We start from the raw sequence: 922,746 nt of genomic DNA, 5'->3' as shown, positions 1-922,746 counted from the left end.
CGTTCCACGGCGCCACTCCGCTGGCCCTCGCCTACCAGCGGCTCTCCTACGACGTGCCCGCGCCCGGCGATGTGATCCCCGGTGTTCCGCCGCAGATCGACGAGATCGTGCTCCGCGCCACCGAACGCGATCCGGATCACCGGTACGACGACGGTTTCGCCATGCAGCACGCGCTCCTGGATGCGATCGACGACCTCGCGCTCCCCCCGTTCACCGTCCCCGCACCGCAGCAGGCGTCCGAGCGCGTCACCTCGGCCATCGCCCGCGCGGTCTCTCCGCCCCGCGCGCCGGAGTCGCCCGAGCTCCCCGCCGTCCCGGCACGGTCCGGCGCCGACGACGACCATCGCACCGACGACCACTACGCGGACGAACCGTACGACGACGATCTCTACGCGGACGACCTCTACGACGACGACCCCGAGGTGCTCGCCGACCCGTTGATCGACGACTCGCCCCACCTGGCCAGCACCTTCCGGTTCCTGGTCTGGATGACGATCGTGCTCTCGGTGGCCGGTGCGCTCGCCTCCGGCGGCTGGCTGCTGGGCGCGATGCTGATCTCCTGACCGGCTTCCTCGGCGCCGCCACGACCCCGTCCGAGGATTCCGCCGAGGACGGGGGCGAAGGGTCTCGTCGAGAACGATCGCCTGGCCCCTTCGACGCGCGGCCTCGTTCCTCGGCCGCGGCTCGGGGAGCGAGGAGACACACATCCTCACCGCACTGACCTGCGGGCCGGGGAGCGAGGGGACACCGCTCGCCTGCGGTTCAGAGCGCGACGGCCCGGGTCTCCGAAGAGATCCGGGCCGTCGGCCAGTCGAGGGAGGCGGTCAGCCGCGCAGCATCTCCGCCACGAGGAACGCCAGTTCCAGCGACTGCTGGGTGTTCAGGCGCGGGTCGCACGCGGTCTCGTAGCGGCTCTCCAGATCCAGATCCGAGAGGTCCTGGGCGCCGCCCAGACATTCGGTGACGTCCTCACCGGTCAGCTCGATGTGGATGCCGCCCGGGTGCGAGCCCAGCGCACGGTGCACCTCGAAGAAGCCCTGTACCTCGTCGACGACGCGATCGAAGTGCCGGGTCTTGAAACCGTTCGACGCGGTGTGGGTGTTGCCGTGCATCGGGTCGCACTGCCAGATCACCTTGTGGCCGGTGGCCTCCACCGCCTGCACGATGGCCGGCAGCACGGTGCGCACCTTGTCGTTGCCCATGCGGGCGACCAGGGTGAGGCGGCCCGGACGGTTCGTCGGATCGAGCAGCTTCACGTACTCGACAGCCTGCTCGGGGGTGGTGGTCGGGCCGATCTTGATACCGATCGGGTTGGCGATCATCTTGGCCAGCGCGATGTGGGCGCCGTCGAGCTGCCGGGTGCGCTCGCCGATCCACAGGAAGTGCGCCGACAGGTCGTAGAGCACCGGGTCGTCGCCCTCGGCGCCGTCGGGAGCGTCGGCGAGTCGCAGCATGGCACGCTCGTAGTCCATCACGAGGGCCTCGTGCGAGGCGAAGATCGACGCCGACTCCAGGCTCGAGTCCTGCACGCCGCACGCGTCCATGAAGCGCAGGCCGCGGTCGATCTCGGCGGCGAGGGCCTCGTAGCGGGCACCGGCGGGCGAGGTCCGCACGAACTCCTGATTCCAGTCGTGCACGCGGGCCAGGCGGGCCTCCGAGCCGGTCAGCGCGCGCACCAGGTTCATCGCGGCGGCGGCGTTGGCGTATGCGCGGACCAGACGCGACGGGTCGTGGACGCGGGCGTCCTCGTTCGGGTCGATGCCGTTGACCATGTCACCGCGGTAGCTCAGCAGACCCAGCGAGTCGGTGTCGGACGAGCGCGGCTTGGCGTACTGACCGGCGATCCGCGCCACCTTGACGACGGGGGTGCTGGCACCGTAGGTCAGCACGACGGCCATCTGGAGCAGCGTCCGGATGTTGGCCTTGATGTGCGGCTCGGTGTTGGCGGCGAAGGTCTCGGCGCAGTCGCCGCCCTGCAGCAGGAACGCCCGGCCGTGCGCCACTTCGGCGAGCTGATCGAAGAGGTTCTCCACCTCCGACGGCATGCAGATCGGCGGCACGCTCTTCGAGCACGGTCCGCATCTTGCGGGCCTCCTCGGCGGGCCAGCTCGGCTGCTGCAGCGCCGGCCGGGAGAGCACCTCCTCGAACTCGCCGGCCAGCTTGCCCGGCAGCGGCGGCAGCTCGGGGAGGTCGTCGATCGGTACGTCTACGGTCCAGTTCACCACGGGATACACAGTATCGTGTGCGCGGAGTGCACGAGCACCCCGCGTGAGGTTCCGGCGCGGGCCCGGGTCAGGCGCCGTGCCGGGCGGCCTCGATCGCCTGCCAGCGGGCCAGGTTCTGTCGTGCGTCGACCAGCGCGCTGTGCGCGTCACGACTCGTCGCGGGCAGCGGCGGCGACCCGGCGGCCTCCCAGTGCTGCCGCAGCTCCCGCGTGAAGCGCGGCAGCTCCCGGGGCAGGTCCACCATGGAACCCCACAGCTGACAGACGACGACGTGGTCGTACGCGCCGACCCACGCCCACAGCTCCACCTCGCCGGGACCCGCGGTGAGGAACTCGTACAGTTCGTCGCGGATCGTGCGGCGGCTCTTCCACACCTTGTCCGCGGGCGAGGGCAGTTTGTCGAGCACGTTCTCGCGGACCCAGCGCCCGGCTCGGCCCGGATCGAACTCGGTGGACACCGCGTAGAACTCGCGACCGTCCTCGGCCACCACTCCGAGGGAGATCAGCTCGATCGTCGTTCCGTCTTCGATGAACTCGCAGTCGTAGAAGTAGCGCACGACTGCCGATTATCCACGACCGGCGGCACGGCGACGACAGGGTGATCACGTACCTTTGACGCCATGTCCCCGCATGCCCGACCGACGGCGATCCGTCTGCGCCGCTGGCATCCCGGTGCCGTCGCCCGGGTCGCCGCGGTGCTGGTCTTCGCCGTCTCCACCGGACTGCAGATCGTCGGGGTGCCCGGTACCTCCAGTTTCGGCACCCGTACCCGGTTCGATCTGGACGTGTACCGCATCGGCGGGCAGCTGTGGCACCAGGGGATCAGTCTCTACGCCGAGGGCTCGCTGCCGTTCACCCAGGACGGGATCTGGCTGCCGTTCACCTATCCGCCGTTCGCGGCGCTGGTGTTCACGCCGCTCGGCGCGATTCCGCTGGAGGTCGGCGGGATCGCGCTGTCGATCGTGAGCGCACTGTGCCTGGTGTACGTGACCGTCGTCTTCCTGCGTCTGCTCGGTGCGGGCAACGAGCGCAACCGTCTCACCCTGGCGCTGATCCTCTCGGCGGCGACGGTGTGGTTCAACCCGTTCGGCATGACCCTCAGCTTCGGCCAGGTGAACCTGATCCTGCTGGCGCTGATCGTCGTCGACCTGTTCGTCGTCCGGCGCGGCGAGCCGCTGCACGGGGCGCTGGTGGGCCTCGCCTCGGCGATCAAACTCACCCCGCTGGTGTTCCTCGGCGTCTTCGCCGCGGCCGGCCGCTGGCGGGCCGCGTGGGTCGGGGTCGGCACCTTCGTCGTCGCCGCGCTGATCGGTGCGGTGTGGCTGCCCGCCGACTCCCGCACGTACTGGACGCACACCGTCTTCCACACCACGCGCATCGGCGTTCCCGAGGGCCCGATCAACCAGAACCTCAACGGCGCCTGGCTGCGGCTGCTCGGCGTCGACAATCCGGCGGCTCCGGCGGCCTGGGTGATGTCGGCGCTGCTGGTGACCGCGGTGGCGGCCGCCGCGCTGTGGCGTACGCGTCCGGGCCGGGCGTTCGGGCCCGACGCGGAGCCGCGAGACCAGGTCAACGCGCTGCTGGCGGCCTGCATCGTGGCGCTGTGGGGTCTCGTCGTCGCCCCGACCACGTGGTCGCACCACTGGGTCTGGTCGCTGCCCGCCGTGCTCGCATGCCTCACCGTCGCGATGACGCGCCGCGATCTGCCCGCCCACCTCTACGGACTGCTGGGGCTGATCGGGCTGCCGATCTTCGCGATCGGCCCGTTCCAGCTGATGCCGGAGGACGTGACCACCTGGACGTGGTGGCAGCAGCTCGTCGGGAACGCCTACCTGCTGTGGGCGCTCGCGTTCCTGGTCCTGCTCGCCGTCCAGCCCTTCCGGAACGACGACGCGGCCCGCCCCGCCTGACCCCGCCGCACTCGTCGGCCGCCGCGATCGTCACCCGACGACCGAGTCCCGCCCCGTCATTCCGACGACCGTCCGGCCCCGACGACTGAATCCGGCACCGCCACCCGGCGGCCGAGCCCGGGCGCGCACGGAGTGAGCGCCCGGTGTCGAAGCCTCTCCCCCTGCCCCGACCGTCCGGCGTCGACCCGTCATCCTGAGGAGACGCCGTGGCCCCGAGGAGATGCGAGGAGGGCCGCCCGACTCGGTCGGACGGCCCTCGGCTCAGGGGATGCTCGCCGGGATCAGGCAGCGTCGCCCTTCGGCTTCGGCGCCTCGTCGTCGACGGGCTTGTTCTTCAGGCTCGCCGCGTACACGTCGACGTACTGCTGGCCCGAGAGCCGCATGAGCGCGTACATGATCTCGTCGGTCACGGCCCGCTCGATGAACCGGTTGCCCGCCATCCCCTCGTAACGCGAGAAGTCCAGCGGCTCGCCGAAGCGCAGCGTGATCCGGGTGGGCCGCGGCAGGATGGTCCCGGGCGGGTTGATCTTGTCGGTGTCGATCATCGCGACCGGGATCACCGGGGCGCCGGTCTCCAGCGCCATCCGGGCGAGTCCGGTCTTGCCCTTGTAGAGGCGGCCGTCCGGCGAGCGGGTGCCCTCCGGGTACAGGCAGAGCAGTCCGCCGTCCTCCACGACCCGCTTACCGGCCAGCAGCGCACCGGCCGCGGCGCTGCCGCCGGACCGATCGATCGGGATCTGCCCGGACGAGCTGAAGAACCACTTCTTGAAACGGCCTTTGAAGCCCGGCTCGGTGAAGTACTCGGACTTGGCCAGGAAGAAGATGCGGCGTCGGACGGCTATCGGGAGATAGAAGCTGTCGACCACGGCGAGATGGTTGCTGGCCAGGAGCGCCGGACCGTCGTCGGGGACGTGCTCCAGACCCTCCACCTTCGGCCGTGCCATCAGCCACAGAGCCGGCCCCATCAACACGTATTTGAAGAGGTAATACCACATATCCGTCCCGCTCCCTGCGTCGCTGTGCCCACCCCTGATCACCGGGGGACATGAGGACACTCACTCTACTTCAGCGACCGCCGCCCGACCGCCCGGTGCGGACTCCTCGGCCATCCGCATGCGGGCCACCTGCGCCGCACCGATCACGCCCGCGCTCTCCCCCAGCTGGGTGGACCGGATCCGGGCCAGTTGACGATGCCCCGCGCCGGTGACCATCCGCGCATAGTGTTCGCGGGCCTCGTCCAGGTACAGCCCGGATGCCGTGCCGAGCCCGCCGGCGATCACGATCAGGTCGGGGTCGAAGACGTCGGCGATCATCGCCATGCCCTGCCCCAGCCAGCGCGCGAGGTCGGCGAACGCGGCGACCGCGACGTGGTCGCCGTCCGCGGCCGCCGCGGCGACCCGTCGACCGGTCAGCGAACCCGGATCGGCCATCGACTCCGCGGCCAGCAGCGAATGACTGGCGTCTTCCCGGGCCAGCAGTTCGACGGCGGTGTCGACCAGGCCGGTGCCGCTGCAGTACCGCTCCAGACAACCGCGTTTACCGCAGTCGCACGGCCGACCGTCCGGCACGACGACGAGGTGCCCGAACTCGGGCGCGACCCCGTAGCTGCCGCGGTAGATCTGCCCGCCCATCAGCATGCCCGCGCCGATCCCGGTGCCCAGCGCCATCACCAGGGTGTTGTGGCCGCGTGCGGCGGCGCCGAAGTGCAGTTCGGCGACCGCCGCCGAGTTGGCGTCGTGCTCGGCGAACACCGGCAGACCCACCCGTTCGCTCATCTCCGCCGCCACGGCGGCCTCCCGCCACGCCAGGTGCGGCGCGAAGCGGACCGTCGAGCAGTCCGGCGAGAGGAATCCGGCGATCGCCAGGCCCACCGCCTGCACCGTCCACCGGTCGCGCAGCTCGGCCACCAACCGGTCCAGGCAGTGTTCCAGGGCGGTCGCGGTCGGCGGGGTCGCGGCCCGCAGCGTGTCGAGCATGCCGCCCCGGTTGTCGACGACGGAGGCGCGCACACTGGTGCCGCCGATGTCGATGCCGATGGTCAGGTCGGGTGAATGCGTACTCACGTGGTTCACGATGTCACGGATCGGAGCGGACGGGGGTGATCCGCACGGGAATCGACTGGAACCGCGCGCTCGGCGGCGGGGCGGCGCTAGTCGTCGACCCGAGCATCTCGACGACGGCCTCCATCACCGCGATCAGCGCACTCAGCAGCCGAGCGAGGAGGTCGCCGAGTTCCTCCACCAGGTCGCCGACCTCGCCCAGCAGCTCGCCGACCCGGGCGCCGTGTTCGTTCTCACCCGGGAACGCGGTGCTGCCGATCAACCCGGCGATCTGATCGATCTGCGCCGCGAAACCGAGCAGGAGTGCGGCGACCGGATCGTCCGCGGCCTCCGCCCCAGCATGTTCGGTCATCGCCTCCGCGACCCCCTCGTGTCGTCTCGTTCAGCGGACATCAAAGGTTACCCGCAGGTAATCCATTCGTCACCGCTGGGGCCAGACCGCTTCGTCGGGAACGAAGTCGACGTGAAGCCGTCTGCCGTCCCAGTCGGCCCCGGTCACCACGCAGCGCCGCAGCACCGAGGGCAGCCGCACCGGCTGCCGGAAACCCGACACGGTCACCAGCAGGTCGTCGCCCGAACGTCCCAGCGCCAGACGTTCGGGTTCGGCCAGCCGCTGCCGCCAGGTGAGCCGATAACGCGACCGGAGTCCCTCGCCGTCGAGCCTGACGGCCTTCGCCGCCGCGGCGCCGCGAGCCCGACCGTTCGGCTCGGGCAAGGTCACCGCCAGCCGACGCAGATGCGAGAGACGCGACGGCGCCTCGTCCGCGGCGGCCACCGTCGACACCGACACCGCCGTCCCGGCCTCCTCGGCGAGCGACTCGCGCACGGCGGCCAGCACCGGTTCGGTCGGCAGACCGCCGGGTCCGGCGTCGACCACCACCGACCGCAACGGCAGCCCCGTCACATCGGCGACGGTCAGCAGATCGGGCAGCAGATCCGATCCGCGATCCCCGCCCGGAAGCACCGAGATGCACGGCCGCGGCGTGCGGGTCGCCGATCAGTTCGCTCAGGTCCTCGCAGTCGCGGGCGATCTGCTCCACCGCCTGCGCCAACGGCGCCGTCGCGGGCTTCTCCGCGGCCTCGGCCAACCGCCGATGCCGCGGCCACAACCGGTCGATCGCGGCCGCCAGCACCGTCGGCGCCCGCAGGAACGCGAACGGATCCCCGGCCCCGGACAGGTCGACGACGACGCTCCGCCACCTCCCGGACGTCGCGGCATCCCGGATCGCCCGCAGCAGCAGGAACTCCTCGGCGCCGGGCAGACCGCTCAGCTCGCCGGCGTCGACGGTCGCGACCGTGCCCACCACCGGCAGCGCCGTGCCCACGCCCGCCGCGCTCAGCGCCGCGAGGAAGTCGGTCCAGGCCCGCTCGACCGCCGCCAGCGGCTCCAGCTGCAGCAGATCGAGTTCGGCCGTCACCGGGACCGGCTCGCCCGGCACCCGGAACACCCCGAGCAGACGCGGCAGCGGCGACCTCGGATCGACCGTCACCAGCAGCGTTCCACCGACGCCGTCCGATGACGCCGCCGGACCCGAACGTCGGGCCCGTGCGGCCTCCGCCGCCCCGACCGCCCCGGCCGCGGCCACGACGGACACACCCGAGCCACCGGGCCCGAGCACCAGATGGAGGGGAGCCAGATCGATCAGCCTTCGACCCTCTTCTTCAGATCGTTCAGCGCCGCATCGGTGATGGCCTTCTCGGCCCGGCGCTTCAGCTGGCTGATCATCGGCACCTTCAGATCGACCATCAGGCTGTAGGTCACCTTGGTGGACCCGGGAACCTGCTGGCTGAGCTTGTACGAACCACGCTGATCGCGTTGCAGATCGCTCGACTCCAGCCGCCACGAGACCAGGGTGCCGTCGGGCGCCCACTCGTAGGCGAGCACATAGGTGTCGGTCAGCACACCGGCGTCCAACTCGAAACGGACCTTCGACGCACGACCGTCGGCCCCCGTCTCGAGCACCGTCACCTCGCGCGCGGCGGTGACCCACGACGGATAGTGCGGGAAGTCGGCGATGACGTCCATGATCGCGCCGACGTCGGCGCCGACGACGATGGACTGCTCGGTGTGGTCAGCCACGGCCGGCCTCCCCGCCCGCACCCGTCGCCGGTGCGCCGATCTCACGATCGCCTTCGAGCACGGCCTTCACCTCGAACGACATCTCCTTGCCCGCCACGCGGCGCCGCTTGTTCAGCTCCGCGATCAGCGCCATCGCCTCGGCCGGGTCGTCGGGCAGCGGCCGCGTCGGCTCGCCGTGCAGGTAGTAGTGCAGGACGAAGCCGTCGAGCGCCGGTTCGCACCAGATCTCCATGGTGCCCTCCACCGGTCCGGCCACGCGCCAGCGCACGCCCTGATCGCCGCGGTCCTCCACGACGTCCAGCCGCAGATCGGTGAACCACCGCCGCCAACGCGCACGATCGTTCACCACCTCGCCCGCCGTCGTCGGCGCCGCGGCCACAAAGGTCTCGTCAGCCACCTGAATGGTCGTCACCCCTCCAGCATCACACATCGCCACCGGGCTGCGAAAGGCGGCTGCACCGATTCACCGCCCCGACCGCAGCAGTAACATGGATCCGTTCGCGACGAAACGCGAACGGTCCTACCTCTGCGAACCGAAGGGTCACCAGTCCCATGGCCGAATGCCGCGTGCCCGCCCAGTACTCCATCCCGCCGGAGCGGAACGCCACCGACGTCCTCTTCGACATCGCCGCCGCGACTCCGAGCAGGACCGTCTTCCGGCGGCAGGTGGGCGACGACTGGCTGCCGATCAGTGCACGCGAGGCCGCCGACACCGTGCGAGCACTCGCCAAGGGCCTGATCGCGTCCGGCATCAACCCCGGTGACCGGGTCGGTCTCCTCTCCGCGACCCGCCTGGAGTGGACCCTCCTCGACTTCGCGATCTGGTCGACGGGCGCCACGCCGGTCCCGATCTACGACTCGTCGTCCGCAGCCCAGATCGACTGGATCATGGAGGACTCCGGCGCGGTCGCGATCATCGTCGAGAACGAGGCCAAGCGCGCCGTCCTGGAGGAGGCCGCGCACGTCACCGCGGAGACCGGCGTCTTCGTGATCCAGCACAACCTCGGTCCCGGGATCATCGAACAGCTCACCGAAGCCGGCCGCGACGTCACCGACGACGAGGTGGAGGCGCGTCGTCGTTCCCTGACCGCCGACTCGCCCGCCACCCTCATCTACACCTCCGGAACCACCGGCCGCCCCAAGGGCGTCATGTGCTACCACCGGAACCTGCTCGGCGAGATCGGCGGCATCCTCGACTCCTCGCTCTCCGACCTGCTCGGCGACGACAAGCGGCTGCTCCTGTTCCTCCCGATGGCCCACGTCCTGGCCCGCGCGATCAACCTCGTGGCCCTCGAAGCAGGCGTCGAGGTCGGCTACACGTCCGACATCAAGAACCTGCTGCCCACCTTCGAGGTGTTCCGCCCGTCACTGATCCTGTCGGTGCCGCGCGTGTTCGAGAAGGTCTACAACTCGGCCCGGCAGAAGGCCTACGACGCCAGCCCGGTCCGCGGCAAGATCTTCGACCGCGCCGCAGGCGTCGCCATCGCCTACTCCAAGGCCACCGAGAACGGCTCCGTCGGCACCGTGCTGGAACTGCAGCACAAGCTGTACACCAAACTCGTGTACTCCAAACTCACCGCGGCGCTCGGCGGCCAATGCGAGCTCGCGATCTCCGGCGGCGCACCGCTCGGCGCCCGCCTCGGCCACTTCTTCCGCGGCGTCGGCATCCCGGTCTACGAGGGCTACGGCCTCACCGAGACCACCGCGGCGATCACCGTCAACACTCCGCGCGAGGTGCGGATGGGCACCGTCGGTCGCCCCATCCCCGGCAACTCCGTCCGGATCGCCGAGGACGGCGAGGTGATGCTCAACGGCGCCGTCGTGTTCGGCGGCTACTGGCACAACGACGACGCCACCGCCGAGGCGATCACCGACGGCTGGTTCCACACCGGCGACCTCGGTGCGCTCGACGACGACGGCTACCTCACGATCACCGGCCGCAAGAAGGAGATCATCGTCACCGCGGGCGGCAAGAACGTCTCCCCCGCCCCGCTGGAGGACATCATGCGGGCCCACCCGCTGATCTCCCAGGCCATGGTCGTCGGCGACCAGCGCCCGTTCATCGGAACCCTGATCACCCTCGACCCCGAGGCGACCGCCGACTGGCTGACCCGCAACGAGAAGGACCCGAACACCCCGATGTGGCAGCTGGTCAAAGACCCGGACCTGCACGCCGAGATCCAGGGCGCCGTCGACGAGGCCAACCTCAGCGTCTCGCACGCCGAGGCGATCAAGAAGTTCCGCATCCTCAAGACCGACTTCACCGAGGAGAGCGGCGAGCTGACGCCGACGCTGAAGGTGAAGCGCAAAGTGGTGGCGGAGAAGTTCGCCGGCCAGATCGAGAAGATATATCGAAAGTGATCCGGACGGTTCCGGACGGTTCTCATTTATCCGACCTGACCAGGCGTGATACCGAGAATGGCGACCGGACGTTACCGGACAGTACGCCCCGATTTCGAACCGTTCTTGGCGGGTAAATGGCGGGCTCACAGCGCATACGACGAAGGCCGCCCCACACCAGCGATGGTGTGGGGCGGCCTTTGTTGTCTGGTCAGGCGGGTGCGATGGTCAGTGCGAGTGCGGCCCACGACTGTGCGGCGGGTGCGGTGGCCGTCGCCGCGGCCCCGGTGTCGGAGTCGCCGACCAGCAGCCGCCGATCGGCCAGGGCGCGGACCGTCATCCCGGACGTGGCCGGAGACGCCGCGAAGCTCGACGAGGCATCCGAGGCGGCCACGTACAGGCGCGGCGGTGTCGCCGCGGGGAAGGAGAAAGTGTTTCCTCCCCAGTACGCGAAACCGCTGGTCGACCACGCGTCGGTCAGCGTCGCCGCCCGCGTGGGCCGGTACGCAAGCAGTACGCGTCGGGTCGCCCACGACTGATGTGCGGACGGCGGCGTCGTCCCCGGGCCGGGTGCGGTCCGCCACCGGCACGACAGTGAACACGACGACCGCGACACTTCCTCACTCGCCCAGCCCGCATCCGCGGTCGGCGCTGTGCTGCTGCCGGACGTGAGCTGCCCGACCGCGACGAGGAGATCCCCGGCCTGGTGCGCGGGAAACACGCCGGTGGTGGCGGCGCCGACGAACACCACCGACCACTCCGTCGCCGCCGGCCACACCTTCTCGTCACCGAGGTAGACCGCGTCCACCTCGGCGCCGCCGGGGTAGATCCGATCAGCGCCGTCCGCGCCAAGATGAATCGGCATCGCGTCAGCCCTTCACGACGTAGATGGTCGTGCTGCTCTTCGTCGTGATCGCGTCGTACTGCGACTGCGTCCCCGCCCACAGGGTGAGCCCGGCTCCCTGGACCGCGGTGTCCGCTTTGTCCAGGGACGTCTGCACCCCGGCCGCGAGTTTGCTCTTCTCGATCGTCGGCACCCGCGCCGCGTCCAGCGTCCCCTGGGTGATCTCCTGCGCGTCGTGCTCGTGCGATATCGGCGCCTTGGCAGCGAGCGCGGCGTCGAGGCCGTCGACCTGCCCGAGGGTGTGCCCGTGCGTGGTCGGGGTGCGCGCGTCCGACAGTCGCGGATCACTCTTGTCGACCTTGGTCGCGAGACCGGGGACGGTCGGGACGTCGGACGTCCCGCCGAGGTCCCCGGCCAGCCGGAGGCCGCCCTTGACCGACGACGACGCCGAGGGCATGCCCTGGGAGACCGCGTCAGCGGCGTCGATCGCGGACTGCGCGGCGGCCGCAGCGGACTGGGCGGCCGCGTCGCGCGCGCCCAGGGCGTCGTCGCGTGCGGTCTCGGTCGCGGTGCGATCGGCCGCTGTGCTGGTGGCGTGCCCGGCCGCGAGGTCGCGGGCGGTCTCGGCGGCGACCCGGTCGGTGTGCGCGTCGGCCGCGGACTGGGCCGCTCCCCCCGCCGCCGTCGCAGCGTCGGAGCTCGCGTCCTGGGCGGCCTCGCGCGCGGCCTGGGCGGCGGCCCGGTCCACGGCCGCGTTCTGCGCCGAGCTGCTCGCGTTCGATGCCGACGACGCCGCCGCGGAGGCGTTCGTCGTGGCCGACCCGGCTGCCGAGGAGGCGACTGCGGCCGAGGTCTGCGCGTCGTCGGCGGCCTGGACCGCCGCGGTCTCCGCGTCGACCGCGGCGTCTCTCGCGGTGCTCGCCTCGGTGGCCTTCGTGGTCGCCGTGCTCGCCGCCGACGAGGCCGTGGCGGCGGCTGATGTCGCGGTCTGGGCGGCCGTGGTCGCGTCGGCCAGCGCCGGGACCGTGACTCGCTCGACCGGTCCCGTGGTCATGGTGAACGCGAGCTTGTCGCCATCGGCGTTGATCGCGTCGATACCGCGGCCGGCGGGGCCTTGCGCGTAGAAGGGGGTCGTCATGGGTTACTCCTGGATCTGGTGGGAGGTTTCACGGCTGATGTGGTGGACGGTCAGTCGGGTGTGCGTCGCGCCGCCGAGGACACCGCGGCCGATGGCCATGGTCTTGACGGCGACGACGACGAAATATCCGGCGGCGGGGACCACGACGCTGGTGCTGATCTGCCGAGCCTCGGCCGCCGAGGACGCGAACTGATCGATCTGCTCAGTGAACAAGCTCTGGCCGTCGGGCTTGTAGATCTGGATCGCCCAGACGATGGCCGAGCTCGGGTTCACGGTGTAGTCGAAGAGGGCTCTCGCGGACACGTCCCACAGCCCGGGCTCCAGCAGCCGGATCGAGCCGCTCGGCCCGGGCTCGCACCCGGTCATCGGCCCCACCCTGCCGGTGAAGGGCAGAAATCCCGGCTGAGACATTCCCGAGACCGTGGTGCAGTACAGCGACCCGTAGTCCTGCAGCGGGGACAGCAAATCGGCGCGTTCGGCCAGCTCGTTCTGGCCGTCCTCCAGGACGTCGACGCGCCGCCCCCACCCCAGGAGCCCGGTCAACGCCGAATCTGTGCCGGTGTACGTGCCGGTCAGCGCGGACAGGATCCCGCCGGCCACGCCGCCGATCCGGGATTCGAGGTTCCCCAGGTCCGGGATCAGGCCGGTGATCCACTCCTGCGGGAGAGTCGTCGACGGCAGAGCGAGCGCCATGTCGTCCACCCGCATGGTCCCGGCGACGGTAACCGGTTCGACCGAGAGCACGACCATCGTCGCCGTCGCCGGGACCGTCACCGCGACCGTGCCCGACACCACCGCAGTGGCCCCGTCCAGGATCGGTGAGGACGTGCGCGAGACACGTGTCTGCCCAGCCCAGGCGGTGACCGCCAGACGCGCGGTCCCGCCGCGCACGCTCACCGACGCGGTCACCTGCTGGCCCGGGGACACCGTCACCGGCGGCGAGAAGAACTCGGGCAGCCCCGACGACTGATCGAGGGCGGCGGCCTGGGCAACCCCGTCCCAGTACCAGGTGCCCGACTCGCCGCCCGTGGTGGTCGGTGGGCCGGTGAAGGTTCCGCCGTCGAGGAGACTCATCGACTGGTCGGTCAGCTGACCGATCGGGATCCGCGGCAGCAAATTCAAGTTGAGCAGGCCTGCGGGGTTGAGCAGGATCCGCAGTGGGAGGGTCACCGTCTGGATCGCCTGCAGCACCGGATCGGCCCCGGAGTATTCGCCTTTGAACGCGGCGAGGAGCTCGTCGAACGAGAGCGCACCGAGGGCGAAGTCGGTGAAGTCGTCCAGCCATTCCCCCGGTGCGGTGGCCACCCAGTTCAGGATCGGCCCCGGGGACATCGTCGTCAGCGAGGCGAGGATCGCGTTCACGAAATCCTGGATCGGCCTGACGATGCCGGCGGCGATACCGAGCACGTCGGGTTTGGTCGCCAACCCGCCGGCCCCGGCGAGAAGCGCGACGAGATCGGGGTCGATCGGTAGGCCCGCGTTCCGGGACGGGACCCTCGACAGGTCCGTCGCGATCTGCGGGTCGTCGAAGAACTCGCCGTCGAGACCGGAGGAGTCCGGGGTCGGGTCGTCGTAGAACTCGTCTACCTGGCTCATGTCACAGGTCCGGGATCACCGTCACCGACAGCTGCGCGTCGGCCTTCTCGCACGTCCACCCTCCCGACCCCGCGGCGCGGACCGCGACGACGTACAGGGTCGCGGCCGTGGCCGCCGGCACCCGGCCTGTCGCCGACCCGGGTCCGGCCGCCGAGGCCTGCTTCCCGGTGTCCTGGGACGAGTAGTGCGGGGAGATCGTGCACGGCCCGGCCGTCACCGCCAGGCCCTTGGCGACCTGCTGCCCCGAGGCCGCGTCGCCGAGCCGGACCACGATCGCGGCCTGCGCGGACGACCCGGACTGCTGGCCGACCCGCACATGCCCGTGGACGTCGACGTGGTAGGCGACCGGCTGCGGCGGGATCGACAGCGACGCGATGGTCTGCGAGGCCGCGGTCCCCGCGTAGTCGGTGAACGCCGCCTCAGGCAGGGTGTACCTCAAGGTCCGTGGCAGTGCGGTGGGTGCGGTCGGCCGCCACTTCGTGCCGTCGGCATCCCAGGTCAGCATCGCTCCGGCCGGGCGGGGTGCGGCGGCGTCGAACAGATCCCAGCCGCCGGACGGGCCGACCGGGCCGGGCAGTCCGGGCAACCGGAAATGCAGGTTCGGTGCGGCGGCCGTCCCGGACACCACCACCTCGGCATCCGCTTCGGGTGCCAGGACCTCGGCCGTCGCGGTGATGTCGGGGACCGGGCCGGGCAGTCCCGGACCGAAGCAGTCGACGAAGTACTGCCACACAGTCCCCGTCCAGTACGCGATGTCCGCGGTCCCGGACCCGTCGTTGATCACATACGCCGCCCCCGCATCAGCCGGGGTCAGCGTCGGCAGTTCCCCGGCTGAGGCCAGCTGCGGCTGCTGCCAGTCGAACGGCTTAGCGGGCGCGCCGGGCGGGCCTTCGTCTCCGGGGAGGACGGGGATCGTGAGGGCGGCGTCGTCACCGACGATCGACAGCTGCGCCTGCTGCAGCGGCGGCTCGCCGGGCGGAGTCGTGAGTCCGTACACCTTCGCCCGCAGCAGCACGTCGGCCAGGTGCTTTCCGAGTTCAGCCATCATGGCTCCCGTTCCAGATCGGCGACCCGCTTGGACAGGCCGGTGATGTCTCGTTCGTTGGTGCGGTGCGCGCCGCGGAGCTCGCCGACGTCCGTCCGCAGACCGCGCACGTCCTTGCCGTGCTCGCGAAGCAGGTCGAGGGCGGTGTCGAGCTTGTCCGAGAGCGCGTCGACGTCGTCTCGCAGGTTCGAGTCGTGGCTGTTCTTCACCTGGTCGCAGACCGCCGTCGACACCTCGAGGTTCTGGGCGGCGATCGTGTGGTTCTCCCGGGCCCGGCGCACACCGACCGCGGCCAGATAGGCCGCGACGACGACCACGATCAGGACCCCGAGGTAGTAGACGAACTCGAACCAAGTGTCGATGTTGGCCGGCGCGGGTACGTTCACCGCACGCGCCGTCCGCGTCGGTACTTCCCGCCGTCGTCGGCGAGCAGCGCCGCGGACCGGGGGTCACCGACACCGGAGGAGACCAGCGACGTCAGCAGCGAGGCGAGCACCGCGGTCCCGGTGACCGCCACCGCCTGCGTCCAGTCGATGTCGAGGATCGTCGCGCCGGTGACGAGGAGACCGGCGACCGTCTGCGCACCGGTCTTGATCGCGCGTTCGAGCGCGTCCCGCCAGAACTGTGCCGTCCACATGTCAGGCCCCCTCGTGGTCGGCCAGGAGCGCGACGCATCGCGGTTCGCCCTTGGCCGCTTCCCGGCGGACGAGGTCGAGGGCGTCGGCGTCACCGGCGGCGGCCATCTCGAAGATGTACTCCTCGTGCTGGCGGGCGTCGATGTTCAGGATGAACCCGGCCAGGGTGTCGACCGGGTCGTCGCCGGCCCGGAAGATCGACCGCGACGCGAACCGCTTGGACAGCTCGGTGTCGGTGATGGGCATGGTGGCACCTTTCTTCGGAGGGAGGAGACTCGCGCCGAGGGGTTTGCAGCGGGCCAGGCGGGCGCGACGGTCGTCGAGCCCGTTGAGTCCACCGTTGATCGCGCGCGTGACGCCGGCGAGGTCGTCGGCATCGGCGAGGGCGTTGAGGTCGGGGCGGGCGACGGTCCAGTACCAGGCCGCGGCCAGGAATCCCCAGCGCGGGTTCTCACGCACCTGGCGGGGGTAGTCGAGGAAGTACCGCGGGTGAAGTTGTGGCGGCCGGTCAGCTGGATCGGCCCGGATCCCTTGAAGCGGCGCCCGTCCCCCGGCTGTGTGTTGCCCAGGTCCGTGCGGCCCTCGTAGGCGGCGCCGTCCCGGAGCTCTTCCATAAACCGCAGGCCACCGGACTCGTGGCCGATCTGGGCGCACCAGTGCGCCGCCCGCAACGGGGTCGTGATCTGCGCGGCGGTCATCGCCGCGGTGAAGTGCGGCAGGTACTGCCGGTACGTGCCGATCGGGAGCGCCCCGCCCATCGCGGTCGAGAGCGTCTCGGCGGTCAACCCCGCCGACCGAGACGCCGTCGGCGGCTTCGATGGTGTCGGGGTCTTCTTGTAGATCCCGAGGTGCCCGTCGCGGAGCTTGCGCGCGAACGCCTCGCTGCGGTTGTCGCCTTCGGGGTAGGCCATCTGGAAGTGCATCTCGTCGGGCTTGGACCAGTCCCGCCCCCAGAACACGGTCCCCTCGAACAGCTTGAGTCCTTCGCGGACCTTGGCGACCTGGGCGGCGGGCATCCGGTAGGAGCCCCACGGCAGTCTCGTCGCCCAGATGTCGATCGCGGTCCCCGACAAATGGTTGCTGTCGCGGACGTCGTTCGTCGCCGACCACCCCCACAGCGGGGTGTGGAACTCGGCGACGTTCCGGTCGAGCCAGAACGCGAACGCGCCCAGGATCGTCAGCGGCGCGCCGGTGCGCAGCGGCGCGGTGTCGGTGAGCGACAGTCCCGGGATCTCGATCAGGCCGCACTCGGCGCGATCGCACATGCGCCACCCGTTCTCGGACGTGCGGTTCCCGTACACGGGACGAAACGGCATCAGAACTCCTCGGGGTGGTCGGTGGCGTAGTACGCGGCGAGTTCGGTGCGCAGGTGCTCGCGTTCGTGCGGGGTCATCAGCGACGGATCGGGGGTGCGCATCTCGACCGGGTCCTCGGTGTCGACGGGTACCCAGAGCCCGGAGTTCCCCGGCTGGTGGTGGCCGCGTGGCGGCGGCCACCACTTGACCGCCTGCGGTGCGGTCTTGCGCAGCCCGACCGCTTCGGCGTGGCGGGCGAGCCGGTCCCGCTGCTGGGCGTCGAGATAGATCGCCTGCCCGTCCGGGAGGATCGGGATGTCGCGGAAGAAGTCTGCGAACCGGTGCAACGTCGAGCTGCCAAGTGGCGGGTCGGCGCGCCAGATCCCGTCGACGGGGCCGAGTTGATCCATCATTTCTCCAGGAAGATTTTTCGGGCGACGTCGCGGATGTGGTTGGCCTGCGCCCACAGCTGGGCGATCACGTCCTCGTCGCCGGTGTCGTCACCGATCACGAGCGCGAACCGCAGTTCGGTCTCGCGGTCGAGGCGGTGCTTGATGTTGGTGACCCGATCGACGTAGATCGAGCCGTCGGGCATCTCGAACCAGCACTGCTCGCCCTTGCGGACGTCGCGGTAGATGCGGTGCGGGAAGCCGTCGACGACCTCGACGGTGCGCACCAGCCGCGGCCGGGTGTCGAACCAGCCCTGCCGCAGGGCGATCGCCGTGGCCATCCCGAATCCGGTGCCGCCCTCGGAGCACCACACGTGCCGGCGCGCGAACCGGCCCGCGCGGCGGGCGCGGCGCCGGTCCTCGACCTTCGCGAACGCCAGCAGCGTGTTGTCGAACTGGCCCTGGTACAGGTTCCCCAGGCCGGGAATGGCCATGGCGAATCCGAGGTAGTCCAGGGCGGTCGTGATCGCCAGCGTGATGGCCTGGTTCACCCACTCCGGGGAGCGGCCACCGGTCCAGAACACCGTCCCCATGCTCTTCTTCCGGGAGATCCGGCCGCCGATGATCCCGGAGTACTCCCCGCGCCGGTACCCGGGCCACGGTTTCGCCGGCGCCAGCCCGAGGCGATCGCCGATCGGGTGCTGCGACGGCAACGGCCGCTGGTCGTACGGGTCCAGGACCGGGTGCACGACCTGGGTGACCAGGTCATCGCCGATCTGCACGGCGAGGTTGATGAACCCGTCGAGGAGGGTGCCGGTCATCCCGGGCACCACCGTGTGGTGCTCGATGTCGATGACGACCGTGGGCCGCACCAGCACGACGTGGTCGGGGAAGGGCTGCGGATCCCCGGGCAGCCACTGCCGGGCGACGGGGATGCAGTCCGCGTCGCGCAGCGCGTCGACCATCGCCGGAAGAGCCATGTCGAACCGGAACACCGAGATCTGTGGTTTCGTGCCGTCGCGCATCACGTTCAGCGGGGACACGACCATCGGCCACCGCCGCGGGTCCACCGCTTCGGCGTAGGCCGCCGGGGAGGCCCAGTCGTCGACGAACCGCCACAACGGCGCGTAGGTGACCGCCAACGCGAGCTGCCAGGCCAGCAGGAACGACGACCGGATCGGCCCGATCGCCGGCCAGTACTTGAGCGGCTGCACCTGCGGCGGCAGCATCGGCAACGCCATCAGGATCATCTGGTCCCAGTGCAGCAGGATCGTCTGCCACTCGACCTCCACCCACTCGGAGCCGTCCTCCTCCTCGACCAGGTCCACGGCCACAGCCTTGAACGCCACCCGCGATTCCCAGCCACGCGCCGGATCGTCGGGGTCGACGAGCTCGACCGTCAGGTGCACGTCCTCGTCGGGGTGGATCAGATCCCAGAGGAAGTGTCCTTCCGGGGAGGCGTACGGGAAGCGGGACGCGCCGCCGCCGACCGACCAGCACGGATCCTCGCCCTCGTGGAACTCCAGCGCCCGCACCTCCAGCGCCGTGGCCATATCCCCATCCCACAGTCGGAGCAGGGACGAGGAGAAGTGCCGGTGCCGGTCGAGGCGGTCCCGCTCGGCGAGTTCGTGATAGACGCGATCGAGGTCTTTCGAGGTCACCGGCTCATCCCCACGGGTGCTCGAAGCGCTGTTCCAGACGCAGCTGCACCTGCGCATCCGGGGGTCCGGCGCACTCGACCCCGAACACGAACTCGCCGGGCGCGGTGACCGGTTCGGTGAACCCGCGCTGCAGGAGCCGCCACTTGTCTCGGTCCGTCGTGGACATCAACTGCGTCGACATCGGATGCGCATCGGCCTTCCACTCCTCGCCGCCGGCCATGACCGGCAGCGGATTCCACACCCCGTCCGGGGACTGCTGCAGCACCCACCCGGCCGGACCGCCCGCCCGGCCCGTCCACTTCGGGAACGTCGGACGGTCACCGCGGTTCGCGATCCGCAGATTCCCGCGGCCGGTCCCGGACCGGTTGTCCCACTCGGCGGTGAGGTCCCGGACCCGCCAGTCCGGGTCGTACGCCTTGAGCTGCCAGTCCCACACCTGCGACAACCCGAACGTCGGATCCTCGACGATCTCGCCCTGGTGGACCGCGGCCCGACGCACCCGCACCCACCGCGGACCCCACGGCAGGGTCTGCACCACGAGCACCGAATCGGCGGTGAAGGACAGACAGCGGTGGATCTTGCGGTTCCACCACTGCCACTCCACGCTGTCGCGGCCCTGGATGATCGTCGTCAGATCGATCAGCAGGCACTCAATGCGCACCGTCACCGGGATCGCGCCGGGCAGGCGCGCGGTCTTGATCTCCACGAGCTCGCGCGGCGCCTCCCACAACCCGGTCACCCCTTCGAGGAGCTGCGCGCCGTGATCGCCCTGCCGAGGTCCGGCCAGTTCTATGAACTCGCCGTCGCCGCGCCAGCTGTACAAGCGCACGAGTGTGTCGTCGACCTGCCGCACCGTCATCGTCCCGGCCTGCGCTTCCCGATCCGGGAGATCCCGACACCCGGCTGATCGAGCCGGTCGTGTCGGCGCGCCGCCCGGAAGAACGTGTCCGCCTGCTCCGGCGGGCCGGAGTAGTTGTACGTGCGGGACTGGTCCACCGGGCCCGCCGCGACGGGGTCGCGGTCGATGAGTGCCTGCTGGCCGCCGGCCGCGCGGGCCGCGATCCCGCCATCGGCGTGCATCTGGACCAGCTGGTAGCCGCGGCGGCGCGCCCACTCCGCGCCCAACGCCACGTGCTCGGGGTCGTCGGTGTCAGGGATGTAGAACTCATCGTCGGTCTGGCGGTCACCGATGATCCGCCACGCGTTCGGCGGGACGATCGCGGCCGACCCGCCACGCATCGGGGACAACGCCCGCAGCCCGCCACCGGCATAGCCCTGCGCGGACGGCCACGGCATCTGCCCCGGGTACTGCGCCTTCACGTAGTTCAGGGCGGCGACCCCGTTGGCCAGGACGTGGAACACGTCGTCAGGGAGCTTCGGGTCCTTGTGCGCGGCGAACGTGCCCGGCTTGACCTGCCACACCCCGGACGGGCGGCCGTCGGACGAGTCCGGGCCGAGGGCCTTCGGGTCGCCCTTGGACTCGATGTCGCCCTGCTGGCGCATCGCGTCGGCGTACGTCGAGGCCATGCCCGTGATCCGGAGCGCGGCGGCGATCTCCCGATTCCACTGCTCGGTCGTACGCCCCGGATCGTACGGCGCCGAGTCGACCAGCTTGTACGGGTCCGAGTCCGCGGGCCCCGGCTTCGGTGCGGGCCCAGGCGACGCTGGTGCGGTCGGGGTCTGCGGCGCGCTCGGGGAGGCCTGCGTCTGCGGGGTGCCGGTCGACGGCGACGGTGTTCCCGCGCGGGCCTGATCGTACTTCTGCTTCGCGGCGAGCTGGTCCCGATCGTACTGCTGCTTCAACTCCAGCTGGCGGGCCTTGTTCCCCGCCGCGGCGGCGCGGTCCTGCTCGTACTTCTGCTTCCGCGCGAGCCGATCGTTCTCGTACTTCTGCTTCAACGCGAGCTTGTCCGCCTTGGACAGGCCCTGCTGCTTGGACTTCTTCTCCTCGGGGACCTGGCTCTGTTCCCAGTCGAAGCGCTTCTTGTTCTGCCAGATCTGCAAGGCCTGCCCGGTCGTGGTCTGCCCCGGGTCGGCCAGGATCGAGTTCTCCAACCCGAACGTCTCGAGCAGACCCCGCACCCCGATCCGGCCGGCCTCGGCGCCGACATCCTCCAGCTTCGGGGGTTTGGGCGGCTCGATGTACGACGGCGTGCTCTTCCCGTCCGAATCCGACAGCGCCGTGGTCGGATCGGTCGAGGCCGGGGCGTTCGGGGCCTGCGGCTGATCGGTGGTGATCGGCGGGTTGATCAGGTTCTCCGGCAGGTGGAACCGGTGCGTGAACTGGCCGTCGAAAGGGCTCGCCGCGCCGCGCCCCCACCGCACCTGAGACGGCGACGAGTTGCCGCCGGTCTCGGTGTTGACCAGCCCGCGGTCGGTGCGGACCGCGGCGGTCATGTGCTCGGAGCTCGTGCCGACGATCAGCGCATCGGTCTGGGAGGCGCCAGGTACCAGGCCCGCGGTCTGACCGCCGATCAGCGTGTACGTGGTGAACAGGCGCGCCAGGGGCTCGCCCTTGGCCGCGGCCACCATCCACGACACCCACATCGAACAGTCCCGCGCGCCGGTGATGTAGGGCAGGCCGTCGTTCTGTTTCCCGACCTGCTCGGCGCGCACCAGCCCACCCAACGCCAGCGCCTGCGCCTGCGGGTCGCCGAGCGCGCCCCGCCAGGCGAAGATCGCGTCGTGTCCACCGGCAGCGGCGACCTGATCGGGGAAGATCACGTGCTCGCCGTTGGAGAGCTTCACCGGCCGCATCGCCTGCCCGCCGGCCAGGCTCGCCCGGCCCGCGCCCAACGCCCGCAGGTGCGCGACCACCTCGTCGTGTCCGCCGGCGGCGGCGACCTCGGCGGCGGTCACCACGTGCGATCCGACCGGCAACGCGGTCTGGATCGAATCGGAAGTCCCCGTCCCGGGGCCTCGGATCGCGCCGTCGCGGCCGATGCCGCCGCCGACCGCGTACGGGATCGGTCCACCGGCGGCGCGTTCGACGTTCACCCCGGCGGCGCGGTAGGCCTGCGCGACGTTGTCGACGAACGCGGCCTGTTCCTGGATCGTGCGGACCCGGATGGTTTTTGTTTCCGGTTTCACCAGCGACGCGATCCGTTCCCGAGCCGCCTTGTCCTCGGCATGGATCGCGAACCGGCCGTCAGGCAGCTCCTCCACCTGGATTTTGAGGCCTTCGAGTTTCTGCTTCGCCTCGTCGGAGATGGACTTGACCGTGATCGACTTCGCGTTCGGGGTCCGGTCCAGCTCGTTCTTGATGAGCGAGATCTCGTTGTGCACCAGGCCGGCGTTCTTCGACAGGAACTCCACGACCTTCTCCGGTGGGAGCACACCCATCCGCCGGGCCAGGCCCTCGACGTCGACGCCCGCGGCTTTCGCGCCCGCGGCGGACTTGAGGAACCCGTTGTACAGGTCCCCCGCCGCAGTCGCCGCCGCACGCTGAGCGGCCTGCTCACCGAGCCCGTTGGAGATCGCGTACTCATAGGCGGCCGCGGCGGCCTGGTTCATCGAACCCTTCACCGAGGCGATCTGCCCCGACAGCTGGCGGCCGGCCTCGGTGTTCAGGTTGATCCGGCCGTTTGAGGAGTCGAGGATCTTGTCGAATCCACCGGCGGCGGCCGCGGCCTGGGCGAAGGTCTCCGGGAGTTTCTCGATGCCCTGCAGGGCCGCCGACATCGCCGCGTCGAAGCCCTCGGCGCCGCCGCCGAGCACGTCCAGAGCGGTCTTGAGCGCCGACGACTTCTCCGCCGCCGTCGCGGTCTTGGACCCGAGGGCCTCCATCGCCTCGGCCAGAGTCCGCGCCCGCGGATCGGCCTGCTCCATCGCGCGGGCCTGCTGGTCCTGCTGGCCACCGGCCTCCCGCACCGCTTTCGCCGCCAGGTTCACGTTGTCCCCGAGCTGCGCCGCGGCCTGCCCGGACCCGTCCAACCCCTTGCGGTAGTACTCCAAAGTTACGCCGCCCGGGCCGAGGAGATTGTTCACCTCCTTCTGCGCATCACGATTACCGCGCAGCGCGTCGGTCATCTTGTCCGCGTCGACACCGGCGGCCCGCAGACCCGCGCCTCCCTTGTTCCACTGATCCGACGCTTCGAGAGACTTCTTCACCGCCGCGTCGAGGGTGACGTTCAGATCGTCCAGGGCGCCCTTCTGCCGCGACGCCGCCGCGGTCACCTTCGCCGGCATCGATATCGAGCTTGTCGGCGTACTCGAAGGTGTTGCCCGACCCGTACTTCCCGGACCGCAGATCCGCGGCCATCTGCTCGACACCGGCGCGAGTGAGCGACCCGGTCTGCGCGTCGATCGACCCGACCAGCGCGTCGACCTGCGCCTTGTGCTCGGCGGCGCGTTGGGCGGCTTCCTGCTGCCGCTGGGAGTACATCGACAGCCCGAGGACCGCCGCGCCGATCGCCAGCCCGAACGGGCCGCCCATCGCGCTCATCAACCCCGTGGCGCCGAGCTTGAGGGCCGTCGCTCCCGCGGCCGCGGTGCGGGCCACCGTCCCGAACCGGCCGGCGCCGGCGGCCGCGGAATGGAACGAGGTACCGATCTGGCCCATCGCGCCGCCGCGCTCGGCCATCGTCTGCATGGTCGCGCCGAGACGACTGATCGGCGTGCCCGCGGCGACCGCACCGGCGCGCACCGCGCCGACCTGGTTGGTGAACGAGCGCATCGCCGACACCGACCGCAGGTTCGAGGTCTGGTAGGCGACCTGCGCCGACTGCAGGCGCGTCAGGTTCTGCCCGAATCCGAGGGCGAGGCGCTGCTGCACGCGCATCTCGCCGTTGAACTGGCGCATCGCGTTGATCGGCCCGAGGGTCGCGGTGCGGAATCCCTGCATGACCCGCTGGCCGCGCGTCATCTGATCGTTGCTCATGGCCGCGATCCGTGTCTGGTTCGCCATCGCGGTCGAGAGCTTGGAGCGGGCGAGCGCGAGGGCACCCAACGCCAGCGCCGTGGTCTGGACCGGGCCGGGGATCGCGGCGAACGCGCCGGCGATCCCGGAGACGACAGAAGCGATCGGGCCCAGCGCGGTCAACGCGAGGGACCCGCCTTCCTGGCCCGCCTCCCCGAGCATGTTCAGCGCGCCACCGGCGTCGGTGGCCTTGCGGCCGATCTCCTGCAGGGACTCCCCCGCGTCCTTCATCGACTCCACGATCGGCCGCCACCGGTCCCCGAGACCACTCGTGTCACCCGAGAGCAGCGTCGCCAGTCCGGTGAGCCCGTCGGCGCTGAAGCTGACCAGCTCCGTCAGCGGCCCCCGCACGAGGTCGTACAGCGCGAGCTTGACTGATTCCGAGGCGTTCTCGACCGCGTTCAGGGCGCCGGGGAGACCCTTGGTCTGCTCCTCGCCGAGCTTGGCCGCGCCCCCGGCCTTCCCGACCGCCTCGACCATCTCCAGGTAGCTCTTGGCGCCGTCCTTGGCCGCGACACCGGCCAACCGCATCGCGTCCGACCCGAACAAGGTGCTGGTGGCCTGGTTGTACTGCTCCTCGGTGAGGGTCTTCGACGCCTGCCCGAGCCGGTCCATGATCGTGTCCAGGCCGACGAACTTCCCCTGCGCGTCGTAGACCTCGATCCCGAGGGTCTTCATCGCCGCGACCGCCGGTTTACTGTCGCTCTGCAGCGCTAACAGCGTGGACTTGAGCAGCGTGCCGGCGTCGGAGCCCTTGATACCGTTGTTCGCCAGCAGACCGATCGCGCCGGCGGTCTCGTCGATCGACATCTTGAACTGCGCGGCCACCGACCCCGACGCCTGCATGGCGTACGCGATGTCGGTGACGTCACCAGCGGCGGCGTTAGCGGTGTTGGCCAGCACGTCGGCCACATGCGTGGCGTCGGAGGCCTTCAGCGAGAACGTGTTGATCGCGGTCGCCTGGATCTCCGCCGCCGTGGCCGCGTCGACCTGCGCGGCGGCCGCCAGGAGCAGCGACCCGCGGGAGGCGTCCATCGAGTCCTTCACCGACAGGCCGCCCTTGGACAGCTCCAGCATCGCCGACACCGCCCCGGACGCCGATGCCCCGGTGATCGTGATGTCGTTGCCGAGCTCGCGGGCCTTGTCCGAGACCTGCGCCATCTCCGCCTCGGTCGCCCCCGACACGCCGCGGATCTGATTCAGCACGGTGTCGAACTCGACGCCGGCGGACACCACCTGAGCGGCGAACGCCGCCACCCCGGCGCCACCAGCCAGCCCCGCCACCGCACCACCGATCGCCGAGATCGCGCTGGACGCCGTCTCCCCGGAGGTCTCCATCTCCGCGCCGAGTTCACGGGCCTGCGCCGAGACCGACTCCATCTCCGAAGCCGTCGCCCCCGACACCTCCCGGATCTGGCCCAGCACACCGTCGAACTGCTCCCCGGCGTTGACCACGTCCGTGGTGAACGTCTTCACCCCGGCGCCGCCGAGTTCGGTGCCCAGACGCCCCGCGGTGCTCCTGGCACCCAGGGTCATCCGCGACATCGTCGACTCCATCTGCCGGATCGCCTGCCGGTTGTTCAGCACGACGTCGATCACGACGCGACCAGCCATCAGGGGCCTCCTCTCACGGGGGTCGGGTTCAGCCCGAAACGGGCCATCAACTCACGGGCCGGCAGTTGCCGGCCGTCATTCGGGGTGCTGCCGGGATCCGTCCGGTAGCGGGCGTTCAACTCGTCGTAGCGGGCCCGGGCCGCCGCGTGCGCCGCCGGTGGGCGCCGCGCCACCGGCCGGATCACCGGCAACGGCGGCGCGACCACCGCGCCGGAGGCCTTCGCCCGCGCCGAGGCCCGCCGAGCCTCGGACGGGTCGGTGGTCCATTTGACGTATTCGGCTTCCAGCCAGAACGTCTGCAGATCCACCAGCGTGGCGAGGTTCTCGTCGGTGTCCGACCACTGGTCGGCGTCGACGTCCAGGAGCAGCGCGGCGACGTCCTGCCACGGCGCCGACCCGAGGAGCGCCCGCAGACTCACCCCGAACCGCGCCCGCACGCGAGGGAGGTAGCCGCCCCAATCGGTTCGCCGATCGGCGAACCAGATCAGAGCGGCAGGAGGTTTCCCGCGCGGTCCACCAGCCCCGCGAGGGTGTTCATGTACGTGTAGATCCGCCGCGCCTCCGGGATGGACCGGTCGGCGATGAAGTCCAGGATCTGGTCGACCTTCCCGCTGTCCTCCTCAGCGAGGAGGATCCCGAGGAGTTCCCGGTTCAGGTCGGCGACCTCGGTCGGTTTCATCGTCTCGACGTCACGGCGCTGCAGATCCGACCACGCCCAGATCGTGGTCGACGAGAAGTACCGGCGGATCGAGAACTCGATGCCGCCGAGCGTGCACGGCACCGGCGTCATCTCCGGGTCGCCGACCTGCAGCGAGGCCAGGAGATCGACAGCGGCACCGCCCGTCGCCGCGCCCTCCTCGGACGCGACGGCGGCGGACTTCTTCTTGGTGCTCGACATCCCAGCCCCTCTCAGGCGGCGGTCAGCGACAGTGCGCCACCGGTCAGCGCCGAACCGTTGCCCTGCAGCAGACCGCCCGGGGTCGTGATCAGCCAGCCCGCGCTGTCGGCGACGACATCCCAGTCCGCGGCGCCGTACCCGTCGTCGAGGGCGACCAGCGCGGCCTTCACCGCCGCCGGGGTCGCGTCGTACGGGATCGGCGCGGTCGTGTGGCCGTCGTAGATCAGCACGAACGTGCCGGCGGTCGCCACGCCGACACCGACGAGGAACTTCACCGCGATGTCGCCGAGCGGGTTGAAGTTGCTGATCGGCCGCAGCTCCTCGAGCGCGATGATCTCCATCTCCCAGCCGTCGAGATCCTCACCGGTGAACGAGCGCGGCGGCGGGGTCGCCAGGGTGGCCTTCGGGGTCCAGAACCCGATCCGGTCGACCGCACCGGACGACGGGTCGGCCAGGGTGAACATGAACGCGAACTCCTCGGAGTTCCCGCCGCGCCACTCGAAGGTGTCGCCGACCTTCACGATCGACCCGCCCTGCAGCGCGGTGAGGACCGCGGCCTTGCTGTAGTCCACGGCCCGGAACTTCACGCTGTCCTCGCGGGTGCCGCGGGAGACGGCGTACACGTTCTTGCGCTTGTTGAAGATGTTGTGCTTCTTCAGCTCCTGAGAGCCGTCGTTGGAGAACCCGGCCTGGATGCCGCCGAACGGGTCCCACGCGGTCGGCACACCGGCCAGCAGTCCGGTCAGCGGCGGCTGCGCCCACGGGTCGGTCGGGTACAGGGTGCCCACCGGGGCCCGGAACGCGTCGCCGTCCTGCCAGACGTAGGCCCGGGAATTGTCGGGGGTGGTGCTCATCAGTGAGGTCCTTTCGATATCGCCCACCGCGGTGAGCTCAGGAGGGGGTGCCCGACCCCTTTGCACGCACCGAGCAGACGCGGTCAAGGGGTCGGGCGGGGCGCTTCCCCGGAAGGGCGGCGGGGAAGCGGGTCTACGGGGCGGCGGGCGCGGTGCCCGCCTTCATCACCACTTCGATGATCGAGCGGTACAGCGGGTTGTCCTTCCCGCGCGCGGTGTCCACGAGCGTGGTCGGCCCCATGTCCCAGATACCGCGCCAGGTCATACCGCGATAGGTGAACGAGGCGCCGCGGCCCATCAGCTGACGGCGTGCCAGCACCCGGCCGGCGGCGTCAGCGATGTCCCACGCCAGCTCTTCGGGATCGGTGAGGATCGGCGGCGTCCGGTCGACGAGGATCTCCGGTTTGGGCACCCACACCGAGATCATCAACCGCACCTGCGACTGCCCAGGGTTCTGGCGCCGATTCACCCCGGCGGAGATCGTCACGCACGGCCCGACCAACGGGTCCGGGAGCTCCCGGGTCGTGACCGTGCCACCGGCGAGCATGCCCACGAACTCGTCGTCGGCGAGCAGGAGCTCACGGGCGGCGCCCGGCGCGAACGGCATCCGGGTCACGACCCCGGCCTGGTTCCGTAGTAGTGGCCGTAGCGGGACGCGGCGGTGATCAGCGACGCGTGCGCCGGGGTGTCGCTGGTGCCGTACTCCTTGGGGATCGCCGCGGGATCGTCGTCCACGATCAGCACCTCGTCGCCGTGGGCGACCGCGCCGATCCCGTCCCGGTACGCGCCGGTCAGCACGGGGGCGGCGGTGCGGGCATCGGCGGCCGCCTGCTCGGCGATCTCCCGGCGCGACTCCACCGACGACGCGTGTATCTCCTTCTTGACCTGCCCGCTGTTCAGTCGGGCGCGCACCGTCATGACTGCACGTGGTCCTTGTACGCCTGGCCGTGCCGGGACCCGGTGTGCCGGTTCCCGTCCCGATCGGTCCACGTCACCAGGTCCGAGACGACGGCGGTCTCAGGGGTAGCAGGCTCGGGGGCGGCGGTGTCCACCTCGACCGGATTCGTCGACGGCGACTCGGATGCGACCGCCGCCGCGGCCGAGGGCTCTGCCGCGGCTGCGGCGGCGGCCTTGGCTGCGGTCGCTGCGGCGGCCACGGACTCGAGGGCGGTGTCGTCGTGGTCGGGTTTGGTGTTCTTACGCGGGACCATCAGGACTCCTTGATGTCGGTGGATCTACGGATGATGAGGACGACGTAGCGCGGTGCCCGCGTCCAGCCGGTGCGACGGCGCCGCACCCGGGGGATCCGGACGATCGACCACACCACCCCGCCGGGGTCGATCACCTGGTGCTCGTCGGTGATCGCGAGCGCGGCCGGGGACGGGTCGACCACCAGGATCTGTTCCTCGGCGGCGACGTCGTCGGCGATCTCGGTCTGCATGGTCTGCGGGAACCGCTCGCCGGGTTCGGCGCGGACCTCGAACGGCGTCGGGGCAGGCCCCGGCCGCCGGTTCCCGGTCACCGGATCCTCGGTGACCTGGCGGGGCGCCCGCGCCTTCCAGACCTGCGAGAGCCTGACCATCAGACGTACGGCACCGAGTACATGCCGCCGACGTCGACAGGCGGCGGCATCAGGGCTTTGAGCTGGTCCGGTGTCATCGAGATCAGCATCCGATTCGACTGCGACGTCTGCGACGTCTCGATCTCCGGGTGCCGTTCACCAGTCGACCGGAACCCGAGTTCGAGGGTTTCCAGCGCGGCCAGGACCATGTCCACGGCCACGCCCCGCACCCGCTCCACCGAAAGAGACCCGGCAGCGATCCGCGCGTCCACCGCGGGGGCTTTCGCTCGGATCTCCGCCGCCGCCTGCACACACAGCTCCGCGAGCTGCTTGTACTCGGCGGACGTCTCCTCCGGGACAGGCCGGGTCAGCATGGTGCAGACGTCGGCCGGCGTCACGAGCGGGAGCGGGGCGGTCATGGTCAGGCGTCTTCGACCTTGACCACGGACTGTTCGCCGGTGTCGATGTTGCGTTCGATGTGCGCGACCTTGCGGTCCGGCCGGACGGCGGTGAACGTCTCGATACGAGGCTTGGGCTTGGCCTTACCGCGGGTGCTGCCCCGCGGCTTCGCCGGCGGCGCGGCGGCGGCGTCCTCGACGGTCTCCGGATCGTTGTCCGGCGTGGGCTGGTTCTCGGTCATGATGAGGTGTCCTTCGTGATCAGGCGGCGATGACGCCGCGGAGACGGGCGGCGGCCGTGCCGCCGAACAGCGCGACCCCGCAGTAGAACTCGATGCGGGTACGCAGCGCGGGCTTCTCCTGCAGCTGCCCGAGGTCGTCGACCATCACGCCGCCGTTGGTCAGACCGGTCACGGCCTGGTCGCCGTCCGAGCCGCCGAACCGGACCGCGTAGATCGAACTCGTCGCCGACGACGAGCCGACCGTCTCGGTCTGCGGCAGGATCTGGGTTCCCAGGAGCGAGTCGCCCGGGTCGAGGACCGGGATGCCCTGCCACATCGCGACGCGCTTGCCCGTCATGTCCTCCTTGACGATGTCGACGCCACCGATCCGGCGGCCGGCGGAGATGATCTTCGACCGGACCTGCCGGTTCGCGTAGAACACGTTGACTCCCGGGCACGCCGCGGCGAGTTCGTCCATCTTGTCGAAGAACGCGTGCGTGTCGGTGGTGCCGTTCCCGAGGATCGGCGCGCCGTTGGTGGCGGCGTCGAGGACCTGGTTGCCGACCAGACGCTTCCTCAGGCCGTCGAATCCTTTGGGGTCGACGGCGGTGTCGCCGTTGAAGAAGTGATCGGAGAACTTGAAGCTCATGGCCTTGACCTTGAGCTTGTCCTGCTCGGCGCGCTGGTTGTGCAGGTTCGAGCGGGTCTGCTGGATGAACCGGTCGACGTCGGAGTCGCCACCGAGGATGACCAGTCGTTCGGACGCCTCGTTGAACGCGCCGGTCGACTCGTTGTAGGCCTCGTTGACGCCTCGGAACTCGACGCCGGGCAGGGCCGCTTCGAGGTCGTACGCGTACGCGTTGCCCTCGATCGGCATCAGCGGCAGCCGGTCGAGGATCGGGGACTCCTGCACGAAGATCTCGTGGATGCTCTTGGCGAGCATGTTCGTCGAGAGCTTGGCGGATTCGGCCAGGGTGAGAGCCATGACGGCTGTTCCTTCCTACTGTTGACCCGACGCCCGGCGACGGGTGGTTCTACTTGTTCTGGTTGCTCTGGTTGGCGTAGTACGCGGCGAGCCGTGACTCGCCGGCGGGAGCGGCCGCCACCGGATCGGCCTTATCGCCGGTCGTGCCGGCGCCGTCGGTGCGGTGACCCGCCGAGGCCTGGGCGTCCACGTCCTTCTTCAGCAGTGCGGCGTCGGCGGCGAGCTCCTCCGGGGTGTCCCCGGCGAGCCGCTTGGCCCACGACAGCGGCAGCCCGGCCTTCTCGGCGGCCTCGTACTGGTTCGCCGTCCGGATCGCCTTCGCCGCGGCGTCGGCCTGGACCTGCGCGGCTTCGGTGGCCTTCTGCTCCGTGGTCTTGTTCGCGTCCTCGAAGGCCGCGACCTGAGCCTTGAGGGTCTTCGCCTCCTCCCGGGCCGCTGCGAGGTCGGCCAGGACCGACTGCTTGGAGTGCTCGGACTTGAAGTCGTCGCCCGAGTCCTGGTCACCGGTCCCGCCGCTGGCGGGGTCTCCGCCGGATCCTCCGCCGGCTGGATCGCCGCCGGGTGTTCCTTCGACGAACCGCAGGTGCGGCAGGCGTCCCGCCTTCGCGGCGAGGGGGCGGTCGAGGTCCCACCCGGACGGGGTCGGCAGCGTGGTGCGATACATGGTCAAGGCTCCATCTCGGAATCTGGTGCCGACTCTCTCGGCAGATGCGAAAAGGCCCGCCACCTCCCGTGACGGGCCTTAGAAACGACGAAACCCCCAGCCGATCAAGGCATGGGGGTAACCACCGCCATCAGTATGCCTGTGGATAACTCACGACGCAAGCGCCAGACCGAGCGTCAGACTTCCACCGCGTCAGCGAGTTCCGCGCGCAGTCGATCCCACTCCGGTCCGTTCCTCCATACCGGGACCGCTTCTCCGGTCTCCACCTTGACGAGGACGTGCGGCAGACCTTCGACACCATCTCCGGGATCACGCTCGGCGAAGTGCATCTCCACGTCGAAGTACTCGGTGCCGGCATAGACCCGATCGACCACCGGAGTGCCGACCCACCCGTATTTCTCCTGGTAGAAGGCGACGACAGCCGCGGCGACCTGCTCCCGCGTCACGCTCACGTACCCTCACCCCTCCGGTCTGATCGTCGGATCTACCACGTCGATCACCGCGTCGGTGGGTACTGCGTTGTCCAGGCGCGCGATGATCACATCACTGTCAGCGTAGCTCGACCTGGTCACCAAGTCCCTGTCATCGAACACGCCGGCCTGAGGATCGGAGAACACCGTGCGATCGTCGCGGCGCTCCCACACCATCACATGCCGTTCGTACGACGCTCCACCCTGCCGGTTCACGGAGGCGACCGAGATGATCCCCGCCGCCCCGTTCGGATGCCGGTCGATCCGGCGGAGGGCCTCGGTACGGCTGGTGCGCACCGACCGCACCTGGCCACCGGTGTCCCGCCGCCACGCCGACAACGACTCCTGCGCCGTCGTCTGCCCCGGCTCGGTCCTGACCCGATAGACCCCTTGGCCGGCGATCACGTCGTAGCCGCGGCGTCGCAAGAAGTACGCGTGCACGACGCGAATGCAGTTCTCCCGGGTGTCGAGCTCGGGAATCGCGCGCCCCGGGTTCGTCGCGGCCACGTCCTGGTGGGCGGTCCCGCGCCGGTGCTTCCGAGGCAGGTCCGCCAACGTCTGGACCTCGAGTGCGGACTGCTTGCGGTACAGGCCCCGGATCTTCTGCTCGGACAGGCCCTTCGCTGGGCGACTCGCCTTCGATCCCGACTCGCTCCCCGCCACGTACCCGTGCTGCTTCAGCAGCTCCAGGGCGAGTTCCCGATCGCCGTCCGCGGCCTGGTAGATCGCCTCGGGCATCAGCCGCTGCGGTTTCTTCCCCCGGCCCACGCCCATGTGCTTGCCGGCCAGGCCGCGCTTGGTCATCCCCTCGGTCGTCACCAGACCCGCGCGCGCCTTCCTACCGCCACGCGATCGGCGGATCGCCGCGGCCTCAGCGGAAGTGATCCGGCCCGACGAGAACGACAGGCCGGCGCCGCGGCGGGCGTTGACCACCTGGGCCAGGTCCGCGCCGTCCCGGATCGCCTGGGCACCGGCCTTGGTGAACTTGCGGTCCTGCTCGGCTGGGGACAGCGAGTCGAAGTACGCGCGAGGATCGAGGACCAGCGACGACAACTCCTCGACGCCGCACGGGACGTGTGAGCAGTCGCAGTTCGGATGCCGGTCGAACGGGATCGACGACCGATACCTGCGGCCGGCGAGCACGACGCACCGCGCGCACGAGGACCCGGTCAACGCCCGCACGTAGCCGGAGTCCGGGCGCGTGATCGTCCCCAGACTCGACGCGACCCGCCGCGTGTCGGCGAGCACCGTCTGGGTGTACATGATCACCGCGGCCCGCCCGGCCTCCCACCCGGCGCGCGCCGAGGACCCCGTATCGAGGCCCTGCACGGACTCGGCTTTGCGGGCCTTGACCCGCGCCACGACCACCGCACCGGCCATCAGGGTCTCCAACGCGAGGCCGTCACCGGCGACCCCGACCAGCCCGGAGGGATCCGGTTCGACCTCAGGCTCCCGGTCCAGCCGTTCGGCGGCGAAGTCGAGACTGTGCTCGACGATCGGCTGCTGGGCAGCGGTGATCGCCGCGACCATGAGCGCGACCCGCTCGTCGAGATAGAGCTGCCAGTCCCCCGGCGGAGGTTTCCTCCCCCACAGGTGAGCGACCGCCGCCAACGCCGGTGCCGCGAGGGCGAGCTGCTCTGCGTAATAGCGGTCGACGCCCGGCGGCAACACGACGAGCTACTCGACGTCGACGCCGACGGGTCCGGGCCCGGTGAACGCGGCCAGGAGCGTATCGCTGACCGCCGACTCGCGTTCCCCGTCGTACAGCTTCTTCCAGTGGTCGATCTTCTTCGGCGTCGCGCCGGGCAGCATGTCCCAGGCGGCCTCGTGCGGGAAGTCCGCGCTGACCAGCTTCACCACGGCGTCGACGATCTGGCCGAGGCTCTTCGGGGAGGTGTCGGCCCATTCCACGGTCCGGTTGGCCGGCGTCTGCCCTTGGGCGACGTCGCACAACCGCAGCACGCGCCGGATCCCCGAGTTCGCGCTGCGCTTGAGGTCGGCGACCAGACTGAGCAGCGCGGCCTCGGCGCCGGCGAGCGCGTCCCCGGACAGGTTCGCCATCTTGTCCAACGCGTACTGCGGCGGCACCGACGACTTGGAGAAGAAGTCGGTGAGGAACCGGTTGTAGACCGACATGTAGTTCGCGAGGTTCGACTCGGCCAGGTCGAACACCTTCGTGTCCTTCCCCGGGAACACGAGGAACCGGTCGACGCCCGGGCGCCCGGAGCGGCGCAACTGCGGGACGGGCTGCCCGTCCGGGCCGACGATCACCTCGCCCGCCTCGTTCTTCACGTACACCACGTTCCCCGCGCCGTCACGCAGGACCGGGTCGTAGCCGGTCGCCACGCGCTGCCGGTACGCGCTGAACTGCATCGCCAGCAGCGAGTTGAACCGGATGGTGTTGATCGCGTCCTGCATCGGGATCAGGTCCTGGCTGTGCGAGTGCGGGACGCCGTCGGCGTCGACGTCGAGCGCCATGTCGACGAACGGCAGCGCACCGAGACCGTGCTCGGTGATCCGGACCTGCCGCCACTGCCCGAGCACGGTGTCGGTGTGCTCCTTCTCGAACCGGATGCATTCGCGGTCGTCGTAGACCACCGCGACGTCGACACCGCCGAGACTCACACCGTCCGGCACCCACAGCTGCGTCGGCGGCCGCTGGTTCTCGGTCCACCGCTTCACCGCCCACGCCGGACGGAACGGGTCGTCGGGATCTGGGTGCAGGTACACGCGCCGGCAGTTCTCCACCCGGATCCGCGGACCGGCCCCGGCCTTGGACACCGACATGATCGCGCGCGGGTGCACCATCATCTGGGTGAACAGCGTCTCGGCGCGGTCGTCGAAGTCGTTGTCCTCGAGTAGCTTCCACGCGGTCTTGTCCGCCTCTCCGTCCGGCCCGGAGATCGACTCGAGTTCCATGCGCTGCACCGGTGCCCGCATCGCGACGGCGAACCAGTTCGCGATCGACTGCACCCGGAGCTCCTCGTACTTCGAGGGAGACGCCCTCGGGTGCGTACGGAAGCTTGTGGTCTCCGCGCAGGTACTGCTCACGCCGGGTCCAGTCGGGTTCGGCGGTGTCGAGGGCGGCGACACCGATGTGCAGCCGGTCCAGGGGCGAGAGTGTCACGGGAGATCTCCTCAGTTGAATCCGTACATGACGTGCGAGATCTCCTCGCGGGTCGTTTCGTCCCAGGCGTCGGCGGCGGTCGCGTCGCCGGCCGCTTCGTCGGCGAGGATCGAGGCGATCGCCGGGTCGATCTTGCGGTGGTACTCGCCGTGTGGTTTCCCGAGTCCGTACCGCTGTCCGGGTCGCGGTACCCGGCGCGAGTTTGCGACGGCCTGGGTGGTCAGTGGGCATCCGTCGTGGGTGATCGCTCCGGTGCGCAGGTCGACCTCGAACCGCTTGATCGCCTCGAACATCGCCTTGTCCCGGTTCGTCGGCCACTCGATCACCTTGTCCGCACCGATCTCTTCGGCCCACGTCCCGATCTCGGACCACCACCCGAACGGGTCGTAGTAGCCGCGGGCCACCGACCACCGGTCGTGGACCTCGAGCACGGCCAGGTGCACCTCGCGGCGCGGGACCTGGCCGCCCCATTCGGCGGGATTCCAGATCGTCGGCCGCCGATCGGGGCCGTAGCGGGGCGTGAACTGCCGGCCGGACCGGGTCTGGCCGCGCAGCGCCGTCCAGTCGTCGCTGTCCGAGCCGTCGAACCCGACGACGATCTGCGTTCCGCGTGGCGGGTTCGCGAGCCACTTCATGTCAGGCACCGGCGTACGCCGCTTCCCACAGTCCGTCTTCGAGCCAGGACCCCATGCCGGTCGTCGCCCGGTTCCCGAAGAACCGTTCGGCTTCGGCCGGGTCGGTCTTCATCAGGTCGTCGACCTCGGCCTCGATCGCCGCGAGCGTCACCCAGGGCGACTCGGCGTACACGTACTTGAGGATCTGGCGGCGTTCCTTCCGGTTCCCCCAGCTCAATCCGGCCGGCGGGAGCCGCCAAAACTTGAACACGTCGCGCGCGGATTTCTCGTATTCCTGCTGCGCGTACGAGTTCGCCGACGCGTCGTAGGCGTTCGACGTCGCCAGGGTCCGGCCGTCCATGCCGGCCGCGCCGCGCCGCTGTGTCCGGGCGACCTTCAGGAGCTTGTTCTCCTTCGTGTACAGGCCCGCCTCGTCGTGCAACGCGAAGGAGATCGGGTTGCCGAGTCGGGAGTTCGCCGACGCGGTGACGATGTCGATCCGGTTGTCGTCGCCCGGGAGCCGGATGAAGCCTTCGCGGACGAGCATGATGTCGGAGAGCGGGCCGCGGCGGATCATCGTCGTCAGCGGCCGGTACACGTTGCCGACCTGGTCCTCGCTCGTCGCGGTCAGCTGGATCAGCGGCGTCGGGTGCGGCATCCCCATCGGCTCGCCCGGCTCGTACTCGTGCTCGAACCCGCACCCGCACCCCCAGTCAGCGCAGGCGTACCCGTCGTCGTCGCCCGCCCACCCGGCGAACAGGGACGGGCCGACCGCCTCGACCGCGGTCAACGCCGCCGACCACGGGCCCTTCCCCGACTTCTGCGGCCCGATCACCAGCGACATGCGGTGTGTGAAGGCCTGCGACTTCATCGGCCGGCGCGGCTGCCACTTCGCCGATGCCCGCACCCGGTAGTGGTTCGCGGTGCACCAGAACTGCCAGTCCGACATGACGAACGGCTGCCCGACGTCGAAGCCGTCCGGGACACAGCAGTGCGCCTGGATCCACGGGTCCTGCAGGTCGGCGAGCGTCGGGAAGTCGACGAGGTACCCCTCAGCCATCACACCGACCGCATACGCCGTCCGCCGCCGTTGGTACGGGTCTTCCCCGCTCGTTTCGCCGCAGCCTGCTTGTCGACCTGGTCCGGGTGAACAGCGGAGTCGTCGGCGACGATCAGCCAGCCGTTCTCCCGCAGTCCCGCCGGGGTCATGCCGATCTGGTCGGCCATGCGCTGACTGGCGGTGATCGTCGCGGCCGTCGCCTCGGGATCCTCGGCGCGCACCAGCCACCGGACGTACATCGCGACCGTGCGGTGCCGCCACGACTCGACGGCCCACTGCGAGGCCTGCGGGGTGCGCCAGAGGTCGGCCCACACCTGCCCCTCGCGCTCTGTCGCGTCCGGCAGGAACTCCGACAACGGCGGGAAGTCGCCGCGGTAGCCGCCCACCGGCAGCCTCTTCGCGCGGACGTCGCGGGCGTCCGAACGCGCCGACGTCAACGACGGCGCCGGTCCGGAGCGGTTACGAGCTCCACCATGGCCAGCCATCAGAAGATCACCTCCTCGGGCGTCTCGCCCGGATCAGAAGAACGCCAGCGGCATCACGCCGCCGGCGGAAGAGTTCAGCGCGCCGTCCAGCGCGCCAGTTGGTAGACGTCCCACCGCGGGGAGATCCACCGGAGCAGGTGCAGTGCTGTCGCGATCACGACGCCGTTCAACACCCAGCGGAGGACGAGGTGTTTCTCGCGGCCTCGATCCATCGCGCGACTGAGCAGCTTCTCGGGCTCACCCCGGACAGCGCACCGCCGTTCCCACCACAGGACCCCGCCGACCAGCACCGCCCACGCGTGGCCGCCGTCCACGACGCTCAGTCCTCGCCGGCACACATCGGGTCGACGAGCACCAGACGGCCGTTGTGCTCACGCTGCATCGCCGCGTACGCGGCGAACCCGGCGTACGTCGCCCGCCACGTCCAGGTGCATCCACAGACCAGGCACCGCCACGACGAGGCCGTGCCGCCCATCGTGGTCGTGGTCTTCGCTTCGTCGGTCATCGTCGTCGCTTCCTGGTCGGCTACGTCAGCGGGTCGAGCCCACCGGCTCCCCGACGTCTTGGACCCTCCGCACCATCCGGAGACCTCTTCGGCGGCTGCCTGTGGGGCCTCTCGGGCGCGGGCACCCCCCAGGGGGTCGAACTGGTGTTCGATCCGGGGGTCCATCGAGGCGCCAGCGCCGGCGTCGAGTTGCGGGTGCGGTCGTCGAGGCGGAGCTGCGTGCGCCGCCCCTTGCGCGAGTTGCACGACCGGCACAGCACCGCGAGCGGACCGTCCCACGCACCGCCGTCCTGCTGCTCGCGGACGTGGTCGGCGGTCAGGTCCGTCGCAGGGTGCGGAGCGCGCTCGAACCCGGGACACCAGTCGCCGCGGCGAGCCCGGTGCGCGTCCACCGCCGCGCGCCGGCGAGCGCGATCGCGGTCCTGGTTCCGTTTGGTCGGCGTCGACGCCCTCAGCCGTCGGTCCCGTAGCGCCCTATGCGAAGGGCACAGAGACGCGGCCTGGATCTCGCCGCACCCCGGCTCGCGGCAGACCCGCAGTCTCGTCCTACCCACCGTCAGGCCCCGGAGACGACGGAACCCTCATGCCCGGATCTGGGCATGAGGGAACGACCGAGCCCAGTATGCCCTGTGGATAACCCAGCGGGCAAGCCTTCGACCAGGCACAGCGCACGCTCACCGTCGCCTCCGCTGCGCTCGCGCGACCCGACGCGCCAGCTCCGGGCACTCCGGATGATGTCCTTGCGTGCCTGGATGCCACTCGCAGTCCATGCAGCGCCCGTACGCCCGACGCTCAGCAGGCGTGAAGATCTTCGCCGGCATACTCACGGTTCGCTCCGCCCCGCCTCATCCGGGCCAGAGAGCGCGTCGAGGTAGGCCTGCAACGCGACGTCGACGATGTCGGCGAGCGTGGCCTGTCCCGGGCGGACGTACTTGGCAGCGGCGGCACGCGCCGCCGCTGCCGCCATCGCGTCGGGCTCGCGCTCAGCCATCGGCCGGACTCTTGCCCGCGATCATCAGGGGGAACCACGCTTCGGGGGCGAAGTCGTCGTGGTCGTCCCAGATCTGGGCGATCGCCAGCAGGCCAGCTGCGAGGGGGTTGTCGGTCGGGTCGCCGCCGTAGCACTGGATCGTGGTCGTGATCTGATCCGCGGCCGCGGTGAGCACGTCGATCATGCGCCCGTACCGGTCGGGGTCGATGTGCTGTGCGAGGCCTTGGGGGGTGCGCTGTTCGGCGAGGCGGTCCTCGACGAAATCGATGACGGTGGGCATGTTCAGTTCCTTCTCATTTCGGTGGTGAGGAGCTGGCGGGCGAGCCAGTCCCATTCGCGGATCGGCCACGCCGGCTTGTCACGCCAGCGGGATCCACACGCGTTCGACGGCGGGGTGCAGTCGAGTCCGTGGCAGACGATCAAGGCCTCGGCCGCCGGGCGCCGAGCCGCTTGGTCAGCGGTGCGACCGAGGTCGTCGAGCGTCCTGCCGTGGTCGAGGTCCTGATCGGACGGGTAGTGCACGCGCAGCGTCGGCCGCCCAGTCGTCGCTGTCCGGATCCGGCCCAGGCACCACGGGCAGATCGCGTCGAGCTCCTGCCCGTCACGGACGTCGTGCAGGCTGCGGGCGGTCTTGTCCAGTGCCGGCGCCAGTATGCGTTCGATCCACTCGACGATCGGGTCGTCGTCGGCCGCGGTCGCGGTGTGCGCCTGCGGGAGCAGGCGGGCGGCGAGTGCGAGCCATGGGCGCGGGTCTCGGGCCGCCGAGTGCGGTGGATTCCAGATCTCCGGCCGGTACTGGGGCATCGCGGCCTGGATCTCGCGGACGATCCAGGTCGCTTTCGAGGCGATGTCGGACAGGAGGTCGAGCACGTCGACGTCGGTCGGTGTCGGCCGCGGTGTGCCGCGCAGCCCGTGGTGTTCCAGCCGCTCGGTGATCAGCATTGACTGCTGGCGGGTCTGGGACTGCACCCACCGCTTCCGGGTGCCTCGCTCGCGCAGCGTGACCAGGAACGGCCACGCGCCGGTGAGGTACTCCAGGTCGCGGAGGTCGTCTCGGAGTTTGGCGCCCAGGCGTCGCTGCCTGCCATCGAACGGGTACGGGCTTGCGAACAGGAATCGGTCGCTGAGCGGTTCATATACGGGCATCAGCCGCCGACCGTCACGTCGAGGGATCCCAGGGCGCCGCGGCGGATGTGGGAACGCACGGACTCGTACCTCTCGTAGGCCGCGCGCGCCGCGACCACGCACCGCATCTCGATGTGAGCGTTGACGTAGTCGAGGGCCTCCTGCCACGAATCGAACGTCTGGATCGACACGAAGTCGCGGTGCCGGTATTGGACTTCCCATCGGCCGGACGGGGGCGGGTACTTACGGATTCGGTAACGCGGTGAGGGCATGGCTCGGTTCTCCTTCTAGCGTCGGCCTCGGCCTCGACGTCCACGACGTCGAGGTGATGAATTAGTGAGAGAGGGATCGGACGGTGGAGAGGGAGGGTGAGACGGGCTCGCGACCCTGCCCGACCCGACCCGACCCGACCCGTCCCGACCAGTCTCGATAGGTCCTGGACCCTTCGTATCTGCGGAATCAGCCGGATATCTGTGGATATCTGTGGATCCGTCCGGTGGCGCGTGTGCGCCGGGTTCGTCCTCGTGTTCGGCCTGTCCGGGCGGCCCGACCCCGGTCGGGTCGGGCCGGCCCGGCGGGCCCGCGGTGTGCCCGTTCGGACCGGCGCCTTCGGCTGCCTGGTCCACGGCCTCCCGGTGCACTGGCTGTGCAGGGGCGGGTGACCGTTCAGGGACCGCGCCTTCGGCTGCTGGTCCCCTCGACTCCGGGTTCGCGCTCTGAGCTGCGTCACCCGACCCCGTCTGGCGCGCCTTCGGCTGCGGCACTGTCGGGGAATCTCCCGCTGGCTGCGGGCTCGATTGAGTCGTCGTCCTCGGGTTCGCGCTCTGAGCTGCGTCACCCGACCCCACTGGAGCGCCTACGGCTGCTGCGACTGCTGGGGCATCTCCCGCTGGCTGCGGGCTCGATGAGGACGTGGTGCGCGCTGACTGGCTGCCAGCTACGCGGGCGTATGCGTGGATGGTCTCCGGCGAGGTGGCCGAGGGCACCGGTAGCCCTTGGCTGATGCGCCATCGATTCTCCGTGAGGAACTTGACCGAGTACCGAGAGAAGATCGGTTCGGCCGGCGGATCGAGCAGTCCGGTGGACCCCCGGGGGAGTTCTCCGTCCTGCCGGCTGCTGTTGCAGGACTTGCAGGCCACCACGTAGGTGTCCACCGTGGCCGGTTCTCCCGGCTCCAAGTGGTCGTAGGTGCCTGCGCGTCCGCCCTTGCGGGCGGACCAGTCCACGACGTTCCCGCACCATCGGCATCCGTCACCATCTCGGAGACGGACCGGGATGATCAGGCTGGGGCGGCCGGCGTCAGCTTTACGCTGCCGCTCCCAGTCGATGTCCTTCTTCAACCTCAGGTGGATGAAGTCGGAGTCGCCGTCGAACAGCTTGTACGTCATCACCTCCCCGACAGGGTTCTCCTCCATCAGTCCGGCTCGCACACACGTCTGCAGCAGGACGTCGGCTCGCGTGGGTGCGAGCGCGATCGCGGTGCCGCGGGTGATGACGTAGTCCGTCAGGTGGGCCGCTGACTGCGTGCAGCAGCGGATGAAGAACCCGATCGTCTCGTTCAGGAGACGATCGTCGGCGTCGGGAAGCTCGCCCACGTTGAGGGGCAGCGGGTGCATCGCGAACGTGTCGCCAACACGAGCCCACATGTCGAGGAGATTCCCTTCGGAGGAGATGAAGAACAGAACGCGGACGTACAGGAAGCGGGGCGCGGCGGGGTGGGGCGCGGGGGCGGGGCCGGGTGGTCACCAGAACCAGCCCCCGCAGGCCGCGTCGAGGCAGGTGACGAGCAGGACCACGACGACCGTCAGGCGCCACAGCATCGACCACCACGCCGGCGTGGGGCGGGCTGCGATCACCGGGCGTCCCCGTAGGTCAGCGGCGGCCGATCCTCGATGTCCTCGTCCAGGGAAACCGCGACGATGCTTTCGCGGAACCGCTCCATCGCGCACGGGTCATCGGCCATCGGCGCCAGGAACTTGTCCACCTCGGCGTCGAGTTCGTCGCTGGTCAGCGGGGGCGGGTACAGCGCGCCCAGGACGACCCGGGCGCCCATCCGGAACCCAGTCAGCCACAGGTCCAGCCAGGCCGCGGGGACCTCGTGGGTGGTCGGTGGCCATCGCGTGTCGAGGTCGTGGGCGTCGATGAACTTGGAGACCTCCCACGCCATCCCGGACTGAACGAGGGGGTTGCCGGTCAGCGTGACGAAGAACGGACCGACGTGCGTATCGGCGGCCTCCATGCTCATCTGGTCCGGGCGCTTGCCGATCAGCGTGGTTCGGACGCCGGCGGCCAGTGCCGCCAGGTAGACGTCTCCGGCGAGTTCGATGGTGTCGTCCGAGGTCATCAGGATCGGCCTCCGTTCGGGGCGTGGCAGGCGAACGTGACGTGGTGGCCGGGTGGGAGGGGCCCGACGTCGACACGGTCCCCGGGACTCCACGCGTCGGCCGGGACCTCCCACCAGTGCTCGCCGTCGTCGTCGAGGCGGGTCAGCGTCAACGTCACCGGCACACCGGGAGACAGCAACGTCACCGTGCCGGCGGAGTCGGGGCGGGACGCGTGTACCCCGAACCGGGGTGCGGTGCGGCGCAGGCACCACGTCGGCTGCCCCTCGGGGACGGTCATCGGATCGGCGGGTCGGGTACTGCGGTGACTACGGGCCACCAGCGGGGTGGCCAGCAGAGCGAGTGGTTTCATCGGAAATCCTTCGGAGAGAACGGGAGCGACAGCGGGTCGAGGAGTTCGAGCTGCCCGGGCACCTCGACGGCGACCGGGTCGGGGCCGGCAACCCACCGGAAGATCTGGGCGCGCCGGTCCATGGGCAGCGAATGCCACCACGCATCCGGGTCGTCACGGGCGGTCACGGCAGGGTGTCCTCGCCTCGCGTGGACCAGGTCTGCAGGTAGTGGTCGACCAGTCGGGTTTCCACCGACGACATCTGGTAGCCGACTCTGGCGAGGATGCTCGCGTACAGGATCGCTTCGTCGGCGGCCCAGCTGTTGACCATCGCGAAGCGGGTGAACCAGCGGGCGAGGAAGCGATTCAGGTCGCCGACGGTCGACGTCCACAGCAGTTGATCCAGCGCTGCCCCTGAGATCCACTGCGCCATGGCGTCCTCGTCGGTGTCGGCGTCGATGCCCGCGGCGTCGGGGAACATATCGCGGCGGAATATCGGGCAGAAACTGTTCGCGCGATCCAGGTCGGCGATGATCCCGGCCAGGTGAGGGCGGAACTGGGCAGGTGGCAGGTTCCGCAGGAACGCGAGCCGCACCTCGGCGGCCGCGTCGAGTTCGTCCTGCAACTGCTGGGCGGCGCGCTCTTCCTCGTCCGCCCGGTCCGCGGCCTCCTGGTCTTCCGCGGTCTGGGCACCGCTGGTCCCCGGGCCGGAGTCTGTGTCGTCGGCGGGGTCTTCCGCCGGCGGGAGCGTGTCACCGAGCCGGTACACGATCAGTTTCACCGGCGCGTCGTGGTCTCCGGTGATCGCGTAGACCGCGAAACGGTCGGGGTCGTCTGCGATGGAGGCCGCGAGGTCGGGATCCCAGTCCTTTTCCTCGAGGCCGGTGGTCTTGCGGCCGGTCTCCTCCTCGACTTTCCGGAACCCGCCGTGCCGTGCCGCGTACAGGGCGGACCCGAACCAGTACTCGCCGAACCCGAGTGCCTGAGCCTTCTTGGCCTGCGTGGCAGCGAGTCGGCGGCGGGCGGCGGCGCGCTGGATGCGGACCTTGACGACCTCCCAGTCCGGGGTACCGGCCGCCGCCTGCAGTTCTTCCCGGTCCTCGGGGTCGGCGTCAGCGATCGCGACGGCGTCGGCGATGGTCAGCTGGTGCTGGTGGATCTGGGCGCGCACCTCGGCGTCGAGGCGGGCGATCTTCGCGCGGGCCTTCACCTTCGTCGCGGACCAGCCGACACGACGACTGATGGTCTTCACCGACTCCCCGAGGTCGAGCATGTACTCGACGCCGGCGGCTTCCTCGTCGGCGGTCAGTCCGGCACGGTCACGGTTCTCGGTCAGCATGACCGCGATCTGGTCGGCCTCGTCGGTCAGGTCGTGGCGGATCGTGGCCGGCACCGTGTCCAGGCCCGCCTTCTTCGCGGCGGCGACCCGCCGGTGTCCGGCCAGGATGACGTACTGGCCCGGTTCGGTGGCCGGGGCGACCGTGATCGGGGCCAGGACATCCTTCGCCTTGATCGACGCCGTCAGGGTGGACAGGTCCCCGAGGTCGCGGCGCAGGTTCATCCCGTGCGGGCGCAGGGCGTCGATGGGCAGCCGCAGTTCCGGCGGCATTTGGGTGAGGGTTTCGACAGTGGACATGAGGAAGGCTCGACTTTCAGCGAGAAGAAGGAGAGGGGGTGAGGTGGTCGGGGCGGCGCCCGGACCGGGGACCGCGACGAGCACGACACGTCGTGGCGTGCAGGGTGAACAGCATCTGGCCGTCAGCGTGGGCCGCTGCCAGGTCGAGGCCCTTGAGGCGATCGGCGTACACGCGGTTCCCGGAGACGACCTTGCGGACCGTGCCCGCCTCGTCCGAGGACAGGTCCACACACAGCCACGAACCGCTGTTCAATGACGGCCAGAACGTGATAGGCGCGTCGCAGTCCCGGCAGCGCGGCGGCCGGCGGCTCACCGGTGGCCCCCGTGTTCGGAAGGGTGCAGCCGGATCTGCTGCAGCAGATCCGCGACCGCGGCCATGGACGCCTCCACCGCGGAGAACACCGACGCGTCGATCGGGTCGGTCACCCCGACCACGACCTCGTCGAGGTCGGGGAAGACCGCGGCCGCACGCACCGTCACCTGCGGTACCGGGGGCGGCAGGACCAGGAGCTCGTCGCCATCGACATCACAAACCACGATGTCCAGGCGGGCGCCCCGCCGATCGAGGGTCTCCCGACACAGGTCGATAGCCGCCCGGCACTGTGCGAGCCGATCGAGATGAACCTCGATCACACTCGACCGGGACCTGGACCGCCGCTCCGCCAACGAAACCGGCGGCGTGTTCTTGATGGTCACGCGAACCGCTCCTTCAACCGTCGTGAGGCCTCCTCGACGTCGGCCTGGACTTCGCTGGCGTCCCTGAGGAGGTCGAGTACGTGCGCGTTCTGGACCTGCCGGCCCTCACGAATACGCACCACCTCCCCGCCCCTCGGGGGCCGGTGAGACTCGGCCTCGGTGAGCTGGTCCTCGAGCGCGACGACATCAGCGACCGCAGCCCGCAACGCACACCTGGTCCGATCGAGGTCGACCTCGACCTCGGCGAGCACCGCCTCGACCCGCCGGAGTTCCGTCGAGGCCTCAGCCACCACGGCCCGCACGATCAACACCACCGCGACCAGAGACGCCATGACCGCGAGCACGACCGGAGTGGCCGCCAACAACAGATCGATCACTGGTCGCCCCCGATCCAGTGCGACTTGGATTCTGGACGCCTGAACTGGATGGTCAGCACCACGAGCTCCGGGACTAGGCATAGCCCTTCACGCCGGACGCGTGGACGTACACCGAGCATGACGGTCCTGCGGTGTGTCGGAGCATCGATGTCCTCGACGATCCGATCCGGATCCGCAATTCCGGCGACGTCGAGTTCCACTTCCCCGACCCCGGCAGTGATCCCCGATTCCCGGAGTACTTCACCAGCGAGCATGGTCGCGAGTTCGTGGACTTTCTCGACGGACAACCAGTTCGCGGGCATGGGGCGGTTCACATCAACCAGAACGACACCGGGTTCTCGTAGCAGTACCCACGACACCCGCCGCGGGATCACGACGCGGCTCTTTGCTCGCTTCACGCAGATCTCCACCGACCCCGCATCAAGGCCCATCTCCACCCCGGAAGTCCTGACCACCGTGAACACCCCCGACGTGGCCAGCGGCAAAGAATCGGCGGCCGGCCCCCGGAACATGTAGACCGGACGGCCCTCGTCCGGACCTTCAGCAATCCGAATCCACGGCATCACGCACCCGCCTTCTTCTGAAGGCCAGCACGTCGCACCAGGTCCCTAAGGATCTGGCGCCGAGTCTCGTCAGGCTTCTGGTCGGAGCCCTCGAACGTGAACGACCGCGGGCGGTGCGCAGCGTTCAATGTCTTCAGTTCCGCGAGGACCTGAGCAAGGAGATCCTCAACACGACCAGGCCTACTGGTAGCAGCGTCATGGAAGACCAGCGCGTTCGCCGTCAGTTTCTGCTCAGCAGTGGCCTTCCGCTCTTCCTCACTTGGTCCGTCGTCGACGAAACTGCGGACATCGTCCTCGAGGATGCCGAACATGTGATCCACATTGTCGAGGGCTCGGCGCAGTTCCCGAACCCACTCGCGGAGACGCCCCGCATCGTCAGCGACGACCAGTCGATCGAGTACGCCCACCAACTCCGCGACACTCCGCACAGCCGACTTCGGTCGGCGCGCATACCCGTACTTCGGATTCCCGCTCCGCAGGTACCGCGCGAAGTTCAAGTCCGACGAGCGGCGCGCTTCCATGTCGAGGCGCTCCGTGAGTCCGGCGAGCATGCCGTCCCACGTGATCTTCACCGGATTCTGTTCGGTTGATTCGGTCACGATGCGTCCTCTCCAAGGGATTCGATCCAGGCCGCGACGTCGAGTTCGCGCCACCGCAGGGCCTGGCCGAGGTGGAAGCCGGGCGGGATGTGGCCGGCGGCGTTCATCCGGTACACCTGGCGGGTCGTGCAGTCGAGCAGCGCGGCCATCGAGGTCACGTTGAGGAGCCGCTGCGGCCGCTGCTCGAGGTCGAGGTCGAGGTCGACGATGTCGGTGGCGAGCCGCTGCGCCCGCACCTGGTCAAGGTCGTAGACACCGGTCACGACACCGCTCCCGCCATCTCGCTCAGGCCCGTGTAGTCCTGCGTGGCTTCCATCCGGGCCAACCGCGACCGCTCCGCCCGCGCGAAGTCGGCCGGGAAGACCGAGACCAGCGGGTCCCCCCACACGGCCTGAGCGACGCCGGCGCCCCCGGTAGCCCGCATGTGCTCGGCGCACATCCGGCCGAGCCAGAGCAGGTCCAACCGCTCGTCCTCCACCCGCCGGCACATCCGCTCCGCCGCTGCGGCAAGTACCTCGTGATCGACGACCACGCTGGTGGTCTCCGCGGTGAGCTGATGGCCCTTGTAGAGCCTGGTAATCTTCATGGTTGAACTCCTTCCCGAGTTCTCTTGGCCGTCGTCCTGTTCCAGCAGGCGACGGCCGCTCTTATGTGGTGGCCAGATCGAATGCCGGCACGGGTTCGATCCAAAGGTCGATCCGATAGCCCGTCCCTTGCACCGCCGCGAATTGCAATGCCATATCTGCGCTGATCGGTGCGCCGTGGCGCAGTCGTTCGAGCTGGTCGGCAGTGACTCCGAGCGCGGCAGCAGCCTGCGCGTCCGACTCGAAATTGTGTTCTCGCTTCATGGCGTCGATGACGCCCTCGCGGAATCGGATTCGGTTCATGTTCCCCCTTCCGTGGTGCGCTTCCGTTCGAGGTGTAACGATCATGCACCAGATGGGTCGATCTTGCAACAGTCGGAGCGGACGAGACAGGGGAATCAAGATCATCACCGCAGGTGGTTACACAAAAAACTGAGCGGTGCTAACCTGCACCACATGAACTTTCAAGAATGGTTGGACGCCCTCACTGGAGGGGACAGCCTTCGGACGGTCGCCACGAACACCGGCGTCTCGCACAGCACGATCAGCCGGCAACTGGCGAAGTCGAAGCTCGACCCTGAACTCGTGATCGCACTGGCACGCGCATACCGCCACAACGAAGTCGACGCTCTTGTTGAAACCGGCTACGTCGACTCAGCCTCGGTAGAACTTGCCGGCATCCCGGTTGCGCTCGGGTACGCGACGAACGCTCAGATCCTCGATGAGATCCGTAAACGCACTGATCCCGAGGCCGCACGAATGTTCCGCGACGAAGGCGACCCCAACGTCATCACGCCGAATTTCGGCCACCAGGCTCAACACCAGGTCACCGCTGCGAAGGCACAAGACACTGAGCCGGCGATCCGTGTCGCCTCCAAGCGCGTCAAGGAGATGGCCGAAGACACCAGCAACGTCGGAGAGGAGAACCAGGACTCCGGCGACGACTTCGATCCCGCATGACCGGAGCCCTGAACCCGTGGCGCTGGCTCCGAGACCACCACCCACGCATCGACATCGTCTGGTGCTTCACCGACGACGGTATCGCCGGCGGCTGGGACGGTGACCGGCACATCGTGATGGACCCGCGCCTTCTTCAAGCCGCGCGCCGCTCCGTCCTCGCTCACGAACTCGTCCACGTCGAACGCGGCGTCCTGCCCGAGCAGCCAGTCCTGATCGCCCGTGAAGAACGCACGGTGGACCGGATCGCCGCACGCCTGCTCATCCCCCTCGACGCCCTGATCGACGCGATCCGCTGGTGCCGAGGCGTGGCCGGCATGGAGATGGCCGACGAGGTCTGGACCGACCGACACACCCTCCTCGCCCGCATCGAAACCCTCACCGCCGACGAGCGCGCACACATCGACGGCGCGTTGGCCGACACCGACTGGTGTGCGTGATGGCCGCCGTGTAGGCGTCGACCAACGACACCATGATCAGCGAACAACCAGGCCCCGACGGACCGGAAGCAGAGAATGAGCAACCCCAGATTCAGGCTATGGACGATCGACCGGAGCGCCTGGTGCGATCAGAAAGTCGTCGGCATCACGTGGCGACAGGCGGCGATCGAACGACTGTTCCCGCTGTCGTGGAATCGCAGCGGTGAGGAACTCCGCCTCGACGTCGAGCTCGTACCCGAGCCCGAGAACGAGCACGACAGGAACGCTATCGCCGTGCGCGTCGATGGCACCCTGCTCGGCTACCTTCCCGCCGACGTCGCACGGAAGTGGGTGCGGACGATTCGCAGGATCACGGACTCAGACTGCACCGCAATCACCAGCGGTCGCATATACATGTTCGAGCGCGAGGACTGGTTCTCCGACGTCCCCGAAAAGAAGACGTTGATTCGATTCGAGATCCTGTTGCCGGAAGATCCCGCCAATGCAATCCCCCTCAACAACCCGCCGACCGTGCCGCACACGATGCTCCCACGAGCCGGGATAGTGCAGGTCACCAAGGAAGCAGACTACTTCGACACACTCTTCGAACACGTCCCCGAATCCGGGTACGGCCTGCTCTACGCGACCTTGCACAGAGACGTCGTGAAGAACTCACGGTCATCTCGTGCTGTGGTGGCAGTCCACATCGACGGAGAGAAGATCGGTGAACTGACGCCGACCATGAGCACGAAGTACCTGCCGATGATCGACCACCTCAACGCACGCGGACTGGTACCCGCATGCTGGGCCGACATCACCGGATCCGCGGTCGCCGCCGAAGTCCGTATCGACGCCGTGAAGTACCACGCGATCACAGAATGCCGACCTCGACGGTCCACCGACGGTGCTGCCGGCGATCCTGACCGAGACGATCGCAACCTGGTGGTTCGACATCATGACGCCGAGGCACCATCGCCAGCCAGCACAACCAGTTCACCCCTGATCGGAGTGTGTGATGGGACGTCCGCCCCTGGCAGTCGGCACGTACGGCAACATCGCCACGACCACACTGCCCAACGGGTTCGTGCGCGCGAGCACCTGGGTACGCGACAGCGACGGCCGGCGCCGGCGGGTCGAGCGCCGCGCGAAGACGAAAGCGGCCGCGATCGCCGCGCTCAAGGCAGCGATGGTCGACCGGAAACCGCCACCGGACCCGGGGGCGATCACTCCGGAGACCCGCGTCAAGGCACTCGGGGAGCACTGGCTCAAGCAGGTCGCGGCGACGAAGCGGCCCCAGACCAAGCAGACGTACGAGGCGAACCTGAAGAAGCTGGTGTACCCGACCCTCGGCGGCCTGCAGCTGCGGGAGCTGAGCGCGTCCCGGGTGCAGGGCCTCTACGACAAGCTCGGGAAACGCGCGCCGAACGCCGCGACACCGCTGCGCATGATGCTCGACGTCGCGGTGCGCTGCGACGCGCTGCCGGCCAACCCCGCCCGCCAGGCCGCACCCGCTCCCCGCAGCCAGGACCAAGGCGTCATCCTCACCGCCGCGCAACTCCTCGACCTCCGCAAGAAGATCACCGTGTGGGCGGACGGGGAACTCTCGGACGAGCGAGGGAAGACGAAGCGGCGCGGCGCGGGCCGACGCGCGATGCCCGACTTCTTCGACCTCGCCGTCGCCACCGGCGCGCGCACCGCCGAGCTCCTGGCCGTCCGGTGGGAAGACATCGACCTGTCCGCCGACCCGCCCACCCTCACCGTGACCGGGATCCTGGTCCAGGTCTCCGGCAAGGGCACCATCCGACAGCCGTTCACCAAGTCCGACGCCGGACACCGCCAGCTCGCGCTCCCACCGTTCGCCGCCGTCGCCCTGCGCGACCGGCGGACGCGGCGGCGCCTCGGGGTGATCGACGATGCCGTGTTCCCGGCCGACGACGGCGGCTACATGTCCTCGTCCACGATGCAGGGCGAGTGGCTGTACTTCCGGCGGGCAGCCGGGTATCCAGACGCGGAGCTCCGGTCACTGCGGCGGTCGGTGGCCACGCTGATCGCCGACAACGCGGGTATCGATGCCGCGGCCGCCCAACTCGGTCACGCCGACACCGGGGTGACGTCCCGGCACTACGTCTCGCCGCGCGCGGCGGTCGCGCCGGACCTCACGACGGTGCTGCAGGCGCTCGCATAAGTGGAGGGTAAGTGGAGGATGGGCCCTGATCGGGGAGGTGAATCCTGGCCCCAGCCTGGTCAGAGCCCTGCGCCAGGGAGGTCTGCCAGATCGAGAAGATCTACCGGAAGTGATCCGCTTCCCCGTCCGTGTATGAGGGACGGGGAGGCCGGGATCTTCGATTCTCACTGGTCCTCGCCACCGTTGCCGATCCGGCGACGGCGGCGAGTCCCGTCGATGGCGGCTGCGGAGACGTTCGAACCGAAATCCCGGCCTCCCCTCCTCGCCATCGAGAGGGTCGTCCCAACGCGTCGCCCCAGAGACGCGAACCTTTCCGTGTTCGCCCGGCCGGGCGGCGCCGTCGTCCAGGATCCGGCTCCCCTCGCTGACCGAGCTCCCCTTCGCTGATCGAGCGGAGTCGAGATCACCCCCGACGATCGCCCGCCGGCTGAGCCGCGCGAGGAACGCAGTGACGAGCGGGAGTCGAAGCCTCCCGATCCGAGGCACCCGGTCCGGCGCTCCGTCGACCGCCAGGCCCGTCTCTACCCTTGTGCACGGTCTCCGGGGTGCCGCAGGAGTCGTCGGACACGACCTGGACGGTGCCGATCAGAGCCCCGTTGATCCACCCTGACCGACTACTCGCCGTACCGAAGTCGGGTGAACGGCGATCGCCTACTCGTAGATCGACCCCCGCGGTCCGACCCGAACAACGGTGACCAGCACCGCACCGTCATCGATCTCGTAGATCACCCGGTACTCGCGAATGCGGATCCGGTAACCGTCGCGCCCGACGAGCGGCTTGCATCCGTCCGGTCGGGGATCGTCGACGAGCCTCTCGATCGCTTCCCTGATCTGACCGAAGAGCTTGCGATCGGATCGACCGATGCCAACCAGCGACTTCTTCGCATCACGCAGGTATTCGATCCGATATTTCACGGCGCCAGAATAACATTTGTTTTGTACAAAACGTCATATTGACACATTTTGTTCGGTTTTCTAACCTGGGAACATGTCCACGGCACGTCCCCACCGCACCGTTGCCGTCGCCGACCTGCGTACCGGAATCAGCGACGAGATCGCCCGCACCTTCTACCGGGGAGAGCGCACCATCATCACCAAGCACGGGAAGCCCGCGGCGGCACTCATCTCCGCCGCCGACCTGGAGTACTTCGAACACCTGGAGGACGCGGCCGATGTCCGCGCCTACGACGAGGCCAAGGCCGCCGACGACGGCTCCCGCTTCACCATGGACGACATCCTCACCGACATTGGCGACGACTGACCGACCGTCCGGGACGAACGAGCGGAGCACACTCCATCGTTCATCTCGGAGTCGTTCATCCCGGGTTTCCCCGGTTCACTGACGGCGGCTGCCGCGTCCAAGAGCCGAGTGCCGCGAACACGCCACCGGATGCCGCGCCTACAGCAGCTGTTGCAGGCGCGCGGCCTGCTGCTTCCACTGCCAGTGCTCCACCGTCCAGCGGCGCCCGGCCTCGCCCATCGTGCGGGCCCGCTCCGGGTCGCGCAGCAACGACGACACCGCATTGGCCACCGCGCCGACGTCGCGGCCGTCGACCACCAGACCCGTCTCGCCCTCGCGCACGGTCTCCGGGGCGCCCCCGGAGTCACCGGCGACGACGGGGACTCCGCACGCCGAAGCCTCCAGGAACACGATGCCCAGGCCCTCGACGTCGAGCCCGCCGCCCCGCGTCCGGGTCGGCATGGCGAACACGTCCGCCAGCGCGTAGTGGCCCGGCAACTCCTCCGGCGGCACCGAACCGGTGAACGTCACCCGGTCCTCGACGCCGTTCTCGGCGGCCAGTTCCTTCAGGCGGTCGCCGTAGGGGCCGCCGCCGACGATCATCAGGTGCACGTCGGGCACGTCGTCGATCAGCTGCGGCAGCGCCCGGATCAGCACGTCCTGGCCCTTGCGCGGTACCAGCCGGGACAGGCAGACGACGACGGGCCGCTCCCCCAGGCCGTAGCGCTCGCGCAGCAGGTGCCGGGCCACCGGGTTCGGTGCGAACCGCTCGACGTCCACGCCGCACGGCAGGTACTCCAGCGCACCCCACCGCCCGAACGCCGAGGCGAACCGGCTCCGCGTGTACTTGCTCACGAAGGTGATCACATCGGCGGTGTCGCCGATCACCCGCAGCACCTGCCGCGCGCCCGGGAGCATCGACCAGCCGACCTCGTGGCCGTGCGTGCTCGCGACGATGCGTTCCGCGCCGGCCTGCCGCAGCACCGGACCGAGCACCGCCAGCGGCGCCGCGGCACCGAACCAGACGGTCTGCACGTCGTTCTCGCGCACCAGCCGCACCGCCCGGCGGGCGACGGCCGGCGACGGGAGCATCAGCGTCGTCGGATGACGCACCACCCGGTAGGGCGCGGCGGCGTCGTACTCCTCGCAGCCCGACCAGCGGGGCGCGTACACGATCACCTCGTCCGGCGGCAGGTGGCCGATCAAGTTCTCCAGATACGACTGGATCCCGCCCGGCCGGGGCGGGAAATCGTTGGTGACCAACAGCGTTCGCCGCATCAGCGGACCTCCTTGCGCAACCACCGCTGCCACTGCTCCATCAGCTCTGCCGTCTTCACACCCAGTACCGCTTCCACCGCCAGGTCGGCCTTCCGCGCGCTGTCCGCCCGGGCCGCCTCCCAGTACATCTTCCGCAACCGGTCCTCGTCGAACCGCTCCGCGACGAACCGGGCGAACGTCCACGACGACTGATACGCCGCCCGCGCGCGCTCCGGGTCACCGGTGAAGTCCGTGTCCGCGGGCAGTGCCACAGGCAGGTCGCCCTCGGACACCTGCGCCGCCAGTTCGGGGGCCGCGTCCTTCAGGTCCTGTGCGGTCCCGCGACGTCCGACGTACTCCGCGACCCCTTCGGTGAGCCACATCGGAGCGTTCTCCGCCGTCATCAGCCGGGTCGCGACATGCGTCAGTTCGTGCCGCAGCAGGATCCCGATCCCGGCCGCCGACAGCCCACCGGCCACCGGTGCCAGCACCACCCGCTGTCCCACGACGGTCCGCGTGCCCCGGTCGATCCGCGAGTACACCGCGGCACCGGCGGCGGCCGGTATCAGCGCCGGATCGGTGCGGGTGAACGCCGTGAACTGCTCGTCGGTCCCGGTCGCCGTCACCACGACGCGCCGTGGCCACTCGGTCCCCCAGAAGGCGCTGACCGCTTTCACCGCGGGCGCGAGATGCCGCCGGATCATGGACACCGTGGCCTCGGCCCCCGGATACGACAGGATCGACGACGACCCGCCCGCGGTCGCCACGTCGTCGACCAGCAACCCTTCGAAGGCCCACGGCGGCAGTTCCGGAGAGTTCTCCCGGTCCATCGGGTCGACGGTCGGGTCGGTCGCCACCGAGCCGTCGCCCAGCAGTGTCCAGCGATCGCCGTAGCGCGCGAAGGCGAGGACGTCGGGGACCTCGATCACCGGTTCGTCGGCACCGGGGCGCGCGGTGCCGCCCAGGGCGAAACTCAGCGTCACCGGGGAGACCCAGCGGTCGGTGGCCTTCGCCGCGTCCAACGCCAGCCCGAGCTCGCCCCCGATCGTGCGGTCCGCCCCCTCGTTCCGGGCCACCCGGTAGGCCAGGGTGCGCAGCACCAGGTTCACCCCGCGCGGCGTCGACGCGGTTCGGCCGCCCGGCCGCCCGGGTCTCCCCCGCTCGCCGGCCGAAGGTTCGACGGCGGTCGACTCGTCGAGTTCGGAGACCGACGTCGACGGCACCGGTTCCCCGGACGCCGTCGCACCGGCCGACGGCTCGTCGGGTGCGTCGGAGGAGGTGCTCGCCCGCACCGGAGTGGGCCCGAGCGCGCGTTGCGTCTGGAACCAGCGTTCCCGGAACTCGGGAGTCGCCAGCGGATCGATCAGCAGCGCCAGGTCGTCCCGCTCACCGCTGGTCAGGGCCTGCACGAGCTGCTCGAAGAGAGCGTTCACCCCGTCGACACGCTGCTGCTCGTACACTTCGCGCGGCGTCGTCGACACGGTGGACGACGGTTCGGGGATCGGCGTCTGCGGCTCGGAGCCGCAGGCGCTCAGGCCGATCGTCAGGACGCCGACCAGGCCGAGGGAGCGCAGGCGTACCGCGCCGCCGCCACGGGCGACTCCGGAACGACGCGCCGGCGGAACACTCCGGCCGGTCCGCGACAAGTTCAGTACCGGACCGCGGCCTTGAACGGGCCGCCCTTGTCCACCGGGACCACGCCGACCGGGACGCCGAAGGTCGACGCGTGGATCACATAGCCTTCGCCGACGTACATGCCGACGTGGTGTCCGTCGGGGTAGTAGATGACCAGGTCGCCGGGCATCATGTCCTTGCGTTCGACCGACTTGCCGCCGGCCATCTGCGCCTGACTGGTGCGCGGGATGGTCTTCCCCGCCTGCTTGTAGGACCAGACCATCAGCCCCGAACAGTCGAACTTGTTCGGTCCGGTGGCGCCCCACACGTACGGATCGCCGATGCGGCTCAGCGCGGCGTGGACCGCGACCAGCGCGGGCGAGGTGCCCTTGGGCACGGCACTCGCGTCGAACCGGTATCTCGGGCCGCGCAACGCCGCGAGCTGGCGTCCCGTCATCGACTCGTAGAGCGCGCGCACGCTGATCTCTTCGAGCTTGAGCTTGGCCTGCTTGGTCTTGAGCGCATCGCGTTTGCGAGCGGCCTCCTTCGCGGCGGCCGCGGCGCTGCCGGCGACCCGGTCCGCGTCCTTCTTGGCCGTCGCGGCGTTCTTCGCCGACACGCGGATCGAACGGATGTCGGAGGCCGCCTGTCGGGAGACCACCTCCAGATCGGTCATGTTGTCGAGGAGGTTCTGCGGCGAATCGCTCACCAGCATCGCGTAGAGCCGGTTCACCCGGGCACCGCGGTAGCTGGCGCGCGCGAGCGCGTCGATCTTCCCCTGCGCCGAATCCATGTTCCGCTGCGCGGCGTCGAGGTCTTTCTGCGCGGTCGAGGCCTTCCGGCGCTCCGCACCGACGATCTTGCGCTGCTGGTCGTACTCCGCCTGCGCGTGATTCATCGCCTCTGCGGCCTTCTCCGCCTGGATCGACAGCGCCTTGTAGCGCTTGAGGAGCCCGTCGGCGCTCTGCGCGGGCTCCGCCGGGGAGACGGCGGGCTGCGCGACGGCCACGGTGGCCGCGGCGGCGATCACGACCACGCTCGCGACGGTCCGCCGGGCGGCCCGGCGGAGGAGGTCAGAGGTACGCATCACAGAAAGATCATCCCTACCACTGCCGGAACGAGCCGCACGCCTTCGGCGCACGGCTCGCTCCGGTGTTCACATCTGAAAGGCGGTGCTCAGTACCGGCGGATGCCGGTGAGGTTCCAGGCCTTGACCTTGTCCCGCTTGACCGGAACACCGTAGGTCGAAGCGTGGATGAAGTTGCCGTTGCCTGCGTAGATGCCGGCGTGGCCGCCACCGTTGAAGATCAGGACGTCGCCGGGACGGGCCGCGGCGAGCGAGGCGACCCGACGGCCGCCTCCGAGCTGGCCGTAGCTGTCGCGCGGAATGGTCCGACCGGCCTGCTTGTACGACCAGTGGACCAGGCCCGAGCAGTCGAAGGCGTTCGGGCCGGCGGCGCCGTACGAGTACGGCGAACCGATCTTCGACTCCGCGGCCGCGAGTGCGCGCTGCGCGTGGTTCTTCCCGATGCTCGGTCCGGAGCCGTTGCCCAGTCCACCGACGCCGGGGATGTCGAACGTGCCGACTCCGGGGATGTCCACCGGGGCGGCGTCGGCCGGGCCGGCGGCGAGCGCGAGGGAACCGACGGCGATCGAACCGGCGATCACTGCGGACTTGGCGGCCTTGGCGGCGCCACTGGGCTGTTCCATACGGTGCTTACCCACGGAAAAGTATCTCCTTGTTGTTTCTCCCTGACCGCCGACCGGGTTAGCTGTCGGGTTCGGGCCGGAAGAGATGGCCCTACGCGGTCTCCCGCGATTCACCCCGATCCGACTCGCGGTGGACAGGACCTTACGTCCCTCGCCGCGACCCGGAAGAAGTGGGTCCCCGATACGCGCCCCTGTGCAGGTTTGCGATTAGGCGGTGACCCTCCCGAAACCCCCTGGTGGCAGTCCCGTCTGGGAAGGTCTCGAAAAGATTACGAAACCTTTCCGCCGAATGTCCACCGGCGTCGTCGTCGGGCACGCGAAGGCTCCGTCGTCTCTTCGCGCACAGATGCACGCCTCCGGCGCCCGTCGTACCGCTGTGACCTGCATCGACACCGGTTCCCTTGAGCATTCGCACCGGAGATGCGGCCCATGCTGTGGCAACTGACACATCCGGGCCTCGGATGCGGTCGCGACCGCGGGCGCGATCGCCGCACCAGGGACCGAAGTCCCTGGTGGCGGGGATGAAGAGAAGCGGCGCGAGGCGCACGTAGCACGCCCGATTCCCCGCGGCGAAGACGACGTCGCCGGGCTGGATTGTGATCTATCTCTCATTTTGACCTCGATTCGATACATCACTGTTTTCAGTGGTCGATCGTCGGCGCTCACAGGGCAACACTCGACCCTGGATCGAGGGTGATTCCGCAGCAGACGGGCCCGGCCGGGTCTGTCGGAGGCTCGCGCTAGTCTGCGCAGCATGTCGCAGTTGAGTTTCGCCGACCTGCCCGACGACGAGGAGTTCGCCACCGCCGCCCTGTTCGACACCACCCTGGTGGTCGTCGACCTGGAGACCACCGGCGGCAGTGCCGAACGCGACGCGATCACCGAGATCGGCGCCGTCAAGATCCGCGGCGGCCGGGTGCTGGGCGAGTTCGCCACCCTCGTCGACCCGGGACGGCCCATCCCGCCGCAGATCGTCACGCTCACCGGCATCACCACGGCGATGGTGCACGACGCCCCGCGCATCGACGAGGTGCTGCCCGCCTTCTTCGAGTTCGCCGCCGGCGCGATCCTCGTCGCCCACAACGCCCGGTTCGACGTCGGCTTCCTCAAACGCGCGGCGGCCCGCCGACAGCTCGACTGGCCGTTTCCGGCGTCCCTGTGCACCGTGGTGCTGGCGCGCCGCGTCCTCAGCCGTCAGGAGGCACCCAGCGTCAAGCTCAGCGCCCTCGCCGAGCTGTTCGAGGTCTCGGTCAAACCCACCCACCGTGCGCTCGACGACGCCCGCGCCACCGTCGACGTCTTCCACCGTCTCCTCGAGCGGGTCGGGAACCAGGGGGTCCGCACCTACCGGGACCTGACCCGGTACCTCCCGCGCGCCTCCCCCGCGGTCCGGGCCAAACGCGCACTCGCCGCGGACCTCCCGCACAAGCCCGGCGTGTACCTGTTCCGCGGTCCGGGAGACGAGGTCCTGTACGTCGGGACGGCCGTCGACCTCGCCCGCCGTGTCGGCGGTTACTTCTCCGGCGGCGATCCGCGGCCGCGGATCGCCGAGATGGTGAATCTGGCCCGGCGGGTCGACCACGTCGAATGCGCCCACGGGCTGGAGGCCGGGGTCCGCGAACTGACGCTGCTCGCCACGCACAAGCCGTCGTTCAACCGGCGGTCCCGTAATCCGCAGAAGGGGTGGTGGGTCGTGCTCACCGCCGAACGCTTCCCCCGCCTCAAGGTGTCCCGGACCCCCGGACCGGTGAGCCTCGGACCGATCTCCGGGCGGGGCGAGGCCGCCGAGATCGCCGACGTGATCGCCGGCGCCGCCGGGCTGCGCACCTGCACCCGGTCGACGGCGACCGCCGACCACCACTTCTGTGCGGGCCCCGCGTCGGCCACCACGCTCCCCGATCCGCTCGTCGCCGCGGTACCCGGACTGTGCCGGGCGGCCTCCGAACGGCCGCAGACCCTCCCCGACTACCTTCCCCGCGTCCAGGCCGCCCACGACCTGATCGTCGGGCACGACGACGCCCTGCTCGACCGCCTGAGCGCCCGGCTGGAGCAGTTGGCCGCGACACGCCGCTTCGAGTCCGCCGCGCGGGCACGCGACCGTCTGGCCGCCACCATCGAGGCGCTCGCGCGCTGCCAGCGGCTCTCCGCCCTCGCCTGCGTGCCCGAGCTGGTCCTCGCTCGTCCGGCCGCCGACGGCGGATGGGAGTTCTCCGTGATCCGTCACGGCCGACTCGCCGGCGCCGGTCGCTCGCCCCGCGGAGCCGCACCGATGCCGGTCGTCGACGCGGTGGTCGCCGGGGCGCGCACCGTTCTCCCGCCGGACGAGGCCGCCGGGCCGCTCCGCGGCGCACCGGCCGAGGAGGTCGCGCTCATCGCGCGCTGGATCGACGAGCCCGGGACCCGCCTGGTGTCCATCGACGGTGCACTGGCCTCCCCCGCCGGTTCGGCGCAACGTCGTCTCGACTTCAGCCGGACCGCCCGGGAGGCCCGCGAGGCCCGTGAGCACTCCACGACCGAGGCGCGCTCGTTTAGGCTCGGAGCATGATCACCGCCATCGTCCTCATCGGAGCCGACGTCCACCAGATCCCGGAGACCGCCCAGGCCGTCGCCGACGTCCCCGGCGTCACCGAGGTGTATTCGTGCGCCGGCGACGTCGATCTGATCGCCAAGATCCGGGTGCGCGATCACGAGGAGATCGCCGACGTCGTCACCGGACGGATCAATCGGCTCCCGGGCGTGCGCCACAGTGCCACGCACATCGCGTTCCGCAGCTACGCCAGCGCCGAGGTCGACGGCGGCTTCTCCATCGGCGAGGAGTGACCCCGGGGCTCTGAGAAGGTCGCCGCCCGCGGATCAGTCCGCGAGCGTCGTGCTCAGCTCCGCCCACTGGGCGAGCTTGGCCGCCGCGGCCCCGGAGTCGAGCACCTCGCCCACCCGGGTCATCGCGTCCCGGAGCCGCTCGGCGAGTTCCGGCGTCGTGTAGAGACGGTCCTGTTCGAACGCCACCAGCGCCGCGGCCGCGTTGAGCGTCACCGCGTCCCGCACCGGTCCGGTCGCACCGGCGAACAGGTCGCGCGCCGCCTGCGCGTTCACCTCGGCGTCGCCGCCTTGCAGCGCGGACAGCTCCACCGTCTCGATGCCCAGTTCGGCGGGGTCCACCGTCGACTCGCGCACCTCGCCGTCGAACACCTGCCAGACGGTGGAGGTCGTCGTGGTCGTGAGTTCGTCGAGCCCGTCGTCGCCCCGGACCACCAGCACCCGGTTGCCGCGGTCGGCGAAGGTCCGCGCCAGCACCGGCGCCAGATCGGCGAACGCGCACCCGATCAGGCCGGCCGGCGGCGCCGCCGGATTGGTCAACGGTCCGAGGACGTTGAAGACCGTCGGCACCCCGATCTCCTTGCGGGGCGGGCCGGTGAACCGGAACGCCGGATGGAACACCGGCGCGAAACAGAACCCGATCCCCGCCTCGTCCAGGCAGCGGGCCACCGCCTCGGGTCCGAGGGAGATCGCCACGCCCAGCGCCTCGAGCACGTCCGCGCCGCCGCTCTTGGACGATGCCGCCCGGTTCCCGTGCTTGATCACCGGCACTCCGGCGGCCGCGACGACGATCGACGTCATCGTCGAGATGTTCACGGTGTGCGAGCGGTCGCCGCCGGTGCCGACGATGTCGACGGCCTCCACCGAGGCCTCCACCCGATTGGCGAAGGCGAGCATGGTCTCGGCGAGACCGCGCAGTTCGGTCGGGGCGGCGCCCTTCATCTTCACTCCGACGCCGAAGGCGGCGATCTGCGCGCCGGTCGCCGAATCGGACATGATCTCGCGCATGGCCCACGACGCTTCGTCGGCACTCAGATCCTGACCGTCGGTCACCTTGCCGAGAACAGCGGGCCATGAGAAGGAAGCACTGGGATTGGTCACCCGCCTAGCGTAGCGAACGACGGAGGCCGCCTCGCTGCTGCGAGGCGGCCTCCGTCGTCGTACTCGATCGACCGACTAGTCGATGGCCTTCTAGTCGATGGCCTTGCCACCGCGAGCCTGAAGCTCGACGAGAGCCTCCTTCTCGGCCTCGTGCTGGTCGTGGGCGACCTTGGTGTTGAGCTCCTGCTGCTCGGCCGGGTCCGGCGAGAGCGCCGAACCGGAACCGTGGCTTCCGGCGAAGCCGAGCTTGTTCATCCGCTTCGGCAGCGCGGCGCCCTCGTACGGCAGCGGGATCGGGTGACCGTGGCTGTCGACCGGGCCGAGCGGCTGGTGGATCTCGATGTACTCGCCGACGGCCTCGCGACGGATGATGCCCGTCTCGATGCCGTGCGCCAGGACCTCGCGGTCGCTGCGCTGCAGCGAGATCGCCCAGCGGTAGGCGATGAAGTACACCAGCGGCGGCAGCACGATCAGACCGATCCGGCCCATCCACGTGGTCGCGTTGAGCGACACGTGGAACTTCAGCGCGATGATGTCGTTCATGCAGCTCAGCGTGAGGATCACGTAGAACGTCAGGGCCATCGCGCCGACGGCGGTGCGCACCGGGGTGTCACGCGGACGCTGAAGCAGGTTGTGCTTCTCCTTGTCGCCGGTGAGCGCCGACTCGATCCACGGGTACGAGAACAGCAGCGTGAAGACGACGCCGATCACGGCGACCACCCAGAAGATGGCCGGGATCGTGTAGTTGCCCAGGTAGATCTCCCACGCCGGCATGAGTCGCGCGAAGCCGTCCGTCCACATCATGTAGATGTCGGGCTGCGAGCCCGCCGACACCTGCGCCGGGTTGTACGGGCCGATGTTCCAGACCGCGTTGATCTGGAAGATGCCCGACATCAGGGCGAGGGCGCCGAAGGTGATCGCGAAGAACGCACCGCCCTTGGCCGCGAAGACCGGGAGGATGCGGACGCCGACGACGTTGTTCTCGTTGCGGCCCGGGCCGGGGAACTGCGTGTGCTTCTGGTACCAGACCAGGGCCAGGTGGGCGCCGATCAGGGCCAGGATGATGGCCGGGAAGATCAGCACGTGCAGCACGTACAGGCGCGGGATGATGATGGTGCCCGGGAAGTCGCCGTCGAACAGGGCGAACTGCACCCAGGTGCCGACCATCGGGATACTCAGGACGATACCGCTCATCGCGGCGCGGACGCCGGTGCCCGAGAGGAGGTCGTCCGGCAGCGAGTAGCCGAAGAAGCCCTCGAACATCGCCAGCAGCAGCAGGAAGCAACCGATCACCCAGTTGGCCTCACGCGGCTTGCGGAACGCACCGGTGAAGAAGATGCGCAGCATGTGGACGATGATCGACGCCGCGAACAGCAGCGCCGCCCAGTGGTGGATCTGACGGACGAACAGGCCGCCGCGGACCTCGAACGAGATGTCCAGGGTGGTCTCGTACGCGCGGCTCATGGTGACGCCGTTGAGCGGCTCGTACGCACCGTGGTACGTGACGTGCGCCAGCGACGGATCGAAGAACATCGTCAGGTAGACGCCCGACAGCAACAGGATGACGAAGCTGTAGAGGGCGAGCTCGCCGAGGAGGAACGACCAGTGGGTCGGGAAGACCTTGTTGATCTGGCGGCGCATGCCTGCGGCCATCCGGTACCGGACGTCCGCCTCTTCGGCTTGCGTAGCAAGGCGGTCAGCGACTGTCATGACTTACGCTCCCAGAATGCCGGGCCGACGGGCTCGATGAAGTCGCCCTGGGCGACCATGTACCCCTGATTGTTCACCGTGATCGGCAGCTGAGCCAGGGCGCGGGCGGCCGGACCGAAGACGGCCTTGCCGTACTGCAGCGCGTCGAACTGCGACTGGTGGCACGGGCAGAGAATCCGCTGGGTCTGCTGCTCGTAGAGGGAGGTCGGGCAACCGAGGTGGCTGCAGACCTTGGTGTAGGCGTAGTAATCGCCGTAGTTGAAGCTCTCCTGGCCCTTCCGCTTGACGACCCGCGCGGAGTCGGCCGGGCGGAGGCGGATGAGCATGACCGGGTTGCGGACCGAACGCAGGCTCTTCAGCAGCGCGTGACGGGACTCCTCGGTCTCGCCGTAGCCGTCCGAGACGCGCCACGGGAACACGGTCTCCATGCCGCCGGCGTCGAGATCCTCCGGGCGGACCAGGGCCACCTGGTACGGGTTGCCGGTGTCACGACGCAGGAAGACGGTCTCGTTCGGGGTCGCGTTGTGGATCGGCGACCAGCCGCTCTGCCACAGATCGTCCTTGGGATCGCCCCACGGGTTCTTGACGAAGCCGCCGATCGCGGCGACGCCGCCGGCCAGGGCCAGCGAACCGAGGCCGAACGCGGCCGAACCGAGGATCATCTTGCGGCGCGGGAGCGTCGAGGTCTCCAGCGAGTCGGCGAGCTCGGCGACGATGGTCTTCTGGTCGACCTTCTCCGACGGGCCGTCGTGCCGCTGCTGGACCGAGATCTCCTGCGGGATGAACCGCTTGGTGATCTGGATGACGCCGAAGCCGAAGAACAGGATCGCCAGGCCGAAGGTGACGCCGAGGAGCGGGGTGTAGAACGTGTACGCCCAGTAGCCCTCTTCGTCGGGCATGGCGAACTCCCAGTGGTTCCACACGAAGAGTGCGAAACCGGCCAGGGCGAACAGACCCGAGAGGACGAACCAGAGTGCGACGATGCGCTCGGCGCGCTTCTCCGCCTTGGTGCCCTCGACTGGGAAGCGGGGCTCCCGGTAGATGATGTCGACGTCGTCCAGGTTGGTACCCAGCTTGACGAGCTCGTCGCGTGACATTGCGTCGAGCTGGTCGTCCGAGGGGACGTCTTTACTCGTTGCGCTCAATTTCGTGATCCAATCCACATCGCACCGGCGACGATCGCCGTCACTCCGACAAACCACATGACGATGCCTTCGGAGGCCGGACCGAATCCGCCGAGGCCGTTACCGCCGGAGGTGTTGGCCGAGTCGACGTACCGGATGAAGCCGATGATGTCCTTCTTGTCCTCGACCGACAGCTGGCGGTTGGAGAACTTGGGCATGTTCTGCGGTCCGGTGAGCATCGCGGTGTACAGCTGCTGCTCGTTGACTCCGGACAGGGTCGGCGCGTACTTGCCGCTCGACAGCGCGCCGCCCCGACCGGTGAAGTTGTGGCACGAGGCGCAGTTCAGGCGGAACAGCTCGCTGCCGCGGCCGATGTCGTCGCCCTGGAGCGATCCCATGGCCAGCACCGGCAGACCGGCGTCGTTGCGCTTGATGTCGCCGTTCTTGTCGTGCTCGTACAGCACCCGGGGACCGCCGCCCATCGCCTGGATGTAGGCGCCGAGCTGATCGATCTGGGACTGCGAGAACTTCTCGGTCTTGCGCGCGGCCTGGGCCTCGCCGCGGGCGGCGGGCATGCGGCCGCTGGAGACCTGGAAGTAGACGGACGCGTCACCGACGCCGAGGAGCGTGGGACCGCGGTCCTGGACGCCCTCGAGGTTCTGTCCGTGGCAGGTGACACAGGAGGTCTCGTACAGCTGCTTGCCGGCCTCCACGAGCTGGGCGGCGTTGGCATCGGCGGTCGCGACCTGCGGCTTCGGCGTCAGCAGACCCGCGAGGAGGCCTGCGGCGACGAGGCCGAACAACAGGAAGGCGGTGGCTCCGGCACGACGGCGCAGCTTACGGCGCGACTTGGCGCGGCGCGCATCAGATTTCGCGACGGTGGTGACGCGCTCGTTCGAGGCGTCGTCGCCCAGCGGCTGTGACGAACTCGGTGGAGATGATCTCATCGGTGACTCTCTACTAAGCGGTTGGACTGATCGGCATGCGAGGGTGCCGAGGGGCTACTGGACGAAGTAAATGACGGCGAACAGGGCGATCCAGACGATGTCGACGAAGTGCCAGTAGTACGACACCACGATCGCGGCCGTCGCCTGGGCCGGCGTGAACTTCGCCAGGCGGGTGCGGATCAGGAGCAGCACGAAGGCGACGAGGCCGCCGATCACGTGCAGTCCGTGGAATCCGGTCGCCATGTAGAAGACCGAGCCGTACGACGACGAGGAGAGGGTGACACCCTCCTGGACCAGGGTCCAGTACTCGTAGGCCTGGCCGAGGACGAAGAAGGTACCCATCGCGAGGGTGATGGTGTACCAGCGGCGCAGTCCGAAGACGTCGCCCTTCTCCGCGGCGAAGACACCGAGCTGGCAGGTGACCGAACTGAGCACCAGCACGACGGTCACCGGAATGGCCAGGGCCAGATTCAGGTGCGCCGGCGGCTGCGGCCACTCGGTCGTTGTATTGGCTCGTGCGACGAAATACATCGCAAACAAGCCGGCGAAGAACATCAACTCGCTCGACAACCACACGATGGTGCCGACGCTGACCATGTTGGGTCGGTTCAGCGAATGCACACGCGAGGTGATGGCGGTTCCAGGGGTACCCACGGCGCTAGTCACATGGCAAGTATGACGGTTCGTAGTAAGTCATGCCCACCCGGGTCCCAAATTGGTCCGAAATTGTTCCGTATCGCCTGGTCGGAACCTGTTCGCCGACCGCGGCGCCCGCGTGCTGTCATGTGCACCGGAACGGTCGGTGGCGACACGGCACGCAGTATCGTCACGGGCGGACACGACGAGGCGCACGACGGCGCCGGAGAGGGGTGCACGACCATGGTGCGATGGCGGTGGCGCAGGAGGAGGGCGCCCCGGGATGCGGCGGCGGAACTGCGACGGGCGCGGGTCCTGGTGGAATGCCACGACGAGGCGGCCTCCTCGTCGTCGTTCCTGAACGACGCCGGGTTCACCCGGACCGACGAGGTGCTGCTGCGTCACCTGGTGTTCGTGCCCGACGACGCATCCGAGCGGTTCCTGACCCGGCTGGCCGGTGACGGCTACGTCCCGGCGCCGGCGCTGCCGTCCGATCCGGCGCCGCCGGCCGGACTCGTCGCGGTGGCGGTGGGCCGGGTGCAGCGGGTGGACGGCCAGTCCCTCTCCCGCGAACGGTCGCTGATCGCTTCGATGGCGGCCCGCGGCGCCGGCGTCGTCGGCGGCTGGGCGGTGTTGGAGGCGACCGTCGACGAGGAGTGAGCCCGTCGACACCGGCCGGTCCGACGACGATCTCGAGAGAATCCGCCGTGACGGCCGTCTCCCGGGAGCGAGAAAACGGAGCCGATCACCGCCCTCCCCCGCGACTGTCCGGCTTCCTGAACAGGGCGGGTAGAACATGTCCGGAACCTTGAACATCCACCCGCCGGAATGGGCGACATACTTGTTTCAGCAACAAGGAAGAGCACGGCGGGCCCGTCCCCCGGGGTCCGTACCGGTTCTTTCCGATGTTGCTGAATCGCTCCCGGCGACGACGGATTCCCTCCGCTCGAACCGGTGGCGAGACGAAAGCGCCGGGGGGTGGAGAACCGGACCCTTCCCCACCCCTTCGGCGCTTTTGTCGTCTTCGCAGGACCTCCTCTTCGCAAGACCCCCTTCCCGCGAGGCATCGTTCTCTCCGGAGGGTTCTCTCCCCCACCCGCGCTCTTCGGAAGGCCCTCTTCGGGGTCGCCCGCCCGGTGTTCACCGAGACCGACGATCGTCCAAGAGGTTGAACAGCCACGGCCCCTCGGAGCGGGCAGGATGATGAGTGTCAGCACGAAGGACCGACGTCCGGCCCGTCCCCCGGGGCCCGGCACCGGAACCCTCACGAGTTGCTGAACCGCTCCCGGAGAACACGGACCGTTTCGTCCGTCCGGAAGCCGAACCGAAGCGCCGCGAGGTGGAGAACCGGACCCTCTCCATCCTCGCGGCGCTTCTGTCGTCCCCGGCCCCTGTCGTCCCCGGCATCCACCTTCCCCGGCATCCGCTCCGCACCCGACGTCGACGCCCGTGCGACTCACCCCGGTGCGCTCCGACTCGCCCGGTGCACTCGGCTCGGCGCGAGAACCGACGTCCCCACTGTGAACCCACGACCCCCGCGCACCCGCGAGGAACGCCCGTGGCGGGCCGGAATCACCGATCGGCGGGAGAACGCCGGGCAGGCGGAAGGCCGGCCGCACAGAAACTGAGGAGACTGAGGTCCGAGGAGACCGAGGCCCGAGGAGAAAGCCGGTAGGAGTCCAGCATCCTGAACACTCGACGACGCCGAGAGGCTCCATACTTGATGACAGGCAGGAAGACACCGCCGGAGATCCTCTCCGCGGATCTCCGGACGGTCGTCTCCCTGTCTGCCTCCCGCGAGGTCATGGCCGTCCCCTGACCTCCGGATGGCTCAGCGAAGCGCCGGAGACGGAGTACCGGACCCTTCTCCGTCTCCGGCGCTTTCGCGTATCCGCAGGCCTCTCCGCATCTCTCCCCGTCTCCGGTTCCCCCGTTTCGGTTCTGCCTTCCCGTTTCGGCTCTGGTCGGCCCCCGGTCCCGGAGCCGCCCGCGAGCGCAGCGAGCCTGCGCGTCGAAGGACCTCGCCGAAGGGGACTCCGAGATCCGCTCGTCGTGAGAACCGACTCGACTCGTCACCGCGTTTCCGCCCCGACTCGGGGATCGTGAACTCGGGGATCGCGAGGAGCGCCGTCGTCCGTGGATCGGTTCGGGGAGCCGAGGATGCAATTCGACCGCGCCCGGATGTCCGGGCGCGGTCGAATGTCGGTGTCAGCGGGCGAGAGAGATCAGTGCTTCTCCGGGCCGACGTAGTACTCCATCACCAGGCCGGTGGCCGAGGCGACGATCAGCACGGCGCAACCGATCGCGAACCAGAGGTTGCCGGTGGCGAAGCCGATGGCGAACAGCGAAGCACCGATCGCGACCATGATCGGCCACCAGCTGTGCGGGCTGAAGAAGCCGAGTTCACCGGCTCCGTCCTCCACCTCGGCGTCGTCGTAGTCCTCGGGACGGATCTCCACGCGCCGGGCGACGAACCGGAAGTACGTGCCGGCCAGGAGCGCGAGACAGGCCGAGAAGGTCAGGCCCATGACGCCCGCCCACTCCACACCCGTGCGGTAGAAGCCGGTCGCGACCGCGTACACGATCATCATGATGAGGAAGAAAGCGGCGATGGCCTCAAAGATGCGGGCTTCGATCTTCATTGCGGTCAGTTCTCCTCAGCCTTGGGAAGCGAGCAGTTCGGGAGCGTCGTGTTGCGAGCGTCGCCCAGGTCCTCCGGCACGTCGGTGTCGGCGACACGACGGGTCTCGAACGGAACGGTCGTGACCGACTGCGGCTGCTGGCAGACGGCGGACAGCGCCTCGGCGTTGGTCTTCGTCGGGTTCGCCTGCCGGTAACGGATGTAGGACTCGAAGACCTCCGGCTTCACCGCGCGGACCTCGAAGTTCATCATCGCGTGGTAGGTGCCGCACATCTCCGCGCAGCGACCGACGAAGGCGCCCTCGCGCTCGATCTTCTCGATCTGGAAGCTCGGATCCTGGTGGTTCTGCTTCGGGAACGGCATGACGTCCCGCTTGTAGAGGAACTCCGGAACCCAGAACGAGTGGATCACGTCGGCCGAGGCCAGATCGAACTGGATCCGGGTGTCGGTCGGCAGGACCAGGATCGGGATCTCCGAGGAGGTGCCCAGGGTCTCGATCTTGTCGAAGACGAGGTAGTCGCGGACCTCCTGGTCGCGGCCGCCGGCCGGACCAGGGAGCTCCTTCTCGTGACCGTCGTGCTCGTAGGTGCCGCGCGAGGCCTGCAGGTCGAACGGGCTGCCCTTCTTGGCGTCCTCGGCCTTGACGATCTGGGTGCCGTCGGCGAGCTGCACGGTGTTGTAGCCGAACTTCCAGTTCCACTGGAACGCGGTCACGTCCACGACGACCGGCGGGTTCGGCTCCTTGTTGTCCACGTTGGTCTGCACGATGACGGTGAAGTAGAAGAGCACCGCGATCATGACGAACGGCATGGCCGTGTAGGCCAGCTCCAGCGGCACGTTGTAACCGGTCTGGCGCGGGAACTCCTCATCGGGGTCCACCGGGCCGGACTCGTTCTTGTTGTCCTTGCGGCGATGGAAGGTGATCGCCCAGAAGATCAGGCCCCACACGAAGACACCCATGATCAGCGCGGCGATACACGCCCACTGCCACAGGTGCCGCATCTCCGTCGCCTGCGGGGTCACACCTTCGGGCCACCCGAAGCGCACCGCTTCCGACGGGGAGCAACCGGAGGTGACCACCGCAACGAGCGCCAGGGCGCCCAGCGCACTCAGTCGCTTCACCGTGCGCGACGTACCCGAGATACGCCGGGCCGACGAACGTCCACCGTGAGTCAATTTCACGCCTTCCTGCTGACAGGGAGCTGATCTTGCACGAGATCTCGCCGTCGCGAGCAGCACTCGCTGAGGGTCATTCTCGCACCATGTACTACGCAGCGTAGACCAACGCGGCGAACTGGTCTCGATTGGGGCTCTCCCCCGCGTCCGGATCGGCGCCGAACTGGGAGAAGACGGCGGTCCGACCACCGATCGCCTGCGCCGGGTTCGCCCCGGATGCGTCCGCTACGGCATAGTAGGTGACCGGCGCAGGGCCTTCCTGACGTCCCGCGGACCACCGGTCCCGCGGACCATGACTTGGCAAAGGGGATCCCGACGTGTGCGGTTTGCTCGGAATGCTCACCGGCGACGGTTCGGCGTCGTCGATCGTCGACCTGGTGGCCGAAGCCTCCCACTGCATGCGGCACCGCGGTCCGGACGATGCCCTCACGTGGCACGACGACGACCTGGTTCTCGGCTTCAACCGGCTCTCGATCATCGACATCGAGCACTCGCCGCAGCCGCTGCTGTGGGGACCTCCCGAGCAGCCGGAGCGCTACGCCCTCGCCTTCAACGGCGAGATCTACAACTACGTGGAGCTGCGCGCCGAACTGGAGGAGACCTTCGGTGCGGAGTTCAACACCGGCGGCGACGGTGAGCCGATCGTCGTCGGCTTCCACCACTGGGGCCCGGAGGTCCTGACCAAGCTGCGCGGCATGTTCGCGTTCGCCGTGTGGGACACGGTGGAGAAGTCGCTGTTCATCGCGCGCGACCCGTTCGGCATCAAGCCGATGTACCTCGCGACCGGTCCCGGCGGCACCGCGTTCGGCAGCGAGAAGAAGAGCCTGCTGGAGCTGCTCGATGCCCTGCAGCTGGGCCGGGATCTGGATCCGCGCGCCATCGAGCACTACACGGCGCTGCAGTACGTCCCGGAGCCGGAGTCGCTGCACACCGACGTCCGCCGCCTGGAGTCCGGCACCTACGCCGTCTTCGCCCCCGGCGAGAAGCCCGCCGTCAAGCGGTACTTCACGCCGCGCTTCACCCTCCGGCCCTTCGCGCACGACGCCGAGCAGGCCCGCTACGACGAGATCGCCGACGCGCTGCGCGACTCGGTGGCCAAGCACATGCGCGCGGACGTGACCGTCGGATCCTTCCTCTCCGGCGGCATCGACTCCACCGCGATCGCCGCGCTGGCCATCCAGCACAACCCGGACCTGATCACGTTCACCACCGGTTTCGAACGCGACGGCTACTCGGAGATCGACGTCGCCGTCGAGTCCGCCGAGGCCATCGGCGCCAAGCACGTGGTGAAGGTGGTGAGCCCCGCCGAGTTCATCGAGGCGCTGCCGAAGATCATCTGGTACCTCGACGATCCAGTGGCCGACCCGGCGCTGGTGCCGCTCTACTTCGTGGCGGCCGAGGCCCGCAAGCACGTCAAGGTGGTGCTCTCCGGCGAGGGCGCCGACGAGCTGTTCGGCGGCTATACCATCTATAAGGAGCCGATCTCGCTCCGCGCGTTCGACCGGCTGCCCGGCGCCCTCCGCGCGCTGGCGGGCAAGCTCTCCGATCGGATCCCCGAGGGCACCCGCGGCAAGAGCCTGCTGCACCGCGGCTCGTTGACCCTGGAGGAGCGCTACTACGGCAACGCCCGCAGCTTCGACGACGAGCGCCTGCGCCGGGTGCTGCGGGACTACCGTCCGGAGTGGACGCACACCGACGTCACCGCCCCGATCTACGCGCAGAGCGTCGGGATGGATCCGGTGGCGCGCATGCAGCACCTGGACCTGTTCACGTGGCTGCGGGGCGACATCCTGGTCAAGGCCGACAAGATCACCATGGCCAACTCCCTCGAGCTCCGCGTGCCGTTCCTGGACAAGGAGGTCTTCCGCGTCGCCGAGGGGCTGCCCTTCGACCAGAAGATCGCGAACGGGACCACCAAGTACGCGCTGCGCAAGGCGCTGGAGCAGATCGTGCCGCCGCACGTCCTGCACCGTCGCAAGCTCGGCTTCCCGGTCCCGATCCGGCACTGGCTGGCCGGCCCGGAGATGTACGACTGGGCGCGGCAGCTGATCACCGACTCCGACACGGACGGGATCTTCGACAAGGCCTTCGTCCTGCAGATGCTCGACGAGCACCGCGCGGGCACCGTGGACAACAGCCGCCGGATCTGGACCGTGCTGTGCTTCATGATCTGGTACGGGATCTTCGTGGACGGCTCCATCGACCCGAAGATCGAGGAGCGCGACTACCCCGTCCGCCTCTGAGCCCGGCCGGTCGTCCCCTCCCCCACCGGGGCCGACCGTCCTGTGCCGCCGAGAGATCCGGCCCTTCCGCAGTGAGCTGCGGAAGGGCCGGATTCGTCGTCGGGAGAGCGGCGTTCGGTCTACGGAGACGCCGCGTGCGGTCTTCGGGTCAGAGCACGGCCTTGATGTCGGCGGCCGCGGCGGCCCCGTAGGCCTCGCCGATCCGGGCGAGGGCCTCGGCGGGCTCGCAGACCCAGCCCTGGGTCGACTCGCACTCCAGGACCAGGGTGGCGACCATCGCGCCGAGCTGGGCGGCGCGCTCGTAGCGCAGACCGCGGGACAGACCGGTGAGGAAGCCCGCACGGAAGCCGTCGCCGACGCCCGTCGGATCGAGCGCCTCGCGCACCGGCACCACCGGGACGTGGATCGGCTCGCCGTCGGACGGCACGATGTCGATGCCGTCGGCGCTGCGGGTGGTCACCCGGACCTCGACCATCTCGGCCACCTCGTCGGCGGTCAGGCCGGTCTTCTGCAGCAGCAGACCCCACTCGTACTCGTTGGTGAACAGGAAGCGCGCACCGTCGATCAGACCGCGGACGGTGTCGCCGTCCAGGCGCGCCAGCTGCTGCGACGGATCGGCGGCGAAGGGGATCCGGTGGTCGCGGCACAGTTCGGTGTGGCGGACCATCGCGTCGGGGTCGTCGGGGGCCACCAGGACCAGATCGGGGCGGCCGGTCTCGTCGAACACCTCGGTGATGTCGATCTCGCGGGCCTCGGACATCGCGCCCGGGTAGAAGAACGCCAGCTGAGCCATCGTGGTGTCGGTGGTGCACATGAACCGGGCGGTGTGCCGGGTCCGGGAGATCCGGACGCCGCGGCAGTCGACGCCGTGGTCGTTGAGCCAGTCGCGGTAGTCCCCGAAGTCCTCGCCCGCCGCGCCGATGAGCAGCGGCGAACCGCCGAGCGAGCCGATGGCGAAGGCGATGTTGCCGCCCACCCCGCCCCGGCGCACGATCAGGTCCTCGGTGAGGAAGCTGAGCGAGATGTGTTCCAGCTGGTCGGCGAGCACTTGCTCGGAGAACTTACCGGGGAACTTCATCAGATGATCGGTCGCCAACGACCCGCAAACGGCAATGAACATTAGCCCAGCCTAAACCGCGCATGAACGACGGCGACCGCCCGCCCCGTCCAGGGGCAGGCGGTCGCCGTGGAGTCGAACGTCAGTTGAACGAGTCGCCGCAGGCGCAGCTGCCGGTCGCGTTCGGGTTGTCGATGGTGAAGCCCTGCTTCTCGATCGAGTCGACGAAGTCGATCTTGGCGCCCTTCATGTACGGCGCGCTCATCCGGTCCACGGCCAGCTTCACGCCGCCGAACTCGGTGATGATGTCGCCGTCGAGGGTGCGGTCGTCGAAGTACAGCTGGTAGCGCAGACCCGCACAGCCGCCCGGCTGGACCTCGATGCGCAGGGCCATGTCGTCACGGCCCTCCTGATCGAGGAGCGCCTTCGCCTTCGCGGCGGCGGAATCGGTGAGGACCACACCCGACTGTGCGGTCTCGTTCTGAACGGTCATGGGTGCTCCCTCGTGTCATTCTTGCGCGCGACCGTGTTCCACCGGCCCCGCGCTCGTACTCACTGCGGTGATGTAGTACCTGCAACGGTACCCCGCCGCAGCCTATTCCCCCAGTGTGCCACCTCCCCGTTCCCCGACCTCCGCGGCGGACTCCCCGGGCCCGCCGGACCACCACGTCTCCGGCCGGTCCCGCGCCAGCGCCTCGGTCAGCGACGTCAGCTGCGGCCCGGCCTCGGCCAGGGCCGCCGCCGGCGAACCCGCGTGGTGGACGAGCGTGTGGACGTCGCCGAACTCCGCCTCCTCGGCGGGGGTCAGCGCCGACTGGCCGACCAGCACCAGGACCGGGACTCCCGCGGCGGTCGCCTCGGCGGCCACCGCCGCCACGAGTTTGCCGTGCCGGGTCTGCGCATCGAGGCGTCCCTCCCCGGTGATCACGAGGTCGGCTCCGGCGATCACGGCCGGGCGGTGCGTCCGCGTCGCCACCACGTGCGCCCCGGACTCCCGGCGACCGTCGCACGCGAGCAGGAACGCGCCGAGCCCGCCGGCGGCGCCGGCGCCGGGCAGGTCGCGGACGGCCCGACCGCAGACCCGCTCCAACTCGTCCGCCCACCCGGTCAGTCTCTTCTCCAGCGCGGCGACCACGACGGCGTCCGCCCCCTTCTGCGGCGCGAACACCGCGGCGGCGCCGTCGCGCCCGAGCAGCGGATTGTCGACGTCGGTCGCGACGACGAGGTCCACCCCGGCCAGCAGCCGCCGCGCCGCGGCCAGACCCCCGAGCCGCTCGGCCGCGCCGCGCCCGCCGTCGGAGGTGGCCGATCCGCCCAGTCCCACGACGATCCGGCGGCACCCGGCCAGCAGCGCCGCCGAGAGCAGATCGCCCACGCCCGCGGTGGTCGCGGCCCGGGCGCCGGCGGGGTCCGGCGGACCGGGCAGCCGGGACAGGCCGCACGCCTGGGCCGTCTCGAGGTAGGCGACGGCGTCGTGCAGCAGCCACGAGGCCCGGACCGGGGCGCCGAGCGGGCCGGTCACGGTCTGCGTGCGCACCTCGCCGCCGAAGGCGGTCGCCAGCACGTCGACGAAGCCCGGTCCGCCGTCCGACTGCGGCGCCAGGGTCACCGTGTCGTGCGGGCGCGCCGCATGCCAGCCCGCCCCGATCGCGGCGGCCGCCTCCACGGCGTCGAGCGTGCCCCCGAACGAATCGGGCATCACGACCACCTGCCGGTTCCGCTGCGTGCCGCCGGTCACGGTGTCCGGTTCGCCCTCGGTCATGGAGTCGGACTGTAGCGCCCCGGGACGACCGGGGAGAGGGAACCGCGATAGCCTGGTCGATGTGAAGTTGCCTTTCAAAACCGGCGCCGACAGCTCGGGTGCCGACAGCTCCGCCGCCGCCGAGAAGACCGCCGACACCGCTTCGACGTCGAACGCGGCCGCCGACGACGCGAAGCCGAAGGCAGGTGCGACGACGCCCGGCAAGGGACGCCCCACCCCGAAACGTCGTGAGGCGCAGGCCCGTCGTACCGGCCCCGTCGCACCGCCGCCCACCACGCGGGCCGAGGCGCGGGCCCGGAAGAAGCAGCAGAAGTCGACGCTCACCAAGGAGGAGCGCAAGCAGTTGCGCGCCGAGCGGTCCAAGGCCCGCGCCGAACAGCGCGAGAAGATGATGTCCGGCGACGAGCGCTACATGATCGGCCGGGATCGCGGCCCCGTCCGCGCCTATGTGCGCGACATCGTCGACTCGCGCCGCAACTTCGCCGGACTGTTCATGCCGTTCGCGATCGTCCTGATCGTCGCGATGATGATCCCCCAGCTCGCGTTCTACATCAATCTGGTGATGCTGGTGTTCGTGCTGCTGATGGTGATCGACTCGGTGATCCTGGGCCGCCAGGTGAACAACCGGGTGCGCGAGCGCTTCCCGGACACCGCCGACACCGGTTTCCGGCTCGGCCTGTACGCCTTCACCCGCGCGATGCAGCTGCGGATGATGCGGGCGCCGCGTCCGATGGTGTCCGTCGGCGACAAGGTCTAGCGGGCCCATGCGCACACTGGTCCTGGGCGGGACCCGGTCGGGCAAGTCCGCTCGCGCCGAACGGCTTCTCGGCGATCGTCCGGCGGTGCGCTACCTGGCGACCGGCGCCCCGCCGAACGACGACGATCCGGCCTGGTCCGAACGGGTCCGCGCCCATCGCGCCCGGCGCGACGCCCGATACACGACGGTGGAGACCCGCGCGCCGGCCGCCGAGCTCCGCGCCCACCCGCACGCCGCGACCCTGGTCGACGACCTCGGCAACTGGGTCGCCGCGCTCCTCGACGCCGCGGGCGGCTGGGAGGACTCCTCCGTCGACCTGGCCGAGGAGATCGCCGAGCTGGCCGCCGCCGTCGCCGAGTTCGGCGGCGACCTGGTGATCGTCTCCCCCGAGGTGGGACTGTCGGTGGTCCCCGCCAGTGCGGCGGGCCGCCGGTTCGCCGACGTCCTGGGTGCGGCCAACCTCGCCGTCGCCGCGGCGTGCGAGCACGTCGAGCTGGTGGTCGCCGGACGCGTGCTCCCCCTCCCCGCCGAGACCCCGGCCCCGATCCTGGCGGTCTGCCCGCCCGCCCCCGAGCCGTCCCTCCTCGCGAAGGCCGAGCAGCCCCCTCTCCCCCTCCCGCCGACCGAGCAGACTCCTTTCCCGCCGACCGAGCAGGCTCCTCGCCCGTCGGCTGAGCAGGCTCCCCTCCCGTCGGCTGAGCCGCCGTCGAGCCCCCTGGGGCGAGACGGCGAGTCGAAGCCCGCCCCCGCCGACGCCGTCGTCCCGCTCGACCCCACCGACGCCGAGGTGTTCCCCGTCGTCGACCTCCCCGACGAGGAGGTCGCCGACCGGACCCGAGCCCACCTCCTGGACCTCACCAAGCCGCCGGGATCGCTCGGCCGCCTGGAGGATCTGGGCGTGTGGATCGCGTCGTGTCAGGGCGTCTGCCCGCCGCGGCGCATCACCGCCCCGCAGATCGCGGTGTTCGCGGGCGATCACGGGGTCGCCGCCCACGGCGTGTCCGCGTTCCCGCCGGAGGTCACCGCGCAGATGGTGGCGAACATCGCCGCCGGGGGCGCCGCGATCAACGTGCTCGCGCGGCGGGCCGGCGCGGGTGTCCGGGTCTTCGACATGGCGGTGGACACCGACGACTCCGACCCGCACATCGCGCGGTACAAGGTACGACGCTCCACCGGCGACCTCCGCCGGGGCGAGGCGATGACGCTCGGTGAGGCCCGCCGGGCGCTCGCCGCGGGCCGCCGGGTGGCCGACGACCTGGTCGACTCCGGCGCGGACCTGTTGATCGCCGGCGACATGGGGATCGGCAACACCACCCCGGCCGCGATCCTGACCGGCACGCTCACCGGGAAGGAGCCCGTGGTCGTGGTCGGGCGCGGCACCGGGATCGACGACGACGCCTGGATCCGCAAGACCGCCGCGATCCGGGACGGCATGCGGCACGGCCGCAGGCACCGCAACGATCCGCTGTCCCTGCTGGCGGCGGTGACCGGACCGGACTTCGCCGCGACGGCCGGATTCCTGGCGCAGGCCGCGGTGCGTCGTACCCCCGTGATCCTGGACGGCATGGTCGTCACCTCGGCCGCCCTGGTCGCCGATGCGCCGGCGCCCGGCGCGCGGGCCTGGTGGTGCGCCGGACACCGGTCCACCGAGCCCGCGCACGGGTTCGCGCTGGCCGAGCTCGGTCTGGAACCCGTGCTCGACCTGTCGATGCGGCTCGGCGAGGGATCGGGCGCGGCCACCGCGCTCCCCGTGGTGTGCGATGCGGTGGACGTCCTGCTCGACATGGCGACCTTCTCCGGCGCCGGCGTCTCGCCGGGATGACCCGACAGGACGACGACGCCGTCGTCCCGGCCGGACCGCGTACGGGTGCGCTGCATTTGGCAGCGAGCTGGCTCACCGTCCTCCCGGTCCGGCAGCCGCGGTCGGCACCCGATCGACGCGACGGCGCCCGGGTGATCGCCGCGGTCCCGGTCCTCGGGCTGGGGTTCGGGATCGTCGTCGCGGCCCTGCTCGCGGGCCTGGCCCGGACCGATCTCCCGACGCCGGTCTCGGGCACGCTGGCGGTGGTCTTCCTGGCGTCGATCACTCGCGGCATGCATCTGGACGGGCTGGCCGACACCGCCGACGGCCTGGGCTGTTACGGCGATCCGGAACGGGTGCGCACGGTGATGCGGTCGGGTGACGTCGGCCCGTTCGGGGCCGCCACCCTGGTGCTGGTCCTGCTGCTGCAGGCGCTCTCGTTCGCCGCCCTCGCCGGCGACCACCGCTGGTATGCGCTCGCCTTCGCGGTGTTCCTCGGCCGCGTCGCGGTGGTGCTCGCGTGCCGCACCGGCCTGTCGGCGGGCAACCCCGACGGCTTCGGCGCACTGGTGGCGGGGACGCAGCGAGCCTCGATCGTGCTCTGGCTCCTCGTCGCGACCGCGCTCGCGGCGGCCGCCGGACGGCTCGACGTCCCCGGATCCGGGCCGGCGACGTTCTCGTCGTCGTTCACGGTGCTCCCGGTGGTGCGGGCGCTGATCGCGACGGCGCTCGTCGTGGCGTTCGCGCTGCTGTTCACCCGGCACTGCGCACGACGCACCGGCGGCATCTCCGGTGACGTGCTGGGCGCGACGCTGGAGCTGAGCACCGTCCTCGCGCTGCTCGTGCTCCTGCTCTGAGCCCGCCCGGCTCCCCTGCACCTCTTCCCCCGGCGTGTCGCGTGTCCTCTTCTGTGTCGCGCCGCTCGTGCCCCTCCTCCCGCCCTCGTGTCGCGGCTCCTCTTCCATGTCGAGTGTCATCGATGAGGCGCGACACGGAGAAGGACACGCGACACGCGGCGCTCTCCGGGGAACAGCATGGTCTCGACTCCGCTCGACCAGCGAGAGGACACTCCGACCAGCGAGAGGACACCACCGATCGGCGAGAGAACACCCCGGCCGGTACGGCTCCGGAAACGACACGCGGCGCTCCCCGGAACCGGGGAGCGCCGCGTGGACGTCGTACGTGCGGTGCGGACTACGGGTACAGCGTGGTCATCCAGCCGTGGGTGTCGGCGAACGTGCCGCGCTGCAGACCGGTGAGGGTGTCGCGGAGGGCCTGGGTCACCTCGCCGATGCCGCCGTCGCCGATCGTGTAGTCGTCGGTGTCGCTCTTGACCCGACCGACCGGGGTGATCACCGCGGCGGTGCCGCAGGCGAAGACCTCGGAGATCTCGCCGGAGGCCACGCCGTCGCGCAGTTCGTCGGTCGAGATCCGGCGCTCGGTGACGCGATAGCCCGCGTCGGCGGCGAGGGTGAGCAGCGAATCGCGGGTGATGCCCGGGAGCAGCGAACCGGAGAGCTCGGGGGTGACGATCTCGGCGTCGGAGCCGGTGCCAACGACGAAGAACAGGTTCATGCCGCCCATCTCCTCGATGTAGCGGCGCTCGATCGCGTCGAGCCAGACCACCTGGTCGCAGCCCTGCTCGGCGGCCTGCGCCTGCGCCAGGAGCGAGGCGGCGTAGTTGCCGCCGAACTTGGCCGCGCCGGTGCCGCCCGGCGAGGCGCGCACGTACTCGGTGCACAGGTAGACGCTGACCGGCTTGACGCCTCCGGCGAAGTACGCGCCGGCCGGCGAGGCGATCACCACAAAGCGGTACTGCTTGGACGGCCGCACCCCGAGACTGGGTTCGGTGGCGAACAGGAACGGGCGCAGGTACAGCGACTCCTCGCCGCCTGCGGCCGGAACCCAGCCGTGGTCGACGGCGAGCAGGGCGCGCAGTCCGCCGAGGAAGTCCTCGACGGGGAGTTCCGGCATCGCCAGGCGGCGGGCGGAGTTGTTGAAGCGTTCGGCGTTGGCCTCCGGGCGGAACGCCGCGATGGTGCCGTCGGGCTGCCGGTAGGCCTTGAGGCCTTCGAAGATCTCCTGCGCGTAGTGCAGGACCATCGCCGCCGGGTCCAGCGCGATCGGGCCGTAGGGGGTCACCTTGGCGCGGTGCCAGCCCTGACCTGCGTCGTAGTCCACCGTCACCATGTGGTCGGTGAAGTGATTGCCGAATCCGGGCGACTCGAGGATCTCGGCGCGGCGGCCTTCCGAAACGGGATGGGGGTGATCGGTGCGGGCGAACTCCAGGGTCATCAGCTAAGAATAGCGCCGCCGGTCCGACCGTTTCCCCGGTGGACCGTCCCCGATCGGCCGTTCCCGACCGATCGGGGCGATCGACTCGCGACGATCAGACGTGGCTCTGGACGAACGGCGGATCGACGACGATGCACGGCACCGCGCGCCCGCGGACGTCGACGGTCACCTCGTCGCCGGCCTTCACCCCGGTGAGGGTGTCGATGAACGCCAGCGCGATGCCCACCTTCAGCGTCGGCGAGAAGGTGCCGGAGGTGCACTCGCCGATGGTCTCGCCGCCGGGGCGCAGGTGGACGGTGCAACCGGCGCGCAGCACGCCGCGGCCGGTGGCCTCGAGGCCGGCGAGTCGTCGTGCCGGACCCTGCTCGCGCTCGGCGATCAGCGCCTCGCGGCCGAAGAACTCCGGCTTCTTCCAGCCCACGGCCCAGCCCGAGCGCGCCTGCACCGGGGTGATGTCCTCGCTCAGTTCGTGCCCGTGCAGCGCGTAGCCCATCTCGGTGCGCAGCGTGTCGCGGGCGCCCAGCCCCGCGGGCAGGCCGCCGCGCTCGGTGACCTGCGCGAGCAGCGCGTCCCAGACCGGTCCGGCATCGGCCCAGCGGGGCAGCACCTCGTAGCCGCGTTCGCCGGTGTAGCCGGTCCGGCAGATCCTGACGGGGTAGGTCGCGCCGTCGACGGCCAGTTCGCCGTCGGCGAACGCCATGTACTCCATGTCCGACGGCAGGCCGAGCGCCTCCAGGACCTCGGGCGCCTTCGGCCCCTGCACGGCGAACACGCCGTACTCGCGATGCCGATCGGTCACCTCGACCCCCTCGGGGGCCGCGGCCGCCAGCGCCGCGACGACCGCCGCGGTGTTCGCGGCGTTGGGGACCAGGAACACCTCGTCGTCGCCGACCAGGTAGGCGATGAGGTCGTCGATCACGCCGCCGCGCTCGTTGCAGCACAGCGTGTACTGCGCTTTTCCGGGACGGATCTTGGCCAGGTCGTTCGAGAGCGTGCGGTTCACCAGGTCGGCGGCGCCGGGGCCCGCGACGAGGGCCTTGCCGAGGTGGCTCACGTCGAACAGTCCGACGGTCTCGCGCACCGCCTGGTGCTCGGCGGACGTCCCGGAGTACGAGACGGGCATGTCCCAGCCGCCGAATTCGGCGAAGGAGGCTCCCAGGGCGCGGTGACGGTCGGCGATCGGGCCGGCAAGCAGTTCGGTCATAGCGCTCACCGTAGCGCGCCCGACACCCGATGCGCGGAGGCACCGGGTCCGACGATCCCGGCGCGGCCCCCGCCGGATGTCGGAGGTGAGGATTAGAGTCGATGACCGTGAGCAGCAACGACATCATCGACCGCACGCGCGGCCCCCGCATCGACCTCGTCACCGGACTCGGCGAGGGCGACGACGTCCTGGTCGTCGGCCTGATCGCCCCCGACTCCGCAGCCGGCGACGCCGAGCCCACCCTCCTGATCACCGACGACCTGCTCGACGACGCCGCGGCCACCGCCCTGACCGCGGCGCTGCGCGCGGTCTCGGCGACCGGTGAGCGGGGCCGGGTCGTCACCGTGCCCGCGCCGGCCGGTCTGCCGGTCCGCCTGGTGGCCGCCGTCGGTCTGGGCACCGCCGCCGACTCCGAGTCCCCGGAGAACGTCCGGCAGGCCGCGGGCGCGGTGATCCGGGCGTTGGACGGCGCCGGAACCGTCGTCTCGACGCTGGGGGCCGCCGATCTGCGCGCCGCCGCCGAGGGCGGTTATCTCGGCGCCTACCGCTTCGACGCGTTCCGGTCGGACAGGTCGCGCTCGGCCGAGCAGCCGCCGGCACGGATCTCGCTGCTCGTCTCGGAGGAGTCCGAGGAGGCCGCGGCCGATCTCGCGCACGCCCTGATCGTCGCCGACGCGGTGGCCCTGGCCCGCGACTTCGTCAACACTCCCCCGAGCCACCTGTACCCGGGCGAGTTCGCCGACCGGGCGCGCCGGGTGGCGAGCGCGGCCGGTCTCGACGTGGAGGTCCTCGACGAGCAGGCCCTCGCCGACGGCGGCTACGGCGGCATCGTCGGCGTCGGTCAGGGCAGTTCCCGTCCGCCGCGCCTGGTGCGCCTGACGTACGCACCGTCGAACGCCGCCAAGACGGTGGCCCTGGTCGGCAAGGGCATCACCTTCGACACCGGCGGCATCTCGATCAAGCCGGCCGCGGGCATGGACCACATGACCTCCGACATGGGCGGTGCCGCCGCGGTGATCGCGACGGTCGTCGCCGCCGCGAGGCTCGGGCTCGACGTCGCCGTCACCGCGACCGTGCCGATGGCCGAGAACATGCCGTCGGGCACCGCGCAGCGCCCCGGCGACGTCCTGACCCAGTACGGCGGCACCACCGTCGAGGTCCTCAACACCGACGCCGAGGGTCGCCTGATCCTGGCCGACGCGATCGTGCGGGCCTGCGAGGACCGGCCGGACTACCTGATCGACACCGCCACCCTGACCGGCGCCCAGATGGTGGCCCTGGGCACCCGCACCCCGGGCGTCCTGGGCACCGACGAGTTCCGCGACCGCGTCGCCGCCCTCTCCCGGGAGGTCGGCGAGAACGGCTGGGCCATGCCGATGCCCGCCGAACTGCGCGCCGACCTGAACTCTCGGGTCGCCGATCTGGCGAACGTCACCAACCACCGCTGGGGCGGGATGCTCTCCGCCGCGATGTTCCTGCGGGAGTTCGTGGCCGACGGGATCGGCTGGGCGCACCTCGACGTCGCCGGTCCGGCGTTCAACACCGGAGGCCCCTGGGGCTACACCGGCAAGGGCGGCACGGGGGTTCCGGTGCGGACGCTGATCGCCGTGCTGGAAGACGTCGCCGAGGCGGGCTGATACCCCTACTCACGGGTACTCCGGACTGCCCTGACGGGGGTCCGGGGAAAGGGTAGGGTTTGTTCCAGGCCGGTCGCGGCGATCCCGCGGCCGACACGATTCCACGAGCTGATTTCAAGGAGCACAACGCACATGGCTTTCTCCGTCGAGATGCCCGCACTGGGTGAAAGCGTCACCGAAGGTACGGTCACCCAGTGGCTCAAGAGCGAAGGCGACACCGTCGCCGCCGACGAGCCCCTGCTGGAGGTCTCGACCGACAAGGTCGACACGGAGATACCCGCACCGGCGAGCGGTGTGCTGATCAAGATCATCGCGCAGGAGGACGACGTCGTCGAGGTCGGCGGTCCGTTGGCCCTGATCGGTGAGGCGGGCGAGGCCGCCGGTGACGCTCCGGCCGCGGCACCCGCCGCCGAAGCCGCTCCGGAACCCGAGCCCGCAGCCGCTCCCGAGCCCGCAGCTCCGGCCGCAGCCGCTCCGTCGGCTCCCGCCGCTTCAGGCACTTCGGCTTCGCTCAGCACAGGCACTTCGGCTTCGCTCAGCACAGGCAACGACGTCACCATGCCTGAGCTCGGTGAGTCGGTCACCGAGGGCACCGTCACCAACTGGCTCAAGGCCGTCGGCGACACCGTGGCCGTCGACGAGCCGCTGGTGGAGGTCTCCACCGACAAGGTCGACACCGAGATCCCGTCGCCGTACGCCGGCGTGCTGCTGGAGATCGTCGCCGACACCGACGACATCGTCGCCGTCGGCAGCAAGCTCGCCGTGATCGGTGAGCCGGGTGCCGCCGCGGCCCCCGCCCCGGCCGCACCGGAACCCGAGCCCGCTCCGGAGCCTGCCGCTGCCGCTCCGGCACCCGAGCCCGCCGCTCCGGCACCTGCACCCGCTCCGACGCCTGCCCCGGCTCCCGCCGCTGCCGCCCCGGCTCCGGCGGCCGAGGAGCCGACGGATCTGGTGTCCACGCCGTACGTGACTCCGCTGGTCCGCAAGCTGGCCGCCGAGAACGACATCGACCTGGCCGCCGTCACCGGCACCGGCGTCGGCGGACGCATCCGCAAGCAGGACGTCCTCGCCGCCGCCGAGGCCAAGAAGGCCGCGGCGGAGCAGGCTGCGGCAGAGCAGGCCGCCGCGGAAGCCGCCCAGGCCGCCGCTCCGGCACCCGCGCCCGCCGCGACCCCGGCTCCGGCGGCACCCGCCGCGCCGGCCGCATCCGCTCCGGCGCCGAGCGCCGAGCTGTCGGCGCTCATCGGCACCACGCAGAAGATCAACCGGATCCGTCAGATCACCGCGGCCAAGACCCGCGAGTCGCTGGCCTCCAGCGCGCAGCTCACCCAGGTGCACGAGGCCGACCTCACCCGGGTCGCGCAGCTGCGCAAGCAGGCGAAGGCGTCGTTCCAGGCCGCCGAGGGCGTCAACCTGACCTACCTGCCGTTCTTCGCCAAGGCCGTCGTCGAGGCGCTCAAGGTGCACCCGAACGTCAACGCGTCGATCGACGAGGCCAAGAAGGAGATCACCTACCACCCGCACGTCCACCTGGGCATCGCCGTGGACACCCCGCAGGGTCTGCTCTCCCCGGTCATCAAGAACGCCGAGAACCTGTCGCTGGCCGGTCTCGCCCATGCCATCGCCGACATCGCCGCGCGGGCCCGTTCGGGCGATCTGAAGCCCGACGAGCTCTCCGGCGGCACCTTCACCATCACCAACATCGGCAGCGAGGGCGCCCTGTTCGACACCCCGATCCTGGTGCCGCCGCAGGCCGCCATGCTCGGTACCGGCGCCATCGTCCGACGCCCGGTGGTGCTCACCGCCGCGGACGACACCGAGTCGATCGCCGCGCGCTCGATGGCCTACCTGCCGCTGACCTACGACCACCGTCTCATCGACGGCGCCGATGCCGGACGCTTCCTCACCACGGTGCGTCAGCGTCTGGAGGGCGGCGAGTTCGCCGCCGATCTCGGTCTGTAGTCCGCACCGGAAGCGGGTGACACCCTCCCCATGCGTATCGCCGTCGCCGGCAGCCACGGCCTGATCGGTTCCGCCCTGGTCGAGTCCCTCGGCCGGGCGGGCCATCACGTGGTGCGGCTGGTCCGTCGGCCCGCGACCGCCACCGACGAGGTCCGGTGGGATCCGGAAGGTTTCGGAGTCCCGCCGGGCGCGTTCGACGGCCTCGATGCCGTCGTCGCGCTCGGCGGAGTGGGGCTGGGCACCCGCCGCTGGAGCGGCTGGTTCAAGCAGCAGCTGCGGGATTCCCGGGTCGGGCCGACCACGGTCCTCGCCGAGGCCGTGGCCGCCGCCGGTGTGCCGGTGTTCCTCGGTGCCAGCGCGACCGGGTTCTACGGTGACACCGGCGATCACGCGGTCACCGAGGAGGATCCGGGAGGAACCGGTTTCCTCGCCGATCTGACCGCCGACTGGGAGGCCGCCACCGCCCCGGCCGCCGGCGCCCGCGTGGTGCATCTGCGCACCGCGCCCGTCCTGTCCCGCCGGGGCGGTCTGCTCGGCACGCTGCGCCCGCTGTACCGGCTCGGCATCGGCGGGCCGATCGGCGACGGCCGGCAGTTCTTCTCCTGGATCGCCCTGGACGACGAGGTCGCCGCGATCGGCCACGTCCTCGAGTCCGACTCGATCTCCGGACCGGTCAATCTGGCGGCGCCGCAGCCGGTCCGGTACGGCGATTTCAGCGAGCAGCTGGCCCGACGGCTGCATCGTCGTTCCCTCCTTCGGGTGCCCGCACGCGTCGCGAAGGCGGCCGGCGGCGAACTCGTCGAAGAACTCGTCCTCACCTCGTCCCGCGTCGAACCGAAGGTCCTGCAGAACCGCGGATTCGCCTTCGCCCGTCCGACGCTCCCGGAAGCTCTGGAGTACACCCGTGCGTAACGGTCCCGCCCGCGCCGAGACCGGCCCCCTCGAAGTCCGCTGTCTCGGCGTCGTCGACTACGAGGAGGCCTACAACCTCCAGCATCGCCTCGCCGCCGAACGCGCCTCCGGCGAACTCGACCACGACGTCCTGATCCTTCTCGAGCACCCGTCGGTCTACACCGCGGGCAAGCGCACCGAGGACGCCGACCGGCCCGTCAACGGCGCCCGGGTGATCGACGTCGACCGCGGCGGCCGCATCACCTGGCACGGTCCCGGTCAGCTCGTCGGCTATCCGATCGTCAAACTCGCCGAACCGCTCGACGTGGTCGACTACGTCCGGCGTATCGAGGAGGCCCTGATCCGGTTCTGCGCCACGCAGGGTCTGACCACCACCCGGGTGGCGGGCCGTTCCGGGGTCTGGGTGTGCGACGACCCCGACGTCGTCCGCGCCCCCGGCCTGCAGCGCGAACGCAAGCTGGGCCAGATCGGGATCCGGGTGTCCCGCGGTGTCACGCTGCACGGATTCGCCCTCAACGTGGACCCGGACATGTCGGTGTTCTCCGCGATCGTGCCGTGCGGGATCGCCGACGCCGGCGTCACCTCGGTGGCCGCCGAGATCGGTCGACCGCTGACCGTCGCCGAGACCCTCACGCCGATCGCCGAGCTGGTGCGGGAATGCCTGGACGCCGATCGGGCGTTGATCCCGTCGTGAGCCTCTTCCCGGCAATGCCGCCGAACGACGACGGCCTCGCCCCCAGCACACCCGCCACGCCGAGCGTAGGATCGACACAGTGACTTGCCAGCCTCACTCCACCCCGAAAGCCCCCGGCACCGAAGCCGCCGCCAAGGCGGGTGCTCCCGAGCGGAAGCTGCTGCGCCTGGAGGTCCGCAACGCGCAGACCCCCATCGAACGCAAACCGAAGTGGATCAAGACCAAGGCGACCATGGGGCCGGAGTACTCCGAGCTCAAGGGCCTGGTCCGCAGCGAGGGCCTGCACACGGTGTGCGAGGAGGCCGGCTGCCCGAACATCTACGAGTGCTGGGAGGACCGCGAGGCGACCTTCCTCATCGGCGGCGAGCAGTGCACCCGCCGGTGCGACTTCTGCCAGATCGACACCGGGAAGCCGTCGGCCCTCGATCGTGACGAGCCCCGGCGCGTGGCCGAGTCAGTCCAGGCCATGGGCCTGCGCTATTCGACGATCACCGGCGTCGCCCGCGACGACCTCCCCGACGAGGGTGCGTGGCTGTACGCCGAGACGGTGCGCAAGATCCACGAGTACAACCCCGGCACCGGTGTGGAGAATCTGATCCCGGACTTCCACGCGAAGCCCGATCTGCTCGCCGAGGTGTTCGACGCCCGGCCCGAGGTGCTCGCCCACAACCTGGAGACCGTCCCCCGCATCTTCAAGCGGATCCGCCCCGCGTTCCGGTACGAGCGGTCGCTCGACGTCCTCACGCAGGCGCGTGACTTCGGTCTGGTGACCAAGTCGAACCTGATCCTGGGCATGGGCGAGACCCCGGAGGAGGTGCGGTCCGCCCTGCGCGATCTGCACAGCGCCGGCTGCGACATCGTCACCATCACCCAGTACCTGCGGCCCACCCCGCGCCACCATCCGGTGGAGCGCTGGGTGAAGCCGGAGGAGTTCGTGGAGCATTCCGAGTACGCCACCGAACTCGGTTTCGCCGGGGTGCTGGGCGGTCCGCTGGTCCGGTCGTCGTACCGGGCCGGACGCCTCTACGCGCAGGCGATGGCCCGGCACGGCCGCCCGCTCGATCCGGCGATGGCGCACCTCGCGAACGAGGGCAGCACCGCGCAGGAGGCCTCGTCGGTGATCGCCCGCATGGCCGCCGCCGCGCGCTGACCGGAGCCCCGCACTCGACCACCCGGCGCTCGACGACCACCGCACCCGTGCCCGCCCGCGCCGGTGCCGAACGCCGTGACGCACCGTGTCGAAGACGTCCCCACCACCCCCGATAGACTGGACACCATGGCAAAGCCCAAAGACAACGCGAGCAAAGAGGCGAAGAAGGCCGCTCGAGCCGCCCGAAGGGCCGCTTCCAAGCAGCAGCGCCAGCAGATCTGGCAGGCGTTCAACATGCAGCGCAAGGAAGACAAGGCGCTGATCCCGCTGATGCTGGCGATCCTCATCGGCACCGCGCTCGTCTTCGCCCTGATCGGCCAGTTCGCCTTCGGCGGCCTCTGGTTCATGCTGGTGCTCGGCATCCTCCTCGGTGTGCTGCTGGCCTTCATCTTCTTCGGTCGCCGCGTCTCCAAGACGGTGTACAAGCGGGCCGAGGGGCAGCCCGGGGCCGCCGGCTGGGCGTTGAGCAACATGCGCGGCCAGTGGCGTGTGCAGCAGGCGATCAGCGGCACCAGCCACCTCGACGCCGTGCACCGGGTGATCGGCAGGCCCGGCATCATCCTGATCGGCGAGGGCTCGGCGTCACGCGTCAAGCCGTTGATGGCGCAGGAGAAGAAGAAGGCCGCCCGCGTGGTCGGCGACACCCCGATCTACGAGGTGGTGGTCGGCAACGGCGAAGGCGAGGTGCCGCTGGCCAAGCTGGAGCGCCACCTCAAGAAGCTTCCGGGCAACATCGACCGCAAGCGCATGGAGTCCCTGGACGGCCGGCTGGCCGCGCTCAAGAACAAGGGTGCCGCCGGTCCGGCGATGCCCAAGGGTCCGATGCCGCAGGGCGCCAAGAATGCGCAACGTCGCACGCACCGCCCGCCGCCGGGGCGGCGGCGCCTGACCGGCACTCCCCCGACATACGACGAAGCGCCCCGGCCTGTTCTCCTCGGCCGGGGCGCTTCGTCTATGCGGTGGTTCAGGCGCGGACCGCTACTGTCCGTATCCTCGCGGCGGCTGCTGGCCGAAGCCTTGCGACGGAGGCTGCTGCTGACCGAAGCCCTGTGACGGAGGCTGCTGGCCGTATCCCGGCTGAGGCTGCTGCCCGTAACCCGGTCCGTGACCCGGCTGGCCGTATCCCGGCTGGGGCTGCTGCCCGAAAGCCGGCTGTCCGTAGCCCTGCGGACCGAAGCCCGGCTGGGGCTGCTGCCCGAAGGGCTGCGGCGCACCCGGTCCGCCGACGGGCGGGCCGTACTGCGCGGCGCTCGGCGAGGTGGCCATCGCACAGAGCACGAGCACCACCAGGCCACCGGCCGGGATGAAGTTCAGCAGATACATCCAGCCCGAGTAGCCGGCGTCGTGCAGCCGACGGACGGTGACCGCGATGGACGGGATGATCGTGGCCAGAGTCCACAGCACGAACAGGATCAGGACGGCGATGGCGAAGCCCGACAGTCCGGCTCCCTCGGACGTGGCCTCCACGGACGTGTAACCGTTCTCGTCGACGGTCGTCGTCGCGTTCGCCGCCAACGCGCCGATGAGGGAGGTCATCACCAGGATGCCCAGAACGATGTTGATCAGGTAGATCCCCAGCACCCACCACCAGAACTCGGCGCGGCTCGCGCGACCGTCGAAGGTCGCGTATTTGGCGAAGCCCCGTTTGATCGCGCCGACGAAGCCGATGTCGTAGTCCGGGTGATCGATCGGCGGGGTACCCGTTGATTGAGTCATGCGGCCATTGTGCACCGCGACCTCGTCGACAGCAGGACGACACCCGGGCCGAGTCAGCCCGCCGGAGCACCGATCACCGGCGGCTCACGGCGGGTGCGCGGCCGTGGACGGCGCTCGCCTCGGCGATCAGCGCGACCGCACGACGGCGGTGCCGGTGACCCGGTCGTGCATGGCGCGGCCGTTGTAGTCGTTGATGAGCGCGGGCACCACGAACGGGATCAGGACCTGACGGAACAGCGCCCGCAGGGGACCCACCGCCGCGCGCGGTTCGTCGCCGGCGGCCTCGGCCGCACCGCGCTCGGGGCCGAGGTCGGCGCGCACCACCCTCGTCCCCGCGACGAACTGCCCCGGGGTGAAGCCGAAGAGGGCGACCGCGAGGACGCCGACGACGAACCAGGTCCCGAACTGCCACCACGACATCGCCTGCACGGTCACCTCGAAGGCGCTGAACACATGGCCGGTGGCGGGATCGACATAGCGGTCGCGCGGGCCGACGACGAGGAACGCGATGCCGGCGGCGATGAGCCAGTCGACCAGGAGCGCCACCACGCGCAGCCACCCGCCGGCGATCGCCCCCGGCCCGTCCTTCGGCAGCCCCAGGTCGGCGCCGCGGTATTCGACGTCGTCGTGCGCGATGTACGGACCGGTCAGCCACGAGCCTGCGGCGTCACGCATCGTCGAACCCGACGACGGCGCCGACGACGATGCGCGCCGATCGGCGGAGGGACGATCGCCGGCGGCCGGGCGCTTGCCGGACGGGCCCGATGACGGGCGGGAACGGTCCTTGGAAGCCATGCGCCCATCCTAGTGGCGTGCGTGGATCGTCCCGAATCAGGCGAATCCCGCCGTCACAGAAGTGCGCGAGTTCACGCGATCAACACATCGGGGCGTTCGTGTAACACGGGGGAAACATTTGGTTGATCGCCGGGCAACCTCTCCTCCATACCGTCGAACACAACGATTCACACCTCACTCAAGATAAGAATCGAGTGGTGAGTCTGCGGCCAGAGAGGTTCTGGCCCACCCGAGTTAGGAGAACGGCGACCGTGTACAACACGAACGAAGAACTGCTCGAGGGCATCAAGGCGGAAGGTGTCGAGTACGTCGACATCCGGTTCTGCGATCTCCCCGGCACCATGCAGCACTTCTCGATCCCGGCTTCGGCCTTCGACGAGAGCGTCTTCGAGGACGGCCTGGCCTTCGACGGCTCGTCGGTCCGCGGCTTCCAGTCGATCGACGAGTCCGACATGATGCTGCTCCCCGACCCGTCGACCGCGCGGATCGATCCGTTCCGCAAGGCCAAGACGATGAACCTCAACTTCTTCGTCCACGACCCGTTCACCCGCGAGGCCTACAGCCGCGACCCGCGCAACGTCGCCCGCAAGGCCGAGGAGTACCTGGCCTCGACCGGTATCGCCGACACCTGCTTCTTCGGCGCCGAGGCCGAGTTCTACATCTTCGACTCGGTCTCGTACGGCTCCGAGATGAACAGCACCTTCTACGAGGTCGAGTCGGTCTCGGGTGCCTGGAACACCTCGTCCCCGACCAACCCGGACGGCTCCCCGAACCTCGGCTACAAGGTCCGCGCGAAGGGCGGCTACTTCCCGGTGGCCCCGTACGACCACTACGTCGACCTGCGCGACGAGATGTCGACCAACCTGACCAACGCCGGTTTCACCCTCGAGCGCGGCCACCACGAGGTGGGCACCGGCGGCCAGGCGGAGATCAACTACAAGTTCGACACGCTGCTGCACGCCGCCGACGACGTCCTGCTGTTCAAGTACATCATCAAGAACACCGCATGGCAGAACGGCAAGTCGGTCACCTTCATGCCGAAGCCGCTCTTCGGTGACAACGGCTCGGGCATGCACGCCCACCAGTCGCTGTGGAAGGACGGCAAGCCGCTGTTCCACGACGAGTCGGGCTACGCCGGCCTGTCGGACCTGGCCCGCTACTACATCGGCGGCATCCTGCACCACGCCCCGAGCCTGCTGGCCTTCACCAACCCGACCATCAACTCGTACAAGCGTCTGGTGCCGGGCTACGAGGCCCCGATCAACCTGGTCTACAGCCAGCGCAACCGTTCGGCGTGCGTGCGTATCCCGATCACCGGCAACAACCCGAAGGCCAAGCGCCTCGAGTTCCGTTGCCCGGACAGCTCGGGCAACCCGTACCTGGCGTTCGCGGCGATGATGATGGCCGGCCTGGACGGCATCAAGAACAAGATCGAGCCGCACGAGCCGGTCGACAAGGACCTCTACGAGCTCCCGCCGGAGGAGGCCAAGGGCATTCCGCAGGCCCCGACCTCGCTGGCCGCCGTGATCGACAAGCTGGAGGAGGACCACGAGTACCTCACCGCGGGCAACGTCTTCACCGAGGACCTGATCGACACCTGGATCGCCTACAAGCGCGAGAACGAGATCGAGCCGGTCCAGATCCGCCCGCACCCGTACGAGTTCCAGCTCTACTACGACTGCTGATCCCCGCCGGACGGTTCGTTTCGTCGAACCGATCGCCGATGCACGACGCCCCCGGTCCACGCCGGGGGCGTCGTGCATTGGCGATCCGATCCGGGAATACTCGATGTCTGTGAGCCAAAGACACCGGTCACCCGCACCGAAACCGGAGAGAACGACGTGGGGCGTCCCCGCGCGGTGGCCGGTCCGTGTCTTCCTCGCGGTGGTGTCGGTGCTGCTCATCGTCGTCGCCGCCTCGTCGGCCTGGAAGCAACGTCCCACCGACGTTCCCGCGGCGGCACCGACAACCCAGGCGCGGACGACCGATCCGTCTTCCGAGGCCCCCGGCGTCCGACTCGACGACGACCGGCTCCACGCCGCGTTCGCCCGGCTCCGGTTGAAGACGCCCACCGGAATCGCGCTGGCCCCGGTCGGCGGCGGCACGCCCGTCCTGCTCGGCGACCAGACGATCCGGGACGCCTGGTCGACGATCAAGATCCCGCTCGCCCTGGCCGCCGAACGACGCAACGGCCAGAACCGTTCCGAGACCAAGGCCATCGTCGACTCCGACAACCGTTCCGCCCGGCGCCTCACCCGCTCGCTCGGATCCCCGGGCGAGGCCGTCGACGCGGTCACCTCGGTGCTGCGCGAGGGCGGCGACGCCCGCACTCTCGTCCTGCCCGCCACGGACGACGACGAGTGGCCGCATCTCGGCGAGACCCTGTGGGCGCTCTCCGACTCGGCCCTGTGGACCGCGAAGCTGCCCTGCATGGACGGCAGCGAGCACATCCTGGCGCTCATGGCGCAGGTCGGCCGTACCCAGAACTGGGGGCTGCGCAAGGCGAGCAGCGAGGATGCCGCGGTCAAGGGCGGGTGGGGCGTGGACGAGCGCGACCGCGGCTATCTGGTCCGCCAGATCGGCATCCTCACCCTCGACGACGGCTCCCGCGTCGCGGTCTCGATGAGCGTGCACGCCCCGAAGATGAGTTACGACACCGGCGTCACCGTGATGAACACGCTCGGCCGCTGGCTCGGACGGCACCGCGCGCTCCTGCCCGGCGGTCGGTGCCCGGGGCCGCCCGCGGTGAGCTCCGCTCCGGCGTCGTCGACTCCCGCACCCCCGACTTCCACACCCCCGACTTCCACACCTCAGACTCCCGCGCCCCAGACTCCCGCATCCCCGACCACGAGGTGACCCGTGACTCCCGCACCCCTCCGGCATGACGTCCGGCTCCCCCGCGACTCGCACGAGCTGGGGGCCTGGCATTATCCGCCGACCTCCGAGGTGCTCCGCGACTCGTCCGGTCGGGCGCCCGCCGTGGTCCTCGGGCACGGTTACGGTTTCACCCGGGACAGCGGTCTCGCCCGGTACGCCGAGCGTTTCGCCGCCGCGGGCCTGCACGCGGTGGTGTTCGACTACTCCGGGTTCGGGGACAGCGGCGGCGGCCCGCGCGAGGTGGTCCGCATCGATGCGCAGCGGCGCGACTTCGCCTGCGCGCTCGCCGCGACCCGGGCGCTGCCCGACGTCGATCCGAGCCGGGTCGCCCTGTGGGGCACGTCGTACTCCGGCGGCGTCGTGATCGCCGCGGCCGCCGACGACGGCGCGGTGGCCGCGGTGGTCGCCCAGGTCCCCAATCTCGACAATCTGGCGACCGCCCGCTTCCTGGTCCGGACCACACCGCCGACGATGCTGGCGTGGCTGTCGCTCGTCGTGTCGCACGACGTCGTGCGGGGTCTGCTCCGCCGCGACCCCTACTGCGTTCGAGCCGTCGGGCGGACCGGTGAGCGCGCCGCGTACGTATCCGACGAGTCGTGGGCGCAGGTGGCCCAGCTCGCCGGGCCGTCGTGGCGCAATCGCATCGGGATGCGCGATTTCGCCGCGCTCCCGGTGTTCCGCGCGGTGTCGTTCCTCGACCGGCTGCCCTGCCGCGTCCACCTGACCGCCGCCGACCACGACGATCTGACTCCGGTGCGGCCGACCCTCGATGCGGCGGCCCGCCTGGGCGGGCGAGCCGAACTCCAACGATTCCCCACCGGCCACTTCGGGGTCTACCTGCCGCCGTTCTTCGACGACGTCGTCGCCGGCCAGACCGACTTCCTCCGCCGCGAACTGCACCCCGGCTGATCGGGGGCGGTCGTCAGGCCACGACGATCGGCGGGGTCGCCACCTCGTCGTCCCCGACGGACACGATCCGGTACGTGCCCGGATCGTCCGGGATCCAGGTGATGTCGGCGACGAAGCGGAGCCGCCGGTCCCGGCGCCAGGTGATCGTCGTGTTCGACGACGAGTCGTCCGCCACCGTCTCCCACCGCGGGTCCGCCGCCGCCCGCTCCACCCGCAGATAAGTGGGCCGCAGCACCGCGTTGGGGTGATCGGTGACGAACTCCGCGTGCACCGTCTCACCGGTCCGGGCGTTCGACGGTGCGGCCAGCAGTGCCGCGGGCACCCGGCGGGCCAGGCGCGGCGACCCCGCGGGGAGGGTCCAGCGCAGCCGGCGCGGCGCCGGCGGCGATCCCGGATCCGCCGTCGTCCCGTCCCGCATCCCCTCCGCCAGTTCGACGACGGCCTCGCGCAGCACCGCCAACTCGTGGCGTCCGAAGATCGTCGATCCGCCCTCGTAGAGCTGCTCGTCGTACTCCTCCGGCGTGGTGACGTAGTGCCCGTATCCGTTCGCGTAACCCTGCAGCACGACGTCGTCGACGTCGACGCCCAGTGTGTCGGCGACGGCCTGCCGCAGCCGCAGACCGGCGACGACGGTCACCTCGAAGGGCAGACAGATCAGGTGGAGGCTCCCCCACCGCAGGAGTTGCAGCAGGTAGGTCTCCTGCACCCAGCGAAGGGGACCGACCGGCAGGAACAGGTCTTTGGGCGCCTGCGCGGCGGCCAGTCCGGGGAACGCCCGATAGAGCAGGCGGCTGAACCGGTCGAGCACCGGATTGGTCTTGCCCTCGCCGAACAGCGGGGAGCCGGGGCCGTCGGTGAGCTTGCCCGCGGCGAAGCTCGCACCGAGGATCGCCCGACCGGCACGTCCTTCCCGGGCCCGGCGCCCGGCGACCCTCACCCAGCGGTGCCGCACGTCCAGGTGCGGCGCCAGCGGCTCCCCGGGTTCGACGGCCAGCGCCTGCGCGCGGGCCAGTTGCCGCTCCCCGATGATCCGGGTGTTGGCGCGTTCGTCGTCGGTGGGCCCGGTGCCGGGCCTCAGTGCGAGGTTCGGACTGAGATCACCCGCATTGGTCTGGGCGAACGCGATCACCGCATCGCCGCCCGCCTCCCACTCCCGTGCCGCCCACCCCTTGTTGTCGGCGCTGATCAGCCGGTTGGTGTTGGTCATGGAGGTGTTGTGGACGGCGAACCAGCTGATCGCCCCGACCGGCCCGGTCCCGCGTTCCATCCGCAGCAGCGTCATCCGCGGATCGACGGCGTCGGGGAACAGCGCCCGCGCGTCGGCGGGGTTGCGTTCGAAGGCCGCGCGGGCGCGATTGGCGCTCGCCTCGGTCAGGTCGCCCGCGGTGCGGATCACCGCGGTCGGCGCCAGGTCGGCGTCCGCGCGGGCGATCGCCTCGACGACGCCGTCGACCAGCCGGTCGAAGCCGCGCGGCCGGAACCCGCCGGTGGTGATGTTGTAGAGGACGTCGTGGCCGTGCCCGCCCGGCCCGCAGTGGGTGTGCGTCGCGGTGAGCACGACGTTGGCGGCGGTGTAGCGGTCGCCGAACCGCCGGGCCAGTCGTTCGTGGATCGCCGTGACCGTGGCCTGGAAGAACATCCCGATGTCGGCGACGACGAAGGCCACCCGAGTGCGGCCGTCGTCGAGCACGAACGCCCGCGCGTACTGCCGCGACAGGATCCCGCGGGTGCGCTGGCCCGGCATCCCGTAGCCCATCATCCCCACGCCCCACGGCTCCCCGGTGACGTCGGTGCGCGCCCGGCCCACCCGCCATCCGGACGCGGCCCCGTCTGTCGGCACGTCCCGTGTCCCGGTCTCGCGTTCGTCGTGCATCGGCGCCCCTGTCTCGATGAAGACACGATCGTATCGAAATTCCCGGACATCGTTCCGACGATCCCGGCCCCACCACGATCCCGGAACCCCGGACGGCCACCGGCCCCCGAATCCCACGACGATCCCTGAGCCTGTCGAAGGGGCCTCCCCCGTCCGCCCGGTAACGTTCGTGCCATGAAACGCAACGCCCTGCTTCTCGCTCCCGTCGCCGCCGCGGCCCTCCTGCTGGCCGGATGTTCGAGCGATGCCTCCGACTCCGAGAGCTCCGAGACCACCACCGTGACCGCGCAGCCGACCGAGCCGTTCGCCGCCCCGACGCCCGGCGCCGACGGCTGCCCCACCGCGGCACCCGCCGCCGATGCGAAGGCCCAGTGGACGGTGGAGGGCACCGCGGGCAAGGCCGAGATCCTCGGCCAGTCCGACACCGCCGCTCCCCGCGTGGTCCTGACGGCGCCGTTCACCGTCGACAAGACAGAGGTCAAGACCCTCGTCGAGGGCACCGGCGCCACGGTCACCGAGGCGAGCACCGTGAAGGTCTGCTACATGGGCGTCAACGGCCGGGACGGCACCGTCTTCGACAGCGCCTACGAGCGCGGTGCGGCCGCCGAGTTCGGCGCGGGCGAGGTGATCCCGGGCTTCCGCCAGGCCCTGGTCGGCCAGAAGGTGGGCTCCACCGTCGCCGTCGTGATCCCGTCGGATGACGGCTACCCGCAGGGCACCCCGGACGGCTCCATCGCCGCCGGCGACACCATCATGTTCGCGCTGAAGATCCTCGCCATGAGCTGACCTCCCTCGCATCCGATCGAGCGGAGTCGAGATCTCGACTCCGCTCGATCACCGAGGAACGACTCGATCAGCGGGAAAACTCGACCGCCGAGGAACGACTCGACCACCGAGGAAAGCTCGATCGCCGAGGAAAGCTCGATCGCCTGGGCACGACTCGATCACCGGGGAACGAGACCAGACCGCGGTGATCCGGCTGCTACGCCCCGAACACCTCGGTCACCACGCCCTTGGCCCGGCGGGTCACCCGCAGGTAGTGCTCCAGGAACTCGGCGGCCTCGTCCTGCGGCCAGCCGGCCGCGTACGCGATGGCCCGGAGCTCCCGGCCCGGTGCGGGCAGCTGGTCCACCGGCTTGCCGCGCACCAGCACCAGCGCGTTGCGGGCGCGGGTGGCGGTGAGCCACGCGTCCTTGAGCATGGCCACCTCCTCCGCGGTGAGCAGTTCCGCGTCGCCGATGGCGTCGAGCGTCTCGACGGTCGACGTCCGGTGCAGTTCGGGGTACCTGTGCGCGTGGCGGAGCTGCATCAGCTGGACGGTCCACTCGACGTCGGCCAGGCCGCCGCGGCCGAGTTTGGTGTGCGTCATCGGGTCGGCGCCGCGCGGCAGGCGTTCGGCGTCCACGCGGGCCTTGATCCGGCGGATCTCCTTGACCGCGTCCTTCGAGACGCCGCCCTCGGGGTAGCGGATCTCGTCGATCATGTGCAGGAAGTCCAGGCCCAGATCCGGGTCGCCGGCCACCGCGTGCGCGCGCAGCAGCGCCTGCACCTCCCACGCCTGCGCCCACTGGTGGTAGTACGCCTTGTACGACGCGAGGGTCCGCACGATCGGCCCGTTCTTGCCCTCCGGCCGCAGGCCCACGTCCACCTCCAGCGGCGGATCGGCACTGGGGGTCCCGAGCAGCGAGCGCACGTTGTCGGCGACGGTCTGCGCCCAGCGCAGGGCCGCGGTCTCGTCGGCGTCCTCGACGGGATCGCAGACGAACAGCACGTCGGCGTCCGAACCGTAGCCGAGCTCGCCGCCGCCGAGCCGCCCCATGCCGATCACGGCCATCCGGGCGGGCGCGGGGCCGTCGCCGTGCGGGACGGAGGCCATCATCTTCTCCAACGCGGCGCCCAGCACCGCGGCCCACACCGTCGAGAGGGCGCGGCACACCTCCTGCACGTCCATCAGACCGAGCAGGTCCGCCGAGGCGATCCGGGCCAGTTCGGCCCGCCGATGCGAACGGGCGACGGCGATGGCCTTGCGCGGATCGGAATGCCTGCGCACCGACGCGATCAGACCCTTCACGACGTCGTCCGAGCTCACCTCGCACAGCTTCGGTCCGGCGGCGCCGGTGGTGTAGAGCTGGATCACATCCGGCGAGCGCATCAGCAGGTCGGCGATGTACTCCGAGGTGCCGAGCACGTGCATGAGGTTCTCGGCGACCACGCCGTCGTCCCGCAGCAGTCGCAGGAACCACTCGTTGGTGGTCAGCTCGTCGCACAGCTTGCGGTAGTTGAGCAGGCCCGCGTCCGGGTCCGGGGTGTTGCTGATGTGCTGCAGCAGACCGGGCAGGATCAGCATCTGCACCTGGCCGCGGCGGCCCGGCGTGGAACCGAGGGCCTTGATGTGCGCCAGCGCGCGCTCGGGCATGGCGTAGCCCAGGGCGGCGAGCTGACGTTCGGCCGACTTGTTCTGCAGGTACAGCGAATCGGCGTCGAAGCGGGTCACCGCCTCCAGCAGCGGGCGGTAGAAGAGCTTCTCGTGCAGCTGCCGCACCCGGGAACGCTGGTGCACCAGCTCGCGGCGCAGGACGGTCGCGGCGTCGTTCCCCCGCTCCGGTCGGACGTGCGCGGCCCGCGCGAGCCAGCGCATGGCGACGTCGTCGTCGGGGTCCGGCAGCAGGTGCGTGCGCGAGAGCCGCTGCAGCTGCAGGCGGTGTTCCAGGCCGCGCAGGAACTCGTACGAGGCGTGGAAGTTGGCGCCGTCGTTCCGTCCGACGTAGCAGCCCCGGGTGAGCGCATCGATCGCTTCGAGGGTCGACCGCACGCGCAGCGACTCGTCGACGCGCCCGTGCACCATCTGCATCAGCTGGACGGCGAACTCGACGTCGCGCAGACCGCCCTGCCCGAGCTTGACGTTGCGTTCCTTGTGGTCGTCGGGCACCAGCGACTCGACGCGGCGGCGCATCGCCTGGACGTCGGTCACGAAGTCCTCCCGCTCGCACGCGGTCCACACCAGCGGCCCGGTGGCCGCGATGTAGTCGGCGCCGAGGGCCAGGTCGCCGGTCATCGCACGCGCCTTGAGCAGTGCCTGGAACTCCCAGGTCTTGGCCCAGCGCTGGTAGTACGCGAGATGGGACTCCAGGGTCCGGGTGAGCGCCCCGCGTTTGCCCTCGGGCCGCAGCGCGGCGTCCACCTCGAAGAACGCCATCGACCCAATGCGCATCAGTTCACCGGCGATGCGCGCCGACGTCGTATCGGCGGGTTCGGCGACGAAGACGACGTCGACGTCGGACACGTAGTTCAGTTCCCGGGCGCCGCACTTGCCCATCGCGATCACCGCGAGCCTGCCTTCGAGCGGCTTGTCGCCGAGGACCTGGGCGACGGCCACCGCGAGCGCGGCGGTGAGACCGGCGTCGGCGAGGTCGGCCAGGTGTCCGCCGACCTCCGGGAGGAACAGCACCGGCTCGTCCTCGACGATCGGCGCCAGATCCTGCGCGGCCAGCTGCATCACCAGGTCGCGGTAGGTCACCCGGAGCCGGGCGACGGCCTGCGGTCCGGTGATCCCGGCGCGGTAGAGCAGGTTCTCCCGGGCATCCGGTTCGGGTGTCGCCTCCACCGCGGCGAGCAGGGTGTCCCGGGCCTGCTCCGCACTCGGCAGGTGCGGTTCGAGCAGCAGCCGCCACGACCGTTCCTCGGCCACCAGGTGGTCGCCCAGCGCATCGGAGGCGCCCAGGCAGCCCAGCAGGCGGCCGCGGAAGGTCTTGTCGCTGCGCAGCAGCCGGTCGATCTCGGCCCAGCCGTTCGGTCCGCCCCGGCCCGCGCTCTGCGCGTTCTTCAGCCGGACCAGCGCCTTGAGCGCCAGGTCGGCGTCGGGGGCGCGGGAGAGCGCCCACAACCGATCGACGGCGGCCTCGTCGTTCCAGCCCAACTCGTCCAGATCCTGGCGGGCCGTGGACTCGAGCAATCCGAGTCGGCCCGGGCTCGGAACAGCCGAGCGTCCACCCATCGAAGTCACGTGCTCAGCGTAGTCGGGCCGGGCCGTTGGAGGTTCCTACAGACCGGATTCGGCCCGCCGAAACCGGCGCGGAGGCTTCCGTGACGCGGGGTTACAGCGGCAGGTAGCTCTCCAGCTCGTACGGGGTCACCCGGGCCCGGTACTCCGCCCACTCGGACCACTTGTTGCGCAGGAAGTAGTCGAAGACGTGCTCGCCGAGCGCTTCGGCGACCAGTTCGGAGCGCTCCATCACGTTGAGCGCCTCGGCGAGCGAGTTCGGCAGTTCGCGGTAGCCCATCGCACGACGCTCCCCCGGGGTGAGCGCCCAGACGTTGTCCTCGGCCTCCTCGGGCAGTTCGTAGCCCTCGGCAATGCCCTTGAGGCCGGCGGCCAGCAGCACCGCGAACGAGAGGTAGGGGTTGCACGCGGAGTCCGGGGTGCGGATCTCCACGCGGCGCGACGATGCCTTGTTCGGCGTGTACAGCGGCAGCCGGACCATCGCCGACCGGTTCGCCCGGCCCCAGGTGGCCGCGGTCGGCGCCTCTCCGCCGTGCACCAGTCGCCGGTAGCTGTTGACCCACTGGTTGGTGACGGCGCTGATCTCGTCGGCGTGCGTCAGGATGCCGGCGATGAACTGTTTGCCGGTCTCCGACAGCTGCATGTGGTCGTCGGGGTCGTGGAAGGCGTTGGCCTCCCCCTCGAACAGGCTCATGTGCGTGTGCATCGCCGACCCGGGGTGCTGGGTGAACGGCTTGGGCATGAAGGTCGCGCGCACGCCGTCGCGCATCGCCACCTCCTTGACCAGGTAGCGGAAGGTCATCACGTTGTCGGCCATGCTGAGCGCGTCGGCGTAGCGGAGGTCGATCTCCTGCTGTCCGGGGCCGCCCTCGTGGTGGCTGAACTCCACCGAGATGCCCATCGCCTCGAGCGCCTCGATGGCGTGCCGCCGGAAGTTCGGGGCCGTGTCGTGCACGGCCTGGTCGAAGTAGCCGCCGTTGTCGGCGGGGATCGGCTCGCTGCCGTCGGAGGGCATGTTCTTGAGCAGGTAGAACTCGATCTCGGGGTGCACGTAGCAGCTGAACCCCTGATCGGCGGCCTTGCTCATCTGCCTGCGCAGCACGTGGCGCGGGTCGGCCCAGGCGGGCGTGCCGTCGGGCATGGCGATGTCGCAGAACATCCGTGCCGAGTAGTGCTTGCCCTCGGACTCCCACGGCAGCACCTGGAAGGTGGAGGGGTCGGGTTTGGCGACCATGTCCGCCTCGAAGACCCGCGAGAAGCCCTCGATCGACGACCCGTCGAAGCCGATCCCCTCGGCGAAGGCCCCCTCCAGTTCCGCGGGCGCGATGGCCACGGACTTGAGATAGCCCAGAATGTCGGTGAACCACAGTCGGACGAAGCGGATGTCCCGCTCCTCGAGGGTCCGCAGCACGAATTCCTGTTGGCGATCCATGACCGAACCCTATGCCCCACCTGTTACGCGCGTGTTACACATGCCCGGAACCGTCTCCACCACGCCTCTGACCAGGAGGTACGACGTCGACGGCGCACCGCCCGAGCCCCCGGCGAGACGCCCTCGCTCCGCACCTCCGGCACAGCCGTCTGTGAGCAAGACCACCGGACGGCGACGGGGGCTACTCGCCGGTACGGTGGAAGAATCCTCGCTGTCCACACCAACCCGGGTACCCGCCGCGCGGGACTCGAGGCAGAAATGAGACCAGCCATGACCGACTCCGTCGCCCCGCACGCCCAGTCCGACGCCCCGATCTACGGGTCCGCCGGCTCGGCCGCCCCCGCCGCCCCGCGACGCAGGACCCGGCTCCAGCATCTGGCCGAGTGGAAGGCCGAGTCGCACAAGTGGGCCATGCTCACCGCCTACGACTACTCCACCGCCGCGATCTTCGACGACGCCGAGATCCCCGTGCTCCTGGTCGGCGACTCCGCCGCCAACGTCGTCTACGGCTACGACACCACCGTGCCGGTGAGCAACGACGAACTCATCCCGCTGGTCCGCGCCGTGGTCCGCGGCGCCCCCCACGCCCTGGTGGTGGCCGATCTGCCGTTCGGCAGCTACGAGGTGAGCCCCCAGCAGGCGCTCGAATCGGCCGTCCGCTTCTTCAAGGAGGGCGGCGCGCACGCGGTCAAGATCGAGGGCGGCGAGCGGATCGCCCCGCAGATCGCCGCGCTCACCGCCGCAGGCATCCCGGTGATGGCCCACGTGGGCTTCACCCCGCAGAGCGTCAACACCCTCGGCGGCTACCGCGTCCAGGGCCGCGGCGCCGGCGCCGATCAGCTGATCGCCGACGCGATCGCCGTCCAGGAGGCCGGCGCCTTCGCCGTGGTGATGGAGATGGTCCCCGCCGACCTCGCCGGCCAGATCACCCGCAAGCTCACCATCCCGACCGTGGGCATCGGCGCCGGGAACGAGACCGACGCGCAGGTGTTGGTGTGGCAGGACATGGCGGGCTACACCCACGGCAGGACCGCCAAGTTCGTCAAGCGTTACGCCCACCTCGGCGACGACCTGCGAACCGCCGCACGGACTTACGCCGACGAGGTGGCCCGCGCGCAGTTCCCGGGCGTCGAGCACTCGTACTGACTCGGGCGACTTCGCGCGGGCCCCTCCCCGGCCCGTCTCCGACGGCTAGGCTGGAGTGCATGCGCGGTCTCTACCCGGTCATCGAGCCCTACGCCTCCGGACATCTGGCCGTCGGCGACGATCACGAGATCTACTGGGAGACGTCCGGGAACCCGGACGGCAAGCCGGTGGTCTTCGTCCACGGCGGCCCCGGCGGCGGCACCTCCGGCGAACAGCGCCGCTTCTTCGATCCCGACCGCTACCGGATCGTGCTGTTCGACCAGCGCGGCTGCGGCCGGTCCCGGCCGCACATCCAGGACAGCCTCGAAGCCGGACTGGACCGGCTCCACGCCGATCTCGCGGTCAACGACACCCCGGCGCTGATCGCCGACATGGAGCGGCTCCGCGAGCACCTCGGCATCGAGACCTGGCAGGTCTTCGGCGGCTCCTGGGGGTCGACGCTGGGGCTCGCCTACGCGCAGACCCATCCCGGTCGCGTCACCGAACTGGTCCTGCGCGGCATCTTCCTGCTGCGCCGCAGCGAGATCGACTGGTATTACAACGGCGGCGCCGCCCACCTCTACCCCGACGAGTGGGAGGGCTACCTCGCGCCGATCCCGGAGGACCGGCGCGACGGCGATCTGGTCCTGGAGTACCACCGCCTGCTCACCGGCGCCGACCGCGCGCTCGCTCAGCGGGCCGCGAGCGCCTGGACCCGCTGGGAGAACCACACCAGCTATCTCGTTCCGCGGCGGAGCTCCCGCGAGGGCGACCGCTTCGATCTCGCCTTCGCGACCATCGAGAACCACTACTTCGTGCACGGCGGCTTCCTCGACGAGGGGCAGCTGCTGGCCGACGTCGGCGCCGTCGCCCACATCCCGGCCGTCGTCGTGCAGGGGCGCTACGACGTCGTCTGCCCAATGCGCAGCGCCTGGGATCTGCACCGGGCGTGGCCCGAGGCCGAACTGCACATCGTCGACGATGCCGGTCACGCGTCGTTCGAACCCGGCATCGTCGACCGTCTGGTGACCGCGACCGACCGGTTCGCCTGACTCCGACCGTCCACCCGTCCCGCCCGATCCAGGAAGAGGAGACAAGCAGTTGAGCGCACGTGAATCGATCGAGGTGGAGCTGAAGTTCGACGTCGATGCGGGCCAGCCGGCCCCCGACCTGGCCTCCCTGATCTCCGGTGGGCGGGCCGGCGAGCCGCAGCAGTACGAGCTGGTGGCGACCTATCTGGACACCCCCACGCACGACCTCGCCGCGCGCCGGATCACGCTGCGCCGACGGACCGGGGGCACCGATGCGGGCTGGCATCTCAAACGTCCCGCCGCGGGCACCGACGCCCGCCGGGAACTGGTCGTGGGCTTCGACGACTCCCCCGCCGACGGCGACGTCCCCGACGAGATCCGGCAGGCGATCACGGCCATCGTCCGGAACCGGCAGTTGATCCCGGTCGCCGAGATCGACACCGAGCGCATCGTCACCGTCCTGTACGACGACGACGGCGTCTCCCTCGCGGAGTTCTGCCAGGACCGGGTGCTCTCGCACGCCCACCAGACCCACGTCACCAAGGAGTGGGCCGAGTGGGAGTTCGAGCTCACCGGCGGCGGCGAGAAACTCCTCAAGGCGGCGAACCGGCTGCTGCGCGGTTCGGGCGCGCGCACCGCGTCGAGCATCTCCAAGCTGGCCCGCGCGATCGGATCCGAGCCCCACGTGCACGCCCCCGCCCGGCTCCCGAAGAAGGCCACCGGCCTGGACCTGGTCCTCTACTCGTTGTCGGTGCACCGGGATGCGCTGATCGGCTGGGATCCGGCGGTGCGCGTCAACGCCTGGGACGCCGTCCACCGAATGCGGGTGACGGCCCGTCGTCTCCGCTCCGTGCTCACCTCGTTCCCCACCGTGATCGATCCGGTGACGACCGAGCCGATCGTCGCCGAGCTCGGCGCCCTCGGCGAGGTGCTGGGCGAGGCCCGCGACTGCGAGGTCCAGCTGGAGATCAACGAGAACCTGCTGAGCCGGGAGGCCGACGCACCCGACGACCTGCGCGTCGCCCTGATCGACGACCAGCTCGCACGCCAGGCCCGCGCCCTGCGAAGGGTGCGCTTCGCGCTCTCCACGCCGCGGTACCTGAAGCTGCTCGACGACCTCGACGACCTGATCGCGAATCCGCGGCCGGGCCCCGACGCCGACCGTTCCGCGGCCGAGGTGGCCATGGAGGGCATGGAGTTCGCCGACGCCCGGGTCCGCAAGGCGGAGAAGAAGCTCAAGGGCCTCCAGGCGTGGTCGGACGAGTGGGTGGCCCAGGTGCACCGGATCCGCAAGCGCGCCAAGGCCGTCCGCTACACCGCCGACGCCGCCAAGCCGCTCGGGTTGAAGGAGGCCGCGAAGATCTCGGCGAAGGCCGCGGGCATCCAGACCCACCTCGGCGACTTCAACGACACCGACGTCAACCGCGCCAAGCTGCGGCAGGTCGCCGCCAAGCCGGGACTCTCCCCCGAGGCGCTGTTCGTCCTCGGCCGCCTGGATGCGAGCGAGGAGCAGCGCGGCCGCGCCGCGGTGCAGGCGTACCTCGACGCGCGGTAGCGGTTCTCATCGTTCGCCTCGACCCGTGTCGCGGTTCTCGCCGATCCTCGACGGGAACCGCGACACGGACCGGACCGGGTCAGACCGCGGTGAAGCCCACCGTGCCCGCCTCCGGATCGGCGACGGCCACCTCGGCGGTGCACTCGCTGCCGGCGTCGGGGGCGTCGTCGCACGGCGCGATGATCGCCGGGGAGGCGATGAACACCTGCGCGGGCCTGCGCTCGTTCGCCGCCCGCATCACGGTGGCCGGGAAACGCGCACCGATCTGGTCGGCCAGCACCGTCGCCTCGGCCAGGTCGACGCTGCGGCGCGCCGCCGACGATGCCGTCGAACCGGCGCCGCTCATGATCTTGCCCAGCCCGGGCAGCGCGTCGAGCACCCACGGCTCCGGCGTCGTCCCGGCGCTCAGCGCCAGGGCGATCTCGGTCGCGTACCGGTCGGCGAGACGACGCAGCGGCGCGGTGACGTGCGCGTACAGCCCGCCGACACCCGCGTGGACCAGCTCCGCGTCGGGCACGTCGTCACCGGAGAACACCGCGCGATATCCGGCGCCGCGCATCAGGGAGGCGCCCGCGCTCATCAGGGCCAGGGTCGACGGCGCCGCCGGATCCAGCCCCGCCAGGAACCGGCCGGGCGAGGCGCCCTCGGGCCAGGGGACGCCGAGCCGGTCGGCGACCGCGCGCAGCTCCCCGACCGCCTCGTCGGAGGCGGCGGGCAGCGTCCGGTAGAAGCCGATGCCGCCGGCCCGCATCAGGGTGCCCGCGCACATCCCCACCAGCAGCGACACCTGGGCGTTCCACCGGTCGGCCGGGGTACTCGGGGCCAGGCGCAGCGTCCACGCGCGTCGTCGGCCCGGGTCCTCGTTGCGGACCACCTCCTGATCCGGGAGTTCCAGCGCCACCGCGCCGCGGCCGAGCCCCCACTCCTCGCGGGCCGCGCCGAACCCGGGCAGCCCGGTGATCGACGGGTGCAGCCGGTCTGCGGCGGCGTCGGCGGCCACCTGCGCGTAGTCGAAGCGGGCGCGAGAGCGGACCGTCGCCCGTTCCACCGAGGTCTCGAGCACCTCGCCGTCACCGGCCACCCGGACCGTCCACAGCACGGCGGCCCGGTCGACCTCCGGCAGCAGCGATCCGGCGTTCTCCGAGAGCACCCGCGGGTGCAGCGGCACGTTGCCGTCCGGGAAGTAGATCGTGGCGCCGCGACGGCGGGTCTCGGCGTCGAGCGCTCCGCCGGGCGTCACCAGCGCGGCGACGTCGGCGATCGCGTAGTGGACCAGGTAGCCGTCGTCGTCGCGGCGGACCCGCAGCGCCTGATCGAGGTCGAGCGACGTCGGCGGGTCGATCGTCACCAGTTCCAGATCGCGGCGGTCGGTCCGGCGGTCGGCGTGCCGGTCGGCGGCGGCACCCGCCTCGGCGAGGGCCTCGGGGCCGAATTCCGCGGTGAGTCCGAGTTCGTCGCGCACCCGCGCGAAGTCGAGTTCGGGCGCCCGCAACCAGGGCTGGGTCATCGTCGTACCTCCTGCGTCGTGACGCACCACAGGCTACCGGCGAGGAGCGAACGAGCCGGCGTGTAAGCCGGATCCTGTCCCGGCCGAAGCCGGGGGCGACCATCCATCTGGACACACCGTCGCCGGGTGCCTCGAGCAGCCAACCCGCGAGCTCGGACGAGCCGTCCTCGAACACTCGCGCATCCGCACCGCACGCGGTGCGGACTTCGGCCTTGCTCCGGGTGGGGTTTACCGAGCCGCCGCGATCACTCGCGGCGCTGGTGCGCTCTTACCGCACCGTTTCACCCTTACCCGCCGCCGAGGCGGCGGGCGGTCTGTTCTCTGTGGCACTGTCCCGCGGGTCGCCCCGGGTTGCCGTTAGCAACCACCCTGCTCTGCGGAGTCCGGACTTTCCTCGACACCGGCCTGCGCGGAGTCCCGCGCGGTTCCGACGGCCGCGGCCGCCCGGCCGGCTCGTTCGCGTCCACCAGACTACTGCAGATGCCCGGTGTCGTTCACCAGGCGGACCACCGAGCCGCCGTCCGGGTAGTACTCGGCGATCGAGAGCGACGCCAGGTCCAGGTGCAGACGGAACAGCAGCTCCGGCCCCACCCCGAGCGCATCGCGCAGCAGCGTCTTGATCGGGGTCACGTGGCTCACGGCCAGCACCCGCGCCCCCGGATACGACGCGAGCAGGTCGGCCTTGGTCGCCGCCAGCCGCTCGGCCACCTGCGCGAAGCTCTCCCCGCCCGGCGGCGCGACCTCCGCATCGCCCAGCCACCGCCGATGCAGTTCGGGATCGCGTTCGGCGGCCTCGGCGAAGGTCAGGCCCTCCCACGCGCCGAAATCGGTCTCGATCAGACCCTCGTGCACGACGACGGGCACCCCGATCGCCTCGGCGACGGCCTGCGCGGTGGCGCGCGTGCGGGCCAGCGGCGACGACACGATCACGTCGATCGGCTCGCTCCCGGCCTGCGCGGCGCCCAGCCGGGTCGCCGCACCGGCGGCCTGCGCGCGGCCGAGGTCGGTCAGGTCGGGGTCGCCGTGACCGGAGTAGCGGCGCTCCACCGAGAGCGGCGTCTGGCCGTGCCGCAGCAGCAGCAGCCGGGTGGGTTCGGCGATCTGCCCCTGCCAGCTGGGCGCGCTCACCGCTCGGCGCCGCCCGTCGGCAGTCCCGACTGCTCGGTGCGCACCATGATCGCGCCGCACTCCTCGCAGCGCAGGACCTCGTCCTCGGCGGCCGCGGCGATCCGACTCAGGGTGCGCGGGTCCAGCTCCATCCGGCAGGCGCCGCAGCGCTTCTGGCGCAGCAGTCCGGCGCCGACGCGGCCCTGTTCGCGGAGCCTGTCGTACACGGCCAGCACGTCGGCGGGGATCTCCTCGGCGGTCGCCGCGCGGCGGCTCAGGAACTCGGTCACCTCGTTCTCGGTGGTCGCGGTGGCGTGGTCGCGCGCGGTGACCGCCTCGGTCCGCTTCTCGTTCAGCCGTGTCACCGTGGCCCGGACCCGCTCCAGTTCCATGCCCAGCGCCTCCTGGCGCTCCATGATCTCCAGCAGATCCGATTCGAGCAGGTCACGACGACGTTCCAGGCCCGCCAGCTCGTGCTGCATCTCGGCCATCGCCTTGTGTCCCAGGGCGCCGGCCTCCAGTTGCGCCCGGTCGCGGGCGGCGTGCTCGGTCATCCCGGTGAGTTCGGCGTCGACCCGCTCGTACTCGGTCTCCAGTTCGGCGACGGCGGCCTCGGCGGCGGTCACGTCCTGGGCGGCGGTCTCCAGTTCGGCGTCGACCGCCGCGACCTGTTCGGCCTCGGGGAGGTTCCGCAGGCGGTGTCGGGCGCGGGCGACCTCGGCGTCGAGGTCGGCGATGTCGAGCAGGCGGCGCTGCCCGGCGGGCGAGGCTTTCATCAGGTGTCTCTGTTCTCTCGTCGGATGTCGGGGTGCTGCGGGTCAGGCGTGCAGGGTGAACGGGTCGGTGGGCGGCTCGTAGACGCTCGCCGTGCAGCCGAGCCCGATCAGCAGGTCGGCGGCGCTCGCGCACCACGGGAACTCGGTGGCCCAGTGCCCGGCGTCGATCAGGGCCGGAGCGCCGGCCCGCAGCGCCTCGTCCACCACGTGGTGTCGCAGGTCCGCGGTCAGGTAGACGTCGGCGCCGGCGGCCGTCGCCGCCCCGATCAGGGAGTCTCCGGCGCCGCCGCACACCGCGACGGTCTCGACCACGGCATCCGGGTCGCCCGCGGCCCGGATGCCCCACGGCGCACGCGGCAGCACCCGCCCGGCGTGCGCGACGAACTCGCGCAGCGTCGTGGGCTCGGCGAGCGTCCCGACGCGGCCGAGACCGAGGTCGCCGTCGAGGGCGGCCTGCGCGAAGACGTCGAACGCCGGCTCCTCGTACGGGTGCGCGGCCCGCAGGGCGGCGAGCACCGCGGCACGACGGCCCCGCGACGCCACCAGCTCCACCCGCGCCTCGTCGACGCGGGTCAGCTCGCCGATCGCGCCGACCGCGGGGTTCGCGGCCTCCGACGGCAGGAACTGGCCGGTGCCCACCACGCTCCACAGGCAGTCGCGGTAGTCGCCGAGCGCACCGGCGCCGGCGTCGAACATCGCCTCGGTCACCTGCTCGACGTTGCCCTCGGGGACCATCACGACCCACTTGTCCAGCGGCGACGTCGGTTCGGGTTCCAGCGGGCGGGTGTCGCGGACGCCCAGGACGTCGGCGAGCGCATCGGAGACGCCGCCGCGGACCTTGTCGGCGTTGGTGTGCGCGGAGTACAGCGCGCAGCCGCCCCGGATCAGCCGGTGGATCAGCCGCCCCTTGGGCGTGTTCGCGGCCACCGACTCCACGCCGCGCAGCAGCAGCGGATGGTGGGCGACGATCAGCTGCGCGCCGGTCTCCAGCGCCCGGTCCACCACGTCCTCGGTCACGTCGACGCAGACCAGTGCGGCGGTCGCCTCCTCGTCCGGGTCGCCGCACACCAGGCCGACCGCGTCCCACGCTTCGGCCAGCCGCGGCGGGTAGGCGGCGTCGAGGGCGGCGAGCACCTCGCCGAGGGTGAGTGTCATGAGCGGTCTCCTTCCGTCTCGAGAACATCCTGCACGGCTCGGACCAGCGCCGCGGACCGATCCGGCGAGCGCACGGCCAGCCGCAGGTACTCCGGGCCCAGTCCGGTGAAGTTGGCGCAGCTGCGCACCCCGAAGCCCCGCGTGCGCAGCGCCTCCTTGAGCGCCAGCCCGTCGGGCACCCGGATCAGCACGTACGGCGCACGCGGCTCGGCGGTCACCTCCAGCCCGGCCTCCGCCGGGCCCGCCGCCCGAAGCGACTCGACCAGGTGCGTCCGGTCCTCGGCGATCCGGACGGCCAGGTCGGCGGCGTACCGTTCGCCGACCGGTCCCACGCAGGCGGCGAGCGCGGTCAGCGCCAGCGTGCCCAGCGGCCAGTGCCGTCGCCCGGCGCTCAGCCGCGCGATCGTCTCGGGGGCGGCCAGCAGATAACCCGCGCGCAGCCCGGCCAGGCCGAAGGTCTTGGTGATCGAGCGGATCACGATCACCCCGTCGGGCAGCATCCCGGCCAGCGACTCCGGTTCCCGGACGCCGCTGTCCGGATCGAGCGTCAGATCGGCGAAGGCCTCGTCCACCACCACCAGGCGGCCGGGTCGCCGCAGGGCCAGGATCTCCGCGCGCGGATGCAGGACCGACGTCGGGTTGGTCGGGTTGCCGACGATCACCAGGTCCGCGTCGTCGGGCACCCGCGCCTGCGACACCCGCCACGGCGGCGCGAGCGTCACCGAGGTGCACCGTGCGCCGGCGGCGCGCAGCACCCGCTCGGGTTCGGTGAACGACGGCTCGATCAACGCCACGTGTCGCGGGCGGAGCCGGGCGAGCACCTCGAAACCCTCGGCGGCGCCCTCCAGCAGGAGCACCTCGTCGACGGTGCGGCCGTGGGCGGCGGCCACCGCGGTCAGGGCGCGCCGCTCGTCGTCGTCCGTGGGGTAGGCGGCGAGCCCGTCGATCCGACTGCGCAACGCCTCGGCGACGAACGACGGCGGTCCGGGCTGGACGTTCACCGCGAAGTCGATCAGGCCGGGTTCGGCGTCGCAGTCGCCGTGGCGTCCGGGCGCGAAGAACGCATTGCGGGACACCGTGGACCGACCGACTGACATGTCAGTCGACATTACGTGCACGATGGTGCACGTGACCGTTCAGGATGCCGCTGCCGATGCCCCCGTGCCCGACCCCGCCGATCCGGCGACCGTGCTGCTCGTCGATCTCGACGGGACCGTGACCGACAGCTTCCCGGGCATCGCGGCCTCGTTCGTCCACGCGATGACGACGATGGGGCGGCCCGCACCGTCGGACGAGGAGTTGCGGCACGTCGCCGGACCGCCCCTGCTCGACACCCTGCACGCCTACGGATTCACCGGCGCCGACGCCGACCGCGCGACGGCCGCGTACCGCGAACGCTACGAACGTCTCGGCTGGCGGGAGAACGCCGTCTTCGACGGCATGGCCGCGCTGCTGGCCGACCTGGCCGCCGCCGGCCGGACCCTGGCGATCGCCACCAGCAAGTTCGAGACCACCGCCCGGCGGATCCTGGAGCACTTCGGGCTGGCCGACCACTTCGCGGTGATCGCCGGGTCCACCGCCGACGGCACACGCCGATCCAAGGCGCAAGTGATCGCGCGGGCCCTGCACGTACTAGGGTTGGACCCGAAGACGACCCCCGTCGTCATGATCGGAGACCGCTCCCACGACGTCGACGGAGCCGCGTCCTTCGGCATACCCGCGATCGCTGTGGGCTGGGGTTACGCTCTCCCGGGGGAGGTCGACGAAGCCATGTGGACCGTGGAAACGGTCCCGCAACTGCGCGAGGTACTGGGTGTCTGACAAACCCGAGGTAGGCAAGCTGCACATCTGTTTCGTCTGCAGCGGCAACATCTGTCGTTCCCCGATGGCCGAACGGATCCTGACTCGGGTGATCGCCGAGGCGGGGCTGGCCGACCGGGTGCGGGTCAGCAGCGCCGGGATCGGCGGCTGGCACGTGGGCGAGCCCGCCGACAACCGGGCCCGCACCGAACTGCTGGCCAACGGGTACTCCGACGACCACGTGGCCGCCCAGCTCGGCCCCGGCCACCTCTCCGCCGATCTGCTGATCGCGCTCGACTCCGGTCACGCCCGCGACCTGCAGCGCAAGCGCCTCGGCGAGCGGGTGCGGCTGCTGCGCAGCTTCGATCCGGCCGCCACCACCGCCGACGTCCCCGATCCGTACTACGGCGGACCGGCCGACTTCGTCGTCGTGCGGGAGCAGATCGAGGCCGCGGTGCCCGGCCTCCTCGCCTGGGTGCACGCCGCCCTGGCCGACCGGACGTGAGCCGCACCCGGGCCCGGTAGGGGCGCCCCGACCGGCCGGTAAGCTGGTCGGCGTGCAGTTGCTGCGGACCTTCCTCAAGCCCGGGTGGTTACTCACCACGGTGCTGGTGATCATGTTCGCCGCCGCCTGTTTCCTGGTGCTGGCGCCGTGGCAGCTCGGGAAGAACGCCGACACCGAGCACCGCAACACGCTGATCCGCACCGCCGTCGACACCCCCGCGGTGCCGCTCGACGAGCTGGTGCCGCCGGGCGCGGCGCTGAAGGCCGACGACGAGTGGCGCGAGATCACCGTCACCGGCCGGTATCTGGCCGACAAGCAGGTTCTGCTGCGGCTGCGGTCGGTGGAGGAGCGGCCCGCCGTCCAGGCCCTGACCCCGTTCCAGGTGGCCGGTTCGGACCGGGTGATCCTGATCGATCGCGGTTATTTCCGTCCGGAGGTCGACGGCTCGGTGGTCTCCCCCGGCTCCCCCGCGGAGCAGGTGACGGTCTCGGCCCGGCTGCGCCGCTCGGAGGGGACCAGCCCCGGCAAGGAGCCGCGCGTGGAGGAGGGCCGGCTCACCGCCTACACGATCGACACCGCGCAGCTCTCGACCGCATCGGGTGTCGCGCTGGCCCCGTTCTACGTGCAGCTGGTCGATGGTCAGCCCGGCGTCCTCAGCCCGATGGCGCTGCCCCGCCTGGAGACCGGTCCGTATCTCTCCTACGGCCTGCAGTGGCTGGCGTTCGGGATCATGGCGCCGCTCGGCGTCGCCTATTTCGTGTGGTCCGAGGTGAAGCACCGCCGCGCGCTCAAGGCCGCGGCCGACGGCGAACCCGCCCCGACCGGCCCCGCCGAGAGCGGCCGGAACTCCGAACGCCGGCAGATCCTGGACCGGTTGGCCGCCGCGAGCACCGCGAGTCCGCCCGACGACGAACCCGGCGAACCCCCGCGCACCGCGGACGACGAGCGTTCCCTCGACGACGAGGTGGCCGCCCGCCTGGCGCAGCGCTACGGGCGCTGAACCGCCCCGACGGCTATCTGCCGCGCGCCCATCGGGCGGCCACGGCCAGTCCCGCGCTCGCGATCTGCACCCGCCGGGAGAGCCGGACCGCGGCCCGCAGATCCGCCGCGAGCGGCGCCGGTCCGTCGCCCAGGACGGGTCGGTCCTCGGCACCGTGGGCGTACACCGTCCGGCCGCCGAGCGAGATCCCGAGCGCGCCCGCGAACGCCGCCTCCACCACGCCCGCGTTCGGGCTCGGGTGCGCGGCGGCGTCGCGGCGCACCGCGCGCGCGGTGCGGACGGGGTGGCCGCCGAGCAGTCCGGCGAGGACGGCCGTGACGCGGGCCGGCCCCAGGTTGGCGGCGTCGTCGAGGCGGGCCGCGGCCCAGCCGAAGCGCCGGTAGCGGGGCGAACGGTAGCCGATCATGGCGTCGAGGGTGTTCACCGCGCGATAGCCGGCGATCCCCGCGTCGCCCGCGGCGGCGCCCCACAGGAGGGGGGCGACGGTCGCGTCGGAGGTGTTCTCGGCGATCGATTCGACGGCGGCGCGGCAGATCCCGGCCTCGTCGAGCAGACTCGGATCGCGGCCGACGAGACTGGGCAGGATCGCGCGGGCCGCCTCGACGTCACCGGCGTCGAGGGCGTCGGCGATCCGGTCGCCGATCCGGCACAGCGTGGTGCCGCCCACCGAGGAGAACGTGACGGCCGCGGTGCCGGCGGCGCCCGCACGTCCGGCCGCGGCCCCGGCCAGGGCCGCCGCGACGACCCAGAAGACCGCGAAACCCGCGCCGGCCGGCCGGGTGTCGCGGTAGACGCGTTTCTCCGCGGCGGCCACCGCGCCGCCGAACACCGCCACGGGATGTCCTCGCCGCGGATCGCCGAAGGCCAGGTCGGCCACCGTCCCGGCCGCCATCCCGATCGCCTGCCCCGTCTCCCTGCGCACGCGGTGATCCTAACGACCCGGCTACCATCACCTGCGATGGCACAGGCACCCAGACCCGCAGCGGGCAGTTTCCCGATCTCCACCGGCACGGCCGAACTGACCGGCGACGGCGCCGGCGGCTGGCTGCTCACCGTCAACGGTGCGCAGAGCAGCCACGTCGACCCGTTCGATCCGGAGAACCTCGAGTTCGAGTACATGCGTCAGATGGCCGCGGCCGTCGCCGACGCGCACCCGGATCCGGCGACGCCGCTGCGCGTGCTGCACCTGGGGGCCGCGGCGTGCGCGCTCCCCCGGTATCTGGCGCACCGGTACCCCAGGTCGCGGCACGTGGCCGTCGAGATCGACGCCGAACTCGCCCGCCTGGCCCGCGAATGGTTCGACCTCCCGCGCGCCCCGCGACTGCGGATCCGCGTCGGAGACGCCCGCGAGGTGACCGAATCGCTCACCGAGCACACCCGCGACGTCGTGATCCGCGATGCCTTCGCCGAATCGGTGACCCCGCTGCACCTGAAGACGGTGGAGTTCACCCGCGCCGTGCGGCGCGTCCTGGCGCCCGGCGGACTGTACGTGGTCAACGTCGGCGACCGGCGCGCGCTGCTGTCGGCGCGGATGGAGGCGGCCACCGTCGCCGAGGTGTTCGACCACGTCGAGCTGATCTCCGATCCGGCCATGTTCAAGGGGCGGCGGAGCGGCAACATCGTCGTCGTCGCGAGTGACGGTCCGCTCCCCGACTCGCCGGAGCTTCAGCGCACGCTGCGCAGCGACCCGGAGCCGTCGCGGCTGCTGTCCGGCGACCAGGTGACGGCGTTCATCCGGAACGCCCCGCCCCTGCACGATCCGTAGACCCCGCCCTCCGGGGGCTGCTCCGCCGGCGGGTCAGTCCGACGACACCAGCTTCTGCGAGATCAGCCAGTCGTCGGCGACGTCGGCGGGCTCCTCCCCGTCGATGTCGACGCGCCGGTTCAGTTCGCGGATCGTGTCGTCGTCGAGCCCGGCCGACACCTTCTCCATGAGCCCGCGGATCTCGGGGTGCCGGTCGAGGACCTCCTCGCGGACCACCACGCTGCCGCTGTACGGCAGGAAGAACCTCCGGTCGTCGTCCATGATCTGCAGGTTCAGGTTGGGGATCCGGCCGTCGGTGGAGAAGACCATCCCGAAGTTGCAGGGGCGACCGTGTGCGGTGGAGGTGTAGATGACGCCCGAGTCCATCCGCGTGACGTTGCCCTGCGGCACCCCGTCCGGGGTGTCGTACGGGATCCCGTACGCCTTCAGCATCGGCAGGAACCCGTCCGATCGGCTGAAGAACTCGTCGTCGACGCAGAACGTCCGGTCCGCGACCGGCAGCGCGGCCACGTCGGAGAGCGTCTCGGTGCCCAGGCGTGCCGCGGTCTCCGGCGAGGCCGCGAAGGCGTAGGTGTTGTTGATCCGCGACGGCGGCAGCCACACCAGCCGGTTCCGGTCGAGTTCGACGTCGTGCACCGCCTGCCACAGCCGTTGCGGGTCGCTGATCGACTCGGACCTCTCGTGGTAGATCACCCAGCCGGTGCCGGTGTACTCCCACTGCAGGTCCGTCTCGCCGTCGAGCTGGGCCTGCCGGGACGAGGCCGCGCCCGGCGCCCCCGTCATGTCGGTCACGTCGGCGCCGGCCGCGGCGAGGTAGGTCGCGGCGATCTTGCCGAGGATCACCTGTTCGGTGAACGCCTTCGACGTCACGGTGATCCGCGCGCCGTCCAGCGGCCGCTCCCCGTCGGGCAGTCGGGCGCTGTGGAAGGTCCCCGACGAACTGACCAGACCGCAACCGGCCGACCCCAGGGCGACGACGGCGGTGAGCAGCAGTACGGTGAGCGTTCTTCTCATGTGAGTCCCCTCGGGGTGGCCGCCAGCTCCACCAGCCGGCCGAGCCAGTCGACGATCAGGGCCAGCAATGCGACCAGCACGGCGCCGGCGATGAGCAGATTCGGCCGGAACAGGGTGATGCCGGTGGTGATCAGCGTTCCCAGGCTGGTGGCGCCGATGAAGGTGCTCAGCGTCGCCGTGCCGACCAGGATCACCAGCGCGGTGCGCACCCCGTTCAGGATCACCGGCACCGCCAGCGGCAGCTCCACCTGGAACAGCGTGCGGACACCGGAGAGACCGATGCCGCGGGCGGCCTCCACCACGCGCCCGTCCACCTGCCGCAGTCCGACGATCGTGTTCTGCAGGATCGGCAGCACCGCGTAGACCACCAGGCCGATCACCGCGGTGCGGAATCCGGTGCCGAACGCGAAGGTGAACAGCACCAGGAGTCCGACGGCCGGGGCGGCCTGGCCGATGTTGGCGATGCCCACCGCGACCGGGGTCAACCGTCTCAGCGCCGGCCGTGTCAGCAGCACCCCGAGTGGAACGGCGATCATCAGGACGATCGCCGCGGCGGTCACCGTCAGCTCGATGTGGTCGCCGATGGTCGTGCCCAGCACCGACCATTCGAGCTGGGCCAGTTCGTTGGCGGTGAAGTCGGTCAGCGTGTACCAGGCGGCGAAGACCGCGGCGACCGTGACGATCACGAGCGGCTCGAACCAGACGTCCACCGGCAGGCGCCGGAACCACCGGGCCGCCGGGCTCCCGGATCCGTCCGGCGGCGTCCCGGGCGTGTCCGCGGAGTCCGGACCGCCGTTCAGGATCGGGGCGCTCACCGCTCTCCCCCGGGATCCGCTTCGGCCTCGGCGAACTCGACGTAGCCGGGCTCGTCCGGGTTGGCCGCCTCGAGCTGTCCGCGGATCACCTCCATGATCGTGCCGATGCGCACCCAGCCGAGCAGTCGGCCGCCCGGCACCGCGACCAGCGCACCGCCCTGACTGGCGGCCAGCATCTGGTCGAGGGCATCGTTGAGGGTCGACGACGGCGCCACGACGGGCAGCCGCGGATCGGTGAAGCCGGCGACCTCCCCGGTCGAGGCGATCTCGGCCAGTGACGGCCAGGCGAGAGGCGCATCGTCGTCGTCGATCACGACCACCCAGTCGCTGCCCGCCGCCCGGGCCCGGGCGATGACGCTCCCCGAGGGTTCGCCGACGCGCGCGGTCGTGACGGGCTCGAAGTCGACGTCCTCGACCCTGGTCAGCGAGAGCTGCGCCAGCGTGGCGCCGGAGCCGATGAACTCGGCGACGAAGTCGTTGGCGGGGCTCGCCAGGATCTCGGCGGGGCTCGCGTACTGCTCGACGTGCCCGCCCTCGGACAGGATGAGCACCTTGTCGCCGAGTTTGGTGGCCTCCTCGAAGTCGTGGGTGACGATCACGATCGTCTTGCGCAGTTCCTGGTGGATCGCGATCAGGCTGTCCTGCAACCGGACTCGGGTGAGGGGGTCGACGGCGCCGAAGGGCTCGTCCATCAGGAGGATCGGCGGATCGGCCGCGAGGGCCCGGGCGACGCCGACGCGCTGCTGCTGACCGCCGGACATGTCCTTCGGGAGGCGCCCGCCGAACTCGGCCGGATCCAGTCCGACCAGATCGAGCAGATACTCGGTGCGTTCGGCGATGCGGCGCCGGTCCCAGCCGAGCAGGCGCGGGACGGCGCCGACGTTGCGGTCGACCGTCCAGTGCGGGAACAGGCCGCCGGACTGGATCACGTAGCCGATCGACTGCCGCAGCCTGTCCGGGTCCTCGCCCGTCACGTCGCGGCCGTCGATCAGGATCCGGCCGGAGGTCGGCTCGATCAGCCGATTGATCATCTTCAGGGTGGTCGTCTTGCCGCAGCCGGACGGCCCGACGAAGGCGACCACCTCGCCGGCCTCGATCTGCAGATCGAGTGCGGCGACGGCCGGTTCGGTCTGTCCGCGGAAGTGTTTCTGCACGCCGTGCAGCGTGATGGAGGCGCCGGTGATCTCCGGCGCCGTCTCGGTGGGGTCGGCGGTCATGTGAGTCCTCTCGGAACGGTCAGTCGTCCGAGCAGGACGAGGAGTGCATCGAAGACGAGCGCGATGACGACGATCAGCACGGTTCCGGTGACGGCCATCTCCAGCGCGTTGGCGCCGCCCAGCCGGGCGAGGCCGTGGAAGATCAGCGAGCCCAGACCGGGTCCGAGCACGTAGGCGACGATGGCGGCGACACCGACGATCATCTGCGTCGACACGCGGACGCCGGTGAGGATCACCGGCCACGCCATCGGCAGTTCCACGGTCAGCAGCACCCGCCAGCGCGGCAGTCCGATCCCGCGCGCGGCCTCGACCAGGCTCGGCGGCACCGACCGCAGACCGACGATCGCGTTGCCGATCACCGGCATCGCGGCGAAGAAGGCCAGCATGAGGAACGACGGCACCACGCCCAGCCCGAACGGCACGATCAGCAGGGCCAGCAGCGCCAGCGTCGGGATGGTCAGGGCGACCCGGCTGGAGGTCAGGGTCAGCGCCGCCGCGATCGGAGACCGGTACGCCGCCACCGCGATCACGATCGCGACCAGCGTCCCGACCAGCACCGTCTGGAACGCGAGCGACGCGTGCTGGTACGTCAGGAACGCGAGCATCCGCTCGCGCCCCTCCACATAGTTCCCGAGGTTCACGAGTCGCTCGGACCGAAGGGTTCGGTGCCGCGCAGGGTCACCCGATGCATCACCCGCCGCTGCGGCAGGTAGTCGCGGTTGGCGTAGTGCACCGTGTTCCGGTTGTCCCACAGCACCAGGTCGCCGAGACGCCAGCGGTGCCGGACGATGTGTTCCGGCTTGGTCAGGTGCGCGTAGAAGACGTCGAGCAGGCCGCGGCTCTCCGCGTCGGACACGCCCTCGATGTGCGAGGTGAAACCGGGGTTGACGAAGAGCGCCTTGCGGCCCGACTCCGGATGGATGCGCACCACCGGATGTCGGACCGGGGTCAGTTCGGTCACCCGCTCGCCCTCCCAGAGGTTGCCGACGCCGCCGCGGCGCTGGCGGAGGTAGTAGCCGAACTCGCGGTTGCCGTCGTGGTAGGCGTACAGCTCGTCGGCGAGCCGCCGCAACGGCTCCGACAGCGACTGATACGCCAGTTCGCCGTCGGCCCAGTTGGTGTCGCCGCCGCTGGGCGGGAGCACCAGCGGCCGCAGGATCGACCCTGCGGGCGGACGCGGCATGAAGGTGACGTCGGTGTGCCAGACGTCGGCGAAACCGTTGTCGGCGCTGTCGAGCGCGAACACCTCGTCGGGGACGTCGGCGCCGCTGTCCCAAACCGGATGCCCGACGGTGAGCTCGCCGAGCCGCTGCGCCAGACGGATGTGCGTCTCGTCGTCGATGTGCTGGTCGCGCAGGACGAGCACCTTGTATTCGACGAGCGCTTCGCGCAGCAGAGTCACCTGGCCGTCGTCCGCGGCGGCGACGTCGATCCCGCTGATCTCGGCGCCGAAACGCGGCCCGAGCGGTGTCACGTCGAGTTCCCGTCCTGCGGTGATCTGGCCGGTGACGGGGCGGTTGATGATGGCGGTCATGTGCGGGCGTCCTTTCGGATCCGTGGGCGATCCGGATCGCGCGACCCGGCCCCTCTCTTCTTACGGAGGTCCGGGGCGCGCGGACACCCTTGTGATCGCCGTGATCCGAACGACGCCCGATTCGCCGCCCCTGCTGCTACAGCGGGTATCCGGAGGTGCAGCGCACCGTGTCGGTGCCGCCGGACAGGGTGTTCAGCACCACCCCGCCGACCCAGCTGTCGTAGGGCAGCCCGAGGTGGCCGACGCGGTCGTTCGGGCAACGGTCCTGCACCACCACGTTGCGCACGTTCGGGCGTTTCGGCAGGAATCCGTGCCGGTACGGGGTCGCGACCTCGTCGTGGCGGGTCATGATCATCAGGTAGCGGATGTCGGAGTGGAGCGGACCCCAGTCGTTCTCGCCCGGTGCCCGTGCGGGGAGCCGGTCGGCGATGGACCCGACCTTCGAGATGCCCCGGTTCGACGGCCCCAGCCCGATCAGGTTCCGGACCTGTGCCGCGCGGCCGGGCAGCTGGGTGAAGAGCTGTGCGACGGCGCTGCCCTGGGAGAATCCGATCAGGTCGATCTGCTTCGCGCCGCTGGCGGCGAGCACGTCGTCGACGAACGCCGCGACCTGCCGGGCCGAGGTCTCCCGTTTGCCGAGCCCGCCGACCTGGGCGCTCCAGCTCGCCTGCCCGTAGGTGAGGCTGTGGACGCAGTATCCGCGGTTGGCGAGCGTCGGGGCCAGGTACTGCCACGCCGACATCTGGTTCTGCGCGGTGCCGTGCAGCAGGACGACGGGCGGCGCATCGCTTCGGCAGCCCTGCACGTCGGCGCCCGGCGGCGACGCCTCGGCGGGTGCCAGATCGCCGGTCACACTGGCCGCACCGGCATCGGTGACGACCGGATACGGTTTCGCGTCTGCGACTCCGGTGCCGACGAACACGATGCTCCCGGCCAGGACCGCGGCCCCGGCGAGAACGGTGAGACGACGGAGGAGCGGACGGCGGACCCGGGCGCGGAGCGACGACATGCCTGTAGATCTTCGCGCACTCCCCGGTCACATAGGCGGCCCGGTCACATAGGCGGCGGACCTCCGCCACGGATCGTTCCTCGACCTCGTGCCCCTCGTCGGCCCGTCGCCGCCGGTGCCCGGTTCACTCTCGTCGCCGCCGTCGACGCCTGTGCCCGGTTCGGTCTCGCCACTACCGTCGAATACCCGGTTCGACTTCGTCGCCACCGTCGGCTGAGCCCGGCCGCGAACGAAGTGAGCGTCCGGTGTCGAAGTCTCCACCGCACGGGTGCCGACGATCGGGAATCACTCGTCGGGGACCTCGGTCCCCTCCTCACGCGGGCCCCGCCGTAAGAGTTTGGGACTGGCCCGAGTGACCGGTATCTTTCATGGAGTCGACGCGCGAGCGTCGCGATCCGCGCGTATAGCTCAGCGGTAGAGCACTGGTTTTACACACCAGCGGTCGTAGGTTCGATCCCTACTGCGCGCACTGGAACTGCATAAACACAGATTCTGGGTGAAGAACCGCGGTGTAGGTTCCGGTGAAGACTTCCGATCTCGACGCGGTCGGTCGACCGGTGGGAATGAACCCCCGTCACCGGTCGGCGTCATCACCCAGCGAGTTCGCCACCGCTGCCAGTTTCGGCAGCAGAGTCCGGTCCCATGATCGTTCGATGCCGTTGCGCGCGAACTTCTGATAGCGGTCCTCTACGTCGAATCCGCTCATCCGGAGGAACAGCCGCGTGTTCCGGCCATGCGACTCAAGCCGGTAGTCGATCATCCACCGCATAGGTGGATCTCCACGCAGATCGGTCCAGCTGTAGGCCAGGTGCTCAGGCTCGTCGGCGACGACGACTTGGCATGCCATCTCGGCGGCAGGCTTGTCCTGGACCGGGACCTGAACGATGAAAGTCGTCCCGACCTCGGCCTCGAAGCCGACGGTCGGCGCGAGCCACCGGGTGATGACGTCCGGCTCGGTCAGAGCGCGCCACACGACCCCCGGCGGCTGCTCGACGAACACCGCGAGATCGACGATGGACGGATCGGACTCCTCGAACTCGAACACACCTCGACCCTAGACCCACCGACTCGACTTCACCGTCGGCTGCACCGGCACAGCAGTTCCCGCGCCACCCTCGGCGAATCGCGGTCTGGATCCCTATGGAAACCGCCGGGTCACATCGCGAGGGAGTCGTCCACCCGTGCCGCCCAGGCCTCGGCGGCGTCGGCGACCGGCAGCTTCAGCGCTCCGCAGATCGCGACGACCGTTCCGAAGCTCGGGGTGGAGATCCGACCCGCTTCGATCTTCCGCAAGGTCTCGGGCGAGATGCCCGCCTCGGCGGCCACCGACTCGAGGTCACGACCGGCGCGGGCCTGCCGGAGGAAGACTCCCAGACGGCAGCCGGCGGCGATCTGTTCAGGGGTCAGGGGGACGCGAACCATGACCCCGATGGTACCGGTATTTCTTTACCGGGCAATCGTGTTACCTTCTTGGTATTAAAATACCAAGAAGGGGATTCCTGCCGATGATCGAACTGAAGACACCCTCCGAGATCGACAAGATGGCGGTGACGGGCCGCTTCGTCGCGTCCGTACTGCAGGATCTCTCCGGACGAGCCGAGCCCGGCGTGAATCTCCTGGACCTGGAGCAGCGGGCACGCACGATGATCAGCGAGCGCGGCGCCGTGTCCTGTTACTGGGATTACGCGCCGTCGTTCGGTCGCGGCCCCTTCCGGAACGTCGTCTGCCTGTCGGTGAACGCCGCCGTCCTCCACGGCAAGCCGCACGACTACACCCTCCGCAACGGAGACGTGCTGACCTGTGATTTCGCCGTCACGATCGACGGGTGGGCCGCCGATACGTCGGTCACCGTCCAGGTCGGCGATCAGACGACGGAGGCCGCCGCGTTGATCGACTCCACCGTGCGAGCTCGCGCGGCGGGTATCGCCGCCGCGGTTCCCGGCAACCGGCTCGGCGACCTCTCATCGGCGATCGGCGCCGTCGCACAAGCAGGCGGGTACCGGGTGAACACCGAATACGGCGGCCACGGGATCGGCCGCACCATGCACGAGGACCCGCATCTGCCGAATCGCGGCCGACCGGGCAGGGGCGTGAAGTTGCGTCCGGGCCTGGTGCTCGCGATCGAACCGTGGTGGGGTCTCGGCACGGACCGACTCGTGAAGGACGCGGACGGTTGGACCCTCCGGATGGCCGACGGCCTCCCCGCCGCGCACTCGGAGCACACCGTGGCGGTCACCGACGACGGACCGCGAGTCCTCACCTCCCTCGACAGCTGAACCGTTCTCGACAGCTGAACCGTTTTCGACGACCGAGGCGAGGACGCATCACCGTCTCCGTCGGTCGAGGTCCGATCCGCGGCCGGTCGTCCTGCTCCCCGAGCGAGTTCACGATTTGGACGAGGTACGGCAGGACTGTGCGATCCCAGTTCCTCGAACGCCGCTCCATCGCAGACCGTCGGCCGCGCCGACTGCCCTAGACTCGTCGACGTGCCGGACGTCGTATGGATCCTCCTGACCGTCTCGCCCATCGTGCTGATCGCGGGCGGGTTCGGCTGGGCCGCGTCCCGGGCTCGGCGCCGCGGTCTCGGCGGTTCTCTCGTCGGACCGTTCCAGGACATGTGGGATCCGGCGGCCGGTCGCGCCCAGGTCGCCATCGAAGCCCAGGCGGAGATCGGCGCACCGGCACCGTCTCCCGGAGATCCGCCGACACCGCGAACCGTACGCACGCCTCGATCCGACGGCTGAACCCTCCGAGGAACGAAGCGGCGACGACCCCTTCGAGGCTCCGCGTCGACGACGCAGGCGACTACCGCGGCCGTTCCCTGCCCGTCCACCGACCGAATCGGTCGATCCAGCGCTGCCGGATCCGCTCTCTGTGCTCGGCACCGCGTTCCCGGCGGTGGGATCGAGTAGCACCCGAACCGGGCCGAGGCGTCGTGCAGCCGCGGTCGACGATCCACCGCGTAGGCTCGCGCCATGCTGGTGTGGATCAACGGACCGTTCGGGGCAGGCAAGACGCAGACCGCGTTCGAGATCCACCGGCGTCTTCCCGGTAGCGAGGTGTGCGATCCCGAACTCCCCGGATTCGGCCTGAACCGGATGCTGCCGCCGGATCTGCGTGGTGATTTCCAGGATTTCCCGGCCTGGCGGCAGGGCGTCTACGAAGTCCTCGACCGCGTTCTCCGCGCCCGCGACGGGATCGTCGTCGCACCGATGACGATCACCGATCCGACATACCTCGACGAGACCGTCGGACGACTCCGGAACGACGGCCACGACATCCGCCACGTCACCCTGCTGGCCGAACCGGACACCGTGCGTGCCCGACTCGAGAGCCGAACACTCCCGTTCCAGCCACCGGACGACTTCGCGATCGAGCGGATCGAACCCTGTCTGGAATCCCTGCACGGCCCGGCGTTCGCCGAGCACGTCATCACCGACGGGCTCACCGTGCCGCAGGTCGCCGAGCGCATCGCCGACCTGACCGGAATCCGGCTCGCCCCCGACAGCGCCGGCCCGCTGCGACGCCGCGTCCGGCAGACCCTGGTCTCCCTCCGGCACATCCGGTTCGACTGACCGAGTACAAGCACCTCTCCTCACCCTCTCGACGTATCACCTCCCTCTACGAACGTCTCGTCCGTCTCGACGGCTCGTGGAACACCCGCCCGCAGGCCGCCGTCCGAGCCCGAACGCATTCGAACAGTCGCTCCCCCTATCTCGCGCCCCTTGGACGCTCACTCACGGATCATTCCCCCGAGCAACACTCGCGCCGACGATGACCGCTCCCACCCCGGATTCCTCTGACCTGCGAGGTAAGAGAGGAATTCCCTTCATATCGAACACTTGATCGATTCGCTTCATGAGAGTAGCGTAGATCACACCGGAACCGACCACAAGGGTCCGATCGATCGAACACAGGCACGACGATCCGTTCGCCAGAACACTCGTCGAACCGGGCACAGGAGGTGCACCATGATCCATCGTGACGACGGCGCTTCACCCTGGACTCAGCTCGATCTCACCGGTGTCGGCATGACACCGCCCGATCCCAGGACGAACGAGGAGACCCAGGGCCGAGACTGGCTGCTGTTCGCCGCCGCCGCGCATCGCGGGGAAGCCTTCCTACGCTGGTCGCAACTGACCGCGGTCGCCGAGTTCCTGGAGATCACCCTCGGCCGGCTCGCCGACCTCATCGACGGTGGTGAGGATCAGCGGGATCTGTTCGATCCGTGGACGGTCACCATCGAAGAAGTCGCGATCGTCTTCGCCCTCCCCGCCTTCCAGGCGAAAGCCTTGGCGGGTGAGGCAGTCGCCGCTACCGACCGACTCCCTTCCACCGCCGCCCTGCTGCGGGACGGGGTCATCGACCCGGCGGTGTTCACCACCGTGGTCGACCGCACCGACATCGTCGACGACCGCGAAACACTGCACACCATCGACCACAGCCTCGCCCGATCATTGTCCGAGGCCGGGCACATCTCAGTCACAGCCGCGAGCAGGATCGCCGACCGGATCGTCGAGACTCATGACACCGACGCCGTCAAGCGCCGCTACGAGAAGAAGAACCGCAAGAAGAACGTCACCCACCGTGACTACCCCGACGGCCTCGGTGGGCTGCACGTCACCGCCGATGCCGAGGAGACACGACTGGCCCAAGAAGCGGTGAACGTCCTCGCGGCGGCGTGCTGCCCGAATGATCCCCGCACGATCGGGCAACGGCGTTCGGCCGCCGCGATCGCGCGCCTCCGCCGGCTCCCCTTCACCTGCGCCTGCGCCGCGAAAGAGGCGTGCACTGCTGAACTCGATGAGCAGCAGATCTCCCAACGCCAGGCCGCGATCGTGATTCACGCGGTCTGCCAGAAATCGACGCTGGCCGGCGAGAACGCTCTACCGGCTCACCTGGACGGACACGGCCCGATCCGCGCCGCACACGTGCGGGAGCTGGCGCAGCGTCCCGACGCCATCGTCCGGGACCTGGACCTCGACGACCTCCACACCAGCCTCGACCACACCATCCCAGACTGCGACACCACAGGCCGCACCACCCGCGAGCGCGACACCTCAGCAGGCCGAGATGCCGCGACCGGCAGCCACACCACCAGAGACCACAGCACTGAATACGACAACACCGGGGACGGCAGCACCACCGAGCACACCGACACCGCCGAGGAACATGCCGCCCCCGGCCGGGACAACGCCGTGGGCGACGATCCCCGCCCAACCGTCGGCACCATCCCGGCCGAGGGCCACGGTGCCGACGCCGAAGAAGCCGCCGAAGGAGAACCCGAAGAGGTCGCTACCAGTCCAAGTTCAGCCTCCGGGACCAGCGCGTCGGCCACCGACACCGGCCTCTCGACTCCCCGGCGACACCGCCTATTTCCGGAGCATCCCGCGGCCCCGGAACATCTCACGACTCTGGAACATCTCGCGACTCCGGGACGTCTCATGCGGATCGACAACACCAGCCGGGCCGCCGACCCCTACCGCCCGACCGCAACCCTCGATGCCCTGGTCCGAGCGCTCTTCGGGACCTGCACTCTCCCCGGGTGTGAGCACCCGGCCTGGTCGTGCCACCTCGATCACATCGCCGAGTTCGACCACCGCTGTCCGGCCTCGGGAGGGCCCACCTGCTTGTGCAATCTCGCACCGAAGTGCCTCAAACACCACCTGTTGAAGACCCATCTCGGGGCGACGAATCCGGCGAAAGGATGGGTCGACGACCTGTGGATCGACCCCGACGACGGCACCCCGCGGACCTCGATCACGGTCCACGGCATCACCGTCGACACCCGCGCACCCAACCGGTGGCTCCTCCCACAACTGAAACATCTACGCTGCGGCCACCACCGCATGCCCGAACCCGAGAACAGACGAGAAAGCGGACGGGAGCCGAACCACCCGTCGTCACCGGACGATCCACGACCACCCGCAGGCGGAGGAATCCAGGCCGTCACCGCGTACAAGCACGCCTGGCGGCGGGCCGCGCGGGCTCGCCTCCGCCGCGCACGCGCACACGCAGACCGAGACCTCGGACCACCACCCTTCTGAAGAAGTGATGCCCGATGATCGATCGCCGGTGATCTCCCTCGACACCGCCTCTCTGCCGGTGCCGTGCGCCAAGGGAACAAGCCTTCCGAGCCGTGAGCCGCACACGAGCGCAACGAGCCCGCGTGTCGAGGCGACTCCGCACGACACGCGGTCTCCTCGAATCGTCGTCCTGCCCCGCCTGCACTCCGGGTCGGTCGAGATCAGTCCTCCAGCGCCACCGGTCGGCCGTATCCCGCCACGTATTCGCGCTGCCGCGCCGTCAGCGGCTCGTCGTGCCAGTGCGCCCGGGCGACGAGGTTGTCGTTCCACCAGCGCCAGAAGAACTCGGTGACGTCGTCCGCGCACCGCACCCGGACGACGGGCAGGTCTCCGTAGACCTCGCGGTCCTCGTCGTCGAGTTCGAAACCGGCCGGATAGTCGCCGGCGACCACCGCCGAGGTGCCGTCGTCGCCGAGGAACACCGACCAGTGCAGACACCACTGCTGGTCGGAGATCAGATGCAGCAGCCGACCGCCGGGCACCTCCTCGAGCCGATCCCCCAGGTCGAAGTAGCACGACGTCCCGCTGCCGAGTCGGCTGCGCAGCACGGGTTCGGCGGCGAACGACACCAGATCCGCGGGCAGCCCGTCCGGCACCAGCGCGGTGAGCGCCTCGATGCTCAGTTCGGTCGTCGGCTCGACGTCGCCGACCACCATCGTCGACTCCTCGAACACCGGACCGTCACGCAGCCAGCGCCAATCACGGGCGAGTGCGGGCACCTCGGGGCGCCGATCACCGGGATACATCACGTAGGTCGCGTACTCGTCCGACATCGCCGGAGCACCCGGGATCGCGAACGACATCCATCCGACCGGGAGGTCGTCGATCAGAGTCATACCGCGACGATAGCGGCGTCTCCCCAGCGGGAGCGCCCCTGTGAAGAACTCCCCGTGTCATCGCTCCGTCGGGGTTAGCGTTGAATCACCAGCCCGCACAGGAGGTCACCATGGTCACCCGCGTTCCCAAAGATCCCGTCGTCGACGCCCTCCGCGAGGAGTGGTCGACGCTCGACGCCCTGGTCTCCGGGCTCGACGACGCCCAGTGGTCGGCCGCCTCGACCCTGCCGGGGTGGACGGTCGGCGACATCGTCGCGCACATCGTCGGCACCGAACGCTCCCTGCGCGGCGAGCAGGTCGAGGCGATCCGCGACGTCGCCGCGCTCGACCACGTCAAGAACCCCATCGGCGAGTTGAACGAGCGCTGGCTCGACCACTACCGCGCCCGCTCGCGTGACGAGCTGATGACCGATTTCCGCACGGTGACGCAGGACCGACTCACCGCGCTCGAAGGCATGACCGAACGCGAATGGGATGCCGAGGGGTTCACCCCGGCGGGCCCCGACAGCTACGGGCGATTCATGCGGATCCGGATCTTCGACTGCTGGGTCCACGAGATCGACATCCGCGACTCCCTCGGTCTCGGGGCGCCCGACGACCCGATGCCCGCCACGTCGGCGCGCAAGGAGATGGTGGCCTCGCTGCCGTTCGTCGTCGGCAAGCGGGCCGGTGCGGCCCCGGGGAGCGCGGTGACCGTCGAGTTCACCGGTCTGGCACCCCGCACCGTCCACCTCGCCGTGGAGGATCGGGCCGCCGTGGTCCCCGCGCTGTCCGGACCCGCCGACACCACCCTGACGGTGGATCTGATCGACTACGTCCGCCTCATCGGCGGCCGACCGGCCGCGGACCCGGAGCGAGTCCGGATCAGCGGCGACCGGGAACTCGGCGAGAAGATCGTCACGAGCCTGCACTACATGATCTGACCGGTCTGACCGGGCCGCCACGACGACGCAGGCCGGATCGAACCCGATCCGGCCGTCGTGTGCTGCCCGCCGCCCGATGGTCCACCACGGACCATGCGACCGCAGACGTTCCCCGCCAAACCCGGCTGTGACCGATCCGATGCCCGCCTCACCTTGAACCGATGGGGCAGGTGAGGTGCAATATAACTATTGTGACTACTGAGACGAAACCAGCCGTTCCCGTCCGTTCGCGTCGCGCCCCGAAGCGCCGACTCGCGGCCGCTCTGGTCGCGCTCACCGTCGCCGGATCCGCTGCGTCGTACACCGCCTCGTCCGCCCAGGCCGACCCCGCCACCGAACTGATCACCGTCGCGGGCCAGGTGATCCGGGAACTCGACCTCCCGCCCGAGATCGCCGCCCTGGTCGGGCAGCTCCCCAACATCTTCACGCTGCTCATCCCCGGCTACCAGCCGCCCGAGGCGCCGTCGTCGCCGGACACCGGAGAACGCCGGACCTCGTGCACCTCGGTCGTCCACATCGGCGACTCCACCTCGGTGGGGATCGACGATGCGAGCCGGTTCAACGACCCCGCCGACCGGCTCAGCGCCCAGTACGAGCGCATCGGCGTCCAGACCGTCACGCTCAACGCCGACGGCGCGCGCTCGATCGTCGAGAAGCACGAGGGTCGCCCGAACGCCGTCGAGGCCATCGAGTCGGAGAAGGCCGCGGGCAAGGACGGCTGCTGGGTGATCGCCATGGGCGTCAACGACGCCGCCAACATCGGCGTCGGCAGCACCGTGAACGCCGACCAGCGCATCGACCGGGTGATGGCCGAACTCCCCGGCCGCAAGGTGCTCTGGCCGACCGTCGCCACGCACGACGCCACCGTCACCGGCTACTCCGAGGCGAACATGAAGACGTTCAACGACGCCCTGCGCCGCGCCGCCGCCCGCTATCCGAACCTGCACGTCTACGACTTCGCCGCGGAGGTGCAGCCCGGCTGGTTCACCGACGGGATCCACTACAACACCATCGGGCTCGCCCAGCGCAATCGCCTGTTCGCCACCGGTCTGGCCACCGCGTTCCCGCGCTGAAGCATGTGATGCCCGGTGGCCGGCAGTCGTCCGACGGACGTGATCGGCGGGGCCGGGTCCGGATCCCTTCGTCAGCGGCATCGCCCCGTGTCGGCCGTTGCGAAATAGCGGCCCACGAGGGAGCCATTCCCTTGTGGGCCGCTATTTCGCAACGGCCGACCATCGATCTCTCCGGTGGGAGCTCCGCCCCTCGACGAGTGATCTCCGGCCACCGGTGATCACTCGTCTGGAGCACCGCCCCGGCGTCTCCGAAGTCCGTGAGGGACTCGTGAGACAGGCTCTCCGCACCCGTTCCGCGCGGTGACACGCTTCACGACCGGATCGTCCGATCTGATGACAGGGGGATCGGTTACTCCGCCGTACGATTGATCGTTGCGGCACTGCGCGCCTGGACGGGGCACCCGGGAACGGGACGCCTCCCCGGGCCTCGTGCCGCACCAGCCCGATCGTCGTGACCCGAGGAGGACTCAGGCGGTATGCCACGCCCCACGCATCAGGAAACGTCGTACCTGCCCGCCCTCGACGGACTCCGCGCACTCGCGGTGATCTTCGTCGTGCTGTACCACCTCGACGTGCCCGGTTTCAGCGGCGGTCTCCTCGGCGTCGGCATGTTCTTCACGCTCTCCGGCTTCCTGATCACCTCGCTGCTGATCTTCACCCGGGAGAAGACCGGCGGGCTGGGGCTCAAGACGTTCTGGGTGCGGCGCTTCCGGCGCCTCATGCCCGCCGTGGTGCTGGTGCTGACGGCGACCCTCATCACGGGCGCGATCGCCGTGCCGAAGCAGTTCATGCACTACCTGTGGGAGGCGTTGAGCGCGCTCCTCTATGCGAACAACTGGTACACGATCCTCTCCAACAGCTCGTACTTCGACCGCTTCGAGGGTCCGAGCCCGCTGAGCCACATGTGGTCGCTGTCCATCGAGGAGCAGTTCTACCTGGTCTGGCCGCTGCTGCTGGCCCTGATGTACCTGGTGATCAAGCACCGCGTCGGGATGACGCTCATCACCGTCGGCCTCGCACTCGGCTCGTTCTGGCTCCTCTACGACCTCTCCGCCGCCGCGTTCGACAACACCCGCGCCTACGAGGGCACCGACACCCGCGCCGGCGGCCTGCTCCTGGGTGCCGCGATGGCGTTCTGGTGGCCGGCCCGCAAGAAGCAGCTGAGCCAGCACAAGCGGACCCTGACCGACGTGATCGGCCTGACCGGTCTCGGTGTGATCGTGCTGATGGTGGTGAAGACCGCCGACAACGCCGCGAGCCTCTACTCATGGGGCCTACCGGCCCTCACGCTGGCGACCATGGCGGTCCTGGCCGCCGCGGTGGTCCCCGACACCCTGCTCTCCGGGCTGCTGAGCCTGCAGCCGCTGCGCTGGATCGGCGAGCGGTCGTACGGGATCTACCTCTGGCACATGCCCGTGATCGCGTTCGTGCCGCTGGCGGTCCGCACCGAGTCGCCGTGGCTCGGCGGCGTCCTCACGACGACGATCACCCTGGTGCTCGCCAACCTCTCGTGGAAGCACGTGGAGGACCCGATCCGCCGCCGCGGTTTCGTCGCGGCGATCACCGGACGCACCCGCGGCGAGGACGAGCACGCCTCGCCCGCCACCGCTCCACCCGCCACCGCCCCGGTCGCCGAGAGCATCGGATCCCCGACCACCGCATCCCGGAACCCCGGACCCCGAAGCCCCGAGCTTCAGAACCCCGAAATCCAGAATCCCGAGCTCCGGAACCCCGGATCCCCGATCGCCATGACGGCGACCACCCAGACCGGCACCGGCGCGGCGACCGCCGCGACGGACTCCGGAACCCCGGCCTCACGCCCCCACGACGACGAATCCCCTGACGACGAATCCCCCGACGAGAAGCCCTCGGGCCGAGATCGCCCGATCGTGGAGTATCCGGTCGACCTGACCGGCGTGCTCGGACGGTCGTCCTCCGACGACGCCGAGACGAATGCCGACGACGAGTCTCCCGCCGTCGCAGGTGACGACGCCGTCTCCACCGTCACCGAGGATGCCCCCGCAGCGGACCAGGCGCCCGCGACCCCCGCATCGGACGACTCCACCGCATCGAATCCCCCTGCACCGAACTCCCCTGCTCCGGATTCCTCTGCAGCGGATTCTCCTGCGGCGACCGACTCCCCCACGCCGGCTGAGCCGGTCGAGCCGCTAGGCGAGACCGAGTCGAAGCCCGCCCCCGACACCGAAGACGGCGACACCGAAGACCGCGACGACAAAGACACCGACGACGAAGACGGCGACGCCGAGGACGCCGACACCGCATCGGCCACGACGGAGACCCGATCCCCGGCGCTGCTGGTCCACGCTCCGACCCCCGAGCCCCCAGCCGCCGAGCCCCCGACAGCCGACGTCCAAGACGAAGACGCACCGGCACCGAGCGACGACACCGCCGTGTTCCCGGCCGTCACCCCGGTTCCCGCGCCCCACCGCGCGGGCGACACCCCCACCGACGTCATCCCCGCCCTCCCCTCTGCCGCCCCGACCCGGCCGTTCGCACACCACAGCGACACCACCCACGCGACCACCGCACCGATGGAGGCCGTCCCGAAGGCTCGAGCACGGAAGACCGCGGAACAGAAGGCCGCAGAACGGAAGAGCTCGGGACCGGAGACGGCCGAGCTTCCGACGACCGCGAGCCCCGGCACCCGAGGCGCCGCCCGCCCGTCCGCCGCCACGGCCGCCCGCCGACGCTCCGCCGAGGCCTCCGAGGCCGAGCGCCGGCCGTCGACCGGGCTCGTCCGCGCCGCACTCGGCGTCGTGGCCCTGGCGGTGGTGCTCATGGTCGGGACCACCTTCCTCCGCCCCGAGATGTCGGTGGTCCAGGCCCTCTCCTTCGGGCACGAGGAGGGGGAGATCGAGGATCCCATGGCCGCCGGGCACACCGGGCCGGTCGGCCCCACCCTGCCCGCACAGGAGCGTCGCACCAGCTGCGACACCGTGATCCACGTGGGCGATTCGACGTCGCTCGGCATGAACAACCCCGGGATGCAGCCGAATCCGGCCGTCCGGATCGCCGCCCAGTACCGGCGGGTGGGTGCCCGGACCGTCCACACCGACATCGTCGGCGGCCGCTCGTCCATCGAGCGTATCGACGACGAGCCGAACGTGGTGGAGTCGATCCGGGCCGACCGCGCGCGCGGCTGGGAGGGCTGCTGGATGGTCAACATGGGCATCAACGACACCGCGAACATCGAGGTCGGCGGTGTCGGCCCGATCGACATGCGGATCGATCTGATCCTGGACGAGCTGAAGGATCAGCCGGTGGTGTGGCCGACGATCATCACCAACCGCCTCAACCAGAACCCCGCGTACAACAACCGGGCCATGCAGCGTTTCAACCGCGCACTGATCCGCGCGTGCAAGCGCTACCCGAATCTGCGCGTCTACGACCTCGCCGGGGAGACCCACCAGTCCTGGTTCGACGACGGCGTCCACTTCACCTCGGCGGGCAACGTCCAGCGGGCACGACTGTTGTCGACGGCGATGGCCACCTTCCATCCGGCGAACGACCTGAAGCCGAGGGGCTGCGTGCTGCGCTCGGTCGAGGCCGTCGAACCGCCCGCCGACCAGCAGCGGTAGCCCTCCGGGGTCAGTGCGCCAGATAGCGGATGTAGCTGCCCTCGTCGTCGTGCACCACGCGGGCCCGGACCCCGTAGACCTCGCTGATCAGCGCTTCGGTGAGCACCTCGGCGGGCGGTCCGGCCGCCACCGCGCGCCCGCGGTTCAGCACCACCACCCGATCGCAGTACGCGGCGGCCAGGTTGAGGTCGTGCAGGGCCACCACCACCGTGGTGTTCGACTCCCGCACCAGCCGCAGGATCTCCAGCTGGTGCGCGATGTCGAGGTGGTTCGTCGGCTCGTCGAGCAGCAGGATCGACGGTTCCTGCGCCAGCGCCCGCGCCAACTGCACGCGCTGGCGCTCCCCGCCGGACAGCGTCGCGTACTGCCGGTCCAGATGGTCGACGACGCCGGTGGCCTCGGCCGCCCAGCGCACCGTCTCCGCGTCCCGCGCCGACGCCGGCGACCACGGCCTCCGGTGCGGGATGCGTCCCAGGTCCACCACGTCGGCCACCGTGAAGTCCTGGTCGGTGACGACGGACTGCTCGACGAAGGCCATCCGCCGGGCCACGGTGCGGCGCGCCAGGGAACGCACCTCATCCTCGCCCATCCGCACGTCGCCGTCGTCCGCCGGTCGCAGCCCGGCGATCACCCGCAGCAGCGACGACTTCCCCGACCCGTTGGGGCCGAGCAGCCCGACCACCTGGCCGGGTTCGGCCGTCAGGGACACGCCGTCGACGATCAGCGTCGAGCCCACCGACCAGCTGATCCGGTCCGCTTCCAGTCTCATGTCGCCGACGCCCCCTCCGCGTGACGACGATGCCTGCGCAACAGGATCACCAGGAAGAACGGCACACCGATCATCGCGGTCATCACGCCCACCGGCAGTTCCTCCTTGCCGAACAGCGTGCGCGAGGCGGTGTCGGCCCACACCAGGAAGATCGCGCCGAGCATCGCCGACACGGGCAGCAGCACGAGGTGTTTGACGCCCACCAGCGCGCGGGCCGCGTGCGGCAGCGTGAGCCCCACGAATCCGATCGCCCCCGACGAGCTCACCAGGACGGCCGTGATCATCGCGGTGATGCCGAGCAGCAGGATCCGCATCCGGGCCACGTCGACGCCGAGCGAGGCCGCCGCGTCCTCTCCGAAGGCGAACGCATCCAGGTACGACGCCAGTGCGAGGCACACCAGGCCGCCGAGGATCACGGTCGCCGCGGCGAGCATCACGTCCGGCCAGCTCGACGACGCCAGCGACCCCATCAGCCAGAACATCGCACCCCGGGTCTGGTGCACGTTGGCGAAGGCGAAGATCACGAACGACGTCAGCGCCGCCGCGAGCTGGGTCACGGCCACACCGGTCAGGATCACCACCGTCGTCGCCCCGCCGGCGAACCGCGCGACCGTCATCACCAGCACGAACGCGGCCACACCACCGACGAAGGCGGCGCCGCTGACGCCGAACGAGCCGACGCCGAGACCGAGCACCAGCACGCAGACCGCGCCGAGTCCGGCGCCCGAACTGATGCCGAGCATGTACGGATCGGCGAGCGGGTTCCGCAGCAGCGACTGCAGCACCGCACCGCAGATCGCCAGTCCGGCGCCCACGAACGCGGCGAGCAGCGCCCGCGGCACCCGGCCGTCCCAGATGATCGCCTCGCGGAGAGGCCGCAGACCGGACTCGCCGCCGGTCAGCTCGGCCCAGACCACCCGGGCCACCTCCCACGGCGTCACGTCCGACGGCCCCAGGCTCATCGCCACGGCCAACGACACCGTCAGTGCCGCCAGTCCGATCGTCCAGGCGAGGACGCCCCACCAGCCCCTGTCGCGGACTCGTGTCGGCACGGGCTACTTCTTGCCGTAGCCGAACGAGGCGATCTTCTCCGCGATCGCCTGCAGTTCGGTGATCATCTCGATCGACGGGGTCAACGCGGTGGCCCGCACCAGCACGTACCGCTTGTTCTCGACCGCCTTCATGTGCTTGGTGACCGGGTGCGATTCGAGGAACTTGATCTTGTCGGCCCCCGAGTCGCCGGACTTCATGCCGTCGCGGTCGAGGTCGGGGATCACCAGCACGTCCGGGTTCTTCGCGGCGACGGCCTCCCAGCTCACGTGCGGCCAGTCCTTCCTGGTGTCGTCGAAGGTGTTCTTCAGATTCAGCGTCTCGGCGATGAAACCCGACGCGCCGCAGCATCCGGCCAGGTAGGGCGCTTCCTCATCGGCGTACCAGAACGCCGCGGTGGTTCCGGAGAAGTCGAACTTCCGCGCCTCCTCGACCTGCTTCTTCAGGTCCGCCACCAGCTTGGGACCGCGTGACGGCTGTCCGGCGATCTTCGCCAGATCCTCGATCTCCTCATAGAAGACGTTCACATCGATCAGACCGGTGCGCTCGGACTCGTCGGAGTCGCCGGTGTCGGCCTTGCCGACGCACTCGGTCGGCGAGATGTAGGTCTGGATGCCGAGCTCGTCGAACTGCGCGCGGTCACCCAGGCTGCCCTCATTGTAGGGGCTCCACGAGGCGGCGATCAGGTCGGGTTCCAGGGCCAGCACGGCCTCCTTGGACACCCCGCCGCGTTCGAGGGACTCGATGCCCTCGTTCTTCTCGGCGAGCGACGGGTGAACCTTCTCGTTCCAGCTTCCGGTGGCGACGATCTGTTTCTGCAGGTCCAGCGAGAGCAGGGTCTCGGTCATCTCCTGGTTGTTGGAGAAGATCCGGGTCGCCGGCTGGTCGAAGGTCAGCGTGTGACCGCAGTTCTCGATCGTCAGCGGGAAACCCGAGGCGTCGACCGACACCTCGGCGGAGTCGTCGTCACCGGCGCTGGAACAGCCGGTGACCAGCAGGAGCGCGGCGACGCCCACGGCGACGGGACGGAGGATGCACGCCAGGCGGCGCGACGGGGGACGGCTCGACGGAAGACGGCGCATCGAAGGAACCCTTCGGGTCGGGACCCGAATCGCGCGAGTCCGTGTACGACCTCTCGGCGGTGGCCGGAGGGCCAGCAGGTCTTCGGACTTCGGGGTCGTCGGCGTCACCGGGATCGTCTTCCCGGATCCTGCACGGATCCAGTGACGTCGGTATCCCGCGCCTCGCCCATACCGCTGCGCGTCAGTCCCGGAATCGCACCGGGTTCCCTGCCTCGATCGAGGTCGACTGGCATGGGCACTGTAACCCATGCCACGACCGGTGCCGCGAACCGGACTTATCTCCCGCGGCCGTCACAGAGTCGCGAGCGCCGCTTCCCAGGTCTCCTCGGTGCGCGCCTCGCCCGGTCCGACCATGTCCGAGAACGCCACGATGCCGTCCCGATCGACGACGAAGGTGCCCCGATTGGCGATGCCGCGCGCCTCGTCGAACACCCCGTAGGACTGGGCGACGGCGCCGTGCGGCCAGAAGTCGGCGAGGATCGGGAACAGGAATCCCTGCGCCGACGACCACACCTTGTGGGTCGGCGACGGACCGACCGAGATCGCGACGGTGCTCAGGTGCTCCCCCTCGAAGCGGGGCAGCCGATCGCGGATGTATCCGAGCTCGCCCTCGCAGGTGCCGGTGAACGCCAGCGGGAAGAAGACCACCAGGACGGGCCCCTTCTCCCGCAGCGCCGCCAGGGACACCTGCTGGTTGTTCTGGTCCCGGAGGGCGAACTCCGGGGCCGCCGCGCCGACGTCGAGCGGCGGCATCAGCGCTTGCCGCGCGGACGCGACTCGAGGCGGCTGCCCGACCAGTCGCCCAGGTTCACGACCTTGGTCTGGCTCAGCCCGGCCGTCGGAGCGGCCTCGGCGATCTCGCTCGGATCGACGTATCCGGACTTGCCGGTCTTGGGTGACACCACCCAGATGAATCCGCCCTCGGCCAACGGCCCGATGGCGTCGACCAGCGCGTCGACCAGGTCGCCGTCCCCGTCTCGCCACCACAGCAGGACCGCGTCCATCACCTCGACCGCGTCGTCGTCGAGCATCTCCGCGTCGATCACGTCCTCGATCGCGACGCGGAGTTCGTCGTCGGTGTCGTCGTCCCAGCCCAGTTCCTGGATCACCATTCCGTGCGTGAATCCGAGCTTGCCGACATTGCCCTCGTCCGTGGTGGATACCACCGGGTGAGACCTCCTTGTATCTGATCGACGGGCCCGCTGACCGGAACTCCCTCGAAATATGCGTATTAGACCTTCGACGCTAAGCCTAAAGGGTCGAACACTCAACCGGAGCGGCCTTCCGCGTTCAGCGGCGTGTTCAGGTGGTTCCGGTCGGCATGAATTCGCCGCATGCGTCGATCAATTCGGTCCGTTCGTCTGACCATTCGTCCGCCGTTTTGTTCAGCGCCAGTTTGCGGCGCTTGGCGATCTGCTCGGACAGCTGCTCGGTGGCGGTGAGGAAGCTCTGCACCTTCTGCTCGACGTCCTCGGGCAGGGCCGGGGTCAGCGCCTTGCGGATCTCCTCGGCGCCGGTGTTCAGCGTGTCGCGCGCGTAACGCGCCTCGGTGTTCAACGCGGCGTAGCTGTGCGCCCTGTTCAAGGCGGAGACGAAGACGTTGTAGTCGCGCACCATCACCCCGGCCGAGGTGATCGCCTGGCGACAGACCTTGACCGCGGCGTCGATGCCCTCGCGCGATTCGGTGGTCACCGTGGTGACCCCGATCGACGGGACTCCCGGCGCGGGCCGCTCGCCGCCGCACGAGGCCAACAGCAACGACGTCGTGGCGAACAGACCGACGGTGATCATACGCCGCATGGCCCTCCCCTCCTCGCCGGTGCATCCGTCCTGTCTACATCCTGCCGCACGCTACTCGCGAGTCACTCCGCCCGGTCGGGAAAGACGCCCCCGATCGCCTCTTCACAACCCCTGCCATTCGCGGAAACATAGTGCACGATGGAGGAACGGCGTCCCTTCACCGCGATGCCCCGGGCACCGTACGCACCACCCGCAACGGCCGGTGCCACACCTCGCAGCTCGACCATCCGCCGAGCGCGCACGAACGACACACAGACAGGTGGAAACGTGACAGAACAGGCCGATGTCAACGCAGGCGCCCGGACCGGGGCCAATCGCGTCCAGGTGATCCGGGACGGCGTCGCGTCGTATCTCGCCGATGCCGATCCGAGCGAGACCGACGAGTGGCTCGAATCCTTCGACGCGATGCTGGAGGCCGCGGGCCCCGAACGCGCCCGGTACCTGATGCTGCGCATGCTCGAGCGCGCCGACGACAAACGCGTCCAGCTGCCGTCGCTCACCTCCACCGACTTCGTCAACACCATTCCGACCGACCTCGAACCCGAGTTCCCCGGCGACGAGGACATGGAACGACGTTTCCGCGCGATGATCCGGTGGAACGCCGCGATCATGGTGCATCGCGCGCAGCGGCCCGGGATCGGCGTCGGCGGCCACATCTCCACCTACGCCTCCTCGGCCTCGCTCTACGAGGTCGGCTTCAACCACTTCTTCCGCGGCCTCGACCACCCCGGCGGCGGCGACCAGATCTTCATCCAGGGCCACGCCTCCCCCGGCATCTACGCGCGCGCCTTCCTCGAGGGCCGCATCGACGAGCACCGGATGGACGGCTTCCGGCAGGAGCACAGCCACGCCGGACTGGGCGGCGGCCTGCCGTCGTACCCGCATCCCCGCCTGATGCCAGAGTTCTGGCAGTTCCCCACGGTGTCGATGGGCCTCGGCCCGATGAACGCCGTCTACCAGGCGCGCATCAACCGGTATCTGCACAACAACGGCATCACCGACACCTCCGACCAGCACGTCTGGGCCTTCCTGGGCGACGGCGAGATGGACGAGCCCGAATCGCGCGGTCTGGCGCAGGTGGCCGCCAACGACCACCTGGACAACCTCACCTTCGTGGTGAACTGCAATCTGCAGCGTCTGGACGGCCCGGTGCGCGGCAACGGCAAGATCATCCAGGAGCTCGAGTCGTTCTTCCGCGGCGCGGGCTGGAACGTGATCAAGGTGATCTGGGGTCGCGAGTGGGACGCCCTGCTGCACGCCGACCAGGACGGCGCACTGGTCAACCTGATGAACAAGACGTCCGACGGCGACTACCAGACCTACCGCGCCAACGACGGCGGCTTCATCCGCGAGCACTTCTTCGGCCGCGACCCGCGCTGCAAGGAACTGGTCGAGGACTACTCCGACGCCGACATCTGGCGCCTCAAGCGCGGCGGTCACGACTACCGCAAGATCTACGCCGCCTACAAGGCCGCGCTGGCGCACAAGGGCCAGCCGACCGTCATCCTGGCGCACACCATCAAGGGCTACACGCTCGGCGAGCACTTCGAGGGTCGCAACGCGACCCACCAGATGAAGAAGATGACGCTCGACGATCTCAAGGCGTTCCGCGACACCAACCGGATCCCGATCACCGACGAACAGCTCGAGGCCGATCCGTATCTGCCGCCGTACTACCACCCCGGCGCCGACTCCCCGGAGATCCGGTACCTCCTGGAACGACGCCGCGCGCTCGGCGGTTTCCTGCCGAACCGGCATCTGACGCCCAAGCCGATGGAGGCCGACACCAGCGGCGCCCTCAAGGCCGTGGCCGGCGGCTCCGGCAAACAGCAGGTGGCCACGACGATGGCGCTGGTCCGCATCTTCAAGGAGCTGATGCGGTCCAAGGTGATCGGCAAGCGGATCGTGCCGATCATCCCCGACGAGGCCCGCACCTTCGGCATGGACTCGTGGTTCCCGACGCTCAAGATCTACAACCCGAACGGCCAGCACTACCGCTCGGTGGACGCCGAGCTGATGCTCGCCTACAAGGAGGCCGAGGGCGGGCGCATCCTGCACGAGGGCATCAACGAGGCCGGTTCCACCGCGGCCTTCACCGCCGTGGGGACGTCGTACGCCACGCACGGCGAGCCGATGATCCCGCTCTACATCTTCTACTCGATGTTCGGTTTCCAGCGGACCGGCGACGGCCTGTGGGCGGCCGCCGACCAGATGGCGCACGGCTTCGTGATCGGCGCGACGGCCGGGCGCACCACCCTGACCGGCGAGGGGCTGCAGCACGCCGACGGCCACTCGCCGCTGCTGGCGGCGACCAACCCGGGCGTGGTGTCCTACGACCCGGCCTTCGCCTACGAGCTCGCCCACATCGTCGTCGACGGCCTGCGGCGCATGTACGGGGCCGATCCGGAGAAGATCTACTACTACATCACCGTCTACAACGAGCCGATCCATCAGCCCGCGCAGCCCGCCGACCTCGATCTGGAGGGCCTGCTCAAGGGCATCTACCTGTATCGGCCCGCGACGGTGAAGAAGCCGAAGCTCTCGGCGGGCATCCTGGCCTCGGGGGTCACCATGGGCGATGCGCTCGAAGCCCAGCGGCTGCTCGCCGACGACTGGGGCGTGGCGGCCGACGTCTACTCGGTCACCTCGTGGACCGAGCTGGCCCGCGAGGGCATCGCGTGCGACCGGGAGGAGCTCCGCGGCGGCGCCGCCCGCACCCCGTACGTCACCGAGGTGCTCGGTCGACGGTCCGGCCCGTTCGTCGCGGCCTCGGACTACCAGCGCGGTGTGCAGGAGCAGATCCGCGCCTACGTCCCGGGCACGTACCTGACGCTCGGCGCCGACGGCTTCGGTTTCTCCGACACCCGGCCCGCCGCCCGGCGGGTCTTCAACATCGACGCGGCGTCGATCGCCGTCGGGGTGCTCACCGCCCTGGCCCGTGACGGCGAGATCGCCCGTGACGTGGCGCAGGAGGCCGCGGACCGGTACCGGATCACCGAGGTGAGCGCGGCGCCGACGTCCTACTCCGATCCCGGTTCGGCGTAGGAGTTCGCTCCGGGCGGTTCCGGGGCCTAGATTCGGCGTATGACGTCGGGACCGGGTTCACCGCTGCCGGAGGGCTGGAGCACCGTCCCCGAACGGCCGTCGCCCGCGCCCCCGCCGCGGCGACCGGAACCGCCGCGGGGGCCGCGCGGGAGCACCGTGTCGATCGTGATCGGCGTCGTCGTCCTGCTGATCGTCGGCGGGCTGACGACCTTCTTCGTCGTCCGCGGTCCGGCTCGGGGGCCGGCGCCGACGCCGCACGACCAGGCGCGCGGGCCGGTCTCCTACCTCGACGTCGGCGACCTGACGACCTGCGCCGTCGCCGACGGCGTCGGTTACTGCTGGGGGAACAACGATCACGGTCAGGTCGGTGATCGGACCGACGTCGAACGCACCTCGCCGGCGCGCATCGACGGTCTGTCCGAGGTCCGGGCCGTCGAGTCCGGGGGCCGGGCCTCGTGCGCGATCAGCGCGGGAGCCGTGTACTGCTGGGGCGAGAACGACTACGGCCAGCTCGGCGACGGCACCGTGAACGATGCCGCCGCCCCCGTCCGGGTTCCCGGCCTGGCCGGGGTCACGGTGGTGACCACCAACGACGACAGCAGTTGCGCCGTCGCCGACGGCGACCTCTACTGCTGGGGCGACAACGACCACGGCCAGCTCGGGGACGGCACCACCGTCCGCCGAGCGGCGCCGACGCGCGTCCCCGGCCTGCACGACGTCACCGCGGTGACCATCAACTCGGGGACCGCCTGCGCGGTCGCCGGGGGTGCCGCGTACTGCTGGGGTCGCAACCATCTGGGTCAGGTCGGCGACGGCACCACCGAGCGGAGACCGGCGCCGACCCGGGTGACCGGCCTCGGCCACGGGGTCACCTCCGTCTCCAACAGCACGCACACCTCGTGCGCCGTGGCGCGCGGCGCCGCGTACTGCTGGGGCAGCAATCGACGCACCGCGATCGGTCCGTTCGGCGACGGCACCGCCGACCACCGCACCACACCCGCCCGGATCCCTCTCGAACGCGTCACCTCTGTCAGCACCGGGATCTCGACGACCTGCGCGGTGGCCGCCGGTCGCGTGTACTGCTGGGGCCGCAACGACGTCGGCCAGCTCGGCGACGGCACCACCGTCGACGGCGCCCTCCCCACCGAGGTCGACGGCATCGATCGGGCCGACGTCGTCTCGACGGCCGGTCGGACCACCTGCGCGGTGGCCCGCGGCCACCTGTACTGCTGGGGCGACAACGCGAACGGCCAGGTCGGTGCGGGCGCCGCCGGCGTGGTCCGCCGCACCCCGGTCCGGGTCGAGTTCTAACCGATCCGAGCCCCCGCCGATCGCCGAACCGAGACGTCTCCGGCCGCGCTTGCCGAGTCCGGCGGCGACCGGCGCCTAGCCTGAAGGGCGTGCCAGACACCACCGAACCGATCCGACCGGAGAACGTCGTCGGGGCGCTGGGCGCCCACGTCCCGACCTCCTCGTCGGTGCACGACGCCCTGCCCGAGACCCTGCTGCGCCGCGTGAAGCAGTACAGCGGCCGCCTGGCCACCGAGGCGGTGCATTCGATGTCGGACCAGTTGCCGTACTTCGGCACCCTCGACGCGGCCCAGCGCGCCAGCGTGCAGCTCGTGGTGCAGACGGCGGTGGTGAACTTCGTCGAGTGGATCCAGGACCCCGAGGGGAACGTCAAGTTCACCGTGCAGGCGTTCCAGGTGGTGCCGCAGGACCTGGCCCGGCGCATCACGCTGCTGCAGACGGTCGAGATGGTCCGGGTGGCCATGGAGTTCTTCGAGAAGTGGCTGCCGCTGCTGGCCCGCGACGACGCGCAGCTGCGCGCCCTCACCGAGGCCGTCCTGCGGTACGGCCGCGAGATCGGTTTCGCGGCCGCGGCGATCTATGCGGCCGCCGCCGAGTCCCGCGGCGCCTGGGACTCCCGGCTCGAGGCCCTCGTCGTCGACGGTGTGGTGCGCGGGGACACCGGACCCCAGCTCCTCTCCCGCGCAGCCGCTCTCAACTGGGATTCGGATGCGCCGGCCACGGTGATCATCGGGTCCCCGCCGCCGGAGCAGAACATCTCGGTGCCGCTCGCGATCCACAACACGGCCAAGCAGTACGACCGCGCGGCCCTCTCGGCGGTGCAGGGACGACGACTCGTCGCCATCGTCAGCGGCACGATCGATCCGGCCGAACGCTTCCTCACCGATCTGCTCGACCACTTCGCCGACGGGCCCGTGGTGATCGGTCCGTCCACCCCGAATCTGACGAGCGCCCACGCCAGCGCCACCGAGGCGATCGCCGGCATCGATGCCGTCCCCGGGTGGCCGGGCGCCCCGCGGCCCACGCACGCATCGGATCTGCTCCCCGAGCGCGCGCTCAACGGCGACCGGACCGCCGTGCGAACCCTCATCGACTCGATCGTCGTCCCGCTGGACGACGGTTCGGGGTCTCTCTCGGCCACCTTGGACGCCTTCCTGGACGCCGGATGCTCGATCGAATCGTGCGCCCGAGCGTTGTACGTTCATCCCAACACGGTCCGATACCGGTTGAAAAAGGTCTCAGATGCCACCGGACGTGACCCATCTAACCCTCGTGACGCGTATATCTTGCGCGTCGCGGCCACCGTTGGCCGTTTGACACGAAACAGCCAAGAACCATTAACATCCGCCCCATAAGTCACTTCCGTAACACCCCGTGTCCACCATTTGTGCAGGCAGAAGCGTTTTTACAACGATCCGGTAACGGAATGGAATCCCTTGACGATGCCGGTGTGCGACGGAGATCACTTCCGTCACATTTGTGGGAACCCTACAAAATCTGGCCGAAAGGTTCGGACACCTCAACACCGCGTGAGACCCCTCCGAGGGTGTTCTCTAATCACGTGCTTTCGTTGCTTGCGCCCGGACAGGGCTCTCAGACCCCCGGCATGTTGACCGACTGGTTGACCGACCCGGAGGCCGCCGCTCGCGTCGCCGCGTGGTCCGACGCGACCGGACTGGACCTCACGGCGCTCGGTACCACCGCGACGGCCGATGAGATCACCGACACCGCGGTGACTCAGCCGCTCGTCGTCGCCGCCGCACTCCTCTCCTATGCGGAGTTGCGCCGACGCCACGGCGACCTGCCCTCCGACACCGTCGTGGCCGGCCATTCGGTCGGCGAGCTGGCCGCCGCCGCCGTCGCGGGCGTCATCACCGACGACGAGGCCGTACGCCTCGCCGCGATCCGCGGTGCGGAGATGGCCAAGGCCTGCGCGCTGGTCCCCACCACCATGGCGGCCGTGCTCGGCGGCGACGAGGCCGAGGTCCTCGCCCGCCTGGCCGAGTGCGAGCTGATCCCGGCCAACCGCAACGCCACCGGCCAGATCGTCGCCGCGGGCAGCGTCGACGGCGTCGAGAAGCTCCTCGAGAACGCCCCGACCCGGGCCCGCATCCGCAAGCTCGCGGTGGCCGGAGCCTTCCACACCAACTTCATGGCACCTGCGCAGGAGGCCGTCGCCGCGGCCGCCGCCCGGATCGTCCCGAACGACCCGGAGTTCACCCTGCTGTCCAACGCGGACGGCCTGCCGGTGACCTCGGGCGCCGACGCGCTGGCCAAACTCGTCGACCAGGTCACCAGCCCGGTGCGCTGGGACCTCTGCTCGCAGTACATGCGCGAGAACCAGACCGCCGCGATCATCGAGCTCGCGCCGGGCGGCACGCTCGCCGGAATCGCCAAGCGCGAACTCAAAGGTGTTCCGTCGCGGGCCGTCAAGGTCCCGACCGATCTGGAAGACCTGCCCCTCCCAGTACTTGGATAGCGGTCGACTCCGTTCGACCCCCGGAAAGCCGCGGCGACGCGGCGAGTCCAATGCGGCCTGTGACCGAACAGGCGCACACCGCACTCCGGATGTTCATCACACGAAACCCCCAATACGAAGGGAGCGCCACGATGGCTGCTACTCAGGAACAACTCATCGCCGGTATCGCCGAGATCATCGAAGAGGTCACCGGCATCGAGCCGTCCGAGGTGACCATGGAGAAGTCCTTCGTCGACGACCTGGACATCGACTCGCTGTCGATGGTCGAGATCGCCGTCCAGGTGGAGGACAAGTACGGCGTCAAGGTGCCGGACGAGGACCTCGCCGGCCTGCGCACCGTCGGTGACACCGTCGCCTACATCCAGAAGCTGGAGGCCGAGAACCCCGAGGCCGCCGCCGCCATCGCCGCCCAGATCGAGGCTGACCAGAACTGATGACCGAACTGCGAGACTTCTCCACCAGGGGTGGAGACTTCCCCAGCGTGGTGGTGACCTCCATGGTCGCCACCACCTCCCTGGGTGTCGACCTCGACTCCACCTGGGAGAAGCTCGTGGCCGGCGAGTCCGGCATCCGCGAGCTCACCGACGACTTCGTCACCCAGTACGGCGAGCTGCCGTGCCGCATTGGCGGTCAGATGATCGAGGATCCGGCCGACGAGGTCTCCCGTATCGAGGCGCGCCGCATGTCGTACGTCGAGCGCGTGTCGCATGTGATGAGCAAGCGGCTCTGGGCGCAGGCGGGCGAGCCCGAGGTCGACCCCGAGCGCCTGGCCGTGGTGATCGGCACCGGTCAGGGCGGCGGCGACGCGATGGTCGACGCCGTCAAGGCGATCGAGAACTCCGGCAACTACCGCAAGGTGTCGCCGCTGGCCGTCTCGATGGCCATGCCGAACGGCCCCGCGGCCGTGGCCGGCCTGAACGTGGGTGCGCGCGCCGGCGTCATCACCCCGGTCTCGGCGTGCTCGTCGGGCGCGGAGGCGATCGCCCACGCGTGGCGGCACATCGTCATGGGCGACGCCGACATGGTGGTCACCGGTGGCGTCGAGGGCTACATCGACGCCATCCCGATCGCGGCGTTCTCGATGATGCGCGCCATGAGCACCCGGAACGACGATCCCGCGGCGGCTTCGCGTCCGTTCGACAAGGATCGCGACGGCTTCGTCTTCGGTGAGGCGGCCGCCATGCTGGTCATCGAGCGCGAGGACCACGCCAAGGCGCGCGGTGCGCACATCCACGCCCGGATCATGGGCGCGGGCATCACCTCCGACGGTTTCCACCTGGTGGCGCCGGACCCCTCGGGTCAGGGCAACACCCGCGCCATGAAGCGCGCGATGCAGACCGCGGGCCTGTCCCAGGCGGACGTCACGCACGTCAACGCACACGCCACCTCGACCCCGATCGGCGACACCGCCGAGGCCGCGGGCATCCGCGCCGCGGTCGGCGAGCACGCGGCGATCTACGCGCCGAAGTCCGCGCTGGGCCACTCGATCGGCGCCGTGGGCGCCCTCGAAGCGGTGCTGACGGTCAAGTCCGTGGAAGAGGGAGTGATCCCGCCGACGCTGAACCTGGAGAACCTCGATCCCGAGTGCGGCGACATCGACGTCGTGCACGGCGAGGCACGCCGGGGGCAGATCGACTACGCCCTCAGCAACTCGTTCGGTTTCGGCGGCCACAACGTCGCACTGGCCTTCGGTCGGTACTGACACCCGCTGCACGTTCGACGCCCATGGCGCCCCCGAGTCCGCTCGGGGGCGCCATGCGCATCTCCGGGCCGCCTCGCCGAAGTCGAGCAGAAACCCCTCGGCCCCTTAACCCCTCAGCCCCCTTTTGTCACATGCGCAACATGAGAAACTTCGGTATCACCCCTCGGTGCGATTCTCGTCGCGACACGCCGAGAGGCGCCGAAAAGGACTGGCGCAACACGCGCCTCTCAAGGCATACTTCTTCCCAGTAGATGTGTTATCCGGACTGACGCGGCGTTGGGGAAGACGTTCCTCGTCGATCCGGAGGTGAATGAAGTGCGCAACCTTGACCAGTTTGCGGACCTGACGAGCGGCGTGGTGTACATCCATGCCGCTCCCGTCGCGCTGCGCCCGCATGTGGAGTGGGCTCTGTCGTCGACGCTGAATGCACGTGCCGACCTGAAATGGTCCGCACAGGACGCCGAGCCCGGCCGCATGCGTGCGACCGTGGACTGGGTGGGCCCGGTGGGCACCGGGGCACGACTGACCGACGCGCTGCGCGAATGGTCGGGACTGCTCTTCGAGGTCACCGAGAACGCCAGCGAGGGCGTGGACGGCGAGCGTTTCGCCTATGTCCCCGAACTCGGCCTGTGGCACGGCTCGACCAGCGCCAACGGCGACGTGATCCTCGGCGAGATGCAGTTGCGGGCCATGATGGACGCCCAGCGCGGCGGCACCGACCTGGCCGACCGGCTGGAGACCGCTCTCGGTTCCGCGTGGGACGAGGCCCTGGAGATCTACCGCATGGGCGGCGCCGACGCGGAAGTGACCTGGCTGCGCCAGCGCGCCGTCTGATCGGCGTCGTGACGCCGGTCGGTGCGAGGTCGGCGTCGGCCGGTTCCCGCATCCGGCCGGTGTCACGCACCCGGCGTCGTCAGCCGTCGAGTTCGGCCAGGACCGCCTGGTTGAAGTCGCTCCACAGCGGTTTGGCCCACGGGCCGAAGGGACGATCGGTGAGCACCACCGCGGCCGCTCCGCGGACCGGGTCCACCCAGCAGAACGTGCCGGCCTGCCCGAAGTGCCCGAAGGTCTGCGGCGAGTGCCCGGGTGCGGTCCAGTGCCGCTGCTTGGCGCCCTTGATCTCCGGACCCAGCCCCCAGTCGTTCGGCCGGAACCGACCGTAGCCGGGCACGAAGCCGTCGAGCCCGGGGAATCGCACGCTCCGCTGCGCCGCCGCCGTCTGCGGCGAGATCAGCCGCGGCGACAGCAGTTCCACGGCGAAGCGCGCCAGGTCGTCGACGTTCGACGACGCGGCGTGCCCGGCGGGACCGAGCAGCGCCGTCCGCGTCATGCCCAGCGGCTCGGCGACGGCTTCGGCCAGATATTCCGGAAAGGCGATCCCGGTGGCGTCCGCGACGGTCTCGGCGAGCACCTCGTAACCGGCCGACGAGTAGATCCGCTGCGTCCCCGGTGCGGCCTCCACCCGCTGTGCGTCGTCGAACGAGAGCCCGGAGGCGTGCGCCAGCAGATGTTCCACCGTGGCCCCGGGCGGCCCCGCGGGGGTGTCGAGTTCGACGGCCCCCTCCTCCACCGCCACCAGGACCGCGTGCGCCACCAGGAGTTTGGTCACCGACGCCAGCGGGAACACCCGAGAGGTGTCTCCGAACGCGGCGTTCACCGACCTCTCGGGTGCCGTCACCGCGGCGGCGACGTCGTCGACCGGCCAGTCCGCGAGTTGCTGCAGTGCTTCCACGCACCGCACCCTACTCGCGTCGGGCGCGTCAGCGAGTCGACGTCGCGGGGCTCGGCGTCGTGGTCACGGGGCTCGGCGTCGTCGTGACCGAGGCGGCCGGAGCCTCGTCGTCGAGCTCGCCGAGCTCGTCCTCGTCGATCCGGGTCGACGGGTTGGCCGCCAGACCTCGGTCCACGCGCGCGATGTCGTCCTCGCCGAAGCCGCAGACCCGCGCCTCGGACTTCCACTGCTTGGTCAGACGGCTCTTGCCCGCCTCCTGGGCGGCGGCGGTGGTGCCGTTGTAGATGGTGCCGTCGGTCGACTCCTGGTTCACCGCGGGCACCTTGTCGCAGACGTGGTACACCTTGCCGGACTTGGTCCAGACCACCTCGGCGTTCGGATCGTTGTGCAGCAGCGTGATGATGTTGTCGTCCTCGGTGTACTTCTCCACCGACGGGTTCTCGGTGTCCACGCCGGCCCAGAGCGCACCGGCCAGGACCACCGCGACGATGCCGCCGAGGATGCCCTTCTGTTTCCCGCTCAGATTGCCGTCGGCGAGGACGAAGATCAGCAGCGGTAGGAACGCGACGACCGCGACGATCGCGCCGAGCTGATTCTGGACGAAGAAGCGGACCCCGTCCTTCTCCGAGGCCGGGTCCAGACGGTTCGACCGCTTCCAGAGGAACGAGCCGGTGATCGACAGGATGCCGATCACCACGACCAGACCGATCACGATCCAGAGCTTCCCGGTGTCGAACTCCTTGTCGCCGGCCAGCGCCCAGACGATGGTGAAGATCTCCAGGCCGATCGCGATCACCCAGAGCACACCGGCGATGATGCGCAGTTTGAGCGCCTGCGCTTTGGCTTCGGGGGTGGCCTCCCAGGTCTGCGGGGCCGCCGTGCCGTCGTCGTTCTTCTTCCGTGCGGGCGCCTTCGCCTCGACTCGGACCTTCTTCTTCTCTGCCATCGTTCCTCCAGGTCGACTCGGCGCTCAGCGTATCGCCTGCCGAGTCCCGGTTCAGCGCGCCAGGCCCGCGTCCGCGCTGCCGAACTCCTCCCGCAGCCGCGGTTTCACGACCTTGCCGCCGGCGTTGCGCGGCAGCACGTCGACGACGACGAGGTGCTTCGGATGCTCGAAACGCGCCAGTCGTTCGTCGAGATACGGTTCCAGCTCCGCTAGGGTCGGCGGTTCGACGCCCTCGGCCGGGACGACGACGGCCACCGGCACCTCGCCCCACTTCTCGTCCGCGCGGCCGATGATCGCCGCCTCCCGGATCTTCGGATGCGCGAACAGGACGTTCTCCACCTCCGCGCAGTAGATGTTCTCGCCGCCGGAGATGATCATGTCCTTGGCGCGGTCGACCACGTAGAGGAAGCCTTCGTCGTCCTGCCGCACCAGGTCGCCGGAGTGGAACCATCCGCCGTGGAACGCCTCCCGCGTCCCCTCGGGGTTCTGCCAGTAGCCGGCCATCAGGTTGGGGCCGCGGTAGACGATCTCGCCCACCTCGCCGCGCGGGACGTCGTCCATCGCGGGGTCGACGATCCGGGCCGTCACCGCGGGCACCACCTTGCCGATGGAGCCGACCTTTCTCAGCGCGTCCTTCCCGTCCATCACGCAGGTCAGCGGGCTCATCTCGGTCTGTCCGAAGACCGCGATGTTCATCGCCTCCGGGAAGGTCTCGTTCATCGCGTTCAGGACGGTGTCCGAGGCCGGGGCCGCACCCCACGAGATCACCCGGAGGTTCAGGTCGCGCGGGCGGGCCCGCTGGGCGGCGCAGACCAGCTGCCACTGCGCCGGGACCAGGAAGAGCGTGGTGGTGCGCTCGGCCTCCAGGACGTCGAGCAGCACGTCGGGGTCGAATTCGCCGAGCGGGTGGATCACCGTCGGGATGCCGACGTAGAACGCCGGTGCCATGGCCCCGAGTCCGGCGATGTGGAACAGCGGCGCCGCCACCGAGACCACGTCGTCGGCGGCGGTGTGGAACGCCTGCATGGCGATCACCGTCTGCGCCTGCATGTTCTGGTGGGTCAGTATCGCGCCCTTGGGCTTCCCGGTGGTGCCCGAGGTGTACATGATGAGGGCGACGGACTCCTCGGGGACGTCGACGGCGGGGAGGTCGGACTCCTCGGCCACGAGGTCGTCGTACTTCAGCCCGCCGCCGTCCTCGGCAGCCCTGTCGTCCTCTGCAGCGCCGTCGTCCTCTGCTCCGACGACGATCAGGGTGCCGACGGTGCCGGTGAGGTCCGCGACGGCGTCGGCGAGCGGTGCCAGGAGCGTCTCGGTGACGATCACCTCCGCGCCCGAGTCCCGCACCAGGAACGCGATCTCCGGCGGTGCCATCCGGATGTTGACCGGGACCGCGATCGCGCCGAGCAGGTTCGCGGCGAACACCGTCTCGACGTATTCGGTCCGGTTGAGCATCAGCACCAGGATCCGGTCGCCGAAACCCACTCCGCGACGATGCAGGGCCGCGGCGAGTCGATGCGTCCGGTCGTCGAGTTGCGCCCAGGTGGTCTCCCGATCACCGGATCTCAGCGCGACCTCGTCGGGTCTCATCCGTGCGTGCCGTCGTACCTGGTTGTTCCAGTGGTTGCGGCGGGACCGGATCGGTTCGGAATCGAGGGTCATGCCGAGGGGGTTCGTCACGGGGCGGCTCCTGGGTCGGGGACGGTGGACCGCCGTCGGCCGTCGGCCGGTGCGGCGAGTCCGGGGTGCGGGCGGGCGTTCAGTGCCGAGCGGCGAACGCGGCGATCGCGGCCTGGAACTGCGGTGACTGCAGCAGTTCGGTCTGGCCTTCGATCTCGCGGGCGATCGCGTCGTCGTATCGGTCGAGGGTCGCGCCGTCGAGGGCGGCCTTGGTCAGGCGCAGCGCCGCGGGCGACGACGCGATCAGCCGTTGCGCGGCACGTTCGACGACGACGCCGAGCTCCTCCGGCCGGTCCGTCACGCCGTTGATCAGGCCGCCGTCGTAGGCCTCCCGGGCTCCGAGCTTCTCGCCGAGCAGCGCCATCGCGTTGGCGCGCGCCCGGCCGAGCGAGGCGGCGAACGTCGCGTTCGCCCCGCCGTCGGGCATCAGGCCGATCCGGACGAAGGCGAGCAGGAAGTAGCTGCGGGCGCTGGCGTAGATCAGGTCCGCGGCCACCGCGAGCGAGGCCCCGATGCCCACCGCGGGACCGTCGACGGCGGCGATCACCGGCACGGGCAGGGCCCGGACCGCGCCGATCAGCCGGGAGCCGTTCTCGATGACGGCGCGGGCGGCGGCCTCGTCGTACCCGCCCGCGGCTCCGGCGAGCATGCCGGTGACGTCGGCGCCGGAGCAGAACGCTCCCCCGCGCCCGGACAGGACGACCACACGGACGCGCTCGTCGTCGGCCCAGGTCGTGCAGAGTTCGATGATCCGCGCGGACGAGCCGCCGCCGAGCGCGTTGCGCTGCTCCGGCCGGTCGATCTCGAGGCGGGCGATTCCGCGCTCGTCGATCCCGCTCCAGATCCCGTCCACGCACTCTGGCCGCACCGTCGAACCCCGCTTCTCCAGACTGTGTTGCGAGTCACGCTAACACCGGGGTGATCGGGGTACGAACGTTTCCAGATTCTTGCGGGAAGCACCCCGATGCCGTGCCCGGAGAGCACGACGCCCCCGCTCGCACGGGACGAGGCGGGGGCGCGGCGGGAAACGGCTCAGAGGGTGAGGAGTTCGTCCACCAGCCAGCGGTCGCCGTCACGCTCCAGGGTGATCTTCACGCGAGTCTGATACTCCAGACCCTCCTCTCCCGCCGACGGCAGTTCCGGGGAGGTGACCTTCTGATCGAGCGCCACCAGCACCACGGCTCTGGTCTCGGTGAGCGACTCCAGGCCGGCCGTGACGGCCGTGCCGACCGACGACGCCTTGGCCACGTCGTTGCCGCGACGCGCCTCCTGCGACGCCTTGATGTACTTGTCGGCGAAATCCTTGGTGGAGACCTCGCGGATCTTCTTGTCGAGCGCCGCGTACTTCTCCGGCGAGTAGGTCACGATCTGCGCCGAATACTTCTTCGCATCGCTCAGAGCCGAGCGGCCCAGCTCCGAGTCCGGGCCGAGACCGTCCGACGACGAGGCGTACAGGTACCCGAGCACGCCGGTCGCGATCGCGAGGACCGCCGCGAGCGCGGCGAGCCCGATCACGAGGGTCCGCTGGTCGCGCCCGCCGGGCTTGCGGCGGGCGCGAGGTTTGGCCGCCACCTTGCCCGGCACGCGAGAGGGATCGATCTCCTCCTCGGCGTCGTCCCCCTCCGCGGTCTCGTCGTCTTCGTCGAGATCGTCGTCCTCGCCGTCGCGGGCGGCGCGCTTGGCGGCCTCCTCCTCCCGCACCCGGCGGTTCTCGACGAGGATCGCATCGCGTTCCTCCTGGGTCAGGGACTTGGTCGGCACGATCTTGGTCCGCCGCACCGCCGCGGCCGCGGCATTGGCCGGTTCGACGGTCTCGTCCGCGGCGTCCTCGTCTCCGGCCTCGTCGGGTTCCCCGGACTCGGGCGCATTGGACTCGATCGCGTCGTTCTCGGTCGCCTCGACCGTGTCGTCGGCCGCGGTGGTCTCGGCGGGATCGGCATCGCCAGAACTGGTGGACATGGCGACCAATCTAACGCGCCGAGCTGAGGACGAGCCCACTCGCTCCCGCGCACCGGATCTCCCGAAACACTCCGCAGGGATTTCCTATCACATATATGTGATAGGAATCATCTCATCGATCCGGGAGCCACCATGGTCGCCTTCACCCCCGAACAGTCCGCCTTCGCCCAGGCCGTCAGCGACTTCTGCAAGCGCGAGGCGGGTACCCGCGCCCAGCGCGACGCCTGGACGGACGACGGTCGGGAACCCCACTCGCAGGAGCTGTACCGCAAGATGGCCGCCTTCGGCTGGGCCGGCATCAACGTCGCCGAGGAGTACGGCGGCGCGGGCGCGGGCAATGTGGAGCTGTGCATCTTCCTGGAGGAGGCCATGCGCGGGCAGGCCCCGATCGGCGGGATCGGCCCCACCCTGATCACCGCCGCCGCCTACGAGAAGTTCGCCCCCGAGGAGATGAAGCGCGCGGTGCTGGCCGGGGTCGTCGCCGGCGATGCGCTCTCGATCTCGATGTCCGAGCCCGAGGCCGGCTCCGACGTGGGCGCCCTCACCTGCCGCGCCGACAAGGTGGACGGCGGCTGGCTGATCAACGGCCAGAAGACGTGGTGCTCGTGCGCGCACTACGCGTCGTCGATCCTGTTGATCGCGCGCACCGACCGCTCCGGCGCCAAACACGAGGGGCTCACCCAGTTCCACATCCCGGCCGGTATCGAGGGTCTCCGCGTCAACCCGATCGACACCCTGGGCGGCAGCGAGGTGAACGACCTGTACTTCACCGACTGCTTCGTGCCCGACGAGAACGTGGTCGGACGGGTCGGTGACGGGTGGACCCAGTTGATGGCCGGATTGAACACCGAACGTCTGATCCTGGCCGCCATGCAGTTGGGGGTGGCCGAGCGGTCGTTCGGCGACACCCTGAAGTTCATCAGGGAGCGCAAGCAGTTCGGTCGACCGGTCGGCACGTTCCAGGCGCTGCGGCATTGGATGGCCGACCACGCCACCGAGATCGCCGCGACCAAGGAGCTGATCTACTCCCTCGCCAAGGTCTCCGACGAGAACCCGGGCCAGATGATGCCACGCGAGGCGTCGATGGTGAAGCTCAAGGCCACCGAGGTGAGCAAGGCGATGACGATCGACGGCATGCAGATGATGGGCGGCTACGGTTACGCCAAGGAGTTCGACGCCGAGCGGCTCATGCGCGGCGCGATCATCTCCACCGTCTTCGGCGGCACCAACGAGATCCAACGCGACATCATCGGGAAGACCTATGGCCTCTGACTCCCCCGCCCCCGGTGGTCCGCTCCGCCTGGGGCGTCGTCCGCAGCTGTCCGAGGAGGTCGCCGCGATCCTGCGGCACAAGATCATGACGGCCGAGTTCGCCCCCGGCGACCCGATCCGCATGGACGAGACCGCCGTCGACCTCGGGGTGAGCGTGACCCCGGTCCGCGAGGCGCTCCTCACCCTGCGCGGCGAGGGCATGGTGAGCAGCGCCCCGCACCGCGGGTACGTGGTCTCCGACCTCTCGCGAACCGACGTCGAGGACGTCTTCTGGCTGCAGGGCCAGGCCGCCGCCCGGATCGCGCGACGCACGGCGCAGATGATCGACGACGATCACCTCGCCGCCCTCGCCGAGGCGAACCGTGTGCTGCGCGACGCCGTGGCGGCCGCCGATCCGGCGGCGATCGCCGCGGCGGAGTACGAGTTCCACCGCACGCACAATCGGATCAGCGGCAGCGGAAAACTCGCCTGGTTCCTGCAGTCGGCGACCCGCTACACGCCGCACCGGATGTACGCGACCGACCCGGAATGGGCCCGGGTCGCGCTCGCCAGTCACGAACAGCTGATCGCCGCCTACGCCGCGCGGGATCCGGAAGCGGCGGCCGCGGCGATCGGTCTTCAGTTCACCGACGGCGCCGCGCGTCTGATCGCCCACCTGCAGACCACGGACATCTGGAAAAATGCCCCTGACCACCCGTTTTGTTACTGACGAGAGTATGCGCTAGAGTTTCATCTCGGTTCGGAAAGAACAAAAACAAAACATTCCCCCATAGCTCAATTGGCAGAGCAGCCGACTGTTAATCGGCAGGTTATTGGTTCGAGTCCAATTGGGGGAGCATAGTTCAAGCAGTTCAGCCCCGGTTTTCACCGGGGCTGACCTGTTTTTCGAGCACCGTGTTTTCTGCGGAACTCCTCTCCCATCGACTCTCGTTCCCTCCCCACCAGTCGAGCCCCGTCGCCTTCTCGCCGATAGATTGCCTTCTCACCGAGAGAGCGCCCCCTCGCTGGTCGAGCGAAGTCGAGACCACACTCCTCGCCACACCGAGCCGCCCGGTTTCGACCACCCGGCCCCGTCGTCATGCGCTAGCCTCCCAGTACACCGCACATTCGCGGATGTCACAGGAGGTCGCCCACGATGACCCTCTCCCCTCGCGGACTCGCCACCGCGGCGATCGCCGTCGTCACCGTCGCCGCCGCCCTGACCGGCACCGATGTCGCCGCGGGCGAAGCCTCCGCGAAGATCGACAGCGGGAAGTATCGCTGGCACACCGTGGGCGAACCCCGATCCAAGGACGTCACCGTCCGGATCCGGGGCAAGAACTTCGTCGTGCGTTTCGGCCCCGGCGGCCGGGAACGGACCCTGTGCCGGATCCGGCACACCAGGACCGGCGGCCGGGTGGCCTGCCCGACGATCTTCGGGAAGCCCAACGTCATCCCGTTCGTCAAGAGGGGCGATCGGTACGTCGCCACCGACAAGAGCACCGGCATGACGGTGAGCTACCTGTACCCGTCGCGCCGACGTCGCTGACCCCGCCGCGGTACCCCTGCGGTACCTCCGTCGTCGTGGGCCCTCCGTGGGCCCTACCGAACGGAAACCCCCCGACGATCAGACCGGCACCGCCTCGAATACGTTTTCGTATTCTTGTCACCGCCCGCTGTTAGCCTCACCGCATGAATCCTCGAGACATTCCCGACGACGCGATCGTGATCTCCCGACGAGACCTGGACCAGGGCGGTCCCGTAGACCTCTTCTCGTCGCTCCACGACGTCGTTCGGCGCCTCCGCTCAGCGCTGATCCACGACGACGAGATCAGCCCCGTCGTGTTCGAGTACACGGACGTGTACGTCTACACGATCATGGTCATGGACGACGGCGGTCACAGCGACTACGCCGGTAACTACCTGCACGGTGCCGACGAGTGCGGCGTCACGGGTCATGCCGTGCGCGAATGCGCGCGGGTCAGGGCCGGGATCGAAGCCCTCGGCAGACCCGCCGCGCTCGAGGTGTGGGATCGTTTCGTGGCCGTCGAGAACGGGCCGAACGACGAATACCGCCTACGAAACGACAGATTCACCGAGCTCGACGACCAGTTCGACTGGGACCTGCAGAAAGCGAACGTCGAGCGCCTGCTCGCCCACCCGAAACTCGTCGTCCTCGACAATGACCAGATCGACGAGTACGTCGCCGCCCGCAAGGAACGCTCGAACTACGAAGCACGCCGCCGGAACGCTTTCGCCGCCCTGCCCTCGGACCTGCTCGAGGAGATGACCCGGTTCGAGAAGAGAGCAGACCTCGTTTGGGCGACGGGGTCGAAAACCGTTGACGGCACCCCGGTGAAGACGTACCACCTCCGCACGCAGGACCCGAGCAGGCCCACCGGCGGCGCACTCCTCGAATTCCCCGACGGCACGTTCCGGTACGAACCGCCGCAGTGGTGAGTCCCGACCGGACCCACCGAGACCAGAGACCCCGCGAACATCGGGGTTCGCGGGGTCTCGTCGGCGCTCGGCTCGGAAGGCCTACCTCTTCTCGGCTTCGCCCTTCGTGCCGTCACCGTTCGCCATGGAGTCGAGGTTCCCGGTCATGCCGGTGAGCACGCCGCCCAGGTCGATGCCGGTGGCCTCCTTGAGTGCGGGCAGCAGCTGGGAGACCCCGCCGACGACGGATTCGGTCACCGCGGAGGTGTCCTTGCCGACCAGCGTGATCGACGCACCCGAGAGCGGTTCGGCCGCCGCCCCGACGATCGCCGGGAGACCGTTGACGACCAGTTCGAGCTGACCGACCTCGTCGAGCTTGGCCAGCGCCTCGGCCCGTTCCTCGATGGCCTGGGCCTCGGCGGCGCCCTTGACGCGGATGGACTCGGCCTCGGCCGCGCCGCGCAACTTGATGGTCTCCGCGTCGGCGGTGCCGCGCACGCGGATCGATTCCGCTTCGGCCTGCGAGGCGGCGATGCGGGCGGCCTTGTCGGCCTCACCGCGCAGCTGCACGGTGCGGGCCTCGGCCTCGGCGCGGGCGATCTGCTCCACCTTGGCGGCCTCGGCGCGCTCGGCGGCGGCCTGCCGTTCGGCCTGCGCCGGGCGGATCACCTCGGCGTCGAGCTGCGTCTGCCGCAGTTCGGCCTGCCGGGCGGCGACCTCGTTGTCCTTCTCGGTCTGGATCAGCCGGCGCTCGGCCTCGGCCAGCGGCTTGGCGGCGTCCGCCTCGGCCGCGGCCCGCTCGGTGATCTTGCGGGCCTCCTGACGTTCGACGTCGAGCTGTCGCTGCTGCTCGATGACGGCCTGGTCGTTGGCGATCTGCGCCTGCTTGGCGATGCGGTCCTGCTCCGCGGCGACGCGATCGCTGTCGGCCTTGGCGACCGACCGCGCATTGGCGGCGATCTTCGCCTGTTCGGCGCGCTCGGGGGCGGCCAGGTCGGCGAAGTACTTGCCGTCGGCGTCCTCGACTTCGAGGATGTTGAAGGCGTCGAGCACCAGTCCCTGCACGCGGAGGTTCTCGGCGACCTGGCCGCGGACCTGCGCGGTCAGCTTCTCGCGGTTGGTGAGCACCTCTTTGGCGGTCATGGTGCCCACGATCGAGCGCAGTTCGCCGGAGAGCTGGTCGATGGCCTGGTCCTCGATCTTGTCGAGGTCGTCGGTGAAACGCGGGCCGGCGCGCAGGATGTCCTCCGGCTCATCGCCGACCTTGACCAGGGCCATCGCCTGGATGTTGAGCTTGATGCCGTCCTGAGCCGGCGTCTGGGTGCGCAGGTCGGCCTTCACCGACGACAGCGAGACGCGGGTGGCCTTCTGCACGACGGGCAGCACGAAGGTTCCGGTGCCCTTGTAGACCTTGCCGCGGGCGCCCTTACCGGTGCCGGTGACGATGAACGCCTCCTCCGCGCCGGGGACGCGGTACCGCGACACCAGGCCGAGGACGGCGGCGACGATCACGACCACCACCAGGGCGATGACGATGACGAGTGAACTGCTCAAACGATTCCCTTTCTCTCGTGACAGGGTCCAGCGGTTCTATGAGGTCTAGATTCTGCGAGGTCTCGGGGTCAGGGCCGGTCGAAGACCGCGACCTCCCACGCGGTGGGCGCGGCCGGGTCGGCCGTGTCCGGCGCGGGGCCGATGACGTAGGCGTCGGCTCCCGGGGCGAGTGCGTCGTCGCGGGTCACGACGGTGAGGTCGACGGTGCCATTGGGCGTGGTCGCCGTCGCGACGCCGAGCCCACCGGGACGGACCGGTTCGACGATGCGGACCCGGGTTCCGGCGCCGATGACCGTCTGCACGGATTCCCGTCCGCTGCGGTGCAGCCAGCGCAGGACCGGCCACAGGATCGCCGCCAGAAGGACTCCGGCCCCGAGGGCCAGAGCGGTCGCCGCCCCGGCTCCGCCGCCCGTGGCGAGGACGATGCCGGCCGCTCCGGTCGAGACCGCGACGACGGGCAGCAGAAGCGCCAGCAGACCCACGCCGTCGTCGAGTTCGACGTCCAGCCCCAGATCGACACCGACCGACGACAGAATCGTCGGAATCAGACATGTTCCCGCGATGACGAGCAGGATGAGCGGTGCGATCTCGGCCCCCTTCTCTATAAATATTCAGTTAGAAGTATAACATACGTCGCTTTCGGGGGATTTCCGGCTATCGCCCGCGACACCGCTTCGGCCCGGACGGCCCGCTTCGCCCACCGACAGGCCCGGCGACCTCAGCGGAGATTCACATCTGGGCGAGGAGCACGAAACCCCGCCCGACACGCCTCTCACCAGCGGAATGACGAACCCGGCCGCCACCGATGCGACCCGGCGCCCCAGGCGGATTCGCATGTTCCTGTTTCCAATTCGGCGCCGGTGTGGAAGAGTGGTGTCCGCAGGTGACGATCACGTCCCTGCGTTCCAGATACACAGAATGGTAGTAACAAGCGTGGCACAAGGCACCGTCAAATGGTTCAACGGCGAAAAGGGCTTCGGCTTCATCGCCCCCGACGGTGGAAGCGAAGACATCTTCGTCCACTTCACCTCGATCAACGGTAGCGGCTTCCGCAACCTCGAAGAGGCACAGCGCGTCGAGTTCGACGTCGAGCAGGGCGCCAAGGGCCCGCAGGCGACGAACGTCACCGCTCTCTGAGCTAGACCTCAACACGAACGCCCCGGCATTCCGCCGGGGCGTTCGTGCATCCGCGGGGGCCGTTCAGGCCGCCCGCCCCGCACTCGGGACGGTCGGCCCGCTTTCCCAGCGACCCCTACTTCCCGACGAACGCCTCCGCGATCGTCGGAGTCCCCTCCGGCCGTTCCACGACCTCGACCGCATCCCCGGACGACACCGTGCCGCGCCGCACCACGCGCAGATACGCGCCCGGCCTCCCCGCCGCGGTGAACCGCTTCACCCAGCCGCGCTCATCGTCGCCGCCGACTCGTCGCGCGAACGTCTGGCACGGGATCCGCGGCTTGGTCACCTCCACGACCAGCTTCTCGCCGATCCGCCACCGCTCCCCGATCCGCGCGCCGGACACGTCGACGCCGACCGTCCGCAGGTTCTCGCCGTACCAGCCGGGCGGCGTCTCCCGGCCGAGCTCGCCGACCCAGTGCTCGGCGTCCTCCTCGGCGTACACGTACAGGGCCTGTTCCAGGCCGCCGTGGTGCTGCCGGTCGGCCTGCACGTCGGCGTACAGCCCGTAGTCGCCGACCTTCACCGGACCGTCGACCACGCGTTTGTCGATCGCGGTCACGCCGGCCTTCCCACCCGGATCGGGCAGCAGCTGATGGACGACGCACACTCCGAGCACTCGTGCAGACATGGCCCCCAGCCTACGTCGGCACGACGACCCCTTGCCGAAATACTTACACCAGTGCAATAATGCACTAATGCAAGATTGTGACGGCGTGCGCGACCGGAAACGCGCGGACACCTCCCGGCGGATCCACGAGGCCGCCGTCGAACTCGCCCTCCGCGACGGACTCACCGCCGCCACCGTGAGCGACATCGCCGAACGCGCGGACATCTCCCGCCGCACCTTCTTCAACTACTACCCCTCCAAAGAAGACGCGGTCCTGGGCATCCAGGAGCCCAAGATCCCCCGGCAGGCGCTCGAGACGTTCCTCCGCCCACCGGCCCCGGACGACGAGGCCCGCCGCGACCGCGTCCTCCAGGCGGTCCACCTGACCATGGCGACGATGGCCTCCGTCGGACCCCGGACCAGCCCGCAGGTGCGCCGCATCGTCACCGCCCACCCCGAACTGGTCGACCGCGTCCGGGCGCATCGGATGGCGACGCAGGACGTCCTGATGTCCGTCCTGTCCGAGCGGCTGGCCGACCAGGACGCCACGCCCACCGCGGCCGACAGCGCCCGCGCGCTGGTCCTCCTGTCGACGGCGGTCCTCCGATTCGCCTTCGACGACGAACCTCCCCTGTTCGACGACCCCGATCCCGGCGTCATCGAGAAGGCCCTCACCGCATTCCGCACAGCTCTGAAAGAAGTCCGATGACCGAATCCCCCGCCTCGGCGACGCCGCCGTCCGACGCATCCGTCGCGACGACACCGGAGAAGACCTCCGGCGATCGCCAGATCCTCTTCCTGTTCATCGGTCTGATGATCACGATGCTCCTGGCCTCGCTGAACCAGACCGTGCTGTCCACGGCCCTGCCGACCATGGTCGGCGAACTCAAGGGCGTCGACCTGATGACCTGGGTGATCGCCGGCTACCTGCTGGCGACCACCATCGTGATGCCGATCTACGGCCGGATCGGCGACCTGTTCGGTCGCAAACCGGTGATCCTCGCCGCGATCGTGATCTTCATCGGCGGCTCGATCCTCGGTGCGCTCGCGCAGAACATCGACGTGCTGATCGCGGCGCGCGTGATCCAGGGCCTCGGCGGCGGCGGCCTGATGGTGCTGTCCCAGGCGGCGATCGCCGACGTCGTTCCGGCGCGTGACCGCGGTCGCTACATGGGCATGATCGGCGCCGTGTTCGCCGTCTCGTCGGTCGCCGGACCGCTGCTCGGCGGCTGGCTCACCGAGGGCCCGGGCTGGCGCTGGGCGTTCTGGATGAACATCCCGCTGGGCATCGTCGCGATCGCCGCCTGCACCGTCTTCCTCAAGCTCCCCACGCGCACGCACGACGAGCGGCCGCCGCTCGACTACCTGGGCATGATCCTGCTCGGCGCGGCGACCACCACCCTGGTGCTCATCACCACCTGGGGCGGCACCACGTACGCGTGGGGATCGTCGACGATCCTCGGCCTGGCCGCGGCCACCGTGGTGCTCGCCGTCGCGTTCTGCTGGGCCGAGACCCGCGCGGTGCACCCGATCATCCCGCTCGCGCTGTTCAAGGACCGAAACTTCAGCCTGGCGACGCTCGCCGCCCTGATGATCGGCATCGCGATGTTCGGCGCCCTCGGCTACATGCCGACCTACATCCAGATGGCCCTCGGGGTCAGCGCGACCGTCGCGGGCCTGCTGATGATCCCGATGATGGGCGGACTGCTGGTCGCGTCGATCTCGTCGGGCCGCGTGGTCAGCCGGACCGGCCGCTACAAGATCTTCCCGATCGTCGGATCGGTGGTCATCGGTGTCGGGCTGGCGCTGCTGTCGACCCTGCACATCGAGAGCCCCACCTGGCTGATGTGCCTCTACCTGGGCATCACCGGCATCGGCATCGGCCTGGCCCTGCAGATCCTCACCCTCATCGTGCAGAACTCGTTCCCGGGCGGCCGGATCGTCGGCACCGCCACCGCGGCCACCAACTACTTCCGCCAGGTCGGATCCACGCTCGGCGCGTCGATCGTCGGCGCGATCTTCGCCAGCCGCCTGATCAGCCGCCTCGAAGAGAAGCTCGGCGCCATGTCGTCGAGCGGTGAGGTGGCCGAGGAGAGCAAGCATCTGACCCCGGGGATGATCAACCACCTCCCCGGCCCGATGCGCGACCTGGTGATCCACGCCTACAACGAGGCCCTGCTGCCGATCTTCCTGTTCCTGGTCCCGGTCGCCGTGATCGCCCTGATCGCGCTGCTCTTCGTCGACGAGCGGCCGCTGGCCACCCGGGTGCAGGACGACGTCCCCGCCGAGTCCCTCGCCGAAGGCCAGCTGCTGGAGTCGTCGGAGCCGCCGACCGTGACGGCGGGAACGAACGCTACTTCGGGAAGTCGGCGATGACGATCTTCTTCATCGCCAGCATCGCGCCGTAGGCCTCCGGGCTCGCCATCAGCGAGCCCATCTCCTCCGGCACGATCTGCCAACTGAGGCCGAACTCGTCGGCGCACCAGCCGCACTGTTCGGCCTCGGGGACGGCGGAGAGGGCTTCCCAGCAGCGGTCGATCTCGGCCTGATCGGCACAGTTCACCTGGAGGCTCACCCCGCAGGTGAACGAGAAGTCCCGGGGTTCGGGGGAGTCGACGGCGGTGAACCACTGCCCGGCGAGCCGGAAGTCGCCGAACATCACCGAATCGGCGCGCACCGCTCCGGTCGCCGTCGAATAGTCGACGATCATGCCGACGCCGGAGTCGTCGAACAGCGACGTGTACGCGGCGATCGCGGCCTTGGCCCGGTTCTGCGCGGCCCCGCAGAACAGCAGCGACGGTATGACGAACGGCCGCGGCTCACCGTCGGGATGAGTGAGGATCAGCTGCCAGGTGACGCCGTACCGGTCGCGGATCCAGCCGTAGCGGGGGCTGAAGGGGTACTCGTCGAGTTCGGCGAGGACCTCGCCTCCGTCGCCGAGTCCGGCCCAGACCGCCTCGAGGGTCGCGGCCGCGTCGGGGTCGCGCGACGGATCGAAGTTCAGCATGAAGCTGATCGACTCGTTCGGGGCGAACTCCGGGCCGGCGTTGATCAGGACGATCCGGCAGCCCCCGTCCTCCGCCGACTCGCCGACGACGATCTCCGCGGTGAGCGGCTGCCCCGCCAGGGCCTTCTGGAAGTCGGGAAGACCCTCCTCCGGATACCGCATGAGGACCCGACCGGAGGTGTCCGGCAGCACCCGCGCATAGTGTTCGGCGGCCTCGGCCGCGGTTCCGTCGAACCAGATGTTCGGCACGATCTTCTGCATTTCGGGTTCCTCCGATGAGCCTGGACGTGGCATATGTCTCCATTCTGGCCCTCGGATACGACAGATTTCCCGATCGTGTCAATCAACGTTGTACCGTTTAGGCATGAGCAACGTGGCTGAGAAGGGTAAAGGTCGACTGTCGTCGGTGGCGGGTCAGGCGACTTCGCTGGTGACGCGTGCTGCGGGAGCCGCCACCCAGGCGGCCTCGCTCCCCGCGGGCAAGGCGATCGACGCCGCGCGATCACTCAACCCGGTCCAGAGCGCCCCCACCCCCGTCGACGGTGTCGGCGCCGCCAACAAGCTGCTGCGGCAGCTCGGCATCAGCGCCTTCACGCCGAGCCTCGGCCTGAGCACCGACCTCACGCTCCCGGTCGGCGTCGGCGGCGCCGTCGCCGGACCGTACACCCCGGGCATCGGCAATCTGAACATCGCGGGCATCAGCGTCAACGCCGTCCGGCGCGGCGAGATCCTGTGCGGTTTCGTGCCGGTCGGGGTCTTCGCCGACTTCGGCGACAAGTCCGGCCTGCACGTGGCGTGGTTCAACCTGAACACCCTGCAGGGCGGGCTCGACGCGCCGCTCGGCGGCATGATCGACACCGTGCTCGACGCCGTCAAGAGCCACATCAAGGCCGCGCCGATCCCCGCCGCCACCTACAACACCCCGATCAACACGCTCAAGCGTGCGCTCTCGATCGTGCCGTCCAACGGTGTGCGCGGCGGCGTCGTCCAGACCGGCCCCGGCCTGGTGCTGTGTGCGGTGTACGGCACCGTCAAACGCGGCAACGCCACCTACTTCTTCTTCCCGTCCATCGGGATCACCGAGGCGCGCTGAGTCCGTCGCCGCTCCGGCGTCGACCCCGACCACGATCGGGCCCGCCTCCCGCACATCGCGCGAGGCGGGCCCGATCCGTCTCCGGAGAACTCCGGGTTCAGCCCTTCACCAGACCGCCGTCGACGATGAGGTTCTGCCCCGTGACACCCCGCGCCCACGGAGAAGCGAAGAAGAGCACCGCGTCGGCGAGCTGTTCCGGCGCGGTGACCGCGCGCAGCGGCGTCCCCGCGGCGATCGCATCGAACACCGCCTCCGGAGTGGCCGCCGAGGCGTCGGTGGTACGCAGCAGCCCGCCGGAGACCATGTTGACCGTGATCCCCTCCGGCCCGAGGTCGTCGGCGAAGGTCCTGGTGAGCGAGAGCAGCGCGGCCTTCGAGGCGGTGTAGTCGTGGTAGGGCACCACCGGGTACTGGAACAGGTTGGTGCCGATGTTGATCACGCGGCCGAAGCCGGCCTCGGCCATGGCCGGGCGGGCCGCCTGGATCACGTTGAGCGGGCCCTGGACGGACCCGGCGAACTGGGCGGCGAAGTCGTCGTATCCGATCTCGGCCGCCTTCGGCCGACCGTCCCCGTCGAACGCGAAGTCGACCAGGGCGTTGTTGACGACGGTGGTGACCGGTCCGCCGAAGTGCGCGGCGGCCGTGGCCAGCAGGGCCTCCACCCGAGCGCGGTCGCGCACGTCGGCCTGCACCGCCAGCGCACGATCGGGGTGTTCGGCGGCGAGCGCTTCGGCCGCCTCCTGCGAGGAGCGGTAGTCGATCACCACGCGGGCGCCCGCGTTCAGGAAGGCGCGGGAGATCGCGGCGCCGAGGCCGCGGGCGCCGCCGGTCACGACGACGATCTGCTCTGCGAGCGGGAGGACGGGGTTCGGCATGGGGGTGGGAGCCTCTCGGGAAGAGGCGAAGGCAAGCCTGAATGGACGTCGGACATTCCCTTCGCCAGTGCTAACTGGATCAGGTTCGACGGGTGTGTTCTCAGCCGTCCGCACCGGTCGTCCGGTCACGGGCGGCACCCCGTGTCACGACGTCCATCCCACCACGGCCGACACCCGCGCACAACAGCGCCTTCGGATCTGTGAGACGTTCGGCTGCTCCGTCAACGCGCACCGACTGCCGCCCGCGTATCACCGCGGCACCCGGGCTTCCCGCATCGCGCACCCGTCGTATCCCGGGCCGAGGAGGAACGCCGTGGCGAGTCGCCTCTAAGGGGAGCGGAGAGCCGTCGACCCGGTCAGCGCAGACCGGCGGCGAAGGCTCGGGCGGCGGCGAGGTCGTCGTCGTTCGGCCTGGCCCGGCCAATGCCGCCGACCAGCTTGAACGGCCCCCACGTGTCGAGGCCGCGGCACAGGAAGGTTCCGGCGACGTCGTACCCCTTGGCCGCCAGTCGGTCGGCGAACCGGCGGGTGTACCGGGCGAAAGGCGGCTCGGGCGTGCCGCTGGTGCCGAACACGAACGCCCGGCCGCGCTCGGCGACGGGCAGCGAGTCCACGAGGGCGTTCAGATCGGGGTGGAAGGCGAAGTCGTAGACGCCGGAACCGAACCCGACGAGGTCGTACCCGTCGAGTCCGGGGGCGGCGATCTGTGCGGGTTCGACGACGAGACAGCCCAGTTCAGCGGCCATCTCGTCGGCGACCCGCCGGGTGTTTCCATGCGCGACGGACGAACAGACGAGGAGCGCTTTCATGCCCTCCTGCCTACCAGGTCCGTCGACGACGTGCCGGAGTCCTCACTCCCCCGCCCCGATCCCGAGGCCGGGCCCGCGCTGCGGTCAGTCCTCGGTGCCGAAGAACTTCAGCGCCTGGAATCCGTGCGTCAGTCCGCCGCCCGCGCGGAGAGCGGTCGCGATCATGATCGCCTCGGTGACCTCCTGCTCGGTGGCCCCCGCCTTCGCCGCGGCCTTGCTGTGCGCCTCGATGCAGTAGGGGCACTGCGTCGTCAGGGCGACGGCGATCGCGATCAACTCGCGGTACTTGGCCGGCAGGACGTTGTCCTCGCCGCGCAGGGCCGCCTCGTCGAACGCGAGGAACGCCTTGAGCGAGTCCGGCGCGTTCTTGCCGACGGTCTTGGCGTAGGCCCAGTCCTCGGGGTCGTGGTAGTGCGACATGAGATTCCTTACGTCGGGAACGGTGTGCCCCGCGATCGTCTCGGGCCGTGCCCGGCGGAAGGGTGGTAACCGCCGGTAACTCTCCGATCGGGCAGGTCACAGACCATCGCCGTCCTTCGCCCGCAGGCGGCCGGTGTCCGGCAGTGGACGGACCCGAGAGCGCAGTCGTCGCCCCCGGGGACGAGGCGCCGCCCGGCGGTCGCAGCGTCTCTCCGGCTTCCAGCGACACCGGGCAGACAGGCTTCGAGGAGCTCATCCGATCCGGCCGTCCGCACGATGTCCGCGCCCTACGATGTGATCGACAGCACTCTCTGATCCAGAAGGGTTCACCATGGCCACTCGAACCCACCGGCCGGATCCCCCTCGCAGCCGTCGACGACGCGCCTCCCCGGACGTCGACGGCCGCCGATCGCGCCACCCGGTTCCCCCTCGACGACAGGAAGCCTTCACATGATCAACGACAAGGGCATTCAAGCGGGCCTCTCGGCGGCCGGAACCCTCGGCGCCGTCGGCACGGTGGCGTACAAACCCGTGCTGCTCGGATTCTGGACCGCGTGCGCAGGACTCTCCGCCGTCGCGGTCCTCACCGCGAAACGCCGACACGCACACGGGTGAGTCGACGCGCTGCCCTCTCCTCGAGCAGACGCCCATCTCGTCGAGCAGACACCGCACAGTGCAATCGGCCCGGGTCCACAGTGCCGAAGCGCTGTGAACCCGGGCCGATACGGTGGGGCCACCGGGGCTCGAACCCGGGACCAGCGGATTATGAGTCCGCGGCTCTAACCAACTGAGCTATAGCCCCCGAATGCCGGAACACACGAAGCATACCGGCAGTGATCGACGAAGATCAGTCCTGCAACTCGAACCCGGCGGCATCCCAATGCCACGAGGTGCCCGGTTTGGAGACCAGGATCAGGATGCCCTCGATAAGGCCCCAGATCGCGGAGACGAACGAGAACACACCGAACGAGAGCAGCGAGATCAGCAACTGCGCGATCGCCTTGCCCGTGTAGCCGAGGTAGAAGTTGTGCACCCCGAAGGCACCGAGCAGGATACCCAGGATACCGGCCACGATCTTCGACTTCTGCCCCACCTGCGCGGGCTGCCCGTAACCGGCGGGCACGGCTCCGTAGGGCTGCCCGTACGGCGCGGCGCCGGGCTGCCCCGCATACGACGGCCCCGCGTACGACGGCTGTCCGGGATGGGGTTGCTGTCCGGCGAACGGGTCCGGTGCCGGATACGACTGCTGCTGACCCGCCCACGGATCCTGTCCGGGGTACGGCTGACCGGCGGGCTGCTCGCCGACCGGTTCCCCGCTGACCGGTTCCCCGCTGATCGGTTCCCCGCCGGCGGGCTCCTGGTCGGCGGCGGGCTTCCTGAGATCCGGACCCTCAGGATTCGGCGGTGTGGTCATGGGACCCCTTCGTCGCGGTGGAGCATTCGGACGCGCCAAGCCTAGCGCAGTGCACCGACGGCGCCGCGCACCCGAATCGTCGAACGCCTACTCCGGTGCCGCCGCCGGCGGGCCGTCGTACGGCGCCGACGCCGTCTTGCGCACGGTGCGGTAGAGCCAGACGACGGCGCCGAGGAACACCGCGACCCCGATCACCTGCGCCCACGTGGCGTAACCCTCGCCGAGGAACGGGAGCGCCAGCGGCTCCTCCTTCCCCGAACCGGCGATGACGCCGGCGAACACGACGCCGTAGAGGCTCTCGCCCACGATCAGGCCGGTCGCCATCAGCACGCCGAGCCGCTTCTTGCGGTCCGCGTCGTCCGGATCGCGGTCGGCCCACTTCTCGTACGCACGGCCGATGAACGCGCCGAGCGGGATGATCAGCGTCAACGCCATCGGCAGGTACATGCCCATGCCGACGGCGAGCGGCGGCAGCCGGAAGCCGGTGGTCCGTTTCAGGACCTCGTCGACGACGATCACGACCGCACCGATCCCCACGCCGAGCCAGATCAGCCCCCAGTCCAGGCTGCTGCCGAAGACCCCCTCGGCGAGCGACGACATCAACGCCGCCTGCGGCGCGGCGAGCGCGTCGTCCTTGGCGTCGGGCGCCCCCTGGAAGCCGAACGCGGTGTTCATCAGGCCGAGCACCGGCGGGATCACCACGGCGCCGAAGCCGACGCCGATGATCAGCGCGACCTGCTGCTTCCACGGTGTCGCGCCGACCAGTTGACCGGTCTTGAGGTCCTGCAGGTTGTCGTTGGAGATGGTCGCGATGCCGAAGACCACCGCGGCGGTGAACAGCGTGTACGCGGTCATCGCGAGCGCCTCGTCCTCGCCGTCGGCTCCGTGCGTGGCCTTCAGCAGGACCGCCGCCAGCAGCACCACCAGGATGCCGACGCCGGAGATCGGGCTGTTCGACGACCCGATGAGTCCGGCCATGTATCCGCACACCGCGGCCACGATCAGGCCGATGAGCAGCACGAACACGATGCTGATCACGATCATGCCGCCCGAGTTCTCGGCGATCTCCGAGCCCTTGAGGAAGTCCCACAGCAGCCAGCCGATCGGGACCATCGCCAGCAGCACGGCGCCGCCGACGTACTGGATGGGGATGTCGCGCTCGGTGATGTCCACCAGCTGTCCGTCGCGCCGGGCCCGAGCGCTCCGGATCGATTCGACGATCCCGCGCACGATCGGCAGGATCAGCGTCAGCAGCGTCCAGACCGCCGCGACCGCGATGGCGCCCGCGCCGATGAACCGGACGTCGCCGGTGAAGATCGTGCTCACCTGGTCGAGCAGGTCGCCGTCTTTCAGCTCGCCCCAGGAGTGGACCGGCAACAGCACGAAGTACGAGATCACCAGGCCGACCAGCATCGCGACGCCGACCGACACGCCCACCAGATGTCCGACGCCGATGAGCGCCATGGACAGGCTCGCGCCCCACATCGTCGCACCGCTGCCGATCTTGACCGCTCCGGACACCGATCCGGCGATCGCCTTGAGCGAGACCAGCAGCGAGAGCGCCGCCGCAGTGAGCGCACCGGTCACGATCATTCTCATGCCGCCGCGGTTCTGCTCGGCGCCGACCTCGCTGTCGCCGACCTTGAGCACCTCCGCGGCCGCCACGCCCTCGGGATACGGGAGCTCGGAACCGGTCACCAGGACCCGCCGCAGCGGGATGGAGTACATGACGCCGAGGATGCCGCCGATCGCGCAGATCGCGACCGTCTCCCAGTACGGGAACCCGGTCCACCAGCCGATCATGATCAGGCCCGGCAGCACGAAGATGATCGCCGAGAGCGTGCCGGCCGCCGAGGCGATGGTCTGCACGATGTTGTTCTCGACGAGGGAGTGGTTCGCGAAGTACCGCAGCACCGACATCGAGATCACCGCCGCCGGGATGGCGGTGGCGAAGGTGAGGCCCACCTTCAGGCCGAGATACACGTTGGCCGCGGTGAAGACGAGGGTGATCAGGCCACCCAGGATCACACCCCGGAACGTGAGTTCCCGCAACGTCGAACTGCGTGCCGCACTGGTCATCCGCTCACCTTAGAACCGGCTGAGCGATCCCGTCCCGACACCCCCGGGAACGAAACGGAGAAATGCCGCGAGCAGGCTACCCGCTCTCTTCGAAGGCCTGCTCCAGCAGGCTCCGCCGATACGATTCGAGAGCGACGAGGTCGCCGAAGAGCGCGTTGTAGGCGTCCGGGTCGTTGCCCGGCGACATCCGCCGCAGCTTCGACTTCAGGTCCGCGATCTGCGCGCCGACCCACACCTCCTGCAGCCGCGCGAGCACGCTGTTGATGTAGCGCGGGATCTTGTCCTCGTCCACCGGGATGTCCTCGACCGCGAGCTCGGTCACCAACGGGGTCAGCGCGGGATCGTCGACGCCCTGGTTGATCGCGTCCACCCACGACGCCCCCGACAGCCCCGCCGCAGTACCGCCGATGTTCGCGATCGTCTGCCGCACCAGCGCGTACGCGGGTTCGCTGAAGCAGTCGGCGGGCAGCGAGTCGAAGACGCTGCCGGAGATCCCCGGATACTGGATCGCCGCCTTGAGGGCCTCCCGCTGCGGCCACAACCGCGGATCGTTCGGCAGCGGCCGCGCGCTCGGCGGCGGCAATGCGGCCTCCGGCGGGACGACACGCCCGGGCCGACGACCCCGGTCGTTCTGCCGACCGCCGCGCCCTCGCTTGGCCATGCCGCGCACCCGCGCGAGCACCTGACCGACGTCGTCCCAGCCGACCCAGCCGGCGAGCTGCCGCGCGTACTCGTCCCGCAGAGCGACGTCCCGGATCCGGGAGACCACCGGCACCGCATCGCGCAGCGCACCGACCCGGCCCTCGGCGCTGTCGAGGTCGTAACCGGAGAGGATCGCCTTGATCGCGAACTCGAACATCGGGATGCGGGTGGCGATCAGGTCGCGCACGGCGGCATCGCCGGAGCGCTGGCGCAGTTCACACGGATCCATCCCGTCCGGCGCGACGGCCACGAAGGTCTGTCCGGCGATCGACTGCTCCCCCTCGAAGGCCTTGAGCGCCGCCGCCCGGCCGGCCTCGTCGCCGTCGAACGTGTAGATCACCTCGCCGCGGAAGTACGAGTCGTCCATCATCAGCCGCCGGATCAGCGCGAGATGGTCCTCGCCGAACGCCGTGCCGCACGAGGCGACGGCGGTGGTGACCCCGGCCGTGTGCATGGCCATCACGTCGGTGTAGCCCTCGACGACCACCACCTGGTGGCTCTTGGCGATCTCGCGTTTGGCGAGGTCGAGCCCGAACAGCACCTGCGACTTCTTGTAGAGCATGGTCTCGGGCGTGTTCATGTACTTGCCGAGGTTGTCGTCGTCGTACAGCTTCCGGGCGCCGAAGCCGATCACGTCGCCCGCCAGATTCCGGATCGGCCAGAGGAGCCGCCGGTGGAACCGGTCGATCGGGCCCTTGCGCCCCTGTTTGCTCAGACCGGCCGCTTCGAGTTCGGCGAAGGCGAACCCCTGGGAGAGCAGGTTCTTGGTCATCGTGTCCCAGCCGGCCGGAGCGTAGCCGCAGCCGAACCGTTCGGCGGCGGCCTGGTCGAAACCGCGGTCGGTGAGGAAGTCGCGTGCCGTCGCCGCATCCGCGGTGCGCAGCTGCTCGGCGTAGTAGCGCTGAGCCGCCGCGTTGGCCGCGACCAGCCGGGCGCGGGTCCCGCGGTCGCGGACGATCGCGGTGCCGCCGCCCTCGTAGTCGATCCGGTACCCGATCCGATCGGCGAGCTGTTCGACGGCCTCGACGAAGCTGATGTGCTCCTGCTTCTGCAGGAAGGTGAAGACGTCGCCGCCCTCACCGCAGCCGAAGCAGTGGAAGTGCCCGTGATTGGGGCGGACGTGGAACGACGGCGTCTTCTCGTCGTGAAAGGGACACAGACCCTTCATGGAGTCGGCGCCGGCGCGGCGCAGGGCCACGTAGTCGCCGACGATGTCCTCGATCCGAGTCTGTTCACGGATGGCCGTGATGTCACGATCGGGGATTCTGCCTGCCACCGGACCAGTCTAGCCCCGAGGTGTGACAGGTGTTCGACGCCGCCGTCCGCCCCTCCGCCGGTCGAGTTCCCTCCTCGCTGGTCGAGCGGAGTCGAGACCACCCGCCCGCCACTCGAGATCTCGACTTCGCTCGATCGACGAAGACTTCGCTCGACCAACGAATAGAGTCCGACCTTTCGACAGTCGAACTCCTCTCCGCCGGTCGAGCCCCTCCTCGCTGGTCGAGCGGAGTCGAGACCGCGTTCCCGGCGTCAGCTGCCCCGGTAGGTCGAGTAGGCGAACGGCGAGAGCAGCAGCGGCAGGTGCACCTTGCCCGGCTTGAGGTTCATCGTGATCGAGACCACCGGGTACAGCCCGTCCGGGAAGTACTCGCCGGTGCCGAACACCGCGGTGTAGCGCCCGGACGGGACCGTCGCGAAGCCGGGGATCCGGCCGTCGCCGTTGGTCACCCCCGAGGCCACCTTGCCCTCGTGGCCGTACAGGTCCACGGCGATGCCGGCCGCCGGCCGCCCCGTCGTGGTGTCGAGCACATGCGTGGAGATCGAGGTGAGGTAGCCCCCGGACTGTTTGGCCGTCGCGGGCTCGCCGCCGAGGAGACTCGCCGTCCGGCGCGCGTTGATCTCGCCCAGCTCCGCGCGCAGCACCTCCATCTCCTGTTCGGGAGTGTTGCTCAGACGCGACACCAGGATGTCGTAGAGCTCCTCGGGGGCACGGCCCGCCGCGGCGACCAGGTACACGTGGCCGAACACCTCCTCGTACTCGCGGTTGGCGGCACGCATGCGGGCCAGGAACTCGTCACCGGACTCCAGCACGGCCGCCTGCTCCGACGACGATGCGGGCCCCTCCGACCGCTCCCCGATCCGCGGATGACCGTCGAGCGCCGCGAAGATCTCCGGCTCGGGCAGGTCGGCGACCAGTTCCCGCGCCAGTGAGGCCGCCCCTTCGGGACGGGCGAAAGGTCGTGCCGCGAGCATTCTGTCCGGCCCATTCCGGCGACGCGCACACACCCAGCAGCGCGGTGCGCGCATCGTCGTCGTTCAGGTCGTTGAATGCGGTCAACTCCGCGGGATTCTCCATACCCGACACTCTCCTTCGTCCGGCCTTCCTCAGCCGCCGTCCGCGGCTACAAAAACCGCTCGTGAATTTCTCGACAATCTTGGAAGATCACACCATGAAACATGAGTAACCGCAGTTCACGACACCTGACGACGAAGAAATCACGTCCTCTGAGCAGGCCGGTTAACGATGTCGCAACACGAAAGGAACGCAGAATTGAAAAGCCGATCCTAGCTTTTCCGCCATGAAGGTCATCATCATCGGAGCAGGAATCGGCGGAACCAGTGCGGGAATCGCCCTCAAACGTCTCGGCCACGAGGTCGTGATCTACGACCAGATGAAAGAGAACAAGCCCGTCGGGGCGGCCCTGTCGCTGTGGTCCAACGGCGTCAAGGTGCTCAACTGGCTCGGCCTGGCCGACGAGGTGGCCGCGCTCGGCGGCGACATGGCCTACATGTCGTACGCCGACGGCCACACCGGCGAGGAGCTCTGCCGCTTCTCGCTGAGCCCGGTCACCGAGCAGACCGGCCAGAAGCCGTACCCGGTGGCCCGCGCCGACCTCCAAGCCCTCCTGATGGAACGTTTCGGACTCGACGACGTGAAGCTCGGCATGCGCATGGAGGGCATCGACGACGACGGGGAGACGGTGACGGTCACCTTCGCCGACGGCTCGACCGACACCTGCGACATGCTCATCGGCGCCGACGGCGCCCGCTCGATCACCCGCGAGTACGTGACGCCCGACGGCGAGACGGCCCCGGAACGCGAATACTCCGGCTACACCAACTTCAACGGCCTCATCCCGGTGAACGAGGCGATCGGCCCCGCGGACCAGTGGACCAGCTACGTCGCCGAGGGCAAACGCGCATGCGTCATGCCGGTGGCCGGCGACCGCTTCTACTTCTGGTTCGACGTCCCGCAGGAGTCCGGGATCCCCTACGACCGCGCCGAGGGCGTCGCACCGCTCAAACAGGCCTTCGACGGGTGGGCGCCCGGCACACAGGCGCTGATCGACGCGATCGATCCCGACGTCTCGCTCAACCGGGTGGAGATCTGGGACATCACGCCGTTCACGTCGTGGGCCAAGGGCCGGGTCGCGATCCTCGGCGACGCCGCCCACAACACCGCGCCGGACATCGGCCAGGGCGCGTGCTCGGCCTTGGAGGACAGCTTCGCGCTCGGGATCGCCGTGGCCACCAACACCGTCAGCGTCGAGGACACCCTCAAGCGATACGAGAAGATCCGCGCCGAGCGCGCCGGCGAACTGGTGCTGCGGGCCCGCAGACGCGGCGAGGAGACCCACATGTACGACGCCGAGGCGACCACCTCCTGGTACTCCTCGCTCAAGGGCTCCGACGGCACCGGGATCATCAAGGGGATCGTCTCCAACATCGTCGACAGCCCGATCAACCTCGGCGCCTGACGACGATCGACGGGCCGGTCGCCCCGAGGGAGCCCCGCGCTCCCGCCGGAACGACCGCACCCGGATGGTCGGCACCCCGAAACACCCACGTCGGCCGAGCCGGGCCGCGCACGAAGTGAGCAGACCGAGTCGAATCCACGACCCTCCCCACCAGCGGTGACACCCGCCGCCCTCAGAATTGTCGGACCCCTTCCGTACAGTACGTCGCGTATCGAACACATGATCGATACGCGCCCGAGTGGCGGATGACGGAGGGAGACGACGATGTGTGAACACGACCCGCGCTGCACCGGCGCGGACGATCTGGTGGGGAACGCCTTCGCGCAGATCGCGGACGGCCGATGGTCGGTGACCGGCGTGTACGGCGACGACACTGCACCCGCGGTCGCCTACACCACCGGGCTCACCGAACATCGGCGTCCCGAACTGCTGGTCACCGGTCTCGATCCGGATTTGGCCTGCCGGATCCTCGATCGGGCGGCGGAGCTGGCCGTCGCCGACCGCGACCTGCTCGGCTCCCGTTTCCTCGACGGGGTGGTGAGTCCACCGCATCGCCTGGCGCTTCTCCCGGCGATCGACACCGTCCAGATGCATGTGACCCGCCTGCTGTACGGTCCGGATTTCCTGGCGGTCCAACTGATCTGGCCGGACGCGCACAACCGGTTCCCCTGGGAGAGCGGATACGCCCACCCCGCATCGGCGCAGCCGTTGACGGGGATCCCGCCGCTGGCCGCGTAGGCGAGGCGATGGCAGTCTTCTTCCGGACATCCGGCGAGGCCCACCGACGACGTCACACCGCGGGAAAACAGTTGGCGTCCGGCCGCCGCACTCGGGCAAGCTCGACGGGTGACCTCCACCGCCTCCACCCTTCCCCGGGTCCTTCGCCCGTTCGCGCTGCGCCGGTACCGGTGGCTCGCCGCCGGGCTCGCGCTGGCGCTGTTCGGCGACGGCATCCGGATGGTCGCCCTGGTCTGGCAGGTGATCGGACTCGGCGGCGGCCCCGGCCAGGTCTCGCTGGTCTCGGGCACCGCCGCGGTCGGCATGGTGGTCTCCACGCTCTTCGGCGGCGTGCTCGCCGACCGGGTGTCCCAACGCAAGATCATCGTCGGCCTCGAGACGGTCAAACTGGTCGCATTCGGCAGCGTCGGGTTCGCCTCCGTGCTCGGGGCCCTCACCGTCCCCCACCTGGTGGCGGCCGCCCTGCTCGGCGGAGTGACCACCGGCATGTACTACCCCGCCTACTCGGCCCTGCTCCCCCGGATCGTCGGCGCCGCCGAACTCCAGGCCGCCAACGGGGTGGAGGGTTTCATGCGCCCGGTCCTGTTCCAGGCCGCGGGGCCGATGATCGCGGGCGCGATCATCGGGACGTGGTCGCCCGGCACCGCCATCGTGGTGGGCGCGATCGCCTGCATCCTGTCGGCGGCCTGCTACCTGGCCATGGGCCCGGTCGACGACGAGGTACCCACCCTGTCCGCCGAGCGCGCGGCCCGGCATCCGGTGCGCGGTGTGCTCGCCGACCTCGGCGAGGGCTTCGGGTACATGAAGCGCACACCGTGGCTCTGGGCGTCGTTGCTGTTCGTGTCGTTCGCCGTCCTGATGGCGATGGGTCCGATCGAGGTCCTCGTCCCGTTCGCGCTGCGCGACCGCGCCGGCGGCGACGCCACCAGCCACGCCCTGGTCCTGGCCGCCTTCGGTGCGGGCGCCGCGCTCGGCGCGTTCTTCTTCGCCTCCATCCCCATGCCGCGCCGCTATCTGACGGTGATGTTCACGCTCTGGGCGGTCTGCACGGTGCCGATGGCGATCATGGGTTTCGCATATCACACCGCGTGGTTCGTGGTGGCCGGCTTCCTGATCGGCCTGATGCTCGACGGCCCCATGGTCCTGTGGGGAACCCTGCTGCAGCGCCGCGTGCCCACCGAGCTCCTCGGCCGGATCTCCGCCCTCGACTTCTTCGTCTCCGCATCCCTGATGCCGGTGTCGATGGCACTGGCCGCGCCGGTCGCGCAGACGATCGGCATCGGCTGGACCTTCGTGCTCGGCGGGATCCTGCCGATCCCGGTCGCGATCTTCTTCTTCGTGGTCGCCCGCCTGTGGCACGACGAGATCGAGAACCCGCTCCGGATCCCCGAGACCGAACTGCCCCTGGAACCTACCAGCAAGTAGGGTTCTTCTCGTCGCTTACCAGAGGGGAAGTACCGGGTCCATGGAGCAGTATTCACACGCAGGATTCACCTTCGACGTCGTCGATACGCCGCCGACCGATCCGGATCGGAGCAGGGGCACCGTCGTCCTGCTGCACGGCTTCCCCCAGGGCGCCTACACCTGGGACGCGCTGACCCCGATGCTCAACGCCCGGGGCTTCCGCACGGTGTGCCCCGATCAGCGAGGATACTCCCCGGGTGCGCGTCCGAAGGGCCGGATCAACTACCGGACCGGGCTGCTCGTCGACGACGCGGCCGCCCTGATCGAGCAGCTCGGCGACGGTCCCGTGCACGTGGTCGGCCACGACTGGGGTGCGGTGGTCGCGTGGCGGCTCGCCGCGAGTCGGCCCGATCTGGTCCGGACGCTCACCGCCGTCTCCGTCCCGCATTCCGCCGCCTACGTCCGCTCGCTGCTGACCAGCGATCAGGCGGTGCGGTCCTGGTACATCTACCTCTTCCAGCCGCCGTTCCTCGCCGAACAGCTGGCCAAGCGATTCCCCGCGGCGGCCGACAAGGTGCTCCGCAGCACCGGCATGGACGACGAGCTGCTCGCCGCCACCCGGGAGAAGTTCTTCGACAGGGGTTCGCTGCCGGGTTCGCTCAACTGGTACCGGGCCATGATGTTGAACGCCCCGCACGACATGACCCGACACGTCGCGGTGCCGACGACCCACGTGTGGAGTACGAACGACGTCGCCCTGGCCCGCAAGGGCGCCCAGATCACCGGCGAGTACGTGGACGCCGACTTCGACCTGCGAGTGATCGAGGGCGCCGACCACTGGCTGCCCGAGCACCGCACCGGCGAACTCGCCGAGATCGTCCTCGACCGGATCGACCCGCAGCCGGAGTCGGCCTCGCAGGACTGATCCGGTGCCGCGCAGACGGCGGACTCGGGTGGCCCGACCCGACACGAGTCCGCCGTCTGCGCGGGAACCCTTCCTCGGCGACCCCGTGCGGCATAGTGAGGGGCGAACCCGACGAATGGAGCACGCCGCATGTCCGACACCCCGCAGACCGCAGGCGAGAGCCTCCCCCTGGCCGTCTTCGGCGTCCCGGTGGGCGGTCTCGTCCAGGTCTGGACCGACGAACCGACCCTGTGGCAGCTGACCGACGCCGACGGATTCGGCGAACTCGTGGCGACCGGTTCGATCGCCCGCGCCGAGATCGGCCCGGGCAGTTACCGTGAGATCGCGCGTTTCGACGCCGCGACCGGCGCCCTCACCCTGGAGACCCTGACCGCGACCGAGGGCGCGGAGAACCCGGAATCGGTGACCTCCCGCGTCTTCACCTCGCAGGCTCCGCAGGAGGTGACCGGCGATCCGTGGGAAGACCTCGGTCGGACGATCTTCCGCGCCACGGCCGCCGCCTTCAGCCGCGGCGAGCTGATCGTCGTCGAACCCGGCGGTCGGGAATCCATGGGCGACCGGTACTGCCTGATCGCCGGGATCCACGAGGACGGCACCGACCGGATCCTGCTGGAGACCAAACCCGCCCCGACCGGGAGCGAGGTGTGGCCGCCCAGCGACGACCCCGAGGGGCAGACCATCGCCGCACCGGCCTCCGAGGAGGCCCTGAACGGCGCCGTCTCCCTCGCCCTCGATGCGATCAACCGGTGGGAGATCGCCCCCTGGGACGTCGCACTCACCTACGTCGTCCCGGCCGAGGCCTTCCGCGAGGAGTGATCCGCCGACCGTGCTCGACCGCCTGCGTCGAGCACGGTGCCTCCGGCCCCGGGTGGACGTCGGCATCGTCGACCCCGCCGCCGGAGCGGGCTCCGCTGCTACGGTCGGCTCATGGACGACGACTGGGATCTCGCGTACGACACCGCGTTCACCATCCTCCGGGAGGCCGGTCCGCTGAGCGACGAGGACTGGGTCGACCGGATCGTCGAGGCCGGGTTCGACGACGACACGGCCGCCGCCGTCGTCTACGACAACGACGATCCGTTCCACGTCCTCACCGGCGACGGCGAGAACGTGCACGTCCGCGCGCACGTCGAGCAGGGTGCCTTCCCGCATCGGCTCGGCGCCGCGGAGATCGCCGCCGACGTCGTCGTCGACACGCCCGACCTGTATCCGCTCACCGCGACCGGTGCCGTGGACACGCTCACGCCGGGCATCGATGCCGCCGACCGGGCCGAGGCGACCGCGCGCGGCGTCGAAGACCTCGCACCGATCATGATCGCGCTGCCCCGCGGCACCCTCGCGGGTTTCGCACCGGGCGACCTCGTCACCGTCCGGTCGGTCTCGATCGACGACGGCACCGTGGCCGTCGCCGCAGCCGGTGAACCCGTCGAACTCGACCTCGCCCCGCTGCTGGCCGACCTGATCGACGACGACCCCGACGACGTCTTCGGGCACGCCGTCACCTACATGGATCCCCTGTGGGACACCGTCCTCGACCACGGCTACGGCACCGTGCCCACGCTGCCGTTCACCGAGCTCGTCACCCGGGCCGGCTATGTGATCGACGACGATCTCCTCGCCCCCGAGGGCTTCGACTTCGACGGTTACCGCGCCGAACTCGGAGCGATCACGTCCGCCGATGCGCTCGGGCTCGGCTCCGTCGAGGCGGCCGCCGTGGACACGTTCTTCCTGGTGTCGCTGGGCAGCAGCGATCCCGCTCGCTCGGTGGCCGAGGTCCTCGCCGAGCATCCGACGGTGTTCGACGTCTTCGACACCCCGCGGGTCCTGTTCGCCGTCGTCGACGAGATGCACATCCGGGTGCTGTCGGGGGTGAGCCCGGAGATCGACCCCGAGACGGCGCAGACCCTGATCAACGCCGGCTACGACTTCTGCGGTGCGGCGGCGGCCGCGATCGCCCGACACGCACCGACGGTCGCCCGGCCCGGTGCGCTCTACGTGCTCGCCTCGGCGGCGCTCGGGACGGGCCGGCTCGACCGCGCCGAGATGGCCTGGCACGACATCCTCAAGCTGGATCGGACGTGGTGGCCCGCGCTGCGTGCCCTGTCGATCGTCGCCCTGCTGCGCGGCGACCACGCGCGTGCGCTGAGCCTGGTCCGCGAGGTGCCCGACAGCCCCGCGGGTCTGATCGACGACCTGCAGACCATCGTGCGGGGCGCCGGCCCCGAACCCGGCCGCAACGAACCCTGCCCGTGCGGTTCGGGCCGCAAGTTCAAGGTGTGCCACCGCGGGAGGCCGCAGGTCCCGCCGGAGATCCGGAACCGGCTGCTGGTCGTGAACGCCCTGGATTTCGCCGGTCTCTCGTCGGGTGCGGTGATGCTCGACATGTTCCACGAGCACTACCTGCAGTACGCCGACGAGGAGACCGCCGAGCGCTTCGCCGGCAGTCCGCTGCCGGACGACGTCGCACTCGTCGAAGGCGGGCTGTTCGAGGTCCAGCTCGCCGTGGCCGGGCTCGTGATGCCCGAGGAGGACCGCGCGACCGTCGAACGGTGGATCCGTGACGGCCGGTCCGTGTACGAGGTCGATGCGGTCCGCCCCGGCGAGGGCATGACCCTGCGCGACCTGCGTTCCGGCGAGCGCGTCGACGTCAGCGAGGTCCTCGGCAGCCGAACGGTTCCCGAGGGGGTCCGGCTCTGCAGCCGCGTCGTCGTCGAGGGCGACGTCCACGTGCTGTACGGCGGTATCGAGCCCGTGGAACCCGACGACTGCCCCGAGCTGATCGAGATCCTCGAGGCCGGTGACCCGATCGCCCTGCTCGACCGTTTCGCCCGCCGACTCGGCCCCGAATAGCAGATCTGCGGCGGATCCGCCCGACCGTGCCGAACCCGCCGGGCGGATTAGAATCCGAGGGAGCGTCTCGCATCCAGCGGGACCGGGAAGGGGCCTGACGATCATGGACGACGATCACGACGATTTCGTCGGGTGCGACACGTGGGACGAGATGACCGCCTGGCTCGGCGAGTCGCTCCCCGACATCCCTGCGGGAGTGACCATCGACTTCGGTCCGAAAGACCTGCACATCGGTGATGAACCGCTCGACGACGAGTTCGACGACACCGACCCGATCGAGGCGCTGTGCGCGCAGATCGTGGTCTTGAAGCACGGGCGTTATCTGGTGCGCCGCTCGCACGTCGTGATGGAGGCGACCAACTACCTCGATCACGACGCGTCCAGCGCCACCCCGAACCTCTGGTTCGACGACGACCCCACCGGCGACTGCACGGCGGGCTCGATCTACGTCGACGATGCGGGGCTGGCCGCCGAGATCTGCGTCACCTGGCTGCGCGCCGAATCCGGTCTCCCCGACCCCACCGAGTTCGGTTTCGACATCAGCGAGGCGACGCACCTCCCCGGCCTGCCCGGCACCGACGCGGGCTGGAGCCTGGACGACTTCCTGCGGCGCCTGGGCCACTGACCGTCCTGCTGCTGGTACCGGTGGCCTTCCTCGCGGCCTGAATCGACCGCGCCCGACGCCCCCACGCCACCTGAACCGACCACGAGTCCGGCGGATCCCACGCCGCCTGAGCCGATCGAGCCGTTAGGCGAGATCGTGTCGAAGGCTCCGTGTCCCCGGAACCGCAGACGACGACGCGGAGCCCTCGACGCGATGCCGGGAGTTCACAGTCGTCTCCCAGCCCGCTGTCACGGACACCCCAGTCCCGCCCGCCACAGTGGTTCTCAGAAGGTCATCCGACCGGAGAGGAGAACCGCCGTGAACCGCAGTCCCGTATCCGGCCGGCCCCCGAGGGGCCTGGTCTTCGAGAGCCGACTGCTCACCCGTCCCGACGACGAGGTGGACGATCAGGGCGCCGACCTCGGACGCCGGGAATACGCTCGCGCCCTCGCGGGTTGTCTTCTCACAGAAGAGGTACGACGCGATCCAGCGGAGTTCCCCGACGGTCGAGACCTCGACTCCGCTCGATCCGAGTCTCCGTCGAGTCGGGTCTCCGCCGAGAGCCCGTCTCCCACGGACTGACCGGCAGCCCCTCGACAGTCCGCCGTCCCCCATGGTCGGCCGCCCCCCAATGCTCGAACATCCTCTTCGACCGTCGCGCATCCCCGATGGTCGAACGTCCCCTCCGATGGTCGAGACCTCGGCTCTGTTCGATCCGGGTCTCCGTCGAGACCACCCCGGCGGTCGAACCCACCCGCACCCCACTACCCGAGGAGAATCCCCATGCCACACGAACTCACCGGCTGGCACGCCCTCGTCGCCCTCGCCGCGGTCCTGCTGATCTTCGGCTCCACCAGGCGGGCCGAGCTCGCCGACGGTGTCGGCCGAGTGCTGCGAGCCCTCAAGGACGAGGTCGACACCTCGGCGACCGACCTGCCGAGCACCGTCGTCACCCACGACGACGACACCGTCCGCCCGGTGTACGACGAGAACGAGCCCGAATCCGAACGCTCTGCGGCCGAACGCATCGCCGCCTGACCACCGTGCGGCGAAGAAGGTCTGCGCCATGTCGATCCCGACGTACGGCCGAACGACCAGATCGAGTGTCATCGCCGCTTGACCGCTCCGTCATCGCCGGGAAACACGGACCGGCCAGCATGAGAGCCATGAACTCTTCGACCGCGCCGATGCCCCGCCCGGCATCGCAGGGCCACCTCACCGGGTGGGTCCGCGGTCAGATCGCGCACGGCGCACGGGGCTGACAGAACCCCGCGCCACCCCTGTACGCACTGATCGAAGAGGACCTCTGTCATGCCCGAAACCGGGACCCCCTCGCCCGTTCCCACCTTCCAGCCCGACGTCTCCGGCGTGGTCGGCACCGGATCCACCCGGGTGCGGTCGGCGCTCGCCCGGAGCAGCCGCCCCCAGAGCGGCGCCGACGACTACTCTCCCCGCCCCGGTGACCTCCCCCTGCCCGCCAAACTCACCTTCGACCCCGCGGACTGGCAGATCATCGCCCGGTTCTGGTACCCCGTCGCCTACAGCAGCGAGGTGACCGAAGGTCCGCTCGGCGTCGTGCTTCTGGACAAGCAGCTGGTCGTCTACCGGGTCGACGGCGAGGTGACCGTCGCCGACAACCTCTGCACGCACCGCGGGATGATGCTCAGCCTCGGCGAGGACCAGAAGGACGGTCGGGGCATCAAATGCCCGTACCACGGGCTGCGTTTCGGCGCGGGCGGCCGCTGCACCACCATCCCCGCACATCCCAGCGCCAAGATCCCCGAGCGGATGCATCTGCCGTCGTACGGCGTCGTCGAACGGTACGGCCTGGTGTGGGCCAATCTGTCGGCGAAGCCGGGTGACGTCCCCGGCGTCGACACCCCCACCGGAATCCCGCCCGTGCCGCATTGGGACGAGGAGGGTTTCCAGCGGATCAACTGCCCCGGAATCGACGTGGAGGCGTTCGCCGGCCGGCAGGTCGAAGGATTCCTCGACGTCGCACATTTCGCTTTCGTCCACCACCGGTCGTTCGCTCCGGAAGACGATCAGGAGGTCCCCGACTATCGTCCGGAACGCACCGACGACGGTTTCGTGACCGACTACTGGTCGTCCGTGCCGAACATCCCGCACGGTGCCTCCCCGGAGGTCTGGGATGCGGTGCCCGAGGGTTTCCGCTGGCTGCGACGGTTCCGTCTGCACGTTCCCTTCACCGCGACGCTCGACGTCCATTTCCCCGACGGCAGACATCTGGCGATGATGAACGCCGCATCGCCGGTCTCGGCGACCAAGACCCGATTGTTCGACGCCCGCGTCCGCAATTTCGACACCGACCAGCCCGTGCAGGACGTCTACGACTTCAATCTGCAGGTGTTCGAGGAGGACCGCGCCATGGTCGAGGCGCAGAAGCCGGAGAATCTGCCGCTCGATCCGTCGCTGGAGGTCCACATCCCCGCCGACAGGTCGTCGATCGCCTACCGTCGTGCCCTGCGCGAGCTCGGCCTGTCTCAGTTCTTCACGGCGTGAGGAGGGACCGAGTCGATGATGCAGAAACCTGCCACCCGTCTGGCCGTCGTCCATGCGATGACCCGCGCCGGACGCGACGTGCTGCTGATCGAACTCCGGCCCGCGCTGCCGGGTGCGGTCTTCCCGCCGTTCTCCGCGGGCTCCCACATCGACGTGCATCTCGGACCGGTACGACGCCAGTACTCCCTCCTCGGCGACCCGTCGTCGGACGACTCGGCCCTCCGGTGGTTCATCGGCGTCAAACGCGACGACGCCGGTCGCGGCGGATCGCTCGTGATCCACGAGCAACTGCGGGTCGGCCATACGCTCGAGGTGACCGGACCGCGGAACCACTTCCCCCTGCACGACGACGAGGGGCGTGCCGTCCTGCTCGCCGGCGGCATCGGGATCACGCCGCTCGCCGCGATGGCCGCCGAGTGCACGGCACGGAACCGGCCGTGGGTGCTGCACGCGTACGCAGCCACCGCCGCGGATCTGCCGCTGTGCGAGGTGTTCGACGGTCCGATCGTCGAGCATTTCAGCAGTGCCGGGGACTCTCTCCGGACGGCTTCCCGGCTGCCGGAGGAGTATCGGTCGGGTGATCGTCTCTACATCTGCGGCCCCGCGGGGTTCATCGATCGCGCGGTGACACTCGCCGCCGCGGACGGGTGGCCCGCGGAGTCGGTGCACGTCGAACGGTTCGCGCCGTCCGAGCCGGTCGCGGTCACCGGTGCGTCGTTCGACGTGCGGCTCGCCTCGTCCGGCACGACGTTCACCGTGCCGGAGGATCGATCGATCGCGGACGTGCTGGTGGAGAACGGGGTGGACGTGGACCTCTCGTGCGAGGCCGGGATGTGCGGCGCGTGCCTGACCGGTGTGGTCGACGGCGTCCCCGACCACCGGGACGACGTGCAGTCCCCGGCCGAGCACGCCGCGAACGCGCAGATCACACTGTGCTGCTCGCGGTCGCAGACGCCGGTGCTGACACTCGATCTGTAAGCGATTCCCGGGGTGTATCGCGGGCGTGGCGAACACCGGCCGTCAGAGCACTGCCGAGGGCACATCGTCGTCCTCGGCCGTCTCCATCACCTCGGCGACCTCGATCTCCGAGGCCGGCCGCAGACCCCACGCTTCGAGGGACACGCACACCGAGCGGGCCGCGGATCGTCGTACCTCGGAGTGGGTGTGCCCGTGGATCAGCCACTGCCCGCGGTCGGTGAGCTGGTATTGGAGGAACTCGTCGCGTTCGTGCCGGTCGGGCGTGCCCGCGTACGGGAAGTGGCTGAGGAGCGCGCCGACCCCGCCGACCTTCACCCGCGCGAACGGCTGGATCGAGGCGAAGACCGCCGCGTTCGCCGCGAAGAACCGCTGCGCTCCGCGACGCATGGGGTGCACCGGATCGTGGTTGCCGGTGACCAGGTGCATGCGGACCGGCAGGCCGGACAACTGTGCGAGCGCGGACTCCATGCTCGCCACGCCGCCGGAGCAGATGTCGCCGAGGACCCAGAGTTCGTCGTCGGCGGTGAGTGCGCCGAATGCGTCGATCACCGCCGCGTCGTGGTCGGGCACCGAATCGAATCCGCGCAGCTCGGCCAGCTTCGGGTGCTGCAGGTGGAGGTCGGCCGTGAAGTAGCGCATGGTCCGAGTCTCCCCTACCGAGGCGGCGGTGAGCGACCGAGATTCGGCTGACTCTGTTCTGTATCTCCAGCACAGAGTCAGCCGGTCAGTACAACCACCTGGCAACACCGTTGTGACCGGAACACGCGCCCCGACCGGTCCGACTGTCGACATGACCGTCGTTGCACAATGCACCGGTTCGCCCGTTCGAGCCCTGGTTCTGCGTCTGCGTCGTTCGCGGAGGGGTGTACGTGGTTCGCGGCGCGGTGTACGTCGGTGTGTAGGTCTCCGTGGGTCTGTACGTCGGGATACGAGTCGTGGTTCGCGGACGGACCTGACGAGGCACGGAATCCCGGGCGGGTGTGCGGTATCGAGTCGTGGTCCTCGCCCGGCTCGTGGACACCGTCGACGTCGGAGCCACGCTCGGCGTCGACGATGACGGAATGCTCGACGTCGTGGGCACACTCGTCGACGTCACTGCGCTGGTCGACGATGCCACACTGCTGGTGGCCTGAGGTACGAGCGGCGTCGGCGTGGACTGGGCGGCTTCCGCCGGCGGAAGCATCGCACCGCCGGCGAGCATGCCGACCGCGGCGCCGGGGCCGATCACCTTCCACGTGATGAACTTCCAGATCATCTGCGCACCGATCACAGCGATCGCGGCACCGATAAGAAGACCGCCGAGTTTCGCACCGATCCCGTCTCCGCCGAAGCTGCCGAGCATGGTCAGCGCCCCGAGGACCAAGAGCACCCAACCCACGATGACGACGATCTTGTTCCGCGCAGGCGGTTCTTCCCGGCCTGTCGGCCCGGTCGGCCCACCGCCGATCCCGTCGGGGGTGGCAGGCGGCCAAGCAACATCGCCACCCCACTGTTGTGTCGGCGAGACGGGCCGAGTCGCACCCTGCCCCGGCACGAACGGGTTTCGGGGGTCGGGCGGAGGAGGGAAAGACGTAGTCACAGGTGTGATTCTGGCACCGTTCATCGAGCGCGCCATTCCGTCATCCGTTCGACCGACAGCGATCTGACGACCGCAGCCCGTCGAACGATGAGGTGGACCACCGCCAGAAGGCGAGCGGTACCGTCGTCTCCGTGGCTTTGGGTTTCAGCGTCGGTGTTCCAGGAATGCGTGTACGGGTGTCGACCCGAGGGGTCCGCGCTTCGGCGGGGCCGAGGATCGCGCGTGTCTCCGTCGGGACCGGGCGTGCGCGGGTGTCCTCGGGGATCGGCCCCTTCTCGGTGTCCGCGCCGCTCACCCCGGGACGTCGTCGAACGGTACGGCGGTCGTCACGATCGGTTCGCCCGTCACCGACCCAACTCGCGGCAGCTCAGCGAGCTGCCGAACGCGCCCGGCACGAGGCCGAACGTGACGCCGCGATCGGTGAACTGACACGTATGCGGCAAGAGACCACCACGGCGCATTTGGAACGGTTTCCGGCTGCGGTCGTACCTGTTGTGCCGCCGCCTCGACCGGTGGCTCCCGCCGTGGCTCTGGCTCAGGCGGAAGCGCACTTCACTGCGGGTGTCAGCCGGTTCGCCCGCGCCACACGAGCCCAGGCGCGCACTCACGCCCAGACCGCGGCCGCGGCGTATGTCAGCGCGGAGAATCAGCGTCTCGCGTCGATCCATCGCTCTCTACAGGACGAGGCGGCGCAGTGGTGGCGTGCGTTGACCGGCAACGACGGAGAAGTCGTGTGCGACGCTGTGAACTCCGCGTTCTCCGACAATCCGGCGGCGGGCTGCGCGGTCGGAGTGAGCGGCTCGACACTGTCGATCGTCATGCGACTGCCCGACCTCGACTCGCTTCCCACTCAGCAACCCGGCACCACGCCCGCCGGGCGACCCACCCTCAAGGCACTCCCCAAACGTGACCGCATGCGGTGGTGGCTGCACATGCTGGCCTCGAATCTCGCGGCCGCAGTGCTCGAAGCATTCGCGACGGCGCCGGCGATCACCGAAGTGGCCGCCGCCGTCATCACCCGGATGCCGGATACGCAACGGCTCGGCGTCGTCGCCTACGGGTCGTGGTCGCGCGCGGCCGTCGAAGGCAGCACGTGGCGTACCGCGGACGATGCGTGGCGGATCTTCGACATCGGCACCGATGTCCAGTGCAGCATCCGCAGCACCGCGTCAGGCAACATCTCCAGTGTCGTGAAGCCGCTGCAGGTCGACGACGTCCCCGCGCTCGCCTCACTCCTGGACGACTGCGTGGACGAGCCCGACACCGTTCTCGGGCAGGTGGACTCCGGGTTCGACGACGCCGATTCCCCGATCGACGGACCCGCCGATCTGTACGCACCGATACCGTTCGTCGAATGGCTCGCCCGGCAGCACCAGCAGGCTTCGCCTGCACCTATTCCTCCGGTTCCACCGATGGCTCCGACGGTGCGGACCGTCGCACCACAGAGGCCTCCGATTCCTGCTCCCGCCATTCCGGTCGCCGCCGTCCCGCCGGTAGCCGGAATCGAGTTGCAACGCGGTCAGAACGTCGCGTTGCCGGATCCCGCGCAGTCCGAGCTGCACGTGGAGTTCCGTTTCTCCGACGCCGATGCCGATCTCGCGATCTTGCTGGTCGACGGGGCCGGTCACGTCCTGAGTGACGACGATTTCCTCTTCTACAACAATCCCGTCGCCCGCGACGGCACCGTGCGACTGCTCGGCAAGACCGGTGGTCCCGATGGAGTCGTCGAATCAGCGGTGATCTACCCGCGCGCCTCACAGCCCGAGGTCCGGCGGATCGTCGTCGCGGCCAGTATGGACGTCGCCGCCGGTCTCACCTTCGCTGCGATCCGACGACCGGTGCTCACGGTGCGCGGTCCGACCGGCGACACCTGGTCGTTCGTTCCGCCGGCCGAACCCACGGTCCGAGCGTTCGTGCTGTTGGAGGTCTACCTGCGCGAACTCCCGGATGGCGGAACACAATGGAAGCTCCGTGCCGTGGGCCAGGGCTGGGATGAGGGCCTGGCCGCCCTGGCCCGCGCGTTCGGAGTCGACGTCGACGACTGACCTCCTCAATCACCTGTTCGAGAGCTGATCGCTACCAGAGCAGGCCGAGCCCCACGCGTGCGGCGAAGGACTCCACCGCTGCCCGGAGCCCCATGTGGTCGAGCGGCATGTTCAGCGTCGGCCGCGTCGGGAACGCATCGGCCCCTCTCTCCCACAGTGCGATCGATCTCGACAGCGGCCGGTTCGACGTCGCATAGAACACTCCGTCCACGTCGTCGTAACGGTCGTAGACGGCACGAGCCCATTGCCGGGCGGCTTCACGCGGACCGCTCGTGATCGCGGCGTTCGCCCCGGCGACGGTGACCCATTCGCTGTCCGACAGGTCGAGCAACCGGAGCCGCCGTACCGGTGTGAACAGCGCGAAGTACGGCCGATCGGTCGACACGTCGACGATTCCGCGGTCCCGGAAGCATTCGAGCAACGCGGTCTCCACGGACGACATCCGATCCCCGCGCGCATCGTTCATCGACGGCGCCAGGTACAGCACGCCACGGACCGGATCCAGTGCGGCCGGCGGTTCCTGATGGTCGAAGCGTGACGTCGTCGGACCGAAATACCGGAAACCGTTCCAGGTCGCGGGGTATTCGCCGTCGGCGAAGTAGATCCGCCCGAGGGGTACGTCGACGTCGATCTCCCGAACGTACTCGTCATTCAGGGGCGGGAACCTCGACGGATCCGGGCCGGCCAGATGTTCGCTCACCGCGGATGACGGTGGAACGCGTATGCGGCGAGTTCGATGAGCGCTGCGGGGTCGTGTCCTTCGGCGAGCCAATCGACCGGAGAGACCGACTCGCCGTCGACGACGAGATCGACGTTCGGCCGCGTCATGAACACCTCGATCGCGACCGGCCGTGCGTCTTCGGGGAAGACCGGTGCGACACGGTCCCATCCGGGCAGTTCATGACCGGCGTCGTCGAACTGGAAACGCGGAAACAGCAGGGTCCGTCCCGATCTCAGGGCGAACAGCGTGCGGGCGGCGGCGCGCTGACGTACGCGCGACTCCCCGACACCGAGGAGTCGCGCGACGTCGGACGTCGGAAGGCTCGACTCTCGGATCGCCCGGGAACGCAACACCGTGGCGGTCGACGCGCGTTCGGTCAGCGGGGGCATCCGTTCGACGAACGACCCCGCCTCCCGTAGCGCCGACTCCTCTGCTTCCGACATCAGCGTCTCGGGCGGGCTCGTGGGAGTCTTCAGAACTGCTGCCACCAGGTCTTCGAGCAGGCTCGCGGCGTCCGCCCCGCCTGACTCCTCCAGGATGCGGAGGCTTCGGGTGATAGAGGCCAGTTCCTCCTCGGCTTCTGATCGCAGGGGCACCACCTCGTGCGACGACGCCGTGGCCTTCTTTCGACTGGTCAACGCGGCGAGCCGCGAGAGGCCCGCACTCCAGGCGCCGTCCTCTCTTCTCGGCAGGTTCACGCTCATCGAAGGCCTCCTACTATCGCTTATTAACGATGATAGTCATCGATAGTGAACATGTCGAGGGTCGGACTTCACCGCATGACTCCGCCGGACATATTCCGTGGTCGCGACCGGATCCACGGATCATCGGACCCTTGCGGCAGGAATCACCCGACACGACCCCGGGTACGATGTCGAAGCTCGCCCCGACGCCGGAACATGACATGATCCGGACATGAACGCTGACGACGAACCGATCGCGCCGCCGCCGCGCATGTCGGGTACCGAACCCGTTCACGCAGGCGGCGAGCCGGTCGGTCCGAGACTCAGCGACTTCTGGTCGTGGGCGTATTCCGATCTCCTCGGCAACGCGCTTCGCGGCGTGCTCGCGGAGTTCCTCGTCGGTACAGTGCTCGGGTGTATCCCGGACGACGAGACACGCCTCGAATGGGACGCCTACGACCTCCGGACCAGAGACGGTATCCGTGTCGAGGTGAAGTCGACGGCGCACCTGCAGTCGTGGGGCACGACGAAGCGCAGTTCGCTGAGGTTCGGCATCAATCCGACGCTGGCGTGGGACGCGAAGTCGAACACCTACGACACCGAGGTCAAACGTCAGGCCGACGTCTACGTCTTCTGCGAGCACCACGAGAGGAACAGGATCGATGCCGATCCACTCGACGTCGATCAGTGGACTTTCTACGTTCTCTCGGCCGACGTCCTGGACCGGCTGTTTCCCGGCCAGAAATCCATCGCGCTGCCCGTGGTCCAGCAGCATGCCGACCGCTGCGATTACCGTTCGCTGAAACGATCGGTCGAGCGCCTTGTGCCGAATAGCGAGCGAGACGGCCGCTGATGGCCGCGTCATCGTGTTCGCTTTCCGAACACGATGACGCGGTCGGCTGGTGGTCACCGGTGGGCGTCGTAGGTCTCCCAGAACACTTCGCGGAGCGAGTACCGCACCGACTCGGAGATGTCGTCGACGTCGAACACATCGGAGGCATTGATGAGCAGTGCGCGGTCGATGTCTCTGGGAATCGACGGGCGTGAGGCCAGGAGGTCTCTAAGGTCCTCCGGTGACGCGGCATTCGAGGAATGAACTGAGCACACGCTCACAGATGGCTTCGATGTTCTCGAGTTCGTCGTCGGTGTCGAAGTCGTAGCCCGGCATCACCTGGCCCTCCTGGCCGGTGGCCGAACTGTACGCGAGTGTCGCGGACGGCTGCGGGATCGGTGAGGGTTTGGGTCCGGGCTTCGGGATCGAACCCGGAGTCGGCCGGGGTGCCGGACCCGGCTTGGGGCCCGAGGTAGCAGGACCTGGTTTCGGCGGGCCCGGCCGGGCTGCGACTTCCGCAGGTGTGACGGTGGTCCGGGGGCCTGTTTCCTCGTCTTCGGTCTCCGGTGTCTTCCGCTCGACCTTGGTCACGGAGCCGTCGATCTTGACGCCGTCGACGATGTGCATCTCGTCGACCGCACGCAGCAGGTGCCGGCTGATTCCGTGGGCTCGACCCGCTGCATTCGGGATCGCCAACACCACCACCTGGACGCCGTGGATCTGTGCTTCTTCCACCGCCTCGGTGAGGTCGTCATCGCCGGAGACCAGGAAGATGACGTCGGCCGCCCCGTTCCGCGCCGAATTCACCAGGTCCAGGCCGATACGGAGGTCGACGCCCTTCTGCTCACCGCCGTAACCGAAGCGGCCGAGCCGCAGCTTCACCTTCGGCAGTTCACCGATCCGTTCCTGGCGCTGGTCCGGGACGCCGTTGTGCGCGGAGTCGTACCAGTGCACACGTAGGAGCGGGAGTCCGGAGAGCTCGGTCGCCATGTCCGCGAGCGTCTGGATCAGAGACGGATACTCGACGACGATGCCGCTCCGCAACGACGTCCCGGTAATCCTCGTGGCAGCTGCAGCGAGTAGATACCCGGCATCGATGTAGACGCAGGCGGTGGAGCGCATGGAAAGGACCTCTTCCAAAAGACCAAATCAGAATACGTTGAGGCTTATTCAGCGGAGAGGATCCCGAAATCTTAGATCTCTCCATATAGCGATAGTAAAGGGGCGGCGAACTCTCATATAGAATCGTTTCGCCAAAAACTGTCCCATAAAGATCAACGCCATCATACATACTACCACGAGAATGAACTGCCGCGATCTGGTAGAGATCGCCGCACTCGTCCATGAATCAGCGGTGAAAGCGGAGGAAAAACTGAGATACTCGATTCGCTGAGCTTGTTTACCGCACTGCAGATCGCGATCGTCTATCTGCGCCGGAATACTCGCCAGCTCGAGTTGGCCGAGCACTTCGGCTGTTCCCAACCGACGGTCTCCCGGGCGATCACGTTGACTCCGTGGACCGAGCGCGCCCCAGTCCGAGTACGTGCCGACCACCGAGGACCTCCCGGCCGGGGAGCACGTCATCGTCGATGTGACGCTACTCCCGTGCTAGTCCTAGGCTAATCACCGGGACTCGTATTCTGAGAAGCACAAGACTACAGGGATCAATGTGCAGGTCATCAGCGACCTGCACGGCCGACTCCAGTGGGTATCCGATCCAGTCCCGGGGTCCTGACACGACAGTTACGCCTCAAAGACAGTGGCGTCCTGGACGGGCTCGATCCCGCGACCCGGATGGGCGATAAATGCTATATCGGAAACGAGATGATCATCCCGGAACACAAACCCGCCGGCGAAAACCTGTACAACGACATCGAAGCGTGGAACAACCAGTATCAACGACATTCACTACATGATCGAACGAACCATCGCGAACCTGAAGACTTGGCGAATCTTCCACACCGACTACCGGCGCCCATTCGATACGATGAAAACCACGATCCCGGCAGTGCCGGAAATCAGCTTCTACCTGCAATTATGACCCCACTGAATAATCCTCACTATCTAGGAATAATAGTCGACCATAGAGAATGAGGATCAAGACCCTTCAAGTATCCAATGCATTCAATTCCAAGTCCACCTTCAGAGAAAGGCGAGTAGATACTAATCGTGTTTTTTCTATTTGCATCTGGAATGCGAATATCGGAAACACCCGCAGATCCAGCACCAAGAACTACAACGCGGGAATTGTAATTATTTTTTCGCGGCCCGCCTCGATCACACTCAGCGATACGGCCCACTTCCCCAATAAAAGGAAGGTGCTGGTGACCGTGCATAAAAGCTTCAACCCCATATCGTTGAGCTAATGACACCAACTGCCCAGCATTGATAGTCAAACTAATCGGCCTACCACCTTCTGGCGTATCTACCGTAGGGCCAGGAAGAACATGATGATGCAGAGTCACCGCAGACCAGACTCTCCCACGAACTGTCTTAGATCTCTCCCGGATTGTCTGGAACACAGGCTCACTTCGATCTGCCCCCACATATCCATAGTCCATAGTCTCGCGATGTCGTGGCCGCGAAGAGTTCACTGTTCCGATCAAGTAGTGATGCCCTTCACTGTCTCGCACATCATGCACACGCTCCAAAGGCACGTCTTTGGATGTGCCATAGATAAGCTTGAGTGATCTCCTAAATAGTGCCTCATTTCCGAAATCCTTAGGTTGCCCATCATCAAGACGGATATCATGATTTCCAGGAATTACAATTACAGCATTACTATTTAATTCTAGCTCACTTGACAACTTCTCCAGAAATAACTCTGCAGCAGCAAAACCCTCCTCTTCTCCTCTGGTTGTTAAATCTCCAGACACCACAAGACAGGCAGGACGTCGATCACCGAGTGCATTAATTATCGTCGGCAGCAACTCATTCGGAGGATATATGTCCTTCGGATTCGAAGGAAAATATCCATGGTCTGTACCAAAGTGCAAATCAGAAATATGAAGCACCCCAGACTGACCCGGTCTCGCATCTGCACTAAACACCGGAACCGCGGAATCTTCTAAAGTTCGGATGCCAGCTTTAACGAGAGTTGGCTCACCCGCCGGAACTGGGCCGAATTTCGATTCCCAGCGACTACGGTCAGTAGGCACGATTTGAGAGAATCGAAACCAGGCAACAAATGATTCACCCTTATAGTACGGAGGAACACCCGTTCTATCATCTGGCTCAACCAAAGGAATCGAACCAGATTCGTCTGGAATTGAGTAAATCACCCTGTCGCACTTCGCAATAGAGTATTCTTCATCACTGCGACATACCAACCCGATATCAACAGGACCTAGTTCTAGGCCACTTTCCAATCCCTGCAAAAGGTCCAATCGATAATCCTCGTGAGCTTTTTTCCACCAGGCCCACCAGACGTGACCATAACGATCAACTAAATCACTGTGAGCTTGCCGAGTATCATCTTTCTTAAAGTTTCCATAACGCAACACAATCACAATCACGACACCTCAATAAACTCGTCGTACAATTCTTTTATACGGCATTCAACTTCCGACCCATCATCAGATTTACGGGTAAGCAAGCTATGTAAAATATTCGAATTTGAAGATCTGGCAATCACATTTCTACTACTCCATATATTGGATTTTGCAACACGCGGATGTCGACGGCTAACCGAATCGACAGTCTCAATCCCGAAAATTTCTAGATCCTCACTCTCAAATTCTCCAACGAGGCCAGAGCGAACACCAATGAAATCATCGCGAATTCTGTACGTCCGCCAGCCATTCACGGACTCGCTGAATCCTGGACATCTCAATTTATTATTGTTTTTAACAATCAAAATGTCAGCAATTCGCCAGTTCGAACAAACCGAAGAAGACCCCACATCTAATGCGCACGCTTCAAACCGGGGGACAGAATACTCTACAGCACCGCGAAGGATTGAATAAGGACCAACTTCCGAAGCTAGTCTCTCCATGTTCCTGCGAAAATAAGGGGCATCAGGTCTAGTTAAATTACCCATCAAAGGAACAAGGATAGTCCCGCCCAGGGAAACCACCGAACTTGCATAGGAAAACCACTCTTGAACAGCACTCTCATACCACGGTGGATCTACCATCGCTGAATCAAATTCTCCCTCTAGATTAGCCTCATCGATAGGAGAGTTAATAAAATTAAGGTCATCATTAAGAGAAAACCGATCCTTCACCCATCTACTAGAGTCAACCAAGGTCCCCTCTTTTATGAATTCACCAACACTAGGAACCCCTAGCAACAACGGGCTCCTGCCCAGCATTTCTGCGCAATCTCTTGCAGACAACCTGGTAAAGTACCACTCCCCGTGAGCAGGTGACGGGAATGGCTTACGTAGATCATAGATGCTAGTCGCTACCGTAGGAAATAAGCTTGAAAAGTTTGAAATTAAACCAGGGAACGCCCCATCACACCGAGTGCAGAGATCTTCGAATGACGACACCCCGTCAGACTCGACTTCATAAACTCGTCGACGAACCCGATCAACAAATTCTGGAGGATTCCATAAATCCCGACGAATCTGATCCAACGACGCCAATTGCACCTTCCAGCCTTCCACATATATTAATTGACAACATAAATGAATAATACTACCCCAGATGCGCCTGCATTTCCGCACTTTTTTTATCAAAAGTTTCAAGACACCCCTCCGTCATCGACGCGATCTGATCGATCACCACCCGCATATGCTCCTGATCATTCTCCGCCGAATCCCACTCCGGAACCAGCAAAGGATCCAATCCACCCGGAGCCGTGTTCATCAACAACGTCGACACCCGAAAGATCCGGTCCCGCTGCCGATCCTGCTTCGCCCGATGCGGTCGATTCGAAAAGATGTACCGAAGCGCCACCGTCTTGAGAATAGCCACCTCCGACCCGATCTCCGGCGGAACAGAAAGATCGGCGTCGTAACGACGTAACGGCCGATTTCCCTCGGCAGCACGTGTCGCGGTGATCGCGGCGGAAGCGAAACGCCCGATCAACTCCGACGTCAACCGCTTGAGTGTCACCGACGAATCCAACGACCCGTCGAAGTCCCCCAACGCCCGGAAGATCTCCATCTCCGATAACCGCTGCGCGGCGTCGATCATCGCGTCGGCGTCGATCCCGTCGAAATACCGGACGGCGATCTCGGCGAGTTCGGTCCGATCAGCGGGAGACTCCAGCTGACGCAGATCGATGCGGCCGCTCACGACGCCGTCTTCGAGATCGTGTACCGAATAGGCGATGTCGTCGGACCAGTCCATCACCTGAGCTTCGAGACATCGTCGTCCCTCCGGCGCCCCCTCGCGGATCCATGCCAGCGCCGGCTCGTCCTCCACGTACGCGCCGTACTTGCTTCCCGGAGCTTTCCTGCTCCACGGGTACTTCATCGTCGCATCGAGCGACGCCCGGGTCAGGTTCAGACCGGCGCTCCGGCCGTCGGGGCCGATGATCTTCGGCTCCAGAAAAGTCAGGATCCGCAGATTCTGGGCGTTGCCCTCGAAACCGCCAGCCTCGCGCATCACCTCTTCCAGGGCGCGCTCACCGTTGTGCCCGTACGGAGGATGACCGATGTCGTGGGCGAGGCCGGCGAGCTCCACCAGATCCGGATCGCAGCCGAGGCCGATCGCGATACCGCGACCGATCTGGCCGACCTCCAATGAATGCGTCAACCGCGTGCGAGGAGTGTCGCCCTCGCGGGGACCGACGACCTGGGTCTTGTCGGCGAGTCGTCGTAGAGCGGCACTGTGCAACACGCGGGCACGGTCACGAGCGAACGCGCTCCGATGATCCGTCGTCGGGCTCGACCGCTCGACCTGTTTGGGCGCCTCACCGACCATGCGCGCGAGGTCATGGTCGTCGTACGTCGCGAGTGGTGGCTGGAGGTCTGTCGACACGTGACTCGCTTCTACTCGGGTGGGCGGCAATGAACACCACTGCGTTTCACCAGGCCTCGTCACGGAGTTCCTCGGCGAATCGACGAGCGACATTCACGCGCGTATTCGTTACATACTTTCCTACCCTGTTTTCACAGCGCCGACATGTCGAACCGCCTGTGCCACTTCGACGATTCATCCATACCGGGGAACGACGGAAGCCGCCGACAGGCAGCGCCCGTCGACGGCTTCCGAGGAAGTCAAGCCGATATGGATCAGTTGTTCCAGCCGCGGCTCGCGGCGAGATCCATCAGCTTGTTGCGGATCGAAGTGATCTGACGTGCGGTGATGTCCGGCGACGCGTCGATCAGGAGCTCGGTGAACTCGTTGAACAGCGGAGTGCCGGCATGCGGGGAACGACGCGGTCCGCGATCGCGGTCACGGTCGTCACGGCGGTCGAAGCCGCCCCGGCGATCATCGCGACGATCGAACCCACCGCGACGGTCATCGCGGCCACCCCGCCGGTCGTCACGACGATCGAAGCCGCCCCGGTTGTCGTCGCGACGCTGCGCGCGCTCGACGGCCGGCGACTCGCCCGCGGGAGCCTCCTCGGTCACCTTCAGGTTCGTGGCCTTGGCACCACGATCGGTCTCCTCGACGTCGAACTCGACCTTCGCACCCGGGCGCAGCTGGCCCTCGTCGATGCCCTGGACGTCGTTGACGTGCAGGAAGACGTCGTCCCCACCACTCTCACGCGAAAGGAAACCGAACCCCTTGTTCGGATCGAAATGCACGACCTTGCCGCTGACACTCACCACAGACTCACTCTCTCGCACCGTCGACCGACACGGACCCCTTGCCCGCGCGACGAAGAACGCTTGTGATCACTATGCCCTATTCTGCCTGTTCATAGGTAGTTCTCGACGCCCTCATCCGTGTTTTCCGTCAGAACACCGCGAACCAGACCGCGTCGACGGCGCCCGAACCGCCCCGATCCGCAGCCGGAGCGGGTCCGTGAGCGCGTCCCGCCGCGCATCGACCAGATCCACGACCTGCGACGGCGGATCGTCGGCCTCCGGTCCCCTGTCACCGGGGCTGAGCAGGGCTACCAGCGTCGGAAGAAGCGGGTGGCCTTCGCCCACCCCTCGGTCGACCCCGGACCTTCCTCGGATCCGGACGTCCTCGGGAAGACGATCGAGGAGATCAATCACGACGACGCTGCCCCGGTCCCGTGCGCGATCCGGATCAGTTCCTCGCCATCGGGGACACGGATCCCGTCATCACGCGGGTGGTGCCGTGGACACCGAACGTCCGCACGCCTTCGATTCCGCAGCAACCGTTCGACGTTCACCTGCCGCCGCTCGAACACCCGACACGGCTCGCGGTCGGCCTCTCCCCGGTACATCTGAACCGGACGACCGAGATCACGGCCGTCGGATTCGAACACTGCGGTGAAGTCGGATCGGACGGCGCCGAACCGCGATTGTCAGACCCCGGTGATCTACTGTCGGCACGCACCACAGGGTGTCCGCTCATCGATCGGGGGATCAACGATGACACGTCCGCCGCCGCGCTTCCAGCGGCTTCCACACAGCCTTCCGGCATGGCGTCCAACGACGTCGACAACCTTCATGACCTGCGGTTCTCCCGTACAATCGAACCAGATCTACCGGAAGGATCCGCACTCATGGCGACCGACCTCGAAACCACCTACGCGGACCTCCTCGACACGCTGCCGACCGACACCCGCCGCATTCTGCTCGGCTCGATCGGAAACGCGGTTCTCGAAGGATGGGAACCCACGCGGGAGGACATCGAACTTCAGGTGTTGGATGCCCGCGGCGAACTCAGCGACGAAGAGTTCGACCGACGAGCACGGGCCCTCGCGCAGCAGAAGAGCAGGCACCGGTCGCAAACCGCCAGTTGAGTCGGCACACGACCCGACTTCTCACATTCGGTACACATCACCGAACCGATTCAGGCCGTCCGCTTCCGGGGCTGGGAGGTGAATGATGGCCGACTCCGATTGGGAATCGACCTTCATTCCCGGCACGACGATCCTGGCCAACCGGCAAGGTTTCACCGACCCGGTCGAACTCCGTGAATACGAATACGCGTTGACAGCCCGGAAGCAACGGCACATCGAGCAGGGCCGGATCCGGATCTCACGAACCTACGGTCCCGCCCATCTCCGCTCGATCCACCGAGCACTGTTCGGCGACCTCTACGACTGGGCCGGCGAGATCCGGACCTACCCGATGAACAAGGGCATGACGTGGTTCGCCTCCCCGCGGGAGATCGGCGACTACCTCGATGCCGCCCGGCGCCTGGTTTACGGCACCGAATGGGAGGTCCTCGACCACGACGACTTCGCCGTCGCACTCGCCCGCATCTACGCGTACCTGAACACCGCTCACCCGTTCCGGGAGGGCAACGGCCGCGCGGCGAAGCTGTTCGTGAAACAGCTCGCCGACGACCACGCCCGCGACATCGACTACCTCCGTGTCGACGCCGAGCAGTGGAACAACGCCTCCGCCTACTCCGGGCCGGACCGAGGATCGTTCGAACCGGTCCCGGACACGCTGTTCCCCGTGTTCAGGCGGATCCTGGTACCGCTCGCCGACGACGACCGGCCGCCATGACGCCGGAACTCCTGACGGCAGTCACTCCCGCGACCGGGCCCCGCCACCAGACGACGCCGAGGCGCTACACCTTCCGTTGCCGGTACAGCCAGAACGCGAGGATCGCCAGCCACAGCGGCAGCACCACGGAGAGCATCTTCCACTGCTGCTCCGCCACCATCATGTAAGCGGCGATGAGCATCAGCGCACCGCTGAAGACCAGCACGAACTTGGGATTCAGCACCGGTGCTCCTGCGTTCAGACGGATACGACGATCAGGCGCCGACGAGTTTGCCCGCGAGGTACTCCACGACGCCGGACAGCGGGATGCGCTCCTGGCTCATGGTGTCACGCTCGCGGATGGTGACGGCGTCGTCGTCGAGCGTGTCGAAATCGACGGTCACGCAGAACGGCGTGCCGATCTCGTCCTGGCGGCGGTAACGCTTGCCGATGCCCTGGGCGTCGTCGAAGTCGATGGTCCAGTACTTGCGCAGTTCCTCGGCCAGGCCGCGGGCCTTCGGCGAGAGCTTCTCGTTACGCGAGAGCGGGAGCACGGCGACCTTGATCGGCGCGAGACGACGGTCCAGCTTGAGCACGGTGCGGGTGTCGGTGCCGCCCTTGGCGTTGGGCACCTGCTCCTCGGTGTACGCGTCGCAGAGGAACGCCATCATCGAGCGGCCGAGGCCGGCCGCGGGCTCGATCACGTAGGGGGTGTACTTCTCGCCGGAGGCCTGCTCGAAGTACACGAGGTCCTCGCCGGAGGCCTTGCTGTGCGTGGAGAGGTCGTAGTCGGTGCGGTTCGCGATGCCTTCGAGCTCGCCCCACGGGTTGCCGGAGAAACCGAACTTGTACTCGATGTCGGTGGTGCCCTTGGAGTAGTGCGAGAGCTTCTCCTGCGGGTGCACGAACAGGCGCAGGTTCTCCGGGTCGATGCCCAGATCGGTGTACCAGTCCTTGCGGGTGTTGATCCAGTACTCGTGCCACTGGTCGTCGTCGCCCGGCTTGACGAAGAACTCCATCTCCATCTGCTCGAACTCGCGGGTGCGGAAGATGAAGTTGCCCGGCGTGATCTCGTTGCGGAAGCTCTTGCCGATCTGCGCGATGCCGAACGGCGGCTTCTTGCGGGCGGTGGTCATCACGTTCTTGAAGTTGATGAAGATGCCCTGGGCGGTCTCCGGGCGCAGGTAGTGCAGGCCCTCGTCGTCGGCGACGGGGCCGAGGAAGGTCTTGAGCAGTCCGGAGAACTCACGCGGCTCGGTCCACTGCCCGCGGGCGCCGCAGTCCGGGCACACGACCTCGCTCATCGGCACGTCGTCCGGGTCGTCGAGGCCCTTCTTCTCCGCGTACGCCTCCTGCAGGTGATCCTGGCGGTGACGCTTGTGGCAGTTGGTGCATTCGACCAGCGGATCGCTGAACACCTCGACGTGTCCGGAGGCCTCCCACACCGCACGCGGCAGGATCACCGACGAGTCCAGGCCCACGACGTCGTCGCGCGAGGTGACCATGGCCCGCCACCACTGGTCCTTGATGTTGTTCTTCAACTCGACGCCGAGCGGTCCGTAATCCCACGCGGACCGCGTACCGCCGTAGATCTCACCGCACGGAAAAACCAGGCCCCGCCGCTTGGCGAGGTTGACGACGGCTTCGACTTTGGACTGCACGGCCACGGCTGACTGATCTCCAGGTTGAGAGGATGGGACTCACGATGACATGCACATATATGCGACGTGCCACGTGTCTTCCTACAGGGTATCCCCTCACGTTCGACGCCCCGCTGCCGCATCGACCCGCCCGCCGCCGGGACCGGGTCGACCGGGGACCCCGGCGCGTTCCCGTCCCTCGGTTGCCGTAGCCGATCGATACCGTCGCCCCACTCGACCCCACCACCTGATCCGGAGGAACCCATGGGATTCATGGACGGAATGATCGGCAACGCCGGCCGCATCGACCCGCAGAAGGCGCACCAGGAGAACGCGCGACTGCTCGGCCAGGGCGAACAGATCCACATCGCCTACCAGCTGGTTCGCGACCAGTTCCTGTTCACCAACCGTCGCCTCCTGCTGATCGACAAGCAGGGGTTCAGCGGCAAGAAGGTCGAGTACCACTCGATCCCCTACAAGTCGATCTCCCACTACGCGGTCGAGACCGCAGGCACCTTCGATCTCGATGCCGAATTGAAGATCTGGATCTCCGGCAACCCCGCGCCGATCGAGAAGCGGTTCAACAAACAGGTCGACATCTACGAGCTCCAGGCGGTTCTCACGCAGTTCATCACCGCCTGACACCGTCACACTCATGCGTGAATAGCCAAATGGCAACCAGTGCCGATAAGATCGGGGCGTCCCTTCCGAAAGGAATCCCCCGATGCCCCACGCCGACATCGCCGCCCCGCGTCCCGACGCCGCCGACACCACCGCCGCCAGCGACCTCCTCCGCGCCCTCGCCGCACCCGCGCGCGTCGCCATCGTGCTGTCACTCAAGGAACGCGCGATGTGCGTCCACGAACTCGTCGACGCGCTCCACCTCAACCAGCCGCAGGTCAGCCAGCACCTCAAAGTGCTCAAGAACTCCGGTGTCGTCGCGGGCAACCGCCGCGGCCGCGAGGTGGAGTACACCCTGGTCGACGACCACATCGCGCACATCGTCACCGACGCCCTGACACACGCGACGGAAGGGCGCCACGAATGACCCGCACCAAGCCGGTCACCGGCCAGCGCACCACCCGGCAGCGCTCCGCGATCGCCCAGATGCTCACCGAGACCGACGACTTCCTCTCGGCGCAGCAGCTCCACGAACAGCTCGTCGCCCGCGGCGACTCCATCGGCCTCACCACCGTCTACCGGAATCTGCAGGCGCTGGTCGACGCCGGCCAGGTCGACGCCATCTGGGACGGCTCCGGCGAGACCCGCTACCGCCACTGCTCCGACGGCCACCACCACCATCTGGTCTGCCGCGACTGCGGGACCACGGTGGAGATCCAGGCCGATCCCGTCGAGAAGTGGGCCGCGAAGGTCGCCGACGCGCACGGTTTCCGGGACATCGCGCACACGGTCGAGATCTTCGGCACCTGCGGCGCCTGCACATCGTCAACTCAGGGTTGACGAAATTCCATGCGTCAACCTAGGGTTGACGCATGGAAGAGAACACTCCCCTCACCCCGTCCGTCCGCCTCGACGACCTCATCAACGCCATCGAGAAGGTGCACGACGACCCCCTCCAGCAGCTCACCGACGCCATGCTGGCGGCCGACCACCTCGGCGACATCGCCGACCATCTGATCGGGCACTTCGTCGACAACGCACGACGCACCGGCGCGTCGTGGACCGAGATCGGCGCCAGCATGGGCGTCACCAAGCAGGCCGCGCAGAAACGCTTCACCCCGAAGGACCCCGGCACCGCGGGTGATCTCGACTCCATGCAGAGCTTCCGCTCCTTCACTCCCCGCGCCCGGAACGTCGTGACGGCCGCGCACAACGCCGCCAAGGCCGCGGACAACGACACCGTGACCCCCGCGCACATCGCCCTCGGGCTGCTCGACGACCCCGAATCCCTCGCCGTCGTGCTCCTCAAGGAGAGCGGCACGGATCTCACCGCGCTTCGGGACCGGTTGCTGTCGGGTCTGGCGGCGCCCGCCGCCGAGGCGCCCGAACTGATCCCGTACGACGCCGCCGCCCGCAAGGCGCTCGAGTTGACCTTCCGGCAGGCCCTCCGGCTGGGACACGACTACATCGGCACCGAGCACATCCTGCTCGCGCTGCTCGACGCCGAAGCCGGTTCCGGGCCGCTCGCCGACTCCGGAGTCGACGGCGCCGAGTTCGAGTCCGCTCTGGTCCGGCTCCTCGCGAGCATGCAGCCGACTCCTCAGGACGACTGACGCGCCGCGGTCACGACGACCGTGAAGCGGAGCGATCCGATTCCGCCGTTCACACCGGTCATCGTGACCTCGGTGGTGCCGGGGGCGACGGCCGTGACCCCGGGATCGAACTGCGCACCGCCCTCGTCCCGACCGGGCGTGAACGTCGCCACCCGTGGATCGGCGACCTCACCGCGATAGCTCGTGACCGGCAGATCCCCGGTGTCGATGTCGAGGACCCGACCCGCGGTGAGTTCCACGGTGGCGCCCTGCAGCGTGTTCGCCGTGACCGTGACGGGCCCGATCACCCCGAGACCGGGCGTGATCACCGTGCGTCCGCTCACCGCCGAGGTGTGCGGCGAGGACTCGTCGGCTCCGCCGCACGCGGTCAGGCCCGAGACGACGATCCCGGCGAGGATCCCGGACACCGTCCACCGGCACCGTCTCATCGCGGGCTCCTCATCGTGGTCGGACCGTCGTGACGTCCGGCGGCCGGGGCCGCACCGATCACCCGTACCGACCCGGTGACGGGCTGTCGTCGATCAGGTTACTCGCCGCGTTCGGCTGCCGCCTCGCGCTGCATCTCCGCCTCGGTCGCCGCCGCACGCAGACTGTCGGCGAGTGCGGTCCGTGCCCGCATGCTCCGCGCACGGTGCCGACCTTTATCGGTGATCGCCTTGATGTCCTGCAGCACCTCGTCCCATCCGTAGAGGACGTCGTCGTAGGTGAGCCGGAGTGTGATCCAGCCGCCGACCGCCGACTTGCGGTCTCGCGTGCGGTCCCGCTGGTAGGCCGCCGGGTCGGTGTGGTGCTGCATGCTGTCGCATTCGATCAGCAGCATCCCGATCCGAAGGTCCACGTGACCGACCCCGGCGATCACCGGCTGCGAGATCACGGCGAAACCGCGTGCTTTGAGGCGCACCCGCACGATGCTCTCCGTACCCGATTGCGACCTCGGGTCCGTCATCGCGAGCAGCCTCTTCAGCCTGCCGTCACCGCCGTGTCCCAGCAACGCGAGGAACTGGTCGGCGGTGATGCCGGCGGCGTTGAGGTAGCTGTCGCAGGTGGCGACCCAGTCCTCGGTCGACATGCACCTCGCCGCACAGGCCAGTGCCAACGGGATCGGGTCCACCGGGCCGTTCAGAGGATACGGACCTCCGACAGCCGAACACGACCGCTTGCCCGCGCCCTTGCGCCGGGTCCTCCGGACATGAGTTCCCGGGTAACCCGGCGGAACCCGGAGACCGTGCCATCGGAGTGCGGAGACACATGCCGCCGATCCACCGGACCGCACCGCGGCGGCGATGTCGGCGTCATGCGTGCGGAGAGCGAACCATCCGTTTCGCAACCGGATCAGATCTCCGCATGCGACGCTCTTCCGAATCTGTGCCGTGTCGTAGCCGAGGCTGAGAAGTCGTGCGCGGGGGTAGATGCCCGAATCCTTCGTCACCTCGTTTAGACGTGACGGCGCCCGGTCCGGTTCCACGACACGCCGGGCGATCACGACGGCCGGGGAACGGGCCTCGACCCGCCCGCCATCGCCGCGTTCCCCGGGTCGGCCCGGCCGACAGCGAGGAAGCGGTCAGGATGTACAGGAGAACAGGGGTGTCGCCGACTGTTCGTCGGCGAGACCCCCGGATCCGTGTACATCCTGACGAGCCCCCGAACGCATGCCCTCCGGCGGACCCCGTCTCCTGCGGCTTCCCGCGCGAACGGTCAGCCGACCCGCAGATCCTTCTCGAAGAAGTGGGTGGCGTACCCGTTGTCGTTGTAACGCTCCACCGGACGGTAACCGGCACCGCTGTACAGCGCGATCGCTTCGGTCAGCTCGCCGTTGGTGTCGAGGCGGACCCGCGTGTGGCCCATCTCCGCGGCCAACGCCTCCAGGTCTCGCAGCAGGCGGGCGCCCAAGCCCTGGCCGCGCCAGGAGCTGTGGACCCACATGCGCTTGATCTCGCCGACGCCGTCGCCGATCGTGTGCACGCCGCCGCATCCGACGGCCTCCCCCTCCGGACCGGAGGCCAGCAGGAACGCTCCGGCGGGAGACCGGAAGTCGTCTCCGTCCGCGGGGTTCGTCCCGTCGAAACCGGCCGGGAACCGCCGCGCCAGCTCACCGTAGTACTCGCTCACCGCGTACTGCGCGTCCGGCGATCCCGGATCGACCACTTCGACGATGATCGACTCGTCCTGCATCGGGACCTCGGCGGGTCTCCAGTCCATTGATTTCTCCTTCGTACTCGGTGATCTCGACTCCGCCCGACCGGTCGGACACCGGCGGGCGACGCAGCCGTCAGGCGCTTCCGAACCTGCGATCGCGCTTGGCGTACTCCAAACACGCGGCCCACAGGTCACGGCGATCGAAATCGGGGAACAGTTTCTCCTGGTAGACCATCTCGGCGTACGCGGACTGCCACAGCAGGAAGTTCGAGATGCGTTGTTCGCCGGACGGCCGCAGGAACAGGTCCACATCCGGCATGTCCGGCTCGTCCAGGTAGCGGGCGAAGCTCTCCTCGGTGATGCGATCCGGATCGATCTCGCCTGCGGCGGCCCGGCGCGCGAGGGCGCGTGCCGCGTCGGCGATCTCCGCACGACCGCCGTAGTTGACGCACATCACCAGGGTCATCACGTCGTTGTCCTTGGTGAGCTCCTCGGCCACTTCGAGCTCTTTGATCACGCTGCGCCACAGCCGGGGGCGTCGTCCGGCCCAGCGGACCCGCACGCCCATCTCGTTCATCTCGTCACGCCGGCGCCGGATCACATCCCGGTTGAAGCCCATCAGGAACTTCACCTCCTCGGGACTGCGCGACCAGTTCTCGGTGGAGAACGCGTACGCCGACAACCATTTGACGCCGATCTCGATGGACCCGCACACCGCATCCATCAGCACGGCTTCCCCGCGCTTGTGTCCTTCGGTGCGCGGCAGGCCGCGGTCCTGCGCCCACCGGCCGTTGCCGTCCATCACCAGTGCCACGTGGTTCGGCACGAACTCCGGCGGGATCGACGGCGGCACCGCACCGGACGGATGCGGATCCGGCGGGCGGATCGAGGTCGGCGTCGCGGCCGCAGGCTGCTGGCGGCGGGTGAGTCGTGCCATCGGGTCTGGCCTGGCCTTTCCTCAGATCTGCTACCGCGCGCCGTCATCGACGCCCTGGTGGTTCGAGTCTCCGGCGACTCCGGTTCTTCCTCACCAGACTAGGCGGCGACGCCGGGCGACCGGCGACGGCCCGCCCGCTACGCCGTCGTCACGGAGCGTTCGACGCCGGTCTCGACCCCCGTATCCGGTGTCGGATCGCCGGGAATCCGTGCCCCGAACAGGGGTGATCCCACCGCGGCCCCTGCGGGTATCCGCCGCTCGATCAGCGGCAGGGTGCGGAGCCGACGCTCCAGATGCCATTGCAGGTGCGCGGCGATCAAGCCGGTCGCGTGCTGCTGCTGCGACGCGGTCGTCTCGCCGACCGCGTCCCACCGCCCCTGCACCAGTGCCTCCATCAGTTCCGTCACCCCGGCGGGAGGGGTGGCCGATCCGGCCGGACGGCACAGCGTGCAGACCGCGCCTCCGGCGGCCGGGCTGAAGGCCTTGTGCGGTCCCGGTTCGGCGCAGCGGGCGCAGAGGTCGAGCGCGGGCATCCAGCCGGCCGACCCCATGGCGCGGAGCAGGAACGCGTCCAGGATCAACTGCGTGGCACGACGATCCTCCGCCAGTGCGGTGAGCGCGCCGACGGTCAGGCGATACAGCTGCCGCGCGGGCACGCGTTCCTCGCCGGCGAGCCGTTCGGCGGTCTCCAGCACGGCGCACGCGGTGGTGTAGCGCGCATAGTCCTGCGCCATCGCCTCGCTGAAGGCGTGGATCGTGTGGACCTGGGTGACGGTGTCGAGATCGCGGCCGAGGTAGAAGTTCACGTGGACGTGCGCGAACGGTTCCAGGCGCGCGCCGAACTTCGACCGGGTGCGCCGGATCCCCTTGGCCACGCCGCGGACCAGACCGTGTTCGGCGGTGAGGAAGGTGATGATGCGGTCGGCCTCGCCGAGCTTGTGCTGGCGGATCACCACCGCCTCGTCCTGGTAATTCCTCACGGCGACATCCTCTCATCGGGGTGTGACACGGGGGCTTCGACACGGATGCTCACTTCGTTCGCGTCCGGCTCAGCCGGCGGTGAAGAGTCGCCCACCTGACGATCAGGGATCACCGGCGGTGAAGAGTCGACCCACCCGACGGCCCGGGATCACCGGCGGTGAAAAGTGGCCCATCCGACGACCGGGGATCACCTGCGGTGAAGAGTCGCTCCACCCCGACGATCGGGGATCAGAAGCCCAGCCGGCCCAGCTGTTTCGGATCGCGCTGCCAGTCCTTGGCCACCTTCACCCGCAGGTCGAGGTACACCCTGCAGCCGAGCAACCGCTCGATCTGGCCGCGGGCGACGGTGCCGACCTCTTTCAGCCGCGCACCCTTCTTCCCGATGACGATGCCCTTCTGGCTGTCGCGTTCGACGAACAGGTGCGCGTAGACGTCGACGATGGGCGGCTCCGTGCCCTCGCGCGGGATCACCTCTTCGATGGTCACCGCGAGCGAGTGCGGCAGTTCGTCGCGCACGCCCTCCAGTGCGGCCTCCCGGATGAACTCGGCCATCAGCACCTGCTCGGGCTCGTCGGTCAGCTCGCCCTCGGGATAGAAGGCCGGGCCCGGCTCGCACAGCGACACCAGCAGGTCGCTGAGCACGTCGAGCTGCTTGCCGCTCTTGGCCGACACCGGGATCACCTCGGCGTCGGGCCCGAGTTCACCGGAGAGCTTGATGAGCTGTTCGCCGACCTTCTCCGGGGTCACCTTGTCGAGTTTGGTCACGATCCCGACCACCCGGGTCCGCTTGGCCAGCGGCTTGATCTGCTCGATGATCCAGCGGTCGCCCGGGCCGATCGACTCGTCGGCGGGGATGCACAGGCAGATGACGTCCACCTCGGAGAGCGTGTCGAGCACCAGGTCGTTGAGCCGTTTGCCCAGCAGGGTGCGCGGCTTGTGCAGACCGGGGGTGTCGACCAGCACCAGTTGCGCGTCGGAGAGGTTCACGATGCCGCGGATCGCGTGCCGGGTGGTCTGCGGACGGTTCGACGTGATGGCGATCTTGTCGCCCACCAGCGCATTGGTCAACGTCGACTTGCCGGTGTTCGGCCGACCCACGAAACAGATGAATCCCGATCGGAACTCGGTCATTGCGTCTCTCCCCTCGCTTCGGCCGCCTCGCGTCTGGCCTTCTTGGCTTCTTTCTTGGCGTCCTTGGCCGCCTTGTCCTTGCCTGCCCGGTCCTTGGCCGCTCGGTCCTTCGCGGCCTTGTCCTTGGCGGGTCGGTCCCGCCCGGACCGGTCCTTGGTCTCGGACTCGCCGGAGCGCTCGTCGACGACACGCTCCTCCGGCCGCACCAGCACCGAGGTGATGCGCTGCCGGCCCACCCGGTTGGGCCCGCCCTCGGCGGTGAGCAGCAGCCCGTCGATCTTCACCCGCGCCCCCGGCAGCGGCACGCGGCCGAGCTTCCAGGCGAGCAGGCCGCCGACGGTCTCGACGTCGTCGTCGGTCAGGTCGACGTCGTACAGTTCGCTCAGGTCCTCCACCGGCAGTCGCGACGAGACGCGGTGGACGCCGTCGCCGAGTTCGACGACGGGCGCGACCTCGTCGGTGTCGTACTCGTCGGCGATCTCGCCGACGATCTCCTCGAGCACGTCCTCGATGGTCACCAGGCCCGCGATGCCGCCGTACTCGTCGACCAGCAGCGCCATGTGGTTGTGCTGCGCCTGCATGTCTTCGAGCAGGTCGTCGAGCCGCTTGGAGTCGGGCACGAACCAGGCTTCGCGCATCACGTCCGCGACGGTCAGATCGGTCTGGATCCGCCCCTGCGGGAGCATGCGTTCGACGACGTCCTTGAGGTACACCACGCCGAGGACGTCGTCGGGGTTCTCCCCGATCACCGGGATGCGCGAATGACCGGATTTCACGGCCAGGCTCATCGCCTGCGTCGCGGACTTCTCGGCCTCGATCCAGACCATCTCCGGGCGCGGCACCATCACCTCGCGGGCGTTGGTCTCGTCGAGCTCGAACACGGACTGGATCATGCGGCGCTCGTCGTCGTCGACCACGCCCTGCGACTGCGCGAGGTCGACGATCTCGCGGACCTCCACCTCTGTCGCGAACGGCCCGTTGCGGAAGCCGCGGCCGGGGGTGAGCGCGTTGCCCAGGACGATCAGGATCCGCGTGACCGGTCGCAGCAGGACCCCGATCGCGGTGAGCAGCGGTGCCGCGAACAGCGATATGGAGTAGGCGTGCTGGCGGCCGACCGTGCGGGGGCCGACGCCCACCGCCACGAACGAGACCACCGTCATCGCGGCGATCGACGTGACGATCCCCCAGGTCAGGCCCAGATGTTCGACGACGATGATCGAGACCGACACGGTCGAGGCGGTCTCGAAGCCGATCCGCAGGAGCACGGTGAGGCCCATGTAGGCGGGCCGCTGTTCGACGACGCGGGCCAGGCGCTGCGCACCGAACCGTTCGTCTTTCACCAGGTCTTCGACCCGGGCGACGGAGACCGTCGCGAGCGCCGAGTCGACGGCGGCGAACACCCCGGCGATCACCGTGAGCAGGACGGCGGCGCCCAGGAAGACGAGGTCGTGCACCGCGGCTCAGCCCCTGCCGGATTCGGTGCCGGGGCGGCCGTCGAAGCCGACGTCGCGCAGCAGCCGGCCGTCCTTCTCCGCCTGGCGCCGCTCGTCGGCGCGTTCGGCGCGGGCGTCGTACCAGTCGGCCAGGATCTGGTTCTGCAGCCCGAACATCTCCTTCTCCTCCTCCGGTTCGGCGTGGTCGAAGCCGAGGAGGTGGAGGACGCCGTGCACGGTGAGGACGGCGAGTTCGTGTTCGTAGCTGTGGCGCTGCTTCTTGGCCTGGTCGGCGGCGAACGCGGGGCACAGCACGATGTCACCGAGCATGGCCGGGCCCGGGTCGGCGGCGTCCGGGCGGCCGCCCGGCGTCAGCTCGTCCATCGGGAAGCTCATCACGTCGGTGGGGCCGGGCAGGTCCATCCACTGCACGTGCAGGTCGGCCATGGCGTCGAGGTCGACCAGCTGGATCGACAGTTCGGCGGCCTGGTGCACGTCCATCGCGCCCATCGCGAACCGCGCGACCTCGATGATCTGCTCCTCCGGCGCGTCCTGGCCGGACTCGTTGAACAGTTCGATGCTCATCGGCGGTGTCCTCCCTGCAGCGAGGAACGACGTTCCGCGCGGTTCCCGGACGAACGCGCACCGCGCCCGGTCAGTGTGCCGTTCTCCTCGGCGCGGCCGTAGGCGTCGACGATGTCGGCCACCAGCCGGTGACGGACGACGTCGGCGCTGGTCAGCTCCGCGAAGTGGATGTCGTCGATGCCGTCGAGGATGCGTGCGGCGATCCGCAGACCGCTCGCGGCGCCGCCCGGCAGATCCACCTGGGTGATGTCGCCGGTGACGACCATCTTGGCGCCGAAGCCGAGGCGGGTGAGGAACATCTTCATCTGCTCGCCGGTGGTGTTCTGCGCCTCGTCGAGGATGATGAACGCGTCATTGAGCGTCCGGCCGCGCATGTACGCCAGCGGCGCGACCTCGATCACGCCCGCCTCCATGAGTTTCGGGATCGCCTCGGGGTCCATCATGTCGTGCAGGGCGTCGTACAGCGGCCGCAGATACGGGTCGATCTTCTCGCTCAGCGAGCCGGGCAGGAAGCCGAGCCGTTCGCCTGCCTCCACCGCGGGACGCGTCAGGATGATGCGGCTGACCTCCTTGCGATGCAGCGCCTGCACGGCCTTGGCCATCGCCAGATAGGTCTTGCCGGTGCCGGCCGGACCGAGCCCGAACACGATGGTGTTCTCATCGATCGCGTCGACGTACCGCTTCTGGTTGAGCGTCTTGGGCCGGATGGCCTTGCCGCGCCGGGAGATGATGTCCAGGCTCAGCACCTGCGCGGGCGACTCGGAGTTCCCCTCGTCGGCGAGGATCGTCATCGATTCGCGGACCAGGTCCGGGGTGAGCGGGGTGCCGGTGCGCACCAGCGAGATCAGTTCGGAGATCACCCGCTCGGATGCGGCGATGTCGGCGGGCCGACCGGTCAGCGTGAGCCTGTTGCCCCGCACGTGCACGTCGGCCGGGAGTTGCGATTCCAGCGTCCGCAGGTTGACATCGGCCGCCCCCAGCAGCCCGACCACCAGCTCGTGCGGGATCTCCATGCTCGAGGTCGCCACGCGGGGTGCGTCGTCGTCGTTGGTCACTAAGGGTTTCACTCCTGAAAATCGCCGATGGTTTAGGTCGATTCTATCCCGGCGGGGCATCCGGACGCCTCCCGGTTTCCCTCGGGTCCGTCTTCCGGGGCTTCTCCGCGGCCCGGGCAGAGGCTCGGGAGAGCCGACTTCAGAGGCCGAGGGCCCGCAGGGTGGCGCGGTGGGCGGGCGTCTTCGGATTCACGAAGCACGCGTGCTCGCCCGGGACCTCGGTCAGCATCGCCGACTGGCCGCGCTCGGTCATCACGGCCACGTAGTGCTCGCTCATGGCGAGCGGCACCGCCCGATCGTCGGTGGTGTGCACGACGTGCAGGCGCGCATCGGTCACCGGCGCGTGCGCGGGCGAGGCCTCGGTGTACCGTCGCGGCGCCTGCCGGTACGACGCGCCCAGGAACGCCGTCACGGACTCCTTGTCACGAGCGCCGTCGACGGTGAGGTCGAGCACCGCGGACTGCGGCACGACGGTGGTGATCCGATGGCCGTCGGTCCGTGCGCCGAGCTGCGCGACGGCCCAGGTCGCGAGCTGACCGCCCGCCGAGTGCCCGACGACGGACACGTGCTGCCGGTCCACGGCGATCCCGGCCACCGCGAGTTCCCCGGCGACCGGGCCGTCGAGGGCGCGCAGCGCGGCGACGACGTCGCGCCCGGTCTGCGGCCACCCGCCGCCGGGAACGGAGTGAGCGGGGCTGACGTCACCGCCGCCGGGAACGGAGTGAGCGGGGCCGTCGCCGCCGGTTCCGCCGTCACCGAGACGGCGGTATTCGACGTTCCAGACCACCGCGCCCCGGGCGACCAGATCGCGTGCCACCGCCGAGTACACGACCAGCGCGAACTCGGCCGACCACGAGCCCCCGTGGACCAGCACCACCAGCGGCGCACGACCGCTCGCCCGCTCCCGGTCCGGGAGATAGAGGTGTCCGTACTGCGAGGGGTGCTCGCCGTAGGCGATCTTCCGGCGTTTCATCCGTCTCCGCTCACCGGTCCCAGCGATCGGTCACCGCGCCGAGCGCGCCGAGCGCCACCGCCCCGGCCGCGGCGGTCCGCAGCACCTGCGGACCGAGCACCACCGAGCGGCCGCCGAGCGCGGTCAGGTCGGACACCTCCTGGTCGGTCAGTCCGCCTTCGGGCCCGATGACGAACACCACCTCGGGCGCGCCGGTGAAGTCGACCGACCGGAACGGCGTCGACCCGGCCTCGTGCAGCAACGCCACGACGCCGCCCTCGGCGTGGACCCGGCCGCAGAGGTCGCGGACGGCGATGGTCGCCGAGAGGTCGTGCACCTCGGGGATCCAGGCACGACGCGCCTGTTTGGCCGCCGTCGCCGCGGTCGCCCGCCACTTGTCGACGCCCTTGGCCGCCTTGGCCCCGGACCAGCGCGCGATGCTCCGCGCCGACTGCCACGGCACGATCGCGTCGACCCCGGCCTCGGTCATCAGGTCCACCGCGAGTTCCGAGCGCTCGGCCTTCGGGAGGGCCTGCACGATGGTGACCAGCGGGGATCGTCGTTCGACGAAGTCGACGCGGTCGGCGCGCACGGTCATCCGGTCCTTGCCGGAGACCTCGGTCACCGTGCACTCGGCGCGGGTGCCGCGGCCGTCGCCGAGCACCACCGGTTCGCCGTCCCGGATCCGGGTCACGGTCACGGCGTGACGGCCTTCCGGGCCGGTCACCACGGCCGTCTCACCGGCGCGCGGGACGTCGTCGACCCAGAAGACCGGCGGGGTCATCGGCCTGCGAACGCGTTGCGCAGGCGGGAGAAGAGCCCGTCCTTGGCGCCGGCCTTGGACGACGCGGTCACCAGTTCGACGCCGTCGTTCCCGGCGGCGCGCAGCTGCGTGAGCAGATCGCGCTGGACGCCGTCGACCCTGGTCGGCACGACCACTTCGAGGTGTGCGTGCAGGTTGCCGCGCAGCCCCGTGTTCAGGTGCGGCAGGCCCTGGCCCTTGACGGTCACGACGGTGCCGGGCTGCGTGCCGGGTTCGATGTCGATCCGGGCGGTGCCGCCCAGGACGGTGCCGATCTCGAGTTCGGAGCCGAGTGCGGCGTCGACCATCGGGACCTGCAGGGTGCAGTGCAGATCGTCCTTGTCGCGCACGAAGACGTCGTCGGGCTTCTCGCTGATCTCCACGTACAGGTCGCCGGCCGGGCCGCCGCCGGGGCCCACCTCGCCCTTGCCCGCGAGGCGCACCCGCATGCCCTGCTCCACGCCGGCCGGGATCTTGACGGTCAGGTTCCGGCGCGAACGGACGCGGCCGTCGCCGCCGCACTTGCCGCACGGATCGGGGATCACCTCGCCGGCGCCGTGGCATTCGGGGCATTCGCGCACCGACATCACCTGGCCGAGGAACGAGCGCTGCACGGTCTGGATCTCCCCCTGGCCCCGGCAGGTGACGCAGGTGACCGGCTTGGAGTTGCCGCTGGTGCCCGCACCGTCGCACGAGTCGCAGAGGATCGCGGTGTCGACGGTGATCTCGCGTTCGGCGCCGGCGGCGATCTCCTCGAGATCGAGGGTCAGGCCGACCAGCGCGGGTTCACCGGGGCGGACGCGACCACGCGGGCCGCGACCGCCGCCCCCGAAGCCACCGCCGCCGCCACCGAAAAAAGTGTTGAAGATGTCCCCCAGGCCGCCGAAGTCGCCGCCGCCGGCGAAACCGCCCGCGCTGCGATCCAGCGGGTCGCCGCCGGCGTCGACGATCCGGCGCCGTTCGGGGTCGGAGAGCACCTCGTAGGCGGTGGTGACCTCCTTGAACCGCTCCTCTTCCATCGGGTTCACATCTGGGTGCAACTCCCGCGCCAGGCGGCGGTACGCGCGCTTGAGTTCCTGTGCGGAGGCGTCTCGGGACACCCCGAGGATTCCGTAGTAATCACGAGCCACGTGAAATGCGTCCTTACTTGGTTTCCATCATCGGCCGGCGAGTACTTCGCCGACATAGCGGGCCACCGCGGCGACGGCCGCCATGGTGCCCGGGTAGTCCATCCGGGTCGGGCCGACCACGCCGACCCCACCGAAGAAGGTGCCCGAAGCACCGTACCCGGTCGACACCACCGACGTGCTGCGCAGGTTCTCGGCGGCGTTCTCCTCACCGATCTGCACCATCACCGCGTCGTTCTCGCGCGTGTGCGCGAGCAGTCGCAGGATCACGACCTGCTCTTCCAACGCATCGAGGACCGTGTCCATTCCCCCGAGCGCGGGCGTGAAGTCCCCCGCGCTCCGAGCCAGGTTCGACGTCCCGCCGAGCACCAGCCGGTCTTCGCCGCGTTCCACCAGGGTCTCGATCAGCACCGTCGCGATCTCCAGGACGGGTCGCTGCAGGCCGGGCGGGCAGTCGTCGACCAGCTGCGAGACGGCGGCCGACGCCTCCTCCAGGCGTTTGCCGTCGAGGGCGGTGCCGAAGAGGGTGCGCACCCGGGCCAGGTCGTCGTCGTTCAGCGGTTCCCGGAGGGTGACCATCCGCTGTTCCACCCGCCCGGTGTCGGTGATGACGACGAGCAGCAGTCGCTGCGGCGTCAGCGCGACCACTTCGAGGTGCCGGACGCGGGACGTCGACAGCACCGGGTACTGGATCACCGCGACCTGGTGGGTCAGTTCGGCGAGGAGTCGCACCGAGCGGCGCAGGACGTCGTCGAGGTCGACGGCGGTGTCGAGGAAGGTGAGGATGGCGCGTCGTTCGGCCACCGAGAGCGGTTTGACCTCGTTGATGCGGTCGACGAAGACCCGGTAGCCCTTGTCGGTGGGCACCCGGCCGGAACTGGTGTGCGGCTGGGTGATGAGGCCCTCCGCCTCCAGGACCGCCATGTCGTTGCGGACCGTGGCGCTGGAGACCCCGAGATTGTGCCGGTCCACCAGGGCCTTCGAGGCGATCGGTTCCTGGGTGGCGACGAAGTCGGTGACGATCGCACGCAGGATCTCGAAGCGTCGGTCGTCTGTGCTCGACACTCTTCCCCCTCTCTGAGCGCGTTGTTGCTTACAGTAGTCTGAGACCGACGGCCGCCGGTCTTACACAATTCTAGTTAATCGACTCAGGGGACCGAGCACGATGATCTTCAAGGGCGTCTTCGAAGGCAGGCCGTATCCCGAGTTCAAGCTCTCCCCGCGCGAGTGGGCGCAGATCCCGCCGCGCCAGATCCGGCTGGACCAGGTGAACACGATCACCACGGTGCTCGCGCTGGACAAGCTGCTGTCCGAGGACTCCACCTTCTACGGAGACCTCTTCGCCCACGTGGTGCACTACCGCGGCGAGCTGTACCTGGAGGACGGGCTGCACCGCGCCGTGCGCTCGGCCCTGCGGAACAGGACCGTGGTGCACGCCCGACTGCTCGACCTGGACGAGATGATCGCCGCGGGCACCTTCGTCCCGGCCGGCACGGATGCCGCCCCGGGACCGAATCCCGGCGCTGCGAACCCCGGCCCCCAGTTCGGCACCTCGCCGAACGCCGCTCCGGCTCCCGGTTCCGGCGGGCAGTTCGGGACGCACCGCGCCCCGCACACGCCGCCTCCGCCCGGCACCCCCGTCCCGCCGCACCCCGTCGACGAGGCCCCGCCGGCCCGCACTCTGCCGCCCAACCCCCGGCGCGCCCGCCACGCCTCGCGCCACAGCCTGGACTGACCCCGTCTCGACGGGCATCCGGCACGACGACGCCGCACACCGAGCCGAAGGGCTGCGGAGAACGATCACCGGGGTCTCGACTCCGCTCGACCAGCGAGGAGAGCTCACTGCGCTCGCGGGCGGCCCGTGTCGGCGTGCACCGTCGCCGACCCCCGGTGGGAGAGCTCACTGCGCTCGCGGGCGGCCCGGGGAACCGGGTGCCGGATCCGGAACGATGACGATGATGCGCAGCGGCGACCTACCCGGGAGCTGCGCGACCGCGAGAGCGGCGTTCGAGGGGGTTCGCCCGGATCGGCAGGACGGCGCCGGTCCGCCAGAGCACCGCGGCCGCCGACCGCGGCCGACGTTCCGCCTCCACCCGCAGCGCCGCGGTGAAGACCGGAACGAATCCGGTACGCGGATGACGGTCTTCGACGACGTCGACCAGCCCCGGATCGAGGTCGTGGAGCCGACGACCGACGACGTCCAGGTTCACCGCGCTGTGCAGGACCCGGGCCACGGGGTCCTCCGGCGTCCACGGCGCGAAGTGCCCGGCGATCGCCCGCCGCACGGTCTCCGCGTCCTCCGCTCCCCGATGGGCGGCGACGAGTCCGCCCGCCCGCGCACCGCTCAGCGACGCGAAGCACCCGTGATCGGGGTGGTCCGGAGCGCCCAGTTCGAGGTCGTGGAGCACGGCGGCGACGAACGTCAGCTCCCGATCCGGGGCCAGCCGATCGACGTCGGCGAACGCGACGGACCACTGCCAGCAGCGATACGCATGCGCCAGCACCTCCGGGGAGAGTTCGTCCGCGGCCCGCTCGGCCGCTTCCCTGGCGAGCCGCGAATCGGGCGGGACGGCCGGGGTCGCACCGCCGGCGGCCCGGCGCGGCGCGCGCAGCCGCCCGGGCAGGTCACCGGTCGCGCCCGTCAGACCGAGGACCGCGCACCGCACCCTGTCGGCTCGACCGAGCTCCCCCTGCCTCACCGGCCCCTGCCTCACGACGCGGTTCCCGGGCGCAGATCGTCGAGCAGTCGGGTGTACTCCGCCTCGTCGACGAACCCCTGACTCCGCAGTCCGAGCAGACCGTTGACGGTCGCCCACATCAGGACGACCTCCCGTCGGACGGTCCCCGACTCGACGCCGGACGTCGCGACCACCTCGTCCACGAGTCCGGTGAGCCGGTCGGTGATCCGTCTGCGCGCCGGGCCGTACAGGTCGGTGTCCGAGGGCTCGATGTCGACCAGTCCCAGCAACCGGAAGGCCAGCGGGTGCTCCCGGTGGTAGCGGCGGTACTCGTCGAACACCGCCGCCGTGAACTCGTCCGGAGCCACGTCGGCGAGCGCGGCGCGCATGGCGTCCACGTGCTCGTCCGCCGACCGGCAGGCCAGCACCGCGTAGACGTCGGCCTTCCCGCCGGGAAAGTTCGCGTAGATCGAGCTGAGCGCGACGTCCGCGGTCTCGGCGAGCTGTTCGACGCCGGTCCGGCGGAATCCGTTCTCGGTGAACAGCTCGGCCGCCGCGTCCAGGATCGCGGCTCTGGTCCGTCGACGACGCCGGTCGGCGGGTTCTTCGAATGCCTGATTCATGGCGCCGACTCTAACCTAGTGACATTTCGTTTTCATAGTGTCACTATGTTTTCGAAGTGTAACTTCGATTACTGAGGAGATCTCATGTCCGACACCGTCCCGACGACCGGCTCGCAGGCGATGCGCGCCTTCTTCCCGCAGTCACCGTTCATCGACACCCTCGGCGTCCGGCTCATCGAGATCGACGAAGGCCGCGCACACCTCCGGCTGCCGTTCACCGAGGCCAACACCACGGTGGGCCCGATGGTCCACGGCGGCGCGATCAGCGCGTGCGTCGACCTCGGGATCATGGCCGCCGCATGGGGCGGCGACACCCTGCCGGAGAACATGCGCGGCGTCACCGTGTCGATGTCGGTGAACTTCATCGCCCCCGCCATGAACGACGACCTCGAGATCCACGGGACGCGGCTGCGCAGGGGACGCAAGCTGTCGCACTGCCACGTCGAGATCCGCTCCCGAGCCTCCGGCGCACTCGTGGCGACCGGAGCGGGTGTCTACCAGGTCGGCTGACGCCCGGCCGGGGCCCGATCAGTCGACCAGGATGTCCCGGATCACGCCGTCGGCGAGCAGTCGGCCCGGATCGGTGAGCACGTAGACGCCGTCGTCGATCCGGAGCAGTCCGTCGGCCACCGCGCGCTCGGCCCGCCGCATCTCGTCCGGCGCGAGTTCGGTCGTCGGCAGACCCGAGCGCATCCGGAGGCGGAGCATCACCTGTTCGGTGTGGACGTCGTCGTCGGACAGGATCTCGAAGCCGCCCACCGGGAGCGAACCGGCGTCGAGGGAGGCCGAGTAGGTGGCGGGGTGCTTCTGGTTCCACCACCGCACCCCGTTGACGTGCGAGTGCGCACCGGGCCCGATCCCCCACCAGTCGTCGCTGCGCCAGTACGCCTCGTTGTGCCGGCAGACCGACCGCGGGGCGGGGCGGGGGGAGGCTTCGACACGGGCTCCTGCGTCGCCCGGCTCAGCCGGCGGGGAAGTAGAAGACGACGCGGGGAACCGCACGTCCCCCTCGGCCCGCGCCCAGTTCGACACCTCGTACCAGGTCAGGCCGGCCTCGGACAGCCGCGCGTTGATCTGCTCGTACCGGGCGGCGAGCACGTCGTCGTCGGGCATCGGGACCTCGCCGCGGCGCACCTTCCGGGCGAACGCGGTGCCGTCCTCGACGATCAGCGCGTACGCCGACACGTGGTCCACCGGCACCGAGAGCACCGCATCGAGGGAGGCGGCGAGGTCGTCGTCGGTCTCCCCCGGGGTGCCGTAGATCAGATCCAGGTTCAGGTGCTCGAAACCCGCGGCGGCGGCCTCGCGCGCCGCCGCCAGGGCCCGGCCGGGGGTGTGCCGTCGTTCCAAGATCTGCAATACGTGCGGCGCCGCGGACTGCATGCCGAGCGAGATCCGGGTGTATCCCGCCTCTCGCAGTCCGGCGAAGAACTCCGGCGAGGTGGACTCCGGATTGGATTCGGTGGTCACCTCGGCGCCGGGGGCGAGGTCGAAGGATCGTCGTACGGCACCGAGCAGATCCGCCAGACCGTCGGCCCCTAGCAGCGACGGCGTGCCGCCGCCGACGAAGATCGTCTCCACCGGGCGCTCGGGGCGCAGCAGTTCCGCAGCCCGGTCGAGTTCGCGTCGTACCGCCTCGGCCCAGGCCGCCGGCGACGTCGACGACCCCAACTCGCCCGCCGTGTAGGTGTTGAAATCGCAGTATCCGCACCGGGTCGCGCAAAAAGGCACGTGCAGGTACAGCCCGAAGGGCCGCACCTGCACTGACCTGAGGCGATCGGTCGCCGCCTCGGGCAGCGGGATCGCGGGGGCGCGGAGAGACATCCGTCCATCATGAACCACGACCAGCACAAACAGTTAAAATCATCGTGCGGGAAAATAAGCCCAAGTAGACGACGCGGCCGAAGTCGTGGCACCATGGTCGACGTGACTACTTCGGGCGTGCGCCTCATCGCGAGGCGCCACATCGACCTCATGCGCTGCGACAGCGCATCCTGTCTGCCCTAGAGCACTTTCGGCCTCGAACAGTCCTCCTCCACCGGTCACCGAACCCGGAAGCAGCCCTTCCGCGGAACCGGCCCCAGGATGCCCGAATCCTCACCCTTGGTACAGCCCCCATTGTCGTGCCGCCGCGTGCGGTGCGCGAGGAGAATCGATGACGCTCACCACCCCCGAGTCGACCGGCGACACCCCCGCCTCCCCCTCGACCGAACCGGCCCGCGAGCGCCCCGCCCGCCCGGCGCGCACCGAACGCCCGGCACGGGCGGAGCGACCGGCCCGCGGTGACCGCCCGGCCCGCACCCCGCGTGCCGCGGCCGGTGCCGACGGCGCCGCTCCGCGCAAGCGGACCCGCCCGGTCAAGAAGCGCGCCGAGGGCCAGTGGGCCCTGGGCTACCGCGAGCCGCTGAACCCGAACGAGCAGTCCAAGAAGGACGACAACCCGCTCAACGTCAAGGGCCGGATCGTCGACATCTACTCCAAGGTCGGCTTCGAGGGCATCGACAAGGCCGATCTGCGCGGCCGTTTCCGCTGGTGGGGCCTGTACACCCAGCGCACCGAGGGCTACGACGGCACCTTCACCGGCGACGAGAACATCGACCTGCTCGAGGCCCCGTACTTCATGATGCGCGTCCGGTGCGACGCCGGGGCGCTCTCGGCGAAGCAGCTCCGCACGCTCGGCGAGCTCTCCACCGAGTACGGCCGCAACACCGCCGACCTCTCCGACCGCGAGAACGTCCAGTTCCACTGGATCCGCGTCGAGGACGTCCCCGCCATCTGGGATCGCCTGGAGTCGGTCGGACTCAAGACCACCGAGGCCTGCGGCGACTGCCCGCGCGTCGTCCTCGGTTCGCCGATGGCCGGCGAGTCCGTCGACGAGGTGCTCGATCCGACGTCGGCGATCGACGAGATCGTCAAGCGCTACATCGGCGACCCCAAGTACTCGAACCTGCCGCGCAAGTTCAAGACCGCCATCTCCGGTCTGCAGGACGTCGCCCACGAGATCAACGACGTCGCCTTCATCGGCGTGAACCACCCCGAGCACGGCCCCGGCCTGGACCTGTGGGTCGGCGGCGGCCTCTCCACCAACCCGATGCTCGCCCAGCGCGTCGGCGTCTGGATCCCGCTCGACGAGGTGCCCGACGTCTGGGAGGGCGTCGTCTCGATCTTCCGCGACTACGGCTACCGCCGACTGCGGTCCAAGGCGCGCCTGAAGTTCCTCGTCAAGGACTGGGGCATCGAGAAGTTCCGCGAGGTCCTGGAGACCGAGTACCTCAAGCGGAAGCTGATCGACGGCCCCGCCCCCGAGGCGCTGGCCCACCCGATCGACCACGTCGGCGTCACCAGGCAGAAGAACGGCCTCAACGCCGTCGGCTTCTCGCCGATCGCCGGCCGCGTCTCGGGCACCATCCTGCAGTCGGTCGCCGACGCCGCCGAACTGGTCGGCTCGGACCGGATCCGGTTCACCCCGTACCAGAAGCTCATCGTGCTCGACGTCCCCGACGACCAGGTCGACGGCCTGATCGCCGAACTCGGCAAGCACGGGCTGCAGGGCCGCCCGTCCAACTGGCGCCGGAACCTGATGGCGTGCAGCGGCATCGAGTTCTGCAAGCTCAGCTTCGTCGAGACCCGCAAGCGCTCGCAGGACCTGGTCCCCGAGCTGGAGCAACGGCTCGCCGACGTCAACGACGCACTCGACGTGCCCATCACCGTCAACATCAACGGCTGCCCCAACTCGTGCGCCCGCTCGCAGGTCGCCGACATCGGTTTCAAGGGTCAGCTGATCGAGGACGAGGACGGCAACCCCGCCGAGGGCTTCCAGGTCCACCTGGGCGGCAGCCTCGGACTGGACTCCGGTTTCGGTCGCAAACTGCGCCAGCACAAGGTGGCCAGCACCGAACTCGGCGACTACATCGACCGGGTGACCCGCAACTTCGTCGAGCATCGCACCGACGGCGAGCGGTTCGCCCAGTGGGCCGTCCGGGCGGAGGAGGAATGGCTGCGATGACCGCCAGCACCTTCAACACCAAGCACCTCCGGGAGATCGCCGAGGAGGGCGCCGCGCTGCTCGGCCCCGACGCCGCCGCCGAGGAGCTCGTGCGGTGGACCGTCAAGACCTTCGGGAGCGACTTCATCGTCGCGGCGAACATGCAGGACGCCGTGCTCATCGATGTCGCCAAGAACGCCATCGATCCGGCCGACATGAACGACGAGAAGCTCAAGGTCCTCTTCCTGGACACCGGCTACCACTTCGTCGAGACCCTCGGCACGCGGGACGCCGTCGTCGACGTCTACGACCTCGACCTGGTCAACGTCGAACCGGAACACAGCGTGGCCGAGCAGGACTCCCTGCTCGGCAAGGACCTCTTCGCCCGCGACGCCGCCGAATGCTGCCGCCTGCGCAAGGTGGTCCCGCTGAAGGCCTCGCTGGCGCCGTACCGCGCCTGGATCACCGGAATCCGCCGGGTGGAGGCCCCCACCCGGGCCAACGCGCCGCTGATCTCGTTCGACGAGGGCTTCGGCCTGGTCAAGATCAATCCGCTCGCCGCCTGGAGCGACGAGCAGTTCCAGGACTACATCGACACCCACGGGGTCCTGGTCAATCCGCTGGTCGACGACGGTTACCCGTCGATCGGGTGCGCACCGTGCACCAAGAAGCCGGCACCGGGAGCAGATCCGCGCAGCGGCCGTTGGGCCGGCAGCGCCAAGACAGAATGCGGGTTGCACGTCTCATGAGCATCACCTCCGACACCTCCACCGACCTCTCCACGTTCAAGCAGGCCGACCGTCCCGACGGCGACTTCTCCACCCTGGATGCGCTCGAGTCCGAGTCGATCCACATCTTCCGCGAGGTGGCCGGCGAGTTCGAGCGCCCGGTGATCCTGTTCTCCGGCGGCAAGGACTCCACGCTGCTGCTGCACCTGGCGCTCAAGGCCTTCTGGCCGGCGCCGCTGCCGTTCGCGCTGCTGCACGTGGACACCGGCCACAACCTGCCGGAGATCATCAAGTTCCGCGACGAGATCGTCGAACGCCACAACCTGCGGCTGCACGTGGCCAAGGTGGAGGACTACCTGGCCGACGGCCGCCTCACCGAGCGTCCCGACGGCATCCGCAACCCGCTGCAGACCATCCCGCTGCTCGACGGCATCACCGAGAACCGGTTCGACGCCGTGTTCGGCGGCGCCCGCCGCGACGAGGAGCGGGCCCGCGCCAAGGAGCGCATCTTCTCGCTGCGCAACGCCTTCGGCCAGTGGGATCCGAAGCGTCAGCGTCCCGAACTGTGGAACCTGTACAACGGTCGCCACGCCCCGGGCGAGCACGTCCGCGTGTTCCCGCTGAGCAACTGGACCGAGCTGGACGTGTGGCGCTACATCGCCCGCGAGCAGGTGCTGCTGGCGCCGCTGTACTACGCGCACGAGCGCGAGGTGTACCAGCGCGACGGCATGTGGATGACCTCCGGCCCGTGGGGCGGACCGCGTGAGGGCGAGGTCGTCGAGACCCGCACCGTGCGCTACCGCACCGTGGGCGACGGCTCCACCACCGGCGCCGTCCTCTCCGAGGCCGCCGACAACGAGGCCGTCCTGGCCGAGGTCGCCGCCTCCCGACTGACCGAACGCGGTGCGACCCGCGGCGACGACCGCGTGTCCGAGGCCGCCATGGAAGACCGCAAGCGCGAAGGATACTTCTGATGAGCACCCCCACCCTGGAAGACGGCGGCGACCTGCTGCGGATCGCCACCGCCGGCTCCGTCGACGACGGCAAGTCGACCCTCGTCGGCCGCCTGCTGTTCGACACCAAGTCGGTCCTGGCCGACCAGATCGACGCCGTCACCAAGGCCTCGGTCGACCGCGGCATGGACACCCCCGACCTGTCGCTGCTGGTCGACGGCCTGCGCGCCGAACGCGAGCAGGGCATCACCATCGACGTCGCCTACCGCTACTTCGCGACCCCGGCGCGCAGCTTCGTGCTCGCCGACACCCCGGGCCACGTGCAGTACACCCGCAACACGGTGTCCGGCGCGTCCACCGCGCAGCTGGTGATCCTGCTGGTCGACGCCCGCAACGGCGTCGTCTCCCAGACCCGCCGTCATGCCGCCGTGATGGCGCTGCTGGGCGTGCCGCGCCTGGTGCTGGCCGTGAACAAGATCGACCTCGTCGACGACCCCGCCGAGGTGTTCGCCGAGATCTCCGCCGAGTTCAACGAGATCACCCGGTCGCTGGGCTACGGCGCCGAGCAGGTCGTGGAGATCCCGGTGTCGGCGCTGCACGGCGACAACGTCGCGATCCGCAGCGAGAACACCCCGTGGTACGACGGCCCGACGCTCATCGAGCACCTGGAGACCGTGCCGAACGAGCCGGACCGGCGCGACGTCGGTTTCCGTTTCCCGGTGCAGTACGTGATCCGTCCGCGCACCGCCGAGTACCCCGACTACCGCGGTTACGCGGGTCAGGTCGCGGCCGGCACCGTGCACGTGGGCGACGAGGTGGTGGTGCAGCCGTCCGGACAGCGGTCGCGCATCGCGAAGATCGACACGCCCGACGGCGAGCTGGCCGCTGCCCACACCGGCCGCAGCGTGACCCTCCTGCTCGAGGACGACATCGACATCTCGCGCGGCGACCTGCTCGCCGCCGTGACCGACGCCCCCGAGCCCGCGCAGCAGTTCACCGCGACCGTGTGCTGGCTCGGCGACAAGGCCCTGCGCCCCGGCGCCCGCCTGCTGCTGAAGCACGGCACCAAGACCACCCCGGTGATCATCGGCGGCCTCGACGTCCTGTTCGACGAGCAGCATCTGGCCCTGATCGACACCCCGGAGACGGTGGAGCTGAACCAGATCGGCCGCATCTCACTGATGACCGCCGAACCGATCGCCGCCGACGACTACCAGGTGAACCGCGAGACCGGCAGCTTCCTGCTGATCGATCCGCAGGGCGGCAACACCCTGGGCGCGGGCCTGATCGGCGACGCGCTGGAGGGCCTGCACCTCTCGTCGTCCGCCCTGGTCTGATGACGTCCCCTCGCCGGTGGTGGTCTCGACTCCGCTCGACCAGCGTGAGGGCCCCCTCGCGTCGGTCGAGCAGCCCTCTCGGGTCGAGGGTCCCCCGCCTGGCGAGCCTCCCTCGTCGATCGAACAGCCCTCGCTGGTCGAGCAGCCCTCGCTGGCCGAGCAGCCCTCGCTGGCCGAGCAGTCCTCGTCGATCGAACAGCCCTCGCTGGTCGAGCAGCTCTCGCTGGTCGAGCGAAGTCGAGACCCCCGTCCTGCTCCTCGCGGCGCACGGCAGTCGTGACGTGCGGTTCGCCGCCACGGCCCGCCGTGTCGCCGCGGCGGCGGCCGCCGCACTCCCCGGCGTCCGCGTCGAGCTGGCCTACCTCGACCTGAACGAGCCGCTGATCGACGATGCGCTCAATGCCCTCGCGCACGAGGCCGGCGACGGGCTCGACGTGGTCGTCGTACCGCTGTTGTTCGGGGACGGTTTCCACTCGAAGAAGGATCTCCCGGAGATCCTGTCCGGCGCGCGGGCCCGCAACCCGGGGCTGCGCACCGTGCAGACCCCCGTGATCGGGCGCTGTTCCCCGGTTCCCGCCCTGGTCGACCGCCTCGCCGAGGCAGGCTTCCCCCGCTCGCCCCGTCCCGGAGACGGCTCTGCGTTCCCCTGCTCATTCCAGCCCGAGGACGCGACCGCCCTCCCCCGCTCCCCGAGCCGGGCGGGGAACGAACCCGAGTCGAAGGGACCCGGCGTCCTCCTCTACGCCGTCGGCTCCTCCGATCCCGGCTCCGACGCGTCCATCCGCGAACGCGGCCGTGAACTCTCCGGTGTCCTCGGGGTCCCCGTGGAGACGGTCTTCGCGACGCGACTGGGCCCGGAGGGCGCTGCGATCCGCCGGGCCGTCGAACGGCTGCGGGCGGCGGGGGCGACGCGGATCGCCGCGTCTCCCCTCTTCCTGTCCGCGGGGCTGCTGACCGACCGCACCGAGCGCGTCCTCGACGAGGTCGTGCCGGGGGCTCTCGTGGCCGGTCCGATCGGCGCCCACCCGGTCCTCGTCGACGCGATCGCCCGTCTCTATCACTCGACCGTCGCCGCCCCCGTCGGCTGAGGCTTCACCGCCAGATCACTGACGCATGGCGGCAGTATCCTGGCTGTGAAGCCGCGGGGTGGGCCTTTGGCCGAACGTATTCTAGCCAGGCCGGTCCCCGCTCGAAACTCGTCATCCACAACGGAGAACGTTGTCCACAGACCGGCGACTCGCCCCCCTTCTCGAAACCGTCGGGGAGCGCCACACTGTGTCGATGACGGCCGACAGTCCCGCGAGAAAGATCTCACCGCAGCCTCCGCAGTGGGCCGCGATCGCGACCCTGATGCTCGACCAGGACGACGTGATCTCCCGAAGACAGGCGCGCGAACTGGGGTGTACCGATTCGCACCTTCGTTCCAAGTTGCGCCGCCGGGAGTGGAGCCCGATCCACCCCGGCATCTACGTCGGCCATACGGGTCCGCTCACGTGGCGGCAACGCGCATGGGCCGCCGTCCTCGATGCGTACCCGGCCGCGCTCGGCGGCATCACCGTGTTGAACATGGGTTCCGGACCGATTCACGTCGTCGTCGACGCCGATCGCAGCCTCCACCAGAGGAAGGTTCACCCCCGCCGGGGCCACACTCTCCAGCGGCGGACCCGCCTGCACGAGAGCGTGCTGTGGAATCAGTCGCCTCCACGACTGCGACCCGAGGAGGCCGCCCTCGACGTGGCCAATGCGGCGGACTCCGAGCGAACGGCGATCGCCACCCTGTCGTCGATCGTCGGCCGTAAGAAGACGACGGTGGATCGACTGCTCTCCGCGATGGAGAAGCGCCCCCGGATGCATCGCCGGCCATTTCTCAGATCGATCCTCACCGACATCCGTGACGGCACGCATTCGGTGCTCGAGCACCGATACCTGACTCACGTCGAACGAGCCCACGGCCTTCCGTGCCCGACGAGGCAGGCCCGCACGACCGCGGGGCGCCACGGATATCGGGACGGCGTGTACGACGACTACGGCCTGGTCGTGGAACTCGACGGCGAGTCGTTCCACGGTGACGCCGCCTCGCGTGACCTGGATCGCGAGCGAGACCTCGAATGCGGCGCTCGACGCCGATCTGTTCACCATCCGACTGGGGTGCTCCCAGGTGTTCGACAATGCCTGCGCCACCGCGGGAAAAGTGGCTCGGCTCCTGACGGACCGCGGATGGATCGGATGCCTGCGCGCCTGTCCGTCGTGTCCGCCCGGCGGTCCACCGCTCCCCGATCCACCACACCCCGACCACCGGATCGCTGACGTATGGCGACAGCGATCCGGCGGCGAACCCGCTGAATCGCTGTCGCCATATGTCAGGATCCGCGCATGAACTCCGACCGCGGGGCCGGGACCCTGCTCGGGCTCGGTCTCCTGCTCTGGCTGGTCGCCATGGTGCACTCGTACGCGCGGACGAGCCTGTGGGTCCTCGATCTCGCGGTGGTCTCGCTGATGTGGCTCTGCGCTGTCGCCGGCCTGGTCTGCCTCGTGGTCGGGGCGGTGCGGCTGGGCCGACGCTCCAGAGGTCGGACCGCCGCGGCAGCGGCGCTGATCGCCGTCGTGCTCCTGATCACGACCGTGGTCGGCGCCTGGTGGCCGCTCTCCCCGCGCACCTGGTTCGCCACCCACCGCGCGCTGTACCGGCAGGCCCTGAGCACCGATCCCGGCCACGACTACTACGGCGCACCCCTCCCGGCGCATCTGCGGTTCCTCTCCGCGGGCGGCCGGGTGTCGGGGGACCGCGACAGCGCCCGCTTCTTCCCCCAGTGGATCGGCGTGCCCGACGACGCGGGCGGCTACTGGCACAGTCCGGCGGGCTCACCCGCCGGCTACGACATGTACGGTCTGCGGTGTCGCGACCCGATCGCGCTGGGCGACGACTGGTGGATGTGCGGCCTCGCCGACCGCTGACCGTCCCCCGCGGGAGCCGTCCCTATCCCGCGCGCAGCCGCCGCATGCGCACCAGGATCGCGCTGACGTGCGCGGTCGCGGCCCGTTCGGCGGCGTCGGCGTCGCCGCTCTCGATCGCGTCGACGATGCGCCGATGCTCGACGACGGCGAGTTCCCGCGCCCGCCGATCCGACCACAGTCCCGAGTTGTGCAGGTGCGCCCGGATGTCGAGCTGGTGCAGGAAGTCGCTGAGGACGGCGTTCCCGGCGATGTCGCGCACCGCGGTGTGGAACTCCAGGTCCAGCCGCGCCTCGGTCAACGCGTCCGGGGGGCCGGCGAGTCGCCGTTCCTGTTCGGACAGCAGGGTGAACAGGGCGGCGACGTCGGCGGAGGTGGCGCGCTCGGTCGCATCGCGGGCGGCGACGCCGTCGAGCGCCCGGCGCACCGACAGCACCTCTTCGACGGCGCGATCGTCGATCTTGGCGACCTTGGCGCCCGCGTGGGGCACGTGCACGGCGAGCCCGCCGGCCACCAGCCGCTGCACCGCATCGCGCACCGGACTGCGGCTCACGTCGAGTTCGGCGGCGATCGCGGGCACGCTCAGCGCCGCCCCCGGGCCGAGCGTGCCGACGAAGATCCGCTCGGTGAGATCGCGGTAGACCGAGTCGGCCAGCAGCGATTCGGCGGTGGCCCCTGTCATCGACGTCCCCTCCCCGTCCCCGGCCCGTTCACATCGCGGGCTTGCCGTAATTGGCGGCGACTCGCTGTCGAATGTAGTCCGCGGCGCTGATCGGCGGATAGGTCCCCCGCGGCGGATCGATCATCACGGTCCGGTTGGCCTGCGCGAAGAACGGGATCGAGTAGCGCGGCCCGGTGTACTCGCCGGGTCGCGGCATCCGGACGCGATGGAAGTTCGACGACAGCTCGTCGTCGCTCCAGCGCATCAGCATGTCACCGATGTTGCAGGTGATCACGTCGTCGGCCGGTTCCACCGACGTCCACTCCCGGTTCTCGGCCTCGCTGCCCGGGCACACCTGCAGGCCGCCCTGACCGGTGCGCTGGAAGAGCAGGGTGAGGCAGTCGAAGTCGGTGTGCGCTCCGGCACGCCACATGCTCGGGTCGATCGGCTCGTCGTCGGGCCGGCCGTAGTAGTGGATGAGGCGCAGGGTCGACTGGTAGTCGTCGGCCGCGGGGTCGTGCGCCTTCGCGAAGAAGTCGCGCTCGAATCCGAGCCGGTCGGCGAAGCACGAGAGCACCCACATCGCGACCTCCCAGCACTGCGCTTCGAAGCCCAGCATCCGTTCCCGGAAGCCGGGGAGCTGCTCCTCCGCGGGCCACAGACCGGCCATGTGCGGCCGGGTGATCTGGTACGACTCCTTCTGATCGGGGGTGCCGGTCGACGGCCGCACCTGGCTGGAGTACTCCCAGCCGACGTTGTTCGGCTTGTCGAGGGGAAGCGCCGCCTTCGCCTCCTGCGGCAGCGCGAAGAAGTCCCGCGCGGTCGCGAACGCATCGTCGACGACGTCCTGGCCGATCCCGTGGTTCACCAGCTGGAAGAAGCCGATCTCCGTCGCCGCGTCCCACAGCTGCCGGGTGATCTCCTCCCGCCGGTTCTCCCGATCGGTCAGGTCGATGCGCGGCACGGACCGGTCGGTCTCGACGCCGTAGCCGCCCATCTGGGATTCCCGGTCGAGTTCTGTCATCGAATAGGTGTCTGCGGACAAGGGGTGCCTCCTGGCGTGGTGGTGAGAGCGGTGGTGGAAACGGACGGTGTTCGGTACGGGTTCAGCCCGCGTTGAGGACGCGGGCGGCTTCTCGCGCGGCGTCGGCGGGGGCCACGCCGCGCTTCATGCCGGCGATCTTGGCGTCGAGGTGCTCGCCGACCGTGATCGGCGGATACGGCTCGGCGCCGTCGGCGAGCGTGCCGGGCAGCGGTTCGATGACGGCGTCGTGGTTGCCGTCGAAGAAGAAGGCCGCCGAGCGTCGTCGTTCGATCCGGCCGTCGATGACGGGCGGGTTGACTCGGTGGAGCGTGGACTTCCAGCGGTCGCTGGTCCAGCGGGCGAACGCGTCGCCCAGGTTGATCAGGAGGGCTCCGTCGGCGGGCATCACCGGGTGCCACACGCCGTCGTCGCCGAGGACCTCCAGGCCCGCCACCCGGTCGGCCCAGAGCAGCGTGAGGATGCCGAAGTCGGTGTGGGCGCCCATGCCGGTCAGGTCGCCGTCGAGTTCGACGGCGCCGGGCGGCAGCGCGTAGTTGTTCATCTTCATCGCGTCGATCGAGTGGTCGGTGAGCGGTTCGAAGTGGTCCGGCGCCAGGCCGAGGGCTTCGGCGCACGCGCGCAGCATGACCCGGGACACCGCGGTCACCTCGTCCCAGTACGCCTGCACGGCGGGCCGGAAACCGGGCGCGGCGTCCGGCCAGGTGTTGTCCGGGTAGCTGTCGACGGGCAGGTCGACGCCCGGGTAGGTCGAGGCGTGGGTGCCGATCGTGAACGACTCGTAGAAGTCGTTCATCATGTTGGCGTTGGCGACGCCCAGGCTCATGCTGAGCGACTCCGACTTCGGCGGCGCGTAACCCCGGTTCTCGCCGATCCTGCGGTACTGCGACTTGGTCTCCGGCGGGAGGCCGAAGAACTCGTCGATCGCTCCGGCGAGGCCGGCGATCGCATCGTCGGACAGGCCGTGGCCGACGATCTGCATGAACCCGACGGTGCGGCAGGCCTCGTCGATCGCCCGGGCCGCCGCCGCGCAGTCCTCGTCGGTCGCCGCGGACGCCCCGGGCGTCAGGTACGGGCCGATGTCGATGGTGGGGATGGAGAACTCGGTCATGGTGGATTCCTTCTCTTCCGGAACGGAGGTCATTGCTGGTGCCGGCGGCCGACGGCCAGTTTGGCGGCGACGGAGGTGGCCGCGAACACCGCGATGCCGAAGAGCGCCGCGAGCAGGATGGCCGCGATGAGGTCGTGGGAGCGCAGCTGCGCCCGGTAGGTGTCCATGAGCGTCCCGATGCCGGGAGCGCCCTGGGCGAAGAACATGTCGCCGATGATCGCGCCGACCACCACCTGGGTGGCGCCGATCCGCATGCCGGTCAGGATCGACGGCATCGCCGACGGCAGCTCCAGCCGCACGAGGGTGCGCATCCGCGAGGCGTGGCCGAGGGCGAACAGTTCGCGGAGCCCCTTGTCGACCGAGGCGAACCCGAAGTGGGTGTTGGTGATGATGGGGAACAGCGCGATCAGGACGCACACGGCGACGCGGGAGGAGAAGCTGTAGCCGAACCAGAGCCCCAGGAGCGGGGTGATCGCGAGGATCGGGACCACCTGCAACGCGACGGCGTACGGGAAGATCGACCGTTCCAGCCACCACGCCTGACTCATCAGGGCGCCGAGGGCGACGCCGACGACCATCGCCAGGACGAAGCCGATCACGGCCACGAGCGCGGTGACACCGAGCGCCGACAGCATCGGCTCGAAGGTGACCGGGCACCGCCAGCGATTCGGTCACCACCTCGTGCGGCGGCGGCAGCAGGAAGCGGCGCCGGGGCGAGAGCACCAGGTACGAGACGGCGTACCAGACGACCACGCCCGCGGCGAGGGCGATCGCGGACACCAGGAGCGGCGCGGCGCGGCCGCGGAGGAGGCGGATCCGGCGGGTCTTCTCCGCCTCGGTCTTCTCCGTTGCAGTCTTCTCCGTTGCGGTCTTCGCCACCCCGGTCTTCGCCGGCGCGGCCGGGTCGGTGCGCCCGGCGCCCGTCGTCTTCAGTGCCAGGCTCATCGCACACCCGCCAGCAGGCCGGCGACGTGTTCGGCCGCGTCGGTGTATTCGGGGGCGAAGCGCATGTCCGCGGTCCGCGGACGCGGAAGGTCGACGTCGACGACGGCCGCGATCCGGCCCGGTCGTGCCGACATCACCACCACCCGGTCGGCCAGGAGCACCGCCTCGAACACCGAGTGGGTGATGAAGAGGGCGGTGAATCCGGCGCGGTCGTACAGGTTCAGCAGTTGCATCTGCATGTCCTGCCGGGTGAGGTCGTCGAGGGCGCCGAACGGCTCGTCGAGCAGCATCACCTCGGGTTCGACGGCGAGCGCCCGCGCCAGCGAGACGCGCATCCGCATGCCGCCGGACAGGGCCTGCGGCAGTTGATCGGCGAAACCGGCGAGGCCCACCGCGTCGAGGGCGGCGTCGACCCGACGCTGTTTCTCGGCGGCCGGCATCTTCGCGAGGTCGACCAGCAGCGAGGCGTTCCTGCGGACCGTCTCCCACGGCATGAGGGTGGGCTCCTGGAAGATGAAGGCCCGGGACGGGGTGTCGACGGCCACCGAACCGGAGGTCGGGCTCTCGAGTCCGGCGGCCAGCCGCAGCAGGGTGGACTTGCCGCAGCCGGACGGTCCGACGACGGCGACGAACTCGCCGTCGGCCACCGTCAGCGAGACGTCGTCGAGGGCGACGGTGCCGGTGTCGTACACCATGGACACGTCGTGGAAGGACACCATCGTGCCCTGGGTCAAGTGGCTCGCGTCGACGTCCTGCATGGTGTCGACGACCTGGGTGGGTGGCATGGCTGGTACCTCCGGATCTCGGCGGGGTCGTGCCCCCGATCGACATCCAGAATGTCGATTGCATGTAATCAACACCCATTCGCTTGTGTAAATAAACCGTTACATGCACCTCCCCGGGTTGCGCCGCAGCGCGGGCCTCGGTGACGGTGGAGTCACCCAGCCGACGACACGACATCGCGACGACGCGGTCGTCTCCGTCGATTCCGGCTGACCACCAGGCACACACCAGGAGACTCCATGACCACCCGTTCCACCCGCACCGCCGGCGGACGCCGCCGCTCGCGCACCCTCCGGACCGGACTCGCCGGCCTCACCGGCCTGCTGGCCGCCGGATCCCTGGTTGCATGCAATTCGTCGACCACCGGCGCCGACGTCCACTACGACCCCGCACCGGCCGCCCAGCAACTCGCCGACGTCTGCCCGGCCACCCTCGTCGTGCAGTTGCAGTGGCAGCCGCAGGCCGACATGGGCGGCGTGTTCGAGCTGCTCGGCGACGACTACACCGTCGACACCGACAAGAAGTCGGTCACCGGCACCCTCGTCGCCGGCGGCAAGGACACCGGGATCTCGCTGGAGCTGCGCGCCGGCGGCCCCGCCATCGGCTTCCAGTCCGTCGCCTCCCGCATGTACGTCGACGACGCGACGCACCTCGGGCTGGTGCACGGCGAGCAGATCATCACCGCGAGCGGCAGCCAGAAGGTCGTCGGCGTCACCCCGCTCCTGACGCACAATCCGGCGATCGTCATGTGGGATCCGGCGGCGCATCCCGGCCTCACCCTCAAGACCCTCAAGGACTCCGACACCACGGTCGTCGTCTCCAAGGAGCAGATCTTCCCGAAGTGGCTCGTCGCCAAGGGCATGGTGAAGGAGTCGCAGCTCGATCCCGGCTACGACGGCAACCCGGCCCGCTTCGTCGCCGACTCGAAGATCGCCCAGCAGGGCTACGTCACGTCCGAGCCGTACACCTACGAACACGACACGCCGTCGTGGAACAAGCCGGTCGGCTACGGGATGCTCGCCGACGTCGGCTTCGACCCGTACGCGGCGAACGTGTCGGTGCGCGCCGACAAGCTCGCGGAGATGACGCCGTGCCTGAAGAAGCTGGTGCCGATCATCCAGCGGGCCGGCGCCGACTACATCACCTCTCCCGGAGCCACCAATCGGCGGATCGTCGACGTCGTCGCCAAGGACGCCGGCAACAGCCCGTACACGCTCGGCGAGGCCGAATACGCCGCTGCGACGATGAAGGAGAAGGGCCTGATCTCGAACGAGAACGGCTCGGTCGGCACCTACGACGTCGCGCGGGTGGCCGCCTTCGTCGCCGACATCGCCCCCATCGCCGCGCAGGACGGCTCCGGGGTGGATCCGAAGGTCGACCCGGCCACGCTGTTCGACCCGCAGTTCGGCGACCCGTCGATCGCCGTCGAGTAGTCCGACCGCCTGGACGAGTGATCCCGGAGACCACCGGGATCACTCGTCCGCGACGACCCCCGCACCTCGCACCCCGCACTCAGACCCTCAGGACGGAATCCATGACCGCCACACAGACCCTCGCCGACGTCACCGTGTTCACCGCCGGCGAATGGCTCCCCCACCGGGACGTCCACATCGTCGACGGCATCGTCGCCGACATCACGCCCGCCGCCGCACCGGGAGAAGCGGTCCGCCATGTGATCCCCGGTTTCGTCAACACCCACACCCACCTGCAGCAGTCCCTGATGCGCGGCATGGCCGAGAACACCGGGCTCATCGAATGGCTTCAGCTGATCGGCCGCGAGACGGTGCGGATCACCCCCGAGCGCGCCTACCTCGCCACCGTGTCCGCGACCCTCGAACTGCTGCGGTCGGGGACCACCACGGTCGTCGAGCACATGTGGCCGTCGCCGTCGACGGAGATCCATCAGGCCGTCGTCCGCGGCCTGACCGACACCGGCATCCGCACGGTCTTCGGCGTCGGCATCGCCGACCGCGCGGATGCGACACGACGCTGGGGCTTCGAACCCGCCCTGATGGCGCCGATGGACGAGGTCCTGGCCATGGTCGACGACCTGCGACGCCGGACCGCAGGCTCGGCCATCTCCCTGGCGCTGGCGGTGCCCAACCTCCGATCGCTGACGGTCGAGGGCATGGCCGTCGTCCGCCGATACGCCGAGGAGAACGACGTTCCGGTGATGATCCACCTCCTCGAGACCGACGTCGACGACGTGACCGCACGCGAGCACACCGGCATGGGCGCCGTCGAATACCTGGACTCGGCCGGTTTCCTGTGGCCGGGTCTCCTCGCGGTGCACTGCGTGGAGCTCGACGACGTCGCCCAGAAGGTCCTCGCCGAACGCGGCGTCTCGGTCGCCTACAATCCGGTCTGCAACATGCGGCTCGGCAGCGGCGTGGCGCCCGTCCCGTCGATGCTCGATCACGGGATCCCGGTGGGCCTGGGCGTCGACGGCGCCGCCAGCAACGACACCCAGGACATGTTCCAGGCCTTCCGGCTCGGCGCCTACCTGCAGCGCGTCACCCACACCGATCCCGACCTGCTCGGCTTCCCCGAGGAGTGCTCGACATCGCGTGCGGCGGGGCGAACCGGACCCTGCAGATCCCCGAGGTGGTCGGCGGGGTCACCGTCGGCGCGCCGGCCGACCTCACCGTGATCCGGTTCGACCGCGACTACGCGACCCTGCCGGTCCGCGATCCGGGGGCGATGATCCTGACCGCGGGCAGCGCGGCCGTCGTCGACTCCGTGCTGGTCGGCGGCGTCCCGGTGATGTCCGACGGGCACAGCACCCGGGTCGACGAGGCCGACCTGATCGCGCAGCTCGCGCAGCTGCCCGTCTGATCCGGGCGCGGCGGCGGCACGCGCCTCCCGGCCGGGCTCAGCCCCGGATCCGGGTGCGGGTGTCGCCCCAGGCCGCGTCGCGGAGTTCGTTCTTGCGGGTCTTGCCGGTCGAGGTCTTCGGGAGCACGTCCAGGAACTCCACCTCGCGCGGCGCCTTGTATGAGGCGATCGCGCTCTTCACGTGCGCGATGATCTCGGCTTCGGTGGCCGCGGCGCCCTCGGCGAGCTGCACGTAGGCCTTCGGGCGTTCGCCCCACTTCTCGTCGGGCACGCCGATCACCGCGACGTCGAGCACCGCCGGATGACTCACCACGGCCTGCTCCACCTCGATGGTGGAGATGTTCTCGCCGCCGGAGATCACCACGTCCTTGGCGCGGTCGAGCAGCTGCACGTAGCCGTCCGGATGCATCACCCCGAGGTCGCCGGAGTGGAACCAGCCGCCGGCGAACGCCTCGGCCGTCTGGTCGGGGGCGTCGAGGTAACCCTTCATCACCACGTTGCCGGTCATCACGATCTCGCCCATCTCGACGCCGTCGGACGCCACGTCGACCAGTGCGCCGTCGACGGTCTCGGTGCGGACCACGCGCAGCCGCTCGGCCGTCAGCATGCCGACGCCCTGGCGTGCCATCAGCACCGCGAGCTCGTCGCCGGAGTAGGCCGACCAACTCGGGTCCGGCTCGCACACCGCGTACGGCCCGTAGGTCTCGGTGAGCCCGTAGACGTGGATGATCTCGATGCCCAGGTTCCGGATCGCCTTGATGACGGTGGGGCTGGGCGGGGCGCCCGCCGCGGCGATCGCCATCGGGGTGGTCATCGGGTGCGCCTCGGGCGCGGTGGCCAGCGTGGTGAGCACCGTGGGGGCGCCCGACATCCGGTTGATGCCCTCGGTGTCGATCAGACGCCACATGTCGTCGCCGCGGACCGCCCGCAGGCACACGTGGGTGGCCGCGACCGCGGTGAGACCCCACGGGCCGCACCAGCCGTTGCAGTGGAACATCGGCAGCGTCCACAGGTAGTTGGTGTCGATGGTGAAACCCTGGGTCGTCACGTTGCCGAGCGAGGCGAGGTAGGCGCCGCGATGGGTGTACATCACGCCCTTGGGCTTGCCGGTGGTCCCGGAGGTGTAGTTGACGGAGATGACGGCGTCCTCGTCGTCGACGCTCCAGGAGAACGACGCGTCCGCGGCGCCGCGGGCCGTCAGCTCGTCGTAGCGCAGCGCACCGCCGGGGCCGGTGTACTCGCCGTCCCGGCTCGGCACCTCGATCGTCTCCCGCACGGTCGCGAACTCCACGCCGGCCAGCCCGGCGAGCAGCGGTCCGTCGCCGAGCAGCAGCACCGATCGGGAGTGATCGCAGATGTAGCGCACCTCCTCGGCGGCCAGCCGGGTGTTCACCGCGACCAGCACCCCGCCGGCCAGCGGCACCGCGAAGTGCGCGGCCAGCAGTTCGACGGAGTTGGTGCCGAGGAACGCCACCGCGTCGCCGGGCTTCACCCCGGATGCCTGAAGCGCACCGGCCAGCCGCATCGTGTCCGCGGCCAGTTCGGCGTAGGTGAGGCGCCGTCCGCCGTCGATCACCGCGAGCTTGTTCGGGTGCACCTGAGCGGCGCGCTCCAGGAATCGCAGCGGTGTGAGCGCGGTATCGAGTCCGGACCGGGTCATGGGATCTCCCCCTCATTCATACGACGACGTGTCAGAGATCACCCTATCCTTTACGGCACCGCGTGCCATTACTATCGCCCTTTCCGGTGCGACGAACAGCTCTCCCCCTGCGACGAACGGCGGCATCGGCGTATGCCCGGTCGACCCGTCGAGCAGCGCGGAAGAGGAGACCGCGGCGAACCCGCACCATCCGTCGAGCATCACCGGGCACCGCACCCGGCACCGGCGCCGTGGCATCCGCACCTGCGGTCTTCACCCGCCGCCCGGGCGAACGCGTCGTGCTCGCGGTCTCCCGCTGACCGTCACGCGGCACCCGAACGATCAGAATGTGCAGAAATCCGGGGGTGCCTCCGACATATCGCCGTCGGCACCCCCGGATTTCTGCACATCTCGACCGCACCGGCCGGGCGACCCCCTACTCCGCCCGGAGCTGCGGCACCGCCGTCGCCCGCGCGTACACCGTCTGGCCCGCGGCCAACTCCAGCGCGTTCTGGTCGCCGCGGGTGATCTGCGCGATGAACTCCTCCCCGGTGGTGGCCGCGGTGAGCTCCACGCGGGTCTCGAAACCGAGGTTCACCACACGGTTGACCGTCGCCCGCACCACCCCGGTGTCCAGGTCGGCGTCGGCGGGCGGGAACGTCATCTCCGGGGTGCGGCCGATCCGGATGTCGTGCGGGCGCACCAGCTGCCCGTTGAGCCGCGACACCGACCCGAGGAACGACGCCACGAACACGTTCTCCGGACGGTCGTAGAGGTCGTCCGGGGTGCCGATCTGCTCGATCCGGCCCTTGTTGAGCACCGCGATCCGGTCGGAGACGTCCAGGGCCTCCTGCTGGTCGTGCGTCACCAGCACGGTGGTCACGTGGACCTCCTCGTGCAGCTGCCGCAGCCAGCGGCGCAGGTCGTCGCGCACCTTGGCGTCCAGGGCGCCGAACGGCTCGTCGAGCAGCAGCACCTGCGGGTCGACGGCGAGCGCGCGGGCCAGCGCCATGCGCTGCCGCTGACCGCCGGACAGCTGCGAGGGATACCGCTTCTGGAACACCTCCAGGCCGACGATCTCCAGCAGCTCGTTCACCTTCTTGTCGATCTCCGCCTTGGGCCGCTTGCGGATCTTGAGGCCGAAGGCGATGTTCTCCCGCACCGTCATGTGCTTGAACGCCGCGTAGTGCTGGAACACGAATCCGATGTCGCGGTTCTGCGGCGACGCCTTCGACACGTCGCGGCCGTTGATCACGACGGTGCCGGAGTCGAGGGTGTCCAGGCCGGCGATCGCCCGGAGCAGCGTCGACTTGCCCGAGCCCGACGGCCCGAGCAGCGAGGTGAGCGACCCCTCCGGGATGTCGATGGAGACGTCGTCGAGGGCGGCGAAGTCGCCGTAGCGCTTGTTGGCGCCGATGACTGAGATGGACACGGTTACTTCTCCTCGGCGGGCGAGTGGGATTCGGACGGAGCGGCGGCGACGCGCTCGTCGGCGGGCCGCGCGGGCTCGGACGCCGTGACAATGCTCGCGTCGGCCACCTTGCCGCGGGCGCGGCGTTCGATCAGGGTCATGGCGACCAGCACGGCGACGGCCACCAGCATGAGCAGGGTGGCGGCCGCGTAGGCGCCGTACTCGTTGTAGTCGTCGGTGTAGCGCGAGTGGACCAGCAGCGTCAGCGTCTGCGAGACGCCCGGCATGTTCGACGACACCATGGTCACCGCGCCGTACTCGCCGAGCGACCGCGCGACGGTCAGCACGATGCCGTAGGTCAGACCCCACCGGATGGCCGGGAGGGTGATCTTCCAGAACGTCTGCCAGGCGCTGGCGCCCAGGGTGGCCGCGGCCTCCTCCTGCTCGGTGCCGATCTCGTGCAGCACCGGCTCCACCTCGCGCACCACGAACGGCAGCGTCACGAAGATCGTGGCCAGCACCATGCCGGGCACCCCGAAGATCACCCGGAAGCCGAGCGACTCGACGCCGCCGAACCAGCCGTGGCTGCCCCACAGCGCGATCAGCGCGACGCCGGCGACCACCGGCGACACCGCGAACGGCAGGTCCACGACGGCCTGCATCAGGCCCCGGCCGCGGAACCGGCCGCGGGCCAGCGCCAGCGCGGTGAGCACGCCGAACACCACGTTCAACGGCACCACGATCACCACGATGAGCAGCGACAGCTGCAGCGCGGAGACGGCCGCCGGGGTGGTGATCCACTCCCAGAACTGTCCCAGACCGGGTTCCAGCGCGCGGTAGAAGATCAGCCCGACCGGCACCACCAGCAGGATGAACAGATAGACCAGGGCGACGGTCCGCAGTCCGTACCTGGCTCCCTTCGAGACGATCATGCCGAAGCCTCCTCACGGCGCTGCTGGTAGCGGCCGGCGACGCGCAGCACCAGGAGCACGACGAAGGCGATCACCAGCAGGACCACGGAGACGGCCGAGGCGTCGACCGGCTCGTCGATCTCGATCTGCTGCTGGATGTACTGCGAGGCGACCTGGGTGTGCCCCGGGATGTTGCCGCCGATCAGCACGACGGAGCCGAACTCGCCGATCGCCCGGGTGAAGGCCAGGCCCGCACCGGTGAGGATCGACGGGATCAGGGCCGGCAGCACGATCCGCAGGAAGATGGTCGAGTTGCGCGCGCCGAGCACCGACGCGGCCTCCTCGACGTCGCGGTCGAGCTCCATCAGCACCGGCTGCACCTGCCGCACCACGAAGGGCAGCGTGACGAAGGTCAGTGCCATGATGACGCCCGGCTCGGTCGCGGCCAGGTGCACGTCGATCGGGCTGTTGGGGCCGTAGAGGGCCAGCAGCACCAGTGAGGCGACGATGGTCGGCAGCGCGAACGGCAGGTCGATGATCGCGTTGACGACGCCCTTGCCCGGGAAGTCGTCGCGCACCAGGACCCAGGCGATCACGGTGCCGAAGACGACGTTGATCACCGCGACCACCAGCGACATGACCACCGTGATCCGCAGGGTGTCGAGGGCGCCGGAGGCGGTGATCGCGCCCCAGAAGCCGGACCACCCGTCGTCGAACGCGGACGAGGTGATCGCCGCGAGCGGCAGCAGCACGATCACGGTGAGCCACAGCGCGGCCACGCCCAGGGTCAGCGGGTTGTCGGCGCGCCAGCGCCGTCCGCTCTCGGGGGGAGCCTGGTCGACGGTCGTCACTTGCCCGCCTCCTCGTCGTAGATCGCGGTGATCGCACCGGACTTGCCGAACAGTTCCTTGTCGACCGTGTCCCAGCCGCCGAGGTCGTCGACGGTCCACAGCCGGTCGATCCGGCCCGGGAACAGGTCCGCCGTCGCGGCGGCGACCTCCGGCAGCACCGGCCGGAACCCGGACTCGGCCCACAGTCGCTGCGCCGGCGGGGTGAACAGGTAGTCCACGAAGCTCTTCGCCGCGGACCTGTCCTCACTCGTGTTCACGATCGCGACCGGGTTCTCGATCTTGAAGGTCTGCGCGGGCACGACGTAGTCGACGCGCTGGTTGGCCCGTGCGGTGTCGTTGTGGCGCTCGAGCATGATCGCCTCGTTCTCGTAGCTGATCAGCACGTCGCCCTGCCCCTGTTCGAAGGCGGAGGTGGCCTCGCGCCCGGACTTCGGAAGCACCCGCACGTGATCGCGCACCAGCTTCCGCACATAGGCCAGACCGGCCTCGGGATCCTTGCCGCCGGCGCTCTCGGCCGCATACGGCGCGAGCAGGTTCCACTTCGCCGAACCCGAGCTGCCGGGGTTCGGGGTCACCACGGTGATCCCGGGTTTGAGCAGGTCGGCCCAGGTCCGGATGTTCTTCGGGTTGCCCTCGCGCACCACGAAGGCCACCACCGAGCCGAACGGCACCGACCGGTTCGGGGCCTGCGACTCCCAGTCGTCGTCGACCACCCCGGCCTTCACCAGGCGGGTGACGTCCGGGGCGACGGAGAAGTTCACGACGTCGGTGGGCAGCCCGCGGGCCACCTTGCGGGACTGGTCGCCCGACGCGCCGTACGACTGCGAGAAGCCGATCCCCCGACCCTCCGGGGTGTCCCGGAACGCGGGGATCAGGACGTCGTAACCGGGTTTCGGCACGGCGTACGCCACGAGGTTCAGTCGCCGGTCGCCCGAGGAGATGTCACGGCCGCCGGGTTCGTCGGTCGAGCCGCCCCCGCAGGCGGTGACCAGTGCGAGCACCGCCGTGAGCGTCAGTGCCAGCAGGCCGCGCCGGGCGGCTGCGGGACGGAGAGGTCGGTTCGGTTGCACGTGAGAAAGCTAGCAACGCCGCGACGGCCCGCTCAACGCTCGCAGTGCCCGTCGCCGCGACGGTTCTCCACGCCCGCCGCGGTGTGCTAGCGGGTCACCAGCCAGGCGACCAGCACGAGGATGAGGAGCGCGATCAGCGCCCAGGTCACTTTCGAACGGAACATGCCTCAGATCCCTACTCCGTGATCGTCGCCGACCTCCCGGCGATCGAACAGCGAGAAAACCCACCCGACCAGGAAGTTCACCACCCAGGCGACACCCGTGGCGAGGGGTACGAGCACCACCAGGGTCACCAGCAGCTGCGGTACGAAGGGCAGTGCGGTGAGCCACTCCTCCACGGAGTCCCACCACGACAGAATCCCGCCCATCGGCACCTCCCGGTCCGGCGATCACTTATTCTCACGCTGACTTTTACCTGATAGGACCCGCTCGCCGTGTTCCCGGCGTCTCATCGACACCGGACCCGCTCACCGACTCCCCGGCGTCTGATCGACACCGGACCCGCTCGCCTGCTCCCGGCGTCCGACTGCCAGGCTACCCCTCGGTCACGACGAGCCCGCGCCGACGCAGCAGCGGAGTGATCTCCGCCGCGCGACCCAGCATCTCCGCGTGCGCGGCCACCGGATCGACGCTGTCACCGCGGGAGAGCACCGCGTCGGCGAACGCCTGCCCCAGGTCGCGCCGCAGACCGCCGCCGCGCAGGAACCACTGCTCGGTCTCCGCGTCGAGGATCTCCGACCAGATGTACGAGTAGTACGCCGACGAGTAGCCGCCGCCGAACACATGGTTGAAGTAGGTGCTCCGGTAGCGCGGCGGGATCAGCGGATGCGCCAGCCCCGCAGCGGTGAGCGCCGCCGACTCGAAGGCGAGCACGTCGTCCGGGATCGTCTCCGGGGTGAGCCGATGCCACGCCAGATCCAGGGCCGCCGCGGCCAGGTATTCGACGGTGCCGTGCGCCGACTCGACGTCATCGGCCTCCCGCACCGCGGCGATCAGCTCGGCGGGCGCCGGCTCCCCCGTCTTCCAGTGCCGGGCGTACCGGAGGACGACGTCGGGGTGCAACGCCCACATCTCGTTCACCTGGGAGGGGAACTCGACGAAGTCGCGCGGCACCGACGTGCCCGACTGCGACCCGAACTCCACCGTCGACAGCAGCCCGTGCAGCGCGTGCCCGAACTCGTGGAAGAGCGTGGTCAGCTGGTCCCGCGAGAGCAGACACGGTGCGCCCGGCTCCGGCTCGGTCAGGTTCAGCACGTTCACGATCACCGGCCGGGTGCCCAGCTGCGACGACTGGTCGACGACGTTGTTCATCCACGCGCCGCCCCGCTTGGACGGGCGCGCGTAGAAGTCGCCGAGGAACAGCCCGATCCCCCGGCCCGTCTCCTGCCCGCCGACGGCGCTCTCTCCGCCGAAGGCACCCGCGCCCTCGGCCGTGTCCCCTCCGCCGGCTGAGCCGGGCGACGCAGGAGCCCGTGTCGAAGCCACCTCCCACACCCGCACGTCCGAGTGGTATCCCCGCAGGTCCGGGCGTTCGGTGAAGGTGAGTCCGTACAGTTCGGCGGCGGCGGCGAACACGCCGTCGCGCAGGACGGTGTCGAGTTCGCAGTACTGCTCGAACTCCTCCAGCGGGGAGCGGTCTCGGCTCGGCTCGACCGGCTTCTCCGGCGAGACCGCCCCGCCGGCCGACAGGCTCCCGCCGGCCGACGCGTACGTCACGTCCCACGGTTCCAGCGGTCCGCCGAAAGTCTCCGCCGAACGCGCCAGCTCGACCTCCACCGCGGCCATCGCCGCGGCCCCCAGCTCGCGGAGCAGCGCATCCACCGCGGCCGGGTCCGGCGCGGTCTCCTCGGCGATCACGTACTCGGCGTGGTCGGCGTATCCGAGCAGCCGGGCGCGACGGGCCCGGAGTTCGACGATCTCCAGGATCATCGCCCGGGTGTCGGCGTCGCCGCCGCGCGCACCGGTTCACCGACGCCTCGAAGACCCGTCGTCGCACCGCGCGATCGGTCAGCTTGGCCACCGACGACTGGCTGGTCGGCAGCTCCAGCGCGATCAGGTGGCCCTCGCGGCCGTCGTCCTCGGCCGCGCGCCGGGCCGCCGCGATCTCGCCGTCGGACAGTCCGTCGAGTTCGGCGACGTCGAGCACGGGCACCGCGGAGGCGTTGGTGTCGTCGAGCAGGAACTGGGAGAACTCGGTGGTGAGCGTCGCCAGGCGCGCGGAGATCTCCCGCATCTGCGCCTGACCGGCGTCGTCGAGCCCGGCTCCGGCGCGCACCGCACTCCGGTATCGCTGCTGCAGGAGCCGGCGCTGCGGCCGGGTGAGCCCGAGTTCGTCGATCCGGTCGTGCAGGTCGGCGATCCGCGCGAACAGTCGCGGGTTCATGCCGATGGAGTTCGCGTGCTCGGTCAGCCGCACGGCCAGTTCCTGGGCGATCTCGGCGCGCCGCGGAGTGCTGTCGGCGCCTTCCAGATTGAAGAAGACGCCGTTCGCCCTGGCCAGCGCCCGCCCGGACGCCTCCAGCGCCGCGACGGTGTTGGCGAAGGTCGGCGGCTCCGGATTCGAGGCGATCGCCTCCACTTCGGCGAGGTGCTCGGGCAGGGCGACGTCGTACGCGGGCAGGAAATCGTCGTCGGAGATCGCGGCGAAATCCGGGAGCCCGTACGGGAGTCCGGAATCGGCCAGGACGGGGTTCATGTTCTCAGCGCTCATCGCCGTCCACTGTGCCACGGCATCCGAGCCGATGCCGTGCCGCCACGAACCCCATGGCGACAGTCGAATGGATCGGGACCCGATCCCCGAAGGCGCTACTTCGCCCAGGAGGGCTTGTCGACGACGCCCGGTACCGCCTTGGCGTTGAACGTGCCGTCGTCGCCGGTCGCGGTGACGGTGACGAGCTGCCATTCGCTGGCGCCTTCGAGTGCGCATTCCTGCGTGGCGCCCTCCTCCGCCTTCAGGTCGCCCTTGCACTGCACCGTGATCGGCAGGCTGAACTGGGGCTGCAACGCCTTCTGCGTCTGGGTCTCCAGTTCGGCCTTGTCGATCGACTTACCGAAACTGCAGCCGGTGAGAGCGGTGAGAGTCAATGCCGCAGCGGCGATTCCACCGGCGATCCTGGTACGCATTCCGTGCTCCTTGTCCTTCTGCGACACGGGTCCGGCCGCAACGATCTGACGTCAGCTTAGACGCTGGACCGTGCCATGAGAGCCTCTTCGCCCGCCTCGCGCAGCACCTCCGCGAGGATCGCCAGACCGCGGTCCGCGGCGACGGAATCCGCGTGACTGAAGTTGAGTCGGAGCGTGCCCCGCTCGGGCTCGTTCGGATAGAACTCCTCGCCCGGCATGAAGGCGACGCCGCGGGCGATCGCCTCGTCGAGCAGCGTCCGGGTGTCGACGGCCCGGTGCAGTCGGAGCCAGTGGAAGAGCCCGCCGCTCGGGGTCTGCCAGGAGGCGAGGTCGCCCAGGTGGCGATGCAGCAGCACCTCGAAGGCGTCCCGGCGCTCGCGGTAGAACGACGCCAGCCCCGACAGCCGGGCATCCCATCCGGGCGCGCTCGCCTCGTCGTAGACGATGCGCTGGGACAGCCGGGAACTGTGCAGGTCGACGGCCTGCTTGAGCATCATCAGCGAGCCGAACAGACTCTCCGACGCGGCGAGGAAGCCGATCCGCAGTCCCGGTGCGAAGGTCTTCGAGAACGAACCCTGATACACCCAGTCGCCGCCAGCCGTCCGGGCGGCGATCGGGGTGCGGTCCACGTCGTCGTAGGCGAGTTCCCGATACGGATCGTCTTCGAAGAGGATCGAGCCGGAGGCCAGGCAGGCCGCGGCGAGCTCGTCCCGCCGCCCGGTGTCCAGGCAGGCGCCGGTGGGGTTGGCGAAGGTCGGGACCACGTAGGTCAGCGCCGCGTCGGCCGCCACATCGAGCGGGACGAAGCGCGCCCCGTAGAAGCGGAAGACCTGCAGTGCGGCCAGATAGGTCGGGGACTCGACGGCGACCCTCGTGCCGGGGTCGACGACGAGTTTGGTCACCAGGTCGATCCCCTGCTAGCTGCCGCTGAGGATCATCACCCGCTCGGTCGGCGCGTCGATCCCCAGCGCCCGCAGCCGATCGGACACCAGCGCCCGCAGCGCGGGCTCGCCCTCGCTCGGGCCGTACTGCATCTGCTCGGCGTCGACCGACCCCGACCACTCCGGCAGCAGCGCGGTGGCGGGCAGTCCACCGGCGAACGACACCATGCCGGGCCGGTCGACGACGCCCAGAACGGCTCTGATGGGAGACGGCCGAAGCCCGTCGATACGCTGGGAGAACATGCACACACCTCAGATAGGTCAATAATATTGACCCTTAGCGTGGCCGACATCGAGAGGTAGGTCAACATGATTGACCAAGATCGCCGGGATCTGCTGCGCGGAGCGATCGAGGACCTGTACTTCGGCTATCGCACCTTCACCGCGCTGCCCGACCGGCTGCTCTCCGAACTGGGCCTCGGCCGCACCCACCACCGCATCCTGCATTTCGTCGGCCGCGACCCCGGCCTGTCCGTGGGCGAGCTGCTGGGCGTCCTCGAAGTGAGCAAACAGGCGGTTCACCGCCCCCTCAAAGACCTCGACGAGCGGGGCCTGATCGCCCTCACCCACGACGCCGCCGACCGCCGCGTCCGCCGCCTGACCCTCACCCCCGCCGGCCACGCTCTCGAAGCACGCCTGACCTCGGTCCAGATGGACCTGCTCTCCACCGCCTTCGACGGCCTGACCGAGACCGAGATCGCCACCTGGCAACAGGTGATGCGCCGCCTGGCCCGAGGCGAGTGACTCCCCGCTCCGGCGTACCGCAAGCGCCCGCTCCGACGATGTGAGGGCGGTCCGGACGCCATCGAGGAGGAGCCCTCCGCAGATTCTCGCGACCGGCGCGCTCTCTTCGGACGTGCCGAGGACTGCCGACGACCGATGGCGTCCGGACCGCCCGCTCACACCCGCGGAGGCACGCCGTCCCCGCGGAGGCGCGACCTACTTCTTGGGCTTGTCTCCGACCGCGTCGTTGGAGAGCGCCGCGACGAAGGCCTCCTGCGGGACGTCGACCCGACCGATCGTCTTCATCCGCTTCTTGCCCTCCTTCTGCTTCTCCAGCAGTTTGCGCTTACGGCTGATGTCGCCGCCGTAGCACTTGGCGAGCACGTCCTTGCGGATGGCGCGGATGTTCTCGCGGGCGATCACCTTGGAGCCGATGGCGGCCTGGATGGGCACCTCGAACTGCTGACGCGGGATCAGGTCCTTGAGTTTGAGCGCCATCCGGTTGCCGTAGGCGTAGGCGGAGTCCTTGTGCACGATGGCGCTGAACGCGTCGACGGCCTCGCCCTGCAGCAGGATGTCGACCTTCACCAGATCGGCCTCCTGCTCGCCGGCCTCCTCGTAGTCGAGGGAGGCGTAGCCGCGGGTGCGCGACTTGAGGGCGTCGAAGAAGTCGAAGATGATCTCGGCCATCGGCAGCGTGTACCGCATCTCGACGCGCGTCTCGGACAGGTAGTCCATGCCGCCCATCTCGCCGCGCCGCGACTGGCACAGTTCCATGATGGCGCCGATGAACTCGCTGGGCGCGATGATCGTGGTCTTCACGATCGGCTCGTAGATGTTCTTGGTCTTGCCCTCGGGCCAGTCCGACGGGTTGGTGACGACGTGTTCGGCGCCGTCGTCCATCACCACGCGGTAGACCACGTTGGGGGCGGTGGAGATCAGGTCGAGGCCGAATTCGCGTTCCAGCCGCTCGCGGGTGATCTCCATGTGGAGCAGGCCGAGGAAGCCGCAGCGGAAGCCGAAGCCGAGGGCCACGGAGGTCTCCGGCTCGTAGGTCAGGGCGGCGTCGTTGAGCTGCAGTTTCTCCAGGGCTTCGCGGAGCACCGGGTAGTCGGAGCCGTCGACCGGGTACAGGCCCGAGTAGACCATGGGCCGCGGTTCCCGGTAGCCGGTGAGCGCCTCGGAGGCGCCGCCCTTCGCCGTGGTGACGGTGTCGCCGACCTTCGACTGGCGGACGTCCTTCACCCCGGTGATGAGGTAGCCCACCTCGCCGACGCCGAGGCCCTTGCTGGCCTTCGGTTCCGGCGAGACGATGCCCACTTCGAGGAGTTCGTGGGTGGCGCCGGTCGACATCATGGCGATCTTCTCGCGCGGCACGATCCTGCCGTCGACCACGCGGACGTAGGTCACGACGCCGCGGTAGGTGTCGTAGACGGAGTCGAAGATCATCGCGCGGGCGGGGGCGTCGGGGTCGCCGACGGGGGCCGGGATCTGGCGGATGGCCTCGTCGAGCAGCGCGGGCACGCCCTCGCCGGTCTTGCCGGACACGCGCAGCACGTCCTCGGGTTCGCAGCCGATGATGTGTGCGATCTCGGCGGCGTACCGGTCCGGGTCGGCGGCGGGCAGGTCGATCTTGTTGAGCACCGGGATGATGGTGAGGTCGTTGTCCATCGCCAGGTACAGGTTCGCCAGGGTCTGCGCCTCGATGCCCTGGGCGGCGTCGACCAGCAGGATCGCACCCTCACAGGCCTCCAGGGCCCGGGACACCTCGTAGGTGAAGTCGACGTGGCCGGGCGTGTCGATCAGGTGGATCACATAGTCCTGCTCCACCCCGTCGTCGTCCTTCAGCTTCCACGGCAGCCGCACGTTCTGGGCCTTGATGGTGATGCCGCGTTCGCGCTCGATGTCCATCCGGTCGAGGTACTGCGCCCGCATGTCCCGTTCGGCGACGACGCCGGTGATCTGCAGCATCCGGTCGGCCAACGTCGACTTGCCGTGGTCGATGTGCGCGATGATGCAGAAGTTCCGGATCCGCTGCGGGTCGGTGAAGGTGGTGTCGGCGAACGATGAAATGGCTACTGCTCCTTGCAAGGTGCGCCGGGGTCGGCGACACAGGTCGGCATCCAGTTTGTCACGAGTCGACGTGCGACGACCATTCGCCGTGCGCGTCGTCTCAGTCCACTTCGACGATGTAGACCGAGGGATCGGCCGGGTCGTAGCGGACCCCGATCGTCGTGCCGACCGCGGGCGCGTTGCGCGGCACGGAGCGGTAGCCGTGTACGAAACGGCGTTTCCGGCCGGTCTCCGGATCGGTGTGGATCGCCAGCAGCTCCCAGCCCCGACTGGTCCGCGTGACCCGATCCACCGTCGCGACCAGTCGTGTCCCGTTCCGCCGCACCGACTCGTGCGGATCCTCCGGGACGTCCGGTTCGGTCGTGTCGCGCAGCATCGACGCGCCGAAGCGCACCGTCTGGATCAGGAATCCCACGCCCACCAGGAGGAAGGCTCCGGGCAGGAGCCAGTCGCCGTCGTTCCGCACGGTGTCCAGCGCGGCGAGAACGCCGCCCGCGAGGAATCCGACGCTGATCGCGAGAAACAGTCCGAGGGCCCCGTAGACCACCGCTTGCGCCGACCTCATGGCGTCCTCCCCTCGACCGCATCGTCGCCGAACTCGCATCATCATGCACGACGACGACCCGACCCGCGCAGCCCGATGATCCGGGTCACGCCGGCCCGGAACACCCGGCTTCGCTCACTCCGACCGGGTTCTCCGCCCCTGCTCTCCGCACCGGAACGACGCGGGTGGACACGGTGGCGGGCCCCGTCTCGGCCCGAGTCGTCTCAGTACACCTCGACGACGTGGATCGACGGATCGGCCGGGTCGTAGAGGACGTCGATCGGCGAACCGACCGCGGGCGGATTCGTCGGCTCGAAACCGTAGCGGTGGACGAAGTGCGCCTCCCGGCCGGTCGCCGGATCGGTGTGGATCGCCAGCAGCTCCCAGCCCCGGCTGGTCTGGGCGACCCGGTCGACGGTCGCGACCACCCGCGTGCCGTACAGCCGCACCTGTTCGAGCGCCCGCTCCCGGGCCGCGGTCTCCTTCTCCCCGCGCAGGAAGGGGAGGAGGCCGAAGCGCACACTCTGCACCGTGAAACCCAGGCCGAACAGCGTCAGGACCACCGGCCCCATCCAGTCGCCGCCGTTCTCGGCGGTGTGCATCACCCAGACGACACCGCCGATGAGAAGACCGAGACCGATAGTGAGGAACAGTCCCAGGACTCCGTAGACGATCGCCTTCACCGATTTCATGATGTGACTCCCCTCGACCCTGCGGTCGCCGCTCCCACGAACACACGTGACGACCAGGCTGCCATATCTCGCATCGGCCGCTTGCGATCAGAGCTCGCCGAAGGCGACGCCCCGCCGTCCTCGACCGTGCGCGGGGGCGGTCTGCGGCAGGGGTCCTCGAGGTCGTCGACGTCGGACGACGCCTTCGACGCGGGCCGGCTCGGATCGCGGCGCGCCCCGAGGGGGACGGGTGATGCGGTTCGCACCGTTCTCTACGCCGACAGAAGATCGAAGACGTAGTGCGCGGCGTCGTCCGGATCGACGAACACCGTGATCGGCGCCCCGATTTCGGGCGGTGTCGTCGGCACCACCGCGAACCGGTGTTCATACCGGTCGACGGTCCGGGTCGACGGATCGTCGTGCTCGGCCGTCAGAACGCCGACGAGCCCGTAACCGCCCGCCGGCCGACTCTCCGCGTAGTCCGTGACGACGGCCTGCACCCGCAGACCGGTCCGCCGAAGCGCGTCGGACCGCCGCTGCTCCTCGACCAGCCGCGATCGACGAGAGCGGTCGCTTCGACGGACCAGTGCGAAGACGCCGAAGAAGACGAAGGCGAACACCGCCAGAATCAGCGGAGTGACCCAGCGGGTCGCATTCCTCGATCTCGGCGTCGGAGGGGTCGTCCGCAGAGTAGTGGACGAGGACGGATTCGCCCCGCTCCGGCGCCGGAGACTGCGAACCGGACGGCGTGAGCAGGTAGTCCCTGCCGTCGACGGTGTAGACGACGGTGATCGCATAGGTGGTGCCGGAGTCGTCGGAGTCGATCACCGGTTCACGCGTCACCACGTACCCCTGCACCTTCTCGGAGTTGAGCAGAGCGACACCGTTCACCCCCGCCCACACCAGCCCGACCACGGTGAGCGCACCGGTGACCCACGACGCGACGGTGATTCCGCGACTGCGCGATGCCGTATCTCCGGCAGCGTCCATCGGCCCGTCTCCCCTCGTCTCGTTCGACGTCGTCCTCCCGATGGCCGACACCGCATCGGGTTCGCCGCGGAGCGTACCCTCGCGCACGCCCCGCCGACGGCCCCCGATACCGCCGTCGGCGACCTCGATCGGTGTCGGCCGTTGCGAAATGACGGGCCACGAGGGAGATACGCCCTCGTGAGCCGGTATTTCGCAACGGCCGACCACGGCGAGGTGATCACGGCCCGGGAGAAGAGCAGCCGGGCGTCGGAAAGCGCTCCTCTAGGCTCGGATCCATGACCGAGACCGTGCGTACCGAAGGCGTCGTCGCCGACGTCGACCGTCCCGACGGCGACTCGGCGGGCCTGGTGATCCTGGCCCACGGCGCGGGCAGCGACCGCGCATCGCTGCTGCTGCGCACCCTGTCGGCGGCGCTCACCGCGCGCGGCCTCACCGTCGCCCGGATCGACCTCCCCTACCGGCAGCAACGCCCGAAGGGGCCGCCGTCGCCGTCGAAGGCGGCCGCCGACCGGGACGGGATCCGGGCCGCGATCGCCGCGCTCCGGCCGCTGGCACCGGAGGGGCCGCTGATCGTGGGCGGGCAGTCGTACGGCGGGCGGCAGGCATCGATGGTGGCGGCCGAGGCCCCTTCGACAGGCTCAGGGATCGGGGACAGGCCAGGGATCGGGAACGATTCACGGAACGGGAGCGGGGACGGGCCTGCGATCGACGGACTGCTGTTGACGTCGTACCCGCTCCACCCGCCCGGGAAGCCCGAGAGACTGCGCACCGAACACCTGCCGGACGTCACCGTGCCGACGGTGATCGTGCACGGCCGCAGCGACGCCTTCGGCACCTCCGCGGAGATCGCCGCCGCCGCGGCGCTCTTCGCCGGACCGGTCCGCGTGGTGGAGGTCGACAAGGCCGATCACGGGCTCAAACCCGAGCGCAGCGGCGTCGGCGAACTCACCGCGGACGCCGTCCGGCATCATCTCGTCGACCGTCACCTCACCGAAGGAGCCCCATGACCGAACAGGATCGTCGTCGACACCCGGCGCGGACCCGGCCGAGCGCCGACTACGCCCGCACCGTCGCCTACGCCCCCGACCTCGACGGCTCCGCCGACCCCGGTGAAGTGGTGTGGACGTGGGTGCCCTTCGAAGACGACCCGGGCCAGGGCAAGGACCGCCCCGTCCTCGTCGTGGGTCGGCAGGGCTCCGAACTGGTGGGGCTGATGCTCTTCGAGCAAGGACCGCCACCGGGACGACGACGACTGGCTCCCCCTCGGTTCCGGCGCGTGGGACCGCGACCAGCGGCCGAGCTTCGTGCGGCTCGACCGCGTCCTCGTCGTCGACGAACACGGCATCCGGCGGGAGGGCTCGATCCTGCGGCGCGACACCTTCGACGTCGTCGCCGGTGAGCTCCGCGACCGCTACGGATGGCGGTGATCCCCGCCGGCCGCGGCACCGTGTGATGCCGCGTCAGCCCTTCACGCGGTCGCGCAGACCGATCGCGCGACGCTTCACCCGGCGGGCCACGTCCTTGGCCCTGGTCGCCGCGGATCGCTCGTCCTTCGGCTCCGGCATCGTCCGGATCCAGTAGGCCAGGGCGTCCAGACCCGCATCGACGACCGCCTGCTCGGTGGGGTCCGGGGTCTCGGAGACGTCGACGCCCAGGTCCACGCGCAGATCGTCGAGCGTGCCGGTCACCTCGCAGCCGGCCGCGGTGATCGCGTCGATCATCTGCGACGACACCTTCGCCGCCCACTCGCGCTGCTCGGCGTTCAGGCCCAGCGGTCTGCCCTCGCCGGTGTTGTCCAGAGCGATGCCGATGAAGCGGCGTTTGACGATGTTCTCGTACCGCACCCACGAGATCGCGTCCGGCTGGATCCTGGTGTTGAGCCGCCGCAGGAACTCGACCTGCGCGGCCGACAGCGACCGGTTGTGCCGCTCCCCCTCCTTCCGAAGGGGCGCCGGATCCACGTCGAGCACGGCCAGGAAACGGTCCCACAGCGTGTCGCCCGCCGAGGCGGTGCCCGGCGCCGGGACCGTCACCAGGTGGATCCGCTCCGGCGGCACCAGTCGGGACCACTTCTCCACCACTGCGGTGTAGTCCTGGAACTCCCAGAACGGCTCCTCGTGCAGTTCGCCGGTGCCGTCGCCGCCGGGCGCGTGATCGGCGACCGAGGCCAGGAACGTCCCGAAATCCACCGGGCGCTGGTTCTTGACGTTCTCCTGGTAGACCGAGGGCAGCTGACGCGCCAGATCACGCACGGTCAGGATCACGTGCACCTCGTCGGCGAAGGACAGGTCGTCCAGCAGGCGATGCAGGTGGTCGAGGCTCGCGTTCGCGAACAACTCGTGCGAGACGACCGACTTCCCGGGCCAGGCCTTCATCTGCGCGACCATCCGCGGCCAGGCGCCCGCGTGCTCGGGCAGCGCCCAGTCGAGGTAGCGCTCCGGCTGCAGGTGAGCGGCCGCATGGAAGTGGTCTTCGATACGGACACCCGGATAGAGCAGGTCCGCGTGCTCCAGCGCCAGGTCTCGGTTCACCCAGAGACGCTCCTGGACATGGGTGGTCCCGGTTTTCGGAAGTCCGACGTGGACGTAGACGATCGACATGATGGACATCAGCATAGGTGCCGTCCGACGACGCGTTTCACCCACTCGCCGAGACCGGTGCCCGACCCCGTGCACCGGCCGATTTGGGACACCGGCGCCGACGCTGGTAATCTTGACTGCTGTTGCGAATCACGCTGGTCGCCAGTCGATCGCGAACCGCACTACCGAAACGAAACACCAGGTCGCTGCCTGCGGCCGCACCAACGATGTAAGGAATTACGCGTGGCGAACATCAAGTCGCAGATCAAGCGGAACAAGACCAACGAGCGTCGTCGTCAGCGGAACCAGTCGCTCCGCAGCGCGCTCCGGACCGCTCTCCGCAACTTCCGCGAGACCGTTGCCGCCGGCGACAAGGAGAAGGCCGCCGAGCTGCTCTCGAGCACCAGCCGCCAGCTCGACAAGGCCGTCACCAAGGGTGTCATCCACAAGAACCAGGCCGCCAACAAGAAGTCGGCCATGGCGACCGCGGTCAACAAGCTCTGACGCCTGCGCGGCTCCGGCCGCCTCCGGACCGCATTGTAGGTCCCACCCCTTTCACAGCTGTACCGTTCACCCCGACGATAACCACGCGGTCGTCGGGGTTTTCGGCATCGCCGATCGCCGGTCGTGTTCACCTTCTCGGCTCTCCGCTTCTCCGCCGAGAGAGGCCGGTATCGTCGTCCGTCTCGATCCGGTCGTGAGGCCGACGGCTCGGGCCCGCTACGATTCGGCGGGTGGACGTCGAGATTCCCGAACCGATCCGAGCCGAACTCACCCGACGGTGGGATGAGCCGCATCGCCGCCATCACGACCTCCGGCATCTGCGCGAGGTCCTCGCCGCGCTGGACGCCCTGCACGTCGCGGGCCTGACGTTCTCCGAACGCCCGACCGTGCTGGCCGCCTGGTTCCACGACGCCGTCTACCAGCCGCTCAGCAGCGCGAACGAGGCCGAGTCCGCCGACCTCGCCCGGCGCATGCTGCACGACGACCCCGACCGCGACGAGGTGGCGCGCCTCGTCGAGTCGACGCTCACCCACGATCCGGCCGCCGACGACGCCAACGGGATCGCTCTCTCCGACGCCGACCTGTCCGTGCTCGGAGCCGACGCCGCCCGCTACGACGAGTACGCCGCAAACGTGCGTCAGGAGTATCACCGGGTGCCCGATCCCCTGTTCCGCCGCAAGCGACGTGAACTGCTCGCCGAGTTCCTCAGCCGGGAACACCTGTTCGTCTCCCTCCCCGCGCGTGCGCTCTGGGAGTCCGCGGCCCGCGCGAATCTGGCGCGCGAGATCGAGCACTTGAGCTGAGCGGAACCGTTCCGCTCTCCGTCACCGACGGCGGCGCGGACGCAGCTGCGCGACCGTCGACACCGCGTGTTCCAGCGCGTAGTCGGCGTCGGCCGCCTGCCCCTTCACCGCACCGTTGAGTTCGGCGACGACGAGCACCGCCTGTCCGATCGACGCCGCATCCCACGCACGCGCCTGCGACTGGATCTTGCCCACCCGGCCCGGCGGCATGCCCAGCTCGGAGGCGATCGAATACTTGTCGGCCGGTCCCATCGACCGGACCCGCGCGATCGCGTGCACCGCCTCGGCCAGCGCATCGGCCAGCAGCACCCGGGCGGTGCCGTGATGCTGCGCCCAGCCGAGCGACCCCAGCGCGCCCGCGAGATCCCCGGTGACGGCCTTGTCGGCCACTTCGAAGCCGGTCACCTCCGGACGTCCCACGTAGTAGGTGCGCACCGCCGCCTCGTCGACCTTGCCGCCGGTGTCGGACACCAGTTGATGACACGCCGCCGACAGCTCCCGCAGATCGGCGCCGACCAGCTCGGTGACCAGTTCCACCACGTCCGCGCCGACCCGGACCTTCAGATCCCGGAACTCTCTGCGGACGAAGTCGACCCGGTCCGAATGCCATTTGGGGGTGGCACACTCGAACTCCGCGGCACCGGCCTTGCGCAACGCGCCCACCATCGACTTCTGCCGGCCGCCGCCGGTGTGGATCACCATCATCGTGATGCCCTCGGGCAGCGACGACGCCGTGGCCGTGATCAGGGCGGCCGGTTCCTTACCCGCCTCGGCCGCGGCCTCGATCACCACGATGCGTTCCTCGGCGAACAGCGACGGACTCAGCAGCTCGGCGAGCTCGGGGCCGGTCACCTCGCCGCAGCGGGCCCGGGTGATCGGGACGTCCTCGCCGGCCTCCCGCGACCGTTCCTGCGCGACCTGTTTGACGACGCGTCCGGTCAGGAAGTCGTCGTCGCCCAACAACAGGAATAGCCGATCACTCACAGCGACCATGGTGCCATGGGCCTACGACGATCCCGGGACGCGTGGTGCCCCGCGCCGAGCCGGAGGTCCGGTGACCGGTCGAGACCGGCGACGACGGACTGCCCGGGCGACGACGGTCTCACCGTCGTCCAGGTCGTAGAGCCGCTCGACCGGATCTCCGGTCCCACACTCCCCGATCCGCGGCGCCGCAGCGCGCCCGCCACACCGCCCAGCCGAAGGCACCGGCCAGGGCCGACACCACCGCAGCCTGCCAGCCGGGCACCTCGGGAGCCGACCACCGCCTGCCGCCGAGCACGTCCGCACAGGTGACGAGCCACCACGTCTCGGGTCCGCATGCGCGCACCAGCAGTTCGGCGCCCAGCGCCCCGGGACCGTCGGACGGGCCGAGCACGCCGACCACCGCCGCCAGGGTGCCCCCCAGCGCGATCAGCCCGACGACCGGTGCCACCAGCAGGTTCGCCGGCAGCGACACCAGGCTGAGCCGGTCGGAGATCGCGATCACCAGCGGTGTGGTGAGGATCTGTGCGGCGAGCGTCATCGCGAGCACCACCGCGATCGCCTCGGGCACGCCGCGACGGACCAGGCCCTGCCGGATCGGCGACGCCCACAACACCAGCCCGAGCGTCGCGAACACCGAGAGGGCGAACCCCGGCGCCAACGCCATCTGCGGCCAGCACAGCAACACGATGACGACCGCGGCCCCCAGCGCGGGCAGCGCCGATGCACGACGGGCCGCGAGCACCCCGGCCAGACCGATCCCGCCCATCACCGCGGCCCGCAACACGCTGTCGGACGGGCGCACCAGGATCACGAAACCGAGCATCGTCAGCAGCCCCGACGCCACCGTCACCCGCGTCGACGCGCCCAGCATGCGGACGGCCAGCACCACGGCACCGCACACGATCGAGAAGTTGCTGCCCGACACGGGCGAATAACCCTATGAGTATGGTCGCGTCGCAGTCGGCGACCGTACAGGTGGTCCCGGTACGTCGTGGCCGTCTCCGCTCGACTCCGGTAGCATCGGACGTACGGCGAGCGATCTTCGCAGCCGATGAGGTCCGGATCGCACGACTCCCGTCCGGAACGAAGCCGCCGACACACTCCTCGCGGAGGATCTCCCCTGCGAGGAATTCTCCCGTGGCCGCTCCGGCACCCCTCATCGACCCGACCGACCCCCTCCGCCGCTTCTCCGAGTGCGCCGAACTCGGCTACCCCAGCGCCTTCACCCTGCGCCGACGTCGCAAGGACGGCAGCCTCCCCGCCGTCTGGTGCGGGAATCATTGGAAGTGTCGGCTCTCCGACGTCGAACGCCTCTACCCGCGTCAGGACTCCGCCGACGACGCCGACCTCGACGAGCTGCGCGCGTGGGCTCGGCGCCAGGCCGCTACCGCACCGCCGATCCCGTCGCCGGCGGCAGCGCGGATGGTCGTCGAGATCCTGCGCCGGGGCACGAGCCGCGCGTCGTAGGTCCACCCCGAGCAGACGACGTCGACCGCGGTCTTCAGGGCCACGGTCGACGTCATCGTGCAGGGACACGCCCGGTGCATCCGGTGCGGTCGCGTCCTCTCCCCCGCTCCGTCGGCGAAGCCGCCGGCGAGTCTCTCCCTCGACCGACCCGTCGATCGAGGGAGAGACCATGACCACCACGACCATCGCCGAGCCCCGTGCCTGGATCGGCTGTCTGGCCTGCTACAACTCCGGCCGTCTCGTGGGCCGCTGGTACCCCGTCACCGACTGCGACGAGGTCGACCTCGCCTCCGTCCACCGCGGCTCCGGCGTGCACTGGAAGCGCGCCGGTTGCGAGGAGCTGTGGGTCATGGACACCGACGGCCTGCCGGTCGACACCGAGATGTCGCCCCACGACGCCGCGGCCTGGGGCGAGGTGTTCACCGAGGCCGGCGAGCAGTGGCCGGCCGTGGCCGCCTGGGTGCGCAGCGGCGCCTACGTGGCCGAGGGGAACAGCGACCTGCCGAGCCTGAGCGATTTCGAGGACCGGTACAAGGGGGCGTGGCCGAGCTTCCGGGACTACGCCGTCGAACTCGCCGAGGACCTCTGCCTCTTCGAGGGCCTGTCCGAGGACTCTGACCTGGTCACATACTTCGACTGGGACTCGTGGATCCGAGACCTGGGGCTGGGCTACACAGTGGTCGACGCACCGGAATACGCGGTCTACGTCTTCTCGGACAACTGATGAGCGGCCACGACCTGCTCGATGCCGCCATCGACTTCGTTCCCGAGGCGTGGCACGACGAGATCGCCGCCGACGCCGCAGGTCAGGGGTACGACGTCACCTACACCGAGGCCCCAGGCGGCCTACACACCGACGTCGTCCGACGGGTCCTCGACCACGTCGCCGCCCACGACGATCAGCCCCTCGGCGACCAGCTCGATGGACTCTTCCCCGGGTACCACGGCATCGGATCCGGCGAGCTCCTCGACGAGCTCGGTCTCCGCGCCGTCTACACCGAGAGGAGCACCTGATGGACTCTGAGAACTACGCGCCCGACTTCGCCGTGGTGCCGGCATCGGCCATCCGCACCGACGACGAGCTGCTCGACGTGCCGACCACGTGCCGCGTCATCTTCGTCGAACCCGAGGTCGACGGCCGGCTCGGCCTCGGCGTCGACGTCGGCTACGGCGGTCTGCACATCGGCAAGGCCGCCGTCGTCGTCGACCCGCACAGCCTCCGGGTGATCGCCGCACGCCGGCTCGACTGAGCACCACCGAACCCCGCACCGGACGAGTCCCGGTGCGGGGTTCGATCTTCCCCCGCGTCCACCGAGCAGGTGTACTGAAGACCATGAGCGACCACGACGACGATGCCCAGTTCGCCCGCACCCAGCACATCGGCGACATGGTCGGCGCCCTCGCCGAGGCCGAGCTGATCGTCGCGGCCGTCGACACCCCCGACGAGGAGACCCGAGTCCGTCTGGACCGGCTCGTCGACCACTGGCGGCACTGACCCCCGCCGGCGAAGCCGACGCCGAACACCTCCTCGACCGACCCGTCGATCGAGGAGGAACCATGTCCGACCACCCCGCCATCACCGACCCGCAGCGACTCGCCCGCGCCGTCCTGTCCACCGACGCCGAACCCGTCCCCGAGCACTTCACCGTCGAGCTCACCGACGGCGACGACACCGGCCGGTACGGCGCGACCCTCCGCGTGAATCCCGGCCAGATCGAGAGCGGCTGCGAGCAGCACCGCCTCGCGACGGGTGAAGCGGTCGACTCCGACGCCCTGATCAGCGACTTGCCGTGGTCGCCGCCCTGGGACTGAGGCCCCCGGCCGCGTCAGGCCCGATCCGACGAGAGCACACCGATCGCCGGTACTGGTACCGATACCAGTACCGGCGATCGCATTGGATCCGTGGCATCATCGATACATGCGGTACCAGTACCAGTACTGGTACCCGACACGAGAGAGGTACGACTCATGCTCGTCGAGAACACCCCAGACGCCCCCGAGACCGCCGACGACCGCGCCGCGGCCCTGGAGGCGGCCTGGCAGGAGCTCGTCGACGAGGGCTCCGAGCCCACGAACGCCCGGCTGCGCGCGGCCACCGGCTACGGTCAGACCACCGTGGCCGGCTGGGCCCGCGCCAAGCGTCGCGAGGTCGCCGCGGCAGCGCGCGGTGCCGCGCCCATGCCCGAGGGGCTGGTCGACGACCTGCGGCCACTGTGGGAGAGGGCCCTCGACATCGCCCGCGGTCAGCTCGCGGCCGAGCATCAGGCTCAGCTCACCGCGGCCGACGCCGAGGCCGACCGCGCGCTCGCCGCTCAGGAGATGGCCGAGACCCAGCTCACCACCACCACGGCCGAGCTGGGCGAGCTGCGGGTCGCGCTCGATGCCGCCGAGCGCGCCGCCGAGGACCTGCGCCGAGCCGCCGGCACCCACGAGGCGGCGATGTCCGCCGCCGAGGCCGCCCGCACCAAGGCCGAGAAGGCGGCCCGTGCGGCCGAGATCGCCCACGCCGAGATCGGCGGTGAGATCCGGGCCGTGCGCCTGGAGCTGGCCGCCGAGCAGACCGCCCGAGCCGAGCTGGCCGAGCGGCTGTCCGTCGTCACCACCGCCCGGGACGACGCTGCCGAGAACCTGCGGACCGCGCGGGCCGAGGTCGCCGACCTGACGCGGCGGCTCACCGAGGCCGACACCGAGCTGACCGCCGAGCGCCAGGCCGCGACCGAGGCCGGCGAACGCGCACGCTCAGCCGAGCTGGCCACCGAGCGCGCCGAGACCGAGGCGGCGACCCTGCGCGAGGTGCTCGCCGCGCTCCGGCCGGCCGGCGGCGACGAGAACGCCGAATAGAGAGAGCCCGCACCGGTGGGTACCGGTGCGGGTTCTTTCCCTGCTCGGATCAGGCTGCTCCCGGGCACCGGGAGCCCCCTGACGAAAACGCTCCACACACCCGTCCGCGCAGCTCATCCGGCAGGCCGGGTCCTTCGCGTACGACGCGCGCAACCCCTAGTGCTTGCGTCTGGTCAGGTCCCCCTTACCCTTGTCAATGTCGGCCTAGGCCGACATTCATCCGGCCACTATCCGAGGGGAGACATGCAGTCCGACTGCGACTCCGACTGCGACTCCGGCTGCGACTCCGGCTGCGACTCCGGCTGCGACTCCGGCTGCGACTCCGGCTGCGACTCCGGCTGCGACTCCGGCTGCGACTCCGGCTGCGACTCCGGCTGCGACTCCGGCTGCGACTCCGGCTGCGACTCCGGCTGCGACTCCGGCTGCGACTCCGGCTGCGACTCCGGCTGCGACTCCGGCTGCGACTCCGGCTGCGACTCCGGCGTAGGCGTTCCACTCATAGACAGATTCTGAACCATCCCGGCGGTCGAGCCTGTCAGCCACACGAACGGCACACTCCACCCCGCCGTCCGTAAGCCGTCCGTAAGCCGACCGTCCAGCGAGACAGTGTCGGCACCGCCCCTCGACCGCCGTCCGCCCAGCTCACCGAGTCTCATAAGACCCGTACGCCAGCGTGTCGCACTCGCGCCCGCTCTACGACGCGTCCTCCAGTACCCGGTAGATCGTCTGCCGACTCGCCTTGTGCAGCCGGGCCAGCCCGGCGATGCTCTCGCCGTTGGCGTGCGCCCGGCGGATCGCCGCGGCGGCCTCGGCGTCGAACCGGCGCGGCCGGCCGCCCAGGTTGCCGCCGCGCTTGCGCAGCAGCGCCCGCTTGACCTCGGCGCGCTCCTGCTTCAGCTCCAGCTCGTACTCGGCCATTGACGCCAGCACGCCCATCACCATCCGGCCGGCCGGAGTCGCGCTGTTCACCCCGTCGGTCAGCGCCAGCACCGACACCTCGCGGTCACGCAGGTCCTTCACCGTCGTCAGCACCTGCGCGGTGTCGCGGCCGAGCCGGTCGAGCTTCCACACGACCAGCGTGTCGCCAGGGCCCACGTCGGCCAGCGCCCGCGCCAGCTCCGGCCGGTCGTTCCGCTTACCGCTCATCTTCTCGCTGTAGATCGGGTCGCAGCCGGCCTTGCGCAGTGCCTCGATCTGCTGCTCGGTCGTCTGCCTCTTCGTCGACACCCGCGCGTACCCGATCAACCGTCCGGCGGCCTGATTCTCGCCGTTCTCGTCCATATAGTTATGGTACATAGTTTCTAGACAGTGCGACCAGGCGAAACGCACCTGTTTTCACGCCGTCTCGAAACGTAAGGGTTCCGGTGCATTTCGGTTGATGGGTGCCGGGTAGCTTCAGCCCATGAGCATCACGAACTCCCGGTCGGACACCAGCACTGTCGAGCGAGCCGGCGGACCAGCATGACCAAGAGAGGCATGCCCGACTGTAGTCCCCTATTCACCGAGCAGATGCGCAAGCCGGTAGCCGAAGCGGTCGCTCGCATACGAATGATCAACAAGCAGAACGACCAGATCAACGAATCCCTCGCAGCAGTACTCTCCGACCAACGCCGTGCAGGGCGCGATGGTCGCATGCGCGTTCCTTCGCTGCATCGACGAGGAGAGCCTGGCCAAGGAGAAGAAGGCGTCCTGATCGGGTGGCCAAGAGTCAGCGCAAGAACTCGCCGAGATCCGGTGGCGGCCCGGAGGGGTCGCCTGACCTCGCTGCCTGGCCCAGCCAACGCTCCAGCGCGCGCAGCGCATCGCCCGCAGCACGGTCGTCCCACCACGGCTTGTAGGTCCGCTGGAGGATCTGCTGGGCCCGGTACAGCACAAGCACGTCCGCTCGCAGCTGCTCGCGGCGCTGGTTGCTCAACGCCTTGGCGGCCTCATCTCGCAGCTTGAGCTGCCGGTCGCGCACCTTACCCGGCTGGCGCTCGAAGGATCCTCGAAGGCGTCGCCGCCGGCGAGCGCACCGAGCGGTCGCTGATCCTGGACCTGGCACTCGCGCCGGCCGAGGACCGGCACCGCGACATCAGCAGCAAGCCCAAGTCCGGATTGGAGGCCGCGCCGTCTCGCACGCGATCGTCACCGAGCGAGAGCCGTCTCCGGGCCCGTCGCGACCGCGACGAGTCGATCCGTCAGATCGCCGCCGGGGTCGGGGTGTCGGTGGGCACGGTCCACAAGGTGCTCCCAGCCAAGGCCGAGGGTGCCGCTTCGTAACGGGTCCGATCGTACCCCCGGTCACCCGCTTCGTGAGAAAACCTCACTGCCGCTGCGGGCGGAGGTTAGTCTGGACGCTATCGGCCACCTCGACGTCCATGTCGGCGACCACTTCGAGCGCACCATGACCGATCGACCGGTCTTCTTACAGCACCGTGTGCCGGTCGCAGGCTGACCACCGAATTTATATGAGAAGAGAACATGACCGAGATCGACTCGAATGCACCCGTCCTCGTCACCGGTGGTAGCGGCTACCTGGCCAGCTGGATCGTCCGCTATCTGCTCGAAGACGGCCGGACGGTGCGCGCTACGGTCCGCAACCCGCGTAAGCCCAAGGGACTCGAGCACCTGCACGTGCTGGCCGAGGAACATCCCGGCCGGCTGACCCTGCACGCGGCGGACCTGCTGGCCGAGGGCAGTTTCACCGAGGCCATGGACGGGTGTGAACTGGTGATCCACACGGCCTCGCCGTTCCTCATGGGTAAGCTCGACGATCCGCAGGAGCAGTTGATCCGGCCTGCTCTGGAGGGCACCCGGAACGTGTTGAACAGTGTGAACGCCATTGATTCGGTCAAGCGTGTGGTCCTGACCAGTAGCGTGGCGGCGATCCATGGCGACAACATCGACATGCGGGGCAAGGACTGCTTCACCGACGCCGACTGGAACACCACCAGCAGCGCGTCGCACCAGGAGTACAGCTATTCCAAGACCGTCGCGGAGAAGGAGGCGTGGCGGATGTGCGAGGCCCAGGACCGCTGGGATCTGGTCACGGTGCACCCGGGCCTGGTGCTCGGGCCGTCGCTGACCACCAGCAGCGCCTCCGGCAGCATGACCACCATCGGCCACTTCACCGACGGTTCGATGATCCTGGGCGCACCGGCTCTGGAGATAGGTTTGGTCGACGTCCGGGACGCCGCCCGCACGCATATCGTCGCCGGGTTCACCCCTGCCGCGCACGGCCGCTACATCGCGAACGCCGAGACGGTGAGCCTGCTCGACATCGGCACCACGCTCCGCGGAGCGTTCGGTAAACGATGGACCTTTCCCACTCGCGAACTGCCCAAGCCTCTGATCAAGATCGGCGCGCCGATCGGTGGGCTGACCCGCAAGTTCGTCGACCTCAACGTCGGCTGGCCGCTGTGCTTCGACAACTCGCGTACACGCCGGGAACTCGGTATGGAGTTCCGAGACACGAAGACCACGATCGTCGACCACTTCCAGCAGATGATCGACGACGGAATCGTCACCTAGACCCGCGGTCCCGAACCCGCGACGGCGAGATCCCGAGGACATCGGCTCCTGAGATCTCGCCGTCGTGCATCCGGTTCGGAGGAGTCACCGCCCCCCGGATGCTCAGTACGACTTCGGCAGACCGAGGCTGGTCTGGGCGACGAAGTTCAAGATCATCTCACGGCTGACCGGGGCGATCCGCAGGATGCGCACCAGACCGAGCATGGGAGCGATGCCGTACTCACTGGTCAAACCGTTGCCGCCCAGAGTGTGCACGGCCTGATCGACCGCCTTCACCGCGGTCTCGGCAGCCAGGTACTTGCCCATGTTGGCCGGTTCGGCAGCACCCCAGTCATCACCGGCAGGGCTTGCCGCTCTCGGCGACGACACGTTCACCGGAGTCGTGCACACGGCCGACTGCTCCGGCAGTCCGAAACAATCGCCGGCTCCGGCCCGCTGTACTGCTCGCCTCAGGCGAGGCGGGGGGTGCTGTCACCGGGTGTGACGGCATTGCGTTGTTCGAACCGCTGCAGTACCGGCAGGACCAACCGCATGATCGTGTCGATGCTGTCGTCGAACGAGCTGGTCGGCATGATCGCATGGCTGATCATGGCGCGGAGGTACATGTCGACGTAGGCATGCAGATCGTCCGGGTCGATACCGATGTACGCCTCGTCGACGAGTTCGGAGAGTTCGTCGGCCGCACGGCGGAGCAGCCGGGGACCGTGCTGCGTCACCAGCGGCAACACAGTGGCGGCGATGTCGTCGCTTGCGAGGATCGCCCGCATCAGCGGACTCTCACTGAGCGAGGAGAGCATGGTCGCTGTCGCCTCACGCAGAGCCGACTCCGGATCGTCCGGATTACGGTCGCGGGCCTCGAGGCCGAGTCGGAAGATCCGGTCGACCTCGGCGTCGACGTAGGCGTGCGCGAGCTGATCCTTGGTGCCGAAGTACTTGTAGAGCGTCGGTTTGCTGATGCCCGTCCGCGCGGCGATGTCGGACATCCGGGTGCGCGCCCAGCCGCTCGTGCGCACCAGCTCGATCGTCGCCTGCATGGCGACGTCGTGCAGCAGCGCCCTGGTCTTGCCCGAGAAGGTCGCACGACAACCCGCCGACGACTTCATATCCGCCACTGGAACACTCCTGAATCGGTGTTCGAGTCGTGTCGTTCCACCCGGAGAACCGGATGGAACGACACGAACTCGAGACTGTGGATGCCTTGCGAGGTCAGCGAGCACCGATGAAGTGCTCGGACCCCTCCAGGCCCTCGTTGCTCGAGACCGCGCCGAGACCGAACACCCGCTCCTCCTGCATCTTCCGGAAGTCCAGGTGCGCCTGCGACGGACCGCACGCGCCGCGTGGAGTCACGATCGTCTCGCGCTCGGCCGGGACGCCGACCGCACGCTCACATCGCGCCGATGTGCTCCTGCGATTCGACGAGTCCTTCCTCGCTCGGCGCCTGACCGTCGTCGAACACCCGCTGATACTGCTTGGCGCGGAAACCCAGGTGCGCCTCCCGCGGAACGTCGTAGCCGTACCTGGCCTGTGCCTCCCGCGGAGTCGTCGTGACCGGCTTCTCCGCTTCGACACCGAGGACCGCGGGGATCGCCGACGGAAGCGCCTGCGGGGAGAGGACGCTCATCAGGAAATACTTCAGCACGAACGACCGTTCGATCACCTGATGGACAGCCCAGGTGGCGGGGATCGCGACGGCATTGACCAACGGCCCCTGCCGGATCGCCAGGAGATCGCGCATGTACTTCGGGTAGGTGGCGATGACACCCTTGGAGAGGATGAACGTCAACGGCAGGAACGGAGCCCGCTGCCACCTCGACATCGTCGGCGGCAACGCGACGTGCAACGCCAGGATGAACTTCACCATGTCGACCGCCGCCTCCGAGGACGCCAGATGCGGGCGCTTCTCCTCGAAGTAGGCCACGACCTCCGCCCGACTGCGCGGCACCCGATCCGGATCGATCGTCTGCAGTTCGGCGGCGCGAGCGCACTCGTCCCAATACCGCAGCTCCTCAGCCGGCGCGAGTTTCCCGCCGCCGAACTTCTCATAGCAGTACAGGATCGAATGCCACGCCGTCACATGGATCCACAACTGCGACTCCGGGTCGTTCGCATCGTAGCGGCCACCGGTCACCGGGTCGGTGCCGATCGCCTTGGAATGGACCTTGACCAGCACATCGGCGGCCTTCGCCGTCGGCCGTGAGGCGCCGAAGGTCACCTGACTGAAGTACGCCATCGTCCGCCCGTACCGGGTGTGCGTCCGATACTTGACCCCACCGGACTGGACCACCGCGGCGGTCAGGTTCGGGTCCAGATGCTCGATGGTCACCGAACGCACGAAACCCAAGATCAACGACGAGGAGTGGGACCAGACCTTCCACGACACCGAATCCGGGCCGAAGAACCCGTAGTCCTCGGCCCGACCGTACTTCTCGGCCACCTTCCGGCGGGTGTCGATCAGCGGCACCCGCGGCCACTTGTACGAGGGGTCCTTCGTCGACGACGCCTTCGTCAGTGCGCCGGGCACCTTCGCCAGGGTCTCGATCGGTGAAAACATCTCTCTCTTCTTTCCGCGGACAGCTCCGCACCGAGCACTGAGTGGGCTGGTTCGCCACCCGATTCCACGATCACGAGAGATACTGGAAACCCATGAACGTCATCATCGTTAACGAACTTGAGGAAACCGTAAACCAACCAACGGCCGGTGGCAAGGTTTCCGGCAAACCCGGAGCAACGAGTTCGTCGACATACACCTGAACCCGCTGCAGGAAGGAACCGCATGAGCCGCCCCCACCGCGGATCACTCATCACCGCCAGGATGGCCGTCGAGTTCAGCGACGGCGACATCGAGATGCCCATGTTCAGCGAGATCGCCGAGGGGATCTGGCAGGCAGGATGCCCACAAGATGAGTTTCCGCTGCCCAGACGCTTCTCCCACGTCGTCAATCTGGCCGGCGCCATCGGCTACCGGACTCAGCGCGTCCTGGCGACCAACACCATCGTCGATATGGCCGACTCCAGCACTGCGAGCATGGCGCTGGTCGATCCGCTGGCCCGTCTGGTGGCCGCCCTCGCCGAGACCGACATGGTCCTGGTGCACTGCCAGGCAGGTCTCAATCGCAGCGGCGTCGTGGTGGCCCGCGCCCTCATGCACCGCGGCATGACCGCCGACGAGGCCATCACGACCGTCCGCGCCGGCAGGCACCCGAAAGCCCTCTACAACGAACACTTCGTCGCCTGGCTCCACGAGAATCCGATCGACCGATGACCGAAGAACAACCGACGACCCGGCACAGGGAGGACCACCTCGTGGAGCCGTCGCGGATCTGGATCATCCCCGACGTCCACGGAGTATCCGACAGCACGGATGCCGGATAGCGCCCAGGCGAAGACCCCGTGACCTGCGCGCGGTCACGGGGTCTTCGCATCCTCCTCGTCGTCTACTTCTCGGCCTCGTCCGGGACGTGCTCGACGACCGCCTTGGCGAGCTTGTCGCCGATCAGCGCGTACACCGTCCCCTCATCGGTGGCCGACGGCTTCAGCATCAGCACCTCGACCGGCTTCTCCTCCGATCCACTCTCGCCGACGACCCGGTACGGGCCGCCGGCGATCGTGTCGCAGGCGCCGCGCATATCGCGATCGCGCCCGTCGCCGTACGTCTCCCCGAGCGTCGCAAATCCACCGGTGATCGCGACCGTGGTCTTCCACCAGACGGCGTCGCCATTCGACTGCGCATTCGCGGTGCTGGCCACGTAGACCCCGAGCTGCTCGTCGCTGAGCTGCAGCATCGCGAGCTTGGCCTTCTGTCCCTCCTCCTCCGCATCGATGCGCCGCTTCGAAAATCCGTGCCCCATCGGGATCACGTCCGTCGTACGAAGCTGCGTCGTCGGCGTCGCCCCCTCCTCCGGCCACGCCGCGCCGGCGATCGCCTTACCGTCGCAGACCGCCCCGGTCACCCGGCGGGCGGTGGCCTTGGCCGCGCTCGCCTTCGCCGAGGCCGAACTCATCGCCGGCGCCGCCGCGCTGCTCACCGCGCTCTTCACGTCCCCGGCGGTGTTGCGGTCCCCGATCTGGCTCATGGCGTAGGCCAGGCCGCCCCCGAGGCCCAGGACGACCACCGCCGCACCGGCGATCAGCGCCTTCGGGATCCGCACCCCGCCGCCCGGCACCTCTGCCAGCGTGGCCGCCTCGGTGGTCGACGCGGCGGTCGGCGCCGGCGGGGCCGGCTGTTCGACGGCCTCGAAGTCCTCCAGCTCGGACGGGTCGATCGGGTCGCCGTTCTCATCGACGTACTTCATGGTCAGTCCTCCTTGGTCTTGCGGCGCATGACGACGACCGCTTCAGTGGTTTCGGGTACCGGCGCCGCCACGGGTGCGGCCGCCGGTCGCGGTGCCGGCGGCTCGGCGGGAGCCGGCTGCCGGAGCGCGTCGGGATTGAGCACACCGCGGCGCTTCAGCGGATCGGCGTAGGTCCGCAGCAGGTTCGGCGCGACGATGAACGCGCCCACGATGGCTCCGCAGGCGCCCGCGATGAAGACGTTCTGGAAGACGGTCAGCGCGGTGGTCACGCCCGCCCGCAGCACCAGGAAGGCGATCGCGTAGGCGAACGCCAGCAGCACCATCCGCAGCACCGACGAGCGGCCCATCCACTCCCGGTACTCCCCTGCCACGCGAGTCAGCAGGCTCTTGGTCTCGGTGAAGCTCTCCTGGTTACCGCCCTTCGGCGTCGTGATGACCCCCTTGCTCCACAGCATCCGGATGATCTGCACGAACATCACGCTCAGTCCGGTGCCGGCCAGCTCGGCGTACCCGCCGTCGGCCACGGCCCAGGCCAGGCAGCCCACGCCGCCGAAGAACAAGATCGTCGCCACCAGTCGGACGATCTCGGTCGCCCCGCTGGAGATGTGCACCTCGATCGGCTGAGTCATGCCGACCCCTCCTTCTTCTCTGTCTCGATGTCGACGTCGTCGAGGTCGGTCAGGGCGACCAGCTCGGCGAGGTCCTCCTCATCCGGCAGGTTCGGCGTCATGAAGCACGTGAGGTCGTCCTCGTCCTCGTCGTCGGCCGCCAGCTTCACGACCGGCTCCGGCGTCGGGGCGGCGGCCGGTGCGACCTCGGCGACCGGCTCGCCGGCCAGCGGGTCGAGCTTCACCCGCTCGGCGTCCGGGGTCTCCCGCCAGCTCCCGTCCGAGTTCTTCTCCGGCGGTGCCACCGCGTCGGCCGGTACCGCGCCCCAGGCCCACGCCCACAGCAGCCAGGCGACCGTGACCAGGGCGAACACCGCCTGCCACAGCAGCCACGCCCACCAGGGGCCGAGGTCGATCAGGGTCAACGGGAACCGGCGATCCAACCGCACCGCCACCCCCAGCGGCACCCCGCAGGCCGCCAGCACCGCGGCCAGGGCGCCGGCCGCGGTCCCCCAGGCCCGCCAGCCCCGCCGGCCCACCCGCGGGGCCCGCTGCCAGAGCAGCCGGTAGACCCCGCGCCCGGCCGCCACGCCGGGGCCGGCCACCACCGCGCCGACGACCAGGCCCGCGCCGAGGGCGACCTTGCGCCCGGTACGGCGTTCGCCGTCGTCGTTCGTGGTCCACCGGCGCCACCACCACGGCGTGATCTCGTCGACCAGCTGGCTCTGCGCCACGCCCGTGTCGGCGCGCGCGGCCCGGCGGGCGTCGCGGGCGAGGATCTCCGCCCGCCGCCGGCGTCCGGTGCCGGCGCGCGAGCCCTCCAGCAGAGCCGCCGCGCGCTCGCGCTCCCAGCGGTAGGCCGGCCCGGTCACCGGACGCCGCCCAGGCACCGATCCAGGGCCGCCTCGTCGGCGATCGGCAGGCACGCGCGGATCTGCTCGCGGTGGTCGTCCACCCGCGCCCCGCCGGTGATCCCGCCGCCGACGAACCCGCCCAGTACGAAGATCGCCAGTGCCGCGAGCGCGTAGCCGGCCCGGCGGCCGGTGAGCAGACCCGGCTTCGAATTCTTGCTCATCAGGTCTCCTTTCTCTCGAACTCTCGTACGCCTCTTTCACGCTGGTCAATACGGTACCCCGGTAGGGTATCGTTGTAAACATGCAGTTCAGACAGCATTTCGACGACAGGACGTGAGGAATTATCGTGAAGAAACTCGACGCGAAGCAGGTCGTGCCGCTGACCAGCGACGAAGCGGCCGAATTGCGTACCGCGGCGAAAACCCGGTCGCTCACTCAGGGCCTGTTCGCCCGGACCCTGGTCGTCGACGGGCTGGCCCGCCTGGCCGCCGGCGACGCCGGGCTCGACGCGGCGATCGAGGCCGAGAAGACCGCCGCGGCGGCGCGGATCTCCGCCGGCGCCCGCGCCGCGGTGGCCCGGCGATGGGAGCGGTGATGGACGCCCCCTACGCCGGCCTCGTCGACGGACGGCCGGTCGACCACGGCCAGCCACACGTGCTCGTGTCCGGTCGAACGGGCTCGGGAAAGAGCCGTACCGTCTTGGCCCCCAACATCGTCATGTGGGGCCGCCGCCCGGTGGTCTGCGTCAGCTCGAAAGGCGACTTGGCGGAACTGACCGCGCCGAAGCGGTCGACCCGCGGCCCCTGCTACCTCATGGACCTGTCCGGCGAGGTCCGCGACGACGAGCTCGGCGGCGCCCCGGTCACCCGCGTCGCCTCCGACCCCACGGCGCTGATCACCGACGACGACTCCGCCCTGGAGCTCGCCGCGCTCCTGCTGGAAGTCGGCTCCCTCGGCGGCGGCGACAAGGGCGGCGGCGACAGCTTCTGGCAGGCCCTGGCAATGCGGCCCCTCGCGGCGATCCTGCAGGCCGCCGCCGGCTACCTCGACCCCGACACCGGCGACCCCGTCCCCGGCGGCGGCGTCCGGTGGGCGCTGGCCGCCTGCGAGAACCCCGGCGGCGCGGGCGACGACGACGAGGAGACCGACGTCGTCGACCTGACGACCGCGAGCTGGGACGTCGCGATCCTGCGGTGCGCGAGCATCGACTCCCACCACGGCGACTCCCTGCTCGCGGCGAAGATGCTCGACCCGAAGCAGCGGGACTCGATCGGCATCAACGCGCGCGTGGCCCTGGGCGCCTGGGCGCTGCGCGCCGTGGCCGGCCGCGGCGAGCTGGCGCCGTTCCGACCCGAGATGCTCGAAGCGCCCGGCGCGACGCTCTACATCGTCTCGCCGCTGGCCGGGGCCGCCGCGCCGGCGGCCAGCGCCGCGCTGACCTCGATGGTCAACCACTGGCGCAAGAGGGTCGGGAGGCTGTCACCGCTGCTCATGGTCATCGACGAGCTTCCCAACACCTCGCCGCTGCCCCGCCTGGCCGCGTGGATCGGCGAGGCCCGCGGCCTGGGCATCCGCATCGTCGCCGCGGTGCAGGCGTCCTCGCAGTTCGAGCCCCGGTGGGGCTCGGCCGGGCTGAAGGTGTTGCGCGACATCTTCCCGGCGGCGCTCATCCTCCCCGGCGCCCCCGAGCGCGAGCTCCTGGAGCAGGCGGCGTGGAGCGTCCCGGCGGCCGAGCGGGTCACGGGCTCGCTCGGTGCCGACGGACGGGCCTCCCAGTCCCGCGACAAGGTGACCGCGATCGAGGCCGCCGAGCTGCTCCCGCGCGAGAAGGGCGAGGGCCGGCTGCTCCTCGGCGGCACGCCCGGCCACCTCGTGAAACTGGTCGACATCGCCAAGACCGACCTGCTCCAGTATCCCTGACAGACGACGACCGGCGGCACTCGACGAGTGCCGCCGGTCCTCTCGTGCAATGCCGCTACATCGACGCCGCCCGCTCCTGCTCGGCGGACCGCGCGCGGACCTGCGAGCTCCGGTTCGCCTCGGCCACCCGCGAGCGGGCGGCGTCGACCCGCTCGCGGACCTGTTCACCGCGCTGCGCCGGCGCCGTGGCCGCCGGGGTCTTCGCCGTCACCGAGGCGGCCTCGGCCCGGCGCTGCTGCTCGGTCTGGTCGTCGGCCCTGGCCCGCCGCGCCCGCTCGGCCGCGGCCCGCTCGTCGCGACCGCGCGCCTCGGCCACGGCGACCGCGTCCTCGCGGGCCGCCTTCTGATGCGCCCGGCTGCGCTGGAGCTGGGTCTGAGCCTGCCGGTACTCGTCGCTGCCGAGCGCGGCCTCGCCGAAGCGCTGCTTGATCAGCTCCTCGCCGCCGGGCTGCGCGAGCAGGCGGCGCATCGTCGTGAGCCGGTCCGAATCCAGCGCGGTCGTCTCGGTCATGGTCTATCCCTTCCCGCCGGCGCGAGCCAGCGTGCGGTATGTCTGTGCCTGCTCGCGGAGTGCGCGAGCCTGCTTCTTGTAGTCGTCCGCGGTGTCGAGGCTCTTCACGAAGGCGTACGATCCGCCGCCGTACCACCTCGCAGCCCGGTCGTATCTGTCGTCGGCCTGCGCCTCCAGCAACGCCGCCCGCTGGTCGAGAAGGTCGGCCTCGGCCGCCCACCCGAGGAAGTCGGTCATCATCAGTCCTGTCCGTAGCCCTGATCGTTCTGCGGTCCAGTCTGCCGCTGATTGACCTGACGGACCTGACCCTTCGTCCCGAGTACGCGCGCGTGGACCTCCTGGCGCCGCTGCGCACCCTCCAGGAGTTGCTTCCGGACGCCCAGAGACTCCGCCTCGACCAGGATGTACTTCAGCTCCCCCTCCACGTCCGGCTCCCACACCGGCATCTGCAGTTTCCGCGTCTTCTCGTACTCCGCGAGCCGGACGTCGGCGGCCTCGCGCCCGGCGGCCTCGTACTCCTCGACCCGCTCAGCGGCCTCGGCGAGGGTCCGTGCGGCCTCGGCGTCCGCCTGCCGGCGTGTGTTCGCGGCCTCGCGTCGATCCGCCGCCGCAGCGTCGACGTCCGTCTTCATCTCCGTGCGCACCGCACTCTCGACCTCAGCGCGCACCCGGCGGCGCAAGGCAGGCTCGGTTTCCATCGCCCACACGGTCTCGGCATCGGACCGCCCCGCGGCGAGCCCCTCGGCGCGGCCGGCGGCGAGGGCCGCGGCCCGCTCCGTCGCGATCGCCGCCGCGCGCTCGTCGAGCCCCTTCGCGCGGGCGACCAGAGCGTCCAGGTCCGCGAGCATCCGCTCCCGGTCCCGATCGAGATCGGCCGAGGACGCCTCGACCTGACCCGCGTACGCCGCCAGCTCCGTCGTCGCGGTCTCGATCAGGGCCTCGCGGGCTTCCAGGCGCTCCATCTCCGCGGCGACGAAAGCGACCTTCTGTTCCATCTCGGCGCGCTCGGCGTCCAGCGCCTGCTTCTCGTTGGCGACCTCCAGCCGTTCGGTCTCGCTGGCGCCGAACGCCTGCTTGTCCAGACTCGTACCCCGAGGATTCACCTCCAGCTCGATGTCGAAGCCCGCCTCGATGAGCCGCTCGCGATACCGCTCCTGGTACCGGCGCATCTTCGTCGCACCGGTGATCTGGACCTGCTTCTCCTTCCCGTCGACGACCCGGGTCTCGGTCACCTCCCGACTCTGCCCCCACATCTGCTGAGCCTCGACCCGCAGATCCTCGCTCGCCCGCACCGGCTCGCCGGTGGTCCGCCGCAGCCGCGCACCGTCGGCGTCGGTCAGATAGCCGTAGCCGTCGATGCCGGCGACCTGACCGGCGGCGATCTCCGGCGCCGCGACCAGACGCCCGTCGTCGTCGAGCGCGACGATCTTGTCCAGGGTGAGCTGTCGCTTGTACTTGACGATCGGCTCGCCGTCGGTGTCGAGCATCACCCCGTCGGCACCGACCAACAACTCTTTGTGGATCGGCGCGAGGGTGTCGCACATCCAGTGGACGTGCACGGCGGATTCGTCGAAATTCCACACCACACCGTGCACCGCATCGTGACCGCCGGTGAGCACCTCTCCGGTCAGATGCGCGTGAGTCTCCTCGAACCACCGCTGCACCTCGGCCCGTCCGGCCTCGTCGTCCGGCATGACCCAGCGGCTGCGTCGGCCGACTTCCTTGCCATCCTTGAGGACGGGATAGAAGCCCGGAACCTCCACCAGAAGGCTCTTCGGCACCCACGAGACGATGGTCGTGGTCTCGAACGCTTGTTCGTGCCATTTTCGCTTCACCGCGTCGATGCGGGCATCGCCGTAGTCGAGCACCGGCTCGACGCCGTCGTCCGGGGTCAGCTCCCGGAAACCGCCGTCGCCGTCGTTGACGAAGGCCCGATTCAGAATGCGTGTCCGCGGCGACAATGCTGGGATTGCGCGCGGCCTGCCGCGCGGCGTCCGACGCCTCCAGCGCCCGCATCGCCTCCCGCAGGAGCCGGCCGCGCTCACCGCGCGTGCACGAGGACGCCGGCTCTCCCGCGCCGGCCGAGCCGTGGCGCAGATGCGCGACGTTGAAGCCGCCGCGGCTCTCCGCACTCACGGTCGTCTCCTCCCTCGCCGCACGGCCCGGGGCCGCCTGACGGCGTCCGCCGCTCGCCGTCGCCGCGGGGCCCTGGCGATCGCTTCGCTCCGCCCGCCCACGACGCCGACGAGCGGCAGCTGACTTCGGGTACGGCGGGGCCCCGCGGCGACGGCGAGCGGCCCGGCTCCGCCGTCCGTCACACCGCTGCTCCCCACCGTACCCGAAGTCAGCTTTTAGCTCCCTAAAGTCAATCTCTCCGCTGCGCTCCGACATTGACTTTCACGGTCGCCCTCCGGGGGAGCACGGCGGCGCTGGCGCGCCGGGAAGGGCCGGTGCCGCTGACACGGCGATGAGCGCGGCTGACGCCGCGAGAGACGACGCGGGTCGCCCCGCGGAGAAGACCGCCCCGGCCGCGTCCGCTGGAGCTCGACCCGAGCCCGCCGGCGGACGACGGCCGACGGACACGGCCTACGAGGTCGCCGAAACGGAGGGTGCACCACTCGCCCTTATTCCATATTTTTCCCCGGAGCTACAGTCTGAGAGCCCACTGAGATTCACACCGCGAATACGCATAAGCGCAGGTCAGAACCCGCGTCATGACCCCCTCTCCACCCTCGCGGGTACCGCTCACCCCCACCTGCGATGTGGCTCGCACATATCTGACGACAGATGTATTCACACAGGTCACAGCACTGGCCGCTGCGAGGGGTGGGTACGGCGACGTGACTCAGCCTCCGCAGGGTCCGGATACCTGCGAGAAGGGCTAATTCAGGCTTCGGCGACTCCCGCGGGGATCCACCGGCGCGGATGCGACGAGTCCCCGGCGACCGATCGTCGCCGGGGACTCGATTCCCTCCGAATCAGAGCTACTCAGTAGCCGTAGACGTGGTCGACCGGCCGGTCGCTCATCCGCATCTCCTCCTCCTACTCGGTGCCGACGACGACCAGTTGCGGTGTGCCGGTGAGCGCGGCCGCATAGACCGGATCCAGATCCGCGGCGGTCTCGACCCAGCGTCGCGCCGTGTTGTGCGAGCCGACGCCGATCCGCCGGGCGACCTCGCGCCAGCCCACGCCCTCCTGCCGCAGCCGCAGTGCGATGCGCAGCCCCTCGGCCACGGCATCGGTCTCCAGGTCGATGCCCTTCGCCTCGCGCAACCGCTCGGCCAGCGCCAGGAAGTCCGGCTCACGGACCGGTCCGTGGTCAGCGGTCAACGAAGCCTGGTCCGTCTGGTCCACGGTCGACGGGCTCTCGATCAGCTGGTCCACGTACTCACTCTCCCCGGCCACCGAGACCTGGTCCACCTGCTCCGCGGACCAGTGGTCCGCGTACTCGTCGACCACCGTCCGGTCCGTGGTCCACGGGTCCGCGAGACCCCGGTCCACGGCCGTCCGGTCCGCGGTCACCGCGTGGTCCACCGAGCCGGTGACCACCGGCGCGGACCGGTCCACCGACTCGGCGGTCACCCCCTGACCGGGGTGGTCCGTCTCCCCGTGGACCACCTCCTGCGGCTGGCCCGCGACGACGCGGTCCACCGGGACGGCCACCTGGTCACCGGCGCTGACCTGCACGGACACAGGATGGTCCGCGTGGTCCACCCGGTCCATGACCGTCGACGGACCACCCGGGTCCGCCCGGTCCAGGACGTCGATGACCGCGGCCGGTGGACCGCTGACCACGGACCGGTCAGCGTGGTCCGCCGGGTGGTCCACCGGATCTGTCGCGGTGGTCACCGAGGCCGGACCACGGCGGGCCGCGGCCTCCTCGCGGTCCAGTCGCATCTCCGACTCCGCGATGACCACCGCCAGCGTCGCCGCCAGGATCACCGCGTCGATGATCAGCGGGACCAGCCACGCCAGCCGCTCGGACATCTCGCCGTAGGCCACCGCCATGTCCTTCAACGCCGCGAACGACAGGACGAACGCGATCACGGCGATGATCGCGAACACCCCGGCCACGATGCCGCGCAACCGCACCAGCCAGACGCGGCGATGACCCCAGTCCTGGATGAGCCCCACGAGCAGGTGCGTCGACAGCAGCAGCGACAGCGGAGCCATCACCGCCATCAACGCGATGGCGAACCTCGCCCAGTCGCCACCGTCACGGCTCATCGTCAACACCGCGTGAGTCCCGTTCAGCAGGATCGAGACCCCGGTGAACAACAGCACCAGCGCCCACGCCAGGGTCCGGTGATAGGTGTAGGGCGAGTCGCGGGCGTCCGTCATGCCGACACCCGCTCCCCGACGTCGGCCAGCGCCCGGATCCTCTCCGGCCGGAACCCCGACCAGTGCTCGGCACCGGCCACCACGACCGGGGCCGCACTGTAGCCGAGCGCCCGCACCGCGGCCCTGGCGGTCTCGTCGATGCTGAGATCGACGACGACGTACTCGATGCCGGCGCGGTCCAGGCCCCGCTTGGTGGCCTGGCACGGCCCGCACCCCGGCTGGGAGTAGAGGACGACGCTCATTCCGGATCACCGCCCCGAGTACGCCCACGGAGGATCTCGATGCCGTCCGGATGCGGCCGCGCGGCCGCGACGCCGGCCGTCCGGGTGTAGTCACCCCAGAACGCCCTCACGCTCGGATCCACGTCCGGGTCGCCGGCCGGCATCCGGCGCATCTGCTGCTCGAACGCGGCGCGGCTCATCGGAGCGGCGCCCCGGCGGCTCCTGCGCTGTTTGCGATTCATGTCAGTTCTCCTACTTGTTCGTCGTCTCGGTGCGATGCCAGGTGCAACCGGGGTCATCGCAGGTAGTCGTCTCGCGATGAGCACGGGCGACCTCGGGCCAGCCCCTCTTCTCGCTTCTGTAGCAATCGGCCCAGTCCCGACCGACATCGCCGGCCTCGGCGAGAATCGGTACAGGGATGTTGTTCGGCAGCGCGACCCCTTCCGGGAACTGCAGGGCATCCAGCACAGCCTCACGCCCCTCGTCGATACGGTCGGCGGGTATCGAGAACACCAGCTCGTCGTGGACTACCGCACGCAGGCACGGCAGCAGCCACTCGGGCAATGCGAGAACACCCTGCATCATCAGGTCGCGGGCGATGCCCTGCCCCATGAACGCCGGCCCCTGCGTGTACTCCTTGCCCGGCTGGATACGTACCCGCCGCCCGTGGATCGTGGTCAACACCTGGCTGCGGGCCTGCTCACGGATCCAGTCCTTCCAGGCGGCGAGCCGCGGGAACTTCGCCGCCAGCGTCGCCAACTGCTGCTTCGCCTCGTCTTCACCGATCCCGGCGTAGACGCTCAATCCAGCGGCGCCCATGCCGTAGTTCGTCGCATGACTGACGGCCTTGGCCTCCCCGCGACGGGGGTGATGCTCTCCCAATGCCCGGTCCCAGCCGTCCTCACCGAAGACGGCCGCAGCCATCTCGTCGTGGAGGTCCTTACCGGGAGCGAACATCGCGATGTAGTCAGGATCCTGGCAGTGCATGCCCACCGCCCGACCGTCGATCGTCGACAGGTCGACGCAGAGCAGACGGTGGCCCTCGTCGGGGAGAAGCAGCGCGCGCTCACAGATGTTCGCCCGATCCCGCTTACCCATCACCGTCAGACCCGGACGGGTCAAACTGATCCGTCCGGTAGCCTGGCGGGCGTCCACACTCGGGTGGACACGGCCGTCGGGACCGGTGTGATCCAGGATCGTCTGCGGCACACTTCGCTCGCCGTTGAGAGCCAGCAGAGTCCGACACAGCTCGATGAGCGCGGTGTTGTCCAGGTGCGCGTCGATCAGCTCGGCGAGCACGCCCTTACCGGTCGCCAGGTTCCCCTTGGCCGTCCGGGGCGGCTCGACGCCGCAATCGGCGAACGCCCTCTCCAACGCCTTGATGCCGGCCGTGCTCCGCTGCGGAGCTTTGCCCTCCAGCGGCAGACCGTATCTCTCGTGCAGGTCACGCTTGCGCGCCTCGACGCGTACGGTCTGCTCGGCGATCCACCGCCGCGCCAGGTCGACGTCGACACGAAAGCCGTGCTCGGAAATCCGGTTCAACCAATGCAGCACCCGGTGCTCGCGCATGACGTAGCGATCGACGACGAGGACCTCGGACAGAGCCCGCACCAGCTCGACGTCCTGGACGAGGTACCGGACGTAGTCCGGGTGATCGACCGGGATCTTGTCGTAGCCGCCGTACTCGGCTGCCATGGCCTCGAGCACTGAACCACCGTCGCCGGAGACCTTGCCCTCGCCGAGGACTCGCTTGGAGAGGGCATCCAGTCCGTAACGACCCAGATCACGGCCGTCGACCCTTCCGTCCGCATTGCTGCTCAGCGGAGGATCGACCTGACGAGCGACCAACAGCGTGTCGATCACCCGATCCCGGGCGACCATCGCGTCCAAGTCCAGGCCGTAGCACCGCGCGAGAGCGGGTAGATCGAAGCTCAGGATGTTGTGACCCACGGCGATCACATCGGGCTCACTCAAGAGCGCCACCAGCGACTCGATGTCAGTGGTGGTGACCACCGGACCGTCGTCGACGGCATAGCCGGCCAGCCGGATGTCCTCGCGCTCGAAGAAGTAGAGCCTGTCCGCATCGGCGGTCTCCAAGTCCAGGAAAACGAGTCTCATGACCGGTCACCGCCGATCAGACCCATCTCCGCGATGGTCAGACCCGCGGCGATCGACGGCATGGCCCGCGCGACGGTCTGAGCGGCCCCTCTACGGTCGGTGTAGGTGATGGTCTCGCCCGCAGCGGCCCCGACGGCCGGGCGCGGACCCGGCGTCGGGGCATAGGGGCCGGCCGGTGGTGCGGTGGACGACGGCGCCGACTTCGGCGCGAGACGCTCGATCCGCCAACCCTTGATGTTGCCGTGGAGCTTTCCGTCTTCGACGATCCTGAGGCCGCCGAACCAGGCGCCCGACATCCGCTTCCACACGGCGCCGAGCGACCGGCTGTTGAGATCGTCGAAGTCGTGACCGTAGGGCGCCTCACGATCCGGATCCGCCGCGGCACAGGACATCACGTACTTCGCGCTGAACCGCGGGGCGCACGGCGACGTCGCCGCGACCTTCTCCAGCCACTCCAGATGAGAGAGATTGTCCTCGATCTTGCTGTCGCCGGCCTTCCGGTCCTCGACGATCGTGGAGAGAAATCCTTCGATCCCGGCCAGATGCAGAATGCCGCCGATCACATGCTGCCAACGGGTGAAGCTGACGAAGCCGAGCGGCCGCGGCGCCTCGGGCTGACCCCGGTCGAACCAGGCCCTGACCAGCGTCAACGCGGCGGCGAGCAGCTCTGCCCGGTGCTCGGGCACCCACGTCTCCAGATCGTGCCGGAAATTGTCCCGATTCTCCAGATCCGGCCTGTCGCTGGAGAGTCTGATCCAGACGAGGCGACGGGCGATGTCACCGGGGACCGCGATGTTGTTGCCGGTGGCGACCCACACCGCCTGCTGGACCAGGTCCAGACTCTGGGTCTTACCCAGGAGACGACCTGCGAATTTTCCCGCGGTCAGCACGCTGTGGAGGGAACGCAAATCCAGCAGGCACCGTCCCTCCTCGTCCACGACCTCATCGAGGAGGATGAAGCTCTTCGCCGCGAACAACTCGGACGCGATCCGCTTCTCCACCTCCTCATCCGAATTTCGCATCGATTGGACCGACGGCTCCGTGCCGTAGGCGATCCGGTGCACGACCGCGGCGAGCTCGCCCTTACCCACACCGCGCTGGACCCCATTGAGCAGGATCATGGGCACGACGTCGAACATCGACCTCAACAGCATCGTCAGCAGGAACGCGACCGCGTGGGTGCGGTCGGCCTCCCGAGCGAAGACCCACCCGTCGTATCCGCAGGCCTCGTCCCGCTCGAACAGCACGTCACGGAGCAGGTGTTTCGCGTCAGCGATCTCGGCATCGGTCGGATGCTCCGGCACCCGCAGACCCTCGATGTCCGGGGACAGATTCACCAGAACCTTCGTGGCCTCGTCGTAGCAGCTCGTGGCGATGATCGTGCCGTCCGGGCGCACGACGGGGGCCTGAGAGATACGTGCGACCTGGGGCAGCCGCTCAGTGAGCCGCCCCTTCAGGATGCCCAGAAAGTCCTGTTTGAAGCCTGCCAGCACCTCCGGGCCTTCCTCGGTCACGCACAGCGGACGCACCGCCGAGAGCGCCTGCCTGTGGAGACCGTCGCGATCCAGCTCCAAGAGCGTCCACTGGCCAGCGTCATCGAACGCCAGTTCAACGGATCGACCTCCCCGGCGGAACAACGTCCGTTTGCCGAGAGTCGCGGCCACCCGATCGGCGACCGCGATGCAGTCGACGTGATAGTCACCCTGCATCACCAGCTCGACACGCCCCGGGGTCGCCGTCTGAGCGAGCCGGGTGAGGCGGCGCTTCTCCTTGTCCTTGCGGAGGCGGGCGTCGCGCATCTTCTTCTGCTGCGTCTTGGACAGGTCGGCCGGAGTCGCCTTCGCGTCGGCGACCCAGCCCACCAGGGACGAGCGCCGCTCGTCGTCGCTCGGCAGAGCGGCGAGCACGTCGTCGACGCCCTGCTTGCGCTTGCCGGGGATCCGCACGAACTTCACCGAGGTCGCGCCGACGGTCGTCGCTGCCTCACCCAGCTCGACCAGGCCGTCGAAGACCCTGATATTCGTCGTGGCGTCCGCGTCTCCGAGGATCACCACCGACTGACCGGCGACGACCTGGGCCAGATACGGCGTCGGGACACCGGGCTCGCCGTCGCCGGCGGAGACCTTCCAGCCGTAGACGCCGGTGATGCGGTAGATCGCCCAGTCGGCCGGAGCCCAGGCCAGCGCGGCGAGCGCCTGTTTGCACCCCTCGACGATGAGCACGACGCGGGGCGTGGCGACGGCACGCACGACGGCCAGCTGGGGCGCGCCACCCGACCGCCTACTCGGACCGAGGTACTTGGCTCCGTCGATCGGCGTCGCGGGCTTCACCTGCCCCGTCGGGCTGCCGTCGACCTCGCGCATCGGATACACCAGCGCGGGCAGCGCACCCGGCCGGTCCGCGATCCACCGAGCCCACGAGGGAAGTTCGGCAGCGGTGTACGCGGCGTGGACGCCGGCGGCGGTCGCCACCTCGGCGGGGATCGCGGACTCGGCGAGCTCGGCGCAATGCTGCGGCGACAGGGTCACACCCGCGGAAACCGGCTCGAGGTGTGAGCCCAGCGCCGGTGGCGATACACGATCGCCCTCACCCGCTACTGGATCATCCAGAGGGTGGGTAGTAGAATGGTCCACAACAAGTCCTTTCCAAGACCTTGTTCCCGAAACCCTCGCCCTGGCCGGCGGGGGTTTCTTCTTTTCTCAGCCGGCCTGCTGCTCGAAGGCCGCATCGACGAGTCGCTGCACATCGCGGCGGCGGACGTATCGCACGCCACCCAGGACGACGTACGGCAACTGCCCGTCCCTCATCGCCCGATACCAGACATCTCGACCAAAGCCACTCTCCGCCATCAAGGTGAGATGCGGCTCGGCGTCCTCGGGGAGAAAAGGTGACCGACTGGGCAGGGTCGAGGTCGGCATGGAGGCCTCCTATCAGCAGTGACGACTTTCGCCGACCCAGTATGACCCAATCAACAGTAACTAGCAAGATAATGCGTCAGAACGTTACTGATAGTGTCATTCACTAGAAGGATTCAGTGCAGCGAAGGAAGACTGTCGGCACGCCTCGCTACGATCACCCCTATGGACGAGGAGCAGGCCGAACCGGCGCGGACCAGGCACATCAATGGCGCGGGGCCGGTAGGGGCCACGGTTCAGCAGAATGTCTCGCTGTGGAGGATCCGGCGGAAGCTGTCCCAGACCCAGTTGGCGGACCGCGTCACCGCCTGCGGCCGGCGGATGACGCGTCAGGCCCTCAGCGACATCGAGACGGGACGGCGACGTGTCGACGTCGACGATCTGGTCGCGCTGGCGTTGGCGTTGGACGTCTCTCCCGCCACCCTGATGATGCCCGACGTCCGCCGGGCCTACACCGAGGTCGAGCTCACCGAGGCGCCGACGGTCCGTCCAGAGCGCATCGCCGCCGCCTCCGCCTGGGCATGGTTCACCGCGCGGGGCCCGGCGTGGGACGACCGCACCGAGACCGACGTCGAGGAGTTCCAGGAGGATGCCGAGCCCTACTGGGCGGAGGACGCTCGCCTGCATCCCGAGACGGCGCACCGGGGGGTCGAACCGGGCGAGCCCGCGGTCTGAACCCGACGACGGATTCGCACGAGACGCCCGGGGGGATCGAAACGGACCCGGGGGGATCGAAACGGGAGATCCCCCCGGGCGTCTCCGCAGGTCAGAGCCCTGTCGGGGGGATCGGGGGGATCGAAACCGACCCCGGCCGCCTATCGCGTAGACGCGACGGATGCGTGAGACGGTGGCTGCGTACACGCGTAGGGTCCGTTTTGATCCCCCCAGTCCCCCCGATCCCCCCACCGGCGCCTCTACCAGCGGAAACACCGGGGGGACCTGACGGGGGGACCTGACTTCCACCTGCGTCAGGTCCCCCCCGTCAGGTCCCGGAGACGATTCCGACGCCGTCGCGGACGCCCCGTTCCGGCCGGTCCGCGACGGCGTCGATGCTCGCGGCCGGGGTCTCCGAGAGCCTCAGCGCCAGCCGGGCTCGACGCGCTCGGGGTGCAGCCCTCGTTCGCCCCTCCGGGCCGCCCTGCCCAGGTGCGGGACGGCGAGGGCACTGATGATCCGCCGCTTGTCGACGACGTCGAGCCGGCCCCACCGCGTGCGGACCTCGCCGCTGCTCGCCAGCTCGATCACCGCGGGGTCCACCTGCGCCAGCGCCTCCACGCGCCTCTGCGCGGCGTCGATCAGCGGCTGGATGCGCTCCTGCTGGTCGAACAGCAGGTTCAGGTCGTGCGTCTCGGCGGCGCGCTCCTTCACCGTCTCCAAGTACCGCTGATGCCCCGCGATCTCGTCCAGGAGGGCGCGGCGCTCGTCGTCGGTGCCGTCGGAGCGCTGGTTGACCAGGGTGAGAAAGTCGGGTTGTTCCAGCCGCGCAATGGTCATCTCGTCGATGATGGAGTCGAGGTGCTCGACCCGCATCGCGACGTGGAAGCCGGGATCGCCGCCGGGCCGGGCCAGGCCCGAACAGGTGTAGGTGCGGTAGTGCCACGGGCACCGGTCGGCGCCCTGGGTACCGTCGTCGTCCGGCCCCTCGGTGCAGACGCACTCCTCGCGTCGGCGTCGCTTGTACTCCTCGCGCTCGGCCACGGCCGCGCGGAACTCCTTCTTCGTGACCGTGTCCTCGTCGGGCAACTTCGGCGCCGCGCCCTTGTTCTGCTTGCCCACCCGCAGCCGGGCACCGCAGATCGCGCAGACGACCACGCCGGTGCACATGTACCGGACGGTCCACTGGTTCGGATTACGGCGCCGACCCGGCCGGAACAGAAGGCTCTGGATCTTCTGCCACTGCTCGTACTCGATCAGCGCCGGCCAGACCGCGTCGGCGACGATCTCGCCGTTGTGCGCCCGCTTGCCGGCGTAGGCAGGCATGGAGAGCATCTGTTTAATCGCTCCCCCGGTCCACCCGAAGTGCTTACGGCGCCCGTCCTTCGCGTGGCTGGGCCGTCGCGGCGGGATGCCCCGGGCGTTGTAGTCCTTGGCGATCGCGTAGTAGGACTCGCCGTCCAGCACCCGGCGGGCCGCCTCGGTGACGACAGGCGCCTGCTCGGGGTCCGGCTCGATGCGGTCGATCTTGGCCCCGGTCGGCGTGTGCCTGTAGTGGCGTCGATACCCGTAGATGTTCTTGCCGTGGACCCGTCCGGCCTTGGCCGCGGCCGCGGCATCGCGTTTGATTCGCTCGCGCGTCTTGTCGCTCTCGTAGGCCGCATCGACGGCGTCCTCCAGAAGGGTGCGCCTGTCGCGAGAGTTGTCCGGGTCGTACAGGCGGTTGTGCGTGGTGACCCAGATCCGCACACCGCGCAGCTGACACAGGTCGATCAGGTCGACCCACTCGCCCACCCGGCGCGACCCGCGGCTGGACTCCCAGAGCACCAGGACGCCGGCGTCGAACGAATCCGCTTCCAGGTCGTCGATCAGTTGCTTGAAGCCCTCGCGCTCCCTGCGGGCGTACCGCGACGCGCTGCGGTCGTCGTCCTTGTACGGACCCGGATGCGCGTCCCAGCCCTGCGCCGCGATCGCCGAGGCGTTCTCGTCATGCTGCTGAGTGACGCTCTTCCCTGAGCCGTCCGAATCCCGCGAGACCCGCAGGTATTCGCGTGCTACCAGCGGTTTTGACGCGACCATGACTCATACCTCCATTTCGTAGTCTAGCCGCTGACCGCGGTCAGATGCGTCAACCCCGCCGACCGGAAGTTCTCGCGGAGCTCCTCGTCGAGGTCACCGGTGTCGCCGAGGACCAGACCCGGGAAGAGCCCGGCGGCCCGCGGCGGCAGGGCCCGCGCGGCGACGTCTCGCAGTCGTGCACGGACCGCGCCGGCCCACCGTTGCCAGATCGGGGCCCGCCCCACCGCGGTCGGCTCACCGACCGCGGTGAGCCGCGCCGCGATCAAACGGTTCACGACCTCACCCGGAGGCGGCCTGGCGCGCACCCGCATCCGCAGGCGCTGACCGGGCACCACGTCGCCCACCGCGGCAGACGGGGCAATCAGCGATGCCGCCACGGGGCGCTGCGGCCGTCGGTCCAGTTGGAGCACCCGCACCGGGACCCGGACCTCACCGCGCTGCCGCAGAGCGACCGGATCACCGTCCACCTCGACCAGCACCACCGGAAGACCTCTCGCCGCCCGGATCGGTGCGCCCTCGGTGGCCGAGATCCGCAGTGCGCACGCGATCCCCGCGACGGCGGCGATACCGAACGTCGCCGCGAGAGTCGCCGCCACCGCGGGTCGTGCGGCACGTGCGCCGAACCACGCCACCGCGGCGGCGGCACCGCCGGCCAGCGCCACCGCGACGGCGACTCTCGAGGGCAGCAGCAATGCGAGCACCGTCATGATCCAGCACGCCGCCGCGGGGGCGGCCAGACGCAGGTCGACGGTCATCGGCCCACCGTCACCGCGTCGCGCAGTTTCGCCAGCCGGGCGGGTCCGATCCCGTCGACCTCCGACAGCTGGTCGACCGAGGAGAATCCGCCGTTGCGTTCGCGCCACGCGATGATCGACTGCGCGGTCACCGGCCCGACCCCGGGCAAGGCGTCGAGTTCGGCTTCGGTGGCCGTGTTCAGGTCCACTTTCCCGGTGTTCTGCCCACTCCCGGTCGCCGATCCCGTACCTGTTCCGGACCCGGATCCCGGTGTCGTCCCCTGGGCGGACGACACCACCGCGCTGCGCACGGCTCCCGCCCCGGTGTCGCGCGTGCCGACCAGGATCTGGTCGCCGTCGTGCAGGACCTGAGCGAGGTTCAGGCTCAGCAGGTCCGCTCTCTCGCGGGCACCGCCCGCCTTGTCGAGCGCCTCGGCGACCCGGGAGCCGGGGACCAGCCGCACCAGACCGGGGCGACGCACCAGGCCGGCGACGCTCACCACGATCACGCTCGGAGCCTCGACCGCGGTGGACGGGCCGGCCGACACCGCGAGGCTCGACGGTCCCGCCGACGCCGGGAGATCCACCAGCGGCGCCACCGGCTCCACGCTCCGCAACAGCGAGAACCCGGCGATGACGCATGCGATCACCCCCACTCCGATGAGTCCGATCGCCGCAGGCGGGAGCATCGTGAGGCGCCGCCGCGGCGGGTCGTTCCAGTCGTCGGTCCACTCGTCGGAATCGTCGCCGACGTCGTCGGGGAAGGACTCGACGGCGGAGTCGCGCCGAGCCGCGGGGTACTCCGTCTCTCCGAAGGGTCCGGACTCGCGGGAGTACCCGTCGGCGGCGAAGGCCTCGTCTCCGGGGCCGTATCGATCGTCGGACCACCCCGGACCGACCTCGCGGTCCGGCCCGGCATCGTCCGGTCTGCCGTCCTCGGCGCCGCCACGATCGAGTGCCGACGTGTCCGCCGTCGGAACGTCGAGCGCGAAGACTGTGCTCACCGGAGTGTCGAGCACCGGGTCCTCGCCCGGGCGGTCGCCGAACCCCGCCGTATCGAGCGCAGGATCGTCCGGCTCTCCGCCCTCGCGCACACGACCGTCCCCCACACCCCACCCGTGGTCGTCCGGGGGCACGTCCGGGTCCACCGCAGCGAGGCGCGTCCGGTTCTCCTCGTCGGCGTCACCGAGCGGGGTCTCGGCCCCGGCCCAGGCGCGGCGTCCGGCGGCGGTGTCGAGCCAGGCCGGGATCGTCGTCGCGCCCCAGTCGTCGCCCGGCCCCGACGTGCCCTCCGCCCACCGCTCACCGGCCGGGCCCGGACGTCGGGCGTTCTTCGGCGGAGCCGGGCGGCCCGCCTCCGACGGCCCGGGCCGACCACGGGCCCGGGAGGCGCCGGGACCGCCCACGGACGACGCCGGTCGCCCTCGTTCCGGAGCACCCGGACGCGCCGGGACCGAAGAGGGCGGTGCGTTCCGCTGCCGAGCCTCCGTGGGACGACGCGGCACGAGCCGATCGAGCCCGTTACGCGCGGTGCTCTGTGTTCTCCTGGCCATGGCGCGACGGTAGGAGTCTCGCCGGAGTCGTCGCCACCACCGGCTGCGGCGGCCTGTGGACAACCGGAGTCGTCCACAGATGTCAGTCCAGGGGTTCCAATCCGCGGCCGAGTGCGATACCGACCGCGCCTCGGCCGACATGCACACCGAGGACCTTTCCGAGGTCCACCACCAGCGACGAGGTGACCCGCGGCAGCTTCGCGCAGAGCTTCTCGTGCACCTCGATCGCCAGGCCTGGGGCCTGACAGTGCTGTACCGCCACGGTCACCGCGTCGGTGCCCGCCTGCTCCACGGCGGCCTCGATCATCCGGGCGATCGCCTTGGTGGTGGTGCGCTGTCGTTCCTTGAGCACCAGGATCCCGTCCTCCACGTGCAGGATCGGTTTGATCGAGAGCGCCGACCCCAGCAGGTGGCTCGCCGCGCTGATCCGGCCGCTGTTGCGAAGGTTCTCCAGCGTCTGCACGCACAGCAGGGAGTCGGCGGTCGCGGCCGCCCGGACGGCGGCCTCGTAGACATGGTCTCGGTCGGCGCCACCGGCCGCCGCCTGCGCCGCCGCCAGCACCGTGAGTCCCACCGAGGCGCCCGCCGCCCGCGAATCGACGATGCGCAGGCCGTCACCGAGTTCCTCGGCCACGAGCCGGGCGGCCGCCCATGTCCCCGACAGCCGCCGGGACATGTGCACGGCCACCACGCCGTCACCGTCGCTTCGCTCCAACGCCTCCCCGTAGACCTCGATCAGATCTTGCGGATTGGCTCCGGACGTCGTGACACCCGGCACGGAGATCACATCGGCCGGTATCGGATCGACACCTTCGAGGTAATCCGAACCGTCAGGCATCGTGACGTGCAGCGGAACCTGGGTGATCCCATAGCGATCCGTGAGTGACGCGGACAACCGCGACGACGAATCGGTGACGACGATGACAGGCACCCCTACAACTTAGCGGCAAGCGTCACCTCTCCACGCGCCGGTTCGGGTCGCCGCTTTCGCCGGATTCGTCGAAGAGCCGGCACCCGGCGTCGCTCCGGGTCGGCGGAGGGTGCCGCGGAGTGGTTCACGCGTGCCTCTGCTCCGCCCGCTTCTTCTCCGCGCCGTCGTCCCGACCGGCGTGTCGAGGGAACCGGACGGGCCTCCGCTGCGTCTAAAGACCATGAACGACGACATCTCGGCCTTCCGGGACCGCATGCGACGGATCGGCGACGCGGCGCGGGGAGCGCTCCGGCGCGCCTCGTCCACCACCGTGCCGACCGTGTTGTCGACCGTCCTCGCAGCCGCGGCGACGGTCATGCCGCCGGCCGCCGTACCGATTCCGCCGCCGACCGCCCCGCCGCTGCAGCGAGCGGCCGTCTCGCCGAACACCCGACCGAATCTCCGCGGTCACCACGACGACGATGCCGGACGCCGGGCCGAGCACCCCGGATCCTCACACCGTCCCCCGACGTCTTCAGGAGTCGCGCAGCACGTCCTCGACCACGGGAGTCACCAGATCGGCGATCGCCCGGTGCGTGGGCATTCCCCAGTGGATTCCGTCGGGGTTCATCGTCTCCGGCGCGGTGGCGAAGTCCGCGACCGTGACCGGAAAGAAGTCCACGATCGGCAGACCGTGCATGTCGGCCCAGCGTTCGATCGCCGCGCTCGTCCGCACCCGGCCGGGATGCGCGTGACCGTAGTAGGCGCTCGCGTGCGTGGGCGGGAGCGTCACCACGATCGGCAGCTCGGGGCGGAGCTTCCCGATCGCGTCTCGGACCTTCTCGAAGTATTCGACCGACACTCGCGGCGGGAGCGCCATCGGCCACCCCGCACCCGCCAGCCGGGGCTGAAGCCACCCGTACGCGGCCCGGATCCGTCCGCGCACGGCGGCCGGTCGGATGTAGCGGATCTGTTCACGCAACGCGGTCGGCAGAGGGGACGGCAGCGAGTCCATCCCCCCGTAGGCCAGCACCACCACGTCGGCTCGGGGCAGGGCCGCCCAGATCCGGGGGTCCTGCGTGATCGCCCACCAGACGTCCCGGCTGGTCCACCCGATCCGAGCGAACAACTCCACGGGCCGCTGCACGGCGGCGCCGACCAGATTGGGCCAGATCCCGGGATCGTCGGAGGGCAGTCCTCCGCCGGGCCCGTAATACGACAGCGAATCGCCCAGTACCAGGACGTTCCCCGGACGTGTCGTCTCGGCAGACATCGACGCTACTGGACTCCGGTGTCCGCGGATTCGCTCGAGGCGTTCCAGATGTCGAGTCGCCAGGTCGGCTGCTCACCCGGCAGGCTGTGGCCGGACAGCTGCACCCAGCTGGTGTTCGCCAGACCTCCGAGGATCGGCCAGTTGGCCACCGGCAGACCCAGCAGTCCCGCGGTGAGCGCGGCGATCACCCCGCCGTGCGCCACCAGCACCACCGGGTGTTCGGCGCCGTCGCCCTGTCCCCAGTCGTCGAGTTCGGCGACCAGTTCGGTCACCACCGGCACCGACCGGTTGGCGACGTCCACGCGGCTCTCGCCGCCCGGCGGGGTCCAGGTGGCGTCGTCGCGCCAGATCCGCCGGGCGCCCGGCATGGCGGCATCGACCTCGGCGTGCGTGAGCCCCTGCCAGTCTCCGAGGTGCGTCTCGCGCAGCCGCGGGTCGGTCACCACGTCGAGCCCGGTGACCGCGGCCAAGGCCAGCGCGGTGTCGTGCGCGCGACGCAGGTCCGACGAGCGGATCAACCGCGGCGACTTCGCACCGATCACCTTCGCGGCCTCGGCGGCCTGGGCCACCCCTGTCGCGGAGAGCTCGGTGTCCAGGTGCCCCTGCATGCGACGTGCCGCGTTGAAGTCGGTCTGCCCGTGCCGCAGCAGCACCAGACGGCGGGCCACCGGCGTGAGGCGCTCGACGCTGGTGTCGCCCTGGTCCGGCTCGAAGGTCATTCGGCGCCCGCAGCGTCGTCAACCGGTTCCAGGCCCTCGATCTCCACGGTCGGGCAGTCCTTCCACAGCCGCTCCAGGCCGTAGAAGTCACGCTCGTCGGTGTGCTGGACGTGCACGACGACGTCGCCGTAATCGAGCAGCGCCCACCGCCCCTCGCGGACCCCCTCGCGACGCAGCGGCTGGTGGCCGGCCTCGCGAAGCTTGTCTTCGATCTCCTCGGTGATCGCGTTGACCTGCCGCTCGTTGTCGGCGGAGGCGATCACGAACAGATCGGTGATGACCAGCGGTTCCGAGACGTCCAGGACGATGATGTTCTCGGCTTTGCGGTCCGCCGCGGCCAGGGCGGCGATCGTCGCGGCCTCGCGCGCTTCTGCGGTGGCGGTCACGTGTTTTCCTTTCGATACAGGCCGTGTTTGCTGATGTACTGGACCACTCCGTCGGGCACCAGATACCAGACCGGGCGTCCGTCCTCGGCGCGTTTGCGGCAGTCGGTCGACGAGATCGCCAGTGCGGGGATCTCCATCATCTGCAGCGCATGCGCCGGTTTGGTCGCCAGGTGTTCGGCCAAGTGGGTGGCATCGAGCGCGTACCCCGGGCGTGAGACGCCGATGAAGTTCGCCAGCTCGAACAGCTCCTCCCAATTCTGCCAGGTCAGAATGGATTCGAGCGCATCGGCTCCGGTGATGAAGTAGAGCTCGTCATCGGGGTACACACACCGGAGGTCGCGCAGCGTGTCGACGGTGTAGGTCACGCTGTCGCGGTCGATGTCGACTCGGCTCACCGTGAAACTCGGATTCGACGCCGTCGCGATCACCGTCATCAGATAGCGATGCTCGGCCGGGGTCACGTTCCGAGCCGACGGCCCGGCCTCCGGACCCTCCTTCTGCCAGGGCCGTCCGGTGGGGACGAAGACCACCTCGTCCAGGCCGAACCGGTGGGCCACCTCGCTGCCGGCCACCAGGTGACCGTTGTGGATCGGATCGAAGGTGCCGCCCATGACGCCGATCCGGCGCCCGGTGCGGCACGCGGGATGCGGGGCGTCGGACATGTATAGCGACTCTACGCAGATGCGCTTCGGGAACACACGCGTGCTCCCGCCCGCACCGGATGCCTCACACCGGCAGCAGGTTCCCGATCACCGCACCGAGTTGCTCGGCGTTGCGGCACTCGAACATGTCGATCACCTCGCCGTAGCGCCCGGCGATCGAGTCGCCGGTGTCCCAGTTCTCGCGGCGTTCGGGATTGAGCCAGTAGGCGTTGCGCACCCGCTCGCGGAGCTTCTCCAGCGCGTCGACGCTGGAGAGCGCATAGTTGTTGCGCGCGTCGCCGAGGATCAGCAGAGCCCCGCGGTGCGTCAGCGAATCGAGGTGGTTCTCGGCGAATCCGCGAAGCATGTGCCCGTAGTCCGAGTGACCGTCGCGGGTGCTGATCCGGGCTTCCCGCAGCATGGTCGCCATCCGCTCGCCGAACTGGTCCTCGGCCCCGGACCGGTCGAAGTAGTCGGTCACCTCGTCGACGGTGTCGATGAACGCGAACACCCGCACGTGCGAGAACTGCTGCCGCAGCGCGTACACCAGTTGCAGGGTGAACGCGCTGAACCCGGCGACCGAACCGGAGACGTCGCAGATCACGACCAGTTCCGGCTTGCCCGGCCGCGGCTTGCGGTGCCGTAGTTCGATGGGCACGCCGCCGGTCGACATCGAGGCACGCAGCGTCGACCGGATGTCGACCGCACCGCGATGGTTGCGCCGTCGCCGGAACTCCAGTTTCGATGCGAGCAGTCGGGCGATCGGGTCCACCGTCTTGCGCAGTTTGGCCATGTCCTGCGGGTTGGCCGAGAAGAAGTCGATCTGTTCGGCGAGTTTGGGCACCGCGTAGGCGCCCACCTCCTCGCGACCGCGCAACGCGGCCATCCGCCGCTGCACCTCGGTCTCGACGGCGGCGCGCAGTCGCACGGTCGCGTCCCGCGCGGCACGACGGTTGAGCTCGTCGTCGCCTGCGCGTCGTCCCTCGTCCCGGGGGATCCCGGCGGCCATCGAGGCCGCGATCCGTGCGATGAGCGTCTGCGGCGAGATCTGCGACATCGCCTGGTACACCGAATAGCTCTCGCCGCGCGCCGACTCGTACCGGCCGACGGTGGCGACGATCGCGGCGACCAGCTGGTCGAACCTGCCGTCGGCCATCGCCTCCTCGTCGGCGAGGACGTCCGCGGTCAGTTGCCGCAACGCCTGGACGTCGGGCTCGCCGTCGGCGTCGAGCGGCACCGCGATCGCCCCGGCCCGGGCGGTGTTGCCGAGCGGGAACCACAGTTCGAAGCACAGGTCGAAGGTGTCCCGGTGCAGCGGGTCCGAGAGCAGCGTCGCGGCGAGCCCTTCCCGCAGACTGCCCCGGTCGAGCAGGTCCAGGACTTCCATCGCGCGGGCCGCGTCGATCAGGTTCGACGGCCCCACGACGATCCCCCGCCGACGCAGATCCTCCACGAACCCGGTGAGGGTGTCGATCAGTTCCTGTATCGGCGGCACCGCCGGATCGGGCGGGGTGGTGACCACGTCAGTCCAGCTTCAGTTCGCGGACGGCGGTGAGCACGTCGGCGCGATGCTTCAGGACGACGCCGAGGGTGCGCTTGAGCATCGAATCGGAGACGCGACCGTCGTGCTCCTCGGGGGTCTCGGCGTTGACCATCGCCAGGAGGGTGTTGCCCCAGTCGATGGTCTCGGCGACCGACGGCTTCTTGCGGATGTCCAGATTGCGCAGCACCCCGACGATGCGGACCACCTCGGCGGCGAGGTTCTCCGGCAGATCCGGTACTCGGGAGGCGAGGATCTCCTTCTCCAGGTCGGCGCCGGGGAAGTCGATGTACAGGTACAGGCAGCGGCGTTTGAGCGCCTCGGACAGTTCGCGGTTCGCGTTGGAGGTGAGCAGCACGATCGGTCGACGCTGCGCCTGCACGGTGCCCATCTCCGGGATGGTGATCGCGAAATCCGAGAGGATCTCCAGCAGGAGGCCCTCCATGTCGACGTCGGCCTTGTCGATCTCGTCGATCAGCAGCACCGTCGGCTCGGTGCGGGAGATCGCGGTGAGCAGCGGCCGCGCGAGCAGGAACTCCTCGGAGAAGATGTCGTCCTTGGTCTGATCCCAGTCGCGCTGCCCCGCCGCCTGGATCGCGAGGATCTGCTTGGCGTGGTTCCACTCGTAGAGCGCCCGGGCCTCGTCGATGCCCTCGTAGCACTGCAGACGCACCAGGTCGGCGCCGGTCGCGCCGGCGATCGCCCGGGCGAGTTCGGTCTTGCCCACGCCTGCCGGCCCCTCGACCAGCAGCGGCTTCCCCAGCCGGTCGGCGAGGTAGGTCGCGGTGGCGGTGGCCTCGTCGGCCAGGTATCCCGTGGTCCGGAGCCGGGCGGCGACGTCGTCGGTGCTCGCGAAGGCCGGCTGGATCGTCTCCGCCGGTCGCGTCTGTCGAGACCCGCTCATGCCGGACGCACCTGACCGTCGCCCCACACGATCCACTTGGTGGAGGTGAGCTCGGGCAGTCCCATCGGGCCGCGCGCGTGCAGCTTCTGCGTGGAGATCCCGATCTCGGCGCCGAAACCGAACTGCTCGCCGTCGGTGAACGCGGTGGAGGCGTTCACCATCACCGCGGCGGCGTCGACGCGCGAGGTGAACTCGCGGGCGGCCGCGGACTCCCCGGTGATGATCGCCTCGGTGTGCCCGGTGCCGTAGGCGTCGATGTGCTCGACGGCGGCGTCGAGGTCGTCGACCACCTTGAGCGCGATGTCCAACGACAGGTACTCACGGTGCCAGTCGTCCTCGGTGGCCGGGACCATGCCGGGCTCGTCGCCGTGGACGGTGACGCCCTGCGACCGCAGCGCCGAGGTGATCGGCTCCAGCGCGGAGTCGGCGATCGCGCGGTCGATGAGCACGGTCTCGACGGTGTTGCAGACGCTCGGACGGCGGGTCTTGGCGTTGAGGATCACCCGGGTCGCGGTGTCGACGTCGGCGCCCGAATGCACGTAGATGTGGCAGTTGCCGGTGCCGGTCTCGATGGTCGGGACCTTAGCGTTCTCCACGACGGTGGAGATCAGGCCCGCACCGCCGCGCGGGATCACCACGTCGACCAGGCCGCGCGCCTGGATCAGGGCGGTGACGCTGGAGCGGTCGTCGCTGGGCAGCAGGGCCACCGCGTCGGGGTTCACCTTGTTCTCGGCGAGCACGTCGCGCAGCACCGCCACCAGTGCGGCGTTGGAGCTCGCGGCCGACGACGACCCGCGCAGCAGCACCGCGTTCCCCGACTTGAACGAGATCCCGAAGCCGTCGACGGTGACGTTCGGGCGCGCCTCGTACACGAAGCCCACCACCCCCAGCGGCACCTGGACCTGGCGCAGTTCCAGGCCGTTCGGGAGGGTCTTGCCCTGCACCACCACGCCGATCGGGTCGGGCAGCGCCGCCACCTGGCGCAGACCGCCGGTGATCCCGGCGATGCGTTCAGGGGTGAGCCGCAGCCGGTCGATCAGCGACGCCTCGGTGCCGCCGGCCTCCGCACGCGCGACGTCCTCGGCGTTCGCCGCCAGCACGGTGTCGGCGGCGTCGTCGATCGCCCGGGCGGCGGCCAGGAGCACGTCGTTCTTCTCCGCGGTGGTCATCGTGGCCAGCGTGCGGGACGCCTGTTTCGCGGCGCGTGCCTGCGCTTCGACGACGGCCCGCACGTCGGCGGCCGCGTCGGTGGTCTGCGTGGTGGGAGCACTCATGCGACCAGATTAGACCGTGCCTGTGACAGACCCGAGACCGTCACCGTCACGCTGTTCATCGCTTCGGTGCTTCGGCATTAGCCGGCGCTGTCCGTCGTTCGGAGGAATCCTCCGCCGAATCAGCGGATCGCTTTCAACAAAGCTTCCGGCGACCTGGTACGGCGCATAGAGTCTCGCCTACCTGTACGAACGAAAGGTCGGCCGCATGTCCGAGCCCCTTCTGCCTCCGCCACTGATACCTCCCGATCCCCGGGCGGTCTCGCCCACTGAGGCACATCACCCGGTCGGCCCCGAGGAATCTGCGACGACCGTGTTCCGTCCGCCGAACCCATCCCCGCACGCTTCAGCGGAGGATGTGAGCACCACAGCACTTCCAGAACCGGCTCCGGCCATTCCTCCACCGCCTGTCCAGGTACCCGGTGTCCCCTCCGGAACACCTCCTCCTATCGTGCCGCCACCCGTCATGCCGCCGACCGGCCCGGGTCTTCACGGTCCTGGTCCCAGCGCCTTCGGTCCTCCGTTCGCCCTACCTCAGCAGGCCCCGTCTCTGCCGCCACCTCCGAAAGCAGTATTCGACGATCTACAGAAGACGTTCGGCGAGATCGCCAAGCGCATCATCGCCAATTGGCAGATTTGGGCCGCAATCGTCATCGGCCCGATCGTCGTCGTAGGCCTACTCATGGAACTCTTCAACAACACCGCATTCGATGAGTTCCGCGCCGCATTCTTCTCTTTCCTGATAATTTCATTCGGCACACCCATCTGTGGCCAATTAGCCGTCCGACAAGCCGATGAGTCTGTGCCGACGAAGACACCTAGGCCAGCCACGATCAGAGCTTCACTTCTAGTCACCGCAGCAGCCTTCACCATCGGCATAATGATGTATTTTATCACCAGCCCGATTCTGCTCGAAGAATACTGGGAGAGAAGCGCTTTCGAAGCCTTCTTCGTCGCACTGCTGACCGCGTTCGTCGCATTTGCCGTCTACGCCGGGCTCCGGATGGCACCGCTTCTAGTTCAAGAGTTCGGCCTGCCGATCCAGTTCGCGATCACCGAGAGCATCCGCCTCGCCAGGATAGACCTCCGGAACACCGCAATCACTCAGTTCACCCCGGTCTTCGCAATCGCTTTCCCACTTTTCTGGGTGAGCATCCCAAGAGCCTTTGACGAATGGATGATGCTCACGGCCATCGCGCTCCTCTGTCTGGCGATGCCGTTCGTAGCGGGAACTGAAGCAGTTCGGTTCCGCCGAGCATTCGGCCGGTTCGGGATACCACCAGATATCGTCATGCCGAAGCCGACGATTCGGATACCACACGGATTCTTCTGGGTGACGGCCGCGATCCTCGTCTATCCGACTGCGGGAACCGCTGCGGTGTACTTCACCACCAAGCCACAGCGGCAGAGCGGTATCGAAAGCATCCTCAATCCGCCGACGCAGGACGTCATTCTCCAGAACATGGCGATCACTTTGGGATTGGGTCTCCTCCAGTACGCGGTGATCGTGACAGCGGTGGTCAAAGGGCGACGACGTGACATCCCGACACCCACCGGATGGATCAAGACCTGCGCCTTTCTGGCACCGATCGGCGAGATCGTCGGAGTCTGCGTCAACACGCGGAGGACCGGCACCCTCTACGCGCAGGACGTCCTCCCCGTATTCGGAGTGGGAGTATCCGCCACCGCAGCCATGATCATGGCTGCTTGGCTTCTTGGACGCCGCCGGGTGTCCACCGCGATCGGTGTCTCGATTCCGTTCGGTATCGGTGTGGGTCGGACGATCTACGATCTCAACCGCAACGCCGGCGGCATCCAGTCGCTTCTCAACACCGCGGCCGTCGACCGTTACTTCGACGACTGGGTATTCAAAGTCGCCACCCATCTCATCGGTATCGCCCTCGCCGCCGCCGTCGCCGCATGGCTGGCATACGGCCTCGACAGGCTGGTGGACCATCTCATGCGAGCGAACCGCATCCCCGGGCCCGTCATGGGAGTTCCCCCGGTTCTTCCCGGCTATCCGATGCAGTCACCGGTCCCCGGCTTCACCGGGTACGGGCCGACTGCTGGCGCTCTGCCACCCGGCGGCGTTCCGGCACAACCTCACCCCTCTGCACATCCGGGACAGTCGACTCCTCCCGGACCGCTTCCACAGCCCGGTCCGCCCACGTTCCCTCCGCCCCCGCACCAGAACTGACGACGCCGCGGTCACTCCGTACACAGGACGGTCCGACTCGACGCACCAGGGCCGCAGGACCAGGCGCCGAAGCGAGAGGCTTCGACTCGCTGCATTCACTCCGTTCGTGGAGCGGCTCGGTCCGCGAACGATGCGGACGACACGGTGCGGAGACAGGAGCGCTCGACCAACCGCATACCGGGGACCACGCCTCTGGCCGACGGCCGCCGAACAGGCCAAGATTGACGGATGAAGACCGCAGGCAAGTGGCTCACCTTCACCGGACTGGCGATCGGGATCATCAGCCTGATCGTGGGAATCGTCACGACAGTGTCCGGATTCGGGAAGTTGGCCGAACTCGTGGACGACACCTTCGTCGTCTCGGGCCCGACCGCGTACACCGCCGCCGCAGGCGAGACGCTGGTGCTCTACCGCGAGGGTTACGGCGTCGGGTCGACGCCGTCGTGCACGTTCGACGGTCCCGCCCAGCCGAAGACCACCTCACCGGGATCCGCGGAGTACACCTACAACGACGTCACCCTCCGGCCGTTCCTGAACGTGACGTTCACCCAGTCGGGCAGCTACACCATCACGTGCAGCCTGTCGGGGGTGGTCGCCGGACCGGAGATCAGCGTCGGCGGGATCGCGAGCGGTGTCGGCGGGATCTTCCTTCTCTTCTTCGGCGTCGGTCTGGGCTCCCTGATGCTCATCATCGGCATCGTTCTGTGGATCATCGGCGCCAACCGGACCAAGAACCCGCCGCCACCGCCGCCCCACCCGGGGCAGTCGTACCCCGGGCAGCCGTACCCGCCGCAGCCCGGGCAGGGGTATCCGACGTATCCGCCGCGGTGACGTCGTCCCCCGTGCCGCCCGGTCAGGGACCGGCGCGCGGACAGTCCTCGAGCGCCTCGGACAGGACTGCCCGGGACCGCACGTCCACCGGGAGCGCATAGGCGGCCGACACCGTCACGAAGGCGATCGCGTACTGGCACCAGAACCCGCGCAGTTCCGGCATCCAGCGTCCCGGTTCCAGATCCGACTTGGTCTGATTGCTCGCCGCGTCCACAGCGACCAGATTGGCCGGGTCGTTCGCGAACGCCAGCCGCACCGGCGGCGACCACGCCGAGGCGCCCATGTCCCACGCGTACGACAGCGGCACGATGTGGTCGATGTGCACCGCCGTGGACCCGCGACCGCGGGTGAACACGATCTCCCGGCCCGTGTACGGGCTGCGGAACCGTCCGCTCGCGACGGCCGCGGAGCAGGTCGCCGCGGTCGTCGACTTCACGACCGCCAGATCTCGGGCGAGGACGTCGTTGCGGGTGTCGCAGCCGTTGCCCGCCTCCCCCACCCCGGCCGCGTCCGACCACGCCGGACCGAACGCCTCCCGCCGATACTCGACACTCCGCGGCAGCCGATGTTCGACGACGACCAGCGCCCCCAGCGCGGCCCGCGCCGCCGTCACGCGCGCCAGGTCGATCGACGGCGGCGCCGTGTCGCGCCACCCGATCCCGGCCGCGGTGATCACCGCGGTCGCGGCGAAACCGAGCAACGCCGACCAGTGTCGCCCGGTGAGCCGGATCCGGCCGTCCGGCCGCGTGTGCCGCACGGTCCGGATCCGCAGTTCGATCTCGCGTCGTAATCCCATGTGTCCCCCACAGGATTAGACGCAGCGGGTGGGCATCCGGTTCCCTCGGTGAGGAAGCGGCACTCGGCGATCGAGCACCCCGCGGTGATCGAGCTCCTTCGGTGATCGAGCGGAGTCGAGATCGAGCGGAGTCGAGATCGCCTCGGTGGTCCGACGGTGGTCTCGACTCCGCTCGACCAACGAAGAGAACTCGACCAACGAAGAGAACCGCTTGACCGGCGAAGAGAACCCGACCGCTGAAGAGAACCACTCGACCGGCGAAGAGAACCCGATCGGGGAGAGAACCACTCGACCAGCGAGGAGGACTCGACCGGGGAGAGAACCCGACCGACGAGGGGCGCTGTCCGAGCGGCGAGGAGAGCCGGTCGCCCGACTCCGTCGGCGGAGAGACGCCGAAACCGAGTCAGGTCTTCTCCAGGTATCCGAGCTTCGACGGGAGCAGGATCGAATCGACCAGTTCCGCGAGTTCGGGATGCCGGTCCAGCGGGAGATCCTCCTCCACGATCTCGGTGGCCAGCTCCCGCGCGTCGGTGATGATGTCGGCGTCGTCGAGCAGGCTCAGAAAGTGCAGCGACGACTTGCCGCCCGACTGCAGCGATCCGAGCACGTCGCCCTCACGACGGGCCTCCAGGTCGATCCGCGCCAGTTCGAAGCCGTCGTTCGAGGCGGCGACGGCATCCAGCCGCGCCCGCGAACCGGTCCCCTCCTTGGCCTTGGTCATCAGCAGGCACAGTCCGGCGTGCCGCCCGCGACCGACACGACCGCGCAGCTGATGCAGCTGGCTCACCCCGAACCGTTCGGCGTTCACGATCACCATCGTCGTGGCGTTGGGGACGTCCACGCCCACCTCGATCACCGTGGTGGACACCAGGACGTCCACCTCACCGCGGGTGAACCGGTCCATGACGTCGTTCTTCTCCTCGGCCGGCATCCGCCCGTGCAGGTACTCGATCGAGCGGTCCACCAGCGGTCCCCGCGTGGTCAGATGCTTCCACTGGTCCAGCACCGAGACCTCCTCAGCCGCGATGTTCGACTTCTCGTCGCCGATCCGCGTGCACACCACGTACACCTGCCGGCCCTGCGCGATCTCCTCTTCGGCGCGCTCCCACACCCGGTCGACCCAGTTCAATTTCTCCATCGGCACCACCGTGGTGGTGATCGGCTGCCGACCGCGCGGGAGTTCGGTCATCGTCGACGTCTCCAGGTCGCCGAAGGTGATCATCGCGACGGTCCGCGGGATCGGCGTCGCCGTCATCACCAGGAAGTGCGGCCGATGGATCCGTCCCTTCGCGCGCAGCGTGTCACGCTGTTCGACGCCGAAGCGGTGCTGCTCGTCCACCACGACCATGCCCAGATCGAAGAATTCGACGTGGTCTTCGAGGAGCGCGTGGGTGCCGATCACGATCCCGGCCTGGCCGGTCACGATGTCGAGCAGGTTCCGCTTCCGTTCGGCGGTCTTCTGCGAACCGGTCAGCAGCGCCACCTGCGTCGCGCCGTCGGCGGCGCCGAGTTCGCCGCCGCGGGCCAGGTCGCCGAGCATGGTCAGCACGGTCCGGTGGTGCTGCGCGGCGAGCACCTCGGTCGGCGCCAGGATGGCGCACTGGTGCCCGTTGTCCACCACGCGCAGCATCGTCAGCAGCGAGACCAGCGTCTTGCCGGAACCGACCTCTCCCTGCAGGAGCCGGTTCATCGGGTGGGCCCGGGCGACGTCGTCGCCGATCTCGGCCACCACCGCCCGCTGGCCGTCGGTCAGTTCGAAGGGCAGCGTCGCCAGCAGCCGGTCCTCCAGCCCCCCGGGCACGTGCGGGCACTCGTGCGCCGACTCGGTCCCGGCGGCGACCCGGCTCTGGGCCAGCACCGTCTGCACGGCCAGGGCCTCGTCGAACTTCAGCCGTTCCTTCGCCTCGAGGATGTCGTTCTGGGTCTCGGGCAGGTGGATCTTGTGGATCGCCTCGTCACTCGTCATCAGTCCCCGCGCGGTCCGCTGCCGTTCGGTGAGCGCGTCGGCGACGGGCATCAGATCGGCGAGGACCGTGCGGATCGCGCGCCAGATCTCCCAGGTCTGGACGTCCTTGGTGGCCGGGTACATCGGGACGATGTCGCGGGAGAAGTGGTCCATGTCCTCGGCCGAGGCGACGTGCTCGGCGTCCCGATCGGCGGGGTCCCGACCCGCCGGATCCTGTTCGATCTGCTCGGAGTACATCTCGGCGAGCATCGAGGTGCCCAGTATGTGGTCGTCGGTGGCCTCGGGGAGGATCAGCCACTCCGGGTGCGAGAGCTGGATCTGGTTGCGGAAGTACTTCACCGTGCCGGCCAGTGCCAGACGGGTCCCCGGCAGCAGCCGTTTCTTCATCCAGCGCGCGTTGAAGAAGCTCACCTCGTAGGTGCGCCTGCCGTCGTTCACGACCACTTTCAGGAAGCTGCCGGGCTTGCGTTTCATCGGGATCATCTCGGCCCGCGTGACATGTCCCACGACGTTCACCCAGCTCCCGGCCTCGGGCAGTTCGTGGTCGGCGGTGTCACCGCGGGCCAGGTACCGCCGCGGCGCGTACCGCAGCAGTTCGCCGACGGTCACCAGTTCCAGGTCGGCGAGTTTCGCGACCAGTTTCGGGTCGATCGAGGTCGCGGCGAGCTCGGTCGCCATGCCCGGTTCCTGCGGCGCGTCGTCATTCGTCATGGGGTCGTCCGTCATGGGTCACTCGACGCCGATCTGCAGCAGCTGGCCGGTGTGCCCGGCGTCGTACATCGCCAGCTCGATGCCCGGGTGTTCGCGATGCACGTGTTCTTCGATGCGGGTCCGTGCGGCGTCGTCGAGATCGCGTCCCACCAGGATCGTCACCAGTTCGCCGCCGGTGCCGAGCATCAGGTCGATCAACCGGGTCGCGGCCTCGCCATGGCCGCCGGCGATCACCAGGACGTCCGAGCCGATCAGACCGAGGGTGTCGCCGACCTCGCACGTGCCGACCAGCGTCATCATCTTCGTCGTCGACCGTTGCAGCGAACCCCAGCGCGTGGCGGCCGCCGCCTCGGCCATCGCGAAGGCGTCGACGTCCGGCGATTCGGCGGGCTCGTGCACCGCCAGCGCCGCCAGGCACTGCACCATCGAGAGCGTCGGGATGAACACCAGCGAACGCTTGGCCGACCGCGCGTCCGCGCCCACCGAGACCAGGTCGGCCGACGCGATCTGCCCGTTGCCCATCACGACGGTGTGGGCGCTGTCGGCGGCGACGATCGCCGCGGCCACCGTCGCCGGATCGATGCCCGCGTCGGTCCGGACCACCGAGGCGCCGGCGTCGGCGAACAGCTGCTCGGCGCCGTCGCCCTGCGCCAGCACCAGGACCGCGCGCCGGTGCCGCGGCGGCGGCTCGTTGGCGCCGGGGTTCCTGCGTGCCTCGTCGAGCAGGAAGCAGCTGATCCGGATGTCGCGCACCTCGCCGAGGCGCAGCCCGGCCTCCACCGCCTCGCCCGGCACGTCGGTGTGCACGTGGACCGAGAACTGTTCGGCCGCGGTCGAGCTGTCGCCGACGATCACCACCGAGTCGCCGAGCTCCCCCAGTTCCTCGCGCAGCGCACCGATCCGGGTGCCGTCGGCCACCAGCAGGTACATCACCTCGAATGCGGTGTCGCCGGATCCCGAGCACTCTCCGCCGAGGTGCCCGGTGTCGGTCATCGATCCGCGATAGGTACGACGGCGATTGGCCACCCCCGTCACCACGAACACCATCGCGTCGAGCATCACCAGGAAACCGCGGGCCCCGGCGTCGACGACGCCCGCGTTCGCCAACTCGATCATCTGCTCGGTGGTGGCCTCCAGGGCCACGGCGGCCTCGTCCGCGGTGGCCCGCACCATGTCGGCCGGCGAGCCGCCGACCTCGCGCGCGGCGGTGTCCGCGGCCACCCGGAGCACGGTCAGCACCGTGCCCTCGCGGGGGATGCTCACCGCGCGCTGCGCCGACAGCGAGGCCAGCCGCAACCCGTTCGCGGCGAGCCTGTTGAAACCGAGGTCGTCGTCGGCCGCGGCCAGATCGGCGGCATCGGCCAGACCCACCAGGATCTGCGACAGGATGATCCCGGAGTTGCCGCGCGCGTTGGCCACCGCGGCATCGGCCAGGGTGCGCGTCACCAGCGGCAGCGCCGCGTCGTCGGGCAGGGCGTCGAGCGCCTCTGCGGCCCCGGCCATGGTGAAGGCCATGTTGCTGCCGGTGTCGGCATCCGGGATCGGGAAGACGTTGAGGTCGTTGATCTCGCCGCGCTGCTCCGCCAGGCCCCGGGCGCACGCGTGCGCCCAGTCCCGGATCAGTCCGGGACTGACCGGTGCACTCGCCCCGGACGACTGTGCCGCGTCCGGCCGCGCCCCGCTCGCCTCCACTTCCGACGACCCCCTTCTGCCCCGACCGCCCTGGTGCGCGGCTGCTCGAGAGCCGTCGTGCCGCTCTCTCGGATATCGAGTCCGAGATTACGCGGACCCACCGACAATCCGGGTCCGGTGCCCACAGGTCGACACGATTTGTCAGCCGGGGCGGGATCCGGTTAATCTGTTCGGGTTGCCTGCCCGTGTGCGCATATCCCTATGCCACTCGCCCGGCAGGTGAGTAATCCATCATCTTCAACCAAAGGGAGTTCGACATGGCTGCCGTTTGTGACCTCTGCGGCAAGGGCCCCGGCTTCGGCAAGTCGGTTTCGCACTCGCACCGTCGCACCAACCGTCGCTGGAACCCGAACATTCAGTCGGTTCGCGTCGAGGTGGCCCCGGGCAACCGCAAGCGCAAGAACGTGTGCACCTCGTGCTTGAAGGCAGGCAAGACCACCCTGGTCTGAGCCGAAACGCTCTTCCGCAAGACGAGTACGAGAAGTCGCTCGACCGTTCCGGTCGAGCGACTTCTCGTCGTCTTCCCACCGGTTCGCTCCCGTCGGCGACGATGCGCGGCCGGGATCCCGGCCCCTCTCCGAAGCCGCGATCGGGCCCCTAAGCTGGGCTCCATGATCAATGAACTCACCGTCCTCCACGACGACGGCGTCCTGGAAGTCCCCGTCTCCCTCGCCGGTGCGGGAAACGCCCTCGACCGCGATGCCGTGCTCGCCGGCCGCGAGGCCTTGCAGGCGGTGCTGCGTGGACGCCTCCGGGCCGGCGCCGTCCTGCTCACCGGCCGGGGCGACAACTTCTGCGCGGGCGGCAACGTGAAGAGCTTCCATTCCGCCGACGACCGCAAGGCGTATCTCCGCGGCCTCGCCCACGACCTCCACGGGCTGCTCTCGGACCTCTACGCCACCCGGCTGCCGACCGTCGCCGCGGTCCGGGGCTGGGCGGCGGGCGCGGGCATGTCCGTCGCCCTGCACGCCGACTTCTCCGTCGGCGGACCCTCCACCAGGATGCGGTCCGCCTACCCGGGCATCGGGCTCTCCCCGGACGGCGGCATGTCGTGGATCCTCCCGAGGATCGTCGGCCTCGGCCGGGCCCGCACCATCCTGATGGGCGACGAGGTGCTCGACGCCGACACCGCGCTCCGGCTGTCGCTGCTGAGCGAACTGGTCGACGACGACCGGGTCGAGTCCCGTGCACGGGAGATCGCCGTCGACCTGGCCGCGGGCCCGCACGGCTCCTACGCCGCGATCCGGCGACTGCTCTTCGACTCGTGGTCGAACCCGCTGCACGACCAGTTGCACATCGAGGCCGAGAGCATCTCCACGCTGGCGGCGAGCCCGGAAGGCATCGAGGGCGTGAACGCGTTCGTCGAGAAGCGCACCCCGGACTTCCGCGCCGCCCGCGGCTGACTCGGGCGCCCCGAATCGATCAGGGCAGGCGCCAGTCCACCGGGTCGCCGCCGAGGTCGAGCAGTTCCTCGTTGGCCCGGGAGAACGGCCGGGAGCCGAAGAAGCCGCGCGAGGCCGAGAGCGGCGAGGGATGCGCCGACTCGATGGTCGGCACGTCCGGCAGCCACTGCGCGGACCTGCGGGCGTCGTTGCCCCAGAGGATCGCGACCATCGGCTCGTCCCGGTCGGCGAGCGCCCGGATCGCGCACTCGGTGACGATCTCCCACCCCTTGCCTCGGTGCGAGGCGGGTTCGCCGGGCTGCACGGTGAGCACCTTGTTGAGCAGGAGCACGCCCTGCTGCGCCCACGGCGTCAGATCCCCGTTCGACGGACGCGGGTACCCGAGGTCTTCGCAGTACTCCTGATAGATGTTCTGGAGCGACCGCGGGATCGGCGACACCTCCGGCGCCACCGAGAAGCTCAGGCCCACGGCGTGCCCGGGTGTCGGATACGGGTCCTGTCCGACGATCAGCACGCGCACGTCGTCGAAGGGCTGGGTGAACGCGCGCAGGACGTTCTTCCCCGCCGGGAGGTAGCCGCGGCCCGCGGCGTTCTCGGCGCGGAGGAAGTCGCCCATCGCGGCGATCTGCTCCTCCACCGGAGCCAGCACCCGCGCCCATCCGGGATCGATCAGTTCGGCGAGCGGTCGTGCCATCAGTCGATCCTCCTCAGGTTCTCCGCGTAGAAGCGGCCGTTCTGGAAGTACAGCTCGGTGTTGCCGTCGAGGTGTCCCTCGGGCACCTCGACGCCCTCACGCACCTTCGCCGGCACGCCCACCGCCATCGACCGGGGCGGGATCGTCGACTTGTACGGCACCACCGCCCCCGCGCCGACCACCGAGCCGGCACCGATCGTCGAGCCGTTGAGCACCACCGAACCGGAGGCGATCAGGCAGTCGTCGCCGATCTCCGCGCCCTCGATGTGCGCGTTGTGCCCCACCACGCAGCCCGCGCCGAGCACCGTCGGCTCGGTGAACGTGCAGTGGATCACCGTGCCGTCCTGGATGTTGGTGCGCGCGCCGACGGTGATGGTGCCGTAGTCGCCGCGGAGCACCGCGCCGGGCCACACCGAGACGCCGTCGCCCAGGGTGACCGCTCCGATCACCGTCGCGTCGGGATGGATGTACACGTCCTCGCCGAGGGTCGGCTCACGATCGCCGAGTGCATAGACCGCCATGGATCGATCTAACCATCGACGACCCTTCGACAGGCTCAGGGATCGGCATCGCGGGCTCGAGAATCGGCATCGCGGAGTCGGAGGTCGGCATCGCGGGGTCGGGGATCGACGGCACGGGGTCGGGAATCGGCAGCACGGGATCGGCGGAGCGGTACGACCCGAAGGTCACGACGCTCAGCGGCCGCCGAAGTCCAGCGGCGCCGACGGCAGGTCCGCCGCGAGATCGGAGACGTCCGTCAGCGGCGCGTTGCCCGCCTCGGCGGGCACCCACATCGCGAGGTACGGACGACGGTCCACCAGCACGTACGCCTGTCCCCGCGTCTCGTCGGTGTCGGTGATGAACCACTGCACCGCGTTGACCACCTGCAACGAGCTGGTGGGTGCCAGCCCCTCCGGCCGGGCGACGCCGCAGCGCAGTTCCAGCGGCTCGTTCGACGACGCGTCCGGGAAGGTCCACCGGACCAGGTTCCCGTCCACCTCCTTGTCCCGGTAGTCGCCGAACGACGCGGGCAGCTTCTCGATGAACGCCGCGCACCGATCGGTCTCGGCCTTCTCCGACGAGGCCGGGTAGCTCCGGATCGGCGACTCGGGCACCCGGTTGTTCTTGAGCACGGCGAACACGAGGAAAGCGGTGAGCACCATGACCGGAACGGTCACGAGCGTCGCGATCAACGCGGGGCTGAGTCCGGTCCGGCCGCGGGAGGCCGGGCCGGTGGCGTCGTCGGTCTTCCCTGGTTCGTCGCCGCCCGGCGCGCTCTCGTCGGTCATGGCTCCAGCGTAGTGTCGGCGGCGTGCAGCAGGTTCGCAGGCCCCAGCCCGTATCGGTCGACGAGCGCACCGTCGGTGACGTCGGCGAACGCGCCCTGATCGCCATGTTCACCGCCGCCGCGCACCGCAGGACGCCCGCGGACCGGACGCCCCTCGGGGACGGAACGCACGACGCCGCCTCCCGGGAGGTGGTGATCGGCTCGGGCGACGACGCCGCCGTGGTGGCCGGCGACGGCGCGGTGGTGGTCAGCACCGACACCGCCGTCGACGGGCGGCATTTCCGGTTCGACTGGTCCACGCCCGAGCAGATCGGGGCGCGCGCGGTGGTGCAGAGCGCCGCCGACATCGCGGCGATGGGCGGTGTCCTGGACGGCGTGGTCGTCTCGCTGGGCTGTCCGCCGCACACCCCGGTCGACCGGCTCCTCGCCCTCGACGAGGGGATCGTCGAGCAGACGCATCGACTCGGCGGCCGCGTGCTCGGCGGCGATCTGGTCTCGTCGCCGACGGTGATCCTGACGGTCACCTCGCTCGGATCGCTCGGCGGCCGCGCGCCGGTCACGCTCGCCGGGGCCCGGGACGGCGACGTCCTGGCCGTGAGCGGGCCGCTGGGCGGTGCCGCCGCCGGGCTCGCCGTGCTCTGCGCCGTCGAGGACGGCGCCGACCCCGCGCTGACGGAACGCTTCGCGGACCTCGTCGCGGACTACCGGCTGCCCCGGCCCGACCTGAGCCAGGGGCCGCGCGCCGCCGAGGCGGGCGCCCACGCGATGACCGACGTCTCCGACGGCCTGGTCGAGGAGATCATCACCATGGCGGGCGCCTCCGGGCTCGTCGTCGACGTCGTCTCGGAGGCGGTGCCGCGGCCCCCGCTGCTCGACGACGCCGCGCGCGTGCTCGGTGTCGATCCGATCCGCTGGGCGCTCACCGGAGGCGAGGACCACCAGTTGCTGGGAGCGTTCCCGCCGGGCCGGGTTCCCGACGGCTGGATCGAGATCGGCACATGTCTCAAGCCCGGCTTCATGTCGCCCTCGTCGGAGGCCTCGCGACACGCCGTGTCTCAGACGACACACCGAGCCGAACTGAGATTCTCCGAAGAAATTGGTCACAGAACGATAGACGACGCGTCGAAGCAGACTTACGGCGCGGGTCACGCCACCGTCGACGGCACCCCCGCCGGAGCGCTCCGTGGCTGGCAGTCGTTCAGCGAGAACGGATTTCGCGAGATCTGACCTCTCGCCGCGGCACGACGTCGACCGATACGACGACCACGTCCGCCCCTCCGCCGTCGACCGGAATCCCCTGCACTCTATGCCCGATTCGGGAAACACGAACGGGGGTGCGGGAAGGCGGATTCGGGCCGGAGCCGCTAGAGTACGGCCGGAATCATCTATGGGTGCCACGGCACCCGCGCTTTCGGTGGAGTCGGCGACCACACAGTGGCCGATCGACCGAGTGCACGACACCTGAGGGGCGAAATGAAGAAGATCATGACCAGGGCGGCGTCCATGGCCGCATCCGCCGGAATCGTCGCGGCAGGCCTGACCACCATGGCCGCCGGTACCGCCGAGGCGGCTCCGGGCGACCTGCGCGTCACCGTCGATGCCAAGTGCGTCGTCAGCCACGACCGGCCCGCCACCGACCGCATCATCTACGTGACGAACGTCGGCGGTGCGACGGTCCGCAACATCCGTATCGCCGAGGTCGACGGCCCCCAGCACGGCATCCCGCGTCTGCGCCCCGACCAGGAGACCCGTCCGAGCACCGTCGGCGGCATGCGCTACTACTCGCACACCGGTGTGCGCACCGCCAACGCGCTGCGTCCGGGCGAGATGGTGAAGACCTGGCACGTGGTCCCCGGCTGCAACGGCCCGTGGTCGATCGCCGGCTACGCGACCGGTAACCCGGGCGACAACCTCATCAACAACGGCGACGTCCGCTGGGATTCGAAGAAGCCCCGCAACGAGCGCCCCAGCCGCTGACGCCACGGAGCGCTGAGCCGATCCGGCTCTGACGATCCCGCAGCAGATGCCGCAGCCCCGGTGAGATCACGGTCTCACCGGGGCTGCGGCGTCCAGCCGTCCGCGGAGCGGTGTTCCCGGGCGGTCCGGGTACCGGCGGCGGCCGGTCAGCGCGCCGGATCGGTCTGGTCGGCCTCGACGGCGCCGTAGACCTCCGGTTTGGTGGTGCGGCCCAGCAGCATGCCCACCATGTCGCCGACCGCCATGCCCTCGTGACACACCTGGTAGACCGCCTCGGTGAGCGGCATCTCGACACCGTACCGATGGGCGAGCGCACGGACCGAACGGCAGCTCTTGACCCCCTCGGCCACCTGGCCGTTGGTCGCGGCCTGCGCCTCCTCCAGGCTCTTGCCCTCGCCGAGCCGGGCCCCGAACGTGCGGTTGCGGGAGAGCGGCGACGAGCAGGTGGCGACCAGGTCGCCGATCCCGGCCAGACCCGCGAGCGTCGTGATGTCCGCGCCCAGCGCCATGCCCAGCCGGATGGTCTCGGCCAGACCGCGCGTGATCAGGGTCGCCAGGGTGTTCTCGCCGAAGCCCAGGCCCGCGGCCATGCCGCACGCCAGCGCGATGACGTTCTTGGCCGCGCCGCCGATCTCGGTGCCGACCACGTCGGTGTTGGTGTACGGCCGGAAGTATCCCGCGGCGAACGCCGCCTGGATCCGGGTGGCGACCTCCTCGTCGCTGCACGCGATCACGGTGGCCGCGGGCTGCTCCTCGGCGATCTCCCGGGCCAGGTTGGGGCCCGAGAGCACCGCGATCTGCGCCTCCGGGAAACCGGTGACCTCCTTGATCACCTGACTCATCCGCTCCCCCGTGGTCACCTCGACGCCCTTGGCGAGCGACAGCAGCACGGCGTCGGCGGGCAGGTGCTCACGCCACTGCTCCAGGTTCGCGCGCAGCGACTGCGACGGCACGGCGCACACGACGAGTTCGGCGCCGGCGAGCGCCTCCGGCACCGACGAGACCGCCTTCAGCGCATCGGGCAGCCGGATCCCGGCGAGATAGTCGGAGTTCTCGTGAGCGGTGGTGATCTGCTCGGCGAGTTCGGGTCTGCGCGCCCACATCGTCACGTCGTTGCCCGCGTCGACCAGGATCTTGGCGACCGCCGTCCCCCACGAACCCGATCCCATCACTACTGCCCGCACTGAAGACCACTCCCTCTCCACGACCGTCGATCACCTGACCTCTCAGACTAGTGGCCCGTCGTCGCCGCGCGGCCCGAATCGGGCCCCGCCACCACCGTGCGCGGACGGCCGTGCACCATGGTCGGTATGTCCGACGAGGTGACGGTGGTGCTCGCGCTCAAGGAGCTGCACCGCGCCAAGAGCCGACTCGCCCCGCGGTTCCCCTCCTCCGATGCCCGCGCCGCCCTCGTCGAAGCCATGTTCGCCGACACCGTCCGGGCGGTGCAGGCGGCCGGGGCGCACCGCATCGTCGTCGTGAGTCCCGATCCCCTGGTCCGGCGGCGCGCCGAGGCGCTGGCCCGGCCCCGGCGGCCGGTGCTCGCCCTCGACGAGCGGCCCGACACCCGCGGCCTCAACGCCGCCTTCCGGCTGGGTGCCGCCGCGGCCCCGCCGGACCACCGCATCGTCTACCTGCAGGCCGATCTGCCCGCACTGACCCCGGACTCGTTCGCCGACGCCGTGCACCGGGCCGGTCGCCACCGGGCCGCCTTCGTCGCCGACCGGCACGGCACCGGCACCGCGTTGCTCTCGACGTCGTCGAGCCGCGGGTTCGCGCCCGCCTTCGGGCCCGACTCGGCCGCCGCGCACCGGGCCGCCGGGGCCGTCGAACTCGATCCCGCCGGGCACCGCTGGCCGGACCTGCAATGCGACGTCGATACCCCCGATGACCTGCGCGAAGCCGTCGCGCTGGGGTCCGGACCGGAGACCGCCGTCCGCGCCGCCGCGCGGACCTGAAGGGTCGGCCCGCGCGAACCCCGACGATAGGGAACAATGGTGTCGTGACCGCCACGGACGAGACCACCGAAGACGGCAGCACGGCGCTGCCACACGCCCTGCCCGCCGAAACCGTCGTCCCTGATGAATCGGCCGACCTCCCCGCCGAACGCTATTTCAACCGTGAGCTGAGCTGGCTCGATTTCAACTCGCGTGTCCTGGCGCTGGCCGAGGACACCTCGGCGCCGCTGCTGGAACGCGCGAAGTTCCTCGCGATCTTCGCCTCGAACCTCGACGAGTTCTTCATGGTGCGGGTGGCCGGACTCAAGCGCCGCGACGAGACCGGTCTGTCGGTCCGGTCGGCCGACGGCCGCTCCCCGCGCGAACAGCTGCAGATGATCGCCGCGCGCACCCAGAAGATCGCCGACCGGCACGCCCGGGTGTTCCTCGACTCGGTGAACCCCGAACTGGCCGCGGCCAACGTCCGGGTCTGCGACTGGCGCAACCTCACCCCGCGCCAGCACACCCGGCTGCGCGAGTACTTCCACAACGAGCTGTTCCCGATCCTCACCCCGCTGGCGGTGGACCCGGCGCATCCGTTCCCGTACATCAGCGGCCTCTCGCTGAATCTCGCGGTGACCGTGCGGGACGAGAGCGAGGGCGAGCACTTCGCCCGCGTGAAGGTCCCGAACAACATCCCGCGCTTCATCCGGGTGGACAAGCTGATCCCCGACGACGAGCCCGCGGGTCCCGACGGCCACCGCCCGGCGATCTTCCTCCCGCTGGAGAAGCTGATCGCGGCCAACCTGGAGTTCCTGTTCCCGGGGATGCACGTGGTGGAGCACCACGTGTTCCGCGTGACCCGCAACGCCGACTTCGAGGTCGACGAGGACCGCGACGAGGACCTGCTGCAGGCCCTCGAACGCGAACTCGCCCGACGCCGCTTCGGTCCGCCGGTCCGCCTCGAGGTGGCCGACGACATGAGCGAGCACATGCTGGAGCTGCTGCTCCGCGAACTCGACGTGCATCCGGCCGACGTGATCCAGGTGCCCGGCCTGCTGGACCTGACCGCGCTGTTCGAGGTGTACGGCGTCGACCGGCCCGGCCTCAAGGAGCGCCCGTTCGTCCCGAAGACCCATCCGGCGTTCGGCGAACGCGAGACCCCCCGGAACATCTTCCAGGCCCTGCAAGAGGGCGACGTGCTGGTCCAGCACCCGTACGACTCGTTCTCCACCAGCGTCCAGCGTTTCATCGAGCAGGCCGCGGCCGACCCCAAGGTGCTGGCCATCAAGCAGACGCTGTACCGCACCTCCGGCGACTCCGGCGACTCGCCGATCGTCAACGCGCTGATCGATGCGGCCGCCGCCGGCAAGCAGGTGGTGGCCCTGGTGGAGCTCAAGGCCCGGTTCGACGAGCAGGCCAACATCCGTTGGGCCCGCAAGCTCGAGAAGGCGGGCGTGCACGTGGTGTACGGCCTGGTCGGCCTCAAGACGCACTGCAAGACGTGCCTGGTGGTCCGCCGCGAGGGTTCGACGATCCGCCGCTACTGCCACATCGGCACCGGCAACTACAATCCGAAGACCGCGCGCCTGTACGAGGACGTGGGCCTGTTCACCGCGGCACCGGAGATCGGCGCCGACCTGACCGACCTCTTCAACACCCTGACCGGCTACTCCCGCAAGAAGGACTACCGGAACCTGCTGGTGGCGCCGCACGGCATCCGCACCGGGATCATCGAGCGGATCCAGGCCGAGGTCGCGGCGCGGCGGGCCGGGGACACCTCGGCTCGGGTGCAGCTCAAGGCCAACTCCCTGGTCGACGAGCAGATCATCGACGCCCTCTACCGTGCCTCGCAGGCCGGTGTCCCGGTGGACGTCTTCGTCCGCGGCATCTGCGCGCTGCGGCCGGGGGTGCCGGGTCTGAGCGAGAACATCACCGTGCGGTCGATCCTGGGGCAGTTCCTGGAGCACTCCCGGATCCTGGTCTTCGGTGCCGCCGAGGAGTACTGGATCGGCAGCGCGGACATGATGCACCGCAATCTGGACCGGCGCGTCGAGGCGATGGTGCAGGTACGTGATCGTCGGCTGGCGGCCGATCTGCAGGACATCTTCGACTCGGCCTTCGACCCGCGGACCCGCTGCTGGGAACTGCAGTCCGACGGCGCCTGGAACGCGCTGCCCGCGGCCGGGGAGCAGGTCCGGGACCACCAGCGTCAGATGATGATCCACCGGCGTCGTTATTCCGACGGATCGACGGCATGAGTGGCGGTTCCCGCACGGTGTGGGCCGCGGGCGGAGTGCTGTGGCGTCTCTCCGCCGGCGGCAAGGTCGAGGTGGCCGTCGTGCATCGGCCGCGGTACGGGGACTGGTCGCTGCCCAAGGGCAAGGCGCACGACGGCGAGCTGCTGGTGGCCACCGCCTACCGCGAGGTGCTGGAGGAGACCGGCTACTCGTCGGTCGTCGGACGCCATCTGAAGACGGTGGAGTACCGGCTGAAGAACGGCGCGCAGAAGAAGGTCGCGTACTGGTCGATGCGGATGACCACCGGCCGGTTCGCCGCGAATCGGGAGACCGACGACCTGCCAGTGGCTCACGCCCAAGGGCGCCTACCGGACCGTCTCCTACCCGGCCGACCGAGAGGTGCTGGAGGAGTTTCTCGCACACCCGGCCACCGATCTGCACCAGTTGGTCGTCGTCCGGCACGCGAAGGCCGGACGACGTGGCCGGTTCACCGGCGACGACGCCGATCGCCCGCTGGACGAGGAGGGCAGGCGGCAGGCGGAGGCGCTGGTCCCGCTGCTCGATCTGTACGGCGTGCACCGGCTGTCCGCCGCCGATCGGGTCCGCTGCCTGCAGACCTTCGAGCCGCTCGCCCAGCGGCTGCACACCGAGATCCAGCTCGAGAAGCTGCTCACCGAGGAGGCCTACGACGCCGATCCGGGGACGTCCTATGCGCGGCTGCTGGAGCTCGCCGCACCGTCGTCCGACGGCGTCCGCGCGGTGTGCAGCCAGGGCAAGGCGATCGCCCCGCTGCTGGAGCGCTGGGCCGACGACGACGGGGTGTCCCTGCCCTCGTCCCGCTACCGCAAGGGCAGCGTCTGGATCCTGACGCTCGACGGCCACCGACTGATCCAGGCCGATCACATCCCGAGCCCGCTCCCCGGCGGCCCCGACGACTGACCCGGCTCTCGCCGACGGCGCTTCGATCGCCGCCCGCCCCGCTTCTACGGACGACGCTTCGACCACCGCCCCCTGCACGTTCCACCGGTGACGGTTCGACCGCCGCTCCCCGCGCGTTCTGCCGCTGACGGTTCGACCTCCGCTCCCTGAGCCGGGGAGGAACGCAGTGACGATCCGAGTCGAAGGGTCTCACCGGGAACGACCGCCGAGGCCTCGACTCCGCTCGGCCGATGAGCAGGGCTCGCGGCCCTCGCCTGCGGTGCGGGGAGCGGTGCAGACGCGCAGGATCCCGAACCCGGCGGGCGGGTGCGGGATCCTGCGCTCTCCGGGCGTCTCGACGGAGACGCCCGACTATTCGGAGTCGGTCGCGGCAGCGGCCTCCGTCGCCTTCTCGCTCGCGGCTGCGGTCTTTCGCGCCGCCGCCTTGCGTGCTTCGGTCTTTCGCGCTTCGGTCTTCGTGGACCCGTTCTTCTTCGCCGCGGCCTTCCTGGCCGCGGTCTTCCCTGCCCCGCTCTTGCCTGCCCCGCTCTTGCCCGCCCCGCTCTTGCCCGCCCCGGTCTTCGTCGACCCGGTCTTCTTGGTCGCCGCCTTCTTGTCCCCGGTGGTCTTCTTCACCGTGCTCTTCTCCGGCGCAGACAACTCAGCCGCGGACGACTCAACGGCGGACGACTCGGTCGCAGACTGCTCGACCGCAGACGACTCGGCGGCGGGCTGCTCCGCGGCGATCGTCTCCGTCGCCGCCGGGGCCTCGACCTCGCCGGCACTCGCGGCGGTCTCCTCCACCGGCGCCGAACTTCTGCTGCTCGCGCGTTTGACCGCGGGTTCTCCCGCCTTCAACTCGCGCCGCCCCGCGATGATCTCCTTGAACTGCGCTCCCGGCCGGAACGCCGGCACCGAGGTCTCGTCCACCCGGACGGTCTCGCCGGTGCGTGGATTGCGGGCCACCCGAGGCGCGCGACGCCGCTTCTCGAACACCCCGAAACCGGTGATCGTGACGCTCTCCCCCTTGCTCACGGCGCGGACGATCGTGTCGACGATCGTCTCCACCGCGTCGGTGGCGGTCTTCCTGTCGGCACCGAGACGCTTGGTGAGCTCCTCGATGAGTTGAGCCTTGTTCATTGTTCCTCCGCGGATAGGTCAGCTGCCGGACCAGCTGGATCTCACGGTAAACGCGATTTCGCGAAAACGTGGGAGCAACAAGCGGATTCGTCTCAACGGGGGACGGCCGGACCTCCGTGGAACGGAGATCCGGCCGTCGTCGTCGAAGAACTCAGGGCAGGGTGCGCGGTTTGAACGCCGGGCGCCTCTTCTCGAACTCGGTGATCGCGTCGACCTCGCGGAGGGTCAGACCGATGTCGTCGAGCCCCTCCATCAGGCGCCAGCGGGTGTAGTCGTCGATCTGCAGCGGCACCACGAGGTCGCCTGCGGTGACGGTGCGCGTGGCCAGGTCCACGGTGAGCTCCAGGCCGGGTTCGGCCTCCAACCGCTTCCAGATCAGCTCGATGTCGCTCTGCTCCACCTGCGCCGCGACGAGCCCGGCCTTACCGGAGTTGCCGCGGAAGATGTCGGCGAACCGCGACGACAGCACCACGCGGAACCCGAAGTCCATGAGCGCCCAGACCGCGTGCTCACGCGACGAGCCGGTGCCGAAGTCGGGGCCGGCGACCAGCACGGACCCGTTGCTCCACGGCTCGTTGTTGAGGATGAAGTCGGGGTCGCCGCGCCACGACGCGAACAGTCCGTCCTCGAATCCGGTCCGGGTGACCCGCTTGAGATAGACGGCCGGGATGATCTGGTCGGTGTCGACGTTGCTGCGCTGCAGCGGAACGCCGATTCCGGTGTGCTTGACGATGGCTTCCATGATCGCTCTTTTCGGGTCGTCGGGTCAGGCCAGGTCGGCCGGGGAGGAGAGGCGGCCGCGGACCGCGGAGGCGGCGGCGACGGCCGGCGACACCAGGTGGGTGCGGCCGCCCTTGCCCTGGCGCCCCTCGAAGTTGCGGTTCGACGTCGACGCGCACCGGTCGCCCGGCGCGAGCTGGTCCGGGTTCATGCCCAGGCACATCGAGCAGCCCGCCATCCGCCATTCGGCGCCCGCGGCGGTGAAGATCTCACCCAGGCCCTCGTCCTCGGCCTGCGCGCGCACCTTCATCGACCCCGGCACCACGAGCATGCGGACGCCGTCGGCCACCTGACGGCCCTTCAGGACGTCGGCGACGGCCCGCAGGTCCTCGATCCGGCCGTTGGTGCACGATCCGACGAAGACGGTGTTGACCTCGACGTCGCGCAGCGGGGTGCCCGGCTTCAGGTCCATGTACTCCAGGGCGCGTTCGGCGGCCCGGGCCTCGGTCTCGTCCAGGATCTCGGCGGGGTCGGGCACGCTGGCGCCCAGCGGCAGGCCCTGTCCCGGGTTGGTGCCCCAGGTGACGAACGGGGTCAGTGCGGAGCCGTCGATGTAGACCTCGCGGTCGAAGACGGCGCCCTCGTCGGTGCGCAGACCGTCCCAGTACTCCACGGCGGCATCCCAGTCGGCGCCGGTCGGGGCGTGCGGGCGGCCCTTGAGGTAGTCGTAGGTCACCTGGTCCGGGGCCACCATGCCGGCGCGGGCCCCGGCCTCGATCGACATGTTGCACATGGTCATGCGCGCCTCCATCGAGAGCTTCTCGATGGCCGGGCCGCGGTACTCCAGCACGTGGCCCTGGCCGCCGCCGGTGCCGATCTCGGCGATGATCGCCAGGATCAGGTCCTTGCCGGTGACGCCCGGGGGCAGCTCGCCGTCGACGTTGATCGCCATGGTCTTGAAGGGCTTCAGCGAGAGCGTCTGGGTGGCCATCACGTGCTCCACCTCGGAGGTGCCGATGCCCATCGCGATGGAGCCGAAGGCGCCGTGGGTGGAGGTGTGGCTGTCGCCGCAGACCACCGTCATGCCCGGCTGGGTGAGCCCCAGCTGCGGGCCGACGACGTGCACGATGCCGTTGCCGTCGTCGCCCATCGGGTGCAGTTTGACGCCGAACTCCGCGCAGTTGCGCCGCAGCGTCTCCACCTGGAGCGCGGACACCTGGTCGGCGATCGGACTGAAGATGTCGACGGTGGGGACGTTGTGGTCCTCGGTGCCGAGCATCAGGTCGGGCCGCCGCAGCGACCGTCCGGCCACGCGGAGGCCGTCGAACGCCTGCGGGCTGGTGACCTCGTGGATCAGGTGCAGATCGATGTAGATCAGATCCGGACCGGCCTCGCCGTTCTCGTCGACCTTGCCCGGAACCACCACGTGGTCGTCCCAGACCTTCTCGGCCAGCGTGCGCGGCCGGCGGGTTGCGTTCAACTCAGTCATGAGCACACTCGACTTCCCCTTCGCCTGTTCGGATGGCTTCGGGGCTGTCGCCGATCCGGACTGGCAATCTCAATATGTGGACAGCTAATATCGCTGCATGGGAAATTCTAGCGGAATCGGCGTCTTAGACAAATCGGTGCTGGTCCTGCAGACGGTCGCCGAGCAGCCGTGCAACCTGGCCGAACTCACCGAGGGCACCGGACTCCCCCGCGCCACCGCGCACCGGCTCGCCGTCGGACTCGAAACGCACCGACTCCTCACCCGCGACGTGAACGGCCGGTGGATCCCCGGCCCCATGCTGTCTCGGCTGGCCGCGTCCGCGCACGACACCGCCCGCGATGCGGCCCTGGCCGTGCTGCCCGCACTCCAGGAGGTGACCGGCGAATCGGTGCAGCTGTACCGGCGGGAGGGCGCCGAACGCGTCTGCGTGGCCGCCGTCGAACCGCCCACCGGACTCCGCGACACCGTCCCGGTGGGCATGCGGCTGCCGATGACCGCGGGCTCGGCGGCCCGGGTGCTCGCCGCCTACTCCGATCCGGACACCCGTACGGGCCTGCTCGCCGACGCGGTCTTCACCGAGCGGTCCCTGGCCGAGGTGCGCAAGCGCGGCTGGGCGCAGAGCGCGGGCGAACGCGCCGACGGCGTCGCCAGTGTCTCGGCCCCGGTCCACGACCCGACCGGCCGGGTGATCGCCGCGGTGTCGGTGTCCGGGCCGATCGACCGGATGGGACGACGCCCCGGGGAACGCTGGGCCGCCGATCTGCTGGCCGCGGCGCAGCGGATCAGCGCCCGCCTGTAGACCCGGCGACGAGAGCCCCGCCCCGCACCGCCGCATCCCGCAGAGGGACGTGCGTCACACCGACCGGTCGCAGTCGGATACGTTGACGCACATGGGTAACAACCAACGCGACCAGATCGTCATGTCCGACGACGAGATCACCGACTTCCTGCACCGCAGCCGGACCGCCACCCTGGCCACGATCGGCCGCGACGGCCGACCGCACCTGGTGGCCATGTGGTACGGCGTCGTCGAGTCCGCAGCGGGACCGGTCCCGGAGATCTGGTTCGAGACCAAGTCCAAGTCGCAGAAGGCGGTCAATCTGCGCCGCGATCCGCGCGTGACCGTCCTCGTCGAGGACGGCCTCACCTACGACGAGCTCCGCGGCGTCTCGATCGAGGGCGACGCCGTCGTCTACGACGACGCCGAGCACTGCCTGGCGGCCGGGATCAACGTCTGGGAACGCTACAACGGCCCCTACAGCGAAGAACTCCGCCCGGCCGTCGAAGCCATGATGCACAAGCGTGTCGCCGTCCGCGTGGTGCCGCGGCGCGTCCGGTCGTGGGACCACCGCAAGCTGAACCTGCCGGACATGCCGCTCACCGGTTCCACCGCCGAATACCACGCCTGAGACGCCCTGACGCGGTCCGGGCCGTCGGCGCTCCGCCCGGACCGGCGCCGGCGGTCTCGATCCCGCCGCCGCGGCCGCGGGGTCACCGGCCCGGTGGAGCAGACGATCGACCGCGGTGGACTCCTCGGACACCGAGCCTCCCGGGACGCCGAGCCTCCCGAGACGAGGACGAGCGGATCGAGCCGCTCCGACTACTCGCGAGTGTCCGGAGCGGAGGGGGCGTCGTCGTCGGGGGCGACGGCGCTGCGCTGCTCGAACCGCCGCAGCACCGGCAGGACCAACCGCATGATCGTGTCGACGCTGTCGTCGAACGAGCCGGTCGGCATGATCGCATGGCTGATCGTGGCCCGGAGATACATGTCGACGTAGGCGCGCAGGTCCGCCGGATCGATGCCGACGTACACCTCGTCGACCAGTTCGGAGAGTTCGTCGGTCGCCCGCCGGAGCAACCGGGGACCGTGCTGCGTCACCAGCGGCAACACGGTGGCGGAGGCATCGTTGTTCGCGAGGATCGCCAGGATCAGCGGGCTCTCGCTCAACGACGAGAGGATCGTCGCGGTGGCTTCGCGCAGCGCCACCTCCGGATCGTCCGGATTGCGGTCACGGGCCTCCAGGCCGAGTTGGAAGATCCGATCGACTTCGGCGTCGACGTAGGCGTGCGCGAGCTGGTCCTTGGTGCCGAAGTACTTGTAGAGCGTCGGTTTGCTGATGCCGGTCCGCGCGGCGATGTCGGACATCCGGGTGCGCGCCCAGCCGCTCGTGCGCACCAGTTCGATCGTCGCCTGCATGGCGACGTCGTGCAGCAGCGCCCTGGTCTTGTCCGAGAAGGAGGTGTCGTGACGACCGGCCCTCGACCCGACATCGGTCACGCGCGCTCCTTGATCGTCGAAGACGGACAGTCGTCGTGCGGCCCCTCCCGACGGGATCGGGTGAGACCGCACGACCAGACTACCGAAGGACGTCGTCAGCGAGCACCGATGAGCTGCTCGGACTCCTCGAGACCCTCGTTGCTCGGGGCCTCGCCGAAGCCGAACACCCGCTCCTCCTGCATCTTCCGGAAGTCCAGGTGCGCCTGCGACGGATCGTCGAAGCCGTACTTGCGCTGAGCCTCCCGGGGAGTCATGGCGGTCTCGCTCTCGGCGGGGACGCCGATGATCGCGTGTCCGGCGACCTCCACCGACGACGGCACGACGATGCGGCCGAGAGCGAAGTACAGGCTCTTGTTGCGATCGATCGTGGTGAGGACGGTCTTCATGATCTGCCGGGACACCAGATCCATGACCGGGCTCTGCTTCTGGTCGAGCATGTTGCGGATGTAGTGCGGGTAGGTCGAGATGATCGAGCTGCGGATGAGGTACTTCACCACCGGGAGCACCGCCTCGAACCAGAACGGCAGGTCCTCGGGGAACACCGCGCCGCCCTCCAGGATGTGCGCGGTGATGGTCTGGGCGTTCTCCGACGCGGCCAGGCGGGGACGCCAGTCCTCGAAGTAGGCCGCGACGGCCTCCCGGGTCCGCGGAACCGCATCGGGATCGGCGGTGGTCAGCTCGGCCGCACGCGCACACTCCGCCCAGTACTGCAGCTCCTCGGCCTCGCTCAGGCGCCCTGGGCCGAAGACCTCGTAGCAGTACAGGATCGAGTGCCACGCCGTCATGTGGATCCACAGCTGCGACTCGGGCTTGTTGGCGTCGTAACGTCCGCCGGTCACCGGATCGACGCCGATCGCCTTGGAGTGCACGCGGACCAGGACGTCGGCGGCCTTGGCGGCCGGGTAGGTGGCGCCGAAGGCGGCGAGCGAGAAGTACCGCATGGTGCGCTCGTACCGCGTGCGGGTCCGCGAACGGACGTCACCGGTGCCCTCGACCGCGGCGTTCAGATTCGGATCGAGCTGCTCGATGGTGACCGACCGGGCGAAGCCGGCGATGATCGAACTCGGGTACGACCACACCTTCCAGCTCACGCTGCCGGGACCGAAGAAACCGTTGTCGGCGGCGGCCGGTATGGCGCCGGCCAGTTTGGCGCGCGACTCCTCGATGTCCTCGGGCAGGAACAGGCGCAGAGTCGACGGCACCTTCGCCAGCGCGCCGGGCACCTTCGTCAGGGTCTCGATCGGTGAAAACATCTCTCTACTTCTTTCCGCGGACGGCAAAGATCCGCACTGATCGCTGAGGGGGCTGGTCCGCCGCGCGGATGCACGACCACGAGGGATACTAGAATCCCGTGAACGTCATCGTTGTTAACGAACTTGGAGAAACCGTAAACGAATCAATCATCGATGGCAAGGTTTCCGGAGGATCGTGGTCGGCAGGCCCCCGTCCCGGAGGGAAGAAGAACGCTCCCCTCCGACGAGAAGAGACCCCCTCACCAGAGGTGAGAGGGTCTCTTCATCGGTATCGGCCCGGTCGCGGCCATCGGGGTCCGCGGAGTGCCGGACGTCGTCGTGCGGCTCCGATCACCGGGAGCGAGGCAGGGGCGCCCCGGCGGGCACGGGTCAGCGGGCGCCGATGAGCTGCTCGGACTCCTCGAGTCCTTCGTTGCTCGGAGCCTGGCCCAGACCGAAGACGCGTTCGGCCTGCATCCGGCGGAAGTCCTCGTGCGCCTCCGACGGATCGTCGAATCCGTACTTGCGCTGCGCCTCGCGCGGAGTCATGGTGACCTGCTCCTCGGCGGGCAGACCGATCAGCGCGTGACCGGCGACCTCCATCGTGGTCGGCACCATGACGTCGCCGAGGGCCACGTACAGGTTGATGTTGTCGTTCACCATCTGCAGGACGGCCTTCATCACCCGACGGACGACGACGTCGGTCACCCCGCTCTGCTTCTGGTCGAGCATGTTGCGGATGTAGTGCGGGTAGGTCGAGACGATCGCCGCACGGATCAGCTGGACGAGCGCCGGCTGCACGAAGGCGAACCAGCCCGGAACGTCGTCGGGGAAGATGCAGCCGCTGCGCAGGATGTGGTCGGTGATGGTCTGCGCGTTCTCCGACGCGGCCAGCCGCGGCCGCCACTCCTCGAAGTAGGCGATGACGTCCTCCCGCGTCCGCGGCACCTCGGCCGGGTCCACGGTGGTGAGCTCGGCGGCGCGGGCGCACTCCGCCCAGTACTGCAGCTCCTCGGCCTCGCTCAGACGTCCCGGCCCGAAGACCTCGTAGCAGTACAGGATCGAGTGCCACGCGGTCATGTGGATCCACAGCTGCGAGTACGGGTTGTTGGCGTCGTAGTGGCCGCCGGTCACCGGGTCGACGCCGATCGCCTTGGAGTGCACGCGGACCAGCACGTCGGCGGCCTTGGCCGCCGGGTAGCTGGCCCCGAAGGCGGCCAGAGCGAAGTACCGCATGGTGCGCTCGTACCGGGTGCGCGTGCGGGCGCGGACGTCACCGGTGCCCTCGACGGCCGCGTTCAGGTTCGGGTCGAGCTGCTCGATGGTCACCGCGCGGGCGAAGCCCACCACGATGGAACTCGGGTACGACCACACCTTCCAGGTGACGCTGCCCGGGCCGAAGAATCCGTCGTCGAGGGCCGGCGGGATGTCCACGCTCAGGTTCTCCCGTGCGGCCTCGCCGTCGGTCGGCAGCAGCATACGCAGGACCGACGGCGCCTTCGTCAGCGCGCCAGAGACCCGGGTGATCACACCCGGCAGTTCGGTGACCGCATTGGAGATCCCGACCAGTGCATCGGGGACGTCGGCGAGGATCTTCATCGGTGAAAACATCGTTCTCTCTTCTCTACGCGGAAGTGACGGGGCCGATCCGCCCGACCAGAACGAGACACTTGGCAAATGATGCTTCAAGGTCATCCAGCTTGACGGATTACTAAGCAATGTAAACCGTGCCACCAGTCGTTGACAAGCTCCGTGGAGAGGGCCGCTCCGAACAGGCGCCCCACCTGCGACGACATGCCGTTCACGCCCCTGTGCATCCGGCGCTCCGCGACCCCCTCAGGCGGCGCCTCCCCACCCTTCACGGCCGCCCTCAGACGAGGCCCCTCCGATCCCCGAGCCGGAGCGGAACGCAGTGACGAGCCGAGTCGAAGGGGTCTCACCGAGAACGATCGCTTCAGACCCTTCGACACGCAGGCTCGCTGCGCTCGCGTGCGGCTCAGGGGGCGGAGGAATCACTCGGCGGGAACGGGTGAAGCGAGTACCGATGACGAGCGCTCACCGAACCGAGGACGACGACCGGATCCGGGGCTCCCGACGGGACTCCGTCGCTTCACACGACGACGGGTATCCGTCCTCTACTCCACCCGACCGAGGACGACCACCGGATCCGGGGCTCCCGACGGGACTCCGTCGCTTCGCTCCTCCTCAAATCGCCCTGCAGGAAGTGAGTACCGATGAAGAGACCCCCTCCCCTCAACGAGAAGAGACCCCCTCACAAGAAAGTGAGGGGGTCTCTTCATCGGTACTCCCGACGGGATTTGAACCCGCGCTACCGCCTTGAGAGGGCGGCGTCCTAGGCCGCTAGACGACGGGAGCCTAAGAGATTCAGTTATCTCACGAACAGTCGTGGTAGCCCCGACGGGATTTGAACCCGCGCTACCGCCTTGAGAGGGCGGCGTCCTAGGCCGCTAGACGACGGGGCCCTAGAACAACTGTTCAGTTAAAGCGGATCACCGAGGTGAACGCTTTGCTGGGGTACCAGGACTCGAACCTAGAATGGCTGAACCAGAATCAGCTGTGTTGCCAATTACACCATACCCCATCGGCATGCCCAGGCGATTCACATCTCTGCGTCCCGCTCGGGCCGAAGAGAACATTAACCACTCACCGACCGGAAGCGCAAATCGGCTGGTCAGGACGGTGTCGAGCGAGTGAAGACCGCGGGATCGATGCCCTCGTTCACGACATCGATCCCGCAGCCCCCGACCAGGCCGCGCCGCGACGAGCTACTCCGCGGCGGCCGCGACCTCACGGGCCTGCGCGAGACGGCGCAGCGTCTTCTCCCGGCCCAGGATCTCCATCGACTCGAACAGCGGAGGGCTCACCGCCGCGCCCGTCACGCCCACGCGCACCGGACCGTAGGCCTTGCGCGGTTTGAGCTCCAGACCGTCGATCAGCGCCGCCTTGAGCGCCTCCTCGATCGCCGGGGTGGTCCACTCGCCGACGCCTTCGCAGGCGGCGATCGTGGCGTCCAGGACCGCCACGGCGTCGCTCTTGAGGTTCTTGGCGGCCGACTTCTCGTCGAACGTGAAATCGTCGTCGGAGACGTAGGCGAACCGGATCAGGTCCCAGGCGTCGCCGAGCACCTGGACGCGCGTCTGCACCAGGTCGGCGAGCGGACGGAAGACCGCGTCGTCGATCGGTTCGGCCAGCCTGCCGTGCTCGATCAGGTACGACCGCAGGCGACCGGCGAAGTCCTCCGGGGTCAGCCGTCGCAGGTGTTCGGCGTTGATCGCGTCGGCCTTGCGCTGATCGAATCGGGCCGGATTCGAGTTCACGTTGCGCACGTCGAAGGCGGCGATCATCTCGTCGAGGGTGAAGACGTCCTCGTCGCCGGACAGGCCCCAGCCCAGCAGCGCCAGGTAGTTGAGCAGGCCCTCGGGGATGAAACCGCGGTCCCGATGATGGAACAGGTTGCTCTCCGGATCGCGCTTGGAGAGCTTCTTGTTGCCCTCCCCCATCACGAACGGAAGATGACCGAACTCGGGCACCCGCTCGGCCACGCCCAACTCGATCAGCGCCCGGTACAGGGCGATCTGTCGCGGCGTGGAGGCGAGGAGATCCTCACCGCGCAGCACGTGTGTGATATTCATCATGGCGTCGTCCACCGGATTCACCAGCGTGTAGAGCGGGTCGCCGTTGCCGCGGGTGAGTGCGAAATCGGGCACCGTGCCGGCCTTGATGGTGGTCTCGCCGCGGACCAGGTCGGTCCAGGTGATGTCCTCGTCGGGCATCCGCAGCCGGATCACCGGTCTGCGCCCCTCGGCGACGTGCGCGGCGCGCTCCTCGTCGGTCAGGTCGCGGTCGTGGTTGTCGTAACCGAGCTTCGGGTCGCGGCCGGCGGCCCGATGGCGGGCCTCCACCTCCTCCGGCGTCGAGTAGGCCTCGTAGGCGAAGCCCGCCTCGACGAGGCGGTCGACGACGTCCAGGTGCAGCTGCTTGCGCTCGGACTGGCGGTACGGCCCGTGGGGTCCGCCCACCTCGGGCCCCTCGTCCCAGTCCAGGCCGAGCCAGCGGAGCGCGTCGAGGATGGCCGCGTAGCTCTCCTCGGAGTCGCGGGCGGCGTCGGTGTCCTCGATGCGGAAGACGAAGACGCCCCCGTCGTGGCGGGCCTGAGCGAAGTTGAACAGTGCGGTCCGGGCGAGGCCGACGTGCGGGGTTCCGGTGGGCGATGGACAGAAGCGAACACGGACAGTCATGCAGGTCAGCGTAGTGGAAGCGACCGGTCGCCCCGGCATCCGGGCAGGCCTCGACCACCGCCGAAAGTTTACATAGTTGTTCTAGATGAAATAGATTTATCTCATGCTGTTTCGTCTCCGCCCGGACAGCGCGGGCCCGATCTTCGCCCAGCTCGCCGACGCGGTGCGCGCCGAACTGTGCGCGGGCCGCCTGCACCCCGGCGACAAGCTGCCGCCGGCCCGCGAGGTGGCGGCCGGTCTGCACGTCAACGTGCACACCGTGCTGCGCGCCTACCAGGACCTCCGCGACGAGGGACTGCTGGAGCTCCGGCGCGGCCGCGGCGCCGTGATCACCGAGGCCGGCGAGCATCTGCGCTCCCTGAACGACGACGTCCGCGCGCTCACCGCGAAGGCGGCCGCCCTGCACATCGGTCCCGAAACCCTGTCCGCACTCGTGAAAGAGGCCTCGCATGACTTCCGATAGACCGGAGAATCCCACCCCGATGTCCGACGACGAGGTGGCTCGCCGCCGCCCGGTGACGGCATTCGTCGCGGTCGCCGTGGTGCTCCCCGTCGTGATCGTCGCCGTCGCCGTCGCCGTGCAGATCTCGCTGCTGGGTTCGCTGCCCGACGCCGTCGCCGTCCACTGGACCGCCGCGGGCGATCCCGACCGTTTCCTGCCCGCCTGGAGCTCGCCGCTGCTCACCGCGGTCCTCGGCCTGGCCGCGATCGCGCTGTCCGCCGGCCCCGCCGTGGCGCCGGTGCTCCGGGGCGACGCCGGAGCGGTCTACCGCCTGCTGGGCGGCACCTCGCTCGGCACCGCGATCCTGATCGCGATCGCCTTCACCGGGGGCGCCTGGTACCAGGCGGGCCCCGACGCGGACGCCGCGTCCGTGCCGATCGTCTCCGTCGTCGCCGTCGCCCTGCTCTCGGCCGTCGTGATCGGCGGCATCGCCGGGGCGCTGCTGCCTCGACCGCCGCGGTCTCCGCGCCCGGAGATCGTCGCCCCGCTGCCGCTCGACGACGACGAACAGGCCGTCTGGATCCGCACCACGACCGCCTCCCCCGGCGTGCTGGCGCTGTCCGTCGCCGGTTTCGCGATGGCGCTGGCGACCGTCTTCTACGCCTGGGCCGCCGGCGAGGGCACCGGCACGGTGCTCGGCGCGGCCGTGATCGCCGCGGTGATCGTGCTCGCCGCGGCGACGACCACGGCGTTCCGGATCACGGTCTCCCGAGACGGCCTGGAGGCGCGGTCGCTCGCCGGATTCCCGCGTCTGCGGGTGCCGCTGGACGAGATCGTCGAGGTCCGGGTCGATCCCGCGATCCGGCCGATGAACGACTTCGGCGGCGTGGGTCTGCGGCAGAGCCGTCGACGCACCGGCGTGGTGCCGCGCGCGGGCGAGGGCATCCTGATCGACCGCACCGGCGACCGGGTGTTCGGCGTCGTCGTCGACGATGCGGTGATCGGCGGCGCCCTACTGGCCGCGCTGGTCGACCGCGCCCGTGCCGACCGAGCGAAGGAAGTCGAGCAGTAGCCCGTTGACCGCGTCCGGCCGCTCCAGGTAACCGAAGTGGCCGGCGCGCTCGACCTCCTCGTAACGCGCCCCCGGGATCGCCTCGGCCACCTCGCGCGCGAGGTGCACCGGCAGCGTCCGGTCGTCGGCGAATCCGACGACCATGGCGGGCACGGTGATCCCCCGGTAGGCGGCGAGCCGGTCCTCCTCGCGCTCGTGCAGGCCCAGCTGCGCCCGGATCCCGGGGCTGCGCGACTGTCCGCCGAAGCCGATGATGTCGAGCCAGTCGCGGGCATCACGATCGTTCGCCAGGGTGTGCGGCGAGAGGTTCATGTGCGCGGTGACGGCGGCGTAGTACTCGGTGGGCAGTTCAATGCCGCGGTCGTAGAGTGCGCGCTCGCCGACCGAGAAGGCCTCGAGCATGGGCGTGGACCGACCGTAGGTGCCCAGCATCGCGACGCCGCGCACCAGATCCGGGCGGGCCAGCGCCAGTTCCTGCGTGATCCGCGCGCCCAGGGAGGTCCCGACCACCAGTGCGGGCCCGGCGCCGAGATGCTCGATCAGGGCCGCGGTGTCGGCCACCATGTCGGCCAGGGCGAAGCCCTCGGCGCACTCGCTCGACGGCGCGACCCCGCGGTTGTCGAAGGTCACCACCCGGAAACCGGCCTTGAGCAGCGCGGGCTGCTGGTTGGCGTGCCAGACCCGGCCCGGGCTGCCGGTGCCCATCACCATCACCACGAGCGGAGCCGAGGCGCCCGCGGCGGGCCGGGCGTCGGTGTAGGAGATCGTGATGCCGTTCAGCTGCGCCGTCGTCGGACGCGCGGGCGTCGGGCGGCTCACTTGTCCACCACCGGGTTGGTCAGCGTGCCGATGCCCTCGACGGTCACCGACACGGTCTGGCCCGCCGTCATCGGGCCGATGCCCGCCGGGGTGCCGGTGAGGATCACATCGCCCGGGAGCAGCGTCATCACCCGCGAGATCCACTCCACGATCTCGCCGACGTCGTGCAGCATCCGCGAGGTGCGCGACGACTGCCGGGTCTCCCCGTCGAGCACGGTGTCGATCGCCAGGTCGCTCGGATCCAGCGAGGTCTCGATCCACGGCCCCAGCGGGCAGAAGGTGTCGTAGCCCTTGGCGCGGGTCCACTGGCCGTCGAGGGCCTGCTGATCCCGCGCGGTGACGTCGTTGGCCACGGTGTAGCCCAGGATCGCGCTCGCCGCCGCGGCCGCCCGGACGTCCTTGCAGGGCCGGCCGATCACGATCGCGAGCTCGCCCTCGTAATCGACCCGGTCCGACGACGGCGGGCGCACGATCGGCACACCCGGCCCGACGATCGACGTGTTGGGCTTGAGGAAGATGATCGGATCCTCGGGCGCCCGGCCACCCATCTCCTCGGCGTGGTCGGCGTAGTTCTTGCCGATGCAGATCACCTTGGACGCCAGGATCGGCGCGAGCAGCCGCGTCTGACTCAGCTGCCAGGTGCGGCCGGTGAACGTCGGCTGCCCGAAGGGATGCTCGGCGATCTCCCGCGCCACCTCGGCGCCCTCGTCACCCTCGATGGCGACGAAGGCCACCCCGTCCGTACTCGCGACACGCCCCAGTCTCATGCGGCCAGGTTAGCGCAGCCCTCCGCCGGACCGCCGACCGCCGGGTGTTCTATAATGTGAAACAGCAATCTCACTATTTGATATTCACTGTGTGGGCGGGACCGGGACGTCACCGCCTCGCCCACCGGAAGGAGGCCGCCGTGCGCACCACGGAGAACACCGTCGACGCCTCGGCGCTCTCGGCCCGCCGTCGCTGGTCCATCCTGGTCTGCGCCCTGATCGCGGCGATGACGGCGACCGCGGCGACCAGCGGATTCGCCTACGTGATCCCCGCGCTGCACGACGACGGGATGTCGCTGAGCACCGCGGCGACCCTGGCCGCCGTGCCGACGATCGGCATCACCGCGGCGATCATCGCGTGGGGATGGGCGCTCGACAGGTTCGGCGAACGCCGGATCCTGCTGCTGTCGATGGCGATCACCCTCGCAGGCACCGTCGGCGCGGCGGTCGCGGTGCACGCCGACGCCGGATACCGGGTGCTCGGTGCCGCGCTGCTGCTCGGCGGCATCGGCTCCGGCGCCGCGAACGGCGCGAGCGGACGGATCGTCGTCGGCTTCTTCCCGGCGGATCAGCGCGGCACCGCGATGGGCATCCGGCAGACGGCCCAGCCGCTGGGGATCGGCGTGCTGGCCCTGACCATGCCGATCCTGGCCTCCACCGCGGGCATCACCGCGGCGCTGTCCGTCCCGGCGGCGGTCACCGCCGTCGGACTGGCGGCCGTGTACTTCGGCGTCGTCGATCCGGAGCTGCCGCCGTCGTCGCTCGCCGCCGAGACGGGCAATCCCTACCGGTCGAGCGGATACCTGTGGCGGATCCACGCGTTCAGCGTGCTGCTGGTGATCGGGCAGTCGTTCCTGTGGACGTTCGTGCCCGCGTGGCTGATCATCGCCCTGGGGTGGTCGCCGTTCGGCGCCGGGATGCTGGTGACGGTCACCCAGGTCCTGGGCGCCGTGGGCCGGACGGCGGCCGGCCGCGTCTCGGACCTGTGGGGCTCGCGCATGCGGCCGATCCGGGTGATCGCGGCGGCGGCGGCGCTGAGCCTGGCCCTGCTCGCGCTGGCCGACCGGTTCGACAGCCCGACCGCACCGATCCTCATGCTGATCGCGTCGATCTTCACCGTGGCCGACAACGGTCTGGCGTTCACCGCCATCGCCGAGTCGGCCGGACCGTCGTGGAGCGGCCGGGCGCTGGGCGTGCAGAACACCGCCCAGTTCCTGGCGATCGCGGCGATCACCCCGGTCCTGGGCGCCGCGGTGGAACGGTTCGGCTACCCGACGGTGTTCGGGGCGGCGGCCGTCGCCCCGATCCTGGCGCTCCCGCTGATCCCCGGCGATCCGACGCCGCGCGAGGAACCGGTCCCCCGACGATGAACGCCCGGCGGGCACCCCGTCGGCCCCGGCGACGCCGCGTCAGCGGTCCAGCACGCCGCGCAGATCCGCCGACAGCCCGACGGCGGCCTCGATCTCCGTACGTCGGCTGGACACGCTCTCCACGTTGAGCGCGACGGGCACGCCGATCCGCCGACAGTAGGCGACGACGTCGGCGGCGACCTCCACGGCGCTCCGCCGCGACGTGTCCAGGGTGTTCTCGGCGCGCCGCAGGTCACGCTGCAACCAGGCGGGCACCGCCACCCCCAGCCAGGCCAGGAAGTCGAGGGTCCTGGCCGAACCGCACACCGACAGCGTGAAGACGATCGGCCGGGGCCGCAGCCGCTGCGCCTCGCACTCGTCGACGTAGGCGGCGGCGAGGTTCTTGGCGGCGTTGACGTCGTAGAGGATCTGGCTGACGAAGAACGACGCCCCGGCGCGCTGCTTGCCCACCATGCGGAGGTGTTCGTCGCCGCGCGCCGCATGCCGTTCGGGGATCACGACGGCCCCGGCCAGCAGATCCGGATTCGTCTCGCGGCGCAGTGCGTAGGCGCGGTCCAGCGTGGTCGCGACCGCGTCCCCGCTCGACGACGCCCCGACCAGCACCGTCGCGACCCGGTCCGGCGGCTGCGCCGCCAGCCAACCGCCCAGTTCGGCCTCGGTGTACTTGCCGACCGCGCGGTAGACGACGGCGGGCCTGTCCCAGTCCCCGAGATGCCCGTCGAGGTAGACGCCGGGGTCGAGGGTCGGCAGGAACGGGAACGGCCGCTCGTCGTCGGTGCGGCCGGGCTCGTCGGCGATGTCGTACAGCACCAGGGCGTCCGGGTCGGCGGCGGCGAACCGCTCCCGGTTCACCGCCGAGATCCGATCGAGGTCGTCGCCGGTCGCCGAGGCCTTCGGCGGGGTGATCCCGAACAGCAGGAAGTCGCCGGAACCGTTCCGGAGACGGTCGATCACATCCACGCGTCGCTCTCCGCTCGTGGTCTCCGCGGTCGCCCACCGCTGTGGTCTCACACCGGCTCCGCGGGACGATCGCGGCCGGTCAGGTCGTCGAGTTTATCGATCGCCAGTGCGGCGAGCAGCGCCGCCCCGTCGGGGAGCACGGCGTCGTCGAACACCGCCCTCGGATCGTGGTTCGACGGCGCCGTCGCCGGATCCCGACCCTCCGGGCAGGCCCCGAGGAAGAACATCGCACCGGGCACCCGCTGCAGGATCCGGGAGAAGTCCTCGGCGGCGACGCTGGGACACGGCATCTCCTCGTACCCGTCCGGTCCGAGCATCGACGTCACGACGCGCCGGATCCGGTCGGTCTCGGCCGCGTCGTTCACCGTGACCGGGTACCCCGGCGTCACGTCGACGTCGACCCGTACCCCGTGCGCCCGGGCGATGCCGGTCACCGTCTCGGTGATCAGCTCCGGCACGCGGCTCTGGTTCGCGGCGGAGAAGGTCCGGACGGTTCCGGAGAACGTCGCCGTCTCCGGGATGATGTTCGCTCGCGTGCCCGCCCGGACCACGCCGACGGTCAGGACGACCGGGTCGAAGGCGTCGAAGCGGCGGGTGACCGCGGTCTGCAGAGCACCGATCATCTCCGCCGTCGCGGGCACCGGATCGCGTCCCAGATGCGGGGTGGCCGCGTGCGTGCCCGATCCCACGACCCGCACGTCGAAGCCGGTCGACGCCGACAGGAACGGTCCCGGCCGGCAGGCCACCCGGTGCGCCGGCAGCCGGTCGGCGCTCACGTGCAGCGCGTAAGCGGCATCGACCTGCCTGCCGGAGGCGGTGAGCACGCCCTCGTCGAGCATCGCGGCCGCGCCGTTCCACTCCTCCTCCCCGGGCTGGAACATCAGGACCACGTCGCCGGGCAGCGCGTCGCGGCGGGCCGCGAGGAGTCGGGCGGCGCCGACCAGGCAGGCGACGTGCAGGTCGTGGCCGCAGGCGTGCATGTCGTCGGTGCGGGAGGCGAAGTCGACGGCGGACTGCTCCCGGATCGGCAGGGCGTCCATGTCCGCGCGCAGCAGCACCGCCGGGCGGGGGCGCCCCGGATCCGCCGCACCGCCGCGCAGGACCCCCACCACCGACGACAGCTCCTTCCCGACGGTGATCTCGCAGCCGAGACCGTCGAGCGCGTCGAGGATCCTCCGCTGCGTCCGCGGCAGCTGCAGTCCCACCTCGGGGTCGGCGTGGATCGCACGCCGCAGCCCGACGAGGCCGTCACTCAACTCTCGCGCATCCCGCAGCAGGCCCATGCGACTCCGCCCTCCGAACTCAGAGTCCGGCGGTGCCGGGACCGGGGTCCGGGATCGGCGCCGACTCCCGGGACTCCAGCGCCGCCTCGGCTTCGGCGAGCCGTCGGCCGCGACGGTGGTACCGCCACAGGAAGTAGCAGACGACGAGACCGATCACCCCGCCGAGGATCACGCCCCAGAGGGTCGACGCCCGGAAGGCCGGGGCCTCGACGTCGAAGATCCGTTGTCCCGCATGCGCCGCGTGCCCGGTGCCGACCACCACCGACAGGGTCAGCAGGTTCGGGATCGAGACCACCAGGGCGCCCGCCGCGGCGAGGATCGCGCCGACACGACGGTGTTTGAGCAGGGCGAACGCGGCGGCACCGAACAAGGACAGCGTGAACGCCGTGCAGACGCCGCCGAGCAGCAGGCCCGCGAACGTCCCCCGCACGAACGAGTCGCCGACGAACTCGCCGACGCGGCCCGCCCACCACCGCGGCAGGAAGGCCGACAGGATGAAGTAGAGCGCGACCAGCACGCCCGCCGCGATCCCCCACAGGATCAGCACGCGCATGCGGTCGCGGGCCCGGTCGGCGAGCGTCGGTTTCGGGTCCGTCGTCGGCACGGTCACGTCGTCGTTCATCGCCACCGGGGTGTCCTTCCTGACTGGCCGCCGCACGGAGATACGGGGCTCGTGGCGCCGCTGCGCCGAGTGAGGTCGAGGGTATCGGATCGGTCGTCGCCGGTCAGCGGTGCGCACGGAGCGCGTTGATCGCCCCCGCCGCGGCCCGGGCATCGTCGACGACGGCGATCTCCCGCGCCTGCGAGCCGGGCCCGCCCGCATCGGTGTGCACCACCAGGACCGCCTCGCCCCGGCGTCCGACGAAGCCCTTCACCCCGCGGAACCGTCCGAACGCACCGATCCGGTAGCCCCAGCCGCCGAAGTCGGCGAAGGGGTCCACCCGCACGACCTCCGCGCGCACCACCTTCTCCAGCGGGATCCGGATCCGGATCAGACCGCCCAGACCGCGGAACTCGACGGTCTCGCGATCCAGCCGCAGCCGCACCCCCCTGCCGTGCCAGTCCACGGGCGGCACCGGGACCTCGGCGGCCGTCGGCACCTCGCCGATCGGGTCGTGGACGCGACCCGACGGCCGACTCGGCACCGCCCAGCCGGCCGCACCGGCGGCCAGGGAGGCCGCGACCAGCGCCGGAAGGATCACCCAGAATCGCAGCGGCGCCTCCGCCGCGTCGACCAGTCCGCGCTGCGCGCCGATCACCGGGGTCATCAGGACGACGACGAACACCGCCGTCCAGCACGCGATGCCCGCGGTGAGCCGCTGAGCGAGCGACGGCACCGCCCGGATCAAGGTGATCAGGCACACCGCGACGCCGAGCCCGGTGACCACCGCGAGGATCGTGACCACGCCGTCGACGGAGTCGAAGCCGTCCGGGGTGCGGCCGCTCCAGTGGGTGGCCACCGGGTCGGGCAGGTCGGCGCGCCAGGTGCGGATGCACGCGATCCCGGCGCCGCCGACCGCGAGGGTCAGCAGCGCCGGGATCAGGAGGCGGAGGCGATCGATGGTCTCAGACCAGCGCCAGGATGCGGTCGCCGACCTCGGTCGTCGAACCGCGCTGATCGCCGCGACCGGCCACGTCCTGCGCCACGGCCGCCTCGATGCGCTCGGCACCGGCGTCGTCGCCCAGGTGACGGAGCAGCAGCGCGACGGACAGGATCGCCGCCGTCGGATCCGCCAGGTTCTGGCCGGCGATGTCGGGCGCGCTGCCGTGCACCGGCTCGAACATCGACGGGTTCGCGCGGGTGGCGTCGATGTTGCCCGACGCCGCGAGCCCGATGCCGCCGGTCACCGCGGCCGCCAGGTCGGTGATGATGTCGCCGAACAGGTTGTCGGTGACGATCACGTCGAAGCGGCTCGGATCGGTCACCAGATAGATGGTGGCCGCGTCGATGTGGCAGTAGTCCACCGCGACCTCGGGGAACTCGGTGCCGACCTCGTCGACGGTCCGCGCCCACATGGAGCCGGCGAAGGTGAGCACGTTGGTCTTGTGGACCAGCGTCAGCTTCTTGCCGCGGGCCTGCGCGCGGGCGAACGCATCGCGGACCACGCGCTCGATGCCGAAGCGGGTGTTGACGCTCACCTCGGTGGCCACCTCGTGCGGGGTGCCGACGCGGATCGCGCCGCCGTTGCCGGTGTAGGGCCCCTCGGTGCCCTCGCGGACCACGACGAAGTCGATCTCCTGTTCGCCGGCGAGCGGCGAGGCCACCCCGTCGAACAGCACCGACGGACGCAGGTTCACGTGGTGGTCCAGGATGAACCGCATCTTCAGCAGGAAACCGCGCTCGAGGATGCCCGGCGGCACCGACGGATCGCCGATGGCGCCGAGCAGGATGGCGTCGTGCTCGCGGAGCGAGGCCACGTCGTCGTCGGTGAGCAGGTCGCCGGTCGCGTGGTAGCGGCGGGCGCCGAAGTCGTATTCGGTGGTCTCGACCTCCGGGTGCAGCTCGGTCAGGATGCGCAGCGCCTGCGCGGTGACCTCCGGGCCGATCCCGTCGCCGGGGATGACTGCGAGTTTCACGAGAAGTCCACCTGCTTGATCAGGGTCGCCGAGACGGCCGCGCCGACGGCGGCCAGGACGTCCTCGTCGACGGTGCGGTCGACGCGCAGGATCGTGGTGGCGCCGGGGCCCTCCAGATCCTGGGCCAGACCGGCGGCGACGATGTCGACGCCGGCGTCGCCCAGCAGGGTGCCGATCTTGCCCAGGGTGCCCGGCTGATCGGCGTAGCTGATGACGAGGTTCTTGCCCTCGGCGCGCAGATCGAAGTTGCGACCGTTGACGTTCACGATCTTCTCCACCTCGCGCGGCTCGGTGAGCGTGCCGGCGACGTTCACCTGGTTGCCGTCGGCGAACACCGCGCGGACGTCGATCATGCTGCGGTGGTTGGGGCTCTCGGTGGCCGTGACCACCTCGTAGCTCACCCCGCGCTCCTCGGCGACGGTCGGCGCGTTGACGAAGGTGACCGGCTCGTCGACGACGGCCGAGAACAGGCCGCGCACCGCCGAGAGACCGAGGACGTCCACCGGGCGGGCGGCGAGCTCACCGCGGATCTCGACGGTCACCGCGGTCGGCTGGCCTTCGGCGACGACGCCGACCAGCTGGCCGAGCTTGCGCGAGAGGTCGAGCCACGGGGCCACCTCGTCGTCGACCGGGCCGCCGGTGATGTTCACCGCATCCGGGACGAACTGGCCCGACAGCGCCAGCTGGACGCTCTTGGCGACGTCGGTGCCCGCGCGGTCCTGCGCCTCGGCGGTGGAGGCGCCCAGGTGCGGGGTCACCACGACCTGGTCCAGGTCGAACAGCGGCGAGTCGGTGCACGGCTCGGTGGCGAAGACGTCCAGGCCGGCGGCGCGCACGTGACCGGACTTGATCGACTCGGCCAGCGCAGCCTCGTCGATCAGGCCGCCGCGGGCGGCGTTGACGATGATGACGCCCGCCTTGGTGCGGGCGAGCTGCTCGGCACCGATGAGACCGGCGGTCTCCTTGGTCTTGGGCAGGTGCACGGTGACGAAGTCGGCGCGCTCGAGGAGCTCGTCCAGGCTCACCAGCTCGATGCCCGAGCTGGGCGGCGCGGGCCGCCGAGACATAGGGGTCGTAGGCGATGATGTGCGTCTCGAAGGCCGCGAGGCGGGTCGCGACCAGCTGGCCGATACGGCCCAGGCCCACCACGCCGACGGTCTTGTCGAAGAGCTCGACGCCGGAGAACGACGACCGCTTCCAGGTCTTCTCCTTCAGCGTGACGTCGGCGGCCGGCACCTGACGGGCGGCGGACATCAGCAGCGCGATGGCGTGCTCGGCGGCGGAGTGGATGTTCGACGTCGGGGCGTTCACGACCATCACACCGCGTTCGGTGGCGGCCGGCACGTCGACGTTGTCCAGGCCGACGCCTGCGCGAGCGATGATCTTCAGGTTCTTGCCCGCGTCCAGCACCTCGGCGTCGACGGTGGTGGCCGACCGCACCAGGATGGCGTCGGCGTCGACGACGGCCTCCAGGAGCTTGGGACGGTCCGGGCCGTCGACCCAGCGGACCTCGACGTCGCCGCCGAGTGCCTCGACGGTGGAAGGAGCGAGCTTGTCGGCGATCAGAACAACAGGACGGCCGGATGCGGTCACTATGGTTTCTCCAGATTCATCGGTTCGCGCATGCACGCACCGGCGCACGCGTCTGACCCGACTACTTTAGGCGTCCGAACATGATGACGGACACCCACCCGCCTGCCCGTGTGGTGCGCAACACGCGGAACGGGTACATTCTCAGCGATGTCTCATTTCAGTCACGGCTGGGTTCGGCTGTGACCTTCGTCTGCTGACGCCCCCGGGCGTCCGCTTAGAGTGAGACACTACCTACGTCCCGGTGACCCGGGATTGCAACGAGCGGAGTACCTACATGAAGAAGACCGCAGTGGTCTTCGCGGCGATCATCGCCGCGATCCTCGGCCTGACGGGTATCGGCACCGGTGCCGCACAGGCGGCCCCGACGTCGGCAATCGGCGGCGGCACACCCATCATGATCCTGAAGGGCGGCAATTCGGCTGCCGCCTGCACGGTCACCACCGTCGGCCGCAGCAACGGCCGCCTGCTCGCACTGACCGCCGGTCACTGCGGCACCGTCGGCCAGCGCGTGCTCCTGGAGAAGAACCAGCGTCGCGGCATCATCGGCACGATCGCTCGCGTCGACAACAACCTCGACATCGCCGTGATCAGCCTGGATGCGTCCAAGGTCCGCGGCACCAGCACCGTCGGCAAGGTCACCATCCGCCGGATCAGCACCCAGCCGCCGTCGTTCCCGGCCACCGTCTGCAAGCAGGGCCGGACCACCGGTCACACCTGTGGCGTCGTGTGGGGCTCGGATCACCGTGACCACTACTCGCAGATGTGCGTGATCGAGGGCGACTCGGGCGCTCCGGTCGTGCAGGGCACCACCCTGGTGGGCATGGTCAACGCGTACTTCTTCGTCTCCTGCGCCGGCCCGGAGACCGGGACCAACATGGCCTCGATCGTCCGTCGCCTGGGCAGCTGGGGCTACGGCGGCTTCCGAGTCGTCTGATCGGCTCCACCGGCTGACATGGACCAGAGCGGCGGTCCGGGATCTGAATCCCGGGCCGCCGCTCTTCTCGTCTCCTCATCCTGCGCCGCCGGACACCGCCGGGTCCGCGGCACGCGCTGTTCGACCGGACGTGCCTCCCCGGAAACGATGCGTTCAGACCCGGGTGCTTGCATGACCACCATGACGACTGTTGCTCAGCACGACGCTCCCGCCGCTCCCGACTCGCTCCCGGCGCGGCCCCCACTGGTCGCCCTGGACATGGCGGGCACCACGATCGCCGACGACGGCGCCGTGATCGCCGCGTTCGAGGCGGCCGCCCGCGCCCTCGGCCTGCAGCCCGGCACCGTCGAATGGGACGACGCGATCCGGTACGTCGTCGACACCATGGGCCAGTCCAAGATCGTCGTGTTCCGGCACGTCTTCGGCAGCGAGTCCCGCGCCCGGGAGGCCAACGACGCCTTCGAGCGTTCGTACGCCGAGGCGATCACCGAGATCGGCGTCACCCCGATCCCGGGTGCGGCGGACGCGATCGAGACCCTGCGCACCGCGGGCACGCGCGTGGTGCTGACCACCGGATTCTCCGCCGAGACCCAGCGGAAGATCATCGACGCCGTCGGCTGGGCCGACGTCGTCGACGCCGTGTACTGCCCCGCCGATGCCGGAGGTCGCGGCCGGCCCTTCCCGGACATGATCCTGCGGGCGGCACTGGACTCCGCGGTCGACGACGTGCGCGAGATCGTGGTGCTCGGCGACACCGCCAGCGACATGCTCTCGGGTCTGCGTTCGGGGGCGCGCCGCGTGCTCGGTGTGCGCACCGGCGCCCACGACGAGAAGCAGCTCCTCGAGGCGGGTGCGTCCGCGGTCCTCGATTCGGTCGCCCAGCTCCCCGGTTGGCTCGCCGACGGCGGCGCCCGCTCGTGAGCTACGACCTCGTCGTTGTCGGCGCCGGGATCGTCGGCCTCGGGCACGCCTTCCACGCGCTCGAACGCGGGAAGTCGGTGTGCGTCGTCGAACGCGCCGATCGGCCCGTCGGCGCCTCGATCCGGAACTTCGGCCACGCCTCCGTCTCCGCGCAGTCCGGTGAGGCGCTCGAGTACGGACGCGCCGGACGCGCGGTGTGGACGGCGCTCGCGGAGCAGGCCGGCTTCTGGCTCCGGGAGACGGGCACCTACTGCGCCGCCCGGACCGACGCCGAACTCGCGGTGCTCACGGAGTTCGCGCGGGGCGAGGTGCTCGACCCCGACGAGTTCGCCCGGCGCTCCGGGATCCGCACCTCGCACGGCGGCGCCTGGTTCGCCGGCGACGTGCAGGTGGATCCGCGGGAGGCCGCGCCCGCGATCGCCCGTCACCTGGCCGCGCGCGGCGCCGAGTTCCGCTGGGGCGTCCAGGCCTTCGGCGCCCGCTCCGGCGTCCTGGACACCTCGCACGGGCCGATCGAGGCCGATTCGATCGTGTACGCGGTGAATCACGACGTCACCCGGGTGCTGCCCGCGGCCGTCGCCGGTGTGACGGTGCGCGACTGCGCGCTCCACATGATGCGTGTGCAGGCGCCCGTCACCCTGGCCGGTCCCCTGCTGACCGGCTGGTCGATGCTCCGCTACTCGGGGCTCGCGGATCTTCCGGGCGTCTCCCGGGTCCGCGCCGAGCTGGCCGAGCGGTCACCGACCGGACTCGACCTGGACCTGCACGTCATGGCGACCCCGCAGCGCGACGGCACCGTCCTGCTCGGCGACACCCATCTCCGCGAGGAGTTCGCGGCGCCGTTCCAGGAGGAGGCGGGCTTCGATCTGCTGCTCGCGGAGTTCGCCGCGCTGATCGGGACCGCCGACATCACGGTGCGCGAACGCTGGCAGGGCGTGTACGCTTCGTCGCCGGGCCGCGAGTTCCTGTGCACCGAGCCGGAACCGGGGGTCTTCGCCACCATCGTGACGACCGGTATCGGCATGACCACGGCCTTCGGTTTCACCGGGGCGCTCGCCGACCGGTTCTGAGACCTCGACGCGCAGCGAGGAGTTCTGACTCACCGGTGTCCTCGTCGACCGATCCGCCGACCCCGGGTGCGGCGATGCCGCAGGATTCCGACATGACTCCCTCCACCGTCTCGGCCGTCGACTATCACACCGGCGGCGAACCGTTCCGCATCGTCGTCGACGTCCCAGAGATCGTCGGCACCACCGTCGCCGCCCGACGGATCACGGCGATCGACGATCCGGCCGTGGACGGCCTGCGCAGGCTCCTGTGCTTCGAGCCGCGCGGGCACGCCGACATGTACGGCGGTTTCCTGGTGCCGCCGGACGACGACGGCGCCCATTTCGGCGTCCTGTTCTGGCACAAGGACGGGTTCTCGACGGCCTGCGGGCACGGCACCATCGCGCTCGGTGCGTGGGCCGTCTCGACCGGTCGGGTGCCCGCCGATCCGTCCGGGGTCACCGACGTGGTGATCGACGTGCCGTCGGGCCGGGTGACCGCCCGGGTGCATTCCGACGCCGGTCGGGTGAGCGCCGTGGAGTTCGTCAACGTGCCGTCGTACGTGCTGCACCGCGACGTCCCGGTGGACACCTCCCGCGGACCGGTCGAAGCCGACGTGACCTACGGCGGTGCGCTCTACGCGCAGGTCGATGCCCGAACGCTGGGGCTGGAGGTGGTCCCGGGCGACCTGGACGCCCTCATCGCCCTCGGCCGGGAGGTCAAGGCCGCGCTCACCGGCACACGGTACGCCGAGCACCCCTCCGACCGGCGGCTCAGCGGCATCTACGGCACCGTCTTCTACACCGACGACGGGTTCGGCGACGACGGGAACCCCCGCCAGCGGAACGTGACGATCTTCGCCGACGGCCAGGTGGACCGCTCCCCCTGCGGTTCGGGGACCAGTGCCCGCGTGGCGACCCTCGCCGCGCGCGGGGCCCTCGACGCCGACCACGAACTGATCCACCGGTCGATCGTCGACTCGGTGTTCCGCGCCCGGATCGCCGAGGCGGGCACCACCGAGGGGCATCCATCGGTGACCCCGGTCGTCGTGGGCACCGCGTACCAGACCGGTGAGCACGTCTTCACCGTCGACCCGGACGACGATCTGGTCCCCGGGTTCGTGCTGCGCTGAGCGTCCCGCACCGAACGTCGACGAACACCGGCCTCCTGCGTGGGAAGAACGGCGACATACCCTCGGCGGTGCGCTGACGGCCGGTGTCCGTCACCGGATCGACGGCTCGGCGAGTCACATTCCCGGCCCCTGAGCCGGACCGAGGCGTGAGCCGGGGATCGGTCCTTTCCGAGAAAGATCGCCGAGCCCCTTCGACTCGATCCGCTCACTGCGTTCGCGGAACGGCTCAGGGGACGGGAGAAAAGCCGCTCGAGAAACGGAGAGAAGACCGGTTCCTGGGGCGGAAGAAAACCGTTCGAGAAACAGAGAGGGGCCGGCTCAGGAAGCGGAAGAGCGGCTCAGAGTTCGCCGGAGAACAGCCCGAAGGTCGCAGGAAGACGATGTGGGGTCACGTGTTCGGCGGCGCCGTCGCGGTCGACGTCATGCGTCGGATCTCCTCCTCGATGGCCGCCAGAGCCGTCGCCACCGTCGCCCGTTCACGGGCCCCCATCCGGGTGAGACTCGATACGCTGCGGACGGGTTTCGCCCGACCGCGCAACGGCACCCGGACCACGGCCCAGTCCGAGTGAATGCGCGTCGTGCGCGGGATGAGGGTGATGCCCAGCCCCGCGGAGACCAGCGCGAGCCCGGTGTCCCACTCGTCGGCGTAGTGCGCGACGTTCGGCGCGAAACCCGCGGTCAGGCAGGCCGACACCATCAACGGGTGGTAGGGGCTGTCCGGGCGGCTGACGATCCAGGGCTCTCCGGCGGCGTCGGCGAGGGCGGTCTTGCGGCGACCCGCCAGCGGGTGGTCCGTCGGCACCACCAGATCGAGCGGGTCGTCGAAGAGGTGTCGCTGGTCGAAGCGATGATCCGTGGTCGCCGGAAGGTCCGCGGTGGCGGCGACCAGAGCCAGATCCGCCTCCCCCGTGAGCAGCAGGTCCAGGCAGCGCGCCGGTTCGGATTCGATCACCCGGATACCGAGCTGCGGGAAGGCGCCGCGCACCGCCGCGGCCGCCGCGGGCAGGAGGTTGGCGGCCGCGGTGGAGAAGCCGCAGAGCGTGAAGGTGCCGCTCGTCGTGTCGGCGGCCAGATCGGCGTAGGCGCGCTCCGCCTGCGCGAAGAGGATCTCGGCGTGCCGCAGCACGATCCGGGCCTGCTCGGTCAACCGGACGCCCCGCCCCGAAGGTTCGAGCAGCGGGACGCCGAGATCGTCGGCGAGCTGCCGCAGCTGATGCGAGACGGCCGACGGCGAGTAGCTCAGCGATTCGGCGGCAGCGGTGACCGTGCCCCGGTGGGCGACGACCTGCAGCACTCTCAAACGCGGATCGATCATGCGAGAAAATTACACGGTATCGCCGCATATCATTCGCTTCTCTTCAGCATAATTCGGCTTCACACTGATTCGGTGACCCTCATCGATCGACTCTCGCCGCGCATCTCGTCCACCGCGCCCTCACCGTCCCCGGCGGATGCCGGAGAGATCCGCAGCGCCGTCGCACTCCTGCTCCTGGCCACCGTGGCCTGCTACGTGCCGACGACCCTGTATCCGGCCTATCAGGACCTGTTCGGGTTCGACGACCTCGTGCTGATGGTGATCTACGCGGCCATGTCGATCTGCGCGGCACCCGCGCTGCTGCTGTTCGGCCAGGCCGCGGACGCCCTGGGACGACGACTCGTCATCCTGTCGGGTATCGCCCTCGTGGCGCTCGGCACCGCGTGCTTCCTGGTCGCCACCGGCCCGGCGTGGCTGATCGCGGGCCGCATCGTCCAGGGCATCGCGCTCGCCGCGGTCACCGCCGGGGGCACCGCGCTGATCATCGAGCGGACGCCTCCGGAACGACGCGCCCGGGCCTCGTTCGTCGTCACCGCGGCCTTCGTCGGCGGCAGTGTCGCGGGCAACCTCGTCTCCGGTCTCGTGGCCGAGTACATCCCGCGGCCGCGACACACCGCGTTCGTTCTGCTGCTGGCGCTGCTCACCGTTCTCTGGTTCCGGGCCCGGCGGATCCGGCCGACTCCGGCGATGGGGCTGCGCGAATGGCGACCGGTACGGCCGGAGGTCCCCCGCGAGATCCGCACCCGCTTCGCCCTGGCCGTCGCCTCCGCCTCGACCGCGTGGCTCGCCGTGACCCTCTTCCTCTCGGTGATCCCGGCCCTGCTGGCCCGGTCCGCGGGGGTCACCGGTGCCGCCGTCATCGGTCTCGTCCTCGCCGCGATGCTCGCCTGCTCCCTGGTGACGCAGCCGTTCGTCCTCCGCGTCTCGACCGAGCGTCTCCAGCGGGTCGGCCTGCCGCTCCTCGCGGTCGCCCTGATCGGACTCGCGATCGACCGCGGTGAGTCGTCGGCGATCACTCTCGCCTGCGCGGTGGTCGCGGGCCTCGGACACGGCGTGGCCTACGGCGGCGCCACCGCGTCGATCGACGAGGTCACGACCGAACGGAACCGGGGTTCGGTGAACGCGGCGTTCTATCTGTTCGCGTATCTGGCGACCGGGACCCCGGCGGTCCTGGTCGGGCTGCTGTCGACCCGGATACCGCTCGACGCGGCGCTGGCGACGATCGCCTGGTGCGGGGTCGCGGCGGCGGTGCTCACGATCTCCGGGTTCGCCGTGGTCGGCGGGCGCGCGCGTCTCGCGCGCCTTGCGTTCGACGGTCGGCCGGACGCGGGCGGGTCGTAGCGAGCGGGGGCTTCGACACGTACTCGTCACTTCGTTCCTCGCACGGCTCAGTCGGCGGCAAGGAAAACGACCCGACGGGCGGAAAAGGAGCTCGTCCCGTAGGAAAGACCTCCTTCGGCGGAGGCAGACTCCCCCGATGCACCGAACACCGGCCGTATGCGTACGACCGGTGTTCGGTGTGGCTTCGACGGAGCTCAGCCGGCGGGAGTCGGTGTTCAGCCCAGGAGGGTCTTCTCCGCGGCGATCGTGGTGTCGGCGCCGTGACCGGTGTGCACCACCGTGTCGGCGGGCAGGTCGTACAGACGCGCCCGGATCGAGTCCTCCAGGACCTCGCGGCTGGAGAACGACCGTCCCGTCGCCCCCGGACCACCACAGAACAGGGTGTCACCGGTGAACACACACCCCAACTCCGGCGCATACAGACACACCCCACCCGGCGCGTGACCGGGCGTGTGCAACACCCTCAACACCGTCCCGCCCACCGTGATCTGTTGACCATCGGCCAGGTCCGCATCCCACCTGCGCCCCGGATGCGTCAGCTCCCACAGCGGGGCGTCGTCGGGGTGCAACCAGATCGGCGCCCCCGTGGCCTCGGCCAACTCCGGCGCGTACCGGACATGATCATCATGAGCGTGCGTACACACGATCGCTTTCACTTCCCGGCCGCCGACGACGTCCAGGATCGCTTCGACCGAGTGGGGGGCGTCGAGCACGACGCACTCGGTGTCGTCACCGATCACCCACACGTTGTTGTCCACGTCGAAGGTCTCCCCGTCCAGACTGAACGTCCCGGAAGTGACCGCGTGATCGACCCGCACCCCCATCACAACACCACCACGCTGCGCAGCACCTGGCCGTGGTGCATCTTCTCGAACGACGCCTCCACCTCGTCGATCCCGACCTCCTCGGTCACGAACGCATCCAGATCCAACTGACCATTGCGATACAAGTCCACCAGCATCGGGAAATCCTTCTCCGGCAGACAATCCCCATACCACGACGACTTCAACGCGCCGCCGCGTCCGAACACGTCCACCAGGGGGATCTCCGGGACCCTCATCTCCGGGTTCGGGACCCCGACCAGCACCACGGTGCCGGCCAGGTCCCGGGCGTAGAACGCCTGCTTCCACGTCTCCGGACGGCCCACGGCCTCGACCACCACATCGGCCCCCTCCGCACCCGGATAATACTGGTCGCAGATTTCGGCGACCGCAGTGACGGGATCGACCTGCGAGGAGTCGATGACGTGGGTGGCACCCATCTCCCGGGCCTTCTCTAGTTTCTTGGCGTCGATGTCGATCGCGATGATCGGCAACGCCCCGGCCAACTTCCCGCCCGCGATCGCCGCGACGCCGACGCCGCCGCACCCGATCACGGCCAGGGACTTGCCGCGGCCGGCCTGGCCGGTGTTGATGGCCGCGCCCAGGCCGGCCATCACCCCGCAGCCGAGGAGTCCGACCGCGGCCGGCCGCGCTCCCGGATCGACCTTGGTGCACTGTCCCGCGGCGACCAGGGTCTTCTCGGCGAACGCCCCGATCCCCAACGCCGGACTCAACTCCACACCCGCGTCCTCGCCGTCGGCGATGGTCATCTTCTGCGTCGCGTTATGGGTGTTGAAACAGTATTTGAGGTCGCCGCGTTTGCAGGCGCGGCACTGCCCGCACACCGCACGCCAGTTCAAGATCACGAAATCACCCGGGGCCACCGAGGTCACCCCCTCACCGACGGATTCGACGATCCCGGCGGCCTCGTGACCCAACAGGAACGGGAACTCGTCGTTGATCCCGCCCTCCCGGTAATGCAGATCGGTGTGACACACCCCGCACGACTGCACCTGCACCACCGCCTCCCCGGGTCCCGGATCCGGGATGACGATGTCCACCGTCTCCACCGGCGCCCCCTTCACCCGAGCGATGACTCCCTTGACGACCTGACTCATGAAGAACTCCTCTTGTTTCTTTTCAGTGACTGTTGTTTCTTACCAAGAGACTAACTCTCGGTGCGAGCTTCCGCTCGGTTCCTCCCCCCGAGACAGACCGCCTGCGGGCCTGCGGCCCGGGAACACCCGCGGGGTCTCAGCGTTTGGGGGCCCGCCGGGCACCCGGCCGGCGGACCCGGTCCACCGGCTGCCCCTGTTCGACGAGGTCCTTGCCGGAGACCATGTGCGCCACCCGACTCATCCGCCGTTGCACCGCCGCGATCTCTCGGACCGTCTGCTCGATGACGCTGCGTTCGATGGGCGAGAGCTCGTCGAGGTCGATCAGATCGTCCGGCGGACGACCCGCCTCGTACTGGCGCAGCTGGTGCTCCAGGCGCAGCAGCTGGAGCTCGTCGAAGGCCTCGATCAGGCGCCGCGCCGAACGCTCGGGCAGCACCTGCGAACCCGCGGCCACCTCCAACCGCCTCGTCGTGTGCAGTTCCGTCGAGCCCACGCTGAGCGCGCCCCACCGCGCGATGTTGACGATCGGCAGCAGCCCGCGCGCCTTGATGTCGAACTGCTCGCCGCGGCCGATGATCCGGTCGCGCATCGACATGAGTCGGGCGCGTCGCGAGAGCGAATCGGTCAGCAGGATGCCCACCGTCGCGGGATGCCGGTTGAAGTCGCCGAACACCCGGGCGGGTTCGGGCAGGCTCGGATCGCCGAAGATCGGCCGCGCATCCACCAGGAGCGAGGCCATGATGGTGCCCTGGTTCTGCTGCGGGTTCGCCAGCCAGCCCTGCGCGGCCTCCCGCCACTGCGAATCGGTGCGCGAGAAGCCCTTGTGCGACGGGAACGCGTGGTTGGCGTCGACGCTGATGCCGCACCGGTTCAGGACGTCGCCGACCTCCTCGAAGACCTCCCGGTACCGCGGGATCTGGTCCTCGTACTCGTCGGCGAAGGTCACCGCGGCGTCGACGTCCGAGGACAGCACCGCCTCGCGGCGGCCGTTGCTGCCGAGCGAGAGCCAGGTGAAGGCCTCGATCGACAGATCCTCGTGCCGCTCGAACACCAGGAAGATGGCGCGGCGGGTGATCGAGTCGACGATCGCCGAATGCACCGAGATCACCCGGTCCGCGGACAGGCCGCGGCGGATCAGGTCGGCCAGCAGCGCAGGCACCCGGCGCGCGTGCCGGGCCAGCGAGTCGACCGAGCGGGCCTGGCGTATCTGCTCGTTGATGCCCACGCCCGCGGTGGTCGGCGCCAGCATGAAGTCGCGTTCGCCGACGGCGCCCTCCAGGTGCCCCTCGTCGCCCTCGACCAGCAGGAACTCGACGTCGTGGTCGAGCATCTGGATGAGCGCGTCGCCGGCGGACATGTTCCGCCAGACGGTCACCGCCGGGTAGGCCATCACCTCGGCGACCGCGGTCTGCCGCGACAGGCCCTCGGCCAGCACCCGCCGGCGCAGCGCCTCGTCGGTCACCAGCCCGAATCCCCCGGCCTCGGCGTCCACGGCGGCGTACGACAGGCCGCGCTCGGTCATCCGCCGGGCCAGCTCGGTCACCGTGATGTCCTGCGCGACCACCAGCGGCTGCCGCTGGATGAGGTCGGCGACCAGGGTGTACATCGGCTGCGCGGACTTGAGCCCGCGCACGTGCGAGATGTGCTCGGCGAGGAACCGGGCGCCCTCGCGCGAGGTGAACGCGCCGATCGCCCGGTCGGCGGGGAACCGCACCACCCGCGCCCGGGTGTCGGCGACCGCGCGCGGTCCCGTCGGCTGCCCGGCGAGCACCGCGGTGAAACCCAGGGTCGCTCCGCGCCGGAAGCGGTCGGCGGGACCCTCGGCGACCCGGTCGGCGTCGTACCAGAGGTTCACCTCGCCCGACAGGATCACCAGCAGGTCGTCGGGGGTGGCGGCGAAGGCGTCGACGATCAGTGCGCCGGCGCCGAATTCGACGATCTCGCCGACGGCGGCGAGCGCCGAGCGCTCGTCCGGGCTCAGCGCATCGAACGGCTGATAGCTGGCGAGCAGTTCGGTGATCTCCTGATCCACGCTCTCGACTGACATGGGCGGCTCTTCTCGGAGAAGGGGCGATGGATTACGCGACACGGGGCGGAGTCGAGGTCGTGACGACGAAGGAGCTCCACTGCGTCGTGGCGACGGCGAGATGACCGGGATCGATACCGATGATCCTACCGCCGTCGAGCCGGGTCTCCTCGTGGTGACGGACCGGGTCGTAGACGGTCAGCGGGTCCTCGGACTCCCCGTGCGAGCCGCTGTGCCCGTGGATCTGGCTGAACGGAAGCGTCCGGCCGAGCCAGCCCGGGACCAGCTCGTCGGCGCGGTCGGCCCAGAGCGGGCCGACCATCGGATTGGGGCCGCCGCCGAGCATGGCGCCGCCGCCGTAGAGCGTCTCGCAGCCGGTGCGGGCGAAGGCGTTGATCCGCATCGCCGCGCTGCGCGCCGACGACGGCGCGTCCAGGTGTCTGCGCCAGAACGACTCGGTGACCCCGGCGTGCGAGACCAGGAACTGCTCGTCGTCGCCTTCGACGGCGACGGCGGTGTGCAGCACCCCGGTGCGCCACCAGCGTTTCAGCGTGCGCCGGGAGCCGTAGCTGATCTTCTCCGCCCACCGGAACTGCGGCGTCCGCAGATAGTTGACCTCGTGGTTGCCGATGAGCTGGATCCACTGGTGCGGCTGCGTGGTGAGGTAGTGATCGACGAGTCGGACGACACCGTTGGAGTCCGGTCCCCGATGGACCAGATCGCCGACCTGCACGACGACCAGGTCGTCGGGAAGTCTCCCGGCCCGGTCGGCGCCGAGCTCACCGAGTTCCCGGCGCAGTTCGTCCAGATGTCCGCCCACGTCACCGATCACCGCCACGCGCAGTCGCATTCCGATGTCCTTCTCCCGATCGATCGTTCTCATTCTGCCGTCCGACGCCGGAGGGGACGGACGGTGGACGGCCCCTCCGGCCACGGACGAGGACGGACTTGCTCATCCGTCCTCGTCCGCGGCCGGATCCGGCCGATCCGACTCAGTGACTCACGTCGCCGGCGAGCTCGGACAGGCTCTTTCCGCTGGTCTCCGGTGCCAGAATCTGCGACACCAGAGCACCGACGACGCCGACGAAGGCCCAGACGAGCAGCGTCGGTCCCAAGCCCAGGACCTTGATCGCCTCCGGAGTCAGGAACAATCCCGCGGCCGCACCCATCCGGCTGATGGCGGCGGCGAAGCCGGTGCCGATCGCTCGGACCTCGGTCGGGAACACCTCGGCCGGGTACACGGTGGTCATGGTGTTGTAGATCGCGCTCAGGAACGCATAGGCCAGGAACAGGACCAGCAGCAGCCACTGGTTGGCGTCGGTCCAGAACCAGATCAGCAGCGCGGCGACGGCCAGGATGACGCTGGCGATCCACTGGGTCGGAACGGTCAGCTTACGCCGAGAGAACTTGTCGATCACCATCGTCGTGACGATGGTGCCGACCCAGCCCGCCACGGAGAAGATGACCCCCTTGAGCAGGCCGGTGAGCCCGACTTCACCCATGATCCGGTCCGCGAACGTACCGATGGCGAAGAACGGGGCGACCGCGCACATCCAGAAGACCGACATGAACACCGTGGACCGCCAGACCGCGGGCGAGAACAGCATCTTGAAGGTGCCCCGGACGCCGTCGCTGGCCGCTTTGGCCATGTCGGTCCGGTACTCGGTGTCGAGGTATTCGGTGACGATCGCGTGCGCCTCCTCGGTTCTGCCCTGCGACCACAGCCAGCGCGGCGACTCGGGCAGTCCGATTCGGCCGAGGAGCAGCACGAACGCGATCAGCGTGCTGGTACCCAGGATGTACTGCCAGCGGATGTCTGCGGCGTCCATGTAGTAGCCGATGAAGAAGGCCACCATGAAACCGCCGTACCAGGCGACCAGCGTGTAGCACAGGTACCGGCCGCGCTTCGCGGTCGGCGCGAACTCGGCGAGCATCGGCCAGCCGACCGCGTATTCGATGCCGACGGCGAGGCCCATCAGCAGACGCACGACGAACAGCACCCAGGGGACGTCGGACGGGACGAAGAACTGCAGCGCCGAGAACACGGTGAACAGTGCGAGATCCCAGAACAGGATCGGCTTGCGGCCGAACTTGTCGGCGAGCCAGCCGCCGATCGGGGAACCGATCAGGATGCCGATCATCGCCGAGGCGGCCTCCAGGCCGATCCACAGGGCGGTGAAGCTCGGATCCTCTTCGATGGAGTGGGCGACCGGGCCGATGATGCCCAGGATGTACCCGTCGAGGAACATGCCGCCGACCAGGACGGTCACCATGCGGAGCATGAACCGCTGCTTCTTGGCGAACGTGGTCGGATCGTCGGGGTCGGCCGTCATGGCGTCTATCGCAGACATAATGCATGCTCCTCGGGTTTCGGGCTGAAAGACATCGGTACTCCTTCGGTCGAGCGATCTTCCCTGTGGAAGCTGTGGGGGCCCAGCGTCGTCGGTGGGCGGAACGGCGGTTTCAGGCGGCGCTGCTTCAGAGGGCGCTGCAGAGCCGCAGCGAGTCGAAGATCGCCGCGGGGATGTTGCGGCCGGCCACCGCGTCGCCGACGCGGTAGACGGCGTAGGAGCCCTGCGGGTTCGCCGTACCGGGCTGCGGTGCGCGGGCCAGGAGTTCGGGGACGGCGATCATCCCCGCATTGGTCGACGACGGCACCAGAGCGTCGAACAGCTCCCGGTCCGGGACGGTCCCGTGTTCGACGACGACGGCGTCGACGATCCTCTCCCGGACGGTCTTGGCGTCCTCGGTCTTCAGGTGCACCGCGAGTCGGCCGGCGCGGCGCTCGATGCCGACCAGGTGCTGCAGCACCGTCGAACGCACGTCGTGTTCGGCCATCATCGCGAAGTAGCCGGTGGCCGGCGAGGCGCCGACGTCCGGGGCGACGCTCCGTTCGGGCGTCACGTACTCGATGGCGCCGGTGGTACGGGTCAGCGTGTCGATCGCGTCGAGGGCCTGGTGGCCGCCGTGATCGTCGTAGACCATCACCTCGCCGGTGATCTTCCGCGCGCCGCTGATCACGTCCCAGGTGTCGATCGCGAGTTCGTCGCCGGGGACCCCGACCGCGGCGGTCGGGGCGCCGCCGGTCGCGAGGATCACCACGTCGACGTCGGCGAACACCGTCTCCACCTCGTCGGGGTCCACGTAGTGGTTCCGGCGGAGGGTCACGCCGAGTCGACGGCATTCGGCGACGCGCCAGTCGATGATCCCGATCAGGTCCCGGCGGCGCTCGTTGATCGCGGCCAGCGCCACCTGACCGCCGAACGCATCGCTCGCCTCGTACAGCGTCACCGTGTGGCCGCGTTCGGCGAGGACCCGCGCCGCCTCGAGTCCGGCGGGACCGCCGCCGACCACGACGCAGGTCTTGCGCTCCTCCGGCGCGACCGGGGCGATCCGCTGCGGCACCTCGTCCTCCCGGCCGGTCGCCGGGTTGTGGATGCAGTTCGCGCGGCCGCTCGTGTAGATCCCGTCGATGCACAGGCTCGCCCCGACGCACGGCCGGATCTCGTCGGATCGGCCCTGCTGCGCCTTGATCGGCAGATCGGGGTCGGCCATCAGGGCGCGCACCATGCCGACCATGTCGAGCAGGCCCTCGGCGATCGCGAACCGCGCGGTGGCGACGTCGGCGATCCGCCCGGCGTGCATCACCGGGGTGTTCAGCTGTTTCTTCACCCAGCCGGAGAACTCCAGGTGCGGCGCCGAGGGCGTGTACATCGGCGGGATCATCTTGGTCAGCGCCGCGTCGGTGTCGACGTTGCCGCGGGTGATGGAGAAGAAGTCCGCCCCGGCGGCCTCGAACATGCGGCACATCTGCACGCCCTCGTCCGCGGTGATGCCCGCGTCGTCGTCGCGCAGTTCGTCGATCGAGAGCCGCCAGCCGACGACGTAGTCGTCGCCGACCGCCGCGCGGACCGCGGCCATCACCTCCAGCGGGAACCGCATCCGGTTCTCCAGGCTGCCGCCGTACTCGTCGGTGCGGTGGTTGTGGAACGGGGAGAGGAACTCGGCCAGCAGGTGGCCGCTGTACGCCGAGAGCTCCACGCCGTCCAGGCCGCCGGCCCGGCAGCGCTGAGCCGTCTCGGCGAACTCCCGGGCGATCCGACGCAGATCCGCGGGCTCGGCGATGCGGGAGAAGGACCGGTGCGCGGGCTCGCGGGTCCCGGATGCGGACAGCGCCGGAATCCAGTTGCCGGTGTACTCGGTGAGGCGGTGCCCCATGTGGGTCAGCTGCGTCATCACCGCGGCGCCCTGCTCGTGGACGTCGTCGGACAGGGCCTTCAGGTACGGCACCGCCTCGTCGCGGTAGAGCTCCAGGTTCCCGAACGGCGGCGCGCAGTCGGGGCTGACGATCGCGCTGCCGCCGATCATCGTCAGGGCCACGCCGCCCCGCGCCTTCTCCCGGTGGTAGGCGCGGTAGCGGTCCTTCGGCAGTCCGTCGTCGCTGTAGGCGGGCTCGTGCGAGGTGCTCACGATGCGGTTCCGCAACGTGAGGTCTTTGATCGTGAACGGAGTGAAGAGCGGATCGGACATGGCGGCCTCCTCTCGGGGGGCTGGTACTGGAATCGGTCCGGACCTGCGACGCTGCGGGTGACCGGCCGGGGACTGGAGTCGCTTGTCAGCATGAGTCCTGCCTGTGATCGGCGTCGCACATAGACTCGACAGCGATCCGAGTGAGTCAAAAGAAGGTGTAGTGACGGTGTCATGACCGAGAACAGCAGACCGCTGAGCGATGACGAACGAGCTCTGCTGGAACGCACCGCCCGCTCACGAACAGCGACCCACGGCCTCGTGACCAGGGCGAAGATCGTGCTCGACTGCGCCGATGCGGGGGTCGGCGAGGCCGCCCGACGCTCCGCGGTGAGTCCGGTGACGGCGACCAAATGGTGGACGCGTTTCCTCGAGTCCGGGCTCGACGGCCTGGCCGACAGCCCGCGGCGCGGGCGGCCCGGCGCCTCCGACGCCGACGTCGCCGAGATCTTGCGGCATGCGCTGATCGTTCCGCCGGACGGAGCCCGCCGCTGGTCCACGCGCACCGTCGCCGCGGACACCGGACTGAGTCAGGCCACGGTGAGCCGGGTGCGGCGCCGCCACTTCCCCCAGCCCGAACCCGGAACCCGGGTGCTCTCCGACACGACGACGTCGATCCTGAACTACGTCGACGTGTCCGAGCACGGCTGCGCCCTCGGGTTCGTGCGCACCACCAATGCGCCCATCGCGGGGACGCCGTCACCGGCCCTGGTCGATGCCGTCGAGACGATCGCCTGTGCGGCGCTGCTGCGGCGTCCGCACGACGGCTATCCGGCCGCCTCCGCCGCGGCCCCGTCGTCCGCACCGGGCCCCTCGGATTCTCCGACCCCGCCGCCCCGGGCCCTGCCGCTGCTGCGCCGGACCGCACGGCACCTGACGCCGGTCCCCCCGGTGACACTGCTGATCGACGTCCCGCTCGACGACGCCGCCCACCGCTGGCTCACCGACCATCCGGGTCTCACCGTCCGGGTGCTCACCCCCGGCGAATGGCTCGCCGCCGTCCACCGGATCGCCGAGACCCTCGACAGCAGGCAGCTCACCGAGCTCAAGACGGTGCAGCACCGGATCCGGGAGGCCTACCGGGCGGGCGAATCCGGTTTCTGCTGGGTGCGCGACACCGCCTCCCCGGACCCGTCCGGCACGGGTGACGCCGCGGGCACCGCGGCACCGGCACCCGGCACGACGACGTCGTCGTCGATCCACGATCCGATCGACGAGGAGCTGACCAGGACCGTCGTCGCCGTGTGCGCGGCCATCGACGACGGCGAGCTCTGGCCGGGCGACGAGATCCCCGTCCGCACCGTGACCCGGCGCTCCGGGCTGTCCGCGGGACGGGTCGGCGATGCGCTCGGGCGGCTCGCCGCCGAAGCGCTGATCGAACGGTGCGGCGGCCGCTTCCTGGTGCCGCGGCCGGTGCCCCGCGACGTGGTGGAGACCTACACCGCCCGCGGACTGCTCGGCACGGCCGTCGCGCGGCGGCTGGCCTCGATGCAGCGGGAGCTGCCGCCGTCGATCGACGCGTATCTCGAACGGCTCGACGTGTGCGACCGGATGGGGCTGACCCACGAGGCCGCGATGATCGACCTCGACTTCCAGAACGAGCTGGCCCGGGCCTCGGAGATGCCGCGGATCGGATGGATGTTCGTGCAGCTGTCGCTGCAGTTGCGCCTGTTCGTGACGATCATCGGCCTGGATTACCGCTACCCCACCGAGGAGATCGCGGGCGACGGCCGACGCCTGGTCGACGCGTGCCGCGCCCAGGACCCCGAGGCCGCGGTGGCGGCCTGGCGGGCCAAGACCGACAACTGCGCGCGGTTCATGCTGGAGTATCTGGAGACCAGCACCGCCCGCAGACAGGATCGCGGATAGCTCAGGATCGCGGATAGACGGGGCCGGGAGTGAGCGTCCGCCGCGTCTACGGCATGGCCCAGCGGCCCCGGGTCTGGCTGATGTGCGCCCGCATCAGCGTCTCCACCCGGTCCGCGTCGCGCGCCTGGAGCGCGTCGACGAGAGCGTGGTGCTCGCGGGCGGACTCGACCAGCAGACCCGCCTCGGACAGGTTCGCCAGCCCGTAGAGCCGGGTGTTGGCCCGCAGATCAGAGACGATCGCGGCGGCCCGACCGTTCCCGGTGTAGCCGAGGATCCGCAGGTGGAACGCCCGGTCGGCCTCGGTGTAGGCCACCAGGTCGCCGGCGGCGGCCTCGTCGACGATCGCCTGCGCCAACTCGCGCAGCTCGGGCAGATCACCGGCCGGGATCAGCGCGGTGGCCTTCGCGGTGAGCGGCGGCTCGATCAGCATCCGCACCTCGGTGATGTCGTCGAGTTCGGCCTCGTCCATCTCGGTGACCCGGTACCCCTTGTTGGGCACCGTGGTGACCAGGTTCTCGCGCACCAGGTCGAGCATCGCCTCGCGCACCGGCGTCGCCGAGACGCCGAACCGCTCCCCGAGCACGGGCGCCGAGTACACTTCGCCGGGCTCCAGTTCGCCGGCCACGATCGCCGCCCGCAGCGCGCGGGTCACCTGTTCGCGCAGACTCGTCTTGTCGAACTGACGGAGGTTGGTGATGCTCACCGGACACCTTCCTCGGCCGCGTCGCCGGTCGCCTCGATCCGATCGTAGTCGTCGGCCAGTTCGCCCAGGGTGATCGGCGCGGCGAGGGTGCGCTTGGCGACGGGCGCGAGATCGGCCGTCGTGGGCCGCGCGCACGGCGAGGTCAGGGATGCGGTGGCGAAACCGCAGACCCGACCCTGGCACCAGCCCATCCCCGGCCGCGCGACCAATTTCGCCAGTCGGGCGTCGTCGGCGCCCAGGTCGTCGCGGGCCGCGGTCAGGTCGCCGTAGCTCGTCTCCTCGCAGCGGCACACCGTGGTGTCCGGCCGCAGCCAGTCCCGCCAGTGCTCGGGCACCGGATGGGCGAGATGCATGGCTCGGGCGAATCTCCGGCCGCGCGCGATCGCCCCGGTGAGACGACGCAGCCGCCGGGGCTCCAGCGGCTGTGCTCGGCGATCGTCGGCCACCGTGAGCCCGGCGAGTTCGCCCTCGGCGAGGGCGAGGGCGGCGCCGCCCACTCCGGTGGCCTCCCCGGCGACGTACACCCGGGGCACCGTCGTGCGCTGCCCGCCGTCGACCACCGCCACCAGCGAACCGTCGACGTCGACCCGGGTCTGCGCACCGGTGGCGGTGACCAGTTCCAGCGAGGGGGTGAAACCCCAGCCGAAGGCGACCAGGTCCGCGTCGATCCGCTCGCCCGTCCCGGGCAGGAGCCGGCCGTCGGATCCGAGGCGGCCGGTCCGCACCCCCGACACCCGATCGTCGCCGAGCACCTCGGCGACCACCGTCCGGGTGCGGTACGGGATCCGGTGCCGGGCCAGGTGATAGGCGTACTCGACGCCCTCGAACGCCTTGGTCGGCACGCTCGCGGCGTCGAGCGGATGCCGCGACCAGCCCCGGACGAAGGCGGCCGCCTCGCACACGGCGACGACCTGCGCACCGGCCCGAGCCAGGCCCGCGGCCACCGGCAGCAGGAACGGGCCGGTGCCCGCCACCACCGCGCGCCGGCCGGCGACGCTCCGGTGCGCCTTCAGCAGCGCCTGCACCCCGCCGGCCGCCATCGCTCCGGGCAGATCCCAGCCCGGCACCGGCAACTGCCGGTCGTAGCCGCCCGGACACAGGATCAGGGTGCGCGACCGCACCGCACGGGGACCGTCGGCGGCGGCGCCGACGACGGCGGTCAGGTACAGGGTGAACGCGGTGCCCGCGCCGTCGGGCATCTCCAGGAACCACACCTGACGCGAGTACACCGGCACCACCGTTCCGCGCGCGACGAGTCGGCGCAGACGGTCGCGCAGGTCGGTGAACCGTCCCCACAGGTGCTGGCCGCGGCCCTCGTCGGGCAGCGGGCGGCTCTCGTCGGGATGCCGCCAGAACTGGCCGCCGGGCTGGGCGCCGGCGTCGACCAGGACCACCGTGAGCCCGGATTCGGCGGCGGTCACCGCCGCGGCGAGGCCGGCGGGTCCGGCGCCGACGACGGCGGCGTCGTACACCGCCGGTTGCGACCGAGTCTCAGTCACGCGCATCCACCTCCACGATGCCGCCGCTCTCGCACACCATCCCGGGGCGGGCCGTGACGAGGCAGGCGCGTTGATTAGGCCGACCGTCCACGGTCAGCAGGCAGTCGAAACGAATGCCGATCCCGCAGAACAGGCCGCGGGGACGGTCGTGGACGCGTGTCGTCCGCCAGGAGCGGACGCCCGCGTCGGTCAGCGCCGCGCCGACGCTCTGCCCGGGGCGGGCGTGCACGGTCACGTCGTCGAAGGTGAACCGGATCTCGCCGGTCTCGGGCTCAGGCACTGCACACCTCCTGCAGGGTCGGGCGGTCGACGGCGAACGGGTCCAGCGAGAGATCGGTGTCGGCCCCGGTGAGGGCCTGCACGAGCAGTTTCGCGGTGCCCACCGAGAGGCCGATCCCGGCGCCCTCGTGCCCGGCCGCGTGCCACAGACCGGGCACCCGCGAATCCGGACCGATCACCGGCAGATGGTCGGGACAGTAGGGCCGGAAACCGAGGTAGCTGCGCATCACCGACACCTCCCGCAGCGACGGGTACAGGCGGAGCGCCTTGGCGGCGATCTCCCGGATCGCCGGCAGCGACGGGGTCCGGTCGAATCCGACGCGCTCGCGCGACGAGCCGATCAGGACGGTGCCGCCCTCGGTGCCCTCGATCACCGTGGACGTCTGCAGTCCCGCGTCGGAGCTCTGCGTGCTGGCCACGTACTCGCCGGCGTAGACCTTGTGGAAGACCGTCGGCGGCAGCGGTTCGGTGACCAGCACGAAGCCGCGCCGCGGGAGCACCGGCAGAGCGACCCCGGCCAGCGCCGCCACGTCGCCGGACCACGCGCCCGCCGCGTTCACCACCACCGGCGCGGCGACCGATCCGGCCGAGGTCTGCACCCCGGTCAGCCGGCCCGAGGAGGTGGTGAAGCCGGTGACCTCGGTCCGGGTCAGCACCGTGGCGCCGCCCTCGCGCGCCATGCGCAGCAGGTGCGCGGCGAGCAGCACCGGCTGCACCTGGCAGTCCTGCGGGTAGTGGGCCGCACCGGCGATGTCCCGGGTGAGGTGCGGTTCCAGCGCGGGCACCTCGTCGAGCGGGACGTCGTCGACCCGCACGCCCGCGGCCCGCTGCCGGACCGCGAGCTCGGCGAGCCCGTCGCGCCCGGCCTCGGTGGAGGCGACGACGAGCCCGCCCTTGAAGTCGAACTCCCACAGGTCCCGGTACTCGCGGAGCTCACCGGACCACAGGTCGTGCGAGTACAGCGCGAGGTCGAGCTCGGGTCCGGCCTCCTTGTCCGACACCAGCAGGTTGCCCTCGCACGCGCTGGAACTGCCCGAGACCAGCGTGCCGCGCTCGATCACCGTCACCGACAGGCCGGCCCGGGTGGCGTACCACGCGATCGCGGCGCCGATCGCGCCGGAGCCGACCACCACCACGTCGGCGGTTCTCACAGGTCGAATCCCGTCGGGAACGGATCGGTGGGGTCGAGCATGTACTGCGCAGTGCCGGTGACCCACGCGCGCCCGGTGATCATCGGGACCACCGCGTCGTAGCCGCCGACGCGAGCGGTGTCGACGAGGCGGCCGGTGAACCGGCTGCCGATGTACGACTCGTTGACGAAGTCGGTGTGCAGCGGCAGTTCGCCGCGGGCGTGCAGCTGCGCCATCCGCGCGCTGGTGCCGGTGCCGCACGGCGAGCGGTCGAACCAGCCGGGGTGGATGGCCATCGCGTGCCGCGAGTGCTTCGCGTCCGACCCCGGCGCCTTCAGATAGACGTGATGGCACCCGGTGATGTCGGGCCGCTCCGGATGGACGGGGAGGTCCTGGACGTTGATCGCCTCCATCACCGCGAGCCCGGCGTCGAGCAGCCGTTGCTTCGCCTTCCGCTCGAACGGGAGACCCAGCTCGTCCAGGTCGACGACGGCGTAGAAGTTGCCGCCGAAGGCGATGTCGTAGCGCACCGGCCCGTAGCCGGGGACCTCGACGACGCGATCGAGCCCGAGCGCGAACGACGGCACGTTGCAGAGGGTGACCGATTCGGCGTGCCCGTCGCGCACCGCGACCTCGGCGACCACGAGCCCGGCCGGGGTGTCCAGCCGGATCGTGGTGACCGGCTCGGTCACCTCCACCATCCCGGTCTCCACCAGCACCGTCGCGGTGCCGATGGTGCCGTGCCCGCACATCGGGAGCAGTCCGGAGACCTCGATGAAGAGCACGCCGAAGTCGGCGTCGGGGCGGGTCGGCGGCTGCAGGATGGTGCCGCTCATCGCCGAGTGCCCGCGGGGCTCGCGCATCAGCAGCAGGCGCAGATCGTCGTTGTTCGCCATGAACCACGTGCGCCGTTCCGCCATCGTCGCCCCGGGGAACACCCCGACGCCGCCGGTGATCACCCGGGTCGGCATGCCCTCGGTGTGCGAGTCGACCGCGTGGTAGACGTGGGTGGTCCTCACTCCCGGCTCCCCGCCTCGAGGTGGCCGTCGACGCGGCGCGGCGCGGGCAGCGTCTGGTCGTCGCGCAGTTCGCCGGGCAGCAGATGCTGCGGGAAGCCCTGCCAGGCCACCGGGCGGACGAACCGGTTCAGCGCCGCGGTGCCGACCGAGGTGGTGCCCGAGGCGGTGCTGGCCGGGTACGGGCCGCCGTGCTGCTGGGCGTAGGTCACCGAGACGCCCGTGGGCCACTGGTTCCAGAGCAGCCGGCCGGCCTTGCGGGTGAGGATCGTCGCGAGCGGACCGACGATCGCGTCGTCGTCCTCGGCGATCAGGGTGGCCGTGAGCTGGCCGTCGAGGGCCCGGGCGACGTCGAGCAGCTGCGCCTCGTCGCGGTAGACGACGACCAGTGCGGTGGGTCCGAAGCATTCGACGAAGAGTTCGTCGAAGTGCGCCACGAGCGTGTCGACATCGGTGGAGAGGAGGGTGGCGAGGGGCGGGTCCACCTCTCCTCCCCCGCCGGCGAGCACGCTCACGTCGGCTCGGCCGGCCAGCTCTTCCCGCACCTGGTGGTGCCCCTGGGCGATGCCCGGGTTGAGCAGCCGATGCCCGGCCGGCAGTGCGGCCGCGCGGAGAAGGTCTGTGAACGACGAGGCCGCGGGCACCAGCAGGAGCCCCGGCTTGGTGCAGAACTGGCCCTGCCCCAGGGTGAACGAGCCGATGAAGGCGTCGACGATCTCCTGCGCCCGCCCGGCCGCGGCCGCCTCGGTGACGAAGACCGGGTTGACGCTGCCGAGTTCGCCGTAGAACGGGATCGGCTCGGGTCGCGACTGCGCCAGGTCGAAGAGTGCGCGCCCGCCGGGGATGCCTCCGGTGAAGGCGCCGGCCTTGACGTCCGGATGCGCGAGCGCCGCCCGCCCCTCGGCCTGGCTGCTCACCGTCGCGAACAGTCCGTCGGGCGCGCCGTGCGCCGCGAGCGCCGCCGTGACGGTCTCGGCGGTCGCGGCGGAGAGCTCCGGATGGCCGCGGTGGGACTTGTAGATCACCGGGCAGCCGGCGGCCAGCGCGGCCGCCGTGTCGCCGCCGGCCACGCTGAACGCGAACGGGAAGTTGGAGGCGCCGAACACCACGACCGGGCCGAGCGGAACGCTGGTGCGGCGCAGATCCGGCCGCGGCGCGCCCATCGGCCAGTCGGTGTCGGGGTGGTCGACGCGCACGTCGAGGTGGTCGCCGGCCGCGGCGACCCGGGCGAGCAGCCGCAGTTGGAACGCGGTGCGCTTGAGTTCGCCGCGCAGCCGCGGTTCGGCCAGGTTGGTCTCCTGCCGGGCGATCGGGATCAGCCGGTCGGCGTCGGCTTCCAGGGCGTCGGCGACGGCGACGACGATCCGCTCGCGCTCGGCCGGATCGGTCGCGGCCCAGCGGTCGCCCGCGGCGACCGCCGCGGCGACCAGCGTGTCGATGTGCGCGTCCGTCTCGATCGGGGCCGCGGTGGAGGTTTCGGTCATGGCGGGTGACTCCTGGCTTGTCAGTGCGCGTCCGAGGCGGACGCGGAATCGGTGGATGAGGAACGGTGGAGGTGGTGGACGGCGCCGGCGACCACCAGGTCTTCCCACGACATGCCGACGCCGGAGAACACGGCGGGGACGCCGGGGCGACGGCGGAAGCGGCCGGTAACCAGGTCGGCGAGGTTGGCCGGCGGGCGCTGCGCCCACTCCTGTGCGCTGCGGGCCTGCAGCAGGTTGCCTGCTTCGCGCATCGCCGAACCGCGGCCCTCCACCACGATGTCGGCGCGGCGGATCAACTCGGGCGGCAGTTCCGCGTGCTCCGGGCCGTGCGCGCCCATCGCCGCGACCACGGTGTCCGGGCCGATCAGGTCGTCGTCGAGCACCGGGGTCGGCGAACTGGTCGCCGTCAGGACGACGTCCGCCCCGCGCACGTCGTCGGGCGAGCCGCCGCGGACGACGAGCCCGTCCGCGGCGGCCTGCGCGACGAACGCGTCGACGGCCTCGGGTCGACGCCCGAGCACCGCCGCGTCGATCGGGCCGAGCACCGTGCGCATCACCTGCAGGTGGCGCAGGGCCTGCGGGCCGGTGCCGTAGACCGCGACGCGCAGGGTGGAGCCGTCGGGCTCGGGTCCGGCCTCCAGCAGTTCGCGGACGGCCAGCACGGTGACGGCCGGGGTCCGCAGCAGGGTCAGTTCCGGCCCGTCCAGCAGGAGGCGCGGTGCGAGGTCGTCGCTGTCGAACAGGACGTAGACACCCTGGATCTTCGGCTTGCCGCGCGCGGGGTTCCCCAGTGCGACGGTGATCAGCTTGACGCCCGAGTGGTCGGCGGCGCGACCGGGCATGAGCAGGAACTCACCGTCGGGCGCCGGGGAGAACAGGCGCGGATCGTCGTTCTCGGGATCGACCCGCCCGGAGACGAGCGCGTCGTAGAGGAAGTCGACGGCGTCGGCCTCGGTGACGAGCGCCTTGAGGTCGTCGGCGGTGAGGAAGTCCAGGGTGCCCATCGTCGTCAGTTGTATCCGGCGGAGACGGCGTGCTCGGTCGCCTCGGTCACCTGGGCGGCGATGTCGGCGGGCAGCGCGGTGCGCGGCGGGCGGCAAATGCCGCCCTTGCGGCCGACGATGTCCATCGACAGCTTGATGGCCTGGACGAACTCGGTCTTGGAGTCCCAGCGCAGCAGCGGGTGCAGATCCCGGTACAGCGGGAGCGCGGCCTCGATGTCGGCGACGTCGCCGGAGGTGGCGAGGTCGTAGAGCCTACGGCAGGCGTTGGGGAAGGCGTTGGTGTAGCCGGAGACCCAGCCGACCGCGCCGGCGACGCCCAGTTCGAGCAGCACGTCGTCGGTGCCGATCAGGATGTCCAGCTCGGGGGCCAGCTCCTTGATCTCGTAGATGCGGCGCACGTCGCCGGTGAACTCCTTGACGCCCTTGATGTAGCCCCGGCCGTGCAGCTCGGCCAGCAGGTCGGGCTTCATGTCGACCTTGGTGTCGAGCGGGTTGTTGTAGCCGACGATCGGCAGGCCCACCTCGGCGACGCGGCGGAAGTGGTCGATCACCGCGGCGCGGTCGGCGCGGTAGGTGTTCGGGGGCAGCAGCATGATCGACTGCGCACCGGCCTCGGCGGCCTGCTCGGCGGCGCGGACCGATTCGAGGGCGCCGTAGGCGCCGCAGCCGGCCATCACGCGGAAGCCCTCGGGGGCGGCGTCGACGGCGATGCTGACGACCTTGTAACGCTCCTCGTCGGTGAGGGTCTGGTACTCGCCGAGCGAACCGTTCGGGGTGACGCCGTCCATGCCGTTCTCGGCGAGCCACGTCACCTCTTCGGCCCAGGCGTCGTAGTCGATCGACAGGTCGTCGTTGAAGGGCAGGGCGGTGGCGACGTGGATTCCGCGCCAGGGCTGCTGGGTCATGGGGGCCTCCTGGGCTCGACGGTCATGTTGTCACCATGTGACATTGCACCATCTGTGATCTGGGCACTCGCTGATCGAGTACGCGCTCACGCTAACAGTGCCATGGCACTGTCACGACGAGAACCGGTGAGGATTCGGCGGGTGAGTCACTGTCTCGTCGAGAACGACGACGGCGGCGATCCGGGGTGTCTCCCCTGATCGCCGCCGGATCGACGGGCGCGGTCGCCGTCGTGCGGATTTCACGAACCTCTGACTCACGGAGTCGACGGACGTCTGCCCCTCTCCTCCGCGTGAAGCATCAGCCCTCGGTCTTCTCCCGCACGACCTTCTCGGTGTGCTTGACCGCCTGGTCGGCGAACGGTCCGATGATCGGCGAGAGGATCTTGCCGACCAGGCCGCCGGGCAGCGAGTACTCGAAGGTCACGTCGAGCTTGGTGGTCCCCTCGTCGTCGCCGTCGCCGAATCGCCAGGCGGTCGCCGAGCTCAGCCCGGAGATCGACTTCAAGCTGATGACCTCGTCCTGCACCCACTCGACGCACTGCATCTGCGACTTCATGTCCTTCGGCCCGATCTTGATGACGGAGTCGAAGGTCGCGCCGACGCCCTCGGTCTGGTCGGTGGCCGGATCGAACTTGCTGACACCGAAGAAGTAGTCGGGGACGTTCGTGTAGTCGTTCACGTACGCGAACACCTTCGCGCGCGGGGCGTTGACGACTGCGGAATGACGGACTTCGGCCACGGGGACTCCTTCGCTCGATCCTCGCTCGGCGAGCGAGGTCTACCGGCGACCATCGTAACCGGCATCACAGGCCGCGGGGCGTACCGACCCGGAACGCTTCAGTCCTGGGAGGCTGCGGCCCGCAGGTCAGGAGAACTCGACGGTCGCCGACTTGTCGTTCATCACCACGACCGGAGTCACCGTCGAGTAGCCGGCGGCCTCGATCACCGCGAGGTCGACGTTCAGGAGCGGTCGGCCCGCGACGACCCGATCGCCCTTGACCACCAGCGGTTCGAACCCCCGTCCCTTCAGCTTCACCGTGTCCAGTCCGACGTGGATGAGCACCTGGGTGCCGTCCGCCAGCTCCAGACCGATCGCGTGACCGGTCGGGAACACGGCGACCACGGTGGCGTCGGCGGGGGCGACGACCGTCCCGGCACTCGGCTCGATCGCCAGGCCGGGACCCATCATCCCGCCGGCGAAGGTCTTGTCCGGGACCCGGTCCAGGCCGATCACCGTGCCCGGCATCGGCTGCCGCAGCGTCACCGTCGTCGGCGCCGGGGCGGTGACGACCGCGGTGTCCGCCGCGACGTCGGCGGCAGGCGGGACCGCGTCGGCGGCAGGCGCCTCGACCTCGCCCGACATGATCTGCTCCATCGCCGACTTCACGAACTGCACGTTGAGGCCGTAGATCACCTGCACCGACTTCCCGCCGGGTTTGATCGTCCCCGCGGCGCCGGCCCGTTTGAGGGCCTGCTCGTCGATCTTGGACTTGTCGGCGATCTCCATCCGCAGTCGCGTGGCGCAGTTGTCGAGTTCGAGGATGTTGTCCGCGCCGCCGAGCGCCTCCAGGAAGCGGGTGGCCACCGGGAGGTAGTCGCCGTCGACGGTGCCGCCTCCGGCGTCGTCCGGGTCGTCGTCCTCCCGGCCCGGGGTCTTGAGGTCGAATCGGAGGATGATCCAGCGGAACACGAAGAAGTAGATGCCGAACCAGATCGGTCCCATGACGAGGATGATCCACGGATTCTCGGCCATCGGGTTCTGCCAGTTGAGCACCATGTCGACGAACCCGGCGGAGAAGCCGAAGCCCATCCGGACGGGCAGCAGCTGGGCGATCGCCATCGAGATCCCGGTGAAGACCGCGTGCACCAGGTACAGGACCGGCGCCAGGAACATGAACGCGAACTCCAGCGGCTCGGTGACGCCCACGAAGAACGACGCGACCGCGGCCGACAGCAGGATGCCGTAGGTGACCTTCTTGCGCCTGCTCTTGGCCGTGACGTACATCGCGAGCGCGGCGCCGGGCAGACCGAACATCATGATCGGGAAGAAACCGGTCATGTACTGGCCGGTGACACCGCGCTCGCCCTCGCCGGTGAGGAAGTTCGTGAGGTCGTCGATCCCGGCGACGTCGAACCAGAACACCGAGTTCAGCGCGTGATGCAGGCCGAACGGGATCAGGATCCGGTTGCCGAAGCCGTAGAGTCCGGTGCCGACGGCGCCGAGTCCGACGATCCACTCGCCGAAGGCCACCAGCCCGCTGTACAGCAGCGGCCACAGGAACAGCAGGATCAGCGCGACGACCATCGACACCGCGGCGGTGATGATCGCGACCGAGCGGCGGCCGGAGAAGAACGACAGCGCATCCGGCAGCTTGATGTCCTTGAACCGGTTGTAGCAGACCGCGCCGATGATGCCGCACAGGATGCCGATGAACGCGTTCTGGAAGGCGCCCGGGGCGAAGGCCTCGTTGATGTCGGGCGTCTGGACGGAGAGCACGCCGCCCTCGTTGACCACCTGCCAGTAGTCCTTGGTCCCCGTCGAGCCCTCGTCGACCGGCACCGCGGTCCAGCTCCGATCGAGCAGGTTCATCACCGACGACGGCGCCAGCAGGCTGGTCATGATGAGCCACGAGACCAGACCGGCCAGCGCGGAGGTGCCGTCGGACTTGTTGGCCATGCCGATCGACACGCCCACCGCGAAGAGCAGCGCGAGGTTGCTCAGGATCGCCAGGCCGGCGGTCAGCAGGAAGGCGGTCACCACGTTCGGACCGTCGGACACGCCGATGATCCAGTTGGCGATGCCGACCAGAATCGCGGCCACCGGTAAGACGGCGACCGGCAACATCAGCGATTTGCCGAGATTCTGGAGGAACTTCATCATGACGGCGACTCCCCTGCCCGAGTTGATCTCTCGCGAAACGCTAACAACCCGGTCGTCGGCACGGACGGATTTCCGCCCAGTCCGGTGTCGTGGCGGCCCGGACCGCGGTCAGGAGCGCTCCGGTGCGGCGGCGTCGACCCGCCGGGCGCGTCGACGGACCTCGCCGACCCGGCCGTCGCGGATCACGACCCAGTCCGCGCGTCGGCCCGGGACCAGATCGCCCACCTCGGTCAGGCCGAGGGCGCGCGCCGGGGTGGTCGAGGTCATCGCCGAGGCGGCGGCCAGGACGTCGTCGTCGCCGCCCGGCAGTCCCGCGAGCGCCCGCTCGAAGAGCACCGACATCGTCGCGGTGCTGCCGGCGATCGCCCCGGTCGCCCGGACTCGCGCGACCCCGTCGGTCACCTCGACGTCCAGCGCGCCCAGGCGGTAGGCGCCGTCGGCCATGCCCGCGGCGGCCATCGCGTCGGTGACCAGCGCGACGCGCCCGGCACCGACGTCGGCGACGACGTGGGTCAGCAGCCGCTCGTGGACGTGCACACCGTCGCCGACCAGTTCGACGGTCACCCGCTCGTCCTCCAGCAGAGCCAGGACCGGACCCGGTTCGCGATGGTGCAGCGGCCGCATTGCGTTGAACAGATGCGTGCCCACCCGCGCGCCGGCGTCGATCGCCGCCCGCGTCTGCGTGTAGGTCGCCTCGGTGTGGCCCACCGCGACCACGACTCCGCCCGCGACGAACTCGGCGATCGCCGCCGGCGCGCCGTCGAGTTCCGGGGCGATCGTGACCATGACGATCGCGCCGCCGCCGGCGTCGAGCAGCCGCGCGATCTCCTCGGGGTCGGGATCGCGCAGCGCACCGGGGTCGTGGGCGCCGCACCGGCTGTGGCTGATCCACGGTCCTTCGAGGTGGATCCCGGCGATCACGTCGGCGGCGGCGAGCCCGGCGAGCGTGCGCACCTGCCGGAGCAGCGTGCCGGGCTGTGCGCTGACGAGGCTGGCGACGGTCGTGGTGGTGCCGTGTCGCCGGTGGAAGCCGACCGCACGCCGGACCTCCTCGACCCCGTCCGTGTACGCGCCCCCGCCGCCGCCGTGCACGTGGACGTCGACGAACCCCGGCACGATCGCCGCGTCGCCGACGTCGATGTCGGGTGTTCGCGGCGGCGCACCGCGGGCGACGTCGACGATGCGTCCCCCGCGGCAGCGGAACCATCCGGGACGCAGCACGTCGCCGCCGCTGACGACCGCCGCGGCGGCGACCAGGAGGTCGCGCTCCCCCGCGGGCTCCTCGGAGACGGACTCTGCGGGCACGGACTCTGCGGATCCGACCATGATCGACGCCTACAGCGTCTCGGTCACCTTGCGCAGCCCGCGCGGACTGTCCGGGTCGCCGCCGCGTGCGACGGCCAGGTGCAACGCCAACTGCTGCAGCGGGATGATCTCGAGCAGCGGGGACAGCGGCTCCGGCGCCCCGCCGGGCAGCGCGATGCCGCCCGCGAGCCCCGCGATGCGCTCGGGTGCGCCGACCCCGAAGACGTCGGCGTCACGCTCGGCGAGCCGCTCCAGCACCGGCGCCATCGCGGCCCCGCCCGCCCCGTCGGGGACCACCGCCAGGACCGGGACCTGCGGATCGACCGTGGCCAGCGGGCCGTGCAGCAGATCGGCGCCGGAGAACGCCTGCGCCGAGAGATACGAGGTCTCCATCAGTTTCAGCGCGGCCTCGCGGGCGGTCGGATACGCGTAGCCGCGCCCGGTGGTCACCAGCCGCTGAGCGAACCGGTACCGCTGGGCCACCTCGCGCACGTGTCCGTCCGATTCGAGCACCCGATCGCCGAGTTCCGGCAGCGCCGCGGCGGCGGCGCGGCCTGCGCCTCCGGCGATGCCGTCGATCAGCAGATACAGCGCCAGCAGTTCGGCCGTGTACGACTTGGTCGCGGCCACCGACCGCTCCGGTCCGGCGAGGACGTCGACGTGCAGTTCCGCGGCCTCCGAGAGCGGTGACCGCGCACTGTTGGTCACCGCCACCGTCAGGGCGCCGCCGTCCCGCGCGACCTCGACCGATCGCACCAGATCCGGCGACCCGCCCGACTGACTCACCGCGACGAACAGCACGTCGCTCAGGTCCGGTCGTGCACCGTAGACGGTCATCGTCGACGGCGAGACCAGCCCCGCCGGGAGCTGCAGGAACACCTCGACGAGATATTTCGCGTACAGCGCGGCGTGGTCGCTGGTGCCGCGGGCCACGAACTGGACGAAACGCGGTCGCCGCGCCGCGATCTGCGCGGCCACCCCGGCGATGTGGTCCGCTCCGTCGTCGAGGAGCCGTCGCCAGCAGTCCGGCTGCTCGGCGATCTCGGCGGCCATCAGCGCCCCGACACCGTCGTTCGAGGTGACACCGTTGTTCGGGTTTCCGGTCACGCGCCTTCTCCTACCTGTCCGTTCGGCTGCTTTCGCGAATCTAACACCGGTGATGCGATCGGTCGGGCGTTCCGGCGCGGACGGGCGGCCAGAGCGCGGGAACCCGTTCGAGCACGCCCCCGGCGAAGACGTCGTACAGCGGCAGCGTCTCCAGGTGCACGTAACCGATGTGGCAGTCGCACACGGTGTTCGGGCACGCGCGCGGCCGGAGCGCGGAACGATAGGTGCCGTCGTAGAGGTTCCCGAGCCGGACCGGGACGAAGTGGCAGCGTCGGACGTCGCCCGTGCCGTCGACGGTGATCGCCGATTCGCCGGTCCGGCACGGCAGGCCCGCCGACGGGTGCGGGTGCACGCTGTAGCCGAAGTGGGGATCGATGCGCGTCCAGTCGGCGATCTCGGTGTCCCGGTAGTCGTACCCCTCGGCGGCGTTGACCCAGACGTACACCTCCGGCGGGAGCGCGTCCCGGACGGCCCGGGCCTCGTCGAGGTGCTCGGGCAGACCCACCACGCCCACCGACAGCCGGATGCCGAGTGCGCGCACCTCGCCGCACCGGGCCAGGAACCGCTCCCGGGGCACCTCGCCGGGATGGTAGGTGGCCCACAGTCCCACCCCGTCCCGGTCGGCGTCGGCCAGCCACCCCGTCCGGCACGACAGGTTGGTCTGCACGGCCACCTTCGTCACGTGCGGCATCCGGGACAGTTCGACGACGGCGCGCCGGTACCAGCTGCGGGTCAGCGCCTCGCCCCACGGGGTGAACAGCACCGAGAGCCGCTCGTGGTGCGCGGGCGCATCGCGCGCCCACGCGACGAACCGCTCCACCTGCGCGCGGTCGCGGCGCAGCACCTCCGGCCGGTCGATCCGTTTGGCGAACGGACAGTACGGGCAGTCGTAGTTGCAGCTGGAGAGGTCGCCCCGGTAGAGCACCGTCAGTTCGGCGGTCTTCGCGGGTCCGGCCGGCCGTGCGGGGCCGGTCGCCTGTGCGGGACTGATCGGCTGTGCGGGGCCGATCGTCATCGGGAGGTCGGTGATCATCGGGCGACCGCCGCGTCCATGCGGGCGCGCACCGCGTCGGACACCAGCCACGGCCCGATCACGTCGGAGCGTTCCAGGCCCGCGGCGGTGAGCCGGACCGCGGCGTCGTCGACCTCGGCCCACCCGCGCTCGACCAGTTCGGTGAGCGAGTCGAGGTCGTCGAGCACGTCGGTGCCGAAGCGCGCCCGGTAATCACCGCGCGGGATCCCGTCGACGCGCAGCAGCGTCTTGATGCACCAGCGCCGTCGCTGTTCGGAGGAGTCCAGCACCGTGCCGTGGACGGCGCGGCGGAAGTCGGCGGTGTCGACGTACTCCTCGAGGATCTCGCGGACCGCCCCCACCCCGACGGCGTAGTCGAACGAGTAGTGCAGCGACGACGTGTACGACCGCGCCCCGCAGCCGAGCCCCACCATGCCGTCCTCCTGACAGCAGTAGTCCCCTTCCGGTTCGACGACGTCGGCCCGCCGGAACTGCCGCATGGACAGCCGCCGGTATCCGGCCGCGGTGAGTTCGTCGACGGCGATCCGGTACAGCTCCAGCCGGTGCCGGCCCCATTCCGGGTCGACGTGCCCGGCGGCGTCCAGGCGTCGGCGCAGTCCGGTCAGCGGCCGCACGTACAGCGGATACAGGTAGATCTCCTCGGGGGCGCGGGCGATCGTCTCGCCGAGGGAGTACCGCCAGGTCCGCGGGGTCTGGCCGTCGATCCCGTAGATCAGGTCGAGGTTCACCACGCCGAAGCGGCCCTCGCCCAGCAGGTCGAGGGCGGCGTCCACCTCGGTGCGCCGCTGCGGCCGGCCCGCCGCCCGGGCCTCGGCGTCCAGGAAGCTCTGAATCCCCATGCTGACCCGGTGCACGCCGCGGTCGGCGAGGACGCCGAGCCGGTCCGCGGTGGCGGTGGCCGGGGAGGTCTCCACGCCGATGGGCAGTCGCGGCAGCTCCGGCGCGAACCGGGTGAGCACGTCGAAGAGCCGGTCCAGTTCGCCGGCGTCGAGGTAGGTCGGGGTGCCGCCGCCGATCGCCGCGGTGGCGAAGCGCGGCTCCCGGCCGGTCGCGGCGAGCTCGTCGCGGACCTGGCTCGCCTGCCGCCCGAGCGCGTCGAGGTAGGCGGTCACCTGCTCGGCCGGCGGCCGCGAGCGGGTGAACAGGTTGCAGAATCCGCAGCGCATCTCGCAGAACGGGATGTGCGCGTACAGGAACAGCGAGGCGACGTCCTCCCCCGCCCAGACCTCGCGCAGCGCGGGCGCGGGCGTCAACGGCCGGTACGCCGTCTTGTGCGGATAGGCGTAGAGGTAGCCCTGGTAGGGCGAGGCATCCAGATCGGTCGCGGGCAGGTCGGTCACGGCTTCTCCAGTGTGAACTGGGCGTACGGCACTGTCCAGACCACCTCGTGGCCGAGCCGGTGACCGGAGTGGCCGTCGTCGCCGTAGGCGGTGCCGTGGTCGGAGCAGAGGATCGTGAACACCGGCCGGGGCCCGGAGGTCAGGACGTCGACCAGGGCGGGCAGATGCGCGTCGACGTGCCGGAGCGCGGCGGCGTGGCTGGCGAGGGTGTCGGGCGGCCGGGTCTCCGGGGTGCTCGCCACCCCGTCGAGGTGGAAGTGGTTGGGCTGGTGCAGCGTCGGGACGTCGACGAAGACGAAGCGCGGGCGCGGATCGTCGCCGGCGAGACGCTCGGCCAGCACCGCGATCTGATTCGCGAACGCATCCGGATCGGTCACCCCGGTCTCCGGCGCCCAGTGGCTCTCCTCGAACAGCCCCGGCAGCACCCGGCCGAGCGCGGTCTGCTTGTTGAAGAAGCCGACCCCGCCGACGCAGAGCGTGCGGTGACCCCGGGCGGCCAGCGCCTCGACCACGGTCGCCTCGGGAAACACCCAGGTGTCCTCGCCCGCGGTGGCGGCCCCGGGGAAGTCCGCGGCGAACAGGCGCGGGTGACGACCCGGTTCGGCGGGGGTCGGGAGGAAACCGGCGAACATGGCGTGATGACTCGGGTAGGTGAACGACGCCGGTGCGTGACGCCGCTCCCAGCGTCCGCCGGGCAGCAGTGCGGCCAGGTTCGGGGTGCGGCCCGCGGCGAGTTCGGTCGCGGCGACGTCGTAGCGCAGCGTGTCGAGCACGACGAACGCGAGGTCGTGCGTGGCGAGGAGATCGGCGAACCTCATGCGGCCGCCCGTGCGGCGAGCACCGCGACCTGTTCGGCGTAGGTGTCCCGGTGCGGCGCGTGCAGCGCCGGCACCCGCGGCAGCAGGTCGCCGAAGGCGTTGGCCTCGGCGACGGCGATCGTCCCGTCGGCGCCGAGCATCACGTCCACCCCCACCTGCAGGCAGGAGTCGAAGACCCCGGCCGCGGCGCCGGCGACGTCGAGTGCGCGGTCGACGGTCTCGGCGCCCAGCAGGCCCCGGACCCGTGCCAGGTCACCGCGGGCGTTGCCCAGGTGCAGGTTGGTGATCGGCCCGTACGAGGTGCGGACGACGACGTGCGTCGGCCGCCCGGCGATCACCAGCACCCGCAGGTCGAAGGTCCGCCCATCGGGCAGGTGCGCCTTGGGGAACCAGCGCTCCACGTGCAGCCGCTGCGGGCCGAGCGCGTCGATCAGCCGGGCCGCATCGACGTCCCGGTAGCGATGCGGGCGCAGGTCGGCGACCGGGCGACCGTCGACCAGCGCGACGTGGGCCGTGGCCGCGACCCGGCCGCGCCCGTCGAGGGTCAGCGCCACCACCCCGGCGGCCGACGATCCGCGGACCGGTTTGGCGAACACCCGCCGCCAGCCGCGGTCGGCGACGGCCTCGGCGAGTTCGTCCCACGACTCCACCGGTGCGCTCAACGCCGGCGGCACGGGCGCGCCCGCGGCGGCCAGTCGACGATGCGTCGCAGCCTTGTCGAAGAGCACCGCGACGTCGTCGGCCCGGAGCGTCGTGCGAGTTCCGGCGTCGGACGCGGCGTGCTCGATCCGTCGTACCGCCTGCACGAAACCGGTATGCCAGGCCGCTTTGTCGCCGAACTCGCCCGTCGCCAGCACCGGCCCGCCGCGCAGCCGCGCGTCCACCGCCGGGTCCTCGCCCGGCGAATCGATCCGCACGGCCGCGCAACCGGCCAGGCGTGCTCGCCACACGCCGTTCTCGGGGTCGTCGAGCACCTCCGTCCAGGTGATCGGCCGGGCCCGCACCCCCGCGTCGTCGCACGCCCGGACGAACATGTCGACCCGGCGGTTGCGGTTGCCGACCACGGCGATCGTCGTCTCGTTCATCCGCGCTACTCGGTCACCTCGGGGTACCGCCATTCGTCGACGTCGTCCCCCGACTCGGCGGCCCGGGCCTCGTAACCGTCGGCGGCCGAGATCGCGATGTCCGGGTGCGCGGCGACCAGCCGGGCGACGGCCTCGGCCGTGCCGTAGTGGCGGTCCAGATGCAGTTCGGCGACGGCACCGAGATCGGCGCCCGCGAGGGCGTCGAGACCGGTGTCGCTCAGCGTGCCCTTGGACAGGTCGAGCCGGGTGATGCGGGTCAGCACCGGACTCCCCGGCAGTGCGGCGGCGATCTCGTCGGAGACCGCGGAGTTCCGCAGCCCCAGCCGGGTGACGGTCGGGAAGACCCGCCCGGACAGCAGCGGCTCCAGCGGTGCGACGTCGGCGATCCCCTGATACTCGTCGGCGCCCAGCCACAGTTCCAACGCCCGCAGTCTCGGCAGGTCGCTGCTCAGCAGTGCCGCGAGGCTGTCGGCCCGGAAGCCGCCCGACTCCACGATCAACTCGGTGAGTTCGGGCAGGTCGAAGCCGCCGCTCAACGGCTCGTCCTCCGACCCGCCGCGCAGTTTGAGCGTGACGAGTCCACGGAGACGGTTCACCGATGCGACGAGGTCGGCGTCCCACTGGATCCACGAGCACTCGCATTCCTCGAAGGTCATGTCGCCGACGAAGAAATGCGTCAGCGCCGGCAGCCGATCGGCCGCCGCGGCGAGGTCGGCGAGCCGGAACGTCGACTCGTAGGGGTCCTCCCCGGTCATGCCGAGGGTCAGTGCGATGACCCGGTCGACCCACGGTTCGTCGAGGAACCGCTGCAGGCCCTCGGCGTAGTCGTCGAGGGCGGACTCGGAGTTCCAGTTGTTCCGCCGAAGACGCCAGGCGTATCGGGCCGGGTCGTCGACCGTCGTGCCCGGACGGTAGTCCCGGATCGGCAGGCCGCCGAACTCGGTGGTCGTGGTGCTGAACGTCATCGGTGTGCTCCCTCCGATCGAGCCGTGTGCCGATCTGTCACCACACTAGAACCGACCACCGACAAGACGGCGACGGTCCCGCATCACCGAGGTGATGCGGGACCGTCGTGTGCCCTTCGACAGGCTCAGGGAGCGAGCAGAGTCGGCTCAGAGAGCGAGCTGCGTCGACTCAGGAAGCGAGTCGCGTCGGCTCGGGAAGCGAGCCTCCTCGGGGCGGAAGGTGATCGGAGACCGTGCTCAGGCGGTCTCGGTGATCGGGCGGTCGACCCAGCTCATCAGGTCGCGCAGCTGCTGACCGGTGACCTCGATCGGGTGCTCGGCGTTCTCCTTGCGCAGACGCTCGAGGTCGGCGTTGCCGCCCTCGACGTTGGCGACGAGCTTCTTGACGAAGGTGCCGTCCTGGATATCGGCCAGGATCGCCTTCATGCGCTCCTTGGTGTCGGCGTCGATGACGCGCGGGCCCGACAGGTAGCCGCCGTACTCCGCGGTGTCGGACACCGAGTAGTTCATGCGCGCGATGCCGCCCTCGTACATGAGGTCGACGATCAGCTTGAGCTCGTGCAGGCACTCGAAGTAGGCCATCTCCGGCTCGTAGCCGGCCTCGACCAGAACCTCGAAACCGGTCTTGACCAGTTCCTCGGTGCCGCCGCACAGCACGGCCTGCTCGCCGAACAGGTCGGTCTCGGTCTCTTCCTTGAAGTCGGTCTTCAGGACGCCCGCGCGGGTGCCGCCGATGCCCTTGGCGTAGCTGAGCGCCAGCGCCTGGCCCTCGCCGGTCGGATCCTGGTGGACCGCGATCAGGGCCGGGACGCCCTTGCCGTCGACGAACTGGCGGCGGACCAGGTGGCCCGGGCCCTTCGGTGCGACCATCGCGACGGTCACGTTGGCCGGCGGCTTGATCAGGCCGAAGTGGATGTTCAGGCCGTGACCGAAGAACAGGGCGTCGCCCTCGTTCAGGTTCGGCTCGATGTCCTCGGTGAAGATCTTGGCCTGGCTGGTGTCCGGGGCCAGCAGCATGATCACGTCGGCCCAGGCGGAGGCCTCGGCGGGGGTGAGGACCTTGAGGCCCTGCTCCTCGGCCTTGGCGGCCGACTTGGAGCCCTCGCGCAGGCCGATCACGACCTCGACGCCCGAATCGCGCAGCGACAGCGAGTGCGCGTGGCCCTGGCTGCCGTAGCCGATCACGGCGACCTTCTTGCCCTGGATGATCGACAGATCTGCATCGTCGTCGTAGAACTTCTCGACTGCCACAGTGAATTCCCTTCGGTGTGCCCCACCGGTGCGGTGCGGCGTGCTGTTGTGTGGTTGGTTACTGATTCTGACGTCAGCGATTCGCCGACATGCTCTTGGGTCCCCGTCCGAGCGTGACACCGCCCGACTGGGCGATCTCCCGGATACCGTACGGGTCGAGCATGCGCAGCAGCGCTTCGAGCTTGTCCGACGTTCCGGTGGCCTCGACGGTCACCGACTCCGGCGCGACGTCGATCACCTTGGCCCGGAACAGGTTCACGACGTCGACGATCTCCGACCGGTTGGTCGCATCCGAGCGGACCTTGATCGGCATCAGCTCGCGGGACACCGAATGCCCCGGATCCTGCTCGACGATCTTGATCACGTTGACCAGCTTGTTCAGCTGCTTGGTGACCTGCTCCAGCGGGAAGTCCTCGACCGAGACCATGATGGTCATCCGGGAGAGGCCCTTCAGCTCTGTGGGGCCGACGGCCAGCGACTCGATGTTGAAGCCGCGCCGGGAGAACAGGCTCGCCACGCGCGCGAGCACACCCGGACGGTCCTCCACCAGAACGCTCAGCGTATGGGTACTCACTTGTCGCTCCCTTCCACAGCCGCGTCGGAGACTTTCCCCGTCGCTTCGCTCGCCCCCGGACGCTCCATGGCCTCGTGGATGACGGCCGTCTCTTCGCCGGCCGACTCGTCGTCGTCGAACAGCGGCCGGATATCCCGGGCCGCCATGATCTCGTCGTTGCCGCAGCCCGCGGCGACCATCGGCCACACCTGGGCGTCCTTGCCGACGATGAAGTCGATCAGGACCGGTCGGTCGTTGATCTCGCGCGCCTTGGCGATGGCCTCGGCGACGTCCTCTTCCCGGTCGACGCGCATGGCGACGCAGCCGAGGGCCTCACCGAGCTTCACGAAGTCCGGGATCATCCGGGAGTGCGTGGCCAGGTCGGTGTTGGAGTAGCGCTCGTCGTAGAACAGGGTCTGCCACTGGCGGACCATGCCCAGGTTGCCGTTGTTGATCAGCGCGACCTTGATGGGGATGCCCTCGATCGCGCAGGTGGCCAGCTCCTGATTGGTCATCTGGAAGCAGCCGTCGCCGTCGATCGCCCAGACCTCCTTCTCCGGTGCGGCGGCCTTGGCGCCCATCGCGGCGGGGATGGAGTAGCCCATGGTGCCCAGACCACCGGAGTTGAGCCAGGTGCGCGGCTTCTCGTACTTGACGAACTGCGCGGCCCACATCTGGTGCTGACCGACGCCGGCGACGTAGACGGCGTCCGGTCCGGCGGCCTTGCCGAGCTCGGAGATGACGAACTCCGGCGACAGCGAGCCGTCGGACTGCTTGTCGTAGCTCAGCGGGTAGGTGTCGCGGATCCCGTTCAGGTAGCTCCACCACTCCGCCAGATCCTGGCGGCGGCCGCCGGCGGCCTCGTCGTTCCGCAGCTCCTCGATCAGGTCGACGATCACGTTGCGGACGTCGCCGACGATCGGGACGTCGACCGGACGGTTCTTGCCGATCTCGGCCGGGTCGATGTCGGCGTGGATCACCTTCGCGTCGGGGGCGAACGAGTCCAGGCGGCCGGTGACGCGGTCGTCGAAGCGGGCGCCGAGGGTGATCAGCAGGTCGCTGCGCTGCAGCGCGGCGACCGCGCCGACCGAGCCGTGCATGCCGGGCATGCCCATGTGCAGCTCGTGGCTGTCAGGGAACGCGCCGCGCGCCATCAGGGTGGTGACGACGGGGATCCCGGCCAGTTCGGCCAGCTCACGGAGTTCCGCCGCGGCGTCGGCCTTGATCACGCCGCCGCCGACGTACAGCACCGGCGCCTTGGCCTGGGAGATCAGGCGGGCGGCCTCGCGGACCTGCTTGCCGTGCGGCTTGGTGACCGGACGGTAGCCGGGCAGGTCGATCTGCGGGGGCCACGAGAACGTGGTCTGCGCCTGCAGGATGTCCTTCGGGATGTCGACGAGCACGGCGCCGGGGCGGCCGGACTCGGCGATGTAGAAGGCCTCGGCGATGATGCGCGGGATGTCCGCGGCGGTGCTCACCAGGAAGTTGTGCTTGGTGATCGGCATGGTGATGCCGGAGATGTCGGCCTCCTGGAAGGCATCGGTGCCGATCAGCGCGCGGCCGACCTGACCGGTGATCGCGACCACCGGGACCGAGTCCATCTGTGCGTCGGCCAGCGGCGTCACCAGGTTGGTGGCGCCCGGGCCCGACGTGGCCATCATGACGCCGGCCTTGCCCGCGACCTGCGCGTAACCGGTCGCCGCGTGTCCGGCGCCCTGCTCGTGCCGGACCAGGACGTGCCGGACCTTCTGCGAGTCGAGCAGCGGGTCGTAGACGGGGAGCACAGCGCCGCCCGGAATACCGAAGACGGTCTCGACGCCGAGCTCTTCGAGAGTCCGGACGACGGACTGAGCGCCGGTGACTCGCTCAGGGGCGACGGTGTGCCCCGAGCGCAGAGATTCGGTCGACGGCGACTGCGGCCGTGCCGACCCGCGGGCGGATGTTGGAGTGCTCACTGCACATTCCTCATCTTCTTAGTCCTGACAAGAAAAAACCCCCGACAGCCTGGGCTGTGCGAGGGGCGCGTCGATGAAGTTCGAAGGGTCTACGAGGTGACCGATCAGGCGTTGACGCGCCGACCGATTACTACGAGGAGGTTCGTGTTCATCACCGTCACAAGGTAAGGCAGCGGTCCGAGCCGAGTCAAATCCCGGATCGATGACAGAATGGGGGCGTGTCCGATTCCGCTGCATCCGACTCCTCCGCACCCGATTCCGTCGTGTCCGATTCCGGCTCCGGACCCGATCGGCCGACCGTCGCCTTCACCATCTCCCGGCTGGCCTACCTGACCGTCCTGTCGACCGTGCTCGCGGTCCTGGTGATGATGGCCGTCTCCCCCTGGTTCGGCATCCTGTTCCTGACGCTGATCCCGCAGATCTGGTGGATCCGCCGGGTCCGGACGGAGGTCGACGCCGCCGGGATCACCGCGGTGCACTCCTTCGGGGAGACCCGGATCCCCTGGGACGACGTCGACGGCCTGGGCTTCCCCCGCTGGTCCGCGGTGCGCGCGGTCCGCAAGGACGGCTCCCTGGTGCGTCTCCCCGCGGTCTCGTTCGACGACCTGCCGGTCCTGGCGGAGGTCTCCGGCGGCCGCGTCCCCGACCCCTTCGCCGCCGAGTACGAAGCACGTCTCGCCGCACAGGACTGAATCGCCGGCGGCTTTCGAGGTCCGTACCGCGCGACATCCGCGCACCTCTGCGACACAATCGGCGTCATGACCGCAGCAACGACGCTCCGTTCACTCGACGACGCGCTGCGCGAGCGTGATCTCGCCGCGGCGTCGTCGATCCTGACTCCCCTGGCTCCCCAGGATGCCGCCGCCCTGCTCGAACAGCTCTCGCCGCGCCGACTCACCATCGGTTTCCGTCTCCTCCACAAAGACGAGGCCCTGGAGGTGTTCGACGAGTTCGACGCCGACACGCAGGCCGCGGTGATCCACGAGTTGGGCACCGCCGAGGTCGCCGTCGCCTTCGACCGTCTCGAACCCGAGGACCGCGCCGAACTGCTCGACGAGCTGCCCGCGTCGATCGCCAAGGAACTGGTCCGCAAGCTCTCCCCCACCGAACGCGATCTGACGGCGGTGGTGCTGGGCTTCCCTCGTGCTTCGGTGGGGCGGCGGATGAGCCCGGAGTTCATCCACGCCTTCGCCGACGACACCGCCGCCGTGGTGCTCGACCGCGTCAAGGCGCGCGGCCACCGGGTGCAGTCGATCTACATCGTGCCCGTCGTCGACCGTTCGCGGCGGCTCGTCGGGGTGGTGAGCCTGCGCGACCTGCTGCTGGCCGGACCGGACCGGCCGATCGGCGACTTCGCCAAGACCCCGATCTTCGCGCATGCGCACGACGACGCCGAGGCCACCGCCGACCGCTGCGTCGACCGCGGCATCTCGGCGATGCCGGTGGTCGACGGCGAGGACCGCCTGGTCGGGATCCTCACGCTCGACGACGCGATCGAGATCGTCGACGCCGCACGCGACGAGGACGAGGCCCGCGCCGGCGCCCGCGAACCCCTGCGCGAGTCGTATCTGCTCGCGTCGGTCTTCGCGATCACCCGCTCCCGCGTGGTGTGGCTGTTCGTGCTGGCCGTCTCGGCGATCCTGACCGTCAACGTGCTGGAGATCTTCGAGGGCACGCTGGAGCAGAAGGTGGCGCTGGCGCTGTTCATCCCGCTGCTCACCGGAATCGGCGGCAACACCGGCTCGCAGGCCGCCACCACGGTGACCCGCGCGCTGGCCACCGGCGAGGTGTCCCCGCGCGATGCCGGCCTGGTCGCGTTCAAGGAGATCCGCGTCGGTCTCACCATGGGGGTCGCGCTGGGCACGGTGGGCTTCGCCGTCGCCACCGGCGTCTACGACCTCGGGATCGGCTCGGTGATCGGTCTGACCATCGTCTCGGTGTGCACGCTGGCGGCGACCGTCGGCGGCCTGATGCCCCTGGTGGCCAAGACGATCCGGGTGGATCCGGCGGTGTTCTCCACCCCGTTCATCTCCACCTTCTGCGATGCCACCGGCCTGATCGTCTACTTCATGATCGCCAAGACGGTCCTCGGTATCTGAACTCGCCGACGCCGACGACGACGGGCGTTCCGCGGGCGCTGAAGTCCGGTTATGCGGATTCCTTAACGTGCAGGGCAGGAGGTGTCGTCGTCGGACATTGCTGAGAAACCTCTGAGAAACGTGCCGTTCCTAGCGTGGGCTCAACCGCCACCGCAGGGGTGGCCGGGTCGGAGCAGAGGAAGTTCCCATGACGAACGCGGAGATCCAAGAGATTCCCATACCGGAGTTGGCCAAACACGCCGCCGGTGAGAGCGTGATCAAACCCGAGTACGACTCGTCGCTGACCAACGAAGACCTCGCGCCGCTCAAAGAACAGAAGTGGACCTGGTACAACATCTTCGCCTTCTGGATGTCGGACATCCACAGCGTCGGCGGCTACGTGTTCGCCGGCAGCCTGTTCGCCCTGGGCATCGCCGCGTGGCAGGTCCTGGTGGTGCTGGTCTTGGGCATCGTCGCCGTCTACTACCTCTGCAACCTGGTCGCCAAGCCGTCGCAGCAGGCCGGGGTGCCCTACCCGGTGACCACCCGGATCTGTTTCGGCGTGAAGGGCGCGAACGTCCCGGCCATCATCCGCGGCCTGATCGCGGTGGTCTGGTACGGCATCCAGACCTACCTGGCCTCGGTGGCCTTCGGCCTGCTGGCCATCAAGTTCTGGCCGTCGCTCGCCGAGTACGGCGACTCCGGCACCCACGCGTTCCTCGGTCTCTCGCCGCTGGGCTGGGCCGGTTTCGCCATCATGTGGGTCCTGCAGGCGATCGTCTTCTGGAACGGCATGGAGGCCATCCGCAAGTTCATCGACTTCTGCGGCCCCGCCGTCTACGTCGTGATGGTGCTGCTGGCCGGCTACCTGATCTTCGAGGCCGGCTGGGACAACGTGCACTTCGACCTGTCCGAGGGCCCGGAGCTGAGCGGCTGGTCGTCGATCACCATGATGATCTCCGCCTTCGCGCTGGTGGTCTCGTACTTCTCCGGCCCGATGCTGAACTTCGGCGACTTCTCGCGCTACGGCAAGTCGTTCTCCGAGGTGAAGAAGGGCAACTTCTGGGGTCTGCCGGTCAACTTCCTGTTCTTCTCGATCCTCGTGGTCGCGACCGTGTCCGCCGGCGCCACCGTGATCGGCAAGGACGCCGACGGCAACATCATCACCGACCCGGTGCACATCGTCGACAAGATCGACAACACCACCGCGGCGGTCCTGGGCGTGCTCACCTTCGCCATCGCCACCATCGGCATCAACATCGTCGCGAACTTCGTCTCGCCCGCCTTCGACTTCTCCAACGTGGCGCCGACCAAGGTCAGCTGGCGCGCCGGCGGCATGATCGCCGCCGTGGGCTCGGTGCTGATCACCCCGTGGAACCTGTTCAACAACCCGACCGCGATCCACTACACGATGGACACGCTCGGCGCCGTGATCGGACCGTTGTTCGGCATCCTGCTCGCCGACTACTACCTGGTGAAGAAGCAGAAGATCGTCGTCGACGACCTGTTCACCACCAAGCCCGAGGGCCGATACGCCTACCGCAACGGCTGGAACCCGGTCGCCGTGGTCTCGGTGATCGTCGCGTCGATCCCGCCGATCGCCGTGGTGATCTGGGGCACCGCGTACGCCGCCAGCTTCACCTGGTTCATCGGTGCCGCGCTCGGCTTCGTCGTGTACCGCCTGGGCATGAAGTACACGCCGAAGGAGTACCTCTACAGCGACTACGCCGAGGGCGCCGGGCACCACGCCGACGACGCCGAAGAGAAGGTGGCAGTGACCGCATGAGGTTGACGGTGGTGAACGGGAACACCACCGCAGCGATGACCGCGGTGATCTCCGAGTCCGCACGCGCCGTGGCGCGGCCGGATGCCGAGATCACCGCGGTCACGCCGCGGACGGGCCCCGTGTCGATCGAGAGTCACTACGACGAGGCCCTGGCCGTCCCCGGCATCCTCGACGCCGTCGCCGCCGATCCGGACGCCGACGGCTACCTGATCGCCTGCTTCGGGGATCCGGGGATCGACGCCGCGCGGGAGATCGCCCGCGCCCCCGTCCTGGGGATCGCCGAGGCCGCGATGCACGTGGCCGCCACGCTGGGCCGCGGTTTCTCGGTGGTGACGACGCTGGGCCGCAGCATCGGCCGGACGCGCGATCTGGTGGCGCACTACGGCTTCTCCGCACGCTGCCTGGGCATCCACGCCTGCGAGATCGCCGTCCTCGACCTGGAGAGCGACCCGAACACGTCGTCGATCCTGGCCGCGGCCTGCCGGAAGGCCCTGGCCGAGGACGGTTCGGATGCGATCGTGCTGGGCTGCGCCGGGATGGCCGATCTGGCGCGGTCGCTGTCCGACGAGCTCGGGGTCCCGGTGATCGACGGGGTGGCCGCCGGGATCGGCCTGCTCTCGGGCATGGCGGCGATGGGTCTGCACACCGGGACCGCGTCGGGCGAGTTCGCTCCCCCGCTGCCCAAGGAGGTCACCGGCTCGCTCGCGGAGTTCGCGCGCCGGAGCTGAGCCACCGCGGTCGGACGGACCGAGAGTCCTGGGTCGCCCGGTCGGCGCCGTTCGGCGGCACCGACCGGGCGGTGCGGCGTCCGGGGCCGGGAGCACCCGGATCGGTCGACGTCGTCAGGCGCGTAAACTCAGACCGGTACAGGTCAAGGGTCCAGCCCGACCCCGACCCCGACTGAAGAAACATCGAGGAACCATGCCAGCCCTGCGGTCCCGTACCACCACCGTCGGCCGGGAGGCCGCCGGTGCCCGCGCTCTGTGGCGCGCCACCGGAATGACCGACGACGACTTCGGCAAGCCGATCGTCGCGATCGCGAACTCGTACACCCAGTTCGTCCCCGGTCACGTGCACCTGAAGAACGTCGGCGACATCGTCGCCGAGGCCGTCACGAAGGCGGGCGGCGTGGCGCGCGAGTTCCACACCATCGCCGTGGACGACGGCATCGCGATGGGCCACGGCGGCATGCTCTACTCGCTCCCGAGCCGCGAGATCATCGCCGACTCGGTCGAGTACATGGTGAACGCGCACACCGCCGACGCCCTGGTCTGCATCTCCAACTGCGACAAGATCACCCCGGGCATGCTCAACGCCGCCCTGCGCCTGAACATCCCCACGGTGTTCGTCTCCGGCGGTCCGATGGAGGCGGGCACCTCGGTGGTCGTCAACGGCGTCGTGCACCCGGGCCTGGACCTGGTCGATGCGATCACCGCCTCCGCCGACAGCAACGTCGGCGAATCCGATCTGCTCGAGGTGGAGCGGTCGGCGTGCCCGACGTGCGGCTCGTGCTCGGGCATGTTCACCGCCAACTCGATGAACTGCCTCACCGAGGCGCTGGGCCTCTCGCTGCCCGGCAACGGCTCCACCCTGGCCACCCAGGTCGCCCGCCGCGACCTGTTCACCCGGGCCGGTGAGCTGATCGTCGACATCGCCACCCGGTGGTACCGGGACGACGACGCCTCGGTGCTCCCCCGCAACGTCGCCACCCGCGAGGCCTTCGAGAACGCGATGGCGCTCGACGTCGCCATGGGCGGCTCCACCAACACGGTGCTGCACATCCTGGCCGCCGCGCAGGAGGCCGAGGTCGACTTCACCCTGCACGACATCGACCGGATCTCCCGGAGCGTGCCGTGTCTGGCGAAGGTGGCGCCGAACTCGCCGAAGTACTACATGGAGCACGTGCACCGGGCCGGCGGCATCCCCGCCATCCTCGGTGAGCTGAACCGGGCCGGTCTGCTGAACACGAACGTCCACCCGGTCCACGCGCCGTCGCTCGAGCAGTACCTGGCCGACTGGGACATCCGCAGCGGCACCGCGACGGAGCAGGCGATCGAGCTGTTCCACGCCGCCCCGGGCGGGGTCCGCACCGTGGAGCCGTTCTCGACGTCGAACCGCTGGAAGTCGCTGGACACCGACGCCGAGGACGGATGCATCCGGTCCAAGGAGCACGCGTACACGGTCGAGGGCGGCCTGTGCGTGCTGCGCGGCAACATCGCCGAGGACGGCGCGATCCTGAAGACCGCGGGCGTCGACGAGTCGCTGTGGCACTTCCAGGGCCCGGCCCGCGTCGTGGAGAGCCAGGAGGACGCCGTGCACGCGATCCTCTCGAAGCAGCTCCAGAAGGGCGAGGTGCTGGTGATCCGCTACGAGGGTCCCGCGGGCGGCCCCGGCATGCAGGAGATGCTGCACCCGACGGCCTTCATGAAGGGCACCGGCATGGGCAAGTTCTGCGGTCTGGTGACCGACGGCCGCTTCTCCGGCGGATCGTCGGGCCTGGTGATCGGCCACGCCTCCCCGGAGGCCGCCGCCGGCGGCGTCATCGGCCTGGTGGAGGACGGCGACGAGATCCTGATCGACGTCCACTCCCGCACCCTGAAGGTGCTGGTCGACGACGAGACGCTCGCCGACCGCCGCGCCAAGATGGAGGCCTCCGAGCATCCGTGGCAGCCGAAGGACCGGCAGCGCCCGGTCTCCAAGGCTCTGCGCGCCTACGCCAAGCTGGCGACCTCCGCCGACAAGGGCGCCGTCCGCGTCGTCGATTAGCGGCGGTCCCGCGGGGTCGGTGACCGTCGTGCCGGGGCGTCAGTACAGGTTCCACTCGGACTGCGCGTAGCGCAGGATCCGCGGGTTCATCAGCGTCGACGGCGGCATGTCCAGCGGCGGCCGGTCCCGCGGGAAGACCCGGGCGGCGGCCAGTTCGCCGTCGGAGAGGAAGCGCAGCGGACCCGGGGCCGCCAGGTGCGGCTCCGGTTCCCCGTGCGCGGCCAGGAAGAAGCCCCAGTCGCCGAACGACGGCACGTCGACGTGGTAGCCGACCCGCTGCAGGCCCGCGTCGGCGAGCGTGGCCCCGATGCACCAGTACGACTGCGGCGCGAAGTACGGGGAACCGGACTGGACGGTGAGGACGCCGTCGTCGGTCAGGTGCGCGGCGACGAGCGCGTAGAACTCCGTCGAATAGAGTTTGGCGGTCGCCGTCTCGTCCGGGTCGGGCATGTCGACGATGATCGCGTCGTATCTCTCGTCGGTCGAGCGCAGCCAGCTGAACGCGTCCGCGGCGACGATCCGGGCCCGCGGGTCGTTCATCGAACCCCGGTTCAACGCGACGAGCCGCGGGTCGGTGCGGGCGAGCCGGATCATCTCCGGATCGAGTTCGACGAGTGTGACCGAGGCGGTCGGATAGGTCAGGACCTCGCGCAGCGCGAGGCCGTCGCCGGCGCCGAGGATCAGCACCCGTTCCGGGTGGCCCGCCATCGCGGGATGCACCAGCGCCTCATGGTAGCGGTATTCGTCGGCGGAGGCGAACTGCAGGTCGCCGTTGAGGAACAGCCGGAAGTCGTCGCCGCCGCGTCGTGCCGTCATCACGATGTCCTGGTAGGGGGTCTGCACCGACAGCACTACCGGATCGCGGTAGAGGGCCTGCCGCGCGGTCACCTCGAAGGTCGTCGAGTACTGGTATCCGGCGGCGAGAGCCGTGACCACCGCGATCGTCGCGGCCCCGAGCGACAGCGCCGCCCGCCGGGACAGGTCGCGGCGGAAGAGCACGAACACCAGCAGCGTTCCGGCCGCCGCGTTGACCAGCCCGACGACGATCGCGCCCCGCAGCTGGCCGAACACCGGCAGCAGCAGGAAGGGGAAGGCCAGTCCGCCGAGCAGGGCGCCGACGTAGTCGGCGGCGAACAGGTCCGCGACCGCCGAGCCGGCGTCCTGCCGCCGGATCCGCTGCAGCAGGACCATCAGGAGCGGGATCTCCGCGCCGATGAGCAGCCCCAGCACGAAGGCGACGGCGACGAGCGCCTCGGTGTACATCGACAGGTAGGCGAAGGCGCCGTAGAGCGCCGTCACCGACAGGCCGCCGAGCAGCGCGAGCAGCAGTTCGATCGCGGCGAACGCCGCCACCGAACGCCGCTGCAGGGGTTTCGCGGCGAGCGAGCCGACCCCCATCGCGAACACCATCACCGCGAGCACGATCGACGCCTGCGTGGCCGTGTTCCCGATCAGGTACGACCCGAGAGTGATCAGCGCGAGTTCGTAGACCAGTCCGCAGGCCGCGCAGACGAAGACGACTGCGAGCAACGCGGACCGGGCCGCACGTCGTCGCGGCGGGGTCGGTCCGGTCGGTTCCGCGGCGGACGTCTGCGGGCGGGCCGCTTCCGGCCCGTCGCCTTCGGTCTCGGCGGCCTTCGGGGCGGCGCTCACCCGATCAGAGGACGGAGGCGGCGACGATGCCGGCGACCGCCAGCTGCAGGACGGCGTTCACCCGGACCGCCGGATTGTGCTCGGTCTCCAGCAGCACCTCGCCGAGTTTCCCGGGGGTCACCAGGTCGACGACGAAGAACACGACCGTCATCGCGACGATGCCGACGGCGGAGTACGCCGCGGTGTAGAGCAGCCCGCGGGCCAGGCCGCCTTCGCCGGCGAAGATCGCGGCGATGACGATGATCGCGAGACCGGCGAGCTTGGACCCGACCAGGAGCGCCGCGTTCGGATTGCGCTCACCCCAGACCTGGGTGCGGAGGTGCCCCGGCGTGAGGACGTCGAGGACGACGAACCCGACGGCCATCACCGCGATGCCGACGGCGGAGTACGCCGCGGCCGCCAGGATGTTCTCGAAGAAGTCGGTCATGATGTCCTTCCGGATCAAGGGGATCTGAGGCTACTTGCCGCCGCTGCCGCCGCCCCCGCGGTAGTCGCTCCCGCGACCGGAGTAGGCGGGTGTCGGCACCCAGAATCCGCCGACGTAGTGGTGGTAGTGGTGGTACCCGCTGGTGTAGTCCGAGCTCGAGCATCACCCGGGTTCCGGTGGGGCCGTTCGGGAACAGTCCCACCAGGTAGTCGGAGTACTGCAGGAATCGGGTGCCGACGATGTTCCCGGCCTGGGTGTCACCGGATCGTGCGTCGATCGGCTCCTCGGCGCCGGTGATCGCGGCGGCGACGGCCCACACCGACTCGTCGGCGACGTAGGCGCGCACCGACGGCTCGTCCAGGCCCGGGGACCGCTGATAGTTGGCCTCGATGTAACTCTTCGCGCTCTGTCCGAGCAGGCCGCTCCGGGCGACGTCGACCGCACAGCTGCCGACGAGGGCGAGCAGGGTGAGCACGCCGATGACCGCGAGGAGGACGTTCCGCAGCCTGCGCAGGTTCCGGGCGGGATCCGGATGCGACGTCATCTCCGATCGCCGCCGGACGTCGTCGACCACACCGATGCGGTGAACACGACCTCACCGACCTGCGGATACGTATGCCACGTCTCCCAGCGCAGCGTCCCGGCGGTGTCGCCGGGCACGGCGCGGAGCGCGGTGAAGGCCAGGTCCCGGCCGGGGTACGAGCCGATCAGATGCAGCCCGGCTGCGGCGGACCCGCGCTCGGCGGTCCGGAACTCCGCGGTGAGCCGGTCCCGCAGCGCCCGGATCTCGTTCTCGTCGGCGCCGGTGATCGACGAGGCGAACGCGTAGCCGCCGGACGTCCTGGTCGCGGGGAGGAACGGTTCGGCGTCCGGCAGGCAGGCCAACGTCTCCCGGAGTCGGCGCCGGTGCCGGGTCGCCGTCACCTGATGACTGGCACCGAGCAGACGGAGTTCGACGTCGACGTCGTTCACCGTGCCGCTCCGGATCGCGAGCGCGGGCCGGGGCCCGGCGTCGAGGGTCAACGTCAGATCCGCCGAACGGGTGTCGACGAAGGCCCCGCCGAGTTCGTGCAGCACGGTCATCGGGGGCCTTCGGGCGTCGGAGTGGACGGGTAGATGCGGAACTCCCCGCGGTGCAGCCGTTCCCCGCGCGAGGCCTCCCAGCCGGAGCCGAAGTCCTCGAAGGACAGCCGGTCGTCGCCCGCCCGGTAGTCGTGGTAGCGCATGTTCCCGGTGGCCGAGACCCCGGTGGTCGCGATGGAGGTGAACCGCGCCGCGCCGCTCTCCTCCGAGTCGTACCGCCGACCCTCGACGTCGACGGTCGGCGGTCCCGGCACGGTGGTGACCCCGTCCAGTTCCGTCCACAGCACGACCTCCAGGTCCGGGTCCTCCTCGACGGAGAGCCAGCCCCGACGGCCGGTTCCGGTGTCCAGGTGCGCCTCGATCCAGCTGTATCCGGACTGGGTGAGCCGGATGATGCCGCGCACGGCGAACGTCGTGCCGCGGATCTCGACGAGGTCGGCCGGTGTGAGCTGCCGCGGGTCGCCGTACACGGCGTCGTCGTCGGCGGAGGAGAACGGATCACCCGGCCGGTAGGCGCGGTCCCGCAGGGCCTGCGCCTTCCGTGCCGCACGCGCCTCGAGGAAGTTGAACACCACCACGACGGCGATGACGAGCAACAGCGCGACGATCACGATGACGGCGTACTTCACACCGGCCACGCTACCAATTCGAACTCCTCCGGTCCGCTGCCACGAGACACCCGTCCCCCTCCCCTACGACGATCCATCGCGTTTCTCGCCGACCCCGCCACCCACGTCGCGGTTCTCGCCGCCCTCCGGCAAGAACCGCGACGCGCAATCAGGCGAACCGACCGAGTGAAAGCGCGGTCGTACGGCTCCCCCGATTCCAGAGAGTGCGCGGGAGGAATCGTTCCAGCCCTCCAGATCAGGCGAACCGACCGAGTGGATGACGCGGTCGTACAGCTCCCGACTCCGGAGAGTGCGTGCGGGAGGAGTCGTTCTGAGCCCTCTAGATCAGGCGAACCAACCGAGTGAGAGACGCGGTCGTGTGGCTCTCTCAGCTCCAGAGAGTGGGGATGGGGAGCTTTGTTCCGAATTCTCCGCAGCACACCGGCAGGCGCGCGATCGTGAATCGTGGCAAGGCGAGGACTATGAGGAATGAAGCTCCCCATCCCCACGCCCTGAAAAAGACCAGACTACAGAGCCGCGAAAGGGTTGGACCCGTTGAACACCACCCACCCCGCGACAGCCGCCGCGATCGCGATGATCACCCATGCCGCCGACCCCCAGGCGGGGCGGCGCGCCCATCCCCAACGACGATCGAGCGAATAGGTGCCCGGTCCGCACAGGGTGAGCGCGAGGACGGCGGCGGTCAGGGTGAGCTCGAATTCCAGGCCGGGGCCGTGCTGTTCGGTGGTGAAGAACCAGAATCCTCCGGCGAGGGTGATCCGGTAGAGGACGGCCACGAGGATCACTCCGACCAGGCTCGCTCCGGCGACGGGGGCGAGCAGACCGAGGATCAGCAGCGTGCCGCCGATGGTCTCGGTGAGCCCGGTGACGAGGGCGAGGGTGCGGTCGAGGTCGGGGTCGAAGCCGAGCGTCGGATCGCCGCCGGACCCGTTCTGGGCCAGGAACGTCGCGAAACCGTCGAGGCCGGGGCCGCCCCACCATCCGAGGAGTTTCTGCAGTCCGTGGCCGACGAAGACGAGTCCGACCGTCACGCGCAGGATCAGCAGGCCGAGGTCGATGGTGCCGCGGCGGGCGGCGGGCTCGGTGGCGCCCCGGTCGGTGACCGGGTCGTCGTCGATCGGGTCGGGGTCGGCGTAGTCGGTCCCGGCGGCCGCGAACACCTCGTCGTCGTCGAGTTCGATCTCGGCCGTCGGCTGCGGCTCGATGTACGGCAGCGGGTCCTCGGTGAGGTGTTCGGCGGTGCTGCGCTGGATCACGGGTCTCCCCTCGGGGTCGGTGTCGTCGTTGTCGACGAACGGTTCGGTCACGACGGTGTCCGACGCCGAGCGCACGTCGATGCGGGTGGCCCCGGTCCGTTCGGGCGTCGGGGGGATCGGCGGCAGTCCGTAGGCGAGCGGCGCGGTCCGCGCCTCGTCCGACGGCGGTCCGGTCGGTTTGCCGGGGCCTGCGGTCACGATGCCGTGTCCGACGGTCGCCGCATCCGCTGCGGCCCGGTCTGCTGCGGCCTTCTCGGCTGCGCGCATCGCGTCGATCTCCTTCATGATGTCGGGGTTCACCGCGATCACCTCGGTCTCGGCTTTCGCCCCGCGCTCCGGTGCAGGCTCGTGCACGGGTTCCGGCACGGGCACGGGAGCCGTCGCGGGTTCGGGGGTCGCCGCGGGTTCGGGTTCCGGCACGACGACGTCGTCGGCGTCGCCTGCGGTACCGGACTTCTCGGCCCCGCCGTCCGCGGAGCCGTGGTCGCTGTCGGTGTCCCCGGCGTCGCCCGCCGCCTCAGGGGCCTTCTCCGTGTCCGCCGACTCGGTGTCCTCCGACTCGGTGTTCGCCGCCTCGTCTGCGCCGCCGCGGACGGCCGCGACACCGACGGCGGCCCCTACTGCACCCGCGGCGGCCGCACCCGCGACAGCCGTGGCGGCACCGCCGGTCTTCGCATCGGTGTCGACCTTCGTGTCGGGCTCGTCGGCATCGACCGCCGCAGTCGGCGCCGGCTCCGCCGCGGCCGGGGTCTCCGCCCGAGCCACCGGGGCCTCGGCTCTGCCCGCACTGCGCCCGGCGAAGGTGTATTCGACCGTCGGCAGCGACTCGTCCACCTCGCCCGGCATGATCACCGCCTCCGGGATCTCGTCACCGCTGTCCTCCACCACGGTCCGCGCGGGGGACCTGCGCGCATACTTCTCGTAGAAGGAGTCCCGGTCGGGCTGCGGCCGGCGCGGCGGACGGGATGCGCTTGAACTACTCACACTCCCGACTGTAGGGCCGTTCCGCCGCTGGTCCGGCCACCGCCACCCGACGATTTGATAACGATCGCATAGTGTTGTGACATGCTCCTGCCGATCCCGACCGGCGCCGCGCGCCGCGCGCTGACCGCCATCGCGGTCAGCGTCACCGTCGTGCTCACCGCGAGTGGTTGCGCGGACTTCAGCGAACAGGACCGGAACCGGGACGCGGGTGCCTTCAGTTCGGTTCCCGAGAACCAGGGGCCGCGCCAGCGGCCGAGTGCTCCGTCGTCCCCGGAGGAGCCCCAGGAACCGCCGAAAGGCCCCTGCGTCGACCCGAATCCGGCCGTGATCGCGACCTGTCTGAGCACGACGTCCGGGGTGCGCCCCGCCGACCCCTCCGGTCAGACCACCTACGTCGCCGAACGCACCACGGGCCAGATCATCATCTCCAAGCGGTACGGCCCGCAGCGGGTGATCGCGACCGTGCCGGTCGAGTCCGGCGGCGACGGCGGCCTGATCGATTTCGAGCTCTCCCCCGGCTATCAGCAGGACCGCCTGATCTTCGCGCTGATCACCACCGGCTCGGACAACCGCGTCGTGCGGATCGCACCCGACGGGGTGGTGACCCCCGTGCTCACCGGGATCCCGAAGGGGCCGACCGGGAACATGGGGTCGATCAGCTTCTCCTCGACCGGCATCCTGCGGGTGGCGACCGGGAACGCGGGCGACGCCGGTGCGGCACGCGACCGGGGGTCGCTGGCCGGGAAGCTCCTCGAGATCAACACGAACGCCGACTCACCCCGGCCGAAGATCCTCGCCTCCGGATTCGGCGCCTCCGTCGCACTGTGCCCGGACCCCGAGAACGGACGCATCTACGTCGCCGACAGCGGCCCCGCGGGCGACCGGCTGCAGATGCTGGAGCCGTCGGGGCTGCGCCGGTTGTGGTCGTGGGCCGACCGGCCGGGCGTGACCGGATGCGCGGTGGCCGGCGGCCAGATCGCCGTGAGCATCGCCAAGAAGTTCCGGATCGACGTCCTCGCCGCGCCCTCCAACGCCAGCCCGTCGGTGGGCAAGCCGACCAAGCAGGACGTCAAGGAGCAGTTCGGCGCGGTCGGACGGATGACGACGTTCGGCGCCGCCATGCAGCTGGCGACGATCAACAAGTCGGTGCCGGGCGCCTCCGTGCAGACCGACGACCGCGTGGCGATCTACGCCCCCGCCGGCGGAACCGCCGACGACAAGCGCTGACCGGTCCCGCCGGGATCTCGACTCCGCTCGATCATCGGGCAGGCTCGACCACCGAGCAGGCTCGACCACCGAGGAAGCTCGATCGCCGAGCAGGGCAGGCTCGATCATCGAAGAGGCTCGATCACCGGAGATGAACTCTCCCACCGGGAGCCGCCCCGGTAGGCGAGACGGAGCGCCCGCCGGCTTCGAGTGAGGGTGGGGCGCCGAGGGTCGTCGCAGCGCCCCCACACGACTCGATTCCAGCGCGCCGTCTCGAAGATCGTCGCGTGGCGGAGGACGAGCAAGACGATCCTCGGCGCCCCGCCCGCCCCACACGGAGCCAGGCGCCCCGACACCTACTGGCAGGCCGCCAGAACCAGTTCCTTCACCCGGGCCGGGTCGGCCTGACCGCGCGTCGCCTTCATGACGTCGCCGACGATCTTGCCCGCGGCCTGCACCTTGCCGCTGCGGATCTTGTCGGCGATGTCCGGGTTGGCGGCGAGCGCCTCGTCGACGGCTTTCTGCAGCGCGGAGTCGTCGCGCACCACTTCGAGTCCGCGATCGGCGACGATCTGGGCGGGTTCGCCCTCGCCGTCGAGCACGGCGACGACCACCTGCTGCGCCAGCTTGTTGGTGAGCTTGCCCTCGTCGACCAGCCCGATCACCTCGGCGACCTGCGCCGGCGTGATGTCCAGTTCGGCGAGTTCGACGGCGCGCGAGTTCGCCTGCTGCGCCAGGAACGAGACCCACCAGCTGCGGGCGGCCTCCGGCTTGGCCCCGGCCTCCGCGGTGGCGATGATCAGGTCGACGGCGCCCACGTTCACCAGGTCGCGCATCACCTCGTCGGAGACGCCCCACTCGGCCTGGATGCGCGCCCGGCGCACCCACGGGAGCTCCGGCAGGGTGCCGCGCAGTTCTTCGACCCAGTCCGGCTCGCAGATCACCGGCGGCATGTCGGGCTCGGGGAAGTAGCGGTAGTCCTCCGCGGTCTCCTTGCGCCGGCCGGCCGAGGTGGTGCCGTCGGACTCGTGGAAGTGCCGGGTCTCCTGGATCACCTCGCCGCCCGCGGCGAGCACCGCGCCCTGGCGCCGCATCTCGTAGGTCACCGCGGCCGCGACGCTCTTGAGCGAGTTGACGTTCTTGGTCTCGGTGCGGGTGCCGAACTCGGTGGCGTCCTTGGCCATCAGCGACAGGTTGACGTCGCACCGCATCGAACCCTGGTCCATGCGGACGTCGGAGACGTCGAGCGAACGCAGCAGATCGCGCAGGGCGGTCACGTAGGCGCGGGCGACCTCGGGGGCGCGCTCCCCCGCCCCGACGATGGGCTTGGAGACGATCTCGACCAGCGGCACGCCGGCGCGGTTGTAGTCGAGCAGGGAGTGGCTGGCTCCGTGGATGCGTCCGGTGCTGCCGCCGACGTGCAGCGACTTGCCGGTGTCCTCCTCGATGTGGGCGCGCTCGATCTCCACGCGCCACTGCGTACCGTCGTCGAGCGCGACGTCGAGGTGACCCTCGTAGCAGGTCGGCTCGTCGTACTGGCTGATCTGGTAGTTCTTCGGCTGATCCGGGTAGAAGTAGTTCTTCCGGGCGAAGACGCTCGACTCGCGGATCGAGCAGTTCAGCGCGAGCCCGATGCGGACGGCCGACTCGACGGCCTTGGCGTTGGCCACCGGCAGCGAACCGGGCAGCCCGAGGCAGGCCGGGCAGACCTGCGTGTTCGGGTCGCCGCCGAAGGTCGTGGGGCAGCCGCAGAACATCTTGGTCTCGGTGCCCAGTTCGACGTGCACCTCCATTCCCATCACGGGATCGAATCGCTCGAGGACGTCGTCGAAGTCCATCAGGTCGTCGGTAGCCACACTCATGCGTCCCATGGTATCCAGCATGATCATCAGGGCCGATCTCGGGGATTATCCCGATGGCACGCGCCGCGCCGCGCCGTAGATTCGGTGGTGAACAGAGTCCGCCGAACAGCGGCGGAACACCTGCCGAGGAGGACGCCATGACCGCTCCCGAAGAACCCCGCAACGCCGAGATCCCCGCTCCCGCCGCCCTCGCGGAGGAGCCCCCGTTCGCCGCGGCACCGGCCGTGCCGGCGCCGGTGCCCGCACCGAAACGACTGACCCGCTCGCGGAACGACAAGATGCTCGGCGGCGTCTGCGGCGGCCTGGCCGAATACTTCGGCGTCGACCCGACCTGGGTCCGGATCGCGTTCGTGGTGTCGGTGGTGTTCCCCGGTCCGCAGCTGCTGATCTATCTGCTGCTGTGGCTGGTGATCCCGCAGGACTGACGCCCGTGCCGTTTCCCACCGTCCGGTACCCCGCGGCGCGGACCGATAGGCTGGCTCCCATGGCCGCCGACGACGAGATCCGCATCGGAAACCCGGAACGCGAACGTGCCGTCCGCCTGCTGAACGACGCCTTCGCCGCCGGTTACCTGGAGATGGACGAGTTCGAGGAGCGCGCAGGCGCGGTGTACGTCGCCCGTACGCGTGGCGAACTCGCTCCGCTGCTGGCCGATCTGCCGAACGGGCACGCCCTGTTCGGCGGCCCTGCGCCGAACCCGGGGCCGGGGCACGTCACCGTGCCGCCCGAAGCGGTCGACATCGACTGGGCGACGGTCAAACGCAGGGGCAGCTGGCGGGTGCCCGCGGCGATGTCGGTGACCGGTTCCATGGGCACCCTGGTGCTCGACTTCACCGCCGCCCGCTTCACGTCCACCGGACTGGAGGTGTCGTTCCAGGTCTCGGTGAGCACCGTCAAGATCACGCTGGGCCCGGACCACGAGATCTGCTACTCCGCCCTCGGGAGGACCGGCTGGTCGTCGATCAAGGACAAGGCCGGCGAGCCGGTCCGGGCGGGCGGCCCGGTGATCACGCTGACCGGCGCGGTGACCGGGGCGTCGAGCGTGATCGTCAAGCGCGCCTCCTGAGGGCGTCTCAGCCGAAGAGCGCGCGGGCGCCGTTGTAGAAGTCCAGCGGCACGTTCTTGGTGTGCCCGACCGCGTCGGAGAACGGCACCCGCACGATCTCGGTGCCGTGCAGCGCCACCATCTTGCCCCAGTCGCCGTCGGCCAGGACGTCGCTGATCGCCTGCCCGAACCGGGTGGCGAGCACCCGGTCCGACGACGTCGGCACGCCGCCGCGCTGGATGTGGCCGAGGGTCGTCGCCCGCGTGGTGATCCCGGTCCGCTTCTCGATCAGCGGCGCCAGGATGTCGCCGATGCCGCCGAGTCGCGGACGGTTGAACTCGTCGAGGCCGCGATCGGAGTAGGCCTCGTCCATCTCCGGGAGCGTGAAGCCCTCGGCGACCACCACCAGCGGCGCCCGACGACGATCCTTCACCGCCAGGATCCAGTCGCAGATCTGGTCGAGCGTCTCGGGCGCCTCCGGGATCAGGCTGACGTGCGCCCCCGAGGCGATCCCGGTGTAGATCGCGATCCAGCCGGCGTGCCGGCCCATCACCTCGAGCACCATGCAGCGCATGTGCGAGTCGCCGGTGGTGCGGAGCCGGTCGGCGGCCTCGGTGGCGATCTCGACGGCGGTGTCGAAACCGAACGTGTAGTCGGTGGCCTTCAGATCGTTGTCGATGGTCTTGGGCACGCCGACCATCGGCACGCCGTCGCCGAACAGCCGGTTCGCGGCGGCCATGGTGCCGTCGCCGCCGATCGCGACCACACCGTCCACCTCCAGCTCCTCGAGCACCTTCTTGATGGCGTCCGAGCCGCCGTCGGGCTGCTGGTACGGGCCGAACCGGCTGGTCCCGATGATGGTGCCGCCGTTGCGGGAGATGCCGCGCACCGCGGACCGGGTGAGCAGTTTGACGTCGCCGTGGACCAGGCCCTTGTAGCCGTCGCGGAACCCGACGAACTCCTGGTCGTGCACCGTGGTGCCCTGCAGCACCGCGCCGCGGATCACCGCGTTCAGGCCTGGGCAGTCGCCGCCCGAAGTCAGAATTCCGTACCGTGCCATCGCCCGTCGCCATCCCTCACGTCGCGGTCGGCCCTCGTCCTCGAAGGCTTCGTGGCTCCATTCGATCAGATCGGATGCTCCTCGGCCACCGGAGCGACGCAGGCGTGTCCCGACCGGCCCTATTTGAGCCCGTTCTCGTAGGCGAAGACGACGGCCTGCGCCCGATCCCGCAGACCGAGTTTGCCCAGGACCCGGCTCACATGGGTCTTGACGGTCTCCTCGGAGACGAACAGTTCGGCGGCGATCTCGGCGTTGGTCTTGCCGTCGGCCACCACGCCGAGCACCTCCCGTTCGCGCGGCGTCAGCACGTCGACGGCGGCGCCGGGCGTCCGGCTCCGGCGAGCGGTCACCTCGGCGATGAGCCGCTTGGTGACCGACGGCGCGAGCAGCGCGTCCCCGGCCGCGACCACCCGGACCGCCCGCACCAGTTCGTCGGCCGGCGCGTCCTTGAGGAGGAAACCGGATGCGCCGATCGACAGTGCGGTGTACACGTAGTCGTCGATGTCGAAGGTGGTGAGCATCAGCACCTTCGTCGGCAGTCCGGCCTCGATGATCCGCCGGGCCGCCCACAGTCCGTCGCGCTTCGGCATGCGCACATCCATCAGCACCACGTCGGGGCGCAGCCGGGAGACGATCTCCACCGCGGCCTCGCCGTCGGCCGCATCGCCGAGCACGGAGATGTCGCCGCTCGCGTTCAGCAGCGCCGCGAAACCGGCCCGGACCATCGCCTGGTCGTCGACGATCACCACGGTTGTCGGCACGACGTCGACCCTAGACCTTCGCCGCGGCCGACGGCACCACCGCGACCACCTCGAAACCGCCGGCCCCGGTCGGCACCGCCGTCAGGCTCCCGCCCAGCGCCGCCGCCCGCTCGCGCATGCCGCGGACGCCGAGTCCCCGGCCGCCCGAACCGGTCGCCGGCTCGATGCGGGCGGGCTGTTTCACCAGCGGCCCCGCCGGCGGCGCCTCGTTGACGACGGTCACCGTCAGAGCGGTGCCATCCGGGTCGGGCTCCACGCGGACCCGCACCGGCGCGCCGGGCGCGTGGCGGACGGCGTTGCTCAGCGACTCCTGGACGATGCGGTAGACCACCAGTCCGGGCGCGTCGCCGACGGCGGAGTGGTCGGAGGCGTCGTCGAACTCGATCGGCACTCCGGCGCTCCGGACGTCGTCGATCAGGGCCGCGAGTCCGTCGATCCCGGGAGCCGGGGGCTCGGCGGCGCCGTCGGGCGCACCGGTCTCGTCGGTCCGCAGCACGCCGAGCAGGGTGCGTACCTCGTCGAGGGATTCGCGGGCGGCCCCGGCGATCGCCTCGAACTCGGCCGCGACCGCGGGCGAGATCTCCTCGGGCTCGTCCGCCTGCGCCAGCCGGTACCGCGCCGTCTGCGACATCACCACCACCATCGACATCCGATGCGCGACGACGTCGTGCAGCTCCCGCGCGATCCGCGATCGCTCGGCCAGGACCTCCTCGCGGGCCCGGTGCACCTCGGTCTGCTCGGTCTGCTCGGCGATCTCCCGGCGCGAACTGCGCCAGTAGCGGAGGAAGGCGACCCCGATCGTGATCACGGTCAACGCGAAGACCCACCCGTCGACGGCGTTCCGGCCGACGCAGATCAACAGCACGATCACCGTCACCAGCCAGAGTCCGAAGAGCCGGACCAGCGGCACCGTCACGAGGGCCGCCAGCGTCATCGCGAGGAGGATCAGGAACTGCGGGACGGCGATCCGCAGGTCGTCGTGCCCGGGACTCTTCGGGAGCGGCGCGGTGATCAGACATGCGACGACGATCCCGATCCAGCCCGCCCAGGCCGGTCCCGAGCCCGCGGCGATCCCGAGCAGCGGCAGCACGGAGACCAGCGCGAGCACCGGCAGCACGTACGCCGGGACGTCGAGCGTCTCGCCCAGCACCGGCCAGGTGATCGCCATCATCGTCACCGCCGCGAGCATGGCCAGCCAGTTCCCGCGGCGGTCGAGGTAGGCCCGCACGGCCGGGTCGCTGACCTGCTCGGTCGACAGCAGATTCCGGATCGAGGCGGCGAGACGTCGGAGGGGTTTCACCCTTCCCACGGTAGGGCCGGCCCGGGCCGTGCGCGTCCCCCCGCAGAGGGATTCCGGTCTCCCCGGCGCGGGTGATCCGGACCGTCGTCACGGCTCCGGCGAGCCGCACGAGATTCCCTCTTCCACGGGATCCGCGCAGGTGGGAATGCTTCCTAGCGTCGAAGTCATGCCCCGATCGCTCCTGTTGCGCCGACTCGCCGCCACCGTTCTCCTGCTCGCCGCCGCCGCTGCGGTGCTCCTCACCGGGTACGCCTCGGCCGTGTCCCCTCCGGCCGGTCCGGACCGGACCGCGGCCGCCGCCGCTCTCCCCGTCCCCGCCGATTTCGAGGACCGCCTCGGCTATCGCCCGGTCGTCGAGGACGGTCGGCGGGTGAATCCGTCCGGGTCGTGTTCGTCGCCGATCCCGCTGCCGTCGTCGTTCGAGCCGGCCTGCCGCGCCCACGACTACGGCTACGACCTGCTGCGCTACGCCGCGGCCACCGGAACGACGCCGCCGCCCGGCACCCGTGCGGAACTGGACTCCGCGCTCGTCACCGACATGCACCGGCGGTGCGCCGACCCGCTGTGCCACCTGGCCGCCGAGGCCGCCCGCGCGGGGCTGGCCGTGAACACCTGGCGTCAGCGCGGCGGTGCGCCCGAACCGGAGAGCGGACTGCAGATCGCGTCGAGCCTGGTGTCGCGCATAGCCCGGACCGTGGCGGAGCGGGCGTGATCCCCCGGGACCGGGACGCGGCGCTCACCGGAGCGCTCCTCGGCTGGTCGGCCGCCCAGACCCCGGGTGCGCTGCCGCGCGACGCCGCGCTCTCGGCCGCCGCGGGACTGATCGCGGCCTGCCTCGGACTCGGGATCGGGCTGCTGGTCGAGCGCGGTCGCACCGCGCTCGGCGACCGGCCCGGCGGAGGACACCGCGCGGAACGACGGTTCGGACCGAAGACCGCGGCGACGGTGGCCGCCGCCGCGCTGGCCCTCACCGTCTGCTGGCAGTCGGCGCTGCGCGGCGCGATGGGCATGGCGCCGATCGGCCCGGAGTGGTGGGCGGCGACGGTCGCCGTCCCGGCGGGCGCCGTCGCGGCACTGATGTGGGTGCGCCCGCGTCGCGGAACGATCGTCGCCCTCGCCGTGCTCCTCGTCGCCGGCGGCGCGGGCACGCTGCCCGGAACCGTCCCGGCGGCGCGCGCCGAGGCGTCGTCACACCTGCTCCTCTACGCGCCGCTCGCCGGTCCGCCCCCGTCCGGCATCGACATGCACGACGACGACCCGCCCGACATCGACCCGTACGACGATGCCCGCGCGGCACGTCTCGTCGACCGGTGGATCCGGGAGGGCGGTCTGCGGGAGCGCGCCGTGGTGATCGCGGTCCCCACCGGCTCCGGCTGGATCGACGCCGCCGCGCTCGACGGATTCCGCCGCAGGTTCGACGGGTCGGTGCGGGTGCTCGCCCTGCAGTACAGCGCGGTCCCGTCGTGGCAGGCCTACCTGCGCTCACCGGACCGGGCCGGACGCAGCGCCACCGCCCTCACGATGCGGGTGCTCGACGCCCTCGCCGCGGTGCCCGCACCGGGGCGGCCCCGGGTCCACCTCTACGGGCAGAGCCTGGGCGCGGTCGGAGCGGAGGTCGCCCGCCGCCGCGTCGTCGCACGCGGGACGACTCCGGCGAGCACCGTGCTCGTCGGCATGCCCGGAGGGGCTCCGCGCACCGCCCCGGCGACGGTCGTCGTCGAGAATCCGAGCGACCCCGTCGTCGTACTCCGTCCGTCGCTGGTGTGGCGCCCGCCGACCCGACGGGGCTCACCGCATCGCTTCGCGCACCGGGAGGCGCCGACGCCGCCGTGGCTGCCCGGGCTCTCGGCCCTGGCCACCGTGATCGACGCCGCCGGCTCACTCGACGTCCCGGTCGGGTACGGGCACCGCTACGGGCCCGAGCAGGGGCTGGTTCAGCCCTCGATCGGTCCGCGCGCGGCCTCGTAGGCGGCGCCGACGCGGTACAGGCGGTCGTCGGCCAGGGCCGGCGCCATGATCTGCAGACCGATCGGCAGACCGTCGCCGTCGAGCCCGGAGGGCACCGACATCGCGGCGTTGCCCGCCAGGTTCACCGGCAGGGTGCACAGGTCGAACAGGTACATCGACAGCGGATCGTCGACCTTCTCCCCCAGCTTGAACGCCGTGGTCGGGGTGGTCGGCGAGATCAGCACGTCGACGTCCGCGTAGGCCGCGGCGAAGTCGCGCGCGATCAGCGTGCGGACCTTCTGCGCCTGGCCGTAGTAGGCGTCGTAGTAGCCCGAGCTGAGCGCGTACGTGCCGATCATGATGCGGCGCTTCACCTCGGGGCCGAAACCGGCGTCGCGGGTGAGGGCCATGACCTCTTCGGCGCTGTGCGAGCCGTCGTCGCCCACGCGCAGTCCGTAGCGCATGGCGTCGAAGCGGGCGAGGTTGCTGGACACCTCCGACGGGAGGATCAGGTAGTAGGCGCCGAGGGCGTACTCGAAGTGCGGGCAGTCGACCTCGACGATGGTCGCGCCCTGCGCGCGCAGGGTGTCGCAGGCCTGTTCGAACGAGGCCAGCACGTCCGCCTGGTAGCCCTCGCCCTGCAGCTGCTTCACGACGCCGATGCGTACTCCGGTCAGGTCGCCGGAGGCGCCTTCGCGGGCCGCGGCGACCACGTCGGGCACCGGGGCGTCGATCGACGTGGAGTCGCGCGGATCGTGACCGGCGATCACCTCGTGCAGGAGCGCGGTGTCGAGCACGGTGCGCCCGCAGGGGCCGCCCTGGTCCAGCGACGACGCGCACGCCACCAGGCCGTACCGCGAGACGGTGCCGTAGGTGGGCTTGACGCCCACGGTCGCGGTGACCGCGGCCGGCTGTCGGATGGATCCGCCGGTGTCGGTGCCGATGGCCAGCGGCGCCTGGTACGACGCCAGCGCCGCCGCGCTGCCGCCGCCCGAACCGCCCGGGATGCGCGTGGTGTCCCACGGGTTGCGGGTCACCTGGTAGGCGGAGTTCTCGGTCGAGGAGCCCATGGCGAACTCGTCCATGTTGGTCTTGCCGAGGATCGGGATCCCGGCGGCGCGCAGCCTGCCGGTGAGCGTCGCGTCGTACGGCGAGACCCAGCCTTCGAGGATCTTGGAGCCGCAGGTGGTCGGCGCGTCGACGGTGGTGAACACGTCCTTGAGCGCGATCGGCACACCGGCCAGCTTCGACGGCGCCTCGCCCGCGGCGATCGCCTCGTCGGCGGCCTTCGCGGCGGTCAGGGCCTCGTCGGCGCCCACGTGCAGGAACGCGCCCAACTCGCCGTCGATCTCGGCGATGCGGTCCAGGTGCGCCTGCGTGACCTCGACCGACGACAGTTCGCGGGCGGCGATCTTGCCCGCCAGTTCGGCCGCGGTGAGGCCGGTGACCTCGTTCGCGGTACGACTGCTCACTGATTTCTCACTCACAGGGTTCTCACTCACAGGGTCATTCCTCCCCGAGGATCTGCGGAACGGCGAAACGGTCCTGTTCGACGGCGGGCGCACCGGACAGCGCCTGCTCGGCGGTGAGACCGGGGGTGACGACGTCGTCGCGCACCACGTGGCGGACGTCGAGCGGGTGGGCCGTCGGCGGAACGTCCTCGGCAGCCACCTCGGCCACCTGGGCGACGTGGCCCAGGATCGAATCGAGTTGGGCGGCGTACTGGTCGAGTTCGTCGTCGGTCAGCGCCAGGCGCGACAGACGCGCCAGATGGGCGACCTCGGCACGGCTGATCGCCGGCTCGGACTGCGGAGACATCTCCAGAATTCCTCTCGTACACGTGCGGTGCCATCCAGACTAGGCCCTGGTGCCGACGGTGATCGCACGGGCGTCCGCTCGACCCGAGGCAACCGCGGTGTAACCGGTCGGCAATACGACCCGGAATAATGGGGTGCGTGTCGTACCTACTGCGCGTGACCCTGACCGACCGCCCCGGCAGCCTCGGCCTCCTCGCCGTCCAGCTCGGCGCGGTGGGCGCCGACATCCGGTCTCTCGAGGTGGTCGAACGCGGCGAGGGTTACGCGGTCGACGACATCGTCGTCGACATCCCCACCGGGGCCCTCCCCGACACCCTGATCACCGCGGCGGAGAAGGTCGACGGCGTGTACGTCGACTCACTGCGACCCTTCGTCGACAAACTCGACATCCACCAGGAACTCGAACTGATCGACGCCGTGGCCGGCGCCCGCACCGATCGTCTTCAGGTGCTGTCCGATCTCGCACCGCGCACCCTGAACGTGTCGTGGGCGATGGTGGTGACCGGGGGCCCCGACGTCGCCGTCCGCCTCGCCGCCAGCGGCAGCGCCCCGGAGACACCGCTGGAACGTGCGGACTGGCTGCCGCTGGACGCCGCGGCCCGCTTCGATCCGCATGCCGCCTGGGTGCCCGCCGGATGGCAGGAGCACGACACCGCCCTGGTCGCCGCGCCTCTCGGCGACGGCAGCAAGGCGCTGCTCGTCGGGCGTGTCGGAGGCCCCGATTTCCGGCCGAGCGAGGTGGCCCGGCTGGGGCACCTGACCGGGATCATCTCCGGACTCGTCCACCACTGATCCGGTCGATCTCCCCGTCTCGTCGATCTCACCGTGCGGTGACGCCGAGCCCCTTCGACACCCGGGCTCGCTGCGCTCGCTCGGGGCTCAGGGAGCGGTGGAGAGGACACCCGAGCGGTGCGTGCCCCGACCGCCGAACCGGCGGCTGAGCCGGGCCGCGAACGACGTGAGCGTCCCGTGTCGAAGCCCGCCCTCTCGTCGGTCGGGATCTCGGTGTGGTCTCGACTCCGCTCGACCAGCGAAGGGGACTCGACCGGCGAAGGGTGCCCGACCGATGAGAGGTACTCGACCGGTCAGAGGTGCTCTGGCGACGAGAGACACTCGATCACCGACGAGCCACCCCGCGCGGACATCCGGGAGCACCCTCCGGCTTCGGGGAGGACGAGCAACTCCAACGCGGGCATCCGGGAGCACCCTCCGGCTTCGGGTGAGGGGCAGGACGACGATGTCGCGTCGAACGTCTCCGCACGACACGCGCCCTCCTCGAGTCGAGCGCACGATCTCGGCACAAGTCGCGTGGCGAGGACAAGTGAGACCGACATCGTCGTCCTGCCCCGCCGACACACAGATCCGGGCGCGACTACACCTCGCCGGTCTCCAACAGCCTCTTGAACGCCTCCTCGTCGAGGATCGGGACGCCCAGCTGCTCGGCTTTGGCGGCTTTGCTGCCCGGTGAGTCGCCGATCACCACGTAGTCGGTCTTCTTCGACACCGAGCCCGAGGCCTTGCCGCCGCGCGCGATGATGGCCTCCTTGGCGCCGTCCCGGGTGAAGTCGGCCAGCGATCCGGTCACCACCAGGGTCTTGCCCTCCAGGGTGCGGGCGATGGACTCGTCGACCTCGTCGGCCGTCGACACCCCGGCGGCCCGCCACTTGTCGACGATCTCGCGGTGCCAGTCGACGTCGAACCAGTCGCGGATGCTGGCGGCGAGGGTGCCGCCGACGCCGTCGACCTGCGCGAGGTCGTCGGCGGTCGCGGCCTCGATCGCCTCGAGCGAACCGAAGGCGGTGGCCAGCGCCCGCGCGGCCGTCGGGCCCACGTGCCGGATGGAGAGCGCCACGAGCACGCGCCAGAGCGGAACGTCCTTCGCCTTCTCCAGGTGCTGGAGGAACCGTTTGCCGTTGGCGGAGAGCTCGCCGGTGTTGTTGGTGTAGAACGACGTCCGGGCCAGGTCGTCGGCGGTGAGCGTGAACAGGTCGCCCTCGTCGGCGATCACGTCGCCGCTCAGCAGGGCCGTCGCGCCCTCGTAGCCGAGCGCGTCGATGTCGAAGGCGCCGCGACCGGCGAGGTGGAAGAGCCGTTCGCGGAGCTGCGCCGGACACCGTTGCGCGTTGGGGCATCGGATGTCGACGTCGCTCTCCTTCTCCGGGCGCAGGTCGGCTCCGCATTCCGGGCACTGCGTGGGCATCACGAACGCGCGTTCGGTGCCGTCGCGCAGATCCACCACCGGCCCGAGCACTTCGGGGATCACGTCGCCGGCTTTGCGGATGGTGATGGTGTCGCCGATCAACACGCCCTTGCGCTGCACCTCCGACGCGTTGTGCAGGGTGGCGCGCGCGACCGTCGAACCGGCCACCTTGACCGGCACCATGTCGGCCCACGGCGTGACCCGCCCGGTCCGGCCGACGCCGACCTTGATGTCGAGCAGTTCGGTGGTGACCTCTTCCGGCGGATACTTGTACGCGATGGCCCAGCGCGGCGCGCGCGAGGTGGCGCCGAGCCTGCGCTGCAGCGCGGCGCCGTCGACCTTCACCACCAGACCGTCGATCTCGTGCTCCACCGAGTGCCGGTTCTCACCCCAGTACGCGACCGTCTCGACGATGGCGTCGGCGCCGACGACCTTGCGGGTGTGCGTCGACACCGGCAGGCCCCACGCGCCCAGCGCGAGGTACACCTCGTGCAGCGACTCCGGCCGCCAGCCGTCGATGCGGCCGACGCCGTGGCAGATCATGTGCAGGCTGCGCTGCGCGGTGATCTGCGGGTTCTTCTGCCGCAGCGACCCGGCCGCGGAGTTGCGGGGGTTGGCGAAGGGCGGTTTGCCGTCCTCCACCAGGGAGGCGTTGAGCTTCTCGAAGTCTTCGAGCCGGAAGTAGACCTCGCCGCGGACCTCCAGCAGTTCGGGGATCGGGTACTCGTCGGACGGCGTCAGGGTGTGCGGGACGCCCTTGATGGTGCGCGCGTTGAGGGTCACGTCCTCGCCGGTCCGGCCGTCGCCGCGGGTCACGCCGCGCACCAGGGTGCCGTTCTCGTAGGTCAGCGCGAGGGCGACGCCGTCGATCTTGAGTTCGCACAGGAACTCGATCCGGTCGCCGCCCTGCGCGGCGAGGTCGGTCGGCGTCTCCGGATCGGCGGGGTCGACGACGACGGATTCGGCGCCCTCCTCCGGCTCGACGCTCTCGGCCGTCTCGGCGGCGTCGGAGACCGCGGCCTCGTCGAGCGTCGGCGTCTCCTCCGGCGCCTCGACCGCATCGTCCTCTGCCGCGGGCGCCGCCGGCGCGCTCACCACGACCCCGGCGTCGACCTCGGTGCGCGCGATCCACGCGCGGAGCTCGGCCTCGTCGAACACGTTGTCCAGCGACATCATCCGTTCGAGATGGTCGACCGGGGTGAAGTCCGTGGAGAAGCCGCCGCCGACGCGTCTGGTCGGCGAGTCCGGGACGGCGAGCTCCGGGTGCTCGTCTTCGAGCGCCTGGAGACGCCGCAGAAGCTCGTCGAACTCGGCGTCGGAGATGATCGGCGCGTCGTTGACGTAGTAGCGGAACTGGTGGTCGCGGATCTCGTCGGCCAGCTCGGCCCATTGCTGCTGCGGTGACGTCACGGGGAGAATCCTAATCCCCGCATACGACATCGCCGGACCGCTCCGCCACCGGCGGCTCCGCCCGCGGCGCATGTCTCCGGCCTACCCTGAACCCCATGCCGCACCCGATCATGTTCGACGACGACGATCCCGTCCTGGCCCGGCTCCGCACGCTGGCGCTGGCGCTGCCCGAGGCCGTCGAGAAGGTCTCCCACGGGCGGCCGAACTTCCGCTGCGGCAAGGTGTTCGCGGTGTACGGCGGCGGCCCGAAGGGTTCGAAGACGCGGCACGACACCGCGCTGCTGTTCATCCCGGATCCCGGTGAGAAGGCCGCACTGGAGCAGGACGACCGTTTCTGGGTGCCCGCCTACTACGGCCCGGCGGGCTGGCTCGCGACGGATCTGTCGCCCGACTCCGACTGGGCGGAGGTCGCCGAACTGCTCGATGCGAGCTTTCGGCAGATCGCGCCGAAACGGGCCGTCGCCCGGCTGTCCACCGAGTTCACCGACTGACCGCCGGACTCATCGACCGACGCGCCGCCGGGCCGCCCGCACCGCGAACACCAGCACCGCCGCCGCGACCACCGCCGTGAGCACCTCGAGATCCGAGAACCGTCCGGCCCACCGGGACAGCGTCCCCTGCCAGCGCAGTTGCGTGTCCGCGCCGACGGCGGCGCCGAGCGAGGCGGTGCCGTCGGTGGCCCAGAGGAAGATTCCGACCGCGATCAGGGCCAGGCCGGAGATCAGCGACGTCGTGTGGAACGCGAACCGTCCCACCGAGAGTTCGCGGCCGCGCAGCACGCCGCGCATCCGCGGCCCGATGCGGTCCCAGCACAGCGCCAGGATCAGCAGCGGCAGCGTCATGCCCGCGGCGTACGCGGTCATCACCAGTGCGCCGTACCAGGGGTCGCCGCTCACCACGCCCACGGTGAGCACGGCCCCCAGCAGCGGCCCCGAACAGAAACCGGCGAACCCGTACACCGCGCCGAGCAGCACCGTGGAGAGCGGTCCGGTCACCGTCACGCGGTCGGCCAGTCCGGACAGCGGTCCGAAGCCGAAGCCGCTCCCGAACACCATGACCAGGCCGAACACGACGATCACCGCCGCACCGATCGTCGTGACCGTCTCGCGGTGCACGGTGAACAGCGACCCGAACGCGCCGACGCCCGCGCCGACCGGCGCGAGCACCGCGATCAGGCCGAGGAAGAACAGTCCGGTCCGGGCCGCCAGATCGCCGAAACCGGTGTAGGCGAAGGCGAAGAACGACGGCAGCAGCAGTGCCGCGCACGGACTCAGCAGCGCCAGCAGCCCGCCGAGGAAGGCTCCCAGGAGACCGATCTGTCCGGCCATCGTCGTCAGCTCGCGCCGAGGCGCCGGTCGATCACGGTCTCGTAGACGTCCACCGGGTGCGCCCCCACGATCGGTTCGCCGTCGATCACGAACGCGGGCACGCCGACGATCCCGAACCGTTCGGCGGCCTCGACGTCCCCGGCGATCGCATCGTCGTAGGTGCTGTCGAGCGTCTCGCGGCGGAAGCGGTCGAGGTCGGCCACGCCGGCGTCTTCGGCGTGCTTCACCAGCGTCTCGATGGGCAGATCCGGGTGCTTGGACGCCGGAGCGTCCCGGTACACCGACTCCGTGAACCGCCAGAACCGGCCCTGCGCGGCCGCCGCCCATCCGGCGCGGGCCGCCAGTTCCGACTGCTCGCCGAAGAGCGGGTGGTCGCGCCACTCGATGCGGAGCCTGCCGGTGTCGACGTACTCGCTCACCAGCTTCGGCTCGACGTCCCGCGTGAACGCCGCGCAGAACGGGCAGCGGAAGTCGGAGTACATCACCATCACCACGGGGGCGTCGACGTCGCCTTTGGCCCGACGGTCCTTCGGGTCCCGGCGCGAGAGGTCTCCCAGCGGACCGAGCTCCGCGGGCGTCGACGCCCCGGCCGACGGCCGCGCCGGGGCGTCGTCGGATCCGGTGCGCCCGACGATCACCGCGACCACCAGACCGACCAGGACCAGGACGAGCACGCCCAACACCACCAGGTCACGCCTGCCGCGCGAGGTCTTCTCGTCGTTCACGACGCCGCCTTTCCGAATGCTCCACGACGGTGCGCGACGCCGAGCACCGGGAGCAGCAGCAGGGCGATCACCGCTCCCCCGTACCCGACCATACTGAAACCGGCTCCGGCCATGACCAGTCCGGCGAGCGCTCCCGCGGCGGCCGCCGCCAGCGCGATGAGCACGTCCACCGAACCCTGTGTCTTCGGTCGGTCGATCGCCGGGGTGGCGTCGATGACCAGGGCGGTGCCCGAGATCAGCCCGAAGTTCCAGCCGAGGCCGAGCAGGATCAGTGCCAGGGACAGCAGTCCGACGGAGTCGGCGGGCGCGAGCACCGCCAGCACCCCGGCAGCGGCCAGCAGGAACGACGACCCGAGCGCCATCCGGAGGCGGCCGACCCGGTCGACCAGCGGACCGGTGGCCAGCGACGGCAGGTACATCGCGGCGATGTGCAGACCGATCACGACGCCGACGGCGCCCAGTCCGTGGTGGTGGCCGGTCATGTGCACCGGGGTCATCGTCATGACGCCCGCCATCACGACCTGCGCGACGATCATCACCGCGGCGCCGACGTAGAGCGCGGTGCGCGGGAGGGTCGCGGCCCCGACGGCCTTCGCGGCGGCGGCCGCCTCCGCGGACGGGTGCGGATCGTCGTCGTGCCGTTCGGCGATGCGGCGGGCCAGCAGGAACGGGTCGGGCCGCAGCAGGATCGCGAACGAGAGGCCCGCGGCGCCGTAGGCGACGGCCGCCAGCAGGAACGGTCCGGCCAGGCTCGGCACGCCGATGTGCTCGGCGAACGAGCCCATCGGGGCGATCAGGTTGGGTCCGGCGACGGCGCCGAGCGTGGTGGCCGCGAGGGAGATGCTCACCGCGGTGCCGCGTCGCCGGGGTTCGGCGAGGTCGGTGCCGGCGTATCGCGCCTGCAGGTTGGTGGCCGTGCCGGATCCGTAGACCAGCAGGGCGGCGAACAGCAGCGGGATGTTCTCGGCGGTCGCCGCGATCACGATCCCGACCGCGCCGAGCGCTCCGGCGCCGAAACCGAGGGCGAGGCCGGTACGACGACCCCGCCGCTGCGCGATCCGCCCGACGACGAACGCCGCGAATGCGGAGCCGAGGGTGAACAGCGCCGCCGGGAGGCCGGTGAGGGCGTCCGAGTCGAGCATGTCCTCGGCCAGCAGCGCCCCCACCGAGACGCCCGCGGACAGCCCCGCGCCGCCGAGCACCTGGCTCACCACCACCACGATCAGCGTCCGGCGCTGCACCCGGGCCACGCGTTCGGGACCGAGGGGATCCAGCGGTGTTCGTCGCTCACTCATGCCGCTAGGATCCTAGTTGGATCCCAGATTCGCAAGTCCTTTTCCACTCCGTGGATAAGCTTCCCGGAGAGTCGTCGCTTCCCGCGATCGGCCGACCCCGTCCCGAGAGGAGCGCACCGTGAGCACCGCCGGTCCCGACTCCGCCGCCGATCGCGCCCTGCGACACATCCGCCGTGCACTCCTGACCGGCACGTATCCACCCGGCACCATGCTCAGCGAATCCGCGCTGGCCGCCGACCTCGGACTCAGCCGCACCCCCGTCCGGGCGGCCCTGCGCCGGTTGCAGGACGAGGGTCTGCTCACCATCTACCCCAAACGCGGCGCCCTGGTCCGGGAGCTCAGTGCCGACGAGGTCCGCGCATCGGCCCAGGCCAGGCACGCCCTGGAGACCGCCGGCGTGCGTTTCGCCGAAGCGGCCGCCCGCACCGCTCTGCGCGCCGAGCTCGCCCCGAACCTCGCCGAACAGGAACGGGCCCTGGACGGCGGCGACTTCCCCGCCTTCGCGCGCGCCGCCATGGCCTTCCACCGCAGCTTCGTGACGCTGGCGGGCAACGCGGTGATGCTCGACCTCTACGACCGCCTCCAGGACCGGCAGATGCTCTCGATCCTGCGCTCCACGCCGTCGATCACCGATCAGCCCTGCCAGGTGCTCGACGCGCACCGCGCCCTGCTCGACGACGCCGAGGCCGGCGACTGGGTCTCCTTCGCCGACCGCCTGACCACCCATCAGGAGGACAGCCACGCCCTCCCCTGACCGCGCCCGCCCGGCGGCGACGGCTCGGGCTCGGGCTCGGGAGAACTCGATCCGCGCCGTCCTCGTCCCCGCTCCGGCCGACTCCCCGCGCCGAGTCCGAGACGCCCGGAAAGCTCGCCGCTACTGGAGTGCCGACTCCACCTCGCGGGCGGCCTGCAGTCCCGCCCGGACAGCACCTTCAAGGTGCCCCGCATACGCCTGCGCCGTCTCCGTGGACGCCAACCGGAGACGTCCGCTGTGCGACGGACGGGACAACACCGGATCCCCGAAACCGCCGGTCGACGCCGACGGCGATCGACGAACGGGCGTGGTGTACTTCTCATTCGCCCAGTTCACGACGACGACCTCCCTCGGTTCGGCAGCCATGGCACCGAACAGAGTGCGCAGCTGCGTGAGGAACATCCGACCGATCCGGGAATCAGAACGGCCGACGACACTCGCCGACTGGGCGAATCCGAAGATCGCCCCCGGGGTCTCCTCCGGGCCGCTGTGATCGTGGAACTCCCGGAACGGCCCGACATGACTCATCGCTGAACCGGCGAGACCCTGCGCCCTCCAGAACGGGTCATCGTAGACGGCGACCGCCTTGACCATGTCACCCATCCACACCGAGGTTCCTTCCGCGGCCACTCGCACCCGATCCGGGATGTCCGGTTCGAACAAGATCGACTCGACGGCGAGCGCCGGCGGGAGCGCGACGATCACCTGCTCCGCGACGACCGTACCGGTGAGTGTCATGACGATGACACGCCCACCGTCGTCATGGATCGACCTGACCGGAGTCCCGGTCTGCAGTACTCCTTCTGCGAGACCGCCTGCCAAGGCGTCGGCCAACGACCGCACGCCGTCGGTGAAACGGCAAGCCGGGCCGTCGATCGGGTTCCCGCCGAAACGTTCAACTCGTCCGCGGGAGAACTCGAACACGGCGTCGCCCCGCGTGTACTGATCGAAGGAGGTCCTGGCATACCGGTCCAGCAGAGCACGGACGAGTGGCTCGTTGTGCCAGAACCAGGTCGCACCGAGGTCCACCGGCAATCCGCCGACATCGACGGATTCCACCCGGCCGCCGACCCGATCACGTGCCTCCAGGCAGCGTACGCTCAGCCCGGCGCGGCCGAGTACATCCGCAGCGACCAGACCGGTGATTCCTGCGCCGACCACCACGACGTCGCAGGTCACGACATCGTCGTTCATCAGAATGCCCTCGACGTCGAGCACGATTCGGAAGCGGGCTCGACCGGCGGCCACCCGGGTGACGGCCTCGCTCGCCTCGCCCAGCGGGCGTCGTTCGATCACCGGCCGGATCCCGTGCCGTACAGCGAAAGCCATGGTCTCCTCGATGTCCTGCGGACTTCCCGTCAGATGTCCGGTGACGATCTGAGACTTCATGACCAACGCGGCGGCAGGCACGGCGACGTCTCCACCGTCGACACCGATCAATGTGAGTCGGCCGCGCAACGCGAGTCCGGGCAGCAGATCGGCGACCGGTGCGGAGGTCGGCACGGTCGACAGGAGTAGATCGGCACCGCCGAGCACAGCAAGAGCCCGAGCGGCGTCTTCGGCCGTGCAGTCGATGTAATGATCGGCACCGAGGTCGTGAGCCGCCGCGGCACGGTCGGAACCACGGGCGATGACGATCACCCGATGACCCAGCGCCGACGCGAACTGGACCGCGAGATGCCCCAGTCCGCCCAGACCGAAGACCGCCACCGTTCCACCGGCCGGAACCCCCGCGTGCCGGATCGCATTGAATGTGGTCACGCCGGCGCAACCCATGGGTGCAGCGTCGAAGAAGTCCATGCCGTCGGGGATCGCCGCGAGCGCATCGGCCGGGACGGTCACCGTCTGGGCCCAGCCACCGGGATACGACGTCCCCGGTGTCATCCGCTCCGCACAGTGCACCACGTCACCGGACCGGCAGAGCGTGCACCGACCGCAGCTCCCGCCGAACCAGCCGACGGCCACCCGGTCTCCCACCCGCCGGCGGTCGACGTCGTCGCCCACCTCCGCGATCACTCCGGAGATCTCGTGGCCCGGTGTCACCGGGAAACTCGTACCAGCGCCGACGGCAGCCGTGGTGCCGATGTCGGCGTGGCATACACCCGACGCACGCACCGCGATCCGCACCCACCCCCTCGACGGAGCGGACACCTCGGCGACCGCCGCCACCAGCGGTCCACCGGCCTCGAACACCCGCATCGCCGTGAGGGGAGTGCTCTCACTCATCAGACTCACCGTTCTCTCGACGACGTGATGCCGCTGTTCCTCATCGGGTCCAGCGCTGACCGGCCGAACTCTACGTACTCCCCAGGCAACGCAGTAGGTCCGCGAACGGCATGAGTCGATAGCATGCGGCTATGGATGATCGGCTCAGCCTCGACGGACTGCGTTACGCACGGACCGTCGCACGCCTCGGCTCGTTCACCGGCGCCGCCCGCGCTTCCGGAGTCACCCAACCGTCGCTGTCCAATGGGATCGCCCGGCTCGAGAAACGTCTGGGTGCGAGCCTCTTCCATCGGAGTACAAGGGGCGTCACACCCACCGAGTTCGGTACGCATCTCCTGCCCCTCATCGACCGGGTCCTCACCGAACTCGATTCCCTGACCGCCGAAGCACGACGCCTCACCTCCCCGGACCGCTCCGACATCCGTATCGGACTGTCTCCGCTGATCGATCCCCGCATCGTCGCCCGCACCCATTCCGCGGTCCAGGAGTTCGCCGGACGGCGCGAACTGATGCTTCGTGAAGCAGACATGCGCGATCTGCGGGAGAGCCTGGCCACCGGGGATCTCGACATCGTGCTCGTCCCCGCCGTCGAGCAGTCTCCAGGTTTCCGACACCAGATCATCGACTCCGAGCCAGTAGTGGTGATCGACTCGAGGTCGATGACGACAGAGCCCGTCGACCTCGATGACGTCGCGATCAGCAAGCTGATTCTGGTACCCGACTCGTGCGGTCTCACCACGTTCACCATCGGTCTCTTCACCGGTCGGAATACCGAAGTGGACACTTATCCGGGCGAGCCCGCCAGCTACCGCATGCTGGAGCAGTGGGCGACACTCGGCCTGGGCACCGCGATCCTTCCGTCGTCCAAGCTCAGTACCCCGGACATCACGCACAGACCGCTGTTCGACGACGGCCTGGAAGTCGAGATCTTCTACGAAGCGATCTGGCACGAGAACTCGGTCCTGGCCCCAGACCTCGAACTCCTCGCCGAGACGCTGGCACGGCTCGCTGCACACCATCGATGAACTGTTCACTCAGGATGTCGTCGACGAACGTCGAACGCGATGGCGAACGGCGGCCTCCGACGAGGGCTTCGACACCGAGCCCCTCACCGATCGTGATCTCGATGGCGACCTGAACCGAGCGGAGTCGAGACCGCACGGCGCCGGTCGTCGACGTCGTGACGCCGAGGCCCTTCGACACCCGGGCTCGCTGCGCTCGCACGGGGCTCAGGGATCGAATGGCAGGAATCGGTGAGGTGTGCGGTCAGGAGGTCGTGACGCCGTCGGCGACGGTCGTCGCGAGCGCCAGCGCCGTGCGCGCCCACGACGGCGGCGCACCGGCCAGCCCGCACACGGGCGTCACCAGGAACTGCTCGGCGAACACCGTGCGCGGCAGGCCGATCCGGTCGATCAGCCCGGTCAGCCGGGCCACCAGATCGTCGGCGACCTGATTCGACGACAGTCCCGGGTCCGTCGCGGGCACCACCCCGGCCGCCACGACGCGCCCCGCGTCGAGCGTCTCGCCGAGCGGGTCGTAGTCGCTCTCGCGCAGCTGCGTGAAGTCCAGCGACACCCCGTACGACGGCACCCGCCGCAGCAGTTCCCAGCGCGGCGCCGCGCACGAGTGCAGCAGCAGCGGCCGCCCCAGCCGGGCCGCGAAGGTCTCCAGGATCTCCGCGACGTCTGGAACGGGAATCGGCGGAATGGGGTCGAGCCTGGTCAGCGGGGTCACCGTCCCGTCGATCACCGATCCGATCGACGGCTCGTCCAGTTGCACCACGGTGCGCACCCCGAGACGGCGTTCCAACTCGGCCGCCTGCTCCCCCAGTCCGGCGGCGAGCGATTCGGCGACGTCGTGCAGCGCCCCGCGGTCGCGCACCAGCTTGTGTCCGCCGCGCAGTTCGACGTGGGCGGCGAAGGTGAACGGTCCGCACGCCTGCACCTTGAGCACCTCGGTCCGGCCGCGCAGGCCGCGCGTCTCCCAGAGCTCCTCGACGGCGTCCAGATCCCAGCGGAGATGATCGCGGGCCCGCCGCGTCTCCGCGGTCGGCGAGGCCGCCAGCCGGTAGGTCCGGTGCACGTAGTCGACCGGGATCCCCACCAGCAGGCCCGCAGTGCGCCCGAGCAGGTCGGCGCCCACGCCCCGAGCGGGGAGTTCGGGCAGATACGGCAGCCCCACCTCACCGACGACGACGTCGACGGCCGCCCGCGGATCGGTTCCCGGCATGGATCCGATCCCGGTGGCGACACCGGTCGGCACGGCCGCCGCGGACTGCGGTGTCACGGTGCGGTGGCGGCGATCCGGCCGGAGCCCAGCACCAGGTCGCCGCGCTCGGCGTCGGGCAGATAGAGCACCGCGGCCTGGCCGCGGGCCACGCCGCGCAACGGGGTCCGCAGCGCGATCTCGATGCCCGGCCCGTCGTCGCCGTCGACCGGGGTGGCGACCGCTTCGGCGAGGCCGCCGTGGGCACGGACCTGCACGGTGCACTCCACCGGACCGTCCGGGACGATGCCGGACGTCCAGATCGCCTTGGTCGCGACGACGGTGCGCACCTCCAGGTCTTCGGCGGTCCCCACCGTCACGGTGCCCGACGCGGGATCGATCCCGGTCACGTACCGCGGTGCGCCGTCGGCGGCCGGCCCCGAGATGCCCAGGCCCTTGCGCTGACCGATGGTGAACCCGTGCACGCCCTCGTGCTCGGCGAGCTTCTCGCCGGACGCGGCGTCGACCACCGCACCCGGGCGCACCCCGATGCGCGCCCCCAGGAAGGCCCGGGTGTCGCCGCTCGGGATGAAGCAGATGTCGTGGGAGTCGGGTTTGTTCGCCACCAGCAGCCCGCGCCGCTCCGCCTCGTCGCGGATCTGCGGCTTCGAGGTGTCGCCGATCGGGAACATCGCCCGCGACAGCTGTTCGTCGGTGAGCACGGCCAGCACGTACGACTGGTCCTTGTCGACGTCCACCGCCCGCCGCAGCTCGCCGTCGGCCAGCCGCGCGTAGTGCCCGGTGGCCAGCGCATCGAAGCCCAGGGCCAGCGCCCGCTCGGCGAGCGCCGCGAACTTGATCTTCTCGTTGCAGCTCAGGCAGGGGTTCGGGGTCTCCCCCGCGGCGTACGCGGCGACGAACTCGTCGATCACGTCGTCCTTGAACTGGTCGGCGAAGTCCCACACGTAGAACGGGATGCCGAGCATGTCGGCGACGCGCCGCGCATCGTCGGCGTCCTCGCGCGAGCAGCAGCCCCGCGAACCGGTGCGCAGGGCGCCCGGCGCCGACGAGAGCGCGAGATGCACGCCGACCACGTCGTGTCCGGCCTCCACCGCGCGCGCCGCGGCCACCGAGGAGTCGACGCCGCCGCTCATGGCCACCAGTACTCTCATCGGACCCCCGTCAGTCCGGCCGCCTGGGCCCGGTCGCAGACCTCGTCGAGGATGGAGGCCAGATAGTCGATCTCGGCGACGGTGTTGGCCGGTCCGAGTGAGAAGCGCAGCGAGCCGCGGGCCGCCGAACGCCCGAGTCCCATGGCCAGCAGCACGTGGCTGGCCGAGGCCACGCCGGACGTGCACGCCGACCCGGTCGAGCACTCCACGCCCTTGGCGTCGAGCAGCATCAGCAGCGAGTCGCCCTGGCAGCCCGCGAAGCTCACGTGCACGATGCCGGGCACGCCGTCGGTGCTCGAGTTCACCGTCGTGCCGTCAACCCGCGCGAGCGCGGCGAGCAGCCGGTCGCGCACCGCGATCACGGCGGCGGTGTCCTCCTCGAGCCGGTCGACGGCCAGTCTCAGTGCGGCCGCCATGCCCGCGGCGCCCGCCACGTCCTGGGTGCCGGCCCGCAGGTCGCGCTCGTGACCGCCGCCGTGCTGCAGCGGTGCGACGGCGACGTCGCGGCCGAGGACCAGCGCTCCGGTCCCCTGCGGTCCGCCGAACTTGTGGGCGGCCAGGCTGAGCGCGGAGAGCCGGCTCGCGGTGAAGTCGACCGGGACGTGGCCGACGGCGGCGATCGCGTCGGAGTGCATTGGCACCCCGAACTCCCGCGCCGTCGCCGCCAGTTCGGCGATCGGCTGCAGGGCGCCCACCTCGTTGTTCGCCCACATCACCGAGATCAGCGCCACCTCGTCGGCGTGCGCCTCCAGCTCGGCCCGCAGGTCCGCCGGATTCACCCGGCCCGCGCGGTCCACCGGCAGGATCACCAGTTCCGCGCCGCTCCCGGCCACCAGCGACTCGGCCGGATCGAGCACCGCGTGGTGCTCCACGGCGGAGATCACGATCCGGCGGCGTCGTCGGTCCTGTGCGTGCCGGGCCGCGTAGATGCCCTTGAGGGCGAGGTTGTCCGATTCGGTGCCGCCCGCGGTGAACAGCACCTCCGACGGTCGGGCGCCCACCGAGCGCGCGATCGACTCGCGCGACTCCTCCAGGGTGCGGCGGGCCTGCCGGCCCGCTCCGTGCAGGGACATCGGGTTGCCGGGCTGCGCCCAGGCAGCGGTCATCGCCGCGACGGCAGCGGGGACGATCGCGGTGGAGGCGGCGTTGTCGAGATAGACGGACATGATCGGGGTCCAGGATAACCGCGCCCGGCGCCTCGGCCCAAAGAGAGCGTCCCGAGGTCGGTGACGGCGGGCGCGGGCCGGATCAACCGCTCACAGTGCGCGGCGAGTCGCTTCCGGTCCCCGACCGGCAGTTGGAGCGGATGCACGACGACGCGCACCCGCAGCGAACGGGCCCGCAGCACCCGGCGCAGCGTGTCTCCGAGCTCGTCGTCGCCGACGAATCCCGCTTCGGTCGCCGTCCGCCCGCCCTCGCGGTAGCTGATCCTGATCGGCAGCACCGGCACCCCGGTGTCCAGGGCGGCCTGGAAGAACGCCGGCCGGAACCGGCCGCCCGCCACCCCGCACCACGTGGTGCCCTCGGGGAACACCACCACCGGGCGACCGCGGTCCAGGATCGTCCGCACCCGTTCGAGGATCGGCGGCAGCCCCCGCAGATCGCCGCGGACGTGCGGCAGCACGCCGAAGCAGCGCAGCACCGGTCCCACCGCCATCGAGACCACCTCCCGTTTGGCGACGAACCGGGCCGGCGTCACCGCCGCCACCGCGAGCACGTCGAAGAACGAGATGTGGTTGGCCACCACCAGCGCCCCGCGCAGGTGTCGCGCGCCGCGCGGACGATGATCGACCACGTCCACCCGCAGCCCCACCGCCACCAGGCTGCACCGCGCGGTGAACCGCCAGTAGCGCACCCGGGCCCGGCGCGGCACCGCCAGGGTCAGGGTGCCCGCGGGCACCAGCGTGCACAGCAGCACGGCCACCGCCAGCAGGCGCAGCACGACCCGTATCCGGCCCACCGTCCCGTGCTCGGCGCACCGGCACGAGGGCCCGCACGTGCTGACCGGGACCCACGGGTTCACCGCGGACGGGCCGTCTCGTCGGCCGGGGCCAGCCGGGCGAGGGCCCCGCGCAGGCGGGCCAGGTAGCGCGCGTCGCCCTGTTCGCGGTCCAGGACGGTCAGGAAGTCGCCGACGTCGAAGATCCGGTCGAAGGCCGGCTCGCCGCAGACGCGTGCGCCCAGCCGGATGTAGCCGCGCAGCAGCGCGGGCAGCACGGCCTTCTCCACCGGTGGCAGGGCGTCGAGCGGGGCCCCGTCCACCTCCACCGTGCGGTACGGCCGGACCGTCCAGGTGGCGGCGTAGCGACTCAACGCCAGGTCGCGGATCCCGCGCAGTTCGCGGCCGCGACCGAGGTCGGATTCGAGGGGGACCGACACGCAGCCCATCAGGTAGCGGTAGCCGCCGTCCTCCAGGTAGCCCAGGACCGCGGTCCACAGCAGTCCGGTCACGGCGCCGCTGCGGTGCTCGGGGTCCACCACCGCGCGGCCCATCTCCACGGTCTGCGGGCCGATGGCGTCGATCTCGGCGAGGTCGAACTCGCTCGCCGAGTACCAGCCGCCCGCGGCGATGGCCCGGGTCGGCGGCAGCACCCGCGCGCAGCCGGCGAGGCGGCCGGTGGGCAGGTGGCGGATCAGGAGGTGGTCGCAGAAGTCGTCGAAGCGGTCGGCGTCCAGTCCGGTGCCGGAGTCGCCGATGGCGTCGGAGTAGCCGGGTTCGGAGCGGAAGACCTCGAAGCGGAGCCGCTGGGCGGCGCGGACGTCGGCGGGGTGCGTGCTGACCACCACGTCGTAGTCACCGGCGTTCAGCAGGACCCGACGGGCCGGGGAGAGAGCGAGCGGGGCATGGATCGGAGTTACCGTCATGCCCCGAATGGAAGTCGGCCGGAGCGACGGCCCGGTCGCCCGCGGGTGAATCGTCGCGGCAGAGACGGTGAACAGATGCCGATCGCCCCGCGACTCGGCGACGAGTCACGGGGCGATCGGTGAGCGATCAGCGCATCACTTGCGCTTGTTGATCTCCTCGGTCAGCTGCGGGGCTACGTCGAACAGGTCGCCGACCACACCGAAGTCGGTGATCTCGAAGATCGGGGCCTCTTCGTCCTTGTTGACGGCCACGATGGTCTTCGAGGTCTGCATGCCGGCGCGGTGCTGGATGGCGCCGGAGATGCCCAGCGCGATGTACAGCTGCGGCGACACGGTCTTGCCGGTCTGACCGACCTGAAACTGGCCCGGGTAGTAACCCGAGTCGACGGCGGCGCGCGAAGCGCCGACGGCGGCACCGAGCGAGTCGGCCAGCGCCTCGACGACGGCGAACTTCTCGGCCGAGCCGACGCCGCGGCCGCCGGAGACGACGATCGACGCCTCGGTGAGCTCCGGACGGTCGCCACCCACGTTCGGGGCGAAACCGGTCACTTTGACGGCGTTCTCGGCCTGCTCCGGCACGGCGACGTCGACGCGGGTGCCCGCACCGGCGGCCGGGGCGGCCTCGATCGAGCCCGGACGGACGGTGATGACGGCGCCCTCACCGGCGACCGCATCGACGGTGAACGCGCCACCGCGGACCGACTGGACGGCGGTGCCGCCCTCGCCGACCTCGATGACGTCGACCAGCAGACCGCCGCCGGTGCGCACCGACACGCGGCCGGCGATCTCCTTGCCCTCGGCGTTCGCAGCGATGAGGACGGCGGCGACGCCGTTCTCCTCGGCCAGCGAGGCCAGGACGTCCACCTTCGGGGTGACGAGGTAGTTGGCGACGTCGTCCGACTCGGCGACGTAGACCTTCTCGGCGCCGGCCTCGGCGAGGGCGCCCAGGACGCCGTCGGCCTTGCCCGGGGCCGCGATCACGACGGCGGACGGCTCGCCCAGCGCGCGGGCGGCGGTGATCAGTTCGTTGGTGACCTTCTTCAGCCCACCCTCGGCGTCCTGCTCGACGAGCACGAGTACTTCAGCCATGATTTATCTCCTGAATGTCTTTGGTGTCTCGGGGTGGGGCGATCAGATGATCTTCTGGCCGGCCAGGTACTCGACGACCTTCACGCCGCCGTCGCCCTCGTCGACGATCCGCTCGCCCGCGGCACGCGGGGGCTTCGGGGTGACACCGGTGACGCGGCTGCCCGCGCTCTCCAGACCCATGTCGTCCGCCACCTCGAGCTCGGCGGCGGTGAGGACCTCGGGGGTCTTCTTCTTGGCGGCCATGATGCCCTTGAACGACGGGAAACGCGGCTCGTTGATCTTCTCGTTGACCGAGACGATGGCCGGCAGGGTGCCCTCGACGGTGAAGATGCCCTCGTCGGTCTCGCGCTCGCCGCGGAGGGTCTCGCCGTCGACCTCGAGCTTGCGCAGCAGGGTCAGGTGCGGCAGCTCCAGGAACTCGGCGATCATGGCGGGCACGGCACCGGCGCGGCCGTCCGAGGACTCGTTGCCGGCGATGACCAGTTCGACGCCCTCGACGGTGCCCAGCGCGCTGGCCAGCAGGTAAGCGGTCTGCTTGGCGTCGCTGCCGTGGACGGCATCGTCCTGGATGTGGATCGCCTTGTCGGCACCCATCGACAGCGCCTTGCGGATGGCATCGGCGGCCTGGGCCGGACCGGCGCAGAGCACGGTCACCTCGCCGCCGTTGGCCTCCTTGATCTGAAGCGCCTCCTCGACGGCGCGCTCGTTGATCTCGTCGATGATGCCGTCGACGGCACCGCGATCGAGCGTGAAGTCGTCCTCGGAGAGCTGCCACTCGGCCGTGTAGTCCGGCACGTGCTTGATCAGAACAACAACGTTCGTCATGGGTCTTGGAGACCTCCTGAATCGGTTTCGGCCGGTACCAGCCGGTACGGGCCATGGGTCATCGAACACTTTAACCGTTACCGGCGTCACCGCGAACAGCGCCCCGAAGACAATAGGGTTGCCTTACTCACACTGGTCACGTCGGCGCGGGACGGGGACGAGCGCCCCCGCCGTCGAACCGACCAGTAGGGTCGTGAGAATGAGCGAATCGCAGTCGGCCGGCGGGCCGTCGCTGGATCTGGAGACGCAGCTGGCGCTGACCGGTGAGCGCACGGTCCCCGGGATCCCCGCGGAGAACTACTGGTTCCGCAGGCACGAGGTGGCCTACGAGTTCATCGAGGAGCGCTGCGCGGGCCGCGACCTGCTGGAGGCCGGTTCCGGCGAGGGCTACGGCGCCGCGCTGCTGGCTCGCCGGGCGCGCTCGGTGGTCTGCGTCGACTACGACGAGCAGGCCGTCGAGCACACCCGCCGCCGCTACCCCGAGGTGACGATCCACCGCGGCAACCTGATCGATCTGCCGCTGGAGTCCGCGGCGGTCGACACCGTGGTGAACTTCCAGGTGATCGAGCACCTGTGGGACCAGCCCGCGTTCGTCCGCGAATGCCGCCGGGTGCTGCGGGCGTCCGGCGAGCTGCTGATGAGCACGCCGAACCGGATCACCTTCACCCCCGGCAGCGACACCCCGCTCAATCCGTTCCACACGCGCGAGTTGAACGCCGCCGAACTCACCGAACTGCTCACCGACGACGGTTTCGAGCTCGTCACCATGTACGGCGTCTTCCACGGTCCCCGGCTGCGCGCCCTGGACGAGAAGTGGGGCGGTTCGCTGATCGACGCGCAGATCCGGCGCGCCCTGGCCGGAGAGCCGTGGCCGGACGAGCTGGTGGCCGACGTCGCCGCGATCACCGCCGCCGACTTCGAGATCGTCGCCGCCGCCGACCGCGACATCGACGCCAGCCTGGACCTCCTCGCCGTCACCCGGTGCGCGCCGTGACCGGTGGCGCCGGCGCCACGCCCCGCGGAGCACGGTCCCGCGCGTCGTCGTCCGAGCGCGTTCCGGGCCGGTTCACGCTGGTCCTGCACAGTCATCTCCCCTGGCTCCTCAACCACGGCCGCTGGCCGGTCGGCGAGGAATGGCTCTACCAGTCGTGGGCGCACTGCTATCAACCGGTCTTCGGCGTGCTGCGCCGGCTCGCCGACGACGGTTTCACCGATCAGCTGTCCCTCGGGATCACCCCCGTCCTGGCCGCCCAGCTCGACGACCCCGCCGCCACCTCCGCGATGCACGAATGGCTCGCCTCCTGGCAGCTGCGGGCGATGGAGGCGGCGATGGACGACGACGCCGACCGCCGCGCGAGCGGGCACCGCGAGTTCCGGGCCGCCGCCGCCGCGCTGGCCGATTTCGAGACCCACTGGCGGCACGGCGGCAGCCCGCAGATCCGGTCGCTGCTGGCCACCGGGGTCGTCGAACTGCTCGGCGGACCGCTGGCCCACCCGTTCCAGCCGCTGCTCGACGACCGGCTCCGCCGTCTCTCCCTCCGCGAGGGACTGGCCGACGCGCGCCTGCGCTGGGGATCGACGCCGACCGGGATCTGGGCGCCGGAATGCGCCTACACGCCCGGGATGGAACGCGAGTACGCCGCCGCGGGCGTCGGGCACTTCATGGTCGACGGTCCGACGCTGCACGGCGACACCGCGCTCGGCCGCCCGGTGGCCGGCGGCGACGTCGTCGCCTTCGGCCGGGACCTGACGGTGAGCTACCGGGTGTGGTCGCCGAAGGCCGGCTACCCCGGCCACGCCGCCTACCGCGACTTCCACACCTACGACCACGAGACCGGGTTCAAGCCGTACCGGGTGACCGGCAGGAACGTCCCCGGCGACGCCAAGAAGCCGTACGACCCGTCGCTGGTGGACCCGGTGCTCGACAGGCACGTCGACGACTTCGTCGACTCGATCCGGGCCCGGCTGATCGGCGAGTCCGAGCGCATCGGACGACCCGCCCTGGTGGTGGCCGCGTTCGACACCGAGCTCTACGGCCACTGGTGGCACGAGGGGCCGGTCTTCCTGGAACGACTCCTCCGGCGGCTCCCCGAGGCCGGCGTCGACGTCGGGACCCTGGCCACCGCGCGGCGCGACGGATTCGTCGGCGCACCGGTGGAACTCGGCGACTCGTCGTGGGGTTCGGGCAAGGACTGGCGCGTCTGGGAGGGCCCGCAGGTGCACCACCTGGTCCAGTTGAACACCGAGGTGACCGCGACCGCGCTCGACTCGATCGACAAGAGACTCGACGGCGCCGCCGCCCGCGACACGACGGCCGACCAGATCCTCCGGGAGACGTTGATGACCGTGCAGTCGGACTGGCCGTTCATGGTGTCCAAGGACACCGCGGCCGGGTACGCCCAGGACCGCGCCTACAAGCACGCCCACGCCACCCGGGAGATCTGCGCCGCCGCCGACGCCGGCCGCGACGAGCAGGCCGCGCGCCTGGCCCGGGGCTGGCGCCGGGCCGACGGCGCCTTCGGGGCCCTCGACGCGAGACGCCTGCCGACCCGAGACGGGAGCGTCCGATGAAGGTCCTGATGGTCTCCTGGGAGTATCCGCCGGTGGTCGTCGGCGGCCTCGGCAGGCACGTCCACCACCTCGCCGAGGCGCTGGCCGCGGCCGGCGTCGACGTGACGGTGCTGACCCGCCGTCCGTCCGGCACCGACGCGTCGACCCACCCCACCGACGACACCGTCGTGAACGGGGTGCGGGTGATCGCCGCCGCCGAGGACCCCACGCACTTCGACTTCGGCGTCGACATGATGGCGTGGACCCTGTCGATGGGGCATTCGTTCATCCGCGCGGCGATCGCCCGCCTCCGCGACGACGAGCGACCCGACGTCGTGCACGCCCACGACTGGCTGGTGGCCCATCCCGCCATCGCGCTGTCGGACTTCTTCGACGTCCCCCTCGTCGCCACCCTGCACGCCACCGAGGCCGGCCGTCACTCCGGCTGGGTCTCCGGGCACGTGAACCGCCAGGTGCATTCGGTGGAGTGGTGGCTGGCGAACTCCGCGGACGCGCTGATCACCTGTTCGTCGTCGATGCGCGACGAGGTGACCGAGCTCTTCGGCGGCGGCGCCGACGGCTCCTCCGAGCTCGCACCCGTCACGGTGATCCACAACGGGATCGACCTGACCGCCTGGTCGTTCGCCGAACGCCCCGTCGACGCCGGCCCCGCCGAACTGCTCTTCGCCGGCCGCCTCGAATACGAGAAGGGGATCCAGGATCTGCTGGCCGCGCTCCCCGCGATCCGGCGGTCGCACCCCGGCACCACGCTGACCGTCGCCGGCGAGGGCACCCAGCTCGACTGGCTCACCGGGCTCACCGTGAAACACCGGGTGAAGGGCGCCGTGCGCTTCGCCGGCCGACAGGACCACGACGGCCTCGTGACACTGATGCACCGGTGTGCGGCGATCGTCCTGCCCAGCCGCTACGAACCGTTCGGCATCATCGCGCTCGAAGCCGCGGCCACCGGGATCCCGCTGGTCACCTCCACCGCGGGCGGACTCGGCGAGGCCGTGATCGACGGCGAGACCGGGACCACGTTCCCGCCCGCCGACGTCGCCGCGCTCACCGCCGCCGTGCGGACCACGCTCGACGACCCCGCCGCCGCGGCCGCTCGTGCCCGACGCGCCCGCGCCGTCCTCACCGAGGAGTTCACCTGGCCGGTGATCGCCGACCGCACCGCCGCCGTCTACGGTTCGGCCACGCGCCGCACCCCTCGACCGCTGGCGCGGCCGGTGATCCCCGAACGCCCGCTCCCCGACCGCGATCCCGGCGTGTGAGACGCCCCGGTCGGTAGCCTGGAAGACACGGCATCCCGGCCGTGTCCACGACCTGCGGAGGAACATCGATGCGCAGCACCCTGTTCGACCAGAGCAACCAGGAGAAGGAACTCGACCAGCGCTGGGTGGTCCAGAACGATCGCATGCTGCGCGTCGGATTCGGGCCGGACGCACTCGCCGCCAAGGGGGCGATGGTCGCCTATCAGGGGCAGTTCGAGTTCAAACACGAGGGCGCGGGCTCGGTCGGCAACTTTCTCAAGCGGGCCGTGACCAACGAGGGCGGCCAGCTGATGCGCGTACGCGGCCAGGGCGAGGTGTTCTTCGCCCGCCGCGCCGAACACGTCTTCACCATCCAGCTCGAGGGCCCGCAGGAGTCGATCATCGTCAACACGTCGAGCCTTCTCGCGTTCGACGACACCCTCGACTGGAAGATCACCTCGATCGGCAACGCGGGCATCATGGCCGGCGGCCTGTTCAACCTGACCCTCGGCGGCCAGGGCGTCATCGGCGTCACCAGCGACGGCCCGCCGCTGATCCTGGACTGCTCGCGCCAGCCCACCTTCGTCGACCCGCAGGCCGCCGTGTGCTGGTCCGCCAACCTGACGCCCACCCTCAAGAACGACCTCAAGATCGGTGCACTCATCGGCCGCGGCTCGGGCGAGTCGTTCCAGCTCGGCTTCCACGGACCCGGCTTCGTCGTCGTCCAGCCCAGCGAGGGCGCACCGCCGATCCCCTCCTGAGCGGGCGGCGCGGTCTCGACTCCGCTCGACCGGCGAGGAGAGGCACCCCTTCGGCGGTCGAAGAGACGCCACTTCACCGATCGAGCGAAGGCGCCATCTCGCTGGTCGAGCGGAGTCGAGACCCTGAGATCCCTCGGACCGGCGCGGGGAGCGGAGGGAGACCACCCGCCTGCCGAGCCGATCGAGCCGCTGGGCGCAGATCGTGTCGAAGCCCGCCGACGGGCCGGAGGTCACTCCTCCGATTCGGTGGAGAAGTAGTAGATCTCGCCGAGGTTGGTGGCCACGGCCACGTCGCCCGCGGCGGAGATCGCGACGCCGGTCGCGAAACCGGTGGCATCGGGGAGGTCGAACGAGCGTTTGGTGGCGCCGTCGACCGTGGACACCTCGGTGAGCACCAGTCTCTGCTCGCGGCCGGTGCGGACGACGGTCCAGGCGGTGTCGCCGCCGGCGAGCGTCGACAGGCTCACCGTCTGCAGGTCGTCGCGCTCGGCCACCACGCGCACCTTCGTGCCCTCGTCCTCGAGGACGGTCAGCGGCGCGCCGACGCTCCCGGCCGGGATCAACAGACCGTCCGCGGAGACCGAGAGGGTGGCGAAACCGAAGCCGCCGAGGTCGTGGCTCCAACGGAGTTCTCCGTCGCCCGCGTCGTACGCGTAGAGCTTGCCGTCCCGGCCGAAGGCGTAGACGGTCTCCCCGTCCGCCGACAGCGTGGCCGGACCCGCCATGCCGCCCGGCGGCGTCGCCTCCCACACCCCGGTGATCTCCCGCTCCCCGGCCTTCTCCGCATAGCTCATCGCGGTGAGCTTGGAGGCCGCGGCGCCGTCGGCCCGGAAGTTCAGGTAGAAGCGCTCACGTTTCTCGTCGACCGCGGGCGGAGCGGTGACGGCGCACTGCGGGCCGCCGGTGAGGCAGTCGCCCAGGCCGAACGTCGGCTCGCCTTCGGGAGCCTTCGGACGCAGCCGCACCTCGGGGGCCTCGAACTCGCCGCGCTGGGCGTCGAGCAGCAGGATCTGTCCCTGCGTGGTGACCGACAGGACCCGTCCCGGTCCCGCGAACTTGGCCGAGAGAGACGATCCGATCAGAGGCATCCGCCAGCGGATCGCCCCGCCGCCGTTGAACGACAGCAGCATCCCGGCCTCGCCCAGATAGGGCTGGCCGTGCTGATCGAAGGTCATCGCGTTGAACTGCGTGCCCTCGACCATCCGCTTGCAGAAGTTCTTCCGTCCCCCGGTGTGCGCGAACAGGAAGGTGTTGCAGCCGGTCGCGGTCTTGGCGGTGATGCCGACGTCGCCGTACTGGTTCAGGCTGATCGGTGCCGTGATCGGGCCGCCGGTGGGCCGCCGCCACGCCAGTTCGATCCCGTCGGGCACCGTCACGGGCGTGGCGTTGGCGTTGCCGCCGCCCGGACCGCCGTACGTCGGCCAGCCCGGCGCCCCGTACGCCCGGACCTCCTCCTGGCCGTCCGAGCACGAGGAGACGCCCAGCGCCAGCGCTGCGGCCAGCGCGACCGTCGTGAACGCCCGAAAGCGGCGCCTGCGGCCGCGTCCCGTCTGCTGCATCGGTTGGTTCCGGTCCCCTTCTGTGCTCGCCGCGCCCCGGTCGGCGACGGCGATCGTGTCCGGCAAGACTCTATCGTGTCGGGCCGTTCCCCCGGCCGCGTGCCGTACCGCGCGGTTCCCGACGTCGATTAGGGTTTGTCCTCATGACCACCATGTGGAATGCGTCGTACCGTTCGCGCTGGCGGGCCGGCCTGCGTCGTCGTGACCCCGAGCAGGCCCGGTTCCTGACCGTGGACTCGCTGCGCTGGATCAAGCGGAACAAGGCCTGGACCCCCTGGTACCTGGTCCGTTACTACCGGCTGGCCCGGTTCCGGCTGGCCAACCCGCACATCGTCCTGCGCGGGATGGTGTTCCTCGGGAAGGACGTCGAGATCCACGCGACGCCGGAACTGGCGCGCATGGAGATCGGGCGCTGGGTGCACATCGGCGACGGCAACTCGATCCGCTGCCACGAGGGCAGCCTGCGTATCGGCGACAAGACGGTCTTCGGCTGCAACAACGTCGTCAACGCCTACCTGGACATCGAGATCGGCGGTTCGACGCTGATCGCCGACTGGTGCTACATCTGCGACTTCGACCACGTCACCGAGCACATCGGCGTCCCGATCAAGGACCAGGGCATCGTCAAGGGCCCGGTCCGGATCGGCCCGGACACCTGGGTGGCCACCAAGGTGACGGTGCTGCGCAACACCATCGTCGGACGGGGCTGCGTGCTCGGTGCGCACGCGGTGACCCGCGGCGTGATCGAGGACTACGGCATCGCCGTCGGCTCCCCGGCGCGCGTGGTGAAGAACCGGCTCACCGCGTGGGAGGAGGGCGCCGAGCAGCGCGCCGAACTGGAGCGCGCGCTGGCCGACATCGAGCGGAAGAAGGCCCAGGCCGAGGCGAACGCCCGGCCCGCCGAGAACTGACGGCCGCCGGGACCGGAGTCCCCCGAACCGAGTTCGGGGTGCCGGGCACCCTCCGCCTCCGTCCGGCACCCTCGACCGAGGGTGCCGGGTCGAGCCGAGGATGCCCGGCACCCCTGTCTCAGACGCCCCGGTGCTCGACGTTTCCCCGCTGTACACCACGACGCCGGCCGCCGGACGAGAATCACCGGCGCCACGGAGATCTGTGGACGAGTCGCCTCGCCGCGGACGAGCCTGTGGACAGACGCTCGACAGCCGGAGTGGAATGCCGTTTCGTCGAGACATGACGATTCAGATCACCGACGTCCCCCTCGACCGCCACGGACTCCTGCACCGCACCGCCGCCCGGAAGGTCGGAGTCTCCGACGACCGGCTCACCTCCGCGGTGAAACACGGAGAACTGATCCGGCTCGCCTCCGGGGTGTTCATGCCTCCCCTCGATCCGGCGTTCGCCGCCACCGAGAAGGGGAAGGACGAGCTCTATCGGCAGACCTGCCTCGCCGGCGCCCGCAGGACGCGCGTGGGCACCGCGCCGTTGAGCCACCAGTCCGCTGCCGCCGTGCATCGACTGCCGATGCTGCGGCCCGACCGCGACCTGATCCACGTGATCCGCGGCGGCCCCGGCGGGAGCGCCCGGCGCGGCGGCCGGTTCCGGCACTCCGGCACGGTGCCCGACGACGACATCGTGGTCGTCGACGGAATCCACGTGACCAGTCTGAGACGGACCGCCGTCGACGTGGCCGCCGCCGGGGACTTCGCACAGGCGCTCACCGTGATCGACGCGGCGATCCGCCGCGGTGTGACACGCGACGGGCTGACCGCGGCACTCGCCGGACGACGTCCCGAAGGCCACCGGATCGTCAGACGTGCGATCGCGCACGGCGACGGCCGGTCGGAATCGCCCGGCGAGTCGTGGAGCCGCGCGCAGATGCTCGACGCCGACCTTCCGCTCCCGGTTCTCCAGCGGAAGCACGTCCTCGAAGGGCACGTCCAGTACCCCGACTTCGACTGGTCCGGCCGCGTGGTCGGTGAGTTCGACGGCCTGGTGAAGTATCAGGGGACGCTGAATCCGGACGAGGATCCCCGCGACGCGCTGGTCCGGGAGAAGGAACGGGAGGACCGCTTCCGTCGGGCCGGCATCCACGTCGTGCGGTGGACCTGGTCCATGCTCGGGCGAGGAAGAATGATCCCGATGCTGATCGACTGGCTGCGTCGTGCCGGCGTCATGGCCTGAGATGAGGGACCGAGGCAGGGGTGCCCGGCACCCTCCGCCGCCGTCCGGCACCCTCGACCGAGGGTGCCTGGTCGAGCCGAGGATGCCCGGCACCCTCGTCTCGACATGCCACGTCGCCGTCCACGGACGACGCTCAGGCCCGCACGCCCGGTTCGCACAGGAACGCGACACCCGAGCGTCCGATCCGGGTGACGATCAGCGCGTACGGCGTGTCGCCCTTGAGCTTGAGCCGCTTGCGGAGCCGGTCGGGCTCCACCTCGACCCCGCGCACCAGGATCTCCAGGCTGCCGCAGCCGCGGGCCGCGAGCGCGCCGCGCAGCGTCTTCTCGTGCACGGGCAGCCGCTCGATCACCCGGAAACCCCGCTCCCCCGCGGGCACGGCGTCACCGGTGAGGTAGGCGATCTGCGGGTCGAGCTGCCGCAGCCCGTGCCGGTGCGCGTACTGGCGCACCAGACCGGCGCGCACGACGGCGCCGTCCGGGTCGACGATCCACTCCCCGACACCGGGATCGTCGAGCTCGTCGGGGTCGTCGGAGGTCACCTCGTAGAGCCGGGTACGACCGTCCGGCATGGTGCGCAGCACGCTCGCCCGGTTCTCCGGGGTCCCCTGGCACTCGGTCCACAGGCAGGCTTCGCGGACGCCGCCGTCGAGCGAGACGATCTGCACCTGTCCCTCGAAGCCGAAACGGGTCCGCAGGTTCCGGTAGTCGATCCCCGGAGCGCACTTGACCACCATCGCGCGGCCCGCGTACACGGCCAGCAGTTCGAGCAGCGGCGGATCGAGCCGGTCGATGCCGAACACCCGGCGGCCGCCGCTGCGACGTCCGGGATCGGCGATGATCACGTCCGCGGTCGACGTCGGGGTGAGCGCATCCGCGCGCAGCAGAAGCGGCGGCCGCCTGCCGCCGACCCCGATCTCCAGGTTGTGCCGGGCCATCGCCAGGCGCACCGGATCGACGTCGGAGCCGAGCACCCCGGAGACCCCGGGTTCGGCCGCCAGCGCGAGCAGTTCACCGCCGATGGAGCAGGTGACGTCGTGCACGACGGCGCCGGGATGTCTGCCGACGATGTCGGCGGCGCGCAGGGCGGCGACCGGTGCCGCGGTGGCCTGCTGCACGGCCGTCTCGTCGGCCAGCAGGTCGTCGGCGTGACGGAGCCTGCCCGCCGCCCGCCGCCGCGCCCGCACCGTCTCGGCGAGCGCGGCGGCGTACTCGGGGTACCGGGTGCGCAGCACTCCCAGATCCCCGAGCAGCGACGACGGGGTCAACTCCAGTTCCGACGCCGTCTCCAGCGCCTTGGCGCCGTAACGCGAGCGCAGGAAGGCGACGTCGTCCAGCGTGAGGTCGTAGGACACGGTGACCGGGCCTAGTCCTCCGACGCCGAGTCCGCCCCGGCCCCGTCCGAGCCCGGCTTCACGCCGGTGATGAGGACGTTGTAGAAGAACTGCGGCGGCATGAACTTCTTCAGGATGTTCTCGTCCAGCCAGGTCATCCGCTTGTAGCCACCGTAGGCGAAGCCCGCCCAGCCCCAGCCCAGCTTCTCCTTGGGCACGGCGGCCTCGAAGGTGCGGACCGGCCAGCCGAGCAGTGCGGCGGCCAGTTCCTCGCTGGCGGTCTCGACGTCGACGGCGCCGGCGGAGGTCGCCAGTCGCTCCAGGTCGGCGGGCGAGAAGGTGTGGATGTCGACGACGGCTTCCAGGGCCGCGGCGCGCGAGGACTCGTCGAGCTCCTCCTGCGGGCGCCGCCACGCCTTGAGCGGGCCGAACCGGGTGACGTTGGTGGTGGCCCACCAGGTCGCCTGGCTCACGCGGCGCGCGTAGAAGTCGCCGATGGTCGACGGCTCGCCGGCGAACACGAACCGGCCGCCCGGCTTGAGGACGCGGAGCACCTCGCGCAGCGACTGCTCCACGTCCGGGATGTGGTGCAGGACGGCGTGGCCGACCACCAGGTCGAAGGTGTCGTCCTCGTACGGGATCTTCTCGGCGTCGGCGACGCGGCCGTCGACGTCCAGACCCAGGTTCTCCGCGTTGCGCAACGCGACCTTCACCATGCCCGGCGACAGGTCGGTGACCGAGCCCTTCTTCGCCACGCCCGCCTGCATCAGGTTGAGCAGGAAGAAGCCGGTGCCGCAGCCCAGCTCCATCGCGCGCCCGTAGGGCAGGTCGGCGTTCGGGACGATCTTGTCGAAACGCTCCTTGGCGAAGTCGACGATGCGCTGGTCGAAGGAGATCGACCACTTCTCGTCGTAGGTCTCCGCCTCCCAGTCGTGGTAGAGCACCTGGGCGAGCTTGGTGTCCTTGTACGCGGCCGCCACCTGTTCGGCGGTGGCGTGCGGGTTCGGGGCGGGATCGACGGGGGTCTCGTCGGCCGGTGCGGCCGCGGACTGCTGGGAGTCGTCGAGGGAGGTCATCGTCAGGCCTACTTTCCGGTGAACTCGGCCTTGCCGGGGCCGTTCTCGATGAACGACGCCATGCCGGTCGCACGGTCGTCGGTGGCGAAGAGCGACGCGAACAGGTGCGCCTCGAGCTTCAGCCCGGTCTCCAGGTCGGTGTCCAGACCCTGGTCGACGGCGGCCTTGGCGGCGGCGATCGCCACCGACGCGGCGCCGTGGAAACGGCCCGCCCACTTCAGTGCGGCGGCGTACACCTCGTCCGGGGCCACGACCTCGTCGACCAGACCGATCTTCAGGGCCTCCTCGGCGTCGACGAAGCGGCCGGTGAAGATCATGTCCTTGGCGCGGGCCGGGCCGACCAGGCGGGCCAGCCGCTGCGTGCCGCCGCCGCCGGGGATCACGCCGAGGGTCACCTCGGGGACGCCGAGCTTGGCGTTGTCGCCGGCGATACGACGGTCGGCGCCCAGCGCCACCTCCAGGCCGCCGCCCAGCGCGTAACCGGTGATCGCGGCGACCGTCGGCTTGCTGATCTCGGAGATCGCGCCGAGCCCGCGCTGCAGTCGGCGACCGACCTTGACCATCTCCTGGAACGACATGTCGTTCATCTCTTTGATGTCGGCGCCGGCCGCGAACACCTTCGGTCCGCCGTACACGACGACGGCCGCGATGTCGTCGCGGTCGTTCGCCTCCGCCGCCGCGGCGAGGAGTTCGTCCTGCACCTGACGGTTCAGCGCGTTCATCGGCGGCCGGTGCAGCATGATGGTGCCGACGCCGGGATGGTCCTGCGAGGTCTCGAGAGTCACGAACTCAGCCATACCGGCAGGCTACCGGGTGCAGGCCGCCGCAGCCCAACCGCGGGCGCCCGGAGGGTACCCGCGAGTAGGACGCCTCCGTCCGACGTCGACCGTCACCGCTCCTCGAGGCGATCGAGCCGGCCGTCGCGCAACGCCGCCAGATAGCTCTCGGCGCCGTCGAACCCGATCCCCAGGATGCCCCGACCGTCGGCCACCGACGGCTCGATCGGCACGACGGTCCGCGGGGCGGCCACCGCCTCGGCGACGGTGTCGAACCGGGCGAGGTCGCGGAGCTGGGTCCAGGTCGGCGGCAGCAGGAAACGACGGCCGGTCTCCCAGTCGTCCAGCGCCTCCGCGGCGGTCTGCCAGCCGGTCTCGGCGGCCTCCGTCGTCGCCCCGTCGGCGGTCTGCCCCGCCGGGAGGGCGGCGAGGAAGAACCGCGTGTCGTAGCGGCGCGGCTCGAACCTCGGGGTGATCCAGTGCGCCATCGGGGCCAGCAGGTCGGCGCGCAGGGCGAGGCCGACCTCGCTCAGGAACCGGGCGAACGAGAGCTCCTTGGCCACCAGCCGTTCCCGCTGCGCCGCGTAGACCGAGGGGTCGGGCACCACCGCGCCCGCATCGCCGGCGAGCAGCACGCCGCACTCCTCGAAGGTCTCGCGGACCGCGGCGGCGACCAGGGCGCGGGCGGTCTCGACGTCGGTGGACAGCCGCTCGCCCCACCAGGCCGCATCGGGTCCGATCCACCGGATCTCCGCGTCCCGGTCGCGGTCGTCGACGCCGCCGCCGGGGAAGACCGTCATCCCGCCGGCGAACGCCATCTGCTTCACCCGGTGCTGGAGGAACACCTCGAGCCCGCCGTCGCCGTCGCGGATCAGGACCACCGTCGACGCATCGCGGAGCGGGGAGACCTGCATCGGGGTGTCGGGCGTGGTCATCGGTGGCTCCTCCTGCTGGTGCGCCGCTGGGGCGGCGTGCGACGTCGAACTTGTTCGATGCCGACTGTAACCGGGGTTACTCCGGTGCGCGGCGATGCCCGCCCGCGCGCCGGGCCCGCCGGGCGAAGTAGCGGTCGCCGTCGCGGGCCAGCGCGATGTTCTGCCGGAACGCCCGGGTGAGGTTCTCCGGGGTCAGCTTCTCGGTGAGCGGCCCCTGGGTGATCACCTCGCCCTCGGAGAGCATCAGCAGGTTGGTGAAGCCCGGCGGGACCTCCTCCACGTGGTGGGTGATGAGCACCATCGCCGGGGCGTCCGGATCGGCGGCCAGGGCCCCCAGCCGGGCCACCAGCTCCTCGCGCCCGCCCAGATCCAGGCCGGCGGCCGGCTCGTCGAGCAGCAGCAGCTCCGGATCGGTCATCAGGCCGCGCGCGATCAGCACCCGCTTGCGCTCGCCCTCCGACAGCGTGCCGAACGTCCGGTCCATCAGGTGCTCGGCGCCCATCGACTCCAGGACGTTCGCGGCCCGGTCGCGATCGAAGTCGTCGTACCGTTCGCGCCAGCGCCCGAGCACCGAGTAACCGGCGGAGACGACGAGGTCGGACACCACCTCGTGCGCCGGGACCCGGGCCGCGAGCGCCGAACTGACCAGACCGATCCGCGTCGTCAGATCCCGGAGGTCGGTGCGCCCGAGCTGCTCGCCGAGCACGAAGGCGGTGCCCGAGGTCGGGTGCTCCATCGCCGCCGCCATCCGCAGGAGCGACGTCTTGCCCGCGCCGTTCGGTCCGATGATCACCCAGCGCTCGTCGAGCTCCACCTGCCAGGTGACCGGGCCGACGAGCTTCGTGCCCCCGCGATACAGGGAGACGTCGTGGAAGTCGAGGATCAGATCGGGATCGGTCAGCGCGTCAGTCACTCCCCCATGATGCACGGCACGGGCCGGGCCGTCGGGAATACCGCACCGGTGCGGCGGACTTGAATCCGTTCGTGAGTCAGATCAACGTTCCGGTATCGCTTCTCGACCTCGCCCAGGTGGGCCCCGGCGAGACCGTCCGCGAAGCCCTCGCGCACTCCCTCGCGCTGGCCGAGTTCGCCGACGGCACCGTCGCCGCGGCCCGGTCCGACGATTCGGGGTCCGGCGGTTCGGGGCCCGGTGCCGCCGCGACCGGCGGATATCGCAGGCTCTGGTACGCCGAACACCACAACATGTCGGCGATCGCCTCCGCCGCGCCCGCGGTGCTGGTGGCCCGGATGGGCGCCGCCACCCGGCGCATCCGGCTCGGCGCGGGCGGGGTGATGCTGCCCAATCATTCGCCGCTGGCGATCGCCGAACAGTACGGCACGCTCGCCGAGCTGTACCCGGATCGGATCGATCTCGGTCTCGGCCGCGCCCCGGGCGGCGACCGGGCCACCTTCGCCGCGCTGCGCCGCGACCCGGCCGACGCCGAGAAGTTCCCGCACGACGTCGTGGAACTGCAGGGGTACCTGCGGGGCACGCCCCAGCAGTCCGGGGTCGTCGCGACCCCCGGCGCGGGCACCGACGTCCCGCTGTACATCCTCGGGTCGTCGCTCTTCGGCGCGCAGCTCGCGGCCTACCTCGGCCTCCCCTACGCCTTCGCCTCGCATTTCGCGCCCGCCGCACTGGAACAGGCCGTCGCGCTGTACCGCAGCGAGTTCCGGCCCGCGCAGACGCTCGACGGCGGCGTCACCGAGCCGTACGTGATCGCCGCGACGACGGTCATCGCGCACGACGACGCCGAGCTCGTCGCCCGGCAGCTCCACGAGTCCAGACGGCAGCGCGCCAAGCTCCTCTTCGCCCGCGACCTGACCATGTCCGACGAGCAGGCCGACGCCCTGCTCGCCGGGCCCGCCGGGCGGCAGGTGGACGAGATGCTGCGCTACGCCGCGACGGGCACGCCCGACGAGGTCCGCACCGCGCTCAACGCCTTCGCCGAACACGCGCAGGCCGACGAGCTGATGCTGGCCTCCCTCGCCCCGGACCGGGACGTGTGGTTCGGCACCGTCGAGGCCCTCGCGCCCCGGAGCTGATCCGCGGCGGGAGGGCGCGCGGCGACCCTTCGACACGGGTGCTCGTTCCTCGCTCCCGGCTCAGGGATCGACGGGGTGGACTCGGTCTCCGGCGCCCCGTCGTCTTCAACCGAACGACGCGATCACGGTGCACGATCCCGGGGCCACCTCGGTGTAACCGGCGTCCCGCACCGCGACGGCGCGCCCGGCCGCCTCCTCGGCGAGCAGCGCCGCCCAGCGGGACGCATCGGCCCGGCGCACCGACAGCGGGCACCCGTCCGCGTACCACGGCTCGAGGCGGTCCGACGGGATCAGCGGCGCCCCGAGCATCGACGCGTGCGACACCTGCGCGGCGAGCTTGCCGACGGTCATCGGCGGCTGCGGCGCCACCCACAGGACCAGGCCGCCCGGCTCGTCGTCGGCCAACTCCCCCGCCACCTCGGTGCCCCCGATCTGGAGCCGGGTGAGTCTGCGGTCGACGGCGCCGACCGGTCCCGGCACGAACGCCCGCGCCTGCGCCCCCGCGCACTCCACGGTGACCCCGGGCAGTTCCTCGACGGCCCGCCACTGCGCGCCTCGGGCCCGCCGGGCGATCTTCCGGATCCGGCCGGCGCACCAGGCGTCGAAGGCCTCCGCCCACTCCCCGCCCGGTGCCGCCCGCGGATCCAGACAGGCCAGGACCGTCGCGCGGGCCGCCGCCTCCAGCAGCGGCCCCTTCGCCGGCGGCGCGGTCTTCTCGATCCGCAGGACGAGGGGCATGGCGAGGACCCGCCCCGGGTCGTCGGGATCCGGAGATGTCGGACGATACCGGGCGAAACGGTCGAGATTGCTGTCGAGTCCCATCGGAACCGAGGATAGTCTCGGTCGAGGGCGACCGCGGCACGGCGCTGAGCACCGGGAATCCGTCCGGTTCCTGGGTAAGCTGACCGGAGAATTCGGTTGTAGGGGTCGATTTCGGCCGTAGGGGACAGAGGTAATAATGGCGGCAGATGACCGGAGGCTGCGATTCGGTCTCTATTCGGGGGCACTGGTGATCGCGTTGGTGATCGCACTCGTCGTGGCGACGTGCGGTCCCCAGGAGATCGAGGGCCAGGCCACCACTCCTGCGCCGTCGAGCACCGCCACCACCTCGGTACCGGAGAAACCCCGGCGACTGGCCTCGAACGTCCCGATGAGGAAGCTGGCCCCGGGTGAGAAGCCACCGCAGTTCATCCTCTTCTCGTTCGACGGCGTGGGGGTCGGCCCGAACTGGGATCTGTTCCTGAAGACCGCCGAGGAGACCGATTCGCGTTTCACCGCGCTCATGACCGGCCTCTACTTCCTCACCGATTCCGCGCGGAAGAAGTACCGCGGTCCCCGCTACAAGCCGGGCGAGTCGTCGATCGCGTTCGGCGGCACCAGACCCGAGGTCCTCGAAGAGATCCGGTACCTCAACCGCACCTGGTTCGCCGGTCACGAGATGGGCACCCATTTCGTCGGCCATTTCTGCGCGGGCACCAAGCATCCGGGCAAGGACTGGACCGCCCGCGACTGGAACCACGAACTCGACCAGTTCTTCTCGCTGATGACGAACTGGCGGAAGAACACCGGGATCACCACCGGCCCCGACCTGGCGTTCGGCCCCGAGGTGGTCAAGGGCGGCCGCACCCAGTGCCTGGAGGGCTCCCCCCGGACGCTGTTCCCCGCGCTGAGGAAGCACGACATGACCTGGGACTCGTCGTTCCCGGCCCCCGATCCGGGTGTGCGCTGGCCGTACAAGCAACGCGGGATCTGGGAGTTCCACGTGCCCGTCACCTGGTCGCCGCCCCTCCGGCGCCGCCAGATGGCGCTGGACTACAACTACTGGTTCAGCGCGAACGGCGCGAAGGACCGTCCCCGGGACGCCCCGCGGATCCGACGCATCGTGAAACGGAGCTACGACTACATCTACAAGCGCGCCTACAGCGGCAACCGCGCCCCGATCGTCATCGCCAACCACTTCAACGAGTGGAGCGGCAACGCCTTCAATCCGGCCACCGCGGACTTCATGCGCGAGACGTGCGTGAAGCCCGAGACCATCTGCGCCACCTATCAGGACGTGATCGCGTGGATGGATCTGCAGGACCCGGCGGTCCTCAAGGAACTGCAGGACCGTCCGCCGTCGGCGGTGGACGCGCGGAACTGACCTCAGCCGAGCGGGACGCGCTGCACGCCCAGATCGCCCGCGTCGGCGGCCTCCACCTCGTCGCGGGTCACGCCGAGCATGTACAGCACGGCGTCCAGGTAGGGGTGGTCGAGCGTGGCATCGGCCACCTCGCGGAGCGCCGGCTTGGCGTTGAACGCGATGCCCATCCCCGCCGCGGAGAGCATGTCGATGTCGTTGGCGCCGTCGCCGACGGCGACGGTCTGCTCCATCGGCACGTGCATCTTGGCGGCGAACTCGGCGAGACAGCGGGCCTTGCCCGCACGGTCGACCACCTCGCCCACCACCTTGCCGGTGAGCCTGCCGTCGACGATCTCCAGCGTGTTGGCCTGCACGTAGTCCAGTTCGAGTTCGGCGGCCAGCGGATCGATCACCTGGCGGAAACCGCCGGAGACCACGCCGCAGTGGTAGCCGAGACGGTTCAGGGTGCGGATGGTGGTGCGCGCGCCCGGCGTGAGCTGGATGCTCTGGGCGACCCGGTCGATCACCTCGGCGTCCAGGCCCTCGAGCGCGCGGACCCGCTCGTGCAACGACTGCGCGAAGTCCAGTTCACCGCGCATGGCGGCCTCGGTGACCGCGGCGACCTCCGCCTCTCGGCCGGCTTCGGCGGCGAGCATCTCGATCACCTCGCCCTGGATCAGGGTGGAGTCGACGTCGAACACGATGACGCGCTTGGCGCGCCGGGACAGCCCGCCGCGCTCGATCGCGATGTCGACCGGGTAGCGGGCCGACACCGCGCCCAGGCTCTGGCGCAGGGCCGCGTTCGCGTCGTCGCCCGGCGCCACCGTCACCATCAGTTCCAGACCGGTCAGCGGGTAGTCGGCGACACCGCGGATGGAGTCGATGTTGCCGCCCTGGGCGGCCAGTTCGGTGGCCACCGCGGCGAAGGCCTCCGCGGAGATCGGACTGCCCAGGATCACCACGGCATGGGTGGACGAGGCCTGACCGGTCTCCTCGTCGTCGTCCTCGGCGAAGGCCACGTCCATGCCGCGTTCGGCCATCGGGACGGTCACCGCCGCGGACAGCTCCGACACCGGCGACTCCGTGGACACCAGGACGCCGAGCGTCAGGTGATCGTGGATCACGACCTGTTCCACGTCCAGCAGGTCCACCCCGCGCTCGGCCAGGATCGCCATCAGCGTCGAGGTGACGCCGGGCTTGTCCGGCCCGCTCACGGTGAGGAGGATCGACTGCTTCGCTTCGTTATCGGCCACCCCTGAATTATGAAGGGCCCCCGCCCGAGACCGAAAATCCGGCCCGCCTCGCTCCCCGCCGATCCCTCCCCCGCACGCCGAAGAGGCCCCGCGCCACCCCGCCGATCCGTCTCCCCGCACCTCGACAAGGCCCCGCGTCACACCGCCGATCCCTGAGCCGCGGCCGAGGAACGAGGCCGCGTGTCGAAGGGTCTCGGAGATCTGCTCGCCGGAGACCCTTCGACACGGTCCTCGGCTGGCGCCTCGGACCGGCTCAGGGATCGGGTCACAGTCGGTGTCTCAGATCGGGTCGGCCGGAGATGCACCGGGCCCGTCCGAGCGGACTCGGACGGGCCTGGTGATCGATCAGGTGGTCGACCCACCGGTGCGACGATCAGTGATCGGCGCCCGGCTGGTGCTTGGCGCTGCCCCAGCCCACGTGGGCCTCGGCGCGCATCCGGTCGACCATGTGCGGGTAGTGCAGCTCGAACGCCGGACGCTCCGAACGGATCCGGGGCAGCTCGGTGAAGTTGTGCCGCGGCGGCGGGCAGCTGGTGGCCCACTCGAGCGAGTTGCCGAAGCCCCAGGGGTCATCGACCGTGACGACCTCGCCGTAACGGTAGCTCTTGAAGACGTTCCACAGGAACGGGAACATCGACAGGCCGAGGATGAACGCACCGACGGTCGAGACCATGTTCAGCGTGGTGAAACCGTCGCTGGGCAGGTAGTCGGCGTAGCGGCGCGGCATGCCCTCGTTGCCCAGCCAGTGCTGCACCAGGAAGGTCATGTGGAAGCCGGTGAAGGTGAGCCAGAAGTGCCACTTGCCCAGGCCCTCGTCGAGCATGCGCCCGGTCATCTTCGGGAACCACAGGTAATGCCGGCGTAGGTCGCGAACACGATGGTGCCGAAGAGCACGTAGTGGAAGTGGGCGACGACGAAGTACGAGTCGGACACGTGGAAGTCCATCGGCGGGGCGGCCAGCAGGACGCCGGTCAGACCGCCGAAGAGGAAGGTCACGATGAAGCCGATGGAGAACAGCATCGGCGTCTCGAAGGTGATCCGCCCCTTCCACATCGTGAGGATCCAGTTGAAGAACTTCACGCCGGTGGGCACCGCGATCAGGAACGTCATGAACGAGAAGAACGGCAGCAGGATGGCGCCGGTGACGTACATGTGGTGCGCCCAGACGGCCACCGAGAGGGCGGCGATCGCCAGGGTGGCGTAGACCAGGCCCGAGTAACCGAAGATCGGCTTGCGCGAGAAGATCGGGAAGACCTCGGAGACGATGCCGAAGAACGGCAGGGCGATGACGTACACCTCAGGGTGACCGAAGAACCAGAAGAGATGCTGCCACAGGATGACGCCGCCGTTGGCGGGGTCGTACAGGTGCGCGCCGAACTGGCGGTCGACCTCCAGGCCCAGCAGGGCGGCGGTCAGCAGCGGGAAGATCAGCAGGATCAGGACGCTGGTCACCAGGATGTTCCAGGTGAAGATCGGCATGCGGAACATGGTCATGCCCGGGGCACGCAGACACACGACGGTGGTGATCATGTTGACCGCACCGAGGATGGTGCCCAGACCGGCGACGCCCAGACCCATGATCCACAGGTCGGCGCCGATGCCCGGCGCGTGGATGGCGTCGTTCAGCGGGCTGTACGCGGTCCAGCCGAAGTCGGCGGCGCCGCCCGGGCTGAGGAAGCCGCCCAGGGCCACGAGGTTGCCGAAGAGGAAGAGCCAGAAGCCCATCGAGTTCAGGCGCGGGAACGCGACGTCGGGCGAACCGATCTGCAGCGGCAGCACGAAGTTCGCGAAGCCGACCACGATCGGGGTCGCGTACATCAGCAGCATGACGGTGCCGTGCATGGTGAAAAGCTGGTTGAACTGCTCGTTCGAGAGGAACTGCAGTCCCGGGTGGGTCAACTCGGCTCGCATGAGGAGGGCCATCAGGCCGCCCACCAGGAAGAAGCCGAACGAGGCCACCATGTACATCTGACCGATCAGCTTGTGATCGGTCGTGGTGATCATCTTGTAGAAGAACGACCCCTTGGGCGCATAGCGCTCGGGATACGGACGTACCGGAGTCACCTCGGTCGTCGGCTGGTCTACCGCGGTCACAGATCCTCCTCCTGGGCGCGATTGACGCCTGGACTCTAACCAATGTCGGCGCTGGCAATGCCCGGAAGGCACCTGCGCTGTCCATTGATCGTAAACCAGAGCCGGGCCGCGTACCGACCGGGTCCTACGATCTGTCGTATTAAACCCCGATCTCCCCCGATATCCCCAGGTGGAACGGCATCCCGGGGCCGACGCTCCGGCGCCGGAACGGCCTCGGGGTTCTGCTAGCGTAGGCGCGTGCTCGCGAACTCTCCGATCCGTTCCCTTGCGACCGTCGCCCTCGCCGGGGTCCTGGCCGCCGGGCTGACGGCCTGCGGCAGCGACGACGGCCTCCTGCGCACGCCGTCCGGCAGCATCATCTCGACGGTCACCTCGCGCATGGCGCAGGCCGACGTGGTGAACGCCGAACGCGATTACACCCAAACCTGCTTGGCTCCCACCGCGCCCGACCCCGGGCTGAGCGACGTGACCCGGGTGGTGGTGACCGATCCGGTGCTGCTCGATGCCGGTGTGCGCCCTGGGGGCGGGCGCGAAGGTCCGCGGGGTGACCGCCGCGGCCGGCGCCGTCCCCGCCTACCTGGGTCCCCAGCTCGGCGCCGTCCCCGCCCTCGGTGAGCTCCCCGACCGCGCCGCCGTCGCCGAGGCCGCCCCGCAGCTGGTCCTGGCCACCCCGGGCACCGCGAAGTCGGTGAAGGCCCTGCGCGACAGCGGCGCACTCGGCGCGGCCCGGGTGGTCACGGTGCAGGCGGACGACCCGACGGAACACCGGTACTACCGGAACTGGCGCACCGTCTTCACCGAGGTCGCCGAGGCCCTGAACCGGACCGCGGCCGGCGCCGAACGACTCCAGGAGTTCGACGCCGAGGCGGCCCGCGCCGGACGCCGGATGGATGCGAGCCACAACCAGGTGTCCCTGGTCCGGTTCACCACCGTCTCCGGAATCGACGCCGAGGACCTGCAGGGGACCGACAACTTCGGCGCCTCGATCATGGGGCTGGTCGGCGTGCAGCGCCCCGCATCGCAGCGCCGCACCGGACCGGTGAGCATCGACGACGCGACCTTCGCCGACGCGGACGGCGACCTCATCCTGGTCAGCGCCGCGGACCGCCGGGCCCTCGAGCACGCCGAGTCCGTGCTCGAGAGCGACGAGTGGCTCGATCTCGGCGCTCCGTCGTGGGGCCGGGTGTTCTGGATCGACGACGAGATCTGGTACCGGTCGTCGGGCCTGGCCGCGGCGTGGCTGGTGCTGAACGATCTCAAGAGCTCGGTGTAGCCCGCTCCCTGTCCCCACCGTGACGTAGATTCTTCCGAACCGTCGACCTCTCGCCCGAACTCCCCGGTGAACCGGGGCGGCGCGCCGAGGACGAGGACGAGGACGGACGAGCGAGCGGAGACCGACATGACCGTGCCAATGCACCGTGGCACACGGGTGCTTCCGCTGCGCGCCCTCTGGCGTCCGGGACTCGGTCTGCTGCTCTGGCCCGACGGCGCACCGTGCGACGCCGGGGAGACCCGCCCCCTCGGGGAGGTGGTCGCGCTTCCCGAGTCGGTGGCCGACCTGCTGGCCCGGCGACGCCTGCGGCACACCGTCGATCACACCGGCCCCGACGGCTCCCGCGCACTGCGCCGCGCGGTGGCCCTGGGGATCCCGACCGCCGTCGAACTGCTGGACCGCTGCGAACACCTGACCGTCGGCGGCGACCTCGCGTTCTACCGGTACCTCCTCGCCGGAGCCCGGGCCCTGCGCGATGCCGGCGCGGTGGTCCCGACCGTCCGGCAGACCGACGACGAGGCCGCGGTCGGATGGTGCCCGCTGCCCGGCGCCGCCTGGCGGAGCTGGCAGACCGTGGTGGCCGCGAGCGCTCCGCAGGCGCTGGCGGTGCACGGCGGCACGGCGGCGCTCACCGACTTCGTCGTCGAGGTGCTCGATGCGGAGTGCCGCCGCGCGCTGGCCGTCGAACGCGGCCGCTCGCGGGTCCCGCTGATCGACGGGCTCACCGCACCGGCGCCGGAGACGCTGCCGACCGGGGGCGCGAGCGCCGCGGCGGCGTGGCTGTCCTGGCTCGACACCGGGCGGCCGGAGGGCCCCACGCTGGTCCTGCGGCTGCATCAACCCGACGACGATCCCCCCGCCGAGGACTCCACCGGCTTCGACGCCGCACCCGGCACGGTCCATCCGCCCGAGCAGGAACGCTGGCGCCTGCAGGTGTGCCGTCGGCTCCCCGACGGCACCGTCGAACCGGTGGTGCCGCACCGCCTCGGCCCGCACGACCTCGATGCGCTGACCAGTGAACTGGCCGAGGCCGTCGGCGCGTTCGGCGAGCTCTCCCGGGCCGAGGCCGATCCGCACGACCTCGACTTCCTGCTGACCACCGCCCAGGTCGCCGACTTCTTCGCCGTCGGCGCGGCGGCCGTGACCGCGGCCGGCATCACCGTGCTCCTGCCCTCCGCGGTGGCCACGGTGACCCCGTCCCTGACCCTGCGCGGCGGCGCGGTCCCCGGCGGCGGCGCCCGACCCGGCCTGGTCGGACTCGACGAGATCTCCGATTTCGAATGGCGGTTGGCGCTCGGCGACGGCTCGGCCCCGCTCAGCCAGGACGACCTGGACGAGCTGGCCCGCCAGCACGGCGACCTGGTCCGGATCCGCGGACGGTGGGTGCGCGCCGAGGGCTCCGCGCTCTCCCGGGCCGCCGCCTTCCTCTCCGCCCGGCAGACCGCCCGCCGCACCGGCGGCGACGGCACCGCGCTCGATCTGGCCGAACTGATGAGCCTGATCACCGCCGCCGACGAACGACTCCCGGTGCCGGTGACCGGCGTCGAGGGACTCGGCTGGCTCGACGACGTCGCCGCGGGCGGGGTGATCCGGCCCGAACCGGTGGAGCCGCCGCCCGGGCTCACCGCCGTGCTGCGGCCCTACCAGCAGCGCGGCCTGGAATGGCTGCACGCCCTGAGCCGGATCGGCGCCGGCGGCGTGCTGGCCGACGACATGGGTCTGGGCAAGACCGTCCAGGTGATCGCCCTGATCGCCCGGCGGCGCGCCGACGATCCCGCCGCGCCGCCCGCGCTGGTCGTCTGCCCGATGTCGGTGATCGGCAACTGGCACCGCGAGCTGGCGCGGTTCGCACCGGGGCTCGGCGTCGTCGTGCATCACGGGCCGAAGCGCGATGCGGCGCGGTGGGCGTCGTCGTCGACCGACGTGGTGGTGACGACCTTCGCCACGCTCACCCGCGACCGCACACGGTTCGCCGACCACGGGTGGGACCTGCTGGTGGTCGACGAGGCCCAGCACGTGAAGAACGTCCGGACCGCCGCCGCCCGGGCTCTGCGGGCCCTGGACGTACGACGCCGGGTCGCGCTCACCGGCACGCCGGTGGAGAACCGGCTCGAAGACCTCCGGGCGGTGATCGACCTGGTGAATCCGGGGCTGCTCGGGACGGCATCGTCGTTCCGAGCCCGGTTCGCCGAGCCGATCGAACGCGAACGCGATCCGCGGGCCCTGGCGAAGCTGAACGCGCTGACCCGGCCGTTCGTCCTGAGACGGTTGAAGACCGACCCGGCGGTGGCCGCGGATCTGCCGGAGAAGTCCGAGCTCACGGTCCGGACCAATCTGACCGCCGAGCAGGCCGGACTCTACCAGGCGATCCTCGACGACCTGCACAAGGCGCTGGCGGATCCACGGCACGCGAGTCAGCGGCGCCGCACCGTGCTGGCCGCACTCACCCGGCTCAAACAGGTCTGCAACCACCCGGCCCACTACCTGGGCGACGGGTCTCCCATGCTGCGCCGCGGCAAGCATCGCTCGGGCAAGGTGGAACTGCTGGCCGACGTCACCACGACGCTGGTCGACGAGGGCGATCGCGCGCTCGTCTTCACCCAGTTCGCGGCGTTCGCCGCGCTGCTGAGCGAGTGGCTGGGCCCCGTGCTCGGCCGTGACGTCCCGGTGCTGCACGGCGGGCTCTCCCGGACCGAACGCGACGAGACGGTGACCGGTTTCGCCGCCGGTGACGGTCCGCCGGTCCTGATCGCGACGCTCAAGGCGGGCGGCACCGGGTTGAACATGGTCGCGGCCAATCACGTGATCCACGCCGATCGCTGGTGGAATCCGGCCGTCGAGGAGCAGGCCACCGACCGCGCCCACCGGATCGGCCAGACCCGGTCGGTCCAGGTCCGCAAGTTCGTGTGCGTGGGCACGCTGGAGGAGCGGATCGACGAGTTGATCGCGTCGAAGCGCGAACTGTCGTCCCTGACGGTGAGCACCGGTGAGAGCTGGCTCTCCGACCTCGGCGACGACGCCCTGTTCGACCTGCTCGCCCTCCGCGATGAGGCGGTGGGCGAATGATCCGGGGACGGCGATGACGGCGCGGCGCGGCCGCGCGCCGGTGCGCGGCTACGGCATCACCCCGTGGGGTCGGGCGTTCGTCGGCGTCGTCGAGGCCGGCGCCGACCATCGGCACGTGACGGGCGCACGACGCTACTTCCGCGACCACCACGTCGACGGTCCGACGATCGCGCCCGGGCAGATCACCTCCTCGGTCCGGGGCAGCCAGCTCGATCCGTTCGAGGTGATCCTGACGCCGCGGGTCGTGGATCCGGTCACCGTCGTCGAACTGCTGCGGGCGAGCGGCGAGGTCGAGTCGCTGCTCGCCCTGGCCCGCGGGGAGCAGCCGGCGGCGCTGGGCGAGCTGATCGCGCCGACGGAGTCGGCCGACGTGGCGTCGTCGTGCACCTGCCCCGACGAGGCTCCACGGTGCATCCATGTGCTGGCCACGGCGTTCGAGGTGGCGGCGCAGATCGACAGGCTGCCGGTCACGCTGCTGCGGGTGATGGGCACCGACCTGCCCGATCTGCTCGCACTCGCCCGGGACCGCTCCGCCGAGTCGTCACCCCGCTCCCCGAACCGGACGGCGGACCAGGACGACCCCCGCCTCCGCCCCCTGAGCCGGGCGACGGAGGAGCCCGAGTCGAAGGGTCCCCCGCCCGCCGTCTACTACGGCGACCACGCTCCCCTGCCGCCGCTCCCGGCCTTCTCCCCCGTCGACGCCCTGACCGCACTCGACACGACCGCCCTCCGCGCCGCGCTGCGGGCGTCCGGGGTGGGCGCCACGCAGCTGGCCGAAGCCCTCGACGACCTCGCCGAGCTGTACGCGGTCCTGCGCGACCGCGGCCGCTGACCTCCGGGCCCGACCGGGTTCCGTCGGCCCCGTGTCGCCGGAGCCCTCGACGATGCCATCAATCAATGGTTACATTGGTCATTGTAATAACGGCTTCTCCGCAGCCGGACGTCGACACGAAGGACCCTCCCGCGATGACCGTGACCGAGACCGACCGAACCGCCCTCGCGAAAGAGAACAGGGAGGCGCGACTGGGCGTGGCCCGCCGTCTCCTCAAGGGCTCGGCGAGCCGCTCCTACGACCCCGTCGTCGACATCGACTGGGAGGCCCCGCTCGTCGACGGCAAGTACTTCCTCCCGCCGCACGTCGTGTCCCTCTACGGCACCGATCTGTGGGAGGCGATGACCGAGGAGCAGCGGATCGAGTTGTCTCGCCAGGAGATGGCGAACATCATGTCCGTCGGCATCTGGTTCGAGAACCTGCTGAACCGGGCGCTCTTGATCAACCTGATGAAGGAGGATCCCGCCGCGGCCACCACGCACTACTCGCTCACCGAGATGGGCGACGAATGCCGGCACATGACGATGTTCGGCAAGGCGATCGAACGCACCGGCGCCCGCGCCTACGCCCTGCGCCGCTGGCAGCGCCGCACCATGCACCTGATCCCGGTCGTGATGCGCGGCACCTCGCTGTGGGTGATCACCCTGGTCGGCGAGGAACTGTTCGACGCCCTGCAGCGCGAGATCAAGGACGATCCCGAACTCCAGCCGATGGTCTCGCGCGTGATGCAGATCCACGTCACCGAGGAGTCCCGGCACATCGGCTTCGCGCGTGACGGCGTCATGCGCCGGATGCCGCTCCGGTCGAGGTTCGAGACCTTCGTCGCCGCCACGATCCACGGCCTCGCCGCACCGATCTTCCGGACGCTGTTCACCAACCCGGAGATGTACCGGAGGGCGGGCCTGGCCGACCCCGGGGAGGCCGCGAGGATCGCTCGGGCGAATCCGCACTTCCACGCGGCCCAGATCCTGTCGTTCGAACCGCTGTCCACCTTCCTGCGCCAGGCCGGACTGATGAACCGCTTCAGCGAGTACATGTGGAAGCGCGCGGGGTTCCTCCGGTGACCGTCATCGCGCTCCGGGGGACGTCGGCGGCGATCGAATCGGTTCGCCGCAGACTCGGCGACTCCCCGCTCCCCTTCGCTCTGGTCGCCGATCCGAGCACCGCCGACCTGGTGGTCACCGACGCACCGGCTCCGGAACCGAACCATCTGGGAGTCGCCTCGACCGAGGCGCCGAACACGTTCTTCGTCCAGGACGCGTCGGTCGACTACGTGGTGGCCGCGCTGACCGAGGCGCACCTGATCGACGCACACGGCGTCGCCGTCCGGCGCCCCGTCCAGTCCGGCATCTCGGTCTACCAGCAGAAACCGCGACGCCGGCGATTCCGTCGGACCAGGCCGGCCCGGTTCGACCCGATCGACTACGACTGGACCACCGACGAATCGGTCGAGACCGAGGTGTTCGACGACGACGTGGTGGTGACCGTCGGCGCCGAGGAGTTCACCGCGCGGCTGCGCGCCCGCGGGCACCTCGACGGCAGCGACGGACACTTCCACTGGGCGGGCACGCTGTACGGCGAGCAGGCGCACCGTCTCAAATCCGCCGGCAAGTCGCGCGCCGGAGTGGCCCTGCCGGGCGGTGATCCGGTGGCCGCCAAGATGACCGAGATCACCCAGTGGGGCACGGTCCGGATGACCGGCGTGGGCGTCCCCCCGTGGTCCGCGGTCCCCTCCACCGCGTGAGGTGAGCGATTCCCGGCGGCCGAGCCTCCCTCACTCGAACCTCCCTCTCAGGTCGAACCCTCCCTCACAGGTCGAACCTCTCGCGCAGGTCAAGCCTCCCTCGCAAGTCGAACCTCCCTCGAAGGTCGAGCCTCCCTCGATCATCGAGCCTCCTTCGATGATCGAGCGGAGTCGAGATCCCCCCTCGGCGCTCAGAAGGTGGTCTCGACTCCGCTCGACCGGCGAGACGCGTGCGGCTCGGGGGGATACGGGAGGTTCCGGCGCGGACCGCCATCTGGATGCCCTTCCCCCCCCGGGACGTCTGAGAATCGCGGTTCAGCGTCGGCCGCGCACCCGCCGGATGTGCAGGATCCGCGTCAGGAGGTCCTGGGCGTCGTCGACGGCCAGGTCCCGCGCGATCACCTGTGCCGGACCCGCGACCACCGCGATGTGCACGTTCGCCAGGCCGAGGGCGCGCTGCACCGGCCCCTGCGTCATCCAGACGCCCTGGACGTGGCGCCACGGCACCACCGCGTCCTTCTCGCTCCACCGGCCCCAGCTCGCCGTGATCACCGCCGCGGACAGCGCCACGTCCTGCCGTCGCCAGTCGATCGGGGACACCCACCGCGCCTGGTCCGGCGAACGCCAGCGGGCGACCGGGGTGCGGTCCCCCGTCGCGATCCGGTCCAGGATCGCCGCGGAGGTGTCGACGACGGCGGCGGCGGCGTCGACCGCGACCAGGGTGGTCTCACCGGCCTGATCGTCGCCCCCGCCGTACCCGGCGATGGACGAGCTCAGCTCGGCCCACGTCCTCCCGCGCCAGAGGAACGGCCTGCGCACCCGCAGCGCGTGGATGCGACGCAGCGGGATCGTCTGCTTCCGGGTCGACGCCAATCCGGCGGTCACCGTCAGCCGCGCGTCGTGATCGTCGAGCGTGAGCGTCTGCCGCCAGAACCGGTCGAGCGGAACCCACAGCAGTGCGACGGCACCGCCCAGCGCGACGATCCCGCCGAACAGTCCGCCGCTGATCCCGGCCAGCACCGCGCCGCCCAGGACGCCGAGCGCCCCCACCGCGAAGGAACGCACGATCATCTCGATCAGCGTCCCGGTCGGGATCGGACCGTTGAGCACCGGGTCGGGTGCGGGCGGTCGCGGGCGCCGGGTCTCACCCGCGACGCCGCCGAGCATCGCGGGGTCGGGGATGCCCGGCGTGGACGGCATCGGACTTCCCGGTGCTCGCGTCTCCGCCGCGGGGCCGCCCGGCGTCCGCTGCGGTCCCGCACCCGGGTGCGGGGTCCGGGTGGCGGCCAGGATCTCCGCGCGCACCCGCTCCAGGGCCGGGACGTCGAGGTAGCCGATCACCAGCGCCGAGTCGGCGCCGCCCGCGGTCTCGACGGTCAGTTCGCCCAGGCGGAAGAGTCGCGCGATCAGCGGTCGCCGGATGTCGACCGACTGCACGCGGTCGTACCGGGCCGAGCGCCGCTGCCGGGCCACGATGCCGTGACCGATCCGGATCTCCTCGTCGTCGAGTTCGAAGAACCTGGCGCGCCAGCTCCACGCCGCGAGCGCGCCGACCAGCACGACCGTGCCGACCACGATCAGCGCCGTCACCGCACCGGCCGCCACGGTGACACCGCCCATCGCGGAACCGATCTCCGAGATCAGCGCCGTCAGCCCGGCACCGGCCTGGACCACCAGCACGACGGCCAGGGCGATCACGGCCTTCCATGCGCGCAGCAGCGGGGTCAGCGGATGCACTCGCAGACGACCGGCCCCGATGTACCGCGCCGGTGCGGTCACAGTCCTTCCATCCGGACGCGGGCCGCCTCGGACAGGCGGGCGCGGAGGGCTTGGGCGTCGTCGCGGGTGAGTCCGTGGATCTGTGCGTCGGACGTCGCGCTGGCGGTGTGCAGCTTCAGCGTCGCCAACCCGAACAGGCGCAGGAACGGACCCTCCTCGAGGTCGACGAACTGGATGCGGCCGTAGGGCACCACCGTGACGCCGCGCCACAGGATGCCCCGCGCGACCACCAGGTCGTCGCCGAGTTCGGCGTAGCGATGCGCATCGGCGCGACGCGTCGCGATCCACAGCACGACGACCAACGCCACCGCCAGGGCCGCGACGACGAGCCACATCCACCAGCCGACGAACAGCGCGGCGATCACCGCGCCGACCAGCGGGAGTCCGGCCCACCCGAGCGCGGACACCTGCTCAGCGGTCCGGTAGCGGGGCGACATCGGCGTCAGCGCCGACGAACGCGGATCGAGGTAATCGACGGGTGCGGTCATGCCATGAGTTTAAAGACAGCGGCCCCGCACCGGTCCTCTCCGCCGCACCGGCAGGTCGACGACGCGACGCCTCCGCGCTCCGAGAACGGACACCGGCCGCCAGAGCGAAGGAAAGGGCATATCACCCTCCTTGTCACGCTGGCGGCCGGTGTCCGTCGGCCCCTCGCCGGTCGGCCTCCCCTCACCGGTCGGTCTCCCCCCGCCGGTCGGTCTCCCCTCGCTGGTCGAGCGGAGTCGAGACCACAGATCTCGATCGCCGAGAGGAACTCCATGCACCAGAAACTCGGCTAAGCGCCGTCGACCGGCACCCCGTACGACCGGAACGCCGCGGCGACCTCCTCGATTTCCGGCGACACATCGCTGTCCCACGGAATCGAATGCTGGGCGGCCTCTTTCGGGATACCGAACTTCTTGGCGATGAGTGCGGCCATGAAACGGAATCGGCCGGGCACCGGCGAATCGATCAAGAGCCAGTGGTTGTCGGCGCCCCGACCCCGTTCGACGCGGTAGTAGACCCCGCGGACCTGCTCCCAAGAGAGATCGAGACTGCCGCGGCCGTTGCGGACTCCCGCCTCGTCGATGATCAGCGGTACCGCGTCGCGCCGCTTCATGATCAGGGCCCCGACCGGGAGCACCCCGAAGAGGAGGAGACCGATCACACCGAACAGCACTTCCCCGCCCATGATCAGCAGGACCGAGAAGATCGCGAAGACCGCCGGCACCACCATCAACAGGAAGACGTTCCGGGCGGTGCCGAGACGTCGTCGTGCCTCGAGCCGCACCGGCCGCCCGGCCGCACCCATCGGATTCTCCTGGTTCATGACTGCTGTTCCTCCCGTTCGCGGTTCATGACCCTGAGAAATATGCCCGGATTACCCCCCCCCCCCGTCAAATCTCGGGTTCGTCGTGCGATGAGACGGGTGGTTCCCGGTGGCCGACCGGGGAACGACGAACCACCGCCTGTTCGTCGCGTGTCTCCGTTCGATCATCGAAGACTCGGCTCATCGCCGTCGACCGGATCCCGTCGCTCTCCGCCGGCTGAGCCCGGGCGCGAACGAAGTGAGCGCCCGGTGTCGAAGCCCCCGCTCTCGATTCGAGCACACTCGACCAGTGGATCGTGCCGGAGGTTTCGACACGGCTCGTCACTGCGTTCCTCCCCGGTCCCGGGAGCGGAGGGGACCCCGTCGTCCGCCCCGACCCCGCATATCCGTGCAGGTCGGGAAGGATCACCAGGAATCACTCATCGCGGGGGTCACGACGAACTCAGCACCTCGGAGAATCCCGCGCCCTCGGTCAACGACACGACGGCATCGCAGTGATCGACGACCCACCGGACGTGACTCGCGACCAGCACGCTCGCCCCCGACTCGGCGAGGGCACGCAGCGAGCGCACCACCATCTCGGAGTTGCCGCGATCCAGGGCCGCGGTGGGTTCGTCGGCCAGCACCACCGTGGGGCGCCTGGCGAGAACCCGGGCGAGCGCGACTCGTTGTTGCTGACCGCCGCTGAGTCGATGCACCTTGTCACCCCCGCGCCCCTCCAGGCCGACTCGAGTGAGCATCTCGTCGGCGAGCGCCCGGAACGTCTTCCGACTCACGCGGCCGCGGACACCGATTCTGATGTTCTCGTAGACCGATTCGTTCTCGATCAACGCGAAATCTTGAAACAGGTAGCCGATGCTGTTCGCCCGCACCCTCCGGAGACCTCGCGCACCGAGTCCGGTCACCGCTGTTCCGTCGACCACGATGGTGCCGGAGTCCACCGAATCGATGCACCCGATGCAGTTCATCAGCGTCGATTTCCCGCTGCCGGACTCACCGATCAGTGCGACCATCGATCCGGAGGGAACGGAGAAGGAGACCTCGTCCCAGATGGTACGACCGGAGATGGATTTGCGAACATTGTCAACAGTGATCAATGGATGTTCTTCCGAGAGTAGGGGCCGCACCCGGCGGGTACGAATTCGAAGATGCCTGTTCGACGACTACGTCGATCGGGGAATTCGGGCCGATCCGGTGGCCGCGCTCAACGCCACGACCGTCCCCGCGAGGAGGACCACCGCGATCAGACTCACCGATTGCGGAGTGATTTCCGTGAGCTCGAGTTCTGGCGAAAACCTCCTGACGGGATCGTCCCGCTGCCGCTTCTCGACAATCATTCGATCGACCACCCACCAGGAGACGCCGGCCGGAATCAAGAGCTGCCACACCCACAGCCGACGGAACCGCCGCAACCACGTCTCACCGTGTACGAACTCCACCCACAACCGCTCCCGGTGACGCACCACGCCGACCGCAGCGAGTGCCACGGCCATGAACATCGCGAGAAGAGCCGACAACGTCAGCGCGGCGACCCGCAGCACCAGATCGTTCTTCGCCGCCCGACTGACCGAACGCCACTCGGCCGCAATCGTGTGCGAGGATCCGATGAAGCTCGCATCGATGAACCGATCGATCGACTCGGGCGTCGTGAACATGATCGTATTCACCGATGCGGCCGCGGCGATCTCCGAGTCCGACTGATTCAGCAGGAGCGAATCGGGCACCACGACCAGGAGTGCACGGGAGATCCATAGACGCTGATCGGCGAGCGGCGACCAGGTGAACACCTCGGTGTCCATGCGGCGCGACACGCAGGGAGTCGCGCATCGCCCGTCCTGGGGATGCTCCGGCTGAGCATGTGCGGTGAACGTATCGAGCGCCGTCCCGCGGTGGGTGGAGTCGATCGCGACGGTGGCGTTCTTCGGCGCCGCGGCGATCTCCCGCCGAACGGCCCGGTTGACCGATCTCATGGCGGCGGCCCGGTTCATGACCACCACCGGGAAATCGATGTCGGCGAGAGCGTACACCCACGCCGGATTGACATTCGACCAGAGGATTCGCCCGGCGGCCGCCGCATCCCGAATCGAGGCCGCCAAACGCGGATCGTCCACTTCGCTCGCCGCCTCATCCCGGGCTCCGATCAGATAGAGGCCGGAAACGTCTTCCCGTCCGCTCCAGCCGTCGGCCTCGGCGCTGCGTGCCGCGACCGCCGACGCGCTGTCGACGACCACGGGCACCGACGTCACGAAGACCGCGGCGACAGCCGCGTACAGGAGCACCGCCGAAGGCATGATCCATCCCGACATCACTTTGCCCTTGATGGTGGCGACGATCGGCGTCGACCGGACGAGGACCGTTCCGGCGACGGCCGACAGCAGAACGGCGACACCGAGGATCGCCGCGACGATGAGCCAGTAGCGCACGAACCCCGAGGCCGTGTACCGCTTGGCGATCACTATGCCGATACCGATGAGCACCGTCGTCGCACCGACGTATCCCGCCCAGGAGCACATCACCAGCCGAAGATCTCGACGCAGCGTGCGGAGCAGCCCGGCACCGTGCAGCGACTGAATCGCCGATGCCCGACTGTTCAGCACCGACGAATAGAACATCAACGCCGTGCTGATCGCCAGTACGCACAGCAGCCCGGAGGCGAACGCACTGCTGAGCAGTACCTGAACCTCCAGCGACCCCAACGATCGCCCGGCGTATCCAGATCGATCGACGAGTTCCACGAAGGCGTTCCTGGTCTCCGAGTCCTCGAATCGATACGTCTGGCGATAGTCTCCGCTCGGCAGCGCCGACAGCGGGTACACGTCGATCCGCAGTCCGGGAGTCAGCGTGTCGTATCCGTGTGCCAACCATCGGCCGCCGACCCCGCCGGGGGCCGCATAGACCGAACGCCGCCCGTGCTCGATGAGCTCGACAGCGACCAGCGAATCGCGCTCGACCGACAGCTTCTCCACCGATCTCACGAACTCCCGCTCGGCGATCCCTCCGACGGTGTTCGTCACCTGATACACGTCGAGCGATGCGGCGATTTCCGCGGATTCCCGGTCCAGCGCAGCATAGATCCCCAGCAGCAGAGAGGCGACCGCGGCGATCGACACCGCCAGCCGAGCCGGAATCGATGGGCTCGCCCGCATAGCTCTCTCCCCTACCCGAGAACGGAAGACCCGCCGGGGGCCGCAGCATCCAGAACTGCCGCCCTCGGCGAATCTCGATCAAGACGTCAGCACTTCCGGTGATACGACTCGTCGCCGGTCCGTTTCTTCGGCATGAGCCGCCCCCGCACTCGAGACACCGATCGCCGACGCGACCATCTCCACCGCGATCTTCTTCACTTCTCTCTCGATTCCCCGACGGATCGAGCCCGTCGATCGACATGCCGTAATCGAAATCACTGAACGATGTTCAGCAGGTGAACAGTAACCCACCTCATTCGATCTCGACTATGCGATGAATCACATCTCCGGGATTGAAAAGAATTCTCTCTAATGCCTCATGCTCACATCCGGAAATAGCCCCCTACGGACATCCATAAAAGACACACACATGCATATTCATTTCACCGAAAACCGCCCCGGAACATCTCATGAAACACATCCGAGGAAATGTCGTAGAACCTCACGAAACGATGAGTGCGATATGCGTCGACGGCGAACGGCATCACCGGTCGGCGTCCCCTCGCCGGTCAGCGCCCCTCGCCGGTCGAGCGGAGTCGAGACCACCGCCCGCGTACCGAATGATCTCGACTCCGCTCGATCACCGAAGAACGCGAATCGGTCGCCGAAGAAGCCGATCCCCGACGGGATCGGCTAAGCGCCGTCGACCGGCACCCCGTACGACCGGAACGCCGCGGCGACCTCCTCGATCCCCGGCGACACGTCGGCGTCCCACGGAATCGCGTGCTGGGCGGCGTCCTGCGGGATGCCGACCAGCCGGGCGCTCAGACCCGACAGCACCCGGAACCTCCCGGGCACCGGCGAATCGATCGCGAGCCAACGATGATCGAGGCGGCCGGCACGCTGCACCCGGAAGTGGACGCCGCGGATCTGGTCCCACGAGAGGTCGAGGGTGCCGCGCCCGTTGCGGACGCCCGCCTCGTCGAGGATCAGCGGCACCGCGTCGCGGCGCTTGATCACCAGGGCGGTCACGGCGCCGCCGCCGAAGAAGACGACGGCGGGCGCGCCTCGCAGCACATCACCGGTCGCGATCAGAGCGACCCCGATGACGACGAAGACCAGCGGGATCACCATCAGCAGAAGGACGTCGCGGGCGACGAGTCGTCGTCGCGCCTCGATCCGGACCGGTGCACCGGCCGCACCGGTCGGATACTCCTGATTCACGATTCCTCTTCCTCGGCGTGCGCAGCCGTGCCGAGCACGTCGGCTGCGCCCTCCTCCGATCCCCGAGCCGGAGAGGAACGCAGCGACGAGCCGAGTCGAAGGGTCTTGCGGGGAACGCTCGGACGAGACTAGAAGTCCCAGTCCTCGTCTTCGGTGTTGACGGCCTTGCCGATCACGTACGAGCTGCCCGAGCCGGAGAAGAAGTCGTGGTTCTCGTCCGCGTTCGGCGAGAGCGCCGACAGGATCGCCGGGTTCACGTCGGTCTCGTCCTTCGGGAACAGCGCCTCGTAGCCCAGGTTCATCAGGGCCTTGTTGGCGTTGTACTTGCAGAAACTTCTTGACGTCCTCGGTGAGCCCGACCTCGTCGTACAGGGCCTCGGTGTAGTCCGACTCGTTCTCGTAGAGGTCGTACAGCAGCTCGAAGGTGTAGCTCTTGAGCTCCTCGCGGCGTTCCGGGGTCTCGGTCTCGAGGCCGCGCTGGTACTTGTAGCCGATGTAGTAGCCGTGCACGGCCTCGTCGCGGATGATGAGGCGGATCAGGTCGGCGGTGTTGGTGAGCTTGGCGCGGCTGGACCAGTACATCGGCAGGTAGAAGCCCGAGTAGAACAGGAACGACTCCAGCAGCGTCGAGGCCACCTTGCGCTTGAGCGGGTCGTCACCGCGGTAGTAGTCCATGACGATGTGCGCCTTGCGCTGGAGGAACTCGTTCTCCTCCGACCAGCGGAAGGCCTCGTCGATCTCCTTGGTGGAGCACAGTGTGGAGAAGATGGAGCTGTAGCTCTTGGCGTGCACCGACTCCATGAACGCGATGTTGGTGAGCACCGCCTCCTCGTGCGGGGTGGTGGCGTCCGGGATCAGCGAGACCGCGCCGACCGTGCCCTGGATGGTGTCGAGCAGCGTCAGACCGGTGAACACGCGCATGGTGAGCTGCTTCTCGTGTTCGGTGAGCGTGCCCCACGACGGGATGTCGTTGGACACCGGCACCTTCTCCGGGAGCCAGAAGTTACCGGTGAGCCGATCCCAGACCTCGGAGTCCTTCTCATCGGGAACGCGGTTCCAGTTGATCGCGCTGACGCGGTCGACGAGCTTGATGGGTGCGCCTTCGGCGGGACTGTGCGACATGACACCTCAGGTTCGACGAGGCCGCCCGGAGACGGCCGTTGACATACGAAAACCACAGTACGACATGCGGCCCGAACCCCATCTATTGCGTCACGACGATCCCTCGACCCCAAGATGGTGTGTCCCGACACCTTTTCGGCGAGGCACGGCCCGGACCCCGTCCCGGATCCGTCCGGGCCGGATAAACTCCCAGTTCACGTCGACTCGTTCACATCGTCGACGGCAGAGCCGACGACCGAGGGGTGACATGCGCGACACCGCGTTCAGCACGGCGGGCGCCCGCCTCGTCCGGCGCCGCGTCCGCTACTACTACCTGCTGATCGCGCTCATCACGGTCATGTTCGGCGCCGAGATGGTCATGCACTTCACCCAGGCGTTCTCGCCGCCGTCGCGCTGGATCGTCGCCGGCACCGCGGTGACCGCCACCGGCCTGGCCATGGGATCGGGGCTCACGGTGCGCGACCTCGGCCTGGCCCGGGACACGGTGCGGCGCGGCCTGATCTGGTCGGCGGTGATCGTCGGCGTCGTGGTGCTGGTGATCGGCGCGGGGCTGGCGATCCCGTGGACGCGCGAGTTCTTCCACAACGACTCGTATCGCGATCTCCGCAAAGCGCTCGTCTCGGCCTTCGTCCTGATCCCCCTGCTCACCGCGATCCCCGAGGAGCTGCTGTTCCGCGGGGTCCTGCTCGGCGCCCTCCTGAGACGGCACTCGGCGCGGGTCGCCGTCGGCGTCCAGGCGTTGCTGTTCGGTCTCTGGCACGTGGTGTCCTCGACCCGGCTCGCCGCCGACAACCAGGGCATCGGCGACACCGTCGGCAGCGGCGCGGCGGGGGTCGCGCTCGGTATCCTGGGAGCCGTCGCGTTCACCGGGATCGCCGGCGTGATCTTCGGCCGGCTCCGCGTCCGCACCGGAAGCCTGATCCCCTGCGTCGCACTGCACTGCGTGGTCAACGGCACCGGCGCGGTGGCCGCGGCCCTCGCCTGGCAGATCGGCTGACGACAATGCGCACCCCGGGACCCGGTGACCGGATGCGGCGCCCGGCACCGCGGAACGACGACGCCGACCCCGTTCCGGGACCGCTCGCCCCGACCGTCCTCGCCCCCGCCGCCCTCGTCGCGACGATGTTCGGCGCCCAGGCGGTGACGCACCGCACCGACGCGCCCTGGTCGCCGTGGCTGATCGCCGCGGTGGCGGCGGCCGCCACCGCGGCGGCCGTCGAATCCGGCCTGTCCACCGAGGAACTCGGCCTCGACCCGCACGCGCTCGGCCGCGGACTCGGCTGGTCGGCCGGGGTCGCCGCGACCACCGCCGCCGGGATCGCCGCGGGTCTGGCGATCCCCCGGGTCCGCGGGCTCTTCCGCAACGAGGACTACCCCGATCTTCCCGGCGCCCTCCGCGCCGCGCTCGCCGAGATCCCCCTGCGGACCGTGCTCCCGGAGGAGATGCTGTTCCGCGGGGTGCTGCTCGGTCTGCTCCTGCGCACGTACCCCGCCCAGACGGCGGTGCCCGTCCAGGCCGCGCTGTTCGGGCTCTGGCACGTGGCCGGATCACTCGATCTGGCCGCCGCGAGCCCCGGGATCGGTGACGCCGTGGGCCGCGGCCGGGCGGGCCGGGCGCTCGGTGCGGCCGGCGCCGTCGTCTTCACCGGTGCGGCCGGAATCGTCTTCGGGCGGCTCCGCGTCGGCACCGGCGGTCTGGCACCCGCCGTCGCACTGCACTGGGCGGCGAACGGGGCCGGTGCCGTCGCCTCCGCCCTCGCCTGGCGTCGGCACGCCGCCACGCGGCACCCCGGGTAGGACGCGCCGCCGACCGGTACGCGATCCTCGGCGCACCGACACCTCACCGCACCGACACCCCGTCGGCCGCGGCGCATCACGCGCCGTTCACCTCGGGCGGTCAGCCTGAGCGGGTCCCCGTCCAGGCCGACCGAAACGAGACGTCGTCCCATGCCCGATTCCGCCCGCGCCGCCGGCCCCGCCGCCGTGTTCTTCGACATGGACGGCACCCTCGTCGACACCGAACGGCACTGGCACACCGCGGCGAACGAGGTGGCCGCGGCTCTCGGCCGGCCGCTGACCGACGACGACGAGCCCCACGTGACCGGCAGACCGACCCGCTACATGGCCGAGTACCTGGCCGGACCGCAGCCGGAGCGGGGCGCCGTGCAGAGCATCTCCGATCGGCTCATCGCACGTTTCACCGAGCTGGTCCGAGCCGATTCGACCGCGCTGCCGGGGGTCCCGGAGCTGCTGCGGTCGCTGGCCGAGCACCGGGTGCCCGCCATGATCGTCTCCGCCTCTCCCCGCTCGGTGATCGAGATCGTCCGCGACGGGCTCGGCGCCGCGTACTTCGTCGACGTGATCGGCGAGGAGGACACCGCCGAGTCCAAGCCCGCACCCGATCCGTATCTGGCGGCGGCGGCGCTCCTCGGCGTCGACCCCGCCCGGTGCGTCGCGGTGGAGGACAGCCGGGTCGGCACGGCCTCGGCCCTGGCGGCCGGCTGCCGGACCGTCGTCGTGACCGCCGATCCGACCGTCGTCGAAGGCCCCGGTCTCCTGGTCCGGACGTCGATGTCCGACGTCGACCTGCCGCTGCTGACTGCACACGCGGCCGCCGGACGTCGCTGACCACGACAGTTCCAGCAATATATACCGATCGTTCGGTCGGCGGAACGGGCGGCGTCACCCGGGATCGGAATCGTGAGGCGGAGAGAGCGAACCGCGCTCTGCCCGCCTCCAAGGAAAGATCGATGACTTCTCCGACCTCTCCCGGCGCGTCGCCGCACGCGCCGACCCTGAATCCAGAACCCTCTCAGTCATGGCTGATGACCCGCCTCGAACGCGCGAGCACCCTGGCGTTCGTCGTGTTCGGCGGGCTCACGGCGTTCTGCGTGTACTTCTCGATGTACGCCTTCCGCAAGCCGTACGCCGCGTCGAAGTACGAAGACGCCACCCTGCTCGGCTGGGACATCGACTTCGGCTTCAAAGAGACCCTCGTCATCGCCCAGATCCTCGGCTACGCGCTGTCGAAGGTGATCGGCATCAAGGTGATCTCCGAGATGCAGCCGAGCCGCCGCGCCCCGGCGATCCTCGGTCTGATCGGCATCTCGCTGCTGGGTCTGATCCTGTTCGCGGTGCTGCCGATGGACCTCAAGTTCCTCGCGCTGTTCGTCAACGGCCTCCCGCTCGGCCTCATCTGGGGCCTGGTCTTCGGTTTCCTGGAGGGACGCCGCACCACCGAGATCCTCGGCGCCATGCTGAGCGCGAGCTTCATCGTGTCGTCGGGCATCGTGAAGTCGGTCGCCGTGTGGCTCATGAACTCGGGGGTCTCCGAGTTCTGGATGCCCGCCGCCACCGGCGCGCTCTTCCTCCCGGTGCTGTTCATCAGCGTCTACGCGCTGTCCCAGCTGCCCCCGCCGACCGTCGACGACATCGCGGCCCGCACCCAGCGCCTGCCGATGGACGGCGCCCAGCGCAAGGCCTTCCTCGGCAGGTACTTCCCCGGTCTGGCCCTGCTCGTCGGCGGATACATCCTGCTCACGGTGTTCCGCGACTTCCGTGACGACTTCGCGGTGGAGATCTGGGCCGATCTGGGCAAGGAGGGCGATCCCACGGTGCTCACCCAGAGCGAGATCCCGGTCGCGATCATCACCCTGATCGCGTTCGGCTGTCTCGTCATGATCCGGAACAACCGGCTCGCATTCCTCACCATCCAGGGCATGAGCCTGCTCGGCGCGGTCCTCATGGGCGTCACCGCACTCGGCTACGTCGCCGGCGTGGTGTCCCCGCTCTGGCTGATGATCGGCACCGGCGCCGGCCTCTACATCGGTTACATGCCGTTCGGCGCCATGCTCTTCGAGCGGATGATCGCGGCCACCAAGACCGTCGCCAACGCCGGATTCCTGATCTACGTCGCCGACGCGTCGGGGTATCTCGGCACCGTCTCCCTGCTGGTGTACAAGAACTTCTTCGCCGCCGACGTCCCCTGGCTCACGGTGTTCCTCACCGGCGCCTTCGTCACCAGCGCCGTCTGCATCGTGTTCTTCATCCTGGCCATGGGCTACTTCCGCAAGAAGGTCGACGACGACGAGACGCCGGCGGCCGTGTCGGCTCCCGCACCCGATCCCCGGCCCGCCGGGATCCCGGTCGGCGCCCGCTGACACCGTTCGACGACGGGCCGACCGATCCTGCGGGATCGGTCGGCCCTCGTCGTTCCCGAACGGTCGCGGAACGTCGTACGTCCGGAGGACAACGGCGTGGCTGAGCCACCCGATGTCACCGGTCCGGCATACGATGACCACCGTCGTACAGGAGGAGATGGCACATGGCGGATCAGCAGTCGAACAGGGTCGGTGAGACGTTCGGCCCGTACCGGCTCGAAGTCTCTCCTGGGCAAGGGCGGCATGGGCGAGGTGTACCGCGCCCACGACACCGGGCGCGACCGGACCGTCGCCCTGAAGCTGTTGCCGCCGCACCTGGCCGAGGACCCGACCTTCCAGGAGCGGTTCCGCCGAGAATGCCGCACCCTGGCGCGGCTCGACGAGCCGCACGTGATCCCGATCCACGATTTCGGCGAGATCGACGGGCAGCTGTACCTGGACATGCGGCTGGTGAAAGGCGGGGATCTGCGCGGGGTGATGCGCGACCGCGGCGCCCTGGAACCGGCCGAGGCCGTCGCCCTGATCGAGCAGATGGCCGCCGCCCTCGACGCCGCACATCAGGCCGGTCTGGTCCATCGCGACGTGAAACCGGAGAACGTCCTGATCACCGGCGCGGACTTCGCCTACCTGGTCGACTTCGGCGTCGCCCACGCCGACACCGACACCCATCTCACCCGGACCGGGACCGCGGTCGGTTCGGTGGCCTACATGGCGCCGGAGCAGTTCGAGGACGGCTCCGTGACCGCGGCCGCGGACGTCTACGCGCTGGCCGCCGTGCTGTTCGAGCTCCTGACCGCACGGAAGCCGTACCCGGGCGAATCCATCTCCACCATCACCAAGGGCCTGCTCTTCGACCCGATCCCGGTCGCGAGCCGGATCAACCCGGCCATCACCCCGGCGATGGACGCGGTCCTCGCGTGGGGCCTCGACAAGGATCCCGCCCGGCGCTGCCCCTCGGCGCTCGGACTCGCCGAGGCCGCCCGCGCCGCACTGTCCGGTGAGCGCCCGCCCACCGTCGGCGAGTCCGAGACGGGACTGATCGGCGGCGCCGACAGCGGCGCGACCGCCATGGTGGGCAACAGCGGTCTGACCGCCGCGGCCCCGCAGACCCCCGCCGCCGACCGCTCGTACTCCGGGCCCACCGTCGCCGGTCCGGGAGCGATCGACCTCTCGAAGTCGAATCCGGCGAACCCCGTCGTCTCCGAGCACTCGAACCCGGCCGTCGCCGTACACCCGTCGAGCCCGTCGAATCCGGCGTACCAACCGACGACGGCGGCCCACCTGCCGCCGACGGCCCCGCCGACAGGGCCGATGATGGGGCAGCCGGGGCCGATGGGGCAGCCGTACGGGTACTACGCACCGCCGCCTCCGCCCCCGCAGCGCACCAGCACCACCAACATCCTGCTGATCGCCGTCATCGTGCTGATCCTCGGCGCCCTCATCGGCATCGGCGCCTGGGTGATCGCCGACAAGTCGGGTTCGAACGACGATGCCGTCGCGGCGACGGCGCCCGGCGACGCCACCACGACGGTGACCACCGTCGACGGGACGACGACCACCTACACCACCACCCAGACGCCCACCCAGACCTGGACTCCGAGCTCCCCGCCGTCGGACAACCAGCCGTGCTCCGGTTACACCGGAGTCGGTACCGGCTACCCGCAGTGGACCGGCTGCGAGTTCGCGGCCAACGTGCGCGACGCGTACGTCCGCAGCGGCGAGATGGGCGGATCGCGCACGGTCAACGGCTGGGCGCCGCAGCAGCAGCGCAACTACGTGATGACCTGCGGCCCCTACCAGGGCGTCATCGCCTGCCGCGGCGGCAACCAGGCCGTGGTCTACATCTACTGAACCGGAGACGTTGTGACCGATCCCGTACCGGCGCGCGTCGTCGCGCCCGCTTCCCCGCGACGACGCCCCCGCCTCGCCCGCCTGACGGCGCTGCTCGTCGCCGCGGGCCTGACCGTCGCGCTCACCGCGTGCTCGGAGACCGAAGGCGATCCGGCGAGCACCTCCGCCGCGCGCCCGGAGCCGACGGCACCCGGCACGTCCACGGTGTCGGCGCCGACGGATCCGTCGGCGAAGCAGACCGCCGCGGGCGGCGCCGAACTGGAGGACTCGTTCGCCGCCGAAGGCTTCGGCGAGGGGGTGGGCGTGGCCGTCGCACCCGTCGGCGGCGGGCCGGCGCTCACCTTCGGCGACCAGTCCGTCCGGGTCGCGTGGTCGACGATCAAGGTGCCGTTGGCGCTGGCCGCGATCCGGAACGGCAAGGCTGAGGACTCCGTGGTCCAGAACGCCATCGTCGACTCCGACAACGACGCCGCCCTGGCGCTGCGGAAGTCGCTCGGCACCGAGGACCAGGCCAGGAAGAAGGTCACCGCCGTCCTACGGGCGGGTGGTGACAAGACCGTCGAGGCCGTCAAGATCCAGGATCCGACCGAGACCTTCGGGCTCACCCCGTGGTCGTTGGCGAGCGCCGCCGGGTTCGCCGCGAAGCTCCCCTGCCTGCAGGACTCCACCGAGATCCTCACCTACATGGGCGAGGTGGCCGCCAACCAGCAGTGGGGTCTGGAGTCGATCCGATCCAAGAAGGTCACCACCGCGGTGAAGGGCGGTTGGGGACCCGCCGACGACGGCAGCTACGAGGTGCGCCAGCTCGGCCTGATCACGTGGCAGGACGGCACCCAGGCCGCGGTCACCATGCAGAGCTGGCAGCCCGGCGCGGAGATGGGTGTCGGAACCGCCAACCTGGACAAGATCGCCAAATGGCTGCAGCGGAACCTGAAGCACCTCCCGCACGGCCGGTGCTGACCGCTCCGGCCTGAACACCACCGGGCGGAGATCACACGCCGATCGCGCCGTTCCCGTCCCGCCACACCGCCACCACCGACGGGCGCGGCTGCGCGGTGCCGCCGTCGGGCCAGTGCGAGAGCGGCTTCTCGACGGTGGCGTCGTCGTCCTCGCCGGGGTGCTGGACGCACACCACCACGCGCTTGTCGGTGATGATCGGCCCGCACGTCTCCGCCCCGCGCGGGACGGAGAGGAACTGCTTGGTCTCACCGCGTCGGGGCCCGTCGAGCGCGACCGCGAACAGGCCGTCGTTGCTCTCGAGCGCGTTGCCGTCGGTGGAGATCCACAGGTTGCCGTGCGGATCGAAGGCCACGTTGTCCGGGCACGAGATCGGGCTGACCTCGTTCTTGTCGAAGCCGCCGTAGTAGGTGTCGGCGGCCTTCGGGTCGCCGCACACCAGCAGCAGATCCCAGGTCAGGTCTTCGCCGGTGTGGTCGTCGGTGATCTCCAGGACCTGCCCGTTCTTGTTCTCGTTGCGCGGATTGGCGGCATCGATGCCCGCCTTGCCCGCGGTGCCGCGCTTGTCGTTGTTGGTCAACGCGCAGTACACCTTGCCGGTGGTCGGGTGCGGTTCGATGTCCTCGGGGCGGTCCATCTTGGTGGCGCCCGCCTTGTCCGCGGCGAGCCGGGTGAACACCGCCACCTCGGCCGGCGTCATCCCGGCCACGTGCGACGTCGCTGCGCCGTCGGCGTCGACGGTCATCAGCTTGTGCCAGTGCCCGGTGCCCGCGGCATCGGTCACGGTCGGCGGCTTCTCGCCGGAGAACGACGCCACGTACAGCGTGCCCTCGGACAGGATCCGCATGTTGTGCCGCCGGTCCTCGGGCGAGTCGCCGTCGCGCATCTTCCGGCTGGAGACGAACTTGTAGATGTACTCGAAGCGTTCGTCGTCGCCGGTGTAGGCCACCACCGTCCCGGCGTCCGGGCCGTCGGGCACGACGTAGACGTTCGCCGACTCGTGCTTGAGCCGACCCAACGCGGAGTGTTTGAGCGGCACGGACTTCGGATCGTGCGGGTCCACCTCCACGATGTACCCGAACCGGTTGGCCTCATTGGGTTCCTGCGCCAGATCGAAGCGCTTCTCGTAGCGACCCCACCGGTGGTGGTCGGCGTCGTCTTCGAAGCCGTACCGGGCCAGGCGCTGCACGGCGGGCGAATCCTTCACCGCGCTCGCGTTCATGAAGTAGCCGTTGACGTTCTCCTCGCCCGACAGCACGGTCCCCCAGGGCGTCACGCCGCCCGAGCAGTTGGCGAACGTCCCCAGGATCGTCCGGCCGGACGGGTCAGCGGACGTGCGCACGGCCTCGCTTCCGGCGGCGGGCCCGGTCAGCCGGAACGGCGTCGACGCGGTGATCCTGCGGTTGCGCGGCCCGACGATCGGGGTGAGCGCCCCGTCCTCGTCGTTGGACTCCACCTCCACGACGGTCATCCCGTGCGCGGCCATGGAGATCCGGGCCTGCTCCTCCGTCGGCTCCTTCTCCTTGTAGCCGCGGAACATCAGTTCCTCGGTGGTGTACTCCTGGTTGCACACCAGGTAGTGGCGGCGGCTCTCCCCGGCGACCGGGATCAGCCCGGCGAAATCGTTGTTGAACCCGAACTGCATGGCCTGCGCCTGCGGGGTCTGCTTCTCGAAGTCGAACTCCGGGGCGCCCGGCAGCACCGGGTCACCCCACCGGATCACGACCTTCTGCCGGTACCCCTTCGGGATCCGCACCGCGTCGTCGGTGTTCGGCGGCACGACGTCGAAGCGCATGCCCGCCGGCGGCCCCGCCGATCCGGGAGCGCCGGCGGGTGCGTCGTCGCCGCACGCGGTGAGCACCGATCCGGCGCCGACGGCGACCGCCGCGGCCAGCGACCCCTTGAGCACCGTCCGCCGGGAGAGCGCGGCCTGCGCGACGTCGCGGAAGTACTCGTTGTCGCTGGTGTTGCCGGGCTCGTGCCAGCACGCCTCGCCGCACTTGTAGCGGCAGGTCATCCGCGCCCGCGCCGACCGGCCCGCCTCGGTGCCGACGGAGTTGAACAATTGCAGGGGGATGCGCACGGTGTGACCTCCGGATGATTCGCGTGCCCGGGCTGTGGGCGGGATATGCGAGTCACGCTAGGGAGACCGGCTCAACCGACGTCGACGTCGTCGTGAACGACGATTGAACGCCCGCCGATCCCGCGATGTCGTCCGATCGGAGGACACCGCCCGCCGGTCGTCGCGGTTCTTGTCGCCGGGCGGCAAGAACCGCGACGCGGGATCCGTATCCCGACAGGATCCGCGACGTCGTCGCCGCTGTTCAGTCGTTGCGCTTTCGCTATCACGAGTGAACACCCGTCGACATGCTCACCGCATGGCTGCCCGAGCTTCTCACACACCTCGACGAGAGCCGGTGACGCGGGGGCCCTTCGACCAGGGCTCCTTCGTCGCCCTGCGCAGGGAACGGCGGGGTGACGCGGGCCCTTGGATGCGACGGCGGGACCGGCGCACTCGCCGATCCCGCCGTCGTCACCCGTCTTCGCAGATCAGAGCGTCACAACATGCAGCTGACGCAGTTGTCCACCTCGGTCCCGGCAAGGGCCATCTGGCGCAGCCGGATGTAGTAGAGCGTCTTGATGCCCTTGCGCCACGCGTAGATCTGCGCCTTGTTGACGTCGCGCGTGGTGGCGGTGTCCTTGAAGAACAGCGTCAACGAGAGCCCCTGGTCGACGTGCTGCGTCGCCGCGGCGTAGGTGTCGATGATCTTCTCGTAGCCGATCTCGTACGCGTCCTGGTAGTACTCCAGGTTGTCGTTGGTCAGGTACGGCGCCGGGTAGTAGACGCGGCCGATCTTGCCTTCCTTGCGGATCTCGATCTTCGCCGCGACCGGGTGGATCGAGCTGGTCGAGTGGTTGATGTAGCTGATCGAGCCGGTCGGCGGCACCGCCTGCAGGTTCTGGTTGTAGATGCCGTACTTGCGCACCGACTCCTTCAGCTCACGCCAGTCGTCGGGCGTCGGGATCGCGATCCCGTTGGACGAGAACAGGCTGCCGTCGTAGCTGCCGGCGTCGGCGAACAGTTCCCGCACGCGCGGGGTGGCCGGCTCCCACACCTGATCGATGTACTTGTCGAAGAACTCGCCCGTCGCGTACGTGCTGTTCTCGAACCCGGCGAACGGACGGCCCTTCTCCTTGGCGAGCTTGTTCGACGCCCGGAGCGCGTGGAACAGCACCGTGTAGAAGTACATGTTCGTGAAGTCGATGCCCTCTTCGCTGCCGTAGAAGATGCGTTCCCGGGCCAGGTACCCGTGCAGGTTCATCTGCCCCAGCCCGATCGCGTGACCTTCGTCGTTGGCGCGACGGATGGACGGCACCGAATCGATCGACGTCTGGTCGGCGACGGCGGTGAGCCCGCGGATCGCGGTCTCGATGGTCAGCCCCAGATCCGGCGAGTCCATCGCCTTGGCGATGTTCATCGAGCCGAGGTTGCACGAGATGTCCTTGCCGACGTGCGAGTACGAGAGGTCGTCGTTGAACGTCGACGGCGTCGAGACCTGCAGGATCTCCGAGCACAGGTTGGAGTGGGTGATCTTGCCGTCGATCGGGTTGGCCCGGTTCACCGTGTCCTCGAACATGATGTACGGGTAGCCCGACTCGAACTGCAGCTCGGCGAGGGTCTGGAAGAACTCGCGCGCCTTGATCTTGGACTTGCGGATCCGCTTGTCCTCGACCATCTCCTGGTACAGCTCGGTCACGTTCACGTCGGCGAACGGCTTGCCGTAGATGCGCTCGACGTCGTACGGGCTGAACAGGTACATGTCGTCGTTGTTCTTGGCCAGCTGGAAGGTGATGTCCGGGATCACGACGCCGAGGCTGAGCGTCTTGATGCGGATCTTCTCGTCGGCGTTCTCGCGCTTGGTGTCGAGGAAGCGGTAGATGTCGGGGTGGTGCGCGTGCAGGTACACCGCGCCCGCGCCTTGGCGGGCGCCGAGCTGGTTGGCGTAGCTGAACGAGTCCTCGAGCAGCTTCATGATCGGGATGACGCCCGAGGACTGGTTCTCGATCTTCTTGATCGGCGCGCCGTGCTCGCGGACGTTGCTCAGCAGCAGCGCCACGCCGCCGCCGCGCTTGGAGAGTTGCAGCGCCGAGTTGATCGAACGGCCGATCGACTCCATGTTGTCCTCGATACGCAGGAGGAAGCAGGAGACGGGCTCGCCGCGCTGTTTCTTTCCCGAGTTCAGGAAGGTCGGGGTGGCGGGCTGGAAACGGCCGGCCATGATCTCGTCGACCAGGTTCCGGGCCAGCGCGGTGTCGCCGGCGGCCAGGGTCAGCGCCACCATGCAGACGCGGTCCTCGAAACGCTCCAGATAGCGCTTTCCGTCGAACGTCTTGAGGGTGTAGCTGGTGTAGTACTTGAAGGCGCCGAGGAACGTCGGGAAACGGAACTTCTTGCCGTAGGCGTGACCGAACAGCAGCTTGACGAACTCGCGGTCGTACTTGTCCAGCACCTCGCCTTCGTAATAGTTCTCCTTGACCAGGTAGTTCAGCTTCTCGTCCAGATCGTGGAAGAACACGGTGTTCTGATTCACGTGCTGGAGGAAGTACTGTCGCGCGGCCTCGCGATCCTTGTCGAACTGGATCTGCCCGTTCGCGTCGTACAGATTCAGCATCGCGTTGAGCGCGTGGTAGTCGAGCTCGGCGGGCTCGTGCCCGGCCGGTCCGGCGTGCACGCCGGACACACTGGCCGAGAAGGTACCGGTGGAAGCGTCTTCGGACACGGGGACTGCGGTGGGCGACAAGGGAATTCTCTCCTGCGGGTCTGGCTGTGAAAAAACGAGAAAACGTGAAATCTGCGGACCGGACGACGCCGGAGCGCACTCGGTCACGAGAAATCGGCGGCTGGACGTCGACGGTGACGTGTCAGCGCTGGAACACCGGGCCCGCGGCGAACTCGGTGAGGCCGGAACGGACGCGGTCGACGTCGTCGACGGTGCCCATCAACTCGAAGCGATACAGGTAGGGCACCCGGCATTTGCGCGCGATGATCTCCCCCGCCGCGGCGAACTCGGCGCCGAAGTTGGTGTTCCCCGCGGCGATCACCCCGCGGATCAGGCCGCGGTTGTGCTCGTCGTTGAGGAAACGGATCACCTGTTTGGGCACGTGGCCGCCGCCGGCGTGCGCCTCCGGCTTCCCGTCGTCGCCGAGCTTCCCGCCCCCGTAGGTGGGGGTGATCAGGACGTACGGCTCGTCCACCCGGAAGTCGCCGGTGCGGCCGGTCAGCGGGATCCGTCGCGTCGGGGCGCCCAGCTTCTGCACGAAGCGGTGCGTGTTCTCCGAGACGGACGAGAAGTAGACGATCAGCGGGAGGCCCGCGGCGGCGGACCCGTCCGAGGAACCCGGGAGTTCCGTCGACGGGACACCGGTCCGGGTCACGACTGCCACGATCGGGCGGCCGACGTCAGGCGGCGCTGCCCGCGACGGCCTTGATGCGCTCGGGGCGGAAACCCGACCAGTGCTCGTCACCGGCGACGACGACGGGCGCCTGCTGGTAACCCATGCCCATGACGTATTCGCGGGCCTGCTCGTCGGTGCTGATGTCCACGACGTCGTACTCGAGGCCCAGCTTGTCCAGAGCCCTGTAGGTCATGTTGCACTGCACGCAGGACGGCTTGGTGTAGACGGTGATAGCCATTGGCGGACTCCTCAGTGACGCGTTCGAAGGTTCTGGCGATCGGCGTCCGACGGCTTCCCAGTCGAGAACATCGGCCGTCGTGTGACCCGGGCCGCACGGCCCCGATCCCCGTTCCGGGATGTCCTCCCGTCGGACCCCATGAACACTACACCTTGTGTCCGACATGTCGAATCACCACAAGAACTTGTTGAAAGTCCCAGGTCGCGGGGTGACTCACCTCGCACGCCGACCGCGCATCCCGGCCGCTCGACGTGTCGCCCACAGGCGTCCCCAGCCCGTCCCCAGCCTTATCCCCAGGCCGGTCCCCGACCCGCTCTCCGGAGCGGTCGGCGGACGTCGATCAGCGCGCCGCCGCGACGGCGGGCAGCAGCGCCGAGACCGTCGCGGCGAGGTTCCGGGCGAGCTCGTCGGAGTCCTCGTCGAACTCCCCGGTGCGGATGCCCAGATCCGCCTCCTCGACCACCGTGCCCCCGGCGATGCCGAGCGCCTTGCGCGCCTCCGCCCGCGCCCAGACCCCGGCGTGCCGGCTCAGCGCGGCACCGATCACCCCGACGGGGAGTCCCGTGAACGCCCCCGCGCCGTACGGGCGCGACAGCCAGTCGATCGCGTTCTTGAGGACCGCGGGCAGCCCGCCGTTGTACTCCGGAGTCACCAGGAGGACGGCCTGGGCCGCCCCGACCCGCCCCCGGAGCTCCTCGACCGCCGCACCGCGATCCGTATCGGTGTCGAGGTCCTCGTTGTAGAACGGGAGCCGATCCAGATCGTCGACGACGTCGACGTCCACCCCGTCGGGGGCGTGCCGCGCGATCAGCCGCGCCAGTCTGCGGTTGACCGAATCCCGGCGGAGACTCCCCACCAGGACGACGACGGTGCGAGGCTCGGACGGGGTGGACGACGTCGGCGTGACGAACGATGCGATGGACATGCCCGCCAGCATGCCGTCCGGGGCCGGCGGCGTCACCCCTTCGGCGCACGCTGAGCAGGTCGCTGGACCGGTTCCGACCCGGCGCGCGATATTCTTCACTCATGTCATCTCCTTCCGGGCACGGGGTCGGCCTGCCGCTCCTCCCCGACGGCGCCTGCGGGGAACGCGCCGACGCCGCCCGGAACCGTCAGCTCCTCCTCGCCGCCGCCAAATCGCTGATCGACGATCACGGCGCCGCCGCGGTCACCATGGATGCCGTCGCCCGCTCCGCGGGAGTGGGCAAGGGCACCGTGTTCCGCCGGTTCGGGAACCGCAACGGCCTGATGATGGCCCTGCTCGACCACTCCGAGCGTGAACTGCAGCAGAGCCTGCTGTCGGGTCCGCCGCCGCTCGGTCCCGGCGCCGACCCGCTCGACCGGTTGATCGCCTACGGGCGCGCCCGGCTGAAGATGACCGTCGCCCACCTCGACATCCTGCTCGAAGCCAGTTCCGACGATCCCGACCGGCTCAGTCACCCGGTCTGGGCGATGTCGACGCGTCACGTGCACCATCTGCTCACCGAGCTCGGCTATCGCGGTCGGCTCGCGACGGCGGCGGTCGCGATCCAGGCGCCGCTGGAGGCCGTCGCGGTGCGCCATCAGCTCGACGTCGTGGGCCTCGATGCCGCCGAGATCGCCGACGACTGGGAGCAGATGATCCGCGTCCTCGCCGCCGGAATCGGCTGACCCCGGACCGCGATCACCACCGGATCGGGCGGCGTCACCGGCCCCGGCGGTGACCGCCGGATCCGGTCGGGGTGCGGGTCAGCGGGGCAGGTCCCGCGCCACCAGCGCGGGTTCCCGGGCCAGCGCGGGCCCCTCGGGCAACAGCGACAGCACCGACCAGGGCGCCGCCCGCGGGGCGCCCAGTCCGAGGACCCGGCCGGTCTCGGCGTCGGCGATCCGGAAGCGGACCCCGGCGTCGCTCACGTAGAAGTCGCCGCCGGGCACCCTCAGGTGCTCGCCGGTCCCCGGGCGCAGGTACACCCCGTCGAGGCCGGGGCCGACGCCGTCGGCCGCGCTGAGCGACACCGCCCGGGCGCCGTCGGGCAACGGCAAATGCGCACTCGTGCGCATCGTCTCCCGGGGCGTCTCGGTCCCCGTTCGCGACCACGACCAGCACAGCACCGCGGTGGTGTCGACCAACTCGGGGACGCGGTCGGGGAAGGCGTCCACCGGGAGCCGACGCACCACCGGCACCTCGGTCAGCGCCCCCGGAGACACCTGGCGGATCGCCCCGGCGTCGTCGGTGTCGACGCCGCGCAGGGCCTGCGCGGCGATCGGCGTCAACGGCTGGATGCCGTCGGCCAGCACCGCGAAGTACGACGGCGCATCGTCCACGCCGAGCGACCGGATCACGGTGCCGACGGCGACGTCCCGCAGCCGGCCCGGTCCGGGGCCGCCGCGCCCGGGCACCGGCGGCACCGCGAGTTCGGGCTGCACGGCGAAGGCGTTGAGGAGCGCTTCGCTGACCGGTCGCGGGACGACGCCGTCGAGGCCGAGGGCCCGCCGGACGGCCACCGCGTCGGCGCCGATCCGGGCGCGGACCGGCCGCGAGCCGCTCCGGGTGTCGAGTCGGTACAGCAGCCACTGCGTCTCGCCCGCGCGCACCAGCGCGCCCGTGGCGGCCGGGGCGGGCGCCCCGGTCGGCGCACCGGCCAGCACCGCGGTGCCCGCGGCGGGATCGTCGCACACCGTCCACACCGAGCGGTCGCCGTCGGCGGGCCCCGGCAGCGCCGCGGGGGCGCCCGCGATTCCGAGGGCGGGGCCGCGCGGGTACGAACTCATCGACCGCGTCGACACCGACCTGACCGGCAGCGCCACGCCCGCGACCAGTCGTGCGGAGGCCAGATTCGGCACCGGGTGCAGTGTTCCCTCGACGAGCACGAACAGTCCCCCGCCGTCGGCGGCGACGATCGTGGCATCGCCGACCGACGGCGCCGGACGCACCAGCCCGTAAATGCCCGCTCCCGCCAGCAGCAGCACCGCGACCACCAGTCCGCCGAGAAGCGCCCGGGACTGGGCGCGCATCGGATCGGCGAGCATGCGGGCGTCCCGCCGGATCAACGCGTGTTCCGCACGCGTCAGCACGAACCGGTAGCCGCTCACCTGTGCGCGCGTCGTCAACTGTCTCGACACTCGATCCCCCCGATCAAATCCCGTGTGGACACCGTAGTCCCGCGGTACGGTGGCGCCGGGCACTTTCGCCGAAAGTGCTTGGGGCGCTTCGGGGGGAGCCGGGATGGGAATGCGTGGCAGCGGCGTCACGGGACGTCGTACCGGACGCGACGCACGACGCCGTCGCCCGCCCGCGCCTGCCCCGTTCGACGTGCCCTGCGGCCCGGATCTCGTCGGCGTCCGGTACACCGGTCCGCACCTGACGACCACCCTCGCCGTACGCCCCGGCCCGGTCCGGCCGCGGCGCCTGGACGGCTCGTGGTTCGACGCCGCCGCGCCCGGCCTGCCGCTGGCCGGTCTGCTGGACTGGCTCGCCCGACCCGACGCCGCGGCCACCTCGCTGACCCTCCTCACCCGTGGATCCTGCTGTCTCGGCGACGGCCCGGCGTCGTCGTCCTACCGGACCCTGCTGGGCCCGCTGCCGCTCGCCGCGCGACGCGACGTCCGACTGCAGATCCGGACCGACCCGTTCGCGCACCCGGAGCTGACGGCCCGGTACGGCACCGGACCGTCCGCGGCACTGCGCGCCTGCCTGTCGGCGACCCGGCGGGCCGGCGCCCTGCTGCGGGAGGCCGGTCTCGGCGCCGTCCCGCTCACCGCCGCCGAGCTCACCGCCGCCGACGACTGGGCGCTCGACGGCGGGGCTCGCCCGGCGGGCGGCTCCCCCGAACCGCCGCACGCCTACCGGATCGCCGCACCCGATGCCGCGGCACTCGCCGCGACGCTGGAGTCGGTCTGGACCCGCACCGGCGGCACCGCGCTGACCGCGCTCGATCTGCGTCCCGCGCGTTCCGCACCGCGGGTCCGCGCACTGCTCCGGCTCGACGACGCTCTCCGTACCCCGGCACCGGTGACCTGGCAGCCGTTCCCCAATGCCCCCGACGTGCCTCTTCCCGACGGGACGGCGCAGGACCTGCGCGGCGCCGTCTGCCCGGTCGACGGCGACGGCATCGTGCTCGGCGCCGATGCGCACGGCCGCCCGGTCGGGCTGCGACCGACCGGACCCGACATCGCCCGCACCCGGATCACCGGCCGACTGTCCCTGGTGCAGCAGACGGTGGTGCGGCTGGTGGCGACCGGCGTCTCGGCGGCGGTCTTCACCGATCGGCCGGAACGGTGGGCCGGACTGCTCGACGCGGTGGCCGACCGGACGCTGCTGCACGCCGCGTCCGCCGGCGGCGCCGACGTCCTGGTCGACGACCGCCCGGGTGCCCGGCTCGGACCGCTCGACGGCCACACCGTCCTGTGCGTGAACGACGACGCCCGCACCGCCGACCCCGGCGGCGGTCCGAGCCTGTGCCAGGACCCGGACGATCCGGCGTTCGCGGAGGTGTGCGGCGGCGACCGGCGGATCCGGGTGCGGCTGGTCGCCACGCCCGCGGAGAACGCGCTGCTGGGCGCGTGAACCTCCGGGAACGCGGTCGGGGTCGCGGCGCGGGTGGACGCTACCGGTCGCGGGAGCCGGAGCGCACGGAACTCACAGGGGGACGCGCGCGCGGAAGAAGACCGCCTGCGACGACGCCGCCCGCACGATCACGTCCGGGTCGGAGTCGGCGAGCCACACCGCGTCGCCGCACTCGACGGTCCGGCTCTCGCCGCCCGGTGCGAAGACCTCGATGCGGCCCCGGACGACGGTCAGGATCTGCGGCCCCGGCATGTCGAAGCTGATGCTCGAGGCCCGCTGCAGACCCGTGCCGTCCAGTTCCACGCGCGAGAGCCGGAACTCCGGGGCCGGGGTCAGGTAGATCCGTTCGGCGCCGAGCGCCTCCACCGCAGGCATCAGCGCGGCCCGGGAGACCGGCGTGAAGTCGAGTACGCGGAGCAGTTCGGGGACGTCGATGTGTTTGGGGGTCAGTCCGCCGCGCAGCACGTTGTCGGAGTTGGCCATCGCCTCCACCGCGGTCCCCCGCAGGTAGGCGTGCAGGTTGCCGGCCGGCAGGTAGATCGCCTCGCCCGGCTGCAGTCGCACGAAGTTCAGCAGCAGCGCCGCGAGCACCCCGGGATCGTCCGGGTAGGCCTCGCCGAGTTCCAGGACCGCACGGAGTTCTCCGGCGAACCGGGCCTCCCCGTTCTCCAATGCGCGCACCGCTCCGGCCAGCACCTCCGGCACCAGCTCGGCGATCATCGGCTCGGGCAGCGTGAGCCACGTGGTGAACACCGTCCGCAGACCGACCCCGTCGGGGGCGTCGGCGAGCATGCCGAGCGTCGAGTCCAGCCCCGGGACCTGCAGACAGCGCAGCAGGTCCACCGTCTCGAGGGGATCGCGGAAACCGGCCAGCGCCTCGAACTCGCTGAGCGCGACCACGATCTCCGGCTTGTGCCACGAATCCCGGTAGTTGCGGCGCGGATCGTCGGGGGCCAGACCGGCCCGGTTCTCCGCCGCGAACCCGATCCGGGCCTGGTCGGCGCTCGGATGCGCCTGCAGGGACAGCGGCTCCTCGGCCGCGAGCACCTTCACCAGGAACGGCAGCCGCTGCTCGAAGGCCTGCGCGACCGGCGCCCCGAGGACGGCGACCGGATCCTCGTCGACCACCGAGAGCAGGTCGGCCGAGGAGTCGGCGATCTTCGCCGGCGACGCCGGGTGCGCGCCGAACCAGAGTTCGGCCTCCGGATGCGGCGACGGCGAGGGCCGCCCCTGCAGTTCGGCCAGCGCGGTCCGGGAACCCCAGGCGTAGGGGCGCACCACGCCCTTGAGTAGCTTCATCTGCCGCGCACCTCTGCTCGCCCGCTTCCGTCCGTCATCGTGCTCCCCAGCTCCGGGTCTCGCCGAACCCGCCGCCCCGGTCCGGTTCCGCCGCGGCCAGGGCGAGATAGGCCGCCGCCGACTGCACCCGCACCACCACGACCAGAAGACCGGCCAGGTCGGCGGGGGTGTCGGCCAGCGCCTCCAGCGCTCCGGGCGCGGACGGGAACGATCCCTGCGGTTCCCCGCCGGGCCGGCGGGCCGGATCGTCGCCGGAGTCCTCGGTGACCAGATCCACGTCGCGCGCACCGAGCCGCTGCCGGGTGAGCGGAGCGCGGGCGGCGGTGCTCACCAGGAACAACCGCATCGGGTCGGCGGCCGGGGGGCCGTCGAACTCGGGGTCGTAGAAGATCGAGTCGACCGCGGCCCCGGTGGTCGTCGGACCGCCGTGGTCGGCGAACACGGCCAGGGCCCGGCCCTCGTTCGCGTGCGCGGCCGGTCGGCCGGCGATCTCGAAGAACGCCGCGCAGGCGCGCCGGGCCACGGCGCTCGCGGCCGCGGTGTCACCGGCCCACACCCCGCGGTGCCCGGCGACGCGCGCGGCGAGCATCTTGGCCTGATTGTGAAAGGTCTCCCGACCGGGATGATCGGCCGCCGCCTCGGCGTCGAGCAGATCGGCGACGTCGTGCAGCGCGGGCGGCGCCGGAGTCAGGCGCACCGCGGTGAGGGCGGTGAGGACCGCCACCAGCCCGGCGACCAGACCGGTGAAGCCGAAACGCGGGTCGACGTTCAGCCGCGGCGAGAGGTCGATCACCGGGACCGCGCCGCGGCGGCCGATGCCCGCCGCCTCCCGCAGCGGCCCCTCCAGCGGAGCCAGCACCACCACGTCGGCCCGGCGGCGCGCGGCCCGCGTGAGCGCATTGGACAGCAGCGGATCCCCCGCATCCGACCCGGCCACCACCACCACGTCGAGCGGCCCGATCCAGCCCGGCAGCGACGGCACGACGACGACGGGCACGTCGATCCGGGCCGCGCACGTGGCGACGACGAGGTCGGCGGCACCGGTCGTCGGCAGGTCTCCTCCGGTGACGATCACCACCGCGCGGGGGCGCAGGTCGCCGAGTGCGGCGAGGACGCCCTCCGACTGGGCTTCGGCGACCGCCCGCACCTGGGCGCCGGCGAGTGCGGCGCTGTGCAGCAGACCGTCGCGATCAGCCGAATGCAGCGCCTCGATGTCGTCGAGGTCGTCGATGAGGACGGGCATGGCTTTACGATGCGCGAGCCGCGGGGCTCAGTCAACCGGATCGGGCAGCACCCGCAGGTGACCTCGCCGACCCGGACGCGGAGTGGCGATCGGACCGGATCCGGAGGCCGACGTCTCGCGACGATGACGTCCGGGATTGAGATCCTCGAGTTCGGGGCGAGCGCTGAAGCTCGGCAGCGGCGGCAGACCCGATCGGGACGAGCCGCCGACTCCGGCCTCGCGGACGACGTCCGCCAGCGCGGTCAGCTCCTGGTCCTCCGACGACTGCAGGAAGTCGCGTTCGCTGCGCAGCAGCTCCCAGCCGCGCGGCACCGTGATGCGGCCGGCGTGCTCGGCGCACAGATCCCACGAATGCGGCTCGTCGACGCCGACGATCGGGCCGATCACCGCGGTCGATTCGGCGTAAACGAAAGTCAGGGTCGCCACGGCGAGGCGCGAGCACCCGGGACGGCAGCACTGACGGGGAGAGTTCACGACGAACAGCTTATCGCGCCTGCCCCTCGGTGAACACATCGACACGCTCACCGGGTCGTTCACGGCACCGTCGATCCCGCCCGGCGGACCACCCGGCCGGGCCGGTCGCCGACGGCCGCGGCCGTCCTCTCCGCCGTCCGCCTCGTAGACTTCGGGCATGCGTTTCCGTCCCGCCACCGGCCGTGAACTCCTGACTCCGGCACGCCGTACACGTGATCGCCGGGGCCGCGGTCTGCGCAGTCCGGTGCTGCCGCCGATCCTGCCCGCGCACCGCAGCCGCTCGGATCTGTTCGACAAGGCCGCGGTCACCGCGTTCGCCGAGATCGACGCCGCCTGGCACGACCAGCTGACCGGTCTCGATCTCGCCGTCGACGACATCCCGCGCATCCTGCCGCGGGATCTGGAGACGGTGCAGTGGCCCGAGGAGGTGACGGCCGACGGGCCGGTCCCGCTGGCCCGGCTGATCCCGGCCGGGATCGACGCCCGCGGTCGGCCCACGCGCGCCCAGCTCATCCTGTTCCGTCGGCCGATCGAGTTGCGGTCACGCGACGACGAGGAGCTGCCGGAGATCCTCCGGGAGATCCTGATCCAGCAGGTCGCGACCTACCTCGGGGTGGACGAGGAGACCATCGAGTCGGGCCCGCAGAACTGACCGTCGACCCCGGGCGCGAATCGTCTCGGACCCGCACCCCGCATCGAGAGCCGCAGGATCGGTGAAGACGATCGGCGGCGAGACGAAAACCGGCCCCGCGGAAGACGGCGGGGCCGGTGAAGACTTATCGGAGATAGTGAGACGGCAGGAGCGGGTCGCCCGTCCGCACACGCGTGAGATCAGATGATTCCGCGTTTGAGACGGCGTCGTTCCCGTTCGGAGAGGCCGCCCCAGATACCGAAACGCTCATCGTTGCCCAGCGCGTATTCGAGGCATTCGGCCTTCACCTCGCAGCCGTGGCAGATACGCTTCGCCTCGCGGGTCGAACCGCCCTTCTCCGGAAAGAACGCCTCGGGGTCGGTCTGCGCACACAGGGCGCGCTCCTGCCACTGATCTTCGGTCTCGTCGTACAGGGCTTCGAAACCCGCGGGAACCACCGAGAGATGACTGCCGCAGCCGGATGAGCTGGATACCTCCGGAACCGGACCGCTTTCGCCGGATTCCTCCCCACCACCAGCAAACGTCATCGTCGCCCCCTCCCTGTCGATCGAACCCTGGCACTACGCGTGAACCCCTGAACCAACAAGACCGGGACGAGGCCGCACCCTCGAAGAATCACACCCCTGTGATTAGACACGGCTCCGACACCGTGGGTCAAGTGGACGGCGAAGTTCCAGCATTATCACCAGAAAGCGTGAGATAGCTTGCGCCACGCGGAGAATCGTGCGAGAGAATCGGCACAATCATGCCGTTCTCGGGGCCTCCGACCGGCGATCGCGGGCCCCGTCGGCAGGCGGTGGAGGTCCTCCCCGAGCACTGTCGCACGGGCTCTCGTAGGGTGATCTCTGTGAAGGTGACGGTACTGGTCGGGGGCGTCGGCGGCGCCCGGTTCCTGCAGGGTGTCCGCGAGGTCTTCGGAACGACGCCGTTCCCCGACACCGGCGAGGAGCCCGCGGGGCCGCACACGGTCACCGCCGTGGTGAACGTCGGCGACGACGCGTGGATGCACGGTGTCCGGATCTGTCCGGACCTGGACACCTGCATGTACACCCTCGGCGGCGGCATCGACACCGAACGCGGCTGGGGCAGACAGGACGAGACCTGGCACGCCAAGGAGGAGCTGGCCGCCTACGGCGCCGACCCCGACTGGTTCGGACTCGGCGACCGCGATCTCGCGACCCATCTCATCCGGACCCGGATGCTCGACGCCGGTTTCCGGCTCTCCGACATCACCGCCGCGCTGAGCCGCCGCTGGCAGCCCGGGGTCCGTCTCCTCCCGGTGACCGACGACCGGCACGAGACGCACGTGCTGATCGACAAGCCCGACGGCGAACCCGGCGAACGGCTGGCCATCCACTTCCAGGAGTGGTGGGTCCGGCATCGCGCACAGGTGCCCACGCACGGATTCGCCCAGGTCGACGGCCAGGCCAAGCCCGCCCCGGGCGTCCTGGAGGCCGTCGCCGAGGCCGACGTGGTGCTGATCGCGCCCAGCAACCCGGTGGTCTCGGTCGGCGCGATCACCAGCGTGCCGGGCATCCGGTCGGCGCTGCGCACCACCGCGGCCCCGGTGGTCGGGATCAGCCCGGTGATCGACGACCGGCCGCTGCGCGGCATGGCCGACGAATGCCTCGCGGTGATCGGGGTGGAGACCACCGCCCGGGCGATCGCCGAGCACTACGGTGCCCGCAGCGGGACCGGTCTGCTCGACGGCTGGCTGGTGGCCCCCGGCGACGCCGCGGCCGCCGACCCGGTGCCGGGCATCGCGACCGCGGAGGCCCCCCTGCTGATGACCGATCCGGCCGCCACCGCCGAGATGGTGCGGGCCGCGTGCGGCCTGGTCGGGGTCGCGGTGTGACCGAGCCCGCCCCGCACGACCACGCGGCGCCCGGCGGGCTCTCGATCCTCCCGGTGACCGGGCTGGGCGAGTTCGGTCCGGACAGCGATCCGGCCGCCGAGATCCTCGCCGCGGCTCCCTGGATCGTCGACGACGACGTGCTGGTGGTCACCAGCAAGGTGTTCTCCAAGATCGAGGGCCGCACCGTTCCCGCGCCGGACGACGCCGAGGCGCGCGAGGCGCTGCGGCGGACCCTGGTGGAGCGGGAGGCGGTGCGCATCGTCGCGCGCCGGGACCGGCTGCTCATCACCGAGAACCGCAACGGACTGGTGCAGGCCGCCGCGGGCGTCGACGGCTCCAATCTCCCGTCCGACCGCCTCGCGCTTCTCCCCGAGGACCCCGACGCCAGCGCCGAACGCCTGCGGGCCGACTTCGCCGCGGCCGGGCGCCGGGTCGCCGTCGTGGTGACCGACACCATGGGCCGCGCGTGGCGGTCCGGGCAGACCGACGTCGCGATCGGGGCGGCCGGGATCGCCGTCCGGCACGGATACGACGGCCGGGTCGATGCCTACGGCAACCCGCTGGTGGTGACCGACATCGCGATCGCCGACGAGCTCGCCGCCGCCGCGGATCTGGTGAAGGGCAAGCTCGGCGGGGTCCCGGTGGCCGTCGTGCGCGGTCTGATCCCGGTCGACGACGGCAGTCGCGCCCGCGACCTGGTCCGGGATCGGGAGGCCGATCTGTTCCGGCTCGGCACCGACGACGCCCTGGCGCAGGGGCGTCGCGAAGCGCTCCTGACCCGGCGCTCGGTCCGCGCCTTCGCCCCCGGACCGGTGGAGCCCGAACTGATGCGGGCGGCCTTCGCCGAGGCCCTCACCGCCCCGGCCCCGCACCACACCCGTCCGGTGCGCTTCGTGTGGGTCCGCGACCCGGAACGACGCCGGGCGCTCCTGGACGCGATGGCCGCCGACTGGCGGGCCGACCTCGCCGCCGACGCCAAGTCCGCCGAGTCGATCGAGAAGCGTGTCGCCCGCGGACGGATCCTGTACGACGCCCCCGAACTCGTGGTCCCGGTGCTGACCGGGGAGGGCCTGCACGACTATCCCGACGAGCGGCGCAACCGCTGCGAGGACACCATGTTCACCGTCGCGGCCGGCGCGGCCGTCGGCTATCTGCTGGTGGCGCTCTCGGCCCGCGGGATCGGCAGCTGCTGGGTGGGGTCGACGATCTTCGCCGCCGACACGGTCCGGCGCGCGCTCGCGCTGGACGAGTCGTGGCGGCCGCTCGGCGCGGTCGCGATCGGCCGACCGGCCGAGCCCGCGGAGCTCCGTTCGCCCGCGGCGACCGACGGCCTCATACTCGAACGGTGACGACGAACACCGCCCTGACCGAGTCCGCGCGCACAGTACTGGCCGAGTGGACCGCTCCGGATCCCGAGCAGGATGCCCTCCGGCACGCCTACCTGGCCTTCGTGGACGCGGTCCCCAACCCGTGCGAGCGAGCGTGCGTCCCGGGCCACCTGACCGGCTCGGCGATCGTGTTCGACGCCTCCGGCGAGCAGGTCCTGCTCACTCTGCACCCGCGGGTGGGGAGATGGGTTCAGCTCGGCGGGCACTGCGAACCCGGCGACGCCGGGATCGCCGAGGCCGCGTTCCGCGAGGCGACCGAGGAGTCCGGGCTCGACGGGCTGACGCTCGGCGCCGCCCCGGTGCACCTGCACACCCACCCGATCACCTGTTCCCTGGGTCTGCCGACCCGGCACCTGGACGTGCGCTACGCGGCGGTCGCACCGGCCGGCGACGACGGCGCCCCGCCCGCACCGGTGCGCAGCAGCGAGTCGGTGGATCTGGCCTGGTGGCCGGTCGACGCGCTGCCGGAGGACGTGGACGCCGAGACCGTCCCGGCGCTGATCGCCTACGGCCGCGCGGCCCTGCGCGCCGAGGGACTGCTGCTGTAGGTCCCGTCGGGAGTCTGCCGTCAGGCGGTCGGCGAGTTCGGCAGAGGGCTGAGCCACCGCGAACGACGTGATTCCGGGGACGATCGGGGTGGTTCGTAAGAAGGAAGCAGGAGCCTGGAAACAGACCTGTCGGCGTAGTCGCCCGCGTCGCGATTCTTGCCCCGCTCCCGACAAGAACCACGACACCGAGTCTCCGTTCTCGACAAGAACCACGACAAAGGTCGTCCAGATCTCGACGAGGTGTCCCGGCGGCCGGATACCCCTGCTATTCGGGATGAATCTCCTCGCGACTCCGCACACGAGTGCCGCGAGCCCTTCTCGTTGGTCGAGCGGAGTCGAGACCCCTTTCGTGATCTTTCTCGGTGGGCCGCCCCTTCGACTCGTCACTGCGCTCCTCCTCGGTTCAGGGAACCGAGGAAACACTGTCGTCGGTGATTCGATGCGAGGACTTGGCGGGGAGTCCGCTGCCCGACGAGGCCCCCGTGTATCCGCGCCGGTCATGCAGGACCACCAGGGATCACTCGTTCTAAACCAACTCGCGGCCGAGGACGCACACTTGAACCGGGGCGTCGAGGACCTGCCGCTCCGCGCCGACCTCATCCGGCGACCGCACCGGGTGCATGAGAAGAAGAGGAAGAAGTGATGCGTCATGGACACGACGACCGAGACGAACTCGCCGATCAGCTCGAACCTGACGCTCCAGTCACTCCCGAACAAGCGGCGCCAGTCGGCACCGAGAGAGGGCAACGACAGCCCGCCTCCATGCCCCTCGGACGTGTCGACATCTCAGAGTAGAAGCACGGCGACTCTACAAGCGCTGAACAAGGAGACTCTGGACCACCTTGCCGATGGGGTGGGCGGCCGAGTGCAGCACCGCGTGGCTCATTCCGACGCCGTCGCCGCCTATCGAGCTTTCGGCTTCGATGCCGTACCAAGGTCCGAGGGGAGGTTCGTAAAGGTGGACGGTCGTCTCGGTGTTCAAGAAGGCGAAGCGTGCCGGGTCCAGGCGCGCGCCCACACCGTTCGCGCTGTCGGCGACGGCGACGAGGCGTTCCAGTTCGGTGGGCGGTTCTCCTTCTACCAATCCGGCGCGGAGGTCGGTCCAGGCCATCGTGGGTTCGCCGGCCCGGCCGCCGAAGGACTCGATCCGCCAATCGATGTTGCCGATGAACCCGCCCGAGGACCACGCCCCGGGTGTGGTGAACTCCTCGAGTCGGGGATCGTCGGCTGTCGGCAGGGTCCGGACCCGGTCTGCGTGACGGGCGACGTCGTCTGTCGGCTGGGTGGACAGCCGCCACGCCGACGCGAGGGCGCAGGGCCGCCACGCGCCGTCGTCGCTCTGGGCTTCGAGTGTGGCTTCGAGCAAGGCGATTCGCCGACCCGGGCGACGGACTCGGGCGGTGACCCTGACCTCGGCCGGGGGCACCGGTCCGAGGATCTCGATGGTGATCCGCGAGATCCGGGTGTCGGCGGTCGGCTCGCAGTTGTCGATCGCACGGGCCAGAAGCGCGCCGATCGGCCCTCCGTGCTGGATCGGACCCCACGGGCTGCCGACCGCCTCGGGGCTGGTCGGGAGGAAGAACTCTGCGGCACCGTCTGTTCGGGTTCGTCGATACAGGCTCTCGGCCGGTTCCGTCATCATCGTTGCTTCCTGGAGTTCGATTCTCGGAGTGAGACGGCGGGAAGTGGTTCTCTGTGGAGCACGACCTTTGTGGTGTGAGCCTGATACGCCTGGGGAGCGTCGTCCCAGTCCGCGTGAAGGGACGTGACCTTTTCGGCTTCGAATCCGGTTTCGGCGATGAAATCGAGGAGGGCCGGGAGGTGCGGCCGGACGTGCGAGACGCCGACGTTCAGGGTGGCGCTGGTGGCGTACATGTCCATCACCGGCAGCTTCGTCCCGGTGTCGACGTAGTAGCCGGTTCCGGTGCATGTTCCGCCGGGGCGCAGTGCGCGCAGGGCGTCACGCAACCCCTGCGGTTTCGACGAAGCCTCGACGACGACGTCGTAGCGGTCTGGGATCGAGTCGAGCAGCGATCGTCTCCTGTTCTTGGAGACCTTGTGCACGGTCGCACCGAAGTCCGCCGCTACGCCGAGCCGTTCGTCACGGTCGTCGAGGTAGTCGACTCGTGAGGCGCCGTTGGCGACGGCCAGTCCGGCCGCGTAGAGACCGATGCTCTGCCCTCCGCCGCCGATCACGAGGACCTTGCCTTCGGGGCGCTGCGTCAGGGGCGGGACGACCGAGCGCCATGCGTCGGTGAGGTTGTCGCTGGCTGCGGCGACTCGTAGCGGATCGACGCCGTCCGGGACCCTGACGAGGTTGAAGTCGGCGAACGGAATGCGCAGCGAGTCCGTGATCATGCCGCCCCAGGTGCCGCACTCGGGGCCGAAGCCGTAGGCCGAGAGAGTCTTGCCAGGGGATGTCGTTCCCAGGGTCGAGCATTTCGCTGTCAGACCGAGCCGACATTCGTAGCAGGTGCCGCACGCCATCGCCCAGGGCACGACCACCACATCGCCGACTGAGATCCCGGTGACGTCGTCGCCGATCGCGGTCACCTGGGCCACCGCCTCGTGACCGATGCCCCAGGGCCCTTGAAAGGGGACCTCGCCGACGATCGAGCTGACGACCGGATCGATCCTGCCGAGTTTCACCCCCGCCTGCATCGGGCGGGACACGTGCGAGTGGAGCGGCAGGGTGTCGCCGTCGCACCGGCTTGCGATGAAGGGGCGCACCAGGGCGTCGCCAGGCGAGGTGATCGTCGGTTCGGGACGATCTCGCCACTCGAGTCGCCCCGTTTTGATGAAGGTCAGCTCACGCATGTTCGATCCTTACTATGGTATGCTGCATGGCATATTAGGGAGGTTGTCGATGGGTGTCAAGACCGATACGCGAGAGCGGATGGTGGCCGGTGCGGCGCTGGTCATGCGGGAAGAAGGTGTCGCCGGTACCACTGTCGCCGCAGTGCTGCGGCGCAGCGGTGCGCCGAGAGGGTCGGTCGGCTTCCACTTCCCGGGAGGACGCAACGAATTGCTGGGTGATGCGCTGCGCCTGGCCGGTGACTCGGTGAGCTCCTTGCTGCGGGCGGCGGTCGACGCCGGGGCTCCCCCTGACGCGCTGATCCGTGGGATCGGTGAGTATTACAAGCAGCAGTTGGTGAAGTCCGAATTCCGTGCCGGGTGCCCCGTGGGCGCCGCAGCGCTGGAGGCGTACGACGATGTCGACCTCGGCCCGGTCGTCGCCGAGGTGCTCGACGACTGGACCGACCTCCTGGCGCAGGCGCTGGTCAAGTCGGGAGTCGAGCGATCAGCAGCCGACGACACCGCACTCGCGGCGATCAGCGCGATCGAGGGTGCGATCATGATCGCCCGCGTGAAGCGCTCCACCGATCCGATCGACCTCGCGCTGGGGCTGGTGCTCCCGACCCTGGCGAGTCACAAGAACTAGCCGAGTCGGCGTTTTCGCTGGGTACGGAACCATGAGAACACCGAGTTCTCGTGTCCCTACAGCGTCCCGACGAAGAGAGCCGTACCGAGGCTCACTCCCGGACGACGAACACCACGACGGACTGTTCGGCCACCGGATAGCGCTCCGACCACTCCGCGGGCCGCGCCCGCGCGGTGTCGACGGCCACCGCCCACTCGTGGCCGTCGGCGCCGGGCACCGTGAACTCCACGTCGCCGCCGGCGTTGACGATCACGCACACCGGGGCGTCGAGCCGCTCGGCGACCGGATCGCCCGCGGCCCCGCGCAGCGTCAGCGCGATCGTCCGCTGCCGCGGGTCGTGCCAGTCGCCGGGGCCGGGTTCGGTGCCGTCGGCGCACGACCACACCGCGTCGCGCCGCCCGTCGGCCCGCTCGCGGCCGTGCACGAACGTCCGCTGCCGCAGCACCGGCTGGGCGCGCCGAACCGCGATCAGCGTGCGCACCAGCGCGCACAGGTCGGTGTCCGGCGCGGACCAGTCGACCCAGCCGACCGGGTCGTCCTGCGCGTAGGCGTTGTTGTTGCCGCCCTGTCCGTTGCCGATCTCGTCCCCGGCCAGCAGCATCGGCACCCCCTGGGACACGAGCAGGGTGGCGAGCAGGCCGCGGACCCGTCGGGCGCGGGCGGCCCGGATCGCCGGATCGTCGGTCGGCCCCTCCACGCCGAGGTTGTCCGAGTGGTTGTGCGCGTGGCCGTCGCGGTTGTCCTCGCCGTTGGCCTCGTTGTGTCTTTCGGCGTACGACACCAGATCGGCCAGGGTGAAGCCGTCGTGCGCGGTGACGAAGTTGACCGACGACGTCGCCGGCCGCCCCGAGTGGTCGAACCGGTTCGCCGAGCCGAGCAGCCGGGAGCCGAGGTGCGCCGCGCCCGGCGTCGTGTCGCCGCGCCAGAGCCGCCGGAGGTCGTCGCGGAACTCGTCGTTCCACTCCCCGAACGGCACCGGGAAGTGGCCGAGCTGATATCCGCCGGGGCCGATGTCCCACGGTTCGGCGATCAGCTTGACCCCGGCCAGCACCGGGTCCTGCAGCAGCGCGGTGAAGAACGGCCCGCCGGGCCGGAAGCCCTCCGCGCCGCGGCCGAGCGTCGCGCCGAGGTCGAATCGGAATCCGTCGACGCCGAACTCGACGACCCAGTGGCGCAGCGCGTCGAGCACCAGTCGCAGCACCGGCAGCCGGTCGGCCGCCAGGGTGTTCCCGGTGCCGGTGTCGTCGAGGTGGTGCCGTCCGCCGTCCTGCAGCCGGTAGTAGGTGCCGTTGTCGAGTCCGCGCAGCGAGAGCGTCGGGCCGAACTCGTCGCCCTCCCCGGTGTGGTTGAAGACGACGTCGCACAGCACCTCGATGCCGTGGTCGTGCAGGGTGTGGACCAGGGAGCGGAACTCGGCGACGGCATCGGCGCGCGCATACCGCGGTTCCGGGGCGAACCACGCGATCGGCTGATACCCCCAGTAGTTGGTCAGACCCTTCGCCACCAGTCCGCGGTCGTCGAGGAACGCCTGCACGGGCAGCAGTTCGACGGCGTTCACCCCCAGCGACACCAGGTGTTCGACGATCACCGGGTGCGCCGCCCCCGCGTAGGTGCCGCGCAGTTCCGGCGGCACCCCGGGGTGTGCGGCGGTGAGTCCCTTCACGTGCGCCTCGTAGATCACCAAGTCGGCGGTCGCGTGCCCCGGCCGGTTCGCCGCCGGGTCCGGTCCGGGTCCGGTGCTCGACGGCGGGACCACCACGGCCTTGGGCACGACGGATGCGCTGTCGCGGAGGTCGGGCAGCAGGTCGTCGTCGCCGATGCAGCCCGCCATCAGCGGATCCCAGCGGAGGACGCCGTCGAGGGCGCGCGCGTACGGGTCGATCAGCAGTTTGGCCGGGTTGTGCCGCAGGCCCTGCGCCGGGCGGTGCGGGCCGTGTGCGCGCAGTCCGTAGCGGGCCCCGGCCGTCACCCCGTCCAGATGCGCGTGGTGCACGCACCCGGTCCGGAACGCCAGCGGGTACGCCTCCTCGCGGTCGGCCCCGTCGTCGTCCGGAGCGAACAAGCAGAAGTCGATGCGCTCGGCGGTGGACGACCACACCGCGACGTTCACCCCGGTCTCGTCGAGCGTCACCCCGAGCGGCCAGGGCCGTCCCTCCGAGACCGGCGGCCGCGTCACGGGACGTCCCCCGCCGTCACGCGACCAGGGCGTCGAACAGGCGCGCGTACTCCTGCGCCGACGAGTGCCAGTCCACCGGCGTCGCCATGCCCCGGGCCCGCACCCGCTCCCACGCCGGCCGGTCGGCGTACAACTCCAGCGCCCGCGCGAACGCCCCGGCCAGGCCGTCGGCGCTGATGTCGTCGAAGGTGAAGCCGGTGGCGGTCCCGGCGTGCCGGTTCTCCGCCGAGGCGTCGGTCACCGTGTCGCGCAGACCGCCGGTCGCGGCGACCAGCGGCAGCGTGCCGTACCGCAGCCCGTAGAGCTGGGTCAGCCCGCACGGCTCGAACCGGGAGGGCACCGCGACCAGGTCGCCGCCGGCGTAGATCCGGTGACTCAGCGCCTCGTCGTAGCCGATCCGCACCCCGACCGCCCCCGGATACCGGTCGGCGAGCCGCGTCAGATCGTGCTCGTATCGCGGGTCGCCGGTGCCGAGCACGATCGCCGCCCCGCCGGCTTCGAGGAACCCCGGCAGCGCGTCGATCAGCAGATCGATGCCCTTCTGGTGGGTGAGCCGACTGACGACGACGGCCAGCGGGCCGCGCGGTTCGGTCAGACCGAACTCCTCGAGCAGCGTCTTGCGGTCCACCTCCTTCCCGGCCGTCGACGACGCCGAGTACCCGACGATGTGCGGATCGTCCTCCGGGTTCCACACCGCCGTGTCGATCCCGTTGACGATGCCGCTCAGGTCGCCGCGCCCGGCGCGGTCGGCGGCCACCCCCGCCAGGCCGAAACCGACCTCCGGGGTGGTCAGCTGCCGGGCGTAGGTGGCGCTCACCGTGGTCACCTTCCAGGCGTGCGCCATCCCGGCCTTCAGCGAGCTGACCAGCCCGTGGTATTCCAGCGACTCCGGGGTGAAGTCCCAGGTGGGCAACCGCACCGCGTCGAGCTGATCGGCGCCGAACACTCCTTGGAAGGCGGCGTTGTGGATGGTGAGCACCGTCGGCACCGGGCTCCCCGCGTAGCGCAGGTACGACGGCGCCAGCCCCGCCTGCCAGTCGTGGGCGTGGACCACGTCCGGCCGCCACCCGTCGCCCGTGCCGTCGATCGCGAGGCGGGCGCCGACCCACGAGAGCGCCGCGAACCGCACGTGGTTGTCGGGGTGGTCGTGGCCGTCGAGGCTGTACGGTCCGCCGGGCCGGTCGAACAGGTGGGGGGCGTCGAGCATCAGCATGTCCAGGCCGTCGTGCCGGCCGGCGAGCACCGTGCCCCGCCCGCCGAACAGGTCGTCGTGCTCCCACACCGGGTGCAGCGAGTCGAACCGGGTGAGGAGGTCTCGGTAGGCGGGCAGCAGCACCCGCGTGTGCCTGCCCAGCGCTTCGAGCGCCTGCGGCAGCGAGCCGACGACATCGGCCAGTCCCCCGGTCTTGACCAGCGGGAAGCACTCGGAGGCGACGGAGAGGATGCGGTGACTAGTCATGGGCGGTCGTGTCCTCGAGGAAGTAGAGAGCGGAGAGCGGAGGCAGGGTCAGCAGCGCCGACTGCGCTTCGCGCTGCGCGGGAACGGGTTCGGTCTCGGCGGCGCCGGCGTTGCCGCGGTCGCCGCCGTGGTAGAGGGCCGAGTCGGTGTTGAGCACTTCGATCCACCGGCCCGGCATCGGGAATCCGAGGCGGAATCCGGTCCGCTCGACGGGCGCCAGGTTCACCACGACGACGACGTGCGCCTCCCCCGGGTCGCCGCGCCGCACCCACGCGAAGACCTGCTCGGCCGCCGCGTCCACCAGCAGCCAGCTGAAGCCGCGCGGATCGGCGTCGTACCGGTGCAGCGCGGGCAGGCTCCGGTAGAGGCGGTTGAGGTCGCGGACCACGCCGCGCACCCCGGCGTGGCCGGGGTCGTCGAGCACCGCCCAGTCGAGTGCGGCGTCGTGATCCCATTCGGCCGGCTGCCCGAACTCCTGCCCCATGAACAGCAGTTTCTTCCCCGGATACCCCCACATGTAGCCGTAGAACGCCTTGAGGTTGCCGAGCTTGTCGGCGTGGCTTCCGGGCATCCGGCCGTACATCGAGCCCTTGCCGTGGACCACCTCGTCGTGGCTGATCGGCAGCACGAAGTTCTCGGTGAACGCGTAGGTGATGCCGAAGGTGAGCGCATTGTGGTGATGGCGGCGGTGGATCGGATCGGTGCCGAAGTACCTCAGCGAGTCGTTCATCCAGCCCAGGTTCCATTTGAAACCGAAACCGAGACCGCCGTCGTCGACCCGGCCGGTCACTCGCGGGAAGGTGGTCGACTCCTCGGCGATCATCATCGTGCCGGGGTGGGCGGCGTAGGCGACGGTGTTGGCCTCCTGCAGGAAGGCGATGGCCTCGTAGTTCTCCCGGCCGCCGTCCTCGTTGGGCACCCACTCCCCCGGGGCGCGCGAGTAGTCGCGGTAGAGCATCGACGCCACGGCGTCCACGCGCAGCCCGTCGAGGTGGTATTCGCCGAGCCAGTGGAGCGCGTTGGCGATCAGGTAGTTCGCCACCTCGGGTCGGCCGTAGTTGAAGATCAGCGTGTTCCAGTCGGGGTGGAAGCCCTCCTGCGGGTTCTCGTGCTCGTAGAGCGCGGTGCCGTCGAACCGGCCGAGTCCGTGCCGGTCGGTGGGAAAGTGCCCGGGGACCCAGTCCGCGAGCACGCCGATCCCGCGCGCGTGGGCGGCGTCGACCAGGGCCGCGAACTCCGCGGCGGTCCCGTAGCGGCCGGTGGGCGCGAACAGGCCGATCGGCTGATAGCCCCACGACCCGTCGAACGGGTGCTCGGCGATCGGCAGCACCTCGATGTGGGTGAAACCCAAGTCGGCGACGTACTCGATCAGGTCGACGGCCAGTTCGCGGTAGGTCGGCGGGCGCCCGGGCGCGGGCCCGGTCTCCGGGTCCGCCGCGTCGGTCCGGTCGTCCGTGGTCAAGTCTCGACTCCGCTCGACCACCGAGGGGGACTCGACCACCGAGGGGGACTCAGCCGGCGAGGGGGACTCGACCCGCGAGGGGCTCGACCGGCGAGAGGTTCGATCCGCACCGGTCCGGTCGTCTTCCGTCCGGTCGTCCTCCGCGTCGACGATCCGCCGCCACGACCCGAGGTGGACCTCGTAGATGCTGATCGGGGCATCGACGGTGTTGCGTCGGTCGCGGACGGCGAGCCACTCGTCGTCGTGCCAGACGTGCCCGCCGGGCCGACGGACCACCGAACCGGTGTGCGGCGGCCGCTGCGCGGCGAGCCCGACCGGATCGGCCTTGCGCGGCAGCGGGCGTCCGCCCTCGGCGACGAGGTCGTACTGGTACACGGTCCCCTCGTCGAGTCCGGGGACGAACAGCTCCCACACCCCGGTCGCCCCGCGCGGCCGCATTGGATGCGCGGTGGGGTCCCAGCGGTTGAACTCGCCGACGACGCTCACCCGCTCGGCGTTCGGCGCCCACACCGCGAAGTGCACGCCGTCGACGAGTTCGTGCGTCATCGGGTGCGCCCCGAGCACCTCCCACAGCCGGCGGTGGGTGCCCTCCCCGATCAGGTGTTCGTCGACGGCGCCGAGCACCGGACCGAACCGGTACGGGTCGTGCCGCTGCTCTTCGGTGCCGTCGGGCCAGGCGATCCGCAGCCGGTAGAACGGCAGCGCGGGCCCCACGAACACCCCGCCGGTCCCGGCCGGGCACGCCGGTGCCTCGTCGGTGTCGTTGACGATCCACACCCGCTCCGCGCCGGGCATGTGCACGACGACGCGGCGTCCGTCGGCGGTGGGCCCGAGCACCGCGAAGGGATCGTCGTGCCGCCCGGTCTCGATGCGCCGCACCGCGGCGGCGTCGAGCACCCGATCGAGCGCACCCATCCCGGTCATCGCGGTCCCTCGCCATCGTGCTCGACCTGCTCGTCCACCTCGATCCAAGCACCGCCGCGCCGAGTCCGCGCGCCGAGAACGACCCCCGCGCCGGACGTTCATCCAACGATGATCCGGCGGTAACCGGACCGACGTCCAGACGCGGAGAGCGAGCCGCCGCACCGCGCGCCGGAGCCCCTTCGACTCGCCCGCTCACTGCGTTCGCGATCGGCTCAGGGAGCGGTGGTGCCTCGCTCCCTGAGCCGGGAGCGAGGCACGAGCACCCGTGTCGAAGGGGCTCGGCGCCGCTACAGCGCCGACTCGATGTCCCAGATCTCGCTCATGTACTGCCGGACCGCCCGGTCCGAGCTGAAGTAACCCATCCGCGCGATGTTGTGGACGGCCATCGTCTGCCACCGCTCGTAGTCGCGGTAGGCCCGTTCCACCTCGGTCTGCGCGGCGTCGTAGGCGTCGAAGTCGGCGGTGACCAGGAAGTAGTCGCTGTTCCAGAGCATGTCGAGGATCGCGCCGTAGCGGTGTTCCTCGCGGGGGCTGAAGACGCCCTCGGCGATCGCCTGGAGCACGTCGCGCAACGGCTCGCTCGCCTCGATCGCGGCGCGCGCGTGCCCGGGTTCGCCGCGGCGCCGCGCCACCTCGTCGGCGGTGAGGCCGAACAGGAAGAAGTCGTCCGGGCCCACCTGCTCGCGGATCTCCACGTTGGCGCCGTCGAGCGTGCCGATCGTCAGGGCCCCGTTGAGCGCGAACTTCATGTTGCCGGTGCCCGAGGCCTCCATGCCCGCGGTGGAGATCTGCTCGGAGAGGTCGGCCGCCGGGATCAGCTTCTCGGCCATCGACACGTTGTAGTTCGGCGGGTACACCACCCGCAGCAGGTGGCGGGTCTGCGGATCGTCGTTCAGCACGGTGCCGACGTCGTTGATGAGCGCGATGACGTCCTTGGCCATCGTGTAGCTGGGGGCGGCCTTGCCGCCGAAGATCTTCACGCGCGGCACCCAGCCGGCGCCGGGGTCGGCCTTGATCCGCTGCCAGTGCGCGACGGTCCACAGGATGTTGAGGAGCTGCCGCTTGTACTCGTGGATGCGCTTCACCTGGACGTCGTAGAGCGCGTCGACGCCGAGATCGATGCCGTGGTGCTCGGCGAGCCACCCGGTGAAGCGTTCCTTGGCCAGACGTTTGGTGGCCCCGAAGCTCTCCCGGAACTCCGGGTCCTCGGCCAGCGCATCCAGTTCGCGCAGCCGATCCAGATCGGTCTCCCAGCCCGGACCGATGCGTTCGGTGACGAGGTCCGCCAGCGGCGGATTGGCCAGTTTGAGCCAACGCCGCGGCGTGACCCCGTTGGTCACGTTGACGATCCGGCCGCCGTGCCGCGCGTCGAGTTCCGGGAACAGGTTCTCGCGGACCAGATCGGTGTGCAGGGCCGAGACGCCGTTCACCTTGTGGCTGGTCACGAAGGCCAGTTCGCCCATCTTCACGTCGCCGTCGGCGATCAGGCCGATGCCGTCGGGCCGCGGCCCGCGCAGTTCGACGTCCCGTTCGTCGAGGCGGGCGATGATCTGCAGATGCCGCGGCAGCACCTTGCCCAGGAGCCCCACGGACCAGCGTTCGAGCGCTTCCGGGAGCAGCGTGTGGTTGGTGTAGCCGAGCACCTTCGTCACCGTGTCGACGGCGGCGTCGAAGCCGAAGCCGTGCTCGTCGAGGAGGATCCGGATCAGTTCGGGTCCGGCGATCGCCGGGTGCGTGTCGTTCATCTGGATCGCGACGAACTCCGGCAGTCGGCGCAGGTCGTCGTGGTCCTTCAGGTAGCGGCGCACGATATCCTGGACCGAGGCGGAGGTGAGGAAGTACTCCTGCGACAGCCGCAGTTCCTTGCCCCGTTCGGTGGTGTCGTCGGGGTACAGGACGCGGCTGAGGGTGCGGACCCAGGCCTCCGGTTCGGCGGCGGCCGCGTAGTCGCCCGCGTTGAACCGGGCGAGGTCGAACTGTTCGGCGCCGGGTTTGGCCGCCCACAGTCGCAGCGTGTTGGCCCACCGGCCGCCCCACCCGACGACGGGGGTGTCGTGCGCCTCGGCGGTCACCCGCAGCCGCGGCGTCCAGATCGTCCGCCCGTCGTGCTCGGTCACCTCGCCGCGCAGTCCCACCGGATAGGCCGCCTCCGGCCGGGTGAACTGCCACGCGTTGTCGGTGACGAGCCAGTCCTCGGGCTCCTCGATCTGTCTGCCGCCGGCGAAATGCTGCCGGAACAGGCCGTGTTCGTACCGCAGGCCGTAACCGTAGGCCGGGCAGGCCAGGGTGGCCATCGATTCCAGGTAGCAGGCCGCCAGCCGGCCGAGGCCGCCGTTGCCGAGCGCCGCGTCGGGTTCGTCGTCGGCGATCTCGGCGAAGTCGAGGCCGAGCTGCGCCAGCGCCTCGGCGGCCACGTCGCGCAGCCCCAGGTTGATCGCGGCGTCCTCCAGGAGCCGGCCGATCAGGAACTCCATCGACAGGTAGTGGATCCGCTTGCGCTGCTCGTTCCAGGTGCGCCGGGTGGCCTCGAACCACGGTTCCATCGCGTGATCGCGGACGGTGTAGCTGAGCGCCATCCGCCACGCGAACGTCGACGCGTGTGCGGGATCGGTACCCATCGCGTATCGGAGGTGTCGCAGCAGCGACGCCCGGAACTCCTCGACCGTCGGCGCGGAGAGCGGCCGGTCGTCGGGGTCGGCGGGGTGGACTTCCAAGGACTCGGACATGAGGCTCCCTCAGGCGGCCGGGCCGCCGTTGCGGTCGTTCGACGGACCGATCGTAGCCCCGGAATCCCGCCCCCGCTGGGCGAGGAGAACCGGCTCCCGGCCGGCTCCCCGCCCCCAATGCGGAGGACGGACACCGGCCGCCTGCGTGCCGAGGACGGCGATACGCCCTCGGCGGCGCTCCGGCGGCCGGTGTCCGTCGCGTCCCGACGCGGGACGGGATGTCTAGACGACGGTGTTCTTCGCCACGGCGACCACGCCGCCGGTGCTGACGGTGTACTTCTCCCGGTCGCCGTCGAGGTCGACGCCGATCTGGCCGCCCTCGCTCACCTTGACGTTCTTGTCCAGGATCGCGTTGCGCACCACCGCGTTCCGGCCGATGCGCACGCCCGGCATCAGGATGCTGCCCTGCACCACGGCGCCCTCGGCGATCACCACGTCGGTGGCGAGCACCGAGCCGTGCACCATCGCGCCCTCGACGATGCAGCCCGCGCCGACCATCGAGTCGTTGGCGCTGCCGCCGCCGATGAACTTGGCGGGCGGGAGATGCGAGGTCTCGCCGCGGATCGGCCAGCGCTGGTTGTAGAGGTTGAACGCGGGCTTGGCCGAGACCAGGTCCATGTGGGCGTCGTAGAACGCGTCGATGGTGCCGACGTCGCGCCAGTAGCCCTTGTCCTCGGGGGTCTCCCCCGGAATCTGGTTGTCGGCGAAGTCGTAGACGTAGGCCTCGTCCTTGGCGACGAACGCCGGGATGATGTCGCCGCCCATGTCGTGGTCGGAGTCCGGGTCGGCGGCGTCCTTGCGCAGCATCTCCACCAGCGCCTCGGTGGTGAAGACGTAGTTGCCCATCGAGGCGAAGGTGACGTCCGGGTCGTCCGGGGTCCCGGGCGGATCGGACGGCTTCTCCAGGAACCGGGTGATCCGGCCGTCGGAGTCGGAGTCGATGCAGCCGAACGCGACGGCCTCGGTGCGCGGCACCCGGATCCCGGCGACCGTCACCGAGGCACCGCTGGCGATGTGCTGCTCCACCATCTGGGACGGGTCCATCCGGTACACGTGGTCGGCGCCGAAGACCACGATGTACTCGGGGTTCTCGTCGAAGATCAGGTTCATCGACTGGTAGATCGCGTCCGCGCTGCCGGTGTACCAGCGCGGCCCGAGCCGCTGCTGCGCCGGGACCGGAGTGATGAACTCCCCGTGGAAGCCCGACGACCACCAGGTCTGCGAGATGTGGCGGTCGAGCGAATGCGACTTGTACTGCGTCAGCACGCAGATGCGTTCGTATCCGGCGTTGACCAGGTTGGAGAGGACGAAGTCGATCAGTCGGTACGAACTGCCGAAGGGGACCGCGGGCTTGGCGCGGTCCTTGGTCAGGGGGAAGAGTCGCTTGCCTTCGCCGCCTGCGAGAACGATTCCGAGCACGTGCGGTTGAGATCTCACGCGTCCAACATATCCGCTTCTCCGCGCGCGCGTCCGGTGGGCACCGTGAGTTCGGGTACTCGGTCCCGGATGAGGCCCGGGTCAGGACCGATCGTGCGGTCGGTCCACGTGTGCGACGGTGAGCGTCACGTCGAGGGTCACCGGGTGCTCCCCCGCGGCGCCGGCCACGTGTGCGGCCGCCGCGGCCAGTTCCGACTCGGTGCGATGGTGCCCGGCCGGTCCCATCCCGGCGAGATCGGCGAGCCGCGCGGCGGTCAGCACGACGGTCGAGACCACCGGGACCGCCGCATTGACGACGAACCCGCCGCCCGCCAGATCGCGGTGCAGCCGCTCCAGTTTCTCCGCGCCGATCCGGAGCATGCCCAGTTCCTCCCGCACCTGATGCAGGTGCCCGGGGTTCGGGGTGACGATCAGCCAGCGGCCGCCGGGGGCCAGGATGCGCGCCGTCTCGGCGAGGTTGCGCGGGGCGAACACCGACAGCACCGCGTCGGCCGTCCCGGATCGGACCGGGAGGCCCTCCCACAGGTCGGCGACCACCGAGATCGCCCGCTCCGAGGCTCGGGCGCAGGCCCGCGCACAGTACTTCGAGAGGTCGATGCCGATGCCGTGGGCCTCGGGGGCGGCGTCGAGGACCGACGCCAGGTAGTGACCGGTGCCGGCCCCCGCATCGACGATCGACGACGACGCCGGATCCGTGTGCGCCGCGAGCTCCCGCTGCACCGCGGCGAACACCCCGGCGTCGAGGATCCGCCTGCGGGCGGCCACCATCGGCGCGGTGTCGCTGCGATGTGCACGACCGCGCCCGCTCAGGAGCGGGGCGTAACCCTGCCGGGCCAGGTCGAAACGATGGCCCAGCGGACAGATCAGCGTGCGGCCGTCGACGGCGAGCCGATCGCGGCACACCGGACAGCACAGCAGTCCGGCACAGGTGTGCCAGAGCTGCGGCGGGCCTGGATTCAGGCCACGACCTCGCGCAGGGCCTCCCCGAGCGCCGAGGCCTCTGCGTCGTTCAGTTCGACGACCAGACGGCCGCCGCCGTCGATCGGAATGCGCACCACGATGCCGCGCCCCTCCTTGACCGCCTCCAACGGACCGTCACCCATACGGGGCTTCATCGCCGCCATTCTCGCGCTCCCTTCACCGACAGACACTGCGCGCTGCGAGCAGCACGGGTTCCATCCTACGTGGTGGGCATCTCCTCACCGCGGCCGGGACGGATCGGCCACCTCGATCGTGGCGGTGTCGGCCGGTGCGGCGCTCTCGGCGTCGCGCACCGACAGGTCGTGCACCACCGCACGCAGGTCGTCGATCTCGCGGGCCAGCTTCTCCAGCGCCCAGTCGACCTCCTCGGTGTCGTACCCGCGGAAGGTCTGCTGGAACACCAGGCCCCGGACGTCGTCGCCCCCGATGCCCACCCGCGGCAGCCGGGTGAGCGTGGTCCGCTTGGGCACCGGCGGCAGTTCTTCGCCGCGGCCGAATCCGAACCAGACGACGACGAACACGAGCGCCACGACGGCGAGCATCCCGAGGATGTAGAGGGCGATGGTCAGCACGGCTTCAGGGTAGCGATCGGCGGACGGTCGGCGACGGTCAGCGGCGCCGGATGCGGTGTGAAGGTGCCGTCGGCGGCGGGGACGAACCGGGTCAGCCCCACCCCGGAGTCCTCGATCCCGCAGCGGGAGAGGGCCGTGGCCAGGATCTGCCTGCTCATCACCGCGAGCTCGTGCAGGGGACGGTTCCGGTGCACCCGGACCCCGAGGTTCACCTGTCCGATGCCGGCGAGCCCGTAGCGGTCGTAGGTGTCGATCAGCAGGCCGATCTCGACGCCGTATCCCGCGGCGAAGGGCACCGACGAGAGCAGTTCCCGGGTCCCGGCGTATTCGCCGCCGAGCGGCTGGATCACCTCGCCCAGCTCCGGTTTCAGCGCGGTGAGGAGGGGGCGGGCGAGCAGTTCGGTCACGCGTCCGCCGCCGTCGGCCACCTCGGCGCCCCCGGCCAGCAGCGGCCGGCGGTAGTAGCCCTTCACCAGGTGCACCTCGGGGTCGAGCAGGAGCGGACCGAGCAGCCGGGGGACGAACATCGGGTCGGGATCGATCAGGTCGGCGTCGACGAAGGCGATCAGGTCGCCGGTGGTGGCCGCGATCGACCGCCACAGCGCCTCCCCCTTGCCGGGGCGCGGATCCAGGTCGGGGAACACCTCGTCGCGGGCCACCACGCGAGCGCCCGCGGCCCGAGCCACCTCGGCGGTGGCGTCGGTGGATCCGGAGTCGAGCACCACCAACTCGTCCACCAGCCCGCCGACCAGCGGCCGGATGGAGGCGACGACCCCGGCCACCGCGGCCTCCTCGTTCAGCGCGGGCAGCACCACCGAGACGGTGCGGCCGGCCTTGGCCGCGGTGAGTTCGTCGACGGTCCACTCCGGCCGGTCCCACGCGTGCGTGCGGGCCGGGCTCGTCGTCTCACTCATGCCAGTTCACTCATGCCAATCCTCGAACCGTCCGGGCAGGCGGTCGCGTGCCGGCGATGGAGGCGACCATGTCCACCACCCGGCGGGTGTCGGCGACTTCGTGCACGCGGAAGACGCGGGCCCCGGCGGCGGCGGCCAAAGCCGTCGCGGCCAGCGTACCGGCCACCCGCTGATGCAGTTCCACCCCCAGGGTCTCGCCGATGAAGTCCTTGTTGCTCAACGCCATCAGCACCGGCCAGCCGGTGCCGGTCAGCGCGTCGAGGCGCCGCAGCAGGGCCAGCCCGTGATGGGTGTTCTTCCCGAAGTCGTGCGTCGGATCGATCAGGATCCCGTCGCGCCGCACCCCGGCGGCGGCCGCGCGTTCGGCGGCCGCGGTGAGCTCGTCGGCCACCTCGGCCACCACGTCGTCGTACCGGACGCGATGCGGCCGGGTCCGTACGACGGCCCCGCCGGTGTGCGAGCAGACCAGTCCGGCACCGGTCTCGGCGGCCACCGCGACCAGCTCGGGGTCGGCGCCGGCCCAGGTGTCGTTGATCAGGTCGGCGCCGGCCGCGCACGCGGCGACGGCCACCTCGCTGCGCCAGGTGTCGACGCTGATCACCAGGTCGGGATGACGTTCCCGGATCCAGGCGATCAGCGGGACCACGCGGTCGGCCTCGGTGGCCGCATCGACCCGTTCGCCGGGTCCGGCCTTCACCCCGCCGATGTCGACGACGTCGGCGCCCTCGGCCACCACCTGATCGATCCGCCGCTGGGCGGCCTCGTCGGAGAAGGTGGCCCCGCGGTCGTAGAAGGAGTCCGGCGTGCGGTTGACGATCGCCATCACGAGCGCGCGATCAGCCGCCACCGGGCGCCCGCAGAGGGTCGCGGGCGCCGGTGCGTCCGGGGCCGGTCCGTTCAGTTCGATGCCTTCACGCCGGCGACCTCGTCGGTGAATCCGTCGTAGATCGGCACGTAGCCCTCGGCCCGCGAGGCGAGGACCAGCACCCGGTCGTCGCCGGTGTCGGTGTAGGCCTCGTCGCGCAGTTCCACCTTCCGGTTCTTGAAGGTGGTGGTGGCCTCCAGCTGCGGGACCAGACGCAGGAACAGCGGCACGGCGTAGGTCGGGAGAGCCTCGTAGAGGTGCGCCGCCAGCGCCTTGCCGTCGAGTTCGGCGCCCTGCGCCAGCGTCAGCGCGGCCATGCCGGCGCGGCCGTCGCAGCCGGGCACCTCGACGCCGTAGACGGCGGCCTGCTCGACGGCGTCGAACGTGCCCAGCGCGCTCTCCACCTCGGTGGTCGCCACGTTCTCGCCCTTCCAGCGGAAGGTGTCGCCGAGCCGGTCGACGAAGGCGATGTGCAGGAAGCCCTGCTGGCGGACCAGGTCACCGGAGTTGAAGTAGGCGTCGCCGTCCTTGAACGCGTCGCGGATGATCTTCTTCTCGGTCTCGGTGTCGTCGGTGTAGCCGTCGAGCGGGACCCGCTCGCTGATCTCGGCGATCAGCAGGCCCGGCTCGCCCTTGCGAACCGTGCGCAGTCGGCCGTTCGCGTCGCGCTTGGGGCTGCCGTCGGCCTCGTACTCCACCACCTTGAACGGCAGCGGGCAGAAGCCCGCGGTGCGACTGACGTTGAACGCGTTGACGAAGGCCAGGTTGAGCTCGCTGGCACCGTAGAACTCGACGATCCGACCGACCCCGAAACGCTCGGAGAACTCCTCCCAGATCTCCGGCCGCATGCCGTTGCCGACGATCACCCGCACGGCGTGCCCGCGGTCGGTCGGCTTCTCCGGCTGGGCCAGCAGGTAACGGCAGAGCTCACCGATGTAGCAGAACGCCGTCGCGCGGTTGGCGATCACGTCGTCCCAGAACCGACTGGCGGAGAACTTGCGGGCCACGGCGATGCACGCGCCGCCGGCCAGGACGGCGCCGAGCGATACCGAGAGCGCGTTGTTGTGGTACATCGGCAGCGCCACGTACATGGTGTCGCTGGGGCGCAGTCGTGCCGCGAGCCCGCCGATGCCGTCGTAGTTGGCCATCCAGCGGTTGTGGCTCATCATGCTGGCCTTGGGCAGGCCGGTGGTGCCCGAGGTGAAGATGTAGAACGCGGTGGTCGACGCGGGCAGCTGCGCGGTGACGGCCGGATCGGCGTCCGGCTTGCCCTCGGCGGCGGCGTCCAGCTCGGCGAAGTCGAGCACGTGCTCGGGCTTGGCGTCCGGGCTCATCGTCTCCCAGGCCTCGACGCATTGCGGATCGCGGACCAGGACCTTGGCGTTCAGCAGTCCCATGCTGTGGTCGATCACGTGGCCGTGCTGGTTGTAGTTCAGCATGCCGGCCACCGCACCCAGTTTGAGCGCCGCCAGGATCACCAGCAGGTCGGTGGCGCTGTTCTCGGCCAGCACGCCGACCACGTCGCCCGTGGTCACACCGCGCTCGGCGAGCACCGCGGAGTAGCGGTTGACGATGCGGTTGGCCTCGCCGTAGGTGATCGTCTCCCCCTCGAACCGGACGAACGGCCGATCCGGGTGCTTGTGCGCGAGCTTCTGGAAGATGAGGCCGATCGTCCGCTTCTGGGCGGGCGACTTGATGAGGAAGCCCGGAGCGTGCCGTACCATCGACAGCGCGTCCGGTGCCATCTGCGCGACGCCCTTGAGGAGGTCGGTGACACCGACCGTGCTCCGTGTCGGCGCTGCGTTCTGGCTATCGGTGGATACCATGCTCGGGCTCACTCCATTCTCGACCGGGTGTGTCGGGGATTACCTTACCGATGAGTCAGTTATCGCCAGCGCGGCCCCCGGATCCGATACCACCCGCAGGCGGTCCAGCGCCGAGCGCGCGACGAACCCGCGGGTCGCCAGATCGGCGAGCCAGGTGATCATCGGGTCGTAGAAGCCGTCGTGATTCAGCAGGGCGATCGGCTTGTCGTGCACGCCGAGGAAACCGCCGGTCCAGGTCTCGAACAGCTCCTCGAGGGTGCCGATCCCGCCCGGCAGGGTGATGAACGCATCCGACAGCTCGTCCATCAGACGTTTGCGCTCGCGCATGGTGTCGGTGACGATCAACTCGTCCGAGTCGGTGTCGGCCACCTCGGCCTTCATCAGATGCTCGGGGACGATGCCGACGGTGTAGCCGCCGGCCGCCCGCGCCCCGCGGACCACCGCGCCCATCATGCCGACCCGGCCGCCGCCGGTCACCAGCGTGTGCCCGGCCTCGGCGATCGCCGCACCGGTCCGCTCGGCCAGATCCAGGTACTCCCGGTCGACCGGCCCGGACGCGCAGTAGACGCAGATCGCGCTCATCCGGCGACCGCGGCCCGAACGACGTCGACGGCCTCCTCCGGGGTCTCGACCAACGTCAGCAGGTCGACGTCGCCGGGGCTGATCATGCCCTCGGCCAGCAGCGTGTCCCGCAGCCAGCCCACCAGCGGCCCCCAGTAGTCGCGGCCGATCAGCACGATCGGGAACCTCTTCACCTTCCCGGTCTGGACCAGGGTGAGGGCCTCGAAGAGCTCGTCGAGGGTGCCGATGCCGCCCGGCAGGCAGACGAAGGCCTGCGCGTACTTCACGAACATCGTCTTGCGGACGAAGAAGTACCGGAAGTTCGTCGCGATCGTCAGATACGGGTTCAGGTGCTGCTCGAACGGGAGCTCGATGTTGAGGCCGATCGACTGCCCGCCGGCCTCGAACGCCCCCTTGTTGGCCGCCTCCATCGCCCCGGGGCCGCCTCCGGTGATCACCGCGTACCCCGCCTGCGCGAGCAGCCGACCCAGTTCGACGCCGGTCGCGTACTCCTCGCCGTCCGGCGCGACCCGCGCCGAGCCGAACACCGTCACCGCCTCGGCGACGTTCTCCAGGGCGTCGAAACCGGCGACGAACTCGGACTGGATGCGCAGCACCCGCCAGGCGTCGCGCGCGGTGCGCGCCACCGCGCGGCCCTCGTCGGCCGGATCGACCCAGGCCAGCAGTTTCTCGTCGCTGGTGACGTAACCCTCGCCCTCGCTCACCCGGATCCGAGCGGCGCCGGCGTACCGGAGGGTGTCGTCGACGGGCACGTCGTCGTCGAGCGGTTCGCGTGTCATGGAGCACACGCTAGCAACCCGGCCCGGCTCATGCGGTGAGGTAGGCGCGCAACAGTTCGGTCACCTCGCGGATCTGGGCCACCGGGACCCGTTCGTCGGCACGATGGGCCAGGCTCGGATCGCCGGGGCCCAGGTTCACCGCGGGCACCCCCAGCGACGAGAACCGGGCGACGTCGGTCCAGCCGAACTTGGCCCGGAACCGCCCGTTCGCGGCCTCGACCAATCCCGCGGCCGCGGGATTGCCCAGTCCCGGCAGCGCGCCGGGCGCCGAGTCGGTGACCTCGGCGACCAGCGTCCCGTCGGCCAGGCTCTCGGCGAACACCTCGCGGACGTGCTCGAAGGCCTGCTCCGGCGTCCGGTCCGGGGCGAACCGGAAGTTCACGTCCAGGTACGCCTCGTCGGGGACGACGTTCCCGGCCACCCCGCCCGAGATCGCCACGGCCGACAGCCCCTCGCGGTACTCGCATCCGTCGATGTCGACGCGGCGCGGCGCGTAACGCTGGAGCGCCGTCAGCGCCTGCGCCAGCTTGTGCACGGCGTTCTCGCCCATCCACGACCGCGCCGAATGCGCCCGGACGCCGCTCGCGGTGAGCCGGACCCGCAGCGTGCCCTGACAGCCGGCCTCGATCAGCCCGCCGGTCGGCTCGCCCAGGATCGCGACGTCCCCGGCCAGCCACTCGGGCTTCTCGCGTTCGATGAAACCGAGACCGTTGTGCTGCGCGGCGATCTCCTCGCAGTCGTAGGCGATCAGCGTGAGGTCGTGCGCCGGATCGTCGAGCGTGGCGATCAGGTGCAGGAACACCGCGAGCCCGGACTTCATGTCGACCGTGCCGCACCCGTGGAGCACGTCCCCCTCCTCCGGGGTGTCGGTGCGCCACGAGGGGACGTTGTCGGCGATCGGGACGGTGTCCAGGTGCCCTGCGAGCACCACGCGCGTCGGCCTGCCCCGATGGGTGCGGGCCAGCACGCGGTTGCCGAAACGGGAGATCTCGAAGCCGCGGGTCTGCGCCCGCAGCGCCGCCTCCACCGCGTCGGCGATCAGCGATTCGTCACGACTCACGCTGCGCATGTCCACCAGCGCCGCGGTCAGGTCGACGGGATCGGCACGCAGGTTCAGGTCTGGAACGGTCACTCCTCCACTGTAGTGAGGCCCCGCGCCGGAGCGAGGACTCGGTTCCGCGGCATCGCCGCGCCCGGCGGCGAGGAGTCGTCGAACGGTGCCGAACCCCCGCGCGAATCCGACATATCGGATACGACGGAGATCTCTCCCGCGGGCGGGAAAACCGAATCCATCACACCCCGAGTGTCACAGGTGCGAAAATTGTGACTGCAGGGAATGATGCAACGCATGGCCCACGACGACGACCCCGCTCCCGACCGCGCGAACTCGTCGTACCCGGATCCGGCATCCCGCCCCCTCTCCCTGCCCTCCGCGTTCCATCGGAGCGCCACCGGAGCGATGCGCGCCGCCGACACCGAACGGCTGAACCGGTCCGGCGACACCGCCGAGAGCACGAACGGACAGCGCACCCGGAAGCTGATCATCAGCGCCCTCGTCCTGCTCCTCGCCCTCGTCGCGGTGGTCGGCGTGATCGCCTACACCGCCGGAGGCGCCAACCGGCCGCCGGACTCGGCCGCCGAGCCGCCCCTCGCCACACCCACCAAACCCGCGAACTGCACCGACGGCAACGCCGGGCAGCCGATGTCGAGCAACGGCATCGACGTCGGCACGGCCTCGGTGCCGGGGAACGTGCTCCCCGAAGGGTGGAAGACCAGCACCGAAGCACTCCCGATGGCCTCCCGCGCACAGCTGACGGCCGCCCCCGTGAACCGACGGCGCACCACCCCGATCGTCCAACCCGCGTCGCACAGCACCCCCGCCCCCGGCACCACCCCGCTGTTCGGGCTGGTCACCGTTCCCGGCCAGTCACGCGGTTACCTGCGCGACACCGGCGAGGCCTTCCTGCGCTGCCTGATCTACCTGCCGCGCTACCGCGGGATGTCGCCGCTGCCCCCGGTGATCACCCGCAGCCAGGACGGTGTCAGCGACCACGGCGTCGAATACGTGTACCTCGCGGCCCGCCTCGCCACCGACGCCGACTCCACGAACGCGACCCGCGGCGGCGACGCGGTCTTCCTCGTCGTGCTCGGCACCGGCCCGGTCACCATCGCCGTCGGCATCGCCCCGCTCGGCGACATCCCCCTGCAGAACCGGCTCCACGAGACCCTGACCACCGTGCAGATCCACGACCCGAGGACCTGACCGGAGTCGATAGACTGGCCGGCGTGACTACTCAAGGTGCTGTTGCCATCGGAATCGCCACGCTCACCGACGACGACGTCGTCCTCGACACGTGGTACCCCGCCCCCGAACTGAGCTCTGCCGCCGGCGCCGCCGGCACCACCGTCCTCAGCGACGTCGACACCCCCCGCGAACTGCTCGACCTGGTGGGCGTCGACGGCGCCCGCGGCGTCAAGACCGTCGCCGTCAAGACCGTGATCGCCGACCTGAACGACGCCCCCGCCGACGCCCACGACGTCTACCTGCGCCTGCACCTGCTCTCGCACCGTCTGGTGAAGCCGCACGGCCAGAACCTCGACGGGATCTTCGGCCTGCTCACCAACGTCGTGTGGACCAACTTCGGCCCGTGCGCCGTCGAGGGCTTCGAAGCCACCCGCACCCGGCTGCGCGCCCGCGGCCACGTGACCGTGTACTCGATCGACAAGTTCCCGCGCATGGTCGACTACGTCTCCCCCACCGGCGTCCGCATCGGCGACGCCGACCGCGTCCGCCTCGGCGCCCACCTCGCCTCCGGCACCACCGTGATGCACGAGGGCTTCGTCAACTTCAACGCCGGCACCCTCGGCAACTCCATGGTCGAGGGCCGGATCTCCGCCGGCGTCGTGATCGGCGACGGCTCCGACATCGGCGGCGGCGCCTCCACCATGGGCACCCTGTCCGGCGGCGGCAAGGAGATCATCTCCATCGGCCGCCGCTGCCTCCTCGGCGCCAACGCCGGCTGCGGCATCCCGCTCGGCGACGACTGCATCATCGAAGCCGGGCTCTACATCACCGCGGGTACCAAGGTGACCGGCCCCGACGGCAAGGTCGTGAAGGCCCGCGAGCTCGCCGGCCGGAACAACCTGCTGTTCCGTCGCAACTCCGAGACCGGGACCGTGGAGGTGCGGGCCTCGTCGGGCGACGGGATCGCGCTCAACGAGGCTTTGCACGCCAACGACTGATCTCGTTTTCTGGGCGGCTGGGCCGCCCGGTTCGCTTCTTCGGCAGTCCTCGGCCCGTCTCGAGACTGTGCGCTCGTTCCGAGAATCTGCGGAGGGCTCAGAAGCGAACCGGGCGACCCAGCCTCTCTGGCATTCGAGGTCAGTCGTGGGCGTGGACAGCACTCTTTTCCTGCGCTCAAGGCATGGTCTCGAGACCGCTTCGTGGATCACGACCGTCGAGAGAGTTCCCCTCGTGGATCGAGACGTGCCCCTCGTCGATCGAGCGGAGTCGAGATCCACACACCACCGTCGACCGCCCGTAAACACCGTGCGGGGGCGTGTCGAAGCCGGGGTGCGCTCCGTTCCGCCCGTCGGTGGTCTCGACTCCGCTCGACCAGCGAGGGAACGACTCCACCAGCGAGGGAGCGACTCCACCGACGGGAGGACGACCACCCCGACGAGGGGGCGGCGACGGCGGTTACTCGACCGCGGAGAGGCGGGCGACGGCGGCGTCGATCCGCTCGTCGGTGGCTGTCAGGGCCACGCGCACGTGCTGCTCGCCCTGCGGGCCGTAGAAGTCGCCCGGGGCCACCAGGATGCCGCGCTCGGCGAACCAGTCGAGGGTCTCGCGGCTGTCGACGCCCCGCGTCGACCACAGGTACAGCCCGGCCTCGGAGTGGTCGACGGTGAGACCCGCCCCCTCCAGCGCGGCCTTCAACCTGGTCCGGCGAGCACGATAGCGCTCGCGCTGGGCGTCGACGTGCGCGTCGTCGTTCAGTGCGGCGACCATCGCGCCCTGGATCGGGAACGGCAGGATCATGCCGGAGTGCTTGCGCACCGCGAGCAGTTCGGCGATCAGCGCCCGGTCGCCGGCGAGGAATCCCGCCCGGTACGACGCCAGGTTCGAGACCTTCGACAGCGAGTGCACCGCGATCAGGCCGGTGTGGTCGCCGTCGCACACCCGGGGATCCAGGATCGACGGCGCGTGATCGGGGCGCTCCGCGCTCCCGGTGTCCATCGGCTCCCAGGCCAGACCCAGGTAGCACTCGTCCGAGACCACGACCACGTCGCGCTCGCGAGCCCACGCCACCACCTTGCGCAGGTGGTCCACGGGCAGCACCTTGCCGGTCGGGTTCGACGGCGAGTTCAGGAACAGCAGCGCCGGATTCTCCGGCCCGATCGCCACCGTGGAGTCCGCGCGCAGCACCCGCGCGCCGGCCAGGAGCGCGCCCACCTCGTACGTCGGGTAGGCGACCTCCGGGATCACCACCAGGTCGCCGGACCGGACGCCGAGCTGACTCGGCAGACCCGCGATGGCCTCCTTGGTCCCGATCACCGGGAGGATCGACCCCTCGTCGACCCCCTCGATGCCGAACCGGCGGGTCAGCGCCCCGCACGCCGCCTCCCGCAGCGCGGGCGTGCCCACCGTCGTCGGATAGCCGGGAAAGCTCGACGACGCGGCCAGCGCCTCCCGGATCACCCCGTCCACCGGATCCACCGGCGTGCCGACCGACAGGTCCACGATCCCGTCCGGGTGGGCGTTCGCCCGGGCCTTCGCCTCGGCGATGGTGTCCCAGGGGAAGTCGGGAAGCGTGGCACTGACCGGCCGGAGACGGCCGAACGCGGGGCGGGGAGAAGTCATGGAAGCGATTATTCCTCTTCGCCCATCGGAGGCAGTTCCTTGACGAACGGCGGGTCGTAGTCGGTCCTGCCGACCTTGCTGGCGCCGCCGGGCGAGCCGAGATCGTCGAAGAAGTCGACGTTCGCACTGACGTACGGCTCCCACTCGTCGGGCACGTCGTCCTCGTAGAAGATCGCCTCGACGGGGCAGACCGGCTCGCACGCACCGCAGTCGACGCACTCGTCCGGCTGGATGTACAGACTGCGGCCGCCCTCGTAGATGCAGTCGACCGGACACTCCTCGACGCAGGCCTTGTCCATCACGTCCACGCAGGGCTCGGCGATGATGTAGGTCACGACACCTCTCCTTCACACGTCAGGTCTCCGGGGCGAGGGCTGATCGCACCGGGATGAGTAGCTGACAGACCTGTACAGCCTATCCGTCGGCCGTCGGCGACGACGAACCCGCCGACCCCGGCCGGGACACCGCACCCCTCCGACCGGGGCGGAATTTGACGCACGGTGAAGCAAAACCCTCCTCGGCCGCGAAGACTTGCCCTCCCATATACCCCTGGGGGTATAGTTCCGGGCGAGGAGGCAATCATGCGAATTGTTGTGGTCGGCGGAGTCGCCGGCGGGATGAGCGCGGCGGCGCGGGCGCGACGCCTGGACGAGACCGCGGAGATCATCGTGTTCGAGCGCGGGGATCACCCGTCGTTCGCCAACTGCGGTCTGCCCTACTACGTGAGCGGGGAGATCGCCGATCGGGACGATCTCCTGGTGCAGACCCCCGAGTCGCTGCACGCGGCGCTCGATCTGGACGTGCGCGTGCGGCACGACGTGATCGGCGTGGACCCGAAGGCCAAGACCGTCGAGGTCCGCCACGCGGACGGCGTCGAGACCGTCGCCTACGACGCCCTGGTCCTCTCCCCCGGCGCGAGCGCGATCCGCCCGCCGATCCCCGGCCTGGACTCGCCGCGCGTGCAGACCCTGCGGACCGTCGGCGATGCCGTGGCGCTCGCGGAGACCGTGCGCGCGGGGGCGAGACGCGCCGTGGTCCTCGGCGCGGGTTTCATCGGCCTCGAAGCCGCCGAGGGCCTGCGCATGCGGGGACTGCTGGTCGACGTCGTCGAGCTGGCGCCGCATGTGCTGCCCCCGCTGGAGGACGAGACGGCCTCGCTGATCCGCGACGAGCTGACCCGCCTGGGCATCACGGTGCACGACGGCGTGGCCGCGACCGAGATCGTGCCCGGCGCCGGGAGCGAAGCGAGCGGGCCGAACGAGACCGGCGCCGGGAGCGAAGCGGGCGGGCCGAAGACCGACGCCGACGGAGACGGGGACGTCGTGGTCCTCGGCGACGGCACCCGGATCGACGCCGACGTGATCGTGCTGTCGGCGGGGGTGACCCCCGACACGAAGACGTTCGCCGACGCGGGCGTGGAGGTCGACCGGGGCGCGATCGTCGTCGACGAGCACGGTCGGACCAGTCTGGACTCGATCTGGGCGGTCGGCGATGCCACCGTCGGCATCGATGCGGTGACCGGGCTGCGGCGCCCGGTGCCGCTGGCCGGTCCGGCCAACCGGGCGGGCCGCCTGGTGGCCGATCACCTCGTCCGCCCGGAGACGGCTCGCCCGATCCCGCATCCGGTGGGCACCGCGATCGTCCGCGTGGGCGAGCTGACGGCGGCGCTGACCGGCGCGAATCGCCGCTCGCTGGACGAGGCGGGCATCGAGTACCACACGGTGCACCTGCATCCGGGCAGTCATGCGGGTTACTTCCCGGGGGCGGAACAGATCCACCTGCTGGTGCACCTGCGCGCCGGGGACGGCCTGATCCTGGGTGCGCAGGCGGTGGGCCGCGACGGCGTCGACAAGCGGATCGACGTGCTGGCGACGGCGATCCGCAACCAGATGACCGGCCCGGATCTGATCGATCTGGATCTGGCCTACGCCCCGCCGTTCGGTTCGGCCAAGGACCCGGTGAACCTGGCGGGCATGATCGCCGAGAACGTCCTCGACGGCTCGTTGAAGCTCTGGTACGCCGATCAGCTGGAGGAGGAGGGCTTCTTCCTCCTCGACGTCCGCAGCCGGGAAGAATACGACCGCGACCATCTGGACGGCGCCTACCCGGTGCCGCACACGCAGGTGCGTGAGCGGCTCGAGGAGATCCGTGAGGCGGCGGCGGGCCGGCCGATCCGCGTGCACTGCCAGAGCGGTATGCGCAGCTATCTGGCCTATCGCGTGCTGTCCGCGGCCGGGCTGGACGTCGCGAACCTGTCGGGCGGCCTGCTCACCCTGCGCGCCGCGCTGCCCCGGAAGAACTGATCGGACGACTTCTCGGCGGTCGAGCGCTCCCGCGGTGATCGAGTCCCCCCTCGGCGGTCGAGTACCCCCCCTCGGTGATCGAACGTCGCTTCGGTGATCGAGTACCCCCTCGGTGATCGAGCGGAGTCGAGATCTCAGTGTGGTCTCGACTCCGCTCGACCAGCGAAAAAGGATCGACCAGCGAAAAGGACCGCTCAACTGGCGAAAAGGGCTACCCGACCAGCGAGAAAGACCGCCCGAACAGCGGAAAGGGCTGCCCGATCGGCGAAAAGGACCGCCCGACCGGCGAGGAGTCGGCGCTCACCGACCAGCGAATCAGCCCTCGATGACGAGCAGTTCGGTCCGTGCGGAGACCGGCGCCTCGACGCGGCCGTACTCGGTGGTCCGCTGCCGCGGGGTGCGGCCGATGCCCTCCACGATCTCGTGGAGTTCGGCCACCGTCTTCTCCGAACCGTGCTGGGAGCCGGCCATCCGGGAGATGGTCTCCTCCATCAGGGTGCCGCCGAGGTCGTCGGCGCCGCCGCGGAGCATGGCGCGGGTGCCCTCCACACCGAGTTTCACCCAGCTGGTCTGGATGTGGTCGATCCGGCCGTGCAGCATGATCCGCGCCAGCGCGTGCACCGCGCGGTTGTCGCGCTGCGTCGGGCCGGGCCGGGCGGCGCCGGCCAGGTACAGCGGCGAGGACTGGTGCACGAACGGCAGCGGCACGAACTCGGTGAAACCGCCGGTCCGGTCCTGGATGCCGCGCAGCACGTTCAGGTGCCCCACCCAGTGTTTCGGCGAGTCGACGTGCCCGTACATCATCGTCGACGACGACCGCAGCCCCACCTCGTGCGCGGTGGTGATCACCTCGATCCACGACGCGGTGGGCAGCTTGCCCTTGGTGAGCACCCAGCGGACCTCGTCGTCGAGGATCTCCGCGGCGGTGCCCGGGATGGTGTCCAGTCCGGCCTCGCGCAGGGAGATCAGCCAGTCACGGATCGACCCGCCGGAGCGGGCGGCACCGTTGACCACCTCCATCGGGCTGAACGCGTGGACGTGCATCGACGGCACCCGGCTCTTCACGGCACGCACGATGTCGGCGTAACCGGTGACCGGCAGCTCGGGGTCGATGCCGCCCTGCATGCACACCTCGGTGGCCCCGGCCAGGTGCGCCTCCCAGGCGCGGTCGCCGACCTCGTCGGTGGAGAGGGTGAACGCGTCCTCGTCGCCCTTGCGCTGGGCGAACGCGCAGAACCGGCAGCCGGTGTAGCAGATGTTGGTGAAGTTGATGTTCCGGTTCACCACGTAGGTGACGTCGTCGCCGACCACGTCGGCCCGGATCGCATCCGCCAGGGCGGTGAGTGCTTCGAGGCCGTCGCCGTCGGCGGTGGCCAGGGTCAGGTACTCGTCGTCGGACAGGCCCGCCGGGTCGTTCTCGGCGTGCGCCAGCGCGGCGCGCACCTCCGAGTCGAGGCGGCGCGGCGACGACGCGTCGTTCAACGCGAGCACCTGTTCGCGGATGGTGTCCCAGTCGCCGAAGGCGCTGCCGAGGTCGCTGCGGGTCTCGGTGTTGCGCCCGTCGACGTCGATCCCGGTGTTCAGGTCGATCCGGCCGGACGACGACCACTCCTCGTCCGGCTCCTGCCACGGCAGGCCCTCCGGGGTCACGTCGCGCGCCAGTCCGGTCCGCGGGTCGGCCAGCGCCGCCACGTGCCGGGCGATGCGCGGATCGATCCACGGTGAGCCGGCGAGCACGAACCGCGGCTGCGCGGCGACCCGTTCGGTGAGCGTGTACCCGGTCGAGGCGGTGATCTCGGCCAGCAGGTCCAGGTTCGGCCACGGCCGCTCCGGGTTCACGTGGTCGGGGGTGAGCGGCGAGACGCCGCCCCAGTCGTCGATTCCGGCGGCGATCAGGGCTCGGCACTCGTTCTCCGACACCAGGTTCGGCGGCGCCTGGATGCGCATGCCCGGCCCGAGCAGCAGCCGGGCGACGGCGACGGTGGCCAGGAATTCGCTCATCTCCGCGTCCGGGGCGCCCCGCATGGCGGTGTCCGGTTTGGCGCGGAAGTTCTGCACGATCACCTCTTGGAGGTGTCCGAAGGCCTTGTGGACCTTGCGCAGTTCCAGGATCGAGTCGGCCCGCTCGGCGCGGTTCTCCCCGATCCCCACCAGGATGCCGGTGGTGAACGGCACCGAGAGCCGTCCGGCGTCGACCAGGACCCGTTTGCGGACCTCGGGGTCCTTGTCCGGGCTGCCGTAGTGGCATTCGCCCTTGTCGGTGAACAGCCGCCGGGCCGTGGTCTCGAGCATCATCCCCATCGACGGCGCGACCGGCTTGAGGCGGTTGATCTCCTCCCAGCTCATCACGCCGGGGTTCAGGTGCGGCAGCAGTCCGGTCTCTTCGAGCACCCGGATCGCGGCGGCCCGCACGTAGTCCAGGGTGGAGTCGTAGCCGCGTTCGTCGAGCCACCGTCCGGCCTGCGGCCAGCGGTCCTCGGGGCGGTCGCCGAGCGTGAACAGCGCCTCCTTGCAGCCGAGTTCGGCGCCGCGGCGGGCGATCTCGACCACCTCGTCGAGCTCCAGGAAGGCGCCGTGGCCGTCCCGGGCGAGTTTGCCGGGCACCGTGACGAAGGTGCAGTAGTGGCAGCGGTCGCGGCACAGTCGGGTCAGCGGGATGAAGACCTTGCGGGAGTAGCTGACCTGGCCGGCGCGGCCCTCCGCCGCCAGCCCGGCGTCGCGCACCCGTGCGGCGGCCTCGCACAGCCGCGTCAGGTCGTCGCCGCGGGCGGCCATGAGCACCGCGGCCTCGTCGACGTTGAGGGTGACGCCGTCGCTCGCCCGGCGCAGGGCGCGGCGGATCGCCGCCGGTGTCGGCTGCGCGTGTTCAATCACGTCAGCCACTGTAGGCCTTCGACGGGGCGCGTGCCTCCGCCCGGTTCAGGGCAGGCCGGCGAAGAGGTCGGTCTCGAACTCGGGATCGGCGACGTCGACGCGGACGAAGTACTCGGTCGGCAGGGACGGCTGCACGATCATGTTGCTCAAGGCGAACTCGGTGCGGTCCGGTGCGACGACGATCTGTGTCGCATGCGCGATCAGCGCGTCGATCTTGGCCTCGAAGAACTCGGTGACGTCGACCGCGGCGGTCACCAGCTCGTCGGGGCAGCTCGCCAGCTCGCCCGGCTCGGGGTGCCGCCAACCGTCCGGGATCTCACCGATCGCGAGTTGTCCGACGGCGAGCGCGCTCGCCGGGGTGGCCGTCTCGTACACCTTGATCGGATGTCCGAGGCGTGCGGTGGCGATCGGAAGCGCCCGATGAGAGATCTCGTGGACGCGGATGTGGTCGGGGTGGCCGTAGGTGCCGTCGGCGTCGTAGGTGACGACGACCTGCGGATCGAAGGCCGTGATCTCGTCGACCAGCGCCGCCGTCAGCTCCTCCGCCGACGCCTGGACCAGCGCCCGCGGATTCTCCGCCGACGGCGTGCCCGCCATGCCGGAGTCGCGCCAGCGGCCCGCGCCGCCCAGGAAACGGGGCGTCAGAAGGTCGCGTCCCCGCACGGAGAGCGCCGTCAGGGCCGCGGACAGCTCGGCGATGCGGTAGCCGCCGAGCTGGTCGGCCTCGTCGGCCACCAGGTGCGCCCACCGGTCGCCGATCACCTCGCCCTCCTCACCGAGGGTGAAGGTGAGCACGCGGACGTCGACGCCCTCGGCCAGGTATCGGGCGATCACGCCGCCGGTCTGGATCGACTCGTCGTCGGGGTGGGCGTGCAGGAGCAGCAGGCGGCGGCCCGGCCGCGGTTCGGTGATTCCGTTCATGACTGGTCCCATCGTGCGGCGTCTCCGAAGATCCCGATCTGGATCGGGCCGGCCAGCGGCACCCCGGTCACCTTGTCGGTCACCGCGACGAACACCGTGTCCTGGTAGAGCGGCAGGTACACCGCCTGCGCGGCGAGCAGCGGCTCGACCTCGATCAGGGTCTGCTCGGGGTCTTCCTGCGACATCGCCTGGTCGGCGAGCGCGATCAGCGTCGGATCGCACAGCCCCGAGGTGTTGCCGATGTAGCTGTTGTCCGCGGACGGCTTCTCCGGGCTCGCACTCGGCGTGGTCGGCTGTCCCCTGGTGCCCGTCGGCGTGGGCAGCACGCTGTGGTCCACGTTCGGATCCGCTTCGGGCTCCACGGTGTGCGCACCGGCCTCGGTGCCCTTCGGGGGCGCCTGGCACCCGACCCGGGAGGCCAGCGCGGTGGCCGGATCGACGGCCGCCGAATCCCAGCCGACCACCAGGTCCACCTCCGAACCCGACAACGCCTGGCCGTAGAGCTCGGTGTTGGTCATCCCGCGGACCATGGCTCGCACCCCCTGCCCGCGCAGCTGGTCGGCGATGTTCTCGGCCGCCGACATCGCGCGCTGGTCGGTGTTGGTCGCACCGATCCGCACCACCAGCGGCGCATCGTCCTTGAGCAGCGGCGCCACACCGTAGGGCAGTTCGGGCACCTCTTTCACCTCGACGGTGCTCGGCGCGGGCGGCGGCGTCTCGGACGCCGACGGTTCCTGCGCCGACGGTTCCTGCGACGGCGGCGCCGACGGCTCCTGCGAGGGGGAGGCGGACGGGACGGGCGACGGCACCGGTGACGCCGTGCGCTCCCGCGGAACGCCCCGCGTGTACCCCGCCCCCTCCAGCCACGACTGGATCTGGTTCTGCGACGTCCGCGGCCGGTTCACCGGGAAGAAGGCCTCGTCCGACGGCGTGTACACGGTGTTCGCGAAGCGGTTCACCACGTCGTCGCCCGCGGCCGCCGCCGTGACCACGTCGGTGTTCAGCATCGCCATCAGGGCCTGCCGGACCGGCAGCGGCTTCATCACCTCCGAACGCGTGTTCAGGGTGACGGCGAGCGCCCTGGTCGCCGCGCTCCGGGCGCTGCGGACGCCCGGGATCGCCGACACCTCGGCGGCCGCGGCCTCACCCGCGGTGAGCGCGACCAGGCCGGAGTCGCCGTTGCGAACGGTCTGCGCCATCTGCGGCGCGGTCCCGGCCCGGCGCAGCACCACCTGGTCGAGCAGCGGCGGCGTCCGCCAGTACCGGTCGTTGCGGATCAGCCGCACCTCGTCCCGGGCCCGGTCGATCGAATAGATCGCGAACGGTCCGGCGGTCACCGGCTTGCCCCGATCCATGCCGGTCTGGAAACCGGTGGGGTCCGAGCGCAGTTTGTGACTGGGCAGCAGATTGGTGAACAGCTCGCGCCACGCCGGGTACTCGTTCTCGAAGACGACGGTCACCACCTTGCCGCCGCCGGAGGTCTGCACGTTCTTGATCGCCCGGTAGCCGGCCTGCCCGACCACGTTGGGCTGGCGCGCCATCTGCTGCCAGAGGTAGGTGAAGTCGTCGCCGGTCACCGGGAGGCCGTCGGACCACTGGGCGTCGTTCTCGAGCTTGTAGACCACGGTGAACGGTGCGGTGGAGGTCACCTCGGCGGAGGTGAGGAGCGCGTCGTTCTGCCGCCACTCGTCGCCCTCCGGGGTGCGGACCGGGACGAAGGCGCTGGGCAGCGTCATCGCGGCGATGGCGGTGGTGACCGAGCTCTGGTCGGCGCCCAGGTGCGGGTTGAACCCGGCCCCGATCGAATCGGTGGCCAGGTACACCGTGCGCTCGTCGGGGTACTCGTTGGGCGTGGGGGTCGGCAGCGTCTCCCGCACCGGCGGCGGCGGATCGGCCATGCAGGCCGTCGCCGTCACCGCGAGGGCTCCGGCCCACACGACCGCTGCCATCCGGCGACCGAACCGGTTCCGCACCATCACACTCCTGTTTCCGGGGCAATCCTGTCAACGCGGCCCGGTCTCGCCTCCGCTCGACCGGCGGACCGTGCTCGATGGACGGCCGAGACCCGACCGACCCCGAATCGGGTGCGCCGGGTCTCGACCGTCGATCGTGCTCAGGCGTTCGCGTCGCGGGCCTTCGCGCGCGAACGCTCGCGGGCGCGCGTCGTGCTGTCCAGATTGACCTTACGCACACGGCAGACCTCGGGAGTCACCTCGACGCACTCGTCGGCGGCGCAGAACTCCATCGCGCCTTCCAGATCGAGCTGCATCGGCTTGGCGAGGGTCTCCATGACGTCGGCCGACGACTGCCGCATGTTGGTGAGCTTCTTCTCGCGGGTGACGTTGATGTCCAGGTCCTCCGCGCGCGGGTTGATGCCCACCACGTGGCCCTCGTAGGTGTCGTCGCCCGGATCGACGAAGAAGGTGCCGCGGTCGGCCAGCTGGATCATCGCGAACGGGGTCACGCTGCCCTGGCGGTCGGAGACCAGCGAACCGGTGTGGCGGGCGCGGATCTCACCGGCCCACGGCGCGTACTCGGCGAACACCGCGTTGGCGATGCCGGTGCCGCGGGTCTCGGTCATGAAGTCGGTGCGGAAACCGATCAGACCGCGCGAGGGCACGGTGAACTCCATGCGGACCCAGCCGGTGCCGTGGTTGTTCATCTGGTCCATGCGGCCCTTGCGGGCGGCCAGCAGCTGGGTGACGGCACCCAGGTACTCCTCGGGGACGTCGACGGTGAGGTGCTCGAAGGGCTCGTGCACCTTGCCGTCGACCTTGCGGGTCACCACCTGCGGCTTGCCGACGGTCAGCTCGAAGCCCTCGCGGCGCATCTGCTCGACGAGGATGGCCAGCGCCAGCTCGCCGCGGCCCTGCACCTCCCAGGCGTCCGGGCGGCCGATGTCCTGGACGCGCAGCGAGACGTTGCCGATCAGCTCCGACTCCAGGCGGTCCTTGACCATGCGGGCGGTCAGCTTGTGGCCCTTCACCTTGCCGGCCAGCGGCGAGGTGTTGGTGCCGATGGTGACCGAGATGGCCGGCTCGTCGACGGTGATGCGCGGCAGCGGGACCGGGTTCTCGGCGGCGGCGAGGGTGTCACCGATCATGATCTCCGGCATGCCCGCGACGGCCACGATGTCGCCGGCGACGGCGGACTCGGCGGGCGCGCGGTCGACGCCGATGGTGGCCAGGAGCTCGGTGATCTTGGCCTTCTCGACGACGGGCTCGCCGTCCACCTCGCGGCACCAGCTGACGGTCTGGCCCTTGCTCAGGGTGCCGTTGTGGATGCGGACCAGGCCGAGGCGGCCCAGGAACGGCGAGGCGTCGAGGTTGGTGACGTGGGCCTGCAGGGGGGCCTCGGTGTCGCCCTTCGGCGCGGGGATGTTGTCGATGAGGACGTCGAACAGCGGGTCGAGGTTCTCGCCCGGGGGGACCTCGCCGTTGGCCGGCATCTCGGTGCTGGCGATGCCGGCGCGGCCCGAGGCGAACAGCACCGGGAGCTCCAGGGCCAGTTCGGCGGCTTCGGCGGCCTCGTCGTCGAGGTCGGAGGCCAGATCGAGCAGCAGGTCCTGCGACTCGGTGACGATCTCCTCGATGCGGGCGTCGGGACGGTCGGTCTTGTTGACCACCAGGATCACCGGCAGCGACGCGGCGAGCGCCTTGCGCAGCACGAAGCGGGTCTGCGGCAGCGGACCCTCGGAGGAGTCGACGAGGAGCACGACGCCGTCGACCATCGACAGGCCGCGCTCCACCTCGCCGCCGAAGTCGGCGTGGCCGGGGGTGTCGATCACGTTGATCACGTATTCGGTGCCGTCGGGCTGACGGCGGTGCACGGCGGTGTTCTTGGCGAGAATGGTGATGCCCTTCTCGCGCTCGAGGTCGCCGGAGTCCATCACGCGGTCGACGAGCTCGGCGCGCTCGCCGAACACACCGGACTGGCGCAGCATCGCGTCGACCAGCGTGGTCTTACCGTGGTCGACGTGCGCCACGATCGCGACGTTGCGGAAGTTGGTGACAGGGCTCACTGAGGTCTCTCTCGTTCTCTCTCGGATCCGCCTGCGCACGGTCCGAGGCGGACCGGGGGCGAAAATGAACCTCATAAGGGTAGCGGCAACCACGGGCATCGCGCGATCACCGGTCATTCGGCCAGGTCGGACGGGCGTACCCTGGAGGGTATGGGCGAGAAGAAACCGGACCCGGCGAAGGTCGCACACCTGAAGCCGAAGAGGAAGTGCTGCAAGAAGCGCGTCCGGTGCCTCAAGTGCCCCGTCGTGGTGCACAAGATGAAGCGACTCGACCTCGATTCGATGTCGAAGAAGGACGCCCGCAAGGCCCTGGAGAACGCCCGCGTCAATCCCGGCCGACGGGGGCGATGACCAGCCGTTACCGCCTCCACCTCCGACTCCCGCTGCCGTATCCGGCACCGCCCGGACGGTGCCGTGCGGTCCGACGCTCCGGTACCGCGTCCCGGTTCCGATCCGCCCCTCGCGGGCCCGGGCGGCGTTCGACGTCGAGCTCGCCGCGGACCGTCGTGCCGGGGCGTCGCCGTCCGCGGGGCGGCCGTGGGACGACGCCGTGCCGGGGTACGACGAATCTCACAGCCCGCGGCGCCCCGCCCGGCGCACGGAGCCCCGTCGACCCGGCTCGCCGCTGCGCCCCTCCTCGACGCGGTGATCGGCGGAGGTCTCAGGCGTACCGGTCCACATAGCGCTGCCCGGAGAGGACCGTGATCCGATCGAGCAGCAGGTCGGTGGCGGCGCGCACCCCGACCTCGTCGACGTCGACGTCGAGCGGCCGCCCGATCACCACCTCCACCCGGCCGGGCCGCAGGAGGCGTGATCCCGGTGGATTCACCGCGGCCGTACCGCGGATCCCGACGGGGATCACCGGCGCCCCGGTCCGCTGTGCGACGCGCATCGTCCCGGTCCTCCCCCGGTGCGCGGAGCCGTCCCGGGAACGGGTCCCCTCCGGGTGGACCGCCCAGACCCCGCCGACCTCGAGCAGGCGGCACGCGGTGTCCAGCGCGGCGCCCGCGGCGTCGGAGTCGGTCCGGTCGATCGGGATCTGTCCGGCCGCGGTGAAGAACCATCGCTGCAGTAGGCCCACCGGTCCCGGTCGTTCGAAGTACTCGCTCTTGGCCACGAATCCGAGGCGGCGCGGCAGCACCAGGCACAGGATCAGCGAGTCGATCATCGCCAGGTGATTGGCCGCGACGATCACCGGCCCGGACCCCGGGACGTGTTCGAGGCCCACCGTGCGCGGCCGGACGAACACCCGGAGCAGCGGTCCGACCAGCACGTACTTGAAGATCCGGTACCACATCGCGCATTCCTTCCACACCGTCCGGCAACGTAGTAGACATTGTCTACTCGATTCATGTTAGACACTGTCTACATGGCTGCCGCAACCGATTCCGTCGACACCCGAGAACGCCTGATCCGAGCCGGGGTCGAGTTGATCGACGAAGACTCCGGAGATCTGGGACTGCGGGCGATCGCCCGGCGGGCCGGCGTCTCCCACGGCGCGCCGCGCCGCTACTTCCCCACCCACCGCAGCCTGCTGGCGGCGATCGCCGCATTGGGGCTGTCCGACCTGGCCGTCGCCGTCCGGCGGCCGCTCCACGATCGAGGGCTCCCCGCCGGCGATCGGCTCGTCGAGGCCTCCGTCGTCTACGTCGACTTCGCGTCGCGACGGCGGGCGATGTTCGCGCTGATGTTCCGGCACGACCTGCTCGACGGCGCCGGAGCGAACCTGCGCGCCACCACGCTGCCCCTCCTGTCCGACCTGCACGAGGTGGTCGCCGAGTTCCGCCAAGAGCCTTCCCGACCTGCGACGATCTCCCTGTGGACGGCGGTCCACGGGATCGCCGTGCTGTCCGGGAACCGGGCGCTGGAACTGCTCGGCGACGACGCTCCCGCACCGCGAGACCTCGTCGTCGCCGCGGTCGACGCCGCACTGCGCCGCTGACCCGTCCGCGCGCGGATCCCCTTCGACTCGACTCGTCGCTGCGCTCCTCCCCGGCTCAGGGATCGGAACGGACGGCCCCCACCGATCCCCGAGTCCCCGGCTCGGGGATCGGAAGAGGCGACCCCACCGCTCCCCGAGCCGTCCCTTCCGATCCCTGAGCGGGGCGACGAAGGAGCCCTGGTCGAAGGGTCTCGCGTCTCGAAGGGTCTCGCGTCACCGGCTCTCGTCGAGGTGCGCGAGGAGTTCGGGGAGCCACGCGGTGTCGGCCGGAACCAGCGTCCCGTGCGCGGCTCGCACCCGGAGGGCGTCGGCGTCGACCCAGGCGAGCGCCTGATGTTCGACGGCGCGCGGCTCCCCCTCCGTCGGCGCCGCCCACAGGGCCACCATCGTGAGATCGGCGCGGAGAGCCACCCGCTCGGTCAGCCGCTCCCCCACCGTCACGACCACGTCGAGCTCCTCCTGCAACTCGCGGACCAGCGCGTCGGCCGGGGACTCGCCGTCGTCGACCTTCCCGCCGGGCAGCTCCCACAGGCCCGCCACCTCCGGCGGACGTCTCCGCTGCGCCAGCAGCAGTTCCCGTCGGCCGTCCGGCGCGGACCGGACGACGGCCCCGGCCACCACGAACCTCATCGCGCCCCCGCTCCGACCACCGCGACGTGCGCCGGGTTCAGGCTCAGGGACACCGCATCGCCCGCCGACAGCGGCGTCGCCGACATCGCATCGACCTCGCCCGCCGCCGCGGTCGCGACCCGCAGCCGGGTGCCCGCGGGCAACACCGCCGCGTGGGTGACGACCCCGTCGGCCCCGCCTCGACTCGCGGGCGCCGCCGACAGCGACTCCGGTCGCAGCGCCAGGCGGCACGGCCCCCGCGGCGGCAGACCGTCCACCGCGTCGGCGGGCACGGCGCCGAACGGCGTGCGCAGGACCGGACGCCCGCTCGCGGCGGTATCGACCTCGGCGTCGATGATCAGCGTGGCCCCAAGGAAGGCGGCCACCCAGTCGTCGGCGGGTCGACGCCACAGTTCGCCGGGCGGCGCGGTCTGGACCAGCGCACCCCGGCGCATCACCGACACCTCGTCGCCGAGCACGGCGGCCTCGGCACGGTCGTGCGTCACGACGACGGTCGGCGTCGCCGCGGCCCGCACGATGTCGCCGATCGCGAAGGCCAGCTCCTCCCGCAACCGGGCGTCGAGCGCGGCGAGCGGTTCGTCGAGCAGCAGCAGTCGCGGCCGCGGCGCCAACGCCCGGGCCAGCGCGACCCGCTGCGCCTGCCCGCCGGAGAGCGCGCCGACCCGGCGATCCCCGGCACCCGGCAGTTGCACCAGGTCCAGCATCTCCTCGACCCGCGCGGCGATCTCCGCGCGCGGCCGTCTGCGCAGCCGCAGGCCGTAGGCGATGTTCTGGGCGACCGTCTTCCCGGAGAACAACTGCCCGTCCTGGAAGACGAACCCGAAGTCGCGCCGGTGCACCGGGGTCCGGGAGAGGTCCTCGCCGTCCCACCGGATGCTTCCGGCGGTCAGCGGCTCCAGGCCGGCGATCGCCCGCAGCAGCGTCGACTTGCCGCAGCCCGACGGGCCCAGCAGCACGCTCACCGGGCTGTCGGCCACGCCGACCGCCCAGTCGAGGCCGTCGATCACCGTCGTCGTTCCGTAGCCGACGGTGACGCCGGTCAGTTCCAGTACAGCCATCAACCACTCCTCCGGTCAGTCCGTCGACGGAGTGATCTCGACTCCGCTCGATCAGCGAGGACACGCCCACTCCGGGCATCGAGGTCGGGTCCGGGCCCCGCACGGTCGGCGGAGTCGGACTCCGGTCGATCGTCGCGGCGGCGGCCGGGCTCGGCGAGCTCCACCAGGAAGATCACCACGGCGCTCACCAGCACCAGCAGCACGGAGGCCGCCATCGCCGCGGCGAGGTTGTCGGCGCCCGGCCGGCCCATCAGCGAACCGATCAGCACCGGCAGCGTGGTGGTGTTCGGCTGCGCCAGGAAGGTGGTGGCGCCGAACTCGCCGATCGCCATCACGAACGCGAATCCGGCCGCGGCGCACAGCGACCGGGCGATCATCGGCAGGTCGACGGTCCAGAAGACGCGCAGCGGGCCCGCGCCGAGCACCGCGGCCGCGTCCCGGCGGCGGGCCGGGACCTCGGCGAGCGCGGGCACGATCATCCCGATCACCACCGGGATCGCGATCAGCGCCTGCACCGACGGGATGAGCAGCGGCGACGTGCCGACCTCGCGCGGCAACCAGGTCATCAGCACCACGTAGCCGAAGCCGAGGGTCACCGCGCTGATCCCCAGCGGCAGCACCGCCAGCGCGGCACCGACCCGGGACACCAGGTCGCGACGGCGCATCGTCGCCGTCGCCGCGAGCAGACCCACCGCCACCGCGATCACCATGGCCGCCAGCGCACCGGTCACCGAGTAGCGCAGCGAGGCGACCACGTCGACGCCGGCGTCCGCTCCGGAGAACAGCAGGCGGTAGCCGTCGAACGACCAGCGTCCGGCCGGCCGCAGCGAACGCAGCACCAGCGAACCGATCGGCACCACCAGCCACCACACCGCCCAGCCGACGACGCCCACCACCGGGATCCACTCCGCGCCGCGGGGGCGACGCCGCCGACCGCCGCGATCACCGACCGCCGGGGGCGTGCCCCGCCCCAGGAGCCGGGCCAGGATCAGCGCCGCGACCACCAGCAGCACCTGCAGGAACGAGAGCGCGACGGCCTCGGGGATCCGGAAGTAGCCGACGCCCTGCTGATAGATCTCCGTCTCCAGCGTGCGCACCCGGCCGTCGCCGAGGATCACGATCACCCCGAAACTGGTGGAACAGAACAGGAAGACCAGCGCCGCGGCGGCGGCCGCCGCGGGCAGCAGCCGGGGCAGGACGACGTCGGCGAAGGCCCGGCCCGGCGAGGCGCCGAGCGTCCGGGCGGCGGCCACCGCGCTCGGATCGATCTGCTGCCAGACCGCCGAGACCACCCGCACCACCACGGCGACGTTGAGGAAGACGTGCGCCATGAGCACCGCGCCGAGTCCGGACTCCAGGCCCAGACCGTCGTACAGCCCGGAGCCGAGCGCCCGGAACGCCACGCCGACGACGACGGTGGGCAGCACGAACGGCAGGGTCACGATCACCCGCAGCACCCGCATGCCGGGGACGTCGACGGTCGACACCAGCCACACGATCGGTGCCGCGACCAGCACCGCGAGGACCGCCGAGGCCGCAGCCTGCCCGACGGTGATCCCGAGCAGCTCCAGCGCCCCGGTGCGGCGCCACGCCTCCAGCGGTGCGACGGCGTCGGCGTCGGCGTACGCCCGGACCACCAGGGCCGCGAGCGGTGCGACGAACAGCGCCCCGGTGAAGAGCAGCGGGATCAGCGCGGGCAGCGCCCCCGCGCGGCGCGGGATCACCGACGCACGGTGTCGCGCCATTCCTTCAGCCATGCCTCACGATTCTCGTTGATGTACTTCGGCGACATGGTGACCCGGTACTCGGGCGCGGGGGCCCGGCGCTTCCAGTCCTGCGGCAGCGGGGTGCCCTCCTGCACCGGGTAGACGAACATCGACGTCGGCAGCGCCCGCTGGACCGCCGGGCCGAGCATCCAGTCGATCACCTTCTTCGCCCCCGCCGTGTTCGACGCCCCGCGCAGGATCCCGATGTACTCGATCTGGGCGAAGCAGCCGGAGAGAAGCGCGCTGGTGCCCGGCGTCGCCGCGGGCGAGCTGGCGTAGGAGACGACGATCGGCTTGGATCCGTGGCCCTCCCCCGCGCTGAACAGCTGGTTGTAGCCGACTTCCCAGCCGGAGACCACCTGGGCGCCGTTGTCGATCAGCGCCCGCCAGTAGTCGGGGGCCTTGTCCTTGTAGGTGCCGATGGTGGCGAGCAGGAAGCTCATGCCGGGCGACGACGTCGCCGGGTCGAGCAGCACCGCCTGATTCCGGTAGCGCGGGTCGCGCAGGTCGTCCAGGCCGGTGGGTTCCGGGATGTTCTCGCGGTCGTACCAGGCTCCGTCGACGTTGATGCAGACGTCGCCGCGGTCGACGGCGGTGAGCTCGTTCTTCGATTCGGGCACCGCGAAGCGCGCGGCGCCCTCGGCGGCCAGCGGCGACAGGTACGGCTCGAGGGCCCCGGCCTCGATCGGGCGGGCCGCGAAGGTGTTGTCGATCCCGAAGACGGCGTCGCCCTTCGGCTTGCCCGCGCTGAGCGAGACCACCGACGAGAGCTGTCCCGCATCACCGGACTTGACGAAGCTCACAGTGATCCCGGTCTCGGCCCGGAAATCGTCGATCAGGTTCTGGGGCAACGTGAACGAGTCGTGCGTGAGGACCGTGACGGTCTTCTCCGGCGAGGTCTCGCCTGCGCATGCGGCGAGTGTCGCGGCGACGGCACCCGCGGTGAGCAGCGCAAGCGCCCGACGGCGGAAAGCGGTGAGGAACACGTGGACACTCCCAGAGAGGATCGGATCAATCGGGAGAAATCTAACCCACGTGCGAAGAACCGCGTGGAACGCTTCGGTTCCCGGTGAACCGTTCGGGTCTCCGGGAACGGCGATCGCCTCTCCCGGCTCGGTTCTTTCATGAGAATCGGGTTAGACTGCCCCGCAGACGACTGTCCTCGACCGTTAGGAATCTGCTGTGCGAATTGCACGCACCCAGCGCACGCGCGCCGCCGTCGCCGCTGTCTCGCTCGCCGCCGCACTCGCGGTCGCAGCACCGGCCGCACCGATGGCGCACGCCGAGCCGGCCGCCCCGGCGGCTCAGCAGGCCCCGGGCTTCCCGCTGCCCGAGCAGCGCCGCGAGGTGGACAAGCGCGTCCTCGAGTCGCTCGGCGCCTTCGCCCCCGCCCTGATCGGTTCGGTCGCCACCCGCGACGACGAGGGCAACATGAACGCCAAGCTCCTCTCGGACGCCCGCGAGATGGCCAACAAGGCGGCGCTGCCGAAGGAGGTCTCCGACACCTGGCGGCAGCTGATCGACTTCATCGCGGCACCGAACGCCGCGGCCGCCGCCGAGGTCCAGGTGGCCTACGCCCCCAAGAACGACGCGGCCAAGAAGACCAAGAAGAAGGCCTACGAGATCCCCCGGGGCCCGAAGGCTCCGAAGATCCAGCAGTTCCTGTACCCGACCGCGGGCTTCGGCTGCACCAAGGGCGGCCTCTTCCACGTCGGCATGGCACTGACCACCGCGGGCCCGCAGGACGCTCCGGCGCCCGGCCCGAAGCGCGGTGAAGCCGGCTTCGTGTTCACCTCGCTGGGCACCGGCGCCGCGCTGAACAACCGGGCCGCGCCGCTGGTGGCCTCGTGGATCAACATCGACAACGGCCGCCAGGGCACCACCACGCTCAAGCGCAACGACAAGATCAACGTGACCGCGGAGGGCCCGGGCACCTTCACCGGTATCGCCAAGACCGGCAAGGGCCGGATCCTGGTGACCATCCACGGAACCGTCACCACCGCGAACAAGACCGGCAAGGGCGCCACCAGCTGCGGAATCGCTCCGACGATCGGTACCGCGATCATCTGATCGACGCACTTCACGAACTCGGCCACGAGGGCCCCGCACCACTCGGTGCGGGGCCCTCGTGCATCTCCGGTGCCGCGAACTCCGGTACGACGCACACCGGCGCACCCTCTTAGCACAAGGCCGTGGGCGCAGGACGGAAGTCACGAGTCCGACTCGACGACTTGCACAAATGCCCCAACGATGTTGTCCTTTAACTTGGACACCTTTCGTCACACGAGTAACAGCCGTCGCGGCCGGAACACTGTGTCGGAAACGTCCCCACCGCAGTACCGCTCTCGTTCAGGAGGTCGCCCGTGACCGCTCGCTCTCGATTCGCCACCCGCACCGGTCTGGTCGCCCTCGCGGTCGCCGTCGCCGTGTCTCTGACCGGTCCCGTGCCCGCGCACGCCGAGCCGGTGACCCCGACCGTCCCCGACCTGAGCAAGCTCTCCCTCGGCATCATCCCGGTCGAGTCCGACCTGACCGAGGCCCTGCGCACCCTGCAGTCGGGCCGCGGCGACGAGGCGGCCAGGCAGGCCCTCGAAGCGATCCTCGGCGCCGAGGGTCGTCCCGACCTGAGCACGCTCGGCGGCCTCTTCGGCTCGTCGACCCCGGAGAAGAGCGATCCGACGACGCCCAGCTCACCCACGACGCCCAGTTCGCCGACGACGTCCAGTTCGCCGAACAAGCGCTCGGCGCCGACCACGTCCTCGACGCCGAGCGAATCCGCCGAGCCGAGCGAGTCGGCCGAACCCTCGGCGTCGACCGAACCGGCCGCCCCCGTCACCGCTGCGCCGTCCACCTCCGCTCCGGCCACCTCGACGCCCGCCACCTCCGCGCCGGCCACGTCCGCTCCCGCCACGTCCACCTCCGCACCGGCCGTGAGCGACGCCCCCGCGACGACCCCGACCCCCGTCCGCGCGGTCCCGACGCCGACGCCCGCCGCGGCCACCCCCGTCGCCGAGCCCGACCCCGCCCAGACGGCCCTGCAGAGATTCCAGGAACTCACCGGCGCCACCGTCCTCACCCCGGCGTTCTCCCCGTTCTGCGCCACGCCGTCGAACAACAATCCGCTGGGCCTGGTCGCCGCACCGGCGTTCGGGTTCCCCGGACCGTTCCCCGCGCTCGGCCCGAACGGCCAGACCGCGCCCGCGGCCCTGAAGTCGTTCCTGAACGCCATCGGCATCACGCTTCTCGACGACATGCTCGACAGCGATCAGGTGACCGACGCCGCCACCGTGCTGCGCGCCGACCAGACCGCCTTCGCGCTGGTGCCGCCGGCCACCCACAAGAACGACAAGTTCCAGGTGGCCTGGTTCAACGTCGCCACCATGCGCGGCGGGCTCGTCGACCTGACCACGCTGGACAAGACGAATTCGCCGATCCTGCGCGCGCTGGGCAAGAGCGTGCCGCTGCGGCTGGCGCGCGTCGACACCGCGCAGGGCTCGATCCTCACCGCGGTCTTCGGCACCACGGAGAACCAGGGCCGCACCTGCTACTTCCTGCCCGCCGTCGGCGTCGTCGAGAACCCGGGCCGGTAGCGCGAACCGGCCCCCGGGTCGGTCCCCGCCCGTCGAGTCGATCCACCCTCAAGCGAACAGAGAACACCGATGATGAACCGGCATCCTCGACTCCGTCAGTCCCTCGCCGTGGTCGCCGCCGCGGCCGCCCTGGTCGCGGGCGGGGTCACCGCCGCGGCGGCCGTCGCCGATCCCACCGACTCCCCCACGGTCGGCACCGCCCCCGGCCAGACCCCCGGCACCGTCTACACCAACCGGGTGCTCTCCGGCGACCAGCTGCCGCCGGGCGCCGCGGCCGGTCAGCGGTACAGCTACTGGACCACCGGTGTCGACGACGCCCTCCACCTGGCGATCGCGACCCTCGTCCAGCCGCCCGGCAAGGCACCGGCCCGCGGCTGGCCCGTGGTGGTCAACGCTCCGGCGGGCTACGGCGTCGCCGAACCCTGCAACGCCTCGGTGAACAGCGATGCGGCGGGCACCGACACGATCACCGCGCTGCTGCGCCGCGGCTTCGCCGTGATCACGCCCGACTACGGCGCCATCGGCGTGCCCACCGGGCCGCAGTACATCGACCACGGGACCACCGCGGGCAACATGTTCGACGCGGTGCTGGCCGGCGTCGTCGTCGACGATTCGCTCTCGTCGCGCTGGGCGATCCTGGGCGACGCCCAGGGGGCGGGCGCCGCGATCCGGCTGGCCCGCGAGGCCACCCGGCGCAAGGAGAAGAACATCGACTTCCGCGGCGCCGTGGCCACCAGCATCCCGGCCGGACGGGATGCCCTGATCAGCGGATCTGCAGCCGAACTCCGGAGCGGTGAACGAGCCGGTGACCGCCGACGTCGTCTTCGCTCTGGCCTCGATCGACACCGAGGAGATCGACCCGATCCTGACGCCGAAGGGCCGCAAACTGGTGGACCTGGCCGAGCGGACCGCGTGCGCACCGGACATGCGCAAGCCCGTGCGCGGCACGGCCCTGGGCGAGCTGGTGAACAAGCCGATCTCGTCGAACCCGGAGCTGGCCCGGACGCTGCGGACCGGACTCGAACTGCCCCGCACCGGATTCAGTCGGCCGCTGATGCTCAGCCAGACGCTGCAGGACGACTCGACCGTTCTCCACGAGTCGCTGCGCTATCTGGCCGAAGCCCAGCTCTCCAGCAATCGGGTCACCGCGACCAGCTACCTCACCGGTGACCGTGCCACCGCCGAGCGCCAGGAGCTCGACGCCGTCCTGAAATTCCTCACCGGCCTGTTCTGACCGCGCCCGGGCCTCTCCCGGCCACCCGAACCACTCGCCCAGAAGAGTGATAGGTCCGGTTACGGCGCAGGTGAGAGGCCTCGCCGGGTGACGCTGCCATCCGGTGGCGGTATCATCCCCGCGTATGAGTGACTCTCAACTGCAACCGCGCGATGCGGTCAAGCTTCCGGTCCGGCTCGGCTTCGCCGCCGTCGGCATCGCACTCGGCACCGTCGAATCCGCCATCAACGTGGCCCGGGTCGCGGTGGCCGGGGTGGAGACCGAGGTGAACTCGGCTCTGGGGCTCTCCGGCGGCAGCGAGGTCTCCGCGATCGGCGCGCCGATGCAGATCCTCACGCAGGTGGCGAGCCTCCTGGCCCCGGATCGGCCCATCGGCCGCCTGATCTCCACCGGCGGACCGCTCGACCGGCTGAGTCGGCGCGACGGCGTGATCGACCGGCTCACCGCGTCCGACGGACTGCTGGAGAAGCTGACCGAACGCGGCGGACTGCTGGACATGATGACCGACGAGAACGGCGCCCTGATGCGGATCGCCGCCAAGGACGGCCCCCTCGACCGGCTCACCCGCCCGGGCGGCGTCGTGGACCAGATCACCGAGAACGACGGCATCCTGGACCGCCTCACCACGCGCGGCGGCGTGGTGGACAAGCTCACCGCCCCGGACGGCGTCCTGGAGAAGCTGGCCCAGCCCGGCGGCGTCCTGGACCGGGCGGCCTCCGACGACGGCCTGCTCGATCAGCTGGTCGGCGAGGGCGGTGCGCTGGAGCAGCTCATCGCCCCGGGCGGCCCGCTGGACAAGTTCTCCGAACTGTCCGAGACCCTCGCCGCGCTCCCCCCGAACCTGGCCGAGATGCAGGAGACCGTCGACCATCTCAACGAGGTGGTCGAGCTCCTCAACCGCTCGGTCGCCCCGATCGGCGGCCTGGCCGACCGGCTGCCGAAGCGGCTCACCCGCGGCAACCCCCGCCAGGTGGGCGCCGCACCGATCGACAACATCCTCGAGTAACCGTTCGACGACCCCTTCACACCGATCGGGCGGAGCCGGGATTCCGGCTCCGCCCGATCGCTGTGTGCACCGCTATTTCGCCGTGCGCGGTCTGCCGATCCGGCGCAGTCGCAGATTGGCGAACTCGCCGAGCCCCCACGGGCCCAGTTCCCGCCCGTACCCGGACGCCTTGACTCCGCCGAACGGCAGCCCGGGCAGCGTCACCCCGTGCTCGTTCACCAACGCCATCCCGACCTCGAGTCGATCGGCGATCCGGGTCGCGCGCTCGGTGTCCTCGCTCCACACCGAGCCGGAGAGCCCGTATTCGACGTCGTTCGCGAGCGCGACGGCCTCCTCGTCGTCGTCCACCCGGTACACGACGGCGACCGGCCCGAAGATCTCCTCGTGGTACGCCTCCATCTCCGGGGTCACGCCGGTGAGGACGGCGGGCGCCATGAACGCGCCCGGCCGGTCGAGCGGCTCGCCGCCGGTGTGCAGCGTCGCCCCCTGCTCCACCGCGCGGCGCACCTGCGCCACCACCCGATCCCGGGCGGCGACCGAGGAGAGCGGCCCCACCCGGGTCGCCGGATCGACGGGATCGCCGACCGTGCTCGCCGCGAACGCCGCGGTCAGGCGCTCCACGAACTCGTCGTACAGGTCGCTGTGCACGATGAACCGTTTCGGTGCGTTGCACGCCTGACCGCAGTTCCGCAGCCGGCCCGCGACGGCCGCCTTCACGGTGGCGGCGAGGTCGGGCGCGTCGAGCACGATGAACGCATCGCTGCCGCCGAGCTCCAGGACCGACTTCTTCAGGTTCCGCGCCGCGACCTGCGCCACCGCCGCCCCCGCCCGACCGCTCCCGGTGAGCGAGACGCCCTGGATCCGCGGGTCGGCGAGCATGTCGGCGACCTGCTCGTCGGTCGCGTACACGTGGCAGAACGCATCGTCGGGGACGCCCGCGGCGTGCGCGATCTGCGCCATCACCGCCGACGACGCCGCACAGATCGGCGCGTGCTTGAGCACGACGGTGTTGCCCAGCAGCAGGTTCGGGGCCACGAATCGGGCCACCTGGTAGTAGGGGAAGTTCCACGGCATGATCCCCAGGATCGGGCCGATCGGTGCGCGGGTGACCACCGACGACGACGCTCCCTGCGGGGCGAGTTCCTCGGTCTCCAGCAGCGCCGGACCGTGCTCGGCGTACCAGTCGTAGATCATCGCGGTGAGCTCCACCTCGCCGGCCCCCTGCGAGAGCGGTTTGCCCATCTCCGTCGCGATCAGCGCGGCCAGCTCGTCGGCGCGCTCCCGGTAGGCCGCCGCGGTGGCGCGCAGCATGCGCACCCGTTCGTCGATCGCCGTCTCGCGCCAGGCCCGATAGGCCCCGTCGGCCCGCGCGAGGACGTCCTGGACGCCCTCCTCGGTCAGGGTCTCGAAGGTGCGTTCGACGACGCCGGTCGCCGGATTCTCAGTGACGTAGCTCATGTCCGGGCACTCTACGGGGCCGTGGCGGCCGTCAGCAGGCCGACCAGACGATCGGCGTCGGCCACCGCCTCCGGGTCCGTCGTGAGCGAGACGGTGACGGCGTCCCCGAGCCCGTGCAGACCGATCGTCGTCGCGTGCGCGGCCGACAGCGCCGGGAATCCTGCGGTGAACAGCACGGAGCCGTCGGCCAGCCGCAGGTCCGCCGCACCCCGGTGCACCGACGACACCACGGTCGCCCCGGCGACCTCCTCCGGTGTCGGGGCGCCGGCGGCGAGCCGGGCGGCCGTCGCGCGCAGCACCGGGGGCGTGACCGCGGCGGCCCACCGGCCCGCCCGCCCGGCCGGGGCGGCGGTCCGCGCCGCGGCGATCTGGGCGGCGATCGCCGCCGTCCGCTCCGCGCGGTCGAGTCCGGGGTGCAGGGCCACGGCGACGGTCCGGAAGTCGTTGCGGGCGCCGCCGGGCGCCGCGGCCTCCCCGGACCGCGGGATTCCGACGGTGAGCTCGACGGCGAGCCGGTCGAGCGGCGTCGCCGGGAGCGCCTCGGCCAGGACTTCGGCGAGCAGGGTCAGGAAGGCCGCGGTCACCGACGGCCGGACCGCGCCGTCTGCCGGGCCGCCGACTGCCGGGCCGCCGACCGCCGCGGCCCGCAGGGCGGCCGTCTCCAGGACCAGGACGTCGATCCGGCGCCGCGCCCCCGCGGCCTGGTTGAACACGGAGGCCGGCATGGTGCGGGGTGCGGTCCGCTCCGGTTCCCGCTGCCAGGCCAGCAGTCCGAGGCCGAGTCCCGCGGCGAGCCGCACCGGGATCTGGGCGGCGCCGAGCAGGGCGGCCGTCGGGCCCGGCGGCCGGGACGGCGCGGGATCGTCCGGGAACGACGCCGCGGCCTCCCCCGTCCGATCCCGGAACAACGCCCGGGCGAGCGCGGCGGCGCGTCGCCCGTCGGCCAACGTGTGGGACACCTGGAACACGACGATCCACGCCGGACCGTCGGCGCGCGGCGCCCCGGAGACCGGACCGAACAGGTGCAGCCGCCACGGCAGCACGGTGGCGTCCACGCCGCGGGTGAGCAGTGCGGCCACCGCCGCTCGGCAGCGGTCCCAGGTCTCGATGCCCGGATGGAGGACGACGGCGTCGTCGTCGATCACGGCGGGGCACCACCGCGGGAAGGCCAGGTCCGCCGGCGCGGGGGCCACCCGCAGATGCAGGTCGGCGACGCCCTCGGCGCGCTGCCGCAGTTCGTCGAGCACCGGCTCCGCCCGGGCCCGGGCACCGCGCTCGGCGGCGAAGCCGTAGAGCAGGAACTGATCGTTGACGGCGATCCGCGACCGCCAGAACATGTCGGCGTCGGCCGGTGCGAGAACTCCCACGCGTCTCCTCACGATTCCCACGATCGCCATCTGACTCAAGGGTAAGGTGCGGGACACTCTCGTGCGAAGGAGCCCGCGCATGCTCGATCGGCCCGTCTCGATCACCGACCTCGACCCGACCACGCCGGTGCTCGTCGGGGTCGGACAGGCCGCCGAACGCCTGACCGACCCCGACTACGCCGCCCTCGGCGAAGCCGACCTCGCCGCGCGGGCCGTCACCGCCGCGTTCGACGACGCCGGGCTGCCCGCCGACGGGCCGAGACCGGACGTCGACGTGGTCGCGGCGGTCCGCTCGTTCGAGAGGTCCACCCCCGTCGCGGTCTCGCCCTGCGGCCGCCCGGACAACATGCCGCGCGCCGTCGCCGCCCGCGTCGGGATCGATCCGCGCCGCGCCGTCGAAGAGGTCGCCGGCGGGCAGAGCCCGCAGCATCTGGTGACCGAGTTCGCCGGCGAGATCGCCGCGGGCCGCGCCGACACGGTGGTCCTGCTGGGCGCCGAGGTGATGTCGACCGTGCGCCGCCCGCGGGCCGAGGGCGAGCCGCGGCCCGACTTCACCGAACACGTCGGCGGCCGGCTGGAGGACCGCGGATTCGGGATCGCGGGCCTCACCTCCGTCGACGAGGTGAAACACGGACTGGTGCTGCCCACCAACCAGTACGCGCTGCTGGAGAACGCCCGCCGACACCGGCTGGGTCTCGGGCGCGCCGAGTACGCGCAGCGGATGGGTGAGCTGTTCGCCCCGATGACGCGGGTCGCCGCCCGGAATCCGTTCGCCGCCGCACCGCGCGAGCGCACCGCCGCCGAACTGGTCGAACCGTCCGAGTCCAACCGGATGGTCTCGCTGCCGTACCCGCGCCGCCTCATCGCCCGGGACCAGGTGAACCAGGCCGCCGCGGTGGTCCTGATGTCGGTCCGGGCCGCCGCCGCGGCCGGTATCGCGCCCGAGAGGTGGGTGTTCCTGCACGGGCACGCCGATGCCGTCGAACAGCCGATGCCGGTGCGCCCGGACCTGTCGCGGAGCCCCGCCGCGGTGGCCGCGCTGCGCGAAGCCCTCGCGATGGCCGGCACCGACATCGACGGGATCGACCACCTCGACCTCTACAGCTGCTTCCCCGTCGCGGTCTTCACCGTCGCCGACGAGTTCGGGCTGCGCCCCGACGATCCCCGGGGTCTCACCGCCACCGGCGGCCTCCCCTACTTCGGCGGGCCGGGCAACAACTATTCGATGCACGGCATCGCCGAGATCGTGCAGCGAGTGCGCCGCGATCCCGGTGCGTTCGGCCTGGTCACCGCCAACGGCGGTGTGCTGAGCAAGCTCTCGGTGGGCATCTACTCCACCGCGCCCGCGCCGTGGCGACCGTCGACGTCGCCGGAGATGCAGGCCGCCCTCGATCGGGCCGAACGGGTCCGGCTGTGCCGCTACGCCGACGGCCCGGCGGTGATCGAGACCTTCACCGTCGCCGACCCGGACCGTGACTCCCGCAACGGCCTGGTGGTCGGCCGTCTGCCGGACGGCGAGCGTTTCCTGGCGACCGTCGTCCGCGGCGACGACGCCCTGTTCGCGCGGCTGTGCGGCGACGACGATCCCGTCGGCACCGAGGTCTTCGCGCGGTCGTCGGCCGGGGGCAACCTGGTGGCCGTCGACCGGGCGACCATGGATCGTCTGCGACCGGTGCGGCCGACCGGCTTCCGCGACTCGTACAGCGACGTGGCGATCCGCCGCGACGGACGTGTCCTGGAGATCACGATCAACCGGCCCGAGGCCCGCAACGCGCTGCGCGCCGAGACCAACGCCGAACTCGACGAGATCTTCGACGCCTACTTCGCCGACCCCGACCTGTGGGTGGCGATCCTGACCGGCGCGGGCGACAAGGCCTTCTCCGCCGGCAACGACCTGGCCGCGAGCGGCGGGGTCGGCGCGCTGGCGGTGCCGGCGAACGGGTTCGCCGGACTCACCTCGCGCCGGGAGCTGCCCAAACCGATCGTCGCGGCGGTCAACGGGTTCGCGATGGGCGGCGGGCTGGAGACCGCGCTGGCCTGCCACCTGATCGTCGCCGACGAGAAGGCCTCCTTCGCGCTCCCCGAGGTCCGCGTGGGACTGGTCGCCGCGGCGGGCGGACTCGTCCGGCTGCCGCGGACGATCCCGACGGCCGTCGCCCGGGACATGCTGCTGACCGGCCGGCGGCTCGACGCCGACGAGGCGCTGCGGTACGGGCTGGTCTCCCGGGTCGCCCCGCACGGGACGGTGCTCGAGCTCGCCCGGGAGGCGGCCGCCGAGATCCTCGCGGCGTCGCCGACCTCGGTGCGGGCCACGATCGCCGCGGCGGCCGCCGCCGACGTCGAACCCGACACGGTCACCGCGGTGCGGGAGAGCGTCTCGATCCTCGACCGGGTGATCGTCAGCCAGGACACGATCGAGGGGATCACCGCCTTCGTGCAGAAACGCGAGCCGCGCTGGACCGGGCGCTGACCGGCCGCGCGGACGGGGTCGGGCACCGGCGCGTCAGCTCACCAGTTTCAGGCCGATCACACCGCCGACGATCGCGAGGATGCACGCGATCCGGGCCGTGCTGACCGCTTCGGCGCCGGTCGCCATCGCGTAGACGACGGTGAGCACGGCCCCGATCCCGACCCAGACCGCGTACGCGGTGCCGGTCGGGAGTTCCCGCATCGCGTAGCCCAACCCGGCCATGGAGGCGAGCAGTGCGACGGCGAAGACGATCGTCGGCCCGGGTCGGCTCAGCCCCTCGGCTCTGCCGAGCGCGGTGGCCCAGACGGCTTCGAGGACTCCGGAGCAGACCAGAACGATCCACGACATGACTGATCTCCTTCACCACCGTCTTGTCGCGGACCGGGTACGGCGGGCTCGTCCGGAGCGCCGGAGGAGGGCGCCTGCGCCGAGGATATCGGTACCGTGGAGGTCGGTACTCGCACGGACCGGGAGGAATCCAACCATGGCCGAGAAAGACCCCTTCGGACCCGCCGACGACGATTTCGACACCTTCGCCCGCGAGGTGGGCGAAGGTCTCAAAGACATGGTCGGCAAGTTCCTGGCCGGTCAGGGCGGTCAGGCCGCGTGGTCCAAGCTGACCGACGCCGCCGCCCGGCCGCGCCGACCCGAGCCCGCACCGGCCGAGCCCGCCGCTCCTGCACGTTCGGCTCCCGAGTCCGCCGCGCCGCGACCCGAGCCGGCGGGCGGAGTGTGGGCGATCCTCCTCGTCGACGACGCCGGACCCCGTGTGGAGCAGGTGTTCGCCACCGAGATCGAGGCCCTGCGCGCGAACCAGCACAACACCGATGCGGGCCGCCGGGTGCGTTTCCTGCCCTACGGCATCGCGGTGGACGCACTCGACGGCGAACGGCCCTCCGCCGGCTGAATTCGGCGCGACGGCGGAGGTCTCGACTCCGCTCGACCAGCGAGGAGCACCCCGCACGATCGAGCTCCTTCCCTCGTAGGTCGAGCGCCGTTCCTCGCAGGTCGAGCACCGCCCCTCGCGGGTCGAGCGCCCTTCCTCGCAGGTCGAGCGGAGTCGAGACCACGCTCGAATCTCTTCGCCGGTCGAGGACTCAGGAGCGCAGCGCGGCCAGGGCCTTGTCGGCGTGCACGTTCATGTTGACCTCGGACGAGATCACCTCGGCGACGGTGCCGTCGGCGTGGATCGCGAAGGTGGTGCGCTTGGTCGGCATCCCGGCCAGTTTGAGCAGGCCGCCGCGCCCGACGTCGTACGCCTGGGCCACCGCGCCGTCGACGTCGGCCAGCAGGGGGTAGTCGAGCCCGTGCTGCTCGGTCCAGCGGCCCTGCTTCTCCGCGGCGTCGCGGCTGATGCCGATCCGCTGCACCCCGGCGGCGGCGAACTCCGCGCCCAGGTCGCGGAAGTAGCAGGCCTCCTTGGTGCACCCCGGGGTGAACGCCGCGGGATAGAAGAAGAGCGCGACCGGGCCGTCGGCGAGGAATTCGGCGAGGGTCCGGACGGTGCCGGTCTGGTCGGGCAGGGCGAAGTCGGGGGCGGTGTCACCGGGTTTCATACGATCCAGTCTGCCGCGTGCGCGGGGTCGCGGCCACACCGCCGGGTGTTCGAGAATCCGGACGGGGGCGTCAGCGGTCCGACCAGACCGGATCCCGCTTCTCCAGGAACGCGGTGATCCCCTCCTGCGCATCGCAGGTCACGGCGTTGGTCGCCATCGTCTCGGTCATCAGCCGGTAGGCGTCGGGCTCGGAGACGTCGATCTGCTCGTAGAAGGCGCGCTTGCCGATCGCCAGGGTCGCGCTGCTCGACGCCGCGATGCGTTCGGCCAGGGCCTGCACGGTCGCATCGAGGTCGGCGCCCGGCACCACCTGGTTGAGCAGTCCCCAGTCGAGGGCGGTGGTCGCGTCGATCAGGTCGCCGGTCAACAGCATCTGCATGGCCCGTCTACGGCCGACGACCCGGGTCAGCGGGACCATCGGCGTCGAACAGAACAGCCCGATCTTGACGCCGGGGGTGCCGAACCGGACGTCGTCGGCGGCGACCGCGAGATCACAGGCGGCCACCAGCTGACAGCCCGCCGCGAGCGCCGTGCCCTGCACCTTCGCGATCACCGGCTGCGGGACGTCGTGCACGGCGGCCATCAGTTCGCCGCACGCATCGAAGACGATCCGCTCCTCCTCGACGGTCCGGCCCGCGAGCTGGGTGAGGTCGTGCCCGGCGGAGAAGGCGGGGCCCTCCGCCGCGATCACGATCACCCGCACCCGCGGATCCGCGGCGAGGTCGCGCAGGCCGGCGGTGGCCGCACGCATGGTCTCCAGGGACAGCGGGTTCCGGCGCCGGGGTTCGGACAGGGTCAGGGTGCCGATCGGCCCGGCGATGCGCACGGTCACGGCGGTCGTCTCACTCATGGCTCCATCGTGACGTGAGCGCACTTACGGCGCAGCGGAATCGATCAGGTCCCGCCCGGGCCGTCGCGGGGCCGTCGTCGCGGGACTGTTCCGAGTCGGCCGCGAGTCGTAGAGTCGGCCCATGCGCACCGAGAACCGTTCACCGGCGTCGCGCCTCCGCGATCCCGACCTCTACCTGCCGGCCGCTGCCGGGCAGGCCGCCGACGCGATCGCGTGCCTCAAGCCGATCCCCTACATCGGACGCCGTCTCGACGCGGCGACGTCGTTGCCGATGTTCTACGGTGCGCTCGCGGTGACCGGTCCCCCGGTGGTGGACGACGCCGACGGGACGGGCCGCTGAACACTCCGTCTCCGGCGCCCGTCCGATCCCGGTTCCGCTGGTTGTGGTGGGTGCTCGCGTACTTCTCCCTCGGGGTGGGGCTGATCGGGATCGTGCTCCCGGTGCTGCCGACGGTGCCGTTCGTCCTGCTCTCGGCGTTCGCCGCCGCCCGCGGCTCGGACCGCCTGCACGCGCGTCTGCTCAGCGATCCCCGCACCGGGCCGATGATCCGCGACTGGCAGCAGCACGGGGCCGTCGCGCGCAGGGCGAAGTGGCTGGCCACCGGCACCATGGCGGTCTGTGCCGCGGTGCTGTTCGCGGTGACGCCGATCGTCTGGGTGGCGGTGGGGGCCACCGTGTTCATGACGGGGATGTGCACCTGGATCTGGCTGCGCCCCGAACCGCCGGCCTGAGCCCGTCCCGGGAACGGGGACCCGCGGCGGAGGGGCTCCGCGCCGCCCCGCCTCACAGCGCGCGCTTGAGTCCCACGTGCTCGGTGGAGTACCCGTTGCGCGCGTAGAAGGCACGCGCCCGCTCCCGGACCTCGTCGGTGGTCACCTGGCAGAGTTCCGCACCGTGCGCGCGCCCGTGCTCGTGCGCCCAGTCGAGCATCGCGGTGCCCAGCCCCTGCCCGCGCTCGGCGGAAGCGACCCGCAGACCCTCGATCTGCAGACGTGTGGCCCCGCCCCGGCTGAGTCCGGGCAGCACGGTCAGCTGCATGGTGCCCACCGCGGCACCGGTCTCGTCCCGGACCACCGCCATGAAGTGCGAGAGATCGCGGGCGACGACGTCGAACGCGGCCTCGTACGGGCCGTACTCGCCGAGTTCGCGGGTGCGCCCGATCTCGTCGTCGCACAGCAGCGCCACGATGTCGGGGACGTCGGCCCGACCGGCCCGCTCGACCCGGAACTCCCGCTCGCCCAGCCGGATCCGGCTGCGCACCGACGAGCGGGCGCTCTGCTGCATGCGTTCGACGAGGAGGTCGAGCCAGGAGCCGACGTTGGTGCGCGCCTGTTCGGTGTCCGGGTAGCGGCACCGCAGGTGCAGGCCGGTGCCGTCGAGGATGAACCAGAGCATCACGCCGTTGGTGCGGATGCTGGCGCCGACGTACTGCGCCTCCAGGCTGGTCGCGTCGACCCGGACCGGGAGCCTGCGCAGGTCCAGCCAGGAGATCGCGAACATGCCGGGCGCGTCGGGCATGCCGCCCCACGGCTCCAGCACGTCCTCCAGCGGCCACGACCCCAGGTTCACCGCCTCGCGCACCGCGTCGGCCGCGGCCTTCGGTTCGGCGACGGTGCACTCGATCACCGAGTTGGTGATGAACCAGCCCACCGAGTCGTGCCAGCGTTCGTCGTACCGGCTGTGCACGGGGAACACCGCGCGCAACGGGTTCGCGGCGAGCTCGTCGGTCACCTGCGTCATCGTCGCCACGGTCAGCGCGAGCGTCGACACCCCTTCGGCCCGGGCCTGCGCGGAGAAGCCGGCGGCGTCGTCGACGTCGAACACGTCCCGGACCTCGACGCGTTCGGCGGCGTTCTCGGGGGCGCCGAGCGGCAGCGGGAAGCGCGGCATCACGTCGCCGCTGTCGGCGAGGATCTCGGCCCAGCGGCTCCGAACCTCGGCGGGGGCGGTGGGACGGTCGCGCAGGGCGCGGGTGTGTTCGGCGAACGGCGGCACCGGCGGGAGCGACGGCGGCCTGCCCTGCGCGGCGTCGGCGAGCGCGGCGAGGAAGTCGCGCAGGATCACCAGCATGGACCACATGTCGACGTGCGAGTGGTCGGCGGCGATCACCACGGTCGGACCGGACGCGGTCTCCAGGACGCACAGCCGGTGCGCGGGCTGCGAATACGGCGAGCACTCCCGGTCGAGCACGTCGCGCAGCGCGGTGTCGACCGCCTCGCCCGGCCCGATCGGATGCTCCACCCAGGCTCCCGAACGGATCGCGACCTCGTGCAGCTGCGGTCCGTCCGGGCCCGGCGAGAACGCGGTCCGCAGGGTGCCGTGCCGGGCGATCACGGCCAGCCACGCGTCGGCGAGCTGATCGCGCGGAACCGGTTGCGGCAGATGGAACGACAACGCCATCCACGATCCGGGGCGTTCCCCGGCGCCGACATGGCGGCGCTGATCGAACGAGACCGGGAGTTCACGGCCCGGCGGGGACACGACGACGTCGTATCCCATCAGCCGACCGAACGGGAGACGCAGGTGAGCGACGTTGGTGAGGCGCATGGCGGTAACGTAGCGATGCTGGATTGCCGGATCGGCGCCGTCTGATTTCCGGGCCGTTACGACTGTTACGAGGAGGAGTCACGTGACACTGTTCGACGTTCCCGGTGCACGGCTGAGCACCGTACTCAGCGACGAGGGCGGGCAGGCGGTGGTGCAGCTGCACGGGCTCACCTCCAGCCGGGCCCGCGATCACGTGCTCGACCTGAATCTGGGTGTCGGCCTGTCCGGGACCCGGCTGCTCCGGTACGACGCGCGCGGCCACGGCTTCTCCACCGGGCGCGCCGTGCCCGACGACTACCGCTGGGAGAACCTCGCGACCGATCTGCTGAGCCTGCTCGAACATCGTTTCCCCGGTGAGAAGGTGTACGGCGTCGGCACCTCGATGGGGTGCGGGACGCTCCTGCACGCGGCGGTCCGGGAACCGGAGCGGTTCGCCGGTCTGACGGTGCTGTTGCCGCCCACCGCGTGGGAGACGCGGGTGGGGCACGCCGCCGGTTATCTGGAGACGGCGACGCTGATCGAGACCGAGGGCATCGAGGCGTTCATCGCCCGCACCCGCGAGGCGCCGGAGCCGCCGGCGACCGTCGGCCGGCCGGAGACCCTGCCCGAGGTGGCCGAGGCGATCCTGCCGTCGGTGTTCCGCGGCGCGGCCGCGTCCGACCTCCCCGATCCGGACCGGCTCGCGCGGATCGACGTCCCGGTCCGGGTGCTGGCCTGGATCGACGACGCCTCGCACCCGATGTCGACGGCCGAGCGCCTGATCGAGCTGCTCCCGCAGGCGCAGCTGACCGTCGCCGCCACCCCCGACGACGTCCGCGCCTGGCCCGCGCTGTTCCACGACGACGTCCTGCGGATCACCCGGTGAGCGTCCCCGAACCGGGCCGTCCGGCGGTGACCATCGAGTTCTGCACGCAGTGCAACTGGATGCTGCGCGCCTCCTGGATGGCGAGCGAACTGCTCTCGACGTTCGGCACCGAACTGGGGTCGGTCACCCTGGTGCCGGGCACCGGCGGGGTGTTCCGGATCGACGTCGACGGCCACCGGATCTGGGAACGTGCCGCCGACGGCGGCTTCCCGGACGCGGCCGAACTCAAGCGCCGGATCCGGGACCGGGCCTTCCCCGAGCGGGGTCTGGGCCATGCCGAGGCCGGCCGCTCCACCTCCTGAATCTCGCTCACCGGAGCGCTCCCCTCGCTCACCGGAGCTCTTCCCTCGCTCACCGAAGCTCTTCCCTCGCTCACCGAGGCGCTCCCCTCGCTCACCGAAGCTCTTCCCTCGCTCACCGAGGCGCTCCCCTCGTTCGTCGGAGCTCTCCTCTCGTTGGTCGAGCGGAGTCGAGACCACTGTCCGAGCGCCGAGGGGATCTCGACTCCGCTCGATCACCGAGGGATGCTCGACCACCGAAGACAGCTCGACCGCCGAAAACGACTCGACCACCGAGGGATGCTCGACCACTGAAGAAGGCTCGATCGTCGGGAAGCACCCCGATGCGAACCGGCCGCCGCGATCGGTGATCGCGGCGGCCGGCGTCGTCGTACCGGGTGAGGACTACGCGTCGGCGAGGATCGCGTTCAGCGTGGCGCTCGGGCACATCGCGGCGTGCAGCTTGCCCGCCTCGGGCTCGTAGTAGCCGCCGAGGTCGACGGGACCGCCCTGGACCGCGGACAGCTCCTCGAGGATGACGTCCTTCTGGGCGTCGAGCTTCTCGGCCAGCGGCGCGAACCGGGCGGCGAGCTCGGCGTCGTCGGTCTGCGCCGCCAGTTCCTGCGCCCAGTAGAGCGCGAGCCAGAACTGGCTGCCGCGGTTGTCGAGCTCACCGGTCTTGCGCGACGGCGACTTGTTGGTCTCCAGCAGCTTGCCGGTGGCCGCGTCGAGCGCCTGGGCCAGCAGCGAGGCGCGCTCGTTGTCGTACTTGCGGCCCAGGTCCTCCAGGCTGGCCGCCAGCGCCAGGAACTCGCCGAGCGAGTCCCACCGCAGGTGGTTCTCCTCGACGAGCTGCTTGACGTGCTTCGGCGCGCTGCCGCCGGCCCCGGTCTCGTACAGTCCGCCGCCGGCCATCAGCGGCACGATCGACAGCATCTTGGCGCTGGTGCCCAGCTCCAGGATCGGGAACAGGTCGGTCAGGTAGTCGCGCAGGATGTTGCCGGTCACCGAGATGGTGTCCAGTCCGCGCCACGCACGCTCCAGCGAGTACCGCATGGCGCGGACCTGCGACATGATCTGGATGTCCAGGCCCTCGGTGTCGTGGTCCTGGAGGTACTTGCGCACCAGCGTGATCAGGTTGTTCTCGTGCGGACGGTACGGGTCGAGCCAGAAGACCGCGGGCATGCCCGACGCCCGGGCCCGGTCGACGGCGAGCTTCACCCAGTCGCGGATCGGCGCATCCTTGACAATGCACATGCGCCAGATGTCGCCCTCCTCGACGTTCTGGGAGAGCAGCACCTCACCGGTGCCCGCGTCGACGATGTTGGCGACGCCGTCCTCCGGGATCTCGAAGGTCTTGTCGTGGGAGCCGTACTCCTCGGCCTTCTGCGCCATCAGGCCGACGTTCGGGACGGTGCCCATGGTGGTCGGGTCGAAGGCGCCGTTGGTCTTGCAGAAGTTGATGATCTCCTGGTAGATCCGCGCGAAGGTGGACTCCGGCATGACGGCCTTGGTGTCCTTCTTGCGGCCGTCGGCGCCGTACATCTTGCCGCCGATGCGGATCATGGCGGGCATGGAGGCGTCGACGATGACGTCGCTGGGCGAGTGGAAGTTCGAGATGCCGCGCGCGGAGTCGACCATCGCCAGCTCCGGACGGTCCTCGTGACACCGGTGCATGTCGGCGACGATCTCCTCGCGCTGCGACGCCGGGAGCGCGTCGATCTTGTCGTAGAGGTCGACCAGACCGTTGTTCACGTTCACGCCGAGCTCGTCGAACAGCTCACCGTGCTTGGCGAAGGCGTCCTTGTAGAAGACCTTCACCGCGTGGCCGAAGACGATCGGATGCGAGACCTTCATCATGGTGGCCTTGACGTGCAGGGACAGCATGACGCCGGTGTCCTTGGCGTCCTGGAACTGCTCCTCGTAGAACTCCAGGAGCGCCTTCTTGCTCATGTACATGGAGTCGATGACGTCGCCGGCGTCGAGCGGGACGGTCTTCATCACCTTGGTCTCGCCGCTCGCGGTGACCAGTTCCATGCGCGCCTCGCAGGCGTGGTCGAGGATCATCGACTTCTCGCCGGCGTAGAAGTCGCCGTGGGTCATGTGGGCGACGTGGCTCTGCGAGGCCATCGACCACTTGCCCATGCTGTGCGGGTTCTTGCGGGCGTACTCCTTGACGGCCTTGGGGGCGCGGCGATCCGAGTTGCCCATGCGCAGCACGGGGTTCACCGCGCTGCCCAGGCACGACGAGTAGCGTTCGCGGATCTCCTCCTCCTCGGGGGTCTTCGGGGACTGCGGGAAGTCCGGGATCGCGAAGCCCTTCTCCTGCAGTTCGGCGATGGCCGCGTTCAGCTGCGGCACCGAGGCGCTGATGTTGGGGAGCTTGATGATGTTGGTGTCCGGGAACTGGGTCAGGCGACCGAGTTCGGCGAGATTGTCGGGGACCTTCTGCTCGTCGGTCAGATGGTCCGGGAAGGCCGCCAGGATACGGGCGGCGACCGAGATGTCGCTGGTCTCGACGTCGATGCCCGCGGGCTCGGCGAAGGTGCGCACGATCGGAAGGAACGCCTCCGTCGCCAGTCGCGGCGCCTCGTCGGTGAGGGTGTAGATGATCTTCTGCTTATCCGAGGTCATAGGGTGTGTCGCCTCTTTCCGGTCGATGAGGATCTGTGGGTTCTTGTGGAACTCTCTTCGATTAACTTGTCGGTGACATTCTCCCCCGAGATGTGAGGTCGTGCGACCAGAGCCCGAATTTGCGAGACAACGCACAGGCCGAAAAGCCACTGAACAGCGATGCTTGCTGTAAGTAGCATCCCCGGCGTGTCGTCGCGGGGAGCCGATCAGCCCTTCCGGGCGACCCGGAGCAGTGTTTCGACGGCTCCGACGACCGTCTCGATCACGGCCGCCGCGGCGATCGGCGCCGTCGCGCTGAGCCCTTCCGGCTCCCCGCCGGACTCGTCGGTGCGCAGCATGATCGACGACTCCACCAGCAGGTGCGGGAGCAGCCGCCGGTCGTCGTCCCGGTCGCCGAGGACCTCGACGGCGAGTTCCTCGTAGACGCCCGCGAGCGCGCGCCGGGCGGCCCGGAAGTCGGCGAACCGCGGTTCGCGGACCTCGGGCAGCAGGTAGAGCGCCCCCAGGTTCCACTCCGCCTCGACGAGCTGGGCGACGTCGAACCGCGCCAGTCGCAGCAGCCGGTCCAGCGGGTCGCCCGGTTGCGCCAGCAGTTCCCGGGCGCGTTCGAGCGACGGTGCGACGGTGGTCTTCAGCAGGGCGTCGAGGATGTCGTCCTTGTTCTCGAAGTGGTGGTAGATCGAGGCCTGCCGGATCCCGACCGCCTCGGCGATCATCCGGGTGGAGGTCTTGGTGTAGCCGTTCTTGATGAACAGTTCGGCGCACGCCTCGAGGATCTCGTCGCGGGCGCTGCGGCCGGGCGATCGGGACTCCACCAGCCGCGGTCGGCCCGGTTGCCGACGACCCGCGGGCCGGGCGCCCGGAGCCGGGGATTCACTCATCGCGTCCGGACCCCTTCCCTCGCCGTCCTGCTGTCGTGTCGTCGTGCTGTCGTGTCGTCGTGCCGTGAAACCTGATCCTAACGCCGAGTAGCCGCACCGAAACATATCTGTCACTCGACAGAAAAAGCCCGAGGGTTATCTGTCAAGTGACAGATAAAAGCTCGACGGCGAGCCCGCACCCAAGGGACAGACCTCATGACCTCCACCCTCACGCCCCCGACCACGGGCCTGCCGAAGCCGCCGGACTCCGACGGCCACGACCTCTCCGAGTTCGGCTACGACCAGCAGCTCCACCGTTCGCTCGGCAAGTTCGCCTCGTTCGCGGCCGGCTTCTCCTTCGTCTCCATCCTCACCACGATCTTCCAGCTGTTCGGCCTCGGCTTCGGTTTCGGCGGACCGGCCTTCTTCTGGACCTGGCCGGTCGTCTACGCGGGCCAGTTCCTGGTGGCGCTCTGCTTCGCCGAGATCGCCGCCCGCTACCCCATCTCCGGGGCGATCTACCAGTGGTCGCGCCGCATGGGCGGCGAGGTGATCGGCTGGTTCGGCGGCTGGTTCATGATGATCGCCCAGGTCGTCACCGCCTCGGCCGCGGCGATCGCCCTGCAGGTGGTGCTGCCGACCGTCTGGTCCGGCTTCCAGATCATCGGCGACGACCCCACCCTCACCAGCCGCAGCGGCGCCGCCAACGCGGTGCTCCTGGGCTCGGTGCTGATCGTCGTCGTGACCACGATCAACTGCGTCGGCGTGCACTGGATGAGCCGCGTCAACAACATCGGCGTGATCTGCGAGCTGGTGGGCGTCGTCGCCGTGATCGGCGCGCTGTTCACCCACGCCCGGCGCGGCCCCCAGGTGGTCCTGGAGACCGGCCTGCCCGGACAGCAGCCCGGCTACATCTGGGCGTTCATCGTCTCCGGTCTGATGGCCGCCTACGTGATGGTCGGCTTCGGCTCGGCCGGCGAGCTCGCCGAGGAGACCCGCAACCCGCGCCGGGTGGCCCCGCGCACCATCCGGATGGCGCTCACCGTCTCCGCGATCGGCGGCGGCCTCATGCTCCTGGGCGCCCTGATGGCCGCCCCGACGCTCGGCGAGGAACTCGCCGCGGGCGGCCTGCCCTACGTGCTCGACTCGGTGCTCGGCAGCTTCTGGGGCAAGGTCCTGCTGTGCGACGTCGCGATCGCCATCCTGATCTGCACGCTGGCCATCCAGACCGCCTGCTCCCGCCTGATGTTCTCGATGGCCCGCGACAACCGGCTGCCGTTCTCCGAGCAGCTGTCCCGCGTCAACGGCCGCACCGGCACCCCGATCGCCCCGGCGATCCTGATCGGCGCCCTCTGCATCGCGGTCCTGCTGGTGAACGTCGGCAACTCGGCGATCTTCGCCACCCTCGCCAGCGTCTGCATTATCCTGATCTACCTCGCCTACCTGGCCGTGACCGGCCCGATGCTGATCAACCGGCTGCGCGGCCGGCTCTACTCCGAGGCCACGCTGCCCACCGTCGACGCCGACGGCCGCAAACTCTTCTCGCTCGGCCGGTGGGGCGTCTGGGTGAACCTCGCCGCGGTGGTCTACGGCGGTCTCATGGTGGTCAACCTCGCCTGGCCGCGCAAGGAGGTGTTCGACCCGGAGGGCGCCATGCCGATCCTGCAGTGGGCCGGACCGATCTGCATCGCGATCACCGTCGTCGTGGGGATCGCCTGCTACCCCCGCACGCGGCCGCACCGCTACCCCCTCGCCAACGCCCTCGACTGACCCCTTCCCGATCGAATCCAAGGACGGCACCGATGACCTCGACACTGAACACCCCGACGACCCCGACCCCGGAGAGCACCGCCACGACCGCGGGCGCCAAGGCCCACGCCCGGAGCCTCGCCGGCACCCCCACCGACTCCATGCCGGTGGTGCCCGCCACCGACTGGCCCACCCCGCCGTCCGACGTCGACGCGGCCGCCCTGACCTGGGCGGAGACCGTTCCCGGGGGCCGCTACACCACCAAGGTCCTGGCCCGCGGCACCCGGCTGCGGCTCCGCGATCTCACCGGAACCGCCTGCGCGCACCTGCTGCTCTGGCGGGCCGGGGCGACGTGGGAGCGCCTCAACGTCGCCGACACCGTCAAGGTGCCGTGGCAGGCGTACCTCACCGCCGGCCACCCGCTGCTCAGCGATCAGGGACGGGTGCTGGCCACCGTCGTCGCCGACACCTCCGCCCGGCACGACGCCCTCCTCGGCACCACCACGCTGGCGCAGAACACCGCCAGGTACGGCGCGGGCGAGGTCCACTCCGCCAGCCCCGCGGGCCGGGAGCTGCTGAAGCTGGCCGCGGCCAAGAACGGCCTCACCCCCACCGACGTGGCCCCCTCCGTCTCGTTCTTCGAGGGCGTGCGGGTCGACGACACCGGCGGTTTCGACTACCTCGGCTCGGCCGGACCGGACACCGCCGTCGACCTGCTCCTGCACCTGGACTGCGTCGTCGCGATCGCGAACACCGCCCATCCGCTCGACCCGAAGCCCGCGTTCGACGTCGGCTCGCTGGAGGTCCTGGCCTGGCGGGCCGAGGAGGATCTCGCCGACCTGCTCGCCCGGGCCGGCGACCGCGACCCCGAGTACGCCCGCGCCGTCGCCAACAGCGAAGACGCCCACCGCGCCGCGCACTGACCGCCCGCCCCGCCACCCCGCAAGGAGCCCTCTCATGACCGTCACCGCCCCCGCCGACCCGATCACCGCCGCCGAACCGCCCGCCGATCCGGCCGCTCTCCGCACCGCCCCCGCCGCCGACCTCGCCCTGGTCCCCGGGGAGGTGATCTACGACGGCCTCGTCGGCGACCGCGCACCGTGGTCCGGCGTCGTCGCCGCGGGCGACGTCCTCACCATCGTCGACCTCTACGGCAACCAGGCCGTGGACACCCTGTTCTACGGCGGCCGCGACCACTCGATCCGCTACTCCGCCCAGGCCACCATCGCCGCCCAGGGGAACATCTTCCTCACCACCGGCACGGTGATCCGCGACCAGGAGTCGGCGCCGATGATGACGATCGTCGCCGACGAGGTGGGCAATCACGACACCCTCGGCGGCGCCTGCTCGCAGGAGTCCAACACCCTCCGCTACGGCCACCACACCAAGCACCAGCACGCGTGCGTCGAGAACTTCCTGATCGGCGGCGCCCGGCACGGCCTGGGCAAACGCGACCTGGTGGGCAACGTGAACTTCTTCATGAACGTGCCGGTGGACCCCGACGGCGCGCTCGGGATCGTCGACGGGCTGTCCGCCCCGGGCAAGCGCCTGGCGCTGCGCGCCGAGACCGACACCCTGGTGCTGATCTCCAACTGCCCGCAGATCAACAACCCCTGCAACGGCTTCGACCCCACCGCGGTGCGGATCGTCGTGACCCGCCCGGCGCGCTGACCCGCCGCCCCCTCGAGACCAGGAGATCCCCATGACGACGACGCTCACCGTGCTCCGCGCGGGCCCGATGACCACGGTCCAGGACTGGCCCGGCCGCCTCGGCTACTGGAAGGTCGGGGTGCCCCCGTCGGGCCCGATCGACGACCTCTCGTTCCGGCTCGCCAACCGCGTCGTGGGCAACGACGAGGGCGCGGCCGGACTGGAGGTGACGCTCGCCGGTCCGGCGCTGCGGTTCGACGCCCCCGCCGTCGTCGCCGTGACGGGGGCTCCGCTGCCGGTCACGCTGGCCGGGAAGGCCGTCCCGCAGTGGGTGCCGCTGCACGTGCGGGCCGGGGACGTCCTGGACGTCGGCGCGGTCGGCGCCCTGGGCATGCGCGCCTACGTCGCCGTCGCCGGCGGCCTGGACGCGGAGGAGTACCTGGGCAGCCGGTCCACCTTCACCCTCGGTCGTTTCGGCGGGCTCGACGGGCGCTCCCTGAACGACGGCGACCTCCTCACCGTCTCCGGGACCGCGCCGGAGGCGCCCCGTCGTGCGTTGTTCGACGAGCAGCCGGCGTTCACCGATCACTGGCAGCTGGCGGTGACGATGGGGCCGCACGGGGCCCCGGAGTTCTTCACCCCCGAGGACGTCGACGACATCCTGGGCACCGACTACGAGGTGCACTTCAACTCCGACCGCACCGGGATCCGGCTGGTCGGCCCGCAGCCGCGGTGGGCGCGGTCCGACGGCGGCGAGGCGGGCCTGCACCCGTCGAACATCCACGACAACGCCTACTCGGTCGGCGCCCTCGACTTCACCGGCGACACCCCGATCCTGCTGGGCCCGGACGGGCCGAGCCTGGGCGGTTTCGTCTGCCCGGTCACGGTGGTCACCGCCCAACGCTGGAAGCTCGGGCAGCTCAAGCCCGGCGACACGGTCCGGTTCGTCGCGGTGCGGTCGGATCGCACCGCCTCGCCGACCGCCGTGGGCATGGGTCGGCGCGCGTATCTGGTCGACGTGCTCTCCTCCGGCGGCGACACCGACTCCGGGGTGCTCGCCCGCTCGGTCACCGCCGACGGCGAGACGTCGGTGACCTACCGGCGCAGCGGCGACGACAACATCCTGGTGGAGTACGGCGACATGACGCTCGACCTGGCCCTGCGGGCGCGGGTGCACGCGCTGGCCGAGCGGATCGCCGCCGAGGCGCCGCACGGATTGATCGACGTGACGCCCGGGATCCGGTCGCTGCAGGTCAAGGCCGACCCCGACCGGTGGTCGCAGCGGTCGATGCTCACCTGGCTGCGGGAGTGCGAGAGCCAACTGCCGTCGGCGGACGACCTCGTGGTGCCGAGCCGCACCGTCGAGCTCCCGCTGTCGTGGGACGATCCGTCCACCCGCGAGGCCATCGAACGGTACATGCTCGGCGTCCGCTCGGATGCGCCGTGGTGCCCGTGGAACATCGAGTTCATCCGCCGCATGAACGGCCTGGACTCGGTCGACGACGTGTACCGCACCGTGTTCGACGCCGACTACCTCGTGCTGGGCCTGGGCGACGTGTACCTCGGCGCACCGGTCGCGGTGCCGCTGGATCCGCGGCACCGGCTGGTGACCACCAAGTACAACCCGGCGCGCACCTGGACGCCGGAGAACGCCGTCGGCATTGGCGGGGCGTACCTGTGCATCTACGGCATGGAGGGCCCCGGCGGCTACCAGTTCGTCGGCCGCACCACGCAGGTCTGGAACCACCGGCATCCGCTGACCTCACCGGGATTCGAACCCGAGCACCCGTGGCTGCTGCGGTTCTTCGACCGGATCAAGTGGTATCCGGTGAGCGCCGACGAACTGCTCGACATGCGGGCCGACGTCGCCGCGGGCCGCGGGACCAGTACCCGGATCACCGAGGGCGAGTTCTCGCTCGCCGCACACCGGCGCTTCCTGGAGAGCAACGCCGACGACATCGCCGCCACCCGGACCGCGATGGAACTCGCGCGCGCCGAGGAACGACGACGCTGGGCCGCGCAGGGCGAGTTCGCCCTCGCCGGAGCCGACCGGGCCGCCACCGAACTCGAAGGAAAGATCGCATGAGCCGAGTCACCGAACTCTTCGCCCGGATCGCCGAGGTCGACCGCCCCGAGATCTTCCTCGCGCTGCGCACGCCGGACGAGATCGAGGCCGACCTCGACGCCTCCCTCGCCGCGGGCGGACCGCTCGCCGGACGTCTGCTGGCGGTGAAGGACAACGTCGACGTCGTCGGTCTGCCGACCACCGCCGCCTGCCCGGAGTACTCGTCTCTGCCCGACGACGATGCGGCCTGCGTCGCGGCGCTGCGCGCGGCCGGAGCGGTGGTGGTGGGCAAGACCAACCTCGACCAGTTCGCCACCGGGCTGGTCGGCACCCGCAGCCCGTACGGCGCGGTCCGGGACGCCCGGGATCCGGCGCGGATCTCGGGCGGCTCCAGCTCCGGGTCGGCGGTCGCCGTCGCACTCGGACTGGTCGACCTCGCGATCGGCACCGACACCGCCGGATCGGGCCGGATCCCGGCCGCCCTGCAGGGCATCGTCGGGGTGAAACCCACGGTCGGCGTCGTCTCCACCGACGGCGTGGTGCCCGCCTGCGCGAGCTACGACACCGTCACGATCTTCGCCGCCGACCTCGATCTCGCCGACCGGGCGACGGCGGCGCTGGCCGCGGCCGCCGGCGACCGGCCGTTCGGCGCGGCGCCGCTGGCCGCCCCCGGTCGGCCGGTGCTCGCCGTCCCCGCGGAGCTGCCCGAGCTGGACGACGCCTGGCGCGCGGCGTTCACCGCCGCCGTCGGCCGCGCGGAGGCGGCCGGCATGCAGATCAAGACCGTCGACCCGTCGTCGTTCCTCGCCGCCGCCAGGCTCCTGTACGACGACGCCCTGGTGAGCGAACGGTACGACGCCGTCGGCGCGTTCCTCGACGAGGCGAACGCCCGCGGCGCCGCGGGCCTGGATCCGACGGTGACCGCGATCGTCTCGGCCGCCGCCTCCTACGACGCCGTCGACCTGCTGCGGGCCCGCCGCAAGCTGGCCGACCTGCGACGCGAGGCGATGGCGCAGCTCGACGGCGTCGACGCGCTGCTGGTGCCGACGGCCCCGTGCCACCCGACCCTGGCCGAGGTGGCCGCCGACCCGGTCGGCGTGAACGCCCGGATGGGCACCTACACCAACTTCTGCAATCTCTTCGACCTGTGCGGGGTTGCGGTGCCGGCCGGCTCGGTCGCCGCCGATCCCGCCGCGGGTCCGGCGCCGTTCTTCGGAGTCACCTTCCTGGCCCTCGCCCACCGCGATGCGGTCGTGATGGATCTGGCCCGCCGGTTCGCCGGGACCCCCGACTCCGGGCCGACGTGGCCCGAGAGCGCCGGGGCGCCGGCCGTGGAGCTGGCGGTGTTCGGCGCGCACATGCGCGGCGGTCCGCTGACCCACGAGCTGAGCGACCGCGGGGCGCGCTGGTCCGGGGAGGTGGTCACCGCGCCGTCGTACCGGCTCGTCGCCCTCGACACGGTGCCGCCCAAACCCGGCCTGATCCGCGATCCGAGCCGCGGCCGGGCGATCCGAGGCGAGACCTGGTCGGTGCCGCCCGCCGCGCTCGGCGAGTTCCTCGCCGCGTTGCCGGCGCCGATGATGCTCGGCAAGGTGGAGCTCGACGACGGCCGCCAGGTGGTCGGCTTCGGGTGCGCCGCCGACGCCGGCGACACCGGAACGCCGCTGGACCGTGACCGCTGGTAGGGGCTCTCCGCGCCCGCCCGCGAGACCCTTCGACTCGACTCGTCACTGCGTTCCTCCTCGGCTCAGGGATCGGCGGGAACCCCTCGTGCCTCCCCACCGCCCCCGAACCGACGAGCCTCCCCGCCGATCCCTGAGCCGCACGCGAGCGCAGCGAGCCTGCGAGTCGAAGGGTCTCGGCGATCGGTGGAAGGTCGGCGTCCACGGGCCGACGGGACCTCGCAGAGCATCACCCCGTCGACCGCCCGGCCGAGCACCGGGACGAAGCCCAGCGACGTGTACAGGGCCCGGGCCGCGGTGTTCTCGGCCTCCGCCGACAGACTCAGGCGACCGATTCCGCGGCGGCCGGCCTCGTCGATCAACGCTCCGGTCACCGCCCGTCCGACACCCCGACGACGGGTCCGCTCGGCCACCCACACGCTGATCTCCGGGGTGGCGTCGTCGACGAAGCCGTAGCCGGGGTCGTCGGCCCCCAGAAACAGCGCCCACGCCAGCCCCAACACCCGTTCCCCGTCCACGGCGACCACCCCGAAGTCGCCGCGGTCGGGGAGGACGTCGGCGTAATGCCGGAATTCGATCGTCTGCACCATGTCGTGCCAGGTGAAGCGCTCTCCGCACCAGTTGAGGTTGTCGAGGGTCGCGCCGACGAGGAGTTCGCGGTCGTCTGCGGTGAGGGGGCGGAGGCGCATCGCGGGTTCGGTCATCTCACGGCCGATCAGATCGGCGAGATCGAGCGGCGCTTCCCAGGGACCCGCGGCGCACGACGCGGCCGCACGCGGCCGAGCGCCTCGACCAGCAGACCGCGGGTGGCCGACGGCAGCACGACGTCGTCGATCCCGAAACCGTCCGCGGCGAGCAGCGGATCGACGTTGGCGTGGAACAGCGTGATCAGGTCTTCTCGCGCCTTCACCGGATCCTCCGCGCTCTGGTACTGGGAGCGGAAGGCCAGGTCGACGGCGGATTCGACGGGGATGGCGCAGATCTCGGCCGTCGGCCAGGCCAGGGAGAGGTCGGCCTCGATGCTGCGGCCGCCGCCCATCACGATGTAGGCCGCGCCGTACGCCTTCCGGGTCACGACGACGAAGCGCGGCACCGTCGCGTTGCCGAGCTCGTATCCGAGGCGGGCGCTGCGGCGGACCAGCCCGGACTCCTCCGCACCGGCGCCCACCAGGAACCCTGGGAGATCGATCAGGACCAGCAGCGGCAGCCCGAAGGCGTCGCACACGGCCACGAAGTGCGCGGCCTTCTCGCAGGCCGCGGCGTCGAGCGCCCCGGCGGAGTGCCGCGGCTGATTGGCCACCACGCCCATCGGACGGCCGCCGACCCGCACCAACGCGGTGACGATATTGGGGGCGTGCGCCTGCTTGATCTCGAAGACGGTGTCGACGTCGGCCAGCCCCTCGATCACCTCGAGGACGTCGTAGGCGGTGCGCGAGGCGGGCGGGATCAGGTGGTCGAGCCCCTCCGCGGCGTCCCCCGGCGTGTGCGGTCCGGGTGCGAGGATCGGCGTCTCGTCGGCGCTGGCGGGCAGGTACGAGAGGTACGCGCGGATCGAGTCGAGCACCTCGGTCTCGTCGTCGCCGACGAAGTCGACCACCCCGCGTTCGGCCTGGACGTCGGCGCCGCCGATCTCGTCGTTCGTCATGTCCTCGCCGGTGGCCGCCTTGACCAGCGGCGCCGACGACATGCCGATGGTGCCGATCCCCCGCACGATGGTCACGAAATCGCAGCAGCCCGCGATGTTGGCCGGGGCGCCGAAACCGGGTCCCATCATGGCGGCGACCAGCGGCACCTGCCCGGACAGGTCCGTCAGCCGGAGCATGAAACGCGATCCGGGGGCCGCCAGCCGCGAGTCGAGCGCCTCCTGCATGCGGTGGCCGCCGCCGTCCATCAGCATCACCAGCGGGATGCCGTCGTGCAGGGCGCGTTCGGCGCACCGGTCGAGTTTGGCCATGCCGGTGGCGCCGTTGCTGCCGCCGAGCACGGTGAAGTCGAAGGCGGCGATCACCGCGGGCCGCCCGTCGACGTAGCCGACGCCGGTCACGACGCCGTCGCCGGGCGCCACCAGCGGTTCGGCGCCCTGCTGCGCCGGGCCGGGCCCGGCGAGGGCGCCGAACTCGTAGAATCCGCCGGGCGCGAGTTCGGCGATCCGCTCGCGGGCGGTCATCTTGCCGCGGGCGTGCTGTCTGGCGACCTTCTCGGCGCGGGCGGAATCGGTGAGCGCGGCGTAGGCCGCGGTCACGTGGTCGACGAGGGCGGCCGGATCGATGGCAGTCATGACCGCGGAGCCTAGGGACCCCTCAGCCGTCCGTGTGCGACTGCAGGGTGCCGCCCAGCCGACGGCTCTTCTCGTCGTCCCAGCCCTCGGGCTGCAGGATCGCGTCCCACGCGTACGGGATCGCCTCGATGTAGACGTGGCCGTGCCCGTCGGAGACGTTGCCCGCCACCGCGAGGTCGGCCGCGACCTGCAGGAAGCTCACGATCGGGATCCAGCGCATCGCCGGGAGCACGTCCGGGCCGCGTTCCCCCTTGAGCCAGTCCGGCTTCTGGAACAGCAGCTTCGGCGAGAACCAGGTGACCGGATCGGACGGGTGCTGGACGTACACCACCCGCGAACTGTGCCACGGCTCCTGCACCCTCCGAAGATCCGCCGGGCCGGCACCGAAGCGCACGTGCTCGCCCTTCCGGTAGACCGGCCGCCACATCGGGGAACCCGCGTCCCGGTTCTCCACCAGGTCGCCCCAGATGGTGTTGCCGAAGGTGGGCCCGGCGAAGAGCGCGCCGTCGGTGCGGGAGACCATCGAGCCGATCGACCCGAACGCGGCCTCACCGCCGAAGGTGCCCAGCGACTCGCCGAACACCACGACCTTCGGGCGTTCCTCCGGCGGCAGCGCGTTGATCCGCCGGTCGACCGCCTCGAACAACGCCAGACCGGCCCGCCGCGCACGATCCTGGTCGAGCAGGAAGGACAGGAAGCTGGGCAGCGTCGAGTACTGCAGGGAGACCATCGCGGTGTCGCCGTTGTACATGTAGTCCAGCGAGCTCATGGTGACCTCGTTGACCCAGCCTCGGCCGGTGGAGGTGCCCACGCCGACCACTTTGCGCTTGAGTCCGCCGAGGCGTTCCAGTTCGGCGGCGGCGACCTCCGCGTTCTCCTCGATGTCCGGCGCGGAGTACAGGCCCGCGTAGGCGCGGATCGGTTCCGTCGCCGGTGCCCCGTTGAACTCCGTCAGCTTCTCGACGGTCGGCGCGTAGGCGACGAAGTTGCGCCCGTACATGCCCAGATCGGACCAGGTGACCTGCGAGTTCGGTCCGCCGGAGCGGAACGCCGACGGCGTCGCGGCCTCGGTCGGCTCGTACTCGTCGTTGATGTTCTCGAACGCCGAACGCACCGTCCCCATCAGCCGGTCGAAGACGACGCCGTTGATCGCCATGATCGTGATCGTCACGACGAGCAGACCGCCCAGTCCCGCCGCGATCCGGCGCGGCAGCCAACGGCTGAACCAGCGGCTGAGCATCCGGACCAGCGCGCCCCAGCCCTGGCCGAACGCCATGAACAGCGCGAAGAAGGCCAGTTCCAGGAGGAACATCATCGGGTACGCCGACGGCGGCAGCTGCTCGACGCCCATCATGCCGCGCAGGTCGCGCTGCCAGAAGGCGAAGCCGATGGTCATGCCGGCGAGCGCCGCGATGTCGACCACGGCCAGCGTCGTCCACCAGCTGCGCGGACGGTGCGGCCACGGCTCGGTCCGGCTCACCATGAAACGGGCGAACCACATCAGGAAGACGCCGACGCCGTAGCCGAGCGCGGCGGACCCGCCGGTGACGATGCCCTGGAACAACGGTCCGCGCGGCAGCAGCGACGGCGACAGCGACAGCGCGCCGAGCGCCGCGGCGACCACCATGCCGGTGAACGAGAACCGCGCCCCGTAGGCCTGCGCCCATCCGGCCGCCCGAGCGCCGAGTCCCGGCTTCTCCTCGGTGGAGTCGGATCCGGACGAATCCGCTCCTGCCTGGTCCGCGGGGTCTTCCTCGCGGGCGGATTCCTCGCTTGCCGGGATCGTCATGGACACAAATTACACGCGGAGGTTCCAAAGCCGTGCGGTTCGACCGGCGCCGCCCGCACCGCCGCCGGTCGTCGCGTACCGGCGGGTACGACGTCGACGCGGCTATCCGGCCTCGCGCACGACGCCGAAGTGCCGCACGGTCCCGGAGTGCCCGGGCAGTTCCCGGCGCGGCGACCAGGTCTGCATGCCGTCGGCGCTGTCGGAGTAGAAGTACCGCTTCTCCCGGTAGGCGTCGAAGTAGAGACGCCAGTGGTCGTTCGGCAGCCGGACGAGCGCCGGCCCCTCCACGTAGGTGCCCCAGTCCCCCGGCGCGACGAAGGAGTACGGCCCGCCGACGGCGTCGGCCACCGCGTGTTCGAGGACCTTCTTGTGCTCGTTCTTGACGAACGCGTGGTACCGGCCGTCGGCCTCGACGATGGTCGTGTCGATCCGGTCGGCGGGCAGTCCGGCCACCGGCACCGGCCGGGTCCACGCGGTGAGCGAGCGGTTCAGCGCGGTCATGAGGTACGGGACGAAGCCGCCGCCGGTCGACATCGAGAAGACCACGTGGACCCGGCCGTCGTCGTCGACGACCCAGTCCGGCGCCCACGCCTTGGTGGTGAACGGTGACAGCGACGGGCCGTCCCGGAAACCCGCCGAACCGTTGATCCCGAGCGGGTTCACCGGGCCCCGGCCGTCGCCGGTGCCGGGCAGGAAGGCGCAGCAGAACGGGACCGGGTGGTTCCGCAGGTGGGTCCAGACCAGGCGGTCCGGGCTGCTCGCGAAGCCGATGTTCGTGCCCTCCCCGGTGGTGTAGGCGATGTAGTACCGGCCGTCGACGTGCGCGAGGAGGCTCGGATCGCGGACCGCGCCGGTCGGCGGCCGGTACGCCGACGCCTTCACCAGGGTGTAGTCGGTGCCGTCGTTGGATTCGTAGACGTCCATGTTCTGGGCGCTGACGTTGCTGAACCCCACCATCGTGTAGCGCCACCGCTCCGGCGCGGCCGCGCTCGGGCTCGTTCCGGAGAACACCAGACCGACGACGACGGCGAGTCCTGCGGCGGGCACGAGGGGGACGCGAAGGAGGGAGCTGCGGAGACGACGCACCCGACAAGTATCACCCGACACATCTGCACCAACAGAATCACCAGTCACATCGCATCCGAATCGTGACCACCCGAACACCCCAGAACAGAGGAATCCCCCTGTCGCACAGCGCATTCGACGCCCTAGCATTCGGGATCGAGATCACATCGACCGATGAAACATGCTCCTGTTCAACAGATTCGAGGAATCCGCCATGCCCCTCCGTCGATCATGGGCCGCCGTCTCGGCCGTCTGCGCCGCCGTCGCACTCACCGCCTGCTCGACGACGGCGCCCGACGACCCGACGGCCGCCGCCTCGTCGCACGCCGCCTCCTCGTCCGGCACCGCCGGGACCGCGGCCCCCGAGGTGGTCTCCGCCGCCGAGTTCTGCGGCACGCTCGACGCCGACGCGCTGAGTCGGGCGGTGGGATCCCCCGTCCTGATCCAGGAGGCGATGGAGGGCCGGTGCGGCGTCGCCCTGACCGGCGGCGCGCACGTGTACGGCTCCGCGTCGACCGAGGAGACCTCGGCGACGCCCGCCGACCTCGCCGAGACCTTCGGCACCGGATCGGGGCCGCGCCAGGGGGTCGGCGGGCTCCCCGGCGCCCTGTCCGGGGCCGCCGAGAGCGGCTGGTTCGTGGCGCTGCCGGTCCGCCACGGACTCCTCTCGGTGCTCCTGATGGGCGAGAACGCCGATCAGCAGACCACCGAGGCCCTGACCAAAGCGATCTTCGCGCAGGTCAAGCGCTGAGCGGAACGCACCCGGACCGAACCGGTCTCGGCGGACGTCGAGCACCGCACGTCCTACTCTGGTGCCGTGACCATCAGAATGGGCAACGTCGGGATCGCCGTGCGGGACCTCGACCAGGCGATCGCGTTCTTCACCGACCTCGGCCTCACCGTCGCCGGTCGCGCCGAGGTGAGCGGCGAGTGGGCCGACACCGCGGTCGGACTCGACGGCAACCACGCCCGGATCGCGGTCCTGAACACGCCGGACGGGCACGGGCAGCTGGAGTTCTTCGAATACCTGCACCCCGACGCGATCGAGACCGAGCCTGCGCTCCCCCACGAGATCGGCATGCATCGCGTCTCGTTCGTCGTCGACGACATCGACGCCGCTCTCGCGATCGCCGCGAGGCACGACTGCCACCCGCTGCGGGGTGTGGCGACCTACGAGGACGTCTACAAGCTCACCTACCTGCGCGGACCGAGCGGCATCCTGGTCATGTTCGCGCAGGAACTGCGCTGACCGGGCCCCTCCGGCTGACACGCGCCGACGCCATCGGACCCGCCTCCCGAGAAGCGCCGTCTCCGGGCCGCCGCTACCGCAGACGGACGAAGCGGGTGCCGCGGGCCAGGTGGTCGTCGACGGCGGCGAGGAGACCGGCGGCGGTGCCGCCGCCCGGGTGGTTCATGTGCGCCAGGACGATGTCGCCGGGGCCCGCGGCCGCGACGTTGGCGCGCACGAGCGCGGAACCGGCGGTGGCGCCGTTGTCGGCGTTCACCGAGAACCCGGCGACCCGTTCACCGAGGTCGCCGACGATGGCGACGGCGACCTCGTCGTAGTGGGCGGTGCCGGCTCGGAAGAAGCGCGGGGCACGGCCGGTGAGCCGCTGGATGCGCCGGTGGTTGCCGTAGACCTCGTCGGCGGCCTCCCGCGCGGACCGGGTGCCGGCGAGCCCGTAGGCGCTGCGGCCGGTCACCGACAGCGGTTTGTGCGCGGTGCCGTGGTTCCCGATCTCGAACAGCGGATCGCCGGCCAGGGTGCGGGCGAGCACCGGGTTGGCGTCGATCCAGCGCTGGTTGAGGAAGAGGGTGGCCGGGACCTTGCGGGACACGAGACCGTCGATGAGCGCGCGGTCGTAACCTTTTCCGCCGACGCTGCCGCACGCGTCGAGGGTGAGCGCGATGCCGCCCCCGCCGGTCCGGCGCAGGACGCCGGTGACGTCGGTGCCCCACTGGCTCGGGACGGCCGAGGCGTGCCGCGCGGCCACCGCGGCGGGGTCACGGGGCGCCGCCGACGCAGGCGCCGCTCCCCGTGTCGCGACCGCGACCGCGGAAGCCGCTCCGACAGCGAACAGACGACGACGCGACAGATTCACTCGATACCTCGAATCGTGGGGTGAGACCGGGCATCCACCCTCTCAGATCGGATCACCGCGGGCGAATCCGGGCGGTCGAGGTACTTCGTCAGCACCTCGTCGGGAAGGTGGCAGGAGTCGTCGGGGAATCGCGCGAGCCGATCCTGATGTTCCTCGGCGCTGCGCACGTAGTTCACCAGCGGCAGCACTTCGACGACGATGCGGTCGGCGTCGTCGCGCGCGGAGAGGAAGGCCCGCGCCCGCGCCAGATGCGCCGGATCCGCCGAGTACACGCCGGTGCGGTACTTCTCGCCCACGTCCGGCCCCTGCGCGTTCACGCTGTACGGGTCGATGATCTCGAAGAGGTGGCCCATCAGCCGTTCGACGCTCGTCACCGACGGATCGAAGCGGGTGCGCACGCATTCGACGTAGCCGTCGTAGTCGCCGTCGAGCGTGCCGCCGGCGCCGTTGGCGCGGCCGGCCTCGGTGGACGTCACGCCCGGCAACGTCGAGACGAACGCCTGCACTCCCCAGAGGCAGCCGCCCGCGAGGTAGAGCTCTTCCGTCTCGCGCTCCGCATCCACGGGTCGATGGTACGGGTCGGGTCGTGGCGACCGGATCGATGCGGGCTCCCCGTCTAGTCTGGTCGCCACGACACGGAAGGCGGCAGACCCCATGGTGTTCCTGGCCGCCGGCCGACGGCACTCGGTCGCGCGTCGGCACGACGGGACCGTGCTCGCCTGCGGACACGACGGCGCCGGCGAGTGCTACACCGCTGCGTGGACGGGCGTGACGGCCATCGCGGCCGGATCGGCTCACACCCTCGGGCTCCTCGCCGACGGCACCGTCGTCGCGGCCGGCTGCGCCGACGACGGTCGGTGCGCCGTCGAGGCGTGGAACCTGCATCGGTGACGGAACGCATCCGCGGCGGCAGGCACCGAGCGGACCCCTCCGGCTACGCTTGCCGTGATGTCAGACGGTGCCGGAGATCGACGTTCGACCGTGATCGGCCTGCTCGGTCCGGTCACCGTCGACGGCGTCGCCGTGCCCGGTGTCCGGGCCAGACGGCTGCTGGCCTCTCTCGCCCTGGCCGGCGGGCGCGTGTGCTCGGCCGACCGGCTCATCGCCGACGTCTGGGGCGAGCATCCGCCCGGGTCGCCGGGCCCGGCGCTGCACACCCAGATATCGCGTCTCCGCCGTCACCTCGGCGGCGCCGACATCAGCGGCGTCGCCGGCGGTTACCGTCTCGACGGCGCCGAGACCGACCTCGACGTCGTCGACCGGCTCACGGCGGCGGGCGCCCCCGGATGGGCCGAGGAGGTCGACGACCTGTGGCGGGGAACGCCCGGCGACGACCTCGGTGACGACGACACCCGGCTCGCCGACGAGATCGCCCGCCGGGCCCGGGTCCTCCGCACCCGGATCGACCGGCGGCGTACCCGGGAGGCCCTCGCCGCGGGCGATCACACGACGGTCCGGGAACTGGCCGAACGACGCTGCGCCGCCGATCCGCTCGACGAGGATGCTCATCTCCAGTGGATGACCGCTCTCGCGGCGCAGGGCCGACGAGCCGAAGCCCTCGCCGTGTTCTCCGCCCTCCGCCGACGTCTCTCCCGGGACCTCGGCATCGACCCGGGCGCCGAGATCACCGCCCTGCACACCCGACTGCTCGCCGACGAGCCGAGCCCCGGACCCGGACCCGGACCCGGACGACGATCCGTCGCCGTCGGACTGCGCGCCGAGGCCACCCCGCTCATCGGCCGCGACGACGACGTCGCCGCCCTCGCCCGGCTGCTCGAGGACCACCGCGTCGTGACGGTCCTGGGTCCCGGCGGCATCGGCAAGACCCGTGTCGCCAACGCCGTCGGACTGGCCGCGGCCGCATCGTCGAGCGGGCCGGGTCCGGCCGTCTACTTCGTGCCGCTGGCCTCGGTCCGCAACGACGACGACGTGGCCGCGGCCGTCGCCGCGACGCTCGGCGTCGGCGAGACCGACCTGTCCGGTTCCGGCCGGCTGCGCACCACCATCAGCGAGGTCACCGCGATCCTGGCCGAGGCCGTCGCCGGTCGGCCGACACTGATCGTCCTGGACAACTGCGAACAGGTGATCGACGGCGTCGCCCGCCTCGTCGACGATCTGGTGGCCGCCGCCTCCACGCTGACCGTCCTGACCACCAGTCGGGCGCCTCTCCAGATCCCCGCCGAGCAGATCCATCCGCTGCCGGTGCTGGCCAGCGACGGCGCGGCCCCCGCCGTCGAACTGTTCCTGCAGCGGGCCCGGGCGGTCCGGCCGACGGCCTCGCTGGACCGCGCCCGCGTCGCCGAACTGTGCGGATACCTGGACGGGCTTCCGCTCGCGATCGAGTTGGCCGCCGCCCGGGTGCGGACCATGAGCGTCACCGAGATCACCGAGCGCCTCGCCGAACGCTTCACCCTGCTGCGTTCCACCGACCGCACCGTCCCGGACCGGCATCGCACCCTGCACGCGGTGATCGAGTGGAGTTGGGAGCTGCTCACCCCCGAGGCGCGACGCCTGCTCACCAGACTGTGCCGGTTCCCCAGCGGGTTCGGCGCCCGGGCCGCCGTCCGCGTCGGCGGGCTGGCCGGAGTCGACCTCGACGACGCCCTCACCGCCCTGGTCAATCAGTCGCTGCTGCAGGTGATCGACGACGGCGACCACGTCCGCTACCGGATGATGGAGATGGTCCGGGAGTTCGGCGAGGAGTCGCTGACGGCCGATCCCGACGACGCCGGCTCGGTGGACGCCGCGATGGCGGCCTGGGCCCGCGAACTGACCGCGGATCTACGACGCCGGTTCGACGAGTCGGTGGATCGCGGCATGGTCGAGTCCGTGGCCGCCGACGTCGAGAACCTGGTCTGGGTGCTGCGCCGCGCGATGGAGGCGGACCCGGTGGACGCCGACACCGTCGTCCACGTGTTCCCGATCCTGGCGGCGTTCTGGTCGGTGCGCGGCCTGCACGCCGAGATCGCGGCCTGGGGCGACCGGATCCTGGACGTGCTCCGCGCTCCCCCGGATCGTCTCGACGAGGACGCGCGGGAGCGGTGGCAGTTGACGGTGATCGCCGCGGGCGCCCCGCTGCTGGCGCAGCAGGCGCCGCGGGGCCTGGCCCGGGCGAGGGCGCTGCTGCGCAGACTGCACCGCCCGGATCTGGCGCTGTCGCAGCCCGGCGACTTCCTCAGCGCTCTCGCCGTCGCACGCACCGGCGTGCAGCGGGTCCGGATCCTGGAACTGGCGCCCGACCGCGCCGCACCCGACGTCCGCGACCTGGCGCTCGGCCTGCGCACCAATGTGCGTGAGAACAGCGGCAACCTGATCGGCGCCATGCGCGACAGCACCCGGCTGGCCGCCGCCGACGTCCGCGATCCGTGGGTGGCGGCGATGAACGCGCTGTCCACCGGCAGTCTCCTCGGCCAGCAGGGGCGATGGCGGGAAGCCGTCGAGCACTATCGGGTCGCCGCCGACGGCCTGGACCGGATGGGGGCCACCGACGATGCCGTCCAGGCCCGGTACTTCCTCGCCGTCGTGCTCATCACCGTCGGCGACCTCGCCGAGGCCGAGCAGATCCTGACGTCGTCGTCGGAGATCGATCCGGACCGGCCGCTGCCCGAGCAGGGCGACCCGGAGGCCGTCGCCGCCCAGGCCATGTGCTGGGCGGCGTTGCGCAGCGCCCAGGGCCGGGACGGCACCGAACTGTACGCCGGTGCCGCCCGCACGCTGCTGCGGGAGCTGGTGCCCGACCGGGCCGATCCCGGGGCGAACGTCATCCTGGCCAGCGCCGTGTGCGGTGTGGTGCTGGGCGGGCGCGCGGATCTGGCCGTGCCCTGGACCGACGACATCGCGCGGGCCCTGCACGCGTCACTGATCAATCCGCTGTGGCGCGACATCCCGCAGCTGGGATCGTCGGCGCTGGCCGTCGGACTGCTGCTGTCGTGCGATCCGGCCTCCGACGCCGCCGACCGCGAAGACGGGGCCGTCCTGCTGGCGACCGCCGCCCGACTCGGCGTCCGGCAGGACTATCCGGCCGTGCACGAGGCGTTGCGGCGCCGGGGCGAGTTCGTCGCCGTCGACGCCGCCACCGGGACGGCCGTCGCGCGGCGCACGGAACTCTCGTCCCGCCGCCGCGCGATGGATGCCGCCGCCGGACTGCTGGCCCGGCGCCTCGAGGCCGGTCAGCGCGCCTCGCGGATGTAGGCGGCCACGGCCAGCGGTGCGAAGACCACGGCGATCACCGCGGCGCCCACCAGGGCCCACACGACGTCCATGCCGACGTGGCCGGTGGAGCACAGTTCGCGCACCGCGGACACGATGTGGCTGATCGGATTCACCTTCACGAAGGCCTGCAGCCAGCCCGGCATGGTGTCGACCGGGACGAAGGCGTTCGAGACGAAGGTCAGCGGGAACATGATCAGCATCGAGATGCCCTGCACCGCCGACGACTTCTTGATCAGGCAGCCCATCAGAGCGAAGATCCACGACACCGCGAACGCGCACACGCCCACCAGCAGGATGCTCGCGACGGCGCCCAGGAAGTGCGGGCGCCAGCCCATCGCGAAGCCGACGCCGAACGTGATGATCGAGGCCACCAGGTAGCGGATCACGTCGGCGAGCAGCGCCCCGGCGAGCGGGCTGATGCGGGCGATCGGCAACGACCGGAAGCGGTCGAAGACGCCCTTCTCCATGTCCTCCCGCAGCTGGGTGCCGGTGACGACGGACGACATGACCACCGTCTGCACCAGGATGCCGGGGATGATCGTGGGCAGATAGCTCTTCACGTCGCCGCTGACCGCGCCGCCGAAGATGTAGGTGAACATCACCGTGAACAGGATCGGCATGAAGGTGACGTCGAACAGCTGCTCCGGGTTGTGCCGGAGCTTGAGGACGCCGCGCCGGCCCATGCTCAGGGACTGCCGGACGGTGGCGCCCAATCCGATCGACCGGGTGGCCTCGGTGCGCACGTCGGTGACCGACACCGAGGTGCGGGGAGCGGGATCGCGGGGTGTGTCGACGAGGGTGGTCATCGTCAGACCTCCTTTCGGGTGTCCGTGGACTCGGTCGAGTCTCCGGAGGGCGGTTCGTCGCCGGTGAGGGTGAGGAAGACCTCGTCGAGGGTCGGTTTCTGGACGTTGAACTCGGTGAGGGAGATACCGGTCTCGCGCAACGCGATGAGGACGTCGGGCACGAGGTCGGGGTGGTGCAGCGCGACGGTGACGCGGCCGGCCTCGGGTGAGGGGACGGCCGGGTCGCCGAGGACCCGTTCGGCGATCCGGGCCGTCTCCGGGACCCGGGTGCGGTCGGCCGGGGTCAGCTGCAGGGTGCTCGCTCCGACCGAGCGTTTGAGGTCGTCGGAGGTGCCTTCGGCGATCACCACGCCGCGGTCGATCACGGCGATCCGGTCGGCCAGCTGGTCGGCCTCGTCGAGATACTGCGTGGTGAGCAGGACCGTCGAACCGCCGTCGACCAGCTTGCGGATGGTCGCCCACATCTGGGCGCGGGTCCGCGGATCGAGTCCGGTGGTGGGTTCGTCGAGGAACAGCAGCGGCGGGGTGTCGACGAGGCTGGCGGCCAGGTCGAGGCGCCGTCGCATGCCGCCGGAGAACTCCTTGAGGGGCCGGTCGGCGGCCTCCTCCAGTCCGAAGTCGCCCAGCAGTTCTTCGGCCCGGGACTTGGCCCGGCCGCGGGAGAAGCCGAGCAGGCTCCCGAACAGCTGCAGGTTCTGCTTCGCGGTCAGGTCCTCGTCGACGGACGCGTACTGGCCGGTGACGCCGATGAGGGACCGGACGGCGACGGCGTCGCGGACGACGTCGTAGCCGAAGATCGTCGCCCGGCCGGCGTCCGGCCGCAGCAGGGTCGCGAGCATGCTGATGGTGGTGGTCTTGCCTGCGCCGTTGGGTCCGAGGACGCCGTAGACGCTGCCGGCGGAGACCGCGAGGTCGACGCCGTTGACGGCCTTGGTGTCGCCGAAGTGCTTCACCAGGCCGCGGGCGTCGATCGCGAGCTCCGTCGCTGTCGTGTCTCCCCGGCCGTCGAGGCCGAGGTCGGTTGTCTGTGTCATGCCGACGATCGTGCGCCCGGGCGCTGTCGTCGCGCTGTCGTCGGCTTGCAGCCGATGACGCGGGCTCACCTCTCCCGACGGATCACGGTCCTCGACCGTGCGCCCCGCCGTCCGGCGCGCCCGCGCTCCTCCTGCCCGGGGGCGCGCCGTCGGCGGTGTCCGACTCCGGAGACGTCAGTCCGTCCCGGATCGTGTGGGCGCATACGAAGCGCAGGCCTTGACGGCCTTCTTCCACGTGTCCGCATCCACCCCGGGAGGCGCCTGCTCGGTGCCGCCGGCCGGTGCTCCGGTCGGCGCTCCCGACGGGGCCACACCCGACGGCGGTTCACCGCCCGACGGCGCACCGGAAGGAGCACCGCCCCCGGCCGGCGGCGATCCGGCCTGCCCGCGGTCGGGCATGGTGACGCCGTTGTCGCTCATGCACTTCTCGAACTGTGCCGACTTCGTGGCGTCGGTCCGGCTCGAATCCGTGGTCTCCGCCGAGGAGTCCGCCGCCGACACGGTGGGCACCGCCGTGTTCTGTGCACTCGCGTCACCCGAATCGTTCGACGAGCATCCTCCCAGCAGCATGATCGTCGCGGTCAAAGCGCACGCCGTTCCCGCGAACGTCGTCGCTCGATGTCGCAGTCGCATCGTTGTCGTCTCCTGTCACTCAAGGCCGTGTCGCCTTCGGCCATCCTCGGACGGGAACCTGGACGGCGGCTGGCAGTCCCCTGCCGGGTCCCCGTCAGTCCCCCCGGCTCCGCGCGGTCCCCGGCAGGCGCGGCGCTCGTCTTCTACGGTGGGCACATGAACGATGTGGACTCCCCGACCGGAACCGTCGTCACCCTCGCCGACGGCGCAGTGCGTGCGACGATCGCGACGGTGGGGGCGTCGCTGCGCGGACTCGTCGTCGACGGGGTGCAGGCGGTGCCGTCGTATCCGATCGGCGTCCCGGCGCCGAGTTGCAGCGGCGTCGTCCTGGTGCCGTGGCCGAACCGGATCCGGGACGGCCGGTGGGGCGATCAGCAGCTGGCGATCACCGAGCCCGCCAAAGGCAACGCCACCCACGGACTGCTGCGGTACACCGACTACCGGCAGGTCGAGCGCGACTCGTCGTCCCTCGTGCTGACCGCCGACGTGCATCCGCAGCCGGGCTATCCGTTCTGGTTGCGCACGCGGGTCGCCTACGCCCTGTCGTCGGACGGCATCGAGGTGACGCAGGAGGTGGCGAACCTGAATGATCGGCCCGCGCCGTTCGGGGTGGGCGCCCACCCGTATCTGACCCTGGTCGACCCCGCCGCGCCGGTGACCTCGGCCGATCTCACCGTGACCGTCCCGGCCGCGGAGTACTACCTCGTCGACGGCCGGTCGATCCCCGTCGGCCGGGAACCGGTGACGCCCGAGTTCGATCTGCGGGGCGGTCGGCGACTGTCCGAGCTGCAGCTGGACACCGGTTACACCGCGCTCGCCCGCGACACGACCGGCTCCGTGCGCACGACTCTCGCCGCCCCCGACGGACGCACCGTCACCCTGTGGCAGGGCGAGGGCCTGGACTACGTGCAGGTGTTCACCAAACCCGAGTATCCGGGCGCCGACGGCCCGGTGGCGGCGATCGCCGTCGAACCGCAGTCGTGCGCGACCGACGCCTTCAACAGCGGCGACGGTCTGCGTCTGCTGGCCCCCGGCGAGAACGCCGCGTTCCGGTGGGGCGTGTCGTTCACCCGGTGACGTGACCGGCGACGGGCCTGGTCTTCGCCGGGCCCGGCCAGCACAATGGACCGCATGCCGACTCTTGCGATCGACGACGTCCAGCTGCACTACAACGATGCGGGGAACGGCGATCCGATCGTCCTGATCTCCGGGCTCGGTTCGAGTTCTTCCGCGTGGACGGCGGTGGAACCGCTGTTGAGCGATCGTCGGGTCATCACCGTCGACAACCGCGGTACCGGCCGAACCGTCGTCGGCGACTACTCGTGGACGGTCGACGACATGGCCGACGACGTCGTCGCGCTCATCGAGCATCTGGGGATCGGCCCGTGCGACATCGTGGGCTGGTCGATGGGCGGTTCCATTCTGCAGTCGATCCTGATCCGCCACCCCGGCGTGGCCCGGAAGGCGATCCTGCTGGCGACGTTCGCCCGGTATTCGCCGACGCACCACCTGTGGCTGGATTCGATCCTGGCGGCCGCGACGACGGACGCCGCCCCGGAGGCGCTGGCGATCTCCGGCATGCCGTGGCTGTTCACCGCCCGGACGCTCGCCGACCACCACAGGCTCGCCGAACTGGCCCGCATGTCGGCGTCGGATCCGTATCCGACGCCCCCGGAGGGTTTCGCCGCGCAGGCCGCCTGCCTGCGGATCTACGACACCCGCGAGGGCCTGCCGACGGTGACCGACCCGGTGCTGGTGCTGGTGGGCGGCGAGGACGTCCTGACCCCGCCGGCGCAGTCCATCGAGGTCGCCGAACTGATCCCGACCGCACACCTGCAGATCCTGCCGCGCGGCGGCCACGCGATCACCGCGGAATATCCGGAAGATCTGGTCGCCGCGATCAAGGGCTACCTGAACGACTGAATCGTCTCACCGGCCCGTGTCGGATCGGCGTCGCGATTCCTGTCGGTGAGCGATGAGAATCGCGACAGCACCGCGTCGATGCGGCCGAAACGACCGCTGTGCCGGCGATAACCTGGCGTGGTGACCCGTTCCGCCGACACCGAGCATCGATACCGGCGACTCGGCCCGATGGCGCCTCCCGAGGGGTTTCCCGAATTCGTCGATGCGAGTGTCGGCCCCGACGGCCGTGCCGTCGCACTCTGGTCCACGACCGCCGATCACGACGACCTCGTCGCCCGCGCCGAACTCGACGACGGCGCCCCCTCTCCGACGAGCCGGACGTCGACCGCACCGCCGATCGCCCTCGGCGTGTACACACCCTCGGTCTCTCGACCGGAGGACATCGTCGTCGTCCCGAATCCACCGGTGCCACGTCCCCTGGTGCAGCCGCTGGTCGACGGCGAGTTCATTCTCGTCGGCGCCCGCTGCCGATGGCCCTCCACCGGACCGGAACACAATGCCGTGGTCGTCGACGCGTCCGGGGCGATCGTGCGGACCGGCACTCTGGGCGACGGGATCGAGCACCTGCTCGCTGATGGCGAAGGCTCTCTCTGGGTCGGATACTCCGACGAAGGGATCTTCGGAAACCCCGACTGGTGGGGTCCGGGACGACGTCCGCTGGGCGCGGCTGGAATCGTGAAATGGTCGGCGACCTTCGACGTCCTCTGGGAGTACTCTCCTCCGCGCACCGACCCGAAGAACCGGCACCGAGGTGAGGACGCCGACGGCTATCGGCCCGCCGACTGCTACACACTCAACGTCTCCACTCGTGAGAACGGCACGACGCGGGTCCGTGCCTGCACCTACGAGCGGTTTCCGCTGATCACCATCACCGACCGGGCGGGATCGACGACGGTCACCGTCGAACCGACGACCGGCCCGCGAGGCCCGAGCAGCGTTCTCGCCTCCGACGAGCACGTCGCGTTCCTCGGGAGTCATCGGGATCACGAATCACTGCTGATCGGACGACTCGACGCCCTCACCACGTTCTCCGCTGCACGGCTTCGGCTCCCCGGCGACGGAACTCACGGCACCATCCGTCGAGTCTGCCGAGGCGGGACGGCACATCTTTTCCTCCACAACGATTGGTACGTCCTGGATCTGGCCGAGCCCCGGCATCACCGTGGGTGCTGAACTCCGGGCCTCCATGAACGGCGGCACATCCTCATCCGAACGGCACGTCAGAGCAGGTTCGCGATCGGCGGCAAGTCCGACGGCTTGCGGGCTACGAAGACGTCAGGTGCCGAACCAGCGTTGAGCGTCTCCATGATCACCGGCAGGCTCCGGCGGCGATAGCCGAAGACCCATGTCCAGAACTCTCGGTTCTCCGGCCCTCTTCGCAGCGCGCGCCACACACAACGCCACAAGGCGAAGTTCAAGATGACGACGGCTTCAGCGGCGGAAAGCCGGTCGTTCAGTGCTGTGTCATACGGACCCAGATCGCCGTCGATGACCCATTCGTGCTGGTCGATCAGCTCAGTCTGAACGGCGACCCACTCGTCCGGCGGAGTGGCCGTCGGCCCCGGCTTCCAGAAGAACTGGTCGAGTTCTATGAGCGGCAAGTCGTTCTCTCGCGCCAGTCGGGCGGCGAAGGTCGATTTTCCCGCACCGCCACGACCGAGCACCGCGATCCGCTTGACTCCGCTCACCGCCCGATCGTCCCAGACGGCAGCGCGTCGAACTACGGCCGCCTAGTCCAGACAGAACTCGTTGCCCTCGGGGTCTGCCATCACCAGATGTCCGGCAGCCATCGGCGGCGCCGGATCATGCCTGGCGAGCCGACGTGCACCGCGTACGACAAGCCGCTCGGCTTCGGCTTCGAGCGCTGCCATCCGCTCCTCGCCTGCCAGCCCCGGAGCGGCGCGGACATCGAGGTGTACGCGGTTCTTCACGGACTTCCCCTCGGGAACTCGTTGGAAGAAGACGCGTGGTCCATCCCCATCCGGGTCCTCGATCGTCTCACGCAGCCGAACGCGGAGGTCGGCGATGAGCTCATCGAGTCCGTTCTCGATCCTGTAGGAGCGTGGGATGGTTCGGAGGACTGCGATGGCCTTCTCCAGGAAATGGCCCTCGATCATTACGCCCGCCTGCGGGTCCTCCTGAATGCAGGAATCGGCTTCCGCGATGTAGATCTGCGCAACGCGCTCGGTCGCAGCGTTCTCCACCGCCGCGTTCGAACCACCAAGCCATGTGAACGCCTCACGCTCGAGTTGGCGCGACAGGCGAGAGGCTACCGGCGACGCCTGTGCTGCGAGCGCGATCAGCGCTTCGCGCAGATCAGCACGCCCGGGACTGTCAACCCGACCGTGCTGGCGTAACATTTCCGCGAACCCCACTATCTTATAGTTGTCTGCCACCTAGCCTGCCAAGACCTGAGCCTTCAGCGCGTCTGACATTTCCTGCACCCGGGGCTGGCCGTCCACGCCGCGAACGCGAAAGCCCAAATCCACGCGTCCTTACCCACCCTGAACCACGCATCACCCGTCAGCGGCGCGGCCCGGTAGGCGTCGATTGCTCGGTCCAACATTGCGGTGTCCGACCGGTCCCCGTAGACCCAAGCGACATCAGCGATCCGAGCCCGCAGATCATCACGTTCGACCAGTGGGGCGATACGCGCAAGCAGCACCACCTGGTCAGTATCCAAGTCCGCCGGTACCACCGTCCGCTTGCCACCGAACTGCATCGCGGGTATGAATGGCTCCAACCAGTCCTCAGCGTTCAACATCGACGACGACACCATTGTCAACACCTGCAGCGCTAGTTCGTGAAGCCCCTCGACAGCTGGCCCGCTCGAGACTTGTTGACAACAGCTCTGGCGGCTCATAGGGAGCGTCAAGCGACCCCGCCGTCAGTACATCATCTCACCACGACGGGTTGATTGCGTCGCTCACCGGATCCATGTCCGCTTCTCCGCCTTCGCTTCATCTCTGCGCCGTATCCGCGTCGCCAAGTGCACAAATTCTACATTCGTCTACGATGCTGGTGTGCATGGTGCTGCGTCTGAGTTCCTGAACGTGCGTGAGACTGCCAGGCAACTGGCCGCGTACGAGAACACCGTGCGGGCGTACGCCAAGCAGGGATTACTCCCGAGATGCGCGGGTGCCGGGACGGCGTTCTACAGGTTCCGTGAGAGCGACGTACAGCGTCTCAAAGCGCAGCGCGGAGCGTGCGCTTTGAGTCTCGCGGCCGAACGACGAACTGCCAGCCCCGAGTACGCGACTGCAAGCCAGCTCGCGCTGTGGCCCCAGACCAACGCTCGTGAAGCTCAGGATCGGCTTCCAGAGTTGGTGCGTAGGCTATTGTTCGAAACCCCCGGGGCTGGCCGGATCTCAATTCGGACGGGCGATGGGGTCGCCCTGGCAGGCAAGGACGGCGTAGCGACCCTCGAGAGACAGACGAAATTGCTGCCGGCCGGAACGATCTGGTTCGAGTTCGGCACCGACAAGGAATCCAAGCGCAAAGCCACCAAGGACTACGACGGACGCAAGACCGAGGCATCGCATGACGTCACCTTCGTCTTCGTGACAGTCCGTCGATGGCAAGGCAAAGACACATGGGTGGCCGAGAGACGCGCCGAGCGGCTCTTCAAGGACGTCCTCGTCCTTGATGCGGACGACCTCGAAGCTTGGCTGCAGGTCGCGCCCGCCGCGCACCTGTGGATCTCGGAAACTCTAGGTCTTCGACCCCGGGACGCGCTAACTCTGGAAACATGGTGGGACCGCTCTTCCGCTGCGACCAAACCGACTCTTCCACTGAAGCTCTTCATCGCCGGACGGGCGAAGGAGGCGCAGCGACTGCGCTCTCTGCTTGATGAGGAGCCAAGGGTTACATCGATCCAGACCGAGTGGGTCGATGACGCCTTGGGGTTTCTGTATGCGTCCCTTGTGCCCGACGACGAAACCTCAAGTGAACCCGGCGCCGTCACAATTGTCCGGTCGACGGGGGTGTGGGATCGCATAGTGGCACTCCCAGGGCCTGGGATTTTGGTGCCCGACTTCGAAAATGCAGACGTATCCCGCGCCCTCGCTGGCGGCAGGCACGTCGTCGCTATCATCGATAGCGACTCTGCAATGCGCCGTAGCGTCGATATTCGTCTGCCGAGGGTTGGCCGAAACGAGGCGGCCGAGGCATTCAGAGCGGGCGACGTCGAATGGCGCCAAGCCGATCGCCTCGCGGTACTGGCTCGTCGGAGCATGCCCGCATTGGCGCGGCGGCTTTCGCGCTCACCTCGCGTGCAGCAGCCCACGTGGTCTCGTCCGCCGCTGGCCGACTCGCTCGCCGCACTGATGCTGGCCAGTCGTTGGACCGATCGACCCGAGGACCTGCACGTCCTGAGTGAACTGGCCGCTGTCCCCTCAGTCGACCTGCAAGGCGCTATCGCCGACGCCAGTCGCGGGTCGGATCCGGCGATCCGGAGCGTACGGAATGTCTTCGTATTCACCTCACTGGAGGAGGCGTTCCTCAGAGTTTGGCAACCGGGTGTCATCAGCTCTGGCTGCGCGATGGGCAGGGATCGCAACCAGCGTTCTCCTAGATCCAAATCCCTATGAAGGCCTCAGTTCACACGAGCGGATCGCCGCTCAGATGAAGGGACAGCGGAGAACGTACTCGCCTGCCCTCAGGCGCGGTATCGCCGAGAGTCTTGCCCTGGCAGGAGCGATCGAATCAGTCCCTGGTAGCACCAATCACGCTTCCTCAGTTACCGAACGGGTTGTGCGCGACGTGCTCCGTCAGGTCACTGCCGGCTCCGAGGGGCACACTTGGGGTGCAATTGCCGACGTGCTTCCACTTCTTGCCGAGGCCGCTCCAGACACCTTCCTCTCGGCACTGGAGGATGACCTTACAACCAGCGAGCCGACCGTCGGCCGCATGTTCAATGCCATTGACGATCCGCTAGCACTGGGACCTTCGGGACAACAGCATCACCTGCTGTGGGCCTTGGAAGTACTCTGCTGGTCGCCCGACCACCTCGTTCGCGCAACACAGATTCTGACCGAACTCTGCCGCTACGACCTACCGAAGAACTCGGGCAACAACCCCCTCGCAAGCATGTCTACCGTCCTTTGCGGATGGATTCAGAACACTGGCGCAGATCTTGCGACCCGACTCCAAGCTCTCAATGCCTGCCGGATCGTGAGCGAGACGGCAGGTTGGGCCCTGCTCAAGGCTCTGTGGCCCGACAGCAATGCCTGGGTCTCACCGCCCAGTGAGCCACGATATCAACTCTGGAAGCCCCCCAGCGACCGAATGCCAACCAGCGAACGGTTTGCTTTCGCGACGAGCCTGGTCGACCGAGCACTCGCATGGGTCACGGTAGATCGCACTGCCCTACCATGGTTTGTGGAAGCGCTGTCCACGGTTAGCCCGGGCGAAGCGAATCGGATCATCAAGCTCCTCGAGGACGAAGCATCGCGCGGCGACTTGGATGTAGACACGCAACTAGCCCTGTTCGAACAGGTCCGAAAGACCGCAGTGCAGCACGAGCGTTTCCAGGACGCGGACTGGGCGATGCCGGCGGAGCGACGCGCCCGCTTACACAACCTAGCCGAATCGCTCCAACCTACTGATGACCCACGTCGGCTCGCATATCTCTTTAACTGGCACCCCGACTTGTCGGGTGCGGACCTGAACGACTACGAACACTACCGGACAGCGCTGGAAGCCAAGCGGCGCGAAGCACTTGACATTCTGTTTGCCCGCCCCGACGCATGGGAACAGCTCAGCGCGGTAGCGGCCCGTGCTGAGGCTCCGACACAGGTCGGTTGGGCTCTGTCAACCTACGAGCCGATTGATGCTCTCGACACCATGCTGGAATGGCTGGCATCCGACAGCACAGCGCTCCAGGAAGCCGCGGCAACGTGGGTCCGTGGCCGCCTCGCCGTCGACGGGCCAGCGGATCTCAGGCGAGCGCTCGAACGGGGTGGCGTTGTGAGTGAGGCCCTGAGAAGGTTCGTGCTCAACGTTCCGACGGAGAGCCGATTCTGGGAGATTCTCCGCGATTTCCCAATCGCTGAAAACCTCTTCTGGTCCGAGGCACCTTTCGAGGTCGTTCCCCATGAAGATCTCACCAGAGCTATCGAACTGCTCCTTGAGCGAACACGAGCTTGGTCGGCGATTGCGATCGCGAGCAACGGCACTTTCAACCCGACCGGAGACCCGAAGAAGCATCTCCCGAGTGCAATGCTGGTCCAATCTGTCTTGCGCTCGGCGATCACCCAGGACCCGGGGCAAGCGGGAATATCGCAAATGACCGGCCACCACGTCGGGACATTGCTGGACTACCTAGCCGCAGCCGATGTGCCAGTTGCCGACCTGGTAGCTCTGGAGTTCGCCTATTTCAGGCTCCTCCAGCATAACCGCGAGCCACACGCCCTTAACCGGGCTCTCGCCTCGGACCCTGCTCTGTTCGTTGATCTCGTTCAGCGCGCTTTCCGGGGTGCAAACAAATCTCGTCGTCAGAGCAAGAGCGCAGATCTGCTAGCCAAGCACGCTTGGCGGGTTCTTCATGATTGGCACGGCTTCGCGGGACGACAGGAGGACGGCACACTTGATCAAGTTGCGATGCAGAAGTGGGTCAAGCAGGCTCGTCTGCAACTGTCCGATCTCGATCGAGCAGACATCGGTGACGAACTGATTGGCCAAACATTTGCGCACGCGCCGGTCGACGCCGACGGAATCTGGCCACCCGTTCCAGTTCGAGATCTCATCGAGTCAATCGGGAGTCGTAGCCTAGAGAACGGTGTAATCATCGGCAGACTGAACAGCCGCGGTGTAACCTTGCGTGGTGTCTACGACGGCGGCGGCCACGAGAGAACGCTGGCTGAGCAGTATAAGCAATGGAGTCTGGGCGTCCAGGTGCATTGGCCCCGAACTGCACGGATATTGCGCGCCATTGCGGAATCCTACGAACGGGACTCCGTCCGTGAAGACGAACAAGCCCAACTGGACCAAGATCTAGACTGATACCGCTGGCAGCTCTAGCGATGAGAGCCATGGCGCTCGCGACTTTCGTCGCCATTTCAGGCACGCCCACACCCGAGTTCCGATTCTGCCATGAACTGCTCCGGACCTGGACACACCGGCAGCGAGATCTAGCTCACGCACGGGACTCTAGCAGCACTCGGGTCCGGAGACGGCCTTGGGAACAGCCAGACCGAACCCATCACGCTAGATTTCTTGCAGTCTCTGCGCGGACTGGCAGGGAGTAAAACCCATTCTGAACTGTTCAAGAGCACCAATCCACACGCTAAACCGGAACTCCACGACATTCCGAAACCGAAACACATCCGATCAGGATCGAGCTTGCGAGTGCCTTTCGAAGTCCAGGAAGAGTTTGGCGGCAGGTGGGCAACTAACCGGCTGACACAAGCCGGAACCCGCCGTCCCACTCGGTGCACGTTCGCAAGTCGCCGTCCCTCATGTCCTACGTCCCGTCGGCGAGATCAGTCCGTAACCGCTCGAGAAGTGATCACGACAGGCTGGACGTTGTGCAGCAGCGCTGTAGTCGCTCTGCGGCTTACGAAACTGAGACACGATTACGGAAGGCGCACCCCAAGATTACGAATTGTACAAGCAAATCGGGTAGAGACTGACTTTCATGCGGCTACTCGTCCTTCTGCTTCACGAGCAGGTCGATCCGGCCCAACACCTGGCCGCCTGCGTCAACAACAACCGACCAGAGCCCCAAGTCATCCGAACCGACCGTCGCAGAAAGGGTGACACCAACGGGAGCACGTACCAGCGTTCCCAGTTGTTCGACCTCAACTTCGACCCATTTCCGCGCACGCCGCTCACCGTTAGGCGCGCGCAGTTCAACCGATACCAGATAGAGACCACGCTCCATCTGCCCGGCTTCAATCACGCACAGCACCGGCGCATCTAGTACACCAGGGATCTGACTCACCGACCAGTTCTCCCACGCACCGTGAATCATGTGCACAAGGCCGCGCTCGGTCACGATATAGTTGGCGAACATCAGCACTGATAGCCGAAGGGCCTCAGAGTCCATGTGCTTCCCCGGAACGCCCTCGCCAACATCGTCGAAAGCGCATGCATATCCAATCCCTTCAGCCACTGGGGCAGAGGTTGGTGCCGTATTGAACATCACACCACCACCTCCACCACCGCCGCCCGGCCATCGCCCTGGCTGGCCGTCGAGAATGATCGTCGGCGCACTGCCCCCTGGCGCGGCGAAACCACCACCGATTACGCCTCCGCCACCACCCCCACCCAACGGGCCGCCGCCCATGCCGCCCACGTAGATCGTGTCGGCGGTGACGTTGACAGCTATGGCTTCTGACTTCGCAACGACCTCTTGTGCCTCCTGCTCCGACAGGCGCCAGCCCGCATCCCTGCGCCTTGCCGTGACCGCAGCATCGTACTCGGCAAGCTGCGCCATCTTCCACTCGCGCAGTAGCGCTACCGGATAATTGCTCTCTTGGTCCACCTTGTCGATGAGGTCCGCATGAAACAGACACAACAACAACAGGTTGTCGACGCCCGAATTCCTCGCGGGGCCCATTCCAGGGTCCCAGCGCGGCCCATTCTCAGACCTCGCGCAGATGTGCGAAATCCGTGAGTTCAGCACCCGATTCCCATTTGGGGCGATTCGGTATAAGGGCTGATCGCAGCTAGGTTCCGCACAGGAAATCGCGCTCGCATAGAGCGCCTTCGCTGTGCCGGGCGTGACTTCTGGATGCTGTCTAGGCAAGCGGTTTAGCCTTTGGATTTCGACGCCGCCCCGAAGCGGAACTCCACGACGTCGCCATCGGCCATCACGTAGTCCTTGCCCTCCATGCGCACCTTGCCCGCGGCCTTGGCGTCGTTCATGGAGCCGGCGGTGTCGAGGTCGTCGAACGAGACGATCTCGGCCTTGATGAAGCCCTTCTCGAAGTCCGTGTGGATCACGCCGGCGGCCTTCGGCGCGGTGTCGCCCCGATGGATGGTCCAGGCGCGCGCCTCCTTCGGCCCCGCGGTCAAGTAGGTCTGCAGGCCGAGGGTGTGGAAACCGGCGCGGGCCAGGCTGCGCAGGCCGGGCTCGTCTTGGCCGATGGAGTCGAGGAGTTCCTGCGCGTCCTCCTCGTCGAGTTCGAGCAGTTCGCTCTCCACCTTGGCGTCGAGGAAGACGCAGTCGGCGGGTGCGACGGCGTCGCGCAGCTCCTGCTTCTTGGCGTCGTCGGTGAGCACCGACTCGTCGGCGTTGAACACGTACAGGAACGGCTTGGCGGTCAGCAGGTGCAGCTCGCGGACGCTGGACAGGTCGAACGAGTCCTTCTGCGAGAACAGGGTCTTACCCGAGTCGAGGATCTCCTGCGCCTTCTTCGCGGCGTTCGCGGTCTCGACGAGGTCCTTGTTCTTCTTGGCGTCCTTCTCCAGCCGCGGCAGCGCCTTCTCCAGGGTCTGGATGTCGGCGAGGATCAGCTCGGTCTCGATCACCTCGATGTCGGCCCTCGGGTCGACGCGGCCGTCGACGTGCACCACGTCGTCGTCGGCGAAGACGCGCACCACCTGGCAGATCGCGTCGGCCTCGCGGATGTTGGCGAGGAACTGGTTGCCCATGCCCTCGCCCACCGACGCGCCCTTGACGATGCCGGCGATGTCGACGAAGGAGACCACGGCGGGCAGGATCCGCTCGCTGCCGAAGATCTCGGCCAGGCGGTTCAGCCGGGTGTCGGGCAGCTCCACCACGCCGATGTTCGGCTCGATCGTCGCGAACGGGTAGTTCGCGGCGAGCACGTCGTTGCGGGTCAGGGCGTTGAAGAGGGTGGACTTGCCGACGTTGGGCAGCCCGACGATTCCGAGGGTAAGACTCACGGGTGACCAGTGTATCCGGCCGTCACTCGGCGGAGGGTTCGCCCCGACCGTCGGACCTGCGCCAGGCGAACAGGCTCCTCTTCTCCCCCGGACCGGAATCGTCGCCGGACGCCTCGTCCTCCTCCTGGATCTGCTCGCCCGCGGCCCGTCCGATCTGTTCGAGGACGTAGCGCAGCAGCACCGTGAGGCACGCGGTCGTCGGGACCGCCAGGAAGGCGCCGATGATGCCGAACAGGCTGCCGCCCAGCAGCACCGCGAGCAGCACGATCGCGGCGTGCAACTCCATCGCCTTGGCCTGCAGCCACGGCTGCAGCACGTTGCCTTCGAGCTGCTGCACCAGCAGGATGATGCCGAAGACGATCAGCGCCGTGGTGAGACTGTTGGCCACCAGCGCGATCAGCACGGCCAGCGCGCCTGCGACGAACGCACCCAGGATCGGGATGAAGCCGCCGACGAAGGTGACGATGGTGAGCACGCCCCACAGCGGCACGTTGAGGACGTACAGGCCGATGCCGATCAGCACCGCGTCGACGGCGCTGACGATCGCCTGCGTACGGATGAACCCGCCGAGGGTGTTCCACATCCGCACCAGCACCTCGGCGATGTGCGAACCCGCCGAGGAACCGGCGGTGCGGTTGAGCCACGGAATGAACTTCGGCCCGTCTTTGAGGAAGAAGAACACCAGCACGAAGGCGGTGAACCCCGTCATCAGCACCGAGGTGGCCGCCCCGACCCCGGTGTAGACCCCGGACGCGATGGCCAATGCACTGGACTGCACACGCTGGATGATGGTCTCCACGTACCCGGACAGCTGCGAGTCGTCGACGCTCAGCGGCGGCCCCTGCACCCACTCCTGCACGTGCTTGACGCCCTCGATGGTGCGGTCGCGCAGTTCCGGCACCTGGTCGATCACCGACGGCACCACCACGGCGAGGATCCCGGCGATGATGGCCGCCAACCCCAGCAGCGAGAGCAGCGACGCCAACGCCGCGGGGACCCCGAACCTGAGCATGAATCGCACCGGCGGCCACAGCACCGTCGCGACGATGATCGCCAGCACCACCGGCAGCACGATGGTCCAGAACTTTCCGACGACCCAGATCAGGACCCACAGGAACGCGAGCACGATCAGCGCCTGCAGGCACACCGTCGCCGAGGCGCGCAGACCGGCGAGGAACACGCGTGACCGGCTCGGATACTCACCGTCGTCCGGCGTCTCGGGGGCGGTCGGCGCGGCCGCGCCGGCCGGTGCCCCGGCGTCGTCGATCGGCGCGTCGTCCGGCTCGCGCCCCTCGGAGGGTCGCTCGTGTTCGGGAGGTCCACCCGCGCGGTCATCGCTCACGAGAACATCGTCACACACGACACCGACACCCGGCCACGACTGCGCTCGGTGTCCACGGATCGGACGACGTCGACCGCTGTGTCCGAAATCCGCTAGCCGAACCTCCGGCGAGGCGGGCAGGATCGGTCCTGTGCCACCCGATCCCGCACCGGACGACCCCGCGGTCCCGGCCGACGCCGCCGACGACTTCGACCTCCGCTACCGTGCGCTCGCCGCCCGCGACGCCCGGTTCGACGGCCAGTTCTTCACGATCGTGCACTCCACCGGGATCTACTGCCGACCGTCGTGCCCGGCCCGCACCCCGCGCCGCGAGAACGTCGATTTCGTGCCCACCGCCGCGGCCGCCGTCGCCCGCAGTTTCCGGGCGTGCCGCCGCTGTCTGCCCGACGCCTCCCCCGGGTCCCCGCGCTGGAACACCGGCGCCGACCTCGCCGGCCGCGCCATGCGCCTGATCGCCGACGGTCTGGTCGACCGTGCGGGAGTCGAGGGTCTGGCGTCCGCGCTCGGCTACACCCCGCGGCACCTGAACCGGGTTCTCGCCGCCGAGCTCGGCGCCGGCCCGCTAGCCCTGGCCCGAGCCCATCGCACGACCACCGCGCGGATTCTGCTGACCGGTACCTCGTTGCCAATCTCCGACGTCGCGTTCGCCGCCGGATTCGCGAGTATCCGCCAGTTCAACGACACCCTGCGCGCGACCTTCTCGATGACGCCGACCGAACTGCGCACCCGCTACTCCGGCGGTTCCGCCCCGACCGGACCGCTGACGCTGCGACTCCCGTTCCGCCCGCCGTACGACGTCGACGGGACCCTCCGCCGTCTCGCCGCGCACGCGATCCCCGGGCTCGAAGCGTGCGACGGCACCGTCTTCCGTCGCACGCTCGCTCTCCCGCACGGGCCCGCTCTCGTCGGTTTGACCCTGCACGACGACCACGCGTCCGCCCGTTTCGAGCACCTGGATCTGCGCGACCTCACCGTCGCCGTGAACCGGCTGCGTCGACTGGCCGATCTGGACGCTGACCCGTACGCGGTCGACTCCGCACTGTCCGCGGACCCGCGCCTGGCGCCGCTGATCGAGGCGGTGCCCGGGATCCGGCTCCCCGGAAGCGTCGACGCGCACGAGACCCTGATCCGCACCATGGCGGGCCAGCAGATCAGCGTCGCGGCCGCCCGCACCCGGCTCGGCGCGCTGGTCGCCGCCCTCGGCGAGCCCGCGCCGTGGCACGACCCGGACCGGCCCGAGCTCCCCGGCCTCCTGTTCCCCACACCGGCGCGGACGGCGTCCGACGGCGAGGCCGCGTTCCGCGGTCCCCGACGACTCGCCCGCGCGGTCGCGGGAGCCTCGGCGGCGATCGCCGCCGGAGAGACGGCACCGCATCCGGGATCTGCCGCATCCGAATTGCGGACGGAGCTGCTCGCGCTGGCCGGGGTCGGGCCCTGGACCGCCGATCAGGTGGTCCTCCGGGTGACCGGCGACCCCGATGTGCTGCCGCACGGTGATCTGGTGATCGGCAGAGCCGCGGCAGACCTGGGCATCGACCTGTCCCGCACGCAGAGCTGGCGACCGTGGCGTTCGTACGCCGCCGTGCACCTGCTGCGCCACGCCACCCCGTCCACCGACCACACCACGACCGGATCTTTCGAGTGAGGACCACCATGAACCGCCCCGACGCACCCGCCGCCCCGACCTCAGGTCCGCCGCCGACACTCGGCTGGACCGTCGTCACCACCTCCGACGGCCCGTTCACCGTCCTGTTCGACGACGACGGCGTCGTCCACGCCTCCGGGTGGACCGACGATCCCACCTACTTTCTCCCCCTCATCCACCCCGGACTCCGGCCCGCCGGTCTGGACGAGCGTCCCGGCGGCCCGGTCGCCGACGCCGTCCTCGCGTACTACGCGGGGGATCTGCACGCGCCCTCCCGGGTCGAGGTGCGGCAGCGGTCCGGCCCGTTCCTCCAGTCGGCCTGGGCCGCCCTGCGCGAGGTGCCGCCCGGGCCTCCGATCACCTACAGCGCGCTCGCCGAGCGGGCGGGCAACGCCGCCGCCGTCCGCGCCGCCGCGGCGTGCTGCGCACGGAACGCCGCCGCCCTCTTCGTGCCCTGCCATCGGGTCGTCCGCAACAACGGCGCCCTCGGCGGCTTCCGTTACGGACTGGAGATCAAGGAATCGCTCATCGCCCGTGAGACGAAACACTGAACGACTCCCAATGCCGGGAGAGTCCGCGGGAGCATCTACCGTAAAAGGACATTCCGGTGCGATCCGTGTCACGAAGCGACGGACATTCGCCACGCCGCGCGCACTGTGCTGACGTCAGACACGACGCACCCGGTACCGTTGTTCCGTGGCTTCCGACAATTCTCGTCGCGCGGCTCGCTTCGGCCGTCTCTCGACTGACGCGCCCGTGCCCGCCGACCAGCAGAGCGTGATCCCCGGCATCCCGGGGGTCCCGTGGTGGGGAGCCGTCTCGATCGCCGTGGTGTTCACCCTCGTCGGCGCCGTGATCGACGCGCTGGCCACCTCCTCGCTCGGCGTGACCTACAACGTCTTCTATCTCCTCGGCTGTGTCCTGGCGGCCCTCGCGGTGCGCCGTCGCGCGCTGTTCACCGCCGCCGTGCAACCACCGCTGGTGACCCTGTTCATCGGACTGACCGCCCTGTACACGATGTTGCTGAGCAGCGGATCGGACAGCAGCCTGCGGAAGGTCGCCACCAACGTCGTCCTTCCGTTCTCCAATCTGTTCCCCTGGATCGCAGGCGTCTTCCTGCTGACCCTGATCGTGGTGCTGGTCCGCTGGTTCCTCACCCGCGATCGGCAGACCACGGGCAAGGCGGGCGCCGCCGGACGCGGCACCGGAACCCCGAAGGGCCGGAACTCCAAGACCCCGGCCGCCAGGAGCGCCGTCGCCAAGGGCGGCGCCAGGCCCAAGAACGGTTCGGGAGCCAAGGGCGGCACCGGGACCAAGCGCGGCTCCGGGGCCAAGGGTTCTGGGGCCAAGGGTTCTGGGGCCAAGGGCGCAGCCACCAGGGCCACGGCCGCCAAGAATCCCGGGTCCAAGGGTGCCGCGGCGAAGAGCGCCGCCAAGAGGTCCGGCGCCAAGAGCACCGCGGGAAGCGGCCAGACCTCGCGCAGCGGGGGCCGTCCCGCAGACCGCACCGCGGCCGCGAAGAAGTCGTCGAAGGGACGCGACACCGGCACGACGTCGTCGGGTGCCGCCACCCGCGCGACCACCGGGGCCGCCGCATCGAAGAGCGAGAACAAGCGCCCCCCGGCCCGGCCCGCCGCCGCGGAATCGGCCGCCGAGGCGGTCGGCCGCGGACGCGACCCGCGCCGCAGCGGTCGTGAGACCGAACGCGGACGTCCGCAGAACCGTGAGAACATCCGCTCGCGCCCGACGGAGCGACCCGCCGAACGCCCCGCACCCGAGCGTCCGGCTCCGGGCCCCGCCCAGGACCGTCCGGCACCCGAGCGCCCGAGCGCCGCAGAACGCCCGGCGACACCCGAGCGCCCGACGGCCCACGATCGCCAGGATCCCGAGCGTCCGGCCGCGGAGCGCCCGCGTGCCGAACGTCCCCAGGCCGATCTCCCGCAGACGCCGCGTCGTCCGGCCGCCCAGCCCCCGCGTCCGGAGCCTGCGGCCCCCGTCGAACCCCGCGAGCAGAGTCCGGCGAGCGAGACCGCCTCGGCACCGTCACGTCAGACCTCCGGCCGGCGTTCGGTCCGCAAGGCGCCGACCGTCGTCGGGCAGGCTCAGGAACGACCGGTCCGCCGGGCGACTCCGCAGACGATTCCGCCGCGGAGCGCCGCCGGGGATCGCGGGCGTCGCACCGCCGGGCAGAGCCTGCGCGATCAGGGCGCCGTCGAAGACCTCACCCTCGGCGCCGACGACTGACCGACGCCCCCGACAGACACGGTTCACCGCCCATGTACGACGACGTCCTGGTGGTCTCGGCCACCCGCGCCGAGGCCGCCCACGTGCCCGCCGGCGCCCGGCTCCTGATCACCGGTCTGGGCAAGGTCCGGTCCGCCACCGCCCTCGCCCGCGAGCTGACGGCCGAACCCGACCGCTACCGCCGCGTGATCAACATCGGCACCGCGGGCGCCCTGCATCGCCGCCACGGCGGCCTGTACCTGCCGTCCCGGGTCGTCGAACACGACATCTCCGCCGAGGCGCTGCGCGCCCTCGGCTACCCGGTCCAGGACGTCTGGGAGATCCCGGGAGGGGACGGTTCGGTGCTCGCCACCGGGGACACCTTCGTCAACGACGAGGCCGAGCGCGACCGGTTGGCCGCCCGCGCCGATCTGGTCGACATGGAGGCCGCGGCCCTGGTCCACGTGTGCGGCGAGTTCGGGGTGCCGATCCGACCGGTGAAGGTGGTCAGCGATCACGCCGACGATGCGGCGATGGACTGGCCCGCGGCGATCGATGCCGCCGCCCGCGACCTCGCGGCCTGGCTGGCCGACACCGCCTTCGGCGAACGCTGAGACGCCGAACCCGCCGCAGGCCGCGGGCCGATCCTCAGTCGCGGGTCGCCGACGAGGACTTCGTCGAATCGGCTCCGGCCGCCGAGGTCACGGCGCTGAGCCGGGAGAGCTGGTCGAACCGGTTGTTGGCAATGCGCATCACGATCTCGTACGGTAGCGCGAACTTGCGCGCCCACCAGTATCCGAAACGGGTGTCGAACGAGGTGTAGACCATGTACTTGTTGCGGACGACGCCCTGGCAGATCGACTTCGCGGCCGACTCCGGGGTCACCGCGATCCGGTGGAATCCGCCGACCTGCTTCTCGACCACCGGATTCTCCCGGTCGAGGCCGACGATCTGGACCGTGTCGACCAGCGGGGTGGCGACGGCGCCCGGGCACACCAGGCTCACGCCAATGCCGTGGCGGCGCAGGTCGTAGCGCAGCACCTCGGACACCCCGCGGAGCCCGAACTTGCTGGCGCTGTAGGCCGCGTGCCAGGGCAGGGCCAGGAGTCCGGCCGCCGACGAGACGTTGACCAGTTGGCCGCCCCGTCCACGGCGCACCATCTGCGGCACGAAGCACTCGATGATGTGGATCGGCCCCATCAGGTTCACCTCGACCATGGCCCGCCAGGTCTTGTGCTCGAGGTTCTCCACGGTCCCCCAGGCGGAGATCCCGGCGACGTTCATCACCACGTCCATCACGCCGACCTCGGCCTCGACGTCGCGTGCGAAGGCGGCCACCCACTCGTAGTCGGACACGTCGCCCGCGCGGTGGTACAGCACGGTGCCCCCGGCGTCGAGGATCTCGGCGACCACCTGGTCCAGCGGCCCCACCTGCACGTCGGTGAGGACCAGTTCACCGCCCCGGGAGGCCGCTTCGAACGCGGTGGCCCGGCCGATCCCGCTGGCCGCTCCGGTGATCAGCACCTTGCGGCCGCGGAAGCTCGGCACCGGGGTCGGGACGTGGAACAGTTCGCGAACGGTCTTCAGACTCGGCAGTTTCAGGGCCATGGAGTCAGCCTAGTGACCCGGAGCCAGACCGTGCCACGGACACAGGACCCGAACACCCGGTGCGCCGGGTCCTGTGTCCGTGGCGACCGTCAGATCGGCAGTTTGCCGCCGAAGACGCTGTACACCACCGAGAGCATCGCCTTGAGCACCTGCGCGGAGACGTCCGAGCCCTGCGTCAGCAGGATCTGGGCGGCCTCCTCGGCGCTCTCGGCACCGGCGAGCTGGTTGATCAGCGGGCCCACCGCGAGGAGCGAGGCGAGGTCGTCGCCGTCGTCGTCGTCGGGCAGCGGTGCGGGGGCCGCCTCGCCGGGCGCCAGCGGTTGCGGCGCCGGGGCGGGGGCGGTACCCAGGTACGACTTGATCCCGTTGGTGATCGCCAGCGCGTACCGCGCCGAACCGGTGGCCGACGAGAGCTGCTCGGCGTCGTCGGGGTTCGAGAGGTTGCCCATCTCGATGAACACCGCGGGCACCTTGGTCAGGTTCACCGCCGCGATGTCCGGCCGGGTCTGGATCCCGTTCTCCACGCCGGCGTAGTTGGCGGGGGCGAAACCGCTGCTGCGGAACGCATCGCGCATGGCCTCCGAGGCCTGCCGCCCGTTGGATGCCTGGACCGAGCTGACCACCGGGTCCGGCACCGGCAGGGTCGGGACGATCATGTGGAACCCGGACTTGGTCGGGTCGGCCTTGGTGCTGGTGGAGTCCGCGTGCAGGCTCACCGCCACGTCGGCGCCCGAGGCGTTCGCCGCGGCGGCGCGCTCGTCGACGCAGCCGCCCCAGCCCTTGTCGTCGGCGCGGCTCAGGACCACCTTGGCCCCCTCCGCTTCGAGGGCGGCCTTCACCATCTGGGCGACGTCCCAGTTGATGGCGTGCTCCGTCTTGCCGGTCACCGCCGTGGCACCGGTGGTCTGGCAGTCCTTCTTGCCGCCGCGACCGTCCGGCACCTGCTTCTTGAGGTCGTGTCCGGCGGCCGAGCCCTGGTGGCCCGGGTCGAGGAAGACGGTGCGTCCGTTCAGCGAGGTCGCCGTCGGCTCCGCCGGGTCGGCGGCCGCCGGTGCGGTGCCGACGGCTCCCAGCGCGAGCACTCCGGCCGCCGCGACGGCCGCCCATCGAACGGAACGACGACGCGCAGACACAACAGACATCACAACACTCCCTCGACTACCAGCGGTCACACTGGCCACTTCATTAACAAGTGAACCAAGGTTCGACGATGCGAGGCAACCCGGGACCCGACCGCGGCCGCAGAGCCCGGCGATCCCTCACTCCTCCGCGACCGCGCCCGCCTGCGGAAGGTGCCTGGTGAGGTGCAGGATCCCGTGCTCGTCGGACGCCTCGGCCGGGGTCAGCACCGCCTCGAGCGCCTCCTGCGCCGCGACGGGATCCAGGCCGGCCCCGATCACCACGAGCGACGTCTCCGGCCGCCCGTCCGGCCAGGGACGCGTCGACACCCGGACGAAGCCGCCGACGGCGTGCACCTCGTACGCGTGCTCACGATGCCCGGGCAGATCGACGAAGGCGAGCCCCTTGCAGCGATACGCGCCGACCGGCGGGCGTTCCAGCAGCCCGGCCAGCAGACGCGGGTTCACCGGCTCCGGGGTCTGCAGGGACACCGACTCGAAATCGTCGTGCAGATGCCGGTGCGCGTGCTCGTGCGGCTCCAACAGCTCGCCGATGGTGAGTTGCCGCGGCTCGTCCTCCGCCGCCCCGCCGGTCCCCTCGGTCAGCAGCCCCGGGTCGACGGCCCCGCCGCACACCGGCAGCACCGGCGCGGTGGCGTTCACCTCGCGGACCCGCGCGAGGACGTCGTCGAGCCCGGCCGCCGAGACCAGGTCCCGCTTGTTCACCACCACCAGATCGGCGACGGCCAGGTGCCCGCCGACCGAGGGATGCCGGGCCAGCGTCTGCTCGACGTTCGCGGCATCGACCACGTAGACCAGTCCCCCGTAGGCCACCCGCTCGTCGCGGGCGGCCAGGACCAGCCGGATCAGGGCCCGCGGCTCGGCGATGCCGCTCGCCTCGATCACGATCGCGTCGACGCCCGACCGCGCGAGTCCGGCCAGCGCCTCCCCCAGCCCCTCGGCGTCGGTGGTGCAGCAGATGCAGCCGTTCGCGAGGTTCAGGGTGCCCGCCGACCACCCGGACACCAGCAGCGCGTCGACGTTCACCGCGCCGAAATCGTTCACGAGCACACCGAATCGGCGCCCGCCGGAGTTCCGCAGAAGATGATTGAGCACCGTCGTCTTGCCCGCGCCGAGGAATCCGGCCAGAACGACGACGGGCACCGCCCGTGCCGACATCTACGATTCCGGCCGGCAGGCGAGGCAGAGCACCGCCAACTCCCGACCGAGTTCGTCGGGATGGTTCGCGATCCGATTGGTCGGCGCACCGCATTCGGAGCATCGGCCGATCACCCGGGCGTGATCGGAGAAGTCCACCGTCATCCGCTTGTCGAATACGTACAGCGAACCCTCCCAAAGACCGTCGTCGCCGAAGCGCTCCCCGTAGCGGACGATTCCGCCGTCGAGCTGATAGACCTCCTCGAAGCCCCTATTCCGCAACAGTGCGCTGAGCACCTCGCATCGCACACCGCCCGTGCAGTAGGTCACCAGCGGGCGGTCTTTCAAATGATCCAGGGCACCGCTTTCGATCAACGGCACGAAATCACGCGTGGTCGCCACCGGCGGAATCACCGCACCGGCGAATCGGCCGATCTCGGCTTCGACGGCATTGCGCCCGTCGAAGAACACCACGTCGTCGCCCCGTTCCTCGACCAGTCGATGGACCTCGTCCGGCGACAACCGCACGCCGCCGCCGACGACTCCGTCCGCGGTGACGGTGATCTCGGTCGGCGTGCCGAAGGTGACGATCTCCGGCCGCACCTTGACGCTGAGTCGGGGGAAATCATCACCCCGCCCCGGCGACCATTTGATGTCGGCATCCCGGAAAGCCGGATATCCGCGGGTCGCCCGGACATATCGTTTGACGGCGGGGAGATCCCCGCCGACCGTCGCGTTGATCCCGTGGGGTGAGACGATGATCCGGCCGCGCAAGCCGAGGGATTCGCAGACCGCGGATTGCCACAGGCGGATCGCGTCCGGGTCGGGCAGCGGCGTGAACACGTAGAAGAGCACGATCTTAGGAGTGGCCACAGTGCAAGGGTACGGAGCACATCGGCGACGACGAACCGCAGGCCCGAGCCGAGTGGCCGTGCTCACCGCAGTCGCCGCCGCACTGTTCACGACGTCCGGGTGCGGCCTCGCAGAAGAGCGGAACACGTCCCGGCCGATCGTGATTCCGAGCACCAATGCGCTGGTCACCGAATCGTCGACGCCCACCGTCGTACCGAGCGAGACCCGCAGCACGACGACGGAGACCACCGCGGCCGACGACAGTTACGAGGCGCTGATCGCCGCCGCACCGCACGGTCGGCTCGCCGATTTCCGGCAGGGTTCGACCTCCGCGACGAGTGAGCGCCTGCAGAACCTCTCGGGCATCCATTTCTCCACCCCCGACCGGTCGATCCGCTGTTCGACGGGAAACAGCGGCGCCGACGCCCTGGTCTGCGTCTCCGCACTGGCCGACACGCCGTCGACGCCGCCGCAGGATGCGCCCGCGGACTGCACCTGGGCCACCGACATGGTGACGTTGAACTCCACCGGATACTCGGCGGGCGCCTGCGCCGACCGCTATCCGGTCCTGCACCGCTCCCAGATCCTGGAATACGGCCGATCCCTGACGGTGGGCCGATACTCCTGCTTGAGCGAGGTGGAAGGCCTGTTCTGCCTCGTCACCGACGCCGAAGAAGGATTCGCACTCACCCGCGACGGAGTCGAGAAGATCAGTGCCGGAGAGCCCGCACCGGCGCGTTTGCGCGGCGTCCCGGAGAACGATTCCGCGACATCGACGACCGCTCCGTCGAACTGAATTCGGGGTTTATTCGATTATCGGCGAGAATTTTGTAGACTCTTCGACAAGAGCTACCGACACGCTCAACTTTTCGCTGACACGAAGGGCCCACGAAGAATGGCGAAACGCACCAAGATCCAGATCGTCGACGACATCGACGGTGCCGAACTCGACGATTACGAGACCGTCCGGTGGAGTCTGGACGGCAAGAACCTCGAATTCGACACCTCGCCCGAACACGCCGCCGAGTTCCGCGAGGCGGTCGCCGCCTATCTCGCCGCGTCGCGCGTCATCGGCCGTAACACCGGCGGACGTCGCCCCGCCGCCGCTGCGACCAAGACCGACACCCGCGCCATCCGCGCCTGGGCGAACGAGAACGGTCACACCGTGAGCGATCGCGGTCGTATCCCGGCCGACATCATCGCCGCTTATGAGGCCGCGAACTGATTCACGCCTCTCAGCCCCCGAATGCCCCGGTCTCCGCCGGGGCATTCGGCATCTCCGGCGCTGATCGACGGCTCTCGACCGGCCGGTCACCGCTCCGGCCGGACGACCCGGTCGGCGGCACGGCACCACCGCGGCGCGGGCGCCACCCATTCCACTCGCCGTGGTTTTAATTCCGTCCTCGCCCGATCCTGCCGATAGGGTGACCTTCCATGTCCCCGCAATCGTTCCGCCGCCGACTGTCGGCCCTGATCCTCGCGGCCTTCTGCGTGCTCGTCCTCGCCTCGTGCGGATCGTCGTCGAACGACGGCGACGACGGCCTCTGCGCCCCGCCCGGAATCAAGAGCGCCACCGCGGCACCGGAGAACCTGAACACCTCCGAGCAGGCCGTCGACACCTACACCACGCCCACCACGGTGCCGTTGGATCGGATCGACGTGAACCGGCTCGGGCTGATCCAGCCCGGTGTCCTGACCGTCGGCACCCTCTCCGACGCGCCGCCGAGCATATGCCTCGACAGCGCCGGGAACTACACCGGATTCGACAACGAGCTCCTCAAGGCCGTCGCCGCGAAGCTCGGCCTCGAGATCAAGTTCGTCGGCACCGAGTTCGCGGGCCTGCTGGCGCAGGTCTCCAACAAGCGGTTCGACGTCGCGTCGTCGTCGATCACCACCACCGCCGAGCGCCGCGAGAACGTCGCGTTCACCAACGGTTACGACTTCGGCTACTTCTCGCTGGTCGGCGCTCAGGGCGGGCCGATCCGCGGCTTCGCCGATATGACCCGCGACAACCGGATCGGCGTGGTGCAGGGCACCGTGCAGGACGACTTCGTCAGCAACACGCTGAAGCTGGACCCGGTCAAGTTCCCCGATTACGCCACCGCCTACGCGAACCTCAAGAGCGGCCAGATCGACGCCTGGGTGGCCCCGAGCCAGCAGGCCGAGGGCGCCATCGAGTCCGGTGACGGCATGGCGATCCTGGAGGACACCTTCAGCGTCAACAACTTCGTCGGCTGGGCCGCCCCGATCGGCAACCAGCGCCTGGTCGACGCGCTCAACAGCGGCCTGGACGCGGTGATCGCCGACGGCACGTGGGCCTCGCTGTACACCGACTGGGTCCCGCGCGAACTGCCCGCGGGCTGGAAGCCCGGCTCCAAGTCGGCCCCCGCCCCCGAACTGCCCGACTTCCGCGCCGTCGCCGCCGACAACGCCGCCGATCCGAACACCGCGGAGGTGGCGGACAAGGGCGCGCTCGCCCAGCTGCGCGACACCTTCTTCGACTGGGAGCTCTACAAGAAGGCGTTCCCCGAACTGCTCAAGACCGGTCTGCCCAACACGATCGTCCTGGCGCTCGCCTCGGGCATCATCGGCACCCTGGTCGGCATGCTCCTGGCCGTCGCCGGGATCTCCCGATCACGCTGGCTGCGCTGGCCCGCCCGGATCTACACCGACGTGTTCCGCGGGCTGCCCGCCGTCGTGGTGATCCTGATCATCGGCCTGGGCATCGGTCCGCTGGTGAAGGACCTGACCGGCGGCAACCCGTACTGGCTGGGCGCGGTGGCCCTGGCGCTGCTCGCGGCCGCCTACATCGGCGAGATCTTCCGCTCGGGCATCCAGAGCGTGGAGCCCGGCCAGATGGAGGCGGCCCGGGCGCTCGGTCTCTCGTACCGGCGGTCGATGGCCCAGGTCGTGGTGCCCCAGGGCGTGCGCCGCGTGCTGCCGGCGCTGATGAACCAGTTCATCGTGCTGATCAAGGATTCGTCCCTGATCTACTTCCTGGGACTGCTGGCCACCCAGCGCGAACTCTTCGCCGTCGGACGCGACCTCAACGCCCAGACCGGCAACCTCTCTCCGCTGGTGGCCGCCGGACTCGTCTACCTGATCCTGACGGTGCCGCTGACTCACCTGGTGAACCACATCGACAAGCGTCTGCGCACCGGAAAGGCCTCCTGATGAGCACTCCCAAGACCGCCCTGGCCACCCCCGCCCCGGTCTCGCTGACCGGCCGGGACCTGCACCTCTCGTTCGGCGACAACGACGTCCTGCGCGGCGTCGACATCCACGTGGAGGCGGGCACGACGACGACGGTGATCGGCCCGTCCGGGTCGGGCAAGTCGACCCTGCTGCGCGTGCTGAACCGCCTGTACGAACCCCGGTCCGGGGACATCCTGGTGGACGGCCGGTCGGTGCTGAACGACGACCCCGACGAGTTGCGCCGCCGCATCGGCATGGTGTTCCAGCAGTTCAACCTGTTCCCGCACATGTCGGTCGCCGACAACATCGCCTTCGCGCCGCGCAAGGTGCGCAAACTGGGCAAGGACGAGGCCCGCGAACTCGCGCTCGCGCAACTCGATCTGGTCGGGCTCAAGGCGAAGGCCGACGTCCGGCCGTCGACGCTGTCCGGCGGTCAACAGCAGCGTGTCGCCATCGCCCGGGCGCTGGCGATGGAACCGGAGATCATGTTCTTCGACGAGGCGACCAGCGCGCTGGACCCGGAGCTGGTCAAGGGGGTGCTGGCGCTGATGACGGAGTTGTCCCGCGAGGGCATGACGATGGTCGTGGTGACCCACGAGATGGGGTACGCCCGGAACGTCTCGGACGATCTGCTGTTCATGGACGCCGGCGTCGTCGTGGAGACCGGTCCCCCGGAGAAGCTCTTCGAGGACCCGTCCAGCGAACGCCTGCGGAACTTCCTGTCCGAGGTGCTGTAGCGCAGGGGCGCCGCGCGCCGTCAGGAGAGGCCGAGGGCCGCGAACTCCGGGGAGGCGAAGAACGGCGCGAGCCTCCTGCGCAGGACGTGCTCCAGATAACCCTGCCGGTCCAGGCGCTCGATCACCACCGGGCCGAAGCGCAGCGCCTCCTCGCGGAGGTCCGCGGCGTCGATGCCCAGGTCCTCGATCACGTCGGCGAGCGGGGTGGCGCCGTAGGTGTCGAAGACCTCGTCGATGCCCGCGTCGAGCAGCGTCCGGAAGTACTCCGACTGACGGAAGTCGCGCCAGAACTCGAACGCGATCACCACCATGTCCTCCACATCGGATTCGGAGACCGTGTCGCGGAAGCCGTCCACCGACCGGTCCGCGCGGCCGCGCCAGAAGTCGCGGACCGCGTCGAGCAGCAGTTCGTCGGAGTCGTCGCGCGCCGAGTCGACCACCATCTTGGTGCCGCTGCGCGTGAGACGCTCCACCCACCGCGACAGGCGGCGGCCGACGCGACGACCGAACCGGTCCTCCACCGCCCGCTGCACCACCTCGACCACGGTGTCCTCGGTCGCGGGACTGTCCAGGACCTGGTCGATCGCGCGCCGTGACAGCCGCAGGTCGACGGCGGCCGAGGCCAGCTCGTCGAAGCGCCGCGTCTCGATCACGTCGGACGGGCTGGTGGCCTCGTGCACCTCGTGCCGATACAGGCGCGCGGCCACCTGACCCGCCAGTTCCGGGATCGCGCCCTCCACCGGGAACTGCATCGCGTACTTGTGCGCCACCTGCTTGATCAGGTCGCGCGGCATCACGTCCTCCAGCGGCATGGTGCCCGACTCGTCGAAGAAGGCGTCGATCTCCTCCTCCACGAGCGCCTGGAACTCCGCTTCGTCCGTCAGCTGGCGCAGGGCGAAGGCCACCTGGGCATCGAGGAGACGGGCGGCGAGGGCATCGTCGGAATCCGGCATGGTCACCAGGGTAGGCCGGACGCTACCGATCCGTACGCCGCGGGCCCGGACGATGCACGACGATCTCCCGGCGCGACCGCCGCGCCCGCACACCGAACACCCCGCGCCGTCGACGATCGGCCGCCACGATCACCGTCAGCATCGCGAGCAGCCCGGCGATCGGCCACAGCGCTCCGCCCAGTCCCAGCCGATGCAGCATGACGGCGCCGACGATGCCGCCCACCAGCAACGCCGCCCACAGGGAGAGGTGCCGCGCCCAGAGCGTGCGCGGCCCGCCGTGGAAGGCGTCCACCAGCCGCTGCCCCGCCTTGACCAGGGCGCCGGTCATGTAGGTGAGGCCGATGCTGGTCTCGCCGTCGTTCAGGAAGGTCGCGTTCACCACGCCCATCGCCGTCGGGAGCAGCAGCGCGACCGGGACGGTGGAGCCGGAGAGGCCGCCGAGCAGCGCGGTGAGACCGACCAGCAGCGCGGTGACCGCCAGGACCGTCGTGCGTCCGTCGCCCAGCCGCGCCAGGATCGCGCCCAGCACCACGCCCGCGAAGAACATCCCGAGCAGCGTGCCGGCCAGTCCGACCGCCCCCGCGTCACCGTGGGCGAGGCTGCTGGCGAGTTCGGTGGTGTTGCCGCTCATGAACGAGACGAAGAATCCGCCGAGATACACGTAGCCGACCGCATCGAGGTAGCCGGCCGCCGCCGACAGGACCACCGCCAGCGCCACTTCCCTCCGCGCGATCATCTTCACGGGACCATCGTCCCATTTCCGGACACTTTCCCGACTTGCCCCTGCCCGATGCCGGCATCGGCCATATCCTCAGAAGCGCATAGCCGCATACATCACCACCGAAGGGTTCCCCATGCGCGCAGTGAAACTCAGCAGCCCCAGCACCGTGACCCTCGAAGAGGTTCCCGTCCCCGAACCCGGCCCCGGCGAGGTCCGGGTGAAGGTGGCCGGAGCAGGCCTCTGCCACTCCGATCTGCATCTGATCGAGATGGGCGACGCCTGGCCCGCCTTCGGTCTCACCCTCGGCCACGAGGGCGCCGGCCACATCGACGCGCTCGGCTCGGGTGTCAGCGGCCACGCGGTCGGCGATCCGGTGATCGTGAACCTGGTCTGGAGCTGCGGCGACTGCCGGGCCTGCGTCGAGGGCCGCGACAACGCCTGCGAGGTGACCGGTGGCCGCGACAGCTTCCCGTCCGCCCCCGGGCTCACGAACGACGGCGCGATGGCCGACTACCTGATCGCGCCGGCCCGGCAGTGCCTGCCGCTGGGCGAGATCGACCCGGTCGCCGCCGGACCGCTCACCGATGCGGGTCTGACCCCGATGCGGGCCATCAACTCGGTCAAGGAGCGCCTCACCCCCGGTGCGACCGTGGTGATCCTGGGCATCGGCGGCCTCGGCCACGTCGGCCTGCAGATCGTCAAGGCCATCTCGTCGTCGCGCGTGATCGCCATCGACAACGACGAGAAGAAGCTCGAACACGCCAGCGAGCTCGGCGCGGACATCGTCCTGCAGCCCGGGCCCGACACCGCCGCCCGGATCCTGGAGCTGACCGGCGGCTACGGCGTCGACGTGGTGCTCGACTTCGTCGGCGTGCAGCCGACCGTCGACACCGCCGCCGCGGTGATCGCCCCCGAGGGCCTGGTCCGCCTGGTCGGGCTGGGCGGCGGCTCGTTCCCGATGAACGCCGCCATCGAGACCCCGTGGGGCATCAACGTCCAGCGTTCCTACGGCGGCACCCGGTCGGATCTGCTCCAGGTGCTGGCGCTGGCCGCGGCGGGCAAGATCCGCATCGACTACACCACCTACCCGCTGGACGACTTCCAGCGCGCCATCGCGGACCTGCACGACGGCAAGGTGGTCGGTCGCGCGATCCTCGTGCCGTGAGCCGAGGATCCGCGGATCCGTCCTGACCACGATTCCCGCGGCCCGGCGCGTCCGTCGTCATCGGAGTGTCCTCCGATCGACGGATTGCGCCGGGCCGCGCGCATCGGTTTGCATCGCCGAGTGCGATCGAGAAGACTCCTCCGCGTCCTGACGCTGACCACCGCGGCCCTGCTCGCGGTCACCTCGTGCGGGAACGACGACGCACCGACCGCATCGTCGTCGGACGTGTCGTCGTCGACCGCCGCCTCCGGTCCGAGCGCCTCCCCGGCGTCGTCGACGGCCGCGAAGGCGTCCGGCACCCTGGTGCTGAGCTGGGCGGGCGACAACATCCTCGGCACCGACGAGAAGTTCGGCGGCCTCACCCTGCCCGCCGCGTGGGCGCAGAGCGGGAAGGACCCGGACTACTTCTTCCAGAACGTGAAGAAGTACTTCGCCGCCGACGACCTGACGATCGCGAACTTCGAGGTGGCGCTCACCTCCTCGCGGAAGAAGCGCGACAAGGGCGGCGGCGAGGTCTACCACTTCTACGGTGAGCCCGCCGTCGCGAAGACCCTGACGGCCGGCGGCATCGAGGTGGTGACGATCGCGAACAACCACACCTGGGATTACGGCCGCAAGGGCTTCACCGACACCGTCGAAGCGCTCGACGAAGCAGGTGTGCAGTACGTGGGCGCGGGCAACCCCGGCTACGACGGCTCCGACTTCGACCACCCGCTGATCCGGGACGTCAAGGGCGTCGGGATCGGGCTGCTGAGCTATCAGACCTGGGAGGACACCCCGGCGATCCGCAAGCAGGTGCGCGGCGACATCAAGAAGCTGCGCGCGCAGGGCGCGGACGTGGTGATCCCCTACTTCCACTGGGGCATCGAGGCCGTCCACGAGCCGTACGAGGTGCAGCGCGCCCTGGCCCGGGTGGCGATCGACGCGGGCGCGGATGCGGTGATCGGCACGCACCCGCACGTGTTGCAGTCGATGGACGTCTACAAGGGCCGGCTGATCGCCTATTCGCTCGGCAACTTCTCGTTCGGCGGCAACACGAATCCGAGCGACAAGCGGACCATGATCCTGCAGACGCGCCTGACCGTGAAGGACGGGAAGGTCGACGGCGTGGACTATCGGATCATCCCGACCCGGCTCTCCCGGACCGAGGCGTACAACGACTACGTCCCGACCCCGTACGGCAGGGCCGAGGCCCGGCAGGTGGTCGCGTTCATGAACCAGATCTCGCCGAGCCTGGACGGCACCGTCTCCCAGCGGTTCACCCCGGTCCCGCAGAGGTGACCCGCCGTCCGCACCGCCTTCCTCGATGGTCGAGCGGCGTCGAGACCACCCGGATCTCGACTACGCTCGATCGCCGAGGCGGACCTGCCCGCCGAGCAATTCGGTCAGCACCGTGATCACGCCCTGGTCGGCGTTGGCCGGGGCCTGGTACCGGGCGCGTTCCCGGACCTGCGGGTGCGCGTCGGCCATCGCGAACGACCAGTCGGCGGCGTCGAGCATCTCCAGATCGTTCAGGTAGTCGCCGAAGACGACGGTCTGCGCCGGGGTCACGCCCAGCTCGGCCTGCAATGCACGGACCCCGATCCCCTTGTCGACGCCGGGCGCCATCAGATCGATCCAGTTCGGCCCGGACACCACCGTCCGGCAGCGATCGGCGAACGCGTCGAACTCCTGTCGCGCGGCGGCGGCCGCATCGTCGAAGTCGTAGATCGCGAGTTTGAGGACGTCGTCGTCGACGGCGAGCAGATCGTCCACGAGGTCCAGGCGCGCGTAGTACTTCGCGCACTCGGCGAGGAACGGATCGTCGTCCCGTTCCACGACCGCGCCCCGAGTGCCGCAGACGACGATGCCGAGATTCCGCGCAGAAGCCCGCACGGCGGCGATCACGTCGTGGACGAGGGCGGCCTCGACGGTGGTCGAGGCGCGGAACCGGCCGTCGTGCACCACGAGGTTCCCGTTCTCGGCGATGTAGGAGATCCCCTCCGGCGCCCGCGCGAACAGCTTCTCCAGCGTGTAGTACTGCCGTCCGCTGGCCGGCACGAACCGGATGCCCCGGTTCCGCATGGTCTCCAGCAGCGGCCAGAACGCGGCGGGCACCGCGCCCTCCGGGGTGAGCAGTGTGCCGTCCATGTCGGAGACGACGAGTCGGACGTCGGGGCGGGCGGCGGGCGGGTTCGGTGCGGTCACCCTCCCATCGTCGCACCCGGTCACCGCTCGGTGACGAGCCCGTCCTCGACGTGCCAGCGGCGGTCCACCCGGACCGCTTCGAGCATGCGCCGGTCGTGGGTCACCAGGAGCAGGGCGCCGTCGTAGGAGTCCAGGGCCTGTTCGAGCTGCTCGATCGCGGGCAGGTCGAGGTGGTTGGTGGGTTCGTCGAGCACCAGGACGTTGGTGCCGCGGGCCTGCAGCAGCGCGAGCGCCGCGCGGGTGCGCTCGCCGGGCGAGAGTCCGGACACCGGCCGCGCGACGTGGTCGGCGCGCAGCCCGAACTTGGCGAGCAGCGTGCGGACGTCGGCGGTGCTCATCTCCGGCATCAGCTCCTCGAACCGTTCGGCCAGCGGCACGGGTCCGGTGAACAGCCCGCGGGACTGGTCGATCTCCCCGATCGCCACCGACGACCCCAGGTACGCGGTGCCGTCGTCGGGGGCCAGATCACCCAGGAGCAGCCGCAGCAGCGTCGACTTGCCGGCCCCGTTGGGTCCGGTGATCCCGATGCGGTCGCCGCCGTCGATCTGCAGCGACACCGGGCCGAGCGTGAAGTCGCCCCGGCGCACGACGGCCTCGTTCAGCGTCGCCACCACCGACGACGACCGCGGCGCCTTCCCGATGCTGAACTCCAGCACCCACTCCTTGCGGGGCTCGGCCACCTCCTCCAGGCGCGCGATCCGGCTCTCCATCTGCCGGACCTTCTGCGCCTGCTTCTCGCTCGACTCCGTGGCGGCCCGACGCCGGATCTTGTCGTTGTCGGGGGCCTTCCGCATCGCGTTGCGCACCCCCTGACTGGACCATTCGCGCTGCGTCCGGGCCCGGGAGACCAGGTCCGCCTTCTTCGCGGCGAACTCCTCGTACTCCTCGCGACGGTGCCTGCGGGCCACCTCCCGCTCTTCCAGGTAACTCTCGTAGCCGCCGCCGAACACCGTGTTGGTGTGCTGCGCGAGATCGAGTTCGAGCACCCGGTTCACGCTGCGCGCCAGGAACTCGCGGTCGTGGCTGACCAGCACCACGCCCCCGCGCATGCCGTGCACCACCTCCTCCAGCCGGGCCAGACCGTCCAGGTCGAGGTCGTTGGTGGGTTCGTCGAGCAGGGCGACGTCGAACCGCGAGCACAGCAGCGCCGCCAGTCCCACGCGGGCGGCCTGTCCGCCGGACAGCCCCGTCATCGGCGCCGACGCCGGTGCGACGGTCGCCAGGCCGAGGTCGGCGAGCACCCCCGGCAGTCGTTCGGCCAGATCGGCCGCACCGGTGGCGAGCCAGTGGTCCAGCGCCGCCGCGTAGAGGTCGGCCGGGTCGTCGTTCCCGGTGTGCCGGTCCGGGTCGGCGAGGAGTTCGGCGGCGGCGTCCATCGCCGTCGTCGCGGCGGCGCAGCCGGTCCGCCGGGCGACGTATTCCGCGACCGTCTCGCCGGGGACGCGGGCGTGCTCCTGCGGCAGCCACCCGACGAAGGCGTCCGGCGGCGTCCGCGACACCGTGCCCGCCAGCGGCGCCAGGTCGCCGGCGAGCACCCGCAGCAGCGTCGTCTTGCCCGCGCCGTTGGCGCCCACCACGCCCACGACGTCCCCGGGCGCGACGGTCAGGTCCAGGTGCTCGAACAGGACGCGGTGGGCGTGGCCGCCGGCGAGGTCCTTGGCGACGAGAGTGGCAGTCATCGGTCCATCGTCGCACCCGCCGCACCGCGTCAGACGGGCTCCTCCACCGAATGCGAGTCCGTCAGGGTCAGGGCTCCGCCCGCGGCCACCAGTCCGACCACCGCGGCGAGGACCAGGTAGACGATCCGCTCCCCGTGGAAGAACGACGACACCAGTTCCCCGCTCCACGTGCCGTCCGGCAGCACCCGGGTGACCAGGACCGCGAGCGCGGTGCCCACGACCGCGGTGCCCACACCGCTGCCGACCTCCTGCGCGGTGTCGTTGAGGGCGGTGCCGATCGAGGTCTTGTTCTCCGGCATCGCGCCGACCAGCGCCACCGCGCAGATCGTCATGATCGTCCGGAGCCCGAGCGTCAGCGCCACCATGGAGAGCGCGATCGCGAGGTACCCGTGCTCCACGCCCCACGCCATCCCGACGAGCGAACCGGAGAGCAGGACCGCGCCGATCAGGCAGGCGATCCGGTGTCCGAAGGTCTTCCCCAGCCACTCGGACACCGGCGTGCCGACGATCATCGTGAGGATCAGCGGCAGATTCGCCAGACCCGCCTTCACCGGACTCCATCCATAAGCGTACTGGAAGTGCAGGATCAGTCCGAACATGACGCCCGACATGGCGATCGAGGTGCCGATCTGGGCGATCGCGGCGCCCCGCACGGTCCCGTCGGCGAAGATCCGGAGGTCGAGCATCGGGTGGTCGGTGTGCCGTTCCCGCCAGACGAACGCGACGGCGGCCAGGAGTGCGCCGAGCAGCACGCCGCCCGTCGCCCACGACGCCCAGCCGTATTCGACCCCCGCGGTGAGGGTGTAGCAGGCCAGCCCCATCGCCAGGACGGACAGGACCGCGCCGGGCAGGTCGAACCGCTCGCCGGTCAGGTCGCCGGGCCGGTCGGGGGCGACCCCCGCGCGGACGCCGAGCCAGGCGATCAGCGCGATCGGCGCGTTGACCAGGAGCAGCCATTCCCAACGGATGTGCGCCAGCGCGCTGCCGCCGATCAGCGGGCCGAGGATGAACCCGCTCATGCCGACGACGATCATCAGCGTCATCGCCCGCATCCGCAGCTGCTCGGTGTCGAACAGTCGGAAGACCAGGGAGTTGGTCACCGGCGCCATCGCGGCGGCGGCCACGCCGAGCGCCGCGCGCAGGACGATCAGCGCACCGGCCGAGTCGACCCAGATCACGCCGAGGCTGATCGTCCCGAAGGCAGCCAGTCCCCACAGCAGGACCCGACGCCTGCCGATGCGGTCGGCCGCCGATCCGGCGGTGAGCAGCAGGCCGCCGAAGGTGAGCGAGTAGGCGCCGGTGATCCATTGCAGGGCGACGGTGCCGCCGCCCAGATCGCGGCCGATCGTGGGCAGCGCGATGGTGAGCAGCGTGTTGTCGACCATCTCGACGAAGAAGGCGAGACAGAGTGCGGTGAGCGGAATCCAGGCGGATCGCAGGGACGAGTGGGTACGAGAGGGTACGGCTGCATCGAGGGAGACCACGGGGACACCTCCTTATCAATCGAACGACGTTCGGTAATGGAACAACGTTCGATACTCTAGAACAGCGTTCGATCCGAGCGCAAGAGCGGAATCGCCACGGGGGATGATGGACACATGACCGAGCCCCCCGCACCCGCCGCTCGCCGCACCCGCCGACGCGCCACCCACTCGATGGAGTCGGTGGTCTCCGAGGCCGTCGCCCTGCTCGACGAGGCGGGCGAGTCCGCCCTCACCTTCCGCGCCCTCGCCGCCCGCCTCGGCGGCGGCGTGGCCAGCATCTACTGGTACGTCTCGAACAAGGAGGAACTCCTCGACAAGGCCACCGACCACGTCCTGCGGGGCGTCGTCGAGAAGGCGCGGGACCTCCGCCACGCCGACGATCCGGTCGACGACATCCGCGCCATCGCCCAGACCCTGTTCGACGCGGTCGTCGACCGCCCCTGGCTCGGCACCTACCTCATGCGCGACACCGACGCCCAGACCAGCGGCATGCAGCTCTACGAGCTCATCGGACAGCAGATCCTGCGGCTGGGGCTCACTCCGTGGGAGAGCTTCGGCGCGGTCTCGGCCGTGACCGGCTTCGTCATCGGCACGGCCACCGACCTCGGCCAGTCCCCGCCCCCCGAACTCCTCGCCGGGGAGACCGACCGCACCGAGTTCATCCACGACGCCGCCGACAGATGGCGGGCCCTGGATCCGGCCGAGTACCCGTTCATCCACTACATCGTCGACGAGTTCGCCGAGCACGACGACACCGAGCAGTTCCGCGCCGGCCTGGATCTGCTGCTCGCCGGGCTGCGCCTGCAGGCCGAGAAGAGCCGGGACCGGGCCGCGCGGGCGACCCCCGAGGACCGTCGGCCGGCCCGTGAGTAGGATGACTCCGACGATGTGATGTCCGCCACTCCCGAACGGCTGCCGGGCACACGTCGGACCCCGACGGAAAGGACGGATTCCTCGATGGACCTCGCCTTCGATCCGATCGCGACCGGCTCGGCGACCCTCTCCTTCGCCGGACGGCAGCTCGGCCGCCTGGTCCCGCGCCTGCGGCGCGGCGACCTGGACGACCGCGACCCCGACGCGATCCGCGAACTCCTCCCCGGTCTGTGGCTGCTGGTGAGCACCTGGTTCCGGCCGGACGTGCGCGGCCTGCACCACATCCCCGACGACGGTCCCGCACTGATCGTGGGCAACCACACCGGCGGGATCATGTCGCCGGAGGTGCTGATCAGCCAGCTGGCCGTCACCTCGTACTGCGGGGTGGAGCGGCCCTTCTACCAGCTCGCCCACCGGATGGTGCTGAACTCGCCGCTGGCCCCGATCCTGCGCCGCTTCGGCACCGTCGAGGCCGACCCCGACAACGGGCACATCGTGCTGTCCGAGGGCGGCCTGCTGCAGGTGTTCCCCGGCGGCGACTACGAGGTGTACCGGCCCAGCAACCAGTCCGCGCTGATCGACTTCGGCGGCCGCAAGGGCTTTCTCCGGCTGGCGCTGAAACACGACGTCCCGATCGTCCCGCAGGTCACCATCGGCGGACAGGAGACGGCGCTGTTCCTCACCCGCGGCGACCGGATCGCCCAGCTGCTGCACCTGGATCGGCTGTTCCGGCTCAAGGTGCTGCCGGTGGTGATCTCGGCGCCGTTCGGGCTGACGCTTCCGTTCGCCCCGTTCCTGCCGCTGCCGGCCAAGATCACCATCGCCTATCTGCCGCCGATCGACCTGCGCGCCCGATACGGCGACGACCCCGACCTCGACCGGGTCTACGCCGACCTGGTCGCCGCCATGCAGGACGTGCTCACCGCCCTGCAGTCCGAGCGCAGACTGCCGGTGATCGGATGAAGATCGAACACAGCGACGTGATCGCCGCCCCCGTCGAGGAGGTCTGGGCGGCCTGCGCCGATCCGGTCGCCTTCTCCCGGTTCGCCAGCCCCACCATCACCGTCACGGCGCTCGACCCCACCGCGCGGCCCGCGGTGGACGCCCGCTACCGGGTGATCGTGATGATGGGCGGCGCGATGGTCGGCGGCGACGCCATCGTCACCGAGTACGCGGCCCCGCGCGAGATGGCGTGGACGTCGTTCACCGGCGTCTCGCATCGGATACGCCTGCGGCTGCGCCCGGCGCCCGGCGGCACCCGGATGACCCTGCGGCTCTCCTACGACGCCCCCGGCATCTTCGGCGGCGTGGCCGACTTCGTCGCGTATCCGGCCATGCGCTCCCTGATGCGCACCGTCCTGGACCGGATGAAGGCAGACGTGGAGGGCGCCCGGGACGCGGCGGAGGCGCCGCCCCTCCCGCTGCGGATGGCCGACGAGGCCGGGCACCTGGCGGTGCTCGCCCGCGCCGGGATCGTGGCGCCGATGCGCCCCGACCGGGCGCTCCGGATCGCGCTGGCCGCCCGCAGCTGGGGTCTGAGCCCCGGCGCCCTGATCGCGGTGGGCGCCGCCCGCGACCCCGAACGCCAGGCGCTGACCGACGACGACGGCGTCCTCGTCTACGCCGAGGCCGACCGGAGGTCGTCGCAGATCGGTGCGGGGCTGCGCGCCCTCGGGGTCGCCGAAGGCGATGCCGTCGCGCTCCTGGCCCGCAACAGCCGGGAGTTCCTGCTCGCCGCCGGAGCGATCGCCAAGGTCGGGTGCGACGTGCTGCTGCTGAACACCGGTTTCTCCGGCCCGCAGATCGCCGACGTGTGCCGCCGCGAGAGCGCGGCGGCGATCGTCCACGACCCCGAGTTCGCCGAGCTGGTGGCCGAAGCCGCCGAGAACCGTCACGCGGTCCTCACCACCGATCCGGGCACCGGCGAGGACGTCCCGACCCTGGCGAGCCTGGCGGCCGACCACGGCGAGGACGCGCTGCCCTCGCCGAGTCGGGCGGGCAAGGTGATCATCCTGACCTCGGGCACCACCGGCACCCCCAAGGGGGCCAGCCGCGGCGCCGCCTCCGGCGGTGCCCTCCCGACCCTGGAGGCACCGGCCGCCCTGCTGGACCGGATCCCGCTGCGGGCGGGCATGCGCATCGGTCTCGCCGCGCCCGCGTTCCACGCGTGGGGTCTCTCGAATCTCCTGCTGTCGCTGGGTCTCGGCGCCCGGATCGTGTGCCGCCGACGCTTCGACCCCGAGGCCTGGCTGGCCGCGGTGGAGCGGCACCGCATCGAGGCGCTGGTGGTGGTGCCGGTGATGCTCGCCCGCATCCTGGAACTGCCCGCCGCGACCCGCGCCCGGTACGACCTCTCGTCCCTGCAGATCGTCGCCGCCTCCGGGTCGGCTCTGCCCGCCGGGCTGGCCGAGCGCTGGATGAACGAGTACGGCGACAACCTCTACAACCTGTACGGATCCACCGAGGTGGCGAACGCGACCATCGCCACCCCCGCCGACCTGCGGACCGCCCCCGGCACCGCGGGCCGACCGACCCGCGGGACCACCGTCCGCCTCTACGACGAGCACGGCGCCGAGGTCCCGCAGGGCGAGGTGGGCCGGATCTTCGTCGGCAACTCGCAGCTCTTCGAGGGCTACACCGGCGGCGAGGACAAGGAGCGCCTGCACGGCCTGATGGCCACCGGCGACGTCGGCCGGTTCGACGCCGCGGGCCGACTCTTCGTGGAGGGCCGCGACGACGACATGATCGTCTCCGGCGGCGAGAACGTGTTCCCGCAGGAGGTGGAGAACGCCATCGTCGTGCACCCGGCGGTCGCCGAGGTGGCCTGCGTCGGTGTGCCGGACGAGCGGTTCGGTCAGCGGCTGCGGGCGTTCGTGAGCCTGCACGACGGCGCATCGGTCACCGGCGAGGAGTTGATCGGCCTCGTCAAGAGCGACCTGGCCGGCTACAAGGCGCCGCGCGAGGTGGTCTTCGTCGACGCCCTGCCCCGCAATGCGACGGGCAAGGTGCTGCGCCGCGAACTCGTCGACCGGCCGGTCGACTGAGGCCGGGGCTGCGGTCAGACGGGCCGGATCTCGTCGAGGGAGGTGACCAGTCCGACGTCGAGGTCGCCCGCGAAATCCGGTCCGAAACGCGCATCGGCGTCGACCAGATACACCCGGTGACCGTCGGCGCACAGCCGTTCCAGCGTCTGCCGCAGCATGAGATGTGCGGCCTCGCCGAGCGTGTACACCCGGCTCACGTCGACGGCCACCCGGCGACACGGCGGCGTCCGCAGCACGATCTCGCGCGTCACGCGCTCCCCGCCTGCGAACCGGATGCTGCCCTGCAGGGTCATCACGTACAGCGGCCGACCGCCGTGGTCGATCACCCCGGTGGACCGGATCACCGACAGCGGCGCCGAGTTCGCCTCCATGATGTGCAGGTTCATCTCTTCGGCGAAACGCTGGAACAGCTCCGTTCCACGGACGCTGTTGCCGTGCGCGTCCAGGCGAGGTGAGAACGTCGCGATGCCGAGCTGTCCCGGCAGCGCCGCGATCAGCCCGCCGGACACCCCGCTCTTGGCGGGCACCCCGACGCGTGTCATCCAGTCGCCCGCGCCGTCGTACATGCCGCAGGTCGACATCACGCTGAGCGTCTGCCGGACCACTCGCGCCGACACCACCTCCTCGCCGGTGAGCGGGTTGACGCCCTTGTTCGCCAGCGTCGCCGCCATCATCGCCAGGTCACGGGTGTTCACCAGCACCGCGCACTGCCGGGTGTAGCCGGCCACCGTGATCAGCGGATCCTCGGCGACGACGTCGTTGGCCCGCAGCATGTTCGCCAGCGCCCGGTTGCGGAACGAGTGCGCCAGCTCGGATTCGAAGACGGCCTCGTCCACGTGCAGTCGGCGCCCCGCGAAGGCGCTGAGACCGTCCAGGAGCCGGGCCGTCCGCGTGCCCGGACCCGCCCCCGGCGCGCCGACCAGGGTGTGCACGGTGAGGGCTCCGGCGTTGATCATCGGATTGCGCGGGCGACCGGTCACCGGTTCCAGGGAGATCTCGTTGAACGCATCGCCGGTCGGCTCCACGCCGACCCTGTCGAGCACGTCGTCGAAACCCCGATCGGCCAGCGCGAGTGCGTAGACGAACGGTTTGGAGATCGACTGGATGCTGAACTCGACATCGGTGTCCCCGGCCTCGTACAGGTAGCCGTCGGTCATCGCGACGGCCACCGCCAGCCGATCCGGATCGGCCTTCGCCAGTTCCGGGATGTAGTCGGCGACGGCGCCGGAGTCGTCGTCGCGCACATCGCTCAGCGTGGACGCGAGGTAATCGGGGATCGGAGAGCGCACGGATGTCAGCGTAAGTCGCCACACGTCCCGACACGCCGCGGACCACGGTCCGGTTATCGGAATGCGCGCGACGCCAATGCGCTTGAATACAACCATGAACGAGATCGAATTCGGCCTGGACACCTTCGGCGGCGTGACGCACGACGAGCAGGGACGCCCCACCCCGCACCCGCAGGTGATCCGCGACCTGGTGGGGGATGCCGTGGTCGCCGACGACCTCGGCCTGGACTTCTTCGCCGTCGGCGAGCATCACCGGCCGGACTTCGCCGTCTCCAGCCCGGAGATGGTCCTGGCCGCCGTCGCGGCCGCCACCGAGCGGATCCGGCTCGGTTCGGCGGTGACGGTCCTCAGCTCCGACGACCCGGTCCGCGTCTACCAGCGCTTCGCCACCCTCGACGCCGTCTCCCGGGGACGCGCGGAGATCGTCGCGGGCCGCGGCTCGTTCGTCGAGTCTTTCCCGCTCTTCGGATACGAGCTCGGCGACTACGAGCTGCTGTTCGAGGAGAAGCTGGCCCTGCTGGCCGAACTGGTCTCCGGCGACCCCGTCACCTGGAGCGGCACCGTCCGCGCCGCGCTGACCGAGCAGCGCGTGTTCCCCACCACCGCCGACCGGATGCCCGTCTGGGTGGGCGTCGGCGGCACCCCCGAATCGGTGGTGCGCACCGCGAAGTACGGGTTCGGGCTGTTCCTGGCGATCATCGGCGGGGATCCGGCGCGCTTCGTGCCGTACATCGACCTGTTCGAGCGCGCCCAGGACCGGTTCGAGGTGCCGCGGAACCGGGTCGCCGTGCACTCCCCCGGACTGATCGCCGAGACCGACGAGCAGGCCCGCGAACTCGCCTACGACGGCTGGCTGGCCTTCCGCACCAAGCTCGGCCGGGAACGCGGCTGGGGTCCGGCGGGCCCGCGCGAGTTCGAGAACGAGATCGAGCACGGCTCCCTGTACCTCGGCTCGCCCGAGACGGTGGCGACCAAGATCGCCCGCACCCTGACGACGCTGAAGGTGGACCGGTTCGACCTCAAATACGACCAGCCCGTCCCGCACGCCGTGCAGCGCCGGTCGATCGAGCTGTACGGCGAGCAGGTGGTGCCGATGGTCAAGGACATGCTGGCCTGACGGCACGACGACGTCGGGTATCTTCCGGAGAACGACCAGCGCGCACGGAGGAGAGCATCATGACGAACCCGGAGACCGCACCGGCCGGACCTCCGCCCGGCGGCCCGCGACCGGCCGTGGTGTACCCGGCGATCGTCGGACTGTTCGTCCTCGCCGCGGCCTTCGTCATCGGGCTGACCGGCCCCGTCCTCGTCGAGTACGACTCGGCGACGGACTACCGTCCGGCACGGATCGAGTGCGGCAGAGCCTGGGGCGGCGCTCCGCACGGGATCTCGGACGAGAGCCAGGCGGACTGCGCACCGATCCGATCCGAACGCTTCTCCTGGTCGATCACCCTGGCGTTCCTCGGTGCGGGCCTGCTGATCGGGTCCGTCGTCGTCTCGAGCGGATCGGGTCCGGGTCCGCACGCTCGGGGCACGGATGCCGCAACACCCGCCGCGAACCCGAACGCGGGCGAATCGCTCCGCGACCGCTTCCGGCGAGAGGCCGCAGCCGGAGTTCCGGTCGCCACGATCGCCGAGCGGTCCGGACTGTCCGAGGCGCACGTCCGCCGGATCCTGGACGGTCCGTCGAGCGACGGCTGACGACGCTCGACGGCGACCCGAACCGGGCAAGGACCGCCCGCCCGACCCGCCTCACTCCGGGTCGTCGAGCGCCGACCGTCGTCCGTGTTCTCGCAGGTACCGGCCGGTGATGCTCTCCGGGTTCGCGGCGACGGACGCCGGCGTCCCGGTCGCCACGATCCGACCGCCGTCGGTCCCGCCGCCCGGGCCCAGGTCGATCACGTGGTCGGCCTCGGCGATCAGGTCGAGGTCGTGTTCGATCACCACGACGGTCCCGCCGCGCCGGACCAGCCGGTCGAGCACGCCCAGCAGGACCCGGACGTCGAGCGGGTGCAGACCGACGGTGGGCTCGTCGAACACGTACAGGCTCGCGTCCTGCCGTCGGCCGAGCTCGGCCACCAGGGTGAGTCGTTGCGCCTCCCCGCCGGACAGCGCCGGGGTCGACTCCCCGAGAGTGAGGTAGCCGAGCCCGACGTCGCGCAGGCCGATGAGCCTCCTGCGGACCGACGGCAGGTCGTCGACGTGCGGCAACGCCTCGTCGACGGTCATCGCGAGCAGTTCCGGGAGCGAGACTCCCCCGCGCCGGTACCCGTCGGCCTCCGGCCGGTAGCGGCGGCCCGCGCAGTCGGTGCAGTCGACGTCCACGTCGGGCAGGAACTGGACGTCGAGCGAGATCCGACCGGTGCCCTCGCACCGCGGGCAGCGCAGCGCGCCGGTGTTGTAGGAGAAGTCCGACGCCGTGCGGCCGTCGTTCCGGGCCTCCTCTCCGCGGGCGTAGGCGCGCCGCAGTTCGTCCAGCGCACCGGAGTAGGTGGCCACCGTCGACCGCACATTGACGCCGATCGGGGTGGCATCGACCACGGTCACCTTCTCGATGCCCGCGGCGTCGAACTCGACGACGTGCGCGGGCGGGCTCCCCCGCAGGGCAGGCACCAGACTGTCGAGGACGAGCGTCGTCTTACCCGAGCCGGAGACGCCGGTGACCGCCGTCAACCGGCCGCGCGGAATCGTCGCGTCGAGGGCGTGGACGGTGTGCACCGGGGCGGTGCGCAGGCGGAGGGCACCGTGCGCGAACAGCTCCCCCGCCGGCACCCGGTCCCGGACGGCGACGGTCGCGTCCCCGGAGAGGAATCCGCCGATCCGCGACCCGGGATCGGCGGCGACCTCGGCCACGGTCCCCTGCGCGATCACCCGGCCGCCGTCGCGGCCCGCGCCCGGACCGATCTCGACGAGGTGGTCGGCGTGCCGGAGGACCTGCGGATCGTGGTCGACCATCACCACCGAGTTTCCGTCGGCCACCAGGTCGTCGAGCACGCCCCGCAGACCCGCGAGATTCGCCGGGTGCAGGCCGATCGACGGTTCGTCGAGCACGTACAGGATGCCGGTGGTCCGGTTCCGCACCGCGCGGGCCAGTTGCCCGCGCTGTCGTTCCCCGGTCGAGAGGGTGGCCCCGGCCCGGTCCAGCGTCAGATAGCCCAGGCCGAGGTCGAGGAGTCGGCGCGCCATCTGCTCCAGGGTGTCGACCAGGACCCGCGCCATCGGCCCGAACTCCTCGGGAAGGGTCCCCGGCACCGATCGCGCCCACTCGACGACGTCGTGCAGCGGTCGCCCGGTGACCTCGGCGAGCCCGGCTCCGTCGATCCGCGGAGCACGCGCCGCCTCCGACAGCCGGGTGCCGCGGCACGACGGGCACGTCCGCTCGGTGAGGAACCGGCCGACGCGGGCGAGCCGTTTCTCGGTGTCGGCGCGTTTCAGCTCCTCGGTGACGGTGAGGCGGGCGTTGCGGAAGGTGAAGTCGAGTTCGTGCACGCCTTTGGTGGAGGTGACCGCGATGTGCTTCTTCTCGGCGGGACCGTCGAGCACGATCCGCCGTTCGGCGTCGGTGAGGTCGCGCCACGGGACGTCGGTCCGGACGCCGAACTCGCGGGCGATCTGCGGTTGCACGTGGAACCCGAACATCTGCCACGGGAGCACCGCGCCCTCGTCGAGCGACAGTCCCGGATCTGCGATCAGGGCGTCGTCGTCGACGTCGCGGACGGTGCCGAGGCCCTCGCACGCCGGACACGCTCCACCGGAGTTGAAGGCGAGCGCTTCGGCGCCCGGCGGCGAGAAGCTCACCCCGCAGTCCGGGCAGACCACGGGGATCTCGGCGGCGACGTTCAACGTCGGCGCCTGGCGGTGCCCGTTCGGGCACACGTGGCTCGCCAGCCGGGAGAACATCAGCCGCAGGACGTTGAGCAGTTCGGTGGACGTGCCGAACGTCGAACGCGGGCCGGGCACCGCGGGACGCTGCCGCAGCGCCAGGGCCGCGGGCACGTGAGAGACCGAGTCGACCTCGGCGCGCGGCGCCTGCCCGATCCGGCGTCGGGTGTAGGTCGAGAGCGCCTCGAGGTAGCGGCGCGACCCCTCCGCGTAGAGCACGTCCATCGCCAGCGACGACTTCCCCGAACCGGACACGCCGGCGACAGCCACCAGTCTCCCCAGCGGGACGTCGACGTCGATCCCCCGCAGATTGTGCACGCGCGCCCCGCGCACCTCGATGCACGACGGCGCGGACCGGTCCGGAGAAACACTCATGCGGCCACGGTAATCATGCGGGCGGGGCGAGGCGGTCGGCCCAGTCCCTCAGTCGTGCCGCGAACTCCGGCGGCTCGGCACCGAGCACCCGACACCCGGAGAAACCGACCACCGTCACCGCCCAGTCCAGCGAGTCGGTGTCGATCTCCACCCGGCAGCGTCCCGCGGCGACCTCGGTGACGACGGCCCAGGTCCGCAGGGTCTCGCGGACCTCGGCGGCGACGCCGGCGACCTCCGCGACGGCACCGGTCCGCGGACCCGACGCCACCGAACGACGCACGTACTCGGCGGCGTCCCCGCCGGGGACGGCGCGGCGGGCGAACGCGGCACCGGTGGTGCGCACCCGCGCCGTCCGGTCCACGCGGAACGAGCGCCAGTCGGACCGGTCGAGGTCGTAGGCGACCAGATACCAGCGCCGTCCCAACGTGACCAGCCGATGCGGTTCGACGTGCCGCGTGGTCTCGGCGCCGTCGGCCGCGGTGTAGCCGAAGGTGATCCGTTCGCCGTCCCGGCACGCCCGGGCCGTCGCGACCAGCGTCTCGGAGTCCATCCGCGTCCCCGACCACGACGACTCCGCGCTCACCGTCACCGACCGCAGCGCCTCCATCCGCCTGCGCAGGCGCGCCGGCATCACGGGGATCACCTTGGCCAGCGCCCGCGCGGAGGTCTCGGCGATGTCCGTGATCGGCGACTGCGCGCCGGTCAGGAGTCCGACCGCCACGGCGACGGCCTCGTCGTCGTCGAGCACCAGCGGCGGCAGCGACGCCCCGTGCGCCAGCTGGTAGCCGCCGCCGACCCCGCGGTCGGCGTCCACCGGATAACCGATCTCCCGCAGCCTCTCGACGTCGCGGCGCAGCGTCCGCAGGGAGACGCCCAGTTCGTCGGCGAGGTCGGAGCCGAGCCAGAACCGGCGCGTCTGCAGCAGGGAGAGGAGCCGGAGCCTGCGCGATCCGGTGTCGCCCATCGTCGTCCTCCGTCTCATGACCTCGCCGGTCGGCCCCCGCCGATCGATAGGTGACAGAAACTGTCCGCTATCGCTCTTAGCGTAGCGGGTGCACGCCGATCAACGAGAGAGACGAGAACATCATGGGCACCACCGCCGTCACCGAGACCACCGACACCGTTCCGGAGCTCACCGGCGAACGCGCCGACCTGCTGGCCGAACTCAGGCAGGCCCGGTTCTTCCTCCGATACACCGCGCGCGACCTCACCACCGAGCAGGCATCGCAGCGGACCACGGCCAGCGCGCTGACCCTCGGCGGGCTGATCAAACACGTCGCCCTCACCGAAGCCGGATGGGCCGAGTTCTTCGAGAAGGGCGCGGAGGCGTTGAGCGTCGGCGGCAAGGACTTCGCCGACCTCACCGAGGAGGACTACGCCGAGCGGGACAGGGAGTTCGCGCTGCAGCCGGGTGAGACGCTCGACGCCGTGCTGGCCCGGTACGCCGAGATCGCGGCCCGAACCGACGAGGCGATCCGGACCACGCCGTCACTCGACGTGCGCCACGCGCTGCCGGATGCCCCGTGGTTCACCGAGTCCGAGTGGTCGATCCGGCGCGTCGTGACGCACCTGATCGCCGAGACCGCCCAGCACGCGGGCCACGCCGACATCATCCGGGAATCGCTCGACGGCGCACAGACCATGGCTTGAGACACCGGCGCTACTCTCTATCCGACCCACCATGGAAAGAGAGTCGAACAAATGGTCGATCCGAGTAGTGCAGAAAAGGCTATGAGCGGGTTCAGCAAAGCCTTCGACGGCTTCAGCAGGTTCACCCGAAGCACCTCGACCCAACTGGTCGAACAGTCCAGTCAACTGGCTGATCAACTATCCGAGCAGGCCGGTCAACTGGCCGAACAGTTCTCCGAGCAGGCCGGCGAATTGAAGGAGGCGGCGACCGACGCCGTAGAGAAACTGACCGCCAAGGAACCGGACCCTTACGAGGCGGCAATCGTCGAGTACAACTCCGCCTTCACCTCGATGAACGACAAGGGCGTCACGCTCCTGAGGCAACGTGAGCGTTCAGCCGACTTGATCTCCTTCGTCGAACTTCTGGTGAACAGCATCGCCAACACTCCGAAGTCGTTCACAACAGATTTCGAGAGCATTCACTTCCTCCGGGCGGAATTCCTCGAATCCGAGGAATTCGCACGCAAGGATCTCGAGGCCGCACGGCGATCGGCAACGAGTGTCGGAGTGGGATTCACCGCAGGAGCCGCTGTCGCGAGCATGGCGCCGACGGCGGCCATGTGGGTGGCCACCACCTTCGGCACCGCGTCGACCGGCACTGCGATCTCGACGCTTTCCGGAGCTGTCGCCAGTAATGCTGCACTGGCCTGGCTCGGCGGTGGCGCGGTCGCCGCGGGCGGTGGAGGAACCGCTGCCGGAAGCGCCCTGCTCGCACTCGCCGGCCCCATCGGCTGGACCGTCGCCGGTGCCACACTTCTCACTTCCATCGCCTTGTTCACGAAGAAGAAGTTCGAGCTCAGAGAAGCAAAAGAGGAAGCATTGACCGCGTTGAAGACCAACATCGCGGAAACCCGGAACGTGGATGCGAAGATCGGAGATCTACTCGACCGAACCATGTCCCTCCGCGAGAATCTTGCGACGAGCTACGGCGACGCTCTAAAGTTCTTCGGATCGGATTTCACTTCGTTGTCCGAATCTCAACGCCGCGAACTCGGAACCCTGGTGAACAATACGAAATCATGCGCAGTCCTACTCAACACTCATATCTCACAGGAGCCCTGAGTGCCCAGGAACTGGACCGGCCTCGCGAAGAGTAACCAAGAACAAGCCGTCGCCGCATGGATAAATCACCTCAATGAAAATCGATTGAATCAACTACTGAGCACGTTTCGAGATCAAGACAAAAATATACATGAATCACTGAAAAGCATCACCGACGCGATACGCACGATCGATCTCGAAGTGGTCACCACCAATCGTGGTGGCCGCAAAGGCATGCACGGATTCATCGCCGAAGTCGCTGAAGTAGGCATCGGCAACGCCCGGAAACAGATCCTCGGCGAGCAGCCGGAATACCATTGGATCGACGACAACGGACCGGTGGATCTGTTGCGCGGAGGCATCGCGATTCAGCAGAAGTTCGTCGCCGCCGGTGGACGCTTCGGCCTGGGCGCAGTGGCGGAGCACCTCCAGAAGTACCCGGACTTCATCAGTGGCGGCGGAAGATACCAGATCCCCCGTGACCATTACGAACTGGTCAAGAGGCTGCATGACATGTCGCCGGAACAGGCGAATCGGGTACTGAAGAACAGCGGGGACGGCCCGTCGTTGCGGGATTGGCAGCGGGTCCAGGAGTTCTTCCGTACCGGTTCCGTCGGGATCGACTCACTCGAAGCCCTCAACACTGGAGTACAGCGAGGTTCAGCGCGGAACATACCGCGCCACACTGGAGTCCGAGAAGGAATCTCTCCGGGACACCGATCAGGCACAACGAGACGCTGCTTACCAGAAGAGCCGACCGTCAATGCGAGAGGGAGCGAAAGCCACGGTCACCGCCTCGGCGATCGAGGGCGGCACCGTCTTCGTCCAGGCTGTCGTCAAGAAACGACGCGAAGGCAAGAAGCTCTCCGAATTCACGAATGCCGACTGGATCGGGATCGCTGAAGAGACCGGTCTGGGCGCAGCCAAGGGCGGAGTCCGAGGCTTCAGCATCCATGTGCTCAAGAACTTCACCGCCACGCCGGCTGCGGTTGCCAGTTCGATCGTCACCGCGGCGTTCGGGGTCGCCGAGCAGGCGAACCGACTCCGCCGTGGCGAGATCGACGAGACGGAATTCATCGAGAACGCCGAACTCGTCGCACTCGAGACCGCGGTCAGCGCGCTGTCCTCCTTCCTCGGACAGGCACTCATCCCGATCCCGGTCCTCGGCGCAGTCATCGGCAACACCATCGGCACCATCATGTACCGGACCGCCTCATCATCGTTGTCCGAGCGCGAGAACGCCTTGATCGCGCACTATCTCAGTGAACAGAACGCCCTCGACGAGCGTCTCTCCACCGAATATCGAGAACTCATCGAAGTACTCGACCGAGGTATGACCGTCTACCTCGATGTCCTCGACCGAGCGTTCTCTCCTGATGTCGGAGTCGCGTTTCTCGGGTCGGTAGAACTCGCTCTAGAACTCGGCGTGGCACCTGAGGAGGTCCTCGACACCGAAGAGAAGATCCACGACTACTTCCTCGATTGAGACGACCGTCGCAGTCTCATTCGGTTTCCGTGCGGCTACGTAGAGCCGCTACTGCGGAGTCGACCCCGGCGGTCGATTGTCGTACGGTCCGGTGTTCGGCTGCTGCCCGACGTTCGGCTGCGGCGGGATTCCGGGCTGCGGCGGTCCCTGCTGCGGGAGCGGCGTGTTCAGCGCCGTCTGGTCGTTCGACGGCTGCGGACCGGGCTGTCCCGGGCTGCTGTCGAAGGGCTGCTGGGGCGCACCGTACGGCTGCCCCGGCACCGGCTGACCGGGATACTGCTGCCCCGGCGCCGGCTGGCCAGGCATCTGCTGGCCAGGCATTCTGCTGACCGGGGTACTGCTGTGCGAGGAAGGGCTGACTCGGGAACTGTTGGCCCGGGAGCTGCTGATTCGGCATCCAGCCGGGCTGCGGGGCGCCCGCACCCGACTGCGCGCGGCGCTTGCGACGACCGCGCACCACGAACCACACGATCCCGCCGATCACCAGAAGCGCGACGACGCCGATCACCGGACCGAGCCAGACCCAGATCGACAGCGGCTTCTTCTCCGGCTCCGGTTCCGCGAACGTCACGCCCTTGGACGCGAGCCAGCCGTACAGGCGTGCCCCGTCGACCGCGGTGGTGCTCTCGCTGTACGGCAGCAGGCCGACCACCACGCCGTCGGCGTCGACCAGCGGCGCACCGAGCTCCTGCGGCTTCGACTCTCCCGTGAGCTTGAGTTCGGGATGACCGTTGTCGACCGGGATCGACGCGATCTCCGACTCGCGGAGGACCGGCTTCGGCGCCGGGCCGTCGAACCTGTTGCTCCCCGGGGCGGCGACGAACACCGTGGATCCGAGTGCCGACTGCTCCTCGGCGAAGATCGCAGGCTTGATGCCTCCGATCTCGGTGCCGGCCTTCAGCAGTGCGACCGGACCGGACAGCTGATCGGTGGCGAAGGTCGACGCCTCCATGGTCGCGGTGGTCACCGAACTCTGTTCACCGAGTCCCCGTACCGAGATCGCCACCTGTGCGGGCTGGTCGGGCTTCTCGGCGGAGGCGACGACGTCCCATTTCTGACCGGCGCCGATGTTGCTCACCATCTCGGCGACCGACGGGGTCCGGCCGTCCCGGATCAGGATCTCCTCGGTCGCCTTCTTCCGGAACTCCGAGGCGATCGCGAACGACTTCGGGTCAGTGCAGCTCGCCGAGGTGACGATGCGGTCCTTCTCGACCGCGACCCCGGTGCACAGGAACTCCTTGGTGATCGGGCTGCTCCAGCCGTAGACGGTGCCCGGCTCGTCGAACTTGACGTAGACCGCGCCGGTGACGACGGTCTTGATCTGCACCAGGGCTCCGGAGATCTCGTCGGTGGGCGCGGACGCCTTCGCCGACGGCTCGGCATGCGCCGCAGCCGGCGCGACGAGCCCGAGTGCGACGACGACGGCCGCCGCCGATCCTGCGCGGAGCAACTTGAACACGGCAACCCTTTCGAGGGAACTGGGCGACACGTCTGGTCGAGATGCGCCGAATCTACCCGATTCACTCGAACGGGTGAGCACCGGCCGCCGTCGCCGTGCACACATTCTGGCCGTCGACCCTCAGCCGCCCTCGCCGGGGATGATCACCGAGACAGAGAGAAGCGGCGGTTCAGAGAAATTCTCTGAACCGCCGCTTCTCGAGTGGAGCTAAGGGGACTCGAACCCCTGACCCCCACACTGCCAGTGTGGTGCGCTACCAGCTGCGCCATAGCCCCGTGTTCTGTTTTTCGCTCCCTGCCGGGTGCGCTGATTAAGTTACCCCACTGCGTGCACAGCAACCAAATCGCCTGGTGGGACGCATGATCGAGCCCTCACGAGGGCAGCATCGAACGGCGCTGACGCACACCGTTGAACATCGCGACAACGTTCGACGATCCCGCCGACCGCCGACCTTCTACGACACCCCGAAGTCGGCACCCAGAACACACCCCTTCGGGCGAGGAATATTCGAACATCTCGGCGCCAGATCCCCGCCTGACCCCACCTCACCCCCGCCTCCTCGCAGCGAAGACAGGCGGTGGCAGCCTTCCGGAAACCTCTGGAAAACACCCGACACCAGCAATTATGATGAGCCTACTTCGCCTGATCGAACACTTGATCTAATTCCCCTTGGCGAGTATCGTAGATCACATCAACCTCGATCGGTGAGCTTCGATCAAACATGCACACGACGATGCGTCCGCCAGGACACTCGTCGGAACGGGCGCAGGGGGTGCACCGTGATTCACCGCGATGACGGCGCTTCGCCCTGGGCGCGGCTCGATCTCACCGGTGTCGGCATGACGCCGCCCGATCCTGGGACGGACGAGCGAACGCAGGGTCAGGGTTGGTTGTTGTTCGCCGCCGCGGCGCATCGCGGGGAGGCGTTCCTGCGCTGGTCGCAACTGACCGCGGTCGCCGAGTTCCTGGAGATCACCCTCGGACGGCTCGCCGACCTCATCGAGGGCGGTGAGGATCAGCGGGATCTGTTCGATCCGTGGACGGTCACCATCGAAGAAGTCGCGATCGTCTTCGCCCTCCCCATCGCCCAGGCGAAAGCTCTGGTGAGCGAGGCCGTCGCCGCTACCGACCGACTCCCTTCCACCGCCGCCCTGCTGCGGGACGGGATCATCGACCCGGCGGTGTTCACCACCGTGGTCGACCGCACCGACATCGTCGACGAGCGGGCACCACTGACGGCCGTCGACCACGACCTCGCCGAAGCACTCGCCGAGGCCGGGCACCTCTCGGCCAAGGCCGCGAGCAAGACCGCCGACCGGATCGTCGAGATCCACGACACCGACGCCGTCAAACGCCGCTACGAGAAGAAGAACCGCAAGAAGAACGTCACCCACCGCGACTACCCCGACGGCCTCGGCGGGCTGCACATCACCGCTGACGCCGAGGAGACACGGTTGGCCCAGGAAGCGGTGAACGTGTTGGCGGCGGCGTGCTGCCCGAATGATCCGCGCACGATCGGGCAACGACGTTCGGCCGCCGCGATCGCCTGCCTGCGCCGGCTCCCCTTCACCTGCGCCTGCGCCGCGAAAGAGGCGTGCACCGCTGAACTCGATGAGCAGCAGGTCTCCCAGCGGCAGGCTGCGATCGTGATTCACGCGGTCTGCCAGAAGTCGACGCTGGACGGCGAGAACGATCTACCGGCTCACCTGGACGGGCACGGTCCGATCAGCGCCGCACACGTGCGAGAGCTGGCCCAGCGTCCCGACGCCATCGTCCGAGACCTGGACCTCGACGCCCTCCGCGACACTGAAAGCATCCGAGACACCGATATCGCCGAACTCTCGGGTCCTCCTGAACCTCTCGTGCGGATCGAGAACACCAGCAGGCCCGGAGATCGGTATCGACCGACCGCGGCCCTCGACACCCTGGCCCGCGCGGTCTTCGGGACCTGCACACTCCCCGGCTGCGAACACCCGGCCTGGTCGTGCCACCTCGACCACGTCACCGAGTTCGACCACCGCTACCCGGCCTCGGGAGGGCCCACCTGCCTCTGCAATCTCGCACCGAAATGTCTCAAACATCACCTGTTGAAGACCCATCTCGGCGCGACGAATCCGACGAAAGGATGGGTCGACGACCTCTGGATCGACCCCGCCGACGGCACCCCGTGGACCTCGATCACCGTCCACGGCATCACCGTCGACACCCGCGCACCCAACCAGTGGCTCCTCCCACAACTGGAGAACCTGCGATGCCGCCACCAGACACTCGCTCCACCGGGATTCAAACCCGAATCCATCCCGAATCTCTCACCACCGCCGAATGATCCACGACCACCCGCAGGAGGAGGAATCCACGCCGTCACCGCGTACAAGCACGCCTGGCGCCGGGCCGCGCGGGCTCGCCTCCGCCGCGCACGCGAACGTGTCGACCGAGACCTCGGCCCACCGCCCTTCTGAATCTCCGCGTTGAGAGCCGGGCGTTCAGTCTCCGAACGTCGCCGCGTCGATCACGTAGCGGTACCGCACCTTCGAGGCCACGACGTCGTCGTACGCCTCGTTGATGCGGTCGGCGGAGATGGTCTCGACGATCGGACCGATTCCCCGCTCCGCGCAGAAGTCGATCATCTCCTGCGTCTCGCGGATCCCGCCGATGTTGGATCCGGCGAGCACCCGCGACCGCGCGGTGAGCGGACCGAGGTGCAGATCCGACGAGCCCTCCGGAAGCCCCAGGTTCACCACCACTCCGTGCGCCTTGACGAGCCCGAGCAGGGTGTCGAGCGACATGCCGTCGGAGAGGGTCGAGACGACCAGATCGAACGACCCGCGGAGTTCGCGCATGCGCTCGGGGTCCGAGGTGGCGACGTAGTCGACGGCGCCGAGGGCGATACCGTCGTCGCGCTTGGACAGGGTCCGACCGAAGGCGGTGGTCTCGGCACCGAGTGCGGCGGAGAACTGGACGGCCATGTGGCCGAGGCCGCCCAGACCGATCACGCCGACCTTCTTCCCCGGGCCCGCGCCCCACCTCTTCAGCGGACTGTAGGTGGTGATCCCCGCGCACATCAGCGGTGCGGCATGCTCCAGGGGCACCGCGTCGGGGATCCGGACCAGATAGTCCTGTTCGACGGTGATGCCCTGCGAGTAGCCGCCCGCGGTGGGCTCGCCGTCACGCCCGATGCTGTTGTAGGTGAACACCGTCCCGGGCGAGCCGGTGCAGAACTGCTCCTCGCCGGCCCGGCACTCGTCGCACGACCGGCACGAATCCACGAAACAGCCGACGCCGACCCGGTCCCCGATCTAGAAATCGGTCACCTCCGAACCCACCCGGCTGACGACACCGGCGATCTCGTGTCCGGCGACGAGCGGGTACAGCACCTCGCCCCATTCGCCGCGCGCGGTGTGGATGTCCGAGTGGCAGATGCCCGCGTAGGCGATGTCGAAGTACACCTCGGTGGGCCCCGGTTCACGCCGGGTGATGACGGTCTTCTCGTACCGTCCGGTGGGTGAATCGATGGCGTAGGCGACGACTTCGGGCATGGGACTCCTCGACGGGGGGACGATCACCGTCCACGCTACCCGCGATCCATGCGTCGTTCGTTCCCTATCGTGCGGGGTCGGGGCGAACGGCCGCCTCTCAGTTGGAGGCGCCGCCGGTGATCAGCTTGTGCACCCACGCGTCGTCGTCGACGATCCCCTCGATCTGTCGGCCGCCGACGAGCACGGTCGGCGTCGCCACCCTGCCCTTGTTCGAGTTGGCCAGCTGGGTCCGCGACTGATCGGCCATCGCCGTCGCCCGATCCACCCCGGCGCCGGCGGCGATGCACTCGCGGGTCTCGTCCTTCGCCCCGGACCGCCCGGCGATCTCCGCCATCTCCGTATCCGTCGGATCGGCGTCGGAGTCGGGCCCGGGAGCCTGCGCGAACAGTTCGGCGTGCAGGCCGTGGAACACCGCGGCGTCGCCGGTCCGTGCGACGCACAGGACGGCACCGGCCGCCCGGGACGAGTAGCTGCCCGACGGCGACTTGTCGTCCATGAAGGTCAGCAGGTGGTAGCGCACCCGGAGCTTCCCGGTTTTCGCGGCCCAGGCCAGCGCCGGACCCGACTTCGACTCGAACTGTTTGCAGCTCGGGCAGGAGAAGTCCTCGAACACGTCCACCGTGGTCGGCGCGGTGCGTTCGCCGACGATGAACGACGCGTTCTCGGCGAGCACCTCGTCGTCGACCGGCGGAAAGCTCTTGTTCGCGTTCCACACGACGCCGCCGACGATCAGGGCCGCGACGACGACGCCGATCCCGATCAGCAGGTAGGTCGACCGGCTCGAGGTGGCCCTCGGCTCGTAGTCCGGGTTCTCGGTGGGCGCAGGCGAGTTCTTCTTGCTCACCCGCACGACTGTACCGACCGTCAGACCAGAACCGAGTCGACCAACCGCTGCGCCTCCGCCTGCACCTGCGCCAGATGTTCGGCGCCCAGGAAGCTCTCCGCGTAGATCTTGTAGACGTCCTCGGTGCCCGACGGACGCGCGGCGAACCAGGCGTTCTCGGTGGTCACCTTGAGTCCGCCGATGGCGGCGCCGTTGCCGGGCGCCTCGGTGAGGATCGCGGTGATCGGCTCGCCGGCGAGTTCGGTCGCGGTGACCTGCTCCGGCGAGAGGGCCGCGAGTCTCGCCTTCTGCTCGCGGTCGGCGGGCGCGTCGATCCGGGCGTAGGCGCTGGTCCCGTACTCGGCGGCGAGTTCGGCGTACCGCTGCGACGGCGTCTTGCCGGTCACCGCGAGGATCTCCGCGGCCAGCAGATCCATGATCAGGCCGTCCTTGTCGGTCGACCAGGGCAGTCCGTCGCGGGTCAGGAACGACGCCCCCGCGCTCTCCTCGCCGCCGAAGCCGACGGAGCCGTCCGCGAGTCCCGCCACGAAGTATTTGAACCCGACGGGCACCTCGATCAGTTCGCGGCCGATCCCGGCGACCACCCGATCGATCAACGACGACGACACCAGCGTCTTCCCGACCGCGGCGCGCTCGCCCCACCCGGGCCGGTGGGTGAACAGGTAGTCGATGGCGACGGCGAGATAGTGGTTCGGGTTCATCAGGCCCGCGTCACCGGTGACGATGCCGTGCCGGTCGGCATCGGCGTCGTTCCCGGTGGCGATCTGGAACCGTTCGCGCTGGGCGATCAGCGAGGCCATGGCATTGGGCGAACTGCAGTCCATCCGGATCCTGCCGTCCGTGTCGAGCGTCATGAACCCGAACGCGGGATCGGTGTCCGGGTTCACCACCGTCATGTTCGTCAGGCCGTAGTGCTCCTTGATCGCCTTCCAGTAGGCCACCGACGCGCCGCCGAGCGGGTCCGCGCCGATCCGGATCCCGGCGTCGCGGATCGCGTCCATGTCGACCACGTCGCGCAGCGCCGCCACGTAGTCGTCGAGGAACGAGTAGTCGCGCACCAGGCCGCTGCCGCGGGCCTCGTCGAACGGGATGCGGGCGACCCCGTCCAGGCCCGCTTCGAGCAGTTCGTTGGCGCGGGCAGCGATCACCGAGGTGATCGACCCGTCGGCGGGCCCGCCGCTGGGCGGGTTGTATTTGAAACCGCCGTCGGCGGGCGGATTGTGCGACGGTGTGACGACGATGCCGTCCGCCTGCCCGGACTCCACCGCGTCCGCGCCTGCGTTGTACGACAGGATGGCGCGGCTCACCGCGGGGGTGGGCGTGAACTCGTCGCCCGCGGCGGTGAGCACCGAGACGCCGTTGGCGACCAGCACCTCCAGGGCGCTCCGCCACGCCGGGACCGACAGCAGGTGCGTGTCGAAACCGATGAACACCGGGCCGGTGATGCCCTCGGCGTTCCGGTAGTCGACGATCGCCTGCGTCATCGCGAGGACGTGGTTCTCGTTGAAGGCGCCGTTCAGGCTGCTCCCCCGGTGCCCGGAGGTGCCGAACACCACGCGCTGGTCGGGGTTCGCCGGGTCCGGCTCCACGGTGTAGTACGCGCGCTCAACGGCGTCGACGTCGATCAGGTCTTCGGTCTGTGCCGGTGTGCCGGCCCGCGGGTGCGCCATGCCTTCAGATTCTGCCACCGTCCGGGCCTCCGCTCAGGGATCGGCGGCGAAGTCGGCGGCGACGATCCGGCACTCGCTCCCTGTTCCGCACTCAATAGAGTGCAGTCATGCCCTCCCCCAAGCTCGCCGTCCTGGTGCTCCCCGGCGGCACCGACTTCAGCTACCGGCCCTTCTCCCGCACCCAGGGTTCGGCGATGCGGATGTATCCGTTCAGCCTGTCGGTTCAGGCGCGTTTCCCGCGGTCGGTCCGCGTCCACCAGGCCGCCTACCGCGTCTACGGCTGGAACGGCGGCCAGGCCAGCCCCATGCCGTACGCCCGGAACTCGCTGGAACAGCTCAAACGGCGCTACCCGGAGACTCCGATCGCGCTCATCGGGCACTCGATGGGCGGCCGGATCGTCGCCCGGCTCGGCGCCGACCCGCAGGTCACCGACATCCTGGCGCTCGCGCCCTGGTGGCAGTTCGCCGACTGGCGCCGCATCCACGACGACGCCCGCGTCCTCGCCATCCACGGTGAGGCCGACACCCTCACCCGGCCACGCCGCACCGAGAAGGGCATCGCCGAACTCGTCGCCCGCGGGGTGGACGCCGAGTTCGTGTCGGTGCCGAACGGCGGCCACGCCATGCTCGACCACGTCGGACTCTGGCACGGCCGGGCCCTGGACTTCATCGGCGACGCCGTCCGCCGCCCCTGAAGTCGGTCCCCCGACGCCGGTCCCCGACCCCCCGTCCCGCCGAGTCTCGACCTCCGTCGCACCCCGGCACGTAACCTCGAGTCGCATGACCCTCGTTGCGACCGGCTTGACCCGATCCTTCGGCAAGCACCCCGCGGTGACCGGCGCCGACCTCACCCTGACGCCCGGCCGGATCACCGGTCTCGTCGGACCGAACGGCGCGGGCAAGACCACCCTGCTGCTGCTCCTCGCCGGGCTCCTCGAACCGTCGTCCGGGACCCGCACGGTCGACGGCGAGGCCGTCGACGAACGCGTCCTGCGCGCCCGGACCGGCTGGATGCCCGACGTCTTCGGCACCTGGGACTCCCTCACCCCGCACGAGATCCTGGTGACCTTCGCCCGGCTCTACGGGATCGGCCGGACCGCGGCCGCCGCCCGCGCCGACGAACTGCTCACCACGGTGCACCTCACCGAGCACGCGACACGACCGGCCAGCGAGCTCTCCCGCGGCCAGAAGCAGCGTCTCGGTCTGGCCCGCGCACTGGTCAACAGCCCGCGCTACCTGCTCCTGGACGAGCCCGCCTCGGGCATGGACCCGCGTTCGCGCGTCGAACTGCGCGACCAGTTGCGCGCGGCCGCCGATGCCGGCGCCGCCGTCCTGGTCTCCAGCCACATCCTCACCGAACTCGAGGAGATGGTCGACGACGTCGTGCTGATGACCGGCGGCCGGACTCAGGTCGCCGGACCGATGTCGGCGGGGTGGCGGCTCCGCCTGGTCGGCCAGCCCGAATCCGAGGCGGCCGTCGTCCACTTCGACGACGACGAGAGCGCCGCACGACATCTGGCGGACGCGGTCGCGGCCGGGCAGCCCGTCGCGGAGTTCACCCGCCTGACCACCGGCCTCGAACAGGCCTACCTGCAGCTGCACGCGGATCGGACCTGACATGACTCGGAACTCCTCCACACCGGAGTCCTCACCGGCCGACGCCTCGCCCGCGTACGCCTCGTGGACGACGGCGGTGCGCGTCGTCACCGTCCTGGAACTGCGCCAGCGCATCCGCTCCACCCGCTGGAAGTGGACCGCGCTGGCACTGTTCCTGCTGATCAGCACAGTGGTCTTCGGGTCGCTCTACCTCGCCACGCTCGACGATTCCGACTCCTACGCCCCCTGGTCGCGGGAACTCCTCGGCATCGTCCTCGCCGTCGTCCTGTTCATCGGCATGATCGGTGCGCCCGCGATCAGCGCGGCCACCGTCAACGGCGACCGCCGCGACGCCACCCTCGCCGTCGTCCAGGCCACGCCGATCACCGGGACGCAGCTGGCCCTGGGCAAGTTCCTCGGCGCCTGGATCGCCTCGCTGCTCTTCCTGCTGATCGCCTCGCCCTACCTCGTCTGGGGTGTGATCGCCGCGGCGAGTTCGGTCGTGTTCTCGCTCCTGGCGATCGCGGTGACCGCGCTCCTGCTCGGCGGCTACTGCGCGGTCGGTCTCGGCTGGTCGTCGCTCTCCAACCGGCCCACCGCGTCGACGATGCTCACCCTGGCCACCGTGCTGCTCCTGCTGCTCGGTCTGCCCGCGGCGTTCGGCCTCGCCCTGCCGTCCGTCGAGCAGAAGCACACCGTGATCGCCGCCGACCATCGGTGGAACGAGGCGAAGGCCGCCGCCGACCCCGACTACGAAGGCGACTGCGTCGACCGGCTGCGGGAACTGCCCTTCACCCACACCGAACGCATCTGGTGGCTGTTCCTCCCGAATCCGGTGCTGATCGTGACCGACACCCTCGCGGCGGGCACCGCACCGAGAGAACACCGGACTCGCGCTCCGCGGCACGTCGTCTACGCCGCGGGCAGTGTTCCGGCGGAACTCGCGCACGAGATCTCCTCGGTCCGCACCGGCCCGGAGATCGTCGCGAGCCGCTGTTCCGCGGCGTACACCGCCACCTACTCCGACCGCTACCTGCACGACGACCGCTACACCGGTCACCTCTGGTACCCGGGTCTGGGCTTCACCCTGCTGCTCGGTCTGGTCGGCTTCGCCGTCGCCGCACGACGACTCCGCGTCCCGGCGGGCAGACTCCCCAAGGGGGTGCGCGTGGCCTGACCCGCGGTGCGAGCGGTCACCTGCCGGGGTAGGCGTACCTCATCCAGCGCGGCGGACGGAACTCCGTCGGCGCCCGGTCGGCGGGCAGCGCCAGCCGATCGGCGACCGCCCACACCGTCGGCAGATTGTGTCCGAAACCGAAGTGGCTGCACAGCACCTCGATGTTGTCGGCCATCGGCCCGGGATCGTCCCGGCACGCCTGCCAGGCGACGATGCCGTCGAGCCGACTGTAGAACGCCGTCGAGAGCATCGGCAGCGGCGGTGCGCCCGCCTCCAGCGGCAGCTCCAGGTCCGTCATGTGGAACCGTTTGAGCAGGTCGAACACGTGTCTGGCGTTGCTCTGCTCGTGCCGCACCATCTTGATGGGGCTGCCGAGGGTGATCACCTGCCGGATCGTCTCCGGGTTCTCCCGCGCCAGCCGACGCGCGTAAATGCCGCCCAGACTCCATCCGATGACCGAGACCGGCGCCCGGTGCCGCTCGTACACCTCGGCCAGCCGGGCCCGCATGCCGTGGACGATCTTCTCGCTGGGTCCGATGTTCACGCCCAGCCGCCAGCCGTAGGTCGGGTAGCCGAGTCGCCGGAGGGTCTGACGCAGCGGCGCGGTGTTGATGTCGCCGGTGCCCAGGCCCGGGAGCACCAGCACCGGCTGCAGGTCGTCGCTCACCGGGGCCGCGAACATGGCGGGCCACGCGCTGAGGTAGGTCGCGAACTCCCACGTCGCCCGCGGCCCGTCGGACGCCCACATCAGCGGACTCGGCGCCTTCACATTGCTGCCGGAGAGCTTGGCCACGCCCGGGGTGTCGTCGGGATCGCTCACGGTTCTCTCCTCGAGGGTGGGGCTCATCGTCGTCTCTCTCCGCCGACCGGTTCGCGGCCGACCTGTTCTCAGCCGACCTGTTCTCAGCCGACCGGTTCTCAGCTGACCAGGGTCCCGCCGTCGACGGGGACGGTGATGCCGGTCATGTAGCTGCTCGCGTCGCTCGCCAGGAAGATCAGCGCGGGCTCCAGTTCGCCGGCCCTGCCGAGTCGGCCGAACAGGGTGCGCGGGATGACGTGCTCGTCCATCGCCTTGTCGGGCATCTCCGCGGTCATCTCCGAGGCGAAGTAGCCCGGGGCCAACGCGTTGACGCGGATCCCCTTGCGCCCGGTCCACTGCTGCGCCAGATCGCGGGTCAGACCGATCACGGCCGACTTGCTGGCGCTGTAGGCCGCCTGCGGGAGCAGCACGCTGGTGATGCCGAGGATGCTGGCGATGTTGACCACGGCCGAGCCCGGTCGCATCACGCGCGCGCACGCCTGCGCCATGTAGTAGGTGCCGTTCAGGTTCACGTCGATCACCTTCTGGAACTCCGCGGGCGATTCGCGCAGCGCGGGCACGGAGGTGCCCAGTCCGGCGTTGTTCACCAGGACGTCCACCCGGCCGAACTCCGCCATCGCCGTCTCGACCACCGCGGTGCACGCATCGGGGTCGGTCACATCGCATTCGACGGCGAGCGCGCGCCTGCCCAGCGCGCGGACCGCCTCCGCGGTCTCGGCGAGCCGATCGGTCCGGCGCGCGGCGAGCACGACGTCGGCGCCCGCCTCGGCGAGCGCCTTGGCGAAACCCACCCCGAGCCCGCTCGACGCGCCCGTCACCACCGCCACCTTGTCGTCCAGCCGAAACGTGTCCAGCACCGTCATCTCTTCAACTCCTCTGCTTCCGGCCGGTCAGGCCAGTTCGTCCGCGATACCCGTGTAGGTCAGCGTGTTCATGACGTCCTGCGCATGGTGTGCCAGGACCAGGAGATCGTGCTTCTGCCCGTCGTCGGTCTCGAGGTGATCGCGGAGCAGCGCCTCGCCGGTGAAACCGAGACGGCTGAACAGGGCGACCGCGCCTTCGGCGTCGGTGGGCAGCTCGATGACGATCTTGGTGACGCCGTCGCCGAACGCCGACCGCATGGCCTCCTTGGCCAGTTCGGCGCCGAGCCCCTGCCCGCGCGCGGCCTCGGCGACCACCAGCCGCAGTTCGCCGACGTGATTCGACCAGCCCGGCAGTCGGCTGATCGTCGCGTATCCGAGCAGTGCGCCGTCCGGTCCCTCGGCGGCCCAGCGGTACCCCGGTGCGCCCAGGATCCGCCGGGCCAGCCCGGGATCGCTCAGGTCTTCGCGGATCAGGGTGAGATCGCGCTCGGACAGGTCGGTCAGCAGCGCCGCGAGCCGCTCCGCATCGGTCTCGGTCAGTTTTCGGACGGTCATTCCATCGCCTCGCTCGTGTTCCGCAGGAATTCGATGATCGGGGGAATGGTGTTCTTGGCCGCGCTGCGGCCGACCACCAGTCCGATGTGGCCGCCGGGCAGGCACAGCTCGGTCTTCTCCGCCGACCCGACCAGGTCCAGGACCGGTCGGGCGGCCTCCGGCGGCACGATGTGGTCCTTGGCGCCCAGGACCGCCAGGAACGGCTCGGTGACGTCTGCCAGGGAGATCCGGTCGCCGCCGAGCACCATCGAGCCCTCGACCAGGGAGTTCTGGAACAGCAGGTCCCGCATCTGCACGGCCACCGCCCCCGGCAACGGCACGTGGTCGCTCGCCCAGCCGTTCATCGCCTGGTAGGCGGCCACGTAGTCGTCGTTCCAGAGCCGGTCGAGCAGGTCGACGTAGCCGGTGACGTTGGCCGTCGGACGGAGGTTCTTGAACGCGCTGAAGACGACGCCGGGCGGGATGTTCCCGTCGTCGCCGAGCATCTCCTCGACGTCGGTGTCCGGGCCGCCGAAGAAGTCGCGCATCGGGAGGTGCTCGAAGTCGACCGGGCAGGCGACGACGGTGTGGCTCCGGATCGGCGACTCCGGGTGGTGCGCGCTGTAGAGCAGGGTGAGCACCCCGCCGAAGCAGTAGCCGAGCAGGTTCACCTCGTCGCTCCCCGAGGAGGCGCGGACCGCGCGGACCGCGGCCGGGATCGCGGCGTCGGCGTAGTACTCGAACCGGTTGCGGGCGTCCCGCTCGTCCGGTTCGCCCCAATCCAGCAGGTAGACGTCGAAGCCCGCACCGAGGAGCTTCTCGATGAAGCTGTTGCCCGGCGAGAGGTCCAGGATGTACGCGCGGCTGACGATCGAGAACACGATCAGCAGCGGGGGACGGTAGCGGACGTCGTCGTTGCGGTACCGGAACAGTCGGGCGCGGCCGTCGCCCCACACCTGGTCCCGGGGCGTCACGCCGGTCGGCGGCGCGGAGGCGCCGACCGCCATCTTGATCCCGTTGCGGGCCCGCAGCGCGTTGCGTTCGATCTCCTCGCGGACCCGGTCGGCCAGTCCGCGCGGATCAGGAATCAGTGCCATCGCCGTCCTCCCGTGCCGCCCGCTCGGCCAGTTCCCTCCGGAGGCTGCGCACCTCGAAATCGAGGTCGCCGATCTGGCGCCGGAGTTTGCGCAGGTCGCTGCCCGCGGGCAGGTTCACCGCGTGCAGGAGGTCGGCGGCGACGCCCTCGACCGTGCGGCCGACGCGTCGGCGAAGATGTGCGACGACTCCGGCGGCCTCCCCGAATCGCGGCGACCGGACCACGTCCTCGATCACCGGCGTCGCCCGCTTCTCCATCGCGTCGTACACGCCGCGCAGTGAGACCACCGTCATTCCCCTCCTGCTCGGGAGACGCCGAGCAGCGCTCCGCATGCCTGTCGGACCTTCATCGGTTCGGGTTCCTCTCCGGTGAGCACCTCGGCGTAGATGAACGACTCGGCGATGCGCAGGAGCACGTACGCGGTGTCCCGCGGAGGCAGCACCGGCGTCAACGTTCCCGCGTCGACCTCCGCCCGCACCCAGTCCTCGATCATCGACACGATCCGGTTCGACACGCCCCCGGCCCGCGTGGTGAACAGGCGCATCGCGCGTTCGGGTTCGCGTCGGACGAAGTCGGCGAACGGCTTCAGGCTCACCACGGAGTCGGCGAAACGACCGAGCGCATCGGCGATCCGCTCGCCGCCGACGCCGTCCGCGCCGGCGTAGGCGGTGTGCAAGGTCGGTTCCGCCAGCCGCCAGATCACCGCGGCGATGAGTGCGTCACGGCCGCCGCAGCGCCGGTACAGCGTGCTCCGGTTGATGCCCGCCGAATCGGCGAGCGCGCCCATGTCCAGGCGGCCGGTGGCGACGAAGGCACGGCCGGCCAGCGCCAGCACATCGTCGTCGATCACGGTGCTCACAATGCCCTCCTCACTCGTCGCCTCGACTCCGCGTCCACACCCGCGTGCAACAGATCCGGGATTTGTCGCACGCAGGTGAGACGATAACCGCTACCGTGGCGTAAATCACCTTGGAGCGCCGATCGGCGCTCATGTCACTGCGAGGAAAGGCTCCGGACACCCATGATCCAGTCGACTATGCAAGAGGGCGCGCTGACCATCACCAGCCTGCTGGAACACAGCCGCAAGTTCTTCCCCGAAGCCACCGTCAGCACCTGGACCGGCTCCGGGCTGCGGACCGCATCGTTCGCCGAGATCGGCGACCAGGCCGCCCGGGTGGCGAACGCACTGGCCCGACTGGGCATCTCGATCGGCGACCGCGTCGCGACGTTCATGTGGAACAACAACGAGCACCAGGCGCTCTACGCGGGCGTGCCGTCGATGGGCGCCGTACTGCACACGCTCAACCTGCGGCTCTCCCCCGAGCAGGCGATCTACATCATGAACCACGCCGAGGACCGGGTGGTGTTCGTCGACGCCAGCGTCGCCCCGCTGCTCCAGAACTACGTGCCGCACGCACCGACGGTGAAGCACGTCGTCGTCGTGAACGGTCCCGCCGAGTCGTTCACCGCCCCCGAGGGCGTCACCGTGCACACCTGGGACGAGCTGCTGGCCGACGAGTCGACGGAGTACGACTGGCCCGAGTTGGACGAGCGGGCCGCCGCCGCCATGTGCTACACCTCCGGCACCACCGGTGATCCGAAGGGCGTCGTCTACTCGCACCGGTCGATCTACCTGCACTCGTTCCAGGTCACCTCGTCCTCGGCCATGGCGCTGGCCAACTCCGACTCCGCGCTGGTGATCGTGCCGATGTTCCACGCGATGAGCTGGGGGATGCCGTACGCGGCCATGATGGCGGGTGCGAGCCTGATCCACCCGGATCGGTTCCTGCAGCCCGAGCCGCTGCTGGAGATCATGCGGGTGACGCGGCCGACCATGGCGGCCGCCGTACCGACGATCTGGTCGGGCGTGGCGGCGGTGCTCGACGCGAACCCCCAGGACATCTCGCATCTGCGCGAGGTGACCGTCGGCGGCGCCGCGGTGCCGCCGGCGATGATGCGCAAGTTCGACGAGTACGGCGCCCCGATCACCCACGCCTGGGGCATGACCGAGACCTCGCCGCTCGGATCGGTGGCCCACGTCCCGTTCGGCATCACCGATCCCGAGGAGGCGTTCTCCTATCGGGTCACCCAGGGCCGCTTCCCCGCCGCGGTCGACGCGCGGATCGTCGACGGCGACGGCACCGTCCTGCCGAACGACGGCGAGACCAGCGGCGAACTGGAGGTCTCCGGTCCGTGGATCACCGGCGCGTACTACTCGCCCGACGGCAACGTGTCCGACCCGGCCAAGTTCCACGACGGCTGGCTGCGCACCGGCGACGTCGCGACCATCACCCCCGACGGCTTCATGACGATCGTCGACCGCACCAAGGACATCATCAAGACCGGCGGCGAGTGGATCTCGTCGGTGGACCTGGAGAACGTGATCGCCGGGCACCCGGACATCCTCGAATGCACCGTGATCGGCGTTCCCGACCCGAAGTGGGACGAGCGCCCCTTCGTGCTGGCCGTCCTCCGGGAGGGCTCCACGCTCGACGTCCCCACCGCCCGCGCCTGGCTGGAGGAGCGCATCCCGCGCTGGCAGGTGCCCGAGCGCTGGTCGTTCGGCGAGGAGGTCCCCAAGACCTCGGTCGGCAAGTTCGACAAGAAGAAGGTGCGCCAGCATTACGCCGACGGGCTGTACGAGGTGATCAACGGCCTCGAGCTGTGAATCCGCTCCCGCGGAAAGCGTGAAACACCCAGCGGCACAACTCATTACCACGAAGAACCGGCGACGACCAGGGTGAGCCGCGACCCTGGCGCCGGGCACTCCTCTCCACCAGACTGTGGTCCGAACGGACGACAGAGAGGAGGGACATCCATGGAGCTTCCGGCCGCGCTTCCGCCGATTCTGGCGGGACTCGTGCTCGGTGTGATCATTGCGGGGCTTCTCGTCTGACCTCCCACCGAATTCTCAGCAAACCCCTAGGCATGACGTCGCACCAGGTCATGGGCGGGCCGGACCCCGATCTCGAATGCGACGTATGGGAAGCATATGACTTCGGTCACCTGCGCTGTCCCCCGAACTGGTTACACTCGACGTGTCCGTACCACTGAACGAGAGGAAGTGAAGAATGTTCGATCAGCAGCTGTGGGCCCTCATCCAGGACCACCCCGACGTACTCGACGCTCTGCTCTTCGTGTTCTCCGGAACCAAGTAAGACGTTCCAGTCGGACGGTCCCCCTTCGGTGCGCGACGCACGGGAGGGGGACCGTTCTCGTCTCCCGGTCTTCGCACCCCTCCCCGGTCTTCGCGGCTCACCACAGGTAGGCCGCCACGACCGTCTCCCCCAGACGCCCCGCCCCCGTGGACAACCGGAGCCCCGGCGTGAGGGGCCGGATCCGGAGTTCGCCGCCGCCGCCGCGCAGCCGGAAGAACACCGAGTGCAGTCCCCCGTCCACGTGGACGGTCCGCTCCGGGCCGTCGCCGAGCACCACCGCGACCTTCCCGTCACGCGTGGCGCAATAGCTCAGTTCGACGGTCCAGTCCCAGCCGATCACCGGCTCCGACAGCGCCGCGGTCACGATGCCGTCGCCCGGGTGCTCGCACGACCCCGCACTCGCGAACACCTGCCGGACCGGACTCACCCCCGCGGGCACCGCGACCCCGTGTTCGTCGAGGACCAGCGGGGCGCGGGCCTCGTCGTCGAACCGGGCGCGGTCGGGGACTCTCGCGAACACCCGCGCCGTCCGGTTGTACGGGTGGGTGAAGGGCAGCAGGACCTCCAGCGGAACCTGCTGGTCGAACACGACCGCACCGCGATTCGCCTGCAGGGAGGCCCGACCCGTCTCGAGGTAGTCCCGGGTCGGTCCCTCCCGCCACGACGCCAGATAGGTGAAGGTGCTGATCAGCGAGGACACCGTGAGCACGACGACCCCGGCGACGAGCGCCCCCGCGGGCACGGCGCGCGCACGCCGAACGGCACCGGCGCGCACGACCCCGCCGAGCCCCGCCGCCGGGACGGGTCCCGCCGCGACCAGGGCGATCGCCACCGTGATCACCAGCGCGGAGTCCGGCAGATACCGCAGGGTCCGGCCGAGGTCGCCCGAGGTCTGCAGCCCCGACCGGAACCACATGACCGGGATCTGGATGAGCACCACGTACGCGGCCGCGAACCCCCAGACCGCCACGGCGCCACGGCGGGCGAGCACGGACCACCCGACGACCGCGACGATCGACAGCCAGCCCGCGACATGCATCCACACCGCCGGATCGGCCATCGGGGGCGACGGGATCCAGCGCTCCCACCACCACGGCCCGCCCGGCAGGATCGGGACGAACGCCTCGAAGAAGGCCTGCCGGACCAGGGTGGCGGTCTGGCTCGCCGAGCGTTCGCCGACGGCCGGCCGGACGAACACCGCCAACAGCACCGCCCACACCGCGAACACGCCGCCCAGCCACCACCACAGCACCCGGACGCCGCCCCTCGACTCCGGACGCCGAGTCGCCGAGAAGCGGGTCGCCAGATACACGGCGACCACCGCGACCGGAACGATGACCAGCGACTTCTCGAAGAAGGCGAGTGCGACGACGAAGGCCGCCACGGCCCCCGCGACCAGTCTCCGGCGTGAGGCCGCCGACCGGTCCGGTTCCCGGGCCAGCAGCACCGCGTTCGCCACCACGATCGCCAGTGCGGCCTGCAGCGGCAACGCGTTGAGGCCGGCCGCCCACCAGAGATAGCTCGCGACGGTCAGCGGGCTGAACAGGTAGAAGGCCAGCGCCGCCGGCGCCCCGACCCGGGACTCCGGCGCGAGGACACCGATCATGCGCCACACCGAGATCGACGCCGCCGCCTGCATCAGCAGCAGGACCAGCGCGGGCAGCCACCACTGCAGCGGTGCGACACTCGTGACGATCCCGGACACCAGGAAGGCCGCGGGCATGAAGTGCCCGTCGTGGCTGTGGGTCAGGTAGTCCCAGCCGAATATCGAGGTCTCCGAGGCACGACCGATCAGGACGAGGTCGTCCCAGTAGAACGAGCCGCGCGCCACCAGCCAACCGCGGACCAGGAGTTGAACGCAGATCAAGACGGCACCGACGACGGCGACGCTGCGCGATGTCCGGCGCACGCTCGGCTCCTTCGCTGTTCTCCTGGCCCCGCGACGATCGCGGGACACAGAACCGGCCCCTCACCTGGTCTGGTGAGGGGCCGGTTCTCCGTGGAGCTGCCGGGAATTGAACCCGGGTCCTCCGTCACTTCGGTAGGGCTTCTCCGTGTGCAGTCCGCTGTGTCTCTACTCGGATCTCCCGGTCTCACGAACAAGCCGGGATGACGATCCCAGTCGCTGTTGGATGTCCCGTCACCACCCGCGACCGGCGGACGACGGTGAGTTCCCTAGCTGATGCCGGCATCCGGGTTCGGGAACGAAAACCCGGGCCGACAGACTAGCCTCGCTGATCAGGCAGCGAGAGCGTAGTCGCGCTGATTGGAATCGGCGCTTAATTGGTTGCTGCGACGCTCACGGTGGTCTCCAGCCTGCACCGACACGCTTCCCCTACCTCGATGTACGTAGTCGAAACCGATCAGCCCCGAGGCGGTGTCCGCCGTGTGAGCGGACTCGTCCATGCTAACGCGTCCGTGACGGGAAAGCATCCTGATTTTCTCCGGCCCGGTGCGCCCCGGCATCGATGCTGTTCACAGCGTCGGACTCGAGGTGTGCGGGAAGATCACCGGAACGAGAGACGATGCGTCGACGGGGCCGACGTGTCAGCCGATGCTCAACAACGCGGTTCCTCCGGGCTCCAGGTCCACCGTGAGGCGGCCGCCGACGGACCGGATCCGTCGTCCCGTCCAGAGCTCAGTCGCCGGGACCGCGTCGTCGCCGGACAGGTTCAGCTCCGCGATCGCCACCGAGACGTCCGACGACGAGGCCTCCCCCGCCCGGTGCAGCGACACCAGCAGCCCGGCCGATCCGACGGCCCGCGAGGAGACCTCCGGGTCACCGCCGACGGGCGCGCCCGGGGCGCGCCGGGCGTCGACCGCCGCCTCGATCACCGCACGGTTGCCGATCAGCGCGAGGTTCGGGGCGGGGATCCGGGCGGGGTCGCCGGCGAACACCAGCGATTCGGCCCGCATCACCCGTCGGGTGATCTGCGCGCACAGCACCGGCTCGGCGGCGTCCGCGGGCATCGTCGACGCCACCCGGCGATCACCGGTCGGCACCCGTTCCACGGTCACCCCCAGCGCCGAGAGCCTCCGTCGCAGCGCGGCGTCGTCCGTCGCGGGCGCCTCGTCGTCGCACGGGACGAACAGGGTGGCGTACCCGGCCTCGCGCAGGCCCGTCCGGACCAGGCCGTCGGCCTGCGCGCGGATCCGCTCGGCGGTGATCCCGCCGGGCCCGGAGCACTCCCCCGCCCGCCCGACCAGGAAACCGAGCACGGGCGGCGGCACCGCGGGTGGGTCGGCGGGTTCGGCGCAGCCGTTCAGCACCAGCACCGCGGCCGTCGCCGCGAGCACCGGGCCGAACCGACGCGGCCTCACAGGCTCTGCCGCATCACATGCCTTTGACGCGGCGTCCGAGTTCGCGCTCGACCTCTCGTTTCGCGGTGCGTTCGGCGATGTCGCGACGCTTGTCGTGCGCCTGCTTGCCCTTCGCCAGCGCCAGCTCCACCTTCGCGTAGCCGTCGCTGAAGTACATCTGCAACGGCACCAGGGTCAGGTTGCCGTCGTGCACCCGGCCCGTCAGCTGGTCGATCTCGCGGCGGTGCAGCAGCAGTTTGCGTTTGCGCCGCACCGGATGATTGGTCCACGAGCCGTGGCCGTACTCGGCGATGTGCAGCGCGTGCAGCCACACCTCACCGAACTCGATCGTCGCGAAGGCGTCGACGAGCGACGCCTTGCCCTGACGCAGCGCCTTGACCTCGGTGCCCTGCAGCACGATCCCGCACTCGTAGGTGTCGAGGACGGTGTAGTTGTGCCGCGCCTTCCGATTGGTGGCGATCACCGACCGGCCCTTCTCCCTGGGCACCTTTTCTCTCCTTAACCAGCTGTGAAAACTTATTCCCGGACGTAGACCCGCAGCGTCGCATAGGCGGTGACGCCGGAGAGGACGATGCCGGTCAGCAGCAACCACGGGGAGACGAACCAGACGTCGGCCGCCGTGATGCGCGCCAAGATGTTCACACCGTAGAGGTCTTCCAGCGCTTTGTCGAAGAAGAATATCTTCCCGAGGAACAGTCCGCCCACGGCCAGCAGCGCGCCGACGATCGACGCGATCACCGCCTCCAGCAGGAACGGCAGCTGCGTGTACCAGCGGGTGGCGCCCACCAGGCGCATGATCGACACCTCGGTGCGCCGGGTGTACGCGGCGATCTGGACGGTGTTCACGATCAGCAGGATGGCGGCGATCGCCAGCACCGCCGCGACCACGAACGCCGCGTCGCGGGCCCCGTCGAGGACGCTGAAGATCCGTTTGACCAGGTCACGCTGGTCCAGCACCCCGTCGATGCCGGGCGCCCGGGCGAACTTGTCGAGCACCGCGCCGAAGCGCTGCGGATCGTCGACCCGCACGCGCAGCGCGGCCTGATACGGATCGGGACGGATGAACTCGGCCAGTTCGGGCGAGCTCTCCTCCCACGCCGCCTTCGCGCGCTCGTACGCCTGCTGTTTGCTGACATAGCTCACCGAGGCGACGCCGGGCTCGTTCTCGATCTTCTTCATCACCTCGGCGCACGGGTCGCCGGTGCAGTTCGGGTCGGCCTTGGTCACGTCGTCGTTGACGAAGAACTGCATCTCGACCCGGTCGAGGAAGATCTTCTGGCTCTTGTCGGCCATCTGGATCACCAGGAGGCCGCCGCCGAACATGCCGAGGGTCACGGCGGTGGTCAGGACCATCGCCAGGGTCATGGTGAGGTTGCGGCGGAAACCGTTGAAGACCTCACTGATGATGAAATTCGCTCGCACGTCTCCGCTTCCCTATCCGTACACGCCGTAGTCGTCGTTGCGCACGAGCTTGCCGTCGGCGAACTCCAGCACGCGGCGGCGCATCGAGTCGACGATGTGCCGGTCGTGGGTGGCCATCACCACGGTGGTGCCGCGCCGGTGCACGCGGTCGAGCACCTCCACGATCTCCTCCGAGGTGTCCGGGTCCAGGTTGCCGGTCGGCTCGTCGGCCAGCACCAGCGCCGGCCGGTTCACGATCGCCCGGGCGATCGCCACGCGCTGCATCTCGCCGCCGGACAGCTCGTTCGGCATCCGGTCGGCCTTACCCGCCAGGCCCACGTACTCCAGCACCTCCGGCACCGACTCGCGGATGGTCGACGCGGGTTTGCCGATCACCTCCAGGGCGAAGGCGACGTTGGCGGCGACCGTCTTCTGCTGCAGCAGCCGGAAGTCCTGGAACACGCAGCCGATCGATTGACGCAGCTTGGGCACCTGCCGGCTCCGCAGCTTGTTCACGTGGAAGTCGTCGACCCACACGTCACCGGACGTCGGCTTGTCTTCCTTCAGCAGCAACCGGAAGAACGTCGACTTGCCCGACCCCGACGGCCCGATGAGGAACGCGAACTCGCCCTTGTCGAGTTCCAGCGACAGATCGGAGAGCGCGGGCCGGGTGGACTTCGGGTACTGCATAGTCACGTCGGACAGCTTGATCACAGCACGAAGTGTAACGACGACGACTGAGAGCAGCCCTCAGGCGCGCGCACCCGGAGCATCCGATCGGACGGTTCAGCGCTCCGGGACGGTCGTGTTCGCGCCCCGCCGGTGCGGCGTCGACGACTGCGTCTCCTCGGTGGTCCGGCCCAGCCCCGGGATGTTGTCCGTCCAGTGCGTCGTGGTCCGGCTCGACGTCGTCGTCTCCGATTCGCTCGTCGACTCGCTCTCCGAGGTCGTCTCGCTGCTGGTCGTCTCCGTCGTCGACGGCGGCACCGTCGTGGACTCGACGGTGGGCTCGGTGGTGCGTGTCACGCGCGGCTGGTCGTCGGTGCTCTCCTGACCGCCCACGCCGTAGTAGTCGGTGGTGAACCCGTACAGCCCGAGTCCGAGGAGGAAGATCAGGGACAGGACCACCGTCGTCGTCCGCACTCTGGTCCCGTAGATGTGCCCGAACCGTCCGAGCGGACCGTGGTCGCTGGACTCCCGCTCCTCGCGCTCCTCCCGCTCCTGGTCCCGCTGCGCGCGTTGACTCAGGGTGAAGGACTGCGTGTGCGACGAGTCGATGTGCCGGGTGCTCGGCGACGGTCGGCGGCGGACCGGTTCGGGGGACGGCTCGTCGGAGAGCGAGAGGTCCGAGAGCGGGAGACCGGGGTCGGGCGACTCCGCCGACGACTGCCACGCTCGACTCGGCTGCACCGGCCAGGGTTCGGGCGGACGCGGCCCGGACGGCCGGGGCGGCGGTGTCGCCTGCGGACCGACCGGAGGCGGACCGGACTGCGGCGGAACAGACTGTGGCGGAGCGACCGGCTGCGGTGGAACGGACGGCGGCGGCTGCACCGGGATCGGACGCACCTGCGCGGCCTCGACCTCCACCCGGTGGTGCCGGCCCGAATCGGTCAGCGGATTCCGCGGATCGGCCGGCGGCCGCTGTCTGTCGGTCATGCGTCGACCTCCTCGTCGGACTCGCTCGTCGGATCCTTCGCCGGCACGGTGATGCCGCTCAGCGCCAGCTGTTCGACGATCTTCGCCCGGAGCGCCCGGCTGACCTCGAACTGCTCGCCCGGCAGGGTCCGGACCACCATGCGCACCGTGACCGAATCGATCTCCATGCTGGTCACGCCCATCGACTCCGGCGCACCGAACAGGCGCTTCTCCCACTTGGGCTTCTGGTAGAAGTCCTGGCCCACCTGGTCGAGCAGATCGATCACCTCGTTGATGTCCGCGGTGATCGGGACCGGGACGTCGACGACGGCCCGCGCCCACTCCCGCGAGAGGTTGTTCACCTTGACGACCTGCCCGTTGGGCACCGTGATCATCTCGCCGTCGCTGGTGCGCAGTCGGGTGACCCGCAGCGTGACGTCTTCGACCGTGCCCTCGGCGCTCGAGCTGCCGACGGTCAGCCGCACCACGTCGCCGTAGCCGTACTGCCGTTCGGCGACGACGAAGAAGCCCGCCAGCACGTCCTGCACGATCCGCTGCGCACCGAAGCCGAGCGCCGCACCGATCACCGCGGACGGTCCCACCAGGCTGCTGAACTTGACGCCGAACTCGGAGAGGATGTGCAGCAGCGCCACCACCAGGACCATCGCCATGAGGGTCCACACCACGACGTCCACGAGCGCCCGCCGATGTTTGCTGTCCTCGGACTGCACGATCGCATCGGAGTTGTCGAAGCGGCGTTTCGTCCGCTCGGCGTAACGGTGGCCGAGCCACCGGAAGAACCGGATCAGCAGCGCCGCGGCGATGATCCAGAGGACGATGTCCAGCCCCGAGGTCGCCAGCCACTCCTCCCACATCCTGGTCCAGGTGGGCAGTCCGAGCCGATCGGTGACGTAGACGACGTCGTCGCGGAGAGCGAGATGCAGATCAGGAGTCATCGTCGTCGTTCATCCGCCAGCGGATGCCCGCCTCGATGAACTCATCGAGGTCGCCGTCGAGCACGGCGGTCGGGTTGTTGCCCTCCACGCCGGTCCGCAGATCCTTGACCATCTGGTACGGGTGCAGCACGTACGACCGCATTCTGGTTGCCCCAGCTGGCGCCGGTGTCGCTCTTGAGCGCATCCAGCTGCGCCCGCTCCTCCTGACGTTTGCGTTCGAGCAGCTTGGCGGCGAGCACGCGCATGGCCGACGCCTTGTTCTGCAGCTGGCTCTTCTCGTTCTGGCAGGTCACGACGATGCCGGTCGGGATGTGCGTCAGACGCACCGCCGAGTCGGTGGTGTTGACCGACTGGCCGCCGGGACCGGAGGACCGGTAGACGTCGACCTTCACCTCGTTCTCGTCGATGTCGATGTGGTCGGTCTGCTCGACGACGGGCAGCACCTCCACCTCGGCGAACGACGTCTGGCGGCGGCCCTGGTTGTCGAACGGGCTGATCCGGACCAGGCGGTGGGTGCCCTGCTCCACCGAGAGCGTGCCGTACATGTACGGGGCGTGGACGACGAAGGTGGCCGACTTGATGCCCGCCTCCTCGGCGTAGCTGGTGTCGTAGACCTCGACGGAGTAGTCGTGCTGCTCGGCCCAGCGGACGTACATGCGCATCAGCATCTGCGCCCAGTCCGCGGCATCGACGCCGCCCGCGCCGGAGCGGATGTTCACCACGGCTTCGCGCGAGTCGTACTCGCCGGCGAGCATCGTGGTGACCTCGAGCGCCTCGATGTCCTTGCGCAGCTGCACCCGTTCGGCGTCGGCGTCGGCCTGCGCCTGCGCCTGGGCCTCGCCCTCCTCCATGTCGACCAGCTCGTACAGGACGGGCAGGTCGTCGAGGCGGCTGCGCAGATCGGTGACGCGGCGGAGCTCGGACTGCGCGCGGGAGAGCCGGCTGGTGACCTGCTGCGCGTGGTCCTGGTCGTTCCACAGCTCCGGATCGGAGGCCTGCATCTCGAGTTCGGAGATCCGGCTGCGGAGTTCATCCGGGTCCACCACCTTCTCGACCGTGGTGAGGGTGATGTTCAGGGCGTCCAGATCAGCGGAGACTTCAGGGTGCACAACTCACCAGGGTACCGACCCGCGCGGGATCAGGCTCCCACGGTGCCGAACCGCCAGGAGCTCTCCACCTTTCCCGGCTTGTAGTGGACCGGGAGCTCCTGGCCGAGGTACGGCCTGTCCCTGCTCGGATTCAGCACCAGGGTGCCGTACACCTCCACCGGGGCCGCGCCGCCGACCGGGATGATGACACCGGACACGGTGACGTACGACTCCCCGTTCTTGTCCTGCGCCCCGACGTCGCCCACCCCGGTGACGGTGAGGGTTCCGCTCTCGTAACCGCTCGCACCGGTCCCGCGCGTCGCGTTCTTGGAGCGCATGAGGAAGAACGACGCGACGGTCCCGCCGATGAGCAGGATGAACACGATCGAGAGCGCGGTTTCCATGAGGTCTACCCTAGTGTTCCGTGACGCACTCCACCAATGCACGCCCCGCCGATCACGACCCCGCCGACCACGAGTTCGCCGCGGATCTGGCGCTGGCGCTGACGCTGGCCGACGCCGCCGACGCCCTGACGACGGCCCGCTTCGGTGCGATCGACCTGCAGATCGACGACAAGCCCGATCTCACCCCCGTCACCGACGCCGACCTGGCCTGCGAGCGCCTGCTCCGCGACCGCCTGGCCGCCGACCGGCCCGACGACGCGGTGCTCGGCGAGGAGTTCGGCGGCGACGCGGTGCTCTCCGGACGCCAGTGGGTCGTCGACCCGATCGACGGCACCAAGAACTTCGTGCGCGGCGTCCCGGTGTGGGCCACGCTGATCGCCCTGCTGGTCGACGGCGTCCCGGTGGTCGGCGTGGTGAGCGCGCCCGCTCTGCACCGCCGCTGGTGGGCGAGCGCGGGCCGGGGCGCCCACGCCGTCGTCGACGGCGGCGAGCCCCGTCGGATCACGGTCTCCCGGGTGGGGTCGCTGGGGTCGTCGTCGCTGGCCTTCTCCAGTCTCTCCGGCTGGGCCGACCGCGGGATCCGCGAACGCTTCGTCTCGCTGACCGACGCGGTGTGGCGGGTGCGCGGCTACGGCGACTTCTGGAACTACTGCCTGGTGGCCGAGGGCGCGGTGGACGTCGCCGCCGAACCCGAGGTGTCCCTGTGGGATCTGGCCCCGCTCGACGTGCTGGTCCGCGAGGCCGGCGGCCGGTTCACCTCGCTCGACGGCACCCCGGGACCCGCCGGGGGCAGCGCCGTCGCCTCCAACGGACTGGTGCACGACGCCGCCCTGACCGCCCTGCGCTGAACGACGTCGCCCCGCGCTCCCGCGGTTCAGAACTCCCGGGACGCGCCCGGCTCGATCACGGTGAACTCGGTGCCCGCCGGCGCCATCTCGGCGATCCGGCCGTTGTGGATCCCGCGGCCGGCATCGGACTGGATCCCCTGGTGGATCGGGAACGCCACCCGCGGGGCCGCCCCGCGCAGATAGTCGACCGACTCGCTGAGCTTCATCCACGGTGCGGCCGCCGGCAGCGCCAGGACGTCGATCTCCTCGAACGGGAGGTAGAGGCTGTCACCGGGGTGCAGGAACGCCGCCCGCCGGTCCGGCGCGTCCAGGAGGTAGGCGGTGTTGTCGACCACCGGGATCTCCGGGTGGATCACCGCGTGCCGCCCGCCCGTACCGCGGACGGTCACCGCACCGAGCGCGAAGCTCTCGCCGGGCGCGAGCACCGACCACTCCCCCGCGCCGCCCGTCTCGTTCAGTTGTGCGGCCGTCGACGGATCGGCGTACCGCACGGCATCGGGGTTGGCCGCGATCAGCGCGGGCAGTCTCGCGACATCGGCGTGATCGGGATGCTGATGGGTGATCAGGACGGCATCGAGCCCGGTCAGCGCCTCGAAACCGGCGGACAGATTCCCCGGGTCGAAGAGGATCCGCGCACCGGCGAGTTCGACGAGGACGCAGGAATGGCCGAACGAGGTGACGATCATGCACCTCAGCGTATCCATCCGCCGCCGACCCGGCGCACCGAACGCACCCCGGGGGCTCGACAGGTTCCTTACCGCAGAGTAAGGTTCTTTCTTACTGCGGAGTAAGAACATTCGGAGACGCTCCGCCCTTTCCGGTTCCACATCGAGAGAATGCAGGCCATGACCGAGAAGACCTCCAGCAAAGACAGCACCTCAGTCGGCGCACAGCAGCACAAGCGCAGCCCCATCGGCACGGCGATGCGCGTGCTCACCGCCGTCACCGGCTCGGAGTTCGCCGAGAAGTACGGGCTGCGCGATCCGCTCAACCGCGTCGCCTACGAAGCCACCAAGACCGGCTTCAAGAGCCTCGGTGCCGCGAACCGCGCCTTCACCCAGAAGTCCGGCGGCGGCGCCCCGCAGCGCCCGGCCGTGACCCCGAAGGGCTACTTCAACCTCAACCCGGACGACGAGCAGGCGATGATCGCCGAGACCGTCCGCGATTTCGCGACCGAGATCCTGCGCCCGGCCGCCTACGACGCCGACAACGCCGCCGCCGCGCCCGAGGAGATCCTGGGCCGCTCCGCCGAGCTCGGCATCACCATGATCAACGTCCCCGAGGCGTTCGACGGCGCCGCCTCCGACCGCGGCGTGGTGACCAACGCGCTGGTCGCCGAGGCGATGGCCTACGGCGACATGGGACTGGCCGTCCCGCTGCTGGCCCCGAGCGGTGTGGCCACCACCCTGACCAACTTCGGCAGCGACGCCCAGCAGCAGACCTACCTGCCCGACTTCGCCGGCGAGTCGGTGCCCGCCTCCGCCGTCGTCGTCGCCGAGCCGTGGCCGCTGTTCGACGCCTTCGATCTGCGCACCAAGGCCACCCGGGTGCCCAGCGGCTACCGCCTGGAGGGCGTCAAGTCGTTCGTCCCGAACGCCGGCTCCGCAGAGCTCTTCCTGGTCGGCGCCATGCTCGACGGCCGCCCCGCGCTGTTCATCGTCGAGTCCGACTCCGAGGGCCTGTCGATCGAGGCCGATCCCGGCATGGGCCTGCGGGCCGCGGGCATGGGCCGCCTGATCCTCGACAAGGTCTCGGTGCCGGCGCACGCGATCCTGGGCGGCGAGGAGGGCGATCCCGCGGTCGCCGCCTACACCGACGTCGTGCGGCTGTCCCGGCTGGGCTGGTCGGCCCTGGCCGCAGGCACCGCCAAGGCCGTGCTCGACTACGTGGTCCCCTACGTCAACGAGCGCGAGGCCTTCGGCGAGCCCATCTCCAACCGTCAGGCGGTGGCCTTCATGGTCGCCACCATCGCCACCGAGGTCGACTCGATCCGCCTGGTGACCCTGCGGGGCGCCTCGCGCGCCGAGCAGGGCCTCTCCTTCGCCCGCGAGGCCGCGCTCGCCCGCAAGCTGACCATCGACAAGGGCCTGCAGATCGGCCTGGACGGCATCCAGCTGCTCGGCGGCCACGGCTTCACCAAGGAGCACCCGGTGGAGCGCTGGTACCGCGATCTGCGCGGTGCGGGCATCGGCGAGGGCGTCGTCGTCCTCTGAGGACGACGACCAGATCTAGAGAGGACTTCCGATGGCAATCAACCTCGAACTCCCCGGCAAGTTCGCCGCCAACATCGACCAGGCCAAGCAGGCCGCGCTGCAGGTGTTCCGGCCGATCTCCCGCAAGTACGACCTCGCCGAGCACGAGTACCCGATCGAGCTCGACACCCTGGCCGCGCTGTACGACGGCCTGGCCGACGCCGGCGCCGCCGGTGCGGGTGCCGCGGGCGGCCGCGGTGACGAGAAGAAGGAACGCCCCGAGGGCTTCGTCGCCAACGGCGGCAACATGTCGGCGATCCTGAACTCGCTCTGGGCGTCGTACGGCGACGTCGGCCTCATGCTCACCATCCCCTACCAGGGCCTGGGCAACTCGGCGATCGCCGCGGTCTCCACCGACGAGCAGCTCGCGCGCTTCGGCAAGGTGTGGGCCGCCATGGCGATCACCGAGCCGAGCTTCGGCTCGGACTCGGCCGCGGTGACCACCACCGCGCAGCTCGACGGCGACGAGTACGTGATCAACGGCGAGAAGATCTTCGTGACCGCCGGTTCGCGGGCCACCCACATCGTGGTGTGGGCATCGGTGGACCGCAGCCTCGGCCGCGCCGCGATCAAGAGCTTCGTGGTGCCTCGCGAGCACCCGGGCGTGACCGTCGAGCGACTCGAGGAGAAGCTCGGCATCCGGGCCAGCGACACCGCGGTGATCCGCTTCGAGAACTGCCGCATCCCCAAGGACAACCTCCTCGGCTCGCCCGAGGTGGACGTCCAGAAGGGCTTCGGCGGCGTGATGCAGACCTTCGACAACACCCGCCCGCTGGTGGCCGCGATGGCCGTCGGCGTCGGCCGGGCCTCGCTGGAGGAGCTGCGGAGCCTGCTCGAAGAGGCCGGTCTGGAGATCGACTACGACCGTCCCGTCGCCGATCAGCCGGCCGCCGTCGCCGAGTTCATCCGCCTCGAGTCGGACTGGGAGGCCGGCTACCTGCACACCCTGCGGGCCGGCTGGATGGCCGACAACAAGATGCCGAACTCGCTCGAAGGCCTCGATGAGCAAGGCCAAGGCCGGACGCACCGGCACCGACGTGACCAACAAGGCCGTCGAACTGGCCGCCACCTACGGCTACTCCGAGCGGTCGCTGTTGGAGAAGTGGGCCCGCGACTCGAAGATCCTGGACATCTTCGAGGGCACCCAGCAGATCCAGCAGCTGATCATCGCGCGCCGCGTGCTCGGCAAGTCCAGCGCCGAGCTCAAGTGATCCGCTGAGCGACGACGACGCCCCGCCCTCTCGCGACGAGAGGGCGGGGCGTCGTGCATCGCCGTCGAGAGCGGTCCGCTCAGAAGCGGCCGCCGGCGTCGACGATCTGCTTGGTGCCGGTCACGTACCTGGCGTCGTCGCTCGCCAGGTACAGCACCGTGTTCGCGATGTCGACCGGTTCGAGCATCGGCACGTCCATCGGCAGCTTCACCAGGGTCTTGGCCGCCTCGTAGAAGTCCTCCCGCGTCGGCGCCTCCGAATGCCTCCAGATCGGGGCGGAACGCGTCGAACGTCGGCTGGTTCAGCAGCAGTTCGGTCTGCACCATCGTCGGGTGCACCGTGTTGACCCGGATGCCGTGCGGCGCGAGTTCGGTGGACAGCGACTGCATGAACCCGACCAGTCCGGCCTTGCACGCGGAGTAGTGCGCGATGTTGCCGTTGCCGATCTCCGAGGCCAGCGAGCTGATGATCACCACCGAGCCGCCGTCGCCGGTCTCGATGATCGCGGGCACCGCGGCCCGGACCGTCTTGAAGACCCCGGTCAGGTTGATGTCGACCGTGGTCTGCCAGACCTCTTCGCTCATCTCCACCACCGGCACCAGCGTGTGGATGCCTGCGTTGGCGACGACGATGTCGAGCCGACCGAGTTCGGCGACGCCGTCGGCCACGGCCGCGGTCAGCGCGGCCAGATCGCGGACGTCGGCCGTCCGGGCGACGATCCGCCGGCCCAGCGCCTCGACCAGGCGGACGGTCTCGGCCATGTCGCCGGGCCGGGCCGTCGGATAGGGCACCGTCTCCACCTGGTCGACGATGTCGACCGCGATGACGTCCGCGCCCTCCTGCGCCAGTCGTACCGCGTGCGCGCGGCCCAGGCCGCGGGCGGCGCCGGTGATGAACGCGACCTTGCCGTCGAGTCTTCCCATCGAATCGTTCCTCTCGTCTTCCCGGCTCAGTGCTCGTGGACGATGACGCCGCGGATGTTCTTGCCCGCGAGGAGGTCGTCGTAGCCCTGATTGACCTCTTCGAGGGTGTACGTGCGGGTGATGAGCTCGTCGAGTATCAGGTCGCCCGCGTCGTACATCCCGAGGAGCCGGTTGATGTCGGTCATCGGGTTGCAGTCGCCGAAGTTGGTGCCCTTGATCGTCTTCTTGTAGAGCGTCATGATCGCGCCGGGCACGTGCACGCTGCGTTCGGCGAGCGTGTTCTGGCCGACGATGACGATGGTCGAGCCCTTGCCGGTGGCGTCGAAGGCCTCGTCGATCAGTTCCTCGGTGACCAGACCGGCGGTCAGGATCGCGTGGTGGGCGCCGTTGCCGTTGGTGTCGGCCTTGGCGACGTCGGCGGCCTCGGCCATCGTCGCGAAGGCGTGGGTGGCGCCCATCTTCTTCGCGAAGTCCCGCTTGTTCTCCAGCGGGTCGACGGCGATGAGGTTCTTGGCGCCGGCCATCCGCGCGCCCTGGACGGCGTTGGAGCCGATGCCGCCGATGCCTGCGACGATCACGGTGTCGCCGGGCCGGACGTTCGCGGCGTTGACCGCCGCACCCCAGCCGGTGGGGACGCCGCACCCGACCAGGACGGCCTTGTCCATCGGCAGGTGCTCGGCGATCTTCACCACGGACTTCTCCGAGACGGTGCCGTACTGGGAGAAGGTGCCGAGCATGCACATGGTGCCGATGTCCTCGCCGCCCTTGCCCTGCAGCGGGAAGCGGCCGTCGGGCAGGTAGCCCTCCAGGATCGTCGCCCCCATGTCGCACATCGGCTGCTGACCGGTGGAACACCAGTGACAGGTGCCGCAGCTGGGGATGAACGAGCACACGATGTGGTCGCCGACGGCCACCCGGGTGACCCCGGGCCCGACCTCTTCGATGACGCCCGCGCCCTCGTGGCCCATGACCATCGGGAGTCGGGCCGGCAGATCGCCGTGCTGGATGTGGACGTCGGAGTGGCACATGCCCGCGTAGAGGAAGCGGACGAGCACCTGACCGGGGCCGGGTGCGACGACCTCGAGCTCCTCGATCTCCATGGGCTTGCCGACCTCGCGGACGACTGCGGCTTTGGTCTTCATGAGATTCTCCTGATGAGTGGGGTGACGGAGCGGTCCGGTCAGAGCTTGACGAAGACCGACTTCTCCTCGGTGAAGTGCTGGTACCAGTCGGGGCCGAACTCGCGGCCGAGACCGGACTCCTTGAATCCGCCGAACGGCATGGTCGGGTCGAGCTGCAGGTAGGTGTTGATCCACACGGTGCCGGCCTGGATCTGCCGGGCGACGGTGTGCGCGCGGGAGATGTCCCGGGTCCAGACCGCCGCCGCCAGCCCGTAGGTGGTGTCGTTGCCCTGCAGCACCGCGTCGTACTCGTCGCTGAACGGGATCACCGAGACCACCGGTCCGAAGATCTCCTCCTGGGCGATCCGCATGGAGTTCTCCACCCCGTCGAACACGGTCGGCTTCACGAAGTAGCCCGGGCGGTCGACGGTCTCGCCGCCGGCCTTGGCGACGGCGCCCTCGCCCTTGCCCACCTCGAAGTAGCTCTGGACGCGGTCGAACTGGGCCTTGTTCGCCAGCGGACCCATCGTGGTCGCCGGATCGAGCGGGTCGCCGACGGTCAGCGACTCGGCGGCGCCGGTGAGGGCCTCGACCACCTCGTCCTTCACGTCGCGCTGGACGAACAGCCGGGTGCCGGCCACGCACACCTGACCGGAGATGGTCGCGAATCCGGCGAGCGAGTTCGCCACGGCGGCGTCCATGTCGGCGTCGGGGAAGATGATGTTCGGCGACTTGCCGCCCAGCTCGAGGGTGACCCGCTTGAGGTTGGTGTTCGCCGCGGCGTGCAGGATCCCCCGACCGGTGCCGACCGACCCGGTGAAGGTGAGCTTGTCGATCCCGTAGTGGTCGGCCATCGGCTGACCCACCTCCGGGCCGAACCCGGTGAGCAGGTTGAACACGCCGGGCGGGAAGCCCGCCTCGGTGATCAGCTCGCCCAGGCGGATCGCGGTGAGCGGGGTGCTCTCGGCGGGTTTGAGGATCATCGTGTTGCCCGCGGCCAGCGCGGGGCCGATCTTCCAGCTCGCCGCGGTGACCGGGGCGTTCCACGGGATGATCGCGCCGACCACGCCCAGCGGCTGACGCAGGATGTAGTTGAAGTTGCCCGGCGCGCTGGGGGCGGTGGATCCGAAGACCTGCTGGACCGCACCGGCGTAGTAGTAGATCGATTCGATCGCCACCTGCATGAACGCCTGCGCGGTGCCGATCGTCATGCCGTTGTCGAGGGTCTCCAGCTCGGCGAGCTCGGCGACGTTCTCCTCCATCAGACCGGCGAGGTTGCGGAGCAGCCGGGCCCGCTCGTTCGGCGCCATCTGCGACCACGGGCCGGACTCGAACGCCGCCCGCGCCGCGGTCACCGCGGCCTCGACGTCCTCGGGACCGGCCTGGGACACCGACGCCAGCACCTGCTCGGTGGTCGGGTTGACGGTGTCGAAGGTCTTCCCGGACTCGGCGGCGACCCATTCGCCGCCGATCAGCAGCGTCTCCGGCTTCCGTGCGTCGAGCCAGGCCTGGACCTTCGGATTGCGCGCCTGGTTCGGCGCGGCGGTCGTGGTGGTCATGGGGTTCTCCTCGGTTCCTTCTGCGCCCGCGGGCGCGGTGGGTACTGCTGGTGGATTCCGGTGATCGACCACCGGAGTGATGAGCGTCACCATTGATGGTATCTAGTATACGAATTATTGGCGAGTGTTTGTCCGAAACTCTTTTCGACGAGCGCTTCCCTCGTCGGTCAGCACACTTCCTTCGTCGGTCAGCACACTTCCTTCGCTGGTCAGCACACTTCCTTCGCTGGTCGGCGCACTTCCTTCGCTGGTCGAGCGGAGTCGAGACCACCGGCCTGAGCACCGAAGAGATCTCGACTCCGCTCGATCACCGAAGAACGCCGAACCATCGAAGAACGCTCGACCATCGAGAACGCTCGATCACCGGGAATCACTCGTCCGGATGCAGGTCAGGCGCCCACGGTGATCTCCTGGCCGGTCAGATTCCGGCTCTCCGACGAGGCGAGGAACAGGATCACGTCGGCCACCTCGTCCGGGCTGCCGTCGCGGGCGAAGCGACGCTTGGCCCGGTAGGAGTCCACGTACTCCGGATCGACGCCGGCGGTCAGCCGCTCGTTCCAGATCAGGCCCGGCAGCACCGCGTTGGCGCGGATCCCGTGCGCGGCCCCCTCCGCGGCGAGCGCATGCGTCAGCCCCAGGACCCCGCCCTTGGCCGACGCGTACGACACCTCGCCGAACGGCGCCGGATCACGGGCCGCCAGCGACGAGATGTTGACGATCGACGGCGCCGACGACTCCAGCAGCAGCGGCCAGGCCTCCCGGGCGTGCAGGAAGTGCGAGGTCAGCGACGCCCCGAGCACCTGCCGCCAGATCTCCGTCGGCGTCTGGGCGAACGGCGCCAGCCGATTCAGACCGACGCTGTTGACCAGCACGTCCAGCGCGCCGAACCGGTCCCGCAGCGACGCGAAGAACCGTCGTACCTGCTCCTCGTCGCCGGCGTCGACCGCCTCGGCCAGGATCCGGTCGGCGCCGTACTCCTCGGACACCTCCGCGGTGAACCGTTCCAGGCGCCGGGCGCTGACGTCGGAGAAGGCCACCGACGCGCCCTCGGCGAGGAGACGACGCACCACCTCCCCGCCGATGCCCGCACCGGCCGCGGCGTTCACGACCGCGATGCGGCCCTCGAATCGTGCACTCATCACGCGTTCACCGTCGCTTCGCTCGTCGAGAACTCGTATTCGGCCGGATCGGCGTCACGGGTCATCCGCCACCAGTCGACCACGCGCCACGGATTGGCCACGAGGACGCGGCCGCGCGAGTTCCGGTAGTAGGTGTCGAAGCCCGGGTGGCGCCAGATCATGTGCTCGTGGGCGGCGTCGACGTCGTCGTTGTACCTCTGTGCGACCTCCGGTCTCACCTCGACCGACGTGGCGCCGCGCGCGAACATCCGGCCGAGCAGGCTCATCGTGTACCGCATCTGGCATTCCAGGTAGTAGATGAGGCTGCCCCCGTGCCCCGCCTGCGTGTTGGGTCCGTAGAGGCAGAACACGTTGGGGAAGTCCGGGACCGTGGTGCCCAGGTACGCGTCGGCGTCGTCGGCGCCCCAGATCTCCTTGAGCGTCCGGCCGGACCGGCCGGTCAGCTCGAACGACGACAGGAAGTTCACGACGTCGAACCCGGTCGCGTAGACGATCACGTCCACCTCGTGGACCCGGCCGTCGGCGGTGACGATGCCCTCCGGCACGATCTCGGTGATCGCCTCGCTCACCAGCTCGACGTCGTCGCGGCGCAGGGTCCGGTACCAGCCGTTGTCGAGCAGGATGCGTTTGCCGAACGGCGGATAGTCCGGGACCACCTTCGCGATCAGATCGTCGCGGCCCGCCAGCTCCGACTCGATGTAGCGGGTGAAGAACCGGCGGTGGCCGTCGTTCGCCGCGTTGATCGAACGGTCCTGGTGCGGCCACTCCGGATCCACCTGCAGCGCCGAGAAGAGGGTGTCGTTGAGGACCCAGGCCAGGCGCTGCCGGTACCAGGCGCGGTACAGCGGCACCTCGCGGAGCAGGAAGCGCACCGGGTCGGGCACCGGGGTGCGGAACTTCTCGAAGGGGGCCACCCAGTGCGCCGAGCGCTGGAACACGGTCAGCGAGACGACCTCCGGTGCGATGGACGGGACGATCTGCATGGCCGAGGCGCCGTTGCCGATCACCGCGACCCGCTTGCCCGCGACGTCGAAGTCGGCGTCCCACAGCGACGTGTGCACGGTCTCGCCGGCGAAGGCGTCCCTCCCCGGGATGTTCGGGAACTTCGGGTTGCCGAACGCGCCGACCGCGCTGATGAGGATGTTCGCCGAGAGCTCCTCCTCCGCCCCGTCCGGACCGACGACGGTCGCGCGCCACAGCTGGGCGGCGGAGTCCCAGCGCGCGGCCCGCACCGTGGTGCCGAAGCGCGTGCACGAGGCGATGTCCCAGTCCTCGCCGACCTTCTGCAGGTAGTCGTGCAGCTCGTCGCGGGTGGCGTAGTAGTACGGCCAGTCCGAGGCGGCCGCCGCGAACTGGTAGAGGTGGCTGGGCACGTCGACGCCGCACCCCGGGTAGCGGTTGTGCCACCAGGTGCCGCCGAGCTGTTCGCCCCGCTCGACGACGACGGTCTCCACCCCCGCCTTGCGCAGGTCGTGCGCGGCCAGCATGCCGGAGATGCCCGCACCGATCACCAGCGCGGAGAACCCCTCGGGCGCCGCGGGCACGGCCTTCAGCCACGCCGGGTCGCCGCCGAGCGCGTTCATGTCGTCGGCGATCATCGGACCGTACTCGTCGGGCACCGGCTCGCCGATCGCCACCTGCAGCATCCGTCGGTAGAGCTCCTCGTCGGGCTCGTCGATCGCGACGGGGGTGCCGGCGTGCCAGGCGATGATCGCGTCCGCCGCGGCGGCGCGCACCTCGTCCTGGATCTCCTCGGGGAGCCCGCCGGTGTCGTTCTCGCTCAGCCCCTTGCCACGGGCGGGCCGGTAGGGCTCCTCCAGCCAGGCCAGGTCGCCGGTGAGCTGCACCAGCACCATCAGCAGCGTCGGGACGTTGGCGTCACCGATCGCATCGCGGACGATCGCGGCGAAGTCCCCGGCCGCGGCACCGGCCCCGGCGATCTTCTCTGTCTCCGTCGTCATGTCTCCCTCTCCCCCGCGCTCAGCCGTTGACCAGGCGGTCGCGGCCCTGCCAGTAGCGCGCCTTGACGTCGCGCCGGACGATCTTGCCGGTGCCGGTCTTCGGCAGCCCGTCGACGAACTCGACGCTGCGCGGACGCTTGTACGGGGCGATCCGGTCCAGGCAGGCCTGCTCGATGTCGGCTTCGGTCACCTCGGCGCCCGGGCGCAGGGAGACCACGGCGTGCACGGTCTCGCCCCAGCGCGCATCGGGGATCCCGACCACGGCCACCTCGTCGACGCCCTCGACGGTGTAGATCGCGTTCTCCACCTCGGTCGGATAGACGTTGAAACCGCCGGAGACGATCATGTCCTTCTTGCGGTCGACGACGTGCAGGAAGCCCTCGCGCAGCACCCCCACGTCGCCGGTGGCGATCCAGCCGCCGGGCAGGACGGTCGCGGCCGTCTCCTCCGGGAGGTTCCAGTAGCCGGACATCGCCGCGTCGCCGCGGACCTGGATCTCGCCGGGTTCGCCGGGCGCCGCGGGACCGTCGTCGCCCATCAGCCGGTACTCGACGAACGGACCGGGCCGACCGGCCGAGGCGAGGCGGCCGGGCTCGGGCCCCTCCGGGTCGAAGACGTGGTCCTGCTTGGTCAGATAGGTGTTGAACGGCATCTCGGTGAGGCCGTACGACTGCAGGAACACCGCGCCCAGCAGACGGTAGGCGCGCGCCAGCCGGTCCGGTGCGATCGGCGAACCGCCGTAGACGACGGTGTGCACGCACGACAGGTCGAGGTCGGACGCCTCCAGCACCGGCAGGATCATGTTGATCATGGTCGGGACCAGCGGCAGCACGGTCGCGCGGTGCTCGGCGACGATCTCCGCGTACCGCTCGGCCTCGAACTCGGTCACCGGGATGTGGCTGGCGCCGCGCAGGAAGTAGGCCATCATCGCGTAGCCGCTGAGGTGGGTGATCGGCGCGACGTGGACCAGGACGTCCGACGTCGAGGCGCCCGGCAGCTCCACCAGCATGTTGCGCAGGACCGAGAGCAGGCTGCGATGGGTGTGCATGACGCCCTTGGGCCGACCGCTGGTGCCGGAGGTGTACGGCAGCCAGACCAGATCCTCCGGGCCGATCTCCACCTCCGGGGCCGGGGCGGCGGCGTAGAGGTCGGCGAACGGGGTCACGCGCGGGTCGTCGTACGCGTCGAACGCGACGACCGGGCCGTCGAATCCACCGAGTTCGGGGATCAGGCCGGCGAGCCGTTCCGCGTCGCCGGCGATCATCCGGGCGCCGCAGTCCTCGGCGATCTGCACGACCTCGCGCGGATGCAGCCGGTAGCTGAGTGCGGCGCGGACGTAGCCGCCCAGGGCGAGAGCGTGATCCAGGATCATGCCCTCGGCCCGGTTGGCGGACAGGACGACGACGCGGTCGCCCTTGGCGAGCCCACGCGCCTGCAGACCGGCGACCAGTCGGTGCGCGCGGTCGCCGAGCTCGTCGTAGGTGATGACGGCGCCGTCGAGCTCGACGATCGCCGGCAGTCCCGCGTACTCCCGGTAGCCCCGCCGAAAGACGCTCGCGACGGTCGGGCCGACGGCGGTGGGACCGGCAGTGGACTCGGTCATGTGCCCTCCAAGTAGTTTTGTATACGATATACAAAACATGAACCTACACCGGAGTGGTCCACGCCACAAGACCTCCGGCGAAACACCGCTCCACGACGGCGTCTCCCCGGTCGACCGGCTACAGTATCCAGATCGACGAAGTGGGGAAATCGACATGCGCCACCAGGTGAATCTGCCCAGCAGCTTGCAACAGGTCGCCGCCGACGAGATCCGCCGCCGGATCTTCGCCCGGGAACTGGCCCCCGGAGCCCGCATCGAACAGGAGTCGCTCGCCGAGGAGATCGGCATGAGCAAGATCCCCGTCCGCGAAGCCATCTCCGCGCTGGTCACCGAGGGCCTGGTGGAGATGTTCCCGCGGCGCGGCGCCTTCGTCGTGGAGATGACCAAACAGGACATCGAGGACCACTACTGGATGCTGGCGCACATCTCCGCGCACGCGGCCGCCCGCGCCGCCGAGACCATCGCCGACGAGACCCTCGACCGGCTCGACGAGAACATCGCGGCCATGGAGGCGGCGACCGACGAGGCCGAACGCAGCCGACTGTCCACCGGATTCCACGCCACCGTCAACCAGGCCGCCGGTTCGCGTCGGATGAACAGCGTCCTGCGAATGCTCGGCAGCCCGGTGCCCCTGGACTTCTACGAGACCCGCACCGAATGCCATGCCGAACAGGATCACCGGGCGATCCTCGACGCGCTCCGGGCGCGCGACCCCGAACGGACCCGCGCCGCGATGGAGAACCACTTCATCGTCGGCGCCGTCGCCGCGATCAAGGCGCTCGAAGACGCCGGCTTCTGGGAGACGACCGAGACCCCGGCCGGGAACCGTCAGAGCCGCCGCAGGTAGCGGACCCGCTCCTCGATCGACCGGCGCGCCGCGGTGACGTCCGGGGCGATCCACTCGTAGGTGTGCGGAACGCCGGAGACCACGCGCAGTTCGCAGGACACCCCGGCGCCGAGCAGTCGTGACGCGTAGGCGATCGCCTCGTCTCGGAAGACGTCGATCTCGCCGACCTCGATGTAGGCCGGCGGCAGATCCGTCATGTCCACGCAGCGACCCGGCGCCGAGGCGGGTGCGACCGCCGCACCCCCGACCCGCTCCCCCAGCAGCGCGCCCCATCCGGTCGCGTTGTCGTCGTACGTCCAGACCGCGTGGCGCCCGAGATGCTCGTCGGGGCCGGTCGTGCGGTCGTCGAGCATGGGATAGATCAGGACCTGCCGGGCGATCGACGGCCCGCCGCGCTCCCGCGCGAGGAGCGTGACGCCCGCCGCGAGTCCACCGCCCGCACTCTCCCCGAGCACGCCGATGCGGCCGGGGTCGATGCCCAGTTCCACCGCCGAGTCGGCCATCGCGACCAGCGCCGCATAGCAGTCCTCCAGCGGGAGGGGATCCGGATTCTCCGGCGCCAGCCGATAGTCGACGGCGAGCACCGGCACCCCGGAGAGCTCGGCGTACAGCGCGATCTCGCGGTCGACGTCGTCCACCGCGCCCAGGATCATCCCGCCGCCGTGCAGGAACAGCACCGCGGGCCCCGCCCCGCCGCCCGATGCGGAAGTCGCCGTCGTCGGCGCCGGGCGATACCAGACCGCGCCGAGTTCGGTGCCGTCCGCGGCGCGCACGGGCCACGGCTCACGCCGCACCCCGGCGCGTTCGGGGAGTTTCCGGTCGAGCCTGCGCATCAGTGCGGTCACGAGTTCCCGCCGGGTCGCCCAGTCGCCGACCGCGAGCGGAGCACTCCGCCCGAGGGCCCGCATCAGGCCGCCCGCGGCGGCGTCGAACTCGGGGTCCAGCGCGAAACCAGTCACGCGCCAGATCGTATACGATCCGCCCCGCAGAGGAGATCTGTGCCGTCTGCCGATCACACTGTGACGTGAATCTCGTAAAACCGCCCGTCAGGAATCAGCAAACGTATACGGTATACCTACGCACCGAGCGCAGAAGATCCCCGAGAGACGACATGGAGACGAGAAGATGACCTGTCAGGCAGTACTGGCGATCACCGCCAAAGAAGGCAAGTACGACGAGCTGCGCGAGTGGCTGGTGAAGATCCTTCCCGACACCCGAGGCTTCCAGGGCTGCGTGTCCGTCGAGTTCTACCGGAACCAGGACGACCCGCAGGACCTGGTGATCCTGGAGAAGTGGAACTCCCGCGCCGACTACGAGGCCTACCTCGCCTGGCGCACCGAGGAGGGCATCCTCGGAGAACTCGGCGAGTTCATCGACGGCGAACTCACCGTCCGCTACTTCGATCCGATGGGCGTCTGACCCGCCCCGAATCCGCCACAGAGGGTCGGCAGCCGATTGTGGCGGCTGCCGACCCTCCGACACGGAAGTGTATCGGCCGTTCCCCGGCCGCAGCACGGTGCCCCGCCGCCCACCCGGGCGGCGGGGCACCGTCGTCGGCGCTCGTCGTCAGCGCGGAGTCATCGGCTCTCGAGCCAGAGCCGGTGGGCCCACCGCGCCGACTGCTCCTGCGCCTCCGCGCCGATCACGTGCCCGTCGAGCGACCGGTGGTAGTCGACCACGGTCCCCGCGGCCCGCACCTGCGCGACGTACAACTCGGTCAACGGACCGAACGCCGTCACGTCGGCCATGCCCTGGTGGATCAGCACCGGTCGGCGCAGCCCCGTCGTCGGCACCACCTGCGCCTCGCGGATCGCCGCCATCAGCGGCCCCTGAGCGAGCGGCGCGGCGAGCACGGAGCCGACGCTCAGCCCCTGGGTCCGGGTGTTCATCTCCCGGTAGCAGTACGACGACACCTCGCGCTGGAGTCGTCTGCCGGTCGGCGTCAGGTACCTCGCCACGTCCAGATCGGGTCGGGAGACCGAGATCCCGCGCAGGACGTACATCAGATAGGTCACGTAGTCGGGCACCGGGATCGGCGGCACCGCCGGGCCGAGCAACGACAGATAGCGGTCGATGTGCACCGGCGGCGCCACCGCGGTGGTCCCCAGCAGTCTCAACTCGGGCGCGTACGACGCCGCCATGGTCCCGGCGGACAACGATGCGTGGCCGCCCTGCGAACCGCCCGACGTCGCATAGCGGGAGTCGATCCGGACGCCGATGCGCGACCCCAGCTGCCGGAGCGCCCGGACCGCGTCGATCATGTTGGCGCCGGCCGCCTTCACGTTCAGATACGGATGCGCGCCGGACTCGCCCAGACCGGCGTACTCGGTCGCGACCAGCGCGAATCCCTGCCGCAGCCAGGGCCCGTAGTACGGCCGGAACGATTCGCCGTCGCTCCGCAACGTCCGGGCGAGGGTGCAACTCCGCCCCACGCCCTGCGTACCGTGCCCGAGCGAGGCCACCGGATGGCCGCTCTTCGGCGCCTCACCCGACGGCAGCCACGCCGTCGCACGCACCGGCGTCGTGCCCGTCGCCCCGCGCGAGAGATAGGTCAGGGAGTAGACGGCCGAGGAGCCCGGCATCGCGAACGACGACGCCGTGACCTTCGCGTAGGAGAGCAGCGTGCCCGCCTTCGAGGCCTGCGCGGCGTGCGCCGCGCCGGGCACCGGGCTCGCCGTCAGCGCCAACAGCCCCGCCATCACCGCGACGCCCAGACGCCACACCCGTCTCTCCATTTAACTCACTCCTCATCAGTCACACCCTTAGGCGAGGCTAACTCATCGGAGAGGAACGGGGAAGGGAGAGTGACTCAGCCCTTCGGACCGAGCTGTTCGGCCAGCACCGCGATCACGGCCGGATCCTCGATGGTCGACGGCACCACGTACTCATCGCCGTCGACGATCTGCCGCATCGTCTTGCGCAGGATCTTGCCCGACCGGGTCTTCGGCAGCGCCTGCACCACGGTCACGTCGCGGAAGGTGGCGACCGCGCCGATCTCGTCGCGCACCCGCTTCACCAGCTCGGCGCGCAGGTCGGCGTCGGCGATCTCCACACCCGCCTTGAGCACCACGTAGCCGCTGGGCCGCTGGCCTTTGAGGTCGTCCTTGATGCCGACCACCGCGCACTCGGCGACGGCCGGATGCCCGGCGATCACGGCCTCGATGCTGCCGGTGGAGAGCCGGTGCCCGGCCACGTTGATCACGTCGTCGGAGCGGCCGAGCACGAAGACGTACCCGTCGTCGTCGACGTACCCCGAATCACCGGTGAGGTAGTAGCCCGGGAACGCGTTCAGATACGACGACCGGTAACGCTCCTCGTTCCGCCACAGTCCGGCGAGCGTGCCGGGCGGCAACGGCAGGCGCACGACGATGTTGCCCTCGGCCCCCGCGGGCACCGCCGCACCCTCGCCGTCGACCACCTCGACGTTGTATCCGGGCACCGGGACCGACGGGGATCCCGCCTTGATCTCCATCGCCTCCAGGCCGCGGAGGTTGGCGACGATCGACCAGCCGGTCTCGGTCTGCCACCAGTGGTCGACGACGGGCACGCCGAGCTTCTCCCCGGCCCAGAAGAAGGTGTCCGGGTCGAGTCGCTCACCGGCGGTGAACAGGGTGGTGAAGCTCGACATGTCGTAGTCGGCCAGCAGCGCCGCCTCCGGGTCCGCCTTGCGGATGGCCCGGATCGCGGTCGGCGCGGTGAACAGCGCCTTGGCGCGATGCTCGGAGATCACCCGCCAGAAGGCTCCCGCATCGGGGGTGCCGACCGGCTTGCCCTCGTACACGATCGTGGTGGCGCCGACCAGCAGCGGGGCGTACACGATGTACGAGTGCCCCACCACCCAGCCGACGTCGGACGCGCTCCACCAGACGTCGCCGGGGTCGATGTCGTAGATGTTCTTCATCGACCAGGTCAGCGCGACGGCGTGGCCGCCGTTGTCGCGCACCACCCCTTTCGGGGTGCCGGTGGTGCCCGAGGTGTAGAGGATGTACAGCGGATCGGTCGCCGCGACCTCGACCGGCGCGGCGGGCTCCGCCTCGGCGACGGCCTCGTCCCAGTCGATCCAACCGTGGTCGGCGGCGCTGCCGGCGACCTGCTCACGATTCTTGACGATGACCGTCGACGGCGCCGACGACGCGAGTTCCAGTGCGGCCGAGACCATCGGCAGGTACTCGACGGTGCGCCCGGGCTCCAGTCCGCCGGAAGCGGTGACGACGGCGACCGGTTCGGCGTCGTCGATGCGGACCGCGAGTTCGGGGGCGGCGAATCCGCCGAACACCACCGAGTGCACCGCACCGATCCGCGCGCAGGCCAGCATCGCGATGGCGGCCTCGGGGATCATCGGCATGTAGACGATCACCCGGTCGCCCTTGGCGACGCCCTGCGCGGCGAGCACCCCGGCGAACGCGGCGACCTCGTCGAGCAGTTGCGCGTAACTGTAGGTGCGCTGCTGCCCGGTCATCGCCGAGTCCCAGATCAGGGCCGGCTGATCGCCGCGCCCGGCCGCGACGTGGCGGTCGAGTGCGTTGACCGAGGTGTTCAGGGTGGCTCCGGGGAACCACCGGTAGATCGGCGGATCGGTGTCGTCCAGGGCCCGGTCCGGTGGTGTGATCCAGTCGACGCCCTCGGCGGCGTCGAGCCAGAAGCCCTCCGGATCGTCGTTGCTCCGCGTGAATTGGTCCTGATATGCGCCCACGGCCTCACGCTAACCCCGGCTGAGAAAGTGTGTGAGGTCACTTTCTCAATGTGGGATACATCACATTTAGCCCTCGAGTTGTAACGGAATGATTACGACGGAATCTCGGTGATGACCTGCTCGAACACCCGGGTACGCCCTCCCACGCCGACGGCGGGTAAGTGATTTGCACCACATTTGACGGCGTGACCTCGGGGTTTCCACCCCGTACCGTCAACGGCGGTCCGAAATCGCCCCGGGATCTTCCGGGCGAGACATAGGAGGAAACGACCAATGAGCATCACCAAGCTCGCCACTCGCGCCGTGATCGTCGGCGCCGCGACGATCGCCCCGATGAGCGCCATGGCCGCGACCGCTTCTGCCGCTCCCGGCCACAACTGGGACGCCGTCGCACAGTGCGAGTCGGGCGGCAACTGGTCCACCAACACCGGCAACGGCTACTACGGCGGTCTGCAGTTCTCGCTGCCGACCTGGCAGGCCAACGGCGGCAGCGGCATGCCGCACCACAACAGCCGCGGTGAGCAGATCCGCGTCGCGGAGAACACCCTCGCCTCGCAGGGCGTCGGCGCATGGCCGAGCTGCGGCGGGCTGCTGTACTCCTGAGTCGTCACACATCGCGCGACATCCGTCGCCGGCGCTCGTGAGGGATGTGCGCCGTCGAGGATCCTGCACGACGGGGCCGGTCATCATGACCGGCCCCGTCGTCGTCTCTCCCCCTGCTCTGCTCTGACTCCTCTGCTCTGACTCTTCTGCGGCCTCCACTAGGGTCGACTTCATGGCCGGACTCACTCTGACCTCATTCGGCGGCGCGGGCACCGTGACCGGTTCCAAGCACCTGCTGCAGTCGCCCGCCCAGACGCTGATGGTCGACTGCGGACTGTTCCAGGGCATCAAGAATCTGCGCGAGGCCAACTGGCGGCCGCTGCCGATCCCCGGTGATCGCGTCGACGCCGTCGTCCTGACGCACGCGCACCTCGATCACACCGGCTATCTTCCGCGTCTGGTCCGCGACGGTTTCTCCGGTGCCGTGCACTGCACGCCCGCGACCCGGGCCGTCGCCGAGATCATCCTCCGCGACAGCGCCCACCTCCAGGAACGCGACGCCGACTTCGTGAACCGGAAGAAGGCCACCCGGCACAGTCCGGCGCTGCCCCTCTACGACGACGGCGACGTCACCCGCGCCCTCGCACGCTTCGAGGTCCACCCGCCGCACACCCCGTTCTCCCCGCTGCCCGGGGTCGAGGCGACCTTCCGGAGCGCCGGCCACATCCTGGGCGCGGCCACCGTGACCGTCGACTGGCACGGCCGGACCGTCGCCTTCACCGGTGATCTGGGCAGGTACGACGACCCCCTGATGTTCGATCCCGAGCCGATCGAGCGCGCCGACGTCCTGGTGACCGAATCCACCTACGGCGACCGGCTGCGCAATGCGACCCCGGCGATCGAGGCGCTGGAACGGGTGGTCACCGAGGGCATCGCCCGCGGCGGCACCGTGTTGATCCCGGCGTTCGCCGTCGGACGCACGCAGCTGATCCTCTACCACCTGTGGCAGCTGCGCCGCGCGGGCCGGATCCCGCGGGTGCCGATCTTCGTCGACTCGCCGATGGCGATCAACGCCGGCGAACTGCTGCGCGATTTCCCCGACGACCACCGGCTGGATCCCGCCCTGACCGACGAGATGTTCGCCGTCGCGAAATACACGCGCGACCCTGCGGAGTCCAAGGAGATCTCGGCCGACCGCTCCCCCAAGATCGTGCTGTCGGCGAGCGGCATGGCCACCGGCGGACGGATCCTGCACCACCTCGCGGCGTTCGCCTCCGATCCGCGCACCACCATCGTGCTGGCCGGCTACCAGTCGGTCGGCACGCGCGGACGTTCCCTGGCCGACGGCGCGCGCTTCCTCAAGCTGTACGGCGAGTGGGTGCCGGTCAACGCCCACGTCGAAGACCTGCACATGTTCTCCGCCCACGCCGACGGCGACGAACTGATCCGCTGGATGTCCGGCTTCACCCGGCCGCCCGAGCACGGTTTCGTCGTGCACGGCGAACCGCAGGCCGCCGAGTCGTTACGGCTGCGGATGCGCCGCGAGTTCGGCTGGGACGCGACCGTGTCGGTGCCGAATCGGGTCTATTCGATCGGCGGATAGCGTCGGGCCACCGGATCAGGAGCCGAGGCCGGTCGCCCGTTCGGCCAGTGCCGTCAGTTCCTCACCGGTGAGTCCCGGGTAGCCGTGCACGACGTCCCGCCACTCGACGGGCACCGCGGCGGCGCCCCAGCGGGCGCCCAGGAGCGCTCCCGCGATCGCCGCGACCGTGTCGGTGTCGTCGCCGATCGCGATGGCCGTCCACAACGCGTCGGCCAGGTGCCGCTCCGGCTGCTCGTCCGGGACCGGGGTCGCGACGATCGCCGCCCACGCCGCCTGGAACGCCGGGACCACGTAGCCGTTCGGCGCGAACCGGCCGGGCGCGGAGTGCTCGGCCTCGTCGATGCGCGCCGACCAGAACCCGGCGGCCTCCTCGTCGAAACGGGTCAGGCCGCTCCGCACGTCGAAGCGCCCGTCCAGGATCGCCGTCCGGATCGCCAGCGACCACAGCACGCACGCCTCCCGTGCCCGGCGGTCGCAGTGTGTCAACGCACCGACCGCGACCGCCGCCTCGGCGACCGCGGACGGAGCGTCCAGATGCGGCAGGGCGACGGCGACGGTCCGCATCAGGGAGCCGTTGCCACCGGTACGCCCGGTCTCCGCGTGCAGCAGCGCGGCCTCGTTCGTCATGGACTCGGCGGTCGGATCGGCGCCGGCGCGCCGGAGGACCAGACCGGTCTGCACCCCGATGTCGTCCGGGCCGGAGTCGAACCAGTCGCGGAAGTGCCGGGCGACCAGGTCGAGCGCCGCGGGAGTCCGCAGATCCCCGAACGTCGCCGCCGCGTCGGCCACGGCCCACGCCATCGTCGTGTCGTCGGTCCACTCTCCCGGCGCGAAACCCCCGAGGCCGCCGCCGATCATCCTCGGCCCCTCCGGTCCGAGCGGCGCGGACCCGAACTCGTAGCCGGCGCCGAGCGCGTCACCGGTCGCCTGGCCCAGGAGTGCGCCCCGGACGCGATCGAGCTGCGGGGCGGTGAGATTCGTCGTCATGCCGTCAGAAGGTAGTCGAGGGTACCGACGGATCTCGCCGGAACACCGGTTCCGCCACCGCCGATCCCGTTATTCCCCACGGTTTCGGAAATTCCCTCCAGGACTGCACAGGGCACCCTCACTTAGGCTAGGATTAGCACATCACCGCAGTTCAGAGCGGGTTTAGGTAAGACATAACTTGCTAGCGCACAGGGAGAAACATGGATAATCTCGTCAGCATGAAGATGAATGAGGAACTCGAAAACGCTTTCAACAAGCAGATCACCCTGGAATTCGAGTCGTCCATGCTGTACCGCCAGCTGGCCATCGAATTCGATCTCAAAGACCTTCCCGGCATCGCCGGCTGGATGAAGAACCACGCCGCCGAGGAGCTCACCCACGCCGATCGCCTGATCGAGCACCTGACCGATCGCGACAACCACCCGGTGATCGGCGACATCCGAATGCCGGCGATCAAGATCAACACCGTCGCGGAGGCCTTCGAGGTCGCGCTCGAGGCCGAGGAGAAGGTCTCGGAGTCGATCCGCAACCTCTACCGCCTCGGCGTGGAGACCGGCGACGTCGACTCCCGGCCGACCATCGACTGGTTCATCGCCGAGCAGATCGAGGAGGAGGCCACCGTGCGCGGCGTCCTCGGTCGTGCGAAGCTGATCAACGAGGACGGCCCCGGACTCCTGCGTCTCGACGACGAGCTGTCCGGCAACGCCTGATCGCACCCGATTCTCTCGCAGCCCTCGAGAGCGAAGGACCCCGGTTCCGTACCGGGGTCCTTCGTGCATCCGAGGGCGACTACGCGTCCTCTGGCGGACACGGCCGAACGACGACGACGCCACCCGCACCAGAACCGAGTGCCGGATCAGACCTGGTCGACGCGGGTGCCGTCCCGCCACGCGGGATCGTCGCCGATCAGCGGTGAGCCGCCGGTCCGCGCCAGATCCTCGTGGAAGGCGCGGTGCACGTCCGCGGCGGCACGCACGGATCCGGCGGAGACGAACCCGGCGAGTTCCCGGTCCAGTCCGAGCGACAGCGGCCAGCGGGCGGCGAAGTACAGCGATCTCTTGGCCTCGGCGATCGCCGACGGCGCGCGGTTCGCCAGACGCGCCGCGGTCTCCTGTGCGGCGGCCAGCACGCCGCCCGGCGGAGTGAGCCGGGTGACGATGCCCAGTTCGTACGCCTCCCGTGCCGAGATCGAGGCGCCTTCGAGGACGTGCTCCATCGCGCGGCCGAAGCCGATGATCGCCGGCAGCCGTTGTGTCCCGCCGCCGCCCGGGATGAGTCCGGCGAGGGTCTCGATCTGCCCCATCCGCACGTGGTCGGCATCCTCGGCGTAGCGCAGGTCGCAGGCCAGCGCGATCTCCTGGCCGCCACCGGTGGTGGGACCGTTGATCGCGGCGAGATAGACCGCACCGGACCGGTTCATGCGCAGGGTCGTCCGCTTCCAGCGGGCGCCCCAGGCCACCGCCGACGTCGTGGGACCGAGCCGTTCCAGCACTCCGATCACGCCGGGGATCCGGTTCAGCCGCGCCTGCACCGCCAGCATCGGCGCGAGCAGCCCGCCCGGAACGTGCGGGAGCCCGGTGATCGGGGCGAGGGCGTCCGGGTCCGCGTGCGTCAGGAAGCTCCGCCCCGTCCCGGTCAGCACCACGGCTCCCACACTCGGATCGCGGTCCACGGCGGCGGTGAGCGCATCCAGATCACGCACCAGCTCGATCGTGACGAAGTGGTGCGGGGGCTGCGCGAACCGCGCGGTGAGCACCCGCCCCTCCTGGGTCGGTGTGAGCGTGGCGAGTTCGGTGTCGACAGCGCGTGTGCGGCCACCCATGTGATCCTCCTGCAGTAGTTGTCCGACGTTCCCGCACCGGCGAGAACTACTCCGTGTCCGGTTCGAGGAGCCCCACCCCGCTCGCGGCGAGTCGGAAGCGCAGCGGCTTCTTCGTCACCGTCTCGACGACCCCGGCATCCACGAGGTGTTGCAATCGCGGGCGGACGAACTGGGTGGAACGACCCACCGCGGCGGCCAGAGTGCCCAGTCTGACGGCGCCGTTCGCATCGAAGTGGTGGGCCTGGCCCAGGGTGAACAGGATCGCGGCGACAGCGGTGCGATCGACCGACGGCGCCGACTCCGCGTCGAGTCCCACGTTCCGGGGAAACCGTTCGTCTTCCACGAGAACACGGATCCGCTCCTTCGAGCATCTCGATCTTCTTCCGAAGACCGGCCAGGTCGACGAACAACCGGTGCTGTGCCTCGGCGATGATCTCCATCATGTCGATCAGGTAGGGAGTCAGATCTCCGCGATTCAACGGGTTCTCCGCGTTCGCGAACGCCCGGTAGTAGCGGTCCTTGTTGTCCGCCACGGTCGCGGACAACGCCAAGCTCGCATACGGGGCCAGCACCTGGCGCAGGTCCAGCGCGAGCAGGTAACGACCGGTCCGGCCGTTGCCGTCGTAGAACGGATGCGTGTACTCGAAGATGAAGTGCGCGACCACCGCCCTGATCAGCCTGGGGATCGAGTCGTCGCGCCCCTGGCTCAGCATGAGAGTCAGTGCGTCGTCGATCGCCGACTCGGGCATCACGCCGGTGTGAACGACCCTCGTCCCCGATTCGATCGACACCGGTCCTCGCCGGAACCGTCGCCCGTCGGGTGAGTCCTCCTCGCCGATCTCGCCCCGAGTCACCGCGTCGTACACGGCTCGCACATCATCGAGCGTCTGCGGACTCTCCGCTTCGTCGTCGCCGATGTCGAGGTAGAGGCGCACCATCTCCGTGAACCGACTGTTCGCCTCGACCCGTTCCGACCGCACCGCCTTGATCGCCTCGCGGATCTCCTTCCTGGTCGAACGGACCTGTTCGATCTCATTCGTCGCCTGAATCTCGTCGATCACCATGCGATTCAGATAGTGGTGGCGGGCGCTGCCGGGCAGTTGCTCCCACTCGGCTCGGATCTTCGGTTCCAGGCTCATGATCCGTTCGATCAAGACTGCGACTTCCGGAGTCATCAGCGCGAACATCGAGTGCTCACCGATCAGCAGATCCCAGTGGACGGCCGCGGGCGACTCTCGCCGACTCCGTTCCTCGGCATCGGCGCCGGCCTGATCTCGCTGGTGGAAGATCGACTTCAACGTCCTGTACGACATCTGATCCGCCCCGCCTCCACATCAAGTATCAGCTTATTTCATCCGATTATTTCATGCAGAAGCGACTACAGATCAAATATCAGCACAGAACAAGAACGTGATTCCGCTCCGGGAACGAGACTCGCCACGATGCAGACCCCACATACGACGAAGGTCCCGCCGGTGAAACCGGCGGGACCTTCGTACCTGGTAGCGGGGGCAGGATTTGAACCTACGACCTCTGGGTTATGAGCCCAGCGAGCTACCGAGCTGCTCCACCCCGCGTTGCAAGAATTAAGTTACACGCAGTGGAACCCTGTGGCAAATCGATTACGGCACAACGTGATCAACGACACTTTTCCGGCGGTTTCCCGAGCCGTGACCAGGGGTTTCGCACGACCCGCCCCCGCCGCACATCCGCCGCCGACGCCTCGATCGCACGCCGCGGGAGCGGGAATCCGCCCTCACACACGCTGTGATCTCCATCACTGCTGCGCTATCCTGGAGATGCTCGACGATCACGGAGGAGGACGACATGGCCAACCATTCGACTCACGAGAAGAGCACCTGGCACCCGATGGCGATGGTCGCCTTCGTCACCCTGATGGCCGGCGGCTGCTTCTCGGCGCTGTGGCTGTACACCCTCGCTCAGCTGCCCGAAGGCAAACCGCTGAACATCACCTACGGCCTCCTCGCGCTGGCGCTGCTCACCATCACCGTGGCCGTCTACACCCGGCTCACCCGGAGCCTGCACCACTCGCCAATGCTGCCCGACCACAGCGAACGCGAGATCAGGCACTACCGGGAGCTTTTCCCGCACTGAGTCGTTCCGCACCGGGGGCGTCGTCGAACACCTGACCGGGGAAGGGACGTCCGACGAGGACCGGGGCCCCACCCACCGCGGCGATCGCGCGCAGAAGAATCGGCCGCAGCGGGTCACGCCCCTGCTGAAGACGGCGCGGGCCCTGATCACATTCGTGACAGGACCCGCGCCGTCGTCGTGCGTGGATCGGGATCCGGGACGGATCGCCGCGAGCGTCAGCTCCCCGAGTTCTCGTAGGCGTCGATGGCCCCGTCCAGTTCCTTCAGAGCGTCGCCGAGCTTGCCGAGATCACCGCTGGACTGCGCCGAACGCACACTCGACAGGGCGTCGCCGAGCCGCTTCACGGCCGCATCGCGGCCGGGAGCGGCCGGCTGCTGATTCGGGGTCGCCCCGTTCGGCTTCGCACCGGCGTCGCCCTTGTTCTCAGCCGGATCGACCCCCTCCATCGGCGTCGCGGCGCCCGGGTTGATGCCGACCTGCTCCAGCGCCGCGGCGACCGTGGTCGCGATGCCGACGGCGGCGCTGTCCTTGTCTGCGGTCGCGATCGCGTTGTAGTAGGTCAACACCCGAGCCAGCTTCGGCATGGACGCATCGCCGGTCTTGGCCTGCGTGTAGATCGGCTGCACGTACAGCAGACCGTTCTCGCCCACCGGCAGCGCCAGCAGGTTGCCGTAGATGTTCTTGGTGTTCTCCAGCAGTTTCAGCTGCTCGGTGACCTTCGGCGCGGCGCGCATCACCTCGCCGCCCTGCGTCGGCCCCACCGTGACCGTGTTGGTCGGCAACGTCTTCAGAGTGAGCTTGCCGTAGCCCTCCGGATCGGAGTTGGCCGTCATGTAGGCCGCCAGGTTCTGCTTCCGCAGGAAGTTCAGCGAGCCGGTCAACTGGAACTGCGCCCGGTTCTGCGCGTTCGGCGCCGACGCCGTGAAGTAGTACGGCGGCTGACGCGGATCACCGGACTTCTCCGGGTCCGGGTCGGCGGGCACCGACCAGAAGTTGTCGGCCTGGTAGAAGGTCGCCGGATCGGTCACGTGGTAACGGGTGAGCAGCGCCCGCTGGATCTTGAACAGGTCCTCCGGGTACCGCATGTGCGACTTCAGATCCTGCTTGGCGTCGAACTCGGCCTTCGTCTTGACCGTGCCGGGGAACACCTTCATCCAGGTCTTGAGCACCGGGTCGGTGTCGTCGGCCTGGTACAGGGTGACCTTGCCGGTGTAGGCATCGACGGTGGCCTTGACCGAGTTGCGGACGTAGGAGACCTCCTCGTTCACCTGGGTGCGCGCGGTGGTGCCGCTGTTCGCCTGCCGGGAGTCGGCGGTCGCGTCCTGCAGCGAGGTGCGCTGCGCGTACGGGTACTTGGCGAGCGTGGTGTAGCCGTCGACGATCCACTTGATGGAACCGTCGGCCATCACCGCCGGATACGTCTTGGCATCGACCGTCAGCCACGGCGCCACCTTCTTGACGCGGTCGCGCGGGTCGCGGTCGTACAGGATCCGCGAGTTCTCGTTCAGCGCGTTGGAGAGCAGGAAGTTCCGTTCGCCGTACTTGACGGCGTACAGCAGTCGGCTGCCCCAGTTGCTCAGCGAGACACCGGAGTCGGCGGTGTAGGTGTAGTTGCTGCCCGCGTCGCCGTCGTACTCCCGGGCGCCCTCGTCGGTCCCGACGATCGCGTAGTCGGGTGTCGAGCTGCCGATGAGCTCACCGAAGTAGATGCGCGGCTGGGTGACGCCGAACGGCGCCTTCCCGTCGGCGGCCTTCGCCGCCCGCACGGTGTTCACGTCGGCGACGATGAACTGCGGCACGCCGCCGCGCTCGGCATCGGAATCGCCGCCGTCGCTGACCACCTTGTTGGCCTGGGCCGCGACGAAGCCGTTGCCGTGCGTGAACACGGTGTGCTTGTTGATCCAGTTGGTCTGGTTCTCGGTCAGCTTGGCCGGATCCAGTTCCCTGGCCGACACCAGGAAGTCCCGCTGCTCGCCGTCCACCCGATAGCGGTCGACGGTGAGCTCGGCCGGGAAGCCGTACACGCTGCGCAGGCCCTGCCGCTGGTTGAACGTGGGCGACAGCACGTTCGGATCGAGGATCCGGATGTTGCTCAGCGTGGCCACGTCGCTGTTCACGCGGGCGGGCTGCGCCGGGGTGCGGCCCCACCCGTCGTCGACCGTGACATCGCGCCCGGGCCGGATCCGGTACGCGTCCCGGGTCGCGGTGATGTTCCGCTGGATGTATTCGCGTTCCTTGTCCGCCGCGCTCGGCTTCACCGCGAACTGCTCCATCGCCGTCGGCCACGCGACGCCGATCACCAGCGACGAGATCAGCAGCAGCACCGCGCTCAGCGCCGGGACCCGCAGATCCCGCAGGAACACCGCGGAGAAGAAGGCCACCGCGCAGACGATCGCGATCACCATCAGGATCAGCTTGGACGGCAGCACGTAGTTGATGTCGGTGAACGTGGCACCGGTGAAGATGTCGCCGCGCCGGTCACCGGTCAGCAGGTCGTACCGGTCGAACCAGTAGGCCACGGCCTTGGCCAGCACGAACAGACCGGCGATCACGGCCAGCTGGATGCGCGCCGGACCGTCGATCATGCCGCGACGGCCGTTGCCGCCCAGCCGGATCCCGCCGAACACGTAATGCGTGAGCAGATTCGCCACGAACGCGACGCCGAACGTGAGGAACGCCAGGTCCAGGATCAGCCGGACGAAGGGCACCGTGAACGCGTGGAAGCCGATGTCCATGCCGAACTGCGGATCCCGCACCCCGAACGACTCGCCGTTGAGGAAGGTCTGCACGGTCGCCCACGACGCCTGCGCCACCAGTCCGGCGAGCAGACCGACCAGGACGGCGGGCAGCAGCGCCGCCAGCCGGGGACGCCGACCGGCGCTCTCCCGGTACTTCACCAGCGGATCGTTGGGATCGGTCAGCGTCAGATGACGCGGCCGGAAACGATACGCCGCGTAGACCGCCCCGAAGACGATCGCGCCGACCGTCACCGCGGTGAGCAGGAAGGTCGCCGACCGGGTCCAGAGCATGGTCGTCACGACCGTCGAGTAGCCCAGATCGGAGTACCACAGCAGGTCCGTCCACAGCGACACGATCCGCGGACCGATCAGCAGCAGCACGAGCAGCACCACGGCCACCGCCACCAGGACTTTTGTTCTACGAGTCAGCGTCGGTCTACCGACCGGACCGCGAGTACCCACCACGTCATTGACTCCAAACGGGGGTTGTGAAGACAGGGATCGCCTCTACCTTACTGATTCGCCCAGAACGGGCACGCGCCACAATGGTGGGGTGAGCTTCTCCCAGGCCGATCTCGGCAACGCCCTCGCCCAATGCGCCGACTACGCGAAAGAGCTCCCGTGGGAGTCTCCGGATCTGCTGTTCGCGCTGATCCCCACGGCGCTGCTCGGCGCCGACCTCGCCGACGGCACCGCGCTCAGCCCGGTGCTCCAGGACCAGGAGGACCCCGACCTGCAGGATCTCCCCGCCGAGGTGGTCGCGGGCCGCGCACTGGTCACCGAGATCACCGTCGTGCCGCCGGACGGCCTCGAGAGCACGGGCAGGCGCGCCCGGCTGATCGCCGGCGTCCTGCGCACCGGGGCGCGGCTGGCGCTGCTCGACGTCGAACCCTCCCCCGACGACGACCCCGCGCAGCAGAATCACCTGCGGACCCACCCGGAGATGGCCGCCGACCTGCTCGACGAGCTCGCGGCCACGTTCGACGGCGACTGACCTCGGCGCGAGCGCGCCGGCCGGGGAGCTCAGCAGTGCGGCCGGGGCCGGCCCGCATCGAGCGCGCCGAGCGCGTCGACCGCCTCGGTCACGCTGCCGACCTTGACCAGTTCCAGCCCGTCCGGCGCGTCGTCGAGCGCTTCCTTGCAGTTGTCCGCCGGGACCAGGAAGGCCTCGGCGCCGGCCTTCTTCGCCGCGCGCAGTTTGTGCTGGATGCCGCCGATGGGCCCCACCTCGCCCGCGGGCACCACGGTGCCGGTGCCGGCGATGAACCTGCCGCCCGACAGGTCGCCGGGGGTCAGGTGGTCGATCACGGCCAGACTCGGCATCAGTCCCGCGGAGGGACCGCCGATGTCGCCGGTGTTGTAGGTGATCCGGATCTTCGGGTCCGCGCTGACCGCCTTCGGAGTCACGCCGAGGTACCCGGCTGCGGCGTCGTCGGGACGTGCGGCCAGCGTCACCTCGACGGCCTTCTCCCCGCCCGCCCGGTTCACCGTGAGGGTCACCTTCTCCCCCGGTTTGCGGGACCGGATCCGATCGTGCACCTGCTGCGCGGTCCCGACGGCGGTGCCGTCGACGGCGACGAGGACGTCGTTCACCTCGAGCCTGCCCTTGGCGGGGCTGTCGTCGGCGATCGAACCGATGCCCACCGCCGTCGGCCGCTTCAGATAGGTCAGCGCTGCGCCCGTGGCGTTGTCGCCCGAGCCCATCATCTGCTGCACGTTCTCCTTGCGGACCTCGTCGTCGGATTTGCCCCGGGGGAAGTACAGTTCGCGCGGCTGCAGCTGGTAGTCGCCCGACACCCACATGCCAATGCCCTGGAAGAGGGTGATCTGGTCGGTCAGCGAGACCGTCGTCAGATTCGAATGCCCCTTGGGGTGATCGTCTTCACCGCCGGTCACGACGACCACCGGCTTGCCGTCGAACTCGCCGAGCGTGTTGACCGTCGGCCCCGGGCTCAATGCGACGTACGGGATCTTCGCGAAGCTGCCGAGCAACACGAACGCGACCACGACGACCACGGCCACGAGCGTCGAGATCAGCAGCCGGCGGGTGTTGTTGCGCTTCATTCCGCTCAGCGTAATCGACACCGCGGCCGGACCGGCGCGGCCCGCGCGCGAGCCCGGTACCGTGGAGGACATGAGTGATCTGCCCTTCGGTTTCTCCTCGTCAGACGGCAAGGACGACGACGACAAGCGGAACCGTTCCGACGGCCCGCAGAATCAGCCGCCGGCCGGCGGTGCGGGCGGCGACCCGTTCGGCGCCGGCGGCCCGTTCGGCGCTGCCGGCTTCGATCCGTCCATGCTCGGCGGCGCCGGTTTCGATCCCTCGATGCTCGGCCAGGTGTTCACCCAGCTGGGCCAGATGTTCAGCGGGATGGGGGCACCCGGCGCGGCCTCGGCCGGTCCGGTCGATTACGACGCCGCGATGCAGACGGCCCGCCGGCAGCTCGGCGACTTCCGGCCGATGCTCGCGAGCGAGGAGAAGGCCGTCACCGATTCGGTGCGCCTCGCCGAGCTCTGGCTCGACGACCAGACCACGCTGCCCGCCGGGATCACCTCCGCGCACGCCTGGACACCGGTCGACTGGCTCGAACAGACCCGGCCGACCTGGAAGGCGCTGTGCGATCCGATCGCCGCCTCGCTCTCGACCACCTGGCAGGACGGCCTGCCCGAGGAGGCCAAGGCGATGGCCGGACCGATGCTCGGCATGATGTCCGGGCTGGGCGGAATGATGTTCGGCACGCAGCTGGGGCAGGGCCTCGGCCACCTCGCCACGGGCGTCCTCACCTCCACCGACATCGGTCTCCCCCTGGCCCCGCAGGGCACCGGCGCGCTGCTGCCGGAGGCCATCGCGAAGTTCGCCGAGGGTCTCGACCTGCCCGGGCAGGAGATCGTCGTCTTCCTCGCCGCCCGCGAGGCGGCCCACCAGCGACTGTTCGCGGGAGTGGGCTGGCTGCGTCAGCGTCTCCTCTCCACCGTCGAGGAGTACGCGCGCGGGATCCGCATGGACGTGGGCGGGCTGGAGCAGCTCGGCGCCGGGATCGACCCGCAGGAGCTCTTCGCCGACCCCGCCAAGATCGAGGCGCTGATGGGCCAGGCCGCCGAGTTCGCGCCGGAGACCAGTCCCGAGCAGCAGGCCGCGCTGAACCGGATGGAGACGCTCCTGGCCCTGATCGAGGGCTGGGTGGAGCACGTGGTGCTGTCCGCGCTGAGCGACCGCATCCCGTCGACGGCGGCCCTCACCGAGACCATGCGACGACGACGCGCCTCCGGCGGCCCCGCCGAGCAGACCTTCGCCACCCTGATCGGCCTCGACCTGCGGCCCCGCAAGCTGCGCGAGGCGGCCGATCTGTGGCGCCTGCTGGGCGAGGCCTCGGATCTGTCGGTCCGCGACGGCGTCTGGGCCCACCCGGATCTGCTCCCCGACTCCGAGGACCTGGATCATCCGGCCGGGTTCATCGACCGGGTGATCGGCGGCGGCACCGACGCGTTCGACGATCCGATCGCCGAACTCGAACGCACCATCGCCGAGGAGCGCAGACAGCGCGGCGACGACGCCTGACCCGCCCCCGCGAAGTTTTCCACAGGCCTGTGGAAAGCGCCCTGGACGTGGCGGGTGCCCGGGTGGCACCGTTCGTCCATGACGAACAGTGACCCGCATCGACCGCTCCCCGTCCTCACCGCGGGCACCCCGGTCCTCGCGCGCGAGGACGGCAGCCTGCACATCGGCTGGGATCCGTCGTCGGCGCTGATCGTGCATCTCGATCCGCCCGCGGTCACCGAGTCCGTCGCACGACTGCTCGACGAGTTGCGACGCCCGATCACCCGCGCCGAACTCGGCGGACGGGTCCGCGCGGCGGGCCTCACCGCGTCGTCGTTCACCGGACTCCTCGATCGCCTGGTGGCGGCGGGGAAGGCCCGCGACCCGGCGTCGGACGACTCGGGACTCCGGGTGCGGATCCACGGCGACGGCGTCCTGGCCCGGCTGCTCGCCGAGGGCCTGTGCACGGCCGGGATCCCGGTGATCGACGATCGGCTCCGCGCCGCGGCGATGTCCCGGCGACTCGACTGCAATCTGATGCTCCTCGCCGACCGGCCGCTGGTCGATCCCGCGGTGCGCCTGGCGCTGATGGCCGCCCGGACCCCGCATCTCCCGGTCGGTCTCGCCGGCGGCGCCGGGGTGATCGGGCCGCTGGTCCTGCCCGGGCTGACCGGTTGCCTGCAGTGCGCGGATCTGCATCGCGCCGAACTCGATCCGGAGTGGCCGGTCCTGGCCGCGCGCCTCAACTCGGCGGCGGGCGGCGCCGATCCGGAGACCACCGCCGTCACCGCCGCCCTCGCCGTTCAGGAGATCCAGAGTCTGGCCGCGCGGCTGGCCGATCCGCGCGGAACCCCACCGCAGATCGTCGATCACCAGCTGCGGGTTCATTCGCACCCGGCGGGCACCTCGCTGCTCGAGGCGCCGCCCCATCCGGGGTGTCCCTGTCGTGGACAGTCACCGCACCCGGGCTTCCTCTATCCTCGGGGCAGGCGAAAGGACTGCGTTGAGCGACATCACACGTGGAGCGGGGCGCCGCAATGCCAAACTGGCGGCGCTGCCGCTCGGCATGGCGGGACGGGCCGCGGCCGGCCTCGGCAAACGACTGGCCGGTAAGAGCAAGGACGAGGTCAGTGCCGAGCTGATGGAGAAGACCGCCGAACAGTTGTTCGCGGTGCTCGGTGAACTCAAGGGCGGCGCGATGAAGGTCGGCCAGGCGCTCTCGATCATGGAGGCCGGGGTTCCCGAGGAGTACGGCGAACCGTTCCGGGCCGCCCTCACCAAACTGCAGGCCGAGGCGCCGCCGATGCCGATCGAGACCGTGCACGCCGTGCTCGATCAGCAGCTCGGCACCCGGTGGCGTGAGCGCTTCGCCGAGTTCGACGACGCCCCCGCCGCCTCGGCCAGCATCGGCCAGGTCCACCGGGCGGTCTGGGCCGACGGCCGGACCGTCGCGGTGAAGGTCCAGTACCCGGGGGCCGATCACGCGCTCAAAGCCGATCTGAAGACGCTGAGCCGGATGTCCGGGCTGATTCAGAAGCTGTCGCCGGGCACCGACGTCAAGACGATGGTCGACGAACTGATCGATCGCACCGAGGACGAGCTCGACTACCTCAGCGAGGCCGACAACCAGCGGGCCTTCGCCGAGGCCTTCGCCGGCGACCCCGACTTCGTGGTGCCCAGGGTGGTCGCGAGCGCACCGAAGGTAGTGGTCTCGGAGTGGATCGAGGGCACCCGGCTGAGCAAGATCATCACCGACGGCACCCGCGAACAGCGAAACGCCGCCGCCACCAAGATGACCACCTTCGAGTTCAGTTCACCGGCCCGCGTCGGCCTGCTGCACGGCGACCCGCACCCCGGCAACTTCTTCGTCCTCGACGACGGACGTTTCGGCGTCCTGGACTTCGGCGCCATCGGACGTTACCCGGACGGTCTGCCGCCGCAGACCGGGCCGATCCTGGCACTGGCCCGCGACCGGAAGTACGACGAACTGCGCGCCATGCTGGTGCAGCACGGCTTCATCCTCCCCCAGTACGCGTCCAAGGTGAGCTCGGACGATCTGGCGAACTATCTGAAACCGTACGTCGACCCGCTCTACTCCGACTCATTCCACTTCACCCGCAAGTGGATGCAGCGGGCGGCGGGCAAGGCCACCGATCTGACCGGCGACGTGTACAAGACGTCGCGGTACATGAACCTGCCGAAGGAGTACGTGATGGTGTTCCGGGTCCTGCTCGGCTGCGTCGGCATCGCCGCTCAGCTCGAATGCCGAGGCCCCCTATCGCGCGATCATGAACGAGTGGGTCCCGGGCGTCGCCGACTGATCACCGACGGGACTTCTGATCACCGGCGGGGCTTCGACACGGTCTCGCCCAGCGGCTCGACCGGCTCAGCCGGCGGGTGGAATCTCCTCCTCGACCGGGATCTCGACTCCGCTCGATCACCGAGGTATCTCTCCCCCGCCGGTCGAGCGGAGTCGAGACCACCGATAGGCGAAGCGGGCCGCCCGCCGGCATCGGGTGAGGGTGGGGTGCCGAGGGTCGTCGCAGCGCCCTCCGCACGACACGCGTCACGCTGACGTGGGGCGTGGCGGGCCGCCCTCTGGCATCGGGTGAGGGGCAGGACGACGATTTCGGTCGAACGTCTCCGCACGACACGCGCCTGACGCGAGTCGAGCGCGCTATCTCGCAGAACGTCGCGTGGCGAGGACGAGTGAGACCGAAATCGTCGTCCTGCCCTGACCCACCCAGAGCCAGGCGGCTACGCATTCTTACGCGGCCGCCCCCGCGGCCTCTTACGCGCGATGACGACGCCGCCGGCGAAGATCTCGCCGCCCCAGACGCCCCAGGGCTCGCCGCGCTCGACGGCTTCGGCGAGGCAGGGGGCCTGCAGCGGGCACTCGCGGCAGAGCGCCTTGGCGTTCTCGAGGTCGGCGGGGGCCTCGGCGAACCAGAGGTCGGCGTCGCCGCTCTGGCAGGGGAGTTCGATGCGGCGCGGCTCGATGCGGCCTATTCGGCCCGTGGTCTGCGGGGCCGGCATCTCGGTGGGGAATCCGACAGTGGTGAATTCGGTGATGGTCATGTGTGGGCTTTCGCGTGAAGTGACTGTGGTCCTTGCGCGATGCCCCGGAAGCCGAAAGGGGGTGAAAAGAAGAACCGGCCCGGGGATTCGCTGTCGCGATTCGCCGTGGCCGGGAAGGTCTCTGGTGTGAGTCCGGGTCTGTCAGATCCCTGATCGAGATCGACAGCCGACGACGGCCACGGGGAATCGCATGCGCGCTCGCGACGCTGCTGCTGCAGGTACGGCGGCGTTTTCCTGATGAGTGGCGTACAGCCAGAATGCTCTTCATGTCGGTGCGATTCCTTTCTCGGTCGATGACGACTCGGATCACAGTACGCCCCTGCCGGGGGGCGCACAATCTTTTTTTGACCTGCGCTTTTACCGTGTCGTGTTCAGCGGCCCGCGGGAGTGCTCCGGTTCCCGGCGATCACCGCGAGCACCTCGGCGCCGAACTCCTCGACGCGTTCGGCGGTCATGCCGCTGATCCGGCGCAGCTCTTCGAGGCTCGTCGGCAGTGATCGCGCGAGTTGTTTCAGCGCGTTGCCGCTGCACACGTTCGACGCGGCGATCCCGTTGTCGGCGGCGTACTCCTCGCGCCAGTCCACGAGTGCCTCGTACACCGCACGATCGGGTCCGGCGGGTCGTCCGCCGACCGGGTCCCCCGTCCCGGGCGAGTCCGTCGGTGCGCCGGGCACCAGTCCGTCGAGGAACCGGGAACGACGACGACTCGCCGCCCGCCCCTCGGACCGGGCCAGGCTCCACGAGAGGTGCAGGTGTTCGCGGGCGCGTGTGACGCCCACGTAGAGGAGTCGTCGTTCCTCCTCCACGCCTTCAGGAGTCTTGCCCGCCCGGCCCAGCGGCATCGAGCCCTCGTGCAGCCCGGTGAGCAGCACCGCGTCCCATTCCAGGCCCTTGGCGGCGTGCATCGACGCCAGGGTCACCCCCCGCCCGCCGTCGCCACCGGTGCGGGCGCGGTCGTGCAGTGCCGCGACGAGGTCGGCGAAGCTCAGTCCCGGCCGGTCGGCCAGCACCTCGTCGGCCAGTTCCACCAGGCGCGTCATCTGCTGCCAGTTGACGCGGGCCTGCGCCCCGCCGGGTTCGGTGTCGGCGTAGCCGAGCGGCGTCAGCGCGCGACGGACCGCCGCCGCCGTCTCCATCGGCGGTGGCGGCTGCTGCGCCAGCGAGGCGAGCCTGCGAAGCGCCGCGGCCACCTGGGGACGTTCGAAGAAGCCGAGGTCGCCGCGGACCCGGTAGTCGATGCCGGCCGCGGACAGCGCCTCCTCGTACGGCTGCGACTGCACGTTGATGCGGTACAGGACGGCGATCTCGTCGGCCGCGACTCCGGCGCGCAGCAGTCTCTTGACGTGCGCCACCACGCCGACCACCTCGGCGGTCTCGTCCGGGTACTCGGCGAAGACCGGTTCGGGCCCGCCCGGTCGCTGCCCGACGAGTTCGAGCCGGGTGCCCGCGGCCCGGCCGCGGGCGCGGCCGATCACCCCGTTCGCCAGCGCCACCACCTGCGGCGTCGACCGGTAGTCGCGTTCCAGGCGCACGAGCGTCGCGTCCGGGTAGGTGCGGGTGAAGTCCAGCAGATACTCCGGGGTGGCGCCGGTGAAGCTGTAGATGGTCTGGTTGGCGTCGCCCACCACGGTCAGATCGTCGCGGCCGCCCAGCCAGGCGTTCAGCAGGTACTGCTGCAGCGGGGTCACGTCCTGGTATTCGTCGACGACGAAGCTGCGGTATCGCGCCCGGAACTCTTCGGCCACCGCGGGCGTGGAGTCGAGGATCCCCCCGGTCAGCAGGATCAGGTCTTCGAAATCGAGCAGCCGGTCGCCGTCGGGTGCGGCCTTGCCCGCCTCGTACGCCTCGAAGACGCCCGCGATGCTCTCCGCCTGCAACGGCAGGTCCCGGCCGCGCGCCGCCTCCGGGTAGGTGTCCGGTGAGGCCAGCGTCGATTTGGCCCATTCGATCTCGGCGGCCAGATCGCGGACGAGTTCCCGGTCCGCGGTGTCGACGCCGGCGTCGCGCATCGCCCGCCGCACCATCGGGAACTTGCTGTCCATCAGCCGCCACTGCGACGAGCCGACGGCGATCGGCCAGAAGTAGCGCAGCTGGCGCAGCGCCGCCGCGTGGAAGGTCAGTGCGGCCACCCGGCTGCCCGGTCCCGAGACGCCGAGCGCGGCGAGTCGCTCGCGCATCTCGGCGGCGGCGCGCGCGGTGAACGTCACCGCCAGCACCTGACTCGGATTCACCTGGCCGCTCTCGATCAGCGCCGCGATGCGCCGGGTGATGGTCCGGGTCTTGCCCGTCCCGGCGCCGGCCAGCACGCAGACGGGGCCGCGCGGTGCGAGCACGGCCTCCGACTGCTGCGGATCGAGCCCGTCCCGGGCCGACGCGGTCGGCCGGTGGACGGGTGCTGCACTCGATCGAACGGTCATGTCCTCACGGTCTCATGCGCCACCGACAGAACCCGCCGGGGCGGCGGGTCCGCTCGGCGGGGTCGGCTCAACGACCGAGCTTCTCCAACACTTCGCCGATGCCCGGGTTGGTCTTGGTGGAACCGTCGTCGAACAGCAGGGTCGGGACCACCCGGTTGCCGCCGTTGACGCTCTCGACGAAGGCCGCGGCCTCCGCGTCGTGGTCGACGTCGATCTCGGTGTACTCGATGTTCTGCCGGTCCAGGCTCCGCTTGAGGCGGACGCAGAACGGGCACCAGGAGGTCGTGTAAACAGTCAGCGAGGCGGCCATACCGGCCATTCTAGGATCCGCTCGCGGGCCGTCGCCCAACCGGTGATCAACGACCGCGCGATCGAGACGCTCGGCGGCAGCAGCAGCTCCGCCTCGGGGGCGTCGGTGCCCCAGTCCTCGTCGCGGTCGAGCGAGGCCCGGACCTGTTCGCGGGTGAACCAGCGCGCGTCGGCGATCTCGCCGTCGGCGAAGCTCAACGGCTGCTCCGGATCGGCGATCGCCTCGAAGCCGAGCATCAGCGAACGCGGGAACGGCCACGGCTGCGAACCGAGGTAGCGCGGCTGCGCCGCGACGATGCCCGACCTCCTCGGCCACCTCCCGGATCACGCACTGTTCGGCGGACTCGCCCGGTTCGACGAAGCCGGCGAGCGTGGTGAACCGGGGGTGCGGCCACTGGTGCTGGCGCCCGAGCAGGATCCGGTCGGCGCCGTCGTGCACCACCATGATCACCGCCGGGTCGGTGCGCGGGTACTCCTCGACGCCGTCGCCGCTGCGCCGCACCCATCCGGCGCGGCCCGCGGTGGTCGGGCTTCCGTCGACCGGGGAGTAGGCGGCCGACCGATGCCAGTTGAGGATCCCGATCGCGGTCGCCAGCAGTCCGGCGTCGTCGGCGCCGAGCAGTTGCGCGCCGAACCGCGGATCGCCGGCCGGCTGCGGCACCTCCGCGGTGCGCACGGCCCACAGGTCGCCGCCCGCGACGCCCAGGAACACCGCGTCCGCGGGCGGCGCGTCGGCCAGTTCGGTCGCGGCCGCCCACCGGAGACCGCCGTCCTCGGCCACCGGGTAGCGCCCGGCGCCGTCGATCAGCAGCACCCGCGCGGTGGTCCAGCCCGCCGCGAGTCGTTCGGGCGCATCGCGCAGGTGGTCGGCACGGTCGAACTCCGCCCGTGACAGCATCGGCGGTTCGGCGAACTCGAAACGCGTCCCGATCCTCCGCGGCATCGCGCCGGTCCTCGACGCCCCTTCTTCTCTCGACACCACGGTCAGCCTCGCTCTCCCTGCCGGACGTACAGCAGTCGGTCGCCCGCCTCGATCGCCTCGACCTCCTTGGCGCCGACGCGATACAGCTCGCCGCCGCGCACCACGCCCAGCACCAGGTCCTTGGTGTGCGCGGGCGACCCGCCGGTCTCCGACGGGTCCACCTCGCGTTCGGCGATCGCGTAGCCCTCCTCCGGGCTGAGCAGGTCCTCGACCACCTCCACCACCGACGGCGTGATGGTGGCGATGCCGAGCAGCCGGCCCGCGGTCTCCGACGAGACCACCACCGAATCGGCGCCGGACTGCCGCATCAGGTGGATGTTCTCCGATTCACGCACCGAGGCGACGATCTTGGCCCGCGGATTGAGTTCACGCGCGGTCAACGTGACCATCACCGCGGTGTCGTCGCGGTTGGCGGCGATCACCAGCGCGGCCGCGTGCTGGACGCCCGCCAGCCGCAGCGTGTCGGACTTGGTGGCGTCGCCGCGCACCGTCACCAGACCGTCGGCGGCGGCGTCGTCGAGCGCGTTCTGCTCGTCGTCCACCACGACGATCTCGTTGGGGCGCACGCCGTCGGCCAGGACGGCCGCCGTCGCGGTCTTGCCCTTGGTGCCGTAGCCGACGACGACCGTGTGATTGCGCACGCGATTCCTCCAGTTCTGGATCTTGATGGCCTGCCGCGACCGTTCGGTGAGCACCTCGAGCGTGGTACCGATCAGCACGATCAGGAAGAGCACGCGCAGCGGCGTGATGAAGACGATGTTGAGGATGCGCGCCGACTCGCTCAGCGGCGTGACGTCGCCGTAGCCGGTGGTCGAGAGGGTGACCGCCGAGTAGTAGAGGCAGTCGATGTAGCTGAGCGGGGTCTCGTCGACGTCGCGGTAGCCGCCGCGGTCCAGGTAGACCACGAACGAGCAGACGAACAGCGCGATCAGCGCCCACAGCACGCGGCGGCCGATGGCCCGCGCCGGGCTGCGCTCCAGTTCCGGGATCTTGACGATGCCCACCAGCGCGTAATCGGGCTTCTCGGGCGCTCCGCTGCGCGCCCGGCGCAGACGTTCGCGCATCGCAGGCCCGACAGGCGATTCTGGTCACATCAGCGAAGGCTACTCGATCCCCGGCGCGGGCGCCGCCAGGAGCCGGGCCAGTTCCGGCGCGTCCGGGAGATTCGTCGGTTCCAGCGTGTAGTCGTGCCGGACGTAGACGAACGCGGCCCGCACGACGTTCACGTCCACGCCGCGCAACCGGGCCCACGCGACCCGGTACGCGGCGAGCTGCAGTTCCAGGGCGGCCCGCTTGGCCGGTTCGGGCACCGCCCCGGTCTTCCAGTCGACGACGAGGAATCCGCCCGACCGCTCGGCGAAGACCGCGTCCATCCGGCCGCGCACCACGGTCTCCCCGATCACCGTCTCGAAACCGACCTCCACCGCCAGCGGGGTCCGGTCGGCCCACGACGAGCGCAGGAACGCGGCGCGCAGCAGGTCGAGCTCGTCGTCGATCGCGGTCTCGTCGGAGGCGCCGGGCAGCTCGTCCATGTCGAGCAGCCGGGTCGCGCCGAACCGCCGCTCCACCCAGGAGTGGAACGCGGTGCCGCGCCGGGCCATCGGGTTGGGCCGGAACGGGACCGGCCGCCGCAGCCGCGCGGCGAAGGCGGCCTCGTCGGTGCCCAGCTCCACCAGCTGGCTCACCGACAGCTGCGCGGGCAGTTCCACGTCGACCGCGTCGGCGTCGGTGCGTCGTCGTTCGTCCAGGAGCGCGGCGACCTCGGCGCGCCACGACGCGATCTCGGGATCGTCGGTGCGGGCGGCCGGCAGCGCGATCAGGCCGCGTTCGGCGCGGGCGGCCTCCACGGCCCGCGCCGCGGCGACCATCCCCGGCCGCCGGTCCCCGAGCCGGTCGACCGGCCATTCGGCGGTCACCGGTTCGGCGGTCATCGGGTTCTCGGCGCCGTCGTCCGGGGCGGGGACGGCGACGTCGACGGTCATGCCGGGGGCGTCGGCCGACTCGACCAGGGCGGCGAGCTCGTCGTAGAAGTCCGAGCCGCCGCGCGGCTTGTCCCCGGACGCCGACCACCAGTGCGCCGACACCAGCAGCGTCTGTTTGGCCCGGGTCAGCGCGACGTAGAGGAGCCGCCGGTCCTCGTCGAGACGACGGTCCTTGATCGCCTCCTTGTGCTCGGCGAGCGCCTCCTCCAGCTCTTTGCGGTCCCCGACCGAGCCCAGCCGCAGCGCCGGATACCCTTCGCCGCCGTCGACGGCGAGGTCGCCGCGCAGTTCGGCGGGCAGTTCCCGCGGCGAACCGAGCCAGCTGGTGTCGGCCTTGGCGCTGGGAAAGATCCCGCGGGCCAGGTGGGGTACGACGACGAGGTCCCACTCCAGTCCCTTGGAGGCGTGCACGGTGAGGATCTGCACCCGTTCGTCGGCGACCTCCACCTGGCCGGCCTCCAGGCCCTTCTCCACCGATTCCGCGGCGTCGAGGAACGAGAGCAGTCCGGGCAGGGTGGCGCCCGGCCGCTCGGCGTAGGCCGTCACGTAGTCGGCGAAGGCGTCCAGGTGTTCGCGGCCGGTGGTGACCCCGCGCATGCGACGAGCACGGATCTGCGCCTCCACCGCGACCCCGATGGTCTGTTCGACGTCGGCGACCAGTTCCGGCAGCGGCTGGCCGATCCGCCGGCGCAGCCGTTCCAGTTCGCGGCCGAACGCGCGGATCCGTTCGTAGCCCGCGGCGGAGTAGCGTTCCCGGTCTCCCGGATCCACCAGCGCGTCGCCGAGGCCGGCGGCGTCGACCGATTCGGCGGGTAGCGCCGAGGCCAGCGCCTCGTCGAGTTCGGCGCGGGTGGCCACCGCGCCGCCGACCGGGGCTCCGGAGTCGGCGGCGAGGTCGCGGGCCCGCCGCCACAGGGCCGCCAGATCGGCGGCGCCGAGTTGCCAGCGCGCACCGGTGAGCAGCCGCGCCGCCGCGGTCCCGGCCATCGGGTCGGCCATCAGGCGCAGGGTGGCGACGATGTCGGTGATCTCCGGGACGTGCAGCAGGCCGCCGATGCCGACCACCTCCACCGGGATGCCTCGTTCGGAGAGTTCGGCGGCCATCGGCGCGGAGTCCTCGTTGCGGCGCACCAGGATCGCCACCGTGGACGTCGGGGCGCCGACGTCGGCGGCCGCGGCGTAGGCCGCCTCGACGTGGTCGGCGATCCACGTCCGTTCGTCGGCCACGGTCTCGGTGAGCGCCAGCCGCACCGTGCCCTCGGGGGCGTCGTCGCGCGGCCGGAGGGTGGAGACCGGGACCCCGCGGGCCCGCAGCTGCGCCGACACCTCGTTGGCCAGGTACAGCGTGCCCCGGCAGTTGCGCCAGCTGGTGAGCAGCTCCCGGTGATGCGCGCCCGAGGCGTCGCCCTTCGGGAAGTCCCGGGCGAAGCGCGGCAGGTTGGCCGCGGAGGCGCCGCGCCAGCCGTAGATGGACTGGATGGGGTCGCCGACCGCGGTGACCGCCAGCGGCGCCCGGCCGGGCCGGTAGCCGCCGAACAGCGCCGACAGCAGGAGTCGCTGGGAGTGCCCGGTGTCCTGGTACTCGTCGAGCAGCACCGCCTTGATCCCGGCGCGTTCGGCGTCGACCACCTCCGGCCGGGTGGTCACCAGTCGTGCGGCCAACGACATCTGGCTGCCGAAGTCGAGGGCGCCCTGGTCGGCCATCCTGGCCCGCAGCGCCTGCACCAGCGGCAGGAGGGCGCGTCGTTCGTCGGTGACCGCCTGGATGTCGCGCAGCTTCTGGTTCGGTCCCCCGCGCTGCCGCGGGCCCTTCGGGAGCGTGTCGATCATCGAGTACAGTTCGCTGCCCGCGGCGGCGAGGGCATCGTCGTCGACCAGGTGCTCGGCCATCTCCGAGTACAGGTTCAGCACGGCCTCGGTCACGCCGGCCGGCGCCTTGGTGGTCTCCAGCCGGTGCGGCCACGTGGTGACCACCGAGAACGCGAGCTGCCACAGCTCGGTCTCGCTGAGCAGGGTCGACGACGGCTCCACCGGCAGCAGCAGCCCGTAGTCGGCGATCAGCCGGCCGGCGTAGGCGTGGTAGGTGCTCACCTCGGCGTCGGCGCTGCGGAGCACGGAGGCGAGTTCCCCGCCCGGGTCCCAGTCGTACAGCGCGGGCGACCCGGCCAGCATGGACAGTCGGCGGCGGATCCGGGCGGCGAGTTCGCTGGCCGCCTTGCGGGTGAAGGTGAGGCCCAGGATCTCGTCGGGGGCGACGAGACGGTTGGCCACCAGCCACACCACCCGCGAGGCCATGGTCTCGGTCTTGCCCGCGCCGGCGCCGGCGACGACGAGCATCGGCTCCCTCGGCGCCTCGATCACCTCGACCTGCTCGTCGGTGGGCGGCGGCAGACCGAGGGCGGCGGCCAGCGAGCGGGCCCCGATCCGGGGCCGTGTCGGGTCAGTCATCGGTCACCGCCTTCCCCCGCAACTGCGCCGGGCAGCTCGATGCGAGCCCGCAGACCCCGCACCACGAGCCCACTTCGGCGACGAAGCGCGGCCCGATGCTGCTTCGGGCGGCGCCGCGCACCACCCCGATCCACTCGTCGACCTGTTCCGGGGTGAGCGGGGCCTGGGTGCGTTCGGCGGCGCCGCTCTTCTTGTTCGCGTTCGCGACGTACACCAGCCGCCCGCCGCCGACGGCGCCGGAGTCGAGCCCCTCGACACCACCGAGGATCAGCGCCAGCTGATACGCCGCGAGCTGCGGGTGTTCGGCGGCCTCCGCGGCGGTGAGCGCGTGCCGACCGGTCTTCACGTCGATCACCACGGGGTGCCCCAGATCGTCGGTCTCCAGTCGGTCGATGCGGCCCACCAGCCGGACCGGGAGGTCGTCGGGCCGGCCCTCGTCGTCGGTCCCGGGAGGGAGCACCGCGGACACGTCCACCTCGATCGCGGCTTCGGTGAGCTCGGCGCGCGAATAGGTCAGCCAGTCCCGGAAGTTGACGAGCATCTGCTCCGCGCGCTGCAGTTCCCGCTCGCTGAACCAGGCCGCGGGGGAGGCGACGCGATCCCAGATCTCGTGCAGGGCCCTGGTCACCTCGGCGTGGTCGAGTTCTCCGGCGACCGCCTGCACCAGCGTGTGCACCAGGGTGCCGGTGACCGCGGCCTCCACGTCGCCGTCACGGCCGCCGTGCCGCTCCAGCATCCATTTGAGCGAGCACTTGGTGAGGGCGTCGACGTTCGACGGCGAGAGCGTCCGCGGACCGGATTCGACGGTCCACAGCGGCGCCTCGCTGCTGGGTTCGAGCAGTCCGTACCACTGCTCCGGAGCGGCGCCCGGGACGTCGTCGGCGGCCAGTTCGGCCAGCAGCTGGGCGGCCGCCTCCCGGCGCTCCGAGGTGGTCTCCGAGTCGGTCAGGGCCGCGCGGAGTTCGGCGACCATCGACGGCAGCGAGAGCAGGCGGCGCACCCCGGCGTCGAGGGGGACCTCGTCCGCGGCCTCGCCGTGCTCGTCGTGGTCGGCGCCGTACCCGCCGAGCGCGTCGGCGATCTCCGGCACGAAGCGCGACGGCGAGGCGTCGCCGGTGCCGTCCTCCACCGCGGTGACCAGCAGACGACGCCGCGCCCGACTGCACGCGACCAGCAGGAGCCGCCGTTCGTCGGCGAGCATCACCGAGTTCCGGGAGACCGTGCCGAGAGCGTCGACGGCCATGCCGTCGAGCAGGTCGACCAGCGCCGGGGTGCCCAGCACGCTGCCGCGGCTGCGCAGCGACGGCCACAGCCCGTCGAGCACGCCCGGGACGGCCACCACCTCCCATTCGCGGCCGGCCGCCGAGTGCGCCGAGAGCAGTTGCACCGCGTCGGCGGAGGCGGTGGGGGTGCGCGACTCCCGCGGGATCTGCAGCTGGCCGAGGTAGTGCAGGAACGAGTCGAGATCGCCGGCCGGCAGGTTGTCGGTGTACGACGCCGCCGCCTCGAACAGGGCGAGCATCGCGTCGAGGTCGCGGTCGGCCTGCTCTCCGGAGCGGTCGCCGCGCAGCGACCGGGCCAGCCAGGTGCGCTCCAGTCCGGATGCCTGCCACGCCCGCCACAGGGTCTCCTCGACGCCCTCCCCGGCGCGGTCGGCGATGCGCGCGGCACGGACCACCTTCAGGGTGCGCACCAGCGGTTCGGCCTCGAACTCGGTGAGGCCCGCCAGATAGGGTTCGGCCCGCGCGGGATCGGCGAGCGCCGCGGCGAGCGCGCTGAGCGAGTCGGGGGTGTCGATCCGGTCCCGATGCCCGGCATCCTCCGACGTCGTCTCCGATCCCGACGCAGACTCCGGTCCCGACGCCGACTCGGGGTCGGGTGTGCCGTCCTCCGGTGCGGGAGGAACCGCATCGCCGGGCGCGTCGACCGGTTCCGTCGGCGCCTCGGGGTCTGCGCCCGCCGTCGGGGCCGCGACCCCGCCCTCTTCGTGCAGGCGCCGTATCCCGCGGCGCAGCCGACGCAGCTGGCCCGGACCGGCCGCCCCGATCGGCCCGGAGAGCAGCGTCACCACGGCGTCGGGTTCCAGCGGGGTCTCCCCCGCCGCGGCCCGCAGCGCCAGCGAGAACGCCTCCACGGCGCGTTGACGATACAGCGGCAGATCACTGGTCGGGGTCGCGACCGGCACCCCCGCCGACGAGAACGCACGGCGCAGCGCGGGCAGGGCCCGCGGGACCGAGCGCACGATCACCGCCATCCGATTCCAGGGGACGTCGTCGAACAGGTGGGCCCGGCGCAGCAGGTCCGCCACCGCGGTGGCCTCCTTGGCGACCGACGAGAACACCCGCACCGAAGCGCTGCCGGGATCGCCCCGATCCGGCGGCGCCGTGTTCGGGTCCGCCTCCCCCGTCGGCGCCGGGGCCGCGGTCGGGGCGGGGAGTTCGGCGGGCGTCGGGTGGGGATGCGCGCGGGCACCCGGGAGCCGCGCGGCCAGCGCCCGGGTGACCACCGCGACCTCGCCCGCGCAGCGATGCCCCTCGGTCAGCACCACGTCCCGCCCGGCCGGGAGTTCGGCGAAGAACCGCGGGCTGGCCCCGCGGAACGAGTAGATCGACTGGTCCGGATCGGCGGCGATCACCGTCAGGTCGGCGCCGGTGCCGATCAGCCGGACCAGTTGCGCGGCCTGCGGGTCGAGGTGTTGCGCGTCGTCGACCAGCAGGTAGCGGATGCGCGAGCGCTGCTCGGCCAGCAGGTGCGGTTCCATCACCAGCGCCGAGAGCGCCGACCCCACCAGTTCGGCGGCGTCGACGGCCTGCGGACCGGCCTCGGGCGCGTCCACGCCGACCGCCCCGCGCAGCAGCATGGTCTGCTCGTACTGGGCGAACGCGGTCCCCGCCGCGACCCATTCCGGCCGGGAGTGCCGGTGCCCCAGTTCCGCCAGGTCTTCGGGCCCCAGGCCGCGTTCGGCCGCACGCATCAGCAGGTCGCGCAGCGCCTGCGCGAAGCCGTCGGTGGCCAATGCGGGACGGAGCGACTCCGGCCAGTAGGCGGCGCCGTCCTCGATGTCGCCGGCCAGCAGTTCACGCAGGATCACGTCCTGCTCGGATCCGGTGATCAGCCGGGGTGACGGATTGCCGTGCGCGGAGGACTGCAGGCGCAGCACCGCGAACGCGTACGAGTGCACGGTCCGGACCAGCGGCTCGCTGAGCGCGGCCTGGCCGCCGCGGTTCCCGCTCGCCGCACCCGGCCCGCCCCGGTCCTCCGACCGGCCCGCAGCCAGCACCCGCCGGGTGATCTCGGTGCGCACCGCCACCGCGGCCCGCCGGTTCGCGGTGAGCACCAGCACCGACTCGGGGTCGGCATCGGCGTCGAGCAGCCGGGAGACGGCGATGTCGACCAGGAGGGAGGTCTTGCCGGTACCGGGTCCGCCGCAGACCCGATACGGGTGCCAGGGCTGCCGGGGATCGGGCCGGTGCCCCGGTGCGAGCAGCGCGGCCGCATCGTCCGGCCACACGCGTGCGGGCAGCTCGAACGACGCCTGAGAGGCGATCAGTCGGGTCCGCGTGGTGGCCATGTGCCCAATGGAATCACGCCCCTGCGACAGTTCCGCGCACGGGCCGTCGAGGCCGACGTAAGGCTTCCGCCGCAGGGCCTACTGTGGACCGCATGACCGCCGCCCTGCACACCCACCTGTTCGGTCCCGAGGACGGGCCGACGATCCTGGCGATCCACGGCCTCACCGGCCACGGGAGACGCTGGGGCCTGCTGGCCGACGGCCACCTGCCCGGCGTCCGCGTCGTCGCCCCCGATCTGCTCGGCCACGGGCGGTCGCCGTGGACTCCCCCGTGGCGGATCGACGACCACGCCGCCGGAGCGGCCGCCGCCGTCGAGACGCACGTGCCCGAGGCCGCGCGGCCGGTGGTCGTCGTCGCGCACTCCTTCGGCAGCGCCGTCGCCCTGCACCTGGCGCACGCCCGGCCCGACCTGGTGCGGGCCCTGATCCTGCTCGATCCGGCGCAGGGGCTGCCGTCCGACCGCGCCCTGGCCATGGCCCGGGGCGCCGCCGCGCACCGCGGCTACCCCACCGCCGACGACGCCCGGAACGCCAAACGCGCCGAGGGCTGGGGTGCGGTGCCCGACGACGTCCTCGATCGGGAGCTCGCCGACCACCTGGTGACCGCCGAGACCGGCGTCGACTGGCGGGTGTGCCTGCCCGCCGCGATCACCGCGTGGAGCGAGATGGCCCGGCCCGCGGTGCTGCCGCCGGTCGGGATGCCGACGCACGTCGTCGTCGCCGATCGGGTGCAGCCGCCGTTCGTCACCCCGGAGTTCCTGGCGCGCTGCGCCGCCGAACGGCGCGACACCGTCACCGTGCACCACGTCGACACCGAGCACATGGTCCCGTATCTGGCGCCGGAGACCGTCGCCGCGCTGATCCGCGACGTCCTGTAGGGGCCTGCTCGCGATGCCGAAGATCACCGACGAGCAGGTGGAACTGGTCCGCGCGCTGATCCGGTCGGTGCCGCCCGGCCGGGTGACGACCTACGGCGACGTCGCCGACGCGGCGGGCCTGACCAACCCGCGGCAGGTCGGGTGGATCCTGCGGACCGACGGCGCCGACCTCCCCTGGCAGCGGGTGGTGCCCGCCTCCGGTCGGCCGAGCGTCGCGAACGCCGGGCGCCAGCTGGAACTGCTGCGCGCCGAGGGCGTGCCGATCGTCGACGGTCGGGTCCGGTTGCGGTCGTGCCGCGCCGACCTCGACGCGCTCATGGACGAGTGACTCCGCCCGTCGTCACGAGTCAGACGAGTCGGCCGACCTGCTCCGCGACGTGCACCAGACCGGGCAGCGAACCCGGCATGGCGCGCGGGTGCAGGGTGTGCACGGCCAGCCGGAACATCGTGGCGCGCACCAGCATCTGCGGCCAGGCCGGCAGGTGCGACCACCGGTCGATCAGACCGTCGTCGGCACCGCCCCAGGCCAGCGCATCCACGACGACGACCGCCGAGGCCCAGGCCGCGGGCCGGTAGTAGGGCACGATCTCGGTGATCGCCGGCGCGGCGGCCCCCGCGAACAGGACGGTGCCGAACAGATCGCCGTGCACCACCTGGGAGGGCAGCGACACCGGGCGACGCAGCCCGGCGAGGTACTTCAGCGCGTCCAGCGCCTGGCGGCCGTCCTCGGTGGTCGACACGGGCATGCCCGCGGCCCGCGCGGCCCGCAGCGGGACCTCTTCCCAGGCGGCGCGGTCGGCGGCGTTGAACACGTCGACGTCGTTGAACGGCGGCGCGGGCAGCTGCAGCAGGATGCGGGGCCGTTCCAGGCGGGCGAGCGCCACGTGCAGACGGTCGGCGACGGCCAGCACCTCGTCGTGCCGCGGCTCGGGACTGCCCGCGACGTAGGTGTCGGCGCGCCAGCCGGACACCACGTACCGGCCGTCGCTGGCCCGCAGCGGACGGGCGATCCTCATGTCCTCGACGTACAGGTGCTCCCGGGCCTTCGCCGACCAGGCTGCACGCGCGTTGTCGGGCACCAGTGACAGCACCACTTCCCCCACGCGCCAGCCGGCCGCACCCGTACCCTCCATCGCGATGGGCGGATGCACCGTCAGCCCGAAGGCCGACAGCACGTGCTGTGGGGGCTCCGGAAAACTGGTCACGTCGGAAACACTACCCACGCGCCGTCCGTTTCCCCCGACCGGCACGCCACTCCGTCGACGGCGAGACCGCACGCGTCACACTCGCCCCACTAGTACAGGGGAAGGTCCGGATCGATCTCCCGCGCCCAGGCCGCGATCCCGCCGTGCAGGTGCCGCACGTGATCCAGGCCCGCCCGGTGCAGCGCGGCCAGCGCCTCCGCGGACCGCACCCCGGTCTTGCAGTAGAGGATCACGTCGCCGTCGTGCGGGATGTCGCCGAGCGCCGCCCCGGAGATCAGCCCGGCCGCGGGGACCGGTCGTGCGCCTTCGAGGTGCACGATCTCCCACTCCACCGGTTCGCGCACGTCGATCAGGACCGGCGGTGCGGCGCCGTCGAGCATCGTCTTCAATCGGACCGGGGTCACCGCCGACCGCCGGGCGGCGGCCAGGACGGCGTCGTCGTCCACCCCGCAGAACTCGTCGTAGTCGATCAGTCCGGTGATCGGAGCCCGGCCGGGGTCCCGTGCGAAACGCACGGTGCGCCACGTCATGTCGAGGGCGTCGTAGAGCATCAGCCGGCCGAGCAGCGGCTCGCCGATGCCGCAGATCAGCTTGATCGCCTCGGTCCCCATCACCGAACCGATCGACGCGCACAGCACGCCGAGCACCCCGCCCTCGGCGCACGACGGCACCAGGCCCGGCGGCGGGGCCTGCGGATACAGGTCGCGGTAGTTGAGTCCGCGGCCGTCCGGAGCGTCCTCCCAGAACACCGAGACCTGGCCGGTGAACCGGAAGATCGAGCCCCACACGTACGGCTTGTGCGCGAGCGCGGCGGCGTCGTTCACCAGGTAGCGGGTGGCGAAGTTGTCGGTGCCGTCGACGATCAGGTCGTACCGGCCGAAGAGCTCGACCGCGTCGTCGGCGGTGAGCGCCGTCTCGTGCCGTTCCACCCGGCAGTCCGGGTCGATCGCGGCGATCGACTCCGCCGCCGAGACCACCTTGGGTCGTCCGACGTCGGCGACGCCGTGGATCACCTGCCGCTGCAGATTCGACTCGTCGACGACGTCGAAGTCGACGATCCCGAGCGTGCCGACCCCGGCGGCCGCCAGGTACAGCAGGACCGGCGAGCCGAGCCCGCCCGCACCGGTCACCAGCACGCGGGCGTTGCGCAGTCGACGCTGACCGGTCGGCCCGACGTCCGGGATGATCAGGTGACGGCTGTATCGAGCGATCTCCGCCCGCGAGAGCTCCGGCCCGGGCTCCACCAACGGCGGCAGCGGGCCGCGCGGCGCCCCGGACGTCATTTGTCGGGGTACGGCCAGGCGTTGGCCCGGCAGGTGAAGGTCCGGTCGGCTTTCATCTCCGGATCGAGCGCCATGATCTCGCTGTTGGCCACACCGAAGGTCTGCTGCATCATCACCGGCGCCAGCGCCCCGTCCTGCTCGCACGGACGATGACTCTCGTACCCGATGCCGTGGCCCACCTCGTGGTTGATCAGGTACTGGCGGTACGTCAGATCGTCGCCCTGGAACGCGACGGCGCCGCGGACCCAGCGCGCCTCGTTGAGCACCACGCGTCCCTCCGGCGGATAGAAGCACGACGCCTCCAGCCGGATCTGGTAGCCGCACAGCTCCCGCGAGGTGTCCGCCGAGGTCAGCGAGACCCGCAGGTCCGGCTCGCCCTTCTCGATACGACGGAAGGCGACCTTGCCGTCCCCGATCCAGCTCTTCGGATTGGCCAGCGTCATGTCCACCAGTTTGCCGAACGCCCGCGCCCCGCCGAAGTGCTGCGGATTCAGCCCCTCCTCGATCTCGACGGTGTACGTGTACACCTCCCGGCCGGTGCCGACCTTGCCGGTGGTGCCGCGGACCAGCGAGAACACCCGCTCGCCCTTCTGGGTGAACGGGCCGCCGGGCGGGAGGGCTCCCGCGGGCAGCGCCTCGTTCGGGATCTGGCTCGCCGGCGCACCGATCGGCGCCGTCTCCTTGGTGATGTCGGTGTTCCGCGACATCGGATCGGCCACCGGCGTCTCGGCGTCCCCCGAACCGTCGTCGACGACGGTCACCACCAGCAGCACGATCGTGAGGACCGCCAGGAGGAAGATCGCGTACGCCCGCCAGCCGTAGGTGCGGATGAAACTCCCGAACGGACCGCCCCGCTGCGGGTCCTCGGATTCGTCGTCGATGATCGGGTCCCAGCGGGCGCGCAGCGGCTGATCTGGCCGCGGGCGCCGGGGCCGGGGAGCCCCGGGCGATGGTGTACCGGTCACGTCACAACTGTCTCATAGATTCGGTCCTGTACCTTGAATCTACCTCGGGAGGCCCGCACGACCCCGGCGGGGAGACGAGTACGCTGCATTCCATGCCGACCGCTGATTCTGTGACTCCCACCGGAGTCGACGCCCATTCGACCAACCGGACCAATACGCGCCTGCCTCGCAGTGCACGACGTCGCCAGTTGCTCGATGCGGCCAGCGAGATCTTCGTCGAACGCGGTTACCACTCGGCGGGCATGGACGAGATCGCCGCGGCCGCCGGGGTCAGCAAGCCGGTGCTCTATCAGCATTTCCCGTCGAAACTCGACCTCTACATCGCCGTCGTCGACAATCACGCCGAGAAGCTGGTGTCCGACGTCAACCGCGCCCTGCTGACCACCACCGACAACAGACAGCGGGTACGCGCGGCGGTCGGCGCGTTCTTCGACTTCATCGACGAGGACAACTCCGGTTATCGGCTCATCTTCTCCTCCGACGCCAAGGACCCCGCCGTGATCCGGCGGGTGGAGGGCGCCACCGAGGCCTGTGTCGACGCCGTGTACGGCCTGGTGATGACCGACTCCGGCCTGGACCCCTACCGTTCGCGCATGCTCGCCGCAGGTCTGGTCGGCGCCAGCCAGGTGAACGCGCGCTACTGGCTCGAGGCCAACCGCCCGATCGCGAAGGCCGAGGCGGTCGAGACCACCGTCGCACTGCTGTGGTCGGGCCTGTCGGGCGTGCCCCGCACCGGATAGTCGTCCCCTCGCCCCGATCCACACGCGAGCGCAGCGAGTCTGCACGTCGAAGGGTCCCGCGCGGGACGACGAAGCAGGTTCGAAGACATGAAGAAGCGGTCCGCCCCGGAGGGCGGACCGCTTCTCGTCGTCGTGACGGTGTCGTGTTCGGAGACTGTCGCTCAGGCGGCGCCGAAGCCGACGCGGCGGCTCTCGGTGGTGCCGACCTCCACGTAGGCGATCTTGGCGGCCGGGACCAGGATCCGGTGGCCCTTCTCGTCGGTCAGCTCCACGACGCCCGCCCCGGAAGCGAGGGCGTCCGCGACCGTCTTGTGGATGGCGTCCGCGTCGTCCTTGGACGTCAGCGACAACTCGCGGGCGGTGTTTTCGATGCCGATCTTGACCTCAACGCTCATGTCTGAAGATCCTACTCGGATCCGGGTGCGTCGGATCTAGGCGAGCGCGAGGTCGGCCATGCGCTGGGCGTGACGCTCGGCCATGTTGTCGAAGAAGACCGCGGCACCGGTCAGCGCACCGGCGCGCGCGAAGAGCAGATCGGTCACCTCCTCGTCCTCGGCGAGCACCCACTGCATGTGCGTGATCGCCTCGCCGAGCAGTCGCCTGCCCCAGAGCGCGAGCGGCGCGGCGATCGCCGGGTCGGCGGCCACCGCGGCCCGGACCTCGTCGCGGGCCCAGTCCGACGACGTGGTGTGCCCCAGCACCTCGTGGAACACCTCGCGGGCCTCCTCCGGAAGCACCTCCACCATCTCGGCGGAGAAGTCGGCCACCATGCCGTCGCCGATGTACAGCTTCACCAGCACCTCGAGCCAGTCGGACGGTTCGGTGACGCGGTGGTACTCGTCGAAGACGGCGAGGTGCTCGTCGACGGCCTTCTCGACCGATCCGCCGGCCGCCTCCACCCGTTCGGCGAGCACCTGGAAGTGGTCGATCTCCGACCCCATCATCGTCATCATCGCCACCCGGTCACGGGTCGTCGGGGCCATCTCCGACTCGTCGATCACCCGGCGCACGGCGGCGTACTCGCCGGCCAGGAAGATCTCATAAAGCTTGGTCACTGCGGAGTTTTCCGGGGCTGCGGAAGTATTCGGCATGAGGGCCAGCCTAGGCGGGCGGGTACACTGTGACCAGACGTAGGCCGCAGCGGGACCGTGATGTCCCCTGTGCCCGTCCCACTTGAGCGCGCACCGACTCACCGCTCACGCCGGCGATCCCGCCGCGCAGACCCTGCGCCGGAGATTCCCGTGGAGCCTGATGTGTGCGTGCACGACGCACACGAGAGGCAACTGAAAAGCATGAGCACCGACAATCCCGTCGACCCGACCCAGGACGAGCGGATCCAGACCACCATCGTCGAAGAGGACCACGTCGCCCCGACCTTCGCCGAGCTCGGCGTGGACGACGCCATCGTCGCGGCGCTGACCGCCGACGGCAAGACCCACACCTTCGCCATCCAGGAGCTGACCCTGCCGCTGGCGCTGGCCGGCAGCGATCTGATCGGCCAGGCCCGCACCGGCATGGGCAAGACCTACGGTTTCGGCATCCCGCTGCTGCACCGCCTGGTGCACGCCGAGGAGCTGGGCCTGCGCCCGCTCGACGGCACCCCGCGCGCCCTGGTCATCGTCCCGACCCGCGAACTGTGCATCCAGGTCTTCGAGGACCTGCAGGTCGCGTCGAAGGGCGTCGAGGTCACCGTGGACGACGCCGCCCGCGACCTCAAGCTGACCGCCATCTACGGCGGCCGCCCCTACGACTCGCAGATCGCCGAGCTGCAGGCCGGCGTCGACGTGGTGGTCGGCACCCCGGGCCGTCTCCTCGATCTCGCCCAGCAGGGCCACCTGGTGCTCGGCAAGGTGCAGGTCCTGGTCCTCGACGAGGCCGACGAGATGCTCGACCTGGGCTTCCTCCCGGACATCGAGCGCATCATGAACGCGCTGCCCACCCCGCGGCAGACCATGCTGTTCTCGGCGACGATGCCGGGCCCGATCGTCACCCTGGCCCGCACCTTCCTCACCCAGCCGACGCACATCCGCGCCGAGCAGGCCAACGACTCCGCCGTGCACGAGCGCACCACCCAGTACGTCTACCGCGCCCACGCCCTCGACAAGGCCGAGCTGGTGGCCCGCATCCTGCAGGCCGACGGCCGGGGCGCGACGATGATCTTCACCCGCACCAAGCGCACCGCGCAGAAGGTCGCCGACGATCTCGGCGAGCGCGGCTTCAAGGTGGGCGCCGTCCACGGCGACCTCGGTCAGGTGGCCCGGGAGAAGGCGCTCGGCCGGTTCCGCGACGGCACCGTCGACGTGCTGGTGGCCACCGACGTGGCCGCCCGCGGCATCGACATCGACGACGTCACGCACGTGATCAACTACCAGTGCCCGGAGGACGACAAGACCTACGTGCACCGGATCGGCCGCACCGGCCGCGCCGGCCGCACCGGCATCGCGATCACCTTCGTCGACTGGGACGAGCTGCACCGCTGGGAGCTGATCGACAAGGCCCTCGGCCTGGGCAAGCCCGAACCCGTCGAGACCTACTCCACCTCCGCGCACCTGGCCGACGACCTGAGCGTCCCGGCCGAGGCGACCGGCCGGATCGGCAAGCCCGCCGGCGGCGACTCCGCCGAGCGCCGCCAGGCCCGTCAGGAGCGCGAGGCCCGCAGCGACCGTCCGAAGCGGACGCGTCGTCGTACCCGGGGCGGCAAGGCCTCCGATGCCCCCGCGACGACCGGCGTGGAGAAGGCCGACGCCGACACGGATCAGCCCGCCGCCGAGCAGACCGCGGATCGGGCCGCAGGCGAGTCCGCCGCGGCCGAGAAGCCCGCCGGCTCGGGCTCCACCCGGCCGCGTCGCCGCCGTCGTCGTCGTTCCGGTGCCGGCTCGGGTGACAAGCCCGCCGCGGCCGCCGCGGGCGAGTCCGCCGCAGCCGCTCCGGCCGCCGACTGACACCCGGCCCCGAATCTCCGTGGCCCGTATCGCTCCGGAACGCCGTACCCGCCTCGATCTGGTGATCACGGCGGTCGTCGTCGTGGCCGTGCTGATCGTCGCCCTGGTGCTGTGGCTGACCAGCCCGGCCCGCAACACCGACCTGTCCACGGCCTCCTCCGACCCGGAGGCGCCGCTGCCCACCGAAAGCCTTCCCGACGCTTTCGTCGAGCTCTGGCGGGCGCCGTCACCGGCCACCGAGGTGCCGTCCGTCGGTCGCGCGACGATCATGACCGGTGACGGCGGGACGGTGCGCGGACTCGATCCGGAGACCGGTGCGGAACTGTGGCATTACCGCCGCGATCTGCCGCTGTGCGCGGCGGTCGCGGCCTGGCCCGGCGGCGAGAACAGCGCCCTGGCGGTGTATCGGACCGGCCGCGGCTGCAGCGACGTGACCGCGCTGGACGCCGACACCGGCCGGCGCCGGGCCAACCGGACCGGCGACGCGGATGCCGAGATCACCCTCTCCTACGACCGCACGTTCGCACTGGCCGCCGGAGAAACCCGGCTGGAGACCTGGGGCACCAACCTGGTCCGCGGCATCGAGTACGGCCGGGTGGACGCACCGGTCAACCCGGGTGTCGCTCCGACGCGCTCCGCCTGCGTGCTGTTCTCCGCGGCGTCCGGCGGCGACCGGGTCGCGGTGATCGAACGCTGCGCCCGCGACGCCGGCTACCGGCTCTCGGTGTTCTCGGCCACGCTCGACAACGACGAGAAGATCCGCGAATGGGGCTCGAAGCTGATCACCGAGTCCACCACCGGGCCGGCGCCCGTCGTCGTCTCGACCACCGGCTCCACCGTCGCCGTGTACGACGGCGGGGCCGACCCCGGCTCGTCGCGCAGGGAGCCGACCATCCGGATCTTCGACACCGGCGCGCAGCAGAGTTCCGTGCACACGGTGGCCGGTGACGTCGGGGCGCCCGCGGGCAGCCGACCGCTCACCAGCAGCAACCTGACCACCTACTGGACCGGGAAGTCGACGGTGGTCCTGGATGCGGTGACCGGTTCCCCGACGGTGCAGATCACCGACACCATCGGCCCGGGAGAGGTGGCGAGCGCGCTCCTGATCCCGGTCGTCGGCGCGATCAGCGTCCGCGATCCGGCGACCGGTCATGAACTGCGGCGGATCCCCGTCGACCGCGGCGGATACACCGGCATGGTCTCCCTGCGGACGCTGGGCCCGTACGTGGTCGAGCAGCGCGGCGACGAGATCGTGGTGCTCGGGCCGCCGCGGGTCGGCTGAGCCGCACGCGGGGCGTCAGACCACCGTCAACTCGAAGGTCCGCAGCGGCTCGCCCTTCCAGTGGTTCCACAGGTTCTCGGCGAGTTCGCGGTAGGCCGTGGCGCCCTTGTTCTTGCGGCCGCGCATCACCGATGCTCCCGACGCCGAGGCCTCGGCGAACCGGACGGTGCGCGGGATCGGCGGGTCCAGCACCGGAAGCCCGTAGCGGTCGGCGACGTCGGAGAGCACGTCCCGACTGTGCGTGGTGCGGGCGTCAAACAGGGTCGCCACCGCGCCGAGCGTCTTCAGCTCCGGATTCGTGATCTGCTGCACCTCGGTGACGGTGCGCAGCAGCTGTCCGAGTCCGCGATGGGCGAGCGTCTCGCACTGCAGCGGCACCACCACCTCGTCGGCGGCGGTGAGCCCGTTGAGGGTGAGCACGCCGAGCGACGGCGGGCAGTCGATCAGGATCACGTCGAAGTCCTCGGCGACCTCGGCCAGCGCCCGCTTGAGCGCGTACTCGCGGCCCGGCCGCATCAGGAGCAGCGCCTCGGCGCCGGCCAGGTCGATGGTCGCCGGCAGCAGGGTCACGCCGTCCTCGGTGGCCAGCAGCACGTCGGCGATGTCCTGGGCGCCCAGCAGGACGTCGTGCACCGACTTGTCGAGGGAGTCGGGGTCGTGCCCCAGCGAGAACGTCAGGCACCCCTGCGGATCCAGGTCGACGACGAGGACCCGGACGTCCTTGTCGGCCAGGGCCGCGCCGAGGGACGCGGTCGAGGTGGTCTTGGCCACCCCGCCCTTCTGATTGGCGATGGCGAGCGTGCGCGTCATGGGCCTCAGCCTAATGCGTCGCCGATGCCGGTCGGCTCAGGCGTCCGGCGGGAGATCGTCGCCCGCCAGATACCGCATGGACCGCGGCGCGAACGTGAGGCCGAGCGTCACCAGGACGACGACCATGAGCGGCGCCCCGATCAGCGGCTGATCGCTGTCGGTGAGCAACGACCACGCGACGGGCAGCAGCAGGATGTTGGCCAGCGCCACGATCGCGCGACCCCATCGTCGTCCCGTGTAGAGCGCGATGCCGCCGGCCAGCACGCCGCCGCCGATCAGCGTGAACCACAGCGCGGTGCCGTATCCGCTGATGTAGGACTCGCGGAACCCGGTCATCGCGTGGATCACCAGGTACACCGCGATGCCCAGGCCGATCAGGCCTTCCAGTGCGGCCAGAGCGCCGGCGCCCCGCAGGGTCGGCGGGATGACGTGGGCGGTCGAGTCGGGTGCTGGGTCACTCACGTCTCCCAGCCTATGGGGCCGGGGTCCGGGAACCGAACCGGGTACTGCCCGGTAAGCTCGGGATCCGTGCGCGTCATGTTGGTCACCAATCCGTTTGCCACCTTCACCACCCCCGCCGGGCGGGACACGTTGGCCAACACGCTCAGTGCGCGGTACGACGTCGACGTGGAGCACACCACCCACCGCGGGCACGCGGGTGAACTCGGCGCCCGGGCTGCGGCGCAGGGGTACGACGCCGTGGTGGTGCACGGCGGCGACGGCACGGTGAACGAGGTGGTGAACGGCATCCTCGGCGCGCCCGACCGCCCCGACTCCGTCGATCCGGCGAGGCTCCCCGCGCTCGGCGTGATCCCCGGCGGCAGCGCGAACGTCTTCGCCCGGGCGCTCGGCATCGACCGCGACCCGATCGTCGCCACCGCCCAGCTGATCGCCCTGCTCGATCAGGGCAGCCGCCGCCCGATCAGTCTCGGCCACACCCTGAACCGCTGGTTCCTGTTCAACGCGGGCATGGGGATGGACGCCATCGTGGTGCGCCGCATGGAGGACAAGCGTCGCCGCGGCAAGAAGGCCACCGCGCAGCGCTACTTCTTCACCACGGTGAGCTCGTTCTTCTCGTCGTCGGTCAATCCGCCGGCCTTCACCGTCTCGGTCCCCGACCACGAGCCGATCGAGGGCGTGCGCTTCGGTTTCGTGAGCAACACCGGGCCGTGGACCTACTTCGGCACCCGTCCGATCTCGACCAATCCGGGCACCGACTTCGACCACGGACTCGGTGTGTTCGCCGCCACCAGCGTGGGTGTGCTCCGCAACATCATGCTCGGATCCCAGCTCCTCACCGGGTCGGACGACCCGAAGGCCGCGCATCTCTTCCGCCGCGACGACGTCGACTGGGTCCGGTTCACCGGATCTGAACCGGCCGATGTTCAGATGGACGGCGACTACCTGGGGAAACATGCGCAGATGGAGTTCGGCTGCCGCCGCGACGTGCTGCACGTCGCCGCCGCGAAGAAGGCTCCGGAAGCCGTCTGACCTGGTACGTCATCCGCCTGTTACCCGCCGGTAGGCACGAATTTCCACACTTGCCAACCCCTTGTGATCTATTCGGCAATCAGGAAATACCCCTAGCCAAAGTCGACGACACAGTAGTACAACGGTTACAGACAGCAAAACTCCCGCCCCCTGCAATGCCCTCAGGGCGCGTGTGCTAGGTCGAGGCACCTGCTGTTAACAGCCCGTAAGTACCCACGAGCTCCACCGTGTCATGCCCGTGACACGCCTGGAGTCATGCCCGAAGGAGATAGTGAAATGGACTGGCGTCACAAGGCCATCTGTCGCGATGAGGATCCGGAACTGTTCTTCCCGGTCGGGACCAGCGGTCCGGCCATCGCCCAGGTCGCCGATGCCAAGCTGGTCTGCCAGCGCTGCCCGGTGACCGCCGAATGCCTGACCTGGGCGCTCGAGACCGGCCAGGACGCAGGCGTCTGGGGCGGCATGAGCGAAGACGAGCGTCGCGCGCTCAAGCGCCGGAACGCCCGCACCCGCGCACGCAGCAGCGTCTAGCACGCACTCCGTCCGGATCGCTCCGGACTCGAAGCCCGGCCGTTCTCTTCACGGCCGGGCTTCTTCGTGTTCCGGGCCCCCACGGAGACGACACCCGAGGGGACGACGTCTTCCGGGGACGACGACCTCAGTGCAGCGGGATCTGCAGTTCCACCACGGTGCCCCCGTCGTCGCCGGGGGTGATGTCGATGGTGCCGCCCAGGTCGTTGTTCACCAGGGTCCGCACGATCTGCAGGCCGAGGCGGTTCGACGCCGCGAGATCGAATCCAGCCGGCACCCCCGCGCCGTTGTCGGTCACACGCACGGTGAGTCCGCGCAGGTCCCGCTCGCCGTCGACGACGATCTGCGCCCCGTCCCGCAGCCGCGTCCGGGAAGCGGTGTCGCCGGGGTCCTCGGCGAATCCGTGCTCGATCGAGTTCTGCACCACCTCGGTGAGCACCTGGACCAGCGGCATCGCGAGGTCCGCGGGCAGCACGCCGAGGCGGCTGCCGCGCCGCACGGAGACCGACTCCGAGCCCTGACCGGGCGCACCGACGTCGACCAGGGTCGGGATCAGGCGGTCGACGACGGCATCCAGATCCACCTCCTCGTCGACGCTGCCCGACAGCATCTCGTGCACCAGCGCGATGGACGAGACCCGGCGCACGGCTTCGGTGAGCGCGGTGATGGTCTCCGGGTTGCCCGAGCGCCGGGCCTGGAGGCGGAGCAGCGCCGAAACGCTCTGCAGATTGTTCTTCACCCGGTGATGGATCTCCCGGATGGTGGCGTCCTTGCTGATCAGCGCCAGATCGCGGCGCTTCACCTCGGTGACGTCGCGGATCAGCAGGACCGCACCGCGGGTCTGCCCGCCGCTGCGCAGCGGCACCACGCGGACCAGCACGCTCGCCCGTTTCGCGTCCAGTTCCATACGGAGCGGCATGTCGGCCGTGGGCAGGCCGTTCTCGCCGATCCGGGACCCCGATCCCGACCGGCCCTCGGTGCCGATGCAGGCCGCGTCCAGCATGGTCGAGACGTCGGCCGCGTCGAACGGGTCGGTCAGCAGTTCCGCGAACGCGTCGGCCAGGCGGGCGTGCCCCAGTTCGGCCTTCCAGCCCATGCGATGCACCGCCGACACCGCGTTCGGGCTGGCGTAGACCACTCGGCCGTCGCCGTCGAGACGGATGAAGCCGTCACCGGCCCGCGGGGTCGACAGCCCGAGCGTGTTGGCCTCGTCGAGCGGGAACGTCCCCTCCAGCACCATCTGACGCAGCGCGCCCGCGGCATCGCGGTACGCCGACTCCAGCGGCGACGGCGGCAGCGTCCCGGTCACGACGCCGGCCAGACCGAGCACGGCGATCACCTCGTCGCCGTACCGGACCGGGACGGCGATCCGCTCGATCAGGACGCCGCCGTGGCGGCGCGGGACGTCGTCGCGCTCGATGCATCCGCGGGTGTACGCCCGCGCCACCAGCGGGTTCCCGCCGTAGGGGGTGGCGGTCGAATCCACCGCGTGCCCCACCTCGTCGTGCTGGAACAGCGTCGAGGTGGTGTTCGGCCGCACCTGCGCCACGTAGACCAGCCGTCCGTCTTCGCCCCGGACCGCCATCACGTAGTCGGCGAACGAGAGGTCGGCGAGCAGCTGCCACTCGGCCACCAGCCGCTGCAGGTGCTGCGCCGCGGCGTCCGACAGGTCGGTGTGCTCGGCCAGCAGGTCGTGAAGGGTCGCCATGCGCTCAGGCTCCGCGGGCCGCGCGAGGAGAGGTCATGGGCTCATCGTATGGCACCGCGATTAACGCCGATCTGCAGGCGCATGCGAGAATGGTCGATGAACTTTTGCCTAGACAACAAGGAGGTCCGTCATGGGTAAGCGCGGACGCAAGAAGCGCGCACGGAAGAAGAACAAGGCGAACCACGGCAAGCGCCCCAACGCCTGAGTTCTTCCCGCGAGAACGCACGAAGGCCCGGCCCCGATCGAATCGGGGCCGGGCCTTCGTCGTCCGCGGTGTCTCCGGCCGGGGCCGGTCAGTCGGGTTCGACCCGGTAGGCGGTCTGCCGCACGACGACGGTGCGCCGGATCTCCACGCGGAGCCGTTCGCGCAGGCCCTGCGGCGCCTCTTCGCAGCACTTGCGGGCCAGCAGCGCCTTGAGCTCCCGCTGCACCGAGTAGTGCTCCAGGCACGACGCGCAGGTCTCCAGGTGTCCTCGCAGCCGGTCGGCGGCGCCGACGTCGCACTCGTCGTCGAGCAGCAGGAAGATGTCGGCGAGCACCGCCGAACAGTCGAGTTCCTCGAAGGTCCCGCGATCGTCGGCCGTCTCGCTCATCGCGCCGCCCCCGTCGTCTTCGACGCCGTCTCGGCGGCGCCGCGGCCGATGCCGCGGTCGCGGGCCACGTCGGCGAGCAGTTCCCGCAGTTGCCGACGGCCGCGGTGCAGGCGCGACATCACCGTGCCGATGGGAGTGTCCATGATCTCGGCGATCTCCTTGTACGGAAGTCCCTCGACGTCGGCGTAGTACACCGCCATCCGGCGATCCTCGGGCAGCTTGCTGAGCGCGTCCTTGATCTCGCTGTCGGGCAGGGCGTCGAGCGCCTCCACCTCCGCCGAACGCAGCCCGGACGAGGTGTGCTCGGCGCTCGCGGCGAGCTGCCAGTCGGTGATCTCGTCGGTCGGATACTGCGCGGGCTGCCGCTGCTTCTTCCGGTACGAGTTGATGTACGTGTTGGTCAGGATGCGGTACATCCAGGCCTTGAGGTTGGTGCCCTCCTTGAACGAGGAGAACGCCGTGAAGGCCTTGACGTAGGTCTCCTGCACCAGGTCCTCGGCGTCGGCGGGGTTGCGCGTCATGCGCAGCGCACCGCCGTAGAGCTGGTCGAGCAGGGGCAGCGCGTCGCGCTCGAAGCGCTCGGTCAACTGTTCCGGGGTCTCCTGTTCCGGAGTCTCCTCAGGAGCGGGCTCCGGGACCGCCTCGGGCGGTGAATCGGCTGTCGGCACCGTGGTCCCTTCGTGAGAATCCGGCCGGTGCGCGGTGGTGTCGTCGAGCTCCGTCGAGGTGCTCCCGCCATCGGCGCGGATATGCTCCACCAAGCATAGCGAGTCACGCAGTGGCTGCTCAGCGGTGGTTCCGGGGGCTGCGGTCACGAGGGTTCCGTCCTTGCCGTCGACGAGTATGACGCCTTCTGCAACACCGCGGCCGGGCGATCTGTTCCGGCCGTATCGTGCGAGAATCGAAGCATGTGCGGACGATATGCGGTGACGACGGATCCGGCGACGCTCGCCGCCGAGATCGGAGCCCGCGACGAGGTCCCCGAATCCGTCGCCCTCGGACCGAATTACAACGTGGCGCCCAGCACGACGGTGATGGTCGTCGTCGACCGGCACGACGACGGTGACCCCGCCCTCCCCCTCGCCCGCCGCGTCCGGGCCGTGCGCTGGGGTCTGATCCCGCCGTGGTCCACCGATCCCGACCGGGGACCGCTGCTGTTCAACGCCCGCGCCGAGACCGCCGCCGAGAAGCCCGCGTTCCGGGCGTCGGCCAGGAACAAGCGCTGCCTGGTCCCGATGGACGGCTGGTACGAGTGGCGCCGCGACCCCGAGGCCGGCACCCCGTCGAAACCCGCCAAGATCCCCTACTACATGTCCCCGAAGGACGGTTCGCGGCTGTATGCGGCCGGACTGTGGTCGGCCTGGCGCCCCGCCGCGGGCGACGACTCCGCCTGGATCTCCTCGGCCGCGATCCTCACCACCGACGCGGTGGGCGGACTCGCTGCGATCCACGACCGCATGCCGCTCATCATGCCCGCCGAGCACTGGCAGGACTGGCTCGATCCGGATCGGCCGGTGGATCCCGGGCTGCTGACCCCGCCGGACGGCGTCCTCGTCGACGCCATCGAGATCCGCGAGGTGGTGCCGCTGGTGAACCGGGTGTCCAACAACGGCCCGGAGCTGTGGGAGGCGGCGTCATGACCGCGCACGACGACGCCGCATCGCCGGCCCTCGCATCGCCCGACCTCGCATCGTCCGACCTCGCATCGCCCGCCGACGGGCCCCGCCCCGGTCCGCTGCACCGGCTCGGTTACCTCCTGGGCCGCCCGCTCCCCGACTCGATGCGCGCCTGGGTGACCCGCGACATCACCGGCCCGGGCAACGTGCGGCGCTACATGCTGCGCGGCTTCGTGCCGTTCGTCCCGATCATGGTGGGTCTCTGCTTCATCCCCGCCCCCTGGTGGGTTCGCATCGGCATGACCCTGCTGCTGGCGATCCCGCTGATCTACTTCCAGATCGCGCTGAAGGACGTCTACCGCAGGCACCTGCTGCGCAACAACGGACTCGACCCGGCGCTCGCCGACAAGGTGAAGGTGGTGCGGCTCTCCGCGGAGAACGCCGCCTACGAGCGACTGCACCGCCCGTCGGCGCCGACGGTCCCGGTCGGCGACGGCGGGGTGCCGGACGCGGCGCCGCGCGAGATCGAGGGCGTCGTCGTCGACCGGCCCGACGAACGGTGACACGAGGCCCCGCCGCCGACTGAGCCGCGTGCGGAACGCAGTGACGAGGCTCCCGCCGGCTGAGCCGCGTGCAGAACGCAGTGACGAGGCCCCCGCCGGCTGAGCCGGTCGAGGAACGCAGTGACGAGAACGTGTCGAAGCCCCGCCGCGCCCCGAACCGGAGTCAGGCGTACGTGTAGTCGTCGAGCGGGAAGCTGTCCATCTCCCGGAGCGTCGTCAGCGTCGACGCCGGGCGCAGCAGAGTGGCCTCGCCGTGCTGGTTGAAGTAGTAGCTGCGTGACGACGCGCAGTCGCCCGCGTAGAACACCGACGAGTCCAGCGCCCTGGTGGCGCGGTCGAGGTAACGCGTGTTGGCGTCCTCGGTCACCTCGAAGGTGTCGGCGCCCCGTCGGCGCAGTTCGCCGAAGAGCCGCGCGATGTGCTTCATCTGCCCCTCGACGGTGGTGAAGTAGCTCAGCCCGCTGTACGAGTAGGGGCTGTTCAGGCTCAGGAAGTTCGGCATCTTCGGCACCGCGACGCCCTCGTACGCCTGGAAACGTCCCTCCCGCCACCACGCGCCGAGGTCCCGCCCCTCGCGCCCGACGATCTGGAACGCCGGGAAGTTGGTGTCCCACAGGTTGAAGCCCGTCGCCAGCACCAGGGTGTCGATCTCGGTCTTGCGGCCGTCCTCGCAGAGGATCCCGTCCGGTTCCACCCGCGTGATCGACGAGGTCTGCAGCGTGACGTTCGGCTGATTGAACACCGGGAAGTAGGCGTTGGAGAAGGTGGGGCGCTTGCACCCGAAGTCGTACGACGGCGTCAGCTTCTTCCGGGTGCCCGCGTCGCGGACCTGGGTGCGCAAATGCGCCTTGCCGAGCAGGGCGGCGAGCTTGTTGCCGGGTTTGGCCTGTTTGAAGTGCAGCACGCCGAACACCATCAGCGCCTCGAGCATCGCGGTGTTGGCCAGGCGCGCGGCCTTCTGGGTCAGCGGCACCGCCGCGAACAGGTCCTGCACCGGCTTCGGGATGGCGAAATCGATCTTGGGCACCACCCAGATCGGCGTGCGCTGGAACACGGTGAGCGCCGTCGCCGTGCGCGCGATCTCCGGGATCAGCTGCACCGCCGTCGCCCCGGTGCCGATCACCGCGACACGCTTGCCGGTGAAGTCGTAGCCGTCCTCCCACGCGGTGGTGTGCAGGATCTTCCCGGCGAACGAGTCCATGCCCTCGAAGTCGGGGGTGTGCGGCTGGGAGAGGAATCCGGTCGCGGTGACCAGATAGCGCGCGGTGCGGCTCCGCCCGTCGGCGGTGTGCACCGTCCAGTGGTGGGCGTCGTCGTCCCATTCGGCCCGTTCCACGAGGACCCCGAACTCCATGTGCCGGCGCAGGTCGTAGGTGTCGGCGACGTGGTCGGCGTACCGCTTCAGTTCCGGTCCCGGCGCGAAGAGCCGCGACCAGTACGGGTTCGGTTCGAAGGAGAACGAGTAGGTGACCGAGGCGATGTCGACGGCCAGCCCCGGATAGTGGTTGACGTACCAGGTGCCGCCGAGGTCGTCCTCGCGTTCCAGGATCGCGATGTTCTCCAGACCCTGCCGCTTGAGTTCGATCGCCGAACCGAGGCCCCCGAAGCCGGCCCCGACGATCACGACGTCGTGATCGAGTGCAGCGTTGTCCATCGTCGTGCCTCCCGTGGGTCCTGAACGATCCGACCCCAGAGTAACCCAGGTCACTCCGCAGGCCTCCCCGGCCGGACTCAGCCGAAGAGCACCCCGGGATTCATCAGGCCCGCCGGGTCCAGGGCGTCCTTCACCGCGCGCATGGCGGCCAGGTCCGTCGCCGACCGCGAGAGCCCCAGCCACGGCACCTTCGCCCGCCCGACCCCGTGCTCGGCGCTGATGCCGCCTCCGAGACCTGCGACGATGTGCAGCACCCGGTCGGTCAGCTCCTCGGCGCGGGCCGGCTCGACGTCGAGCAGGTTCACGTGCAGATTGCCGTCGGCCAGGTGCCCGAACGGGATGTGCCGCGCCCCGAACTCCGCGGCCAGGGGGTCGACGGCGTCGATCAGCGCGCCGAGCCGCGGCAGCGGCATCGAGACGTCGAGCTTGCACACCGGGGCGGTGCTGTCGCGGGCGATGCACTCGGTGTGCGCCTCACGCACCGCCCACAGGTCGCCGGCCGCGCCCTCGTCGAGCACGGCGTCGCCGACGCCCGCCCCGTCCAGCGCGTCGGCCAGGTCGAGTCCGGACGACTCCGTCTCGATCAGCAGCGCGTACGGCGGGGTGTCGGCGAACGGACGACGATGCCCGTACGACGCGATCAGGTCCATGCCGCGCCGCGTCATCAGTTCCGCGGCCCGCACCGTGAGTCCGGACGACTCCACGGCGCCGACCACGTCGAGCGCCGCACCGGGATGCTCGACCGCGGCCACCGCCGTCGCGGTACGACGCGGTGCGGCGACCAGCCGCACCAGGACCCCGGTGATCACCGCGAGCGTGCCCTCGCTGCCGGCGAGGAGACCGGGCAGGTCGTAGCCGACGTTGTCCTTGCGCAACGGGTGCCAGCGCCGCAGCACCTCCCCGGAGGCGAGCACCGCCTCGATCCCGAGCAGTTGGGCCCGCATCGAGCCGTGCCGCACGTAGTGGATGCCGCCGGCGTTGGTGGCGACCATGCCGCCGACGGTCGCGGTGTCCCGCGCGGCCAGGTCCACCCCGAACGCGAGTCCGGCGTCCGCGGCGGCGCGCTGCAGGTCGGCCAGGGTCGTCCCGGCGCCGACACCGGCCAGGCGGCCGGGCGCGTCGACGTCGATCCGGTCGAGCCGGACGGTGGAGAGGACCACCGCGGGCACGTCGCCGGGCGGCACGGAACCCCCGACCAGTCCCGTGTTGCCGCCCTGCGGGCAGAGCGCGATGCCCTCGTCGGCGCACACCCGTACCGTCGCGGCGGTCTCGGCGGTGCTGCCCGGCCGCACCACCGCGAGCGCCCGACCGGTCCAGCGACCTGTCCAGTCGGTGAGGAAACCCGCCGTCGTCGACGGGTCGGTCAGCACGTGCGGTGCGCCGACCGCGCTGCGGAGGCGGTCCAGAATCCGTTCGGTCACAGCGCGGTCGACGCCGGTCTCAGGACTTCGGCTTCTTGATCATGCCGATGATCCACAGCAGGAGACACGCACCGCCGAGCGCGGTGAAGAAACTGAAGATCTTGCCGCCTCCGGCCACGTCGAATCCCAGCTTGTAGAGGATGAACCCGCCGATGAGACCACCGGCGATGCCCGCGCCGATGTTGAGCAGGACTCCCATCGACTCGTCACGTTTCATGATCTTCGACGCGATCCAGCCGGCGAGGCCGCCGATGACGATCCATCCGATCAAACCCAGGCCCAGCGTCATGATGTTCTCCTTCGAGTGTGCGAGACGTCCCCCTCCACGCTAAACCGTTCCGGACGATTCGGACGGACTACTGTGCAGAGCATGGCCCGGAAGATCGTCGCAGCGCAGTACGGAGAGCCCACCGACTCGGTGGAGGTGATCGACGTGCCGGTCCCCGAACCCGACGCCGACCAGGTGGTGGTGCGGGTGCGTTCCGCGGGGGTGAACCCGTTCGACGCGAAGCAGGTGCGCGGTCAGGTCGGCGCCGACCCAGACAAGCTCCCGCTGCCGCTCGGCGGGGAGGCCGCCGGCGTCGTGTCCGCGGCCGGCGCCGACTCCGGATTCGCCGTCGGCGACGAGGTGGTGGTGTACCCGGCGAGCGGCGCCTTCGCCGACTACGTGATCGCACCGTCGTCGAACGTCCACGCCAAGCCGACCGGACTGGACGACGACGCCGCGGCCGCCCTGCTGCTCGCCGGGGTGACCGCCGCGGACGTCCTCGCCACGCTGGGCGTGACCGGCGACGACACCCTCCTGGTGCACGGCGGGGCCGGTGCGGTCGGGTCGATCGTGACCGCGCGGGCCGTCGCCGCCGGGGCCACGGTGATCGCCACCGCCTCGGCGGCCAACCACGACCACCTGCGCGCGCTCGGCGCCGTCCCCGTCTCCTACCGGGGCGATCTGGAGGCGGCCGTCCGGGCGGCGGCCCCGACCCCGGTCACCGCGGTGGCCGACACCGTCGGCACCGATCAGGCGATCGACGTCTCGCTGGCGCTGGTGCCCGCGGAGCGGATCGTCGGCATCGCCGCGTGGGGCCGGACCGACGACGGGATCGTCGTGGTCGGCGGCGGCACCGAGGAGTCCCGGCGGCACCGCCGCGAGGCGGTGCCCGGGCTGCTGGCCGACGCGGCGGCGGGCCGGATCGTCGTCGAGATCGCCGGGGAGTTCCCGCTGGAGCGGGCCGCGGACGCGCTGGTCGCGATCAGCGGCCCGCACCCGCGCGGCAAGTACGTCCTGCACCCGTAGGACGGCCCCGGCCGGCGGTCAACTCTTCGTGAGCGCCTTGAAGACGGTGAACGCGCCGACGATCACCAGACCGACGACGACGATCCAGGCCACCGCCTTGACCAGCGACCATCCGATCGAGACGACGATCAGCACGCCGATGACGATGGCCAGGATCTTCCAGAACGAGGTGCCGGTGGAACCGGTGGTCGGAGTAGTCATGCCTCCACCGTGCCCTACCGGGACCCGCGCGTCATCACCGGAGAACCGATCCCGGGGTGAACATCAGGGTCCTTCCCCATGCCGGTCCCCGCACCTCAGGGTGCCCCGCCGCCCCGAACGCCCCCGGGAATATCCGGGCGCCTCGACGCGCTGAGGGGAACCATGACCACAGTTCCCCAGATCGTCCTCGACGGCGACGTCGCCATCCCGCAGCTCGGCTTCGGGGTCTTCCAGATCAAGCCCGAGGACACCGCGGCCGCGGTGTCCCAGGCGTTGGAAGCCGGCTACCGCCACATCGACACCGCTCAGATGTACGGCAACGAGGCCCAGGTCGGAAAGGCCGTCGCCGAGTCCGGGATCCCCCGCGACGAGATCTTCGTGACCAGCAAACTCAGCAACGCTGCGCACGATCCCGCCGCCGCCAGGGAAGCCACCGAGCGCTCGGTCGACGCCCTCGGCGGACCGATGGACCTGTACCTGATCCACTGGCCGATGCCCGCGGTCGGCGATTTCGTCCAGACCTGGCGCACCATGCAGGAGTTCACCGAGCAGGGCCTGACCCGGGCGATCGGCGTCTCCAACTTCCAGATCCCGCACCTCCGGCGTCTCCTCGACGAGACCGACGTCGTCCCGGCCGTCAACCAGATCGAGGTCCACCCCTACCTGCAGCAGGGTCCGCTGCGCGCGTTCGGCCGCGAGCACGGCATCGTCACCGAGGCCTGGTCGCCGATCGCCCAGGGCGACGTGCTCGACGACCCGGTGCTCCTGGCGCTCGCCGCGGAGACCGGGCGCAGCGTCGCCCAGGTGGTGCTCCGCTGGCACCTCCAGCGCGGTGACGTCGTCTTCCCGAAGAGCGCGGATCCGGCGCGCATGCGCGAGAACTTCGCCCTCTTCGACTTCACACTGAACGATGATCAGACGGCGCGCATCGACGCCCTCGACGCCGGTCGCCGCCGCGGACCCGACCCCGACGAGTTCAACTGGATCCCCGACTGACACCGCTTCCGTACGTCCCCCGGGCCGGTCGGCGAGCGCCGCGAGTCGACCGAGCCGGAGGGTCCCGCCGCACCCCGGGCTCCTAAGATCGCAGGCATGCAGTTCTCCCAGCGTGCGCAGGCCGTGACCCCGTTCTACGCGATGGAATACGGACGACGCGCCGCCGAACTCGAAGCGCGGGGCCACCACGTGGTGAAGATGAACCTCGGCGAACCCGACTTCGGGGCGCCCTCGGCCTTCCTCGACGAGATCCGGCGGATCAGCGACGGCCGCCCGCTCCCCTACACCGGTGGGCTCGGGACCCCCGAGCTCCGGGAGGCGATCGCGCGGTTCAGCGACGACCGTCTCGGCGCCCCGATCCGGCCCGAGCGCGTCGTCGTGACCACCGGCGCGTCCGCCGCCCTGCTCCTGGCCTGCGCCGCCCTGATCGATCCGGGTGACGAGGTGCTCGTCGCCGACCCGTCGTACCCGTGCAACCGCCGTTTCGCCGAGAGCTTCGGTGCGCGGGTCCGGCTCCTCCCCACCGGTCCGGAGCGGCGTTTCCAGCTCGATGCCGAGACCGTCGCCGCCGCCTGGACCGACCGCACGCGCGGCGTCATGATCGCCTCGCCCGCCAACCCGACCGGCACCGGCCTCGCCTACCCGGACCTGCTCGCCCTCACCGCCGCCGTCGCCGACCGCGGCGGATGGCGGATCGTCGACGAGATCTACCTCCCCCTCGCCGATGATGCACCCGACGGACCGCCCAGGAGCATCGCCGCCGACGACCCCGGCGCGATCGTGATCAACAGCTTCTCCAAGTACTTCGGCATGACCGGCTGGCGCCTGGGCTGGATGGTGGTCCCGGACGAGATGATCCCGGTGGCCGAGCGGCTCGCCCAGAACTACTACATCTGTCCGCCGACCCCCGCCCAGATCGCGGCCCTGCAGTGCTTCACCCCGGAGACCCTCGCGGTGGCCGAGGAACGCCGCGCGATCCTGCGGCGCCGCCGGAAGCTGGTGCTCGACGGCCTGAACCGCATCGGCCTGCCGGTCCCGACCGAACCCGACGGCGCGTTCTACGTCTACATCGACGTCTCCGGCACCGGCCTCACCGCCACCGAGTTCTGCGACCGCGCACTCGCCGAGGCGCACGTCGCCCTCACCCCGGGCAAGGATTTCGGCGACGACGACGCCGAACGGTACGTGCGCCTGTCCTACGCCACCGGCGAGGACGACCTGCGCACCGGGATCGAACGCCTGGGCCGGCTGCTGAGCCCGCACCGAACCGACGACGACATCCCTTCCGCGCCCTGAGCCGGGCGAGGAACGAGCCCGAGTCGAAGGGTCTCGCGGGGAACCCTCACGAAAGTGGTCTCGACTCCGCTCGACCAACGGGGAGGGCTCGACCAGTGGGGAGGGCTCAGCCAACGGGGAGGGCTCAGCCAGCGGGGAGGGCTCGGCCAGCGAGGAGGGCTCGCATGCGGAGCGTGGAGCGGCAGGAGACCGACGAACAAGGGGTACGGGAGGAGATTCGTCCGTGAGAACATGGATGCATGACTGACTGGGCCGCCCCGACCGTTGATGCACCCGTGAACGCCACCGTGGAACTGCCCGGATCGAAGTCCATCACCAACCGCGCCCTGATCCTCGCGGCGCTGGCCGACGGCCCGTCCCGGATCACCGGCACCCTCCGCAGCCGGGACACCGACCTGATGCTCGACGGGCTGGCCGCCCTCGGCGTCGGCGTGACCCCGAACCCGGACGACCCGACGGACGTCACCCTGGTCCCGGGCCCGCTCCACGGCGGCCGGATCGACTGCGGACTCGCCGGCACCGTGATGCGCTTCCTCCCCGGCGTCGCCGCGCTGGCCGACGGCGACGTCGAGTTCGACGGCGACGAGCAGGCGCGCAGCCGCCCGCTCGGCACCGTCCTGGACGGGCTGCGTCGGCTCGGCGCCGACATCGACGGCGACGGCCTGCCGTTCGTCGTGCACGGCACCGGATCGGTGACCGGCGGCCCCGTCACCATCGATGCGTCGGCGTCGTCGCAGTTCGTGTCGGGTCTGCTGCTCTCGGCGGCCCGGTTCGACTCGGGGGCGCAGATCACCCACCAGGGTCCGCCGGTGCCGTCGCTGCCGCACATCGAGATGACGGTGGAGATGCTGGCGACCGCCGGGGTCGAGGTGCGCACCGGCCACGGCGACGACGCGGACGAGGTCTCCCCCGACCTCACCGACACGGTGACCCGCTGGGAGGTGTCGCCGGGACCGATCGCCGCGGTCGACCGGGAGATCGAACCGGACCTGTCCAACGCCGCCGCGTTCCTCGCCGCGGCCGCGGTGACCGGGGGTTCGGTGAGCGTCCCCCGCTGGCCGTCGCGCACCACCCAGCCGGGCGCCCAGATCGTCCCGATCCTGCGCAAGATGGGCTGCACGGCCGTCCACGACGACGACGGCCTGCTCACCGTCACCGGCCCCGAACGGCTCCGCGCCGTCGACCTGGACCTGCGTGCCGTCGGCGAGCTGACCCCGACCGTCGCCGCGCTCTGCGCCCTCGCCGAGGGCACCTCGGTCCTGCGCGGCATCGCTCACCTGCGCGGACACGAGACCGACCGCCTCGCGGCCCTGTCCACCGAGATCAACCTCCTCGGCGGCGAATGCACCGAGACGCAGGACGGGCTCATCATCACCGGGACGGCCGCCGAGCGCTGGCATCCGGGCCTGTGGCACACCTACGCCGATCACCGGATGGCGACGGCCGGCTGCGCCGTCGCGCTCGCCGTCCCCGGGGTGGTGATCGAGAACGTCGAGACCACCGCCAAGACGATGCCCGACTTCCCGCAGCGCTGGACGGCCATGCTCGATCGGAACGCCGACCGGTGAGCCGCAACGCCCGTTCTTACGACGAGTCCGACGTCCGGATCCGTCCGGGAAAGGGCACGCGGCCGCGCACCAAGAAACGGCCCGCGCACTCCGATGCCGCGACGGCCATGGTGGTCTCGGTCGATCGCGGCCGCTGGGGCTGCGTGATCGACGGCGACCCCGACCGGCGCGTGGTCGCCATGCGCGCCCGCGAACTGGGCCGCACGCCCGTCGTCGTCGGTGATCGGGTCGGCGTGGTCGGCGACCTCTCCGGGCGGCCCGACACGCTCGCCCGGATCGTCCGGGTCGAAGACCGGACGACGGTCCTGCGCCGCACCGCCGACGACACCGACCCGTACGAGCGGATCGTCGTCGCCAACGCCGATCAGCTGCTGATCGTCACCGCGCTGGCCGATCCCCCGCCGCGCACCGGCTTCGTCGAACGCGCCCTGGCCGCCGCGTACGCCGGAGGCCTGACACCGGTGCTGTGTCTGACGAAGTCGGATCTGGCCGCCCCCGACGAGTTCGCCGCGCACTTCGCCGAACTGGAGCTCCCGGTGATCGTCGCCGGCCGCGACGACGATCTCGACACCCTCGAAGAGACGCTCGCCGGGCGGCTCACCGCGCTCATCGGCCACTCCGGCGTCGGCAAGTCGACGCTGGTCAACCGGCTCGTCCCGGATGCCGACCGGGCCGTGGGCCGAGTCTCCGGCGTCGGCAAGGGACGGCACACCTCCACCCAGTCGGTGGCGCTCCCGGTGCCGTTCGCCCGCGACCGGGACACCGACCGCACCTGGGTGGTCGACACCCCCGGCATCCGTTCGTTCGGGCTGGCGCACGTGACGCCGGACGAGATCGTCGACGCCTTCGACGATCTGCGCGAGGCGATCGGCCGCTGCCCGCGCGGGTGCACCCACCTGGGTCCGCCCGCCGATCCGGAGTGCGCGCTCGACGAGCTGACCGACGGCTCGCACCGTCGCGCCATGGCCGTGCGGGAGCTGTTGGCCGCGGTCCGGGAGACCGGACCGGAGGAACCGGTGGCCGACGCCTCCCCCGACCCCGTCTGAGGGGTTCGCGCCGACGACGTCCGGCGGACCGTCCGGTTCTGTCGGACTATTCGGTCGGGTCGGCGGGCGCAGTCGGAACTCCGCTCGGCACCAGCTTGCTCTGCTGGTCCGGGCAGAACGCGCCGACCGCGGCACCGGTCACGGCGAGCGCCTTCATCTGCTCCTGGCCCTGCTTCTTGCTCGCCTCGTTGAGCAGATCCGACATGCTCTTGCCGCTCTTGAGGCCCTCGCAGGCCTTCTTGCCTTGAGCGACCAGCGCATCCCGGTCACCGGTGTCGATGCGGGCCGTCTCCAGCGCCGTGATGAACCGGGCCTCCGGATCACCGCTCGCCGAGGCCGCCGTCTCCGCCGACGGATCGCTCTCGCCGGCATCGCCGCCGCCGTCCCCACCGCCGCACGCCCCGAGGACCAGTGCGGCGGCCGCGGCGATCGGGATCATCAGCAGTCGTCGACGAGTGGCACGCATGGAGTTCTCCTTGATGAGTTCGGGACCTGCGCCCCGTGGACCGTTCACTTCCATAGAATCTACCGATCCCGCCGACACCGCGGAGCACAGACTCCGCGGACGTGCGCGGAGAGCGTGCACCTGTGTCGGAGCGACGGTGTCGGGCGGCGCGGATCCGCGGAACTCAGCGTCGTCGGCGCGTGGCCTTGGCGATCATCCGGCGCTCCTTCAGCCGTGCGATCGCGCTCTTGAGGCCCGGGGCGCGCGGCGAGAGCGCGTCGAACCGTCGTTCCGACGCCGTCTCCGGCGCGTCGTCGCTGCTGTCGGTCAAGAAGCGGTCCGGGAGGGCCAGCTTGTTGATGGTCCGCAGCGTCCGGAGGTACTGCATGGTGATGGTGTCGGTGTTGTACGGCAGGTCGTACTTCTCGCACAGTTCCCGCACGCTCACCGAGACCTCCGCCAGGCGGTTGCTGGGCAGGTCCGGGAAGACGTGGTGCTCGATCTGGTAGCACAGGTTGCCGCTCAGGAACGCCAGCACGGGACCCGCATCGAAGTTCGCGGTGCCCAGCATCTGCCGCAGATACCACTGTCCCTGGGTCTCGTCCTCGAGGGACTCGACGGTGAACTTCTCGGCGCCGTCGGGGAAGTGCCCGCAGAAGATCACCACGTACGACCACAGGTTCCGGACCAGGTTGGCGGTCAGGTTCGCGGTGAGCGTGTGCTTGAAGTTCGGTCCGGTCAGCGCCGGGAACAGGAGATAGTCCTTACCGGTCTGCTTGGCGATCTTCTTCGCGAACAGCTTCGCACCCGGTTTGGCCTCTTCCCAGGTCTGTTCACCCTTGAGGACGCCGGTCAGGTTCAGGTCGTGCAGGCCGATGCCCCACTCGAATCCGGCGGCCAGCACGAGGTTGGAGACCGGCTGATACAGGAACTTGAGTTTCCACGGCTCGTCGCGGGTCACCCGCAGCAGCTTGTAACCCACGTCGTGATCCATGCCGATCACGTTGGTGTACTTGTGGTGGATGTAGTTGTGCGAGTGCTTCCAGTGCGGAGACGCGCACACCATGTCCCACTCCCACGAGGTGGAGTGCACCTCGGGGTCGTTCATCCAGTCCCACTGCCCGTGCATCACGTTGTGCCCGAGCTCCATGTTCTCGACGATCTTCGCCAGCGAGAGCGCGGCCACACCCGCCAGCCACAACGAACGACGGTGACTGCCGAACAGCGCCAGCCGGCCGGCCACCTCCAGCCCGCGCTGGGCCAGGATGGTGCGCCGCAGGTAGCGGACGTCCCGCTCACCGAGATCGGATTCGATCCGGCGGCGCAGCGCATCCAGTTCGACGCCGAGCGCCTCGACGTCCGCATCCGTGAGATGCGCGTACTCGTTGATGTCAGAGATCGCCATTACGCCCTATTATGCCGCACCCAGCCGCCTCAGGCGAGACGGCCGAGTGCGTTCGTCTCGCGTTCGGATCAGGCCGCCGGACGGTCCCCCTGCGGCACCGGGAGGTGCGCGATGCCGCGTCGACGTTCCCGCAACCGGATCATCGCGGACTTCAGTCCACGGCGACGGCCGGTGCGCGGATCGATCGACGGACGCAGGTGCTCATCGGGATCGGCCTTGAAGCGCAGTTCCGACGCGGTCTCCGGCGCATCGTCGGCGGTGGCCTTGAGGTACTCGTTCGGCAGCGACAGCTTGGCGATGGTGCGCCACGACTTCGCGTACTGCACCGGGAACGAGCCGGTGGTGTACGGCAGGTCGTACTCGTCGCAGATCGCCTGCACGCGGACCGAGATCTCGGCCAGCCGGTTGCTCGGCAGATCCGGGAAGATGTGATGCTCGATCTGGTAGCTCAGGTTGCCGCTCAGGAAGGCCAGCACCGGCCCGGAACGGAAGTTGGCGCTGCCGAGCATCTGGCGCAGGTACCACTGGCCCTGCGTCTCCTCGTCCATGTCGCGCCTGGTGAACTTCTCCGCGCCGTCGGGGAAGTGACCGCAGAAGATCACCGCGTTGGTCCAGATGTTCCGGATCACGTTGCCCGTCAGGTTCGCGGTGAAGGCCTTGCGCCAGCCCTTCCGCGAGCGCGTGGTCGCGCCGACCAGCGCCGGGTACACGAGGTAGTCCTTGGCGGCCTGCTTGCCGATCTTGGTGCCGACGTCGCGCAGGTCCTTCTTGAACTGCAGCCGAGCCTCTTCGGTCTTGCGCTTCTTGCCCAGTTCCAGATGCTGTGCGGCCACACCGTATTCGAAGCCGAGCATCAGGATCGTGTTCCAGACCAGGTTGCCCAGGTAGAAGGGCCGCCAGCGCTGGTCACGGGTCACGCGCAGGACGCCGTAGCCCACGTCGTCGTCCATGCCGAGGACGTTGGTGTACTTGTGGTGGATGAAGTTGTGCGTGTGCTTCCAGTGCGCGCTGGGGCCGGCGTTGTCCCACTCCCAGGAGGTGGAGTGCACCTCGGGGTCGTTCATCCAGTCCCACTGCCCGTGCATCACGTTGTGCCCGAGCTCCATGTTCTCGACGATCTTCGCGATGCCGAGCGCACCGGCACCGGCCCACCACAGCGACCGGCGCTGCGAGCCGAAGATCAGTGCGCGGCCGGTCAGCTCCATGCCGCGCTGGAAGCGGACGGTGTTGCGCAGGTAGCGGGCATCGCGTTCGCCGCGGTCGGCCTCGATGTCGGCGCGGATCTGATCGAGCTTCGCTGCGATCTCCTCGACGTCCTGGTCGGTCAGATGCGCGTACTCGGGGATGTCCTTGATCGCCACGATCTCTCCTCACTTACGTTTCCGTAACTTACGACAGCGTAGGTTACGGAAGCGTAGGTTGTCCACCCTCGATCCGGAAACGGATTCTTCGGCGGGTCCGGGGAGCTACACGTCGAGCGTGCAGTCGCCGGCGGCGGCGCTGACGCACGTCTGGATGCGCTCGCCCTCGACGTGCTCGACGCCGGTGCGCAGATCCCGCACGCAGCCCTTGTCGAGCATCACCACGCAGGTCTGGCAGATGCCCATGCGGCAGCCGTAGGTCATCTGCACCCCGGCCTTCTCCCCCGCTTCGAGCAGGGTGGTGGCGCCGTCGACCTCGATGGACCTGTCCCGCGTCCCGAACGTGACCGTGCCGCCCTGGGCTCCGTGCGCGCCGCGCTCCAGGGCGAAACGCTCGATGTGCAGCGCGTCGCCCCGGCCGGCCGCCTCGTAGGCCTCGGTCAACATGTCCAGGAACCCGCCGGGACCGCAGGCCCACGCCTGCCGCCGCGCCCAGTCCGGACACAGTCGTTCCAGGGCGTCCGGCGAGAGGCGACCGCCGTCACGGGTCAGCCACAGCTTCAACGTCACCACGCCGTCGTCGGCGAGCTCCTGCAGCTCCCGTCGGAAGAGCACGTCCTCCTCCGACGGCGCCGAGTGCACCAGCACGACGTCGCCGCGCCGGTTCCGCCGCCGCATCGTCCGCAGCATCGACATGATCGGGGTGATCCCGCTGCCCGCCGTCACCAGCAGCAGCTTCTCCGGGAGCGGCTCGGGCAGCACGAACTCACCGGCCGGCGCCGCCAGCCGCACCACCGTGCCCGGCGCCAGACCGTTCACCAGGTGCGACGAGAGGAAGCCCTCCGGGAGCGCCTTCACCGTGATCGCCACGGTCTTGTCGCCGCGCGAGGTGTCCGGATCACTGGTCAGCGAGTAGCTGCGCCAGGTCCAGCGCCCGTCGACCGGAACGCCGATGCCGACGTACTGCCCGGCGTGGTAGTCGAACGAGAAGCCCCAGCCGGGCTTGATCACGATGGTCGCCGAGTCCTCGGTCTCCGGTGTCACCGCGACGATCCGGCCGCGCAGCTCCCGCGCCGACCACAGCGGGTTCACCAGGTGCAGGTAGTCGTCCGGCAGCAGCGGCGTGGTCACCCGGGCCGCCGCCGCGCGCAGCCAGGCGGCTCGCTTGCTGTTCGACGACGCCGCATGCGCCGGCGCCTCGAACCGTTCCCGCCACGAGCTCATTCCGCCTCCATCATCGATACTACTTACGGAACCGTAACTTACGGAACCGTAATGTGATGTCGCAACTCCTGGACGGTCGGCGCGGGAACCGCACCCCGAGGCTCACAGCAGATCCAGCAGAAAAGGCAGCTCCTGCGTCGCATACCAGCCGAGATCGTGATCCTCGGCATCGCCCAGGACGAGTTCGGCGTCCTCGTCACCGAGATCGGCGTCGTCGATCACGGCCGCGGCGGCCCGCACCGCGGACTCGGCGTCGGCGCCGTCGACGTGCACGGCCACCACCTGGTCCAGCGCCACCGGACCGGAGATCTTCACCACGGCATCGTCCAGATCCGGCCGCGGCACGGCATCGGCGCGTTCGACGACGACCACCACCCGCCGCACCGGAAGACCGCTCTCGTCGGCGGCGAGCAGCCGCAGACTCGCCCGCGCGGCCTCGCGCTGGGCCACCTCGGCGAGCTCCTCGTCGTCGCCCGCCGTGTACGCCTCGCGCAGGGCGGGCGTCAGAGCGAATCCGGTGCCGCCCAGCGGCATCCAGGCTCCGTCGTCGAGCAGCTGCTGCACTCCGGCGAGTGTCGCGGGCAGGTACACCCTCATGAATCCGGCCCTCCGGCCTCGGTCGTCGGCCCCGGCGCCGGTGGACGCTGGGGAAAGCCTCCGGTGCGGAGTTCCTCGATGGAGTCGAGGACGTATCCGGCCATCGCCGGCAGATCGCCGACCACGTTGCGGTCCGCCAGAAACGCGAACTCCACCCGGTCCCGATACTCGATGACGCTGATCGACAGGGCCCGCTGCCCGCTGAGCGGAGGCACCGTGTAGATCCCGATCACCGGGACTCCGCCGACGAAGCGCGGCGTGATCTGCTGATCGCTCATCCGGATCGGCACGTTGTAGGAACGCTGGAAGAGCCCGTCGATCACCCGCGCCGAGAGATCGACGAACGGCACCACGCTCAGCTCCGGCAGGCTCGCGCGCAGTCCGGGCGCCATCCGGCGCTGCGCCTGCGAATAGCGGTCGGCCAGTCCGGCCACCTGCAGCAGACGCACCGCGGGCGCGTCCTCGCCGATCGGGAGGTCGGTGATGAACTCGGTGCGGCCCTCGCAGATCCAGCCGCCCCCGGGACGGGGGCTCTCGGCGACCCGCTCGCGGACGGCCAGCGGAAGCACCGCGCGCACCGTCTCGCCGTGTGCGAGGGAATCCTTGACCGACAGCGTCCAGCGCCGCATCACGCCGGTGACGATCCCGAGCACCACGTCGTTGAAGGTGCACTCGAAACGCTTCGCCGTGGCGAGGCACTCCTCGCGGGAGACCGACGCGAAGGTGAACAGCCGCGCCGCGGTGGCACCGGCGTTCAGCGGACTGTCCGGGGCGCTGTTCACCAACTGCTGCACGGTGTTGCCGACGAACCGCGCCGAGCGGTCGGCCAGCGTAAGCAGGTCGGCGATCGGACCGCCGCCGGAGAGGAGCGAGTCGACCACTTCGCCCGGTTTCGCCATCGCCTCGGTGAGCGCACCGATCGTCACGCTGCGGCGACCGGGTCTGGCCCCCGGCATCCACAGGTCGGCGGGCAGGCGCGGCGTCTCCGGCGTCTCCTCGGTGATCACCTCGCTGATCTCCAGCCGGTCGCCGGACCCCAGCAGACAGCGATGCGTCTTGGTGAGGATCGCCAGCCGGCCGCCGGACAGCCCCTCGATCAGGTACATCTCCCACAGCGGACGGTCGTGGTCGAACGGCCGTGAGATCACCCGTCCGACCAGGTCCTGCAACTGTTCGTCGGCGCCCGGCTGCGGCAGCGCGGAGAGCCGGATGTGGTAGGTGATGTCGAAGTCCGGGTCGTCGACCCACAGGGGTCGGGCGAGCCCGAGCGACACCTCGGTGACCACCTGCCGGTAGCGCGGCACCCGCTGCAGGCGGTTCTCCACCAGCGAGACCAGGCGCGGATGGTCCAGCGGCTCGCCGTCGGCCGGGGTCTGCGCGGGATCGAGGATCAGCAACGTCCCCGAATGCGCCGTCGTTCCCGACCCATCCAGGTAGTAGTACATCGCTTCGTCCGGCGACAGTCGACTCACCATGGTGAGTTCGATGATAGATCCGACACCGCCCGGCGGCGCACTCCCCTCCGATCCTCGAGCCGGACCGGGGCACCGGCCGCGGACCGAGGCGCAGGACCGCACCGCGAACGGTCACCGGGTCCCCACTCCGCTCGACCGGCGAGAAGGGCTCGCCGCGCTCGCGGGCAGCACGGAGAGCCGCCTCAGAGGACGGCGAACTCGGTGACCACCCAGCGTTCGGCGCACCCCCGCTGCACCGACGGTCGGGCCGGGCGACGCTGCATCCGCCCGGCGAACGCCCGCACCCGACCGGCCCGCTCCAGACTGCCGAAGTACTCGGCGGACTGGACAGAGCGGAGTTGCACGTGCACCCGGTGCAGTCGTGCGCACTCCTGCGCCTCGGCCGCATAACCGTGCTGCAGCAGGGTCGCGACCTGATCCAGCACCGGACCGGCGACGATCCCGGCCAGCTGCGCCCGCGGCCGTCGACCGTCGAGCACCTCCAGCATCCGGGCCAGCGCCGCGACCGCGAATCCGCGGGCCGCCGTCGCGATCTGCAGATCCGGCGGCAGGTCCGGCGGCCGCTCAGCGGGTGCCGGTGCGGTCGTCTGTTGTTCGAGCAGTATCCCCCTCATGAACAATCCGACGCGTCAGGAACCGTTTCGGTTCCATGACACGCCGGATCGCGGGGAAAAAGCTCCGTTCCGTTACCTGCCGCGCCTGCGGTTACGGCGTTCGGCGGCACGGCGCGCCTTGCGCGAGCCGACCACCGGCTCGGGCTGCGGGCTCTCGCCGAGCACCTCCGCCGGGGTGCCGGACGCCAGCTCCTCGACCTGGGAAAGCACCTCGGTGGATCCGTCCTCGGCCGGACCGCTGTAGGTCAGCGGCGCGTCGGCGTCCTCGGGATCGGCGCCCAGACCGCTGCCGGCGAGCATGTCCGACACCGACGTCCCCAACGCCGGGGCGGCGGGCGCGGCCTGCACCTGCGCGTTGAACAGCAGGCTGACGGTCTCCTCCTTCATGCCGTCGAGCATGCCCATGAACATGTCGTAGCCCTCGCGCTGGTACTCCACGACCGGATCGCGCTGCGCCATCGAACGCAGGTGGATGCCCTCGCGCAGGTAGTCCATCTCGTAGAGGTGATCGCGCCACTTGCGGTCGAGCACCGACAGCAGCACCGAACGCTCCAGCTGGCGCATGGCGTCGTCGCCGCCGATGGCCGCGAGATCGGTCTCCCGGCGCTCGTAGGCGGCGAGCGCGTCGGCCACGACCAGTTCGCGCAGTTCGTCCCGCGAGAGGTCCTCGCGCTCGCCGAACTCGTTCTCGCCGAACACGGCCTTCGGGTCGAGGGAGATCGGGAACAGGTTGCGCAGCGCGTCCCACAGCTCGTCGATGTCCCAGTCCTCGGCGTAACCCTCGACCGTCGCACCGTCGACGTACGCGCCCACCACGTCGACGACCATCTGCAGGATCTGCTCGCGGTGGTCCTCGCCCTCGAGGATCTCGCGGCGCTCGGCGTAGATCACCTTGCGCTGCTCGTTCATCACCTCGTCGTACTTGAGGACGTTCTTGCGGATCTCGAAGTTCTGCTCCTCGACCTGCGTCTGCGCACTGCGGATGGCGCGGGTGACCATCTTGGCCTCGATCGGCACGTCCTCGGGCAGGTTGAAACGCGTCATGATCGCGTCCAGGGCCGCCGCGTTGAAGCGCCGCATCAGCTCGTCGCCCAGCGACAGGTAGAAGCGCGACTCGCCCGGATCACCCTGGCGGCCGGAACGACCGCGCAGCTGGTTGTCGATACGACGCGACTCGTGCCGCTCGGTGCCCAGCACGTACAGGCCGCCGGCCTCGCGCACCTCGTCGGCCTCGGCGGCGGCCTGCTCGCGCGCCACCTTGATGGCCTCGTCCCACGCCGCCTCGTACTCCTCGGGCGTGGTGACCGGGTCCAGTCCGGCCTTGCGCAGCCGGGTGTCGGCGATCACCTCGGCGTTGCCGCCGAGCACCACGTCGGTGCCGCGGCCCGCCATGTTGGTGGCCACCGTGATCGCGCCCAGGCGCCCGGCCTCGGCGATGATCTGCGCTTCCTGCTCGTGATACTTCGCGTTCAGCACCGAGTGCTTGATGCCGCGCTGGGACAGCAGCCGCGAGAGGTACTCGGAGCGTTCGACGCTGGTGGTGCCGATCAGCGCCGGCTGGCCCTTCTCGTGCCGCTCGGCGAGGTCGTCGACGACGGCCGCGAACTTGGCCTCTTCGGTCTTGTAGATCAGATCCGACTGGTCCTTGCGGATCATCGGCTTGTTGGTCGGGATCGGCACCACGCCCAGCTTGTAGATCTGCTGGAACTCGGCGGCCTCGGTCTCGGCCGTACCGGTCATGCCGGAGAGCTTCTTGTACAGGCGGAAGTAGTTCTGCAGCGTGATGTTGGCGAGCGTCTGGTTCTCCGCCTTGATCTCCACGCCCTCCTTCGCCTCGATGGCCTGGTGCAGACCCTCGTTGAAGCGGCGGCCGTCGAGCACGCGACCGGTGAACTCGTCGACGATCAGGACCTCGCCGTCGCGGACGATGTAGTCCTTGTCGCGGTGGAAGAGCTCCTTCACCTTGATCGCGTTGTTCAGGTAGCTGACCAGCTGCGAGTTGGCGGGCTCGTACAGGTTGTCGATGCCCAGGCGGTCCTCGACGAAGGCGACGCCGACCTCGTGCACGCCGATCGTCTTCTTCTTGATGTCCACCTCGTAGTGGGTGTCCTTCTCCAGCAGCGGCGCGATCCGCGCGAACTCGGTGTACCACTTGCTCGACGAGTCGGCCGGCCCCGAGATGATCAGCGGGGTGCGGGCCTCGTCCACGAGGATGGAGTCCACCTCGTCGACCACGGCGAAGCTGTGGCCGCGCTGCACCAGCTCCTCGGTGCTGTGCGCCATGTTGTCGCGGAGGTAGTCGAAGCCGAACTCGTTGTTGGTGCCGTAGGTGATGTCGGCGGCGTAGGCGGCACGACGCTGATCGGGGTTCATGCCGGTCAGGATCACGGCGGTCTGCAGACCGAGGAAGCGGTGGACGCGGCCCATCTGCTCGGCGTCGCGCTTGGCGAGGTAGTCGTTCACCGTCACCACGTGCACGCCGTCGCCGGTGAGCGCGTTCAGGTAGGCCGGGAGCACACAGGTCAGGGTCTTGCCCTCACCGGTCTTCATCTCGGCGATGTTGCCGAAGTGCAGCGCCGCGCCGCCCATGATCTGGACGTGGAAGTGCTTCTGGTCGAGCACGCGCCACGCCGCCTCGCGGGCCACGGCGAAGGCCTCGACCAGCAGGTGGTCGACCGTCTCCCCGTCGTCGAGCCGTTCCTTGAACTCCTGGGTCTTCGCCTTGAGTTCGGAGTCGCTCAGAGCCTCGATCTCGCCCTCGAGCGCCTCGACCTGGTCGGCGATGGCGTCGAGCCTCTTGACCATCCGGCCTTCGCCCAGGCGCAGCAGCTTGTTCAGCACGGTCTTACAGTCCCCATCGGTCGTGAGCAGAAAGAATCCGGCCTGCACCAGCGTGCAGACCGGATTCCATCGTACTCGTTGGCGGCGAACCGGCTGTCAAGCCAGCCTCGGCGCCGCGGCCGAAGCCCTGCCGCGGGGCCCGGACGAGCCCGCCACTCGACGGGTTCAGGCGAGGCGGATCAGGCCGTAGTCGAACGCGTGCCTGCGGTAGACCACCGACGGCTTCTCGGTCTCCTTGTCCTGGAACAGGAAGAAGTCGTGGCCGACCAGTTCCATCTCGTAGAGCGCCTCGTCGACGGTCATCGGCTGCGCGTCGTGATCCTTCACCCGGACGATCTGACCGGGCTCGTAGAAGTCGACGCCGTCGTCCCACTTGGCTTCGGCCTCGGCGAGGGTCTCCGGCGACGGATCGTCGACCAGCGCGGCGGGAGCGGTGGCCTCGGCGAGCGAGACCGGGCGTCCCGGACCGTTCTTCCGGACCCGCTTGCGGGCGTTGGCACGACGCAGCTGCTTCTGCAGCTTGTCGGCCACCGACTCGGTGGCGGCGTAGAAGTTCTCACCGCTGGCCTGAGCGCGGACGACCGGGCCGTCGCACCGCGCGGTGACCTCCACCACCTGCGCCTGCTTCTGCTGACGACGGTTCGGCTCGTGCGAGAGCACCACCTCGAAGCGGACGATGGACGGGTCGAACCGCTCCAGACGCGCGAGCTTGTCGCCGACGTACACCCGGAAGTGCTCCGGGATCACCACGTTGCGGCCGTTGAAGACCACCTCGGCATCGGGCTGTGCCGGCTCGGAGATCTCCTGCACGTGCGCGGGCCGCTCGAAGGCCTCGCTGATCTCGGCTTCGGTGGGGGCGGGACCCTTGGGCTCGCGCTGTCCTTTGCGATGAATGACCGACATCGACATCCTCCTCCGATCGCTCCGTCGACGAGCTCTCATCACCCGCTCGACGAAGTAGAATCGCTTGTCACACAAGGCATTTGTGCGACTCTAACCTCAGCGAGTCCGGCGGGTCCGGAAGAGCGGATCCTGATCGGGGCCGACGAACCTCGGCACCTCCCAGAGAGCCCCACCTCCTGCACCAGACGTTCATCGCTGCTGTCTCCGACGTTATCGGTTTCGTCCCCGCTTCTCTACATTTCCGGGAGACGGGCGGGTCCTCGGGGACCTTGGTCCGTGCCGTCCGGGCGAGTCCCGCGGGCGCCACGTCAGGCGGCGGCGACCACCGCGACACCGGCCATCGGGACACCGTGCCGGAGCAGGGTGTGCAACGACGTCGCGGCGGTGGCTCCGGTGGTGAGGACGTCGTCGACGAGCACCGCCGCGACCGCCCCCGGAGGCGCCGCGCACAGACTCGGCGGAAGACCGTGCACGACGTCGACGGCCCCGCTCAGATTGGCCATCCGCGCCCCCGCGGACAGGCCCGCGGAGTCACGCGTCCAGGGCGCGGTGCGCAGGACCGGCAGCACGCTCACCCCGGCGCCCAGCCTCGCGGCCGCGGCGCGGGCGACCGCCGTGACCGGGTCGCCGCCGCGTCGTCGTGCCGAGATCGCCCGCGTGGGTGCGGGGATCAGCACCAGGTGCCGGACCGGCGGGATCTGCTCCCACTGGGAGAGCCGGACCAGACCGTGCGCCAGCACCCGGCCGAGGACCGGGACCAGATCGGTGCGACGGTGCTCCTTCAACTCCACGACGGCGCTGCGCAGCGGCCCTCGATAGCGGCCCATCGCCCAGGCGGGCACCGGAAGCTCCACCCGCGGCGACACCGGAGCGGGGTCGTCGTGCACGGCGACCGCACAGCGCTCGCACCACGGCGCCCCCGGCAGTCCGCACCCGCCGCACTCGAGCGGCAACGCCAGTTCGATCGCGGCGTCCAGCACCGCGCGCAGTCCCCCGACCATCTCTGCATTCTGCTCCCCGCAGACGCCGACCGTCCGGCGATTCCCGGGATCCGCCGACGGCGGTTCAGCCCGCCTGAGCCACCGGCACCGACCCCCAGGCGACCCGGCCGACCTCCGTCCAGTACTGATCCGGCGAACCCGATGCGGTGCCGAGCTCCATCACGGTCCGGCTGTCACCGACGTACACCTTGCTGCGGGTCGCCGCGAGCGCCCGCACCGGCGGCTTGAGGTTGCCCGAGACCAGCGCGGTCGCGGGCAGCCCGGACACCGGGACCCGCATGATCGGGGCGTCGTCGTCGTTCCTGGCCAGGTAGACGGTCGCGACCCCGCCCCACGCGATCGAGACCGCCGGGGCCCCCACGTCCGGCGCGGCGACGTACACGCCGGTCAGGGCGGGCACCCCGCGGTCGTTGGTGGAGAGCGCCGCGAAGAGCACGCTGCCGCCCACGATCAGGGCGGCGCGGACTCCGTCCGGGGACACCTTGAACGCGGTGATCCGGCCGGGCTCCACCGCGGCCACCCGGCTGATGTCGAGCGAGACGACCCGCGGCCGCGACTCGCCTGCCCTTCCCGGATCCACCGTCCACTGGATCGGCCGGCCGTCGACCAGCGCGTATCCGACGTCGGTCCGCGCTCCGAAGCTCGGCGTGTGGATCTCCGCGCCGCCGATCACCTCGCTCACCTCACCGCCGTAGAGGCCCTGCAGCAGCACCCGCCTGCCACCGCGCTCGGCGACCGCCGCCACCCGGGCCTGATCGGCCGAGATCGCCGCCGACACCAGATCGTCGGCGGTGCCGAGCGGTCCGCCCACCGGCGTGGTGCCGGACGGGGCCACCCGCAGCAGAGCGTGTCGGACCACGTGCAGCGAGACCTCGCCGGACTCCGGTTCCGGGTCGAAGGCCTGGACGTCGGCGGTCCGCCAGCCGTCGGCGCGTTCGGGGATCAGCGCTCCGCCGTCGACGTTGATCATGTAGGTCCCGCGCAGCCCGGCCTCGTCGAGCGTCCAGATCAGCTGGGCCGCGAGGACGGTCCGGGCCCGGGTGTCGGCCTCGCCCAGACCACCGAGGTTGACGGTGATGGTGTCGTCCTCGTGCACCACCGGTCCGCGCAGTTCCAGGTCCTTGCCCGCCGCGGTCTCCACCGCACCGGCCAACGACGGCGCCGGACCGGCCAGCAGGTGCGACACCAGCTCGGTGGGGTCGACCGCGGCGCCGAACAACCAGCGCGGGTCGCCGGCCAGCCGGGTCTGGGTCCGGTCCGGGAAGTACACCTGCGCGGCCCGGAACGTGGCGTCGAACTGCGTCGCGTCGGTGATGGTGCCCGGGGGGACGTCGCCCGCGATCCGCCACCGGTCACCCGACCTGGTCAGGATCAGCGGCAGGATCATCTTGCCGGTCGCGGGCAGCAGCCGGCCGATCGAGCTGAGGACGCCGATCCGGTCGCCGATCACCCGCAACCGGACCGCGCTCTCGTTGCGTTCGTCGACCACCACGCGCAGTTCGTTGAGCACCGTCTTCTCGCCCTGGTCGTCCCAGCGGTCCGAACCGCCCCGGGTGAGGAACTTGCGCGCCGCACGATGGCCGTCGGCGGGGTCGGCCATCGCCTTGATGAAGTTGCGCACGAGCGTCTCGGGATCGTCGCTGCGCCCCGGGGTGGGCACGAGGTTGGTCGCGACCGTCCGACGGAACTCCTCGACCGGCTGCGGCGACGACGAGTCCGGGATGGCCACGCACCCGGTCAGCGCCAGGCACGCGACGAGGAGCACCGCGAGCACACCGCGCCGGCGTCGGCGGAACGGCGGAGTTCTGTGGACCGGGTCGACCGGACTCCGCCGTCTGCGCTCGGGTGCCGACCGACCGGCCCTGATGGATGCGGTCATCGCGACACTCCCCCCGTCGGGTTCAGCGGCAGCGGGCTGCCCAGCAGCTTGTGGCCGCGCACCAGCGGCACGGTCAGTCGGAAGCACGACCCCACCCCGGGCTCACCGGACGCTTCGAGCCGCCCCTGATGCAGGCGGGCGTCCTCGATGCTGATCGCCAGTCCCAGGCCGGTGCCGCCGGAGCGTCGTACGCGGGACGGATCCGACCGCCAGAACCGGTTGAAGACCAGCTTCTCCTCACCCGGTTTGAGGCCGATGCCCTGATCGCGCACGGTCACGGCGACGGCATCGCCGTCCGCCCGCATGGTGAGCGTGACCGGACGGCCCTCACCGTGATCGATCGCATTGGCCAGGAGATTGCGCAGCACCCGTTCGATGCGGCGCGAATCGATCTCGGCGATCACCGGATCCACCGGCAGGTCCACGATCAGTTCGACGCCCGCGTCGGCGGCGAGCGGTTCGACGGTGGCGAGCGCCGCCTCGATCGGGATCGCCATGTCCATCCGCTCGGCGGCGAGTTCGGCCTGCCCGGCGTCGTGCCGCGAGATCTCGAGCAGTTCGGTCAGCAGCGTCTCGAAGCGGTCGAGCTCCTTGTCCAGGAGCTCGATGCTGCGCCGCTGCAGCGGATCGAAGTCGTCGCGGCTCTCGTAGAGCATGTCCGCGGCCATCCGCACCGTGGTGAGCGGCGTGCGGAGTTCGTGGGAGACGTCGGAGGTGAACTGGCGCTGCAGCCCGCCGAACTCCTCCAGGTGGGTGATCTGCTTGGACAGGCTCTCGGCCATGTCGTTGAACGAGATCGCCAGTCTGGCGAACTCGTCGTCGCCGTGCACCGGCATCCGTTCGGTGAGCCGGCCGTCGGCGAAGCGCACCGCGATCCGGGAGGCCGAACGCAGCGGCGCCACCACCTGCCTCACGACCAGCCAGGCGATCGCCGCCAGCAGGAAGAGCAGCACCACGCCGCCGAGCGCCAGCGTCGACCGGACCAGCGAGACCGTCTTCTGCTCGCTGCCCATCGGGAAGATCATGTAGAGCTCGAGTTCGGGGATCGCCGACTCCACCGGCGTCCCGACCACCAGCGACGGCACCGACTCGCCGCCGCGCTGGACCGTCGTGTACTGGTAGGCGACCTGCCCGCGGCCGACCATCTCGCGCAGCGGGAACGAGACCTCGGAGACCGGACCGGCCGAGCCGATCGGTTCGTGCGGGTCACGACCGGGCAGCAGCAGCACCGTGTCGTACGAGCCGGCGTTCGACGACGCCTGCCCGGCATCGGTGTCCTGATCGATCAGGAGGGACCGCGTGCGGGCCAGCCGCGTGCTGGTCGACGTGTTGGCCCCGGCCGAGGTCAGGACGCGTTCGACGAGTCCGCGCGAGCGCTCCAGCTGGCCGAGCGCGAGCTGCTGCTTGTCCTCCAGGAGACGACCGGTGATCTGGCTGATCAGCAGGAAACCCACGATCAGCAGCACCACGAACGAGAGCAGCAGGGTCGAGACCACCACGCGCAACTGCAGCGAGCGGCTCCAGACGACGCCGAACGCGTGGCCGCCCCCCTCCGCCGCGCGCCGCAACGACGCGAGAGAGCGGTCGATTCTCCGGCGGTTGATCACTGTGGCATCGAATCCTACGGCGAATCCGACGGTCTACGGGGGTCCGGCCTTGTACCCGACGCCGCGCACGGTGAGCACGATCTCCGGGTTCTCCGGGTCCGTCTCGACCTTGGCCCGCAGACGCTGGACGTGCACGTTCACCAGCCGGGTGTCGGCCGGATGACGGTAACCCCAGACCTGTTCCAGCAGCACGTCGCGGGTGAACACCTGGCGCGGCTTGCGGGCCAGCGCCACCAGCAGATCGAACTCCAGCGGGGTCAGCGAGATCGGGACGCCGTCGCGCGACACCTTGTGCGCGGGGACGTCGATCTCCACCGGGCCGATGGCGAGCAGTTCGGCGGGCTCGTCGCCCTGCCTGCGGAGCCGCGCCCGGATCCGGGCGACGAGCTCCTTGTGCTTGAACGGCTTGACCATGTAGTCGTCGGCGCCGGACTCCAGTCCGAGGACGACGTCGACGGTGTCCGACTTCGCGGTCAACATCACGATCGGGACGCCGGACTCTCCGCGGACGGCCCGGCAGACGTCGATGCCGTTCATGCCCGGGAGCATCAGATCCAGCAGCACCAGGTCCGGGCGGAGCTCGCGCACCGCGGGCAGCGCCTGCGTGCCGTCACCCACCACGAAGGGTTCGAAACCCTCGTTCTGCAGGGCGATCGTGAGCATCTCGGCGAGCGAGGCGTCATCGTCAACGACCAGGATCCGGGGCTTCATGGGAACCATCGTGGCACCTGCGGCCCCGGCATCCGCGGATCGACGCGCCGAATCGGGTTCGGCGACCTCGTTTCCGATCCCCGTCCACCGCCCCGGAACGACCCCGAGCCGGTCCACGGACGTGACGTCTCGAGTCCTCGATGCCGCACCCCCGGAACGATCCCTGAGCCGGTCCGGGAACGTCGTGGGCGGGCCGCGTCGAAGGATCGCCGGGACACGCCCCCCTAAGATCTTCAGGCATGGGAATCCTCGTGGCGATCGAAGGCCTGGACGGCGCGGGCAAGAACACCATCGTGCGGCGGATCCGGGCCGAGGCCGCCGAGCGAGGCATCGCCGTGACGACGACGGCGTTCCCCGACTACGGCCGTTCGATCCACGCCGACCTGGCCGCCGAGGCGCTCCACGGCGAGCACGGCGACGTCCGCGACAGCGCGTACGCGATGGCTCTGCTGTTCGCGCTGGATCGTCGGAACTCCCGCGAGGCGCTCCTGACCGCGCTGGACTCCCACGATCTGGTTCTCTGCGACCGCTATGTCGCCTCCAACGCCGCCTACAGCGCGGCGCGGCTGGATCAGGGCGCCGACGGCGACGTGGTCGCCTGGGTCCGTGACCTGGAGTTCGGCCGCTTCGCGCTCCCGGTGCCCGACCACCAACTGCTGCTCGGGGTGCCCCCGGAGGTGGCGATGGAACGCGCGGAGGGTCGGGCGGCGGCCGACGCCGCCCGGGCGAAGGACGCCTACGAACGCGACGCGGACCTGCAGACCCGCGTCTACCGCCGGTATCTGGAGCTGGCCGAGGCCGCGTGGGCGTCGCCGTGGACCGTGGCCGACGGCGATGCCGCCGTCACCGCGGTCCTCGAATCGGTTCCCTAGCTCCGTGGCCCCTGCGGGTCACGGTGCGAGAGCGGCGGCGACGTCGGCTCCGGTGAGCAGCCGCACACCGATGAGTTCGGCGTCGGCCGACCGCTCGGGCGTGGTCTGGGAGGTGGCATCGGTGACGAGGACGGTGCGGTGATCACGCTCGGAGGCATCGAAGAGCGTCGCCCGCGGGCAGTTCGGCAGATTGCACCCGGCGACGACGACGGTGTCCACCCCGTGCTCGGCGAGCAGTTCGTCGAGGCGGGTCCGGTGGAAGGCCGACCATCGGGGTTTGTGGAGGACGTACTCGTCGTCGTCGATCCGCTGCGCCTCACCTGCGAGAAGCCGGTCCCAGTCGAGTGTGATCCCGTCTCGCGGAAGCAGTGCGGCCGGGATTCCCGCGCCGGCGGATCCGGGTGCGACCAGTTCCGCACCGGCCTCGATCGCGCTCCGGCGGATCAGGTCGACGTCGCTGCCACCCGGCAGGTAGGCGCGGACGACGTGGATCACGGGACGGCCCGCCGTCCGGAAGGCCGCCGCGAGCGCCGCCATGGCCGGGACGAGTTCCGCGGTGCCCGCGACGGGGGCGGCGCCGTCGAGGAAGTCGTTCTGGACGTCGATCAGGATCAGTGCGCTGCGCGGCCAGTTCGGGCGGAGATGATCGGTCACCGGTCCAGTCGATCATCCGCACGCAGCCGACGTCCACCGGTTTCGGGGCGATGAGGCGTCAGAGCGGCACCGTCACTTCGCGGATCCCGTCCTCGGGCGGACCGTATCGCTTGTACACGGAGGCTCCCCGCACACAGGTCGCCGCCGCGAGGATCGGCCGCACCGTCTCGTGGAGGGCGTCGGCGTCGGGGCCGTAGAAGTAGAGGCAGGCGTCGCCGCCGTCGACGGCGATCTCGTTGCCGTCGAGCTCCCCGGTGCCCGCGGCCTCGAGCGCCTCCTCCAGGAGTTCCTCCACTTCGAACAGTGCATCCAGATCCCGGGACCCGTAGTCGAAGTTCACGATCACGGCATGCTCAGAAGGCTCGCTCATGCCTGCATCATGCCCGCACCCTCCGACGATGACGGACGTCCGCCGCTAGCCGAACCAGAGCATCCAGCCCGTCGTCCAATAGAGGGCCAGGATGCCGAGCGCGATCACCGGTGCGATGAAGCCGGCGCCGCCCAGCCAGACACCGGCGGCGCCGACGGCGATCCAGAGCGCGTGGTAGAAGACCACCAGGATCGAGTCGATCAGCCAGCCGAGGAAACCCAGCACCGCGCCCAGGATCGAGCCGGTGGTCTGCAAGGCCCGCCTCCCGGTGCCGTCACCGCGTACCGCTCCGACCTGGCCTGCCGACGCCGCCCCCGCAGAGAAGGCCGCGGCCGCGGGGGCCGCCGGCGGCATGGAATACGGTGCGGGAGCCCCCGGGACGGGCCTGACTCCCCTGTCGGGCCCCACCGCCGGAACCCCCGGCGACGGGACTGCGGCGCCGTACGGCGGACGATTCGGGACGGCGGGTCCGGTCTTCGGGACCTCCGGATGCGGAGGCCGGGAATACGGAGGCTGAGAATATGGAGGCCGGGGAGGCGCGCCGACGGCCGGCGGACACGATGCCGGCGGGTACGGCATCGACGGCGACGACGCGAGCGGATACTGCGGTGCCGGGGGACGGGGAGGCCGAACCTGCCCGGCTGTGTTCCCCTGCCACGGAGTCGCTGTCGACTGCCGGGGATCGACGACCTGCGCGTGCTCGGGAGACGGAGGACGGAAGCGGAAGTCCGGGGCGTTCATACCCCGACGATCCTCTCGCCCCACCGCCGGCTCAGCGGAATCATCGTGATCGAACGAAAAGAATACGAACGACTGACACCTGAATCCCGAGATCTCCCGGCATAGCCCACATACCGGGCGGCTTCTGGTGAGTCCATGTCGCGATTCCTGCCGGATACCGACAAGAACCACGACGCAGACGAGCGGCACTGCCTCCCCGGAACCAGACCGCCCCACCCCGGGCCCCGCCGATCTCACCGAGCACTCCGGACCATACCCCCGACGAGCCCGCTGAGCACACCGTCCCAGAACGATGCGAGCCGCCCTTCGCGGACAGGTTTCTGAGCTCTCCGCAGCCCTGTCCGGGGGCGGGCGAGCCGTCTCGCGATAGCTGCGAGGACTGCCGAAGAAACCTGTCCGCGAAGGGCGGCGTCACACCAGATCAGTAACGGTAGTGCTCAGGCTTATACGGCCCTTCGACGTCCACCCCGATGTACTCCGCCTGGTCCTTGGTGAGCTTGGTGAGCGTTCCGCCGAGCGCCTCGACGTGGATGCGCGCGACCTTCTCGTCGAGGTGCTTGGGGAGGCGGTAGACCTCGTTGCTGTACTCGTCGTTCTTGGTCCACAGCTCGATCTGCGCGATGACCTGGTTCGAGAAGCTGTTGCTCATCACGAACGACGGGTGGCCGGTGGCGTTGCCCAGGTTCAGCAGACGGCCCTCGGAGAGCACGAGGATGCTGTGCCCGTCCGGGAAGATCCACTGGTCGACCTGCGGCTTGATGTTGATCCGGGTCATGCCTTCGGCGGATTCGAGGCGGGCCATGTCGATCTCGTTGTCGAAGTGACCGATGTTGCCGAGGATGGCCTGGTTCTTCATCTTCTCCATGTGCTCGAAGAGGATGATGTCCTTGTTGCCGGTCGAGGTGATGACGATGTCGGCGTCGCCGATGGCGTCCTCGACGGTGACGACGTCGAAGCCGTCCATCAGCGCCTGCAGCGCGTTGATCGGGTCGATCTCGGTCACCTGGACGCGGGCGCCCTGCCCGGCGAGCGACTCGGCACAGCCCTTGCCGACGTCGCCGTAACCGCAGACGAGGGCCTTCTTGCCGCCGATGAGCACGTCGGTGCCGCGGTTGATGCCGTCGATCAGCGAGTGGCGGGTGCCGTACTTGTTGTCGAACTTGCTCTTGGTGACCGAGTCGTTGACGTTGATCGCCGGGAACGCCAGGTCGCCGGCGGCCGCGAACTGGTACAGGCGGAGCACACCGGTGGTGGTCTCCTCGGTGACGCCCTGGACCGAGTCGGCGATGGCGGTCCACTTGCCTGCGTCCTCGGCCATGGTCTTGCGCAGCAGCGCGAGGAACACCTTGTACTCGGCGGGGTGGTCGTCGTCGGTGGGCGGCACCACGCCGGCCTTCTCGAACTCGGCGCCGCGCAGCACCAGCATGGTGGCGTCGCCGCCGTCGTCGAGGATCATGTTGGCCGGCTCGCCCTCCCAGGTGAGCATCTGGTCGGCGCACCACCAGTACTCCTCCAGGCTCTCGCCCTTCCAGGCGAACACCGGGACGCCCTGCGGGTCCTCCGGGGTGCCGTTGGGGCCCACGACGACGGCCGCGGCGGCCTCGTCCTGGGTGGAGAAGATGTTGCACGACGCCCAGCGGACCCGCGCGCCGAGCGCGACCAGGGTCTCGATCAGGACCGCGGTCTGCACGGTCATGTGCAACGAACCCGAGATGCGGGCGCCCTTGAGCGGCGCGACGTCGTGGTACTCGCGGCGGAGTTCCATCAGACCGGGCATCTCGTGCTCGGCGAGGCGGATCTCCTTACGGCCGTACTCGGCGAGCGCCAGGTCGGCGACCTTGTAGTCGATGCCGTTACGGACGTCTGCGGTCAGGGCAGTCATCTATCCCTCTCGGAAGTTCACTCGTGTCTCCGGCGGCACGCGGTGCCCGGAGAGCATGGTCGGGATAAGGGTAGCCTGCACCGGATGCCGCACGGCAGCCGAGAGGCCAAGGTCACGGGTCGACGGTCAGTCCTTCACGTCCGGCGCGGGTTGCGCCGGGGCGGCCGCCGATTCCGTCTCCGGGCCGTCCGACGCGGGGGCCGACGCCGCCGATCCGGTCTGATCGCCGTCCGGGTTCGGGGGAGCCTCTCCGCGCTCCTGCAGTCCCAGCACCGAGTGTCGCATTCCGTACAGCAGGTAGACGACGAAGCCGAGAACCATCCAGCAGAGGAACCGGATCCAGGTCAGGGCGCTGAGGTTGAGCATCAGCCAGAGGCAGGCGAGCACGGCCAGGATCGGCACCACCGGGACCAGCGGCACGCGGAAACCGCGCTTGAGGTCGGGCCGGGTCCGGCGGAGCGCGACCACGCCGATGCACACCAGCACGAAGGCGAAGAGGGTGCCGATGTTGACCATCTCTTCGAGGTCGCCCATCGGGAGGAAACCGGCGAGGAACGCCGAGACGCCGCCGACGAGGAAGGTCATGCGCACCGGAGTCCCGCGGTCACCGGTCTTCGCCAGCCCGCGCGGAAACAGTCCGTCGCGGGCCATCGCGAATCCGACGCGTGTCTGGCCGAGCATCATCACCATCACGACCGTGGTGAGACCGGCGAGCGCACCGATGACGATCACCCACTGCGCCCAGGTGATGCCGTGTGCTCCGAAGGCCGTCGCCAGGGTCGCGTTGCTTCCCTGGAGTGCGGTGTAACTGACCATGCCGGTGAGCACCAGGCTGACCGCCACGTACAGGACCGTGACGATCGCCAGCGAGCCGAGGATGCCGCGCGGCAGGTCCTTCTGCGGGTTGCGGACCTCTTCGGCGGTGGTCGCCACGACGTCGAATCCGATGAACGCGAAGAACACGAGCGACGCGGCGGCGAGCAGGCCGTACCAGCCGTAGTGCGATCCGCCGGCACCGGTCACCAGGGAGAACAGGGTCTGATGGACACCGGTGGCACCGTCGTCTCCGGCCGCCTCCGACGGCGGGATGTACGGAGAGTAGTTCTTCGGCGAGATGTAGAAGGCGCCGACGACGATGACGAGCAGGACGACGGCGACCTTGATCGCGGTGATCACCAGCGAGACCATCGAGGAGAGCTTGGTGCCGAGCGCCAGCAGGACCGTCAGGACCAGGATGAGCAGGACGGCGCCCCAGTCGAAGCTGCCGAACGCCGTGTCGGGATCACCCCAGGAGAAGAGCGTGTACGACGTCTCGGCGGGGTCCGCGCCGAAGATCAGGCAGAGGAACTCGTTGAGATAGTGCGACCAGCCCTTGGCGACCACGGAGGCGGCGAGGGAGAGCTCCAGGATGAGGTCCCAGCCGATGATCCAGGCGACGAACTCGCCGAAGGTCGCATACGAGAACGTGTACGCACTGCCCGCGACGGGCACCGTCGAAGCGAACTCCGCGTAGCACAGGGCGGCCAGACCGCAGGCGACCGCGGCGAGCACGAACGCGAGCGAGACCGAAGGACCGGCGACGTTACCCGCGGTCCGCGCGGTGAGCGTGAAGATTCCGGCACCGACGACGACGGCGACACCGAAGACGGTGAGATCCCACCAGGTGAGGTCTTTCCTGAGTCTGGTGCCCGGTTCGTCGGTGTTCGCGATCGACTGCTCGACCGATTTCACCCGGGTGAACGGACTTCCCACGCGACCACTTCCCTACTGTTCGCTGCCGATGAAAGGTGAACCGACGGTAGCGTATCGAAGCCACGACAGCCGGGAGGAACACGATTCCCCGCGGTCGTGCTCCGGCCGCGACGCCCGGCCCGGAGACCCCGGACGTCGGGCGGTCCGTCACGCCTCCGGTTCGACGTCCGCGCGGTCCGGCCCCTCGACGTGACCCCGCTCCCCGGCACCGTCCTCCGCGGCACCGTCCTCCTCTGCACCGTGCGATCCCGCGTCGGTGCGCCGCTTGACCAGGTGCACGATCGCCACCACCACCGAACCCACGGCGAAACCGATGATCGCCGAGAAGAAGGTGTTGACCAGCCAGCCGACGAATCCGCCGGCGACCGGCACGGCATTGGCCGCGGCGGTCTCCAGGTGATGCACGAAGTCGTACACCGGATGCCATCCGAGGTCGTGGACGCCGACCAGCAGGATGTGGCCGCCCACCCAGAGCATGGCCACGGTGCCGACGTACGACAGCACCGTCATGAGGACGGGCATCGCGGCGACCAGCGAGCGGCCGATGCGCTGACTGGCGGCGCTGTCTCGGCGGGCCATCGCCAGTCCGACGTCGTCCATCTTCACGATCACCGCGACCACACCGTAGACCAGGAGGGTGATGAGGACGGCGACGACGACCAGGGCCGCCAGCCGCAACCAGAACGATTCGGAGGCGATCTCGCTCAGGGCGATCACCATGATCTCGGCGGAGAGGATGAAGTCGGTGCGGATGGCCCCGCCGACCAGCGCCTTCTCCTGATCGCCGCCGGCCTGGGAGGCCGGTGCCTCCTCGTGTTCCTCGTGACCGGTCAGTTTCTCCCAGATCTTCTCGGCACCCTCGAAACTCAGGTAGGTGCCGCCCAGCATCAGCAGCGGAGTGAGGGCCCACGGCGCGAACTGGCTGAGCAGCATGATCGCCGGAAGGATGAAGACGATCTTGTTGCGGATCGACCCGCGAGCGATCCGGGCGATGATCGGCAGCTCCCGGGCCGGCTGGATGCCCTGGACATAACGCGGGGTCACCGCGGCATCGTCGACGACGACGCCCACCGCCTTGGCGCTCGCCCGGCTCGCGGCCGCGCCGATGTCGTCGACCGAGGCGGCCGTCAGTTTCACCAGCGCCGCGACGTCGTCGAGCAGTGCCGCCAGTCCTCCTGCCATCGGTGGACCCTTTCATCGCCGTGGTCGGTGTCGTGGTCAGCCTAACGGCGTGGCCACCGATGCGACGGGTGGAGCGGTCGTGTCGCCACGACCGCCCCGCCGCATTGTTCGCATTATTCGCAATCGGCTGCGCCGACGACGGATTCCGCGGTCAGGTGGTGAACGACCGCCCCACCCGGGTGTCCGTCTCCTGCATGCGAGAACTCGCCTTCGCCACCCCCGTCCCCAGTCCGTCGAGCCGCATCCGGGCATCCTCGAAGACTCGGTCCCACTGCTGCTGCGCCGTCTGGTAGCCGGCGGCACCGCCGGACTCCCAGTTGACCGCCAGTGCGTTCACCTGTCGCTTGAGTTGGCCGGCCAGGTCTTCGAGCCGCGCGAACTGCGCCTTCAGGTCCCCGGACAGCGTGCCCAGGTTGGCGAAGTTGTAGCGGATGGTTCCACCACTCATGTTTCCCCCGTCGTATCGGTTGTGATCGTCATATCGGTTGTCGTCGTGCCGGTCGTCGTCGACCGGGATCGTGGGCCGTGTTCCAGGTCAGATCCGGAGTCCGCCGGCCGAGTTGACGATCGCCGAGGCCGCGGAGCCGTCGGAGTCGTCGTACCCGCGGAATCCGGTCGTCAACTTCGACTCGATCTCGTTCAGCGCCTGTTCCAGCCGCATCGCGGTGACGTGCCAATCGGTGTGCGAGCCGTCGAACGACTTCGCCGCGGTCCCCGACCAGTCGGTCAGTCCGGTGGCCGCCGAGCCCTTGATCTTCCCGATCACCGCGCGCATGTCGCCCACGATCCCCTTGATGTTCGACGTCGCGGCTTGACCTGCCGCCACATCGAGTTTCAGCCCGTTCTGGCCCATCTCGTTCTCCTCATCTCTCCTTGTTGCGATCGCCGCCGGATCACGTCGGGATCCGGTCGGTCGTCTGTGACGGCGCGGCGCGTCGGCGCGCTCACGCCCGGTCCTCCGGTGTGTTCAGCAGGAAGTCGACGTCGACGGTGACCACCGGGACGACGGTCGAACCGATCACCGGGGCCGTATCGGGTTCGGCGGCACCGGTGTCGAACGGAACCGCACGGATCGCCGCGGCGGTTCTCGCTGCCGGTGCTCCGCCGAGGGCCGGCGTGAGGGGTGCCATCGGTGTGCCCGCGGGCGCCGTGCCCGGTGCCGCCCAGCCCGGTGCGGCGGCCGCCGGTGACGGCGCACCGCCGGGCAGCGGTTCGGCCACGAGCGGCCGGTGGGCGAGCGTCGGTTCCACCGGGGGCGCGGCGGGCATCCCGACCGGCGCCGACGGCATCGCGCCGAGCGCGACGGGCCGAACGGTCGGTGTCCCCGACGCTCCCGCAAGCCCCGAGACCCCGGAGCCCGGTGCTCCCGCAGGCGTCCCGGAGAGCGCCGGTGCGACCGGAGCACCGGCGGTCACCGTTCCCACCGGGAAGCCCGACGGGTTCGCCGGACCGAGCCGATCGAGCTGACCGGACCGACCGGGTGTGCCGGACCATCCGGACCCGACCGACATCGGACTCGTCGGCACGAGTCCGCCCGGTGCGGAGGCCCGGTCCGCCGCGGGTTCCGTCGCCGGAGCGATCGCCGAGGTCAGCAACGTCCCGGCCAGCTGGACGCCCGACGAGACCAGCGGCAACGCGGCCTGGATCAGTCCGGACAGCTGGTCCGGGGTCACCGGTGGCGGGGTGACCGGGATCTTCGCACCGTCGGCGGTCATCTTCGCCGTCGGTGCCGCCAGTTGTGCCCGCGTCGACCCGATCACGGCGAGCGCCTCGGTGATCCCTTCGGCCGCGATGCCCAGAGCCGCGAGCTGACCCGGCGGCGTCGCGATGGCCGGGAGCACCCCGGCGAGCAGACCCGCGGTCTTGACGATCACCCCCTGGATCGCCGCGAGACCGGCACCCACGATCGCGAGTGCTCCCTGGATGTCGGTCGCCATGGCCGCACCTTGCGTGGCGAGCGCTCCGGTGTTCGCCGTCGACAGCGCGGACTTGCCCGCGGCGGCGGCGCCGGACTGCCCCGACCACAGTCCGTTCAACCCCTGCAGGGCCGAGGTCGCGGCGCCCGCACCGGTCTCCAGCACTTGGGCCAGGCCGGTGAGCATCGCGGTGGGGTCCGACGGCCCGCCCGGCAGCGTGCCGGTGCCGAAGCTGCCGAGCAGCTGCGCCAGCGGTGCGAGTAACGCCGACGGGTCGAGCGCGGGTAGGACGGGCAGGTCCGGTGGCGCCGGCGGTGCCAGCAGTCTGGTCGGGTCCGGGGCGGCCGCCGCATTCGCACCGGCTCCGTCCGTCTCGGACGACGCACCGGAGTCTGCCGTGCCGCGATCGACACCCGGGCCTCGTCTCCCCGCCCCCGGTCCGATCCCCAGGTCGGCGAGCAACTGGGAAGGCGTGCGTTCCAGGAGTGCGGGCAGACCTGTCGGCGCCAGCAGTTCTCCGAGAGTGGGCTCGATGACGACCACCGGGGTCATATCGCCGCGACCCCCGACCCGGGAGCCGGGACCACGCCTCGGAGCGCATTCGCGCCCCCGGTATCGGCGGCGGCGAACTCACCGAGTCCGGCGGTCGCGGCGGTCGCCGTCGCCGCCTGCACCGCGGCCAGTGCACCGACCGACGCGAGATGGTTGCTCTGCGCCACGGCGAACGCGGCCAGGAACTCCTGGCCGATCAGCCCGAACGCCCCGGTCATCACCGCCGCCTGCGCCGCCGCATCGGCGGTGCCCGCGGCGGCGGTCGCGGAGCTCAGGGCCGCCGAAGTGGCGGCGAAAGTCTGTACGGCGTGAGCCGCAACGGTCAGTTCGGTCATCGTTCCCCCTGTCGGATCGTGGATTCGTGTCGGTCGGCGGGGATCCGCCGACGATCGGTTCGTCGCCCGAGCGACGGATCGGTGCCGGGATCGGACTCCCCGTCGGGATCGCCGCCGAGTTCGGCGACGAACTCCCGGGTGAGGTCGGCACGACGGTCGGCGACCTCGTGCGCGGCCTCCGCCGCGGCCTCGGTGATCAGCTGTGCGAGCCGGGCCGCATCTCCACGGGCGGCACCCGGCCGCAGGATCAGCCCGGCCAGTCCTCCGTTCGCGTCCACCCGGACCTCTACGCGGCCGTCGTCGGTTCGGGCCGTGGCCGAGAGCGCCGACAGTTCTTGGTGAGCGCGTTCGAGCACCGCCAGATGCGCTGCGGCCGCGGCGGTGATCCGGTCCATCGCCGCGGTCATGCGCCTGCCCCTTCCCGGCACCAGCGATCGGCCTCGGCCTCCAGCCGATCCAACGCCCTCCGATCGGGTAGACCGAGGGCGTCGACCACTTCGCGCGAGGTGCCCCGGTTCAGCAACTCGAGCCGCCGCTGATGGGCGCTGCCGCCGCGGGCCAGCGCGCACAGCGCCAGAATCCGTGCGGCCACCACGTCGAGGCTCGCCGCCAGCTGGGATTGCGCGATCCGCAGGCCCACCGGGAGTCCGTCGGCGGTCGTCGTGACGGCGATGCCTCCGCACGGCGAGGACGCGTGGCCGAGTGCGAGGCCGGGAACCGGAGTCTTGTGCTTCATGCAGGGTTAGACGCAACGCTCGACGATCCGGTTCCATCACGGTCTTCTTCGGCGTGTCGCGCACCGGGATCCCCGGTTCGAACGTCGACCCGCCGTCGTACTTGGACGCGCCGGAAACGGATTCGGTTCCATTTCCCGCTCCCCGGGCGTGGCGCCCCGATGAGCGCGTAGCGTTCGGCTCCCGGCGGTTCGCCGGGAAGAGTCTTTCGGGGGAGAAACACGACATGACCGACACACCGGTGGCCCTGCCGCCCTGGCTTGACGACGACGACCGCATCGACCTCTCGCAGGTGGGCGTACCCGCACCGAGGTCCGCCGCCGGACCGGCACCGTCCACCGGACGGCGTTCGTCCGGACCGCCGCCGTCGTCGATGCACGAGCCGTCGATGCACGAGTCCGCAGACACTCCGGTCCCGCCGGACCGGCCCGGTCCTGCTTCGGCACGGTCGTCGGCACGGGGCGACACGGAATGGAGCGAGACGGACTGGAACCGGACGGACCGCAGGATCGAACGGGACGACGAGGTCCACGACGGCCCCGGGCGAGGCGAACCCGTGCCGCCCGCACCCGCACCGCCCGCACCCGTGCCGGCCGAGAACTCCTCGGCCGTTCCGATGCCGGAGGCACCGGCCGGATCCTCCCGGTCCGGACCACCACGACCTGCCCCGTCACGACCTGCCCCGGCACGGTCCGGACCGCCCCGGCCTGCGGCACCGCAGGCGTCGTCGCCGCGACCCGGGCCGGCGCCGCTCGGATCCGCTCCGGCCGACCCGGCGCCCGCACCGATCGTGCGACCCCCGCACGCGTCTCCGTGTCCGCCGCGGGCACCGGCCGTCGCACCGGACCAGACCTCGCCGCCCGCCGCGGCCGGTCACGGCCCCGCACTCGACCAGGTGGCGCTGCTCCGCAAGGCCCGGCGTGCTCCCGCCCGCGGCTGGCGCCGGGCCGTGCATCACCTGTCCGCCGGCACCATCAACCCGGGGGAATCGACCGCTCAGCTGGCCTACCAGGAACTCCTCGAACGGGTGCGCCGCCCGGTCCGCGGCGACTATCGGATCGCCGTCCTCTCCTTGAAGGGCGGCGTCGGCAAGACCACCACCGCGGTCGGGCTGGGTTCGACGTTCGCCTCCCTGCGCGGGGATCGGGTGATCGCCGTCGACGCGAATCCGGATCTGGGAACCCTGGGTGAACGGATTCCGTCACAGACCGCGTCGACCGTGCGCGACCTGCTCGCCGACCCCGCCATCCACCGGTACTCCGACGTCCGCGCCCACACCTCGCAGGCCGCCAGCCGGCTGGAGATCCTGGCCTCCGAACGCGACCCGGCCGCCGCCGAGGCCTTCAGCGAGGACGAATACCGCGGCGTGATGCACGTCCTCCAGCGTTACTACAACATCATCATCACCGACTGCGGGACGGGGCTCAGCCACGGAGCGATGCGCGGCGTCCTCGATCTGGCCGACGCGTTGATCCTGGTCAGCTCCCCGGCTCTCGACGGTGCACGCAGCGCCGGGGCCACCCTCGACTGGCTGGCCGGGCACGGGTTCGGGCATTCTGATCTCGCGGTGCGTGGTGGTGCTGAGTTCGTCGCGACCGGGATCGTCGAGCATCGACACCGACCAGTTGACGCAGCACTTCCTCACGCGGTGCCGCGCCGTGCAGGAGATCGGATTCGACGATCACCTCGCCGAGGGCGCCGACATCGACCTCGAGCTGCTCGGCCGGCACGCGCGACGCGCGTTCGTCGAACTCGCCGCCGTGATCGCGGACGATTTCGGCGGTTCGTCGCTGCGCCGACTGCCGCCCTTCCACACCGAGTAGACACGCCGTGGAAAGCGCATCTCCCCTGGTCGAGCACAGTTCGTCGCCGATTGTGACACTTCACGTTGGCACATTTCCGGGTCCGGGTGGACAATGACTCGTGAACTTCCGGTGTTCCCACCGGAGAATCCGAGCCCGATGGAGGTCACGCATGACCGCGTCCAGCACCGCACCCGAGACGAACAAGAACCTGCCTCCGGTACGGATCGAGTACCGCACCATCCACGGATATCGCCGTGCGTTCCGGATCGCCGGCGAGGGCCCGGCCATCCTGCTGATCCACGGGATCGGCGACAACTCGTCCACCTACGACGAGGTGATCGGCGAACTCGCCCGCAACCACACGGTGATCGCCCCCGACCTCCTCGGCCACGGGCTCTCCGAGAAGCCGAGCGCCGATTACTCGGTCGCCGCTTTCGCCAACGGCATGCGCGACCTGCTCGTGGTGCTCGGCATCCCCCGGGTGACCGTGGTGGGACACTCGCTCGGCGGCGGCGTCGCGATGCAGTTCTGCTACCAGTTCCCGCGATTCGTCCAGCGTCTGGTGCTCGTGGCCGCCGGCGGCGTCACGCACGACGTCAACCCGGCCCTGCGACTCGCCTCGGTGCCCGGTGTCGCGACGCTGACTCGCGGACTGCGTCTCCCGGGCGTCCTACCGCTGCTGAGCGGGGCCGCGAAAGCGCTCGCACGTGCCGATTCGATCCCGGGGATCCCGGAACGTCTGGCACCTCGCCACGTCATCACCGACCACCAGGATCTGCTCCGCATCATCAGCGACCTGGCCGATCCGCACGCCCATGCCGCCTTCATCCGGACCCTGCGTGCGGTGGTGGACTGGCGCGGCCAGACCATCACCATGCTCGACCGCGCCTACCTCACCGAACGGCTCCCGGTGATGGTGGTCTGGGGCAGCAACGACACGGTGATCCCCGCACACCATGCGCAACTCATCGCGGCGACCATCCCGCACGCAGACCTCGAGATCTTCGAGGGCGCGGGGCACTTCCCGTTCCGGGACGATCCGAAGCGCTTCATCCGGCTGATCCTCGGCTTCATCGAGAAGAACGAGGCGCTGGAGTTCGATCCGCAGAACTGGCACGAGTTGATGTGCGCCGGCCAGCAGATCGACGAGATGGTCGGTCCCGACGACATCCTGGAGGAGATCCTCGAGGCCATGGAGGAGGAGCGCAACGTCAGCTGAGCAGATGACGTCCGGATGCCCCGCCGTACGGCAGGATGCCGGACATGCCGATCGCCCGCTCAGCCTTCTTCCCCGCACTTCACCACCGGTTCGCCTCCTCCGGCGCCGAACTGTCACCGGAACGGACCCGCTCCCGGATCGGTGCCTACGTCTACGGCAACGTCCTGCTGCTCGCAGCGCTCGTACCGCTGACTCCGAAGTACATCGCCGACGGTCACGCCGTGACGATCGTCCTCGGCACCGGCGTCACGACGTTTCTGGCGCACATGTTCGCCGAATTCGTGGCGCAGGCGGTGACCGTCGGCGGAAGACCCAGCGAACCGATGCGCGAGGAGTTCCGCGAATCGCTGCGTGACTCCCTGCCCATCGTCTCCTCGGCGACGGTCCCCGCGCTGTCGGTGTTCCTCGGGTGGCTGAACGTGCTCCCCGGCGGCTGGGCTCTCGGCATCGCGGGCACGGTGATCGTCGTACGACTCGCCGCCCTGCCGCTGATGGCCGAACGCCTGCGCGGCCGCCCGGTGACGTCGCGGGTCCTGATCGGGAGTGTGCTGGTCACCGTGTTGGCCGCCGTCGTCGTGATCCTCAAGGTGGTGCTGACCCACTGATCGGCCCCGCCCTGATCGCCCCTTCCGGACCCGGTACGCGCTCCTCCGGACCGGAGCCCTTCACCGAACCGGTCCGGCGGAGCGCCTCGCCTCACCGGGTGCCGGTGTCCACCAGCCGCGGATCCTCCGCACCGCCGACGGCATCCGGAGATCCGGTCCCCGTGACGGCCTCGGCGGCCGGCGCCGCAGCGACCGGCTCGGTCTCGGTCCGGGTCTCGGTCACCTCGGCGAATCCCGGCCGCGCGTGGCCGCCGAACGCCCGGAACCACGACCAGACCGCCGCGAAACGGTTCCGGAATCCGACCAGGTAGAACAGGTGCACCGCAAGCCAGGTGAGCCAGCCCAGGTAGCCGGTCAGCTTGATCCCGAACGGCGCGTCGACCACGGCGTTGTTCCGATTGATCACCGCCATCGAGCCCTTGTCGAAGTAACGGAACGCCGTCCCGGTGACCTTCTTGCCGCGGATCACGTCGGCGGCGTGACGGCCCTCCTGCATGGCGACCGGGCTCTGTCCGGGATAGCCGTTCAGGCTGGTCATGTCGCCGATGGCGTACACGTCGGCCCGCACCCCGACCGTGAGATCCGGGTTGATCAGGAGACGTCCGGCGCGATCGGTCTCGCACTTGGTGGCCGCGGCGACCACCGCGGCCAGCGGTGTCGCCTGCACACCCGCCGACCACACGACAGTCTCGCTCTCCAGCGTCCGTTCTGCGCCGTCGGCACTGCGCACGGTCACCGCGCCGTCGGCGATCTCGGTGACAAAGCTGTCGGTGAGCACCTGCACGCCCGAGTCCTCGAGCGTCTTCCGGGTGAACGCCGAGAGCCGACCGCCGTACACCGGGAGCAGGTCGCCCGCGCCCTCCACCAGGTACACCGCGGTGGGGGCATCGGTGAAGTGCCGGGCCCGCAGCTCACGGATCTGGCCGGCGATCTCCACCCCCGTCGCACCGCCGCCGACGACGACGAAGGTGTGCGCGGCGGTGTCGTCCACCGGTGCCGCGAAGCAGTCGAGCAGGTGCGCCCGCAGCGTGGTGGCGTCGTCGAGCGTCTTCAGCGAGAATGTGCGCTCGGCCCACTCGTCGTGCCCGAAGTATCCCTGCGAGGCACCGGCAGCGACGATCAGCCGCTCGTAACCGATCTGTTCCTCACCGTCCGCGGTGCGGTAGGTGACGACCTGGGCTTCGGCGTCGAGCGCGGTGACGTATCCCTTGACGACGTCGACCGTCTCCTTGTTCTCCAGCACCCCGGCGATCGGCGGGGCGATCTCGTCGGCGGGCAGCACCCCCGTGGCGACCTGGTACAGCAGCGGCTGGAACAGGTGCTCGTCCGTCGCGGAGATCAGCACCGTGGGGACCTTCGACTTGGCCAGTTGTTTGGCGGCGGCCAGACCGCCGAATCCCGAACCGATCACGACGACGTGCGTGTTGCGCATGGGCGAGCCCCTTCTCTCCGTTGAGTGCCCCATCGAGGGCGATACGACCACTCTGGTAGATCACCCCGGGCACCGTCGACCTCTACGACCATGCAATACGCGATCAGAACCATCTGTTCTGTTCATACAATGAGGTCATGGAGTTTCGTCAGCTGGAATACGTCGTCGCGGTCGCCGAGCACGGCGGGTTCTCCCGGGCCGCCAAGGCGTGTTTCGTCTCGCAGTCGGCGGTGAGCCACCAGATCGCCGCCCTGGAGCGGGAGTTGGGCGTCGAGTTGTTCGACAGGTCGGCGCGCTCGGTCTCGCTCACCGAGGCCGGCGCCCTGCTGCTCCCCCGCGCGCAGGAGCTGCTCCGGGCGCGCGACGCCGCGGTCGAGGCGGTGGTCCCCCGCCCCGATCGGGTCCGGATCGCGGCGAACATGTCGTTCGCGCGGACCGCGCTCAGCGCCGTCGCCGCCGTCCGTGAACGCCGTCCCGACGCCGAGATCGACTTCCTGATCAAGCCGTTCGGTCAGCGGATCGACGCCGTCCTGTCCGGCGAGGCCGATCTCGCCCTGGTCCGCGGACGGGTCGAGCACGACGACCTGTATCTCGATCCGCTCTGGGTGGATCAGCCGGTGGTCACCTTCACCGCCCGGCATCCCCTCGCCGGCCTCGGCCGCGCACCCCACCCGCGCGAACTCGCGGACTATCCGCTGATCCTGCCGCTCGCGGAGAAGCAGCGCCTGCTCCACCAGCTCGTCGACCGCGTCTTCGGCCGAGCCGACGTCCCCGTCACCTACGGGCCGGTGGTGCGCGACGGCCACTCCGTCGCCTTCGAACTGATCAACCACCCCGAGGGATGGTCGGTCCTGTACGACGATCCGCTGGTCCCCGGGCTGGTGTGCCGCCGCGGCCTGGAGTTCACGCTCCCGGTCTCGGCGGTCCTGCGCAGCGATGCGAAACCGAATCCGCTCGTCGCCGAGCTCCTGGCCGAACTGTCCCGCGGATACAGCCGGAGGTGATCGGCCTCAGCCACCGCAGCAGCCGCCCGAACCGCCTTCGACGTCGCCGGGCCGGCGGATGTCCCGGGTGAGCTCGTTGCGGGCCGCCCACTCGCCGGGCGGCGGGTAGTACACCTGCGCCAGCGCCAGGCCGCGGGCCTGCGCCACCGGCACCTGCGGGCTGCGGGCACGCTCGTCGAGCAGCGCCGCGCACCACTCCGGCGAACGACGGCCGTCGCCCACCGACGCCACCGCGCCGACCAGGGAGCGGACCATCGACCAGCAGAACGCGTCGGCCTTGACGCGGCCGATGAGCACGCCGTCGTCGTCGCGCCGCCAGGAGAACTCCTGGAGTTCACGGATCGTCGTCGAGCCTTCGCGGAAGCGGCAGAAGGCGGCGAAGTCGTTGAGGCCGAGGAGCCGCGCGGAGGCGTCGTTCATCGCGGCGAGGTCGAGCGGCCGGGTCCAGTCGGCGGTCCGCCGCGCCGACACCGGTTCGGGACCCCACGCCGCATCCGTCAGCCGGTACTCGTAGCGCCGGGCGAGCGCGGAGAAACGCGCATCGAACTCCGCGGGCACCGCGTCGATCGCTTTGACCCGCACGTCGTCGGGAAGCATCTTGGCCAGCCGCCGGACCAGACGTGCCGGGTCGCCGCCGATCGACCGCGTGTCCAGGGCCGACGCGGGCACGTCGCAGTGGGCCACCTGGCCGGTGGCGTGCACTCCGGCGTCGGTCCGCCCGGCGACGGTGAGCCGGATCGGCACCCGCAGCACGGTCGCCAACGTGGTCTCCAGGGTCTCGCAGACGGTGCGGCGACCGGGCTGCGCGGCCCACCCGGAGAACTCGGTGCCGTCGTACCCGATGAGCAGCCGCAGACGCATCTCGCCGTCACCGGAGACGACGAACCCGCCGGCTCCCTCTGGGGAGCCGGCGGGCGTCGTCACAGACATCTCGGTCAGAGAGATCTGATCACTTCTCTTCGGCGGCACCGTCGGCGTCGGCGGCCTCGGTGGCGGCGTCATCGGCGGCCTCGGCGGTGGCGGTCTCGTCCACGGCCTCGGTGCTCTCGGCCTCCGCGGCAGCCTTCTTCTTGGAGGCGGCGGCGCGGGTCGCGCGGTCGGCCTCGGTCGAAGCGGTCTGCTCGGTCACCAGGGCGATGATGGCCATCGGCGCATTGTCGCCCTTGCGGGGCAGGGTCTTGATGATGCGGGTGTAACCACCGTTGCGGCTCGAGTAGAGCGGCGCGATCTCGTCGAACAGCTTCGCGACGATGTCCTTGTCGCGAATGTCCTTGAGCACCTGGCGACGGTTGGCGAGCTCGCCGGCCTTCGCGTGGGTGATCAGCTTCTCGGCGTACGGACGGAGCCGCTTCGCCTTGGCTTCGGTGGTGGTGATGCGGCCGTGCTCGAAGAGCGCCGTGGCCAGATTGGCGAGGATCGCCTTCTGGTGGCTGGCCGACCCGCCGAGGCGGGCACCCTTGGTGGGCTTGGGCATGGGATTCTCCTAGGAGGGGCGCCGATCGCAGACCGGCGGTCTCGAAATTTCTGTGACGAGCTACAGCTGCTCGGTCTCGGCGAAGTCCTCACCGGAGTCGTCGGTGTACGACGACTCGTCACTCCACGTGCCGGTGGCCGGGTCGTAGCCGGCGACCTGCGACGGGTCGAAGCTGGCCGGGCTGTCCTTGAGCGACAGACCCAGGCCGTGCAGCTTGACCTTCACCTCGTCGATCGACTTCTGACCGAAGTTGCGGATGTCGAGCAGGTCCGACTCGGTACGCGCCACCAGCTCGCCGACGGTGTGCACACCTTCGCGCTTGAGGCAGTTGTACGAACGGACGGTCAGCTCCAGATCCTCGATCGGCAGGCTGAACGCGGCGATGTGATCGGCCTCGGCGGGCGACGGACCGATCTCGATGCCCTCGGCCTCGACGTTGAGCTCCCGAGCCAGGCCGAAGAGCTCGACCAGGGTCTTACCGGCCGACGCCAGGGCGTCCCGCGCGGTGATGGAGTTCTTGGTCTCCACGTCGAGCACCAGACGATCGAAGTCGGTGCGCTGCTCGACGCGGGTGGCCTCGACCTTGTAGGTCACCTTCAGGACCGGCGAGTAGATCGAGTCGACCGGGATGCGGCCGATCTCGGCGCCGGTGGCCTTGTTCTGCACGGCCGGCACGTAGCCGCGGCCCCGCTCGACGACGAGCTCGATCTCGAGCTTGCCCTTGTCGTTGAGGGTCGCGATGTGCAGGTCCGGGTTGTGCACCGCGACACCGGCCGGGGGCACGATGTCGGCGCCGGTGACGGCACCGGGACCCTGCTTACGGACGTACATGGTGACCGGCTCGTCCTCTTCCGAGCTGACCACGAGGCCCTTGAGGTTCAGGATGATGTCGGTGACGTCTTCCTTCACACCCTGCACGGTGGTGAACTCGTGCAGGACGCCGTCGATGCGGATGCTGGTGACCGCCGCGCCCGGGATGGACGACAGCAGCGTGCGCCGCAGCGAGTTGCCCAGGGTGTAACCGAAACCCGGCTCCAGCGGTTCGATGACGAACTTGGAACGGTTCTCGGCGAGGACCTCTTCGGTGAGCGTGGGTCGCTGTGAGATGAGCATGGGTGAGTGTTTCTCCTTTGCCGCCCGCTATTTGACGGCGTACGAGGTGACAGCTGTGACTGTGTCGGTTCAGATGGCCGAAGCCTCGAGGACTACTTGCTGTAGTACTCGACGATGAGCTGCTCGGTGAGGGGCACGTCGATCTGTGCGCGCTCGGGCACCGAGTGCACGAGGATGCGCAGGGTCGACGGGACCACCTGCAGCCAGGCCGGGACCGGGCGATCGCCCAGGGTCTCCTTGGCGACCTGGAACGGCAGGGTGCCGAGCGACTTCGGCTTGACGTCGATGATGTCGTACTGGCTGACGCGGTAGCTGGGGACGTCCACGGCGACACCGTTCACGGTGAAGTGGCCGTGGCTGACCAGCTGACGGGCCTGACGACGCGTGCGGGCCAGGCCGGCACGGTAGACGACGTTGTCGAGACGGGTCTCCAGGATCTTCAGCAGCTCGTCGCCGGTCTTACCCGAGCGGCGGTTGGCCTCCTCGTAGTAACGACGGAACTGCTTCTCCATGACGCCGTAGGTGAAGCGGGCCTTCTGCTTCTCCTGCAGCTGGAGCAGGTACTCGGTCTCCTTGATCCGCGCGCGGCCGTGCTGGCCGGGCGGGTACGGACGACGCTCATACGCCTGGTCTCCACCGATGAGATCGACGCGGAGACGACGGGACTTCTTGGTTGCGGGGCCGGTATAACGAGCCATGTTTTCTTCTCTCTCCCTCTCCCGCTAGACCCGGCGCCGCTTGGGCGGACGGCAGCCGTTGTGCGGCTGGGGGGTCACGTCGGAGATGGTGCCGACCTCGAGGCCGGCTGCCTGCAGCGAACGGATGGCGGTCTCGCGACCCGAGCCCGGGCCCTTGACGAAGACGTCGACCTTCTTGACGCCGTTCTCCTGGGCCTTGCGAGCGGCGTTCTCGGCAGCGAGCTGCGCGGCGAACGGGGTGCTCTTACGCGAGCCCTTGAAGCCCACGTGGCCGGACGACGCCCAGCTGATCACGTTGCCCTCGGGATCGGTGATCGAGACGATGGTGTTGTTGAACGTCGACTTGATGTGTGCGTGGCCGTGCGGGACGTTCTTCTTATCGCGACGGCGAGTGCCCTTCTTGGGGCCGGCAGCGCGTGACTTGGGGGGCATTACTTCTTCTTCCCGGCGATGGTCTTCTTCGGGCCCTTACGAGTACGGGCGTTGGTCTTGGTGCGCTGACCGTGGACGGGCAGACCACGACGGTGGCGCAGACCCTGGTAGCAACCGATCTCGATCTTGCGACGGATGTCGGCCTGCACCTCGCGGCGCAGGTCACCCTCGACCTTGACGTTGGCCTCGATGTACTCGCGGAGCTTCGAGACGTCGGCGTCGGTGAGATCCTTGGCGCGCAGGTCGGCGCTGAGGCCGGTCGCTTCCAGGATCTCCTTGGAGGTGGTGCGACCCACTCCGTAGATGTACGTCAGTGCGATCTCCAGCCGCTTCTCGCGGGGGAGATCCACACCAGCAAGACGTGCCATGTGGTGTTCCTTCGATGATCAGAGGTCTGCTCCCGGTCCGCCCCGCCTCTGCGGCGGGCCCCGGCCTCTGGTCCGGGGGTCGGCGGTCGCGCGTCTGCGACCGCTGGTTCTGGGAGTTCATACGAATGCCGTATTCAGTTGTGTGTGATTCAAGCGACCCGAAGAAGGAAGCTGATCAGCCCTGACGCTGCTTGTGACGCAGGTTCTCGCAGATCACCATGACCCGACCGTTGCGGCGGATCACCTTGCACTTCTCGCAGATCGGCTTGACGCTCGGGTTGACCTTCACGTCGGCTTCTCCTTATTTCCGTCTCCCGGACCGATGTCCGGGCGGTGGTCTACTTGTAGCGGTAGACGATGCGACCGCGGCTCAGGTCGTAGGGCGACAGCTCCACGACGACGCGATCCTCCGGCAGGATACGGATGTAGTGCTGCCGCATCTTGCCGCTGATGTGAGCGAGAACCTTGTGTCCGTTCTCCAGCTCAATGCGAAACATCGCATTGGGCAGGGGCTCGACTACGCGTCCCTCGACCTCAATGGCTCCGTCTTTCTTAGCCATGTCCTCCGCGATCCTGGGCGACGACTCGCGTCTCCCGGTTGAATCCTTGGTTTTCCGCTACTGTCGGCACATCGCACACGGTTCCGCCCGCTCCGAGGGCCCGGAAGGACCGAACGAGAACAGGCATGCGGATACCGCACGACGCACCGAGAGTCCATGGTACGCGGATATCGCCGGTCGGACAAACCCGCCGCCGCACGGCTCGACGGCACGCCGGACACGGGCGCGCCGACATCGCTCCCGTCGCCGGACGGCCACCGTCGAACGGTCGTCGTCGAACCTCCGGCGACAGCCGGGGATTCACCTGTTCGGACGGTATCGCCGACCCCGTCCCATGGGCTACCGTCGCGCAATGATCCATGACCTCTTCACTCTCGCGGCCGACGACTCGGTCGCCGGCCTGGCAGGAGACCTGCTGTCCCGGCCTCGCGGCGACCTCTCGCTCGCCGCCGACACCACCGTCTACGACGCCTCGAGCCAGCTCCTCGCCAGACGTCGCAGTAAAAGCAAAGGCGGTCTCATCGGCCCGATCATCGTGGTCCTCCTGATCGTCGCCGCGGTCTTCGCCTGGAAGAAGCGCGACGCGATCAAGACCGCGGTCGGCGGTTCGGGATCGTCCGGTGCCGCGGGGCCCGGCGGCGCCCAGATGCCGCAGTACACCGGCGCCCAGCCCTTCCCCCCGCAGTACACCGGCGCCCAGCCGCTCGCCCCGCCGGGCACCGCGTTCCCGCCGCCGGCACCGCACGACGTGCAGGCCGCACTCAACCCCCAGACCCCGCCGCCGGTGCTCGCTCAGATGATCGCCAACCCCGGACTCCGGCCGTACGTCGCCGCCAATCCGGCCGCCGACCACGGTCTGCTGTCGCACCTGAGCACGCTCGGCGATCCGGCCGTCGATCAGGCGCTGCACGCCCGCGGCTTCGGTGGGCAGACCGCGTTCCCCGGTCAGCCGCAGCCCCCGACCCCGGGCTTCCAGGCCCCCTACCCCGGCGCCGCCCAGCCCGGCTCTCCCTATCCCGGTGCACAACAGTCCCCGTACGGCCCGCCGCCGGGCGGCCAGCACTTCCCGCCGCAGCACGGCGGACCCCGCTGACCGGGCCGCGGTTCCACCGGTCGAGGAGGATCGTTCCTTCCGCGCTCGCCGTATCACACGGCCCGTCACGGGTTCTGCGACACGAGAATTCGATCCGCCAGGTGATGTGACGTGCACCGCTGAAGTGCTAGCGTCGCGGCATGATCTCCGACTTCTTGCAGTTCGCCGCCGACGATTCGGCACAGAACCTGGCAGGTGAACTCCTCGCCAGACGAGGCGGAGGCGGAGGCGGCAAGGGCGGTTTCGTCTACGGCTCGATCGGCCTGATCCTTCTCGCGATGATCGTCGGCGCCCTGTGGAAGAACAGGGAGAAGGTGCGCCAGACGATCTCGAAGATGTCGAACTCGATCGGGGAGTCCGCCCCGACCCCCGCGCGCCATGTTCCGGGCCGGGTGCCGACCGCCCGATACGAGACGCCGCCGGAACCGCTGGACATCCAGGCGGCGATGAACCCGCAGACCCGGCACGAAGTACTGGCCCAGATGGTGAACGGCGATCCGAGCCTGCGTCCCTACGTGGCGGCCAATCCCGCCGCCCGGCCGGATCTGCTCGCCTTCCTCGCCACGCTCGGCGACCCCGCCGTCGATCAGGCCCTCGACCAGCGTGGTTTCCCGCGTCCGGGCGCGGCCGCGCCCGGAGCTTCGGGCCATCCCGGCCCGGCCCCCGCTGGCCCGCAGACCCCCGCCGGTCCGCAGGCTCCGCCCCCGCCGACCGCGGCACCCGGACCCCAGCGCCCCGGACCCGCTCCGCAGCTGCCGACCGCCGGACGGCCCGGCCGTCCTCTGGACCCGGCCTCCCCGGCCTCGGGCCCCGCGAATCCCGTGATGCCCCCGAAGGGTCCCGCGTCGTCCTCGAACCCGGCGATACCCCGACCCGCCGATCCGGTGGGCGGCGCTCCGGCGGCCCCGGCGAAGGACTCCGGCGACGATCACCCGCCGACCGGGCCCGCGGCGGCACCGGGGACTCCGCCGCCCCCGGCACCGTCCGGCCCTCCGCGGCAGGGCCCTCCGACACCGGGCCCTCCGATGCAGAGTCCTCCGAGGTACGCGACCCCCGCACCTCCCGGTTCGACGCCCCCGAAGCCCGCACCCGGCCAGCCCGGGCCGCCGTTCGGGATCCCGCCCGCCCCGGGACGTCCGTCCGCCCCCGTCGGACCGCCGCCGGCCGGATCGCACCCCGCCGGACCCCGCCCCGTCGGTCCCCGACCGCCCGGCCCGCCGCCGGCTCGACCGCATCCCGCCGGACCGCACCCTGCCGGACCTCCGTCCGGGAGCATGCACTCGTCGCCCCGCCGCTGACCTCGCCCGATTCTGACAGACTGGATCCATGAAGGCCTTCGTGATCCGGACCGCGCTGTCGGCGTTCGCCCTCTGGGTGGCGGTCTCCCTGGTTCCCGGGCTCGCGTTCGACTACGGCGACGCCGAGTCCGACTGGGCCAAGCTCGCGATCGTGCTCGCGATCGCCGTGATCTTCGGCCTGGTGAACAGCGTCGTCAAGCCGTTCGTGCAGCTCCTCGCGCTTCCGCTCTACATTCTCACGCTGGGTCTGATCCACATCCTGATCAACGCGTTCATGCTCGAGATCACCGCCTGGATCACCGATCACCTCACGCACTGGGGCCTCGAGGTCGGAAGCTTCTTCTGGGCCGCGATCCTCGGCGCCGTGGTGATCTCCATCGTCAGCTGGCTCACCGCCATGCTGATCCCCGACGACTCCAGAAGGTGAGCCGAAACCATGCGAGCAGTGATCCAGCGGGTGTCGAGCGCCTCGGTCACCGTCGACGGTGAGACGGTCGGGGCACTGGAGTTGAACGACGGCGAGTACGGTCTCGTCGCGCTGATCGGCGTCACCCACGACGACGGCCCCGCCCAGGCGGCCAAGCTGGCCGACAAGATCTGGCGGCTGCGCATCTTCACTCGCGACGACGGTCCCGAACGGTCCGCCGCCGACGTGCACGCCCCGATCCTGGTGATCAGTCAGTTCACCCTCTACGCGAACACCGACAAGGGTCGTCGACCGTCCTGGAACGCCGCGGCGCCCGGCGTCGTCGCCGAGCCCCTGGTCGATGCCGTCGCCGCCGAACTCACCCGGCTCGGCGCTGTGGTCGCCACCGGACGGTTCGGCGCCGACATGTCCGTCGCGCTCGTGAACGACGGCCCGGTGACCCTGATCCTCGACGTCTGAACGGCCGGCCCGCACCCCGGCGCTGGTATCCTCTCCCGGTGCCCGAACCTCGACGACTCCACGGCATCAAGCCCGGGTACCTGGTGGCCGGCGCCGCCGCTCTGCTGGCGCTGACCACGGTGATCGGGCTCTGGCTCGGCGTGTGGCACGGGTACCTGGATCTGATGGTCTACCGGCTCGGCGCCCAGACCTGGCTCGACGGCGACGACCTCTACGGCAGGCTGCCGCCCATCGGCGACATCCGTCTGCCCTTCACCTATCCCCCGCTCGCCGCGATCGCCTTCGCCCCGCTCGCACTGATGTCGCCGGGTGCCGCGAGCGCCCTGATGTTCCTGTTGTCGCTGGCCGCGATCGGGCTGACCTGCTGGCTGGTCCTGGCCCGGGTCGCCCCGCGGACGGACACGGGCACGCGGCTGGCGACAGTGCTGACGGTCCTGGCCTTCGCCGAGTACTGCGAGCCGGTCCGTGAGACGCTGAGCTTCGGGCAGGTCAACGCGATCCTGATGGCGGCCGTCGCGTTCGACGTGCTCAATCGCGTGCCGCGCTGGCCGCGCGGGATCCTGATCGGTATCGCGATCTCCATCAAGCTCACCCCGGCGGGTTTTCTGCTGTTCTTCCTGCTGCGCCGCGACCGGCGGGCGCTGGTCACCACCGTCGCCGCCGCCCTGGCATCGATCGGCGCGGCCTGGTGGATCGCTCCCGGGGACTCGCGGGAGTACTGGTTCTCGACGCTCGCCGAGACCGGACGCATCGGCGCTCCGTACTTCGCCGGCAATCAGTCCCTCAAGGGTCTCGTGTTCCGGCTGGGTCTGGCCGAGTCGACGTCGACGATCCTGTGGCTCGGTCTCTCCGCGCTCGCCGTCGTGCTGGCCGCCGTCTGGATGCGCAGACTGCTGGCCGACGACGATCCGGTGACCGCCCTCCTGGTCAACGCCGGGGTGATCCTGCTGATCTCCCCGGTCAGCTGGACCCATCACTGGGTGTGGGTGGTCCCCGCGGTGCTCGTGGCCCTGGCCGCGATCGTGCGGGGCCGGCGCGACCTCCGGTTCGTCGGCGTCGTCGCCTTCGTCACGATCCTGTTCTACGTCGGCCCGCACTGGCTGATGCCGAGCCGGAAGGACCGCGAACTGGCCTGGTCGTGGTGGCAGTGGATCGTCGGCGACCTGTACGCGCTCGTCACCGTCACGATCCTGATCGTCGGCGCGTGGTCGGCGTTCACCGCATCACGCACGACGCGCCCCGCCGCTCCCTGAACCGGATGTCTAAGCCTGTCGCCCTCTTCGCCCCTGAGCCGCGACCGAGGAACGAGGCCGCGCGTCGAAGGGTCCCGGCGAACGATCACGAAGACCCTTCGACGCGCAGGCTCGCTACGCTCGCGTGCGGCTCAGGGAACGAAGCAACGACTCGGAGGACGGAGCAGCGACTCAGGCAGCGGAGGGATCCCACCGCCACCGGAGATGCCGAAAGATCCCCCGCGAACACTCCCCGACGGCTTCGGAGGGAAGCCGAGAGGGGTGCTCGCGAAGGAGCTTCGAAGAGAACGTGTAGCGCGGGCGGTACGACCCGACTACGGGCGCAGGGTGAGGATCCGCGGACCGTCCTCGGTGACGGCCACGGTGTGCTCCCAGTGGGCGGCGCGCGTGCCGTCGTCGGTCACGACGGTCCAGTCGTCGTCGAGCACCGTCGTGTCGGGCCCGCCGAGGGTCAGCATGGGTTCGACGGCCATGGTCGAGCCGACCACCAGGACCTCTTTGCCGCGGCCGGGGCTGTCCTCGTTCGCGAGGAAGGGGTCCATGTGCATCTCGCGGCCGATCGCGTGACCGCCGTAGCCGTCGACGATCCCGAAGCTGCGGCCGAACTTCTTCTCCGCGGCGCGGGTGCCGGCCTCGATCGCGCGCGAGACATCGTTGATCCGGTTGCCGTCGATCATCGCGGCGATCCCGGCCTCCAGCGAGATCCGGGTGGCCTCGCTGACCTCGGCGTCGTCCCGGGACAGCTCGCCCACGCCGTACGACCACGCGGAGTCGCCGTGCCAGCCGTCGAGGATGGCGCCGCAGTCGATCGAGACCAGGTCACCGGGCTGAAGGATCGTCGTCGACGACGGGATGCCGTGCACGACGACGTCGTTCACCGAACTGCAGATGGAGCCCGGAAACCCATGGTAGCCCTTGAACGACGGCACGGCGCCCGCCTCGCGGATCACCGTCTCGGCGATCTCGTCGAGTTCGAGGGTGCTCACCCCCGGCCGGGAGGCCTCCCGGCACGCCACCAGGGCGGCGCCGACGATCGCACCGGCCGCCGCCATGGCGTCGAGTTCTCCGGCCGAGCGGAACGGGACGACCTTCCGCTTGCGGAAACGCACCACCGGAGGATCAGGCCTTACCGAGCTTGGTGAGGATCTGCTGCTGGACCTCGTCCACGGTGCCCATGCCGTCGATCTCGACGATCTGGTCGGCGTAGTGGTCGAGCAGCGGCGCGGTCTCCTCGTTGTAGACGCGCATGCGGTTGCGGATCACCTCTTCGGTGTCGTCCGCACGACCGCGGGCGAGCATGCGCCCGACCACCGCGTCCTCGTCGACGACGATGGAGAGCACGCTGTCGAGGGTGGCGCCCAGATCGGCCAGGATGGTCGAGAGCGCCTCGGCCTGCTCCACCGAGCGAGGGAAGCCGTCGAGCAGGAAGCCGTTCGCGGCGTCCGGCTCTCCGACGCGGTCGCGCACCATGTCGATGGTGATCTCCGGCGGGACCAGATCGCCCGCGTCGATGTACTTCTTGGCCTCGACGCCGATCGGAGTGCCCTGCGAGATGTTCGCGCGGAACAGGTCGCCGGTCGAGATGTGCGGAATGCTCAGAGCCTCCGACAGGAGTTCGGCCTGGGTGCCCTTGCCCGCTCCGGGAGGTCCGACGATGACGAGTCTCACTTGAGGAATCCTTCGTATTTGCGCTGCATCAGCTGACTGTTGATCTGCTTCAGACTATCGAGTCCGACGCCGACCATGATGAGAAGCGCGGTACCGCCGAACGGAAGGTTAGCAACCTCACTGTTACCGTTGCCGATCTCCAGGAAGAGGTTCGGCAGGATCGCGATGATGCCGAGGTACAGCGAGCCCGGCAGCGTGATGCGGCTCAGCACGTAACTCAGGTAGTCGGCGGTCGGCTTGCCCGGCCGGATGCCCGGGATGAAGCCGCCGTAGCGCTTCATGTCGTCGGCACGCTCTTCGGGGTTGAAGGTGACCGCGACGTAGAAGTACGTGAAGAAGATGATCAGCAGGAAGTAGATGACGATGTGCCACACGCTGCCCGGATCCACCAGGTTGCTCTGGATCCAGGTCCGCCAGCCGGTGCCGTCGGAGGTGTCACCGCCCTGCGTCAGGCTGATCACGAGCTGCGGGATGTACAGCAGCGACGACGCGAAGATCACCGGGATCACGCCCGCGGTGTTGACCTTGATCGGGATGTAGGTGGACGAGCCGCCGTACATCTTGCGGCCGACCATGCGCTTGGCGTACTGGACCGGGACGCGACGCTGACCCTGCTCGATGAAGACCACGGCGAGGAGGATGATCAGCGCGGCCAGGCAGACGAGGCCGAAGATGACGCCGCCGCGGCTGTTCAGGATGTTGCGGCCCTCCGCCGGGAGGCGGGCGGCGATGCCGGCGAAGATCAGCAGCGACATGCCGTTGCCGACGCCGCGCTCGGTGATCAGCTCACCGAACCACATCACGATGCAGGCGCCCGCGGTCATCACCAGGACCATGATGATCAGGACCATCAGGTTCTCGCGGTCGTGCAGGATGGCCTGCGGGTCGCAGTCGGGGCCGGAGGTGGGCAGCAGGTTGCCGCTGGCGGCCAGGGCCACGATGCCGGTCGACTGCAGCAGGGCCAGCGCCACCGTGAGGTAGCGCGTGTACTGCGTCATCTTGGCCTGGCCGGACTGGCCCTCCTTGCGGAGCTGCTCGAACCGCGGGATGACCACGGTGAGCAGCTGCACGATGATCAATGCCGTGATGTACGGCATGATGCCGATCGCGAACACCGACAGCTGCAGCAGTGCGCCGCCGGAGAACATGTTGATCAGCGAATAGATCTGCGCCGAGTCGCCCTGAGCGGCGGCGTCCACGCAACGGTTGATCTCCCGGAAGTCCACACCGGGCGACGGAAGCGTCGCGCCGAGGCGGTACAGCACGAGGATGAACAGGACGAAGAAGATCTTCTTCCTCAGTTCGGGCGTCCGGAAGGTCGCCACTACGCTGGAAAGCACTAACTCCTCCTACGACCGCGCTGGTCTCTCGACCGCAGCGGTGCTCGGCTGTCTACTCGATACAAAGTGCAGGTGATGCCTCGCGGCGCGGGGCACCGTCGGGCGGACGGACGTCGAGTCCGGGCCCACAGAACAAAAACTCTAACAGCCCGTCGAACACCACCGGTCAGGCGCGTCCCGCGCGGACCCGTTTTGCGGGTTCTGCGCAGGACACGCCTGACCGGGTGTCATCGACGGTGTGCCAAGGAGCGGGTCTTACTGCTCGGTGGCGGTGCCACCGGCGGCGGCGATCTTCTCCTTGGCGGAGCCGGTGAACTTGTCGGCGGTGATGTCCACCTTGACGGTCAGTTCACCGTTGCCCAGGACCTTCACCAGCCGGTTCTTGCGCACGGCGCCTGCGGCGACGAGCTCGGCGACACCGATGGTGCCGCCCTCCGGGAACAGGCGGGCGAGGTCGCCCACGTTGACGACCTGGTACTCGACCCGGTTGCGGTTCTTGAAGCCCTTGAGCTTCGGAAGCCGCATGTGGATCGGCATCTGGCCGCCCTCGAAGCCGGCGGGCACGTTCTTGCGTGCCTTGGTGCCCTTGGTGCCGCGACCGGCGGTCTTACCCTTGGAGCCCTCACCGCGACCCACACGGGTCTTCTCGGTCTTCGCGCCCGGTGCGGGGCGAAGGTGGTGCAGCTTGATAGCGCTCATTACTTGACCTCTTCGACAGTCACGAGGTGCCGCACGACGTTGATCAGGCCGCGGTTGATCGGCGTGTCCTCACGGGTGACGGTCTTGCGGATGCCCTTGAGGCCAAGGGTACGCAGGCTGTCACGCTGATTCTTCTTGGTACCGATGGTGCCCTTGATCTGGGTGATCTTCAGCTGTGCCATGGTTACTTCCCTTCGGTCGCAGCGGCAGCGGCGGCGGCGCGGGCGCGCAGCATGCCTGCCGGAGCGACTTCTTCCACGGAGAGACCGCGTCGGGCAGCGACCTCTTCGGGCTGCTGCAGCGACTTGAGGGCCTCGACGGTCGCGTGAACGACGTTGATGGCGTTGTCCGAGCCCAGGCTCTTGGCCAGGACGTCGGTCACACCGGCGCACTCGAGCACGGCGCGGACGGCGCCGCCGGCGATCACACCGGTACCCGGGCTGGCCGGGCGCAGCATGACGACGCCCGCCGCGGCCTCACCCTGAACCGGGTGGGTCACGGTGCCGCCGATCATCGGGACGCGGAAGAAGCTCTTGCGAGCCTCCTCGACGCCCTTCTGGATCGCCGCGGGGACTTCCTTGGCCTTGCCGTAGCCGACACCGACCATGCCCTGGCCGTCGCCGACCACCACGAGGGCGGTGAAGCTGAAGCGGCGGCCGCCCTTGACGACCTTCGAGACGCGGTTGATGGTGACGACGCGCTCGAGGTGGTTGCGCTCCTCGCGCTCACCCCGGCCGCCGCGGCTGTCGCGACGGTCGCCGCGGCCGCGACGCTCGCCGCGATTGTCGTTGCTGTTGTTGGCGCCGGCGGGTCCGTTTCCGCCGTCACGCTGACGTCCGGGCATCAGAGGTCCCCTCCGGTCTTGGTCATGATCATGTTGAACTCACTCATCAGAACGCCAGGCCTCCCTCGCGGGCGGCGTCGGCCAGAGCGGCGATACGGCCGTGGTAGGCCTTGCCGCCGCGGTCGAACACCACGGTCTCGATGCCTGCGGCCTTGGCGCGCTGGGCGACGAGCTCGCCGACCTTGGCGGCCTGCGCGCTCTTGTCGCCGCCCGCGGCGCGGACGTCGGCCTCGATCGAGCTGGCTGCGGCGAGCGTGTGGCCGGTCAGGTCGTCGATCACCTGAACGTGGATGTGGCGGCTGCTGCGCTTGACCGCCATGCGCGGACGCTCGGCGGTGCCGGCGACCTTCTTGCGGAGGCGGAAGTGACGACGGTTGGTCGCGGTGCGACGACGGGTCGACACGTCCTTGCCGATGGGCTTGCGAACGGTTGCTTCACTCATGTCTTACTTACCCGTCTTTCCGACCTTGCGGCGGATCTGCTCACCCTCGTAGCGAATGCCCTTGCCCTTGTAGGGGTCCGGACGACGCAGGCGACGGATGTTCGCCGAGATCTGGCCGACTTGCTGCTTGTCGATACCCGAGACCGAGAACTTGGTCGGGGACTCCACCGCGAAGGTGATGCCCTCCGGCGCCTCGATCGGCACGGGGTGGCTGTAGCCGAGGGCGAACTCGAGGTCCTTGCCCTTGGCCTGGACGCGGTAACCGACGCCGAAGATCTCCATCTTGGTGGTGTAACCCTTGGTCACACCCTCGACGAGGTTGGCCACCAGCGAGCGGTTCAGGCCGTGCAGAGCGCGGTTGCGGCGCTCGTCGTTCGGCCGGGAGACCACGATGGTGTTCTCTTCCACGGCGACGGCGATGGGCTCGGTGACGGTGAGCGCGAGCTCACCCTTCGGGCCCTTCACCTTGACGTTCTGGCCGTCGACGGTCACCTCGACACCAGCGGGGATCTCGACGGGGTTCTTACCGATACGCGACATGTTTTCGCTCCCCTACCAGACGTAGGCGAGGACTTCGCCGCCCACGCCCTGGTTGGCTGCCTGGCGGTCGGTGAGCAGGCCGGAGGACGTGGAGATGATCGCCACGCCGAGGCCGCCGAGAACCTTGGGCAGGTTGGTGGACTTTGCGTACACCCGCAGGCCCGGCTTCGAGACGCGACGCAGACCAGCGATGCTGCGCTCCCGGCTCGGGCCGTACTTCAGGGTGACTTTGAGGGTCTTGCCGACCTCGGCGTCCTCGACGCTGAAATCGGTGATGTAGCCCTCACGCTTGAGGATCTCGGCGATGTTCACCTTGATCTTCGACGAGGGAAGCTTCACCTCGTCGTGGTACGCCGAATTGGCGTTACGCAGACGCGTCAGAAAGTCTGCGATCGGGTCAGTCATGGTCATGGTTGACCGTCAACCTTTCTCGTAGCGGTTCCCATACAGCGAGAAGCGCCCTATCTCTCGGGGTGCTTGCCGGTGGGCCTTCCACGAAGTGGATAGTTGTGCAAGGTTCATCCCGGGCGATCGCTCACCCGGCGGACCCTGTCCGGTTCCGTTGGCTTTTCGCCGGGACCGGAAAAGGTATGAAGTTGTGGCTCCCGGGGGCACAGTTCACCCGGGCAACCGCTCTAGTGTAGGAAATCCGAGGCCCGGACGCCAAATCGTCCGGGCGGGCCCTCCGCACGCCTCGGCGCCGCGTCCCCCGTTCGGATGAACCTTCCGAGACGTCTGCGCATTGAAGGCCCCTCGACTCCGAGCCGCGCCGGAGCGACCGGGAACGACGCATCGTTCCCGCATAAAACGCTGATCAGCAGCCCGGCACACCGTCCCGGACTGCGCCTGCGAGGCCGATCCGCGGGCCGCAGACACAGTGCGAGATCTACTACAGATTGTCGTCTGACTACGGAAATCCACTGGATACAGGCTAGGTTGGGCGCTGCAGGACCGAAGGCAGAAAAGGAGGGGCACCGGTGACTCAGACCAGTGACATCCAGCCCGGGACGATGATGCACGATGTGATCGACGCCTACTCGGACTCCGAGTTGATCGCGGCCGCGGACCCCTGCGACAGAACGCCGGCCGCCGAAGTCGGCGTGCCCGTCGGCGGCCGCGTGATCATCGAGAGTCACGTGATCATCGAGGACGTGGACGGCGGATACGACGCCGTCGAGACCACCGTGGAGACCGAGATCCCCCAGCCGCGACTCCACGTCGTCGACGCAGCGACGTCGGCGACCGTGACGACACCGGAAACCGCAGTGGAACCGGAGACCGAGACCGCACCGGAGATCGAGACCGCACCGGAGGCGGCCGAGGGCGACACCGACGAGACCGACTCCCCCGAGGAGTCCTCCGCGAGCGACCCCGAATTCGAAGAGCCCGAGTCCGCAGAGCCCGAGTCCGGAGAGCCGGAGCCGAGCGACCCCGAGTCCGAGTCCGACGCCCCCGAGTCCGGTGAGACCGAGCCGGGTGAGACCGAGTCCGACGCCGACCCGGCAACGGAAGCGACGGCAACGGAAGACGTTGCCGTGGAAGAGGACTCCGCAGCAGCCGACTCCGAGTCGGAGGCCCCTGCGGAGACCGACTCCGCAGAAGAGGACTCTGTGGAAAACGACTCCGAGGCAGCGGACTCCGCGGCGGATTCGGCCCCCGAGACCGCACCGGCCGAGTCCACGCAACCCGAGTCCGCACCGCTCGAGACCGAACCCGAGACCGAGCCGATCGCGATCGTGTCGGTCGACACCGAGACCGAACCGCTCGCGATCGTCTCGATCGACACCGAACCGATCCGGACCGCACCGGCCGGGACCGCCGCGCCGGCAACCGCCTCGACCGGAACCACGGCGCCCGAAACCACGTCGTCTGGAACCACGGTCGACGAGACCGAAGACCGGGAGTCCCGTCCGGCGGAGATCCTCCCGTTCGCCATGCCGAGCACCGCGGTCGTCGACGAGCACACCGCGCAGTTGATCGTCGAGAAGTCTCAGGTCGCCGGGTCCGTCGTCGACGATCCCGAACCCCGCGTCCGGTTCCGCCGGATGTCCGGGTTCTTCGGCACCGCGTGGATCTGGCTGCTGAGCCTGCTCACCCTGACCCTCTCGGTGTCCTACGCCGTCTGGTTGATCCGCTCCGGCCCCCCGATCGACGACCGCGTCCTGCGGGCGGCGAGCCTGGCCGCCTCGATGGTCATCATCGCGACGCTGACCATCGAGGTCCTGCGGCTGCTGCTGATCACGATGCTGACGATCTCCTCGGCGCAGGTGCGCGCACCGGTCCCGGTGAAACCGCACCGGAATCTCAAAGCGGCGCTGTTCATCACCTTCGTCCCGTCCTCCGAGTCGTTGAGCATGCTCGAGGAGACGCTCACCGCGGCCCGCGCTCTCGAAGCGCCCCGCGGCACCGAGGCCTCCGACGTCGACGAGCCCCCGCTGGTCGACGTCTTCGTGCTCGATGAGGGCGATCCGGACAATCCCGACCTCGTCCAGAACCTGGTCGATCGTCTGAACGCCTCGGGGCCCGGCAACCGCGTCCGGCGGATCAGCCGTCTGGGCATCGACCGGTTCAACGAGGGGCCCAAGTTCGCCGCGAAGACCAAGCACGGCAACGTCAACGCCGCCTACACTGCGATCAGTGAGAACCCCGACCTGCCCCGTTACGACCTGATCCTCGGCCTGGACCCGGATCACGTTCCCATGCCCGAGTTCACCACCCGCGTGTTCGGTTACTTCAACGACCCGGACGTCGCCTTCGTCGCCGCCCCGCAGGCCTATGCGAACTCGACCGTCGACGTGGTGCCCAAGCTCGCCGAGTCCCAGCAGTTCGTCTTCCATTCGCTGATCCAGACGGCGGCGAACTCCTTCGGCGGCGCGATGCTGGTGGGGACCAACTACGCCATCCGCACGTCGGTCTTCGAGCAGATCGGCGGCGCCCAGGCCTCGATCACCGAAGACCTGGCCACCGGACTCGAGGTGCTCGACAAACGCAATCCGGAGACCGGCGCCCGCTGGCGGGCGGTGTACACGCCTGACGTGCTCGCCCACGGGGAGGGCCCGAACACCTGGGGCGCCTACTTCAAGCAGCAGAACCGCTGGGCCACCGGCGCCATCCGGCACGTGATCGCCGGACCGTTCTTCCTGCACATGCTCCGGAGCTGGCACAGTCCGCGCCGAGTCATGCACTATCTGCTGCTGATGTCGTTCTACCCGGTCATGGCCCTCACCTGGGTGTTCGGCGCGATGAACTCGGTCCTGTTCGCGCTCTTCGGCGAGAGCGGCACCCGGGTCGACCCCCAGCACTGGGTGCTGTTCTACACCTGGACGACGGTTCTGCAGATCACCGTGTTCATCGCGGCCCGCCGATACAACGTCAGTCCCTACGAGTCCGCCAACTCGTGGGGCGTCTACGGCATGTTCATGAGCGTCTCGTCCGCCCCGATCTATGTCGTGGCCCTGTTCAAGTCCCTGACCACGTCGAATCCCACGTTCGACGTGACGCCGAAGGGCGGCAGCAGCGTCGACGGCGACTCGCTGTTCACCTTCCGCTGGAACCTGCTCTGGGCCGCCCTCTACGTCTGGGTCATCGGGCAGATCTCCTTCACCGGTCACGCCGCCGTCGCCACTCTGGTCTGGCCGGTGCTGGCCCTCCTCCTCTCCGTGGCGCCCGTCCTGATCTGGTACTCGAGCGTCCTCCGGCACCGCAGAGCCGCCCGGGAGACCCCCGCCGAGTCCGATCCCGAGACGCCCGGCGACCCGACGACCACCGCCTCTCAGACCCCCGCCTCACAGCCCACGCCGACCACGGAGACCGCGCAGCCATGACGAAGACCCGAGAGTTCATCGCCCGGTGGTGGCGGATCCCGGTGATTCTGATCGCACTCGGCGTGGTCGGCGCGATCACCGCACCGCCCGCGGTGATGCTGGTCAACAACTTCAAGCACGAACGCGAGATCAGTTCACCCGACTACCAGGCCAAGTACGGCCGCTGGCAGGTCATCGAACTGAACGGCGGCGACCGCATCAACGCGATCCACGCCACGATGCTGCCCACCGGCAAGGTGCTGCTGATCGCGGGTTCGGGCAACAACGTCGAGATGTTCGAGGCGGGCACCTACAAGACCATCGTGTACGACCCGTCCACCGGCGTCGTCAAGCACGTCGAGACCCCGACCGACATGTTCTGCGCCGGACACGCGCACCTGTCCAACGGCAACATCCTCGTGGCCGGCGGCAACCAGGGCTACGAGAAACTCGGCGCCAAGATGACCAATGCCGGCGGCCCCATGACCGTGGTGAACGAGGACCCCACGCGCACCTACACCATCCCCAAGGGCACGGTCTTCACCTCCAACCGGAACGGCAACAAGTACCTGTCCGACGCCGAGATCAAGCTTCCGCCGGCCACCCAGGACGAGATGACCGGCGCCACCGTGCCCACCGAACGCCGTGTCTACGTGTCGTCCGACGTCGAGGGCGCCGCGGGCGTCCTGACGACGAACCATCCGTTCACCGTCGGCCTGCCCGGCGGCCCCACGTCGGTCGTGCACGCCTGGGCGCCCCGGCTGACCATGGAGAAGAAGGAGTACCAGGGACTCCCGGACGCCTACGAGTTCAATCCGATCACCGAGCAGTACGAGCGGGTCGCCAGCATGCACTACGGCCGGTGGTACCCGACCCTGACGACTCTGCCCAGCGGCAAGGTGATGGCGATCTCCGGACTCGACGGCGCGGGCGCCATCCTCGACGGCGAGATCGAGACCTACGATCCGGCGACGCGCAAGTGGACCGAGCGCCCCGAGTTCAAACGGTATTTCCCGACGTACCCGGCGATCTTCAGCACCACCCGGGACGACCGCCTCTTCTTCGCCGGGCCGAGCACCGGCTGGGGCCCCGCCACCAAGGCCCGGGAACCGGGATTCTGGAACCTCTCGCGCAACACCTTCACCCCGGTCCCGGGGATCCGCGATCCGCACCTGCTGGAGACCGGTTCGGCCGCCTGGCTCGGTCCGGTGAACGACCAGCGGCTGGTCGTGGTCGGCGGCGGCGGCGTCGGCGACTCGCTCGAGTCCACGCGCCGGATCGACGTCGTCGATCTCAAGTCCCGCAAGCCGCACTTCACGCCGCTGACGGACCTGGAGAACCCCACCCGCTACCCGAACCTGGTGAATCTGCCCTCCGGCGACCTTCTGATCACCAACGGCGCCGAGAAGTACCGCGGCATGTTCTCCAGCGATCTGCACAAGGCGTACATCCTCGGCCAGGACGGCAAGCTCCGGAAGATCGCCGCGCCGAAGGTCGGCCGCAACTACCATTCGACGGCGATGCTGCTGCCCGACGGCCAGATCCTGACCACCGGTTCGGACCCGCTGTTCTCGGACGCGAAGAACCAGAAGCCCGGCAAGTTCGACCAGCGCTTCGAGATCTTCACCCCGCCCGAGTACTTCCAGGCCCAGCAGAAGGGCCTGCAGCGGCCGCTGCTCGAGCGCGGGCCGAAGACCCTGTCCCTCGGCTCCACCGGGGTCTTCACCCTGAAGGGTCGGGACGCTCCGGCTAAGATCACCTCGGTCCGGATGATGGTCCCGGCCTCGGTCACCCACATCACCGACACCAACCAGCGTTCCGTCGACGTGAAGTTCACCCAGTCCGGGAACGAGGTGACCGTCACCATGCCGACCGATCCCGCGCTGATGCCGCTCGGCAACTACATGGTCTTCCTCAACGACGACCAGGGTCAGCACAGTGTCGCCCACTGGCTGAGAGTCACGAAATCCGTGGAGGAGCAGTAACCGACATGCGCCGTTCACCCGTCGTCGCCGCGGCCCTGGCAGCCGCGCTCGCCGTCACCCTGTCCGCCTGCGGAGGCGCTGCCGACGAACCGGTGGCCAGCGCCCCGAATCAGCCGCCTGCGGGCCGTATCGCCCCCGCCGAGGCCCGCTATTCGCTGGCCGCGACGCCGCAGTACTTCGAGGATCTGAGCAAGGCCGCCGACGAGATGAAGGCGTTCTTCGGCAACTACCTGCCCGAGGGCGCCTTCGAGTCGTACGAGCAGATCCGCAGACAGCCGGTGGCCGAGTGGATCGGCGGCGACGTCGGACCCGAGCGGATCAGCAAGGCGATCTCCGCCTCCAAGGACACGATTCCGGCGTTCGTGCTCTATCACATCCCCGATCGAGACCTCGATCAGTACTCCGCGGGCGGCGCCGCATACGGAGCCGACTACCGGAAGTGGATCCAGTCGGTCAGCCATGCGATCGGCGAGCACAGCACCGTCGTCGTGGTCGAACCCGACGCCCTCCCGCACATGTTGGAGATGGACGACGCCGCCGCCGACGAGCGCGCCGACCTGCTGGCCGACACCCTCCGCACGTTCGCGAAGAACAACCCGCACACCGCGGTCTACCTGGACGCGGGCAACAGCGCGTGGCTCTCGCCCCGGGAGACGGCCCAGCTGCTGAGGCGAGTCGCGGCCAAGGACGCCGTGGTCCCCGGCATCTCGCTGAACGTCTCGAACTTCCAGTCCGAGGAGGACACCCGGGCGTACTCCGAGCAGATCTCGAAGGCCTACGGCAAACCGCTGTACACGATCATCGACGAATCCCGGAACGGGGCGCCCGCGCCCAACCGGCAGTGGTGCAACCCGGCGTGGGCGCGGACCCGGACGTCGATCGACGATCGCTTCGACCCGCAGAACCGCTTCGAGCAGCTGTACATCAAGCGTCCCGGCGAATCCGACGGCGTGTGCGGCGTCAGCACCTCGCCCGCCGGCACCTTCGACACCATGCTGTTCTGGCGCCTGCTGGGCACGGAACAGCTGGTCAAGTGAGACCGGAACGTCCCTCGAACGAGATCGCCCGGTGGCGCGACACGCCCGGTCCCGGTAAATTCCAAGACGTGACCGTTGTGACTAGTGTGAATAGGTTGTCCAAAGTGGCGAAGAACGGGCTCGTTGCGGGGGCCCTGGCCACCACCGCGCTGCTCGGCGTCGACGCCGCGGCCGGACCCGCACTGGCCGATCCGCGCCCCCGCCTGACCTCCCCCCTCACCGGCGGAGGCAACGGGAGCCTGGGCAACGGCAGCCTGGGCGAGCGAGGCCCCGGCCGAGTGGCCGAGGACGGCAACAACAGCCTCGGCGCCCCGCCGACCACCCCCGGCACCCCCGTTCCGGTGCCGACCGACTACCTCGTCGGCGCCCGCGCGAGTTTCTACGAGAACCTCGCGCGCCTGGCCGGTGTGGTCTCCGGCGACCTGAAGACCAAGATCGAGGATCTGCAGAAGACCCCGGTCGCCGAGTGGATCGGCGGCGACGGCATCCCGCGGCTCCGCGAGCTGATGTCTCAGGGCGCGTCGCAGAAGAAGGTCCCCGTCGTCGTGCTCTACCACATCCCCAACCGCGACCTGGGGAATCACTCCGGCGGCGGCGCCGCGAACGCCGCGGCGTACCGGACGTGGATCGACCAGGTCTCGAACACCGTCGGCACCGGGAAGGCCGTCGTCATCGTCGAACCCGATGCGCTGGCGCACATGGTGGCCCCCGAGCCCGGGCGCGAACCGTCGTCCGCGCAGGTCACCGAGCGCGCCCAGCTGCTCGCCGACGTGCTGAAGAAGTTCAAGAGCAGCAATCCCAACGCGTCGGTGTACCTCGACGCCGGGACCGCGGGCTGGCCGACCGTGGCCCAGACCGTCGACGGACTCAACCGGGTGAAGCAGGCCGGCGCCGACATCAGTGCGATCAGCCTCAACGTGTCGAACTTCAAGACCGACGACGAGACGCAGCAGCACGGCACCGCCGTCGGCACCGCGTTCGGCAAGCCCCTCTCCCTGATGATCGACAACTCCCGCAACGGCGCCCCGGTGACCGCGGCCGGATCGGAGTCCTGGTGCAACCCCCGCGGGCAGCGCCTCGGCACCCCGGCGAGCAAGACGTTCACCGCGGCGGCCCCGGTGAACAAGCTCTACATCAAGACCCCCGGCGAGTCCGACGGCGACTGCGGCGCCTTCCCGAACATCGGTGCGGGCACGTTCGCCGACGAGATCCTGTTCATGCAGTTAGGCGACGTCCGGCACCAGTTGGACGCCACGGCGCGGCCGGCGGCGTCCCGCCCCGCCGCGCGCACCTCCCGCCCGGCCTCTCGCACCTCCCGCCCCGCCGCCGCCCGCACCTCCCGGCCCGCCGCGAGCACCTCTCGTGCGGCGGTGCACGACCGCTGATCGACCGGATCGCCCCGGCACCGGCCCGCGGCGTCTCCCCCGCGGGCCGAGCCGATCCGGGCACGACGCCCCGCCGCGCCGCCCCCGAGTTCAGCGCCGGGCGGCGGCCAGGATGATCGCGCGCTCGGCCACCGCCACGTGATGACGCGTGCGGGCCGCCGCATTGGGGGTCACCGACACCGACGTGATCCCGCGCCGGACCAGATGTTCGGCGAGGTCCGGATGGATCGAGACCGCCTGCCCGCACAGCGACGTGGTCATCCCGGCCGCGGTCGCGCGGTCGATGATCGTGTCGATCGCGTCGAGGACGGCGGGATCGGTCGCGCTGAACAGGTCTTCGCACGTCTCGGAGTCCCGATCGACGCCCAGCACCAGCTGGGTGAGGTCGTTGCTGCCGATCGAGACCCCGTCGATCCCCAGGGCCGCGTACTCCGCCAGCCAGTAGACCACCGACGGCACCTCGGCCATGATCCACCGTTTGAGACCCGTGTCCCGGCCGAGCGGATGTGCGTCGAGCAGCGCCAGACACTCCTCCAGTTCCCATTTGGTCCGCACGAACGGGATCATCAGGTGCACGTTCGGGTGCCGGCGGCGCACACGCGCGATCACGTCGAGGTCGAGCCGGAAGAGCTCCGGTTCGCGGACGTACCGGTAGCACCCGCGGTAGCCGATCATCGGATTGTCCTCGTCGGGTTCGGCCTCCCCGCCGTCGAGCGCCGCGAACTCGTTGGAGCGCAGATCGATCGCCCGGTACACCACCGGTCGGTCCCCGAAGGCCGCGGCGATGGTCGCCACGCCCGCGGCCATCTTCTCGATGTACTCGTCACGACGTCCCTGCGCGAGCAGCTTCGCCGGGTGCAGTCCGTCGAGCGCCTCGGTGATCATGAACTCCGCGCGCAGCAGTCCCACGCCGTCGACGTCCCCGGCGGCCACCTCCGCGGCGGAGTCGGGCGTCGCGAGGTTCACGTAGACCCGCGTCGCGGTGATCTCTTCGAGCCGGCGCGGCGACCGCTCCCGCCGACGGGGGCTCCGGGGCCGCCACGACGGCCGGGGCTCCGGCCGAGACGGTCCCGGTGGTGCCGTCGACCGTCACCTGGGCGCCCTCGGTGAGCGTCTCGGTGGCGCCGCGCGCCCCCACCACCACGGGTTTCCCGAGTTCGCGGCCGACGATCGCCGCGTGACAGGTGATGCCGCCGCCGTCGGTGACGATCGCCGACGCACGCCGCAGCACCGGCAGCCAGTCCGGTCGGGTCATCGGGGCGACGAGGACGTCGCCGTCGTTCAATCCGGCCGCCTCGGACACCTCCCGCATGATCCGCACCCGGCCGGATGCGATGCCCGGGCTCGCTCCCAGTCCGGTCACCAGGGCCGCACCGCCGGCCTCGCCACCGGTCGCCCCGCCCGCGGCGGAGACCGGCGCGGGGGCGTCGAGCGTGGTGATCGGACGGGACTGCACGATGAACGCCTCCAGCGGACCCGAACCCGACCGGGGCCGGGCGAACGAGAACTCCATGTCCTGGGGAGCGCCGTAGTGCCGCTCCGCGTCGACGGCGATCTGCGCGAGGGCCAGCACCTGGTCGTCGGACAGCACACGGCCGCCGCGGTCCTCGGCGGCGATCCGTTCGGGCACCTCGTCGGCGCTGCGCCCGGCGACGAACTGGAAGTCCTGGGCGCCCAGGTGCACGTCGACGATCCGGCGCGGCTCCTTGGTGACGGTGTACGTGTCCGGCTCCACCTGGCCGCCGACCACCACCTCGCCGAGGCCGCGGGCGCCCTCGATGAGGATCTGGTTGGTGTCGCCGGTCCGCGGGTCGACGGTGAACATGACGCCCGCCGTCTCCGAGTCGGCCATCGACTGCACCACCACGGCCACCGACGGCTCCTCGGTCACGTCCTGCACGCGCCGGTAAGTCATCGCGCGGGCGGACCACAGCGACTGCCAACACCGGTTGATCGCGGCGATCAACTGCTCCGGGCCCGCGACGTCGGTGAAACTGTCGTGGATCCCCGCGAACGAGGTGTCCGCGGCGTCCTCGGCGGGGGCCGACGAGCGCACGGCCACGCGCGAGGCCTCGCCGAGCTCCCGGTATCGCGCGATGATCTCCGCGGCGATCTCGGCGGGCATCTCCACCTGCGAGACCTCGGCCCGCAGGGTGTCGGCGAGCGCGAGCAGATCGCTCTCGACGATGCCCTCCGGCGGCAGCGCGTGCTCGGCGAGTTCGGTGCGCAGACCCGCGGCGTCCACGGCCGCGAGATACGCCTCCTTGGTGACGACGAACCCGCCCGGCACCGGGAACCCGCCCCGGATCAGCTCCCCGAGGTTCGCCCCCTTGCCGCCGACGGACGGCGCATCCGCCAGCCCCAGTTCGTCGAGTCCCCGTACGTACTGCTGTGCCACTGCCGTTCCTCTCCCGTCGACCACCGTCGAAGTCGATCGTACGAACCCCGGACGCCCCGGTAACGAGGCCAAAGTCCCGCGCCGCACCGCTGTCCGGCCCGTCCTCGCCCGCTGTCCGGCCTGTCCTCTTCCGTGTCGTCGTGCGGCCGTCTACCGTTCATTCAGCACAGTGAACAGTGAGCGGACGTCCGGTCCGCCCCGGCCCGTGGGAGAGACCGATGCGACGCGCTCACCGCCTCCTCCTCGGCGCCGTCTCCGGTGCCGCGGTCCTCTCCGCCACCGCGTGCGGGGCGGAGATCACCGGGTCTCCGGCGACCACCGCGGCCCCGGTGACCGTCACCGAGGTGGTCACCGCTCCGGCCGAGGCCGCCGACCCCGAGACGGCCGTCCCCGAAGCGACGACCCCGACGCCCGCCGCCCCGGCGGCCCCCACCCGGGCCGCCGCCGATGCGAACGCCTTCCGGCAGGACGGCGGCTACTACTTCCACTCGGCGTCGGACAAGTTCCACTGCGGGATCCTCGCCTCCGCCGGGATCGCCGGCTGCCACGGCCGGATCCCGGCCGACGCGCCGGCGCAGCCGCTGCCCGGAGGTTCCGGGCAGCGCGCCAAACCGAACGCCGTGCTCGTCGACGGTTCCGGCGCGGGCCGGTTCGTCTTCCAGGGCGATGCCCCGTTCTATCCGAACTCGCGGCCGCCGACGAGCCGGGTCCTCCCTTACGGGACACCGCTCACCGCGGCGGGGTTCACCTGTCTCGTCGCCGAGACCACCGGGGTGACCTGCCGCAACGACTCGACCGGGAGCGGGTTCACCGTCTCCGATTCCGCGTATCGGGTCTTCTGAGCCGACCGTCCCGCCGCCGCACGACCTCGACACCGGCGACAGCCCCGCCGCCCGCCCCGATCCCGACGACCTCCGACCCCGAACCCGACAGAAGGAGCCGCCATGGCCAAGCAGAAGTGGAACGACCTCTCCGGTGGACAGAAGGGCGCGATCATCGCCGCCGCCGCGGTCGACGCCGGATTGCGCGTCTGGGCCGGCCGCGATCTCGCGACCCGGCCGAAAGACGAGGTGAACGGACCGAAGTGGCTCTGGGGCACCGGGCTCTCGCTGGTGAACTCGATGGGCCTGCTGCCCGGCCTGTACCTGGTCTTCGGTCGCAGACGCACCGCCCTGGACTGACGTCCGCCGCCGGGGCGGGCGGGCCGCGACCTCGTCGTGCCCGCGCGTCCCGGCTACCCGGTCCCGCGCGGCAGGCGGCGGGAGTCGAGGCCCGGTCGGTACCACCACCGGGAGCGGTCGCGCACCGCGGCGGCCGCGACCGGATCGTGCGCCCCGGTGCGCAGATACCAACCGCGGCGCAGCCGGATCAGCGCGCCGCGCTCGACGTACCCGCGCAGTTCGGCCCGGGTCACCCCGAGCCGGGCCAGGTCGTGTGTGCTGAACACCCCGTTCTCGATCCCCATGACACTTGAGACGCGGCGGAGACCGATCCGGTTCCGCGACACGCCGATCGAGGCCTCAGGATCCGGCGCGCACCTCGTCGACCCAGCGCGCCCAGATCTCGGGTATCGGGCTCGGGTGCGTCTCCCGTCCGAGGTAGCGGGCCAGGGCGCCGGGACCGTCGAGCCGCATCGCGCCCGCCGTGTCGGACGGCCGTCGACCGGCCATCAGCACGGTGTCCACCACCCGGTGATCGTCGCAGACACCGGGGACCGGGCGGTCGCCGCGGACGTCGAAGTCCTCCACCAGCAGCGGTGTCCCCGCGCAGGTGACGTCGCTGACCAGGCGGGCCCGCCCGCCGGTCTCGCCGGTGCGGCCGAGCACCGTGGTCTCCCGGATCAGGGCGCACGCGCCGTCCGCCAGACTCAGTCGGGACGACCGGGTCAGGTTCGCGCCCCCGGACACCACGGTCTCCAGGCCCATCCAGATCAGCGTGGCCCCCGGCTCCAGCACCGCCTCCACCGACCAGGACGACGGCGCGCCGTCGGCGTCGTACGCCACCATCCCGCCGACCTCGGTGAGTTCCAGCGTGCAGCCGGCGCCCACCGAGATGCGCACCCGGAGTCGATCGCCGCCGAGCAGCATCGCCCCGCCCGCGACCAGCGCCACCTGCGCCGATCGCTCGGTCCGCGTGACCAGGCGCGGGATCAGGACCGTCCCCGACCCGGAGGTCGCGGTGACCCGGGCGACGGGACTGCGGGCCTCGACGCCGATCACCGTGGCCGTCATCGGCCCGCCCCGTTCGCGGGACGGCGGTCAGTGCCGGTGGTCGTGCGCATCGGCACCGGAGTGGGAGTGCACGTAGCCGCCGTCGGGGTGCTCCTCGTCGGCGTGGAAGTGCGGCGCCATCGGCCCCGGATCGACCGGGGTGTGCTCGCCGCCGCGGTACGCCGCGATCATCGCCAGCACCCACTCCCGCAGTCGGCGCACCGAGTCCTCGTCGTGCTTGGACAGGCCGAGCACCGGGCCGCCCTCGCGGGCCGCGGTCGCATTGGCGAGCATCGTCGGCACGTCGACGCCCACGTACGGGGCGAGGTCGGTCTTGTTCACCACCAGCAGGTCGGCCCGGGCGATCCCCGGCCCGCCCTTGCGCGCCACGTCGCCGCCGCCGGCCACGTCGAGCACGAAGATCTGCGCGTCGACGAGGGCGGGCGAGAACGTCGCCGTCAGGTTGTCGCCGCCGGACTCGATCAGCACCAGGTCGAGGGGCGCGAAGTCGCGTTCCAGGTCCTCCGCGGCCAGCAGGTTCTCGGTCACGTCGTCGCGGATCGCCGTGTGCGGGCACGCGCCGGTCTCCACCGCGCGGATCCGTTCCGGGTCGAGCACGCCCGCCGACTTGAGGAAGCGCGCGTCCTCGTCGGTGTAGATGTCGTTGGTGATCACGCCGATCCGCAGATCCTCGTTCAGCGACCGGCAGACCGTCGCGATCAACGACGACTTCCCGGTCCCCACCGGACCGGCCACGCCGAGGCGGAAGGCGCGCAGATCGCGGGCGTGCGGATCGGCGGGGGAAGAGACGGTGTCAGGCACGGAACAACCTCTGATTCATCACGGCGTGGGCCTGCGCCCACTCCTCGGTCTGCGGGGCACCCGACGCGGGGATCGCGCCGGGGTCGGTGAGGGCGGCCAGCTCGGCCACCGAGGGCTCCGCCGCCGCACAGGCGTCCAGGACCCAGCCGCTCACCTCGGCGGGGTCGCGCGGTTCCAGTTTCAGCAGCGCCGCCGCGGCCGTCGCCGCGTCGTCGTAGATCACGAGTCGGACCAGGTCCGCGGGGCTCATCGCGGCGAGCACCGCCACCGCGCCGAGCACCACCGGCCGGCACAGCGGCCGCGTCACCGCCGTGAGCTCCTCGAGTTCGGGTGCGCCGGGCCACAGCGACCGCGCGAACCGCAGGTAGCCGCGGCCCTGCGCCACCGCCGCCTCCCGCAGTGCGGGCGACGGGGTGCGGGCGGCCCAGGCCGCGAGCACGTCGTCGAGCCCGTTGCCCGGCGACAGGCCGGACGACGACCCGCCGGCCAGTGCGCTCCGCGCGACGACGGCGGTCCCGGCCTCCGTGCGCGAGGTGGTCAGCGCGCGCCCGATCATGTACTCCCGGACCCGGTCCGGCGCCAGCCCCGCCCGCAGCGCGGGCTCGACCCCCGCCGAGTAGGCGTGTCCGCCCGTCGGCAGCCGCGCATCGGCGAGCAGCATCGCCGCGTAGGCGCTCACTCCGCCCCCGGCATCAGAACATCGTGTACAACTGCGCCAGCGGCAGTCGTTCCGCGGGCGCCGGGGTCACCGGTTCCCCGTCGATCGAGATCGCGAAGGTGTCGGGCCGGATCTCGATCGACGGCAGGGCGTCGTTGACCTTCATGTCCTTCTTGCCCACCGCGCGCGTCGGCTTGAGCGGCGCCAGTCGTCGACGCAGCTCCAGGCGTTCGGCGAGGCCGTCGTCGAGCGCGGCCGGGGAGACGAACGTGACCGACAGGTCGGCGCCGATCGCATCGCCGAACGCCGGACGCTGCAGCACCGGCTGCGGGGTGGGGATGGACGCGTTCGGGTCGCCGAGACCGGCCCACGCGATGACTCCGCCCTTGATCACCAGCGCGGGACGCACGCCGAAGAGCTTGGGATCCCACAGGGTCAGGTCGGCGAGTTTGCCCTCCTCCACCGAGCCGATCTCGTCGTCGAGCCCGTGCGCGACGGCGGGGTTGATCGTGTACTTGGCGACGTAGCGGCGGGCCCGCAGGTTGTCGGCGGGCGCCGGGGCATCGAGCCCGGAGGAGTCCAGCGCCCCGCGCCGGGCCTTCATCACGTGCGCCACCTGCCAGGTCCGGGCGATCACCTCGCCGATGCGGCCCATCGCCTGGGCGTCGGAGGAGGTGATGGAGAGGGCGCCGAGGTCGTGCAGGACGTCTTCGGCGGCGATCGTCGTCGCCCGGATGCGGGATTCGGCGAAGGCCAGGTCCTCGGGCACCGCGGGGTTGAGGTGGTGGCAGACCATCAGCATGTCGAGATGCTCGGCGACGGTGTTGACGGTGTGCGGCAGCGTCGGGTTGGTGGAGCCGGGCAGCACGTGCGGGAGCGAGGCGATCGACAGGATGTCCGGGGCGTGGCCGCCGCCGGCGCCCTCGACGTGGAAGGCGTGGATGGAGCGGCCCCGCATCGCGGCGATCGTGGAGTCGACGTACCCGGCCTCGTTGAGCGAGTCCGAGTGCAGCGCCACCTGCAGGCCCCAGTCGTCGGCGGCGGTCAGCGCGGCGTCGATCGCGGCCGGGGTGGATCCCCAATCCTCGTGCACCTTGTAGCCGCCGGCGCCGGCGAGCGCCTGTTCGGCGAGGCCCTCCGCGGACACCGTGTTGCCCTTGCCCAGCAGCACCACGTTGACCGGGACGGCGTCGAGCGCCCGGTGGATCTGCCGCAGATGCCAGGCGCCCGGCGTCACCGTGGTGGCCTTGGACCCCTCCGAGGGGCCGGTGCCGCCGCCGATCACCGTGGTGATGCCGGTGGCCAGCGCCTCGTGCAGCTGCGACGGCGAGAGCAGGTGGACGTGCGAGTCGATCGCCCCCGCGGTGAGGATCCGGCCCTCGCCGGCGATGACGTCGGTCGACGGTCCGATCACCAGGTCCGGGTGCACGCCGTCGGCGACGTCCGGGTTGCCGCTGCGGCCCAGCGCGACGATCCGGCCGTCGCGGAGGCCGACGTCGGCGCGCACGATGCCCCACCAGTCCAGCACGACGACGTTGGTGATCACCGTGTCCGGCGCCCCCTCGGCACGGGTGCGGACGGACTGGTTCATCGATTCGCGGATCGACTTGCCGCCGCCGAACACCGACTCCTCGCCGCCGAACGTCCGGTCCTGCTCGATCTCGATCCACAGGTCGGTGTCGCCGAGACGGATCTGGTCGCCGACGGTCGGACCGTACAGCGCGGCGTACCGCTCACGATCGATGTGCACCATTACAGTCGTCCTCCGTCGGTCTTGCCGAGCGCGATGCCGGGGACCCGCCGGGCTCCGCGCAGCGCCACCGCGGCGACGGTGCGCGAGGCGCCCGGTTCGAAACGTTGCGAGGTGCCCGCGGGGATGTCGAGGCGGAAACCATGGGCGGCGGCGCGGTCGGCGGCCTCGTCTCCCTCGGCGCCGGGAACGGCGTGAGCGGGCCGGATGTGCTCGGCGCCGGGAACGGCGTGAGCGGGCCGGATCTGCAGAGCGGTGTTGGCGTCCGGCAGGTGCAGGTGCGAGCCGATCTGGACCGGTCGGTCGCCGGTGTTGACGATGACGAACTCGCGTCGTTCGTCGGCGGACCGGTCGGCGTTCAGTTCCACGGTCCCGGGACGGATGCGCATCGCTCCCGGTCCGGACGTGCTGGTCGAGCCCATGTCGTCCTCCTAGTCGATCGGCCGGTGCAGGGTCACGAGCTTGCGGCCGTCGGGGAAGGTGGCCTCCACCTGCACCTCGGTCACCATCTCCGGGACGCCTTCCATCACGTCGGCGCGGGTGAGCACCGAGGTGCCCGACGCCATCAGCTCGGTCACCGGGACTCCTTCGCGGGCCCGCTCGATCACCCACGTCGAGAGCAGCGCGACCGATTCCGGGTGGTTCAGCAGCACCCCGCGCTCGTGCCGGTCCCGCGCCACCATCCCCGCCACCGCCAGCAGCAGCTTCTCAGTGTCTCCCGGAGTCATGTGCATGGGTCGTATGGTGCCATCCGACCGCTGCGCTTCGGAGCGGACTCGGCACAGGTAAACGCCGTCTCCTGTGGTCATACCGGCGCGGCGCCGACGGTAGTTCACGCAAACGTCACATCGTGGCAACACGGCGGGCCCGAGGCCTCCGCGGACGCGGCACGACGCCGGCCGTCAGTCCACCCGGTCACCGGCGTCCGAGGCGATCACGCTCCGGTTCCGACCGGTGGACTTCGCCTCGTAGAGGGCCGCGTCGGCGGTCTTCAACGCCTCGTTCAGCGTGCCGGACCGGTTCGACGCCACGGCGACGCCGATGCTCACCGTCGAACGCACCGTGTCGCCGTCGCCGGTCGTCGTCGCCGTGGCGCCGAAGGCCAGCCGGACCCGCTCGGCGAGTCGGTGTCCGTCGTCGACGGTCGCCTCGCCGAGCAGCAGACAGAACTCGTCGCCGCCGTACCGTCCGACGACCCCGGCCGCCCCGAGAGTCCGCTGCGCGACGGCGGCGAACCGCCCGAGCACGGCATCGCCGACGGCGTGCCCGTGTCTGTCGTTCACGGTCTTGAAGTCGTCGATGTCGGTCAGGACGACGACCACCGGACGCCCGCCGCGGCCGAGTTCGCGGTAGCTCCGCTGCAGCCCGAGCCGGTTCAGGACTCCCGTCGGGCCGTCGATCATGGTCATCGCCGTGAGCCTGGCGTCGATCCGCTCACGCGACATCATCATGAACGCCACCCCGTTGGTCAGGGAGAGGACGATCACCGCAACGGCGCTGAAGAACTGGGAGACGTGGTCGCCGACCGGATCGCCGCTGCCCGGCAGCAGGGCCGCACTGACCACCCGGAACACCATCACGACCACCCAGCCGACCAGCACGCCGATGAACCACGTCCGCCATCTCAGGTGTTCGACGCGCTCGGCGGCGGCGCAGCTCACCGCTCCCGCGGCGACCAGCCCGCCGATGAACGTCGCGGCCACGGCCCCGCGGAGGTCGGCGCCGCCGCCGAGCGCGTCGATCAGGAGGTAGACGACGAACTGCATCCCCGCAGGCAGGGGAATCCACGCCGTGCGCACGGACTGCCCGTTGAACAGGCGGCAGCCGACCATGAGAAGCGTCATCGCCAAGGTCACCAGGACGTTGCCGACCGCGATCGACCACACGTTCGGGATCAAGCCGCGCAGCCCGACGAGCATCGCCCCGCTCGCGCCCGCCACCTTGCCCAGCCCCCAGTAGAGCATCGCCCGTTCGCTGCGATTGAGCAGGAACTGCAGACAGAGCAGCACACCCACCGTCACCAGCACGGCGGCGAGGCAGAGCCAGACGATCCTCGTGTCGAACGTCACCCTCGCCTCTCCGCGCCTCGTGCGTCCCGATCCGTCGACGCTGCGAAGGCCCCGCCTCCGGACACCGCTGCGTTCGAATCCTGCCACGACCCGATCCGCACGTCACCTGTGGCGACCCGATCCACGCGCCCGGCATCGGACCTTCTGCCAGACTGGACGCATGACAGGCGGCACGAACGAACCGATCGACGTGGAGTTCACGGTCGACGACGGCGGGTGGACTCCTCCGCCCGCGCCCTCCCCGGCGGAGGCGACCGGGTACACCGAGGACGGCCGCCCCACGCTGGATCACGTCCGCGACAAGATCGAGAAGCGCACCGCGACCGCGCTGGGGTCGGAGGAACTCGCCGGTCTGATCCCCGAAGCGGTCGCAGCCCGGGACGCGTTCGACGAGCGCCAGGAGGCCGCGAAGTCCCGGCTCGAGGAGATCCGCCGGTCGATGCGGAACGATTCGTAGACCCGTCGACGGCAACGCGGACGCATCCCCGAGACGACCGGGAGACCACCGGCGGGTGTCCGGCGGGTTCGTACGATCTGCCAATCGGCTGCGGTGACGGCACCCGATTCTTTGGATCCGCTCCGATGGCCCGGGCGCCCGCCCGGTCCCACTCTGGGGCCTATGAACGCCGAGAACCCCACCACAGCAGCAGACACGCCGCCCGACGTCCCCGTCGGCCGGCGCCCGGAGGACGAGCGACTCCCCTTCCTCACCAACCTCAGTTACGGGGTCCAGCACATCCTCGCGATGTTCGGCGGCGTGATCGCCGTGCCGCTGATCATCGGCGGCGCGGCCGGCCTCACCCCGGAGCAGAAGGCCGTCCTGGTGGCGGGCTGCCTGTTCCTGTCCGGCATCGCCACGATGGTCCAGACCATCGGTTTCCCCGGAGTCGGTTCGCAGCTCCCGCTGGTCCAGGGCGTCTCGTTCGCCACGGTGGCCACCATGTTGGCGATCATCGGCGACGACGGCACGGACGGTCTGCGGTCCGCGTTCGGCGCGATCATGGTGGCCGGCCTGGTCGGGCTGGCGGCGATCCCGCTCTTCGCCAAGATCGTGCAGCTGTTCCCGGCCGTCGTCACCGGTTCGGTCATCACCGTGATCGGCCTGTCGCTGATGCCGGTGGCGGCACGCTGGATCACCGGCAACGAGATGATCACCGTCGACGGCGAGCAGGTCCACAATCCGGAATTCGGCGACGTCGCGAACATCGGCATCGCGATGGCCACCCTGCTGCTCATCCTGGTCTTCTCCAAGATCGCCAAGCTCACCCGCGTCGCGATCCTCCTCGGTCTGGTCGGCGGCACGATCATCGCGGCGATCGCCGGCAAGATCAACACCTCGGGGCTGTCCGGCGCCGACGTCGTCGGCATCCCCGAGCCCTTCGCCTTCGGCATGCCCACCTTCCAGGCCGCCGCGATCATCTCGATGATCATCGCGATCCTGGTGATCATGGTGGAGACCACCGCCGATATCCTGGCCGTCGGCGAGGTGGTGGAGACCAAGGTCGACACCAAGCGCGTCTCCAAGGGTCTGCGCGCCGACATGGGCGCCTCGGCGATCGCCCCGGTGTTCAACGCCTTCCCCGCGACCGCGTTCGCCCAGAACGTCGGTCTGGTGGCGCTGACCGGGATCAAGAGCCGCTTCGCGGTGGCCGCCGGCGGCGGCGTGCTGATCGTGCTCGGGCTCTCCCCCGCCGCGGCCGCGGTGGTCGGCATGATCCCGACCCCGGTCCTCGGCGGCGCGGGCATCGCGCTCTTCGGCACCGTCGCGGCGAGCGGTATCCGCACGCTGACCAAGGTCGACTACTCCGGCACCACCAACATGCTGGTGGTCGCGGTCTCGATCGCGATGGGCATGGTCCCGGTGGTCTCGCCGCACTTCTGGTCGGGTCTGCCGTCGTGGGCCGGAACCATTCTGGAGTCGGGCATCAGCTCGGCCGCCATCACCGCGGTGCTGCTGAACCTCCTGTTCAACGTGTGGCGTCCGGTGGAGCCGTCGGGCATGGCGATGGCCGCCGCCCGCGCCCGCAACGTGAGCGACGTCGAGATGCGCGTGCTGGCCGAGGGCGGCTCGTTCGAGGCCGGTCAGACCGTCAAGGTGAAGAGTCCGGCGGTCGACTCGAGCGCCGGTCACTGACCTCGCTCCCGCTCTCGTGTGCCGCCCGGTGGTCCACCGCGAACCGCCGGGCGGCACATCCGCGTCCGTAGTCCCGTGCTCGGCCGCACCGCGATGAATCGATCGCGAACGCGCGTGTTGCAACGGCTTAACAACCCGGCAACACGCGCTTCCTAGTGTCCTCGACAGAACATCTTGGAGGTTTCGCCATGCAGTTGCGGCGTTTGCTCGACAACCGCGACCTGCGGCTCGAACTGATCGTCGACCCCGGTGGCGCCCGCGAGCTGTCGACCGAACGGGTCTTCGTGACCGATCAGCCGCTCCCGCAGCGCTACCTGAGCGGCGGAGAACTGCTCCTGACCGGACTGCTGTTCCACGACGGCGACCCGGCCACCTCCGAGCGCTTCCTCGATTCGGCGCAGGCGGGCGGAGCGCTCGCCGTCGGCGCGGGCGTCGACCACTTCGGCGGAATCGTCCCCGACCACTTCGTCGCCGCCTGCCGCACCAGGCACATGCCGCTGTTCTCGGTGCCTGCGGACGTCTCGTTCGCCGACATCATCGGCGAGTTCATCTCCCGCAGCGCCGATCGCGCCGACCGCATGCGCGCCGCCCTGGATCAGTCGCGTCGGCTCCTCTCCTCCCTCGCGGCCGGCCGCGAACTCGACGACCTGGCGTCGATCGTCGTCGGACACACCGGGGTCAACTGCAAGATCCTCACCGCCACCGGACGCCCCGTCTGCGCGGTGGGCCGCGGCCTCTCCGATCAGGAGGTCGACGAGGTGCTCGACGCCGCCCGCGGCACCCGGCACTTCCCGCTGGCGGCGGCCGACCGCACGGTGCTCCCCGTCGGCCGGGTCCGCGACGCGACCCGGGCCTGGTATCTCGTCGTCGACACCCCGCCCGGCGCGCTGTCGGTGGATGCGATGGACGCCTTCGCCGAGTTCGCCTCGGTCGCCGCGCTGGTCCACGCCCGGGAGGCCGAGACGACGGTCCTGCGCGACCGGCACGACGATCTCGTCGTCGCCGAGGTCCTGGAGGCCGGGAACCCGTCGACGGAGCTGCGCAGTCACGCGACCGCCGGATCCGAGTCCGCCGGTCGCCCCGGAGAGTCGGCGGCGACCGGCTGCCGGGGTGCGGGCGTGGTGGTCGTCGTGCGGTGCGGCGACCCCGAACGCGTACGACCGCTCACCCGTGACGCCCTCGCCGTCGCCGCCGGCGACGCGACCGTCGCGATCTGGCAGGACGACGTGGTGGCGTACGTCCCGACGCGCGCCGCCAAGAACGTCGTCAAGACCCTCGCGGCGCAGATCAGGCGGGTCGTGGACCTGCTCGACGGGCCGCCGTCGATCGGCTACTGCGAGATCGCCGGCGGGGCGAGTTTCGACGGCGCCGTCCGCGGCGCCCGCCAGGCCGCCCGCTTCGACGACGGCACCGGAACGGATCGGCGCGGCACCCTGTCGGTGGTCTCGGCGGCCTCGCTGGGCACCGCGGCGTCGTTGTTCTCGCATCTGCCGGACGAGGTGCGCCTGGACTTCGTCCACCGGGTCCTCGGGCCACTCGAGGAGCACGACCAGAACACCCGGTCCGGACTCCTCGACACCCTCACCGAGTTCCTCTCCAACGACTGCTCGTGGGTCCGCACCGCGGCCGCGATGCACATGCACCAGAACACGGTCCGCTACCGGATCGGCCGTGCCGAACAGCTCATGGGCCGCGACCTGTCGGACATGACCGACCGGGTCGACGTCCATCTCGCCCTGGAGCTCCGATGACGACCATGGAGACGACGATGCAGCGTATCGACCAGATCCTCGCGCCGGTGGATGCCGCCCTGGCCGAGCAGTACCCCGGCGACCGCACCGGCCGCCAGCCCGTCCACTCGGTCTACGTGCCCGCCGACCGCGGCGGCGCCGACACGGTGGAGCAGTGGGGCGCGCAGGCCTCCGCGCTGCTCGCCGACCACGGCGACGCGCTGACCGGGGTGGACCCCGACGTCGTCGCACGACGTCTGGCGGCCGCCCCGATCCAGGATCTGCGCTTCGACTTCGAGGACGGTTACGGCGGCGCCGACGACGCCGCGCAGGACGCCGACGCCCGCCGGATCGGCGCCGTGCTCGCCGCCTTCGGCCCCTCCCGTCCCGAGTCGAGCGCTCCTCCTCGATGGTCGAGATCTCCGCTCCGCTCGCTCCAGGTCTCCGCCGAGACCACCACCCCGCTCCGGGCGGCCGCCCCGACCCGCTTCGGGATCCGCGCCCGCGGCCTGGAGCCCGAGGAACGACGGCGCGGCATCCGCACCCTGGAACTGGTCCTCGATGCCGCGGGCGGGGTGTCCGACGGCTTCGTGTTCACCGTCCCGAAGATCCGGTCCGCCGACCAGGTGCCCGCGCTGCTCGTGCTGTGCGAGGCCTTCGAGCAGGCGCACGGCCTGCCCGAGGGCACGCTGGGTTTCGAATTGCAGATCGAGAGCCCGCACATCGTGCTCGGCGCGGACGGGACGGCCGGGATCGCCCGCGCGATCCGCGCCGCGCGGGGCCGGTGCAGCGCCCTGCACTTCGGCACCTACGACTACACCGCCGCGCTGGGCATCGCCCCGCGGTTCCAGTCCCTGGCCCACCCGGCCGCCGACCACGCGAAGGCGGTGATGATGCTGGCCGCCGCGCAGGCCGGGGTGTGGGTGTCCGACGGCTCCACCCAGGTGCTGCCGCAGGGCTCGCCCGACGACGTCCGGTCCGCGCTGGCCCTGCATCAGGGGCTGGTGACGCGGTCGTTGCAGGCCGGCATCTATCAGGGCTGGGACCTGCACCCCGGGCACCTGGTGAGTCGTTGGGCGGCGACGATCGCCTTCTACCGCGAGGCCATGCCGATCGCCGCGCAACGGATCGACGCCTACTGCCGCCGCGATGCGTCGGGCACGGCCGCGGACGAGCCCGCGACGGCGCAGACCCTCGCCGGACTCCTCGTCCGAGGTCTGGCCTGCGAGGCGTTCACCGAGGCGGAGTACCGGGTCCACGCTCCCGAGGCCGCCGCCGAGGTGCTCGACGCGCTCGTCCACCGCCGTCCCCTCCCCGCCTGAAGCCCCCGGCCGGCCTCCGCAGCGCCGTCCGAACACCCGCCGGCAGAACCTCGTTTCACCGGCAGCACGTCCACCCCCGCCGGCTGAACCCCGTTTCACCGGCAGCACGTCCCCACCCCGCCGGCTGAACCCCGTTTCACCGGCAGCACGTCCCCCACCCCGCCTGCTGAGCCGGACGAGCCGCCAGGCGAGTCCGTGTCGAAGCCTCCGACCGCAAAGGATCCGATGACCTCCTCCGCCGATGCTTTCCACAACCTTCCCGACCTCGCCGCCCGACTCCTCGGCGGCTCGGTGATCTGGGCCGACGACGAGTTCTTCGCTCCCCGGCAGAACCTGATCAACCCCGGCGACCCCGACTTCACCAAGGGCACCTTCAGCCACACCGGCCAGGTGTACGACGGGTGGGAGACGCGTCGTCGTCGTGACGGCGGCGGGCACGACAGCGCGATCGTCCGGCTCGGGGCGCCAGGCGTGGTGTACGGCGTCGTCGTCGACACCGCCTGGTTCAAGGGCAACTATCCGACGGAGATCTCCGTCGAGGGCGCCCGCATCCCCGGTTACCCGTCGGTCGAGGAGGTGCTGGCCGCCGAGTGGACTCCGCTGGTCCCGCGCTCCACCGCGTTCGGCGACACCAAGAACGACTACTCGGTCTCCGACCGCGGCACCTACACGCACGTGCGCCTGTCCATCTACCCCGACGGCGGCGTGGCCCGTCTGCGCGTGCACGGCGTAGCCCGACCCGACCCGGATCTGCTGGAACTGGGCCCGGTGGATCTCGCGGCCCTGGAGAACGGCGCCTCGGTGTCGGGCTGCTCCAACCGCTTCTTCTCCTCCCCGGACAACCTGCTGCTGCCCGGCCGCGGGCGCACCATGGGCGAGGGCTGGGAGACGGCACGACGCCGCGACTCCGGCAACGACTGGGTCAGCGTCCAGCTGGCCGCGCACGGCACGGTGCACATGGCCGAGCTCGACACCACGCACTTCCTCGGCAACGCCCCCGGCCACGCCTCGCTGTCCGGGCGCGACGGCAACGGACCCTGGTTCGAGCTCCTGCCGAAGCAGCGCCTGCAGGCCGACTGCCGTCATCGTTTCGCCGTCCCGGTCGACACCCCGGTCACCGAGGTCCGGCTCGACGTCTACCCGGACGGCGGCATGCTGCGCATGCGGCTGTGGGGCGGGCTCACCGAACAGGGACGGGCCTCGCTGCGATGAGCCTGCACGACGACGATCCGTACCCCCGCGACCTGATCGGCTACGGTGCGACGCCGCCGGATCCGCGCTGGCCCGACGGCGCCGCGATCGCGGTGCAGTTCGTCCTCAACTACGAGGAGGGCGCCGAGCAGAACCCGCTGCACGGCGACCCCGGCGCGGAGACCTTCCTCTCGGAGATGTTCGATCCGGCCCCGTTCGCGAATCGCCACATGTCGATGGAGTCGCTGTACGAGTACGGCTCGCGGGCGGGGCTCTGGCGGGTGTTGAACGTCTTCGCCCGACGCGGTCTGCCGCTGACGATCTTCGGTGTCGCGAAGGCCCTCGAACGCAATCCGGAGGCCGTCGCGGCCTTCGGCGAACTCGGACACGAGATCGCCTGCCACGGGCTCTGGTGGAAGTCGTATCAGTTGACCGACGAGCACGTCGAACGCGCCGACATGGCCGAGGCCGTCGAGTTGATGACCGCGCTGACCGGCGAGCATCCGCTCGGCTGGTACACCGGGCGGGATTCGCCGAACACGCGACGGCTCGTCGTCGAACAGGGCGGTTTCCTGTACGACTCCGACTCCTACGCCGACGATCTCCCGTACTGGACGACGGTGGAGACCGACGACGGCACGCACCCGCAGCTGGTGGTGCCGTACACGTTGGAGACCAACGACATGAAGTACTCGTCGCCGCAGGGGTTCTCCACCGGACGCGACTTCGAGGACTACCTGCGCGACGCCTTCGACGTGCTCTACGCCGAAGGCCTGGCCGGACAGCCGAAGATGCTCAACGTCGGCCTGCACTGCCGACTGGCCGGGCGCCCGGCGCGGACCGCGGCCCTGGAACGCTTCCTCGACCACGTCCAGTCCCACGACCGGGTCTGGATCACCCGGCGCGTCGACATCGCCCGGCACTGGCGGGAGGTCCACCCGTTCACCGGCTGAGCCCACCCCGTCGGCAGGACTTCCTCACGTCGCCCGAGTTCCCCCACGTCGGCGGGGCTCCCCCACGCCGGCTGAGCTCCGTCGAAGCCCCCTCCGGAGCCCCCGGATCGGAGCCTCGTCGGACCCCGCGAATCGGGGCTCGGGCGCTCATTTAAGCCCCCCCCCCCCCCGCGGGACCGACAGGGGCTCGCGCGAATAATTCATCTGATCAGAGGACACCGATCATGAAATAGCAGGTCGAACCGTGTGCATTCGACCTCGATAACGGCAGTCGCCGACGATGACGGATTTCCTCGCATATCGATGAATTCGACATAACACACGATATGAGCCGTCAGATATCGGGTATCGATCCGTTATCAGAATTCGGATCCGGCGGCGATGCGCGCGGCCGTCACCCGTGCTCGCGCACCCGGGCCCCGGTGTGACCGGCGGCATCGCGACCACCGCGCCGGGCGCTCCCCGGCGAGCCGCCGCCGGGCGTGGACGCACTGCGTCTCGCCATGGCGCACGGCGATGTCTGATCGCAGGAACGGTCCGCATCCGCGCTGGTAGAGGGAAGGGACTTGCGTGCCGGCGCAGCGCCGCCGGACACCGTGCGCTCCGCGGTCGTCGTCCGCGGTGCGGCGTGTTCGGGAGCTCCGCACGCCGACACCAGGCCGCAGACGACGACGATGCCCGCCATCAGGCGCATCGCCCTCAGGCGACCGAAACCGAGGGTCGGGCCGCTGTCCATAGCCGATACTCTAAGGCAGCGGCATAGTCGACCACCGGCGACGACACCGCGATCAGATATTCGATTAATTATCTTATCGATCAACTTTCTTATGTCCGTATCGGCGTGTCTCACCACCCGTCACGGTGGTTACCGGCAGTATCCTGAGTTCACGATTCGGTAGGATGAGCGCGATCGACCCGACGCGATCGACCCGAGTGCCATCGCGAGTCGGCTCATTCGACATGCAAAGGGGGGTGATGTTGACTCCGGCAGTCAGTTCGACGTTCGCCGGCTCCGAGGTCATTCGACAACTCGGCAGTGGTGGGATGGGTGACGTCTACCTCGTCCGCCGCCCGCACCTGAAGCGACTCGAAGCCCTCAAGGTCACCACGTACTCGGAAGAGGGCAACTCCGCGAACCGTTTCATCGCCGAGGCGTCGACCATGGCGTCCCTGCAACATCCCAACATCGCGACCGTCTACGACTTCGGTATCGACGACGGCCTCGCCTGGTATCGGATGGAGTACCTTCCGGGCACCGACCTGGCCGATGCCTGCCCGCTCCCGGTGCCCGATGTGATCACCATCGTCACCCAGGTCGCGCGGGCGATCGACTACGCGCACGAGCGGCGCGTGGTGCATCGTGACATCAAGCCCTCGAACATCCATGTGCGACGCGGCCCCTCGGGCGCGGTGGAGAAGGTCACCGTGCTCGACTTCGGGGTCGCCAAGTTGATGGATGCCACCGCCCTGACCGAAGTCAACTCCTTCGTCGGCACGCTCGCCTACTCCGCACCGGAGACCATCGCCGACAGCGATCCGGTGCCCGCCTCCGACCAGTACTCGCTGGCCTGCACGGCGTTCGAACTGCTCACCGGGGATCCGCCCTTCCCGGAACGGACCGTCCCGTCGCTCATCGCCGCGCACGCCACCGCCGCCGTGCCGCCGATCGGAAGCCGGAACCCGCAGCTGCGGGCCGCCGATCAGGTCTTCGCCCGCAGCCTGGCGAAGGACCCGAAGGCGCGTTTCGCCTCGTGCGGCGAGTTCGCGAACGCGCTCACGAGTGCGCTCCAGCCCGCACGGCGCGGCCGTTCGACCGACGACCGACATCTCCCGCATCCGCGCCTGCCCGCACCGGCCGAGCCGCCGCGTCGGGTGCCGCCCGCCTCGGCGCCGGACCACTCCGTGTCACGCCCGATCCAGATTCCGGTACGACGATCCGGCCCCAACCGGCTGCCGCCGACGAAGGCCGGGCTCCCGCTGCCGGACGAGACGGACACCGACCCGGTGCCGACGCCCCCGCGGACGCCGAAACCGCAGCACCCGTCGAACCCGCAACGGTCGTCGACCCCGCAGCGACGGCCGAACGTCCCGGATGCCCGCACCATCGCACGGCGGCGCTGGTTCTTCGGCAGTCTCGCCGTGGTTCTGGTGATGCTCCTGGTCAGCGGTATCGTATGGGCGGTGGCCTCCTCGGATTCGGACCCCAAGCCCGACACCGAGACCCCCGCGCACCGTGAGGCGTCCACCGACCGACGATCCGGCGGACAGTCGCCGAAGGCCTCCGACGTCACCGGCGAGACCTGGGGACTGGTGATCGACCCGGACGGCGCCACCTACGCGTTCCGCGACTACCGGGACGTCGACGCGCTGACCGCCGCCGCCCGCGCCAAGTGGGGTTACGACGAAGCGACCTGGGGCCTGGTGCACTTCACCTCCGGTTGCGGCGCCTTCGCCTACCCCGTCGACCCGCCCCGGGAGGGCGGTCGTTACCAGTACGGACTGGGGCCGGATCGGCCGAGCGCCGCGGCCGCCGCCGTCGCCCGCTCCGAACGGGATTCGGGCCGCGCCAGCAAGGCCGTCGACACCCTCTGTGCAGGGGACTACGTCGAATGACTCTTCCCCTCGTGTCCGTCGACACCCGCAACCCATCGCTCCGGAGGCCCTGATGATCACCGTCGGAGAGGAGTTCGCCGACTACACCGTGCTGCGCAAGGTCGGTGCCGGAGGGATGGGCGAGATCTTCCTCGCCCAGCATCCGCGGCTGCCACGCACCGTCGCACTGAAGGTCCTGTCCAGCAAATACAGCACCGATCCGGAGTTCCGGCAGCGGTTTCTCCGCGAAGCCAATCTGTCGGCCGGCCTCGATCACCCCGCGGTGGTCCACGTCTACGACCGCGGTGAGACCGACGGCCACCTGTGGATCTCGATGCAGTACATCGACGGCTCCGATTCGCTCGCCTACATCGTCGAGAACGGGCCCATGCGCCCTCCAGTCGCCGCTCTGGTCATCTCCGACATCGCCGAGGGGCTCGAGTTCGCCCATGCCCACGGAGTCCTGCACCGCGACGTGAAACCGTCGAACATCCTGCTGCGGACGGCCGGCAACCGCGTCGAACGGGCCCTGATCGCCGACTTCGGGATCGCCCACCCGGTCGCCGCGGCGACCAAGCTCACCGCCATCGACTCGTTCATGGGGTCCGTCGACTACTCCGCGCCCGAACGCATCCTCGACCGGCACACGGACGGCAGCGCCGACCAGTACTCACTCGCCTGCACCACCTACCACCTGCTCACCGGTGTCCTCCCGTTCGCGCGGGATCGGGTGACCGACGTGATCACCGCACACATCCAGCAGCCGGTCCCGCTGGCCTCGTCGGCGAATCCGGCACTGGGCCCCGCGGTGGACCGGGTCCTCGCGAAGGGGATGGCCAAGTACCCCGAAGAGCGCTACTGCGGCTGCGTCGAGTTCGCGGCCGATCTGACCGAGGCGTTGCGCGGGCCGCGACCCCGGCCGTCCACCCCCTACCCCCGGAACTCCCCGACGCAGCGCGCCCCCGACCGCAGACAGTCCCCGTTCGAGTCGGAGACGCGGATCATGAAGAGACAGGGGCGGACGCTCGTCGACCGACCGCTGGAGGACCCCCGACCCGGGCCGCCTTCCGCCGGGCCGCGTACCACCGGACCACGGCCGCCCGGTCCGCACTCCACCGGACCGCGACCGCACTCCACCGGGCCGCGGCCGCCGAACGCCCTCGTCCCCCCCTCGACGGGGAAGCAGGGGATCCTGCCGCCCCGAGTCAGCGGTGAGGTGCCCGTCGACCACCACTATCCGCCGATCCCCTGGGCCCTCTTCCTCTCCGCACTCGCGCTGTGCGCGATCCTGGCGGTGATCATCACGCTGATCATCGTCTGATCCGTCCGTCCGAGCACCACTGGCATGCTGCGACACCCATCATCGGACGGACCCGGCGCCGGAGGCCTCCTGGTCTCCCCGGTGCGCCTTGACCCTGTCGATCAGAAGTTCGGCGAACCCGGCGAGGTACGGCCTGGCCTGCAGGGTCGGCCGGCAGGCCGCGAGGAAGACCGTGTTCAGCGGGGGTTCCGACAGATCGTCGAGCCGAACGAGGACGCCGGTGCGCACCTCGTCCTCGACCAGGTAGTCCGGCAGCACCGAGATCCCGAAACCCGCGATCACCGCGGCCTTCACCGTCTGGAGATCGGGCACGATCAGCGAGGTCTCGAAACGAGGTTCCCGCTGGTAGACCGTGTTCCAGAAGCGACGGATCAGGGCGAGACCGCTGTTGTAGGCGACGAACGGCAGACCGTCGAACGCCTCCGGTCGTGGTCCTTCGACCGCCAGATTCGGAGCTGCCACCACCCAGAACTCCTCATCGGCGATCGGCCACGACATGATCGACGCATCCCGCGGACGCACCGTCGAGAGCACCAGATCGATCCGGAGCCGCACGAGATCGTCGAGAAGCGTGCTGGACTCGCCGAACACCGCCTCGATCTGCGGGAGGTTCCCCGTCTCACCGGCGAGTGCGGGCAGCAGCAGGGTGCCGAGCACCTCGCGCGGAGCGCCGATCCGCACCGACCCCAGCGGACGCTTGTCCTGCACGTCACCCGCGACGAAGCGTTCGAGCTGATCCAGGGCGTCGCCGACCGACCGCGCCAGTTCGTGCGCATGCGCCGTGGCCGACACCCCGTCCAGGCCGCGGACGAACACCGATTGCCCGTAATGCGCCTCCACCTGCCGGATGTGATTGGTGACGGTGGGCTGTGAGATCCCCAGTTGCGCTGCGGCTCCGGTGAACGACCCCGTCCGATACACCGCGAGAAACGTCCGCAGGTTGTCCATGGAGAGTGCCTTCTTCGCCGCCATGCCTCCGATCATCCCATCCCCGACTCCCCCGACCTCACCACCCTGACCGACGACACCGAAGGAGAAACCCGTGCGGCACCCCGAGATGACGCTGCCCGTCGGGGCGCAGCCGCTGCTGAAGCGCACCCTGGTCGTGTACCTCCTGGTCACCACCGTCGCCTATGTCGCCGGGGTGACCCTCACCCTGTTCCCGCCCACCGACCGCATCCCGCTGGCGAATCCCACCGGCGGCATCCTCGCGATCGTGCTGGGCGTCGGTGCGCTCGTCTGGCTCTGGCTGCGCCCCTCTCGACCGGGACCGGCCACCGCCGCGGCATGCCTCGCCACCCCGATCGTGATCGCCTTCCACGTTCTGATGAACGCCCAGATCCTGTGCCTGATCGCGACGATGATGCTGGCGATGTACCTCCGGGTCGCCTACCCGCGTCGGCAGGCGCTGATCGCGGTCACCGCGCTCACCGTGGCCACGTTCGCCGCCATGATCGTCTCGCCCGCGCCCAACACCCTGGTGAACTATCTGATCCCCGTGACGGCGCTCCCCGCGATCGCCGCGACGTTCGGCGCGCTCACCCGAGCGCTGGTCCTGTCGGCCTGTACCGACCCCCTCACCGGCGTGCTGAACCGCGCCGGCTGGGAGATCTCCGTCGCCGACCTCCCGCGCCACGTCCGCCGGGCCGGTCCCCGGACGACGGTCACCGTCGTGGCCCTCGACATCGACCACTTCAAGGCCGTCAACGACACGCACGGCCACCTCGCCGGCGACCGACGGCTGATCGATCTCGCCCGGACCTGCACCGAACTGGTCCCCCCGCTCTCGACCGTCGCACGCACCGGCGGAGACGAGTTCGCGATCTGTCTGATCGGCGACGACGACGCGGCGGCCGACGTCGTCGCACGGCTGACCCGGGCGCTGCCGAACGTCACGATCGCGACGGCCGCCGCACCGCTGGACGGTGCCGACCCGACCGCTCTCCACGCGGAGGCCGACCGGATCCTGGTGCGGCGCAAGCGCGGGCGAACCGAGGACTGACCGCCCGCCGGGATGCACGACGGCCCCGTCTCTCCTCGCGGAGAGACGGGGCCGATCGTTCAAGCGTCGGCGAGTCGGTCCGTCGACCGTCGTGTTCGACGGAGACGGGACGACGTCGCAGTCAGCGGGTGCGGGTCACCAGCTCGACTTCTGCACGCCCGGCAGCTCGCCGGCGTGTGCCATGTCGCGCAGGCAGATCCGGCACAGGCCGAACTTGCGGTACACCGAGTGCGGACGACCGCACTTGTTGCAGCGCGTGTAGGCACGCACCGCGAACTTCGGCTTCTTGGCGGCCTTGATCCGCAGAGCCTTCTTTGCCATGTCAGTTGTCCTTCGCGTTCGAGTCCTTGAACGGGAAACCCAGAGCGCGGAGCAGCGCGCGGCCTTCCTCGTCATTGGTGGCCGAGGTGACGACGGTGATGTCCATGCCGCGCGGGCGGTCGATCGAATCGATATCGATCTCGTGGAACATCGACTGCTCGTTCAGGCCGAAGGTGTAGTTGCCGTTGCCGTCGAACTGACGATCGCTCAGGCCGCGGAAGTCGCGGATACGCGGGAGGGCGATCGACACCAGACGATCGAGGAACTCCCACATGCGGTCGCCGCGCAGGGTGGCGCGGGCGCCGATCGGCATGCCCTCGCGCAGCTTGAACTGTGCGATGGACTTGCGGGCGCGACGGATCTCGGGCTGCTGACCGGTGATGAGCGCCAGGTCGGCGACGGCACCGTTGATCAGCTTGGCGTCACGTGCGGCGTCACCGACGCCCATGTTCACGACGACCTTGACGACGCCCGGGATCTGCATCACGTTGGCGTAGTCGAACTCTTCGTTCAGCTTGTCCTTGATCTCCGCGCGGTAGCGGGCCTTCAGACGCGGCTGGACCTTTTCAGTGGAGGTCATAATCAGATGTCCTTCCCGGTCTTGCGGGAGATGCGGACCTTCTTGCCGGTCTCCTCATCGATCCGGTAACCGATGCGGGTCGGGTTGCCGTCGGAGTCCACGACCATCACGTTCGAGACGTGGATGGGGGCCTCCTGGGTCACGATCCCGCCGGACTCGGCGCCGCGCTCGTTGGCCGACTGCGCGGTGTGCTTCTTGATGCGGTTGACGCCCTCGACCAGGACCTTGTCGCGCTGCGGGTAGGCCTCGATGACCTTGCCCTTGGCGCCCTTGTCCTTGCCCGAGATGACGATCACGGTGTCACCCTTGTGGATCTTCATGTCTCAGATCACCTCCGGTGCGAGCGACACGATCTTCATGAAGCGCTTGTCGCGCAGCTCACGGCTCACCGGGCCGAGATGCGGGTGCCGCGGGGCTCGGTCTCGTTCTTGAGGATGACGGCGGCGTTCTCGTCGAACTTGATGTACGAGCCGTCCGCACGGCGGCGCTCCTTGACGGTGCGCACGATGACGGCCTTGACGACCTCACCCTTCTTGATGTTGCCGCCGGGGACGGCGTCCTTCACGGTGGCGACGATCACGTCGCCCACGCCGGCGTAACGCCGCGAGGATCCGCCGAGCACACGGATGCAGAGGATTTCCTTCGCACCGGTGTTGTCGGCGACCCGCAGGCGCGATTCCTGCTGAATCACTGCTTAGTCTCCTTGACCTGGCTACTGATGTCCGCCGGATTTCCGACCCGACGCACACGGTCCGTCACCATCGAAACACGCGCCTGCCTGGGGTTTTCCACCCTAGGGGCGAAGATCCCAGTGGGTTCGCGAGTCGATTCGCGGCGTCGAGCGCCGCAGGCAACCCGTCCAGTCTACGGAAAACCCCAGGCAGAAGTCGAATCCGGTCACCACTCGGTCAGCGTGGTGAAACCGTCCTGGAGCGCACGGGCGAGCAGATGCGCCTTGGTGCGCGCCGGCCGGCCGATGTTGGCGTACTTGTTGCGGATGCGCGAGATGTGCGTGCTCACCGTCGACGCCGAGATGTACAACGCCTCGGCCGCCTCCTCCTTCGAGTCGGAGGCCAGCCAGGTGAGGAGCACCTCCACCTCGCGCCGGGAGAGCGCAGGCCGGGCGGTCGGCGCATCGCCGGACCGGTAGGCCGCCAGATCGGCGACCGACGCGGCACCGCCCGAGGCTTCCCCCACCTCCCCGATCGGCACGTACGCGTCCGACGGATAGGCCGCAAGGACATCAGAGACCAATGCAGTCAAGATCCATACTCCTAGGTTCCCCAACCCGAAACACCCACTGCACCAGAGAGACTCGGACGCCGGTCGCCCGTCCTGTCACAGCGTGTTCTCAGGCTAGGAACTCGGCCATTTCGCCTGTAGCCCCAGAACGGGGGACACCCGTTCCCGCATTCCGACGGCCGATGTCAATCACCCGATCGAACGACACTCCTCCCCGCCTCGAATAGACGCAGGTCAGCAGATTCGACATACCAGACCGGAATCCGCAAGTCGACGCGATGACCGACTTCCGTCCACCGCACAGATGTGAGGTGTGACACTCTCCTGATTCATCGTTTTGGGGGACCACCGGAGGTGAATCCGCGCTGCCGGAGTCCGTTCGCTCCCGCCACCGTCACCGTCGCCGACCACTCCCGGCCCGCGGGCAGGAGCCGGACGGTCACGTGGTCGCCCGGCTCCGCCGAGTCCAACGCCTGCCCGGCCGCTTCCCGGATCCCGGCGAGCCACGGCGCGTCGGAGGGCCCGGTGGTGCGATCGTCGAGCAGGAGGACGCGGACGCCCCGGGCCCGAGCGTTCCAGGCGGCGGAGGCGACGTCGTCGGTGACGAGCCCGGCGGCCCGGATCCGGTCGCGCAACGCGGCCTCGACGAGGACGCACTCGGTCACCGTCGCCTCGTCACCGCCCTCCCCCGCCGCGATGCGCCGAAGCAGCGGACCCGCGCGCTCGTCGAGCATGGCCAGCTGCCGCTCACGCACCACCGCGGCCGCCTCCTCCGCCGCGCGTTCGGCGGTCTCGCGTTCGGTCTGAGCCCGCAACGCGTAGATCTGCCGGGCCCGGGGACGCAGGACGGCGCCGAGGAAGGTCGACATCAGGATCAATGCGAGATTCGGCGGTATCGCCGACACCATCGCGGGCAACGGTCCGGCGACGTGGTCGGCGATCAGCGAGACCGCCACACCGAGTCCGTATCCCGACCACGCCTGCCAGACCCGGCCGCGCACACCCATGAACACCTGGACGATCGCCATGCCGCCGGTCAGCGTCGCGTAGGCCATCCCCGGGCGCAGCGCCAGCCCGGGCACGGCCATCGCCAGCGCGAGCGGCGGCCCGACGGTGGTCACGAGAGTCGCCCGCCAGTCCATCGGATCGCCCGGCGCAGCCACCAGGGTGAACACCGAGATGCCCAGCACGCCCATGGCCGCGAGGTAGATCCAGGCGAGCTCCACACCGCCCGCGCCGAAACCGATCGCGGTGAACACCACGAGCATGCCGGCGGCGAAGAGATAGACTCCGCCGCGCACCCACATGATCGTGGTCGCCTCGTCACGCGGAGGGCGCCACCACTGGATCCAGTGCGGTTCCCCGATCACTCCGCCGCCCACCGGATCCGGACCGTGGTGCCCTGCCCCGGGGCGCTGCGGAGTTCGGCGCTGCCACCGGGCAGTTCACCCATCCGCGAACGGATGCTCACCTCGATGCCGAGTCGCTCGGGAGCCACTGCGGCCGGATCGAATCCTGCGCCGTTGTCGGCGACGGTCACCAGCAGCGAATCGGACCACGGCTCGATCAACACGGCGTGTTCGGCCTCCGGACCGGCGTGGATCATCGCATTGCGCAACGCCTCCCCCATCGCCTCGGCGATCGCCCGTACCGCGGCGGCGGGATAGCGCGGAACCCCCGTGTCCAGAGCCTCCTCCTCGACCTCCCCCACCGGGACGTCGACATCGATCGAGGCGGCCATCGTGCGCAGCCGGGCGACGGTCTCCGCCGCACTCACCTCGCTCTTGTCGTCGGGTCCGCCCGCCAGCGCCGCCAGTTCGTCCAGCGCGGCACGCGCCTGCCCCGGGAGTCGGGTGTCACCGACGTCCTTCGCCGCGATCAGGGTCGCGATCACCCGGTCGTGGATCAACGCATCGAACCGTGCGCGCTCGGCGTTGCCCGCCGCGACCGCCGCGGTCCGCGCCGCTGCCTCCAGTGCGTCGGCGCGGGTCTCGTCGAGCGTCTGGCCCGTCCGGACGACGAGTCGGCTCGCCAGCATGAACGACAGCACGAACAGCGGCCCCCAGATCGACTCGAAGACGATGTTCGAGGAGACCTCCGGCACCCGCCCCAGCGTCGTGACGGCGCCGCCCGCCACACCGCAGAGCACCATGATCACCAGGGCCGGACCGAGCCTCGTGAGCGCCACCGCCAGCGCGGGAAGGCCGGAGAACGGCATGAGCCAGGAGATCAGTTCGACCGACGACCGCTCGCCGGTCCAGGCGACGAACCAGAGCGCCGCGGCCGCGAGGTAGCCGACCGGGCACGCCGCCGCCACCGCGGAGATCCCGCGGGGAGCATCGCGGCGGAAGGTGACGGCGAAGAGCACGAATCCCGGAGCAAAGGCGAGCACCGCGGCGAGCGGCGTGTACCAGTCGGCGACCAGCCCGGGCGGCTGCCCGAACGCCGGGACCGAGATGAGGAAGTAGGCGAAGTAGCCGACGCCCACGAACCGGGTCATCACCGTCAGGATCCGGACCTGTTCACGCCCACCGGTGATCGCGGGAGCGGACGAGGCCGTGTTCACGACCGCACCGCGGACTCGACCGTCGTCGGTGTCAGTCGCCACGAGGCCGCTGTGGCATCGGCAGCCAGCCGTCCTCCACCGCCCTCTTGAACAGGTCGAGTTTGGTTCGGGTAGGTCGCCCGGCATCGGCGTACTTCTGTCGGATGCGTTTGAGGTACTCGTTCACCGTGTCCGGGGCGACGCCCAGCTCCTGGCCGACGCTCACCGAGGTGCCGCCCGAGGCGTACAGCGTCAGGACGCGCTGCAGTTGCGGACTCAGTTCGACGGCATCGAGGTTGGGATCGCCGTCGATCGCCGCCGCCCATTCGGTGGTGAGCACCTCCTGGCCGCGGCCCGCCGCGCGCACCGCGCCGACGATCGCCTCCTCGGGGGCCGACTTCAGGACCACCCCGAGTGTTCCGGCGCGCGCCGCCGAACGCAGCAGGTCGGGGTGCTCGCCGGAGGTGTAGACCACGGTGCCGATCCCGTGCTCGGCCAGCCGTGCGACGTTCTCACGCGGCGTCGTACCGTCGTTCAGGCGCAGGTCCAGGATCACGACGTCCAGATCGCTGGTCTGGACAAGGAGTTCGCTCACCGTGGCGGCCGAGGCGACGAGGTCGAGGTCGGAGTGCGCTTCCAGGATCCGTTCGATCCCCCACACCGGCGCCCGGTGATCGTCGACCATGCCGACGCGAAGCCGCGTCTGAGCGGGCGGATCCTGGAGTCCCCCGGTCGTGGTGTCAGAACTCGTCACTGAGGCACACTTCCTCCCGTATACGACGTCGGCCGGACCTGTCGCGACGTCTGTATTTCGAAGTTCATTTTAGGGTCGCGCACCGACATCGAAGCGGTCGAGCCGCCAGATTCCTCCGTTCGGCCGAACGCCCACCCGGGGACCCGCCCCGGCCGATCACCCGGGACCCGTGGAATCCGGTGCCGAACACGGGCTATCTTAGGGTTACCTGATAAGTCCAAGGAGGACCCCAGATATGCAGCAGAAGACCCTGCGCCGTCCCGTTCTGGCCATCGCGGCCTTCGCCGCCGGTGCGGCCATCGCCCTGACCGGCTGCTCGAGCGACGACTCGACGGACTCCACCACCGGCTCCACCGCGGCGAGCTCCGCCGCGGCATCGGCCGGCGCCGGCACCGACCAGAACGCCGCGGGCCTGACCGCCGAGCAGGCGCAGACCACCCTGCGCACCGCGGTGAACCCGGACACCCCGGAAGCCGAGATCGAGAAGGTGGTCGACACCACCAACCCGGCCACCAAGGCCGCGATCACCGGTTACGCGAAGGGCTCCTCGAAGGCCGGCTACACCCCCGACGTCTACACCGTGAAGTCGGTCGAGGTGAAGGGCGCCGAGGCCACCGCCACCGTCGCGGTCAAGTCGCCGCACGCCCCGCAGCCGATCGACATCAAGCTCACCTACGTCGACGTGGACGGCGTCTGGAAGCTCAGCGGCGATGCCGTCACCCAGCTCGCGGGCATGGGTCGCGGCCACTGATCTCAGGTCTCCGACCACGCACGACGACGCGCCGATCATCCGCACCGCGGGTGGTCGGCGTCTCGCATCCCGGTGGTCCCCTGCGACCGCCCGACGATTCGTCGTCCCCGCTCGACCCGGTGAAGAGGGCACGCTGCACTCGCGGGCGGTCCGGGGAGCGAGAAGGGTGCCCGATCCGCCCGTGTCCGACTCCGGAAGAGGATCACTCCCAGCGCAGGCCGACCGACGTGCGCACGCAGTCGCGGCGGGTGACCGCATCGTCGTGCACCACCGTGATCAACGCGACCCGGTCACGGCCCGGGGGCAGCACCCGCGCCGTCACGGCCCCCGAGTCGACGGCCCCGAGGACCCGGATCAGTTCGCCCCGGAGTCGCTCGGCGTCGACCGCGGTGAGACCGTCGACGCCGAGCCCGCCGTCGTCGAACAGCTGAACCGAGACTCCGCGGGCCCGGGCCGCGGTGGCCGCGACACGCACCCCCTCGCTGTCCCAGGCCCGGCCGCGCACCTCGTCGCGCAGGGTGTGTTCCAGGAGCCGCAGGCGCAGCGCCTCGTGATCGTCGAAGGAGTCTCCGTCGGCGATGCGCTGCAGGATCGGTCCGACGTCGCGGGCCAGATCGTCGAGTCGTGCGTCCCGTTCGGCCTGGGTGGCCTGCCGCGCGGCGTCGTGCCGGACCGCGGCGAGTTCACGCTCGCGGAGTTCTCCCATCAGGCGCAGTATCGGCCGCAGTATCGAGGCCACGAGCACCGCGGGCAGCACCGTGCCCAGCACCCGGTTGCTCATCGGGATCACCAGTCCCGTCGACTGAGCGTGCGTGTGGGCCCACACCCCGGCGAGCACCATCGTCGCCGCCACCATGAGCACGGCGACGACGAACCGGCCGCGCAGAGCGATCACACCGGCCACCACCGCCGTCAACGACGACGGCACGGTCACCTGAACCCAGAACTCGGAGTCCGACGCCATGAACCACCAGGCGATCGCGAGCCCGCCCAGCGAGGCCGAGGCGACCACCGCCGCGGCCCAGGACGGCAACGGATCGGTGGGGATCGAGATCGCGGTCAGCACGCACAGCAGTTGGAGGACGTAGGCGAAGATCTGCGCCGCCCAGACCCAGCCCGTCGCCGGCCCGGAGGTGCCGATCATCGCGGCCGCGTAACCGACGGCCAGCACGCCCAGCGCCACCGCGACCACCGGCGAGCGCAGCCCGACCAGCGTCGGCAGTCCGGGGACGTCGTCCTCGGGGGTCTTCTCGCGTAGCGCGTCGATCATGCCCGCACCCACGCCAGCGAGACCATGGCCCCGTCGCCACGACGGGCGGCCACCTCCGCCGAACCGCCGGGCACCGACGCCATGCGCGCCCGGATCCCCACCTCGATGCCCATCCGGTCGGCCGGTACGCGTGCGGGGTCGAACCCGCGGCCGTCGTCCACCACGCGGATGCGGATGCCCTCGTCCGAGAACATCCCGACCACGGCCTGCGAGGCGTCGTCGCCCGCGTGCCGGAGGCTGTTGCCGAGGGCTTCGTCGGTGGCGTCGACCAGGGCGTCGACCGCCGCGCTCGGATAATCGCGCGGCGCCCCGTCGACGTCGAGGGAGACGGCGATGTGGTCGCCGTGCGCCACGACGTGCTCCCGCAGCCGGAGGCGCGCCTCGCGGGCGGTGACCGCGTCCGGGCGTTCCCGGACGTCGATGCCGCCGATCGCGCACAGCGCGCGCTGAGCCTGTTCCCGCTGGATCCGTGCGGGCTCGCCGGGCTGGACCGTGCGCAGCACCGCGATCACCTCGTCACGGACCACCGCGTCGAGCCGCGCCCGCTCCTCGCTGCGCGCGCTGCGGGCGGCACCGGTCGCCGCGGCGACGAGGACGCGGTCCCGGTCGTCGTCGACCCTGCGGGCGACGAGGACGGCCGCGCTGACGATCGCCAGGAACACGCCCGTCAGGGGCCCGTTGATCATGCCGCGCAGGAACTCGGCGGACAGCAGGTGTCCGGCATGGGCGTAGCTGAGCACTCCCCACATCAGCGTGACAAGGACCCCGGTGTACAGGACGGCGACGACCAGACCGCCGACCAGCGCCAGACCGAGGGTGACCATGGTCGAGGTGGTCGTGACCCAGACCGGGTTGATGACATCGGGATCGGCGAGCACACCGGTGCGGGCGACGAACCACAGCGCCAGGAGCACGATCTCCACACCGCAGGAGACGGTGACCGCCGGAGTCAGGAGACGCCGGTATCCGGCGATGCCGACGACGAGGAGGAAACCGCCCGAACCGATCAACGCGACGACGCTCAGGAGGGTCCACCAGGGCTGCACCATCTCCCGGTTGTCGACGAGAGCCCGGAAGGAGAGGAGCGGCGTCAGCAGGAGCATCACGCCGATGCAGAGCGTCGCGGCACGTTGAATCCGCCAGACGTTCATCTGTGGTACCCCCCCCCCGGCAGAAAGACGGGTGCGCGCAGCGTGCTCATCACTGGCGAGCTTACCCAGGATACAAGCGGTTCCCGAGACGTCTGAGACGATCGCTCAGCGGATTTCGACGCAGCAGGGAGGTGTGAGTACTAGACGGCCGCGATGAGCGACGTGCCGCCGTTGCCGAGACCGCGACTCATCCAGGCGATCGCGTCCGCGACCCACTGCGCCTGCTCCCCCGGAGTGAGTCCGCGAACGGCCTCGGGGAAGAAACTGATGAGGGCGGCGGCGAGCGCCGCGTTCTCGGAGAGCGCCTGACGGGCGAGGACGACGTCGTACTCCCCGATGCGATCACGCAGGTCGCCGTACGACACCGCGGTACCGCTGAAGCGGACCGCAGTCATCCAGGGCATGGCTGCTGCCCGTTGATCGATGTGGGCGAGGAGTTCACTCATTGACATCACCTGTCAGTCGTAGGTTCGGACCCTACTTCTTCTGTCCCCCATTTGTGGGACATGAGATCCAGTATTGCACTCCGACCTGCAAAAATGGAGCTTCTGAAACAATATTGTGTCAAATGACACTGTGGATACCCGATGTCTTGTGTTCCATAGTCCACCGTCATCGGCTATAACACACGCGACCGGCACGACCGGAACCGGTTCGTAACAGACCCGTGACGAGCGTGAGCCCGGCGCCGACGCGGACGGCGCCGACGACGGACTCACGGCTCCGGTCACTCGCCCGCGGCACGCTCCGCGGCGTCGCGCTCCATCGCCTCGATGAGGCTCTTGGGGCGCAGGTCGGTCCAGTTCTCCTCCACGTACTTCAGGCACGCGTCGCGGCTGTCCTCGCCGAAGACCTTGGTCCAGCCGGCGGGGACGTCGGCGAAGGTCGGCCACAGGGAGTGCTGGTTCTCGTCGTTGACGAGGACGAAGAAGCGGCCGTTCTCGTCGTCAAAGGGGTTGGTCATCAGATGTGATCCTCTCTTTCCGTTTCGTATTCTTCCATGACGGTCTTGCCGTCGAGTAAGGCAAGCCTTCGTTCAATCGCCGGACCGATCACCCGCCAGGCGGTGTCGCCGCCGAGATCGAAGTGTCCGGCGTCGACGTCGACGTTCTCCACCTCGACGTTCGCCTGGTCACGCCAGTACTCCGCCATCACCGTCGGATCGGTCTTGTCCGCGGTGGCGGTGAAGTACAGCAGCGAACCCGCCGGCGAAGCGGGAGTCCAGGTCTCGAGCAGCGGGCCGGCGTTCACGAAGCTCTCGATCACCCGGTCCACGTGTTCGGCGGTGCCCAGACTCAGTTCGACGACCCGCTTGCGGAGGACGTCCAGCACGTCGTCCATGGAGCCCTCGGCGAGGTCGTCGAGCAGATCCGTCTCGCCCAGACTGCCGAGCATGCCGCGCACCAATGCGCGGGCGTCTTCCGGGCCGGTGGCCTCGCCGTCCTCGCCGGCGGCGAAGAAGGCTCCGGCGATCGAGTCCATGAGGCCGAGCAGCCCGACCTCGCCGCCGTCGGAGCGGATGATCGTCGCCATCTCGTAGGCGATGACACCGCCCATCGACCAGCCGAGCAGATGGTACGGCCCGTCCGGCTGGATCTCGCGGATCTCCGCGACATAGCGTTCCGCCAGTTGCCGGATCGACGTCGCCGCCGGTTCTCCCGCGACCACCGACGGTTCCTGGAGCGCGAACACCGGTCGGTCGGACACGTACGGGAGTATCCCGCCGAACGCCCAACCCAGGCCGCCGGCCGGGTGGACGCAGAACAGCGGTGCCCCGGTGCCCTGGGCCCGCAGAGCAAGAACCGGGGAGACCGCCCGCGCACCGTTCACAGTGCGTACGACACCGCGAACCGTCGGAGCCGCGAAGATGTCGGCTATCGATATCCCGGCGTCGAGTGCCTCGGCGACACGTCCGACGACGCGCATCGCCGACAGCGAGTTGCCGCCCAGGTCGAAGAACGACTCGGTCGCCGACACCCGGTCGACGCCGAGGACCTCGGCGAACACCGCGGCGATCGCGATCTCCGCATCGCCTTCGGGTGCGACGTACTCACCGACCTCGATCACCGGTTCCGGCAACGCCCGCTTGTCGAGCTTGCCCACCGGAGTCAACGGCAGCGCGTCAAGCACCGTGATCGATGACGGCACCATGTGCGACGGCAGATGTTCGGCGAGGTAGGCGCGCAATCGCGCGCCGTCCACCGGGGCACCGTCATCGAGGACCACGTAGCCGGCCAGTGCCGTCGCCACCGACCCTCCGATGCCGACGACCACTGATGCCTTCACTTCGGAATGCTGGGACAGCACCGTCTCGATCTCGCCCAATTCGATCCGCAGACCGCGGAGCTTCACCTGGTCGTCGCTGCGACCGGTGTACTCGAGCGTGCGCCGACCGTCGTCATCCTGACGCCACCGCACCACGTCACCGGTCCGGTACATCCGGTCACCCGGAACACCGTACGGGTTGGCGACGAAACGCGAAGCGGTCAGCGCGGGGAGACCGACGTATCCGCGGGACAACGCATCACCGCACACATACAGTTCTCCAGGCGCTCCCACCGGAACCGGCAGGAGTTCGTCGTCGAGCACCAGGAAGCCGACACCGGCGATCGGGCCGCCGAGGTAGACCGGATCACCGACCTGCATCGGCTCGCTGATGGCCACGCCGATCGTGGTCTCGGTGGGACCGTACAGATTCTGGATCCGCGGGTAGAGCGCCCACTCATCCTTCAGTGCCTGCGGCACGGCTTCGCCACCGGCGTACACCACCCGCAGCGCGGGCAGCATCGACGGATCAAGGGTGGCCAGGACTGACGGGGTCAGGAAAGTGTGAGTGACGGCTTGACGCATCATGAAGTCCTGCAGGACCGCGCCGCCGACAGCTTCGTTCGGACGGTAGATCAGCACACCACCCGACCACGCGGCCAGAAGATACTCCAGGACTGAAGCGTCGAAACTCGGCGATGCGAACGCGAGCACACGGGAGCGCTCGTCCGATTCGGCCAGTCGCGACTCCTCCGCCGCGAAGTTCGCCAGACCGGAATGGGTCACGGCGACGCCCTTCGGACGTCCGGTCGAACCCGATGTGAAGATCACGTATGCCGTGTCGTCGACGCCGACCGGGCGAAGCAACTCATCGTCACGGATCGGCACATCGTCGAACGCCTTTATCGCCGTGGACGTCTCATCGGAATCCAACGACAACCAGTCGAATCCCCGGGACGGCAGTTCACCGGATTCGACGACCGCCAGACCGAGAGCTGCCTCGGAATCCTCCACCATGGCTTCGACCCGATCAGCCGGGTAGGTCGGATCGATCGGCACGTAACCGGCACCGGTCTTCGTCACGGCCCAGATCGCGGTCAGGAGATTCACCGAACGACCGATCGCCAGAGCCACCAGATCTTCGCTGCCCAAGCCACGGGCGATCAACCAGCGTGCGAGGCGATTGGACCGGGCATCCAGTTCGTCGTACGTGATGATCGAACCGTCGATGTCGACAACCGCTTGGCGCGGTCCCCACTTCGCCACGGTTCTCGCAAAGATCCCGCTCAACAGGATCGGGCTCTCTCCGACGCCGCTGGACACGACCGCTTCGTCGGAAGGAACGGATCGAGCGTCTCGCTCCCCTGTCGGCGATCCGGGCACAGGCGTCGCCGATAGACCCGTCACGGAGGCCGCCGTCTTCTCGTCGGACAGTTTCAGCGCCGACACCGCCGCTGACGGATCGGTCACGATCTGCTCGATCATCTCGACGAGGTGATCTGCGAACACCTGGATCGTGGCCTCATCGAAGAGGTCCGTCGCGTACACGATGCTGCCCGACCACGCCCCATCCGACTGTCCGACGGCAACCAGCACATCGACCTTCGCCGGTACATATGCATCGGCGATCGGAGAAATCGAGAGATCACCGACCCGCCCCTCGACCAGGTTCGCACCGGCCATCTCCGGGACATCGGTCTGGTTGAAGGTCAGCCAGATCTGGGTGAACGGTGCGAACGACGACGACTGCGTGGTACCGGTCGCTTCGACAATCGTCTCGAACGGCACATCCGCGTTGGCGTACGCGTCAAGGTCGGTCTTCTTCGTGTCGGCCAGTAGCGCATCGAACGTGATGCCACGCCGCACCTCGGTCCGCAAGACGAGAGTGTTGACGAACATGCCGACCAGGGAATCCAGACCTGACTGATTGCGGCCGGCGATCGGGGTACCGATAGCGATGTCACGCTGACCCGTCATCCGAGAGTAGAGGGCGGCGAGCGCCGCGTGAACCACCATGAACGACGTCGCACCGGCCTGTTCGGCGATCCGCTCGATTCCGGCAGTCACGTCTTCCGGTATCTCGAATCCGACGGCCGCGCCACGCGTGGTGGCCACCCGTGGCCGAGGTCGGTCCAGTGGGAGTTCGACCAGTTCGGGTAGACCCTCGAGTTGCTCCCGCCAGTAGTTCAGCTGCTCACCGATGATCGCCTCCGAGTCGTCCGTAGAACCGAGCACCTCGTGCTGCCAGATCGCGAAATCGGCGAACTGGTACGGCAATGCTGCGAACTCCGGAGCGCGACCTTCCGCTTCAGCGAGGTATGCGGTGAACAGGTCGGTGACCAACGGCGCCATCGACTCACCGTCGAAGGCGATGTGATGGATGACGGTGGCGATGACGTACTCATCGGCGCCGATGCCACATACCCGGATCCTGATCGGTGTCTGCACAGTGACATCGAAGCCCGTGGACAGAGACTCCTGTAGTTCGTCGAGCGAGTCGACGACGCCCCAGTCCAGCACAGCGGCGACCGTGGACTCCTCCGCGATCACCTGGTGTGGTTTGCCCTCCGTCGCTGGGAACGTCGATCGAAGGACTTCATGTCGAATGACAACATCGACGAAGGCCGCGCGCAGAGCATCGACGTCGAGAGGTCCGGTGACCCGTAGACCCATCGGAACGTTGTAGGCGTGCGAACTCGTATCGGTCTGGTTGATCAGCCACATACGCTGCTGCGCGAACGACAACGGAATCCGTTCAGGTCGTGGATCGGCCGTGACCACCGGAGGCAGGGCGTCCGATTTACCTGTGGAGGCGACAGCGAGTTGCCGCACTGTCGGCGCGTCGAACAGATCCCGCACCGACAGCTGAACACCCAGTGCGCTCGAGATCCCGGCCACCGCACGCGTCGCCGACAACGAGTTGCCGCCCAGATCGAAGAACGAAGTGTTGACACCGACCCGTTCCAGACCAAGGACATCAGCGAACACCGCGGCGATCGCCTCTTCTTCCCTGGTATCAGGAGTGGAGAGATCGTCGTTCAGAACAGTGATCTCCGGCATGGGCAGAGCCTTGAGATCAAGTTTGCCGACGGTGTTCAACGGCAGTTCGTCGATCGACACGATGTGCGACGGGACCATGAATCCCGGCAGCCGCTGGGCCGCCGCAACGGTCAGGTCCCGCGGATCCGGTTCCGTATCACCGACCGCGACGACGTAGGCGATCAACGATTTGTCGACGCCCACGACGACGGCGGTCTCCACGCCCTCCTGCTCGCTGAGGACCTGTTCGATCTCGGCCAGTTCGATCCGCTGGCCGTTGATCTTCACCTGGAAGTCGCTGCGGCCGGCGAATTCCAGCGCACCGTCGTCGTTGATGCGAACGAGATCTCCCGTGGCGTACATCCGGGATCCATCGCTCGCGATCGGGTCGGCGACGAAACTCGTCGCGGTCATGCCCGGACGACGGAGATACCCGCGGCCGAGGCCCTCGGAGGCTGAGAGATACAGTTCCCCGACCAGTCCCCGGGGCACCGGATGCAGTCGCTGATCCAGCACGTAGGCCGTGAAGCCGCGGACCGAGGTTCCGACGGTGACCGGTTCTCCCGGCGTCAGTTCGGCGGTCGACGAGATGACGGTCGCCTCCGACGGGCCGAAGTGATTGACCATCCGGCGATGCGGACCCGCCCATTTGTCGACCAGATCCGGCGCGCAGGACTCGCCGCCGACAATCAAGTTACGGAGAGATCCGGCGCGCTCGGCGTCCAGCGTCGACAGGACCGACGGCGTCACGAACGCATCGGTGATGCGCTGCGACTCGATGAGCTCGTCCAGCGCTGGACCCGCATAGGCGTCGACGGGGGCGACGACGAGTGTGTGCCCGGCTCCGAGCGCCCACAGGAGCTCGAAGAAGTAGGCGTCGAAGCTCGGCGACGACACGTGAAGGATCCGCGCGTCTGAGTGCTCGGCAGCGGTTCCGGTAACGCTGGTCAACCATGCGAGTAGCGTGGCCAGACCGGTATGACGGTTGGCGGCGGCCTTCGGGCGTCCGGTGGTCCCGGACGTGAAGACCAGGTACGCGAGGTTGTCGACGCGGACGGGACCGTTCCGATCCGCAGCGGTGAGATCCGATCCGTCGCCCTCGACGGCGAGCAGCTCGTCCGTCGTCAGCCAGCGGCAGTCGACGCCGGAGAACTCACGGTGCGAAGCCGGATCGGTGACTCCGATTCGAGACCGGGCGTCTTCGAGCATGCCCGCGATGCGCTCGTCCGGGTGCGTGGGATCGATGGCGACGAAGGCCGCGCCGGTCTTGATCACCGACCACACGACGGTGAGCGCCTCGACGGACCGATCCAGCATGACGGCGACGACGTCCTCCGGCCCGATGCCGTCGGCGATCAACGCCCGCGCGACGCGATTGGTCTGCGCTTCGAACTCGCGATAACCGATCACCCGACCGTCGGCGATCACCGCCGGCTTGTCCGGGTCGAGGTCGCGGGCGGCGAGCATGTCGACCAGGGGACGCGGCTCGACCGCCGGTGCCGTCGACGGCAGCAGTTCCGCTGCGGCGTCGGCCGGATCGACCAGAGGCACGTCACCCGCGCTCTGCGACGGGTCGGCGACGATGCCGGACAGGATCGTCGTCAACGCCGACGCCAGCACACCGGCCTGGCCCTCGGTGAAGACCGCGGGCAGGTACGTCATCCGCAGGTGGATGCCCTCAGCCGTCGGCGACGCGCTGAGATTCAACGGGTAGTGCGTCGCGTCCGTGACCTCGACGCCGACGACCTCCAAGGCGCCGTCCACGACGGAGGTGTCCACCGACGCCAGGCTGTCGTTGTCGACCGGATACGACTCGTACACGGTCAGCGTGTCGAACAGGACACTGTGACCGGCGATCCCGTTCAGTTCCGCGAGGCTCAGGTGCTGATGGTCGAGAGTCTTGACCTTGTCGGTCTGGAGTCTCTCGATCACCTCGCCGATCGACCGGGCCGGATCCACGTCCACCACGACGGGCAGAGTGTTGATGAAGAGCCCGATCATGGACTCCACACCCTCCAGCGTGGCCGGGCGGCCGGACACGGTCTCACCGAAGGTCACCACCTGATGGCCGGTCATCTTCGACAGAAGCACGGCCCAGCCCGTCTGCAGGATCGTGGTCACCGTGACACCGCGCTCTCGCGCCATCGACTCGATCTCCCGCGTGAGTTCTGATCCCAGACTCAGGTTCAGTTCACGAGGCATCGTGTCTTCTGCCACCCGGCTGTGGGCGGCGACCACGGTCGGCTCGTCGACGGGAGCCAGGACCTCGGCCCAGGCTTTCCGTCCTTCGTCGCGATCCGCTTCGGCGACCATCGTGACGAAGTCTCCGAAGTCGGCGCTGCCGGACCGTACCTGCGCCGTGTAGGCGACGTCGGTCGCGTACAGGGCGAGCAGGTCGGCGAGCACCAGCGGACCCGACCATCCGTCGAACAGGATGTGGTGATTCGTGATGACCAGGCTGCGGCGCGCACCGGACCGGACCAGTACTCCTCGAATCAGCGGCGGTGCGCTCATGTCGAACGGCACCAGCTTCTCGGTGTCCGCGATCTCGCGGATCGCCTCGTGCACCGACGCCTCGTCGTCGCCGTCGAGGTCGACGACCCGCCACGGCAGTTTCACAGTCGGCGGCACCACGGTCACCGCGACGCCGGAGGCCGTCCGCACGAAGCCCGACCGCAGTGAACGATGCTCGTCGAGAAGCCGTTGCGCGGCGTTCTCCAGGCGTCGCTCGTCGACCGCTCCTCCGAAGTGGACGACGGCCTGAGTCACATAGACGTCGACGGCGCCGACCGCCAGATCGGAAAGGAAGAAGAGCCCGGTCTGGAGCGGCGTGAGCGGCCAGACGTCCGCACCGGGGTACCGCTCGGCGAGGACGTCCAGATCGGCTTGGGTGACCGCGGTCCCGGGAACGTCGGCCGGAGAGAGACCCGGATCGCCGGCCCGGGACTGTTCGACGACCTCGGCCAGTTCCGAGACCCAACGCTCGCCGATGTCCTCGACGTCGCTCCGGGAGAGCACAGCTCCGACGAACCTCAGGTCCGCGCTGATGACCGAGCCCTCCGGGCTCGGCGATGTCGAGGCGTTGATCGACAGGACTCCCGGATGGGTCAGCAGGCCGTCCGCGGTCGAGGGGATGTTCGAAGCATCGGCGGCCGGGAACATCGGGAGCGACCCCGCCGCCGAGCCCTCGTCGGTGTCCGAGACGGTGCCACCGCGACCGCCCAGGTAGTTGAAACTGATCGACGGCGCGGGACGGGTCGCGAGTTCGTCGCTGCCGCCGTAACGGAGTCGTCCGTAACCGAGACCGTGGCCGGGACGCCCGAGTCGCTCTTCCTTCGCGGCCTTGACCGCGTGCACGACGTCCTGGCCGGGATCGACCAGCAGCGGTGACGTGGTGGTGAACCAGCCGACGGTGCGGGAGAGATCCGCACGCCGCGGGTCGGAACCGTTCTCGAGGACGTCCTCGTACCGGCCGTGTCCCTCGGTCATGACGGTGATCGGCGCGTCGTCGTCGATGCCCCGATCTTCCTGCCAACGACGGACGGCACGAGCCAGCGTGCCGAGGAGGACGTCGTCGATACTGCCGCGGAAGGCTTCGGGGACCGTCGTGAGCACCGGTTCGGTCACGACCGGCGGGATCTGGAGCACGTACGACTCGGTCTCCGACCACGGCACCGACGGCGCCTGCGGATCGGTCCCGAATCGGGTGACGGTCGTCGGGGACTTCTCGAGCCAGTAACCGAGTTCGGCGCTCACGTCCCGCTTCGACAGCGCCTCGAACCAGGCTCGCGCGGACACCGCTTCACGGCGCAGCTCGATCGGCCTGCCCTCGGACAGTTGTGCCCAGCCGGTGATGAAGTCCTCGACGATGATCGGCCACGACACCGCGTCGACGGCGAGGTGATGACCGACGATCACGATGCGGCCGGCACCGTCCTCTCCCGGCACCAGTGAGACCTCGAGGAGCCGGCCTGCGGCGGGGTCGAGTCGACCCAGGAGTTCGCCGCCCGCGGCCTCGGCATCGGTGTCCGATACCCGCACCGATGCGACGGCATCGAACGGGAGCCCGGAATCGAATGCCCATCCGTCGCCCTCGCGAATCAGTCGTGCCGACGGCATCGGATGCGCCTCGACGACGGCCGAGACGATCGCGCGCAGCTGATCGATGGTGATGTCGTCGGGGGCGACGAGCGTCGACGACTGGTTGAAGTCACGGAACACCTCCGGTGAGGACGCTCCGTCGACCATCCAGGAGACGATCGGCGGGAGCACGACCGATCCCATTCCACCGCCCTCCGGCTCGTCCAGCGGCGGGACCGCCGGACCGCCCGCTTCCGCTGCGGCGGCGATCGCCCGGACCGTCTTGTGTTCGAAGACGTCTCGGGGCGTCACGATCAGACCGGCGGCCTTCGCCGCGGACGCGACCTGGATCGACATGATCGAGTCGCCGCCGAGAGCGAAGAACGATTCGGTGACGCTCAGCTGCTCCACGCCGAGCAGACCGCCGAGGATGTTCGCGAGCAACCGCTCCGTCTCGGTCTCCGGGGCCACGTACTCGGCGCGTCGTTCCTCCGCATCCGGGCGTGGCAGCGCGTCACGGTCCAGCTTCCCCGCGGGAGTCCGGGGGATCTCGTCGATCACCAGGAACTGAGCGGGCACCATGTGGGCGGCCAATCGTGCTCCGGCCTGCTCCGCGACGGCATCGGTGTCGATCGATGCTCCGGAAGCGGTGATCAGGTACGCGACGAGCCGGGTGTGCTTCCGACCGTTCTGCTCCGTGTCGTGTCCGACGACGACGGCCTGCGCGACCCCGGACTGCGCAGCCAGCACGGCCTCGATCTCACCGAGTTCGACGCGCTGGCCGTTGATCTTCACCTGGTGGTCGGCACGGCCGGCGAACTCGAAGACCGCCCTTGGCTCCGATCTTGACCAGGTCTCCGGTCGAGTACATGCGCTCGCCCGGCTCGCCGAACGGATCGGCGACGAAAGCGACCGCGGTCAGGTCCGGGCGACCGAGGTAGCCGCGCGCCAGTCCCGGAGCCGACAGGTACAGCTCGCCGACCACGCCGCGCGGCACCTCGTGCAGACGTGCGTCGAGCACGCGTGCGGTGAAACCGTCGACGGGTTTGCCGATGGTGATCGGTTTACCGGCCAGCATGCGAGCCTTCGTCGCCCAGACGGTGGTCTCGGAAGGTCCGTAGAAGTTCCAGAGACGACGGCCGCGGGCCGCCCAGCGCTCGACCAGTTCCGGCGGGCACGCCTCGCCCGCCGTCGCCAGATTCCGGACCGTCTCCCCCGCTTCGGGATCGACGGTCGCCAGCACCGACGGCGTGATCACCATGTCGGTGACCTCGCCGTCGCGCAGCACCGCGTCGAGCGCTTCGCCCGCGTAATCCGACTGCGGCGCCACCACGAGGGTGTGCCCGGCGGTGATCGCCCACGCCATCTCGAAGAACGACGCATCGAAACTGGGCGAGGCGACGTGCAGGATCCGGGTGTCCGGATCGTCGTCGAGCGAACCGGTGACCGACTCGTAGCCGCCGACCAGGTCGGCGATGCCCGCGTGCGAGACCGCGACGGCCTTGGGGCGACCGGTCGAACCCGAGGTGTAGATCAGGTACGCGAGATTGCTCAGGCGGATCGAGAAACCGCGGTCCTGCGGGGTGACGTCGTCACCCGAATCCGCTTCCGTTTCGAGCTCGGGAAGATCGACCCAGCTGCAGGCCGACTCCCCGAGGCGGTTCCGGACCCCGCCGGTGGTGATGCCGAACTCGACCGACGAATCGTCGAGCATGTACGCGATGCGCTCGTCCGGGTAGGCCGGGTCGATCGACAGATACGCCGCACCCGACTTGATGACGCCCCAGACGGCGATCACCGAGTCCATGCTGCGTTCCATGCCGACCGCGACGACGTCCTCGGCGGTGACCCCGCGGGCGAGCAGGGCACGCGCCACGCGGTTCGTCCGCTCCTCGAAGTCCTCGTAGGAGACCTCGACGTCACCGCAGATCAGTGCCGGATGGTCGGGGTCGAGTTCCCGTTCGGCGAGGACGTCGACGAGGGTTCCCTCGTCGACGTGTGCGTCGGCGAGCGGAGCCGACGTGCGGGAAGCGGTCGCCTTCCGCACGGAGCCCGCCGAGGTCGCCGCGGTCGCCGGGGCGCCGACGATGTCGATGTCGCCGATCGCGATGCTCTGGTCGTCGACCATCGCCGAGAGCACGCGACGGTACACGTCCGCGAAACGCTCGACCGTCGACGGGTCGAACAGCGCCTTCGAGTACAGGAACTCGACCGACATCGGCGTCGTCGTGCCGGGTCCGTGCACCAGGACCATGAGATCGAACTTGGCTTCGATCTCGCCCGTGTCGATCGGCTCGATGCCGATGCCCGTCGTCGAGGCCTCCGTCTCGACCGGCTCCTCCGCATCGATGTACGTGAAGGCGATCTGCGCCAGCGGCGAATAGGCCGGGGTTCGGGCCGGGGCGAGGATCTCGACGAGATCGTCGAACTGGATGTCGGCGTTCGTGAAGGCGTCGAGAACGTCGGTTCTGACGGCATCCAGCAGGTCGGCCACCGGACGTGAAGGCGTGGTGTCGGCCCGCAGGACCAGCGTGTTGACGAACATGCCCACCAACTCGTCGATCGCCGCGTGGGTGCGGCCGGCCGTCGGCGTCGCGATCACGGTGTCCGACGTGGCCGCCAGTCGAGCGACCGTGGCCGCCAGTGCCGCGTACGTGACCATGAACGGAGTCGCCCCGGTCGCCCGGCAGAGCTCGTTCACTCGGTCGGCCAGTTCGTCGTCGAACGTCGCCCGGACTTCGGCACCGCGGTTGTCGAACACCCGCGGACGCGGACGGTCCATCGGCAGATCCGTGACCTCGGGAAGACCTCGGAGATGCTCACGCCAGTAGGCTGCCTGACGCCCGAGCGGAGTCTCCGGATCCGACGGAGCGCCGAGCACCTCGTGCTGCCAGAGCGCGAAATCGGCGTACTGGATCTCGAGTGCGGGGAGCTCGGCGGTGCGCTCTTCGATGTATCGGCCGTACGCGGTCACCAGATCGCGCAGGAACACCGGCGTCGACTCACCGTCGAAGGCGATGTGATGCACGACGACGGCCAACTCCACGGTGCCCTCGGTGTAGCGGACGCGCCCGCGGATCGGGAGTTCGGTCGTCAGATCGAAACCGGAGGTCACGGTGGCGATGAGCTCGTCGAGGTCGTCGGTCTCCGCCCAGTCGAGCATGGCTTCGAACCGACCGGCCGGGACCACCTGCTGACGCGGGTCGGCTCCTTCACCGGGGAAGAGCGTGCGCAGCACCTCATGACGACCGATCGTCGCGAGGAAAGCGGCGTTCAGCGCATCCCGATCGACGTCTCCGGTCAGTCGCACCGCCATCGGGATGTTGTATGTCGCCGAGGTGGTATCGAGCTGGTTGAGCAGCCACATCCGCTGCTGAGCGAACGACAGAGGAATCTGGTCCGGCCGCGGCACCACCGCCACCACCGGCGGCAACGCCGCAGCCTTACCCGCCAATGCCGCAGCGAGCTCACGCACACTCGGCGCATCGAACAGATCACGGATCGACAATCCGACGCCCAACGCTTCACCGGCTCGCGCCACCAGAGCGCATCGCCGACAACGAGTTACCGCCCATGTCGAAGAACGACTCCGTCACCGACACCCGATCCACACCGAGCACGTCGGCGAACACCGCGGCCAGTTTCTCCTCGACCTCACCCGCCGCAGCCACATACTCGGCCACGGTCGACGACAGATCTGGCTCCGGCAGAGCCCGCCGATCAAGCTTGCCCGCGGTGTTGAGAGCGACCTCGTCCAAGAGGGTCCACACCGTCGGACGCATGTACTCCGGCAACGACTCGGCGATGTGGACCTTCACCGCACCCAGATCCACGTTCGAGGGAGAGACGAACCCGGCCAACACCTGACCACCGGCCGGCGACGTCACGACGGCCGCGGCCGCGTGCACCACACCCGGCGCCGCCGCCAACACGGCCTCGATCTCACCGAGCTCGATCCGCTGACCACGCAGCTTCACCTGGAAATCCGTACGACCCAGATACTCGATGTCCCCGCCGACCAGACGCCTGACGAGGTCACCGGTGCGATACAAACGCGCACCGGGAGCACCGTACGGATCCGGAACGAACCGCTCGGCGGTCAGGTCCGGGCGAGCCGCATACCCGCGGGCCACCTGAACGCCGCCGAGGTACAACTCTCCGGGCACACCGTCTGGGACAGGGGCGAGGCGATCGTCGAGGACGAGCATGGTGGTGTTCCACACCGGCTTGCCGATGGTCACCACCTCCGGTGCCGCCGAGACGTCGGCCCAACCGACCTCGACCGCGGCCTCCGTCGGACCGAACAGATTGTGGATCCCGATCCACGGCCAGATCTCATGCGCGGTCTTCACCGTCGCCGGCGGCAGCGCCTCACCCGAGGCGAACAACCACTTCAACGACGTCAACGACGCCAACTTCTCCCGATCGACCACATCCAAGAACACCGAGAGCATCGACGGCACGAAATGCACCGACGTCGCCTGCGACTCGGCGATCAGGTCGGCGATGTATCCCGGCTCACGATGCCCGTCCGGCCTCGCGATCACCACCGTCGCACCGCTCATCAGCGGTGCGTAAAGTTCCGGCACCGACACGTCGAACGTGTACGGCGTCTTCAAGACGATGCGATCACCCGCGCTCCACCCGAACGCATCCAAACCCCACCAGAGTCGGTTGAGGACCGACCCATGGCTCACGGTCACACCCTTCGGTGTCCCCGTCGAACCCGACGTGAACAACGTGTACAGGGCGTTCTCACCCCGCAGCGGAGCGACACGTTCGGAATCGGCGATCGGCTTCACACCTTCCGGTACCGGACCAGAGGCATCGACCTCGACGAGATCGATGAACCCCACCCCGACGAGCCCCTCGATCGGTTCAGGCTTCGTGCCGGCTGCCACCAGCGCCAGACGCACACCGGCCGTCGAGAACATGTATTCAGCGCGGTCGGCCGGCGCACCGGTGTCGACCGGCACGTACTGACCACCCGCCGCCGTCACCGCATGAATCGCCACCAGCAGTTCCACACCGCGGTCGATACACACACCCACCGCGACGTCCGGCCCCACACCCGCGGCGATCAACTCACGCGCCAGCACCGCGACCCGGGACCCGAACTCGCCGTACGACACCTCACGACCCTCGAACGAGAGCGCCACCGCCTCCGGGGCCTTCACCACCTGCGCAGCGACCGCATCGGCCACCGAACCGGCCGGAGTCGACTCCGCCGGACCCGTCGCCGCAACCAACGCCGCCCCCCGCTCAGCGGGATCGACGATCGGAGCATCACCGACCGCGGTGGACGGAGCAGAAGTCAGTTCACTCAACACCCTGACGAATACATCGGCGAACCACTGCGCAGTGGACTCATCGAACAAATCCACTGTGGCGATCAACGAACCGGACCAGTCCTGACCCGCCTGCGCAGTATTGACGTTGAACGTCAAATCCACCTGAGCAGGCGTCACCGGCGGAGCCAACGGCTCAACAGAGATCCCCGCGATCTCCGCACTCGCCTGCGACGCCGACGCAGCCGGATCGAACGACAACATCACCTGCGCCAACGGCGCAAACGACTCACTACGCACCGGATCCAAAGCCTCGACCACCGACTCGAACGGCACATCCTGATGCGCCAACGCATCAAGATCCGAAACCCGAACCTGATCGACCAGATCAGCGAACGACATCGACGTGTCCACACGAGCACGCAGCACCAGCGTGTTCACGAACATGCCCACCAGCGAATCGAGCTCAGTCTTGCCACGTCCCGCCACCGGAGTCACGACCGCGATGTCCTCGGTCGCCGACAACCGGGCGAGCAACACCGACAACGCCGCATGAACCACCATGAACGGCGTCGCACCCGACACCTGACTGAACTCCGTGACTCGAGCCGCAACCTCCGCTGGGATCGTGAAATCCACACCCGTACCGACATACGACGCGACCGCCGGACGCGGACGATCCGCCGGCAACTCCAACACATCCGGAATCCCCGCCAACGCCTCCCGCCAATACGCGAGCTGACGCCCCGACACCGAACTCGGATCGTCAGGAGAACCCAACACCTCATGCTGCCAGATCGCGAAATCCGCGAACTGCACCGGCAACGGAACGAACCGCGGAACCTCACCCACCACACGCGCCGCATACGCCGTCAACACATCAGTCATCAACGGCAACATCGACTCACCGTCGGCACCGATATGATGACCCACCACCGCGAACAGGAAACCGTCGCCCTCGGGATACACGACCACCCGAATCGGCCACTGCGACGTCACATCGAAACCAGCCGCCACCGCAGAAGTGAAACCCTCCAGCGAACCGACAGCGATCCACGGCAGACCAGCCTCCACCGACGACTCCGGCGCAATCACCTGCACCGGCACACCCTCGGAATCAGGGAACGTCGTCCGCAACACCTCATGACGACAGACGACATCGACCACCGCCGCACGCAGAAAATCGAGGTCCACCGCACCGGACAACCGCATCACCGCCGGAATATTGTACGTCGGCGCAACCGGATCCAAACGATTGATGAACCACATCCGCTGCTGAGCAAACGACAACGGCACCCGACCCGGACGCGGCACCACCCTCGTCACCGGCGGCAACGACACAGCCTTACCCACAGACGCCACCGCCAACGCACGCACCGTCGGCGCATCGAACAAATCACGAATCGACAACTCGACACCGAGCGATTCACCGGCCCTGGCGACCAGACGCATCGCCGACAACGAGTTACCACCCAGATCGAAGAACGAGGTGTTGACACCGACACGCTCCACACCAAGGACATCAGCGAACACCGCGGCGATCGCCTCTTCAGCCTCCCCCACTGGGGCGACATACTCGGTCGTAGTCGACGACAGATCCGGTTCCGGCAACGCACGACGATCCAACTTGCCCGCCGTGTTCAACACCACCTCATCGAGCAGCATCCACACCGACGGACGCATGTACTCCGGCAACACCCCCGCCGCATGCGCCTTCACTGCATCCAGATCCACTGACGTCGGCGACACATACCCCACCAGAAACTCCGCACCTGCAGACGACGCCGCCACCGACGCCGCCGCATGAACCACACCCGGAACCCCCGCGATCACCGACTCGACCTCACCGAGCTCGATCCGCTGACCACGCAATTTCACCTGGAAATCGGTGCGACCCAGATACTCGATATCCCCGCCGACCAGACGCTTCACCAGATCACCGGTGCGATACAAACGTGCACCGGAACCACCGTACGGATCAGCCACAAACCGCTCCGCCGTCAAATCCACACGCGCCGCATACCCCCGCGCCACCTGCACACCACCGAGATACAACTCACCCGGTACACCCACCGGAACCGGCCGCAATCGGTCATCGAGGACGAATGCCGTCGTGTTCGCGACCGGACGACCGATCGTCACCGACTTGACATCAGCCCCGATACGAGCCGCCGTGACATCGACAGCGGCCTCGGTAGGACCGTACAGATTGTGCAGACCCAGCCCAGGCAGACGACCCAGCAGCTCCCGCGCAGTCCCGGCCGGCAACGCCTCGCCGGAGGTGAACATCAGACGCAACGACATCAACCCACCGACCCGATCACCGAGAACATCGAGGAACACCGACAGCATTGATGGCACGAAATGCACCACCGACACCGACTCCTCACCGATCGTCTCGGCCAGATACGCCGGATCCCGATGCCCATCCGGACGAGCAACCACCAACGGCGCACCCACCAGGAACGGCAGATACAACTCCCACACCGACACATCGAACGTGTACGGAGTCTTCAACAGGAACCGATCGTCGACACCGATGCCGTAATCGTCACGCATCCACACCAGCCGGTTCACCACCGACGCATGAGAGACCGTCACGCCCTTCGGTGTCCCCGTCGAACCCGACGTGAACAACGTGTACAGGGCATTCCCACTCCGCAACGGAGCCGACCGCTCCACATCGGTGACTGGAGAGACCGACAGATCCACCTCACCAGACGCATCCACCTCGACCAGCTCGACACCAGCCAAACCCGCCACCGCCTCGGGTGCGCTCCCCGCGGCCACCAACACCAACCGCACACCCGCCGTAGCGAGCATCGACCCCGCACGATCAGCCGACGCCCCCGTATCCACCGGAACATACTGACCACCAGCAGCAGTCACCGCATGAACAGCCACCAACAACTCGACACCACGCTCGATACACACACCCACAGCCGCCTCCGGCCCCACACCCACAGCGATCAACTCACGCGCCAACACCGCCACACGCGCACCGAACTCGCCATACGACACCTCACGACCCTCGAACAAGAGTGCGATCTTCTCCGGAGCCTCAACCACCCGCGCCGCCACCGCATCAGCGACCGAACCAGCAGGAACCTCCGCCACCGGACCGGTCCCAGCGACCAACGCCGCCCCCCGCTCAACCGCTGTGAGCATCGGCGCATCACCGACCGCCAGACCCGGATCAGCCGTCAACACATCAAGCAGAGCCACGAAACGACTCGCCAAAATCTGAACCGCGGATTCATCGAACAGCTCCGTCGCATAGACGACAGAGCCCAACCAATCCGCACTCTCCGACCTTGACGACACACTGAACGTGAGGTCAACCTGCGCGGAGATGATCGGCGGATCCACCAGATCGGCGGTCAGCCCCGTGACCTCGACCTGATCCTGTGCCGCCGACGCACCCGGATCGAACGACAACATCACCTGCGCCAACGGCGCAAAGGCCTGGCTTCGGACCGGATCCAACGCCTCAACCACCGACTCGAACGGCACCTCCGCATGCCCGAAAGCACCCAGATCGGTCTCCCGCACCTGCTCCAGAAGATCAGCGAACGACATCGACGAATCAACCCGAGCACGCAACACCAAGGTGTTGACGAACATGCCCACCAACGCATCAAGCTCAGCCTGACCACGACCGGCCGTCGGAGTCGCGATCGCGATGTCCTCGGTCCCCGACAACCGCGCGAGCAGTACTGCGAGAGCGGCATGGATAACCATGAACGGTGTCGTACCCGTGTCACGAGCCAGTGTCGCTATCCGGTCACCGGCCACCGCGGGAATCACGAATGAAACCTGAGCACCGATATGCGAGGCGACCGCCGGCCGCGGACGATCCATCGGCAGATCCAACACATCCGGAACACCAGCCAACTGCTCACGCCAATACCCGACCTGACGACCGACCACCGACTCCGGATCCGAAACCGAACCCAGCACCTCATGCTGCCAAATCGCATAATCAGCGATCTGCACCGGCAACGGGACGAATTGCGGCTCCTGCCCAACCATTCGCGCCGCATACGAAGTCAGCATGTCAGTGATCAGCGGCAACATCGACTCACCATCAGCAGCGATATGGTGCGCCACCACAGCGAACAAGAACTCCCCATCACCAAGACGATGGATGATCGCCCGCAACGGCCACTGCCAGGACACATCGAAACCAGCCGACGCAGCCCGCTCCAGTTCCTCGACCGAAGCGACCTCAAACCACGGCAGACCGGACTCGACCGCCGACTCCGGCGCCACCACCTGCACCGGCTCACCCTCGACGTCCGGGAACGTGGTCCGCAACACCTCATGACGACGCACCACATCAGCCACCGCCACACGCAACGCATCCACGTCCAGAGTTCCGGTCAACCTCAACACCGCCGGAATATTGTACGTCGGCGCCTCCGGCTCGAACTGGTTGATGAACCACATGCGCTGCTGAGCAAACGACAACGGCACCCGCTCCGGACGCGGCACCACCGCCACCACCGGCGGCAACGCCTCCGACTTACCCACCGACGCCACAACCAACTCACGCACCGTGGGGGCGTCGAACAAATCCCGCACATTCAACTCAACACCCAGAGCCTCACCAGCCCTCGCCACCAGACGCATCGCCGACAACGAGTTACCACCCGCATCGAAGAACGACTCCGTCACCGACACCCGATCCACACCCAACACATCCGCGAACACCGCCGCGAGCTTCTCCTCCACCTCACTCTCCGGAGCGACGTACTCGGCCTCCAAAGAACCGAACTCCGGCACCGGAAGAGCCTTCCGATCAATCTTGCCCGCCGTATTCAACGCGATATCGTCCACGACCATCCACACAGTCGGAACCATGTACCCCGGCAAAGCCCCCGCCACAGAAACCTTCACAGCCTCCACATCCAAAGACTCCCCCGGACCCGCACACACATAACCCACCGAATGCTCACCACCATCCGGCGACGACGCCACCGTCACCGCCGTATGCACCACACCCGGCGCCGCCGCAAGAACAGCCTCGATCTCACCCAACTCGATACGCTGACCACGCAACTTGATCTGGAAATCCGTACGACCCAAATACTCCAACACACCGCCCGAGAGACGACGCACCAGATCACCCGTCCGATACAACCGCGCACCCGAAACACTGTGCGGATCAGCCACGAAACGCTCCGCCGTCAAATCCGGACGCCCCGCATACCCCCGCGCCAACTGCACACCACCCAGATACAACTCACCCGGCACACCCACAGGAACCCGCTGAAGACGCGAATCCAACACCACCGCCGAAGAATTCCACACCGGAACACCGATCGGCACCGTCGAATCCTCCGCACGGACCTCACCGATGCTCTGATAAGTGATCTCCACCGCAGCCTCAGTCGGACCATACAAGTTGTAGAACAACGCATCCGGCCACACCTCACGAGCCGGAGCAGCCACCGCCGGCGGCAACGCCTCACCCGTCGCCGACACGATCCGCACCGACGTCAAAGACGCCAACAACTCACGCGGAACCACATCCAAAAACACCGACAACATCGACGGCACGAAATGCACCATCGTCGCACCCGTACGCACAATCTCCGACGCCACATACACCGGCTCCAAATGCCCACCCTGCCTCAACACGACAAGAGCGGCACCCACCATCAACGGCGCAAACAACTCCGGCACCGAACAATCGAACGTGAACGGCGTCTTCTGCACCACCACATCACTACCGTCGATCGGCAACTCATCCAAACCCCACCACAAACGATTCAACACCGCCCCATGCGACAGAGTCACACCCTTAGGCATACCCGTCGAACCCGACGTGAACAGCGTATAAACAGCCGAATCACCAGTCAGACGACCACGACGCTCACCCACAGAAATCGGCGCACACCCAGCAGCAGCAACATCGATCTCACCCGAAGCATCCACCCCGAGCACCGGCACACCCACAGCCTCAGCAGCAGACAAAGCCTCCACCGCGACACCACGATCAGAGACCAACATCAGCTTCACCTGAGCCGTCTCAAACATGTACTTCACACGATCGGCCGGAGTACCCAAATCCACCGGCACATACTGACCACCCGCAGCAACAACCGCATGCACCGCGACCATCATCTCCACCGACCGCGGCACCGCCACAGCAACAGCCACATCCGGCCCCACACCCGCCGCAATCAACTCACGAGCAAACCCATTAACCCGAGCACCGAACTCCCCATACGAGACCACACGCTCACCAAACACCAACGCCCGCGCATCCGGAGTCCTCGCCACCTGCGCAGCAAGCACATCACCCACCGACACAAACCCCGGCAACGACCGCTCAGAACCCCACTCCCATGCCGACTCAGCAGCCACATCCTCGGGAGCCAGCAGATCCACGTCACCCACAGCCACCGACGGATCAACAGTCACACCATCAAGCACCGCCACCAAACGAGCAGCGAACAACTCAACCGTCGACGCATCAAACAAATCCGTGGCATAGACGATCGAACCACTCCACACCTGATCAGCAGTCGTGGACACCGTGATGTACAAATCCAACTGAGCCGGCACCTGCTCGGACTCCACCGCCGAGAACTCCAGACCCGCAACCGCCACATCGACATCCCGCGCCGAAGCACCCGGATCAAACGACAACAACACCTGCGCCAACGGCGCAAACGCCTCCGACCGCACCGGATCAACCGCATCGACCACAGCCTCAAAAGGCACATCCGCATGCGCAAACGCATCCAGATCCGTCTTCCGCACCTGCCCCAACAAATCAACGAAACTCATCGACGAATCAACCCGCGCCCGCAACACCAACGTGTTCACGAACATACCGATCAACCGATCCAGCTCAGCCTGACCACGACCAGCAATCGGCGTCGCCACCGCAACATCATCAGTCGCCGACAACCGCGACAGGAGTACCGAGAGCACCGCGTGGACGACCATGAACGGCGTCACACCGAACCGCTCAGCCACCGCCTCGACCCGTTCCGCGATATCCCGGGGAATCTCGAAATCGACCTGGTGTCCTTCGTGCGAAGCACTCGACGGACGCGGACGATCAGCCGGCAACGACAAGACATCCGGCAATCCGGCAAGCTGTTCGGTCCAGTAACCGAGCTGACGCCCCACCACCGACGACGGATCCTCCGGCGACCCCAGCACCTCATGCTGCCAAATCGCGAAATCAGCGAACTGCAACGGCAACGGAGCGAACTCCGGGACCCGATCCTCGACTCGCGCCGAATACGCCGTCAGCAAATCGGTCACCAACGGCAACTGCGACTCACCATCACTGGCGATGTGGTGAGTGATCACCGCCAGGACGTGTTCGTCCGAAGCGACCTCCCACACCCGAACACGGATCGGCCACTCCGACACCAGATCGAACCCGGCCATCACCGCAGCCTCGACCTCGGCCCGCGAACCGACCACCGCCCAATCAAGACGCGCCGCGACCGACGAAGTCTGAGCGACCGACTGCGCGGGAACACCATCCCGGTCTGGGAAGACGGTGCGCAACACCTCATGCCGGACGACGACATCGACCAACGCCGCGTGCAACGCCTCCACGTCCAGACCACCGCGAACCCGCAACACCGTCGGCACGTTGTACACCGGAGACACAGGATCCAAACGATTGATGAACCACATCCGCTGCTGAGCAAACGACAAAGGAACCTGGCCCGGACGCGGCACCACCGCCACCACCGGCGGCAACGCAGGCGTGTTGCCTTCGACCGAGCGGACGAGTTCGCGGACCGTCGGCGCCTCGAAGACCTCTCGAACGGTCACCATCACACCGAGCGCCTCGGCGGTGCGAGCGGCGACCCGAGTAGCCGCCAACGAGTTGCCGCCGATGCCGAAGAAGGAATCCTCGACGGACACCCGTTCGACACCGAGCACGTCGGCGAACACCGCGGCGACCGCGGCCTCGTTCTCGGAGTCGGGGGCGACGTATTCGCGCTCCCCGAGTTCAGGCTGCGGCAGTTCGCGCCGCGCGACCTTGCCCGCATCGTTCAGCGGCAGTTCGTCGAGCAGCACCCATTGGGTGGGCCTCATGTACTCGGGCAGCCGCGCCGCCATGGCATCGGCGACCGCGTCGAGGTCGACGTCCGCCGGCGAGAGATAGCCGACGAGCTGGGCGCCGGCGGGGAACTCGACGACGGCGGCGGCCGCGTTCACGACACCGGGGGCGCTCGCGAGGACCGCCTCGACCTCGCCGAGTTCGAGTCGCTGGCCGCGGAGTTTCACCTGGAAGTCGGTGCGGCCAAGGTACTCGATCTCACCGGCCTTGTTCCAGCGCACCAGGTCGCCGGTGCGGTACAGGCGTTCGCCGGAGACGCCGAACGGATCGGCGACGAAGCGTTCGGCGGTCAGATCCGGGCGCGAGGCGTAGCCGCGCGCCAACTGGACGCCGCCGAGGTACAGCTCTCCGGGCACCCCGACGGGAACCCACTGCAACCACCGGTCGAGGACGTACACGGTGGTCGCCGGAACCGGCCCGCCGATCGGCACGGTCTGGTCGTCGAGGGTGACGTGATGCGCGGTCACGTCGACGGCGGCTTCGGTCGGGCCGTAGAGGTTCTGCAGTTCCAGTCGGGGAAGCGACTCCAGCACGCGATGGGCGACCGGCGCGGTCAGCGCCTCACCGGAGGTGAACAGGACGCGCAGGGAGGTCAGGTCCGCCAGCCGGTCGCCGAGGGTGTCGGCGAAGGCCGTGAGCATCGACGGGACGAAGTGGACGACGCTGATCCGCTCCCGCTCGACCAGGTCGGCCAGGTAGGCGGGGTCGCCGTGTCGTCCGGGTTCGGCGATGACCGTGGTCGCGCCGACCGCGGCGGGCAGGAACAGCTCCCACACCGACACGTCGAAGGTGATCGGCGTCTTCTGGACGAAGACGTCGTCGCTGCCGAGCGAATACCAGTCGCGCATCCACTCCAGGCGGTTGGCGATCGCGCGGTGCGTCACCGTCACGCCCTTCGGACGCCCCGTGGAACCCGAGGTGAAGAGGGTGTACGCGGCGTCGTCGGGATGCACCGGGCGGACCCGGTCGGCGTCGGTGATCGGTGCGGCCTCGGGGACCGGACCGTTCGCGTCGACCTCGACGACCCGCACGTCGTCGAGCCCGGCGACCACGCCGGGGATCGCACCGGCGACGACGAGCACATGCGTGCTGCCCGCCGTCTCGATCATGTACTCCACGCGGTCGGCCGGGGCGTCGACGGCGAGCGGCACGTAGGCGCCGCCGGCGACCGTGATCGCGTGCAGAGCGACCATCAGCTCCACCGACCGCGGCATGGCCACGGCGACGGAGACCTCGGGGCCGACCCCGGCGGCGATCAGGGTCCGGGCGAGGTCCGCGACCCGAGCGGTGAACTCGTCACGGGAGACCTTCCGGTCGCCGAAGACAAGGGCGACGGCCCCGTTCGATTCCACCTTTGCACTCTCCTCATCTCGACTCGACGTCGTGGTCACTCGATCACCTCGGACAGGGTCTGCGCGTCACCCGTGGCGGGTGCGCCCCTGGACCACATCGCGATTTCTGCACGTTCCGTTTCGGAGACGAGCTCGGCGACGGCGACAGGTTTCTGCGGAGACCGGGTCACCGCCTCCAGTACGGCCGTGAAACGCTCCCCGAGCCTAACAACGGTGCCCTCGTCGAAGAGGTCTGTCGCATAGACGATGGACACCGGCCAGGTCTCACCCGAGACAGCGTTCACCGTGAACGCCAGATCGAGTTGCGCGGTGGTCGTGGGCACCTCCAGCGGTGCCACGGACAGACCGTCGACCTCCACGATGCCGCTCGGCCGCGGTGCCGCGTGGTTCACGCTCAACATCACCTGGGCGAGCGGTGAGAACGCCTGCGAACGCACCGGGTTGAGTCGTTCGACGATCGTCTCGAACGGCACGTCCGCATGGGCGAACGCCTCCAGGTCGGTCGAGCGGACCGCATCCACCACCGCGTCGAAACCGTCCGCGACGTCGATCTGCGCCCGTAGCACCAGGGTGTTGACGAACATGCCGACCAACCCGTCAAGTTCGGCCTGTCCGCGACCGGCGATCGGGGTGGCGACGGTGATGTCGTCGATCGCCGACAGTCGGGCGAGCAGCACCGACAGCGCCGCGTGGACCACCATGAAGGCGGTCGCACCACACGTGCGGGCGAGTTCTTCGATCCGCTCACCGAGTTCGGCGGGCAGTGCGAAGTCGTACCGGGCACCCGCGTAGGTGGCGACCGGGGGCCGCGGCCGATCAGCGGGCAGTTCGAGGACGTCCGGGATGCCGGCGAGGGCCTTCTCCCAGTAGGTCAGCTGCTTGCCTGCGACCGTCGTCGGGTCGGTGGGATCGCCGAGCACCTCGTGCTGCCAGATCGCGTAATCGGCGAACTGCACCGGCAACGGCGCGAAACCCGGTTCCGATCCCCCCGCACGTGCGATGTACGCCGAGACCATGTCCGTCATGAGCGGAAGCATCGACTCGCCGTCACCGACGATGTGGTGGATCACGGCGAGCAGAACCCATTCGTTCGGTCGCTGCTGCCACATGCGGACGCGAAGCGGCGGTCGCGCGGTGACGTCGAAGCCCGTCGAAGCGGCGGTGAAGAGTTCCGCCTCGGAATCGGCGAGTGCCCAGTCCAGTTCGGCATCCGCCGAGTCCGCAGAGCGGACGACCTGTGTCGGTCGGCCGTCGACCGCGGGGAACACCGTGCGCAGGATCTCCTGCCGACGGACGACGTCGACCGCGGCCTGTCGCATGGCGTCGACGTTCACCTCTCCGGTCACATGTACCGCGACCGGGATGTTGTAGGTCGCCGAGAGCGGCTCGAACTGGTTGATGAACCACATGCGCTGCTGAGCAAACGACAACGGCACCCGCTCCGGACGCGGCACCACCGCCACCACCGGCGGCAACGCCTCCGACTTACCCACCGACGCCACAACCAACTCACGCACCGTGGGGGCGTCGAACAAATCCCGCACATTCAACTCAACACCCAGAGCCTCACCAGCCCTCGCCACCAGACGCATCGCCGACAACGAGTTACCACCCGCATCGAAGAACGACTCCGTCACCGACACCCGATCCACACCCAACACATCCGCGAACACCGCCGCGAGCTTCTCCTCCACCTCACTCTCCGGAGCGACGTACTCGGCCTCCAAAGAACCGAACTCCGGCACCGGAAGAGCCTTCCGATCAATCTTGCCCGCCGTATTCAACGCGATATCGTCCACGACCATCCACACAGTCGGAACCATGTACCCCGGCAAAGCCCCCGCCACAGAAACCTTCACAGCCTCCACATCCAAAGACTCCCCCGGACCCGCACACACATAACCCACCAGATGCTCACCACCATCCGGCGACGACGCCACCGTCACCGCCGTATGCACCACACCCGGCGCCGCCGCAAGAACAGCCTCGATCTCACCCAACTCGATACGCTGACCACGCAACTTGATCTGGAAATCCGTACGACCCAAATACTCCAACACACCGCCCGAGAGACGACGCACCAGATCACCCGTCCGATACAACCGCGCACCCGAAACACTGTGCGGATCAGCCACGAAACGCTCCGCCGTCAAATCCGGACGCCCCGCATACCCCCGCGCCAACTGCACACCACCCAGATACAACTCACCCGGCACACCCACAGGAACCCGCTGAAGACGCGAATCCAACACCACCGCCGAAGAATTCCACACCGGAACACCGATCGGCACCGTCGAATCCTCCGCACGGACCTCACCGATGCTCTGATAAGTGATCTCCACCGCAGCCTCAGTCGGACCATACAAGTTGTAGAACAACGCATCCGGCCACACCTCACGAGCCGGAGCAGCCACCGCCGGCGGCAACGCCTCACCCGTCGCCGACACGATCCGCACCGACGTCAAAGACGCCAACAACTCACGCGGAACCACATCCAAAAACACCGACAACATCGACGGCACGAAATGCACCATCGTCGCACCCGTACGCACAATCTCCGACGCCACATACACCGGCTCCAAATGCCCACCCTGCCTCAACACGACAAGAGCGGCACCCACCATCAACGGCGCAAACAACTCCGGCACCGAACAATCGAACGTGAACGGCGTCTTCTGCACCACCACATCACTACCGTCGATCGGCAACTCATCCAAACCCCACCACAAACGATTCAACACCGCCCCATGCGACAGAGTCACACCCTTAGGCATACCCGTCGAACCCGACGTGAACAGCGTATAAACAGCCGAATCACCAGTCAGACGACCACGACGCTCACCCACAGAAATCGGCGCACACCCAGCAGCAGCAACATCGATCTCACCCGAAGCATCCACCCCGAGCACCGGCACACCCACAGCCTCAGCAGCAGACAAAGCCTCCACCGCGACACCACGATCAGAGACCAACATCAGCTTCACCTGAGCCGTCTCAAACATGTACTTCACACGATCGGCCGGAGTACCCAAATCCACCGGCACATACTGACCACCCGCAGCAACAACCGCATGCACCGCGACCATCATCTCCACCGACCGCGGCACCGCCACAGCAACAGCCACATCCGGCCCCACACCCGCCGCAATCAACTCACGAGCAAACCCATTAACCCGAGCACCGAACTCCCCATACGAGACCACACGCTCACCAAACACCAACGCCCGCGCATCCGGAGTCCTCGCCACCTGCGCAGCAAGCACATCACCCACCGACACAAACCCCGGCAACGACCGCTCAGAACCCCACTCCCATGCCGACTCAGCAGCCACATCCTCGGGAGCCAGCAGATCCACGTCACCCACAGCCACCGACGGATCAACAGTCACACCATCAAGCACCGCCACCAAACGAGCAGCGAACAACTCAACCGTCGACGCATCAAACAAATCCGTGGCATAGACGATCGAACCACTCCACACCTGATCAGCAGTCGTGGACACCGTGATGTACAAATCCAACTGAGCCGGCACCTGCTCGGACTCCACCGCCGAGAACTCCAGACCCGCAACCGCCACATCGACATCCCGCGCCGAAGCACCCGGATCAAACGACAACAACACCTGCGCCAACGGCGCAAACGCCTCCGACCGCACCGGATCAACCGCATCGACCACAGCCTCAAAAGGCACATCCGCATGCGCAAACGCATCCAGATCCGTCTTCCGCACCTGCCCCAACAAATCAACGAAACTCATCGACGAATCAACCCGCGCCCGCAACACCAACGTGTTCACGAACATACCGATCAACCGATCCAGCTCAGCCTGACCACGACCAGCAATCGGCGTCGCCACCGCAACATCATCAGTCGCCGACAACCGCGACAGGAGTACCGAGAGCACCGCGTGGACGACCATGAACGGCGTCACACCGAACCGCTCAGCCACCGCCTCGACCCGTTCCGCGATATCCCGGGGAATCTCGAAATCGACCTGGTGTCCTTCGTGCGAAGCACTCGACGGACGCGGACGATCAGCCGGCAACGACAAGACATCCGGCAATCCGGCAAGCTGTTCGGTCCAGTAACCGAGCTGACGCCCCACCACCGACGACGGATCCTCCGGCGACCCCAGCACCTCATGCTGCCAAATCGCGAAATCAGCGAACTGCAACGGCAACGGAGCGAACTCCGGGACCCGATCCTCGACTCGCGCCGAATACGCCGTCAGCAAATCGGTCACCAACGGCAACTGCGACTCACCATCACTGGCGATGTGGTGAGTGATCACCGCCAGGACGTGTTCGTCCGAAGCGACCTCCCACACCCGAACACGGATCGGCCACTCCGACACCAGATCGAACCCGGCCATCACCGCAGCCTCGACCTCGGCCCGCGAACCGACCACCGCCCAATCAAGACGCGCCGCGACCGACGAAGTCTGAGCGACCGACTGCGCGGGAACACCATCCCGGTCTGGGAAGACGGTGCGCAACACCTCATGCCGGACGACGACATCGACCAACGCCGCGTGCAACGCCTCCACGTCCAGACCACCGCGAACCCGCAACACCGTCGGCACGTTGTACACCGGAGACACAGGATCCAAACGATTGATGAACCACATCCGCTGCTGAGCAAACGACAAAGGAACCTGGCCCGGACGCGGCACCACCGCCACCACCGGCGGCAACGCCGGAGCACGACCCGCCACGGCGGCCACCAGTTCCCGCACACTCGGCGCATCGAACACGTCCCGCACCGACACCTGCACACCGAGCGCATCACTCACCCGCGCCACCACACGCATCGCGGCCAGCGAGTTGCCGCCGACGTCGAAGAACGACTCGGTCACCGACACCCGGTCCATACCCAGCAGGTCGGCGTAGACGTCCGCCACGACCTGCTCGTCGTCGTTCGCCGGAGCCACGTACTCCAGGACCTCGAAGTCCGGGTCGGGCAGCGCACGACGATCCACCTTGCCCGCCGTGTTCACCGGCATCTCCGGCAGCGCCATCCACACGGTGGGCACCATGTACTCCGGCAGAGCGGCCGAGACCGCCGCCGCGACCTCGGTCGTGTCGACCGATTCCGGAACCATGTATCCGACCAGCCGGTGGCCCGCGGGCCCGGACACCAACCGGACCGCCGCCAGCACCACGCCCGGCGCCGACGCGATCGCCGACTCGATCTCCCCCAACTCCATCCGCTGCCCGCGCAGCTTCACCTGGAAGTCGGTGCGGCCCAGATACTCCAGCTCACCGCTGTGCTCACTGCGCCGCACCAGGTCACCGGTGCGGTACATCCGCGCACCGGGACGCCCGAACGGATCGGCGACGAACCGCTCCGCCGTCAGGATCGGACGTGACTGGTAACCGCGTGCCGACTGCACACCGCCCAGATACAACTCACCCGCCACGCCATCAGGCACCGGATGCAACCGCGAATCCAGAACCAACGCAGTGGTATTGGCCATCGGCCCACCGATCGGCACCAGATCGAGGGTTCCGACACGAGCTTCACCCTGCCCGACCGGCGGCAACAACTCCGCCGACATCGTGTACACCGCAGCCTCGGTCGGACCGAACAGATTCACCAACCTCGCCTGCGGCACCCGCGCGCGGAAATCCTTCGCGACCGCAGGCGGCAACGCCTCACCACCGGAGAACAACACCCGAAGATTCGGCAGCAGCGGCTCGTCATCGACCACATCCAAGAACGCCGCCAACAACGACGGCACGAACTGCACCACCGACACACCGGCATCGCGCATCACATCAGCCATGTACCGCGGATCCCGATGCCCCTGCGCCTCGGCGACCACCATCGTCTGCCCCGCCACCAACGGCCAGAACAGTTCCAGCACCGACGCGTCGAAGGTGTGCGGCGTCTTGAACAGCAGACGCTGCTCCCCCGCCGGCACCAGCTCGTCGAACCAGGACACGAAGTTCCGCACCGCACCGTGCGAGACGGTCACACCCTTCGGCAGACCCGTCGAACCCGACGTGAACAGCGTGTAGGCGGCGTCGTCGACACGCGACGGAGCGAGGCGCTCCTCGGCGGTGAACGGACGCGCATCGTCGTCGAGCACGGTCGACGCGTCGACCTCGAGGACCGGGACGTCCAGCGCCGGGAGGAACGACGGCTGCGCCGCCCCCGCCTGCACGACGACCAACCGCATCCCGGCGGTCTCGGCCATGTACTTCGCGCGGGCCTCGGGGGCGTCCGAGTCGATCGGCACGTACCGGCCGCCGGCCGCCATGATCGCGTGCACCGCGATCACGAGTTCGACGCCGCGATCCATCACCACGCCGACCGCCGTGTCCGGGCCCACTCCGGCTTCGGTCAGCCGACGGGCCAGGTCGCCGACCCGCACACCGAACTCGCGGTACGACAGTTCCCGGGCGCCGCTCACCAGCGCCGTCGTCTCCGGCGCCCGGGCGATGCTCGCGGCCACCGCGTCGGCGATCGTCTCGTCGGGCATCGGAGCCTCGGCTCCGGTCGACTCCTTCAGGACCGCCGTCGTCTCGTCGCCCGGCATCAGCGGGAGGTCGCCGAGAGCGGTCTCCGGAGCGGAGGCCGTCTCACGGAGCACTCGCACGAAGCGATCGCTCAGCGTCTCCATCGAGGCGCGGTCGAACAGATCCGTCGCGAACGTCAGGATCGCCGCCCAGTCCGCCCCGTCGCCCGCCGTGGTGACGGTCAGGTTCAGGTCCATCTGGGCGGGCGCCTCGGCGATCTCGACCGGCGCCACCTGCAGGCCGCCCACGGCCACCGCTTCGGTCGAGGCCGCCACCGGGTCGACGGACAGGATCACCTGCACGATCGGCGAGAACGCCTCGCTGCGCACCGGGTTCACCGCGTCGACGACCGACTCGAACGGCACCTGGGCGTGGTCGAAGGCGGTGAGGTCGCGGTCCCGGACGTCGTTCAGCAGCGTCGTGAACGACGACGCCGGGTCGATCCGGGTGCGCAGCGCCAGCGTGTTGACGAACATGCCGACCAGGCCGTCGAGTTCCCGCCTGCCACGGCCGCCGACCGGGGTGCCGATCACGATGTCGTCGTTCGCCGACAGCCGGGCGAGCAGCACGGCGAAGGCCGCGTGCAGCACCATGAACCGGGTCGCGCCGCTGCGGGCCGCGATGCGGTCGACGAGCGCGGCGACGTCGGACGGCACGGTGAACGTGTGCAGTTGGCCGCGGTGGCTCGCCGTCGTCGGGCGCGGACGGTCCGACGGCAGGTCGAGCACGTCCGGGACTCCGGCGAGGGCGTTCTTCCAGTACGCCAGTTCCCGGCCCAGCACCGACGCCTCGTCGGACGGATCGCCGAGCACGTCACGTTGCCAGATCGCGTAGTCCGCGAACTGGACCGGGAGCTCGGCGAACCGCGGCGTCGCACCGTCGACGCGCGCCGAGTAGGCCGCGAACAGGTCGAGCGCGAACGGCCCGAACGACTGACCGTCGAACGCGATGTGGTGGACGACCACGGCCAGCAGCGCTTCGTCCGGTCCGGTCCGGGCGAGCCGGATCCGGACAGGCCACTCCTGCGCCACGTCGAAGCCGCGGCGCAGGTCGGCGCCGAGTCGGTCGGTCGAGTCGACGATGCCCCAGTCGAGGCGCTCGTCTACCGCCGAGATCGGGTCGACCGCCTGGTACGGCTGTCCGTCGATGCTCGGGAACGTGGTACGCAGGATCTCGTGCCGGGACACGACGTCGACCGCAGCGGCCCGCAGCACGTCGACGTCGAGGTCTCCGGTGAGCCGGAGCAGCGCCGGGATGTTGTAGGTGGCCGACGACGGATCGAGTCGGTTGATGAACCACATCCGCTGCTGCGAGTACGAGAGCGGGATGCGTTCGGGTCGCGGGTCGACGGCGACGATCGGTGCGAGCGCGGCGGCGCCACCGGTGGAGGTCGCGGCGAGTTCGCGCACCGTGGGGGCGTCGAACAGGTCGCGGACGGACAGTTCCACGCCGAGCGCATCGCCCGCACGCGCCACCAGACGCATCGCCGACAGCGAGTTGCCGCCCGCGTCGAAGAAGCTCTCGGTCGCCGAGACGCGCTCGGCTCCCAGCACGTCGGCGAAGACCTCGGCCAGAGTCTCCTCGACCTCGCCTTCGGGTGCCGTGTACTCGGATTCCGTCGCGCCGAACTCCGGTGCGGGCAGGGCCTTCCGGTCGATCTTGCCCGCGGTGTTGAGCGCCATCTCCTCGACGAGGGTCCACACCGTCGGCCGCATGTAGTCCGGCAGGGCCCGGGCCACCGAGGCCTCCACCGCGGCCGGATCCACCGTCGCCGGGGAGACGTAGGCGACCAGGAACTCTCCGCCCGCCGGAGCGGTGACGACCGAGGCCGCCGCATGGACCACACCCGGCGCCGCCGCCAGCACGGCCTCGATCTCGCCCAGTTCCACACGCTGGCCGCGCAGCTTCACCTGGAAGTCCGTACGACCGAGGTACTCGATCTCGCCGCCGACGGTCCGTCGGACCAGGTCACCGGTCCGGTACAGTCGCGTGCCCGGCGATCCGAACGGATCGGCGACGAACCGCTCCGCGGTCAGCACCGGTTGTTTCGCATACCCGCGAGCCACCTGCACGCCGCCGAGATACAGCTCTCCCGGCACCCCGATCGGAGTCGGCCGCAGACGCGCGTCGAGGACGAGCATCGACGTGTTCCAGACGGGGACGCCGATCGTCACCGTCTCCGGCGCGTCCGACACGTCGGCCCAGCCGACCTCCACGGCGGCCTCCGTCGGACCGAACAGATTGTGGATGCCGATCCACGGCCACACGTCGTGCGCCGCGGCGACCGCGGCCGCCGGCAGCGCCTCACCCGAGGCGAACAGCCACTTCAACGACCGCATGCCGGCCAGCGTGTCGCGCTCGACCACGTCCAGGAAGACGGCGAGCATCGACGGCACGAAGTGCACCGACGTGGCTTCGGACTCGAGGATCAGATTCGCGATGTACCGCGGATCCCGATGCCCCTCTTCCCGGGCGACGATCACCGTCGCACCGCCGATCAGCGGTCCGTACAGTTCCGGCACCGACACGTCGAAGGTGTAGGGGGTCTTCAGGATCACTCGGTCACCGGCGGCCCAGGGGAAGGCGGCCAGGCCCCACGAGAGCCTGTTGAGCACGGAACAATGCGACACGGTCACGCCCTTGGGCACACCGGTCGAGCCCGAGGTGAACAGCGTGTAGAGCGCCGAGTCCCCGGTCAGGCGTCCGCGGCGTTCCGCGTCCGAGACCGCGGGCGTCGACGGATCCGCTTCCGCGTCCGCATCGACCGCGACGGCCTCCACGCCCGTGATCCCGGTCAGCGGAGCAGGAGCGCTGCCCGCGGCGACCAGTACGAGCGAGGCGCCCGCCGTCTCGAGCATGTACTGCGCGCGGTCGGCGGGCAGTTCGGTGCCGATCGGCACGTACCGGCCGCCGGCCGCGGTGATCGCGTGGACCGCGACGACCAGTTCCACACCGCGATCCATGCACACGCCGACCGCGGTCTCGGGGCCGATGCCCCGCGCGATCAGCTCGCGGGCCAGGACCGCGACGCGAGCACCGAATTCGGCGTAGGAGAGACTGCGCCCCTCGAAACGGACGGCCTCCGCCTCCGGAGTCGCGGCGACCCGGGCGGCGACGGCGTCGGCGACGGTCTCGACCGGGACCTCGACGACCGGGCCGACCGAGTCCGCCAGGAGTCGGCTCGTCTCGTCTCCGCGGACGAACGGCACGTCGCCGACCGGTGTCTCCGCGTTCTCGACGACCTCGCCGAGCAGTCGCACCAGGCGGTCCGCGAACAGTTCGGCCGTCGCCGTGTCGAAGAGGTCGGTCGCGTAGATCAGGGTGCCCGACCACGGCTGGGACTCGGGCGCGGTGGCGACGGTGACGGTCAGATCGACCTGCGCGGGGACGACGGGCGGCGGGACCGGCGCGATCGACAGACCGCCCACCTCGAATCCGGCCGTCGACGCCGAGGCCGCCGGATCGAACGACAGCATCACCTGGGCGAGCGGTGAGAACGCCTCGCTGCGCACCGGGTTCAGGTCCTGGACCAGTGCCTCGAAGGGGATGTCCGAGTTCGCGAACGCGTCGAGATCATCGGTGCGCACCTGGGCGACGAGGTCGGAGAAGGTCGTCGCCGGGTCGACTCGCGCGCGCAGCACCAGGGTGTTGACGAACATGCCGACGAGCGGATCGAGCGCGGCCTGGCCGCGGCCGGCGATGGGCGTCGCGATCGCGATGTCGTCGGTGGCCGACAGCCGCGCCAGCAGTACCGCCAGGGCGGCGTGCATCACCATGAACGGGGTGGCGTCGAGTTCCCGGGCGAGCCGTGTCAGCCGGTCGGCGACCGTCGCCGGAACACCGAACTCGACCTGGGCGCCCCGGTGGGAGGCGACGGCCGGGCGCGGCCGATCGGCCGGCAGATCCAGCACCTCGGGCAGTCCACGCAGCCGGTCGCGCCAGTAGCCGAGCTGACGGCCCAGCACCGACGCCGGATCGTCCGGGGAGCCGAACGCGTCCCGCTGCCACAGCGCGAAGTCCGCGAACTGCACGGCCAGCGGCGCGAACCCGGGGGCGACCCCGGCCTGCCGCGCCGTGTACGCGGCGACGAGGTCGCCGACCAGCGGCAGCATCGACTCGCCGTCGGCGGCGATGTGGTGCGCGATCACGCCGACGACGTGCTCGCCCGGGGCTGTCTGCCGGACCAGGACGCGGAGCGGCCACTGCGCGGTGACGTCGAAGCCCTCCCCGGCCGCGGCGACGAACTCGGCCTCGGTCGCGGTCACCCGCCAGTCCAGCCGGTCGGCGATCTCGCTCGCCGGCGCGATCTGCTGCATGGCGATGCCGTCGACGGCCGGGAACGTGGTCCGCAGCACCTCGTGGCGTGCGACGACGTCGTCCACGGCGGCCCGCAGCGCGGCGAGATCGAGGGCGCCGGTCACCCGGAGCAGCGCCGGCACGTTGTAGGTGGGCGCCTCCGGCTCGAAGCGGTTGATGAACCACATCCGCTCCTGCGCGAACGACAGCGGCAACCGCTCGGGGCGTTCGGCGGCGGCGGTCAGCGGCGGCAGCGCGGCCCCCATCTCGCCGACCTTGGCGGCCAGTCCGCGGACGGTGGGTTCGGCGAAGACGTCACGCATGTTGACGTCGACGCCCAGCACCTCGCAGGCGCGGCCGACAATCTTGGCGGCCAGCAGCGAGTTGCCGCCGAGGTCGAAGATCGACTCGGTGACGCTCACACGCTCCAGGCCCAGTACCTCGGCGACGATCTCGGCGAGATGCTCCTCGACGTCGTTCTCGGGTGCGACGTACTCGACCTGCGATTCGACGACGGGTTTCGGCAGCGCCCGGCGGTCGAGTTTGCCGCTGACGCTGAGCGGCAGCTGGTCCAGCACCATGACGATGTCCGGGACCATGTAGTCGGGCACCTTGGCGGCGACGGCGGTCTTCACCGCGGCCACCTCGAGCGGGCTGCCGTCGCTCATTCCGCCGACCACATAGCCGACGAGCTGATCCGGGTATCCCTCGCGCTGGGCGATCGTGGCCGCGGCCGCGTTCACCCCGTCCGCGGATTCGAGTGCGGCCTCCACCTCGCCGAGCTCGATGCGGTAGCCGCGCAGTTTCACCTGGCTGTCGGCACGGCCGAGGAACTCCAGGCTGCCGTCGCGGAAGATCGCCACGTCGCCCGACTGGTACATGCGCTCGCCCGGAGCGCCGTACGGGTCGGCGACGAAGCGGGTGGCGTTGAGCGCGAACCGGCCCGCGTAGCCGCGCGCCAGCTGGTCGCCGGCCAGGTACAGGTCGCCCGGGACCCCGTCCGGGGCCTTCGCCAGACGCGCGTCGAGGACGTACATCCGAGACTTGGGCAGGGCGGCGCCGACATCGCTGGCGAGGGTCGCGGCGACGAACTCCGGCGTCAGCACGCGGCGGGTCATGTAGACGGTGGCCTCGGTGGGCCCGTACATGTTGTTGAGTTCGGGACCGTGGTTCCCGTCGTAGCGCAGACGATCGTCGAACCAGCGGCGGACCTGCGCGAAGTCGAGTGCCTCGCCGACGAAGATCATCGACCGCACCGACGGCGAGAGCTTGCCGGGTGCGGGCTCGCGCAGCGCGCCAGCGAGCTGGTAGAAGGCCGACGGCGTCAGGTTGACCACCGTGACCTGTTCGCGGTCGAGCACGGTGACGAAGTCGTCGGGGGTGCGCGTGGTCAGGTAGTCCAGGACCACGAGGCGACCGCCGAAGGCGAGTGCCACCCAGATCTCGCCGACGGAGACGTCGAACCCGTACGACTGGAACATCGTCCAGACGTCGTCGGGGGTGTAGTCGTACTCCTGCCCCATCGCCCACAGCAGCGTGACGACGTCGGCGTGCGTGACGACGACGCCCTTCGGCTTGCCGGTGGAGCCCGACGTGTACATCACGTAGGCGGGATGCCGTCCGTCGACGACGTCGGGGATCGCGTCCAGGGTCTCCGGGGTCGCCCGCGCAGCCGTCTGCTCGACGGTGGCCAGCGGCGCGGTGAGGTCCGTCCAGCGGTCGAGGGTCTCGGTGTCGGCCAGCACCAGGACCGGTTCGGCGTCGTCGACGACCGACTGCAACCGGTCGATCGGGTGGGAGCTGTCCAGTGGCAGGTAGGCGGCCCCGGTCTTCACGGTCGCGAGCAGGGCGACGATCAGTCCGGCGGTGCGCGGCAGGGCGACGCCGACGCGAGTCTCCGGGCCGGCTCCGGCGGCGAGGAGGCCGGCGGCCAGTTCGTCGGAGCGCCGGTCGAGTTCGGCGTAGGTCAGGGAGGCGCCCTCCAGGTCGGTGACCGCCACGCGGTCACCGAAGCGGCGAGTCACACTCCGGAGGATACCGGGCAGGGAACCGAGGTCGTCGCTGCCGACGACGTCCAGGGCGGCGGCGCGGATCGCCGAGACGGCCTCAGCGGTCCGCACCGCGACCTCGTGCGGGGCCAGTTCGGCGACCGGCAGCGTCCCGGTGACCGCGGCGTTGACCGCGATCTCGCTGTCGAGTCCCTGGGCGGCGAGCACCGTCGCTGTCGCGGAGATCTGGGCGCCGAACGCGCCGAAGGTCACCGGCCCCGCGACCCCGTCGAGGGCGACGCGACCGGGCTCGATCGCGGCGGCGAAGGAGATCAAGTCGGCCGTGGCCGGATCCTGCCCCCAGATTCGCGCGAATTCAGCAGCTCCACTGGTAGGACCCATCACGACTGACTCGATTCCTCTTCTTTCCGAGATTCACTTGCTTCGATCGCCCGGGTGCGCAGCTGTTCCAGCGCGGCACCGAGCGCTTCCGGGCCCGACGCGGCGATCGTCGGCGCGAGCGTCATCAGCGCCGTCGTCAACGCCGCATCGGCGTCGGGCATGGCGGCGGCCATCGCCGTCGCCATCACCGAGAGGGTGCTGAACGTGATCGACGTGCCCGGAGCCTCCAGCGCGACGGCCTCCGGGGCGGTGATCGCCGCGGAGGCGACCAGTTCGCTCAGCGAGGCCGTCGACTCCGCGGCCTGCTCCGCCGCCTCGGCCTCCTGCTCGGTGACCGTCGCGATGGAGATGTCGCCGACCACCGTCTCGGGGTCGGCGGTGATCGCGCTCAGCACCTGGAGATAACGCTCGGCGTACCGTTCGACGGTCGGCGCGTCGAACAGGTCCGTGGCGTACAGGAACGACGCCCGCATCGGACCGTCTGCGCGCTGACCGCCCAGGGCCGCCGGATCGTTCGGGAACAGCGTCAACTGGAGATCGACCTTCGCCGCGCTGAGCTGCTCGGACACCGGACTGATCGTCAACCGGTCGAGCTGGACGGTCGGGAAGTCCAGGTTCTGGAATGCGAACATCGCCTGGAACACCGGGTTGAACGCCGCGGTCCGCGGTGCGCCGATCTCGGAGGCGACCGAGTCGAACGACACGTCGGCGTGCGCCATGTCGGCCAGGTCCGTGCTCCGGACCCGTTCCAGGAACCGGGTGAACCCCTCTCCCGGATCGACCTCGGTCCGCAGTGCCAGGGTGTTGACGAACATGCCGACGAGCTCGTCGAGCACCGCTTCGCCGCGCCCCGCGTACGGGGTGCCGATCACGATGTCGTTCCGGCCGCTGAGCCGGGCGAGCAGGATCGCCAGCGCGGCGTGGGTCACCATGAACAGCGTCGTGTTGTGGCGCCGCGCCACCTCGCGGAGTTCGGCGACCAGGTCGGCCGGGATCTCGAAGTCGACGGTCGACCCGACATAGCTCGGGGTGGCCGGTCGCGGCCGGTCGGCGGGCAGGTCGATGCATTCCGGTGCACCGGCCAGGCGCTCGTTCCAGTAGTCGAGCTGGCGTCGTCGTTCGGTGACCCCGTCCTCGTCCGGCTCGTCGAGCCGCTCGGTCTGCCAGGCGGCGAAGTCCGCGTACTGCACGCGCAGCGGCATCCACGACGGCGTGTGTCCGGCGTGGCGGGCCACATACGCGGTCATGAAGTCGTGAGCCAGCGGCGCCATCGACGCGCCGTCGGCGCTGATGTGGTGGATCACGAAAACCACCACGTGGTCGTCGTCGGCGAGCTGCAGCAGCGCGATCCGCAGCGGAGCGGCCTCGGACACGTCGAAGCCGCGGCCGGTCACCGCGGCGACCGCGCCCGCCACGGTGTCCTCGCTGACCGGATGCGGGGTCAGATCGAGATTCGCCGACACCGTGTCGGCGGGCTGGATCAGCTGGACCGGCCGTCCGCCGACCATCGGATAGCCGGTGCGCAACGCCTCCTGGCGCTCGACCAGATCGGCCACCGCCTGCCGGAGCGCCGCCAGATCGAGGTCGCCCTCCATCCGCAGCGCCATCGCGATGTTGTACGCCGGGGAGGCGGGATCGGCCTGGTTCAGCAGCCACATCCCGCGCTGGACGTCGGACACCGGGACCAGTTCGGCGCGCCGACGCGCGACGAGAGCGGATCCGGATCGGCCGCTGTCGAGGGCGGTGACCGCGGTCGCCACCCCGGCGACGGTTCCGCCCTCGAACACGGTCTTCACCGACACGGAGCGGCCGAGGACCTGGGACAGCTGCGTGGCGAGTTTGGCCGCCGACAGCGAGGTGCCGCCGAGTTCGAAGAAGCTGTCCTGCACGCTCACCCGGTCGATGCCGAGGACCTGCGAGTAGACCTCGGCGACGACGGCCTCGAGTTCGTTCCGCGGCGGGATGAACTCGGTGGTCGCCCGGAAGTCGACCGGCGGCAGCTTGCTGCGATCGATCTTCCCGACGACGGTGGTCGGGAACTCCTCGACCACCATCACGGTGTGCGGCACCATGTGCGACGGCAGCAGTTCGGCGGCGTGCGTGAGCAGTTCGTCGGGCACGATCACCGCGCCCTCGACGGGGCTCACGTACGAGACCAGCACGGCCTCGCCCGCGGGCCCCTCGACTCCCAGACTCGTGGCGTTGCCGACGGTGGGATGGCCGACGAGCACCGCATCGACCTCGCCCGGCTCGATCCGCATGCCGCGGACCTTGAGCTGGAAGTCGCTGCGGCCCTTGTACGTCAGGCGGCCGTCGCTGCGGCGGGCGGCCCGGTCACCGGTCCGGTACATCCGGGTGCCCGGATCGAACGGGTCGGCCACGAAGCTCGTCGCCGTCTGTCCCGGCCGCTGCAGGTACCCCAGCACCAGCTGCTCGCCGGTCAGATACAGGTCGCCGACCACGCCGACGGGCGCGAGTTGGAGCCCGGCGTCGAGCACCAGGGCACCGACGCCGTCGATGGCGCGGCCGATGGTCACGTCGTCGTCGGCCGTCAGCGGGCCGTCGTACGTCGCCCAGATCGTGGTCTCGGTCGGTCCGTACAGGTTCGAGAAGTCGCGGCCGGCCTCGACCCAGCGTCGGACGAGTTCGGGCGGGCACGCCTCGCCGGCGCTCAACACGGTCCGCAGCGACGGCACGGCCTGCGGGTCGAGCGTCGCCAGCGCCGACGGCGTCATCACCGCGTGGGTCACCCGATGCCGGGCGATGAGCAACTCGAGGTCGCGACCGGCGTAGGTGTCGACGTCGGCGACGACGAGCGCGGCCCCGCCGGCCATCGCCATCGCCAGCTCGAAGACCGATGCGTCGAAGCTCGGCGACGCCACGTGCAGCACCCGTGCGGCCGGGTTCAGTCCGAGGAGTCGTCGCTGATTGGCCATCACGTTGGCCAGGCCGCGATGCGGGACCACCGTCGCCTTCGGGAGACCGGTGGATCCGGAGGTGAAGATCAGATAGGCCGGGTCGTCGATCAGCGACGGACGGCGCAGTTCGGCGTCGTCGATCGAGGTGCCGCTCCGTCCGGCGACCTGCAGTTCGGTGTTCTCGTCGTCGATCACCAGCCAGCGTGTGCCGGCGTGGCCGTCGGTCCCGAGGTCGCCCGCGGTGATCCCGAGGCGGGCCCCGCTGACGGCGAGCATCATCTCGCGGCGCTCCACCGGGTGCCGCGGGTCCAGACTCACGAACGCCGCACCCGTCTTGGCCACGGCGACGGTCGCGAGCACCGACCACTCCGATCGCGGCAGGGCGATCGCCACCACGTCGCCCGGACCGGCGCCCATGGCGATCAGCTCGCGAGCCAGCTGGTTGCTCCGCATCGCGAAGACCTCGTTGCTGGCGGCCTCGGTCCCGATCACCGCGGTGGTCGCCGGACCGTTGCCCGTCTCCAGCGCGACCAGCAGCTGCCGGAGCGTGCGCGGCGGCTCGGCGACCGACGGCGCCGTGAGCTCGGCGGCCTCGGCGTCGGGCAGCAGCGGGATCGAGCCGAGGCTGCGCCCGGGCTCGGCCGTCATGTGCTCGAGGATCCGTTCCAGGTATCCGGCGAGCCGCTCCACCGTCGACCGCTCGAACACGTCGGTGGCGAAGGAGAACTCAAGATCGATGCGATCGGCGTCGACCGCGTCCACGGCGGTGACAGCCAGGTCGTACTTCGCCACCGGCGGCCGGGCCTCCAGCGGTTCGACTCCGGTGTCGCCGAAGTCCGTGCGATGGTCGTCGACCAGAGTCAGCGCGACCTGGAACAGCGGACTGTACGAGAGCGAGCGCTGCTGCGCGACGGCGTCGACCACGGCCTCGAACGGCGCCGACGAGTGTTCGAGCGCTGCGGCGCGCACGGTGCTCGCGTTCCGGAGCAGGTCGGCACCGGTGTCGGACGGCCGCACCCGTGTGCGCAGGACGACGGTGTTGACGAACATGCCGATCAGGCCGGTCAGTTCCGGCTCGTCGCGCCCGGCGACGGCCGTGCCGATCGAGATGTCGTCGGAGTCGGCGACGCGCGCGAGGAGCGCCGCGAGCGCAGCGTGCAGGACGGTGAAGACGGTGACGCCGTGCTCCCGTGCCACCTCGCGCATCCGCTGGACCGTCTCCGCAGAGAGGACCGTGTCGATGTAGTCGCCGGCGCCGGAGGCGGCGCCGCTGCGGACCCTGTCCGTCGGCAGATTCAGCACCGCGGGGGCGCCGTCGAGCTCGTGCGACCAGAACTCCAGTTCGCGGGCGAGTCTCGACGCCGGATCGTCGGCCGCCCCGAGCACCTCGCGCTGCCACAGCGTGTAATCGGCGTACTGCACCGGCAGCGGTTCCCACGCCGGAGGAGTGCCGGCGGCACGGGCCGTGTAGGCGAGGACGAGATCCCAGATCAGCGGCCGCAGCGACATGCCGTCGGACACGATGTGATGGAGCACCGTGGTCAGCACGTACGACATCCTGCCGAAGTCGTCGGTCACCGTCGTGAGACTCACCCGGAAGGGCAGCTCGGACACCAGGTCGAAACCCGTCGTCACCTCGGCGAACAGCTGCGCGCGGATCTCGGACTCGGTCGTTGCCCCGACGGTGAGACCGATCTGCGTGATCGCCTCCGCCGCGGGCACGATCTCCTGCACGGGTTCTCCCGCGACCGAGGGGAACCGGGTCCGCAGCGACTCGTGCCGCTCGATCAGGTCGGCGACCGCCGCGCGCATGGCGTCGGCGTCGACGTCGCCGTGCAGCCGGACGGCGCCCGGCATGTTGTAGGCGGGCGACGACGGATCCATTCGGTTGATGAACCAGAGCCGGGCCTGCGGATACGAGACCGGGATACGCTCCGGTCGGTCCTTCGGGACGAGGAGCGGCCGTTCTGAGAGAGCGGACCTGCGCGCTGCGCGGGCGATCTCTCCGACGCTGGTACTCGTCAGCACCTCTCCCACGCCCAGTTCCAAGCCCGCCTGCGAACGCGCGCGCGCGACCAGGCGGGAGGCGATCAACGAATCAGCGCCCAGGCGGAAGATGTCGTCGTCCATACCGATCCGCTCCACATCGAGGAGTTCGGCCAGCAGTTCGGCGATGCGGATCTCGACCTCTGACTCCGGCGCCCGATACTCGGCCTCGGCCGCGGCCCGGAGAACGGGTTCCGGCAGAGCGCGGCGATCGAGTTTGCCCGCGGCGTTCATCGGGAACTCGTCGAGCACGACGATCACGGTCGGCACCATATGACTCGGCAGTGTGCGAGCGCACAGCGAACGGATACGGTCCGGCGCCGATGCATCGGAGCTCGACTCCGGGGCCTTCACATAGCCGATCAGCGACACCCCGACATCGTCCGAGCGGACCGTCACGACCGCGCTCTCGACTCCGTCGACCGAGAGCAGCGCCGACTCGATCTCGCCGAGTTCCACCCGCTGCCCACGGATCTTCACCTGGAAGTCGGTTCGACCGATGTATTCGAGTTCCCCGCCGTCATTCCAGCACACGAGGTCACCGGTGCGGTACATCCGTTGACCGGCTTCGCCCGTACCGGACGAGCAGAACGGATCCGCGATGAACCGGGTGGCCGTCGTTCCCGTCATCGCCCCGTAACCGCGTCCCACGGCGATCCCACCCACGTACAACTCACCGGGCACGCCGGCGGGAACCGGCCGCAACCGATCATCGAGGACGTACAGGCGCACCCCGGGAATCGGACGGCCGATCGGCACCCGCGACGTCTCATCGCCGGTGAGTTCGTGAAAGGAGACCACGTCGGAGGCCTCGGTCGGGCCGTAGCTGTTGAACACCCGCACTCCGACGGCGCACAGTTCCCGTACCGACGCAGGCCGGATCGGTTCACCGCCGAGGAACAGCGTCCGCAATGACGACAACGTGCCCTCGACGTCGGCTTCGACCAGAGCCTCGAAGGCCGACGGCGCCAGGTTGATCGAGGCCAGACCGCCCGCCGTACTCATCCGGACCACCTGTTGCGGGTCGAACACCGGGTCCGCCAGAAGAAGGGTGGCACCCGACATCAGCGTCGCCCACACGTTCTTCTGCGTGAGGTCGAACGTCGGAGACGAGGCGACCATCACACCGTCGCCCGGCGACAACGCCAGCTCCCGATGGAACCAGCGGATCGTGTTCTCCACACCGGCCATCGGCACCATGGTCGGTTTCGGACGGCCCGTCGAACCGGAGGTCGTGATCACATAGGCGAGCCGGCCGGGCTCGGAAGCCGCAGGCACCCTCGAGGAGGAGACCGCGCTCTCCGCCGCATCATCGTCCATGGCGACCGTGACCGTGCCGTCGATCGCCTCACCGACTCTGTCGATCCAGTCGGTCTTGCCGACCAGCGCCCGAGCCTGCGAATCCTCGACCAGTGCCACGATCCTGTCCGTGGGGCCGGACGGGTCGACCGGGGCGTACGCCGCGCCCAGACGCCACACCGCCACCATCCCGACGACCCATTCGACTGAACGCTCCAGCGCCAGGACCACGACGTCGTCAGCGCCCACGTTCACTGCTGCGAGCCGTGCGACCAGCGCATCCGCTCGCCGGATCAGTTCGCCGTAAGTCACCGACTCCGCACCGGTCCGCACCGCCGGAGCCGCCGGGTCGATCGCCGCCCGAGCGATGACGTCCGCCACCGGCCCGACTCCACCGACGTGCTCCGTCTCCGGGGCATCACCGGTACCCCAGTCCCGGATCGTCGCGGCCTCGCCGTCGACGAGCAGGTCCACATCGGCGATCGGCGTCTCGAGTCCGGTCGTGAACCGCTCGAGGAAGACGAGGAAGCGCTCCAGATGCCGCTGCATCTCCTCGTGCGTGTACAGGTTCGGATTCCCGTGCAGGTCGACGATCAGCGGAGCCGTGGGGCTCGACTGGTAGAGATTGATCAGCAGGTCTTCGAGCACGCCCGAGGCCAGGATCCGGTATTCCAGTTCAGCGCCGTCGATGTGCAGTTCCTCGTCGAAGAACACCATGTTGATCGTCGGCCCGAATCCCATCGAACCGCCGTCGAGGCCGGCGTCGCGGCGGATGTCGTCGGAACGGTAGCGCTGATGCCGCAGGGCACCGGTCAGTTCCAGCAGGGTGGCCGCGATCAGCTCGCGGGCGGTCTTGGCCGAGACGCCCTGCAACCGGATCGGGACGACGTTGGAGACCATCCCGCCCGAGCGCTTGATCTTCGCATTGGACCGTCCGGTGATCGGCAGGCTCAAGGCGACGTCGTCGGCACCGGTCATCTTCGAGAGGAACGCCCCGAACGCCGAGACCATCAGGACGGCGAGGGAGCTGTTGAGTTCACCGGCCAGCGTCGTCAACCGCGACTGCAGATCGGCATCGAGCGCACGGCCCGCCACGACGTTGTCGAACGAGAGCGGGACCGGAGCCGAACTCCGCGCCAGGCTCACCCGCTCGGGCAGGTCGGCGACCCGCGAGACCCAGTGCTCGCGATCGGTCTCCCGGCGCGTGCTGTGCAGGTACTTGTCCTCGTACTCGACGATCTCGGCCAGCGTCGCCGCAGGCTTGACCGCGACCTCCTCCCCGCGCCGTGCGGCGTTGTAGCGTTCCAGCATGCGCCGCAGGTTGGTCAGGGCCGCGTATCCGTCGATGATCAGGTGATGCGCCCGCTGGTACAGCAGGGTCCGGTCGTCGGACACCCGGATGAGCGCGATCACGATCAGCTGATCGTCGATCAGGTCGACCGGCCGCCGGTACTCCCCCTGCATCCACGCCAGCGCCTCGCCCGACGGATCCTCGCGGTCGCGGAAGTCGTAGTGGTCGACGGTCTGGTCGTACTCGACGTCGACGTACTGCATCGGTACGCCGTCCTCTTCGGTGAGCCGGATGAAGGGCGTCTCCAGTTCCCGGCCGACGGCGTAGCAGCAGTCGATCAGGAGATCGAAGTCCAGTCCGCCCGGCGGGTGCTTGATGTCGAGGTACTGCGCGATGTTGACCGAGTAGTCCGGTGACAGCCGGTCGGCGAACCACATCCCCAGTTGGGCAGGGGTCATCGGAAGCAGCTCACGCTGCTTCTCATCCCGTTTCGAATCAATTCCCTGCCGGTTCGCACCGGTCGACTGCTGCGTCACCGCGGCCACCCCTTCACACCTGGTCGTCGTACTGCATTACCTCTTCACCGCAGATCGCTACGGCGGCGTACAGCTGATCGCCCAGTGCCCCGCCCTTCTTCCCGTTCCCCACGCACGGGCCGCACTCCACACATTGTGGCTCCGAACACCACCAGCCTCATGCACTTCTTCGCAAGAAACAACTTCACTAAATTGCCCCAATCCTCCGAACTCGCAGGTCGGAACCGACTCCGGCCGCACAGACGAGTCGAAATCCACACGAACGGACGACATCACCGACCCGCCGCCGCCTTCCGGTAGCCCTGCAGCGCCGGGTACGTGGCCGCACCCATCATCAGGACAGTCCAGATCCCGACCTTGATCAGGTTCCCCATGATCGGGCCGCCCGCGGCGAACGACCGCATCAGATCGATCGCAGGCGTCATCGGCTGATTCGCGACGATCGGCTGCAGCCATCCCGGATACATGTCCACCGGCGAGAACCCCGAATTGAAGAACATCAGCAGGGTCGACACCATGCCGAGGTAGGAGACCAGCGGAGCCCCCGGTGCCGCGTTCACCGCGAGCGCCAACGTGAGCATGGCGAACGCCGTCGCATACGCCACCGCGACCACGAAGATCCCGATCGCCGGTCCGACCCCCTGGGTGAACCGGAAGCCGATCAGGAATCCGGCGGCCACCAGCGCGATGGTGGTGAGCAGCGCGCGCAGCGATTCGGCGAGCACCCGGGCGCTGAAGTCCGCGCCGCGGTTGATCGGCAGCACGTACAGCCGGCTCAGCAGCCCGCTCCGGCGTTCCATGTTCAACCGGGTCGCCGACACCGCCGAACCGAACATGGTGCTGGTCAGCACCACCAGCGGCACGATGCCGAAGGCGCTGTCCACCCCGGTAACCTTGCCCACCGCGTCACCGAGGACCACCTTGAACATCAGCATGGTCAGCGCCGGGAAGATCAGGATCTGCACGAGCGTCGGCAGATCGCGGAAGGCGACCAGCAGCTGCCTGCCGGTCAGCACCGCGGTCTGCCGCCACCAGCCGAGCAGCGACCGCTCCGACAGCACGATCGGCTCGTCCGGTCCACTCGACGCCTCGGGTTCACTCGGCACGGTCGGCTCCCTCGGATCGTCGACGTCGTCGGTCGTCGTGGTCATCAGCCGATCCTCCGCGCCGCGACACCGAAGAGCATCAGTCCGAGCACGATCAGCCCGAAGAACCACCACACCGAGGGTGCGACGGTGTCCCAGGTCGCGGTGCCCTCCATCAGCTCTCGCATGGCCTTGACGACCTGCGAGATCGGCTGGTTGCGCACGAATCCGCGGATCCACTCGGGGAACAGCATCAGCGGCATGAAACCGCTCGAGAGCATGCCGAGGATCAGCGTGGGGAACGCGACCAGCTGGCTGGTCGCCGACGGCGTCTTCGCGACCATGCCGACCCCGTCGGCGACGAACGACAGCGCCCAGCCGATCACTCCGACGAGCACGATCGCCAGCACCGCGCCCTGCAGGCCGCCGCCGTCCTCGTCGAGCGGAATCGGGCGCCAACCCATCAGGAGGCAGGCGGCCAGGCCGCAGATCAACGCGACCAGGAGCAGGACGAAGTTGGTCGCGGTCCGGGCGACGAACGGCACGAGCGCGGGCATCGGCAGCACCCGGAAGCGCGCGTTCACGCCCTCCATCCCGTCGAACGCCGAACGCATCGCCGCCGACGACGCCACGAACGACATCGACTGCAGCATGATGATCGGCATCAGGAACTGCGCGTAGTCGAGACCGTCCGCGGCCTCGGCGACCACCTTCCGCAGCGGGAGGTAGAAGCACAGCGCGAGCATCGCGGGCGAGACGAACGCGAAGATGAACTCGCCGTTGCGGAACACCTTCGTCAGGCCCCGGACGGTGAGCACCCACCACTGCTGGAGCGGGTTGGTCTTCGGATGCAGAAGTTCCCCGTCCAGGTCGTCGTCGTAGCCCGATTCCACGACAGCGGTCATGAATCGTCCTCGTCCGTCTCCGGCGCCGCCGCGTCCGGGTCGGTGAGGGCGAGGAACACCTCGTCGAGCGAGGGACGCCGCAGCACGATGTCGGCGAGCGGGATGTCCTCCTTCTCCGTGCGCCGAAGCACTTCGGCCAGCGTCTCCGGCCCGTTCGGCGCGGGCACGGAGAACGTCCCGTCCGGGTTCTCCGTGTCGGCCTCGGCCGGCCCCAGCAGATCCCTGAGCGCGCTCCGCAGGCGATGCACATAGGCCGGGTGCGCGGGTGTCACCTCGCAGTAGGCGGCGCCCGTCGCGGCCTTCAGCTCGTCCGACGTCCCTTCCGCGATCACCGTGCCCTTGTCGATCACCACGATGCGGTCGGCGAGCATGTCGGCCTCTTCGAGATACTGCGTGGTCAGCAGAATGGTGACGCCCTGCGCCCGGAGATCCTCCACCACGGTCCAGACGTCCTGGCGGCTACGCGGGTCCAGACCGGTGGTCGGCTCGTCGAGGAAGACGACCACCGGATCGGTCACCAGTCCGCACGCGATGTCGATACGACGACGCATGCCGCCCGAGTACTGTCCGACCTTGCGACTCGCCGCGGCCTCGAGACCGAACGTCTCCAGGAGTTCTTCGGCGCGCCGCTTGGCCGCGGACTTCTTCAGCCCCAGCAGGCGACCGAACATCACCAGGTTCTCCCGGCCGGTCAGCCCTTCGTCCAGCGCCGCGAACTGTCCGGTGAGCATCACCGAACGGCGGACGCCCGCGGCCTCGGTCACGACGTCGTATCCGTTGACCGACGCGGTGCCCCCGCTCGGCTTCAGCAGCGTGCACAGCATGTTGACCGTCGTGGTCTTGCCCGCGCCGTTCGGTCCCAGCAGTGCGACGATCTGCCCCTCGGGGACCGCGAAACTGACACCGTCTACCGCGACGTGTCCCTTGAACACCTTGCGCAGACCGTTCACCTCGATCGCGAGCGGAAGGTCGCCGCGGGCCGCGGCCTGATCCTCGTCGACGCTCGGAAACGCCTCGGTCCGCGCCTGCGCCCCGACCAGTTCCTCCGGCGACAGCGCGGGCGGCTGCGTGACGCCCCAGGTCGCGTGGTCGGTCGGGATCTGCCTGCGCGGCACCGGGCGCGGCGGAGGCTCGATGGGCCGCTCCGGCTGACGCGGCCGCCCCGGCCCCAGCCCGGGGATCACCCAGGATCCGCTGTTCGGCTGCGCGTCCCGCTGCTGCGGACGCTGCCGATCCGGCTCCGGCTCGTGATTCGCCCGCAGCCGGTGCCGCGACGGTTCCGGCCGCCGAGGTTCCCGCGCGGGGGCGGGACGCTCCTGCGCGGGGTGCAGCTCCGTCCTGGGTTCCTGCGCGGGGTGCAGCTCCGTCCTGGGTTCCTGCGCGGGGTGCAACTCCGTCCGGGGTTCTTGTGCGGGGTGCAGCTCCGTCTTGGGCTCCTGAACGGGATGCAGTTCCGTCCGAGGTTCCCGCCGGTCGGCGACCTCGAGCTTGCGCACCGACGGGTGCCTCCGTTCGACGGCCCCGGACTCCGGCTGCGCGGAGCGGCGCCGCTCGTTCCCGTCGGGCTGACGCGCCGCCGGTCGTCGTCGTTCCGCGCCGTCGGGCTGTCGCCGTCGTTCCGCACCGTCGGTCGAGCGCACCTGCGGACGACGCCGTGCGGCGGGTCCGGACTCGCGCGGTGCCTGCGCCCTCCGCTCGCCCGGCTCCGGCTCGCGCCGCCGGGGCGGGGCGGCTTCGTCGCCGCGCGACGACCCCGCGGGCTCCTGCCCGTCCATCCAGATGTACATCGGACCCGAGTTCAACTCGGCCCGCCACGCACGCAGCTGCTGGAGCGTCGGATCATCCTCCGCGTCCCAGGAACCGGTGTCTCGCAACGGGTCTTCGGCCGGCCGCGCAGCGCGTCCGGGCGCGCGCGAACCCGGCTTCGCACCGCCGGTGCCGGACCCACCGTCGAGCGCTGACATAGAGCCCCTCTCCCTGGTTCGAACCCCACCAGGGCCCTTCGGACAGTCCTCACCATGTGTGTCGACTGCTTCTTCCGTCACACAGGCTATCGTCGTCGGAGCCCGGAATGTTGCACCGCCGCCATTCTCCCCTCGTTCGACCGACAGTCCCCCGCCGCGATTCCGCCTCGTTCCGAAGACCGCCGGTTTCCGTTCAATTCATTGATGAATCGGAATTCATCCGGTATGACCTGGAAAGAATCGTCTGGCGGCGTGCGGAGACGACGAATCCGCGGTTTCTCCGCCTGCTCCGCCGCCGCCGGAGAAATCCTCTTCTCCGAATGTCGTACGAACGGAGGAATCTCGATGCCGCACGGCATCGTCTCGTGATCGCCGCCCCGGACGACCGGCACCGCTCGATTCCCGATCGCTACTGTCGACACGGCCCGAACGACCCCCGAATCAGGAGACGATGTGACGACCGAACCCGAGTCCGGAGCCTCGCGCGATGCGCCCGGACCCGCCGAGCAGGCCCCCGCACCCGGACATCCGCCGCCCCCGCCACCCGCCTCGCCGCCGCACGCGCCCGGGCAGCCACCGGCCGGACACCCGTCGGCGTCGTTCCAGCCCCCGGTCCCACCGGCCCCGCCGCCGTCCTCGTCGAAGCTCAAGCCGGTCCTCGTCGGGAGCATCGTGATCGCGGTCCTGCTCGTCGTCGCACTGATCGTGACGGCCGTGTTCGTCTTCTCCGGCGAGAAGGACGACGCATCGTCGCAGGCGACCGAGGGCACCGTCTCCTCCGACATCGGCGGCCTCGGCGACCCCCGATTCGAGTATCTCGTCGGTGCGGACGGAAAGGCCCCGACCGAACCCCTGCGGGTCGTCGTCACCGTCATCAGCGACTACCAGTGCCCGGCCTGCAAGTACTTCGAGGCGAACTACGCGGGGCTCCTCGACCAGCTCCGCGCCACGACCGTCACCGCCGTCCGGTACATCCCCGTCAGCTTCCTGAACCGGATGTCCGACGACGACTACTCCTCCCGCGCCTGGAACGCCTCGGTCTGCGTGGCCGACTCCCGCGCCGGCGACTCGTACACGCCCTGGCTGACCTACCACCGCCGGCTGTTCGACCACAGCCTGCCGAGGGCGGCCCCGGGGTGTCGAACGAAGCCCTGGTCCGGCTGGCCGCCGCCGACGGGGTCGACGCCGACATCAGCCGCTGCATGCGGGATCGGACGTACGACTCGTGGTTCACGAGCCACACCCAGAAGGCCTTCGCCCTCGGTATCCGAGGCACCCCGGGCATCCTGATCAACGGCCGGGTGCACGAGCCCACGAGTCCCGCGGACCTCCGCCGGGCCGTCGCGAACGCGATGGGCGGCTGACCCCTCGTCGCACCAATGCCGAGAGGCCCGGCTCCCTTCCGGGAACCGGGCCTCTCGAATGTTTCGGCAGAGGAAGCCGAGAACGACCTACTTGGCCTTCTCCAGCACCTCGACCAGGCGCCAGCGCTTCGACTTCGACAGCGGTCGCGTCTCCATCAGACGAACGCGGTCGCCGATACCGGCGGTCTCCTGCTCGTCGTGCGCCTTCACCTTGCTGGTGGTGCGGATGATCTTGCCGTAAAGCGGGTGCTTCACGCGATCCTCGAGCTCCACCACGATGGTCTTGTCCATCTTGTCACTGACGACGTAACCGATCCGCTCCTTGCGGCGGTTCCGCTCTTCGACGTTCACGTTCTGGTCCTCACTCATGCGTCGTCTCCTTCCGGACCGGACGCCAGGCCCAGCTCGCGCTCGCGCATGACGGTGTAAATGCGTGCGATCTCACGACGCACGGTCCGCAGGCGGCGGTTGTTGTCGAGCTGGCCGGTGGCCATCTGGAAACGAAGGTTGAAAAGCTCTTCCTTCGACTCCTTCAGACGATCGACCAGGTCGGTGTCGCTGAGCTCACGGAGCTCACCAGCAGCGATTCCGAGTGCCATCAGAACTGCTCCTCTCTGGTCACGATCCGGGTCTTCATGGGGAGCTTGTGCTGCGCGCGACGCAGGGCCTCGCGGGCGGTCTCCTCATTGGGGTAGGTCATCTCGAAGAGGACGCGACCCGGCTTGACCGGGGCGACCCACCACTCGGGCGAACCCTTACCCGAACCCATGCGGGTCTCGGCGGGCTTCTTCGTGATCGGACGGTCCGGGAAGATGTTGATCCAGACCTTGCCGCCACGCTTGATGTGGCGGTTGATCGCGATACGAGCGGACTCGATCTGACGGTTGGTGATGTAAGCGCTCTCGAGCGCCTGGATACCGTAATCACCGAAGGTGACCTTGGTTCCGCCCTTCGCCTGACCCTTCAGGCTGGGGTGATGCTGCTTGCGGTGCTTGACCCGACGAGGGATCAACATGCCTCAGCCCTCCTGGTTCTCGGCCTGCTCGGGAGCAGGCGCGCTGGCTTCCGCGGTGGCCGCGGTGGTGTTGCGGCCGCCCTCGTTGCTGTTGCCGCCACGACGCGGCCGGCTCGGACGACGCGAACGACGATCCTCGGCTGCCGGAGCGGCCGCAGCCTGCTCGCGACGTCCGCCGACGATGTCACCCTTGTAGATCCAGACCTTGACGCCAATGCGACCGAAGGTGGTCTTGGCCTCGAAGAAGCCGTAGTCGATGTCGGCGCGCAGCGTGTGCAGCGGCACGCGACCCTCGCGATAGAACTCCTTGCGGCTCATCTCGGCACCGCCCAGACGACCGGAGCACTGGACACGGATGCCCTTGACGCCCGGCTGACGCATGGCCGACTGGATGGCCTTGCGCATGGCGCGACGGAACGCGACACGGTTGCTGAGCTGCTCGGCGACGCCCTGGGCGACCAGCTGAGCGTCGGCCTCGGGGTTCTTCACCTCGAGGATGTTCAGCTGGACCTGCTTGCCGGTGAGCTTCTCCAGCTCGCCGCGGATGCGATCGGCCTCGGCGCCGCGGCGACCGATGACGATGCCCGGGCGGGCGGTGTGGATGTCGACGCGGACCCGGTCACGGGTGCGCTCGATGTCCACGCCGGAGATGCCTGCGCGCTCCAGACCGGTGTTCAGCAGCTTGCGGATCGCGACGTCTTCCTTGACGTACTCGGCGTACTGCTTGTCGGCGTACCACCGGGTGTTCCAGTCGGTCGTGATACCGAGGCGGAAGCCGTGCGGGTTGATCTTCTGGCCCACTGCTAGGCTCCCTTCTTCTTCTGCTGACGCGAGCGCTTGGAGCCGCCGACGGTGCCGGTGTTCGACACGACCACGGTGATGTGGCTGGTGCGCTTGCGGATCCGGAAGGCACGACCCTGAGCACGCGGCTGGAACCGCTTCATGGTCGGGCCCTCGTCGGCGAACGTCTCGGTGACGACCAGGGTGCGACGGTCCAGACCGAGGTTGTTCTCGGCGTTGGCTGCGGCGCTGGCCACGACCTTGGCGACCGGCTCACTGGCGGCCTGCGGGGCGAACCGCAGGATGTCCAGGGCCTCGTCGACGCTCTTGCCGCGGATCAGGTCGATCACACGACGTGCCTTCATCGGAGTGACGCGGACGAACTTGGCCGTCGCGCGGGCACTCTGCACTGCATTATCTGTCTGAGTAGCCATGATTACCGACGCTTCGCTTTCCGGTCATCCTTGATGTGACCCTTGAAGGTGCGGGTAGGGGCGAACTCGCCCAGCTTGTGGCCCACCATCGAGTCGGAGACGAACACCGGCACATGCTTACGGCCGTCGTGGACGGCGAAGGTGTGACCGATGAAGTCCGGGGTGATGGTCGAACGACGGGACCAGGTCTTGATGACCTGCTTGGTGCCCTTCTCGTTCTGCGCGTCGACCTTCTTCAGGAGATGGTCGTCGACGAACGGGCCCTTCTTCAGGCTGCGTGGCATTTCTTACCTCCTCCTAGTTATCGCTTGTTCTTGCCGGTACGACGGCGGCGGACGATCAGCTTGTCGCTGGCCTTGTTCTTACGGGTGCGGCCCTCGGGCTTGCCCCACGGGCTGACCGGGTGGCGGCCACCGGAGGTCTTGCCCTCACCACCGCCGTGCGGGTGGTCGACCGGGTTCATCACGACACCGCGGACGGTCGGGCGCTTGCCCTTCCAGCGCATGCGGCCGGCCTTGCCCCAGTTGATGTTGCTCTGCTCGGCGTTGCCGACCTCGCCGACGGTGGCGCGGCAGCGCACGTCGACGCGGCGGATCTCACCCGACGGCATGCGCAGGGTCGCGTACGGACCCTCCTTGCCGAGGAGCTGGATCGAGGCGCCGGCCGAACGGGCCATCTTGGCGCCGCCGCCCGGACGCAGCTCCACGTTGTGGACCTGGGTACCGGTCGGGATGTTGCGCAGCGGCAGGTTGTTGCCCGGCTTGATGTCGGCGTTGGGGCCCGACTCGACGACGTCGCCCTGCTTCAGGCCCTTGGGGGCGATGATGTAGCGCTTCTCGCCGTCCACGTAGTGCAGCAGTGCGATACGTGCGGTCCGGTTGGGGTCGTACTCGATGTGAGCGACCTTGGCGTTGATCCCGTCCTTGTCGTTGCGACGGAAATCGATCAGGCGGTAGGCACGCTTGTGCCCGCCACCGCGGTGCCGGGTGGTGATCCGGCCGTGCGCGTTGCGGCCGCCCTTGCCGTGCAGGGGGCGGACCAGCGACTTCTCCGGATGGTCACGGGTGACCTCGGAGAAGTCCGCACCGCTCGAAGCCGCGGCGGCCCGGGGTTGTCGGCTTGTACTTACGAATAGCCATAGTTAATTAAGTCCCTCTCTCAAGAGTGCTCCGGTCAGCTGACCGGGCCCCCGAAGATCTCGATGGGATTGCTGCCCTCGCGCAGCGTCACGATGGCGCGCTTGGTGTCCTTGCGCTTGCCGTAGCCGTAACGGTTCCGCTTGCGCTTGCCCTCACGGTTGTTCGTGTTGACGCTGGAGACCTTCACATCGAAGATCTGCTCGACGGCGATCTTGATCTGGGTCTTGTTGGAATCCGGGTGCACCAGGAACGTGTACTGGTTCTCCTCGATCAGGCCGTAGGCCTTCTCCGAGATCACCGGCGCCAGAATGATGTCGCGCGGATCTGCGTGCGTAGCCATTCTCAGCCCTCCTTCTTGGTATTCGCCTCGATGAAGGCGTTCAGCGTCTCGACGCTGAACACGACCTCGTCCGAGTCGATGACGTCGTAGGTGTTCAGCTGATCCGGAGCGATCGCGTGCACGTTCTGCAGGTTCGCGATGCTCTTGCGAGCGGCCTCGTCCTCGCGCGAGAGCACGACGAGGAACTTGCGGCGGTCGCTGAGCGACTCCAGGAACTTGCGCGCGGCCTTGGTCGACGGGGCCTGGCCCTCGACGAGCTCGGTCACGACGTGGATGCGCTCGTTACGCGCCCGGTCGGAGACGGCGCTGCGCAGAGCCGCAGCCTTCATCTTCTTGTTGACCTTCTGCGTGTAGTCGCGCGGCTGCGGACCGTGCACGGTGCCGCCGCCGACGAACTGCGGAGCGCGGGTCGAACCCTGACGGGCGCGACCGGTGCCCTTCTGCCGGTACGGCTTGGCGCCACCGCCGCGGACCTCGCCGCGGGTCTTGGTGGAGTGCGTGCCCTGACGGGCCGCGGCCTGCTGCGCGACGACGACCTGGTGCATGAGCGCGATGTTCGCGTCCACGTCGAACAGGTCGGCGGGCAGCTCGACGGTGCCGTCGACGGCACCGGCCGGGGTGCGGACGTCCAGCGTCAGCTTGGTTGCGGTCTCGGTGCTCACTTGTCGCCACCCTTCACAGCGTCGCGAATCACCACGATGCCGCCCTTGCGGCCGGGGATCGCGCCCTTGATCAGCAGGAGACCGGCCTCGGCATCCACCTTGTAGACGGTGAGATTCTGAGTGGTCACCTTCTCGTTGCCCATCCGGCCGGCCATCCGCATGCCCTTGAACACGCGGCCCGGGGTGGCGCAGCCACCGATGGAACCCGGTGCACGGTGCACGCGGTGCGCACCGTGGCTCGCGCCCAGGCCGGCGAAGCCGTGACGCTTCATGACGCCGGCGAAGCCCTTGCCCTTGGAGGTGCCGGTCACGTCGACCTTGACGCCGTCGGCGAACAGGTCGGCGCCGAGCTCCTGGCCCACCTCGAAGTCCGCGACGTCGGCGACGCGGATCTCGGTGAGGTGGCGGCGCGGGGTGACACCGGCCTTGGCGAACTGGCCGGAGACCGGCTTGTTCACCTTGCGGGGGTCGATGGCGCCGTAGGCGAGCTGCACGGCGGAGTACCCGTCACGCTCCTCGGTACGAAGCTGGGTCACGACGTTGCCGCTGGTCGCGATGACGGTCACCGGGACGACCCGGTTGTTCTCGTCGAAGACCTGGGTCATGCCGAGCTTGGTGCCCAGCAGGCCCTTCTTTGCAGTCTGGTTGCTCATGTTCTAGTCCCCCGTCACTGGATGTTGACGTCGACGCTGGCAGGAAGATCGATGCGCATGAGCGCGTCGACCGTCTTGGGCGTCGGGTCGAGGATGTCGATGAGTCGCTTGTGCGTGCGCATCTCGAAGTGTTCGCGGCTGTCCTTGTACTTGTGCGGCGAACGGATGACGCAGTACACGTTCTTTTCGGTGGGCAACGGCACCGGGCCGACCACGCGTGCACCCGTGCGGGTCACGGTGTCCACGATCTTGCGCGCCGAAGCGTCGATCGCCTCGTGGTCGTAGGCCTTGAGCCTGATGCGGATCTTCTGTCCCGCCACGCTGTGTCCTCTTCCGTCTGTATGTCTCTCGACGAACAGAACACCGGCGTGGACTCACACCCGTGCTGCACCCGTGACCGGGGCAGGCGGGCGGCAACGGAGCCACATGACCACGGTCCGCGCTGGGCGCGGACGCGATCGACGCTGTTCTTTTCGTCGTTGTACGCTTCCCTCCGGCACCCGCGGTCGGGCGTGTCGTGACCGTGACACTCACGAGAAGTGCACGCGTTACACGCCCGGATCCGCGTTCACGGTCCGGTGGGAGTTGATCGCCTCGCAGGAGGCAACCTGACCAGTATGCACCACGTCGGACGCGGCCACAAGTCCGAGCGGGCGCCGACCGGCGAGCGCACATCCCTCGCCGGCCCGGGATCCCCGCACCTCGGGGCGGCGACCGCGGTCTACCCCACCCCGTACGACGATCCGCCGACCGCGAGCTGCCGCGGCCGCAGCACGTACCCGGTGTACCCGTAGTCGCGCCCGTACAGCTGACGCACCCGGATCTCCTCGACGATCGGTGCGAGCAGCGCCTCGTCGACCCCCTCCGCGCGGAGCTCCTCCACGCGCAGATGCAGCGGACCGTAGTACTCGAGCCAGTCCGAGCTCGGGAGCAGATAGGTCCCGAGCACGTCCCATCCGGCTCGCTGACAGGCGGCGACGTTCTCCGCGGTGCTCCGCATGGCGGGATAGGCCTCCGCCCAGAACGCGCGGGCGCCGTCGGACGGATCATCGGTCACGTACTCGGCCTCGGTCAGCACCAGGACCCCCTCGGCCGCGAGCAGACCGCGCCAGGCGGCCAGCGCGTCGTCGAACCCCATCAGGTAGGCCGAGCCCTCGGCCCAGATCAGGTCGATGCTCCCCGGCGCCACCGGGAGCTCCTCCATCCGAGCCCGGAGCACGGTGACGCGCTCGGCGACTCCGGCGTCGGCGGCTCGTCGTTCCACGGCATCCAGGAAGGGGCGGTGCACGTCGACGGCGGTCACCGCGCCGCCGGTGAGTTCGGCGAGCGGCACGGTCGACGCGCCGGGCCCGCAGCCGATGTCGAGGATCCGCGGCGCGGGCGGCAGCGACGAGTCCGCGAGACGCAGCAGCATCTCGGTGGTGGCCCGTGAACCGGGCGCCTGGCGGGGCAGATCGGCGTGCGCCCGGGTGAAGACGGTCGACTGCTCGGGACTCGGTGCGCTCACCCCTCCACCATTCCACGTGTGCCCGCTCACGGCACGGAGGCGACCCGCAGCCCATCGAGAAACATTTGTTATCACTTTTTCGACGCCGTCGGCCGGAAGCCCCGACGCGACCGACCGCGGACAAGTAGCGTGACCGGCGACACACCCGAATCGGGCATCTCGATGCGGCGAGCGGGCCGCGACGGAAGAGGAGCACGCCGATGTCGAAACTCGGAATCGTTCTGGAGCAGATCAGGGACGGGCTCGGGGCCGCCCGGGTGCTCCGCGAGGCGGGCGTCACCGACCTCAGACGGCCGCACCGGGTGATCAATGCGATCCGCGGCAGCAAGGTGATCGGCCCGATGGCCACCGTGATCGGGCACAACGCCGAGGACGTCCCCGACCTCCCGGCGATCGCCGACGAGCGCGGCTCGCTCACCTGGCGCGAATTCAGCGACCAGTCCAACGCGCTGGCCAACACCCTCCTCGACGCCGGCCTCGGCCCCGGTTCGGTGATCGGCATCCTCGCGCGCGACCACCGCGCCATCCCGATGGCCCAGTGCGCGGTCGGCCGCTCCGGGATCCGGCTGGCCCTGATGAACACCGGCTTCGGCGCCGCCCAGTTCACCGACGTCGCCCGGCGCGAGGGCATCGAAGCGATCCTGTACGACGAGGAGTTCTCCGACCTCGCCGACAGCCTCCCCGACGACATGCCGCGCATCGTCACCTGGGTCGACGGCGAGCGACCGCTCCACCCGAACGCCCGACCGCTCGACGACGTCGTGGCCGCCGGCCGCACGACCACCCCGCCCCGGCCGGCCACCTGGGGCGGCATGATCATCCTGACCAGCGGCACCACCGGCCTCCCGAAGGGCGCCCGCCGCTCCAGGTTCTCCCCGTTCACCTCCGCGCTGCTCCTGGACCGGATCCCGCTGCCGAAGCACACCTCGATGGTGATCGTCTCGCCGCTGTTCCACTCCACCGGCTTCGCCACCTGGGCCGTGGGCACCGCGCTGGGCAATCAGACCGTCACGCTCCGCCGCTTCGACGCCGAGAAGACCTTGGCCGCGATCGCCGAACACCGGGCGGAGGTCCTGGTCGCGGTGCCGACCATGCTGCACCGGATCCTCGCGCTGGGACCGGAGGTGATCGGCGGATACGACACGTCGTCGCTCAAGATCGTCGTCGCCGCGGGTTCGGCCCTCTCCCCGGCGCTCTGCGAGGAGTTCCAGGACACCTTCGGCGACGTCCTCTACAACCTGTACGGCTCCACCGAGGTGGCCATCGCCGCGGTCGCCCAGCCCGCCGACCTGCGCAGAGCCCCCGGCACGGTGGGAAGACCGCCGATCAGCAGCTATCTCGCACTCTTCGACGACGACGGCAACCGCATCCGCGAGACCGACGTGAGCGGCCGACTCTTCGTGCGCAACGGCGCCCCGTTCGAGGGGTACTCCGACGGCCGCAACAAGGAGATCCTCAAGGGGTACATGTCCACCGGCGACATGGCCTTCGTCGACGAGCACGGACTCTGGCACATCGCCGGTCGCGACGACGACATGATCGTCTCCGGCGGAGAGAACCTGTACCCGCTGGAGGTGGAGAACCTCCTGGCCGAGCACGACGACGTGGACGACGTCGCGGTGGTCGGGGTGGACGACGCGGAGTTCGGCAAGCGGCTGCGCGCGTTCGTCGTGCCGGTCGAGGGCACGACGCCCGACCCGGACGCGTTGCGCGCATACGTGAAGGAGAACCTGGCGCGGTACAAGGTGCCGCGCGACGTGGTCTTCGTCGACGATCTCCCGCGCAATGCGACGGGCAAGCTGGTCCGACGACTCCTGCCGACGGGCCCGCTGGACGAGTGAGGCCGGCGGTCCTCCACTCTGATCGAGTCTCCCGCTCTGATCGAGCACTCTTCCAATGATCGAGTCCTCCCCCGCTGATCGAACCCTCCCCTCGCTGATCGAGCGGAGTCGAGATCACTCGATGCCCGAATGGTGGTCTCGACTCCGCTCGACCAGCGAAGGGGACTCGACCGGAGAGAGGGCTCGGCCGGCGTGGGGACTCGACCGGCGTGGGGGCTGATCACCAAGCCGGCACTACGCCCCCTGAGCCGCCCGCGAGCGCAGCGAGCCGGCGTGTCGAAGGGACTCCGCGCCGCCCTCCGTAACTGACTCTCCGGTAAGATAGCGCTCATGACCAAGGACTCCCCCACCTACGCCCTGCGCAAACGCCTGCCCAAGAACGTGCTCGGCAACGCGCTGTTCTCCGCTGGCATGGTCGCGCGCGTGCCGTACTTCGGCACGGTGCTCCCCCTCGTCCAGGAGATGCGTCCGGGCTACTGCCGGGTGGTCTCCCCCAACTGGTTCGGGGTCCACAACCACCTGGGAACCTTCCACGCGATCGCCGCATGCAATCTCGCCGAGACCGCGATGGGCATGCTGATGGAGGCCACCGTGCCGTCGTCGCACCGCTGGATCCCCAAGGCGATGAACGTCCAGTACCTGGCGAAGGCGGAGACCCGTCTCACCGCTCACGCCGAGTTCGCCGAAGAACCCGATTTCGAGGCGATCACCGACGGCGTCGAAATGGTGGTCTCGATCCGGGTCTGCGACACCGCCGGCGCCGAGGTGGTCCACGCCGACATCACCACCTGGGTGACCCCGAAGTAGCCCACCCGCCCCTCGTTCCCCTCGATCCGAGGCCGGAGGAGGGTGACGCACCGGCCCTTCGACACGCGACCTCGTTCCTCGGTCGCGGCTCGGGAAACGGCGGGCACGCACCGGATCGGCCGCGATCTCGACTCCGCACGACACGCGCCCGACTCGATTCGAGCGCGGAATCTCGACACCGGTCGCGTGGCGGAGGACCGGTGAGACCGAAATCGTCGTCCGGTCCCGCCCCACGCGGGGCCCGGTGATCCCGCGGTACTCTGGGGCCTGAAAATCACCCGCCGCCCGCGGGACGGACACGCGACGAAGGATCAGATAGACGTGAGCAACAAGGTGATCGACCCCCGCGCCGCCGAGCGCCGCCGCACGGTGATCATCACGATCAGCGCCGCGGTGGCCCTGATCGTGGTGGCGGCGGTGATCATCTTCACGATCGTGCCGGGCAAGGACGAGTCCGCCACCGGCGGCGACGCCGTCCCGACCGTCACCACCGACGGCGCGATCCGGATGACCGGCGCGCCGGCGGGCAGCACCCCGCCCGTCGTCGTCACCGTGTACGAGGACTTCATCTGCCCGGCCTGCAAGAGCTTCGAAGAGTCCTCCGGTCAGGTCCTCGCGAGCTTCTACAAGAACGAGAAGGTCGCGATCGACTACGTGCCGCTGGGCTTCCTGGACGGCTACTCGACGACCGAGTACTCGACTCGTGCCGCCAACGCCAGCATTCTGCGTCGCCGAGGCCACCGCCAAGGGCGACGAGACCCCGGACCGCTTCGCCGAGTGGATCGACTTCCACAACCGTCTGTTCGCGCAGCAGCCGCCGGAGAACACCAAGGGCCTCGACGACTCCAAGCTGATCTCGATCGCCAAGGACGCGGGCGTCACCGGCGTCTCCGACTGCATCAACGACCGCCAGTTCGGGAAGTGGATCGCCGACAACACCGATAAGGTCCGCGCGGACCAGGACATCCAGGGCACCCCGACGGTGAAGATCAACGGCAAAACCGTCGAGAGCCCGGCCGGCCCGCTCCTGAAGACCGCCATCGACCAGGCCCTCGAGGCCGCCAAGTGACCTCGACCGAGTCGACCGCCACCGCCGACGACGATCCGGCGGTCGGCTCGGTCGCCGCACCGGAGGCCGCACCGACGACGCCGTCGCAGGACGACGACGCTCGCGGCGGACTCACCGCGCTGCGCCCGATCGGGGTGGCGTCGGCGTGGGTGATGCTCGTCGGCGGAGTCCTCGGGATGGCGGCCTCGGTGGCGCTCACCATCGAACGCATCGATCTGCTGATCGACCCGGCGTACTCGCCGTCGTGCAATTTCAGTCCCATCCTCTCGTGCGGCAGCGTGATGGTGACCGACCAGGCGCGCTTCTTCGGATTCCCCAATCCACTGCTCGGGCTGCCCGCGTTCGCGGTGATCCTGGTGACCGCCGTGCTCTCGGTGGGCCGGGTGCCGCTGCCCCGCTGGTACTGGATCGGCCAGACCCTCGGCCTCACCCTGGGGTTCGTCTTCGTCAACTACCTGGCGTTCCAGAGCATCTACCGGATCGGCGCGCTGTGCCCGTACTGCATGGTGGTCTGGACCGTCACCCCGATCCTGCTGGTGCTCAGCGTGTCGCGGGCCCTCGACGACGGCCCGCGCAGCCGTACCCTCCGCGACATCGGCTGGGTGCTGCTGGCCCTCTGGTACGCGATCGTGATCTTCGCCGCCACCGAACGTTTCTGGGACTACTGGGTCACCCTGTTCTGAGTTCTCCGGCGATCACCCACGCCGCCATCGCGATGGTGGCGTGGGGGCCGCTGCGCAGCCCGCCGGGCAGGATCGACCCGTCCACCACCCGCAGGCCCCGCACCTGAGGCACTCCGCCGAGGTGGTCGAGCGCCCGTCCGAGCGGCAGCGTCCCCGACGCGTGCTGCGACATCCCGACCACCGGATCCACCGCGACCGAACCCGGGACGACGATCCCGTCGAACTCCGGCGCGTGCAGCATGTCCACCACCCGCTGCAGGCCTCGCAGCATCCGCGCGGACGACTCGGCGTCGGGTCCGCCCAGGTCGAGCGTCTCGCCGTCGTACGTCCCGCGGGCGGGATGCGCCATGTCGGTGACGCCGATCGGCACTCCCCGCGGCGGCAGTCCGGTGATGAAGCGGGCGAAGTCGTCGCTGTAGGCGCGGATCTCCAGGCCGTCGCCGGTGTGCACCACCGCCGGCAGCAGGGCCGTGGCGGCGGGCGGGTGCCGCGGCGTGAACCGCACGATCCGTTCGGCGTGCTCGTGCGGGACCAGGGCGTCGACCCCGAGGACCCCGAACAGACCGCTGCGCCGCAGCAGAGCGGCGGTGCCGAGGGTGCCTGCGCACAGGATCACCTCGCCCGCGGCGATCTCCTCACCGTCGACCAGCACTCCGGTCGCGCGCCGACCGGTACCGGCCGCCGAGTGCACCGTCCGCTGCACCGTCGCCTCTCCTCGGATCGTGAGGCCGGGCGGTCGCCGGTCGAGCAGGGCGGCGGCCGTGCTCCGGCGGTGCCCGTCGACCCGGTTGCCGCGCACGCGCACCAGTCCCGGCCGCGGCCACGCCGCCGCGACGGGCGGCCCCAGGCGGGGGCGCCAGTAGTCGTCGAACCTCCGCGGGACGTCGCCGAGCTCGTCGTCGGCGAACGGCGTCACCGACATCACGCCCCCGCCCGCGTCACCGCCGTCGAGGGCGTCGTAGCCCGCGGCGATCCGTTCCCGCGTCCACCACGACGGCCAACGATCGAAGTCGCCGGGATGTCCGCGCAGGAAGTAGCCGCCGTTGACGCACGACGACCCGCCCAGCCCGCGGCCGCGCACCACCGGCCGCCCGCGTGCCTCGTCGTATCCGGTGACACGGGTGGCGCCGGACCCGATCGGCAGCCCGGTCAGCGCGGTCACCTCCGGACCGGGGAGTGCGCCGGGCCCGTGTTCCAGCAGCAGCACCGACCGGTCGCCGGACGCGGCGAGCCGCCCCGCCACGATCGAGCCGGCGGTTCCGGCGCCGACCACCACGACGTCGTACGTCTCCCCCGTCACGAGCCGCCCCACCGCGCCCCGAACGGCGAGAGACGCCCGACCACCGGGGACCTCCCGCCTAGACCGTCAGCTTGGGCCGCAGCGCGCCCAGGCTGGCGTGCGACAGCGCGCCCTGCCAGAGCCCGGTGCCGTACGCCAGATCGTCGAGCCTCCGCATCAGCACGAAACCCACCGGGCCGACCCGGGTGACCCGGGATTCGAGCACCTCGCTGCGGAACCACGACACCACGCCCTCGGCCAGCGCCAGCTGCCACACCAGCCGCCGGAAGGAGGGCCACACCACCGCGACGACCAGCGTCACCGGCCAGTAGTGCCGCAGCAGGGCCTGCGCCGCCTGCAGCAGTCCGAAACCGAAACCGCGTCCGACGGCCCGCGCGGCGATCACGTCGCGCCCGGGCACCCCGGTCAGCAGACCGCGCGTCTTGTAGACCGCCCGCAGCCCGATCACGGCCGCGACCAGGAGACCGATCCGGGTCCGGGTCAGCAGCGCCACCACCCCGGCGAACATCGTCAACGACGACATCACCGGCGCGGCGGTCGGCCCGTGCCGACTCGCCAGATGTGCGGCGCCCGTCCCGTAGTAGCGGTGCCGGTCCAGCAGCCGGCGCAGCGATTCGCGGTGGTCGTGCCGGACCTGGGCCACCGGGTCGTAGTAGACCCGCCACCCGGCCTCGTGCGTCCGCCAGCACAGATCGACGTCTTCGGCGACGCGCAACGACTCGTCGAATCCGAGGAACGCGCTCCGGCGCACCACCATCGCGGCGCTCGGCACGTACGGCTTCGGCGAGCCGGGCACCACCGGCGCCTCGTTCGGACCCATGTCCAGCGAGGAGTGCGCGTTCGCGTACTTGGCGACGGTCGCGCCGCGCCCCCGGATCCGGCGGCCGATCACCCGCGGCGCGACGATCGCGATCTTCGGATCGGAGAAGTGCGCCAGCAGCATGGTCAGCCAGTCCGAGACGGGCAGGGTGTCCGAGTCGAGGAAGGCCACGAAATCGGTCTCGGCCGCGGCCACCCCCGCGTTGCGGGCGGCCGCCGGTCCGCGGTTCTCGTCGAATCGGATCAGCCGGACGCCCTCGCCGTCGGCGCGGATCGGCTCCGGGGAACCGTCGTCGACGACGATCACCCGCAGCCCGCGCAGCGCTGTGAGCAACGCGTCGACCCCCGACTGGTTGCCGCGCACCGGGATCACCACCGTCACCTCGTCGGTCGACGGCCCCTGCATCGGGCGCGGAAGCCCGATCCCGGAGTCCAGGAGCGTGCGGGCCAGGACGCGCGTGGAGGCGTCGTGGACCGCGATCCGGCCGTCGGCGGAGGTCATGCCGAGGGCGGCGTCCGAGAGCCGCATGACGCGCGTCGGCGAGCCGCCGACCAGATGGTGCAGGTCGCCCTTGCGCGCGCAGCGCGGATCGATCTGCACCTGGAATCCGTCGGGCAGGTCGACGTCGACGGGCCCGGTCATCGCAACCTCCCGGACGGGTCGACGGTCCAGCGCCCCAGGGCGTCGGCCAGGTGCCCGGTCAGCGTGTCGAGCGCCCGCGCACCGGCCTCGCGCGTCGCCCCGGTCGGATCGCCGAGGACGCCGTTGGCGCTCACCCCGGCGACCCCCGAGGCACGCAGTGCATCGAGCACCTCGGCGATGGGCCGGGTGTCCCCGGGTTCGGCCCTGTCCATGCGCACCCGATCGGGGGCGATCTCCAGCAGCACGGAGGTCTCGGCGTGTCCGGCGTGCGCGTCGGCGTCCGGGAGCGCGCAGGGGAACCACGCGACGTCGCGGCCCTCGTAGCGCAGCAGACTCACCGCCTTCAGCACCGCCGCACCGTTGCCGCCGTGAGCGTTGACGAACAGCAGACGGGCGGCCCAGCGGCATGCGCTGCGGCCGATCTCCACCAGCACCGCGGTGAGCGCCTCGGTGCCGATCGAGACCGTGCCGGGAAAGCCCTCGTGCTCGCCGGAGGCGCCGTACGGCACGACCGGTGCGAGACGGACGTCCCCGGAATCGGCGTTCTCTTCGGCGGCCAGCGCCGCGACGGCCCGGCTCGCGACGGCATCGGCGATCCGCGCATCGGTGTCCAGCGGAAGGTGCGGGCCGTGCTGCTCCAGTGACCCGAGCGGGACCACCACCGTCACGGCCGCATCACCGAGCTCGGGCCACACGGCCGAAGCCAGCCTCGGTGCCTTGTTCATTACCGTGACTCTACCGACGACGGCCACGAGCGTGAACCGCCGGAGCCGCCGACCCGCCCGGCGTGTCGTCGCCGACGCGGAGCCCCCGAGGTCCGCGTCGCACCGGCGGATCCTTCCGAGATCCCGATCGTTCGGGGCCGGGAGGACGTCGAACTGTGGCATGCTGGCCGCCGAACGACCTGCCGCCGCACCCGTTTTGGAGGATCCCATGACCGTTACGCGTGAACCCTCGGGACGCTCCGGGCCCCTCGCCGGTGTCCGCGTGATCGAGTTCGCCGGCATCGGCCCCGGCCCGCACGCCGCCATGCTGCTCGCCGACCTCGGCGCCGACGTCGTCCGGGTGCAGCGCCCCGGCCAGATCCCCGCCGAGGGCGTGCCCGCCGACGCGCTCCTGCGCGGACGGCGCGTGGTGGAGGCCGATCTGAAGAACCCGGCCGACCGCGAGACCATCCTGGCCATGGTCGCCAAGGCCGACGTGATCATCGAGGGCTTCCGCCCGGGCGTGATGGAGCGTCTCGGCTTCGGCCCGGACGATCTGCACGCCGTCAACCCCGCGCTCGTCTACGGCCGGATGACCGGCTGGGGTCAGGAGGGCCCGCGGGCCCGGCTCGCCGGGCACGACATGAACTACATCGCGCTGACCGGCATGCTGCACGCGATCGGCCGCGCCGACGAGAAGCCGACGCCCCCGCTGAACCTCGTCGGCGACTTCGGCGGCGGCTCGATGTTCCTGGTGATGGGGATCCTGGCGGCGCTGGTGGAGCGCGGGACCTCCGGTGAGGGCGACGTGATCGATGCCGCCATGGTCGACGGCGCCTCGGTGCTGGGCCAGATGATGTGGGCCTTCCGCGGCACCGGAATGTGGCAGGACCGGCGCGGTGTCAACCTCCTCGACACCGGCGCCCCGTTCTACGAGGTGTACGAGACCTCCGACGGCAAATGGATGTCGGTCGGGTCCATCGAGCCGCAGTTCTACGCGATCCTGCTGGAGAAGCTCGAGATCGACCCGGCCTCCCTCGGCTACCAGATCGACGGGAGCCGCTGGCCGGAGGTCAAGGCCCGTTTCGCCGAGGTGTTCAAGACCCGGACCCGCGACGAGTGGACCGAGATCTTCGACGGCACCGACGCCTGCGTCGCCCCGGTCCTGGACTTCACCGAGGCCCCGGACGATCCGCACCTGGCGGCCCGCGGCACCCTGGTGGAGATCGACGGCGTCATGCAGGCCCAGGTGGCTCCGCGGTTCGCGCGGTCGTCCACGCGGACGCCGGAGCCGCCGGCCCGCGTCGCGACCGATCCCGCCACGCTCTGGAACGACTGAGCGGATCGCACACACCGGCCGCCTGGGCCGCCGAATCCCCCGGCGCCCGCACCGATCCGTCGTGGCAGGCTGGACGCGTGCACGATCCGCTCGCACTCCCCTCCACCCACCGGTCCACCGTGGCGTTCGACGTCCTGGCGGCCGGTCTGTTCGGTCTCCTCACGATTCCGGCGCAGACCCGGGAGTCGACGTTCGCCGCGGGCGTGACCGCCGTGATCGCGCTGGCGATCGCGGTGCGGAACCTCTCGCCGTCGACCATGATCGGGCTCGCGCTGGGCACCGCGGCCGTCCAGGTCGCGACCCTGCAGATCGCGCTCCTGGGAGCGATCGGGTACGCCCCGCTGTTCGCCGTGGCCGGCAGCCATCCCGATCCGCGGGTCCGCCGGGGCTCCCTGGCGGTCGGCGGCGTCGGCGTGCCGATCGCCGGGGCCGTGCTGCCCGCCACCTTCCCCGACGGAACGAGCGTGTTCTATCCCGTGCTCCTGGGCATCACGGGCGCGGCCGTCGTGGTCCTCGGCGGCTGGACGTTCGGTTTCACCCGGTACCAGCGCCGCAGCGTCGAACAGGCCCGGGTCGCCGAGACCGTCGCGGAACTGGAACGCCGACGGCTCCTCGAGCTGTACGACGAGCAGGCCGAACGCTCGCGCCTGGCCCGCGACATGCACGACGTCGTGGCCCACTCCCTGGCCGTGGTGATCGCCCAGGCCGAGGGCGCGCGGTTCGTGCTCGCCTCGTCGCCAGAGACCGCCGACGAGGCGCTCGGCGTGATCGCCGGGACCGCGCGCGAGGCCCTCGGCGAGGTCCGCGACGTGCTGCACGAGCTGCGCCGCGACGACACCCCGCCCCGGGCCGACGCCGCCGAACGCGCTCGACTCGTCGACCGGATGCGGGCCGCGGGCATGACTCTGACCGTCGAGGAGACCGGCGACCCGGAGAGCGCCGAGCCGGCCGCGGTCCAGGCCGCGCACCGGATCCTCACCGAGGCCCTCACCAACGTCCTCAAGCACGGTGACCTCACCCGGCCGGTCGTCGTGCGTCACGACTGGCGCGACGGCACGTCGATGACCGTCCGCAACGCCGTCGCCGCCGCTTCGAGACCCCCGTCCACCGCACCCGGCGCCGGCCACGGCATCCTGGGCATGGGTGAGCGGGCCGCGGCCGTCGGCGGCACCCTCCGCAGCGGACCGACCGACGACGGCTGGGCGCTGGAGTTCACCGCACCGCCCGCACGGAAGGGAGCGCCGTCATGATCCGGGTCGCGCTGGTCGACGACCAGCCCCTCTTCCGCGGCGGCATCGCGATGATCCTCGCCGGGCAGGCCGACATCGAGGTGGTGGCCCAGGAGTCGAGTGCGCAGAACCTGTCGGCGATGGTCGACGCCGCCGCTCCCGACGTGATCCTCATGGACGTCCGGATGCCCGGAGTCGACGGCATCACCGCCACCCGCACCCTGATCTCCGAGTTCGGCGACCGCGCCCCGAAGGTGCTCGTCCTCACCACGTTCGACGTCGACGAGGCCGCCGCCTCGGCGATCGAGGCCGGGGCCGGCGGCTTCGTCTTGAAGGACGCGCAACCGGAGTTCCTGCTCGCCGCGATCCGCGCCGTCGTCGACGGCAACCAGGTGGTCGCGGCGTCGGCCACCCGCCGGCTCTTCGAGCGGCATCGGCCGCGGTCGGCGGCACCCGGCCCCGAATACGATCGGCTGACGCCGCGGGAACGCGAGATCCTGGTCCGGGCGGCCCGCGGCCTGTCGAACGCCGAGATCGCCGCCGTCGAGGTGCTGTCGGAGGCCACGGTCAAGACCCACGTCTCCCGGATCCTGACCAAACTGGGTCTCCGCGACCGGGTGCGACTGGTGGTGTACGCCTACGAACACGGCCTGGTCTGACCACCCCTCGCCGCTCCCCGAGCGTGGCTCGCACGCTCGCCGACACGACAGGTCCGGCCGCCCCGCACCGCTCCCTGAGCCGCGGCCGAGGAACGAGGCCGCGTGTCGAAGGGCCTTCGCGCGCGAACCGAGGACCGGCGACGCCGAGGCCGCCCGTACATCGCGAGGATGACACCGAGTCCGCCGAGCGGAGGAGACGATCTCACTCTCGCGGTCGATGTGTGCGCTGAACTGCGCGAATAGCGTGGATTCCATGCAGCACACACCGCCTCCCCAGCCCGCCGTCTCGGTGCGGAACGTCTCCCGCGTCTACGGCGACGCCGCCAATCCCCTCCACGCGCTCCGCGACGTCGACCTCGATCTGAACCGCCGTGAGTTCACCGCGATCATGGGCCCGTCCGGGTCCGGCAAGTCGACGCTGATGAACGTGATCGCCGGGCTCGACGAGGTCTCGTCCGGCCGGGTGACCGTCGGCGGCACCGTCGTCTCCGGGCTCGACGACACCGCGCGGACCGTGCTGCGCCGGCACCACATCGGCTTCGTCTTCCAGTCGTTCAACCTGGTGCCGACCCTCACCGCCGAGGAGAACATCCGACTGCCGTTCGTGCTCGCCGGCCGGCCGATCGAGAAGGAGACGCGGACCTGGATCGATCACCTCGTGGACGTGCTGGGACTGCGGGACCGGCTCGGTCACACGCCGGGCGAGCTCTCCGGCGGCCAACAGCAGCGGGTGGCGATCGCCCGAGCGCTCGCGACCCGGCCGACGATCGTCCTGGCCGACGAGCCGACCGGCGCCCTGGACACCCGGACCGGCCGCGAGGTGCTCAGCCTGCTGACCACGGCCGCCCGCGAATACGGGCAGGGCATCGCGATGGTCACCCACGATCCGGTGGCCGCGTCGTACGCGGACCGGACCGTGATCCTGGCCGACGGCCGGGTGGTCGGCGAGTACGGGCGGCTCGATCCCCGACGGATCTCCGAGATCCTGATCGATCTGGAGGTGCCGGCATGCGCGCGGTGAGTGCCCGGCTCGTCGTCGGCCGCCTGCGCGAGGTGTCGACGATCGGCGTGGTCGGCGCCCTCGCCGCCGCCTACGCGACCGTCCTCTACGGCACCGCCGACACCCTCGACCGGCTCGGCGCGGAGTCGGGTGGGAGCGTCGGGCTGCTGCTGAAGATCGTCGCCCCCGTCTTCATCGGGATCGCCCTGTTCGTCTCGGCGATCGTGATCGGCAACGGCGTCGACACGGTGATCGCCGGGCGCACGCGCCAGCTCGAACTGCTCCGGTTGATCGGCGCGAGCAGCGCCCAGTTGCGGGGCGGGATCGTGGCGGCGGTCGCCCGGGTGTCCGTGCTCGGCGCCGGGGCGGGACTGCTGCTCGGCACCGTGCTCAACGCGCTCACCCGCGCGGTCCTGCGACGGCGGGAACTGATCCCCGAATCGCACTACGAGGTGCTGCCGGGCGGAGCACTGATCGCCGTCCCGGTGGTCGTGGCGGTGGCGGTGGCCGCGGCGGCGGTCGGCACCCGCCGCACCCTCGGCTCGTCCGCCGCTCTGCGCGGCGCCGCGCCGGTGCCCTCACGGCTGCGTGCCGCCGTGGCGGCCGTCCTGATCGGCGCGGGCGCTCTCACCCTGGCGACGGCCGCCTACCTCGGCGAGCGGGGCAGCCTGGCGGGCTTCTTCACCGCGTTTCTCGGTTCGGTCCTCGTCGGGATCGGCGTGATGGCGGGCGCCCGGCTCATCCTGCCCCGGCTCGTCGCCGGGTTCGCCCGGACGGCCGGTTCCGGTCCGGCCGCGCTCGTCGCCCGCAAGAACGCGCTCAGCGACCCGGCCCGGACCGCGCGGTCCGCCATCAGCCTGCTGATCGGCGTCACCCTGATCACCACCGTCGCCTCCGGCATGAACGCCCTCGGCCGCTCGATGCGCAGCTGGGAGGGGCTGTCCCCCGACGACGTCCGCCAGGCCGACCAGGTGTACTCCACGACGTCCGCGGTGCTGATCGCGATGATCGCGATCTCCGCGCTGATCGCCGCGGTCGGATTCGTCTCGACGATGTCGTTGACGGTGATCGCGCGGACCCGGGAGATCGGCATGCTCCGCGCGATGGGTTTCACCGCTCGTCAGGTGCGCTCGATGATCGGCCTGGAGTCGCTGGCCCTGTCCGGCACCGCGGTGACGCTCGGGCTCGTGCTCGGGGTGCTGTTCGGTGCCGTCGGCAGTCAGTCGCTGCTGGGATCGCAGACCTCCGGGCCGGTGATCGGACTCCCCTGGGCGACGCTCGGCGTCATCGCGGCGGCCACCGGTCTGCTGGTGCTGGTCGCGGCGCTGCCGCCGAGCCGGCGGGCCGTCGCCGTCGCACCGACCGCCGCGCTGGCGACACCGTGAACCGAGGCGCCGATCCTGCGCCTCGAAGGGGGTCGGTGTCTCGGGGGAGGCTTCGACACGGTCTCGTCACTGCGTTCCTCGACCGGCTCAGCCGTCGGGCGGAGTCGAGATCGCGGGAATGCGGTCTCGACTCCGTATTTCGAGAATGCGGTCTCGACTCCGCTCGACCGACGAGATGAGCCTCCCTCGCCGATCGAGCCCTTCCTCGCTGATCGAGCGGAGTCGAGATCTCCCCCTCACCCGTAGAAACGGTCGGGATCCAGGGAGGCCAGCGGCACCAGTCGGGGCGCGGGACCGGCTTCGTCCACCGGACCTGCGCCGCCGAGGACGCCGGGGAACCCGCGGAGGGTCAGGGCCAGGACGGGGTCGTCGTCGATGCGCCGGACCGTCTCGTAGAGCAGCGCCAGCACGTGGACGCAGCGCTCCGTCCGCGCCCGGCACGAGCAGTCGACGGAGACGAGCTCGGGGGCGGCCGGCTCGATCGCCCGGTGGGCGTCGTCGGTCATCGCCGCGGCCGCGGGCGCACCGCCGAACTCCGCGGTCACCCGAGTCGCGGTCTCGCGCGGCATCGGCCCGAACTCGAGGTGGGCCACCGACGCCTCGGCGCCCCGCACCACGGTGCCCCGGATCAGCCGGTCCTCGACCGTCACGTCGCGCATCGCGTTCCGGGCCAGGGTGCGGGCGCGCGGGAGCAGCGGCTCGGGTCTGGTCACCCGGAGGGGTTCGACGAGGAGACGGAAGTCCCGGCCCCACAACGTGTAACCGAACTCGGCGGTGGGGCCCGTCATGCGTCCTCCGATCGCTTGCGGCGCAGCACGTCGATCAGGCGCTCGTCCGAGAGCCCGGTGAGCAGCGCGAGAGCGCCGTCGTCGGAGTCCAGATCCAGTGCGGCCTTGCGCCGATGCATCTCGGCGATGTGCTCCTCCAGCGTTCCGGCCGTGGTGAGGGTGGTGACCGTGACGACGCGGTCCTGCCCGATCCGGTGAACCCGGTCCGTCGCCTGCGCTTCGACGGCGGGGTTCCACCAGCGATCGAAGTGCACGACGTCGGCCGCGCGGGTCAGCGTGAGGCCCGTGCCCGCGGCTTTGAGGCTCGCGACGAGCACGCCGCAGCCCTCACCCGCCTGGTAGTCGTCGACAATGCGGTCGCGGTCGGCGCGGGAGAGACCCCCGTGCAGGAACGGCACCCGGGCGCCGACGACGGCGCCGAGATGCGCCGACAGCAGCTCGCCGGTCTGCCGGTACTGCGTGAAGACGACGGTGGGACCGTCGTTGTCGAGGTTGGTCGTCACCACGTCGGTGCACACGTCGAGCTTTCCGGAACGTCCTTCGAACGGCCCGCGGAGCGCACCGTCGGCGACCAGCGCGGGATGGTTGCAGACCTGTTTGAGCCGGGTCAGGGCCTTCAGGATCGCGCCGCGCCGCGCGATCCCGGTGCCGAAGCCGTCGGCCTCCGCGGCGTCGAGGATCTCGTCGTAGCGGCGGCACTGCTCTGCGGTGAGGTCGCATTCGACGTCGTTGAGCAGCTTGGGGCCGAGGTTCTGTGCGACCTCGGCCTTCGTCCGGCGGAGGACCCGTCCGGAGATCGCGTCGAGCAGTCGGGCCTTGGCCTGGGCCGAACCGTTCTGGATCGGCAGCGCGTAGCGGCGCCGGAACAGCGCCCGGTTGCCGAATTCGACGGGGGCGACGAGGTTCAGCAGCGAGAACAGTTCGTCGAGGTGGTTCTCCACGGGGGTGCCGGTGAGGGCGATCCGGCGGCGGGCGTCGAGGGCGCGGGCCGCGCGGGACACCTGCGTGCGGTTGTTCTTGAGCGCCTGCGCCTCATCGAAGACGACGGTCTCCCAGGCGATTCCGGCGAGGGCCGCGGTGTGCCTGCGCAGCGTCGGATAACCGGTGACCACCACCGTCGATCGGTCGGCCGGGGCGTCGAGGGCGCCGCCGCGGAACTCCTCGGGCCGCAGGACCTCCGGCGCCCACCGGCCGATCTCACGGAGCCAGTTGGTCACCAGCCCGGTCGGGCACACGATCAGGGTCGGCCCCCGATCGGAGTCGACGAGGTGCGCGATGGTCTGCAGCGTCTTGCCCAGCCCCATCTCGTCGGCCAGGATCCCGCCGGTTCCGGTCTCGGCGAGCCAGGTGACGCCGCGCAGCTGATAGTCGCGCAGGTCGGCGCGGATCCGGCCGTCGAGTCGACCGCGGACCCGGCGGGTCTCGGCGAAGGTCCGGCGCGCGTAGTCGGCCGAGACCACCGCGTCGCCGACGTGGTCGAGCAGGGCGTGCGCCGCGGGCGGCAGGTCGACGTCGGCGTCCGGGTCGGCGGTCAGCGCCCGCCAGGCGGCGACGGAGGACGAGTCGTCCTCGGGCAGCCTGTCGACGTCGACCGTCGTGCAGGCGAGGACCGCGGGTTCGAGTCTCTTGTCCCGGCCGTATCCGACGGGCCGGGGTATCCGGATGGACTCGCCGTCCGGGGCGGGTGCGACGTCGGGCGTCCACAGCGCGAACGCGTGCCGATCGGGCAGGTAGGTGGCGTGCAGGTCCGAGGTGGATGACCGAGAGATCGGGCGGCTCCTGAGTCCGAGGAAGAATTCTACCGGTACAGTGTACGTGAATTCTGGTCTCGACTCCGCTCGACCAGCGAGGGGGCCGTCTCGACCGGCGAGGAAGTCGTCTCGACCGGCGAGGGGTTGTCTCAACCGACGAGGGGTTGTCTCGACCGACGACCGAGCCCCCGTGCACGCGAGGTGCACGGGGGCTCCGGTTCCGAGAGGGAGAGGCTTCGACACGGCCTCGTCACCTCGTTCCTCGACCGGCTCAGCCGTCGGGACGAGCAGGCTCGGACTCCGGTCGCGGCGAAGGACCCTCGCCGGTCGAGCGGAGTCGAGACCGTCGACAGACGTCCCATCCCGCCCCGCACGGGGCCGGGCGGTCAGTCTCCGAAGACGCGTTCGAAGCCCTCGGGGATGATCAGGTCCGAGCGGTCCAGCTCGGCCACGTCGGACCTGCCCAGGCCCATCATCGACGAGTCCAGACCCATCCGGAGCAGGTCGAGGACGTTCTCCACACCGGTCTGCCCGTTCGCGGCGAGACCCCACAGGTAGGCGCGGCCGATCATCACGGCCTTGGCGCCCATCGCCAGGGCCTTGGTCACGTCGCTGCCGCGGCGGATCCCGCCGTCGAGCAGGACGTCGAGCTGGTCGCCGACGGCGTCGGCGATCGGGCCGAGCACGCGGATGGTGGCCGGGGTGCCGTCGAGGTTGTTGCCGCCGTGGTTGGAGACCGAGATGGCGGTGGCGCCGATGTCCACCGCGCGCTTGGCATCGTCCATGCGCGTGATGCCCTTGACCATGAACTCGCCGCCCCACAGCTCCCGCAGCCACTGCAGATCCTCCCAGGTGGGCGGCGGGGTGTTCATCCACTGGTAGTAGACGTCGAAGAAGGTCGGTCCGGGGACGCCCTTCGCACCGATGTTGGGCGCCGACAGGTCGGGGATGATCAGCTTGCCGTCGCGGAACCAGCTCAGCGCGTAGCTCGGCTTGTTGATCATCTCCGGCGCCAGCTTGGCGACGGCCTTGAGGTCGACCTTCTCCGGGATCTCCGGGCTGCCCCAGTCGCGGCCGATGTTGAACACCCAGTCGGTGGTGACGATCAGGCCCTTGCAGCCGGCCTCGCGGGCCCGCTCCACGCGGGCGGCGATCTCCTCGCGGCTGCCCAGCCAGTAGATCTGGAAGAAGATCTTGTCGTTGACGGCGGTGACCTCCTCGACCGGCTTCGAGGCGAAGCTCGACAGACCCATCGCGGTGCCGCGGGCGGCGGCGGCCCGGGCCACCGCGACCTCGCCGTCCGGGTTGACGGCCTGCACACCGGTCGGCGAGATCATCACCGGGAAGGAGATCTCCTGACCCATCACCGTGGTCGTGAGGTTCCGTTCCGGGGTGGCGCCGACGACGTGCGGCGCGAAGCCGAGCTCGTTGAACGCCTCGTTGTTGTCGGTGACGGTGATGCCCGCCTGGGTGCCGGCCACCAGCGAGGAGTAGACCGTCTTCGGCAGGCGCTTGCGCGCACGACGCTGCGCCTCCCCGACCGTCTCGAACCACGGGTTACGACGCCACGGGTTCTGCTCCAGGATCTCGGACAGTTTCGACATTGTGTGTTTCAGACTTTCTCTATGGAGGTGAGCTGCAGAGTCTCTCCGGCGCCGTCAGTGTGTGCCGCAGCCGGTCGACGAGCAGCCGGTGGCGCTCGTCGGCATGAACCCGGCGAGCGGGTTCTCGTCGCAGTCGCGCGACGGCGGGCGAGTCATCAGCTTGAGCGGCACGCCGCGCGAGTGGTCCTTGTTGGCGGTCGGCTTGCTGCGGTCACCGGCGAGCAGCGTCTCGCCGAAGCCCTGTACGCACTCGGGGTCGGGGCCGTCGAGCGGCAGGCCGGTGAAGAACTTGGCCGCCATGCAGCCGCCGCGGCAGGCGTCGAAGTGCTGGCATTTGGTGCACGCACCGGCGCTCTGCGGCTCCCGCAGCTCGGTGAACAGGTCGCTGCGCTGCCAGATCTCCTGGAACCCGCCGTCGGTGGTGATGTTGCCGGCGAGGAAGTTCTCGTGGATGGCGAACGGGCAGGCGTAGACGTCGCCGACCGGGTCGATCAGGCAGACGACGCGGCCCGCACCGCACAGGTTGAGTCCGGGCAGACCGCTGCCGCCGCCCTTGCTGAACGCCGCGAGGTGGAAGAAGGAGTCGCCGGTGAGGACCCGGTCGCCGTGCTCCACGAGCCACTCGTAGAGGTCACGCTGCTGCTCGGGCAGCGGGTGCAGGTCGTCCCAGACGTCGGCGCCGCGGCCGGACGGGCGCAGGCGGGTGATGCGCAGAGTGGCGTCGTACTCGTCGGCCAGCGCCTTGAACTCGTCGAGCTGGGTGACGTTCTCGCGGGTCACCACGACGCTGATCTTGGCGTCCTTGAAGCCCGCGTTCTTCAGGTTCTCCAGGGCGCGCACGGCCATGGCGAACGAGCCCGGGCCGCGCACGGCGTCGTTCACCTCGGCCGTCGCTCCGTCGAGGGAGATCTGCACGTCGACGTAGTCGCTGGCCGCCAGGCGCTCGGCCACCTTCTGGTTGATCCGCAGGCCGTTGGTGGAGAACTTGACGCCCACCTGGTGGTCGACGGCGTAGTCGACCAGTTCCCAGAAGTCGGGGCGCACCGTGGGCTCGCCGCCGCCGATGTTCACGTAGAACACCTGCATGCGCTGCAGTTCGTCGATGATGGCCTTGCACTGCTCGGTGCTGAGTTCCCGCGGGTCCCGCTTGCCCGAACTGGAGAGGCAGTGGACGCATGCGAGGTTGCACGCGTAGGTCAGCTCCCAGGTGAGACAGATCGGAGCGTCCAGACCCTTCTCGAACTGGTCCACCAGGCGACCCACCTTCGGGGGCGCGGGGGCGGTCGCGACGGTCGGCAGGTCCAGGCGCGGGGCGGTCGGGGGCAGACCGGCGAGGGTGGTGGCCGGGGCGGGGCGGAGGGGTTCGAGTGTGGTCATCGCTGTCTCAACTTCTCGTCGCGGGTGGGCGGGGCCTACGTCGACCGGGTGATGATCATCCCGGAGTCGGCCAGGGAGGTCAGGGCTTGCAGATAGATCGGTCGTTCGACGTCGGCGATCCCCGCGGCCGCCAGCGCGGCCTCGGCGCTGGGATGGTCGGCGAGCGACTGCACCAGATCGACGACGACCAGGTTCTTCAGGAAGCTCAGCTTGCGCGTCCCGAAGTGGTAGAGCAGGGCCCCGAACGGCTCGGGGCGGATGGCCACCGACGGGTTCACCCGCCAGGCGGCCGCGAGATCGAAGCCCGCGGGCTCGTCGAGAGGTTCGGCGGACGTGCTTCCGGCGACGTTGACGTCGCCGGAAGCACTGATCGACGCGGTGGTCATCAGTAGACGCCGCACATCCCGTCGATGGAGACTTCCTCCACCAGCGATTCGGTGACGAGCTCGGTCTGGGTGTCCTTCTCGGCCATGTGAACCTACCTCCTTATTGAGTTACCAAGTGGTTCAGGACACACTGTAATGACACCGAGTGCATATTCAAGTCGAACCCGCTAGTAACATCGAAGACCTAGCCGAGAGGACAGGTATGAAGAGACCGGCGGGCCGCCCGCAGGCCACTTCACGCGCCGAACTCAGCAATCTCGCGATCGACCTGTTCACCGAGAAGGGCTTCGATGCGACCAGCGTCGACGACGTCGCGGCCGCCGGCGGCATCGCCCGCCGCACCCTGTTCCGGTACTTCCCGTCCAAGAACGCGATCCCCTGGGGCGACTTCGATCACCACCTGATGGAGATGCGGTTCCGGCTCGCCGAGACCCCCGGCGACCTCCCCCTCGGCGAGGCCCTCCGCCGCGCCCTGATCGCCTTCAACGACGTCCCCGCCGTCGAACACGAGCACCACCGTCGCCGGATGAGGCTGCTGCTGGGGGTTCCGGCCCTGCAGGCCCACTCGATGCTCATGTACGCCGACTGGCGGCAGATCATCGCCGAGTACACCGCCACCCGACTCCGCATGAAGCCCGACGACCACATCCCGCAGGCCGTCGCCTGGCAGATGCTGGGCGTCTCCCTGGCCGCCTACGAGCAGTGGCTCGCCGACTCGTCGTCGAACCTCGTCGACCTGCTCGACGCCGGCGCGGGCATGGTGATCGACGGCCTCTCCGCCCTCGATCCGCGGGCGGACTGAGACCGGCCCGCGCGGATCCCCGGCCCTCGGCTCGGCCGCCGGGACGCTCGACGACGCCTGTGGACGGGCACGCCTGTGGACGGGCGTGTCGCGTGCCCTTCTCCATGTCGCGTGCCGTCCATGACGTGCGACATGGAGAAGGGCACGCGACACGCAGTCACCGGATGCGACGATCGACGTCATGCCGCGCCCCGACTCTCCCGCTCCCGACTCCCCCGCAGCCCTCGGCCCCGCAGCCCTCGGCCCCGGGCTGCTCGCCGCCCTGCTCGCCGCGTGGGCGTTCACCGTGCTCGCGGTGGTGGGCGGCGACGAGTTGAGGGCGTACGACGACGGGCTCGCCGACCTCGACTCGGTCGCCTTCACCGCCGCGCTCCTGGTGCAGGCGGCCGCGACCCTCATCGTCGTGACGCTGCTGGCCCGCGCGACCCCCGCCGGGGTCCGGCCCTGGCGCATCGGGGCGATCGGCGCGCTCCTGCTGCCGGTGATGCTCGGCATCCCCGAGTCGCTGCGGCTCCTGGCGCGAGCCTCGCGCGGCGAGGCGGCGCGCGACGCGAAGTACGTGGGCACCGAGGACTGGGTGGTGATCGGACTGCTCGTGGCCGTCACCGCCCTGATCTTCTGGTGCCGGTCGGCGGCCCGTCGACGGTATGCGACGGCGAACGCCGCGACGCTCGGCGTGATCGTCCTCGGTCTCGCGTTCTCGGTCGTCGCCCGGCACCTGTTCCGGATCGCCCCGGACACCGGGAACGACGGCGTCTCGATCGCCTGGGTCCCGTTCGTCGCGCTTCCGCTGTGGCTCGTGCTCGCCGCGCTGATCTGCCACGCGGCCACCGCGTGGCTCGACGGCCGGCGCAGGGCGCCGCGCCCCCGGTGACCGGCCCCGGACGTCACCCGCGCGAAGCGACCGCGACCCGCACCCGGAGAATGCCATGATCGGGGCATGGCCGAGATCGAGTTCTACATGGACGGTTCACTGGCTCGCGCGGCCCGGCACCTGATCAAGGTGTCGCCGCGGACCATCGCGCACTACGCGGGCATCGAACCGCAGGTGCTGCGTCAGTACGAGAAGGGCGGCGACTGCCTCACCCCGGAGCAGGTCCAGGGCGTCACCGACGGCCTGGTGCACTACGGCGCGGTGTTCGTCCCCGAGGACGAGACCGGGGGCGTCGGCGTCCGCCGCAAGTTCACCCGCACCGGCGTCAAGATGATCGAGACCTGGGAGAGCGAGGGCGGCCCGGTCGCCGACGACGACATCTGAGACGACGACATCTGACGCGGACCGGCCCGCGGAACGATCCGCGGTGGGGCGACCCGCCAGGGCAGTCAGGCCGCGTCGAGGGTCTCCACGTCGGCGGCCTCCACCGGTGCGACGACGTCGCTCGGCCGCGGGCTCTTGCGCCACACGATCAGAGCGCCGACGATCATCGGGATCTGCAGCGGCAGGCGCGCCCACGCGACGGCCTTGAGCAGCGGGCTCTTGTCGACGAAGATCCGCACCGTGTTGACGTTCGCCGGGAACACCGCGAGGAAGAGCGCCGTCGCCAGCGCGGCCGCGGGTCGGCGCGTCTTCGCCGGGAGCAGTGCCGCGCCGATCCCCAGTTCGGCCACACCCGACGCGTAGGTCAGGGTGCGCGGATCGCCGGGGATCTCCTTAGGGATGATCGCGTCGAACGGCTTCGGCGCCACGAAGTGCGCCACCCCCATGAAGAGGAGGAGTCCGGACAGGGCCTTGGCGATGCGGTCGACGATCATGGGCTGAGATCTTACCGGCGCGACGTTCCGATCCGGCGGAACCCGGCCGTGCCGACGACGACGAGGGTCGGCGATGAGGGAGCCGACGCGTCGAAAGCCCCTACCGAGCGGCCACCGGCTCCAGTCGGGCCAGCCGCCACGCTCCGTCGAACCGGAGCATCGTGGCCCAGCGCGAGTGGGCGAGCCGCTCGGGCAGGCCGCCCTCCACCGTCACCGTCTGATCGACGAAGATCAGCACCCGCGCCCGGGAGTCGCTCAGTTCGGCGACGCCCGCGTCGAGCACCTCCGCGGTCATGGTGATCCGGGACGCCACCGCGCCGGGAAACACCGTGTCGGGGCCGCGCCCCAGGTAGTCGGCGGCGAGCGGACCGGTCAGCTCCGCCGCGACCGCGCGTCGTCGATCGTCCGCGTCCCGGTCGGGCGCGTAGGTCATCAGATCCGTCACCGCCGTCGCCGCGGCCCGGGCGACCGCGGCGCGCTCCCCGGTGCTCCCGTGATCCGCCACGCCCGCGGCGGCGCGGATCAGCACGATCCCGGCGCCGAGCGCGACCACCGCGGCCAGCACGATCGTCACGACCCATCGTCGAACGAACCGCCGGTCCTCGGGCAGCTCCCGCCAGGACCGGCGCGGCCGCGACGGCGCCGCGCCGCTCATGAGAATGCGCTCCGTGTCGTGCACCAGCCAGCGTTCCCCGGACCGGATCATCAGCACCCGCACCGTGATGCGCGCGGCGCCGGGAACGCCGCCGACCAGTTCGGGTGCGCTCGCCTGCGCCACCACCAGCACCGGCGTCGTTCCGCCGTCGGACGGCTGCACCCCCGCGGTGAGCACCTGCCCGGTCGTCGGCGCGCCGAATCCGGCCACCGCGGCGCGCAACTCCGTGTGCGCCCGGGTCGTCCGCTCCCGCTGGGCGCCGGTGCTCACCTCCAGCACGCCCCGCACGTAGGCGTCGGCGTGCACCGGATCGGCGGTCAGCATCCGGGTGATCGCCGCGGCCGCGGCGGCGCGGGCCGCCTCGTCGTCGGTCAGTCGGCGCCGGTCGTCGGCCCGCAGGGACGCCGTCCACGCGGCGGCGGCCAGCAGCACGACGACGAGCACCAGCGCCGCCGCCCCGAACAACCGCAGTGCGGCCCGACGTCGTCGGTCACGCGCCCGCAGCTCCGGGGTCGCCGCGATCCAGGCTTCGCGTTCGGCGCGGACGGCGTCGTCGTACTCCGCCCGGGCCCGCGCGAGTCGCGTGCCGCCGTTGCGTGTATCGCTGTTCGATGTTCCGCCGTCGCGTGCGGCGGCACCGTCCGTCGAGGAGTCCCCGCTCATCGCAGCTCGTCCAGGGCGTCGAGCAGCCAGACGCCGCGGTGGCGCGCGAAATCGGCCGACACCGTCGTGTCCCGGGCCGTCGGCTCCCCCGCCGTCGGCGTCACCGTCACCTGCACCACGAGCACTGCGGTCCCGGTGTCGTGCTGGACGTCGACGACGCCCACCTGCCTCGGCGCCCAGTCCACCGAACGCACCCCGGGCGGTGGATCCGCGGCGAGCGCGGCTCCGGCCGAGGCCTCGAACGTCTCGGTGACCAGCACGCGGGCCCGCTCCCGATCACGACGCCAGGTGTCCGCGCCGGCCGAGAACACCGCGGCCACCACCCGCCCGGCCTGACGCTGCAGTTCGGCGACACCGTCGACCCGCTCCGCGACCGGGGCCCGCCACCACACGGAGGCGACGAACAGGCTGAGCGACAGGAGCACCGCGAGCGTCGAACCGACCCACCACCGGGCCGCGCGGCCCGGCGGCAGCGGCGCTTCCAGTCGCCGGGTGATCGTGTCGACGGACCAGGACGTCATGGCAGAAAGGTCACCCCCGCCAGCTTCAGCCGGCCGTCTTCGGGCTGCACCACCACGCGCAGCCGCAGTTGCCGCGGTGCGGGCCCGTCCGGGGCCTCCGCCCGCAGTGTCGCGGTGAGCAGCACCACGCCGGCCGCGCCGTCGCGCACGGCGAGCACCGCCGCCTCGATCTGCGCCGTGCTCCGACCTCCCTGCTGCCGGGTGAAGCGCGTGTACGCCTCCGCCGACCGCACGAACGTGTCGTAGAACTCGCCGGTCGCCCCGGACAGGATCCGGCCGGCGCGGCGCTCGTCCTGCGCATCGGCGGAGAGCAGCAGTTCGGCACCGCTGCGCGCCGCCGCGACCATCTCGCGGTCGGAGAACTCCGCGTCCGCGACCGCCGCCCGCCACACCGTGAATCCGGCGCCGATCACCGCGAGCAGCGCGACCAGGACGAGGGCCGTCCGCGACCAGGGTGAGAGTCGGCGTCGTTCACCGGCCTCGTATTCGGCCTCCGCCAGCGCATCGCGTGCGGCCGCCCGCGCCGCCTGCGCCTCGCGCAGGCGCCGCTTCGCCTCTTTCGACCGGTCCGCCACGCGTCGACTCTAACCAAGCGGGTCCTGTCCGATCCGCGCGCTGTAGTCGGCCCGGGCCCGCCGGTCCGGATTCAGGAAGAGCGTGTCGGTCTCGGTGAGCGCGCGGAGTCGTCGTTTCAGCCCGTGCGGCAGGACCGTGTTGACACCGACCCAGCCCATCGACCGCGGCGCCGTCACCCGCACCCGCGGCCGGGCGATGATCCCGACCACCTCGCGCGCCACCTCCTCCGGCGAGACCGTGGTGACCAGCGCATTGGTCCCCAGCCCCGCGATCAGCCCGGTCCGGGTGAAGGTCGGCAGCACGGCCGAGACCCGGACGCCGTGCGGGGTCAGTTCGGCGTCGAGCGCCTCGGAGAACTCGATCACCCCGGCCTTCACCCCGTTGTAGACCGTCAGCCCCGGGTTGGGCAGCCGTCCGGCGATCGACGCGATGTTGACGATCTGCCCGTGACCGCGCTCGACCATCCGCCGGGCCGCGGCCTGGCTGCCCAGCATCACTCCGACCAGATCGATCTCGACGGTGCGCCGGATCAGCGCTTCACCGTAGTCGAGGAAACCGCCGACCGGCATGATCCCGGCGTTGTTCACCAGCACGTCGATCGGTCCGACCCGTTCCTCGACCGCGTCCAGGAAGGCGACGAACGACGACGTGTCGGTCACGTCCAGCACGATGCCCTCGATCCCGAGGCTCGCGGCGGACTCGCCGACCGCCGCGGCGTCGACGTCGCCGATCACCACGTGCGCTCCGGCCTCCGTCAGGAGGGCCGCGGTCTCCAGGCCGATGCCGCGCGCACCGCCGGTCACCGCGATCACCTCGCCCGTCAGTCGCTCGTGCACCTGCGCGAACCTGCGGGCGGCGCGGGTGCGCCGCATCGTCGTGAACATGGTCGGTTCGTCTCCTCCGCGATCAGTGGACCATCGGCGCCAGGAAGGCGGCGGCCATCGCCCGCACCGCTTCGGAGGTGCGCTCGGCCTCGTCGGACGCCGGGATCTCCAGATACGAGATCACCAGCCGCACATGCAGTTCCACGGCCTTGCGCAGATCCTTCTCCGGCATCGTCGCGCCGGCCTTGCGGAGCGACGTGGCGACGCGGTCGGTCACCATGTCGATGAACAACGCGCTCATCGACGCGGTCAGACCGCGGATCTCCGAATCCTGCCAGCACCATCCTGTTGAGCAGCGGGTCGTTCTCGATCATCGTGGCGCCGTGTGCGAACGCCTCCACGACGGCCTCCGACGGGCTCCGTCCGGCGACGGCCTCCTCGAGTTCGCGCATGCCGCGCTCGAAGGTGACGTTGGCGAGCGCGATCAGCAGGTTCTCCTTGCTCGGGAAACGCCGGTACAGCGTCGAACGACTGACGCCCGCGGCCTTGGCTATCGCATCCATGTTCGCCTGCCGCACACCCGTCTGGGTGAATTCGGTCGCGGCGGCGTCGAGAATGGCCTGTTCTTGTTCCTGGGGCGAACTGGTGACTCGCGCTTTTCGGGTCGCCGCCATCATCGACGCACCAGTGTCACGGGAAGACGGTCTTTCGGTACGGGCAGTGCACTGTAATCCATGGGTAGACGGTAACCCGCCGGAACGAACCATTCGAAATCGCGGAGGAGGTTATGCATGACGGCCTTGATCTCGATTTGACCGAAGTACAGGCCGATACATTTATGTACGCCTCCGCCGAACGGCATCCACGCCATCCGATGACCTCGGTCTTCCGCTCTTTCTGGTGAAAATCGTTGTGGGTCAAAGTGATTCGGATCAGTGAAGTACGTCTCGTCACGATGGTTCGACATCTGCGGAATCACCACCATGGAACCCTCCGGAATGTAGTGACCAAGGACCCGGGTGTCTTTCACCGCCACTCTCGGTTGCGCCGGAACCGGTGGGCACAGGCGCAGCGACTCCTTCATCACCGCATCCAGAACCGTCAATTCCCCGAGTTCGTCGTATTCGATGAACGGACCGAAGTCCATCGACTGCGAACGAGCCCGCGCCTGCCATTTCGGATGCTCCGCCAGTCGATAGGCCATTTGAGTCAGAGTGATGGTCGATGTGTCATGTGCGGCCATCAACACGAAGATCATGTGATTCACCACGTCCTCGTCGGTGAATCGGTGACCGTCGTCGCTCTCCGCATGGCACAGCACCGAGAACAGGTCCGGCGTCCGCGTCGCCCGCTTGGCGGCGATGTGCGCGTAGAAGAACTCCTCCAGCACCTTCCGCGAACGCAGCCCCTTCCACCAGCGGCCGCCCGGCACCGGTGCGCGCACCAGTGCGACGCCCGCGCGGACGGTCTCGATGAACGCCTTGTTCAACCGATCGGCCTCCGCCGGGGAGAGCTCGAGGCCGAGGAAGATCTCCAGTGCGATGTCGAGCGTGAGCTCCTTGAAGCGTTCCATCAGCAGCACCCGGCCGGCGGGGAAGCGCGCGACCCGGTCCAGGATCACCGGCTGCATCTCGGCGTAGTAGCTGCGCAGCACGTCCGGGGTGAAGGCCTGCTGCATGATGCGCCGGTGGTGCCGGTGCTCGTCGAAGTCGAGCAGCATGATCCCGCGAGGAAAGAACGGCCCGATGAAGTGGCTCCAGGCCGGGGCGTTGGCGAAGGCCTTGTCCTTGTTCACCAGGATCTGGCGCGCCGCCTCCGCGCCGCAGGCGGTGACCATCCGCACGCCGAAGGCGTTGATCCCGAAGACGTCGCCGTAACACGCACGGCGCACCTCGGTGAACGCGAACGGGTCGCGCCGCATGGCCAGCACCTCGAGGACTCCGTTACGATCGCTGACCGGCACCGGGAGCAGGCCGCTGCCCGCGGCGGGCTCGGCGAGAAGCGAAGTGGCCATGACTGATCCTCCTCTGGAACGACCGCACTGTGAAGCGGCTCACTCCAATTGGAACAGATCTGCTCTTCCGTTTCTAGTGCTCGGCCGAATCAGCCCCGGGTGACGTCGTTCCCCCGCGCCGTCACCGAGGCGTTCGACAGCGTGAACCCGTTCCCGCCCAGGTCGCACGACACGGTGTCCGCCGCGGTGATCGTGCAGACCGCCGGGCCCGAGCCGACCTTCGTTCCCACCGGAGCGGTGGGAAAGGAGTCCGCGGTGCGCCGGAACACCCAGCCGCCGGTGCAGACTCCCCGCGCGACCCACCCGGCACCCAACGCCGCCGCACCGCCCATCCGGCTCGCTCCCCCGCTGCAGCCGGCCAGATTCGGCCGCGCGATGGCCGACTGCGTGCGGAGACAGGCGAAGTCGGGTCTGCCGTCGTACCCGCCGTAGTCACCGGCGATCGCCGCCTCGCTCCCGCAACGGGTCTGCCCGTCCGGGGTCTGGAAGTACTGCATCGGCGTCAGCTGCGGCGCGGGAGTCTGCACCGTCGTCCCGGCCGCCGTCGGCGGCGACTCCGACGGCGGCGCCACCGGATTCCCCTGCGCATCGACGTAGACCACCTCGGTCGCGACACCTGCGCTCCCCGAGTCCGACGACGAGCATCCCGCGACCAGCGCCACCGCAGCACACCCGGCCGCCATCCATCCGTTCCGCCTCACCTCGTCAGCCTGTCACACCTCGTCACACGCAGACGGCGGACTCGTGTGGACCGGGTCCACACGAGTCCGCCGTCTGCGTGTCGTCAGAGGGCGTCGCCGACGTCAGCGCGTCGCCAGGATCGCGTGGCAGCGGCGGAGCCGCTCCTCCCACCACGCCCGACGGTCCGGTGCGGCCAGCGGCAGGTCGTCGTCGGGCTGCAGGAGCCTCGGACGCACCGCGCCCCGGTACGGCGTGAACGACGGCGCGACATCACGCTCGAACATCGCCCCGGTGCCGAGCCCGCAGGCCAGGTCGAGCTGCGGGAGCGCCGCCGCGGCGGCCACCGACGCCGACATGCCGATCGCCGAATCGAGCGCCGACGAGATCACCACGTCCATCTTCAGCGCGTTCCGGAGCGCCAGCACCTTCCGCATTCCGCCGAGCGGCGCCACCTTGAGCACCGCGATGTCCGCCGCACCGGCCTTCGACACCAGCAGCGGGTCCTCGGCCCGACGGATCGACTCGTCGGCGGCGACGGGCACGTCCACCACGCGGCGCACGGCGGCGAGCTCCTTCACCGTCGCACACGGCTGCTCCACGTACTCCACGTCGCCGATGGCCTCGATCGACTCGATCGCCGTCGGCACGTCCCAGGCGCCGTTGGCGTCGATCCGGACGTTCGGGATCAGTTCGCGGACGGCGGCCACGCGCTGCACGTCGTCGTCGAGGGTCTGTCCGGTCTCGGCCACCTTGACCTTCGCGGTCGTGGCCCCCGGGTACCGGGCGAGGATCTCGGCGACCTCGTCGGCGGGCACCGCGGGGACGGTCGCGTTGACCGGCACGGTGTCCCGGACCGCGGGCGGCGGTCCCTGCCAGGCCTGTTCGATGCCCGCGGCGAGCCAGTTCGCGGCCTCGGCGTCGTCGTATTCGACGAACGGCCCGAACTCTCCCCACCCCTTGATCCCGCGGAACAGCATGGTCTCCCGCACGGTGATCCCGCGGAACCGGGTGCGCATCGGCAGCGCGACCACCACCGCGCTCTCCAGGATCAGATCGACCGGCGGCAGTTGCGGCTTGCTCGAGCGGACCACGAACGTGGGCATCTCACTCGACTTGCCTTGGATCGCGAAGGGATTGGCGGCACCCGGCTGATAGACCATGCATCCGACCCTACCGAGCCGCCGCCGTTCGTCGGGCTACGACGCGGGCGGCCGCGACGACGAGGGGTTCGCACCGAAGGCGGGATCGAGCAGCACGCCCAACCAGGCGAACGCCACACCGGACACCGCCGTCGGCACGACGATGCTCAGGAATCCGACGACGGCGGCACCCAGCCAGTCCCCGAGTTCGTCCCCGCCGACGACGACGCCGGACGCCCAAGACCACGCCGTTCTTGCGTTCTCCCGGCGCGGGGCACGACGCGGCAGGCACCGGAACCCCGGGCCCGAGGTTCGACTGCGGCCCCGGATACGGGGGCCGCACCGGATACGGGGACTGCCCGGCGCGGAAGTCCCGCGGTGCCGGGTCCTCCGGCACCGCGTACTGCGGTACCCGATTCAGTGGTCCCGGATGCGGGGGTCCAGGATGCGGGGGCGCTCGGTGCGGAGGCGCCGGATGCGATCGCGGCGGGGATCCCGGCGGCGCACCGGCCGGACCGCTCCGTCCCGGAGCGGGAGGCCGACTCGCCGGGTGTGGACCGTACGGCGGCCTCGGCGGCGGGCCCGGCCGTCCGGCAGGCGGCGACGGCCGATTCATCGACCGACCCCGTCCCGCCGCGTTCCGGCGTGCCGGTCGCTCCCGAACGAGTCCCGCGGTCGAGGCCGGTATCGCCGATGCCCGACGAACACCGGCCGACAGAAGAGAGCCGAGGGCATGTCGTCGTCCTTTCCACGCTGACGGCCGGTGTTCGCCGGCATCCGCTCACACCCGGACACGAGACTCGGTCTCGGCCGACCGTCGTCACTCGAACGGGCAGTGCTCGCCTTCTTCGACGCGGGGATACGCCAGCAAGATCGTGATCTCGTCATCGACGCCGAACACCGCACCGATCAGTCGTCCGGTCTCCTCGTTGCGGTAGAAGTCGGCCTCGCCGCCTCCGGAAGTCCAGCAGGACAAATGCGGGTGCCCCTCATACGCGGACGCCATCTGGTCACGCGTCGAGCCGAGCCTGATTCCCTTGTCCGTCGCGTACCACCGGATGGCCACGATGGTCCCGTCCGGGTCCGCCTGCAGGTAGGCGTCACTACGACCCGAGGTCTGCGGCCGGAAGTAGTAGAACTCGGTCCCGGTCGGATGAAGGCCGACGCCCGCCACCTCCTTGTCGACGTAGGTCGCCGGGATCTTCGACGATCGATCCCCGAGATACACCCCGCCGACGCCCCCGAAGGTCAGCAGACTGTCCGGGTTCAGCGTCACCTGCTCGTCCGACGACGACGGTTCCGCCCGGTTCCCCTGACAGATGTCCGTGCCGCCGCCCGCCGACAGCGTCTCCCTCGTGAGGGAACGGTTCAGTTCCCGGTAGGCCCACCGGCCTTCGCACCAACCGAGATCGGAGGCCAGCACCCAGGTCGTGCTCCGCGGGTTCCCCGCACCGTCGTTCTGGGTCAGTCCCCTGCCGACGGCCTCCTCCCCGCCCCACGACTCCCACATCAGGTCGCCGACGGTGCTCGCCGCCGTCGACGCGAGAGAGATTCCGGCGGGCTTCACCGCGCCGAAACCGGTCGCGCTCAGCTGGAAACCGTCCCGCCCGAGCACCGGCTCCGGCTTCTCCGGTTCCTGGTCGCCGACCGCCGACGAACAGCCTGCCGACACGAACACCAGGATCAGCGACACCGCGAGTCTCAGACATCTCGACACCGGACCATTGAACGTCATACGACCCGATCCGGGTGGGCCCGTTTCACGATGTTCGCCCGTTCGGCCGACACGGCGGAACGACGACGCCCGTATAAGCTGGCTTCCGGAGTCTGTGAGGTCTGCGTATGAAGAAGACGGCGACCGCCGTGATCGCGGCGGTCATATCGGTCCTGGTCCCGTCGGGCCTCGGTCCCGCATCCCTCGTCCCGAAAGCCGCCGCCGCGCCGGAGACGCACTGCACCAAACCCGCCATCATCGGTGCGAGCAGCGCCGACTACGGCATGGGTGCTCGCGTCGAGATCCTGCGCTCGCTGAAGGGACGCGGGATCCCCTACTTCCTCAGCACCTCCGCGGGCCGCACCGTCTACCGCCCCGGTCACGGCACCGACCGTCGGCACGGCAGCGGGCTGCACACGGTGGACGTGGCCAAACAGGCCGGTGCCACCTGCTTCGTCATCGAGTTCGGCGCCACCGAGGCCGCCCGGGCGAACGGCGACCGGGCTCGGCTGGCCCGCGCCATCGACGCGATGATGACGAGGATCGGCCCCGACTACCGCGTCGACTGGATCACTCCGAAGACCCGCGTCTACAGCGGACCGTTCTCGGACCGGAACATGAACGCCTTCCGCCTCGAGTTCTCGCGCGCCACCCGCCGCTACGAGAACCTCGACGTGAACCACTGGGAGCGCATCCCCGAGACCACGCTGCTCTGGTGGCGACCGGACTTCGTCCACCTGCAAGAGGGTTCCAAGGTGCGCGGCCCGTACATCGTCGACTCGGCGTTCATCAACCGCTCCCGATAGGCCCGCCGACGGGGCGCCTGATCCTGCGGTCGAGACGGGCCGCCGCCGACGCGGTGAGCACGAAGACGATCACCGTCGCCACGTCGACTATCACCAGGGCCGACACGAATCCGCCGAGGCCCACCATCGCCACCTCCTCGTCGACGCCCAGGGTGAGCGGGATCAGTCCCGCCAGCGCGCCGCCGATCGGCGCGAGCACGAGGACCCGACGGTGCCGGCCGCGGCCGAGCATCCAGGCCGCGAGGAGCAGACCTCCGGTGATCGCGGTCGGCACGGCGGCCCAGCTCCACACGCTCCGCCAGATGTGCGAGGCCCACTCGGGCGCCGGGCGGTACTCCCAGGGGTCCGCGGCGTTCCAGACGACGACGAGTCCGATCGCACCGAGGAGCGTCACGCCTCCCGCCGCGATCGCCGCCCGCACGACCGCTCGCCGCGCGGATGCGTCGGCGGCGAGGACGATCAGCGCGGCGACCACGCAGACACCGGTCACCAGAGCGCTCTGGATGATCACCACCGATTCCACGCTCAACGATGGATGCCCCATCTCCAGTGGCAGCGCCAGCGTCCGTTCCTCGCCGATCCGGTAGCCGAGTCCCCGGACCACCACGAACGCGCACGCGGCGACCACCGCGACCGCCACCGGGAAGCCGCACCGCTCCCGCACCCGCCCAGCACTCACGAACGACCTCCCCTTCCGACGACCTCCACCGTACGGACCCCACGATGCACGGAACGCCCGCCCCGCACGAAGCGGGACGGGCGTTCTGCGATGCCCTTCGACGAACTCGGAGCGGAATGACGCCGCTCGGAGAGCCGTCGAGTCAAGCCATCAGAGAGTCGGACTCACTTGATGATCTTGGTGACGCGGCCGGCACCGACGGTGCGGCCACCCTCGCGGATGGCGAAGCGCAGGCCCTCGTCCATGGCGACCGGCTGGATGAGCTTGACGGTCATCTCGGTGTTGTCGCCCGGCATGACCATCTCGGTGCCCTCGGGGAGGGTCACGACGCCGGTCACGTCCGTGGTGCGGAAGTAGAACTGCGGACGGTAGTTGTTGAAGAACGGGGTGTGGCGGCCGCCCTCGTCCTTCGACAGGATGTACGCCTGGCCCTCGAACTCGGTGTGCGGGGTGGTGGTGCCCGGCGCGACGATGACCTGACCGCGCTCCACGTCCTCACGCTTGAGGCCGCGCAGCAGCAGACCGGCGTTGTCGCCGGCCTGGGCCGAGTCGAGCAGCTTGTGGAACATCTCGATACCGGTGACGGTGGTCTTGGTGCTCTTCTCGCGGATGCCGACGATCTCGACCTCGGCGTTCACGTTGATCTCGCCGCGCTCCACACGACCGGTCACGACGGTGCCGCGGCCGGTGATGGTGAAGACGTCCTCGACGGGCATCAGGAACGGCTTGTCGGTCTCGCGGACGGGGTCCGGCACCGACTCGTCGACGGCGGCCATCAGGTCCTGGATCGACTTGACCCACTTCTCGTCGCCCTCGAGTGCCTTCAGCGCCGAGATCGGGACGACCGGAGCGTCCTCGTCGAACTCCTGGGCGGCCAGCAGTTCGCGGACCTCCATCTCGACGAGCTCCATGATCTCCTCGTCGTCGACCATGTCGGCCTTGTTGAGGGCGACCAGGATGTAAGGCACGCCGACCTGACGAGCGAGCAGCACGTGCTCACGGGTCTGCGGCATCGGGCCGTCGGTGGCGGCCACGACCAGGATCGCACCGTCCATCTGAGCGGCGCCGGTGATCATGTTCTTGATGTAGTCGGCGTGACCGGGGGCGTCGACGTGAGCGTAGTGACGCTTCTCGGTCTGGTACTCGACGTGGGAGATGTTGATCGTGATACCACGAGCCTTCTCCTCCGGCGCCTTGTCGATCTGATCGAAAGCGAAGCTCTCGTTCAGGTCGGGGTACTGGTCGGCCAGCACCTTGGTGATGGCAGCCGTGGTGGTGGTCTTGCCGTGGTCGACGTGACCGATGGTGCCGATGTTCACGTGCGGCTTGGTCCGCTCGAACTTCGCCTTGCCCACTTGTGTCCTCCTGGACTCGGGTCTACCGGGGCGTTCCCGGCAGAGGTGGATTTACAGTTTATTGCGCCGGAGCGCAGTCCGCGTCGGCGGGTCGGGACGAGATTACTCGCCCGTCGCCTTCGCGATGATCTCCTTCGAGACGTTCGCCGGAACCTCGGCGTACGAATCGAAAACCATGGAGTAGTTTGCCCGGCCCTGAGTCTTCGACCGCAGGTCTCCGATGTAGCCGAACATCTCCGACAGCGGCACCTGAGCCTTGACGACTCGTGCACCGCTGCGCTCCTCCATGGCCTGGATCTGGCCACGGCGGGAGTTCAGGTCGCCGATCACATCACCCATGTAGTCCTCCGGAGTCGTGACCTCGACGGCCATGATCGGCTCCAGGATGACGGGCTGTGCCATCCGCGCGGCCTCCTTGAGGGCCTGCGAACCGGCGATCTTGAAGGCCATCTCCGAGGAGTCGACGTCGTGGTACTGACCGTCGAGCAGGGTGACCTTCAGGTTGACCAGCGGGTAGCCGGCGAGGACGCCGTACTGCATCGCGTCCTGCGCACCGGCATCCACCGAGGGGATGTACTCGCGCGGGACGCGGCCGCCGGTCACGGCGTTGTCGAACTCGTAGGTGGCGCCGTCCTCGGCGTCGACCAGCGGCTCGAGCTTGATCTGGACCTTCGCGAACTGGCCCGATCCACCCGTCTGCTTCTTGTGGGTGTAATCGTGCTTCTCGACGGTCTTGCGGATCGTCTCGCGGTAGGCCACCTGCGGCTTGCCGACGTTGGCCTCGACCTTGAACTCGCGCTTCATGCGGTCGACCAGGATGTCGAGGTGGAGCTCGCCCATGCCGCCGATGACGGTCTGGCCGGTCTCGTCGTCCAGCTGCACCGAGAAGGTCGGATCCTCTTCGGCGAGCTTCTGGATCGCGGTGCCCAGCTTCTCCTGGTCGGACTTGGTCTTCGGCTCGATCGAGACGTTGATGACCGGGTCCGGGAAGGTCATGGACTCCAGGACGATCGGGGCGCTCGGATCGCACAGGGTGTCGCCGGTGGTGGTGTCCTTGAGGCCGATCATCGCGTAGATGTGGCCGGCCACCGCGTCGTCGACGGGCATCTCCTTGTTGGCATGCATCTGGAAGAGCTTGCCGATGCGCTCCTTCTTGCCCTTGGTCGCATTCATGACCTGGGTGCCCGGATCGACCTTGCCCGAGTAGACGCGGACGAAGGTGAGCTTGCCGAAGAACGGGTGCGCGGCGATCTTGAACGCCAGTGCCGAGAACGGCTCGTCCTTGCTCGGCTTGCGGGTGAGGACCGACTCCTCGTCACCGGGGACGTGGCCCTCGATCTCGCCGATGTCCAGCGGGTTCGGGAGGTAGTCGATGACGGCGTCGAGCATGGGCTGAACGCCCTTGTTCTTGAACGCCGAACCGCACAGCACCGGGTAGATCTCGGAGTTGATCGTCATCTTGCGGATGGCGCCCTTGATCTCCTCGACCGTGAGCTCCTCGCCGGAGAAGTACTTCTCCATGAGGGCCTCGTCGGACTCGGCGACCGTCTCCAGCAGCTTCTCGCGGTACTCCTCGGCCCGCTCCTGCAGGTCGGCCGGGATCTCCTCGATGGTCGGCTCGGCGCCGATCTCGACGGTGCCGCGCCAGGTGATGGCGTTCATGTTGATCAGGTCGACGACGCCGTCGAAGGCATCCTCGGCACCGATCGGGAGCTGCATGACCAGCGGCTTCGCGCCCAGACGATCGATGATCGTCTGCACGGTGAAGTAGAAGTCCGCGCCCATCTTGTCCATCTTGTTGACGAAGCAGATGCGGGGGACGTCGTACTTGGTGGCCTGGCGCCAGACCTGCTCGGACTGGGGCTCGACGCCCTCCTTGCCGTCGAAGACGGCGACGGCGCCGTCGAGCACGCGGAGGGCGCGCTCGACCTCGACGGTGAAGTCGACGTGGCCGGGGGTGTCGATGACGTTGATCTGGTTCTTGTTCCAGAAGCAGGTCACGGCGGCGGAGGTGATGGTGATACCACGCTCCTTCTCCTGCTCCATCCAGTCGGTGGTCGAGGCACCGTCGTGGGTCTCACCGATCTTGTAGTTCACACCCGTGTAGTAGAGGATGCGCTCGGTGGTGGTGGTCTTACCGGCATCGATGTGCGCCATGATGCCGATGTTGCGGACCTTGGTGAGGTCGTTCAGCACTTCCTGTGCCACGGGGTTCCCTTCGGGAGAATTCTCAGTCTGTCTGTCGTCCCGGCGGTACCGGGAGGCTGTGTCGTCGTCTCGGCGAAGCCGGGGCGACAGCGAAGCCGGTGGGCCTGCGCGAGACCGGCCGGAGAGCCGGTCTCACGCAGGGGGCATCACCAGCGGTAGTGAGCGAAGGCGCGGTTGGCCTCGGCCATCTTGTGGGTGTCCTCGCGACGCTTGACGGAGGCGCCCAGGCCGTTCGAGGCGTCCAGCAGCTCGTTGGCGAGACGCTCGACCATGGTCTTCTCACGACGCTGCCGGCTGAAGGTCACCAGCCAGCGCAGGGCCAGCGTGTTGGCGCGGCCCGGCTTGACCTCGATCGGCACCTGGTAGGTGGCGCCACCGACGCGGCGGCTCTTGACCTCGAGGGTCGGCTTGACGTTGTCCAGCGCGCGCTTGAGGGTGATGACCGGATCGGTGCCGGTCTTCTCGCGGGTGGCCTCGAGGGCCTCGTACACGATGCGCTCGGCGGTCGACTTCTTGCCGTCCAGCAGGATCTTGTTGACCAGCTGGGTCACCAGGGTCGAGCCGTAGACCGGGTCGTTGACGAGGGGGCGCTTGGGAGCGGGTCCTTTACGTGGCATGACTTATCAGTTCCCCTTCTTGGCGCCGTAACGGCTGCGAGCCTGCTTGCGGTCCTTGACACCCTGGGTGTCGAGCGAGCCGCGGATGATGCGGTAACGAACACCGGGCAGGTCCTTCACACGACCGCCGCGGACGAGCACCATCGAGTGCTCCTGGAGGTTGTGACCCTCGCCCGGGATGTAAGCGGTGACCTCGACGCCGCTGGTGAGGCGCACACGGGCGACCTTACGCAGAGCGGAGTTCGGCTTCTTCGGCGTGGTGGTGTACACGCGGGTGCACACGCCGCGACGCTGCGGGCTTCCCTTGAGGGCTGCGGTCTTCTTGATCGAAGCCTTGTCCTTGCGGCCCTTGCGGACCAGCTGATTGATAGTTGGCACTGAGTTCTTTCTCCTCATCGGCCGGCTCCATGCCGACCGTATTCGTCTGTCGCGGTTTGTGCTCCGGGCAGGCCTTCCGGTACCGCTTCCGCAGCCCCGGAGACTTCCGCAACTCGCCCCACCAAGGAAAACCCCTGGTCAGTGGAAGATCGTGCACCCGCTGTCGGGCGTGTCGCACGAGGTAGGCTCTCCCACGATTCACCTGCGGTTCACCGGCTCGCCGGACGTTCCGCAGGCAGCATCCAGACACGCCGGACACCAGCCATCAACTCTACCGGCCGATTCTTATGCGGTCAAAACCATTGACAACCCGTGAAAACGGTTGGCTCGACCGCCCCGACTCCTGCCACCATGACGGCCGTGCCCGAATCCCCCGCCACCGTCCGATCCCCGCGTCCGACCCTGCGCACGAGCGCCCCGTGGCTGGTCCTGACGGCCGTACTGATCTTCTCGCTGTCGCTGCGCGCGGCGGTCACGTCGCTGACCCCGCTGCTCGGGCGGATCGGCGACGATCTGAGCTTCGGCCACACCCTGACCGGCCTGATCGCCATGCTGCCGACGTTCTTCTTCGGCGTCGCGGGACTGACCGGCCCCGCACTCGGAAGGCGTTTCGGCCTGGAGACGACGACGCTCGTCGCGGTGGCGCTGACCGCGGCCGGCACCGGTCTGCGCGGACTCTCCGACTCCGCCGGAGCCCTCCTGGCCTGGTCCGCGCTCGCACTGATCGGCATGGGCCTGGGCAACATCCTCATCCCACCGCTGGTGAAGCGCTACTTCCCCGGCCGGATCGCGTCGATCAGCACGGTGTACATCCTGGGCGTCCAGTTCGGGACGACGATCCCGGCCGCGCTGGCGGTGCCCGCCGCGGATGCGGTGGGCTGGCGGACCGCGCTCGCGGTGTGGGCGCTGATCCCGCTCGCGGCGCTCCTCCCGTGGCTCGTCGTCGCACGACGTCGTCGGGCCGACGCGGCGACCGAGACCGCCCCGCCCCGCCTGCCGGTGTGGCGTTCGCCGCTCGGCTGGGGCCTGGTCCTGCAGTTCGGGATGACGTCGCTGACCACCTACGCGCTGTTCGCCTGGACGCCGACGGTGATCACCGAGGCCGGCGGCAGCGAACTGCTCGGCGGGACGACGGTGGCCGTGTTCTCGGGCATCGGGTTCCTCGCCACCTTCGTCGCCCCGTGGCTGTGCATCCGCTTCACCGACCCGTTCGGCTTCATCGCGTTCTTCGCGGCCTGCATGTTCGCCGGACTGGCCGGGCTGCGCTGGGCGCCCCTGGACCACACGATGCTGTGGGCCGTGCTGACCGGGCTCGGGGCCAGCGTCTTCCCGATGTCGTTGACGCTGATCAACGTGCGCACCCGCACCAGTGCGGGCTCCGCGTCGCTCTCCGGCTTCGGCCAGGGCGTCGGCTATCTGATCGCCTGCGCCGGACCGCTCCTGTTCGGAATCCTCCACGAGACCACCGGCGGGTGGGACGCCCCGTTCGCCATGCTGGCGGCCGCGACGGCGGCGATGGCGGTGGGCGGCTGGATCCTGTGCCGGCCGAGACACCTCGAAGACACGCTCGGCGAGGCGATCTGACAAGGCTTCGTGTCCAGGTGTCCAGATCTTGAACACCCGACCCCCTTGCCCGCGTGCGATAGTGGAGTCAGCTCAGAGACCAAAGCCCCTGGCTCCGAGCGAACCGATCTGCATGGATCCCCCAGACTGCACTTCGCGGCGCTGCCCGCTCGCGCGCTACGAAGTGTCTTGCAAGCCCACCGGCCGCATTCCCCCCGACTCGGCCGGTGGGCTTGTTCCAACTCCGGGGTCTCCGCCGCCGTCGAACGATCGGTGGAATACCTGCTGTCATCCGTGCCACAGTGGTCACATGGCTTTCCCGCTTCCGGAACGACCGGTCATCGCCGCCTCCTGGAAGCGCGTCCGGAACACCGGACTGCAGCCGGACGACCGGCCCGATCCGACCCTGCACGACGTCTCCGGGGCCGACCCGCTGCTGGATGCCGCCCGCCCCGTCCTGGCCCGCGCCGCCGAGATGCTGCACGGCACCCAGACCGCGCTGCTGCTGGTCGATCACGCCAGCCGGATGGTGACCCGCGTCTGCGCGGACGGCACCCTGGAACGCAGTCTGACCGATTCGGGGGCCGTGGCCGGCGCCGACTTCACCGAGTCCGCGATGGGGACCACCGCCCTCGGGACCACCGCCGAGGTCCGCGGCGACCTGACGATCAACAGTTCCGAGCACTATCTGGAGCAGTTCCGTGCGCTCAGCTGTTTCGGTCGGCCGATCATCCATCCGGGCACCCGACGGGTGGCGGGAATCCTGTGCATGACCGAGATGGCCGAGCAGGTGAACCCCCTCTCCGTGCCGCTGGTCCGCGGGATCGCGCACGACATCGGCGAACGGCTCCTCACCCGCAGCCACTCCGACCACCGCATGGTGATCTCGGCCTTCGAGTACGCCGCCGACCGTCGTGACGTGGCCGTCGCCGCCCTCGGCGACGACCTCCAGCTCACCAACTCGCTGGCCGCCCAGCTGCTCTCCCCCGCCGACTTCGGCACCCTGCGACTCCTGCTCGACGAACCGCGGCTGCCCCCGTCCATCACCCTGGTCTCCGGCGTGGTGGTCGACATCGCCACCGACAAGGTGCCGTCGGTCCGACACGCCGCGGTGTTCCGGCTACGACCGCATCTGGAGCCCCTCGCCCCCTCCGTCCCGGCCGCACCGCGGGCCGTCGCGACCGCCCGCACCGTCGCCGTCAGCGGCGAACCCGGAACCGGACGCACCACCCGGGCGTTCACCGTGATCCCCCGCGAGGACGCGATCGTGATCGACGTCCCGACGGCCCTGCTGAACGACGATCCCGTCGACCTCCCCGCGGCCCTGCGCGAGGCCCGCTCCGCAGGCCGCGGGGTGGTGATCGACGGCGCCGACCTGCTCGACGAGCGGCGCATGCGACTGCTGCAGTCCGCCGTCACCTCCCGCCTGCCCGCCGAGCCGCCCCTGGTGGTGGTGACCGGGCCGTCCGACGCCCTGGCGCCCAGCGCCTCCGCACTGATCGCCCGCTGCCGCGAACAGATCACGCTGCCCCCGCTGCGCCACCGGACCACCGAGATCGCCGCGCTCTGCCAGGAGGCGCTGCACGCGCGGACACCGCCGATGGAACTCGCCGCGGATGCCGCGAACGCTCTCGCCTCCCAGGAGTGGCCGGGCAATCTGAGCGAACTGATGATGGTGCTCGGCGACGCGGCACGCACCGCCCGGACCCGGGGGACCCGCACCGTGACCCTCGCGGAGTTGCCCGCCCGGTACCGCACCCCCTCGCGCGCCTCCCGGCTCCTGGGCCTGGAGCAGGCCGAGCGTCGCGCGATCGTCGACGCCCTCGACGCCGCCGACGGCAACAAGAGCCATGCGGCCAAGAGTCTCGGCATCAGCCGGACCACGCTGTACGCGCGGATGCGCTCGTTCGGGATCCACTGAACCGGGATCACCCGCCCGGCGACGGAGCGGGCACTGTCCACCGCTGTCCACTCGGGCTGTCCAGATTCCATACAGGTCGCACATCACATCTCATGCGGATAATGAGATGTGTCACACAGACGACGCGTGTCGCATAGCGTGGATCTCGACACCGGATAGACCCGAGCGACGAGGGCGGACTCGACGGCCTCCACGGCGAAGTCGACGCCCTCGTCCCGCGTCACCGCACACCCGCTTCACCTGCTCGCCGACCGACGAAGGAGTCACCCCCATGAAGACCAAAGCCGCCGTACTGCTCGGACCGGGCCAACCGTTCGAGATCATGGAACTGGAGCTCGATCCGCCCCGCGACGGCGAGGTGCTGATCAAGTACACCGCCGCCGGCCTGTGCCACTCGGATCTGCACCTGACCGACGGCGACCTGCCTCCGCGCTTCCCGATCGTCGGCGGCCACGAGGGCTCGGGAATCATCCAGGAGGTGGGCCCGGGCGTGACCAAGGTGAAGCCGGGCGACCACGTGGTGTGCAGCTTCATCCCGAACTGCGGCACCTGTCGCTACTGCTCCACCGGCCGCCAGAACCTGTGCGACATGGGCGCCACCATCCTCGAGGGCTCCATGCCCGACGGCTCGTTCCGTTTCCACGGACCGGACGGCCAGGACTTCGGCGCGATGTGCATGCTCGGCACCTTCTCCGAGTACGCGACCATCTCCCAGCACTCGGTGGTGAAGGTGGACGACTGGCTGCCGCTGGAGACCGCCGTGCTCGTCGGCTGCGGCGTGCCGTCCGGCTGGGGCACCGCCACCGCCGAGAGCGCGGGCAACCTGCGCCCCGGCGACACCGCGGTGATCTACGGCATCGGCGGCCTGGGCATCAACGCCGTCCAGGGCGCGGTGGCCGCGGGCTGCAAGTACGTCGTGGTGGTCGACCCGGTCGACATGAAGCGCGACGCGGCCGTCAAATTCGGCGCGACCCACGCCTTCGCGACCGCCGAGGAGGCCCAGACCAAGGTCACCGAGCTCACCTGGGGTCAGGGTGCGGACGCCGCGCTGATCCTGGTCGGCACGGTCGACGAGGCCGTCGTCTCCGCGGCCACCGCGGTGATCGGCAAGGGCGGCAAGGTGGTCATCACCGGTCTCGCCGCACCGGACAAGCTGACCGTCCACGTCTCCGGCGCCGACCTGACGCTGAACCAGAAGACCATCATGGGCACCCTGTTCGGTTCGATGAACCCGCAGTACGACATCGTCCGACTGCTCCGCATGTACGACGCCGGTGAACTCAAGCTCGACGAGCTGGTCACCACCCGCTACACCCTGGACACCATCAACCAGGGCTACGAGGACCTCCGCAACGGCGTCAACCTGCGCGGCGTGCTCGATCACGCGCAGTAGACGAACCGGAGCAGACGAACCACCGCCTCCGGACGAGGGAGCGAAGGAAGCCGGGACCCGCGCGGGTCCCGGCTTCCTTCGTCGGGGGATCCGCACTCCGTCCATCGCGCACCCGTCTCGGGAAGGGTGGCTTCGACACGATCTCGTCACTGCGTTCCTCGATCGGCTCAGCCGACGGCACCGGTACGTCACATCCGACGGCTGAGCCGCACCGCGAACGAAGTGAGCGGCGCGTGTCGAAGCCCCGGCCCTCAGTCGGAGAGGTGCGGGAGCTTCACCGAACCCGGCTTCACCTTCGCCGGGCGGGACGGCGGCGGCACCATCGGCCCGCAGTTCCCGTCGGGGGCGTCGTCGAAGTCGACGATCATCGGTGCGTGGTCGCTGGGTTTGGTGCCCTTGCGCGCCGCGCGATCGGTCCACGCGGCCTGCACCCGCTCGGCGAGCGGAGTGCCGGCGACGATCAGGTCGATCCGGATGCCCAGGTCGCGATGGAACATGCCGCCGCGGTAGTCCCAGTAGGTGTAGACGCGGGCGTCGGGCCAGTGGTCGCGCTGGACGTCGTGCATGCCGAGCGCCAGCAGCGCCTCCAGTTCACCGCGTTCGGCGTCGGTCACGTGGGTCTGGCCGACGAAGGCCGTCGGATCGAACGAGTCGGCATCGGCGGGCATGATGTTGAAGTCGCCGCAGACCATGGTGTTCGCGGCGTCGGGCTCGACGGCCGCACGCAGTTTCGCCAGCCAGTCGAGTTTGTAGACGTAGTGGTCGGAGTCCACCGCGCGGCCGTTCGGCACGTACACCGACCAGATGCGGGCGCCGCCGCACACCGCCGAGATCGCGCGGCCCTCCGGCGGCGCGGCCGGATCCGGGAACCCGGGTGCGTCGGGGAAGGCGATCCGCACGTCGTCGAGCCCGACCCTGCTGAGCAGGGCGACACCGTTCCACTGCCCCTGCCCGGCGTGCGCGAACTCGTATCCGCGCGCCGCGAGTTCGTCGCCGAGTTCGGCGGCGAACACCTCGTCGGACACCTTGGTCTCCTGCAGGCAGACCACGTCGGGCTTCCGCTCGTCCAGCCAGGGCAGCAGTCGCGGGATCCGCTGCTTCACCGAGTTCACATTCCAGGTCGCCACACGCATGACGCCCAGCCTATCGACGCACCCGGCGATGTCGTACCCCGCACATAGGGTCTGGGCATGTTCACCGCGACTCCCGGATCTCTGCCCGCCGACGGAACACCCGTACTCGCCGACGTCTCGCTGCCGCCGGGCCGTCGTATCGCCCCCGAGGAGTCCCCGGACACGCCCGTCGCGTGGATCTCGTCGGCGGTGCTGCCCGCCGACGAGATCACCGCCCTGGTGCGCGCACTGATCGCCGCCTTCCCGATCACCGGCGTGTGGCCGATGCACGCGCAGGGGCTGGGACACACCGCGGACGACCTCGACCGGCCGTGGTTCGACGGCGAGTTCGACGGCCCCGACGACCGCACGTTCACCGCGCAGCAGGTGCTCGACGGCTCGTTCCGCGGCGACCTGTACGACGCTCTCGACGAGGACGACGAGTTCGAGCCGGAACTCCGGTTCACCGTTCTCGCCGACGCCGTCGACGGGCCCGACGCCGATCCCGCCGAGATCGGGTTTGACGAACCCGGTGCGCTGCTCCTGGTCCCGGCGGACCGTCCGGCGAACACGGTGAGGGAGCTCGGCTGGTACGGCCCGGCCAACCACGACCTCGTCGGCGAACCGGTCTCGGCCGTCCTGCGCTCGTGGGAGGACCGCTTCGGTGCGCTGCCGATCGCGATCGCCTTCGACACCCTCACACTGTTCGTGCCGCGGCCTCCGCGCCGCTCCGAGGAGGGCGCGAACGACGGGGGCGCGAACGACGACCGGCTCCGGCTCCTCGCCGCGGAGCACTACGCCTTCTGCCCCGACAACATCGATCAGGGCCTGGCGGCCGACGACTACATCGAGGGCCTGAACACCTGGACCCACTGGGCGTTCTGGTGGGACTGAGGAGTCCCGCCCGGGGACGGGCGTCTACGTTCTCGCCGGCAGCGCGGATTTGACCTGTTCGACCCACGCGGCGGTGACCCGTCCGCGGCGCGCCGAGTCGTCGGACAGCGTGTCGGCCAGTCCGAGTCCGCGCGCCAGGTCCAGGGTCAGCTGAGCCAGCCGGTGCGCCTCCCGGCCGTGCTCCCCCGCCGGGTCCAGCCCCTGCACCGTCATCCGGTGCGCCGCCCGGGCGAGCTTGGCCTCCAGCGGCAGGATCGCCTCGCGCAGATGCGCGTCGGAGGCCGCGGCGGCCCACACCTGCAGGGCGGCCTTGAACTGCTTCCCCACGTAGATCGACACGGCCCGTTCGACGACGAGGTCGATCCGCTCGGGCCCGTCCGGAAGGTTCTCGACGGTCTCGGCCGCGCCCTCGGTCATCTCCTGGAACATCGCCTCCAGCACCGCGGTGATCAGGTCCTCCCGGGTCGGGAAGTGGTGCTGCGCGGCCCCGCGCGAGACCCCCGCCGCCGCCGCGACGGCGCCGATCGTCGTGGCCGCCCACCCGCGGGAGGCCAGCATGTCGACGGTCGCCGCCAGCAGGCGCTCGCGCGTCTCACGCGAGCGCTGCTGCCGGGGCTCCCGGTCAGAGGCGGTCATTCCGCGCTCGCGTCCCAGGACGGCTTCTGCTTGGACAGGAACGCGAGCATGCCCTCGCGCGCCTCCTCGGAGCCGAACAGGGCCAGCGACTCGGCCACGCGGGCGGCGGCCGCCTCGTCGAACCCGTCGAGCAGGCCCGCCGTGGTGAGCCGTTTGGAGGCGGCCAGCCCCTGCGGGGACGCCTTGCGGACGCCCTCCAGGATCGCGTGCAGTTCGGCATCGAGCGCTTCGGAGCTCTCGGGCGCCGCCGTGATCAGTCCGGTCCGCACCGCGGTGGCGGCGTCGAACCTCTCGCCGGTGAGGAAGTAGCGGCCCACGGCGCGGGCGGTCATCTTCGGCAGCAGGACCACCGAGATGATCGACGGAGCCAGTCCCAGCCTCGACTCGGTGAGGGCGAACGTCGACCGCGGGCCGGCCAGCGCGATGTCCGCCGCACCGACCAGACCGAATCCGCCGGCCCGCACGTTGCCGTCGATCTTGGCGATCACCGGTTTGGGCATCTCCAGGAACGACTTGATCAGCCCGGACATCACCCCGCCGACCTCGCGTGTCGCCTCCTCCGGGGTGAGTCCGCGTTTCAGGGCCTCCCCCAGGTCGGCGCCCGCGCAGAAGGTGCCGCCGGTGTGCGTCAGCACCACGGCGCGCACCGCGTCGTCGGCCGCGGCCGCGGCCATCGCCTCGCTCAGCTGCGCCACCAGCGTCGAGCTCAACGCGTTCCGGTTGGTCGGCGAGTCGAGTGTGACGGTGGTGACGGCCGCCGTCGTCTCCGTCCGTACCAGGATGTCGGTCATGGCGGCCCTCAGTACGACTTCGGCAGACCGAGGCTGGTCTGGGCGACGAAGTTCAGGATCATCTCGCGGCTGACCGGGGCGATCCGCATGATGCGCACCAGGCCGAGCATGGGGGCGATGCCGTATTCACTGGTCAGGCCGTTGCCGCCCAGGGTGTGCACGGCCTGATCGACCGCCTTCACCGCGGTCTCGGCGGCCAGGTACTTGCCCATGTTGGCCGGTTCGGCGGCACCCCAGTCGTCACCGGCGTCGTACAGGGTGGCGGCCTTCTGCAGCAGCAGCTTCGCCGCCTCCAACTCGATCTTGATCTGGGCCAGCGGGTGCGCGATGCCCTGGTGCGTGCCGATCGGCGCCTTCCAGACCGTCCGGTCGGAGGCGTACTCGACAGCGCGGCCGAGCGCGTAACGCGCGGTGCCGACCGCCGACGCGGTCGCCATGATGCGCTCCGGGTTGAGACCGGCGAACAGCTGGGAGAGCGCGGCGTCCTCCTGTCCGACCAGAGCGTGCGACGGCAGGCGGACGTCGTCGAAGAACAGGGTGAACTGCTTCTCCGGGTTCATCAACTCCATGTCGATCTGCTGCGCGGTGAACCCCTCGGCATCGGTCGGCACGATGAAGAGCACCGGCTTCAGCCTGCCGGTCTTGGCGTCCTCGGTGCGCGAGACGATCAGCACCGCTTCGGCCTGGTCCACCCCGGAGATGAACACCTTCTGACCGGACAGGATCCAGTCGTCACCGTCGCGCCGGGCGGTGGTGGTGATCATGTGCGAGTTGGACCCGGCGTCCGGTTCGGTGATGCCGAAGGCCATGGTCCGGGTGCCGTCGGCCAGGCCCGGCAGCCAGTCCCGCTTCTGCTCCTCGGTGCCGAAGCGGGCGATGATGTTGCCGCAGATGGCCGGCGAGACCACCAGCATCAGCAGGCCGGTGCCGGAGGCGGCGAGTTCTTCCATGACGATGGCCAGCTCGTACATGCCGGCACCTCCGCCGCCGTACTCCTCAGGCAGGTTGACGCCGATGAAGCCCAGCTCACCGGCCTCCTTCCACAGTTCGTCGGTCTTCTTGCCGTTCTTGGCGCAGTCCCGGAAGTACGGTGCGCCGTACTTGGCGCCGAGGGCCTGCACGGCCTTGCGGAGCTCCTGCCGTTCGGTGGACTCGACGAAGGGGTTGACGGTGTCGGTCATGGGCGTGGTCCTCACTGGTCTTCGGTTTCTTCTTCGGATTCGATGACGGCGAGGACGTCGCCCACCGCCAGCTGACGGCCTTCTTCGACGCCGAGCACGGCGACGACCCCGTCTGCCGGAGCGCTGATGGTGTGCTCCATCTTCATGGCTTCGAGCCACAGCAGCGGCTGCCCCGCGGTCACCCGGTCGCCCACCGCGACGGCCACCCGGATCACCGATCCGGGCATCGGGGCCAGCAACGATCCGGGGCGTTCGACGGTCGACGGATCGACGTAGCGCGGCACCCGGGTGAAGGCCACCGAGGCGCCGGGCCGGTCCACGTAGACGCGGTCGTCATCCACCGTCACCCGGTAGCGGCGGGCCACGCCGTCGACGGTGACGACCACCTCCTCCGGGCTCACCGACTCGACGACGGTGTTCTCCAGGTCGGGCAGCTGCACGCCGCCGGCGCGGTCGAAGCGGTAGCGGACCTCGATCTCGTCGTCGCCCGCACCGCTCCTCGCCCCCGCCGAGAGGAGGTAGCTCTTGGTCTGGAACTGCGACGCCAGGTTGCGCCAGCCCGACGGCAGCGCGCCGACGACGCTCGCGGACGCCCGGTTCCGCGCCGCCTGGGCGAGCGCGGCCGCGGCGGCGGCCGTCTTCACCTCGTCGGCTCCGGCCAACGGCGCCGACAGGACGTCGAGGCCGACGGTGTCCAGGTAGGCGGTGTCGGTGTCGCCGGAGAGGAACCGCGGCTCCCGCAGGGTGTTGACCAGCATGTCCCGATTGGTCACCAGACCGTGGATCGTGGCATCGGCCAGGGCGCGCGCCAGCATGGCGGCCGCCCGCGGACGACTCGGGCCCCACGAGATCACCTTGGCGAGCATCGGGTCGTAGTAGGTGGAGATCTCGCTGCCGTCGGCGATGCCCGAGTCGACGCGGACGCCCGGACGGTCGAGCAGCCCGAATCGGACGTCGGCGGGCAGCTCGATCCGACTGACCGTGCCCGACTGCGGCTGCCAGTCGTTGGCGGGGTCCTCCGCGTACAGCCGTACCTCGATCGAGTGTCCGTGCGCGGTCGGTTCGGGGCCGTCGAGCGGTTCTCCCATCGCCACGCGCAGCTGCCACTCCACCAGGTCGACGCCGGTGGTCAGCTCGGTGACCGGGTGCTCCACCTGCAGACGGGTGTTGGTCTCCAGGAAGAAGAACCGGCCGTCGTGATCGGCCAGGAACTCGACGGTGCCCGCACCCTCGTAACCGATCGACGACGCCGCGGTGCGCGCCGCGTCGTACAGGGCCGTGCGCATCTCCTCGCCGATCCGCTCGACGAGCGGTGCGGGGGCCTCCTCGATCACCTTCTGGTGGCGGCGCTGGATGGAGCATTCGCGCTCGCCGACCGCCCACACGGTGCCGTGCCGGTCGGCCATCACCTGGACCTCGATGTGGTGGCCCGACTCGATGTACGGTTCGCAGAACACGGTGGGGTCGCCGAACGCCGATTCGGCCTCGCGCCGGGCGGCGGCCACCTCGTCGTCGAGGTCCTTCAGAGCACGGACGATGCGCATGCCGCGCCCGCCGCCGCCCGCGGAGGCCTTGATGAGCAGCGGCAGATCGCCGGCGGTGACCTGCGCCGGGTCCAGATCGGTCAGGACCGGGACGCCCGCGGCCGCCATGGCCGACTTCGCGTTGATCTTGGAGCCCATCGCCACGATCGACGACGGCGGCGGCCCGATCCAGACCAGGCCCGCGTCCTGCACGGCCTGCGCGAACTCGGCGTTCTCGGACAGGAAGCCGTAACCCGGGTGGACGGCGTCGGCGCCCGCGGCCTGCGCCGCCGCGATCACCGCGTCACCGCGCAGGTAGGTCTCCGCCGACGTCGCACCGGGCAGGCGGACGGCCGCATCGGCCTGTTTCACGTGCGGGGCGTCGGCGTCCGGATCGGAGTAGACGGCGACGGTCGAGATGCCCATCGCGGCGCAGGTGGCGAACACCCGGCACGCGATCTCTCCGCGGTTGGCGACGAGGACCGACGTGATCCCCTTCGACGGGCTCAGGGGTCGGTCCGACGGGACCGGGGAGCGGTCCGAGGGGGGCTCGGGGGTCGGTCCGACGGAGCTCGGTGATCGGGGGGAAGTCTGCTCAGTCATCTGCTCACTCACATCCGGAAGACGCCGAAGTCGCTGTCGGCGCCCTGATAGTCGGCGCCCGCGATCGCGGACAGGGTCTGGCCGAGGATCGTGCGGGTGTCCCGGGGGTCGATCACGCCGTCGTCGTACAGCAGGCCCGACAGGAACATCGGCACCGACTCCGCCTCGATCTGCGCCTCCACCATCGCGCGCATGCCGGCGTCGGCCGCCTCGTCGACGGGCATGCCCTTGGCCTCGGCGGAGGCGCGCATCACGATCGAGATGACGCCCGCCAACTGCTGGGCGCCCATCACGGCGGATTTGGCGCTGGGCCAGGAGAACAGGAACCGCGGGTCGTAGGCGCGACCGCACATGCCGTAGTGACCGGCGCCGTAGGAGGCGCCCATCAGGACCGAGATGTGCGGCACCTTGGAGTTGGAGACCGCGTTGATCATCATCGCGCCGTGCTTGATGATGCCGCCCTGCTCGTACTCCTTGCCGACCATGTAGCCGGTGGTGTTGTGCAGGAACAGCAGCGGGGTGTGCGACCGGTTGGCCAGCTGGATGAACTGGGTGGCCTTCTGCGATTCGGCGCTGAACAGCACGCCCTGCGCGTTGGCCAGGATGCCGACCGGGTAGCCGTGGATGCGGGCCCAGCCGGTGCACAGCGAGTTGCCGTACTCGGGCTTGAACTCGTCGAAGTCGCTGTCGTCGACGATGCGGGCGATCACCTCGCGCGGATCGAACGGGGTCTTCAGATCCGGCGGCACGATGCCCAGGAGTTCCTCGGCGTCGTACCGCGGTGCGATGCTCTCCGCGACCGGGCCCGGGCCCTGCTTCTTCCAGTTCAGCCGTTTGACGATGCTGCGGCCGATCCGGATGGCGTCCTGCTCGTCCTCGGCGAGGTGGTCGGCCAGACCGGAGACGCGGGCGTGCATCTCGGCGCCGCCCAGCTCCTCGTCGGTGCTCTCCTCGCCGGTGGCCATCTTGACCAGCGGCGGACCGCCGAGGAACACCTTGGAGCGTTCCTTGATCATGACGACGTGATCGCTCATGCCGGGGATGTAGGCGCCGCCGGCGGTGGAGTTGCCGAACACCAGCGAGACGGTCGGGATGCCCGCCGCGGACAGCCGGGTGAGGTCGCGGAAGGTCCGGCCGCCCGGGACGAACACCTCCTTCTGCGTCGGCAGGTCGGCGCCGCCGGATTCGACCAGGGAGATCACCGGCAGCCGGTTCTCCATCGCGATGTCGTTGCAGCGCAGCGTCTTGCGCAGCGTCCACGGGTTGGACGAGCCGCCCTTGATGGTCGGATCGTTGGCGACGATCAGGCACTCGACGCCCTCCACGACGCCAATGCCGATGACCACCGACGCGCCCACCGGGAACTGCGAACCGTACGCCGCGAGCGGGCACAGTTCGAGGAACGGCGAGTCCTCGTCGACGAGGAGTTCGATGCGCTCGCGCGCGAGGAGCTTGCCGCGCTTCTTGTGCCGCGCCGTGTACTTCTCGCCGCCGCCGGCGAGCACCTTGCGGAACTGGACGTCGAGGTCGGCGAGTTTGGCGTTCATCGCCGCGACGTTGGCCGCGAACTCCGCCGAGTCCGGGTCGATCTTGCTCTTCAGAATCGTCATGACTGGTACCCCAGGACCTTCGCCGCCAGACCGGTGAGGATCTCGGTGGCGCCGCCGCCGATGCCGAGGATGCGGATGTCGCGGTACTGGCGTTCGATCTCCGACTCCCGCATGTAGCCCATGCCGCCGTGCAGCTGGACGCCCTTGTCGACGACCCATTCGGCGGTCTCCACGGCGGTGTTCTTGGCGAAACAGATCTCGGCCAGCATCGGGTCGCCGCGCCCGATGTGCCGTTCGACCACCGACCGGGTGTAGGTGCGCGCGACGTCGATCCTGCGGGCCATCTCGGTGACGGTGTCCTGGACGGACTGGCGCTTGATGAGCGGTCTGCCGAAGGTCTCCCGGTTGCGGACCCAGTCGAGGGTCAGGTCCAGCGAGCGCTGCGCCTGCGCGTAGGCCTGCACGGCGAGTGCGGCCCGCTCGGCGACGAAGGCCTGCGCGATCTGCGCGAAGCCGGAGTTCTCCGGTCCGATGAGGTTCTCGGCGGGCACCCGGCAGTCGACGAAGCTCAGTTCACCGGTGTCCGATGCGAGCCAGCCCATCTTCTCCAGTCGGCGATCCACCTGGAAGCCGGGCGTGCCCTTCTCGATGACGAGCAGGGAGACCCCGGCGGCGCCGTCGCCGCCGGTGCGGACCGCGGCGACGATGTGATCGGCGCGCACCGCCGAGGTGATGAAGGTCTTGGCGCCGTTGACGACGTAGTGGTCGCCGTCGCGCACGGCGGTGGTCCGCAGGTGCCCGACGTCGCTGCCGCCGCCGGGCTCGGTGATCGCCAGGCTGGAGATCTTGTCGCCGGCCAGGACCGGCTTCACCCACTTCTCGATCTGTTCGGCGGTGCCGTTGTTCGCGATGTGCGGGGTGGAGATCCCGCAGGTGAACAGGCTCGCGAAGACGCCGCCGGAGACGCCGCGATGGTGCAGCTCCTCGCAGACGACGAGGGCGTCGACGGCGTCGCCGCCGCTGCCGCCCTTCTCCTCGGGGGTGCCGAGACCGAGGAGGCCGAGGTCGCCGGCCTGTTTGTGCAGTTCGCGCGGGATCAGACCCGTGCGCTCCCACTCGTCCTGGTGCGGGAGGATGTGTTTCTCCGCGAAATCGGCGACCATCGCGCGCAGGTCGCGCCGCTGTTCGGAATCCCAGACGTCACTCGGGATGGGCATGGCATCGTGTCCTTTTCGTCGGGCTGGTTCAGAGGAACTGTTCGGGGATCGGGACGACGCGCGATCGCAGCCATTCGCCGAGCCCCTTGGCCTGCGGGTCGAAGCGGACCTGGTCGGCCACCCCGCGGCCGAGGATCCCCTCGATCACGAAGTTGACCGCGCGCAGATTCGGCAGGCGGTACCGCTTCACCTCCAGGCCGGCGGTCTCGGGCAGCAGTTCCCGGAGTCTGTCGGTGCTCAGGAAGGCGTCGAGCCAGGCGTACTCGTCGTCGCCGCGGGCCCAGAGGCCGACGTTGGCGCTGCCGCCCTTGTCACCGCTGCGGGAGCCGGCGATGCGGCCGAGCGGCACGTCCCGGGTGGGCCCCCAGTCGACGGTCGACGCCGGGGCGGGCGCATCGTCGTCGTACGTCGGAGCGGTGCGCAGGGGTGAGGGCTCGATCAGGACGGTGACCCCGTCGGGCTGGGTGACCCGATGCTCGACGAGGGCGGCGTCGACGTAGCCGGGTTCGAAGACCGCGTACGGCGCGCCGCCGCCGGGCGGCCCGGTGAGGGTGAAGCCCGGGTAGGTGGCGAGCGCGAGTTCCACGGCGGTGCCGGAGAACGCGCGGCCGACCTTGGCCGGATCGCCGTCGCGGCCGACGATGCGCAGCACCGCGCTGGCCTGCTCCTCGTCGTCGGCGTCGGGCCTGTCGTGCCGCACCAGGGTGAATTCGAGTTCGGCGGGCGGATCGGTCAGCGCGGCCCGGAACTGCGCCTCGAAGAGTTCGGCCTTGGCCTCGATGTCGAGGCCGGTCGCGATCACGGTGACCTCGTTGCGGAGGCCCGCGAGGTTGTTCAGCGACACCTTGAGCGTGTCCGGGGGCGCCTCGCCGACGGCCGTCGAGATCGCGACGCGGTCGGGGGCCTCCTGGGTCAGGTGCACCGAGTCCAGGCGCGCGGTGACGTCGGGGTTGAGGTAGCGCGGTCCGGAGACCTCGTAGAGCAGCTGCGAGGTGACGGTGCCGACGGTCACGGCGCCGCCGGTGCCCTCGTGTTTGGTGATCACCGACGACCCGTCCGGATGCATCTCGGCGATCGGGAAGCCGAGGTGCCCCATCGGGATCTCGGTGAAGAACGAGTAGTTGCCGCCGGTGGCCTGTGCGCCGCACTCGATCACGTGACCGGCCACCACGGCGCCGGCGAGGGCGTCGAGGTCGTCGTGGCCCCAGCCGAAGGCGGCGGCCGCCGGACCGACGGTGAGCGAGGCGTCGGTCACCCGGCCGGTCACCACCACGTCGGCGCCGCGCTGGAGCGCGGTCTTGATCCCGAAGCCGCCGAGATAGGCGTTGGCGGTGAGGGCCGGACCGAGGCCCACCCGGTCCAGGTCCTTGGCGAGGTCGTCACCGGAGACGAAGGCGATCTGCGCGTCCAGCCGCTGATCCGCGGCCAGTTCGCGCAGTGCGACGGCCAGTCCGTGCGGGTTCAGTCCGCCGGCGTTCACCACGATCTGCACGCCGCGGTCCAGCGCGAGGGCGAGGTTCTCCTTCATCTGGCGCAGGAAGGTCTTGGCATAGCCCGTGGTCGGGTCCTTCATCCGGTCCCGGCCGAGGATCAGCATGGTCAGCTCGGCGAGGTAGTCGCCGGTCAGGTAGTCCAGTTCACCGCCCTCGAGCATCTCCTGCACGGCGCTGAAGCGGTCGCCGTAGAAGCCGGAGGCGTTGCCGATGCGTACGACGTCGGTCATGGTGTCATCCCCTTGGTTGTGTCGGTCGCCCGAGTCCTCGCACCCGGGTGCGGGCGATGGACCGGGACGCGGCGGAGGAGCGTTTCAGGAGCCGAGCGGTGCGCGCCCGGCTCCGGGCGGTCCGGCGAAGGCCTGGGCGATACCCGCCCACGTGCGGGCGTCGTCGCCGATCAGCTCCACCGAGAGGTCGTCGAGATGACGGCGTTGGGTCACCAGCGCACAGAAGTCGGCGGCCGGGGCGCGCACGATGTCGGCGGCATCGTCGGGCCCCCACGTCCAGACGTCGCCGGACGGCGCCTTGATCTCCCAGCGGAACTCGGACTCGGGCGCCGGCAGCCGGTTCACCGTGTAGGCGAAGTTCCGGGTGCGGACGCCGAGGTGCACCACGTTGCGGATCCGGTCGTCGTCCTCGCGTTCCACGCCGAGGGCGTCGGCGACGTCCAGCCCGTGCGCCCAGGTCTCCATCAGGCGGGCGCCAACCATCGAGGGCGCCGACATCGGCGGACCGAACCACGGCAGCCTGGTGCCGTCGGGCACCGCGACGAGCGCGCCCGCGAGCTCGCCGCGAGTGCGGCGCCAGTCGGCGAGGATCTCCTCGGGCGCCCGCCGCGCCTCCGTCTCGGCCGCGGCGTCGACGAAGCCCAGCGGGTCGGTCCACGCCTGTTTCACCAGGTCGTCGAAGCCCTGTGCGTCGGTGACCGCGACGAACGACGTCCGATCGGTCCAGAGCAGGTGTCCGATCTGGTGCGCGATCGTCCAGCCGACGGCCGGGGTGGGCGTGGCCCACTGCTCCGGGGTCAACGGCGCGACCAGTGCGTCCAGCGATTCGGATTCCGCGTCGAGAGCGGAGACGAGTTCGTCCACGAGGGCCATGAGACGAGCCTCACACAGGATCCGTAAAAAATCAAGCATGCTTGCTTGTTTTTATGAAGGCGGCCGCCCGCACGCACGCGGTGCCGCGGCGTCAGCGGGCACCGGATCGGGCGCTCACACCGACTCGAACTGCGCCTCCGCCGTCGCATGCGCGAGGAGCACGTCGCCGTCGTACAGCTGCGCCTCGAAGACGCTCACCCGTCGACCGGTCTTGATCGGTCGCGCCCGCACCGTCACGGTGCGACCGTCCACCGCCGGCGAGCGCAGGAAGTCGATCGTGAACTCGGTCAGCTGGTAGCCGACCCCGGCCCGGGTGGTCGTCTCGGCGGCGAAGGAGAGCGCCTGCGCGACCGTCGAGGCGATCACCCCGCCGTGCATGGTCCCGAGGTAGTTGCCCATCCACGTCGCCGTGTCGACCTCCGTCACCAGTGCGTCGCCGTCCAGGCGGAGCCGGACGTCGAACAGGTCCGCCAGGGCGCCGCGCGGCGCCCGCCCGACGGCGATCGCCTCGACCAGTTCGCGGCCCGGGCCGCTGGGATCGTGCTCGGGGACCGGCGCGGCGGCCGCCGGGGAGACCGGTTCGGGCAGTCGGTCGAGTCCGCCGAGGTCGACGGGGTCGTGCCCGATCCGAACGCTCCGGGCGATGCCGATGCAGTAGAGCCGATCACCGCGGAGGGACACCGTGGACGCACCGGAATCGCCCTCGGCCAGGGCCGCCTCCGCGGAGCCGAGCACCTGTTCGTCGACGCGGGGACGCCCCTGCGCCGACATCGACAGACGCGCCTGGATGGTCGCTCCGGTCCCCGACCGGAAGAACGGCACGCCGCCGACGTCGTCGAACAGCACGGTGAGCGCGGGCAGGTCGATCAGGCCGCGGTGGTCGGTGAGTCCGGGGCCGAGCTGCTGCACCATCTCGGCTGGTCCGTCGCCGGGACGACGCCCCACGGCGAAGGCGGCGAACGGGTCACGGGGTACGGGAGGAGTCATGACCACAGTCCTATCAACCCGGTCTCCCCACCGGCCGCCCGGAGTGGACTAGGGTCCGCATCGTGAACCGCCTGCGACCTCCCGCCCCGCGGCCCGCCCCGTCGATCGGCGGCCGCTGATGTGCGACGACCGCTCCCCCGACCCGGCCGGCCCGCTCCCGACCGGCCCGGCCCCGTTCGGCGACGACGAGGCCGCCGCGGTCCGCGCCGTCGCCGCGCGGCTCGGGCTCGACGGCCTGATCGACGTGCACACCCACTTCATGCCCGAACGCGTCCTGGACAAGGTGTGGGCGTACTTCGATTCGGCGGGTCCGATGATCGGGCGTGAGTGGCCGATCACCTACCGCGCCGACGAGGACGCGCGAGTGGCGACGCTGCGCGCCTTCGGGGTGCGGACCTTCACCGCCATGCTCTATCCGCACCGGCCCGACATGGCCGCCTGGCTCAACGCGTGGGCCGCCGAGTTCGCCGCCCGCACCCCCGACTGCCTGCACACCGCCACGTTCTATCCCGAACCCGGTGCGGCGGAGTACGTCGCGAGTGCGATCGACTCGGGCGCGCGGGTGTTCAAATCGCACATCCAGGTGGGCGACTACTCGCCGCTGGACCCGCTGCTCGACGGCGTCTGGGGCGTGCTCGCCGAGGCGCGGGTCCCGATCGTGATCCACTGCGGGTCCGGGCCCGCCCCGGGACGCTTCACCGGCCCGGAGCCGATCCGGGCGCTGCTGCACCGGTTCCCGTCGCTCCCGCTGATCATCGCGCACATGGGCACCCCGGAGTACGCCGACTTCGTCGACCTGGCCGAACGCCACGACGCCGTGCACCTGGACACCACCATGAGCTTCACCGATTTCTCCGAACGCGACGCCCCCTACCCGACCGAACTGCTCCCCCGGCTCGCCGATCTGCGCGCGAAGACCCTGTTCGGCTCGGACTTCCCCAACATCCCCTACGGCTATCTCCACGCGTTGCAGGCCTGCGAGCGACTCGGCCTCGGCGACGACTGGCTCCGCGCGGTGCTGCACGACAACGCCGCCCGGCTCTTCGGTGTCCCCGCCGCTCCCTGAACCGCGCTGAAGCCGCACGCGACACGGGGAGCGGTTCACTCCGAGATGCGGATCACGCCCTTGCCCAGGATCCGGCCCTCGGCGAGGTCGGCGAGCGCCGTCGGGAGCTCTTCGAGGGGGTAGACCGCGCCGATCGGCGGACGGAGTCCCGCGCCGATCAACTCGACCAACTCCTCGTGGAGCCGGACGGGCAGCTCCGGGTTCCGGCTGATGTACTCGCCCCACGCGGCGCCGATGATCGAGACGTTCCGGAACAGCACCCGGTTGAGCTTCACCGTGGGGATCCCGCCCGCGGCGAAGCCGATCACCACGTACCGGCCGCCGGAGGCCGCGGTGCGCAGCGCCTCGTCGAACACGTCGCCGCCGACCGGGTCGATCACCACGTCCACGCCGCCGTCCGACAGGGCGAGGACGCGGTCCTTCCACCCGTCGGCCAGCTGGACCACCTCGTCGGCGCCCAGGCCGCGCAGCATCTCCTCGGCACCGGTGCGATGCACCACCGCGATCACCCGGGCGCCCAGGGCCTTGGCCACCAGGATCGAGGCGACTCCGACACCGCCCGCGGCGCCCAGCACGCACACCGTCTCACCGGCTTCGGTCCGCGCACGGGTCTTCAGCGCGAAGAGCGCCGTCTGGAAGTTGATGCCCATCGCGGCGCCCTCGTCGAACGAGAGCTCGTCGGGGATCCGGTACAGCTGCTGGGGCACGGCGACGATCCGCTCGGCGAAACCACCGGTCAGCGCCGCGACCATCACCCTGTCGCCGGGGACGTGGCCGGAGTCCTCCGGGGCGGTGCGCACCACGCCCGCCGCCTCGATCCCCGGGATGTACGGCACCGGCGGCCGTAACTGGTACCGCCCCCGGCTCATCAGCACGTCGGGGAAGCAGAGGCCGCACGACCGGACGTCGACCACCACCTGCCCGGGAGCGGGAACCGGCTCCGGGACGTCCTGCAACTCCAGGCCCGAGGGCCCGTCTTCCGCGACCAACACCTGTGCCTTCATGGCGCCCAACCTACCGACGATGCACGACGACGCGGCGCCGTCCGCCGTAACCGGGACCGGATCGTCCGATCGGGGGATACTCGGGGCGGGCCCGGCACTGGAAGAATCGGCGATACTTCCGACATCTCTCCCGTGGAGGCTCCGTGACCAGCCCGACACCGCCGCCGATCGCCTTCCTGCCCGGGGAGGTCGTCATCCGGCAGTACCAGTTCACTCCCCGGCTGATCCTCGTCTATCTGAAGACGACGATGATCCTGACCGACCGCCGCCTCGTGGTGAGTTCGCCGAACACCATCTTCGGCTTCATCCCGCACGGCTACTCCATCCACGCCGCACCGCTGGAGAACATCTCCGACATCGCCTACGGCAACGGCCGGGAGACCGGCATGCTCGGCCGACTCCTCATCCTCCTGATCCCGCTGGCCGTCGTGCTGCTCCTCGGCTTCTCCTTCTTCTCTGCGAGCTTGGGGTACTTCTGATGGCCGTCCTGCTCCTCTTCTTCCTTCTCGTCCTGGTGGCCGCGATCCTGTGGCTGATCTCGGCGAAGACCTTCATCGTCGTCCGCACCAAGAGCGGCGCCGTCCTGGCCACCGGTACCGGCACCAGCGAGCGCGCCGCCGCCGAAGAACTGTTCGCGTTGCTCACCAACGAGTCGATGAACGCCCGACAGCGCATCGGCGCACCCGTCCCGCCCGCACCGCATCCGACCGGTCCGCACCCGACCCCGCAAGGCGGCCCCGATCAGTACCCGCCGAGTTCCCCGGGCACTCCGCTCCCACCGGGGATGGGCTACCCCCGGCCCACGGCGGGCACCCCGATCCCGCCGGGAGTGAACCTCCCGCCGAGTTCTCCGGGCGCACCGATCCCGCCGGGCGCCAGGCCGCCGACACAGCCGCGCTGACCGACACCGGGGAATCGCCCGAGTCTCGCGGCACCCCGAAGACCGCCACTGGTCGGGGTGCCGGGCACCTTCGCCTCGATCGAGCATCCTCGGCAGGGGGTGCTCGGCCGAGACCGGGGTGCCGGGCACCCTCGTTCGGGAGCGGTTCTTCTCGCTGATCGAGATCTCGACTTCGCTCGACCACCGAGGAGCCGCTCGACCACCGAGAGGTCGCTCGACCACCGAGGAGTCGCTCGACCACCGAGGAGTCGCTCGATCACCGAGCTCCGACGCCCCGAGCGAGCACACCGGGAACCGCTCGTCCGGGAACCGCATCCGGGACCGCGGGTATCGTAACGGCGGTCACTCCCGCCACCGTGTGAAAGGCCGCGCATGCCTCCGATCAAGCCGACGTCGTCGACCCCGCCCGAGTACGTGCCGCTCGCCGACCGCAAGGAGGGCGCCCGGTTCTACGCGAACGGCTACCGCGTGCGGACCGGTGACGTCGACCAGGAGATGCGGGTGCGGCTCGACGGTCTCGCACGTTTCCTGCAGGACGTCGCCAACGACAACTTCGACGCCAGCGACTTCACCGACACCGACCCGTTCTGGATCGTCCGGCGCACGGTGATCGACGTCCTCGAACCGATCACCTGGCCCGCCGACTTCCACGCCGAACGCTGGTGCGGTGCGCTCTCCACGCGGTGGACCGACATGCGGGTGCGGCTCACCTCCGTCAGCGAGACCAACCGATTCAACCCCGAACCCCGGCCGAACGGCCGGGTGGAGACCTCCGGGTTCTGGATCAACGTGAACGATCAGGGCATGCCCTCGCGGATCTCCGACGGCAGCTTCGAGATGCTCTCGTCGATGACCGACGAGCACCGCCTGCGCTGGCGGTCGATGAACCCCGAACAGGCCCCGGACCCGGCCGAACTGGATCTGCCCGACCGCGAGCACGTCCTGCGGATCACCGATTTCGACCCGTTCCGGCACCTCAACAACGCCGCCTACCTGGAGGCCGTCGAGGACGAGCTGGTGGACCACACCGACCTGCTCGACGTCCCGCATCGCCTGGTGATCGAGTACCTCCGGCCGATCACCCCGGGCACGCCGATCACGATCCGCCGCAAGCGGATCGAGGGCTGCCTGTACCTCTGGATGCTGATCCCCGGCGACGACGGACCGGTGGTCGCCGCCACCGTCTCGGTCTCCGTGATCCCGGCGTAACCGCCTCTCCTCCGCCTCCTGAGCCGCTCCCGTGGACCGAGTCCGAGTCTCCGCTCCCTGAGCCGGGCGAGGAACGAGCCCGAGTCGAAGGGTCTCCGGCGAGCAGAGCGCAGAGTCCCTTCGACACGCAGGCTCGCTCCGCTCACCTGCGGCTCAGGGAGCGAAGCGGAGGACTCGCTGCACCCCTGCGCGGCCTGAGAAGCGAAGCGGAGGGCTAGCTGCACCCCTGCGCGGCCCGAGCAGCGAAGCGGGGGGGCTCGCTGCACCCCTGCGCGGCCCGAGGAGCGAAGCGGCGGGCTCGGGATCGGAGCGCGCCTACCCGGACCGTGTGATCGCCTTCTCGGCGAGGTCTTTCGCGGCCGCGCACAGGGTGTCCACCGAGACCTGCGGCCGCCCCGGGATCCGCCCGCGGTCGTACACCGAGAGCTCGATGAAGTCGTTCCCGAACTGGACGCCGACGTCGCACAGCGGGTCGTGTCGGGTCAGGAACCCGGGGTGGCCGGCGATCTGCACGTCGACCGGCCCGTTGTCGCGGATCAACTGCTCCAGACCTCGTTCACGCGCGATGGGCGAGCCGCGATACCAGTTGAACGAGACCACCGGCCCGTCGCCGGCGGCGTCGGCACGCCACTCGCACGACGACGTGTTGTCCAGGAACAGGGTCAGCGCGGGGAACGTCGACGCCGCGGAGACCTCGTCGGCGGTGAGTCCGCCGCACCGCGGGAACTCCGGTCCGGTACCCGCGCGGGGTGTGCGGGTCCTCGTCGTCGTCCCGTCGTCCGGGTCGGCCCCGCAGGCTCCGGCGGCGAGCACGACGACCAGCGCCGACAGCAGTCTGATCCACATCGGTCCGGCCTCAGCTGGCGCGGCTGATCACGAGCTCCATCAGTTTGATCGCGCCCTCGCACGGGTCGCCGGGCGGCGCGCCGTGCGGCTCGGTCCACCAAGTCAGGGTCCCGCGCCCCGGCGACTTCGCCGTGACACCGCAGACGCCGGGCCGAGCCGGATCCCGCGCGATGAACGCCGCGACGCTGTTGACCTGCTGGTTCTCGGTCTCGTAGCCGTGCTTCTTGGCGATCTGCTTCTCCAGATTGAAGTCGCCCCACTCGTACCAGGCGAGGGTCACGTCGGTGGTGACCCCGCCGGAGACGATCCAGCGGCAGATCGCGCCGAGGAAGCCCTGGCGCACCCCCGAACCGCCGAGCGCTTCGGCCAGCTGCGTCTTGGAGACGATCTCGCATTCGGTCAGCAGGCCCTCGAACTGGCTGGTGTCCACCTCACCGGACTGCGCGGTCTGATCGGGCCGCCCGCCGTCGCCCTCGACGTCCCGGCTGCACGACGACACCAGCAGCGTCACCGCCAGCAGTCCGGCGAGCGCGGTACGCCTCGTCCCCCGGTTCACGAGGCACGCTCGATCGACAGTGCCGCGAGGGTCTCCGCGGCCCGGCACATGGTGTCCAGCGACACGGTCACCTCTTCTTCTGCGCGTTGATCGGCGATGGAGATCTCGATGAAGTCGTTCTCGAACTGGACGCCGACCTCGCAGATCGTGTCGTGCCGGGCCAGGAATCCGGGATGCCCCGCGATCTTCTTGTCCACGGTGGGATGTTCCCGAGTCAGTTGTTCGAGGCCGCGTTCACGACCGATGGGCGACCCCCGGTACCAGTTGAACGAGACCACCTCCGCCTCGCGGAGGTCACCGCGCCGCCACTCGCACGCCGAAGTGTTGTCCACGGCCAGCTGCAGGCCGGGGAACGTGGTCTCCCGGCTGACGTCTTCCAGGGTCAGTCCACCGCACCGCTCGAACTTGGGCCCGGTCCCGGCCTGCGGCGTCTTGGTCCGCGCGGCGGGCTCGGCGTCGTCGTCCGATCCGCACGCGCCGACCAGCAGGGCGACGATCGTCACGAGGACGAGCAGCGGCCCGGTGGTGCGCAGCCTGTCGAGCTGACGGCGCTCTCGTTTGGTGGGTCGACCGGCGCCGGGGTCGCGCCGAGGGAGGCTCGCGATCACCTCGCGCGGCGGCGGAGGCGGACTCCGGTCGATGTAGCATTCGGCGGCGATCGGCGCGGACGCCCGCTTGCCGATCAGCTTGGTCACCTCGACGATCCGTTCCCGTCCGTGCAACCGCACGCGCACCTCGTCGCCGATCGAGACGGGCGTCGCCGCCTTCGCGGTGACCCCGTTCACCTGGACGTGACCCGCGCGGCAGGCGGCGCCGGCCGCCGATCGCGTCTTGGTCAGCCGAATGCCCCAGATCCAGCTGTCGATGCGCGTCGCCATGCATTCACTCTAGCCACATCCGTGGCTCGGCCTCCGGGCTCGATCCCGGCCGTCGCCGACCCGGCGGCGCCGGAACGACTCCGCGAGGAAACCGTCGGGTGTCCGGTGCACAGCCTGCCGGTGACCGGCAGGTCACGAGCGGATGTCGGGCCGGATCCGGTACGACGTCCCGGCGACGCACCTCACGGGAAACCGCCGGATCGGTACGGTCTCGCCTGGTGGCCGTCGTCGCACGAAGTCGTAGGACCAGGCAGTTCGGGCCGAAAGACCCGGTGAGAGATTCGACTTAGCCGAAACTGTTACGCTACCGTGTCTTCGTCATTCCACGAGGTAGGAGAGTCAGAAGATCATGGCAGCAGTCATCCTTTACGGGACCGAGACCGGCACCGCTGAACTCGTCGCCGACGCAGTCGCCGATGTCCTGGCGGCCGACTTCGACCCGTCGATCTACGACATGGCCGACTACGCCGCCGAAGATCTCGACACCGACGACTTCCTGGTCGTCATCTGCTCCACCTACGGTGAGGGCGAGCTGCCCTCCGGCGCACTGCCCTTCGCCGATGAGCTCGACGACGTGAAGCCGGACCTGTCGGGTATGCGGTTCGCGGTGTTCGGCATGGGCGACACCGTGTACGACGACACCTACAACCGCGGCGGCGAGATCATGGCCGAGATGCTCACCAAGCTCGGCGCGACCCAGGTGGGCGAGCACTTCCGCCACGACGCGTCCTCGACCGTCAAGCCGGCCGCCGCCGCCGAGGAGTGGGCCGAGGGCCTCAAGGCCGTCATCGCCGAGGACTGACCGGCCCGGGCTCCGGCGAGCCCGAATGTCCTTCCCGCAGACCGCGCGACGCTCTCGCTGATCGTCGCGCGGTTCTCGCATCCGCGGCCCGCGTCACCACCGCCCCTCGAATCCCTTCTCCGAGCGAACGCGTCACCCCTCGCCACCGACCCCTGAGCCGGGGAGGAGCGCAGCGACGAGCCGAGTCGAAGGGCCGGCGAACGATCACCCGGCGGCCGTCGGCTCGGGGTCCTTCCTCTCCGTCGGATCGGGCAGGATCCCCGACCGGACCGCCGAGTGCTGAGCCAGCTTCACCACCGCGACGGCGGCCACCAGCAGGATCAGCACCAGCAGGATCGAGCGGCCGACGCCCACACGAAGGTTCTCCCCGAGGAGGATCACGCCGAGGGCCATCGCGACGGCGGGTTCCATCACGTTCATCGCCGGAAACGACGTCTGGAGTTCCCCGGCGCCGAACGACTTCTGCTGCGCGACCACCGCCAGCACACCGGTGATCGCCAGCAGGTAGACGTCGGCGTGCTCCATGATGTGCCACGGATCCTCGATCAGGTACAGCGAGACCGACTTGACCAGCAGCGCGCAGATGCCGAACAGCGCACCGGCCGCGATGCCGTACCAGAGCGAGGTGTTGTGCGGCGATCGGCACTTCTCGGCGATCACGACGAGACCGACCAGCAGGACGATCAGGACCGTCACGGTGGCCGCCAGCACCACGTGTGACGGCCGCCGCTCGCTCGGCACCGGCTGAGCGAGGAACAGGAACAGGACCACGGCGCCGACCAGCATGCCGCCCCACAACCAGTCCGTCTTCGACGGCATCCGGTGGTCGACCCACGCCTCGAGCGGCAACGCGAACAGGACCGCCAGCACGATCAACGGCTGCACCAGCAGGATCGAGCCGAGTCCGAGCGCCCCGGCCTGGAATCCGAACCCGACCACGGCGATCACCGCGCCGACCCACCAGCCGGTCGTGATGGCCCCGTTGGCCGCCGACGCCTTCTGACGCAGCACGGTGCCCGCCGCGATCAACAGCGCGGCGACCACGGCGAGGACGGCGGGAATCCAGGTGTGCATCGGCTCATAGGTTATCGGCCGCTCCGGAAGAACGTCTGCCGACCTCCGGGAAAGAAGTGTTCGATCTCCCGGACGCCTCGACGAGACGTATACGATGAACCGCCTGCCGGCCGACCCCGATCACACTAACGTCACAACGGTGATCGTCCGTGCGCCGACGCCCGAGGACCTCCCGCATTCTGCGAAGGTGCGTCACACTCGCGCGGCATGCGGCCGAGGTCGGCGAGGAACCCCTCGGTGCACTGCTGATGCTCGACGACGCCGTGCTCTTCGAAGACTTCGCGCACACCTCCGACGGCGACCGCACCCGACACCCCGAATACGCGATCGCCCGCTGGGCCGCCGACCACCTGGACGAGCGGCAGCGCCGCGCCGCCGTCGTCTACACCTCCGGTGAGCACTGCCCGATGTGCGCGGCCGCGCACGCCTGGAGCGGCCTCGGCCGGATCGTGTACGCCGCGAGCTCCATCCACCTGCTGCAGTGGCACCGCGAGTGGGATCTCCCCGACGACCCCGTCGCACCGCTGCCGATCAACGCGGTGGCGCCCGGCCTCGTCGTCGCGGGTCCCGCGCCCGAACTCCTCGACGAGATCCGCGGCCTGCACGCGCGGGCCGCGGGCCGCAGGTGACCTCGGGCGCACGCGGGTGTCGGCGCTTCACCGTCGAAGACGAGGCCTGATCCCCGTCGTCACGGGCTCTTCCCGCACTCGACCGACGTCCGGCGCTACCGTGAGGGCATGGAGTACCGGAATCGGCGTGCAGCCCTCATGACATCCGCCCCCGAGCCGACGGCGCTGCGCGCATGAGCGCCCCGCGGACCCTCGTGCTCATGCGGCACGGCAAGTCCGGCTATCCCGCGGGCGTCTGGGACCACGACCGCCCGCTCAACGACCGCGGCCGGCTGCAGGCCGCACTGGCCGGCGAATGGATGGCGAACGACGGACTCGAGATCGATGCCGTGATCTGTTCGACGGCCGAACGCACCCGGCAGACGCTGGAACGCACCGAGATCGACGCGCCCACCGTCTACACCGAGGACGTCTACGAGAACACGCCCGAGGACATCCTCGAAGCGATCCGCACCCACACGCCCGAGGACGCCCGGACGCTGCTCGTCGTCGGACACTTCCCCGGGCTGCCCGGCACCGCGCTGATGCTCGACGACGACGCGGACATCGACGGATTCCCCACCTCGACCTACGCGGTCCTCTCGATCGGTGTCCCGTGGGATCGGGTCGGCCTCGACGTCGACCCCGACGCCCGGCTGCGGGCCTTGCGGATCCCCCGCTGATCGTTCCCGGAGACGCCGGAGGGCGGGGCGACCGCTCCCGCGCTCACCCCGCCCTCCGATGTACCGGACGAGAAGATCACTCGGCGGCGTCGGCTCCTGAGCCCTGAACGTCGCCCGATCCCGGCGTGCTGTCCGAACCCGACCCGCCGCCCGAACCCGACGCGCCATCCGAACCCGACGCGCCGCCCGAACCCGACGCGCCGCCCGAACCCGACGCGCCATCCGAACCCGACGCGCCGCCCGAACCCTGCGTGCTGTCCGAACTCGACCCGCCGCCCGAACCCGACGCGCCATCCGAACCCGACGCGCCGCCCGAACCCTGCGTACTGTCCGAATCCTGCGGCACCACCGGCGCATCCTCGACCGGGGACTCCGGCTGGATCGGGGCCGCCGGCTCCGGTGCGGTCGACGCCCCGCCCGTCCCGGAGAGACCGTCCTTGACCTTCTCCGGCGCACTCTTGATCGCGTCCGCGACACCGTCGATGGCCTTCTTCGCCGAGTCCTTGACGACCGGTTCGAGCACCTTGCCGATCTCCTTGACGTCGTCGTCGAGGGTGAAGGTCTTGCGCCACTCCGCCATCGTGGCCGGCAGGTCGTACGGCTTCGCGAGGTCCAGGGTGCCCAGGCCGAACGGGGCGTCCCACTGCACCAGGCTCACCTTGGGCAGCAGTCCCCGATTCGAGCCGTCGACGATCCGGGTGATCTCCGGCATGCCGATCAGGTTCGGGCGCTTGCTGCCGTTGACCTCGACGCTCGGGAAGAGCACGATCTTGTGCCCCAGCCACTCGATGGTCAGCGGCTCACGCAGACCGTAATCACTGGTCAGCCAGGCCGCGGTGACCGTCTCGGTGGCCGGTTCCAGGACGGTGTTGCCCTCGCTGTCCACCACTTCCACCATCTTGATCTTCATCTTCGGCTTACCGTCGTCGCCCAGAACCGACTTGCCCTCGTCGTCGAGCACCGGCTCCATGACGTGCAGGGTCTCGACGTTCTTGGTGTAACGCACGAAGTCCTTGGCGAACTTCAGGCGCTGGTCCTCCGAGGTGAGGGCGGGCAGGAGGCTGTCGAGGAACGCGGTGCTCTGCGAACCGCCGAGCATGCCGAACTGCTTGAGGAGCGCGTCGTTGCCGAAGACCAGCGACGTGACGTCGGTGAGTCCGTACTGGGTCTGCCGGCTCTCCCCCGCCTTCGGGGCACGGAGGTCGCGGTAGTAGTCGAACGTGCCGAGGAAGTTGCTGCAGGTGCCCAGGCCCTCGGCCGTCGCCGAGGTGTTGAGGCCGTAGCAGCTGACCTCCTTGAGCGCCGGGATCTGCAGATCCGCCATCTCACCCAGCTGGTCGATCTGCGCACGCTGATCGTCGGACAGATTCTTGACGATGGTGTTGTTCTTCAGCTTGGTCAGATCCAGCTTCTGGCCGAACCAGGTGATCGCGATCTCATCGGTGTCGGCGTTGAGCGCTGTCGCCATGCCCAACTGCGCGTTCGCGTTCGAGTTGCGCCCCTTGTCCGCTGCCGCCAGTGCGATGCCCGGCAACCCGAACAGATCGCTGGCCGTGGCCGTCGCATTGCCGCCCCGCATGGCCATCGCCAGTTTCAGCGCACCGTCCCCGGCCACCGTCGCCGTGCCCTTCGGATCGGACGGGCCGGTGAGATCCTGCGGCACCTTGGGATCGTAGGAATGCCCGGTCAGGTATCCGGCGACCTTGAGTGCGTCGGTCCGCCGCGGCAGGTTCTTGTCCTGCCCCTTCTTCACCAGCGTTCCGCCGCCTGCCAGCAGACATCCCCCGAGCACCGGATTCTTCTCCGAGCCGTCCGTCCGGACGCAGACGTCCTTCGTCGCGAGCACAACAGGAAGACGCGCATCGTCCCGAACCTGCTTGTAAGTCTTGTATCGCCCGATCGTGACCGGATTGACCGCGTTCAACAGGGGATCGATGGCCAGACCGGAGACCAACTCGATGAGGTTGCGATTCCCGTACAGCGGCACATCGATGATCTGGTCCTCGGCGACCGGGCCGACCTCGATGCGATCGGGCAGCACCACGGCGATACCGGTGCCTCCGGTCGACTCGACTGCAGTCTGCGACCGCGGTCACCTCGGCGCCCTCCGGGATCTCGGTCGAGCCGTCCGGGGTGTTGCAGACCTCGATGAACTTCTTCGCGATCTCGTTATCGAGCAGCCCGGTGATCCCACCGAGGTCGCCGAGCGAATCGAGTGGCCCCGCCGCATTCGCCTGCGCCATCCCGCCGAGAGAGCCGAGTCCGATCGTGGCGGTGGCCCCGACTGCCACGACGGCCCGCGTCACCCTTCCCGATCGTCGTCGCTGTGCGGCCGCCGCCCGTCGTGCCGCCCGGTTGGTGTACTCAGAACCCATCGGAACCTTCCCCGTCGTGTGAGGTCATCATGCGATGCCTTCTTCTATGACGTCGACTACAGAACATCACGCGGTTACAGCACAAGTGATAATTCGTTCGAAAGTCCCAATTCTGGGGGTATCGAGTCAAAATTCCATCCGAAATGGTATTGAACGACGCCGACCGGCGGGGTCCACCGCGGGATCCCTCGTCGATTCCCCGCACCGGGGTCCGCGAACCTCGCGAACACGCACATACCGGTCGGGATCACGAGTTGACATACGCCACAGTCGGTCCCCTAGTGTCGGTACAGTGATGAATCCTCCGGCGCGTCTCCGCCTCGCCTCCCTGCTGCTCGCCGGCCTCCTCGCGGTGATCGGCCTGGTCGTCGTCCCCGGCGGCGATGCCGAGGCCCGCGTGGTGGGCGTGCGGGCGATCTCGCCGCGCGTCACGATGGTCTCCGTCTACTCCGCCGCGATGCGGCGCGTGGTCCACAACCACGTGTTGCACCCCGCCGGCCGTCCGGCCGGTCTCCCCAGCTTCTACATGCTGCCCGGCGCGGGCGGCGCCGAGGACGGGATCTCCTGGTACCACCACGGCGGGGTCCGCAGCTTCTTCGCCGGTAAGCGCGTCAACGTGGTGCTGCCGATCGGCGGCAAGTTCTCGATGATGGCGAACTGGCGGAACGACGACCCGCTGCTCGGCCGCAACCAGTGGCAGACCTTCTACACGCGCGAACTGCCCACCTCGATCGACCGCTTCTTCCGCACCAGCGGCGCCAACGCGATCTCCGGCGTCTCCATGTCCGCCGGCCCCGCGCTCGACCTCGCGATCCAGGCCCCGAGCCGCTTCCGCGCCGTCGCCGCCTACAGCGGCTGCCCCGGCACCACCGATCCGCTCGGCCGAACGGCGTCGACCGTCGTCCCGCTGCGCGGCGGCGGCAACCCGTTCAACATGTGGGGCGTGTACAACGACCCCGAGTGGATCCGGAACGATCCCGTGGTGAACGCCCCTCGACTGCGCGGCAAGACGATCTTCCTCTCCGCGGCGTCCGGTGTGCCCGGCGCGATCGACGGCGGTCCGCTCACCGCGCTCGGCGGCATGTTCGGCGGCAACGTCGTCGAAGCCGTGGCCCTGAACTGCACCATCAACATGTCGAACCGCCTCACCGCGTTGGACATCCCGCACCGGTTCAACCACCGCCCCCAGGGCAGCCACAGCTGGGGCCTGTTCTCCGCGGACATGCGGGCCTCCTGGCCGATGATCGCCCGCGCCCTCCGCACGCGCTGACCCTCGCCGGCCAGAACGATTCGCGCCCGCCTCCGGATTCCGGAGGCGGGCACGAATGCATCGAAGGACGACGGCGCTCCGCTCATCGACACGGAACCGAACCCGCTGCCGGTGCGTCTGGTGAAGCAGGGAAGAAGACCGCGTTCCAGCACGACTCGACCTCCGGGGTCACCGCCGGAGTCATTGTCGCAGACAGTTGACTTGCCCAGTCTTCTATTCGCGACCAAACGTCAGACACTGTCGCGGACGATCACGAAGCATGCAGCGGACGACGACCTGCCGCGGAGAATCGTGGAGGGCGCCAGGCACACCCGCGTGTGGGTCCGTCCGGATCACACCACGGTTCCTCGACACCGCAAGATCCCAGACCGGCTCGCGGCACAGATCCCCGCCATGGTTCGCGACGCCCTGACGCTCTTTCCCGAACTCGCCCCTCCCCTGCCGACGCCGAGGTGACGGTCCTCGTCGACGACGAGAGTTCCGTGGCCGCGCATGCGCGCGAGCGAAAGACGCTCAGCAGGCCGCCTCCGAGGCGATGGCCGAGGCCGCGCACCCTCCCCGCACGAGGTCTGCCGTATCGGGACATCGGACGATTGCTCGGGGTGAGCTTTCAGCGGGCGCAGAAGCTCGCCACCGGCTGAGCCCGCCTCCTGCGCTGCCGGCGGATCAGCGTCTCTCGTCGAGCGCCACCGTGTAGTCCGACGGCCACGGCGGACGGCGCAGGATCGCCAGGGTGCTCAGCGTCGCCGCGATCAACCCCGTGCTCACGCCGAGGATCGCGATCAGGTTCCCGTCGACGGCGGGTGTCCAGGTGGTCTCGCCGTCGTGCACGGTGAGAAAACCGATGGTCACGGTCCGACCCCGCAGCGTCCGCCGCTCCACCGGGATCACCGTCGTCGATTCGTCGATCCGCACCGGTTCTCCGTGCGTGCCCATCGTCTTCTCCGTTCGTCCGCTTCCCGCCCACCCTAGATGAGCGGCTCCCGGTGGTCGGCGGAATCCCCACCGCGGAAGAGCCGTGAACCAGACGACCCCACCGACCCCGTCGCTCCCCGACCCGCACACGAACAACGGTGTACCCGCGCGGAGAAGCACCCTGCCGCGTTCCCCGATCGAGTTCCCCGGAGACCTGGACTCCGTGTCGCGGTTCTTGCCGACATCCGGCGAGAACCACGACACCGGTCCCCGGTCTCGACGAGAACCGCGACAGAGTCGTGCAGATCTCGATGTACGACGTCACCGCGCGCGAGGCCCTTCGACGCGACGACTCGCTGCGCTCGCGGTCGGCTCAGGGATCCCTCGGACGGCGGAGACGACGGAGGCCCCCGACCCGCGGGAAGCGGATCGGGGGCCTCGGCTCGGACTCCTAGCGGAAGTCGTTGCCGTAGTCGTAGTCGTCCAGCGGCACCGCGGCACCGGACGGAGCACCGAAGGTGCCGTCCGGGCTGAAGTAGGTGTCGTCGTACGACGGGAGCGCGTAGGCGGCCGCGCGGGCCTCCTCGGTCGGCTCCACCTGGATGTTCCGGTAGCGGTTGATACCGGTACCGGCCGGGATCAGCTTACCGATGATCACGTTCTCCTTGAGGCCCACCAGCTTGTCGCTGCGGCTGTTGATGGCCGCATCGGTCAGGACACGCGTGGTCTCCTGGAACGACGCCGCCGACAGCCACGAGTCGGTGGCCAGCGAGGCCTTCGTGATGCCCATGAGCACCGGACGACCCGACGCCGGCTCGCCGCCCTCGGCGACGACCGAACGGTTGGCCGCCTCGAACTCGGCGCGCTCGGTGAGCGAACCGGGCAGGAACTCGGTGGCACCGGAGTCGATGATCGTCACGCGACGCAGCATTTGACGCACGATGGTCTCGATGTGCTTGTCGTGGATCGACACGCCCTGGCTGCGGTAGACCTCCTGGACCTCGTTGACCAGGTGGATCTGCACCTGACGCGGGCCCATCACGCGGAGCACCTCGTGCGGGTCGGCCGGACCCTCCATGAGCGGCTGGCCCACCTCGACGTGGTCGCCGTCGGCCAGCTTCTTGGTGGAACCGTCCTCCTGCGGCACCTCGTAGAGACGCTGACGCTTCGAGAGCTTGTCGTAGACCTGCTCCTCGGATCCGTCATCGGGGATGATCGTGATCTTGTAGAAGCGCTCGCCCTCCTCCAGCCGGATGCGGCCGGAGACCTCGGCGATCGGCGCCTTGCCCTTGGGCACACGAGCTTCGAAGAGCTCGGTGACACGAGGCAGACCACCGGTGATGTCGTCGCCGACGCCACCCTGGTGGAAGGTACGCATGGTCAGCTGGGTACCGGGCTCACCGATCGACTGGGCCGCGATGATGCCGACGGCCTCGCCGATGTCGACGAGCTTGCCGGTGGCCATCGAACGGCCGTAGCACATGGCGCAGACGCCGGTGCCGGTGCCGCAGGTGAGGACCGAACGGACCTTGACCTCGGTGATGCCGGCGGCGAGCAGCTTCTCGATCGCCGGGTCGCCCAGGTCGTGACCGCGCTCGACGACGACGTTCCCGGCGGCGTCGACCGCGTCGGCGGCCAGGGTCCGGGCGTACGCGGAGGTCTCCACGTGCTGGTCGCGGACCAGGGTGTCGCCCTGCCACGAGGCGATCGGCACGACGATGCCGCGCTCGTTGCCGCAGTCGGTCTCGCGGACGATGACGTCCTGCGACACGTCCACCAGACGTCGGGTCAGGTAGCCCGAGTCGGCGGTGCGGAGCGCCGTGTCGGCCAGACCCTTACGCGCGCCGTGCGTGTTGATGAAGTACTCGGCGACGGTCAGGCCCTCGCGGAACGAGGACTTGATCGGGCGCGGGATGAACTCGCCCTTCGGGTTGGTCACCAGACCCTTCATGCCCGACAGGTTGCGGACCTGGGTCATGTTGCCCGTCGCACCCGACTTCGGGATCATCGTGATCGGGTTGTCCGCGGGGTAGAAGTCCTCCAGCGCCTTACCGACCTCTTCGGTCGCGGCCTGCCACAGTTCCACCAGGGAGTCGCGACGCTCGTCCTTGGTCAGACCGCCGCGCTGGTACTTCTTCTCCAGCTGGTCGGCGCGCGCCTCGTAACGGTCGAGGATCTCCGCCTTGGCCGGCGGCACGAGCACGTCGGACATGGCCACGGTGACGCCCGAGCGGGTCGCCCAGTGGAAGCCCACGTCCTTGAGCTTGTCGACGGTCTGGGCGACGACGATCATCGGGTAGCGCTCGGCGAGATCGTTGATGATCACGGCCTGACGCTTCTTCGGCATCTGCTCGTTGACGAACGGGTAGTCCGGCGGGAGCAGCTCGTTGAACAGCACGCGGCCGAGGGTGGTCGCGAGCTCCCACTCCTGGCCCTTGCGCCACTGCCCGTCGAACTCGGCGGCCTCGATGTCGGCGGGCGGACGCAGATCGGTCAGCCGCACCTTGATCGGCGCCTGCACGCTGAGCACACCGCGGTCGACGGCCATGATGGCCTCGGCCGGGCTGGAGTAGACGCCGCGCTCGACGTCGTCGTCCGACGCCGGGGTGTACGCGCCGCGCTCCTCCGGCTTCTCGGTGGTCAGGTAGTACAGACCGGTCACCATGTCCAGACGCGGCATGGCGAGCGGACGGCCCGACGCCGGCGACAGGATGTTGTTCGAGGACAGCATCAGGATGCGGGCCTCGGCCTGCGCCTCCGCGCTCAGCGGGAGGTGCACGGCCATCTGGTCGCCGTCGAAGTCGGCGTTGAAGGCCTCACACACCAGCGGGTGCAGCTGGATGGCCTTGCCCTCCACCAGCTGCGGCTCGAAGGCCTGGATGCCCAGACGGTGCAGCGTCGGCGCACGGTTCAGCAGCACCGGGTGCTCGGCGATGACCTCTTCGAGGACGTCCCACACCTGCGGACGCTGACGCTCCACCATGCGCTTGGCCGACTTGATGTTCTGCGCCAGGTTCAGGTCGACCAGGCGCTTCATCACGAACGGCTTGAACAGCTCCAGGGCCATCAGCTTCGGCAGACCGCACTGGTGCAGGTGCAGCTGCGGACCGACGACGATCACCGAACGACCCGAGTAGTCGACGCGCTTGCCCAGCAGGTTCTGACGGAAGCGACCCTGCTTGCCCTTGAGCAGATCGCTCAGCGACTTCAGCGGCCGGTTGCCCGGACCGTTGACCGGACGACCGCGACGGCCGTTGTCGAACAGGGCGTCCACCGACTCCTGCAGCATCCGCTTCTCGTTGTTGACGATGATCTCGGGCGCACCCAGATCGATCAGTCGCTTGAGACGGTTGTTGCGGTTGATGACGCGGCGGTACAGATCGTTCAGGTCCGACGTGGCGAAGCGGCCGCCGTCGAGCTGAACCATCGGACGCAGCTCCGGCGGGATCACCGGCACGGCGTCGAGCACCATGGCGCGCGGGTTGTTGCCCGACTGCTGGAACGCCGCGACCACCTTGAGTCGCTTCAGCGCGCGCAGCTTCTTCTGGCCCTTGCCCGAGCGGATGGTCTCGCGCAGGATCTCGGCCTCGGCGTCGATGTCGAAGTCCTCGAGCAGACGCTTGATGGCCTCGGCGCCCATGGCACCGGTGAAGTACTCGCCGAACCGGTCCTCCAGCTCGCGGTACAGCTTCTCGTCGACGATCAGCTCACCCGGGGTCAGCTTGGTGAACTTGTCCCAGATCTCGTCGAGCGCCTCGACCTCGCGGTTGGCGTGATCGCGCATCCGCTTGAGCTCACGCTCGGCGGCATCGCGGACCTTGCGCTTGGCGTCGGCCTTGGCGCCCTCGGCCTCCAGCTCGGTCAGGTCGGACTCGAGCTTGGCCTGACGCTCGGCGAGCGCGGCCTCCAGGTCGTCCATGACGGCCTTGCGCTCGACGGTGATCTCCGCCTCGCGGGTCGAGAGCTCCGCTTGGCGCAGCTCGTCGTCCACCGAGGTGATGACCCAGGCGGCGAAGTAGATGATCTTCTCGAGATCCTTCGGCGCGAGGTCGAGCAGGTAGCCCAGCCGGCTCGGCACACCCTTGAAGTACCAGATGTGGGTGACCGGGGCGGCCAGCTCGATGTGGCCCATGCGCTCACGGCGCACCTTGGCCTTGGTCACCTCGACGCCGCAGCGCTCGCAGATGATGCCCTTGAAGCGCACACGCTTGTACTTGCCGCAGTAGCACTCCCAGTCGCGGGTCGGTCCGAAGATCTTCTCGCAGAAGAGCCCGTCCTTCTCCGGCTTCAGGGTGCGGTAGTTGATGGTCTCCGGCTTCTTGACCTCGCCGTACGACCAGTTGTGGATGTCATCGGCCGTCGCCAGGCCGATCTTCAGTTCGTCGAAAAAGTTGACGTCGAGCACTAGTTGCCTTTCAGTGTCTCTGAAATCGTCGGGTGGCTGGTCGGTCAGTTGGCGAGGTCGTCGATCGTCGCGCTCTCGTTGCGCGACAGATTGATGCCCAGGTTGGCCGCGGCCCGCTCCAGGTCCTCGTCGTCGGAGTCGGCCATCTCGATGGCGGCGCCGTCGCTGGACAGGACCTCCACGTTCAGGCAGAGCGACTGGAGCTCCTTGAGGAGGACCTTGAACGACTCGGGGATACCCGGCTCCGGGATGTTCTCGCCCTTGACGATGGCCTCGTAGACCTTCACGCGGCCGACGACGTCGTCCGACTTGATGGTCAGCAGCTCCTGCAGCGTGTACGCCGCACCGTAGGCCTGCATGGCCCAGCACTCCATCTCACCGAAGCGCTGGCCGCCGAACTGGGCCTTACCGCCGAGCGGCTGCTGGGTGATCATCGAGTACGGACCGGTCGAACGCGCGTGGATCTTGTCGTCGACCAGGTGGTGCAGCTTGATGATGTACATGTAGCCGACCGAGACCGGGTACGGGAACGGCTCTCCGGAGCGACCGTCGAACAGGGTGGCCTTGCCGTCGCTGTCGACCATCACCTCGCCGTCGCGGTTGGGCAGCGTGGAGCCGAGCAGACCGGCGAGCTCCTCGTCGCGGGCGCCGTCGAACACCGGGGTGGCGGTGTTGGTGTCGGGCTCGACCGAGTACAGCTCCTGCGGCAGGCGCGACGCCCAGTCCGGGACGCCCGCGGCCACGTCGATGTTCCAGCCGGCCTTGGCGACCCACCCGAGGTGAGTCTCCAGGATCTGGCCGATGTTCATACGACGCGGGACACCGTGGGTGTTCAGGATGATGTCGACCGGGGTGCCGTCGGGCAGGAACGGCATGTCCTCCTGCGGGAGGATCTTGCCGATGACGCCCTTGTTGCCGTGCCGGCCGGCCAGCTTGTCGCCGTCCTGGATCTTGCGCTTCTGCGCGACGTAGACGCGCACCAGCTCGTTGACGCCCGGGGCCAGATCGTCGTCGTCGTCGCGCGAGAACACGCGGACGCCGATCACCTTGCCGGTCTCGCCGTGGGGCACCTTGAGCGAGGTGTCGCGCACCTCGCGCGCCTTCTCGCCGAAGATCGCGCGGAGCAGGCGCTCCTCCGGGGTCAGCTCGGTCTCGCCCTTCGGGGTGACCTTGCCGACCAGGATGTCGCCGTCACGGACCTCGGCGCCGATGCGGACGATGCCGCGCTCGTCGAGATCGGCGAGGACCTCGTCGGAGACGTTCGGGATGTCCCGGGTGATCTCCTCGGCGCCCAGCTTGGTGTCGCGGGCGTCGATCTCGTACTCCTCGATGTGGATCGAGGTGAGGGTGTCCTCCTCCACGAGCCGCTGGCTCAGGATGATCGCGTCCTCGTAGTTGTGGCCCTCCCACGGCATGATCGCCACGAGCAGGTTCTTGCCCAGCGCCATCTCGCCCTCGTCGGTGCAGGGGCCGTCGGCCAGGACCTGACCGGCCTCGACGCGCTGTCCCTCGTCGACGATCGGGACCTGGTTGGCGCAGGTGCCGTGGTTGGAACGCTCGAACTTGCGCAGGCGGTAGCTCTGGCGGGTGCCGTCGTCGGCCATCACGGTGATGTAGTCGGCCGAGACCTCCTCGACCACACCGGTCTCGGTGGTGACGATGACGTCGCCGGCGTCGACCGCGGCGCGCAGCTCCATGCCGGTGCCGACCAGCGGCGACTCGGAACGGACCAGCGGCACGGCCTGACGCTGCATGTTGGCGCCCATCAGGGCGCGGTTCGCGTCGTCGTGCTCGAGGAACGGGATCATCGCGGTCGCGACCGACACCATCTGGCGCGGCGAGACGTCCAGGTACTGGACGGACCCGGCGGGCACGAACTCCACCTCGGCGCCCTTGACGCGCACCAGGACGCGGTCCTCGGTGATGTTGCCGTCGGCGTCGTAGGCGGTGTTGGCCTGGCCGATGAGGTAGCGGTCCTCCTCGTCGGCGGTCATGTACTCGATCCGATCGGTCACGACACCGTCGACCACCTTGCGGTACGGGGTCTCGATGAAGCCGAACGGGTTGACCCGGGCGTACACCGACAGCGAACCGATCAGGCCGATGTTCGGGCCCTCCGGGGTCTCGATCGGGCACATGCGGCCGTAGTGCGACGGGTGGACGTCGCGGACCTCGAGGCCGGCGCGCTCACGCGACAGACCGCCCGGGCCCAGCGCCGACAGGCGACGCTTGTGGGTCAGGCCCGACAGCGGGTTGTTCTGGTCCATGAACTGCGACAGCTGGCTGGTGCCGAAGAACTCCTTGATCGCCGCCACGACGGGACGGATGTTGATCAGGGTCTGCGGGGTGATCGCCTCGGCGTCCTGGGTGGTCATCCGCTCGCGGACGACGCGCTCCATACGCGAGAGACCCAGCCGGATCTGGTTCTGGATCAGCTCGCCGACGGTGCGCAGGCGACGGTTGCCGAAGTGGTCGATGTCGTCGACCTCGACGGGCACCTCGACGCCGCCGGGGCCGGTCATCATCGGCGTGGTGGCGCTGTTCGGATCGGCGTCGTGCAGGCGCACGAGGTACTCGACGGTGGTGACGATGTCCTCGCGGGTCAGCACCGACTCGCCGAACATCGGGGCGTCGGTGAGGCCGAGCTTCTTGTTGATCTTGTAGCGGCCGACGCGGGCGAGGTCGTAGCGCTTCTCCTTGAAGAACATGTTCTCCAGGAGGCTCTCGGCCGACTCCTTGGTCGGCGGCTCGCCCGGACGCAGCTTGCGGTAGACCTCCAGGAGCGCCTCGTCCTGGTTGGTGGTGTGGTCCTTCTCCAGGGTCGACATCATGATCTCGGAGAAGCCGAAACGCTCGGCGATCTCCTCGCGGCTGACGCCGAGCGCCTGCAGCAGCACGGTGACCGGCTGGCGGCGCTTGCGGTCGATGCGGACGCCGACGGTGTCGCGCTTGTCGATGTCGAACTCGAGCCAGGCACCGCGGCTCGGGATCACCTTGACCGCGTGCAGGGTCTTCTCGGTGGCCTTGTCGATGTTCTCGTCGAAGTAGACGCCCGGGCTGCGGACCAGCTGGCTGACGACGACGCGCTCGGTGCCGTTGATGACGAACGAGCCCTTGTCGGTCATCATCGGGAACTCGCCCATGAAGACCGTCTGCGACTTGATCTCGCCGGTGTTGTTGTTGATGAACTCGGCGGTGACGAACAGCGGCGCCGAGTAGGTCATGTCCTTGTCCTTGCACTCCTCGATGGAGGCCTTGACCTCGTCGAAGTGCGGATCGGAGAAGGACAGCGACATCGAGGACGCGAAGTCCTCGATCGGCGAGAGCTCGCGGAGGACGTCTTCCAGACCGCCCACCGGGTTCTCTTCACCACGGGCGATCGCCTTCGCGCGCCATTCGGGGGAGCCGATCAGCCACTCGAAGGAGTCCAGCTGCAGATCCAGCAGGCCGGGGACTTCCAGCGGCTCGTCGATCTTTGCAAAAGAGACACGACGGGGAGCTCCGGGGATGCTGCCGGTCGAGGTGGTTGAGGTGGACTGGCGGTCGAGTGCCAAGATGCGTCCTTCTCTCGCGATGTGTTCAGTGTGTGGCCATAGCCGGTGGCCTTGGGGCCGTGCGAGGTCTGAGAACCCGTGTGGACCTGCGGTTATTCCAAGGCGAACACGAACGCGTTCGAGAGGATTTCCGATCAGTAGACAGGGTGCAGCCAGCGCAACGTCCTACTGTATCAGAAATTGGGCAGACTCTGTCAACCCCGTCAAGTCGACGGTGCGTGACGGCGCCCCGAACGGCGAGTCCGACGCGACCGGGACGACCCGGCCGACCGCGGTACCGCGCTCTGTCTGAAAACAGACTGTACTGCGAGCCGTGCTCCCGTCAAGCCGTACCCGGGGTTTGACCCAGGGATCTGTCGCGCATCACAGCCGAACCCGCGTACGACCCCGACCGAGACGACGACACCGGCCCGGGGCGGTGCCCCGGGCCGGTGTCTCAGACCTCGTCCGCGCCCCGTGAGGCGCCCGCGATCAGGCGCGGTCGGCGTCCTGACCGTCGACGATCTTGGTGATCTCGGCGGTGTCGTCGGTCATGGTGGAGACCTGCTGGGTGGCTCCGTCGACCGCGATGTTCTCGGTCGGGGACTCGATCACCTCGGTGACCTCGCCCGCGCCTCCGACAGCGGCGCCGCCGACCGGCGCGCCGCCGCCCGGGTAGTCGAACTGGTGGTTCGCCATCGCGAAGAGCGTCGCGTAGGTGTCCGGAGCCTCCCGCGCACGACGATCCTCCTCTTCGATCGAGGCGCGGATGGCGGCCTGCGCGTTCGGCGGGAGCTCGTTGATGATGTTGAGGACGTTCTGCCGGTGCCGGACCGCGGCCTGGCGCACCGGCATGCCCGGGTTCGGCTGAACCTGCGGGATGATCTCGCTGAAGTCGTCCTTGGTGCCGCCGCCGGAGATGCCTGCCGCCTGCATGGCCGCCTCGGCCGCGGCGATGGCCTCGTCCTTCTCCTCCGACATGCCGATCGGACCGAAGCGGTCGCCGGCCAGGAACTGCTTGACCACCGGCTGCTCCGAGGTCAGCAGCACCTCGCGCGGACCGAACATGACCAGTTCCTTGCGGAACAGCATGCCGATGTTGTCCGGGATGGTCCGGGCGATGTTGATGTTGTGCGTCACGATGAGGATCGTGGCGTCGATCTCGGCGTTGATGTCGATCAGCAGCTGCGAGATGTACGCGGTACGCACCGGATCCAGACCGGAGTCCGGCTCGTCGCAGAGGATGATCTCCGGATCGAGCACCAGCGCACGGGCCAGGCCGGCACGCTTGCGCATACCGCCGGAGATCTCACCGGGGAGCTTGCCGTCGGCACCGGCGAGGCCGACGAGCTCGACCTTGTCCATGACGATCTTGCGGATCTCGCTCTCGCTCTTCTTGGTGTGCTCGCGGAGCGGGAAGGCGATGTTGTCGTACAGGGTCATCGAACCGAAGAGCGCACCGTCCTGGAACAGGACGCCGAAC

At 69.9% G+C, this 922,746-nt stretch carries 816 protein-coding genes, 8 tRNA genes, 2 other RNA genes, 31 pseudogenes and 4 riboswitches (2 of these 861 running past the window's edge); of the genes and pseudogenes, 302 read left to right on the top strand and 555 right to left on the bottom strand.

Going from position 1 to position 922,746, the window contains the following annotated elements:
• Nucleotides 1-563: the 3' end of a protein kinase domain-containing protein gene (locus tag QM809_RS11700; RefSeq protein WP_415045964.1), read on the top strand. It extends 643 nt beyond the left edge of the window; 563 of the gene's 1,206 nt are visible here — the last part of the coding sequence; its start codon lies beyond the left edge, outside the window; it ends in the stop codon at nucleotides 561-563.
• Nucleotides 564-824: 261 nt separating this feature from the next.
• On the opposite strand, the pseudogene QM809_RS11695 reads toward QM809_RS11700, so the two are convergent.
• Both QM809_RS11695 and QM809_RS11690 read right to left on the bottom strand, forming a co-directional pair.
• Nucleotides 825-2,226, bottom strand: a pseudogene (locus QM809_RS11695) (class II 3-deoxy-7-phosphoheptulonate synthase).
• 67 nt (nucleotides 2,227-2,293) lie between these two features.
• Nucleotides 2,294-2,782 carry a polyadenylate-specific 3'-exoribonuclease AS gene (locus QM809_RS11690; protein ID WP_415045963.1) on the bottom strand — a complete coding sequence of 163 codons (489 nt, stop codon included), beginning with the start codon at nucleotides 2,780-2,782 and terminating at the stop codon, nucleotides 2,294-2,296.
• A gap of 63 nt (nucleotides 2,783-2,845) precedes the next feature.
• Here QM809_RS11690 and QM809_RS11685 point away from each other — a divergent pair, with 63 nt between their 5' ends.
• Nucleotides 2,846-4,135 carry a glycosyltransferase 87 family protein gene (locus tag QM809_RS11685; RefSeq protein ID WP_415045962.1) on the top strand — a complete coding sequence of 430 codons (1,290 nt, stop codon included), beginning with the start codon at nucleotides 2,846-2,848 and terminating at the stop codon, nucleotides 4,133-4,135.
• Nucleotides 4,136-4,416: 281 nt separating this feature from the next.
• On the opposite strand, the gene QM809_RS11680 is transcribed toward QM809_RS11685, so the two are convergent.
• The 7 genes and pseudogenes from QM809_RS11680 to QM809_RS11650 form a co-directional block, all read right to left on the bottom strand.
• On the bottom strand, nucleotides 4,417-5,130 hold the full coding sequence (locus QM809_RS11680; RefSeq protein WP_415045961.1) for a lysophospholipid acyltransferase family protein: 714 nt from the start codon (nucleotides 5,128-5,130) through the stop codon (nucleotides 4,417-4,419).
• 60 nt (nucleotides 5,131-5,190) lie between these two features.
• Entirely contained in the window at nucleotides 5,191-6,198 is a 1,008-nt protein-coding gene (locus tag QM809_RS11675) for an ROK family protein (protein WP_415045960.1), read from the bottom strand.
• Nucleotides 6,199-6,211: 13 nt separating this feature from the next.
• Entirely contained in the window at nucleotides 6,212-6,547 is a 336-nt protein-coding gene (locus QM809_RS11670; protein ID WP_415045959.1) for a hypothetical protein, read from the bottom strand.
• A 69-nt stretch (nucleotides 6,548-6,616) separates the two neighbouring features.
• The gene (locus tag QM809_RS11665; protein ID WP_415045958.1) at nucleotides 6,617-7,159 is read right to left on the bottom strand and encodes a hypothetical protein; all 543 of its coding nucleotides are present in this window, start codon (nucleotides 7,157-7,159) and stop codon (nucleotides 6,617-6,619) included.
• Between the two features lie 67 nt (nucleotides 7,160-7,226).
• Nucleotides 7,227-7,643 (bottom strand): annotated as a pseudogene (locus QM809_RS11660) (ArsA family ATPase); the annotation flags it as partial.
• Between the two features lie 194 nt (nucleotides 7,644-7,837).
• Complete coding sequence (locus QM809_RS11655; RefSeq protein WP_415045957.1) at nucleotides 7,838-8,275, bottom strand: SRPBCC family protein; 438 nt, start codon at nucleotides 8,273-8,275, stop codon at nucleotides 7,838-7,840.
• A complete protein-coding gene (locus QM809_RS11650; RefSeq protein ID WP_415045956.1) occupies nucleotides 8,268-8,705 on the bottom strand; it encodes a hypothetical protein in 438 nt (145 codons plus the stop codon). The genes QM809_RS11655 and QM809_RS11650 overlap by 8 nt, the downstream gene beginning before the upstream one ends.
• Before the next feature lie 122 nt (nucleotides 8,706-8,827).
• Here QM809_RS11650 and QM809_RS11645 point away from each other — a divergent pair, with 122 nt between their 5' ends.
• On the top strand, nucleotides 8,828-10,636 hold the full coding sequence (locus tag QM809_RS11645; protein WP_415045955.1) for an AMP-dependent synthetase/ligase: 1,809 nt from the start codon (nucleotides 8,828-8,830) through the stop codon (nucleotides 10,634-10,636).
• A 190-nt stretch (nucleotides 10,637-10,826) separates the two neighbouring features.
• Here the strand turns inward: QM809_RS11645 and QM809_RS11640 are convergent, their stop codons facing one another.
• The 47 genes and pseudogenes from QM809_RS11640 to QM809_RS11410 all read right to left on the bottom strand — a co-directional run bounded on the left by QM809_RS11640 (nucleotide 10,827) and on the right by QM809_RS11410 (nucleotide 47,139).
• Nucleotides 10,827-11,480, bottom strand: a complete 654-nt coding sequence (locus QM809_RS11640; protein ID WP_415045954.1) for a hypothetical protein — start codon at nucleotides 11,478-11,480, stop codon at nucleotides 10,827-10,829.
• Between the two features lie 4 nt (nucleotides 11,481-11,484).
• Nucleotides 11,485-12,597, bottom strand: a complete 1,113-nt coding sequence (locus QM809_RS11635) for a hypothetical protein (protein ID WP_415045953.1) — start codon at nucleotides 12,595-12,597, stop codon at nucleotides 11,485-11,487.
• A 3-nt stretch (nucleotides 12,598-12,600) separates the two neighbouring features.
• The gene (locus QM809_RS11630; RefSeq protein ID WP_415045952.1) at nucleotides 12,601-14,193 is read right to left on the bottom strand and encodes a hypothetical protein; all 1,593 of its coding nucleotides are present in this window, start codon (nucleotides 14,191-14,193) and stop codon (nucleotides 12,601-12,603) included.
• A gap of 1 nt (nucleotide 14,194) precedes the next feature.
• Nucleotides 14,195-15,238 carry a hypothetical protein gene (locus tag QM809_RS11625; protein WP_415045951.1) on the bottom strand — a complete coding sequence of 348 codons (1,044 nt, stop codon included), beginning with the start codon at nucleotides 15,236-15,238 and terminating at the stop codon, nucleotides 14,195-14,197.
• Nucleotides 15,238-15,624, bottom strand: a complete 387-nt coding sequence (locus QM809_RS11620) for a hypothetical protein (protein ID WP_415045950.1) — start codon at nucleotides 15,622-15,624, stop codon at nucleotides 15,238-15,240. The genes QM809_RS11625 and QM809_RS11620 overlap by 1 nt, the downstream gene beginning before the upstream one ends.
• Complete coding sequence (locus tag QM809_RS11615) at nucleotides 15,621-15,875, bottom strand: holin (protein ID WP_415045949.1); 255 nt, start codon at nucleotides 15,873-15,875, stop codon at nucleotides 15,621-15,623. Before QM809_RS11615 ends, QM809_RS11620 begins: the two co-directional genes overlap by 4 nt.
• A gap of 1 nt (nucleotide 15,876) precedes the next feature.
• Nucleotides 15,877-16,332 (bottom strand): hypothetical protein, encoded by a 456-nt coding sequence (locus QM809_RS11610; RefSeq protein ID WP_415047143.1) that lies wholly within the window; start codon nucleotides 16,330-16,332, stop codon nucleotides 15,877-15,879.
• Between the two features lie 347 nt (nucleotides 16,333-16,679).
• Nucleotides 16,680-17,189: pseudogene (locus QM809_RS11605) on the bottom strand (M15 family metallopeptidase); the annotation flags it as partial.
• Nucleotides 17,189-17,581: a DUF2744 domain-containing protein gene (locus tag QM809_RS11600; RefSeq protein ID WP_415045948.1), complete on the bottom strand. Its 393-nt coding sequence runs from the start codon at nucleotides 17,579-17,581 to the stop codon at nucleotides 17,189-17,191. The pseudogene QM809_RS11605 and the gene QM809_RS11600, both read right to left, overlap by 1 nt.
• Complete coding sequence (locus QM809_RS11595) at nucleotides 17,578-19,218, bottom strand: hypothetical protein (protein WP_415045947.1); 1,641 nt, start codon at nucleotides 19,216-19,218, stop codon at nucleotides 17,578-17,580. The genes QM809_RS11600 and QM809_RS11595 overlap by 4 nt, the downstream gene beginning before the upstream one ends.
• A gap of 4 nt (nucleotides 19,219-19,222) precedes the next feature.
• Entirely contained in the window at nucleotides 19,223-20,077 is an 855-nt protein-coding gene (locus tag QM809_RS11590) for a hypothetical protein (RefSeq protein ID WP_415045946.1), read from the bottom strand.
• 3,147 nt (nucleotides 20,078-23,224) lie between these two features.
• Nucleotides 23,225-25,750, bottom strand: coding sequence for a phage tail tape measure protein (locus QM809_RS11585; protein ID WP_415045945.1), 2,526 nt, complete (start codon nucleotides 25,748-25,750; stop codon nucleotides 23,225-23,227).
• Entirely contained in the window at nucleotides 25,750-26,187 is a 438-nt protein-coding gene (locus QM809_RS11580; protein ID WP_415045944.1) for a hypothetical protein, read from the bottom strand. The genes QM809_RS11585 and QM809_RS11580 overlap by 1 nt, the downstream gene beginning before the upstream one ends.
• A 47-nt stretch (nucleotides 26,188-26,234) precedes the next feature.
• On the bottom strand, nucleotides 26,235-26,648 hold the full coding sequence (locus QM809_RS11575) for a hypothetical protein (RefSeq protein ID WP_415045943.1): 414 nt from the start codon (nucleotides 26,646-26,648) through the stop codon (nucleotides 26,235-26,237).
• Nucleotides 26,649-26,659: 11 nt separating this feature from the next.
• A complete protein-coding gene (locus QM809_RS11570; protein ID WP_415045942.1) occupies nucleotides 26,660-27,502 on the bottom strand; it encodes a hypothetical protein in 843 nt (280 codons plus the stop codon).
• Nucleotides 27,503-27,635: 133 nt separating this feature from the next.
• Nucleotides 27,636-28,118 carry a hypothetical protein gene (locus tag QM809_RS11565; RefSeq protein ID WP_415045941.1) on the bottom strand — a complete coding sequence of 161 codons (483 nt, stop codon included), beginning with the start codon at nucleotides 28,116-28,118 and terminating at the stop codon, nucleotides 27,636-27,638.
• Nucleotides 28,115-28,420 carry an HK97 gp10 family phage protein gene (locus QM809_RS11560; protein WP_415045940.1) on the bottom strand — a complete coding sequence of 102 codons (306 nt, stop codon included), beginning with the start codon at nucleotides 28,418-28,420 and terminating at the stop codon, nucleotides 28,115-28,117. The genes QM809_RS11565 and QM809_RS11560 overlap by 4 nt, the downstream gene beginning before the upstream one ends.
• Nucleotides 28,417-28,713, bottom strand: coding sequence for a hypothetical protein (locus QM809_RS11555; RefSeq protein ID WP_415045939.1), 297 nt, complete (start codon nucleotides 28,711-28,713; stop codon nucleotides 28,417-28,419). Before QM809_RS11555 ends, QM809_RS11560 begins: the two co-directional genes overlap by 4 nt.
• Nucleotides 28,713-29,084: a hypothetical protein gene (locus tag QM809_RS11550; RefSeq protein ID WP_415045938.1), complete on the bottom strand. Its 372-nt coding sequence runs from the start codon at nucleotides 29,082-29,084 to the stop codon at nucleotides 28,713-28,715. The genes QM809_RS11555 and QM809_RS11550 overlap by 1 nt, the downstream gene beginning before the upstream one ends.
• Complete coding sequence (locus QM809_RS11545; protein WP_415045937.1) at nucleotides 29,084-29,482, bottom strand: hypothetical protein; 399 nt, start codon at nucleotides 29,480-29,482, stop codon at nucleotides 29,084-29,086. The genes QM809_RS11550 and QM809_RS11545 overlap by 1 nt, the downstream gene beginning before the upstream one ends.
• A 2-nt stretch (nucleotides 29,483-29,484) precedes the next feature.
• Complete coding sequence (locus QM809_RS11540; RefSeq protein ID WP_415045936.1) at nucleotides 29,485-29,703, bottom strand: hypothetical protein; 219 nt, start codon at nucleotides 29,701-29,703, stop codon at nucleotides 29,485-29,487.
• 19 nt (nucleotides 29,704-29,722) lie between these two features.
• Nucleotides 29,723-30,667, bottom strand: a complete 945-nt coding sequence (locus QM809_RS11535) for a major capsid protein (RefSeq protein ID WP_415045935.1) — start codon at nucleotides 30,665-30,667, stop codon at nucleotides 29,723-29,725.
• Between the two features lie 49 nt (nucleotides 30,668-30,716).
• Nucleotides 30,717-31,331, bottom strand: coding sequence for a hypothetical protein (locus QM809_RS11530; RefSeq protein ID WP_415047065.1), 615 nt, complete (start codon nucleotides 31,329-31,331; stop codon nucleotides 30,717-30,719).
• A gap of 176 nt (nucleotides 31,332-31,507) precedes the next feature.
• Nucleotides 31,508-31,783 (bottom strand): hypothetical protein, encoded by a 276-nt coding sequence (locus tag QM809_RS11525; RefSeq protein WP_415045934.1) that lies wholly within the window; start codon nucleotides 31,781-31,783, stop codon nucleotides 31,508-31,510.
• 6 nt (nucleotides 31,784-31,789) lie between these two features.
• Nucleotides 31,790-33,472 (bottom strand): hypothetical protein, encoded by a 1,683-nt coding sequence (locus QM809_RS11520; RefSeq protein ID WP_415045933.1) that lies wholly within the window; start codon nucleotides 33,470-33,472, stop codon nucleotides 31,790-31,792.
• Nucleotides 33,473-33,478: 6 nt separating this feature from the next.
• Nucleotides 33,479-34,774: a phage portal protein gene (locus QM809_RS11515; protein WP_415045932.1), complete on the bottom strand. Its 1,296-nt coding sequence runs from the start codon at nucleotides 34,772-34,774 to the stop codon at nucleotides 33,479-33,481.
• Between the two features lie 165 nt (nucleotides 34,775-34,939).
• The gene (locus QM809_RS11510) at nucleotides 34,940-35,563 is read right to left on the bottom strand and encodes a terminase (RefSeq protein ID WP_415045931.1); all 624 of its coding nucleotides are present in this window, start codon (nucleotides 35,561-35,563) and stop codon (nucleotides 34,940-34,942) included.
• A 1-nt stretch (nucleotide 35,564) separates the two neighbouring features.
• Complete coding sequence (locus QM809_RS11505) at nucleotides 35,565-36,602, bottom strand: terminase (protein WP_415045930.1); 1,038 nt, start codon at nucleotides 36,600-36,602, stop codon at nucleotides 35,565-35,567.
• A complete protein-coding gene (locus QM809_RS11500; RefSeq protein ID WP_415045929.1) occupies nucleotides 36,602-37,087 on the bottom strand; it encodes a hypothetical protein in 486 nt (161 codons plus the stop codon). The genes QM809_RS11505 and QM809_RS11500 overlap by 1 nt, the downstream gene beginning before the upstream one ends.
• Before the next feature lie 74 nt (nucleotides 37,088-37,161).
• Nucleotides 37,162-37,401, bottom strand: a complete 240-nt coding sequence (locus QM809_RS11495) for a hypothetical protein (RefSeq protein ID WP_415045928.1) — start codon at nucleotides 37,399-37,401, stop codon at nucleotides 37,162-37,164.
• Between the two features lie 5 nt (nucleotides 37,402-37,406).
• Nucleotides 37,407-37,592, bottom strand: coding sequence for a hypothetical protein (locus QM809_RS11490; protein WP_415045927.1), 186 nt, complete (start codon nucleotides 37,590-37,592; stop codon nucleotides 37,407-37,409).
• Nucleotides 37,593-38,415: 823 nt separating this feature from the next.
• Complete coding sequence (locus QM809_RS11485) at nucleotides 38,416-38,583, bottom strand: hypothetical protein (protein WP_415045926.1); 168 nt, start codon at nucleotides 38,581-38,583, stop codon at nucleotides 38,416-38,418.
• Nucleotides 38,576-38,863 carry a hypothetical protein gene (locus QM809_RS11480; protein ID WP_415045925.1) on the bottom strand — a complete coding sequence of 96 codons (288 nt, stop codon included), beginning with the start codon at nucleotides 38,861-38,863 and terminating at the stop codon, nucleotides 38,576-38,578. The genes QM809_RS11485 and QM809_RS11480 overlap by 8 nt, the downstream gene beginning before the upstream one ends.
• 2 nt (nucleotides 38,864-38,865) lie before the next feature.
• The gene (locus QM809_RS11475; protein WP_415045924.1) at nucleotides 38,866-39,729 is read right to left on the bottom strand and encodes a hypothetical protein; all 864 of its coding nucleotides are present in this window, start codon (nucleotides 39,727-39,729) and stop codon (nucleotides 38,866-38,868) included.
• Nucleotides 39,729-39,899 carry a hypothetical protein gene (locus QM809_RS11470; RefSeq protein ID WP_415045923.1) on the bottom strand — a complete coding sequence of 57 codons (171 nt, stop codon included), beginning with the start codon at nucleotides 39,897-39,899 and terminating at the stop codon, nucleotides 39,729-39,731. The genes QM809_RS11475 and QM809_RS11470 overlap by 1 nt, the downstream gene beginning before the upstream one ends.
• Nucleotides 39,900-41,560: 1,661 nt before the next feature.
• Complete coding sequence (locus tag QM809_RS11465) at nucleotides 41,561-42,052, bottom strand: hypothetical protein (protein ID WP_415045922.1); 492 nt, start codon at nucleotides 42,050-42,052, stop codon at nucleotides 41,561-41,563.
• Nucleotides 42,052-42,402, bottom strand: coding sequence for a hypothetical protein (locus QM809_RS11460; RefSeq protein ID WP_415045921.1), 351 nt, complete (start codon nucleotides 42,400-42,402; stop codon nucleotides 42,052-42,054). Before QM809_RS11460 ends, QM809_RS11465 begins: the two co-directional genes overlap by 1 nt.
• On the bottom strand, nucleotides 42,399-42,569 hold the full coding sequence (locus QM809_RS11455) for a hypothetical protein (RefSeq protein ID WP_415045920.1): 171 nt from the start codon (nucleotides 42,567-42,569) through the stop codon (nucleotides 42,399-42,401). The genes QM809_RS11460 and QM809_RS11455 overlap by 4 nt, the downstream gene beginning before the upstream one ends.
• Nucleotides 42,570-43,474: 905 nt before the next feature.
• Nucleotides 43,475-43,990, bottom strand: a pseudogene (locus QM809_RS11450) (ParB/RepB/Spo0J family partition protein); the annotation flags it as partial.
• Nucleotides 43,991-44,033: 43 nt separating this feature from the next.
• Nucleotides 44,034-44,246: a hypothetical protein gene (locus tag QM809_RS11445; RefSeq protein ID WP_415045919.1), complete on the bottom strand. Its 213-nt coding sequence runs from the start codon at nucleotides 44,244-44,246 to the stop codon at nucleotides 44,034-44,036.
• Between the two features lie 80 nt (nucleotides 44,247-44,326).
• The gene (locus tag QM809_RS11440) at nucleotides 44,327-44,554 is read right to left on the bottom strand and encodes a hypothetical protein (protein ID WP_415045918.1); all 228 of its coding nucleotides are present in this window, start codon (nucleotides 44,552-44,554) and stop codon (nucleotides 44,327-44,329) included.
• A gap of 155 nt (nucleotides 44,555-44,709) precedes the next feature.
• Nucleotides 44,710-45,090: a hypothetical protein gene (locus QM809_RS11435; protein ID WP_415045917.1), complete on the bottom strand. Its 381-nt coding sequence runs from the start codon at nucleotides 45,088-45,090 to the stop codon at nucleotides 44,710-44,712.
• Nucleotides 45,087-45,656, bottom strand: coding sequence for a hypothetical protein (locus tag QM809_RS11430; RefSeq protein ID WP_415045916.1), 570 nt, complete (start codon nucleotides 45,654-45,656; stop codon nucleotides 45,087-45,089). The genes QM809_RS11435 and QM809_RS11430 overlap by 4 nt, the downstream gene beginning before the upstream one ends.
• Nucleotides 45,653-46,252 carry a hypothetical protein gene (locus QM809_RS11425; RefSeq protein WP_415045915.1) on the bottom strand — a complete coding sequence of 200 codons (600 nt, stop codon included), beginning with the start codon at nucleotides 46,250-46,252 and terminating at the stop codon, nucleotides 45,653-45,655. The genes QM809_RS11430 and QM809_RS11425 overlap by 4 nt, the downstream gene beginning before the upstream one ends.
• On the bottom strand, nucleotides 46,249-46,515 hold the full coding sequence (locus tag QM809_RS11420) for a helix-turn-helix transcriptional regulator (RefSeq protein WP_415045914.1): 267 nt from the start codon (nucleotides 46,513-46,515) through the stop codon (nucleotides 46,249-46,251). The genes QM809_RS11425 and QM809_RS11420 overlap by 4 nt, the downstream gene beginning before the upstream one ends.
• On the bottom strand, nucleotides 46,512-46,838 hold the full coding sequence (locus QM809_RS11415) for a hypothetical protein (protein ID WP_415045913.1): 327 nt from the start codon (nucleotides 46,836-46,838) through the stop codon (nucleotides 46,512-46,514). The genes QM809_RS11420 and QM809_RS11415 overlap by 4 nt, the downstream gene beginning before the upstream one ends.
• A 61-nt stretch (nucleotides 46,839-46,899) precedes the next feature.
• Nucleotides 46,900-47,139, bottom strand: coding sequence for a hypothetical protein (locus QM809_RS11410; protein WP_415045912.1), 240 nt, complete (start codon nucleotides 47,137-47,139; stop codon nucleotides 46,900-46,902).
• 153 nt (nucleotides 47,140-47,292) lie between these two features.
• Here QM809_RS11410 and QM809_RS11405 point away from each other — a divergent pair, with 153 nt between their 5' ends.
• Nucleotides 47,293-47,796: a hypothetical protein gene (locus tag QM809_RS11405; protein WP_415045911.1), complete on the top strand. Its 504-nt coding sequence runs from the start codon at nucleotides 47,293-47,295 to the stop codon at nucleotides 47,794-47,796.
• A complete protein-coding gene (locus QM809_RS11400) occupies nucleotides 47,793-48,233 on the top strand; it encodes an ImmA/IrrE family metallo-endopeptidase (protein ID WP_415045910.1) in 441 nt (146 codons plus the stop codon). The genes QM809_RS11405 and QM809_RS11400 overlap by 4 nt, the downstream gene beginning before the upstream one ends.
• A gap of 96 nt (nucleotides 48,234-48,329) precedes the next feature.
• Here QM809_RS11400 and QM809_RS11395 read toward each other — a convergent pair whose 3' ends face one another.
• Complete coding sequence (locus tag QM809_RS11395) at nucleotides 48,330-48,488, bottom strand: hypothetical protein (RefSeq protein WP_415045909.1); 159 nt, start codon at nucleotides 48,486-48,488, stop codon at nucleotides 48,330-48,332.
• Nucleotides 48,489-49,227: 739 nt separating this feature from the next.
• Here QM809_RS11395 and xerC point away from each other — a divergent pair.
• A complete protein-coding gene (gene xerC, locus QM809_RS11390; protein WP_415045908.1) occupies nucleotides 49,228-50,397 on the top strand; it encodes a site-specific integrase in 1,170 nt (389 codons plus the stop codon).
• A gap of 651 nt (nucleotides 50,398-51,048) precedes the next feature.
• Here xerC and QM809_RS11385 read toward each other — a convergent pair.
• A complete protein-coding gene (locus QM809_RS11385) occupies nucleotides 51,049-51,312 on the bottom strand; it encodes a type II toxin-antitoxin system RelE family toxin (RefSeq protein ID WP_415045907.1) in 264 nt (87 codons plus the stop codon).
• A 73-nt stretch (nucleotides 51,313-51,385) separates the two neighbouring features.
• Between QM809_RS11385 and QM809_RS11380 the strand changes: the two genes are divergently transcribed.
• Nucleotides 51,386-51,658: a type II toxin-antitoxin system prevent-host-death family antitoxin gene (locus tag QM809_RS11380; RefSeq protein WP_415045906.1), complete on the top strand. Its 273-nt coding sequence runs from the start codon at nucleotides 51,386-51,388 to the stop codon at nucleotides 51,656-51,658.
• 138 nt (nucleotides 51,659-51,796) lie between these two features.
• Here the strand turns inward: QM809_RS11380 and QM809_RS11375 are convergent, their stop codons facing one another.
• From QM809_RS11375 to QM809_RS11360, 4 genes are all read right to left on the bottom strand, one after another.
• Nucleotides 51,797-52,915 carry a glycosyltransferase family 4 protein gene (locus tag QM809_RS11375; RefSeq protein ID WP_415045905.1) on the bottom strand — a complete coding sequence of 373 codons (1,119 nt, stop codon included), beginning with the start codon at nucleotides 52,913-52,915 and terminating at the stop codon, nucleotides 51,797-51,799.
• Nucleotides 52,915-54,540 carry a peptidase MA family metallohydrolase gene (locus tag QM809_RS11370; protein WP_415045904.1) on the bottom strand — a complete coding sequence of 542 codons (1,626 nt, stop codon included), beginning with the start codon at nucleotides 54,538-54,540 and terminating at the stop codon, nucleotides 52,915-52,917. The genes QM809_RS11375 and QM809_RS11370 overlap by 1 nt, the downstream gene beginning before the upstream one ends.
• A gap of 2 nt (nucleotides 54,541-54,542) precedes the next feature.
• Entirely contained in the window at nucleotides 54,543-55,595 is a 1,053-nt protein-coding gene (locus QM809_RS11365) for an NlpC/P60 family protein (protein ID WP_415045903.1), read from the bottom strand.
• Nucleotides 55,596-55,684: 89 nt separating this feature from the next.
• Nucleotides 55,685-56,233 (bottom strand): C40 family peptidase, encoded by a 549-nt coding sequence (locus QM809_RS11360; protein WP_415045902.1) that lies wholly within the window; start codon nucleotides 56,231-56,233, stop codon nucleotides 55,685-55,687.
• An 18-nt stretch (nucleotides 56,234-56,251) separates the two neighbouring features.
• A riboswitch (cyclic di-AMP (ydaO/yuaA leader) is annotated at nucleotides 56,252-56,442 on the bottom strand.
• 530 nt (nucleotides 56,443-56,972) lie between these two features.
• On the opposite strand from QM809_RS11360, the gene QM809_RS11355 reads away from it, so the two are divergent.
• Nucleotides 56,973-58,763, top strand: coding sequence for a DEDD exonuclease domain-containing protein (locus QM809_RS11355; RefSeq protein WP_415045901.1), 1,791 nt, complete (start codon nucleotides 56,973-56,975; stop codon nucleotides 58,761-58,763).
• The gene (locus QM809_RS11350; RefSeq protein WP_415045900.1) at nucleotides 58,760-59,038 is read left to right on the top strand and encodes an Lrp/AsnC family transcriptional regulator; all 279 of its coding nucleotides are present in this window, start codon (nucleotides 58,760-58,762) and stop codon (nucleotides 59,036-59,038) included. Before QM809_RS11355 ends, QM809_RS11350 begins: the two co-directional genes overlap by 4 nt.
• 33 nt (nucleotides 59,039-59,071) lie before the next feature.
• On the opposite strand, the gene trpD is transcribed toward QM809_RS11350, so the two are convergent.
• From trpD to QM809_RS11325, 5 genes are all read right to left on the bottom strand, one after another.
• Nucleotides 59,072-60,136, bottom strand: a complete 1,065-nt coding sequence (gene trpD / locus QM809_RS11345; protein WP_415045899.1) for an anthranilate phosphoribosyltransferase — start codon at nucleotides 60,134-60,136, stop codon at nucleotides 59,072-59,074.
• A 90-nt stretch (nucleotides 60,137-60,226) separates the two neighbouring features.
• Nucleotides 60,227-61,846 (bottom strand): cytochrome b, encoded by a 1,620-nt coding sequence (locus QM809_RS11340; protein WP_415045898.1) that lies wholly within the window; start codon nucleotides 61,844-61,846, stop codon nucleotides 60,227-60,229.
• Entirely contained in the window at nucleotides 61,843-62,991 is a 1,149-nt protein-coding gene (locus tag QM809_RS11335) for a ubiquinol-cytochrome c reductase iron-sulfur subunit (protein WP_415045897.1), read from the bottom strand. The genes QM809_RS11340 and QM809_RS11335 overlap by 4 nt, the downstream gene beginning before the upstream one ends.
• On the bottom strand, nucleotides 62,988-63,917 hold the full coding sequence (locus QM809_RS11330; protein ID WP_415045896.1) for a c-type cytochrome: 930 nt from the start codon (nucleotides 63,915-63,917) through the stop codon (nucleotides 62,988-62,990). Before QM809_RS11330 ends, QM809_RS11335 begins: the two co-directional genes overlap by 4 nt.
• 54 nt (nucleotides 63,918-63,971) lie before the next feature.
• Entirely contained in the window at nucleotides 63,972-64,583 is a 612-nt protein-coding gene (locus QM809_RS11325; protein ID WP_415045895.1) for a cytochrome c oxidase subunit 3, read from the bottom strand.
• A 213-nt stretch (nucleotides 64,584-64,796) separates the two neighbouring features.
• Between QM809_RS11325 and QM809_RS11320 the strand changes: the two genes are divergently transcribed.
• The gene (locus QM809_RS11320; protein WP_415045894.1) at nucleotides 64,797-65,213 is read left to right on the top strand and encodes a hypothetical protein; all 417 of its coding nucleotides are present in this window, start codon (nucleotides 64,797-64,799) and stop codon (nucleotides 65,211-65,213) included.
• Nucleotides 65,214-66,778: 1,565 nt separating this feature from the next.
• Here the strand turns inward: QM809_RS11320 and QM809_RS11315 are convergent.
• Nucleotides 66,779-67,195, bottom strand: coding sequence for a cytochrome c oxidase subunit 4 (locus QM809_RS11315; protein WP_415045893.1), 417 nt, complete (start codon nucleotides 67,193-67,195; stop codon nucleotides 66,779-66,781).
• Nucleotides 67,196-67,200: 5 nt separating this feature from the next.
• Entirely contained in the window at nucleotides 67,201-68,376 is a 1,176-nt protein-coding gene (locus tag QM809_RS11310) for a cytochrome c oxidase subunit II (protein ID WP_415045892.1), read from the bottom strand.
• Nucleotides 68,377-68,687: 311 nt separating this feature from the next.
• On the opposite strand from QM809_RS11310, the gene asnB reads away from it, so the two are divergent.
• A complete protein-coding gene (gene asnB / locus QM809_RS11305) occupies nucleotides 68,688-70,613 on the top strand; it encodes an asparagine synthase (glutamine-hydrolyzing) (RefSeq protein ID WP_415045891.1) in 1,926 nt (641 codons plus the stop codon).
• 148 nt (nucleotides 70,614-70,761) lie between these two features.
• Here asnB and QM809_RS11300 read toward each other — a convergent pair whose 3' ends face one another.
• From QM809_RS11300 to QM809_RS11290, 3 genes are all read right to left on the bottom strand, one after another.
• A complete protein-coding gene (locus QM809_RS11300) occupies nucleotides 70,762-71,733 on the bottom strand; it encodes a carbohydrate kinase family protein (RefSeq protein WP_415045890.1) in 972 nt (323 codons plus the stop codon).
• 79 nt (nucleotides 71,734-71,812) lie between these two features.
• Nucleotides 71,813-72,163 carry a HesB/IscA family protein gene (locus QM809_RS11295; RefSeq protein ID WP_415045888.1) on the bottom strand — a complete coding sequence of 117 codons (351 nt, stop codon included), beginning with the start codon at nucleotides 72,161-72,163 and terminating at the stop codon, nucleotides 71,813-71,815.
• 102 nt (nucleotides 72,164-72,265) lie between these two features.
• Nucleotides 72,266-73,432: a glycerate kinase gene (locus tag QM809_RS11290; RefSeq protein WP_415045887.1), complete on the bottom strand. Its 1,167-nt coding sequence runs from the start codon at nucleotides 73,430-73,432 to the stop codon at nucleotides 72,266-72,268.
• Nucleotides 73,433-73,493: 61 nt separating this feature from the next.
• Here QM809_RS11290 and QM809_RS11285 point away from each other — a divergent pair, with 61 nt between their 5' ends.
• Genes QM809_RS11285 through QM809_RS11275 form a run of 3 tightly spaced genes read left to right on the top strand, consistent with a single transcriptional unit; the run spans nucleotide 73,494 to nucleotide 76,847 of the window.
• A complete protein-coding gene (locus QM809_RS11285; RefSeq protein WP_415045886.1) occupies nucleotides 73,494-74,189 on the top strand; it encodes a DUF3043 domain-containing protein in 696 nt (231 codons plus the stop codon).
• A 7-nt stretch (nucleotides 74,190-74,196) separates the two neighbouring features.
• Complete coding sequence (gene cobT / locus QM809_RS11280) at nucleotides 74,197-76,011, top strand: nicotinate-nucleotide--dimethylbenzimidazole phosphoribosyltransferase (RefSeq protein WP_415045885.1); 1,815 nt, start codon at nucleotides 74,197-74,199, stop codon at nucleotides 76,009-76,011.
• A complete protein-coding gene (locus tag QM809_RS11275) occupies nucleotides 76,008-76,847 on the top strand; it encodes an adenosylcobinamide-GDP ribazoletransferase (protein ID WP_415045884.1) in 840 nt (279 codons plus the stop codon). The genes cobT and QM809_RS11275 overlap by 4 nt, the downstream gene beginning before the upstream one ends.
• Before the next feature lie 337 nt (nucleotides 76,848-77,184).
• On the opposite strand, the gene QM809_RS11270 is transcribed toward QM809_RS11275, so the two are convergent.
• A complete protein-coding gene (locus tag QM809_RS11270; RefSeq protein ID WP_415045883.1) occupies nucleotides 77,185-78,285 on the bottom strand; it encodes a branched-chain amino acid aminotransferase in 1,101 nt (366 codons plus the stop codon).
• Nucleotides 78,286-78,379: 94 nt separating this feature from the next.
• Entirely contained in the window at nucleotides 78,380-79,489 is a 1,110-nt protein-coding gene (gene gcvT / locus QM809_RS11265; RefSeq protein ID WP_415045882.1) for a glycine cleavage system aminomethyltransferase GcvT, read from the bottom strand.
• A gap of 107 nt (nucleotides 79,490-79,596) precedes the next feature.
• On the opposite strand from gcvT, the gene QM809_RS11260 reads away from it, so the two are divergent.
• From QM809_RS11260 to QM809_RS11235, 6 genes and pseudogenes are all read left to right on the top strand, one after another.
• Nucleotides 79,597-81,126, top strand: coding sequence for a leucyl aminopeptidase (locus QM809_RS11260; protein WP_415045880.1), 1,530 nt, complete (start codon nucleotides 79,597-79,599; stop codon nucleotides 81,124-81,126).
• Nucleotides 81,127-81,258: 132 nt separating this feature from the next.
• A complete protein-coding gene (sucB, locus tag QM809_RS11255) occupies nucleotides 81,259-83,088 on the top strand; it encodes a 2-oxoglutarate dehydrogenase, E2 component, dihydrolipoamide succinyltransferase (RefSeq protein ID WP_415045879.1) in 1,830 nt (609 codons plus the stop codon).
• A 30-nt stretch (nucleotides 83,089-83,118) separates the two neighbouring features.
• Nucleotides 83,119-84,000 carry a TIGR01777 family oxidoreductase gene (locus QM809_RS11250; RefSeq protein WP_415045878.1) on the top strand — a complete coding sequence of 294 codons (882 nt, stop codon included), beginning with the start codon at nucleotides 83,119-83,121 and terminating at the stop codon, nucleotides 83,998-84,000.
• Nucleotides 83,993-84,694 (top strand): lipoyl(octanoyl) transferase LipB, encoded by a 702-nt coding sequence (lipB, locus tag QM809_RS11245; RefSeq protein ID WP_415045877.1) that lies wholly within the window; start codon nucleotides 83,993-83,995, stop codon nucleotides 84,692-84,694. The genes QM809_RS11250 and lipB overlap by 8 nt, the downstream gene beginning before the upstream one ends.
• Nucleotides 84,695-84,773: 79 nt before the next feature.
• Entirely contained in the window at nucleotides 84,774-85,844 is a 1,071-nt protein-coding gene (gene lipA, locus QM809_RS11240; RefSeq protein WP_415045875.1) for a lipoyl synthase, read from the top strand.
• A gap of 126 nt (nucleotides 85,845-85,970) precedes the next feature.
• A pseudogene (locus QM809_RS11235) lies at nucleotides 85,971-86,733 on the top strand (DUF4191 domain-containing protein).
• Nucleotides 86,734-86,822: 89 nt separating this feature from the next.
• Here QM809_RS11235 and QM809_RS11230 read toward each other — a convergent pair.
• Together QM809_RS11230 and QM809_RS11225 are read right to left on the bottom strand one after the other, a co-directional pair.
• Nucleotides 86,823-87,560, bottom strand: a complete 738-nt coding sequence (locus QM809_RS11230) for a DUF805 domain-containing protein (protein ID WP_415045874.1) — start codon at nucleotides 87,558-87,560, stop codon at nucleotides 86,823-86,825.
• Nucleotides 87,561-87,686: 126 nt separating this feature from the next.
• A complete protein-coding gene (locus QM809_RS11225; RefSeq protein ID WP_415047064.1) occupies nucleotides 87,687-88,235 on the bottom strand; it encodes an RDD family protein in 549 nt (182 codons plus the stop codon).
• 371 nt (nucleotides 88,236-88,606) lie between these two features.
• On the opposite strand from QM809_RS11225, the gene glnA reads away from it, so the two are divergent.
• The 3 genes from glnA to QM809_RS11210 all read left to right on the top strand — a co-directional run bounded on the left by glnA (nucleotide 88,607) and on the right by QM809_RS11210 (nucleotide 92,141).
• The gene (glnA, locus tag QM809_RS11220; RefSeq protein ID WP_415045873.1) at nucleotides 88,607-90,040 is read left to right on the top strand and encodes a type I glutamate--ammonia ligase; all 1,434 of its coding nucleotides are present in this window, start codon (nucleotides 88,607-88,609) and stop codon (nucleotides 90,038-90,040) included.
• Nucleotides 90,041-90,143: 103 nt separating this feature from the next.
• Nucleotides 90,144-91,211 carry a hypothetical protein gene (locus QM809_RS11215; protein WP_415045872.1) on the top strand — a complete coding sequence of 356 codons (1,068 nt, stop codon included), beginning with the start codon at nucleotides 90,144-90,146 and terminating at the stop codon, nucleotides 91,209-91,211.
• Between the two features lie 3 nt (nucleotides 91,212-91,214).
• The gene (locus tag QM809_RS11210; RefSeq protein WP_415045871.1) at nucleotides 91,215-92,141 is read left to right on the top strand and encodes an alpha/beta hydrolase; all 927 of its coding nucleotides are present in this window, start codon (nucleotides 91,215-91,217) and stop codon (nucleotides 92,139-92,141) included.
• A gap of 13 nt (nucleotides 92,142-92,154) precedes the next feature.
• On the opposite strand, the gene QM809_RS11205 is transcribed toward QM809_RS11210, so the two are convergent.
• Nucleotides 92,155-94,014, bottom strand: coding sequence for a neutral/alkaline non-lysosomal ceramidase N-terminal domain-containing protein (locus tag QM809_RS11205; RefSeq protein ID WP_415045870.1), 1,860 nt, complete (start codon nucleotides 94,012-94,014; stop codon nucleotides 92,155-92,157).
• 174 nt (nucleotides 94,015-94,188) lie between these two features.
• Here QM809_RS11205 and QM809_RS11200 point away from each other — a divergent pair, with 174 nt between their 5' ends.
• Complete coding sequence (locus tag QM809_RS11200) at nucleotides 94,189-94,800, top strand: FKBP-type peptidyl-prolyl cis-trans isomerase (protein WP_415045868.1); 612 nt, start codon at nucleotides 94,189-94,191, stop codon at nucleotides 94,798-94,800.
• A gap of 196 nt (nucleotides 94,801-94,996) precedes the next feature.
• Here QM809_RS11200 and QM809_RS11195 read toward each other — a convergent pair whose 3' ends face one another.
• Both QM809_RS11195 and QM809_RS11190 read right to left on the bottom strand, forming a co-directional pair.
• Entirely contained in the window at nucleotides 94,997-98,008 is a 3,012-nt protein-coding gene (locus QM809_RS11195) for a bifunctional [glutamine synthetase] adenylyltransferase/[glutamine synthetase]-adenylyl-L-tyrosine phosphorylase (RefSeq protein ID WP_415047063.1), read from the bottom strand.
• A 100-nt stretch (nucleotides 98,009-98,108) separates the two neighbouring features.
• A complete protein-coding gene (locus QM809_RS11190; protein WP_415045867.1) occupies nucleotides 98,109-99,446 on the bottom strand; it encodes a glutamine synthetase family protein in 1,338 nt (445 codons plus the stop codon).
• Between the two features lie 270 nt (nucleotides 99,447-99,716).
• Here QM809_RS11190 and panB point away from each other — a divergent pair, with 270 nt between their 5' ends.
• From panB to QM809_RS11175, 3 genes are read left to right on the top strand one after another with little or no spacing between them, the layout of a single operon-like run.
• Nucleotides 99,717-100,592, top strand: a complete 876-nt coding sequence (gene panB / locus QM809_RS11185; RefSeq protein WP_415045866.1) for a 3-methyl-2-oxobutanoate hydroxymethyltransferase — start codon at nucleotides 99,717-99,719, stop codon at nucleotides 100,590-100,592.
• Between the two features lie 59 nt (nucleotides 100,593-100,651).
• The gene (gene pip / locus QM809_RS11180; protein ID WP_415045865.1) at nucleotides 100,652-101,623 is read left to right on the top strand and encodes a prolyl aminopeptidase; all 972 of its coding nucleotides are present in this window, start codon (nucleotides 100,652-100,654) and stop codon (nucleotides 101,621-101,623) included.
• Nucleotides 101,624-101,672: 49 nt separating this feature from the next.
• Nucleotides 101,673-103,157 carry a CHAD domain-containing protein gene (locus QM809_RS11175; protein WP_415045864.1) on the top strand — a complete coding sequence of 495 codons (1,485 nt, stop codon included), beginning with the start codon at nucleotides 101,673-101,675 and terminating at the stop codon, nucleotides 103,155-103,157.
• 79 nt (nucleotides 103,158-103,236) lie between these two features.
• Here QM809_RS11175 and QM809_RS11170 read toward each other — a convergent pair whose 3' ends face one another.
• The 6 genes from QM809_RS11170 to cobC all read right to left on the bottom strand — a co-directional run bounded on the left by QM809_RS11170 (nucleotide 103,237) and on the right by cobC (nucleotide 108,799).
• Nucleotides 103,237-104,664, bottom strand: a complete 1,428-nt coding sequence (locus QM809_RS11170) for an RNB domain-containing ribonuclease (RefSeq protein ID WP_415045863.1) — start codon at nucleotides 104,662-104,664, stop codon at nucleotides 103,237-103,239.
• Nucleotides 104,665-104,711: 47 nt separating this feature from the next.
• An RNA gene (rnpB, locus tag QM809_RS11165) (RNase P RNA component class A) lies at nucleotides 104,712-105,120 on the bottom strand.
• A 15-nt stretch (nucleotides 105,121-105,135) separates the two neighbouring features.
• Nucleotides 105,136-105,792 carry a histidine phosphatase family protein gene (locus tag QM809_RS11160; protein ID WP_415045861.1) on the bottom strand — a complete coding sequence of 219 codons (657 nt, stop codon included), beginning with the start codon at nucleotides 105,790-105,792 and terminating at the stop codon, nucleotides 105,136-105,138.
• Nucleotides 105,789-106,547, bottom strand: coding sequence for a zinc ribbon domain-containing protein (locus tag QM809_RS11155; protein WP_415045859.1), 759 nt, complete (start codon nucleotides 106,545-106,547; stop codon nucleotides 105,789-105,791). The genes QM809_RS11160 and QM809_RS11155 overlap by 4 nt, the downstream gene beginning before the upstream one ends.
• Nucleotides 106,548-106,589: 42 nt before the next feature.
• Nucleotides 106,590-107,702: a Nif3-like dinuclear metal center hexameric protein gene (locus QM809_RS11150; protein ID WP_415045858.1), complete on the bottom strand. Its 1,113-nt coding sequence runs from the start codon at nucleotides 107,700-107,702 to the stop codon at nucleotides 106,590-106,592.
• A complete protein-coding gene (gene cobC, locus QM809_RS11145) occupies nucleotides 107,699-108,799 on the bottom strand; it encodes an Rv2231c family pyridoxal phosphate-dependent protein CobC (RefSeq protein WP_415045856.1) in 1,101 nt (366 codons plus the stop codon). The genes QM809_RS11150 and cobC overlap by 4 nt, the downstream gene beginning before the upstream one ends.
• A gap of 31 nt (nucleotides 108,800-108,830) precedes the next feature.
• On the opposite strand from cobC, the gene QM809_RS11140 reads away from it, so the two are divergent.
• The 3 genes from QM809_RS11140 to QM809_RS11130 are packed head-to-tail and all read left to right on the top strand — an operon-like array spanning nucleotide 108,831 to nucleotide 111,007.
• Nucleotides 108,831-109,523 (top strand): HAD hydrolase-like protein, encoded by a 693-nt coding sequence (locus tag QM809_RS11140; RefSeq protein ID WP_415045855.1) that lies wholly within the window; start codon nucleotides 108,831-108,833, stop codon nucleotides 109,521-109,523.
• On the top strand, nucleotides 109,516-110,007 hold the full coding sequence (locus QM809_RS11135; protein WP_415045853.1) for a low molecular weight protein-tyrosine-phosphatase: 492 nt from the start codon (nucleotides 109,516-109,518) through the stop codon (nucleotides 110,005-110,007). The genes QM809_RS11140 and QM809_RS11135 overlap by 8 nt, the downstream gene beginning before the upstream one ends.
• A gap of 52 nt (nucleotides 110,008-110,059) precedes the next feature.
• Entirely contained in the window at nucleotides 110,060-111,007 is a 948-nt protein-coding gene (locus QM809_RS11130; RefSeq protein WP_415045852.1) for an SURF1 family protein, read from the top strand.
• A gap of 13 nt (nucleotides 111,008-111,020) precedes the next feature.
• On the opposite strand, the gene QM809_RS11125 is transcribed toward QM809_RS11130, so the two are convergent.
• Complete coding sequence (locus QM809_RS11125) at nucleotides 111,021-111,929, bottom strand: cobalamin biosynthesis protein (RefSeq protein WP_415045851.1); 909 nt, start codon at nucleotides 111,927-111,929, stop codon at nucleotides 111,021-111,023.
• A gap of 36 nt (nucleotides 111,930-111,965) precedes the next feature.
• Between QM809_RS11125 and QM809_RS11120 the strand changes: the two genes are divergently transcribed.
• A complete protein-coding gene (locus QM809_RS11120; RefSeq protein WP_415045850.1) occupies nucleotides 111,966-112,772 on the top strand; it encodes a spermidine synthase in 807 nt (268 codons plus the stop codon).
• Between the two features lie 33 nt (nucleotides 112,773-112,805).
• Here the strand turns inward: QM809_RS11120 and QM809_RS11115 are convergent, their stop codons facing one another.
• The 6 genes from QM809_RS11115 to QM809_RS11090 all read right to left on the bottom strand — a co-directional run bounded on the left by QM809_RS11115 (nucleotide 112,806) and on the right by QM809_RS11090 (nucleotide 118,361).
• Complete coding sequence (locus QM809_RS11115; protein WP_415045849.1) at nucleotides 112,806-113,786, bottom strand: glycine betaine ABC transporter substrate-binding protein; 981 nt, start codon at nucleotides 113,784-113,786, stop codon at nucleotides 112,806-112,808.
• Nucleotides 113,783-114,502, bottom strand: coding sequence for an ABC transporter permease (locus QM809_RS11110; RefSeq protein ID WP_415047062.1), 720 nt, complete (start codon nucleotides 114,500-114,502; stop codon nucleotides 113,783-113,785). Before QM809_RS11110 ends, QM809_RS11115 begins: the two co-directional genes overlap by 4 nt.
• A 95-nt stretch (nucleotides 114,503-114,597) precedes the next feature.
• Nucleotides 114,598-115,818: an ATP-binding cassette domain-containing protein gene (locus tag QM809_RS11105; protein WP_415045848.1), complete on the bottom strand. Its 1,221-nt coding sequence runs from the start codon at nucleotides 115,816-115,818 to the stop codon at nucleotides 114,598-114,600.
• On the bottom strand, nucleotides 115,815-116,423 hold the full coding sequence (locus QM809_RS11100; protein ID WP_415047061.1) for an ABC transporter permease: 609 nt from the start codon (nucleotides 116,421-116,423) through the stop codon (nucleotides 115,815-115,817). The genes QM809_RS11105 and QM809_RS11100 overlap by 4 nt, the downstream gene beginning before the upstream one ends.
• 32 nt (nucleotides 116,424-116,455) lie before the next feature.
• Nucleotides 116,456-117,352 (bottom strand): TauD/TfdA dioxygenase family protein, encoded by an 897-nt coding sequence (locus QM809_RS11095; RefSeq protein ID WP_415045847.1) that lies wholly within the window; start codon nucleotides 117,350-117,352, stop codon nucleotides 116,456-116,458.
• 136 nt (nucleotides 117,353-117,488) lie between these two features.
• The gene (locus tag QM809_RS11090) at nucleotides 117,489-118,361 is read right to left on the bottom strand and encodes an esterase/lipase family protein (protein ID WP_415045846.1); all 873 of its coding nucleotides are present in this window, start codon (nucleotides 118,359-118,361) and stop codon (nucleotides 117,489-117,491) included.
• 397 nt (nucleotides 118,362-118,758) lie between these two features.
• Here QM809_RS11090 and QM809_RS11085 point away from each other — a divergent pair.
• A tRNA-Val gene (locus tag QM809_RS11085) sits at nucleotides 118,759-118,830 on the top strand.
• Nucleotides 118,831-118,935: 105 nt separating this feature from the next.
• On the opposite strand, the gene QM809_RS11080 is transcribed toward QM809_RS11085, so the two are convergent.
• Entirely contained in the window at nucleotides 118,936-119,406 is a 471-nt protein-coding gene (locus tag QM809_RS11080; protein WP_415045845.1) for an SRPBCC family protein, read from the bottom strand.
• A 110-nt stretch (nucleotides 119,407-119,516) separates the two neighbouring features.
• On the bottom strand, nucleotides 119,517-119,783 hold the full coding sequence (locus tag QM809_RS11075; RefSeq protein ID WP_415045843.1) for a helix-turn-helix transcriptional regulator: 267 nt from the start codon (nucleotides 119,781-119,783) through the stop codon (nucleotides 119,517-119,519).
• An 83-nt stretch (nucleotides 119,784-119,866) separates the two neighbouring features.
• Between QM809_RS11075 and map (QM809_RS11070) the strand changes: the two genes are divergently transcribed.
• The 4 genes from map (QM809_RS11070) (at nucleotide 119,867) to QM809_RS11055 (ending at nucleotide 124,408) form a co-directional block, all read left to right on the top strand.
• Nucleotides 119,867-120,637: a type I methionyl aminopeptidase gene (gene map, locus QM809_RS11070; RefSeq protein WP_415045842.1), complete on the top strand. Its 771-nt coding sequence runs from the start codon at nucleotides 119,867-119,869 to the stop codon at nucleotides 120,635-120,637.
• Between the two features lie 210 nt (nucleotides 120,638-120,847).
• On the top strand, nucleotides 120,848-121,105 hold the full coding sequence (locus tag QM809_RS11065) for a hypothetical protein (RefSeq protein ID WP_415045841.1): 258 nt from the start codon (nucleotides 120,848-120,850) through the stop codon (nucleotides 121,103-121,105).
• A gap of 231 nt (nucleotides 121,106-121,336) precedes the next feature.
• Nucleotides 121,337-121,936, top strand: a complete 600-nt coding sequence (locus QM809_RS11060; RefSeq protein ID WP_415045840.1) for an AAA family ATPase — start codon at nucleotides 121,337-121,339, stop codon at nucleotides 121,934-121,936.
• A gap of 396 nt (nucleotides 121,937-122,332) precedes the next feature.
• Nucleotides 122,333-124,408 (top strand): DUF222 domain-containing protein, encoded by a 2,076-nt coding sequence (locus QM809_RS11055; RefSeq protein ID WP_415045839.1) that lies wholly within the window; start codon nucleotides 122,333-122,335, stop codon nucleotides 124,406-124,408.
• A 200-nt stretch (nucleotides 124,409-124,608) separates the two neighbouring features.
• On the opposite strand, the gene QM809_RS11050 is transcribed toward QM809_RS11055, so the two are convergent.
• Complete coding sequence (locus tag QM809_RS11050; RefSeq protein WP_415045838.1) at nucleotides 124,609-125,283, bottom strand: hypothetical protein; 675 nt, start codon at nucleotides 125,281-125,283, stop codon at nucleotides 124,609-124,611.
• A 110-nt stretch (nucleotides 125,284-125,393) separates the two neighbouring features.
• Between QM809_RS11050 and QM809_RS11045 the strand changes: the two genes are divergently transcribed.
• From QM809_RS11045 to QM809_RS11035, 3 genes are all read left to right on the top strand, one after another.
• Nucleotides 125,394-126,206 carry a maleylpyruvate isomerase family mycothiol-dependent enzyme gene (locus QM809_RS11045; protein WP_415045836.1) on the top strand — a complete coding sequence of 271 codons (813 nt, stop codon included), beginning with the start codon at nucleotides 125,394-125,396 and terminating at the stop codon, nucleotides 126,204-126,206.
• Between the two features lie 191 nt (nucleotides 126,207-126,397).
• Complete coding sequence (locus tag QM809_RS11040; RefSeq protein ID WP_415045835.1) at nucleotides 126,398-127,279, top strand: SGNH/GDSL hydrolase family protein; 882 nt, start codon at nucleotides 126,398-126,400, stop codon at nucleotides 127,277-127,279.
• Between the two features lie 476 nt (nucleotides 127,280-127,755).
• Nucleotides 127,756-130,878: an acyltransferase family protein gene (locus QM809_RS11035; protein WP_415045834.1), complete on the top strand. Its 3,123-nt coding sequence runs from the start codon at nucleotides 127,756-127,758 to the stop codon at nucleotides 130,876-130,878.
• Nucleotides 130,879-130,888: 10 nt separating this feature from the next.
• On the opposite strand, the gene QM809_RS11030 is transcribed toward QM809_RS11035, so the two are convergent.
• From QM809_RS11030 to QM809_RS11005, 6 genes are all read right to left on the bottom strand, one after another.
• The gene (locus QM809_RS11030; protein WP_415045832.1) at nucleotides 130,889-131,647 is read right to left on the bottom strand and encodes an ABC transporter ATP-binding protein; all 759 of its coding nucleotides are present in this window, start codon (nucleotides 131,645-131,647) and stop codon (nucleotides 130,889-130,891) included.
• A complete protein-coding gene (locus tag QM809_RS11025) occupies nucleotides 131,644-132,699 on the bottom strand; it encodes a FecCD family ABC transporter permease (RefSeq protein WP_415045830.1) in 1,056 nt (351 codons plus the stop codon). Before QM809_RS11025 ends, QM809_RS11030 begins: the two co-directional genes overlap by 4 nt.
• A 3-nt stretch (nucleotides 132,700-132,702) precedes the next feature.
• Nucleotides 132,703-133,779 (bottom strand): ABC transporter substrate-binding protein, encoded by a 1,077-nt coding sequence (locus QM809_RS11020; RefSeq protein WP_415045829.1) that lies wholly within the window; start codon nucleotides 133,777-133,779, stop codon nucleotides 132,703-132,705.
• A gap of 55 nt (nucleotides 133,780-133,834) precedes the next feature.
• Nucleotides 133,835-134,025, bottom strand: a riboswitch (cobalamin riboswitch).
• 45 nt (nucleotides 134,026-134,070) lie between these two features.
• Complete coding sequence (locus QM809_RS11015) at nucleotides 134,071-134,532, bottom strand: redoxin domain-containing protein (RefSeq protein WP_415045828.1); 462 nt, start codon at nucleotides 134,530-134,532, stop codon at nucleotides 134,071-134,073.
• The gene (locus tag QM809_RS11010) at nucleotides 134,532-134,945 is read right to left on the bottom strand and encodes a DUF3052 domain-containing protein (protein WP_415045826.1); all 414 of its coding nucleotides are present in this window, start codon (nucleotides 134,943-134,945) and stop codon (nucleotides 134,532-134,534) included. The genes QM809_RS11015 and QM809_RS11010 overlap by 1 nt, the downstream gene beginning before the upstream one ends.
• A 136-nt stretch (nucleotides 134,946-135,081) precedes the next feature.
• On the bottom strand, nucleotides 135,082-135,579 hold the full coding sequence (locus QM809_RS11005; RefSeq protein WP_415045824.1) for a hypothetical protein: 498 nt from the start codon (nucleotides 135,577-135,579) through the stop codon (nucleotides 135,082-135,084).
• Between the two features lie 267 nt (nucleotides 135,580-135,846).
• Here QM809_RS11005 and aceE point away from each other — a divergent pair, with 267 nt between their 5' ends.
• The 7 genes from aceE (at nucleotide 135,847) to QM809_RS10970 (ending at nucleotide 144,950) form a co-directional block, all read left to right on the top strand.
• Nucleotides 135,847-138,624: a pyruvate dehydrogenase (acetyl-transferring), homodimeric type gene (gene aceE / locus QM809_RS11000; RefSeq protein WP_415045823.1), complete on the top strand. Its 2,778-nt coding sequence runs from the start codon at nucleotides 135,847-135,849 to the stop codon at nucleotides 138,622-138,624.
• Nucleotides 138,625-138,663: 39 nt separating this feature from the next.
• Nucleotides 138,664-139,935 carry an RCC1 domain-containing protein gene (locus QM809_RS10995; protein WP_415045822.1) on the top strand — a complete coding sequence of 424 codons (1,272 nt, stop codon included), beginning with the start codon at nucleotides 138,664-138,666 and terminating at the stop codon, nucleotides 139,933-139,935.
• Between the two features lie 89 nt (nucleotides 139,936-140,024).
• Entirely contained in the window at nucleotides 140,025-141,290 is a 1,266-nt protein-coding gene (locus QM809_RS10990; RefSeq protein WP_415045820.1) for a PucR family transcriptional regulator, read from the top strand.
• 206 nt (nucleotides 141,291-141,496) lie between these two features.
• Nucleotides 141,497-142,414: an ACP S-malonyltransferase gene (locus QM809_RS10985; RefSeq protein ID WP_415045819.1), complete on the top strand. Its 918-nt coding sequence runs from the start codon at nucleotides 141,497-141,499 to the stop codon at nucleotides 142,412-142,414.
• A 131-nt stretch (nucleotides 142,415-142,545) separates the two neighbouring features.
• Nucleotides 142,546-142,848: a meromycolate extension acyl carrier protein AcpM gene (acpM, locus tag QM809_RS10980; RefSeq protein ID WP_415045818.1), complete on the top strand. Its 303-nt coding sequence runs from the start codon at nucleotides 142,546-142,548 to the stop codon at nucleotides 142,846-142,848.
• Entirely contained in the window at nucleotides 142,848-144,116 is a 1,269-nt protein-coding gene (locus QM809_RS10975; protein ID WP_415045817.1) for a KasA/KasB family beta-ketoacyl-ACP synthase, read from the top strand. The genes acpM and QM809_RS10975 overlap by 1 nt, the downstream gene beginning before the upstream one ends.
• A gap of 315 nt (nucleotides 144,117-144,431) precedes the next feature.
• A complete protein-coding gene (locus tag QM809_RS10970) occupies nucleotides 144,432-144,950 on the top strand; it encodes a DUF3145 domain-containing protein (protein ID WP_415045816.1) in 519 nt (172 codons plus the stop codon).
• 79 nt (nucleotides 144,951-145,029) lie between these two features.
• On the opposite strand, the gene QM809_RS10965 is transcribed toward QM809_RS10970, so the two are convergent.
• The 5 genes from QM809_RS10965 to QM809_RS10945 all read right to left on the bottom strand — a co-directional run bounded on the left by QM809_RS10965 (nucleotide 145,030) and on the right by QM809_RS10945 (nucleotide 150,433).
• Nucleotides 145,030-145,848 carry a serine hydrolase domain-containing protein gene (locus tag QM809_RS10965; RefSeq protein WP_415045815.1) on the bottom strand — a complete coding sequence of 273 codons (819 nt, stop codon included), beginning with the start codon at nucleotides 145,846-145,848 and terminating at the stop codon, nucleotides 145,030-145,032.
• 28 nt (nucleotides 145,849-145,876) lie between these two features.
• Complete coding sequence (locus tag QM809_RS10960) at nucleotides 145,877-146,794, bottom strand: hypothetical protein (RefSeq protein ID WP_415045813.1); 918 nt, start codon at nucleotides 146,792-146,794, stop codon at nucleotides 145,877-145,879.
• A 51-nt stretch (nucleotides 146,795-146,845) separates the two neighbouring features.
• Nucleotides 146,846-148,456 (bottom strand): fatty-acid--CoA ligase FadD5, encoded by a 1,611-nt coding sequence (gene fadD5, locus QM809_RS10955; RefSeq protein WP_415047060.1) that lies wholly within the window; start codon nucleotides 148,454-148,456, stop codon nucleotides 146,846-146,848.
• Nucleotides 148,457-148,553: 97 nt separating this feature from the next.
• On the bottom strand, nucleotides 148,554-149,327 hold the full coding sequence (locus tag QM809_RS10950) for an enoyl-CoA hydratase-related protein (protein ID WP_415045812.1): 774 nt from the start codon (nucleotides 149,325-149,327) through the stop codon (nucleotides 148,554-148,556).
• A gap of 179 nt (nucleotides 149,328-149,506) precedes the next feature.
• Nucleotides 149,507-150,433: a hypothetical protein gene (locus QM809_RS10945; RefSeq protein ID WP_415045810.1), complete on the bottom strand. Its 927-nt coding sequence runs from the start codon at nucleotides 150,431-150,433 to the stop codon at nucleotides 149,507-149,509.
• A 132-nt stretch (nucleotides 150,434-150,565) separates the two neighbouring features.
• On the opposite strand from QM809_RS10945, the gene QM809_RS10940 reads away from it, so the two are divergent.
• The 5 genes from QM809_RS10940 (at nucleotide 150,566) to QM809_RS10920 (ending at nucleotide 154,144) form a co-directional block, all read left to right on the top strand.
• On the top strand, nucleotides 150,566-151,705 hold the full coding sequence (locus QM809_RS10940) for an acyl-CoA dehydrogenase family protein (RefSeq protein WP_415045808.1): 1,140 nt from the start codon (nucleotides 150,566-150,568) through the stop codon (nucleotides 151,703-151,705).
• Entirely contained in the window at nucleotides 151,695-152,414 is a 720-nt protein-coding gene (locus tag QM809_RS10935) for a GntR family transcriptional regulator (RefSeq protein ID WP_415045807.1), read from the top strand. The genes QM809_RS10940 and QM809_RS10935 overlap by 11 nt, the downstream gene beginning before the upstream one ends.
• A gap of 54 nt (nucleotides 152,415-152,468) precedes the next feature.
• Nucleotides 152,469-152,541 (top strand) — tRNA-Asn (locus QM809_RS10930).
• Nucleotides 152,542-152,840: 299 nt separating this feature from the next.
• The gene (locus tag QM809_RS10925; RefSeq protein WP_415045806.1) at nucleotides 152,841-153,233 is read left to right on the top strand and encodes a hypothetical protein; all 393 of its coding nucleotides are present in this window, start codon (nucleotides 152,841-152,843) and stop codon (nucleotides 153,231-153,233) included.
• A 143-nt stretch (nucleotides 153,234-153,376) separates the two neighbouring features.
• Nucleotides 153,377-154,144, top strand: coding sequence for a hypothetical protein (locus QM809_RS10920; RefSeq protein WP_415045804.1), 768 nt, complete (start codon nucleotides 153,377-153,379; stop codon nucleotides 154,142-154,144).
• An 81-nt stretch (nucleotides 154,145-154,225) separates the two neighbouring features.
• Here QM809_RS10920 and QM809_RS10915 read toward each other — a convergent pair whose 3' ends face one another.
• Complete coding sequence (locus QM809_RS10915; RefSeq protein ID WP_415045803.1) at nucleotides 154,226-155,677, bottom strand: flotillin family protein; 1,452 nt, start codon at nucleotides 155,675-155,677, stop codon at nucleotides 154,226-154,228.
• Between the two features lie 68 nt (nucleotides 155,678-155,745).
• A complete protein-coding gene (locus QM809_RS10910; protein WP_415045802.1) occupies nucleotides 155,746-156,159 on the bottom strand; it encodes a hypothetical protein in 414 nt (137 codons plus the stop codon).
• 451 nt (nucleotides 156,160-156,610) lie between these two features.
• On the opposite strand from QM809_RS10910, the gene QM809_RS10905 reads away from it, so the two are divergent.
• Nucleotides 156,611-156,814 carry a cold-shock protein gene (locus QM809_RS10905; RefSeq protein WP_105942823.1) on the top strand — a complete coding sequence of 68 codons (204 nt, stop codon included), beginning with the start codon at nucleotides 156,611-156,613 and terminating at the stop codon, nucleotides 156,812-156,814.
• Nucleotides 156,815-156,929: 115 nt separating this feature from the next.
• Here the strand turns inward: QM809_RS10905 and QM809_RS10900 are convergent, their stop codons facing one another.
• Nucleotides 156,930-157,484, bottom strand: coding sequence for an MOSC domain-containing protein (locus QM809_RS10900; protein WP_415045799.1), 555 nt, complete (start codon nucleotides 157,482-157,484; stop codon nucleotides 156,930-156,932).
• 67 nt (nucleotides 157,485-157,551) lie between these two features.
• On the opposite strand from QM809_RS10900, the gene QM809_RS10895 reads away from it, so the two are divergent.
• Together QM809_RS10895 and QM809_RS10890 are read left to right on the top strand one after the other, a co-directional pair.
• Nucleotides 157,552-158,172, top strand: coding sequence for a TetR/AcrR family transcriptional regulator (locus QM809_RS10895; RefSeq protein WP_415045797.1), 621 nt, complete (start codon nucleotides 157,552-157,554; stop codon nucleotides 158,170-158,172).
• Nucleotides 158,169-159,839 carry an MDR family MFS transporter gene (locus tag QM809_RS10890; RefSeq protein WP_415045796.1) on the top strand — a complete coding sequence of 557 codons (1,671 nt, stop codon included), beginning with the start codon at nucleotides 158,169-158,171 and terminating at the stop codon, nucleotides 159,837-159,839. The genes QM809_RS10895 and QM809_RS10890 overlap by 4 nt, the downstream gene beginning before the upstream one ends.
• Here the strand turns inward: QM809_RS10890 and QM809_RS10885 are convergent.
• Entirely contained in the window at nucleotides 159,817-160,731 is a 915-nt protein-coding gene (locus tag QM809_RS10885) for a VOC family protein (RefSeq protein ID WP_415045795.1), read from the bottom strand. The two genes, QM809_RS10890 and QM809_RS10885, sit on opposite strands and share 23 nt — an antisense overlap.
• 103 nt (nucleotides 160,732-160,834) lie before the next feature.
• Here QM809_RS10885 and QM809_RS10880 point away from each other — a divergent pair, with 103 nt between their 5' ends.
• Entirely contained in the window at nucleotides 160,835-161,563 is a 729-nt protein-coding gene (locus QM809_RS10880; RefSeq protein ID WP_415045794.1) for a hypothetical protein, read from the top strand.
• 97 nt (nucleotides 161,564-161,660) lie between these two features.
• Here QM809_RS10880 and QM809_RS10875 read toward each other — a convergent pair whose 3' ends face one another.
• The 3 genes from QM809_RS10875 to QM809_RS10865 form a co-directional block, all read right to left on the bottom strand.
• Complete coding sequence (locus QM809_RS10875; RefSeq protein WP_415045793.1) at nucleotides 161,661-162,437, bottom strand: 3-oxoacyl-ACP reductase; 777 nt, start codon at nucleotides 162,435-162,437, stop codon at nucleotides 161,661-161,663.
• Nucleotides 162,438-162,475: 38 nt separating this feature from the next.
• Nucleotides 162,476-162,589, bottom strand: a riboswitch (TPP riboswitch).
• 204 nt (nucleotides 162,590-162,793) lie between these two features.
• On the bottom strand, nucleotides 162,794-163,246 hold the full coding sequence (locus QM809_RS10870) for a flavodoxin family protein (protein ID WP_415045791.1): 453 nt from the start codon (nucleotides 163,244-163,246) through the stop codon (nucleotides 162,794-162,796).
• Between the two features lie 84 nt (nucleotides 163,247-163,330).
• Nucleotides 163,331-163,666 carry a carboxymuconolactone decarboxylase family protein gene (locus tag QM809_RS10865; protein WP_415045790.1) on the bottom strand — a complete coding sequence of 112 codons (336 nt, stop codon included), beginning with the start codon at nucleotides 163,664-163,666 and terminating at the stop codon, nucleotides 163,331-163,333.
• Between the two features lie 450 nt (nucleotides 163,667-164,116).
• Here QM809_RS10865 and QM809_RS10860 point away from each other — a divergent pair, with 450 nt between their 5' ends.
• Nucleotides 164,117-164,281 carry a hypothetical protein gene (locus tag QM809_RS10860; RefSeq protein WP_415045789.1) on the top strand — a complete coding sequence of 55 codons (165 nt, stop codon included), beginning with the start codon at nucleotides 164,117-164,119 and terminating at the stop codon, nucleotides 164,279-164,281.
• Nucleotides 164,282-164,394: 113 nt separating this feature from the next.
• On the opposite strand, the gene QM809_RS10855 is transcribed toward QM809_RS10860, so the two are convergent.
• The 6 genes and pseudogenes from QM809_RS10855 to QM809_RS10830 form a co-directional block, all read right to left on the bottom strand.
• Nucleotides 164,395-164,468, bottom strand: a tRNA-Ile gene (locus tag QM809_RS10855).
• 45 nt (nucleotides 164,469-164,513) lie between these two features.
• Nucleotides 164,514-165,080, bottom strand: coding sequence for an NINE protein (locus QM809_RS10850; protein WP_415045788.1), 567 nt, complete (start codon nucleotides 165,078-165,080; stop codon nucleotides 164,514-164,516).
• A gap of 87 nt (nucleotides 165,081-165,167) precedes the next feature.
• Nucleotides 165,168-167,159: an OPT family oligopeptide transporter gene (locus tag QM809_RS10845; protein WP_415045787.1), complete on the bottom strand. Its 1,992-nt coding sequence runs from the start codon at nucleotides 167,157-167,159 to the stop codon at nucleotides 165,168-165,170.
• Between the two features lie 76 nt (nucleotides 167,160-167,235).
• Entirely contained in the window at nucleotides 167,236-169,137 is a 1,902-nt protein-coding gene (gene dnaG / locus QM809_RS10840) for a DNA primase (RefSeq protein ID WP_415045786.1), read from the bottom strand.
• 251 nt (nucleotides 169,138-169,388) lie between these two features.
• Complete coding sequence (locus QM809_RS10835) at nucleotides 169,389-169,679, bottom strand: hydroxyisourate hydrolase (RefSeq protein ID WP_415047059.1); 291 nt, start codon at nucleotides 169,677-169,679, stop codon at nucleotides 169,389-169,391.
• Between the two features lie 123 nt (nucleotides 169,680-169,802).
• Nucleotides 169,803-170,111 (bottom strand): annotated as a pseudogene (locus QM809_RS10830) (2-oxo-4-hydroxy-4-carboxy-5-ureidoimidazoline decarboxylase); the annotation flags it as partial.
• Nucleotides 170,112-170,437: 326 nt separating this feature from the next.
• Between QM809_RS10830 and hpxO the strand changes: the two are divergent.
• The 10 genes from hpxO (at nucleotide 170,438) to QM809_RS10780 (ending at nucleotide 181,638) form a co-directional block, all read left to right on the top strand.
• Nucleotides 170,438-171,616, top strand: coding sequence for an FAD-dependent urate hydroxylase HpxO (gene hpxO, locus QM809_RS10825; RefSeq protein WP_415045785.1), 1,179 nt, complete (start codon nucleotides 170,438-170,440; stop codon nucleotides 171,614-171,616).
• Nucleotides 171,617-171,880: 264 nt separating this feature from the next.
• The gene (locus tag QM809_RS10820) at nucleotides 171,881-172,354 is read left to right on the top strand and encodes a DUF4262 domain-containing protein (RefSeq protein ID WP_415045784.1); all 474 of its coding nucleotides are present in this window, start codon (nucleotides 171,881-171,883) and stop codon (nucleotides 172,352-172,354) included.
• A gap of 108 nt (nucleotides 172,355-172,462) precedes the next feature.
• Nucleotides 172,463-173,779, top strand: a complete 1,317-nt coding sequence (locus QM809_RS10815; RefSeq protein WP_415045783.1) for an MFS transporter — start codon at nucleotides 172,463-172,465, stop codon at nucleotides 173,777-173,779.
• A gap of 40 nt (nucleotides 173,780-173,819) precedes the next feature.
• Entirely contained in the window at nucleotides 173,820-174,683 is an 864-nt protein-coding gene (locus QM809_RS10810) for an alpha/beta fold hydrolase (RefSeq protein ID WP_415045782.1), read from the top strand.
• Between the two features lie 129 nt (nucleotides 174,684-174,812).
• The gene (locus tag QM809_RS10805) at nucleotides 174,813-175,499 is read left to right on the top strand and encodes a hypothetical protein (protein ID WP_415045781.1); all 687 of its coding nucleotides are present in this window, start codon (nucleotides 174,813-174,815) and stop codon (nucleotides 175,497-175,499) included.
• A gap of 111 nt (nucleotides 175,500-175,610) precedes the next feature.
• Nucleotides 175,611-177,533 (top strand): SEC-C metal-binding domain-containing protein, encoded by a 1,923-nt coding sequence (locus QM809_RS10800; RefSeq protein WP_415045780.1) that lies wholly within the window; start codon nucleotides 175,611-175,613, stop codon nucleotides 177,531-177,533.
• A 103-nt stretch (nucleotides 177,534-177,636) separates the two neighbouring features.
• On the top strand, nucleotides 177,637-178,158 hold the full coding sequence (locus QM809_RS10795; protein ID WP_415045779.1) for a hypothetical protein: 522 nt from the start codon (nucleotides 177,637-177,639) through the stop codon (nucleotides 178,156-178,158).
• A gap of 762 nt (nucleotides 178,159-178,920) precedes the next feature.
• Nucleotides 178,921-179,175, top strand: coding sequence for a twin-arginine translocase TatA/TatE family subunit (locus QM809_RS10790; RefSeq protein ID WP_415045778.1), 255 nt, complete (start codon nucleotides 178,921-178,923; stop codon nucleotides 179,173-179,175).
• 273 nt (nucleotides 179,176-179,448) lie between these two features.
• Complete coding sequence (locus tag QM809_RS10785) at nucleotides 179,449-180,660, top strand: aromatic ring-hydroxylating oxygenase subunit alpha (protein WP_415045777.1); 1,212 nt, start codon at nucleotides 179,449-179,451, stop codon at nucleotides 180,658-180,660.
• A gap of 15 nt (nucleotides 180,661-180,675) precedes the next feature.
• Nucleotides 180,676-181,638, top strand: coding sequence for a PDR/VanB family oxidoreductase (locus tag QM809_RS10780; protein WP_415045776.1), 963 nt, complete (start codon nucleotides 180,676-180,678; stop codon nucleotides 181,636-181,638).
• Nucleotides 181,639-181,680: 42 nt separating this feature from the next.
• Here the strand turns inward: QM809_RS10780 and QM809_RS10775 are convergent, their stop codons facing one another.
• Nucleotides 181,681-182,277 carry a metallophosphoesterase gene (locus QM809_RS10775; protein WP_415045775.1) on the bottom strand — a complete coding sequence of 199 codons (597 nt, stop codon included), beginning with the start codon at nucleotides 182,275-182,277 and terminating at the stop codon, nucleotides 181,681-181,683.
• A gap of 341 nt (nucleotides 182,278-182,618) precedes the next feature.
• On the opposite strand from QM809_RS10775, the gene QM809_RS10770 reads away from it, so the two are divergent.
• Nucleotides 182,619-182,771 carry a hypothetical protein gene (locus QM809_RS10770; protein ID WP_415045774.1) on the top strand — a complete coding sequence of 51 codons (153 nt, stop codon included), beginning with the start codon at nucleotides 182,619-182,621 and terminating at the stop codon, nucleotides 182,769-182,771.
• A gap of 970 nt (nucleotides 182,772-183,741) precedes the next feature.
• A complete protein-coding gene (locus QM809_RS10765; RefSeq protein WP_415045773.1) occupies nucleotides 183,742-185,262 on the top strand; it encodes a TerD family protein in 1,521 nt (506 codons plus the stop codon).
• A gap of 31 nt (nucleotides 185,263-185,293) precedes the next feature.
• Here QM809_RS10765 and QM809_RS10760 read toward each other — a convergent pair whose 3' ends face one another.
• Nucleotides 185,294-185,962, bottom strand: coding sequence for an RES family NAD+ phosphorylase (locus QM809_RS10760; protein WP_415045772.1), 669 nt, complete (start codon nucleotides 185,960-185,962; stop codon nucleotides 185,294-185,296).
• The gene (locus tag QM809_RS10755; protein ID WP_415045771.1) at nucleotides 185,959-186,687 is read right to left on the bottom strand and encodes a hypothetical protein; all 729 of its coding nucleotides are present in this window, start codon (nucleotides 186,685-186,687) and stop codon (nucleotides 185,959-185,961) included. Before QM809_RS10755 ends, QM809_RS10760 begins: the two co-directional genes overlap by 4 nt.
• Nucleotides 186,688-187,045: 358 nt before the next feature.
• Between QM809_RS10755 and QM809_RS10750 the strand changes: the two genes are divergently transcribed.
• Nucleotides 187,046-187,519 (top strand): hypothetical protein, encoded by a 474-nt coding sequence (locus tag QM809_RS10750; RefSeq protein WP_415045770.1) that lies wholly within the window; start codon nucleotides 187,046-187,048, stop codon nucleotides 187,517-187,519.
• A 207-nt stretch (nucleotides 187,520-187,726) separates the two neighbouring features.
• On the opposite strand, the gene QM809_RS10745 is transcribed toward QM809_RS10750, so the two are convergent.
• A complete protein-coding gene (locus QM809_RS10745; RefSeq protein ID WP_415045769.1) occupies nucleotides 187,727-188,620 on the bottom strand; it encodes an NYN domain-containing protein in 894 nt (297 codons plus the stop codon).
• Between the two features lie 273 nt (nucleotides 188,621-188,893).
• On the opposite strand from QM809_RS10745, the gene QM809_RS10740 reads away from it, so the two are divergent.
• Together QM809_RS10740 and QM809_RS10735 are read left to right on the top strand one after the other, a co-directional pair.
• Nucleotides 188,894-189,121, top strand: a complete 228-nt coding sequence (locus tag QM809_RS10740) for a hypothetical protein (RefSeq protein WP_415045768.1) — start codon at nucleotides 188,894-188,896, stop codon at nucleotides 189,119-189,121.
• 289 nt (nucleotides 189,122-189,410) lie between these two features.
• Complete coding sequence (locus QM809_RS10735; protein ID WP_415045767.1) at nucleotides 189,411-189,539, top strand: hypothetical protein; 129 nt, start codon at nucleotides 189,411-189,413, stop codon at nucleotides 189,537-189,539.
• 19 nt (nucleotides 189,540-189,558) lie between these two features.
• On the opposite strand, the gene QM809_RS10730 is transcribed toward QM809_RS10735, so the two are convergent.
• From QM809_RS10730 to QM809_RS10715, 4 genes are all read right to left on the bottom strand, one after another.
• Nucleotides 189,559-191,013 (bottom strand): metallophosphoesterase family protein, encoded by a 1,455-nt coding sequence (locus QM809_RS10730; protein ID WP_415045766.1) that lies wholly within the window; start codon nucleotides 191,011-191,013, stop codon nucleotides 189,559-189,561.
• Nucleotides 191,010-191,810: a hypothetical protein gene (locus QM809_RS10725; RefSeq protein ID WP_415045765.1), complete on the bottom strand. Its 801-nt coding sequence runs from the start codon at nucleotides 191,808-191,810 to the stop codon at nucleotides 191,010-191,012. The genes QM809_RS10730 and QM809_RS10725 overlap by 4 nt, the downstream gene beginning before the upstream one ends.
• A 328-nt stretch (nucleotides 191,811-192,138) precedes the next feature.
• On the bottom strand, nucleotides 192,139-193,521 hold the full coding sequence (locus tag QM809_RS10720; RefSeq protein ID WP_415045764.1) for a deoxyguanosinetriphosphate triphosphohydrolase: 1,383 nt from the start codon (nucleotides 193,519-193,521) through the stop codon (nucleotides 192,139-192,141).
• Between the two features lie 161 nt (nucleotides 193,522-193,682).
• Nucleotides 193,683-194,222: a cold-shock protein gene (locus tag QM809_RS10715; RefSeq protein WP_415047058.1), complete on the bottom strand. Its 540-nt coding sequence runs from the start codon at nucleotides 194,220-194,222 to the stop codon at nucleotides 193,683-193,685.
• Between the two features lie 416 nt (nucleotides 194,223-194,638).
• Here QM809_RS10715 and QM809_RS10710 point away from each other — a divergent pair, with 416 nt between their 5' ends.
• Together QM809_RS10710 and QM809_RS10705 are read left to right on the top strand one after the other, a co-directional pair.
• Entirely contained in the window at nucleotides 194,639-195,334 is a 696-nt protein-coding gene (locus QM809_RS10710; RefSeq protein ID WP_415045763.1) for a hypothetical protein, read from the top strand.
• Nucleotides 195,335-195,419: 85 nt separating this feature from the next.
• On the top strand, nucleotides 195,420-196,049 hold the full coding sequence (locus QM809_RS10705) for a Fic/DOC family protein (protein ID WP_415045762.1): 630 nt from the start codon (nucleotides 195,420-195,422) through the stop codon (nucleotides 196,047-196,049).
• Between the two features lie 64 nt (nucleotides 196,050-196,113).
• Here the strand turns inward: QM809_RS10705 and QM809_RS10700 are convergent, their stop codons facing one another.
• Entirely contained in the window at nucleotides 196,114-196,272 is a 159-nt protein-coding gene (locus QM809_RS10700) for a hypothetical protein (RefSeq protein WP_415045761.1), read from the bottom strand.
• A 31-nt stretch (nucleotides 196,273-196,303) separates the two neighbouring features.
• Nucleotides 196,304-197,695 (bottom strand): glycine--tRNA ligase, encoded by a 1,392-nt coding sequence (locus tag QM809_RS10695; protein ID WP_415045759.1) that lies wholly within the window; start codon nucleotides 197,693-197,695, stop codon nucleotides 196,304-196,306.
• A gap of 237 nt (nucleotides 197,696-197,932) precedes the next feature.
• Between QM809_RS10695 and QM809_RS10690 the strand changes: the two genes are divergently transcribed.
• The 4 genes from QM809_RS10690 to QM809_RS10675 all read left to right on the top strand — a co-directional run bounded on the left by QM809_RS10690 (nucleotide 197,933) and on the right by QM809_RS10675 (nucleotide 199,902).
• A complete protein-coding gene (locus QM809_RS10690) occupies nucleotides 197,933-198,310 on the top strand; it encodes a PH domain-containing protein (protein WP_415045758.1) in 378 nt (125 codons plus the stop codon).
• Between the two features lie 82 nt (nucleotides 198,311-198,392).
• Complete coding sequence (locus QM809_RS10685) at nucleotides 198,393-198,716, top strand: ArsR/SmtB family transcription factor (protein ID WP_415045756.1); 324 nt, start codon at nucleotides 198,393-198,395, stop codon at nucleotides 198,714-198,716.
• Nucleotides 198,713-199,129 (top strand): Fur family transcriptional regulator, encoded by a 417-nt coding sequence (locus tag QM809_RS10680; RefSeq protein ID WP_415045755.1) that lies wholly within the window; start codon nucleotides 198,713-198,715, stop codon nucleotides 199,127-199,129. The genes QM809_RS10685 and QM809_RS10680 overlap by 4 nt, the downstream gene beginning before the upstream one ends.
• Nucleotides 199,130-199,161: 32 nt before the next feature.
• Complete coding sequence (locus tag QM809_RS10675) at nucleotides 199,162-199,902, top strand: Clp protease N-terminal domain-containing protein (protein ID WP_415045754.1); 741 nt, start codon at nucleotides 199,162-199,164, stop codon at nucleotides 199,900-199,902.
• Here QM809_RS10675 and QM809_RS10670 read toward each other — a convergent pair.
• The 13 genes from QM809_RS10670 to hrcA all read right to left on the bottom strand — a co-directional run bounded on the left by QM809_RS10670 (nucleotide 199,890) and on the right by hrcA (nucleotide 212,106).
• Nucleotides 199,890-200,330, bottom strand: a complete 441-nt coding sequence (locus QM809_RS10670) for a hypothetical protein (RefSeq protein WP_415045753.1) — start codon at nucleotides 200,328-200,330, stop codon at nucleotides 199,890-199,892. The two genes, QM809_RS10675 and QM809_RS10670, sit on opposite strands and share 13 nt — an antisense overlap.
• 98 nt (nucleotides 200,331-200,428) lie before the next feature.
• Nucleotides 200,429-200,971, bottom strand: coding sequence for an endonuclease domain-containing protein (locus QM809_RS10665; RefSeq protein WP_415045752.1), 543 nt, complete (start codon nucleotides 200,969-200,971; stop codon nucleotides 200,429-200,431).
• Nucleotides 200,972-201,597: 626 nt separating this feature from the next.
• Nucleotides 201,598-202,101 (bottom strand): GNAT family N-acetyltransferase, encoded by a 504-nt coding sequence (locus tag QM809_RS10660; protein ID WP_415045751.1) that lies wholly within the window; start codon nucleotides 202,099-202,101, stop codon nucleotides 201,598-201,600.
• Between the two features lie 70 nt (nucleotides 202,102-202,171).
• Nucleotides 202,172-202,975 (bottom strand): isoprenyl transferase, encoded by an 804-nt coding sequence (locus QM809_RS10655; RefSeq protein WP_415045750.1) that lies wholly within the window; start codon nucleotides 202,973-202,975, stop codon nucleotides 202,172-202,174.
• 137 nt (nucleotides 202,976-203,112) lie between these two features.
• Nucleotides 203,113-203,955 (bottom strand): DNA repair protein RecO, encoded by an 843-nt coding sequence (recO, locus tag QM809_RS10650; RefSeq protein ID WP_415045749.1) that lies wholly within the window; start codon nucleotides 203,953-203,955, stop codon nucleotides 203,113-203,115.
• Nucleotides 203,956-204,184: 229 nt separating this feature from the next.
• On the bottom strand, nucleotides 204,185-205,087 hold the full coding sequence (gene era / locus QM809_RS10645; protein ID WP_415045748.1) for a GTPase Era: 903 nt from the start codon (nucleotides 205,085-205,087) through the stop codon (nucleotides 204,185-204,187).
• Complete coding sequence (locus QM809_RS10640) at nucleotides 205,084-206,541, bottom strand: hemolysin family protein (protein WP_415045747.1); 1,458 nt, start codon at nucleotides 206,539-206,541, stop codon at nucleotides 205,084-205,086. Before QM809_RS10640 ends, era begins: the two co-directional genes overlap by 4 nt.
• 6 nt (nucleotides 206,542-206,547) lie before the next feature.
• The gene (gene ybeY, locus QM809_RS10635) at nucleotides 206,548-207,105 is read right to left on the bottom strand and encodes an rRNA maturation RNase YbeY (protein ID WP_415045746.1); all 558 of its coding nucleotides are present in this window, start codon (nucleotides 207,103-207,105) and stop codon (nucleotides 206,548-206,550) included.
• Nucleotides 207,102-208,118, bottom strand: coding sequence for a PhoH family protein (locus QM809_RS10630; RefSeq protein WP_415047057.1), 1,017 nt, complete (start codon nucleotides 208,116-208,118; stop codon nucleotides 207,102-207,104). The genes ybeY and QM809_RS10630 overlap by 4 nt, the downstream gene beginning before the upstream one ends.
• Before the next feature lie 181 nt (nucleotides 208,119-208,299).
• Nucleotides 208,300-209,133, bottom strand: coding sequence for an alpha/beta hydrolase family protein (locus QM809_RS10625; protein WP_415045745.1), 834 nt, complete (start codon nucleotides 209,131-209,133; stop codon nucleotides 208,300-208,302).
• Between the two features lie 10 nt (nucleotides 209,134-209,143).
• Nucleotides 209,144-209,896 carry a 16S rRNA (uracil(1498)-N(3))-methyltransferase gene (locus tag QM809_RS10620; RefSeq protein ID WP_415045744.1) on the bottom strand — a complete coding sequence of 251 codons (753 nt, stop codon included), beginning with the start codon at nucleotides 209,894-209,896 and terminating at the stop codon, nucleotides 209,144-209,146.
• Nucleotides 209,893-211,044: a molecular chaperone DnaJ gene (gene dnaJ / locus QM809_RS10615; RefSeq protein WP_415045743.1), complete on the bottom strand. Its 1,152-nt coding sequence runs from the start codon at nucleotides 211,042-211,044 to the stop codon at nucleotides 209,893-209,895. The genes QM809_RS10620 and dnaJ overlap by 4 nt, the downstream gene beginning before the upstream one ends.
• A gap of 27 nt (nucleotides 211,045-211,071) precedes the next feature.
• Nucleotides 211,072-212,106, bottom strand: coding sequence for a heat-inducible transcriptional repressor HrcA (hrcA, locus tag QM809_RS10610; protein WP_415045742.1), 1,035 nt, complete (start codon nucleotides 212,104-212,106; stop codon nucleotides 211,072-211,074).
• 100 nt (nucleotides 212,107-212,206) lie between these two features.
• Here hrcA and QM809_RS10605 point away from each other — a divergent pair, with 100 nt between their 5' ends.
• Entirely contained in the window at nucleotides 212,207-212,776 is a 570-nt protein-coding gene (locus QM809_RS10605) for a type II toxin-antitoxin system VapB family antitoxin (protein ID WP_415045741.1), read from the top strand.
• A gap of 238 nt (nucleotides 212,777-213,014) precedes the next feature.
• Here the strand turns inward: QM809_RS10605 and QM809_RS10600 are convergent, their stop codons facing one another.
• Both QM809_RS10600 and QM809_RS10595 read right to left on the bottom strand, forming a co-directional pair.
• Nucleotides 213,015-213,707, bottom strand: coding sequence for a hypothetical protein (locus QM809_RS10600; RefSeq protein ID WP_415045740.1), 693 nt, complete (start codon nucleotides 213,705-213,707; stop codon nucleotides 213,015-213,017).
• 44 nt (nucleotides 213,708-213,751) lie between these two features.
• Complete coding sequence (locus tag QM809_RS10595; RefSeq protein WP_415045739.1) at nucleotides 213,752-214,342, bottom strand: TetR/AcrR family transcriptional regulator; 591 nt, start codon at nucleotides 214,340-214,342, stop codon at nucleotides 213,752-213,754.
• 84 nt (nucleotides 214,343-214,426) lie between these two features.
• On the opposite strand from QM809_RS10595, the gene QM809_RS10590 reads away from it, so the two are divergent.
• Nucleotides 214,427-214,852, top strand: coding sequence for a PaaI family thioesterase (locus QM809_RS10590; protein ID WP_415045738.1), 426 nt, complete (start codon nucleotides 214,427-214,429; stop codon nucleotides 214,850-214,852).
• Between the two features lie 18 nt (nucleotides 214,853-214,870).
• On the opposite strand, the gene QM809_RS10585 is transcribed toward QM809_RS10590, so the two are convergent.
• Complete coding sequence (locus QM809_RS10585) at nucleotides 214,871-216,166, bottom strand: coproporphyrinogen-III oxidase family protein (RefSeq protein ID WP_415045737.1); 1,296 nt, start codon at nucleotides 216,164-216,166, stop codon at nucleotides 214,871-214,873.
• A gap of 331 nt (nucleotides 216,167-216,497) precedes the next feature.
• Here QM809_RS10585 and QM809_RS10580 point away from each other — a divergent pair, with 331 nt between their 5' ends.
• The 8 genes from QM809_RS10580 (at nucleotide 216,498) to QM809_RS10545 (ending at nucleotide 224,300) form a co-directional block, all read left to right on the top strand.
• A complete protein-coding gene (locus tag QM809_RS10580) occupies nucleotides 216,498-218,348 on the top strand; it encodes a nitrite/sulfite reductase (RefSeq protein ID WP_415045736.1) in 1,851 nt (616 codons plus the stop codon).
• Nucleotides 218,345-219,076 carry a phosphoadenylyl-sulfate reductase gene (locus QM809_RS10575; RefSeq protein ID WP_415045735.1) on the top strand — a complete coding sequence of 244 codons (732 nt, stop codon included), beginning with the start codon at nucleotides 218,345-218,347 and terminating at the stop codon, nucleotides 219,074-219,076. Before QM809_RS10580 ends, QM809_RS10575 begins: the two co-directional genes overlap by 4 nt.
• Nucleotides 219,055-220,029, top strand: a complete 975-nt coding sequence (gene cysD, locus QM809_RS10570; protein ID WP_415045734.1) for a sulfate adenylyltransferase subunit CysD — start codon at nucleotides 219,055-219,057, stop codon at nucleotides 220,027-220,029. Before QM809_RS10575 ends, cysD begins: the two co-directional genes overlap by 22 nt.
• Complete coding sequence (locus QM809_RS10565) at nucleotides 220,029-221,345, top strand: sulfate adenylyltransferase subunit 1 (RefSeq protein WP_415045733.1); 1,317 nt, start codon at nucleotides 220,029-220,031, stop codon at nucleotides 221,343-221,345. Before cysD ends, QM809_RS10565 begins: the two co-directional genes overlap by 1 nt.
• A 19-nt stretch (nucleotides 221,346-221,364) precedes the next feature.
• Entirely contained in the window at nucleotides 221,365-221,625 is a 261-nt protein-coding gene (locus QM809_RS10560; protein ID WP_415045732.1) for a hypothetical protein, read from the top strand.
• Between the two features lies 1 nt (nucleotide 221,626).
• Nucleotides 221,627-222,433: a sirohydrochlorin chelatase gene (locus QM809_RS10555; protein ID WP_415045731.1), complete on the top strand. Its 807-nt coding sequence runs from the start codon at nucleotides 221,627-221,629 to the stop codon at nucleotides 222,431-222,433.
• Between the two features lie 193 nt (nucleotides 222,434-222,626).
• The gene (locus QM809_RS10550) at nucleotides 222,627-223,652 is read left to right on the top strand and encodes a hypothetical protein (RefSeq protein ID WP_415045730.1); all 1,026 of its coding nucleotides are present in this window, start codon (nucleotides 222,627-222,629) and stop codon (nucleotides 223,650-223,652) included.
• 66 nt (nucleotides 223,653-223,718) lie between these two features.
• Nucleotides 223,719-224,300 (top strand): hypothetical protein, encoded by a 582-nt coding sequence (locus QM809_RS10545; RefSeq protein ID WP_415045729.1) that lies wholly within the window; start codon nucleotides 223,719-223,721, stop codon nucleotides 224,298-224,300.
• 22 nt (nucleotides 224,301-224,322) lie between these two features.
• Here QM809_RS10545 and QM809_RS10540 read toward each other — a convergent pair whose 3' ends face one another.
• The 5 genes and pseudogenes from QM809_RS10540 to QM809_RS10520 form a co-directional block, all read right to left on the bottom strand.
• Nucleotides 224,323-224,979: a GntR family transcriptional regulator gene (locus tag QM809_RS10540; RefSeq protein WP_415045728.1), complete on the bottom strand. Its 657-nt coding sequence runs from the start codon at nucleotides 224,977-224,979 to the stop codon at nucleotides 224,323-224,325.
• Between the two features lie 28 nt (nucleotides 224,980-225,007).
• A complete protein-coding gene (locus QM809_RS10535) occupies nucleotides 225,008-225,982 on the bottom strand; it encodes an isopenicillin N synthase family dioxygenase (protein WP_415045727.1) in 975 nt (324 codons plus the stop codon).
• Nucleotides 225,983-226,064: 82 nt separating this feature from the next.
• Nucleotides 226,065-227,111, bottom strand: coding sequence for an isopenicillin N synthase family dioxygenase (locus QM809_RS10530; protein ID WP_415045726.1), 1,047 nt, complete (start codon nucleotides 227,109-227,111; stop codon nucleotides 226,065-226,067).
• 29 nt (nucleotides 227,112-227,140) lie between these two features.
• Nucleotides 227,141-228,056: pseudogene (locus QM809_RS10525) on the bottom strand (ABC transporter permease).
• The gene (locus QM809_RS10520; RefSeq protein ID WP_415045725.1) at nucleotides 228,053-228,841 is read right to left on the bottom strand and encodes an ABC transporter ATP-binding protein; all 789 of its coding nucleotides are present in this window, start codon (nucleotides 228,839-228,841) and stop codon (nucleotides 228,053-228,055) included. Before QM809_RS10520 ends, QM809_RS10525 begins: the two are co-directional and overlap by 4 nt.
• A gap of 237 nt (nucleotides 228,842-229,078) precedes the next feature.
• Between QM809_RS10520 and QM809_RS10515 the strand changes: the two genes are divergently transcribed.
• Both QM809_RS10515 and QM809_RS10510 read left to right on the top strand, forming a co-directional pair.
• Nucleotides 229,079-230,272 (top strand): nitrate ABC transporter substrate-binding protein, encoded by a 1,194-nt coding sequence (locus QM809_RS10515; RefSeq protein WP_415045724.1) that lies wholly within the window; start codon nucleotides 229,079-229,081, stop codon nucleotides 230,270-230,272.
• 101 nt (nucleotides 230,273-230,373) lie between these two features.
• Nucleotides 230,374-231,674, top strand: a pseudogene (locus QM809_RS10510) (amidohydrolase family protein).
• A gap of 37 nt (nucleotides 231,675-231,711) precedes the next feature.
• Here the strand turns inward: QM809_RS10510 and QM809_RS10505 are convergent.
• The 7 genes from QM809_RS10505 to QM809_RS10475 form a co-directional block, all read right to left on the bottom strand.
• On the bottom strand, nucleotides 231,712-233,334 hold the full coding sequence (locus tag QM809_RS10505; RefSeq protein ID WP_415045723.1) for an AMP-binding protein: 1,623 nt from the start codon (nucleotides 233,332-233,334) through the stop codon (nucleotides 231,712-231,714).
• Between the two features lie 415 nt (nucleotides 233,335-233,749).
• Nucleotides 233,750-234,745 carry a sulfate/molybdate ABC transporter ATP-binding protein gene (locus QM809_RS10500; protein ID WP_415045722.1) on the bottom strand — a complete coding sequence of 332 codons (996 nt, stop codon included), beginning with the start codon at nucleotides 234,743-234,745 and terminating at the stop codon, nucleotides 233,750-233,752.
• 2 nt (nucleotides 234,746-234,747) lie between these two features.
• Nucleotides 234,748-235,656 carry a sulfate ABC transporter permease subunit CysW gene (gene cysW, locus QM809_RS10495; RefSeq protein WP_415045721.1) on the bottom strand — a complete coding sequence of 303 codons (909 nt, stop codon included), beginning with the start codon at nucleotides 235,654-235,656 and terminating at the stop codon, nucleotides 234,748-234,750.
• Nucleotides 235,653-236,486 carry a sulfate ABC transporter permease subunit CysT gene (gene cysT, locus QM809_RS10490; RefSeq protein WP_415045720.1) on the bottom strand — a complete coding sequence of 278 codons (834 nt, stop codon included), beginning with the start codon at nucleotides 236,484-236,486 and terminating at the stop codon, nucleotides 235,653-235,655. Before cysT ends, cysW begins: the two co-directional genes overlap by 4 nt.
• Nucleotides 236,483-237,556 carry a sulfate ABC transporter substrate-binding protein gene (locus QM809_RS10485; RefSeq protein WP_415045718.1) on the bottom strand — a complete coding sequence of 358 codons (1,074 nt, stop codon included), beginning with the start codon at nucleotides 237,554-237,556 and terminating at the stop codon, nucleotides 236,483-236,485. Before QM809_RS10485 ends, cysT begins: the two co-directional genes overlap by 4 nt.
• 167 nt (nucleotides 237,557-237,723) lie before the next feature.
• Nucleotides 237,724-237,924 (bottom strand): hypothetical protein, encoded by a 201-nt coding sequence (locus tag QM809_RS10480; protein ID WP_415045717.1) that lies wholly within the window; start codon nucleotides 237,922-237,924, stop codon nucleotides 237,724-237,726.
• A 166-nt stretch (nucleotides 237,925-238,090) separates the two neighbouring features.
• The gene (locus QM809_RS10475) at nucleotides 238,091-239,485 is read right to left on the bottom strand and encodes a M3 family metallopeptidase (RefSeq protein WP_415045716.1); all 1,395 of its coding nucleotides are present in this window, start codon (nucleotides 239,483-239,485) and stop codon (nucleotides 238,091-238,093) included.
• Between the two features lie 83 nt (nucleotides 239,486-239,568).
• Here QM809_RS10475 and QM809_RS10470 point away from each other — a divergent pair, with 83 nt between their 5' ends.
• Nucleotides 239,569-239,799 (top strand): hypothetical protein, encoded by a 231-nt coding sequence (locus QM809_RS10470; protein ID WP_415045715.1) that lies wholly within the window; start codon nucleotides 239,569-239,571, stop codon nucleotides 239,797-239,799.
• 562 nt (nucleotides 239,800-240,361) lie between these two features.
• Here QM809_RS10470 and QM809_RS10465 read toward each other — a convergent pair.
• From QM809_RS10465 to QM809_RS10455, 3 genes are read right to left on the bottom strand one after another with little or no spacing between them, the layout of a single operon-like run.
• A complete protein-coding gene (locus QM809_RS10465) occupies nucleotides 240,362-240,679 on the bottom strand; it encodes a DUF4333 domain-containing protein (RefSeq protein ID WP_415045714.1) in 318 nt (105 codons plus the stop codon).
• A gap of 56 nt (nucleotides 240,680-240,735) precedes the next feature.
• On the bottom strand, nucleotides 240,736-241,581 hold the full coding sequence (locus QM809_RS10460) for a PLP-dependent aminotransferase family protein (protein ID WP_415045713.1): 846 nt from the start codon (nucleotides 241,579-241,581) through the stop codon (nucleotides 240,736-240,738).
• 15 nt (nucleotides 241,582-241,596) lie between these two features.
• The gene (locus QM809_RS10455) at nucleotides 241,597-241,863 is read right to left on the bottom strand and encodes a hypothetical protein (RefSeq protein ID WP_415045712.1); all 267 of its coding nucleotides are present in this window, start codon (nucleotides 241,861-241,863) and stop codon (nucleotides 241,597-241,599) included.
• Between the two features lie 66 nt (nucleotides 241,864-241,929).
• On the opposite strand from QM809_RS10455, the gene QM809_RS10450 reads away from it, so the two are divergent.
• Nucleotides 241,930-242,364, top strand: coding sequence for a MarR family winged helix-turn-helix transcriptional regulator (locus QM809_RS10450; RefSeq protein WP_415045711.1), 435 nt, complete (start codon nucleotides 241,930-241,932; stop codon nucleotides 242,362-242,364).
• Nucleotides 242,365-242,559: 195 nt separating this feature from the next.
• Here the strand turns inward: QM809_RS10450 and lepA are convergent, their stop codons facing one another.
• The 5 genes and pseudogenes from lepA to QM809_RS10425 all read right to left on the bottom strand — a co-directional run.
• Complete coding sequence (gene lepA / locus QM809_RS10445; RefSeq protein WP_415045710.1) at nucleotides 242,560-244,434, bottom strand: translation elongation factor 4; 1,875 nt, start codon at nucleotides 244,432-244,434, stop codon at nucleotides 242,560-242,562.
• Between the two features lie 82 nt (nucleotides 244,435-244,516).
• On the bottom strand, nucleotides 244,517-244,981 hold the full coding sequence (locus QM809_RS10440) for a hypothetical protein (protein WP_415045709.1): 465 nt from the start codon (nucleotides 244,979-244,981) through the stop codon (nucleotides 244,517-244,519).
• 203 nt (nucleotides 244,982-245,184) lie between these two features.
• Nucleotides 245,185-245,652, bottom strand: a complete 468-nt coding sequence (locus tag QM809_RS10435; protein ID WP_415045708.1) for a hypothetical protein — start codon at nucleotides 245,650-245,652, stop codon at nucleotides 245,185-245,187.
• 251 nt (nucleotides 245,653-245,903) lie between these two features.
• Nucleotides 245,904-246,251: a hypothetical protein gene (locus QM809_RS10430; RefSeq protein ID WP_415047142.1), complete on the bottom strand. Its 348-nt coding sequence runs from the start codon at nucleotides 246,249-246,251 to the stop codon at nucleotides 245,904-245,906.
• A gap of 19 nt (nucleotides 246,252-246,270) precedes the next feature.
• Nucleotides 246,271-246,621 (bottom strand): annotated as a pseudogene (locus QM809_RS10425) (DUF3592 domain-containing protein); the annotation flags it as partial.
• Between the two features lie 275 nt (nucleotides 246,622-246,896).
• On the opposite strand from QM809_RS10425, the gene QM809_RS10420 reads away from it, so the two are divergent.
• Both QM809_RS10420 and QM809_RS10415 read left to right on the top strand, forming a co-directional pair.
• Nucleotides 246,897-247,628: an alpha/beta fold hydrolase gene (locus QM809_RS10420; protein WP_415045707.1), complete on the top strand. Its 732-nt coding sequence runs from the start codon at nucleotides 246,897-246,899 to the stop codon at nucleotides 247,626-247,628.
• Nucleotides 247,625-248,048: pseudogene (locus QM809_RS10415) on the top strand (type II toxin-antitoxin system PemK/MazF family toxin). The gene QM809_RS10420 and the pseudogene QM809_RS10415 overlap by 4 nt, the downstream one beginning before the upstream one ends.
• A gap of 33 nt (nucleotides 248,049-248,081) precedes the next feature.
• On the opposite strand, the gene QM809_RS10410 reads toward QM809_RS10415, so the two are convergent.
• The gene (locus tag QM809_RS10410; RefSeq protein ID WP_415047056.1) at nucleotides 248,082-249,221 is read right to left on the bottom strand and encodes a sulfotransferase family protein; all 1,140 of its coding nucleotides are present in this window, start codon (nucleotides 249,219-249,221) and stop codon (nucleotides 248,082-248,084) included.
• Nucleotides 249,222-249,443: 222 nt separating this feature from the next.
• Between QM809_RS10410 and rpsT the strand changes: the two genes are divergently transcribed.
• Nucleotides 249,444-249,704: a 30S ribosomal protein S20 gene (rpsT, locus tag QM809_RS10405; protein ID WP_415045706.1), complete on the top strand. Its 261-nt coding sequence runs from the start codon at nucleotides 249,444-249,446 to the stop codon at nucleotides 249,702-249,704.
• 230 nt (nucleotides 249,705-249,934) lie between these two features.
• Nucleotides 249,935-250,507 carry a hypothetical protein gene (locus tag QM809_RS10400; protein ID WP_415045705.1) on the top strand — a complete coding sequence of 191 codons (573 nt, stop codon included), beginning with the start codon at nucleotides 249,935-249,937 and terminating at the stop codon, nucleotides 250,505-250,507.
• A 21-nt stretch (nucleotides 250,508-250,528) separates the two neighbouring features.
• Here the strand turns inward: QM809_RS10400 and holA are convergent, their stop codons facing one another.
• Both holA and QM809_RS10390 read right to left on the bottom strand, forming a co-directional pair.
• A complete protein-coding gene (gene holA, locus QM809_RS10395) occupies nucleotides 250,529-251,491 on the bottom strand; it encodes a DNA polymerase III subunit delta (protein WP_415045704.1) in 963 nt (320 codons plus the stop codon).
• 118 nt (nucleotides 251,492-251,609) lie between these two features.
• Nucleotides 251,610-252,416 carry a ComEC/Rec2 family competence protein gene (locus QM809_RS10390; protein ID WP_415045703.1) on the bottom strand — a complete coding sequence of 269 codons (807 nt, stop codon included), beginning with the start codon at nucleotides 252,414-252,416 and terminating at the stop codon, nucleotides 251,610-251,612.
• Nucleotides 252,417-252,628: 212 nt separating this feature from the next.
• Between QM809_RS10390 and QM809_RS10385 the strand changes: the two genes are divergently transcribed.
• The 7 genes from QM809_RS10385 (at nucleotide 252,629) to QM809_RS10355 (ending at nucleotide 255,799) form a co-directional block, all read left to right on the top strand.
• Nucleotides 252,629-252,958, top strand: a complete 330-nt coding sequence (locus QM809_RS10385; RefSeq protein WP_415045702.1) for a hypothetical protein — start codon at nucleotides 252,629-252,631, stop codon at nucleotides 252,956-252,958.
• A 169-nt stretch (nucleotides 252,959-253,127) separates the two neighbouring features.
• Nucleotides 253,128-253,682, top strand: coding sequence for an antirestriction protein ArdA (locus tag QM809_RS10380; protein ID WP_415045701.1), 555 nt, complete (start codon nucleotides 253,128-253,130; stop codon nucleotides 253,680-253,682).
• Nucleotides 253,682-253,972 (top strand): hypothetical protein, encoded by a 291-nt coding sequence (locus QM809_RS10375; protein ID WP_415045700.1) that lies wholly within the window; start codon nucleotides 253,682-253,684, stop codon nucleotides 253,970-253,972. The genes QM809_RS10380 and QM809_RS10375 overlap by 1 nt, the downstream gene beginning before the upstream one ends.
• Nucleotides 253,972-254,208, top strand: coding sequence for a hypothetical protein (locus QM809_RS10370; protein ID WP_415045699.1), 237 nt, complete (start codon nucleotides 253,972-253,974; stop codon nucleotides 254,206-254,208). The genes QM809_RS10375 and QM809_RS10370 overlap by 1 nt, the downstream gene beginning before the upstream one ends.
• A gap of 83 nt (nucleotides 254,209-254,291) precedes the next feature.
• Entirely contained in the window at nucleotides 254,292-254,453 is a 162-nt protein-coding gene (locus QM809_RS10365) for a hypothetical protein (RefSeq protein WP_415045698.1), read from the top strand.
• A gap of 62 nt (nucleotides 254,454-254,515) precedes the next feature.
• Nucleotides 254,516-254,770: a hypothetical protein gene (locus QM809_RS10360; RefSeq protein ID WP_415045697.1), complete on the top strand. Its 255-nt coding sequence runs from the start codon at nucleotides 254,516-254,518 to the stop codon at nucleotides 254,768-254,770.
• Nucleotides 254,771-254,926: 156 nt separating this feature from the next.
• Entirely contained in the window at nucleotides 254,927-255,799 is an 873-nt protein-coding gene (locus QM809_RS10355; RefSeq protein ID WP_415045695.1) for a DNA-binding protein, read from the top strand.
• A gap of 227 nt (nucleotides 255,800-256,026) precedes the next feature.
• On the opposite strand, the gene QM809_RS10350 is transcribed toward QM809_RS10355, so the two are convergent.
• From QM809_RS10350 to QM809_RS10340, 3 genes are all read right to left on the bottom strand, one after another.
• Nucleotides 256,027-256,299: a hypothetical protein gene (locus tag QM809_RS10350; protein WP_415045694.1), complete on the bottom strand. Its 273-nt coding sequence runs from the start codon at nucleotides 256,297-256,299 to the stop codon at nucleotides 256,027-256,029.
• A gap of 193 nt (nucleotides 256,300-256,492) precedes the next feature.
• Nucleotides 256,493-257,080: a recombinase family protein gene (locus QM809_RS10345; RefSeq protein ID WP_415045692.1), complete on the bottom strand. Its 588-nt coding sequence runs from the start codon at nucleotides 257,078-257,080 to the stop codon at nucleotides 256,493-256,495.
• A 427-nt stretch (nucleotides 257,081-257,507) separates the two neighbouring features.
• Complete coding sequence (locus QM809_RS10340; RefSeq protein WP_415045691.1) at nucleotides 257,508-257,759, bottom strand: hypothetical protein; 252 nt, start codon at nucleotides 257,757-257,759, stop codon at nucleotides 257,508-257,510.
• A 503-nt stretch (nucleotides 257,760-258,262) separates the two neighbouring features.
• Between QM809_RS10340 and QM809_RS10335 the strand changes: the two genes are divergently transcribed.
• The gene (locus tag QM809_RS10335) at nucleotides 258,263-259,312 is read left to right on the top strand and encodes an NAD-dependent epimerase/dehydratase family protein (protein ID WP_415045690.1); all 1,050 of its coding nucleotides are present in this window, start codon (nucleotides 258,263-258,265) and stop codon (nucleotides 259,310-259,312) included.
• A gap of 102 nt (nucleotides 259,313-259,414) precedes the next feature.
• Here QM809_RS10335 and QM809_RS10330 read toward each other — a convergent pair.
• From QM809_RS10330 to QM809_RS10315, 4 genes and pseudogenes are all read right to left on the bottom strand, one after another.
• Nucleotides 259,415-259,723, bottom strand: a pseudogene (locus tag QM809_RS10330) (acyl-CoA dehydrogenase family protein); the annotation flags it as partial.
• Nucleotides 259,724-259,761: 38 nt separating this feature from the next.
• A complete protein-coding gene (locus tag QM809_RS10325; RefSeq protein ID WP_415047055.1) occupies nucleotides 259,762-260,415 on the bottom strand; it encodes a TetR/AcrR family transcriptional regulator in 654 nt (217 codons plus the stop codon).
• A gap of 103 nt (nucleotides 260,416-260,518) precedes the next feature.
• The gene (locus tag QM809_RS10320; RefSeq protein WP_415045689.1) at nucleotides 260,519-260,659 is read right to left on the bottom strand and encodes a hypothetical protein; all 141 of its coding nucleotides are present in this window, start codon (nucleotides 260,657-260,659) and stop codon (nucleotides 260,519-260,521) included.
• A gap of 37 nt (nucleotides 260,660-260,696) precedes the next feature.
• Nucleotides 260,697-261,863 carry an oxygenase MpaB family protein gene (locus tag QM809_RS10315; RefSeq protein ID WP_415045688.1) on the bottom strand — a complete coding sequence of 389 codons (1,167 nt, stop codon included), beginning with the start codon at nucleotides 261,861-261,863 and terminating at the stop codon, nucleotides 260,697-260,699.
• A gap of 222 nt (nucleotides 261,864-262,085) precedes the next feature.
• On the opposite strand from QM809_RS10315, the gene QM809_RS10310 reads away from it, so the two are divergent.
• Nucleotides 262,086-262,574, top strand: coding sequence for a dual specificity protein phosphatase family protein (locus tag QM809_RS10310; protein WP_415045687.1), 489 nt, complete (start codon nucleotides 262,086-262,088; stop codon nucleotides 262,572-262,574).
• A gap of 172 nt (nucleotides 262,575-262,746) precedes the next feature.
• On the opposite strand, the gene QM809_RS10305 is transcribed toward QM809_RS10310, so the two are convergent.
• From QM809_RS10305 to QM809_RS10290, 4 genes are read right to left on the bottom strand one after another with little or no spacing between them, the layout of a single operon-like run.
• Nucleotides 262,747-263,604 carry a hypothetical protein gene (locus QM809_RS10305; RefSeq protein WP_415045686.1) on the bottom strand — a complete coding sequence of 286 codons (858 nt, stop codon included), beginning with the start codon at nucleotides 263,602-263,604 and terminating at the stop codon, nucleotides 262,747-262,749.
• Nucleotides 263,605-263,606: 2 nt separating this feature from the next.
• The gene (locus QM809_RS10300; protein ID WP_415045685.1) at nucleotides 263,607-264,233 is read right to left on the bottom strand and encodes a hypothetical protein; all 627 of its coding nucleotides are present in this window, start codon (nucleotides 264,231-264,233) and stop codon (nucleotides 263,607-263,609) included.
• Nucleotides 264,230-265,084: a hypothetical protein gene (locus tag QM809_RS10295; RefSeq protein ID WP_415045684.1), complete on the bottom strand. Its 855-nt coding sequence runs from the start codon at nucleotides 265,082-265,084 to the stop codon at nucleotides 264,230-264,232. Before QM809_RS10295 ends, QM809_RS10300 begins: the two co-directional genes overlap by 4 nt.
• Nucleotides 265,081-265,287, bottom strand: coding sequence for a hypothetical protein (locus QM809_RS10290; RefSeq protein ID WP_415045683.1), 207 nt, complete (start codon nucleotides 265,285-265,287; stop codon nucleotides 265,081-265,083). Before QM809_RS10290 ends, QM809_RS10295 begins: the two co-directional genes overlap by 4 nt.
• 125 nt (nucleotides 265,288-265,412) lie before the next feature.
• Here QM809_RS10290 and QM809_RS10285 point away from each other — a divergent pair, with 125 nt between their 5' ends.
• Both QM809_RS10285 and QM809_RS10280 read left to right on the top strand, forming a co-directional pair.
• Nucleotides 265,413-265,661, top strand: a complete 249-nt coding sequence (locus QM809_RS10285) for a hypothetical protein (RefSeq protein ID WP_415045682.1) — start codon at nucleotides 265,413-265,415, stop codon at nucleotides 265,659-265,661.
• Nucleotides 265,649-266,986 carry a type IV secretory system conjugative DNA transfer family protein gene (locus QM809_RS10280; protein ID WP_415045681.1) on the top strand — a complete coding sequence of 446 codons (1,338 nt, stop codon included), beginning with the start codon at nucleotides 265,649-265,651 and terminating at the stop codon, nucleotides 266,984-266,986. The genes QM809_RS10285 and QM809_RS10280 overlap by 13 nt, the downstream gene beginning before the upstream one ends.
• Nucleotides 266,987-267,041: 55 nt before the next feature.
• Here the strand turns inward: QM809_RS10280 and QM809_RS10275 are convergent, their stop codons facing one another.
• The 9 genes from QM809_RS10275 to QM809_RS10235 form a co-directional block, all read right to left on the bottom strand.
• Nucleotides 267,042-267,497 (bottom strand): hypothetical protein, encoded by a 456-nt coding sequence (locus QM809_RS10275; protein WP_415045680.1) that lies wholly within the window; start codon nucleotides 267,495-267,497, stop codon nucleotides 267,042-267,044.
• Nucleotides 267,498-267,500: 3 nt separating this feature from the next.
• The gene (locus QM809_RS10270) at nucleotides 267,501-267,734 is read right to left on the bottom strand and encodes a hypothetical protein (RefSeq protein ID WP_415045679.1); all 234 of its coding nucleotides are present in this window, start codon (nucleotides 267,732-267,734) and stop codon (nucleotides 267,501-267,503) included.
• Between the two features lie 2 nt (nucleotides 267,735-267,736).
• Nucleotides 267,737-269,458 carry a hypothetical protein gene (locus tag QM809_RS10265; RefSeq protein WP_415045678.1) on the bottom strand — a complete coding sequence of 574 codons (1,722 nt, stop codon included), beginning with the start codon at nucleotides 269,456-269,458 and terminating at the stop codon, nucleotides 267,737-267,739.
• A 1,081-nt stretch (nucleotides 269,459-270,539) separates the two neighbouring features.
• Nucleotides 270,540-271,838 (bottom strand): DUF2637 domain-containing protein, encoded by a 1,299-nt coding sequence (locus QM809_RS10260; RefSeq protein WP_415045677.1) that lies wholly within the window; start codon nucleotides 271,836-271,838, stop codon nucleotides 270,540-270,542.
• Entirely contained in the window at nucleotides 271,835-272,080 is a 246-nt protein-coding gene (locus QM809_RS10255; RefSeq protein ID WP_415045676.1) for a glutaredoxin family protein, read from the bottom strand. Before QM809_RS10255 ends, QM809_RS10260 begins: the two co-directional genes overlap by 4 nt.
• On the bottom strand, nucleotides 272,077-272,301 hold the full coding sequence (locus QM809_RS10250; protein WP_415045675.1) for a hypothetical protein: 225 nt from the start codon (nucleotides 272,299-272,301) through the stop codon (nucleotides 272,077-272,079). Before QM809_RS10250 ends, QM809_RS10255 begins: the two co-directional genes overlap by 4 nt.
• Nucleotides 272,302-272,311: 10 nt before the next feature.
• Nucleotides 272,312-274,177, bottom strand: coding sequence for a DNA polymerase (locus QM809_RS10245; protein ID WP_415045674.1), 1,866 nt, complete (start codon nucleotides 274,175-274,177; stop codon nucleotides 272,312-272,314).
• Nucleotides 274,174-276,705 carry a DUF3854 domain-containing protein gene (locus QM809_RS10240; RefSeq protein ID WP_415045673.1) on the bottom strand — a complete coding sequence of 844 codons (2,532 nt, stop codon included), beginning with the start codon at nucleotides 276,703-276,705 and terminating at the stop codon, nucleotides 274,174-274,176. The genes QM809_RS10245 and QM809_RS10240 overlap by 4 nt, the downstream gene beginning before the upstream one ends.
• 171 nt (nucleotides 276,706-276,876) lie before the next feature.
• On the bottom strand, nucleotides 276,877-277,095 hold the full coding sequence (locus tag QM809_RS10235) for a hypothetical protein (RefSeq protein WP_415045671.1): 219 nt from the start codon (nucleotides 277,093-277,095) through the stop codon (nucleotides 276,877-276,879).
• Between the two features lie 162 nt (nucleotides 277,096-277,257).
• Here QM809_RS10235 and QM809_RS10230 point away from each other — a divergent pair, with 162 nt between their 5' ends.
• Nucleotides 277,258-277,767, top strand: coding sequence for a helix-turn-helix domain-containing protein (locus QM809_RS10230; protein ID WP_415045670.1), 510 nt, complete (start codon nucleotides 277,258-277,260; stop codon nucleotides 277,765-277,767).
• Nucleotides 277,768-278,169: 402 nt separating this feature from the next.
• Here the strand turns inward: QM809_RS10230 and QM809_RS10225 are convergent, their stop codons facing one another.
• From QM809_RS10225 to QM809_RS10175, 11 genes and pseudogenes are all read right to left on the bottom strand, one after another.
• Nucleotides 278,170-279,825: a recombinase family protein gene (locus tag QM809_RS10225; protein ID WP_415045669.1), complete on the bottom strand. Its 1,656-nt coding sequence runs from the start codon at nucleotides 279,823-279,825 to the stop codon at nucleotides 278,170-278,172.
• Nucleotides 279,826-279,848: 23 nt separating this feature from the next.
• Nucleotides 279,849-280,580 carry a ComEC/Rec2 family competence protein gene (locus QM809_RS10220; protein WP_415045668.1) on the bottom strand — a complete coding sequence of 244 codons (732 nt, stop codon included), beginning with the start codon at nucleotides 280,578-280,580 and terminating at the stop codon, nucleotides 279,849-279,851.
• A pseudogene (locus tag QM809_RS10215) lies at nucleotides 280,577-281,491 on the bottom strand (helix-hairpin-helix domain-containing protein); the annotation flags it as partial. The pseudogene QM809_RS10215 and the gene QM809_RS10220, both read right to left, overlap by 4 nt.
• A gap of 703 nt (nucleotides 281,492-282,194) precedes the next feature.
• Nucleotides 282,195-283,043 (bottom strand): DegV family protein, encoded by an 849-nt coding sequence (locus QM809_RS10210; protein ID WP_415045667.1) that lies wholly within the window; start codon nucleotides 283,041-283,043, stop codon nucleotides 282,195-282,197.
• Between the two features lie 514 nt (nucleotides 283,044-283,557).
• The gene (octT, locus tag QM809_RS10205) at nucleotides 283,558-284,295 is read right to left on the bottom strand and encodes a diglucosylglycerate octanoyltransferase (protein WP_415045666.1); all 738 of its coding nucleotides are present in this window, start codon (nucleotides 284,293-284,295) and stop codon (nucleotides 283,558-283,560) included.
• Between the two features lie 5 nt (nucleotides 284,296-284,300).
• The gene (locus QM809_RS10200) at nucleotides 284,301-285,014 is read right to left on the bottom strand and encodes a histidine phosphatase family protein (protein WP_415045665.1); all 714 of its coding nucleotides are present in this window, start codon (nucleotides 285,012-285,014) and stop codon (nucleotides 284,301-284,303) included.
• Complete coding sequence (rsfS, locus tag QM809_RS10195; protein WP_415045664.1) at nucleotides 285,011-285,400, bottom strand: ribosome silencing factor; 390 nt, start codon at nucleotides 285,398-285,400, stop codon at nucleotides 285,011-285,013. Before rsfS ends, QM809_RS10200 begins: the two co-directional genes overlap by 4 nt.
• On the bottom strand, nucleotides 285,397-286,062 hold the full coding sequence (gene nadD / locus QM809_RS10190) for a nicotinate-nucleotide adenylyltransferase (protein WP_415045663.1): 666 nt from the start codon (nucleotides 286,060-286,062) through the stop codon (nucleotides 285,397-285,399). The genes rsfS and nadD overlap by 4 nt, the downstream gene beginning before the upstream one ends.
• Nucleotides 286,063-286,126: 64 nt before the next feature.
• On the bottom strand, nucleotides 286,127-287,563 hold the full coding sequence (locus tag QM809_RS10185) for a vWA domain-containing protein (RefSeq protein ID WP_415045662.1): 1,437 nt from the start codon (nucleotides 287,561-287,563) through the stop codon (nucleotides 286,127-286,129).
• Between the two features lies 1 nt (nucleotide 287,564).
• Entirely contained in the window at nucleotides 287,565-288,485 is a 921-nt protein-coding gene (locus tag QM809_RS10180; protein WP_415045661.1) for an AAA family ATPase, read from the bottom strand.
• Nucleotides 288,482-289,759, bottom strand: a complete 1,278-nt coding sequence (locus QM809_RS10175; protein WP_415045660.1) for a glutamate-5-semialdehyde dehydrogenase — start codon at nucleotides 289,757-289,759, stop codon at nucleotides 288,482-288,484. The genes QM809_RS10180 and QM809_RS10175 overlap by 4 nt, the downstream gene beginning before the upstream one ends.
• A 463-nt stretch (nucleotides 289,760-290,222) precedes the next feature.
• Between QM809_RS10175 and QM809_RS10170 the strand changes: the two genes are divergently transcribed.
• Both QM809_RS10170 and QM809_RS10165 read left to right on the top strand, forming a co-directional pair.
• Nucleotides 290,223-291,953 (top strand): hypothetical protein, encoded by a 1,731-nt coding sequence (locus QM809_RS10170; protein ID WP_415045659.1) that lies wholly within the window; start codon nucleotides 290,223-290,225, stop codon nucleotides 291,951-291,953.
• A gap of 228 nt (nucleotides 291,954-292,181) precedes the next feature.
• Nucleotides 292,182-292,784: a hypothetical protein gene (locus QM809_RS10165; protein WP_415045658.1), complete on the top strand. Its 603-nt coding sequence runs from the start codon at nucleotides 292,182-292,184 to the stop codon at nucleotides 292,782-292,784.
• Between the two features lie 22 nt (nucleotides 292,785-292,806).
• Here the strand turns inward: QM809_RS10165 and QM809_RS10160 are convergent, their stop codons facing one another.
• The 3 genes from QM809_RS10160 to QM809_RS10150 all read right to left on the bottom strand — a co-directional run bounded on the left by QM809_RS10160 (nucleotide 292,807) and on the right by QM809_RS10150 (nucleotide 297,949).
• On the bottom strand, nucleotides 292,807-293,580 hold the full coding sequence (locus QM809_RS10160; RefSeq protein ID WP_415045657.1) for an HNH endonuclease family protein: 774 nt from the start codon (nucleotides 293,578-293,580) through the stop codon (nucleotides 292,807-292,809).
• A gap of 403 nt (nucleotides 293,581-293,983) precedes the next feature.
• Nucleotides 293,984-296,257 carry an ATP-dependent DNA helicase RecG gene (locus QM809_RS10155; RefSeq protein WP_415045656.1) on the bottom strand — a complete coding sequence of 758 codons (2,274 nt, stop codon included), beginning with the start codon at nucleotides 296,255-296,257 and terminating at the stop codon, nucleotides 293,984-293,986.
• Between the two features lie 18 nt (nucleotides 296,258-296,275).
• The gene (locus QM809_RS10150) at nucleotides 296,276-297,949 is read right to left on the bottom strand and encodes a DAK2 domain-containing protein (protein WP_415045655.1); all 1,674 of its coding nucleotides are present in this window, start codon (nucleotides 297,947-297,949) and stop codon (nucleotides 296,276-296,278) included.
• 257 nt (nucleotides 297,950-298,206) lie between these two features.
• On the opposite strand from QM809_RS10150, the gene rpmB reads away from it, so the two are divergent.
• Nucleotides 298,207-298,398, top strand: coding sequence for a 50S ribosomal protein L28 (gene rpmB, locus QM809_RS10145; RefSeq protein ID WP_415045654.1), 192 nt, complete (start codon nucleotides 298,207-298,209; stop codon nucleotides 298,396-298,398).
• Between the two features lie 162 nt (nucleotides 298,399-298,560).
• Entirely contained in the window at nucleotides 298,561-299,352 is a 792-nt protein-coding gene (locus QM809_RS10140) for an enoyl-CoA hydratase/isomerase family protein (RefSeq protein WP_415045653.1), read from the top strand.
• 19 nt (nucleotides 299,353-299,371) lie between these two features.
• On the opposite strand, the gene QM809_RS10135 is transcribed toward QM809_RS10140, so the two are convergent.
• The 3 genes from QM809_RS10135 to QM809_RS10125 form a co-directional block, all read right to left on the bottom strand.
• Nucleotides 299,372-300,046, bottom strand: coding sequence for a uracil-DNA glycosylase (locus tag QM809_RS10135; protein ID WP_415045652.1), 675 nt, complete (start codon nucleotides 300,044-300,046; stop codon nucleotides 299,372-299,374).
• Nucleotides 300,046-300,567 carry a gamma carbonic anhydrase family protein gene (locus QM809_RS10130; RefSeq protein WP_415045651.1) on the bottom strand — a complete coding sequence of 174 codons (522 nt, stop codon included), beginning with the start codon at nucleotides 300,565-300,567 and terminating at the stop codon, nucleotides 300,046-300,048. The genes QM809_RS10135 and QM809_RS10130 overlap by 1 nt, the downstream gene beginning before the upstream one ends.
• Nucleotides 300,568-300,741: 174 nt before the next feature.
• Entirely contained in the window at nucleotides 300,742-301,335 is a 594-nt protein-coding gene (locus QM809_RS10125; RefSeq protein ID WP_415045650.1) for a DUF3515 domain-containing protein, read from the bottom strand.
• A gap of 104 nt (nucleotides 301,336-301,439) precedes the next feature.
• Between QM809_RS10125 and thiL the strand changes: the two genes are divergently transcribed.
• Together thiL and QM809_RS10115 are read left to right on the top strand one after the other, a co-directional pair.
• Nucleotides 301,440-302,561, top strand: a complete 1,122-nt coding sequence (gene thiL / locus QM809_RS10120) for a thiamine-phosphate kinase (protein ID WP_415047054.1) — start codon at nucleotides 301,440-301,442, stop codon at nucleotides 302,559-302,561.
• Nucleotides 302,562-302,807: 246 nt separating this feature from the next.
• The gene (locus QM809_RS10115) at nucleotides 302,808-303,311 is read left to right on the top strand and encodes a hypothetical protein (RefSeq protein ID WP_415045649.1); all 504 of its coding nucleotides are present in this window, start codon (nucleotides 302,808-302,810) and stop codon (nucleotides 303,309-303,311) included.
• Between the two features lie 146 nt (nucleotides 303,312-303,457).
• Here the strand turns inward: QM809_RS10115 and QM809_RS10110 are convergent, their stop codons facing one another.
• A complete protein-coding gene (locus tag QM809_RS10110; RefSeq protein WP_415045648.1) occupies nucleotides 303,458-304,495 on the bottom strand; it encodes an NAD(P)H-dependent glycerol-3-phosphate dehydrogenase in 1,038 nt (345 codons plus the stop codon).
• A 126-nt stretch (nucleotides 304,496-304,621) separates the two neighbouring features.
• On the opposite strand from QM809_RS10110, the gene cofC reads away from it, so the two are divergent.
• The 4 genes and pseudogenes from cofC (at nucleotide 304,622) to QM809_RS10090 (ending at nucleotide 308,427) form a co-directional block, all read left to right on the top strand.
• Nucleotides 304,622-305,269 (top strand): 2-phospho-L-lactate guanylyltransferase, encoded by a 648-nt coding sequence (cofC, locus tag QM809_RS10105; protein WP_415045647.1) that lies wholly within the window; start codon nucleotides 304,622-304,624, stop codon nucleotides 305,267-305,269.
• A 44-nt stretch (nucleotides 305,270-305,313) separates the two neighbouring features.
• Complete coding sequence (locus tag QM809_RS10100) at nucleotides 305,314-307,509, top strand: RNA degradosome polyphosphate kinase (protein WP_415045646.1); 2,196 nt, start codon at nucleotides 305,314-305,316, stop codon at nucleotides 307,507-307,509.
• Nucleotides 307,506-307,751, top strand: a pseudogene (locus QM809_RS10095) (NUDIX domain-containing protein); the annotation flags it as partial. The gene QM809_RS10100 and the pseudogene QM809_RS10095, both read left to right, overlap by 4 nt.
• Before the next feature lie 136 nt (nucleotides 307,752-307,887).
• Nucleotides 307,888-308,427, top strand: a complete 540-nt coding sequence (locus tag QM809_RS10090) for a SixA phosphatase family protein (RefSeq protein ID WP_415045645.1) — start codon at nucleotides 307,888-307,890, stop codon at nucleotides 308,425-308,427.
• Nucleotides 308,428-308,778: 351 nt separating this feature from the next.
• On the opposite strand, the gene QM809_RS10085 is transcribed toward QM809_RS10090, so the two are convergent.
• From QM809_RS10085 to leuC, 3 genes are all read right to left on the bottom strand, one after another.
• Complete coding sequence (locus QM809_RS10085) at nucleotides 308,779-309,546, bottom strand: HU family DNA-binding protein (RefSeq protein WP_415045644.1); 768 nt, start codon at nucleotides 309,544-309,546, stop codon at nucleotides 308,779-308,781.
• A 151-nt stretch (nucleotides 309,547-309,697) separates the two neighbouring features.
• Entirely contained in the window at nucleotides 309,698-310,288 is a 591-nt protein-coding gene (leuD, locus tag QM809_RS10080) for a 3-isopropylmalate dehydratase small subunit (protein ID WP_415045643.1), read from the bottom strand.
• 24 nt (nucleotides 310,289-310,312) lie between these two features.
• Nucleotides 310,313-311,755: a 3-isopropylmalate dehydratase large subunit gene (gene leuC / locus QM809_RS10075; RefSeq protein WP_415045642.1), complete on the bottom strand. Its 1,443-nt coding sequence runs from the start codon at nucleotides 311,753-311,755 to the stop codon at nucleotides 310,313-310,315.
• 97 nt (nucleotides 311,756-311,852) lie between these two features.
• Between leuC and QM809_RS10070 the strand changes: the two genes are divergently transcribed.
• Together QM809_RS10070 and QM809_RS10065 are read left to right on the top strand one after the other, a co-directional pair.
• Nucleotides 311,853-312,554, top strand: coding sequence for an IclR family transcriptional regulator (locus QM809_RS10070; protein ID WP_415045641.1), 702 nt, complete (start codon nucleotides 311,853-311,855; stop codon nucleotides 312,552-312,554).
• Nucleotides 312,555-312,645: 91 nt separating this feature from the next.
• Nucleotides 312,646-313,164: a pyridoxamine 5'-phosphate oxidase family protein gene (locus tag QM809_RS10065; protein ID WP_415045640.1), complete on the top strand. Its 519-nt coding sequence runs from the start codon at nucleotides 312,646-312,648 to the stop codon at nucleotides 313,162-313,164.
• Nucleotides 313,165-313,355: 191 nt separating this feature from the next.
• On the opposite strand, the gene QM809_RS10060 is transcribed toward QM809_RS10065, so the two are convergent.
• The 7 genes from QM809_RS10060 to gltX all read right to left on the bottom strand — a co-directional run bounded on the left by QM809_RS10060 (nucleotide 313,356) and on the right by gltX (nucleotide 319,524).
• Nucleotides 313,356-314,033, bottom strand: a complete 678-nt coding sequence (locus tag QM809_RS10060; RefSeq protein ID WP_415045639.1) for a TetR/AcrR family transcriptional regulator — start codon at nucleotides 314,031-314,033, stop codon at nucleotides 313,356-313,358.
• Between the two features lie 95 nt (nucleotides 314,034-314,128).
• Nucleotides 314,129-315,286 carry an oxygenase MpaB family protein gene (locus QM809_RS10055; protein ID WP_415045638.1) on the bottom strand — a complete coding sequence of 386 codons (1,158 nt, stop codon included), beginning with the start codon at nucleotides 315,284-315,286 and terminating at the stop codon, nucleotides 314,129-314,131.
• Nucleotides 315,287-315,655: 369 nt separating this feature from the next.
• On the bottom strand, nucleotides 315,656-316,876 hold the full coding sequence (locus tag QM809_RS10050; protein WP_415045637.1) for an oxygenase MpaB family protein: 1,221 nt from the start codon (nucleotides 316,874-316,876) through the stop codon (nucleotides 315,656-315,658).
• Nucleotides 316,877-317,568: 692 nt separating this feature from the next.
• Nucleotides 317,569-317,641 (bottom strand) — tRNA-Glu (locus QM809_RS10045).
• Nucleotides 317,642-317,672: 31 nt separating this feature from the next.
• Nucleotides 317,673-317,748: transfer RNA gene (locus QM809_RS10040), tRNA-Glu, on the bottom strand.
• A gap of 47 nt (nucleotides 317,749-317,795) precedes the next feature.
• A tRNA-Gln gene (locus QM809_RS10035) sits at nucleotides 317,796-317,867 on the bottom strand.
• 184 nt (nucleotides 317,868-318,051) lie between these two features.
• Nucleotides 318,052-319,524 carry a glutamate--tRNA ligase gene (gltX, locus tag QM809_RS10030; protein ID WP_415045636.1) on the bottom strand — a complete coding sequence of 491 codons (1,473 nt, stop codon included), beginning with the start codon at nucleotides 319,522-319,524 and terminating at the stop codon, nucleotides 318,052-318,054.
• 103 nt (nucleotides 319,525-319,627) lie between these two features.
• On the opposite strand from gltX, the gene QM809_RS10025 reads away from it, so the two are divergent.
• Together QM809_RS10025 and QM809_RS10020 are read left to right on the top strand one after the other, a co-directional pair.
• The gene (locus tag QM809_RS10025) at nucleotides 319,628-319,987 is read left to right on the top strand and encodes a GntR family transcriptional regulator (protein ID WP_415045635.1); all 360 of its coding nucleotides are present in this window, start codon (nucleotides 319,628-319,630) and stop codon (nucleotides 319,985-319,987) included.
• Complete coding sequence (locus QM809_RS10020) at nucleotides 319,974-321,038, top strand: DUF1648 domain-containing protein (RefSeq protein WP_415045634.1); 1,065 nt, start codon at nucleotides 319,974-319,976, stop codon at nucleotides 321,036-321,038. Before QM809_RS10025 ends, QM809_RS10020 begins: the two co-directional genes overlap by 14 nt.
• Here the strand turns inward: QM809_RS10020 and QM809_RS10015 are convergent.
• Together QM809_RS10015 and QM809_RS10010 are read right to left on the bottom strand one after the other, a co-directional pair.
• Nucleotides 320,979-321,857 carry an alpha/beta fold hydrolase gene (locus QM809_RS10015; protein ID WP_415045633.1) on the bottom strand — a complete coding sequence of 293 codons (879 nt, stop codon included), beginning with the start codon at nucleotides 321,855-321,857 and terminating at the stop codon, nucleotides 320,979-320,981. The genes QM809_RS10020 and QM809_RS10015 overlap by 60 nt on opposite strands.
• On the bottom strand, nucleotides 321,854-322,624 hold the full coding sequence (locus QM809_RS10010; protein WP_415045632.1) for a fumarylacetoacetate hydrolase family protein: 771 nt from the start codon (nucleotides 322,622-322,624) through the stop codon (nucleotides 321,854-321,856). The genes QM809_RS10015 and QM809_RS10010 overlap by 4 nt, the downstream gene beginning before the upstream one ends.
• Nucleotides 322,625-322,764: 140 nt before the next feature.
• On the opposite strand from QM809_RS10010, the gene QM809_RS10005 reads away from it, so the two are divergent.
• Complete coding sequence (locus QM809_RS10005; RefSeq protein WP_415045631.1) at nucleotides 322,765-323,994, top strand: MFS transporter; 1,230 nt, start codon at nucleotides 322,765-322,767, stop codon at nucleotides 323,992-323,994.
• 39 nt (nucleotides 323,995-324,033) lie between these two features.
• On the opposite strand, the gene QM809_RS10000 is transcribed toward QM809_RS10005, so the two are convergent.
• From QM809_RS10000 to serA, 6 genes and pseudogenes are all read right to left on the bottom strand, one after another.
• Nucleotides 324,034-324,954, bottom strand: coding sequence for a methylenetetrahydrofolate reductase (locus QM809_RS10000; protein ID WP_415045630.1), 921 nt, complete (start codon nucleotides 324,952-324,954; stop codon nucleotides 324,034-324,036).
• A 47-nt stretch (nucleotides 324,955-325,001) separates the two neighbouring features.
• Nucleotides 325,002-326,237 (bottom strand): M20 metallopeptidase family protein, encoded by a 1,236-nt coding sequence (locus QM809_RS09995; RefSeq protein WP_415045629.1) that lies wholly within the window; start codon nucleotides 326,235-326,237, stop codon nucleotides 325,002-325,004.
• 19 nt (nucleotides 326,238-326,256) lie between these two features.
• Nucleotides 326,257-326,859 (bottom strand): hypothetical protein, encoded by a 603-nt coding sequence (locus QM809_RS09990; RefSeq protein WP_415047053.1) that lies wholly within the window; start codon nucleotides 326,857-326,859, stop codon nucleotides 326,257-326,259.
• A gap of 103 nt (nucleotides 326,860-326,962) precedes the next feature.
• Nucleotides 326,963-327,907 carry a hypothetical protein gene (locus tag QM809_RS09985; protein ID WP_415045628.1) on the bottom strand — a complete coding sequence of 315 codons (945 nt, stop codon included), beginning with the start codon at nucleotides 327,905-327,907 and terminating at the stop codon, nucleotides 326,963-326,965.
• Entirely contained in the window at nucleotides 327,804-328,814 is a 1,011-nt protein-coding gene (locus QM809_RS09980; RefSeq protein ID WP_415045627.1) for a 3-isopropylmalate dehydrogenase, read from the bottom strand. The genes QM809_RS09985 and QM809_RS09980 overlap by 104 nt, the downstream gene beginning before the upstream one ends.
• A pseudogene (gene serA, locus QM809_RS09975) lies at nucleotides 328,811-330,407 on the bottom strand (phosphoglycerate dehydrogenase). The gene QM809_RS09980 and the pseudogene serA overlap by 4 nt, the downstream one beginning before the upstream one ends.
• A gap of 274 nt (nucleotides 330,408-330,681) precedes the next feature.
• Between serA and QM809_RS09970 the strand changes: the two are divergent.
• From QM809_RS09970 to QM809_RS09955, 4 genes are all read left to right on the top strand, one after another.
• Nucleotides 330,682-331,341 (top strand): serine protease, encoded by a 660-nt coding sequence (locus tag QM809_RS09970; protein ID WP_415045626.1) that lies wholly within the window; start codon nucleotides 330,682-330,684, stop codon nucleotides 331,339-331,341.
• A gap of 180 nt (nucleotides 331,342-331,521) precedes the next feature.
• A complete protein-coding gene (locus tag QM809_RS09965; protein ID WP_415047052.1) occupies nucleotides 331,522-332,262 on the top strand; it encodes a phosphonatase-like hydrolase in 741 nt (246 codons plus the stop codon).
• Nucleotides 332,259-333,332 carry a TIGR03364 family FAD-dependent oxidoreductase gene (locus tag QM809_RS09960; protein WP_415045625.1) on the top strand — a complete coding sequence of 358 codons (1,074 nt, stop codon included), beginning with the start codon at nucleotides 332,259-332,261 and terminating at the stop codon, nucleotides 333,330-333,332. The genes QM809_RS09965 and QM809_RS09960 overlap by 4 nt, the downstream gene beginning before the upstream one ends.
• Nucleotides 333,333-333,424: 92 nt before the next feature.
• Nucleotides 333,425-334,441, top strand: a complete 1,017-nt coding sequence (locus QM809_RS09955; RefSeq protein ID WP_415045624.1) for a proline racemase family protein — start codon at nucleotides 333,425-333,427, stop codon at nucleotides 334,439-334,441.
• A gap of 388 nt (nucleotides 334,442-334,829) precedes the next feature.
• Here QM809_RS09955 and QM809_RS09950 read toward each other — a convergent pair whose 3' ends face one another.
• On the bottom strand, nucleotides 334,830-335,756 hold the full coding sequence (locus QM809_RS09950) for a LysR family transcriptional regulator (protein ID WP_415045623.1): 927 nt from the start codon (nucleotides 335,754-335,756) through the stop codon (nucleotides 334,830-334,832).
• Between the two features lie 72 nt (nucleotides 335,757-335,828).
• On the opposite strand from QM809_RS09950, the gene QM809_RS09945 reads away from it, so the two are divergent.
• Nucleotides 335,829-337,097 carry an MFS transporter gene (locus QM809_RS09945; RefSeq protein ID WP_415045622.1) on the top strand — a complete coding sequence of 423 codons (1,269 nt, stop codon included), beginning with the start codon at nucleotides 335,829-335,831 and terminating at the stop codon, nucleotides 337,095-337,097.
• A gap of 215 nt (nucleotides 337,098-337,312) precedes the next feature.
• Here QM809_RS09945 and QM809_RS09940 read toward each other — a convergent pair whose 3' ends face one another.
• The 6 genes from QM809_RS09940 to QM809_RS09915 all read right to left on the bottom strand — a co-directional run bounded on the left by QM809_RS09940 (nucleotide 337,313) and on the right by QM809_RS09915 (nucleotide 345,592).
• The gene (locus tag QM809_RS09940; protein ID WP_415044162.1) at nucleotides 337,313-337,921 is read right to left on the bottom strand and encodes an MBL fold metallo-hydrolase; all 609 of its coding nucleotides are present in this window, start codon (nucleotides 337,919-337,921) and stop codon (nucleotides 337,313-337,315) included.
• Nucleotides 337,921-339,036 (bottom strand): S-(hydroxymethyl)mycothiol dehydrogenase, encoded by a 1,116-nt coding sequence (locus QM809_RS09935; protein WP_415044161.1) that lies wholly within the window; start codon nucleotides 339,034-339,036, stop codon nucleotides 337,921-337,923. Before QM809_RS09935 ends, QM809_RS09940 begins: the two co-directional genes overlap by 1 nt.
• 136 nt (nucleotides 339,037-339,172) lie before the next feature.
• Nucleotides 339,173-341,083 (bottom strand): putative nucleotidyltransferase substrate binding domain-containing protein, encoded by a 1,911-nt coding sequence (locus QM809_RS09930; protein WP_415045621.1) that lies wholly within the window; start codon nucleotides 341,081-341,083, stop codon nucleotides 339,173-339,175.
• A gap of 31 nt (nucleotides 341,084-341,114) precedes the next feature.
• Nucleotides 341,115-341,945, bottom strand: coding sequence for a metallophosphoesterase (locus tag QM809_RS09925; RefSeq protein WP_415045620.1), 831 nt, complete (start codon nucleotides 341,943-341,945; stop codon nucleotides 341,115-341,117).
• A gap of 109 nt (nucleotides 341,946-342,054) precedes the next feature.
• Complete coding sequence (locus QM809_RS09920; protein ID WP_415045619.1) at nucleotides 342,055-343,413, bottom strand: MFS transporter; 1,359 nt, start codon at nucleotides 343,411-343,413, stop codon at nucleotides 342,055-342,057.
• 127 nt (nucleotides 343,414-343,540) lie between these two features.
• Nucleotides 343,541-345,592, bottom strand: a complete 2,052-nt coding sequence (locus QM809_RS09915) for an FAD-dependent oxidoreductase (RefSeq protein WP_415045618.1) — start codon at nucleotides 345,590-345,592, stop codon at nucleotides 343,541-343,543.
• A 171-nt stretch (nucleotides 345,593-345,763) separates the two neighbouring features.
• Between QM809_RS09915 and QM809_RS09910 the strand changes: the two genes are divergently transcribed.
• Nucleotides 345,764-347,458, top strand: a complete 1,695-nt coding sequence (locus QM809_RS09910) for an FCD domain-containing protein (protein ID WP_415045617.1) — start codon at nucleotides 345,764-345,766, stop codon at nucleotides 347,456-347,458.
• Between the two features lie 46 nt (nucleotides 347,459-347,504).
• Here QM809_RS09910 and QM809_RS09905 read toward each other — a convergent pair whose 3' ends face one another.
• The 20 genes from QM809_RS09905 to QM809_RS09810 all read right to left on the bottom strand — a co-directional run bounded on the left by QM809_RS09905 (nucleotide 347,505) and on the right by QM809_RS09810 (nucleotide 369,771).
• Nucleotides 347,505-348,161, bottom strand: coding sequence for a GntR family transcriptional regulator (locus tag QM809_RS09905; protein ID WP_415045616.1), 657 nt, complete (start codon nucleotides 348,159-348,161; stop codon nucleotides 347,505-347,507).
• Nucleotides 348,158-349,666: an FAD-dependent oxidoreductase gene (locus tag QM809_RS09900; protein WP_415045615.1), complete on the bottom strand. Its 1,509-nt coding sequence runs from the start codon at nucleotides 349,664-349,666 to the stop codon at nucleotides 348,158-348,160. The genes QM809_RS09905 and QM809_RS09900 overlap by 4 nt, the downstream gene beginning before the upstream one ends.
• Nucleotides 349,653-349,940 carry a (2Fe-2S)-binding protein gene (locus QM809_RS09895; RefSeq protein ID WP_415045614.1) on the bottom strand — a complete coding sequence of 96 codons (288 nt, stop codon included), beginning with the start codon at nucleotides 349,938-349,940 and terminating at the stop codon, nucleotides 349,653-349,655. The genes QM809_RS09900 and QM809_RS09895 overlap by 14 nt, the downstream gene beginning before the upstream one ends.
• A complete protein-coding gene (locus tag QM809_RS09890; RefSeq protein ID WP_415045613.1) occupies nucleotides 349,933-351,090 on the bottom strand; it encodes an NAD(P)/FAD-dependent oxidoreductase in 1,158 nt (385 codons plus the stop codon). The genes QM809_RS09895 and QM809_RS09890 overlap by 8 nt, the downstream gene beginning before the upstream one ends.
• Nucleotides 351,087-352,088, bottom strand: coding sequence for a proline racemase family protein (locus tag QM809_RS09885; protein WP_415045612.1), 1,002 nt, complete (start codon nucleotides 352,086-352,088; stop codon nucleotides 351,087-351,089). The genes QM809_RS09890 and QM809_RS09885 overlap by 4 nt, the downstream gene beginning before the upstream one ends.
• Entirely contained in the window at nucleotides 352,085-353,569 is a 1,485-nt protein-coding gene (locus QM809_RS09880) for an aldehyde dehydrogenase (NADP(+)) (protein ID WP_415045611.1), read from the bottom strand. The genes QM809_RS09885 and QM809_RS09880 overlap by 4 nt, the downstream gene beginning before the upstream one ends.
• Nucleotides 353,570-353,589: 20 nt before the next feature.
• The gene (locus QM809_RS09875) at nucleotides 353,590-354,573 is read right to left on the bottom strand and encodes an ornithine cyclodeaminase family protein (RefSeq protein WP_415045610.1); all 984 of its coding nucleotides are present in this window, start codon (nucleotides 354,571-354,573) and stop codon (nucleotides 353,590-353,592) included.
• 5 nt (nucleotides 354,574-354,578) lie between these two features.
• On the bottom strand, nucleotides 354,579-355,478 hold the full coding sequence (locus tag QM809_RS09870; RefSeq protein ID WP_415045609.1) for a dihydrodipicolinate synthase family protein: 900 nt from the start codon (nucleotides 355,476-355,478) through the stop codon (nucleotides 354,579-354,581).
• 298 nt (nucleotides 355,479-355,776) lie between these two features.
• The gene (locus QM809_RS09865; RefSeq protein WP_415045608.1) at nucleotides 355,777-356,217 is read right to left on the bottom strand and encodes an SRPBCC family protein; all 441 of its coding nucleotides are present in this window, start codon (nucleotides 356,215-356,217) and stop codon (nucleotides 355,777-355,779) included.
• A 126-nt stretch (nucleotides 356,218-356,343) separates the two neighbouring features.
• Nucleotides 356,344-358,359, bottom strand: coding sequence for a glucose PTS transporter subunit IIA (locus QM809_RS09860; protein WP_415045607.1), 2,016 nt, complete (start codon nucleotides 358,357-358,359; stop codon nucleotides 356,344-356,346).
• Nucleotides 358,360-358,467: 108 nt separating this feature from the next.
• Nucleotides 358,468-359,685, bottom strand: a complete 1,218-nt coding sequence (locus QM809_RS09855; protein ID WP_415045606.1) for an N-acetylglucosamine-6-phosphate deacetylase — start codon at nucleotides 359,683-359,685, stop codon at nucleotides 358,468-358,470.
• 9 nt (nucleotides 359,686-359,694) lie between these two features.
• Nucleotides 359,695-360,717: an SIS domain-containing protein gene (locus tag QM809_RS09850; RefSeq protein ID WP_415047051.1), complete on the bottom strand. Its 1,023-nt coding sequence runs from the start codon at nucleotides 360,715-360,717 to the stop codon at nucleotides 359,695-359,697.
• Between the two features lie 94 nt (nucleotides 360,718-360,811).
• Nucleotides 360,812-361,804 carry an STM4011 family radical SAM protein gene (locus QM809_RS09845; protein WP_415045605.1) on the bottom strand — a complete coding sequence of 331 codons (993 nt, stop codon included), beginning with the start codon at nucleotides 361,802-361,804 and terminating at the stop codon, nucleotides 360,812-360,814.
• Nucleotides 361,801-363,144, bottom strand: coding sequence for an STM4012 family radical SAM protein (locus QM809_RS09840; RefSeq protein WP_415045604.1), 1,344 nt, complete (start codon nucleotides 363,142-363,144; stop codon nucleotides 361,801-361,803). Before QM809_RS09840 ends, QM809_RS09845 begins: the two co-directional genes overlap by 4 nt.
• Nucleotides 363,141-363,962: an STM4013/SEN3800 family hydrolase gene (locus tag QM809_RS09835; protein WP_415045603.1), complete on the bottom strand. Its 822-nt coding sequence runs from the start codon at nucleotides 363,960-363,962 to the stop codon at nucleotides 363,141-363,143. Before QM809_RS09835 ends, QM809_RS09840 begins: the two co-directional genes overlap by 4 nt.
• Nucleotides 363,959-365,047 carry an STM4014 family protein gene (locus QM809_RS09830; RefSeq protein ID WP_415045602.1) on the bottom strand — a complete coding sequence of 363 codons (1,089 nt, stop codon included), beginning with the start codon at nucleotides 365,045-365,047 and terminating at the stop codon, nucleotides 363,959-363,961. The genes QM809_RS09835 and QM809_RS09830 overlap by 4 nt, the downstream gene beginning before the upstream one ends.
• A 5-nt stretch (nucleotides 365,048-365,052) precedes the next feature.
• Nucleotides 365,053-366,012 carry a hypothetical protein gene (locus tag QM809_RS09825; protein ID WP_415045601.1) on the bottom strand — a complete coding sequence of 320 codons (960 nt, stop codon included), beginning with the start codon at nucleotides 366,010-366,012 and terminating at the stop codon, nucleotides 365,053-365,055.
• A gap of 237 nt (nucleotides 366,013-366,249) precedes the next feature.
• Nucleotides 366,250-367,263, bottom strand: a complete 1,014-nt coding sequence (gene ilvC / locus QM809_RS09820) for a ketol-acid reductoisomerase (protein WP_415045600.1) — start codon at nucleotides 367,261-367,263, stop codon at nucleotides 366,250-366,252.
• Between the two features lie 73 nt (nucleotides 367,264-367,336).
• Nucleotides 367,337-367,837, bottom strand: coding sequence for an acetolactate synthase small subunit (gene ilvN / locus QM809_RS09815; RefSeq protein WP_415045599.1), 501 nt, complete (start codon nucleotides 367,835-367,837; stop codon nucleotides 367,337-367,339).
• Entirely contained in the window at nucleotides 367,834-369,771 is a 1,938-nt protein-coding gene (locus QM809_RS09810; RefSeq protein ID WP_415045598.1) for an acetolactate synthase large subunit, read from the bottom strand. Before QM809_RS09810 ends, ilvN begins: the two co-directional genes overlap by 4 nt.
• A 218-nt stretch (nucleotides 369,772-369,989) precedes the next feature.
• Here QM809_RS09810 and QM809_RS09805 point away from each other — a divergent pair, with 218 nt between their 5' ends.
• From QM809_RS09805 to ilvD, 5 genes are all read left to right on the top strand, one after another.
• Complete coding sequence (locus tag QM809_RS09805) at nucleotides 369,990-370,463, top strand: PH domain-containing protein (RefSeq protein WP_415045597.1); 474 nt, start codon at nucleotides 369,990-369,992, stop codon at nucleotides 370,461-370,463.
• Between the two features lie 66 nt (nucleotides 370,464-370,529).
• Nucleotides 370,530-371,870 carry a magnesium transporter gene (mgtE, locus tag QM809_RS09800; RefSeq protein WP_415045596.1) on the top strand — a complete coding sequence of 447 codons (1,341 nt, stop codon included), beginning with the start codon at nucleotides 370,530-370,532 and terminating at the stop codon, nucleotides 371,868-371,870.
• A 187-nt stretch (nucleotides 371,871-372,057) separates the two neighbouring features.
• A complete protein-coding gene (locus tag QM809_RS09795) occupies nucleotides 372,058-373,635 on the top strand; it encodes an NCS1 family nucleobase:cation symporter-1 (protein ID WP_415045595.1) in 1,578 nt (525 codons plus the stop codon).
• Complete coding sequence (locus QM809_RS09790; RefSeq protein WP_415045594.1) at nucleotides 373,632-374,363, top strand: aspartate/glutamate racemase family protein; 732 nt, start codon at nucleotides 373,632-373,634, stop codon at nucleotides 374,361-374,363. The genes QM809_RS09795 and QM809_RS09790 overlap by 4 nt, the downstream gene beginning before the upstream one ends.
• Nucleotides 374,364-374,556: 193 nt before the next feature.
• The gene (ilvD, locus tag QM809_RS09785) at nucleotides 374,557-376,401 is read left to right on the top strand and encodes a dihydroxy-acid dehydratase (RefSeq protein ID WP_415045593.1); all 1,845 of its coding nucleotides are present in this window, start codon (nucleotides 374,557-374,559) and stop codon (nucleotides 376,399-376,401) included.
• 39 nt (nucleotides 376,402-376,440) lie between these two features.
• On the opposite strand, the gene QM809_RS09780 is transcribed toward ilvD, so the two are convergent.
• The 6 genes from QM809_RS09780 to QM809_RS09755 all read right to left on the bottom strand — a co-directional run bounded on the left by QM809_RS09780 (nucleotide 376,441) and on the right by QM809_RS09755 (nucleotide 382,433).
• Complete coding sequence (locus QM809_RS09780; RefSeq protein ID WP_415045592.1) at nucleotides 376,441-378,054, bottom strand: polyamine aminopropyltransferase; 1,614 nt, start codon at nucleotides 378,052-378,054, stop codon at nucleotides 376,441-376,443.
• Between the two features lie 4 nt (nucleotides 378,055-378,058).
• Nucleotides 378,059-378,457 (bottom strand): DUF350 domain-containing protein, encoded by a 399-nt coding sequence (locus QM809_RS09775; protein ID WP_415047050.1) that lies wholly within the window; start codon nucleotides 378,455-378,457, stop codon nucleotides 378,059-378,061.
• Nucleotides 378,351-379,025 carry a DUF4247 domain-containing protein gene (locus QM809_RS09770; RefSeq protein WP_415045591.1) on the bottom strand — a complete coding sequence of 225 codons (675 nt, stop codon included), beginning with the start codon at nucleotides 379,023-379,025 and terminating at the stop codon, nucleotides 378,351-378,353. The genes QM809_RS09775 and QM809_RS09770 overlap by 107 nt, the downstream gene beginning before the upstream one ends.
• Complete coding sequence (locus QM809_RS09765; protein WP_415045590.1) at nucleotides 379,022-379,564, bottom strand: DUF2617 family protein; 543 nt, start codon at nucleotides 379,562-379,564, stop codon at nucleotides 379,022-379,024. Before QM809_RS09765 ends, QM809_RS09770 begins: the two co-directional genes overlap by 4 nt.
• Complete coding sequence (locus tag QM809_RS09760) at nucleotides 379,561-380,202, bottom strand: DUF4178 domain-containing protein (RefSeq protein WP_415045589.1); 642 nt, start codon at nucleotides 380,200-380,202, stop codon at nucleotides 379,561-379,563. The genes QM809_RS09765 and QM809_RS09760 overlap by 4 nt, the downstream gene beginning before the upstream one ends.
• A 497-nt stretch (nucleotides 380,203-380,699) precedes the next feature.
• Entirely contained in the window at nucleotides 380,700-382,433 is a 1,734-nt protein-coding gene (locus tag QM809_RS09755) for a DoxX family membrane protein (protein WP_415045588.1), read from the bottom strand.
• 81 nt (nucleotides 382,434-382,514) lie between these two features.
• On the opposite strand from QM809_RS09755, the gene QM809_RS09750 reads away from it, so the two are divergent.
• Entirely contained in the window at nucleotides 382,515-383,660 is a 1,146-nt protein-coding gene (locus QM809_RS09750; RefSeq protein WP_415045587.1) for a PQQ-dependent sugar dehydrogenase, read from the top strand.
• Nucleotides 383,661-383,995: 335 nt separating this feature from the next.
• Here QM809_RS09750 and gatB read toward each other — a convergent pair whose 3' ends face one another.
• Nucleotides 383,996-385,501 (bottom strand): Asp-tRNA(Asn)/Glu-tRNA(Gln) amidotransferase subunit GatB, encoded by a 1,506-nt coding sequence (gene gatB, locus QM809_RS09745; RefSeq protein WP_415045586.1) that lies wholly within the window; start codon nucleotides 385,499-385,501, stop codon nucleotides 383,996-383,998.
• A gap of 137 nt (nucleotides 385,502-385,638) precedes the next feature.
• Here gatB and QM809_RS09740 point away from each other — a divergent pair, with 137 nt between their 5' ends.
• Together QM809_RS09740 and QM809_RS09735 are read left to right on the top strand one after the other, a co-directional pair.
• Nucleotides 385,639-385,926, top strand: coding sequence for a PspC domain-containing protein (locus QM809_RS09740; RefSeq protein WP_415045585.1), 288 nt, complete (start codon nucleotides 385,639-385,641; stop codon nucleotides 385,924-385,926).
• A gap of 59 nt (nucleotides 385,927-385,985) precedes the next feature.
• On the top strand, nucleotides 385,986-386,567 hold the full coding sequence (locus QM809_RS09735) for a DUF1707 SHOCT-like domain-containing protein (protein WP_415045584.1): 582 nt from the start codon (nucleotides 385,986-385,988) through the stop codon (nucleotides 386,565-386,567).
• A 7-nt stretch (nucleotides 386,568-386,574) separates the two neighbouring features.
• On the opposite strand, the gene QM809_RS09730 is transcribed toward QM809_RS09735, so the two are convergent.
• The 3 genes from QM809_RS09730 to QM809_RS09720 all read right to left on the bottom strand — a co-directional run bounded on the left by QM809_RS09730 (nucleotide 386,575) and on the right by QM809_RS09720 (nucleotide 389,667).
• The gene (locus QM809_RS09730) at nucleotides 386,575-387,606 is read right to left on the bottom strand and encodes an ATP-dependent 6-phosphofructokinase (RefSeq protein ID WP_415045583.1); all 1,032 of its coding nucleotides are present in this window, start codon (nucleotides 387,604-387,606) and stop codon (nucleotides 386,575-386,577) included.
• A gap of 119 nt (nucleotides 387,607-387,725) precedes the next feature.
• Nucleotides 387,726-388,367 (bottom strand): response regulator, encoded by a 642-nt coding sequence (locus QM809_RS09725; RefSeq protein ID WP_415045582.1) that lies wholly within the window; start codon nucleotides 388,365-388,367, stop codon nucleotides 387,726-387,728.
• 10 nt (nucleotides 388,368-388,377) lie between these two features.
• Entirely contained in the window at nucleotides 388,378-389,667 is a 1,290-nt protein-coding gene (locus QM809_RS09720; RefSeq protein WP_415045581.1) for a sensor histidine kinase, read from the bottom strand.
• 166 nt (nucleotides 389,668-389,833) lie between these two features.
• Here QM809_RS09720 and QM809_RS09715 point away from each other — a divergent pair, with 166 nt between their 5' ends.
• Both QM809_RS09715 and QM809_RS09710 read left to right on the top strand, forming a co-directional pair.
• Nucleotides 389,834-390,379: a hypothetical protein gene (locus tag QM809_RS09715; RefSeq protein ID WP_415045580.1), complete on the top strand. Its 546-nt coding sequence runs from the start codon at nucleotides 389,834-389,836 to the stop codon at nucleotides 390,377-390,379.
• Nucleotides 390,376-391,635 carry an alpha/beta-hydrolase family protein gene (locus tag QM809_RS09710; protein WP_415045579.1) on the top strand — a complete coding sequence of 420 codons (1,260 nt, stop codon included), beginning with the start codon at nucleotides 390,376-390,378 and terminating at the stop codon, nucleotides 391,633-391,635. The genes QM809_RS09715 and QM809_RS09710 overlap by 4 nt, the downstream gene beginning before the upstream one ends.
• On the opposite strand, the gene gatA is transcribed toward QM809_RS09710, so the two are convergent.
• Entirely contained in the window at nucleotides 391,602-393,086 is a 1,485-nt protein-coding gene (gene gatA / locus QM809_RS09705) for an Asp-tRNA(Asn)/Glu-tRNA(Gln) amidotransferase subunit GatA (protein WP_415045577.1), read from the bottom strand. The two genes, QM809_RS09710 and gatA, sit on opposite strands and share 34 nt — an antisense overlap.
• A 34-nt stretch (nucleotides 393,087-393,120) precedes the next feature.
• Nucleotides 393,121-393,432 (bottom strand): Asp-tRNA(Asn)/Glu-tRNA(Gln) amidotransferase subunit GatC, encoded by a 312-nt coding sequence (gene gatC, locus QM809_RS09700; protein ID WP_415045576.1) that lies wholly within the window; start codon nucleotides 393,430-393,432, stop codon nucleotides 393,121-393,123.
• A gap of 128 nt (nucleotides 393,433-393,560) precedes the next feature.
• Here gatC and QM809_RS09695 point away from each other — a divergent pair, with 128 nt between their 5' ends.
• Nucleotides 393,561-394,223 carry an amino acid-binding protein gene (locus QM809_RS09695; RefSeq protein WP_415045575.1) on the top strand — a complete coding sequence of 221 codons (663 nt, stop codon included), beginning with the start codon at nucleotides 393,561-393,563 and terminating at the stop codon, nucleotides 394,221-394,223.
• Between the two features lie 580 nt (nucleotides 394,224-394,803).
• Here the strand turns inward: QM809_RS09695 and ligA are convergent.
• Nucleotides 394,804-397,041, bottom strand: coding sequence for an NAD-dependent DNA ligase LigA (ligA, locus tag QM809_RS09690; protein WP_415045574.1), 2,238 nt, complete (start codon nucleotides 397,039-397,041; stop codon nucleotides 394,804-394,806).
• Between the two features lie 95 nt (nucleotides 397,042-397,136).
• Between ligA and QM809_RS09685 the strand changes: the two genes are divergently transcribed.
• The gene (locus QM809_RS09685) at nucleotides 397,137-397,532 is read left to right on the top strand and encodes an MmcQ/YjbR family DNA-binding protein (protein WP_415045573.1); all 396 of its coding nucleotides are present in this window, start codon (nucleotides 397,137-397,139) and stop codon (nucleotides 397,530-397,532) included.
• A 9-nt stretch (nucleotides 397,533-397,541) separates the two neighbouring features.
• Here the strand turns inward: QM809_RS09685 and QM809_RS09680 are convergent, their stop codons facing one another.
• Genes QM809_RS09680 through QM809_RS09670 form a run of 3 tightly spaced genes read right to left on the bottom strand, consistent with a single transcriptional unit; the run spans nucleotide 397,542 to nucleotide 400,389 of the window.
• Nucleotides 397,542-398,369, bottom strand: coding sequence for a cytochrome c biogenesis CcdA family protein (locus QM809_RS09680; RefSeq protein WP_415045572.1), 828 nt, complete (start codon nucleotides 398,367-398,369; stop codon nucleotides 397,542-397,544).
• A gap of 5 nt (nucleotides 398,370-398,374) precedes the next feature.
• A complete protein-coding gene (locus QM809_RS09675; protein ID WP_415045571.1) occupies nucleotides 398,375-399,094 on the bottom strand; it encodes a DsbA family protein in 720 nt (239 codons plus the stop codon).
• Nucleotides 399,091-400,389: an MFS transporter gene (locus QM809_RS09670; protein WP_415045570.1), complete on the bottom strand. Its 1,299-nt coding sequence runs from the start codon at nucleotides 400,387-400,389 to the stop codon at nucleotides 399,091-399,093. Before QM809_RS09670 ends, QM809_RS09675 begins: the two co-directional genes overlap by 4 nt.
• Nucleotides 400,390-400,507: 118 nt before the next feature.
• Between QM809_RS09670 and QM809_RS09665 the strand changes: the two genes are divergently transcribed.
• A complete protein-coding gene (locus QM809_RS09665; RefSeq protein WP_415045569.1) occupies nucleotides 400,508-401,143 on the top strand; it encodes a GntR family transcriptional regulator in 636 nt (211 codons plus the stop codon).
• Nucleotides 401,144-401,263: 120 nt separating this feature from the next.
• Here the strand turns inward: QM809_RS09665 and QM809_RS09660 are convergent, their stop codons facing one another.
• Nucleotides 401,264-403,369: an FAD-dependent oxidoreductase gene (locus QM809_RS09660; RefSeq protein WP_415045568.1), complete on the bottom strand. Its 2,106-nt coding sequence runs from the start codon at nucleotides 403,367-403,369 to the stop codon at nucleotides 401,264-401,266.
• A 131-nt stretch (nucleotides 403,370-403,500) separates the two neighbouring features.
• Between QM809_RS09660 and QM809_RS09655 the strand changes: the two genes are divergently transcribed.
• Nucleotides 403,501-404,394 carry a LysR family transcriptional regulator gene (locus QM809_RS09655; protein ID WP_415045567.1) on the top strand — a complete coding sequence of 298 codons (894 nt, stop codon included), beginning with the start codon at nucleotides 403,501-403,503 and terminating at the stop codon, nucleotides 404,392-404,394.
• A gap of 241 nt (nucleotides 404,395-404,635) precedes the next feature.
• Here the strand turns inward: QM809_RS09655 and QM809_RS09650 are convergent, their stop codons facing one another.
• The 7 genes from QM809_RS09650 to QM809_RS09620 form a co-directional block, all read right to left on the bottom strand.
• The gene (locus tag QM809_RS09650; RefSeq protein WP_415045566.1) at nucleotides 404,636-405,655 is read right to left on the bottom strand and encodes a vitamin-B12 independent methionine synthase; all 1,020 of its coding nucleotides are present in this window, start codon (nucleotides 405,653-405,655) and stop codon (nucleotides 404,636-404,638) included.
• Nucleotides 405,652-406,746 carry a tRNA 2-thiouridine(34) synthase MnmA gene (mnmA, locus tag QM809_RS09645; protein WP_415045565.1) on the bottom strand — a complete coding sequence of 365 codons (1,095 nt, stop codon included), beginning with the start codon at nucleotides 406,744-406,746 and terminating at the stop codon, nucleotides 405,652-405,654. Before mnmA ends, QM809_RS09650 begins: the two co-directional genes overlap by 4 nt.
• Nucleotides 406,743-407,912: a cysteine desulfurase family protein gene (locus QM809_RS09640; RefSeq protein ID WP_415045564.1), complete on the bottom strand. Its 1,170-nt coding sequence runs from the start codon at nucleotides 407,910-407,912 to the stop codon at nucleotides 406,743-406,745. The genes mnmA and QM809_RS09640 overlap by 4 nt, the downstream gene beginning before the upstream one ends.
• Nucleotides 407,849-408,688, bottom strand: coding sequence for a lysophospholipid acyltransferase family protein (locus tag QM809_RS09635; RefSeq protein WP_415045563.1), 840 nt, complete (start codon nucleotides 408,686-408,688; stop codon nucleotides 407,849-407,851). Before QM809_RS09635 ends, QM809_RS09640 begins: the two co-directional genes overlap by 64 nt.
• Before the next feature lie 77 nt (nucleotides 408,689-408,765).
• A complete protein-coding gene (locus QM809_RS09630; protein ID WP_415045562.1) occupies nucleotides 408,766-409,611 on the bottom strand; it encodes a GNAT family N-acetyltransferase in 846 nt (281 codons plus the stop codon).
• A gap of 135 nt (nucleotides 409,612-409,746) precedes the next feature.
• The gene (locus tag QM809_RS09625; RefSeq protein ID WP_415045561.1) at nucleotides 409,747-410,700 is read right to left on the bottom strand and encodes an electron transfer flavoprotein subunit alpha/FixB family protein; all 954 of its coding nucleotides are present in this window, start codon (nucleotides 410,698-410,700) and stop codon (nucleotides 409,747-409,749) included.
• Nucleotides 410,701-410,742: 42 nt separating this feature from the next.
• Nucleotides 410,743-411,525 (bottom strand): electron transfer flavoprotein subunit beta/FixA family protein, encoded by a 783-nt coding sequence (locus QM809_RS09620; protein ID WP_415045560.1) that lies wholly within the window; start codon nucleotides 411,523-411,525, stop codon nucleotides 410,743-410,745.
• A gap of 199 nt (nucleotides 411,526-411,724) precedes the next feature.
• Between QM809_RS09620 and QM809_RS09615 the strand changes: the two genes are divergently transcribed.
• The 4 genes from QM809_RS09615 to QM809_RS09600 all read left to right on the top strand — a co-directional run bounded on the left by QM809_RS09615 (nucleotide 411,725) and on the right by QM809_RS09600 (nucleotide 416,095).
• The gene (locus tag QM809_RS09615) at nucleotides 411,725-412,519 is read left to right on the top strand and encodes a methyltransferase domain-containing protein (RefSeq protein WP_415045559.1); all 795 of its coding nucleotides are present in this window, start codon (nucleotides 411,725-411,727) and stop codon (nucleotides 412,517-412,519) included.
• Nucleotides 412,520-412,596: 77 nt separating this feature from the next.
• Complete coding sequence (locus QM809_RS09610; RefSeq protein ID WP_415047049.1) at nucleotides 412,597-414,096, top strand: 1,4-alpha-glucan branching protein domain-containing protein; 1,500 nt, start codon at nucleotides 412,597-412,599, stop codon at nucleotides 414,094-414,096.
• Nucleotides 414,093-415,355: a glycosyltransferase family 4 protein gene (locus QM809_RS09605; RefSeq protein WP_415045558.1), complete on the top strand. Its 1,263-nt coding sequence runs from the start codon at nucleotides 414,093-414,095 to the stop codon at nucleotides 415,353-415,355. Before QM809_RS09610 ends, QM809_RS09605 begins: the two co-directional genes overlap by 4 nt.
• A 68-nt stretch (nucleotides 415,356-415,423) precedes the next feature.
• Nucleotides 415,424-416,095 carry an AIM24 family protein gene (locus QM809_RS09600; RefSeq protein WP_415045557.1) on the top strand — a complete coding sequence of 224 codons (672 nt, stop codon included), beginning with the start codon at nucleotides 415,424-415,426 and terminating at the stop codon, nucleotides 416,093-416,095.
• A gap of 230 nt (nucleotides 416,096-416,325) precedes the next feature.
• On the opposite strand, the gene QM809_RS09595 is transcribed toward QM809_RS09600, so the two are convergent.
• Nucleotides 416,326-417,654 carry a PQQ-binding-like beta-propeller repeat protein gene (locus QM809_RS09595; protein ID WP_415045556.1) on the bottom strand — a complete coding sequence of 443 codons (1,329 nt, stop codon included), beginning with the start codon at nucleotides 417,652-417,654 and terminating at the stop codon, nucleotides 416,326-416,328.
• A 143-nt stretch (nucleotides 417,655-417,797) separates the two neighbouring features.
• On the opposite strand from QM809_RS09595, the gene QM809_RS09590 reads away from it, so the two are divergent.
• Nucleotides 417,798-418,565, top strand: a complete 768-nt coding sequence (locus QM809_RS09590; RefSeq protein ID WP_415045555.1) for an acyltransferase — start codon at nucleotides 417,798-417,800, stop codon at nucleotides 418,563-418,565.
• A 280-nt stretch (nucleotides 418,566-418,845) separates the two neighbouring features.
• The gene (locus QM809_RS09585) at nucleotides 418,846-419,796 is read left to right on the top strand and encodes a hypothetical protein (RefSeq protein ID WP_415045554.1); all 951 of its coding nucleotides are present in this window, start codon (nucleotides 418,846-418,848) and stop codon (nucleotides 419,794-419,796) included.
• A gap of 133 nt (nucleotides 419,797-419,929) precedes the next feature.
• On the opposite strand, the gene QM809_RS09580 is transcribed toward QM809_RS09585, so the two are convergent.
• From QM809_RS09580 to QM809_RS09560, 5 genes are all read right to left on the bottom strand, one after another.
• Entirely contained in the window at nucleotides 419,930-421,150 is a 1,221-nt protein-coding gene (locus QM809_RS09580) for a THUMP-like domain-containing protein (protein ID WP_415045553.1), read from the bottom strand.
• Nucleotides 421,151-421,161: 11 nt separating this feature from the next.
• Nucleotides 421,162-422,205, bottom strand: coding sequence for a class I SAM-dependent methyltransferase (locus tag QM809_RS09575; protein ID WP_415045552.1), 1,044 nt, complete (start codon nucleotides 422,203-422,205; stop codon nucleotides 421,162-421,164).
• Nucleotides 422,206-422,213: 8 nt separating this feature from the next.
• The gene (locus tag QM809_RS09570) at nucleotides 422,214-423,002 is read right to left on the bottom strand and encodes an enoyl-CoA hydratase/isomerase family protein (protein WP_415045551.1); all 789 of its coding nucleotides are present in this window, start codon (nucleotides 423,000-423,002) and stop codon (nucleotides 422,214-422,216) included.
• A gap of 92 nt (nucleotides 423,003-423,094) precedes the next feature.
• The gene (locus QM809_RS09565; RefSeq protein WP_415045550.1) at nucleotides 423,095-423,916 is read right to left on the bottom strand and encodes an NUDIX hydrolase; all 822 of its coding nucleotides are present in this window, start codon (nucleotides 423,914-423,916) and stop codon (nucleotides 423,095-423,097) included.
• Nucleotides 423,917-423,992: 76 nt separating this feature from the next.
• Nucleotides 423,993-424,829 (bottom strand): ABC transporter ATP-binding protein, encoded by an 837-nt coding sequence (locus QM809_RS09560; RefSeq protein WP_415045549.1) that lies wholly within the window; start codon nucleotides 424,827-424,829, stop codon nucleotides 423,993-423,995.
• A 71-nt stretch (nucleotides 424,830-424,900) separates the two neighbouring features.
• Between QM809_RS09560 and QM809_RS09555 the strand changes: the two genes are divergently transcribed.
• The gene (locus QM809_RS09555; protein WP_415045548.1) at nucleotides 424,901-425,962 is read left to right on the top strand and encodes an LLM class flavin-dependent oxidoreductase; all 1,062 of its coding nucleotides are present in this window, start codon (nucleotides 424,901-424,903) and stop codon (nucleotides 425,960-425,962) included.
• Nucleotides 425,963-426,067: 105 nt separating this feature from the next.
• Here the strand turns inward: QM809_RS09555 and QM809_RS09550 are convergent, their stop codons facing one another.
• The gene (locus QM809_RS09550) at nucleotides 426,068-426,784 is read right to left on the bottom strand and encodes a peptidyl-tRNA hydrolase (protein WP_415045547.1); all 717 of its coding nucleotides are present in this window, start codon (nucleotides 426,782-426,784) and stop codon (nucleotides 426,068-426,070) included.
• Between the two features lie 136 nt (nucleotides 426,785-426,920).
• On the opposite strand from QM809_RS09550, the gene QM809_RS09545 reads away from it, so the two are divergent.
• Complete coding sequence (locus QM809_RS09545; RefSeq protein ID WP_415045546.1) at nucleotides 426,921-428,105, top strand: polysaccharide deacetylase; 1,185 nt, start codon at nucleotides 426,921-426,923, stop codon at nucleotides 428,103-428,105.
• Nucleotides 428,106-428,107: 2 nt separating this feature from the next.
• Here the strand turns inward: QM809_RS09545 and serB are convergent, their stop codons facing one another.
• Nucleotides 428,108-429,337, bottom strand: coding sequence for a phosphoserine phosphatase SerB (gene serB, locus QM809_RS09540; protein ID WP_415045545.1), 1,230 nt, complete (start codon nucleotides 429,335-429,337; stop codon nucleotides 428,108-428,110).
• 373 nt (nucleotides 429,338-429,710) lie between these two features.
• A pseudogene (gene ctaD / locus QM809_RS09535) lies at nucleotides 429,711-431,431 on the bottom strand (cytochrome c oxidase subunit I).
• A gap of 237 nt (nucleotides 431,432-431,668) precedes the next feature.
• On the opposite strand from ctaD, the gene QM809_RS09530 reads away from it, so the two are divergent.
• The 6 genes from QM809_RS09530 to QM809_RS09505 all read left to right on the top strand — a co-directional run bounded on the left by QM809_RS09530 (nucleotide 431,669) and on the right by QM809_RS09505 (nucleotide 438,346).
• Entirely contained in the window at nucleotides 431,669-432,046 is a 378-nt protein-coding gene (locus QM809_RS09530) for a hypothetical protein (protein ID WP_415045544.1), read from the top strand.
• Entirely contained in the window at nucleotides 431,976-432,704 is a 729-nt protein-coding gene (locus QM809_RS09525) for an ABC transporter substrate-binding protein (RefSeq protein ID WP_415045543.1), read from the top strand. Before QM809_RS09530 ends, QM809_RS09525 begins: the two co-directional genes overlap by 71 nt.
• 126 nt (nucleotides 432,705-432,830) lie before the next feature.
• Nucleotides 432,831-435,770, top strand: coding sequence for a DEAD/DEAH box helicase (locus QM809_RS09520; protein ID WP_415045542.1), 2,940 nt, complete (start codon nucleotides 432,831-432,833; stop codon nucleotides 435,768-435,770).
• A 13-nt stretch (nucleotides 435,771-435,783) separates the two neighbouring features.
• Nucleotides 435,784-436,602: a hypothetical protein gene (locus tag QM809_RS09515; RefSeq protein ID WP_415045541.1), complete on the top strand. Its 819-nt coding sequence runs from the start codon at nucleotides 435,784-435,786 to the stop codon at nucleotides 436,600-436,602.
• A 134-nt stretch (nucleotides 436,603-436,736) separates the two neighbouring features.
• The gene (locus QM809_RS09510; protein WP_415045540.1) at nucleotides 436,737-437,666 is read left to right on the top strand and encodes an AurF N-oxygenase family protein; all 930 of its coding nucleotides are present in this window, start codon (nucleotides 436,737-436,739) and stop codon (nucleotides 437,664-437,666) included.
• Complete coding sequence (locus QM809_RS09505; protein ID WP_415045539.1) at nucleotides 437,663-438,346, top strand: DUF4873 domain-containing protein; 684 nt, start codon at nucleotides 437,663-437,665, stop codon at nucleotides 438,344-438,346. Before QM809_RS09510 ends, QM809_RS09505 begins: the two co-directional genes overlap by 4 nt.
• Before the next feature lie 315 nt (nucleotides 438,347-438,661).
• Here QM809_RS09505 and QM809_RS09500 read toward each other — a convergent pair whose 3' ends face one another.
• The 7 genes and pseudogenes from QM809_RS09500 to nrdF form a co-directional block, all read right to left on the bottom strand.
• Entirely contained in the window at nucleotides 438,662-440,125 is a 1,464-nt protein-coding gene (locus tag QM809_RS09500; RefSeq protein WP_415045538.1) for a PH domain-containing protein, read from the bottom strand.
• A complete protein-coding gene (locus QM809_RS09495) occupies nucleotides 440,122-440,613 on the bottom strand; it encodes a PH domain-containing protein (RefSeq protein ID WP_415045537.1) in 492 nt (163 codons plus the stop codon). The genes QM809_RS09500 and QM809_RS09495 overlap by 4 nt, the downstream gene beginning before the upstream one ends.
• A gap of 287 nt (nucleotides 440,614-440,900) precedes the next feature.
• Nucleotides 440,901-441,434: a hypothetical protein gene (locus QM809_RS09490; RefSeq protein ID WP_415045536.1), complete on the bottom strand. Its 534-nt coding sequence runs from the start codon at nucleotides 441,432-441,434 to the stop codon at nucleotides 440,901-440,903.
• A gap of 431 nt (nucleotides 441,435-441,865) precedes the next feature.
• On the bottom strand, nucleotides 441,866-442,561 hold the full coding sequence (locus tag QM809_RS09485; RefSeq protein WP_415045535.1) for an ABC transporter ATP-binding protein: 696 nt from the start codon (nucleotides 442,559-442,561) through the stop codon (nucleotides 441,866-441,868).
• A gap of 36 nt (nucleotides 442,562-442,597) precedes the next feature.
• The gene (locus QM809_RS09480; RefSeq protein ID WP_415045534.1) at nucleotides 442,598-444,544 is read right to left on the bottom strand and encodes a hypothetical protein; all 1,947 of its coding nucleotides are present in this window, start codon (nucleotides 444,542-444,544) and stop codon (nucleotides 442,598-442,600) included.
• A 708-nt stretch (nucleotides 444,545-445,252) separates the two neighbouring features.
• A complete protein-coding gene (locus QM809_RS09475; RefSeq protein WP_415045533.1) occupies nucleotides 445,253-445,783 on the bottom strand; it encodes a hypothetical protein in 531 nt (176 codons plus the stop codon).
• A 128-nt stretch (nucleotides 445,784-445,911) separates the two neighbouring features.
• Nucleotides 445,912-446,905, bottom strand: a pseudogene (gene nrdF, locus QM809_RS09470) (class 1b ribonucleoside-diphosphate reductase subunit beta).
• A gap of 247 nt (nucleotides 446,906-447,152) precedes the next feature.
• Between nrdF and QM809_RS09465 the strand changes: the two are divergent.
• The 6 genes from QM809_RS09465 to QM809_RS09440 all read left to right on the top strand — a co-directional run bounded on the left by QM809_RS09465 (nucleotide 447,153) and on the right by QM809_RS09440 (nucleotide 453,876).
• Complete coding sequence (locus QM809_RS09465) at nucleotides 447,153-447,902, top strand: lysostaphin resistance A-like protein (RefSeq protein ID WP_415045532.1); 750 nt, start codon at nucleotides 447,153-447,155, stop codon at nucleotides 447,900-447,902.
• Nucleotides 447,903-447,907: 5 nt separating this feature from the next.
• Nucleotides 447,908-448,702 (top strand): type II CAAX prenyl endopeptidase Rce1 family protein, encoded by a 795-nt coding sequence (locus tag QM809_RS09460; RefSeq protein WP_415045531.1) that lies wholly within the window; start codon nucleotides 447,908-447,910, stop codon nucleotides 448,700-448,702.
• 150 nt (nucleotides 448,703-448,852) lie between these two features.
• A complete protein-coding gene (locus QM809_RS09455) occupies nucleotides 448,853-449,533 on the top strand; it encodes an HAD family hydrolase (protein WP_415045530.1) in 681 nt (226 codons plus the stop codon).
• 122 nt (nucleotides 449,534-449,655) lie between these two features.
• A complete protein-coding gene (locus QM809_RS09450) occupies nucleotides 449,656-451,065 on the top strand; it encodes a DUF5690 family protein (protein WP_415045529.1) in 1,410 nt (469 codons plus the stop codon).
• A 192-nt stretch (nucleotides 451,066-451,257) separates the two neighbouring features.
• Nucleotides 451,258-452,916 (top strand): serine/threonine-protein kinase, encoded by a 1,659-nt coding sequence (locus QM809_RS09445; protein WP_415045528.1) that lies wholly within the window; start codon nucleotides 451,258-451,260, stop codon nucleotides 452,914-452,916.
• A gap of 12 nt (nucleotides 452,917-452,928) precedes the next feature.
• Nucleotides 452,929-453,876, top strand: coding sequence for a hypothetical protein (locus tag QM809_RS09440; RefSeq protein ID WP_415045527.1), 948 nt, complete (start codon nucleotides 452,929-452,931; stop codon nucleotides 453,874-453,876).
• Between the two features lie 31 nt (nucleotides 453,877-453,907).
• On the opposite strand, the gene QM809_RS09435 is transcribed toward QM809_RS09440, so the two are convergent.
• From QM809_RS09435 to QM809_RS09415, 5 genes are all read right to left on the bottom strand, one after another.
• On the bottom strand, nucleotides 453,908-455,956 hold the full coding sequence (locus tag QM809_RS09435; RefSeq protein ID WP_415045526.1) for a PhoX family protein: 2,049 nt from the start codon (nucleotides 455,954-455,956) through the stop codon (nucleotides 453,908-453,910).
• 475 nt (nucleotides 455,957-456,431) lie between these two features.
• Entirely contained in the window at nucleotides 456,432-458,675 is a 2,244-nt protein-coding gene (gene nrdE / locus QM809_RS09430; protein WP_415045525.1) for a class 1b ribonucleoside-diphosphate reductase subunit alpha, read from the bottom strand.
• A gap of 121 nt (nucleotides 458,676-458,796) precedes the next feature.
• A complete protein-coding gene (gene nrdI / locus QM809_RS09425; RefSeq protein WP_415045524.1) occupies nucleotides 458,797-459,309 on the bottom strand; it encodes a class Ib ribonucleoside-diphosphate reductase assembly flavoprotein NrdI in 513 nt (170 codons plus the stop codon).
• A 25-nt stretch (nucleotides 459,310-459,334) separates the two neighbouring features.
• Nucleotides 459,335-459,568 carry a glutaredoxin-like protein NrdH gene (gene nrdH, locus QM809_RS09420; RefSeq protein WP_415045523.1) on the bottom strand — a complete coding sequence of 78 codons (234 nt, stop codon included), beginning with the start codon at nucleotides 459,566-459,568 and terminating at the stop codon, nucleotides 459,335-459,337.
• Nucleotides 459,569-459,908: 340 nt separating this feature from the next.
• Nucleotides 459,909-460,493, bottom strand: a complete 585-nt coding sequence (locus QM809_RS09415) for an NAD(P)H-dependent oxidoreductase (protein WP_415045522.1) — start codon at nucleotides 460,491-460,493, stop codon at nucleotides 459,909-459,911.
• Nucleotides 460,494-460,594: 101 nt separating this feature from the next.
• On the opposite strand from QM809_RS09415, the gene QM809_RS09410 reads away from it, so the two are divergent.
• The gene (locus tag QM809_RS09410) at nucleotides 460,595-461,218 is read left to right on the top strand and encodes a TetR/AcrR family transcriptional regulator (RefSeq protein WP_415045521.1); all 624 of its coding nucleotides are present in this window, start codon (nucleotides 460,595-460,597) and stop codon (nucleotides 461,216-461,218) included.
• Between the two features lie 78 nt (nucleotides 461,219-461,296).
• Here QM809_RS09410 and eccB read toward each other — a convergent pair whose 3' ends face one another.
• Nucleotides 461,297-462,658, bottom strand: coding sequence for a type VII secretion protein EccB (gene eccB, locus QM809_RS09405; protein ID WP_415045520.1), 1,362 nt, complete (start codon nucleotides 462,656-462,658; stop codon nucleotides 461,297-461,299).
• Nucleotides 462,659-462,773: 115 nt separating this feature from the next.
• Here eccB and QM809_RS09400 point away from each other — a divergent pair, with 115 nt between their 5' ends.
• Nucleotides 462,774-464,114 (top strand): type VII secretion protein EccE, encoded by a 1,341-nt coding sequence (locus QM809_RS09400; protein WP_415045519.1) that lies wholly within the window; start codon nucleotides 462,774-462,776, stop codon nucleotides 464,112-464,114.
• Nucleotides 464,115-464,186: 72 nt separating this feature from the next.
• Here the strand turns inward: QM809_RS09400 and manA are convergent, their stop codons facing one another.
• The 3 genes from manA to QM809_RS09385 are packed head-to-tail and all read right to left on the bottom strand — an operon-like array spanning nucleotide 464,187 to nucleotide 467,130.
• Nucleotides 464,187-465,413 carry a mannose-6-phosphate isomerase, class I gene (manA, locus tag QM809_RS09395; protein ID WP_415045518.1) on the bottom strand — a complete coding sequence of 409 codons (1,227 nt, stop codon included), beginning with the start codon at nucleotides 465,411-465,413 and terminating at the stop codon, nucleotides 464,187-464,189.
• A gap of 34 nt (nucleotides 465,414-465,447) precedes the next feature.
• The gene (locus QM809_RS09390; protein WP_415045517.1) at nucleotides 465,448-466,656 is read right to left on the bottom strand and encodes a hypothetical protein; all 1,209 of its coding nucleotides are present in this window, start codon (nucleotides 466,654-466,656) and stop codon (nucleotides 465,448-465,450) included.
• A gap of 27 nt (nucleotides 466,657-466,683) precedes the next feature.
• Entirely contained in the window at nucleotides 466,684-467,130 is a 447-nt protein-coding gene (locus QM809_RS09385; protein ID WP_415045516.1) for a DUF3499 domain-containing protein, read from the bottom strand.
• Between the two features lie 157 nt (nucleotides 467,131-467,287).
• Between QM809_RS09385 and QM809_RS09380 the strand changes: the two genes are divergently transcribed.
• Complete coding sequence (locus tag QM809_RS09380; protein ID WP_415045515.1) at nucleotides 467,288-467,782, top strand: metallopeptidase family protein; 495 nt, start codon at nucleotides 467,288-467,290, stop codon at nucleotides 467,780-467,782.
• A gap of 179 nt (nucleotides 467,783-467,961) precedes the next feature.
• On the opposite strand, the gene QM809_RS09375 is transcribed toward QM809_RS09380, so the two are convergent.
• Nucleotides 467,962-468,309, bottom strand: coding sequence for a WhiB family transcriptional regulator (locus QM809_RS09375; protein WP_415045514.1), 348 nt, complete (start codon nucleotides 468,307-468,309; stop codon nucleotides 467,962-467,964).
• 320 nt (nucleotides 468,310-468,629) lie between these two features.
• On the opposite strand from QM809_RS09375, the gene cofD reads away from it, so the two are divergent.
• From cofD to QM809_RS09360, 3 genes are read left to right on the top strand one after another with little or no spacing between them, the layout of a single operon-like run.
• Complete coding sequence (gene cofD, locus QM809_RS09370; RefSeq protein WP_415045513.1) at nucleotides 468,630-469,637, top strand: 2-phospho-L-lactate transferase; 1,008 nt, start codon at nucleotides 468,630-468,632, stop codon at nucleotides 469,635-469,637.
• Nucleotides 469,634-470,986: a coenzyme F420-0:L-glutamate ligase gene (locus tag QM809_RS09365; protein ID WP_415045512.1), complete on the top strand. Its 1,353-nt coding sequence runs from the start codon at nucleotides 469,634-469,636 to the stop codon at nucleotides 470,984-470,986. The genes cofD and QM809_RS09365 overlap by 4 nt, the downstream gene beginning before the upstream one ends.
• Complete coding sequence (locus QM809_RS09360) at nucleotides 470,983-471,573, top strand: NUDIX hydrolase (protein ID WP_415045511.1); 591 nt, start codon at nucleotides 470,983-470,985, stop codon at nucleotides 471,571-471,573. The genes QM809_RS09365 and QM809_RS09360 overlap by 4 nt, the downstream gene beginning before the upstream one ends.
• 808 nt (nucleotides 471,574-472,381) lie before the next feature.
• Here the strand turns inward: QM809_RS09360 and QM809_RS09355 are convergent.
• Nucleotides 472,382-473,215 carry a thioesterase family protein gene (locus QM809_RS09355; RefSeq protein WP_415045510.1) on the bottom strand — a complete coding sequence of 278 codons (834 nt, stop codon included), beginning with the start codon at nucleotides 473,213-473,215 and terminating at the stop codon, nucleotides 472,382-472,384.
• Nucleotides 473,212-474,234 carry a zinc-dependent alcohol dehydrogenase gene (locus tag QM809_RS09350; protein ID WP_415047048.1) on the bottom strand — a complete coding sequence of 341 codons (1,023 nt, stop codon included), beginning with the start codon at nucleotides 474,232-474,234 and terminating at the stop codon, nucleotides 473,212-473,214. Before QM809_RS09350 ends, QM809_RS09355 begins: the two co-directional genes overlap by 4 nt.
• Nucleotides 474,235-474,388: 154 nt before the next feature.
• On the opposite strand from QM809_RS09350, the gene QM809_RS09345 reads away from it, so the two are divergent.
• On the top strand, nucleotides 474,389-475,015 hold the full coding sequence (locus tag QM809_RS09345; protein WP_415045509.1) for a TetR/AcrR family transcriptional regulator: 627 nt from the start codon (nucleotides 474,389-474,391) through the stop codon (nucleotides 475,013-475,015).
• Between the two features lie 91 nt (nucleotides 475,016-475,106).
• On the opposite strand, the gene glgX is transcribed toward QM809_RS09345, so the two are convergent.
• The 14 genes from glgX to dapE all read right to left on the bottom strand — a co-directional run bounded on the left by glgX (nucleotide 475,107) and on the right by dapE (nucleotide 492,850).
• A complete protein-coding gene (gene glgX, locus QM809_RS09340; protein WP_415045508.1) occupies nucleotides 475,107-477,191 on the bottom strand; it encodes a glycogen debranching protein GlgX in 2,085 nt (694 codons plus the stop codon).
• Between the two features lie 16 nt (nucleotides 477,192-477,207).
• Nucleotides 477,208-478,650, bottom strand: a complete 1,443-nt coding sequence (gene glgA, locus QM809_RS09335) for a glycogen synthase GlgA (RefSeq protein WP_415045507.1) — start codon at nucleotides 478,648-478,650, stop codon at nucleotides 477,208-477,210.
• Nucleotides 478,643-481,036, bottom strand: coding sequence for a 1,4-alpha-glucan branching enzyme (glgB, locus tag QM809_RS09330; RefSeq protein WP_415045506.1), 2,394 nt, complete (start codon nucleotides 481,034-481,036; stop codon nucleotides 478,643-478,645). The genes glgA and glgB overlap by 8 nt, the downstream gene beginning before the upstream one ends.
• A gap of 287 nt (nucleotides 481,037-481,323) precedes the next feature.
• Nucleotides 481,324-483,762, bottom strand: coding sequence for a glycogen/starch/alpha-glucan phosphorylase (locus QM809_RS09325; protein WP_415045505.1), 2,439 nt, complete (start codon nucleotides 483,760-483,762; stop codon nucleotides 481,324-481,326).
• A 222-nt stretch (nucleotides 483,763-483,984) separates the two neighbouring features.
• Nucleotides 483,985-485,199 (bottom strand): glucose-1-phosphate adenylyltransferase, encoded by a 1,215-nt coding sequence (glgC, locus tag QM809_RS09320; RefSeq protein WP_415045504.1) that lies wholly within the window; start codon nucleotides 485,197-485,199, stop codon nucleotides 483,985-483,987.
• A gap of 81 nt (nucleotides 485,200-485,280) precedes the next feature.
• Entirely contained in the window at nucleotides 485,281-486,102 is an 822-nt protein-coding gene (locus tag QM809_RS09315) for a methyltransferase domain-containing protein (protein WP_415045503.1), read from the bottom strand.
• A gap of 53 nt (nucleotides 486,103-486,155) precedes the next feature.
• Nucleotides 486,156-486,323 carry a DUF3117 domain-containing protein gene (locus QM809_RS09310; protein WP_415045502.1) on the bottom strand — a complete coding sequence of 56 codons (168 nt, stop codon included), beginning with the start codon at nucleotides 486,321-486,323 and terminating at the stop codon, nucleotides 486,156-486,158.
• A 75-nt stretch (nucleotides 486,324-486,398) separates the two neighbouring features.
• Nucleotides 486,399-486,752 carry a DivIVA domain-containing protein gene (locus tag QM809_RS09305; RefSeq protein ID WP_415045501.1) on the bottom strand — a complete coding sequence of 118 codons (354 nt, stop codon included), beginning with the start codon at nucleotides 486,750-486,752 and terminating at the stop codon, nucleotides 486,399-486,401.
• Nucleotides 486,746-487,666, bottom strand: a complete 921-nt coding sequence (locus QM809_RS09300; RefSeq protein WP_415045500.1) for a glucosyl-3-phosphoglycerate synthase — start codon at nucleotides 487,664-487,666, stop codon at nucleotides 486,746-486,748. Before QM809_RS09300 ends, QM809_RS09305 begins: the two co-directional genes overlap by 7 nt.
• Nucleotides 487,667-487,676: 10 nt before the next feature.
• Complete coding sequence (gene folP / locus QM809_RS09295) at nucleotides 487,677-488,489, bottom strand: dihydropteroate synthase (protein ID WP_415047047.1); 813 nt, start codon at nucleotides 488,487-488,489, stop codon at nucleotides 487,677-487,679.
• Nucleotides 488,490-488,563: 74 nt separating this feature from the next.
• Nucleotides 488,564-490,357, bottom strand: coding sequence for a long-chain-acyl-CoA synthetase (locus tag QM809_RS09290; RefSeq protein WP_415045499.1), 1,794 nt, complete (start codon nucleotides 490,355-490,357; stop codon nucleotides 488,564-488,566).
• A 39-nt stretch (nucleotides 490,358-490,396) separates the two neighbouring features.
• On the bottom strand, nucleotides 490,397-490,939 hold the full coding sequence (locus QM809_RS09285) for a TIGR00730 family Rossman fold protein (RefSeq protein ID WP_415045498.1): 543 nt from the start codon (nucleotides 490,937-490,939) through the stop codon (nucleotides 490,397-490,399).
• A complete protein-coding gene (locus QM809_RS09280; RefSeq protein WP_415045497.1) occupies nucleotides 490,936-491,718 on the bottom strand; it encodes a TIGR00730 family Rossman fold protein in 783 nt (260 codons plus the stop codon). The genes QM809_RS09285 and QM809_RS09280 overlap by 4 nt, the downstream gene beginning before the upstream one ends.
• A gap of 28 nt (nucleotides 491,719-491,746) precedes the next feature.
• Nucleotides 491,747-492,850 (bottom strand): succinyl-diaminopimelate desuccinylase, encoded by a 1,104-nt coding sequence (gene dapE, locus QM809_RS09275; RefSeq protein ID WP_415045496.1) that lies wholly within the window; start codon nucleotides 492,848-492,850, stop codon nucleotides 491,747-491,749.
• 216 nt (nucleotides 492,851-493,066) lie between these two features.
• Between dapE and QM809_RS09270 the strand changes: the two genes are divergently transcribed.
• The gene (locus QM809_RS09270; protein WP_415045495.1) at nucleotides 493,067-493,981 is read left to right on the top strand and encodes a hypothetical protein; all 915 of its coding nucleotides are present in this window, start codon (nucleotides 493,067-493,069) and stop codon (nucleotides 493,979-493,981) included.
• Nucleotides 493,982-494,004: 23 nt separating this feature from the next.
• Nucleotides 494,005-494,961 carry a 2,3,4,5-tetrahydropyridine-2,6-dicarboxylate N-succinyltransferase gene (dapD, locus tag QM809_RS09265; RefSeq protein ID WP_415045494.1) on the top strand — a complete coding sequence of 319 codons (957 nt, stop codon included), beginning with the start codon at nucleotides 494,005-494,007 and terminating at the stop codon, nucleotides 494,959-494,961.
• A 457-nt stretch (nucleotides 494,962-495,418) separates the two neighbouring features.
• On the opposite strand, the gene dapC is transcribed toward dapD, so the two are convergent.
• Together dapC and fdxA are read right to left on the bottom strand one after the other, a co-directional pair.
• Nucleotides 495,419-496,582: a succinyldiaminopimelate transaminase gene (dapC, locus tag QM809_RS09260; protein WP_415045493.1), complete on the bottom strand. Its 1,164-nt coding sequence runs from the start codon at nucleotides 496,580-496,582 to the stop codon at nucleotides 495,419-495,421.
• A gap of 8 nt (nucleotides 496,583-496,590) precedes the next feature.
• Nucleotides 496,591-496,917 (bottom strand): ferredoxin, encoded by a 327-nt coding sequence (gene fdxA / locus QM809_RS09255; protein ID WP_415045492.1) that lies wholly within the window; start codon nucleotides 496,915-496,917, stop codon nucleotides 496,591-496,593.
• 246 nt (nucleotides 496,918-497,163) lie between these two features.
• On the opposite strand from fdxA, the gene QM809_RS09250 reads away from it, so the two are divergent.
• A complete protein-coding gene (locus tag QM809_RS09250) occupies nucleotides 497,164-498,885 on the top strand; it encodes an FAD-dependent oxidoreductase (RefSeq protein WP_415045491.1) in 1,722 nt (573 codons plus the stop codon).
• A gap of 315 nt (nucleotides 498,886-499,200) precedes the next feature.
• Here QM809_RS09250 and QM809_RS09245 read toward each other — a convergent pair whose 3' ends face one another.
• From QM809_RS09245 to typA, 4 genes are all read right to left on the bottom strand, one after another.
• Entirely contained in the window at nucleotides 499,201-501,759 is a 2,559-nt protein-coding gene (locus tag QM809_RS09245) for a bifunctional FO biosynthesis protein CofGH (protein ID WP_415045490.1), read from the bottom strand.
• Nucleotides 501,760-501,804: 45 nt separating this feature from the next.
• Complete coding sequence (mshB, locus tag QM809_RS09240; protein WP_415045489.1) at nucleotides 501,805-502,680, bottom strand: N-acetyl-1-D-myo-inositol-2-amino-2-deoxy-alpha-D-glucopyranoside deacetylase; 876 nt, start codon at nucleotides 502,678-502,680, stop codon at nucleotides 501,805-501,807.
• Nucleotides 502,677-504,629, bottom strand: coding sequence for an ABC transporter family substrate-binding protein (locus QM809_RS09235; RefSeq protein ID WP_415045488.1), 1,953 nt, complete (start codon nucleotides 504,627-504,629; stop codon nucleotides 502,677-502,679). The genes mshB and QM809_RS09235 overlap by 4 nt, the downstream gene beginning before the upstream one ends.
• A gap of 164 nt (nucleotides 504,630-504,793) precedes the next feature.
• On the bottom strand, nucleotides 504,794-506,701 hold the full coding sequence (typA, locus tag QM809_RS09230; RefSeq protein ID WP_415045487.1) for a translational GTPase TypA: 1,908 nt from the start codon (nucleotides 506,699-506,701) through the stop codon (nucleotides 504,794-504,796).
• Nucleotides 506,702-506,851: 150 nt separating this feature from the next.
• Here typA and QM809_RS09225 point away from each other — a divergent pair, with 150 nt between their 5' ends.
• Complete coding sequence (locus tag QM809_RS09225; RefSeq protein WP_415045486.1) at nucleotides 506,852-507,052, top strand: hypothetical protein; 201 nt, start codon at nucleotides 506,852-506,854, stop codon at nucleotides 507,050-507,052.
• A 310-nt stretch (nucleotides 507,053-507,362) separates the two neighbouring features.
• On the opposite strand, the gene QM809_RS09220 is transcribed toward QM809_RS09225, so the two are convergent.
• The gene (locus QM809_RS09220) at nucleotides 507,363-507,998 is read right to left on the bottom strand and encodes a lysophospholipid acyltransferase family protein (protein WP_415045485.1); all 636 of its coding nucleotides are present in this window, start codon (nucleotides 507,996-507,998) and stop codon (nucleotides 507,363-507,365) included.
• A gap of 72 nt (nucleotides 507,999-508,070) precedes the next feature.
• Between QM809_RS09220 and QM809_RS09215 the strand changes: the two genes are divergently transcribed.
• Entirely contained in the window at nucleotides 508,071-508,643 is a 573-nt protein-coding gene (locus tag QM809_RS09215; RefSeq protein WP_415045484.1) for a TetR/AcrR family transcriptional regulator, read from the top strand.
• A 213-nt stretch (nucleotides 508,644-508,856) separates the two neighbouring features.
• On the opposite strand, the gene QM809_RS09210 is transcribed toward QM809_RS09215, so the two are convergent.
• From QM809_RS09210 to QM809_RS09195, 4 genes are read right to left on the bottom strand one after another with little or no spacing between them, the layout of a single operon-like run.
• Nucleotides 508,857-509,273 carry a (deoxy)nucleoside triphosphate pyrophosphohydrolase gene (locus QM809_RS09210; protein WP_415045483.1) on the bottom strand — a complete coding sequence of 139 codons (417 nt, stop codon included), beginning with the start codon at nucleotides 509,271-509,273 and terminating at the stop codon, nucleotides 508,857-508,859.
• Nucleotides 509,270-510,331: an ABC transporter ATP-binding protein gene (locus QM809_RS09205; protein ID WP_415045482.1), complete on the bottom strand. Its 1,062-nt coding sequence runs from the start codon at nucleotides 510,329-510,331 to the stop codon at nucleotides 509,270-509,272. Before QM809_RS09205 ends, QM809_RS09210 begins: the two co-directional genes overlap by 4 nt.
• The gene (locus tag QM809_RS09200) at nucleotides 510,331-512,088 is read right to left on the bottom strand and encodes an ABC transporter permease (RefSeq protein WP_415045481.1); all 1,758 of its coding nucleotides are present in this window, start codon (nucleotides 512,086-512,088) and stop codon (nucleotides 510,331-510,333) included. The genes QM809_RS09205 and QM809_RS09200 overlap by 1 nt, the downstream gene beginning before the upstream one ends.
• On the bottom strand, nucleotides 512,052-513,083 hold the full coding sequence (locus QM809_RS09195; protein WP_415045480.1) for a thiamine ABC transporter substrate-binding protein: 1,032 nt from the start codon (nucleotides 513,081-513,083) through the stop codon (nucleotides 512,052-512,054). Before QM809_RS09195 ends, QM809_RS09200 begins: the two co-directional genes overlap by 37 nt.
• A gap of 196 nt (nucleotides 513,084-513,279) precedes the next feature.
• On the opposite strand from QM809_RS09195, the gene QM809_RS09190 reads away from it, so the two are divergent.
• Together QM809_RS09190 and QM809_RS09185 are read left to right on the top strand one after the other, a co-directional pair.
• Entirely contained in the window at nucleotides 513,280-514,167 is an 888-nt protein-coding gene (locus tag QM809_RS09190) for a hypothetical protein (RefSeq protein ID WP_415045479.1), read from the top strand.
• Nucleotides 514,168-514,460: 293 nt separating this feature from the next.
• Nucleotides 514,461-515,687 carry a hypothetical protein gene (locus QM809_RS09185; RefSeq protein WP_415045478.1) on the top strand — a complete coding sequence of 409 codons (1,227 nt, stop codon included), beginning with the start codon at nucleotides 514,461-514,463 and terminating at the stop codon, nucleotides 515,685-515,687.
• A gap of 95 nt (nucleotides 515,688-515,782) precedes the next feature.
• Here QM809_RS09185 and QM809_RS09180 read toward each other — a convergent pair whose 3' ends face one another.
• Together QM809_RS09180 and QM809_RS09175 are read right to left on the bottom strand one after the other, a co-directional pair.
• Complete coding sequence (locus QM809_RS09180) at nucleotides 515,783-515,908, bottom strand: hypothetical protein (RefSeq protein ID WP_415045477.1); 126 nt, start codon at nucleotides 515,906-515,908, stop codon at nucleotides 515,783-515,785.
• A gap of 288 nt (nucleotides 515,909-516,196) precedes the next feature.
• Entirely contained in the window at nucleotides 516,197-516,427 is a 231-nt protein-coding gene (locus QM809_RS09175) for a hypothetical protein (RefSeq protein ID WP_415045476.1), read from the bottom strand.
• Nucleotides 516,428-516,480: 53 nt separating this feature from the next.
• On the opposite strand from QM809_RS09175, the gene QM809_RS09170 reads away from it, so the two are divergent.
• Complete coding sequence (locus tag QM809_RS09170; RefSeq protein ID WP_415045475.1) at nucleotides 516,481-516,921, top strand: hypothetical protein; 441 nt, start codon at nucleotides 516,481-516,483, stop codon at nucleotides 516,919-516,921.
• Between the two features lie 124 nt (nucleotides 516,922-517,045).
• Complete coding sequence (locus QM809_RS09165; protein WP_415045473.1) at nucleotides 517,046-517,927, top strand: hypothetical protein; 882 nt, start codon at nucleotides 517,046-517,048, stop codon at nucleotides 517,925-517,927.
• A 72-nt stretch (nucleotides 517,928-517,999) separates the two neighbouring features.
• On the opposite strand, the gene QM809_RS09160 is transcribed toward QM809_RS09165, so the two are convergent.
• Both QM809_RS09160 and QM809_RS09155 read right to left on the bottom strand, forming a co-directional pair.
• Entirely contained in the window at nucleotides 518,000-519,385 is a 1,386-nt protein-coding gene (locus QM809_RS09160; RefSeq protein WP_415045472.1) for an NAD-dependent succinate-semialdehyde dehydrogenase, read from the bottom strand.
• 11 nt (nucleotides 519,386-519,396) lie between these two features.
• The gene (locus QM809_RS09155) at nucleotides 519,397-520,752 is read right to left on the bottom strand and encodes a hypothetical protein (RefSeq protein WP_415045471.1); all 1,356 of its coding nucleotides are present in this window, start codon (nucleotides 520,750-520,752) and stop codon (nucleotides 519,397-519,399) included.
• 79 nt (nucleotides 520,753-520,831) lie between these two features.
• Here QM809_RS09155 and QM809_RS09150 point away from each other — a divergent pair, with 79 nt between their 5' ends.
• A complete protein-coding gene (locus tag QM809_RS09150; RefSeq protein ID WP_415045470.1) occupies nucleotides 520,832-523,222 on the top strand; it encodes an acetyl-CoA acetyltransferase in 2,391 nt (796 codons plus the stop codon).
• A 33-nt stretch (nucleotides 523,223-523,255) separates the two neighbouring features.
• Here the strand turns inward: QM809_RS09150 and QM809_RS09145 are convergent, their stop codons facing one another.
• Complete coding sequence (locus QM809_RS09145) at nucleotides 523,256-523,570, bottom strand: DMT family transporter (RefSeq protein ID WP_415045469.1); 315 nt, start codon at nucleotides 523,568-523,570, stop codon at nucleotides 523,256-523,258.
• Nucleotides 523,571-523,582: 12 nt separating this feature from the next.
• A riboswitch (guanidine-III (ykkC-III) riboswitch) is annotated at nucleotides 523,583-523,648 on the bottom strand.
• A gap of 58 nt (nucleotides 523,649-523,706) precedes the next feature.
• Here QM809_RS09145 and QM809_RS09140 point away from each other — a divergent pair.
• Entirely contained in the window at nucleotides 523,707-524,129 is a 423-nt protein-coding gene (locus QM809_RS09140) for a hypothetical protein (RefSeq protein WP_415045468.1), read from the top strand.
• 190 nt (nucleotides 524,130-524,319) lie between these two features.
• On the opposite strand, the gene QM809_RS09135 is transcribed toward QM809_RS09140, so the two are convergent.
• Nucleotides 524,320-524,778: a peroxiredoxin gene (locus QM809_RS09135; RefSeq protein WP_415045467.1), complete on the bottom strand. Its 459-nt coding sequence runs from the start codon at nucleotides 524,776-524,778 to the stop codon at nucleotides 524,320-524,322.
• 70 nt (nucleotides 524,779-524,848) lie between these two features.
• A complete protein-coding gene (locus tag QM809_RS09130; protein WP_415045466.1) occupies nucleotides 524,849-525,628 on the bottom strand; it encodes an enoyl-CoA hydratase in 780 nt (259 codons plus the stop codon).
• Between the two features lie 121 nt (nucleotides 525,629-525,749).
• On the opposite strand from QM809_RS09130, the gene QM809_RS09125 reads away from it, so the two are divergent.
• Both QM809_RS09125 and QM809_RS09120 read left to right on the top strand, forming a co-directional pair.
• Nucleotides 525,750-525,968, top strand: a complete 219-nt coding sequence (locus QM809_RS09125) for a hypothetical protein (RefSeq protein ID WP_415045465.1) — start codon at nucleotides 525,750-525,752, stop codon at nucleotides 525,966-525,968.
• 50 nt (nucleotides 525,969-526,018) lie between these two features.
• Complete coding sequence (locus QM809_RS09120) at nucleotides 526,019-526,360, top strand: YbaN family protein (protein WP_415045464.1); 342 nt, start codon at nucleotides 526,019-526,021, stop codon at nucleotides 526,358-526,360.
• Between the two features lie 52 nt (nucleotides 526,361-526,412).
• Here QM809_RS09120 and QM809_RS09115 read toward each other — a convergent pair whose 3' ends face one another.
• The gene (locus QM809_RS09115) at nucleotides 526,413-528,176 is read right to left on the bottom strand and encodes a GNAT family N-acetyltransferase (protein WP_415045463.1); all 1,764 of its coding nucleotides are present in this window, start codon (nucleotides 528,174-528,176) and stop codon (nucleotides 526,413-526,415) included.
• An 82-nt stretch (nucleotides 528,177-528,258) separates the two neighbouring features.
• On the opposite strand from QM809_RS09115, the gene QM809_RS09110 reads away from it, so the two are divergent.
• Nucleotides 528,259-529,041, top strand: coding sequence for an alpha/beta fold hydrolase (locus tag QM809_RS09110; RefSeq protein ID WP_415045462.1), 783 nt, complete (start codon nucleotides 528,259-528,261; stop codon nucleotides 529,039-529,041).
• Entirely contained in the window at nucleotides 529,038-529,343 is a 306-nt protein-coding gene (locus QM809_RS09105) for a SelT/SelW/SelH family protein (RefSeq protein WP_415045461.1), read from the top strand. Before QM809_RS09110 ends, QM809_RS09105 begins: the two co-directional genes overlap by 4 nt.
• 381 nt (nucleotides 529,344-529,724) lie before the next feature.
• Here the strand turns inward: QM809_RS09105 and QM809_RS09100 are convergent, their stop codons facing one another.
• Together QM809_RS09100 and QM809_RS09095 are read right to left on the bottom strand one after the other, a co-directional pair.
• Nucleotides 529,725-531,953, bottom strand: a complete 2,229-nt coding sequence (locus tag QM809_RS09100; RefSeq protein ID WP_415045460.1) for an NADP-dependent isocitrate dehydrogenase — start codon at nucleotides 531,951-531,953, stop codon at nucleotides 529,725-529,727.
• 206 nt (nucleotides 531,954-532,159) lie between these two features.
• Nucleotides 532,160-532,834, bottom strand: coding sequence for a TetR/AcrR family transcriptional regulator (locus QM809_RS09095; protein ID WP_415045459.1), 675 nt, complete (start codon nucleotides 532,832-532,834; stop codon nucleotides 532,160-532,162).
• 195 nt (nucleotides 532,835-533,029) lie between these two features.
• Here QM809_RS09095 and QM809_RS09090 point away from each other — a divergent pair, with 195 nt between their 5' ends.
• Genes QM809_RS09090 through atzF form a run of 5 tightly spaced genes read left to right on the top strand, consistent with a single transcriptional unit; the run spans nucleotide 533,030 to nucleotide 539,962 of the window.
• Nucleotides 533,030-534,583, top strand: coding sequence for an amino acid permease (locus QM809_RS09090; RefSeq protein ID WP_415045458.1), 1,554 nt, complete (start codon nucleotides 533,030-533,032; stop codon nucleotides 534,581-534,583).
• 32 nt (nucleotides 534,584-534,615) lie between these two features.
• The gene (locus QM809_RS09085) at nucleotides 534,616-535,485 is read left to right on the top strand and encodes an urea amidolyase associated protein UAAP1 (protein ID WP_415045457.1); all 870 of its coding nucleotides are present in this window, start codon (nucleotides 534,616-534,618) and stop codon (nucleotides 535,483-535,485) included.
• A gap of 34 nt (nucleotides 535,486-535,519) precedes the next feature.
• A complete protein-coding gene (locus QM809_RS09080; protein ID WP_415045456.1) occupies nucleotides 535,520-536,233 on the top strand; it encodes an urea amidolyase associated protein UAAP2 in 714 nt (237 codons plus the stop codon).
• Nucleotides 536,234-536,264: 31 nt separating this feature from the next.
• A complete protein-coding gene (locus QM809_RS09075; protein WP_415045455.1) occupies nucleotides 536,265-538,298 on the top strand; it encodes a 5-oxoprolinase/urea amidolyase family protein in 2,034 nt (677 codons plus the stop codon).
• Entirely contained in the window at nucleotides 538,295-539,962 is a 1,668-nt protein-coding gene (gene atzF, locus QM809_RS09070; RefSeq protein WP_415045454.1) for an allophanate hydrolase, read from the top strand. The genes QM809_RS09075 and atzF overlap by 4 nt, the downstream gene beginning before the upstream one ends.
• Before the next feature lie 62 nt (nucleotides 539,963-540,024).
• Here atzF and QM809_RS09065 read toward each other — a convergent pair whose 3' ends face one another.
• The 4 genes from QM809_RS09065 to QM809_RS09050 all read right to left on the bottom strand — a co-directional run bounded on the left by QM809_RS09065 (nucleotide 540,025) and on the right by QM809_RS09050 (nucleotide 545,073).
• The gene (locus tag QM809_RS09065) at nucleotides 540,025-540,663 is read right to left on the bottom strand and encodes a GNAT family N-acetyltransferase (protein WP_415045453.1); all 639 of its coding nucleotides are present in this window, start codon (nucleotides 540,661-540,663) and stop codon (nucleotides 540,025-540,027) included.
• Nucleotides 540,664-540,674: 11 nt separating this feature from the next.
• The gene (locus tag QM809_RS09060; protein WP_415045452.1) at nucleotides 540,675-542,237 is read right to left on the bottom strand and encodes an acyl-CoA carboxylase subunit beta; all 1,563 of its coding nucleotides are present in this window, start codon (nucleotides 542,235-542,237) and stop codon (nucleotides 540,675-540,677) included.
• 22 nt (nucleotides 542,238-542,259) lie between these two features.
• Entirely contained in the window at nucleotides 542,260-544,026 is a 1,767-nt protein-coding gene (locus QM809_RS09055) for an alpha/beta hydrolase (protein WP_415045451.1), read from the bottom strand.
• Nucleotides 544,027-544,128: 102 nt separating this feature from the next.
• Nucleotides 544,129-545,073 carry an arabinofuranosidase gene (locus QM809_RS09050; protein WP_415045450.1) on the bottom strand — a complete coding sequence of 315 codons (945 nt, stop codon included), beginning with the start codon at nucleotides 545,071-545,073 and terminating at the stop codon, nucleotides 544,129-544,131.
• A gap of 232 nt (nucleotides 545,074-545,305) precedes the next feature.
• On the opposite strand from QM809_RS09050, the gene QM809_RS09045 reads away from it, so the two are divergent.
• Nucleotides 545,306-545,842 carry a hypothetical protein gene (locus tag QM809_RS09045; protein ID WP_415045449.1) on the top strand — a complete coding sequence of 179 codons (537 nt, stop codon included), beginning with the start codon at nucleotides 545,306-545,308 and terminating at the stop codon, nucleotides 545,840-545,842.
• A gap of 78 nt (nucleotides 545,843-545,920) precedes the next feature.
• Nucleotides 545,921-546,340 carry a VOC family protein gene (locus tag QM809_RS09040; protein WP_415047046.1) on the top strand — a complete coding sequence of 140 codons (420 nt, stop codon included), beginning with the start codon at nucleotides 545,921-545,923 and terminating at the stop codon, nucleotides 546,338-546,340.
• A 73-nt stretch (nucleotides 546,341-546,413) separates the two neighbouring features.
• Here the strand turns inward: QM809_RS09040 and QM809_RS09035 are convergent, their stop codons facing one another.
• Nucleotides 546,414-547,085 (bottom strand): polysaccharide deacetylase family protein, encoded by a 672-nt coding sequence (locus tag QM809_RS09035; protein WP_415045448.1) that lies wholly within the window; start codon nucleotides 547,083-547,085, stop codon nucleotides 546,414-546,416.
• A gap of 104 nt (nucleotides 547,086-547,189) precedes the next feature.
• Complete coding sequence (locus QM809_RS09030; protein WP_415045447.1) at nucleotides 547,190-547,756, bottom strand: peptide-methionine (S)-S-oxide reductase; 567 nt, start codon at nucleotides 547,754-547,756, stop codon at nucleotides 547,190-547,192.
• A gap of 91 nt (nucleotides 547,757-547,847) precedes the next feature.
• Between QM809_RS09030 and QM809_RS09025 the strand changes: the two genes are divergently transcribed.
• Entirely contained in the window at nucleotides 547,848-548,084 is a 237-nt protein-coding gene (locus QM809_RS09025) for a hypothetical protein (protein ID WP_415045446.1), read from the top strand.
• A gap of 57 nt (nucleotides 548,085-548,141) precedes the next feature.
• Complete coding sequence (locus QM809_RS09020) at nucleotides 548,142-551,384, top strand: BTAD domain-containing putative transcriptional regulator (RefSeq protein WP_415045445.1); 3,243 nt, start codon at nucleotides 548,142-548,144, stop codon at nucleotides 551,382-551,384.
• Here QM809_RS09020 and QM809_RS09015 read toward each other — a convergent pair.
• The 3 genes from QM809_RS09015 to QM809_RS09005 all read right to left on the bottom strand — a co-directional run bounded on the left by QM809_RS09015 (nucleotide 551,363) and on the right by QM809_RS09005 (nucleotide 553,878).
• The gene (locus QM809_RS09015; protein ID WP_415045444.1) at nucleotides 551,363-552,211 is read right to left on the bottom strand and encodes an ABC transporter permease; all 849 of its coding nucleotides are present in this window, start codon (nucleotides 552,209-552,211) and stop codon (nucleotides 551,363-551,365) included. The genes QM809_RS09020 and QM809_RS09015 overlap by 22 nt on opposite strands.
• Before the next feature lie 2 nt (nucleotides 552,212-552,213).
• Nucleotides 552,214-553,245, bottom strand: coding sequence for an ATP-binding cassette domain-containing protein (locus QM809_RS09010; protein WP_415045443.1), 1,032 nt, complete (start codon nucleotides 553,243-553,245; stop codon nucleotides 552,214-552,216).
• A gap of 174 nt (nucleotides 553,246-553,419) precedes the next feature.
• Nucleotides 553,420-553,878 carry a hypothetical protein gene (locus QM809_RS09005; protein ID WP_415045442.1) on the bottom strand — a complete coding sequence of 153 codons (459 nt, stop codon included), beginning with the start codon at nucleotides 553,876-553,878 and terminating at the stop codon, nucleotides 553,420-553,422.
• A 156-nt stretch (nucleotides 553,879-554,034) separates the two neighbouring features.
• Between QM809_RS09005 and QM809_RS09000 the strand changes: the two genes are divergently transcribed.
• From QM809_RS09000 to QM809_RS08990, 3 genes are all read left to right on the top strand, one after another.
• Nucleotides 554,035-554,955 (top strand): aldose 1-epimerase family protein, encoded by a 921-nt coding sequence (locus tag QM809_RS09000; RefSeq protein ID WP_415045440.1) that lies wholly within the window; start codon nucleotides 554,035-554,037, stop codon nucleotides 554,953-554,955.
• 54 nt (nucleotides 554,956-555,009) lie between these two features.
• Nucleotides 555,010-555,801 carry an alpha/beta fold hydrolase gene (locus tag QM809_RS08995; protein WP_415045439.1) on the top strand — a complete coding sequence of 264 codons (792 nt, stop codon included), beginning with the start codon at nucleotides 555,010-555,012 and terminating at the stop codon, nucleotides 555,799-555,801.
• 120 nt (nucleotides 555,802-555,921) lie between these two features.
• On the top strand, nucleotides 555,922-556,974 hold the full coding sequence (locus QM809_RS08990; RefSeq protein ID WP_415045438.1) for a hypothetical protein: 1,053 nt from the start codon (nucleotides 555,922-555,924) through the stop codon (nucleotides 556,972-556,974).
• Nucleotides 556,975-557,021: 47 nt separating this feature from the next.
• Here the strand turns inward: QM809_RS08990 and QM809_RS08985 are convergent, their stop codons facing one another.
• Together QM809_RS08985 and QM809_RS08980 are read right to left on the bottom strand one after the other, a co-directional pair.
• Entirely contained in the window at nucleotides 557,022-557,489 is a 468-nt protein-coding gene (locus QM809_RS08985; RefSeq protein WP_415045437.1) for an adenylate kinase, read from the bottom strand.
• Between the two features lie 42 nt (nucleotides 557,490-557,531).
• A pseudogene (locus QM809_RS08980) lies at nucleotides 557,532-557,789 on the bottom strand (VOC family protein); the annotation flags it as partial.
• Between the two features lie 1,035 nt (nucleotides 557,790-558,824).
• Between QM809_RS08980 and QM809_RS08975 the strand changes: the two are divergent.
• Together QM809_RS08975 and QM809_RS08970 are read left to right on the top strand one after the other, a co-directional pair.
• Nucleotides 558,825-560,390 carry a hypothetical protein gene (locus QM809_RS08975; protein ID WP_415045436.1) on the top strand — a complete coding sequence of 522 codons (1,566 nt, stop codon included), beginning with the start codon at nucleotides 558,825-558,827 and terminating at the stop codon, nucleotides 560,388-560,390.
• Between the two features lie 163 nt (nucleotides 560,391-560,553).
• Nucleotides 560,554-562,803 carry a hypothetical protein gene (locus tag QM809_RS08970; RefSeq protein ID WP_415045435.1) on the top strand — a complete coding sequence of 750 codons (2,250 nt, stop codon included), beginning with the start codon at nucleotides 560,554-560,556 and terminating at the stop codon, nucleotides 562,801-562,803.
• Between the two features lie 640 nt (nucleotides 562,804-563,443).
• On the opposite strand, the gene QM809_RS08965 is transcribed toward QM809_RS08970, so the two are convergent.
• From QM809_RS08965 to QM809_RS08955, 3 genes are all read right to left on the bottom strand, one after another.
• The gene (locus QM809_RS08965; protein WP_415045434.1) at nucleotides 563,444-564,361 is read right to left on the bottom strand and encodes a hypothetical protein; all 918 of its coding nucleotides are present in this window, start codon (nucleotides 564,359-564,361) and stop codon (nucleotides 563,444-563,446) included.
• A 194-nt stretch (nucleotides 564,362-564,555) separates the two neighbouring features.
• Complete coding sequence (gene ychF / locus QM809_RS08960) at nucleotides 564,556-565,653, bottom strand: redox-regulated ATPase YchF (protein WP_415045433.1); 1,098 nt, start codon at nucleotides 565,651-565,653, stop codon at nucleotides 564,556-564,558.
• Between the two features lie 22 nt (nucleotides 565,654-565,675).
• Nucleotides 565,676-566,995, bottom strand: coding sequence for an AI-2E family transporter (locus QM809_RS08955; protein ID WP_415045432.1), 1,320 nt, complete (start codon nucleotides 566,993-566,995; stop codon nucleotides 565,676-565,678).
• 130 nt (nucleotides 566,996-567,125) lie between these two features.
• Between QM809_RS08955 and QM809_RS08950 the strand changes: the two genes are divergently transcribed.
• The 4 genes from QM809_RS08950 to QM809_RS08935 all read left to right on the top strand — a co-directional run bounded on the left by QM809_RS08950 (nucleotide 567,126) and on the right by QM809_RS08935 (nucleotide 571,477).
• Complete coding sequence (locus tag QM809_RS08950; protein WP_415045431.1) at nucleotides 567,126-568,640, top strand: AlkA N-terminal domain-containing protein; 1,515 nt, start codon at nucleotides 567,126-567,128, stop codon at nucleotides 568,638-568,640.
• Nucleotides 568,641-568,648: 8 nt separating this feature from the next.
• On the top strand, nucleotides 568,649-569,191 hold the full coding sequence (locus QM809_RS08945) for a methylated-DNA--[protein]-cysteine S-methyltransferase (protein ID WP_415045430.1): 543 nt from the start codon (nucleotides 568,649-568,651) through the stop codon (nucleotides 569,189-569,191).
• A 205-nt stretch (nucleotides 569,192-569,396) separates the two neighbouring features.
• Nucleotides 569,397-570,884, top strand: a complete 1,488-nt coding sequence (locus QM809_RS08940; protein WP_415045429.1) for a DUF6542 domain-containing protein — start codon at nucleotides 569,397-569,399, stop codon at nucleotides 570,882-570,884.
• A gap of 32 nt (nucleotides 570,885-570,916) precedes the next feature.
• Complete coding sequence (locus QM809_RS08935) at nucleotides 570,917-571,477, top strand: nucleosidase (RefSeq protein ID WP_415045428.1); 561 nt, start codon at nucleotides 570,917-570,919, stop codon at nucleotides 571,475-571,477.
• Between the two features lie 34 nt (nucleotides 571,478-571,511).
• Here the strand turns inward: QM809_RS08935 and QM809_RS08930 are convergent, their stop codons facing one another.
• The 4 genes from QM809_RS08930 to QM809_RS08915 all read right to left on the bottom strand — a co-directional run bounded on the left by QM809_RS08930 (nucleotide 571,512) and on the right by QM809_RS08915 (nucleotide 575,620).
• Nucleotides 571,512-572,471, bottom strand: a complete 960-nt coding sequence (locus tag QM809_RS08930; RefSeq protein ID WP_415045427.1) for an SDR family oxidoreductase — start codon at nucleotides 572,469-572,471, stop codon at nucleotides 571,512-571,514.
• A gap of 89 nt (nucleotides 572,472-572,560) precedes the next feature.
• Nucleotides 572,561-573,613, bottom strand: a complete 1,053-nt coding sequence (locus QM809_RS08925) for an N-acetylmuramoyl-L-alanine amidase (protein ID WP_415045426.1) — start codon at nucleotides 573,611-573,613, stop codon at nucleotides 572,561-572,563.
• A 117-nt stretch (nucleotides 573,614-573,730) separates the two neighbouring features.
• Nucleotides 573,731-574,768, bottom strand: coding sequence for a CobW family GTP-binding protein (locus QM809_RS08920; protein WP_415045425.1), 1,038 nt, complete (start codon nucleotides 574,766-574,768; stop codon nucleotides 573,731-573,733).
• Nucleotides 574,769-575,620: a rhodanese-related sulfurtransferase gene (locus tag QM809_RS08915; RefSeq protein ID WP_415047045.1), complete on the bottom strand. Its 852-nt coding sequence runs from the start codon at nucleotides 575,618-575,620 to the stop codon at nucleotides 574,769-574,771.
• A 139-nt stretch (nucleotides 575,621-575,759) separates the two neighbouring features.
• On the opposite strand from QM809_RS08915, the gene QM809_RS08910 reads away from it, so the two are divergent.
• The 4 genes from QM809_RS08910 (at nucleotide 575,760) to QM809_RS08895 (ending at nucleotide 579,531) form a co-directional block, all read left to right on the top strand.
• Nucleotides 575,760-576,395 (top strand): hypothetical protein, encoded by a 636-nt coding sequence (locus QM809_RS08910; RefSeq protein WP_415045424.1) that lies wholly within the window; start codon nucleotides 575,760-575,762, stop codon nucleotides 576,393-576,395.
• A gap of 99 nt (nucleotides 576,396-576,494) precedes the next feature.
• Nucleotides 576,495-576,824, top strand: a complete 330-nt coding sequence (locus QM809_RS08905) for a histone-like nucleoid-structuring protein Lsr2 (RefSeq protein ID WP_415045423.1) — start codon at nucleotides 576,495-576,497, stop codon at nucleotides 576,822-576,824.
• Between the two features lie 209 nt (nucleotides 576,825-577,033).
• On the top strand, nucleotides 577,034-578,773 hold the full coding sequence (locus tag QM809_RS08900; protein ID WP_415045422.1) for an ABC transporter substrate-binding protein/permease: 1,740 nt from the start codon (nucleotides 577,034-577,036) through the stop codon (nucleotides 578,771-578,773).
• On the top strand, nucleotides 578,773-579,531 hold the full coding sequence (locus QM809_RS08895; protein WP_415045421.1) for an amino acid ABC transporter ATP-binding protein: 759 nt from the start codon (nucleotides 578,773-578,775) through the stop codon (nucleotides 579,529-579,531). Before QM809_RS08900 ends, QM809_RS08895 begins: the two co-directional genes overlap by 1 nt.
• Before the next feature lie 20 nt (nucleotides 579,532-579,551).
• On the opposite strand, the gene QM809_RS08890 is transcribed toward QM809_RS08895, so the two are convergent.
• Nucleotides 579,552-580,484, bottom strand: coding sequence for a hypothetical protein (locus QM809_RS08890; protein ID WP_415045420.1), 933 nt, complete (start codon nucleotides 580,482-580,484; stop codon nucleotides 579,552-579,554).
• Between the two features lie 22 nt (nucleotides 580,485-580,506).
• Complete coding sequence (locus QM809_RS08885; protein ID WP_415047044.1) at nucleotides 580,507-581,202, bottom strand: YoaK family protein; 696 nt, start codon at nucleotides 581,200-581,202, stop codon at nucleotides 580,507-580,509.
• A gap of 136 nt (nucleotides 581,203-581,338) precedes the next feature.
• Here QM809_RS08885 and QM809_RS08880 point away from each other — a divergent pair, with 136 nt between their 5' ends.
• Together QM809_RS08880 and QM809_RS08875 are read left to right on the top strand one after the other, a co-directional pair.
• Nucleotides 581,339-582,370, top strand: coding sequence for an NAD(P)-dependent alcohol dehydrogenase (locus tag QM809_RS08880; protein WP_415045419.1), 1,032 nt, complete (start codon nucleotides 581,339-581,341; stop codon nucleotides 582,368-582,370).
• Nucleotides 582,371-582,538: 168 nt separating this feature from the next.
• On the top strand, nucleotides 582,539-583,651 hold the full coding sequence (locus tag QM809_RS08875; protein WP_415047043.1) for a CapA family protein: 1,113 nt from the start codon (nucleotides 582,539-582,541) through the stop codon (nucleotides 583,649-583,651).
• A gap of 60 nt (nucleotides 583,652-583,711) precedes the next feature.
• On the opposite strand, the gene QM809_RS08870 is transcribed toward QM809_RS08875, so the two are convergent.
• The 3 genes from QM809_RS08870 to QM809_RS08860 are packed head-to-tail and all read right to left on the bottom strand — an operon-like array spanning nucleotide 583,712 to nucleotide 587,720.
• The gene (locus tag QM809_RS08870; protein WP_415045418.1) at nucleotides 583,712-584,557 is read right to left on the bottom strand and encodes a Cof-type HAD-IIB family hydrolase; all 846 of its coding nucleotides are present in this window, start codon (nucleotides 584,555-584,557) and stop codon (nucleotides 583,712-583,714) included.
• 20 nt (nucleotides 584,558-584,577) lie between these two features.
• Nucleotides 584,578-586,236: an ABC-F family ATP-binding cassette domain-containing protein gene (locus QM809_RS08865; RefSeq protein WP_415045416.1), complete on the bottom strand. Its 1,659-nt coding sequence runs from the start codon at nucleotides 586,234-586,236 to the stop codon at nucleotides 584,578-584,580.
• Between the two features lie 29 nt (nucleotides 586,237-586,265).
• Nucleotides 586,266-587,720 (bottom strand): MFS transporter, encoded by a 1,455-nt coding sequence (locus tag QM809_RS08860; protein ID WP_415045415.1) that lies wholly within the window; start codon nucleotides 587,718-587,720, stop codon nucleotides 586,266-586,268.
• A gap of 114 nt (nucleotides 587,721-587,834) precedes the next feature.
• Here QM809_RS08860 and QM809_RS08855 point away from each other — a divergent pair, with 114 nt between their 5' ends.
• The 3 genes from QM809_RS08855 (at nucleotide 587,835) to QM809_RS08845 (ending at nucleotide 591,637) form a co-directional block, all read left to right on the top strand.
• Complete coding sequence (locus QM809_RS08855; RefSeq protein ID WP_415045414.1) at nucleotides 587,835-588,593, top strand: TetR/AcrR family transcriptional regulator; 759 nt, start codon at nucleotides 587,835-587,837, stop codon at nucleotides 588,591-588,593.
• 84 nt (nucleotides 588,594-588,677) lie between these two features.
• Nucleotides 588,678-589,556 carry a 1-acyl-sn-glycerol-3-phosphate acyltransferase gene (locus QM809_RS08850; RefSeq protein WP_415045413.1) on the top strand — a complete coding sequence of 293 codons (879 nt, stop codon included), beginning with the start codon at nucleotides 588,678-588,680 and terminating at the stop codon, nucleotides 589,554-589,556.
• Nucleotides 589,553-591,637, top strand: a complete 2,085-nt coding sequence (locus tag QM809_RS08845) for an AMP-binding protein (RefSeq protein WP_415045411.1) — start codon at nucleotides 589,553-589,555, stop codon at nucleotides 591,635-591,637. Before QM809_RS08850 ends, QM809_RS08845 begins: the two co-directional genes overlap by 4 nt.
• A gap of 14 nt (nucleotides 591,638-591,651) precedes the next feature.
• Here QM809_RS08845 and QM809_RS08840 read toward each other — a convergent pair whose 3' ends face one another.
• Nucleotides 591,652-592,926, bottom strand: a complete 1,275-nt coding sequence (locus QM809_RS08840) for a glutaminase (RefSeq protein ID WP_415045410.1) — start codon at nucleotides 592,924-592,926, stop codon at nucleotides 591,652-591,654.
• A gap of 94 nt (nucleotides 592,927-593,020) precedes the next feature.
• On the opposite strand from QM809_RS08840, the gene QM809_RS08835 reads away from it, so the two are divergent.
• Both QM809_RS08835 and QM809_RS08830 read left to right on the top strand, forming a co-directional pair.
• Nucleotides 593,021-594,043, top strand: coding sequence for an LLM class flavin-dependent oxidoreductase (locus QM809_RS08835; protein ID WP_415045409.1), 1,023 nt, complete (start codon nucleotides 593,021-593,023; stop codon nucleotides 594,041-594,043).
• A gap of 59 nt (nucleotides 594,044-594,102) precedes the next feature.
• Nucleotides 594,103-594,627: a hypothetical protein gene (locus QM809_RS08830; protein ID WP_415045408.1), complete on the top strand. Its 525-nt coding sequence runs from the start codon at nucleotides 594,103-594,105 to the stop codon at nucleotides 594,625-594,627.
• 51 nt (nucleotides 594,628-594,678) lie between these two features.
• Here QM809_RS08830 and QM809_RS08825 read toward each other — a convergent pair whose 3' ends face one another.
• Nucleotides 594,679-597,183, bottom strand: a complete 2,505-nt coding sequence (locus tag QM809_RS08825) for an excinuclease ABC subunit UvrA (RefSeq protein WP_415045407.1) — start codon at nucleotides 597,181-597,183, stop codon at nucleotides 594,679-594,681.
• A 13-nt stretch (nucleotides 597,184-597,196) separates the two neighbouring features.
• Nucleotides 597,197-598,147 (bottom strand): helix-turn-helix transcriptional regulator, encoded by a 951-nt coding sequence (locus tag QM809_RS08820; RefSeq protein WP_415045406.1) that lies wholly within the window; start codon nucleotides 598,145-598,147, stop codon nucleotides 597,197-597,199.
• Nucleotides 598,148-598,269: 122 nt separating this feature from the next.
• Here QM809_RS08820 and QM809_RS08815 point away from each other — a divergent pair, with 122 nt between their 5' ends.
• Complete coding sequence (locus QM809_RS08815) at nucleotides 598,270-598,833, top strand: DinB family protein (RefSeq protein WP_415045405.1); 564 nt, start codon at nucleotides 598,270-598,272, stop codon at nucleotides 598,831-598,833.
• A gap of 51 nt (nucleotides 598,834-598,884) precedes the next feature.
• A complete protein-coding gene (locus QM809_RS08810) occupies nucleotides 598,885-599,934 on the top strand; it encodes a hypothetical protein (protein ID WP_415045404.1) in 1,050 nt (349 codons plus the stop codon).
• A 135-nt stretch (nucleotides 599,935-600,069) separates the two neighbouring features.
• On the opposite strand, the gene QM809_RS08805 is transcribed toward QM809_RS08810, so the two are convergent.
• Complete coding sequence (locus QM809_RS08805) at nucleotides 600,070-600,423, bottom strand: hypothetical protein (RefSeq protein WP_415045403.1); 354 nt, start codon at nucleotides 600,421-600,423, stop codon at nucleotides 600,070-600,072.
• A 253-nt stretch (nucleotides 600,424-600,676) separates the two neighbouring features.
• Between QM809_RS08805 and QM809_RS08800 the strand changes: the two genes are divergently transcribed.
• On the top strand, nucleotides 600,677-601,399 hold the full coding sequence (locus tag QM809_RS08800) for a hypothetical protein (RefSeq protein WP_415045402.1): 723 nt from the start codon (nucleotides 600,677-600,679) through the stop codon (nucleotides 601,397-601,399).
• 16 nt (nucleotides 601,400-601,415) lie between these two features.
• Here the strand turns inward: QM809_RS08800 and QM809_RS08795 are convergent, their stop codons facing one another.
• A complete protein-coding gene (locus QM809_RS08795) occupies nucleotides 601,416-602,858 on the bottom strand; it encodes a trypsin-like peptidase domain-containing protein (protein ID WP_415045401.1) in 1,443 nt (480 codons plus the stop codon).
• A 202-nt stretch (nucleotides 602,859-603,060) separates the two neighbouring features.
• A tRNA-Ala gene (locus QM809_RS08790) sits at nucleotides 603,061-603,133 on the bottom strand.
• A 504-nt stretch (nucleotides 603,134-603,637) separates the two neighbouring features.
• Here QM809_RS08790 and QM809_RS08785 point away from each other — a divergent pair.
• Nucleotides 603,638-605,317: a DUF222 domain-containing protein gene (locus tag QM809_RS08785; RefSeq protein WP_415045400.1), complete on the top strand. Its 1,680-nt coding sequence runs from the start codon at nucleotides 603,638-603,640 to the stop codon at nucleotides 605,315-605,317.
• 24 nt (nucleotides 605,318-605,341) lie between these two features.
• On the opposite strand, the pseudogene QM809_RS08780 reads toward QM809_RS08785, so the two are convergent.
• The 3 genes and pseudogenes from QM809_RS08780 to pgm all read right to left on the bottom strand — a co-directional run bounded on the left by QM809_RS08780 (nucleotide 605,342) and on the right by pgm (nucleotide 608,908).
• A pseudogene (locus QM809_RS08780) lies at nucleotides 605,342-606,394 on the bottom strand (NAD(P)-dependent alcohol dehydrogenase).
• A 97-nt stretch (nucleotides 606,395-606,491) separates the two neighbouring features.
• Entirely contained in the window at nucleotides 606,492-607,238 is a 747-nt protein-coding gene (locus QM809_RS08775; protein ID WP_415045399.1) for a thioredoxin domain-containing protein, read from the bottom strand.
• 20 nt (nucleotides 607,239-607,258) lie between these two features.
• On the bottom strand, nucleotides 607,259-608,908 hold the full coding sequence (pgm, locus tag QM809_RS08770) for a phosphoglucomutase (alpha-D-glucose-1,6-bisphosphate-dependent) (RefSeq protein ID WP_415047042.1): 1,650 nt from the start codon (nucleotides 608,906-608,908) through the stop codon (nucleotides 607,259-607,261).
• A 107-nt stretch (nucleotides 608,909-609,015) separates the two neighbouring features.
• Between pgm and QM809_RS08765 the strand changes: the two genes are divergently transcribed.
• The 3 genes from QM809_RS08765 (at nucleotide 609,016) to QM809_RS08755 (ending at nucleotide 611,681) form a co-directional block, all read left to right on the top strand.
• On the top strand, nucleotides 609,016-609,603 hold the full coding sequence (locus QM809_RS08765) for a prolyl oligopeptidase family serine peptidase (RefSeq protein WP_415045398.1): 588 nt from the start codon (nucleotides 609,016-609,018) through the stop codon (nucleotides 609,601-609,603).
• 85 nt (nucleotides 609,604-609,688) lie between these two features.
• Complete coding sequence (locus tag QM809_RS08760; protein WP_415045397.1) at nucleotides 609,689-610,525, top strand: ABC transporter ATP-binding protein; 837 nt, start codon at nucleotides 609,689-609,691, stop codon at nucleotides 610,523-610,525.
• 1 nt (nucleotide 610,526) lies between these two features.
• The gene (locus QM809_RS08755; RefSeq protein ID WP_415045396.1) at nucleotides 610,527-611,681 is read left to right on the top strand and encodes an ABC transporter permease; all 1,155 of its coding nucleotides are present in this window, start codon (nucleotides 610,527-610,529) and stop codon (nucleotides 611,679-611,681) included.
• Nucleotides 611,682-611,697: 16 nt separating this feature from the next.
• On the opposite strand, the gene QM809_RS08750 is transcribed toward QM809_RS08755, so the two are convergent.
• The 6 genes from QM809_RS08750 to QM809_RS08725 all read right to left on the bottom strand — a co-directional run bounded on the left by QM809_RS08750 (nucleotide 611,698) and on the right by QM809_RS08725 (nucleotide 615,853).
• Nucleotides 611,698-612,501, bottom strand: a complete 804-nt coding sequence (locus QM809_RS08750; protein ID WP_415045395.1) for a lipase family alpha/beta hydrolase — start codon at nucleotides 612,499-612,501, stop codon at nucleotides 611,698-611,700.
• Between the two features lie 98 nt (nucleotides 612,502-612,599).
• Nucleotides 612,600-613,364, bottom strand: a complete 765-nt coding sequence (locus tag QM809_RS08745; protein ID WP_415045394.1) for an SDR family NAD(P)-dependent oxidoreductase — start codon at nucleotides 613,362-613,364, stop codon at nucleotides 612,600-612,602.
• Nucleotides 613,365-613,391: 27 nt separating this feature from the next.
• Nucleotides 613,392-613,919, bottom strand: a complete 528-nt coding sequence (locus QM809_RS08740; RefSeq protein WP_415045392.1) for a GNAT family N-acetyltransferase — start codon at nucleotides 613,917-613,919, stop codon at nucleotides 613,392-613,394.
• Nucleotides 613,916-614,995, bottom strand: a complete 1,080-nt coding sequence (locus QM809_RS08735; RefSeq protein WP_415045391.1) for an alpha/beta fold hydrolase — start codon at nucleotides 614,993-614,995, stop codon at nucleotides 613,916-613,918. The genes QM809_RS08740 and QM809_RS08735 overlap by 4 nt, the downstream gene beginning before the upstream one ends.
• Nucleotides 614,979-615,287: a hypothetical protein gene (locus QM809_RS08730; RefSeq protein WP_415045390.1), complete on the bottom strand. Its 309-nt coding sequence runs from the start codon at nucleotides 615,285-615,287 to the stop codon at nucleotides 614,979-614,981. The genes QM809_RS08735 and QM809_RS08730 overlap by 17 nt, the downstream gene beginning before the upstream one ends.
• Nucleotides 615,284-615,853 carry a QsdR family transcriptional regulator gene (locus QM809_RS08725; protein WP_415045389.1) on the bottom strand — a complete coding sequence of 190 codons (570 nt, stop codon included), beginning with the start codon at nucleotides 615,851-615,853 and terminating at the stop codon, nucleotides 615,284-615,286. Before QM809_RS08725 ends, QM809_RS08730 begins: the two co-directional genes overlap by 4 nt.
• A 162-nt stretch (nucleotides 615,854-616,015) precedes the next feature.
• Here QM809_RS08725 and QM809_RS08720 point away from each other — a divergent pair, with 162 nt between their 5' ends.
• Complete coding sequence (locus tag QM809_RS08720; protein ID WP_415045388.1) at nucleotides 616,016-617,662, top strand: long-chain fatty acid--CoA ligase; 1,647 nt, start codon at nucleotides 616,016-616,018, stop codon at nucleotides 617,660-617,662.
• 587 nt (nucleotides 617,663-618,249) lie between these two features.
• On the opposite strand, the gene QM809_RS08715 is transcribed toward QM809_RS08720, so the two are convergent.
• The 10 genes from QM809_RS08715 to QM809_RS08670 form a co-directional block, all read right to left on the bottom strand.
• Nucleotides 618,250-620,061, bottom strand: coding sequence for a hypothetical protein (locus QM809_RS08715; RefSeq protein ID WP_415045387.1), 1,812 nt, complete (start codon nucleotides 620,059-620,061; stop codon nucleotides 618,250-618,252).
• A gap of 88 nt (nucleotides 620,062-620,149) precedes the next feature.
• Nucleotides 620,150-620,523, bottom strand: a transfer-messenger RNA (tmRNA) gene (gene ssrA / locus QM809_RS08710).
• 176 nt (nucleotides 620,524-620,699) lie between these two features.
• On the bottom strand, nucleotides 620,700-621,449 hold the full coding sequence (locus QM809_RS08705) for a hypothetical protein (protein WP_415045386.1): 750 nt from the start codon (nucleotides 621,447-621,449) through the stop codon (nucleotides 620,700-620,702).
• Between the two features lie 37 nt (nucleotides 621,450-621,486).
• On the bottom strand, nucleotides 621,487-621,960 hold the full coding sequence (gene smpB / locus QM809_RS08700; RefSeq protein WP_415045384.1) for an SsrA-binding protein SmpB: 474 nt from the start codon (nucleotides 621,958-621,960) through the stop codon (nucleotides 621,487-621,489).
• Nucleotides 621,961-621,989: 29 nt separating this feature from the next.
• A complete protein-coding gene (gene ftsX, locus QM809_RS08695) occupies nucleotides 621,990-622,895 on the bottom strand; it encodes a permease-like cell division protein FtsX (protein ID WP_415045383.1) in 906 nt (301 codons plus the stop codon).
• Nucleotides 622,896-622,907: 12 nt separating this feature from the next.
• Complete coding sequence (gene ftsE / locus QM809_RS08690; RefSeq protein ID WP_415045382.1) at nucleotides 622,908-623,588, bottom strand: cell division ATP-binding protein FtsE; 681 nt, start codon at nucleotides 623,586-623,588, stop codon at nucleotides 622,908-622,910.
• Nucleotides 623,589-623,660: 72 nt separating this feature from the next.
• Nucleotides 623,661-624,530 carry a hypothetical protein gene (locus QM809_RS08685; RefSeq protein ID WP_415045381.1) on the bottom strand — a complete coding sequence of 290 codons (870 nt, stop codon included), beginning with the start codon at nucleotides 624,528-624,530 and terminating at the stop codon, nucleotides 623,661-623,663.
• Nucleotides 624,527-625,384 carry a mechanosensitive ion channel family protein gene (locus QM809_RS08680; protein ID WP_415047041.1) on the bottom strand — a complete coding sequence of 286 codons (858 nt, stop codon included), beginning with the start codon at nucleotides 625,382-625,384 and terminating at the stop codon, nucleotides 624,527-624,529. The genes QM809_RS08685 and QM809_RS08680 overlap by 4 nt, the downstream gene beginning before the upstream one ends.
• A 70-nt stretch (nucleotides 625,385-625,454) precedes the next feature.
• Nucleotides 625,455-626,574 (bottom strand): peptide chain release factor 2 gene (prfB, locus tag QM809_RS08675; RefSeq protein WP_415045380.1). Its coding sequence is split into 2 segments (ribosomal slippage): nucleotides 625,455-625,607 and nucleotides 625,609-626,574, totalling 1,119 coding nucleotides; the frame shifts between segments, so codons are not numbered across the junction.
• A gap of 29 nt (nucleotides 626,575-626,603) precedes the next feature.
• Nucleotides 626,604-626,957: a hypothetical protein gene (locus tag QM809_RS08670; RefSeq protein ID WP_415045379.1), complete on the bottom strand. Its 354-nt coding sequence runs from the start codon at nucleotides 626,955-626,957 to the stop codon at nucleotides 626,604-626,606.
• Nucleotides 626,958-626,977: 20 nt separating this feature from the next.
• Here QM809_RS08670 and hisN point away from each other — a divergent pair, with 20 nt between their 5' ends.
• Nucleotides 626,978-627,805, top strand: a complete 828-nt coding sequence (hisN, locus tag QM809_RS08665) for a histidinol-phosphatase (RefSeq protein ID WP_415045378.1) — start codon at nucleotides 626,978-626,980, stop codon at nucleotides 627,803-627,805.
• A 26-nt stretch (nucleotides 627,806-627,831) separates the two neighbouring features.
• Here hisN and QM809_RS08660 read toward each other — a convergent pair whose 3' ends face one another.
• The gene (locus QM809_RS08660) at nucleotides 627,832-628,491 is read right to left on the bottom strand and encodes an MBL fold metallo-hydrolase (RefSeq protein WP_415045377.1); all 660 of its coding nucleotides are present in this window, start codon (nucleotides 628,489-628,491) and stop codon (nucleotides 627,832-627,834) included.
• Between the two features lie 159 nt (nucleotides 628,492-628,650).
• Between QM809_RS08660 and QM809_RS08655 the strand changes: the two genes are divergently transcribed.
• Together QM809_RS08655 and QM809_RS08650 are read left to right on the top strand one after the other, a co-directional pair.
• A complete protein-coding gene (locus tag QM809_RS08655; protein WP_415045376.1) occupies nucleotides 628,651-630,018 on the top strand; it encodes an acyl-CoA dehydrogenase family protein in 1,368 nt (455 codons plus the stop codon).
• A gap of 31 nt (nucleotides 630,019-630,049) precedes the next feature.
• Nucleotides 630,050-631,268: pseudogene (locus QM809_RS08650) on the top strand (acyl-CoA dehydrogenase family protein).
• Nucleotides 631,269-631,347: 79 nt separating this feature from the next.
• Here QM809_RS08650 and QM809_RS08645 read toward each other — a convergent pair.
• The 6 genes and pseudogenes from QM809_RS08645 to QM809_RS08620 all read right to left on the bottom strand — a co-directional run bounded on the left by QM809_RS08645 (nucleotide 631,348) and on the right by QM809_RS08620 (nucleotide 639,574).
• Nucleotides 631,348-632,191, bottom strand: a pseudogene (locus QM809_RS08645) (mycofactocin-coupled SDR family oxidoreductase).
• Between the two features lie 26 nt (nucleotides 632,192-632,217).
• Nucleotides 632,218-633,333, bottom strand: a complete 1,116-nt coding sequence (locus QM809_RS08640) for an NDMA-dependent alcohol dehydrogenase (protein WP_415045375.1) — start codon at nucleotides 633,331-633,333, stop codon at nucleotides 632,218-632,220.
• A 38-nt stretch (nucleotides 633,334-633,371) separates the two neighbouring features.
• Entirely contained in the window at nucleotides 633,372-634,871 is a 1,500-nt protein-coding gene (locus tag QM809_RS08635; protein ID WP_415045374.1) for an aldehyde dehydrogenase family protein, read from the bottom strand.
• 389 nt (nucleotides 634,872-635,260) lie between these two features.
• Nucleotides 635,261-636,010: an SDR family NAD(P)-dependent oxidoreductase gene (locus tag QM809_RS08630; protein WP_415045373.1), complete on the bottom strand. Its 750-nt coding sequence runs from the start codon at nucleotides 636,008-636,010 to the stop codon at nucleotides 635,261-635,263.
• Nucleotides 636,010-637,971 carry a flavin-containing monooxygenase gene (locus QM809_RS08625; protein WP_415045372.1) on the bottom strand — a complete coding sequence of 654 codons (1,962 nt, stop codon included), beginning with the start codon at nucleotides 637,969-637,971 and terminating at the stop codon, nucleotides 636,010-636,012. Before QM809_RS08625 ends, QM809_RS08630 begins: the two co-directional genes overlap by 1 nt.
• A 19-nt stretch (nucleotides 637,972-637,990) precedes the next feature.
• Complete coding sequence (locus QM809_RS08620; protein ID WP_415045371.1) at nucleotides 637,991-639,574, bottom strand: class I adenylate-forming enzyme family protein; 1,584 nt, start codon at nucleotides 639,572-639,574, stop codon at nucleotides 637,991-637,993.
• Nucleotides 639,575-639,728: 154 nt separating this feature from the next.
• On the opposite strand from QM809_RS08620, the gene QM809_RS08615 reads away from it, so the two are divergent.
• A complete protein-coding gene (locus QM809_RS08615) occupies nucleotides 639,729-640,421 on the top strand; it encodes a GntR family transcriptional regulator (protein WP_415045370.1) in 693 nt (230 codons plus the stop codon).
• On the opposite strand, the gene QM809_RS08610 is transcribed toward QM809_RS08615, so the two are convergent.
• On the bottom strand, nucleotides 640,403-641,380 hold the full coding sequence (locus QM809_RS08610; RefSeq protein WP_415045369.1) for an alpha/beta hydrolase: 978 nt from the start codon (nucleotides 641,378-641,380) through the stop codon (nucleotides 640,403-640,405). The genes QM809_RS08615 and QM809_RS08610 overlap by 19 nt on opposite strands.
• Nucleotides 641,381-641,546: 166 nt before the next feature.
• Here QM809_RS08610 and QM809_RS08605 point away from each other — a divergent pair, with 166 nt between their 5' ends.
• A complete protein-coding gene (locus tag QM809_RS08605; protein WP_415045368.1) occupies nucleotides 641,547-641,840 on the top strand; it encodes a putative quinol monooxygenase in 294 nt (97 codons plus the stop codon).
• A 158-nt stretch (nucleotides 641,841-641,998) separates the two neighbouring features.
• On the opposite strand, the gene QM809_RS08600 is transcribed toward QM809_RS08605, so the two are convergent.
• Nucleotides 641,999-643,156: a lipase family protein gene (locus tag QM809_RS08600; RefSeq protein ID WP_415045367.1), complete on the bottom strand. Its 1,158-nt coding sequence runs from the start codon at nucleotides 643,154-643,156 to the stop codon at nucleotides 641,999-642,001.
• A 74-nt stretch (nucleotides 643,157-643,230) separates the two neighbouring features.
• The gene (locus QM809_RS08595) at nucleotides 643,231-645,114 is read right to left on the bottom strand and encodes a propionyl-CoA synthetase (protein ID WP_415045366.1); all 1,884 of its coding nucleotides are present in this window, start codon (nucleotides 645,112-645,114) and stop codon (nucleotides 643,231-643,233) included.
• A 273-nt stretch (nucleotides 645,115-645,387) separates the two neighbouring features.
• Here QM809_RS08595 and QM809_RS08590 point away from each other — a divergent pair, with 273 nt between their 5' ends.
• Both QM809_RS08590 and QM809_RS08585 read left to right on the top strand, forming a co-directional pair.
• Entirely contained in the window at nucleotides 645,388-645,717 is a 330-nt protein-coding gene (locus QM809_RS08590) for a transglycosylase family protein (protein WP_415045365.1), read from the top strand.
• Nucleotides 645,718-645,889: 172 nt separating this feature from the next.
• On the top strand, nucleotides 645,890-647,260 hold the full coding sequence (locus QM809_RS08585) for an MBL fold metallo-hydrolase RNA specificity domain-containing protein (RefSeq protein WP_415045364.1): 1,371 nt from the start codon (nucleotides 645,890-645,892) through the stop codon (nucleotides 647,258-647,260).
• Nucleotides 647,261-647,275: 15 nt separating this feature from the next.
• On the opposite strand, the gene QM809_RS08580 is transcribed toward QM809_RS08585, so the two are convergent.
• On the bottom strand, nucleotides 647,276-648,247 hold the full coding sequence (locus QM809_RS08580) for an ADP-ribosylglycohydrolase family protein (RefSeq protein ID WP_415045363.1): 972 nt from the start codon (nucleotides 648,245-648,247) through the stop codon (nucleotides 647,276-647,278).
• Between the two features lie 218 nt (nucleotides 648,248-648,465).
• Between QM809_RS08580 and QM809_RS08575 the strand changes: the two genes are divergently transcribed.
• Nucleotides 648,466-648,957 (top strand): ferritin, encoded by a 492-nt coding sequence (locus QM809_RS08575; RefSeq protein WP_415045362.1) that lies wholly within the window; start codon nucleotides 648,466-648,468, stop codon nucleotides 648,955-648,957.
• 146 nt (nucleotides 648,958-649,103) lie between these two features.
• Here the strand turns inward: QM809_RS08575 and QM809_RS08570 are convergent, their stop codons facing one another.
• From QM809_RS08570 to QM809_RS08560, 3 genes are all read right to left on the bottom strand, one after another.
• The gene (locus tag QM809_RS08570) at nucleotides 649,104-649,949 is read right to left on the bottom strand and encodes an enoyl-CoA hydratase/isomerase family protein (RefSeq protein WP_415045361.1); all 846 of its coding nucleotides are present in this window, start codon (nucleotides 649,947-649,949) and stop codon (nucleotides 649,104-649,106) included.
• Complete coding sequence (locus QM809_RS08565) at nucleotides 649,883-651,256, bottom strand: Fic family protein (RefSeq protein WP_415045360.1); 1,374 nt, start codon at nucleotides 651,254-651,256, stop codon at nucleotides 649,883-649,885. Before QM809_RS08565 ends, QM809_RS08570 begins: the two co-directional genes overlap by 67 nt.
• A gap of 313 nt (nucleotides 651,257-651,569) precedes the next feature.
• Nucleotides 651,570-651,646: transfer RNA gene (locus QM809_RS08560), tRNA-Met, on the bottom strand.
• Nucleotides 651,647-651,896: 250 nt separating this feature from the next.
• Here QM809_RS08560 and QM809_RS08555 point away from each other — a divergent pair.
• On the top strand, nucleotides 651,897-652,184 hold the full coding sequence (locus tag QM809_RS08555) for a hypothetical protein (RefSeq protein ID WP_415045359.1): 288 nt from the start codon (nucleotides 651,897-651,899) through the stop codon (nucleotides 652,182-652,184).
• Between the two features lie 215 nt (nucleotides 652,185-652,399).
• Here QM809_RS08555 and QM809_RS08550 read toward each other — a convergent pair whose 3' ends face one another.
• The gene (locus QM809_RS08550; RefSeq protein ID WP_415045358.1) at nucleotides 652,400-655,387 is read right to left on the bottom strand and encodes a UPF0182 family protein; all 2,988 of its coding nucleotides are present in this window, start codon (nucleotides 655,385-655,387) and stop codon (nucleotides 652,400-652,402) included.
• An 88-nt stretch (nucleotides 655,388-655,475) separates the two neighbouring features.
• Here QM809_RS08550 and QM809_RS08545 point away from each other — a divergent pair, with 88 nt between their 5' ends.
• A complete protein-coding gene (locus tag QM809_RS08545) occupies nucleotides 655,476-655,916 on the top strand; it encodes a hypothetical protein (RefSeq protein WP_415045357.1) in 441 nt (146 codons plus the stop codon).
• A gap of 29 nt (nucleotides 655,917-655,945) precedes the next feature.
• Here QM809_RS08545 and QM809_RS08540 read toward each other — a convergent pair whose 3' ends face one another.
• Nucleotides 655,946-656,986, bottom strand: a complete 1,041-nt coding sequence (locus tag QM809_RS08540; RefSeq protein WP_415045356.1) for a PDZ domain-containing protein — start codon at nucleotides 656,984-656,986, stop codon at nucleotides 655,946-655,948.
• A 70-nt stretch (nucleotides 656,987-657,056) separates the two neighbouring features.
• Here QM809_RS08540 and QM809_RS08535 point away from each other — a divergent pair, with 70 nt between their 5' ends.
• From QM809_RS08535 to QM809_RS08525, 3 genes and pseudogenes are all read left to right on the top strand, one after another.
• Nucleotides 657,057-658,481, top strand: coding sequence for a zinc-dependent metalloprotease (locus QM809_RS08535; RefSeq protein ID WP_415045355.1), 1,425 nt, complete (start codon nucleotides 657,057-657,059; stop codon nucleotides 658,479-658,481).
• A 78-nt stretch (nucleotides 658,482-658,559) separates the two neighbouring features.
• Nucleotides 658,560-659,573, top strand: a complete 1,014-nt coding sequence (locus QM809_RS08530) for a TOMM precursor leader peptide-binding protein (protein ID WP_415045354.1) — start codon at nucleotides 658,560-658,562, stop codon at nucleotides 659,571-659,573.
• Nucleotides 659,464-660,781 (top strand): annotated as a pseudogene (locus QM809_RS08525) (ABC1 kinase family protein). Before QM809_RS08530 ends, QM809_RS08525 begins: the two are co-directional and overlap by 110 nt.
• 436 nt (nucleotides 660,782-661,217) lie before the next feature.
• Here the strand turns inward: QM809_RS08525 and QM809_RS08520 are convergent.
• The 7 genes and pseudogenes from QM809_RS08520 to QM809_RS08490 form a co-directional block, all read right to left on the bottom strand.
• Complete coding sequence (locus QM809_RS08520) at nucleotides 661,218-661,496, bottom strand: WhiB family transcriptional regulator (RefSeq protein ID WP_415047040.1); 279 nt, start codon at nucleotides 661,494-661,496, stop codon at nucleotides 661,218-661,220.
• A gap of 413 nt (nucleotides 661,497-661,909) precedes the next feature.
• Complete coding sequence (locus tag QM809_RS08515) at nucleotides 661,910-663,955, bottom strand: ATP-dependent DNA helicase UvrD2 (protein ID WP_415045353.1); 2,046 nt, start codon at nucleotides 663,953-663,955, stop codon at nucleotides 661,910-661,912.
• Nucleotides 663,956-664,022: 67 nt separating this feature from the next.
• Nucleotides 664,023-664,238, bottom strand: a pseudogene (locus QM809_RS08510) (mycoredoxin); the annotation flags it as partial.
• An 11-nt stretch (nucleotides 664,239-664,249) separates the two neighbouring features.
• Nucleotides 664,250-665,207 (bottom strand): annotated as a pseudogene (nudC, locus tag QM809_RS08505) (NAD(+) diphosphatase).
• Between the two features lie 41 nt (nucleotides 665,208-665,248).
• Nucleotides 665,249-666,310, bottom strand: coding sequence for a potassium channel family protein (locus QM809_RS08500; protein WP_415045352.1), 1,062 nt, complete (start codon nucleotides 666,308-666,310; stop codon nucleotides 665,249-665,251).
• A gap of 39 nt (nucleotides 666,311-666,349) precedes the next feature.
• Nucleotides 666,350-669,676: an ATP-dependent helicase gene (locus QM809_RS08495; RefSeq protein ID WP_415045351.1), complete on the bottom strand. Its 3,327-nt coding sequence runs from the start codon at nucleotides 669,674-669,676 to the stop codon at nucleotides 666,350-666,352.
• Nucleotides 669,669-673,247 carry an ATP-dependent helicase gene (locus QM809_RS08490; protein ID WP_415045350.1) on the bottom strand — a complete coding sequence of 1,193 codons (3,579 nt, stop codon included), beginning with the start codon at nucleotides 673,245-673,247 and terminating at the stop codon, nucleotides 669,669-669,671. The genes QM809_RS08495 and QM809_RS08490 overlap by 8 nt, the downstream gene beginning before the upstream one ends.
• 92 nt (nucleotides 673,248-673,339) lie before the next feature.
• Here QM809_RS08490 and QM809_RS08485 point away from each other — a divergent pair, with 92 nt between their 5' ends.
• Together QM809_RS08485 and QM809_RS08480 are read left to right on the top strand one after the other, a co-directional pair.
• Nucleotides 673,340-674,125 carry an alpha/beta fold hydrolase gene (locus QM809_RS08485; protein WP_415045349.1) on the top strand — a complete coding sequence of 262 codons (786 nt, stop codon included), beginning with the start codon at nucleotides 673,340-673,342 and terminating at the stop codon, nucleotides 674,123-674,125.
• A gap of 13 nt (nucleotides 674,126-674,138) precedes the next feature.
• The gene (locus QM809_RS08480) at nucleotides 674,139-674,453 is read left to right on the top strand and encodes an MGMT family protein (protein ID WP_415045348.1); all 315 of its coding nucleotides are present in this window, start codon (nucleotides 674,139-674,141) and stop codon (nucleotides 674,451-674,453) included.
• 19 nt (nucleotides 674,454-674,472) lie between these two features.
• Here QM809_RS08480 and QM809_RS08475 read toward each other — a convergent pair whose 3' ends face one another.
• From QM809_RS08475 to QM809_RS08465, 3 genes are all read right to left on the bottom strand, one after another.
• The gene (locus QM809_RS08475) at nucleotides 674,473-675,330 is read right to left on the bottom strand and encodes a TIGR02569 family protein (RefSeq protein WP_415045347.1); all 858 of its coding nucleotides are present in this window, start codon (nucleotides 675,328-675,330) and stop codon (nucleotides 674,473-674,475) included.
• 89 nt (nucleotides 675,331-675,419) lie between these two features.
• A complete protein-coding gene (moeB, locus tag QM809_RS08470; RefSeq protein ID WP_415045346.1) occupies nucleotides 675,420-676,613 on the bottom strand; it encodes a molybdopterin-synthase adenylyltransferase MoeB in 1,194 nt (397 codons plus the stop codon).
• The gene (locus QM809_RS08465) at nucleotides 676,610-677,578 is read right to left on the bottom strand and encodes a DUF3152 domain-containing protein (RefSeq protein ID WP_415045345.1); all 969 of its coding nucleotides are present in this window, start codon (nucleotides 677,576-677,578) and stop codon (nucleotides 676,610-676,612) included. The genes moeB and QM809_RS08465 overlap by 4 nt, the downstream gene beginning before the upstream one ends.
• Nucleotides 677,579-677,670: 92 nt before the next feature.
• On the opposite strand from QM809_RS08465, the gene QM809_RS08460 reads away from it, so the two are divergent.
• Nucleotides 677,671-678,318: a TetR/AcrR family transcriptional regulator gene (locus tag QM809_RS08460; protein WP_415045344.1), complete on the top strand. Its 648-nt coding sequence runs from the start codon at nucleotides 677,671-677,673 to the stop codon at nucleotides 678,316-678,318.
• Nucleotides 678,319-678,479: 161 nt separating this feature from the next.
• On the opposite strand, the gene QM809_RS08455 is transcribed toward QM809_RS08460, so the two are convergent.
• Entirely contained in the window at nucleotides 678,480-678,713 is a 234-nt protein-coding gene (locus tag QM809_RS08455; protein WP_415045343.1) for a DUF3107 domain-containing protein, read from the bottom strand.
• A 36-nt stretch (nucleotides 678,714-678,749) separates the two neighbouring features.
• The gene (locus tag QM809_RS08450) at nucleotides 678,750-679,409 is read right to left on the bottom strand and encodes a ferritin-like fold-containing protein (RefSeq protein WP_415045342.1); all 660 of its coding nucleotides are present in this window, start codon (nucleotides 679,407-679,409) and stop codon (nucleotides 678,750-678,752) included.
• Nucleotides 679,410-679,610: 201 nt separating this feature from the next.
• Between QM809_RS08450 and QM809_RS08445 the strand changes: the two genes are divergently transcribed.
• Both QM809_RS08445 and QM809_RS08440 read left to right on the top strand, forming a co-directional pair.
• On the top strand, nucleotides 679,611-681,260 hold the full coding sequence (locus tag QM809_RS08445; protein ID WP_415045341.1) for a DEAD/DEAH box helicase: 1,650 nt from the start codon (nucleotides 679,611-679,613) through the stop codon (nucleotides 681,258-681,260).
• A gap of 19 nt (nucleotides 681,261-681,279) precedes the next feature.
• Nucleotides 681,280-682,542, top strand: coding sequence for a hypothetical protein (locus tag QM809_RS08440; protein WP_415045340.1), 1,263 nt, complete (start codon nucleotides 681,280-681,282; stop codon nucleotides 682,540-682,542).
• 15 nt (nucleotides 682,543-682,557) lie between these two features.
• On the opposite strand, the gene QM809_RS08435 is transcribed toward QM809_RS08440, so the two are convergent.
• Both QM809_RS08435 and QM809_RS08430 read right to left on the bottom strand, forming a co-directional pair.
• Nucleotides 682,558-683,352 carry a ParA family protein gene (locus tag QM809_RS08435; RefSeq protein ID WP_415045339.1) on the bottom strand — a complete coding sequence of 265 codons (795 nt, stop codon included), beginning with the start codon at nucleotides 683,350-683,352 and terminating at the stop codon, nucleotides 682,558-682,560.
• A gap of 36 nt (nucleotides 683,353-683,388) precedes the next feature.
• Nucleotides 683,389-683,814, bottom strand: a complete 426-nt coding sequence (locus QM809_RS08430; protein WP_415045338.1) for a hypothetical protein — start codon at nucleotides 683,812-683,814, stop codon at nucleotides 683,389-683,391.
• 66 nt (nucleotides 683,815-683,880) lie between these two features.
• Between QM809_RS08430 and QM809_RS08425 the strand changes: the two genes are divergently transcribed.
• Both QM809_RS08425 and QM809_RS08420 read left to right on the top strand, forming a co-directional pair.
• Nucleotides 683,881-684,843 carry a diacylglycerol/lipid kinase family protein gene (locus tag QM809_RS08425; RefSeq protein ID WP_415045337.1) on the top strand — a complete coding sequence of 321 codons (963 nt, stop codon included), beginning with the start codon at nucleotides 683,881-683,883 and terminating at the stop codon, nucleotides 684,841-684,843.
• 276 nt (nucleotides 684,844-685,119) lie between these two features.
• A complete protein-coding gene (locus QM809_RS08420) occupies nucleotides 685,120-685,374 on the top strand; it encodes a WhiB family transcriptional regulator (protein WP_105943145.1) in 255 nt (84 codons plus the stop codon).
• 127 nt (nucleotides 685,375-685,501) lie between these two features.
• Here the strand turns inward: QM809_RS08420 and QM809_RS08415 are convergent, their stop codons facing one another.
• Complete coding sequence (locus QM809_RS08415) at nucleotides 685,502-687,082, bottom strand: sensor histidine kinase (protein WP_415045336.1); 1,581 nt, start codon at nucleotides 687,080-687,082, stop codon at nucleotides 685,502-685,504.
• Between the two features lie 130 nt (nucleotides 687,083-687,212).
• Between QM809_RS08415 and QM809_RS08410 the strand changes: the two genes are divergently transcribed.
• A complete protein-coding gene (locus QM809_RS08410; RefSeq protein WP_407646286.1) occupies nucleotides 687,213-687,287 on the top strand; it encodes a 50S ribosomal protein bL37 in 75 nt (24 codons plus the stop codon).
• A gap of 88 nt (nucleotides 687,288-687,375) precedes the next feature.
• Here the strand turns inward: QM809_RS08410 and rsrA are convergent, their stop codons facing one another.
• Nucleotides 687,376-687,675: a mycothiol system anti-sigma-R factor gene (rsrA, locus tag QM809_RS08405; RefSeq protein WP_415045335.1), complete on the bottom strand. Its 300-nt coding sequence runs from the start codon at nucleotides 687,673-687,675 to the stop codon at nucleotides 687,376-687,378.
• The gene (locus QM809_RS08400) at nucleotides 687,672-688,424 is read right to left on the bottom strand and encodes a sigma-70 family RNA polymerase sigma factor (protein ID WP_415047039.1); all 753 of its coding nucleotides are present in this window, start codon (nucleotides 688,422-688,424) and stop codon (nucleotides 687,672-687,674) included. The genes rsrA and QM809_RS08400 overlap by 4 nt, the downstream gene beginning before the upstream one ends.
• 159 nt (nucleotides 688,425-688,583) lie before the next feature.
• Here QM809_RS08400 and QM809_RS08395 point away from each other — a divergent pair, with 159 nt between their 5' ends.
• Nucleotides 688,584-689,315 (top strand): SOS response-associated peptidase, encoded by a 732-nt coding sequence (locus QM809_RS08395; protein ID WP_415045334.1) that lies wholly within the window; start codon nucleotides 688,584-688,586, stop codon nucleotides 689,313-689,315.
• Nucleotides 689,312-689,854 carry a DUF5313 family protein gene (locus QM809_RS08390; RefSeq protein WP_415045333.1) on the top strand — a complete coding sequence of 181 codons (543 nt, stop codon included), beginning with the start codon at nucleotides 689,312-689,314 and terminating at the stop codon, nucleotides 689,852-689,854. Before QM809_RS08395 ends, QM809_RS08390 begins: the two co-directional genes overlap by 4 nt.
• 163 nt (nucleotides 689,855-690,017) lie before the next feature.
• On the opposite strand, the gene QM809_RS08385 is transcribed toward QM809_RS08390, so the two are convergent.
• The 3 genes from QM809_RS08385 to QM809_RS08375 form a co-directional block, all read right to left on the bottom strand.
• The gene (locus QM809_RS08385) at nucleotides 690,018-691,508 is read right to left on the bottom strand and encodes a flavin-containing monooxygenase (RefSeq protein ID WP_415045332.1); all 1,491 of its coding nucleotides are present in this window, start codon (nucleotides 691,506-691,508) and stop codon (nucleotides 690,018-690,020) included.
• 77 nt (nucleotides 691,509-691,585) lie between these two features.
• Nucleotides 691,586-692,929, bottom strand: coding sequence for an FAD-binding oxidoreductase (locus QM809_RS08380; protein WP_415045331.1), 1,344 nt, complete (start codon nucleotides 692,927-692,929; stop codon nucleotides 691,586-691,588).
• Nucleotides 692,930-692,948: 19 nt separating this feature from the next.
• On the bottom strand, nucleotides 692,949-693,218 hold the full coding sequence (locus QM809_RS08375) for a GlsB/YeaQ/YmgE family stress response membrane protein (protein ID WP_415045330.1): 270 nt from the start codon (nucleotides 693,216-693,218) through the stop codon (nucleotides 692,949-692,951).
• A gap of 81 nt (nucleotides 693,219-693,299) precedes the next feature.
• On the opposite strand from QM809_RS08375, the gene QM809_RS08370 reads away from it, so the two are divergent.
• Nucleotides 693,300-694,223 carry an alcohol dehydrogenase catalytic domain-containing protein gene (locus QM809_RS08370; RefSeq protein ID WP_415045329.1) on the top strand — a complete coding sequence of 308 codons (924 nt, stop codon included), beginning with the start codon at nucleotides 693,300-693,302 and terminating at the stop codon, nucleotides 694,221-694,223.
• An 18-nt stretch (nucleotides 694,224-694,241) separates the two neighbouring features.
• Here QM809_RS08370 and QM809_RS08365 read toward each other — a convergent pair whose 3' ends face one another.
• Nucleotides 694,242-694,424 carry a hypothetical protein gene (locus tag QM809_RS08365; RefSeq protein WP_415045328.1) on the bottom strand — a complete coding sequence of 61 codons (183 nt, stop codon included), beginning with the start codon at nucleotides 694,422-694,424 and terminating at the stop codon, nucleotides 694,242-694,244.
• A gap of 162 nt (nucleotides 694,425-694,586) precedes the next feature.
• Here QM809_RS08365 and QM809_RS08360 point away from each other — a divergent pair, with 162 nt between their 5' ends.
• From QM809_RS08360 to rsgA, 4 genes are all read left to right on the top strand, one after another.
• Complete coding sequence (locus QM809_RS08360; protein ID WP_415045327.1) at nucleotides 694,587-695,420, top strand: aldo/keto reductase; 834 nt, start codon at nucleotides 694,587-694,589, stop codon at nucleotides 695,418-695,420.
• A gap of 96 nt (nucleotides 695,421-695,516) precedes the next feature.
• Nucleotides 695,517-696,716: an aminotransferase class I/II-fold pyridoxal phosphate-dependent enzyme gene (locus tag QM809_RS08355; RefSeq protein WP_415045326.1), complete on the top strand. Its 1,200-nt coding sequence runs from the start codon at nucleotides 695,517-695,519 to the stop codon at nucleotides 696,714-696,716.
• 239 nt (nucleotides 696,717-696,955) lie between these two features.
• Nucleotides 696,956-698,284 carry a 3-phosphoshikimate 1-carboxyvinyltransferase gene (aroA, locus tag QM809_RS08350; protein ID WP_415045325.1) on the top strand — a complete coding sequence of 443 codons (1,329 nt, stop codon included), beginning with the start codon at nucleotides 696,956-696,958 and terminating at the stop codon, nucleotides 698,282-698,284.
• Nucleotides 698,281-699,330 (top strand): ribosome small subunit-dependent GTPase A, encoded by a 1,050-nt coding sequence (gene rsgA, locus QM809_RS08345; protein ID WP_415045324.1) that lies wholly within the window; start codon nucleotides 698,281-698,283, stop codon nucleotides 699,328-699,330. Before aroA ends, rsgA begins: the two co-directional genes overlap by 4 nt.
• A 46-nt stretch (nucleotides 699,331-699,376) precedes the next feature.
• On the opposite strand, the gene QM809_RS08340 is transcribed toward rsgA, so the two are convergent.
• From QM809_RS08340 to mtrA, 13 genes are all read right to left on the bottom strand, one after another.
• Nucleotides 699,377-699,796 carry a DUF732 domain-containing protein gene (locus tag QM809_RS08340; protein ID WP_415045323.1) on the bottom strand — a complete coding sequence of 140 codons (420 nt, stop codon included), beginning with the start codon at nucleotides 699,794-699,796 and terminating at the stop codon, nucleotides 699,377-699,379.
• A gap of 163 nt (nucleotides 699,797-699,959) precedes the next feature.
• Nucleotides 699,960-701,180: a fatty acid desaturase family protein gene (locus tag QM809_RS08335; RefSeq protein ID WP_415045322.1), complete on the bottom strand. Its 1,221-nt coding sequence runs from the start codon at nucleotides 701,178-701,180 to the stop codon at nucleotides 699,960-699,962.
• 68 nt (nucleotides 701,181-701,248) lie between these two features.
• On the bottom strand, nucleotides 701,249-702,541 hold the full coding sequence (locus tag QM809_RS08330; protein ID WP_415045321.1) for a fatty acid desaturase family protein: 1,293 nt from the start codon (nucleotides 702,539-702,541) through the stop codon (nucleotides 701,249-701,251).
• Between the two features lie 105 nt (nucleotides 702,542-702,646).
• Nucleotides 702,647-703,765 (bottom strand): ferredoxin reductase, encoded by a 1,119-nt coding sequence (locus QM809_RS08325; RefSeq protein WP_415045320.1) that lies wholly within the window; start codon nucleotides 703,763-703,765, stop codon nucleotides 702,647-702,649.
• Nucleotides 703,766-703,867: 102 nt separating this feature from the next.
• Complete coding sequence (locus tag QM809_RS08320; RefSeq protein WP_415045319.1) at nucleotides 703,868-704,362, bottom strand: DUF6912 family protein; 495 nt, start codon at nucleotides 704,360-704,362, stop codon at nucleotides 703,868-703,870.
• Nucleotides 704,359-705,837: a wax ester/triacylglycerol synthase domain-containing protein gene (locus QM809_RS08315; protein ID WP_415045318.1), complete on the bottom strand. Its 1,479-nt coding sequence runs from the start codon at nucleotides 705,835-705,837 to the stop codon at nucleotides 704,359-704,361. The genes QM809_RS08320 and QM809_RS08315 overlap by 4 nt, the downstream gene beginning before the upstream one ends.
• A gap of 182 nt (nucleotides 705,838-706,019) precedes the next feature.
• Complete coding sequence (locus QM809_RS08310) at nucleotides 706,020-706,451, bottom strand: Rv3235 family protein (RefSeq protein ID WP_415045317.1); 432 nt, start codon at nucleotides 706,449-706,451, stop codon at nucleotides 706,020-706,022.
• A gap of 72 nt (nucleotides 706,452-706,523) precedes the next feature.
• Complete coding sequence (gene secA / locus QM809_RS08305) at nucleotides 706,524-709,292, bottom strand: preprotein translocase subunit SecA (protein WP_415045316.1); 2,769 nt, start codon at nucleotides 709,290-709,292, stop codon at nucleotides 706,524-706,526.
• Between the two features lie 165 nt (nucleotides 709,293-709,457).
• Nucleotides 709,458-710,195, bottom strand: coding sequence for a ribosome hibernation-promoting factor, HPF/YfiA family (gene hpf / locus QM809_RS08300; RefSeq protein ID WP_415045315.1), 738 nt, complete (start codon nucleotides 710,193-710,195; stop codon nucleotides 709,458-709,460).
• A gap of 308 nt (nucleotides 710,196-710,503) precedes the next feature.
• The gene (locus tag QM809_RS08295; RefSeq protein ID WP_415045314.1) at nucleotides 710,504-711,196 is read right to left on the bottom strand and encodes a ComF family protein; all 693 of its coding nucleotides are present in this window, start codon (nucleotides 711,194-711,196) and stop codon (nucleotides 710,504-710,506) included.
• A 64-nt stretch (nucleotides 711,197-711,260) separates the two neighbouring features.
• A complete protein-coding gene (locus QM809_RS08290; protein WP_415045313.1) occupies nucleotides 711,261-713,075 on the bottom strand; it encodes an LpqB family beta-propeller domain-containing protein in 1,815 nt (604 codons plus the stop codon).
• Nucleotides 713,072-714,682 carry an MtrAB system histidine kinase MtrB gene (gene mtrB, locus QM809_RS08285; RefSeq protein WP_415045312.1) on the bottom strand — a complete coding sequence of 537 codons (1,611 nt, stop codon included), beginning with the start codon at nucleotides 714,680-714,682 and terminating at the stop codon, nucleotides 713,072-713,074. The genes QM809_RS08290 and mtrB overlap by 4 nt, the downstream gene beginning before the upstream one ends.
• Before the next feature lie 33 nt (nucleotides 714,683-714,715).
• Nucleotides 714,716-715,402 carry an MtrAB system response regulator MtrA gene (gene mtrA / locus QM809_RS08280; RefSeq protein ID WP_415045311.1) on the bottom strand — a complete coding sequence of 229 codons (687 nt, stop codon included), beginning with the start codon at nucleotides 715,400-715,402 and terminating at the stop codon, nucleotides 714,716-714,718.
• 230 nt (nucleotides 715,403-715,632) lie between these two features.
• Between mtrA and QM809_RS08275 the strand changes: the two genes are divergently transcribed.
• A complete protein-coding gene (locus QM809_RS08275) occupies nucleotides 715,633-716,265 on the top strand; it encodes a dTMP kinase (RefSeq protein ID WP_415045309.1) in 633 nt (210 codons plus the stop codon).
• Nucleotides 716,266-716,283: 18 nt separating this feature from the next.
• Here the strand turns inward: QM809_RS08275 and QM809_RS08270 are convergent, their stop codons facing one another.
• The 12 genes from QM809_RS08270 to QM809_RS08215 all read right to left on the bottom strand — a co-directional run bounded on the left by QM809_RS08270 (nucleotide 716,284) and on the right by QM809_RS08215 (nucleotide 726,385).
• Nucleotides 716,284-716,919, bottom strand: coding sequence for a cysteine hydrolase family protein (locus QM809_RS08270; RefSeq protein ID WP_415045308.1), 636 nt, complete (start codon nucleotides 716,917-716,919; stop codon nucleotides 716,284-716,286).
• Nucleotides 716,920-716,977: 58 nt separating this feature from the next.
• Nucleotides 716,978-717,289, bottom strand: a complete 312-nt coding sequence (locus tag QM809_RS08265; protein ID WP_415045307.1) for a hypothetical protein — start codon at nucleotides 717,287-717,289, stop codon at nucleotides 716,978-716,980.
• A 45-nt stretch (nucleotides 717,290-717,334) separates the two neighbouring features.
• Nucleotides 717,335-717,544 (bottom strand): hypothetical protein, encoded by a 210-nt coding sequence (locus QM809_RS08260; RefSeq protein ID WP_415045306.1) that lies wholly within the window; start codon nucleotides 717,542-717,544, stop codon nucleotides 717,335-717,337.
• A gap of 907 nt (nucleotides 717,545-718,451) precedes the next feature.
• Complete coding sequence (gene ahcY, locus QM809_RS08255) at nucleotides 718,452-719,912, bottom strand: adenosylhomocysteinase (protein ID WP_415045305.1); 1,461 nt, start codon at nucleotides 719,910-719,912, stop codon at nucleotides 718,452-718,454.
• Between the two features lie 126 nt (nucleotides 719,913-720,038).
• Nucleotides 720,039-721,664 (bottom strand): amino acid permease, encoded by a 1,626-nt coding sequence (locus QM809_RS08250; protein WP_415045304.1) that lies wholly within the window; start codon nucleotides 721,662-721,664, stop codon nucleotides 720,039-720,041.
• A gap of 147 nt (nucleotides 721,665-721,811) precedes the next feature.
• The gene (locus tag QM809_RS08245; RefSeq protein WP_415045303.1) at nucleotides 721,812-722,846 is read right to left on the bottom strand and encodes a DUF808 domain-containing protein; all 1,035 of its coding nucleotides are present in this window, start codon (nucleotides 722,844-722,846) and stop codon (nucleotides 721,812-721,814) included.
• A gap of 151 nt (nucleotides 722,847-722,997) precedes the next feature.
• Entirely contained in the window at nucleotides 722,998-723,294 is a 297-nt protein-coding gene (locus QM809_RS08240; protein ID WP_415045302.1) for a WXG100 family type VII secretion target, read from the bottom strand.
• An 87-nt stretch (nucleotides 723,295-723,381) separates the two neighbouring features.
• On the bottom strand, nucleotides 723,382-723,699 hold the full coding sequence (locus tag QM809_RS08235) for a WXG100 family type VII secretion target (RefSeq protein ID WP_415045301.1): 318 nt from the start codon (nucleotides 723,697-723,699) through the stop codon (nucleotides 723,382-723,384).
• 91 nt (nucleotides 723,700-723,790) lie between these two features.
• A complete protein-coding gene (locus QM809_RS08230) occupies nucleotides 723,791-725,314 on the bottom strand; it encodes a hypothetical protein (RefSeq protein WP_415045300.1) in 1,524 nt (507 codons plus the stop codon).
• Nucleotides 725,311-725,649 (bottom strand): hypothetical protein, encoded by a 339-nt coding sequence (locus QM809_RS08225; RefSeq protein ID WP_415045299.1) that lies wholly within the window; start codon nucleotides 725,647-725,649, stop codon nucleotides 725,311-725,313. Before QM809_RS08225 ends, QM809_RS08230 begins: the two co-directional genes overlap by 4 nt.
• Nucleotides 725,646-726,056: a YbaB/EbfC family nucleoid-associated protein gene (locus tag QM809_RS08220; RefSeq protein WP_415045298.1), complete on the bottom strand. Its 411-nt coding sequence runs from the start codon at nucleotides 726,054-726,056 to the stop codon at nucleotides 725,646-725,648. Before QM809_RS08220 ends, QM809_RS08225 begins: the two co-directional genes overlap by 4 nt.
• Nucleotides 726,053-726,385, bottom strand: a complete 333-nt coding sequence (locus tag QM809_RS08215) for a hypothetical protein (protein WP_415045297.1) — start codon at nucleotides 726,383-726,385, stop codon at nucleotides 726,053-726,055. Before QM809_RS08215 ends, QM809_RS08220 begins: the two co-directional genes overlap by 4 nt.
• A 371-nt stretch (nucleotides 726,386-726,756) precedes the next feature.
• Here QM809_RS08215 and QM809_RS08210 point away from each other — a divergent pair.
• The 3 genes and pseudogenes from QM809_RS08210 to QM809_RS08200 all read left to right on the top strand — a co-directional run bounded on the left by QM809_RS08210 (nucleotide 726,757) and on the right by QM809_RS08200 (nucleotide 730,012).
• A pseudogene (locus QM809_RS08210) lies at nucleotides 726,757-728,206 on the top strand (AAA family ATPase).
• 151 nt (nucleotides 728,207-728,357) lie between these two features.
• Nucleotides 728,358-729,407 carry an alpha/beta fold hydrolase gene (locus QM809_RS08205; RefSeq protein WP_415045296.1) on the top strand — a complete coding sequence of 350 codons (1,050 nt, stop codon included), beginning with the start codon at nucleotides 728,358-728,360 and terminating at the stop codon, nucleotides 729,405-729,407.
• A 44-nt stretch (nucleotides 729,408-729,451) separates the two neighbouring features.
• Complete coding sequence (locus QM809_RS08200; RefSeq protein ID WP_415045295.1) at nucleotides 729,452-730,012, top strand: hypothetical protein; 561 nt, start codon at nucleotides 729,452-729,454, stop codon at nucleotides 730,010-730,012.
• 91 nt (nucleotides 730,013-730,103) lie between these two features.
• Here the strand turns inward: QM809_RS08200 and QM809_RS08195 are convergent, their stop codons facing one another.
• Nucleotides 730,104-731,444 carry an NAD(P)/FAD-dependent oxidoreductase gene (locus QM809_RS08195; RefSeq protein ID WP_415045294.1) on the bottom strand — a complete coding sequence of 447 codons (1,341 nt, stop codon included), beginning with the start codon at nucleotides 731,442-731,444 and terminating at the stop codon, nucleotides 730,104-730,106.
• 137 nt (nucleotides 731,445-731,581) lie between these two features.
• On the opposite strand from QM809_RS08195, the gene QM809_RS08190 reads away from it, so the two are divergent.
• Entirely contained in the window at nucleotides 731,582-732,448 is an 867-nt protein-coding gene (locus QM809_RS08190; protein ID WP_415045293.1) for a LysR family transcriptional regulator, read from the top strand.
• 6 nt (nucleotides 732,449-732,454) lie between these two features.
• On the opposite strand, the gene truA is transcribed toward QM809_RS08190, so the two are convergent.
• The 8 genes from truA to infA all read right to left on the bottom strand — a co-directional run bounded on the left by truA (nucleotide 732,455) and on the right by infA (nucleotide 737,093).
• On the bottom strand, nucleotides 732,455-733,378 hold the full coding sequence (gene truA / locus QM809_RS08185; RefSeq protein WP_415045292.1) for a tRNA pseudouridine(38-40) synthase TruA: 924 nt from the start codon (nucleotides 733,376-733,378) through the stop codon (nucleotides 732,455-732,457).
• Between the two features lie 19 nt (nucleotides 733,379-733,397).
• A complete protein-coding gene (rplQ, locus tag QM809_RS08180; RefSeq protein ID WP_415045291.1) occupies nucleotides 733,398-733,922 on the bottom strand; it encodes a 50S ribosomal protein L17 in 525 nt (174 codons plus the stop codon).
• A 60-nt stretch (nucleotides 733,923-733,982) separates the two neighbouring features.
• Nucleotides 733,983-735,035: a DNA-directed RNA polymerase subunit alpha gene (locus tag QM809_RS08175; RefSeq protein ID WP_415045290.1), complete on the bottom strand. Its 1,053-nt coding sequence runs from the start codon at nucleotides 735,033-735,035 to the stop codon at nucleotides 733,983-733,985.
• A 92-nt stretch (nucleotides 735,036-735,127) separates the two neighbouring features.
• A complete protein-coding gene (rpsD, locus tag QM809_RS08170) occupies nucleotides 735,128-735,733 on the bottom strand; it encodes a 30S ribosomal protein S4 (protein ID WP_415045289.1) in 606 nt (201 codons plus the stop codon).
• A 24-nt stretch (nucleotides 735,734-735,757) separates the two neighbouring features.
• The gene (gene rpsK, locus QM809_RS08165; protein ID WP_415045288.1) at nucleotides 735,758-736,165 is read right to left on the bottom strand and encodes a 30S ribosomal protein S11; all 408 of its coding nucleotides are present in this window, start codon (nucleotides 736,163-736,165) and stop codon (nucleotides 735,758-735,760) included.
• A complete protein-coding gene (gene rpsM / locus QM809_RS08160; RefSeq protein WP_415045287.1) occupies nucleotides 736,165-736,533 on the bottom strand; it encodes a 30S ribosomal protein S13 in 369 nt (122 codons plus the stop codon). The genes rpsK and rpsM overlap by 1 nt, the downstream gene beginning before the upstream one ends.
• Nucleotides 736,534-736,708: 175 nt before the next feature.
• Nucleotides 736,709-736,822: a 50S ribosomal protein L36 gene (gene rpmJ, locus QM809_RS08155; RefSeq protein ID WP_024332746.1), complete on the bottom strand. Its 114-nt coding sequence runs from the start codon at nucleotides 736,820-736,822 to the stop codon at nucleotides 736,709-736,711.
• Nucleotides 736,823-736,871: 49 nt separating this feature from the next.
• Complete coding sequence (gene infA / locus QM809_RS08150) at nucleotides 736,872-737,093, bottom strand: translation initiation factor IF-1 (RefSeq protein ID WP_003418601.1); 222 nt, start codon at nucleotides 737,091-737,093, stop codon at nucleotides 736,872-736,874.
• A 352-nt stretch (nucleotides 737,094-737,445) separates the two neighbouring features.
• On the opposite strand from infA, the gene QM809_RS08145 reads away from it, so the two are divergent.
• The 5 genes from QM809_RS08145 to QM809_RS08125 all read left to right on the top strand — a co-directional run bounded on the left by QM809_RS08145 (nucleotide 737,446) and on the right by QM809_RS08125 (nucleotide 741,623).
• Nucleotides 737,446-738,186 carry a hypothetical protein gene (locus QM809_RS08145; protein ID WP_415045286.1) on the top strand — a complete coding sequence of 247 codons (741 nt, stop codon included), beginning with the start codon at nucleotides 737,446-737,448 and terminating at the stop codon, nucleotides 738,184-738,186.
• A gap of 140 nt (nucleotides 738,187-738,326) precedes the next feature.
• Nucleotides 738,327-739,484 carry a hypothetical protein gene (locus QM809_RS08140; protein ID WP_415045285.1) on the top strand — a complete coding sequence of 386 codons (1,158 nt, stop codon included), beginning with the start codon at nucleotides 738,327-738,329 and terminating at the stop codon, nucleotides 739,482-739,484.
• Between the two features lie 28 nt (nucleotides 739,485-739,512).
• The gene (locus QM809_RS08135; protein ID WP_415045284.1) at nucleotides 739,513-739,911 is read left to right on the top strand and encodes a phage holin family protein; all 399 of its coding nucleotides are present in this window, start codon (nucleotides 739,513-739,515) and stop codon (nucleotides 739,909-739,911) included.
• A 9-nt stretch (nucleotides 739,912-739,920) separates the two neighbouring features.
• Nucleotides 739,921-740,370 carry a D-aminoacyl-tRNA deacylase gene (gene dtd / locus QM809_RS08130; RefSeq protein ID WP_415045283.1) on the top strand — a complete coding sequence of 150 codons (450 nt, stop codon included), beginning with the start codon at nucleotides 739,921-739,923 and terminating at the stop codon, nucleotides 740,368-740,370.
• 38 nt (nucleotides 740,371-740,408) lie between these two features.
• Nucleotides 740,409-741,623: a glycosyltransferase 87 family protein gene (locus QM809_RS08125; RefSeq protein WP_415045282.1), complete on the top strand. Its 1,215-nt coding sequence runs from the start codon at nucleotides 740,409-740,411 to the stop codon at nucleotides 741,621-741,623.
• 314 nt (nucleotides 741,624-741,937) lie between these two features.
• Here QM809_RS08125 and map (QM809_RS08120) read toward each other — a convergent pair whose 3' ends face one another.
• The 9 genes from map (QM809_RS08120) to rpsH form a co-directional block, all read right to left on the bottom strand.
• Nucleotides 741,938-742,732 (bottom strand): type I methionyl aminopeptidase, encoded by a 795-nt coding sequence (map, locus tag QM809_RS08120; protein ID WP_415045281.1) that lies wholly within the window; start codon nucleotides 742,730-742,732, stop codon nucleotides 741,938-741,940.
• A gap of 10 nt (nucleotides 742,733-742,742) precedes the next feature.
• Nucleotides 742,743-743,291 carry an adenylate kinase gene (locus QM809_RS08115; RefSeq protein WP_415045280.1) on the bottom strand — a complete coding sequence of 183 codons (549 nt, stop codon included), beginning with the start codon at nucleotides 743,289-743,291 and terminating at the stop codon, nucleotides 742,743-742,745.
• Nucleotides 743,288-744,631 carry a preprotein translocase subunit SecY gene (gene secY / locus QM809_RS08110; protein WP_415045279.1) on the bottom strand — a complete coding sequence of 448 codons (1,344 nt, stop codon included), beginning with the start codon at nucleotides 744,629-744,631 and terminating at the stop codon, nucleotides 743,288-743,290. The genes QM809_RS08115 and secY overlap by 4 nt, the downstream gene beginning before the upstream one ends.
• Nucleotides 744,632-744,886: 255 nt before the next feature.
• Nucleotides 744,887-745,330 (bottom strand): 50S ribosomal protein L15, encoded by a 444-nt coding sequence (gene rplO / locus QM809_RS08105; protein ID WP_415045278.1) that lies wholly within the window; start codon nucleotides 745,328-745,330, stop codon nucleotides 744,887-744,889.
• Entirely contained in the window at nucleotides 745,330-745,512 is a 183-nt protein-coding gene (rpmD, locus tag QM809_RS08100; RefSeq protein ID WP_415045277.1) for a 50S ribosomal protein L30, read from the bottom strand. The genes rplO and rpmD overlap by 1 nt, the downstream gene beginning before the upstream one ends.
• 2 nt (nucleotides 745,513-745,514) lie before the next feature.
• Entirely contained in the window at nucleotides 745,515-746,174 is a 660-nt protein-coding gene (rpsE, locus tag QM809_RS08095) for a 30S ribosomal protein S5 (protein ID WP_105943199.1), read from the bottom strand.
• Between the two features lie 46 nt (nucleotides 746,175-746,220).
• On the bottom strand, nucleotides 746,221-746,616 hold the full coding sequence (gene rplR / locus QM809_RS08090; RefSeq protein WP_415045276.1) for a 50S ribosomal protein L18: 396 nt from the start codon (nucleotides 746,614-746,616) through the stop codon (nucleotides 746,221-746,223).
• 3 nt (nucleotides 746,617-746,619) lie between these two features.
• A complete protein-coding gene (gene rplF, locus QM809_RS08085) occupies nucleotides 746,620-747,156 on the bottom strand; it encodes a 50S ribosomal protein L6 (RefSeq protein WP_415045275.1) in 537 nt (178 codons plus the stop codon).
• Between the two features lie 12 nt (nucleotides 747,157-747,168).
• Entirely contained in the window at nucleotides 747,169-747,567 is a 399-nt protein-coding gene (gene rpsH / locus QM809_RS08080; protein WP_415045274.1) for a 30S ribosomal protein S8, read from the bottom strand.
• A 566-nt stretch (nucleotides 747,568-748,133) separates the two neighbouring features.
• Here rpsH and QM809_RS08075 point away from each other — a divergent pair.
• From QM809_RS08075 to QM809_RS08060, 4 genes are all read left to right on the top strand, one after another.
• Nucleotides 748,134-750,980 (top strand): glycosyltransferase family 2 protein, encoded by a 2,847-nt coding sequence (locus tag QM809_RS08075; RefSeq protein ID WP_415045273.1) that lies wholly within the window; start codon nucleotides 748,134-748,136, stop codon nucleotides 750,978-750,980.
• A complete protein-coding gene (locus tag QM809_RS08070) occupies nucleotides 750,977-752,944 on the top strand; it encodes a galactose oxidase-like domain-containing protein (RefSeq protein ID WP_415045272.1) in 1,968 nt (655 codons plus the stop codon). Before QM809_RS08075 ends, QM809_RS08070 begins: the two co-directional genes overlap by 4 nt.
• A gap of 5 nt (nucleotides 752,945-752,949) precedes the next feature.
• On the top strand, nucleotides 752,950-753,981 hold the full coding sequence (locus QM809_RS08065; RefSeq protein WP_415045271.1) for a glycoside hydrolase family 6 protein: 1,032 nt from the start codon (nucleotides 752,950-752,952) through the stop codon (nucleotides 753,979-753,981).
• 104 nt (nucleotides 753,982-754,085) lie between these two features.
• Nucleotides 754,086-755,366, top strand: a complete 1,281-nt coding sequence (locus QM809_RS08060) for a glycoside hydrolase family 6 protein (protein ID WP_415045270.1) — start codon at nucleotides 754,086-754,088, stop codon at nucleotides 755,364-755,366.
• A 90-nt stretch (nucleotides 755,367-755,456) separates the two neighbouring features.
• Here QM809_RS08060 and ppsA read toward each other — a convergent pair.
• Nucleotides 755,457-757,788 (bottom strand): annotated as a pseudogene (ppsA, locus tag QM809_RS08055) (phosphoenolpyruvate synthase).
• Nucleotides 757,789-757,982: 194 nt separating this feature from the next.
• Here ppsA and QM809_RS08050 point away from each other — a divergent pair.
• Entirely contained in the window at nucleotides 757,983-758,606 is a 624-nt protein-coding gene (locus QM809_RS08050; RefSeq protein ID WP_415045269.1) for a hypothetical protein, read from the top strand.
• 102 nt (nucleotides 758,607-758,708) lie between these two features.
• On the top strand, nucleotides 758,709-758,945 hold the full coding sequence (locus QM809_RS08045) for a hypothetical protein (RefSeq protein WP_415045268.1): 237 nt from the start codon (nucleotides 758,709-758,711) through the stop codon (nucleotides 758,943-758,945).
• A gap of 53 nt (nucleotides 758,946-758,998) precedes the next feature.
• Here the strand turns inward: QM809_RS08045 and QM809_RS08040 are convergent, their stop codons facing one another.
• The 8 genes from QM809_RS08040 to QM809_RS08005 all read right to left on the bottom strand — a co-directional run bounded on the left by QM809_RS08040 (nucleotide 758,999) and on the right by QM809_RS08005 (nucleotide 765,273).
• Nucleotides 758,999-759,229, bottom strand: a complete 231-nt coding sequence (locus tag QM809_RS08040) for a type IV toxin-antitoxin system AbiEi family antitoxin domain-containing protein (protein ID WP_415045267.1) — start codon at nucleotides 759,227-759,229, stop codon at nucleotides 758,999-759,001.
• Between the two features lie 55 nt (nucleotides 759,230-759,284).
• Nucleotides 759,285-759,995, bottom strand: a complete 711-nt coding sequence (locus QM809_RS08035; RefSeq protein WP_415045266.1) for an urease accessory protein UreD — start codon at nucleotides 759,993-759,995, stop codon at nucleotides 759,285-759,287.
• Nucleotides 759,996-760,022: 27 nt separating this feature from the next.
• A complete protein-coding gene (gene ureG / locus QM809_RS08030) occupies nucleotides 760,023-760,796 on the bottom strand; it encodes an urease accessory protein UreG (RefSeq protein ID WP_415045265.1) in 774 nt (257 codons plus the stop codon).
• Nucleotides 760,789-761,475 carry an urease accessory protein UreF gene (locus QM809_RS08025; RefSeq protein WP_415045264.1) on the bottom strand — a complete coding sequence of 229 codons (687 nt, stop codon included), beginning with the start codon at nucleotides 761,473-761,475 and terminating at the stop codon, nucleotides 760,789-760,791. Before QM809_RS08025 ends, ureG begins: the two co-directional genes overlap by 8 nt.
• A gap of 13 nt (nucleotides 761,476-761,488) precedes the next feature.
• On the bottom strand, nucleotides 761,489-763,207 hold the full coding sequence (locus QM809_RS08020; protein WP_415045263.1) for an urease subunit alpha: 1,719 nt from the start codon (nucleotides 763,205-763,207) through the stop codon (nucleotides 761,489-761,491).
• Entirely contained in the window at nucleotides 763,207-763,626 is a 420-nt protein-coding gene (locus QM809_RS08015) for an urease subunit beta (protein WP_415045262.1), read from the bottom strand. Before QM809_RS08015 ends, QM809_RS08020 begins: the two co-directional genes overlap by 1 nt.
• 9 nt (nucleotides 763,627-763,635) lie before the next feature.
• Nucleotides 763,636-763,938 carry an urease subunit gamma gene (locus QM809_RS08010; RefSeq protein ID WP_415045261.1) on the bottom strand — a complete coding sequence of 101 codons (303 nt, stop codon included), beginning with the start codon at nucleotides 763,936-763,938 and terminating at the stop codon, nucleotides 763,636-763,638.
• A gap of 168 nt (nucleotides 763,939-764,106) precedes the next feature.
• Nucleotides 764,107-765,273: a GGDEF domain-containing protein gene (locus QM809_RS08005; RefSeq protein ID WP_415045260.1), complete on the bottom strand. Its 1,167-nt coding sequence runs from the start codon at nucleotides 765,271-765,273 to the stop codon at nucleotides 764,107-764,109.
• 160 nt (nucleotides 765,274-765,433) lie between these two features.
• Here QM809_RS08005 and QM809_RS08000 point away from each other — a divergent pair, with 160 nt between their 5' ends.
• The 6 genes from QM809_RS08000 to puuE all read left to right on the top strand — a co-directional run bounded on the left by QM809_RS08000 (nucleotide 765,434) and on the right by puuE (nucleotide 772,603).
• On the top strand, nucleotides 765,434-765,730 hold the full coding sequence (locus QM809_RS08000) for a hypothetical protein (protein WP_415045259.1): 297 nt from the start codon (nucleotides 765,434-765,436) through the stop codon (nucleotides 765,728-765,730).
• 162 nt (nucleotides 765,731-765,892) lie between these two features.
• Nucleotides 765,893-767,407, top strand: a complete 1,515-nt coding sequence (locus QM809_RS07995) for a nucleobase:cation symporter-2 family protein (protein ID WP_415045258.1) — start codon at nucleotides 765,893-765,895, stop codon at nucleotides 767,405-767,407.
• Nucleotides 767,408-767,595: 188 nt separating this feature from the next.
• Complete coding sequence (locus QM809_RS07990) at nucleotides 767,596-769,158, top strand: PucR family transcriptional regulator (protein ID WP_415045257.1); 1,563 nt, start codon at nucleotides 767,596-767,598, stop codon at nucleotides 769,156-769,158.
• Nucleotides 769,159-769,175: 17 nt separating this feature from the next.
• Entirely contained in the window at nucleotides 769,176-770,459 is a 1,284-nt protein-coding gene (locus tag QM809_RS07985) for a DUF6986 family protein (protein ID WP_415045256.1), read from the top strand.
• Nucleotides 770,460-770,684: 225 nt separating this feature from the next.
• Nucleotides 770,685-771,671, top strand: coding sequence for an allantoicase (alc, locus tag QM809_RS07980; protein WP_415045255.1), 987 nt, complete (start codon nucleotides 770,685-770,687; stop codon nucleotides 771,669-771,671).
• Nucleotides 771,668-772,603: an allantoinase PuuE gene (gene puuE, locus QM809_RS07975; RefSeq protein ID WP_415045254.1), complete on the top strand. Its 936-nt coding sequence runs from the start codon at nucleotides 771,668-771,670 to the stop codon at nucleotides 772,601-772,603. The genes alc and puuE overlap by 4 nt, the downstream gene beginning before the upstream one ends.
• A 394-nt stretch (nucleotides 772,604-772,997) precedes the next feature.
• Here puuE and QM809_RS07970 read toward each other — a convergent pair whose 3' ends face one another.
• Nucleotides 772,998-773,339, bottom strand: coding sequence for a hypothetical protein (locus QM809_RS07970; RefSeq protein ID WP_415045253.1), 342 nt, complete (start codon nucleotides 773,337-773,339; stop codon nucleotides 772,998-773,000).
• A 164-nt stretch (nucleotides 773,340-773,503) separates the two neighbouring features.
• On the opposite strand from QM809_RS07970, the gene QM809_RS07965 reads away from it, so the two are divergent.
• Entirely contained in the window at nucleotides 773,504-775,216 is a 1,713-nt protein-coding gene (locus QM809_RS07965) for a protein kinase domain-containing protein (protein WP_415045252.1), read from the top strand.
• A 52-nt stretch (nucleotides 775,217-775,268) separates the two neighbouring features.
• Complete coding sequence (locus QM809_RS07960; protein ID WP_415045251.1) at nucleotides 775,269-776,516, top strand: protein kinase domain-containing protein; 1,248 nt, start codon at nucleotides 775,269-775,271, stop codon at nucleotides 776,514-776,516.
• Nucleotides 776,517-776,555: 39 nt separating this feature from the next.
• Here QM809_RS07960 and QM809_RS07955 read toward each other — a convergent pair whose 3' ends face one another.
• Nucleotides 776,556-777,488, bottom strand: coding sequence for a LysR family transcriptional regulator (locus QM809_RS07955; RefSeq protein ID WP_415045250.1), 933 nt, complete (start codon nucleotides 777,486-777,488; stop codon nucleotides 776,556-776,558).
• A 70-nt stretch (nucleotides 777,489-777,558) separates the two neighbouring features.
• On the opposite strand from QM809_RS07955, the gene QM809_RS07950 reads away from it, so the two are divergent.
• A complete protein-coding gene (locus QM809_RS07950) occupies nucleotides 777,559-778,518 on the top strand; it encodes a GGDEF domain-containing protein (RefSeq protein ID WP_415045249.1) in 960 nt (319 codons plus the stop codon).
• A gap of 135 nt (nucleotides 778,519-778,653) precedes the next feature.
• On the opposite strand, the gene QM809_RS07945 is transcribed toward QM809_RS07950, so the two are convergent.
• The 8 genes and pseudogenes from QM809_RS07945 to QM809_RS07910 all read right to left on the bottom strand — a co-directional run bounded on the left by QM809_RS07945 (nucleotide 778,654) and on the right by QM809_RS07910 (nucleotide 783,891).
• Nucleotides 778,654-778,839: a type Z 30S ribosomal protein S14 gene (locus QM809_RS07945; RefSeq protein ID WP_345313857.1), complete on the bottom strand. Its 186-nt coding sequence runs from the start codon at nucleotides 778,837-778,839 to the stop codon at nucleotides 778,654-778,656.
• Between the two features lies 1 nt (nucleotide 778,840).
• A complete protein-coding gene (gene rplE / locus QM809_RS07940) occupies nucleotides 778,841-779,419 on the bottom strand; it encodes a 50S ribosomal protein L5 (protein WP_415045248.1) in 579 nt (192 codons plus the stop codon).
• Nucleotides 779,420-779,421: 2 nt separating this feature from the next.
• Nucleotides 779,422-779,739, bottom strand: a complete 318-nt coding sequence (gene rplX / locus QM809_RS07935; RefSeq protein ID WP_415045247.1) for a 50S ribosomal protein L24 — start codon at nucleotides 779,737-779,739, stop codon at nucleotides 779,422-779,424.
• Nucleotides 779,740-779,742: 3 nt separating this feature from the next.
• A pseudogene (rplN, locus tag QM809_RS07930) lies at nucleotides 779,743-780,110 on the bottom strand (50S ribosomal protein L14).
• A gap of 206 nt (nucleotides 780,111-780,316) precedes the next feature.
• Nucleotides 780,317-780,682: a response regulator transcription factor gene (locus QM809_RS07925; RefSeq protein ID WP_415045246.1), complete on the bottom strand. Its 366-nt coding sequence runs from the start codon at nucleotides 780,680-780,682 to the stop codon at nucleotides 780,317-780,319.
• Between the two features lie 308 nt (nucleotides 780,683-780,990).
• On the bottom strand, nucleotides 780,991-782,031 hold the full coding sequence (locus QM809_RS07920) for a hypothetical protein (protein WP_415045245.1): 1,041 nt from the start codon (nucleotides 782,029-782,031) through the stop codon (nucleotides 780,991-780,993).
• Nucleotides 782,028-783,269: a sensor histidine kinase gene (locus tag QM809_RS07915; protein ID WP_415045244.1), complete on the bottom strand. Its 1,242-nt coding sequence runs from the start codon at nucleotides 783,267-783,269 to the stop codon at nucleotides 782,028-782,030. Before QM809_RS07915 ends, QM809_RS07920 begins: the two co-directional genes overlap by 4 nt.
• The gene (locus tag QM809_RS07910) at nucleotides 783,259-783,891 is read right to left on the bottom strand and encodes a response regulator (RefSeq protein ID WP_415047038.1); all 633 of its coding nucleotides are present in this window, start codon (nucleotides 783,889-783,891) and stop codon (nucleotides 783,259-783,261) included. Before QM809_RS07910 ends, QM809_RS07915 begins: the two co-directional genes overlap by 11 nt.
• Nucleotides 783,892-784,195: 304 nt before the next feature.
• Here QM809_RS07910 and QM809_RS07905 point away from each other — a divergent pair, with 304 nt between their 5' ends.
• A complete protein-coding gene (locus QM809_RS07905; protein WP_415045243.1) occupies nucleotides 784,196-784,711 on the top strand; it encodes a DUF4878 domain-containing protein in 516 nt (171 codons plus the stop codon).
• Between the two features lie 202 nt (nucleotides 784,712-784,913).
• Here the strand turns inward: QM809_RS07905 and QM809_RS07900 are convergent, their stop codons facing one another.
• The 13 genes and pseudogenes from QM809_RS07900 to QM809_RS07840 form a co-directional block, all read right to left on the bottom strand.
• The gene (locus QM809_RS07900) at nucleotides 784,914-785,981 is read right to left on the bottom strand and encodes a hypothetical protein (protein ID WP_415045242.1); all 1,068 of its coding nucleotides are present in this window, start codon (nucleotides 785,979-785,981) and stop codon (nucleotides 784,914-784,916) included.
• Nucleotides 785,978-787,132 carry a sensor histidine kinase gene (locus QM809_RS07895; protein ID WP_415045241.1) on the bottom strand — a complete coding sequence of 385 codons (1,155 nt, stop codon included), beginning with the start codon at nucleotides 787,130-787,132 and terminating at the stop codon, nucleotides 785,978-785,980. Before QM809_RS07895 ends, QM809_RS07900 begins: the two co-directional genes overlap by 4 nt.
• 140 nt (nucleotides 787,133-787,272) lie before the next feature.
• On the bottom strand, nucleotides 787,273-787,578 hold the full coding sequence (locus QM809_RS07890; protein WP_415045240.1) for a hypothetical protein: 306 nt from the start codon (nucleotides 787,576-787,578) through the stop codon (nucleotides 787,273-787,275).
• Between the two features lie 281 nt (nucleotides 787,579-787,859).
• A complete protein-coding gene (locus QM809_RS07885) occupies nucleotides 787,860-788,096 on the bottom strand; it encodes an MbtH family protein (RefSeq protein WP_415045239.1) in 237 nt (78 codons plus the stop codon).
• Nucleotides 788,096-797,311, bottom strand: coding sequence for an amino acid adenylation domain-containing protein (locus QM809_RS07880; protein WP_415045238.1), 9,216 nt, complete (start codon nucleotides 797,309-797,311; stop codon nucleotides 788,096-788,098). Before QM809_RS07880 ends, QM809_RS07885 begins: the two co-directional genes overlap by 1 nt.
• The gene (locus tag QM809_RS07875; protein WP_415045237.1) at nucleotides 797,277-799,991 is read right to left on the bottom strand and encodes a non-ribosomal peptide synthetase; all 2,715 of its coding nucleotides are present in this window, start codon (nucleotides 799,989-799,991) and stop codon (nucleotides 797,277-797,279) included. Before QM809_RS07875 ends, QM809_RS07880 begins: the two co-directional genes overlap by 35 nt.
• 49 nt (nucleotides 799,992-800,040) lie before the next feature.
• Nucleotides 800,041-809,880, bottom strand: coding sequence for an amino acid adenylation domain-containing protein (locus tag QM809_RS07870; protein WP_415047037.1), 9,840 nt, complete (start codon nucleotides 809,878-809,880; stop codon nucleotides 800,041-800,043).
• Nucleotides 809,866-811,257 (bottom strand): annotated as a pseudogene (locus QM809_RS07865) (amino acid adenylation domain-containing protein); the annotation flags it as partial. The pseudogene QM809_RS07865 and the gene QM809_RS07870, both read right to left, overlap by 15 nt.
• A 98-nt stretch (nucleotides 811,258-811,355) precedes the next feature.
• Nucleotides 811,356-824,465, bottom strand: a pseudogene (locus QM809_RS07860) (amino acid adenylation domain-containing protein); the annotation flags it as partial.
• Nucleotides 824,465-832,477 (bottom strand): amino acid adenylation domain-containing protein, encoded by an 8,013-nt coding sequence (locus tag QM809_RS07855; RefSeq protein WP_415045235.1) that lies wholly within the window; start codon nucleotides 832,475-832,477, stop codon nucleotides 824,465-824,467. The pseudogene QM809_RS07860 and the gene QM809_RS07855, both read right to left, overlap by 1 nt.
• 350 nt (nucleotides 832,478-832,827) lie before the next feature.
• Complete coding sequence (locus QM809_RS07850) at nucleotides 832,828-833,706, bottom strand: ABC transporter permease (protein WP_415045234.1); 879 nt, start codon at nucleotides 833,704-833,706, stop codon at nucleotides 832,828-832,830.
• Nucleotides 833,706-834,545 (bottom strand): ABC transporter permease, encoded by an 840-nt coding sequence (locus QM809_RS07845; protein WP_415045233.1) that lies wholly within the window; start codon nucleotides 834,543-834,545, stop codon nucleotides 833,706-833,708. Before QM809_RS07845 ends, QM809_RS07850 begins: the two co-directional genes overlap by 1 nt.
• Entirely contained in the window at nucleotides 834,542-835,936 is a 1,395-nt protein-coding gene (locus QM809_RS07840) for an ATP-binding cassette domain-containing protein (RefSeq protein WP_415047036.1), read from the bottom strand. The genes QM809_RS07845 and QM809_RS07840 overlap by 4 nt, the downstream gene beginning before the upstream one ends.
• 680 nt (nucleotides 835,937-836,616) lie before the next feature.
• On the opposite strand from QM809_RS07840, the gene QM809_RS07835 reads away from it, so the two are divergent.
• Nucleotides 836,617-837,873, top strand: a complete 1,257-nt coding sequence (locus QM809_RS07835; protein WP_415047035.1) for a DsbA family protein — start codon at nucleotides 836,617-836,619, stop codon at nucleotides 837,871-837,873.
• Nucleotides 837,874-837,960: 87 nt separating this feature from the next.
• Here the strand turns inward: QM809_RS07835 and rpsQ are convergent, their stop codons facing one another.
• The 12 genes and pseudogenes from rpsQ to QM809_RS07775 all read right to left on the bottom strand — a co-directional run bounded on the left by rpsQ (nucleotide 837,961) and on the right by QM809_RS07775 (nucleotide 844,403).
• On the bottom strand, nucleotides 837,961-838,242 hold the full coding sequence (rpsQ, locus tag QM809_RS07830; RefSeq protein ID WP_415045232.1) for a 30S ribosomal protein S17: 282 nt from the start codon (nucleotides 838,240-838,242) through the stop codon (nucleotides 837,961-837,963).
• Nucleotides 838,239-838,472 carry a 50S ribosomal protein L29 gene (gene rpmC, locus QM809_RS07825; RefSeq protein ID WP_005936737.1) on the bottom strand — a complete coding sequence of 78 codons (234 nt, stop codon included), beginning with the start codon at nucleotides 838,470-838,472 and terminating at the stop codon, nucleotides 838,239-838,241. Before rpmC ends, rpsQ begins: the two co-directional genes overlap by 4 nt.
• Nucleotides 838,472-838,888 carry a 50S ribosomal protein L16 gene (gene rplP / locus QM809_RS07820; RefSeq protein WP_415045231.1) on the bottom strand — a complete coding sequence of 139 codons (417 nt, stop codon included), beginning with the start codon at nucleotides 838,886-838,888 and terminating at the stop codon, nucleotides 838,472-838,474. The genes rpmC and rplP overlap by 1 nt, the downstream gene beginning before the upstream one ends.
• A 3-nt stretch (nucleotides 838,889-838,891) precedes the next feature.
• The gene (gene rpsC / locus QM809_RS07815; RefSeq protein WP_415045229.1) at nucleotides 838,892-839,689 is read right to left on the bottom strand and encodes a 30S ribosomal protein S3; all 798 of its coding nucleotides are present in this window, start codon (nucleotides 839,687-839,689) and stop codon (nucleotides 838,892-838,894) included.
• A gap of 2 nt (nucleotides 839,690-839,691) precedes the next feature.
• Nucleotides 839,692-840,102: a 50S ribosomal protein L22 gene (gene rplV, locus QM809_RS07810; protein WP_415045228.1), complete on the bottom strand. Its 411-nt coding sequence runs from the start codon at nucleotides 840,100-840,102 to the stop codon at nucleotides 839,692-839,694.
• A gap of 2 nt (nucleotides 840,103-840,104) precedes the next feature.
• Nucleotides 840,105-840,386, bottom strand: a complete 282-nt coding sequence (gene rpsS, locus QM809_RS07805) for a 30S ribosomal protein S19 (protein WP_009681030.1) — start codon at nucleotides 840,384-840,386, stop codon at nucleotides 840,105-840,107.
• 17 nt (nucleotides 840,387-840,403) lie between these two features.
• A pseudogene (rplB, locus tag QM809_RS07800) lies at nucleotides 840,404-841,241 on the bottom strand (50S ribosomal protein L2).
• A gap of 34 nt (nucleotides 841,242-841,275) precedes the next feature.
• Nucleotides 841,276-841,581, bottom strand: a complete 306-nt coding sequence (gene rplW / locus QM809_RS07795; protein WP_415045227.1) for a 50S ribosomal protein L23 — start codon at nucleotides 841,579-841,581, stop codon at nucleotides 841,276-841,278.
• A gap of 2 nt (nucleotides 841,582-841,583) precedes the next feature.
• Nucleotides 841,584-842,243 (bottom strand): 50S ribosomal protein L4, encoded by a 660-nt coding sequence (gene rplD, locus QM809_RS07790; RefSeq protein WP_415045226.1) that lies wholly within the window; start codon nucleotides 842,241-842,243, stop codon nucleotides 841,584-841,586.
• Nucleotides 842,240-842,896: a 50S ribosomal protein L3 gene (gene rplC, locus QM809_RS07785; RefSeq protein WP_415045225.1), complete on the bottom strand. Its 657-nt coding sequence runs from the start codon at nucleotides 842,894-842,896 to the stop codon at nucleotides 842,240-842,242. Before rplC ends, rplD begins: the two co-directional genes overlap by 4 nt.
• Before the next feature lie 14 nt (nucleotides 842,897-842,910).
• Nucleotides 842,911-843,216 (bottom strand): 30S ribosomal protein S10, encoded by a 306-nt coding sequence (rpsJ, locus tag QM809_RS07780; protein ID WP_005936758.1) that lies wholly within the window; start codon nucleotides 843,214-843,216, stop codon nucleotides 842,911-842,913.
• A 401-nt stretch (nucleotides 843,217-843,617) separates the two neighbouring features.
• Nucleotides 843,618-844,403: an SAM-dependent methyltransferase gene (locus tag QM809_RS07775; protein WP_415045224.1), complete on the bottom strand. Its 786-nt coding sequence runs from the start codon at nucleotides 844,401-844,403 to the stop codon at nucleotides 843,618-843,620.
• Between the two features lie 200 nt (nucleotides 844,404-844,603).
• Between QM809_RS07775 and QM809_RS07770 the strand changes: the two genes are divergently transcribed.
• Both QM809_RS07770 and QM809_RS07765 read left to right on the top strand, forming a co-directional pair.
• On the top strand, nucleotides 844,604-846,244 hold the full coding sequence (locus tag QM809_RS07770; protein ID WP_415045223.1) for an AMP-binding protein: 1,641 nt from the start codon (nucleotides 844,604-844,606) through the stop codon (nucleotides 846,242-846,244).
• 330 nt (nucleotides 846,245-846,574) lie between these two features.
• Nucleotides 846,575-847,051, top strand: a complete 477-nt coding sequence (locus QM809_RS07765) for a hotdog fold domain-containing protein (RefSeq protein ID WP_415045222.1) — start codon at nucleotides 846,575-846,577, stop codon at nucleotides 847,049-847,051.
• A 311-nt stretch (nucleotides 847,052-847,362) separates the two neighbouring features.
• Here QM809_RS07765 and QM809_RS07760 read toward each other — a convergent pair whose 3' ends face one another.
• Nucleotides 847,363-847,602 carry a hypothetical protein gene (locus QM809_RS07760; protein ID WP_415047141.1) on the bottom strand — a complete coding sequence of 80 codons (240 nt, stop codon included), beginning with the start codon at nucleotides 847,600-847,602 and terminating at the stop codon, nucleotides 847,363-847,365.
• Between QM809_RS07760 and QM809_RS07755 the strand changes: the two are divergent.
• From QM809_RS07755 to QM809_RS07745, 3 genes and pseudogenes are all read left to right on the top strand, one after another.
• Nucleotides 847,559-847,672: pseudogene (locus QM809_RS07755) on the top strand (DsbA family protein); the annotation flags it as partial. The gene QM809_RS07760 and the pseudogene QM809_RS07755 sit on opposite strands and share 44 nt — an antisense overlap.
• 82 nt (nucleotides 847,673-847,754) lie before the next feature.
• Nucleotides 847,755-848,120, top strand: a complete 366-nt coding sequence (locus QM809_RS07750) for a DsbA family protein (RefSeq protein WP_415045221.1) — start codon at nucleotides 847,755-847,757, stop codon at nucleotides 848,118-848,120.
• A complete protein-coding gene (locus QM809_RS07745; RefSeq protein WP_415045220.1) occupies nucleotides 848,117-848,803 on the top strand; it encodes a vitamin K epoxide reductase family protein in 687 nt (228 codons plus the stop codon). Before QM809_RS07750 ends, QM809_RS07745 begins: the two co-directional genes overlap by 4 nt.
• Here QM809_RS07745 and mftG read toward each other — a convergent pair.
• Genes mftG through mftE form a run of 3 tightly spaced genes read right to left on the bottom strand, consistent with a single transcriptional unit; the run spans nucleotide 848,790 to nucleotide 852,290 of the window.
• Entirely contained in the window at nucleotides 848,790-850,103 is a 1,314-nt protein-coding gene (mftG, locus tag QM809_RS07740) for a mycofactocin system GMC family oxidoreductase MftG (RefSeq protein ID WP_415045219.1), read from the bottom strand. The genes QM809_RS07745 and mftG overlap by 14 nt on opposite strands.
• A 58-nt stretch (nucleotides 850,104-850,161) precedes the next feature.
• The gene (gene mftF, locus QM809_RS07735) at nucleotides 850,162-851,565 is read right to left on the bottom strand and encodes a mycofactocin biosynthesis glycosyltransferase MftF (RefSeq protein WP_415045218.1); all 1,404 of its coding nucleotides are present in this window, start codon (nucleotides 851,563-851,565) and stop codon (nucleotides 850,162-850,164) included.
• Nucleotides 851,562-852,290, bottom strand: a complete 729-nt coding sequence (gene mftE / locus QM809_RS07730; protein ID WP_415045217.1) for a mycofactocin biosynthesis peptidyl-dipeptidase MftE — start codon at nucleotides 852,288-852,290, stop codon at nucleotides 851,562-851,564. The genes mftF and mftE overlap by 4 nt, the downstream gene beginning before the upstream one ends.
• A 208-nt stretch (nucleotides 852,291-852,498) precedes the next feature.
• Here mftE and QM809_RS07725 point away from each other — a divergent pair, with 208 nt between their 5' ends.
• From QM809_RS07725 to QM809_RS07705, 5 genes are all read left to right on the top strand, one after another.
• The gene (locus QM809_RS07725) at nucleotides 852,499-853,608 is read left to right on the top strand and encodes a CaiB/BaiF CoA transferase family protein (RefSeq protein ID WP_415045216.1); all 1,110 of its coding nucleotides are present in this window, start codon (nucleotides 852,499-852,501) and stop codon (nucleotides 853,606-853,608) included.
• 77 nt (nucleotides 853,609-853,685) lie between these two features.
• Entirely contained in the window at nucleotides 853,686-854,858 is a 1,173-nt protein-coding gene (locus QM809_RS07720; protein WP_415045215.1) for a sensor histidine kinase, read from the top strand.
• Nucleotides 854,855-855,496, top strand: coding sequence for a response regulator transcription factor (locus QM809_RS07715; RefSeq protein ID WP_415045214.1), 642 nt, complete (start codon nucleotides 854,855-854,857; stop codon nucleotides 855,494-855,496). Before QM809_RS07720 ends, QM809_RS07715 begins: the two co-directional genes overlap by 4 nt.
• Before the next feature lie 253 nt (nucleotides 855,497-855,749).
• Nucleotides 855,750-856,517, top strand: coding sequence for an ABC transporter ATP-binding protein (locus tag QM809_RS07710; RefSeq protein ID WP_415045213.1), 768 nt, complete (start codon nucleotides 855,750-855,752; stop codon nucleotides 856,515-856,517).
• Nucleotides 856,505-857,881 carry an FtsX-like permease family protein gene (locus QM809_RS07705; protein ID WP_415045211.1) on the top strand — a complete coding sequence of 459 codons (1,377 nt, stop codon included), beginning with the start codon at nucleotides 856,505-856,507 and terminating at the stop codon, nucleotides 857,879-857,881. Before QM809_RS07710 ends, QM809_RS07705 begins: the two co-directional genes overlap by 13 nt.
• A gap of 236 nt (nucleotides 857,882-858,117) precedes the next feature.
• Here the strand turns inward: QM809_RS07705 and QM809_RS07700 are convergent, their stop codons facing one another.
• The 6 genes from QM809_RS07700 to mftA all read right to left on the bottom strand — a co-directional run bounded on the left by QM809_RS07700 (nucleotide 858,118) and on the right by mftA (nucleotide 863,873).
• Nucleotides 858,118-858,669, bottom strand: a complete 552-nt coding sequence (locus QM809_RS07700) for a hypothetical protein (RefSeq protein WP_415045210.1) — start codon at nucleotides 858,667-858,669, stop codon at nucleotides 858,118-858,120.
• Entirely contained in the window at nucleotides 858,666-860,375 is a 1,710-nt protein-coding gene (locus QM809_RS07695) for a DEAD/DEAH box helicase (RefSeq protein WP_415047034.1), read from the bottom strand. The genes QM809_RS07700 and QM809_RS07695 overlap by 4 nt, the downstream gene beginning before the upstream one ends.
• Nucleotides 860,376-860,806: 431 nt before the next feature.
• Entirely contained in the window at nucleotides 860,807-862,024 is a 1,218-nt protein-coding gene (gene mftD / locus QM809_RS07690) for a pre-mycofactocin synthase MftD (RefSeq protein ID WP_415045209.1), read from the bottom strand.
• Between the two features lie 54 nt (nucleotides 862,025-862,078).
• Nucleotides 862,079-863,401 (bottom strand): mycofactocin radical SAM maturase, encoded by a 1,323-nt coding sequence (gene mftC / locus QM809_RS07685; RefSeq protein ID WP_415045208.1) that lies wholly within the window; start codon nucleotides 863,399-863,401, stop codon nucleotides 862,079-862,081.
• A gap of 35 nt (nucleotides 863,402-863,436) precedes the next feature.
• A complete protein-coding gene (mftB, locus tag QM809_RS07680) occupies nucleotides 863,437-863,787 on the bottom strand; it encodes a mycofactocin biosynthesis chaperone MftB (protein ID WP_415045207.1) in 351 nt (116 codons plus the stop codon).
• Nucleotides 863,787-863,873 (bottom strand): mycofactocin precursor MftA, encoded by an 87-nt coding sequence (gene mftA / locus QM809_RS07675; RefSeq protein WP_415047033.1) that lies wholly within the window; start codon nucleotides 863,871-863,873, stop codon nucleotides 863,787-863,789. The genes mftB and mftA overlap by 1 nt, the downstream gene beginning before the upstream one ends.
• Before the next feature lie 116 nt (nucleotides 863,874-863,989).
• Here mftA and mftR point away from each other — a divergent pair, with 116 nt between their 5' ends.
• The 3 genes from mftR (at nucleotide 863,990) to QM809_RS07660 (ending at nucleotide 865,847) form a co-directional block, all read left to right on the top strand.
• Nucleotides 863,990-864,589 (top strand): mycofactocin system transcriptional regulator, encoded by a 600-nt coding sequence (mftR, locus tag QM809_RS07670; RefSeq protein WP_415045206.1) that lies wholly within the window; start codon nucleotides 863,990-863,992, stop codon nucleotides 864,587-864,589.
• A gap of 181 nt (nucleotides 864,590-864,770) precedes the next feature.
• Nucleotides 864,771-865,463, top strand: coding sequence for a hypothetical protein (locus tag QM809_RS07665; RefSeq protein WP_415045205.1), 693 nt, complete (start codon nucleotides 864,771-864,773; stop codon nucleotides 865,461-865,463).
• 66 nt (nucleotides 865,464-865,529) lie between these two features.
• On the top strand, nucleotides 865,530-865,847 hold the full coding sequence (locus tag QM809_RS07660; RefSeq protein ID WP_415045204.1) for an XRE family transcriptional regulator: 318 nt from the start codon (nucleotides 865,530-865,532) through the stop codon (nucleotides 865,845-865,847).
• A gap of 65 nt (nucleotides 865,848-865,912) precedes the next feature.
• Here the strand turns inward: QM809_RS07660 and QM809_RS07655 are convergent, their stop codons facing one another.
• From QM809_RS07655 to QM809_RS07610, 10 genes and pseudogenes are all read right to left on the bottom strand, one after another.
• Nucleotides 865,913-866,341, bottom strand: a complete 429-nt coding sequence (locus QM809_RS07655) for a hypothetical protein (RefSeq protein ID WP_415045203.1) — start codon at nucleotides 866,339-866,341, stop codon at nucleotides 865,913-865,915.
• A 100-nt stretch (nucleotides 866,342-866,441) separates the two neighbouring features.
• On the bottom strand, nucleotides 866,442-867,659 hold the full coding sequence (locus QM809_RS07650; RefSeq protein WP_415045202.1) for a hypothetical protein: 1,218 nt from the start codon (nucleotides 867,657-867,659) through the stop codon (nucleotides 866,442-866,444).
• Entirely contained in the window at nucleotides 867,656-868,180 is a 525-nt protein-coding gene (locus QM809_RS07645) for a hypothetical protein (RefSeq protein ID WP_415045201.1), read from the bottom strand. Before QM809_RS07645 ends, QM809_RS07650 begins: the two co-directional genes overlap by 4 nt.
• The gene (locus tag QM809_RS07640) at nucleotides 868,177-868,755 is read right to left on the bottom strand and encodes a hypothetical protein (RefSeq protein WP_415045200.1); all 579 of its coding nucleotides are present in this window, start codon (nucleotides 868,753-868,755) and stop codon (nucleotides 868,177-868,179) included. The genes QM809_RS07645 and QM809_RS07640 overlap by 4 nt, the downstream gene beginning before the upstream one ends.
• Before the next feature lie 9 nt (nucleotides 868,756-868,764).
• A complete protein-coding gene (locus QM809_RS07635; RefSeq protein ID WP_415045199.1) occupies nucleotides 868,765-869,640 on the bottom strand; it encodes an SDR family oxidoreductase in 876 nt (291 codons plus the stop codon).
• A gap of 22 nt (nucleotides 869,641-869,662) precedes the next feature.
• Nucleotides 869,663-870,254 (bottom strand): annotated as a pseudogene (locus QM809_RS07630) (TetR/AcrR family transcriptional regulator).
• The gene (locus QM809_RS07625; RefSeq protein ID WP_415045198.1) at nucleotides 870,254-871,594 is read right to left on the bottom strand and encodes a cytochrome P450; all 1,341 of its coding nucleotides are present in this window, start codon (nucleotides 871,592-871,594) and stop codon (nucleotides 870,254-870,256) included. The pseudogene QM809_RS07630 and the gene QM809_RS07625 overlap by 1 nt, the downstream one beginning before the upstream one ends.
• Before the next feature lie 89 nt (nucleotides 871,595-871,683).
• Complete coding sequence (locus QM809_RS07620; RefSeq protein WP_415045197.1) at nucleotides 871,684-872,295, bottom strand: hypothetical protein; 612 nt, start codon at nucleotides 872,293-872,295, stop codon at nucleotides 871,684-871,686.
• A gap of 102 nt (nucleotides 872,296-872,397) precedes the next feature.
• Complete coding sequence (locus QM809_RS07615) at nucleotides 872,398-873,435, bottom strand: o-succinylbenzoate synthase (protein WP_415045196.1); 1,038 nt, start codon at nucleotides 873,433-873,435, stop codon at nucleotides 872,398-872,400.
• 799 nt (nucleotides 873,436-874,234) lie between these two features.
• Nucleotides 874,235-875,149 carry a hypothetical protein gene (locus QM809_RS07610; RefSeq protein ID WP_415045195.1) on the bottom strand — a complete coding sequence of 305 codons (915 nt, stop codon included), beginning with the start codon at nucleotides 875,147-875,149 and terminating at the stop codon, nucleotides 874,235-874,237.
• A gap of 107 nt (nucleotides 875,150-875,256) precedes the next feature.
• Here QM809_RS07610 and QM809_RS07605 point away from each other — a divergent pair, with 107 nt between their 5' ends.
• Nucleotides 875,257-875,934, top strand: coding sequence for a hypothetical protein (locus QM809_RS07605; protein ID WP_415045194.1), 678 nt, complete (start codon nucleotides 875,257-875,259; stop codon nucleotides 875,932-875,934).
• Here the strand turns inward: QM809_RS07605 and QM809_RS07600 are convergent.
• The 5 genes from QM809_RS07600 to rpsL all read right to left on the bottom strand — a co-directional run bounded on the left by QM809_RS07600 (nucleotide 875,918) and on the right by rpsL (nucleotide 881,171).
• On the bottom strand, nucleotides 875,918-876,613 hold the full coding sequence (locus QM809_RS07600) for a hypothetical protein (RefSeq protein WP_415045193.1): 696 nt from the start codon (nucleotides 876,611-876,613) through the stop codon (nucleotides 875,918-875,920). The genes QM809_RS07605 and QM809_RS07600 overlap by 17 nt on opposite strands.
• Before the next feature lie 164 nt (nucleotides 876,614-876,777).
• Nucleotides 876,778-877,968: an elongation factor Tu gene (gene tuf, locus QM809_RS07595; RefSeq protein WP_415045192.1), complete on the bottom strand. Its 1,191-nt coding sequence runs from the start codon at nucleotides 877,966-877,968 to the stop codon at nucleotides 876,778-876,780.
• A 102-nt stretch (nucleotides 877,969-878,070) separates the two neighbouring features.
• Complete coding sequence (fusA, locus tag QM809_RS07590) at nucleotides 878,071-880,176, bottom strand: elongation factor G (RefSeq protein WP_415045191.1); 2,106 nt, start codon at nucleotides 880,174-880,176, stop codon at nucleotides 878,071-878,073.
• Between the two features lie 146 nt (nucleotides 880,177-880,322).
• Nucleotides 880,323-880,793: a 30S ribosomal protein S7 gene (gene rpsG, locus QM809_RS07585; RefSeq protein WP_105943289.1), complete on the bottom strand. Its 471-nt coding sequence runs from the start codon at nucleotides 880,791-880,793 to the stop codon at nucleotides 880,323-880,325.
• A gap of 6 nt (nucleotides 880,794-880,799) precedes the next feature.
• Nucleotides 880,800-881,171 carry a 30S ribosomal protein S12 gene (gene rpsL / locus QM809_RS07580; protein WP_183370052.1) on the bottom strand — a complete coding sequence of 124 codons (372 nt, stop codon included), beginning with the start codon at nucleotides 881,169-881,171 and terminating at the stop codon, nucleotides 880,800-880,802.
• A gap of 351 nt (nucleotides 881,172-881,522) precedes the next feature.
• Between rpsL and QM809_RS07575 the strand changes: the two genes are divergently transcribed.
• The 3 genes from QM809_RS07575 to QM809_RS07565 all read left to right on the top strand — a co-directional run bounded on the left by QM809_RS07575 (nucleotide 881,523) and on the right by QM809_RS07565 (nucleotide 886,048).
• The gene (locus tag QM809_RS07575) at nucleotides 881,523-882,755 is read left to right on the top strand and encodes a CynX/NimT family MFS transporter (RefSeq protein WP_415045190.1); all 1,233 of its coding nucleotides are present in this window, start codon (nucleotides 881,523-881,525) and stop codon (nucleotides 882,753-882,755) included.
• A gap of 289 nt (nucleotides 882,756-883,044) precedes the next feature.
• Nucleotides 883,045-884,655, top strand: a complete 1,611-nt coding sequence (locus QM809_RS07570; protein WP_415045189.1) for a sigma-54-dependent Fis family transcriptional regulator — start codon at nucleotides 883,045-883,047, stop codon at nucleotides 884,653-884,655.
• Nucleotides 884,656-884,926: 271 nt separating this feature from the next.
• Nucleotides 884,927-886,048, top strand: coding sequence for an NDMA-dependent alcohol dehydrogenase (locus QM809_RS07565; protein ID WP_415045188.1), 1,122 nt, complete (start codon nucleotides 884,927-884,929; stop codon nucleotides 886,046-886,048).
• 251 nt (nucleotides 886,049-886,299) lie between these two features.
• Here QM809_RS07565 and QM809_RS07560 read toward each other — a convergent pair whose 3' ends face one another.
• Entirely contained in the window at nucleotides 886,300-887,181 is an 882-nt protein-coding gene (locus QM809_RS07560; RefSeq protein WP_415045187.1) for an exodeoxyribonuclease III, read from the bottom strand.
• A 57-nt stretch (nucleotides 887,182-887,238) separates the two neighbouring features.
• On the opposite strand from QM809_RS07560, the gene QM809_RS07555 reads away from it, so the two are divergent.
• On the top strand, nucleotides 887,239-888,054 hold the full coding sequence (locus QM809_RS07555) for a DUF4253 domain-containing protein (RefSeq protein ID WP_415045186.1): 816 nt from the start codon (nucleotides 887,239-887,241) through the stop codon (nucleotides 888,052-888,054).
• 24 nt (nucleotides 888,055-888,078) lie between these two features.
• Here QM809_RS07555 and QM809_RS07550 read toward each other — a convergent pair whose 3' ends face one another.
• From QM809_RS07550 to QM809_RS07510, 9 genes are all read right to left on the bottom strand, one after another.
• On the bottom strand, nucleotides 888,079-888,690 hold the full coding sequence (locus QM809_RS07550) for a TetR family transcriptional regulator (RefSeq protein ID WP_415045185.1): 612 nt from the start codon (nucleotides 888,688-888,690) through the stop codon (nucleotides 888,079-888,081).
• Nucleotides 888,687-889,481, bottom strand: a complete 795-nt coding sequence (locus QM809_RS07545) for an enoyl-CoA hydratase family protein (RefSeq protein WP_415045184.1) — start codon at nucleotides 889,479-889,481, stop codon at nucleotides 888,687-888,689. The genes QM809_RS07550 and QM809_RS07545 overlap by 4 nt, the downstream gene beginning before the upstream one ends.
• A gap of 8 nt (nucleotides 889,482-889,489) precedes the next feature.
• Nucleotides 889,490-890,662 (bottom strand): acyl-CoA dehydrogenase family protein, encoded by a 1,173-nt coding sequence (locus QM809_RS07540; RefSeq protein WP_415045183.1) that lies wholly within the window; start codon nucleotides 890,660-890,662, stop codon nucleotides 889,490-889,492.
• 11 nt (nucleotides 890,663-890,673) lie between these two features.
• Nucleotides 890,674-892,632, bottom strand: a complete 1,959-nt coding sequence (locus tag QM809_RS07535) for an acetyl/propionyl/methylcrotonyl-CoA carboxylase subunit alpha (RefSeq protein ID WP_415045182.1) — start codon at nucleotides 892,630-892,632, stop codon at nucleotides 890,674-890,676.
• Nucleotides 892,633-892,796: 164 nt separating this feature from the next.
• A complete protein-coding gene (locus tag QM809_RS07530) occupies nucleotides 892,797-894,398 on the bottom strand; it encodes an acyl-CoA carboxylase subunit beta (protein WP_415045181.1) in 1,602 nt (533 codons plus the stop codon).
• A complete protein-coding gene (locus tag QM809_RS07525) occupies nucleotides 894,395-895,555 on the bottom strand; it encodes an acyl-CoA dehydrogenase family protein (protein WP_415045180.1) in 1,161 nt (386 codons plus the stop codon). The genes QM809_RS07530 and QM809_RS07525 overlap by 4 nt, the downstream gene beginning before the upstream one ends.
• Nucleotides 895,556-895,583: 28 nt before the next feature.
• Nucleotides 895,584-897,278, bottom strand: a complete 1,695-nt coding sequence (locus QM809_RS07520; RefSeq protein WP_415045179.1) for an acyclic terpene utilization AtuA family protein — start codon at nucleotides 897,276-897,278, stop codon at nucleotides 895,584-895,586.
• A gap of 84 nt (nucleotides 897,279-897,362) precedes the next feature.
• The gene (locus tag QM809_RS07515) at nucleotides 897,363-898,151 is read right to left on the bottom strand and encodes a TIGR03084 family metal-binding protein (RefSeq protein ID WP_415045178.1); all 789 of its coding nucleotides are present in this window, start codon (nucleotides 898,149-898,151) and stop codon (nucleotides 897,363-897,365) included.
• A 114-nt stretch (nucleotides 898,152-898,265) separates the two neighbouring features.
• Nucleotides 898,266-899,138 (bottom strand): hotdog domain-containing protein, encoded by an 873-nt coding sequence (locus QM809_RS07510; RefSeq protein ID WP_415045177.1) that lies wholly within the window; start codon nucleotides 899,136-899,138, stop codon nucleotides 898,266-898,268.
• Between the two features lie 118 nt (nucleotides 899,139-899,256).
• Here QM809_RS07510 and QM809_RS07505 point away from each other — a divergent pair, with 118 nt between their 5' ends.
• Nucleotides 899,257-900,204 carry an amidohydrolase family protein gene (locus tag QM809_RS07505; RefSeq protein ID WP_415045176.1) on the top strand — a complete coding sequence of 316 codons (948 nt, stop codon included), beginning with the start codon at nucleotides 899,257-899,259 and terminating at the stop codon, nucleotides 900,202-900,204.
• A gap of 35 nt (nucleotides 900,205-900,239) precedes the next feature.
• On the opposite strand, the gene QM809_RS07500 is transcribed toward QM809_RS07505, so the two are convergent.
• Nucleotides 900,240-901,208, bottom strand: coding sequence for an NADPH:quinone oxidoreductase family protein (locus QM809_RS07500; RefSeq protein ID WP_415045175.1), 969 nt, complete (start codon nucleotides 901,206-901,208; stop codon nucleotides 900,240-900,242).
• Between the two features lie 143 nt (nucleotides 901,209-901,351).
• Between QM809_RS07500 and QM809_RS07495 the strand changes: the two genes are divergently transcribed.
• The 3 genes from QM809_RS07495 (at nucleotide 901,352) to QM809_RS07485 (ending at nucleotide 903,318) form a co-directional block, all read left to right on the top strand.
• Nucleotides 901,352-901,687 carry a hypothetical protein gene (locus QM809_RS07495; protein WP_415045174.1) on the top strand — a complete coding sequence of 112 codons (336 nt, stop codon included), beginning with the start codon at nucleotides 901,352-901,354 and terminating at the stop codon, nucleotides 901,685-901,687.
• Nucleotides 901,687-902,109, top strand: coding sequence for a hypothetical protein (locus QM809_RS07490; RefSeq protein WP_415045173.1), 423 nt, complete (start codon nucleotides 901,687-901,689; stop codon nucleotides 902,107-902,109). Before QM809_RS07495 ends, QM809_RS07490 begins: the two co-directional genes overlap by 1 nt.
• A gap of 372 nt (nucleotides 902,110-902,481) precedes the next feature.
• On the top strand, nucleotides 902,482-903,318 hold the full coding sequence (locus QM809_RS07485) for an acyl-[acyl-carrier-protein] thioesterase (protein WP_415045172.1): 837 nt from the start codon (nucleotides 902,482-902,484) through the stop codon (nucleotides 903,316-903,318).
• A gap of 315 nt (nucleotides 903,319-903,633) precedes the next feature.
• On the opposite strand, the gene QM809_RS07480 is transcribed toward QM809_RS07485, so the two are convergent.
• The 3 genes from QM809_RS07480 to QM809_RS07470 are packed head-to-tail and all read right to left on the bottom strand — an operon-like array spanning nucleotide 903,634 to nucleotide 905,598.
• Nucleotides 903,634-904,164, bottom strand: a complete 531-nt coding sequence (locus tag QM809_RS07480; protein WP_415045171.1) for a DUF3558 domain-containing protein — start codon at nucleotides 904,162-904,164, stop codon at nucleotides 903,634-903,636.
• A gap of 10 nt (nucleotides 904,165-904,174) precedes the next feature.
• Entirely contained in the window at nucleotides 904,175-904,720 is a 546-nt protein-coding gene (locus QM809_RS07475) for a DUF3558 domain-containing protein (protein WP_415045170.1), read from the bottom strand.
• Nucleotides 904,717-905,598: a DUF3558 family protein gene (locus QM809_RS07470; protein ID WP_415045169.1), complete on the bottom strand. Its 882-nt coding sequence runs from the start codon at nucleotides 905,596-905,598 to the stop codon at nucleotides 904,717-904,719. The genes QM809_RS07475 and QM809_RS07470 overlap by 4 nt, the downstream gene beginning before the upstream one ends.
• A gap of 349 nt (nucleotides 905,599-905,947) precedes the next feature.
• Between QM809_RS07470 and QM809_RS07465 the strand changes: the two genes are divergently transcribed.
• On the top strand, nucleotides 905,948-906,400 hold the full coding sequence (locus QM809_RS07465) for a flavodoxin domain-containing protein (protein ID WP_415045168.1): 453 nt from the start codon (nucleotides 905,948-905,950) through the stop codon (nucleotides 906,398-906,400).
• Between the two features lie 204 nt (nucleotides 906,401-906,604).
• Here QM809_RS07465 and QM809_RS07460 read toward each other — a convergent pair whose 3' ends face one another.
• Nucleotides 906,605-907,474 (bottom strand): DMT family transporter, encoded by an 870-nt coding sequence (locus QM809_RS07460; protein ID WP_415045167.1) that lies wholly within the window; start codon nucleotides 907,472-907,474, stop codon nucleotides 906,605-906,607.
• Between the two features lie 149 nt (nucleotides 907,475-907,623).
• Between QM809_RS07460 and QM809_RS07455 the strand changes: the two genes are divergently transcribed.
• Both QM809_RS07455 and QM809_RS07450 read left to right on the top strand, forming a co-directional pair.
• Nucleotides 907,624-908,103 carry a nucleoside deaminase gene (locus tag QM809_RS07455; protein ID WP_415045166.1) on the top strand — a complete coding sequence of 160 codons (480 nt, stop codon included), beginning with the start codon at nucleotides 907,624-907,626 and terminating at the stop codon, nucleotides 908,101-908,103.
• 173 nt (nucleotides 908,104-908,276) lie between these two features.
• Nucleotides 908,277-908,765, top strand: coding sequence for a SixA phosphatase family protein (locus QM809_RS07450; protein ID WP_415045165.1), 489 nt, complete (start codon nucleotides 908,277-908,279; stop codon nucleotides 908,763-908,765).
• A 76-nt stretch (nucleotides 908,766-908,841) separates the two neighbouring features.
• Here QM809_RS07450 and QM809_RS07445 read toward each other — a convergent pair whose 3' ends face one another.
• On the bottom strand, nucleotides 908,842-910,809 hold the full coding sequence (locus QM809_RS07445) for a hypothetical protein (protein WP_415045164.1): 1,968 nt from the start codon (nucleotides 910,807-910,809) through the stop codon (nucleotides 908,842-908,844).
• 626 nt (nucleotides 910,810-911,435) lie between these two features.
• Here QM809_RS07445 and QM809_RS07440 point away from each other — a divergent pair.
• Complete coding sequence (locus QM809_RS07440) at nucleotides 911,436-912,410, top strand: alpha/beta hydrolase (RefSeq protein WP_415047032.1); 975 nt, start codon at nucleotides 911,436-911,438, stop codon at nucleotides 912,408-912,410.
• 666 nt (nucleotides 912,411-913,076) lie between these two features.
• Here the strand turns inward: QM809_RS07440 and QM809_RS07435 are convergent.
• From QM809_RS07435 to QM809_RS07420, 4 genes are all read right to left on the bottom strand, one after another.
• Entirely contained in the window at nucleotides 913,077-913,346 is a 270-nt protein-coding gene (locus tag QM809_RS07435) for a hypothetical protein (protein WP_415045163.1), read from the bottom strand.
• Nucleotides 913,347-913,776: 430 nt separating this feature from the next.
• Nucleotides 913,777-917,730: a DNA-directed RNA polymerase subunit beta' gene (locus tag QM809_RS07430; protein WP_415045162.1), complete on the bottom strand. Its 3,954-nt coding sequence runs from the start codon at nucleotides 917,728-917,730 to the stop codon at nucleotides 913,777-913,779.
• A gap of 44 nt (nucleotides 917,731-917,774) precedes the next feature.
• Nucleotides 917,775-921,284, bottom strand: coding sequence for a DNA-directed RNA polymerase subunit beta (gene rpoB, locus QM809_RS07425; RefSeq protein WP_415045161.1), 3,510 nt, complete (start codon nucleotides 921,282-921,284; stop codon nucleotides 917,775-917,777).
• A gap of 471 nt (nucleotides 921,285-921,755) precedes the next feature.
• Nucleotides 921,756-922,746, bottom strand: partial view of an ABC transporter ATP-binding protein gene (locus tag QM809_RS07420; RefSeq protein ID WP_415045160.1) — the 3' portion only. 245 nt of this gene lie beyond the right edge of the window; only the last 991 of its 1,236 coding nucleotides appear in the window; the start codon falls outside the window, past its right edge; it ends in the stop codon at nucleotides 921,756-921,758.

The organism is Gordonia sp. (in: high G+C Gram-positive bacteria), assembly GCF_047600385.1.
Taxonomy (GTDB): domain Bacteria; phylum Actinomycetota; class Actinomycetes; order Mycobacteriales; family Mycobacteriaceae; genus Gordonia.
Note: the sequence above shows the minus strand (reverse complement) of the source record. Positions and strands in the feature narration are given on the sequence as shown.

Coding starts and splice junctions, on each gene's coding strand:
- mshB (WP_415045489.1), bottom strand. CDS start 502,680: ATGAACGGAATCACCGAACCGCGGCCGGGCCGCCGCCTGCTGCTCCTG.
- QM809_RS09090 (WP_415045458.1), top strand. CDS start 533,030: ATGACCTCCACCCTCACGCCCCCGACCACGGGCCTGCCGAAGCCGCCG.
- QM809_RS11680 (WP_415045961.1), bottom strand. CDS start 5,130: ATGTGGTATTACCTCTTCAAATACGTGTTGATGGGGCCGGCTCTGTGG.
- QM809_RS09855 (WP_415045606.1), bottom strand. CDS start 359,685: ATGGTCGGATCCGCAGAGTCCGTGCCCGCAGAGTCCGTCTCCGAGGAG.
- fadD5 (WP_415047060.1), bottom strand. CDS start 148,456: ATGACCCTCGATTCCGAACCGATCCGGTCCCGCCGCAACCACTGGAAC.
- QM809_RS09845 (WP_415045605.1), bottom strand. CDS start 361,804: ATGATCACCGACCTCCCGATGACGATCGGCCCCGCACAGCCGATCAGT.
- mftR (WP_415045206.1), top strand. CDS start 863,990: ATGAAGAGACCGGCGGGCCGCCCGCAGGCCACTTCACGCGCCGAACTC.
- QM809_RS07945 (WP_345313857.1), bottom strand. CDS start 778,839: ATGGCAAAGAAGGCTCTGCGGATCAAGGCCGCCAAGAAGCCGAAGTTC.
- QM809_RS09130 (WP_415045466.1), bottom strand. CDS start 525,628: ATGAGTGAGACGACCGCCGTGACCGTGCGCATCGCCGGGCCGATCGGC.
- QM809_RS10520 (WP_415045725.1), bottom strand. CDS start 228,841: ATGCCACCCACCCAGGTCGTCGACACCATGCAGGACGTCGACGCGAGC.
- dtd (WP_415045283.1), top strand. CDS start 739,921: ATGCGAGCAGTGATCCAGCGGGTGTCGAGCGCCTCGGTCACCGTCGAC.
- QM809_RS07540 (WP_415045183.1), bottom strand. CDS start 890,662: ATGACCGACACCGTCAACCCCTTCGTCGAGTCCACCGAACGGCAGGAG.
- QM809_RS09085 (WP_415045457.1), top strand. CDS start 534,616: ATGACCTCGACACTGAACACCCCGACGACCCCGACCCCGGAGAGCACC.
- glgB (WP_415045506.1), bottom strand. CDS start 481,036: ATGACCGGGATGGGTGCGCTCGATCGGGTGCTCGACGCCGCCGCGGTG.
- QM809_RS09075 (WP_415045455.1), top strand. CDS start 536,265: ATGACGACGACGCTCACCGTGCTCCGCGCGGGCCCGATGACCACGGTC.
- QM809_RS10595 (WP_415045739.1), bottom strand. CDS start 214,342: ATGAATCAGGCATTCGAAGAACCCGCCGACCGGCGTCGTCGACGGACC.
- QM809_RS07850 (WP_415045234.1), bottom strand. CDS start 833,706: ATGACCACGACGACCGACGACGTCGACGATCCGAGGGAGCCGACCGTG.
- QM809_RS10580 (WP_415045736.1), top strand. CDS start 216,498: ATGACGCTCACCACCCCCGAGTCGACCGGCGACACCCCCGCCTCCCCC.
- QM809_RS11330 (WP_415045896.1), bottom strand. CDS start 63,917: ATGAGATCATCTCCACCGAGTTCGTCACAGCCGCTGGGCGACGACGCC.
- QM809_RS11685 (WP_415045962.1), top strand. CDS start 2,846: ATGTCCCCGCATGCCCGACCGACGGCGATCCGTCTGCGCCGCTGGCAT.
- map (WP_415045842.1), top strand. CDS start 119,867: ATGATCGAACTGAAGACACCCTCCGAGATCGACAAGATGGCGGTGACG.
- QM809_RS11075 (WP_415045843.1), bottom strand. CDS start 119,783: ATGGTTCGCGTCCCCCTGACCCCTGAACAGATCGCCGCCGGCTGCCGT.
- QM809_RS09345 (WP_415045509.1), top strand. CDS start 474,389: ATGTTCGATCCTTACTATGGTATGCTGCATGGCATATTAGGGAGGTTG.
- QM809_RS10305 (WP_415045686.1), bottom strand. CDS start 263,604: ATGAAGTACGTCGATGAGAACGGCGACCCGATCGACCCGTCCGAGCTG.
- QM809_RS09875 (WP_415045610.1), bottom strand. CDS start 354,573: ATGGGCACCCTGGACTTCCTCACCGCCGACGACCTCAAGGCGCTCGTC.
- QM809_RS10875 (WP_415045793.1), bottom strand. CDS start 162,437: ATGCCGAACCCCGTCCTCCCGCTCGCAGAGCAGATCGTCGTCGTGACC.
- rplX (WP_415045247.1), bottom strand. CDS start 779,739: ATGAAGATCCACAAGGGTGACACCGTGATCGTCATCTCGGGCAAGGAC.
- QM809_RS08485 (WP_415045349.1), top strand. CDS start 673,340: ATGACCGCCGCCCTGCACACCCACCTGTTCGGTCCCGAGGACGGGCCG.
- rpsD (WP_415045289.1), bottom strand. CDS start 735,733: ATGGCTCGTTATACCGGCCCCGCAACCAAGAAGTCCCGTCGTCTCCGC.
- QM809_RS10925 (WP_415045806.1), top strand. CDS start 152,841: ATGACCCTCTCCCCTCGCGGACTCGCCACCGCGGCGATCGCCGTCGTC.
- QM809_RS10435 (WP_415045708.1), bottom strand. CDS start 245,652: ATGAAATCGGTGAAGGCGATCGTCTACGGAGTCCTGGGACTGTTCCTC.
- rpsK (WP_415045288.1), bottom strand. CDS start 736,165: ATGCCCCCCAAGTCACGCGCTGCCGGCCCCAAGAAGGGCACTCGCCGT.
- QM809_RS07500 (WP_415045175.1), bottom strand. CDS start 901,208: ATGAAGGCACAGGTGTTGGTCGCGGAAGACGGGCCCTCGGGCCTGGAG.
- QM809_RS10690 (WP_415045758.1), top strand. CDS start 197,933: ATGGGATTCATGGACGGAATGATCGGCAACGCCGGCCGCATCGACCCG.
- QM809_RS08135 (WP_415045284.1), top strand. CDS start 739,513: ATGAAGGCCTTCGTGATCCGGACCGCGCTGTCGGCGTTCGCCCTCTGG.
- infA (WP_003418601.1), bottom strand. CDS start 737,093: ATGGCTAAGAAAGACGGAGCCATTGAGGTCGAGGGACGCGTAGTCGAG.
- QM809_RS07770 (WP_415045223.1), top strand. CDS start 844,604: ATGTCGAAACTCGGAATCGTTCTGGAGCAGATCAGGGACGGGCTCGGG.
- QM809_RS07905 (WP_415045243.1), top strand. CDS start 784,196: ATGCAGCAGAAGACCCTGCGCCGTCCCGTTCTGGCCATCGCGGCCTTC.
- QM809_RS11485 (WP_415045926.1), bottom strand. CDS start 38,583: ATGGCTGAGCGCGAGCCCGACGCGATGGCGGCAGCGGCGGCGCGTGCC.
- QM809_RS10725 (WP_415045765.1), bottom strand. CDS start 191,810: ATGCTGGGCAGGAGCCCGTTGTTGCTAGGGGTTCCTAGTGTTGGTGAA.
- QM809_RS08140 (WP_415045285.1), top strand. CDS start 738,327: ATGATCTCCGACTTCTTGCAGTTCGCCGCCGACGATTCGGCACAGAAC.
- QM809_RS10900 (WP_415045799.1), bottom strand. CDS start 157,484: ATGTCTGCACGAGTGCTCGGAGTGTGCGTCGTCCATCAGCTGCTGCCC.
- QM809_RS08850 (WP_415045413.1), top strand. CDS start 588,678: ATGGACCTCGCCTTCGATCCGATCGCGACCGGCTCGGCGACCCTCTCC.
- QM809_RS10310 (WP_415045687.1), top strand. CDS start 262,086: ATGAGCCGCCCCCACCGCGGATCACTCATCACCGCCAGGATGGCCGTC.
- QM809_RS08320 (WP_415045319.1), bottom strand. CDS start 704,362: ATGAGGGTGTACCTGCCCGCGACACTCGCCGGAGTGCAGCAGCTGCTC.
- truA (WP_415045292.1), bottom strand. CDS start 733,378: ATGTCTGTGACGACGCCCGCCGGCTCCCCAGAGGGAGCCGGCGGGTTC.
- QM809_RS07970 (WP_415045253.1), bottom strand. CDS start 773,339: ATGGACAGCGGCCCGACCCTCGGTTTCGGTCGCCTGAGGGCGATGCGC.
- QM809_RS08340 (WP_415045323.1), bottom strand. CDS start 699,796: ATGCGTGCCACTCGTCGACGACTGCTGATGATCCCGATCGCCGCGGCC.
- QM809_RS11365 (WP_415045903.1), bottom strand. CDS start 55,595: ATGCGTACCTCTGACCTCCTCCGCCGGGCCGCCCGGCGGACCGTCGCG.
- QM809_RS07545 (WP_415045184.1), bottom strand. CDS start 889,481: ATGACCGACATCCTGGTACGGACGGAGACGACGGCGGCCGTCACCACC.
- cofC (WP_415045647.1), top strand. CDS start 304,622: ATGTCCGACGAGGTGACGGTGGTGCTCGCGCTCAAGGAGCTGCACCGC.
- QM809_RS10585 (WP_415045737.1), bottom strand. CDS start 216,166: ATGTCTCTCCGCGCCCCCGCGATCCCGCTGCCCGAGGCGGCGACCGAT.
- QM809_RS08640 (WP_415045375.1), bottom strand. CDS start 633,333: ATGAAGACCAAAGCCGCAGTCGTCCGCGAGGTCGGCAAGCCCATGGAG.
- QM809_RS09990 (WP_415047053.1), bottom strand. CDS start 326,859: ATGAACGACGACGTGACCGTGCCGACGACGGACCCGAAACCGACGCTC.
- QM809_RS10175 (WP_415045660.1), bottom strand. CDS start 289,759: ATGAGTGCTCCCACCACGCAGACCACCGACGCGGCCGCCGACGTGCGG.
- QM809_RS09605 (WP_415045558.1), top strand. CDS start 414,093: ATGAAGGTCCTGATGGTCTCCTGGGAGTATCCGCCGGTGGTCGTCGGC.
- QM809_RS11200 (WP_415045868.1), top strand. CDS start 94,189: ATGAAACGCAACGCCCTGCTTCTCGCTCCCGTCGCCGCCGCGGCCCTC.
- QM809_RS10235 (WP_415045671.1), bottom strand. CDS start 277,095: ATGCCGACCTCGACCCTGCCCAGTCGGTCACCTTTTCTCCCCGAGGAC.
- QM809_RS10680 (WP_415045755.1), top strand. CDS start 198,713: ATGACCCGCACCAAGCCGGTCACCGGCCAGCGCACCACCCGGCAGCGC.
- QM809_RS09455 (WP_415045530.1), top strand. CDS start 448,853: ATGCCCGATTCCGCCCGCGCCGCCGGCCCCGCCGCCGTGTTCTTCGAC.
- QM809_RS08625 (WP_415045372.1), bottom strand. CDS start 637,971: ATGACGACGGAGACAGAGAAGATCGCCGGGGCCGGTGCCGCGGCCGGG.
- rplP (WP_415045231.1), bottom strand. CDS start 838,888: ATGTTGATCCCTCGTCGGGTCAAGCACCGCAAGCAGCATCACCCCAGC.
- QM809_RS11490 (WP_415045927.1), bottom strand. CDS start 37,592: ATGACCGACGAAGCGAAGACCACGACCACGATGGGCGGCACGGCCTCG.
- QM809_RS10515 (WP_415045724.1), top strand. CDS start 229,079: ATGACCACCCGTTCCACCCGCACCGCCGGCGGACGCCGCCGCTCGCGC.
- QM809_RS07990 (WP_415045257.1), top strand. CDS start 767,596: ATGCAGTTGCGGCGTTTGCTCGACAACCGCGACCTGCGGCTCGAACTG.
- QM809_RS10230 (WP_415045670.1), top strand. CDS start 277,258: ATGGACGAGGAGCAGGCCGAACCGGCGCGGACCAGGCACATCAATGGC.
- QM809_RS09695 (WP_415045575.1), top strand. CDS start 393,561: ATGGGGTGCGTGTCGTACCTACTGCGCGTGACCCTGACCGACCGCCCC.
- QM809_RS10020 (WP_415045634.1), top strand. CDS start 319,974: ATGACTTCCGATAGACCGGAGAATCCCACCCCGATGTCCGACGACGAG.
- QM809_RS07655 (WP_415045203.1), bottom strand. CDS start 866,341: ATGATCGTCGACCGCATCGCCAAGGCCCTGTCCGGACTCCTCCTCTTC.
- QM809_RS11195 (WP_415047063.1), bottom strand. CDS start 98,008: ATGGGTGGACGCTCGGCTGTTCCGAGCCCGGGCCGACTCGGATTGCTC.
- QM809_RS11155 (WP_415045859.1), bottom strand. CDS start 106,547: ATGAAAGCCTCGCCCGCCGGGCAGCGCCGCCTGCTCGACATCGCCGAC.
- QM809_RS09925 (WP_415045620.1), bottom strand. CDS start 341,945: ATGAGAACGATCGATCGGGAGAAGGACATCGGAATGCGACTGCGCGTG.
- QM809_RS11600 (WP_415045948.1), bottom strand. CDS start 17,581: ATGATGGATCAACTCGGCCCCGTCGACGGGATCTGGCGCGCCGACCCG.
- QM809_RS11270 (WP_415045883.1), bottom strand. CDS start 78,285: ATGACCCTGGAGTTCGCCCGCACCGATCACCCCCATCCCGTTTCGGAA.
- QM809_RS09915 (WP_415045618.1), bottom strand. CDS start 345,592: ATGTCCGATCCGCTCTTCACTCCGTTCACGATCAAAGACCTCACGTTG.
- rplW (WP_415045227.1), bottom strand. CDS start 841,581: ATGGCTACGCACGCAGATCCGCGCGACATCATTCTGGCGCCGGTGATC.
- QM809_RS10735 (WP_415045767.1), top strand. CDS start 189,411: ATGATCGAACGAACCATCGCGAACCTGAAGACTTGGCGAATCTTCCAC.
- QM809_RS10370 (WP_415045699.1), top strand. CDS start 253,972: ATGGACTCTGAGAACTACGCGCCCGACTTCGCCGTGGTGCCGGCATCG.
- QM809_RS09520 (WP_415045542.1), top strand. CDS start 432,831: ATGACCGTGCCAATGCACCGTGGCACACGGGTGCTTCCGCTGCGCGCC.
- QM809_RS09565 (WP_415045550.1), bottom strand. CDS start 423,916: ATGACCACGCCCGACACCCCGATGCAGGTCTCCCCGCTCCGCGATGCG.
- QM809_RS09040 (WP_415047046.1), top strand. CDS start 545,921: ATGGGCAACGTCGGGATCGCCGTGCGGGACCTCGACCAGGCGATCGCG.
- QM809_RS11030 (WP_415045832.1), bottom strand. CDS start 131,647: ATGAGACTGGAAGCGGACCGGATCAGCTGGTCGGTGGGCTCGACGCTG.
- QM809_RS10705 (WP_415045762.1), top strand. CDS start 195,420: ATGGCCGACTCCGATTGGGAATCGACCTTCATTCCCGGCACGACGATC.
- QM809_RS09685 (WP_415045573.1), top strand. CDS start 397,137: ATGCCGCACCCGATCATGTTCGACGACGACGATCCCGTCCTGGCCCGG.
- QM809_RS10455 (WP_415045712.1), bottom strand. CDS start 241,863: ATGTTCTCCCAGCGTATCGACGGGCTTCGGCCGTCTCCCATCAGAGCC.
- QM809_RS10540 (WP_415045728.1), bottom strand. CDS start 224,979: ATGACAGGGGCCACCGCCGAATCGCTGCTGGCCGACTCGGTCTACCGC.
- QM809_RS09290 (WP_415045499.1), bottom strand. CDS start 490,357: ATGGTATCCACCGATAGCCAGAACGCAGCGCCGACACGGAGCACGGTC.
- QM809_RS10200 (WP_415045665.1), bottom strand. CDS start 285,014: ATGACCTTCGAGCCGGACCAGGGCGACACCAGCGTCGAGCGCCTCACG.
- QM809_RS10270 (WP_415045679.1), bottom strand. CDS start 267,734: ATGACCGACTTCCTCGGGTGGGCGGCCGAGGCCGACCTTCTCGACCAG.
- QM809_RS09150 (WP_415045470.1), top strand. CDS start 520,832: ATGCTCGATCGGCCCGTCTCGATCACCGACCTCGACCCGACCACGCCG.
- QM809_RS08835 (WP_415045409.1), top strand. CDS start 593,021: ATGAACGAGATCGAATTCGGCCTGGACACCTTCGGCGGCGTGACGCAC.
- QM809_RS11510 (WP_415045931.1), bottom strand. CDS start 35,563: ATGAAGTGGCTCGCGAACCCGCCACGCGGAACGCAGATCGTCGTCGGG.
- QM809_RS09310 (WP_415045502.1), bottom strand. CDS start 486,323: ATGGCGGCGATGAAGCCCCGTATGGGTGACGGTCCGTTGGAGGCGGTC.
- QM809_RS11190 (WP_415045867.1), bottom strand. CDS start 99,446: ATGGATCGCCAACAGGAATTCGTGCTGCGGACCCTCGAGGAGCGGGAC.
- QM809_RS08530 (WP_415045354.1), top strand. CDS start 658,560: ATGACGAACAGTGACCCGCATCGACCGCTCCCCGTCCTCACCGCGGGC.
- QM809_RS11215 (WP_415045872.1), top strand. CDS start 90,144: ATGTCTGTGAGCCAAAGACACCGGTCACCCGCACCGAAACCGGAGAGA.
- QM809_RS11115 (WP_415045849.1), bottom strand. CDS start 113,786: ATGAGAAGAACGCTCACCGTACTGCTGCTCACCGCCGTCGTCGCCCTG.
- QM809_RS08420 (WP_105943145.1), top strand. CDS start 685,120: ATGGACTGGCGTCACAAGGCCATCTGTCGCGATGAGGATCCGGAACTG.
- QM809_RS10670 (WP_415045753.1), bottom strand. CDS start 200,330: ATGAGACGGTGCCGGTGGACGGTGTCCGGGATCCTCGCCGGGATCGTC.
- nrdH (WP_415045523.1), bottom strand. CDS start 459,568: ATGGCTATCACCGTCTACACCAAGCCGTCCTGCGTGCAGTGCAACATG.
- QM809_RS07465 (WP_415045168.1), top strand. CDS start 905,948: ATGGCAGCAGTCATCCTTTACGGGACCGAGACCGGCACCGCTGAACTC.
- QM809_RS09935 (WP_415044161.1), bottom strand. CDS start 339,036: ATGAGTCAGGTCGTCAAGGGAGTCATCGCTCGGGTGAAGGGGGCGCCG.
- QM809_RS10975 (WP_415045817.1), top strand. CDS start 142,848: ATGACCGAACTGCGAGACTTCTCCACCAGGGGTGGAGACTTCCCCAGC.
- leuD (WP_415045643.1), bottom strand. CDS start 310,288: ATGGAAGCCATCGTCAAGCACACCGGAATCGGCGTTCCGCTGCAGCGC.
- QM809_RS10660 (WP_415045751.1), bottom strand. CDS start 202,101: ATGGACTGGAGACCCGCCGAGGTCCCGATGCAGGACGAGTCGATCATC.
- QM809_RS10870 (WP_415045791.1), bottom strand. CDS start 163,246: ATGAAAGCGCTCCTCGTCTGTTCGTCCGTCGCGCATGGAAACACCCGG.
- QM809_RS09045 (WP_415045449.1), top strand. CDS start 545,306: ATGCCCCTCCGTCGATCATGGGCCGCCGTCTCGGCCGTCTGCGCCGCC.
- QM809_RS07645 (WP_415045201.1), bottom strand. CDS start 868,180: ATGACGTCCTGGTCCGTCGACACGATCACCCGGCGACTGGAAGCGCCG.
- QM809_RS10140 (WP_415045653.1), top strand. CDS start 298,561: ATGATCAATGAACTCACCGTCCTCCACGACGACGGCGTCCTGGAAGTC.
- QM809_RS10805 (WP_415045781.1), top strand. CDS start 174,813: ATGTCCGACACCCCGCAGACCGCAGGCGAGAGCCTCCCCCTGGCCGTC.
- QM809_RS08720 (WP_415045388.1), top strand. CDS start 616,016: ATGATCCAGTCGACTATGCAAGAGGGCGCGCTGACCATCACCAGCCTG.
- QM809_RS09325 (WP_415045505.1), bottom strand. CDS start 483,762: ATGTCCGAGTCCTTGGAAGTCCACCCCGCCGACCCCGACGACCGGCCG.
- QM809_RS11405 (WP_415045911.1), top strand. CDS start 47,293: ATGAACTTTCAAGAATGGTTGGACGCCCTCACTGGAGGGGACAGCCTT.
- QM809_RS08620 (WP_415045371.1), bottom strand. CDS start 639,574: ATGACCGAGTCCACTGCCGGTCCCACCGCCGTCGGCCCGACCGTCGCG.
- QM809_RS09465 (WP_415045532.1), top strand. CDS start 447,153: ATGCGCGACACCGCGTTCAGCACGGCGGGCGCCCGCCTCGTCCGGCGC.
- QM809_RS10065 (WP_415045640.1), top strand. CDS start 312,646: ATGGGTAACAACCAACGCGACCAGATCGTCATGTCCGACGACGAGATC.
- QM809_RS07725 (WP_415045216.1), top strand. CDS start 852,499: ATGACCGTTACGCGTGAACCCTCGGGACGCTCCGGGCCCCTCGCCGGT.
- QM809_RS08275 (WP_415045309.1), top strand. CDS start 715,633: ATGGGAATCCTCGTGGCGATCGAAGGCCTGGACGGCGCGGGCAAGAAC.
- QM809_RS11225 (WP_415047064.1), bottom strand. CDS start 88,235: ATGCGTGACGCCGCAGGCTCGTGGCTGACCGGTCCGTACATCGCGCAC.
- QM809_RS08825 (WP_415045407.1), bottom strand. CDS start 597,183: ATGAGTGTTTCTCCGGACCGGTCCGCGCCGTCGTGCATCGAGGTGCGC.
- QM809_RS08920 (WP_415045425.1), bottom strand. CDS start 574,768: ATGTCGGCACGGGCGGTGCCCGTCGTCGTTCTGGCCGGATTCCTCGGC.
- QM809_RS10050 (WP_415045637.1), bottom strand. CDS start 316,876: ATGTTTTCACCGATGAAGATCCTCGCCGACGTCCCCGATGCACTGGTC.
- QM809_RS07900 (WP_415045242.1), bottom strand. CDS start 785,981: ATGATCGACGCGCTACGCGAGAAGACCCCCGAGGACGACGTCCCCGGA.
- QM809_RS09025 (WP_415045446.1), top strand. CDS start 547,848: ATGGTGTTCCTGGCCGCCGGCCGACGGCACTCGGTCGCGCGTCGGCAC.
- QM809_RS09640 (WP_415045564.1), bottom strand. CDS start 407,912: ATGTCCGTCTATCTCGACAACGCCGCCTCCACCGCGATCGTCCCCGCT.
- QM809_RS11670 (WP_415045959.1), bottom strand. CDS start 6,547: ATGACCGAACATGCTGGGGCGGAGGCCGCGGACGATCCGGTCGCCGCA.
- QM809_RS08070 (WP_415045272.1), top strand. CDS start 750,977: ATGACGAAGACCCGAGAGTTCATCGCCCGGTGGTGGCGGATCCCGGTG.
- QM809_RS10365 (WP_415045698.1), top strand. CDS start 254,292: ATGAGCGACCACGACGACGATGCCCAGTTCGCCCGCACCCAGCACATC.
- QM809_RS10440 (WP_415045709.1), bottom strand. CDS start 244,981: ATGAGGTCGGCGCAAGCGGTGGTCTACGGGGCCCTCGGACTGTTTCTC.
- gatC (WP_415045576.1), bottom strand. CDS start 393,432: ATGTCTCCGCAGTCCGAGCCGGCGATCAGCCGTGCCGAGGTCGCCCAT.
- QM809_RS09280 (WP_415045497.1), bottom strand. CDS start 491,718: ATGACACGCGAACCGCTCGACGACGACGTGCCCGTCGACGACACCCTC.
- QM809_RS08880 (WP_415045419.1), top strand. CDS start 581,339: ATGCGCGCAGTGAAACTCAGCAGCCCCAGCACCGTGACCCTCGAAGAG.
- QM809_RS08535 (WP_415045355.1), top strand. CDS start 657,057: ATGAGTGATCTGCCCTTCGGTTTCTCCTCGTCAGACGGCAAGGACGAC.
- QM809_RS10255 (WP_415045676.1), bottom strand. CDS start 272,080: ATGAGCGTCGTCCTCTACTCCCAGCCGGGGTGCGGGCCGTGCCAGGCC.
- QM809_RS09390 (WP_415045517.1), bottom strand. CDS start 466,656: ATGCCCGTCCTCATCGACGACCTCGACGACATCGAGGCGCTGCATTCG.
- QM809_RS07710 (WP_415045213.1), top strand. CDS start 855,750: ATGCAGCACACACCGCCTCCCCAGCCCGCCGTCTCGGTGCGGAACGTC.
- QM809_RS07440 (WP_415047032.1), top strand. CDS start 911,436: ATGAATCCTCCGGCGCGTCTCCGCCTCGCCTCCCTGCTGCTCGCCGGC.
- rpsG (WP_105943289.1), bottom strand. CDS start 880,793: ATGCCACGTAAAGGACCCGCTCCCAAGCGCCCCCTCGTCAACGACCCG.
- QM809_RS10180 (WP_415045661.1), bottom strand. CDS start 288,485: ATGAGCGGGTCTCGACAGACGCGACCGGCGGAGACGATCCAGCCGGCC.
- QM809_RS10290 (WP_415045683.1), bottom strand. CDS start 265,287: ATGAGCAAGAATTCGAAGCCGGGTCTGCTCACCGGCCGCCGGGCCGGC.
- QM809_RS09970 (WP_415045626.1), top strand. CDS start 330,682: ATGAAGAAGACCGCAGTGGTCTTCGCGGCGATCATCGCCGCGATCCTC.
- rpsH (WP_415045274.1), bottom strand. CDS start 747,567: ATGACCATGACTGACCCGATCGCAGACTTTCTGACGCGTCTGCGTAAC.
- QM809_RS10355 (WP_415045695.1), top strand. CDS start 254,927: ATGCTCGTCGAGAACACCCCAGACGCCCCCGAGACCGCCGACGACCGC.
- QM809_RS07490 (WP_415045173.1), top strand. CDS start 901,687: ATGGCCGTCCTGCTCCTCTTCTTCCTTCTCGTCCTGGTGGCCGCGATC.
- QM809_RS11550 (WP_415045938.1), bottom strand. CDS start 29,084: ATGGTCAGGCTCTCGCAGGTCTGGAAGGCGCGGGCGCCCCGCCAGGTC.
- QM809_RS07510 (WP_415045177.1), bottom strand. CDS start 899,138: ATGACTCCTCCCGTACCCCGTGACCCGTTCGCCGCCTTCGCCGTGGGG.
- QM809_RS08040 (WP_415045267.1), bottom strand. CDS start 759,229: ATGGGGATCGAGAACGGGGTGTTCAGCACACACGACCTGGCCCGGCTC.
- gltX (WP_415045636.1), bottom strand. CDS start 319,524: ATGACTGTCCGTGTTCGCTTCTGTCCATCGCCCACCGGAACCCCGCAC.
- QM809_RS09095 (WP_415045459.1), bottom strand. CDS start 532,834: ATGAGTGAATCCCCGGCTCCGGGCGCCCGGCCCGCGGGTCGTCGGCAA.
- QM809_RS09620 (WP_415045560.1), bottom strand. CDS start 411,525: ATGACGAACGTTGTTGTTCTGATCAAGCACGTGCCGGACTACACGGCC.
- QM809_RS08220 (WP_415045298.1), bottom strand. CDS start 726,056: ATGACCGCGGCGATGGACCGGATCACCGCCGCGGCCGCAGCGCATCTG.
- QM809_RS10890 (WP_415045796.1), top strand. CDS start 158,169: ATGACCGAATCCCCCGCCTCGGCGACGCCGCCGTCCGACGCATCCGTC.
- QM809_RS08585 (WP_415045364.1), top strand. CDS start 645,890: ATGGCCGGACTCACTCTGACCTCATTCGGCGGCGCGGGCACCGTGACC.
- QM809_RS10315 (WP_415045688.1), bottom strand. CDS start 261,863: ATGTTTTCACCGATCGAGACCCTGGCGAAGGTGCCCGGCGCACTGACG.
- thiL (WP_415047054.1), top strand. CDS start 301,440: ATGTTCACCGCCGCCGCGCACCGCAGGACGCCCGCGGACCGGACGCCC.
- QM809_RS11480 (WP_415045925.1), bottom strand. CDS start 38,863: ATGCCCACCGTCATCGATTTCGTCGAGGACCGCCTCGCCGAACAGCGC.
- QM809_RS10360 (WP_415045697.1), top strand. CDS start 254,516: ATGTCCGACCACCCCGCCATCACCGACCCGCAGCGACTCGCCCGCGCC.
- QM809_RS10345 (WP_415045692.1), bottom strand. CDS start 257,080: ATGGACGAGAACGGCGAGAATCAGGCCGCCGGACGGTTGATCGGGTAC.
- QM809_RS11540 (WP_415045936.1), bottom strand. CDS start 29,703: ATGACCGAGAACCAGCCCACGCCGGACAACGATCCGGAGACCGTCGAG.
- QM809_RS08020 (WP_415045263.1), bottom strand. CDS start 763,207: ATGGTGCACATCGATCGTGAGCGGTACGCCGCGCTGTACGGTCCGACC.
- QM809_RS08890 (WP_415045420.1), bottom strand. CDS start 580,484: ATGCCGGATTCCGACGATGCCCTCGCCGCCCGTCTCCTCGATGCCCAG.
- QM809_RS08360 (WP_415045327.1), top strand. CDS start 694,587: ATGACCACAGTTCCCCAGATCGTCCTCGACGGCGACGTCGCCATCCCG.
- QM809_RS07650 (WP_415045202.1), bottom strand. CDS start 867,659: ATGAGCGGGGACTCCTCGACGGACGGTGCCGCCGCACGCGACGGCGGA.
- QM809_RS10665 (WP_415045752.1), bottom strand. CDS start 200,971: ATGTCGACCGAGGACTGGGTCGCCACCTGCGACAGCTACCTCAACGCC.
- QM809_RS10055 (WP_415045638.1), bottom strand. CDS start 315,286: ATGTTTTCACCGATCGAGACCCTGACGAAGGTGCCCGGCGCGCTGGCG.
- rpsM (WP_415045287.1), bottom strand. CDS start 736,533: ATGGCACGTCTTGCTGGTGTGGATCTCCCCCGCGAGAAGCGGCTGGAG.
- QM809_RS08605 (WP_415045368.1), top strand. CDS start 641,547: ATGACCTGTCAGGCAGTACTGGCGATCACCGCCAAAGAAGGCAAGTAC.
- QM809_RS10465 (WP_415045714.1), bottom strand. CDS start 240,679: ATGCGTACCAGGATCGCCGGTGGAATCGCCGCTGCGGCATTGACTCTC.
- mftA (WP_415047033.1), bottom strand. CDS start 863,873: ATGGCCGAGAAGGACACCCAGACCGAGCTCGTCACCGAATCGCTGGTG.
- QM809_RS08930 (WP_415045427.1), bottom strand. CDS start 572,471: ATGGCCCTGAAACTGCCGAGTCTGAAGACCGTTCGCGAACTGTTCCAC.
- QM809_RS08745 (WP_415045394.1), bottom strand. CDS start 613,364: ATGACGGTGCTGGACACGTTTCGGCTGGACGACAAGGTGGCGGTGGTG.
- QM809_RS09270 (WP_415045495.1), top strand. CDS start 493,067: ATGGCCCACGACGACGACCCCGCTCCCGACCGCGCGAACTCGTCGTAC.
- QM809_RS08015 (WP_415045262.1), bottom strand. CDS start 763,626: ATGGGCTCGACCAGCACGTCCGGACCGGGAGCGATGCGCATCCGTCCC.
- QM809_RS09100 (WP_415045460.1), bottom strand. CDS start 531,953: ATGACCTCGGATAAGCAGAAGATCATCTACACCCTCACCGACGAGGCG.
- QM809_RS09165 (WP_415045473.1), top strand. CDS start 517,046: ATGAGTGACTCTCAACTGCAACCGCGCGATGCGGTCAAGCTTCCGGTC.
- QM809_RS10225 (WP_415045669.1), bottom strand. CDS start 279,825: ATGGTCGCGTCAAAACCGCTGGTAGCACGCGAATACCTGCGGGTCTCG.
- QM809_RS07625 (WP_415045198.1), bottom strand. CDS start 871,594: ATGGCCACTTCGCTTCTCGCCGAGCCCGCCGCGGGCAGCGGCCTGCTC.
- QM809_RS08455 (WP_415045343.1), bottom strand. CDS start 678,713: ATGAGCGTTGAGGTCAAGATCGGCATCGAAAACACCGCCCGCGAGTTG.
- QM809_RS07525 (WP_415045180.1), bottom strand. CDS start 895,555: ATGCCCATCCCGAGTGACGTCTGGGATTCCGAACAGCGGCGCGACCTG.
- hpf (WP_415045315.1), bottom strand. CDS start 710,195: ATGTCGGTCATTCATCGCAAAGGACAGCGCGAGCCCAAGGGTCCCGCC.
- QM809_RS08325 (WP_415045320.1), bottom strand. CDS start 703,765: ATGAGCTCGTGGCGGGAACGGTTCGAGGCGCCGGCGCATGCGGCGTCG.
- QM809_RS09175 (WP_415045476.1), bottom strand. CDS start 516,427: ATGCTGGTGGCCACGGCGCCGCGGAAGTCGATGTTCTTCTCCTTGCGC.
- QM809_RS11105 (WP_415045848.1), bottom strand. CDS start 115,818: ATGACCGCCGACCCCACCGAGACGGCGCCGGAGATCACCGGCGCCTCC.
- rpsQ (WP_415045232.1), bottom strand. CDS start 838,242: ATGAGTGAGGACCAGAACGTGAACGTCGAAGAGCGGAACCGCCGCAAG.
- QM809_RS11630 (WP_415045952.1), bottom strand. CDS start 14,193: ATGAGCCAGGTAGACGAGTTCTACGACGACCCGACCCCGGACTCCTCC.
- QM809_RS11015 (WP_415045828.1), bottom strand. CDS start 134,532: ATGCCGCCGCTCGACGTCGGCGCGGCGGCCCCGGAGTTCGCCCTCCGG.
- QM809_RS11560 (WP_415045940.1), bottom strand. CDS start 28,420: ATGACGGTGCGCGCCCGACTGAACAGCGGGCAGGTCAAGAAGGAGATA.
- QM809_RS11295 (WP_415045888.1), bottom strand. CDS start 72,163: ATGACCGTTCAGAACGAGACCGCACAGTCGGGTGTGGTCCTCACCGAT.
- QM809_RS10135 (WP_415045652.1), bottom strand. CDS start 300,046: ATGGCACGACCGCTCGCCGAACTGATCGATCCCGGATGGGCGCGGGTG.
- QM809_RS07855 (WP_415045235.1), bottom strand. CDS start 832,477: ATGACCCCTGCCCAACTGGGGATGTGGTTCGCCGACCGGCTGTCACCG.
- QM809_RS08670 (WP_415045379.1), bottom strand. CDS start 626,957: ATGGAAACCGCGCTCTCGATCGTGTTCATCCTGCTCATCGGCGGGACC.
- QM809_RS10810 (WP_415045782.1), top strand. CDS start 173,820: ATGGAGCAGTATTCACACGCAGGATTCACCTTCGACGTCGTCGATACG.
- QM809_RS10860 (WP_415045789.1), top strand. CDS start 164,117: ATGATCAACGACAAGGGCATTCAAGCGGGCCTCTCGGCGGCCGGAACC.
- QM809_RS10565 (WP_415045733.1), top strand. CDS start 220,029: ATGAGCACCCCCACCCTGGAAGACGGCGGCGACCTGCTGCGGATCGCC.
- QM809_RS08730 (WP_415045390.1), bottom strand. CDS start 615,287: ATGACGGTGGTCTCACTGCGCGGCGTGTACGACGCGATGGAGAAGCGG.
- QM809_RS08435 (WP_415045339.1), bottom strand. CDS start 683,352: ATGACGCGCACGCTCGCCATCGCCAATCAGAAGGGCGGGGTGGCCAAG.
- mftC (WP_415045208.1), bottom strand. CDS start 863,401: ATGACCACACTCGAACCCCTCCGCCCCGCCCCGGCCACCACCCTCGCC.
- QM809_RS11585 (WP_415045945.1), bottom strand. CDS start 25,750: ATGGCTGGTCGCGTCGTGATCGACGTCGTGCTGAACAACCGGCAGGCG.
- QM809_RS09350 (WP_415047048.1), bottom strand. CDS start 474,234: ATGCAGGCGGGGGTGAAACTCGGCAGGATCGATCCGGTCGTCAGCTCG.
- QM809_RS09125 (WP_415045465.1), top strand. CDS start 525,750: ATGCGCACCGAGAACCGTTCACCGGCGTCGCGCCTCCGCGATCCCGAC.
- QM809_RS10935 (WP_415045807.1), top strand. CDS start 151,695: ATGGCCTCTGACTCCCCCGCCCCCGGTGGTCCGCTCCGCCTGGGGCGT.
- QM809_RS07705 (WP_415045211.1), top strand. CDS start 856,505: ATGCGCGCGGTGAGTGCCCGGCTCGTCGTCGGCCGCCTGCGCGAGGTG.
- cobC (WP_415045856.1), bottom strand. CDS start 108,799: ATGTCAGTCGGTCGGTCCACGGTGTCCCGCAATGCGTTCTTCGCGCCC.
- QM809_RS10475 (WP_415045716.1), bottom strand. CDS start 239,485: ATGATCCTGGAGATCGTCGAACTCCGGGCCCGTCGCGCCCGGCTGCTC.
- QM809_RS07610 (WP_415045195.1), bottom strand. CDS start 875,149: ATGACGTTCAATGGTCCGGTGTCGAGATGTCTGAGACTCGCGGTGTCG.
- QM809_RS10625 (WP_415045745.1), bottom strand. CDS start 209,133: ATGAAACGCCGGAAGATCGCCTACGGCGAGCACCCCTCGCAGTACGGA.
- QM809_RS08460 (WP_415045344.1), top strand. CDS start 677,671: ATGCCGACCGCTGATTCTGTGACTCCCACCGGAGTCGACGCCCATTCG.
- QM809_RS10780 (WP_415045776.1), top strand. CDS start 180,676: ATGATGCAGAAACCTGCCACCCGTCTGGCCGTCGTCCATGCGATGACC.
- rpsS (WP_009681030.1), bottom strand. CDS start 840,386: ATGCCACGCAGCCTGAAGAAGGGCCCGTTCGTCGACGACCATCTCCTG.
- QM809_RS08415 (WP_415045336.1), bottom strand. CDS start 687,082: ATGGCGACCCTTCACGACCTGCTGGCCGAGCACACCGACCTGTCGGAC.
- QM809_RS10250 (WP_415045675.1), bottom strand. CDS start 272,301: ATGAATCGCAAACAGCGCAGGAGCCGCCGGGGCGCCGCTCCGATGAGC.
- QM809_RS08900 (WP_415045422.1), top strand. CDS start 577,034: ATGTCCCCGCAATCGTTCCGCCGCCGACTGTCGGCCCTGATCCTCGCG.
- QM809_RS07635 (WP_415045199.1), bottom strand. CDS start 869,640: ATGTTCACGACGATGCGGCGCACCCGCGCCGCCCGCAGGTTCGCGCAG.
- alc (WP_415045255.1), top strand. CDS start 770,685: ATGACCTCCTCCGCCGATGCTTTCCACAACCTTCCCGACCTCGCCGCC.
- QM809_RS08245 (WP_415045303.1), bottom strand. CDS start 722,846: ATGGCAGGAGGACTGGCGGCACTGCTCGACGACGTCGCGGCGCTGGTG.
- QM809_RS08295 (WP_415045314.1), bottom strand. CDS start 711,196: ATGGTCGGGGGACTGCGCGCGGTGCTGGACGCCGCGATCGAACTGGCG.
- QM809_RS10755 (WP_415045771.1), bottom strand. CDS start 186,687: ATGAGCGTGAACCTGCCGAGAAGAGAGGACGGCGCCTGGAGTGCGGGC.
- QM809_RS07460 (WP_415045167.1), bottom strand. CDS start 907,474: ATGCACACCTGGATTCCCGCCGTCCTCGCCGTGGTCGCCGCGCTGTTG.
- QM809_RS10245 (WP_415045674.1), bottom strand. CDS start 274,177: ATGAGACTCGTTTTCCTGGACTTGGAGACCGCCGATGCGGACAGGCTC.
- QM809_RS08225 (WP_415045299.1), bottom strand. CDS start 725,649: ATGACCGAACTGACCGTTGCGGCTCACGCCGTACAGACTTTCGCCGCC.
- rplQ (WP_415045291.1), bottom strand. CDS start 733,922: ATGCCCAAGCCCACCAAGGGTGCCCGCCTCGGCGGGTCGGCCAGCCAC.
- QM809_RS11545 (WP_415045937.1), bottom strand. CDS start 29,482: ATGACCGCCCCGCTCCCGCTCGTGACGCCGGCCGACGTCTGCACCATG.
- QM809_RS09225 (WP_415045486.1), top strand. CDS start 506,852: ATGGGCGAGAAGAAACCGGACCCGGCGAAGGTCGCACACCTGAAGCCG.
- QM809_RS11095 (WP_415045847.1), bottom strand. CDS start 117,352: ATGACCGCCATCATCAACCGCCCCGTCACCGGCCAGATCACCGCAGGA.
- QM809_RS10785 (WP_415045777.1), top strand. CDS start 179,449: ATGCCCGAAACCGGGACCCCCTCGCCCGTTCCCACCTTCCAGCCCGAC.
- QM809_RS08845 (WP_415045411.1), top strand. CDS start 589,553: ATGAAGATCGAACACAGCGACGTGATCGCCGCCCCCGTCGAGGAGGTC.
- QM809_RS09575 (WP_415045552.1), bottom strand. CDS start 422,205: ATGACCTCCCTCGACGACTCCCAGCAGTCCGCGGCCGCACCGGCCGAC.
- QM809_RS10130 (WP_415045651.1), bottom strand. CDS start 300,567: ATGGCGGTCTATGCACTCGGCGATCGTGAGCCGACCCTCGGCGAGGAC.
- QM809_RS08175 (WP_415045290.1), bottom strand. CDS start 735,035: ATGCTCATCTCACAGCGACCCACGCTCACCGAAGAGGTCCTCGCCGAG.
- QM809_RS10420 (WP_415045707.1), top strand. CDS start 246,897: ATGACCGAGACCGTGCGTACCGAAGGCGTCGTCGCCGACGTCGACCGT.
- QM809_RS09235 (WP_415045488.1), bottom strand. CDS start 504,629: ATGGCAGCGGTCGTGTGGGCCGGAGCCCTCGCGGTGACGGCGACGGCC.
- QM809_RS07955 (WP_415045250.1), bottom strand. CDS start 777,488: ATGGCGGCGAAGAAGGCACTCTCCATGGACAACCTGCGGACGTTTCTC.
- QM809_RS09630 (WP_415045562.1), bottom strand. CDS start 409,611: ATGACGGTAACTCCGATCCATGCCCCGCTCGCTCTCTCCCCGGCCCGT.
- leuC (WP_415045642.1), bottom strand. CDS start 311,755: ATGACTGAGTTGAACGCAACCCGCCGGCCGCGCACGCTGGCCGAGAAG.
- QM809_RS09825 (WP_415045601.1), bottom strand. CDS start 366,012: ATGACGTTCAGCACCACGACCACCGAGTTCGGCGGCCTGCCGATCCGG.
- QM809_RS07765 (WP_415045222.1), top strand. CDS start 846,575: ATGACCAAGGACTCCCCCACCTACGCCCTGCGCAAACGCCTGCCCAAG.
- QM809_RS08240 (WP_415045302.1), bottom strand. CDS start 723,294: ATGAGTGGTGGAACCATCCGCTACAACTTCGCCAACCTGGGCACGCTG.
- QM809_RS10550 (WP_415045730.1), top strand. CDS start 222,627: ATGACGGCCGACAGTCCCGCGAGAAAGATCTCACCGCAGCCTCCGCAG.
- QM809_RS08615 (WP_415045370.1), top strand. CDS start 639,729: ATGCGCCACCAGGTGAATCTGCCCAGCAGCTTGCAACAGGTCGCCGCC.
- ahcY (WP_415045305.1), bottom strand. CDS start 719,912: ATGACTGCCCTGACCGCAGACGTCCGTAACGGCATCGACTACAAGGTC.
- QM809_RS10995 (WP_415045822.1), top strand. CDS start 138,664: ATGACGTCGGGACCGGGTTCACCGCTGCCGGAGGGCTGGAGCACCGTC.
- mftE (WP_415045217.1), bottom strand. CDS start 852,290: ATGAACAAGGCACCGAGGCTGGCTTCGGCCGTGTGGCCCGAGCTCGGT.
- QM809_RS09930 (WP_415045621.1), bottom strand. CDS start 341,083: ATGTCAGTCGAGAGCGTGGATCAGGAGATCACCGAACTGCTCGCCAGC.
- QM809_RS10845 (WP_415045787.1), bottom strand. CDS start 167,159: ATGACCAGTGCGGCACGCAGTTCGACGTTGCGGGAACTCACGTTCCGG.
- QM809_RS08265 (WP_415045307.1), bottom strand. CDS start 717,289: ATGAGCGAGCCTTCTGAGCATGCCGTGATCGTGAACTTCGACTACGGG.
- ilvD (WP_415045593.1), top strand. CDS start 374,557: ATGCCAGCCCTGCGGTCCCGTACCACCACCGTCGGCCGGGAGGCCGCC.
- QM809_RS10480 (WP_415045717.1), bottom strand. CDS start 237,924: ATGGGCGGGATTCTGTCGTGGTGGGACTCCGTGGAGGAGTGGCTCACC.
- QM809_RS08800 (WP_415045402.1), top strand. CDS start 600,677: ATGCGAGAGGGAGCGAAAGCCACGGTCACCGCCTCGGCGATCGAGGGC.
- QM809_RS09160 (WP_415045472.1), bottom strand. CDS start 519,385: ATGAGCTACGTCACTGAGAATCCGGCGACCGGCGTCGTCGAACGCACC.
- QM809_RS09595 (WP_415045556.1), bottom strand. CDS start 417,654: ATGCAGCAGACGGGACGCGGCCGCAGGCGCCGCTTTCGGGCGTTCACG.
- QM809_RS09000 (WP_415045440.1), top strand. CDS start 554,035: ATGAACGATGTGGACTCCCCGACCGGAACCGTCGTCACCCTCGCCGAC.
- QM809_RS07715 (WP_415045214.1), top strand. CDS start 854,855: ATGATCCGGGTCGCGCTGGTCGACGACCAGCCCCTCTTCCGCGGCGGC.
- hpxO (WP_415045785.1), top strand. CDS start 170,438: ATGAAGGTCATCATCATCGGAGCAGGAATCGGCGGAACCAGTGCGGGA.
- gcvT (WP_415045882.1), bottom strand. CDS start 79,489: ATGACCGAACTGCTTGCCGGCCCGATCGCCGACCGTCACCGCGCCCTG.
- QM809_RS08855 (WP_415045414.1), top strand. CDS start 587,835: ATGACCGAGCCCCCCGCACCCGCCGCTCGCCGCACCCGCCGACGCGCC.
- QM809_RS10675 (WP_415045754.1), top strand. CDS start 199,162: ATGGAAGAGAACACTCCCCTCACCCCGTCCGTCCGCCTCGACGACCTC.
- octT (WP_415045666.1), bottom strand. CDS start 284,295: ATGTCTGCCGAGACGACACGTCCGGGGAACGTCCTGGTACTGGGCGAT.
- QM809_RS11505 (WP_415045930.1), bottom strand. CDS start 36,602: ATGGCTGAGGGGTACCTCGTCGACTTCCCGACGCTCGCCGACCTGCAG.
- rpmD (WP_415045277.1), bottom strand. CDS start 745,512: ATGGCACAGCTGAAGATCACCCAGATCAAGGGCACCATCGGTACCAAG.
- QM809_RS11650 (WP_415045956.1), bottom strand. CDS start 8,705: ATGTGTGATGCTGGAGGGGTGACGACCATTCAGGTGGCTGACGAGACC.
- QM809_RS10850 (WP_415045788.1), bottom strand. CDS start 165,080: ATGACCACACCGCCGAATCCTGAGGGTCCGGATCTCAGGAAGCCCGCC.
- QM809_RS08035 (WP_415045266.1), bottom strand. CDS start 759,995: ATGACGGCCACGGTGATCGGCGTCGAGGCCCGCAGTCCCGTCGCCCGG.
- QM809_RS11090 (WP_415045846.1), bottom strand. CDS start 118,361: ATGTCGTCGCTCCGCGCCCGGGTCCGCCGTCCGCTCCTCCGTCGTCTC.
- QM809_RS08635 (WP_415045374.1), bottom strand. CDS start 634,871: ATGACCACCACGACCGCCGCGCCGAACCAGGCGCGCAATCCGAAGGTC.
- QM809_RS11415 (WP_415045913.1), bottom strand. CDS start 46,838: ATGAAGATTACCAGGCTCTACAAGGGCCATCAGCTCACCGCGGAGACC.
- QM809_RS08810 (WP_415045404.1), top strand. CDS start 598,885: ATGGTCGATCCGAGTAGTGCAGAAAAGGCTATGAGCGGGTTCAGCAAA.
- QM809_RS09210 (WP_415045483.1), bottom strand. CDS start 509,273: ATGAGGTTCGTGGTGGCCGGGGCCGTCGTCCGGTCCGCGCCGGACGGC.
- xerC (WP_415045908.1), top strand. CDS start 49,228: ATGGGACGTCCGCCCCTGGCAGTCGGCACGTACGGCAACATCGCCACG.
- rplO (WP_415045278.1), bottom strand. CDS start 745,330: ATGAGCGCTATCAAGCTGCACCACCTTCGCCCCGCACCGGGCGCGAAG.
- QM809_RS08190 (WP_415045293.1), top strand. CDS start 731,582: ATGGAGTTTCGTCAGCTGGAATACGTCGTCGCGGTCGCCGAGCACGGC.
- QM809_RS08515 (WP_415045353.1), bottom strand. CDS start 663,955: ATGACCGTTCGATCGAGTGCAGCACCCGTCCACCGGCCGACCGCGTCG.
- QM809_RS09200 (WP_415045481.1), bottom strand. CDS start 512,088: ATGGCTGAAGGAATGGCGCGACACCGTGCGTCGGTGATCCCGCGCCGC.
- QM809_RS11355 (WP_415045901.1), top strand. CDS start 56,973: ATGTCGCAGTTGAGTTTCGCCGACCTGCCCGACGACGAGGAGTTCGCC.
- QM809_RS08500 (WP_415045352.1), bottom strand. CDS start 666,310: ATGCGCGAACGTCTGCGCCGGGCGCGCAGCGGAGCGCCCGAGAAGCCC.
- QM809_RS08655 (WP_415045376.1), top strand. CDS start 628,651: ATGACCGAGAAGACCTCCAGCAAAGACAGCACCTCAGTCGGCGCACAG.
- QM809_RS10865 (WP_415045790.1), bottom strand. CDS start 163,666: ATGTCGCACTACCACGACCCCGAGGACTGGGCCTACGCCAAGACCGTC.
- QM809_RS10605 (WP_415045741.1), top strand. CDS start 212,207: ATGATCTTCAAGGGCGTCTTCGAAGGCAGGCCGTATCCCGAGTTCAAG.
- QM809_RS10590 (WP_415045738.1), top strand. CDS start 214,427: ATGTCCGACACCGTCCCGACGACCGGCTCGCAGGCGATGCGCGCCTTC.
- QM809_RS07505 (WP_415045176.1), top strand. CDS start 899,257: ATGTGCGACGACCGCTCCCCCGACCCGGCCGGCCCGCTCCCGACCGGC.
- QM809_RS08495 (WP_415045351.1), bottom strand. CDS start 669,676: ATGACTGACCCGACACGGCCCCGGATCGGGGCCCGCTCGCTGGCCGCC.
- QM809_RS10685 (WP_415045756.1), top strand. CDS start 198,393: ATGCCCCACGCCGACATCGCCGCCCCGCGTCCCGACGCCGCCGACACC.
- acpM (WP_415045818.1), top strand. CDS start 142,546: ATGGCTGCTACTCAGGAACAACTCATCGCCGGTATCGCCGAGATCATC.
- QM809_RS10620 (WP_415045744.1), bottom strand. CDS start 209,896: ATGACCCCGCCGGTCTTCTGGGTCGACGACGTCCCGCGCGCCGGTGAG.
- QM809_RS09355 (WP_415045510.1), bottom strand. CDS start 473,215: ATGATGACGGAACCGGCCGAGAGCCTGTATCGACGAACCCGAACAGAC.
- QM809_RS11400 (WP_415045910.1), top strand. CDS start 47,793: ATGACCGGAGCCCTGAACCCGTGGCGCTGGCTCCGAGACCACCACCCA.
- QM809_RS08685 (WP_415045381.1), bottom strand. CDS start 624,530: ATGACCGACAGACAGCGGCCGCCGGCCGATCCGCGGAATCCGCTGACC.
- panB (WP_415045866.1), top strand. CDS start 99,717: ATGACCGACTCCGTCGCCCCGCACGCCCAGTCCGACGCCCCGATCTAC.
- QM809_RS08480 (WP_415045348.1), top strand. CDS start 674,139: ATGCCGAAGATCACCGACGAGCAGGTGGAACTGGTCCGCGCGCTGATC.
- QM809_RS10325 (WP_415047055.1), bottom strand. CDS start 260,415: ATGAAGTCGTCGGCGGGTTGTCGTGCGACCTTCTCGGGCAAGACCAGG.
- QM809_RS08815 (WP_415045405.1), top strand. CDS start 598,270: ATGGGCACCACCGCCGTCACCGAGACCACCGACACCGTTCCGGAGCTC.
- QM809_RS10920 (WP_415045804.1), top strand. CDS start 153,377: ATGAATCCTCGAGACATTCCCGACGACGCGATCGTGATCTCCCGACGA.
- QM809_RS09510 (WP_415045540.1), top strand. CDS start 436,737: ATGACCGTGACCGAGACCGACCGAACCGCCCTCGCGAAAGAGAACAGG.
- QM809_RS09900 (WP_415045615.1), bottom strand. CDS start 349,666: ATGCGCGTGACTGAGACTCGGTCGCAACCGGCGGTGTACGACGCCGCC.
- QM809_RS09765 (WP_415045590.1), bottom strand. CDS start 379,564: ATGACCGTGCTGCACGAACTCGGCGGGGCCTTCGTCGACACCCGTTCG.
- QM809_RS10545 (WP_415045729.1), top strand. CDS start 223,719: ATGAACTCCGACCGCGGGGCCGGGACCCTGCTCGGGCTCGGTCTCCTG.
- QM809_RS11205 (WP_415045870.1), bottom strand. CDS start 94,014: ATGCACGACGAACGCGAGACCGGGACACGGGACGTGCCGACAGACGGG.
- QM809_RS11315 (WP_415045893.1), bottom strand. CDS start 67,195: ATGAAGATCGAAGCCCGCATCTTTGAGGCCATCGCCGCTTTCTTCCTC.
- QM809_RS10535 (WP_415045727.1), bottom strand. CDS start 225,982: ATGACAGAACTCGACCGGGAATCCCAGATGGGCGGCTACGGCGTCGAG.
- QM809_RS10880 (WP_415045794.1), top strand. CDS start 160,835: ATGAGCAACGTGGCTGAGAAGGGTAAAGGTCGACTGTCGTCGGTGGCG.
- QM809_RS07560 (WP_415045187.1), bottom strand. CDS start 887,181: ATGCGTGTGGCGACCTGGAATGTGAACTCGGTGAAGCAGCGGATCCCG.
- QM809_RS09055 (WP_415045451.1), bottom strand. CDS start 544,026: ATGACGATCCCGGCAAGCGAGGAATCCGCCCGCGAGGAAGACCCCGCG.
- mftF (WP_415045218.1), bottom strand. CDS start 851,565: ATGACCGGGCCCGTCGACGTCGACCTGCCCGACGGATTCCAGGTGCAG.
- QM809_RS10350 (WP_415045694.1), bottom strand. CDS start 256,299: ATGAGTGGAACGCCTACGCCGGAGTCGCAGCCGGAGTCGCAGCCGGAG.
- QM809_RS09830 (WP_415045602.1), bottom strand. CDS start 365,047: ATGAACGAGACGACGATCGCCGTGGTCGGCAACCGCAACCGCCGGGTC.
- QM809_RS08205 (WP_415045296.1), top strand. CDS start 728,358: ATGACCGCGTCCAGCACCGCACCCGAGACGAACAAGAACCTGCCTCCG.
- QM809_RS07555 (WP_415045186.1), top strand. CDS start 887,239: ATGTTCACCGCGACTCCCGGATCTCTGCCCGCCGACGGAACACCCGTA.
- QM809_RS08995 (WP_415045439.1), top strand. CDS start 555,010: ATGCCGACTCTTGCGATCGACGACGTCCAGCTGCACTACAACGATGCG.
- QM809_RS09955 (WP_415045624.1), top strand. CDS start 333,425: ATGACTCCCTCCACCGTCTCGGCCGTCGACTATCACACCGGCGGCGAA.
- QM809_RS09460 (WP_415045531.1), top strand. CDS start 447,908: ATGCGCACCCCGGGACCCGGTGACCGGATGCGGCGCCCGGCACCGCGG.
- rpmB (WP_415045654.1), top strand. CDS start 298,207: ATGGCTGCCGTTTGTGACCTCTGCGGCAAGGGCCCCGGCTTCGGCAAG.
- QM809_RS07515 (WP_415045178.1), bottom strand. CDS start 898,151: ATGGCCCTCGTGGACGAACTCGTCTCCGCTCTCGACGCGGAATCCGAA.
- QM809_RS07960 (WP_415045251.1), top strand. CDS start 775,269: ATGATCACCGTCGGAGAGGAGTTCGCCGACTACACCGTGCTGCGCAAG.
- QM809_RS07565 (WP_415045188.1), top strand. CDS start 884,927: ATGAAGACCAAAGCCGCCGTACTGCTCGGACCGGGCCAACCGTTCGAG.
- QM809_RS09415 (WP_415045522.1), bottom strand. CDS start 460,493: ATGTCCATCGCATCGTTCGTCACGCCGACGTCGTCCACCCCGTCCGAG.
- QM809_RS08335 (WP_415045322.1), bottom strand. CDS start 701,180: ATGGCGATCTCTGACATCAACGAGTACGCGCATCTCACGGATGCGGAC.
- QM809_RS07480 (WP_415045171.1), bottom strand. CDS start 904,164: ATGTGGATCAGACTGCTGTCGGCGCTGGTCGTCGTGCTCGCCGCCGGA.
- QM809_RS11530 (WP_415047065.1), bottom strand. CDS start 31,331: ATGTATCGCACCACGCTGCCGACCCCGTCCGGGTGGGACCTCGACCGC.
- QM809_RS09080 (WP_415045456.1), top strand. CDS start 535,520: ATGACCGTCACCGCCCCCGCCGACCCGATCACCGCCGCCGAACCGCCC.
- atzF (WP_415045454.1), top strand. CDS start 538,295: ATGAGCCGAGTCACCGAACTCTTCGCCCGGATCGCCGAGGTCGACCGC.
- QM809_RS11250 (WP_415045878.1), top strand. CDS start 83,119: ATGCGTATCGCCGTCGCCGGCAGCCACGGCCTGATCGGTTCCGCCCTG.
- QM809_RS11465 (WP_415045922.1), bottom strand. CDS start 42,052: ATGACCTCGGACGACACCATCGAACTCGCCGGAGACGTCTACCTGGCG.
- QM809_RS08290 (WP_415045313.1), bottom strand. CDS start 713,075: ATGACCGCATCCATCAGGGCCGGTCGGTCGGCACCCGAGCGCAGACGG.
- QM809_RS07605 (WP_415045194.1), top strand. CDS start 875,257: ATGAAGAAGACGGCGACCGCCGTGATCGCGGCGGTCATATCGGTCCTG.
- QM809_RS10530 (WP_415045726.1), bottom strand. CDS start 227,111: ATGACCGAGTTCTCCATCCCCACCATCGACATCGGCCCGTACCTGACG.
- QM809_RS11170 (WP_415045863.1), bottom strand. CDS start 104,664: ATGACCCAGCCCTGGTTGCGGGCGCCCGAACTCGACTTCGCGCGGGTG.
- QM809_RS08630 (WP_415045373.1), bottom strand. CDS start 636,010: ATGAGTGCACGATTCGAGGGCCGCATCGCGGTCGTGAACGCCGCGGCC.
- QM809_RS08365 (WP_415045328.1), bottom strand. CDS start 694,424: ATGACTACTCCGACCACCGGTTCCACCGGCACCTCGTTCTGGAAGATC.
- aroA (WP_415045325.1), top strand. CDS start 696,956: ATGACTGACTGGGCCGCCCCGACCGTTGATGCACCCGTGAACGCCACC.
- QM809_RS08450 (WP_415045342.1), bottom strand. CDS start 679,409: ATGCCGAATACTTCCGCAGCCCCGGAAAACTCCGCAGTGACCAAGCTT.
- QM809_RS09020 (WP_415045445.1), top strand. CDS start 548,142: ATGTCAGACGGTGCCGGAGATCGACGTTCGACCGTGATCGGCCTGCTC.
- QM809_RS07985 (WP_415045256.1), top strand. CDS start 769,176: ATGCAGCGTATCGACCAGATCCTCGCGCCGGTGGATGCCGCCCTGGCC.
- nadD (WP_415045663.1), bottom strand. CDS start 286,062: ATGTCCGACGCCCCGCATCCCGCGTGCCGCACCGGGCGCCGGATCGGC.
- rplF (WP_415045275.1), bottom strand. CDS start 747,156: ATGTCGCGTATCGGTAAGAACCCCGTCGAGATCCCCGCTGGTGTCGAG.
- QM809_RS10260 (WP_415045677.1), bottom strand. CDS start 271,838: ATGACGGACGCCCGCGACTCGCCCTACACCTATCACCGGACCCTGGCG.
- QM809_RS09015 (WP_415045444.1), bottom strand. CDS start 552,211: ATGACCACCCTCGTCGACACACCCCGCGATCCCGCTCCCCGCACCTCG.
- QM809_RS09660 (WP_415045568.1), bottom strand. CDS start 403,369: ATGAGTGAGAGCACTCCCCTCACGGCGATGCGGGTGTTCGAGGCCGGT.
- gatB (WP_415045586.1), bottom strand. CDS start 385,501: ATGAGTGTGGCTACCGACGACCTGATGGACTTCGACGACGTCCTCGAG.
- QM809_RS08830 (WP_415045408.1), top strand. CDS start 594,103: ATGACGAACCCGGAGACCGCACCGGCCGGACCTCCGCCCGGCGGCCCG.
- QM809_RS10945 (WP_415045810.1), bottom strand. CDS start 150,433: ATGTCCACCAGTTCTGGCGATGCCGATCCCGCCGAGACCACCGCGGCC.
- moeB (WP_415045346.1), bottom strand. CDS start 676,613: ATGACGTCCGGGGCGCCGCGCGGCCCGCTGCCGCCGTTGGTGGAGCCC.
- QM809_RS09655 (WP_415045567.1), top strand. CDS start 403,501: ATGGATGATCGGCTCAGCCTCGACGGACTGCGTTACGCACGGACCGTC.
- mgtE (WP_415045596.1), top strand. CDS start 370,530: ATGACCGCAGCAACGACGCTCCGTTCACTCGACGACGCGCTGCGCGAG.
- QM809_RS07890 (WP_415045240.1), bottom strand. CDS start 787,578: ATGAGTGAACTCCTCGCCCACATCGATCAACGGGCAGCAGCCATGCCC.
- QM809_RS11120 (WP_415045850.1), top strand. CDS start 111,966: ATGGCACAGGCACCCAGACCCGCAGCGGGCAGTTTCCCGATCTCCACC.
- QM809_RS10155 (WP_415045656.1), bottom strand. CDS start 296,257: ATGACGAATGACGACGCGCCGCAGGAACCGGGCATGGCGACCGAGCTC.
- rplV (WP_415045228.1), bottom strand. CDS start 840,102: ATGGCTACTCAGACAGATAATGCAGTGCAGAGTGCCCGCGCGACGGCC.
- QM809_RS11380 (WP_415045906.1), top strand. CDS start 51,386: ATGTCCACGGCACGTCCCCACCGCACCGTTGCCGTCGCCGACCTGCGT.
- QM809_RS08755 (WP_415045396.1), top strand. CDS start 610,527: ATGACTCGGAACTCCTCCACACCGGAGTCCTCACCGGCCGACGCCTCG.
- QM809_RS11645 (WP_415045955.1), top strand. CDS start 8,828: ATGGCCGAATGCCGCGTGCCCGCCCAGTACTCCATCCCGCCGGAGCGG.
- QM809_RS08935 (WP_415045428.1), top strand. CDS start 570,917: ATGTACGACGACGTCCTGGTGGTCTCGGCCACCCGCGCCGAGGCCGCC.
- QM809_RS09375 (WP_415045514.1), bottom strand. CDS start 468,309: ATGACGTTTGCTGGTGGTGGGGAGGAATCCGGCGAAAGCGGTCCGGTT.
- QM809_RS09140 (WP_415045468.1), top strand. CDS start 523,707: ATGGCCGAGAAAGACCCCTTCGGACCCGCCGACGACGATTTCGACACC.
- QM809_RS09680 (WP_415045572.1), bottom strand. CDS start 398,369: ATGGCCGGACAGATCGGTCTCCTGGGAGCCTTCCTCGGCGGGCTGCTG.
- QM809_RS11045 (WP_415045836.1), top strand. CDS start 125,394: ATGGTCACCCGCGTTCCCAAAGATCCCGTCGTCGACGCCCTCCGCGAG.
- QM809_RS10655 (WP_415045750.1), bottom strand. CDS start 202,975: ATGGCACGACTCACCCGCCGCCAGCAGCCTGCGGCCGCGACGCCGACC.
- sucB (WP_415045879.1), top strand. CDS start 81,259: ATGGCTTTCTCCGTCGAGATGCCCGCACTGGGTGAAAGCGTCACCGAA.
- QM809_RS11230 (WP_415045874.1), bottom strand. CDS start 87,560: ATGACTCAATCAACGGGTACCCCGCCGATCGATCACCCGGACTACGAC.
- QM809_RS11590 (WP_415045946.1), bottom strand. CDS start 20,077: ATGACGGTGCGGCAGGTCGACGACACACTCGTGCGCTTGTACAGCTGG.
- QM809_RS11410 (WP_415045912.1), bottom strand. CDS start 47,139: ATGAACCGAATCCGATTCCGCGAGGGCGTCATCGACGCCATGAAGCGA.
- QM809_RS09730 (WP_415045583.1), bottom strand. CDS start 387,606: ATGGCACGGTACGGAATTCTGACTTCGGGCGGCGACTGCCCAGGCCTG.
- QM809_RS07910 (WP_415047038.1), bottom strand. CDS start 783,891: ATGGTCGACGATCACCGGGCGCCGGTGTGGGGGATCGAACGGATCCTG.
- QM809_RS08805 (WP_415045403.1), bottom strand. CDS start 600,423: ATGCAGCCTCTTGACCAGTTCGTAATGGTCACGGGGGATCTGGTATCT.
- QM809_RS08385 (WP_415045332.1), bottom strand. CDS start 691,508: ATGGACAACGCTGCACTCGATCACGACGTCGTGATCGTCGGGGCCGGC.
- QM809_RS10630 (WP_415047057.1), bottom strand. CDS start 208,118: ATGGAGATCCCGCACGAGCTGGTGGTCGGGCTGCTGGGGGCGGCCGAT.
- QM809_RS09850 (WP_415047051.1), bottom strand. CDS start 360,717: ATGGCCGCCGAGATCGCCGAGCAGCCGGACTGCTGGCGACGGCTCCTC.
- QM809_RS07520 (WP_415045179.1), bottom strand. CDS start 897,278: ATGACCGACGTCGTACGCATCGGCAACGCCTCCGGCTTCTACGGCGAC.
- QM809_RS08445 (WP_415045341.1), top strand. CDS start 679,611: ATGAGCACCGACAATCCCGTCGACCCGACCCAGGACGAGCGGATCCAG.
- rpsE (WP_105943199.1), bottom strand. CDS start 746,174: ATGCCCGGACGTCAGCGTGACGGCGGAAACGGACCCGCCGGCGCCAAC.
- QM809_RS10115 (WP_415045649.1), top strand. CDS start 302,808: ATGAAGAAGATCATGACCAGGGCGGCGTCCATGGCCGCATCCGCCGGA.
- QM809_RS08520 (WP_415047040.1), bottom strand. CDS start 661,496: ATGCCGGCCCCGCAGACCACGGGCCGAATAGGCCGCATCGAGCCGCGC.
- QM809_RS09870 (WP_415045609.1), bottom strand. CDS start 355,478: ATGACCCAGCAGCCCTGGCGCGGAATCCACGTCGCCACCGCCCTGCCC.
- QM809_RS07885 (WP_415045239.1), bottom strand. CDS start 788,096: ATGACCAACCCCTTTGACGACGAGAACGGCCGCTTCTTCGTCCTCGTC.
- QM809_RS08735 (WP_415045391.1), bottom strand. CDS start 614,995: ATGGCACTGATTCCTGATCCGCGCGGACTGGCCGACCGGGTCCGCGAG.
- QM809_RS08580 (WP_415045363.1), bottom strand. CDS start 648,247: ATGACGACGAATCTCACCGCCCCGCAGCTCGATCGCGTCCGGGGCGCA.
- dapC (WP_415045493.1), bottom strand. CDS start 496,582: ATGACTTCTCCCCGCCCCGCGTTCGGCCGTCTCCGGCCGGTCAGTGCC.
- QM809_RS11020 (WP_415045829.1), bottom strand. CDS start 133,779: ATGCGCCGTCTTCCGTCGAGCCGTCCCCCGTCGCGCCGCCTGGCGTGC.
- QM809_RS07895 (WP_415045241.1), bottom strand. CDS start 787,132: ATGAACGTCTGGCGGATTCAACGTGCCGCGACGCTCTGCATCGGCGTG.
- QM809_RS09400 (WP_415045519.1), top strand. CDS start 462,774: ATGGGAATGCGTGGCAGCGGCGTCACGGGACGTCGTACCGGACGCGAC.
- cysD (WP_415045734.1), top strand. CDS start 219,055: ATGCGGGTTGCACGTCTCATGAGCATCACCTCCGACACCTCCACCGAC.
- QM809_RS09735 (WP_415045584.1), top strand. CDS start 385,986: ATGGCCGCCGACGACGAGATCCGCATCGGAAACCCGGAACGCGAACGT.
- QM809_RS09835 (WP_415045603.1), bottom strand. CDS start 363,962: ATGAGGTTCGCCGATCTCCTCGCCACGCACGACCTCGCGTTCGTCGTG.
- QM809_RS08945 (WP_415045430.1), top strand. CDS start 568,649: ATGAACCGCCCCGACGCACCCGCCGCCCCGACCTCAGGTCCGCCGCCG.
- QM809_RS08370 (WP_415045329.1), top strand. CDS start 693,300: ATGGCCCGGAAGATCGTCGCAGCGCAGTACGGAGAGCCCACCGACTCG.
- QM809_RS09795 (WP_415045595.1), top strand. CDS start 372,058: ATGACGAACGCGGAGATCCAAGAGATTCCCATACCGGAGTTGGCCAAA.
- QM809_RS08145 (WP_415045286.1), top strand. CDS start 737,446: ATGATCCATGACCTCTTCACTCTCGCGGCCGACGACTCGGTCGCCGGC.
- QM809_RS09135 (WP_415045467.1), bottom strand. CDS start 524,778: ATGAAACCCGGTGACACCGCCCCCGACTTCGCCCTGCCCGACCAGACC.
- QM809_RS10450 (WP_415045711.1), top strand. CDS start 241,930: ATGATTGACCAAGATCGCCGGGATCTGCTGCGCGGAGCGATCGAGGAC.
- QM809_RS07450 (WP_415045165.1), top strand. CDS start 908,277: ATGAGCGCCCCGCGGACCCTCGTGCTCATGCGGCACGGCAAGTCCGGC.
- QM809_RS11035 (WP_415045834.1), top strand. CDS start 127,756: ATGCCACGCCCCACGCATCAGGAAACGTCGTACCTGCCCGCCCTCGAC.
- QM809_RS08680 (WP_415047041.1), bottom strand. CDS start 625,384: ATGTGGGAGGAGTGGCTGGCGACCTCGGGGCTGGACATCGTCCTCTGG.
- QM809_RS10380 (WP_415045701.1), top strand. CDS start 253,128: ATGACCACCACGACCATCGCCGAGCCCCGTGCCTGGATCGGCTGTCTG.
- QM809_RS08905 (WP_415045423.1), top strand. CDS start 576,495: ATGGCGAAACGCACCAAGATCCAGATCGTCGACGACATCGACGGTGCC.
- QM809_RS08215 (WP_415045297.1), bottom strand. CDS start 726,385: ATGAAGCACAAGACTCCGGTTCCCGGCCTCGCACTCGGCCACGCGTCC.
- QM809_RS09965 (WP_415047052.1), top strand. CDS start 331,522: ATGACGACTGTTGCTCAGCACGACGCTCCCGCCGCTCCCGACTCGCTC.
- QM809_RS11460 (WP_415045921.1), bottom strand. CDS start 42,402: ATGAAACCACTCGCTCTGCTGGCCACCCCGCTGGTGGCCCGTAGTCAC.
- mnmA (WP_415045565.1), bottom strand. CDS start 406,746: ATGAGAGTACTGGTGGCCATGAGCGGCGGCGTCGACTCCTCGGTGGCC.
- QM809_RS07845 (WP_415045233.1), bottom strand. CDS start 834,545: ATGACCGCTGTCGTGGAATCGGGCTACGACGACGACCTGGACGGGGAA.
- QM809_RS09285 (WP_415045498.1), bottom strand. CDS start 490,939: ATGAGCGCGATCTGCGTCTACTGCGCGTCCGGGCCGGTCGACCGGGAG.
- QM809_RS08965 (WP_415045434.1), bottom strand. CDS start 564,361: ATGGGCCCCGCGAGGAATTCGGGCGTCGACAACCTGTTGTTGTTGTGT.
- mftB (WP_415045207.1), bottom strand. CDS start 863,787: ATGACCACCGCGTCGATCAGTGCTTCCGGCGACGTCAACGTCGCCGGA.
- QM809_RS10280 (WP_415045681.1), top strand. CDS start 265,649: ATGGGAGCGGTGATGGACGCCCCCTACGCCGGCCTCGTCGACGGACGG.
- pgm (WP_415047042.1), bottom strand. CDS start 608,908: ATGGCGCACCCGCGGGCCGGCACACCGGCACAGACCGAAGACCTGATC.
- QM809_RS11375 (WP_415045905.1), bottom strand. CDS start 52,915: ATGCGGCGAACGCTGTTGGTCACCAACGATTTCCCGCCCCGGCCGGGC.
- QM809_RS11625 (WP_415045951.1), bottom strand. CDS start 15,238: ATGGCTGAACTCGGAAAGCACCTGGCCGACGTGCTGCTGCGGGCGAAG.
- QM809_RS07870 (WP_415047037.1), bottom strand. CDS start 809,880: ATGAGGCCCACCCAATGGGTGCTGCTCGACGAACTGCCGCTGAACGAT.
- QM809_RS08895 (WP_415045421.1), top strand. CDS start 578,773: ATGAGCACTCCCAAGACCGCCCTGGCCACCCCCGCCCCGGTCTCGCTG.
- QM809_RS10795 (WP_415045779.1), top strand. CDS start 177,637: ATGGACGACGATCACGACGATTTCGTCGGGTGCGACACGTGGGACGAG.
- QM809_RS08235 (WP_415045301.1), bottom strand. CDS start 723,699: ATGGGCCAGAACGGGCTGAAACTCGATGTGGCGGCAGGTCAAGCCGCG.
- QM809_RS09615 (WP_415045559.1), top strand. CDS start 411,725: ATGAGCGAATCGCAGTCGGCCGGCGGGCCGTCGCTGGATCTGGAGACG.
- QM809_RS08565 (WP_415045360.1), bottom strand. CDS start 651,256: ATGTTCGCGCTGATGACTCCGGAAGTCGCAGTCTTGATCGAACGGATC.
- QM809_RS07485 (WP_415045172.1), top strand. CDS start 902,482: ATGCCTCCGATCAAGCCGACGTCGTCGACCCCGCCCGAGTACGTGCCG.
- QM809_RS10085 (WP_415045644.1), bottom strand. CDS start 309,546: ATGAACAAGGCTCAACTCATCGAGGAGCTCACCAAGCGTCTCGGTGCC.
- QM809_RS07660 (WP_415045204.1), top strand. CDS start 865,530: ATGGCCGAGATCGAGTTCTACATGGACGGTTCACTGGCTCGCGCGGCC.
- rpmC (WP_005936737.1), bottom strand. CDS start 838,472: ATGGCACTCGGAATCGCTGCTGGTGAGCTCCGTGAGCTCAGCGACACC.
- QM809_RS10070 (WP_415045641.1), top strand. CDS start 311,853: ATGGGAAATTCTAGCGGAATCGGCGTCTTAGACAAATCGGTGCTGGTC.
- QM809_RS07835 (WP_415047035.1), top strand. CDS start 836,617: ATGTTGCACCGCCGCCATTCTCCCCTCGTTCGACCGACAGTCCCCCGC.
- QM809_RS09410 (WP_415045521.1), top strand. CDS start 460,595: ATGTCATCTCCTTCCGGGCACGGGGTCGGCCTGCCGCTCCTCCCCGAC.
- QM809_RS08390 (WP_415045333.1), top strand. CDS start 689,312: ATGACCGCGCACGACGACGCCGCATCGCCGGCCCTCGCATCGCCCGAC.
- QM809_RS09750 (WP_415045587.1), top strand. CDS start 382,515: ATGCTCCTGCCGATCCCGACCGGCGCCGCGCGCCGCGCGCTGACCGCC.
- cobT (WP_415045885.1), top strand. CDS start 74,197: ATGCGCACACTGGTCCTGGGCGGGACCCGGTCGGGCAAGTCCGCTCGC.
- QM809_RS09995 (WP_415045629.1), bottom strand. CDS start 326,237: ATGGGCCTGCTGCGGGATGCGCGAGAGTTGAGTGACGGCCTCGTCGGG.
- QM809_RS11570 (WP_415045942.1), bottom strand. CDS start 27,502: ATGAGCACCACCCCCGACAATTCCCGGGCCTACGTCTGGCAGGACGGC.
- QM809_RS07575 (WP_415045190.1), top strand. CDS start 881,523: ATGACGGCCGTGCCCGAATCCCCCGCCACCGTCCGATCCCCGCGTCCG.
- QM809_RS08355 (WP_415045326.1), top strand. CDS start 695,517: ATGCAGTTCTCCCAGCGTGCGCAGGCCGTGACCCCGTTCTACGCGATG.
- QM809_RS10025 (WP_415045635.1), top strand. CDS start 319,628: ATGCTGTTTCGTCTCCGCCCGGACAGCGCGGGCCCGATCTTCGCCCAG.
- QM809_RS10125 (WP_415045650.1), bottom strand. CDS start 301,335: ATGACCGACGAGAGCGCGCCGGGCGGCGACGAACCAGGGAAGACCGAC.
- QM809_RS08200 (WP_415045295.1), top strand. CDS start 729,452: ATGCCGATCGCCCGCTCAGCCTTCTTCCCCGCACTTCACCACCGGTTC.
- QM809_RS11475 (WP_415045924.1), bottom strand. CDS start 39,729: ATGCCCGTATATGAACCGCTCAGCGACCGATTCCTGTTCGCAAGCCCG.
- QM809_RS08310 (WP_415045317.1), bottom strand. CDS start 706,451: ATGAGGGGGATACTGCTCGAACAACAGACGACCGCACCGGCACCCGCT.
- QM809_RS11635 (WP_415045953.1), bottom strand. CDS start 12,597: ATGACGACCCCCTTCTACGCGCAAGGCCCCGCCGGCCGCGGTATCGAC.
- QM809_RS08575 (WP_415045362.1), top strand. CDS start 648,466: ATGAAGATGAATGAGGAACTCGAAAACGCTTTCAACAAGCAGATCACC.
- QM809_RS10885 (WP_415045795.1), bottom strand. CDS start 160,731: ATGCAGAAGATCGTGCCGAACATCTGGTTCGACGGAACCGCGGCCGAG.
- QM809_RS10960 (WP_415045813.1), bottom strand. CDS start 146,794: ATGGCAGAGAAGAAGAAGGTCCGAGTCGAGGCGAAGGCGCCCGCACGG.
- era (WP_415045748.1), bottom strand. CDS start 205,087: ATGACCGAGTTCCGATCGGGATTCATCTGTTTCGTGGGTCGGCCGAAC.
- QM809_RS11290 (WP_415045887.1), bottom strand. CDS start 73,432: ATGACCGAGGGCGAACCGGACACCGTGACCGGCGGCACGCAGCGGAAC.
- QM809_RS09670 (WP_415045570.1), bottom strand. CDS start 400,389: ATGAGTGAGCGACGAACACCGCTGGATCCCCTCGGTCCCGAACGCGTG.
- QM809_RS09770 (WP_415045591.1), bottom strand. CDS start 379,025: ATGACGTCGCATCCGGATCCCGCCCGGAACCTGCGCAGGCTGCGGAAC.
- QM809_RS10335 (WP_415045690.1), top strand. CDS start 258,263: ATGACCGAGATCGACTCGAATGCACCCGTCCTCGTCACCGGTGGTAGC.
- QM809_RS08540 (WP_415045356.1), bottom strand. CDS start 656,986: ATGAAGCGCAACAACACCCGCCGGCTGCTGATCTCGACGCTCGTGGCC.
- QM809_RS10895 (WP_415045797.1), top strand. CDS start 157,552: ATGCAAGATTGTGACGGCGTGCGCGACCGGAAACGCGCGGACACCTCC.
- glgA (WP_415045507.1), bottom strand. CDS start 478,650: ATGACTAGTCACCGCATCCTCTCCGTCGCCTCCGAGTGCTTCCCGCTG.
- QM809_RS08065 (WP_415045271.1), top strand. CDS start 752,950: ATGCGCCGTTCACCCGTCGTCGCCGCGGCCCTGGCAGCCGCGCTCGCC.
- QM809_RS11055 (WP_415045839.1), top strand. CDS start 122,333: ATGATCCATCGTGACGACGGCGCTTCACCCTGGACTCAGCTCGATCTC.
- QM809_RS11150 (WP_415045858.1), bottom strand. CDS start 107,702: ATGACACTCACCCTCGGCGAGGTGCTCGCCGCCCTCGACGCCGCCTAC.
- mftD (WP_415045209.1), bottom strand. CDS start 862,024: ATGTCGAAACTGTCCGAGATCCTGGAGCAGAACCCGTGGCGTCGTAAC.
- ybeY (WP_415045746.1), bottom strand. CDS start 207,105: ATGAGCATCGAACTGTTCAACGAGTCCGGCCAGGACGCGCCGGAGGAG.
- QM809_RS09005 (WP_415045442.1), bottom strand. CDS start 553,878: ATGCGACTGCGACATCGAGCGACGACGTTCGCGGGAACGGCGTGCGCT.
- QM809_RS10790 (WP_415045778.1), top strand. CDS start 178,921: ATGCCACACGAACTCACCGGCTGGCACGCCCTCGTCGCCCTCGCCGCG.
- QM809_RS08820 (WP_415045406.1), bottom strand. CDS start 598,147: ATGGGCGACACCGGATCGCGCAGGCTCCGGCTCCTCTCCCTGCTGCAG.
- QM809_RS09920 (WP_415045619.1), bottom strand. CDS start 343,413: ATGTCTGCGATAGACGCCATGACGGCCGACCCCGACGATCCGACCACG.
- QM809_RS07435 (WP_415045163.1), bottom strand. CDS start 913,346: ATGGGCACGCACGGAGAACCGGTGCGGATCGACGAATCGACGACGGTG.
- QM809_RS08375 (WP_415045330.1), bottom strand. CDS start 693,218: ATGACGCTGGGCCTGGGTTTGATCGGATGGATCGTCATCGGCGGCCTC.
- QM809_RS09515 (WP_415045541.1), top strand. CDS start 435,784: ATGACGGCGCGGCGCGGCCGCGCGCCGGTGCGCGGCTACGGCATCACC.
- QM809_RS10820 (WP_415045784.1), top strand. CDS start 171,881: ATGTGTGAACACGACCCGCGCTGCACCGGCGCGGACGATCTGGTGGGG.
- QM809_RS08590 (WP_415045365.1), top strand. CDS start 645,388: ATGAGCATCACCAAGCTCGCCACTCGCGCCGTGATCGTCGGCGCCGCG.
- QM809_RS07470 (WP_415045169.1), bottom strand. CDS start 905,598: ATGGCGACGCGCATCGACAGCTGGATCTGGGGCATTCGGCTGACCAAG.
- QM809_RS09115 (WP_415045463.1), bottom strand. CDS start 528,176: ATGCGCCTCACCAACGTCGCTCACCTGCGTCTCCCGTTCGGTCGGCTG.
- QM809_RS10275 (WP_415045680.1), bottom strand. CDS start 267,497: ATGACCGAGACGACCGCGCTGGATTCGGACCGGCTCACGACGATGCGC.
- QM809_RS09010 (WP_415045443.1), bottom strand. CDS start 553,245: ATGACACAGACAACCGACCTCGGCCTCGACGGCCGGGGAGACACGACA.
- QM809_RS08395 (WP_415045334.1), top strand. CDS start 688,584: ATGTGCGGACGATATGCGGTGACGACGGATCCGGCGACGCTCGCCGCC.
- QM809_RS07570 (WP_415045189.1), top strand. CDS start 883,045: ATGGCTTTCCCGCTTCCGGAACGACCGGTCATCGCCGCCTCCTGGAAG.
- QM809_RS09215 (WP_415045484.1), top strand. CDS start 508,071: ATGGCTGCCGCAACCGATTCCGTCGACACCCGAGAACGCCTGATCCGA.
- QM809_RS11100 (WP_415047061.1), bottom strand. CDS start 116,423: ATGCTCGCGTTCCTGACGTACCAGCACGCGTCGCTCGCGTTCCAGACG.
- rplE (WP_415045248.1), bottom strand. CDS start 779,419: ATGACCTCCACTGAAAAGGTCCAGCCGCGTCTGAAGGCCCGCTACCGC.
- QM809_RS10775 (WP_415045775.1), bottom strand. CDS start 182,277: ATGCGCTACTTCACGGCCGACCTCCACCTGCAGCACCCGAAGCTGGCC.
- QM809_RS09450 (WP_415045529.1), top strand. CDS start 449,656: ATGACTTCTCCGACCTCTCCCGGCGCGTCGCCGCACGCGCCGACCCTG.
- QM809_RS11005 (WP_415045824.1), bottom strand. CDS start 135,579: ATGCGGCGTATGATCACCGTCGGTCTGTTCGCCACGACGTCGTTGCTG.
- QM809_RS07550 (WP_415045185.1), bottom strand. CDS start 888,690: ATGACCGCCTCTGACCGGGAGCCCCGGCAGCAGCGCTCGCGTGAGACG.
- mtrA (WP_415045311.1), bottom strand. CDS start 715,402: ATGGTTCCCATGAAGCCCCGGATCCTGGTCGTTGACGATGACGCCTCG.
- QM809_RS11350 (WP_415045900.1), top strand. CDS start 58,760: ATGATCACCGCCATCGTCCTCATCGGAGCCGACGTCCACCAGATCCCG.
- QM809_RS10940 (WP_415045808.1), top strand. CDS start 150,566: ATGGTCGCCTTCACCCCCGAACAGTCCGCCTTCGCCCAGGCCGTCAGC.
- QM809_RS08925 (WP_415045426.1), bottom strand. CDS start 573,613: ATGTCTGTTGTGTCTGCGCGTCGTCGTTCCGTTCGATGGGCGGCCGTC.
- QM809_RS07665 (WP_415045205.1), top strand. CDS start 864,771: ATGCCGCGCCCCGACTCTCCCGCTCCCGACTCCCCCGCAGCCCTCGGC.
- QM809_RS09790 (WP_415045594.1), top strand. CDS start 373,632: ATGAGGTTGACGGTGGTGAACGGGAACACCACCGCAGCGATGACCGCG.
- QM809_RS11340 (WP_415045898.1), bottom strand. CDS start 61,846: ATGACAGTCGCTGACCGCCTTGCTACGCAAGCCGAAGAGGCGGACGTC.
- QM809_RS11640 (WP_415045954.1), bottom strand. CDS start 11,480: ATGCCGATTCATCTTGGCGCGGACGGCGCTGATCGGATCTACCCCGGC.
- QM809_RS08490 (WP_415045350.1), bottom strand. CDS start 673,247: ATGGCCACCACGCGGACCCGACTGATCGCCTCTCAGGCGTCGTTCGAG.
- QM809_RS09625 (WP_415045561.1), bottom strand. CDS start 410,700: ATGGCTGAAGTACTCGTGCTCGTCGAGCAGGACGCCGAGGGTGGGCTG.
- QM809_RS11535 (WP_415045935.1), bottom strand. CDS start 30,667: ATGGCTCTCACCCTGGCCGAATCCGCCAAGCTCTCGACGAACATGCTC.
- QM809_RS09600 (WP_415045557.1), top strand. CDS start 415,424: ATGCGCAGCACCCTGTTCGACCAGAGCAACCAGGAGAAGGAACTCGAC.
- QM809_RS10170 (WP_415045659.1), top strand. CDS start 290,223: ATGCCGCCGACCGGCCCGGGTCTTCACGGTCCTGGTCCCAGCGCCTTC.
- QM809_RS09570 (WP_415045551.1), bottom strand. CDS start 423,002: ATGGCTGAGTTCGTGACTCTCGAGACCTCGCAGGACCATCCCGGCGTC.
- QM809_RS10800 (WP_415045780.1), top strand. CDS start 175,611: ATGGACGACGACTGGGATCTCGCGTACGACACCGCGTTCACCATCCTC.
- QM809_RS09590 (WP_415045555.1), top strand. CDS start 417,798: ATGACCACCATGTGGAATGCGTCGTACCGTTCGCGCTGGCGGGCCGGC.
- QM809_RS10375 (WP_415045700.1), top strand. CDS start 253,682: ATGAGCGGCCACGACCTGCTCGATGCCGCCATCGACTTCGTTCCCGAG.
- QM809_RS09740 (WP_415045585.1), top strand. CDS start 385,639: ATGACCGCTCCCGAAGAACCCCGCAACGCCGAGATCCCCGCTCCCGCC.
- folP (WP_415047047.1), bottom strand. CDS start 488,489: ATGGCGATCGTCAACCGCACGCCGGACTCCTTCTACGACCGCGGGGCC.
- QM809_RS09950 (WP_415045623.1), bottom strand. CDS start 335,756: ATGATCGATCCGCGTTTGAGAGTGCTGCAGGTCGTCGCCCACCGGGGC.
- QM809_RS09380 (WP_415045515.1), top strand. CDS start 467,288: ATGCGTTTCCGTCCCGCCACCGGCCGTGAACTCCTGACTCCGGCACGC.
- QM809_RS10300 (WP_415045685.1), bottom strand. CDS start 264,233: ATGACTCAGCCGATCGAGGTGCACATCTCCAGCGGGGCGACCGAGATC.
- QM809_RS11300 (WP_415045890.1), bottom strand. CDS start 71,733: ATGTTCATTGCCGTTTGCGGGTCGTTGGCGACCGATCATCTGATGAAG.
- QM809_RS08000 (WP_415045259.1), top strand. CDS start 765,434: ATGACAGGCGGCACGAACGAACCGATCGACGTGGAGTTCACGGTCGAC.
- QM809_RS08765 (WP_415045398.1), top strand. CDS start 609,016: ATGCCCTCCCCCAAGCTCGCCGTCCTGGTGCTCCCCGGCGGCACCGAC.
- manA (WP_415045518.1), bottom strand. CDS start 465,413: ATGAAGCTACTCAAGGGCGTGGTGCGCCCCTACGCCTGGGGTTCCCGG.
- QM809_RS10745 (WP_415045769.1), bottom strand. CDS start 188,620: ATGCGCTCCACCGCCTGCGTCTACATCGATGCCGGGTATCTACTCGCT.
- QM809_RS08045 (WP_415045268.1), top strand. CDS start 758,709: ATGGCCAAGCAGAAGTGGAACGACCTCTCCGGTGGACAGAAGGGCGCG.
- rsrA (WP_415045335.1), bottom strand. CDS start 687,675: ATGAGCGAGACGGCCGACGATCGCGGGACCTTCGAGGAACTCGACTGT.
- QM809_RS11500 (WP_415045929.1), bottom strand. CDS start 37,087: ATGGCTGGCCATGGTGGAGCTCGTAACCGCTCCGGACCGGCGCCGTCG.
- QM809_RS09145 (WP_415045469.1), bottom strand. CDS start 523,570: ATGTCGTGGATCGTTCTGGTCTGCTCCGGAGTCCTCGAAGCCGTCTGG.
- QM809_RS10165 (WP_415045658.1), top strand. CDS start 292,182: ATGAAGACCGCAGGCAAGTGGCTCACCTTCACCGGACTGGCGATCGGG.
- QM809_RS10505 (WP_415045723.1), bottom strand. CDS start 233,334: ATGACCCGGTCCGGACTCGATACCGCGCTCACACCGCTGCGATTCCTG.
- QM809_RS09220 (WP_415045485.1), bottom strand. CDS start 507,998: ATGTGGTACCGGATCTTCAAGTACGTGCTGGTCGGACCGCTGCTCCGG.
- rplR (WP_415045276.1), bottom strand. CDS start 746,616: ATGAGTGAAGCAACCGTTCGCAAGCCCATCGGCAAGGACGTGTCGACC.
- QM809_RS08600 (WP_415045367.1), bottom strand. CDS start 643,156: ATGGAGAGACGGGTGTGGCGTCTGGGCGTCGCGGTGATGGCGGGGCTG.
- QM809_RS09880 (WP_415045611.1), bottom strand. CDS start 353,569: ATGACCGAAACCTCCACCGCGGCCCCGATCGAGACGGACGCGCACATC.
- QM809_RS10575 (WP_415045735.1), top strand. CDS start 218,345: ATGACCGCCAGCACCTTCAACACCAAGCACCTCCGGGAGATCGCCGAG.
- rplC (WP_415045225.1), bottom strand. CDS start 842,896: ATGAGCAACCAGACTGCAAAGAAGGGCCTGCTGGGCACCAAGCTCGGC.
- QM809_RS08740 (WP_415045392.1), bottom strand. CDS start 613,919: ATGACCGTCCGAAAACTGACCGAGACCGATGCGGAGCGGCTCGCGGCG.
- QM809_RS09205 (WP_415045482.1), bottom strand. CDS start 510,331: ATGGCTGTACTGGAACTGACCGGCGTCACCGTCGGCTACGGAACGACG.
- QM809_RS10720 (WP_415045764.1), bottom strand. CDS start 193,521: ATGTCGCTCGTCGATTCGCCGAGGAACTCCGTGACGAGGCCTGGTGAA.
- QM809_RS08315 (WP_415045318.1), bottom strand. CDS start 705,837: ATGGTGAGTCGACTGTCGCCGGACGAAGCGATGTACTACTACCTGGAT.
- QM809_RS07615 (WP_415045196.1), bottom strand. CDS start 873,435: ATGGTCTATCAGCCGGGTGCCGCCAATCCCTTCGCGATCCAAGGCAAG.
- QM809_RS09300 (WP_415045500.1), bottom strand. CDS start 487,666: ATGAGTGAGACGACGAGCCCGGCCCGCACGCACGCGTGGGACCGGCCG.
- QM809_RS07530 (WP_415045181.1), bottom strand. CDS start 894,398: ATGACGATTCTGAAGAGCAAGATCGACCCGGACTCGGCGGAGTTCGCG.
- QM809_RS09060 (WP_415045452.1), bottom strand. CDS start 542,237: ATGACTGCCATCGATCCGGCCGCCCTCGTCGACCACGTGACCGCGGCC.
- QM809_RS09585 (WP_415045554.1), top strand. CDS start 418,846: ATGACGATTCAGATCACCGACGTCCCCCTCGACCGCCACGGACTCCTG.
- QM809_RS09860 (WP_415045607.1), bottom strand. CDS start 358,359: ATGATGAAGTTCCTCCAGAATCTCGGCAAATCGCTGATGTTGCCGGTC.
- QM809_RS08195 (WP_415045294.1), bottom strand. CDS start 731,444: ATGCGCAACACGCACGTCGTCGTGATCGGTTCGGGATTCGGCGGTCTG.
- QM809_RS08865 (WP_415045416.1), bottom strand. CDS start 586,236: ATGACTGCCACTCTCGTCGCCAAGGACCTCGCCGGCGGCCACGCCCAC.
- QM809_RS11575 (WP_415045943.1), bottom strand. CDS start 26,648: ATGTCGAGCACCAAGAAGAAGTCCGCCGCCGTCGCGTCCGAGGAGGGC.
- QM809_RS09940 (WP_415044162.1), bottom strand. CDS start 337,921: ATGGGGGTGCGGGTCGATCACGCGGTCACTTCCGGGACGTTCAGTCTG.
- QM809_RS11060 (WP_415045840.1), top strand. CDS start 121,337: ATGCTGGTGTGGATCAACGGACCGTTCGGGGCAGGCAAGACGCAGACC.
- QM809_RS10220 (WP_415045668.1), bottom strand. CDS start 280,580: ATGACCGTCGACCTGCGTCTGGCCGCCCCCGCGGCGGCGTGCTGGATC.
- QM809_RS09550 (WP_415045547.1), bottom strand. CDS start 426,784: ATGGGACTCGACAGCAATCTCGACCGTTTCGCCCGGTATCGTCCGACA.
- QM809_RS07700 (WP_415045210.1), bottom strand. CDS start 858,669: ATGACGGGCCCCACCGCCGAGTTCGGTTACACGTTGTGGGGCCGGGAC.
- QM809_RS11320 (WP_415045894.1), top strand. CDS start 64,797: ATGGTGCGATGGCGGTGGCGCAGGAGGAGGGCGCCCCGGGATGCGGCG.
- QM809_RS11275 (WP_415045884.1), top strand. CDS start 76,008: ATGACCCGACAGGACGACGACGCCGTCGTCCCGGCCGGACCGCGTACG.
- QM809_RS07965 (WP_415045252.1), top strand. CDS start 773,504: ATGAGCGCGATCGACCCGACGCGATCGACCCGAGTGCCATCGCGAGTC.
- QM809_RS08230 (WP_415045300.1), bottom strand. CDS start 725,314: ATGACCCCGGTGGTCGTCATCGAGCCCACTCTCGGAGAACTGCTGGCG.
- QM809_RS08660 (WP_415045377.1), bottom strand. CDS start 628,491: ATGATCGTCACCTCGTTCGGCCATTCCTGCGTCCTCGTCGAACTCGCC.
- QM809_RS09545 (WP_415045546.1), top strand. CDS start 426,921: ATGGCGGCAGATGACCGGAGGCTGCGATTCGGTCTCTATTCGGGGGCA.
- QM809_RS09065 (WP_415045453.1), bottom strand. CDS start 540,663: ATGACCGAACCCGCGATGCGCCTCCGCCCCCTCACCGCAGACGACCGC.
- QM809_RS07995 (WP_415045258.1), top strand. CDS start 765,893: ATGAACGCCGAGAACCCCACCACAGCAGCAGACACGCCGCCCGACGTC.
- QM809_RS09490 (WP_415045536.1), bottom strand. CDS start 441,434: ATGAACCAGGAGAATCCGATGGGTGCGGCCGGGCGGCCGGTGCGGCTC.
- QM809_RS09495 (WP_415045537.1), bottom strand. CDS start 440,613: ATGACCGCACCCGTCGATTACCTCGATCCGCGTTCGTCGGCGCTGACG.
- QM809_RS09250 (WP_415045491.1), top strand. CDS start 497,164: ATGCGAATTGTTGTGGTCGGCGGAGTCGCCGGCGGGATGAGCGCGGCG.
- QM809_RS09910 (WP_415045617.1), top strand. CDS start 345,764: ATGACCGAGAACAGCAGACCGCTGAGCGATGACGAACGAGCTCTGCTG.
- cysW (WP_415045721.1), bottom strand. CDS start 235,656: ATGATCGTCTCGAAGGGAGCCAGGTACGGACTGCGGACCGTCGCCCTG.
- QM809_RS09715 (WP_415045580.1), top strand. CDS start 389,834: ATGCCCCGATCGCTCCTGTTGCGCCGACTCGCCGCCACCGTTCTCCTG.
- QM809_RS11555 (WP_415045939.1), bottom strand. CDS start 28,713: ATGGTCCCGCGTAAGAACACCAAACCCGACCACGACGACACCGCCCTC.
- QM809_RS08760 (WP_415045397.1), top strand. CDS start 609,689: ATGACCCTCGTTGCGACCGGCTTGACCCGATCCTTCGGCAAGCACCCC.
- QM809_RS11050 (WP_415045838.1), bottom strand. CDS start 125,283: ATGACTCTGATCGACGACCTCCCGGTCGGATGGATGTCGTTCGCGATC.
- QM809_RS08050 (WP_415045269.1), top strand. CDS start 757,983: ATGCGACGCGCTCACCGCCTCCTCCTCGGCGCCGTCTCCGGTGCCGCG.
- pip (WP_415045865.1), top strand. CDS start 100,652: ATGCGCGGTCTCTACCCGGTCATCGAGCCCTACGCCTCCGGACATCTG.
- QM809_RS08555 (WP_415045359.1), top strand. CDS start 651,897: ATGGCCAACCATTCGACTCACGAGAAGAGCACCTGGCACCCGATGGCG.
- QM809_RS10160 (WP_415045657.1), bottom strand. CDS start 293,580: ATGGGATTACGACGCGAGATCGAACTGCGGATCCGGACCGTGCGGCAC.
- QM809_RS11615 (WP_415045949.1), bottom strand. CDS start 15,875: ATGTGGACGGCACAGTTCTGGCGGGACGCGCTCGAACGCGCGATCAAG.
- puuE (WP_415045254.1), top strand. CDS start 771,668: ATGAGCCTGCACGACGACGATCCGTACCCCCGCGACCTGATCGGCTAC.
- QM809_RS08010 (WP_415045261.1), bottom strand. CDS start 763,938: ATGCACATGACTCCGGGAGACACTGAGAAGCTGCTGCTGGCGGTGGCG.
- QM809_RS10010 (WP_415045632.1), bottom strand. CDS start 322,624: ATGAGACTGGGGCGTGTCGCGAGTACGGACGGGGTGGCCTTCGTCGCC.
- QM809_RS10410 (WP_415047056.1), bottom strand. CDS start 249,221: ATGTCGATCGTCTACGTCCACGTCGGACTTCCGAAAACCGGGACCACC.